The sequence below is a fragment of the Leclercia adecarboxylata genome (assembly GCF_035787115.1).
Taxonomy (GTDB): domain Bacteria; phylum Pseudomonadota; class Gammaproteobacteria; order Enterobacterales; family Enterobacteriaceae; genus Enterobacter; species Enterobacter adecarboxylatus_E.
On sequence record NZ_JALKTL010000001.1, the window covers coordinates 282,190 to 1,204,935 of the forward strand.

Consider the following 922,746-nt stretch of genomic DNA (forward strand, 5'->3'; position numbering starts at 1 on the left):
CCACGAAGGCATGTACGACATAGTGGTGGCGATGTATCACGATCAGGGTCATATTCCGCTAAAATTACTCGGTTTTTACGACGGGGTGAACATCACCGCCGGGCTGCCGTTTATCCGGACTTCTGCCGACCATGGCACCGCGTTCGACATTGCGTGGACAGGTAAAGCGAAGTCTGAGAGCATGACGGTTTCTATCCAGTTAGCGATGCAAATCACACGGGAATAATATGAAGGGATATAGCCGGTTAGAACAGATAATGGACTACCTGAAAGGGCACAATCTGGTGACGGTGGATCAGCTGGTGGCGGCAACGGATGCCTCGCCTGCGACCATTCGCCGCGATCTGATTAAGCTTGACCAGGAGGGAGTCATCAGCCGTACCCACGGCGGGGTCACTCTGAACCGGTTCATCCCTTCCCAGCCCACCACCAGTGAAAAGATGCACCGCAGCCTGGCGGAGAAACACGACATCGCCTGTGCCGCGGCGAGCTTTGTCAAAGCCGGGGACGCGGTGGTGCTCGATGCGGGCACCACTATGATTGAGCTTGCGCGTCAGCTGACCCATCTGCCGCTGCGGGTGATCACCAGCGATCTGCATATTGCCCTGTTTCTGTCCGAGTTTAAGCAGATCGAAGTGACGATCATTGGCGGGCGCATCGACGATACCAGCCAGTCCTGCATTGGCGAGCATGGCCGCCGCATGCTGCAGAACATCTGGCCGGATATCGCCTTTGTCAGCTGTAACGGCTGGGATCTTGAGCGCGGTATCACCTCCCCGACGGAAGAGAAAGCGGCGCTGAAGCGCGATCTGATTGCCAACGCCCGACGCCGCGTGCTGCTGGCCGACAGCTCGAAATATGGCGCCTGGTCGCTGTTTAACGTAGCGCACCTTAACTCGCTGACGGATATTGTCACCGATAAACGCCTCGATGAAGGGGTGCAGCAGACCTTAAGCCAGCTGGATGCCACCCTGACCTTAGCGCCTTAACGGCTCAGGGCAGACGGGCGATATTGGCTTTGATCACTTCCGCCGAATGGCGGAATTTTTGTTGTTCCTCTTCTTCCAGCTTCAGCTCGATGATCTGCTGAACGCCGCTCTGGGCCAGCACCGCCGGCACCCCAATCGCGACCCCTTCTAAACCGTACTCACCGTCCAGCACGCAGGAGATCGCCAGCGCCCGGTGGCTGCCGGTGAAGATATTGCGGCAGATCTCGGCGATGGTCGCGGCGATGCCGTATTCCGTACAGCCCTTGCGGGCGTATATCTCAAAGCCCTGCTTGCGCACGCGTTCGGCCAGCGCGTCAACATCCAGCGTCTGGCCGGTGTGGCGCTGATAAACTTCGGCAACAGGTGAGCCGTACACCGTCGAATGCGACCAGACCGGGAACTGCGTATCGCCATGCTCACCCAGGATAAAAGCGTCGATGCTCTGGGCGCCGATATCCAGCGCCTGCGCCAGGGTGCGACGCAGGCGGGTGGTATCCAGCCAGACGCCGGTGCCGATAACCTGATTACGCGGCAGGCCGGAGAGCTGCCACACCTGCCAGGTGATGATGTCGCAGGGGTTAGTGGCAATCAGAAAAATGCCGTTAAACCCGCCCGCCATCATCTGCGGGACAATGCCTTTGACGATACTGGCCGTGGCGGTCAGCTCGTCGAGGCGCGTTTGTCCGGGTTTCAGGGCACCACCGGAGACGGTGATCACCGCGATATCCACATCGGCACAGTCGCTCACCTCGCGGGTGGAGATGCTCATCATGCCGGGCATATAGGCGGCGGCGTCTGCCAGATCCCAGGCATGGCCTTCGCTGCGCGCCTGGTTGATATCCACCAGCAGCAACTCTTCGCAGATATTTTGATTTAACAGGGCGTAAGCCGCTGAGGTGCCGACATTTCCGGCGCCGATAATCATCACTTTGCGGGCTTTGGTGTTCATTGTTTTTCCTGAGGTTTTACGGTGATAAGCCTCAAACTTACGCCGCCGTAGCAGGCGGCGCAATGGTCAGGTGCCGCTATAAGTTAAAAATATGCCGTTGCGTTTGCTTCCCGGGGTTAAGGTGGAGAAAAACGACAAAAGGAGCCTGCCATGTATTCCATTACCTCTGAATCACCCGCACATCCGGATATTACGAACCTGATTGCCGCCCTGGATGATTATCAAAGCGCGCTGTATCCCGCGGAGAGCAATCATCTGCTGGACCTTGCCGCGCTGCCTGCGCACAGGCTGATCATGATGGTGATCCGCGATCGCCAGCTTAATGCGGTCGGCTGCGGCGCAATCGTGCTGAACGGCGACGGCAGCGGCGAGATGAAACGGGTCTGGATCGATCCAACGCATCGTGGACAGCGGCTGGGTGAAAAGCTACTGGCGGCGCTGGAAGATGAAGCCCTGAGCCGCAGCTGCCATACCCTGCGGCTGGAGACCGGGATTAAACAGCTACCGGCCATCCGGCTCTATGAACGCTGCGGATATCAGCTGCGCGAGGCGTTTGCGCCATACGCGCCCGATCCCCTGAGCCTGTTTATGGAGAAGATGCTTGTGGCTGATCTTCGTTTAGCAGCGCTATAAACGCCTCCAGCTGCCGGGTCATCGCCCCCCGGCGCCACACCAGCCAGGTGGTGAGCCAGCGCCAGTTTTCTGCCAGCGGCCAGGCTTCCACCTGCTGATGTCCGGGCATACTTTCCAGCATTGAACGCGGCATCAGCGCGATGCCCGCCCCGGCAATTACGCAGGCCAGCATACCGTGATAGGACTCCATCTCATGGATGCGTCCCGGCGTGGCGCGATCGGCGTGAAACCAGCTTTCGAAATGGCGGCGATAGGAGCAGTTAGCGCGAAACGCATAGATATCGCGCCCGCTGATTTCGGTGGCCCGCACGACTTTCGCATGACCGGCTGGCACCACCAGCATCATCTCCTCCCGGTAGACCGGCATACCCTCCAGCTCCGGATGGGTTAAAGGCCCGTCGACAAACGCTGCGCTCAGCGTTCCTTCCAGCACCCCATCAATCATCGTCCCCGAGGGGCCGGTCGCCAGGGCGAACTGAATGCGCGGGTAGCGCTGGTTAAACTGCGCCAGCGAGGCCGGGATACGTACGGCCGCGGTGCTCTCCAGCGAGCCGAGGGTGAACAATCCCTGCGGCTCATCGCCCGCCACCACCATCCGCGCTTCATCCACCAGGGCCAGAATTTGCCGACTGTAGCGTAAAAAATTATGCCCAGCCGGGGAGAGGCGCAGCCGCTGGTTCTCGCGAATAAACAGCGCCACGCCGAGATCGGCCTCCAGCTGTTTGATGCGGGTAGTGAGGTTGGAGGGCACGCGATGCACTACCTGCGCGGCCTGGGTAATGCTGCCGGTTTGGGCGACGGCGTTAAACATCTCCAGCTGGGTCAGATCCATATCGTTCTCGATTCGTGAATAAGGTGGTTATTATTATTCATTTTTAAGAAATAGCAGAGTGCGTCACACTAAATCAACACTCAATTTACGGAGCACATCATGACGATCTCTTCTGCGACACATGCCCTGACCATTAACCCGGCTAACGGCGAAACCCTGGCCACCTGGCCGTGGGCGACCGCTGCTGACATTGACCATGCGCTTACGCAGACCGATGCCGCTTTTCGCTACTGGCGCGCCGTGCCGGTGATGGCGCGTGCGCAAAAATTACGGGATCTGGGTGCCGCGCTGCGCAACCGTGGCGAAGAGATGGCCCGGATCATGACCCGTGAGATGGGCAAGCCCATCGCCCAGGCGCGCGGGGAGGTGGCTAAATCCGCCAGTCTTTGCGACTGGTATGCCGAACAGGGGCCTGCGATGCTGAAAACCGAAGCGACGCAGGTGGCCGACGCGGTGATTGAGTATCGTCCCTTAGGCCCTGTGCTGGCGGTCATGCCGTGGAACTTCCCGCTGTGGCAGGTGCTGCGCGGCGCCGTGCCCATTCTTCTGGCGGGCAACAGCTATCTGCTGAAGCATGCCCCGAACGTGCTGGGTGCCGCGAACCTGATTGAACAGATTTTTAATGACGCCGGTTTTCCGCAGGGGGTGTTTAGCCAGCTGAATGCCACCAATGACGGAGTGAGCCAGATGATTGCCGATCCGCGCATTGCGGCGATCACCGTCACCGGCAGCCTGCGTGCCGGGGCCGCCATTGGCGCACAGGCCGGTGCCGCGCTGAAAAAATGCGTCCTTGAGCTGGGCGGGTCCGATCCCTTTATTGTTCTGAACGATGCCGATCTCGATCTGGCGGTAAAAGCGGCGGTGGCCGGTCGGTATCAGAACACCGGGCAGGTGTGTGCGGCGGCAAAGCGCTTTATCGTCGAAGCGGGTGTGGCCGATGAATTCAGCCGCCGTTTTGTCGATGCGACTTCAGCCCTGAAAATGGGCGCGCCCGACAGCGAAGAAAATTATCTCGGGCCGATGGCGCGTTTCGATCTGCGCGACGAGCTGCATCAGCAGGTTCAGGCCACCCTTGCCGAAGGCGCTACCCTGTTGCTGGGCGGCGAGAAGGTGGCCGGGGCAGGTAACTACTATGCGCCGACCGTGCTGGGTAACGTCACCCCGAATATGACGGCGTTTCGTCAGGAGCTGTTTGGCCCGGTGGCGGCCATCACCGTGGCAACCGATGCCGATCACGCGCTGGCCCTCGCCAACGACAGTGATTTTGGCCTCTCTGCAACGGTGTTTACCCAAAGCCAGGAGACGGCGGATCGCTTTGCCCGTCAGCTCGAGTGCGGCGGGGTGTTTATCAACGGCTACAGCGCCAGCGACGCCCGCGTGGCGTTCGGCGGCGTGAAGAAAAGCGGCTTTGGCCGGGAGCTGTCGCACTTTGGCCTGCATGAGTTCTGTAACGTGCAGACGGTGTGGAAAAACCGGGTTTAACAGTGCGCGCCTCTAATGGCGCACATTAACCCTCGAGTCTTCAGCTCCTGAAGACTCGAGGGTTATAAACAGCTAAGCCATGAATCTTTGCCATTGTTCTTCGCTAATGATCTTTAGCGGAATATTTTTATTATCTCTATACTCTACAGCCTTTTCTATTTTCCTTCCGTAGCTCTGATACATCCAGTCTTTAGAACTTAAGGTCCCAACAATAAGATAATTGATTTTCATTGTTACGTTGTCACATACCGTTGCGCCTGCTGCTTCAATAGTGGCTTTGCATTTGCTCCTTTTGCCATACAGGAAGTCACCAGTGAGGCATACAATTGCTCCCGTAAGATCTAACGACTCAATAACATCTACAGGTAATCTGGTAGACATACCATCAACTATTCCTGTTGCTAAATCACACCCCGTATAAGCAGTGAGCCCTTGTTTAAGTGATTCACGCTCTTCTGGAGTGATCACTCCATCTTTCAGAATTTCGGAAACAAGCTTGAACAGCTCTTTGCCAGGGTAATTATTCTTTAACGTACCATTATTGGTTAGCCACCAATTGAGATATCTAATTTCATCATCGACCAATTGATGATCGGCAAGCATTCCTTTGCACAGTCCCTCAAGAAGGTGGCGGTCTGCTTCAACGGAATAAAGATCCAAATCCGGCATATCAATCAATTGTTTTTGAATTTTGAGAAGATCAGCCTTGAACACTTTTAGTTCAGTATCCGTTATTACATCAGCCGAGAGGACATCCTTAGCCCTGTTGCGTATTGCCTGCACGCAATAATTGCGGCTTAGTAAGTCGGCCTCCATAAGCCATGTATCAAGATAAAGAATTTCTTTTTTATTAGTATTTCCGTCACTTATGATTCCATCAATTATACTAATAAGATTGGCGAATAACTTATCTTTATTGTGTGCATAATTGAATTTACTGTATTCAGTATCCATACGTTGCCTCATTTAAATCCTGTAAAATCCCGGGTAGCTTACGAAGCGTTTACTATCAGAACCCCAGTTTTTGTCATTATTGGAGACTGATTATTAACTCTTAGTCATTTGGTGGATGAATGGCTTATTCATCAGTAGGGTGATATGTGCCTTGGATGTTATCTTAAAAACCTTCTCTAAACTGAGAATGCATCATAGCCCATGCGAATAGTATGTAAAAGCACTACTGAAATAACGGTGTTTTAAACGGTAGTAAAAAAATATATTTAACAATTGGTTACACTGCAACTATTCGGTACGGTTAAGTAAAAGCTTTGCAATTTTATGGATAACCTTATGCAGTGCTGATTTCGTACTGAAAAAGTCATCACTCAGGATTGTTAAGCCCTGACAAACAGAACCTTTGGACCAGAACGTTTTATGGCCTCGACATGTTTGCGAGATATGTCAATAAAATGCAATTTTTTAAATATATGTTCGTGACATGTTTATTCCATCGACCCAAAATAGCTATATGTCGATAAAAATGGTTTTTTTTAACATATGAGCTGGAATCCTGTCGTACCCTATAACGAACTTCCCGCGCTCCCCCGATCTGGAAAGCATTGAAACACGCAGAGTACTCAAAGCTTGTATTAGTGCGCGCGCAGCGATTGCAGAGCTAAAAACTGCGGGCGAATTGATACCCGATCAGAGTTTGTTGATAAATATCCTTCCAGTGCTGGAAGCAAAGGACTTTTCCCGTATTGAGAACATTGTGACCACCAGCGATCAGCTTTTTCAGTATGTTGACCGTGCCGAAAATGCCGATCCCGCTACAAAGGAAGCGCTACGCTACCGTACAGCGTTATACGATGGATATCTCCATCTCAATAGCTACCCCTTGTGCACCAATACCGCGATAAAGATTTGTACTGCGCTACGGGCCGTACAAACCGATATTCGTAAAACGCCGGGTACAGTTTTACGCGATCAGAACGAGGATGTGGTCTATACCCCGCCTGTTGGCGAAACAACTATCCGCGATCTCCTGGCTAACTGGGAGCGCTTCCTCCATGCCGAGGATGATGTCGATCCGCTGATCGAAATGGCAATCTCCCACTACCAGTTTGAGTGCATTCATCCGTTTCCCGACGGTAATGGGCGCACGGGATGGATCCTGAATATCCTGTATTTGATTCAGACAGGATTATTGTCATCGCCCATTCTTTATTTGTCTCGCTTCATTCTGGCAAGGCGTAACGATTATTACATCTTATTACGAAATGTGACTGCGAATGGGGATTGGCAGTCATGGATACTTTTTGTACTCGAAGCGGTAGAAAATACGGCGAAATGGACAACGAAGAAGATAGCAGTAGTTAGGGAACTGATAGCGGAAACCACTGAGTACGTGCGTAAGGCATTACCCAAAATTTATACTCACGAACTGGTGCGGGTACTCTTTGCCCAACCCTATTGCCGGATAGACAATCTCGTAAAGGCTGGCGTGGCAAAACGTCAGACGGCTTCATCCTACCTCAAGCAATTAGTAGAGATTGGTGTGCTGGAGGAAATGAACGTTGGTCGTGAGAAGTTATATATCAATACCCGATTATTACTCGAATTAAATCATTAGAATTTAAAAGGGAGTCGCAAGTCTTTTACCGCCAGCCCCTTGTCATTATTCTGAAATAGTTCTGTCATTTTCACTGCGTAGACTCGCCCCCGTCTAAGGCATTGTTAATGAAGAAATTATGAACTTAATGCAAATTTTTCGCCGCATTACTCCCCGGCAGTTTGGTTTGCTGGCGGGGATTTTCTGTATCATCGGGCTCTTTTCCGCGCTACAAATCTCTTCATCACTTTTACTTTCCGTCTCGCTGCGCGATGCCCAGCGCAATGAACAGCGCAATCAGATGGCTTATCTGCAACAGGCGAAGGTCGATCAGGCGCGCATCTCGCTTCTGGCAGCAAGCGATCTGCTTAACCGTGCGGGCGTGTACTTTATGCAGGATAAAGAGACCGGATCGGAGGGCAGCTGGCACAGCCTGATGGATGAGGCGCAACAGGCGCTGCGTGATTCTCAGCAGGCCTGGCAGGCATGGCAGGCGATGCGCCCGCCGCAGGATGAGGCACTGCTCAACAGCTACCAGCTGTTTTTCGATGCCATCCGCGAGCTGGCCGACGGGCTGGTGAACGGTCAGTCGATTGATGCCTTCTTTGCCGTGCCCGCCCAGGCGTTTCAGGCAGATTTCAATGACAACTATGCCCGCTATCAGCAGGCCAGCGCCCAACGTGCGGCAGAAGGGCGGCAGCGGCTGACGGCCAGTCTCTCCAGCCTGCAATCGCTGTTTCTGCTGGCCCCGGTGATCCTGCTGGCGATCGCGGTTGCGGTGTGGTTTGGCATGTCGCGCTGGGTGATCGTCCCGCTGCGTCGCCTTATCGCCCACATCAATCTGCTGGCGGCGGGAGATCTCTCTGCCCCGTTACCGCCCCTGACCCGTTTTAACCGCGAGATTGCGCAACTTGGTGGCAGCGTTGATACCCTCCAGCAGGGCCTGCAACAGCTGGTAACCCAGGTCAGCGAGGCGACCACCGCGATGGTGACCAACATTGGCTCGCTGGCGCAGGGTAACCAGGATCTGTATCACCAGTCTGCGCGCCAGGCGCAGGAGCTGAAAGAGGTCACGGCACATATCGCCGCGCTGGAGACCCACGTCGAGGGGAATAGCGGCTATGCAAAACTGGCGAGCTCGCGAGCGGACGAGGCGCGGGAGATGGCGGCAGGGGGTGACCGGATGATGGAGACGGTCAACGCCTCAATGGCGGCGATCGTGGAGCGTTCTTCAGAGATGCGCGGCATTGTGGCCATCATCGATAACGTGGCCTTCCAGACCAATATTCTGGCGCTGAATGCGGCCATCGAGGCGGCCCATGCCGGTAATCAGGGGCGCGGCTTTGCCGTGGTGGCGCGGGAAGTGGGCCTGCTGGCGCGCAAAAGTAGCCATTCGACCCAAACCATCCAGCAACTGATCAACCATTCGTTGCAGGGCATCGAGGATGGCTCGAAGGCCGTCACCCGACTGGAGGATAATCTGCAGCAGGTGATCGGTCTGGTGGGCAATCTCTGCAGTCTGCTGAATGAGATCTCCGTTGCCACCCTCAGCCAGGGCGACAGCATCCACCGCATGACCGGCCAGCTGCAGGCGCTGAACCAGGTGGCCCGCCAGACCGATATACTGGTGAATACCGCTTCTGAAGCCTCCCGGCGGTTGCATGATGAATCCGGCCTGCTGTTACAGGCGGTCTCGCGGTTCCGACTTCCTGCCTGACGTCATCCATACGCCTCTGTTATACTCGCAGGCCGTTTTTGGCCTGTGAGCAAGGAGCCACCGATGGCTGCGAACATTAACAATCAGATGCTGGATGCTATTCTGGCGCAAATCCGTCCTCTGTTGGGCAAGGGTAAAGTGGCCGATTACATTCCCGCGCTGGCCTCGGTCAACGGCAACAAACTTGGGATCGCCATCAGTACCGTGGACGGGCGGCGCTTTCAGGCTGGCGATGCCACAGAGCGTTTCTCCATTCAGTCGATATCAAAAGTTCTCAGCCTGGTGGCGGCTATGCGCCAGTATGACGAGGACGAGATCTGGCAGCGGGTGGGGAAAGATCCCTCCGGCCAGCCGTTCAACTCCCTGCTGCAGCTCGAGATCGAACAGGGCAAACCCCGCAATCCCTTTATCAACGCCGGGGCGCTGGTGGTGTGCGATATGTTGCAAAGCCGCCTCAGCGCGCCGCGACAGCGTATGCTGGAAATTGTACGTCAGCTCTCCGGGGTGAGCGATATCGGCTACGAGGCCGCTGTCGCCCGTTCAGAGTTTGAACACTCGGCGCGCAATGCGGCGATAGCCTGGCTGATGAAGTCGTTCGGCAATTTCCATAACGACGTGCCAACGGTGCTGCAAAACTACTTCCACTACTGCGCGCTGAAGATGAACTGCGTTGAACTGGCGAACACCTTTCTGTTTCTGGCCGCTCAGGGCTATGCGCAGCATCTTTCTCAACCCGTCGTTACGCCGATGCAGGCCCGGCAGATTAATGCCCTGATGGCGACCAGCGGTATGTATCAGAATGCCGGTGAGTTTGCCTGGCGGGTGGGGCTGCCTGCAAAATCGGGCGTCGGGGGCGGGGTGGTGGCCATCGTCCCTCACGAGATGGCAATTGCGGTCTGGAGCCCGGAGCTGGACGACGCGGGGAATTCCCTTGCGGGTGTCGCGATGCTGGAACACCTGACCCAGCAGCTGGGGCGTTCGGTCTATTAATCACAGCATGAGCCGTCAGCCTGAAGGCACAATTGATAAGACAGCTAACTGGATGATGATCGTTATCCCCTTAATGTGATATACATTAATCCCAAACTTTTAACATTCATCGGCTCGGATGCTAAGGCATTGTTAAAAGCAACCCTATGGATTGATATTGCATGCCTTCTGCTGAAACCAGAACATTCACACTTTTTCAGCCGCACAGCCCGTTCCGAAATGCGACGGCAATATTTTTATTGACCACGCTGTTCTATTTTATCGGCGCGCAGCTTCGTCTGGTGGAGGCACTCTCGCTGTTCTGGCCGCTCAATGGGGTCATGGCCGGGGTGTTTGCCCGTTACGCCTGGCTGAACCGCCTGCACTATTACGCCATTGCGTATATTGCCATGCTGGTGTACGACCTCATCACCACCGAATGGGGGATCGCGTCACTTGGCATCAACTTGTCCAATATGGTGTTTATTGTCACCGTCGCCGTGCTGCTTCAGCGTGATAAGCGGCTGAACATCAGCACGCCCGATCCGGTTAACGCGCTGCGGCTGTTTAATTACTGTCTGCTGGCCGCGCTGTTGTGCGCTCTGGTGGGAGCCACGGTGTCGGGCGGGGTGTCCAACCGAAACTTCTGGCCGCTGGTGGCCGACTGGTTTAGCGAGCAATTTTCCACCGGGGTGTTGATTGTACCGTGCCTGCTGACCATCACCTGGCCTGCGTTCAACCGCGCGTTGCGCATCGACCATCTGATGCCGGTGGTGGCGCTGATTATCTCGGTGATCGCCTCGGTGGCGATTGGCGGGGCCGGGGCGCTGGTGTTTCCACTGCCGGCGCTGATCTGGTGTGCGGTGCGTTATTCTCTGCCTGCGACCTGCCTGCTAACCTTTGTCACCGGGGCGGTGGAGATCACCCTGGTGGCCAACTCCATCATCACCATCGTGGCGACCACGCCGCTGACCACCCCGATGATGTTCTCAGCCCGTCTGGGCATTGCCACCATGGCCATCTGTCCGCTGTTGGTGTCGGTCAGTATGGCGGCGATCAACTCCCTGATCCGCCAGGTCTCCCTGCGTGCCGATTACGATTTTCTGACTCAGGTTTATTCCCGCTCCGGGCTGTATGAGGCGCTAAAAAATGACGAAGGAAAGCGCAAAAGCCCGCGGTTGACCGTCATGCTGCTGGATATCGACTACTTCAAAAGCATCAATGATAACTATGGCCACGAGTGCGGTGATACCGTTCTGGCCGCCTTTGCGCGCAAAGTGCAGGAGACGGTGGGCAGCGAAGGGCTGGTGGCGCGCATGGGTGGCGAAGAGTTTGCCGTGGTGGTGAACGCGGTTTCTTCTGAGCAGGCTTACGCCCTGGCGGAACGGATACGCACTTCGGTTGAACAACATCCGTTCAGCTGGCGCGGGCAGTCGCTTTTTCTGACCGTCAGTATTGGTCTGGGAAGTGGAAAATCCGAGCCGTCACAGTTGACGGAGGTCTTTAATCGTTTGATGACCGAAGCGGATGAATATCTGTATCGTTCGAAAAAAGCAGGCCGAAATCGCACCAGCGCCCGAATGACAGAGTTAAAAACTGCCGGACAGCGCACCGAGCCGACTGAACAGCTGTAATCGTTTGCCTGGGCGGAGAGACATCCTCTGACATATATTCACAAAGCTTATAAATCCCTTGATACGCTTTTTCATCGTCAATAATATGAACGGGTGATTATATCGGAAAAATCGTGTGATGAACGGAACTGACGGACTCAGTAAATCCCCTCGCGTGCCTGGCAGTCGGTTTATCAAACGCATGTATCTGATGCGAGTGCTTGGAACCTTTCTCTGCTTTATACCCATCCTCTCTGTCCTGCTTGAACAACATCGTTCGGGCTGGCTGATGGGTCTGCTTGCGCTCAACGCCTTTGTCTGGCCGACGCTGGCCTGGTGGCGTGCCCGCCGCTCGCCGACGCCGCTCCATACTGAGCATCAGAACCTGGTGCTTGACGCCGGGGCAGGCGGATTCTGGATCGCCATGATGGCGGCGAACCCGCTGCCTTCTGTCGCTATTGCCACTATCCTCCTTGCCGACCGGCTGGCGGCGGGCGGTTTTCCGCTGATGAAAAAGGCTGGCGCGGTGATGGTAACGGTCTTTATGGCCAGCTGGCTGACACAGGGGATGGCGCTGGTGCCCTGGATATCTCAGCGAACCCTGTACGCCACGCTGCCGCTGATCGCTATCTATACCGTGGCGCTGAGCGTGCTTACCAACGGTATTGCCGTGCGGCTGCGCTTTAAATCCCGCGAGCTTGAGCGGATTGCGATGATGGATCCGCTGCTGGACATCGCTAACCGACGTCTGCTGGAGAAACGTATTGACCATGAGTTGCATAAACTGCAGCAAACCTGTCGCGATTCGGCGCTGATGTTTATCGACATCGACAATTTTAAAGACGTCAACGATCGCTTCGGGCATAAGGTGGGGGATATGCTATTAGTGACAGTGTCACAAATTTTGCGCATTGCCACCCGACAAAACGATACTCCGGCAAGACTGGGCGGAGATGAGTTTGTGATCCTGCTGCCTGATACCACCCTCGACGAAGCGCGAATAGTCGCCACCCGGATCATGGAAGCGGCTGCGGTGATTGAGGATGTCGCGGAAGAGGCCGTTCCCTGCACGATGAGTATTGGCATTGCCTGCGCAACCCGAGAGATGGGAAATGTTACAGACTGGTTACAGGCAGCCGATGCCGCGTTGTATCAGGCGAAGCGCGATGGTAAAAACCGCATATTTGCTCACTAACCGGGCTCAGGATGCGCTAAGCTTTTAAAAAGCCTGACGTCCGGAGCCCGTATGAAATCACCTTCACTCCCCAAAAATGAAGCAGAGCGTCTCAGCGCTTTGCGTGAATCCGGACTGCTTGAACCCGAAAATCACCCCACCTACGCGCGTCTTACCCGGCTGGCGAGACGTCTGTTCGGCGTGCCGGTGGCGATGATCAATCTGGTTGACGAGCATGTTGTGGTCGTCAAATCCACCGATGGCGGTGACCCGACCAACCTGCCGAGAAATCTCTCTTTTTGTGGGCATACCGTCCTCAGCGAAGCCCCCCTGGTAATACCCGACACCTTAGACGATGCCCGCTTTGCCGATAACCCCCTGGCAACCGATGACAACCCTGTCCGGTTTTATGCGGGTTACCCGCTGCGCCTGCCCAATGGGGCTACGGTGGGGTCGCTGTGCATTATCGACCATTTTCCGCGCCCCTTTGCGCCGTCTGACATCGAGGCGCTGGCAGATCTGGCGGCGCTGGTGGAAGTGGAGTTTGCCGCTTCCTGTGCCAGCATTACCGACCACCTTACCGGGCTCTACAACCGCCGGGGCTTTCATCATCTGGCCACCTATGCCATTCGCGCCGCCCGGCGGCGGGCCGAACCCTTGACCCTGGCCTGGCTGGATCTCGATCGCTTTAAGCAGATCAATGCGCGATATGGTCGGATTGATGGCGACAACGCCCTGAAGGCGATGGCCGGTTTGCTGAGTTCCACTTTTCGCGAGGCCGACGTGCTGGCGCGCTACGGCGGAGATGAGTTCGCCATTTTGTTTGCCAACAGCGACGAAAAGGGGGCGTGGATCGCCATGCAGTTTCTTACCGAACAGGCGGCGAACTGGAATGAGCATGCTGAATATCCCTGGGCGCTCTCGTTCTCCTGGGGGGTAAGTGAGTTTGACCATGAGCGCGACGATCTGGAGAGCTGGCTGAAAACCGCCGACCAGATGATGTACTCCATGAAACAGCAGCGCGGCACCGGCTGTTGATGAACGCAAAGTAAGACCGGAATCGGTACTCTTCTACAACTTGTTATAAATCCTGTCACAATTCACACCGGGTTTGATCAAAACGGGGGTTCGTGGTCGTAAAGTTTGATAAGTTATCGTACCAATCTTATCAGGCTGTATGACTAATCATTACAAGGACCCCATTGTGAACACACTGAACCGTCGTGATTTCCCCGGTGCTCTCTATCCTGAACGTATCATCCAGTTTGGTGAGGGCAACTTCCTGCGCGCGTTTATTGACTGGCAAATCGACCTGCTTAACGAGCATACCGATCTGAACGCCGGTATTGCGATTGTCCGCCCGATTAAAAGCGACTTCCCGCCTTCACTGAGCACTCAGGACGGACTCTATACCACCATCATCCGTGGGCTGAACGAGCAGGGCGAAGCGGTCAGCGACGCGCGACTCATCCGCTCGGTAAACCGTGAGATCAGCGTTTACGACCAGTACGATGAATTCCTGAAGCTGGCGCACAACCCGGAAATGCGCTTTGTCTTCTCCAACACCACGGAAGCGGGGATCAGCTACCACGCCGGGGATAAGTTTGAAGATGCGCCGGCGGTCAGCTACCCGGCAAAACTGACGCGCCTGCTGTTTGAACGCTTCAGCCATTTCAACGGCGCCGCCGATAAAGGCTGGGTGATCGTGCCCTGCGAATTGATTGACTACAACGGCGATGCCCTGCGTGAACTGGTGCTGCGCTATGCGCAGGAGTGGGCGCTGCCATCGGCCTTTACCCAGTGGCTGAACGACGCCAACACCTTCTGCTCCACGCTGGTTGATCGCATCGTGACCGGCTATCCACGCGATGAAGTGGCCGCGCTCGAATCCTCTCTCGGCTATCACGATGCCTTCCTGGATACTGCTGAACACTTCTACCTGTTTGTTATCCAGGGGCCGAAATCGCTGGCGCAGGAGCTACGTCTCGACAGGCTGGCGCTGAACGTGCTGATTGTCGATGACATCAAGCCGTACAAAGAGCGCAAAGTGGCGATCCTTAACGGCGCGCATACCGCGCTGGTGCCGGTGGCGTTCCAGGCCGGGCTGGATACCGTGGGCGAGGCGATGAACGATACTGAGATCTGCGCCTTTGTCGAAAAAGCCATTCACGAAGAGATTATCCCGGTGCTGGATCTGCCGCGCAATGAGCTGGTCTCGTTCGCCAGCGCGGTAACGGGCCGTTTCCGCAATCCGTATATCAAGCATCAGCTGCTGTCGATTGCCCTCAACGGCATGACCAAGTACCGCACCCGCATTCTGCCGCAGCTGCTGGCAGGGCAGCAGGCCAGCGGCAAACTTCCGCCACGCCTGACCTTTGCCCTGGCGGCGCTGATTGCCTTCTACCGGGCGGAGCGTAACGGCGAAAGCTATCCGGTGCAGGACGACGCGCACTGGTTAACCCGCTTCCAGCAACTATGGACGCAGCATCATGACCAGCAGATCGGCACCCGTGAGCTGGTGACCGCGGTGCTGAGCGTAAGCGAACACTGGGAGCAGGATCTGACCAGCGTGAACGGACTGGTAGAACAGGTTACTCAGGATCTGGATGCCATTCTGCAGCAGGGCATGCGTGAAGCAGTAAAACCGCTGTGCTAAGGGGATAGATTTCGCGCTCTTTGGGCCGGGAGGCGTTGCGCTTACCCGGCCTGCATGGCTCACCCCATCTTATTCGAGAAGCCGGGGAACATAACGCGCCAGTTCGGGCTTTTCTCGACCCTTATTAGTTACAACATACTTTAACTTCAGCCTATTATTACCTACCTTAACCCCGTGCGGTCTGCCTGTGTCTGGCACGAAGACATCATTTTTTAACATACTTGCAACCGTGACAACGATCACGTTTAATAGTCACCGCTCTTTTTTCCCGATGAAGCTGACTATGATCGTTCGACCTCAACAGCACTGGCTGCGTCTTATTTTTGTCTGGCACGGTTCCGTCCTGACCAAAATCTTTTCCCGCTTGTTCCTGAATTTTTTGCTCTCCATCGTGGTGATCCTGATGTTGCCCTGGTACACCTCGCTGGGCATCAGGCTGACGGTCGCGCCGTTCAGCATTCTTGGGGTTGCCATCGCCATCTTCCTCGGCTTTCGTAATAACGCCTGTTACGCCCGCTATGTTGAAGCGCGCCAGCTGTGGGGGCAGTTGATGATTGCCTCGCGCTCCCTGTTCCGGGAAGTGAAAAACACATTGCCGGACGATCCCGCGCTGGGTGAGTTTGTCCGTCTGCAGATCGCCTTTGCTCACTGCCTGCGGATGACCCTGCGCAAACAACCCCAGGCCGACCAGCTCTCGGCATATCTTTCCCCTGCAAACCTGCGGGTGGCAATGGACTCGAGCTCACCGGCAAACCGCATTCTGCTGATTATGGGGGAGTGGCTGGCGGTCAGACGCCGCAAGGGTGAGCTGTCGGATATTCTGTTCCACAGCCTGAACATCCGTCTTAATGATATGTCCACCGTCCTGGCCGGCTGCGAGCGGATCGCCAACACACCGGTGCCGTTTGCTTACACCCTGATCCTGCACCGCACGGTCTATCTGTTCTGCATCATGCTGCCGTTTGCGCTGGTCAGCGACCTGCACTACATGACACCGTTCGTCTCGGTATTGATCTCCTACACCTTTATCTCGCTGGATACGCTGGCGGAAGAGCTGGAAGAACCGTTCGGCATCGAGAATAACGACCTGCCGCTGGATGCGATCTGTAACGCGATGGAGATTGATTTACTGCAGATGAATGATGAGCAGGAGATCCCGGCGCGCAAACTGCCGGACAAGTATTACCAGCTGACGTAAAAGCGCCAGTTAATCGTTCGCCTCAGGTGAGTTTGTATCACAGTGTATCCGCGCCAGGTCAGGATACACCGTCTTGCAAAACGGCCTTGTTTGTACATATTCCTCATACATCAGGGTGGTGAGATAACCGGGTCAACTACACAACCCGGAGAGACCACCATGATGAACAAACTGGCTTACTCAACCCTGGCATTGACCCTCTCACTGGCTACCGTATCGGCCTGTCAGGCCGAGGCGGCCGGCACCGACTACAGCGCCGACTTTAAGCAAATCCGCCAGATTGACGCGGGCGATCTGAATATTGGCTATGTTGACATCGGGCCGAAAAACGGCGAACCGGTGATCCTGCTCCACGGCTGGCCCTACGATATTCAGAGCTACGCCCAGGTCGCCCCTGCACTGGCGGCAAAAGGCTACCGCGTGATCGTGCCCTACAACCGTGGGTTTGGTACCACGCGTTTTCTTTCTTCCTCCACGCCACGCAACGGGCAACCGGCAGCCATGGCGAAAGATGTCATTAACCTGATGGACGCCCTGAAAATCAAACGCGCGGTCTTTGCAGGTTATGACTGGGGGGCGAGAACGGCGGATATCGTGGCGGCGCTGTGGCCGGAGCGCGTGAAATCGCTGGTTTCGGTGAGCGGGTATCTGATTGGCAATCAGCAGGCGGGGGCAAAACCCTTGCCGCCTGAGGCCGAGCTGCAGTGGTGGTATCAGTTCTATTTCGCCACCGAGCGCGGTGAGAAAGGGTATGCTGCCAATACTCACGACTTTGCGAAACTTATCTGGACGCTGGCGTCACCCGGCTGGAAATTTAGCGATGCGACCTTCAACGTCAGCGCAAAAGCGCTGGATAACCCGGATCATGTGGCGGTGACTATCAGCAACTATCGCTGGCGTCTGGGGCTGGAACGGGGTGAAAGCCGTTACGACAGCTATGAACAGAAGCTGGCTGCGGCACCGACCATCAGCGTGCCGACCATCACCATAGAAGGTGATAACAATGGTGCACCGCATCCTGAGCCTGCGGCCTACGCCGCCAAATTCACCGGCAAGTATCAGCATCGTACCTTTACCGGCAACATTGGCCACAACCCGGCTCAGGAAGATCCGCAGGATTTCGTCACCGCAGTGGTGGATGCGGATAAGATGTAAGCCAGCTATGCTATTTTTTTGCCCATCGCTGAAAAACAGGAGCTTAGGGTGGAGACAACCGATCACATTCTTGTCGTGGATGACGACAGGGACATCCGCGAACTGATCGTCGATTATCTGGTGAAGTCCGGCTATCGTGCTACCGGTGCCGCCAACGGCAAAGAGATGCGTGCCGTGCTCGATAAGCAGGCGGTGGATATGGTGGTGCTGGATATCATGATGCCGGGCGACGACGGTCTGACGCTGTGTCGCCAGCTGCGCAGCGGTCAACATAAAGATCTGCCGATCCTGATGTTGACCGCCCGCCACGACGATATGGATCGCATTCTGGGCCTCGAAATGGGGGCGGACGATTATGTGGTCAAACCCTTTGTGGCGCGTGAGCTGCTGGCACGGATCAAAGCGATTCTGCGCCGGTTTCGCACGCTGCCGCCGAATCTGCAGGTGACCGAAGCCGGACGGATCATCGCCTTTGGCGACTGGCAGCTCGACACCAGCGCCCGTCATCTGCTGGACGCCACCGGTACCATTGTGGCGTTGAGCGGGGCGGAGTACCGGCTGCTGCGGGTCTTTGTCGATCACCCTCAGCGCGTGTTGACCCGCGATCAGCTGCTTAACTTCACCCAGGGGCGGGATGCGGAGCTGTTTGAGCGCTCAATCGATCTGCTGGTCAGCCGGGTGCGGCAGCGGCTCAATGAGGATGCACGCACACCCCTGTATATCAAAACGGTGCGCAGCGAAGGCTATGTCTTTTCAATGCCGGTCAGCATCCTTGAGGCCAAAGAATGAGGCTCTGGCCGCGCTCGCTCCATTATCGTCTGCTGCTGATCGTCCTGCTGGGGTTGCTGCTCGCCAATGGCCTGAGCCTGACGCTGGTGCTGGCCGAGCGCATGAGCAGCGCCCGGCACGTGATGCTGGGCAATCTGGAAGATGATGTCTCCACCAGCGTGGCGATTCTGGACAGGCTGCCGGCAAATGAGCGTGCGCAGTGGCTCCCGCGCCTCGAGAGGGGCAACTATCGTTATCTGCTGGGACCAGGCGAGGTGGGTGCTCCTCCGGCGGATGCCCGTTCCCGGGATGCGGTTCGGACTCTGACGGAGACCCTGGCGACCCACTATCCGCTGCGTTTTACGGCGGTGCCGGGACCGGTGTCGCATATTCAGGCGCATCTGACGCTGAGCGACGGCTCGCCTCTGACGCTGGATCTTACGCCCCGGATGCCACCGGTTGCCCGCTGGCTGCCGGTGGTCTTTGTGATCCAGGTATTGCTGGTAGCGATCTGTGCCTGGCTGGCGGTGCGTCAGGTGGTGCGGCCCTTTACCCGCTTTACCCGGGCGGTGGATACTCTTGAACCCGCCAGCCCCAATCCGCTGACGCTCGCCGAGCAAGGCCCGCTGGAGGTTCGCCAGGCGGCACGCGCCTTTAACGCCATGCAGCAGCGGATCCAGACGTCGCTGAAGGAGAGGGCGCAGATCCTCGCCGCCATTTCCCATGACTTACAGACCCCCATTACCCGTATGCGTCTGCGCGTGGAGATGGCCGACCAGCCGGATCTGCGCGACAAACTCACCCAGGACCTGGACAGCATGACGCGGCTGGTGCGGGAGGGCATCGACTACGCCCGCTCCTCCGGGGTGGCGCCTGAACCGGTGCGCAACGTCGATCTTTACACCTTTATTGATACGCTGGTTTGCGACTACAGCGATACCGGCAAAAACGTGCAGTTTTCTGCGCCCAGAACGCCCGTTCCTTTCGCGACTCGTCCGCAGGCGCTGCACCGCATCCTCACCAATTTGCTGGATAACGCACTGAAATTCGGTGATAGCGCCGACGTGACGCTGTCCATGCGTGATGACAGCGTGCAGATCGCCGTGGAGGATAACGGCCCGGGCATTCCGGAGGATGAGCTGGCGGCGGTGTTGCAGCCCTTTTACCGGGTGGAGTTTTCCCGTAACCGGGAAACGGGTGGAACAGGGCTGGGGCTGGCGATTGCGGCGCAGCTTACCGGGCAGTTGAACGGTGAGTTGCGGCTGGAGAACCGGAGTGAAGGGGGGTTATCGGCGCGGATTATATTGCCGGTGGGGTGAAGGGGATTTGCAGCTATGGAGGACGATATTGCCGGGTGACGGCGGCGAGCTCCCCTGGCACGTTCACCGGTCCGGTGGTTTCAGAGAAGCAAGGAACCTAAGGTGGAGGGAACCACCTCATTAGCCGCATATTTATCATCGCCATCTGATTGTACCGCAATGTATCTCCGCTCAACGCCCATACACCACCTGACAAAAAACCCCATTTCCCCACACACCCCAAACACATTCCCACGCTGTAATAGCCTCACTTTCAACTGGTTAGTGAGGTGTTTATGTTTCTCGTGATCGCATTCTTAGGTGGCATGGTCAGCCTGCTCAGCCCCTGTACGCTTCCCGTCATCCCCCTGCTGTTTGCCGGATTCCGCGGCCAGCGGCGCCAGCTTATCGCCATGCTATGCGGCATGGTTGTTATGTTCACCCTTGTCGCCAGCCTGATTACCGTCGCCAGCGACTGGGTGATCAATGCCACCATTGTTGGTCGCTGGATCGCACTGGTAATCATGAGTCTTGCCGCACTGGCGCTCATCTTCCCGCCTTTTGCAGAGCGCATCGCCCGCCCGGCGTTACGCCTCGGCAATGTGATTAATTCCCAAAGCAACAGCACCCGGGGACTGGCCTCGGCGGTGCTGGCCGGACTGGCGGTCGGGCTGCTGTGGTCGCCCTGCGCCGGGCCGGTGTTAGGGGCTATTCTCAGTCTGAGTCTTACAGGGCATAACCCGATTGCCACCGGCAGCCTGCTGGCGGCGTATGGCATCGGTTGTGCGGTGATGCTCGCGCTGCTGGGCTTCAGTGGCCAGGCGCTTATCACGCGTCTGAAAGCGAAATCGGGCCTCATGGACGGGCTGCGAAAAGCGGCGGGAGTCGCGATGCTCATGTCTGTTGCCTTCACGGCCTTTGGTCTGAACAGCGTCTTTCAGGGGGCAAACGGAATTGCGGATCGGCTGGAGAAAACGCTGCTGCAACTGGCGCCAGAGAGCCAGCCGCAGCCAACGCTTCAGCCAGTGGCCCAGCCGGTCACCACCAGCGCTATGCCCTCACTGGAGGGCGGCACAGGGTGGCTGAATGGCGAGCCGGTCACCCCGGCATCGTTAAAAGGCAAGGTGGTGCTCATCGACTTCTGGACCTGGGACTGCATCAACTGTCAGCATTCGCTGCCTTACGTGCGCGACTGGGCAAACAAATATAAGGCGCAGGGCCTGGAGGTGATAGGCGTTCATACGCCGGAGTATCCGTGGGAGAAACCGCTGGCCTCGGTGCAGAAAGCCATCAACAAATGGCAACTGCCGTACCGGGTGGTGGCCGATAATAACTATAAAATCTGGACGGCCTTCGGCAACCGCTACTGGCCTGCGCACTACTTCTTCGACGCTAAAGGCCAGCTGCGTTACGCCTCTTTCGGCGAAGGAAACACTGAGAAACAGGAGCAGGTGATCCAACAGCTGTTGAAAGAGGCAAAGGCGTAGTCAGGGCTCGCGTCTGGCGATAATAAACAGCCGCGGAAAGGCCAGCAGTATCTGCCCGTTTTCCTGCAGCGGATACTGCTCTACCAGCAGCTGATGGTAGCGATGAAGATAGCGCTGCTGCTCGTCCTCGTTCAGATCCTGAAGCCAGGGACGCAGCCCGGTGGCGCTCACCCAGTCGACGATCGCCTGGTGGGAGTTCATCTGGTGATAATAGGTGGTGCGCCAGATATCTACCTCGCATCCCGCTTCGGTCAGGATATCGTAATAGGCATGGACGCCGGACAGCGCTGCGCGCCCGCGATCCGGATAGCCCTGTTCAAACGCCACCTCACGCATCAGCACGTGGGTGGGTTCCAGATCGTTATCCGGCATCTGAATGGCCAGCACGCCGTGCAGTTTCAGGAGCGAGACCAGATGCGGCAGCAGCTCGTAGTGATTTTCCACCCACTGCAATGAGGCATTGGCATATATCACGCTCAGGGCGTGGTCAGGTCGATAGTGGCGAATATCAGCTTCAACAAACCGACAGCCGGGCAGCGCGGCCCTGGCTTCTGTCAGCATGGCGGGAGAGGTATCCACTCCGGTTATTTGCGCCGAGGGCCAACGCTGCTGCAACAGCGCCGTGCTGTTGCCCGGCCCGCAGCCGAGATCAACCACATCGGTGACATCATTCAGCGCAATTCGTGACAGCAAATCTAAGGCGGGGCGGGTGCGTTCAGCGCCGTATTGCAGATACAGGCCAGGATTCCAGTCGGACATACAGTCATCTCCCGTTTGCTCTTTTCTGAAGTGTAGATGATGAGATTGCAGACATGACAGAAATCCATTTCTGTCAGAGAGATGAGGCTAGAGGATCTTTTTCAGGGCGACGTGATAAAGCAGCATGATGGTTTTGCCATCGACGATTATCCCGTCATCGATGGCCCGTAACGCCTCCTCAATGGGCCACTCCAGTACCTCGATGTCCTCGCCTTCGGCTTCAATACCGCCGCCGGCGCTTGTGCGATCGTCCGCGCGATATTCCGCTATATAAAAGTAGAGTTTTTCGGTGACGGACCCCGGGCTCATAAAGGCTTCGAACACCTTTTCCACCTGTTCAATCTGATACCCGGTCTCTTCTTCCGCTTCGGCCTTGATGCGCTTTTCGGGAGACATGTTATCGAGCAGGCCGGCGGCGGTTTCAATCAGATAGCCGTCGTGACCGTTGATATAGACGGGAAAGCGGAACTGGCGGGTAAGGATCACCGTCCGCTTTTCGCGGTTATAGAGCAGGATCGTTGCGCCGTTGCCCCGGTCGTAGGCTTCGCGATTCTGGCGCTGCCACTCCCCGTTGCGGCGCCGCAAATCGAAGGTATATTTTTTGAGTGTGTACCAGTCATCCGATAATGTCTGAGCATCTAGAATGCGTACTTCTGCACGTATTGGTTGCATATTGCCTCCTGTGACCGTAGAGTAGGCATCATAAACCGCATATTCGTGCATCATCAAGCTAAAGCGTGCAGCCTCAGGAATATCCCATGCTCACCCGTCAACGCAAACAGCTGATCCTTGAAAAATTGAGCACCGAAGGGCAGGTGCTGTCAAAAAACCTCAGCCTTGAATTTCAGGTGTCGGAAGATACGATCCGTCGGGATTTGCGCGAGCTGGCGGCCGCGGGGTGTTTACAGCGGGTGCACGGCGGCGCGTTGCCGGCGTCGAAGGCGGTCTCCAGCTTTGCCGAGCGCGCCAGCCTGGGTATTGAGGCGAAACAGCGGGTGGCAAAAAGAGGGGCAGAGCTGATCTCTCCCGGCCAGGTGGTGATGATTGATGGTGGCACCACGACCGCAGAGCTGGTTCGCTGTTTACCCGCCGGTTTGTCCTTTACGGCGGTTACCCACAGCCCGGGTATCGCTCTGGCGCTGGTGGACCATCCCCAAGTTGAGGTGATCCTGATCGGCGGACGCTTATTCCGCCACTCCATCGTCACGGTGGGGGCCGCAACCATGGAAGGCATTGAGCGTATCCATGCCGATCTGTTCTTCATGGGCGTGACCGGTATTCACCCGGATGCCGGGCTGACAACCGGAGATTATGAAGAAGCGTGCATCAAACGTGCATTTTCCGGCAGAGCCGCAGAAACGGTGGTGCTGGCATCGCCTGAAAAGATTAACACCGCATCTCCTTTCCGGATCGGCGAGCTTTCGCTTATCAATACCCTGGTGGTTGAACAGGATACCGACAACCGCTGGCTGGAAACGGTAGCGCGGCAGGGCGTGTCCATTATAAAAGTGTGACCCATTATTTTCTGGATATCAGCCGCCTGCGCCGCTAATGGCAGGAAGAGCGTAGCCGTATAAGCTACGCTTTTGCAGTAACCTGTTCATTACTAAGGACTGCGTGATGCTGCAAAAAATCAGCCTTTTGTCTCTGGCCTGTTTGCTGTTTACCGGATGTATGTCGATGTCCAGTGAAGGCACTTCGCCTGAAGAGAAAAAGTTTCGTAAAGTCGAGGCCGCGGCGAAAGAGTGTGCCGAGATCGTCAAAAACCAGACCATCGAGCTGACCGCGGAGGGCAAAGATGCCAACACCCGCTGGACGACCATTGACTATATCGTGCCCAATCAACACACCCGCACGGTAGAGTATCGCACCTCCTCGGTGCTGGATAATGGCCAGCCGGGCAAGGCGTGGCAATCCTGCATGGACGACAAAAAAGCCCTGGTGCCTGAGCTGCAAATATAAAACCCGCAAAGGTGTCGCCTGACACCTTTTACTTTTTTCTGCCCAGTGCAACAAAATGTGAATATCCTAAACAGCCTGTTTACTGCATGCAGGTGGACGGGGCCTGGTTTTATATAATCACTAAGGGATATAGATATAGAATACCTGGCATGGCTACCAGGGAAAGATCATAAAAAAGCCTGACTCATTTGTATGATGAATGCTTCGAGTTAAAAACAAGGCTAATAACGGGTTGTATCCAATGGATTAATAACGAATAAAGGTAAAAGCAATATTACAAATAGCGCACGCTAAGAGTATTCTTAATCGAGGTTAATTGCGTAAAAATCCCTGCGTCCGATTATTTATAAGCACCATCTTAGGGAAATAAAAATGCGCTATTACACTCGCCGTACACTGCTTTCACAATGTATTTTACTCTCGCTGACTGCATTATCCGCTCACGCCGTCGCTGCGGATTGTTCAACAACGGCTACACCCACCAGCACCTGTGGTTTCCAGAGCACCACTTATCGCGGCCCTAACGGCACGGCGACCTGGAAGGTTAACGATAATGGCTCTGCTTATATCAATGATGCCGATACCAACAGCACCGGTAACGGCAATGATGCCATCTATCTGTGGGATAACCATCAGGAAGATACACAGTCGCTGACGGTAGATGGCACCAATATGAGCGGGACCTTTATTCAGTCCAATTACGGCGGCACGAAGAATATTACTCTGCAGAATGGTGCCACCACCGACATGATTGAGGGCGGGAACAATGAGCCAGGCGATAACGGCAGCGTTAATATCGACATCAACAATGCCTCGCTGACCGGTGAAAACAACAGCCTGACCTATGGTGCCGCAACGCATGCCACCGCGGGTAATAAATCCTATATGAACGGCGCGGCAATTTTTGTTGATTCAGGTGAAAATGAGGGCACAAATACCGTTAATATTGAAAATGGCAGTACGCTTGGCGGCGATATTTATACCGTGGTCGGTGGGGGTAACAATATTAACGTTGCCGGGAACAGCACCGTTAACGGCGGTATTTACGCCTTTACTAAGAGTAACAACGCGATTAGCGTTGATAACAGCACCGTGACGGTAAATGAAACCAACGCTACGCTGCAAGGTTATTTTGAAGGGGCTTATGCTGGTAATGCCGATGCGGACAGTGTTACCTCCTCGCTTCAGGGACAAACCCTGGCAATGGGGATCTACGGTGAGCAGGCATCCACTGTTGCGCTGACCAACGGCACCACGGTGAATGGATCGATTGCCATTGTCGGAAATGGCTCATCAACCTCCTCGGCGCAAATTTCTCTCGATAGCAGTACCCTGAACGGGAATATTATTACTGCCGATGAAAGTAATACCACGGTGCAACTGAATAATGCCACCGTCAATGGCGATATTACCACCGGCGCAGGGGATGACTCCGTCGTACTGACCAACAACTCTTCTGTTACCGGCAATGTAGACGCAGGAGAAGGTACCGATGAGCTGTCAATGGATGCCAACAGTACTATTACCGGTAAGATCAGCGGTTTTGAAACCATCAATACCACCTCGGATAACAACATCGACATCGATAAGTTAAACGACAATACCGGCTGGACGATTCAGAATGGCTCTAATCTGACGGCGGATACCACCGGAAGCAACGTTCAGGTCTCCATGACCTCCGACAGTACGGTAAACTTTGGTAACGTGACCGGGACCAATAACAGCCTGCTGGTGACCCAGATTTCGCCATCCACGCTGAATCAGAAAAACGTTCAGATTGCGACATTCTCTACCGCCGGAAACCCGGCAGATGCCGTCGAAGCCCAGTTCAGCAACGGTTCACAGCAAGTCGAAAGCCGTAGTGGCGCTTACAACTACAATGATTCCCTGAACATTGAGCAAGCGGCACAGCTGAGTAAAAGTGCCGGTCTGACAGCCACCCCGAGCAATTATAATGTTCTGCTCAACAGCGCCCGTGGCGACCTCGCCAGTGACGTACAGGGCGCGATTGCCGGTCTGGATGCCGCTAAACAGGCGGGCCGCATGGTTACTGACGATCTGGCTAACCGTCTGGATCAGGTTCATCTGCAAAGCCTGTATGGGCACGTGGCCGACGGGGCGCAATTGTGGGGTGACTTCCTCTATCACCACGGTGATTACAGCGATGACGTTGATTATCAGGACATCACTCAGGGCGTACAGGGCGGTGTAGACTGGACAACTCATCTGGATAACGGCGACAGCCTGACCGGCGGCGTGGCGCTGGCCTGGACCCGCAGCCGTGACCAGAGCAACAGCGGCGGAGCGGACAGCTTCAAGGATACTGTTTACGGCAATTACTACAGCGTTTACGGCGGCTGGCAGCAGGCACTGCACGACAATCTGTGGGGCATGTTTGTGGATGGCAGCTTCAGTTACGGCGATATGCGCTACTCCATGTCGGCGAAAAACAGCAAAACTGACACCAGCGGCATGACCCAGGCCTTAAGCGGCTCTGCTGATGGTAATCTCTATACCACCCAGCTGCGTACCGGGGTTAACGTTATGCTGCCGGGTGAAACCGTCCTCCAGCCGTATGCCACCTTAGGCTGGGATAAAGCCGATGAGAAAGGCTTCTCCGATCAACAGGTGACCTTCAGCGAAAACCAGGTTTCCCAGTGGAACACCAGCCTGGGTATGCGTGTTACAACCAAACTGGCGGATCTCAACAAGAATGTCGAGCTGTATCCGTGGGTGGATGCCCGTTACCAGACCGAGTTCAGCGATAATACCGACTTCAAAGCGGCGGATTATCACAATACGGACGGTCATAACACGTCCATGGGCATCTTTGGCGCGGGGATCAACACCACCATCGGCAATAACTTCTCCCTTAACACCGGCGTTTACTTCGGTACAGGAGACGTGGATAACGATGCCAGCGTGCAGGCCGGTATCAGCTACCAGTTCTAAATCTGCCTGATATTGCCAACCGGTAGGGACGTCAGTCTCTGCCGGTTTTTTTATTTTTGCAGGTGGCTGACGGGCCGCGCCGACAATATGCTAAAACACTTTATATGCCCTCTGATGCCCACGGGCAGGAGTTCAACCATGACGATAGATCTCTCTCACTTTACGCCGCTGAGCAGCCTCGGGGGTGGAGTCTTGATCGGGTTTGCCGCCGTTTTGCTGATCCACTTTTGCGGACGTATTGCAGGCATTTCCGGCATTCTGGCGGGCATGCTAACGAAACAGACGCGAACGGAAGGGTGGCGGATGGCTTTTTTAGCGGGTCTTATCGGCTCCCCGCTGCTTTATAGCCTGTACTTTTCCTTACCCGAGATCAGCGTAGAGACCTCATGGCCGCTGATTATTGTTGCCGGCCTGCTGGTCGGCGCAGGAACGCGTCTGGGTGCCGGGTGTACCAGCGGGCATGGCGTCTGTGGGTTGTCGCGTTTTTCTAAACGCTCCCTGGTCGCCACGCTGACCTTCATGGCTGTCGGCATTACGACCGCCACGCTGATCGGTTTCTGGCTGGGTTGAGGAGGCGATGATGCTGATCGTGACTGCATTTCTGTGTGGCCTGATTTTTGGCGTGGGTCTGCTGATAAGCGGCATGGCGAACCCGGAAAAAGTACTGAACTTTCTGGACCTGTCTCACGCCTGGGATCCCTCGCTGGTCTTCGTGATGGTTGGGGCGATTGCGGTGGGGGTAGTCGGTTTTGCGCGGATCAAAAACAGAAAAATGGCTTTATGCGGCGTGCCCATTGTGTTGCCAAAAAACAGGTCTGTAGACCGGGCGCTGGTTGCTGGTGCGATCCTGTTTGGCCTGGGCTGGGGAGTGGCGGGTATCTGTCCCGGTCCGTCTCTGGTACTCGTGGGGGCGGGCGCAGGGAAGGGGGTTCTTTTTGTTTTATCGATGCTTGCCGGGATGTGGATCGTTAACAGAGCCCGGCCATCTTAGCTTCGGCGCTTAGCGATATTTGACGATCAGGTCGGCTTCGGTGTGCTGTTTATTTAACCACAGGACGGATGCTTCGCCTCGGTTGTCTGGCAGGGCGAACTCAGCGACTGAACGGGAGGATGATGCGAGAGTAATGCGTTGCGGATGGGGCGATTTTCCGCACTGGATTTGCACGCTTTTATGCTGCTGATCGATTAAACATCCCACTATAAAAATACGTCCGGAAAAATTCAGCTTGCCTGATGTTGAGGCATTACTGATAGCCGGTATAACGAGCAATGCGAGTAGTTCAAAAAAAATAGCGGTATGCCGAATCAACATGTTTCTCTCTCCTTGAGTTACCGGCAAACAGGTATGGAAAATAATCCAATAGCTGCCGGCTGGGTAAACCCGTAAAAATCAGACGTCCTGCCTGAATCACAGGTTACTGCAAAGTAGTTTCCTGGCAAACTATTTATGTTGAATTAATTAGCGAATGATTGATTTTCCATCATCGACGATAAAAACAGTTATTATCAGCCTGGAGAATTTAATTGTATATTTGCTGTTGCATCAATGTTGCAATACACCAAATATCTTCAAAGCTTACAAATCAGAACATCTTGTTGATTTTGCCAATCAGTTTTATTTTTTATACTCCTCCGGAATTTTTACGGGTACAAGAATCATCTTACCTGCTATTTGATATTTTAATGCAATTTATTATTGTTTGGTAATAACTTAATTCGTCTTTTAATAGGCTATAAAAATGAAATCCAAGACTAAAATTTTATTTTCCGGCGCTATCCTGAGTTTATGTTTTACCGGTATTTCGGCCCATGCTAACACCGTTAACTTTTCTGGTAAGATCATTAGTGAAACCTGTCAAATCGCCGATAATTCCGGCAATGTGAATGTCAATTTCGGTACTGTAAACATGGATGCACTGAAATCACATGAGCAAACAACAGCGCAAACTCCGTTTAAAATTCATCTGAAGGGTTGCCCGACAGCGCAAAACGTCAGTATTAGTCTTGAGGGTACGCCTGATACCCATGCCAACGGCAAAGCTGATGGAGTACTCGCCATGAATGCCGGTGATGGTGTGGCGCAAGGCGTAGGCATCGAGGTGTACTCCAGCGATGATGGCTCGACCCAGGGTACACAGCTTACTTTTGATCGGCAGGTAAAAACCGACACCAAACAGGCTGATGACAATGGCGACATCACGTTTGGTTTTCTTGCCGATCTGAAAAGTGATTCGTCTGTTGATGTCACTGCCGGCAATATCAATGCAACAGCTAACATTGATATTAATTACGAATAGTTATTATTGAGCTTTCTACATCTATGGGAAGAGCAGATGAACTCTGCTCTTTTACTTTTTGTAAACCTGTTAACGAATCCCCACATTAAAATGAAAAGACTTTTTTTATCGTCCGCTATGATATTATTTTGCTCCCCCGTATTTGCGGGTGGGGTTTCTATCGGCGGAACCCGCTTGATTTACCTGTCAAGCGAGCAGGAAGCTGACATCTCTGTGCAGAATACGAATCCCGACGCTCCCGTTTTGATTCAAAGTTGGGTAAGTGACATCGGCGATAACAACAAATCTCCTTTCATTGTTACACCCCCATTATTTCGTCTTGATGCCGGTAATACGAATGATTTACGCGTCATTCAGACCACCGGCCAGCTTGCCGAAAATAAAGAAACGCTTTTTATTCTCAATATTAAGGTCATCCCTGAAAATGCGGGCGGGACGAACACGAATATTTTACAGTTTGCGATTAAGAATCAACTCAAGCTGATTTACCGACCTGTCGGCTTACCGGGTTCGTCGCTTCAGGCCGCGAAAAATCTTCACTGGAGCAAAAATGGCAATCAGCTACATGCGGTGAACCCATCCCCTTACTATGTCACCGTAACCTCTTTCAACTGTGGCGGCCAGGAGGTTAAAACCTCCGTTGACCATAGCGTTCTGGCACCGGGAGGAAGCCAGGATTATACGGTTCCGTCGGCAGGCACTGCGCACAACATTTCATGGAATACGCTGGATGACTTTGGCGCGCCTGAGCATTTTAGTTCTTCTCTCGCTGCGCGCTAAACGTTCTAACCATGAGCCGCTGGCGTATTTCCCTGAAATTTCTTGGCTATCTGTTATTTGTAACAGGGGGGTATTGCCAGCCAACTATGGCGCAGCCAGCGTTTAATATTGACCTGTTGGAAAAAAATGAAAATTTACCGCCGGTTGATTTAAGTCGCTTCAGCTCCCCTCATGCCCAACCCGAAGGCCATTATCTGGTCGACTGGATGGTTAATGATGTCAGCATCGATTCCTCTAAAGATGTCGATTTTCATCATGGCGATAATGGAACCCTGGTTCCCTGTCTGACATCAGAGGATCTGCTCAGGGCGGGGGTCAATGCGGCTGTTCTGGCGCATAACATCGACAGCGAAAAGCCTGCTGCCTGTCTCGACCTGGCGAATGTCTTGCCGGACAGTCGTACTACCTTTGATTTTCAGCATCAGAGGCTGAAACTGACGATTCCCCAGGCACTAATGAACCAGCATGCGCGTGGTGACGTCCCTGTTACGCAATGGGATGAAGGTATTAATGCGGTTGAGCTTAACTATCGCTATTCCGGTGCCAGCCAGCGGGACAGGCGGGGCGGTAGGGTAAATGACAATTATTTAATGATGAAGAATGGCGCCAACCTGGGCGCATGGCGCCTGCGATCGAACGGAAGCCTGACAAGCAATAGCGATGATAAGACGCACTGGAGCAGTTCAGCCACCTGGCTGGAACGCGATATTAAGCGCTGGAAAAGCGAGTTGACCCTGGGAGATGCGTTTACTTCGGGCGATGTTTTTGAGCCGATACAGGTACAGGGGATTGGCCTCGCCTCTGATGATGAGATGTTGCCTGATTCCCAAAAAGGCTATGCGCCTGTGATCCACGGCATCGCAAAAAGTAATGCCCGGGTCACCGTACGGCAAAATGGCTATGTCTTATATCAAACCTATGTCACCCCCGGGCCCTTTGTGATCAACGACCTCTATCCCATGGCAAACAGTGGCGATCTTGAGGTATCGATAAAAGAGTCCAGCGGTGAGGTCCGCCGCTTTTACCAGCCTTATTCTTCGGTAAATCAGATGCAGCGCGAAGGGTATCTGAAATATACGCTGATTGCCGGGCGATATTATGCCAGTGGCACGACCCGGCAGCCGTTGATGACGCAGTTTTCGTTAATGCGCGGTTTTGATCACGCGATTACGGGCTTTGGCGGTTTTCAGGCGGCAGAACAGTATCGCAATATTTCGTTAGGCATGGGTAAAGGGCTGGGGGAATGGGGAGCATTATCGCTTCAGCTGTTGGCGTCGGATGCCCGTTCCGGCGTGGCGCAGGGCTCCGGGCGAGCCTGGCAGCTGCAATACACAAAAGGGCTTGAAAAACTTGGCACCCTGGTCAGGATCGATGCCTGGCGCTACTCCCACGATCGTTATGCTTCCCTGGCCGATGCGGCTGCGGTTGAAGATGATGATTGGGATGAGGAAAGCAAAAAATCAACGCTGCAGGTGACACTTAATCAGACGGTCGCCTCCAGCGTGTCATTATTCCTCAGCCTGAATCAGGATAAATACTGGTCAGGGACAGGCGCGCAACGCACGGCAAACATGGGGATCAGCAGTGCGTTTCACGGAGTTTCATGGTCCCTGGGTTACAGTGTCACACACTCTTCAGAGCAGGAAGATAACGACAACGTGATGTCGCTGTCGCTTTCGGTTCCTCTGGCGACGTTTCTCCCTGATAGCTATGTCAGCTACAACACCTCTTCATCGCAAAAAAAAGGCGTCACACAAACGCTCGGTATTAACGGTGCGCTGTTCGACGACCGATCCCTGAGCTATTCCGTGGAGAAAAGTACGGACAGTCAGGCAGGGCAAAGCGGTGATGTATCGCTGGGATACACGGGCAGTCAGGGCGCACTGAATGCCAGCTATAGCGAAGATAGTCAGATGACACGGGTCAGCTACGGCGCCAGCGGTGGCGTATTGATGCACCGGCATGGGGTGGTGTTCTCTCAGGAAATGGATGGCCCCGTAATAGTAGTCAATGCCAATGGGGCTGGTGGTGTGCCGCTGGAAAATCAAAAGACCATCAGGACCAATGCCGCCGGTTATGCCGTGCTGCCTTTTGCGACGGCCTACCATCGTAATACCGTTTCACTGGATAGCCATGCGTTGCCTGCTAACGTTGATTTAACTAACAGTTCGGTGACGACGGTTCCCACAAAAGATGCGATTGTAATGGCGTTTTTTAGCGCCCGGGTGGGTTATAAAGCGCTGTTTATCATGAAAAAAGATAGCCACCCTCTGCCGTTTGGCACTCAGGTGACAGCCCTTGATAATGATAGATCTCAGGGGATTGTCGCTAACGATGGGCAGGTTTATTTAGCAGGGCTGCGCAAGGCGGGGCGTCTTAAAGCGAAATGGGGAACCGCTGCTGACCAGCAATGTATTGCGCACTATGATTTATCACCCGCTCTGACCTCATCTTCACCTCTCATTTTACAGCAGAGTCTTTCATGTACTTCTTAACCTTCACCAACCGCTTTAAAGGGTGGTTATTACTTGTTTTGCTTCATATGACTCATGCCATGGCATGTACCCCTTTTCTGGCGCAGGGGAAAGCGTCGACGCTGCGAGTCGATGTTGGTAACCGGGTGATTCACGCAAACACGCTGCCCGGTACGCCAGTCTACAGTAAGACGTTTTCATGGAATGAGATCGGTGATGGCAGCGAGGAGTGGGTAACCTGTGATAACGGACAACATGACGACAGGGATTTTGATTTTAAATCTTTTATGTCGGGCGTGGCGCAATCCCCTGAAATTTACCCGACAAACCTGAATGGTCTGGGCGTCAGAATATCGCTACGTGCCGTTAGCGGCTATGGCGGTTTTCCGGCGCGAATGACGACCGTGCCTTTTACCGCAAGGGTTCACACCCCTGCTGGACAATCTGACAATGCATTTCGGATGGGAATGTTTCAGGTCAAAGTCGAACTGCTGAAAACGGCATCCGCGGTGGCATCAGGCGATCTGGATTACCGTGCTAACCCGTTTCTGTTCGCAGGCAATACCGCTGTGGCGTCTATAGAGATTCAGGGGAAAATCAAAGTGGGGGCCTGTACCCTGAGCGCCTCATCGCCTACCACGGTGCAACTCCCGCCAACCAACCTGAATAAGTTTGAGCGAGTGGGTGACACTGCAGGTGACATGCCGTTTGCGTTACAGCTCGATTGTAATAGTGCCGTAGGGGTAAAGCTGCGCCTGGAGGGTAATGAATCCACATTTATCAAAGATAAGGGCGTGCTAAAAAACGATGCCAGTCATGACCGGGCCCAGGGTATTGGCGTTCAGCTGCTTTACCAGAATGCGCCGGTAATATTTAACAAAGAAATGGATATGGGCATGGCGACAGAGGGACAATACGCGATCCCTCTGCGGGCGCGTTACTACCAGACGCAACGCCGCGTGACGGCCGGGCAGGTTAATGCGGTTGCGACTTATACGCTGACTTATTATTAGTGCTAACTATTTAATGTTAATCTGAAAACTGTTGCGTAGTCCCCCCGTTAACGAACTGTTCTGATAAGAGAGCGCTATGAAATTATATGTCTATGAGCATTGCCCGTTCTGTATCCGTGCGAGAATGATCTTCGGCCTTAAAAAAGTGCCTTTTGAGCTGGGCGTCATTATGGAAGGCGATGTCGACACGCCAACCCGTATGGTGGGCCGAAAGGTGGTGCCGATACTGGAAAAAGAAGAGGGCGTATACATGCCGGAAAGCATGGATATCGTCCACTTCGTCGATAAGCTTGATGGTGCGCCGGTTATAAAAGGCGAATGCGACCCGCTGATTGACGCCTGGTGCAAAGAGAACACGCGCACCGTGTTTAACCTGGCGATCCCGCGTTTCACCCGGGCCGATTTTAAAGAGCTATCAACCCCGCAAGCCCGCGAAGCCTATACCCAGCGTGAGATAAAAGCGTTTGGCGACCTGGATGCGTTGATGGCAAACAGTCAGGCTTATATCGATACGCTGGTGGATGAACTCGATAAAATCCAGGCCTGTTTGCGCGCCAGACATCCCGTAAGCATCACGGATTTTTATCTTTTCCCGGTCCTGAACTCCCTTACCATCGTGAAAGATTTCCCGTATCCGGATTACCTCAGCGGCTATCTGGAGCATGTTGCTGGCGCATGCAACGTCCCGCTGTTCAGGGATAAGGCGCTGTAATGTTTTTGCCGCTGCGCATTGCCAGGCAGCGGCATTCCGTGCGTTACTCTTTTGCGGTGGCCTGATGTTGCCTGTCTCTGGCCGGGGCGGTTTGCGTTTTGCTGCTGGAGTAGATGAAATACAAAGCGATACCCAGGAAGACAATCGCACCCAGCCGGCTCATTGAAAAGGGAATGGACTCATTGCCCAGCCAGCCAAAGTTATCGATGAGCATGCTCATGGTCAACTGCCCGAAAATAACCGCGACCGTGGCGACAGCAGTACCAATACGTTGTACCGCCAGCACCATAATGACGATATAGGGCACACCGAACATGGCGCCCAGCAGCTGCCATTTAGGGACATCCATCAGCGTGGTCGTATGCTCAGGTTCAAAGAAGAAGATCAGCAGCCCGGTAATCAGCGCTCCTACGGAAAAGGTAAGAAAGGCACTTTTGAATACGCCAACCTTACTGCCCAACTGCCCATTGATCGCGGCCTGAATACTCAGCGTGGCGCCACCGATAACCGCTAATATAATCATCATAATTGTCATATCGTTACCTTAACCCTGTGCAACAAGAACCAGCGCGGCAATGATAAAAACCAGCGCGATGAGGCGTTTACTGTCTATTTTCCGGTGTGGCGTGCCCAGCAAGCCATAGTGGTCAATAATCAGGCTCTTAAAAACCTGACCGGCGAGGATCCCAATCATCGTCATGGCGATACCGATCGCTGGCGTCGCAATGGTTAGAATAATCACGTAAATGGGGCCAAGCACACCACCCAAAAGCTGCCAGGAAGGTTGCGAAAAAAACGACGGACTGTTACGAGGACTGAAAAACAGCATCAGCAGAAACGTCAGGGCTGCCCCCACGCCAAACACGCTGAATGTGGCCCATAAATCACCGACCTCTCCACCCAGCGGCCCCAGCAATCCTGCTTCAACGGACAGTCCCATACCGCCAGCTATGACGATTAAAATTAATATGAGTTGCATAGTCATTAATCTCTGATTATCAAGACGATGCAGGTTACGCCTGCAAAGACATGAGAAAAATGCCCTAATGCAATAAACACCTTTGCAGAATGTGCATCAATCTGTGACGTCCTAATCTCAGATTACGTCATACTATGAAGTCTTATTCCGACGGGGTTCTGCTTTGAGGTATGCCCAATGACCACTTTTCATCAATTTACTGCCACCAGTCTGCGTGGCCAGCCCATCTCGATGGCCGACTATGCGGGGAAGCTGGTTCTGGTGGTGAATACTGCCAGCCATTGTGGCTTTACGCCGCAATATGCAGGTCTTGAGATGCTCTACAAAAAATATGCCGACCAGGGGCTGGTGGTGCTTGGTTTCCCCTGTAACCAGTTCGGTAAGCAGGAACCCGGCGGTGCCGATGACATTGCTCAGACCTGCCATATCAATTACGGTGTGAGCTTCCCGATGTTCGAAAAAGTGGAGGTCAACGGCCCCGCGACGCACCCGGTGTTTCGTTACCTGAAAGACGAATTGCCCGGCGTGCTGGGTAGGCGAATCAAGTGGAACTTCACTAAGTTCCTGGTTGGACGCGACGGCAAACCGCTCCGGCGTTTTGCACCGATCTCCACGCCGGAAAAAATAGAAGCCGCTATTATTGCGGCGCTTGAAAGAGGATGAAGGAGAGGGGGGTGATGCCTTAAATTTGGCTGTGCCAGCGCTGAAAGCACCGGCACATTTGAGGTATCAGAGCTTGTTAACCTTTTTCATCTTTCGGGCCCAGGAAATAAAATCCGAAGGGTAATGAACCCACAATTGTGAACATGAGACTGTAAATAGCTACCCATGCGCCCTGAATAATAAACAGGGAGACTTCCCACTCTTCCATCGGCAGATTGTACTGATCTTCCACGCCCTGGAATGCTGCTTTTGAAACCACACATACCGCGATGACAAAGATCATCGCCACGGCAATAAGAAATTTTTTCCCTTCCGGGGTCTTCAGGATTTTCAACATATCGCTTTCCTCATATCTTCTGAAAATAATCCGGCCCTTGCGAAACGGGACCGATCAGAATGTCACACTGATATTACGCCGGCAGAGTCTCCGGGTTCGTTAACAGAGGCAGCAGGGGGCGCGCGGGCGCGTTGAGGTGCCCATGCGCGGAAAACGGGTGAGAGAATTGCTGGCAGAGAAAGAGGTATGCGGGCACAGAGTATCACCAGCCAGAGCAGCCCTGTCAGGACCAACGGGACAAATGGCAGATGAATCAATAGCTGACAGTACCCGCAGGCTATTTCTTCCATGGGGGACATAGCAGACCCTGCCATCAGGCGATGAACCAATGTGAAGTTTTGCTCACAAGGTTCTGCCATCGCCATGTTGTGGTGCATGTCTGACATCGCCATACCATGATGATCGGACATGGTTATCGTTGTGACTGACGGCGGGCAGGCGGGCTGGTGGACTAAGGATTTAGATATGACAGGCGCAACGAACAGCATGGCTACTGAGAGCAATGCCAGCCATGCAGCAGGGTAGATAAAACGAATGCGCCCGTACAAAATGTTACCAGGTAATGACTACATGGGCGCCAGTGTATCTTATTTGATTTTCAAATGTTAAAAAAAAGCCTTTCAGTTAATGCGAAAATCCTCATTACGTTAGTGAACACCTCAGCGCTCTTACCTTTTCAATAAGCATTCTCATTATCATCTTCGTTTGCTACTATCGGCCCTTCACAAATATTCGCGATGCGCTTTAAGGTGAGGGTATGTCGGCTGAGCAGAGTTATCGCTTGTTTAATGTAGAACTGGCGCGAAAAGAGGTGCTTTCCCCCTCCATGCTGCGCTGCGTGTTCAAAGGTGACGACGTGCGTCATATGAAAACAGACGCACCGGATCAGCGCATTAAACTGCTTTTCCCGTCGCTGAATGGCACCCCCTCAGCGTTGACGTCAGAAGGTTGCTGGTGGGAGCAACTCCGGTCTCTGCCTGAAGACATACGGCCTGTCCCGCGCACGTATACCCTGCGCCGCGTAGATGTTGAGGCCAGTGAGATGGAGGTGGAATTTGTGATGCACGGCACCGAAGGCCCGGCATCCGCCTGGGCTATGGGTGCACAACCTGGCGATGAACTTCAGATTGTGGCGCCCAACCGTGACTATCCCAATGACAGCGGGGGCTACGAGTGGAAACCGCATCCTCATGCAGAACGGGGTCTGATCATCGCGGATGAAACGGCCTGGCCGGCAGTAAAAGGGATTCTGGAGCAGCTCGCACAGCGTGATATGCCCCCGCAGATACAGGTGTTCATCGAAGTGCCAAAGCAGGGCGACTGTATCGATCTCAGCGACTATGACTTTGCAGAAATACACTGGCTGGCACGTGAACTGACAGGCGCCCCCTACGGTGAAGCTCTGTTGCAGGCCGTAAAACAGCACGTGACCCTGCCAGAATATGCGCAAGCCAACTGCCAGGACCTTCGGGAAGAAGCAGAAGGAGAGTTGCTGTGGGATCGCGCGGAAAGCGATAACCGCTTCCACGGCTGGGTGGCTGCGGAATCCAGCGCGGTCAAGCATCTGCGACGCTATCTGACCGGCGAGCGAAACCTGTCGAAAGAGACGATCAGTTTTATGGCCTACTGGGCTCGCGGTCGTCGTTTGTAATCAACTCACCTCGTGCCGGGTTAATGCTGCCCGGCGAGCCTTTCTACAATCCAGTCAATGTAGCGTTCGCGAAATTCTTCAAGTATGGGGATCAGTGCAACCTGAGCTTTTTCCGGTCATCAGGGCTGCGTCACTGCTCAATGCCTCAGCGACAGCCAGAAGACTGACCCCACGACATGTAAGCATATTTTGGCTGCAACATAGCCCTGGAACTGCTATACTGTATATAATTACAGTAGGAGGCGCATAATGGCTGTTGAAACAAAATTTGTTGTCGTAAGAAAAGGTGAAGAGAAAATGACATTTGCCAGTAAGAAAGAGGCTGACGCGCACGACAAACTGCTCGACCTGGCAGAAGCGTTCACCGACTGGCTGTTGCAAAGCGAAATGCAGATGGATGAAACGCAGGCTGAAAATCTTGGTCTGTATCTCGCTGAGCAGAAAGAGGCCGTGCAGCATATTTTGCGTACCAGCAAGCTGCCGGATCTCACTGCCGCCACTGCAACAGATAAAACAGAGTCAGAGGCAGCTGGCAGTAAAAAAATCAGAGCGGTTAAAGCGGCCTGATCGCCAGAGCACATCATTATCGAACCTGTCGCCGCAAGCGGGAAACTGCTTGCGGCTTTTTGTTGTTCAGTTTTGCTGGCTACCGTTCCCGCCGGCTGTACCCATACGAAGATCAGCGTCAGTAAGGGGATCCCATGAAAAATAATAATGACCAGCGAGGGGGGCAAACCACATATAGAACGGGCCACTATCTAATTTTATTTATAAGCTGTGGAGTATTTATTTATCGTAAGGTGAGCCTATGCTATTGGCAGAAGAGTTATATATACAACCGCTTTTCAATTCCTCATCGATCGCTACATACTTTTTGTATTTTTCGTACCGCCCTAACTCTTTAGAAAGCCGCTTAATTCTTTCTGCTTGTGTAACTAGCTCCTCTCGTCTGTTTTTGAGTTCTGATTCGTTCATGCCAAGGTAAGAGTGGAGGGCATCCTGAATTTGCAGATAAGCTATTTGGTTAACCTGAATATTCTTTTCAACAAGAGACAGTTTCTCAATAACCATCGTGAATTGATTGGATTGATGACTAACTACATCCTGACACTCTGAGTGACTGGCACTCAAACGTTGCACAATACAGTTAAACTCATTGATTCTTCTGGTTAACTCATGAATTTTTTGATGTTGCTCACCCAACTCTGGTCCAGATTGTGAGGTTGTTTTTACGTTTGAGGTGAGTGTATATAGTTGGTTTTTTATCGCAAGGTGATTATTATTCTGTATCTCACGCGAAGCTTCCAGGCTTCTGATACTCCTGGTTAACTCCTGTATCTGTTTGTTTTGCTTGCTTAATGTACGTTCAAGTTGTGTGATGGTTTCGATTGCCACACTATGAGAAATATCTTTCTTTTTCCAGAAAAATAACGACATTAGAAATCCAGCCATTTCTTTATAAAATTTAATGAGTAATTACAATCTTCAAGGTCTGATATACCCGACAGGGCATGATGGCCAAACCAGAATCTGGTGCATAACAGGCAGTCGCAATTGTAGAACAATTGTCAGTATCCAGAATCATCGAATTGTAAACAATAGCTTCTATTAAGCCATGGTTTGCTGGATTTTCACCAGCGTAAGAAGGTTCTTGCAGTAAAGCCTCACTCTGGGCAACGGATCCATCAGAGAGTGAATTCAAAAACAGCTAAAGCCTCAGAACAGCTCAGGTCAAATCACGCTATTGTCATTTGCTTTAACTCTTCAGTCAGGGACTCCGACAATAAAATAATGAGCACTGAGAAATCTGGTCATTAGCGATTCCAAAACCAACTTATACCGAAGCAGGCACATAGCCGAAGCAAAAGAGATACATTCCATTTTTCAGTAAACAGAATCACATCCAGCTAATGCAGAGGCTTACACAAGCTAAAAGACGAAACAGGTTTTGATGATATCGGTTGAGTGAATGAATAAATCACAATGAGCACAATCCCTCGAACACAGTGAGAGCTTATACCTGGAAGATCTTAATCTGAATCAGAGAGCGCAATACAATCCAAATACTGACTGCACCAATCTGGCTACAATCCTCGTTACCAGACGTTAGTGCGCATAATGTATATTATGTTAAATGAGGTATTCAGATGAGTAACTGCATTAACCCAACCTCTCCTGCCATAGCCTCGTTATGATAATGATTGGTCGCGAAGAAAATCTACATGGATGAGAAACAATCGGGCAGCGCCGGGTTATAAAAAAATACACCGCAGCACTTACCCCTGATATGTCATACACCATCAATTATATTTGAGCGTGATAGTACCAGAAGCATTAGCTTGCCCTGGCGTGACAACGTCACCGGTTTTGTAATACCACGCTTTGAATCGCAAGGTTTCAGACTCGCCTGCACCGCCTTCATTTGCCGGATCGCCATAGGCAGTTGCGGAACCTATATCGGCCAGCGCAGTGCCATCGGCGGCGAGACCGCTTCCTTGTGACGCCGCTTTTACCCGGTCAGAGCCGAAAGCTGTCACCTCCACCCCCAGGGCCCACTGAGTAAATGTCTGTAGTGCGGGTTGATAGGCTGAAATTATCACACCCACGCCGGTTGCCGTGGTACCCGATTCAGCCTGATCCAGGGCGATCGCGGCGCCGCTGGCGTTGTCTCCCTGCGCAGGCGTCCCGTTAATGGTCATCGTGACGTTAGTGCCCGGTTGACAGGTTAGCCCCACATCCTGCTCCGGTCCTTCCACCGTTTTATTGTTATCAAATACCGAGGCATCCACGTCGCCCATAGTAAATAGCAGGGAGGAAACGGAGGCAGAACATCCCATCGCATAGACTTCGATTCGGGTATTGGAAAGAAATACTTCTGAAGCGTTATCGCCCTTCTCTGAACTGCTTTGCCCCTCACGGAACTCTACCGTTGCCAGTTTGCCACTTTCCAGCGCCAGGCTACCGCTCGGAATGGGGCCTCCCGTCGCAATCAGTTGTACGCGGTAGGCTGAGCCAACTAGCGTATGGCCGCTCCCGCCATCGCCGGACTGCCATGAGTTATCAATGGGGCGTTCATTATCATAAGGTCCGGCCTGATTAATCGTATAAGTCTTTATGCCGATTCCGGGGATCGTGGTGGGATAAATATTATCCCCAACGGGTGAAGCCGAGGCTAAATTAGTCGGGTTATAGTGAAAGCCGACGTAATAATCCCGGCTACAGTTTTTAATCGTGACGTCTCCGTCCGTCCCGCTGATATAGCCGGAATCGTACAGCACCTCGCCAGGTGTGTAATTTTTTGCGCTGACCAGCAGCTTAGAGGGTAATGGGATCGTCGTGACGGAAACATCGTCCCCGTTATCACGATTACAGGCCGCATAGCCGAACTGTGGAATGATCCCCAGCAGTAACACGAAATAATACAAATACGTTGACATAAGTTCTGCCTGCTCATTAATGCTCAGTTATAAACGACATTCAGCGTAACCGCGCTGCTGAACGCCCCCGGCCCCGGGGTGCCATGAGGGGTATACATACGGGCGGTGAACGTCATTTCGCCGGTTTGATTTTCAAGCGTGACCGGATAACTTACGCCGTTACCCAGCGCGACGCCGCTGATGGGATGTTCCCGGTCGCGGATAAACAGCTGCAAACCGACATCCGTCGCACCGCCCGCCTCTGCCGCCACCTGGTTGGCATAGATGACCGAAGCATAGGCCGGGTCTTCCGCGTAGGGCGCACCTGTAAAGGTCACCGTTGCCTGACTCAAGCCTGCGGTGCAGTTGTCAAACGCGATGGTTACCGGCACGTTTCCCGTATTCCCGCCCGCGACGGCAAAATCTTTCCAATAATACTTCCCCAGATCGACCGCCTCCGGTTTGGTGACGCTGCACGATCCCTCTATGATGTTCCCAGTGACGCGGAACGGAATGTCGCTGCGGTCGGTGAATGCCATTGCTGACGATATTCCCAGTATGAATAGACAGCCCGCAATTCCCGGGCCGAGGCTGAAACGTTGAACAAGTCGTGACATTAGCGTTCTCCCGTTTCGGGATGGCAAACCCCGTTGATAAACTGAATATCGGCCTGCGTCTTAGCACCGACCAGCGAGTAATCGACGTGACAATGTTTATCTCTCCCCTCGCCCCATTTGACCGTTAAGCGCCCTCTCTCTGCGAGGCCAACCAGATACGCTTCACCGCCGTCGCCGACGATACTGCTGCGGGTGTCATCCGAATCTTCGCTGGTCTGCGTCACTATTGCGCCGAACGGTACCGGTTTACCGTTATAGGTCAGCGTCATCATCGCCTTATGGCCAATCCAGGTGTTGTACTTCACGCGCACCACCGCCCCTTTGGTCGGCACCACCGTTTTGGCGACGTTATCGATGGCAGCGGACGTTTCGCCAGCATCCACCGTGTTAAGAGATATCTGGGTACTGTGGTATGGACGCACGTACGGCACAATCGCGTTACCGAAGCGGTCGGTATGGATGTTGGTCTGCCCGCTAACCGGCATGTCGGAAACCCCCGGCGTTTCAACCAGCGCCACGCTATCGTTGAGCTGTCGCGCCAGGGTGATGCCGTCGCTATGCATAACCATGCCGCCGCGCAGGCTATAGTTCAGACGGCGGCTGTAATCGTCGTAGCTATAGCCCGCAGACATATCGGCATAGGTGCTTTGATAGCCGACGGTGACGTTGCCGTTGGTGGCTTCGGAATCGGCGTTGTACCCTTCGGAGACCTGCCAGTTGAGCTGGTTATCCTGCAATGCGGTACCGGACATCCCCACGTTATGCGTGGTGTCACCGTTTTTACTGCTGTTCATTGAATAATTCGCCGAAATTGAACGGGCCGCCTCGCTGTGGCTGAAGGCGCTGAACGGTACGCTCAGATTAAGCGAGAAGACGTTATCATCTTCGTAGTCAGCGGAATCGTTGCTGTAGCTACCGTTCACGTTTTTCGTGTGGGCATAGTTGAACGAATATGATACCGGCCCCAGCATACTGCTGAAGCCAAGGTTTACGGAGTCCGCATGTTCGCTGTTCCAGTACGAGGCGTCATACATGGTGAGGGACAGCGTGCCGAAAGGTAGCGTCTGGGAGACCGTCACGTCAAAGCGGTTTCTCTCCCGGCCATTATCAACGGTGCTATTACCCGGATCCCAGTCATTGAGAAAATCCTGGAACGACAGATAACCGCGGGTAGAGAATTTATAGCCGGCGACGGCAATATCGGTGTTGGTCTGCTGGAGCGTCTTGCTGTAACGCACGCGATACGACTGTCCGCTATGGTGTTCCTGCTGACGCATGTTGTCCGGCTGCGGAATATCCGCCCATGACCGGGAAACATCCACCGAGAGCGCCCCGGCGCTACCCAGGTTAAAACCGGTTCCGGCGATCAGGTTGGCGTATTTGTTCTCCGCCTGAATATAGCCGCCGTATATCGTTACGCCTTTCCCGACGCCCCAGGCGGCCGAACCCTGAATAAAGTTAAAATCTTCCGCTCGCGAACCTGAACCGTCCTGACGCGTTTTGCCCGCCACCAGGCCATACTCAACCTGACCTTCTCGTTGCAACACGGGCAGCGTAGCGTAAGGTACAATAAAGCTACTCTGCGACCCGTCGGACTCTTTGATGACTACCTGCAGATCGCCGGAGCTTCCGGTCGGATACATATCGCTGAATTCGAACGGTCCCGGCGGAACGGTGGCTTTATAGATGCTGTGGCCGTTCTGATACACCGTGACCTCCGCATTGCTACGCGCAATTCCGCGGATCACCGGAGCGAAGCCCTGCAGACTGTCCGGCTTCATATCGTTGTCCGAATACATCTGTATGCCGGTGAAACCGACGCTATCAAATATGCCGCCGCGGGTAGTGCTTTGACCAATCAGCAGCTGGCTTTTCAGGGATTTGATATTTCGCGAGGCGTACGTATACACGGAATCCCAGTTATTCTCAGATTCGGAATGGGTCCAGGTAGAATAGTTACGAAAGCGCCATGCGCCGATATTAACGCCCGGCTGCAGGCTCATAAATTGACTGCTGCTGTCCGCGCCGTTGCGATGATGCAGATCCTGCTGGCCTGAAACGCTGTAGTTCAGCAATCCGGCATTAATCCCTTCATCCCAGCGTTCCGGCGAAACATACCCTCTCGCGGTGTTAAACAACGCTATCTGAGGAAGATTCAGGTCAAAACGCTGCCGGGCCAAATCGATTTTTTCGTTCGCGCCGGGAATCGTATAGAGGTCAACGCATTCGCTGGTTTTGTCCAGCTCGGTGAAGTAATTATCTACCCGCACGTTCCAGGCTTTAAGCTGGGTAACGCTGAGGCAGGCCCCCACGCTTTCTGACGACGAGGCGCTTTTCAATGGACGAAAAGTGAGGGTTTTACTGTCAACCAGACTGCCGTTGAGGTAAATATCAACGTTGTAGTCTCCGGGCGGCACCTCATCCCTGGCAAACAGACTGAGATCCATTTTTGGTGCTTCAGCGCCGTCCGTTTCCAGAAGATGAGGGTTGAAATGTTCCTGAGCGCTGGCGCTGAGGGAGCTGAAAACAATGCTAAGCCCGAGCCCTAAAGTAAGGACGTAGATAGGTTTATTTTTTTCCATTATGACCCTGTATCCCTGCGGGATACTTGCCGTGCCGATATTAATATGAAGAGACGTTGTCCTGACCTTTTACGCCGTAGTCATTGATAAGCGACCAGGTGACTTCGCCATGCGGCGGCATGTTGCCTTCAGAAATATTCAGCGTGGAGAATGGCGCCACAAAATATTGTCCGTTTAGCGCATGATGATTAACTTCAATACGCGAAAAATTCATATAAAACGGTGTAGGGTTATTTACCACAAGGCCAGACGTTGCCATGTTCCATTTAAGCTTTTCCGCGCCCGACTCCGGCGTCTGTCCCCTTAGCGCGGCCGGGCGATAAATCAGCTTAATTTTCGAATTGATGGCAATCTGCATCGTATTTTTACTTTCGCTGCCGTCCGTGGCCGGAATACCTTTTACGTTTAGCCATAACAGCGATTCGCGATCTTCCGGAACGGGCAGACCTGAACGCACAATACGAATCGACGCCTTCTTTCCGGCTTCAAGACGAAACAGCGGTGGCGTGATAATCATGTTTTCTTTTTTTAGCGAACTGCCCTCGGCCGGGCTAATCCACGACTGTACCAGGTTGGTGACCTTGTCCGAGTTCTCAACGGACAACGAGGCGGCCTGGCGAGAGCCGTCAAAAATAACCCGCGTACTTCCGGTAACGATACTGGCGGACGCGTTCAGGCTGGCGGCGCTGGCCACGCAAAGGATCGCAGCTGCGATGGGTTTCATAATGCGCTCACATACAGAAAAGGAGGGTCACCCCTCCTGCGGGATCAGTTATAGCGGACGTTATAGGTGACAACAGCGTTAACATCACCGGAGACGGCCTGCCCGGTGGCAATCATCTGTGCGGTATAGGTCTGGCTCGCCGAACCATCGGTAAACGTAATCGGATCGTTATCCGCGTTGTTTTCAACGATGGTGCCGTTAGTACCGCCCTGCTTCAGCTGTACGGCTACGTTGGTTGCGGCGCCCAGCCCCGCGGTATTGGCAAAGTAGGATGGGTCTGCCGCATCCGGATCGACCTGGCCGGAGAAGACAATATTGGCCGTTGTGCCGGTTGGGCAGTTATTCAGATCGAAAACGAACTGCTTTGGCGCACCAAGGTCGCCTTTGACGGCGAGATCGGTTGCTGCCGTTGAGCCCAGGTCTACGGTCGCATTCGCCGTGCCGCCGTCAACGGCAATATCACAACCCTGATCCAGCACGGTTCCATTAAACGTTATAGTGTTAGAAGCCATCGCCGCGCTCGCGCCACAGAAAGTCAAAATAAGCGTCGCGCCAATTTTTGTCAGTTTCATTCTTTGAAATCCCAATAAAATAATAAACATCTTCATTATTTTTCCTGCTCCAGACACGCTGACAGGAATATGATTTGTAATATCCGTAAGCGACATCATCAAATCGGGAATAAGGTTACAAGAAAGTTACGAGCTTTCGTAAATTAAAGTAATTTAATTTTAGACAAATCCTTACTACAGCCTGACGGTCCGCTTTGGTAGCATCCGCGCTTTTTTCAGAGCGCTCGCTCAGCAGGCGATATAGCCCGGGGCATATTAAGATCGACCTATTTGAGATAATGAGAACAACAGGCATGATCAACATTTAGTTACCGTGTCGCAAGCGGGTAAATCAAACTGGGGTTATCGAAATCTTTTTCAAATTTATTTTTAAACAACCAATAGCACGGCCTGCTTAGTTTACTATAAGCGCGCTTATTATATTGATCTCATCAATAAATCAACGATACCTCAGCGCGTCCTCCTGCTGCTTCGCGCTGTTTCTATTGCCTCGGGTATCACCTCAATTAAGAGATCTGATATGACTATTAAAAAGTTACGTTTCATTTTACTGCTGGCTATTCCTGCTCTTGGTATTGCGTCGGGTGGCTGGTTTTATATGAACAGTGGTCGTTATGTCGAGACCGATAATGCTTACGTCAAAGCGGACAAAACTGCGATCGGTGCGGAAGTTTCAGGGCGCGTGCTCAACGTGGCGGTTAAAGAAAATCAGCACGTTAACAAAGGTGATTTGCTGTTTAGCGTCGATCCGGAGCCCTATAAACTGGCCGTCTCGCAGGCCAAATCAGAACTCAATGATACAATCATCTCGTTAAACACCATTAAGTCCCAGTACCAGAGCAAACTCGCCAACATTGCGGTATCGAAAAGCCAGCTCGCTTATGCACAGCGTGAAGAAGGACGTTTGCATAAACTAAACGGTCCGGGATACGTATCTGCTTCCGATCTGGATGGCGCTCACCAGAAAGTCTTATTAATGAAACTGGAAGTTAATATGCTGCAAAAGCAATTGCAGGAGGTGGCGGACAGCTTTGGTGGCGATATTTCCACGCCCGTTGAACAACATCCTCGTTATAAAAAAGCGCTGGCTGAACTTAATACCGCTAAAAACAATCTTTCCCATGTGAATGAATACGCCCCCTCTTCCGGCAGCATTACTAAAGTCCTGCAGGCCGGAGAATATGTGCAGAACGGTACAACGGCAATGCTGTTGGTTTCTGATGACAATCTCTATGTCGAAGCTAACTTTACCGAAAAAGATCTGGCGCATATCCGTGACAATCAGCTTGCTGATATTAGCGTCGACTACGCACCCGGCGTAACCTGGCACGGTACAGTGAGTAGCATCAGCCCGGCAACCGGCGCTGAGTACGCCGTGATCCCGGCGGAGAACGCTACCGGTAACTGGGTCAAAGTGACACAGCGTGTACCGGTGCGTATCCATCTGCAAACCGATTCTGGCAAGCCGCAGCTGCGCGCTGGTCTGAGCGCCACCATCAAAATTAATACGCAGGCTGATGCCGGGAGCGCTTCCTGAGGAGGAACGTTATGTCTGATGTCATTGCAGCTCCGCAGCCGCAAAAGAAAAGTGCGGACCATCGCATGCTGATTACCTTCTCGGTCATGCTGGCAACGATTATGCAGGCGCTGGATACCACCATTGCTAACGTCGCACTGCCGCATATGCAGGGTGCAATGGGCGCAACGCAGGATCAAACGTCGTGGGTACTCACCTCCTACATTGTGGCGGCCGCTATCACCATGCCGCTGACCGGATTCGTCTCTGCCCGTATTGGTCGTAAGCGTCTGTTTGCCTGGTCTGTGGTCGGTTTCACCCTCGCCTCTATGCTCTGCGGGGCCGCGCAGTCCATCGAGCAGATTGTCATTTTCCGTCTGGTACAGGGAATTTTTGGTGCAAGCCTGGTGCCGTTGTCGCAGTCGGTGATGCTTGATGCCTGGCCAAAAGAAAAACATGGTTCGGCCATGGCGATGTGGGGTATGGGGGTAATGATTGGCCCAATTCTTGGGCCCTCTCTGGGGGGATGGTTAACCGAGTACTACAGCTGGCGCTGGGTGTTCTATATCAACATTCCGTTTGGTGTGCTGGCATGGCTTGGGATCACTACCTTCGTTCACGAAACGGCGCTCGACAACAAACGTAAATTTGACCTGCTCGGGTTCTTTTTTCTCAGCGTGACGATTGGCAGCTTGCAGCTATTCCTCGATCGTGGTGAGTCGAAAGAGTGGTTCTCCAGCGGAGAAATCATTATCGAAGCGGCGCTTGCCGTCGCGGCACTGTACCTGTTTATCGCGCATATTTTTACTTCGAAAAAACCCTTTATCGAACCGGGTATTTTCCGCGATAAAAATTTCGTCGTCGGGCTGCTGTTCAGCTTTGGTATGGGCACTATTCTGTTGGCAACCATGGCGCTGATGCCACCGCTGTTACAGGGTTTTATGCACTATCCAGTGATTGATGTCGGTCTGCTAATGACCCCACGTGGGTTCGGTACCATGTTCAGCATGATGATAGTTGGCCGTATCGCCGGCAAGGTTGATCTGCGTTATGTGATTGCCGCAGGCGTGGTGATCATGGCTATTTCACTCTGGCAGATGACCCATTTCAGTATGTGGATGAGCCAATGGGATATTATCAGTAGCGGTGTGGTGCAAGGTATTGGTATGGGGTTGACGTTCGTGCCGCTCTCCACCCTCACCTTCTCAACGCTGGCACCGCAATACCGTACCGAAGGGGCTTCGCTTTATTCGTTGATACGTAATATTGGCAGTAGTATCGGGATCTCTGCGGTAACCACCTATTTAGCGCAACAGAGCCAGCGTAATCACAGCATTTTTGCTGAATTTATTAATCCCTTTAATAAAGCGCTGCATGAGAATATTCACCACGGAGCATACAGTCTGCACAATGCTTCAGGGCTAATGGCGATTAACGGGGAAGTGACTCGTCAGGCGACGGTGCTTGCCTATTATCAGGATTTCCGCCTGATGATGTTCTTATGTTTTGTGCTGCTGCCGTTAGTGCTGCTGTTTTCTAAACCGACGCGGGTAGAAGAGCCGATTCTGGAATAAAAACTGGACCCGTCTGCCCTGCCAACCAAAATTTATTTTTAAATCAATTTCCGCCCGGGCCTTTACGGTTTGTTTGCTAGTATCCCTGTGTTTTTATTCGCTGCGAATAGAAAGCGTGCGTGTGATTCTGGTTTATATATGAGTGACACCTCCTGTCGCACCTTTATTGATTTAAAAAACAGTCATTTTGACAAAAGGGAGAAGTGGGCATGAACAATAAAAATAAAATTCTGGCAGTGACTCTGTGTACGCTAATGATGGCCAGTGCGAACGCACTGGCTGCTCTTCCGTCAGGGAACAATGATAACGGTATGAATACGAATGCGGGCACTGATGCCGGAACCCAGGGCACCGGCGGCGTGGTTCATTTTACCGGGAAAATTACTGATGCTTCCTGTAACGTTAGCACGGATACCGCGGGTCAGACTATCGATCTGGGCACATGGGCAGCCTCGTACTTTGCTTCACAAAAAGAGACTACACGCACCCCTTTCCATATTTCGGTTGAGGGATGCCCGGACTCGGTTAAGTCTGTTGCCGTTCTGTTTGATGGCACGAAAGACACGACAGACAGTGCGCTGCTGGGCCTGAATTCCGCAGTAGACAGCGACGGAAATACCGCGACAGGCGTGGCCGTTAAATTGTATGAAAGCGATCGTAATACGCAGATTAAGATTGGCGATATCTCTAAAAAAGTCGATCTTGCTGAAGGCGAAGACTCAACCACGCTAAATTTCTACGCGAACTATAACGCGACCGCTGATAACGTCACGACTGGAAAAGCGGATGCGGATGCGAACTTCCTGATGGTTTATAACTAAATTTTTTTAAATAAGCAGAAAATACTCTGCTTATTTAATTCTTTTTGGAATCAACATGAACAAGAAAGCAATAGCGATACTGTTTTTATCACTGGGATATAGCCTTTCAGCTCACGCTGGTGTCGTCATGGGTGGAACGCGTGTTGTTTACCCTCAGGGGCAACGGGAAGTGGCCTTTTCGATTACCAATATGGAGAAAGACACCCCCTATTTAATCCAGTCCTGGATTGAAAATTTTGACAGCGCCGATAAATCAGCGCCTCCGTTTGTTGTGACGCCAACGTTATTTCGCCTGGATGCTGAGCAAAAAAATACCCTGCGGATCAGTTACCTGGGTACCCCTTTGCCATCCGATCGGGAGTCCGTTTTTTGGCTTAACGTCAAGAATATTGCGCCGACCAAAAAAGCAAACAGCAATAAGCTCCAGATCAACGTCAAATCGAAATTCAAAATCTTTTTTCGCCCGTCTGGCTTAAAAGGTGATGCCGCGCAGGCCTATAAACAACTGAAATTTATCTGCTCTGGAAACAAACTGACCGTACATAATCCTTCGCCATGGTTCGTCTCCTTTTATCAGGTCAAGGTTGGTAATAAAGAATTAAACGATCCGGGCATGGTTGATCCCTTTGCAGAGCGTAGCTGGAACACGTCCTGTACGGGCGCTATTAGCTGGCAAGCGATAAACGATTTTGGTGGGTTGACGCACCTCGCCACCCAGTCCTAAATGCCGTCGATGAAGGGCACCCTTCTCTCCTTACACCGGTACGTTTAGCTCGCTACAGCTGATGAAAACCTTCTCAACGCGCCGCGCCGTCCGATTCAACCTGTTTTTCATCACCGGGGCGCTGACGCTCAACTGCAGCATGCGTGATGCCCGGGCAGACGACTATTTCGATCCGCATGCATTAGAGATCACTTCCGGGCAGCAGCAAACAAGTGACCTGACCTGGTTTTCCCGACAGGGCGGGCAAAAGCCCGGGCGCTATAAAGTATCGGTTTTCGTCAATCAGACTCAGGTCGATGAACGCGAGCTGGAATTTATCCAACAGGATGGGCAACTGGTACCGGTACTGGATGCGGGCTATCTTGCCAGACTGGGCGTGAATACGGAGGCATTTTCGGCGCTTCAGGCCCTGCATGAGGGAGAGACTTTCTCGGAACCTGGAAAATTCATTCCAGATGCGTCTGTAAAATTCGATTTCGCCGCAAACCGTCTGGATTTCAGCATCCCACAGGCGGCAATGCGGCAAAAAAGCCGCGGTTTTATTCCACCGGAACAGTGGGATGACGGGATCCCCGCCGCCTTTATCGATTACAACCTGACGGGCTCAACAACCAATATTAATAACATTCATGATAGTGATAATTATCTGAGCCTCCGTTCGGGTTTTAACCTTGGCCCGTGGCGTGTCCGCAATGCGTCCTCGGTTGAATACGGATCCGATCAGCACTGGCAAACACAGGGCACGTCGGTCAAACGCGCAATAAAACGGTGGAAAAGTGAACTGACGCTGGGGGATGGATTTACCTCCGGAGAGGTCTTCGACAGCTTTCAGTTCACGGGGATGCAGCTTGCCTCTGACGAAAATATGCTGCCCGACAGCGAACGCGGTTTTGCGCCTACTATCCGTGGTGTGGCCCATAGCAATGCCCGCATAAGCGTTCGTCAGCACGGTTACATCATCTATGAAACCTATGTTGCTCCCGGGGCATTTGTCATTAACGACCTGTTCCCGACGGCCCAGAGCGGCGACCTCGAAATCACGGTTCGTGAAAGTGACGGTAGCGAACGAAAGTTTACCCAGCCGTGGTCTGCCGTGCCCTTTATGTTGCGTCAGGGGCGCCTGAAATTCAGCGCCAGTGCCGGTAAGTTTACCAGCCCGGATGCGGATGGCGATACGCCGAACTTTGTTCAGGCGTCTGCGTTCTATGGATTGCCTTCAAGCCTCACGCTTTATGGCGGTGCGCAATTATCTGACCACTATCAGGCGCTGGCCATGGGCGTCGGCAAAGATTTTGGTCAACTGGGCGCGTTGGGTATAGATACGCTTGCCGCTCGCGCACAGCTGACGGAAAACAGACAAGGTCACGGCCAGCAACTCCGTGCCCAGTATCATAAAAATTTTGCAGCGACAGAAACGTCGATTGATCTGTCCAGTAATTACTATACCAGCCGCGATTTTTACAGCTTTAGCGAAGCAAATAATTATCGGGATCCTGACCAGCATGTCGAAAACCGACGAAACCGTACCGAGTTCAGCCTGACGCAAGACTTTGGTGTCCTGGGGAACATCAGCGCATCGTTTTATCGGCAGAAATACTGGAACTCCTCTGCCGTAGACCAGACCGTCCATGTGGGTTATTTCGCCAACTACAAGGGCATTTCGTGGAGTCTGGGATATTACCTTACCCGTTCAAGCTCAGATGACAGTGATAATGAGCGGTCGGTCAACCTGAGCGTGAGCGTTCCGCTCAGCCGCTGGTTGCCCGGCGGTACGACCAGCTACAATCTTAACAACAACCTGGATGGCCACACCACGCAGCAGCTCTCCCTTTACGGAACGGCGCTTTCACAGGATCAGCTCAGCTACAACGTTCAGCAAGGTTTTGATAATCAGGCTCATGTTGCAAACAGTAACCTGGCGCTGGCCTGGCACGGCGGTTCGGGCAGCGCCAGCATCGGCTATAGCCACGATCGCTATGACGATCGTCTCAATTATGGCGTGGCGGGTGGCATTGTGGCGACGCAATATGGCGTAACGCTGAGCCAAAGCCTCGGAGACACCATTGGCCTTATCCGTGCTAAGGGTGCGCCTGATGTGCAGGTTGAAGGAGCAACCAATGTCCACACCGACTCCCGCGGCTACGCCGTCATGCCAACCTTATCGGCTTATCACAAAAACACGCTTTCACTGGATACCGAAACGCTGGCGGATGAGGTTGATCTTGAACAAAACAGTCAGACGGTCATCCCTACAAGCGGCGCAGTGGTGCTGGCGAATTACCACACCCATGTTGGAGTAAGAACCCTGATTACGCTCACTTATCATGGGCGACCGCTCCCCTTTGGTGCCAACGCCTTCGTCTCCGGTGCGGAAGACGCAACATCCAGCACGGGAATAGTGGCTGACGGCGGGCAGGTCTATCTCAGCGGCGTGCCGCTGCACGGCGTACTCCATGCCAGCTGGCGTTATCAGGGGCAGACAATAGGGTGTTCGGCTCCCCTCACCTTACCGGCAGCAACAGATTTTAGCCCCGTCAGGCTACTGACTGAAAAATGCAAATAAAGACAGAGGATTACGTGAAAAAATATACCGATTTATTGCGGATAATGACGGTTCTGGCAGGCTGCTTTTTCTATCTTCCTCTGCGGGTATTTGCAGGACAGAGCTGCCCGCCGACGATGAACGATGCCGTCATCAACTTCCAGAATTACTCCATTACTGACAATCCCTCGCTCTCCCCTGGCTCCATGTTATCTGGCGCGATTCTGGGTCAGGAAAATCGCTCATTCTATAACTGTGCCGAAGGCACGGGGCCAGTTACGATGCGTTTCGTCGCAGACAGCGCTTTAACCGTCTCTGGCGTGAGTGGCGTGGCGCCTAATGGGACAGGCGCACCGGCATCGGTTTATGATGTCCCCGATATACCCGGCGTGGGGTTTGCCGTCGGCGTCAGGGAAACAACCCACTGTGCGGGCCAGCCCGTCCACTACATCGCGGCCGGTGATGACAACGTGGCGGTTTGCAGCACCAGTGACCCATCGCAAATGGCCACCCAGTTCTTTGTCGTGTTCTATAAAACTGCGCCGGAAATCATCTACGAACAGCCAAACAGTGGGCAAATCAGGGCGGGTAAACTGATTCTGGAAGATGCCAGCGGCGCCGTGATATCCGAGGCGGGTGTTACTGTAGATGTCGCGGCAACGGACCTGAAAGTGCATAAATCGAGTTGCTACATTACTGATGCCAACATCAGCGTGAATATGGGCCAGACCAGCGTCAGCGATCTCAATAACGGTATCGAAGGGGAAAAACATCGCTTTACGATCCCGCTTTCCTGCGAATCGTCGCAAACAAACGCCGTAAAGATAGGCTTTTTTGGCCCAACGGAAAAAGATGGCGCAAACAATGACGTTTTCACCCTCAGCGAGCAAGATGGCGCCGCTAAAGGCGCGGGCATTCGCATCCTTTACGGTGACAGCTATGGCGCCGCACAGGGTAAGCCCGTGCCGCTTAACAGCACCGGTGTAGAAGCCTTTGCGAACAGTGCTAACCAGACGCTGTTTAATCTGAATTATGACGCCCAGTATGTTCGCACCGCTTCGCAGGTTACCGCCGGGCAAGCCGACAGTCTGGCGACCTTCAGTTTGATTTATAATTGACTGCGAGGGGTGACAGACCCTGATGAGGTTGCGTCAGGGTCTGTTTAGTGCGTTACCGCACACCCTGGCACACGCCGAGCACTTTCTCTCTCAGCCATCGATGCCCCGGATCCTTTTCCATTCTCGGATGCCACATCTGTGACACCGTTATGGTTCGGGTCTTAAACGGCAGCTCAAAAACGTGCAGTTGCGCCGTCATCTGCTGATTGAGCAAATATAGCGCTGGCACCATGGCGATAAGATCGGATGCCAGTGCCACGGACAATGCCGTCGGAAAGCCCGGCACCACGCTTGCAATCTTACGCGTTACGCCGGACTCCGCCAGCGCGTCATCCACAAACCCCTGTAACGATCCATCGGGCGCGGCCACCACATGGCCCCAGGCGACATAATCCTTCACGCTGATTTCCGCTAACGATGCCAGCGGATGCGTTTTACGCACGGCACCCACAAATCTGTCCTGAAAAAGGCGCTGCAAACGAATCTCAGGGCCCATATTGCTCTGGACGCCAATTTCCAGATCGGCCAGACCCTCACGCAGATAGCGTGACGTTTTTTCAGGTTTAGGCGCAAAGCGGAGACACACCTCAGGCGCCGCCTTCGCCACGGCGGCTATCAGCGCCGGGCCAAATGCGACAACAAATCCATCATTAGCTCTGATGGTGAAAAGCCGCGCCAGATTTTCCGGCCTGAGCGTCTCGATTGACGGCTGCAGCACCGCTCTCGCCTCCTGCACCGCGTTGCGCGCCCGCTCCCGGGAAGCTTGCGCCCAGGGGGTCAGCACCATGTTACGTCCTGCCCGCACCAGGATCGGATCGCCCGTCACTTCCCGTAGCCGGTTAAGCGTGCGGCTCATGGCTGATGTACTCAGGTTTAAGCGACGCGCGGCACCTGCCACGCTGGCTTCTGCCAGCAGGATGTCGAGCGCAACCAGCAGGTTAAAATCGGGATCGGACATGGTGAACCTCAGATAAGGCGTTCTGTGCAATGATTAAGTGTAAACCATGCGTCTTCCGCCTTATATACCTCGTGCTTATAGTTTCGTCATCAAAACCGGATTCAGGAGTTCAGATGATGATGCTATTTTCAAACCAACCGGGTGATGACGGGCTGCCCGGAACGGAGCGCGCCCGGGTTATGATCGCCGTAATGATGACCACGCTGATGGGGGTGTTTGATGGCACCATGATCAACATTGCCCTGCCCTCTATGGCGCGCGCGATGCAGGTATCCGCCAGCACCGCGGTCTGGTTCGCCAACGGTTATCTGCTTGCCGCTGCCATGACGTTGATGATTTTCGCCTCGCTCTCGACCCTGTACGGCACTCGACCTGTTTTTCTGGCGGGCCTTGCCACCTTTACGCTGACTTCACTTGGCTGCGCGCTGGCGACAACCCCGGAAATGCTCGTCGGGATGCGGATCCTGCAGGGGATCGGTGGCGCAGCCACGTTGAGCATTGCGCCGGCGATCCTGCGTTCCGTCTTTCCGGCACGACTGCTTGGACGCGTGCTTGGCCTGCATGCCCTGCTTATTGCTACCAGTACCGCCATTGCGCCAGTATTGGGCGGCACGATACTGGATACCCTGAGCTGGCAGTGGCTGTTTGCCATTAACCTTCTTCCGGGGACCTTAGCGTTATGGCTGGCTGGCAAGGCCCTGCCCGGTAAAGTGGCGTCTGACAAAGCCACCTTTGATGCCCCCGGCGCGGTACTGTCGGCAACGCTTTTAGGGGCAATGATTATGGCGGCAAACAGCACTCACCTCGCGGCTGTCTGCTGGGGGCTTCTTGCCCTCTTCAGCACCCTGCTGTTTATCTGGCATATTCGCCGCGCCAGTGCGCCCATCCTGCCGCCTGCCATTTTTAATAATGGGCATTTCACCCTCGCGGCATTAACCTCGCTTGCCTCTTTTGTCAGCCAGGGGATCACTTTTATCGCGCTGCCATTCCTGTTTCAGAGCGTGTATGGCTACAGCCCTGTTATTTCTGCGCTGCTGTTTATCCCCTGGCCGCTGGGCATCGTGCTGATTGCGCCCCATGCGGGCCGCTGGGCAGATACACTATCCGCGCCGCTCATCGCCACCCTTGGGTTGACCATTTTTGTTGTGGGATTGATCCTGCTGGCGATGCTGCCCGCTGCGCCCGCCGCGTGGGATATCTGCCTGCGCAGTCTGGTTTGCGGTATCGGATTTGGATGTTTTCAGAGCCCTAACAACCGGGAAATGCTGGCGAACGTACCTCGCGACTCTGCAAGCTACGCCTCCGGGGTATTGTCCATTGCGCGAACGTTCGGGCAGTGTCTTGGCGCCGCCGCTGTGGGGATCCTGCTGGCCGTCATTTCGCCTGAAACCGGCCAGACGTTAAATAACCAGGCCGTCCATTTTGCTCTGTGGGTGGCGGTAGCCGCGTCTGTCACGTCGGTGTTGTTTAGTCTGAGTCGACTGGGTAAAACGCTGAGGTTTTCTTTTGGAGGCAGCAATCGCTGACCATCTCAACTAGACTTCTTAGCGGCTGTACGTCTTCATCTCAGACTCAGCCACTTCACTCAGGTTTTTTTCACTCCCCGCGAGGTCTACCATGTCATTTGTCACCACCAAAGATGATGTCAGTATCTTCTATAAAGATTGGGGTCCCAAAGATGCACAACCTGTTTTCTTCCATCACGGCTGGCCGTTAAGCGCCGATGACTGGGACAATCAGCTGCTGTTCTTTCTGGCTGAAGGGTTCCGCGTCATTGCCACCGACCGTCGGGGTCATGGCCGCTCAAGCCAGGTCAGCGACGGGCATGATATGGATCATTACGCCGCCGATGTTTCAGCCGTGGTTGAACATCTCGATCTGCGCAATGTGGTTCATGTCGGCCATTCCACCGGCGGCGGACAGGTTGCGCGATATGTAGCGAAATACGGCCAACCGCAGGGGCGCGTGGCGAAAGCCGTGTTAATCAGCGCCGTACCGCCTTTGATGGTGAAAACGCCGGATAATCCGGGCGGGACGCCGATCGAGGTGTTCGATGGATTCCGTAAGGCGCTGGCCGCAAACCGGGCACAATTTTATCTCGATGTGGCGACGGGGCCGTTCTACGGCTTTAACCGAACGGGGGCTGAAATATCCCAGGGCACCATCCAGAACTGGTGGCGGCAAGGCATGGCTGGCAGCGCAAAAGCGCACTATGAAGGCATCAAAGCCTTTTCAGAAACGGATCAGACCGAGGATCTGAAAGCGATCACCGTGCCGGTGCTTATTTTGCAGGGGGATGACGATCAGGTGGTGCCGTATAAGAACGCCAGCCTGCTTCAGGATGAGCTTATCAACAACAGCACGCATAAGGTGTATCCGGGCTATCCCCACGGGATGCACACCACGCACCCGGATACGATCAACAAAGACTTACTGGAATTTATTCGCAGCTGAGGAAGTGAGTCGGGTGGCCCGCGCCACCCGTTTTACGTCAGAAGCCCGAGACGGTAAAGCCTTCCCCAACCCGCTCTACAATCAGATCTTTCAGCCTTACAGCCGCAAGCGCCTCCCGGGCTGCGCTGGCCTCGGGTACCACGGCGATCACTCGCGCACCGCTGGCGTTACCGGCTCTGATCCCTGCGGCCGCATCTTCCAGCACCAGACAATCCGCAATATCGGTCCCAAGCTCAGCGGCGGCGATAATATAACCGTCGGGAGCCGGTTTACCGTTCTGAACGTCCTCGGCGCATACCATCACGGCCGGAAGCGGCAACCCCGCAGCCTGCATGCGGTTGTTGGCCAGCTCGCGGCTTGCCGACGTGACCAGTGCCCAGCGTTCCGGCGGCAGGTTGTTCAGGAGCGCGGCGGCGCCAGGCACGGCAACAATTCCGTCCAGCAGTATCAGCTCGCGTGAATCCAGCTCATCCGCGGTCACCTGAGCCACTTCGCCTGCGCCGATAAAATGGATCACTGTATCAATGGTCTGACGGCCGTGGGCAAAGGCGATCACCTCCTCCGCATCCAGCCCAAACTGCGCGCTGAACCTGCGCCACTCGCTTTCAACCACCGCCGTGGAGTCAACCAGGGTGCCGTCCATATCAAACAAAAACGCTTTTACCTGCAACATGCTTATTTCCTTATTTTAAGGAGGCCTTCAACCGCGTGACTGCCTCTTTCAGGTTTTCATCCGTGACGCTGACGTAAGACATGCGCAGCGTGGTATGGTCCGGCTCGTTACAGTAGAAGAACTCCCCTGGCACATAGACCACGCCGTTGTTGAGGGTCTTTTTCAGCCACTCGGTGGTGTTCATCTCGTATTTGAATTTGGCCCACAGGAACATACCGCCCATCGGTTTGTGGAATGTCAGATGCTCGCCCAGCTCGCGCTCCACCTCCTGACACAGAATATGACACTTATATTTATAGGCATCGCGGATCAGGGCGATTTGCCCGGCCAGTCGTCCCGTGGTCAGGTAGTGATAGGTGAGCGACTGCGACAGCGTGCTGGTGTGTAAATCGGTGGCCTGCTTGAGGATCACCACCTGACGTTTTACCCAGTCCGGCAGCACTAACCAGCCTACCCTTGCCCCCGGCGCGAGGATTTTTGAAAACGTTGAGGTATAAATGACGTTATCGCTGCATCCCATTTCTGCCGCCCAGGCTTTTAACGGCATGAAGGTATTGTCGGTAAAATTGATTTCGCCGTAGGGATCGTCTTCAATAATCACAAAATCGTAGCGCTGGGATAATTACACCAACTGCCTGCGACGTTGCTCTGCCAGCGTCACGCCGCCGGGGTTGCCAAAGGTCGGGACGATATAAACAGCTTTAATTGGCGTGGTCTTAACCAGCGCTTCGAGCTCATCGACGATCATCCCTTCGCCGTCGGTACCCACCGACATCAGGTTAGCTTCTGCTAACTGCAAAACCTGCAGCGCCGCGAGATAGGTTGGACGTTCAACCACCACCACATCGCCCGGGTTGATCAGCGCCCGCGCCAGAATATCCAGCGACTGCTGGGAGCCGGACGTTATCACCAGCTCGTCAATACCGCAGCGAATTCCCCTGCCGGTCAGCAGCTGGCAGATCTCCCCGCGCAGCTCCGGGCTGCCCTCGCTCAGCCCGTACTGAAACGCGTCTTTCCAGGTGCTTGAGAGCACCTTTTCCATCGCCAGTTCCAGCCCTTCGCGATCGAAAAGATCCGGGTCAGGAATGCCCCCGCCGAGTGAAATGACCCCTTCCATCTTGCTGTGTTTTAATAGTTCTCTGATCGCTGATGACTGGAGGTTTTGGACTTTGTGGGCAATTTTGTTCTGCGACATTTTTCGTTATCCTGGTTTGTTTTATCCCAGTTTAAGTATCACATGTCAGCGGCTTTGATAATCACTTTCTGCGGCAGAAAAACGAGTAATAACAGCTGAAGAGGCCGGAGCACGACGGCTCCGGCAGAAGGATCAAAACTCGATACGGGCCCCGAAGTTATAGCGGCGGCCTTCCAGCATCGAAGACTGGTTATACGAGGTGCGGTAAATCGGGTTCGCGTCGAACAGGTTATAAATGCCGGTCATCAGCGTAACGTTCTTGTTCAGATGATAACGCGCGCCCAGATCGACCAGCGCGTAGGCTTCAGTTTCGCTGGATTTACCGATATCCGGCGAGGTACTGCGCCAGCTTGCTTTGGTCCACAGCTCCAGGTCGTTCAGCGCGTTCCATGTCAGGGAGACGTTGGCCATGCTTTCCGGGAAGTCGCTCAGCGCATAGCCTTTATACTCCCCGCTCTGCTGTTCGCTGTGGGTCCAGGTGTAGTTCACGTTGGCTCTTAAGGATGAAGTGGCCTGCCAGTCGCCGTTCAGCTCCAGTCCGTAGATCTCGGCATCGCTGACGTTGAAATACTGGAAGACGGAATCAGCGACGTAACCATTATAGGTACACTGTCGGGTGGCCGACGCGGTACAAATGACGCGGTCGCTGATTTTGTCTTTAAATTTGGTGTAGAAGATGGTCGCGTCCAGCGCCAGCGCGTCTTGCTGCCAGTAGACACCCAGCTCGGTGTTAACGCTCTCCTCGGGTTTCAGATCATCATTCCCGATGCCGATTTCCGAATAAGGATAAGCGCCGTACACGCTGGTAAAACCTTCATTATTCTGCCGCAAATCCGGTTTTTTATACCCGGCCGACACGCCGCCCTTCAGCGCCCAGTTTTCATCCATGGTCCAGTTGCCGTAGAGTTTAGGCGTGACGTGGTAACCAAAATAGCTGTCGTGATCGAGGCGCGCCGACGTGGTCAGAGTAAAGTCCGGCACGATCATCCAGGCATCTTCAGCAAATACCGCCCAGCCATCACGCGAAATTTCGCTCACCGGCGTGACGCCCGGCGCTTCTTTATCCTTAATGCCGAACTCATCATCCAGCTCGTTGCGGGTAAAGTTCACACCCAGGGTCAGCTTGTGATCGCCGAGGGTAAAGGTGTTAGCGCTGTTGGCCTCGTAGTTCTTCTGGGTAATAAACTGCGATGACATCCCCGGGACGCGATACTCGGTTTTGGCTTTTTCATAGCTGATAAAGTTCTTCACTTCCAGCAGATCGTCGCCGTACCAGGCGTGTTGCGATAGCGACGCGGCATCGCGATCAAAGCCCCAGTACCACTGCTTATCGTTATGCGTCTTCTCCTGGTTACCTTTCGTGGCGTTCAGATCCCAGAGCTGGGTGTCGGTGGGTGACAGGGAGATCGTGGCATCCAGGTTGCCGGACTGATGCTTCACGAAACGCTCATCATTGATGCTGTCATCGTCACGGCGGTCGAGATAATCTGCGGCCAGGCTCACTCCAAGCTTACCGGGGATCACCGGGCCCATCACAAAGGCATTGGTCTGGTTGGTGTTGCCGTACTCGCTTTTTTCCTGCAGGAAGTAGTTATCCTCCAGGACGCCGGTCCACGTCTCCAGGTTGTACGCTTTTTTGGTGATCACGTTGACCACGCCGCCGATGGAGTCAGAACCATAGAGCGAAGACATCGGCCCGCGGATCACCTCGATGCGTTCGATGGCGGCCAGCGGCGGCATAAAGGCCGCTTCGGTGCCAATATGGTGTCCGTAAGGGCGGGATTCACGGGTCGCCTGTTTAATGCCGTTCACCATGTACGAGGTGTAGGTGGAGTCCATCCCGCGCATCTGCACATCCCCCGTTGCCAGGCTGCCGTGGCCGTTACCCACCAGGACGCCCGGCATTTCGCGTAGCGCTTCGGTGACGTTCTGGTTAGAGCGGGTGTTGAGCTCCTTTTCGTTCACCACGGAGATGGTTGCCGGCGCTTCGCGACGCTCCTGACTAAAACCTGTCGCGGTGACCACCAGTTCATCTTCGTTAACGGATTCTGCGGCGAAAACGGCCACAGGAAGATTCGCCAGGGCGAGCGAAATCGCCGCGGCCATACGTGTCTGCTTTATCACAACAGGATCCTTAGAACTGAGTTAAATCAATCTTGAGCACGTAGTCCGCCTTGTTGGCTTTCTCGTCCTGCTTAACGCTGGCATAGAGCGTGCTGGCATCGGCTGAAAGCGCCAGACTGTTTGGCATCGCCGTGGTTTTAAGGGTATGTTTCAGGCGATTGCTGGTCGCGTCGATCACGCTAATCTGGCGCGCGTTGCGATGGGTAACGTAGACCTCTTCCCGTGCGGCGTTGTACAGCACGCCAACGGAGTTTGGGGTTGGCACGCGATGGAGCAGCTTGCCCGAATCCAGCTGCACAACCAGCACATCGTTGGTGTTGGTATCAGCGATATACCCCACCCCTTTGGCGGTGTTGAGCGCGATGTTCAGGAAGTAGTGCTCCGGATCGGCGGGATCGACCTTCACGCGGCTAAGCAGCTGTGAGGTTTTGCCATCAAGCGTGATCAGTTCGCCGGTACCGGACACGACGTAGACTTTCTCGCCCGCGTCATCTACGGCAAAACCGACCGGCTCCAGTTTCTCCAGGGTCTGGGCCAGCGCCTGCTTCTGCGTATCCACCACCCAGAGTAAACCCTTACCCTTACGCCCTATCCCGGAGACATACAGGCGCTGATGCTTTTTATCCAGCACCACTTCGCGAACGTGCGCTTTCTTCTCGGGGTCTGCATTGTCGCTCAGCTGGATGGTTTTGATGGCTTTGTCGGTACGTGTATCGAGCAGCGTGACTGACCCTTCCAGAGCATTGCCCAGCCAGAGAAGATGATTTTCTTCATCCAGGGCGACGGCAAATGTGCGGCGTGCCGTCGGGATCTTCGCATCAATTTGCAGGGATTGTGCCGCCAGCTTAAAGACTAACCCGTCGGTTTTGTCTTTCTCAAATGAAGGGGCTGACGCAGCATAAAGGGTCTGCTGGCCTTTATCGTAGGCCAGCTCATACACGCCATTGCCAAGCGGCTGGACGACGAAATCCTTTTCAGTGAATGCGTTGGCGAGGGCGGTGCCAGAGTGCATCGCCAGCGAAATGGCGAGAGCACACAGGGTCTGGTTTATTACGGCAGAGGTTTTATGCATGTCATTTTTCTTTACAGTTGTTTACGCAAAGAAAAATGATAATGAAAATAACTATCATTAACAATTGTAAATGATTGTCATTAACCTACCAATTTTGGTACCGATCTACTCGAACCGCCCTATCCTCGCCGCCTGGCTTGCCAGCCCGCGGAAAATTGCCCCGCTTATCTGCTCCGGGAAATCCGCAGGGAGTTCCGCCGTGACGGTGGCGATAACCTCTTCGGTACGGCTGGCCATCTCTTTCATCAGTCTCAGGGCGATCTCCTGAGAAAACCCCGCGTGCGCGGCGGTACTGATAAAGTGACGCGGCTGGATCATGGCGAAATGGTATTGCCGGTTTTTGCCCTGTAAGGCCATGGCCATTTTCGCTTTTTTGGCCGGGATACTTCCTGCTTCAAACAGTGGAAACGCCGAAATCACATCATATAAAGGCGCCATGCGAAACGAGGAGTCCGCTTCGATAAACAGGCTGAAATTCTTCCCGTGACCGTCAATTGCGGCCAGCATCCAGAACAGGATCTGTGCTTTAAAGAACATCTCGCGATCCTGCGCCGCCAGCCGGGAACCGAGCAGTAATTTCATGGCGTCCGCAATACCCGGTCCACCGTGAGATTCATACTTCAGTGCCGGTGACACGCCCAGCGCCTGGCAAAAGTCCTCCTGCGGCAGACGCATCAACCAGCCGCTACGGGCCCACCGGCGATCGAAACGCTCAATAATCAGCACTTTTTTACGGCTAAAGGTGGCCATTTCGGCATGGGCGACCGGGAAGCCAAAGGCTTTCGCAATCCGCAAACAGAGCCATTCGTTTTCGCAGCTTTCGCTCAGGTCGATATTGTTTTGCGCTATTCTGCCGATCGGCAGTTTGAAGATATGGCTGGTTGGCGTGCTGCCCTGCGGCCGCTGCCAGCGATCCTGATACCACAACAACGCTGTTTTCTCCTGCGCCCCGGCCAGCGAAATACGAAAATCGGCCTCCTCTTCGGTCATCCCTAACGGCGCCATCTGGTACCCCTCCAGCAGAGAGGCGATCTGCTCGTCATCCAGCGGCTCGGCGACGATATCCATCACCGACGGAATGTCCAGCCCAGGCGGATAGAGCTGAATGGCGCCGACGCAGTCCCGCCCGACGCTGGCAAGCAGATCAAAGGGGTGTGTCGTCTCGACCTGAAAACGGGCCTGCATGCGGGCAATGATCGCCTCTGAGTCTGGCAACAGGTTGCTGAAAAAGTTGAAGACCTGCGTGCCGCGGATCCTGCCGTGCTGAAGCGGCAGAGACAGCGAGATGGCGCGTGCACCCGGCTCCGCCAGCCACTCAGGAGCATACTGAAAGGAGAGCCCGCCACTGCCGTCGCGGTGCAGCGTCCCCACCATGTCGCCATTCATGGCAACCGTCAGACGTTGAGCACGCATCTCTTACCACTCCTTCGTCCAGACGGTATTATCGGGAAGCGTTGAGCCTCTTTTCACGACATGCAGCTCCAGATCCAGCGCCGAGAGGATTTTGAACAAGGTTTCCAGCTTTGTGGATTCCGGCTTATTCTCGAAATCCGATACCGTGGTTTGTTTAATGCCAACCTGTTCAGCCGTCGCGGATTGCGTTAACTTATTGACCTTACGCTGATCTCGTACAGCCTGTGCCAGTGCACTGGTCGATGTTACTTTCATGCGTATCCCCTTTAGCGGATATTTTAATAAAATCCCCTACAGGGGATAAATCAAGAATAACCCCTATGGCGGTTAAATTCAATTTATCCCTTATAGGGTATAAATAAAGGCCATCTGCCCTTTCATTTTGCTAAGCGATGAGTGGAGCGCGATGCTGAGGTAAGATTATTAACAAGGAATATTGTATGTTGTAACTAATGGATTGTGGAAACACTTTCCTGGTATTACCGGACACATAAATAACTGGTGGATAATATTAGCCTCTGCCCGATAGCGACTGTTTATAAATAACCCAGCGAGTAATTAATATATTCGTGGCGGTAATACGAAAGTACCAGAAACAAACCGACGTCGTGATTTCTCATAAGCAGTGAACTAACGGAACGGGCGGCGGTTATTTAAGGAGACAGGTTAGCGGAAATAGTGTTCTGACGAAGCGTGACGTTTAAAAAAAGCGCCACCAGCAACCAATGATTTTGTTCGCCTTTTTGACAGACGAAGCCGAAACATGCTGAAAAAGCCCGCCCTGCCTCAGGATCCCCGTCTATCATAGAGAGATAAGGCAGCAATATTTTATCCACTTTATACAGGATGTAGACATAAAACGGGTGAACTCCGGGGTATTCCTTTTGCCCTATTCCGCTGTAAATGAAATATATAGTGGGGATAGCTATGGTTGAATGTTTTACAAACAGCAAGGCTCTGAGTTTTTTTAAAGTTTATTTTTCGCCGTAGGTATGGGTTATTAATGAAAAGGCCATCCAGTGTAAAACGACTGGTGATGTCTATTTAAAATAAACGATACCCCTACGGGAGCAATACTATGCCGATATTCAGGTCATTCTGGCAGGCGGGTTTCGAAGGCGCGGATTTTATCACCCGGGCGGGTAACGCCCTTTCAATGGACAACGCGACGGCTCACGACATACGACATGCCGCGGATTACCGTGCGCTTAAGCCCTTCAACATGCGCACGGTCAGGGAGAGCGTTGGCTGGCGTCTTGTTGATAAATCAGGCGGTTATGATTTCACGACGGTAGCCAAAAAAATGATCGCAGCAAGGGAGAATGGCATTCAGATTTGCTGGACGATCTGTCATTACGGCTTCCCCGACCGTATCGATTTTTTCTCAACGGAATTTGTCTCTCGCTTCGCACACCTGTGCGGCGCTCTGGCCGCGTTTTTACGTCCCTGGTATGACGAGCCTCCCGTCTACTCCCCGGTCAACGAAATCTCATTTACCACCTGGGGCATTGCGGAGGGGCTGTTTCCCATCTCCCCTCCGGCCGTTGGTGAGAGCATGCAGGTCAAACGCCAGCTGGTTCGCGCCGCAATTGCCGCCTGCGACGCCATTCGTGCGGCCGATCCCCGGGCAAGAATTTTACATTGCGACCCTCTCATTCATCTGATTTCACCCGACAGCGATCCCGACAGTGAAGCGCAAACAGAGGCGTTTCGCACCGCGCAGTTTCAGGCGTGGGACATGCTCACGGGCAGACATGAGCCTGAACTCGGCGGCCATCCGCGCTATCTGGATCTGATAGGTGCCAATTATTACCACGACAATCAGTGGATTATGGGCAACAACCAGCGCCTGCCGTGGCACCTGGGGGATCGTCGCCGACGGCGATTGCACGAGATGTTACTGGAGACCTGGGAACGTTATCACCGCCCTGTTCTGCTTGCCGAAACCAGCCATGTGGGCAGCGGGCGTGGCGCGTGGATTAACGAGGTCGCCTCAGAGGTGGCTCAGGCGCAGCTTGCAGGGGTAGCGATTGCGGGCATTTGCCTTTACCCGATTATCGATCGGCCCGACTGGGAGAACAACGCTAACTGGCATCTATCGGGCTTGTGGGAACTGACGCCCGACAAAGAGAGACAACTTAATCCCGTTTACGCCCGGGCCTTACAACAAGTGCAGACCCGGCTGACACACTTTCAACAATTGACTGGCGTCATTAAGTGCACCAGCACAGAGGTATCAGGCATGAAAAAAATCTATGTTTTTAGTCACCTGCGCTGGGATTTTGTTTTTCAGCGCCCGCAGCACCTGATGACACGTCTTGCCCAGCACTATCAGATCGTATTTATTGAAGAGCCGCTGCATTCGGTCGGTAAACCTGAACTAAAGATTTCACAGCCCGCGCCAAACGTGACCGTCATTCAACCGCATACGCCGTCAACGGAACCGGGTTTCCATGACGGTCAAATCGCCTGGCTGGAAACGCTGCTGACCGAGCTGCGCGACGAGGACGAAATCCCGGTCGTCTGGTTCTATACGCCAATGGCGCTCCCCCTGCTGAAAGTCTTTACCCCGGCCGTCGTGGTGTATGACTGCATGGATGAACTGGCCGCCTTTGAGAAAGCGCCCCGCCAGCTGCTGCAACGTGAATCGGCTCTGCTGACACGGGCGGATATTGTCTTTACCGGCGGCCCAAGCCTGTATGCGGCAAGGAAAGGACGGCATCCGAACATTCACTGTTTTGCCAGTAGCGTGGACGCGGTGCATTTTGAACAGGCGCTGGATCGGGCGAATCACCATCCGTTACAGGACGACATTCCGCACCCTCGGCTGGGGTATTACGGTGTGATTGATGAGCGGATGGATTTAACGCTTATCGCAACTCTTGCGGATGCGCATCCGGAGTGGCAAATCGTTATGGTGGGACCGGTGGTGAAGATTGACCCGTCAACCCTGCCGCAAAGAAGCAATATTCATTATCCCGGCATGCAGCCTTATCAGGCCCTGCCCCATTTTCTTGCCGGCTGGGACGTCTGCCTGATGCCGTTTGCGCTTAACGAATCCACCCGTTTTATCAGCCCGACGAAAGTGCTGGAATACATGGCCGCGCAGCTCCCGGTTGTCAGTACCGCCATTGCCGATGTCGAAAAACCCTATGGCCACGTTGTTGCCGTCGCCAGGGATCATGCCGCCTTTGTCGCCGCCTGTGAACAGGCGCTGGCGTTATCTGAGGAGGCGCGCGCATCCCAGCGGCAAATCATGCACGATATTGTGGCCAGTACCTCCTGGGATAAAACCGTGCAGAAAATGCATGAGCTTATCGATCGGGAGCTGGCCCGCCATCAGGCTCAGTCGTCCGCCGAGACAGAGACCGCCAGCGACGATCTCTCCCCGCAGACGGTATTACGGCTGATCCCGCCGACCAGAACGGGATCGGAAGCAGAACCTTGCTTGATTCTTGGTGCCGGACCAACCGGCCTGAGCGCGGCCTATCATTTTGGTGAAGGGGCAACCTTGCTGGAACGCAATGAGACGGTCGGCGGGTTATGCCGCTCCGTTCAGGATAAGGGATTTACCTTCGATTATGCGGGTCACATTATGTTTTCCGCCGATGAAGAGGTGCTGGCGCTCTATAACACCTTGCTGGGCGACAATATCCACTGGCAGATCCGCGAAGCCTGGGTCTATACCGATGGCGTGTATACCCGCTACCCCTTCCAGGGCTCGCTTTACGGTTTGCCCGCGCCGGTCATCAAAGAGTGTATTCTGGGTGCCATCGAGGCGCGATACGGTGCGGGGTCTGACGTGAAAAGCATGGCGCGAACCTGTGGCAATAGTACCGACACCCATCGCCGCCATCACCATGACTGTTGCGCCGATGGCGCGGTGCCGGACTACACCAGTACAGGCCAGCAGACGCCGCCGGAAGGCAGCTTTGAAGCCTTTATCTATGAAACCTGGGGCAAAGGCATCGCCCGTCATTTTGCCATTCCCTACAATAAAAAATTGTGGACGGTGCCGCTCTCGGAGATGGAGACCTCGTGGCTGGGCGGGCGCGTCCCCTTGCCCGACCTGGATCAGATAATCGAAGGTGCGCTGGGCGAAACCGCGAAGCCCATGGGGCCCAATGCGCGTTTCGGCTATCCCCTGAAAGGCGGTTTTCAGGCGCTGATGTCAGGCTTTGTGCCGCATATTAAGGGCCGCATTGAGACAGGTGCCGAAGTCAGCAAAATCTACGTCAATCAGCATATTGTCGTGCTCTCGGACGGCAGACAATATCGCTATGAACAGATGATCAGCACCCTGGTACTGCCGGAGCTTATCCGTCTGATGGGCGACGAAGTACCGCCGGAAATCCGCAAAGCGGCTAAAGGGCTGCGCCATGTTTCCGTTCGCTGCGTAAATCTGGGGGTTAATCGTGACGATCTGACCGATAAGCACTGGATCTACTACGCCGGCAAGACGGTATTTCACCGTATTTTTGTGCAGGGCAACGCCAGCCCGTTCTGCAGTCCGCCGGGGGCATGCGGCCTGACCTGTGAGATCAGCTATTCCCCGGATAAACCTCTGCCGGTGGACGGCCAGGCGCTGATCGACAGATGTATCCAGGAGTGCATTGAGGTCGGCATCATCTCTGAAAACGATGAGATCCTCACCAGCAATCAAATCGATATTCCTTACGCCTATGTTATCTATGACCAGCAGCGTAAAGAGAACGTAGAGGCGATCAGGAAATGGCTGTTACTGCACGGCATCACCCTGGCCGGTCGTTACAGCGAATGGGAATATTACAATTCGGACCATGCGTTTATCGCCGGAAAAGTGGCGGTGGAGAAGGTCCGGCAGTCTGCGTACCGGCACTCCGTTTCGTAGTGGTCTACACTCACGGGCACAATCACCACCCAGAGTGCGACATCAATGGAAAGTCTGTTCAATCATCACGAGCTGGAGCTGTTCTCGCAGCTCGTGTGGCAACTCGGTTCTGGCCAGGGCTCCCACGCCCTGCGCCAGCAGACTCTGGAAACTGTCTGCGCCCTGCTGCGGGCTGATTTTGCTGCGTCCTGTATCTGGTCGCCAGTCTCAAACACATCCTCCCATGGCGTCAGCTGGAACATTGATGAAAGCGCGATGCGGGAACATGCCAGTACCTGGCAGTATATCGATCCTATTACGCCGCTGCTGCGGGCGAAACAGCGCGCCACGCTGGTGGATGAGGTGATGGGCCCGCGCGAGCTAAAAAAGAGCGCCTTTTATAATGAGTTTCTGAAACCCTGCGGTATGCATCACGGAGTGAACGTCTATTTTGTCCGTGATGGCGAAGATGTGGGGGATCTGCGCATCTGGCGGGCCAAAGGCGCCCCGGCGTTCGGGCAACGGGAGATACAGCTTCTGCACTTGCTGGAGCCCTGGTTTGTCAAAGCGTTACCCGCCAGGGATAAAACGCCGCGGTTAACCCCCCGCGAGCAGGAGGTGGCGAGCCTGGTATGCAAAGGGCTGAGTGATAAAGAGGTTGCCCGGCTGCTGAACATCGGTTTTACCACCGTGCGCACGCATCTGAATCAGGCGCTCAAAAAGCTGGACTGTGCCAACCGGACGGAACTGGCCTCGCGGTTTAAGCATTAACGCCTCCTCAATCCTGAGGATGGCGCGCTATTTGCTGATTTGCCTAAATGTTCCTGACTATCACTGTCCGGAAATAGCCTGATGAAAACAATAAACGCCTCAGACCTGACACAACTGCACACCCTTACCGCCACCGACGCAGCGCAACTCATCCGGGAACAAAAGGTCTCGAGCGAACAACTCGTCCGCGCCTGTCTTACCCGCACAGAGGCCCTGCCTCATCTCAACGCCTTTATTACCCTGAATGCACAGCAGGCTCTGACGCAGGCCAAAGCCTGGGATAAACACCTCGCCGACGGCGGTGCACCGCTGCCGTTGGGCGGTGTGCCGATAGCGGTAAAAGACAATATTCACGTCGCGGGCCTGCCCAATACCGCGGGTACGCCCGCTCTGAAAGATTTTGTGCCCACCACCACCGCGCCGGTGATCCAACGGCTGATTGATGCGGGCGCCATTGTCATTGGCAAGAGTAATATGCATGAGCTGGCCTTTGGCGTAACCGGCTATAACGCGGCTTACCACACGCCGGAGGTCAAAGGGGTGCGCAATGCCTGCGATGCCAGCCGCATTGCGGGCGGTTCGTCCTCAGGGAGTGCGGTGGCCGTAGCAGCCGGTATGGTGCCGGTGGCGATAGGTACCGATACCGGCGCCTCGGTTCGCCAGCCCTGCGCCCTGAACGGCTGCGTTGGATTTCGTCCCACTACAGGCCGCTATTCCCAGACGGCGATCACCCCGATTTCCCACACCCGGGACACCGCAGGCCCGATGGCACGCAGTGTGGCCGACATCGTCCTGCTCGACAGCCTGATCGCCGGTGCGGCTGTTCTTCCAGCGAAACCCGCCCGGGAGATCCGCCTGGGGCTGGCGGACTATTTCTGGCAGGGGCTGGACGACGAGGTCAGCGAAGAGGCCCACGCCGCCCTAGCCAGATTGCGGGCCGCCGGGGTGACGCTGGTTACCGTCGATATGCCGGGACTTGAACAGGCCAATGCCGCCGTCTCGTTTCCGGTGGTGATGTATGAGGGTAAACATGATTTGCTGGCTTACCTTGAAGCGCACAATACGCAGGTGAGCCTGGAGCAGATTGTTGGGCAGATCGCCAGCCCGGACGTGCGCGCCCTCTTTGAGCATGGCATTGTTCCGGGGCTGTTCCCGGACGACAATGGCGACCCGGTTGCGCTGCAGCCGCGCTATGAACGGGCGCTAGCGCAGGGGATCCCGGACCTGCAGGCCATTTATGAACGAACGTTTCGTGAGTATCAGCTCGATGGGCTGATCTTCCCCACGTCGCCGGTGGTCGCCCCGCTGGCAGATGATGAGGTCAGTTCAGCGGAGAACTTCGCCCGCCTGATCCGCAATGTCGATCCGGGCAGTAACGCGCGCCTGCCTGGGCTGACCCTGCCGGTGGGCTATGGTGCCACCAGCCAGCTCCCGGTGGGGCTGGAGATTGACGGTCTGCCGGGCAGCGACGCCCTGATACTCGCTGTTGGCACGACGCTTGAGCAGATTCTGGCGCAGTAATGTGTCAGGCAGAGGGTATTTTTTCATGCCCTCTGCCTGCTATCGGATCTTACCGCTGAACAATCGAAATCCCCAGGTGTTGTACAGCAGCGTCAGCGGCGCCAGCAGCGCAAAACTTATCAGCAGAAAACGTTGCGTCTGTGGCGGGGCGGCCGCCTGTTGAACCGTAAGGGCTGCCGGTACAATCCACGGATAAAGGGTAAATACCAGCGCGCCAAACGCGCAGCTGACCAGCACCAGGATCGCGGCCAGCGGCAAAAAATCAGCGCGGCGCGTAAGGCCAAACCACAACAAAAGCGTTCCTGCCACCACCCCAGCGGCAAACGGCAACCAGACCCGGGGATCCTGCAGATGCAGACGCCAGGCCACCTGGAACTGCACGCTCCAGAACAGTATCCCGAACACCAGCACCAGGGTTATCGCCGTCAGCCAGGGGATCGCCCGTCGCGCCCGGACCACCAGCGCCCCGGTTCCACGCCAGAGCAGCCAGCCTTCGCCCATCAGGCAGTATGCAACCACCAGCGTCAGGGCGCAGAGTAGCGGAAACGGGCTTAACCACTCCCATCCCGTACCGGTAAACTGTTGCCCATCCGTGGGGATCGTCTGGATCAGACTACCGACAATCACCCCCTGCGCAAGCGTCGCCACCAGGGACCCCGCCACCAGCATCCCGTCGAACAGCTTTGGCGCACTGGCGCGATACTCAATCGCCATCCCGCGCACGACGAGCGCCAGCACCAGCGTAAAGACCGGCACATATAACGCGCTGAGGATAATGGCATACGCCACGGGAAACAGTCCAAAGAGACTGCCCGCCGCCAGTACCAGCCAGGTTTCATTCCCATCCCAGATGGGCAGGAGCGAAAGCACGATCTTATGCCGGGAGTCCTCGTCGCGCTGAAAGGCACACAGCATGCCGCTCCCGAGGTCCGTCCCGTCCAGCAGAACGTAGAACCACAGGCTCAGCGCCAGCGAGGCCGCCGACAATACCTGTAAGACAGGTTCGCCCATCAACTCATGCATCCTGTTCCCCTCTGCCCGTGCGGCGGGCCACATCGGGTTCCGCCCCTTCTTCTTCTGGTTCAGGTGGTCTGGCAAGCAGACGCAAAAGAAACCACATTCCCAGCCCAAACAGCAGCAGATAAAGCGTAACAATCAGAATGAACGAGCCGAGAACGATCTGCGGTCCCAGGGGAGAGAGACTCTCTGCCGTGCGCACCAGACCGTAGACGGTCCAGGGTTGCCGTCCGGCTTCAGTCACTGTCCACCCTGCCAGCATGGCAACAAAACCGGCGGGAGCCATCATCACCATCAGACGCAGAAGCCAGCGCGTCTGCCAGAGTCGGCCTCGCAACCGTACAACCAGTCCGCTCATTCCTGCCACCAGCATCAGCAGCCCGAGCGCCACCATAATGCGAAAGGCCCAGAACACCAGCGGCACCCAGGGCAGTTCATCGGCGGGATATTGATTAAGACTGTGGATCGTACCCTGCAGGTTATGGCGCAGATAAAGAGAGCCGACATCCGGAATAGCCAGCTGATAGCGATTACGGTGCAGCGACATATCGGGTAGCGCAAAGAGTCGCAGGGGTTCGCCGCGCCCTGGCGGAGGCGGGTCCCAGCTTCCTTCGATGGCGGCCAGCTTCACCGGCTGATGATCCCGGGTATTTTCCCCGTGCAGGTCCCCCAGCACGATTTGCAGCGGCGCCATAACCAGCAGCGTCCACATTGCCAGCGAGAACATGCGCCGGGCCGCCGGATGCCGGGGATCGCGCAGCAGATGCCACGCCCCGCAGGCCGCCACCAGACAGGCGGTTCCCAGTACTGCCGCCACGACCATATGCCCCATTCGCCAGGGGAAAGAGGGATTAAAAATCACCGCCCACCAGTCAACAGGAATGAAGCGGCCATCAGCCCCCGTCAGATACCCGTCCGGCGTCTGCATCCAGGAATTGGCCGCGAGGATCCAGAAGGCGCTGAACAACGAACCCAGCGCCACAATGCAGGTCGCCATGAAATGAATCCCCGGACGCACCTTGTTCATCCCGAACAGCATCACCCCCATAAAGCCGGCTTCGAGAAAGAAGGCGACCAACACTTCCATGTACAGCATCGGCCCCAGTACCGCTCCGGTCCGGCTTGCCAGCCCACTCCAGTTGGTACCGAACGAGAACTCCATCACCACCCCGGTCACCACGCCCACCGCCACATTCAGGGCAAACACCTTGCTCCAGTAGCGCCAGAGACTGAGCCACACCGTCTGTTTGCGCCACAGCCACAGCCCTTCCAGCACCATCAAAAACTGCGCCAGCCCGAGGGTAAACGCTGCCAGCACGATGTGAAAGCTGATGGTAAAGGCAAACTGACCGCGCGCCAGCAGGAGCGCTGTTTCCGGGGTCATGGCAGCGCATACGCCATCAATGAATCTCCTGAGCGGGTGCCAAGGCCGCCGTGACCGCCAGCGGCAATCACCACGTACTGCTTACCGTCCCCGGCCTGATAGGTCATTGGGGTAGCCTGCCCGCCCGCAGGAAGCCGGGCGCGCCACAGCTCTTTTCCGCTGGCCTCATCGAAGGCACGCAGATAGTCATCCGCCGTGGCGCCGGTAAAGATCAGCCCGCTCCGGGTAATGACGTTTCCGCCCATCATAAAGATGCCCGTCGGCAGCGGCACGTTGGTGTGCGTGCCGAAAATGTTCATATCCCGGGTAGTACCCGCCGGACGTTCCCAGATGATTTTTTTACTCACCAGATCGATGGCGTAGATTTTCCCCCACGGCGGCGCATTACAGGGCGCATCCAGCGCGCTGAGCCAGGGCTTAACGATAGCCGCCCACGGGGTACCGTACTGCGGCCCAACGGCGAACTCTTTCGGTTTTGGATAGGATTGTCCGCTTCCCCATCCCGTCCAGGAGGTCATTAATCCTTTCTGAATGGCTTTTTCACTTTTCATGATCTCCATGGTGAACGGGATATAGCTGGTATTGGCAATCAGCACATGGTGAAGCGGATCGACGGAGGCGCCGTACCAGTCAATCACCCCATCGAAGGCGGGATAGGCAATGGAGGTTCCCTCTGCGGGCGGCGTGAATTTGCCCTGATAGCGGTACTGACGGAACTGGATCCGGCACAGCAGCTGGTCAAACGCCGTCGCGCCCCACATGTCCGTTTCCCGCAGATCGGCAGGCGCAAGATCCGGCATACCGACCGAATCCGGCTGAACAGGCGACAGCCGCTCGCCAGGAAGTGATGGCGTTACGGGTACCGGTTTTTCGTTAACCGCGACAAGAGACTTTCCGGTGCGCCTGTCCAGCAAGAACAGTTGCCCCATTTTGGTGGTCTGCACCAGTGCCGGGGTTATCCCTCCGTTATCGTCAGGAAGATCGATAAGCGTTGGCCCGATGGGCACATCATAGTCCCAGACATCATGATGCACCGTCTGATAGTGCCAGCGCTCTTTGCCCGTGCGGATATCCAGCGCCACTATCGAGCTGGAGTAGGCCTCGTCAAAGGCGCGCCGTTTCGCACCGTAATAATCGGGGGTGGCATTACCGACAGGAATATAAACCAGCCCCAGCTGCGGATCCGCGGTATAGGTTCCCCAGCCGTTAGGCGTGCCCCGGGTATACTCTTCGCCGGGTTTCAGAGGCGCGTTGGCGGGATTACGTCCCATATCCCAGGCCCACACCAGTTTGCCGCTTCGGGTGTCATAGGCCCGCACCACGCCTGAGGGTTCACCAGTGGACTGGTTATCATAGATCCAGCCGCCAAGAATGATCCGACCGTCCATGACCATCGGCTGTGAGGTGATGAAATGGAAACCCGGCGGAACCTCGCCCAGATGGTCCGTCAGGCTGACAAATCCCTGCCTGCCAAAGCGGGTACAGGGTGTGCCCGTTTCGGCATTCAGCGCCACCAGCCGGGCATCGGCAGTGGTGGTAATAACCTTTTGCGGACAGGCAGCGTCAGTGGGATCGTCACTCCAGGCCACGCCCCGACAGGCCAGATACTCATTGGCCGAGGTATCGCTTTGCGGATCGAATGTCCACAGCGGCTTGCCGGAGGTCGCATTGAGGGCGATAACCTGACGGTGCGGCGTGCAGATATAAAGTGCATTGCCCACTTTAACCGGCGTCACCTCCACGTTGAATTCGCGACCGGCTTTATCTTCCCCTTCGCGTTTCACATCGCCGGAATCAAAGCGCCACGCCAGCTGCAGCTGGCTAACATTCTCCGGGGTAATTTGCATTAGCGGAGAAAAACGCTGCCCGTCGGCGGTACGGCCATAATATTTCCATTCATTATCGCTTCGCGACATTTGCGCCGCGTCCCTTGCCGGAAACGGCTGGTGGTGGATAAAACGGGTATCGGAGATGTGCCAGCCACCGTAAAAGATAGCGGCGATGGCAGCGAGGTAGATCCCGCCTGCGGCCATCCCTTTGTGCCTGGCTGAGGGAGTAATGGTCAGCTGGCGGATCACCCAGGGCATACTGAGCCATACCCCCAGCACCGCAACCACCAGCAGGCGGGGCATCAACTGCCAGCCGTCCAGCCCTACCTCCCACATCGCCCAGCCTGCGCAGGCCAGAAACATCAGCAGATAAAGCCAGACGCCAGTAAACCGCTGGCGAAACAGCAGTACGCCGCTGACAAAAAAACCGACACCCAGAAGGACAAAAACAAGCGTACCGCCGAGGTACGCCAGCCAGCCGCCCAGAACAATGTATGCGAGCCCCACAAGGGCAACCAGTGAGCCGGTCAATACAGCCCAAAGACGAGAGGATTTCTGCTGCATAACCCACCTGCTTTGTAAATTCACGTCAGTAAAGTTTAAGAAACCTTTGAGGTGACGCATTAAGAAAGTGGCTATAAAGTCGGCGATGCAGACATTTTGCCCGCCTCCATGGCATTGACTTCCCTCCGAATAGAACGACAATAAATATTCCCGGCGGCACATGTATAACTGGAGCTTATCATCGCCTGTTCACCCCGTTCCCGGCTTGCCACCCACCTGAAACGTTCTGGCGCGCTTATCGCCTGGACGCTGTTACTGGTCAGTTGCAGCTCAACACCCCCCAAATCTCTGGTGACCCCGCTGCCGCTAGTGGCGAAACAGCCGCTGCCCGATAAAACCGCACGCCACGAGCCGGTGCGCGGCGTCTGGCTGGCAACCGTCTCCCGCCTCGACTGGCCTCCCCAGGCCTCGGTTAACGGTCGCAGCGCGGGATCGCGGATTGCCATGCAGCAAAAGGCCCTGACCGATAAGCTGGATAACCTGAAAAACCTCGGGATCAATACCGTGTTTTTCCAGGTGAAACCGGACGGCACGGCCCTGTGGCCATCAAAAATATTGCCGTGGTCAGATATGCTGACCGGCAAAATTGGTCAGGATCCGGGATACGATCCGCTGCAGTTTATGCTGGATGAAGCGCACAAGCGCGGGATGAAAGTCCACGCCTGGTTTAACCCCTACCGCGTCTCCACCAACACCCGCCCCGGCACCGTCGCTGAGCTGAACCGCACCCTGACGTTGCATCCCCCCAGCGTCTATGTCCTGCATCGGGAGTGGATCCGCACCGCGGGCGACCGCTTTGTCCTTGACCCGGGCATCCCGGAAGCCCGGGACTGGATCACCAGTATCGTGGCCGAAGTGGTGTCACGCTATCCGGTCGACGGGGTGCAGTTTGATGACTACTTCTATGCCGAGTCCGCGGGTTCGAAGCTGAACGACAGCCAGACGTATCGCCAGTATGGTCAGGGCTTTGATTCGAAAGCCGACTGGCGACGCAACAACACCCAGCAGCTGATTACCCAGGTGTCGCGCACCATTAAACAGTTAAACCCGAACGTGGAGTTTGGCGTCAGTCCCGCAGGGGTCTGGCGTAACCGCTCCCACGATCCGGCCGGGTCCGACACCCGGGGCGCGGCGGCCTACGACGAATCCTTCGCCGATACCCGTCGCTGGGTGCAGCAGGGTCTGCTGGACTATATCGCACCCCAGCTGTACTGGCCTTTTGCCCGGGATGCGGCGCGCTATGATGTGCTGGCAAAGTGGTGGGCCGGCGTAGTGAAACCCACCCATACGCGACTCTACATTGGCGTGGCGCTGTATAAAGTGGGCGAGCCCTCAAGCAAAGAGCCCGACTGGACGGTAAAAGGCGGCGTGCCGGAGCTGAAAAAGCAGCTCGATTTAAATGAATCCGACCCGCATATCGACGGCACAATTTTGTTCCGTGAGGACAACCTCAACCAGCCCCAGGCGCAGGATGCGGTGCGGTATTTGCGCACGCGTTGGGGGGCGTGACAAGAGGCGGTTGTCCGCCTCTGCCATCATTCAGCGCCTGCAGCTCATTCATGTTACAGGCGCTCAATAACCTCAAACTCTTCGGCAATCAGTTGCATATTCTCAGAAAAGGAACCTTCCTGCGTAAAGAAGCGCTGATGTTCCTTGCGCCAGTACGCCAGACTTAAGTCGCCTTCCCCCTCTTTTCGGGCAAATTCAGCGGTGACATCACAAAAACGCATCAGACGCGCCGAAACCAGCCTTACAACGCAGGCAGGTTTATCCTGCCCGTCAAGAACGATGATGTAACCGCCGATTCTGGATGCAGCCCCTTCTTGCTGGTAAGACGCCAGAGAGCCACAGGTGGCTGTTTTGAGCCCTTTTGCGATCAGGTCTGCCAGCTCGCTGGCCAGTGCCGGACTGTCCCCCATCTGCCAGGTATCTGCGTTCGGATACTTCACCTTTAATTCATCAGCTGCATTCATAAAAAACCTGTCAATTGCACAGAAACATAATGCCGGGGGTGCTTCGCCTGCCCGGCCTGCGTTTGCCCCCCCGCCTGCGCTATCTCGTGCTGAGGGCAAGTTTAGCGGCGAAGCCTAAAAACAAGCATCCTGTTACCCTGTCCATCGCTTTAATCACGCGGCTTTTTTTCAGCACGGATGAGGCAAAATGGGTGGACAAAATCAGCGTAACTGACCACAACGTTCCGATTGCAACGTGAATGCTGACAAGAATAAAGGTCCAAATCAGCGGGGAATGTCCGGCAGGGATAAACTGCGGCAAAAAGGAGACATAGAAAATGCCTATTTTAGGGTTAAGCACATTGCCCAGCATACCTTTGACAAACCAGTTTCCCTGGGCAGCGAGGCCGCTTTCATTTTGAATGAACGTCGAGCGAGGGCGTCTCAGCAGCTGTAAGCCCAGCCAGCACAGGTAAGCGGCGCCACAGACTTTCAGTATGGTATAGGCCAGCTCTGAAACCGCCAGCAGTGCACCCAGACCGAGCGCGACCAGCGTACCCCAGATGAAACAGCCCACATTAATACCCAGCGCAGCCTGAAAGGCTTTTTTACCACCCTCCGCACAGGCGGTGCGAAGAATGAGTGCCGTATCCAGACCGGGCGTCAGGGTAAGTAAAAGTGCAGCGAGTGAGAATGCAAAAAGAGAATCGGTGACAGACATTTTCTTTCTCCGAAAGAGCAGATGCTAGCCACTTATTACCGTGCGTTCAACCCCTTACATTTTGGGGAGAAGACATATCTGGTAGTAGCGGCGGGACTGTTGTTCGTCTAGTGTAGATACATAATTCCACCGAACGGTGAATGTCCAGAAAAGGTATCTCATATGAGCGATCTGGTAAGAAAGAATTACCCTCAACTGGGGGACGTTAAGGCCCCCTATGTCCACTCAGTTAAGCATGGCGATACGCTCTACATTTCCGGATTAACGGCGTTTGGCACCCCCGCGCAACATCAGGGCATCGCGGAACAGGCCGACGCGATCTTCAGCCAGATACGGGAAATTATCCGCGCGGAAGGAACCGATTTTTCATCGCTGATCAAAGTCACTATCTTTATCACTTCGTTCGGGGAAATCGACGCCCTGCGCAAGGTGTTATACCGCAACTACGGTGACCACCTGCCAGCCAGTTCGCTTGTTGAAGTCAGCCGTCTCTTTTCACCGGACCTCTCAATTGAGATTGAGGCGATATTCGGCCTGTGATGTTAACGGGTAACGTTGCTGGCTTGCGGCTTTTCTTGTAACCTTCCCCGCTTTCCGCTCTTTGCTGATAATAAACGGACGCGTATGACCGCTCACCCTTCGAAAGATCCTTTGCATGGCGTCACGCTCGAGATGATGGTTAACGCCCTGGTGGCGCGCTATGGCTGGTCGCAGCTGGGTAAGCTGATCAAAATCAACTGCTTTAACAGCGACCCCAGCGTCAAATCCAGCCTCAAGTTTTTGCGCCGCACGCCCTGGGCCCGCGCGGAAGTCGAGGCCCTGTATCTGGACTCACTGGAGGATACCGCGCCGGCCAAAGCCGACGACGATACCCCCAGCCCGTGGGCCAGAGCGCGGGCTGATCGTTAAGGTCGGCGCAACAACACGATACTGCGGCCTGCCAGCGGGAAGTCAGTGTTCGGCGTGACGGCCTGATCCAGGTTGTCACCCTCTACCGTACTGAGCTCCAGTACCCAGCCCCCGTCACCGCATTCCGGGATGCGGAAAGGCACCGCGGCCTCGTATGGATTGATCAACAGCAGCACCTCGTGCCAGACCCCATGTTGTCCATGCAGATCGGCCCGGGTGAGATAGAGACCAAGCGTGGTGCCTTCATCCCAGTGCTCCGGCAGCTGTGGCCCGCCGCCAGCATTGAACCACTGGATCTCCATCCCGTCACGCCAGCTTTCGCGGCGCAACAGCGGCTGGCGGGTACGCAGCTCAATAAGATGACGGGTAAACTTGCGCAGCGCGTCGGCACTTTCCGGCAGGTCCTCCCAGTGCACCCAGCTGATCTCGCTGTCCTGACAGTAACCGTTGTTGTTCCCCAGCTGGCTGCGGCCAAACTCATCCCCGGCCAGCAGCATCGGCGTGCCGTGTGAGAAGAGGAGCGTGGTCAGGAAGTTGCGCTTCTGCTGTTCGCGCAGGGCGTTAATCTGCGCGTTGTCGGTAGGCCCTTCGGCACCATAATTTGATGACCGGTTATCGTTGTGGCCATCGTTATTATCCTCACCGTTGGCCTCGTTATGCTTCTCGTTATAAGAAACCAGGTCATTTAAGGTGAAGCCGTCATGGGCGGTAATAAAGTTGATGCTGGCCCACGGGCGACGCCCGCGCTGATCGTACAGATCGCCTGAGCCGAGCAGGCGCGCGGCAAAGTCAGACGAGACGTTATCCCCACGCCAGTATTCCCGCACGATATCGCGATACTTGTCGTTCCACTCGCCCCAGCCGGGCGGGAAGCCCCCTACCTGATACCCGCCAGGGCCGATATCCCAGGGCTCGCCAATCAGTTTGAGCCGCGAGAGCAGCGGATCCTGCATCATGGCGTCGAAAAAGCCGCCGCGCTCATCGAACCCCTCCGGCTCGCGTCCGAGAATGGTGCCGAGGTCAAAACGGAAGCCGTCGATATGCATCGCTTCTGCCCAGTAGCGCAGAGAATCCATGATCATCTGCAGCACCCGGGGATGGGAGGTGTTCACGGTATTACCGGTGCCGGTATCGTTCACATAGTAGCGATGCTGACCGGAGATCGTGCGGTAGTAAGAGAAGTTGTCGATCCCCTTGAAGGAGAGCGTCGGGCCCAGCTCGTTGCCTTCGGCGGTGTGGTTATAAACCACGTCGAGGATCACTTCGATACCGGCATCATGGAAGGCACGCACCATATCGCGGAACCCCTGAATACCGTTCGGGCCGTAATAGCGCGACGCCGGGGAGAAAAAGTTCAGGGTGTTATAGCCCCAGAAATTTTTCAGTCCCCGGTCCAGCAGATGCTGGTCGTCCGGGAAGGCATGCACCGGCAGCAGCTCCACCGAGGTGATGCCGAGGCTTTTGATATAATCCACAATGGCTTTGTGCCCCAACCCTTCGAAGGTGCCACGCAGTTCGGGCGGGATCGCCGGGTGAAGCTGGGTAAAGCCCTTCACATGGGTTTCGTACAGAATGGTCTCAGACCACGGTACCGCCGGGCGATGCGGATCCTGGCCGTCAAACACCCGCGGGTCGATGACCCGGCATCGCGGGGTAAACGGCGCGCTGTCGCGGGTATCAAAGCTGAGGTCGAGATCGTCATGCCCCAGCTCATAGCCAAAATGGGCGGGGTTCCAGATAAGCTCGCCGGTCAACGCCCGGGCATAGGGGTCGAGCAGCAGTTTATTCGGGTTAAAACGATGGCCGTTTTCCGGATCGTAAGGGCCATAAACGCGATAGCCATACAGCGCCCCCGGCTTCAGATCCGGTACATAGCCGTGCCACACTTCGTCGGTGTATTCCGGCAGCTCCAGGCGGGCGATTTCATGCTGTCCCGTCGGGTCAAACAGACACAGCTCAACGCGTTCGGCGCAGGCCGAAAAGAGCGCAAAATTGACCCCTTTGTCGTCATAGTTTGCCCCCAGGGGATAACTCTGCCCTGCCAGAATCTCATAGGTCTTATTATTTGCCATAACCTCTCTCCCTCGAACCTCATTATTAGCCGCGGGCAAGTAATACCCGCCAGCAATCCTGTGCATCATCTAATTTCAGGCTTTCGCCTGGCATAACAGTTTCACCGCTAAAACAGTCCTGATAGCGACGTCCGGCCAGTTCGGCAGGTAAAACCACCTCCGTCTCACCCCACAGAGCAGCGCCCGTCACCGGAAACGCCTGTTCTGCACAGGTAAACGCCAGTCGTGGCGCCACCACAATCAACACGTCGTCGTCATCCACGCGGGCAAAGGCGATGGCTTTGTCTGCCCTTTCACCCCGGGTGAGCAGCGCGACATAGCTGCCCCAGCGGAACAGTGCCGGTTTACGCTGGCGCAGATGCAGCAGCGTGCTGGTGACATACAGCTTAAGCTGCCCGTTCAGCCAGCTCGCCTCATGGCTGGCGGTATGCCGATCGGCGCGCTGGAGCTGCTGGCTCAGCTGCGCGAAATCCGGCTCGCGGCGGTTATCCGGATCCACGAGGCTAAAATTGAGCCCCTCGCTGCCCTGATAGACATCCGGCACGCCGGGGGCGGTCAGTTTGATCACCGTCTGGCTCAGGCTGTTCACCAGCCCTGCGCGGATAAACGGGCGTAACGCGGTGCTGAAGTCGCGCAGGAAATCCTGATTCTCCGGCGACAGCAGATGGCAGGCATACTCCAGCACCACCGTTTCATAGGCTTCGTTGCTGTCTACCCAGTCGGTGCGCAGCTTGGCCTCGCGCAGCGCCTTCTCCACAAAGCCCAGGAAGCGTTCTTCCAGGGCATGCAGCCCCGCGGCATCCTGCGGATCCAGCTCAGGCGGCCATACCCCCGCCAGCGCCTGATAGAGCATCCAGGTGTCGGCGGCTCTCGGCGCTGTGCCATCGTTCAGAAAACGGACATGGGTCTGGTTAAGCTGCTGCCAGCGGGCCACGCACTCCGCCCACACCTGTGGCGCTTCGGTCAGGGTGTAGAGCCGGGCGCGGGCATCTTCGCCGCGCTTGGTATCATGAGTGGAGGTGCCGGAGAGCGCATCCGGCTGGCGCTCACGCCGCGCCGTCATCTCGGTGTGAAAGCGCGTTAACGAGAAGGCGCGCGGTACCGGCTCGGCCCCCACCTCGTTGAGCGCCAGATCCATGTGCTGACGGAAAAACAGCGTATCTTCCACCGATTTCGCCATCAGCGGCCCGGTCAGCTGCTGAAAACGGGTGCGGAACTGGCTGGCGGTCTCCTTAGCCTTCTCGCAGACGTCACCGGTCAGAATGCGGGTCAGTAAGCCGAGGGCGTCCGGGTCAGCGCTGACGTGCGTCAGCACGCTCTGGAGTAACCGCATGTCTGCGGCCGACATCCCCTGGGCCGTGCCGTAGGTGCGATAGACCGGGAAGGCCACCAGCAGTTCCCGCAGCGCCAGGCGCAGCGGCTCTTCGTCAACAGCAACGCCTTCGGCCTGCGCCAGGGAATTTGCCAGCCGCAGCAGCGTGGCAAACTCGCCGGCGAAGTTGCGGTCCACCATCAGCAGCCGCGCCGCGCGCAGTTCGGCGGGCATATCCACCGGGCTGCCCACCACCGCGTCGTAGGCCTGGCGCAGGCTGTCGATTTTGTCGTCATCCACCAGCACTTCCGAGAGCGAGGCGATAAATTCATACCCGGTGGTGCCGGAGACAGGCCAGTCTGCCGGGAGGTTCTCCCCTTTACTGAGGATCTTCTCCACCGTGATGTAGCAATCGGCCCCTGCCTCCTGACGCAGACGCTGCAGATAGGCATACGGGTCGGCCAGACCGTCCACGTGATCGATGCGCAGCCCGTCCACAGCACCGGACCGCACCAGCGACAGGATCAGAGCATGGCTGTCATTGAATACCGCGTCGTCTTCGACCCGTACCCCCACCAGGCCGGTGATCTCGAAGAAGCGCCGCCAGGAGAGATCGCGCGGGGCATCGCGCCAGCTGCTGAGGCGATACGGCTGCTGATCGTGCAGGCGGGCAATGGCTTCAGGCTCGCGCAGGCTCAGCACCGCCTCCTCGCGCCCCATCCAGCTGTCCGGAGTGAGCGGATAATAGTTGTCGTAAACGGCCAGCGCCGGTTTACCGGTATCGGGGTCGCGTTGCACGCTGATGTCGCCGTTCGCCAGCACCACGTCAAAATCATCACCCAGAAACGGCAGGGTCAGACGACGGGACCAGTCGATATCAAAATGGCGGGCATAGCGGCTCCTCTCACCATGTTCAATCACATCGCGCCACCAGGCGTTCTCCAGCGAGGTGGACATGTGGTTTGGAACGATGTCGAGGATCAACCCCAGGCCCGCCGCCTTCAGGGCGCCGACCAGCCGATCAAATCCGGCGCGCCCGCCAATGGCCGGGTCGATCTCGTTGGCGTCGGTCACGTCATAGCCGTGAGTTGAATCACGGGCAGCGGTAAAAATCGGCGAGGCATACAGATGGCTGATGCCGAGCTGTTGCAGATACGGCACCAGACTGGCGGCACGATCGAAGGTCATGCCGTTACGAAACTGAATACGCCAGGTCGCTGTGGGGATCATTAATGAGGTTCTCCAGGGGCAAATCGGACAATAAGGGTGTCAGGCCGTAATTCGGTATGGATCTCAGGCCAGGCAAAGAGGGTTTCGCCCGGCAGATCGGGCATCTCCTCCGTATGGCTGCCGACGTTAAACGCCAGCGACAGGGTCCCCTGTGGAAACGTCCAGATCACCGCCACACAGCCCGGCCCTGTTTCCAGCACCTTGCCCCCGCCATGGCGGGCGGTGGCCAGCAGCGGCACAATGGCCTGCTGGCGCAGCTGCAACAGATGACGGGTAAAGCTCAGCCAGCTTTCCCCTTCCGGCTGATGGATTTTTTCCCAGTCGAGCTTGGATCGCGCGAAGGTCTCCGGCGCGTTCGGATCGGGCACGCCCTCTTCCTGGTGGCTGGCATGGTCGGCAAACTCCTTCGCCCGCCCCTCCCGTACCGCGCGCGCCAGGTCACCGTGAAAATCGGTAAAGAAAAGGAAAGGCCGTGTTTCGCCAAACTCCTCGCCCATAAACAGCAGCGGGATGTGTGGCGAGAGCAGCAGCGCAGCCAGCAGCACCCGGGTACGATCCTCCCCGATAAGGGTGAGCAGACGATCCCCGTGCGCCCGGTTACCCACCTGATCGTGGTTCTGGATGAAATCGACAAACGCCACCGGCGGCTGGTCAATGCTTTTCACCCCACGCGGCTCGCGGTGCCGTGGCGTGATTTCGCCCTGGAAAGCAAAGCCTTCGGCCAGCGCTCTGGCGACCCACTTTTCGGGCTGATGGGCAAAATCCCGGTACCAGGCGTGGGTCTCCCCGCTGGCAAGAACGTGAATGGCGTTGTGCAGATCGTCGTTCCATTCGGCGGTATAGAGCTGCGGCGTACCGTCCTCTGCGTAAGGATGCAACGAAATGATATTGCGGCTGTCTTCGGTGGTGAGATGGATTGGACGGTCGGTTATTTCTGCCCGAATGCGTTCAGCAATTTCTACCATGATGTGCTTTTCAGACGAATCTGTGATGTGGTCTATGGCGTCAAAGCGCAAACCGTCGAAGCGGAACGCGTTTAGCCAGTACAGCGGCACGTCAGTAATAAACTGGCGCACGGGTGCGACATCGTAAGCAATGCCATTCCCCCACGGAGTCATTCGCTCCGGATGGAAAAAGTCCGGCGACAGAAGCGGGAGGTAGTTTCCTTCCGGCCCGAAATGGTTCAGCACAATATCCAGCACCACCGACAACCCCAGACCGTGGGCAGTATCCACGAAGGCCTTCAGCTCATCCGGCGTACCGTAGGCGCTGTGCGGGGCATAGAGCAACACGCCGTCATAGCCCCAGTTGCGATTGCCGCCAGCCTGCGAAACGGGCATCAGTTCGATCATCGTAATGCCCAGCGAGGCCAGATACGGCAGCTTGTCGGTAGCCGCGCGGAAGGTGCCTTCCGGGGTGAAGGTCCCGATATGCAGCTCATAGACCACGCTCTCTTCCCAGCGTCGGCCCTGCCACTCAGTGTTGCGCCACACATAACTGTCAGGATCGCAGACCAGCGAAGGGCCATTCACATCCCCTTGCTGGGCGCGGGAGGCCGGGTCAGGCACGGCTGTGCCGTCAGGCAGGATAAAGCTGTAGGTCGAACCGGGTTTGACGTAGTCAACCGTCAGGTCGAATCCGCCGTCACCGGTCGGGTGCATCGCCAGCGTTTCGTCGTTCAGACGCAGGGAGATCTGCTCCTGGCCGCTGGCCCAAAGATGAAAGCGAACCGTGTTCGCATCAATGTGTTCACAACCCCAATACGTAATAGATTTAGCTGTCATTCCACCACCTCGTTTGACCCATGTTCCTCGGGTTGCTTAACGTTAATCGCTACGCAGAGGGAAAAGAGAAAGTGCGGCGGCAATCCACCGCGTGTGCACATCAAGCATAGACCAGGAAATTTAATGTGAGATGGGTCACGACGAAGCGGTTGAGAAGAGGAGCGGTGCGGGATTGCCGGGTGGCGGCTCCGCCTGACCCGGCCTAAGCATGACAAAACACCAGACCCGGCAAGCGCAGCGCCGCCGGGCAATAAGAGGGTAACAGAGGATTATGCCGGTTCCGGCAGGCGGAAGCTGGCGATACTTTGCGTCAGATGTCGGGCCTGCTCTTCCAGCGACGCCGCCGCCGCTGCCGACTCCTGCACCAGGGCGGCGTTCTGCTGGGTCACGCCGTCCATCTCGGTAACTGCCTGCCCCACCTGACCAATACCGCGACTCTGCTCTTCGGAGGCCACCTGGATCTGTTCCATCAGCGCGTTGACTTTATTCACCGAGTTGATGATGGCATGAATCACCTCTCCCGAACGATTCACCAGCTGCGAGCCATTTTTCACGCTGGAAACCGACTGGGCGATCAGGTTCTCGATGTCCTTCGCCGCCACCGCGCTTTTCTGCGCAAGGGTGCGAACTTCGGTTGCCACCACCGCGAAGCCGCGCCCCTGCGTCCCGGCGCGTGCCGCTTCAACGGCGGCGTTAAGCGCCAGGATATTGGTCTGGAAGGCGATGCTGTTAATGACGCTGGTGATATCTTCGATGCGCTGAGAGTTGGCGGCGATGGTGTTCATGGTGTCGATCACCTCGCGGGTCACGGCCTCACCGGTGCGGGCATTGTCCACCGCATCCTGCACCAGTTTACCTGCCTGGAGGACATTGTCGGTGTTATTCGCGACCGTCGCGCTCAGCTGCTCCATGCTGGCGGCCGTTTCCGTCAGGGCTGCGGCCTGCTGCTCGGTGCGGGAGGCCAGATCGATATTGCCGGAGGCAATCTCGTGCGAGGCGTGGTTCACGGTATGGCAGGCTGCGCGTACCTGAGAGATGGTATCCAGCAGGGCCAGACGCATCTGCTCCATCGAGCCCATCAGCAGATCGAGTTCATTGTTTGACCCGCTCTTCTGCGGCACCGCTTCCGTTAATTTACCGGCAGCAATCTGGCTGCAGTGCTCGCGTGCGAGGTTAATCGGCGCGAACACAAACCGCTTCATCAGAACGCTTACCCCGACGATCACCACCACAAACAGCGCGGCAAAGGCAGCGATAATGGTTAAGCCGGAGGCAAACTGCGTACGCGCATCGTCATTCAGCTGTTTCGCGTATTTCTGATGCACCGACAGCACCTGATCGAGGACGATTTCATACTGACGGTCAAGGCTGGAAATCTGCGGGATCAGGGCATCGAACCTGGCCCTGTCGTGGGCAGCGGCGGCGTCAATCAGCGGTGCCAGTCCGCGATCGCGGTAGGCCAGCCAGCCCTCATTATAGTTTTTCACTAACGGCGCCTCGTCCGCCAGGCGGGGAGCGTCGTTAAACGCCGCGAACGCGCTATCCGCTTTGCTCAGGGCCAGTTTCACAGAGGCCAGCTTTTCGTCGAGACCGGTTGTGTCCCCACTTTCCACCTGCTTCATGTACTCCATGACCCGCACGCGCAGGGTACGGCTGTGGTTAATAGGATCGATAATGGACAGGACAACCTGAATCTCTTTATTCACGTTATCCAGTGAGTTATTGCTTTTAACGGCCAGCCAGACGTTGGTGGCGGCACTGGCGACAAAGAAAAACAGCAGGGCCAGAAGAATGGCAAGGGACGACTTTTTTAACGACATAAATACCTCAGGAACAATAGGGTCTGAGGTATTATCGGCAGGGCTAATTTAACATTGAGTTAAAGTTATTTATAAATAAAAAACCCGCAAAACGATTAAAATTATTAAAATCACGGCATTATAAAATTATTGCTAATAATTTAACCTGTCGGACATTGAAAATATTTAACGGCTTACCCTGGCCACAAGCTGAATATTTAGTCGCTCAAATAACCAGCGCTGGAAAATTGCGGCCAGTGGATCTCCCCCACCCCGTTTAATTTAGGCCGGGCGAACAGAAAGCCCTGAAAACGCTTGATGCCTGCCGACTCCAGCCAGCACCACTCTTCGATTTTCTCGATACCCTCGGCCACCAGCGCAATCTCAAGATCGGTGCAGCAGCTGACAATCGACTTCACAATCGCCTGTTTCGGGCCGCTCAGATGGATATTGCTGACAATCTCGCGATCGATTTTCAGCTTATCCGGCTGGAAACGAGTCAACAGCGACAGCCCGGCATACCCGGAACCAAAATCATCAATCGCCAGGCCAATTCCCGCCGCCCGCAGCTGCTTGATGGCGCTGTTAAACTGGTTAAACCCGGAGATCATTTCGTTTTCGGTGACTTCTATGACCACCTGCTCCGGCTGCAGGCCGTGAGCAAGGATCTGGTCCATCAGATAATCGACGGCGCCGGGCACGTTCACCAGCGACATCGGCAGCAGGTTGATGGCGATTTTGTGATCGCCAATGCCGATTTTCTCTGCCAGCGCAAAGGCGTACGCCTTGGTCTGCAGATCCACTTCGTACATTTTGTCCTGATCGATGGCGTTAAAGAATCGCTCCGGACTTCCTCCGTCATTACCGCGAATTAACGCCTCCAGCGAGGAAATCTTCCCTTCTGTAGGTTCCACAATCGGTTGCAGGGCAAACTGACAGACCTGGTTATCAATCGGCCCGTTAATGGACTTGCCAAACGGGGCGTGTTCAGGCGCAAGTTTCCACCTGTCCGGCAGGAAGGCCGACCCGTCGCGGGTTTGCTTCTGGCGGCTAATAAACGACTGAATAAATTTGAATACCCGATCTTCCGCCGCCAGATAGTGATCCAGCTTGCTGTAGCGCAGTACAGAGGAGAGCACCGATTTTGGGGTATCGATAAGCAGATCGAACAGCAGCATACCGACGTTTTCAAAGCGTCTGCGCGGGCCATAATCACGCATCAGCTCCACCACGCTGTAATGGCGTTTGTCCTCTCTGATTTTCACGAACAGTTTTTCAATGACCTCTTCCGACCCTTCCAGGATCTGCAGAAAATCAACGCCGTTAAACAGCAAAATGCCCGTTACGTCCAGCGCGCCATTGCTGTGTCTGGCTTTTTCAACGAGTGAGGTAAGGGATAAAGATTTGCAGGATGGATTTAACTGGCTTTTGTAAATGAGAGTCGTCAGCACAGCCGCTGTTCCCGGTCGAATGTTAGGTCTTATAAGCTATTGTTTAGCATAATTTACATTTGACGACTAATAGTATTACGAAGATGCATCACGAAAGAAGCGATTCGGCTCAAAAATAATCAGGGTGAATGCTTAGAAAGGTTGCCGCCCGGGCAGCAACCCTCTCTTATCGCTTTAGCATTAAATCTGCGCCATCCCGCCATCCACAAACAGCTCGGTGGCGTTAATAAAGCTGGCGGCATCAGAGGCGAGGAACGCCACCGCTTTACCCACCTCTTCCGGTTCGCCAATGCGTCCCAGCGGTACCGTAGCGGCTAACGCATCGAACAGGCCCTGACGCTGATCTTCTGGCACCAGCTCTCCCAGGCCTGGCGTTTTAATCGGACCCGGGCTGACCACGTTCACCCGGATACCGCGCCCCTGCAAATCCAGCGCCCATGAGCGGGCAAAGTTTCGCACTGCCGCCTTGCTGGCGCTATAAACGCTGAAGTTGGCGGTACCTTTGATGGAGACCGTAGAGCCGGTAAGGATCACCGATGCTTTGTCAGCCAGCAGCGGCAGCGCCTTCTGCACGGTAAACAGCACGCCGCGGACATTGGTGGCGAAAATACGGTCAAAGTGCTCTTCGGTTATCGCCCCCAGCGGCAGCATGTCGCCGCCGCCGGCGTTAGCGAACAGCACGTCCAGCCGCCCGGACTGTTCAGCGATTTGCGCATACACGGTATCAAGATCAGTAAGCACAGAGGCGTCGGCGCGAATGCCGGTGACCTGGCCTCCGAGGGTGGCGACGGCGTTGTCCAGCTCCGCCTGACGACGACCGGTGATGTAAACCTTTGCCCCCTGCGCCTGCAGCTCTTTAGCCGTTGCCAGACCGATACCGCTGGTGCCGCCGGTAACCAGAGCGACCTTACCTGTTAATGCTGTGTTCATGTGATTTTCCTTCCGCGTTGTTGGTGTGGATGCACTGTAGCGCTTGCGGGATTACGGAAAAATCAGCAAAAATGGAAATCACTTTTTCTCTGGGGAAATAATCCCCATTTCGATGAGTGCCCTTCTATGGATCAATTACTGGCCATGCGCGCCTATACCCGCGTGGTGGAAACCGGCAGCTTTACCCGGGCGGCAGACTCGCTGAATATGCCCATCGCCACCCTCAGCAAGCTGGTCAAGGCGCTTGAGGCCCATCTGGACGTGCGGCTGTTACAGCGCACCACCCGGCGGGTGACGTCCACCCCGGAGGGACAGGATTATTACGAAAAAGCCCGCCGGGTACTGATTGATATCGAGGATATCGACACCTCTTTCAGCACGGCAAAACAGCAGCCCCAGGGGCATCTGCGCATTGATGTCGGCGGCTCTACGGCGCGGGACGTGCTGATCCCCGCCCTGCCGGATTTTATGCGCCGCTATCCCGAAATCCGTATCGATCTTGGCGTGGCAGACCGTCCGGTGGATCTGATTAGCGGCAATGTAGACTGCGTGATCCGCGGCGGCGCGCTGGAAGACTCCTCCCTGATCGCCCGGCACATCGGCAATGCGGAGATGGTCACCTGCGCCACCCCGGGCTACCTGAAGCATTACGGCCTCCCCGCCTGGCCGGAGGAGCTACGCAACGGCCATAAGCTGGTGAGCTACCTGTCGCCAGTGACCGGGCGCGCCGTGCCGTTTCGTTTTACGGAAAACGATGAGACCCGTGAAATTAACCTTGTGCATCGTATCGGGGTGAACGAGAGCAACGCGCACCTGGCGGCGGCAGTAGCCGGAATGGGGATTATTCAGACCTTTCGTTACTCCACAGGTGCTCTGTTAGAGGCGGGAACGCTGGTAGAGATCCTGGCGAAATGGCGGCCGCCGCACTACCCGTTTTACGTGGTCTATCCGCAAAACCGGCATATGACGCATCGCCTGAAGGTGTTTATCGCGTGGCTGGCGGAGGTCTTTCCCGCCGCGTTGAAAGGATAGCCGGGCGCAGCGCCCGGCAGGACAATCAGTTCAGCTGATAGTCTAGGGTGATTTCTGCTTTCAGCACCTGAGACACCGGGCATCCGGCTTTTGCTTTCTGAATGATGCCGTCGAACTGCTGCGGATCGATACCCGGAACAGTCACTTTACTCTGCAGAGCCACTTTGCTGATGGCAAAGCCGCTGTCGGTTTTATCCAGCGAGACGTCCGCGGTGGTGTCAATAGAATCGGCGGTATAGCCCGCCTCACCCAGCATTAACGACAGCGCCATAGAGAAACATGCCGCATGCGCAGCACCAATCAGCTCTTCCGGGTTGGTGCCCTTCTCCCCTTCGAAGCGGGTATTGAAGCCGTAAGGCTGCTGATTAAGGACGCCGCTCTCGGTAGAAACCGTTCCCTTACCGCGTTTGATATCGCCAGACCAGTGTGCCGAACCGTGCTTATGAATTGTCATTGTTGCTCTCCTTTTGGCTTACAAAGCCTTCAGTATAGACTACGCAGCGGCTACAACCGGAAACAGTGATATGTTGAGATTATTCTGTGAAGTCGAAGAGGTTGCGGCTATTGCAAATACGTTTGATACGTGTAATTTAAATCCGTCCTCACCAATATTTATTCTCTGGCACCGCCCGGAGGAAAATATATTGTGAACTCTGGAGACGATTTATTTGTTTTTTTAAGATCATGAAAAAGCATGATTTTATGACACAAATATTTCTTAGAGGATTCTTAAACACAGCGGCAAAAATATTTGCCATTCTGAATACGACTGATGTTTTTGCGAGCCGTACCATTAAACAGAAAACGACACGGAGGCAACATGTTTAATTATTATTCTGCAAATACAACATCCGCACAGCCGGAGCTGGTTAACGCTATCGCACAGGGTTTGCGCGCTGAAATGGGCGCTGTCACTGAAGATGACATTTTAATGGAACTGACAAAATGGGTGGAAGCCGCAGACAATGACATCCTCAGTGATATCTATCAGCAGACCATCAACTATGTGGTAAGCGGGCAACACGCCAGTCTCTGAAAACCTGCTATGCTGGATCTGGAACCTATGGGGTTACATTTTGTTCGCCTTATCACTATCAACAGGAATGAGGAGTCACTATGAAATCGAACCGTCAGGCACGCCATATTCTGGGACTGAACTACAAGCTGTCTAACCAACGCAAAGTGGTGATTGAGGGCGACAGCGAAACGCAGGTCACCCACGCCACCGGCAGAAAACGCCACGAACCGAAATAAGTTCTCCCGAACGATCCCCGACACCATCGGCAAAACCGATGGTGTTTTTATTTGTATGTTGCAGTTTTTAACATTCAGCTCCTTTATACTACCCGCCTGACACCCCCTACGGGCACGCCACAGAAGATGATCAACACCCGTGCCAGGGACGGATATGCAAAAATTAAGTGAGTGACATGGACAACAAAGCCAAAAAACATCGTTCCCTTTACATTCCTTACGCCGGACCGGTTTTGCTGGAGTTCCCTCTCCTGAACAAGGGCAGCGCTTTCAGCATGGAAGAGCGCAGCAACTTCAACCTGCTGGGTCTGCTGCCGGAGGTGGTCGAAACCATCGAAGAGCAGGCCGAGCGCGCGTGGATCCAGTACCAGGGCTTCAAGACCGAGATCGACAAGCACATTTACCTGCGTAATATTCAGGACACCAACGAAACCCTCTTCTACCGCCTGGTGCAGAACCATCTCGATGAGATGATGCCGGTGATCTACACCCCCACCGTCGGTGCCGCCTGCGAACGCTTCTCCGAAATTTATCGCCGCTCGCGGGGCGTGTTTATCTCCTATCAGAACCGTCACAACATGGATGACATTCTGCAGAACGTCTCCAACCACAACATCAAGGTGATTGTGGTGACCGACGGCGAGCGTATCCTCGGTCTTGGCGACCAGGGGATCGGCGGGATGGGCATCCCTATCGGTAAACTGTCGCTGTACACCGCCTGCGGCGGCATCAGTCCGGCTTACACCCTGCCGGTGGTGCTGGATGTGGGCACCAACAACCAGCAGCTGCTCAACGATCCGCTGTATATGGGCTGGCGCCATCCGCGCATCACCGACGACGAGTACTATCAGTTCGTGGATGACTTTATCCAGGCAGTCAAACATCGCTGGCCGGACGTGCTGCTGCAGTTTGAAGATTTCGCTCAGAAAAACGCCATGCCGCTGCTGAATCGCTATCGCGACGAAATCTGCTCCTTTAATGACGACATTCAGGGCACCGCGGCGGTCACGGTGGGCACGCTGATCGCGGCCAGCCGCGCGGCGGGCAACCAGCTAAGCTACCAGAAGATCGTCTTCCTCGGCGCCGGTTCCGCCGGGTGCGGCATTGCCGAACAGATCATCGCCCAGACCCAGCGCGAAGGGTTAAGCGAAGAGCTGGCCCGCTCCCGCGTCTTTATGGTCGACCGCTTTGGCCTGCTGACCGACGCCATGCCAAATCTGCTGCCGTTCCAGACCAAACTGGTGCAAAAGCGCGAGAATCTCAAAAACTGGGATACCGAGAGTGAAGTGCTGTCGCTGCTGGACGTGGTTCGCAACGTCAAGCCAGATATTCTGATCGGCGTCTCAGGCCAGACCGGATTGTTCACCGAAGAGATCATCCGTGAGATGCATAAATACTGCGCCCGCCCGATCGTCATGCCGTTGTCGAACCCGACCTCCCGCGTGGAGGCCACCCCGCAGGACATCATCGCCTGGACCGAAGGCAATGCGCTGGTCGCCACCGGCAGCCCGTTTGCCCCCGTGGTGTGGAAGGACAAAATTTACCCGATTGCCCAGTGCAATAACTCCTATATCTTCCCAGGTATTGGCCTGGGGGTGATCGCCTCGGGCGCGTCGCGCATTACCGATGAGATGCTGATGTCCGCCAGCGAAACCCTGGCCAAGCACTCCCCGCTGGTGAACAACGGCGAAGGGCTGGTGCTGCCGGAGCTTAAGGATATTCACGTGGTGTCGCGCGCGATCGCCTTTGCGGTCGGGAAAATGGCTCAGCAGCAAGGCGTGGCGGTGAAAACTTCTGCCGATGCCCTGCAGCAGGCAATTGACGAGAACTTCTGGAAGCCGGAATACCGCAGCTACCGTCGCACCTCGATTTAAGCCCTGAAATGCCGGGCACGCGCCAGCGCTGCCCGGCCTTCATTAATGCTGAAGCAGAACTAATACTCCCACGGACCCGGCACCCAACGGAAAGTGCTGCCGTCAACAGCAACATGACAGACGGACGGGAAGGAAAGATGGGTCGCCACCAGCGACTCCCGGTTGGCGGCAAGCTCCTGCAAAAGCGCAACCCGTACCCGTGCTGCCTCTTCAGGATAATGGTCGAAACCGTTATACCAGTCAGGATGATCGAACCCGACCGGGAATACCGCGTCGCCCGCAAAGGTCAGGCGTTCTCCACCGGAGGCCAGACGCACCACGCTGTGCCCTGGGGTATGGCCGCCAATACGCGTCACCTGTACTCCAGGGGCGACCTCATGACTCTCCTTAAAGGTATGCAACTGGCTGCGGTATTCCGCCAGGAACCGTGTGGCGGTCTGCCGCAGCGCATCCGGGAAGCCAGGCGGCATGGACACCTGCGAAAAATCAGGGGCTTCCCAGAATGCGACTTCTGCCTCAGCGACATGAATACGCAGATCCGCACGCATACGTTCCTTTACGCCTGGAATAAGCAGTCCGCCGATATGATCCATATGCAGGTGGGTGATCACGACATCGGTAACGGAGGCAAGATCGATGCCCGCCGCCTCCAGCCGCTGGACCGTCTGCCCGGCTCGCGGCAGTTCGGGGAAAGCCGCCCCCATACCCGCATCGATAAGGATGGTCTGGTTGCCGCTTCGCACAACAATGACGTTAAGCGCCCAATCCAGCTCATCGGATGGCAGAAACTGCTCCTCAAACCAGGCGGTTCTGATGGCCGGGTCGGCATTATGGCCAAGCATCGGCCCGGGTAACGACAGCACCCCATCGCTGACGACCAGTACATCGATATCGCCGATTTTCAGAGGGTAGCGCGAGGGAACGCTTTCAGGTTTGTGCGCATAATCCTTTGCGGCCATCGACTCTGCCGCGTCGTGAGATAAAGCCATAGAACCTCCTGCTAAGAGAGATAACCCCGGACAAATTCGCCTATACTCTGACCATCCTTTATTCCGGCATGGCGAACATTGTCATGAACAATCATGAGACTGCACTTAACGATACCGTCAAGGAGATGACCCGCGTTTTAAAAAACCAGCCAGAACTTAGCGTTACCAGCAGTAATCCTCACGCCGGGCGCTGTTACCGTTGGCCCCATGGGCCGCTACACGAAACCATTGCCCCCATGGATCAGCACGTTGTTATCGCCCACCTTGGCACCATGCAGCGCGTCGAGCGCAGAACGGACAATAAACTCGTCAAAGAAACCATCAGAGAAGGCACGCTTTCGACCATTCCTCTCGGCAGTACCTCGCGCTGGGATATGTATGGCGCCGTTGACGTTATTCATTTTTATATTCCTGACCAGATGTTTAAAAATCTGTTGCTGCAGGTGGAAGCGCCTCCCACGGAACTCCTGCTGCGCACGGCGTATTATGATAAAAGCACCGCCAACATTATCTCCGCCATCAGCGATGCCCTGTCAGAGCAGAATAAAATTACGCAGTTGCTGTGTGAGCACCTGATGCTGGCGCTGATTCTTCAGCTGATCCAGAACCACTCTCCGCTCACCTTCCCGGTTCAGCAGACCAACGCCGTTTTGTCATCACGCATGCTTAAACATGCGCTTGACATCCTCGACAGCAACCCCGTCGGGGATATCACAATTCAGGCCCTGGCAGCGGAGCTTGGGATCTCATCGGCACATTTTTGCCGCGCGTTTAAAAACAGCACCGGCCTGACACCCTACGGCTGGCTCAAACAACGCGTAATGGAGCGCGCTTTTGTTCAGCTACAAATGCCCCATAAGCAGGTCTCGGAAATTGCCCTTGAGAGCGGGTACAGTTCGCAAAACGCGTTTACCAGTGCCTTTAAGAAGATGACGGGGTTAACGCCCAGCCAGTGGCGCAACAAGCACTGCGTCGTAAAATAAAAGCCCGCGACGCATCGCGGGCGTCATGCCTCAGGGCACGATGATGTAGTCCGGGTTAGCAACAGAGAACATCTTTTCCCGGTCGGGCTCAGGGGGATAAATCCACTGGGTATTAATTTCCTGCTTAATTTTTTTAGCTTCTGCGCCCTGATACATCACCTGATGATCCCAGCCTTCGGTATAGACAGCGCCCCATTTCCCCAGATCGAGACAGGTCACATACTTAGGCTGGCTGTAAGGATGCAGCGGCAACCCCAGCAGTTCCGCCGCCGCGTTATGCCCGGCTACCCGGCCCAGGCTCATGGCATGCTGACAGGACATCACGTTGTAATTACCCGCGTTGTCCGTTGGCACCTTCACCGTATCACCGGTGACGAAAATGCCGCTGGCTCCAGGTGCGCGCAGGCAGGCGTCGCCCATTACGCGTCCTGAGGGATCTTTTTCACCGGGGATAAAGCGGGTTAAGGGACTGGCACGCATGCCGGCGGTCCAGATCACCGTTTTGCTGGGAATAAACTCGCCGTTCGAGAGCGTGACGCCTCCGGCGTTAATAGCCGATACCCGCACGCCGGTACGCACCGCAATACCACTGCTGGTCAACGCCTGATTGATAATTTCGCAGGCATGCTCGCCCATCGCCTGACCTATCCTGGCGGCATTATCAACGATAATGACCTGCACTTTATGCTGAGCACCGAACAGCGCGTTCAGACGCTCCGGCATCTCCGTCACCGTCTCCAGCCCTGTTAAGCCGCCTCCGGCGACCACAACGGTGTTCCGCGCCGCGGAATCGGGCTCTTTAGCCAGCGCCTGTAAATGGCTGTCAAGCTCGCGGGCTTTTTCAAGAGAGTTGACATCAAAGCTGTATTCTTTCAGCCCTTCGAGTTCAGGATGGAAAACCTGACTCCCCGCCGCCAGCACAAAGCTGTCAAAATTGACCGTCGCCTCTCCTTCTGGCTTACTGACGGTGATCGTTTTGTTTTCTACATCAATATTAATCACGCGGCCCCGAATATAGTTCACATTGGCCGCCTTCAGGACCTCCAGAATAGAAGGATCCATACTTTCCAGTACGGCTTCATACAGTCTTGGCCGTATTGTTAATTTAGGCTCAGGTGAAACGAGAAATATCTCCACCCGATCATCAGCATGGTTTAAATGCACCAGTCTGGCCGCAGAAATAGCCGCCCACATACCTGCAAAGCCGGCACCGGCTACAATAATACGTTTGTTCATATAAATACCCGCAATAAACGTCAGATAATGATGTTGATGTCGCCGGAAATAAACATAGAGCAAATCATCTGTAAAGACTTCATCAAAATTGACGGCATGTCATCGATTTTGATGTTTTTTCACTTTACCGAAAAATTGTCGTTTTAAATCTGCCCCATACCGCCATCAACGCTGAGATCGATACCTGAAATAAAACTGCTTTCATCGGAGGCCAGGAACAGCGCAGCGGCAGCGACCTCCTCAGGGTAACCTAACCGTCCTGCCGGGATGCGGCTTGCCACGTTCATATCAAACAGTTCACGTTCGGCCTCTGACACGCCCATTTTGCTGATAATGGGTGTAGCAATGGGGCCGGGACTCAGGCAGTTCACCCTGATCCCCTGTGCTTTAAGATCCGTCGTCCAGCTGCGGGCGAATGAACGTAACGCGGCTTTGGTTGCGGCGTAGATGTTATGCCCGTCCAGACCTTTATAGTGTGCAACAGAGGCGGTCAGAATAATCGATCCCCCTTGCGACATTAGCGGCAGTGCCTTTTGCACGGTAAAGAAGGTGCCTTTGACATTGATAGCAAACTGGCGGTCAAAATCGCTTTCTGTGGAACCCGGAAAATCAGACAGTAAAATAATGCCCGCGTTGGCAAACACAATATCCAGTTTGCCGTACCGCTTCTCAATTGTTGAAAAAACAGTAGCGTGATTATTTAAGTCGCTAATATCTGAAGCTATCGCGATGGCATTATTATCGCCAAGTATATGGACAGCCTGATTTAGCGCATCTGCATTTCTGCCGGTAATGACGACTTTAGCACCTTCATCAACGAATCTTTTTGCCGTAGCCAGACCAATACCGCTGCTGCCCCCGGTAATTAAGGCAACTTTATTCTCTAACCGTTTCATATTTCATCTCACTTGCGATAGCGGATAGCGATTATTCATAATGATGAATACGTGCAGCGAGTGCGTTTCGGCGTTCATTTAATAAGGCGATCAGGACATCGAGTGCCTGCAGCTTATCCCGATGCTGCGCCAGGCACATAATAAAACGCTCATCGTCCATATCGCTGACCTGCGAAAACTTCTCCAGCTCGGCGATCTGACGGGTACTGAATCCGCATTTTATTAATGAGGTTATCCACCTCACCTTTTCGACAGCTTTCGCATCGAAATCACGATAGCCATTATCCATTCGTTGTGACTGAATCAGTCCTTTCGATTCATAGTGACGCAGTACCCGGGTGCTGACGCCGGTAAGTTTTGCCAAATCGGATGGACGCATCGGTTTCTCCTCGCTGTGGTCTCAGGCTACAACATTGACACTAGTGTCAATGTAAAGCGGCTGCGCGAAAAGAGAGTGTAAGCAAATGTGTATGACATCCTGCGACGTTATTTTGCCGCGTCCGGTACGTCCGCGGTTCGCGTTAACCCCCAGAACATCAGCGCCAGCAGGCTGACTATCGCCCCAAGCATACATACCCCCTGCCAGCCCAGATGGGCGTAAGTGAAGGTCGTGCCGAGCGCCCCCAGCCCGCTGCCAACGGCATAAAACAGCATGTAGAGTCCCACCAGACGGCCGTGTGCCTCTGGACAGGTGCGAAAAATCAGGCTCTGACTGGTGACGTGCAGCGCCTGACCGCCCAGATCGAGCAGCAGGATACCGGGCACCAGCGCCCACAATGAGACCTCCATCAACGACAGCGGCCACCAGGCCAGCAGCAGCGCGACCAGCGCCAGCGCGCTGGTGCGTTGCGCATGTCCGCGATCGGCCCAGTGCCCGGCGCGGGCCGCAGCCAGCGCGCCGACGGTCCCCACCAGCCCGGCCGCGCCAATGGCGGTGTGCGAGAAGTTATAAGGCGGCGCGCTCAGGGGCAGCACGAGCGCGCTCCAGAAAATATTGAAGGCCGCAAACATCAGCAGCGCCAGCATGCCCCTGACCTGTAACACCTTTTCCCCCCTCAACAGCGTCAGCATTGAGGCGAGCAGGCGCGGATAGCTAAGCCCATGGGATGCGGGTGGCAAAACGGGCAGCCGTCGCCACAGCGGGATCGCCATGAGCAGCATCAGACCGGCGGCGCAGAAATAGACTCCGCGCCAGCCCGCCAGATCGCTGACGCCACCGGCAAAAACCCGCGCCAGCAACAGACCGGTAAAGACGCCACCCTGTGCCGCCCCGACCACACGCCCTTGTTCATGGGGTGCAGCGGCGCTTGCCGCATAAGCGATCAGCCCCTGCGTCATCGCCGTGCCGAGCAGGCCCACGGCGAGCATACCGGCCAGCAGTACCGGAGCGGAGTGCGCCATCCCCACCGTCGCCAGCGCGATCACCAGCGCCAGAAGCTGCACCGTCATCAGTCGACGACGTTCCATCCGATCGCCCAGTGGGACCAGAAACAGCAGAGCCAGCGCGCAACCCACCTGGGTGGCGGTGACCACGCCGCCAACCGCCGCCTGGCTGATGGCAAAATCGCGCGCCAGCGCATCCAGCAGCGGTTGCGCAAAATAGACATTCGCGACGCTCATGCCGCTCGCGACGGCAAAAAGCCAGACAAGGCTGCGCGGCAAAACCGCAGGCATCTCTTCGCCGGACAATAACGTGAGTTGCGCTTTCATGCACTCAAGTCTCCTGATTTGGTTTTAATATAAAACCAAATCAGGTTAGGCCAGGAGGTTTTAAAATGCAACCACATGCCGTACCTTGCTGAAAAGCCGCTTCCCCGCTACACTCGCTTCATCCATCAACCCACTGAATATAAAAGGAGGCTAATTATGCTGTGCTGTGAAATTTTTGATATTTCACTTCACTTAGGCGATCGCACCTGCTCAAGCGTTATCGGTTTCGTGCTGCGATAACTTCGGCTTGAGCGAAGACACCTAAGACAATCCCTTCTCTCGGGCTTACCGGGTTATCGTCAGCGTTGATTGACGAGGCATTTTTATGCCTGTAACTCTTGAGTAAGCAAATGAGCACATTACTGACTGCACAATTTTTACGTGTTGATACCGCCTTCGACACCCTTTTCGATAACCTCTCCTTCAGCCTGAAAAAAGGCGACCGCATCGGTCTGATCGGCGATAACGGCTGCGGAAAAAGTACCCTGCTGAAGATCCTCGACGGCACCGACACGCCCCTTTCCGGCACGGTGGCCCTGGCCGGCCATTGTCTGATGGCGCGCGTAGAGCAACAGCTTCCGCAGGTGGTCTACCCGTTGACGATGCTGGATGCCGTTCTGGCGCAGCTGCCGGTATCTGAGCGTGAAAGCCTGCGCTGGCGGGCGGAAACCCTGCTGGCAGGCATGGGTTTTACCCCGGAAGACGCCGCGTTGCCATCGGCCACCCTCAGCGGGGGTCAGCATACCCGCCTGCTGCTGGCGCGGGCGCTGATCGGTGAGCCGGATCTGCTGCTGCTGGACGAACCCAGTAACCACCTCGACCTGCCCACGCTGCTGTGGCTGGAACAGTTTTTACTGAGCTGGCCCGGCAGCTTTGTGCTGGTGTCGCACGACCGACAGCTGCTGGACGCCGTCACCAACGGCAGCTGGATCCTGCGCGACAAAACGCTGCACTCTTTCGCCCTTCCCTGCACCCGGGCGCGTCAGGCGCTGGCAGAGAAAGATGAAAGCGATGCGCTGCGCCATAAAGCAGAACAAAAGGAGATCGACCGGGTTACCGCCAGCGCGAAACGGCTGGCGACCTGGGGCAAGGTCTACGATAACGAGGATCTGGCCCGCAAAGCCAAACAGATGGCGCGCCAGGTGGATCGGCTGAAGGAGAGCCAGACGTCGCTGACGGCAGGCAGCCCCTGGACATTAACCCTGCGCGGCGATGCCCTGCGGGCCGACCGTCTGCTGGAGATAGACCGGCTTGGCGTGGCGCCTGCCCCGGGCGTGCCGGAACTGTTCACCGTGGAGAACATTCGGTTAAAAAGCGGCGACCGGGTCGCCATTGTCGGGCGTAACGGTTGCGGAAAATCCTCACTGATGCGGCTCATCTGGCAGCAGTTCATCGCTGATGCAAGCCACGCCGGCCTGACCCTACATCCGCGCGTAACCCTGGGATATTACGACCAGACACTGCACCAGCTTGCGGATGACTCCTCGCTGACAGACGCCCTGGAGCCGTTCGCGGCGAATATTCAGGATCGCAAGATGGCGCTGATTTCCGCTGGGTTCAGCTGGACGCGGCACGGGCAGAAAGTCGGCACCCTGAGCGGCGGCGAGCGCTCGCGGCTGCTGTTTATTGGCCTGACGCTGGCCCGCTTCAGCCTGCTGATGCTTGATGAGCCGACCAACCATCTGGATATGGAAGGTAAAGAGGCGCTGGCAGAAACGTTACAACAGTTTGAGGGCGGCGTGCTGCTGGTCAGTCACGATCGGCAGTTAATCAGCCAGAGCTGCAATCGTTTCTGGCTGATTGAAGAGGGTATCCTGAGCGAATGGCATGACGCCGACGCGGTGTTTGCCCGACTACGCGACAGTAGCGGATCGCCTGCCCAACCGGTATCCGATATGCCGAAGGCAAGCGAGATGGCACCCGACGATGATCTGCTGGAACGGCTGATTATGCTGGAAAAACTGCTGGAAGAGGATCGTCTGCGTAAGCCGAAACATCAGAAGCCACAGCTTCAGGCCCGGTGGCAGGAGGAGATTGCCGCGCTGACGGCGCAACTCTAGGGCAATGCCCGGCGGGTAGCCGCCGCCGGGCAATTGTTTATTTCGGCTGGTTGGTTTTCCAGGCATCCCATGCCTGTTTGATCTCTTGCTTCGCGGTGGCGGCGTCGTTAAAACCGTTCAGCTCCACCGTTTTACGCCCTTCCGGCAGCTGCTTATAAACGCGGAAGAATGACTCGAGACGCTGCTGCTCAATCTTCGGCAGATCGCTTAGCTCCTTGATGTCGTCATAGGTCGGGTCAATTTTGCTGGCCGGCACCGCAACGATTTTGTCGTCTTTTTCGCCGCCATCGATCATCTTCAGCACGCCAATGGCGCGCAGTTTAATCAGGGTGCCCGGCGCCATCGGTGCGCGGGTATAGAAAATCACATCCAGCGGATCGCCATCACCCGCCAGCGACTGGGTCAGCGAGCCATAGTTTGCCGGGTAAGCCACCGGCATCGACTGGAAACGGTCAGCGATGATAAAACCCGTTTTAGCGTCGGTTTCATACTTAATAATCCCACCCGCAGGAATTTCGGTTACGGCGTAGAACTCTTCCGGGTTGTTATCAGGCTGGGGGAATTCGAGGATGTTTTGCGCCTGTACGGAAACGGACAGAAATACGCTCACTGCGAGAAGTTTTTTTACCAGATGCATCGTCTTTTTAACTCTTCGGTTATTGAGAAGACAACACCTTACGGGCTGGTTATGTCAGAAACATGACATATTTACTGCAGTAATAATAACCAGTTAATGGATGTGGCTATTATTAATTTTCAGCGTTTGACGCCGCAAATCAGTATCTAAACTATTACATTATGTTACTGCGACCTTGTCACAATCTTTAAAAAACTTAATCCTTAATGGGTATGCCGTCTTATCTGACCTGCCTCGCAGATCCGCAATATGAAAATGGAGAAACATATGAAAGCTGCTATCGTGACTAAAGACCATCAGGTAGAAGTGACCGAGAAAACCCTGCGCCCGCTGAAGCACGGCGAAGCGCTGCTGAAGATGGAGTGCTGTGGCGTCTGCCACACCGATCTTCATGTCAAGAACGGCGATTTTGGCGATAAAACCGGGGTGATCCTCGGACATGAAGGCATCGGCGTTGTGCAACAGGTCGGCCCGGGCGTTGCCTCGTTGAAACCGGGCGATCGTGCCAGCGTAGCGTGGTTTTTCGAAGGGTGCGGCCACTGCGAATACTGCAACTCAGGTAACGAAACCCTGTGCCGTAACGTGAAAAACGCCGGTTACTCCGTGGACGGTGGGATGGCAGAAGAGTGCATCGTCACCGCCGATTATGCGGTAAAAGTGCCGGACGGGCTGGACTCCGCCGCCGCCAGTAGCATCACCTGCGCCGGGGTTACCACCTATAAAGCGGTAAAAGTGTCAGAGATTAAGCCCGGCCAGTGGATCGCGATCTATGGCCTCGGCGGGCTGGGAAACCTGGCACTGCAATACGCTAAAAACGTCTTCAACGCCAAAGTGATTGCCATTGACGTCAATGACGAACAGCTGAAACTGGCCCAGAGCATGGGGGCCGATCTGGTGGTTAACTCCCGCACGGAGGATGCCGCGAAATTCATTCAGGAAAAAACCGGTGGCGCCCATGCTGCGGTGGTGACGGCCGTGGCGAAAGTGGCCTTTAACTCCGCGGTTGATGCCGTTCGTGCCGGTGGCCGCGTGGTGGCCGTTGGCCTTCCGCCGGAGTCGATGAGCCTTGATATTCCGCGTCTGGTGCTGGATGGCATTCAGGTGGTGGGCTCGCTGGTAGGCACCCGTCAGGATCTGACCGAAGCCTTCCAGTTCGCCGCCGAAGGCAAAGTGGTGCCGAAGGTGGCGCTGCGTCCGCTGGGTGATATCAATGCCATCTTCAAAGAGATGGAGCAAGGCCAGTTCCGTGGCCGTATGGTGATCGATTTCCGCTCATAAATCCTGTTGCGCCCTCCCACGCGGAGAGGGCGCGATTTTCCTTTTGCGCAACGGAATTATTTATTCCCTTTTCCCGGCGACTTTAATGACTGTGTTACCCGCATATCAGGCAAGGCTCAGCGCGTCATTTCTGTTAAAAGTTGCCTGTACTCGGTCAGAACTTAACAGTCCATCCAGTTTAGCCAGCGCAGTTCTCAAAGGAATCATCTCTGTGCCCGATGCATCAATATCGATAATCCGCGGTTGGTCATCATTCAACTCTTCGATGATATCGAGGACCCAGAGGATGTTTTTACGCACGCCTTCGCAAATCGCTTTCAGCTTGCCATAGAAACCTGCCACCTGAGTGATTGCCGCCAGCTTAATGCGAACGTTTTTTTCCTCCAGTTGAAGTTTCTCCATCTCCCTGTTCAGGTTTTGAGTCTGGATTTCGTTGCGCTTTTGCTCCTCACGCAACGTACTCTGTATTTCTTTGGCAATCTTCAGTTGGCTCTCGCCATCCCTCAGCGCGTTTCTGTATCTGTTTATCTCGTCCCGAAGGGTGTTGATGCGCGCGGCGTCCTGGTCGATCAAGGACTTGATTCCCTTAATGGCGCGATCGAGGCCTAAGCAAAGTATTGACAATATGATACTCCCGGCCGATTTGTCGTTAAGATCGTCAAGTTTCCGCTGATGCTCACGCCGCTCTCCTTCTGAGATAGCCAGACGATGTTCCAGATCGGCCAGTTCTCGCTGCAGCTGCTGAGCATTTACATCTTGCATCTTGATCTTGACATTCAGATCGGCGATCTGTTTTTGAATCCCCGCTATCTCGTCATTTAATTTTCCGACCTGCTTAATAATGGATGTGACTGTCTCAGTCACCTTTTTTTGCTCCTCCTTATAAAGCCGTTCGCCCTGTATGGTCTGGGTGTGCAGATGGGTTACAGCAGATGTCATTGCGCTGACCGTTTCAATTGCCGCTTCCTGGCGTTGGTTTTGCAAAAGAATGGCGGCTTCCGTCAAGCCTGCGACAACACTTTTGAGCTCGGAAGAACCCGGTTGCAATTCGTTTTTTGCATAAAACTGAAATTGATTATCCATATCGTGTTTCCTTTATTGCACGGTGAGAATGGCGCGCTGCTGTTCCAGCTCGATGGTCTGCATACGGGACGCCAGCAAACTGTCTTCCACAATGAGAGCAAGATTTTTCGCCAGTTCCGGCGCCTTGCGTATGGCTTCCTGAATGGTTGGGGATTCCCGCAGATATTCGACGGCTTTTTTCTGCGCTTCGCCCGCGGCCTTGAGATAGTCCCCGGACAGCCCGTTTATCGCAACCCACTGGCACAGGTAGCGGAGGAACGACCGCATGAACTGAGGCTCCAGATACTCCTGAAGGCGAACGTCGAGGTCCATATCCTTAAGGTCGTCCAGATCCCGCTGGAAACCACTGGTGGTCATCTGTCCGCAGTAAGCTGACATTTGATCCCAGAACAGGCTGGCGTTAGTCAGGGTTCCTATCACCTTGCCGAGCGCATCGATCGCGCTGTGTAACGAGTTGACGGAGAGGGTCGCGTTACCCTGCTCGATTTTGAGGTTTTTCAGGCTTTCTGCATATTCTGCCAGCGCCACCAGCGATGCCCGTTTTTCCTTCTGGAGTTCGAGCTGCTTGTTAAGCAGGTTGATTCGCTCTTCCCGCACAGTGGCTTCTGTTGTGGCTGCTGTTTCCGCCATCTTGCTGGTAGAGGCGGCAAGGTTTGTCAGAGACGCCCCGGCTGCGGCATAGGCTTCGTTGCTTTCCCTGGCATCCTTTTCCAGCAATTCAGCAGCGCTGGTCAGCGCCGGCAGCTTCGCTGTGGCGGTTTCATGTTCGGTTTTTTTGTCGTCGCGTTTGGCCCGAAGCGCAGTGATATTTTCCTGTCTGGCAGTGCTGTCTTTTTCCAGACTGGTTAGCGCGGTATTCAGATCATCCAGCTCATCTTTCAGCCGTTTGATGATAGTGCGCTGGGCTTCCTCTGCGTCTTTTGCCTCGAGATATTTTTTCTGCGCTTCATCCGAGATTTTTTTAGCGCTGTCCATCGCGGCCTGTGCCGCTTTGATTTGCGCATTATCCTCAATGCTTGCACCCGCCTTGTTGATAATGGTGGCCACCGGGTTTTTGGCTGCTGAGTAACTCCCCAGGCCCGCGCCTATTGCGCCCGTTACCGCGCCGATGACCCCCATTATCAGCGCTTTGGTTGACTCTTCAGCCTCCCGGTTTTTGGCATCCTCGTACAGTCTCTGGGTATTTTCAATATCGTCGATTAACTGCTGTTGATTAACCTGCTCGGCTTTTTGTTTGGCCGTAATTTCCCGTTCGGCTTTCTGCGCAGCTAACAGCCGATCGTTCTCGCTGGCCTCTTCCAGAATAGTGTCAGATTTAGCTCTGGTGGAATCAACCTGTAAGGACTTAAACTGTTCAGCAAGGGTTTTCGCTTTTATCGACATGGCGCTCGAAGACTCTTTACAATGCGCCAGTTTTTTAAATGCCAGCTTTTCCTGGCCTTTTGTTAGCCAGCGGTAACACTGCTGAAGTAATTCAATAATATTTCGTGTTTCGGTCTCGAATGTCGTCATGGTAATAACGCATTCGTTGCATAACATGGCCAGTCGACTTTGTAGCCTGGCAATCTCTGACTGTAACGCCCCTCCTCTGGCACCTGCAACGCCATGATAAGCAACATAAAATAGCTCAACAGAAAGATTAAGATTTTGGGTGATGTCGTTAAGGCTTAATTGACCCAGAACTCTTTGTTTCTCTTGCTGCACAAGAGGATCGGTAAAGGGGGGAACTTTTTCGAGATCGTATTCTTTTTTTTCAATAACAACGACGGTTCCTTCATACTCCAGTGAGTTCATTCCATGTCTCTCCTTTTTTATGACAAGCATTAACCACTATATATAGTGCGGTTAATATTATTGTGAAACCTGTCAAAAAAATGATTCAGGGATAAGATTAATCCTATTACCCTTTAAAATTAAAAACAGAATGAAGTCGCTGGCTGTATAAAAAATAGAAAAATAAGCCCCGGGCGAGATTTATATTATTTATGGAATTTATAATTAACGGCAAAAGCAGCTTGATGTATTCATTACCTGAATAAATCAAGCTACATGCCTGTCGGCGCGTTTTTTAATGTTCGCATTTATCCCGAATGCCGCCGATCGTCAATCCAGTCCTGAACCTCAATCTGAAAGGTATCCGGTGCCTTGCGGTACATTTTGCGCGCCAGGTCGAGGATCGTGTGTCGCGCCAGCTCCTCTTCCATACGCTGCTGGGCGCTGTCCATCACCGAGCGCACGCCGCAAGGGCCATCGCAGACCCAGGCCGGAGGCGTTTCCTCAAAAACGGCCAGCCGCTGGCGTATCTCCCGGCACTCAAACACACTCTTTTCGCCATCGATAGCCTGGGCGATATCCAGCACGGTGATAAGTTCTGCAGGCCGCGCCAGGCGGAAACCGCCGCCCTTGCCTTCGGTGCTGCTGACCAACCCGGCACGCGACAAACGGGTGAAGATTTTGCCCAGATAGTCATAGGGCACACCCTGTAATGCCGCCATCTCCCTGACGCTCATCTCACGATCGTTACCTTTCGCATCCACCATGTTCATCAGGCTATGAATGCCGTACTCCACACCAGAACTGTAAAACGCCATGGTTTACTCCGAATTTATTAATCCGGGTCATTATACCGGGGTTCAGTCAAATAAGAACAGCATACAGACGGGCTTTCATCTAACGCTATGTTCTAACAAGACTTGCGGTATGTACTCAGAAAGATCTTGTCGCAGTTAACTCCGACAGGTATAGTCCGTGTTAGTCAGCCACCCGGCCTGAAAAAAAAAGGATCGAAGATGAAGAAGCATATTTTAATTGTGGGCAGCGGTTTTGCAGGCATGTGGGCGGCGGTAAGCGCCGCGCGTCTTGCCGATATTGAGGGGGATGACGACCTGGCGATTACGGTGCTGGCTCCCCGTCCCGAGCTGCGTATTCGCCCGCGCTTTTACGAAGAACAGGTCTCAAATTTTGCCGCCCCGCTGCAGGATCTGTTTGCCGGGCTGAAAATTAACTTTATTGCCGGGTCCGCTGAGCGCATTGATGCAAAAGAGAAAAGCGTCTGGTATCGCGATAACCAGGGTAACGTGACCCTGGCTTCTTACGATCGACTGATTCTCGCCACCGGCAGCCAGACACGGCGCCCGGCCATTGCCGGTCTCGCGGAGTATGCCTTTGATATTGACCAGTTAGAATCCGCGCAGGTTTTCGAGAAACACCTTGATTCACTGATATCACGCCCTGCCACGCCGGCGCGTAACACCGTGGTGGTGTGCGGCGGTGGTTTCACCGGTATTGAGCTGGCAACTGAACTGCCTGCCCGCCTGCGGGCCCGTTTTGGCAATAATACGCAGACCAAAGTTGTCGTAGTTGAGCGCGGTGCGGTCATCGGCGGGCGTTACAGCGAAGAGTTACGCCGCACTATTGAGGAGGCCAGCAATGAACTGGGCGTGGAGTGGCGCCTGAACAGCGAAATCGAAGCGGTCGATGCCACCGGCGTAACGCTTAAAAATGGCGAGCACATCGCCGCCGCGACCGTGGTATGGACCGGGGGCGTTGAAGCGCACCCGCTAAGCCAGCAGATTGCGGGGGAGCGGGACCTGCAGGGACGCTTAAAGGTTAACGAGAATCTCCAGGTGCCTGCTCACCCGGACGTTTACGCCACCGGCGACATGGCTCACGCCAGCACCGACGATCGGGGCAATACTGCGCTGATGACCTGTCAGCATGCGATCCAGCTCGGAAAATTTGCCGGGCATAACGCGGCGGCCAGCCTGCTCAACGTGGCGCCGTACCCCTATCGCCAGGTGAACTATGTGACCTGTCTCGATCTCGGCGGCTGGGGCGCGGTCTATAGCGAAGGCTGGGAACAGGCGGTGCAATGCGTCCGCGATGAGGCGAAAAAAATAAAAATCGCCATCACCAACGAACTCATCTACCCACCGGCAGCCGACCGCGCTGTAGCTTTTGCCGCCGCCGATCCGCTGGCGAAATTCGTCTAGTGCCCGTTAACCGCGCCACTCCCGGCGCGGTTTTTGTATTGCCACTTTCCGCAAATCCTTAGCTCAATTCCTTTGTTCCCTTCTTTTACCAAAAACGGCAAAGCGGCACCGGTGCAGTTCACTCAACTGGAGCCTGGCTGGGAGCCGTAGCTGGCGCCAAAACCGCTGGCAGACTTTACTGCCGACGAACAGGCGATCCTGGCGAAATTCGGCCACAGCGATTCTGACTATTTCCGCCTGCTGGGGCGCAACCTGCCGGTGCTGGAGCAACGCACGCTTACCGATAAAGGGATTTTCTATACTCCTGGTGGGCTGCCGCGCGCGGAGCGGGAGCTGGCCGCCGCGGTCACCAGCAAGATCAACGGCTGCATTTACTGTGCCTCTGTTCATGCGCGCAAAGCCAGCCAGCTTTCGAAAGAGAATGATGCGGTTGAAACGCTGCTGGCGGTGCAGCCCGGGAAATCGTTGAGTACCGGACAATCGCCGCGCTGGCGGGCGGGGATTGATTTTGCCGCCGCGCTCTCCGTGACGCCGCCGGCCCTAACGCCAGGACATCTTGCCGGGCTGCAACGCGAGGGGCTGGATACCCTGGCTCAGCTGGATCTGGTGCAGTCCGCCGCCTTTTTTGCATGGGCCAACCGGTTGATGTTAACCCTGGGGGAGCCGTCGCTTCCGTGATCGCTGTTCGCCGGGTGGCGCTGCGCTTACCCTGCCTGCAGAACCTGCAGGCCCGTGCAAGCGCAGCGCCGCCGGGCAATTAGCGCGCCCGGGCTAATCTCTGCACGCTATCCTCATTCCGCCGGGCTTTCAGATACCCGTAAATCAACAGCGACGACATCGCAAAGAACGAGAGCAGCGCCGCCGGTAACGTCACGTAACTCCAGCTAAAGCCCAGCGTAATCATCATCCCGCCAAAATAAGCCCCGATAGCGCTCCCGAGGTTAAACGCCACCTGGCCGCCTGCCGCACCGAGCATCTCCCCGCCCTGCGCATTTTGCAGGAGCAGAATTTGCAGAGGGGCCGACAGCGCGAACAGACCGGCGCAGCAGATAAAGCCCATCCCCAGCGAGGCTAAAGGCCTCTCACCAAAAGCAAACAGCAGCAGCAGAGACAGCACAATCACCAGGTCAGTTACCGCTGCAATCCGCAGCGGGCTGTAACGCCCGGACAGTTTGCCGCTGAACAGGTTGCCCAGCACCATTCCGAGCCCCATCAGCATCATAATGGCGGTCATTACCCCTTCGGTAAAACCCGACACGTTGATCATAAAGGGTTTGACGAAACTGAACCAGGCGAAAACCCCGGCGTTGCCGAACATGGTGGCAGCAAAGATGAACCAGGGCTCCGGCTTTTTCAGAAAATAAAACTGCTCCCGCAGACGGCGCTGGGATTTATCAAAGGTCTGCGGCACCCACAGAACGACAGAGAGCATCACCAGCAGGTTGAAAGCGGCAATCAGGAAGAAGGTGTAACGCCAGCTGAACTGGTGCCCAAGCCAGGTGCCAAAGGGCACGCCCGCCAGATTGGCTACCGTCATCCCGGCGACCATTCCCGACACCGCCAGCGTCACTTTGCCTGGCGGCGCAATGCGGGAGAGGATAATCGTCCCCACGCCGAAGAAGGCGCCGTGCGGAAAGCCGGAGACCAGACGGCCAATCGCCAGCATAGTGTACGAGGTGGAGAAGGTAAAAATCGCATTGCCGACCAGACAGAGCGTGACCAGAAACAGCAGGATGGTTTTCAGAGAGAACTTACCGGAACAGAGCGCGATAACCGGTGCGCCAATCACCACCCCAAAGGCGTAAAACGAAATCATGTTGCCGGCAGAGGGTATGGTAATGCCCACGTCCCGCGCCAGTTCAGTTAACACGCCCATAATGCCAAATTCGGCCATCCCCAGACCGAAGGTGCCGAGTGCCAACGAAAACACCGTCTTTTTCATACCACAGCCACTTGTTAAAAAATTGCGACAGACATTATTGAACAATCTTGTATGGTGAGCCAGTTCAAATCGCGCCCCTGGCAGCTTCATCCATTATTTCGGGTAGGGAGTGAATATTTTCCAGCAATGCGCGTGTCCATGATTACACTTCAAAGTGTTATGTCCCACCGTACCGGCTGAATCTCAGAAAGGAACGCATCATGGCAGATAAAAAGAAAAGCAAACCCGTTGCGAATATCCCGCCTCCCACCCCCCTTAAGCGCAAGGAGTACGAAAAAGAGCTGCATCGCCTGCATGTGGAGCTGGTTAAGCTTCAGCGGTGGGTGGTGAGCAAGGGCCTGAAGGTGTGTGTAGTTTTTGAAGGCCGCGACGGCGCCGGTAAAGGCGGCACCATTAAAGCCCTGACCGAGCGCGTCAGCCCGCGCGTATTCCGTGTGGTGGCGCTGCCCGCCCCCACTGAGAAAGAGAAAAGCCAGCTCTATTTCCAGCGCTACGTCCCGCATCTGCCGTCGGCCGGGGAAATTGTGATTTTCGACCGCAGCTGGTACAACCGCGCGGGCGTGGAACGCGTGATGGGCTTTTGTACTGAAGATCAGGTGGAAAAGTTCCTCGACGGGGCCCCCATCATCGAAAAAGCCATGGTCGATGCAGGTATTATTCTGATCAAATATTGGCTGGAAGTGACGCCTAAAGAGCAGGAGCGCCGCCTGCGCGACCGCATCAACGACGGACGGAAGACCTGGAAACTCTCCCCGATGGACGTCAAATCCTTCAACCGCTGGGACGAGTACACCGAAGCGCGCGATGCGATGTTTGCCGCCACCGATACCGCCTGGGCCCCATGGTTTGTCGCCCGTTCCGAAGATAAAAAGCGCGTGCGGCTTAATATTATTTCGCACCTGCTGTCGCAGATTCCGTATAAAGATATTCCAGAAGAAGCAGTTAAATTACCAAAACGAAAAATCGGCAAAGTTAAACCTACGGCTTACCCTTTCCGCTATATTCCTGAGAAATTCTGAATCTTTCTCCCGGTAATTTGCCGGGAGTTTTCTTCTTGCTTAATAGATTTACAGCGCGTTGCATTTGACTGGATGTCGCCTCGCAATTTAGAAATTACCAGGCGAATCAGTATTGTTTTTCATGGTGGGTGATTGATAATGGCCGCATCAACACAGGAGACAATAACGATGAAACTGGACACCCCGAAAAACAACACCATTAAAGAGCACTTAACCGGCGTCACGCCGCGCCCGGCGTTAACGCCAGAGGAACGCCTCGAACAAAGGAAACGCGATAAAGAATTCATGCAAGCTATGAATGAGTTTGTCGCAAAATATGGAACAATTACCGATGATGAATTTTTCAGGGTGATATAATGCTAAAACAATTCAATGTATATCGAAACTCATCGAACATAACCAACAGGCAGCTGCCTTATTACATGATTATTCAACATGATTGTTACGATGATTTCGACACCCGCGTTATCGTTCCGTTAATACGGGCACGTAAACTACCACTCTGGCATGAACACATTGCACCACGTATCAATATTGACTTTGAAAACCTATTAATATTTGCACCGATGGTAACGAATATTAATAATGCAAAAATCAATAACAGAGATTATATCTGTAATTTGCGTAACGCACGCCAGGATGTCGTGGCGGCAATCGATGCTTTAGTCACCAATACCTGACTTCCCAATAATCCCGCTCCGAACCACAGCCCGGAGCGGGGGGATGCCTGACCTTACTTCACGCCTTCACGACTCTCTTTTTGCGACTCCAGGCGCTCAACATCCCGGTACCAGCGGGGATGGTGTTTCTGCGCCCAGCGGCGGCTGACCTTACCTTCGATCATCCCCTTAATCGAGCCCTTAACCCAAAACGCCATATACATATGAATAAGAATGGCGTGGATCAGGATAATGGCCGACGTGGCGTGGATCAGCAGGCTGTAGCGCACCACCTGCATCGGGAAGTACTGAGCAAAGTACGGACGCCAGATAATTACCCCGGTCACCAGCAACACAAAAATCATGCTCATGATGGTCCAGAACATCATCTTCTGCCCGGCGTTGTATTTGCCCACTTTGGCGACCTTATGCTCATTGCCTTTCAGCACTTCAACAATACCCTTCAGCCAGGGGATATCCTGCCTGTCGGGAATGTTGTGATGCACAAAACGCACAAACATAAACATCAGCGCCACGAAGATCAGCACGCCGAAGAAGGGATGCAGAATACGTCCCATCTGCGGGGTGCCGAAGGTCTCCGTCAGCCACTGCAGGGTCGGGAAGAAAAACGAAATTCCCGACACCGCCACGAGGAAGAAGCAGATCACCACCGTCCAGTGACAGGCGCGGTCGATAAACTTTGTGCGCACAATCATTTTCGACTTACTCATGATGCTCCTCCTCGTCGTCATCCATCTCTTTATTTGGCCCAATGCCGATGTAGTGATAGATCAGACCGGCAAAGGTGGCGATAAAGCCCGCCGCGGAGAGCGGCTTAAGCGCCCCTTTCCACAGGTTAATGGAGGTATCGATCGCCGGATCCTTCGGCAGATTGTGATACAGCTCCGGCTGGTCGTTATGGTGCAGGACATACATGACGTGCGTTCCGCCCACCCCCTGAGGATTGTAGATCCCGGCATTAGCGTAGCCGCGCGCTTTCAGCTTATCGACACGCTGCTGCGCCACCTCCAGCATCTCTTTTTTGGTACCGAAGTGGATCGCCCCGGTCGGACAGGTTTTGACGCAGGCTGGCTCCTGACCGACGCTGACGCGATCCACGCACAGGGTGCATTTGTAGACCCGGTTGTCCTCTTTGTTGAGTCGCGGCACGTTGAACGGGCATCCGGCAATACAGTACCCGCAACCGATGCAGTTATCCTGCTGGAAATCGACGATACCGTTAGCGTACTGAACGATCGCCCCGGCGGACGGACACGCCTTCAGACAGCCCGGATCCTCACAGTGCATACAGCCATCTTTGCGGATCAGCCACTCCAGTTTGCCGTTCTGCTCGGTTTCGCTAAAGCGCATCACCGTCCAGGATTTAGCGCTCAGATCGGCCGGGTTATCGTAAACCCCAACGCAGTGCCCCACCTCGTCGCGGATATCGTTCCACTCGGAACAGGCCACCTGACAGGCTTTGCAGCCCACGCAGGAGGAGACATCGATAAGCTTTGCCACTTCCGCCTTGTCATCCCGCGCACGAGGCGCGGGGGTAAAGCCGTTGGTGGCGGAGCGTTTGATGACGTCTTGTGTTTCCATCGACATGTTTTCGCTCCTTATGCTTTCTCGATGTTGACCAGAAACGCCTTATATTCCGGCGTTTGCGAGTTGGAATCCCCCACCGCAGGGGTCAGGGTATTGGCGATATAGCCCTTCTTCGCCACCCCTTCAAAGCCCCAGTGCAGCGGGATCCCGACGGTTTCCACCTGCTGACCATGAACGTTCAGGGCCTGCAGACGACGGGTAACCACCGCCACGGCACGAATAAACCCGCGCTGGCTGCTGACCTTGACGCGATCGCCGTTGGTAATGCCTTTGGCCTTTGCCAGGGATTCGCTTATCTCCACGAACTGTTCCGGCTGGGCGATGGCATTCAGCCGAGCATGTTTGGTCCAGGTGTGGAAGTGCTCGGTCAGGCGATAGGTGGTGCCGACATACGGGAATTTGTCTTTTTTACCCATGCGTACAACGTCTTCCTGGTACACGCGCACCACCGGACTTGAAACCACGTTCGGATGCAGCGGGTTAGTCCCGAGCGGCGTCTCCATCGGCTCGTAGTGCTCCGGGAACGGCCCTTCCGCCAGCTTGTCGATGGCGAACAGACGTCCCAGCCCTTCCGGCTGCATGATAAACGGCCCGGTGTTACTGCCTGGCGCGGCGGTACTGAAGTCCGGAATATCGTTCCCGGACCACTTTGTGCCGTTCCACTGGATCAGCATCCGTTTCGGATCCCAGGGCTTGCCGTTGATATCCGCCGACGCGCGGTTATAGAGCACACGACGGTTGAGCGGCCACGCCCAGGCCCAGCCCAGCGTATTGCCCAGCCCTGACGGGTCGGCATTATCGCGGTTAGCCATCTGGTTGCCCTGTTCTGTCCAGCTACCGGTGTAGATCCAGCACGACGCAGCGGTGCTGCCGTCATCGCGCAGATGGGCAAAACTGCTCAGCAGCTGACCTTTCTTCGCGACGAGCACGCCGTTAGCATCGTAAAGATCGGCCAGCGCATAGCCATTGTTCTCTTTCGCCACCTCTTCCGACTCCGGATGGTCCGGCTGTTTGTAGTGCCAGCTCATGCGCAGCAGCGGCTCGACGCCCTTGCCCCCTTCGGTGCGGTACATGTCGCGCAGACGATGGTAGATCCCGGCCAGGATTTCGCCGTCGTTGCGCGCTTCACCCGGCGCGTCCTGCCCTTTCCAGTGCCACTGCAACCAGCGGCCCGAGTTGGCGATGGAGCCATCCTCCTCCGCAAAACAGGTCGACGGCAGGCGGAACACCTCGGTCTGGATCGCGGCACTGTCCACGTCGTTCATCTCGCCGTGGTTCTGCCAGAAGGTGGAGGTTTCCGTCACCAGCGGATCGATAACCACCATATATTTGAGCTTGCTCAGGCTGGCGACAATCTTGTTCTTATCCGGGAACGAGGCCACCGGGTTAAAGCCCTGGCAGATATAGCCTGTGACCTCGCCCTTCGCCATCATGTTGAAATACTTGATAACGTCGTAAGACTGATCCCATTTCGGCAGCCAGTTATAGCCCCAGTCGTTCTCCTTCTGCGCCGCGTCGCCGTAGAAGGATTTCATCAGGCTGACGAAGAACTTCGGATAGTTGCTCCAGTAGTTCACCTGATCCGGCAGGGTCGCTTTCGGGGTACTGGCCGCCAGATAGGTTTGAATATCGGCCTGTTTTTCCGACGGCAGCGTCAGGTAGCCCGGCAGGCTGGTGGAGAGCAGCCCCAGATCGGTTAACCCCTGAATGTTGGAGTGACCGCGCAGGGCGTTCACCCCGCCACCGGCCATGCCCATATTGCCGAGCAGCAGCTGGATCATCGCCATGGTACGGATGTTCTGCGCACCCACGGTGTGTTGCGTCCAGCCCAGCGCGTACAGGAAGGTGGTGGTTCTGTCCGCAGCGCTGGTGGAAGCCAGCACTTCACACACCTTCAGGAAATCGGCTTTTGGCGTACCGCAGATGTTCTCCACTACCTCCGGCGTGTAGCGGGAGACGTGCTGCTTCAGCAGGTTCCACACGCAGCGCGGATCGGTCAGGGTTTCGTCGCGTTTTGCGTAGCCGTTCTCGTCGAACTGATAGTTCCAGGAGGATTTATCGTACTGGCGTTTTTCGGCGTCATAACCGCTGAACAGCCCGTCATCAAAGGCAAAGTCTTCCCGCACCAGCAGGCTGGCGTTGGTGTAGTGTTTGACGTACCCGGCGTTAATCTTGTTGTTTTCAATCAGATACAGCAGCACGCCGGAGAGGAACGTAATGTCCGTACCGGAGCGGATCGGCGCATAGATGTCCGCCACCGATGCCGTGCGCGTAAAGCGCGGATCGACGACGATAAGCGTCGCATCATTGTTATTTTTCGCTTCCATCGCCCAGCGGAATCCCACCGGATGGGCTTCAGCGGCGTTACCGCCCATCACCACCACGACGTTCGCGTTTTTGATATCAACCCAGTGGTTGGTCATCGCACCGCGACCAAATGTTGGAGCAAGACTTGCTACCGTTGGTCCGTGTCAGACGCGCGCCTGGTTGTCTACCGCCAGCATGCCGAGGGAGCGCACAAATTTTTGCGTCAGCATGCCGGTTTCATTACTTGCCGCAGAGGCGCAGAGCATCCCGGTGGAGAGCCAGCGGTTAACCGTCACGCCCTGTTCGTTGGTCTCGACGAAGTTGGCGTCGCGGTCGGCTTTCATCAATTTCGCTATGCGGCTGAAGGCCTCATCCCAGGAGAGTCGCTGCCATTTATCGGAGCCCGGCGCGCGGTATTCCGGGTAACGCAGACGGTTATCGCTGTGCACATAGTCCAGCAGACCTGCCCCTTTCGGGCATAACGCCCCGCGGCTGACCGGATGATCCGCATCGCCTTCAATATGATAAATCGACCCTTTAGCGTTCTTCGCGCCATCACCCAGGCTATACATCAATAGCCCGCATCCCACGGAGCAGTATGTGCAGGTATTTCGGATCTCTTTAGCACGCAGCAACTTATAGTTACGCGCCTGAGCCAGCGCCATTTTGGGGGCAAACCCCAGCGCGGCGACTGTTGTTCCGGCCATACCACCCGCACAGATTTTAAAAAACTGTCTGCGACTGACGTCCATCGTTGTCCTCGTTAGAAATTGAGAATTCCGGCGGAAAACTAACAGCAAAGCCCCTGTTTTTTTTGCGGCAAATCAATATCGCCGATCTTCGCCCTCTTAATAGTCAGCGCTGGCGCCTTTCCCTAATGCTAAAGGGTTACAGCAAAGCAGTTTAATTCGCGGAAGGTACTGAAAGAGTGCTATAAATTTGCCCCTGAAATTGACAGCTACTGGGAAAATGATGGACAGAAATAAAGCGACCCTGACTGGTCTGGCCGCGATAATGCTCTGGAGCACGATGGTGGGTCTGATTCGGGGGGTTAGCGAGGGATTAGGCCCGGTAGGCGGCGCAGCGGCAATCTATACGCTAAGCGGTTTACTCTGTCTGGTGACGGTGGGATTCCCCAGTCTGCGCCGTTTCTCGCCCCGCTACCTGATTGCTGGCAGCGTACTGTTCGTCAGCTATGAGATCTGTCTCGCCCTGTCGTTAGGCTATGCCGCTACCCGTCATCAGGCGATTGAAGTAGGGATGGTGAACTATCTCTGGCCGAGCCTGACCATACTGTTTGCCATTCTGTTCAACGGCCAGAAATCGACCCTGTGGGTGATCCCGGGGCTGATCGTTGCCCTGCTGGGGGTCGGCTGGGTATTAGGAGGTGAAAACGGGCTGAACCCAACGGATATCGCCAGCAATATCGTCTCGAATCCGCTGAGCTACGGTCTTGCGTTTGTCGGGGCCTTCATCTGGGCAGCCTACTGCACCGTGACCCGCAAATACGCCAACGGCCAGAATGGGATCACCCTGTTTGTGTTGCTGACCGCGCTGACCCTGTGGCTGAAATACGCTTTCAGCGCTCAACCGGAGATGGTGTTTAGCGTGCCGGTGGTGATCAAATTGCTGATGTGCGGTATTGCGCTTGGGTTTGGCTATGCCTCGTGGAACATTGGCATTCTGCACGGCAACGTGACGCTGCTGGCGGCGGCCTCCTATTTTACTCCGGTGCTGTCGGCAGCGCTGGCAGCGGTGCTGCTGAATGCGCCGCTGTCGTTAAGCTTCTGGCAAGGGGCGATGATGGTGTGTGCGGGGTCGTTGTTGTGCTGGTTCGCCACGCGTACTCTCAAAGGTTAAGGGTTTTGTAGGCCGGGTAAAGCGAAGCCGCCAACCGGCATTTTTTCTCCGGTACGGCCTGTTCCCCCTCACCCTAACCCTCTCCCTCAAGGGAGAGGGAACTGTTCCGCCGCAGCCAGCTCTGCAACAACTTCCCGTCCTGGGTCATCTCAGTGTCCTGACGCACGCACAGGTAATAATCCCGGCCATCATCAATCGGCAAATCAAAAATCTTCACCAGCTCCCCGCTCTCCAGATAGGGGGCAATCAGCGGCTCGCGCATCAGGGCGCAGCCCAGCCCCGCCTGTACCCCCGCCAGGGTTAACAGCCCGTCTTCAAACATCGGGCCGCTGCGCCGCAGCGGGCGTTTTACCCCCTGCTGGATAAACCACTGCTGCCAGGTGGTGCGCTCCTCATCGTGCAGCAGCGGCATCTGCAACAGCTGTTCCGGGGTATCGATATGGCCGTGCAGACGCAGGAACGCCCGGCTACAGACCGGCACCATCTGCCCGGAGATCAGCTTTTCGCTCTGGTAACCCGCCCACTGGCCGTTGCCGAAGCGGATCGACATATCCGAGGCATCGCTCAGGTAGTTACGGTGGTTGGCGTAGACCACGTTGATCTCCGTTTGCGGATTGGCGCGCATAAAGGCCGGCAAACGCGGGATAAACCAGCCCATGCCGAACAGAGGGATCAGGCTGATGGTCACCTGCCGGGTCTGCACCTGCTCCACCAGATGCCCGGTGGCCTGACGCAGCACGTTGAACGCCGCGCGAATGGAGCGGTAATAATCCCGCCCCTGCTGGCTCAGGATCAGCCCGCGCCCCTGACGCTCGGTGAGCGGAATTTGTAAATACCCTTCCAGCACCTTCAGCTGATGGCTCACCGCCGAGGGCGATATGTCCAGCTCCTGGGCCGCCTGCGTCACGCTGCCCAGCCGGGCAATCGCCTCGAAAGCACGCACCGCCCGCAGGGGCGGATCGTTAGCCAGTCGGCTCTCGGCATAGGCCGGAAGCGCCAGCGATTGTTCTGTTTTATTCATATGTTGATCTGTCGTGGACAATCAGGTTTATCGACTGGTTTTCATTATCTTTAAAATCAATCGGATAAAACAAGCGCGTGAAGTCATAAGAAAGAATATATGTGTATTTCACAATTTAATTCAATTGTTAGATGTTACGCGCTGAAAACGTTATTTGCCGGGATACATCGTTGGACACTCTCATACAACAACTGATCAACGGGGTGATGCTGGGCAGCATCTACGCCCTGATCGCGCTGGGCTATACCATGGTGTATGGCATTTTGCGCATTATTAACTTCGCCCACGGCGATATTTTAATGGTCGGCGCGCTGACCACCCTGTCAGGGCTGAACCTTCTCAACGGCTATTTTCCTGCCATGCCGCAGCTGCTGCAGCTGGGCTTTGCGCTGCTGATCGCCATGGCGGTCTGCGCCCTGCTGGCGATGGCGGTTGAACGCTTTGCCTATCGTCGCCTGCGCAACGCGCCGCGGCTGGCACCGCTGATCTCCGGGATTGGCGTATCGGTTCTGCTGCAAACGGTAGCGATGGTGATCTGGACGCGTAATCCGCTGATGTTTCCGCAGATCCTGCCGATGGACCCCATTGCCATCACCGCGGGCAGCGAGACGCATCCCCCGGCCATTGTCACCGTGACGGGCATCATCACCGTGGCATTAGCGCTGATCGTCATGACCGCCCTCTGGCTACTGGTGGAAAACACCCGCCTTGGCCGCGGTATGCGCGCGGTGGCGGAAAACCCGCGCGTCGCCACCCTGATGGGCGTTAATCCAAACGCCATCATCACCCTGACCTTTGCGATTGGTGGCATTTTTGCCGCGCTGGCGGGTGTGATGATGGCCAGCAACTACGGTAACGCCAGTTTCTCTATGGGCTTCCTGCCCGGGATTAAAGCCTTTACCGCAGCGGTGCTCGGCGGCATCGGCAATATTCGCGGGGCGATGATTGGCGGGATCCTGCTCGGCATTATCGAAGCGCTGGGCGCCGGTTACCTGGGAGAGCTGACGAACGGCGTGTTCGGCAGCAACTATCAGGACGTGTTCGCCTTTATCGTGTTGATTCTGGTGCTGGTCTTCCGTCCGGCGGGCCTGCTGGGCGAGCGCGTGGCGCACAGGGCGTAGAGGAAAATCATGACTGCTATTGAACTCAAAACCCCGGCGACCCTCCGTAAATTCTGGTCCGGCATGACGCTGTTTGTTCTTGCCCTGCTGCTGGCGCCGGTCGTGGCGACCCAGCTGGGCGGCAACTACTGGGTGCGGGTGATCGACTTTGCCCTGCTCTACATCATGCTGGCACTGGGGCTGAATATTGTGGTGGGCTACACCGGCCTGCTGGATATGGGCTTTATTGCCTTTTACGCCGTGGGTGCTTATCTGGCGGCGCTGCTGGCATCGCCGCATCTGGCGGAGGTATTTCCGATCCTCAACGTCTGGTTCCCGGACGGCTTGCACACTTCGTATCTGCTGATTATCCCGGTTGCGGCGCTGGTGGCAGCGGTGTGCGGCATTTTGCTGGGTGCGCCGACGCTGAAGCTGCGGGGCGATTACCTGGCAATTGTAACCCTCGGTTTTGGCGAGATCATCCGCATTCTGATGCGTAACCTCGACCGCCCGGTGAACATCACCAACGGCGCCAAAGGCATTACCGGGGTCGATACCCTGAACCTGTTCGGCCTGAAGTTCAGCGGCGTTTACCACTGGTTCGGCTTGAAGGTGCCTGCGCTGTGGCTGTGGTACTACCTGCTGATGCTGGTGATTGTCGGGATCATTTTTGTCTGCCTGCGCCTGCAACACTCACGTATAGGCCGGGCGTGGCACGCCATCCGCGAAGATGAAGACGTCGCCCGGGCGATGGGCATTAACGTACGCAACTTTAAGCTGCTGGCCTTCGCGATGGGCGCGTCGTTTGGCGGCGTGGCGGGTGCGCTGTTTGGTGCGTTCCAGGGCTTTGTCTCCCCGGAATCCTTTACCCTGCAGGAGTCCATCGCGGTGCTGGCGATGGTGGTGCTGGGCGGTATGGGCCATATTCCGGGGGTGATCCTCGGCGCGGTGTTGCTGACCGCCCTGCCGGAGCTCTTGCGCAGCCAGGCGGCCCCCGTTCAGCAGGCCCTGTTCGGTTCGGTGCTGATTGACCCGGAGATCCTGCGTCAGCTGTTCTACGGCCTGGCGCTGGTGCTGGTGATGCTGGTTCGCCCGTCGGGCATCTGGCCGGTACGCCATAAGGAGATGAAAGCATGAGCCTGCTCACCGTGCGCAATATGTCCAAACGCTTTGGCGGCCTCACCGCCGTGAATAACGTCTCGCTCTCCATTAATAAAGGCGAGATCTACGGCCTGATTGGCCCCAACGGCGCGGGCAAAACTACCTGTTTTAATCTGATAACCGGTCTCTATCCGGCGGACAGCGGAGAATTTGTCCTTGCCGATAAGCCCTACTTCCCGACGCAGATCGAGAAGGTGACCGCCGCAGGCATCGCCCGTACCTTCCAGAACGTGCGTCTGTTTAACGAGATGTCGGTGCTGGAGAACGTCATGGTAGGCCGCCACGTGCGCACCCGCAACGGGCTATGGGCGGCGCTAAGCCGCCACAAGCGCGCCCGGGAAGAAGAAGCAAACACCCGCGAGCAGGCCTGGCACTGGCTGGAGTACACCGGGATCGCAAAGTTTGCCCACTATCGTGCCTGCGATCTGGCCTATGGCCATCAGCGTCGGCTGGAGATTGCCCGCGCGCTGGCAACCGATCCGCTGCTGCTGGCGCTGGATGAACCTGCCGCTGGCATGAACGCGGCAGAAAAAGTGTCCCTGGGTGAGCTGCTGACCCGCATTCGCGACGACGGGAAAACGCTGCTGATGATTGAACACGACGTCAAGCTGGTGATGGGCATCTGCGATCGTCTGACGGTACTGGATTACGGCAAAACGCTGGCCAGCGGCACCCCGGACAGCGTGCGACGCGATCCGGCGGTCATCGCCGCCTGGCTTGGAGGCCATGCCCATGTCTGAATTATTGAAAGTGGAACGTCTGGACGTGCACTACGGCGGCATCCAGGCGGTGCGGGACGTCTCTTTTACCCTGCATGAAGGGGAACAGGCCACGCTGATTGGCGCAAACGGCGCGGGCAAAAGCTCCACCGTGCGGGCCATTACCGGGCTGGAGCGTTTTGGCGGCAACATTGAATTTAACGGCCAGCCGGTGCGTAAGCAGAAAGCCGAGGCGCTGCTGCGCGACGGGCTGGTGATGGTGCCGGAAGGCCGGGGTATTTTTGCCCGCATGACGGTGCTGGAAAATCTGCAGATGGGCGCCTGGCTGCGACGTGACACTGTCACTGTGAAGCAGGAGATGAACGAGATTTTCGAGCGTTTCCCGCGCCTGGGTGAACGTCAGAATCAGCTGGCGGGTTTGCTCTCCGGTGGGGAACAGCAGCTGTTAGCCCTTAACCGCGCCCTGCTCAGCCGTCCGCGTCTGCTGATCCTCGACGAACCCTCGATGGGCCTTGCGCCAAAAATGGTGGAGAACATTTTTGCCGTCATCGCCGGGCTGCGAGAGCGCGGCGTGGCCCTGCTGCTGATTGAGCAAAATGCCCGACTGGCGCTGGAAGTGACCGACCAGGCCTGGGTGATGGACAGCGGCAGCATCGTACATCACGGCGAGTCGAAAGCGCTGCTGAACGACGACCAGATTGCACAGATTTATTTGGGCGAAATGCCCGCTTAACACCAACCAATATCAGGGAAAAATAATGAAAACCGTAAAAATCAGCGCACTCAGCGCCGCCATCCTGCTCAGCGGGTTCGCCTCCACCGGCGCCTGGGCTGCCGACAGTGAAACCGTGGTGATTGGCCTGGCGGGACCGCTCACCGGCCCGTCAGCCCGTATCGGTAAAGATCTGGAGAACGGCGCCCGGCTGGCGATTGATGACATCAACAAGCAGCATCCGACCATCGGCGGCAAAGCGGTGACGTTCAAGCTGCAGTCTGAAGATGACCAGTCGGATCCGCGCACCGCGGTAGCCGTGGCCCAGCGCCTGGTGGACAGCAACGTGGCGGGCGTGGTCGGTCACTGGAACACCGGCACCAGCATCCCGGCGGCCCGCGTCTATCACGATGCCGGTATCGCTCAGGTGGCCCCGGTCGCCACCGGTCATGCCTATACCAAACAGGGGTTCGACACCAGCTTCCGCGTGATGGGCCATGACGACGACGGCGGCCAGTTTGCCGGGCAGTACGCCATCAACACCCTGAAGGCGAAACGCATCGCGGTGATTGACGACCGCACCGCCTTTGGTCAGGGTCTGGCTGACGAATTTATTAAGTCGCTGGAAGCCCAGGGCGTGAAGATCGTCGATCGTCAGTACGTTGACGACAAAACCGTCGATTTTAGCGCCGTATTAACTGCCATTCGCAGTAAAAACGCCGATCTGATCTTCTTCGGCGGCGTGGACAGCCAGGCGGCACCGCTGGCGCGTCGTATCAAGCAGCTGGGCATGAACACCACCCTGATGGGCGCAGGCGGTTTTGTCAGCCAGACCTTCCTGCAGCTGGCGCAAAAAGAGGGAGAAGGCGTGGTGGCGCTGGAGCCGGGCCTGCCGGTGGATCAGATGCCGGGTGGTAAGACCTTCGAGCAGGCGTACCAGTCCCGCTACCACACCCATATCGAACTGCACGCCCCGTTCGCCTATGACGCCACCCGCGTGCTGGTCGCCGCAATGGAAAAAGCCGACTCGGTGGATCCGGCGGATTACCTGCCTGCCCTGCGCGCCATCAGCTATTCCGGCGTGACCGGGCAGATCGCCTTTGACGATCAGGGCAACCTGAAAGCCCCGTCATTCACCGTCTATAAAGTGGTTGATGGCAAATGGCAGCCGCAAAGCGTGCTCGGCGGCGCACAAACGAAGTAACGCAGTGAGGCAATGTGATGAGTGATAATAATGAGCTGGGCATTCTTGCCCGCCGCAAAATTGAAGCAGAAATTATTAAGCCAATTTACGAAATCCTGGTGCGTGAGATCGGCAAGACCCGCGCCCAGGCGGTCATTGGCGAGGCCATTGAGCAGGCCGCCATTAACGCGGGCAAAGAGTTTGCCAGCAAAGAACCGAACGGCGCGGACGTAAAGAGTTTTATCGCCCTGCAGTATCTGTGGGAGAAAGACAACGCCCTCGACGTAAAGGTGATCGACGCCGACGACCAGCAGTACAACTACAACGTGACCCGCTGCCGCTATGCCGAGATGTATCACGAGATGGGCCTCGGCGAGATTGGCCATCTGCTGTCGTGCGCCAGGGATGAAAAATTCATCGTTGGCTATGCCCCGGACGTGGAGCTGACCCGCACCACCACCATCATGCAGGGCGGTAAATGCTGTGACTTCCGCTATCGCAGCAACAAGGACAAAGCATGATCCGGGTGAACGCCGAAAGGCTATGGTCGACGCTTGAAATGATGGCGCAGATCGGCGGTACCCCCGCGGGCGGCGTCACCCGTCTGGCGTTAAGCGACGAAGACCGCATTGCCCGCAACCAGCTGCGCGACTGGGCGCGGGAGGCCGGTTTTAGCTGTGAGGTGGACAGCATGGGCAATATGTTTATCCGCCGCGCGGGCAAAAATCCGGCGCTGCCCCCGGTGATGACCGGCTCGCACGTTGACTCCCAGCCGCTCGGTGGCAACTACGACGGGATCTACGGCGTACTGGCCGGACTGGAACTGCTGCGCACCCTGAACGATAACCAGCTGGAAACCGAGCGCGATATTGTGCTGGTAAACTGGACCAACGAAGAAGGCGCGCGCTTTGCTCCGGCGATGCTCGCGTCCGGCGTCTGGGCGGGTCAGCTTACCGAAGAATTTGCTTACGCCAGGATGGACAGCAAAAAGGTCACGGTTCGCGAGGCGCTTGAGGCCATAGGCTATCGCGGCACCCGCCCTGCCCGCGCGTTTCCGGTCCACGCCTGCTATGAGTTGCATATCGAACAGGGGCCGATTCTCGAAGACGAAGCCATCGATATCGGGCTGGTGCGGGCGGCGATGGGCCAGCGCTGGTTCACCCTTACCCTCGACGGTTTTGCCGCCCACGCGGGCACCACGCCGATGCACAGCCGCCGCGATGCGCTCACCGCCTTTGCGGAGCTGGCGCTGAAGGTGGAGGAGATAGGTTATCAGCACGCACCGGACGGACGCGCCACCATCGGCATGGCGAACGTGACCCCTAACTCGCGAAACGTTGTCCCTTCACGGGTGGTGTGCAGCGTGGAGTTCCGCCATCCGCACAGCGAGGCGCTGGAAGCGATGGAAGCTGCACTGCATCAGGCGGCGGCAAGTCTTTCGGCTCGTGGCGTGAGCGCCAGCGTCGAACGCATCTTCGACTATGCGCCCATCGCCTTTGATGAGACCTGCCTTGCCCGCACGGAAGACGCCGCAGCGGCGTTGGGCTATTCATCAAAATCGATGGTTTCCGGTGCCGGGCATGATACCTGTTACGTCAGTAAAATCGCCCCCGCCAGCATGATCTTCATCCCCTGCGTAAAGGGCATCAGCCATAACGAAGCGGAAAAAATCCTGCCAGAGTGGTCAGAGAAAGGGGCCAATGTGTTGCTGCACAGCGTGTTGAGTGCGGCGCAGGAGCTATAAACCGTCACGTTTCCCGGCCAACGGCCGGGCAACGTTTATAAAAAGCGCTTACAGTATGTTGTAACTATTTGCCAACGCACCTCACTCCGGCATGAAGGGGCTTAGCCCCTGTCGCGTGGTACCTTCGCCAGGCTAAACCAGATCCCAACCGCCAGCACCAGCAGCATCCCGCCCGCGCTGCCCAGCGCCACGCTGTGGGAGGTGATAAACGCCGTTTTTGCCGCCTCAATCACCGACTCAGCCAGCGTGGGCGGCAGATCCTGCGCGACCTTTACCGCCTCACCGATGGAGGAGGAAGCGTGCTCCCCAAGGCTGGCATCCAGCCCCTGCGGCAATTCAATCGACGCCGAGAAACTGCGGGTCAGCAGCAGGCCGAAGATCGCGATGCCCAGTCCCGCGCCCAGCTCATAGGACATGGTTTCAATCGCCCCCGCAGCGGCGGCTTTCTCTTTTGGCGCGGCGGCCATGATTGCCGAGGTTGAAGCCAGCAGCGCGCTGGCGGCGCTAAAGCCCAGCAGCACCATCAGGCCCCATGCCTGCCACTGCTGGGTGCTGAAGTCGAGCATCGACAGTCCAGTGAAGCTGAGGGCACTCAGGCCCATGCCGCCTGCGGCAACGATGCGCAGCCCCAGGTGCCCCACCAGCACGCCAGCGATCGGTCCGCTGAACCCGCTGGCAACCATCACCGGCAGCATAAACATTCCCGCTTCTAACGGGGTGAACCCGTGCACAAACTGCAGCTCCTGCGCCATCAGCAGCTCAAACCCCACCAGCGCGATCATCGCCGTCATCGCCATTACCACGCCGCTTAAGATAATGCGGTGACCGAACAGCCGCATGTCGATCATCGGCGTGCGGGCGCGCAGCTGAAGACGCACAAAAGCGAACAGCAGCATCGCGCCTGTCAGCAGCGTACCTGCCACCAGGTACGGGGAAAGCGTTCCTTTCAGCGCCGTTTTGGCGCTGTAGACCAGCAGCAGTATCGCCACGATCAGCATCAGGGTATGGGTGATATTAAGCGGCTGCTCGGGCCGCCCCTGCTGGGCGGGAACAAAGCGCGCCGCCAGGCAGACCACCACCAGCACAATGGGGACGTTGATCAGGAATACCGCTCCCCAGTAAAAATGCGCCAGCAGCATACCGCCGATCAGTGGGCCAAAAGCCGCACCACCCGACCCCACCGCCGCCCAGACGCCGAGAGCGATATTGCGCTGGCGCGCATCGGCAAACAGCGTGCGGATCCCGGCGAGCGTGGCGGGAATGATCATCGCCGCGCCAATGGCCAGCAGCGCCCGGGCCGCAATCAGCCAGCCGGCGGTGGGGGCAAAGGCCGCTGCCAGCGACGACAGCCCGAACAGGGTACTGCCGAGGATCAGCAGGCGTTTAAAGCCAATGCGATCCCCGAGCGCCCCCATCGGCAGCACCATTCCGGCCATCACCAGCGAGTAGATATCAATGATCCACAGCAGCTCGTTGCCGCTGGCATCCAGGGTCATACTCAGCGTCGGCGCGGCAACATGCAGCACCGTGGCGTCAATCGCAACCGGGATATAGACCAGCACGATAATCACTAACGCTAACCACTGACGAAACATAGATTTCCTTATTTTCCAGACCTGGACACATGTCCAGATTGCGATCCTACGGAAAGTTGAACGCGTGTCCAGCTTTTTGTTACACTCGTTGCCCCCAGCTTGAGAGTGAAAAAAAATGAGTTATATGAGCAAGGACGAACGGCGGGAAGAGATCGTGCAGGCGGCCATGCGCGTGGCGCTGAGTGAAGGATTTACCGCCATGACCGTAAGACGGATCGCGACTGAGGCGAAAGTGGCGACAGGCCAGGTTCACCACCACTTTTCCTCCGCAGGCGAGCTCAAAGCGCAGGCGTTTATCCGCCTGATCCGCACGCTGCTGGATGCCGATGTGGTGGCGGAAAACGCCAGCTGGCGCGAACGTCTGCATGCCATGCTCGGCAGTGACGATCGCAGTTTTGAGCCCTATATTCGCCTGTGGCGCGAAGCGCAGCTGTTAGCCACCCGGGACGACGAAATAAAAGGCGCCTATGTATTAACTATGGAAATGTGGCATCAGGAGACGGTGGCGATTATTCGCGCCGGGGCGGATGCGCAGGCCTTTACGCTGAAAGATCGCCCCGAAAATATCGCCTGGCGCTTAATCGGCCTGGTCTGCGGGCTGGATGGTTTATACGTGCTATCAATGCCAGAAATGAACGAAAATGCCTTTAACCAGCATCTGGAAACCCTGATTACGCTGGAATTGTATTAAACATTAGCGTTCTTTAACTGTTACGATTTGTAACACATTAAGCGAGCCCATATCTCCCTTCTTAACTCAGGGTTTCACATTTTTTATCTATCCTTTCAGAAGACTCCCAAAACTATTCAATATTCTCATCTCTGTACATCAGGCATCCGCCTGATTTATTTCTCTTTCTTTCATTTATGGACAGGCAAGAGGGTAATATGTCGCAACAAACTGAGAAGAATAATCATTATCTTTTGAGTAACTGGAAACCGGAAAACCCCGCATTCTGGGAAAATAAGGGTAAGCCGATAGCGCGACGAAATTTGGTTATCTCCGTGGCTTGTTTACTTCTGGCGTTCTGTGTCTGGATGTTATTTAGCGCGGTGGCGGTGAATCTGAATAAGGTGGGATTTAATTTCAGCACCGATCAGCTGTTTATGTTAACCGCTCTGCCTTCGCTTTCCGGGGCGATATTACGCGTTCCCTACTCCTTTATGGTGCCTATATTTGGCGGCCGCTACTGGACGGTATTAAGCACCGTTATTCTGATTATTCCCTGCGTGTGGCTGGGGATTGCGGTGCAGAATACCGCTACTCCCTATTCGGTGTTTATCATTATCGCCCTGCTGTGCGGCTTTGCCGGGGCTAATTTTGCCTCCAGCATGGGTAACATCAGCTTTTTCTTCCCTAAATCGAAACAGGGCAGCGCGCTGGGCATTAACGGCGGGCTGGGCAACCTCGGCGTCAGCGTCATGCAGATGGTCGCCCCGGTGGTGATTTTCCTGCCGATGTTCACCTTCCTTGGGGTGCACGGCGTGCCCCAGGAGGATGGCTCCACTCTGTTCCTGGCAAACGCCGCCTGGATCTGGGCCCCGCTGCTGCTGCTGGCAACCGTAGCCGCATTTTTTGGCATGAACGATATCGCCAGTTCGAAGGCGACCATTGCCAGCCAGCTGCCGGTGCTCAAGCGCCTGCACCTGTGGCTGCTGAGCCTGCTCTATCTGGCGACCTTCGGGTCCTTTATCGGCTTTTCCGCCGGCTTCGCCATGCTGTCGAAAACCCAGTTCCCTGACGTCAACATCCTGCATCTGGCCTTCTTCGGCCCGCTGATTGGCGCCCTGGCGCGTTCGGCAGGCGGGGTGATCTCCGACAAGCTCGGCGGGGTACGCGTCACGCTGGTGAACTTCGTCTTTATGGCGGTGTTTAGCGCCCTGCTGTTCCTCACCCTGCCTGGCTCCGGTTCCGGCAGCTTTACCGCTTTCTATCTGGTGTTTATGGGGCTATTCCTCACCGCCGGGCTGGGGAGCGGCTCCACCTTCCAGATGATTGCTGTCATTTTCCGGCAAATCACCCTCTATAGAGTAAAACTGCGTGGCGGCACGGAGGAGCAGGCCCAGAAAGAGGCGGTTACCGATACCGCCGCAGCGCTGGGCTTTATCTCGGCCATTGGCGCCGTCGGCGGTTTCTTTATCCCGAAAGCCTTCGGCACCTCGCTGGCGCTAACCGGCTCCCCGGTCGGCGCGATGAAGGTCTTCCTGGTGTTCTACATCGTCTGCGTGTTCGTCACCTGGCTGGTGTATGGCCGCCGGCAGAAGCACGTCAAATCATAACGATATTCAATATTTTGTGAGCAGTGTAACCCCGGGGTGGTGCGTCGCCCCGTCAGGAGAAACGTCATGAGTAAATTGTTGGATCGCTTTCGTTATTTCAAACTAAAAGGCGACACCTTCGCCGATGGACACGGTCAGGTGATGCACACCAACCGCGACTGGGAGGACAGCTATCGCCAGCGATGGCAGTTCGACAAAATCGTGCGATCCACCCACGGCGTGAACTGTACCGGCTCCTGTAGCTGGAAAATCTACGTCAAAAACGGGCTGGTGACCTGGGAAACCCAGCAAACCGACTATCCCCGTACCCGCCCTGATTTGCCCAACCACGAGCCGCGCGGCTGCCCGCGTGGGGCAAGCTACTCCTGGTATCTCTACAGCGCCAACCGGCTGAAGTATCCGCTGGTGCGTAAAAAGCTGATTGAGCTGTGGCGCGAGGCGCTGGCCCAGCACAGCGATCCGGTGCTGGCCTGGAACGCCATCCAGAATGACCCGCAAAAGAGCCAGAGCTATAAGCAGGCCCGCGGCCACGGCGGGTTTGTCCGCTCCAACTGGAAAGAACTAAACCAGCTTATCGCCGCCGCCAACGTCTGGACCATCAAACACTATGGCCCGGACCGGGTAGCAGGCTTCTCGCCGATCCCGGCGATGTCGATGGTCTCCTACGCGGCAGGCACCCGCTACCTCTCCCTGCTGGGCGGCACCTGTCTGAGCTTTTATGACTGGTATTGCGACCTGCCGCCTGCGTCACCCATGACCTGGGGCGAGCAGACCGACGTGCCGGAGTCTGCCGACTGGTACAACTCCAGCTATATCATCGCCTGGGGCTCGAACGTGCCGCAGACCCGTACCCCGGACGCCCACTTTTTCACCGAGGTGCGCTACAAGGGCACCAAAACCATCGCCATCACCCCTGATTTTTCGGAAGTGGCCAAGCTCAGCGACCAGTGGCTGGCGCCGAAACAGGGGACCGACAGCGCCTTAGCCATGGCGATGGGCCATGTGATCCTCAAAGAGTTCCACCTGGATAACCCGAGCGACTACTTCCTCAACTATTGCCGCCGCTACACCGACATGCCGATGCTGGTGATGCTCGATCCCCGGGAGGACGGCAGCCTGGTGCCCGGCAGAATGCTGCGCGCCTCCGACCTCGCCGACGGGCTGGGGGAAGCCAACAATCCGGAGTGGAAAACCGTCGCCTTTACCGCTACCGGCGATCTGGTGGTGCCGAACGGCTCGATCGGCTTCCGCTGGGGTGAAAAAGGCAAATGGAACCTTGAGCCGCTGGCGGCAGGCCAGGAAACCGAACTGGCGCTGACGCTGCTGGGCACCCACGACGGCATTGCCGGGGTAGCCTTCCCCTACTTTGGCGGCAACGAAAATCCGCATTTTCGCAGCGTGAAGCAGGAACCGGTGCTGGTGCGCCAGCTGCCGGTAAAAACGCTGTCTCTGGCGGATGGTCGCCAGCTGCAGGTGGCCAGCGTTTACGACCTGATCCTCGCCAACTATGGACTCGACCGGGGGCTGGAGGATAGCCATGCGGCCAAAGATTACGCCGAAATAAAAGCCTACACCCCGGCATGGGGCGAGCAGATCACCGGCGTGCCGCGTCGTCACATCGAACAGATCGCCCGGGAGTTTGCCGACACGGCCCATAAAACCCACGGGCGGTCGATGATCATCCTCGGGGCCGGGGTGAACCACTGGTATCACATGGACATGAACTACCGCGGGATGATCAATATGCTGGTCTTCTGCGGCTGCGTGGGCAAAAGCGGCGGCGGCTGGTCGCACTATGTGGGCCAGGAGAAGCTGCGCCCGCAAACCGGCTGGCTGCCGCTGGCCTTTGCCCTCGACTGGAACCGTCCGCCGCGTCAGATGAACAGCACCTCGTTCTTCTACAATCATGCCAGCCAGTGGCGCTATGAAAAACTCACCGCACAGGAGCTGCTCTCCCCGCTGGCGGACACCTCGCAGTTTACCGGGCATCTGATCGACTTTAACGTGCGGGCCGAGCGCATGGGCTGGCTGCCTTCCGCGCCGCAGCTTAATCTCAACCCGCTGCACATTAAGGCCCAGGCCGATGCCGCAGGTATGTCGCCCCAGGAGTACACGGCCCGGGCGCTGAAATCCGGCGATATCCGCATGGCCTGCGAGCAGCCGGACAGCGGCAATAACCATCCGCGCAACCTGTTTGTCTGGCGCTCAAACCTGCTCGGCTCCTCCGGCAAAGGCCACGAGTACATGCTCAAATACCTGCTGGGCACCGAAAACGGCATCCAGGGCGACGAGCTCGGCAATACCGATGACGTGAAGCCGGAAGAGGTGGAGTGGCAGACCGCCGCCATTGAGGGCAAGCTGGATCTGCTGGTGACGCTCGACTTCCGCATGTCCAGCACCTGCCTGTTCTCGGATATCGTCCTGCCCACCGCCACCTGGTATGAAAAAGACGACATGAATACCTCGGACATGCATCCGTTTATTCATCCGCTTTCCGCTGCCGTGGATCCGGCCTGGGAGTCCCGCAGCGACTGGGAGATCTACAAAGGTATCGCCAAAGTCTTCTCGGAGGTGTGCGTCGGGCATCTGGGCAGCGAAACCGACGTGGTGTTGCAGCCCCTGCAGCATGACTCCCCGGCGGAGCTGTCCCAGCCGTTCGACATTGCCGACTGGCGCAAAGGCGAATGCGATCTCATCCCCGGCAAAACCGCGCCGAACATCGCCGTGGTCGAGCGTAACTATCCGGAAACCTATGAGCGCTTTACCGCCCTCGGCCCGCTGCTGGACAAGCTCGGCAACGGCGGGAAAGGCATTTCGTGGAATACCCAGGACGAGGTCGATTTCCTCGGCAAGCTCAACTACGTCAAGCTCGACGGCCCGGCGAAAGGCCGCCCGCGCATTGAGACGGCGATTGACGCCTCGGAAGTGATCCTTGCCCTCGCCCCGGAAACCAACGGCCAGGTGGCGGTCAAAGCCTGGGAAGCGCTGGCGGAATTTACCGGTCGCGAGCACAGCCACCTGGCGCTGAACAAGGAAGACGAGAAGATCCGCTTCCGCGATATCCAGTCTCAGCCGCGCAAGATTATCTCCAGCCCCACCTGGTCCGGCATTGAGAGCGAGCATGTCTCCTACAACGCCGGGTACACCAACGTGCATGAGCTGATCCCGTGGCGCACCCTCTCCGGTCGTCAGCAGCTGTATCAGGATCACCTCTGGATGCGCGCCTTCGGTGAAAGCCTGGTGGCGTATCGTCCGCCGATTGATACCCGCAGCGTCAGTCACATGCGCGAGATCCCGCCGAACGGCTTCCCGGAGAAGGCGCTGAACTTCCTCACCCCGCACCAGAAATGGGGCATTCACTCCACCTACAGCGAAAACCTGCTGATGCAGACCCTGTCGCGCGGTGGCCCGATAGTCTGGATGAGCGAAACCGACGCCCGGGAGCTGGGCATTGAGGATAACGACTGGATAGAGGCTTTTAACGCCAACGGCGCCCTCACCGCCCGTGCGGTGGTGAGCCAGCGCGTGCCGCCGGGAATGACCATGATGTACCACGCCCAGGAGCGCATTCTGAACATTCCGGGTTCAGAGGTGACCGGACGGCGCGGCGGGATCCACAACTCGGTGACCCGCGTCTGCCCGAAACCGACCCACATGATTGGCGGCTACGCCCAGCTGGCTTACGGCTTTAACTACTACGGCACCGTGGGCTCTAACCGTGACGAGTTCATCATGATCCGCAAAATGAAAAACATTAACTGGCTGGATGGCGAAGGTCGGGATCAGGTACAGGAGGCTAAAAAATGAAAATACGCTCACAGGTCGGCATGGTAATGAATCTCGACAAGTGCATCGGCTGCCACACCTGCTCGGTGACCTGCAAAAACGTCTGGACCGGACGCGAAGGGATGGAATACGCCTGGTTTAACAACGTCGAAACCAAGCCGGGCATCGGCTATCCGAAAAACTGGGAGGATCAGGTGCAGTGGCAAGGCGGCTGGATCCGCGGCATCTCCGGCAAGCTGACCCCGCGTCTGGGCGGCAAGCTGGGCGTACTGGCGAAAATCTTCGCCAACCCACAAATGCCGCAGATTGACGACTACTACGAACCCTTCACCTTCGATTACCAGGATCTGCATCGGGCCAAAGAGAGCGAACATCTCCCCACCGCCCGCCCGCGCTCGCTGATTGACGGCAAGCGCATGGACAAGATTAAGTGGGGGCCAAACTGGGAGGAGCTGCTCGGCGGCGAGTTCGAGAAACGCGCCCGGGATCGCAACTTTGACAAGATCCAGAAGGAGATGTACGGCCAGTTCGAAAACACCTTCATGATGTATCTCCCGCGCCTGTGCGAGCACTGCCTGAACCCGAGCTGCGCGGCGACCTGCCCGAGCGGGGCCATTTACAAGCGCGAAGAGGACGGCATTGTGCTGATCGACCAGGACAAATGCCGCGGCTGGCGCCTGTGCATCAGCGGTTGCCCGTACAAAAAGATCTACTTCAACTGGAAGAGCGGTAAATCGGAAAAATGCATCTTCTGCTATCCGCGTATCGAATCGGGCCAGCCTACCGTTTGCTCCGAAACCTGCGTTGGGCGTATCCGATATCTCGGCGTGCTGCTGTATGACGCAGACCGTATCGAAGAGGCCGCCAGCACCGAGCATGAAACCGATCTCTACGAGCGGCAGTGCGACGTGTTCCTCAACCCGCACGACCCGGCGGTGATTGAAGAGGCGCTGAAACAGGGGATCCCGCAGAACGTCATCGAGGCGGCCCAGCGCTCCCCGGTCTACAAACTGGCGATGGACTGGAAGCTGGCCCTGCCGCTGCACCCGGAATACCGCACCCTGCCAATGGTCTGGTACGTGCCGCCGCTGTCGCCGATCCAGTCCTACGCCGACGCCGGTGGCCTGCCGCAGACCGACAGCATTCTGCCGGCGGTGGAGAGTCTGCGCATTCCGGTGCAGTACCTGGCGAATATGCTCAGCGCGGGCGACACCGGTCCGGTACTGCGCGCTCTGAAGCGCATGATGGCGATGCGCCACTACAAGCGCTCGCAAACCGTGGAAGGCGTGACCGATACCCGCGCCATTGAAGAGGTGGGCCTCAGCGTGGAGCAGGTGGAGGAGATGTATCGCTATCTCGCCATCGCCAACTACGAAGACCGCTTCGTGATCCCGACCAGCCACCGGGAGATGGCCCGCGACGCCTTCCCGGAACGCAACGGCTGCGGCTTTACCTTTGGCGACGGCTGCCACGGCTCCGACACCAAATTCAACCTGTTCAACAGCAGCCGCATCGACGCGATCAACATCACCGAGGTGCGTGAACACGGGGAGGGAGAGTAATGCAGATCCTCAAAATTATCGCCCTGCTGATTGAGTACCCGGACGAAGCCCTGTGGGAGAGCCGCGACGAGGCGATTGCCCTGGTGGCGCAGGACGCGCCTCAGCTGCTGCCCTTTGCAGAGCACTATCTCACCGCCCCGCTGCTCGACAGGCAGGCAGCCTGGTGCGAGGTATTCGAGCGCGGACGCGCCACCTCACTGCTGCTGTTCGAACATGTGCATGCCGAATCGCGGGATCGCGGCCAGGCGATGGTTGACCTGATGAACCAGTACGAGCAGGCCGGACTGCAGCTCGACTGCCGCGAGCTGCCGGATCATCTGCCGCTTTATCTGGAGTATTTAAGCATCCTGCCCGACGCGCAGGCCCGGGAGGGGCTGCAGAACGTCGCGCCGATCCTGGCCCTGATTGGCGGACGACTCAAACAGCGCCAGGTGGCGCAGTATCAACTGTTTGATCTCCTGTTGACACTCGCGGGCAGCCGCTTATCCAGTGACAGTGTCACGCAGCAGGTGGCGGGTGAAAAACGGGATGACACTCGCCAGGCGCTGGACGCGGTCTGGGAAGAGGAGCAGGTGAAGTTTATAGAAGATAACGCCACGGCCTGCGACAGCTCGCCGATGCAGCAATATCAACGACGCTTTAGCCAGGACGTCGCGCCCCAGTATGTGGACGTCAGCGCCGGAGGCCCAAAATGACACACCATCTGAACGTCTTTTTCTTCGATATTTACCCCTACATCTGCGCCGCGGTCTTTTTCCTCGGCAGCTGGCTGCGGTATGACTATGGCCAGTACACCTGGCGCGCCTCCTCCAGCCAGCTGCTGGACAAGCGCGGCATGAACTGGGGATCTAACCTGTTCCACATCGGCATTCTGGGGATATTCTTTGGCCATCTGTTCGGGATGTTAACCCCACACTGGATGTACGCCTGGTTCCTGCCGATGGCGGTAAAGCAGCAGCTGGCAATGATTGCTGGCGGGATCTGCGGCGTACTGACGCTGATTGGCGGCTCGATGCTGCTCTACCGCCGCCTGTTTAACCAGCGGGTGCGGGCTACCTCTACCACGCCTGATATTGTGATCATGAGTATCCTGCTGACCCAGTGCGTGCTCGGCCTGACGACGATTCCCTTCTCGGCGCAATATCCGGACGGCAGCGAAATGCTGAAGCTGGTCGGCTGGGCGCAGGGGATCTTCACCTTCCAGGGGGGATCGTCTGAGATGCTGACCGGCGTGGCGTTTATTTTCCGCGTCCACCTGGTGCTGGGGATGACCATCTTCCTGATTTTCCCCTTCACCCGGCTGGTACACGTCTGGAGCGCGCCGTTCGAGTATATTACCCGGCGTTATCAGCTGGTGAGATCCCGAAGATAACCCTCAGCCACGCCGGGTGGCGGAGGTAAAAGCAAAACGGCAACCCCGCTGCCGTTTTTGATGTTTGCACCCTCTCCCTGTGGGAGAGGGTTGGGGTGAGGGCATCAGACCGCACAACAACGCCGGGTGGCGGCTGCGCCTTACCCGGCCTACAAAAGCGTACCACACCGTAGGCCGGGCAAGCGCCAGCGCCGCCCGGCGTTGCAGGCTATTTCCCCGCCTGCGGATGGGTTTCAAACCCGGCCATCACCGCCGTCAGTTCCGCCAGTGAAAAGCCGTGCTTCGGATCGTCCACGCCCAGGCCAAACCGTTCCTGCATCAGCTGATACAGCGCCGCCGCATCAGGTAAATTAATCTGCTCCACCGCGTGGCCGTCCTGCCAGTGAGTAAAGTGGAAATTGGTCAGCGTCAGTTTGCCGCCATCCGGCAAATGGCGACACATCAGCAGATGATGGCGGAAATGGGACTGCGGCCAGTGTGCCGACCAGAAGTTACCCATCACGTAATCGGCCTGATATTGCGCGGCGAGATCGAAGTGGTACATTGCCTGCCAGTGCTCGTGATGGCGGAACTGCAGCACCCAGTCGCTGCCGTCGTTGATAAGCCGGTACAGCCCGTGGGGCGTCGCCTGTTCCTCATCGGCAACCAACCGAATCGGCGCGGTTAACGTCTGCCCGCCGAAGCCGACATCGGCAATCCAGTGTTCGCCGTCCAGCTCCACCAGCAGCAGGCGATGGGTGCGCGGCGGCATGCTGGGCGGATTCGCCAGCACCACCCGCCCCAGCAGGCTGCGCACGTTAAAGCCCCCCTCACGCAGCGCCCGCTCAAACAGACCGTTCTGTTCAAAGCAATACCCACCACGCCGGGCGGAGACCAGCTTATCCACCAGGGCTTGATCGTCGAGCTGGATCTCGCGGGGCAAAACGACATCGATATTTTCAAACGGAATGGCGCCGTTGTGATGCAGGTGCAGCCCCCGCAGGGTGGCAATATCTACAGAAAGCGGCTGCTGCCAGCCGATACGGTCACAATACGCAGTCAAAAACGGGGTCATAGGCGGTATCCTTGTACAGTTCTTCCTTGTTTATAAACTATATTTTTGCGGGCACTGTGACAAAAGTGCTTTTTTAGCTGCGCGACGTGCGCTGCATGATCCCGAGCGCCGTTAACATCAGTACCAGCCCGGTGAGCAGCGTCAGGGTCGCCATCGCCATCCCCTGCCCGACCGATCCCTGCTCAAACTGCCGCCAGATAAACACCGACACGGTCTGCGTACCCGCCGGGGCCAGCAGCAGCGAGGTGACCAGCTCACGCGAGGCGATGGCAAACACCATTAGCATCGCCGCCAGCATCGCCGGAGAAACCAGCGGCAGCACGATAAAGCGCAGCGCCTGCAACGCAGAGGCGCCATGTACCCGCGCGGCCGGCTCAAGGTTACCCCCCAGCTGACGCAGCGCGCTGCTGACATAGCGCACCGGCCACGGCAGCAACAGGCAGCAGTAGGACAACAGCAAAATCGCCCAGCTGTTATAGGGCGTAACCGGCCAGAACGGACGGTTCCACAGCAGGATCAGCCCCACCCCGACCACCACGCCCGGCAAAGCAGCAGGCATCAGGGACAGCGCATCCAGTATCCCGCGCCCTTTGATCTTCTGCATCACCACCAGCCAGGCGGCCAGCAGGCCGAGTGCTCCGGTGATACAGGCCGCCCCCAGCGCCAGCGACAGGCTGGTGCCCAGCGCCGACAGCGCATCCCCGTGCTGGCTGAACAGCGCCGCATAGTGCCCGGTAGTCATGTTTTCGAGCTTCACCCCGCCGGACAGCGTTCCCAGTACGCCGGACAGCGCCATCGACGCCCCCGGGAGGATCACCGCGATAAACCCGGTCAGTGCCATAAGAACCACAACCGGCAGCGTAAAGACCCCGGCACTGGCACCCATATTCTCCGTCGGTTTGCCGGTAATGCTGGTCACATCCTGATGACCGGTCAGTTTTTTCTGTAGCCACCAGGCGCTGAGTGCGATAGCCACCAGCACCACGGAAAGCATCGACGCTCCTGAGAGATCGATCGGCCAGTCGGCGAGTTTTTTCTCAATATCGGTGGTCAGCATCAGAACACCAGCACGGGTGCCGAGCGCGGCGGGCACGCCAAACTTTTCAATCGCCAGGGTGAAGGCCAGCAGCATCCCCGCCGCCAGCGAGGGCGAGAGCATCGGCAGCGTGATATGCCAGAACGCCCGCGCGGGGCTGGCTCCGTGTACCCGCGCCACCAGCGCCAGACGCTGCCCGCTCGCCAGCAGGCTGCGCGAGACGGCAAAATAGACCACCGGGAAGATGTTCAGGGCCATCACCAGCACAATACCGGTTTTGCTGAACAGCAGATCGTTGAGATTAATACCGGTAAGCTGTTGCAGATAGCCGTTGGTTTGTAGCACCAGCATCCACGACAGCGCGGCGATATAGGGCGGGGTTAAAAACGGGATCAGAAACAGCAGATCCCACAATCGGGGCAGCGGCAGGTTGAACAGCCCACGCGCCACGCCGAGGGGAAAGCCGATCAGCGCACTCACCAGCGCCACGCCGAGGGCAATTTGCAGCGTGCCGCCCAACATGCCCGGCAGGTGCGGCTCTGCCAGCAGGGTGCTGATGCCGCTAAACGCCCCGGAAAACTGCCCGGCGCTGAACTGCGGAAACACCGCCTGTAGCAAAATAAAGGTCAGCGGCAACGCCACCAGGATCAGCAGAAGCCCCAGCGTCGTCACCGATAAATATTTAGGATTCACAAAGCAGTCCTGAAGACGGGGTTGCCCCCGTCAGATGATTATAGGGTGTAGAGCGCGTTGAAACGCTTGAGGATGTCGCTGCGCTCGCTGCTTCCGTCGCTTTTGGTTGGCAGGATTTTCAGGTCGTTAAGCAGCGGACGTTTCGCCTGCACATCGTCGCGGGCAGGCATCAGCCAGGCATCGGCCACCATCGCCTGGCCTTCTGGCGACAGAACGTAATCCACAAAAGCTTTAGCATCGTCGGCGTGCCGGGTGGATTTAAGGATCATCATCGGACGTGGAGCAATGACCGTGCCGCTCGCCGGGAAGATCACCTTCAGGGACTCACCCTGGCTGATATTGCCGTAGGAGACATAGTCTACCGCGCCAAACACCGCCGCTTTGGCTCCCTGCATGACCGGCGTAACCGCCTGCGCATTCGGGCCGCTCACCACCATGCCGTTCTTTTTCAGCGCATCAAACAGGCTCCATGCGTTGTCGCCCATGCCGTTTTGCAGCCCGATCAGCAGATCCAGCGAGGCGCCCGACAGCGCCGGGTCCGGGGTGGTGACTTTATCCTTAAAGGCGTCGGTGGTCAGATCGCGCCACTCTTTGGGTTCCGGGGTGCCGCTTTTGGTGTTCCAGACGATGCCCAGCGCCGAGACGCCCTGGGCGACAAAATCGTCTGATTTCAGGTCCGCAGGCACGTTAGCCGCGTTCGCGCTCTGGTACGGCAACAGCCAGCCACGGTTGTGCAGATCTTCTGCGGTATCCCATGACGCCGAGATCAGGATATCGGCCTGCGGGTTGGCCTGCTCCGCCTCGAGGCGGGCCATCACTTTGCCGGTGGTGGCCTGGAAGATATCCACCTTCACGCCGGTTTTCTTTTCAAATCCGCTGGCCAGGTTTTTGGCGAGCGACCCCGGCCCCGCGGTGTAGACGGTCAGCGCGTGGGCGCTGGACATCATAACGGACGATAACGCCATGGCTAACAGCACTCCTTTTTTAACGGACATTGCAGCTTTCATGCGAACTCCCCTGAGGTTGTAATCAAACGATCGGCAGCGACGCTGCCAGCAGACAAATGCACAATGCGATCGGCCAGAATTTCAGCTTCCCGGCGGTCGTGGGTGACATAGACGGCGGTGGTGCCGAGCTGGCGCAGCAGCGTGGCCATCTCATGACACAAGGTGCCTCGCAGCTCGCTGTCGAGGTTGGAGAGCGGCTCGTCAAACAGCAGCACCCGGGGCTCAGCGACAATTGCCCGCGCCAGCGCCACGCGCTGTTGCTGCCCGCCGGAGAGCCCGGCCGGTTTGCGATCGGCAAAATCGCTTAAGCCGACGCGCGCCAGCGCTTGCCCCACGCGGCTGTCGCGTTCCTGACGCGGAACGTTGCGCATTTTCAGCGGGAACATCACATTCTGCGCCACGGTCATGTGGGGCCAGAGGGCGTAATCCTGAAACACCATGCCGATGTCCCGGGTTTCCGGTGGCAAGGCCCATCCGCTTTTCGCCACCAGGCGATCGCCAAAATGGATCTCCCCCTGTGCGGGCTGGGTTAACCCCGCCAGCAGACGCAACAGGGTGCTTTTGCCGCATCCCGATGGCCCCAGCAGCGCAACCACGCTACCCGGCTCGATATGCAGATCGATTTGATTCAATACGGTATTCGCGCCAAAAGCGTACGACACGCCTTTAAGCGATATGGAAGTGAGCATTTTGTTATCCTCTTTGGGATTTAATGTCCGCCACTGTAGGCAGCTTGTGTGACGAATAAATGACGCAAATGTTGCGTATTGATTTCTGATGGCTTTCAGGCGTTTAATGCCTGCACCTGTCCTGCGAGGAAAATCTATGAGCCCCTTCCGCCCCGTTGAGTTAATGCACGCCAGCCGCCTGTTGAATCACGGCCCGACCATCCTGATCACCAGCCGCGACGACACCCTTGACCGGCGCAACGTGATGGCCGCCGCCTGGTCGATGCCGGTGGAGTTCGATCCGCCGCGCATCGCCATTGTGGTAGATAAAAGCGCCTGGTCGCGGGAGCTGATTGAGCGCAGCGGCATGTTCGGGATCGTCATTCCCGGCGTGGCGGCGACCAACTGGACCTGGGCAGTGGGTAGCGTCAGCGGGCGGGATGAAGACAAATTCAACTGCTACGGCATTCCGGTCATCAATGGCCCGGTGCTGGGCCTGCCGGTGATCGAAGAGAAGTGCCTGGCGTGGATGGAGTGCCGTCTGCTGCCCGCCACCTCAGCGGCGGAAAAGTATGACACCCTGTTCGGCGAAGTGGTCTCTGCCGCAGCGGATGAACGGGCGTTCGTGGCCGGACGCTGGCAATTTGACGACGATAAACGCAACACCCTGCACCACCTCGGCGCGGGGACCTTTGTTACCAGCGGACGGCAGGTTAAAGCCCCGGGTCAGTAAGGTTTATAGGGGATCCGCATCCGGTCCAGCAGATTGGTAAAATCCTGCACCGCGATAAACACCACTGCCCCTTCGCCGGGAATGACGTTGGTGATGATCCCTACCGTCTCTCCGGTCAGGCTGTCGATTACCGGCCCGCCGGACATACCGGAGACCGCCCCCGCCCCGGTGATCACCCCGTAGTAGCAGCCGTTGCGCTTAACAAAGCCGTCGATCCTGCCCCGGCTGGATTTGGGCAGGCTGTTGATAGCGCTGTAGCCGAACAGGGTGACGTTGCGTCCGGCCCGGGCGTAAGCCAGCTGATGCACTATCTTGCCGAGATTATTATCGGCAATCACCGCCACATCGCAGACAGGGTGCTGGGCTTTGACTGGCTTAAGCAGCGGCACCGCAACGTGCGCGGCGGTGAGCGACAGTTGGCTAGAGACCGGAAAAGTGGTGCCCTGCATGCCGGCCACAAACCAGTTCAGCGGTGCTGGCAGGCCGATAAAAACCATGTCCGCCTGTTTAGTGGCGGCAAAGTCGGTTTTGCTGGTGCCGGACATCACCACGCACCCCAGCAATAACAGGGGTGCGAGTAATACGGCGAGAACGAGATGCAGGCGCGTCATGGTTCGCCTGGTCTCTATTTTTTCGCACGTCCGGCGATGATCTCATCGGCCACAATGCGCGGCGCTTCGGCGTAGTGGTGAAACTCCATGCTGTAGGTCGCCCGCCCCTGCGACATTGATCGCAGCGTGGTGGCATAACCGAACATCTCCGCCAGCGGCACGTCGGCGCGGATAATCTGGCTGCCGAACTGCTCCTCCATCCCCTGCACCAGCCCGCGGCGGGACGAGAGATCGCCCATAATGTTGCCGGCGTACTCTTCCGGGGTTTCTACCTCTACGTGCATCATCGGCTCCAGGATCACCGGGTCGGCCTTGCGCGCCGCGTCCTTAAAGCCAAAGATCGCCGCCATGCGAAACGCCATCTCCGAGGAGTCGACGTCGTGGTAGGAGCCAAAGGTCAGGGTGGCTTTGATATCCACTACCGGATAACCTGCCAGCACGCCGCTGTTCATCGCCTCGCGCAGCCCCTTCTCCACCGACGGAATGTACTCCCGCGGCACCACGCCGCCTTTGGTGGCATCCACAAACGCAAAACCGCTGCCCGGCTCCTGCGGTTCGAGACTCAGCACCACGTGGCCGTACTGCCCTTTCCCCCCGGACTGGCGGACAAATTTGCCTTCGATGTCGCTTACCGCTTTACGGATGGTCTCCCGGTAGGTCACCTGCGGACGGCCAATGTTGGCTTCCACGCCGAACTCGCGCTTCATGCGGTCAACGATGATCTCCAGGTGCAGCTCCCCCATCCCGGAGATAATGGTCTGCCCGGACTCTTCGTCGGTATGCAGGTGGAAAGAGGGATCTTCCGCCGCCAGACGATGCAGGGCAATGCCCATTTTCTCCTGGTCGGCCTTGGTTTTTGGCTCAATGGAGAGCGAGATCACCGGGTCCGGGAACTCCATCCGCTCAAGGGTAATCACCGCATTGGGGTCGGTCAGGGTGTCGCCGGTGGTGACATCTTTCAGCCCCACACAGGCGGCGATATCCCCGGTGCGCAGCTCTTCCACGTCGTGACGGTCGTTGGCGTGCATCAGTACGATGCGCCCGATGCGCTCCTTCTTGCCTTTCACCGGGTTAAACACAGCATCGCCTTTCTTCAGCACCCCGGAGTAGACGCGGATGAAGGTCAGCTGGCCGACGTAGGGGTCGGACATCAGCTTAAACGCCAGCGCCGAGAAGGGTTCGTCGTCGTTGGGGTGGCGCTCGGCGTGCTCTCCTTTTTCATCCACACCGTCGATGGCGGGTACGTCGAGGGGGGACGGCATCAGCTCGATAACCGCATCGAGCATTCGCTGTACGCCTTTGTTTTTAAAGGCGCTGCCGCACAGCATCGGCTGGATCTCCCCGGCAACCGTGCGCTGGCGCAGGCCGCGAACGATCTCCGCTTCTTCAAGGTCGCTGGTTTCGAGGTACTTATCCATTAACTCGTCGCTGGCTTCCGCCGCCGCAGAGACCATTTTTTCCCGCCAGGTGCGTGCCGTAGCCAGTAACGCCTCCGGTACCGGGGCATAGCTGAAGGTCATCCCCTGAGTGGCGTCATCCCAGACAATTGCCCGCATATGAATAAGATCAACCACCCCGGTGAAGTGATCTTCGGCGCCAACAGGGATCACAATCGGCACCGGGTGGGCTTTCAGCCGGTCGATCATCATCTGCACCACGTGGAAGAAATCGGCTCCCGGGCGGTCCATTTTATTGACGAAGGCAATGCGCGGTACCCGGTATTTGTTGGCCTGACGCCAGACGGTTTCCGACTGCGGCTGCACGCCCCCCACAGAGTCGTAGACCATTACCGCGCCGTCCAGCACCCGCATGGAGCGCTCCACTTCAATGGTGAAATCGACGTGGCCGGGGGTGTCGATAATATTGATGCGGTGCGGCTCAAACTCGCGATCCATACCGGACCAGAAACAGCTCACCGCCGCCGAGGTGATGGTAATGCCCCGCTCCTGCTCCTGCGCCATCCAGTCGGTGATCGCCGCGCCATCATGGACCTCCCCCATCTTATGGCTCACTCCGGTATAGAACAGGATGCGCTCGGTGGTGGTGGTTTTACCGGCATCAATATGCGCCGAGATACCGATGTTGCGATAACGTTCGAGAGGAATGGGCCGGATCATGATGCATCCTTCTTTAATGGACATGAAAAGCACGCGCCGGATTAGCGCGTGAGGGTCTGTAGATCAGTGTAGTGCCCTGTGAACAGGGGGACGGGTGATTCTGCGGTGATTGTACTGTGAACATTTCAACGCCAGGAGTTCGATGCAGGCTAGCCCGCATGAATCAACGTTGTTTAAACGAATAAAAAAACCTTATTTATTTTAGGGATCAATGTTTTTGCAAATTAACCTTAATGTATGTAGGCCTTTGCGTGTATCAACTAATTAAAGGATTACACAAATGGCAATTCCAGCTTACTTATGGATGAAAGACGATGATGGCGCTGATATTAAAGGATCGGTTGATGTTAACGATCGTGAAGGAAGCATTGAGGTGCTGGGTTTTAGTCATGGATTACACTTACCGACTAATAATTGTACGGGTAAAATCACCGGAACGCGCTTACATGCGCCATTAACATTTCAGAAAGAATTTGATTCTTCAAGCCCATATATCTACAAAGCTGTTGCAAAGGGGCAAACACTTAAAAGCGTAGAAATAAAATGATATAAAATTAACTACTGAGGGAAAGAAGAAGAATACTTCAATATGTTACTTGAGAACGTTAAGGTTATTTCAATTTTCCCCATGATGCACGATTGTAAAAATCCAGCAACTTAAAAGCATAATCATCTGGAAGCGGTCTCCTTACGATATGAGAAAATCACATGGAAAAATTGTGATGGGAATGTCATTTTCTCGGATAGCTGGAATGAACGATGATCCAATGCACATTTCACCTAAATGGCAATCAATTAAGTAACCTGAGCTGCCCCGGAATAGGTTTTTTCCCTGCTTATTCTGGTACAGGCACATCACGCAACAATGCGGATGATATTACATTCATTGGGCATGTAGAAAGAGGACACTTTCGTTTACACCCTACAGGTTATAAAGGTGTCAGTGAAGGTTGTATTACCTTGCCGCGTCTATCAGATTTTATGCTGTTACGTGATGCGTTGCTTAAAACGCCAACCATACAAGTAACATCCTCATTAACTGCTTTCGGTACTATACAGGTGTATTAATGAAGCCAATGCATTACGTGTTATTATGGATTGGGGAAGCGCTGCTATACACCCTGGTGTTAGCGGCCTTATTTTTACTGATACCAGAAATGAAAGCCTATAGTTTGGTGAGAATGTTTACAGATGTCATCCCTGGTGATACATGGGATAAATATTATTTTCTTTCCCTCTGCATTGCATCATTACTCATCGTAGCCATCATTGTTTATATAAGTGCATCATTGAAAAAGAGATAAAACCAACACCCTTATAGATATTAACTATAAGGGTGTTTTGCGAATATCACAATCTAATAACTCTTCGATAAAAACGTTGACCGAATTAAATTCAGATATTCATTTTCATGCCAGATACTCTAAGCATTAATAAGTAAATTTTTTGTCTTCAAAGTAATACATCGCCCTGCTCTGTCCTCAGCCAGCGCGGAGCTTTCACCCTGTCACTAAAATAACTCACCAGTTCAAGCAGCAAATCTTCAATAACGCGCTGCTGCTCGCTTGTCAGCATGCCACTCATTGTTAGTTGAGTGAGTTCCTGGCAGTACCGGCACAGAGTATCGGTTTCTGGCTCGAACACCGGGAGGTGAGTGGGCAGCGTATCAGTGGTCAACACATCAACCATTTCCGGCGGAATGGGCTCGTTAAGCGTCGGTATCAGCAGCGAGAGGCTGGTAGACAGCCGTCCGCACAGAGCCAGTTTATCTCGGGGATCGTCGGCTTCTACCATTGCTTCAACGTAACGTTCGCAGTTATCTGCAAGCTCGATGAATCGGTAAGATGGTTGAAGGGTCTGGTAATTAATGCGTGAATTGGGGTTAGGGTCGTAGCCATATTAGCAACCTCACTAAGTGATTAATTTACATCACCACAGGAAAGGCTAATCTCGCTGGTGGTGAACTGAACGGAGTTAGCCTTACCGGCCTTAGTGACACCGGCGCGCTTTGCAGCGCCCCCGTCCAGCCCACCATTGAGGTGTAGCAGGTCGCACGGCGCAAATGAAGCTTTGCGCCGTCACTAAGGTTGCAGGAGGCTAATCCCAACGCCTGATTTTGCAGGCGCGACAAGAAGATACTGCGATACAGTCGAGACGGCAAGAGGCATTCCCGGAAGCAGCCTCGCAAGTCGTTGAAAAAACGCCGGGTGGCGGCTGCGCCTTACCCGGCCTGCGGTTATGTCTGATGTCAAATTTTGGCCTGATTGACACGTTCGGACAGCGCCTGGTGACTCTCTTTACGTTCGCTATAGCGATCAGCAAGATAGCCGGTATGCCCTTTCAGGAGCAGCGTAATCTTGAACAGCTCCTCGGCGACATCGACAATGCGATCGTACCAAGAGGAGGGTTTCATACGCCCGTTCTCGTCAAATTCCTGCCAGGCTTTTGCCACCGAAGACTGATTCGGAATGGTGAACATTCGCATCCATCGGCCCAGAATGCGCATCTGGTTTACGGCGTTGAAAGACTGAGACCCTCCGCAGACCTGCATAACGGCCAGGGTTTTACCCTGGGATGGGCGAACCGCACCTTCGCTTAAGGGGATCCAGTCAATCTGCGCTTTCATGATCGCGCTCATCGCGCCATGCCGCTCCGGGGAGCTCCAGACCATGCCATTGCACCATCTTACCAGCCCGCGTAGCTCGACAACTTTAGGGTGCATTTCCGGGGCATCATCCGGGAGGGGCAATCCGGAGGGGTTAAACATTTTCACCTCAGCACCCATCGCAGTCAGCAGACGACCTGCCTCCTCAGCGGCAAAGCGGCTGTAGGACCGCTCTCTTACCGAGCCGTACAGGATCAGAATGCGTGGCGCTTCATGGAGATCCAGACGTTCAGCGATCCGGTGATCAAAGCAGTCAATGTTCAGGGCGGGAAACTCTTCCATTTTTTCTCCTTCAGAGAGAACAGATGATTTCAAACTTAATATATATGATTTAACATATGTATATTCTAAGCGTATCGGAGTGGGAAATGCTACAGCCTGTTCAGCTTTTCAAAATACTGTCGGATGAAACCCGACTGGCGATCGTCATGCTTCTCAGGGAATCCGGGGAGTTATGCGTGTGTGATATCTGCGGGGCAACTGCGGAATCGCAGCCAAAAATATCCCGACATATGGCGATATTACGCGAAGCAGAGCTGGTTCTCGATCGCCGGGAGGGTAAGTGGATCCACTATCGTCTGTCGCCGCATATGCCCGCATGGGCAGCGGAGACAATCACCACTTCCTGGCACTGCCTGCGGGACGATGTGCGCGGATGGCTGGCACAATCAGGTTGCTCACCCTGCTAATATATATACTTAAACAAATATAATGGAGTCGGGAATGTTACTGGCAGGGACAATCTTTTTACTGACGCTGATACTGGTTATCTGGCAACCTGGAGGACTTGGCATTGGCTGGAGCGCGAGCATTGGCGCGCTGCTGGCTCTGGCGTTAGGCGTTATTCATGTCGACGATATCCCGGTAGTCTGGAATATCGTATGGAACGCGACGGCAACCTTTATCGCGGTGATCATCATCAGCCTGCTGCTCGATGAGTCCGGTTTCTTTGAATGGGCAGCGCTGCATGTTTCACGCTGGGGTAACGGGCGCGGTCGCCTGCTGTTCACCTGGATTGTGTTGCTTGGCGCAGTGGTCGCGGCGTTGTTTGCTAACGACGGTGCGGCGCTGATCCTCACACCAATAGTAATTGCCATGCTGCTCGCCCTGGGGTTCAGTCAGGGGACGACGCTGGCCTTTGTGATGGCGGCGGGCTTTATCGCCGACACTGCCAGCCTGCCGCTTATCGTTTCTAACCTCGTGAATATCGTCTCTGCTGACTACTTCGGGCTGAGCTTTACGGACTATGCGTCGGTAATGATCCCGGTAGATTTAGTGGCCATTGCCGCCACGCTAGTGATGCTGCACCTCTTCTTCCGTAACGATATCCCGGCAACCTATGACGTTTCGCTGTTGAAAAATCCGGTTACCGCGATTAAAGATCCGGCGACATTCCAGGCAGGCTGGATTGTGCTGTTGTTTCTTCTTGCCGGTTTCTTTGTCCTTGAGCCGCTGGGGCTCCCCGTCAGTGCCATCGCCGCCGTAGGCGCGGTTATCCTGTTTGCCGTGGCGAAAAGAGGCCATGCCATCAATACCGGAAAAGTATTGCGCGGTGCGCCGTGGCAGATCGTCATTTTCTCGTTGGGGATGTATCTGGTGGTATTTGGCCTGCGTAATGCCGGGCTGACAAATTATCTTTCTGGCGTGCTGAATATGCTGGCACAGCAAGGCTTGTGGGTGGCAACCCTGGGTACTGGCTTCCTGACGGCATTTCTCTCATCGGTAATGAATAACATGCCGACGGTGCTGATTGGCGCATTATCGATTGACGGGAGTACGGTTTCCGGGGTTATCAAGGAGGCGATGATTTTTGCCAACGTCATCGGTTGTGATTTAGGCCCTAAAATCACCCCCATTGGCAGCCTGGCGACGCTGCTGTGGCTGCATGTCCTTTCTCAGAAGAATATGATCATCACCTGGGGATATTACTTACGCACCGGCATCATCATGACCCTGCCTGTGCTGTTTATCACTCTGGCCGCGCTGGCGTTGCGGCTCTCCGACACTTTGTAATGAGATCCTGACATGAGCAATATTACAATCTATCACAACCCTGCCTGCGGTACGTCACGTAACACGCTGGAGATGATCCGCAATAGCGGCAACGAACCGACCATTATTTATTATCTTGAGACCCCACCATCACGGGATGAGCTGGTGAAACTCATTACCGACATGGGGATCGCCGTGCGGGACTTGTTGCGTAAAAATGTTGAGCCTTACGAGCAACTTGGTTTGGCCGATGAGCTGTTCACTGATGACCAGCTGATTGAATTTATGCTGCAATATCCGATCCTGATTAACCGCCCTATCGTTGTGACCCCGCTGGGCACCCGGCTGTGTCGTCCTTCTGAGATGGTGCTGGAAATTCTTCCCGATCCGCAACAAGGCGAGTTCACAAAAGAGGACGGTGAAAAAGTCGTGGATGCTACCGGGAAACAACTGGTCTGAGGCTGAAAAAACGCCGGGTGGCGCTAACGCTTACCCGGCCTACAGGGTCGGTGCAGTTGCAGGCCGGGCAAAGCGAAGCTGCCGCCCGGCGATACCCCCTCACCTGACCACCACCACCCGAATATCATTCACGTTGGTTAACGTCGGGCCGGTCACGATCAGATCCCCCAACGCGGCAAAATAGCTGTAGCTGTCGTGCCCGCGCAGCAGCGATCTGGCATCAAGCCGGGTGCGTGACAATGTATCCGGGGTAACAATCGCCCCTGCTGCATCCTCGGTGCCGTCGATCCCGTCGCTGTCGCCGGCGATGGCGTAAATTCCCTTCTCACCCTTTAGCGCACAGGCCAGCGCCAGCAGAAACTCGGTGTTTCGCCCGCCGCGCCCGGCGCCTGCGCTCCCAATGGTGACCGTGGTTTCTCCGCCGCTCAGCAGCACCGCCGGGCCTTTCACCGGCAGGCCGTGCTGCTTCACCGATTTGGCGATCCCGGCCATCATAATGCCCAGTTGGGCGCTTTCCCCCTCCAGCGCATCGCCAAGAATCAGCGGTGTGTATCCCATCCGCTGCGCCACGGCAGCGGCGGCGGCCAGCGCGCCGGAGGGGGTGGCAATCAGGCGGATATCCTCGTCAATCTCCGCTGTCGTCACCGGCGCGCGCGGAGTTTGTAGCACCCGCATCACCTGTTCCGGCAGATCCAGGCGATAGCGGGCGATGATCTCCCGCGCCTCTTCCGCCGTAGAGCTGTCCGCCACCGTCGGGCCCGAGGCGATGCTCTGGGGATCGTCGCCAGGCACATCGCTGATGATCAGCGTAATCACCCGGGCAGGTAGCGCCGCCAGCGCCAGGCGTCCCCCTTTGATGTCCGAGAGCTGCTTGCGAACGGTGTTCATCTCGTTGATGGTCGCCCCGCTCTTTAACAGCGCTTTGTTCACCGCCTGCTTGTCGGCCAGGGTAATCCCCTTACGCGGCAGCGCCAGCAGAGACGAGCCGCCACCAGAAATAAGCGCAATCACGCAGTCGTCGGCGGTAAGATGCTTCACCTGCTCCATCATCAGCATTGAGGCCACTTCGCTCATCGCATCCGAGACCGGGTGCGCCGCCTCGACGATGCGGATTTTTTGCGTCGGGACTGCGTGGCCGTAGCGGGTGACCACCACGCCCTGCAGATCGACATCTGGCCAGGCCGCCTCCAGCGCGGCGGCCATGGCGGCGCTGGCTTTCCCCGCGCCGACCACAATGCAGCGCCCGCGCGGTTTTTCCGGCAGGGCGTTAATCAGCGCCTGGTGGGGATCGGCGCTTTTCACCGCCGCCATGAAGATCTCAGTTAGCGCCCCTCGCAGGGCGCTGTCGTCATGTTGTGCCATAGGTCAGCCTTCTGCGATGGCACGGATCACCGCCTGGGTGACCTCGCGGGTGTTGGCTGTGCCGCCCACGTCAGGGGTCATGATCCCTTCGGCGCAGACCTGTTCCACGGCAGCCATCAGACGGGCGGCGGCGTCTCCTTCCCCCAGATGTTCCAGCATCTGCGCTGCGGTCCAGAAGCTGGCGACCGGGTTGGCAATGCCCTTGCCGGTGATATCAAATGCCGAGCCGTGGATCGGCTCAAACATCGACGGGAAGCGACGCTCAGGGTCGATATTGGCGGTTGGCGCCACGCCCAGGCTGCCCGCCAGCGCCCCCGCCAGATCGGAGAGGATATCGGCGTGCAGGTTGGTCGCCACTATGGTATCCAGCGACTCCGGGTGCAGGGTCATGCGCACGGTCATGGCGTCCACCAGCATTTTGTCCCAGGTGACGTCCGGGAATTCGCGGGCGACCTCGGCGGCAATTTCATCCCACATCACCATCCCGTGGCGCTGGGCGTTGGATTTGGTGACGACGGTTAACAGCTTGCGTGGACGAGTCTGCGCCAGGCGGAAGGCGTAGCGCATAATGCGCGTTACCCCGGTACGGGTGAAAATCGCCACCTCTGTGCCCACCTCTTCCGGCAGACCGCGGTGCGCGCGACCGCCATGACCGGAGTATTCCCCTTCCGAGTTCTCCCGCACAATCACCCAGTCGAGGGTGCCGGGAATCGCCTTGCGCAGCGGGGACTGAATGCCCGGCAGGATTTTAGTGGGACGCACGTTGGCATACTGATCGAAGCCCTGGCAGATCGGCAGGCGCAGCCCCCACAGGGTGATGTGGTCCGGCACGTCCGGCGCGCCCACCGCACCAAAGTAGATGGCGTCAAAGGTTTTTAACTGCTCCAGCCCGTCCTCCGGCATCATCACGCCGTGGGTTTTGTAATAATCAGACCCCCACTCGAAGGTGTGTACCGAGAAACGCATATCTCCCTGACGCTGCGCCAGCGCGTGTAAGACCTCAACGCCTGCGGTGATCACTTCCGGGCCGATACCGTCTGCGGGGATGGCTGCAATCGCGTAATCTTTCATCTGAGTTTCCTTTTTAATGTTTTGACTGAACTAAGGGTTCGCTGGTCTGGGTTTTGCGGCCCGATGCCGACAGCCACAGCACAACAAGCGAGGAGAGGATCAATAACCCGGCGACAAACCACAGGCCCCAGGTGTAACTGCCGGTGTGCTGCTTGATCAGGCCAATCATGAAGGGGCCGACAAAGCCGCCGAGGTTGCCGATGGAGTTGATGGTGGCGATACCGGCGGCAGCGGCCGAACCGGAAAGGAACAGGGTTGGCATGCTCCACAGCGGCGGTTTGGAGGCGCTGATACCGCAGTTGACGATGGTCAGGGCGAGGATCACGCCGACGATGCTTGCCGCGTTACCCGCCATAAACAGCCCGCCCGCCGCCAGCACGCAGGCGCCGATCACGTGCCATGAGCGCTCGCCGGTTCTGTCGGAATGCCGTGCCCAGAGCACCATGGCCGCTACCGCAATCACGGCCGGAATGGCATTCAGCAGGCCGACGGTCATGGAGGAGACGCCCAGGGTTTTGATGATCTGCGGCGACCAGATGCCCAGGGTATAGAGCCCGGCGGAGGTGCCAAAATAGACCAGAGAAAGCGCGAGGACGCGTTTATCCAGCAGCCCTTTCCAGACGCTGTGCTGCGCCGTGGCCTGTTTCGCCGCCTGTTCGCGTTGCAGGGTGCTAATCAGCCAGCCGCGCTCCTCTTCGCTGAGCCATTTCGCCTTTTCCGGACGATCGGTGAGCCAGAACAGCACCACCACGCCGAGGATCACCGCCGGTACCGCTTCGAGCACAAACATCCACTGCCAGCCGGCAAAGCCCATCATGCCGTGCATCTCCAGCAGCGCCGCGGAGATCGGCGAGCCGAGCGCGGTAGAGATAGGCGCCGCCGCCATAAAGATAGCGGTCACCTGGGCGCGCTTTTGCGCCGGGAACCAGTAGCTTAAGTAGAGAATGATCCCCGGAAAGAAGCCGGCCTCCGCCACGCCGAGCAGAAACCGCAGGGTGTAGAAGCTGGTGGTGCCCTGAACAAAAGCCATGGCGCCGGAGACCAGGCCCCAGGTGATCATCACCCGGGCAATCCAGATGCGCGCCCCGACCTTATGCAGAATCAGGTTGGAGGGCACTTCAAACAGGAAGTAGCCGAGGAAGAAGATGCCGGCGCCAAAGCCGAATACTGCCGGGGAGAAACCGAGATCGGCATTCATGGTGAGCGCCGCGAAACCGATGTTCACGCGGTCAAGGAAGGCGATGAAGTACAACAGCATGATGAAGGGTACGATGCGCAAGGTGATTTTGCGCATTACCCGTTGTTCGATTGTGCAGGTCATGTGAGGTGTTCCTCATAATTATTTTGTAGGGTACGCAGTCGGGCTGCTCTGATGAGTATGCTGATATTTCTTGCATGATCATGCGCATCGGTTTATACAAAAAAATGCAATAATCGAGAGCGAGCCAGAATGGAACTACAACACTTACGCTGTTTCCTGGCAGTGGCAGAGACCCTGCATTTCGGCCAGGCGGCACAGCGGCTGGACATGCTGCCCTCCGCGCTGGGAAGAAATATTCGTCTTTTGGAAGAGGCACTTGGCACACGCCTGTTCACCCGCTCGACCCGCCGGGTGGCGCTGACGGAGAACGGCGTGTTGCTGCGGGAAGAGGCGCGGAAACTGCTCGCTCACGCCGATGCGATTATGTTGCAATTTCGTCAAAATCCGCGTCGCTCACAGCCGCTTTTACGCGTCGGCACTATCGACAGCGCAGCCATCGGTTTACTGCCTGGATTACTGCATCTGTTCCGCCAGCACCACCCTGAGGTCGAGATCCAGCTGTTTGAAGATAAGACCGTGCATCTGCTGCCGAAGCTGAAAAGCGGCAGGCTGGATCTGGTCTTTATCCGCCCGCCCGCGCAGCTCGACGCCCAGTTTGGCCGGGCGTTTTTATGCAATGAACCGGGCATTCTGGCTCTGCCTGCCAGCCACCCTTTTGCCGGGCGCGAGGCGGTAGATATCGTTGAGCTGGAGGGGATGCCGATGATCCTGCCGGAGCGGCGTTCCCGCCCGCACAGTCACGATCTGACCATGAATCTGTTTCATCATGCCGGGATTGAGGTGACAGTGTCACAAATGGCGGACGAAAAGCAGACCATTATTAATCTTGTGGCGGCGGGAATTGGCCTGGCGATTGTGCCCGCCTGGAGCAGCCGTTTTCTGATGCCGGGGGTGAAGTTTGTGAAGCTGAACGGCGCCGACCAGATGGGAATGCCCCTGGAGGCGGTGTGGATGGCGGGAGCACAGGATGAGATTCGGGATAGTATGCTGGCGATGCTGGAGGCGCATCCGGAGCTGTATGGGTGAGTCTATGGTTGGCGGCTACGTCTTGCCCGGCCTGCACGAGTTCAGAACCTGTAGGCCGGACAAACGGTTTACATCGAATAACCCGGCTTCTTAATCAGCTCGTCCAGCTTCGGGCCAATCTCCGTATCCCAGACCTGCGCTTTCCAGTCGGCTTCTGCGACCTCGTTCAGCGCCACGGAGATGGAGCGATCTTTACTGTTGAGATGACGGGTAATCACCTCGGCGATATCCGCCGCCAGAGCGGTTTTTTGTTCGTCGTTCAGATCGCGGGGAAAACATTTGATGTCTACGTGCGGCATATGCAGGGCTCCTTTTGAATGAATGTTCCAGACTAGCAGAGAATAGCGTTGTCTTTTAGCACCTTGTGCAGTTTCGGGAGCGTGCACAGGCTATCGGCAATCGCCGTGATCTTCGGGGTATTGGCGGCAAACCAGTCCGGTCCTGGTCCCCAGGTGCGCATCACGCACAGATAGCAGTCCACCAGCGTTATTTGCTCGCCAAAGGCATATGGTGTGGCCTTCAGGTGATTGTCCAGCCACAGGTAGAGCGATTTGCGGTACTCCCGGCAGTTCTGTTGCAGCTGCTCCGGGGCGTCCGGTGCCCAGCGCTCCGGGTAGTCGGCGTAAGTAAAGGTGGGATAGACGTTGGCGACCAGCCAGATTAGCAGGCGCTGAAACTGCTGGCGCTCCGCGCGTCCCACCGGGGGCGCAAGATCCGGGCAGCGGTCGAGGATCATCAGCGCGATCGCCGCCGTTTCCGTCATGATTTCGCCATTTTCCAGTTCAAGGGTTGGCACCTGGCACAACGGGTTGAGTTTTTCGAGCAGCTCACGCGTAGCGCCCGGCTTATCGAACCCGTCAACGTCGATAAACTGATAAGGAATGTCGGCGAGGGTCAGCATCACCTCACTGATGGCTGAACCCCAGCCCGGTACGCCATACACTTTAATCATAATCGCTCCACTTCCGGGTCAAAACCCTAAGTGTAGAGCAGCCTCAGTAAGTGATCCCCGGCGGATTGACCTCCGATTGTGCTACCGCTTCGCCCTCCTCGCCCCAGCGCGCCAGCACCTTCTGGTACTCTCCGCGCTGGATAGCGCCGTCGAGCGCGGCCTGTAAGGCAAACACCAGCTCGTTGCCCTTTTTGGTGGTGGTCGCCACATACGCCTTTTTCGGCCCCAGGCCCACCACCCGGGTTTTACCGGTCAGCGCCGCTTTATAGGCCGAGACCGACTGCGGGCCGAAAAACACATCCGCCCGCCCGGACTGGATGTAAAGATTGCCAGAGGCGTCGTCGGTCAGGTAGACCGGCAGCGCGGGCTCGCGCCCGGCGTTTTTGTTCTCCTCGTTCCAGCCCAGCAGAATGCGCTCCTGGTTAGTTCCGGAGCCGACAATCACTTTTTTACCTGACAGATCGGCGGCGCTTTTAATTGACTGCACCTCGCTGGTGGATTTCACCGAAAAGGCCAGGTTATCGACGCGATAGGTGGCGAAATCAAACTTCTGTTTACGCTGTTCGGTCACCGCAATGTTGACCAGCGCCACGTCGTAGCGCCCGGAGGTGATGCCCAGCGGCCAGTCCTCCCACGCCGTCGGCACCAGCTTCAGCTTCAGGCCGAGGCTGCCCGCCAGCAGCCGGGCGATATCCGGGTCGCTGCCGATGCGGGTGCGGTTATCGCTGGCCAGCAGCGCCAGCGGCGGCGAGTTAAGGGCCGATATGGCGACGGTTAAGGTGCCCGGCTCGACAAATTTATAGTGAGCTGGGATCTTCGCCACCGCCTGCTTGTCCACCGTCACCGGCAGCGGCTGCTCGTTGGCCTTTAAATCTATCTCTGCGTGGCTTGCAGAGGCCACCAGGAGCAACGTCAGTAATCCTTTTTTCATCTTTTCTCCTTACAGCACTCGGGACAGGAACTGCCGCGTTCGGGCGTGGGACGGACGGTTCAGCACCTCGTCGCTGCTGCCCTGCTCCACGATTTTGCCGTCAACCATAAACACCACCTGATCTGCCACTTCACGGGCGAAGCCAATCTCGTGGGTCACTACCACCAGGGTAGTGCCGGAGCGGGCCAGCTTTTTGATGACGTCCAGCACCTCGCCCACCAGCTCGGGATCCAGCGCCGAGGTCGGCTCATCAAACAGCATCACCCGGGGGCGCAGCGCCAGCGCGCGGGCGATGGCGATACGCTGCTGCTGCCCGCCGGAAAGGTGGCGCGACCAGGCATCGGCTTTATCGCGCAGCCCCACCACCTCCAGCAGATCGTAAGCCCGCTCGACGGCTTCTTTACGGCTCAGCTGTTTGTGGGCGATGGGCGCTTCGATCAGGTTCTCCAGCACCGTCAGGTGCGGGAACAGGTTGAAGTTCTGGAACACGTAGCCAACGTTGATGCGCTGTCTGAGGATCGCCTTCTCCTTCAGCTCGTACAGTTTGTCGCCCTCCCGGCGATAGCCGATGTAGTCGCCGTCAATCTGGATAAAGCCCTCATCGACCCGCTCAAGATGGTTAATGGTGCGCAGCAGCGTCGATTTACCCGAACCGGAAGGCCCGAGGATCACCGTCACCGAGCCCGGCGGGATCTCCAGCGAGACGTTATCCAGCGCCTTGTGGCGGCCAAAGAACTTGCTGACGCCGGTAATGGAAATATGCCCTTCAGGAGAGGCTGGCATGGACGGGCTCCTGTGTGGTTTGAGTGGTTACGGAACGGCTGCGGGCGGCACGGGAGGTATTCACCGCCGAGCGGCGTTCGCTGCGGGCAAGTCCACGCTCAACCAGATGCTGAATAGCAGACAGCACGGTGGTGATCGCCAGATACCAGACGGCACCAACCATCAGGAGCGGGATCACCTCCTGGGTGCGGTTGTAGATCATCTGAATGGTGTAGAACAGCTCCGGCATGGCCAGGACGTACACCATCGCAGTGCCTTTGGCGAGGCTGATGATCTCGTTGAACCCGGAAGGCAAAATGGTGCGCAGCGCCTGGGGCAAAATAATACGCAGGGTGCGGCGCGAGGCCGGTAACCCCAGTGCGGCGGCCGCTTCATACTGGCCGTGATCGACCCCTAAGAAGCCGCCGCGAATGATTTCCGCGGTGTAGGCGCTCTGCACCAGCGTCAGCCCGACCACCGCAGTGGAGAATTGCCCCAGCACGTTGATGGTCTCAAAGCTGCCCCAGGTGATGCCGGTGAAGGGCACGCCGAGCGACAGCGTGTCGTACAGATAGGAGAAGTTGTAGAGAATAATCAGCACCACAATCAGCGGCAGGGAGCGGAACAGCCAGATGTAGCCCCATGCGAGGCTACTCAACAGCCACGAGGATGAGAGGCGCGCCAGCGCCAGCATCCCGCCAATGACCACGCTAAGCACGGTGCCAATCAGCGTCAGCAGCAGCGTCTGCCCCACCCCTTCAAGGATCACCGGGTCGAAGAACCAGCGGGCAAACACGCCCCATTCCCAGCGCGGGTTAAAGGCCACTGACTGAATGACAACCGCCAGCACAAACAGCGCGACAACGGCGCCAGCGGTGCGCAGCGGGTAGCGCGCCGGGACCACTTTGATGGTTTCAACGTTGTTCATCGTCGTTCCTCATGCCGATTTACTGAACGCTTCGCGTAGCAGCGTTTTGGTGAAGCGCAGCCGCCCGTCAAACGGCGGCTGGCTGTACTCTTCCGGGTCGCGGTTAAGATCGAACTGCGCCGTGTAGCCCTGGCTTTGGTAGAGCCGTACCGCTTCCGGCTGGCGAAAGCCGGTGGTGAGATAGATCTGGCTGTAACCGGCAAGCCACGCCCGGCGCTCCAGCTCCTGCACTACCCGGGCGGCAAGCCCCTGCTGGCGCAGGGATTTGTCGGTCCAGATACGTTTGATCTCGGCGGTCTGCGCATCAAAGGGTTTATACGCCCCGGTGGCGATAATTTTTCCGTCGCGCTCCAGCACAATAAACAGCCCCTGGGGCGCCAGATACCACTCGGTCAGTTCCACCTCGGCATCTTTAGAGAAGTAGTCGCCGTAGCGCGCCGCGTACTCTGCGAACAGCCCGTTGATAATCGGCTGCAGGTCGGCGTCCTCCGGCGAAACGTCACGAAACAGGTCGCTCATAGGGGCTCCTTAGTCGCCGAGGCCAGCCGGGTTAATTTCTGAACGCGGGATGCGCTCCACGCCTTCACCCCAGCGGTTCAGCACTTTGTCGTAGTCGCCGTTGTTGATCGCTCCGTTGAGGGCGGTCTGCACCGGCTCCGCCAGGCCGCTGCCTTTTTTCAGGGTCACGGCGATATGGGCCGCTTTCGGCCAGCCGCCGTCCACGCTGCCCACCAGTTTGGTTTTGCCGTTCAGAGCCGCTTTCCATGCGCCAATCACGTTCGGGCCAAAGTAAGCGTCCGCACGACCGGACTGCAGCGCCAGGGTCTGGGCGGCATCGTCTTTGGTGTAGATCGGGGTGAAGGGCTTCAGCCCTTTCTGCTGGTTTTCGGCATCCCACGCCAGCAGGATCGCCTCCTGGTTGGTGCCAGAGCCCACGATAATACGCAGCCCGGCGATGTCTTCCGCCTTCTCAAGTTTCTTGACTGGGCTGGTGGATTTCACGTAAAAGCCCAGAGAATCTTTCCGGTAGGTGGCGAAATCGAACTTCTCTTTACGCGCTTTGGTGACGGTGATATTGCTGATCGCCGCGTCGTATTTCCCGGAGGCGACCCCCAGGGGCCAGTCTTCCCAGGAGGTGGGCACCACGTTCAGCTCCAGCCCGAGGCTGTCGGCCACCAGACGGGCGATATCGGCCTCGCTGCCAATCAGCGTTTTGTTGTCATCGGCAAACACCGTCAGCGGCGGCTGGCTGAGTCCGGCAATCGCCACGGTGAATTTCCCCGGCACCACCGGCTTAAAGCTGGCGGGCAGTTGGGCAATCGCTTCCGGGTTTTTCGCGGTGTTGATCGGCGTTTTGTTGGCCTCGAGGCTCACTCCGGTGCCGTTAATATTGACATTCTCTGCCCAGACGGCAGGGGTAAAAGCCAGCGCGAGCGCCAGAATAAGCGATGATTTTTTCATGGCAGGTTCTCTTATTGTTGTGTGAACTGATTGACGGGCTGCGCTAATCCCAGGCTGTCACGCAGGGTGGTGCCGGGGTACTCGGTGCGAAACAGGCCGCGCGCCTGCAACAGCGGCACCACCTGGTCAACAAAACGCGGGAAGGTGTCCGGCGTGCCGCCCTGGATGATGAAGCCATCCGCCGCATAACCTTCAAACCACTGCTGTAAACCGTCCGCCACCTGCTTTGCAGTGCCGGAAAAACGCGGGCGCGGCGAGGCGGCTTCCAGCGCTACCTGACGCAGGGTTAAGTTGCGCTCCCGGGCGTTGCGCTTGATCTCATCGGTGGTGCTGCGGAAGCTGTTTTTACCGAGATCGCCGATGTCCGGGAAGGCCTCATCCAGCGGATACTGGCTGAAGTCATGATGCTCAAAATAGCGGCCCAAATAGTTCAGGGCGTCGTTGATGGAGACCAGCGCCGCGGTGGTCTGGTACTGCTGCTCTGCATCATCGGCATCCTTCCCGACGATGACGCTCACCCCCTGAAAGATGTGCAGTTCGTCTGCGTGGCGGCCATGCAGTTTTAGCTGGCTTTTCACGTCATGCCAGAATGCCTGGGCCTCTTCATAGGTTTCGTGATGGGTAAAGATGGCGTCGGCGTGTTTCGCTGCCAGCTTTTTGCCATCATCCGAGGCCCCGGCCTGGAAGACGATCGGCCTGCCCTGCGGCGTGCGGCCAATATTGAGCGGCCCGGCGACCTTAAAGAAATCCCCGTGGTGATCGAGAGTGTGCAGCTTTTGCGGGTCAAAGAACTGCCCGGTCTCTTTGTTGCGCACAAAGGCGTCGCCCTCCCAGGAGTCCCACAGCCCTTTCACCACGTCGAGATACTCATCGGCAATGCGGTAACGCAGAGCATGCTCCGGGTGCTTGTCCCGGGAGAAGTTCTTCGCCGATCCCTCCAGCGGCGAGGTGACCACGTTCCAGCCCGCACGGCCGTTGCTCAGGTGATCGAGGCTGGCAAACTGGCGCGCCACGGTGAACGGCTCGCTGTAGGAGGTGGACAACGTCCCCACCAGCCCCAGCCGTGAGGTGACGGTCGCCAGCGCCGACAGCACGGTCAGGGGCTCAAAGCGGTTGAGAAAATGCGGAATCGACTTCTCGTTGATGTACAGGCCATCGGCGACAAAGATAAAGTCGAGCTTGCCCGCTTCGGCCTTCAGAGCCGTCTCTTTAACAAAGTTAAAACTGATGCTGGCATCGGCGGGTGCCGCCGGATGACGCCAGGCCGACATATTCCCCGAGGCACCATGCAGAATGGTGCCCAGTCGCAGTTGTCGTGTTGCGGACATATTCACTCCCTCCCCTTAAAGTTGATTCAGTGCTTTTTCCGCAAGACGGGCAAAATAGCGCGCGGCGGGTGCAATCAGGGCTTCATCCGGGTTAAAAGCCGGATGATGCAAACCATACGGGCTGGCGCTGCCGATGCTGACAAAGGCGCCGGGGATCTGCTGCAGGTAGACGGCAAAATCCTCCCCGCCCATATGCAGCTCGGCCTGCTGCGTTTCGTAGCCGGTCTCCCGCGCCACCGCGGTGGCAAATTCGGCCCAGGCGGCATCATTAACCAGTGCGGTGGGCCCGGCATACCAGGTGATTTCGATCTGCGCGTTAAAGGCGCTGGCAAACCCGACGGCGATTTCAGCCACCCGGGCCTTCACGCTCTGCTGCACGTCGGTGCGATGGGTGCGCAGGGTACCCTCCAGCTCGACGCTCTCCGGCAGCACGTTCCAGGTATTTCCGCCGGTAATACGCGTGACGCTCAGCACTACCGAGTCGAGGGTGTTGACGTTACGGCTGGCGACGCTTTGCAGAGCGGTTATTAGCTGGCTGGCGATCACAATGGCGTCATTACCTTCATGCGGACGGGCGGCATGAGCGCCTTTGCCGGTCACGCGGAAGACAAAGCGGTCGACGTTGGCGTAGAACGGGCCGCCGCGGGTGGCAAAATGCCCTACCGGTAAGCCGGGTTCGTTGTGCATGCCGAAAATAGCGCTGATATCACTCAGGGCGCCGGCGCGCACCAGGCTTTTGGCGCCGCCGAAGTTTTCTTCCGCAGGCTGGAACAGGATCCGCACCCGGCCATTCAGTGCGCTCTCACGCGCTTTCAGCTGCAGGGCTGCGCCGAGGATCACGCTGGTGTGGATATCATGTCCGCAGGCGTGCATAACACCGGCACGCTGCGAGGTGAATGCCACGCCGCTGCGCTCCTCAATCGGCAGCGCGTCAATGTCGGCCCGCAGGGCAATCTGTTTTTCGCCCCCGCCCACTTCGGCCACGACGCCGGTGGGCAGATCGTATGGCAGGACGCTGATCCCGGCCTCGCCCAGCCACTGACGCAGGCGGGCGGTGGTTTCCACCTCTTCGCCGGAGAGTTCCGGGTTCTGGTGCAGCTCGCGACGCCAGGCGATCAGCTGTTGTTCCAGGCTCATACCGCCACCTCCCGCAGCTGTCGGGCCTGGGCCAGCAGACGCAGGGACTGCACCCGTAACGGGCCGTCGGCGACCGGGGTATCAATGATGAACTCATCAATTCCCCACTGCTGATGCAGCGCCTGGAGCTGGTCGAGAACCGACTCCGCGGTGCCCGCCAGCAGCGCCTGGGCACGACGGGCGATGCGCAGGGGTTCGCTGCCTGCCTGACGGGCAAAGGCGTAAGCCTGCTCCTCGCTGGCAACGGTCACTCGCTGGCCGTTGGCGAGCTCGACGCCCCACACTTCTACTGCGCTTGCCAGCGCCTCGGCCTGCTCCTGAGTTGGCGTCACGATGGCCTGTACCGCCACAATGACCTCCCGCGCGCTGTGGGCGCGCCAGGTGCCGATGACCTCACGCAGCAGATCGGGGTCGCCGTTCAGGTGGGCGGCAAACACAAAGTCCCAGTCGAGACGGGCGGCAAGGCGCGCGCTCTGGGTACTGGCCCCAAGCAGGAAACCGGCAGCAGGCACCTGTGGCAGGGGCGTGGCACGTACCGCCTCGTGTTGTGAAGCTGGGTTGAGCCAGCCATTCAGCTGGGTGAGCTGGGCGGCGAAATCGCCCTTCTCCTGCTGGCTGAGGCCGGGCTGTAACGCCTTTGTTGAGAGCGGCAGGCCACCGGGCGCTTTGCCGACGCCCAGATCGACCCGCCCGGGGGCGATGGCCGCCAGCAGGTTGAAGTTTTCCGCCACTTTGTACGGGCTGTAGTGTTGCAGCATTACCCCACCGGAACCGACGCGAATGCGCCGGGTTTGCCCGAGGATCCAGGCAATCAGCAGCTCGGGTGACGGGCTCGCCAGCTGCGGGGTGTTGTGGTGTTCGGCAATCCAGAAGCGGTGATAACCCAGGGTTTCGGCCTGTTGCGCCAGGCTCAGGGTGCGCGCCAGCGCATCGGCGGCCGTTTCGTGTTCTGCGACAGGACTTTTATCCAGAATGCTGATTCGCCAGGACATGTTGCAATCTCGTTTGACTAAACATGTCGCCATTATTAAGGGGCGATTTCACCGCTGAGAAACAATTAATTTACATTTGGTTTGCCGGATTTCAGAAATACTGCGTCGGATTAGTGCGAAGCACGGAGTTCGGCGATCAGGGCGTTCGCCTGCTGGCGGGAGGTGATGCGCACAAAGCGGATGTGGGCAAAAGCCGGATTCTGCATGTCGGCTTCATAACGCGCCCGGTTGCTGCGCCAGGTCTTGATCGTCCACAGCAGGATCGATTCCCGGCTGAAAAACGAGCGGCGAAAGCTTTCCCGGTTGCCGGTGCCGGGCCACAGTTCCTGCTGTGTCCAGGCGCGTTTTACTGCCCGCGTTACCGCCTGTCGCAGGGTGCGGGCCAGGCCGTAATCGACCCACACCACCAGATCCACGTCACGCCATTTTACCTGGCGGGTGCGGTTATAGTTGCCGTCCAGCACCCAGCCGGGCGTGGCGCTGAGCACCGCCTCGAGCTTCGCGAACAGGAGGTTGTCCGGTGTGCCCTGCCAGTCGGGAAGCCAGTACAGGGTATCCATTTCGATACAGGGCAGCGCCAGTTCAGCGGCGATCCTGCGGGCCAGCGTGCTTTTGCCGCTACCGCTGGTGCCAACAATATTGATTTTCATCACATTTCCTGATGCGTCGGAAAAATCGGGCCAACAATGATAATGTTTTATGAATGTTAATGAAACACTATTTCGGATGCCGGGTTTTCGCCACGCATTCATTATTTCCTTTTTATTTGCCTTAAGGCGATTTATTTCCCGCTCATAATGATATTCCAGCCCTGCTGATTTCATTTTTATTACATAAGCGCCGATTAACACGAAAAAAAATAGTTAATACAGCTGCTTTCTAATTCATTAGTTTTTGTGGAGAATACGCCAGCCGTAATATTAAAGAATAAATACTTTACCTTGCCTGACTCTTTTTCGGGCGGCTTCTCTTTACACAGACATCACCATGGAGTTATTCATGAGGCGTAACAATCACGTTACACAAAACGAGTATTTGCTTAACGAAGGATCGACCTTAATGTCGACCACCGATGTACAGAGCCATATTACGTATGCAAACTCGGCCTTTATTGATGCCAGTGGTTATAAAGAAGAACATCTTATTGGCGAGCCCCATAATGTGATCCGCCACCCGGATATGCCCCCGGAGGCGTTTGGTGATATGTGGTTTACCCTGCAACAGGGCGAGAGCTGGACCGGGCTGGTAAAAAATCGCCGTCACAACGGGGATCACTACTGGGTGCGGGCCAACGTGACGCCGGTTTATCAGCGCGAGACGCTCACCGGGTATATTTCGGTGCGAAATATACCCGAACGCCATGAAATTGACGCCAGCGAAGCGCTCTATCAGCGGGTGCGGAATAATGCACTTAAAGGCCACCGGTTTTATAAAGGGGTACTCGTCCGCCGGGGTGTCCTCTCTTTTCTCTCATTGTTTAAGCGACTCAGTACCACCAGAAGGGTAAATTACGCTGTAGCTGTCACCGCCCTGTTCGCTTTAGTCCTGCCTTTATTTGTTCCCGGCGGATTAATTCAGACCGCTGGCCTGGCGCTGCTTTTTATTTTACTGGCGTGGTATCTGAATACGCAAATATGCCGCCCGGTTAAAACCATTGTTAAAAAGATGCAGCATGTGGTTTCAGGGCGTAAAACGGATTACACCCATTTCGATCGTGTCGATGAAATTGGCTTAATGATGCGACTGGTAAACCAGTCGGGGTTGAATCTCAATTCACTGGTGGATGATGTCGGCACGCAAATCAGCGGCATTCGCGATATCAGCCAGCAGGTGGCGAAGGAAGGCGATGCGTTGCAGGCGCGCTCCGAAGAGACGGCGGACGATCTGCAGCAGACGGCGGCGGCAGTAGAAGAGATTGCCAGTGCGGTTAAGCAGACTGCAGAGACCGCTGAAGAGGCTATTCAGATGGCCGACCAGACCAGCGCCAGCGCGTACAGCGGCGAAGCCATTATGAAGCAGACCATCGGTGTGATGCAGTCGGTTGCAAACGATAACGGCCAGATTGTCGATATCATTGCGGTGATCGACCGCATCGCCTTCCAGACCAATATCCTGGCGCTGAATGCCGCGGTGGAAGCCGCCCGCGCCGGAGAAGCAGGCCGTGGCTTTGCGGTGGTGGCCGCCGAGGTGCGCAATCTGGCCCAGCACTCGGCGTCGGCGGCAAAAGAGATCGCAGCGCTTATTGAGAAAAACGTCGCCAGCGTCAATGCCGGTGTGGATATGGTGGCCCAGACTGAAGCACAGCTCACCACCATGATTGGCAACGTGCTGAATATGTCATCGCTAATTAAGGAGATGGGGCACGCCACCCAGGAGCAGACCCAGGCCCTGAGCCTGATTAATGAATCTATCTCGCGTATAGGGGTGATGACCCACAACAACACCGGGATGGTGGAGCACGTTACCCAGGCGGCCAATGAGCTGACCCAGCGCACCACTCGGTTACAGCAGGCGATTGCGGTTTTTGGCGGCTAAACACTAACGGGGCGAAAGATGATTTTTGCTTTCCGGCTGCGTTTTCATCTTCGCAGCCGGAAAGTAGAATGCGCGAATGATTAAAATGCTATCGCGACGTCTAATTGACCCGTAACACCGTCGCTGTGAGTATCTGCTGAGAGATAATCCACACGCGTAGCGACCGTGACGTTACGGTATTCCCCGTTCAGACGCAGCCCCGCCTTGTACAGATTTTTGCTACCGAATGCAGAGGTTTGATCGATACCCGTTCCATAAAGCGTTCCGTGACTGTTCACGTTATCGTCATTCAGCAAACGTTCGTAGCCCACATTGATGCCTGGCGTTAGCGCCCAGCTTCCCACCTGTTGCGGCAACAGGGCTATGCCCAGATCGGCGGTTGCGCTGGTTTGCGTTTCATTAACGCCTGCCATATCCAGCGCCAGTTCACTGCCTTTCTCCTGAAATCCATCAATGGAAAGATGAGTGACCTGTACCCCCAGCGCGGGATCGAGCGTCAGGGATGATGCCATAGTGAGCCAACCCACTGAGGCCCGTCCGCTGTAGTACTGACCACTGCTGTCCCCGTGAGCCGTACCTAAGCCACCGCCCAGATGTCGCTCGCTCTCATAATCGATGTACCCCGCACTCCCCTGTATGCCCGCCCAGGGGCCGCTATTGAGTGAACGGAAACCATAGCGAGCACCGAGCGTTGCCGAGGTGGTGTGCGTTTTTACGTCGCCCCCTGCCGCAGAAACTGAACCCTGGCTGTAACCGATGGCGCCGTTAGCGGCGGCGGAGTCAGTAAAGCGGTGCGTGATCCCTACAAGCGCACCGTTGGTATGCTCATTACTGGAACTGGCGCCGTCGTGGCTGTCTGTTCCAAGGTAACTTGTCAGCCCTTGCAGCCAGACCTGAGATTGCTCCGCCTGAAGGTTACGGCCTGCAATTTGTGGCGCAATGGCGTCATACTGTCGTGACGGCTGGCGCAGCAGATAGCTTTCGGTATCAGCATGAACCTGGCCACCTATCTGTTTTTCCACGCCGCCTAACGATCTCTGATCGATGGCATTTTGAAGATAATAGTTATACGCGGTGTAATGTCCGGAGAGGGCCGAATCCTGCAGGGCATTCAGCACCCTGGCCCCAGCCCGCGCATTGCCAGACAGATTTTCCTGACCGGGCAGCGTCAAATAGCGCACCATCTTGCCTCTGAGCACATAAATGGTGGCCTGATCGAGGCCCAGCCCGTCCTTGAGATAGCTATCCATTGAACCATAGCTGGCGATGACCTGATCCAGCCCTGCCTGCAACCAGCTTGCCCGCACCCCCATCAGCGCGCCGTAGGTCTCTTTCATCGAGGCTGGCAGCATGGCGACGGTGGCATTAAGGCGTGCCGCTGTGTAGTCGTTGGTGGCGAGATAGTTCGCCATGATATCGTCCTGACTGACGCCCGCGATCGATTGCAACACCGCGCTAATCCACCCCGTGCGATCCTTGCCTGCCGTGCAGTGATAGAGCGCAGCTTCATCCGCATTAGCCAGCTCACGGAAGACCTCGCCCAGCCCCTGACGGGCATAATCGCTGGTGACAAAGCTACGCTCTCCGTCTTCCATCATTGTGTCCACATCGCCGACGGTCATCTTACTGAGATCAATCACGAACGTGCCGTTATCCCCGATGAGGTCGATGTTCACATATCGACTGCCATCAGGCAGCGTATCGGCCTGTGCGGCCACTTCCGACGGGGAGCGCACATCAATCACCGTGGAAATCGCCAGGCTGTTGAGCGTGGCAAGATCGCCCCCCTGGGGCGTCAGAGCATTGGAGCGATAGAAAACGCCGGAACGCATCTCACCATTATAGGTAGTGGTGTAGGCCGTATCGATTCCGGCGACATCACGGAAATTATCGATCCCGGTAAGATGGGGCGTGGTGAGAACAGTTTCAGCCTGGGCGGTGGTGCAGAACAGGCAAATCAGAACAGCCAGAGGACGTACGGACGATTTCAAAGCAACACTCCTTGCAGGTAAATGTAAACAAGGCGCGGAGTATATTGATAAAATGTTGCATTAATGTTGCAAAATTCAGCATCGTATTGATTGTGAAGGATGTAGCGTGAGGAAACTCAGCCCCTCAGTTAAATTAAAGATTGACTTAACCATTATCCCTGCCAGGGTTCATGCAAACAAAACAGGAAAGGGAATATCAGATGCCATGTTTATACTCACTCAGCGATCTGCTCGGGCTGCTTGTTTTTTCAAGGAAATATCACTTTCTGCACAATGACCTGGACTGCCTGATCGTCGCATGGGCTGAAGCTCAAGTTACCAGGGGAAATGATTCGGAGACGCTTTTAATTCTCGCGTCACTGGGGCTGGATAATCAACCTGAACGGAATGAAGTTGAATTATATCTGTCACGGTACATGGCAGAACAGCGGATAGAATTGCCATCGCTAAAAACAGCAGCATTGGTCTGGATCAGGCTCTTTATAAGTGAACTTTCCCGGTGCGCGACCATCCATGACGCAAAACAAAAAATGTATATTCTGGTGTGTCATTGGTTTGAACCTGACGTAAAGATTTTCGAGGCGATGGTCGATACCCTCAAATCGCTTTACTGGCATCTCTTTGATGAATGGGTGGGACCAGGTACAAGCGAAGCAGCAAAGATGGAGGAGTCAGAATTCTTTTGGCTGATTAATCGTGCGATGCTGCCCTATTCCCGTAAAATTGAGAACCCGGATTGGCTGGATCTGCTGGTTCGCTAATGGTTATGACCTGCCGGGATCGTCCTTTGAAGATTGAGAACGTTTAAATACGTTTTGGTCGCGTTGCGAAGAAGACAACCGCTGCTCCGAGAGCGACTATGAGCGTGTCTTCAATGACGCCACTTCTGGTCTGCCCGATTTCTGCCATGGCTTTTTTGCGTGCCGCAAGTGTGACATAAGCAAGTGGCACAGCGGCAGAGATAGCGATCGCTGCCCCGATTTTTTCTTCGCCCGCGGGTGCTAATGCGGCGCCCGCAATCCCCGCACTGGCTACACGTGCTGACAAGCCCAAAAACACGGTGCGGTCTGGCGCTGTCTTCATCTTATCGCCTAACAGCTCACCTGCCCCCATCGCTAACGCGCCATATTTAAATAACGGACGATCAAGCAGCACAAGAGTACCCGATGTCTCGCGCCTGGCAAGACGTGCTGCGGCGAGGGCCGCCATCGGCGTCATAGAACGGCAGCTGGCGACAACGCCAATCAGGGCGGAATAAACAAACTGAGTGAGTTTCATTTTTTATCTCCCGGATAAAAAGAATTTTATTATTTCTTAAGATTTATTGGGGTATATGGCAGTAACTCTCGGTTTAATTAACACAATGAGTCAGTATAGACGATCGGCCGGAGAGAGCAGAAATGAGGGAAGTGGGAGGCTAAAGCATGTAAACCGCTCTTGATTGCCGGGCCAGACTTCAGCGTTACGCATCCGGGACTGTAGCCGTCAAGACCAGCAGCAACGTGCTTAGCGCCTAAACTGGCATTCCTGTTCGCCATGGACAACGCATGCCGAACGTTCGCTTTTCGACCCAAGGGGAGCTGGCTATTTGTTGGTCTGTCCGATCAGTGCCTGGAGTGGACGTTGCGGAGTGGCTCTTATCTGAGCAGAGATAAGGGAGTTTAATGGTAGCTTGTAACTTCCCGTACTTTCCTTAACAGACAGTAAGTCCTTGATGGATTCAAGAAAACGGCGCCAATAGCAGGGATCGTGATATTCACACTTCCGTACCCCTATCATGGCGTCGTAAAACGCCTGACTATAATGAATATCTTTCCTTTTTATGGCCTCACGTAATAAAAAATTGAATAAATTTATTCTCAGGACTGAAATCAACATTTATCCATTTCACAATTCCCTTGATAGTAAGATAAATATTATCATCCTGACTGGAAAGAGCGACATAGCATCATAGGGCAGAAAATGATAGAATTAAAAAAAGCAGATTTGAGGTAATATGTGTGAGCAAAAAATTAACTGCCAAGGCGGAAAATAAAAAGAAAACGATAATAAATGCAACGCTCGAGGTTCTCAGGAATAAAGGAATTAATTTGTGTAATCACAGGGCGGTAGCTGAAGAGGCTGGCGTATCGTTGGGATTAACCACGCATTATTTTAAAAACCTGGATGAGTTGCTTGTTGCCGCTATGGATTCGTATCTGACCATATTCGAAAGCGAGATAGATGAGTGGTTCGAAAACAATCACCAGCTCGGGACTGTAGACATGCTGACGGAATTTATGTTCGATTCACTACGCGATAGAAATTTTTTGCATTATGAATATGAAATGTATGTCGCAGCAATATCCAGAAAGGCTCTGAGACCGTACAGCCTAAAATGGTTAAGGATTACCGAAAATAAGTTAATGAAATACACTCATATTGATAATGTCAGCGCACAAATGATTGCTTCACTGATGGACTCAGTATTCATAAGAAGCGTGATGGACCCGGACAGCATTTTACTGGAAAAAGAGAACATTCATGAAAGCGTTAATGCTTTAATTAACCGGGAACAGCGCAAACATTTTGATGTTTCCGGTTAACGTTGATGGAGCGGCCGTTGCAGGCCGCTTTTTAACTGCGTCAGAACTTAACGGTTACTCCGGCATAATAAGCCCTTCCCGGCTCGTTATAGCTGGATGCACCCTCAGCCGTGCGTCTGATATCTTTGTCAAACAGGTTTGTGATCCCCGCCTTAACATCCAGATATTTTGTCATTTCATACTGCATGCCCAGGCCAACCAGTCCGTATGAACCCACGCGCGTCTGATCAATGCCCTGGACTATATCCAGTTCAGAGGTAGCCTGAGTACGCGGTTTTTGCGGGCCGTAATACGTGTAATTCAGGTTAGCCGTAAGCTGAGATGAAACCTCCCAATCCAGCATTGAGTTAATGGTGTATTTGGGGATGATGGAAAGAGGATTACCGGTAGTCTTATCCTTCGATTCGATCATATAGGTGGCATTGGTCGTAAACGTAAGTTCTGATGCAACCGGCACCGTCAGGCTTCCTTCCAGACCCTGGATCACCGCTTTGCCGGTATTCTCCCACTCCAGGACTGTATTACCGCCTGAAGTAATGCCCAGCACGTCGGTGCCGGAAACAATTTTATTTTTATAGTCATTACGGAAGTATGTCAGGCCCGCCATCCAGCCGTCATGGCTGAATTCAATCCCCAGCTCCTTGTTAACACTGATTTCGGGTTCAAGATCATCGTTGCCCTTGAGATAGCAGGGTTGCCCACCGACCGAAAGCGGACATCCATAACCCCGGGAGTAAAGAAGATAGTTGGGGTTCATCTGATAAAGGTTCGGCGCCTTAAAGGCCCTTGCGATACCGGCCTTGATTTTGAACATTTCCCCAAGCTCCTGAGAAATATTCAGGCCTGGACTGTAATTTGCACCAAACTCCTTTTGGTAGTCGAACCGCATACCTGGGACAAACTGCGTTGTGTCCGTCAGCTGGATATTATCTTCGATATAAATGCCGGTGAGCTCGGCGCTGCTTTCTGAAGAACGCGGACCATCCGTCAGGCCGGGTATCATATCCCCGCTTTCTGTTTCTAAACCCGTTGATGCGGGATCGTTTAACTGGGAGCGTGTCCATTCAGCACCCAGCGTCACCGTCTGTTCGAACAGAATATCAAGAGGGGCATTGATTTCGCCTGCAACGCGATAATCTTTCAGAATACTGTCACTGAAGCTGGCATCATCAGCTATCGTACCTTCCCCGCGCCCGGCCAGCCCTTCATCCAGCCTGCTGTTACGTGTCTCGTCATACTGGAAAGAGAGCTTCGACTGGCCCCAGTCCCAGATACCGTTATGAGTGACCCCGTAGTTCTGCCGGTAGATCCGGTTTGTTTCGGCTCCGGAACTGGCCAGGGCGGTCGTTTTATCTGTCGCAGCGCTAAACTGGGTGTCACCTGCGTAGATATTTCCCTGCCTGCTGTAGCCCGCTTCGAAATCAATTATCTGTGACTGGGAGGGTTTCCATGAAAATACAACATTTGCGTCTTTATTTCTTACCCCCTCATGCCCGGCAGGCGTAAGTCCGGATACGGGATCAAAGCCATTTATATCGGGACTGTCAGGCCGGGTTTTATTCCAGTTCCCGTAAAGACGCATCGTAAGGGCGTCACCGGCCAGCGGACCACTGAGACTGAAGTTAGCGCGGTTGGTATTACCTTCCAGGCTGCTTTCCGGCTGATTGAGAAAATAGCTGAGTGAGCCGTGCCAGTCATTGGTCGGACGTTTGGTGATGATATTCACCACCCCGCCTGATGCTCCTGAGCCGTAACGGGCGGCGGCAGGACCCCGTATAACTTCGATGCGTTCTACCTGCTCGGCAGGCACCCAGTTGGAATCACCCCGCGTGTCGCGTTCGCCGTTCCATGTGTATCTCACCGCGTTTCTGGACGTAACGGGAACCCCGTCAATCAGAATGAGGGTGTTTTCAGGTCCCATACCACGGATGTCAATCTGACGGTTATTTCCCCGCTGACCGGAGTTACTGTTACCTGTGAGGTTTACCCCGGGCATTTTTCTGATGATATCCGACAGGTCATTAACCGGAGGCTGTTTACTGATATCTTTCGCCGTAATGACAGACACTCCCGGTTGCTGCTTAAGCACCTCCTCTGCGGTGACGATCATGGTTTCGTCGTGTTTTTTTTGTTCGTTTTTATTCGCATTAACGTTTTCGGACTTCGCTTCAGAAGGGACCGGACTTTCTGCCGCAATGACCGGAATCGCTAGCCCGTAAAGAGCAATTGCCAGCGTTTTCCCGGAGAGGCTTTTACAAGATATCGACTTTCTGGACATGATTTGAATACCAAAGGTTTAACGTGAGCACTGAATGATACTCATTCTCATATGGTTGTAAATAAAATTGTACTTTTGTACAAAAAAATAAAAAATGCGATGATGATCCGGAACGTAGAGGGCAGTAGTTGTTGAGCTGCCCTCATTTCCGCGAGCTCTGTGTGGTAACAAATCCTGAAAAAATATTGTGCCTGCCGGAAACTGCGGATGTTAAGACACGGCCTTCAGCTATCAGACTGACCTGTATGAGATTCATTCGTGGCGATGGCATTCATCCAGCGGCAGACCAGAAAGTTTGAGGAATAACAGCAACCAGAGAAAAATTATATGCTCGCTAAATTTAATGATAAATTTTCAGTACTTACACATCACCCCGATTTCGGTCGTCTTTTCCTGCGGCTTACCTTTGGTATTCTTGTATTGTTTCACGGTATCGCAAAGATCGGGCACGGTGTCGGCTGGATAGCCGTAATGCTCGAGGCGAAAGGGTTGCCAGGGTTAATTGCATATGGGGTTTTCATTGGCGAGATTATTGCGCCGGTTATGATAATCATGGGCTGGTTCACTCGTCCCGCCGCGTTTATTTTCGCTTTTAATATTCTTGTCGCCACGCTGCTGGTCGGGTTACCCAAACTGTTTACTCTTACGAAAACAGGGGCCTGGGCTCTTGAAGGTGAGGCCCTTTATTTCCTGGGCGCGCTGTGTGTCATGTTTCTTGGCGCAGGAAAATACCGGTTCCCTTTCCGGAACGAATGACTGAGAAATAGCATCAGATTAAAGACGTGAACCCTGAGATTTACGATGCTGGCGGAACCCTGGTTAGTCAGACCCTGCCATATGTACGCTAAAGCGAAGTAAGGTCGAGCTCTGATCTGCCTGTAAGCAGTGTATAAATCATCCTGCCTGGCGGCAGGATGACCCGTTCACTGCGACTTCGTTAGCCTTCGCGCAGATTCATTTTTCAGAAGGCTTCGTGGCAGCGAGGAAAAAAAGCCATAGTGCTTCAAGTCGTCGCTGATATTTATCTGCCCCACCATAAAGAAGCTCGCTTTGCAGGCTGTCGACCATACTCATATAGGAAATAGTGAGCGTGCCGGCATCAAGCTGACGGTCATTCATGACCAGGGGGGAATTCGCAATTGCCGTTTTGATGATGTTTTCAAGATCATCCATGAAACTGTGCAGGGGAGCCATTACATCGGTATATAAATGAGCCGGAGGCATAAAGAGATTTCGCAGCCAGAATTCTACGGTATGGGATTTTTCATAACGTGTCTGTATATCTGTAAGATAGCCAAACAGCTGTTCATGAATAAACTCCCCACCCTTTATCATACTTTTTGTATGCTCGAGCTCCTGATCAATAATCATTGGTATGAGGCTCAGAAAAAGCTCATCTTTATTACGGAAGTGCGCGTAAATGGACGGTTTTTTTATTCCCACGTCAGCAGCGATTTCGCTCATTGATGTGGCAGCGTAGCCCTGTCTGGCAAAGCGCGACAGCGCCGCTTGCTGCAGTCGTTTTGCAGTCAATCATTCACCTCAGATCGTTCAATGTTAGAAATGCTGTCCCGCCTGCACAGGATTTACAGACAGGACAGACTGCTTGTTCTCAGCTTATCTTACACCGATTCATCGCAGACGGTGGAACCGGCATTCTCACGCGCCGCCCGATCGGCGAACCTTCGGAAAAGCAGAGCCAGCGCGCCGCATATCGTTATGGACAGAGGCATTAAACCCGGCTCCTGGGCAAAAAGCGTAACAACATAACCTACCGCGGCTGAGATCAGATACTGCAGCATGCCCATCAGGGCAGATGCCGTTCCGACCTGAGAGCCAGCGTTGTTCATCGTCAGCGCCGTCAGGTTACCAAAAATAAGGCCCAGCGCGGCAACGGACAGCGCCAGTAATCCAGCATAGACGTGAACATCAGGTGTGCCTGTTTTCACAAAAATAAATAATACCAGTGCGGCAGAGGTATGGATCAGAAGCCCGGCCAGCAGTACGGTACGGGTGCCTAAGCCTCTGCTCAACAGCATATTGCTGATGAAACCGCCCGCGATCAGACCTATCGAATTACCCGCGAAAATGTAGCTGAACTGGGCTGCGGTAAAGCCATAAAACTGCGTAAAGATAAAAGCGGAGCTGCTTATATAAACGAACAGCGCGCTCAGCACAAAACCACCAGAGATGGTGTAGGACATAAAAGCTGAATTACGCAGCTGTAAGCAATAAGACCTTACTACAGCCGCTGGTTTAATGGGGGACCGCTGCTCGATCGGCAGCGAGTCTGGCAGAATTCGGGCGGCCCATATCAGACATAGAGCACCAAGCCCGGCCAGTACCCAGAAGATAAACCGCCACCCGCCGTGTCCAAGCAGATACCCTCCGATAAGAGGCGCCAGCACAGGGCCTATCATCATAACCTGCATGAGCAGGGACAGAATCCGTGATGATTCATCCAGTGTGCACTTGTCGGCGACAATCGCGCGTGGCGTCACCAGGCCTGCAGACGCCCCGACGGCCTGAATAAATCTTGCCAGCAAAAGCCATTCCACAGAAGTTGCCACAGCGCCCAGCACTGAGCCCGCAACAAATATGGCTATACCCGTCAGAAGCGGCCCGCGGCGACCGAACCGATCGAGGAAGGGGCCATAACATCCCTGACCAATCGCCAGTCCTGCCAGAAATACCGCCAGCGTTTGCTGGATCCTGCCTGCCCCGACGTTCAGGTCAGCGGCGATGTCAGGCATACCCGGCAGATACATATCGATGGCCATCGCGTCCAGTGCCGTCAGCAGGGCCAGCAAAAGGATCAACGGCAGCCTGATATTGACAGCCGAAGAATTGACGTAATTATTCACTTAACCTCCTGAAACCGGAGACAGAAAGCAAAAAAGTGAGTGAGTGTGACAGCATTTAGAATCAACCTCTTTCAGTTCATACAACCAGTCCAGCGCCTGTACAGACACCGGAATCTCCGGCCGAACTTATAACCTACCTAACGGTAGGTAGGCAAGCTTGAGCCTCTTTTCCTGTCACTTTTAGCATTTAATGATCAATTACCCGTTAAGCCGCTAATAATTACAGATCTGCAGTCAGGACGCGCTGATATGAAATTACGTGGAGCATTAAAGTGCCCGGCTCAGGTTGAAGAAAAAGGGAAATGGATACAGGGTGCTTTCGCGGGTGTTAAACCATCTTTTGATACCAGATAGCGAAAGATGACGCCAGCGCGAAGACACCCTGTCGACGGGACCATGAGGCAGAGGTTCAGCAGTCAGTGGAAAACTGAGAAAATTTCTTTCTGCCAGGGTTGATAATCAGCCACCTGAATTTTTTTTTACATTGAGCTTAATGTTGAACTCACCGTGGCCGTACTTACTGGCAAGCGCGAAATAGAGTACAGCAAAATGCTCCTGCCCCCGCGCCGTTTCTATGCCACCGAGATCCACCTGAGATGAAGTGCTCCAGCCCAGGTCGGAAAGTAAATAAGATATTTTTTTCTTGGCATCAGCATAATTTCCGGAAAGGAAAATTGTTGTTTCTTCCCCCAGAGATGCTGGCTCAACCATAATACTTGCGGTCATGGTGCAGAATGTTTTTACAACTTTTGTGGCCGGGAATTTTTCCTGTATAAGTTCTCCACCGGAAATGTCCTGATGAATCAGAACGGTAAAATCATCATTAAAAGCGACGCCCACATCAACCAAAATTTTTCCGGCCAGCGCTTCCTCCCCTATGCTCTCCAGCGCCTCCAGCGTGTACTGGCCGGGAATAGTGCTGATAATAATCTCTGCATGGTTAACTGCACCGGTGTGATCGGTAACCGAACTGAGACTGTCGTTCAGACCGACAGGGTTTCTTGAACCATAAACGACATCGTAACCAGCTTTATGAAGAGCCTGCCCGAGCGTGCGCCCTGCATCACCGGTGCCTAATATAGCTACTTTTTTTTCTGAAAAATCCATTGTTACTCCGGATAATATCATTTCAAGTGGGATAATAATTTCAGCATTATGAGAGCAATCTGCTGCTTACATTAAGCGTTCTTAACATTGATATACGGGGAAAACGCGGCGGCTTAGGTAAAATCTTTAATGATTTAAGAGCCTCACTCTGCAATCAAAGCCTGCCTTCCGACCGTTAGGTAGTGCAGTTAAGCATAATTATACCCGCTATGCCACATAATTTTATAGGTAGATCAAGGGTAATGTTTTTCCTGTACCTCTGATGATTAATCTCCTTATATTTTTGATTTTAATGGCAGAATGCAAAATTCCACATTTCCTGCTTTTTAGACTAACCTGCCCCGCTCATTAAAACGCTTTACCTTTGCCGTCGTGGATGCGGCAGCAAGCCTTTAAAAGCGGTCCTTGAAAACTTTATAAGGCTGGTCAGTAGCATTGAAAAGTGACAAGAGTCATTTAGGCCAAACTATGTCCGTTCCTCGCTCCCAACTGAAGTCACCTCAGGTTATTTACACCAGAACGCCTCATTTCCACATCGCTGAAACGAACCCAGGACGTTTTTGACGTCTCCCCGTAAAAATCCGGGTCCCCACACCAGAAAGGCAACCTGGGCATCTGTCCCCTGACGGGATTTACCCTCAATAAAATGTCGAAGCCGATAACCGCGCAGGAAAATGGCTAACCCGGCGAAAAGGTCATATCTTTTTAAAGCGACGATTGCCGCCGGGAGCCCTGAATGAAAGCAGAGAATCTGACCTTAGCGTGCTCATTACTCGCGTGGGGCGCGCTCTATTATCTGCTGGGCTGGCTGTCACTGGTCCTTGACGGTCCGGATATCCGGACCGCCTTTATCTGGTTGCCTTCAGGGGTCGCCGTCACTGCCTTTCTGCTGACCGCTAAAAAACAGTGGCTCGCCCTGGGGCTGGTGCTGTTTATCGCCCGACTGGGACTGGGGTTAACCTTTCACCATACGTTTCACGTGTCTCTGGTGCTGGGGGTGTTTTCGCTGGCCAGCCATCTGGGGATTGCCTGGTCGGTACGTCACTTTTCCCGGGGTTACGATCGGCTGCATAAAATCGTTAACTGGACCATCGCCACGGTCGTCTTCAGCACCCTGAGCGCGCTGGCGGGCGTGGTCTGGCTCTCTTACCTCGCCGGCACCCTGCAAATGGCCTGGTTCTGGCTTGCCTGGAGCGCCAACGTTACCGGCACGCTGTTTGTCACGCCGCCGCTGATGGGCCTGCTGGCTCGGGGTGAGAAGGCGGCGCGGCCTGAGTCGCTGGCGGGGGTGTGCCTGGTGTTCGCGATCCTGCTGGCGACCCTGTTCATTTTTAGCGACGTGCCCGATCGCGACGACAACATTGCCCTCATCTACTCCCTGGCCTGTCTGCCGTTGATACTGCTCACCGCCACCACCGCCGTTTGCGGCGATCGTCTGGCGTCACTGGCGTTTATCCTCTTTAGCGCCGTGGTGATCTACGCCTCCTGGCGTGAAACCGGCCCCTTCTATTTTGCGCGCCTGACGCCTGAAGAGTCGGTTTTACTGGCGCAGTGTTACCTTTCCGCCGCCGCCCTGCTGCTGGTGTTTATTCGTGCTCAGAAAACGCACCGCGACAGCGAGGGGCATTCCCGGGGAGTGGCCTACTCCCTGGATCCTGAAACGGGCCGCCTGATGTGGGATCCGCATGCCGACCCGGCTTTCGCCGGTGCATTAGCTTCCATCGCGACCCGGGAGGCGCTGCTCTCCCGGCTGCCCGAACCGCACCAGCAGGCGCAGATGGCTGCCCGCTGGCAGGCGGTGGCGCAGGGCCAGCCGGTGGCGGAGCGCTTTCGGTTTACGCTGGCGCTTGCGGGTCACACCCCCGTAACGATAACCGAGCGAAATATGCTGCTGATGGCGGACAGGGATCGTCCGGTGATTGTCGCGTTCTGGTCTGAGGATAAGGGAAGCCTGTTTCAGCCCGCGCCGCAGGAGGAGAGTTAACGATGCTGCAGATCGCCTTTTTGCTCGCCGGGGCGGCATTTGTCCGCAAAGCGGCGCCGTTCTTTATGGTGGCGGGCCTCTTCTGGGGTGGCCTGGGGCTAGCCATTTTTATCGATGGTTTGCAGGGTGGGCTGCATTTTCCCCTGCACGTCTTTGGCCTGTTTCTGCTGCTCGACAGCCTGATCTCACTGGCGCTGGGCTCGGCGGCAAAAGGAACCCAGCGCGGGATTTTTTACTTTAAGGGCGGTCTGTTCCTGCTGATCGCCATTTTGATTTTATCGGGACGTCATGACGGAACCCTGGCGCTGGCGATCGTCTTTGGCATTGCTTACTTTATTACCGGCCTGTTCACTATCGCCTCGGCCGTGGTGGTGCGCTTTGCTCACTGGCGACGCGCCCTGCTCTCGGGTGTGGCGCAAATCCTGTTTGCCATTTTTCTGTTCCTGCCCTATCCAACGGAACATGACGGCACCGTCTCACAGTTTATCGGCATGGTCATGCTCACCGGCGGGGTGCAGTCGGTGATCCTCTCCCTGCGGATGCGGCAGATCCGTCATGGCCGCTCGGTGTTCGACATTCTCGCCCCGCAGGCGCTGATCGTCGGCCCGCGCGAGGCGTTGCCGCCAGGCGCTAAGAACGCACCGGACAATCAGCTGATCGTGCACGTCTGGACCCCGGAAGGATCGGCAAAGCAGCAAACCCTGCCGCGCCCGGTCATCAACCGCTACATTGCCGCCGTGGATGCCAACGGGGTGATATCTACCGGCCATGCGGCGCTGGAATACCCGCCCGAACTCTACATTAGCCTCTATCCGGCTGCGGAGATCGACCGGTCCCCCTCCGAATTTTTTAATCTGCTCAAGGCGGTGGAGGCGAACACCGTGGCGGGAAAATACCAACCCAACTATCGCTATGAGGCGGGGATCTGGTGCGAGTCCAACCGTAAAATCCACTTCTCCACTTTCAATGCGGCGTCGCTTAACGGTTTCTGGGCCCAGTACCGCCAGACCGAAACCTATAATCTCACCTGGCGCAACTGCTCCAGCAGCGTGGCCTATGCCCTTGAGGCGGCGCTGGACGGCGCGTTGAAAGAGCGCTGCACCCGGGGAGGCTTTCTGCGCCTGCTGTTGATCCCTGAGCTGTGGATTGCCGCACAGCTGCGTAAACGCGCCACCAATATGGCCTGGACGCCCGGGCTGGTGCTGGACTACACCCGGGCGCTGCATGCCATCGTTCATCCTGACGGGGTGTCGCTGGCTGCGCTGATTAAGAAGAAGCTGTTTACGCCTGCGGATACTGCTCGTCGGTGACTTTCTCCAGCCAGTCCACCGGGCTGCCGTCCACCGCTTCAGCGATAGCGATGTGGGTCATGGCGGTTTGTGCGCAGGCCCCATGCCAGTGTTTAACCCCTGGCGGGATCCAGGCGATATCGCCCTGATTAAGCACTTCGGCCTCTTTGCCCCACTCCTGAAGCCAGCCGCGCCCCTGGGTGACGATCAGCGTCTGACCCAGCGGATGGGTGTGCCATGCGGTGCGCGCACCCGGCTCGAAGGTGACGGTTGCGCCCCCGACTTTCGCCGGATCGGTGGCCTGAAAAGGTGCGTCGATACGCACGGTACCGGTAAACCAGGCCTCGGGACCACGTACTGACGGTAATGAACCACTGCGGATAATTTTCATGCTGACTCCTCGTTTGCTGTTGCGTTAACAGTAGCGCATGGGCGCGGCGAGGATTAGACTGCATAATCAGAAAGGAACCATGAGCCAGATTCATATATCCGGAGAGCCGCGATGCTGAAAGACAATTTCAACGATCTACTGTCATTTATGGTGGTCGCCCGGGAGCGCAGTTTTACCCGCGCCGCAGCCCAGCTCGGCGTCTCCCAGTCGGCCCTCAGCCACGCTATGCGCAACCTTGAAGCCCGGCTGGATATGCGCCTGCTTACCCGCACCACCCGCAGCGTGGCGCCTACCGAGGCGGGTGAACAGCTGTTTATGCGCCTGAGCCCGCACCTGCTTGAGATCGAGCAGGAGCTGACCGCCCTGCGCGACATGCGCGATAAACCGGCGGGTAATATCCGTATCACCGCAGGCGAGCACGCGATGAGCGCGGTGCTGTGGCCGGTGCTGAAGCCCTTTATGGTTAAGTATCCGGACATCCACGTGGAGGTCACCGTGGATAATGGTCTGACGGATATTGTTGACGGGCGTTTTGATGCCGGGGTGCGCTTAGGCGAACAGGTGGCGAAGGATATGATTGCAGTGCGCATCGCGCCGGATATGCGGATGGCGGTGGTCGGCTCTCCCGCCTATTTTGCCCGCTACGGCGAACCGCAGACCCCGGAACAGCTGGCGGAGCACTGCTGCATCAACATGCGTCTGCCGACGCGCGGCGGTCTGTATGCATGGGAGTTTACCCAGGAGGGACGGGAGATCCGCGTTCGGGTGGAGGGCCAGCTCACCCTGAATAATCTGCCCCAGCGACTGGACGCCGCTGAGGCAGGCCTGGGGCTGGCCTACGTGCCCGAAGACACGGTGCAGGAAGCCATCAGCCAGGGCCGGCTGGTGCGAGTCCTGGAAGCCTACTGTCCGGCGTTTGACGGCTACCACCTTTACTACCCCAGCCGCCGCCAGCACACTACCGCCTTTGCCTTACTGGTCGAAGCGCTGCGTCGACTCTGATCTATTTCCCGACGCGCGACATCAGGTGCTGCGGATAGCGGTCGCCGACCACGTCAATGTCTGCCAGCGTCTGGTTGATATGGCCGATGGCGTCAGGTGACAACGTCACTTCCGCCGCGCCGAGATTCTCTTCCAGCCGGTGTAGTTTCGTCGTGCCGGGGATAGGCACAATCCACGGCGCTTTTGCCAGCAGCCACGCGAGGGCGATTTGCGCAGGTGTTACGCCCTGCTCTGTTGCCAGACGTTGCACCACCGCCACCAGCTGCTGATTTGCCTGACGCGCCGCCTCGCTAAAACGCGGCACCTGGTTGCGAAAATCGCTGCTGTCAAACGTGGTCGTGGCGGTGATCGCCCCGGTCAGGAAGCCTTTCCCCAGCGGGCTGAACGGCACAAAGCCGATATTCAGCTCTTCCAGCAGCGGCAGAATGGCCTGCTCTGGCTCGCGCCACCACAGGGAATATTCGCTTTGCAGGGCGCTCACCGGGTAGACCGCGTGGGCGCGACGAATAGTCTCCACCCCGGCTTCCGAAAGGCCAAAGTGTTTGACTTTGCCTTCGGCGATGAGATCCCCAATGGTGCCCGCCACCTCTTCGATGGGCACGTCAGGATCGACACGGTGCTGATAGTAGAGATCGATAACGTCGGTTCTGAGACGCTTTAGCGACCCTTCTACTGCGGCGCGAATATGCTCCGGACGGCTGTTCAGCACCTGGCCGGGCTTATCGCAGTCGAAACCGAACTTGGTGGCAATCACCACCCTGTCGCGCACCGGGGCCAGCGCTTCGCCAACCACCTCTTCGTTAAGCCAGGGCCCGTAAATCTCTGCGGTGTCAAAGAAAGTGACGCCGTTATCCACCGCGGCACGGATCAACGCGATGGCCTGCTGTTTGTCGGTGGCCGGGCCGTAGCCAAAGCTCAGCCCCATGCAGCCCAGACCGAGCGCCGAAACCGTTAAGCCATTTTTACCCAGTTGTCGCTGTTGCATTTTTCACCTTAAGCGTTTGTCTCTGAATGCATTCACTGTAGGCAGTTTTATTTATGTCTACTACAGCAATAAACCGCTTGTGGTTATGAAATAAGCTCATCAATATCGGTGCGAAATATTTACTTCAGAACGTATCACTTTCACTCCGTTATTTTTTGCGTCGTTTATTAATTGCAGGTAGGATGCTTCGCCATGTTTTGTCTTATCCATACGCAGAATGACTGGAAAGGCAGAATATTTCCGCGCGAGAGCAATCGTTTGTATTGCAGACCGCCGGTTACGGACACCATGTTTTGATTCAGACAGGCAAACAGGTAACTCAATGAAAACAAGCAATAAAAGCGCAGCCGATCATCACGCTGCCAAACGTCGCTGGTTGAACGCCCACGAAGAGGGCTATCACAAGGCGATGGGCAACCGTCAGGTGCAGATGATCGCCATTGGCGGCGCCATCGGTACCGGGCTGTTTTTAGGTGCAGGCGCGCGTCTGCAGATGGCGGGCCCCGCCCTCGCACTGGTTTATCTTGTGTGCGGGATCTTCTCCTTCTTTATTCTGCGTGCCCTTGGCGAGCTGGTCCTGCATCGTCCGTCCAGCGGCAGCTTCGTCTCCTACGCCCGCGAGTTCCTCGGTGAAAAGGCCGCCTACGTTGCGGGCTGGATGTATTTTGTCAACTGGGCGATGACCGGGATCGTAGATATCACCGCCGTGGCCCTGTATATGCACTACTGGGGCGCGTTTGGCGACGTGCCGCAGTGGGTCTTTGCCCTGGGCGCGCTGGCGATCGTCGGCACCATGAATATGATCGGCGTGAAGTGGTTCGCCGAGATGGAGTTCTGGTTTGCGCTGGTGAAAGTGCTGGCGATTGTCATCTTCCTGGTGGTGGGTACCGTGTTCCTCGGTACCGGTAAACCGCTGGATGGCAATACAACCGGCTTCCACCTTATCACCGATAACGGCGGCTTCTTCCCGCACGGCCTGCTGCCCGCGCTGGTGCTGATCCAGGGCGTGGTCTTCGCCTTTGCCTCCATTGAGCTGGTCGGTACGGCGGCGGGTGAATGTAAAGATCCCGAGAACATGGTGCCGAAAGCGATCAACAGCGTGATCTGGCGTATCGGTCTGTTCTATGTCGGCTCCGTGGTGCTGCTGGTGCTGCTGCTGCCCTGGAACGCCTATCAGGCGGGCCAGAGTCCGTTCGTGACCTTCTTCTCGAAGCTGGGCGTGCCCTACGTGGGCAGCATCATGAACATTGTGGTGCTGACCGCCGCGCTCTCCAGCCTGAACTCCGGCCTCTACTCCACCGGACGTATCCTGCGCTCCATGTCGATGGGCGGCTCTGCGCCGAAGTTCATGTCGAAAATGAGCAAGCAGCAGGTGCCGTACGCGGGCATTCTGGCGACGCTGGTGGTCTATGTCTTTGGCGTATTCCTGAACTATCTGGTGCCGTCGCAGGTGTTTGAGATCGTCCTCAACGTCGCGGCGCTGGGGATTATCGCCTCCTGGGCCTTTATCGTGGTGTGCCAGATGCGTCTGCGCAAAGCGATCAAAGCCGGTACCGCGGCTGACGTGAGCTTCAAAATGCCGGGCGCGCCGTTCACCTCCTGGCTGACCCTACTGTTCCTGTTCAGCGTACTGGTGCTGATGGCGTTCGACTACCCGAACGGCACTTACACCATCGCCACCATTCCCCTGCTGGCAGTTCTGTTGACGGCGGGCTGGTTTGGCGTGCGTAAGCGCGTGCATGCGATCCAGAGCACCGCGCCGCAACACCCGGACGCAGACAAGCACGACGGTCCGCTGGTGGAAGAGACCTCGCGTTAACCACGTGAATTAAAAAGGGAAGGCAGATGCCTTCCCTTTTTTTTTGCCCGGCGGCGCTACGCTTGCACGGGCCTGCTGGTTGCCACCCGGCACGGCACTGAACTTACAGCGCGATACGGATCACATCATCCGGCTGGGTCGCTTCCTGCTGGCGGGTGGACTTCTGCTTCACCGTCACGTACAGGGTTTTACCGTCGGCGGAGAGCGCCAGGCTGTTCGGGAAGGTCGGGGTGTCGTGGGTTTTCGTCACTTTGTAGGTTTTCGCGTCAATAACGCTTACCTTACCCGCTTCACGGTGAGTGACGTAGGCTTCATCGCGCGCCGGGTTGAACAGCACCGCCAGCGACTCAGGCGCTGCCACTTTACTGATGATGCTACCGTCTTTCAGGGAGACAACCAGCACTTCCGGCTGTTTCGAGTCGGTGATAAATGCGCGCTGGCCCTTCACGTCGAGGCTCAGGTTCAGGTAGAAATGCTCTTTCCCGTCGTCCTGCAGCTTCTTGCGCTCAATAATTTTGTTGGTGGCAGTGTCGATGGTCACCAGCTCGCCGTCGCCGTTAGTGGTGTACAGGCGCTTCGCCTGCGCATCCAGCGCCAGGCCGGTGCTGAACTTGCCGGTGCCGGTGATGGTCTCTTTCAGCTTCAGCGTTTCGCCATCCACTACCCAAATCACGCTCTCTTTACCGATACCGGTAATGTAGACGCTGTTGGTGGTGTCATCGGCCACCAGCTCGCGCGGCTGCAGCGGTTTAACCGTTTCGCTGCGCTTGCGGTCGTCGAGCACCAGACGGCCCTTCACGTCACCGGTTTTAGCGTCAATGGCGGTCACCGCGCTGTTAGTGGTGTTGCCAAACCACAGCGTCTGAGTGGCAGTGTTGATGGTGGCGCCAAACGGTTTCAGATCGCTATGAATCGCCTGCGTCACTTCCAGCGTCAGCGGATCGAGGCGGTAAACCACCCCACCTTTATCCGTTTTGCGGCTCTGGGTGGTGGCAACCCACAGCGCATTTTCTTGCTGGCTGACGGCCATCTCATACGCGCCTTTACCAACCGCTTTACGCAGCATCTCTTCTGCGGCATGAACATTAAAGGTTCCGGCTACCAGCAAAGAACCCAACAGCAGTGAGCCACGCAGACGCGGCGAGCACAGGTGACGTAAATTCATAACAACTCCCTTTTAGGTAAATGGTATCGCTGACATCGCTTCCGGCTGGCAAAGTCATCGCTTCGCCTGGTTATTGATGAGAATAGTAATCATTATTTATCTCAATGTGGAGTAATTCTTGATCGCATCAAGCCTGTTCGCTGATTTAACCTACACTTTGGTTAACGCTATGTGCGGTTTTGGTTTTCAAAATATTTACAAAAGATTTACCATAGCCGCACATGTTCCATTTGGTTCGTCATTCCCTTAACCGGTTCTTTATCCATGAAAATCTTTTCTGCCCGCAGGGCAACGCTTCCCCTGCTGTTGGTTCCTGTCGTTTTTGCTCCAGTCGCAGCAATGGCGGCCGACGAACAGACGATGACCGTCAGCGCGTCACCGCAGTCTCTCTCAGAGTTAGATACTCCCGCCGCGGTCAGCGTGGTCAATGGCGAAGATATGCGCCAGGCGACGCCGCGCATTAACCTCTCTGAGTCCCTTGGCAGCGTGCCGGGATTACAGATTCAGAACCGGCAGAACTACGCCCAGGATCTCCAGCTCTCGACCCGAGGTTTTGGCGCCCGCTCCACCTTTGGGGTGCGCGGCATTCGCCTCTACGTGGACGGCATCCCGGCAACCATGCCGGACGGCCAAGGGCAAACCTCAAACATCGATCTCAACAGCATCGAGAGCGTGGAGGTGCTGCGCGGGCCGTTTTCCGCCCTGTATGGCAACGCCTCCGGCGGCGTGCTTAACATGACCACCGAAACCGGACGTCAGCCGAACACCGTCGAGGCCAGCAGCTATTACGGCAGCTTCGGCACCTGGCGCTACGGCATGAAGGCCACCGGCGCGATGGGCGACGGCACCCAGCCGGGGGATGTGGATTACACCGTCTCCACCACCCGCTTCACCACCCACGGCTACCGCGATCACAGCGGCGCACGGAAAAATCTCGCCAACGCCAAACTGGGCGTGCGCATCGACGATGCCAGCAAGCTGAGCCTGATTTTCAACAGCGTGGATATAAAAGCCAACGATCCCGGCGGGCTGGACTATCAGGAGTGGCGGGACAACCCGCGCCAGTCGCCGCGCGGGGATCAGTACAACACCCGCAAAACCATCAAGCAGACCCAGGCTGGCCTGCGCTATGAGCGCCAGCTTAGCGAGCAGGACGACCTCAGCGTGATGGCTTACGCGGGTGAACGTGAGATGACCCAGTACCAGTCGATCCCGTACCAGCCGCAGCTCAGAGCCACCCACTCCGGCGGCGTGATCGACATGCAGCGCCACTATCAGGGGATCGACACCCGCTGGACCCACCGCGGGGAGCTGCTGGTGCCGATGACCTTTACCACCGGCCTGAACTACGAAAACATGAGCGAAGATCGTCGCGGCTATGAAAACTTCGTGATGAATAATGGGGTGCCGGACTACGGCGTCAAAGGGGCGAAACGCCGCGATGAACGCAACCTGATGTGGAACGTCGACCCTTACCTGCAAACTAACTGGCAGCTGACGCAGAAGCTCTCCCTCGACGCGGGCGTGCGCTACAGCTCGGTGTGGTTCGACTCGAACGACCACTACGTACAGGGCGCTAACGGCGATGACAGCGGGGACGCCAGCTATCACAAATGGCTCCCGGCAGGCGCGCTGAAGTACCGCGTGACCGACGCCTGGAACCTGTATGCCGCCGCGGGTCGCGGTTTTGAGACGCCAACTATCAACGAACTCTCCTACCGTTCTGACAACCAGAGCGGCCTGAACTTCGGCCTGAAGCCGTCCACCAACAATACGTATGAAGTGGGGAGTAAAACGCGCATCGGCAACGGCCTGTTCACCGCGGCGCTGTTCCGCACCGATACTGACGATGAGATCGTGGTCGATGCCAGCGCGGGCGGACGCACCAGCTATAAAAACGCCGGTAAGACCCGCCGCCAGGGCGTGGAGCTCTCCCTGGATCAGCAATTCGCTGAAAACTGGAAGCTGAAAATGGCGTGGACGTATCTGGATGCCACCTACCGCACCAACGTCTGTGGCGACGCCGACTGTAACGGTAACCGGATGCCGGGCATTGCGCGCAACATGGGCTATGCCTCGTTTGGCTGGCAGCCCGTCGAAGGCTGGTATGCAGGCTCGGACGTGCGCTACATGAGCGACATCATGGCCGACGACGAAAACAGTGCCAAAGCGCCGTCCTACACGGTTGTGGGCCTGAACACCGGCTATAAGCTCAACTATGGCAACTGGGGCATGGACATCTTTGGTCGCGTGGATAACCTGTTCGACAAAGAGTACGTCGGCTCGGTTATCGTTAACGAATCGAATGGTCGCTACTACGAACCGGCGCCGGGGCGTAACTACGGGGTGGGCCTCTCCGTCTCGTATCGCTTCGAGTAATACGGAACCGGCAGCCTGAGCTGCCGGTTTTTTTTACGCCGTCTGCGCCTGCTGCTCCAGGCGGAACGCCGCCACCAGCGACTCCAGCAGACGAGCCTGATCTTCCAGCGCTCCGGCCGCCGTCGAGGATGCCCCCACCAGCGAGGCGTTTTGCTGGGTGGTGGTATCCAGCTCCATCACCGCCCGGGAAATCTGCTCGATACCGCGGCTCTGCTCTTCCGATGCCGATGAAATCTCGCCCATGATGTCATTCACGCGGGTGACGGAGTCCACCACCTGTTCCATGGTCTGCCCGGCTTTCGCCACCAGGTCGCTCCCGGTGGAGATGCGGGAGACCGACTCGCTGATCAGCTGTTCGATATCTTTTGCCGCCTGCGAGCTGCGCTGGGAGAGACTGCGCACTTCGCTGGCCACCACCGCAAAGCCCCGTCCCTGCTCCCCCGCCCGCGCCGCTTCGACGGCGGCGTTCAGCGCCAGGATATTGGTCTGGAAGGCGATGCTGTTGATGACCGCCGTGATATCGGCGATTTTCTGCGAGCTGGTGTTAATGTCGCTCATGGTGGTGACCACATCGCGCATCACCCGACCGCCCTGGGTAGCGGTTTGCGAAGCCTCTGCCGCCAGCTGGCTGGCATGACGGGCGTTATCGGCGTTGTTTTTCACCGTGGCGGTAAGCTCCTCCATGCTGGCGGCGGTCTGCACCACCGCCGCGGCCTGCTGCTCGGTACGCGATGAGAGATCGGTATTGCCTTCGGCAATTTCGCTGGCGGCAAGCGACACCTGCGTCACGCTGCTGCGCACCTCGCCAATCATCAGGCGCAGTTTGTCGTTCATCCGGCCCATTGCCCCGGTCAGTTTGCCCAGTTCATCTTCCCCCTGCGGGCGAATATCGGAACTGAGATCGCCGCTGGCGATACGTTCGGCCAGCTGCAGGTTATGTTTCACCGGCCGGGTGATCTGGCGGGTAACCCACCATGAGACGAGAATTCCAAAGAGGATCGCCGCCACGCCAATAATGGCGGTGATGGTGCTGGAGCTGTTGGCCAGCGAGTCGTTGTGGGTTTTGACCAGGGCGATGATGTCCCGGATAGAGGCGCTGCTGTCGTCGCCAGCGGTTTTGACTTTCTCTTCTGCCGCTTTCAGAGCCGCGGTGGCCGCCGGATCGTTTTTATCTGCATTCCACGCCGTCATCGCGACCTGCATCTCGCTTACGCTGCTGCCAAAACGGGCAAGGTGTCCGGCAATCGCATCGACAATGGCCTTCTCTTTTGCTGTCCACTCAAGCCCACGGGCCTCTTCGGTCAGTTCAGCGGCGTGTTTGACGTAATTCGCCATCAGCTGGCCGGACTTTTCGTCACCGTTATAGAGAAATTTAAGACGGTTGATCTTGGCCTGGAAGACCTCGATGTTGATGTTGTAGATCAGGTTGGTTTGCTGGTAAACGTCGCGAATCTCTTTGAAGCGCATCACGCTGAGCAGGGTCGATACCGCCACCAGCAGTAACACCAGACCAAAACCTGTCGCGAGCTTTCTGCTCATTTTTATATTACGTAATCGTTGACTGACACTCATTCCTGGCTCCTTAAAAGGCGACTGTGCCTTTTAAGGTTATCGGCAGCGTTCAGGGTTATTTCATAGTTAAGCTGGTCTTATCAGTAGGATAAAAAATAGCCTTTTCCGACGGTGCATTGTCCGTCGGAAAATAGAGACAGAGTGATATTCAGCGATATTACCGCTTCGCTTGTTTATATCATGGCTGGTTTACAAACTGTCTGATCAATACCTCATTCGCCTCGTCGATCACTTTATCGATGGCTAAACGGCTGGCTTCCTGATCGCGCTTTTCAAGGGCACTAAGCAGTTCATCGTAGCGATAAGAGCGGCACGGCAGGACAAGGTCCGGATCGTACAGACAGTTAAAACAGGGGCCGATGCGCACCCACAGCTGTTCGATAAGCGACGTCAGGGTGGGCATTTCGGCATAGTGATAGAGCGTGAAGCGAAAGGCCCGGTTGGTGTGAAGCGCGCGCTCCACTTCACCATTGCTCATCGCATCATGGAATTTGTCGGAGAGATCGCGCAGCGTCTCTAGTTTTTTGTCGGACATCAGATTGCACGCTGCCGCAACGGCCATGCACTCCAGCTCCTTACGGATGGCATTCACTTCTTTGTAACGCTCGAGCGTCACGTCCGGCACCAGAAAGGCCTGCGCCGGGGTAGCGTGAAGCGCGCCTGCGGAGACCAGCCGCAGCAGCGCTTCACGAACAGGAGTAATACTGGTACCGAGTTTATCCGCAATCTCTTTAGTGACGAGCCGTGCTCCTGGCTTCAGCGCCCCGGCAATCAGCGCGCTTTTCAGACTTACTTCAACCTGCATCGTCAGGCTCATTCGTTGAGCTTTTTCTAAATTATCCAAATCCAGCATGTTCTATTCCTGTTACCCAAACTTAACTAAATTCCACAGCCGGTTAAATACGGACCGCTGAGTATTTGATATATCCTGTATCTGCATGCCTGATTTACGTCAAAAGAAAGCCATCAATCAAAACGAAAATTGATTGATAAAATTAAACACTCCGTTTCGTCTACAGCGTTAAGATATTTCTATGGCTATATAATTAAAGACGTTATTTCAAATTTTGCACAATTTAGTATGGCGGAATAATCCGCCATAACAGGTATTATTCGTTAGTGTTCGCGACGCGTATCACGACTTTGCCGAAGTTTTTTCCCTCCAGCAGACCGATCAGCGTATCTGGCGCATTTTCCAGGCCATCCGTAACCTGTTCGCGGTAATGGATCTTGCCCTCTTTGACCCAGCCCCCCATCTCCTGCTGAAACTCTTCAATGCGGTGGCCGTAATCCTGGTTAATGATAAAGCCCTGCATACGGATGCGCTTTTTCAGGATAGTGCCCATCAGCAACCCAAGGCGATCCGGTCCTGGCGGCAGGTCGGTGGCGTTGTATCCACTCACCAGCCCGCAGACCGGCACGCGTGCCTGGGTATTCAGCAGCGGCAGCACGGCGTCAAACACCTTACCGCCGACGTTTTCGTAATAGATATCTATGCCCTGCGGGCAAGCCTGTTTGAGCTGTTCGGCAAAGTCGTCAGCGTGGTGATCCAGACACTGGTCAAAACCCAGTACCTCCGTGGCGTGGCGGCACTTCTCTGCCCCACCGGCAACGCCAACCACCCGGCAGCCTTTCAGCTTGCCAATCTGCCCGACGGTCGATCCCACCGGCCCGGTCGCCGCGGCCACCACCAGCGTCTCATCCTCTTTGGGCTGACCGATATCCAGCAGCCCCATATAGGCGGTAAAGCCGGGCATTCCCAGCACGCCCAGCGCCCAGGAGGGGTGCTCCGGGTTCTCACCCAGTTTGACCAGCCCGCTGCCGTCGGAGAGTTCATACTCCTGCCAGCCGCTGTAGCCGAGTACCCATTCGCCAGGCTGATAGTCAGGATGATTCGACGATTCGACGCGGCTGACGGTACCCCCCACCATCACGGCCCCAAGCTCCACCGGCGGCGAGTAGGACGGCTCGTCGCTCATGCGACCGCGCATATAGGGGTCGAGAGAGAGCCACATCGTGCGCAGCAGAAGCTGGCCGTCGGCTGGCTGTGGAATGTCGGTGGTCTCTAAGCGAAAGTTATCAGCGGTGGGTGCGCCGTGGGGACGGGAAGCCAGAATCCATTGACGATTCTGCGTTGAAGATTGACTCATACCTCACTCCTCTTTATGGAAACGTCCTTAGAGACTAGCTTCATCTTCCTCTGTCCGCTTTGACATTATGAGCCAGACTGGTTAAGCCTGACGACCAGATAGACGCACGGCTCGCCGCTTTCGTTAATAAAGCGGCAGTCGTTCGGCGGGCCTAACTCCAGGCAATCCCCGGCCCGCATTTCATGGCGGGTATCCCCCTCCTGAAACACCAGCTCCCCCGACTGCAGCCAGATGAGCTGGCGCGCCAGGGCGTAAGAGGAAGCAGGCATCGGCACATCGCTCCCGCCGGGCAGTTCCACCTGCACCAGATCGATAGGCAGATCGGTACGCGGCGAAACGTGGCGCCGCAAATAGTGTGTCTGAGGGTCACGCCAGACGGGCTGGTTTTCAAAGCGCAGCAGCTTGCCTTCCTGCATCTCAGCGCGGGCAATAAGCGTAGACATGCTGATCCCAAAAGCGCCTGAGAGACGGGCCAGCAGAGTAGCGGTTGGGCTGCTGTCGGCGCGTTCGATTTTATGGATCATCGCCCGCGACACCCCCGCCCGCCCGGCAAGCTCGCTCAGGGACCAACCGCGAGACTCACGCTCAAGGCGAATGCGTGCGCTGATCCGTTGATTCATATTGTCCGACGTATTGTTCATCACGTCATACTATAGTGAAAGTAATGGATTACAACGGGCTTTTTTCATAACTAAAAGATATGAGTTATGCCGTAGCGTTTCCAGTGTCTGTTTGTGTAATATCGTGTCAAGACGTACTACTATAGTGAACAACACAGACTGAGGTTTCAGATGCTTATTCGTCACGCCAGCAAAGAGGATTGCGCCGCTATCGGCGAAATTTATAACCACGCCGTGTTGCACACCGCCGCCATCTGGAATGATACCACCGTGGACACCGATAACCGCATCGCCTGGTTCGAAGCGCGTCAGCTGATGGGGTATCCGGTGCTGGTGAGCGAGCATGACGGCGTGGTGACTGGCTATGCCTCTTTTGGCGACTGGCGCGCCTTCGACGGTTTCCGTCACACGGTTGAGCATTCGGTGTACGTGCATCCGGATCATCAGGGCAAAGGCATTGGTCGGGCGCTGATGAAGCAGCTGATCGTTGAGGCCAGGGACATCGGTAAACACGTGATGGTGGCCGGGATCGAAGCGCAGAATCAAGCCTCCATTCATCTGCATGAAACCCTGGGCTTTGTCACGACCGGTAAGATGCCGCAGGTGGGCACCAAGTTTGGCCGCTGGCTGGACCTGACCTTTATGCAGCTGCAGCTCGATGAGCGCAGCGAACCGGATAATCTCGGATGAATCAGTCCCTGACGCTGGTGTTCCTGGTTGCGGCGGGCATCGGTCTGGTGGTGCAGAACACCCTGATGGTCCGCATCACCCAGACCTCAAGCACCATTCTTATCGCCATGCTGCTCAACTCACTGGTGGGGATTGTGCTGTTTGTCTCGATTTTGCTGATTAAAAACGGTGTCGCCGGGTTCAGCGAGCTGGTCCACACGGTGCGCTGGTGGACCTTAATTCCCGGCCTGCTGGGTTCGTTTTTTGTCTTTGCCAGCATCAGCGGCTATCAGTACGTTGGGGCCGCGACCACTATCGCGGTGCTGGTCGCCAGCCAGTTGATTGGCGGGCTGGTGATGGATGTGGTGCGCAGCCAGGGGGTGCCGCTAAAGGCCCTGATCGGCCCGGTGTGCGGGGCGGTACTGCTGGTGATTGGCGCCTGGCTGGTGGCGAGACGCCAGTTCTGACTTACAGGATCACCCCGCCTTTGGTCAGGCTCTCATGGCGGGCTTCCTGGTCTTCTCTGTACTGTTTCCCGTGATGGGCAATGGCGTTGCGCAGGCGCTGCTGCTGGGCATAGCGATCTTCACGGCTCAGTTCCGTATCCTCGCTTAAGGCGATCAGCAGTTCGTTCATATGCGCAATCACGCTTTCGGCAATCACCGCATCAACACGGGCGATAACGTCCTCTAAATGTGACATGGTCACTCCTTCTCAGCTTGCCCGGCGGCGCTGCGCTGCGCTTGCCGGGCCTGGGGTTTGTTCCCTCCCCCTTTGAGGAGAGGGTCAGGATGAGGGGCTCAGGCCGCACCCGACTTAATTCAGCTTCGCCTTCGAGAAATCACTCCCCATCAGGCTCACGCTATACCCGCTGATGTTGCTGCGGGTGGCATAGAAGGTTTTGCCGTTAGCCAGCGCAATCCACGGTGCCTGCTGGTAAAAAATCTCCTGCGCCTGGCTGTAGAGTTTGGCGCGGGCAGCCGGATCGCTGGTGAGCTTCGCTTTCTGTACCAGGTCATCATAACCCTTGTCACACCAGCGTGCAGCATTGGAGCCGGTTTTAATGCTGTTGCAGCCCAGCAGTACGTCGGCGAAGTTATCCGGGTCGCCGTTGTCCGACATCCAGCCAAACAGCGCGCTGTCGTGCTCCCCTTTGCGCATGCCGGAGAGGTATTCTCCCCACTCATACGAGACGATTTTCGCCTTAATGCCCACCTTCGCCCAGTCGCTCTGGATCATCTCGGCAATGCGGCGCGAGTTCGGGTTATACGGACGTTGCACCGGCATCGACCACAGCGTCACCTCCGTCCCCTGCTCCAGCCCGGCCTGCTTGATCAGCGCTTTCGCTTTTTCAGGATCGTAGCCATAGTCCTGCAACCCTTTATTAAAGCCCATCATGTTTGGCGGGATCGGTGATTTTGCCACCGTGCCGGAGCCCATAAACACCGCGTTAATAATGGCCTCTTTGTCGGTGGCGTAGTTCAGGGCCTGGCGCACCAGCACGTTATCAAACGGCTTTTTCTCGGTATTAAACGCCAGATAGCCAACGTTCAGCGCGTCCACGCTGTGCAGGGTCAGAGCCTTGTTCTTTTTAATCACGTCGAACTGCACCGGGGATGGCGCAGGAATGATCTGGCACTCGTTGGTTTGCAGCTTCGCCAGACGGGTTTCCACGTTCGGGGTAATGGAGAAGATGAGGTGTTTAGTCGGCACCGCGCCATCCCAGTAGTTCGGGTTAGCGATATAGCGGATCAGGGAGTCAACCTTATACTGCTGAAGCACGTAAGGCCCCGTACCAATCGGCCAGGTATCGACGTTTTCCGGCGTGCCTTTTTTCAGCATCGCGTCGGCATACTCCGCAGAGAGAATAGAGGCGAAGTCCATCCCCCAGTCGGCGAGGAACGCAGCGTTCGGTTCGCTCAGCACAAACTGCACGTGATTATCGTCAATCTTTTTCACGTCCTGGATCAGCTTATCCAGACCGACGTCGTTGAAGTATTCGTAATTACCCTGAGAAACGTTGTGGTACGGATGCTTAGGGTCTTTCTGACGCATTACGGAGAAAATAACGTCGTCGGCATTAAAATCGCGGGTTGGTTTGAAGAATTTATTGCTGTTGAACTTCACCCCTTTGCGCAGGGTAAACGTATAGGTTTTGCCATCCGGGGAGATGGTCCAGGATTCCGCCAGCGACGGCACCGGGGTATTTTTGACCGGGTCGAAGTTAATCAGGCGGTTATACAGTACCTGCGAGCTGGCAACAAAGGTCGGGCCGGAGCTGGCGATCTGCGGGTTAAACGACTCCGGCGATGCTTCGGAGCAGTAAATAATGGTGTCGGTATTGGCCGCCCATGCGGCGCCCGCTGGCAGTAGCGCGCTTAATACCAGCGCGAGAAGCGTTTTCCCTGTAGACATGGTTATTACCTGTTGGATTTTATTATAAAGAACGGTAATAACAGCACAGCCCCCCTCACCTGGCAAATAACGAAACACTATCAGGTTATTCTAAAGCAGTTAATTTCGCTGATTTTCCCGCCAATGGCCAGAGGGTGATTTGCCTTAAGGTACATTCATCGTCAAGCACTTTCCGCACGCTTAATGCCGCAAGAAATCGCCCCTTTTGTCGTCTCTTCTGCCGTTTGCTTGTCCGCGGATTTCGTAAAGTAGACGCGTGAAAAAGTCTATGGGACCAAATCGTGGCAAAAACCCTTTTACGCAGCGGTAATCTGGATGATTTTCAGGCCGTTGGCGGCGGCGGACAGGCCGTTTTTGAATCAGCATTGCAAATTCGTGAGGCGCTGCGTCTGCGCAAACAGCAGACCATTGTCGATTGCCTTGCCATCCCGCAGGTTAACGATGAAGGCGACCGGGTGGACTGGTACTCCCCGGTGGAAGGCGCGGTAAAAAGCTGGAAAGCCGCCGATGAAGATGCGCGGTTTCGGGCGCTGCGCCTGCTGGAAGGTACCCTGTCGAGCGTGGAGTCCCTGAGCAAAAAATCGCTTCAGTCGCCGAAAACCGCCCAGCAGCTGTTTGGTTCCCTGCTGTCAAAAGCGTTTCAGTTCCCCGGTGAGAACTTCCTGTTCCTGGTTGACGGTAAGCCGGTGATCACCTTCTGGGGTTTTGTGAACCTCAATGAAAACGCGCGCGAAGATGTTCTCGACTGCCTGCGCGCCTCCCTGCTTCCGGAGCCAATGCCTGCGCCGGTGAAGGAGCCAGAACCGGCACCAGAAGCGGCCCCGGCCATCATCTTTGAAAAAGCCGATGAGCCGCTGGTTCCCGCTCCTGCTGCGGTCACTATCACCGCCACCGATCTGTACGAGGCGCAGCCCGCGCCGGTCATGAGCGCAAGCGAGCCAGAGCCGGAGCCTGCTCCGGTGGTGGTGGCGAAAAAACGTCGCGTTCCGCTATGGCCGCTGCCGGTTGCCGCCGTGGTGGTCGCCGCCGTTGCTGCCCCGCTGCTGTGGCCAAAACAGGCCCCGACCGCCGAGCCGGTAAAAACCGCCGTTACCGCCCCGGTAGCGATTGCCCCCAAAGCGGTTGCCGCTATTGAGCCCCTGCCGCTGAATCTGCCCCTGCATCAGGCTGAAGTGGTGGCCGTCAAAGCCGCCGATCCGGTCCCAGCGGAACCGGTGGTGATTTCCGCTATCCCGAAAGACGCGCTGGTGATGGAAGCCGATCAGGTGAAAGCCGGGTTGACGCGTTTTCTTAACGGTAGCTGGCGGGTCATGCTGGATATCACCGACCCGATCACCGGGAAACCGCCTTCGTTGCGCTATCAGATTAAGAACAACAAAGGGTCAGCCCGCGTCGTTCATGGCGATAACGTGGTCTGCCGCGTGGAGGTCTTTTCCGGATTGCACAGCAACGGTGAACTGCTGATTAAAACCCGCGGCAACGCCCGCTGCGCTGACGGCTCGCGCTATCCGATGCCGGAAATTACCTGTAAAGCCGGCACCAATGACGTGGCGGAGTGCAGCGCGCGCTACGGCGCGAAGACCATAGTGCCATTGACATTCAGTAAGGCAGGTGCGTGATCCTATGCTGGTAAACCTTTGCGACTACAAACAGAACGTCACGCTGATTGCGAACAGCGGCGTACAGTTTCTTGATTTCGGTCTGACGCCGCAGGACTCCGCCCAGAGCGGACGTTTTGTGCGTAAAACCGCCAATGGCCCCCTGCTGCGCCTGGATTTCGATCTGGTGAATGGCCGCTACACTCTGCCTGCCACCAATGGCGGACAGCCGGAGGTGGTTAAACCCGAAAGCACCATCCTGCTCCAGCAGTCGCTGGCGGTGCTGGATGGCGTCTGGCTGCCGGTGCCTTTCCTGCGCTTTAACCCGCCGCGCACCTTCGTAGACGGCCCGGATAACTGGGCGCGCGTGCAGGTGCGCAAGCTGGAGACTCCGGACAACGCCGGCAACAGCCACCGCGTGACCCTGGCGCTGGACAGTCAGATCGCCGCCCATGCCACCAGCGCCCTGTCGCCGGTGGAGAACGATATTCTCAACGGCACCCGCTTCGCGCTGGCCTGGCGTGACGACGAAGTGGCGAACTTCCTCGATCAGACCTGGATTGACGGCTGGCTGCGCGAGGCCTTTACCCAGTACGCCACCGGCGTGGAGAACCGCGCCGAACGCGAGCTGCAACTGGCGATGCGCAACTTTGAGTACCAGGCGCACTGGCTGAACATACTGGCGATGCTGGGCGAACAGCTCAGGGTGCCGGAAGTGAAATTCGTCACCCACACCCTCAGCACCCCGGCCATTCCGGTGGACCTGATCCTCGACGTCGGCAACACCCATACCTGCGGCGTAATCATTGAAGATCACGGCGACGCCAACGACGGTCTGCGTCAGACCGCCGAGCTGCAGGTGCGCTCGTTAAGCGAGCCGCAGTTCCTGAACGAGCCGCTGTTTACCAGCCGCCTGGAGTTTTCAGAAGCCCGCTTCGGCAAGCAGCACTTTTCGGTAGAGAGCGGCCGCGAAGACGCTTTTGTCTGGCCCTCCATCGTGCGCGTGGGCGACGAGGCGCGCAAGCTCGCCACCCAGCGTCTGGGGACCGAAGGCAACAGCGGTATCTCCAGCCCGCGCCGCTACCTGTGGGATGAAACGCCGGTGGTGCAGGACTGGCGTTTCAGCCAGATGAATGGCAAAACCCAGCGCGAACCACTCGCCACCGCCTTCCCGCTGATGAACCTGATGAATGACGACGGTCAGCCGCTGTTCACCCTGCCGCAGGATGAGCGTCTGCCGGTGTTTTCGCCGCAGTACAGCCGCAGCACCCTGATGACCCATATGCTGTGCGAACTGCTGGCACAGGCGCTGGGGCAGATCAACAGCGTCGCCACCCGCCTGCGTCTGGGCTTCCCCGCGTCGCCGCGCCAGCTGCGCACCCTGATCCTCACCCTGCCTTCGGCGATGCCGAAGCAGGAGCGCGAGATCTTCCGCCGCCGCATGTTCGAAGCCATCGCCATCGTCTGGAAAGCGATGGGCTGGCACCCGCAGGATGAGGACTTCTCCAGCCGTAAGCAGCAGGAGAAAAGCGTGGTGCCGGTGCCGGAGATCCAGATGGAGTGGGACGAGGCCAGCTGCGGTCAGCTGGTGTGGCTCTATAACGAGGCCATCTCCCACTACAATGGCCAGACGGAAGCCTTTTTTGCCGCCCTTGCCCGCCCGGACCGTGAGCCGGAGCCGGGCTGTCAGCCGGGCCGCGCCCTGCGCGTGGCGTCCATTGATATCGGCGGCGGTACCACCGATATGGCAATCACCCATTACCAACTCGACGACGGCTCGGGCAGCAACGTCAAAATCACCCCGCAGCTGCTGTTCCGCGAGGGCTTTAAGGTGGCGGGGGATGACACCCTGCTGGATGTCATCCAGCGCTACGTACTGCCTGCCCTGCAAACCCAACTGCAGAAATCCGGTATTGCCGATGCGTCGCTGCTGATGGCCTCGCTGTTTGGCGACTCCGGGCGTATCGACACCCAGGCGGTGCTGCGCCAGCAGACGGCCCTGCAGCTGTTTATGCCGATTGGGCATGCGATCCTCGCCGCCTGGGAGGCCAGCGACGTTGATGATCCGCTCGACGGGCTGCACGCCACTTTTGGCGATCTGCTGACCCGCAAACCCACGCGCAACGTGATGAACTACCTGCAACAGGTCATTGAGCATGCCCTGCCTTCGGGCTCGGCGCCGTTCGACCTGTTTGCCGTGCCGCTGCACGTCAATTTCCGCGAGATGCAGGACGCGATGCTGGCCGGGCACTTCACCCTGGCCGCGCCGCTGCACGCTGTGGCAGAAGCGATCTCCCACTACGCCTGCGATATTCTGCTGATCACCGGGCGTCCGGGCTGTCTGCCGGGCGTTCAGGCGCTGATCCGTCATCTGCAGCCGGTGCCGGTCAGCCGCATAGTATGGCTGGATAAGTACCGGGTTCATGAGTGGTATCCGTTCAGCCAGCAGGGGCGCATCGGCAACCCGAAATCCACCGCGGCGGTGGGCGCGATGCTCTGTAGCCTGGCGCTGGATCTGCGTCTGCCGCGCTTTAACTTCAAGGCGGCGGATATCGGTGCCTACTCCACCGTGCGCTACCTCGGCGTGCTGGATAACACCGTCAATACCCTGCGCGAGGAGAATGTCTGGTATCAGGATATCGATCTCGACAAGCCGGGGGCGAAGCTGGATACCCGTCTGCACTTCCCGCTGCGCGGCAATGTGACCCTCGGCTTCCGTCAGCTGGCAAATGCCCGCTGGCCTGCCACCCCGCTCTACACCCTGAGTATTAACTCGGCTGAGCTGGCAAAATCCATTGCCGGGGATGGGGTACTGAACGTGCGCCTTAAATTTTGCGGCGGCAATAAGCATGAGGGGCCGGAAGCCTTTGAGCTGTGCGACGCCTGGCTGCAGGACGGCACGCCGGTTCCGGCCGATGCCCTGACATTTAAACTGAATACTCTGGCCGATCGCCGACACAGCGGCAGCCATTACTGGATCGACAGCGGGAGCGTATACCTGAAATGACAGCCACGACGACCACTACTCAGGCGTTAATCGGGTGGATCAACACAACGCGCCAGCACGCCCCGATCCTTGATAACGACGCCGATGCTCTGCTGGCGAGACTGGCGCTGGCCGACGCGCGTGAAAAGGCCATTCAGCGGGCGCTGAGCTCGGCGAGCACCATCGGGCTTTACGGTCACTCCCAGGCGGCGAAGGCCCACCTGCTCACTACACTGTGCGGCAGCGATAATCAGCGGATGAACGTGATTGTCGACCAGCGGACCTTTGACTATTTTTCACACATCAACCCCGGCCATGCCCTGACCAACATGGCGCTGCGCTTTACTCCGAATGCGGCAGAGACAGCTGACGACGCCTTTCCGCTGCGCCTCTGCCTGCTCACCGAAGCCGAGCTGGTACAGGTATTTCTGGCCCGCGCGACGCTCCCGGCGGTGGATAAATCCGTCATCGAAGCGCGCCTGGAAAAGTGGCGCGCCCTGCGCCAGCCTCAGAGCGTGCCGGGGATCACTGCCGCAGACGTGGGGACTATCGCCCGCTACTGGCACGACACGGTGCCTGCGGCATCCCGCCAGATGGACGATGCGCTGTGGCAACAGTTTGCCCTGCTGCTGCCGTCGCTGGATCTCAGCACTCGCGCGAGCGTCTGGTCGTTGCTCTGGGGCGAGCAGCAGGAGCTGACCCGGCAGTGGCTGAAGCTGGCGCATATTCTGCACCAGACCAGCCACGCCCGGGAGCTTGCTGCGCCGCTGAGCCTGCTGGTGGATAATTTTGGTCTGCCGACCGAAGGCTTCCTTACCCGCGGGGATCTTACTCTGCCGGACGTTCAGCAGGCGGTGCTGCACCCCCTGCACAACGGTGAGCTGCTTAACGCGATCAGCATTCCGCTGGATTTGCTGGCCCTGCTGACCCGGGAGCTCATCCTGCCGGTCGAACAGAGCGCGCTGGCCGGGGTCGATATCATTGATATTCCCGCCCCGTCAACGCAGCCGGATCAGCCCCTGGCCCAGGCCAAACAGCAGTGGTTGCTGGAACACTATCGCCAGCAGTTACAGCCGGACGTGCTGGTTATTTGCAACGCCACCGCCCATCAGGGCCAGACGGCCAGGACCGCGAAGATGTTGTTGAACTGGGTTAAAACGACCCAGCCAGGCGACGATGCCGCCCTGCCGGGGCTGGTATGGGCGATTACGCCGCAGGATGCGCGCTTTACCAGCCGCTCGAACCTCGACGAAGCGGTGCAGCAGTTGCTCGGCAAACCCGGCCAACACTGGGGCACATTGCAGGCGCTGGACAGCAGCAGTATGCAGCGGGTAATTGAGTGGTTGTCGCAGGCGACGCTGAACTCCCGGCGCCAGACGCGTCTGCTGGCGTTAGGTCAGCGGCATCAGCGTGAACTGCATCAGCTGATGCAGGGGTATCTCGCGCCGCTGACTCAGGATCCGGACGCCCGCCGTAGCGCCGCCGAAGCCATGGTACGCGCCCTACAGGGAAGTGCCGCCCGTCACGGTGAACTGCTGGAAGGGTTACTGCCGCCGCTGCGCGCCTTTGAAACGTTGCTTGCGGTGCAACAGCCGCGCGAGGAACAGGTCAACGGCCTGTTTACCGATGCCATCGATCTCTTTGCCGACAGCGCCCAGGAAGCCGATGAGATGCTACAGCCGACGGACAAAGCCCGTCTCGCCCATCAGGTGTGGATCAATCATCTGCGCCAGTGGAGTCGCGATGAGGCCGTCGCGGGCCGTCTGGGGCTGGATATTGCCACTCTTCAGCAGATTAGCGATGTGCTGGTCATTGCCAGCTACCGCCTGAACCTGCTGGCGGCGCTGAAAAAGATTGTCGATACCGATAAGAGCAGTGCCGCGCAGCTGCATGCCGCGCTGGGGAACTTTGTGGGCTGGGTGGGCTACGCTCAGACCCCGGCGTCTGCCCGCCCGGCCAGCCGGATCCGTAAAGGTCAGCCGGTGTTCGTTACGCCAACGGTGAACAGCAGTGCGCCGCGCCTGACCCGTCTGGGCGAGCAGCCGGTGCATGCCGCCACGGCCTATGTTTATGACTGGCTGGTGGCGCTGTACACCCAGGCGATTGACAATATCGGGTACCAGCATCCGCAGGATATTACCCAGGACGATCGTCGTGAGTTACAAGGGTTGCTCGGCTGAAACAGATGCCTGATGGCGCTACGCTTATCAGGCCTACAGCTCGGCACAATCGGTAGTTGTAGGCCGAATACGGTGCCTTGCACCCTGTCAGGCAAAAAGCCGCCCCGGGGCGGCTTTTTCAGAAGAGAGAGATCAGCAGAGCGACCGGAAAACTCATCGGCCAGGTTGAGCCCACCAGAAAGGCGCTCAGAAAGCGGATGCGTTTGCGATCTTTGGAGAGAAACCAGGTGATAAGCGCGCTAATCGTCGCCATGACGGCGTAAAACATTAACATCTTTTGATACAACGTCATTTCCAGTACCTACTCTGCCGTTCAATAACCGCGCGCAATATGCGACATATGTTGATATGGATCAAGTATTTTTGTTACACATTATCCACATTTTTTGCGTGGTAATAACAGTTGGGTAGAGCGGGCTACAACTTTTCGGCGGGTTATTCAGGGGGAAAGCCGATCAGGACCGCATTAAGCGGCCCTGAAGTCCGGTTCTACTTCTTAACCGGTTGAGGCTTTTTGTTACCCGAATCGGGTACTTTACGGGATTTGTCTTTATCAACCTGTAACATCAGACTCTCCTTTGTGGCCTTCGGAATAAGTAAGTATAGACCACCTGTGACGTACCACTAAAAGGTGCATTTTAAATGCACATATTGATAAATTTCCCACATTCATCCGTGCTGTAATAACCCCAGTTCTTACAGGGAGGATGTTATGCTGCGCATTCCGCAAAGTTGTATTCACACCCGTTCCACCCCGTTCTGGAATAAAGAGTCTGCCCCACCGGGCATCTTTAAACGCCATCTGGATACCGGCACGCGGCCAGGCGTCTATCCACGTCTTAGCGTGATGCAGGGGGCGGTTCGCTATCTGGGCTATGCCGATGAAACCTCGCCAGAGCCTGACAGCATTCTGGTTATTGAAGCCGGGCATTTCGGCGTGTTTCCGCCTGAGCGCTGGCATCACATCGAGGTGCTGACCGACGATACGTATTTCAATATCGACTTTTTTGTTGAACCTGACGTGCTGAGATCGCGCTGATTGACGCAGGTCTGACGAAAGCCGTACTTCACAAGGAGTAACATGATGGGCAAAGCAACCTACACCGTCACCGTCACCAATAACAGCAACGGCGTGTCGGTGGATTACGAGACAGAGACCCCGATGGAGCTGTTAATCCCGGATGTCGCCGCTGAAGTGGTGAAAAACCTGGTGAATACCGTGCGTGCCTACGACACGGAAAATGAGCATGAGGTGTGCGGCTGGTAATGCCGTTATAGCTGAGCGATTCGCCGGTCAGACTCCAGCTGGCACCGCCCTCAATCAGCTGGGCGTCGTCATAGACCGCCCCGCGGCTGACCCCTTTTTTGGCCGTCAGCACCTATGAAATCCGCCGATTGCAGCTCAGCAACCGGCGGTGACGGCGGATCAGTGTTTAATCATAATATGACGCACCACGGTATAATCCTCCAGACCATACACCGACATATCCTTGCCGTAGCCCGACATTTTCATGCCGCCGTGAGGCATTTCACTCACCAGCATAAAGTGGGTGTTTACCCAGGTGCAGCCATATTGCAGTTGGGCGCTGACCCGGTGCGCGCGGCCTACGTCCTGCGTCCACACCGAGGAGGCCAGCCCATACTGCGAATCGTTGGCCCAGCCCAGCACCTGCTCTTCATCGTCAAATTCCGTCACGCTGACCACCGGGCCAAACACCTCCCGCTGGACAATGGCATCTTCCTGCTTCGCCCCGGCCAGCACGGTGGGCTGGAAGTAATAGCCGTTGCCCTGGTGTTTGCTGCCCCCGGTGATCGCCTTGATATGCCCCAGCGCTTTGGCCTCATCAACCGCTTTGCAGACGCGATCCAGATGCGCCTGCGAGCTTAGTGGACCAAGCTCGGTGCTTTCGTCGTCCGGCGCGCCGATCTTCAGTGAGGCGACCGCCGCCCCCAGCTTTTCGACCAGCGCAGCGTAAATCCCTTTTTGCGCATAGATACGGCAGGCTGCGGTACAGTCCTGCCCGGCGTTGTAAAATCCGAAGGTACGTACCCCTTCCACTACCGCGTCGAGATCCGCATCGTCAAAGACAATCACCGGCGCTTTGCCCCCCAGCTCCATATGGGTGCGCTTAATCGTCGGGGCGGTACGACCGATGATGTGCTCTCCCGTGGCGATAGAGCCGGTAAGCGACACCATCCGCACCTTTTCATGGCCGGTGAGCGGGTCACCCACGGTTTTTCCCCGTCCGAACAGGACGCTGAGCACCCCGGCCGGGAAAATATCTTTCGCCAGCTCCGCCAGCTTCAGTGCGGTAAGCGGCGTGATCTCCGACGGTTTAAGCACCACACAGTTACCGGCGGCCAGCGCGGGTGCCAGCTTCCACGCTGCCATCATCAGGGGATAGTTCCACGGCGCGATCGAGGCAACCACGCCCAGCGGGTCGCGGCGGATCATTGAGGTGTGCCCCTCAAGATATTCTCCCGCCGCCGAGCCGTGCAGGGTACGCGCCGCGCCGGCAAAGAAGCGAAACACATCGGCAACGGCCGGAATTTCGTCGCCCTTAACGCAGTGCAGCGGTTTGCCGCAGTTTTGCGACTCCAGCCGGGCTAAAGTGTCGGCCTGTTCTTCTATGCTATCCGCCAGTTTCAGCAGACATTCGGCACGGCTTTTCGGCGTGGTCCGCCCCCAGCTGGCAAAAGCCCGATCGGCGGCCTGCACGGCAGCATCCACCTGCGCCGGAGAGGCTTCGGCGATCTCCAGCAGTACTTCGCCGGTAGCAGGGTTGTAGACCGGCTGTTTTTCCCCTTCGCCGTTGACCAGTTCACCATTAATCAGCAGTTGAGTTTGCATAGCTTTGTCCTGTTTCAGTCAAGGTTATTTCCCGCTTCCGGCAAGGTTTTCGCCGTCGCGGGTCAGCCACCAGGCCCCCAGAATTGGAATGGCGGTCACGAGCATCACCAGCAGAGCCACCACGTTAGTTACCGGAACATCGCGCGGACGCCCGAGCTGATTTAACAGCCACAGCGGCAACGTTCGCTCATGCCCGGCGGTAAAGGTCGTTACAATAATCTCATCAAATGACAGCGCAAACGCCAGCATCCCCCCCGCCAGCAGCGCCGATCCGAGATTCGGCAAAACCACATAGCGGAAGGTTTGCCAGCCGTTGGCACCCAGATCCATAGAGGCTTCAACCAGGCTCCATGAGGTACGCCGGAAACGGGCTATTACATTATTGAACACCACCACCACGCAAAAGGTGGCGTGACCGAGAATGATGGTAAAGAAACCGGGCTCCAGATTGATGGTCCTGAACGCTGTCAGCAGCGCCAGGCCGGTGATGATCCCCGGCAGGGCGATAGGCAGGATCAGCATCAGCGACACGGCGTTCTTGCCAAAGAAATCCCGGCGCCACAGGGCCGCGGCCGCCAGGGTGCCCAGCACCAGCGCAATGGCCGTCGAGAGTGCGGCGATCTTAAGTGACAACGTCACTGACTCGATGATGTCGCTACGTGCTGCCGCGGCACTGAACCACTTCAGCGTCAGCCCCTGCGGCGGAAAACTGAACGCCGCATCCTCAGTATTAAAAGCATAGATGGCAATAATCAGCAGCGGGAAGTGCAGGAAGATCACCCCGCCCCAGGTGGCGATTTTCAGAAACAGCGGTGGGCGTTCAGAGTGCATCAAACGCTCCCAGGCGTTTCACAAACGCCAGATAGACAGTAATAAGAACGATAGGCACCAGGGTGAAGGCTGCCGCCATCGGCATATTGCCAATCGCCCCCTGCTGGGAGTAAACCATCTGCCCGATAAAATACCCCGGCGGGCCCACCAGCTGCGGCACGATAAAATCCCCCAGCGTCAGGGAGAAGGTAAAAATCGACCCGGCGGCAATGCCGGGGATCGCCAGAGGGAGCACCACGTAGCGGAAGGTCTGGCGCGGTCGGGCACCCAGGTCGGCAGAGGCCTGCAGCAGCGACGGCGGTAATCGCTCCAGCGCCGCCTGCACCGGCAGGATCATAAACGGCAGCCAGATATAGACGAACACCAAAAACCGCCCCAGCCCGGAGGTCGAGAGCGTACTGCCGCCCACCCCTGGCACCGTCAAGAGCGAGGCCAGCAGCGGCTCCAGCCCCATATGGCTGAGAAACCACTGCGCCACGCCATCTTTTGCCAGCAGCAGCGTCCAGGCATAGGCCTTGACGATGTAGCTGGCCCACATCGGCAGCATCACCGCGATGTAAAAGAAGGCTTTCCATTTGCCGCGGGTGTAGCGCGCCATATACCACGCCATCGGGAAGGCCAGGATGGCGCTGCCAACAGTGACGGCAATCGCCATCGTCAGGGTGCGCAGAATGATGTCGTAGTTAGCGGGATTGAACAGCGCGCGGATGTTGGCGAACGTCAGCTCAGGCGTCACCGCCATGGTGAAGTCATCGAAGGTGTAGAACCCCTGCCACAGCAGGGTGAAGAGCGACCCGAGATAGACAATGCCAAACCACATTAACGGGCCGAGCAGAAGTAAAAACAGCCCCAGCGAAGGCCTGCGCCAGAACAGCGCCGACAGACGCCCCGGTAAGCCGTGCGAGGCAGGTGGTGACACGCTCATGTCCATATCACCCCTCCTCATGCAGCGGTACCATGGCGTCCCGCGCCCAGGAGGCGGTGACCTGCTGACCCGCCTCAACCCCGGAAGCCAGCGCCAAGCCGGTCAGGTTCGCCTGGCTCACCAGCAACTTCTCCCCCTCGGCCAGACGCAGCTCGTAGCGGGTAGCCGCCCCCTGAAACTGCACCGCCTGTACCTGGCCCTGCACCTGGATCTCGCCCTGCCCGTCCAGTCGAATATGTTCCGGGCGCAGGGAGTAGCTGCCGGACATACCGCAGATGCGCCGGGCCGTGGCGTCGGTAAAGACGTTCGACGTGCCGACAAAGCTGGCGACAAAGGGCGTGCGCGGACGCAGATAGAGCTCGCGCGGGGTATCCACCTGCTCGATGCGGCCATTATTAAACACCGCCACCCGGTCGGACATCGACAGTGCTTCGCCCTGATCGTGGGTGACGAAAATAAAGGTGATCCCCAGCTCCTGCTGCAGTTTTTTCAGTTCAAACTGCATTTGCTCGCGCAGTTTGAGATCCAGCGCCCCCAGCGGTTCGTCCAGCAGCAGCACGCGGGGCTGATTGACCAGCGCCCGGGCAATCGCCACCCGCTGGCGCTGGCCGCCAGAGAGCTGGGATGGCCTGCGCGTCCCGGCAAAACCGAGGCCGACCTTCTCAAGGGCTTCCTGTGCCTGGGCCTGACGGGTAGATTTGTTGATCCCCTTCACCATCAGCCCGTAGGCCACATTCTCGAGGATCGACATGTGGGGAAACAGCGCGTAATCCTGAAAGACGGTGTTGACGTCGCGCTCCCACGGGGGGAGCTGACTGGCGTCTTTACCAAAAATGGAAATCGCGCCGCCGCTCAGCTGTTCGAACCCGGCGATCAGGCGCAGACAGGTGGTTTTGCCGGAGCCCGAAGGCCCCAGCATGGAGAAAAACTCGCCGTCACGAATCCGGATCGTTACCCCGTCCACCGCACGCACGTCGCCATACAGGCGCGACACATCGTTAAACTCTACTGCGTACGTCATAATCCGCTCCCTGGCGCTTAACGACCACCCATAATGGCGATGTAGTCCTGAACCCAGCGGCTGTAGGGAACAAATTTGCCGCCGTTGGCGACAGGCGTTTTCCAGAACATGATTTTGTCGAAATAGTTATAGCCGTTGGTTTCACACCCTTTGTCGCCCAGCAGGGTGCTGGCTTTACAGCCCTCCGCCACCACCGGCAGCGAACCGAACCACCCGGCCAGATCCCCCTGCACTTTTGGCGTCAGAGACCAGTTCATCCACTTATAGGCGCACATCGGGTGTTTGGCCTCGGCATGCAGCATGGTGGTATCGGCCCAGCCCGTCACCCCCTCTTTTGGGAAGACGGTACCTATCGGCTGATTCTCGCCTTTCAGGGCGTTGGCCTGATACGGCCAGGCGCTGGAGGCGACCACCCCTTCATTTTTGAAGTCACTCATCTGCACGGTGGTGTCGTGCCAGTAACGATGGATCAGCGCGTGCTGATCTTTGAGCACTTTCACTACCGCCGCGTACTGCGCTTCCGTCAGCTGGTACGGGTCGGTGATCCCCAGATCCGGCTGCGTGGCTTTGACGTAGAGCGCCGCATCAGCAACGTAGATTGGGCCATCGTAGGCCTGAACGCGGCCCTTGTTGGATTTACCGTCCGGGAGATTTTGTTCTTTAAACACCACGGCCCAGCTGTCGGGGGGCGTCGGGAAGGTTTTGGTGTTATACATCAGCAGGTTTGGCCCCCACTGATACGGTGTGCCGTAGGCCTTGCCGTCGACGTTAAACCATGCGCCTTTGACAATGCGCGGGTCGATGGTTTTCCAGTTGGGGATCAAATCCGGGTTGATAGGCTGAACGCGTTTGCCCATGATCAGCCGCAGGGAGGCGTCGCCGGAGGCGGTAACCAGATCGTATCCGCCCTTGGTCATCAGGCTGACCATCTCATCCGAAGTGGCGGCGGTTTTGACGTTGACCTTACAGCCGGTCTCCTTTTCAAACTGGGTGACCCAGTCATAATTTTTATCGGTCTCGCCGCGTTCGATATAGCCCGGCCAGGCGATGATATCCAGTCGCCCCTCGCCCTTACCGATCTCTTTTGGAGGCTCTGCCGCCTGCGCAGTCAAAATAGTCATACCGAGCGCGCACAGGCTGCTACGGGCAAAATTTTTGCTCATACGTCTTACTCCTGTCGTAATGAAATCAGACGGCAGCCGTGCCGGTAGAATATCTCCTTAATTAAACGTAGACCGCGCCATTGCAGCGCACCCGGCAGGCCTGAGAAATTTCACCAGGTTGTGACCGGGGGCGCATTCCCCGGTAACTGGATTATAGACAAGGAGTTAGCGACCGCAGACGTTATGCATATTTCCTATGAGCGATAATAAAAAACGCCGTAATTTAATTACGGCGCTATTAAGGTGATAAGAAACGATTATTTAGTGGCAGCGATCAATAGTGAGAAAATACTATTTTTGGGCGTTTAACATCCCGCTAATTATTTGTGCTAACCAAATAACCGCCTGCTCCTCCCGTTCTCCCCAGGCCCAGGACGTATTAAAGCGGAAAAACGGCGTCCAGGTACCGGAGGTAGAGAACATCTTACCCGGCGCAATGCTGATGTGATGCTCCAGCGCCCTGGCACTCAGTACCCCGGCATCCAGCGACGCGGGTAACTCCAGCCATAAAAAATAGCCGCTGTCGCTGTGGTGGATTTTCACTTCAGCAGGGAGATGGCGCAGCAATGCCTGCCACGCCTGCTGCTTGCGGTCGGCCAGGGTGCGGCGCAGGCGCCTGAGATGGGCGTCGTAACGTTTAGTGGCGAGGTAATCCACCAGCGCCAGCTGCATGGGCGAACTGGTGGATAAGGTGCTCATCAGCTGGAGCTGCTGAATGCGGCGGGCATGTTTCCCGGCTGCGACCCAGCCAATACGAAATCCGGCCACCAGGCATTTCGAGAACGACGAGCAGTGCAGCGTCATGTCGCTGCGATCCCAGGCTTTCGCCGGCAGCGGCTTTTCGCGGCCGTAATAGAGCTCGCTGTAAACATCATCTTCAATCAGGGTGACGTTATGTTGAGTGAGCAAGGCGATAAGCTGCGCTTTTTTGTCGGCGCTGAGGGTAAAGCCCAGCGGGTTTTGCGCATTGGTCATCAGCCAACAGGCTTTTACCGGATAGTCGTTCAGGGCCTGCGCCAGCGCGTTAAGATCAATACCGTCGCGCACGTCGGTGGCCACCGACAACGCCTTGAGCTTCAGCCTCTCCAGCGCCTGCAGCGCGCCATAAAAACAGGGATTTTCTACGATCACCCAGTCGCCCGGTTCGGTCACCGCCTGCAGGCTGAGGTTCAGGGCTTCCAGGGCGCCAGCGGTAATGACGATTTCATCCGGAGAGATGTTCATTCCCTGCTGGGCATAGCGTCGGGCGATGGCGTGGCGTAGATCGACGTTCCCCGGCGGCAGGTTCTCGATTACGCTCATGGCGGTAGCGGTTTTACTGACGTTTGCCAGAGAGCGGTTCAGCTGCTGTAAGGGAAAGAGACGCGGATCGGGAAAGGCCGAGGCAAAAGGCACCACCGAGGGATCGCGGCTGGCCTGTAACACATCGAAGATATAGGTGTTGATATCCACCGCCTCGTCGCGCATCACCTGCGCGGGCGGCATCGGCTGTTGCCCGCTGGGACGGGCCGCCACGTAATAACCTGACTGCGGACGCGCCACCACGTGCCCCTGGCTCTCCAGCATCTGGTAGGCATGGCCAACGGTCATAAAACTCATCCCGCTGCTGGTCACCTGTTCGCGCAGCGAGGGCAGCTTATCGCCGGGCTGCCAGACGCCCAGTTCAATCTGCGAAATGATTTGCTGCGCCAGGCGCTGGTATTTTTTCATCGGGTTCTCCTTGCTGCGTCACAGTGTATATCAGCAGGAGAAAAAAGGCAGAGTTAATAAACTGTTATAGGTTTGAGGGGGATTCAGCAGGCGTGACGGCGCCTGACTGACTTACTTACGAAACTCAAACGGGACCTGACGGGCATGACGGGACGCCGCTAAGTGGTCGAGGGTGATCATGGATGATTTGCAGAAAATGCACTTCGCGCCGTGGGGATTTTTTTCAGACACGTCGAACACGGAAGTACGGAACTGCGAACCATGACAGCATGGGCAACGAAAATGGATAGTAGAACTCATGTAAATCTCCTGTACGTATAAACGTAAAAACTAATGGGCCTTAAAGGCAATAAGGGTCTGCGACAAAACTAATCAGAGCGTAAAGATAAAACCCAGGAGCGACTGTGGAGAGGCACAACGTGATGAGATTGCTTTAAGAGACTGCTTCAGATATTTTTTGGATTTCAAACCGAAAGAACATTAACGCATGGATGATGGAAGGATGCAAGCGTTTTTCACGCTAAAATTCTTTTAGAGAAAGGCTGCTGTATTCATTCAAATTTTTTGATGACCTCGGTGAAATAAAAGGCATTTCTTCTCATCGGTTAATCCGTAAAGTTACCTCTATGCCTTCTCCGAAACAGGAAAACCCGAAATGAAAAAGATCGGTTTTTTGTCATTTGGTCACTGGACGCCGTCTCCGCACTCCGGAACCCGCAGCGCCGCTGACGCGCTGCTGCAGTCCATCGATCTGGCGGTCGCCGCCGAAGAGCTGGGTGCCGATGGCGCATATTTCCGGGTGCACCATTTTGCCCGCCAGCTCGCCTCCCCCTTTCCGCTGCTGGCCGCCATTGGCGCGAAAACCAACCGGATTGAGATCGGCACGGGGGTTATCGATATGCGCTATGAAAACCCGCTATACATGGCGGAAGATGCCGGCTCAGCCGATTTGATCTCCGGTGGACGTCTGCAGCTGGGCATCAGCCGCGGTTCCCCGGAGCAGGTGATCGACGGCTGGCGCTACTTTGGCTATGTGCCCGGTGAGGGCGAAAACGAGTCGGATATGGCGCGCCGTCACACTGAGGTGCTGCTGGACGTGCTGCGCGGGGAAGGTTTTGCCAAACCTAACCCACAGCCGATGTTCCCTAACCCGCCCGGCCTGTTGCGCGTGGAGCCTCATTCCGAAGGGCTGCGGGATCGCATCTGGTGGGGCGCTGGCTCTAATGCCACCGCGGTATGGGCCGCAAAACATGGGATGAACCTGCAAAGTTCAACTCTGAAAGACGACGAAACTGGCGAGCCTTTCCATATCCAGCAGGCAAAACAGATCCGCGCCTACCGCGAAGCCTGGGCCGAAGCGGGACACAGCCGCACGCCGCGCGTTTCGGTCAGCCGCAGCATCTTTGCTCTGATGGACGATCGCGACCGCATGTACTTTGGCTCCAGCCGTAACGAAAGCGACAGCGTGGGCTATCTGGATGAGAAAACCCGCGCCATTTTCGGGCGCAGCTACGCCGCCGAGCCGGACAAGCTGATTGCTCAGCTTAAGCAGGATGAAGCCATCGCAGAAGCGGATACGCTGTTACTGACCGTGCCGAACCAACTGGGCGTGGAGTATAACGTGCATGTGATTGAGTCGATTCTGAAGCATGTTGCCCCGGCGATGGGCTGGCGAGACGCGTAATAACTGGACGTCTCGCGTAAGAGTATTACGCGAGACGTTAATTGCTGGTTTTTAAGGTCGTTTATTTATGTAAGAAGCGGTTATCTTCTCCCCTGGCTTAGAAAGTGCCTGATTTGTAGGCCCGTGTAAGTGAAGCGTCGCCGGCTGGCTACAACACGCCGTTAAATCTCACCGTTTTTTTTAAAACTGTTATACAAAAATTCCCCTTTTCTGTTTCTGACGCTCATATTTACGCTCATTTACCATAACAGTCACACCGTTTGACCCTGAGGTTGTGCATGTTTGGTTTAGATGCGTTTCATCTTGCGAGGATTCAGTTTGCCTTTACTGTCTCCTTCCACATTATTTTCCCGGCGATCACCATTGGCCTCGCCAGCTATCTGGCGGTGCTGGAGGGGTTATGGCTGAAAAGCAAAAACCCCGTCTGGCGCTCGCTGTACCATTTCTGGTTGAAGATCTTTGCCGTTAACTTTGGTATGGGCGTGGTCTCCGGGCTGGTGATGGCCTACCAGTTTGGCACCAACTGGAGCGGTTTTTCCCAGTTTGCCGGCAGCATTACCGGCCCGCTGCTGACTTATGAAGTGCTGACCGCCTTCTTCCTTGAAGCCGGTTTTCTCGGCGTGATGCTGTTTGGCTGGAACAAAGTCGGGCCTGGGCTGCATTTCTTTGCCACCTGCATGGTGGCGCTGGGTACTATTATTTCGACCTTCTGGATCCTCGCCTCCAATAGCTGGATGCAAACCCCGCAGGGCTTTGAGATCGTCAACGGCCAGGTGGTGCCGGTGGACTGGTTTGCGGTGGTATTTAACCCCTCCTTCCCCTATCGCCTGTTGCATATGTCGATTGCCGCGTTTCTCAGCAGCGCGCTGTTTGTTTCGGCCTCGGCGGCCTGGCACCTGCTGCGCGGGAATCATTCCCCGGCGATTCGCCGCATGTTCTCCATGGCGCTGTGGATGACGCTGATCGTCGCTCCCATTCAGGCCATGGTCGGGGATATGCATGGTCTTAATACCCTGAAGCATCAACCGGCCAAAATCGCCGCCATTGAAGGCCACTGGGAGAACCAGCCAGGCGAGCCAACCCCGCTACTGCTGTTTGGCTGGCCTGATATGGCGCAGGAGCACACCCGCTACGGCCTTGAGATCCCGGCACTGGGCAGCCTGATCCTGACTCACAGCCTGGATAAGCAGGTTCCGGCGCTGAAAGAATTCCCGAAAGAGGACCGCCCCAACTCCACTATCGTCTTCTGGTCGTTCCGCATTATGGCCGGGCTGGGCATGCTGATGCTGTTGCTGGGGGTCGTCGCCCTGTGGCTGCGCTACAGGCAGCGGCTCTGGCACTCCCGGCCTTTCCTGTGGTTTGCCCTGCTGATGGGGCCATCGGGACTCATTGCCATTCTTGCCGGGTGGGTGACCACCGAAGTGGGGCGTCAGCCGTGGGTGGTCTACGGGTTGCAACGGACCAAAGATGCCGTCTCCGCCCATGGCGATCTGCATATGAGCGTCAGCCTGCTGGCCTTTATTGTGGTCTACACCTCGGTGTTTGGCGTCGGCTACAGCTATATGGTGCGCCTGATTAAAAAGGGCCCGCAGGAAGAGGAAAGCTTCCCGACCGAAAACGATGGCCGTCCGGCGCGCCCGCTGTCAGCAGCGAGCACTGAGTTTACTTCTAAGGAGGCACCATAATGGGTATCGATCTCTCCCTGATCTGGTTTGTAATTATCGTCTTCGCCACCCTGATGTACATCGTGATGGATGGCTTTGATTTGGGCATTGGCATTCTGTTTCCCGCCATTCAGGACGCTGACGACCGGGACGTGATGGTCAACAGCGTCGCCCCGGTGTGGGACGGCAACGAAACCTGGCTGGTGCTGGGCGGTGCCGCGCTGTTTGGTGCCTTTCCGCTGGCCTATGCGGTGATTATTGATGCCCTGACCATTCCACTGACGCTGATGCTGATCGGCCTGATTTTCCGCGGCGTGGCGTTTGAGTTCCGCTTCAAGGCGACACCTGCGCACCGTCCCTTCTGGGATAAGGCCTTCATCGGCGGCTCGGTACTCGCCACCTTCACCCAGGGGGTGGTGGTGGGTGCAGTGATCAACGGGTTTGCAGTCAGCGGTCGCGCCTTTGCCGGCGGTCCGTTCGACTGGTTTACCCCGTTCAATCTGTTCTGCGGCCTGGGGCTGGTTGTGGCCTATGCCTTCTTAGGTGCCACCTGGCTGGTGATGAAAAGTGAAAACCCATTGCAGGGGCGGATGCGCCAGGTATCGAAACGTCTGCTGCTGTCGCTGCTGGGGATTATCGCGGTTATCAGCCTCTGGACGCCGCTTTCCCAGCCCGCCATTGCCGACCGCTGGTTCAGCCTGCCGAACCTGTTCTTCCTGCTGCCGGTTCCGGTGCTGGTGGGGGTGCTGGGCCTGTGGCAGTGGCGTAGCCTGAGTAATCCGCACAGCCACCACCTGCCGTTCGTGCTGACGCTCGGGTTAATCTTCCTCGGCTTTAGCGGGCTGGGGATCAGCATCTGGCCGCATCTCATTCCGCCGTCGATTACCTTGTGGCAGGCCGCCGCGCCTGCGCAGAGCCAGGGCTTTATGCTGGTGGGAGCGCTGTTCATTATCCCGATCATCCTTGTCTACACTTTCTGGAGCTACTACGTTTTTCGCGGCAAAGTCCAGCCTGGGGAGGGCTATCACTGATGAATCAACCTGTCTGGAAACGTCTGATGTGGATGGTGGTTATCTGGGGCGGTAGCGTCCTGGCGCTGGCGCTGGTGGGGTTTTTCTTCCGTGTGCTGATGACGGCGGCGGGGTTTAAGTCACATTAACCCTCACCCTCTCCCTGAAAGGGAGAGGGAACAGGCCGGTACGCCCCTTACCGACAAAATCTGACAAAACTTTTTCGCGCCTTTGAAGATCCTGATAATAACCCCACGCAACTATGGGCATGATGGCCACTCAACGTAACCGGGTGGTGGCAGAATGTTTACGAAAGGGTTATCGATAGTGTTACTGACCTGTGCGCTATTTTCAGGCCAACTGATGGCAGGTCATAAAGGACATGAATTTTTTTGGGTAAAGAACGTGGAGCAGCAGCTGCGCCACGAGGCGGACAGCGATGAGCTGCGGGTAACAGCGGAAGAGTCGGCAGACGGCTTGCGCGAACACCACTACTGGCAGAAGTCGCGCAAACCGGATACTCACTTTCGCTAATTAAGCGCCTTTACGCTTCGGCAGCGTTTTCAGCAGATCGTCAGGGCTGACGGAGGCCACCACGCTGCCCGGCTGAGGCATTTTGAAGATATGATTTTTCATCTTGCCGATAACGTGCATTTCACACGGACGGCAGTCAAATTTCAGGGTTAACACCTCATCGCCGTTCACCAGCTGCATCGGCGTCGCCTTCCAGCTTTTAATATTGCCTTTCGCCTGTTTCGGACACAGGTTAAAGGCGAAGCGCAGGCAGTGTTTGGTGATCATCACCGGCACGTCGCCCTTCTCTTCGTGCGCTTCATAGGCGGCGTCAATCAGCTCCACGCCGTAGCGCTGATAGAAAGCCCGCGCCTTGTGGTTGTAGACGTTCGCCAGGAACGACAGATGCGTCTCCGGATAAACCGGCGGCGGCACGGATACCGCTTTGCGGCTGCCGCGCGGGTAGTTTTCCAGACGAGCCGCGTCCAGCATTTCTGCCGTTTCACGACGGAACTGGTTCAACAGGCTGTTGGGCACAAACAGCGCCCCCGGCAGGTTGACCTGAATATCCCGGGCGTAATAGATGGTCTGGCCCAGTTTGGCGATACCGTCTTTCAGGTTGTTCAGCGCTTTTTCGGCGTTATTCGCAGCTTCAAACTGCCCGTCGAGGGTATGGGTCACGCTGGTGCCGTCTTCGCTGGTCATGGTGAGAATCAGCTGCTCTTCCCAGCCGCCCAGCTCAATATCCACCGCAACGCGACGCTCGCTGGAAGTTTTCAGCAGCGCCTGCTGCCAGTTATGATCGAGGTTGCGGTTCAGGGCCGTATGCGGACGCACTTTATGCAGGTCGGCAGGCATTTCATTTGGCCAGATGCGGTAACGATTATCGCCGGTTTTCTCTACCGTATTGGCGCGAAAGCCCACTACTTCACGTTTGATCATCACATTCAGCCCATCACCGTTTGCCAGCGGCTCGGTCACTTCCACGTCCAGATGCTCTTTTGACACCTTCAATACTTCGCCCACCGGCAAACCGATAAATTTCGGCGAATCGAAGGCGCCGATATCCCCTTTACGCGCGTTCACAAAATAATCGGTGCTACCGCGGTGGAAAGTCTTATCGGTGGAAGGGACAAAGAAGTGCTCGGTGCGCCCGGCGGAGCTGCGCGCCAGATCGCCGCGATCTTCAATGATGGCATCCAGCATCTGACGGTAATGGGCGGTGATGTTCTTCACATAGCTCATATCCTTGTAACGCCCTTCAATCTTGAAGGAGCGCACGCCCGCGTCGATCAGCGCGCCGAGGTTGGCGGTCTGATCGTTGTCTTTCATCGACAGCAGGTGTTTGTCAAAGGCCACCACGCGGCCCTGATCGTCTTTCAGCGTATACGGCAGACGACACGCCTGAGAGCAGTCGCCGCGGTTGGCGCTGCGGCCGGTCTGGGCATGGGAGATGTTGCACTGGCCGGAATAGGCTACGCACAGGGCACCGTGGATAAAGAACTCGATGGTGGCGTCGGTGGCCTGGTGAATATCACGGATTTGATTAAGATTCAGCTCGCGCGCCAGCACGATCTGAGTGAAACCGGCATCCGAGAGGAACTTCGCTTTTTCAACGCTGCGGATATCGCACTGGGTGCTGGCGTGCAGCTCAATGGGCGGGATATCCATTTCAAGGACGCCCATATCCTGAACGATCAGCGCGTCAACGCCGGTCTGATACAGATCGGTGATCAGACGCTGCGCTGGTTCCAGTTCATCATCATGAAGAATGGTGTTCAGGGTCACGAACACTTTCGCGCCAAAGCGGTGGGCGAATGGCACCAGGTCGGCGATATCGCGCAGGCTGTTGCTGGCATTATGGCGGGCGCCAAATCCAGGGCCGCCGATATAGACCGCGTCCGCACCGTGAAGAATGGCTTCACGGGCAATGGCGGCATCACGAGCCGGGCTTAATAGTTCAAGATGATGGGATGGCAGGCGCATACTTCGTCGTTATCCGTTATGGGCAAAATGGCCGCTATTGTAGTCAGAAGTATGGGCCAGTGAAACAGTTTTGCGTGCCTTTACCGGGGATAATAGATGAGAGAATGAAAGTGCACCGTCTGGCCGCTGCTGTTGCGGTAGGCGTGGGGTTTATCCCCGGCAAAACGCAGGCCGGTATCGGGTGCCAGCGTCTGCCACACGCCGTCGATCTGCATCTCCAGCTCTCCGCTGATGACCACCACGTGCTCAATCACCCCGGCTTCGTGCGGGGTGGATTCGCTGAGGGCGCCCGGCGCGAGGGTAATGGAAAAATGGTCATATTTCAGCGTCTCATCCCAGGGAAAAAGTGGTTTTACCACCATCGCCTGCTGTTGAGGGTCAAATACCGGTGGGTTTTCCGCCTGCGGTGTGATGAAAGCAGAGAACGGCACGTTCAGCCCGGTGGCGATTTTCCACAGCGTCGAGACGGTCGGGCTGGATTCGTTTCGTTCCACCTGGCCGAGCATCGCCTTCGACACTCCGGTCTCCTCCGCCAGCTTTGACAGACTCCAGCCGCGCGCCTGGCGCAGCGTTTTCAGTGTAATTGCAAGATGTTGCGTGATGTCCATAGCCCCTCCTGTTGCCGCGAGTGTAGCACTTGTATGCTATAACGCACAGTGCTACATTCACGGCTGTTATAACGCACAACGGAGCTCCCATGCGCGCATACTCCCTCACCTTTCCCACCGTCTTATCCGGTTTCGTTGCCGTGCTGGTGGGCTATGCCAGCTCTGCCGCTATCATCTGGCAGGCCGCCGCAGCGGCAGGCGCGACGGCCCCGCAGATTGCAGGCTGGATGACGGCGCTGGGCCTGGGCATGGGGATCAGCACGCTGGGGCTGTCGTGGTGGTACAAGGCACCGGTCCTCACCGCCTGGTCGACGCCGGGCGCGGCCCTGCTGGCAACCAGCCTGCAGGGGGTGAGCCTGTCAGAGACCATCGGCATCTTTATCTTTGCCAATGCCCTGATCGTCATCTGCGGCGTCAGCGGCCTGTTTGCCCGGCTGATGAAGATAATTCCCCACTCGCTGGCGGCGGCCATGCTTGCGGGCGTGCTGCTGCGCTTTGGTTTGCAGGCCTTCAGCAACCTGGAGGGGCATCTGCTGCTGTGTGGCAGTATGCTGTTGGCCTGGCTGCTGACTAAAGCCTTCGCCCCGCGCTACGCCATTGTCGTCACGCTGCTGGTGGGCGGCGCCGTGGCGGCGCTGAAAGGTGACGTTGTAACGGACAAGCTCACTTTAGCGGTGGTGATGCCGGAATTTGTCGCCCCCACCTTTAACCTGACCACCCTTATCAGTATCGGTTTGCCCTTCTTTCTGGTGACGATGGCGTCACAGAATGCCCCCGGCTTTGCCACGATGAAGGCCTCCGGCTATCCGGTGGCCGTCTCACCGCTGATCGTAGTTACTGGCGGGCTGGCGCTACTGCTGTCGCCGTTTGGCGTGTACTCCATCTGCATTGCGGCGATCACCGCTGCCATCTGTCAGAGCCCGGATGCGCACCCGGACGCCAGCAAACGCTGGCTGGCTGCTGCTGCTGCGGGCGTGTTTTATCTGCTGGCGGGGATTTTTGGCGGCTCGATAAGCGGGCTGATGGCGGCATTGCCGTTAAGCTGGATCCAGACGCTGGCAGGGCTGGCGCTGCTGGGCACCATTAGCGGCAGCCTGCATCAGGCATTGCACAACGAAGCCGAACGCGATGCCGCCATAGTAACGTTTCTGCTCACTGCCAGCGGCGCGACGCTGGCAGGGATTGGCTCAGCATTCTGGGGGCTGGTGGCAGGCGGCGTCTGCTACGCTGTGCTGTTACGCACTCGCCGCCCGTAGCTGAGACGGCGTCAGGCCGTTAGCGGCGCGAAAACGGTTACTGAAATGGCTGGCGGAGCTGAACCCGCAGGCCAGCGCAATCTCGGTAAGCGGTTGTCGGGTGAATCGCACCAGGGTTTTGGCCTTCTCCATCCGCCGCTGCATTACGTACTGGTGCGGTGCCATCTGCATCGACTGGCGGAACATGCGGGCAAAGTGAAACTCGCTCAGGCTCGCCTGCGCCGCCAGATCTGCCAGCGTCAGCGGCTGGGACAAGTTCTCTTCGATATACCCCAGCACATTACGCAGCACAAACGGCGACAGACCGCCCGTGACCGTCGGCAACGCCCACTGCACGTTGCTGTAGTGCTGCACCAGATGGGTCAGCAGCAAGGTTGAGGCGGTGCTCAGCGTGAGCTGATTGGCAGACTGCTGCCAGTCGCAGCCGAGGATAAAGTGGCGATAGAGCGCGGTGATGCTCGCATCATCGCCAAACAGATTTTCGTTCAGGGTAAAGCTGTACGGGCTTTTGTCCCACACCTGCTCCCCCACGTTCCGCAGGTGATCGTCGGTACAATAAAGATGCACAAACGACAGATCGTCGCGAATATCCCAGCTGGACTCGCTCTCCTTTGGCATCAGGCAGAAGCGATCCGGCCCGCCGCCGTTTTTCCAGCCCGCCGTGGTTTTGTGATAGCTCTCGTAGCCGTCCGCGATATACAGGCTCAGCGTGTGGTGATCGCAATATTGCGTAATGGTGTCTCGTTTATTTGACCAGGCCGCCAGCTGGATCCCTGAATTCAGCGCCACGGCATTATGTAATACCGCTTTATGTTTGCGCAGATTTTCAAAGGCACCGTAGGTCTCAGCCATAATCACTCACACAGGTGTTAATAAGATTTAACAAGTCTAAAAAGTTCTGCCCTTCAGTGCCAGCCCTGTTCGTCGCGCGTCAGGAAAAAAGCGCAAGAATATGCAAGTCCGCCGCAAGTGCGTGAAAGATGGCGGGCTTTTCTGCCGCCATACTGAGCGCAGACTTCGCTGAAATGAGAACTAAGATGAACGCATTATTGTACGCTCTGGTCGTGATTATCTGGGGAACCACCTGGATTGCCATCTATTTACAACAGGGGCCGGTGCCTGCGCCGGTTTCTATTTTCTGGCGCTTTGCCGTCGCCACCGCCACCATTATGGCGGTGCTGCTGATCCTGCGCCGCCTGCGCCCACTCGCATTGCGCGATCACCTGTTTTGCGGTCTGCAAGGATGTTGCGTTTTTTGCTTTAACTTCTGGTGCTTTTATACCGCGGCAGCGTATATCAATACCGGGCTGGAGTCGGTTATTTTCTCGATGGCGGTGCTGTATAACGCCCTGAACAGCTTCCTCTTCTTTGGTCAGCGCCCGCCTGCGCGCTTTTATCTGGCGGCGGCGCTGGGTCTGCTCGGCATTATTACGCTGTTCTGGAACGATCTGTTAGCCAGCGGCTGGAGCGCCGGTCTGCTGTTCGGCATTGCGCTGTCGGCGCTGGGCACCTACGGTTTTTCGCTTGGCAATATGATTAGCCTTCGCCACCAGCGCAAGGGACTGGAGACCATGACCACTAACGCCTGGGCGATGCTGTACGGCACCCTGGTGATGGGGGCAATTGCGCTGTTTCGCGGCGACGACTTTACGCCGGTCTGGTCAGTGAGCTACATGGGCGCCCTGCTCTATCTGGCGCTCTTTGGCTCGGTGATTGCCTTTGGGGCTTACTTCACGCTGGTAGGAAGAATTGGCGCGGGCAAGGCGGCTTACAGCACCCTGCTGTTCCCGCTGGTCGCCCTCTCGTTTTCAACGGCATACGAGGGTTATGTCTGGCACAGCAACGGAATTGCAGGGCTATTGCTGATCTTAACGGGGAATCTGGTTATGTTTGCCCGCCCGGAGAGCTGGTTCAGACGGTTGAGAACGGCGTAGCAAAACCGGCCTGCACACAGCAGGCCGGTTTTTTATTATTGGGTTTTATGGACGTCAAACATGGTCGCATCGGTCGCCATGTCGTCCACTACCTGTTTCAGGGTCGCGAAGGTCATTGGCGTGCTTTCGTTGCTCAGCTCTTTACCTTCCCCTTTACGCACCACTTTGATGACCGGTTTGTTGGTCTGGGAATCGATCAGCTCGCCTTCAAAGTAGAGGTGGGTATCCATGGTACGGTGGCCGGTAGCCATCTGCGTGCCCGCTACGACCAGCGCAACAGGGACCACTTCATAGAATTGCAGGCCTTCCTTCTGCGAGCTGACGCCCGTGATAGCGCCACGGAAAATCAGGCTGTGCTTACCTGGAGACGCAACAACGGGTTTGCGTTGGCCGATAGCGGTTTTCATTTTGGTGTTGGTGTAAGCCAACAGTTCATCCAGAGTGCGTTTACCGATTTGGGTGGTCGGTCTTGGCTCTGGATAGTAGGTGATATCGTTCCAGATAATGCTGTCATATTTCGATTCGTCATAAGACGGATCAACCCAGCGCAGCGTCGGTTTACCGGAAGCAGAAGTAGTTGCTTTCAGCCCAGAGTAGTCTTTTAAAAAGCCGGAATATTGATCGGGCTCAGCCACTTTTGATGCACAGCCAGCAAGCAGCAACAGGCCGGAGAGCGCGGCAACTTTAAATAAAGTATTAGTACGCATAATGGGTGTATCCCTGTTAAGTGCAAATATGCAATTGAAGTTATAGCAAAAGTTGAATGAAAAAGAAGTGACAAAAAATGAGGAAAACAGCACAAATTGAAAAAAGAGTGCCCGTAACAATAACGGGCAGCAATAAATGATTATTTTACATCCACTTGCCAGAATAAATGCTTGCCGAAAGGATCAATTTCGTAGCCTGTGACTTCTTTGCGTACCGGCTCAAAAATAGTTGAGTGCGCAATCATTACCGCAGGCATTTGATCGTGCATCATTTGCTGCGCCTGTTGATATAACGCCACTCGTTTATTGTGATCGGTAATAGATTTCGCCTCGGCAATAATTTTATCGAATGGCGGATAACACCATTTAGCAGAATTGGAACCACCGTTGGCCGAGGTGCAGGTAAAGAGCGGACCAAAGAAATTATCCGGATCGCCCGTGGCTGTCGTCCAGCCCATCAGCGCCGCCTGATGCTCGCCGCCTTTCACGCGCTTGAGGTATTCCCCCCACTCGTAGGTGACGACTTTGGTCTGCACGCCGATTTTCGCCCAGTCGGACTGGATCATCTCGGCCATCCGTTTGGCATTCGGATTATACGGACGCTGCACCGGCATGGCCCACAGGTCGATGGTCATTCCGTTGGCGAACCCGGCCTCTTTTAGCAGGGCTTTGGCTTTTTCCGGATCGTAGTCATAGTCTTTCAGCTCGCTGTCCGCACTCCATACCCCCGGAGGCAGCAGGTTTTTGGCTGCCGTTCCGGTGCCCTGGAATACCGCCTCAACGATCGCCGGCTTATTAATTGCCATCGCCAGCGCCTGGCGCACTTTGACATTATCCAGCGGCGGCTTCTGGGTGTTAAACGACAGGAAGCCGGTATTGAGCCCCGGCTTGCTCATCAGAACGAGATCTTTATTCGCTTTCATCCGCGGCAGATCGGCGGGGTTCGGGAAAGGCATCACCTGACACTCGTTTTTCTCAAGCTTGGCGAAGCGCACCGAGGCATCCGGCACGATGGTAAACACCAGACGATCCAGCTTTGCTTTGCCCTGCCAGTACTCCGGGAAGGCCGTATACAGGATGCGCGAGTCTTTCTGGTATTTCGCCAGCTTAAACGGCCCGGTGCCTACAGGCTCCATATCCACCTTCTCCGGGGTCCCGGCCTTCAGCATCGCGTCCGCGTATTCAGCGGAGAGGATCGAGGCAAAGTACCAGGCTAAGTCGGCGACAAACGGCGCCTCCGGGTGCGCCAGAGTGAAGCGCACCGTGTGGTCGTCCACTTTATCAATGGCGGTGATCAGCTTGCCAAACTCCAGGCTCTCGAAGTTGGAGTAGTTGCCGTTAGAGACGTTGTGATACGGATGGTTCGGGTCTTTCTGCCGCATAAACGAGAAGATGACATCATCGGCGTTAAAGTCTCGTGTCGGTGTGAACAGCTTGTTGCTCTGGAACTTCACCCCTTTGCGCAGATGGAAGGTGTAGACCTTGCCGTCCTCGCTCACCTCCCAGCTCTCGGCCAGGCTTGGCACCAGTTCGGTAGTGCCCGGGGTAAAATCCACCAGCCGGTTATACACCGGCACGGCGCTGGCATCCACGCTGGTGCCCGAGGTATAGAGTTGCGGGTTAAAGTTTTCCGGCGATCCTTCGGAACAATAGACCAGCGTTTTAGCGGCAACGGTGGAACTGACCGTCAGCGCGGCGACGGTTAGCGCCAGTTTTGTGAGGTTGCTTTTCATCGCGTTTTCCTGTCTTTTAATTTGACGGCTAATGAATTTTTGTCGTGCCAAACCATAAATATCATTAAAGTGATTTTGCAAACACCTGATAACTCAAATAAAGAAGGATCCACCATGGCTTCTGCGCTCGCCAGTCAATTAACCCAACGCTTCTTTCGCTATCTGGCCGTGACCAGCCAGAGCGATCCGCAGGCAAAAACCTTGCCCTCCACGCCCGGCCAGCACGAGATGGCGAAGATGCTGGCCGCGGAGCTGCAAACCCTGGGTCTGTCTGACATTGTGATCGACGAATTTGCCACCGTCACCGCGGTGAAAAAGGGCAACGTCACCGGCGCGCCGCGGATCGGTTTTATCACCCATATTGATACCGTCGACGTGGGATTGTCACCGGACATTCATCCGCAAATCCTCACCTTTACAGGCGATGATCTCTGCCTCAATGCTGAAAAACAGATCTGGCTGAAGGTCAGCGAGCATCCGGAAATTCTGGCCTATCCCAACGAAGAGATCATTTTCAGCGACGGCACCAGCGTGCTGGGCGCTGACAACAAATCGGCGGTAACCGTGGTGATGACGGTGCTGGAAAACCTCACCGCCGAACATCGGCATGGCGATATCGTAGTGGCCTTTGTGCCGGACGAAGAGATCGGCCTGTGCGGGGCCAAAGCGCTGGATCTGAAGCGTTTTGACGTCGATTTCGCCTGGACCATCGACTGCTGCGAGCTGGGGGAAATTGTGTATGAGAACTTCAACGCGGCGGCGGCGGAAATTCGCTTTACCGGCGTGACGGCGCACCCGATGTCTGCCAAAGGGGTGCTGGTGAACCCCCTGCTGATGGCGACCGATTACATCAGCCACTTCGATCGTCAGCAAACCCCGGAACATACCGAGGGGCGTGAAGGCTATATCTGGTTTAACGGCATTCAGGCCGGGCAAAACGAGGCGCTGCTGAAGGCCAGTATTCGTGATTTCGATCGTGACAGCTTCGCCGCCCGCAAAGCGCAGATCGGCGAAGTGGCAGAGAAAATTGCAGCACAGCACCCCACCGCGAAGGTGAGCTGGCACATCGAAGATACCTACAGCAACATCAGCAATGCGGTGGGTGAAGATCGTCGGGCAATCGACCTGATGTTCGAGGCGATGGAAAGTTTAGGCATTACCCCAAAGCCGACCCCGATGCGCGGCGGCACCGACGGCGCGGCGCTCTCAGCCAAGGGACTGTTAACCCCGAACTTCTTCACCGGCGCCCATAACTTCCACTCGAAGTTTGAGTTTTTACCGCTGAAGTCGTTCGAGGCCTCGTACAATACGGCGCTACAGCTTTGTTTGCTGGCGGCGCGTTAAGCCGGTTTGCGCGCCAGCAGCGTCGCAAAACGCAGCTTGATACGGTTCCCCTGGGCGTCGGTGCGGTGTAGCTCACCGACGTTCTCGTTGTATTTTAACTGCTCCCAGCCCGCGTAGTAGCCGCTCAGCTCCCCGGTTTTAAACGCAAACGGGAAGCCGACGTTGCACGGATAATCTTCGGTATCCATCGCCGCGACAATCAGGTTATATCCGCCTGGTCTGGTGCAGCGCTGCATGTTATCGATCAGGCCCGGAATGGTCTCTGCCTGCAGGAACATCAGCACCACGGTGGAGAGGATAAAATCGTATTCGCCCTCAAAGCGCAGGCTGTTGAGATCCTTAATCGCCGTCTGCAGGTTAGCCATCCCCTCTTTCGCCCTGATGCTTTCGATTGTCTCGATGCTCATTGGATTTTTATCCCAGGCGGTGACGTCAAAGCCGTTCGCTGCGAGGTAGAGACTGTTCCGTCCGTTGCCGCAGCCGAGATCCAGCGTTTTACCCGGCTTCACAATCCCTGCACTGAATACCACTTCTGAGTGGGTGCGGGTCAGGCCATATTTTTCGGTAAAGTAGTTCTCATCAAATACAGTCATTCTTTTTCCTCAGCTTGCATAAGCGTTGCTTTATCTGCACGGATCAACAGTTTTCCCTGCATCAGCAGGATAAATGTACGCACCAGTAATAGCGCAATAATGGCATTGGTAAAAATAAACAGCGGGATGGCGATGGCATGGAAAAAACCGGACGGGCTGCTCTGCCCCAGATGTAAACCGGTGGTGGCCAGCGCCGATACGCCGAACGAAAAGCTCCAGAACGACGCATTAAACGGCTGCGACAGATACCAGGGCATTAGCCGCAGGGTAAACAATAATTGCAGCAGGCCGTAGCCAAACAGCATTTTGGCGAAGGTGTCGGCCTCGCCGCCGTTGACGCTGAGCCATGCGCTACAGGCCACCAGTGCGGGAGCCAGCTGGATCCCAAGTGAGGTACGTAATGCTGGCGGTAGCTCTCCCGCGCTACGCAACCGCTGCAGGATTACCGGCTCCAGGCTCAGCCAGGAGAAGACTCCCGCGCCCAGGAAAACCAGCCCGGCATCATGAAAGCCGAGCGCGCCGCAGGCCATGGCGCTGATAAAGTTGTTTGCCACCGTCGGCAGGTAGAGTCCCGGGGTGGTAGCTTCCTCCGGATGCTTGCCGCGCCACAACCCGGCGGACTGCCACGCCGCATAGCTCAGCTGCACCACCACCCCAAGGGTAAACAGCACCAGCGCCAGCGGGCGGTACCAGGGCACAAAGCCAATCGCCACCAGCATGGTGGTGGCCGGAAACAGGCTGACGAAACTGCTCATCACCGGATGGCGCATCTCCGCCAGCAGGCTACCGGGAAAGCGCACCGCGCGGGTGATAAACGCCAGGGTCAACAGCAGCCAGATCGCCAGCGCCAGCGACACCAGGATCTCGCCCGGCCAGCGCGCCACTGGCCAGATCGTGCTGGCGTAGCGCCACGCAAAGCCCATACCAATAATCCCCAGCACCATACCGTAGTAGCCCGCAGGCAAATTCAGAACGCGTTCAGTGGGTTGAGACTTGTACATTTATTTTAAGCTATAAATTATATTTGAAATGCTAGTTTAAGGAGTTTCATTTGCAGATGCCACTCTTTCGATCATCCTAAAGTTTGCTACGTTTAGTGAAGAGGACAACTGCGGACACAGTGATGAATAAATATCGACTCAGCGAGGAGAGCCGTCTGCACCACTGGCAGGACGGCGAGACGAAAATTGCGGTGAACGTGCGCCAGATTATCGCCGTGCGTGATTTCAGTGATGTGAAAAACGGCACCCGGGGTGGCTGGGTTGATGATGAATCGGCGCTGTCGCAAGAGTACGACTGCTGGATCTACGATGAAAACAGCGTGGTGTTCGCCGGGGCACAGGTCAGCGGCAACGCGCGCGTCACCCGGCCATGCGTTATCAGCCATCAGGCGACGGTCAGCGATAACGTCTGGGTTGACGGGGCGCAAATCAGTCACGGCGCGCGGATAAGTGACAACGTCACGGTGCAGTCGTCAGTGGTGCGCGGGGAATGCCATCTTTTCGACAACGCCCGGGTGCTGCACAACAGCATGGTAATCGCCGCCAAAGGCCTGACCCCGGATAAGGAGCAGATCCTGCGCATCTTCGGTGAGGCCACGGTCAGTCAGTCGCGGGTTGTACACCAGGCGCAGATCTACGGCAACGCCATCGTCAGCTACGCCTTTATCGAGCATCGCGCCGAAGTGTTTGAAAACGCGCTGGTTGAAGGCAACGAGGTGAATAACGTCTGGGTATGCGACTGCGCCAAAGTGTACGGCAACGCGCGCCTGCTCGCCGGGCTGGAGGAGGATGCCATCCCTACCCTGCGCTACAGTTCGCAGGTGGCGGAAAATGCCCTGGTTGAGGGTAACTGCGTGATCAAACACCATGTGCTGATCGGCGGCGACGCCTGGCTGCGCGGCGGGCCTATCCTGATTGACGACAAGGTGGTAATCCAGGGCCGGGCGCGCATTCGCGGCGAAGTGCTGATTGAGCATCATATTGAAATCACCGATGACGCGGTGATTGACGCGGCTGACGGGGAGATGATTCATCTGCGCGGCGAGAAGGTGATTAACGGCGCGCAGTACATCACGCGCACGCCGCTGCTCGGGTCGTTATGAGGTACAGATCCTGCCGTAGATGTTCTGGTCATCGTAGCGCCCGTTGAGGAACTCCGCCTCTTTCAGACACCCTTCCAGCACAAAGCCGTTGCGCAGCGCCACCTGATTACTGGCGGCGTTGTCGACACGGCACTTGATCACAAACCGGCGGATCTCGCCGCGACCGGCATAGTGGCGGATAAACGCCTCCAGCGCTACGGACAAAATCCCCTGCCCCTGATGATCCTCATCCAGCCAGTAACCGATATAGCCGGTTTTATTCAGCGGCTCGATGGCGTTAAACGACAACACGCCCACCAGCGCGTTATCGTCAAAGATCAGGAACATTTTGGCGTAACCGCGCTGATGCAGCATCTGGTTACTCTGGATGTTTTGACGGCTGTCCTCTTCCGATCCCACATACTGCGGCCAGTTAAGGTAGTCCTGCAGATACGCCCGATTTTTGACCACCAGAGTGTGCAGCTCTGCGGCATAACGCTCGTCGGCGGCGCGCAGTTCAATGCGCGCGTTGACGGGGATGATCTCTTCGTTGGCTGTGGTCATTGTGATTCCTCGGCAATGCCGGGCGGCGCATGCGCCGCCCGGCCTACGGGGTGGGTTGGCTTATCGCATTACGCGATCGTCAACATACTGGCGTTTATCCGGTGCCGGTGGGAAATAGTGATAGAGCCAGGTCTCACTGATCGCGTCACCCTGACAGCGCAGGAACATGCGGATATCTACCGTATCGGTCGAATCGCTGGTCGGATACCAGTCAAACTGAATACGATAGCCGTCGAACGGCTCGACGTACAAAATCTCAATCTGTTTCGCTTCACCGCTGGAGAGGGTGATCACCGGTTCGATCCCTTTCGGGGCGGCCGCTTTCAGATCGCCGCCCACAAAGTCGACCGCAAAGCGGCGCGCCCACACGTTTGGATAGTGCTCGCCTGGCGCCCAGCCTTCCGGGAAACCGCCCATGCCGGTACGGGTAGCCAGCACGTTTGCCAGCGGGGAGCGCACCGGGGGTTTAGCGCTCCAGTAGAGGCGGTACTGGAAGTCCAGCTTGTCGCCCGCCTTCACCGGTTTTTCTGGCTGCCAGAAGCAGACCACGTTATCCAGGGTTTCACCGGTAGTCGGGATCTCCATCAGGCTGACGGTGCCTTTTCCCCACTGGTTACGCGGCTCAACCCACAGGCTTGGGCGCTTGTTGTACCAGCCCATGATGTCCTGATAGTGCGAGAAGTCGCGGTCAAGCTGCAGCAGACCAAAACCTTTCGGGTTTTTGTCGGTATAGGCGTTGAACTGCAGCTTTTGCGGGTTATTCAGCGGACGGCAGATCCACTCGCCGTTGCCGCGCCACATCGCCAGACGATCGGAGTCGTGGATCTGGGGATGGATGGTGTCACACACGCGGCGCTCGTTGTTGCCGCAGGCGAACATACTGGTCATCGGCGCGATACCCAGCTGCTGAATATCTTTGCGGGCATAGAGATGGTTTTCGACATCCATGATCACCTGGGTCTTCTCGCAGTGGATCACAAACTTATAGGCGCCGGTGATGCTCGGGCTGTCGAGCAGGGTATAGACCGTGAAGGTGGTCGCGCCCGGTTTGACGGTTTCAAACCAGAACGAAGTAAAGTCAGGGAACTCTTCCTGGGTATCGGCATAGGTGTTCAGCGCCAGGCCACGGGCGGAAAGCCCGTACTGGTATGTGTCGTCCACCGCGCGGAAGTAGCTGGCGCCGAGGAACGAGACGATGTCGCGCCGCGCCAGCTCCGGCGATTTAAAGGCGCGGAAGCCGGCAAAACCTAAATCGCTCTGCCCTTCCAGCTGCTTCGTATCTACGCCCGCGTCGTGGTAGTTAAACAGCTCCGGGCGGAAGTGGATCTCACGCGCCTGGGAGGTCTGGCTATCGAGCGAGAACATGCGCACCCGGCGGCGGAAGCCCATCCCGACGTGGAAGAACTGCACGTCAAGCTGGCGGTTTTCGATGTTGTTCCACAGCGACTGTTTTGCATCGTACTGAATGCTGTTATAGGCCTGCGGTGTCAGCGTCGCCAGGGTATCCGGCAGCGGACGCGGCGCACCGCCCCACGGTGTTTGCGCCAGGTCGTGCGCCATGGATTGCAGCACGGAAAAGTCGAAACGGCGGCTTGTACCGTCCGCAATATCCGATTCAGCCGCGCTGGCCGCCCGGGAGAAGAGCGCGGCGAGTCCGGAAGTCCCGCTCACTGCGGCTACGGCCAGAGATCCTTTTAAAAAACGTCTGCGATTCATGCCTGGAAAAACGTCCTTATGGTCGTGGGGTGGTGGGTTTCGCTTACGGCGAAACGACGGCAAGAAAGAACATCATTAAAAGGGCACAGCCTAAACAAAAACGGTTAAGAATCCAATTAGGGGCGAGCCAGAATATGAACAAAGCGTGAAAGATTTTTCTGTCGAGGGGAATTGCCTGAAACGCGGGTAAAGTTTTGTTTAAAAAAGCCCCTGCCGGACATCGTCGTCAGGGGCTAAACGGGCAGATTGTTGTTATTTCACGCTGACATCAATGCCCGGGAAATACTTCTGCGCGAGCTTGTCGATGGTGCCGTCAGCGCGCACTTTATCAATGGCAGCATCAAGCTGCTTTTTGGTGGCCTCATCACCTTTACGCAGGCCATAGCCGATCCCGCTGCCGAGGATGGTGTCATCGGAGACCGGCTTGCCGATAAAGCCAAAGCCTTTACCCTGCGGCTTGCTCAGGAAGCCAGCCTGCCCGGCGGCGGACATCACCAGCGAGGCGTCGATACGGCCATTCAGCAGATCGCCCCAGGCCATATTCTGATCTTTATACGACACCACGGTGACGCCCTGTTTTTCCCAGTGCTCTTTGGCGTAGGTTTCCTGAATAGAGCCCTGCAACACGCCAACGGTCTTGCCCTTCAGCCCTTCCGGCGTGGCGTCTACCGCACTGCCAGTTTTACCCACCAGCTGGGACGGAATGCGGTAGATCGGCTGGGTAAAGTCGATGCTCTGACGACGCTGATCGGTGATGTTCATCGCCGAGTTAATGGCATCGAACTTCTTCGCCACCAGTCCCGGGATCAGCGCGTCAAACGAGGTTTCAACCCAGCTGCACTTCAACGCTGCCGCCGCGCAAATCGCGTTGCCAAGCTCGATATCAAACCCCTCCAGCTCACCCGAGGCATTACGGCTCTCAAATGGCGGATACTCTGCTTCTACGCCGTAACGTAATTCGGTTGCGGCAAAAGAGGAAAACGAACACAGCAACCCCAGGCCGACAACGAAGGCTTTTAATTTCATAACTGAACTCCTTAGCGTGGTTTTACCCGACACAGGGCCTGCGCACCTGCCCGTAATGTCGCCTCATCTTTTGCAAAAGAGAGACGGATTAATTTGTTATCTGTCCCGTCGGTATAAAACGCCGAGAGCGGGATTGTGGCAACACCGTAGTCAACAATCAGCCGTTTCACCATCTCGCTGTCGCCTTCGTCGCTGAAATGGCTGTAATCCGCCAGCAGGAAGAATGAACCCGCGCTCGGCAGCAGACGGAAGGGTGAATCTGCCAGCAGGTTGACCAGCAGATCGCGTTTACGCTGGTAGAACGGCGCCAGCGACAGCCAGGTTTGCGGATCGGCCATATGTTCAGCAAACGCGTACTGCATAGGGGTATCGGCAGAGAACATCAAAAACTGATGGATTTTGCAGATCTCATCCATCAGCTGCGCCGGGGCCACACAGTAGCCGACGCGCCAGCCGGTAACGTGATAGGTTTTGCCAAACGACGACACAATCACGCTGCGCTCCGCCAACTGCGGATGGGTGGCCATCCCGTAATGCGGCACGTCGTCAAACACCACGTGCTCGTACACTTCGTCGGAGAGAATAATGATATCGGTATTGCGGGTAATCGCCGCAAGCTGCGTCAGATCCTCCGCCGTAAAGACCTGCCCGCTCGGGTTATGCGGCGTGTTGACGATAATCATCCGCGTGCGCGAGGTAATGGCGGCGCGCACTTCATCCCAGTTCACGGCAAAATCCGGCACCGTCAGCTTAATGGCCACCGGTGTGGCGCCCTGCAGACGCACAATCGGCGCATAGCTGTCGAACGAGGGTTCAAAGTAGATAACTTCGTCGCCCGGGTGCACCAGCCCGCTTATGGCCGAGTAGAGCCCTTCGCTGGCGCTGGCGGTCACTAACACTTCGCTGGCGGGATCGTACTGTGTGCCGTACAGCGAGGCGATTTTATCGGCGATGCGCGCTTTCAACGGTGCCAGCCCGGTCATGGACGCGTACTGGTTGTGGCCTGACTGCATGGCGCGGTGCACGCCCGCCACCAGCGCGGGGTCGCAGTCGAAGTTCGGCGCGCCCTGAGAAAGGTTGATGGCATTGTGCTCAGCGGAAAGCTGACCGATAACGGTAAAAATCGTGGTGCCAACGTCCGGCAGTTTGGAACGGGTCTGTATCGGAGTACGCAGCGTCATCATAAAACCCTCTGGTAAATATTGCATAACTATTCAACCTGAACGTTCTTGTCGCCACAACCGAATTGTTGTCATAATAGCCATGACAAAAACGCATACCTGGAGGTTCTGTGTCGCATCGCGCATTTCCGCTTACCGCCGTTGAGGCGTTTATTGTTACCGCCCGGCATCTGAATCTGACCCATGCGGCCAAAGAGCTGTGCCTGACTCAGGGGGCGGTAAGCCGCAAGATTGCCGCTCTTGAAGGCTGGTTTGGTTTCCCCCTGTTTGAGCGCCACGCCCGCGGGCTGCGCCTCTCCTCCCAGGGGAGCGCCCTGCTGCCGGATCTGCGCGCCTCCTATGAACACTTCCTCACGGTGGCGGATCAGGCCCGGGCGCAGCAAACCGTGGTGCGCCTGAAAGTGCCCACCTGCGCGATGCGCTGGCTGGTACCGCGCCTGTTACAGGTGGAGCGCGACCAGCCTGAACTGCAGATTGCCCTGACCACCACCAACGAGCACAGCGTCAATTTCAAAACTGAATCCTATGACGCGGCCATCGTGTTTGGCACCCACCTGAGCGCGGGCGATCTCCTGTTCGAAGAGGCTTTAACCCCGGTTATCAGCCCGCAGCGCCAGGGCGCCGCGATGGAGTCGCTGACCTTTCTGCACCCGACACGGGATAAAACCGACTGGTCGCTGTGGCTGGAAAAACAGGCCGCCCAGCCGCCTGTCATGCACAAAAATCAACACTTCGATACCATGGACCTGGCGATCACCGCCGCCATCCAGGGGCTGGGCGTCGCCATTGCCGACGAAACGCTGGTGGCGGAAGATATCCGCGCCGGGCGGCTGGTGCGGCCTTATGCCAGCAGCGTCAGGACCGGGGCCAGCTACCGGCTGGTGTTGCGCGAATCGCGCGGCAAAGCGGCGGGCCTGGCCGCCTTTCGTGCCTGCCTGCTTAATCCAGGCTGACGTGGTGCTTCATTACCCGTTTAAACAGCGCCAGCCGGGCTCGCATAAATCGATTTTCAAGCTTAAAACCCGCATGTTTATTCAGTCCAATGCGTAACAGAACGTCCCGCCCGTGGTGGCAGGCAGGCCAGCGCGTCGGGCCGTTCAGCGTGTCGCACTGCCGGCTGGCGTGGCGGGCGAAGTTAACCCAGTAATCGGCAACCTGGGCGGAAAACGCCAGGTCATTTGCGTTCACATAGCGCCGGGCGGGTTCAGCGAGGGTGAGCGTATCAAACACGTAGGGCACCTCGTTGCCATGCCAGGCGCCGTTGGCATAGGTGGCGTGCTCGGCTTCGGCCACGTAGTCGAACCAGTAGCGCCAGCACGGCTGCCCCACACGCCGCTGGGCCTGCATCACCACAAATCCCAGGGTGGTAAAAGCCATGTCGCGGCACACCTGACGCCCTAATTCTGTATCGTTCTTCACGCCCGGATAGAGCAGTTTGATCAACCCCAGCCCCAGCCGCCGCTCCCGGCGCAGCTTCTGGATCTGTCCGGCGAGATCGATGCCAAACACCGCCATAACGCTGGCCTCATCGCTGTTCGAGCCGACCATGATCGGCACCGGATGATGGCGGGCGGCAAAAAAGACCTCCAGCATCGGCTCCGGTAGCACGCAATCCCCGACGATGGGCGCAGGCGCCACGTTCAACGGGGCGGTCAGCGGCCAGAATGCCCCGGCCGGGATCGCCCGCAGTTGCTCCGCAGTGGCATCCTGCAAACCAAAGTGGGTCGCCAGCGCCTCTCCTTTGCTGAGCGCCTGCTCCCGGGGCGTATCCGGCAGGGTATAGCCGCTCTGGATGATCGCCTTATGAAACAGACCCTTTGCCAGCGGCGAGGCCAGTAGCGACAGTACGCTGCGCGCCCCGGCCGATTCACCGAACAGGGTGACGTTCCCGGGATCGCCGCCAAACGCAGCGATGTTATCGCGCACCCATTCAAGCGCGGCTATCTGATCGAGCAGGGCAAAGTTATGCACCACCCGCTCCTCTTCCCCCGCCAGCGCCGGGTGGGCAAAAAAGCCCAGATGACCCAGCCGGTAGTTAAGCGTCACTATCACCGCTCCGCGCTGCGCCAGGGCTTTGCCGTCATAAGGTGGCAGTCCGCCTGCACCGATGGTAAAACCCCCGCCATGCAGCCAGACCATCACCGGCAGCGGCGCGGCACGTTTCACCGGCGACCAGACGTTCAGGTAGAGACAATCTTCCGAAAAGCGCCCCGGATCGCCCCCACCCAGCTGCTGGCAGTACTCACTGCTCTGCCAGCTCGAGGGCGAAAACGCGGTGGCCTGGCGCACGCCATGCCAGCCCGCTACCGGCTGCGGCGAACGCCAGCGTAATGCGCCCACCGGCGGCGCGGCATAGGGAATGGCGCGCCAGACCTGCACATCGCCATCGGTTATGCCGCAGATCTCGCCCTGGCACGTGGTCACTATCGGGGAAGAGACGTTTTCCATATTGATCTGCAATTGATGTCACATCCCCGCAGAGTACCGTTTTCAGAGCAAACCGCAACGTCGCTTACTGCGCTCTTCCGCCTCCCGATAGAGGGCGAACTCGTCCAGTACCGGACACCCCAGCGCCTCTTCAAAAGCATCCCGGCTGGCGTTGCCGCGGGTGCGGGCCTGTGTTTCGTTGCCGAGGTTCGACTGGAAGATCCCAGCGGCGCTCACCGGCAGGAAGTCTTCATAGGTGATGGGCTGGGCAACTACCCACCCGCGCTCAATCAGCGGCTGGGGATCGTCGCCGGGGCCAAAGGCCTGGCGGTGCGCTTCTCCGGCCGGGGTGAGGCGGTAACGGAACCACGCCAGCCCCTGACGGCGCAGAAAGATGTCGCTGTCGGGAAACGCCTGGAAAATCTCCTGCAGATGCAGCTGATGGGTCAGGTTGTCCTTGCCGGTACCGGCCTCCGCCAGCAGGCGATCGTACAGCTCGCGCCCTTTTGGCGTTAAGGCCACACCGCGCTGCTCAATCTCACCGAAGCGCGCGGTATGAGTGCCCCGCTGTTCCCCTGCAAATAACACCGGTTCCTCCAGCGCCTTAAAGCTGGTCTGGCGCAGCAGAAGCGGCATCTCCCGGCGCGGCGGCCCCTCAATCAACATCTTCGGTTCAATGCCATATTCCGGCATCAGGGCCTGCACCCGGTCGATATCCAGCGTGCGCGGCGTCAGGTGGTTGATGTGGCAGCCGGGGAAGCAGACCACGTCGGCAATCAGCCGGTGTTCGTTATGTAACGCCTGGTAGGTTTCGTGATCGACCGTGGCGTGGCGATGCCAGCGGAAGGTCTCCAGCGCTTCCTGGACAAACTCTTCGGCCTGCGCCGGGGTAAAGGCCCCTTCCGCCTCGTGCAGGGCAATCAGATCCAGGCAGCGAGGGGTGAAGATGTTGCGCCCTGCGAGGATCGCTGCCGCTTTCTCTCGCAGGGCAAGGTTATCGATCAGATCCAGGCGCAGCAGCGAGGTAAAGATACGAAACGGATTGCGGCACAACGCGGCGTCATCGACCGGTCGAAACGCGGTCGAGTGCACCGGCACCCCGGCCTGGGAGAGATCGTAATAGCTGACCGGGAACATCCCCATAATGGCGAACATGCGCCGCAGGGTGGCCAGCTCAAGAGGGGTGCCGACACGGATCGCCCCGTGGCGTTCAAGGTTGAGGCGGGCGAGTTCATCCGCGTTGGCCAGTTGTTCATGCAGCTTCGGGTTATTTTCCAGTACCGCCAGATTCACATCCGCTACCAGTTCCAGCAAGGTTCCGTACTGCGGAACTTCCTGCTGGTACATCGCCGACATAGCCTGCGAAAAGTTTTCCCGAATATCATCAGCCGTGATGGTGTTCGCCATGATGTCATGCCTCCAGTGAATATTACCTGGAGTGTAGAGAAGGCCGTTGACACCGTCCGGAAGAATTTACGATTTGTGATCCAGATGTAGAGGCGCGCATTTCCTGACGGGCGGCGACGTTAACCGATTCAGGCATCTGCAGACTATTTTCTGCCCCTGTCAAAAAACTGCTTGTTACTCAATTAGATTGAATGTTAATAATATTTTGCTAGCAGGTTATCAAAATTAAACAACTTTACTTGTCACTTCTCTGCGTCTGTTTTTAACATCGCCTATGGAAAAAAATGGTTTGTTTAGTCAGCGCATTCGTCTGCGCCATCTGCATACATTTGTGGCCGTCGCTCAACAGGGAACGCTGGGGCGTGCGGCTGAAACCCTTAATCTGAGTCAGCCTGCACTCTCAAAAACGCTGAACGAGCTGGAGCAGCTCACCGGCACGCGACTGTTCGAGCGTGGGCGACTGGGCGCACAGCTGACGCTGGTGGGCGAGCAGTTCCTGACGCACGCCGTCAAAGTCCTCGATGCCCTGAATACCGCGGGCCAGTCCCTCACCCGGCGCAACGATGTGGCGGGGGATGTGGTGCGCATTGGCGCCCTGCCGACCGCGGCGCTGGGCATTCTGCCTGCGGTCATCGGCCAGTTCCACAAGCAGCAGCGCAACATCACGCTGCAGGTGGCAACGATGAATAACACCATGCTGCTGGCGGGCCTCAAGTCCGGCGAGCTGGATCTGGGGATCGGCAGAATGTCGGACCCGGAGTTAATGAGCGGTCTGAACTATGAGCTGCTGTTCCTGGAATCCCTGAAGCTGGTGGTACGTCCCCGCCACCCGATCCTGCACGATACCGTGACCCTCAGCCGGGTGATGGAGTGGCCGGTGGTGGTGTCGCCGAAAGGCACCGTGCCGCGACAGAATGCGGAAACCTTACTGCAGACCCAGGGCTGCAAACTACCGCCGGGCTGTATCGAAACGCTGTCGGCCTCGCTGTCGCGCCAGCTGACGGTGGATTTTGACTATGTCTGGTTTGTCCCCTCCGGGGCGGTGAAAGAGGATCTGCGCCAGGGCACGCTGGTAGCGTTACCGGTGACCACGCCCGGTCCCGGCGAACCCATTGGGGTTCTAACCCGCGTTGATGCCCCCCTCTCTTCCGCCACCCAGACGCTACTGAGCGCAATACGTAAATCCATGCCGGTGTGATCACACTTCTCTCCAGCCCGTCTTGATGACGGGCTTTTTGTTTCCATTACTCAAATAATGCGAAATCATTCATTAACAATTGCACTAAACAATTTAACAGATTTATCATACCCGCCGATTTCACCAAATGGTTCATTCCAATAACGCAGCGGTGATTTCTTTGGCGCTACATTGGCGTCATGCACGACTTTTCAATCAAGGATCTTTTCTTCTGTTACCCATTTGGTTCAGGGTTGAGTCTGCCCTGTCCAGTGAAGACAAGATTATTTCAGGAGACAGAAATGGCTATAGGTAATTCGCTACGTGGGTTCCCCCGGATCCTGCAGTGGCTGCTGGTCGGTCTGATGGCACTCATCGGGCTGGCTGTCGGTGGACTGGGCTTTAAGCTCGCCACCGTAGGGGGAAGCTGGTACTTCCTGATCATGGGTGTGGTCATGCTGATCGCCGCGTTCCTCATCGCGCGCGGCCGCACCAGCGGCATTCTTCTTTACGCGGTGGCGTTTATCGCCTCGCTGATCTGGGCCGTGAGCGATGCGGGCTGGGATTTCTGGCCGCTGTTCTCGCGCCTGTTTACCTTTGCGGTGCTGGCGTTTCTGGCGGCCCTGGTCTGGCCGTTCCTGCGTGGCGCGGATCGTCCTGCCCATAAAACCCCGGCCTTTGGTATTGCCGCCGTGCTGGCAGTAGCGATGCTGGTAAGCTTCGGCTGGATGTTTAAGCCGCAGACTCTTATCAGCGCCAGCGAGCCGGTGCCGGTGAAACCGGTGGCGGAAGGTCAGCAGCAGAAGAACTGGGAGCACTGGGGTAACACCACCCACGGCGACCGCTTTGCCGCGCTGGATCAGATTAACAAGCAGAACGTCAAAGATCTGAAGGTGGCCTGGGTTGCCCACACCGGCGACATCCCCCAGAGCAACGGCTCCGGCGCGGAAGATCAGAACACCCCGCTGCAGATTGGCGATACGCTCTACGTCTGTACCCCGTACAGCAAGGTGCTGGCGCTGGACGTCGACTCCGGCAAAGAGAAGTGGCGCTATGACTCAAAAGCCACTGCGCCAAACTGGCAGCGCTGCCGGGGGCTGGGCTTCTTTGAAGACACCTCCAGCGTGACAACGGCACAGGCTCCAGTTCAGCCTGCCGCCTGCCCGCGTCGCCTGTTCCTGCCGACCACCGATGCTCGTCTCATCGCCATCAATGCCGACAACGGCAAGCTGTGCGAAGACTTTGGCGATCGCGGCGTGGTTGACCTGAGCGTGGGTATGGGCGAGGTCAAGCCTGGCTACTATCAGCAAACCTCTACCCCGCTGGTAGCGGGCAATGTCGTCGTCGTGGGCGGACGCGTGGCGGATAACTTCTCCACCGACGAACCGCCGGGCGTGGTGCGTGCCTATGACGTGCACAGCGGTAAGCTGGCCTGGGCCTGGGATCCGGGCAACCCGAACATCACCGGCCTGCCGCCGGAAGGCCAGACCTATACCCGCGGGACGCCAAACGTCTGGTCAGCCATGTCGTATGACGCGAAGCTGAACCTGATCTATCTCCCGACCGGCAATGCCACACCCGATTTCTGGGCTGGTCAGCGTACCGAACTGGATGATAAATACAGCTCCTCTATTGTGGCGGTGGATGCGACCACCGGTCAGGTGCGCTGGCATTTCCAGACCACCCACCACGATCTGTGGGACTTCGACCTGCCGTCACAGCCGCTGCTGTACGATCTGCCGGACGATAAAGGCGGCTCCACGCCGGTGCTGGTACAAACCAGCAAGCAGGGCATGATCTTTATGCTCAACCGTGAAACCGGCCAGCCGGTAGCGAAGGTGGAAGAGCGTCCGGTGCCTGCCGGTAACGTCGAAGGTGAACGTTACTCCCCAACCCAGCCGTACTCTGTCGGTATGCCGATGATCGGCAACCAGACCCTGACCGAATCGGACATGTGGGGCGCCACGCCGGTTGACCTGCTGCTGTGCCGTATTCAGTTTAAAGAGATGCGTCATCAGGGGGTCTTTACCCCGCCGGGTCTCGATCGCTCTCTGCAGTTCCCGGGCTCGCTCGGCGGCATGAACTGGGGCAGCGTCTCGGTTGACCCGAACAACAGCCTGATGTTCGTCAATGACATGCGTCTGGGGCTGGCGAACTACATGGTGCCGCGCGCCAACGTGGCTAAAAACGCCAGCGGGATTGAGATGGGGATCGTGCCGATGGACGGTACGCCGTTTGGCGCCATGCGCGAACGCTTCCTGTCGCCGCTGGGTATTCCGTGCCAGAAACCGCCGTTCGGCACCATGTCAGCCGTGGATTTGAAGTCCGGCAAGCTGGTGTGGCAGGTACCGGTAGGCACCGTTGAAGATACCGGCCCGCTGGGGATCCGCATGCACATGCCAATCCCAATCGGCATGCCGACGCTTGGCGCGTCGCTCTCCACCCAGTCCGGCCTGCTGTTCTTTGCCGGTACTCAGGATTTCTACCTGCGCGCGTTCGATACCGCTAACGGGAAAGAGATCTGGAAAGATCGTCTGCCGGTGGGCAGCCAGTCCGGACCGATGACCTACGTGTCGCCGAAAACCGGCAAGCAGTACATCATCATCAACGCCGGTGGTGCGCGTCAGTCTCCGGATCGCGGGGATTACATCATTGCCTATGCGTTGCCTGATAAGCAGTAACCGCGTTTAACTCTCGAGCCGGCCACCGATGTGGCCGGCTTTTTTATGCTTACGGCGTAGCGGACAAGGAATTTTCAATCCAGGTCGCCGTCGTGCCGTTCTGGTAACTGACCACCAGATTCTGATGGACCCCGGCGGGCCAGCAGCTGCGTAATACAGCCCGCTTCGTCTCCTCAAAGAAGGGCTTATCCCCCGCCGCTTCGTAGTCCGTCGCCCGGCCGTTGAGCTTGACGTTAAACGACACCGTCACTCTGCCTGAGTATTTCTGCGCCGCAGCCTGCTCAGGGTAGCGCGGCTGTACCCGGTAGACGTCGCCGTCGCAGTCCGCCTGCCCGTTGTCCACGGTCGATGTGCTTCCACCTACCGGGAAGGATAACCCAACGCCCACCCCGCCGTTGCCCCCTCCGCCGCCGATCCCGATGCCGCCAACCCCCACGCTGCCGCCTGACGCGCATCCGACCAGTAACCACACTGCGCAAACCACCTGCGTAAATCGTTTCATTGCCCTGTTCCTCTTCAGCCCTTACAACCATCATAGCGGGGAATAAAAAAAGGGTTCATGTCGAAACATGAACCCTTGCGCGCATTCCTGCCCGGTGGCGGAGCCGCCACCGGGCAGGACACATGGAGATCAGAAAGTCTCCCAGTTATCGCCGTCGGCGACGGCCGGGCGCAGCGGCGCGGCTGGTGCGACAGGAGCGGTACTGCTGCTGCTGCGGGCCTGTGCCATCCCCTGCAGACGGAAGGCGCCTACCGCCTCGGTCAGACGCGCAGCCTGGTCTTCCAGCGAGGCTGCCGCAGCGGACGCCTCTTCTACCAGCGAGGCGTTCTGCTGGGTGACTTTATCCATCTCGGAGATCGCCTGGCTGACCTGCACAATACCGCGGCTCTGCTCGTCAGAGGCGGCGGCGATCTCCAGCATGATATCGGTGACGCGTTTAACCGCTTCCACGATTTCGTTCATGGTGTTCCCTGCGGCGACCACCTCACCGGAGCCCTGATCGATGAGCGTGACCGACTCGCTGATCAGCCCTTCAATCTCTTTCGCGGCGTTGGCGCTGCGGCTGGCCAGAGTGCGGACTTCGCTGGCGACCACGGCAAACCCGCGCCCCTGCTCACCGGCACGGGCAGCTTCCACCGCGGCGTTCAGCGCCAGGATGTTGGTCTGGAAGGCAATGCTGTTGATAACCGCGGTGATCTCAGAGATTTTCTTCGAGCTGCTGGAGATGTTGCCCATGGTTTTCACCACGCCGGAGACCATCTGGCCGCCGCGGCTGGCTTTGCCGGAGGCATCTTCCGCCAGCTTGCTGGCGTGATGTGCGTTATCCGCGTTCTGCTTCACGGTGGCGGTCAGCTGTTCCATGCTGGCAGCGGTCTGTTCGATAGCCGCGGCCTGCTGTTCAGTGCGCGATGAAAGGTCGGTATTACCGGCGGAGATTTCGCTGGTGCCGCGATAGATCTCTTCCGCGCCCTGGCGCACGGTGCCCACGGTATTGACCAGCGAGCGCTGCATGGTTTGCAGGTCGTGGGTCAGGCGGCCAATTTCACTGCGCCCGGTCAGATCGTCGGCCAGGGTCAGGTCGCCCTTCGCGATATGTGCGATACGGTTTGCCGCGCGCTGCAGCGGGTTAATCACCGTGCGACGCAGCACGATAAAGGTGATCACCGTCAGCACCAGCGCCAGGCCAAAGGCACCGATCATAAACATCAGACCCAGCTGGGTGCGGGTGTGCGCCTGCTCCGTCAGCATATTAGCGCGATCGGTCCGGATCTTGATCGCCTTCAGCAACACCTCGTTGTAGGCGTCATCCAGCGGACGCGCCGACTCATTTTCATGGTTGATGATGGCTTCGAACATGCCGTTTTTGGCATATTTCAGCATCGGCTGCATGCCATCAATGTAGGCCTGGTAGCTCGCCTTCAGATCGCTGTCCAGCGCTTCGTCCGCCGGGGTGCGAACGCCGCGGCTCATGTAGGCGGCAAAGCCATCCTGAGACTGTTTAATACGTTGCTCTGCTTCCGCGATGTTCTTTTTCATCGCCTCCATTTCAGCGATACGGCTGGCGGCCCCCGCGTGAATCATGTTAATACGCGCCGTACGCAGATGGTTTGAACTGTTCGATAACCCGGTACGCACCTGGATTTCAGCCGTCACATCCTGCTGATCTTTGTCTGCCTGGAGTAAAAAATAGCCTGCCAGCCCGGCGCTCAGGGCAAACAGCAAAATGATACCCCCCAAAATCGAGGAGAAAAGCGGGAGCAGCCTGATGTGGTGCAAGAAGCCCAGCTTATGTTGCGCCCGAACTGTTGTTGTTTTGTCCATAGCCGTTGACTCTCTCATAGGTAAGATGCGTGGAAACACGCCTGTAAAGTAGTCATCGGCAATACAGAGAAATTGATTACGGCTAAAATCGCAACACTGGTCACACTTTCGTGATGATTATTAACGAAATGTCGCCCCGCTGCCCATAAAGGCGCAGCGGGAGAGAGGGTTTATCAGTTATCGCCGAAATGGATAACGGTGCGGATGGATTTCCCTTCATGCATCAGATCGAACGCTTCGTTGATCTGTTCCAGCGGCAGGCGGTGGGTAATGAACGGATCGAGCTGAATTTTGCCCGACATCGCGTCTTCTACCATACCCGGCAGCTGGGTGCGTCCCTTGACGCCGCCAAACGCGGAGCCACGCCACACGCGACCGGTAACCAGCTGGAACGGACGGGTTTTGATCTCCTGTCCGGCACCGGCCACGCCGATGATCACGCTTTCGCCCCAGCCTTTGTGGCAGCACTCAAGCGCGGCGCGCATTACGTTCACGTTGCCAATACATTCGAAGCTGAAGTCGACGCCGCCGTCGGTGAGTTCAACAATGACGTCCTGCACCGGCTTGTCGTAGTCGTTCGGGTTGACGAAATCGGTGGCGCCCATCTCGCCGGCCAGCCTGAATTTATCCGGGTTGGTGTCCACCGCAATAATACGGCCCGCTTTCGCCTGCACCGCGCCCTGGATCACCGCCAGGCCAATGCCGCCCAGACCGAATACCGCCACGGTATCCCCCTCTTTCACTTTCGCAGTGTTGTGTACGGCTCCGATCCCGGTGGTGACGCCACAGCCCAGCAGACAGACTTTATCCAGCGGCGCCTGCGGGTTCACTTTCGCCAGCGAGATTTCCGCGCAGACGGTGTATTCGCTGAAGGTGCTGGTGCCCATGTAGTGATAAATTGGCTCACCGTTATAAGAGAAACGGGTGGTGCCGTCCGGCATCAGCCCTTTACCCTGGGTGGCGCGAACCGCCTGGCAGAGGTTAGTTTTGCCGGATTTACAGAACTTACACTCGCGACACTCCGCGGTGTACAGCGGAATGACGTGATCGCCCGGTTGCAGGCTGGTCACGCCCTCGCCGACTTCCACCACCACGCCGCCGCCCTCATGGCCGAGCACCGCCGGGAAAACGCCTTCCGGATCGTCACCCGACAGGGTAAAGGCATCGGTGTGGCACACGCCGGTATGGGTGATTTTGATCAGCACTTCGCCTTTTTTTGGCGGCGCTACATCAATTTCAACGATTTTCAACGGCTGGCCAGGGCCAAATGCAACAGCAGCACGTGATTTCATCTTGCTTTCCTTTTAGTGATGTCAGGTTTTTATTTTAGATAAGAGCGCAGCAAATGGCCGACTTCCGCCATTCTGACCGCCCGCTGATCGGCAGTGGTATCCCCCGCCACCAGCTCATCTTTGAGGTGAATCTCAACCATTTCGCCCATTAACCCGTTGGCGGCTCCGCGTACCGCGGCGATCTGTTGCAGGATAGCGAGGCAAGGCTCGCCGGACTCAAGCGCCCGCTCCAGGGCATCGACCTGCCCGCGAATGCGGCGCACGCGCGTCAGGACACGTTTTTTGTCTTCAGGTGAATGTGGCATCGGAGGGCTCCTGGATACTGTAGGGGGGTATGGTATGTGATCTATTGCTGAGATGTAAACCCTGTTATCTGTGAAAACAGGTAAAGGACAGAGCCTCTGCAGGCTTACCCAATTTTAATCTTTCTTACTTTATCACCCGAAAAGATGTTAACGCGGTGTGTCATCATGCTGGTAAATGATCTCCATCATGACGTTACCCTGACGTCAGAATAATGAAAAAGGCCTGCACTCTTATGATCAAACTCACCCCGGCACTCCTCCTGACGGGCAGCATTTTTCTCGCTGGCTGTGATATGGAACTCTCGCAGGAGGCGAAATCCAAAGCAGAAGAGACCACCCAGGCAGCCAGCGCGTTAAAACAGGATGCGGATGCCTCGGTAGAAGCGTTAAAAAATTCAGTCAGTAGCGAAATGGAAAAAGCCAAAGAAACCGCCCTGGCCCGCTCCCAGGAAGCTATGACCGCTGGCCTGTCGGAAGAGACAAATAAGCATATCGACAACGTGAAACAGAAAGCGGAAGCGTTCGGCAATATGAAAGTCTCCGATCTGCTCAGTTTTGGCGACAGTGATGAAGCGGAACGTGAATCTGAAGAGAGTGAATAACTTTCAGGACAAACGCCAGTCCGAAGATTTGCGGACTGGCTTAAATAGTGAGTGCCCGTAAAGTCTCAGGCGTCCCCCGGTTCTCACAGCGGCTTAATATTCTGGTTCATCCGGAACAGGTTCATCGGATCGTACTTACTTTTTACCTCCACCAGCCGGTTCCACGTTGCGCCATAGGCAAAGGCAACGCGATCGGTTTCCTCTTCGGTGAGGAAGTTGATATAGGCACCGCCGCTGGCAAAGGGCTGGGTTCTGGCGAAGAACTCGCGCGCCCAGGCGACGCAGCGCTCATCCTCTTCGGCGGTTTCCCAGCGTCCGTGGACGTTCATCACATAGTTCGCATCCCGGCTTGAGTAGGCCATGGCCTCGGGCGCAACCTGGGTCGTATGGCCGCCAATGGTGCCGATAAAGATCTCGCAATGCGGTGATGGCAGCCTGCCCGCATACTCGACGATGGCATCGATAACGCTGTCGCTGATTTTCTCAAAGTTGTGCGACTTCCAGTAGTTGCGCGCCCCTTTCGCCAGCAGCGGATCGAAGGCCTGCTGCCAGGCGACGTAGGGCATCACGCCGATATGCTCGCCGATCGCCGTGCCGAACGTGCGCAACGGCGCAATAAGTTGCTCCCCCATTTCGGGATGGCCCACATAACACAGTGCGAGCGCAACCATCTCTTTCCCGTGAAAGTCTTCGGGCAAGAAAGGCAGCGGCGGCGCCTTGCGCGTCACCATCCAGACATTGAGCTCTTCCGGCATCGTACAGGTGAAGCGGGCAAACTGGGTGATTACCTGTTTTGCCTCATCAAACGGAAAGACGATCAGCCCGCACAACACCTCTGGCCCAACGGGATGGAGCTGAAACTCAAAGCGCGTCACCACGCCAAAGTTGCCCCCGCCGCCCCGCAATCCCCAGAAGAGATCCGCGTTTTCAGATTCGCTGGCGTGCAGCAGACGGCCATTTGCCGTGACAACCTCCGCCGAGAGCAGATTATCAATGGTCATGCCGTACTTACGGCTCAGCCAGCCAAACCCGCCGCCGAGCGTCAGACCGGCCACCCCGGTGGTGGAGTTAATGCCCAGCGGCGTGGCGAGGCCATGCGCCTGCACTGCCGCATCAAAATCACCCAGCGTGCAGCCCGGTTCGACGGTGGCCCGGCGAGTGTTCAGATCCACTTCCACTCGCTTCATCAGCGAGAGATCGATCATCAGGCCATCGTCGCACACGGCATTGCCTGCGATATTGTGCCCGCCTCCCCTGATTGAAATGAGGAGATGTTGTTCGCGCCCAAACTGGATGGCCTGCACAACATCCTCAGTGGTCGTGCAGCGGACGATCAGCGCGGGCTTGCGGTCGATCATGGCATTCCAGATCTGACGCACCTCGTCGTAGTCGTCATCGTCAGGAAACAGCACTTTCCCCTGAAAGTGCGCCCTGAACTCGTCTATTTCTGTTTTAGGTAGCGCCTTCATGATGGTTCCCCCTTCTGTATAACCCTACTAATTATGGCGGGTTTCAGGAGGCCCGGGAGTTTAAAAAGGCTACGGGGGTGAGCAGAAAGCGGCGCTTTTCAGCATAACCTTAAGGCAAGATTGTTATTCACCTACCAAACTTAGGCTTTTTGCCTTTAAGGAGCCGATACGATGAGGCGTCTGTTTACGTCGATTTTCTCCAGTCCCGAGTCTTTGCTGCAGGTGATGAGTCAACAGGAAATAATTGAGGCCGTAGAGGACGGGGATCGCATTATTATCGATCAGGATGGTAACGCCTCGGTCAACTTTAAAAGCCACGAGGTGCGGGAGGATTTTTTGCGCCACGTTAACGCGCTGAAGAGGGCCTGATATGGGAACGGCGATCTTTATGGTGCTGATGGTGAGCGGGTACTGGTACACCAGTCGTGACCTCTCCACCCGGTTCAAAATCAAGCGCTCTTTTGGCTGGGATGTCTATTTCCTCGTGGCGCTCTACGGCTGCATCTTCGTATTACAGGGCGTGCTCGCCACCGGACTGCTGTGGCTGCTGCTGCTCGCCCTCTCCTGGGCCGCCAATACCTTCCACCTTACCTCCCAGAACTACGTTAACTGGCAAATGGACTTTATGAACTGGAGCTTTCTGGGCATCCAGGCGCCGGTCGTGGTGATGCTGGCCTTCGCGATCCTGTTTTGCCTCTACCGGTCGAACTGGGCGGGCAGCGCCAGGCTGGACGGCGAAGGACGCAAGCAGCTTTATAAGCGCCTGTCGCAATCCAGCGGTATCGAACAACTGCTTTATCAGTGTATGGAAGAAGGTGAGCTGGCGCTGGTAACGCTGAAATCGCGGCGAATTTATATTGGCATGATCCATACCGCAACGCTGGAGTATGAAAAGACGGCCAATATCGTGCTTATTCCAATGCTGAGCGGCTATCGCGACGGCACAACGCTGAACCTGTGCATTGAGCATAATTACAGTAAATGGTATGCCGACCATGATATTACGCTCGACTCAGAGCCTAAAAGCGCCATGGCCTTTCGCAAGGTGATTATGCTGGATCAAATTGAAAGTCTTTCACTGTTTGACCCCGCCAGCGCCAGCGCGCTGGACCTGGATCGTGATTCGGAGAACAGCGCGTGAATTTTTCTCACGATCATGAAGATGACTCATGTTGCAATGAAATATAGTCGCTTTCACTCCCTCCCGGGCTCTGGCATAACATAAGCCATATTAACGTATTAGCAACACGGAGACCGAATGCTGTCACAACAGCGCCTTCCGTCTTTGTGTCAGAGCCCGGGAAAAATGACGATGAATAACAATTTCACCTTCACAATCGCGCACAGTCGTTTCGATGAACATTATAATCCTTCCGAAAACACGCGGATTACCACCAACTTTGCCAACCTGGCCCGGGGAGAAAGCCGTCAGCAGAACCTGCGCAACACGCTGGTGATGATTGATAACCGCTTCAACGCCTTAGCGCACTGGGACAACCCAAAAGGCGATCGTTACTCCGTCGAACTGGACATTATCTCTGTTGAGATGAATATTGCAGGTGAAGACAATCATGCCACCTTCCCGGCGATTGAAATCTTAAAAACCAATATTGTTGATAAAAACACTAACGAACGTATAGAAGGGATCGTCGGGAATAACTTTTCTTCTTATGTACGGGATTACGATTTCAGCGTATTACTGCCCGATCATAATAAACATCAGACGGCGTTTAGCATTCCCGCTAATTTTGGCGAACTGCACGGCAATATCTTTAAGCATTTCGTTAATTCAGCGGAATATAAAGAGAACTTCAGCAAGCCGCCGGTCATCTGCCTCAGCGTATCCAATAAAAATGTCTATCACCGCATCGGCAATGCCCATCCGGTTTTAGGCATCGAGTACCAGCAAGAGGGCTCGTCGTTGACGGAAGCGTACTTCAAAAAGATGGGGCTGCAGGTTCGCTACTTTATGCCGCCACACAGCGCCGCGCCGCTGGCGTTTTTCTTCACCGGCGATCTGCTGCGCGACTACACCTTCCTGGAGCTGATCGGCACCATCAGCACCATGGAGACCTTCCAGAAAATTTATCGCCCTGAGATTTATAACGCGAACTCGGTCGCCGGGCATTATTACCAGCCCAGCCTGACTAACCAGGATCACTCCCTGACCAAAATAGTTTACGACCGCGAAGAGCGTAGCCAGCTGGCTATCGAGCAGGGAAAGTTCACTGAAAAGCACTTCATCAAACCGTACAAAAATATTCTTGAGCAATGGTCTGCTCACTGTGCGCTTTGATTCATTAAAAATATAAGGTCACCTGCTATGAAAACATTGCTCCCCACCTCCACTGCCGGCAGCCTGCCGAAACCCTCCTGGCTGGCGCAGCCGGAGACCCTCTGGTCTCCGTGGAAATTGCAGAGCGAGGAGTTACTCGCCGGTAAACAGGATGCGCTGCGTTTGTCTCTCGACGATCAGCTGCGGGCTGGCATAGATATCGTCAGCGACGGCGAGCAAACGCGCCAGCACTTTGTCACCACCTTTATTGAACACCTCAGCGGCGTTGATTTTGAGAAACGCGAAGTGGTTAAAATCCGTAACCGCTACGATGCCAGCGTACCGACGGTAGTGGGCGCCGTGGCTCGTCAGAAGCCGGTGTTTGTTGAAGACGCGAAGTATTTACGCCAGCTCACTTCCCGGCCGATTAAATGGGCGCTGCCGGGTCCGATGACCATGATCGACACGCTCTACGACAACCACTATAAAAGCCGTGAAAAGCTGGCCTGGGAGTTCGCAAAAATTCTCAATCAGGAGGCTAAAGAGCTGGAAGCGGCCGGGGTCGATATTATTCAGTTCGACGAACCCGCTTTTAACGTCTTTTTTGACGAGGTCAACGACTGGGGGATCGCCGCATTAGAACGCGCCATTGAAGGGCTGAAATGCGAAACGGCGGTGCACATCTGCTACGGCTACGGCATCAAAGCCAATACCGACTGGAAAAAGACGCTGGGTTCGGCGTGGCGCCAGTACGAAGAGGCATTCCCAAAACTGCAAATCTCGAATATCGATATCATCTCGCTGGAGTGCCATAACTCGCGCGTACCTGTGGATCTGCTTGAGCTGATCCGCGGTAAAAAAGTGATGGTTGGCGCCATCGACGTGGCGACCAATACCATCGAGACGCCCGAAGAAGTGGCCGATACGCTGCGCAAAGCGCTGCAGTTTGTGGATGCCGACAAGCTCTACCCGTCCACCAACTGCGGGATGGCGCCGTTGTCCCGCCAGGTCGCTAACGGCAAGCTAAACGCCCTAAGCGCCGGAGCGGAGATTATCCGCAAGGAACTGGCGGCAAGATAAATTTGTCAGCCGGCACGCGAAGTATTCCCGGCTAACGGCAAGATAATCTGTTTGATTATCTTGCCTGTGTAGCTGAAAAGACGCGTGTTAATGGCGCATCAGCTAGGTTCTGAATGAAGGATCTTCCCGCTCAATTAACCGCGTAAGCGCTTTGAAAACATCCTGCCCTGCCCCAAATCGCGGATCGAACTGGAGCGAATCCTGGGTACATTTACGCTGGATAGCGTCAGGTATCTCCAGCACCGGCCCCATCGACATCGAAGCGACCTGAATTTCACATGCCCGATTCAGAAGCCATAGATTAGCGAACGCCTGAGGTAAGTTGTGTCCCCAGGCCAGCAGACCGTGGTTTCGCAGGATAATACACGGGCGATCGCCAATACTTCTCAGCAACCGGGGACCTTCGTCCGCGTGCACCGTAATGCCTTCAAAATCATGGTATGCCACTTTTTCATAAAGCTGCGCGGAATAAAAATTGCTCATTGAAAGCCCGCCAGCAGAACAGGCTACCGCCATCCCTGCGGTGGTGTGGGTGTGCATTACGCAGTGGGCTTCCGGAATACTGTCGTGTATCGCGCCATGAATAGTGAAACCAGCAGGATTTATGGGCCAGTCGCTGTGCCCAATGATATTGCCCTTATTGTCAATTTTAACCAGCGATGATGCGGTCACCTCTGAATACATCAGGCCGAAGGGGTTAATAAGAAAATGTTTTTCAGGTCCCGGCAGGCGTAAGGTGATGTGATTATAAATCAGTTCGTTCCATCCAAGATGAGCGAAGATACGATAACAGGCTGCAAGATCGACCCTTGCGGCCCACTCTTCCGGGCTATAGCCAGCGGGAACGTCACTACGTGAACCGGTGCAGGTTTGGGTGAATGTGATGGTCATGATGACTCTCCTTTTAGGTTAACAGGTAGGGTTTTGTTTGCCTGTCGCGGGCTGCACTGGAATGGCAATGATGAACAGCGTCCCCAGCACCAGGACGACCACCGCATACAGCAGCCCCGTTGAAAAGCTGTTGGTCATATCTTTCAGATAACCCACCACAAACGCGCTCAGGGCCGATCCAATATTGCCAACCGCATTGATCAGGGCGATACCGACAGGTTTACTGCGACTGGACAGGACTTTATCTGGCGCGGTCCAGAATATGGCCATGGCGCAGAAGCCGCCGGTAGAGGCCATCGCTATACCGGCAAGACGAATAACAGGGTTCCCGGCATAGGCCGTTAACAGCCAGCCGACCGCGGCGAACAGCATGGGGAGCGCAATATGCCATTTTCGTTCGCGGTGGCGATCGGAGCGCGCGCTCCACCAAATCATGCCGATGATGGTGCATATCTGTGGAATCGCAGCGAGTAAACCAATAGTGATGTTGCTGCTGGCGGCATTAAAACTTTTTACGATCTGCGGGATCCATATCCCGATCAGGCTAAGCGTATTGACCAGGCACAAATAGGCCAGGGCAAATTTTATGATTACCGGCTGACACAGTTCGCTTATCAGGCTTCCTTTTTGTTTTTCCGGTATGACTTCCTGGGGTTGTTCTGCGGCAAGCATGGCTGTCAGGCGGGCTTTTTCCTCGCGCGTCAGCCAGTTTGCTTTCATTGGGTTGTCATCAAGGTAAAACAGGACGGCGATCCCCAGTACGACCGAAGGGAGGCCCTCAAGGAGAAACAGCCATTGCCACCCTTTCAGCCCTAAAACACCATTCATTTCAAGGATGTAGCCGGACACGACTGAACCTAATGCGGTGGTAACGGGCGTGGCGATCATAAACAGCGCGTTGGTTCGCCCGCGGCAGGCCTGGGGAAACCAGAAGGTCAGATAAAGTAATATTCCCGGAATAAAACCCGCTTCCGCGATCCCCACCAGCGTGCGCAATATATACAGGCTTTGCGCGTCATGGGCAAAAAGCGTAGCCGTAGAAGCGAGCCCCCAGACAATCATAATAATCGCCAGCCAGCGTCGGGCGCCAAAGCGGCCAAGAGCAATATTACCGGGAATGCTGAAGGCGATATAGGCGATATAAAAGAACGTGGTGGCAAGACCAAACATGGTTGCGGTAAGACCCAGATCCTGCGACATAGTAAGACCCGCAAAACCAATATTAATACGATCCAGAAAGGCAAACACGTAAAGCAAAAACAGAAACCAGACCAGTCTGCCAGACACTTTTTTAATCAGTTCATCATCAGCTTGCCCTGAGTCCAGCGAAATGCGCTCTGTTTCGCCTCGGGGGGTGCTCACAAAAGGATCAGATTTTTCGAAAGTCATTGCAGGGTTGCTCCTCGGCTGTAGGGGTAAGAGGTTTTTTTATTTATTTGCAACCATTAATATGTTAATGACTTGTTGTATACAATTTAATTAATCTGGGTTATTTGTTAGAAAACATCATTAATCGGAACCGACGTCATGCCGTTTTTACGCTTCACCCTGCGTCAGCTGGAAACCTTTCTTACCGTCGCTGAAACCCACAGTTTTACGCACGCCGGTGAGCGTCTGGGACTTACGCCCTCTGCGGTGAGCCAGCTTGTGCAGGAGCTGGAGTCCGTGCTGGGCTTTCGCCTGTTCGATCGCAGCACGCGTCGCGTTTCGCTCTCTGTCACGGGGAAGGAGTTTCTGAATTCAGCCGGGGCGGTGCTTAAACGTGCCCGGCAGGCGGAAACCATCGCGTCGGCGATTAACGCCCGCGCAACGGGTGTGGTGCGCATTGCGGCGCCGATGGTGATTGCCGGCGTGATGCTGCCCACCATCATTAAGGCGTACCGAACGCTTCAGCCAGAGGTCGCCGTTCGGATTATGGATTGCCCGGTGGAACGTCTCATCGATATGGTTATTGAGGGTGACGCGGATATGTCGGTAGGCCCTAACGCTTTTTGCAGCGAAGAGATTATCTCCACCGTGCTGTTTGAAAGCCCGTGGGTGCTATGGTGTACGCCGGATCATGCACTTGCGCAGTTTGCAGAAGTAAGCTGGGACGACCTGAGAAGATTTCCGCTGGTCGCGGCTGGACGCGATCATGAACAGAATGTCGCCAGAATGGGCAGCGCTTTACCTGTGACCGAAAGGATAACGCCTGTTGATGTGGTCGATAATATTTCTACAGCTCTCGGTATAGCCTCTTCTGGCCTGGCCGTTACGCTGTCCCCTGCCTACGTTGAGCTACTGGCTAAACCTTTCGGCCTGGTTATGCGCCGTATCGTTGCACCTGACGTGGTTCGTCAGGTTTGTTTGTACCGGTCCTCAACGTTTTTTAACGCGCCGGCTGCGGAAGGTTTTGCCGAACATCTTATTGGATGGATTGCTGAAAATATGAAGTAATGCGGGAGCGCTTTTGACACTAACCCGCCGACAACCCAATGATGGCATTGACAAACCCTGCCGACAGAAGAACAAAGCCAGGAATAAGAAATTTTTTATTCTTCTTCACGCGGGCCAGGCAAAGCAGGGTTACCGCTACGCACAGCATGGGGATCGCAATGATTAAAAACACTGACATGTTGAGTCCTTTTTGATAACTCTTTTTGCGCTAACGACAACGAAATAGCGACCAGGAGCAGTCGCACGGCTGGAATATTATTCAGAGCGGCCAGCAAACCATCGGGCCTATCGCTTGCTGATAAGCCCCGCACTCAGAAGAGAAAATACGATGTTACAGGCCCAGCTCCGATAACCCCGGATGGTTATCCGGACGACGCCCAAGCGGCCAGTGGAACTTGCGCTCGCTTTCCTTGACAGGCATATCATTAATACAGGCGAAGCGCCGCTGCATCAGACCATCTTCTCCGAACTCCCAGTTCTCGTTTCCGTAGGAGCGGAACCAGTTGCCTGAATCATCGCGCCACTCGTAGGCATAACGGACCGCAATGCGGTTGCCGCCAAACGCCCATAACTCTTTAATAAGCCGGTACTCATGCTCCTTTTTCCATTTGCGTTCAAGGAATTCTCTGGCTTCTTCACGATTACTGGCAAATTCTGCGCGGTTGCGCCATTTGGTATCGAGCGAGTACGCCAGCGAGACCTTTTCAGCGTCGCGGCTGTTCCAGCCATCCTCAGCAAGCCTTACTTTTTCAATCGCTGATTCAAGCGTAAACGGAGGAAGCGGTGGACGGATTTGTGCATCGGACATGGTCAGAACTCCTGTTATGCTGGGTTTCGGAAAAGCGTGTTTTTCAATACTCAGAGAGCATCGGCAGTTATTTACTTTTAAAGAAATTTTGCGATACGAAGAGCGAGCCAAAGCCAGCCAGCAAAATGCGCGGCGGGAAGGCATGAAGTACCGTTTTAAACTGCAAGCGCGTTAATTTTTTTATTTCTCTCAACACTCAGTTCTTTTTACGAGACCTGTTTCAATAGCAGCTGAGCAATATCTCTTGCATCATCTGCGGCGCTGTCATCGCCCATAACATGTGAGATGGTGATGGCGCCTTCAATCAATAACAGCAACTGCCTTGCCAGAGATGAGGCGTGCGCGATATTCAGCTGGCCGGTCAGTTCAAGGGCGTAATCCAGTATTTTCTGTTTATGCAGTCTGGCGATCTGGCGAACGGGGTCGGCACTGTCCCCCACTTCCCCCGCAGTATTGATGAATGCGCACCCGCGGTATCCCTCTGACTCAAACCAGCCCTTAAGCACGGTAAACATGTTCAGGATGCGTTCCTGCGGCGTATCGGCTTTTTCGCACTCGGTCCGGAACCATTCCATCCAGCGAACATCCCGGGCGTTCAACGCTGCGGCAGCCACTTCGTCTTTGTTGGCGAAATAGCGGTAGATACTTTTCCGGGCCACGCCTGACGTCTTTACCAGAAGATCCATACCGGTAGCATGGATGCCGTTCTGGTAAATGAGTTGTTCAGCGGTGGCGAGGATTTTTTCTCGTATGTCAGTCGTATTTTTGTTCATGGGTTAATGGTAGAACGATCGTTCTACCTGGTCAAGTACGCGTCAACAATCTTTTCGCCCCGAATCCCTCTGGAACTGAATCCGGTAAAAGTCAGCCTATACTCAGGTAAACCACCGGAGGTGATTATGTGCGGACGTTTCGCCCAGGCCCAGACCCGGGAAGAGTATCTCGCCTTTCTTGCGGATGAAGCAGACTGTGACATCCCCTACGACCCGGAACCCATCGGGCGCTATAACGTTGCGCCCGGCACCAAAGTGCTGCTGCTCAGCGAGCGCGACGACCTGTTGCACCTGGACCCGGTGTTCTGGGGCTACGCTCCTGGCTGGTGGGATAAACCGCCGCTGATCAATGCCCGACAGGAAACCGCCGCCAGCAGCCGGATGTTTAAGCCGCTATGGCACCATGGCCGGGCGATAGTCTTCGCCGACGGCTGGTTTGAATGGCAAAAAGAGGGGGAAAAAAAGCAACCTTATTTTATTCATCGCACCGACGGGCAACCCATTTTTATGGCGGCGATCGGCAGCAGGCCGTTTGAGCGCGGGGATGAAGCGGAAGGGTTTCTGATTGTGACCGCAGCGGCGGATAAAGGGCTGGTGGATATCCACGATCGGCGGCCGCTGGTGCTCACTCCCCGGGCGGCACGCGAATGGCTGCGCGAGACGGTGAGCGGCAAAGAAGCAGAAGAGATAGCGCAGACGGGGGCCGTTCCCGCAGATTATTTCCACTGGCATCCTGTCACCCGGGCGGTAGGGAATGTAAAAAATCAGGGCCCCGAATTGATCAATAAAATGAGCGAGCCGTAGAAATAAAGTCCGCTATTTTTTCACGAATAACGAAACGCCAGTAAATATAAAAGCGTTGTCAGCGTAGCGGCAAAATAATTACTGGAAGGGCCAGAATCAGCCCCCCTCTTTAACACCTAAACGACCTGTTTTGGCCAGCGTCTTCTTTTTGGCGTCGGCACGCATGAGTGTGCGGTGAGTCGGGTTCCACAGACGGAACAGACTGCACCATGAGGTTGGATTTGCGTAGGGCTAAAAGAGGTAAAACGAAACCGCTTGCTCTTGCAAACCGGGCACTCAAATTTTATGTTGGGAATAGCCCCTCCGGGCAGTTGTATAGAGCGACCACCATAGCGTAATTATTAATCCCTCAGGGATATATCTTTCATATTCGACAAATATTTACTTTCAGGTTTTGCACTATTAGGGTGAAAGCGATTTATTTGACCCGCAGTAAATCAGAAAAACGTGTGGTATATCGCGGAGATAACATTTCTCTTTTCATTTGCCACTGTTGCTCTGTTCCCTGCCCCGCAAACCAGATGGTTCCGCGTCCTTCTTTATTAAACCTGTCGACGAGCGCCATCAGCTCTGCGCTGTTGCGCCGGGGCGGATGTTCATCAAACAGATTAAGTTGCGCGACGCCAGAACTGAAAAAATCCCCCAGCATGACGCCCGCTTTTTGATAGCGCAGCCCTTCTTGCCAGATAGCGTCCAGACAGCGCGTCGCCGCCTCAATGATGTCCCGGCTGTCTTCGGTTGGCGTCAGCAGCTTAACGGAGGCGCTGTTGCCGTAGTAAGGCTCGTTCAGCGCAAACGGCGAGGTCTTCACGAAGGCCGAAATAAACCGGCAGTACTGATGCTCGGCCCGCAGTTTCTCGGCGGCGCGTGCGGCATAGCTGCAGATGGCCTGACGCATCGCCTCGTAATCCGTCACCCGCTCGCCGAACGAGCGGGAGCAGATAATCTCCTGCTTATGCGGGACATACTCTTCAAATCCCAGACAGGACTCGCCGCGCAGCTCCCGCACGGTACGCTCCAGCACCACGCTGAAATGTTTGCGGATCAGGGCCGTAGGGGTGTCCGCCAGATCCAGCACGGTGTTAATGCCCATCGCCTCAAGTTTTTTGCTCATCCGCCGCCCGACGCCCCACACCTCGCCGACGGGCAGCGCCGCCATCAGCTTGCGTTGACGCTCAACGCGGGATAAATCGACCACGCCGCCGGTCTGCCGCTGCCATTTTTTTGCCGCAAAGTTTGCCAGCTTGGCGAGGGTTTTGGTGGGGGCAATGCCCACCCCGACGGTGAGGTGCGTATGTTGCAGCACCGTCTGGCGAATTTCGCGACCAAAGGCTTCCAGATTGCAGCAGTTGCTGACCCCGGTGAGATCGCAAAACGCCTCGTCAATCGAGTAGATCTCAACCCGCGGAGTTATCTCCTCCAGGGTAGTCATCACCCGATTGCTCATATCGGCGTACAGCTCATAGTTACTGCTGAAGGCGACAATGCCGTGACGGCGGAAAACCTCTTTCTGCCTGAAATAGGGCGCCCCCATGGTCACCAGCCCTTTTGCCTCGGCGCTGCGGGCAATCACGCAGCCATCGTTATTCGACAGCACCACCACCGGTCGCCCCTTCAGGTCCGGGCGAAACACGGTCTCGCACGAGGCGTAGAAGCTGTTCACATCGACAAGCGCAAACATGATTATTTGCGCTCTTTAACAGGCATGGTAAAGCGCGGGAAGGTGAAAAGCATAGTCTCAAATCCGTTTAACTGTATATGCATACAGTATTCATGAATCTACGCATAAATCAAGGCGCTACCGTTCATTTGCAACCTTGCCATCACTCCCTCTTTTGTTATTTACATGAACATTTTGCTCAATGTGTCTCTGCCCTGCTAAGGTAGCACGCGTCGAAAACGACACGCCACGAGGCAAAAACGACATTACCCGAAGGTGGATATGCTGGAAATTGGTCTGTTTCTTTACCCTGGTGTTCAACAGGCGGCCGTGCTGGGACTGAACGATCTCTTTTGTGTGGCCAACAGGTTTTCTCAACGGTATCAGGAAAATAAAGCAAACCTGTTGAGAGTCACCCACTGGCAGCAAACTGGCCAGAACGATGCGCCTGTGCGCGTTTTTGATACGCAGCCCGAAGCCGGGGCGACGTTACTCTGCGCAATGATCGTCCCGCCGACCTTGCACGAGCCTGCCATCGTTGACGCGACGCCGGCGTTAACGCAATGGCTTGGCGGGTTGCGCGATCGGGGGGTCATCCTGAGTTCCGTGTGCGCTGGCGCGTTTGTCCTTGCCTCAACGGGATTAATGAAGGGGCGAAAAATGACCACGCACTGGGCCTATGCTGATTTACTGAGCCAGCGTTTCCCCGACATCAATGTCGATGTGAATCAGCTGATTATTGACGACGGAGATATCATCACCGCAGGAGGACTTATGTCCTGGACGGACCTCGGCCTGCGATTAGTGCATCGGCTGCTGGGCCCGACGGTGATGATCGATACCGCGCGCATGCTGCTTGTCGATCCTCCCGGCCGCGAGCAACGCTATTACAGCGTCTTCTCGCCGCGTCTGACCCATGGCGACGCGGCAGTGCTGAAGGTGCAGCACTGGCTCCAGGCAACGCAGGCAAAAGAGGTCAGTCTATCGAGCCTGGCGGCTCAGGCCGGATTAGAAGAACGCACATTTTTGCGCCGCTTTCAGAAAGCCACCGGTATGACCAGCACGGAATATTGCCAGCATCTACGGGTAGGCCGGGCGCAGGAGCTTTTGCAGTTCAGCAGCGATTCCTTTGACCGCATCGCCTGGGAGGCGGGCTACAGCGATCCGGGAGCCCTGCGTAAAATTTTTACCCGCATCGTCGGCCTCACTCCCGGGGAATACCGACGCCGCTTCAGTACCGGTCAGGAAAAGAGGTAATAAAGTGGCGATATTGCCACTTATAATGTCGTTTACGCCACTTCAGCGTCTTCCCATTCGCTGTCAGACTTGCGCTTCAATGTGCCAGCCAACAGGAATGAGATAATGAAACAACGCGGTTTAATCGTCATCGATTTGCAAAACGAATATCTGCCAACCGGTAAATTACCCCTGACCGGCATCGAGGCGGCAGCGCATAACGCAGCACTTGCTATTGCTGATGCTCGTGCAAAAGGGATCCCCGTCTTCCATATTCGCCATGAGTTCGCCCATGGCGAAGCGCCGGTTTTTGTTCCAGGAACGGAGGGTGTGGAGATCCAGCCTGGCGTCAGGCCAGCGGCGGATGAAGCGGTAATTGTGAAGAATTTCATTAACGCTTTCCGCGAAACGGACTTAAAAGCGCAGCTGGATGCGAAGGGTGTTGAAGAAGTCATTATCGTGGGGGCGATGAGCCATATGTGTGTGGATGCCTGTGTTCGGGCGGCGGCAGACATGGGTTACCCGGTCACCGTCCTGCATGATGCCTGCGCCACTCTCGATCTGGCCTTTGGCGGGGTCACCGTACCGGCGGCTCAGGTTCATGCTGCCATGATGGCCGCATTTGCGTTTGGCTATGGCAACGTTCAGTCAACGGCAGACTATTTGTCTGCATAATACCAGGCGGCGTAACCCCTTCGACGCCTCTCCGCGACCTTTTGCAGGACGCGGAGAGGGTTAAAGCAGGAGACGGTTATTTACAGGCCACCAGATCGGCCATCTGCTGAGCATCCGGCAAGCCGACGATCTGCTGCAGGGCCCGGGCCTTATTCAGATAATAGATGGCAGGCGTGCCGCTGGCACCCAGCTGTGCCATAAGCTGCTGGTTCTGTTCAATCTGCTTAAACACCGCAGGCGGCGTGTCGCCTTTCAGCGCCGGTTTGGTTTTGCCGTCACTGTTCTCCAGGTCATACCACACTTTAGCCGGGTCTTTCGCGGAGAGGATGGCCGCCGCATACTGCCCGCTGTCCGGGCGGATCACGCCCACCAGCAGGGTTTTGGTGCTGATGCTTTTATCTTTGATAAAAGGCTGAGCCTGATGCCAGAACTTATTGCAGTAGGGGCAGAAGGGATCGGCAAACACCACCACCTGACAGGCTGCGTCCGCGCTGCCTTCTGCAATCCCCGGTGCGGCGGTGAGCTGTTTCCACATTTCGCGTCCGGCGGGAATATAGATCTCATCGTTGATGATCTTCTCGCTGAGGTTATTGCCCTGGGCATCATACATATAGCCTGAAACAACGTGTTTTTTATCCGGCGTGAGATAAAGCGTGACGCCCATGTCCTGATACTTTCCGAGCCACCCTTGCACCCCGCCGGGAGCGCTGAACGGCTTGATAATTTCAATGCCCTGCTTCTCCATTTGCTTAACAGGTTCGGGTAAATCAGCGGTCTGCGCCTGGGTTGCGGCGCTGAACGTCAGAATCAACAGGGACAGGATCTTCTTCATTATTTTTCCTCAGTAACTTCAGATGGCGTGGTCGCGCTGGCCTTTGCCAGTGCGGTCAGTAATGCGTCTTTGCTCAACAGGGAGGGCAGAACATGCCCCTGCGCAAATGATGGGCCAAAAATGGCGTTAAACGGGATGCCGCTGGCGCCGTAGCGCCTCAGAAATTGCTCGATTTCAGCAGAGGGTTGGCTCCAGTTGCCCTGCAGCAGTACCACGTCGTCGCGGTTTAACGCCGCAACCACCTCAGGGCGATGAAGCACCAGTACCTCATTGACCCGGCAGTTCAGACACCAGTCCGCGGTAATATCCACCAGCACGCGCTTTCTGGCAGCCAGCGCCTCGCTGAGCGCGGCTTCACTCAGCGGCTGCCAGTTGAGAGGAGAGTCGGCCTTTCCCTGGGGTTGCGGCGCCAGAAAAGCATACAGCCCGGCGCCGAACAGCACGCCAAACGCCAGGCTGCGCAAATTTTCCCTGTGGTTCGGCATGGCCTTTGCGCAGCGGTAAAGGAAAAGCGCCACCATCAGGCCGCCGCCGATCAGCACATAGCGTGCGCCCCACTCCTTTACCAGCAAAGACATCAGCCAGATGCAGGAGCCAAGCATCAGGAGTACCAGCACCAGCCGCAGTTTGCCCATCCAGGGGCCGGGCTTCGGCAGCCAGCGCGCCACGCCCGGGGCGATGCTGATAGCCAGCCAGGGAAGGCTCATTCCGACACCCAGCATAAAGAAGACGAGCCACAGCTGATGGACAGGCGCTGCTAACGCGAACGTCACGGCCGTGCCGAGGAACGGCGCCGTGCAGGGCGTGGCAAGCAGGGTCGCAAACGCGCCTTCGAGGAAGCTCCCGCCATGCCGTTTCCACCAGCGGTAGCCAGCCGGGTGTTGAGCGTGGAAGGCAGGCGAATCTCAATCAGCCCCGCCAGGCTGAAACAAAAGATCCACGTTACCAGCACCATCGCGCCAATGAACCAGGGGCTCTGGAACTGAAAGCCCCAGCCAATCCAGGCGCCGGACAGCCGCAGACCGGTAACGACCGCCGCCAGCACCAGAAACGAGAACGTTATCCCGGCCGCCGTTGCCAGAAAACGCAGCCGCGTCTGGCGTCGGCTGCTTTCGGCCAGCGTCATCAGCGAAGCGAGCTTGATCCCAAGGACCGGCAGCACGCAGGGCATCAGGTTGAGGATCAGGCCACCCGCCAGCGCCACGGCCAGAATCTGCCAGAGCGTTGTCGAGGAGCCGGGGCTGATATCAAGGGTAAGCTGCTGGCTCTTTGCGCCGTCGCTGACCAGCAGCGCGATCTGCTGTAAACGATCGGCCGCCAGCGGTTGCCCCTGGCTGTCGCTGACGCTAAACCGGGCGGTCAGGGTATCGCCCTGAACGGCTGTCTGGCGCGGGGCAAGACTCGCCCCCGTCGGGTTATCGGTGAAGAGCTCGGGCCGGGACCAGCCCTGCGGCGAGGTCAGTTTCACCGTCAGGGTGTCGCTGTCCGTGGCGACGGATTTGACCGCCATCGCGCCGCTTGTCGCAGGAACCGCGCGCATCGCCTCATCCCAGGCGTCGGCAAAGCGCGCTGACGGACCGGCTGCCAGATTGATATCCAGCGGGAAGGTGCTGACCACGCAGAGATTGCTGCACAGCGAAAGCGTCAGCTTCCCGCGCAAACGCTGCACTTCATCGGTGGTGATTTCCAGCGGAAACACGACCCGTCGGTCATAGCCGACCGAGCTGAACCCGGCGGAATTAAACCGCACGGGTCGGGGCCAGTGCCACTGCGTACTGGCCTGCGACGCCCACTCGATTACGGGTTTGAAGCCACCGTCCCCGGGGGTTCGCCAGTAGGTTTTCCACCCTTCATCAGGGGTGACGTCCAGCAGCAGACGCACTTTTCCGTCTGCTGGCGCATCGTGCCAGACATGAACCTGAGCATGGGTATTGTCAGGCTGCATCGGCCAGCCCGGCACCGCCGCATAAGCGGCAGACAGGCTGAATAACAGGAGCCACAGGCTCCTGAAAAGCGTTTTCATACATTTTCTCCGTGAAAAATTGACTAAACAGGTACAGCCCGGTCAGTCATTCACGGAAAACGCAGTTCTTAAGATGTATTCGAAGTAAGGGAGGTCGAAACAGGATAACCGGCCTCGGCAGAACGCTGATTTTTATCAGCACCGCTAAAACGAGAACCAGCAGACAAGGTAACAGCAGAAGGTTATCAAAATGGAGGGGCTGTGCGGCGAGCAGCGAATGGGCGCTGAGCTCACAGGGGGACAGCGCGGGCGACGCCAGCGCCTGCGGACTGTGTTCAGCCGTCAGGGAGAGCGTGGCGGCTTTGACCTGCATATGGTGCAGGATACTGGCCCGCTGGGTCAGACAGATCAGCATGACAACGCAGGCAACGAAAAGCAGCGCGACGGCTCTCAGTTGCCTGTTTTTGTGATGAGTCGGACCGATCAGGATAGTCATGGGCAATGAGAATAGTGAGCGCCGGGACTTCGGGCAAGGGACAATTTGTAAAGTAATGCCAACCGGCGCAGGCCGACCAGGGCGGCACTCACCCCTCTTTCAGGATCCCTTTTACCCACTGACTGAACGCCACAATACCCGGCCGGTTCAGATTTTCCCGGGGCATAATGAGATCGTATCCACGCCCGGCGGGGATCGCCTGGTCAAAAGGCATCACCAGTTCCCCCGCCGCAACGTACTTTTTAATCAGCCGCTTTCTGCCCATCGCGATCCCGCACCCGCCAACTGCCGCCTCAATCGCCATCTGACAGTTATTGAAGCCCATGAAATTCTCCTCCACCGGCAGAGGCCGGTGGGTCGCCTGGCACCATTCGCGCCACTCGGAAAAGACGTCCTGCGAATCCACCGACTCGGAAGCATGGAGGAAGGGAATATCCGCCAGCCAGTCATCGCTGGCCTGAATTTTACTGTTTAACGCCGGTGAGCAGACAGGCACCAGTGCCTCGTCGGCCAGACGCTCACAATAGAGATCCGGATACCTGAGATTGCTGTAGTAAATCGCGGCATCCACCCGCTCAAGATTGAAATCCACCAGCCCGGCCCGGACCCGAAAATTGATATTCAGGCCGGGCCAGCGCGCCCGGAATTCGGCCAACCGCGGCACCAGCCACAGGAAGGCAAACGTAGGGGGAAGCCCAACGGAGAGCGTACCGCGCAACCCCTGAACGCGGATATCTTCGATTTCGTCATTAATACGCTTTAGCGACAGCGAGAGCACGCTCAGCAGTCGCGCCCCTTCATCTGTAAGCTGCAGCTTTCGGGTCAGGCGGATAAACAGCCGGAACCCCAGCAGCGTTTCGAGGTGGCGTATTCGCTGACTTACGGCACCCTGAGTCAGGTTGAGCGTATGCGCGGCCCGCGTAAAGCTGAGGTGCAGCGCCGCGACCTCAAACGTATGCAATAGCGCCAGCATGTTTTCCTGGGCAGACACAGGTGCAATATCCTTCTGTTCGTCATCATGCATTAACTGGGCTAATGCATACCCCTGAAACGATCGTTTGTCCAGCGGCGCTTGCTGTCTTTTAATCGGAGGTAACAGATAAATCAAAAAGGAGCACCACGATGAAAGGTCTAAAAATCGTTGTTATCGGCGCCGGTTCAAGTTACACGCCGGAATTGATGGAAGGCATCATTAAGCGTCAGCATGAATTTCCGGTGCGCGAGCTGTGGCTGGTGGACATCGAAGAGGGTCGGGAAAAGATGGCCATTATCGCCGGGCTGACCCGCAGGATGCTGGAAAAAAATGGCCTGGATATTCCGGTTTTTGAAACGCTGAACCGCCAGGATGCCCTGAAAGATGCAGATTTTGTCTGCTCCCAGTTCCGCGCAGGCTGTCTGGATGCGCGTATCAGCGATGAGCGTATTTCCCTGAAATACAACATGATTGGTCAGGAAACCAACGGGCTTGGCGGCTTCGCCAACGCCTGCCGGACCATTCCTGTCGCCCTGGACATCGCGGCGGAAATGGAGCAGCTCTGCCCCGACGCCTGGCTGCTTAACTTTACCAATCCCTCTGGAATGGTCACTGAAGCGATTCTTAAGCACAGTAAAGTGCGCACCGTTGGGCTGTGCAATGTGCCGGTGATTATGCAAAAAGGGATCGCGAGTCTGCTGGAGGTCAGCGACGTTAACGACTTTATCCTCCAGGTCGCCGGGCTCAATCACTTTATTTTCGCGCGCCATATCTGGCATGAAGGCCGCGATAAACTGACCGATGTTATCCAGGCTGTTGCAACAGGCCACGATCCGCTGATCCCACGCAATATTCCTCCCTTTAAATGGCCGGCGGGATTACTGGAAAAGATGGGGATGATCCCCTGCCCTTACCTGCGCTACTACTACATGAGTGATGACATGTATCGCCAGGAGCTGGGCGAGGCCCAGGGAGAAGGAACCCGTGGCGAAGTGGTGAAAGCGCTGGAAAAATCGCTTTTCGACATCTACCGAAACCCCGACCTGGCTGAAAAACCGAAGGCGCTGGAAGGCCGCGGCGGCCAGTACTACTCGGATGCAGCCTGTGAGCTAATGAGCGCAATCTACAACGATAAACGCATCATTATGCACGTTAACACGCGCAACAACGGCACCATCGCCGGTCTGCCGGATAACTGTGCCGTTGAGGTCAGTTCCATGATCACCCGCTCCGGTCCTGTTCCACTAAACGTTGAGCCTTTCCCGGATGATACGCTACGCCTGATTCAGCTGATGAAAAGCTTTGAGGAGCTGACGATCGAAGCGGCAATCACCGGCGATCGCCATACGGCGTGGCGCGCGCTGGTCATCAATCCACTGATTAACAGCGGTAGCGTGCTTGAAAAGGCGCTGGCAGAGGTGATTGAGCATAACAAAGCGCTGATGCCTGCTTTCCATAAACAGCCATAATGCGACAGAGATAAAACGGTATAGTGCAAAACGGCAGAGGTATTTTCATGACACCTCTGCCTGATTATTTTTAACGTCGGATGTATCAGCTCAGGTTAATAACGATTTTGCCGAATGCGCCCCGGTCGAGCTGTTCCAGGGCTTGCGGCAGTGCCTCAAAGCGGAACGAGGTATCGATAACCGGTTTCAGCTTGACCCAGTCCACGGCCCGAACCAAATCTTCAAGCGCACGACGATGGCCTACGCCAATACCCTGAATTGTCGGCGATTTAAGCAATAACAAGACGCCAGGCGCAGAGGTATCGTGCGTATCCATCATACCAATCAAAGAAATTCGGCCATGTGAAGCCACAGCGCGGACCGAATCCGCAAAGTTACGACCGCCTACCGTATCCACAACATGATCGATCCCCTGCTCGTTCGTCAGACGATAAATCGCGTCAACCCAGTCTTCTTTAGTGCGGTTTATCCCATGGTCGGCACCGAGCGCCGCCGCCGCTGCCAGCTTTTCATCGCTGGATGAGGTAATAAAAACTTCGGCGCCCACAGCTTTGGCAATCTGAAGAGCAAACAGTGCCACACCGCCGGTCCCCTGAACCAGTACGGTTTCGCCGGCACGAAGACCACCGCGTTCGATCAGGGCAAACCAGGCCGTCAAACCCGCACAGACCAGGGTGCTGGCTTCAGCATCGGTGAGCGTCCGTGGGGCTTTAACCAGCCACTCTTCATTCAGGACCACGTATTCAGCCAGTACGCCCTGAAATGCGTAACCCAGCGTATCGTAGTGCGGGTTTTTGGCATTGTTATTGAGCTTTCCGTCAATCCAGTCTGCATTAAACGATGAGATCACGCGGTCGCCCAGGCTGAAGCGAGTTGTGCCCGGTCCGACAGCCTCAACCACGCCAGCCATATCCGATCCTGGCGTAAAGGGCATTGGCATACCCTTTCCCATGCCGCCTTCAATAATGACCTTGTCACGGAAGTTGAGGGAGACGGCATTGACCCGGACCAGAACTTCATTCGGGCCAGGCTGAGGAATTTCTGCTTCCGCAAGCTTCAGATTCTGACGTCCGGTTTCGTTTAGCGTCCAGCGTTTCATTGTGCGGTTCATAGAGATTCCTGAAAGGTAAATAACGGAAGTTCAGGATTCTAGCATTGCCCTTTTCGTGACGGTGGAGATAGTATTTCCCTCAATTGATTCCTCCAGGGCAACAATGTGAACAACGAAATGCACGGTATCGCCGTTTTTGTCGCCGCAGCTGAATCAGTGAGTTTTTCACAGGCTGCGGAAAAGCTGCATGTCACGCGCTCGGCAGTGGCGAAAACGATATCCCGGCTTGAAAACAGGCTTGGTGTCACGCTTTTCAACCGCACGACCCGCAGCCAGAGCCTGACGGATGAAGGTTTGCTTTACTATGAGTCCTGCCGTCGGGCGCTGGATGAAATAAAACTGGCCGAGGATATTCTGGAGGGCGGCAAGCTTCGGGCAAGCGGAAAACTGCGGGTGTCTGTTCCGGTTCTGCTCGGACACCTCTGTATTACCCCCTTACTGTCCGCGCTGGCTAAAGAGCATCCAGGGCTGGAACTGGAAATGTCATTCAGCGATCGTCAGGTCGATTTGCCGGAAGAGGGATTTGATCTGGCCGTCAGGATCGGCGCGCTGGCCGACAGCAGTAGCCTGGTAGCACGAAAGCTGGCCTCTCACACCATGGTGTTCTGCGCCTCTGCGGATTATCTGCGGGAGGCTGGCGAACCTGTTTCAGCCGCTGATCTGAAGCAGCATGCGGCCGTCGCCTACATTCGCTCAGGGCGGATCCTGAAGTGGCTGGTTAAAAACGAAAGCGATGAATTGACGGAAATCACCCCGCCCGCCAGACTGGTGATGGATGATATGCAGGCGGTAAAAGATATCGCGATCGCCGGAGGCGGCATCGCCTGGCTGCCTTACTGGCTTGTGCGGGAACCGCTCGTCAGCGGCAGCCTGAAAGAGATACTAAAAGATCGCTCTTCAGGAAGCTGGCCTGTCTATGCCATATGGCCGCGCACGCCTCACCTGTCTTTAAAAGTCAGGCTGGCCGTGGATAAACTGGTTAGCGAGTTACCGGCGATGATGGCCACCGCTACCTCCCGGACGACTGACGGCCCCTTACCCGACCGACATCTCTACCCGCCGGCCTAATTTACGGGCTAACCCTTGTGCGCCATCGCGCATCACCCGGTGATGATTCCAGCGAAAAACAGGGCCTGCCAGCGGCGCAAGCAGGTTCATCCAGCGGGTATTAGTGCGAATATCCCAGTCATACCTGACGAGCGTATTGCCCCCGTGCTCAGAAAAAGACCACAGACCGCGCCCCTCCACCTCACCGCTGGCTTCCCCTTCCAGCAAGCACAGAGGCTGAATAGTGAGGACATGAATGTCAAAGGTTAACCGGTACGGAAGCGCGCCTTTCCAGGTATAACGATGCAGGGCGCCAATCCCCCGGGCATCCCCTTTCTTTAACTCAATAACCTGCTCCAGACTACCCCACCATTCGGGCCATACATCGGGATGGGAGAGGATCTCCCACACCTCATGGAGAGACGCCTCAACCCGCCAGAGGGTGGAAAAGGTATAGTCAGCCATAGAGCACGCCTTCCATTGATTGTCTCCTGCCTTGCGATGATCGGGCATGCCGATCAGTATGTCGGATAACCGTTGAATGGCAAGACAGGTATGACCCCCCTCATTCGCAACAATCCGTTCCGTATAGCTATTGCAAACAGTGATGCGGCGCGTTTAATCATCCGTCAGCGGGTTGATGCAGCACCGCGCGACTCCAGCCATAAAAAGCGCGCACCGAAGGCGGTAAATATCTGTTTTGCGGATAAACCAGCGAAAGCGGTAAATCAAAAGAGAGATTATCCATGCAGGCGATGAGTGCGCCGTTTTGCAGATAAGGCGCAACCAGATAGCTGGCGACACGAATCAACCCGAGCCCCTGTATGCCTGCCTGAATATAGGCGTCGGTATCATCGACAACCAGCGTCTCTTTCATACGGATCGCGCAATCGCCCTCTTCATGCGTAAAAAACCAGTCGGTGGTACGCCCGGTGCGGTGGTTCAGGTAGCCCACGGCGGAATGCCTTTCCAGATCCTCCATTGTCTCCGGCTTGCCATGGGTCGCAATATAGTCTGGCGAAGCCAGAACCACCCACCTGAAGTTCGCCAGAGGCCGTGCCACCAGCGTCGTTGAATCCTCGATCCTGCCGGTACGGATCACGCAGTCATACCCCTCCTCGATAATATCCTCCACGTTATCGCTGGAACACAGGATCAGCGCCAGCTCAGGATACTGCTGCAGAAATTCCGGGAGCCGGGGGAGGATGCAGTGCCGGGCAAGCGACTGCGGCATCCCCACTTTAAAGCGCCCTTTGGGCTGCGCCGCCCGCCCCGGAAAGGAGGACTCTATTGATGCAACATCAGCCAGCACGCGTTTACACGCGTCGTAGTAAAGTCGGCCATCGGTGGTCACGCTGATTTTGCGGGTTGTGCGCTGCAGAAGCTGGATCCCAAGCCAGGCCTCCAGCTCCTTAATTACCCGGGACACCGTGGAACGCGGCAGTCCGAGCGCTTCGGCGGCCCTGGCGAAGCTATGGGTATCCACCACGCAGACATAGACCTGCATTGCCTCAAGCTTATCCATTTACCCCTCTCCAAAAAAACTGATTATCTCATTTTCACGAACAGTCTAACCCGCGCCAAGCGTCTTATCGAATAAACCACCCTGCCATAAGCTTGTCTTTATCGCAGCAAACAGGCTGCTTACTGAGGTAAGGAGTAAAAATGACAGCGCATGATGTTAAGACAGGCGAAAAGGTATTAGTGCTGGGGGCGGGACAACTGGGGGCCGCCGTGCTGGACTCACTGGTCCCGGCGGTGACGCAGCGAAACGGCAGCGTCTGCGTTATTGTCTCTCCCGGCTCCTGGGATCAACAGGGCAACCTGCTGTCCGATAGCCATCAACAGGTGGCTGATTCGGGGGCGACATTTATGGCCGTCGACGTGGCAGACAGTACCGTGGCGTCGTTGCAGGCCCACTTTTCCGCCTTTGATACGGTGATCAACTGCATGGGCTTTGTCGCGGGTGCAGGTACGCAGATAAAAATTACCCGCGCGGTGCTGGCGGCGGGCGTGAGGCGCTATTTCCCCTGGCAGTTTGGCGTGGATTACGATGTGGTCGGCAAAGGGAGCGGCCAGCCCGTCTGGGACGAGCAGTATGACGTCAGAACCCTGCTGCGGGCACAGAGCGCGACGCAGTGGGTGATTGTTTCAACCGGTATGTTTACCAGTTTTCTCTTCGAACCGGCCTTTGATGTGGTGAATTTAGCGCAAAAAACTATCCATGCCCTCGGGGGATGGGAAACCCGGGTGACGGTCACGTCACCGGCGGACATTGGCCGACTGACTACGGAGATTTATTTGCAGCAGCCGCCTGTCGTTAACGAGGTGGTATTTGTCGCCGGGGAAACAACCTCGTATGGAGAGCTGGCGGAGACGGTTGAACGCGTGACGAAACAGACCTTTGCGAAAAGCGTACTGACCTTGCCCGCCCTGCAGGATGAACTGCGTTTACATCCGGATGACCCGATGCTTCGCTATCGCGTTGCCTTTGCCCGGGGAGACGGGATGTGGTGGCCGATAAGCGACACCTGGAATGCGCAGCATAACCGGCCCACGCAGGATATTGAATCCTGGCTTAAATCCACGCTGTAGCGATCTTTCTGGCTAAACCTGGTATCAAACCTTTACGTTTGCCAGCCGTCTGTCACGCCCTGGCGGTACGCCATACATCCGGGCATATTCCCGGGTGAACTGCGAAACGCTGGCATATCCTACCCTGTAGGCCGCCTGGGCGATGGCGGTTCCTTCTGTCAGCATCAGACGGCGGGCGTGGATCAGGCGCAGCTGTTTCTGAAACTGTAAAGGCGACGTGGTGGTGATAGCCCGAAAATGCTGATGGAACACGGAAACGCTCATCCCTGCCACGTCGGCCAGTTCTTCAACGCTTATGGTACGCGTAAACTCTTTTCGTAAAACCGCGACCGCGCGGCTGATGCGTCCGGAATAGCTCTCCACCGCGCCAAGGGCGCGGATAGCCGCCCCATGTACGCTACGCAGCAGCCAGTAATGCAGCTCTCTGCGTAACCCCTCCCCCAGGGCCGCCAGCGCGGGCGGGTCGTCAAACAGTCTTGCCAGCCGGTAAGCCGCCTCCGTCACTCCGGCATTTATCGGTTCAATGCCGACATAAGGCCCGTCACCCTGCCCTGCGGGCGCCAGCTCCTGAAGCTCACGCAGAATAGCAGTATCCAGCTCGAGCACCAGGGAATAGTAGGGATGACGAAGGCTGGCCTCAGTAATCTGGCTGGTCGTCGGCACATCCGCAGCAATTACCATTGCCTCGCCCGGGCCATATTCAAAACGTTCCGTACCGGTAGTGACGCATTTGCGCCCCTGCAACAGCATCGCAACCAGTGGCCTGTTGATGGCCGCCTGCAAATCGCCAGGATGCAAAGCCCGGATAAGCGTTAACCCCGGCACCGGCGTAACCGCCACCCCACTACGGTCGGCGTGAATATCAGCGTAACGGCGACAAAGCTCAAACAGTGCGGTATGCATAGGAACCTTTCAGGCAAGTTTTAAGGCGATAGTATGCGATAAAGGACGACAAAACGAACGTCTGAAAGAGAAACGGGCAAAACTTCACAAGGATTGGGCAATGCGGGCGGGTGGGCCTCTCTTATTGTAACGACACCACCTGACAGAAAGGATTTATCATGAATAAAATCACACTCGTTACCGGCGCCAACCGTGGCCTCGGCCGCCGTACCGCACTCGCCATTGCCCAACAGGGGGGCGATGTCATTGTCGCTTACAGAGGAAACACCGTTCAGGCTGAAGCGGTTGTCACGGAGATCCGCACCCTGGGACGCAAGGCTGTTGCCCTCCAGCTTGATATGGCCCGGACGGCGAGCTTCCCGGGATTTGCCGAAAGATTACGCGCTCAGCTCGCTGAAGTCTGGGCGCGCGACACCTTTGATCACCTGATTAACAACGCCGGACACGGTGAGTTTGCCACCCTTGCCGACACCACAGAAGCGCAGTTCGACGGGCTGTTTGCCGTTCACGTTAAAGGGGTGTTTTTCCTGGTGCAGGCGCTTTTGCCCGTGCTGGCTGACGGCGGGCGGATCGTTAACTTTTCATCCGGTTTGACCCGGGTTTCCTACCCGGGATTCTCGGCCTACGCCGCCGCAAAAGCGGCGGTTGAGATGCTGAGCGTTTATATGGCCCGCGAGCTGGGCGGGCGCGGTATTACCGTTAATACCGTCGCGCCTGGCGCCATTGAGACCGATTTCGGCGGCGGCCTGGTCCGCGACAACGCCGATGTTAACGCACAGTTCGCCGCCATGACCGCGCTCGGGCGGGTTGGCATTCCCGATGATATCGGCCCGATGGTCGCCAGCCTGCTGCGTGACGACAACCGGTGGGTGACCGCCCAGCGTATTGAGGTATCAGGCGGGCAGACCATCTGATCCCAACACAGAACAAACAGGGTCTGGCCTCAGCGAGGAAGTAACGACTCCAGCGCCAGACCTGCCAGGCGCACGGTTTCCTGCAGCCGCGCCAGGCTATCCCCTGCCCGTGCTTTCGCCGAAAGTCCCGCCATCAGGGTACTGATAAAGTCGGTCAGCCGAACGGCTTCATGCGGGTAGTATTGGGCGATATAGGCCCGGATATTTTCTTCTGCGGCAGTGTGCAATGCGCTTGCCGCCTCGCGCGCAGCCCGATCGTTGCAATGGATCCCCTCCAGCACCAGGCACCCGGCCGCCGTCGGATCGCTGACATAGCGTCTTGCCGCTTCGTTCAGGACATCCATCAGGCACTGCCCTACCGGGCGGTCATGGCGCAGGAGTACGGCAAAGGGAATGGCGCCAGTATGACTATAGCGATCCAGCACGCGCGTATAGAGCCCAAATTTACTGCCAAATGCGGCGTAAAAGCTGGGCGGATTGATGCCAAATGCCTTTGTCAGATCGGCCACACTCACCGCGTCATAGCCCTGCGAGTGAAAGAGGTGCTGTGCGGTTTCAATGGCCTGCTCAGGATCAAACCGACGAGGTCGTCCTGGGGTTCCGCTCTTTTTTGTAGTGATCACTACATTACTCCTTGACGGCATGCACAGCCGAACCATATTGTAATGACCACTACAATATCATAAGGAAGATTTTATGGCTGCACTACAGAAGAGATCGGTCCTGATTTTAGGTGGAAGTCGTGGGATCGGCGCGGCTATCGTAAGGCGCTTTGCGTCAGATGGCGCGTCGGTTGTTTTCAGTTACGCCGGTTCGCCAGAAGCCGCCGCGCAACTGGCCACTGAAACCGGAAGCGTGGCGGTACAGGCCGACAGCGCCGACCGGGATGCGGTAATTAAGCTGGTGCATGACAGCGGGCCGCTGGACGTTCTGGTCGTCAATTCAGGCATTGCTCTCTTTGGCGATGCGCTGGAACAGGATAGCGACGCCGTCGATCGCCTCTTCCGGATCAACATTCACGCGCCTTACCACGCCGCGGTTGAAGCGGCCCGGCAAATGCCGGACGGCGGACGGATTATTGTAATAGGTTCAGTGAACGGCGATCGCATGCCCGTTCCGGGGATGGCCTCTTATGCAGTCAGCAAATCCGCACTCCAGGGTCTGGCGCGCGGGCTGGCACGTGACTTTGGCCCGCGCGGGATCACGGTCAACGTTGTGCAGCCTGGCCCCATCGATACCGATGCCAACCCCGAGAGCGGTCCTATGAAGGAGCTGATGCACAGCTTTATGGCGATTAAACGACACGGGCGGCCTGAGGAAGTGGCGGGCATGGTCGCCTGGCTGGCGGGGCCGGAAGCGTCATTCGTGACCGGGGCCATGCACACCATTGACGGCGCCTTTGGCGCATAATGGTCCGGGACCGGCAGACTGCCGGTCCCGATGACGGTTGGTCACGCATAGCGTCAGGAAACAGGCGGCAGATCAGCCAGGCGTTTGACGAAGCGCTTTCTTACCTCTTTATACCCGTTACTTTCATAAAATTTGTGCGCTCTGACCCTTCTTTCGCTGCTTGAAAGCTCAATCTGCGTGCATCTTTTATCAAGGGCGATTCGTTCAGAGGCGATGAGAAGCTTCTGGCCTATTCCCGCCCCACGCGAAGACTCATCAATGACCAGCGCGGAGATAAATGCCCACAGGCCATTTTCATGAACAGGCGTGACAAAATTCACAACGATAACGCCGCTAATGTCTTTTTCAGCTTCAGCCACTAAAACACAGAGGCTGTCATGCTTTTCATGAATATGTCCTTTTAAGCGCTCAGCATCCGTCTCATAGCCCAGCTGTTGAAAAAGCCTTTGCAGAGAAGGAATATCGCTTAATTCTGCCGCCCTTATTGAGATCATTATTGTTATCTTCGTCAGTAAAGTTCAGCAAAAAATATCTGAATCTCATAAACCAAATCAATAACATTCGTTGATCTTACAAAGAAAATCGCGCCTCCTGAACGTCAGCAAGCTGGCTAATCCGCCGACTTAACGATGTAGGTCACCACGCCAAAAATATCGAGGGAATCTTCACTGCTCACGAGGATCGGGGAATAGGCGCTGTTCATTGGATTAAGCTGCACCCGGGGTCTGAGCTGCAGGCGTTTTACCGTAAACTCCCCTTCCACCGCGGCGATCACGATATCCCCGTGCTGCGCCGTTCTGGCGCTGTCAACAATCAGCAGGTCGCCATCGCCGATCCCGGCATCTATCATCGAATCCCCGGCCGCCTTCACGAAATAGGTCGAGTTGGGGTGCTGAATAAGTAATTTGTTCAGATCGATACGCTGTTCAACGTAGTCCTGGGCCGGACTGGGAAAGCCGCACTGCACCACATCGCTGAAAAGGGGGAGCGCAATAACCTCGCGCAGCGCTGAAAGTTGGTAAAACTCCATGATTCGTTCCTCGAATACTGTTTTTATATACAGTAGTCGTGACGAGAAGCGCAATCAAGTCGCGGGCCGTTAACGGCTGATTATTGCTTAACCGCTTCGCTTATAAGTGTTTATTGCGGCTAGAAATATTTGTTTTGTAAATGTTTTCTGGCCTGGAGGGCGTGAGGACGATTGTCAGCATGTAAAAAAAGCCCCTTTGTCGTCGACAAGGGGGCTACGGAGTAAGTTACTTCACGGTTTCAATTTTAGGCGGTTGCCATGTTCCGTCCAGAATCGCTTTTTCACCCCAGTAGGCGCGAATATACAGCGAGAATGTTCCGTCTGGTGCAGGCAGCCAGTTGTTCAGTTTATCCTCCGATGGGCGCGTTTTGCTGACGTAGAGCGTCAGGGAGCCATCATCGTTGTACTTCAGGTTTTTGTTTTTGGTCCCCAGCGAATAGCGGTTAAGTTCGTTCGGGCTGAACAGATGCTTGCTGTTATAGAGCGTTAAAGACCAGAAGCCTTTCACCGGCGGAAGTTCCCCTTTCGGGAAGGTGACGGTGTAGTCATGTTCGCCTGAAAGCTGGGTGCCGGCTGCGTCATTATCGGTATAGAAATATTGCGTTTCGTCCGGCTTGTTATCGAACATATTCGATTTGGAGGTACCGGTCCGGTTGTAATAATCAACGCCAAACTCGGCGTTATTTTTAGAGCGGTTCCAGCCGTTGCCCGCCGGTACGCCGTTATGCTTCCATTTGAAGAATTCGGCGATGACGGTTTTGTCCGTTTCAACTGCGGCCTCATCCATCCACTTGCGGATATCCGGATTTTTCTTTCCGGCTTCGACAAGGTGACGGTACTGCGCATACATGGCCTCTTCGCCCGGTAATGGCGGAACTTTATTCAGCACGTTTTCAAACTGATCGAAGAACTTTTCCGGAACCACCCACTTCGTTTCACCCGCGTTTGGATCCGCAGTTTCCCCCACGGAAGGCAGCGTCGAATAGTCGTAGGACTTCATTTTGCCGTCAAACTGACTCAGCGGATAGGTCATCACCTCTTTAATCGGAGCCTGAATCGCCGCCCTGTCTTCTGGCGTGTCGTCCATCTGGATGCGCGGTATCACGTTCGCCATTTCAGTCGAAGAACGGATGATGCCGTTAATGCCTTTTGGCGTTTCGCCTTTCCAGTCAGGACCAACCAGCAGATAAAAGCCCGGTTTAGTGCCATACGGTTTTCCGACGTTTCCAATCTGGTCGGTTCGGGCATCATAGATGGCGTAAACCCAGAAACGATCGCCAAAATCAGGCACCTGGATTACAACCGGCTCTTTTTCCAGCTCAAAGAAGCCCAGGCCGTAGGCCACGTCCTGATTCGGACAGGTCACGAAGGTCTCTTCGGGTTTGATGTAATCCGTCAGCATGCTGAGCTGACCCATAGGCGCGACCGGCACCATTCCCCCGTTGAGCGCCGGATACGGCGCCTTCGTTATGGTCTCACGGCGGTTGAACTGGTTTACCATCGGCCAGCCCCAGATATAGGCCTGCTGCGCCATTGCCTTGACGTAGGCTTCCGGCATCTGCACATCTAACGAGGTCTGGTTCAGCTGGTCAAAGGCTGTAGGTTGCGCAATAGTGAGCGGCGCAGTTTGCGCCCATGCCCCGGCGCTGACCGCCAGGGTAGTGAGCAATGCCAGCGTTTTAATTTTAACCATTTTCGAATCCTTATTTATTCGTCTGAACCAGATCGTCTGGTACCCAGGTTTGATCGTAGAAGCCGTCTTCCGTGCCGTAGAGACGAAGTGCAACAAGGAAATTACGGCCTGGAACTGTTTTGATAAAGGCGGTGTCATCTACCCCATCCGGCTTATTCGGGCCGAACCACAGATCGATAGAGCCATCGCTGTTTTTAGGGATGTTGTAATAGCCATTTGTTGAAGGCAGAAGCTGATCCGTTTCGGGCATGGTGCCATCGGTGATGTTATAGGCCGTCACGGCCCAGAACAGCGCCGCAGGTGGATTCGGCGGTAAATGCAGCTTGTAGGTGTTGCCGCCATCGAGGAACTTGCCGGTATTATCTTTAACTGCGTAAGGGTATTTTGACCCGGCCCCGGTGGTATGCATGACCATTGCCGCGGCACTGGAATACGCTATCTGGAAGAAAGCGGCACGCTGGTTAGCATCGAGCGTACCGTACTGCATCCACTCTGCCGTCGCTCCCGCCCAGGAGTTCTCCCACTGACGGTCTTTGTAATAAAGCTGGCGATGATCGTCCCGCCCCATCTGACGCCTTGCCAGAATCATTCGCGGCGCAGTCTCTACCGCTTTGTTCAGCAGCTCCTGCTGTTCAGGTGTCGGGTTAAAAGGCTTGCCTTTAACGATACCAATGCTCAACAGCGCGCTGCGCGTAGCATCCGGAATGGCGGTCAGCGGTTCATAATCCACAAAGTCTTTCAGCTTTTTCCAGTAGCTGGCATCAGTGGGATAGACCATATTCACGCGTTTGCCGCTGGCATCCGGGAACTGCATCGGTTTGACATCTTTTTCGACGTCCCAGAGCGGGTAGATTCGTGTGGTTTCGGCGTTTTTAACCGCCGGAACAGGGTCAGGCTTGCCCTCGCCTTTCCCCATGATGGTGCGGAAAAAGAGGAACACGTTATAGGTGGAGGATTTAAACGCATAATATCCTTGCGGCACCGGTCCGTTGTAGTCTGGCGGCAGCAGCAGATACAGTCCACCCCGCGCGCGATCGGGACCAATAGCGCCAACGTCGGTGATGGTTTTCTGGAAGAAGTCGGTGAACATCCCGATAACGTTGGCAGGCGCCTTAATAACCAGCGGCCCCGTCTCTTTCAGGTCGAGATAGCTCATCGAGTAGATGACATCACCATTCGGGGTAGGCACCACCGCGCGGCTGTCCATGCGTTCTTTCCAGATAGGTAATACGTTATACCCTTTGCCAAATGCGGCTTCCGACCCATCCCGCAGACCAATAGTGTTCAGCAAAGGAAGCGTCTGGATATAAGCCTGAATAGCATCCTGATAATAAAGCTCGTTACTTAATGACTTTGCTTCATTCTCAGGCAACCAGTTGCCGTTATTAAGCTGTTTCATTAACGGCGATACGGGGGCGTTTTCGGCGAATGTAGGGAGTGAGAACATACATGCCAACAAAATTGCGGATGTCACTACTTTATGCTTCATACGTAATATCCTGCTGTACGGTGAGAATGATGTGACAGGTAATGGTTCCACAACAGGATTATTGCGTCGTCATTGACCTGATTCTAAAAGGCGGATTTTTACTAAATGATAGTAGGAAAATAAAAAAAGTTAAGCATAAGAATTGTTTATTTATAAATTTTTACCTGAACGGGGGATATAGAGGACTAAAATTTGACGAACGCCCTCTATTCAGGCAGTTTGCACCGCGATGTACGACTGCCGCTATAAACGAGCACACGTAGCTGAATGTGACTTTAATAAGACAGCACCGACGCCAGGGATATTCAGTTATAACGATATAACGCGGATGTACTCGTCAGAAGTCAACATCATCTACAATTCAATGAACTCCTGCTACCCAGAGATAATGATGAAAAAGATATTTGGAATTAGCGCAATGGCGCTGTTTGCGAGTCACTGTTGGGCTGCTGAGGGTGACTCGGGAAGCGCTGCGCAGGCGAATAACCCGCTTGCCAATATGACAGCGTTTAACATGCAAAACTATTACATTGGTGACGTCAGTGGCACAGACAAGGACGCGAATCAGTTCTGGTTTCGCTTTGCCACGCCTTTCAGGTTAGGTGACAGCGACTGGCTTTTACGCGCCTCCCTGCCTGTTAACACCTATCCCATCCCGCCCGCTGGAGGCCATCAAACGGGGGTGGGCGATCTTAACCTGTTTGCATCATGGCTCATTGATACCGGAAACCCCGCTGTCAGTTTCGGATTTGGGCCACAGATAACGGCCCCGACGGCCTCAAAAGATGCCGTAGGCTCAGAGAAATGGTCAGGAGGGCTGGTCAACGTACTTTTTGATGCCAGCAATCCTAAGTTTCAATATGGTTATCTCGCCTCATGGCAACATAGCTTTGCCGGAAATGACGATCGGAGTAATGTCAATCTCGCCACCTTCCAGCCATTCCTCTTTTATCAACTGGGAGGGGGTACCTATCTTCGCGCTGCGCCAGTCTGGTTATACAACCTTCACAATGATGATTACAGTATTCCACTGGGTCTCGGCATTGGTCAGGTAATAAAGCGTCAGAAAACAGTTTATAACTTCTTCATTGAGCCTCAGGGGAGCGTCGCCGATCGCGGTGATGGGCAACCGAAGTGGCAAATATTCGCCGGGCTAAACCTCCAGTTTGTAAATTGATTTTAAGGAGAGGATGAATGAGCCTGATCAACGTTGAAAAGATGCAGATATCGCTATGGCGTAAATATTTGCCCTTGTTATTGCGCCATAGTGCGGATAAAGGCACGCCGCACGACTACTATTCGGTCTTTTTTAAAGATGCAGAAAACAATCGCTATATCCTGAAGGCGGCGCATACCGCAGAGAACGGCCAGGATGGCGTGTTATCGTTATCTTCGTTGTACCAGACCGGTGATGTTACTAAAAAACTTGCTGATATTCCTGAGATGGACGCAGAGATTGTCCATTACAAAAAAAACTATACCCAGCATTATAAAAGCATCTTCCTGTTTGCCCTCGATCGCACCCTGAAGGTCATTACGCTAAAGACGCAGATTGCCCGCCTTAAAGGCCGCGTGGTGTCTGGCGCAAAATCGGATACCGAGACCATAAGCCGCGACCGCTTTAACTTGCTCAGACTGCTTGTCGCCAGCTATGTTAATCAACGGCCATCGCGCACCTCGTCTGGCTTTAGTCAGGACGAGGTGATCGCCCTGCTCTATGGCACGCTATGGTATAAACACATTAAAAACGAAGCCTTCAGGCGAAAAATAAAACTGCTGCTGGAGTCACTGGTCATTAGCGGGGATCTCACCGAAAGCCAGGGTGTTTATTATGTTCAGGGTCAGGCCATCACCACCCTTGTTGAGTATGAAAAAGAGGACCGCCGGGTTTCGCAGCAACAAAAGATGCACAAAAATATTGTCCGCTTTATGTTCGTTATTACCGTCGCGACCCTGCTGATTATTCTGGTGCTGCTTGGCATGGCCGGGATCGTCGATTTATCAGCCATCTGGCAAAAGATCCTGCAAATTAAACCGGTACGCTTTATGCTGAAATTTATCTGAGACGGGAAGCGAGACCAATGGAACACAAGTTTGATATTAAAACCTTAAAAACCATTCATACCCTCTGCGCCTGCGGCAGCGTAATGCAGACGGCGAAACTGTTAGGCGTCTCGCCCGGCGCCGTCAGTTACACCCTCAATAAAGCGCGAAAAATTACCGGCTCGGCCCTTTTTTTCCGTACCCGAACCGGGATGGTGCCGGGCAGTCTGGCAGAAGAGCTCAGTCAGAAATATCAAAAAATCGTCAGGGATCTTGATCTGGACAATGTTCTCTCCGCGACGGAGAAAACGATTTTTACCGTCAGCTGTTATTCCGTTCTTGAGCTGCTACTGTCGACCGCCTTAATTGCCTGCGCCGATCCGCTATCCCGCGTCAATTTTTGTTCCTCTGTTGAAAACGATGAAGCCAGAATAGCCAGAATCAGAAATAAAGAGGTGGATATTGATATTGGTACCCGGCTGCCTGTTAATAATTCTATTATTCAACTGAAATTCTTTCACAGCGGCATCTCCGCCATTGTCCGTCACGATCATCCGGCGATCGGTGATACCTTCACCCTGTCCGACTGGACGCAGCATCAGCATGCTATCTGGTCCAGGGGAATGCACCTGATTAGCGATAACGTGGAACAAACCAACCGGTTTAACGCCCTGTTTCAGTCGCGTAACGTGGCCTTTGTCGCCAGCAGTACGCTTAATCTGGTCATGCTTTGCGCCCACAGCGACCTGATCATTTTACTGCCGACAGTCATCGCGCAGCACCTTCAGCCCCTGCTGCCGATAAAGGTACTGGATGTGCCACCGGAGCTTGAAATGACGTATGAATGCTACGTGCATTACCATCATTCGCTCGCCACCAACCCGCAACTGGGAGAATTAATCCAGCATTTTCAGGCTGCGGTTAGCTAATACTAAAATCACTATTTATTCGGAATAACAAAGGGATTTAATAAATTTAAATTAAGTATTTAAAAGATGATTCCGGCGTTCAATTTACAGCCGATCGCTAACTGTATAACCTAGCCGCTTCATTAATTTTATAAACCACGACATTATTATGAGCGCTATTTTATTAAGTGATAATTATTATCTTTGTGCGGGCACAGAGGGTTCACAGGTTGATACCTTATTTATTTGCGATGAGCTGGAGGTTGAAAAACTGTGCAAGACCAACGCGTTCACAAATATTATCATTGCGATTGAGCAAGACAGCCTTAGAAATAATGTCATCAGCGCCATCAAAAAATCCAGATCGCGGTATATCGTGTTACTGAACGCTATTGAGTCAGGCCGTTATGTCAAAATTGATAATATTATCTACTCGTCGTTACATTTCCGCCTGCAGCCGCTCCAGTATCTGGTCGAGTATTATCATAGCCTGCGTCAGCATTGGTTCACCCGCCGGGAATATGAAGTATTAAACCTGGCGCACCTGGAAAACCATAAAATTGCAAAACGTCTTAAGCTGTCGCAGAAAACCATCAGCACCTATCGCATCAAAATCCAGGAAAAAATGCATATGCGGGCAAAAAACCCGCTCGCGATGAACCGGGTTAAATCAGCCCTTCTCGATCAGAAATTATAAGCAGCCACCGCCGTCAGACGGGGCTGCACCTGCTGGTTAAAACTGGTAGCTGTAGTTCAGGCTGGCAAACCACAGGTACGGATCGTCATAGCTGCCTTTCAGGATAGCCGGAGACTGCACCCGGGAGGACTGCATATGCAGATAAGAGACCGCGAAACCAATATTGCTCTGCGGCGTCACCTGATATTGCGCGCCGGTGGCGAAACGCCACTCGTCCCCGGTCGGCAGGGCCAGCGACGCGTCGTTCTGTGATTCATAGATGGTGCTGTCAAACGCCACCCCCGCATTGATCCGCCACTGCTCCGTCGGGCGATACTGCACCCCCAGCGCCGTGTGCCAGGAGTCCTTAAGGCGGTTTTTCTTGTCGAGATCCTGCCCTACCACAGTAACTTGCGGGGCGCCAAACTGGCTCCAGTCCTGCCAGCCCAGATCGCCCATCACCGACCACTGCTGATTAATATCGTGCACCAGGCTTAACATGATCTGCTGCGGCGCCCTGACCTGCGCCGAGAGCGGCAGATCGTATTCGACGTTCGGCAGATTCGGGAAACGCGCCTTCCCATCGATATCAAAGTCATATTCGGTTTTACTGGTCCAGGTGATCCCCGCCCGGGTCTGGTCGGTGAGTTCCATCAGTAAGCCCAGACGATAGCTCATGGCCCAGTCATGATCTTTTTCGGTCTCATCATCGCCGTCGACGTTGCGGGTAAGCGAAAGAAGGCCGTAGTTAACGTTGACCGAGCCGCCAACCGAGACCCGGTCGTTCAGCCTGTAGGCCAGCGACGGGCTTAAGGTCAGGGCGACCATCGCGCTCTTTTTAATCAGCCGATCGCCCGCCCACTCACCGTAGTCGGTCGCCAGGCCGTAGTTGCCGTACAGCCCGATCCCGGCAAACAGATCGTCATTAATTTTTTGCGCGTAAAAGCCGCTGGCGTTGGGAAACACGCTCATGATATCGCCCGGACTTTGTCTGCCCGCCTCGTTATCGAGCTGGTAAGAAATATCCCCGTCCATCAGCTGCACACCGCCGGTAAACATATGATCCGGCAGGCGGGTCATCCCGGCCGGGTTGGTGACAATGGTGGAGGCATCCTGGGCGCGAGCCGCCTGCCCCGCACCCGCAAGCGCCGTATCCTCCGTACCCATTTCATAAAAGTAGAGCCCACTGGCATGGGTTACCGGGGATAAAAACAGACCAAGACCAATCAATGTAAGTTTTTTCATTTGCCACCTGCAAAATTAACGTTGCGCTGCTATTTCTGAAATCGTTCCAGCTGCGTTTTATCTGCCTTCTCTGCCCGGTCGGCCAGCCTCTGGAACTGAGACGGGCCGTAGAATGCCTTCGGCATCGGGAGAGACTGCATATCTGCGCCCGGGTAAATCTGAAGTTCACCCAGGCGGGAGAGCTGATACCCCACCACGACGGCGGGCATCGTCAGCATATAAGGCGTCGTTTTTTCATACGCCACCGGCGTGGGTAACCGGTTATGTTCAAGGTTGTAGTTGCGCTTTAGCACCAGAAATTTATCCGGCACCCGGCGCTTGCTGTTCCACCAGTCGCCGTCCAGCTCGCGAAACTTTCTTTCGGTTTCGGTGGCGGTCGCGACCCCGAGCTGCAGCAGCGCGTGGCGCAGCGCCGTCTCCATAGCGGCGTTGTATTGCGCTACCGACCCGGCTTTGCCCTGCAAAATAACCGCGATGGCCAGCCTCGCTCCCAGCAGGTTGGAGTACAAATCTTCCGGCGAAAAAGCAGAAATTTCTTCCGAAAAGCCGGGAACTGACTGAAAACCGTACCACTGTGCAATCTCGTGCCACTGAGCCAGCTCAAATGCCAGCTGGCCGGCCAGCCAGGCCGCAAGGGTGTAGCGTTCGGGCATGGCGGAAGGCGGCGTGAAGGCCCGGAGCTGCACCCGGCGCACGCCCAGCTCCTCGCTGTAAAACAGGCGTCCGCCGCGTCCCAGCTCGGGAAGAAGGCGGGAGAAGAGATAGAAGGTGTTATCCGCCGTGTCGCGGACGTGGGCGATATCGATAAACCCGCCGCGATGGGTATAGATCAGGCCGTTTTTCTCTTCGCTTAAGCCCACCAGATTTTTCACTGCCCCCAGCGCACTGTCGTTGTAGTGATGGCGGCCCAGCGTATCCAGCGTCAGGACGTTGCCAATCTGGTAGACCGGAATGGGCACACCCACCGCCCTGACGTGCAGGTCATAGCCAAACGCGCAACAGGGGCGCAGCGATTCCGGTGCTGAAAGATGGCTCACCACGGGGTAGACCTTCCTCGCCTGCTTAACGGACAACGGCGCCTCGTTGGCACAGGCAAAACCCGCAACGATCCATAACAGCATCAACCACTTACCCATTCAGAAAGCCTCCGCAACCTGAAAATAAAATCCTGCACTCTCTTTACCAAATCCCAGATCCAGCCGGACGTTCATCGCCGGTTTGACTTCAAAGCGATAGCCCACCCCGGCGGTCGGCAGCAGGGGATGATCGCCGAGATCCTTGAGGTCACTTCCCAGCGCCCCCGCTCCCAGCCACAGCACATAGCCGTGTCGCCAGTTCAGCTTTCGCCGGTACTCCACCTGCCCGCTCACCACATCGTTGTCGCGATAGCGTCCCTGGTAGTAGCCGCGCATGCGTCGGTCGTCACCGGCCATCGAGAGTCTGTCCCAGGGCACCTTGCCCCGGGTAAAGCGCCCCCAGAGATCGACGGCCAGCACGCTTTTTTCGTTCAGCAGATGGTAATAATCGTATTGCACCTCGGTGGCGTGGAAACGGGTATCGGACCCCAGCGAGGGGTCAAACTCGCTGTATTCCACCCTGAACAGCTGCCCGCGCTCGGGCCGCGTGACAACGTCACGGGAATCGTAATTCAGGCTGAGGGTCACGCCCGACGACAGGGGCGACGTCTGCGCGTCATAGCGCGTGAAGGTGTCCCCCGGATGTGGACGTTCGATGTCCGCCTGCAGCGTGGAAAAATCCCATCCGACGCCGAGGTAGAGATCGTCTGCCACTTCGCGCATCACCACCGGATGGATCCGGAAGGCATGGCTGGTGTAATCCTGCTCGTTTCCCTGGGCGGCTTCGTAGCCAATTCCCCAGAAGCCGGTTGGCACCCTGTTCAACGCGCCGTCGATAAACAGGCGCCAGCGATCGTCGGTGAAAAAGGTGTAACTGCTTAAGCCCAGCCCTGCCGCGCCGCTGGCGCTGACAAACCCGGTAAACGAGAGCGATGAGTTCTGGGTGGTGGTATCCATGGGATCGACCCGGTAAATCCCCGCTACCGCCGTGCCCAGCCCCAGCCTGAGCTCCGGGGTATAAAACGGGCCAGGCAGCACGCTCCAGTCGATCCCTTTTTGCGGATCGTACTGGTTGTCCGCCCCCAGTTTCGCCAGCAACGCATCCACCGACTTTTGATCCAGCATGGCCGCGTCTGCAGGCCATGTAGACAGCGTCAGGGAAAATATCAGCATGCTGCGGCAACGGCTCATCAGAAACGGTATTCCCCCGCCACAAAGAAGCTGTTGCGCTGGTTGAAGCCAAATTCGGTGAGGACGTTAAAATGCGGCGTCATCTCAAACTGAGCGCCGACCAGCATATTCCAGGGGGAGGAGAGCTTCTGCTTAACGTCAAACCGGCCGTCATCGCTCTGGTTCACCGCGTTAATCAGCGGCTGCAGCTGGGCGGGCATATGCAGATCCGACAGGCTGCCCTGAAACTCCTGCTGCACATCCTGGTACATGCTTCCTATCCACACGCCAAGATGCGACTCGCCCGCCGGGCCCTGGAAGCTGAAGCGGTAACCCACCCGGGGCGAGATGGTCAGCGCCGAGATTTTGCCGTCCAGAATGTCAAAATCGGTGCGGGTGTAGTTCGTGTCCACCAGCGCAAACCAGTTTTCATAGCCCCCTGCCAGGGTGATCCCGGTGCCCCAGGTGGTGCCCTTGAAGTCGAGGATAAAATCAATATCCTGCAGTTCACCGCTCTGATGCAGCTGATGCACTGAGGAGGCGATGATCCGGTCTACGCCGGTATAGCGCGAGGGATCGGCATCGACGGAGACGTTCGAGACGGACGAGCCGCGCGTATGCCCCACCAGCCCGTAAATATTGAGAAACGGAAACACCCACATATCCAGGCGCAGGTTTTCGGTTTTACTCTGCTCACGCGTATGCCCGGCATCGATATTAAACATATCGGTCGGGATGGGATGGTTGCCCAGCGCCAGACCGGAAAAGCCAATGCTGTCGACGTTAATGTCCTGGCGCATATTCATGTAGCTGAGGTTGACGCCAAAGGGCAGCGGAATGGCATAACCCCGCGCCCTGGCCTCATCCCCCCAGATGGGGAACGTCCGCTCGTCAGCGTCGGCCGCCGACGCGACCCCCGAAACCAGCAGCAACGGCACCATCACCTTAATCCATCTCATAACTCTCCTCATTTACAGGCCAGAGCCCACATTAAAATAGACCGCCTGTTCGTGATCGCTGAAGGCCACGTCCACGCCGGTATGCAACCCGTACTCCCGGGCGATCAGGTAGCGAAAACCGGTACCCCAGGCCACTTCTGCGCTGTGGTAAAGATCGCTTGCGCGCTCCCCGGCGCTCCCGGCCCCGACAAACCCTTGCAGGATCCAGCGCGGCGTAACCTGCCAGCCAAGCTGGGCCTGCACGGTACTGACATCGTCGCCCTGATAGCGGTAGCGGGAGATCCCCCGCAGCTTGATATAGGGCCGGGCCATCGGCGGCAGGTGCTGATCTTCCTGAGAGAGCCGCTGGTAGTTCCCGGCGAGGGAGAGCGTCCAGGTCGGATTGAGGGGCAGAAAAACTTTGCCGTCCAGCGTCAGCAGATCGTAGCGGTAATCGCCCCCCAGGAAGTGACCGTAAAACTGGTACTCGCCGCTGAGCGCCACCCCTTCCCGCGGCCAGAAAAAGTTATCGGTAGTGTCGTATTCCGCCACCACGCCCAGCGCCGAGGAGGTGCTGTTATCCCCCAGCACCCGCTGCCATACGCGATCGATAACGGGATTGTTTTTGGCGGAGATATCCGTCTTCGCCCAGAACTGGGAGGCGCCGACAAACACCGGCGAGTCCCCTACGCGGAACAGCAGCTTTTGCATGCCGCCGTAGCCCTGAGTTTCGGTGTTGATAGCCTTGTTGCGGCTGAACCCGGCCACATCGCCGGAATAGATATCAAGATTGATACTGGCGTAGCCCCCGGCAATCAGGTAGCGGATGTGGTCATCCTGCCAGGTCCGCCGATGGCCGCCGCCGACAAACCAGGTGCCGTTTTCGGTACCGCCGCCGCCCAGCGCGGTCATTGCCGGGGGAATATATTGCCCGTCAACCTGGCTGCCTTTACCGTGCAAAAACAGGCCAAACAGCCCGCCGCCATAGCCGACGGCGGGCTCGGTGATCGCCACCGGGATCGGCAGAAATCCGTAAGGGTTCTCCTGCAGGTTTCGGCTCATATCCAGCATGCCATCCTCAGGATCGATCAGGCTGGTCGCTGAGGCCTGCCCGCATAGCAATAAAGCCAGCAGCACGTATTTGTTCATCCCTTATTGCCCTCGGGCGCCGTTGCTGGTGCCGGATACCAGTTCTCCTTCGCCACCATCACCGCGCCGTCAGGCTGCATCACGAAGTTCGGCGACATGATCTGTACGTTGAACTCGTTGAACACGTCCTGAATATTGCTGTGCAGCTCGTTGCGGGCCACCGCCAGCGACTGCCCCGGCAGCAACCGCACCTGTAATTCATAGGCGATATACCAGTCCATCAGGCTCAGCTGGCGCACCAGCGGCGGTTGGGCAGGATCGATGCACTGCGCCCGTTTAGCGGCCAGCTCCAGCATGGCGTGCACCTGGCGCCAGGGAGTGTCGTACCCGATGGTGACGCCCACGGTGAGGTTCACCCCGCCGTCCGGGTTTTGCACGCTGAGGTTGGTGATTTTGCCGCTCACCACCACCGCATTGGGTACGGTGACGACGTAGTTTTCCCGGGTGATGATCTTGGTGGCGAGCATGCCAACCTCACTCACCATCCCTTCGTTATCCGCCACCCGAATCACATCCCCTTTGCGCAGCGCCCGGGAGTAGATCAGCACCAGTCCGCTCATGGCGTGGTTCATCACCCCTGCCGATCCCAGGGTGAGCATTAAGCCAAAGAAGACGCTGATGCCCTTAAACGCCAGCGAATTGGCGCCGGGCAGAAACGGGTAAGCGGCGGAAAGAGCAAACAGCCACACCACTACCGAAATCAGCTTGCGGGTGGCGCCGACGGTTTCGGGATGGATCCCCGGCAACTGCAGGCGCCCCGCTTCCACCTGGTTAAGCACAAACTTCAGCAGCTTGAGGATCGCCCCGGTGATAAGAAAAATAAGCAGGACGATCAGCAGCCCCGGCAGGGCTGAGGCAATCGACAGCGCCATTTGCCGCAGCACGCGGAACGACCAGTCGCCCAGAGAGGTGCCCCAGACGCGGGTCCAGGGAAACAGGCTGAAGACCCAGCTCAGCCAGAAATAGAACGCCACAACAGCCAGTAAAATCATCAGCAGGGCATACAGGCGGGTCTCAATAGCGCCAATAAAACGCCGCCAGCGATGCGGGATCCAGCTGCGGTTTTCGAGGATCCGCAAACGATAAAAGCGCTGTACCCAGCGCCACGAACGCCAGGCGCCGTAACAGAAGAACACGAAGACCAGAAAGCCCGCCGCCGCTTTCACGGTGGAGAGCGCCAGCCAGCCAGAATCATACTGATCGCGCAGAGCCATGCGCTGGGCTTCCATCCGGGCCAGCACCCGCTGGGCGGCCTGATCCAGCGTTAAATCATCGCCTTCGTCCAGATCCGCCTGCGCCAGCAGCAGCACCGGTTTGCCGTTCATCACAATCAGCCTTCCCTGCTGGTTGTAGCGCGATACCGACACGATTTTGAGCGGCTCCCGCACGTCCGCCTCGGTAAAGTTGCGCAGCGTATTGCGGATGCGTAACACGCGCTCTTCAGGCGTGGTCAGGCCGAACTTCGCCTGCAGCATGACGATAGGCTGATGAAAGATATAGAGCGTGCGGGCGCGCTCCTGCTCCGTAGGGGCCTGACGGGGTTCCGCAGCCTGGGTAATACAAGCCAGACCAGAGAGAAAAATTGTCAAAAAGATGAGCAGGATCCTGTTCATGTTCACCACCCGAAACGCGCAATTATCATTATTTTCAGACTACCCACGAAACGGCTGGTCTGTGCTTTTCAGAGCGTAGACCAGCGTTTCACTTATGCAATACGACTCAGAAACGGATCTTCATCCCGAGCGACGCGGAAATGTCCGCGTCGAGGCTGGTTTTGCCGCTGTTGTCCCAGGTTTTGCCCACCTCGGTATAGGCCTGCACATCATCTGTCACCATCCAGGTGGCCCCCACGGCCGCCTCGGTGGCGGCGAACTGCTGGTTGGCCTTCAGGGTGGTTTTGCCGTCGCTGTTGGCAGTGTTGCGGTAAGTCACCTCATCCTGGCCGTCGGTCAGCTCCTGCCAGTAGTTCACCCGCACATACGGCTTCACCTTGCCGTGGTTGGTGTCGTACTCCGCGGTGAGACGCGCGCCCAGACGGCCGATCACCGCGCTGTCGGCATGAACGCTGACGCGGGTTTTGGCCGGGTCGTTGAGCGTGACGTCGTCGAAGTCGCTCCACTGCCAGATCAGCTGGGCCTGAGGCTCAAACGCCCAGCCGGTATCGCCAAAGTACCAGGGTTTGCCCACTTCCACAGAAGCCGTAACCGAGTTGCCGTCCGGGTGGTAGGTCTCATGATCGGTCATATTTTTAAGATCGACCGAGTGATAGCCGTATTGCAGGACGTTATCGACGTAGAAACCGTCGGTGTCGGTCCAGGTGGCGTACCCCCCCAGATAAGTTGAGAAGGTGGAGTTATACGCCGCCCCGCCGCTCATGCCGGTGTTACCGTCGATGGCGCTGTCGATATCCATAAAGGTGGTATAGATGCCAGAACGCCACTTATCGTCCTGCCACAGATCGAGCCCCATCTGCATACCGTTGTACTGGCTGTGGCTGGTACTTCCTGTCGCATCATCCAGTTTCTGGTCGACGGTTTTGGTCAGGTAGCGCGCCCAGAAACGGCCCTCCTGATCCGCAGGGTTGTCCGCCCGGTAAGGGCGCTCATCGCCCTGGCGCAGGTGCAGGGTGCCCAGCACAAACAGATCGGCCTGACGGATGATGGACGGTAATGTGTCAAAGCCCGGCACGTCCGGACGATAGCCGGCGCGCAGGAACCAGTCTTCGCCCGCACCGTTGATATCCCCCGCGAACAGCTGGTACTCCCAGGCCCCCGCGGTCAGATAGTCGGAGCCGAGGGTGAACGCGTCTCGGGTGGTTTGCGCGGTGGTAACGCCGCCGTTGATGGCATCGACGACCAGAATGCCGTCGCCTTCGGTCGGTTCCCCAAGCTGGCTGACGTCGATATCCAGCAGCGTGGTGCCGCTGGCGGTGCCGCCGTCGATCACCAGATGGTCCGCCACGCCCGGGCTATTCTGCCGTGCAGCGATTTTCAGCGTACCGTCAAGCCCCACATAGTCGCCCTGCACCGTCAGGGTGGACCCGACGTTGCCGCCGCGCAGGTTGACCGTGCCCTGGTTCACCAGATCCGCCACGGTCTGGTTATGCCCGCCGGTATCAAGGGTACCCGTGCTGCTGACGATGTGGCTGGAGCCGCTGCTGAAGCGGTTGATGCCCCCGGCCAGCAGGGTGCCGTTTTCCACCAGCGTGTAGCCCGTCCATCTGTTAAGCCCGTTCAGGACGGTGGTGCCCTCGCCGCGCTGAATAAAGTCACCCGTACCGGTAATGATGCCGTTGAGATCCAGGGTGTTGGCCCGGTTCACCACCAGCGTGGCGAGGTTCACCACATTCCCCAATACGCTACCGCTGTTGCCGCCGTTCCCCAGCTGCAGGGTACCGTTACGGATAGTGGTCTCGCCCTGGAAGGTACTGTCCTGGGTGAGGGTCAGCGTACCTTCTCCCTGTTTTGACAGATTGCCGCTGCCGCCCACCGCCGTGAGCAACGAGACGCTGTTGCCGTTGGTATCGATCGCCCCGCCGTCACCGGCGAGGGTCACGGCCCGGGCAGTGTCGAACGCGGCGCCGTAGCGCAGCGTACCGCCGCTGAGGGTGATGCCGGTGCCCGCGGCGCCAAGATTTTGATCGCCGGAGACCTGTAACACCCCGTCACTGATGACGGTGCCGCCCTGCCAGGTGTTATTGCCGTTCAGCACCAGGGTGCCGAGGTCGGTTTTATTCAGCCCGCCGCTGCCAGTGATTTGTGAATTGATGGTGGCGGTATAGCCCGCGCCACGCACGGTACCATCGCCCACGCGCATCACGGTGTCGGCGGTGTTTGTGGTGATCGCCCCCTCATTAATGACATAGCCGTCAGTCATAAACTGCGCGCCGCTGATGGTCACCGCCCCCAGGCTGTTATCCACCGTGACGTTACCGGACTCACCGCCAAACACCGCGAAGGCACCATCGCTGAACGGGGTATTGAACGCCCCTTCAGGGTTGGTGCGGTCGGTGGTCCAGTTATCGTTGCCGTTGCTGTTCTGCCAGACGCCGTTGCCGCCATCGATGACATCGTTATTTTTCAGCGAACCGCCTGCGCCGCCAAATCCATCCCAGAAGCGCATGGTGTAACCGGTACGATTAACCAGGTTGACCTGACCATCAATGGAGGTCTGGACATAGAGATCGTCTGCCGCGGCTGGCGCAGTGCCGATCTCCAGAATGTTGTTGGTCAGGGTGCCGCTGTAGTCGATGACGCGATAGACGCCGACATCAAAGTTCCCGCCCGGGGTCTGGGTGATATTGAGCTTACCGTCGAGGTTCAGATCCCCGTTAACCGTCAGGAGATCGTTCAGCGCTCCGCCCGGGGTGCCGGACTGGCCGAACTGGAAATCAAGCTGGGCATTTTGCGCCAGCGTCAGGCTCCCCATCGTGAGTTCCCCCACGCTGGAAAGCGTCGCGCCCGGCGTCAGGTGGCCATCATCGGCCACGCTGACGCTGCCGCCGAGCGTCCCTGCGCCGCCGAGAGTGGCCCCGCCAGCGACGGTAGCCGCGCCGGTGGCCGCACTCTGGCTGCCGTTAATCAGCAACACGCCCTGCTCAACCGCCGTGGCACCGGTATAGCTGTTCTCCCCGGTCAGCGTCAGCGTGCCGCCGCCCGTTTTGACCAGCCCGCCGCCGCTGCCGCTGATAATGCCGCTGATGGTATCGTTCAGGCCAAGATGACCTTCCGTCAGCGTGGCGGCACCCAGGTTAACATTCCCGGCCCCGGAGAGTGACCCGATGGCGGTATTGCCTGCGGCATCCGCCAGCGTCACGTTACCGCCCGCCAGGTTGGTGATGCGCGCGCTGGCGGCCTGGGCATTGCCCGCAAAGGCCACCGTGCCGCTGTTGCTGGTCACGCTGCTGCCCGCGTCGGCGCTGCCGGAGAGCAGCATTTGGGAAGTGGCATCGACGTTGACGGTGGCCGCGCCGCCGCTGCTGGTGTCCGTCAGTTCAAGGGTACCGCCAGCCAGGTTGATGGTGCTGCTGTCCGCCGATGCCGCATCGTTAAAGGCCAGGGTAGCGTTGTTGACGTTAAAGAGATGCGCTTCTGCCGCACTGGCGTTGTTGATATTCAGGCGCGCCGCATCGGTCAGCGTGACCGTACTGTCGGCCCGGCCCAGCGCCCCGGTGGCGTTAGCGTTGACGGTCAGGGTGCCGGTACCGTTTTTACCGGTGATGGTGGTATCCCCCTGATACGTATTCGCCACGTTGAGATCCAGCACCCCATCGCCGTTGCCGGCGGAGCTGTCTCTCACCGCCAGCGGGCCATCGCCGCCAATTCCCCCCCGGGAGGTGAAGGTATTACCGTAAACATCAAACGCGCCGCCCGCCGCTCCGTCCAGGATAAACAGGCGGTCAGTGGCGTAATCCGCGCCGGTCTGGAAGGTGGCGCCGTTTTTGAGGAGCACAAAGGTACCGGCATCGCCGAGGCTTGAATCTTTTGACACCTGCAGGGTGCCGTTCCACACTTCGGTGCCGCCGCTGTACTGGTTATCGCCGTTGAGGATCAGCCGGCCAGGGTCGGTTTTCAGCAGGCGGATCGCCCCGTCGGCATCGCTGTCCTGCACCAGATCAACGTTCAGGGTGGTGTTAACATCGGCCCCAGCCGCGCCGTCGCCCACGCGAATCGCAAAGTAGCTGTCACCGTGAGTGCCGCCCACCGCGTCATAGCTATTATCAGGGGTAATCACGCCCGCGATATTGGTGGCGACCATGTGCAGCTGCGAGTCCTGATTAATCAGGTCCGGCGTCAGCAGATAGCCATCGGTCGTAAACTGCATCCCGCTGGTGATGACATCGCCAAAGGCATTGTTGATCAGCACCGTATCGGCCGCGCCCTGGAAGACTGCAAAAGCGCGCTGGGACCAGGGGGCGTTGCCGACGCCATTAGCCTGCGTCCAGTTGTTACTGGTGCCTGCAATCAAGGCGTTCCAGGAACCGAACCCGCCGTCAACAACGCCGTTGCCGGAAGTGCCATCGCCGTGGTTAGTGGCATTAAGATCGCCGTCCCAGAACTGAAGCTGGTTGGCGGGCACCACAAAATCCAGCACCAGGTTGACCTGGTTCGCGATATTGGTCTGAATGGCGTACTGGTTGGCATCGTTCGGGGGTAAGCTGCCGATGTCCATGGTGTTATTGATCAGCGTGCCGCCATAGTTAAACAGGCGATAGACCCCCGGCAGGAAGCTGCCGCCCGCGGTCAACGCGACGTTCACCACCCCATCGAGGGTAAGATCCCCCGCCACCGTCACCAGATCGTTCAACGCCCCGCCGGGGGTATAGACCTCACCCAGCTGGAACTGGCTGTCGGTGTCGCTCGCCAGGGTCAGGTCGCCGTTGATGGTCAGCAGGCCGGTGCCGTTGCCGCGGCTGTCATCCCCCGGACGCAGCACCGTGCCGGTCTCAAAGAGCACATCACCACCCAGGGTGCCGTAGCCACCGAGGGTGGCGCCGGACTGCACAGTGGTCAGCCCGGTGCCGGTCTGCACGCCGTTAATCAGCAGCGTGCCCTGTTCGACGGTGGTGGTCCCGGCATAGCTGTTATTGCCGCCCAGGCGCGTCACCCCGCTGCCCAACTGACGAAACGCCCCGCTGCCGGAGATGACGCCGTTTAACGCCACCTCATCTGAGCGGTTGACCGTTAACAGGCCGTTGTCAGTGATATTGGTGGTGGCGGACAGACGCCCGGTGGTGCCGCCGTTGCCCAGCGCCAGCTCCGAGTCCGGGCCGATCAGCGTGTTGCCGGTGTAGGTGTTTTCACCCAGTAATACCGTGTCGCCGCCGCCGATACGCTCCATGCCGCCGGAGCCGGAAATGACGCCGCTGTAGGTCTGATCCCCCGCGCCGTCAAACGAAACCAGGCTGTTGGCGCCGGAGGTGGCAATGTTGTACTGGCGAACCGTCGCCTCGCCGCTGGTCACGGCGTTATCGCCGGTGCGCAGCGTCGCCCCATTATTTACGTTAATTTGTGCCGCCCCGGAGAGCACGAGATCGTTCACCACCCGGATATCAGCAGGATCGCCCTCCAGGTTCAGCGTGCTCCAGCCGGTACCAATATTGGTACCCTGCGCCAGATCGTCCGCCGCCAGCGAGCCGATATTCGCCGCCCCGGCGCTGCTGCGGGTGTTGTTAAAGGTCAGAGTATTGTTGGTGCCCCCTTCGCTCAGCACATGGCTGACGCGGGCCAGGCTGATATCGCCAAAAGTGGCGCTGTCGTTGCCGTCGGCCCCGGTAAAGGTCACGCCGCCTGCGAATTCCCCCGCCGTAAAGCCGAACTGGTCGCCGCCGCTGCCGAGGGTGATCTCCCCCTGGGTCGTTCCAGCGTTAATGTTCATCACGTCGTTGCCGCTGCCGGTCAGAACTACCTGCCCCGTGTCGCTGGCAGCGCGCAGCGTGCCGCTGTTAACGATAGTGTTGTTGGCTGTACCGGAGGCATCAATGACCGTCGCCTCTTCGCTCTGGCTGAGAATAACGCCGGTATTGGTGATAGTGCGGCTGGCCGCGGTACCGTTCAGGGTGATAAGCGACTGCGCGTTGGTGGTGCTGGTGGAGGTAATGGTGCCGCTGTTGCTGAATGCCGCCGTGTTCTGCGCCAGGATGGTGCTGCCCGTGTCGCTGCTGGTGGTGATAACGCCGCTGTTGCTCAGGCTGCTGGCATCCGTCGCCTCAATCGCCGCGCCCGCCGTTGCCCCCATGGTGATGGCGGTGCCGGAGTTCACGTTGCCGGTGGTTCGCGCCAGGATACCGGTGCTGTCGGTCCCGTTACCGTTAATGGTGTAGCCGGTGCCGATAGTCAGATCGCCGGCGGTCTGCGACCCGTCCGCCTGCATAAACGCAAAGCCGCTGCCGCTGCCCGCCACGTTCAGGACGTTGCCAGTTCCTTCAGCCGTAAAGGTCACCGCCGTGCGAATGGCCGGACCGTCGCCGGAATTGATGATGACGTTGTTCAGGTTGATGTTACTGGCGCTGGCGTTGTTATTAATCCCCGCCCCGGTCCCTGACACATCGATAGTGGTGTTGCTGGCGTTGAAGGAGGAGGCCCCGGTGCTGTCGATACGCACCCCGTCAGCGCCGTTGCTGGCGGCGATCTGGTTACCCGTGCCGTTGACGGTGAGCGTGGCGCCATCGCCTGCCAGCTGCACTGCCGCCAGGCCGCCGTTGGCGGTAACGGTGCCGAGCTGGCTCACCGTCGCCCCTGCGCCCTGGACCCGCAGGCCGATGTTGCCGCTGCCGTCGGCCCCGGAAACCGTGATGGCGCCACTGTTATTCAGCAGCCCGGCATTCTGAATATCCACCCCGATGTTGTTGGTGCCGGCGACGCTCACAGGCGCAGTAACCGTCGCCTGGCCGTTGTCATGCAAAATAATCCCGGTGCTGCTGTTACCCAGCAGATCGATCGCCGCCCCCGCATTTAAGGTCAGATTGCCGAGATAGCCGACGTTATAGCCCACGATGCCGGTCTGTCCCGCCGCCGAGGTGATGACCGCGTCAGAGGTGACCTGGGTGATACGCGCAAGAGGATCGATGGTGGCATCAATATTGTAATTACGCCCATCCACCAGCACCGCCGTGGTGTTATTACCGGTCAGCGCGATGGCGCCGTCGGTAATGGCACCGTTGGCTCCGCCTGTGACTTTCACCCCTACCGCGTTTAACCCGGAAACCGTAATTGAAGCGTCGCCGGTAGTTAATTGGGTAGGCACATCATCGGTAATCTCGGTGTTATTCAGATCATCCACGCCGTTGGCAAAGACACCCGTGGAGCCCTGGCCGGAAACAATCAGATCGTAATTACTGCCGGTTCCGGTTTCGCCATTAAAGGTGGCCCCGTGATCGACGGCGAAGAGAATGGACTGCGTCTGGCTGTTATCGGTAATGGTGGCGTTGGTGATATTGATGCTGGAACCCTGGCCCCAGGCGTAATAGCCGATTTGCTGGGTATTCTGAAATGCCAGGGAGGCATCCGGGCCGATATCTATGGTGGCATTGCCGCGGGCATGGACGCCGATCGCCCCGGCGGATAACAGACTGATGTCGGAATTAAGCGTCACCTGTGAGGCAAAGTTGTTTAACCCCTCGGCGTAAACGGCGTAGTTGCGGTAGGTATAAGGCTGATTATCCGTGCCGCCGGTATCCCCCGCGCTCCCCACCACAATCGCACTGCTGGCGGTGGAGTTAAGAGAGGCGTTGGCGGTTTGCGCCAGAATATTCAGGGCGATGTTGTTGTCACCGTCGACAAAAATATTGCCGTTGTTGGTCACCACCCCGCCGTTGTCTTTGACGTACATGCCGTAGTTGGCGGCAGCCGAAATTTCGCCTGTCGCCGTTGGCGTCAGGGTGCCCAGCACGTTCAACTGGCCATTGTTGGTTGCGTCCTCGGTTCCCCCTTCAATCAGCATGCCCGCCGCATTACGGGTACCGCTCAGCAGCGTGATGACGCCTGTCGCGCTGTTTTCTATGTCACCCTTGCCGGTGGAGTACATCCCGGCGCTTAACGCCCCGCTACCGACCAGATTGATAGCCTCGGGCGCTGTCGCAGACAGGACAGGCGTTGCGCCAATGTAAATTTGGCCGGTGTTCGTGGCCGTCCCCGTGGCGTCGCTCAGAATCGCATAGCCCCCGGCACGCCCGTCCGGATTGCGGCTGTTACCCGTCAGGGTGATGGTGCCCGTGTTAGTCAGCGAACTGTTACCGCCAACGGCCATCCCCCACGCGGTATGCGAGGCGTTATCCGTCACCGCGACGTTGATGTAACCCTGGTTGGTCAGCGTGGCGTCCGTCAACCCGGCCATCCCCACGCTGCCGGCGTTGCTCACATTCTGGTTAACGCCATCTTTCTCAAGGAACAACCCGGCGTTAATCACCCCGGTGTTCACCGCTGTGCCGTAGCTGGCCAGCATTGCCACCGAGGTGGGGCTGCTGCCGCTGCTGCGCCAGGCGTTAATGGTGCCGTTGTTAACGATCGCCCCGCCGTTGAAGGCCTCCATTACCGCCGACGCCCCATCCACGGCCAGGCTCGCGTCGGGAGTGACGGTTCCGGTTGCGCCTGCACCATTGGCATATATCACGCGCAGATCGCCAGTACCGAGGGTGGCGTTGTTGTTGTGCGCCAGCCGATCTTCCCAGACGTTATAGGTGAGATTAATTTGGGTGCTTTGCGCCTGGCTGAGTAACCCGGTGATGATGGTGTTATAGACGGTTTGCGCCTCCACCGCCGAGTCAATCACTTCGCCATTCACTTCTGCTCCGGCCGTCAGCCAGTACTGGATTTGTGGGCTACCGGCATAGGCGCCCTGACCGGTGAGATAGTTGTTCACATCCGCAATGTCATCGGAGGAGGTAATGGTAAAGTCGCGACTTCCCACCTGCACCACCCGACCTCCGGGTAATTCAGTGTAATTCGGTAACGTCAGGGTGTAGTTATACTGGGTACTTTGCGCTCCTACGCCCTGGCTCTGCGCGCTTACTACCGCCGCAGGTCGGAAATGAATGTAGTTATCAGAGAGCCAGTTCACCGCGCTGGTGGCGGCTCTACCAGCGTCTGCGCGCGCCAGGGTTGAATTTTTGGTCAGCAGATCGAGCGTATTGGCCGCCGCCGCAATGGGCGTGGTGCCGGTGGTATCCGCCCCGACGTTGATATTCGCCGTGCCGCCATCAGCCCCCACCTCCGCGATGCCAAACGCATTCATGATCCTGACGCTGGCGGGGTCATACACCGACAGCTGCATGTTACCCACGGGGGTATCATCCGCGGAGACAAAGGTGGATGAGTCATAAATACTGATGACCTGAAAACTGCCATCCAGCCCGGGAACCTCGACGTTGAGCTCCTGATTCTGCTGCGGGTTGGCCGGGTTTGGCGAGTAGGTAAACTCACCAATATTCGCTGAGGTAATAGGCGTAACCGCGCCCTGTGAATCGGTGGCCGTGATGGTCAGGATGCGATCGCCCTCGGAGGCAACGGCCCCGGGCAACGCGCTGGTCACCGCCACGGTCCGCCCCGAGACGCCGTTACCAGACGTAACATCGGGCAGGAGCGGTATCGGCCCGAGAATATTAAGCGTAGTGCCCGGCGCATAATGATTCGGTAAAACCTGATTATCAATGCTAAATGCGATGCCGGTTTCAATAACGGTATCGAAGTTATAGGCAGGATCGGTTGAGAATAAATAACTGGGATAGACGCTCGCCCAGTTGACATCGTCTGCTGAAGCTACGCCAGATAAACCCAAAAGTATTACCGGGGCAGCCCCCGTGACCATTAAACGGCGGCGACAACGTTTTGTCCCTGTATGCGATGTTGAAAGTTCGCTGACCGCAACAAAACAGCCTGCCACATGGCTCCATACATGACGATAAATTTTATTCATAACGTACCCTGTCTAATCCAGTCGTTTGAAAACAATGGAAATACGCGGAAAAGTTAAGAAACATTCAGACAACGAATGTATTTAGGTTAGTTGAATAATTTTATTTTCACATGGCAGATAACACACAAAATTCAATAGGAAATAATAATGAAACACGCAATAAAAATGCCTGTTTTCAGGGCATCATCATTGCTGTAATCCCCGGCCTGAAGCCCGCTCTTAAACTGCCCGTTAATTGCGGGAACAGGTAAAGAGGGACCACAGGCTTTGGCTCAGGTTATTGCTGGCATAGCGCGGGATCAAAAACGCTCTTCCAGTCTTTTTGCATATCCACCACCGTCCAGCCTTTCTCTTTCGCCACGCTTAACCCCTCAACCAGTTTTCCGCTGGCGGGGGGATGGCTGTCGTAGGCATATTCGCGTTCGGCATCGGTATGGTGAACAATGAGCCCAAATGTTCTGTAATCCGGGTTGGCCGCCGTGTATTGCATCATGGCCAAATCGCCGTCGCTGTTGCCAAACGCCGCCACCGGACGTTGCCCCATAAACAGATGGATGGCGACAGGTTTGGCTGCGGCATCGTCGTTAAACGCCCCTTTCATGGTTTTGCGCAGTTGGGTGCCGTTATCGGTGAGCGAAAAGTCGCTGAGGGCGAACGAACCGACTACCTGCTCAGGCGGAATGCCGTACATTTTTTTGCTCAACACCCGCATAAAGTCGATTCCGCCGCCAGAGATAATCCAGGTTTTAAAGCCGTTCTCCCGCAGATAGTCCAGCAGCTGGCGCATCGGCTGATACCCCATGCTGTCGTAGCGGCAGCCAAAACGTTTATCGCGCTGGTTATCCACCCACCGGCTGACGCGCTGGTCGAACTCCTCGGTGGTGATATCGCTGTGCGTGGCGGCCAGCAGCTGCATCAACCCTTTCTCACCGGAAGCCGCAACCGCTTTCAGATCGTTATTCAGCACGGCGCCCAGCACCGGATCGTTCTTCCATTCCGGGTGCTGCGGCGCGAGGCGTTTAACCTCATCCACCGCAAACTGCAGCTGGAACGTCAGCGGCGCCTCAGGCCACAGGGTGCCGTCGTTATCAAACACCACGTAACGTTTGTCCGCCGGAATAAAGGTCGAACGATCCGCATTGGTCGCATTTTGTACCCACTGCACAATGGCGCTTTTTGCGGCGGTATCATTCCAGGCTGAGAGCGGATCCGCCGCCTGAGCGCCGCTCACGACGCCGAACAGCAACACACTGAGAGCTAGCTTGTTGTTCATTGTTCACCTCTTTTTTCCGGCGTCAGTCCGGGCAGGTGGACCGGTGCCCAGAAGTTGCGCCAACTGTGATAGAGATATTTCACGCTGCGCCACAGCAGACGGCGCATGAATCCGATAACGATAGCCACCAGAACCGCAACCGCGACCATAAGCCCTGTTCGCCAGCGGTCTTCATCGGTCGTTCCGCGCAGGACCGACTCGCTGCCCTCAGCCCGCGCCCGGGCGACCTGCAACCTGTCACCCGGTAATTCGGCCGTCTGCCACTGCTGATGGTCGGTATCCCACCAGCGTAACTTGACGGGTGGCAGGACAATTTCACCCGCCTGGGTCGGCAGATACCTGAGCGTCTCCACCCGCCGGGCCCCTTCGATTTGACCGCGCCCCGACTTCACCAGGGTGTTCTCCGGCGTCAGACGTTGCGTATCGGTTCCCGGGATCGCATACAAAATTTGCGGGATCTGCGCCGGGGCGATCCCGCTGGCGTTCACCGTCACGACGCGCTCGACCACATCCCCCACATGCAGCTCACCGTCATGGCTGGCGTGAAACTGGGTGATTTTCTGGGCCAGGCTTAAGCGGCTGGCAGGGAGAAAACGGTCCGGTTGTTCCACGCCCTCGGGCCACGCCACCGCGGTTTTCAGCTCCGGCAGATGCACGGTGACCGGCGCCTGGCTGGCCGAGGTGAGCGTGACGTCCGTGGCGGGCAGCAGCAGATCGCCCTGGTCCCACGCCATCACCTCTTTTTCGAGGCGCACACCGCTCCAGGTGGTGCCGCCCTGGCGCCGGGTCAACAGCTGGCTGGGTAGCGGCGTGGACGTTAACGCCCCGTTTTTAATAACAAAATCGGGCCATTCCGGGGGCGGATTAAACCAGCTGTCCGTCCAGAAGGTGACCGCGACCACTACCGGCTGGCCTGGCGCAACCTGTTCGGGCGCCACCAGCTCGCGGGTGATATCCATTGCCGCGCGGGCGGGCAATACCGCCAGCAGCAGCATAAGAAGGAGAGCTTTCATGGCGTCGGCTCCGTGTTGGCGCGATAGAGATTTTCCAGCAGGCCGGACGGCGAGACCTCGAGATTGTCAAACCACTGCTCCACCTGCGGATTGCTGCTGGCCGTGGGCTGGAGATCCTGCTGATTCACTCCCTGGCCTTTCTTCAGATCGTGTTTGATCTCGTCGGGCTTGTAGTCCTGCTCTTTGCCCTGGGCAGCCTGACGATCGCGCTCTTTCTGACGTAACTGCATAATGATAGTGGCAATAGCGGCACGGTTCTTTTGCGCCATCGCCCAGTCAGGACGCAGGCTTAAGGCCCGATCGTAGCTGACGATCGCCTGCTGCCACTGCTTTTGTCCGGCGTAGCTGTTGCCAAGCCACACAAGCGTATCGGCGGTCTGCGGCGCCTGGCGAAACGCCGACGCGGCGGCGACAAAATCCTCAGCACGGTAGTACGCAATGCCCTGCCAGAGCGGATCCTGGAAGCGTTGCGCTGCTTTGGCGTAGTCACCCTTGTTGAACGCCCGTTGTCCCTGCATATCGGGGCTTATCCAGGCATCCTGCCAGGCGGCGTGACCCTGCGGGGCATACAGCAGCGGGGTCAGAACAACCAGCGCGCAAATCAGCTGCCGCCGCCCGAACAGCAGCAACAGCAGCATCGGGATCGCCAGCAGATACCCGCTGTTTTTCCAGTGCAGATCGCCCCGGGCGTTATTCTGCGAAGCCACCGACTGCTGAAGATGGCGGGCAATGACCGGCAGATCGCTGTCATCGCGGGAGACCAGCGTCACCGGAATACCGCTGTCGCGGAGCTGACTGAAGCGCCCGACGTTCAGGCGCGTATCGGTCCCGCGCTGGGCGTAAGCTTCAGGCAGTTCCCCGCCCCGTGCCGTACCCGGCACCCAGAGCTGCAACGGCAGTTTTTGTTCTGCGAGCCAGGCTGCATCCTTTGACGAGATCGTATCGGCAATCAGCAGAATATTGCGCGGCGCGTCGGGGGCGTCCGGCATATTCTTCAGTGCCAGGGCGATGGCGTGCTGTAACCCGGAACCATCTCCCCCGGGCAACAGACCGGGATTCTGCGCATGCAGGAACAGCGAATAGAACGTGGGGTCAACGGTCAGGGGGGTGGTGAGATACGCCTGAGCGTCATACACCACCAGCCCAAAATGCGTTCCCGTTGAGCGCGACATCAGCTGCATAATTTTACTTTGCATCCGCTGGTGGCGGCTGGGGGCGAGATCCCGGGCCTCCATAGACGGATCCTGCTGCAGCACCACCATCAGATTGCTTTGCGGCGTCAGGGCGGCGGGCAGTTCCCGCTGCCAGGTGGGGCCTGCCAGCGCGATAATCCCCAGCGCGCAGAGCCACGGCAGAACCCGGGTGATGCGCTTTTTTTGCCCCAGTATGAGCGCCCTGGCAAAGGGTTTGTCCATAATCTGGTGCCAGGCGCTGCGCTGCCCGGTCGCCACAAACCACACTAGCGCGCATAAGAGCAGACCGACTAACCACCAGGGATGAATAAAGTGAAAGTCACTCATGCGGTTCTCTCCCGAATGAAACGCCCGACCGCGAGCAGGATCAGTAACCCCAGCGCCAGCAGCAGCGGCCACTGGAACAGCGGAACGTGCCACGACCAGCCAATGGATTTCACCTGCACGGGGGTCATGGCGTCGATCTCTTTCCAGACGCTGTCCAGCGCGGCGCCCGAATTAGCCGCCGTCCAGGATTGCCCCCCGGTGATCCGCGCAATATTCTGCATTAGCGGCAGATCCACTTTGTCGTCTCCGGTACTGTTAAGATCGCCAAAGGCGATGGTATGCACCTGCACGTGATGGGCGGCGGCCAGCTGTGCGGCCAGTTCAGGCGCCAGCTGTGACGCCGTATCGTTACCGTCGGTAAGCAGGATCGCCAGTTTGCTGGCCTCTGTATTTGCGCTGCCGTCGAGCAGTTTTACCCCTACCCCCAGCGCATCGCCGATGGCCGTTTGCTGGCCCACCATGCCGGGCGAGAGCTGGTTGATGCGGGTCTGCAGCGCCTGCTTATCTTCGCTGACCGGGGCAAAGGGCCAGGCCTTGCTGGCAAAAATCACCAGGCCGATGCGATCGGTCTGCCGGGCCGCCACAAATTTTCTGACCGAGGCCTGAACCGCCTGCAGGCGGGTCGCGCCCCCCTGAACGTCGTTTTTACCCATAGAACCGGAAACATCCAGAATCAGCACCACATCGCGCATCGGTTTTTGAATATGCTGCGGCGGCGTCAGGTACTCCGGGCGGCAAAGCGCCACAACCAGCAGCAGCCAGATTAGCCAGAACAAGAGGCTGGAGAGTTTACCGCTGCGGACCGGCTGGCTGTTCAGCTGCAGTTCATCGATCAGTTCAGGTAAAAACGGCACCCGGACCTGCTCTTTTACCTCACGCTCCCGGGAGAGAAAATAGCGTCCGATGAGCGGCAATAAAATCAGCAACCCGGCCCACGGCCAGGCGAAATCGATACGGCTCAGATACTCAAACATAGGGCAGATTCTCCAGCCAGTTTTTCAGCTGAAGCTGCAAACGCGCGTTGTGCCTGGCGTCGAGCTGGTTATCGGCCTGGCAATAGCGGGCACACAACTGCTGGCGTAACGCATTGTCGATGGCCACCTGTTGCAGGAGCTGTTCGGGCCTGATCGTCTGGCTGATCTCCGCGCGCGGCTGGTGCATCAGCAGGATCCGTTTGATGAGCTCAAGCCAGCCATCGACGCTGTGCGGCTGTTGCAGCGCGGCAAGCGCTTCCCGCCGCCAGGCGTTACGGCGCCAGCGGGCAAAACGAAACAGGGCCAGGAGCAGCACGAGGATAAGTACCACCGCCCCCGCCACCCACCAGCCCGGCGGCAACGGAAACCAGGAGATACTCTGCGGCAGCGGCGGAACGGCAAGTTCCGGCACGCTAAATCCTTTCTCCAGCATTCAGACTCCCTTTTGCAGCTGTTTAATCAGGTCCTGGCTGACCACAATCTGATTTACGCGAACACCGAGGCGCACCAGGCGATTTTCGAGACGCGCCAGCCGGGACGTGACGCTCTTTTCAATGTCATCCTTAAGCCGGGGTGAAAGCGAAAACGCGGCCTCGCGCCCCTGATAACGGGCGGCCAGATCGCCGTGGGGCGGAAGCCGGAGGTGCAGATCGTCCTGGGTGACAAAGGCGCTGATTTCACAGCGTCGTCTCAGGGCTGCCAGCAGGGCTTCTCCGGTGGCGTCCAGATCGTGAAAATCACTTAACACCGCCACCCATGCGCCGCCCGGGATAAGCGGAATGGCACGCTGAAGGATAGTGCTGAGCGTGACAGAGGCAGGAACCTCTTCAGGGTAGCGCGCCGGTAGCGCCTGGTTATAGCGCAGCACGTCATTCAGCACCGCGGATAAGTTGCGGGCTGGCGTGCGGCATTTTTGCAGGCTGTATTCAGTGTCGCTGAACACCAGGCTGCCGATACGGTCGCCGTCATGCCAGCTACGCCAGGCCAGCAGCCCGGCAATCCTGGCGGCGGCAACGGATTTGGTTTGTCCGCGGGTGGAAAAATACATATCCAGCCGCTGGTCAACAATCAGAAACACCGGCCGCTCGCGCTCTTCGTTGTAGAGACGGATCCAGGGGGTTCTCAGGCGCGCCGTGGCCTGCCAGTCAATCAACCGCACGTCGTCACCGGGCTGATAGCGGCGCAGGCTGTCAAAGTTCAGCCCGCGTCCCTGCTGACGGGAGACGCGCTCACCGGCCAGCGCCCCAGGGGGAATTTGACCCGGCGGGTTCGTCAGTAACCGCGCCTCCTCCGCCAGCGCCATCAGCATAGCGCGATTGACGATCAATCTGCTGTACATCAGGCCACCACAGCGTCAAGCAGCATCCGAATAATGTCGTCCGGCGAACGGTTATCGGCACTGGCCTGGTAACTCAGCATCAGTCGATGGCGCAGAACCGGCGGGGCTACGCGCTGAATATCTTCCGGCAGCACCGCGTCGCGGCCTTCAAGCCAGGCCAGGGCGCGGCCACAGCGATCCAGCGCCAGGGTGCCGCGCGGGCTGACGCCAATGCCGATATAGTCCGCCAGCGTGTCGCTGACCTTCTGGGGCTGACGGGTCATGTTCACCAGGTTCACAATGTAATTTTCAATGGTTGGGGCGACATGAACAGTGGAGATCTCCTGCCAGCAGCTGGCGATATCCTGCTGAGAGAGCATCAGGGTCTCTGGCTGAACGGCGGCAGGCTCGGCGCTTTGCGCCAGATATTTCTGCTGCTGTTCGGCCCGCACCATCTGCATCACTTTTTGCTCGTTTTCATCTGACGGGTAATCCACCAGCACTTTCATCAGAAAACGGTCGAGCTGGGCCTCCGGCAGCGGCCAGGTCCCCTCCTGATCCACCGGGTTTTGCGTCGCCAGCACCATGAACACGCCGGGTAGCGGCCAGGTTTTGCCGGCAACGGTGACGTGGCGCTCTTCCATGGCCTCCAGCAGCGCCGACTGCACGCGCGCCGAGGCACGGTTTATCTCATCCGCCAGAATGATATTGCCGAACACCGGCCCGGGACGAAAACGGAACTGATCCTCCTCGCGAGTGGCATTCTGCTGGTAAATTTCGCTGCCGGTGATGTCCGATGGCAGCAGATCCGGGGTGAACTGAATGCGGCGAAAATCGCCTTCTACATGGCGGGCCAGCTCGCGTACGGCGCGGGTTTTTGCCAGCCCCGGCAGCCCTTCCAGCAAGACGTGTCCATCACAAAGCAGCGCCACAATCAGCATTTTTACTACTGATTCCTGGCCTAACACCTGCTGATTCATGCGCTGCTCAAGCTGAAGCAGCTTTTCTCTGTTTGTCATTTACGCAATCCTGCAAAGTCACGTTTTAAAAGCGTGGCGATCCCGACCAGAATCGGCTCAGCGTAGTTGAAGAACGCCTTAATGCCCGGGCACAGGTAATTGAGCCCTGTTTCACCGTCCGGGGTGCGCACAATGCGGTTTTTCGGGCACTCCCCCCAGCACAGCCTGAGGTACGGGCACTGTTTACAGTATTCAGGGAGGGTCTCTTTTTTGCCTGAACCAAAGGCTTTCTGCCGTTCGGAAAAGGCCATATGTGCCAGCTTAGTGTCGGCGATATTGCCAATCTGGTATTCAGGGTAGACATAGTGGTCGCAGGAGTAGATATCGCCGTTTTTCTCTACCGCCAGCCCTTTGCCGCAAAACTCAGAGGCGGTACAGATTTGCGCAGGCATCCCCATGGTTTGCGCCACTGCCGTTTCGAACAGGTTTACCTGCACGCGGCCTAAATCGTTATTTACCCACTCTTCGAAGACGGTTTTTAAGAAGGTGCCCCAGTCCTCGGGATCCACCGACCAGTCGGTGACAATGGAGTCTAAATCGCCCGGTCTGGCACGACGGGTGCCGGTTACCGGGATGGTCTCATCACGCCAGAACTGAGGCGCAGTGCTCTTGAAATCGACGGGTTCTACGCAGGGGTTAAACTGAACGTAGGTTGCCCCCAGTTCGCGCGTGACGAAGCGGTACACCTCCAGCGGGAAGCATGCGTTGGTGCGGTTGACCGTCACCAGCGCATTAAAGGGCACCTGATATTTTTTCAGCGCCTCAACGCCCGTCATCACCCTGTCGAAGGTCGGTTTGCCGCTGCGCGTCACGCGGTAGCGGTCATGCAGTTCTCGTGGCCCGTCGATGGACAGCCCCACCAGAAAGCGATGTTCTTTAAGAAATTCAGCCCATTTATCGTTAATCAGCACGCCGTTAGTTTGTAGGTCGTTTTCGATGCGCTGACCGGGTTTTTGATACTGTTTCTGGAATTTGACGACTTTTTCAAAAAACTCTAGCCCCATCAGGGTGGGTTCGCCTCCCTGCCAGGAGAACACTACCTGGTCGCCATCCTGCCCATCGATGTACTGGCGAATAAAGTTCTCCAGGACCTCATCGCTCATACCGGTATGGCGATCCTGATGCAGAAGTTCTTCTTTGTGCAGATAAAAACAGTATGAGCAGTCGAGATTACAGGTCGAGCCGGTGGGTTTCGCCATGACGTGAAAGCGTCTGGTATACGCAGGCCCCTTGCCGTCATACTTTTCTGCGGACGGTAACGCTTTAACAGGCAACGTGGTGCTGTATTTCATCGCGATCCCCTGATGACCGGGTGGTTGCCCACCCGGTTTATGACGACAATTAATTGCTCTTCGCGCCTTGCTCAATCAGCGACTGAACGTCGGAAACGGTGAACGACCCTGGTTTCTGACGTGGCGGGAACGCCTGGAAGCTTTGCAGCATCTCGCCAACGTACTTCTGCGCACCGCCCAGCAGGAACAGGCGGCTGTAGAACCAGTTGTTGTAGTCCATACCGGTATCGCCTTTCTCAAGCGGGTCGATCTCGAGATCGAAGATCATCGGCACGCGCAGTTTAGTAAACGGATAACGCCAGACGTCCATGCCGGTATGTTCCTGAATCATAAAGTGCGCTTTCCAGCGGCCATAGCGGATCGCCAGCAGGTCACCGTCATCGCTCCAGTAGAAGAACTCTTTACGCGGGTCTTCACCTTTGCCCTGCAGGAAGTCGAGCTGGTTATAGCCGTCCAGGTGAACCTTGTAGGTCATGGAGGTGGTTTTGTAGCCTTTTAACAGCTGCTGTTTGATGTCCGGCACGCCCGCAGCGGCTACCAGGGTTGGGAACCAGTCATTACTGCCGAAGATATCGTTAATGACCGTGCCCGGCTTGATATGCCCCGGCCAGCGAATCATCGCCGGGACGCGGAAGCCCCCTTCCCAGCCGGTATTTTTCTCACCGCGGAAAGGCGTCATCCCGGAGTCAGGCCAGGTGGCCAGCATCGGGCCGTTGTCCGTGGTGTACACCACGATGGTGTTATCTTCGATGCCGAGATCTTTAATTTTCTTCAGCACCTCACCTACCGTCTTATCATGCTCAACCATGCCGTCGGCATAGGTGCCAAGCCCTGTCGCCCCGACACTGGCATCTTTCAGGTGCGTTTTGTTGTGCATGCGGGTGGTGTTGTACCAGGTAAAGAACGGCTTACCGGCTTTAACCTGACGTTCCATAAAGTCGTTATTGGCAGCCAGGGTCTCATCATCCACCGTTCCCATGCGCTTGATGGTGAGCGGCCCGGTATCTTCCACTTTGCCATCCGCGGTGCTCTTAATCACGCCGCGCGGGCCAAACTGTTTACGATATGCCGGATCTTTCGGGTAATCCGGGTTCTCAGGCTCTTCTTCGGCGTTGAGGTGATAAAGGTTACCGAGGAACTCATCAAAACCGTGGGCGGTGGGCAGGAACTCATCCCGGTCCCCGAGGTGGTTTTTACCGAACTGCCCGGTGGCGTAGCCCAGCTGCTTAAGGATAGTGGCGATGGTCGGATCATCTTTACTGATACCCTGCGGTGCGCCCGGCATCCCCACTTTACTCATGCCGGTACGGAACGGCATCTGTCCGGTAATAAAGGACGAGCGGCCCGCTGTAGAGCTCTGTTCGGCATAATAAGAGGTAAATTTGGCCCCCTCATTGGCAATGCTGTCGATATTAGGCGTCTTATAACCCATGGTGCCCTGGTTATAGGTACTCAGGTTCCAGTACCCGACATCGTCACCAAAAATAACGACGATATTAGGTTTGGAGTTATTTTGCTCTGGGGCAGTGGTGGATTTTGCGGGGGCGGCATAGGCTGCACTGATTGCACTTGATGCAAGGGTGAGCATACTGGCCAACACTGTCCGCTTAAAGGGAACGGTCTTCAGCATGGTGAAACTCCTTTGATTAGATGCAAAAAACACAGAAAGCAAAAGATAAAACGGTGTGTTTGCGTCTAATTAATAGTGTGAAAGCGCCCGCTATTTTTGGTGATTTATGCCGGAAAAAGAACCGCTAAGTTGTTTATTATTAAACTTTAAGCAAAAAAACCGGCCCAAAAATCAATGCCGAAAAATGGTATTAACAAAGTGGAATTCAGGCTTTACCTGAAACAGATAAAGCACAACCTTAGCGTGCTGAAAATAAACAGGGAAAGGTATTCGTTTAACCCCATTTATTGATCGAATAACGTTATAAATAATGGTCGTTATTTATTTACCATTATTAAAGCGGTATCGTTTTAATATGCCTGGTGGGTCGCTCGCTGATTTAAACATATGCGCCTGATTTCACAGGCGCTGTGTACATTGCCCGGCAGTGCTCCATCTGCACAGGCCTGCAAGATCAAAAAACTTCCACCATCACCCTCTCCAGAGCTTCCCGCTCCTCCCCCGCCAGCGTCCGCAGCGGAAAAGGCAAACACGGCGCCGCCACACGCCCTCGCAACTCCGCCACCGTCGCAATCACCCGCAAACTCCCGTACCGACGGAAGAACGCCCATAACGGCGCCAGCGCGTTATTCAGCTGCCGGGTCTCCTCCCTGTCCCCCCGAAGCGCCGCCTGCGTCAACCGCAGGCAATAATCCGGGAACAGCCCGCCCAGCACCGAGTACCAGACGTCGCATCCCGCCAGCAGCCCGGCAGCCGACTGCGCATCCCCGCTGATGCCAATCGTCACCCCCGCTGCCACCTGGCTTTTCAGCTTCGCCACGCGCGCTGAAGCAGCCGCCGGATCGGCGGGCAGATCGCCCAACTTGATGGAACCCATATGGGGTAAAAATGACAGCGTCACCAGCAGCTCATCGGTAAACTCAAAACCGCTGGTGGCCGGATTGTCGTAGATACAGAGCGGAACGGAAATCTCACCGCAGACGCGCTCGTACAGAGAGAACACCTCCTCTGCCGTCAGTTTCTGGTAACAGAGCGGCGCCAGCAGCAGGCCGCTCACCCCGGCCTTTTGCGCATCCTCTGCCAGCCTGATCACCTCCTCCGCATTGACGCTGCCGACACTGGTCATCACCGGCACCCCCGCGGCAGCGCTCACCGCCAGCCTGGTGGCAGCAAAACGCTGCTCCCGGGTTAAATAGGCATAACTCCCGGTAGAACCCAGCGCGCCGACGGAATGTACCCCCGCCTCCGCCAGCGCCTCAATCAGCGTAACTAAGGCGTTTTCATCAATCTCACCCTTCACCAGCGGCGTCAGGGGAAATGCGCTCAGACCTGTAAACATGCTGCATTCCTTATAAAATTAACGGCCATATTTTCGTGAACCCACCACGCACAGAATCACGCCCAGCGTCACAAAGAGCATCAACGGGCTGACCGCCTCACCCAACAGCGTGGCGGACAACCCCAGCCCGAGAAAAGGCTGCAACAGCTGAAGCTGCCCGACGGCGGCAATCCCACCCCGGGCCAGCCCTTTGTACCAGAAGATAAACCCGATCAGCATGCTGAACAGCGACACATAGCCAAGCGCGACCCAGGCTGAAACCCTTGTCCCGTGCAATGATGCAGGCATTGTCAGCAGCGCGGCAACCACCATGAAAGGTAGCGCCACGATCAGCGCCCAGCCGATCACCTGCCAGCCGCCGGATTCCCGGGTGAGCGCGGCACCTTCGGCGTAGCCCAGACCACAGACGATCACCGCCGCCAGCATCAGCAGATCGCCCGTCAGCGAGAGCGAGACGCTCTGCGCGAGGGCAAACCCTACCACCAGCAGACTGCCCAGCACCGAAAAGATCCAGAACGCCCTGGCGGGGCGCTCCTTGCCGCGCAGCACCGCGAAAATAGCGGTCATCAGCGGCAACAATCCGAGGAACACAATCGAGTGGGCGGCGGTAACGTGCTGCAACGCCAGGGCGGTCAGCAGCGGAAAGCCGATCACCACGCCCAGGGAGACAATCATCAGCGGCACAATCCGGGCGGCGGGCGGGCGTTTTTCCCGCAATCCGAGGATCAGGATCAGGGCCAGCGCCCCGGCAATGGAGGCCCGGGCAAAGGTCAGGAAAAAGGGATCAAAATCCTGTATGGCAATCCGCGTGGCGGGCAAAGAGCCGCTGAAAATCACCACCCCCAGCAGGCCGTTCAGCCAGCCCGAAAGCGCCTGTTTATCCGTTGCACTGTCCATCATTCCCACCTTATTCATTAATGGGTTGAGCCTCTGATGGCCGGATGGTAGTCTCGCCAGTTCAGTACAATCAAATTATTGTCATGGATACATTTGGTGAAGGCCCGCTACAAAGAGATTGTGGATCGCTACGCGCAGCTGATCCGCTCTGCAACCCTGACGGCAGGCACCCGGCTGCCCACGCACCGGATGCTTGCCACCCGGGAACATATCTCGCTGGCCACCGCCACGCGGGTTTATGCCGAGCTGGAACAGATGGGGCTGGTCAGCGGAGAAACCGGACGGGGCACCTTCGTCAGGGAGATCCTGTTACCCTCAGGCCAGGGGATCGATCAGCATGCGGTTGCTACCGACGTGCTGGATCTGAACTTCAACTATCCCGCCCTGCCGGGTCAGGGAGAGCTGCTGCGGGAGGCGCTCAGAAAGATTGCTGGCCTGGGTGATATTGAATCGCACCTGCGCTATCAGCCCCATGCAGGCAGGCAGACCGAACGGGAGATCGTGGCCGCACATCTCGCCGGGCCGCATTTTCAACCCGCGGCGGACAACGTGCTTATTGTGAACGGGGCCCAGCATGGCCTGACGATCGCCCTGCTGGGGCTGCTCCGGCCCGGCGACGTGGTGGCGGTAGACGCCCTCACCTATCCCGGCTTTAAGGCGCTGGCGGCCCTGTATCATCTGGAGCTTATCGCCATTCCGGGAACGGAAACCGGCCCGGATCTGGCCGCGTTACGCCAGATCTGTCAGCGGCGGCACGTGCGCGCAATTTACACCATGCCCACGCTGCATAATCCGCTGGGCTGGGTGCTGAACCGCCATCAGCGTCAGGCGCTGGCGAACATTGCCCGGCAGCACGATCTGCTGATTATCGAAGACACCGCCTACAGCTGGCTGATCCGCCGCCCGCCACCGCCTGTCGCCTGCTTTGCCCCTGAACGAACGGTGTATATCACCGGTTTTTCAAAAAACGTGGCGACCGGCCTGCGGGTGGGTGCGGTGGTCTGCCCGTCTGACCTGCGCCCGGCGCTGGAGAGGGCCATCCGGGCCACCACCTGGAATACGCCGTCGGTAATGACCGCCATGGTCTGTCACTGGATCCAGGACGGCACCGTAGCCCGCTTTGAAACCCTGAAAAGGCGCGATGCCCGACAGCGGCAACGGGTACTGAAAGCGGCGCTGGGGGATCTGCCCTGCATTACCCATCCCGGCTCTTACTTCGCGTGGCTGCCGCTGGCGGATGAGGCCCGGGCCGATCGGGTGGTAAAGACGCTGATGGACGCCAACATCTCGGTCTCCACCGCAGAACCTTTTTCCACCTCCGGCACGGTACCGCAGGCGATTCGGGTCGCTCTTGGATCGGTGCCGGTTGAGACATTACGCCACGCCTTGCAGAAGGTTAAAGCGGCGATAGAACTGGAACAGAGCCGCTAAGCCGGGCGCAAAAAGAGACCTCCCCGAGCTTCGGGGGGGGTAAGACTTGTCTTAATTGTGCAGCGGCAAGGAATTATTTTACGGTCCTGTAAACACGCCTCTTCGCCCTAAAATTATTCGCCAGATATATAAGGCTCGCTAACTTATTTATTAGCGAGGATATATTTCCACTCTTCCCGGTAACAAATTTAAATAGCTTACTATGGATGAAAAAAACGCACCGGGAGGCTTATTGACGTTTTACCCGTTCTGTCTACATTTATTCGTGCACGCATTTGAGAAAATTAGTTTTTCTCAAAAGTATCTCAACGAAAAACTGGAGACATGTTATGGCTAATCATCGAGGCGGTTCCGGCAATTTCGCAGAAGACCGGGAGCGTGCATCCCAGGCGGGCCGTAAAGGCGGACAGAGCAGCGGCGGTAACTTCAAAAACGATCCGCAGCGGGCATCCGAGGCGGGGAAAAAAGGCGGACAAAATAGTCGCGGTGGCGGACGTAAACCCGCGGCCTGATCTGCGGCGATATATTTCCCGCTGACGGCGATATGTCAGACAATATATTCACGGACGTACCGAGCGGCAATTTTGCCACACCATGCAAACGCAGCCCGATATATTATACGGAGGTTATGTTATGCATTTGAGAAGACGAGTTCGTAACGCACGCAATAATCATCGCACCCGTGATGATGTCGGCTGGATAATTCCGGCGGATGCAGAGTGTACACGTTCACCGGATAGCGGTAGCCCGGCGTTCAATATCGTCGGCGGACAAGACGCTGGCAGTGACGTGAGGCTCAGTCAGCGTCAGTCATACCTGGTTAACGCCATGGCGCGTCGCGATCTGAAGTAATCAGCTGTTAAGTAATGCAACTTTTGTTGTGCTTATTGTTTGCCCGGCCTTCCCCGCCGGGCTTTTTTATGCCGCGCTTAGCGACGCAGCGGCAGCCCGGCGGTCTCTTTTGCCCCTAACACCGTCAGGAAGGTGATCAGTGCCGCCGCCATGACAAACAGCGCAGGTGAGAGCGGATTGCCGCTTTCAACGATCAGATACGTTGAGAACCACGGCGTGATGCCACCAAAGAACGCCACTGCCAGGTTATAGCCGATGGCGATGCTGCCATAGCGAATGCGGGTGGGAAAAAGCTCCGCCATGGCCGCACTGCTGGCGCCGTCAAAGGCGGCGATACAGATCCCCAGCAGCAGCATCGCCAGTAACCCGGATCGAACATCACCCTGCGCCATCACCTGCATGGCGGGCCAGGTCAGGAGAACAAACCCGATACAGCCCGCCAGCATCAGCGGCCTGCGGCCAAACCTGTCCGACAGGCAGCCCATCAAGGGCACCATCACCGCAACAGCCAGAAGGCCAAGGGTGGTGATGAGATAGGCCTGCTGCGTCGGGTAGCGCAGCGTCGTTGTCAGATAGCCGGGAATAAAGGCCTGTAAAAGCCAGTGCCCCACTGCTTTAATCACCACAAAACCGATGCAGAAGCTCAGCGCGCGCCGCTCGGTGGCCAACGCCGTGTGCAGCGGTGCGGCTTCTGTTTTATGGCTTTTCTGCAGCGCCAGGAATTCAGGGGAGTCCTCAAGATGGGTACGCAGGTAGAGGCCAATCCAGCCCAGCGGCCCGGCGAGTAAAAACGGGATACGCCACCCCCAGTCGTTCATCGCCGCCTCCCCCAGTGCAGCAGTGAGCAGCAGCACCAGGCCCGAGGCGGCCACAAAGGCCAGAAAGCCAAAATTATCGATCCAGCTGGTGAAATACCCCCGGCGATCGGCGGGAGCATACTCGGCCAGAAAGGTGGTGGCCCCTGCGCTCTCGCCCCCGGCGGCAAAGCCCTGAACCAGACGCACCAGCACCAGCAGCGCTGGGGCGAGCAGCCCCACCTGCGACCAGGTGGGCAGGAGCCCAATCAGAAAGGTGGCCCCGGAGGTCAGCAGAATCACGGTGGCCAGTACCCTGCGGCGTCCGATACGGTCGCCGAGGGAGCCAAAAAACAGCCCGCCCAGCGGACGCATCACAAACCCGGCGCCAAACACTGCAAATGACGACAGCAGCGCCATCACCGGATCGCCCGCCTGAAAGAAGTTCATGCCAATAAGGGCGGCCAGCGTGCCGTAAAGGCCAAAATCGAACCATTCGACAAAATGGCCGACGCCCGTGGCAAGCAGCACCTTGCGCAGATTACGCGCCACAGGCATCCCTTAACGCTTCTTTGGCATCATGCGCAGCAGGGTGTTGTCTTTCCAGTAGTAGTGGTGAAGCAGCGCGGCAAAGGCGTGGATCCCGATAATGAAATAGCCCAGGTTCGCCAGGGTGACGTGCCAGGCTTTCAGCGTATCCACCAGATCGAAATTCGACTCGGCGGCGTGCGGCATTCCCAGCCCAAAGGCAAACCAGGTGTTGCCCCGGTTATACATCATCACCAGGCCTATCAGCGGCAGGGCAATAAACAACAGATAGATAGCGAGGTGGCCGAGGTGGGATAAGCCGATATACATCGGTTCAGGCTTTGGCACGATCGGCGGTGCCGGATACTTAAGGCGCACCAGCAGACGCGCCACCATCAGCACCAGAATGGAGATGCCGCATGACACATGGATCATGTTAATCAGCGGGCGGGCGCTGCGGGGGAAAAAGCCGCGAAACTCCATGGCACAGTAGGCCACGATCACCAGCAGAAAAACCAGCCAGTGAATTGTTATTTGCAGGCCGGTGTATTTATTGCGCATAGTCTTTCCTGAACAGAAGGCGAAAAAACGTAAAATACCCAGCTTCAGTTAAAAATTCATTAATTATTGTCCCCGACTTTTCAAAAACTTCCGCGCAGATGAGCCATCTTCAATTGCCTCGCTGGGCTTCATGGTCTAATCCTGGAGAGGTTCATCATCCCGTCCGTCCACACAGGAGAACATCATGAGTAAGATTGGCATTAATGGTTTTGGTCGTATTGGCCGACTGGTTCTTCGTCGGTTGCTGGAAACGCAGGACAGTAATAGCGTGGTGGCGATTAACGATTTGACGTCGCCAAAGGTGCTGGCCTACCTGTTAAAACATGACTCCAACTATGGCCCCTTCCCCTGGAGCGTCGACTTTACGGAAGACTCGCTGATTGTCGATGGCAAATCCATTTCGGTTTACGCCGAAAAAGAGGCGAAAAACATTCCGTGGAAAACCGCTGGTGTGGATCTGGTAGTGGAGTGCACCGGGTTCTATACCTCGCAGGAGAAATCCCAGGCCCACCTGGACGCGGGCGCGAAAAAAGTGCTGATCTCCGCCCCCGCTGGCGAGATGAAAACCATCGTCTTTAACGTCAACGACGACACCATCGAGGCCAGCGACACCATTATCTCTGTCGCCTCCTGCACCACCAACTGCCTGGCGCCGCTGGCGAAAGTCCTGCACGACGCCTTTGGCATCAAGGCCGGCACCATGACCACCATCCACGCCTATACCGGCACCCAGGCGCTGGTGGACGGGCCGCGCGGCAAGGATCTGCGCGCATCCCGCGCCGCAGCGGAGAATATCATTCCGCACACTACCGGCGCGGCGAAGGCGATCGGGCTGGTGATCCCGGCGCTGAGCGGCAAGCTGAAAGGTCATGCCCAGCGCGTGCCGGTCAAAACCGGCTCCGTGACCGAGCTGGTTTCCATCCTGGAGAAAAAAGTGAGCGTGGATGAGATCCACCAGGCGTTGAAAAAGGCCACCGAGGGCAATGAGTCCTTCGGTTATACCGATGAAGAGATTGTCTCGTCAGACGTGATCGGGTCGAACTTTGGGTCAATCTTCGATGCCACCCAGACGGAGGTCACCGAGGCAGGCGACGTCCAGCTGGTAAAAACCGTGGCCTGGTACGACAACGAATATGGCTTTGTCACCCAGCTGGTACGAACGCTGGATAAGTTTGCGGCGCTGTAATGGGATCGCGGACAGCCTGGCTGTCCGCAACCTGTGAAACTGTTCAGGGTTTCATTCCGTTAACCCTGTTATAACAAACGCTTTCCAGAGAGGGAGCGTTATCATGGAAGCACTGAGCCGCGAAACACTAGAACAAAATATGGCGCACGTCGTGAGCCGTTCATCCACCTTCAGCATCTGGCCCGATAATGAAGCCCCGGGCGCGCGCACCAGCGACGCCGTCTTCACCCCAGAACCCCGCCACACCGGCACCTCCGACTTCGATCGTGCCGTCACCGGCATTCGCGCGCCAGAGGTAACCGTCTATACCCCGGACAAACCTAACGGAGTTGGCATTCTGGTGGCGCCGGGCGGCTCTTATCGTCGCGTGGTGCTGGATAAAGAGGGCAGCGCGCTGGCCTCCTTCTTTAATGCTCGCGGCTACACCCTGTTTGTGATGACCTACCGCATGCCGGGCGACGGTCATGAAGAGGGTGCCGACGCGCCGCTGGCGGATATCCAGCGCGCCATGCGAACGATCCGCGCCAGTGCCGCAGAGTGGAAGCTGGATCCGGCGCGCATCGGGGTGCTGGGCTTTTCCGCGGGCGGCCACGTGGCGGCGAGCCTCGGCACCCGTTATGACGACGCGGTTTACGCCCCGCTCGATGCCACCGACGCGTTTTCTGCCCGTCCGGCTTTTATGGCGCTGGCCTATCCGGTGATCACCATGCAGGGCGAACACTACCACCCGGGCTCGCGTCATGAGCTGATGGGCGATAATCCCACCGACGCGCACATCCGCCGCTATTCGCTGGAAGAACGGGTTACCCGCGACGCCCCGCCGACCTTCCTGCTGCATGCCGCTGACGACCCGGCGGTAAAGGTTGAGAACAGCCTGGCGATGTATACCGCCCTGCGCCGTCAGGGGGTGCCGGTTGAGATGCATCTGTTCGAACGGGGGAAACACGGGTTTGGCATTCGCGATGCCCAGGGGCTGCCGGTGGCCGTCTGGCCGGAGTTAATGATGAACTGGATTGCGAGCAAGGTGTAAGCAACACGGCAAAGCGAGTGAGGTGAACGGAACAAACGCCTGAGCCACACGATCCCCTCACCCTAACCCTCTCCCCAAAGGGGAGAGGGGCTCGTCCGTGCGTATATTTTTTTGTGGGGCTCCCTCAGCCCACAGGGGTCAGGGTGAGGGCATCACGACTGCAAATAGACTACCTGGGTCTGGAGATACTCGTGCAGGCCGTGTTTCCCGTCTGCACCGCCGATCCCCGATTTACGCCAGCCCGCATGGAAACCCTGCATCGCTTCAAAATTCTCGCGATTGATATAGGTTTCGCCGAACTTCAGCCCTTTAATGGCTTTCATCGCCACGTTCAGATCCCGGGTATAAATGGAGGACGTCAGGCCGTAGTCGCTGTCGTTGGCCATCTTCAGCGCCTCTTCCAGGGTGTCGAACACCACCACCGGCAGCACCGGCCCGAAGGTCTCTTCGTGCATGATGGTCATATCCTGGCGCACGTCGAGCAGCAGCGTCGGCGGATAGAAATAGCCCTTGCCTTCCACCGCCTTGCCGCCCAGCACCACTTTTGCTCCCTGCTCAACCGCCAGGGCCACCTTCTGCTCAACGCGCTCCAGCGCCGCGGCGTTGATCAATGGCCCCATCGCCACGTCGTTGCGCTCGGCCGGGTTGCCAAACTGTACCGCTTTCATCGCTTCGCCCAGACGGTTGGCAAAACGGTCGTAGATGCCCTTCTGCACATACACACGTTCAGCGCAATTACAGACCTGCCCGGTGTTGATCACCCGGGAGTCGACAATCGCCTTCACCGCCAGCTCCAGATCCGCATCGTCCATTACGATGGCCGGGGCTTTACCGCCCAGCTCCAGACACACTTTGGTGATGTTTTTCGCGGCGGCGGCCATGATCTTCTCCCCGGCGGCCACACTGCCGGTCATGCTGACCATCGCCACCTTCGGGTTGCCCGCCAGCTCCTGGCCCACGGTTTCGCCCCGGCCCAGCACCAGGTTAAAGACCCCTTTCGGCAGGCCAATTTCATCAACGATTTTGGCAAAAGCGATGGCGTTGTTCGGGGTGAATTCGCTTGGTTTAATAACAATGGTGTTGCCGGTCAGCAGCGCAGGCGCCAGCTTGCGGGCAATGAGGAAGAACGGGAAGTTCCACGGCAAAATGCCGGTGGTAACGCCCAGGGCGCGTTTGAACAGCAGAATGTTTTCACCCGGACGATCGCTCTGGATGATCTCGCCCTCGTAGCGACGCGCCCACTCCGCCATATAATCGAGATAGTCAGCGGTAAAAGAGACCTCTACCTCGGCGAGCTGCTGGATCTTGCCGCCTTCGGCGACGATCAGGGCGCTGATCTCACTGGCGCGCTCACGAATGCCTGCCGCGATTTTACGCAGCCAGCCCGCACGCTGGATGGCAGGCAGCGCCTCCCAGGCGTCCTGGGCGCGCTCGGCAGCGTCGATCGCCTTGCGGGCATCTTCTGCGCTGCCGTCAGGAATACGGGAGATCACCTCTTCGGTGGACGGGTTGATGACATCAATCCAGGCATCCCCTTGCCAGGCGACAAACTGTCCATCGATATACATAGGATGTTGTACGGGTACTGTCATGACGCGCTCCTGTAATTACACTGTATTTAACACGTAAAATTATTGTTAAAAACTACAGTTCCCGGCCTTCAATCCCAGCGTATCGTGCTGTTTTTGTGAGATATCTCATAAAAGAAACGGGTCAGCAGGGGCAAATCATTACATCCCGACAACATTAGGTTGCCCGTTTGCGTGAAACTCAGCGCAAACGGGCAACGGAATTACAGCAGCGCGCGGCTGGCCAGCGCTTCGGTGAGGACGGCGTCATTGCGCAGGATCTGCCAGGCAGCCTCCACCTCGGCCGGGATATCTACATGCACGATAAAATCGCGACCAAGAGGGCCATAGCCGTTAATGTCATCCCGCAGGCGCGGCAGTTCGCCCAGTACCAGCGACAGATAGCGCTCAACGGGCCACAGCCCCGCGCCACCGCCGCGGAACACCAGGCCGTCATCGCTGTTTTCCAGCTGCGGCACGATCCCGGGATGGCTGGTCCAGGCCGGGGCATCCGGCTTATCACGCCAGACACGGGCAAAGGTTGCCATGGTCCGGCGCTGCATGGTGGGGTCCTGCACCACAATCCCGCGCTTCACCGCCAGATGATGATGTTGAATCATCGTCGCGCTGAACCGGGCGTTTTCACCGCAGTTGGTGGACTGATCTTCCACCAGCAGGCGCCCGGGCGGAATGTGCCAGAACTCACGCGCAATCTCCGCCAGGATGGTGGCTTCGGCCTTGCCGGTGGTGCGCACCCGGTTATAGCGCGGATGTTGCGCAATGGCGGCATATAAAAAGGTGGTCGAGTGGCCTATCCCGCCACTTATCAGCAAAGGTACGGCAAGCTCCGACGCCAGACGGCAGGCCGCGTCGATGGCGGGGATCACCCCATTACCGGCCAGCACCACCAGGTCGGCCTGCAACGCGGGCGGATTGTAAGGCAGGTTATCTTCGGCAAGCCAGCGGCCAACGGTGTTCACCGCGGCCAGGGTTTTGTCCGGCAGGGATGGGAAGATCGTGAGAGTCATCGTTACCTCCTTCCAGCGAGTATGTTCAGGGTAACGCGCGGGCCGTCGCTTACCAGAGGAGCACTCTGAAAGAAAATCGGGGGTTACCTTATAAGAATAGTCATTAAACTGAAATAACCAGAAACGTCCAAAAATCAGCCGGTTGCACCTGCATCATATCCTGCAACTTAAGCCATTCGTAAAATTAAGCGCCATAAATATTGCGTTCAGGAGCACCGATTGCTGCTTATTTCGCCGTGATCTGACCACTTTTAGCCTTTCACCGCTTGCCAAATGTAACAGCCCTCCCTAAGTTGCTTAACAATTCGACAACCTTTTTCCTTTAACGGGTTGCACCCGAAGCGCGCCGGGTGTCACCCGCTTCATCATCCACTGGGCGGGATCACGGTATGACACAACAACACGAAAGCAGTACCGCAGTTTTACGCAAAAATAAGAAGGTGCTGGTCGCCAGCCTCACCGGCAGCGCCATTGAATGGTTTGACTATTTTCTCTACGGCACGGCCGCCGCGCTGGTTTTCAATAAGATCTTCTTCCCGATGGTCGACCCGGTCATCGGCCTGATTTTGTCTTATCTTTCGTTCTCATTAACCTTTTTTATCCGCCCCATTGGTGGCGTGTTATTCGCCCACATTGGGGATCGCATTGGGCGCAAGAAAACGCTGGTCTTAACCCTGTCGCTGATGGGGGGTGCAACCGTCATGATTGGTCTGCTACCCACCTATGAGCAGATCGGCCTCTGGGCCCCGGCCCTGCTGATCCTGATGCGCATTATTCAGGGGATGGGGATCGGCGGCGAATGGGGGGGCGCCCTGCTGCTGGCCTATGAATATGCGCCGGAAAAGCGTAAAGGCTTCTTTGGCAGCATCCCGCAGGCGGGGGTGACTATCGGCATGTTGATGGCAACCTTTATCGTCTCGCTGATGACGCTGTTCAGCGAAGAGGATTTTCTCTCCTGGGGCTGGCGTATTCCGTTCCTGCTGAGCTCGGTGCTGGTGCTGCTGGGGCTGTGGATCCGCAAGGATATTGACGAAACGCCGGAGTTTAAACGGGTCAAAAGCAGCGGCAAGGTCGCAAAAGCCCCGCTGCGCGACACCCTGAAATATCACTGGCGCGAAGTGCTGATCGCCGCCGGGCTGAAGGTGGTAGAGACCGCGCCGTTCTATATCTTCTCGACTTTTGTGGTCAGTTACGCCACCACCACGCTCAGCTACCAGAAGTCGCAGGCGCTGGAGGCGGTCACCCTCGGGGCGCTGGTTGCCACCATTATGATCCCGCTGATGGGGTTGCTGTCGGATAAGGTCGGTCGTCAGCGAATGTATGCCGTCAGCGTCTTTATCCTCGGCCTGTTTATTGTGCCCTGGTTTATGCTGCTCAACACCGGCACCACCTGGGGGATTGTGCTGGCTACCGTGATTGCTTTTGGCGTGCTGTGGGCGCCGGTGACCGCAGTGCTGGGAACGCTCTGCTCCGAAATCTTCTCCGCCAACGTGCGCTATACCGGCATCACCCTGGGCTATCAGCTGGGCGCGGCGCTGGCGGGCGGTACCGCCCCGCTGATTGCCACCGGCCTGCTGGCAAAATATCAGGGAGACTGGGTGCCGGTGGCCTGGTATCTGGCGGTGACGGTAACCATCTCGCTGGTGGCCATCTTCTGCGCCAGCCGGGTCAAACGCGCCCCGGTGGTAAACGCGCAGACCAACGAACTGTGATTTTCTGGCGGCCAGCATCGCTGGCCGCGCTATACTTCCTCCTCACATTTGCTTAACCCGCCATTATCATATTCACTTGAAATGTGATTTGCGTCAGACGTAGAATCATTAGCCCACTAACTATTCACCCAATTTACAGGTATTCCGGTTATGCGCTTGCCCCAACGCGACCCCTATGCTCCTCGCGAGTGGCAACCTCACGAAAAACCGATGCTGTTGGGCTCGCCCTCCACCCCGATACACAGCACGCCAAAACGCATCGCCTATGGCGTAGTGGGATTACTGGTCTGTCTGACCGGCGCGCTGGGCAATGCCATGGTCTCGGCGAACCTGCAAAACCTGCAGGGCACCTTCGCCGCCTGGTCCACCGAGATCGCCTGGCTTCCGGCGGTGTACGTGATGACCAACGTGTCGATTAACCTGCTGCTGGTCAAGTTTCGCCAGCAGTTTGGCCTGCGCGCCTTCACCGAAGGCTTTCTGGTGCTCTATGTGCTGGTGACCTTTTTTCACCTGTTCGTCAACGATCTCAGCTCGGCCCTGATGGTGCGGGCCGCCCACGGCATGGTGGCCGCCGCGCTCAGCTCGCTTGGGATCTACTATCAGATTCAGGCCTGGCCGGCGAAACACCGCCTGAAGGCGCTCACCATCGGTATCACCGGTTCCTCGCTGGCGATCCCCATCGCGCGGCTGTTCTCAACCGAGCTGCTGCAGCTGGACGAGTGGCGCGGGCTGTACTTTTTTGAACTTGGGCTGGCGCTGATCTCACTGGGCTGCGTGATCGCCCTCAAGCTGCCCCCGGGCGACCGGCGCAAAGTATTCGAGAAGAAAGATTTCCTCACCTTTATTCTGCTGGCGCCGGGCATGGCGCTGCTGTGCGCGGTGCTGTCGCTCGGACGGCTCGACTGGTGGTTTGAGGCCCCGTGGATCGGCTGGGCGCTGGCGGGCTCGCTGGTGCTGATTGTCTCGGCGATCGTCTTCGAACATAACCGCAGCAACCCGCTGCTGAACACGCGCTGGCTCTCCAGCGGCAGCATCGTGCGCCTGGGGCTGATCATGCTGCTGATCCGCATCGTGCTGGCGGAGCAGAACACCGGGGTGATTGGCTGGCTACAGTATGTCGGCCTGCAAAACGAACAGATGACCCATCTGGCATGGGCCATTTTCGCCGGGATTGTCTGCGGAATTGTCGCCAGCTGCCTGACCATTAAGCCGACCCGACTCGCGTGGCCGATTATCACCTCGCTGGTACTGATGATCGCGGCGGCGCTGCTCGACAGCCAGTCCAGCAACCTCACCCGCCCGGACCAGCTGATGCTAAGCCAGTTCCTGCTGGGCTTTGGCAGCGCCTTTTTCCTCGCCCCGGCGATGCTGGCGGGCATCGGCGGCGTGGTGGCCGATCCGCGCAACCTGGTCAGTTTTTCGGTCCTGTTCGGTATGAGCCAGAACATTGGCGGCCTGCTCGGCTCGGCCATTCTTGGCACCTTCCAGACCTGGCGCGAGAAATACCATTCCAGCCTGCTGGCCGAACAGCTCACCAGCCTCAATCCGCTGGTTAACGAGCGCCTGCAGCTCTACAGCCAGATGTTCCGCAGCCAGATTGGCGACAATACCCTGCTGAGCACCCAGGCGACGCTGCAGCTGCAAAGCGTCAGCACGCTGGAGGCAAATATTCTCGCTTACAACGATACTTATCTTCTGACGGCCGGCATTGCCACCGCCACGCTGATCTGGATCTTATGGCGCTTGTTGCGCCTGCGCGTAACGGCCCGTATGGCATTGAAAAACGCGACCGGCAATAAGTCATAATCAGGAAAAATGATGTTTCAGGAGAAGTCATGAGTCAGCAGGATGCCGCTAAAGAGCAGGCGAATACCCGCAAAAACGTGCGCATTGTATCTATTTTTACCGCCGCAGCCATTGGCATTGTGGGCGTGCTGGTGATCCTCTACGCCTGGCAGTTACCCCCTTTCACCCGCAACGCGCAGTTCACCGATAACGCCTACGTGCGCGGCCAGACCACCTTTATCAGCCCGCAGGTGAACGGCTATATCACCGAGGTGAAGGTGCAGGATTTTGTGCACGTCAAAAAGGGCGACCTGCTGCTGCAGATTGACGACCGTATCTACCGCCAGCGGGTGCACCAGGCCGAGGCCCAGCTGGCAATGAAAATCGCCACGCTGAACAACAACCTGCAACAGCGCAAAAGCGCCCAGGCAGTGATCCAGCGCAACGAGGCGGCGCTGAAAAACGCCCGGGCCCAGAGCCAGAAGACCCAGGCCGACCTGAAACGGGTGAAGGACTTAACCGCCGACGGCTCGCTGTCGATTCGTGAGCGGGATGCCGCCCTGGCGAGTGCCGCCCAGGGCAGCGCCGACATCGACCAGGCGAAAGCCACCCTGGAGATGTCGCGCCAGGATCTGCAAACGGCCATCGTTAACCGCGCCGCGCTGGAGGCGGACGTCGAAAATGCGAAGGCGGCGCTCGAACTGGCGCAGATTGACCTGCAGAATACCCGCATCCTGGCCCCGCGTGACGGCCAGCTCGGGCAGATAGCCGTCCGCCTTGGGGCATACGTTACCGCCGGGACTCACCTCACCACCCTGGTGCCGCCGCAGCACTGGGTGATCGCCAATATCAAAGAGACCCAGCTGGCGAACCTGCGGGTCGGCCAGCCGGTGAAATTTACCGTCGATGCCCTGAACGGCAAAGCCTATCAAGGCCGGGTACAGAGCATCTCCCCCGCCACCGGGGTGGAGTTCAGCGCCATTACGCCGGATAACGCCACGGGGAACTTCGTGAAGATTGCCCAGCGCATTCCGGTGCGCATTGAGGTGCTGGGCAAGCCGGAAGAGTCGGCCCTGCTGCGCCCGGGCATGTCGGTGCAGGTGACCATTGATACCCGGGAGGCGAAATGATCCGTCGCCCGCTCGTTGCGCTGATAGCGGCCGCCGCCCTCGGCGGCTGCCAGTCTGTGGATGTCGCCCCGGCGAAACCGACGCTGCAGATCCCGGCCCAGTGGCGCGCCGCAACCGGTCCTGCCAGCCCGGCAGAACAGCAGTGGTGGCGCAATTTTCACGACAGCCAGCTCAATCACTACGTTGATCAGGCCCTGCGCAACAACAGCGACGTGCTGATCGCCCGGGAGCGAATTAACGAGTATCAGGCCCGGGTGTATGCGTCCGACAGCAGCCTGTTTCCAACGCTGGATGCCGAACTGAGCGCGGGTCGCGCCCGTTCCCAGTCGGCCGCGACGGGGTTGCCGGTCTATGGCGCGCTGTATAAAGGCAGCCTGACCGCCAGCTATGACGTGGATATCTGGGGCGTGAACCGCAGTACCGCCGATGCCGCCGGGGCCACCCTTGAGGCGCAAAAGGCGGCCGCGGCCGCTGCGGATCTGACCGTAGCCTCTTCGGTGGCGTCGGGTTACGTTACCCTGCTGGCGCTGGACGAGCAGCTTAAGGTGACGCAATCGACCCTGAAAGCGCGGGAAGAGGCGTATAACCTCGCGCAGCGGCAGTATGAGACCGGCTACAGCTCGCGCCTTGAGCTGATGCAGTCCGACTCGGAACTGCGCTCGACGCGGGCGCAGATCCCGCAGGTGCAGAATCAGATTGCCCGTCAGGAGAATGCGCTCAGCCTGCTGCTGGGGAGCAACCCGGGTGCCATTGCCCGCAATGCGGATTTCGATACCCTGGCCCCGCTGCGTATCCCCTCGCAGCTGCCTTCGTCACTTCTGAATCGCCGCCCGGATATTGTGCAGGCGGAACGGCAGCTTATTGCAGCGGATGCCACCCTTGCCGCCTCGCGCGCCAGCCTGCTGCCGTCAATCAACCTCACGGCGACAGGAACGATCCAGGATCGCACCCTGCCCGGCCTGCTGGACAACCCGCTGGAGCTGTGGAGCCTGGGCGGCAGCATACTGGCGCCGCTGCTGAACCGTCAGGCGCTGAATGCGCAGGTGGATATAGGTCAGTCGCAGCGTAATCAGGCGCTGTACAGCTATGAAAAAACCGTGCGTAATGCGTTCAAAGAGGTTAACGACAGCCTGGATGCTATTACCCGCTATGGCGAGCAGTTAACCGAGCTTGTGGCCCAGCAGTCGGTGGCCCAGGAGACGCTGCGGATTGCGCAGAATCGCTATCGCAACGGTTATTCGTCCTATCTGGACGTGCTGGACGCCCAGCGCACGCTGTTCTCAGTCCAGACCAGCGTGGTGCAGGCGAAAAATAACCTGCTGCTGGCGCAGATCGATCTCTATAAAGCGCTGGGCGGCGGATGGTTGGCATAAAATACCGGGCTTTGTGCGGCCTGATGCCCTCACCCCGGCCCTCTCCCACAGGGAGAGGGGGCAAAAAAATGTAGGCCCGTGCAAGCGTAGCGCCGCCGGGCAATGCTCTCACACGAAGGGGTCTGTCTATGCAACAACAGTGGTCTTCCGTAGATAATTACATGATTTCCGAACTTATTCTTCAGGATGAGGTGCTGCAAAAAGTGCTGGAGAATAACCAGCGCGCGGGGTTACCCGCCCATGACGTGGCCGCCAACCAGGGCCAGCTGCTGGCGCTGTTTGTGCGCATGACCCAGGCGAGGCGCATTCTGGAGATCGGCACCCTGGGCGCCTACAGCAGTATCTGGATGGCGCGCGCCCTGCCGCCGGATGGCACGCTTATCACCCTGGAAGCCGACCCGACCCACGCCGCCGTCGCGCGCCAGAACATTCAGCTGGCAGGGCTGGAGCAGCGTATTGAGCTGATCGAAGGCCCGGCGTTAAGCTCACTTGAGCGCTTCGGGGCGATCCCACCTTTTGATCTGATCTTTATTGATGCCGATAAACCCAATAACCCGGGCTATCTGGAGTGGGCACTGCACTACTCCCGGCCGGGGACCTTGATTATCGGCGACAACGTGGTGCGCGACGGGGAAGTGATTAACGGCCAGAGCGACGACGCCCGGGTGCATGGCGTGCGGCGGTTTATCGAGATGATCGGCGATAACCCGCGCCTTACCGCCACGGCGCTGCAGACGGTGGGGGTGAAGGGGTGGGATGGATTTACCCTGGCGATGGTGAACGGTTAAAGAAATGCCCGGTGGCGCTGCGCTTACCGGGCCTACAAAAATCGGTCAGTTAACTTTTAACGCAACGAGAAAGTTTCAGGATAATAATGGCTTACAGCGGCTCCCTGGTCCGGCTGAAAATCGCTGAGGCGTTGACCGCAGGCCGGGGCGAGGCGCATGGACGCGCCGAGAGGGCATAGCCTGCATGAATGCAGGCTGGTGCCCGACCCGAAAGCCGGAGGGAATAAGCCGAAGACAAAATTGCCGGGAGCAATTTTGGACAGCGCTTGCGCTGGCCCCGAAGGGGTGAGCCTCAGGGATGGGGCGAACAATCCGCGAAGCGGCGATTTTCCTGGCCGGGAGCCGGGGTTGCCAGGGGGGGGGCGGCGAGCCCCCCTGGCACGTTCACCGGTTCAGGCGTAACAGAAAAGCGAAGAACGTAAGGTGAACGGAACCACCACCGCTGCTGCATGTTTCCCTTACTCCATCCAGTTTTACGCTGAGATCTGCTCCATCGCCTGCAAGATACGCTTATCGGAGATGGGATACGGCGTCCCCAGCTGCTGGGCAAAGAAGCTGACGCGCAGCTCCTCGATCATCCAGCGGATCGCCTGCACGTCTTCGTCATCGCGACGGGCTGGCGGCAGTTTATTCAGCCACTGCTGCCAGCGCTGCTGCACCGCTTCCACCTTCAGCATCTGCGCCCGGTCGCGGTGTGGATCGACCGCCATCTTCTCCAGACGCTTCTCAATGGCCTGCAGGTAGCGCAGCGTATCGCCCAGGCGTTTATAGCCGTTGCCGGTGACAAATCCGCGGTAAACCAGCCCCGCCATCTGGGCTTTGACGTCCGACAGCCCCAGCGCCATGGTCATATCCACCCGCCCTTTCAGGCGCTTGTTGATATTGAACACCGCGGTCAGGATCTGTTCGACCTGCTTCGCAATGTTGACCACCGTCTCGTTGAGTTCGGCGCGCACCTTATCGTGCAGCTTCGCAAAGCCCTCTTCCGTCCAGACCGGGCCGCCCGCAGCGTGAATCAGCTGATCCACGCCGCAGGAGATGCAGTCGTCGATCAGATCCAGCACCTTGCCGTAAGGGTTAAAGTAGAGCCCAAGCTTGGCTTTGTTGGGTAGCTTCTCGTGCAGGTACTTGATCGGCGACGGGATGTTCAACAGCAACAGACGGCGCAGCCCGCGCCACATCGCCTGCTGCTGCTCCTGCGGATTATCGAACAGCTTGATCGCCACGCTGTCGCGCTCATCCACCAGCGCCGGCCAGGCTTTGACCTTATAGTTGCCGCGCTTCTGCTCGTAGCTTTCCGGCAGCTGACCAAAGCTCCAGATATGCAGCCCGCTCTGCTCGATACCGTCGTCGGCCACGGCTGATAAAGTCTCCTGCACCTTGCCTTTTAACGCCTCTTTCAGCTCGGTCAGGGAACGGCCTTCCTGCAGCTTTTTGTTTTTGTCGTCCACCACCCGGAAGCTGATTTTCAGGTGATCGGGCACCTGATCCCAGTGCCAGTCTTCCCGGTCAATGGTGACGCCGGTCATCCGGCGCAGTTCGCGCTCCAGCGAATCGAGCAGCGGCAGCTCCAGCGGCATGGCGCGCCCCAGAAACGCCTCGGCATAATTCGGCGCCGGCACAAAATTACGCCGGACCGGTTTGGGCAAGGATTTGATCAGGGCGATAACCAGCTCGCGGCGCAGGCCTGGGATCTGCCACTCAAAGCCGCTCTCCTCGACCTGGTTAAGCAGCGGCAGCGGGATGTGGACGGTGACGCCATCGGCGTCGGTGCCCGGCTCGAACTGGTAGCTCAGGCGCAGCTTGAGGTTGCCCTGGTGCCAGAAGTTCGGGTAGTCCAGCTTGCTGACCTGCTCCGCGCCCTCTTTGATCAACATGCTCTTCTCAAAATTGAGCAGGTCCGGGGTCTCGCGGCTGACCTTTTTCCACCAGCTGTCGAAGTGGCGGGCAGAGATCACGTCGTGGCTGATGCGCTGGTCGTAGAACTCAAACAGCGTCTCGTCATCCACCAGGATGTCGCGCCGACGGGTCTTGTGCTCCAGCTCTTCCACTTCGCTGCGCAGCTTGAGATTTTCCCGGAAGAAGGCGTGGCGGGTCTGCCAGTCGCCCTCCACCAGCGCGTGGCGGATAAACAGCTCGCGGCTCAGCGCCGGATCGATCTGGCTGTAGTTAACCTTACGCGCCGCCACTACCGGCAGGCCGTAAACGGTGACCTTCTCGGTGGCCATCACCGCCCCCTGCGCCCGCTCCCAGTGCGGTTCACTGTACGCGCGTTTCAGCAGATGCTGGGCCACCGGCTCGACCCACTCGGGATCGATGCGCGCGGCAATACGGCCCCACAGGCGGCTGGTCTCCACCAGCTCGGCCACCATGGTCCATTTAGGCGGCTTTTTGAACAAACCGGAGCCAGGGAAGATGGAGAAACGGGCGTTACGCGCCCCGGTGAACTCCTGCTTGTCGGCATCTTTCATGCCGATGTGCGACAGCAGCCCGGTCAATAGCGCGATGTGAATTTCGCGATACTCCGCCGGCTCGCTGTTCACCGGAATGCCCAGCTCTTTCACCACCTGGCGCAGCTGGGTGTAGATGTCCTGCCACTCGCGCACCCGCAGGTAGTTGAGGAAATCGACCCGGCACTGGCGGCGGAACTGGTTCGACGACAGCGCTTTCTGCTGCTCGCCGATATAGTTCCAGAGGTTCACAAAGGCGAGGAAGTCGGACTCTTTATCGTGGAAGCGGCGGTGCTTCTCGTCCGAGGCCTGCTGTTTGTCCATCGGACGCTCGCGCGGATCCTGAATGGAGAGCGCCGAGGTGATGATCATCGCCTCGCGCACGCAGCCGTGTTTTTGTGCTTCCAGCACCATGCGTGCCAGGCGCGGGTCCACCGGCAGCTGGCTGAGCTGACGCCCCATCGGCGTCAGCTTGTACACCGTAGCCTGCTCGTCGGTGGTAATCGCCCCCAGCTCTTCCAGCAGGCGCACGCCGTCCTGGATATTGCGCTTGTCCGGCGCTTCGACAAACGGGAAGGCGGCGATATCACCCAGCCCCAGCGCGGTCATCTGCAGAATGACCGACGCCAGGTTGGTACGCAGAATTTCCGGGTCGGTAAATTCCGGGCGCGACAGGAAATCGTCTTCTGAATAGAGACGAATACAGATCCCTTCCGAAACACGCCCGCAGCGGCCCTTACGCTGGTTGGCCGAGGCCTGCGACACCGGCTCAATCGGCAGACGCTGCACCTTGGTGCGGTAGCTGTAGCGGCTGATACGCGCCGTGCCGGGGTCAATGACATACTTAATGCCCGGTACGGTGAGCGAGGTTTCCGCCACGTTGGTTGCCAGCACGATGCGACGCCCGCTGTGGGCCTGGAACACGCGATTCTGCTCGCTGCTCGACAGCCGCGCGTACAGCGGCAGGATCTCCGTGTGGCGCAGGTCGCGCTTGTTGAGCGCGTCGGCGGTATCGCGGATCTCGCGCTCGCCGCTCATAAAGATCAGGATATCGCCCGGGCTTTCATTGCCCAGCTCATCCACCGCGTCAAAAATGGCCTGCAGCTGATCGCGCTCGGTGTCGTCCGCTTCCTCAACAATCGGGCGATAGCGCACCTCAACAGGATAGGTACGACCGGAAACCTCAATAATCGGCGCGTTGTTGAAATGGCGGGAAAAGCGTTCCGGGTCGATGGTCGCCGAGGTGATGATCACTTTCAGATCCGGGCGACGCGGCAGCAGCTCCCGCAGGTAACCCAGCAGGAAGTCGATATTCAGGCTGCGCTCGTGTGCTTCATCGATGATGATAGTGTCGTACTGCATCAGCAGCCGGTCCTGCTGGATCTCCGCCAGCAGGATCCCGTCGGTCATCAGCTTGACCATGGTATTGTCACTGACATGATCGCTGAAGCGCACCTTATAGCCGATACAGCCGCCCGGCTCCGTTTGCAGCTCTTCGGCAATACGGTTTGCCACCGTGCGCGCCGCCAGACGACGCGGCTGGGTGTGACCGATCAGCCCTTTCAGTCCGCGCCCCAGCTCCATGCAGATTTTGGGCAGCTGGGTGGTTTTACCGGAGCCGGTCTCCCCCGCCACGATCACCACCTGGTGGTCGCGCACGGCTTCGAGGATCTCCTGTTTTTTCTGGCTGACGGGCAGGTTTTCCGGGTAGGTAATCGCCGGGCGCGCGGCTTCGCGCAGCACAACCTTACCCGCCGCCTGTTCAATCTCTTTCGCCATCTCCTGGAAAATGGCCTGTTGTGCATCAGGATTTTTAACCTTCTTTACCCCGTGCAGGCGGCGGGCAAAGCGCTGTTTGTCACGCAGCATCAGCGAATCAAGCTGTTGCATTAGCATCGGGAAGGTTAATTTTGGTTGTTCTGTCATAGCGTTAACGGGCAGTGCACTGCCGGATAAAATCTCTTTGTAATGATTGCTATAGAGTACCACATCGCCGGTTTTTGCGCCTTATTCAAAAAATTCGAACATAGGCTTCGATATATTGCGCTATCCCTGCGACAGGATTGTGAATAGAGTGTCAACAAGCAACGGGGTAACCCCCTCATCAAATACAACAAAGGAATCACCCATGAGCAAAGTATTAGTTCTTAAATCCAGTATTCTGGCAGGGTACTCTCAGTCTGGTCAGCTGTCTGATTATTTCGTTGAGCAGTGGCGTGAACAGCACAGCGGTGACGAAATCACCGTCCGCGATCTGGCCGCTCAGCCAGTCCCGGTACTGGATGGCGAACTGGTTGGCGCCCTGCGTCCGAGCGATGCACCGCTGACGCCACGTCAGCAGGAAGCGCTGGCGCTCTCTGATGAGCTGATTGCCGAGCTGAAAGCCCACGACGTGATCGTGATTAACGCGCCGATGTATAACTTTAACATCCCGACGCAGCTGAAAAACTACTTCGACCTGGTGGCGCGCGCAGGCGTCACCTTCCGCTACACCGAGAAAGGACCAGAAGGTCTGGTCACCGGTAAGCGTGCGATCGTGCTCTCCAGCCGCGGCGGTATTCACAAAGATACCCCAACGGACCTGGTTGCGCCGTACCTGACCCTGTTCCTGGGCTTCATCGGCATCACCGACGTGAACTTCGTGTTTGCTGAAGGTATCGCCTACGGTCCGGAAGTGGCGACAAAAGCGCAGACCGATGCGAAAGCCGCGATCGACAGCCTGGTGGCTGCCTAAGATTCCCCCACTCCCACCGCCCGGTGGGAGTTTTTTATCCCCCCATCCTGTTTATTCCTCTTATTGAGCCTGCACTTTACGAAGCGCCTCGTAATACCGGCATTATTTTCAGCGCGATAAACCCGGCATTCTTACACTATTGACGGACGCCGGAGGCTGCTTCGTTCAGACACTCTCTGGCCGGGAAAATAAAATGGACCTGTACCATGTACACCATGAGGTGTACATGGTACCTTGCAAGGACAAAGCCAATGTGCCATGCGATTGAATTTATCGAGACCCCGGTGTTTACCCGGCAGATTAAGCACATTGCCACTGATGACGAGCTCAGGGCGCTACAGAGAGAGCTGATCGCTTTCCCGGATAAGGGCGACATCATTCCGCATACGGGTGGGCTGCGAAAAATCAGAATGGCTGTCGGCGTTCAGGGGAAAAGCGGCAGCGCGCGTGTGATTTATCTTCTGGCGACAGCGGAAACAGTCTGGCTGCTGCTGGCTTATCAGAAGCACAGTAAAGAAGACCTGACCCGCGCAGAGCTGGCCGAACTGAAAAAACTGGCGACAATACTAAAAAACGAGGCATGAGATGAATTTTTTTGAGGAACTTAAAACCTCTCTCGAAGAGGCTGTCGACATTAAAAACGGGGTTAAAACCCCGGCCCGCGCCACCCGCTATGAGATCGCCGATGTCAAAGCCATCCGGGCGCAACTCAACGTCTCTCAGGCTGAAATGGCAAAAGCGCTGGGCACCAGCGTGGACACCATTAAAAGCTGGGAATCCAGACGCCGCAACCCAACCGGCCTTGCGGCAAAAGTGCTGGCGGCAATCCAGGCTAATCCCGCTTTTTATTACGCACTGGCTTCGCATTAACTCCCCGCCCGGGAGCGGCGTCGCGGATAAAAGAACTGTATCTGGGCCGCAAAGAGAGACAGCAAATTCACACTACCGGGCGTGATGCCCTGGCGTTTTCAGGCGTCCTGCAATCGTGCCAGCATACGGCTCCTGCTGATATAAATAATCGCGCACAACAGAAGGCTGAGTAACGCGGTGCAGATAAACACCCCCGCCCCGGTCAGGGCGAGCATCACCCCGCCGATTAACGGCCCGACCGCAACCCCCAGCGTCGACAACGTTGAGGCACCCAGATAGGCTCCCCGGTGCTCCGCTGGCGCCAGCTGATCGAGCAAAATATTCAGGTTCGGCATCAGAATCGCCTCCCCCATGCTGAACACGGCGGTAAACGTCAGCCATAGCCAGATATCCGTCGAACGGGTGGCGAAGAAGCAGAGCTGCGATAACGCGAAGATAATGCCCCCCAGAAGGATGCGTTTCGGCAGGTTGATCTGCGCCATAAACCGCACAATAAGGCTCTGAAATACCAGCACGGTGCAGGCATTCGTCACCAGGATCAGGGTAATCAGCTTCACCGCGCCCTTGGCGTCCAGGGACATTAGATACTGCGGCAGGACGGCTTCATAATGGATAAAAACGATGCTGCACAAAATGCTGCACAGCAGTGCCGCAACGTAAATGTTGTCCCTGGCGATGATCCCCATTATCTGATGCAGCCTGATGGCCGGCGCGCTACCCGCCTGGGGCTCGCCCACCAGTTTCCCCGCCGGGATAAACAGCAGCACGTAAACCAGAAAAGGCAGATAGCTTAATCCCGTTATCAGGAAGGTGCCTTTCTGGGATGTCAGGCCAAAGACCAGCCCCACCAGCGGACCAAACACCGCCGCGACGTTGATCAGGTAGTAGCGCATTTGCAGGGCAAGGGCGCGGCGGCGACGATCGCCCAGCAGATCGCTCATCAGGGCGCGTACCGGGGGATCGACCCAGGCAAAGCAAACCCCGATAATCATCAGCCCGGTGATGAACAGCCCCATGCCGGTAGCCTGCGCCAGCGTGATATAGCCCACGGCGGAAAACACGCAGCCCAGCAGGAGGATCACCCGTCGCCCCATACGGTCCGAAAGCTGTCCGCCGTACATCCCAAGTACCACCGAAATCAGCGCACTGCTGGTCATCGCCACGCCAATGGCGATGGGTGACATATGGTAATTCTGGGTCATGATCACCGCGATAAACGGCCAGGCCATAAAATAGCTAAAGCGTATCACGAAGGTAAAAAAGAGCAGCGCATGAACGGTTACAGGAAATGTTTTTAGCGTCTGAAAAAGCCCCGGAGCCGCGCAGATTTCAGCGGCGGGTTTGGTTGTCATAGGTTGTCCTGTTTGTTATTTTTAATTTTTCTGTCGGCCACGAAATATACCCGGCCAACTATTAATAAGTTTATTTACCCGCAGGCGCAATAGAAAATTTAACAAAAATTTAATAGGTATTATTGTCCTGAAATAACGAATATTCTCCTGTTCAAGGAATTTTTCATTGCCGCTTGACTCACGGCCAGAGTGCAGTATTATCTCGAATAAGAGAAATTTGTCTCAGTTACGGGAAACGGGCATGGACAATCTGGATTACAGAGAAAGGCTGGCGGCACGTCTGGCGGCGCTGCGCCTGCAGCATAACCTTTCGCTGGAGGATCTCTCTTCTGCGTCGGGGATAAGCAGAGCCTCGCTGTCACGCATTGAGCGCGGGGAAGTCAGCCCGACTGCGGAGGTGCTTAACCAGCTCTGTAGCGTGTACGGTATGACCATGTCCCGCCTGATAAGCGAGGTTGAGCAGGTCGCTGACAATCTGTTCAGGGCGGAACAGCAAAGCCTGTGGCAGGATGCGGAGAGCGGGTTTGAAAGACGCCTGTTAATACCGCCGTCGAATCCGTTTCGCTGCGAAATGATTGAGGGGAAATTACGTCCGGGGGCTTTTATTGAATATCTCCAGCCCCCCGTCCAGGGTCTCGAGCAATATATCTGGCTATATGAAGGCGAGTTGATTATTACCATGAACGCGGAAACATGGCATCTGAAAAAAGGTGACAGCCTGCGTTTTCATTTATCGGGAACCTCATCATTCAGGGCGCATGAAAACCTCGGCGCAAAATACATTCTGGTGGTCTGTAAATCATGATTGAATATAAACTTCTCACTGCTGAAGAGGCGCAGCAACGCGTCTCAGAATTAGGCGATGTATTGCAGGCGTGTGTAAAAGACGGGGCAAGCGTCGGTTTTATCGATCCCGCTGACCGCCCTGCCATTGATAATTTCTGGAAAGATAAAATTGCCAGCCTGGCACGTCATGAGTGCGATCTGTTCATCGCCCTTGATAACGAAACGGTAGCCGCCACCGTCATGGTTAACTATTGCGCGACGCCCAATGGCCGTCACCGGGCTGAAATTACCAAGCTGCTCGTTCATCCACAGTCGCGTCGTCAGGGTATTGCGAGACAGCTGATGCTGCAGGCCGAACAGCGGGCCTGGGGAAAAGGCCTCGCGCTGCTGGTGCTGGATACCCGCAGTGGCGACGTCGCCAGCGACCTGTATCGTTCCCTTGGCTGGCTGACCGCCGGTTCGATCCCTTTCTACGCCAGGTCTGTGGAAAACACCCTGGATTCGACCACCTACATGTACAAAGTCAACGAAACCCGTCGGTCATAACGGCATAAAGGCCAGCCTGCGGCTGGCCTTCAGGCAAAGAACCTAGCGGGCCGATTTTGGCCGCAGGTTCTCGTCAAACACCAGCCGCTTGCGATCCGGTTCCACCTCGTGCAGCGGCTCCACCTGATGCATCGTCTGTTTGCAACGCTCCACCAGGGTCTGATATTCGCGGGTGCCCTGTTTTTTCCACGCCTTTTCCTGCTCGCTCAACGCCCGAATCGCTTTGGCCGGGCTGCCGATGATCAGATGGTCGGCGGGCATTTCCGCTTTCGCTTTCACAAACGCCGCCGCGCCAACGATGCTATTTTCGCCGATCACGGCTCCGTCCATAATCACCGCATTCATCCCCACCAGCGCGTTGCGGCGTATAACGCAGCCGTGCAGGATAGCGCCATGCCCGATATGCCCCTCCTCTTCCACCACCGTGTCCTGCTCGGGGAAGCCGTGCATGATGCAGTTATCCTGAATGTTGGCCCCGTCTTTCACCAGAATACGGCCAAAATCTCCGCGCAGGCTGGCGTTGGGCCCGACGTAAACCCCCTTGCCGAGGATCACGTCGCCAATCAGTACCGCCGTCGGGTGGACATAACTCTCTTGTGGAACAACCGGCGTCAGACCATCAATTTGATATACAGGCACATAACCTCCGTTACGCGTGCGTCAGGCCACCGAAACGCTGCCAGTAGGAAGTCCCCGGCGACGGCAGTTCGCCCACCGAGGTCTCCCCTTTTTCACTGACAAACGCCAGCGCCCCCGGCGCGACACGCTGATAAATGTTAATGCACAGCTGGCGGGCCGTCTGGCCTGCCCAGTGCGACGGGAGTAACGCTTCCGGCAGGAGCGGATCCTTGAGCACCACCCGGCGATAAAAATGGATCAGCAGCAGCTGGATATGGAAGCAGCGTTCCGGCGTCAGCTCATCCGGCCTGGCCTCACGCAGCAGCGGCAGCAGAGGACGGAACGAATCGATAAAGGTTTCATACATCTTGTTCTGCTCGCTGAGCTGCCAGCACTCCTCAACCCGGGAGCGCAGCGCGGCGCGGGAGAGCGCCAGCGGCGAGTGCGCCTCAAAGCAGATGACATTGTCGGCGACGCCCGCCTCGTGGAGCAGCGTCTGGACATCCGCCAGCTGCTGCGACGGCGAGGCCATCAGGCTCGGTGCCAGGGTGCCGAATCCCTGCCAGATCAGCTGCTTTTTCACATCTGCCAGCGTGGCTTTGTCCATCCCTTCGGAGAGCAGCAGCAGCCATTTGCCGTCCCAGGCCGGTAGCCCGGCGCGATAAATCTTGGTCTCGGCCCGGCGGGTTAAACGCAGCCCTTTATCGCTCAGGCGATAGAAGCTGCGCCTGCCGATGCGGACCACATCCAGCCAGCCCTCTTTATTAAGACGGAACAGCGCGGTGCGCACGAAGCGCTCGCCAAATCCCATCCCCTCCAGCAGGGCCGCCAGGCTCCCCAGCCAGACTTCGCCGCCGCGATGGGACAGGGCATCACCGTACAGGGAGGAGATCAGCGAGGTGCCGCTGACGGGAACGGAGCTAACGGCGTGCTGAATAAAGGCGTCGAGTTTACTCATGTGATTCATTCTGTTGTGATTATTTTCGCGGATGAATCATAGCATAGTGCTAAAAGCGCGACCCTCCCTAATACAGAGAGGGTCGCGGGCGACGTCAGCCGTTAGCGGCGGCTTTGCGCAGGTCGAAGACGCGGCAGGCTTTGCCTTCAGAGCGCGGGATGCTGCCGCAGTTGACGATCGTCACGTCGGTGGAGATCCCCACCATCGACTTAATGCGGTGGCGCAGCTGATGACAGACGTTGCAGCGCTGCTCGTGGGTCAGGGAGAGGCTGCTCTCTTTCAGCTCCACTTTCACCGAAAGTGAATCAAGATGGCCGCGGCGGTTTACCTCCAGCTGGTAGTGCGGCGACAGGTGTTCAAACTTGACGATCTCCTCTTCCAGCTGGGACGGGAAGACGTTCACGCCGCGGATGATCAGCATATCGTCGCTGCGACCGCTAATGCGATCCATCCGGCGCATGGTGCGGGCGGTACCCGGCAGCAGACGCGTCAGGTCGCGGGTGCGGTAGCGGATCACCGGCAGCGCCTCTTTGGTCAGAGTGGTGAACAGCAGCTCGCCCTGCTCGCCATCCGCCAGTGGGGTGCCGTCGTTCGGGTTGACGATCTCCGGGTAGAAGTGATCTTCCCAGATGGTCGGGCCGTCGGCGGTCTCGATACACTCCATCGCCACGCCCGGACCCATCACTTCGGACAGACCGTAGATGTCCAGAGCGGTGATCCCGAGGCGCTTCTCAATTTCACGGCGCATCGCCAGGGTCCAGGGCTCGGCACCAAAGACGCCCACGCGCAGGGAGCACTGGCTGGCATCGCCGCCCATCTGGCGCTCCAGCTCTTCAATCAGGTTGAGGCAGTAGGACGGCGTCACCATGATCATGTCCGGCTGAAAATCGCGGATCAGCTGAGCCTGCTTCTCGGTCTGGCCGCCGGACATGGGGATCACCGTCGCGCCCAGGCGCTCGGCGCCGTAGTGAGCCCCCAGGCCCCCGGTGAACAGGCCGTAGCCGTAGGCGACGTGAATTTTGTCCTTCGCACTGCCCCCTGCGGCGCGCAGGGAGCGGGCCACAATGTTGGCCCAGTTATCAATGTCGTTTTGCGTGTAACCCACGACGGTCGGTTTACCGGTGGTGCCGGAGGAGGCATGAATACGCACCACCTGCTCCATCGGCACCGCGAAGGTATCAAACGGATAGTTGTCGCGCAGATCCTGCTTGGTGGTGCACGGGAACTTGCGGATATCCGCCAGCTCTTTGAAATCGTCAGGATGAACCCCCGCCGCGTCAAACTTGCGTTTGTACATCGGCACGTTTTCATACGCGTGTTTTAAGGTCCACTTCATGCGCTCGGTTTGCAGGGCCTGCAGCTCATCCAGGGAAGCGGTTTCGATCGGGTCAAGCTTCGTGGTCGTGGTCGTGGTCGTTGTCGCTGCTGTCATTGTGATTGTCATTGTAGGGTACTCACTTTTTATAATTGTTCAGACACGCTCAAGGATCATGGCAATGCCCTGACCGACACCAATGCACATCGTGCACAGCGCATAGCGCCCTTTACGACGGTGCAGCTCGTTGCTGGCGGCCAGCGCCAGACGGGCCCCGCTCATCCCCAGCGGATGACCTAAGGCAATCGCGCCGCCGTTGGGGTTAACGTGCGGGGCATCGTCCGGCAGCCCCAGCTCACGCAGCACGCCCAGCGCCTGCGAAGCAAAGGCTTCATTCAGTTCGATAACGTCCATATCATTAATGCTCAGCCCGGCGCGCTCCAGCACCCGACGGGTGGCCGGCACCGGGCCCAGTCCCATCAGACGCGGCTCCACCCCGGCAGTGGCCATGGCCACGATACGGGTGCGCGGGGTCAGGCCCTGAGCCGCCGCCATCTGCTCGCTGGCGACAATCAGCGCCGCGGCGCCATCGTTGACGCCGGAGGCGTTACCGGCGGTGACCACGCCGCCCGCGCGGAACGGTGCTTTCAGCCCGGCCAGCATCTCGAGGGTGGTATCCGGGCGCAGATGTTCGTCATGCACCACTTCCGTGACTGCCCCTTTTTTGCCTTTGATGATGACCGGCACAATCTCCTGGGCCAGAATGCCGCTGGCCTGAGCCTGGGCGGTACGTTGCTGGCTGCGCAACGCGAAGGCGTCCTGGTCTTCACGGGAAATACTTAACAATTCTGCTACATTCTCTGCCGTTTCCGGCATGCTGTCAGAACCAAATTGCTGCGCCATGAGCGGGTTCACAAAACGCCAGCCGATGGTGGTATCAAAGATTTCATTCTGGCGCTGGAAGGCGCTGGTCGCCTTGCCCATCACGAACGGGGCACGGGACATCGACTCCACGCCACCGGCAATCATCAGATCACTATCCCCGGCACGGATGGCACGTGCCGCAAAGCCCAGCGCATCCAGGCCGGAGCCGCAAAGACGGTTCAGGGTGGTACCGGAGACGGTCTGCGGCAGCCCGGCCAGCAGCAGAGACATACGCGCCACGTTGCGGTTGTCTTCCCCCGCCTGGTTGGCGCAGCCAAAAATCACATCGTCGATGCGCTCCGCATCCAGATCCGGGTTGCGCGCCAGCAGCTCGCGCAGGGGGATGGCGCCCAAATCGTCCGCGCGCACGCCGGACAGCGCACCGGCATAACGTCCGATTGGGGTACGGATCCCGTCACATATAAAGGCGTCACGCATCATGCTTCTCCTGTCACAGTGCCGCCGATGCGGTGGGATTTCCCACGGAACAGGGCAACCGTCTTTTGTTGTTGATTAACGATCTCAATGTCGTACACGCCGGTCAGGTTCCCCTGATGACGCACCTTTGCCGTGGCGGTGAGTCTGTCGTGGGCAAAGGCCGGACGCACAAAATCAATGGTGCAGCCCGAGGCCACCGCCGCCAGCCCCTGGCTGTTGCAGGCGTAGGCGAAAGCGGTATCGGCGAGGGTAAACAGCTGTCCGCCGTGGCAGCTTTTATGGCCGTTGAGCATCTGCGGGGTGACGGTCATGGTCAGGACTGCCATGCCCTCATCCATCTCAATAATGTCGATGCCATAGGCCTGGGCGCAGGCATCGTTTTCATACATGGCGCGGGCGTTGCGCCAGGCGTTATGACTCATAGCTACTCTCCAGAAGCGCGCGCTGGCGCAGCAGGGATGACGGACGGTAACGTTCTTCGCCGTAGTGGCGTTGCAGGTTTTCCAGAAGGCCAAGCAGTCGCTGCCAGCCAAGCTGTTCTCCCCAGGCCAGCGGGCCGCGCGGGTAGTTCACCCCGAGGCGCATGGCGGTATCGATATCCTGTTCGCTGGCGACCCCTTTTTGCAGGGCGTCGAGGGCTTCGTTGACGATCATCGCCACCGTGCGCCAGATAATCAGACCCGGATAATCCGCCACCTGCAGCACGCGCTTGCCCTGCTGCTGGAAGTAGCGCACCGCTTTCAGGGTGGTGGCGGGCGGATTGCTGGCGGCGGCGGCAATCACCGCCACGTCGCCTTCTTGTCTGTCGAACACCACCACCGGCTGCCCGTAACGGTTCGCGAGTGCCTGGGCGGTCTCGCCCTGGGTCTCGATCAGCAACAGATCGTCAATTTCGGTGACGCCGTCACTTCTTTTCTGCGGGTTCGTGACACCGTCACTCACCGGTTCCAGCCAGTTCACCGCAGGCTTGTCGTTGCGCCAGTTATAGACCCCCTGCCCGCTCTTCTTGCCTAAGCGTCCGGCCAGGACTAATTCCTGCTGCACCAGTGACGGCAGGAAGCGGCGCTCCTGCCAGAAGGCGTTGAATACCGAGCAGGTGACGGCGAAGTTGACGTCCTGGCCGATCATGTCGGTCAGCTCCAGCGGCCCCATCGGGAACCCGGCGCCATCACGCAGCGCAGCGTCGATGACTTCCGGGGCGGCGACCTGCTCTTCCAGCGCGCGCCAGGCTTCGGCATAGTAGGGGCGCGCCACGCGATTAACGATAAAGCCCGGCGTGGACTGACAGCGCACCGGCTGTTTGCCCCAGCGCGTCGCCAGTTCGCTCAGCTGGGTCACTACCTCTTCGGAGGTCGCCAGCCCGCTCACCACTTCCACCAGCTTCATCACCGGGGCCGGGTTAAAGAAATGCAGGCCCGCCACGCGCTCGGGATGGCTCAGATCGGCGGCGATGGCGGTAATGGAGATTGACGAGGTGTTGCTGGTCAAAAGGGTGTCAGCCGGGCAGATCGCCGCCAGCTGGGCGAACAGCGCCTTTTTTACCGCCAGCTGTTCAGAGGCGGCTTCAATTACCAGGTCAGCCGCCTCCAGGGCGTGAATGTCCGTAACCGGCACCAGGCGCTGGAGCGTCTGCTCAGCGTCGTGCGCGCCGAGCTTGCCGCGGGCCACGCGGGATGTCAGACGGCTGCGAATGCCGTCGATGGCGCGGGTTATGGCGTCGGCGTTAATGTCATACACCAGCACCGGATGGCCGTTGCTGGCCGCCACTTCGGCGATCCCGGCCCCCATGATGCCGCTGCCAATCACCGCCACGGTGTGAATTGTCGTCATCTTATTTCCCCGTAAACTGCGGCGCGCGTTTGTTAAGGAAGGCGCTGACCCCTTCGCGGTAGTCAGCGCTACGTCCGGCCAGGCGCTGATAGTCGCGCTCCAGATCCAGCTGCGCGTCCAGGGTATTGGTTTCAGCGGCGTTGATCGCCTGCTTAATCAGCCCCAGGCCAAAGGTCGGCTGCGAGGCCAGATGCACAGCCAGCTGGCGGGCGGTGTCGGTCAGTTCGGCATCATCCACCACCTGCCAGATCATCCCCCAGGCGTGCGCCTGTTCAGCGCTGATTTTCTCCCCCAGCAGCGCCAGTCCCATCGCCCGGGCGCGACCCGTCAGGCGCGGCAACAGCCAGGTGCCGCCGGAATCCGGCACCAGGCCGAGCTTACTGAAGGCCATCACAAAATTAACCGAACGGGCGGCGATGACGATGTCGCAGCCCAGCGCCAGGGTAGCACCTGCGCCAGCTGCCACGCCGTTCACCGCGCAGATGACCGGTTTTGGCAGTTTTGCCAGACGGCGCACCAGCGGGTTGTAAAATTTCTCCACCGACATCCCGAGATCCGGCGCCGGGCTGTTCGGGTCGACGTTGCGGTCGTTCAGATCCTGCCCGGCGCAAAAACCGCGTCCGGCACCGGTCACCAGCAGGCAGCGGATGGTGTCGTCGCGCTCCGCCTGCTTCAGGCACGCCGCCAGCTGCTGGTGCATCTCCTCGTTGAAGCTGTTGAGACGCTCCGGGCGGTTCAGGGTGAGGGTCATTACGCCCTGCTCAACGTGACACAGAATGAAATCCATGGTTAGCGTCCTTTAAAGTCTGGGGTGCGTTTTTGCAAAAAGGCGTCGATCCCCTCCCGGCGATCGTCGGTGGCGGCCAGCAGGGTAAAGAGCTGACGCTCCTGGACCAGCCCGGCGTTGAGGGGCATCTCCTGAGACTGGCGCAGGGCCTGCTTCGCCGCCTGCAATGCCAGCGGCGAGTGGCGGGCCATCAGCGCCGCCTGCTGCAGGGCGTATTCCAGGGTTAAAGCGTCGGGACAGACGTCGCTTACCAGACCCGCCGCCAGCGCCTGACGGGCGGTGATGCTCTCCCCGGTCAGCACCATTTTGCTGGCAAGGGATTTACCCACGCAGCGGATCAGGCGCTGGGTGCCGCCCGCGCCGGGCATGATGCCTAAGGTGATCTCCGGCAGGCCAAAACGGGCGTTTTCACCAGCAATCACCACATCGCACAGTAGCGCCAGCTCACAGCCCGCGCCCAGCGCGTAACCATTGACGGCGGCAATCAGCGGCTTGCTGAAGGCGTTGATGCGCGCCCACAGCTGCGGGCGAACGTCGTTAAGAGTGGCGGGCAGATCTTTTTCCGCCATCTCATGCAAATCGGCCCCGGCGGCAAAGAAGCGTTCGTTCCCATAGATCACACACACCGAGATCTCGCTGTCCCCTGCCGCGGCTTCGAGGGCGGTTGCCAGCTCGCTCAACAGGGCGTTGTTCAGCGCATTGCGAGCCGCCGGGCGATTGAGGGTCAGATGCAGCACCCGTCCGTGACGGGCAACGATCAGGTCGCTCATGCCATCCCCTTCGCGTCAAAGTCCACCACCACGTCGCTGGTCAGCGGCAGGGCCTGGCAGCTCAGCACGTAGCCTGCCGCCACTTCATCCGGCTCGAGACTGTAGTTGGTGACCATATCCACTTTGCCGCGCAGCACTTTGCATTTGCAGGTGGCGCAGACCCCGCCTTTACAGGCGTAAGGCAGGTCCGCCCCCTGACGCAGGGCCGCGTCGAGAATGCTTTCGTCGTCGGCGGTCAGCGTGATCTCGCGGTCGCGTCCGTCCTGGCGCACCGTCACCTTCTGCCCCTCGGTCTGTACCGTATGCGTGCGCTTGATGGTCGAGCCCGGCGTGTTGAAGCGCTCAAGGTGCAGCGATTTTTCCGGCATCCCCAGCGCCTTAAGCGTCTGTTCGGCCTCGTCCATCATCGCCGCCGGGCCGCAGATAAAGGCTTCGTCAAACTGGCTGAAGTCGATTAAGTGTTTCGCCAGCGCCTGCAGTTTTTCACCGTCGATGCGTCCGTGCAGCAGCTCGCTGTCCAGGGTCTCCTGGCTGAAGATGTTGACCACCTGCAGGCGGGTCGGATAGCTGTCCTTCAGGTCGGCCAGCGCCTGGCGGAACATCATGCTCTGGCTGCTGCGGTTGCCGTAGATCAGCGTGAACTGGCTGTTGGGCTCGGTAGTCAGGGTTGTGGCGATGATCGCCAGCATCGGGGTGATGCCGGAGCCGGCGGCAATCGCCAGATAGCAACCTTCACGCTCAGCCAGCGGCTGATAGCCAAAGTGACCCTGCGGCACCATCACCTCCAGCGCCATCCCCTGCTTGATCTCATCCCGGGCATAGCGCGAGAAGCGGCCGCCGTCGATGGCTTTCACCGCCACGCTGATTTCGCCCGCACGGGCGCTGCGGCAGATGGAGTAGCAACGGCGCAGCTCTTCGCCCGCAAGCCGGGCTTTTAGCGTCAGATGCTGGCCCGGACGGAAGCGATACGCCTCCTGTAAAGCCTGGGGAACCGCGAAGGTAATGGTCACCGCATCGCGGGTTTCGGGCTCCACTTTTGCCACCGTTAAGGAATGAAACGTTGTCATGGCAACCTCAGATACATTTGAAATAGTCGAAGGGTTCACGGCAGCTGTCGCAGCGATACAGCGCCTTGCAGGCCGTGGAACCAAATTCACTGATAAGCGTGGTGCGGGTGCTGGCGCAGCGCGGACAGGTCACCTCAACGGGCAGATGCGCATGGCAGCTGTGTCCGGCCGGCGGGCTGATGCCGTACTGACGCAGACGCTCGCGGGCGTCCGCGGTCATCCAGTCGGTGGTCCAGGCCGGGTCGAGCTGAATGGTGATCTGCACCGGGGCATAGCCGTGGGCGGTCAGCGTGTCGCGGATAGCGCCCATCAGATGATCGGTAGCCGGACAGCCGGAATAGGTCGGCGTAAAGCCGATGGCCCAGCCTTCACCCTGCGGCGTAACGCTGCGCACCATGCCCAGATCGGTGATGGTCAGCACCGGGATCTCCGGGTCCGGGATCTGGCTTAACAGCGACCAGATCTGCGGGACGGCGGCGGGAGCGATGTCGACGTGTTGCATGGCGCTCTCCTGCTTTACCACTGCTGACCGGGGTTCACGCGCTGGAGATACTGCATCTCCGCCAGCATCGGCCCCAGATGTTCGGTGTGCAGCCCTTTCCGGCCGCCGCTGCGATAGGCAGCCTCTTCCGGCACGCTCAGCAATGCCTCGCTCAGCCCGGCAAAGACCTCCGCTTCCCACGCGTCGCGCAGGCTGCGCGGATCGACGGCAATCCCCTCGGCGGCCAGGGTCAGGTCAACCTCGTCGGCCTCGAAGAGTTCGGCGGTAAAGCGCCACAGCTCGTTAACCGCCTGCTGCATTTTTTGCGCGGATACGTCCGTACCGTTGCCGAGGCGTTCCAGCCAGCCGCGGCTGAAGCGCAGGTGGTAGCGGGCTTCCTTGATGGATTTGGCGGCGATGGCGGCCAGCTGCGGATCGCGGCTGTTAGTCAGGCGGGTAAACAGTGCCACGTGCCAGGCGTCGATAAAGTACTGGCGGGCAATGGTATCGGCGAAGTTGCCGTTCGGCTGCTCAACCAGCAGCAGGTTGCTGAACTGGCGCTCGTCGCGCTGGAAAGCCAGCGTATCTTCGTCGCCCTCGCCTTCCAGCTCCGCGGCGTAAGTTAAGAAGTTGCGCGCCTGACCCAGCAGGTCGAGGCCGATATTAGCCAGCGCGAGATCGATCTCCAGCTCAGGGGCATGGCCACACCAGGCGCCCAGACGCTGGGAGAGCACCAGCCCGTTATCACCCAGGCGCAGAACATAATGCGTTAACGTTTTCATCCCGGGCCTCACATGTGCTCGATGCCATCAGGGATGGTATAGAAAGTCGGATGGCGGTAGACCTTGCTTTCCGCCGGGTCGAAGAACTCGCCGCGCTCTTCCGGCTGCGAGGCCACGATTTCGCTCGCCTTTACCACCCAGATGGAACAGCCTTCATTACGACGGGTGTAGGCGTCGCGCGCGTTTTCCAGCGCCATACGGTCATCGGCGGCGTGCAGGCTACCCACGTGACGGTGGGACAAACCCTGCTTGCTGCGGACAAAGACTTCGTACAACGGCCAGTATGTTTTGCTCATCTTAATTCCCCTTATGCGACCTTGCGGGCGTGTTGTTTTTCGGCGTGCGCCAGTGCGGCTTCGCGCACCCACGTCCCCTCTTCCCAGGCTTTGCGCTTGGCGGCCAGGCGTTCGTGATTACAGACGCCGCGTCCGTTTATGACGTCGTCAAACTCCTGCCAGTCGATTTCGCCAAAGCGGTAGTGGCCGCTTTCGGCATCAAACTGCAGGTCCGGGTCCGGGACGGTCATGCCCAGCATCTCTACCTGCGGCACGGTGTTATCGACAAAGCGCTGACGCAGTTCGTCGTTGCCAAAACGTTTGATCTTCCAGGCCAGGCTCCGGGCGCTGTTCGGTGAGTTGTCGTCGTTCGGGCCAAACATCATCAGGGCCGGCCACCAGAAGCGGTTGATGGCGTCCTGCAACATCTGACGCTGCGCCTCGCTCCCCTGGGCCAGCGCCATACAGGCCTCAAAGCCCTGACGCTGGTGGAAACTCTCTTCTTTACAAATTTTCACCATCGCACGGGCGTAGGGGCCGTAGGAGGTACGGCACAGCGCCACCTGGTTAACGATGGCCGCGCCATCCACCAGCCAGCCAATCACGCCGATGTCGGCCCAGCTCAGGGTCGGGTAGTTGAAGATGGAGGAGTATTTCATCTTGCCGTCGAGCATCTTCTGATAGATGTCTTCCCGGGCGCAGCCCAGCGTCTCCGCCGCGCTATAGAGGTAGAGACCGTGCCCGGCTTCATCCTGCACTTTTGCCAGCAGGATGGCCTTACGGCGCAGCGTCGGGGCGCGGGTGATCCAGTTACCTTCCGGCAGCATGCCGACAATTTCAGAGTGCGCATGCTGACCAATCTGGCGGATCAGCGTCTTACGGTACGCGTCAGGCATCCAGTCCTGCGGCTCGATGGCCGTCTCTTGCGCGATGCGCTGCTCAAAGCGTTGTTCTTCCGTCACGTCATCACCCTTTTGATTCGTTTAACTGGCAATTGTCATTCAATGATGAATCACTTTGTTTTATAAAAGTTACACAAAGGTTAATGACAAACCCAAGAAGCCTTTATCCATTTTGTGATGAGGCTCGCAAGACATTTCGACAGGCCAGACACAGCGCGGCTTGTGGCAATGCAGAAGATAAAGCGAGATCACAATGTTAATAAAACATTAACAAGTCGCTTGCTTTTTATGATTCACAAACGAACTATTTATAGTGAAATCACGAACCATCTGGAGAGAATGATGCAGCAGTTAGCCAGCTTCTTGTCCGGCACCTGGCAGTCTGGCCGGGGCCGTGAGCGCACTATCCAACACGCCATCAGCGGCGAAACCCTCTGCACCGTTACCAGCGAAGGGCTGGATATGGCCGCCGCGCGCCGTTACGCCATTGAAAAAGGCGGCGAAGCGCTTCATGCCATGACCTTTATTGAGCGCGCCGCGATGCTGAAAGCGGTGGCAAAACATCTGCTAAGCCAGAAAGAGGTGTTCTATGCCCTCTCCGCGCAAACCGGGGCGACCCGCGCCGACAGCTGGGTGGATATCGAAGGCGGGATCGGCACTCTCTTTACCTTCGCCAGCCTCGGCAGCCGTGAACTGCCGGACGACACCCTGTGGCCGGAAGATGAGCTGATCCCCCTGTCAAAAGAGGGCGGTTTCGCCGCGCGTCACGTCCTGACCTCAAAATCCGGCGTCGCGGTGCACATCAACGCCTTTAACTTCCCCTGCTGGGGGATGCTGGAAAAGCTGGCCCCGACCTGGCTTGCCGGGATGCCGGCGATAATCAAACCGGCCACCGCCACCGCCCAGGTGACCCAGGCGATGGTCAAAGCCATTATCGACAGCGGCCTGGTGCCGGACGGCGCCATCAGCCTGATCTGCGGCGGCGCCGGGGATCTGCTGGACCAGCTCGACAGCCAGGACGTGGTGACCTTTACCGGCTCCGCCGTAACCGGCCAGTCGCTGCGCGTGCACCCGAACATTGTCGCTAAATCCATTCCCTTCACCATGGAGGCCGACTCCCTGAACTGCTGCGTGTTAGGGGATGACGTTACCCCGGAGCAGCCGGAATTTGCGCTGTTTATTCGCGAAGTGGTGCGGGAGATGACCGCGAAGGCCGGGCAAAAATGTACCGCCATCCGCCGCATCATTGTGCCCCAGACGCAGGTGGAGGCCGTCAGCCAGGCGCTGATCGCCCGCCTGGAAAAAGTGGCGGTCGGCGACCCGGCTCAGGAAGGGGTGAAGATGGGTTCGCTGGTCAACGCCGACCAGCGCGCCGACGTGCAGGAGAAAGTCGATATCCTGGTCGCCGCAGGCTGTCAGATCCGTCTGGGCGGTAAAGCCGACCTGAACGCGGCCGGGGCCTTCTTCCCGCCGACATTGCTGTTCTGCCCGCAGCCGGACGAAACCCCGGCCGTACACGCTACCGAAGCTTTTGGTCCGGTGGCGACCCTGATGCCCTATCAGGACCGCGAGCACGCCATGACCCTGGCCCGCGCCGGTGAAGGCAGCCTTGCCGGGACGCTGGTGACCGCCGATCTGCGTCTGGCGCGTCAGTTTATTGCCGGTGCCGCCCGCGCCCACGGTCGTATCCAGATCCTCAACGAAGCGTCGGCCAAAGAGTCCACCGGCCACGGCTCCCCGCTGCCGCAGCTGGTGCACGGCGGCCCGGGACGCGCCGGGGGCGGCGAGGAGCTGGGCGGCCTGCGGGCGGTAAAACACTACCTGCAACGCACGGCTGTCCAGGGCAGCCCGAGCATGCTGGCCGCTATCAGCCAGCAGTGGGTGCGTGGCGCTCAGGTGCAGGAGGACCGCGTCCATCCGTTCCGCAAATATTTCGAGGAATTGCAGCCGGGTGACAGCCTGCTGACCCCGCGCCGCACCCTGACCGAGACCGACATCGTCAACTTTGCCTGCCTGAGCGGGGATCACTTCTACGCCCACATGGACAAGATTGGCGCGGCGGAGTCGATCTTCGGCGAGCGCGTGGTGCACGGCTACTTCCTGATCTCCGCCGCGGCGGGGCTGTTCGTGGATGCGGGCGTCGGGCCGGTAATCGCCAACTACGGCATGGAAAACCTGCGCTTTATCGAGCCGGTGAAACCGGACGATACCATTCAGGTGCGTCTGACCTGTAAGCGCAAGACCCTGAAGAAACAGCGCACGGCGGATGAGAAACCGACCGGCGTGGTGGAATGGGCGGTTGAGATTTTCAACCAGCACCAGCAACCGGTAGCGCTCTACTCCATTCTGACGCTGGTATCACGCCAGCACGGAGATTTTGACGCCTGATCCCTTCCCTCCGGGTAACGTCGCGCACGTTACCCGGCTTCTGGCACATCTGGCAAAACATCTGGCAAATGCAGGCAAACGGTACCCGCAGCGTTATTGCTATGTTGGCAATGAATAAACCGCGCGCAGAACAGCGGTCCTGAGTGGATAACAACACATACAACAGAGGTTAATCATGGGAAGCTCCTCAATTTTTTCTCCGCGTAAAACGGCGCTGGCGTTGGCCCTTGCCTGTCTCTTTTCTGGCCAGGCGCTGGCGCACGGTGGTGCAGCGCATATGGTTGAAATGGATAAAACCCTGACCGAATTTGGCGCTGATGTGAAATGGGACGACTATGCCCAGATGTTCACCATCAGCAAAGACGGGGCCTTCATCAAAGTGAAGCCGGGCGCAATGACCGCCATGGTCAACGGCAAGCCGCTAACCCTGCAGGCACCGGTAGTGATGAAAGACAATAAGGCCTGGGTTTCCGATACCTTTGTCAACGATGTCTTCCAGTCAGGCCTTGACCAGACCTTCCAGGTTGAGAAGACCCCGCACCCGCTGAACGCCCTGTCGGCGGATGAGATCAAACAGGCCGTCGAGATTGTGAAAGCTTCGCCGGACTTTAAACCGAATACCCGTTTCACCCAGATCGCGCTGTCTGAGCCGGAAAAAGCCAAAGTGTGGGATTTTGTGCTCAAGGGTACAGCGGTAGATGCGCCACGTCAGGCTGCGATCACCATGCTGGACGGCAAATTCGTCGTCGAAGCCCTGGTGGATCTGAACGACAAAAAGATCCTGCACTGGGAGGCGATTAAAGATGCTCACGGTATGGTGCTGCTGGATGACTTCATGGCCGTGCAGAATATTGTCACCAGTAATAAAGAGTATGCTGATGCGCTGAAGAAACGCGGCATCAACGACCCGGGCAAGGTGATGACCACCCCGCTGACGGTCGGCTACTTTGACGGTAAGGATGGTCTGAAGCAGGAAGATCGCCTGCTGAAGGTGGTGAGCTACCTGGATACCGGCGACGGCAACTACTGGGCGCACCCGATTGAGAACCTGGTGGCGGTCGTCGATCTGGTTGAGAAGAAAATCGTCAAAATTGAAGAAGGCGCCATTGTGCCGGTGCCGATGCAGTCCCGTCCGTATGATGGCCGCGATCGCGAGCCGGTAGAACATAAACCGCTGGAGATCGTCGAGCCGGAAGGCAAGAACTACACTATTACCGGCAACATGATCCACTGGCAGAACTGGGATTTCCACCTGAGCCTGGATTCGCGCGTTGGGCCTATCATCTCCACCGTCACCTTTAACGATAACGGCAAAAAACGCCAGGTGATGTACGAGGGGTCGCTGGGCGGGATGATCGTTCCCTACGGCGATCCGGATGTGGGCTGGTACTTCAAAGCCTATCTGGATTCCGGCGACTACGGTATGGGTACCCTCACCTCCCCGCTGGTGCGCGGCAAAGATGTGCCGTCTAACGCCGTACTGCTGAATCAGACCATCCCGGACTACACCGGTGCGCCGATGGAGATCCCGCGGGCGATGGCGATTTTCGAACGCTACGCCGGACCGGAGTATAAGCACCAGGAGATGAACCAGCCGAACGTCAGCACCGAGCGTCGTGAACTGGTGGTGCGCTGGATCAGCACCGTAGGGAACTATGACTATATCTTCGACTGGATCTTCCACGAAAATGGCACCATCGGCATTGATGCCGGGGCGACAGGTATCGAAGCGGTGAAAGGGGTGATGGCGAAAACCATGCACGATCCGAGCGCCAAAGAGGATACGAAGTACGGCACCCTGATCGACCACAATATTGTCGGCACCACCCACCAGCACATCTATAACTTCCGTCTGGATCTGGACGTGGATGGCACGAACAACACCCTGGTGGCGATGGATCCGGAGGTGAAGCCGAACACGGCGGGTGGCCCGCGTACCAGTACCATGCAGGTCAACCAGTACAATATCGACAGCGAGCAGCAGGCGGCACAGAAGTTTGACCCGGGCACCATTCGTCTGCTGAGCAACACCAGTAAGGAGAACCGCATGGGCAACCCGGTCTCCTATCAGATTATCCCGTATGCGGGCGGCACCCATCCGGTGGCGACCGGCGCGAAGTTCGCCCCGGACGAGTGGATCTATCACCGCCTGAGCTTTATGGATAAACAGCTGTGGGTGACCCGCTACCATCCGAACGAGATGTACCCGGAAGGGAAATTCCCGAACCGTTCCGCCCATGACCAGGGGCTGGGCCAGTTCAGCAAGGATAACGAGTCGCTGAATAACCAGGATGACGTGGTGTGGATCACCACCGGCACCACCCACGTGGCCCGTGCGGAGGAGTGGCCGATTATGCCAACCGAGTGGGTGCATGCCCTGCTCAAACCCTGGAATTTCTTCGACGAGACGCCGTCTATGGGCAAGAAGAAAGAGGCGCAGTAAGGCGGTATGCGAGTGCGACAGGCCGGGCAGATAGCCCGGCTTTTTTTCGTCTGCGCAGTGTGTGTTGTCGGGTGGCAGCTTCGCTTTTCTGAACAACAACAGCGCAGCGCTGCGGCGTGAAAAATTCACACAAACTATTAAATTATTGCTAACAGATTTTTGCTGAATGTCATTATTTGCTTATAGTTAATCATGTCCCTCCCAACCGGGCAGCCTGCCTTAGAACGTTTTTTTGGTCATCACGCCAGGTTTTCCACTATGCCGTTGTATGCACAATGAGAGGTTTTCAGGATGAGATTAAATGTGATAGCAAGAAGCCTTGCCCTTGCTGGCTTCTTTATTTCTGCCAGCAGCCCAACCTTTGCAGCAGAAGCGCCAAAAGAAGCCGCCGCCGCCACTCAGCAAGCCAATAATGCCCTCTTTAGCCAGTTGCCTTTCTCCGACAACGCCGACTTTACCGATGCTCATAAAGGCTTTATCGCCGCGCTTCCTACGGACGTGATCAAAGGCGAACAGGGCAATGTGGTCTGGAACCCGCAGCAATACGCCTTTATCAAAGAAGGCGAAAAAGCACCGGACACCGTCAACCCCAGCTTATGGCGTCAGGCGCAGCTGATTAATATCAGCGGCCTGTTTGAAGTGACCGACGGGGTGTATCAGATCCGTAACCTTGATCTGTCCAATATGACCATTATCGAAGGGGCGACCGGTATTACTGTTGTTGACCCGCTGGTTTCGGCCGAAACGGCAAAAGTCGGGATGGATCTCTATTTTAAAAACCGCGGGCAAAAACCGGTGGTCGCCGTCATCTACACCCACAGCCACGTTGACCACTACGGCGGCGTGCGCGGCGTAGTGGACGAGGCCGATGTTAAAGCCGGTAAAGTGAAAATCTACGCCCCGGCCGGCTTTATGGAAGCCGCAGTCGCTGAAAACATTATGGCCGGGAACGTGATGAGCCGTCGCGCCAGCTACATGTACGGCAACCTGCTTAAACCCGATCCTAAAGGCCAGGTGGGTGCAGGACTCGGCACAACCACCTCCGCCGGGACCGTCACTCTGCTTGCCCCGACTAACATTATAGAAAAAGACGGCCAGAAAGAGACCATCGACGGCCTGACCTATGACTTTATGCTGGCGCCGGGTTCAGAAGCGCCGTCAGAAATGCTCTGGTATATCGAAGAGAAAAAACTGATCGAATCCGCCGAGGACGTGACCCACACCCTGCATAACACCTATTCCCTGCGTGGCGCGAAGATCCGCGAGCCACTGCCGTGGTCGAAATACATTAACGAAGCCATTGTGCGCTGGGGTTATAAAGCCGAGGTGCTGATGGCCCAGCACCACTGGCCGACCTGGGGTAACGACAATGTGGTCAAGCTGTTGAAAAGCCAGCGTGACCTGTACCGTTACATCAACGACCAGACGTTACGTATGGCGAACCAAGGTATGACCCGGGATGAAATCGCCGCTAACTTCAAGCTGCCGGATTCTCTGGCGCACACCTGGGCTAACCGGGGTTATTACGGCTCGGTGAGCCACGACGTGAAAGCGACTTACGTGTTGTACCTCGGCTGGTTCGACGGCAACCCGGCCACCCTGGACGAACTGCCACCAGAAGAAGCGGCGAAGAAATACGTAGATTATATGGGCGGTGCTGACGCCATCCTGCAGAAGGCCAAAACCGACTTCGACCAGGGTAACTATCGCTGGGTTGCGCAGGTAGTGAGCAAGGTGGTATTTGCCGATCCGAACAACCAGGCGGCACGCAATCTGGAGGCCGACGCGCTGGAGCAGCTGGGTTACCAGGCCGAATCGGGCCCGTGGCGTAACTTCTACCTCACCGGCGCGCAGGAGCTGCGTAACGGCGTGGTGAAAGGCCCGACCCCGAACACCGCAAGCCCGGATACGGTGCGGGCGATGACGCCGGAAATGTTCTTCGACTATCTGGCGGTTCACATTAACGGTGAAAAAGCCGGAACGGCAAAATCGGTGTTTAACATCGACCTCGGCAGCGACGGCGGCAAGTACAAGCTGGAGCTGGAAAACGGGGTGCTGAACCACACCGCCAACGCCGAAGCAACCGACGCCGACGCCACCATCACGCTGAACCGCGACACGCTGAACAAAATTATCCTCAAGGAGACCACCCTGAAACAGGCTGAGGAGAGCGGCGCGGTGAAAGTTACCGGTGACGGAACGAAACTTGATACCATGCTGGGCTACATGGATAAATTTGAATTCTGGTTCAACATTGTTACACCGTAAACCTACAAGCCTGCGGGCGGAGCCTTTCGCCCGCAGAGATATGGTCACCCACGGGCTGACCATCAGCATTCCGTGGCTGGCCCTCGTCAACATCGGCTTTGCGCTGATGGTGCTATTACGTAACGGGCTGTTTGACAACATCGATGCTCTGTATCAGGTGAATGCCTTCAGCGCCAGGACGATAGATCTGCTGATGCTGGCGGTAATCATTCTCTTCAGCTTCTCCCTGCTGCTGGTCTGGCAAAAAAAGCAGGGACTGAGCCTGTTGATGCTGTTGTCAGGCCTGATCTGGTCCGGGTGTGCCGTCTGGTTTATCGCGCACCTGAAACTGCCCTTCGCCTGGCCGCTCTGCACCACCCTGCTCCTGACCGCGCTGGCAGGACTCTATTTCTATCCCGTTGGGTTGATAAGCTATGCGCTGCCGCTGTGGGCGGCGATGCCCGTAGCCAGTCTGGTGCTGAACCAGGGGGTCACGCTGCGTTTCGCGGTGGTATGGCTGATTTTCACGGTGGTGCTGGTGTACGGGCGGTTTATTTTAGTGCGCTGGTTTGATGAGGCCTGGCTGCGTCACCAGCAGAACCAGGCGCTTATTGCCCGTCTGGATGCGCTGGCGCATCAGGATCCCCTGACCGCCACCGCGAACCGCCGGGCAATGGAGACGGTGCTGGCGCATATGGTCGAACAGAAGAAAGGTTTTGCCCTGATCATGCTCGATGTCGATGAGTTCAAGCGCTATAACGATTTTTACGGGCATCAGGCCGGGGATGCATGTCTGGCGGCAGTGGCGCAGGCCCTGAAACAGGTGGTGCGCAGCCCGGACGATCTGGTGTCGCGCTATGGCGGCGAGGAGTTTCTGCTGATCCTGTTTGATGCGACGGAAAAAGTTGCGGAACAGGTGGCGGCGCGCATTCAGGAGCGCCTGCGCGTCGCGGCTATTCCGCATGCTGCCTCAACGGTCAGCGACAGCGTCACGGTCAGCATGGGGATCGCCTTAATGACCGTGGGTCAAACGGCCAGCCAGGTGATTGCCCAGGCCGACGCCGCGCTCTACCGGGCGAAAAATGCAGGACGAAACCGCTGGTCCTGCTAAGGGCGCGTCACGGGTGACGCGGCTGACAGATAAGTGCAGAACGTAAGGTGAACGGAACCCCCACCTCTGTCGCATGTTCCCCTCACCCCAGCCCTCTCCCTCAAGGGAGAGGGGGCCGACCGTGCCACTCTTTTTTGTGGGGATCCTTCAGCCCACAGGGAGAGGGAGCAAACATTAATACCTTACGCACACCGATTTAGTCTCACACCAGCCATCCAGCCAGTCCGGGCCAAAATCCCGTCCGGTGCCGGACTGCTTCATCCCGCCGAACGGCAGGTTGGCATCGATCAGGGTATGGCTGTTCACCCACACGGTGCCCGCCTGCAGACGATCCGTGTACTCCAGCGCCTTGCTGATATTTTGCGTCCAGACGCTGGCGGTCAGACCGTATTCGGTGTCGTTCGCCAGGCGTAACGCCTCTTCGCCGTCGGCGACGCGCACCAGGTTCACCACCGGGCCAAACACCTCTTCGCGGGTCAGACGCAGGCTGGCGTCCGGGTTCACCACCAGCGTCGGCGACACGTAATACCCCTGGTTGTTCGGGCCGCGGTTGCCGGTAATCAGCTCCGCCTGACGCGACTGCGCCTCGTCAAGGAAGGTCTGCACCTTGTCGCAGTGGGCGCGGGAAACCAGCGGGTTAATGTGCGCCTCCTGGGACATCCCTGGCCCCACGCTCAGGGATTTCACCGCCTGCTCAAAGCCGCTCACCAGGTTATCAAAGAGCGGCGCTTCGATGTAAATACGCGAACTGGCGGCGCACACCTGGCCCTGGTTCAGGAAGCTCCCGGTCATCAGCCCTTCGATCACCCATGACGGATCGGCATCTTTCAGCACGATAGCCGGGTTTTTGCCGCCCAGCTCCAGCGTTACCCCCATCAGGCGGTCGGCGGCGGCGCGCGCAATCTGTTTGCCGGTGGCGGTCGAGCCGGTGAAGCTCACTTTGGCGATATGCGGATGGCTGGTCAGCGCCGCGCCACACACGGCGCCGCTGCCGGTCACCACGTTGAAGACGCCGTCCGGGATCCCGGCTTCGCTCGCCAGTTCCGCCACCCGCAGCAGGGTCAGCGGCGTGGTTTCGGACGGTTTGATCACGATAGAGCAGCCTGCCGCCAGGGCGGGCATCACCTTCCACATGCCGATCAGCAGCGGGAAGTTCCAGGGCACGATCCCGGCCACCACGCCGATGGGCTCTTTGCGCGTCCACGCCTGATAGCGGGCGCCCTGCGGCATGGGAATAGAGAGATCCAGCGTTTTACCGGCAATTTTGGTGGTCAGTCCGGCGGTGTAGCGCATCCAGTTCAGGGTGCAGCCCACTTCAAAGGCGCGGGAGATGTTAATGGATTTGCCCTGCTCCAGGGTTTCGAGCTGGGCCAGCTCTTCGGTGTGCTGCTCCACCAGATCGGCGAAGCGCAGCAGAATGCGTTCACGCTCAGCAGGCAGCTTGCCAGACCAGCTGCGGGCAACAAAGGCACGCCAGCCGGACATTACCGCACGGTCAACGTCCTGCGCGCTGGCATCGGCCGTGGAGGCTATGACCTGGCCGGTTGCCGGGTTAAAGATATCCAGACGCTTTTCGCTGTCGGAGGCGGACGATTGTCCCTCAATCCAGAGGCCATGCTGGCGATCCAGAAATTGCTGCACGCCGGGAAGTACTGCGACCTGTGTATCAGACATAGCGATTCCTTATTATTCGCAGGGTGTCATCGCAGTCTAAGATGGGTTTATGCAATGCGCTTTTATCTCTGTGACATTCGCTTTGTCTGCTGTGACAGGCTCCGCAAAACGCGACAATACTGCCGTTTCGCTCTCTGGTGCAGTGAAGTTTTTGCCGGGATTTCGCCCCATGTCACGGGTAATTAGAAACATAAATGCAACAATGTTTAAACATTCACGACGTGGCAGGTCAGACGATGGCGAGTGCAAACGAAACGGACAATTATCAGCAGTGGCTGGCACAGATTAATCAGGTTTGCGGGAGTTTTGCGGCCCGGCCCATGAGCGGCGAGTTTTATGGCGAGCTGGAATCCACCTGGACCGGCAACCTGAAACTCAGTACCGTCACCGCCGGGGGGGTGAACCTGTTTCGTACCCGCCAGGAGATCAAGACCAGCAACGATGCCTGGTTCTACACCGTATTTCAGCTGGAGGGTGAAGCGGGTCTGGAGCAGGACGACCGGCAGATTGTGCTGAACGCGGGGGATATTACCCTGATCGACGCCTCCCGCCCCTGCTCGATCTACTGGCCGGAAAAATCACGCCAGATCTCGTTGCTGCTGCCGCGCCAGATCCTGGAGCAGCACTTTCGTTTTCAGGAAGTGAGCTGCGCGCAAAAGCTCTCCCACAGCCTGCCCACCGTTCAGCTCAGCCATCGTCTGCTGCAGGACAGCATGAACAACCCGGCATTAAGTGAAACCGAAAGCGAAGCCGCGCTTGAGGCGATGGTCTGCCTGCTGCGCCCTGTCCTGCAACAGCGGGAAACCGTGCAGCCCCGCAAGGCGCGCCAGTTCAGCAATGTTCTGGCGCTTATCGACGATCACATTCAGGCCGAACACCTGCGCCCGGAGTGGATTGCGGCGGAATGCGGGATGTCGGTGCGCAGCCTGTACCGGATGTTTGCCGCGAAAGGGCTGGTAGTGGCGCAGTACATTAAAAATCGTCGGCTGGATCTGTGCGCGCAGATGCTGCGCGGTGCCAGCGATGATGAAAAGCTGGCGGGCATTGGCTACAGCTGGGGCTTTACCGACCACAGCCACTTTTCAACGGCCTTTAAGCAGCGCTTTGGGATCTCGCCCGGCGAATACCGCAAACGCCACCGCTGATCACTTCTGTAACCACCTGCCGTTGACGCCCTGGACATACTCACCGGGGCGGGCGCGGGCGACCAGCCTGGTCCCGGCCATTTTCGCCACTTCATCCACCGGAATGTTATTGCTGTCGGCCAGTTTCTGGTAGCTGTCGGTGCGGGCCTTGTTGATCTGCTCCACCAGCGCCAGGGTTTCGCTATCCTGACTGCGCGGCGCAATATACCCGCTCAGCGTTTCCCCGACGCGCCCTGCGGTGCGGGCTTCGTTGAGGGTCAGGGCCAGCGCGGGCGCACAGATCCCCAGCGTCAAAATAAGCAGTGCGATCGGTTTTCTCATGGCTGCCTCAGAACAGATCGCTGCGCGATTTGAGCAGCGATTCCACGTCTTTATCCACTTTGATGTGGATTTCATGTTCAATTTTGACGTTCATGTTGATGGTGATCGGCTCCTTCGAGGCCGCCACTTCTATCCTCGGCGTGCAGCCTGTCAGCAACAGTATCACAATCGCGGTGAAGCCACCGGCCAACTTTTTCATGGTTGTTCCTTACATTCCTTGCCTGTCGGACAGCGGTTATCCGGTAATGCGGCGTTCTCCTCCAGCCACGTCTGCAGATTGTCGCCAAAACGCAGGCTGCGCCAGAGGGTAAACACGTTCTCCTGATGGGTGTAGTTGAGGTTAACCGCCTGAGTCTGGCCCTCGACGCGGCTGGCGCCACGCAGGGTCGACGCCAGGGTTAATTCACCCAGATTATCTACATTCAGTTTCGTCCACGACTGCGATATTTCCATATAGCGAAGCCAGTTAATCGCCCCCGCCGCCGCCTCGTTCTCTTTGACCAGCGCGTCGGCGGTGTCTTTATCGAGACGCAGGGTCATCGGGCCCGCGTTGCTCAGCCAGCCATCTTTGATGATCCATTTCTCGTTGTCCAGCCACAACGGCAGCGCCCCGCTGAACGGCCCGGACAGGGCAAACTGTTTGGGGTTAATCGCACTGATAAGCTCGCTGGAGGAGAGGTTCTGCACCCGCAGCAGGGCCGCATCATGCTGAGGCATGCGCAGCTGTTGCAGGGTCACTTTGCCGCCCAGCAGATCGACGCTGACGTCGCTCAGCAGCAGCGGATTCGCGTCGCTCCAGGGGTAATCGCCCTGCAGATCCGCGGTGATATTGCGGGCCGTGACCTGATTTATCACCTCATTAATGCGCAGGGTCACCGGGCCGTGGGTGCCCAGCGACCAGGTGCCCTGGCTGAAGCTGAACGGCAGGACAAAATCGACGCCGTTGATTTTGTTGTCCGGCATCCAGACGCTGCCGCTTTTCAGCACCCCGTGTCCCCCGGCCTCAAAGCCCTGATCCGCCGCTGCGGAATAAGCCACCTGCGCATAGAGTTCGCCATCCTTGAGGGCCATTTTCCAGTCCGGCGGGATGAGCGGCTGAAAAACGGTTAAGGACTGCTTCGGCCACCAGGCCTGACCGCGCAGGCGCTCCCCGTCCCAGCGCCCGTTCAACTGCACCGGTCCGATGGCCTCGGCGTTGAGGGTACCTTTGTATCTGAACAAGGTCGGATCGCGCCCCTCCACGCTGAATGTGATTGTCGAGGGCGGTAATACGCTGCCGCCGGTAAAGGTGGTCTGCCCGGCTTCAAAGGATAACGCGCCGCTGAAGTGCGGCGCTTCAGGGTCACGCTGCCAGCGGATCGGGCGCGCCAGCACCATGCGCGGCGCGCTGGCATGCAGGGTGCCATACTTCAGCTGGTCAAAGCCGGTCGAGAGTTCGCTCAGTTCAATCACGCTGTCGCGCCACTCCCCTCTCCCGGCCACGTCCCAGCGGGCCTGCATCGGGGTAAAGTTGCCCTCGCCCCAGTAGCGCCACTGCCACACTCCGCTGTCCGGCAGAAAGTCACTGGCCCGGCCATCCAGGTGCAGGGTGAAATCCCCCATCTCCTGTTCATGGGCGCGTAAAATGGCCTGCAGACGCCCGTCGATGCCGTTGAGGGTCAGCGCTACGCCAGCCAGCGGCCAGCGCACCTCGTCGATATTCAGGGCGTCGATAATCCGTCCGCGCGAGCGCAGCAGCGCCCCCGGCGCAAAGGCCAGCCGGGGCTCGGCGAGACTGCCGGTCAGCGTGGCGGGCAGCTTCGCGTAAAGCGTCAGGTCGTTCTGTTTGGCAATACCGGTGAGCTGCATCGGCATGGCGCTGTCATCCATGCTCAGCCTGCCGGGACCGAAGGTGAGCACCGCGTTGCCCTTCCCGGCGTCGCCCTGGGTGAGCACGTTCATGCGCCCGCTGATGACAGCCTTCTCCGTCCCCTGCTGCCAGTTGGCGATCTTAAGCCCCAGCCGTCCGCCGAGCGGTATTCCGGCCTGCTCCCAGCGCCAGCGGCCGTCGCTGATGGTGAATTGTTCCGGGGTGATCTGCCAGGGGAGATCCAGCAGCGGTTCGCCGCTCTCTCTGGCGATCATTACCAGTTGGCCCTGATTGTCCTGCCATTCCAGCTCGGCATCCACCAGCGAGGCGATCTGCGGTACCCTGAAGGTCGCCACCGTGTGCCCCTGCACCGGCAGGCCGTCCGGCACCAGCGGCAGGGTAAATTCTCCCACCAGTTTTACCGGCTGGGGATTGTCAGGGAGATGAAGCGTAACGTCGGTAATGGTCAATGAGCGCCCGCGCAGTTTTCCCCGCAGGCTAAACTTATCGCCGTGGTAGACAATTTCCTGCAGCGACGGCGTTAGCGAGGCGGTTAATTTCCCCTGCCACGCCTGCCAGGGGGAGAGCGTCAGGCGGTCGATGTTAAGCCAGGTGTTAGGCAGCAGGGATTGCCATTCGGCCAGGGAGCGCGGCGCGGCGGGCGTGGGTTCGCTGGCGGGAATTTTACTGAGGCAGGCGCTGTTGAGATCCAGCGCACCGATGTTGATTTTCCAGCGGCTTGGGTGGCTGAGGGTGGCGTCTTTGACGCGGGCGATTTCGCAATCCTCTACCAGATAGCGCAGATCGGGAATTACCAGGGCGTTACGGGTCAGGCGCGGGCTTTGCTCAAAGGCGATCCGGGTGCCGGCAGGGAGCCAGATCCCGGCAAGCGTGGGCACCCACTGCGCAAGCGTCAGCAGTAGCGTCAGCGGCAAAAGAACGATCAGCAGCAGTAGCGCGATCGCGGCTTTGTATGTACCCCTCATGGGCAGTTAATATCCTGATTTAGCGAAAAAATTAGCCGACAGTACCGAATATTGTGGCATGTTTAGCCGGTCAGTTGAAGCGAACGCCATTTTTAAGGATAGTTGCTCCATAATTAATCAGAGAACTTATTGAATTCAATAAAATTTTATAAATTGTAAGATTATTTTAATCATGCTACCGTAATTGAAAACTCACTGGAGAAAGTCTTATGAAACTCGCGGTATACAGTACAAAGCAATACGACAAAAAGTATCTGCAGCACGTTAACGAGGAGTATGGCTTCGAACTTGAATTTTTTGACTTTCTGCTTAACGAAAAAACAGCCAAAACCGCACACGGTTGCGATGCGGTCTGTATTTTCGTTAACGATGACGGCAGTCGTCCAGTGCTGGAAGAGCTGAAAAAACAGGGTGTGAAGTACATCGCCCTGCGCTGCGCGGGCTTCAATAACGTGGATCTGGATGCGGCAAAAGAGCTGGGTTTACAGGTGGTGCGCGTGCCGGCCTATTCCCCGGAAGCGGTGGCTGAACACGCCATTGGGCTGATGATGTCCTTAAACCGTCGTATTCATCGTGCTTATCAGCGCACCCGTGATGCGAACTTCTCTCTGGAAGGGCTGACCGGGTTTACCATGTACGGCAAAACTGCCGGGGTGATCGGCACCGGTAAAATCGGCGTGGCAGCGCTGCGGATCCTGAAAGGATTTGGTATGCGTCTGCTGGCGTTTGACCCTTACCCGAGTGCTGCCGCGCTGGATCTGGGCGTGGAGTATGTTGACCTGCCGACCCTGTACGCGCAGTCCGACGTCATCTCCCTGCACTGCCCGTTGACCGCAGACAATTACCATCTGCTGAACCGCTCCGCCTTCGACCAGATGAAAGATGGCGTGATGATCGTCAACACCAGCCGCGGTGGACTGATCGACTCCCAGGCTGCCATCGAGGCGCTTAAAACCCAAAAAATCGGCGCGCTGGGGATGGACGTCTACGAGAACGAACGCGATCTGTTCTTTGAAGACAAATCCAACGACGTGATTCAGGATGACGTCTTCCGTCGCCTGTCCGCCTGTCACAACGTGTTGTTTACCGGACACCAGGCATTCCTGACCGCCGAGGCGCTGATCAGCATTTCAGAAACCACCCTGGGCAATCTGCGCCAGCTGGAGAAAGGCGAAGCCTGCCCGAACGCGTTGTTCTGATTGGGATTGTTTGTTCTTAAAGCAATAAATATCTCAAAGTGAATAGAGAGCTTACAGCGGCTCCCTGGTCCGGCTGAAAATCGCTGAGGCGTTTCCTGTAGGCCGGGGCGAGGCGCAGGGACGCGCCGAGAGGGCATAGCCTGCAAGGATGCAGGCTGGTGCCCGACCCGAAAGCCAGAGGGAATAAGCTGAGGACAAAATTGCCGGGAGCAATTTTGGACAGCGCTTGCGCTGGCCCCGAAGGGGTGAGCCCCAGGGATGGGGCGAACAACCCGCGAAGCGGCGATTTTCTTGCCGGGAGCCCGGGTCGCCAGGGTGGTGGCGAGTGAGCCACCCTGGCACGTTCACCGGTTCTGGCGCGACAGAGAAGCACTGGTCTGGAAGTGAACGGAACCAGCACCAGAGCCGCATGTTCCCCCTCACCCCAGCCCTCACCCTCAAGGGAGAGGGGGTAGCTAGTGCATATCATCAATCTGCGGTTACCCCTCAGCTTCACAGGACAGTTTCAGATTATCCCGCAAGACAATTCCTGCCAGCGCAATAGACTATGCATTAGCTATTTACGCAGTGAATATACCGAGAAGAAACATGAAAACGCTCGTCGCAGTAACACTCCTCAGCATGGCGCTGACAGGCTGTGTCAACCCAGGCAAAGCCTCCGTCCAGGAAGAAGAACTTCAGCAGCACCGCTTTGTGCTGCAAAGCATTAACGGCACCGCTATCACCCCGGTCGCCACGCCGCCGGAGCTCGCCTTTGGCGAAAAAATGGCGGTGTCAGGGGTGATGTGCAACCGCTTTAGCGGCCAGGGCAAGCTGTCTGATGGCGAGCTTAAGGTGAAGGAACTCGCCATGACGCGTAAGCTGTGTACCGAGCCTCAGCTTAACGAGCTGGATCACGCCATTGGAACGATGCTGCGCAGCGGTACGCAGGTCGATCTGACGGAAGACGTGTTAACCCTGGCGACGGCCGAGACGACGCTGGTCTTTAAACGCGCAGAGTGATCAGTAACTTCCGCACGACCCTACGGCAAGCGATTGTTCACTGCAGCGTTTGCCGTTAGGCAGCGCACACATGCCGATGGCTGAACCATCCAGCTGGCGCGCAACGGACAGTGAGCCGCCAATCATGGCGCAATTGGCTTCACCGGAACTGGACATGGCCGCCCTCATCCCCGGCGCGACGTGCGCGGCGGTTGCCTGCTGTACTGGTTCATTGCTGCAGGCCGACAGTAACAAAGCGGCACACCCAACCCAAAATGCTGCGCGCATAATCTCTCCCCTCGTTGAATTGCAAAACCTATGCATAATAGGCAGCCCGCCCGCGTCCGTCGAGAGCAGAACCGTGTTTTTGCGCGTTACTAAAAAAATTTCTGCCCGATTTCAGGCAAAAGTTTGATCAAACCATTGATGGCGCTAATAAGCAGGACACAAAAGCGAAAATCGTTTCAGCGGCCCTTTGCTAAACTAAAAAGATAATTACAGGACGCGTCGATCTGTCACGGGTCCCTCTTTCTTTGCGCAATGTAAGGGTGTCATATGCAAACTATTGACGGCAATGGCGCAGTCGCGTCCGTCGCGTTTCGCACCAGTGAAGTGATCGCCATCTACCCCATTACACCCAGCTCGACCATGGCGGAACAGGCCGATGCCTGGGCCGGTAACGGGCTGAAAAACGTCTGGGGCGATACGCCTCGCGTAGTTGAAATGCAGTCGGAGGCCGGGGCGATCGCCACGGTCCACGGGGCGTTGCAGACCGGGGCGCTCTCAACCTCGTTTACCTCCTCGCAAGGGCTGCTGCTGATGATCCCCACGCTGTACAAGCTGGCGGGACAACTCACCCCCTTCGTGCTGCACGTTGCGGCACGCACCATCGCCACCCACGCGCTGTCGATTTTTGGCGATCACTCCGACGTGATGGCCGTCCGCCAGACCGGTTGCGCCCTGCTCTGCTCCGCCAGCGTGCAAGAGGCGCAGGATATGGCGCTGATTTCACATATGGCGACGCTGAAAAGCCGGGTGCCCTTTATCCACTTCTTCGACGGCTTCCGCACCTCCCACGAGATCAATAAGATTGCGCCGCTCTCTGATGAGACGATCCGCAACCTGCTGCCGCAGGCGGAGATTGACGCCCACCGCGCCCGCGCGCTGAACCCGGAACACCCGGTGATCCGCGGCACCTCCGCCAACCCGGACACTTATTTCCAGTCCCGCGAGGCGACCAACCCGTGGTACGACGCGGTGTATGACCATGTGGACCAGGCGATGGCCGACTTTGCCGCTGAAACCGGGCGCGAGTATAAGCCGTTTGAGTTTTACGGCCATCCGCAGGCGGAACGCGTCATTGTGATCATGGGTTCCGCGATTGGCACCTGTGAAGAGGTGGTGGATGAGCTGCTGCGCCGGGGCGAAAAAGTGGGCGTGCTGAAAGTGCGTCTCTACCGTCCGTTCTCGGCCAGACATCTGCTGGCGGCGCTGCCGGAAAGCGCGCGGTCGGTGGCGGTGCTGGATCGCACCAAAGAGCCCGGTGCCCAGGCCGAGCCGCTCTATCTGGACGTGATGACCGCCCTGGCGGAAGCCTTTAACAGCGGCGAGCGCGAGACGTTGCCGCGGGTCATTGGCGGGCGCTATGGCCTGTCGTCGAAAGAGTTTGGCCCGGACTGCGTGCTGGCCATCTTTAACGAGCTGAGCGCAGCCAGGCCGAAGCCGCGCTTTACCGTCGGCATCTATGACGATGTGACCAACCTGTCGCTGTCGCTGCCGGAAAACACCCTGCCGTCAACCGCGAAGCTGGAAGCGCTCTTTTACGGGCTGGGCAGCGACGGCAGCGTGTCGGCGACCAAAAACAACATTAAGATCATCGGTAACTCCACGCCGTGGTATGCCCAGGGCTATTTCGTCTATGACTCGAAAAAAGCCGGGGGGCTGACGGTCTCCCACCTGCGCGTCAGCGAACAGCCGATCCGTTCGGCGTATCTGGTGTCGCAGGCCGATTTCGTCGGCTGCCACCAGCTGCAGTTTATCGACAAATACCAGATGGCCGAGCGCCTGAAGCCGGGCGGGATTTTCCTGCTCAATACGCCGTACAGCGCCGATGAGGTGTGGGCGCGCCTGCCGCAGGAAGTGCAGGCGGTGCTGAACCAGAAAAAAGCGAAGTTCTACGTGGTGAACGCAGCCAGAATCGCCCGCGAATGCGGTCTGGCGGCGCGTATCAATACCGTCATGCAGATGGCATTTTTCCATCTGACCCACATTCTGCCGGGCGACAGCGCGCTGATGGAGCTGCAGGGCGCTATCGCCAGGAGCTACAGCAGTAAAGGCCAGGAGCTGGTGGAGCGCAACTGGCAGGCGCTGGCGCTGGCGCGGGAGTCGCTGGCGGAAGTGCCGCTGCAGCCGGTAAATGCCCACAGCCCGAACCGCCCGCCGGTGGTGTCGGACGCGGCACCGGACTTTGTCAAAACCGTGACCGCCGCGATGCTGGCCGGTCTGGGCGATGCCCTGCCCGTCTCGGCCCTGCCGCCGGACGGCACCTGGCCAATGGGCACCACCCGCTGGGAAAAACGCAATATCGCCGAAGCGATACCCATCTGGAAAGAGGAGCTGTGCACCCAGTGTAACCACTGCGTGGCGGCCTGCCCGCACTCGGCCATTCGCGCCAAAGTGGTGTCACCGGAGGCCATGGAGAACGCCCCTGCCAGCCTGCACTCGCTGGATGTGAAATCCCGCGACATGCGCGGCCAGAAATACGTTCTGCAGGTGGCCCCGGAAGACTGCACCGGCTGTAACCTCTGTGTGGAAGTTTGTCCGGCGAAAGACAGGCAGAACCCGGAAATCAAGGCCATCAATATGATGTCGCGCCTTGAGCATGTGGAAGAGGAGAAAGTGAACTATGACTTCTTCCTCGATCTGCCGGAGATCGATCGCAACAGTCTTGAGCGGATCGATATTCGCACCTCGCAGCTGATCACCCCGCTGTTTGAGTACTCCGGCGCCTGCTCCGGCTGTGGCGAGACGCCATATATCAAGCTGCTGACCCAGCTCTACGGCGACCGGATGCTGATTGCCAACGCCACCGGCTGTTCGTCGATCTATGGCGGCAACCTGCCATCAACGCCGTACACCACCGACGCCAATGGACGTGGTCCGGCATGGGCAAATTCACTGTTCGAAGATAACGCCGAGTTTGGTCTGGGCTTCCGTCTGACGGTGGATCAGCACCGCGTGCGGGTGATGCGTCTGCTGGAAGAGTTTGCCGATCGGATCCCAACGGCGCTGAATACCGCCCTGCACAGCGAGGCGACGCCGGACGTGCGCCGTCAGCAGGTGGCCGAACTGCGCCAGGCCCTGGTGGGTGTGGAAGGTGCGGAACAGCTGTTAACCGATGCCGATGCGCTGGTCGAGAAATCGATCTGGCTGATTGGCGGCGACGGCTGGGCGTATGACATCGGCTTCGGCGGCCTGGATCATGTCCTCAGCCTGACCGAGAACGTCAATATACTGGTGCTGGATACTCAGTGCTACTCCAATACCGGCGGCCAGGCGTCGAAGGCGACGCCGCTGGGCGCGGTGACCAAATTTGGCGAGCACGGCAAACGCAAGGCGCGTAAAGATCTGGGTGTCAGCATGATGATGTACGGTCATGTTTATGTGGCGCAGATTTCGCTGGGGGCGCAGCTGAACCAGACGGTGAAGGCGATTCAGGAGGCGGAAGCCTATCCTGGCCCGTCGCTGATCATCGCCTACAGTCCCTGCGAGGAGCATGGTTACGATCTGGCCCTCAGCCACGATCAGATGCGCCAGCTGACCGCAACGGGCTTCTGGCCGTTGTACCGCTTTGACCCGCGTCGTGCCGATGAAGGTAAGCTGCCGCTGGCGCTGGACTCCCGTCCGCCGTCGGATGCGCTGGCAGAGACGCTGATGCAGGAACAGCGGTTCCGTCGGCTCAATGCCCAGCAACCCGAGGTGGCAGAGCAGCTGTGGAAAGATGCCGCCGCCGATCTGCAAAAACGCTACGATTTTCTGGCGCAGCTAGCCGGAAAAGCCGAAAAAGCGGCTAGCGAGTAACGCCTTCCTGGCCCGGTATCCCCGGGCCATTTTTCTGGCCTAAAAAACTGCCAATTAAACACTGGCGGGCGTTTATACGCATAAATAAATAACAGATAAATTAGTGCAACATATTTATTGCAAAAACAAAAATAGCATAAACAAATAAACGATCTGAGCTTAGTGTTTTAATAAAACAAGGCTGGATTGTTTAATGAAGATTTATTTAATACATTCACGCAAATTATGACCATTTCAACAGCAGCAGTTTGTTGAGCTTTTAATTACCTGGTAACAATTATCGCTTTTCGCTAAATGAAGGAGTGATTTAGCATGAGACATCTTTCCAAAGCAGGAAGTTCCGCGGAAAGTTAAAATCAATTAAATATAAAAACGTCATAAGGAATAGTCATAATGCAAAAAAAAGCACTGGCTTTGATGATCCCAGCCCTGTTATTGGCTGGCGCAGCAAATGCAGCTGAAATTTATAATAAAGATGGCAACAAATTAGATCTGTACGGTAAAGTAGACGGCCTGCATTATTTCTCCGACGACAGCGGCGCTGACGGCGATCAGACTTACATGCGTCTCGGCTTTAAGGGCGAAACCCAGATTAACGATATGCTCACCGGCTACGGCCAGTGGGAATATAATATCCAGGCTAATAACACCGAAGGTTCGGGCAATCAGTCCTGGACGCGTCTGGCATTCGCCGGTCTGAAATTCGGTGATTACGGTTCATTCGATTACGGCCGTAACTACGGCGTACTGTACGACGTGGAAGGCTGGACCGATATGCTGCCAGAGTTCGGCGGCGACTCCTACACCAAAGCCGACAACTTCATGACCGGCCGTGCGAACGGCGTCGCAACCTACCGCAACACCGATTTCTTCGGCATGGTTGAAGGCCTGGATTTCGCCCTGCAGTACCAGGGCAATAATGAAGGTTCCGGTAACGGTAACGAAGGCACTAATAACGGCCGTGACGTGCGCCTTGAGAACGGCGACGGCTTCGGTATCTCTACCTCTTACGACTTCGGCATGGGGTTCAGCGCAGCAGCGGCTTACACCTCTTCTGACCGTACTAACGCGCAGATTAACGAAACCACTGCGGGCGGCGACAAAGCGGAGGCCTGGACCACCGGTCTGAAATATGACGCCAACAACATCTACCTGGCGGCCATGTACTCGGAAACCCGTAACATGACGCCATACGGTAACGGCGACCAGGGTGAAACAGTCGCCAATAAAACCCAGAACGTTGAAGTCACCGCTCAGTATCAGTTCGATTCCGGCCTGCGTCCGGTCGTCTCTTACCTGCAGTCAAAAGGTAAAGATCTCGGCAACGGTCAGGGCGATCAGGATCTGGTTAAATATGCTGAAGTGGGTGCGACTTACTACTTCAACAAAAATATGTCTACCTACGTTGATTATAAAATCAACCTCCTGGATGAAGACGATCGGTTCTACAAAGATAATGGCATCGGCACCGATGACATCGTAGCATTAGGTCTGGTTTATCAGTTCTGATAAGTTTAGCCCGCGTGAATACGTGGGCTAACTCTTTATATTCGCAAAGCATTCTGCGTTTTATATTATTTATTACGCTGCCCCATTTAAATATCCTCACTTTATCGCTATCTCTTTTACACACTTTTTGTTGCACCCCTCGGGCAAACTAAGACAAGATAAATCGCATGTCTGCCCTGCTGTAAAGGACGCGTTATTATGAATCACCATACCGTTAAATCTTCGCGTATCGCCTCAATTGGCTACGATAAATGTAATGAAACGCTGGAGATCCGTTTTCTGGATCACAGTGCCTGGCAATATCAGCCTGTACCGGTGCGCATTTTTAACGACTTTTTGAATGTCGTATCAAAAGGCCGTTTCTACGACGGTGTCGTTAAGGGCAAATTCAGAGAGAAAAGAGTCGCCTGAACGCACCTCCACAGCACCTTTACGCATCCGGCCTGGCACGGTAGCTCAGCACCCCGGCAATGCCTCCCCCCCCATCGTTAGGGTGAACCCGCCCTTCCGTCACCAGCACATCCGGGAAATCAAACGGCGAAACGCCTTCAATGCAGGCAACGTTGACGCCGTACTGCTCCGGATTTGAACGCCGCTGGTGGAATGTGTAAATCCCGCAGACCGAACAGAAATAGTGCACCGCTGTCCGGGTGTTGAAGCGGTACTCGGTCAGCAGCGATTCGCCCTGAACAATGTGGATACCGGATAACGGCGCGGAGACCGCAATCGCCCCGCGCATCCGGCAGAAGGAGCAGTTGCAGCGCCGGATGGTATTGAACCCGTCTGAGAGCTCGACGGTAAACCGGACCGCGCCGCAGTGACACTGAGCAGACACTGTATTCGCCATTTCAGGCTCCTTGCGTTAAGCATGCCCCACACAATCGGCGTGACAACACGCCGCGTACCGGCTAAGTGTATGCCACCTTTTCCGTCAGCGCCGGATAGATTCCTCCGCACTCTTTTTCAGATACGCTTCCTGAAAGATCTGTTCTGAATAGGTGAGCTTCATGATGGGTGACAAATAGGGTGCGTCGAGCTCGATTAAATCCTCGTCATTCTGGTATTTGGCGTATTTATCTCCGGCGAAAGAGATCTGTTTTTTTACCACCACATATTTATGCGCCAGCATACTTTCGACTTCATCAAAACGGTTTTTATCCAGCTCAAGCATTATGGCGGTAATTTTGCCGGCTTTATTGAAGATGACGGCGTTGTTTTTTACCCCCTCTAAACCCAGCTCACGGTTCGGAATGGAGAATATATCCCCATCACTCCACTTACTGCGCCCTTCATGAAGCGACGAGGGATAGGCTTTAATGAATTGCTGTAGCGTGGTTTTGCCTAACGTCAGCCCCATTGCGGTGGTGTTCGCCTGGGCGGATGAAAACATTGTCATTAAAATGATAATTCCCGCGAGTAATTGCCACTGTTTATACATCGTTATCACCTCATCGTATTAATCCTGTTTTTGCTTATCATCGTCTTTATTACCTGTCTCTCCTCTATCGTACAGGGTCAATTATTATTGGCCTATGCGCCTTTCTGGTGAGTGCGCAGTGCAGATACAGTACGAGTTACTGAGCCGGGCAGAGGGGCCGTTACGATGCCACGAGGCGGGGAAATGAGATAAAAAAGCCACCAGTAAATACTGGTGGCGCGGGTATAACTCACGGTCAGCTATTTTTTAACGGGCTGGGGTTTTTTATCACCCGATTCCGGCGCCTCGCGCGGGTCATCTTTTTCAACATACTGCATGAGTACCTCCCGTTTTTGTGGATGGACTACAACTATAGCGTGGGTTAACCAAACAGAGCCAGGCGGCAAACGGCAAAAACCGCGCCAGAGTGGCCCTGTGTGATTACGCGCTGCTATAAAACGTGCTGACATTCATCGCCGTAATCCGTACCATACACGCCATACTTTTTTCATGTTGACCTGCAGCCCGCCTTCTCAAGGCGTGAGCCGCCTGAGCTGCTTTAGCCACATACGAATTGAGCCACTATTAAATGTCGCAAAATCAAGAAATTACCAAGAAAGAACAGTACAACCTGAACAAACTTCAGAAGCGTCTGCGCCGTAACGTTGGCGAAGCCATTGCTGATTACAACATGATCGAAGAGGGCGACCGCATCATGGTCTGCCTGTCTGGTGGCAAAGACAGCTACACCTTGCTTGAAATTTTGCGCAACCTTCAGCAAAGCGCGCCGGTGAACTTCTCATTAATTGCCGTTAACCTCGATCAGAAGCAGCCAGGCTTCCCGGAGCATATCCTGCCGGAATATCTGGAGAAGCAGGGCGTTGAGTACAAGATTGTCGAAGAGAACACCTACGGCATCGTTAAAGAGAAGATCCCGGAAGGGAAAACCACCTGCTCGCTCTGCTCACGTCTGCGTCGCGGCATTCTTTACCGTACCGCCACCGAGCTGGGCGCCACCAAGATTGCTCTTGGCCACCACCGGGATGACATTTTACAGACGCTGTTCCTGAACATGTTCTACGGCGGCAAAATGAAAGGCATGCCACCGAAGCTGATGAGCGACGACGGGAAGCACATCGTTATCCGCCCCCTCGCCTACTGCCGCGAGAAGGACATCGAGCGTTTTTCCGAGGCCAAAGCCTTCCCGATCATTCCATGCAACCTGTGCGGCTCGCAGCCAAACCTGCAGCGTCAGGTGATTGCCGACATGCTGCGTGACTGGGATAAACGCTATCCTGGCCGGATCGAAACCATGTTCAGCGCGATGCAGAACGTGGTGCCTTCGCACCTGTGCGATATCAATCTGTTTGATTTCAAAGGCATTAAGCACGGCTCTGAAGTGGTGAACGGCGGCGATCTGGCGTTCGATCGCGAAGAGATCCCGATGCAGCCAGCGGGCTGGCAGCCGGAAGAAGATGACACTCAGCTGGATGAGATGCGTCTCAACGTTGTCGAAGTGAAATGATTTTTGAGCGTCTCAGCGGGCCTGCTGAGACGCTTTTCCGCCCGCCTATTTCAGCAGACGAACCCGGCAGCTTTTGCCTTTGATCTTGCCGTTTTGCAGCTGCTTCCATGCCTTGTGCGCCACTGACTGACGCACCGCCACATACACATGGGCAGGATGCACCGCGATTTTACCGATATCAGCCCCGTCGAGCCCAATGTCACCGGTCAGTGCACCCAGCACATCACCGGGACGCATTTTGGCTTTTTTACCGCCGTCGATGCACAGCGTCGCCATCTCTGCCGCCAGCGGCGCGATACTGACGTTTGTCGGCGCATCGACCCAGTTGAGTTTGATTTGCAGCATTTCAGCCAGGATATTGGCTCGCTGCGCCTCTTCTGGTGCGCAGAAGCTGATCGCCAGACCGCTGTTACCGGCACGCGCGGTTCGCCCAATACGGTGCACGTGCACTTCCGGATCCCAGGCCAGCTCGTAGTTCACCACCAGCTCCAGAGATTTGATGTCCAGGCCGCGGGCGGCGACGTCGGTGGCGACCAGCACGCGCGCGCTACCGTTGGCGAAACGCACCAGGGTCTGATCGCGATCGCGCTGCTCAAGATCGCCATGCAGCGCCAGCGCGCTCTGCCCCGCCTCGGCCAGGGCATCGCAGACCGCCTGGCAATCTTTTTTGGTGTTACAGAACACCACGCAGGAGGCGGGTTGGTGAAGGCTGAGCAGCTTTTGCAGCAGCGGGATTTTGCCACGTTGGGTGGTATCAAAGAACTGCTGCTCAATGGCTGGCAGGGCATCGACGGAATCAATTTCAATGGCGAGAGGATTTTGCTGCACGCGTCCGCTGATGGCGGCAATCGCCTCCGGCCAGGTGGCGGAAAACAGCAACGTCTGACGTGATGGCGGCGCAAAACGGGTCACTTCGTCAATGGCGTCGCTAAAGCCCATATCCAGCATCCGGTCCGCTTCATCCAGCACCAGGGTTTGCAGCGCATCGAGAGAAACGGTTCCTTTTTGCAGATGGTCGAGCAAACGTCCCGGCGTGGCGACGATAATGTGCGGGGCATGCTGCAGCGAATCACGCTGCGCGCCAAAGGGTTGTCCGCCGCACAGGGTTAAAATTTTGGTGTTCGGCAGAAAACGCGCCAGGCGACGTAGCTCTCCCGCAACCTGATCCGCCAGTTCGCGCGTCGGGCACAGCACCAGCGACTGCGTCTGAAACAGCGTGGCATCAATCTGCTGTAACAGCCCAAGGCCAAAGGCAGCTGTTTTACCACTGCCGGTTTTGGCCTGCACCCGGACATCGCGTCCTTCCAGGATCGCTGGCAGCGCGGCAGCTTGTACAGGGGTCATCGTCAGATAACCCAACTCGTTGAGATTATCGAGTTGGGCGGCAGGCAGTACGTTCAGCGTTGAAAAAGCAGTCACAGTTATTCTCGCGGTAAAAGACTCACAGTCAGCAGGCGCGTATCCTCGCAGATCTCCGCCTCTGATGCGACATTTTAATCGGCACTTCATCCGGCGGCGGATCCGGCATCGGCTGCGGGCGTGGGATCGGTTCAGGAACAGGCACCGGATCGACAGGAACCGGGTCAGATTGCCGCAGGGGTTGCAGCAGCAGTGTTAACAGCATGGCCATATTACCCTCCAGAGGATCGGGAATGTCTCTTTTAGGGTAGTCGCTACTGGGTTGCAGGCAAAAAAAAGCCGACTTATTTAAGTCGGCGTCGTACGAATCAATTTTGCTATGCAGTAATTCAAAAAAGGAAGTAAGACAATATGGAGCGCAACGCCCATCGCTTGACGTTGCATTCACCTGCGGGAGAGATATTGCACCTTATGGGTAAATCGTTTTTTGACTTCGCTCAATTAAAATGGCGTTTTAAGAAACTTACGACGCTGAAAAAATTTAAATTTACAACCATTTACTGCGATGCAAGCACCATGCAACACCACCAATCAAAACCACTAACATGATGCAAAACAGTGAAAAACCAAAACGGAAATCGCCGCCGGGGATCCCGCCGAGGTTGACGCCAAACAGACCGGTGAGGAAGGTGCTGGGTAAAAAGACCATCGCCATCAACGACATGGTGTAGGTTCGGCGGGAAAGTGACTCCTGCATCACCTGGGCTATTTCATCCGTCATGACCGCCGTTCGGGCGATACAGGCATCTATTTCATCGAGCCCGCGGCCCAGCCGCTCGGCAATATCCTGCATTCTGCGGCGTTGATCGTCGTTCATCCAGGGGAAGCGTTCACTCGCCAGCCGGGCATAGACATCGCGCTGGGGGGCCATATAGCGACGCATAACAATCAGCTGCTTTCGCAGCAGTGCCAGAAAGCCGCGGGGCGGTATTTGCTGATCGATAAGATTGTCTTCCAGGTCGATGATCTTATCGTGCAGCTCTTCGATAAACTCACTGGCGTGATCGGTAAGGGCATCGCAGACGTCCACCAGCCAGCCCCCGCAATCCTGTGGACCAGAACCCTCTTTTAAATCGCCCACGACATCATCGAGCGCCAGCACTTTTCGTTGCCGGGTGGAGACAATCAGCCGTTCGTCCATGTAGAGGCGCATCGCCACCAGCTGATCGGGGCGCTCATCGGTGCTGCCGTTAATACAGCGCAGCGTAATTAATGTCCCCTCACCCATACGGGTGACGCGCGGGCGCAGGCTCTCGCCGGCCAGCGCATCGCGCACATTGTTTGGCAGTAATGGCGTTGAAGCCAGCCAGTGTGCGCTCTCAGGGTGGGTATAGTTCAGATGCAACCAGCAGGGATGCTGCTGATCGATAATATCGTCATCAGTAAGCGGCCTTGCCCCGCCTTTGCCATCCAGTAACCACGCAAAAACTGCGTCAGGAACGTTAACTTCCGATCCTTTAATGCCTTCCACAGCGCCTCCGCCAGTAGCTGTTCTTTGCTGTCAGTCTAGCCACCCCGCCAGCTTAAGCAACACTTTCTCCCGGCATCGCGCTGAATTTATTCATAAAAGAGAGTATTCCGGTAAACTGTGCCCATAAAAAAAGCCTGGCGAACCAGGCTTTCTTATCAGGCACGTGCGGGTAAGGTTCCCCCGTCGTACAACTGGCCAGACGCTGTCGGTTCGAGATGGAAGTTGCGGGTGCGGGTCTGCAGTTCAACAACCTGATTTTTCAACACTGCCGAGGAGCCTGACAGCTCCTCAACCATCACCACATTGCTCTGGGTTACCTGCTCCAGATCGCTCAGCGCCTGGGTGATCTGCGCGATACCCCTTTCCTGCTCGTATGTTGAGGTTGAAATTTCATCCATCAGCTTGCTGACCTGCCCGGAGCCGCTGACGATGTCATGCATGTTCTTTTCAGCCTCTGCGACCACCATTGCTCCCTGACTAACGTTGCTGCTGGTGACGTCGATGAGGGATTTGATATTTTTTGCCGCTTCGGCGCTGCGGTGCGCCAGACCACGCACCTCACCCGCTACGACGGAGAAGCCTTTACCATGATCGCCGGCACGGGCGGCTTCCACGGCCGCATTCAGCGCCAGGATGTTAGTCTGGAACGCGATGCCATCAATCAGCGAGATGATTTCCGTCATCTGCTGGGCGCATTCAGTAATGGAGTGCATGTTGTTGGCAACCTGCCCCATCAGCTCGCCCCCTTTTTTTGCCTGAAGCGTCGCGACACTGGCCTTCTCATTGGCGAGACGGGTGTTATCAGCGGTATTTTTGGTGGTGGCAGCCATCTGTTCCATGCTGGCGGAGGTCTGAATAAGGGAGGCCGACTGCAACTCGGTTTTGGAGGCCAGCGCCGTGCTACGGGCGGCGAGCTGTTCGGAAAGCGTCATTGCGGTCTGAGAGGAAGAGCGGATCTCGCGCACCATCGTAGCGAGATTACTGGACAGCGTGTTGATGCCAGGTATCAGCCGGCCAGCACAATTATTACCGAATTCGGGGATGATGACGCCCAGGTTGCCAGAGACGACCTCTTCGATACTCTTTTTCACCGTATTGATTGGCACAACCAAATATTGGGTCATGTAACCCCACAACAGACCCCATGCGATAACAAATATACAGTTAAGTAAAATTAACAAAAATGTTTGTGGCGCTAAAAATATAACCAGACCATCAATTATCAGAAACACAACTACCAGATAACTCAGAATAAAAGTCCTCACACTAATATTTCTAAGCATAATAGATCCTACAACAGTTTTTTCAAAAGGTAACAACTATATAACATTCACATTTTATTTTTTCATCCTGATTTCGTAATGACAAATTAATTATAATAAATACCCCCTAATTTGCATTAGGGGAAGATTTAACCCCATGCAGGCTAAAGTCAAAGTTTTTTCTAACCAAATCAGTGCAAAACAAAACCTCCGACTCTGCAAACCATTAGCGCTTCTGTTGAACGTTTTATACTTAAGTTGCATACACTTTCAGAAGATTGTTATTTAGCCATGCTTAAATAACGCAGCATCTGTCATATACTTCTCTTTTATTGAAAATATCATTAATGTTTTCTCAACATCGATCCGATACTGAATTAAACAGATAGCTCCGTGCAGCGGCGGCTAATAAAACTGTTCCAGCTGGTAAAATTAATACGAAATTCACACGCATATCACAAAAAATTCCTGCCCGATCCGATGAAGTAGAGTATGTTTCAAAGAAGCCCACGCATGCCGCTCCGTCGTGGCCCTCTGATATTTGACGTGCCGTTAAATGAGACTGACCTATGTCGCCTTCAGGGTTTGATGCGCTGAATATGCTTAAAACGCCCGTATGGTTGGTATCCCCGGTAACGGAGGATGTGCTTTTCGCCAATACGGCAGCCAAAATGATTATGCAGGATGCGACACTGGACATTCTGCGTAAAGGTCTTTGCTCGGCCCATGCACAGGCGGTGCTTGCGATGTATGTGCCCGATTTGAGAGCCCGACATGAGATCGTCGAAGTCTGGAGCGTGCAGGTGGATCGTCAGCAGACCAGCCTCACCTGTCGACTCTCGCTGGCCGTTTTTGACACGCTTGGTGAGGTGATTGTCTTTGAGGGCGTCGCCCGGCAGCCGGTTACGGGTCTCAAAGCCACTCGTTCAGGAACCTATCAGCGCAAGAAACAGGGCTTCTATGCCCGCTTTTTCCAGACCAACAGTGCGCCGATGCTGTTAATCGATCCTGCCCGGGATGGCCTGCTTGTGGACGCCAATCTCGCGGCCCTCAATTTTTATGGCTATACCCATGAGGAGATGTGCAGCAAGCACACCTGGGAGATCAATACGCTGGGACGTAATATCATGCCGGTGATGATGGAGATCGCACGCCTGCCGGGCGGCCATAAACCGCTCAACTTTGTCCATCGCCTTGCCGACGGTTCTACCCGGCACGTACAGACCTATGCCGGCCCCATTGAGATCTACGGGGATAAACTGATGCTCTGCATTATTCATGACATTACCGAGCAAAAACGACTTGAGCAGGAGCTTGAGCACGCCGCGCTGCGCGACTCGCTCACTGGCCTGCTCAATCGCAGTCAGTTTTACCACCTCACCAATCAAATCTCAGCGAACCAACTCCCGGCGCAGCAGGAGTTCAGCCTGCTGCTGGTGGATACAGACTATTTTAAGCGCATCAACGATGTCTTTGGTCATCAGAAAGGTGACGAGGTGTTGATCGCTCTCGCACGGATGCTTGAAAGCTGTAGTCGTAAAGACGATTACGTGTTCCGCTGGGGCGGCGAGGAATTTGTCCTGCTGCTGCCCCGTACGTCACTGGATGCGGCAATGCAGATCGCAGAGACCCTGCGCACGGCCATCGCGCGCATTGCCATCCCCGGTCTGCCCCGCTTTACTGTAAGTATTGGCGTAGCGCGGCATAACCCGGATGAGAGCATCGACGATCTGTTTAAACGCGTCGACGATGCGTTGTATCGCGCAAAGAATGATGGCCGTAACAAAGTGCTGGCGGCATGACAACGCCTGTCGGCATCATCTGTATTCCAATTTATTCCTTGAGGAGTGGTTATGATGAGCAAGAAGATTCTGATGCTGGTCGGGGATTACGCTGAGGATTATGAAACCATGGTGCCTTTTCAGGCTCTGCAAATGATTGGTCATCAGGTTGATGCCGTCTGCCCTGACAAAGCCAAAGGCGACTATATCATGACGGCGATCCATGATTTTGACGGTGCTCAGACCTACAGTGAGAAACCGGGTCACCGCTTTGTTCTGAACGCCGATTTTACTGCGGCGAAAGAGGCGGATTACGACGCCCTGTTAATTCCCGGCGGCCGGGCGCCGGAATATCTGCGCCTCAATGAGAAGGTGCTTGAACTGGTGCGGGCTTTTGACAAGGCGGGTAAACCTATTGCAGCTGTTTGTCACGGCCCACAGCTGCTGGCCGCCGCGGGCATCCTGAAAGGACGCACCTGTAGCGCCTATCCTGCCTGCGCGCCGGAAGTGCGGCTCAGCGGTGGAGAGTACGCCGATATCGGCATCGACCAGGCGCACGTCGACGGCAATCTGGTGACCGCCCCCGCCTGGCCTGCCCATCCGCAATGGCTGGCGAAATTTGCAGAGGTACTGCAACGGTAAGAGCTAAACAGAGCTGGCTATTCGGCGGGATAGTGTTTGAGCGCAGCATAAGAGGCGATTAATTGTTGCAGATGCTGTTCAACCTGATTCTGCAGGATAGCGTTGCTGGCTTGCCCTGCAGAGATCAGGGAAAGCTGGCGAAGCTGCTCCTCCGCCGGAACGGTACGGTTAAGCGACTGCTGCACGGCGAAAACCACAGATTTGAGTTCGCTGACGGTCATGTATTTTCCTTTCTGTTCGTCCAGCGCGTTGAGCCGGGCCGCCAGTTGCTCAAGCTGCGTTATCCCCTGATGCCAGCCAGCCAGACTCTCTGGCCTCAGGGTGATAGCAACCTTTTGCTGTTGCCACTGCTGCGCCAGCTGTGCTCCCTGCTCAGGCCAGAGCCGGCGCGCCTGCTGCACCAGATTATCGCCATAGCTTAACGCCCAGTCAGGCTTTAATGTAATTAACCCAGCCAGTTGCTGCCGGGTCTGACTCATTCCCTGCAGCGCTGACTGGGGGGATTGCCGCAGCGACTGGAGTTGCGCGCCAGAAAGCGTGGCGGGCAAGGGAGCAAGCGTTGCCGTATGCTCTCCCTGCGCCGGGTCTGGCCGGTGAATCGTCTGCCATCCCAGGAGAAGGCCCCCGCCCAGCACAAGCATGGTCAGCGCTCCGGCGGCGAAAGGTTTCCATGGCTTTGCGGGCGGCATGACTGCCGACGGGGTTTCTGGATGTATGGGAAGATCAATTCTGATGCATTCTGTCGGTTTGCTTAAGGTTTCAACCGGTACGCTATCGCAGACAGGATGCTTGTTACCTCTCTCTTCGCACGTTCCCAGCCGCACCGCCGCGCTACGCAGATGTGCACGCAGGGTATCGAGCTGGCTGATATAGATAGCATCAAGACGTTCTAATGCTTCGTCCAGCACGCGCAGCTGATCCTCCGCCAGTTTGAGTTGATCGGCGTCAGCGTGCGTCAGGTCCAGGGTGCGCAACACCCTTTGCAGCCGTTTGCTGAGCGTGTTAAGGATCTCCTTTCGGGCATGCACTGGCTGCGGCCACAGATTGCCCCACTCACGGATGACCAGCGCAGCCACAACATCCAGTCCTTCGTTCAGTCCATGCAGGCCAGCCAGCTGTGCGCGAGCAAGGGTAACCAGACAGCGGAAAAGGAATCTGAAAGTCCAATGTCAGGCAGATCGGTAGCCAGCGTCACTTTCACAGGAAGTTCCGCTGGAAGCTGGTAAAGCGTATCCGTTACGCCTTTGAGCAGTATGAGTAAGACTTCTTCAGCCAGAGGCTTGCTTTCAGGGAGATAGTTGATTTTTCTGACAAGACCGTACTGCTGTGGTAGTTCATTGTGAAGGCATCCAACCGTTATTTTATCGGGTAGAAAAATACAACTGTCATTAATTGCAAGATACCTACCAGCCCATGCTTCCCATTGTTTCTGTGCATATTCAGCTTCTTTTTTTAGAAAATCATGCTCGTCAACCTCTTTCCCCCATCGCCATCCTCTCAGACAAAGAATAAACAGCCATATCCCTGACGGTAAAAGAGAAACCAGCCAGATATTTATTGCTGAGAGTGTTTTCACCATTCCGGAAGCGTGGGTTATAAATAATATAATCCCAATGATTACCATCAGGATGCCGGTCATAAACCACAGTATCCAGGAAGGTTTGGATGGCAATTCAGCTGCTATAGTTTGCGTTCTTCTCCAGCCCATAAATTATCCTATTGCACACTCTGGTGCGCTGGAGATCACCTGACATCCACACAGACATTTACAGCCATCCACTACAATAGCTTTGCCGTCAGAGAACCATTCCGGTGAACCTTCAATGATGGGGTTGGTACCATGGAATGGTATGGGACAACTCACCATATCGCCAATCAGGGCAACTTTTTTGCCGTTTACAATCATGGTTGATGATGCTGAAATAACTTTCCCACCGTGAGTTGTTTTATCACCGAGTAAAACTAAACCTTTAGACATGCTAATTACCTTTGATACATAAAAAGAAAAATCAGATGATTATTAAAAACAATTCAACACAATAATCTTACGTGGTGATATAAATTGCTCTTCGCTGTTTTTCATCATTTATTATTAGCATTAAAATCAATGAGATCGATATTTATATCACATGATACAGATGTAGTAAAAAGTAAAGTCATCCCTGTTCCCCCAGCAACTCCTGAATAGCTGTCATGTGGATCGCATTTATTATTAATTATGTATTTTACACCGACCAGTAACTTTCCGGAATCATCAGTTAATTTATATCCTCCGCCATAAGGGTAGTTGTTGTGGACTGGAGTTACTTCAATGTTTTCCTTTTGCACATCCCCTTTAACGATAAAGGAACCTTTAAACAACTCCTTAGTATATTTTGCTATTATTTTATCTTTTGAATTCTGATAAAAATGAAATGCAACTGGCTTATTGATTACATCATGCCCATGAAAATCAACAAGCACATACTCAGCACTTGATGGGTAAACTGACAAATCAATTCCTGAGAGGGTAATTTCAGTTTTGTTTCCATATATCGAAAACACAATAATAATTAAAGCCACTATAAAAACAACAAAAAACAGTTTAGTTTTCATGCAATGCCACGACCTTTTTATGGAGCCATTATTTAGAATTTCATTTTGCACTAATTATTACGTGGGCATTCCTCACTTTTAATAAACCACTCCACTTTTGTTTGTTTTTATAACCACGACTAAAATTAGTAATGTTTTAAGCGTGTCTGGTTTATCTGCTGAAACGCTCTCTACCGGCGGAAGATTGTCAGCAAGATCCGTGTCAATTAACGTCCCATCGGCAAAACGCACCGCCAGACGAGTGGCATTCAACCTGGAGAGCGCAAGCGCGCCCTCGTCGAACTCAGCGCACAGCACACCCCATGGGTGTGCCAGCGCCATCCTTGAGACAGTCTCAGCCACATGCGCATCCCAGCGAGCCTGCTGCTGGAACTGCTGGGGAGCCAGAAAAGCCCCGTCATTCCATAACGGGCGGTATATCTTCATTGGAACTCCCGCGCCTTACGCTTTCGCCTTCGGCATCTGGCTGACCAGAGACAGATTCACGTCCATGCCTTCAACCTGGAAGTGCGGTACCGCATACAGCTTCACGCGGAAGAAGCCCGGGTTGTCTTCGATATCTTCCACCACCACTTTCGCGTCACGCAGCGGATGGGATGCCTGCAGCTCGTCGCCCGGATCGGTCATCTCAGTGACCAGGCCGCGCACCCAGGTATTAAGCTCCAGCTCCAGCAGGCGGCGATCTTTGGTGGTACCGATGTTCTCGCGCTGGATCAGCTTCAGGTAGTGAGCGATGCGGGAGAGCAGGAAAATATAGGGCAGACGAGCATTGATACGGCTGTTAGCGGTGGCATCTGCGGTATCGTAAAGTGCCGGTTTCTGGGTTGAGTTCGCTGAGAAGAAGCAGGCGTAGTCGCGGTTTTTGTAGTACGACAGCGGGATAAAACCGAGATTCGCAAATTCGAATTCGCGGGTTTCGGGGATCATCACTTCAGACGGGATCTTCACCTGATTGCCGGTACCGAGATCGTACAGGTGGATCGGCAGGTCTTTTACTGCGCCACCGGCCTGCGGGCCGCGGATCTGTACGCACCAGCCGTTGTTAATAAAGCTCTTCACCATGTTAGAGGCAAAGGCGAAGGAGGCGCTGGTCCAGAGGTACTTTTCGTGATCCGGACCTTTTACCTGCTCAACGTAGTTGAAGCTGCGCACCGGCACGGTGTCCGGGCCATACGGCAGGCGACCAAGCACGCGCGGCATCACCAGCCCGATATAGCGTGAGTCGTCGGTGTCGCGAAAAGATTTCCATTTGATGTACTCGGCACGGTCAAAATAGTTGCCGATGTCCTTAATTGCGGCCACCTCTTCCATCGACTCTTTGAGGAAGAATTTTGGTCCGACAGAGGCAATAAACGGCATATGCGCCGCGGCAGAAACTTTGGAAATATTGCGCAGCAGCGCCACGTCCTGAGGGCTGGCGTCAAACTCATAAGCGGAAATCACCGAGCCAATCGGCTCGCCGCCCGGCGTGTCGTACTCAGCGGTGTAGGTGTGCCAGTAAAGTCCGCTCTGGATAAGCTCCGGTGCATCCTCAAAGTCCTGGCGAAGGGCGTCTTTGGAAACATCCAGAATTTCTGTTTTCACGTTCTGGCGATAATCAGTGTTGTCGACCAGCTGTTTCAGACCGCGCCATAAGGACTCTACCTTCTGGAACTCCTGATGGTGCATCACCGCATCCAGCTGGCGGCTGATTTGAAAATCGAGCTCAGCGATGTGGTGATCGATCAGCGTTTTATCGAGCTTATCCACCTGCTGGCCCGATTTACGGATACAGTCCATAAATACCTGCATGGCGGCCGTCAGTCGTTCACCCGCTGATGCATCAGCCAGCGCGGCGTCGTCAAGAAAGTCATTAATATCGCCCAGGCTGGATGCCGGGGTCAGGTTGATTTTTTCAAACAGAGAGGCATAAACGCCCTCTTTTTCCAGTACCGTTGTTTGCCCTTGTGCAGAGCCAGTTTCAGTATTTAAAGACATCAGCATATTCCCGGTTAATCCATTAAAAAACGCATCCACATATTATTTTGGGGCAAGCGCACTCATTTCGTCGCGTAATTCCTGAGACAATGCCGGATCCTTAAGAATTTTCTCGAGCTCTTTTCTGAAAGTGGCGTTATCAAGCAGGTTGGATTTGAGGTCGCGTAATAAATTACGCATCGCCAGCATCGCGCGAAGTTGAGGGATTTGACGGGCTACCTGTTCAGGTTCGAAATCCTTCATGCAGGAGAACCGGAGCCGAATGTTTTCTTCTTCGCCGTCGCCAGCAAGCGTATTAAGGACAGCCAGATTTATCTCGGGGTTGAACTCAGAAAGCACGCTGTCGAAGTTATTTTTATTAACGTTGATTTTCTCCCGCTCGGATAACACACGGGATTCCTTGCCATTACTGAAATCACCAACCGTAAGAATTTTAAGCGGTAATTCAACTTTCTTCTGCGCGCCTCCGGTGTGCAGAGCCAGTTTTAAATTTATTCGTGCCTTAGGCACTTCATTCTGAAACGAATCAGCCATAGCGGTCCCTTTTCCTTAAGGAATAGTTGTCGAGTAAAATCATGTTTATTGACGACCGGATAGTAGAACAAATAATTACACTGGATCAACTAACTATTGCTCCAGACTTAGCGTTTATCCATACGATCACCTTTAATTTTAATTGCAAGTACCATTACCTGACCTGAACATATTGAAAATACAACCCATCGCGCAAATAGATAAAAATAAATGCCGCATGGATTTGTATATTATATTTATTTTAAATAAGCTTTGTAATACAGATCAATGCTAATTATGAATCGAATAAAATATAGAATACCAAAAAAAATGGCGCTGAAAGCAGCGCCATTTTTGGGGTGAGCAGAGGTGGCTGTAATTTAGCGATCAATGCTTCTCAATATACATTGTTCGGCTGTAAGCCACGTCCTCCGGATTGTTGATCGGATACCCTTTTACCCAGGGCTTGATTAGACGCCCGTTGGTGTACTGGTAGATCGGTGCAATAGGCGCTTTTTCCGCAATGATTTTTTCTGCCGTATTGTAATCGGCATTGCGGGCCTTCTCTGTGGTCTCCAGCGACGCCTGATTAATCACCTTGTCATAGGCCGGATCGTTGAAACGAGAGATGTTGCCGGTATGCGTCGAGGTCAGCAGCGAGAGGAAGGTTGACGGTTCATTGTAATCGCCGACCCAGGAGGCGCGGATCACATCGAAATTGCCGGTATTGCGGCTGTCGATATAGGTTTTCCACTCCTGGTTCTGCAGCTTCACATCGACACCCAGGTTCTTTTTCCACATCGACGCCACCGCGATAGCGATCTTCTGGTGGTTCTCCGAGGTGTTGTACAAAAGCGTCAGTTTCAGCGGCTTCTGCGCATTGTAGCCAGCCGCCTGCAATAGCGTTTTGGCCTGGGCGTTCATCTCCTCCTGGCTCATCTGCTCAAAAGGCGATGGATCCGGAGTAAAGCCTGCGGTCACGTCCGGTGTAAAGTGCCACGCCGGTTTTTCCCCGGTGCCCAACACTTTTTCAGCCATGATCCGCCGGTCGATGGTCATGCTGAGCGCCAGCCGCACTCGGGCGTCCGCCGTCGGACCCTTCTGCGTATTGAAGGCATAATAGTAGGTGCCCAGCTGCGGCGGAGTGTAAACCTGGCCGGGGATATCTTTCAGCAGCTTCTGGTAGAGGTTTTTCGGGAAGGATTCAGTGATATCGATATCGTCAGCCAGGTAGCGTTTGGTAGCGGACGACTCCTGGTTAATCGGGATAAAGGTGACCTTCTGCAGTACCGTCTTGTCGTTGTCCCAGTAATGACTGTTGCGCTCAACCACCAGCTTTTCGTTAACCACCCGGTCTTTCAGGGTGTAGGCGCCATTACCTACCAGTGCGCCAGGACGGGTCCACTCCGCGCTGCTCTCCACATTGGCTTTTTGTACCGGGTAGAAAGCAAAGCTCGCCGTCAGGTTGGCGAACCACGGCAGCGGCTTGTCGAGCTGGACCCGCAGCGTACGGTTATCCACCGCCGTTACGCCGAGCTTATCCGGCGTTGCCTTGCCGTCGATAATCGCCTGGGCGTTGCCTATCCCGGCCAGCGCTGCAAACCAGGCGAAAGGCGAGGTCGTTTTTGGATCGACCAGTCGCTGCCAGCTGTAGACAAAATCCTGGGCGGTGACGGGGGTACCGTCAGACCATTGCGCGTTCTCGCGCAGGGTGAAGGTCCAGACGCGGTTATCATTACTTTGCCAGCGCGTTGCAACGCCTGGAACCAGTTCACCTTTTTCATTCTGATTCACGAGACCTTCGAACAGATCGCGGATCACCTGGATCTCAGGCAGCCCTACCGCTTTAGCGGGATCAAGCGAGGCAGGTTCATCTTTAATATGACGCACCAGCTCCTGCTTTGGCGCCAGTGTCGTCCCGGCAGGAACATCCGCGGCAAAAGCATAAGAAGAGAGGCCAGACAACCACAAGGCAGAACAAACCAGCGAAACCGGATGCTTCATGAGATCCCCTTTGAAATGATGGGTAACGAGCAGATGCGTAATTATTTGTTTCAGAACAGGGAAATGCAAACAACTTCCGTCGGAAAGTTGATATCTGCCGGTATTAGTGCGCGGCTGAAACCATTTGATTAACCGTGTGTTTTGCACAACACTGCCAGTAATACAACATTGATTCAGGAACATCTATGTCACTTACCCGCCCAAGAACGGAACGTGGCGCTTTTCCGCCGGGAACCGAACATTATGGCCGCTCAGTCCTCGGCGCGCCTTTAATCTGGTTCCCTGCCCCGCAGGCCGATCGTAACAGTGGCCTGATCCTTGCCGGAACCCACGGGGATGAAAATTCATCGATTGTCACTCTCTCCTGCGCGCTACGCACGCTGGCGCCGGGGCTGCGTCGCCATCATGTGGTATTAACCGTGAACCCGGATGGCTGCCAGCTAGGGTTGCGCGCCAATGCCCGGGGTGTGGATTTGAACCGTAACTTTCCGGCCGCCAACTGGCGGGCAGGTGAGACGGTCTACCGATGGAACAGTGCCGCTGAAGACCGGGATGTGGTGTTACTGACGGGTGAGAAGTCCGGTTCCGAGCCAGAAACCCAGGCGCTCTGTAATCTGATCCACAAGCTGCATCCAGCCTGGGTTGTTTCGTTTCACGATCCGCTGGCCTGTATTGAAGATCCCGCCCACAGCGCCCTTGGTCGCTGGCTGGCTGACGCCTTCTCACTGCCGCTGGTCACCAGCGTCGGCTATGAGACCCCAGGCTCGTTCGGCAGCTGGTGTGCCGATTTGAGCCTGCACTGCATCACCGCCGAATTCCCGCCGATCTCCTCTGACGAGGCGAGCGAGAAATACCTGAAAGCGATGACCGATCTGCTGCGCTGGGAACCTCAGAGATGAACAACGCCGGTGCTGTAGTGCAGCGCCGGGGAGACATCCACTGCCAGCCAGGTTGGGCCGTCGAGATCGGCAAACGTCACCTCATTTGCCAGCGGCAGCGCGGCGCCAATCGCCCGCGAGGTGCAGAGCATACAGCCGAGCATCAGTGAAAAGCCGAGCTGGCGCGCCTCAGCGGCCAGCGCCAGCGCTTCGGTGAAGCCGCCCGTTTTATCCAGCTTGAGATTCACCATGTCGTAGCGCCCCTGCAAAGTCGGCAGACTCTCCCTCGTGTGGCAACTTTCATCCGCGCAGATCGGCAGCGGGTGGATAAAGTTCATCAGCGCAGCGTCATCCCCCGCTGGCAGAGGCTGTTCCAGCATAGCGATATTGAGATCCGCCAGCAGCTGACAGCGGGCGGCCAGCCCTTCGCTGCGCCAGGATTCATTGGCGTCGACGATCAGCGTCGCCTCCGGCACGGCGGTGCGAATGGCCACCATCCGTTCGCTGATGAGGTGATCGTCCAGCTTCACCTTCAGCAGGCGCGCCCCGGCGTCATACAGCGCTTTAGCGCTGGCAGCCATCTGCCCGGGCTCGCCGATCACCACCGTCTGTGCCGTTACGACCGATTGCGGTAAAGTCACGCCTGCCAGCGCCGCCAGCGTGATCCCCTGCTGACGCGCGGCCAGATCCCACAGCGCGCAATCTATGGCATTGCGCGCCGCCCCCGCAGGTAACAGCCTCTGCAGCGCTTCCCGGGTAAGACCGCGTTCCAGCTCCGGCGCCAGGGTCATGATTTGCGCCATCACCGAAGCAATGCTTTCGCCATAGCGGGGATAAGGCGTACATTCTCCCACCCCTTTGACACCCTCTTCTTCTATTTCGACCACCACCACACGGGCCTCGCTCCGGGTTCCCCGGGAAATAACAAAGGGCGTATGCAGTGGCCAGGCTTCTTCATAAACCTTGAGGGTTCTCATCACTCACTCCTGTATAGCGGCTTCGCGTAAATAGGGTTTGCTGTGCTATCGGCTGATGTCATACACTAACGGCGACGTTAACTATATGTAAACAGGAAGATAACTATGTCACAACTCGTTCATTTCCAGGGCAACCCGGTTTCTGTTGCAGGATCCATTCCTCAGAAAGGCAGCAAAGCGCAGGCGTTTACGCTCGTGGCAAAAGATCTGTCTGACGTCGTGCTGAGCCAGTTTGCCGGCAAGCGTAAAGTGCTGAACATTTTCCCAAGCATCGATACCGGCGTATGCGCGGCATCCGTGCGTAAATTCAACCAACTGGCGACCGAAATGGACAACACCGTTGTGCTGTGCATTTCCGCCGACCTGCCGTTCGCGCAGTCCCGTTTCTGCGGCGCTGAAGGTCTGAGCAACGTCATTACCCTGTCTACCCTTCGTAACCCAGGCTTCCTGGAGCAGTACGGCGTAGGCATCTCCGAAGGCGCTCTGAAGGGCCTGGCCGCGCGCGCGGTTGTGGTGATTGACGAAAACGACACCGTCGTATTCAGCCACCTGGTGAATGAAATCACCACCGAGCCGGACTATGCTGCCGCACTGGAAGCGCTGAAAGCGTAACCAAAAAAAGAAGCCTCCACACACGGAGGCTTTTTTATTTTTACTCCTCACCCTTCTTCTGGCTCAGACCATACTCGCGCAATTTGTTGGCGATAGCGGTGTGTGATACGCCCAGTCGTTTCGCCAGCTTGCGGGTGCTGGGGTAGTTGCGATACAGCTGCGTCAACACCGAGCGTTCGAAGCGGCTGGTGATATCATCCAGCGATCCTTCCATCGCCTCTTCACCTACCGCCACCGTTCCGGCGTCGTAATCCGGCAGTAAGATATCCTGCGGGCGTAGTTCGTAGCCATCAAGCTGGGTCAGCGCACGATAAATCGCATTTTTTAGCTGGCGGATATTCCCCGGCCAGCCGTAGCGGGTGAGCACCGTATTGAGATCCGCCGAAAACTTAGGACGCGGGATGCCCTGCTCATCGGCAAAGCGAGCCACAAAGAGCTCGGTCAGCGGCATAATGTCCTGCGGGCAATCGCGCAGCGGCGGGATATTCAGGGTCAGAACGTTCAGGCGATAATAGAGATCTTCGCGGAACACCCCCTTTTGCACCAGCTCAACCAGGTTCTTCTGGGTAGCGCAGATGACGCGCACGTCCACATGCACCTCATGATCTTCCCCCACCCGACGGAAGGTGCCATCGTTGAGGAAACGCAGCAGTTTAGCCTGCATGCGTGGCGACATTTCGCCAATTTCGTCCAGCAATACCGAGCCGCCGTTGGCCTGCTCAAAGAAGCCTTTTTTGCCTTCTGGCGCGTGACCAAACAGCTCGCTTTCAACGGCATCTTCCGGGATGGAGGCGCAGTTCAGCGCCAGATAAGGTTTGGTCGCGCGCGGCCCCGCCTGATGCACCGCATGGGCGAGCAGATCTTTGCCGGTGCCGGTATCGCCGGTAATCAGCAGCGGCGCGGAGAGGTTCGCCAGCTTACGCGCCTGATCCACCACATGACGCATTTTCGGGCTGACGGCAATAATCTGGCTAAAGGCGCCCATATCCTGGCTCGACAGGTTTTGCAGCTGACGTCCCATGCGTACCGTCGAGCGCAGCATGATCACTGAACCGGTCAGGGTTCTGTCATCGTTGTCACCCTGCAGATAGACCGGGGTGATCTCCATCAGAAAGTTCTGGCCGTTGATGATCACATGCTCGCTATGGGTCGAGCGCGGATTGCTTTCGAGCCACCGCTGGAAATTGAAGCCGGGGATCAGCTGGGCAGCGTTGTGGTTGCTCAGTTTTTCCGGCTCCTGGGCAAACAGCTGGCAGCTCGCCTGATTTGCCCGGTCGATCTTGCCTTTCAGATCCAGGGATAAAAAGGGTTCAGGCATCGCTTCCAGCAGCGCGCTCAGGGCCAGATGCTCACGCTCGGAGGGCATCCAGGGCACGGTGCGCACATCCGTAACGCCAGCGATACGGCGGATTTCAGCCATTAAGCTGCTGAATGTATCAAAGGCAATTTCAGCAAAGTTCAGGTAAATCTTCCCGATTGGGTCAATCTCAATTCCGCGCAGGTCAATACTCCGTAAAACAAGGAGATCGAGCAGCTCGCGGGTCAGGCCGAGACGGTCCTTACAAAATACTTCCAGACGCATGGGAAAATCACTCTTTAAGCCATTAACCCTGAAATGATAAGCCAGATATCCGCAATCGGGAAGATGGCTGTCAACAAATATTGACAGCCTGTGAGCGCGATGACGGAATTTTGTGCGAGGCAGAGGCGCTATTGCGGTTTTTTATTGAGGGTATCTTTCAGCTGGCCGATTAATTCCCGACGAAAATCACCCAGGCGAGGTTTATCGTTCTCTGTCCACGGCAGAGGACGGCACAGTTCCATCGCTTTGATCCCGAGCCGCGCGGTCAGAAGTCCTGCGCCAATACCCTGGGCCGCACGAGCCGAGAGCCGTGCAGCCAGATCCTGCGACATCCAGTCCATGCCCACTTCACGCACCAGTTCACTGGCCCCGGCAAACGCCATATTCAGCAGCACCAGGCGGAACAGGCGCAGGCGGCTGTAATAGCCCAGCTCAATGCCGTAAAGCGTGGCGATACGGTTGATCAGGCGCAGATTGCGCCAGGCGATAAAGGCCATATCCACCAGCGCCAGTGGGCTGACGGCGATCATCAACGTTGATTCTGCCGCCGAACGACTGATCTCCCGACGCGCCTGGCTGTCCAGCACTGGCTGCACCAGATGGGCATACAGCGAGACCACTTCCCTGTCGTTTTGCGTTTCATGGATAGCCGCGTACCAGCGCTGCAGCGCCGGATGAGACTGATCGAGCCCGGCCTGGCTGGCCAGTTTTTCACAGAACGCCCGCCCTTTACCGTTGCCGTGGCTGTGGAGCAGATCCCGGGCCTCATCACGCTCGTGCGCCCGCTGGCGCAGCCGCCATAAACGACGCCATTCGGTGGCGATGGATCCCACGCCTGCGCCAACGATCAGCGCGCCTGCCGCGCATCCCCCCAGCGCCACCCAGTCCTGGGTTTGCCAGGCGTTGATTGCCCACTGGACGCCTTGCCCTACCACCGTAACGCCCGCCAGCAGCAGGCCCGCGCTGACCATTTTGCGCCACAGGCTGCGTTTCGGTCGCAGCGCGGCCTCAACAACGGCTTCGGCTTGCCCTTCTTCAGCAGGAAGCATATCGGTAATTACCGGGGCGAAGTTCCCGGCCTGGGAGTCATTAAAGGTTTGTGCCGCTTTGAAGGCTTCGCGATCCTCCTCTTCCAGAGTACCGGTAAAATCCATTCGCGGTTTTAAGGGTTCGGTCATCGCAATTTATCTCCAATTAAAAACTCCAGCGCGGCATCAAGGCGAATGTGCGGCAGCGGCTGGTCAACATTCATGGTCTGCGGGCGGAAGTCTTCAAACTGGAAGCCCTGCTTTTGCCAGAATGCCTGGCCAGGCAGCCGGGCGGGCACTTCGCCAGGGTAGACCGTCAGCGGGGCACCATCGCTCAGACGGTGGCCGCGCAGCGCCGGGATCTTATCGCCATTAACGTCAATCAGGCCGCTCTGGGTAGCCTGCACCGAGGCCAGCCCCAGGCAGTCCATGCTGATCCCCTCAAATGCGGCATTTTGCCAGGCGTCCTGCACCAGCTGTTGTAAGAGCGACACCATATTAGCGTGCTGATCCACCGTGACGTGATCCGCCTTAGTGGCGGCAAACAGCAGCTTGTCGATCACCGGAGAAAACAACCGACGAAACAGCGTGCGCTGCCCGTAGTGGAAGCTCTGCATCAGCTGGGTGAGCGCGAGGCGCATGTCGTTGAACGCCTGCGGCCCGCTGTTGAGCGGTTGCAGGCAATCCACCAGCACGATCTGGCGGTCGAAGCGTAAAAAGTGGTTGGTGTAGAAGCCCTTCACCACTTTTTCGCAATAATAGTTGAAGCGCTCACGCAGCATCCCGGCATTGGAGTGTTTGTCCGCCTGAGCAAGCTTTGATTCGCCGAAGGCGTCCACGTCCGGCCAGGGGAAGAATTGCAGCGCCGGGGCGCCCGCCATGTCTCCCGGCAGCACAAAGCGGCCCGGCTGGATGAAGTGCAGCCCCTCTTTCTTACATTGATGCAGATAGTCGGTCCAGGCTTCGGCGATGGCCGCCAGCCGGTTTTCGTCGGCGGGCGCCAGCGGATCCAGCCCCTCACACAGCGACCGCCAGCGGGCTGACCACTCCGCGCGTTGCCCCTGTAACAACCCGGTCATTTGCCGCGACCAGCTCAGATAATCCTGGGTCAGCATCGGCAGATCCAGCAGCCATTCACCGGGATAATCGACAATTTCCAGATAGAGGGTAGAGGTCTCTTTGAAGTGGCGCAGAAGCGAATCATTAGAGCGATAACGCAGCGCCAGACGGATTTCGCTTACGCCACGGGTTGGCGTCGGCCATGTGGGCGGGGAGCCATACAGCTGGGCCAGCCCTTCGTCATAGGTAAAACGGGGAATACCGAAATCGCGCTGGGGCACACGCTTCACGCCGAGCAGACGCTCTTCGCGCACCGCACTCAGCAACGGTAAACGCGCCCCGGCATGGATGTTAAGAAGTTGATTGACCATTGCGGTGATAAAGGCGGTTTTACCGCTGCGGCTCAGTCCGGTCACCGCCAGGCGTAAATGACGGTCAACCCCACGATTAACCAGAGAATTGAGTTCGTTTTTAAGTCGCTTCATCGCCATCCTGTTCTGCCTGAAGGAATTATTGTTGTGAGAAATATGACATGGGGACAGAGAGAAAGGAATAAAAGCAGCGCAACGGCGCGTCCTCTGTTGCGCCGTTGCAGCCTATTTCAGTTTACTGGAGAGCCGGTTCGCCAGCTTCTTCAGCATCGGCTCCAGGGCGACAGCCAGCAACATTCTTACCGGCTTGCGGGCGACCGATTTTATCGCCCATCCTGCCACGCCCGCCGGGCCGTAACGCAGTGCGGTCAGTAATACCAGCTTCCCTGCGATCTTCAGGCCTGGCTTAACGCGCTGCCCGGTCTGTTGCCAGCGTTGATTCATAGTAGTTCTCTCAGTTAAAGCTGACGAAAGCGGCTTCGCAGCGTAAAGGTATCCGAGGTGACATACCGCTCCATTTCCCGCAGGCGCTTTTCGCCTGCCGACAGTTCGATATCCACCGCATCCAGTAACTCACTGCTGGTGGGCGCATTTTCATCGCTCATGGCGCTGTCCGGCATCGGGTCCAGCACAAAGGATAAAATGATATAGGCCACCAGAGTGATAAACGCCAGACCAAAGAAAATGGAGAGTACCGTTACCACGCGCACCAGCTTCACCGGCACGTCGAGGTAGTGCGCCAGCCCGGCGCAGACGCCGCGCACCATCCCCTGCTGGGGGATACGCCACAATTTTTTATTTAGATTTAGTCCCATTAACGGTCCCTCCAGTTCGGATGCTCAGCGTCCAGAATCGCTTCCAGCGCCTGAATACGTTCGCGCATTTTATTGGCGTCCTGAGTTAATTGCGCCAGGCGCTGGTGTTCGCTTTGCGACAGCTCTCCCCGGGAAGAACGGTTGCTGTAGTGCAGCCATAACCAGATCGGCAGAACAAACAGCACGAAAATGGTCAGCGGAATGGCAAGAAAAAGCGCGCTCATGTCTACTCCTTGTCTTATGAGTGGCGGCGCCAGCTGGCGCCGCAGTCGTTATTATTGATTGTCTTGTTTCATTCTGGCCTTTAGCGCGGCCAGCTGCTCGCTGATTTCATCATCCGCTTTCAGGTCGGCAAACTGCTGATCCAGCGTTTTCTGTTTACCAAAGCTATGGCTTTCCGCTTCGGCCTCCATCTGATCGATACGGCGCTCAAAAGACTCGAAACGCGCCATCGCTTCGTCAATCTTGCCGCTGTCGAGCTGGCGGCGCACATCGCGGGACGAATTTGCCGCCTGGTGACGCAGCGTCAGGGCCTGCTGACGGGCGCGGGTTTCGCTCAGCTTGTTCTCCAGCTCCGCAATCTCTTTTTTCATGCGGGCAAGCGTTTCGTCCACCAGCGTCACTTCCTGCTCAAGAGTGGCGACGATATCGGTCAGCTTCTGTTTTTCAATCAGCGCAGAGCGGGCCAGATCGTCTTTGTCTTTGCGCAGCGCCAGCTCCGCTTTCTCCTGCCATTCGGCCTGCTGGGCGGTCGCCTGGTCAATACGGCGCGTCAGCTGCTTCTTCTCTGCCAGCGCACGGGCAGAGGTAGAGCGCACTTCAACCAGCGTATCTTCCATCTCCTGAATCATCAGACGAACCAGCTTCTGTGGATCCTCTGCTTTCTCCAGCAGTGAGTTGATGTTGGCGTTCACGATGTCGGCAAAACGAGAAAAAATACCCATAATTGAATCCTCACATTTTCTGTTATCGGGCTATGCCCTGCTGTATAGCCAATACAATTCTCGTGCCAGTTTTTTATCTTATTGATTTTACATGAAGTGATTGCTTTTTCGCCCGTAGCAACCTAATCTCGCTTAGTGAATCACACCAATAAATGGTTAATTTCATCATGGCTGAATTTAAAGACACCCTATTGGGGGAAGCTAACAGCTTTCTCGAAGTGCTTGAGCAGGTATCCCGACTGGCGCCGCTGAATAAACCGGTGCTGATTATCGGCGAACGTGGCACCGGCAAAGAGCTGATCGCCAACCGGTTGCACTACCTGTCCGGGCGATGGGATGGGCCGTTTATCTCCCTGAATTGCGCCGCACTGAACGAGAACCTGCTGGATACCGAACTCTTCGGCCATGAGGCAGGGGCGTTTACCGGCGCGCAGCGGCGCCACCCCGGCCGCTTCGAGCGAGCCGATGGCGGTACGTTGTTCCTGGATGAACTGGCGACCGCGCCAATGCTGGTGCAGGAGAAATTGCTGCGCGTTATTGAATATGGCGAGCTGGAGCGCGTGGGCGGCAGCCAGCCTTTGCAGGTGAACGTGCGGCTGGTGTGTGCCACTAACGCTAATTTGCCGGAGATGGTGGAGCAGGACAGGTTTCGTGCTGACCTTTTGGATCGGCTGGCATTTGACGTCGTCAACCTGCCACCGCTGCGCGAACGGCGCAGCGATATCATGCTGCTGGCGGAACAGTTTGCCATTCAGATGTGTCGCGAGCTGGGTCTGCCGCTGTTTCCAGGCTTCAGCCAGCACGCCCGCGAAACGCTGCTCGACTACCGCTGGCCGGGCAATATCCGCGAGCTGAAAAACGTAGTGGAGCGCTCCGTTTATCGTCACGGCAGCAGCGAGACAGAGCTGGATGAGATCGTTATCGATCCCTTTCATCGCCCTGCGCAGCCCTCCCTCAGTCAGGCCCACGCTGCGGCTGCCCCCGACCTGCCCCTGGATCTGCGCCAGTTCCAGCAGGCGCAGGAAAAGCAGCTCCTGGAGCAGAGTCTGCATGAGGCGAAATTTAATCAGAAACGCGCGGCTGAACTGCTGGGCCTGACCTACCATCAATTGAGGGCATTGCTTAAAAAGCATCACATGCGCTGACAATATCAGCACTTATCCGCAGACATTTTTACGAAGCAGGTGTAAGTGCGATACACTTTGCAGATCGTCACTAAAAACCTTAAAAATTATGCGCCTGGTTTTCTCGTCCCTGATTGCGCTTGGCCTGCTATGTAGCCAGGCTTTTGCCGCGCCTGTGCCTGCGGATCGCGCGGATATTCGCGACAGCGGTTTTGTCTACTGCGTAAGTGGGCAGGTCAATACCTTCAACCCGCAGAAAGCGAGCAGCGGCCTGATCGTCGATACCCTCGCCGCGCAGCTCTATGACCGCCTGCTGGATGTGGATCCTTATACCTATCGCCTGGTGCCGGAGCTGGCAGAGAGCTGGGAAGTGCTGGACAGCGGTGCCACGTACCGCTTCCGTTTGCGCGATGATGTCAGCTTCCAGACCACGCCATGGTTTAAGCCTACCCGCAAACTCAATGCGGATGACGTCGTCTTTACCTTCCAGCGTATTTTTAACCGCGACCATCCCTGGCACTACATCAATGGCGGTAGTTTCCCCTACTTCGACAGCCTGCAGTTTGCCGATACGGTGAAAAACGTGCGCAAGCTGGATAACCGCACCGTAGAATTCACTCTGGCGCGTCCGGACGCCTCTTTCCTCTGGCATCTGGCGACGCACTATGCCTCGGTGATGTCCGCCGAATATGCCACCCAGCTGAACCTGCAGGATAAAGAGGAGCTAATGGATCGCCAGCCTGTGGGAACCGGTCCATTCCAGGTGGCGGAGTACCGTGCCGGCCAGTATGTGCGTTTGCAACGCCATGAGAAATTCTGGCGCGGCACGCCGCTCATGCCGCAGGTGGTGGTGGATTTAGGCTCCGGCGGCACAGGGCGCTTGTCAAAACTGCTCACCGGCGAGTGCGATGTGCTGGCATGGCCCGCCGCCAGCCAGCTGACCATTCTGCGCGACGATCCGCGTCTGCGACTGACCCTGCGTCCGGGCATGAATATCGCGTACCTGGCTTTCAACACCGATAAGCCGCCGTTGAATAACCCGGCGGTGCGCCACGCCCTGGCGCTGGCAATCAATAACCAGCGTCTGATGCAGTCCATCTATTACGGTACCGCAGAAACCGCCGCCTCAATATTGCCGCGCGCTTCGTGGGCTTATGATAGCGAGGCTAAAATTACCGAGTACAACCCGGAGAAATCACGCGAGCAGCTCAAAGCGTTGGGGGCAGAAAACCTCACCCTGCAGCTCTGGGTACCTACCAGTTCCCAGGCCTGGAACCCCAGCCCGCTGAAGACTGCCGAGCTGTTGCAGGCCGATCTGGCGCAGGTGGGTGTCAAAGTAATTATTGTGCCGGTAGAGGGCCGTTTTCAGGAGGCGCGCCTGATGGACATGAACCATGATTTAACCCTGTCTGGCTGGGCAACAGACAGTAACGACCCGGACAGTTTCTTCCGGCCGCTACTGAGCTGCGCGGCGATCGATTCGCAGACCAACTATGCCCACTGGTGCAACCGCGAGTTCGATGCCATTCTGCGTAAAGCGCTGTCGACCCAGCAGCTGGCGGCGCGCATCGATGCCTATGATGAAGCGCAAATGATACTTGCGAAAGAGCTGCCGGTGTTGCCGCTGGCCTCATCCTTACGTCTGCAGGCGTACCGATACGATATTAAAGGCCTCGTCCTCAGTCCGTTTGGCAATGCGTCCTTTGCCGGTGTGTCCCGCGAGAATCAAGAAGAGGTGAAAAAACCGTGATTATTTTTACCTTACGTCGGCTGCTCTTGCTGCTCATCACCCTCTTCTTTCTGACCTTAGTGGGCTTTAGCCTGAGCTATTTCACGCCTCACGCGCCGCTGCAGGGCGCGTCCCTGTGGAATGCATGGTGGTTCTGGTTTGAAGGCGTGCTGCACTGGGACTTCGGCGTATCCAGCATTAACGGTCAGCCTATCGCCGAACAGCTAAAAGAGGTATTCCCCGCCACCATGGAGCTCTGTATCCTGGCATTCGGCTTTGCGCTGATGGTGGGGATCCCGGTGGGGATGCTTGCCGGGGTCACCCGCAATAAATGGCAGGATAAACTTATCAGCGCCATCGCCCTGCTCGGCTTTTCAGTGCCCGTGTTCTGGCTGGCGCTGCTATTGACGCTCTTTTTCTCGTTAACGCTTGGCTGGCTGCCGGTTTCAGGACGTTTTGACCTGCTGTATGCGGTGAAAACCGTCACTGGCTTCGCGATTATTGACGCCTGGCTCTCAGATTCGGTCTGGCGACATGAGATGATCATTAGTGCCGTGCGCCATATGGTGCTACCGGTGCTGGCGCTGGCCGTGGCGCCGACCACAGAGGTGATCCGCCTGATGCGCATCAGTACAAGCGAGGTGTTCGATCGTAACTATGTTAAAGCTGCCGCCACGCGCGGTTTGTCGCGGCTGACGATTTTACGTCGCCACGTCCTGCACAATGCCCTGCCGCCGGTGATACCGCGTCTTGGCCTGCAGTTTTCCACTATGCTGACCCTGGCCATGATTACCGAGATGGTCTTTAGCTGGCCTGGCCTGGGACGTTGGTTGATTAATGCGATACGCCAACAGGACTATGCCGCGATCTCTGCGGGAGTAATGGTGATTGGCGCGCTGGTGATCATTGTTAACGTGTTATCCGATATTCTGGGCGCTATGGCTAACCCGCTGAAACATAAGGAATGGTATGCCTTACGATAGCGTATACAGTGAAAAGCGCACGCCCGGCGCGTTGCGCACCGTGTGGCGTAATTTCTACAGCGACACCACGGCCATGATCGGCCTTTATGGCTGCGGCGGACTGGCGCTGCTGTGTATTTTAGGTGCCTGGTTTGCCCCCTATGGCATCGATCAGCAGTTTCTTGGCTATCAGCTATTGCCGCCTTCCTGGTCGCGCTACGGCGAAGTCTCTTTCTTCCTCGGCACCGATGACCTCGGGCGCGATGTGTTAAGTCGTCTGTTGAGCGGCGCGGCGCCGACGGTGGGCGGCGCCTTTGTGGTCACGCTGGCCGCCACGCTGTGTGGTCTGGTGTTAGGCATTATTGCTGGTTCCACCCATGGCCTGCGCTCGGCGGTGATGAATCATATTTTAGATACGCTGCTGTCGATTCCGTCGCTGCTGCTGGCGATCATCGTGGTGGCCTTCGCCGGACCGCATCTGACCCACGCCATGTTTGCGGTGTGGCTGGCGCTGCTGCCGCGCATGGTGCGCTCGGTTTACAGCCTGGTCCACGATGAGCTGGAAAAAGAGTATGTGGTGGCTGCCCGTCTGGATGGCGCCACCACCTTCAATATTCTGTGGTTCGCGGTGCTGCCCAATATCGCCTCCGGTATGGTTACAGAGATCACCCGCGCCCTGTCGATGGCCATTCTTGATATCGCCGCACTTGGTTTTCTCGACCTGGGGGCGCAGCTGCCTTCGCCGGAATGGGGCGCGATGCTGGGTGACGCGCTGGAACTGATCTATGTTGCGCCCTGGACGGTGATGCTGCCGGGTGCGGCGATTATGATTAGCGTATTACTGGTGAACCTGCTTGGCGACGGGATCCGCCGTGCCATTGTGGCGGGGGTGGAATAATGCCGTTACTGGATATTCGCAATCTGACGATTGAATTTAAAACCGGCGAAGGCTGGGTAAAAGCGGTCGATCGCGTCAGCATTACCCTGAGCGAAGGTGAGATCCGCGGGCTGGTGGGCGAGTCGGGCTCGGGCAAAAGCCTAATTGCCAAAGCGATTTGCGGCGTGGCGAAGGATAACTGGCGCGTCACCGCCGACCGTATGCGCTTTGACGATATCGATCTGCTGCGCCTCTCGCTCCGCGAGCGACGTAAGCTGATGGGCCATAACGTGTCGATGATCTTTCAGGAGCCGCAATCCTGTCTCGATCCCTCGGAGCGGGTGGGTAAACAGCTGATGCAGAACATCCCCGGCTGGACCTATAAAGGCCGCTGGTGGCAGCGGTTTGGCTGGCGTAAACGCCGGGCCATTGAGCTGTTGCACCGGGTGGGGATCAAAGATCATAAAGACGCTATGCGCAGCTTCCCGTACGAACTGACGGACGGCGAGTGTCAGAAAGTGATGATCGCTATTGCGCTGGCCAACCAGCCGCGCCTGCTGATTGCCGACGAACCGACCAACGCGATGGAGCCCACCACCCAGGCGCAAATCTTCCGCCTGCTCACCAGGCTTAATCAGAACAACAACACGACTATTCTGCTGATCAGCCATGACCTGCAGATGCTGAGTAAATGGGCCGATAAGATTGATGTGATGTACTGCGGTCAGACCGTGGAAACCGCCGGTAGCGAGGATTTGATCACCACACCGCATCACCCTTATACCCAGGCACTGATCCGCGCGATCCCCGATTTTGGCAGCCCGATGCCGCATAAAAGCCGCCTGAATACGTTGCCCGGGGCAATCCCGCTGCTGGAACATCTGCCGATTGGCTGTCGTCTGGGGCCGCGCTGTCCCTATGCGCAGCGTAAATGTATTGAAACCCCGCGCCTGGCCGGGGCGAGGAACCATCTGTATGCCTGCCATTTCCCGCTGAACATGGAGAGAGAGTGACATGGTCGAAACCCTGCTGGAAGTGCGCAACCTGAGTAAGACCTTTCGCTATCGCACCGGTTTATTTCGCCGTCAGACCGTCGAAGCAGTGAAGCCACTGAGTTTTACCCTGCGTGAAAAGCAGACCCTGGCGATCATCGGTGAGAACGGCTCGGGGAAATCGACGCTGGCGAAAATGCTGGCCGGGATGATCGAACCCTCAGATGGCGAAGTCCTGATTGACGACCATCTGCTGAAATTTGGCGATTACTCGTTTCGTAGCCAACGGATCAGGATGATTTTCCAGGATCCCTCTACCTCGCTGAACCCGCGCCAGCGTATTTCGCAGATCCTCGATTTTCCACTGCGTCTGAATACCGATCTTGCGCCTGAAGCGCGGCGTAAGCAAATTATTGAAACCCTGCGTATGGTCGGGCTGCTGCCGGATCACGTCAGCTATTATCCGCACATGCTGGCGCCGGGTCAGAAACAGCGTCTGGGTCTGGCCCGCGCGCTGATCCTGCGCCCCAAAGTGATCATCGCTGACGAAGCGCTGGCTTCGCTGGATATGTCGATGCGTTCACAGTTAATCAATCTGATGCTGGAGTTGCAGGAGAAACAGGGTATTTCGTATATCTACGTGACCCAGCATCTGGGGATGATGAAGCACATCAGCGATCAGGTGCTGGTGATGCACGAAGGCTCGGTGGTAGAGCGTGGCAGTACCGCGTCGGTGCTCGCCGCCCCGCTTCACGACCTGACTAAACGTTTAATTGCCGGGCACTTTGGCGAAGCCTTAACCGCCGATGCCTGGCGAAAAGATCGCTGACCTGCCCCGTATGGAGTGGTCGGATTAACACTGTACGCGACACATGCTATTATCGCCGCGTTTTAACGACGGTTGTTCACTTAAACAACGACCGCCACAACAATGAATATAAGGATTAAGAGCTATGGGTTTTCTTTCCGGTAAGCGCATTCTGGTCACTGGCCTTGCCAGCAAACTGTCTATCGCATACGGCATCGCACAGGCAATGCATCGCGAAGGCGCTGAGCTGGCATTCACCTACCAGAACGACAAGCTGAAAGGCCGCGTAGAGGAGTTCGCCGCGCAGCTGGGTTCCAGCATTATTCTGGAATGCGACGTTGCTAAAGATGAAAGCATCGATGGCATGTTCGCTGAGCTGGCAAAATCCTGGCCGAAATTTGACGGTTTCGTTCACTCCATCGGTTTTGCTCCGGGCGACCAGCTCGACGGCGACTACGTAAACGCGGTCACCCGTGAAGGCTTCAAAATCGCGCACGACATCAGCTCCTACAGCTTTGTGGCGATGGCGAAATCCTGCCGCTCCATGCTGAACCCGGGCGCTGCCCTGCTGACCCTGTCCTATCTGGGTGCTGAGCGCGCCATCCCTAACTACAACGTGATGGGTCTGGCGAAAGCTTCTCTGGAAGCAAACGTGCGCTATATGGCGAACGCAATGGGTCCTGAAGGCGTTCGAGTGAACGGTATCTCTGCGGGTCCAATCCGTACTCTGGCTGCTTCCGGTATCAAGGACTTCCGTAAAATGCTGGCGCATTGCGAAGCCGTTACGCCGATCCGTCGCACCGTAACCATCGAAGACGTGGGCAACTCCGCGGCATTCCTGTGCTCTGACCTCTCTGCTGGCATCTCCGGCGAAGTGGTTCACGTTGACGGCGGTTTCAACATCGCTGCAATGAACGAGCTGGAAATTAAATAAGTTCGTTACCTTCCCGCTCCGGCGGGAAGGTTTACCTGCCGCTCTGCCCCGTCCCGCTTTTCCCGCGTTATTCCGTTCCGCTATTTGTTATCACTTAACAATATTTTTCCGCTTATCCTCCTTCCGCCAGGATATTGATCGCCATTTTGAGATCAAGGAACGCACATGGAACAACGCCGTATTTCTGGCAAAGGCCACTGGTATCATGAGACCCAGTCCAGTAGCAGCCCGACGGAAGTCCTGCCTTTGGTTCCCGAAGCAGCACACGTCGCCGACCGCTTTTTGCTGAACATCGTGCTGCCTGCAACGCTGCTTGCCGCCTGTGAACGCTGGTTAACCCCGGCCCGGGCGCTGTGCGATCTCTTTTTTCCGCGTACCGTGGCGGTAACCCGCCTGCGCACGCTTAGCGCTTACGATCGTTTCAGCACCGCCCTGACCGTTGCACAGGTGTGTGGCGTGCAGCGGCTCTGTAACCATTACGCCGCCCTCCTCGCCCCGCTTCCCGGTCCCGACTCCTCCCGTGAAAGCAATCGCCGTCTCGCCCAGATTACGCAATATGCCCGCCAGCTTGCCAGCTCGCCGGACGTGATCGACAGCAAAGCGCAGCAGGGGCTTGATGAGGTAGGTCTGACGGTGTATGACATTGTGACCATCAATCAGATTATTGGCTTTGTGGGCTTTCAGGCGCGGGTAGTAGCGGTTTTTCAGGCCCTGCTCGGCCATCCTGTGCGCTGGCTACCCGGCCACCATATCCCGCCCCAGGCTCTGCCGTACAATAATGACCTCAACACATGGCAGCCCGCTGTGCCGGGCGTCGAGCGATGTCAGGCCAGCCCGCAACAGCTGGCGTCGCTTGAACGCTGGCAGGATGAGCCGTTATTGCAGCACCTTACGCCGGTGCTATGCCATGAACCATTACTCCTCGATCGCACAGGTGAAATACTGATTAGCGGTATTTGCGCCGCGTATAAAGACGACGCAAATGACGAGGCGATACAACGAGCCGTGGAGCAGCTGGCGCGATCGCCGGATCAATTCAGCGCCGCGCAGTTTACGCCGCTGACGGATGACGACCTGTCGCCAGTGCAGGCCATCAATCTCCTTGCCTGGAGCGCTTTTTGCGGCTGGCTGAACCGTCTTAACATCGCCATTGGCAGAGGCGAATAACCCTACTAACGACCTAAAGAGCGCTTGCTGTAGCAGTGAGATTCGCGTAAAACTGTCAGCCGCTCAATGGCTACGAAAATAGATCACTATGCTCCAGGATAACCCGCTGCTAGCGCAGCTTAAACAGCAACTGCATTCCCAGACGCCACGCGCTGAAGGGGTCGTAAAAGCCACGGAAAAAGGCTTTGGCTTTCTTGAAGTCGATGCGCAGAAAAGTTACTTCATTCCGCCGCCGCAGATGAAGAAAGTGATGCACGGCGATCGTATTACGGCCGTGATCCATAGCGAAAAGGATCGTGAATCAGCCGAGCCTGAAGAATTAATTGAACCTTTCCTGACCCGTTTTGTAGGTAAGGTGCTCAGAAAAGATGACCGTCTGTCCATCATTCCGGACCATCCCCTGCTGAAAGACGCCATCCCTTGCCGCGCTGAGCGTGGCGTCTCGCATGATTTTAAAGAAGGTGACTGGGCCGTGGCAGAAATGCGCCGTCATCCTCTGAAGGGCGATCGCGGTTTCTATGCTGAACTGACCCAGTTTATTACCTTCGGCGAAGATCATTTCGTGCCGTGGTGGGTAACGCTGGCGCGCCATAATCTTGAAAAAGAAGCGCCAGAAGGCGAAGCGACGGATATGCTGGACGAAGGTCTGGAGCGTCGCGATCTGACCGCCCTGAATTTTGTCACCATCGACAGCGCCAGCACCGAAGATATGGACGACGCGCTGTATGTGGAAGAGCAGGCTGAGGGTAAGCTACTGTTAACCGTAGCGATTGCCGATCCTACGGCCTGGATCGCTGAAGGCACACCGCTGGATAATGCGGCCAAAATCCGTGCCTTTACCAATTATCTGCCGGGCTTCAATATTCCGATGCTGCCGCGCGAACTCTCTGATAATTTGTGCTCGCTGCGCGCCAACGAAGTGCGCCCGGTCCTGGCCTGCCGCATGACCGTGGCCGCTGATGGCACTATCGAAGAGAACATCGAATTCTTTGCCGCCCTCATCGAGTCCAAAGCCAAGCTGGTGTACGACGAAGTGTCGGACTGGCTGGAAAACAGCGGCAGCTGGCAGCCAGAAAACGAGGCCATTGCCGAACAGATCCGCCTGCTGCAGCGCGTCTGCCTGAGCCGCAGCGAATGGCGTAAGACCCATGCGCTGGTCTTCAAGGATCGCCCTGACTACCGCTTTATTCTCGGTGAAAAAGGTGAAGTGCTGGACATCGTTGCTGAGCCGCGCCGCATTGCTAACCGTATCGTTGAAGAGTCGATGATTGCGGCTAACATCTGCGCGGCCCGCGTGCTGCGCGATAAACTCGGTTTTGGCATCTATAACGTGCACACCGGTTTTGACCCGGCCAACAGCGAAGCGCTGGCGGCGCTGCTGAAAACCCACGACGTGCATGTGGATCCGCAGGAAGTCCTGACCCTGAATGGCTTCTGCAAGCTGCGCCGTGAGCTCGATGCTCAGCCGTCAGGTTTCCTCGACAGCCGCATTCGTCGCTTCCAGTCTTTCGCAGAGATCAGCACCGAACCAGGCCCGCACTTTGGCCTGGGGCTGGAAGCCTACGCAACCTGGACATCACCGATTCGTAAGTACGGCGATATGGTTAACCACCGTCTGCTGAAAGCGATCGTCAAAGGTGAAACCATCGCTCGTCCGCAGGACGACGCCACCGTACAGATGGCCGAGCGCCGTCGCCTTAACCGCATGGCAGAACGTGACGTCGGCGACTGGCTGTACGCGCGTTTCCTGAAAGACAAGGCGGGAACGGACACCCGTTTTGCTGCGGAAATTATCGATATCAGCCGTGGCGGCATGCGCGTGCGTCTGGTGGATAATGGCGCCGTGGCCTTTATTCCTGCGCCGTTCCTGCACGCCGTCCGTGACGAACTGGTCTGCAGCCAGGAAAACGGCACCGTTCAGATCAAAGGTGAAGTAGCCTATAAAGTGACTGAGGTTATTGACGTCACTATCGCTGAAGTCCGTATGGAGACCCGCAGCGTTATTGCCCGCCCTGCAGTCTGATTGTTGTCTGTGTAAAGGTCGGTTCATCTGTTGTAGATGAGCCGACTTTTATTTTTGCATTAACCTCAGATTCATCATTTTTCCTTCCCTTTTTCTCCCCTAAATCGCGAAAAGCGATCACACTTATTAATGACAGTCTGGTTGACGTTTCAACCTGTGATCGGAATATTCATTCGCCCGTATCCTTTTTTGCTGTTCTCGTTCTAATATAAGAATACTGGGAAAAACAATAAGTTTAGTTTGGTATTACCGCTATTTAAGCGCGATTAAACTGACTGGAAATGCACACTGTGTGCAATTAAGTGCGCCTGGGAGAGAGCATGATTGACGATCTGGAGCAAAATTTGCTGTTTCGTTACATGGGCACCCACAGTCCCTGGTGGCGCCTGACGGCGGACAGCAATGCGCTTCATCTTGCCGCCAGCGAAAGTGCCGATACCACGGAGGTTGTGGCGCTGAGTGATGAGCAGGCCAACAGCATTCGCCAGATGACCGTCATTACCTCCAGTATAACCATGACGCTCTCCCTGTACGGAACCGAGGTGCCTGTGCATCTGGTCGGCCGTAAAATCAATAAAAAAGAGTGGACCGGTACCGCTTCTGCCTGGAATGACACCCCCTCTGTCGCCCGCGATCTGGCGCAGGGTTTATCCTTTGCCGAACAGGTGGTATCAGAAGCCAACTCGGTCATTGTGATCCTCGATCGGCACGGCAATATCCAACGCTTTAACCGTCTGAGCGAAGAATATACCGGAATGAAAGAGCACGAAGTTATTGGTCAGAACGTTTTCAAACTGTTTATGAGCCGCAGCGAGGCTGCCGCTTCCCGCCGTAATATCAGCGGTTTTTTTCGTGACGGCAGCTCCTATGAAGTCGAGCGCTGGATTAAAACCCGCAAAGGACAGCGGTTATTTCTGTTTCGTAATAAATTTGTGCACAGCGGCAGCGGGAAAAATGAAATTTTCCTTATCTGTTCTGGTACGGATATCACTGAAGAACGTCGGGCGCAGGAGCGTCTCCGGGTACTCGCCAATACCGACACTATTACCGGTCTGCCAAACCGCAATGCTATTCACGACCTGATCAGCGAGGCAATAGCAACCCGGGGTGATGGACAGGTGGGCGTGGTCTACCTTGATCTCGATAATTTCAAAAAAGTGAATGACGCCTACGGGCACATGTTTGGCGATCAACTATTGCAGGCGGTGGCGCTGGCCATTCTCAGCTGCCTGGAAGACGGGCAGGTGCTGGCGCGATTGGGGGGCGATGAGTTTATCGTGCTGGCCACCGGCACGTCGCAGGGCGCGCTCGAAGCCATGGCCTCGCGGATACTGACCCGACTGCGTCAGCCCTTCCGGATTGGTTTAATTGAAGTCTATACCGGTTGTTCGCTGGGCATCTCCCTCGCCCCACAGCACGGCACCGATCGGGAAAGCGTGATCCGCAATGCCGACACCGCCATGTATACCGCCAAAGAGAACGGACGCGGCACGTTCTGCGTCTTCTCGCCGGAGATGAATCAGCGCGTCTTTGAATACCTCTGGCTGGATACCAACCTGCGCAAGGCATTGGATAACGACCAGCTGGTGATCCACTACCAGCCGAAAATCACCTGGCGGGGCGAGGTAAAAACTCTCGAAGCGCTGGTGCGCTGGCAATCACCGGAGCGCGGGCTGATCCCGCCGCTGGAGTTTATCTCCTATGCCGAAGAGTCGGGGCTCATCGTGCCGCTGGGCCGTTGGGTCATGCTTGATGTGGTACGTCAGGTCGCCAAATGGCGTGACAAAGGCATCAACCTGCGGGTGGCGGTTAACGTCTCGGCCCGCCAGCTGGCGGATCAGACAATTTTCAGCGATCTGAAACAGGCGCTGAAGGACCTTGATTTCGAATACTGCCCGGTTGACGTGGAGCTGACCGAAAGCTGCCTGATTGAAAACGAAGAGCTGGCGCTGTCAGTGATCCAGCAGTTCAGCCAGCTGGGGGCGCAGATCCACCTGGATGATTTCGGTACGGGTTATTCATCGTTATCACAGCTGGCTCGTTTCCCTATCGATGCCATTAAGCTCGACCAGGCATTTGTCCGGGATATCCATAAGCAGTCGGTGTCACAATCGCTGGTGCGCGCGATTGTCGCGGTTGCTCAGGCGCTGAATTTGCAGGTGATTGCCGAAGGGGTGGAGAGCGCGAAAGAAGACGCCTTTCTGACAAAGAATGGCGTCAATGAACGACAGGGTTTTCTGTTTGCTAAGCCCATGCCCGCTGTCGCATTCGAGCGATGGTTTAAACGCTATCAGTCACGTAATTCGCGTTAGCTGGCTTTACGCAGTCCTGATGCCGTATGGCGATCCTGCAGCAGAACCAGCCGCTGCATATAGGCAACGTCCTTAGGTTGCAGGCAGAATGCGGCATCCACCCAATCTTCTGTGATATCCATCAATTCACTGCGCGGCAGCTGCAGTACGCGCTGACGCGCGCGGAGCATTGCTCTGACGCCATTCATCTTGGGTTGTAGCGTGTCGATAAAGGTTCGCGTCGCCACATAGCCCTGACCGGGTTCGAACAGTACGTCTACCAGACCGTGCTGGTGGTACCATTCCGCGGTGTGAGACTCTCCCTTATAGATCAGCTCCTCTGCCAGTTTCATACCGGAACGACGGGCCACGAGCGAATAGCCGCCCATACCGGGAAACAGGTTAAAGGCGATCTCCGGGAACCCTAAGCGGGCATCCCGTTGTGCCAGTAAAAAGTGATGCGCCAGCGCAGCCTCAAAACCACCGCCCAGGGCACTCCCCTCAACCATTGACAGAGTGATCGCCCCGGTATCAAAACCCCGGGACGCGGCGTGTACGCAGTCCACACAGGCGCGGGCATAGGCCCGAAGCGCTTCCCGACGACCATTCTCAATACAGTCGACAAAGAAGCGTAAGTCACCACCGGTATTATACATTTCGGGCACCAGCGAACCTGTCACCCAGAAATCAACCTCAAACCCGGACTGCCGCACCAGCCACGACAGGTTCATAATCTCCTCTATAAGCGCATGATTGAAGCAAGGACGTGGCTGGGCACGTAACATCATCCACACCGTACGTCTCTCCTCCTCGTAATAACCGGCGAGCTGGGTGAATCGTGCAGAATCAGTAAACAGTTTACAGGTAGCCTGATTGATAATTGTCATAGTCTAATTCCTCATAGAAAAAAGCGCCTTGCGCGCAGAATTAGACTAATCCACTACTAAAGTCCTACGTATAAAGAAGCATCAAAATATCACTACCATTAATGTACTTTCGTTAGCACACTTTTTCCCTTCTCTTTTGCCTTCAATTTCTGCATCATTGAATTTATTCACTTTTCATTTAGGGATGAGAGTATGTCTGATATCGATGCACTGAAAGTTGCACAACGTATTGATACTGTGCTGGATATTCTGGTCGCAGGCGATGTGAACTCTGCTCTTCGTAATCTCGAGATATTAAAATCAGAATTACTGACCCAGGCGGGCGAACAGAAAAACCTCGACGCAGTACCACCTAAATCGCCGTGGGAAGTTTAAAAAAACGCCTCGTCTCTCGTGTTTATGTCAGTTTTCAACTAACGGCTATGCCGTTTTAATATGGATGCTATGAACTCCCGACAACAAATAATATTACAGATGGTGATCGACACCGGGCGTGTGAGCGTCGTTGATCTGGCAAAAACGACCGGCGTGTCAGAAGTCACCATCCGCCAGGATCTCAATCTTCTGGAAAAAATGAGTTATCTTCGTCGCGCCCACGGCTATGCCGTGCCGCTGGACAGCGAAGATGTTGAAACGCGCATGATGAACAACTACGCGTTGAAACGTGAGCTGGCGGAATTTGCCGCTTCTTTAGTAAATAATGGCGAAACGGTGTTTATCGAAAACGGCAGCTGTAATGCCCTGCTCGCCCGTACCCTGGCTGAACAGAAAGAAGACGTCACCATCGTCACGGTGAGCAGCTATATTGCGCATCTTCTGAAGGAGACACGTAGCGAAGTCATTTTACTGGGCGGTATCTACCAGAAAAAAAGCGAAAGTATGGTTGGCCCGCTTACGCGTCAGTATGTTCAACAGGTCCATTTCAGCAAAGCCTTTATCGGCATCGATGGCTGGCAGCCTGAAACTGGCTTTACTGGCCGGGACATGATGCGCTCCGATGTGGTGAACGCGGTACTGGAGAAAGGCGGCGAAGCCATTGTACTGACCGACAGTTCGAAGTTCGGTGCGGTTCATCCCTACATGATGGGTCCTGTCTCCCGCTTCAGTCGGGTGATTACCGACGAGAGTATTAAACAGGCGCACGTCGCTAAGCTGCAACAAGACGGCTTAACTGTCGATATCGTTAAAAAACCTGCCTGACGCCACCTCAACGCCCGACTATTCGGGCGTTATTTTCCCGCCCTTCGCTCTGAGACTATTCCGAGCAATCCTTTAAGACTATTTACCTGTTGGATCAGTGATAAAGACGTAAAATTATTGTTAGCGATATAACAGGAAGTAACTATCACCTGCGTGATCTTGTAACACCTGCGCGAACACGTTTCATGGAAAGCGGCGCTTGAGAGTATTGATATTCACTTAAGCGAAATAATTTCCGTGGATCAATATTTCAGGAGAATGAATTATGACTTTTAACAGCAAAAAATTATCCGCTGCTATGCTGGCCGTTACGCTGGCATTGTCCCTGAGCGCATGCTCCGGCATGAGCAAACAAAGCCGTAACACCGCGATTGGTGCAGGTGCAGGCGCAATCGGTGGTTCCGTCTTAACCGACGGCAGCGCGCTGGGTACCCTGGGTGGTGCTGCGGTGGGCGGGATTATCGGTCACGAGGTAAGTAAGTAAATAAAATACCGATTGCCGCTGCAGTCATTTGATAATGCCCTGTTATTTTTGGCTTTATCTGAAAATAAAAATATTAAGCCACGGCTCAGGCCGTGGCTTATCTGTTTCAGCCCGCGTTAACCGCCAGCTAATTTCACTTTCATCCCTTTTGCTTCCAGCAGAGATTTAATCAGATCCCGCTTATCACCCTGAATTTCGATGACACCATCTTTAACCGACCCGCCGCATCCGCATTTTTTCTTCAGCTCTGCGGCAATTTGCGCCAGAGTCGCATCGTCGGCATCAATCCCGGTCACCAGACAAACGCCCTTCCCTTTACGCCCGCTGGTCTGGCGTTGAATGCGAACAATACCATCGCCTTTAGGTCGCTCTGCGACTTCTTTTGGTTCATCAATGCGCCCGGAATCTGTCGAGTAGACGAGGCGGCTGTTAGTATCGCGCATTACGCCCCCTTTTGAAGTGATGCGTTGATGGCTTTCAGAGCCAGTGCCGGATCGCTAGACTGGGTTACCGGTCGACCAATAACCATATAGTCTACTCCCGCCGCCAGCGCCTGTTCAGGCGTCATGATTCGGCGCTGATCCCCAGCGTCGCTTCCCTGGGGGCGAATACCTGGCGTTACCAGCTTAAAGTTCTGGGCGATTGCGCTCTTGAAGCGGACCGCCTCATGGGCGGAACAGACGACGCCGTCAAGACCGCAGGTGTGAGCGAGACGCGCCAGACGTTCAGCATGCTCTGCCGGTGACAACGTCACGCCGAGGTCCAACAGGTCGCTGGCTTCCATGCTGGTCAGCACGGTGACTGCTATCAGTAACGGGGCATCTTTACCAAAAGGAAGCAGGGCTTCCCGTGCGGCGGTCATCATGCGCGCCCCGCCGGTGGCATGAACGTTTACCATCCAGACCCCAAGCTCAGCCGCTGCAGCTACGGCATGCGCAGTAGTATTCGGAATATCGTGGAATTTAAGATCCAGAAAAACATCAAAACCGCGCTGTTGCATATCGCGAACAATTTGCGGGCCAAAGAGCGTGAACATCTCTTTACCGATTTTCAGTCGGCAGTCGCGCGGGTCAATACGATCAACGAACGCAAGCGCATTATCACGATTGTTGTAATCCAGAGCGACAACAACAGGAGATTCAGTAACTACGCGGGAGGAAGATGAAGCTACAGACGTCATGACCGGACCTTCTCGTCGATGGGCGCCGCATCGGCGCGGGAATGTTAAACGGCGTGCATTCTACCTGCGCATCACAGAAATTAACAGGTTACATTTTCATTCCTGCCCAACCACAACGCGCACGAACCGGGCTTGAAAGACAGATTTAAGCATGTTGTAACTAAAGTAAGCTTTTTTAAAAATTACTGCCCATCGAGACCGCGAATTGGCTTAATGGTAGACCAGGCCCGGCATGACGGACAGTGCCAGTACAGCGAATATGCCGTAAAACCACACTTCTGGCAGCGATAGCGCGGCTTGCTACGTACCTGTTCGCCAACCATGTCGCGCAGAACCATCAGACTCTCTTTGGCACGCCCCTCTTCCGCATCGTTCAGGTGGTAATCCATTAACTTATGAAAAACGCGCATGGTGGGATGGCGCTGCAGCTGGCGGGTAATATAAACCTGCGCAGTATCACTGCCTTCATGCTCCTGGACCACATCCGCCAGCATCAGCTCAGCAGTGGCCCCGGTATTCTCTTCCACGCAGCGACGCAGGAAAGCCACCCACTCTGCGTCCATGCCCAGCTGCTGATAGCAGGTTTGCAGCATCTCCAGGGTTTCGCTGACCAGCTCTTTATCCTGGTCGATAACCCTGAGCAGGCTCTCAACTGCTTTCTGATAATCCCCTTTCGCCATATACACGCGCCCCATCATAATGGAGACACGCGCGCTACTGCGATCGGCTGCGGCACCCTTGCGAAGAAGCGCCATAGCTTTGTCCATATCTTCGTTGCCCATCTGTTGTAAAGCCAGCTCACAATAGAAATGGGCAATTTCAACGCGCTGTTTGTCTTTTCCGAGCTTCACCAGACGTTCCGCGACGTCGATCGCTTTCTGCCATTCGCTGGTCGCCTGATAAATTTGCAGCAGCTGCTGCAGGGCGCTGATGCGAAAATCAGTCTCATCCACCAGCTGGTTAAACATCTCTTCGGCACGATCGTAGAGCCCAGCCGCCATATAGTCGCGGCCAAGCTGCTGTACGGCCAGCAAACGCTGCTCATAGGTTAATGAGGCGCTTTCCATTAAGGTCTGGTGGATACGGATGGCGCGGTCAACTTCACCGCGGGAACGGAACAGATTGCCGAGGGTAAGGTGGGCTTCGACGGTACCGGTATCCTCTTTCAGCATCTCAAGGAACAGGTCTACCGCTTTATCCTGTTGATTGCTCAGGAGGAAGTTAACCCCGGCGACGTAGTCGCGTGAAAGGCGGTTCGCTTCATCCTGTTTTGTCTGTTGCGCACTTCTGCGGCCCATATACCAGCCATAGGCTGCGGCTACAGGCAAAAGCAGAAACAACAACTCCAGCATCTTTGATTATTCCTTCGCTACCGGCACACCTGAACTTACCGGGACGTCGGTCGGAGGCGCAATTTGGTATTCAAGACGTTTAATTTTACGTTCGGCCCGGGCGAGTGTTACCCGAACTTTCAGCCAGAACAGACCGCAAATCAGCCAGCCGATAACAAACCCTGCAGCAAAAAGGACCGCCAGGAGGCTGGAAATCCGATACTCGCCTTGCGCCAGCAGATAATTAAAGGTTACCTGTTGATCGTTTTGCGCACCTAATGTGACGGAAATGACAAAAATCGCCAACACCAGTAAGAAAATGAGTAAATATTTCACATTACTTCCCGTTATGTGGTTTGAGCGAATAAAGAGTGTTCACCATAGCGTAACCAGCCTTATAAACTACCATTTTCAGGACGGGCGCGAAACGGAAAAAGCGTCGCGCCACGTTCAGATCTGCGGCTTAATATAAGAATTTCAACCTTCGTCAGCTTTCTTCCTCTCTTGCGGCAATTTCTTGTTCCTCTTCTGCCGGAGGCGTAAGTGGTCCACAGAATCGCTCGGCAAGCCAGGTCGCACAAGTAATCAACAGCCATGAGATCAGGGTGGCAACAACCAGATCACGCGGCCAGTGCATACCCAGCAGCAAACGGCTTCCCATTACGGCGGTTGCCCAGACCAGCAGTACGACGATGGTCACCGTGCGTCGACGAGGCCATAGTAGTCCGACCCCCAGTAACGCCCAGCTAGCCGCAAACATGGTATGCCCGGACGGGAAAGCGAAACCGGTCTCTTTCTGCCAGTGTTTACGTAAAAAAGTGGGAATAGTTTGTTGTTCAGCAAGCTGTTCTTTCACCAGCTCGCCGCGGGCTTTACGCTTTAAATTGTAGAAGTCGTTGACCGGAACATGGTGAGTTTTTTCCAGCCAGACCACGAAAGGTCGAGGTTCCTGTACCCGCTCTTTCACCCAGGATTTTACGCCCTGACCGATAAGAATAACGCCCGCCAGGATGGCAAAGAGCATGATAGCGGCCCGCAGACGAAAACGCAGGCACCACAAAAACCAGCCGCATAACAGCGTATGGGTAATAATCCCCCAGGGTTGGGTGACCGTCTCCGTTACCCAGAACAGCGCTTTCAACCATCCGCTATTCACGCCCGGCTGCCACTGCCAGCCTGATATCCATAAGGCCGCAGGTATAATGAGCAATATCCCTGCGCCAACCGCCGTGCGGCGGGCAATTGAAAGCATGTCGACTCCTTTTTTCGATAAGCCCCACAATCATAACCGAAAAATGACAGCTGCGTAAAAATGTCGGATTGTGCGTTTAACGTTCGTTAAGCCGGCAGCGATTAGGTGAACCCGCGCAGCTTGTGGCAAAATAAGACAATACCGACAGCCAAACAGGCGAAAGACACAAGGCGTGTCAGCATTTTCTGGAGAATCACATGCAGCTTAAACGTGTGGCAGAAGCCAATCTGCCAACCCCATGGGGCGATTTCCTGATGGTGGGCTTTGAAGAACTGGCAACCGGGCAGGATCACGTTGCGTTAGTGTTCGGCGATACGTCCGGGCAGACGCCGGTCCTGGCACGTGTTCATTCCGAGTGTTTGACGGGTGACGCCCTGTTTAGTCTGCGCTGCGATTGTGGTTTTCAGCTGGAAGCCGCCCTGTCGCACATTGCGGAAGAAGGCCGTGGCATCCTGCTTTATCACCGTCAGGAGGGCCGTAATATTGGTCTGCTGAATAAGATCCGCGCCTATGCATTGCAGGATCAAGGTTATGACACCGTCGAAGCCAACCACCAGCTGGGCTTTGCTGCTGATGAACGTGATTTCACCCTGTGCGCTGATATGTTCAAGCTTTTAGGGGTGGATGAGGTACGTCTGCTGACCAACAACCCGCGTAAGGTTGAGATCCTGACCGAAGCCGGGATTAACATCGTTGAACGTGTGCCGCTAATTGTGGGCCGCAACCCAAAAAACGAACACTATCTGGATACTAAAGCAGCGAAGCTTGGGCACCTGCTTAGCAAGTAAAAACAACCGCCCGGCAGAGTGCGCCGGGCGGATATCTTTTTAATTCAGCATATTACGAATTACATAGTGTAAGATGCCGTCGTTCTGATAGTAGGTGAGCTCCGTCGCGGTATCAATACGACAGCGGCAGTTCACGATCTCGACTTGCCCGTCCGCCCGCGTCAGTTTAACCGGAACGGTTGTGCCAGGCGTCAGATTCTGGAGATCCGCAATATCAATGCGCTCCTCACCTGTCAGACCCAGCGTTTTACGCGACGCCCCTTGCGGAAATTCCAGCGGTAAAATCCCCATCCCGATCAGGTTGGAACGGTGAATACGCTCAAATGATTCGGCAATGACGACCCGCACGCCAAGCAGTCTTGGTCCTTTTGCCGCCCAGTCACGGCTTGAGCCTGAGCCGTACTCTTTCCCGGCAATCACCGCCAGCGGCGTGCCTTCCTGCTGGTACTTCATCGCAGCATCGTAAATCGAAATCACTTCCGTACCCGGGAGATGACGCGTCATCCCACCTTCTACGCCAGGAACCATTTCGTTACGAATACGAATATTGGCGAAGGTGCCCCGCATCATCACCTCATGGTTGCCGCGACGCGAACCATAGGAGTTGAAATCACGGCGCTCCACGCCACGGCTCTGGAGATAACGCCCTGCCGGACTGTCCGCTTTGATACTGCCCGCCGGGGAGATATGGTCAGTGGTTACTGAGTCTCCAAGAATGGCGAGTACGCGCGCGCCGTGGATATCCTCCAGCGGTTTGGGCTGTGCCAGCATATCGTCAAAGAAAGGCGACAGGCGGATGTATGTGGAATCATCCTGCCAGCTGTAAGTATCGGAACGCGCCACCTCGATGCTTTTCCACTCCGGCGTGCCTTCAAACACTTCAGCATACTCTTTACGGAACATGTCGGTAGAGACTTTTTCAACCGCGAGGGCGATCTCCTGGGCCGAAGGCCAGATATCTTTCAGATAAACCGGATCCCCTTTGCGATCCTGGCCCAGCGGATCGGTCGCCAGATTGATATTCATATTGCCCGCCAGGGCGTATGCCACCACCAGCGGCGGGGAGGCCAGCCAGTTGGTTTTTACCAGCGGATGAATACGCCCTTCAAAATTACGGTTGCCCGACAGCACTGCCCCTACCGTCAAATCACCCTGCTTGATTGCTGTCTCGATAGGTTCGGGAAGCGGCCCGGAGTTACCGATGCAGGTGGTACATCCGTAACCCACCAGGTTAAAGCCCAGCTCGTCCAGATATGGCGTCAGGCGCGCCTGAGCCAGATAATCGGAAACCACCTTAGAACCCGGCGCCAGCGAGGCTTTTACCCACGGCTGACGTTTCAGGCCAAGGGTGACCGCTTTTTTGGCCAGTAGCCCTGCCGCCATCAGCACGCTGGGGTTCGAGGTATTGGTGCAGGAGGTTATAGCCGCGATCGCTACCGCCCCGTCCGGGAGCTGGTACTGATGACCATTCATCACGTAATCAATAGGTCGCCTGTCTTTCTGCGCGGTATTGACCTCCAGTTCATTGCTGGCGGCAAAAGCTTTAGGCACGTCCGCCAGGGCCACACGATCCTGGGGTCGTTTTGGCCCGGCCAGGCTCGCTTCAACCTCAGCCATATCCAGCGCCAGAGTGCTGGTAAACACCGGTTCATCGCCCGGGTTACGCCACATACCCTGTGCTTTGGCATAGGCCTCCACCAGCGCGACCTGCTCACTGCTGCGTCCGCTGAGGCGCATATACTCAAGCGTCACGCCATCAATCGGGAAGAAACCACAGGTAGCGCCATACTCAGGCGCCATATTGGCGATAGTGGCCCGGTCCGCCAGCGGCAGCGAATCAAGCCCATCTCCATAAAATTCAACAAATTTACCCACCACGCCGTGCTTACGCAGCATCTGGGTCACGGTGAGCACCAGGTCAGTGGCGGTGATGCCCTCGCTGAGCTTGCCGGTCAGCTTAAAGCCGACCACGTCCGGAATGAGCATGGAAACCGGCTGGCCGAGCATCGCAGCTTCGGCTTCGATTCCCCCTACCCCCCAGCCCAGCACGCCGAGGCCGTTGATCATGGTTGTATGGGAATCCGTGCCGACAAGCGTATCCGGGTAGGCCACCCACTCTTTATCCTGCAGTTCACTCCACACCGCTTTGCCGAGATACTCCAGGTTGACCTGATGACAGATGCCGGTGCCAGGCGGGACAACGCTGAAGCGGCTGAACGCCTGCTGGCCCCATTTTAGAAACACGTAACGTTCGTGGTTACGCTCCATCTCCAGGCGAACGTTCTCTTCAAAGGCATCATCATCGCCAAAATGGTCCACGGTCACCGAGTGGTCAATAACCAGATCGACCGGGGAGAGCGGGTTCACTTTGGCAGTATCTCCCCCAAGGCGCTTGACCGCTTCACGCATCGCCGCCAGATCGACTACTGCCGGGACGCCAGTAAAATCCTGCATCAGAACCCTGGCGGGACGATAGGCGATCTCCCGGTCGGCGTGGGCGCTCTGCAACCACCCCGCCAGGGCATGAATATCCTCTGCCGTCACAGAGACCTCATCCTGCCAGCGCAGGAGATTTTCCAGTAATACTTTCAGCGACTTGGGTAAGCGCGCAATATCCCCAAGTTCCTTTGCGGCCAGCGGCAGGCTGTAGTAGTGATAGGTTTTGTTCTCAGCCTGCAATGTATCCTTACTGGCTTCGCGTAGGGTTAACGACATAAGCTCCTCCTTAATTACCGGGATTGCGATGCCCTGACTTTTATCAGGGCCGTAATTAAAGATAACACATCGTCACCGTAACGATTTGATAACAACTCAAATGGACAAATTTGGTGTGATAACAGGACGTAAAAAAAGCCCCGCGGAAGCGAGGCCTTCATCATTCAGTGTAGGGTGAGCCAGATTAGCTGGCACCAGAAGAGAATCGAGAGGGAAAATGCGGCCATCCACGACCAGTATTTGACTCCGGATATATTATTCATCATTGCGACACCACTCTTTATTTATTCATATGTGGCTGAATTTGCCACAGTACGGTATTGCTGATATGTATTTCTTAGAGAGTACAAAAGCGCATCGGATTATTATTTTGCATCGCTGATAATAATAATTATTGTTTTTTAGCTTCGTCTTCTGCGAACAAATCAATGAAGGCCTGCTGCTGCGCCGACAGTTTCCAGGATGCCGGAGCATTATTTGCAGCCTCATGACGAACCTTACGGCGAGTGTCACGCTGTTGACATACTGGCTTTACTGCTTCACTACGCCCCTGAACCGTCATAGTTAACCCCAGAATTTCCAGACCAGAATGGCCACCACTACCCAAAACAGGGTGGAACCGAGAAACACCGCCAGCCAGGCTTTACGCTTAAGTCCTGGGTCCCGTTGTGGCTCGTGACTTCCTGACGGCATTGCTAACCTCTTACAATCGACTTCGCTTATCATTTTAGTACCAAACAATTGGTATAAGTAATCGTGACTGAGATAAATCCTAAAGAAACTTTAGTCGAAAATCCAGCGAATTTACGAATCGTCAACCGTGAAATAATTAATCTTTTGAGCGGAAATATATAAATGAAACGAGGGATTTGCGTAGCGGCTATTTATTTTCTATGTTTGTTGGCTTTTCACAACGCGTCTATGAAAGAACGCCGTAACGCTATGGTTATCAGGGGAAATGAAAGAGAGTTGGCGGGATTTTAATTCAGTACAATGCAGATATAAGGGTATCTTCCCCGAAGGAAAGATACCCCAGGTTATTATTTTTCTGGCAGCTTGATATCTTTGAACATCGCTTCGATATCTTCGTTGGAGCGCAGTGCCACCGCGGTATCAACCACGTCGCGGGTGAGATGCGGTGCGAATCGTTGAATAAAATCATACATATAGCTACGCAGGAAGGTGCTGCGACGGAAACCAATTTTAGTGGTGCTGTGGCCAAATACGCCCTGGGTATCCAGACGCACTAAATCAGGATCGGCAATGGGATCCACCGCCATGCTGGCAATAACCCCGACCCCCAGACCAAGCCGCACATAGGTCTTAATCACATCGGCATCGGTAGCGGTAAAGACGATTCTTGGTGTCAGGCCAGCGCGATTAAAGGCCGTATCCAGTTCTGAACGGCCCGTAAAGCCAAAGGTATAAGTCACCAGCGGATACTGCGCAAGCTCTTCAATCGAGACCGAGTTTTTTGCCGCCAGCGGATGTTCCGGCGTCACCACAATCGAGCGGTTCCAGTGGTAGCAAGGCAGCATTACCAGATCGTCATAAAGATGTAGCGCTTCAGTGGCGATGGCGAAATCAGCATTGCCCTTGGAAACTGCTTCGGCAATTTGCGTCGGTGAGCCCTGATGCATATGTAATGAAACGCGAGGATAACGTTCGATGAACCCTTTTATCACCCCAGGCAGGGCGTAGCGCGCCTGAGTGTGGGTGGTAGCGATATACAACGAGCCTTTATCCGGCCAGGTGTGTTCTCCGGCAACGGATTTGATAGCATCGACTTTCGACAGCACTTCGCGGGCGATACGAATGATTTCCTGTCCCGCAGGCGTTACCTGAGTAAGATGTTTACCACTGCGGGCGAAAATCTGGATCCCAAGTTCATCTTCAAGCATGCGTACCTGCTTACTGATGCCGGGTTGAGACGTATAAAGACCTTCTGCGGTCGAGGAGACGTTAAGGTTGTGGTTGACCACCTCAACGATATAGCGAAGCTGCTGTAGTTTCATGCCAGACCATCCGATTTAGCGCACACGGGCAATCGCTTAAGACGATTTGATAATAAGAAAAGGGTTAACTATAACCACTATATCACTTATATCTTTGCTGTATAGCCCGGCACAAAAAATAATAACCTGGCAATAAAAAAGGGCCGGAATGCCGGCCCTTAAAAGGTAACTTACAGTAAATTAAGGTTATTTCTTACCTTCAACCCATTTACCGTCAACATAAAATGCTGACCATCCGGTCGCTTTGCCGTCTTTTTCAGCAGCGACATATTGCTGCTTGGTTTTACGACTAAAGCGCACCACGGTTTTATTACCTTCAGGATCCTGCTGCGGCGCATCGGCCAGATAGCGCAGTTTATCTGCCAGGCGATCGCGGAAGCGGTAAAGCTCTTCGACCAGCGGCGCACGCGTTTCACGCGATTTCGGGAAGGTGTTCGCCGCAAGGAAAACGCCCGCAGCCCCGTCACGCAGAACAAAGTACGCATCAGACTTTTCACACGGCAGCTCCGGCAACGGAACCGGATCTTCCTTCGGCGGTGCCACTTCGCCATTCCGAAGGATCTTACGCGTGTTTTTACAGTCGTCGTTAGTGCAGGCCATGTACTTACCAAAACGCCCCATCTTCAGGTGCATTTCAGAGCCGCATTTCTCACACTCCACAATCGGACCGTCATAGCCCTTGATGCGGAATTCACCCTCTTCGATCTCGTAACCATCGCAGGTTGGGTTATTACCGCAGACGTGCAGCTTGCGTTTCGGATCGATCAGATAGCTGTCCATCGCTGTGCCGCACTTGGCGCAGCGGCGTCTGGCGCGTAATGCGTTGGTTTCCGCATCATCACCTTCCAGCACGTTCAGCACTTCGTTTTCCGGCACCAGATTGATGGTGGTTTTGCAGCGCTCTTTTGGCGATAACGCATAGCCCGAGCAACCGAGGAATACACCAGTGGTGGCGGTACGAATACCCATCTTACGACCGCAGGTCGGACAGTCGATGCTGGTCAGCACCATCTGGTTCGGCTGCATGCCCCCCTCTTCAGGGTCTTTTTCCGCTTTGTCCAGCTGCTTGGTGAAGTCGCTGAAGAAGCTGTCCAGAACCTTCTTCCACTCGGCTTCATGGTTGGCTACCTGGTCAAGGCTGTTTTCCATCTGCGCGGTAAAATCGTAGTTCATCAGTTCACGGAAGTTATCTTCCAGGCGATCGGTGACAATCTCACCCATTTTCTCAGCATAGAATCGGCGGTTCTCCGTCCGCACATAGCCGCGATCCTGAATGGTCGATATGATCGACGCGTAGGTAGACGGACGACCAATACCGCGTTTTTCCAGCTCTTTTACCAGCGAGGCTTCACTAAAGCGCGCCGGTGGCTTAGTAAAGTGCTGTGCCGGCGTCAGTTCAATCAGGGTGAGTTCATCCCCCGCGTTGACCGCAGGCAAGGTTTTATCTTCATCCCCCTTACGCAGGGCAGGCATCACTTTGGTCCAGCCATCGAAGCGCAGGATGCGTCCACGAGCTTTCAGACGGAAATCACCCGCACCCACGGTCAGGGTGGTGGAGTCGTACTGCGCAGGCGTCATCTGACAGGCAACAAACTGGCGCCAGATCAGCTGATAGAGTTTCTGTGCATCGGCTTCCATATCCTTCAGCGATTCCGCCAGCACCGAGACGTCAGAAGGACGAATGGCTTCGTGCGCTTCCTGGGAGTTCTCTTTGCTGTTGTACTGATTCGCGCTTTCCGGCAGGTACTTCTTACCGAAATTATCGCCAATGTAATCGCGCACCATGTTAACCGCGTCCTGGCTCAGGTTGGTAGAGTCAGTACGCATATAGGTGATGTGACCCGCTTCGTACAGACGCTGAGCCATCATCATGGTTTTTTTCACACCATAACCCAGACGGGTGCTGGCCGCCTGCTGCAGCGTGGAAGTAATGAAAGGCGCGCCAGGCTTGCTGCTGGTTGGCTTGTCTTCACGATCCACCACCTGATAGCGGGCTTTTTCAAGCAGCGCCACCGCGGCCATCGTCTGTTCACGGTTTTCAGGCCGGAACGGCTTATCGTTCTGGTGTGACACTTCCAGCGGCAGCGTGTCGCCGCCCGGCGTAGTCACGCTGGCGTCCACTTCCCAAAACTCTTCTGGTACGAACGCTTTGATTTCACGTTCGCGTTCAACCACCAGACGCACAGCAACAGACTGGACACGGCCAGCAGAAAGACCACGCGCAATCTTTTTCCACAGCAGTGGAGAAACCATATAACCCACGACGCGGTCCATAAAGCGGCGCGCCTGCTGCGCATTAACGCGGTCAATATTCAGCTCGCCCGGCTTTTCGAAAGCCTGACGGATCGCGTTTTTGGTAATTTCGTTAAACACCACGCGGCTATAGCGTGTGTCATCGCCCCCGATCACTTCCCGCAGGTGCCATGCAATGGCCTCCCCTTCGCGGTCAAGGTCGGTTGCGAGATAGATGTGGTCGGCTTTATCCGCCAGCTGTTTCAGCTCGGAGACGACTTTCTCTTTACCCGGCAGTACTTCGTACTGTGCCTGCCAGTTATCCCATGGGTTAACCCCCATGCGATTTACGAGCGCGCTACGTTCATCCTTTTTAGGCTTTTTGGCCCCTTTGGTGGAGGTAGAGTCGGCGCTCTTCTTGGCTGAGCCACTGGTCGGCAGATCGCGGATATGACCGACGCTGGACTTCACCACGTAGTCACTACCCAGATACTTATTGATCGTTTTGGCTTTTGCCGGGGACTCAACGATAACGAGAGCTTTACCCATATTCACCTTTACCTAATTTGTTTCTTCCAGGAATACGTCGAGTGAGTTCACCTTCCACTGGCGACGAGACATTTATATAGCGACGCCATCAGTGGATATCAACCCTGTGGTCACTTATGTCGCAAAAACGACATCACACAAGCAGCTGAGATAACACGTTTTTTCTCGCTTCAGTGTGACCGCACGACGAGATTTAGGTCGAATGTCAAGCAAATCTGTTGCCAGAATGACGAAAGCGCACACTCTACCTGATAAAATCCGTTACGCAACTTTATTAGCATGCAAAAGCAAATCACGCCAGCGCTGTCCGTCTTGCCCGGCATGCGCCAAAACGGGGAAAATTTGCTCCCGGGACCGCTGCGGCGTAGACTAATATCACTGTTTAAGGAGTGGATAATGCAGCAAACTACCCAACCAATTGACCGCGCAACCTTGCTTGCAGAAGCAAATAAACTCATTCGTGAACATGACGACACTATGGCAGGGATCGAAGCCACAGGCGTAGAGCAGCGCAATGGTGTGCTGGTGTTCAGCGGAGAGTACTTTCTTGATGAACAGGGTTTACCTACCCCACGCAGCACCGCGGTATTTAACATGTTTAAATACCTGGCCCATGCGCTCTCAGAAAAGTACCATCTGGTTGATTGATGCAAAAACGCGAGGCACTGGCCTCGCGTTTTTATTCACAGCAGCGGTTTTTGTCCGCGCTGCAGCCAGCGCAGCAACAGACGGTCCGCGCTCTCTGCGGCACTGTTGGTAAAGCGATCCATTAGCTTTTTACGGCGAGTATAGCGCACGCCCACCAGCTCGCGGCCTTCCATCAGCGATAACAGCAGATCGTCGCTGGTTCCTACCTGGTCCACCAGCCCTTTTTCTAGCGCCTGGGTGCCGTACCAGTGTTCCCCTGTGGCGACCTGATCGATATCAAGCGTGGGTCGCATCTGCTTCACGAACCCTTTAAACAGCTGGTGGGTGTCGTTGAGATCTTCACGGAACTTCTGACGCCCCTCTTCGGTGTTTTCCCCCAGCAGGGTCAAGGTACGTTTGTACTGGCCCGCTGTATGGAGCTCAACATCAATGTCTTTATTTTTCAGGAAACGATTAAAGTTGGGGATCTGCGCCACTACGCCAATCGAGCCAATAATAGAGAAAGGTGCGGCGACAATTTTATCAGCCACGCAGGCCATCATATAGCCACCGCTGGCGGCGACTTTATCCACCGCTACCGTCAGCGGGATCTGTTTATCGCGCAGACGCTGCAGCTGTGAGGAAGCCAGCCCATACCCATGCACCACCCCACCCGGGCTTTCGAGACGCAGCACAACCTGGTCTTCGGCTCTTGCCACTGCCAACACTGCGGTGACTTCTTCGCGCAGGGAGGAGACCTCATGCGCATCCATGCTGCCTTTGAAATCCAGCACATAAACCCGTGGTTTTGCCACTTCAGGGCGATGCTCCTGCTTTGCTTTCTGCTTTGCGGCTTTTGCTTCAAGCTTGCGCTTTTTCTTCTGCGCTTTGTGCCACAGTTTTTGCTGATGCGCGTCAAGCAGCGCCACTGACATCTCCTCCTGCATCTCAGTGTACTGCTCGCTTAAGCGGGTAATACGCAACTCGCCGCGCTGGCGTTTGCGCTGCGTCAGGTTAACAATCAGAACGGCGACTACCGCAATGGCAATCACCACCGTCGCAATTTTGGCCAGAAATAAACCGTACTCAGAAAGTAATTCCACGCATCCACCTTGGTTTAACCACTTGTTTTCTCACCCAGTGTACAACAGCCACCGCCAGGCGTCTCGCACCTGACGATAACCTTGCGAGGCGTCTTCAGGAATGTTTATTTATGAATGAAATCTTTGCAAATTGTTAATTTTACAGCGAACTCACCGGTAGACTGATTGTAATCAGGCGCGCTTTCGGGCATAAAGCCGAAAAGAGACCGCACAGCATGGGCTGCGCCAGCGCGCGCCAGAGGAGTGACCTTGCACTATCAACCCAAAAAAGATCTACTGCAAAACCGTATTATTCTGGTCACCGGAGCCAGCGACGGCATTGGCCGCGAAGCGGCGCTAACCTACGCCCGCCACGGAGCGCGCCTTATCCTGCTGGGAAGAAATGAAGATAAACTGCGCGATGTCGCCCAGGCTATTGCCAGCGAGGGTGGCGCCCCTACCCGCGAATATGTTCTCGACCTGTTAACCTGCACTCCGGAGAGCTGTCGGGAGCTTGTCGGGCGTATTGCCGCCGAATATCCACGTCTGGACGGTGTTCTGCACAATGCGGGTTTACTTGGCGAAGTGCGGCCCATGGAGGAGCAAACCCCGGAGATCTGGCAGCAGGTGATGCAGGTGAATGTTAACGGCACCTTTTTCCTCACCCAGGCATTGCTTCCTTTATTACTGCAGTCCGATTCCGGCTCGCTGGTGTTTACCTCATCCAGCGTTGGACGACAGGGACGGGCCAACTGGGGTGCCTATGCCGCCTCGAAATTCGCCACCGAAGGCATGATGCAGGTGCTGGCCGAGGAGTATCAGAGCCGCCACCTGCGCGTAAACTGCATAAATCCCGGCGGGACGCGTACGGGCATGCGCGCCAGCGCCTTCCCGAGCGAAGACCCGATGAAACTGAAAACCCCTGCCGACATCATGCCGCTCTATCTGTGGCTGATGGGCGACGACAGCCGCCGCAAAACCGGCATGACCTTTGATGCCCAACCCGGCCGTAAACCAGGAATATCGCAATGAGTGATGAACGTCATCAGCAGCGCCAGCAGCGCCTGAAAGAGCAGGTCGACGCCCGCGTTGCCGCAGCGACAAATGAGCGCGGGATTATTATTGTCTTTACCGGCAATGGCAAAGGCAAAACCACCGCAGCTTTTGGCACCGCAACGCGCGCCGTTGGGCACGGGCAAAAGGTGGGCGTTATTCAGTTCATTAAGGGCGAGTGGCCCAACGGCGAGCGTAATTTGCTGGAACCGCATGGGGTGGAATTTCAGGTGATGGCGACCGGCTTTACCTGGGACACGCAAAACCGGGAAACCGACACCGCCGCCTGTCTCGCCGTCTGGGAGCACGCCAAACGCATGCTGGCTGACCCAAAGCTAAACATGGTTCTGCTTGATGAAATCACCTATATGGTGGCTTACGACTATTTACCGTTGCAGGAGGTAGTCGAAGCGCTGAACAACCGTCCGGCGCACCAGACGGTGATTATCACCGGGCGCGGGTGTCATCGGGATCTTCTGGAGATGGCAGATACGGTCAGCGAATTACGCCCGGTGAAACACGCCTTTGATGCAGGGATTAAAGCGCAAATCGGCATCGATTATTAATAAAAAACCCGGCAGCGCCGGGTTTTTTATTTTTAGCCGTTGTTGTTACGGCTGCCAGAGCGACGATTGCCGCTGACCTGGCTATGACGTTTAACCGCCCGGCGAATCTGGTTCGCTTTCATGCGACGGCGGTCTTTTTCTACCGCCACTTTTGAGGAGGTTTCTGGAGTCAATTCCACCAGCTCACGCAGATAGTTGGTCTGGGTTAAATCCAGCTCCGTGTAGCCGCCGCGTGGCAGGCCTTTTGGCAGAAGAATGTCACCGTAACGTACGCGGATGAGACGGCTAACCTGCACGCCAACGGCTTCCCACAGGCGACGCACTTCACGGTTGCGGCCTTCAGTCAGGGTCACGTTGTACCACTGGTTAATGCCTTCGCCACCGGTAAATTTAATGGTTTTAAACGCTGCCGGACCATCTTCAAGCTGAACGCCGCGAGACAGATCGCGAATTTTATTGTCGTCAACTTCACCGAACACGCGAACCGCGTACTCACGTTCCACTTCACGGCTGGGGTGCATCAGACGGTTTGCCAGTTCACCATCGGTAGTGAACAGCAGCAGACCGCAGGTGTTGACGTCCAGACGACCTACCGCGATCCAGCGCGCGCCGCGCAGTTTTGGCAGGCGGTCGAATACGGTTGGACGGCCTTCCGGATCGTTACGGGTGCAGAGCTCGCCTTCCGGCTTATAGTATGCCAGCACGCGGCAAATCTGCTCGGCAGACTCTTTTACCGAGATCAGGTGGCCATCGATACGGATTTTCAGGCCAGGGACGATTTCCACGCGGTCACCCAGGGTGGCAATTTTACCGTCCACACTGACTCGGCCCGCTTCGATAATGGTTTCGATTTCACGGCGTGAACCGTGGCCGGCGCGAGCCAGCACTTTCTGTAATTTCTCGCTCATTGAGCTTCCTTCAGGTGTCGCCTTCACAGGCGTCTGGGATACTTTCAAAACAATGAGTTAAGCTCAATACAGCCTTAACTCAATGATCGGTAATGCTTTCACAGCACACATAATGGCAGACAATGTGTCTCGCCCTGTGATTCATGGCCGCACATACTACATGAATTTTAGACTAAATGATTCAACAAGTTTTGCGCGGCAGTATTCTGGTGCTGATAACCTGAAGCAAGCCCAACGATCGGGCTGTCTTTTTCGTCACGCTCCTGGTCGCTCGTTCCAGGCGTCAGTAAAATGAATGTTGCCATCGACAATGCGCCAGGTGATTTTTTCATACTGAATAGTGACGCTTTCAACGTGATTCATTTTATCGTTGATATGATAAAACCTGATTTCCGCACTTTTCAGCGTCTGGCCTGTCGCTGCCGCTTTATAAAATAAGCGGGGCGTTAATATCAGGGCCATTATAGCGGGAGAATTTGCGCTAATGACATGGCCCTAAAAGAGAGAATTTACAGGAAAGGCTTCACATCCCCCACCCCTTCACGCAGCACAACCGGGGCATCTTCCGTTAAATCGATCACCGTGGTCGGCTGCTGGCCGAGATAGCCGCCGTGAATCACTAGCTCAACCTGTTTCTCCAGGCGATCTTTGATCTCATCCGGGTCGGACTCGGTAAAATCGCTCCCCGGCAGCATCAGCGACGTCGAGAGCATCGGCTCGCCGAGCGTTTCGAGCAGCGCCTGGGCAATCGGGTTTGACGGCACGCGCATGCCGATGGTTTTGCGTTTTTCCTGCAGCAGGCGGCGAGGCACCTCTTTCGTCCCTTTGAGGATAAAGGTGTAGTTGCCCGGCGTGTTATTTTTGATCAACCGAAACGCCACGTTATCGACGTAGGAGTAGGTGGATAACTCAGAGAGATCCCGGCACATCAGGGTGAAGTTATGCCCGTTAGGCAGGTGGCGGATCCGGCAGATACGCTCCATCGCGTTTTTGTCTTCGATCTTACAGCCCAGCGCATAACCTGAATCGGTGGGATAGACGATAACCCCGCCCTTACGCACGATCTCCACGGCCTGATTAATCAAACGCGGCTGCGGATTGTCAGGATGGATATAAAAAAATTGGCTCATACTACCCTCTCTTCAATTGGCGTCGGCTGTTCCCAGAGTTGCCACACCGGCTCGACGCCAGCGGGTAACCAGAGCTTGCGTCCCAGCTCAATCCAGGGACAGGGCTGATGAAAATCAGAGCCCTGGGAAGCAAGGAGTCCATACTGGCGGGCATATTCAGCCAGCTGACTGCGCTCGTTGGGCGCCTGCTGGCACTGGGCGACTTCCATCGCATCTCCGCCGTGTTCGGCAAAGTAAGCCAGCAGACGTTTCAGCCACTTGGCGGAGAGGTTATACCGCCCGGGATGGGCCAGTACCGCCTTGCCGCCAGAATGATGAATGACATCAATAGCTTGTTCTATTGTACACCACTGGGGAGGAACGTATCCGGTTTTCCCGCGGGCGAGGTATTTTTTAAACACATCTGCAATGTTATTGGCCTTTCCGGCTTCGACCAGAAAACGGGCAAAGTGGGCGCGGGTCACCGCCCCGCCATTCGCCAGACGCAGGGCCCCTTCCCATGCACCGGGGATATGGGCTTTCTCCAGGCGTTCGGCGATCGTTTCTGCCCGTTGCACCCGACGCGCTTTTTGCGCATCCAGGAACGCGCGCATGGCCGGGTTCTCAATATCAATGTTCAACCCGACAATATGGATTTCGTGATTTTCCCAGACGGTAGAAATTTCCACACCTGCTATCAGGCTAAGCGGTAATCCACTGCGGGCAATTTCAGCCCGCGCGGCCATAATGGCCTCGGTGGTATCGTGATCGGTGATCGCCAGCGTACCCACGCGCATGTCATGGGCGCGATGGACAAGCTCTTCGGGCGTAAGCAGGCCGTCAGAGGCCTGGGTGTGGCTGTGTAAATCATAAATCACTGCGTAATTCGTGTCGCTCAAAGCGGCTCCCGTCACTGATCGTCAATATCTGCGCCGCCATAATAACGGTATGTGGTGAAATTCTGAAATCGAAGGGTTGACAACACGCCATCGAACTAGTTAACTAGTACGCAAGTTCACTCAATGAGGTATCTGAAAATGACCGCACATTTTTCTCTGCATAGCTGGTGGCGTAGCTCCTGATTGTCGGGCAGTGTCGTACGTCTGCGTCATGCATACAGATACCTGGCCCGCCACCGAGCGGGCTTTTTTATGAACAGAATAAAGAGAACAACACAATGCAAACAGCCAAACCGAACCTTCAACTGCTGACCCGTGAGGCGGCCTATCGCCACAATCCCACCGCCCTGTTCCATCAGGTTTGCGGCGCGCGTCCTGCCACGCTGCTGCTGGAGTCTGCGGATATCGACAGCAAAGACGACCTGAAAAGCCTGCTGCTGGTGGACAGCGCTCTGCGCATTACTGCCCTTGGCGATACCGTCACGCTGAAGGCGCTTTCCGAGAACGGTGCCGCCCTGCTGTCGCTGCTGGACGACGTCCTGCCCGCGGGTGTTGAGAATGAACATCGCCCTGACCAGCGGATCCTGCACTTCCCGCCGGTCAGCCAGCTGCTGGACGAAGACGCCCGTCTCTGTTCTCTGTCGGTGTTTGATGCCTTCCGCCTGCTGCAAAACCTGGTGAACGTGCCGGAAAGCGAGCGCGAAGCGATGTTCTTTGGCGGGCTGTTTGCCTATGACCTGGTGGCCGGTTTTGAAGATCTGCCCGAACTGGAGCAGGGAAACCGCTGCCCGGACTACTGCTTCTATCTGGCGGAAACCTTACTGGTGATCGACCACCAGAAAAAATACACCCGCATTCAGGCCAGCCTGTTCACCCCGTTACTGGCGGAGAAACAGCGTCTGGAACAGCGCATTGTCCAGTTGCAGGAGCAGATGAACGAAGCCCCGCCAGAGCTGCCGGTGCAGCGCGTGGAGCAGATGCGTTGCGACGTCAGCCAGACGGACGATGAGTACGGCGTGGTGGTACGCCAGATGCAAAAAGCGATTCGCGCAGGTGAGATTTTCCAGGTGGTGCCCTCCCGTCGCTTCTCCCTGCCCTGCCCGTCGCCGCTGGCGGCCTACGACGTGCTGAAGAAGAGCAACCCCAGCCCCTACATGTTCTTTATGCAGGATAATGACTTTACGCTGTTCGGCGCCTCGCCGGAGAGCTCCCTGAAGTATGACGCCACCAGCCGTCAGATTGAAATCTATCCGATTGCCGGAACCCGCCCGCGGGGTCGTCGTGCCGACGGTTCGCTGGACCGCGATCTCGACAGCCGCATTGAGCTGGAGATGCGCACCGACCAGAAAGAGATGTCCGAGCACCTAATGCTGGTCGATCTGGCCCGTAACGATCTGGCGCGCATCTGCACCCCAGGCAGCCGTTATGTTGCTGATTTAACCAAAGTGGATCGCTACTCCTTTGTGATGCATCTGGTCTCCCGCGTGGTAGGCGAGCTGCGTCAGGATCTGGATGTGCTGCACGCCTACCGCGCCTGCATGAACATGGGCACCCTGAGCGGTGCGCCGAAGGTGCGCGCCATGCAGCTGATTGCCCAGGCCGAAGGACGCCGTCGCGGAAGCTACGGCGGTGCAGTGGGCTATTTTACCGCCCACGGCGATCTCGATACCTGCATTGTGATCCGCTCCGCCTACGTTGAAGAAGGGATCGCCACCGTTCAGGCGGGCGCGGGCATTGTTCTGGACTCCGTTCCGCAGTCTGAAGCTGACGAAACCCGCAACAAAGCCCGCGCGGTACTGCGCGCCATTGCGACTGCCCATCACGCACAGGAGATTTTCTGATGGCTGATATTCTGCTGCTCGATAATATCGACTCTTTTACTTACAACCTGGCGGATCAGCTGCGTGCAAACGGTCATAACGTGGTGATTTACCGTAACCATGTTCCGGCTCAGACCTTAATCGACCGTCTGGCCACGATGCAAAACCCGGTGCTGATGCTCTCCCCCGGCCCTGGCGCGCCAAGTGAAGCCGGCTGTATGCCGGAGCTGCTGACCCGTATGCGCGGCAAGCTGCCGATTATCGGCATCTGCCTGGGTCACCAGGCGATTGTGGAGGCTTACGGCGGTTACGTTGGTCAGGCGGGGGAAATCCTGCACGGTAAAGCCTCCAGCATTGAACACGACGGTCAGGCGATGTTTGCCGGGCTGATGAATCCCCTTCCGGTCGCGCGTTACCACTCGCTGGTGGGCAGTAATATTCCGGCGGGTCTGACTATCAACGCCCATTACAACGGCATGGTGATGGCCGTGCGTCATGATGCGGACCGGGTGTGCGGCATGCAGTTCCACCCGGAATCCATTCTGACCTCCCAGGGCGCTCGCCTGCTGGAGCAGACGCTCAACTGGGCGCTGCAGAAACTGGAGCAGACCAATAGCCTGCAGCCGATTCTGGAAAAACTCTATCAGGCCCAGACCCTGAGCCAGCAGGAGAGCCATCAGCTTTTCTCTGCCGTGGTGCGCGGCGAGCTGAAGCCTGAGCAGCTGGCCGCCGCGCTGGTGAGCATGAAAGTACGCGGCGAGCAGCCACAGGAGATCGCTGGTGCCGCAACCGCCCTGTTGGAAAACGCCGCTCCGTTCCCGCGCCCGGATTATCTGTTCGCGGATATCGTCGGTACCGGTGGTGACGGCAGCAATAGCATCAACATTTCTACCGCCAGCGCCTTTGTCGCTGCGGCCTGCGGGCTGAAGGTGGCGAAGCACGGCAACCGCAGCGTCTCAAGCCGTTCCGGCTCGTCGGATCTGCTGGCCGCCTTTGGAATTAATCTTGATATGAACGCGGAAAAATCCCGCGATGCGCTGGACGAGCTGGGCGTCTGTTTCCTGTTCGCGCCGAAGTATCACACCGGTTTCCGCCATGCGATGCCGGTTCGTCAGCAGCTGAAAACCCGCACCCTGTTCAACGTGCTCGGGCCGTTAATCAATCCGGCGCATCCGCCGCTGGCGCTGATTGGCGTCTATAGCCCTGAGCTGGTGCTGCCGATTGCCGAAACCCTGCGCGTGCTCGGTTATCAGCGTGCGGCGGTGGTGCACAGCGGGGGAATGGACGAAGTTTCCCTGCATGCGCCGACGCTGGTGGCCGAGCTGCATGATGGCGAAATCAAAAGCTACCAGCTTGAGGCGGCAGACTTCGGTTTAACGCCGTATCACCAGGAACAGCTGGCAGGTGGCACTCCGGAAGAAAACCGTGACATTCTGACCCGCCTGTTACAAGGTAAAGGTGAGGCAGCGCATGAGGCCGCTGTTGCCGCCAACGTCGCCATGCTGATGCGACTGCACGGCGAAGAAGATTTACAGGTTAATGCGCAAAAAGTGATTGATGTGTTGCGCTCCGGCGCAGCCTACGACCGAGTGACCGCACTTGCGGCAAGAGGGTAAACAATGCAGACCGTATTAGCGAAAATCGTTGCCGATAAGGCCATCTGGGTGGAAGCGCGGAAACAGCAGCAGCCGCTCGCCAGTTTCCAGAATGACGTGGTACCGAGCAGCCGTCGTTTCTATGATGCCCTGCAGGGTGCACGCACCGCATTTATCCTGGAGTGCAAAAAAGCCTCTCCATCCAAAGGGGTGATCCGCGACGATTTCGACCCGGCGAAGATCGCCGCCATCTATAAGCACCACGCCTCGGCTATTTCGGTGCTGACCGATGAGAAATATTTCCAGGGAAGTTTTGATTTTCTGCCCGTCGTCAGCGGCATCGCCCCGCAGCCGATTTTGTGCAAAGACTTTATTATCGACCCGTATCAAATCTGGCTGGCCCGTTTTTATCAGGCCGACGCCTGCCTGCTGATGCTCTCCGTGCTGGATGATGAGCAGTACCGCCAGCTTGCCGCGGTAGCGCACAGCCTGAAGATGGGCGTACTGACCGAAGTGAGCAATGAAGAGGAGCTGGAGCGCGCCATTGCCCTCGAGGCAAAAGTTGTCGGCATCAACAACCGCGACCTGCGCGATCTCTCCATCGACCTGAATCGCACCCGCCAGCTGGCGCCGCGTCTGGGCGCAGGCGTGACGGTTATTAGCGAGTCTGGTATCAACAGTTACGCTCAGGTTCGCGAGCTGAGCCATTTCGCCAACGGCTTCCTGATCGGTTCGGCGATGATGGAGCAGGACGATCTCAGCGCTGCGGTACGCCGCGTGCTGTTGGGTGAAAATAAGGTCTGTGGCCTGACGCGTCCTCAGGATGCCGTTGCAGCTTATGAAGCGGGCGCCATTTACGGCGGGCTGATCTTTGTTGAGTCTTCTCCTCGTAACGTGACCGACGCGCAGGCGCGCGAAACGATCGCCGCCGCGCCGTTGCAATACGTGGGTGTGTTCCGCAATGCCGCTATTGAACAGGTGGCTGCCACGGCCAGGGCGCTTTCTCTCGCCGCCATTCAGCTGCATGGAAGTGAAGACCAGAGCTATATCAATGCCCTGCGCGAGACGCTGGATCCGCAGGTGCAAATCTGGAAAGCGCTGAGCGTAGGCAATAGCCTGCCGCCGCGCACGCTCACTCATGTTGATAAATATGTTCTGGATAATGGCCAGGGCGGAACCGGGCAGCGCTTCGACTGGTCGCTGCTCAACGGCGAAAAGCTGGATAATGTCCTGCTCGCGGGTGGTTTGAGCCCCGACAACTGCGTTGAAGCCGCCAAAGCGGGCTGCGCAGGTCTCGATTTTAATTCAGGCGTTGAGTCGCAGCCGGGCATAAAAGATGCCAGCAAACTGGCTTCGGTGTTCAAAACGCTGCGTGCATATTAAGGAAGAGAAAATGACCACATTATTAAACCCCTATTTTGGTGAATTCGGCGGCATGTATGTGCCGCAGATCCTGATGCCAGCCCTGCGCCAGCTCGAAGAGGCGTTCGTAAGCGCGCAAAAAGATCCGCTCTTCCAGGCTGAGTTTACCGATCTGCTGAAAAACTACGCCGGGCGTCCGACGGCGCTGACCAAATGCCGCAACCTGACAGCCGGCACCAATACTACCCTGTATCTCAAGCGTGAAGATTTGCTCCATGGCGGCGCGCATAAAACTAACCAGGTGTTAGGCCAGGCGCTGCTGGCAAAACGGATGGGGAAAACGGAAATCATTGCCGAAACCGGCGCCGGTCAGCACGGTGTGGCGTCGGCACTGGCCAGCGCCCTGCTCGGGCTGAAATGCCGTATCTACATGGGGGCGAAAGACGTTGAGCGTCAGTCGCCGAACGTCTTCCGTATGCGTCTGATGGGCGCGGAAGTGATCCCGGTGCACAGTGGCTCGGCCACTCTGAAAGATGCCTGCAACGAAGCGCTGCGCGACTGGTCTGGTAACTATGAAACCGCCCACTATATGCTGGGCACCGCCGCGGGTCCGCACCCTTTCCCGACCATCGTGCGTGAATTCCAGCGCATGATCGGGGAGGAGACCAAAGCGCAGATCCTCGAAAAAGAGGGGCGTCTTCCGGATGCGGTGATCGCCTGCGTGGGCGGGGGCTCTAACGCCATCGGTATGTTTGCCGATTTTATCGACGACACCCGCGTGGGATTGATTGGCGTCGAACCTGCCGGGCATGGCATCGAAACCGGTGAGCATGGTGCGCCGCTCAAACATGGTCGCGTGGGCATCTACTTCGGCATGAAAGCGCCAATGATGCAGACCGACGAAGGCCAGATTGAAGAGTCGTATTCCATCTCAGCAGGCCTGGACTTCCCGTCCGTCGGGCCACAGCACGCGCACCTGAACAGCATTGGTCGCGCCGAGTACGTCTCGATTACCGATGACGAAGCGCTGGAAGCGTTCAAAACCCTGTGCCGTAAAGAGGGGATAATCCCGGCGCTGGAGTCATCGCACGCGCTGGCCCATGCTCTGAAAATGATTAAAGACAACCCGGAAAAAGAGCAGCTGCTGGTGGTAAACCTTTCCGGTCGCGGTGATAAAGACATCTTCACCGTTCACGATATTCTGAAAGCACGAGGGGAAATCTGATGGAACGTTACGATAACGTGTTTGCTGAACTTAAGGCCCGCAAGGAAGGCGCGTTTGTTCCCTTCGTGACGCTGGGCGACCCCTCTCCTGAGCAGTCGCTGAAAATTATCGACGCCCTGATCGAAGCAGGTGCCGACGCGCTGGAGCTGGGCATTCCCTTCTCCGATCCGCTGGCCGATGGCCCTACAATTCAAAGCGCCACCCTGCGCGCCTTTGCCGCAGGCGTGACGCCGACCCAGTGCTTTGAAATGCTGGCAACCATCCGCCAGAAATACCCGGCTATGCCCATCGGCCTGCTGATGTATGCCAACCTGGTCTTTAACCGCGGAATCGACGAGTTTTACGCCGAGTGCGCCCGAGTAGGTGTGGATTCAGTGCTGGTTGCCGATGTGCCGGTTGAGGAGTCGGCGCCGTTCCGCCAGGCGGCGATGCGTCATAACGTCGCACCGATCTTTATCTGCCCGCCGAACGCCGATGACGATCTGCTGCGTCAGATCGCCTCTCACGGCCGCGGTTATACCTATCTGCTGTCCCGTGCCGGCGTCACAGGTGCAGAGAACAAAGCTGCGCTGCCGCTGCATCATCTGGTGGAAAAACTGGCGGAGTACAATGCCGCCCCGCCGCTGCAGGGCTTTGGTATTTCAGCGCCCGAGCAGGTGACAGCGGCGCTGGGTGCCGGTGCCGCCGGAGCGATTTCCGGCTCAGCAATCGTCAAAATTATTGAGAACAATGTCGATAAGCCTGAGCAGATGCTGAGGGAGCTGAAAGCCTTCGTCAGCGCCATGAAAGCCGCCACCCGTCCGCAATAACAGCATTGCCGTCTGGTTTTACCAGGCGGCGTCCTGACTAAATTGATCCCTTCTGCCTGGCGCAATTAATTCCTTCCTGCGCGTTTACCGGCGAATTTATCCTGTGGTCCACCCGTTTCTTAAGTATTAATCCCATTTTCTTCAGGATATCCCGATTGAGTCTATGCTTTACATTGACTACAAAAGGAGAACGTTATGTCAGACCAAAATCTTGATAATGATGCACAATATGCTGGTGAAAAAGCGAAGAATAAGCTGGATGAATTTGCCGGTGCTGCACAGCAACAGTTTGGCGAAGCCGTTGATTCACCAAAACATCAGCTGAAGGGTGCCGGACGCAAATATGCTGCACAGGCAAGCGATGTAGTAACGGATGTTACCGACGCGGTAAAAAATAATCCTCTTACCGGCCTGATTGCCGCAGGCGCCGTTGGTATTGTCCTCGGCCTGCTGCTGGGTCGTAAGTAAATTAAAAAGGCCCCTCGGGGCCTTCTTTCTGTCAGAAACGATACCCCGCCGAGAACATAAACACCCAGGGATCCAGACGGGTATTGATATTTTGCTGCTGGTCTTCCGCCTTAAAGCGCACCTCGGTGTCGATATCCATGTACCAGACTGACATATTAATCAGCCAGTCACGGTTGATGAGGTAATCAAGCCCCACCTGCCCCGCCATACCCCAGGAGTCTTTCAGGCTCAGATCGGACAGGCCTGCCGCTTTACCGGTGTCATTGAACTTTTCATCAAAGAAAGTGGTGTAGTTAACTCCGGCGCCAACATAGGGGCGAAGCTTGCTCCCGGCATCGCCAAAATACCATTGGGCCATCAGGGTCGGGGGCAAATGGTGCACCGTGGCGATATCTCCGGTTGGGCCCGTACCAACTTTGTGGCGAAACGGTGTGGCCGCCAGCAGTTCAACGCCGACGTTGTCAGTGGCCATCCAGGTAAAGGTCATCCCGGCCTGGGTGTTGTTATTGACGTTAAAGCCGCCCAGACCCAGAACATTGTCCGAGCCTTCCGTAGGGCGTACCGTAGCCGTCCCCAGACGGAAAAAGAACTCGCCTGCTTCGTGGGCAACTGCGCTGCCGGAGAGACTGCCCAGAATCAGTGCTGCGAGCGCTATTTTTTTCATATCCCTTTCCTCTTTATGGTTTTATTGGCGAAGGGAATATACCCACAAATGATTAATAAGTGATCCAACAGAGATCACATTAAATTCAGCGATTTAACATTCATTGATCTAAATTAATCTTTTTAACTGCGACCAAAAATTGGTAGTAGGAATCTGGATCAATTTTGCTGATTCAGGCAAACGACGCGCAGTGCGATATCAAACGCACAAAATTCCAGCGACGGATTACCGGCGCTTTACAAAGATATGCTTTTCCATACAAGCCTTGATACTGCCACCGTACAGTTATCCAGGGTACAATTGCCCGCTAATTAACACCTGCAATACTCAAGGAGAGTGCATGTCTATCACGGCGAAGTCTGTCTACCGTGACACGGGGAATTTTTTCCGCAATCAGTTTGTTACCTTTCTACTGATCGCCTTGTTATGCGCATTTATCACGGTGGTACTTGGTCATGCCTTTTCGCCGAGTGAGGAGCAAATTGCCAGCCTGAGCGAAGGCGACCAGATCGCCAGCAGCGTGGGGCTGTTTGAGATGGTGCAGAACATGACCCCGGAGCAGCAGCAGATCCTGTTGCGGGCGTCAGCGGCCTCGACCTTCTCCGGCTTGATCGGCAATGCCATTCTGGCCGGTGGCGTGCTGCTCATGATCCAGCTGGTGTCTGCCGGTCAGCGTGTCAGCGCACTGCGGGCTATTGGCGCCAGCGCGCCGCTGTTGCCTAAACTGTTTATTCTGATTTTTTTAACCACCATGCTGGTGCAGTTAGGCATTATGCTGGTCGTGGTGCCAGGCGTGCTGTTAGCCATTGTGCTCGCCTTCGCCCCCGTAATGGTAGTGCAGGACCGTATGGGCATTTTTGTCGCCATGCGTAGCAGCATCCGGCTGGCATGGTCTAATATGCGTCTGGTTGCTCCGGCGGTCATGAGCTGGCTGCTGGCAAAGACTCTGCTGCTGCTGTTTGCACCAAACCTTGCCGTTCTGACGCCTAACGTTGGTGCTGTGGTAGCGAATACGCTGAGCAACCTGATCTCCGCCATCTTGCTCGTTTATTTGTTCCGCCTGTATACGTTAATTCGCCCGTAATTTTTTTGATGGCCTGTGCAGCTCATGCAGGCCATCGCTGATGATGGAATCGAAGAATGAAGCAGTTTCTGGATTTTTTACCCCTGGTAGTCTTTTTTGCTTTCTACAAGCTATACGACATCTATGCGGCGACAACAGCCCTGATCGTCGCCACAGCAGTGGTGCTGATCTACAGCTGGGTGCGCTATCGCAAGGTCGAAAAGATGGCCCTAATCACCTTCGTGCTGGTAGCCTTCTTTGGCGGACTGACCGTCTTTTTCCACAACGACGAGTTTATCAAGTGGAAAGTCACCGTTATCTACGTGCTGTTTGCCGGTGCCCTGCTGTTCAGCCAGTGGGTGATGAAAAAGCCGCTTATCCAGCGCATGCTGGGTAAAGAGCTGGCGCTGCCGCAGACCGTCTGGTCGCGCCTGAATATCGCCTGGGCGGTGTTCTTTATTCTTTGTGGCCTGGCGAATATCTATATCGCTTTCTGGCTGCCACAGAATATCTGGGTCAACTTCAAAGTGTTTGGGCTGACGGCATTAACGTTGATTTTCACTCTCCTGAGCGGCATCTATATTTATCGCCACATGCCTCAGGACGACAAACAATAATTACCCCGCCAGGTTCTGCAAGCCTGGCGTTTTTTTTTAATCGCAATTTTCCCCTTATTCTCCTCGTTCAATACCAATTTGCCTGAATCTTGAAGAAAATATGAAGATTGCCAGGCTCGACTTGTAATGAGAATGCTTGTCATTATTATTCGTCATCACATTTTTAACAAATGGACATGTGTTGATGAAAAAAATAACAAAATTTGGTACCGCCCCACTGGCATTAGCCATTACCGCGGCGTTAAGCCACTATGCACAAGCAGCAGATGAGATGCTTCACGACGGTGAAACAATGGTGGTTCAGGCCACCGCTGAGGAGGCACTGAAGCAGCAGCCGGGGGTGTCCGTCATTACCGCGGAGGATATCGCCAAAGAGCCGCCGGTTAACGATCTCTCTGAAATTATTCGTAAAATGCCAGGCGTAAACCTTACCGGCAACAGCGCCAGCGGCAGCCGGGGCAACAACCGTCAGATCGACATTCGCGGTATGGGCCCGGAAAATACCCTGATTATGGTGGACGGCGTGCCCGTTACGTCGCGCAACTCGGTACGTTACAGCTGGCGCGGTGAGCGCGATACGCGGGGCGATACTAACTGGGTGCCACCCGAGATGGTGGAGCGCATTGAAGTCCTGCGTGGCCCCGCGGCGGCCCGCTATGGTTCCGGGGCCGCCGGTGGGGTGGTAAACATTATTACCAAACGCCCTACCAACGACTGGCACGGCTCGCTGTCTCTGTACACCAACCAGCCTGAAAATGACAAAGAAGGGGCGACTAAACGCGCCAACTTCAACCTTAGCGGCCCTCTGGCCGGTGATGCCCTGACCATGCGCCTGTATGGCAACATCAACAAAACCGATGCCGATGCGTACGATATCAATACCGCGCAGAATGGCTCTTACGCCGCCGGACGTGAAGGGGTGCGTAATAAAGATATCAACGCCCTGCTTTCATGGAAAATGACCCCGCAGCAGATCGTCGATTTCGATTACAGCTACAGCCGTCAGGGCAATATCTATGCTGGTGATACCCAGTACAGCAACAGCAACGTTAGCCCTGACGGGTTGGTAGAGTCGTTGTACGGGGATGAGACCAACCGCATGTACCGTCAGAGCTGGGGCCTTACCCACAATGGCATCTGGGACTGGGGACAGTCGAAGGTCGCCCTCAGCTATGAGAAGACCAACAATACCCGACTGGGTGAAGGATCTACCGGTAAGGTGGAGGGGATGATTAACAGCGATGATTACAACACCAGCCGCCTGCAGTCTTACCGTGCCTCTGGCGAACTCAATGTGCCGTTCTACTGGCTGGCGGACCAGACCCTGACGCTGGGTGCCGAATGGAACCGTGACGAACTCAACGATCCGGCCTCCATGCAGGCGACCGACAATAGCGGCGTGATCATTGGTGGTGTTTCTGGCGACGCTGCCAGCCGCAGTAGCAAAAACAGCGCCGATCTCACCGGCATATATGTTGAAGATAATATTGAAGCCCGCCCGGGTACTAATCTGATCCCAGGACTGCGTTTCGATTATCACAATGAGTTTGGCAGTAACTGGAGTCCGAGCCTGAATATGCAACAAGAGCTGGGCGAGATGTTCAAGCTGAAGGCTGGCATCGCGCGCGTATTCAAGGCACCAAATCTGTATCAGTCCAGCGAAGGGTATTTGCTTTCAACCCGCGGCAATGGTTGTCCGGTTAATGTCGGCGCCGGAAGCTGTTATCTGCTGGGTAATCCCGATCTGGACCCGGAAATCAGCATCAATAAAGAGATCGGTCTTGAATTCAACCACAACGGCTATGACGCCGGCATCACCTGGTTCCGCAACGATTACAAAAACAAAATCGTCTCCGGTACGGAGGTATTAGGTTACGCCTCAAACGGGGCGAATATCCTGCAGTGGAAAAACGGCGGTAAAGCGGTTGTTGAAGGCCTGGAGGGGAACCTGGTGATCCCTGTTCTGCCCGATACCCTCAACTGGCGTACTAATGCAACCTGGATGATTAAGTCTGAGGATAAAGAGACGGGCAACCCGCTGTCGATTATCCCGGAATACACCGTCAATACGATGCTGGACTGGCAGGTTAGCAGCAAGCTCTCCGCTAACGTGAACTGGACAATGTATGGTCGCCAGAAACCACGCGATAATGCGGAGATCCGCAACGAAGAGAATGCGATGTCGGAGAAAGAGATTGGCGCTTATTCCATTGTAGGCATCGGCAGTAACTATCAGATGACGAAAGATCTGCGTCTGAATGCGGGTATCAGTAACCTGTTTGACAAGCAAATCTATCGTGAAAACGATGGCGCTTCGACCTACAACGAACCTGGCCGCGCTTATTATGCGGGCGTAACTCTGTCATTCTGACCCTTCCACGCCCGCCTCGCGGGCGTTTTCTTCTGTTCTCTCTGGCTGTAAATCATAGTAGCATCCCGCCTGAAGTCCTCCGTAATGAGTAGAGTCCATAATGACAACAACGAACGCCCCACAGGGCGAACTGGTTTTACGCACACTTGCAATGCCCGCCGACACCAATGCGAACGGCGATATTTTTGGCGGCTGGTTGATGTCGCAAATGGACATGGGTGGGGCGATCCTCGCCAAAGAGATTGCCCATGGCCGCGTGGTAACGGTCCGGGTCGATGGGATGACCTTTCTGCGGCCTGTCGCCGTCGGGGATGTGGTTTGCTGTTATGCGCGCTGCGTAAAACGCGGCAATACCTCGGTTTCGATTAATATCGAAGTATGGGTGAAGAAGGTCTCTTCCGAACCTATCGGCCAGCGCTATAAGGCCACCGAAGCGCTGTTTATCTACGTAGCGGTAGATAGTGAAGGCAAACCCCGCCCGTTACCTCAGGCATAAAAAAAGCCTCCCGGGTGGGAGGCTTTTTTATTATTCCATTTGCGCTCCGCCGTTGAGGCGGAAAACAATATTCACGATCAGCCCACTTCCTGGCTTACCGGCTTCGTATCGCCATTTGCGCATCGCGGTTTTTACTTCACGCTCAAACATATTCGACGGCTGCGCGGACAGGATCTGGACATTATCTACTCGTCCGTCGGCGGTCACATCAAATTTCACCCGCACACGCCCTTCGATGCGTAATGCCTGCGCACGCGCCGGGTATTGCGGCTGATTACGGCTCAACGCACGTGGACCAGCCGGCGCCGCCGCAACCGGCTTAGCGGTAGCTGGTGAGGAGTTCATAACCGGGCGAGCCGGGGCTGCACGCTCAACCGGCTGGGTGGTACGAGGCTCAACCGGGCGCGGTTCGCGCTTCGGACGCTCTTCCACCTTTTTCTCTGGCTTCGGTTTCGGCTTTGGCTTCGGTTTGGGCTTGGGTTCCGGCTTATGGATCACCACAGGCGCTTCTTTTGGCGGCTCAGGAACGATTTCAGGTTCCGGTTCCGGCTCAGGCTCGGGTTCTGCAACAGGTTCCGGTGGTGGCGCGACCTGCACGGGCTCCAGCTCCGCAGGCGTTACCATGGTCACAGAAATCGGCTGCGCGGGCGCTGGCATTTCAATAACCTGATGTACCGATGTGTAAAGCAGACCCGCCACGACGGCTCCGTGAATTCCGACGGACAACAGCGTCGGCCAGGGAAAGCGGCGAGGTAAATCGAGGGTCATTGAAGTCATAATCGTTTCAGTTAAAAAGCCAGGCCCTGATTTTAAATGCAAATAGCAATCATATTCAATAAGCCAGTTAAACTTCGCCCAATTTAACCGTTCAGCTGGCGAAAAAAGGCACGTGATGCGCAGGGTTTTAACAATGTTGCCATCTTTACATTGCAGTCATCTGTACTTTCACATAACGTAATTCCCACTTTTATCGGTTAAGGAGCTCCGCTGTGCTTTATGTGATTTTTGCTGCAGATGTTGCTGATTCTCTGGAAAAACGCCTCTCCGTACGTCCTGCTCATCTTGCGCGCTTACAGCTGCTGCATGATGAAGGCAGATTACTGACCGCAGGTCCAATGCCTGCCGTAGACAGCAACGATCCGGGTGCGGCAGGCTTTACCGGCTCGACGGTGATTGCCGAGTTTGAATCCCTCGAAGCGGCGCAGGCCTGGGCGCAGGACGACCCGTATGTGGCAGCCGGCGTGTATGATAGCGTCGTGGTAAAGCCATATAAAAAAGTTTTCTAGGATAAAAAAAGGCTCCGCAACGGGAGCCTTTTTTCATCAATTCAGCGATGCCAGCCGCGCCGCGAACCCCACAAACAGCAAACCAATCAGGCCATTTCCCAGCTTCGCCAGTTTCTTTTTGGTTTTCAGGTAGCGCGTAACAAACGCCCCGGAGAAAATCAGGAAGCTCAAGTAAGTAAAACTGATGATTTCGAGCGTGATCGCGAGGATCATAAACGCAACGCCGGTATGTCTGGCATGAACATCAATAAACTGTACGAAGAACGAGACATAAAACAGGATCGCCTTCGGATTGGTCATACTCAACACCAGCGAGCGTTTCATAATGGTTTTGGCCGGTTCGAGACCGCCCGCCTCGCCCTGCTGTTTATGCATCATCACCGACCAAAGCATTTTGCCGCCCAGCCATAACAGATAAAACGCCCCCAGATAGCGCACAATATTAAAGAGCATCGGGGTAGTCTGGATCAGCGCTGCAACCCCCGCCCATGCCAGAAACATCAGCACTGCATCGCCAATAAACACCCCACAGGCCGCCAGATAGCCTTTTTTCACGCCGTGACCAATGCCTGTTTTTAAGACAAACAGGGTATTTGGCCCTGGGACCAGCACAATAAAAATCGCCCCGACTACATAGGTCCAAAAATTCAGTACACCAAAATCCGCAAACACTTCATCCTCCTTTTTGAAATAGCGAATAATAAAAAAACATCGGGCACCTCTGAGGGTGCCCTTGTATCATTCAGTAATCCTGAACGGCAAACAGTAACGCATTGCGATGACGGTTCATACTGCATTTTCTGATGGCGTGGATACGCATATTACGGCGGGACTGTGCTTCCAGCCAACGCGCTTTGCGACGACCTGTCTGTCGCAACATGCGCCAGCGCCCTACTTCTGTTCTACTGCGCTTCATGTTACTAACTCTTCACAAAACAGAGCGTTCATTATAGTCCCTTGCCAGCGGCAGACCAGCGCTTTTATCTGGCGTTTTTATTTGCCAGAAAAATCCTGACGCGTAAACTCTTAACAATACGCTTTCAAAAGGATTTTTTATTATGACAACCTTCTACACCGTGGTGAGTTGGCTGCTCATTCTGGGATACTGGCTGTTAATCGCAGGGGTGACGTTACGCATCCTGATGAAGCGCAGAGCCGTTCCCTCTGCCATGGCATGGTTGCTGATTATTTTTATCCTGCCGCTGGTCGGCATAATTGCGTATTTATCCTTCGGCGAGCTTCATCTCGGGAAACGTCGGGCCGAACGCGCCCGGGCGATGTGGCCCTCGACGGCCAAATGGCTGAACGATCTCAAATCCTGCAAACATATCTTTGCCGAAGAGAACAGCGACGTCGCCGCGTCGTTATTTAAGCTCTGCGAACGCCGTCAGGGTATAGCGGGTGTAAAAGGCAACCAGCTGCAGTTGATGACCACATCCGATGACGTCATGAACGCGCTGATCCGCGATATCCAGCTGGCGCGCCATAACATTGAGATGGTGTTCTACATCTGGCAGCCAGGCGGAATGGCCGACCAGGTGGCGGAGTCGCTGATGGCCGCCGCCCGCCGGGGGATTCATTGCCGTCTGATGCTTGACTCTGCGGGAAGCGTGAATTTTTTCCGCAGCAACTGGGCATCAATGATGCGTAATGCCGGAGTGGAAGTGGTCGAGGCGTTAAAGGTCAATCTGATGCGTGTGTTTCTGCGCAGGATGGATCTGCGTCAGCATCGCAAAATGATCATGATCGACAACTATATTGCCTATACCGGCAGTATGAATATGGTCGATCCGCGCTACTTCAAACAGGACGCTGGCGTAGGCCAGTGGATCGATCTGATGGCGCGCATGGAGGGCCCGGTCGCCACGGCGATGGGAATTGTTTACTCCTGTGACTGGGAGATCGAAACCGGCAAACGCATTCTGCCGCCGCCACCGGATGCCAATATCATGCCCTTTGAGCAGGCCAGCGGGCATACGATCCACACCATCGCCTCCGGCCCGGGCTTCCCGGAAGATCTGATTCACCAGGCGCTGTTAACCGCAGCCTATTCCGCCCGCGAATATCTGATCATGACCACCCCCTATTTTGTGCCGAGTGATGACCTGCTGCACGCCATCTGCACCGCCGCGCAGCGCGGGGTCGACGTCAGCATCATCCTGCCGCGCAAAAACGATTCGGTGCTGGTGGGATGGGCCAGCCGGGCCTTCTTCACCGAGCTGCTGGCGGCCGGGGTGAAAATCTACCAGTTCGAAGGTGGGCTGCTGCACACCAAAAGCGTGCTGGTGGATGGCGAACTCAGTCTGGTGGGGACCGTCAACCTGGATATGCGCAGCCTGTGGCTCAATTTTGAGATCACGCTGGTTATCGATGACGCCGGTTTTGGCGGTGATTTAGCTGCCGTTCAGGACGATTATATTTCGCGCTCCCGCCTGCTGGATATCCGTTTGTGGGTGAAAAGACCGCTGTGGCAGCGAATTGCCGAACGACTGTTTTACTTCTTTAGTCCGTTGCTGTAAAACGTGCCCAACGATGTTAAACAGGTAGTCATCATGGAAATGGATCTGAATAATCGCCTGACCGAAGACGAAACGCTTGAGCAGGCCTACGATATTTTTCTGGAACTGGCCGTCGATAATCTCGACCCGGCTGACGTCATTCTCTTTAATCTGCAGTTTGAAGAGCGTGGCGGCGCCGAGTTGTTCGATCCGTCTGAAGACTGGGCTGAACATGTCGATTATGACCTGAATCCGGACTTTTTCGCCGAGGTGGTGATAGGCCTGGCGGATACTGACGGCGGTGAGATTAACGACATCTTTGCTCGCGTTCTGCTGTGTCGCGAGAAAGACCACAAGCTGTGCCACATACTCTGGCGCGAATAAAAAAAGGCTGCGATTGCAGCCTTTTTTATTGCCTGTTATCCGGTCAGAGCGGGTCAACCTTCAGACAGGAAACCGCATGGCGGAAGCTCCCTTCCAGCACCGGACGCGTTTTCGCGCACTCCGGGCCGGCAATCGGGCAGCGGGTACGGAACACGCAACCGGACGGCGGATTGATCGGCGACGGCAGCTCCCCTTCCAGCAGCTGAATGGTTTTATTCTGCTCCAGATCAGGATCCGGCACCGGCACTGCGGACATCAACGCTTTGGTGTAAGGGTGTAATGGGTTGTGATAAACCTCATCATAGGTACCCAACTCAACCGCATGGCCGAGGTACATCACCAGGACGCGATCGGAAATATGCTTCACCACCGCCAGGTCGTGGGCGATAAAGATCAGCGAAAGCCCCATCTCGCGCTGCAGTTTTTGCAGCAGATTAACCACCTGAGCCTGGATGGAGACGTCCAGCGCGGAGACCGGTTCGTCACAGATAATCAGCTTTGGCTCAAGGATCAGCGCGCGGGCGATCCCGATACGCTGACACTGGCCGCCTGAGAACTCGTGCGGGTAACGGTTGATGAGGTTTGGCAGTAGCCCCACTTTCATCATCATCGCTTTAACACGGTCACGCACTTCAGCACGCGGCATTTTAGGATGGTAGGTGCGCAGCGGCTCGGCGATGATCTCGCCGATGGTCATACGCGGGTTCAGCGACGCCAGCGGATCCTGGAAAATCATCTGGATGTCGCTGCGAACGTCGCGCCACTCTTCCGGCTTCATTCCCAGCAGATCTTTACCCAGCCAGGCCACCTTACCGCCGGTCGCCTTGACCAGACCGATAATAGCGCGGGCGAAGGTGGACTTACCGCAGCCCGACTCTCCCACCACGCCCAGGGTTTCCCCTTCGTACAGACGCAGGGTAACCCCGTCTACCGCTTTCAGGGTTTTCGCCGGCTGCCAGAACCACTGCTTGCCATCCTTGATGTCGAAATGCACTTTCAGGTCAGCGATTTCAAGCAGGACATTTCTCTTTTCGTCAATGGCTGTCATACCAGCTCCTCGTACGGCTTAAAGCAGGCACGCAGGCGGCCTGGTGCAAACTCTTCCAGCGGCGGAGCGCTGTTGCAGATCTCCATCGCGTGTGGACAACGCGGCTGGAACGGACAGCCTTTCGGCAGACGCAGCAGGTTGGGTGGGTTACCCGGAATGGTCAGCAGCGACTCCCCTTCCGCATCAAGGCGCGGTACGGCATTCAGCAGGCCAATAGAATACGGATGTGCCGGGTGGTAGAACACATCACGCGCTTTACCGTACTCCATGGTACGTCCGGCGTACATCACCAGTACCTTGTCGCAGATCCCGGCCACGACCCCCAGATCGTGAGTAATCATGATGATCGCGGTGTTAAATTCGCGCTTCAGCTCGTTTAACAGGGTCATGATCTGCGCCTGAACGGTCACGTCCAGCGCGGTGGTCGGCTCATCGGCAATCAGCAGCTTCGGACGACACAGCAGCGCCATGGCGATCATTACGCGCTGGCGCATCCCGCCAGAAAACTCGTGCGGGTACATGCGCATACGCTTACGCGCTTCCGGCATTTTTACCGCATCCAGCATCTTCACCGACTCTTCAAAAGCTTCGGCTTTGCCCATCCCTTTATGCAGCATCAGCACTTCCATCAGCTGTTCGCCCACACGCATGTATGGGTTCAGGGAGGTCATCGGATCCTGGAAAATCATGGAGATTTGCTCGGCGCGCAGCTTGTTTAGCTCGTTCTCCGGCAGGTTAAGGATCTGTTTGCCGTTAAAGGTCGCAGACCCACCGATAACGCCGTTTTGCGCCAGCAGGCCCATCAGCGCGAACGCCGTCTGGGATTTACCGGAACCGGATTCACCCACGATACCCAGGGTTTCGCCCGCACGCAGGCTGAAGTTGAGATCGTTTACCGCGGTCACATCGCCATCGGGGGTTTTAAAGGTGACGCGCAGATCTTTCACATCCAGCAGAAGATTACCCTGCTGATGCGCTTGTGGGGCAGATGCCGTTTCAATAATTGTCATGGCGGCACTCCTTAACGGTCTTTCGGATCGAGGGCATCACGCAGGCCATCGCCGATAAAGTTGAAACAAAACAGTGTCACCACCAGGAAACCTGCCGGGAACAGCAGCAGCCACGGTGATACTTCCATCGAGTTGGCGCCATCACTCAGCAGCGCCCCCCAGCTGCTCAGCGGCTCCTGGGTACCCAGGCCGAGGAAGCTCAGGAAAGATTCAAACAGAATCATGCTCGGCACCAGCAGGGAGGCATACACCACCACGACACCCAACACGTTCGGGACGATATGACGAACTACGATGTTCGCGGTAGAAACCCCGCCGACCTGCGCCGCTTCGATAAACTCTTTGCGCTTCAGGCTCAGGGTCTGGCCGCGCACGATACGCGCCATATCAAGCCAGGAGACCATACCGATAGCCACGAAGATCAGCAAAATATTCTGGCCAAAGAAGGTTACCAGCAGGATGACGAAGAACATGAACGGGAAGGAGTTGAGGATCTCCAGCACGCGCATCATTACCGAATCGACTTTGCCGCCGAGATAACCGGACAGCGATCCGTATAAGGTCCCCAGAATCACGGCCACAAAGGCCGCAGCGATCCCGACCATCAACGAAATGCGTCCACCGATAGCCACGCGCACCAGCAGGTCACGCCCGGAAGAGTCGGTACCAAAATAGTGGCCCGATTCGGTATCCGGCGCGCTGGACATCATGCCCCAGTCAGTATCGAAGTAGGTGAACTGCGACAACATTGGCGCTAAGGTCACAAACAGAGCGATAAGGACCAGCACAATCAGGCTGGCAACCGCAGCACGGTTGTGCATGAAGCGACGGCGGGCATCCTGCCAGAGACTACGCCCTTCCACTTCCAGTTTTTCACTGAAGTTTTCCAGCGCCTCGCTGTTTTTCTTACTTAACATCATGGCGAACTCCAGTGTCAGTAGCGGATTTTCGGATCGATAACGGCATATAGCACATCGACGATCGCGTTAAAGAAGATGGTCAGCGCCCCGACAAGAATGGTCAGACTCAGTACCAGAGAGTAGTCGCGGTTAAGGGCGCCATTAACAAACAGCTGGCCGATACCCGGCAGACCATAAATGGTTTCGATAACCATCGAACCCGTGATGATCCCGACGAACGCAGGGCCCAGATAAGAGAGCACCGGCAGCAGCGCAGGCTTTAACGCATGACGAAAAATAATGCGGCGCATCGGCAGTCCTTTGGCGCGAGCGGTACGAATGAAGTTCGAGTGCAGCACTTCAATCATCGAACCACGGGTGATACGCGAGATACTGGCGATATAGGCGAGAGACAACGCCACCATCGGCAGAATCATGTACTGCAGCGCCCCGCCATTCCAGCCGCCGCCGGGTAACCATTTCAGAGTGATGGCAAATATCATCACCAGCAGAGGCGCCACGACAAAACTCGGTATGACGACACCGGTCATTGCCACCCCCATCACAGCGTAATCCCATTTGGTGTTCTGATTAAGCGCGGCAATAACGCCCGCCGTGACGCCCAGAATAACGGCAAGTAAAAATGCCGCGGCGCCCAGTTTTGCCGAAACGGGGAAGCTCGACGCCACCAAATCGTTTACGGAATAATCTTTATATTTGAATGACGGTCCAAAATCACCGTGGGCCAGCTGTTTCAGATAGTTGAAATACTGGGTGGAGATAGGATCGTTTAAATGATATTTCGCTTCGATATTCGCCATCACTTCTGGCGGCAGCGTACGTTCACCGGTAAATGGACTTCCCGGCGCGAGACGCATCATAAAGAAAGAGATCGTTATAAGAATAAATAGCGTTGGGATCGCTTCAAGACAGCGACGTAGGATAAATTTCAACATTGCCCGTACCTTCTGGCGTGTGCCTATAAGTATTACGATGAGTAGACACTGTGGGGCAGACATTGCCCGCCCCACTCATTGCCATTAATGCTTGATAATATACAAGTTTTTAACGTAGATATTATCCATCGGGTCTTTCCCGGTATATCCACCAACCCAGGGTTTCACCAGTCGGGCGTTCACATAGTAGTAAACCGGCACGATGGCAGAGTCTTTATCGAGCTGCTGTTCCGCTTTCGCGTACAGCTCGGCACGTTGCGCTTCGTCAGTGACTTTCAGGGTGTCGCCAATCAGCTTATCGAACTCTGCGCTCTTATAGTGTGCGGTGTTGTTCGAGCTGTCGCTCAGCATGGTATTCAGGAAGGAGGTCGGTTCGTTGTAGTCCGCACACCAGCCTGCGCGCGCCACATCAAAGGTGCCCTGATGACGGCTGTCCAGGAAGGTTTTCCACTCCTGATTTTCCAGCTTCACGTTCGCGCCCAGGTTTTTCTTCCAGATGGAGGAGACCGCAATAGCCAGTTTTTTATGCAGATCGGAGGTGTTGTACAGCAGGCTAAAGGTCAGCGGCTTGTCAGCGGTATACCCGGCTTCGGCCAGCAGTTTCTTCGCTTCGGCATTGCGCTGTTCCTGTGTCATTTTGAACCATTCTGGCTCGGTCAGCTTCGCGCCATCGGTGTAGGGCGGCGTGTAGCTGTAGGCCGGCAGGTCACCCTGATTTTTCACTTTGTTGACGATGATATCGCGGTCCAGTGCCAGCTTCAGGGCGGTACGCACGCGAACGTCAGTGAATGGCGCTTTCTGGTTGTTGATTTCGTAGTAATAGGTGCAGAGGTATGGGTCAACGTGCACTTCAGCAGGGATCTCTTTTTTCAGCTTCTGGAATAACTCAATCGGCATGTTGTTATAGGTCATGTCGATTTCGCCGCTGCGGTAGCGGTTTACGTCGGTCACTTCAGAAGCGATAGGCAGGTAGGTCACCTGATTAATGACGGTTTTGGCGTTATCCCAGTAGTTGGTGTTACGCACCAGGTCGATACGTTCGTTGACGACCCAGTCTTTCAGCTTATAGGCACCATTAGTGACGATGTTGGCAGGCTGGGTCCACTTCTCGCCGAATTTTTCAACCGCAGCTTTTGGCACCGGGGAAACGGACGGGTGAACCAGCAGTTTGTAGAAATAAGGAACCGGCTCGCTCAGAGTGACTTCGAATGTATTGTCATCGATCGCTTTTACGCCGAGGTCAGTGATGGGCTTTTTGCCGGTGATAATGTCATCAATATTGGCGATGTGGCCATACTGCAGATAGCTCGCATAAGGAGAGGCAGTATTTGGATCCGCCAGACGCTGCCAGCTATAAACGAAATCGTGAGCGGTGACCGGGGAACCGTCGGACCATTTTGCGTCTTTACGCAGGTGGAAAGTCCAGACTTTAAAGTCTTTGTTTTCCCATTTTTCAGCAACACCCGCAACCGGGTGGCCGTCTACGTCAGTAACCAGCAGACCTTCGAACAGATCGCGGTTAACGTTAGACTCCGGTACACCTTCAATTTTGTGCGGATCCAGAGACTGGACTTCAGCACCGTTGTTACGTACCAGCGTTTGCTTCTCCGCCAGTTGTACTCCAGCAGGCACGTCAGCAGCCATTGCAACGTTGCCCGCGATTAGCGCAGTTAAAATCCCCGCAGCTACCAGACTTTTTTTTGTGATGTTGGACATTGTGTTGATACTCCACTCTTTATAATTACTGGTTTTTACCAGCCTGTTTAATTCCCCTTTTTGGGGTTCCCTGACAACGTAGGAGTTTATGCTGCCGTCAGGCGTTTTTACTTCTCGCTATCACCGACTTTACTATTACTGACGGCTCGTCTGGCCATCTTGCGTCGATTCTGTGACACGCCTCCCCTGTCGAGGCATCTCTTAATTCTTTTAGATCAGCACCGTTAATGAAAAAGATTCTCATCTAAAAGATTGCTGCTGAAAATATAAGGCCGGAAAGTATCAAATGGCTTTATTGTGTGCCAATACATTTTGCAAATTTGTTAACCAATTCTCTTTTACGAAAGTCGCCGTTACGCTATGGGCAACCCTGCCGCGCACCATCAGCGGAAAAAAGCGTAGCTATTCAGTGAGATGCAGGAGTTGATTACGACAGTGGTGCCGTTTAACAATAGACGCAGTGGTATTTGTACAAAAAATTAACAACTGTCTATTATTTAGCACATTCATCTAAATCATTCAGCAAATTACTAATATCATCTCAATAAACCCGCAGCAAGCCCCAGAGTATCATGTGAGTAAAATAACAGATGTATTGTGCGGATTATGAGCAGAACAGACGCGAGAAAAAAGACAAGTTATTGAAAAGAAACGAAACAAAATTATTAATAAAATTTATTATAGTTAACGCGATTTTCAACTTTCATTATATGATTTGCTGATAATGACAAAAAACGGCGCTATCAGCGCCGCTCTTTCGGTTGAAAGGTTTAACTTAACAAACCGGGGAAAATGGATTTCAGGCCAGTAACGATGAATTCGATCCCCAGCGCCATTAGCAATAACCCCATAATACGCGTGATAACGTTAATGCCCGTCTGCCCCAGCAGGCGTACCAGCCAGGGGGCAATACGGAACACACCCCAACAGCAAAAAGCAAACAGTGCAATGGCAATTGAGAAGCCAATCAGATGCATCAGGTTGTGGTAACGCGTACCCCAGACGATGGTTGAACTGATCGCTCCCGGTCCCGCCATTAATGGCAATGCCAGCGGCACCACGCCGATACTTTCACGGATAGCGGTCTCTGATTTTTCCTGTTTGTTTTGTTTGTCCTCACCCAATTTGCCGCTGATCATCGACATCGCAATAGTCACAACCAGGATCCCACCGGCAATTCTGAACGAATCAATCGAGATGCCAAAAATCTGCAATATTGAATCTCCAAGATAAAGGGAGATCAGCAGGATGATAGCGACTGATAAATTTGCTGTCAGGTTGGTTTTGTTTCTGGCGAGGGCTGTCTGATAACTGGTCATACTGATAAAGACGGGGATAATGCCCACCGGGTTCACCAGCGCGAACAGACCGATAAAAAACTTAAAATAGGTTGGAAAATCAAAGAGCGATAGACTCACAGTTAGCTCCGCTGATAAACAAGACTCAAAATATAAATGTAGCAAACCCCATAACCGCGCAGAAGATACGCCTTTTACGCCGGCAGTTCATCACAATAATGCTAAATATGGTGATTTCTCGCTGTAAAATATTTGTGTACTTTATAAGTGCTTATGGTTCAATTGATTTTGCAATTATTTAACATCGAGTGAAATGCCCCAAAATACCCCTGCTGAAAGGTATCAGCTTATGGATAAATTGATGCAGATCATGTTTTCCGTACTCAGAAGTGAGTAACCTTGATCTCGCCACCAAGGAGATTCAGTAACTGAATGTAGGCTACTGATGGGAGGCTCTTTTAGTAAATCAGGGGGACGATAAAAACGTTAACACCTTGTTTTTTGTGTAAGTTAAGCAAGTGGCAATGGCGCTGACTATACTGTTTCCGTGTCGAGCAGCTGATTTACTAAAAGAGTTTAACATTATCAGGAGAGCATTATGGCTGTTACTAATGTCGCTGAACTTAACGCACTTGTAGAGCGCGTAAAAAAAGCCCAGCGTGAATATGCCAATTTCACCCAAGAACAGGTTGATAAAATCTTCCGCGCCGCCGCTCTGGCTGCTGCAGATGCTCGAATCCCTCTCGCTAAAATGGCCGTTGCCGAATCCGGTATGGGTATCGTTGAAGATAAAGTGATCAAAAACCACTTTGCTTCTGAGTATATCTACAACGCCTATAAAGATGAGAAGACTTGTGGCGTCCTGTCTGAAGATGACACGTTCGGTACCATCACTATTGCTGAGCCAATCGGCATTATCTGCGGTATTGTTCCGACAACCAACCCAACGTCTACCGCTATCTTCAAATCGCTGATCAGCCTGAAGACGCGTAACGCAATTATTTTCTCTCCACACCCACGTGCTAAAGATGCTACCAACAAAGCTGCAGATATCGTTCTGCAAGCGGCGATCGCGGCTGGCGCACCAAAAGATCTGATCGGCTGGATCGATCAGCCTTCTGTGGAGCTGTCTAACGCACTGATGCACCACCCTGACATTAACCTGATCCTTGCGACCGGTGGTCCAGGCATGGTTAAAGCGGCGTATAGCTCCGGTAAACCGGCTATCGGCGTAGGTGCCGGTAACACCCCTGTTGTTATCGACGAAACCGCCGATATCAAACGTGCCGTTGCCTCTGTACTGATGTCCAAAACCTTCGATAACGGCGTTATCTGCGCTTCTGAGCAATCCGTTGTTGTTGTTGACTCTGTATACGATGCTGTTCGCGAACGTTTCGCCAGCCACGGCGGCTACCTGCTGCAGGGTAAAGAGCTGAAAGCGGTTCAGGACATCATTCTGAAAAATGGCGCGCTGAACGCCGCAATCGTGGGTCAGCCCGCGTATAAAATCGCTGAACTGGCAGGTTTCACCGTTCCAGCCAGCACTAAGATCCTGATTGGCGAAGTGAAAATCGTTGACGAAAGCGAGCCTTTTGCGCACGAAAAACTTTCTCCGACGCTGGCAATGTACCGCGCGAAAGATTTTGAAGAAGCGGTTATTAAAGCTGAGAAACTGGTTGCTATGGGCGGTATCGGTCATACCTCCTGCCTGTACACCGACCAGGATAACCAGCCAGAACGTGTAGCGCACTTCGGTCAGATGATGAAAACCGCACGTATCCTGATTAACACCCCGGCGTCTCAGGGTGGTATCGGTGACCTGTATAACTTCAAGCTCGCGCCTTCCCTGACTCTGGGTTGTGGTTCATGGGGTGGTAACTCCATCTCTGAAAACGTTGGTCCTAAGCACCTGATCAACAAGAAAACCGTTGCTAAGCGAGCTGAAAACATGTTGTGGCATAAACTTCCGAAATCTATCTACTTCCGTCGCGGCTCCCTGCCAATCGCGCTGGATGAAGTGATTACTGATGGCCACAAACGTGCGCTCATCGTGACTGACCGCTTCCTGTTCAACAACGGCTACGCAGACCAGATCACCTCTGTTCTGAAAGCTGCTGGCGTAGAAACTGAAGTGTTCTTCGAAGTTGAAGCTGACCCAACCCTGACCGTTGTTCGTAAAGGCGCAGATCTGGCAAACTCCTTCAAACCAGACGTGATTATCGCGCTTGGCGGCGGCTCCCCAATGGACGCAGCCAAAATTATGTGGGTCATGTACGAACACCCAGAAACGCACTTCGAAGAACTGGCGCTGCGCTTTATGGATATCCGTAAACGTATCTACAAGTTCCCGAAAATGGGCGTGAAAGCGAAAATGATCGCCGTCACCACCACTTCCGGTACAGGTTCTGAAGTGACCCCGTTTGCCGTTGTTACCGATGATGCAACCGGTCAGAAATATCCACTCGCAGATTACGCCCTGACCCCGGATATGGCGATTGTTGACGCCAACCTGGTCATGGACATGCCGAAATCACTGTGTGCATTCGGTGGTCTGGATGCGGTAACTCACGCCCTGGAAGCTTACGTCTCTGTCCTGGCTTCTGAGTTCTCTGACGGTCAGGCTCTGCAGGCACTGAAACTGCTGAAAGAAAATCTGCCAGCGTCTTATAACGAAGGCTCTAAAAACCCGGTTGCCCGTGAGCGTGTGCACAGTGCTGCCACTATCGCCGGTATCGCGTTTGCGAACGCCTTCCTGGGTGTGTGTCACTCTATGGCGCACAAGCTGGGTTCTCAGTTCCACATTCCTCACGGTCTGGCGAACGCCCTGCTGATTTCTAACGTTATCCGTTACAACGCTAACGATAACCCGACTAAGCAGACTGCATTCAGCCAGTACGACCGTCCACAGGCGCGTCGTCGCTACGCAGAAATCGCTGACCATCTGGGCCTGAGCGCACCAGGTGACCGCACCGCTGCTAAGATCGAGAAGCTGCTGGCATGGCTGGAAAGCCTGAAAGCTGAGCTGGGGATTCCTAAGTCTATCCGTGAAGCTGGCGTTCAGGAAGCTGACTTCCTGGCACACGTAGACAAGCTGTCTGAAGATGCATTCGATGATCAGTGTACTGGTGCGAACCCGCGCTATCCGCTGATTGCAGAGCTGAAACAGATCCTGCTGGATACTTTCTATGGCCGTGAGTACTCTGAAGGTGTGGTTGCTGCACCTGCAGTAGAAGCTCTGGTAAAAGCGGATAAAAAAGCGAAGAAAAGCGCTTAATTAATCGCTCACTAAAAAACCCGCTTCGGCGGGTTTTTTTATGTCTGTTTTCCAGCGCAGCCAGTGACTGATGAAATAGCGCCGTTAACGACGACAGGCGTCCTGAATCGCGGTCAGAGAGCCGGTGACCAGCGCTTCTTTATAATGCTTACGACACACGGAGACATAGCGCTCATTGCCGCCAATCACCACCTGCTCGCCTTCCGCATAGGGTTTTCCGGCCTGATCAAGACGCAGCACCATACTCGCTTTACGCCCGCAGAAGCAGATTGTTTTTAATTCCACCAGCTTATCCGACCAGGCCAGCAAATACTGGCTGCCGATAAACAGCTCGCCTCGAAAATCAGTACGCAGTCCATAACAGAGCACCGGAATATCCAGCTCATCAACCACCTCTGAAAGCTCATGAACCTGCTGACGCGTTAAAAACTGGCTTTCATCCACCAGCACGCAATGCACTGCCTGGTCGTCGGTTTCTGCACGAATTTCATCCAGTAGATTGGTTTGCGGGTTAAATAGCCTGGCGGGCGAAGAGAGGCCAATTCGGGAGCTGACCTTACCCGCACCAAAACGGTCATCGATTTCAGCGGTGTAAACCACCGTCCGCATCCCACGCTCCTGATAATTGTAGGAGGATTGCAGTAACGCGGTCGACTTACCTGCGTTCATCGCTGAATAGTAGAAATACAGTTGTGCCATTGGCCGTTTAACCCTAATCAATGTGTATTATTACCGATACGCGATTGTACCATATTTTGTCTGGTCTTCTGTGCTACAGCGCTGTTTAGCGGCGTTACGAGAGTTTTTATCCCCTATAAAGATATAGAAGTAGCCCTCAGGAAACCAAGGATACAGACAAAACCCACCCGCGATTTAAAAGCGCTAAGTTCAGGAAAAACCTCTTATTTTAATGTCTGTTCAGGGTTGAAAATGACTTCAGGGTTATTAGCAATTACAGCGGGCAAGCGTCTTTACCGTACTAATACGAAAGGTTGATATTTATCCTGAGAAACAATAATCCTGAGAAAATTACCCGATAAAAAAACAACCCCCCGTCAGGTTTACTGCGCATCTTATGATAACGCGGTCCACTTTTGGACTGTCAAATTTAAGTTGGCTTAATTAATAATAGTGTCGAATATTAGGTATTTTTGAATTCCTTACATTCTCACCTATTGCACATATCAATTTATGCCTCTATTATTACCTCAACAAACCCCCACATTATAAGTTTGAGATTACTACAATGAGCGAAGCACTTAAAATTCTGAACAACATCCGTACTCTCCGTGCCCAGGCGAGAGAATGTACTCTGGAAACGCTTGAAGAAATGCTGGAGAAATTAGAAGTCGTTGTTAATGAGCGTCGTGAAGAAGAAAACGCCGCTGCAGCTGAAATCGAAGAGCGTACACGTAAACTGCAGCAATATCGTGAAATGCTGATCGCTGATGGTATTGATCCTAACGAATTGCTGAACAGCATGGCTGCCGCTAAAACCGGTACCAAAGCTAAACGCGCTGCGCGCCCGGCTAAATATAGCTACATTGATGAGAACGGCGAATCTAAAACCTGGACCGGCCAGGGTCGTACTCCAGCTGTAATCAAAAAAGCAATGGACGAGCAAGGTAAACAACTGGACGACTTCCTGATTCAGGAATAAGCCAGTAAATTATCCGAAAAATCCCGCTTAATGCGGGATTTTTTATGCCCATATTTTATAGAGTGTGACAATCTGTTACATGGTGTCATATAGCGATTACACCACTTTATTAGTCTACCCTGCGTAAGAGAGAGTATAAAAAGGACATAAAAAAACCGGTGTAGCGTAGCTGACACCGGTTTTGGCTTAGCATGTTAACGCCTGATTAGTTTTTAATGCCCAGCGTCTCTTTCAGCCAGCCTTTAAATTCATCACCCAGGGACTGGTGACGAATACCATATTCAACGAATGCCTGCATGTAACCGAGTTTATTACCGCAGTCATGGCTCTTACCTTTCATATGGTAAGCTTCAACGGTCTCTTTTTCGATCAGCATGTCGATGGCATCGGTCAGCTGGATTTCATCTCCGGCGCCTGGAGGGGTTTTAGCGAGCAGCGGCCAGATCTCTGCACTCAGGACATAACGCCCTACGACGGCGAGATTAGACGGCGCTACGTCGGCTTTTGGCTTCTCAACCACGCCTACCATCGGCACGCTGTCGCCAGGGTTCATTCCAACGCCTTTACAGTCCACAACGCCATAGGCGGTAACGTCTTCAACCGGCTCAACCATGATCTGGCTGCTGCCCGTTTCGTCGAAGCGTTTAATCATTTCTGCCAGGTTATCCTGAGAGAGATCGGATTCAAACTCATCAAGAATAACGTCCGGTAAAATAACCGCTACCGGCTCGTTACCCACTACAGGATGAGCACACAACACGGCGTGACCCAGACCTTTTGCCAGCCCCTGACGGACCTGCATAATAGTCACATGCGGCGGGCAAATAGACTGAACTTCCTGCAAAAGCTGACGCTTAACACGTTTTTCCAGCATGGCTTCAAGTTCAAAACTGGTATCGAAATGGTTTTCGATAGAGTTTTTGGATGAATGTGTTACCAGCACAATTTCAGTAATGCCTGCGGCAATACATTCGTTGACCACATACTGGATTAATGGCTTATCAACGAGTGGCAGCATCTCTTTTGGAATTGCCTTCGTTGCTGGCAGCATCCTGGTTCCCAACCCGGCAACCGGGATAACGGCCTTTGTCACTTTCGAATTTACGGCAGCCATTGAAACTCTCCTGAACTGTTCATGTTTTGAACTTTAGTATGCATTAATAACGCGTTCAGTATATCAGCCTGTGGATGTGGTCCGGGTCTGAAAAGGACGCGCTACCGCTTAATTAGGATAAATACGAATGAAAGCAGGCACTGATAGTAGCATTGCCCGTAAAACGACGGTAAAGCTATCTACCGTTTAAATTCTAACTGACTATTCTGTGGACAACATTAAGCGCAACCGTCCGCCTGCACCCCAAATTTGGCATTGCCATGCGGTGCAGCGATGGCTTATTTGATTAAGGTAAGTATTTCCTAAGGTTCCTAACGGAACGCCATTACTGACCTGAATATTGTGTTCACCTGTATTAAGCGTGGCATTAAGTCCGGCGGACACCAGAATCAAATTTTTCAGACCGCTATGGTAATAACCGACCAGTAAAGGAAATTGTCCGGGCAAACTGGCTTGTCGCAGCAACTGGTTAACCTGTTTCAACAGGCTGCCTAACTCAGGCAGACGCTGGCCCTGGTGAGAAAGTTGTTCCTGGAGTAAGCCATTAAATAATGCACGCAATAATAAAGCGGCCAGCACGCCATTATCGCCCGCCCGAGTAACATCCAGACAATAAAACGCCAGATCGTTATCGGATAACGGCGCAATATCCAGCACCAGTCCAGGTTGATCGGCGGCCATCAGCTGCCGGTAATTAACCTTGCAGCCGGAGATCGTCTGTTGCACCGGCGGCTGAAGTTCTTGCAACAGTTTTGCCGCCGCAGAAGGGTTATTAACCAGCGCATCCCAGTCCTGGAAGAGCCGCTCCTCCTCTTCGACACGCGAATTAAACATATTGGGGTAGAGGCAGGCGAGAACAGTTTCACGCAGGCGATTCAGATCTTTCACCGGCTTAAGCAATACATCCTGAACGCCCAGCCGTAACGCTTTGGCAATGTCAGCCATATTCTCAGTCGCGGAAATAACCAGAATCGGAATCTGGTCGCCTGCATTACGTAAATGCTCAACCAGTTTCAGGCCATTCATCCGCGGCATGGCAATATCGCAAATCATCAGATCGGGCTTAATGCCCACCATTTTTTCCAGGGCGTCTATCCCATCACCTGCGAGCGCGGTCGTCGCCCCCAGTGATGAAAGCCATGAATCCAGTAAGGAGCGGAAAACAGGCTCGTCTTCAACTATAAGAATTTGTTTCCCGGCTAATGGCTGTGTCATGGTCTCTCCCGGCGCTGACAATAGATAAATAGTGGCATGCTATCGGTACTATCGCCTGTCAGATTTTGCTGAAGTAATCAAAAAAAGCGTGCTCAGGCAGTTGCCCGCACTAAAGGTAATAATTCATCCATTTTCTTTTCGACCGCCTGCATGCCAGCGGTAATGGCCGCCTCGGCACGATGAAAATCGAGCGTTGAAATTTGCGGACAAAAAGGTTGGATCAATATATCCGGCGGGTCCCCTGCCATTCGATTGCGCTTCAGGCGATTTTCCAGCACCTGAATAGACGTCGTCATGATTTCCATAGCGGTTGGCGCAGCGACCAGTTTACGGGTGGTTCGCGTGAATCGTCCTCGCAGGCGTTTATGCCAGGCGAGATCTTCCAGAGCGGCCTCATCTGACTGTGTGTTGACCGGCATCAGATCCTGCTGCATCAGGTGGGCATCATGCTGCAAATCAACGGCGATCACGATATCGGCCCCCATCGCACGGGTCAGTGAGATGGGTACCGGATTGACCACCCCGCCGTCAACCAGCCAGTAACCATTATGAGGAACCGGCGCCATCAGGCCTGGCATACTGCATGAGGCCCGTACGGCAAGATGGATATCGCCTTCGGTGAACCAGATCTCTCTACCGGTGCTGAGGTTGGTTGCAACCGCACCGAAAGGCATCTGACAGCTGGAGAATTCGGTCAGGGGCATTACCTGGCGAAAACGGTTAAAGACGCGCTCACCGCGTAATAACCCGCCACGTTGCCAGGAAAGATCCATCAGACGCAGGACATCCCAGTAGCTAAACGATCGTACCCAGGTTTCCAGTTCAGGGAGCTTGCCACACGAATAGGCGGCCCCCACCAGAGAGCCTATTGAACAACCTGCAACAAGATCAATTTCGATACCCAAACGTTGTAAGGCGTTAATCACCCCAATATGCGACCAGCCCCGGGCTGCACCTGAGCCCAACGCCAGTCCAATTTTTACTTTTCTCATTAGCCCTGTTTAGCGTCCCCTGGATTCCTGGCATAGCGTGATCGCAACCGCTCAGTTAACATAGTGCCACCCTGGCGTTATACGCCATTAATTTTTTAATTTCAGGAAGAGAATCGTGTCTCAACTCTGTCCCTGTGGTAGCGCTCTCGATTATAGCCTATGTTGCCAGCGATATCTTTCTGGTGAACAGGTTGCACCGGACCCGGCCTCACTTATGCGCTCCCGATATGCCGCTTTTGTGACACGGGACGCAGACTACCTGGTCCGTACCTGGCATCCATCATGCCATGCTACTGATTTTCGTCAGGAGATCGAGGCCGGATTTGCAAATATGCAATGGCTCGGGCTGACCCAGTACGAAACGGCAGCAGGTCGGGATGAAAACGAGGGGTTCGTCAGTTTTGTTGCCCGCTTTACCGAGCAAGGGAAAACGGGTGCCATCATTGAACGCTCGCGTTTCTTAAAGGAGGGCGGACAGTGGTACTATATTGACGGTACGCGCCCGCAGTTCGGTCGTAATGACCCCTGCCCCTGTGGTTCAGGCAAAAAATTTAAAAAGTGTTGCGGGCAATAAGGCCTGACAGCACGATTCAAGCAAACACGTAAAGGATTTTCCGGCAATGCAATCAACACAACGTAAAGTGCTGCGCACCATTTGTCCCGACCAGAAAGGGCTTATCGCCCGTATCACCAATATTTGCTACAAACATGAACTGAATATCGTGCAGAACAACGAGTTTGTTGATCACCGTACCGGCCGCTTCTTTATGCGTACCGAGCTGGAAGGGATTTTCAACGACGCGACGTTACTGGCCGATCTGGACGGCGCGCTGCCGGAAGGGTCCGTACGCGAGCTGGCCCCAGCGGGTCGTCGCCGGGTGGTTATCCTGGTGACCAAAGAGGCGCACTGCCTGGGCGATCTGCTGATGAAAGCGAACTATGGCGGCCTGGATGTTGAGATCGCCGCGGTCATTGGCAACCATGAGACGCTGCGCACTCTGGTCGAACGCTTTGATATTCCCTTCGAGCTGGTCAGCCATGAAGGTCATACCCGTGAAGAGCATGACAATTTAATGGCGCAGGCCATCGAAGCGCACAACCCGGATTATGTGGTACTGGCGAAATACATGCGCGTGCTGACGCCATCCTTCGTCGCCCGTTTCCCGAATAAGATCATCAATATTCATCACTCGTTCCTGCCAGCCTTTATCGGCGCGCGTCCTTATCACCAGGCCTACGAGCGCGGCGTGAAGATCATTGGTGCCACGGCGCACTACGTGAATGACAATCTGGATGAAGGTCCCATCATTATGCAGGACGTGATTCATGTCGATCACACCTACACGGCGGAAGATATGATGCGTGCCGGACGCGATGTTGAAAAAAATGTATTGAGCCGCGCACTGTATCAGGTGCTGGCGCAGCGTGTTTTTGTCTACGGTAACAGAACGATTATTCTTTAATCCTTTATAAAATGAACTGATTAGCTTTGCGTCTTTATGCGTAAAAATCAGGCAAACGATTCAATTTAGCAAAGGAAGTCTTTACAGGGGCGCGTCATTTGATATGATGCGCCCCGCTTCCCACAAGGAAGCAGGCCAGTAAAAGCATTACCCCGTGGTGGGGTTCCCGAGCGGCCAAAGGGAGCAGACTGTAAATCTGCCGTCATCGACTTCGAAGGTTCGAATCCTTCCCCCACCACCATTATTCACCACAGCGATGTGGTAATACCGATGAGAAATAGCGAAGTTTGCACTTGTCGGGAAGGGTAAGAACCTTCGATTAAGGTTCGAGTCGAGCGAAAGCGAGACAACGTTGCTAAAGGCAACGGCCCGCAGGGTGAGGAGCGAAGCGACGAATAATCCTTCCCCCACCACCATCTTCAGCTTTACCTCAAAATATGAATTACCCCTGGTGGGGTTCCCGAGCGGCCAAAGGGAGCAGACTGTAAATCTGCCGTCATCGACTTCGAAGGTTCGAATCCTTCCCCCACCACCATCACTTCCAAATTGATCTAAACCTCCTGCTTGCACGATGCCCTGTATTCTTCCGATGCGGGGAAGGATGAGAAGCTTCGACTAAGGTTCGATTCGAGCGTAGCGAGAAAGCGTTGCCGCAGGCAACGACCCGAAGGGCGAGGCGCAGCCGAGTCATCCTTCCCCCACCACCATCACTTCCAAATTGATCTAAACCTCCTGCTTGCACGATGCCCTATATTCTTCCGATGCGGGGAAGGATGAGAAGCTTCGACTAAGGTTCGATTCGAGCGTAGCGAGAAAGCGTTGCCGCAGGCAACGACCCGAAGGGCGAGGCGCCGCCGAGTCATCCTTCCCCCACCACCATCACTTCCAAATTGATCTAAACCTCCTGCTTGCACGATGCCCTATATTCTTCCGATGCAGGGAAGGATGAGAAGCTTCGACTAAGGTTCGATTCGAGCGTAGCTTTCGCGCACCTGTTTTCCCCGGTGGCGCTGCGCTTACCGGGGCTACAAAACCGCACCACCGCACCTGTAGGTCGGGTAAGGCATCACCGCCTCCCGGCAGGATGGCCGCACCACAGCCGGAAATCCGCTACAACGGCGGCAACCGGCGCGTCACCGGTGAACTCTTCACAATCGAGGTGTTGCACTGGGCATGTTCCGCCAGCCCATCCAGTAACCCATCCAGCTGCTCTATCGAACGCACTACCAGCCTGATGACAAAGCAGTCCTCTCCGGTCACCTTGTCGCTCTCAATGCACTCCGGCATCGCCTGAATGTATTTATCCACCTTATGCAACAATCCCGGCAACGGCCTTACACGCACCAGCGCCTGTAAGGTGTAGCCTAACGCCGCCAGGTTCACCCGGGCGCCATATCCCTGAACGATGCCCCGCTCCTCGAGCCTTTTTAATCGCTCTGCCGTACTGGGTGACGTGAGTCCAACCCGCCCACTCAGCACCTTCAGCGACATACGCGCATCCTCCACCAGACAGGCCAGAATCTGGCGGTCGATCTCATCGATAACGTAATCCATAGCATTCACCTAATTTATAAAAGCAAATCCCAGCTTTCACCTTAATTCAGGGCTGTTAAACCGGACACCGTTTTTTAACAATAGAGCCATCAATCTGGAGGTGTATGATGCGTGACATTCAACAGGGCGTCTGGCAAATGAGCCTGGCGATGCTGATATCCGGCTCTATCGGCGCGTTTGTTTTGCTTTCCGGTTTACCGGTCACTGAGGTGGTGTTCTGGCGCTGTCTGATTGGCGCCATTGCGCTGTTTTTCTTTATTCGTTTCAGTAAACACCCCTTCAGCCCGTTAACCAAAGTCACCCTGGGATTGGCCGTACTCGGCGGCGTGGCGCTGGTCATTAACTGGCTGCTGCTGTTTGCCGCTTTTGATCGTCTCTCCATCGGGCTTTCAACAGTGGTCTACAACACCCAGCCCTTTATGCTGGTAATGATGGGCATGCTGATGGGCGAGCGGGTGAGCCTCGTGAAATGGGGCTGGCTATTCCTTGCCTTTGGCGGCGTGGTGATCCTGCTCTCCAGCGAGCTGACCGGTGGGCAGAACGCGCAATGGCTCGCAGGGATCGGCCTCGCGCTGGGCGCAGCCTTCTTCTACGCCCTGACCGCGATCATCACGCGTAAGTTAAAGACCATTGCGCCGCAGCATATCGCCTTTATCCAGGTGTTAACCGGCGTAGTGATGCTTCTGCCGCTGGCGCATATGCCGACTTTCTCCGGCGAATTCCCGTGGGCGATTTTACTCACGCTGGGCATTGTGCATACCGGCGTGATGTACCAACTGCTCTACAGCGCCATTCAGAAGCTCCCTACCCCCATCACCGGCTCGCTGTCGTTTATCTATCCGGTGGTCGCGATCGTTGTCGATAACCTGGTGTTTGGCCACGCGCTGAACCTCACCCAGCTGGCCGGCGGGGCGCTGATTTTGTTTGCCGCAGCGGGCAATAACCTGGGCTGGGGCGAAAAAAAACCCCGCGAGTGCGGGGTTGAGATTAAAACAGCGGATTAGCGACGGGCACGTACAATCTGGTATTTGCGCGTCATGTACTCCACCGGCGCGCTCCAGATATGCACCAGACGCGAGAACGGGAACAGCAGGAACAGCGTCATGCCCAACACCAGGTGCACGCGGAAGACAAAGGCCACCCCTTCCAGATGCTCAGACGCGCCGCCGTGGAAGGTCACAACCGACTGCGCCCACCCCACCAGCTTCAGCATTTCGCTGCCGTCCATATGTTGTGCGGAGAACGGAATAGTCAGCAGACCCAGCGCGCACTGCACCATCAGCAGGGAGAGGATCAGGATATCCGCCCCGGTGGTGGTCGCGCGGACACGCGGACTGAACAAGCGACGCTTCAGCAACAGCAGGCCGCCGACCAGGGTCATCACGCCGCAGGCGCCCCCCGCAATCATCGCCATCTTCTGCTTCACGTCCATCGGCAGGAAGGATTCATACATCCAGTGCGGGGTCAGCATGCCGAGGAAGTGCCCGGCAAAAATACCCAGAATACCGAAGTGGAACAGGTTCGACGCCAGGTTCATCCCTTTTCGATCCAGCATCTGGCTGGAGGCGGCGCGCCAGGTGTACTGGCCATAGTCATAACGCAGCCAGCTACCAATCAGAAATACCGAACCCGCAATGTACGGATAGATATCGAAGAAGAACATATTCAGGAAGTGCATTATTGCTGTCCTCCGTTAGAGATATTCAAATATTGCGGGGCCACGGCACCGGCAAAACGACGCTGGTGAGCCGTAATTTCCGACTCGCCGCAGCTCTGGTCAGCAAAGAACTTCACCTGCTCCTCTTCCCAGACCGCATCCAGCGCCTGCGGGGTATCATCACGCGCTTCATCGGCAATTTTTTCCGCCACCTTTTCACTGTCGACGGAGGCGTTTGCCAGCTTCACCAGCAGATCGAACAGCACCGCATAGCGGCTTTCACGCTGTTGCAGACGCGCGCTCAGTAACGCCAGAATCGGGGCGATATCCTGCAGACCGCCCAGCGCCTCTTCTTTCGGCAGCTGCGCCAGATACTCCAGGTACAGCGGCAGGTGATCCGGCAGCTCGCGGCTGTCGAGATGCAGGCCGTGCTGCTCGTACTGGGCCATCAGATCCACCATCGCCTGCCCACGGTCCCGTGATTCGCCGTGCACGTGTTCAAACAGCAGCAGCGAGGTGGCGCGGCCCCGGTCGAACAGCTGGCTGTAGTCAGACTGCGCATCCAGCAGATCCCGCGAGAGCAGATCGCGCAGGAAAACGCCGAGCCGTTGGGCATCCTCTTTATCAAGGTTTTCCGAGGACGCCAGGGTATCGAAGAGTTCCTGTTGATGCTGCGCCAGCGCAGCATCCGGGTACTCAAGCAGACGCGAAACAATGACGAGTTCAATCATGGGTGCGGCTCCGTTTTGCTGGTGACATCCATGGCGTCGATGCGGCGGCTGTTGAACAGGTTGAATTTGTTGTCTGAACCATGGCAACCGTCGCCGAAGGTAAAGCCACAACCGCTTTTTTCCGGGAAGGCTTCACGCGCCAGTTCACGGTGGCTGCTCGGCACCACGAAACGATCTTCGTAGTTGGCAATCGCCAGATAGCGGTACATCTCCTGGGCCTGGGCTTCGCTCAGTCCCACCTCTTCCAGCGCGCGGGTATCGATGACGCCGTCAACGGTTTCCGCACGTTTGAAGTGGCGCATCGCCAGCATACGTTTCAGGGCCAGCAGTACCGGCTGGGTGTCACCTGCGGTGAGCAGGTTCGCCAGGTACTGAACCGGGATACGCAGGCTTTCGACATCCGGCAGAATGCCGTTGCTGCCCAGCTCCCCTGCATCTGCAGCAGACTGGATTGGTGACAGAGGCGGCACGTACCAGACCATCGGCAGCGTGCGGTATTCCGGATGCAGCGGCAGTGCCAGCTTCCAGTCCATCGCCATTTTGTACACCGGAGACTGCTGCGCCGCGTCAATCACACTCTGCGGAACGCCGTCTTTCAGCGCCTGGGCGATCACTTTCGGGTCGTTCGGATCGAGGAATACGTCCAGCTGGCGCTGGTACAGATCTTTCTCGTTCTCGGTGCTGGCCGCGTTTTCAATCGCGTCCGCGTCATACAGCAGCACGCCGAGGTAGCGAATACGGCCTACGCAGCTCTCAGAGCAGACGGTTGGCATGCCCGCTTCGATACGCGGATAGCAGAAGATGCACTTCTCGGACTTGCCGCTCTTCCAGTTGAAGTAGATTTTTTTGTACGGGCAGCCGGTGATGCACATACGCCAGCCGCGGCACTTGTCCTGGTCGATGAGCACGATGCCGTCTTCTTCACGCTTGTAGATGGCCCCGCTCGGGCAGGTCGCCACGCACGCCGGGTTGAGGCAGTGCTCGCACAGGCGCGGCAGATACATCATGAAGGTATTTTCGAACTGGCCGTACATCGCCTTCTGCATGTTCTCGAAGTTCTGGTCTTTGGCGCGTTTTTCGAACTCGCCGCCCAGAATCTCCTCCCAGTTTGGCCCGCTGGTAATTTTATCCATCCGCTGACCGGTGATCAGCGAGCGCGGACGGGCGATAGGCTGGTGCTTACTTTCCGGCGCGTTATGCAGGTTCTGGTAGTCGTAGTCAAACGGCTCATAGTAATCGTCGATGCCCGGCAGATGCGGGTTAGCGAAGATTTTACCGAGCAGCATCGCGCGGTTACCCATACGCGGCTGCAGTTTACCGTTGATTTTACGGATCCAGCCACCCTTCCACTTCTCCTGGTTTTCCCAGTCGGTCGGGAAGCCGGTGCCCGGCTTGCTTTCCACGTTGTTGAACCAGGCGTACTCCATCCCTTCCCGGCTGGTCCAGACGTTTTTACAGGTGACTGAGCAGGTATGGCAGCCGATGCACTTATCCAGATTCAGCACCATGCCGACTTGTGAACGAATTTTCATTTTACGCTCTCCTGTACCTGGTCATTGCCTTCACCATCTAACCAGTTAATGTTCTTCATCTTACGTACCACCACGAACTCATCACGGTTCGAACCTACGGTGCCGTAGTAGTTAAAGCCGTAGGCCAGCTGGGCATAGCCGCCGATCATATGGGTCGGTTTCGGCGTAATACGGGTTACGGAGTTATGAATACCGCCGCGCTGTTCGGTGATCTCTGAACCCGGCAGGTTCACGATACGTTCCTGGGCGTGGTACATCATGGTCATCCCGGCCGGTACGCGCTGGCTCACTACTGCGCGGGCGGTCAGGGCACCGTTGCTGTTGAACACTTCGATCCAGTCGTTATCTTCGATACCCAGATCTTTGGCGTCTGCTTCGCTCATCCAGACAATCGGGCCACCGCGGGACAACGTCAGCATCAGCAGGTTGTCGCTGTAGGTGGAGTGAATACCCCACTTCTGGTGCGGCGTCAGGAAGTTCAGCGCCTTCTCAGGGTTGCCGTTGGATTTCATACCCATCACGGCTTTCACGGAGCGGGTGTCGATTGGCGGACGGTACACCAGCAGGCTTTCGCCGAAGTCGCGCATCCACTGGTGATCCTGATACAGAGACTGACGCCCGGTCAGGGTACGCCATGGGATCAGCTCGTGAACGTTGGTGTAACCGGCGTTATAGGAGACGTGCTCATCTTCAAGTCCTGACCAGGTCGGGCTGGAGATGATTTTGCGCGGCTGGGCCTGAATATCGCGGAAGCGGATCTTCTCGTCTTCTTTGTTCAGCGCCAGATGAGTATGGTCGCGCCCGGTAAATTCACTCAGCGCCGCCCAGGCCTTCACCGCCACCTGACCGTTGGTTTCCGGGGCCAGGGTGAGGATCATCTCAGCCGCGTCAATTGCCGTATTCAGCATTGGTTGACCTTTGGCCGGGCCCTCTGCTTTGGTGTAATTGAGCTTACGCAGCAGATCCATTTCGCTCTGGGTGTTCCAGGCGATACCTTTACCACCGTTACCGATTTTCTCCATCAGCGGGCCGATAGAGGTGAAGCGTTCGTAAGTCGCCGGATAATCGCGTTCAACGGTCATGATGTGCGGGGCGGTCACGCCCGGGATCAGATCGCACTCGCCTTTTTTCCAGTCCTTGACGTCCAGCGGCTGCGCCAGTTCGGCGGCGGAGTCGTGCTGGATAGGCAGCGTCACCACGTCGGTCTCTTTGCCCAGATGCCCTGTGCACACTTCGGAGAATTTCTTCGCGATATCTTTGTAGATATCCCAGTCGCTTTTCGATTCCCAGGCCGGGTCCACGGCGGCAGACAGTGGATGAATAAACGGATGCATATCCGAGGTATTCATGTCGTCTTTCTCATACCAGGTCGCGGTTGGCAGCACGATATCGGAGTAGAGGCAGGTGCTGGAGAGACGGAAGTCGAGCGTCACCACCAGATCCAGCTTGCCGTCCAGACCGTTGTCTTTCCATTCCACCTCTTCTGGTTTAACGCCGTCCTGCTTGCCGAGATCTTTACCCTGGATACCGTTTTCAGTACCAAGCAGATATTTCAGCATGTACTCGTGGCCTTTACCGGACGAGCCCAGCAGGTTGGAGCGCCAGATGAACAGATTGCGCGGATGGTTTTTGCCGTTTTCCGGCTGCTCTGCCGCAAAGCGAATGGAGCCTTCTTTCAGGGCGTTGACGGTGTAGTCCACCGGCGTCATCCCTGCTTTCTTCGCCGCTTCCGCAATGCGCAGCGGGTTAGTGCCCAGCTGCGGCGCAGACGGCAGCCAGCCCATGCGTTCGGCGCGGACGTTAAAGTCGATCAGGTGGCCGGTATAGCGGGATTTGTCCGCCATCGGCGACAGCAGCTCTTCGGCGGTGACCGTCTCGTAGCGCCACTGGCTGGAGTGGTTATAGAAGTAAGAGGTGCTGTTCATGTGACGTGCCGGACGCTGCCAGTCAAGGGCAAACGCCAGCGGCTGCCAGCCGGTCTGCGGACGCAGTTTTTCCTGGCCCACGTAGTGCGCCCAGCCGCCGCCGCTCTGACCCACGCAACCGCAGAAGATCAGCATGTTGATCAAACCGCGATAGTTCATATCAAGGTGATACCAGTGGTTCAGACCGGCACCGACGATGATCATTGAACGACCGTGTGTTTTATCCGCGTTGTCGGCAAACTCGCGTGCGGTACGGATGATTTGCGCCCGCGGTACACCGGTGATCTGCTCCGCCCAGGCCGGGGTATAGGCTTTCACTTCGTCATAGCCTGTGGCGCAGTTTTCGTCGCCGAGGCCGCGCTCCAGGCCATAGTTGGCCATGGTCAGGTCATAAACGGTGGTCACCAGGGCGGTGGAACCATCGGCCAGCTGCAGGCGTTTCACCGGCAGTTTGTGCATCAGGACATTTTGCAGCTCAACTTTGTTGAAGTGCTCAGACCCCTCACCGCCAAAGTACGGGAAGCCGACATCGGCGATCTCGTCCTGGCTGCCCAGCATGCTCAGACGCAGTTCGGTTTCTTCACCCGTCGCGCCATTGCGCTGCTCGAGGTTCCATTTGCCTTTCTCGCCCCAGCGGAAGCCGATAGAGCCGTTCGGGGCAATCATGTCGCCGTGGTTGTTGTAAGCCACGGTTTTCCATTCCGGGTTATTTTCCTGGCCCAGCGCATCCACCAGATCGGCGGCACGCAGCATGCGGCCTGCGGCATAGTAACCGTCACGCTCTTCCAGCATCACCAGCATCGGCATGTCGGTGTATTTGCGCACGTAGTCGGTGAAGTACTGGCTTGGCTTGTCGAGGTGGAACTCGCGCAGCATAACGTGGCCCATCGCCAGCGCCATTGCTGCATCGGTACCCTGCTTCGGTGCCAGCCACAGGTCGCACAGCTTGGCGATTTCGGCGTAGTCCGGGGTAACGGCCACGGTTTTGGTGCCTTTATAGCGCACTTCGGTAAAGAAGTGGGCGTCCGGGGTACGAGTTTGTGGCACGTTGGAGCCCCAGGCGATGATATAGCTGGAGTTGTACCAGTCGGCGGATTCCGGCACGTCGGTCTGCTCGCCCCAGGTCTGCGGAGAGGCCGGCGGCAGGTCGCAGTACCAGTCGTAGAAGCTCAGGCAGGTGCCGCCGATCAGCGACAGATAGCGTGCGCCAGACGCATAGGAGACCATCGACATCGCCGGAATGGGCGAGAAGCCTGCCACGCGGTCCGGACCGTAGGTTTTAACGGTATAGACGTTGGAGGCGGCAATCAGCTCGTTCACTTCCTGCCAGGAGGAGCGGACAAAGCCACCGCGCCCGCGAGCCTGTTTGAAGCTTTTCGCTTTGTCGGCGTCTTCGATAATAGAGGCCCAGGCCAGAACCGGATCGCTGTGCTGCGCTTTCGCTTCCCGCCACATTTTCATCAGGCGTTTACGCATCAGCGGGTATTTCAGGCGGTTAGCGCTGTACAGATACCAGGAGTAGCTGGCGCCACGTGGGCAGCCACGCGGTTCGTGGTTTGGCATATCGGGGCGGGTGCGTGGATAGTCGGTCTGCTGCATTTCCCATGTCACCAGACCATTTTTGACGAAAATCTTCCAGCTACAGGAGCCGGTGCAGTTTACGCCGTGGGTCGAACGCACGACTTTGTCATGTTGCCAGCGCTGACGGTAACCGTCTTCCCAGTCCCGGTTAGTCTCCAGAACCTGGCCGTGCCCATCGGCAAAAGTTTCACCCTTCTGTTTGAAGTAGCGAAACCGGTCCAAAAATTTGCTCATCGGGTATCTCCTGTGTGGAGCCTGTGGCTCTCTAAATCGACATTGCTGATTTGCAGCGAAGGTAACGCTCTGAAAGAGGAGGAGAATTGATAACGATCAAGGGGAACCGGGGATGTTCAGGACAACAAATCAGGTGCTACCACTAAAGCGGTACAAAAGTAAATAATGTAACTGTTTGTTTTATATGTTTATTTTTTATTTATCCTACAAAACCCCGTGGGCCATTTAACCCCGGTGGTATTAAGGGGTAGGCCATCCTGTTTAGCGATGGCGATCACAGTGGCCGAGGGCTGGCAGCGTTTTTAACCTTGAGTATGTTGTAACTAAAATGGACGTAAAAAAAGCGCGGCACCAGGCCGCGCAAACGGATAATCAAACCTACTTACTTTTTATTAGAATTCCGTCCATATACCAGCCAGGTGACAAACACGCAGACGATATAGAAAATCAGGAATACCTTCATCGCCCCTGCCGGTGAGCCGGTCAGGTCCAGAGAGATACCAAAGGCTTTAGGGATGAAGAAGCCGCCAATTGCGCCAATGGCCGAGATAAAGCCCAGCGCGGCAGCAGTGTCGGTAGCCGCTTCACGCATCGCCTGCTGTTCAGTGCCGCCCTGCGCTTTGACGCGATCCATTGTCAGTTTACGGAAAATCACCGAAATCATCTGGAAGGTCGAGGCGCTTCCCAGCCCGGCGGTCAGGAACAGCACCATGAACACCGCGAAGAAGGCGCCAAAGTTACCGCCCACACCGTTAACCGGCAGGGTCATAAACAGCAGAGCGCAGAAGATGGCCATCAGCACAAAGTTCACCAGCGTGACGCGGGTGCCGCCCAGACGGTCGGAGATCATTCCCCCCATAGAACGCGCCAGTGCGCCAATAAAAGGTCCGAAGAAGGCATAGTGCAGGATCTGAACATCGGGGAACTGGGTTTTGGACAGCATCGCAAACCCGGCGGAGAAGCCGATGAACGAGCCGAACGTTGCCAGATAAAGCAGCGCCATAATCCACAGATGCGCACGCTTAAGCACCGGCAGCTGCTCACTCAGCGAGGCTTTCGAGGCCGCCAGGTCGTTCATGCCAAACCATGCAGCCAGAGTGAAGACCACCAGGAACGGCACCCAGATCCACGCGGCGTTTTGCAGGAACAGCAGCGAGCCGTCGGCCTGCTCAACGCCTGCACCGCCAAACGCAGCGAAGATAGAGACCGAGATTGCCAGGGGCGCAAGCAGCTGCATCACGCTGACGCCCATGTTGCCCAGACCGCCGTTAATACCCAGCGCTCCGCCCTGCTTCTGTTTCGGGAAGAAGAAGCTGATGTTCGCCATGCTGGAGGCAAAGTTCGCTCCCGCAAAGCCGCATAACAGAGAGATAATTACGAAGGTGCTAAAAGGCGTGGAGGTATCCTGCACCGCAAAGCCCAGCCACACGCAGGGGATAATCATGATCCCGGTACTGAACGCGGTCCAGCGGCGTCCGCCGAACACGGGTACCATAAAGGCATAAGGTACACGCAGAAGTGCGCCAGAGAGCGCAGGCAGGGCCGTTAACATAAACAACTGGTCGGTGGTAAACGTAAAGCCCACCTTGGGCAGGTTGACGGCGACGGCGCTGAACAACATCCAGACGCAAAACGCCAGCAGCAGACAGGGAACGGAAATCCACAGATTACGGCTTGCTACACGCTGGCCGCGCTGTTGCCAGAACGCTGGATCTTCCGGACGCCACTCGGTAATGACTGCGCCAGAATCCCTTTCGGGGGTAGTTGAGTGACTCATAGACACCTCTGATTCTTAAAAGATGCTACAAAGATCAGGGTTTTAAGCAGGCAGGAAGTTGATATAAATCAATGGGAAGGTGGGCAATTTCGCGGCGTAAAATCGGCTATCCTCCAAAGTGAGTAGCGCTTATCGGTGAAAAAGGTGTGGTTTTTCACGGTGCTGCTCCGTCTGTTTATCCCTCTCCTCCCATTCACCTATTCAATGGCAATTTGTAGGTAATCCTTTTGGGGTATGGGTATACTCCAGGGGTTGCCTGAGAATAGAGCCCTTGCCGAGTCCAGGCATTGTCAGGAGCCAGACTGCCCTATGTTTAAACGCTGTTTTTCACCACTCACGCTGGTTAACCAACTGGTGCTGATTGTCATGCTGTCTACCGGGATCGGGGTGGCAGGGATGGCGATTTCCGGCTGGCTGGTACAGGGCGTTCAGGGCAGCGCGCATGCCATCAATAAGGCCGGTTCGCTGCGTATGCAGAGCTACCGCCTGCTGGCGGCCATCCCTCTGCAAGCCAAAGACCGGGCCCTGCTCGACGAAATGGACGCGACGGCATTCAGCCCTGAACTGGAAAACGCTGCGCGCCGCGATCGTCAGGAGGCGCAGCTGAAGGCCCTGCAGAACTACTGGCATACCCAACTGATGCCCGGGCTGCGGCAGGCGCGTAACCCGGATGCGGTAGCAGAAGACGTGTCCGGGTTTGTCAGCCGTCTCGATAATCTGGTTTCGGCGTTTGACCACAGCACCGAGCTGCGTATCGGGCGGGTGGTCCTGTTGCAGCAGCTGATGGTGGTCTTTATGGGCCTGCTGCTGGTGTTCACTATTCTCTGGCTGCGCGCCAGGCTGTTGCATCCCTGGCGTCAGCTGCTGGCAATGGCCCGCGCGGTGACCCAGCGTGATTTTACCCAGCGGGCGCACATCAACGGGCGCAACGAAATGGCGATGCTCGGCGAGGCGCTGAACACCATGTCCGGTGAGCTGGCGGAAAGCTATGCGGTGCTGGAGCAGCGGGTTCGGGAAAAAACCGCCAGGCTGGAGCAGAAAAACGAGATCCTCTCCTTCCTCTGGCAGGCCAACCGCCGCCTCCACTCCCAGGTGCCGCTGTGCGAACGCCTCTCGCCGGTGCTTAATGGTTTGCAAAACCTGACCCTGCTGCACGATATTGAGCTGCGGGTGTATGACCTGGAAGATGAAGAGAATCATCAGGAATTTACCTGCCAGTCGGACGCCAGCTGCGATGAAATTGGTTGCCGCCTCTGTCCTCGCGGCCTGCCGCCGCTGACCAGCAGCGGGACCACCCTGAAGTGGCGCCTGGCGGATAACCTGGCGCAGTACGGTATTTTACTGGCGACGCTGCCCGCCGGACGCCATCTCAGCCACGATCAACAGCAGCTGGTCGATACGCTGGTGGAGCAGCTGACCGCGACCCTGGCGCTCGACCGCCATCAGGAAAAACAGCAGCAGCTGATTGTAATGGAAGAGCGCGCCACCATTGCCCGTGAACTGCATGACTCCATCGCCCAGTCGCTCTCCTGCATGAAGATGCAGGTCAGCTGTCTGCAGATGCAGGACAAAGATCTGCCGGAGAGCAGCAAACAGCTGCTCAGCCAGATCCGTAACGAGCTGAACACCTCCTGGGTGCAGCTGCGCGAATTGCTGACCACCTTCCGCCTGCAGCTGACGGAGCCCGGTCTTCGCCCGGCGCTGGAGGCCAGCTGCCAGGAATTTAGCGCCCGGCTCGGCTTTAACGTGTCGCTGGGTTACCAGCTGCCGCCACGTTTTGTGCCCTCTCACCAGGCGATTCATCTGCTGCAAATCGCCCGGGAAGCGTTAAGCAACGCGCTGAAACATTCCGGGGCAACGGCGGTCTCCCTCACCGTGAGCCAGCATGACAACCAGGTCAGACTGGTGGTCCGTGACAACGGCTGCGGCTTACCGGAGAACGCCGAAAGAAGTAACCATTATGGCCTGATCATTATGCGTGACCGCGCACAAAGCCTGCGTGGAGATTGTCAGGTCCGCCAGGGCGAATCTGGCGGAACCGACGTTATCGTCACCTTTATTCCCGAAAAGCCTCTTTTCACTGCTCAAGGAGAACCTCATGTCTAATCAGGAGCCCGCAACAATCCTGTTGATCGACGACCATCCGATGCTGCGCACCGGTGTTAAACAACTTATCAGCATGGCGTCGGATATTACCGTCGTGGGTGAAGCCAGCAACGGGGAACAGGGCATTGAACTGGCCGAGGCCCTCGATCCTGATTTGATCCTGCTCGACCTGAACATGCCCGGCATGAACGGCCTCGAAACCCTGGATAAGCTGCGCGAAAAATCCCTCTCCGGGCGCGTGGTGGTTTTCAGCGTCTCTAACCATGAGGAGGACGTGGTCACCGCCCTGAAACGTGGCGCCGACGGCTACCTGCTTAAGGATATGGAGCCGGAAGAGCTGCTAAAATCGCTGCAACAGGCGGCGGCAGGCGACATGGTGCTGAGCGAGGCGTTAACTCCGGTGCTGGCCGCCAGCCTGCGCGCCAACCGCGCCACTTCCGATCGTGACGTCAGCCAGCTGACCCCGCGCGAACGTGACATCCTGAAGCTGATTGCCCAGGGGCTGCCGAACAAGATGATTGCCCGCCGTCTGGACATCACCGAAAGCACGGTCAAAGTGCATGTGAAGCATATGCTGAAGAAGATGAAGCTGAAGTCACGGGTGGAAGCGGCGGTCTGGGTGCATCAGGAGCGCATTTTCTGAGTTTACTCGTCCGGCAGCATCGTCCACTGCGGCTCGTCCTCTGGCAGCGCCAGTAGCGGCTGCGTCAGGGTAAGCGTGATCTCATTGGACGAGACACGCTGCCCGGCCTCGTCTTCCACCACCACCGACAGCCGCCAGCGGTTGCTCGCCCCCTCGCGGCTATCCCAGGCCGGCATGATGATGCTCCAGCCTTCGCTGTCACTGCTCTTCGCCGGTGAAGTGAGGCTCAGCGCCTGCGTATCCCCCTGCCAGTGCAGTGAACGCACCCCGTGACGGCTGCGAATGTCCAGCTTCAGCACCACCGTCTCACCCGGCTTGAGATCCCAGGGCGGCGTCGCCAGCCAGACAGAGAGCGTTTTGCGCTGACGGAACTCCAGCACCGGCAGATTCTGGCGCTCAGGCGGATCGTAGCGGCTACCCCGCAGGGAGCGGCTTTCTGCCACCTCGCTGGCGGAGAGTTGTTTTTTTAACGGCACCCCGAAGCGATAGTTGAGCTTCAGACCGAGATTATTCTGGCTCACCCCGCTCTCCCCCTGCTTATGCCCGGCGGAAAAAGTCACCAGCGGCACCGGGGTATAGTCCAGCCCCAGATTCACCGCCAGCGGGTTGTGGTAGCCCGTGCCGGTATGAAAGAGATCCACGCTGTCGCCAAAATATTGTTCGAAGCTGATGCGGGTATTGAGGTGGTGATAAAACGGCAGCCAGGCCCTGGCGCTGATGTCGTACCCGCGCGCCATGCGCTGCTCCTGCACCGCCGAACTGTCACGCCAGCTGGCAAACGGCTGATAGTAGTTGGCCGACAGGCGCAGGTATTCCCCCCAGGCTTCAGCACCCAGCCCGGCGCGCTGAAGGTCTTCATCGAGCAGGTTGTCGTAAAAGGTGTTGTAACCGAGCAGCCATTTACCCGCCACCCAGCGCTGGCCGATGCCCGCATTGCTCACCAGGCCATCCTCCTGCTGGGTCAGGCCGAGCTGGCTCCAGGTGAGGTAGTGGTTGTTATCCTGCCAGGGTATAAACCAGCTCCCCTTACTGCCAGTGAAGCGTCCCTCATCATTAACCAGTAGATCCACGCTGGCATTGCCCCAGGGCGAGAGCCACGACTCGATGTGCTGATTCACCTCCTGGCTGACGGCATTTCGAACCTGGCTCAGGGCAAACTGCCGGGCCTGCTCCTCGGTGGTCAGGCCGTTATCGGTCATGCTGGCTTCGCCGAACGCTTTTGCCATCTCCGCCAGATGCTTTTCACCCTCCCCCGTCGGGGTCGCCATACCTAAGTCCGGCAGGCTGTCGCCGTTATTATCGAACGGGTTTTGTGCCTGCTGAATAAAAGAATTCGGGGCAGCCTGAACGGCTCCGGCATAACAGAGGAGGAGAAGCAGCGAACGAATGCGGGGCGAAACAATCATCACCGTCGTGAAAGGTAGCCTGTGTTGATGAAAACAGAGTTAATACCTTAACCTGATTGAGGAAAATTGACAGCCCTAAGGGAAATTTCAGGAATATCCTGAAGCCTGATTGTCGGGTGGCGCTGACGCTTACCCGACCTGCTGACCCGCAGGCCTGATAAGCGCAGCCCATCAGGCTTTTACACCTTTACCCCCAGCATCCCCTTCAGCTCCGGCACGCAGGAGCCGCAGTTAGTCCCGCAGCGCAGTTTTGCCCCCAGCGCCGCCGCCGAGTCGCATCCTTCGGCAATCGCCTCCCGAATAGCGTTTTCGCCGATGCTGAAACAGCTGCAGATAATACGTCCCTGATCTTTGTGCTCGCCCGGGCTCTGCCCGTTCAGCAGGGCATGACGCTCAGCCAGCTCCCGCGGCGCGGTGCGAAACGCCGCTTCGATAAATTCATGCGCCAGCAGCGGCAAAGCGCTGCTTTGCCAGAAACCGAGCATCAGCGCCCCCTCATGCCAGGCCAGCAGGCTGCTGCGCGCCCCGGTTTGCGCGATTTGCAGCTGCCAGCCCTGCCCGGCGCAGTGCGCCAGCAGCCACTCCAGCAGCGGTTTATCTGCCGCCAGCGTCAGGCGGGATACCCTGGTCGCCGCCTTGCGCCACCAGCAGACATAAATCGGCAGATCCAGCGCCTCCCGGCTGTAAAGCTCCCCCTGCCATGTCGGTTGCCACGGCATCAGCCGCACCGCGGTCTGTTTGCTCTCCGGCTGGCCGGAATGCGGATCGCAACGCCCTTCCACCAGCGCGTTCACCTTGCCCTGGCGTGAAAAACAGCTGTTCCAGTGCATCGGAACGAACAGCTGGCCCGGCAGCTGCCCGTCGTTTATCCGCGTCCGGGCCACCATCACCCCACGCGGGGCGCTAATGCGGGTCAGCTGTCCGTTGCGCAGCCCCAGCCGGGCGGCATCCTGCGGCGAGATATCCACCGTCGGTTCATCGCAGTGCTGCATCAGGCGCGGCACGTAGCCGGTGCGGGTCATGGTGTGCCACTGATCGCGAAGGCGTCCGCTGTTCAGCGTAAAGGGATAGAGCACATTGGGGGTTGCGCCGTGCGGCTGCGGGTTAACCGGCACCTGCCGCCCGCGGACAAAGGCTTCACGGTTGACGGGCCACTGCCAGGGCGTCAGCGTCTCCCACGCCTCGCGGCTTAGCCGGGCCAGCGGTGCAAGATTAAGCATCCGCTCGCCGTGGTTTTCAAAAGCGGTCAATGCGGCGTGCTCTTTAAAGATGTCGTGCGGCCCGCGCCACGCAAACGCCGCGCCATGCCCGAGTCGCTCAGCGATGCGGGCGATGATCCACCAGTCGGGTTTTGCCTCGCCCGGGGCCGGTAAAAAGGCGCGCTGGCGGGAGATGCGGCGTTCGGAGTTGGTCACCGTGCCCTCTTTCTCTCCCCAGCCCAGCGCCGGAAAACGGATATGGGCGAAGCGGCTGGTGTCGGTGTCGCGCATCACTTCCGAGACCATCACCAGCGGACAGGCCGCCAGGGCCTGGCACACCGCATGGCTGTCCGGGAGCGACACCGCCGGGTTGGTGCCCATGATCCACACCGCCTTCACCTCGCCGCGGGCAATTGCGTCGAACAGCTCCACCGCCATCAGTCCCGGGGTCTGCGCCAGCCGCTCCGTTCCCCAGAAGCGGGCCACGCGGCTCAGATCGTCCGGGGTAAAATTCATGTGCGCCGCCAGCTGGTTCGCCAGCCCGCCCACCTCGCGTCCGCCCATCGCATTAGGCTGTCCGGTCAGCGAAAACGGCCCGCATCCGGGGCGACCAATCTTACCGCTGGCCAGATGGACGTTAACGATCGCATTGCACTTGTCGCTGCCGCTGGCGGACTGGTTGATGCCCATGGTGTAGAGCGTCACCACCCGCGGGGCGGCAATAAACCAGGCGTAGAAGGTGGCGACCTCCCCGGGCGTCAGGCCACAAAACGCCGCCACCCGTTCAGGGGGCCATTCGCGGGCGATCTGCTGCGCCTCCCCCTCGCCGTTGTCGATAGCATTCAGCAGGCCGACAAACAGCACGGCGTCGCTGCCGGGCGTCAGGGCCAGATGCAGGTCGGCGATGTCGCAGGTCGCGGTGCGACGCGGGTCGATCACCACCACCTTAAGCGCCGGGTTTCTGCTTTTCGCCTGCACCAGCCGTTGATACAGAACCGGATGGGTCCAGGCGGCGTTCGATCCTACCAGTACCACCAGATCGGTCTGCTCCACGTCCTCATAGCTGCACGGCACGACATCTTCACCAAAGGCCCGCTTGTAGCCCACCACCGCCGAGGACATGCAGAGCCGGGAGTTGGTGTCGATATTGGCCGCGCCGATAAAGCCCTTCATCAGCTTGTTGGCGGCGTAGTAATCCTCCGTCAGCAGCTGGCCGGAGGCATAAAAGGCCACCGCCTGCGGCCCGTATGTGTCGATAATCTCCCGCAGCCGCGCACCCGCACTGTCCAGCGCCTGCTCCCAGTTCACCGGCTGGTCGTCCACCTCCGGGTGAAGCAGGCGCCCCGCAAGAACGGTGGTCTCCCCTAACGCCGAGCCTTTCACGCACAGGCGGCCAAAGTTGGCCGGATGGCTGTCGTCGCCGCGCACGCTCACCTCGCCGTTTTCAACGCGGGCGATCACCCCGCAGCCTACGCCACAGTAAGGACAGGTCGTTTGGGTTTCCGTCATGAGGCCTCCGCACGCATCACCAGCTCTTCGCTGCCCACCAGCACCCGATCGCCTTCAATCTTCACCGGCCAGGCGCGCACCGCCACTTCACCGGTCTCAACCTGGCGACCGTCGCGCAGGCGGATCCGCGTTTTATACAGGGGGGATATCACCACCGGCTCGCCCCCGGCATCGCCGAGAATGCCGCGCGACAACACGCTGACGCTGCCGCCCGGCTCGCGATCCTCAAGGGCATAAATCGCCTTGCCAAAGCGGAACAGCGCAATGTGCTGTGCGCCCAGCCGGGCGCCAATCCCGGCCTGCTCGGGGATCTCGTCCACCGTGCAGATATCCTGCCAGCGTTTTGCTGGCGCAGGCGCGGCGTCGAGGGTGCGGAACTGGGCCAGACGACCCGGATCCTGCAGCGTGGTCTGCCATTCGCACTGGTAAGTGTCGACCACCCGCTGCATCTCCAGCTCCAGCTCGTCGGCAATGCCGAGGCTGTCGTCGACGATCACCTCGCGCAGGTAGTCCAGCCCACCTTCGAGGTTATCCATCCAGGTGCTGGTACGCTGCAGGCGATCGGCGGTGCGGATATAGAACATCAGGAAGCGGTCGACATAGCGCAGCAGCGTGGCGCTATCGAGATCGCTGGCAAACAGATCCGCATGGCGCGGCTTCATGCCGCCGTTACCGCAGAGGTAGAGGTTCCAGCCCTTGTCGGTGGCGATCACCCCCACATCCTTGCTCTGGGCTTCGGCGCACTCGCGGGTGCAGCCGGATACCGCCATCTTGATTTTGTGCGGCGCGCGCAGCCCCTTGTAGCGGTTCTCCAGGGTCACCGCCAGCCCGGTAGAGTCCTGCACCCCGTAGCGGCACCAGGTGGAGCCGACGCAGGATTTCACCGTGCGCAGGGATTTGCCGTAGGCGTGCCCGGTTTCAAACCCGGCGTCGATAAGCAATTGCCAGATCTCCGGGAGCTGCTCCAGCCGGGCGCCAAACAGGTCGATACGCTGCCCGCCGGTAATTTTGCTGTACAGCTGATAGCGTTTGGCAATCTGGCCGATAGCGATCAGCCCGTCGGCGGTGACTTCGCCGGCGGCCATACGCGGCACAATGGAGTACGTACCGTCTTTCTGGATGTTGGCAAAGTAGCGGTCGTTGGTGTCCTGCAGCGGCAGATGGGCTGGTTTCAGCAGGTATTCGTTCCAGCAGGAGGCCAGCACCGAGCCCACCAGTGGCTTGCAGATCTCACATCCGTGGCCGTGGCCGTAGCGGCTGATCAGCTGGTCAAAGGTGTGGATGCGGTTGACGCGCACCAGGTGGTAGATCTCCTGGCGCGAGTACGCGAAGTGCTCGCAGATGTCCTTTTTCACCTCCACGCCCTGGGCCGCCAGCTGGAACTCCATCACCTGTTTTACCAGCGCGCTGCACCCGCCGCAGCCGGTGGCCGCTCTGGTGCACTGCTTCACCGCGCCGATGTCGGTAGCGCCGTTGCTCACCGCCTGGCAGATGTCGCCTTTGCTGACGTTATGACAGGAGCAGATCTGCGCGCTCTCCGGCAGAGCCGCTACGCCCAGCGCTTTCGGGGCGCTGCCTGCCACGGCGGGGAGGATCAGGGTTTCAGGATCCTTTGGCAGACGGATGTCGTTAAGCATCATCTGCACCAGGGTAGCGTATTCGCTGGCATCCCCCACCAGCACCCCGCCGAGCAGGGTTTTGTTGTCAGCGCTGACCACGATCTTCTTGTAGATCTGCTGCGGGCCGTGGGTCCACTGATAGCTCTGCGCCCCCGCCGTGCGGCCGTGGGCGTCGCCAAACGACGCCACGTCCACGCCCAGCAGCTTGAGTTTGGTGCTCATATCGGCGCCAGTGAAGGCGTTCGCTTCCCCGGCAAGCGCGGCAGAGGCTACCCGCGCCATCTGATAGCCGGGGGCTACCAGGCCGTAGATTTTGCCCTCCCAAAGGGCACATTCACCGATGGCAAATACATCCGCATCCGAGGTGCGGCACTGGTTATCGATGGCAATGCCGCCGCGCTCGCCCAGGGTCAGGCCGCAGTCGCGGGCCAGCGCATCCTGCGGGCGGATCCCGGCGGAAAAGACTACCATGTCGGTCGCCAGCTCGCTGCCGTCGGCGAAGCGCAGCACCATCCCGCTGTCGGTTTCAGCGATCTCAGTGGTGGCCTTGCTGGTATGCACTCCCACGCCGAGGGCTTCAATTTTACGCCGCAGCATCGCGGCCCCGTCGTTATCGAGCTGGACCGCCATCAGGTTCGGAGCAAACTCCACCACGTGGGTATCAAGACCAAGCTGTTTCAGGGCGTTGGCCGCCTCCAGCCCCAGCAGCCCGCCGCCAATCACTACCCCGGTGCGCGACCCTCTGGCGTGAGCGGCGATGTTATCCAGATCGTCAAGCGTGCGGTAGACAAAGCAGCCCGGCAGGTCGCGCCCCGGCACCGGCGGCACGAAGGGGTACGATCCGGTCGCCAGCACCAGCTTGTCCCAGTGGGTTTCGTGCCCGCCTGCGGTGCGAACCACCCTGGCGTCGCGATCGATAGCCACCACCGGGCTGGAGAGGCGTAGCTCAATGCCGTTATCGGCAAAGAAATCCCCGGCCACCATCGACAGCGAGTCGGCGCTGCGCCCGGCAAAATATTCCGAAAGATGGACGCGGTCGTAGGCGGCATAGCGCTCTTCGCCAAAGACCACAATCTGATACTGCTGATGTAAACCGCGATTCACGCAGTCTTCAAGAAAATGGTGGCCGACCATACCGTGCCCAACCACAACCAGAGTAGGTTTTGTCATAGCGTTCTGTCCTGCAACCTGCGGCTGCGTAGTGAATCGATCGAACAGCCAGTCCGCCTGAGCGGGTTCTGACGTAGCCAGTAAATCGGTGAGGGTAGCCGCGCTGCGACACTCCCCCATCAGCAGTACGCCTGCCAGCGTACCGTTGCGAACCAGCAGGCGGCGGTAGTGGCGGGTCAGCGGATCCCAGCTGGTCCACACCGCGTCATCCTGTTGCGCACTCACCTCTCCGGCGCTGAACAGCTCAATGCCGGTGACCTTCAGGCGCATGCCGTTTTGCGCCGGGGTAAAGGGGGTGACGCGCTCCCCCGCGAGACGGGCGGCGAGGATCTCCGCCTGGGCCAGACAGGGCGCCACCAGCCCCCATGTCTGCCCGTCGATTTCACAGCACTCGCCGATGGCGCTGATGCCTTCAGACGCGGTGCGCATCTGGTTATCCACCCGGATCCCGCGCCCGCACGGCACATTGCTCGCTATTGCCAGGGCGATATTGGGCATCACACCCGTCGCCAGTACCACGCGGGTGGCGCTCAGACTACGCCCGTCGCTGAGGGTGACGCTGTCGGGGGTTATCTGCGCAATCCCGGCGTTCAGCTCACAGGCGATGCCGCGCGCCGAGAGCGCCTGTTCCAGCAGCAGACCCGCCTGCTGATCCAGCTGCTGCTCCATCAGCCACGCACCGCGATGTATCAGCGTGACGTTGTCACCTCTCTGCTTTAACGCTGCCGCCGCTTCCACCCCCAGCACCCCGCCGCCCAGCACAACCGCCGGGCCGGGTGTCGCCAGAATGGCGTTCACATCCTCAAGGGTGCGGAAGGTAAAGACGTGGGGCAATTCGCTTCCGGGTATCGGCGGCACGAACGGCAGGGATCCGGTGGCGAACACCAGTTCATCCCATCCCAGGAGGCGTTTATCGGTGCGCAACATCCCCGCCGCGCACTCCACGCCCAGCACCCGTTCGCCGCACAGCACCGTGACGCCGCGTGCCTGATACCAGGCTTCGTCGTGGAGCTGCGTGGCGGCTGCCGCTTTCTCTCCTCCGAGCACCGGCGAGAGCTGGATGCGGTTATAGGCGTGCGCGCGCTCCTCGCCGATAACGGTAATGGCGAAGCGCCCTGGCGCGCGGTCGGTCAACGACTCGATCAGCCGCGTTGCCGCCAGTCCGTTTCCAATGATGACCAGGCGCATAGTGGTGCTCCTCAGGCCGCTTTCGGCTGTTTTTCGTAGAGGAAGTGCAGGATCTGCTGGCGCATATGGTGATAACGACTGTCCTCTGCCAGCTGCACCCGGTTACGCGGGCGCGGCAGATCGACGCGCAAAATCTCGCCCACCGTTGCCGCCGGGCCGTTGGTCATCATCAGCACCCGATCCGAGAGCAGCACCGCCTCATCCACGTCGTGGGTGATCAGCACAATGGTGGTGTTCAGCTCCTGCTGAATGTGCATCACCGAATCCTGCAGATGGGCGCGGGTCAGGGCATCGAGGGCGCCGAACGGCTCATCCATCAGCAGCACCTTTGGCTTCATCGCCAGGGCGCGGGCAATGCCCACGCGCTGCTTCATGCCGCCGGAAATCTCTCCAGGGCGCTTGTGGATGGCGTGCCCCATCTGCACCCGTTCGAGGTTGTGTTCGATCCACTCCCGACGCTCGGCTTTGTTCATGCTGCGGCGGAATACCTGATCCACCGCCAGCGCCACGTTGTCGAAACAGGTCAGCCACGGCAGCAGGGAGTGGTTCTGGAACACCACCGCCCGCTCCGGCCCTGGCCCGGCGATCTCACGGTTATCGCAGATCAGCCCACCTTCGGTAGGCAGAGTGATGCCGGCGATCAGGTTCAGCAGCGTGGATTTGCCGCAGCCGGAGTGACCAATCAGGCTGATGGTTTCTCCTTCGTGGATATCAAAAGAGACATTTTGTAAGGCCAGAAACTCGCCGCTGGCGGTGGAAAAACGCTGGCTGACGGCCTGGACCTGAATCAGAGGTTTCATAGTGCGCTCCTTATTTTTCCTGCCAGCTGAAACGACGGGCGATCAGCATCAGCCCCTGCTCCAGCAGCAAACCCACCACGCCGATAATGACGATGGCGATGAGAATGTTTTCGACGTTGAGGTTGTTCCACTCGTTCCAGATCCAGAAGCCGATCCCCAGTCCTCCGGTGAGCATCTCGGCGGCGACAATTACCAGCCAGGCGATGCCGATGGAGAGCCGCACCCCGGTCAGCACCGCAGGCAGCACGGCGGGGAAGAGAATGCGGCGCATCACCGTCCACTCAGAGAGCTGCAGCACCCGCGCCACGTTGAGGTAATCCTCCGGGATGCGGCGCACCCCTTCGGCGGTGTTGATGACCATCGGCCAGATTGAACAGATAAAAATGGTCCAGCTGGAGGCGGGCTCCGCCTTCTGGAACAGCAGCAGGCCGATGGGCAGCCAGGCCAGCGGGCTGACCGGGCGCAGCAGCGCAATCAGCGGGGTGAACATGCGGGACATAAAAGTGAAGCGGCCAATCATAAAGCCCAGCGGGATGCCCACCATCGCCGCCAGACCAAAGCCGATGGCGACACGCTGCAAGGAGGCCAGCACGTTCCAGCCCACCCCCATGTCATTGGGGCCGTCGCGGTAGAACGGATCGGCAAACAGCGTGATGGCCGAATCCAGGGTGCTTAACGGCGTCGGGAACCCTTTGCTGTTGATGGCTGCCAGTTGCCAGGCAATCACCAGCAACCCCAGGCCGAGCAGCGCCGGGATGATGCGTTGCAGCAGCTCGTTTATCCGGCGGGCAAACGCTGGCTGGCGACGGCGCACCTGCACCGGTGGCAGGGCGATCACTTCCCCGCTGACCGCCCCGGCGGGTGCGGCTTTCGTGTTGACTTTGTTCATATCAGGCCCCTGTACGGTGAATAGCGAAACTGTTGGCGTACGCCTTTGGATCGGTGCCGTTCCAGACGGTACCGTCCATCAATGTGCTGCTGCGCATCGACGATGAGGGCGCGCGAATGCCGCCCACCGCGCTGGCGGCGTCCTGCCAGACGTCGGTGCGGTTGATGCGCTGAGCGATAGCGGCGTAGTCCGGATCGGTTTTCAGCAATCCCCAGCGGCGGAACTGGGTTAAGAACCACATCCCGTCGGAATGCCAGGGATAGCTGACCGCCCCGTCCTCAAAGAAGCGGATCGGGTCAGCATCCTGCCAGCGCTGGCCCACGCCGTTGTCGTACTCACCCAGCATGCGGCCGGTGAGGTACTGCTCTTTGGTATTCAGCCAGGCGCGCCGGGAGAGCAACTGAGCGGTCTCCTCTTTGTTCTGCGGGGAAGCATCGATCCAGCGCTGGGCCTCCAGCAGCGCGCTGACCAGCGCCCGGGCGGTGTTCGGATGTTGTTCTACCCACTCGCTGCGGGTGCCCAGCACTTTTTCCGGGTGTTCCGGCCAGATGGACTGGGAGGTGGCGGCGGTAAAACCGATGCGATCGTTAATGGCGCGGGCGTTCCACGGCTCGCCGACGCAGAAGCCGACCATATTGCCGATGCGCATGTTCATCACCATCTGCGGCGGCGGCACCACTACGGTGCGCACGTCGTCAAACGGATTGATGCCCGCGCTCGCCAGCCAGTAGTAGAGCCACATGGCATGGGTGCCGGTGGGAAAGGTATGGGCGAAGGTGTAAGTGCCCGGCGCCTGTTGGGCGATAAGCTTTTTCAGCCCCTCAACGTCGCGCACGCCCTGCTCAGCGAGATCGCTCGACAGGGTAATCGCCTGCCCGTTACGGTTAAGAGTCATCAGGTTGGCCATGGGTTTGGCTTTTCCGGCGATCCCCAGCTCAAGGCCGTAGAGCAGGCCATAGAGAATGTGCGCCGCGTCCAGCTCCCCGGCGACAAGCTTGTCGCGCACCGCCGCCCAGCTGGCCTCTTTACTGGGTACCAGCGTAAAGCCGTATTTTTTATCGAACCCTTTATACGCCGCGATTGCCAGCGGGGCGCAGTCGGTCAACGGGATAAAGCCGACGCGCACGGTATCGAGCTCCGGTTTATCGGAGCCCGCAGCCCATGCGGCCTGCATTACGCCCGGCAGCATTAGCGCCCCGCCTGCCAGCGCGCTGGCCTGTAAAAAACGCCGTCTTGTCCATTCCACCATGCTCACTCCTGAAAAAATGCCAAAAAAAAGGCGTCCGGCAGTGCCAGAGCACTGCAGGACGCCTTTATCCTGAAGAACGACACACCGCCGTTGGCGCATCGTCAAAATTGTTATGTAGATTAATGCAAGGGTGATGCCAGGTTTTAAACGCTGAGTTTTCGGGCCGTTTTTGTCAGCAAGCCGGATGAACGCACCTCAACCATGCAGGCGTTGCCCAGCCGGGGTGCATTTACTGCTGCCAAAGAGCTTTAACCGTCAGCAGCGCCCGGGCGATATCCACCATCCGTTGATTTTTATCCATCGCCATCTTGCGCAGCTGGCACCAGGCCTGCTCCTCGCTCATCTGCTGATGGGTCATCAGCACGCTTTTCGCCTTGTCGATCACCTTGCGCTCCTCCAGGGAGTCGCGCATCGAGGCCAGCTGGCGGGAGAGTTGTTCGATCTCCCGGGCCTGCTGGCGTACCAGCGGCAGTAAGGGCTTTTGTGGATAGAGGGCCAGCGGCTCATCGGTCTGCGGCTCGGCGGGCAGGTCGTCGTCTGCCCGGCCAATCAGCGTCTCCACTGCCAGCATCAGGTCGGCAATCTGCACCTCTTCAAGGGTGCGCAGGTGCTCAAGACGTTCGGTTTGTAGCGAGAACCAGTGCAGCGCCAGTACGCCCTGGTCTGCGGCGGGCTGTCGGGTACAGGCCAGCCGCCGCAGCTGTTCGACTTCCGCCCCCGGCACGCTGAGGGTGAAATGGTCATGCAGGGCGGCTGGGGTCAGAGAGAGAAAAATTTCGAAACAGGCCTGCTGTCCGTCGATTCTGTCCACCAGCATCTGGCGCATCTCGTCGCTGAAAAACCCCTGGGTAAAGCCTATCGCCCCCAGCGCCCGCTCCTGCCCCACCAGCTCTTTACCCTGCATCAGGCTGTAGAGCGCGACAAATCTGCCGGCGATTTGCGGATCGTCAATGCTGTCATTGAGTTGCGGCACAATACTGAGCAGATTACGCAGCATGCGGCCGTAACGCTCCATCGCCGTGGCTGAAGGCAGTGCGCAATCCGTAATCGCCTCGCGTAATGCGGAAAGTTGCTCCAGGCTTTGCAGGGCGTTGGCCACCCGCTCGCACAGGGCACCGCTGGCCATTAGCGGCGTGCCGAGGGCCTGATGCAGCGCCTGCAGTTGATCGTCCACCAGCGCGCGGCTGGCTTTACACTCCAGGGCATACAGCGCACCCCGGGAGCAGAGCCAGATGTTGGAGGCCCCGCGCTCGCACTGTAGCATGTGCGCAAGATGGCTTATCCGGCTGACAAGCGTGCCCAGCTGCGCCAGCTTGCACAGCTCCTGTTTACGCAGCAGTCTCGCCTGCTGGAACCATTCGGTGGCGCCGGGTGGACGGCCAGTGTTAATCGTCATGCTTTCTCTCCCGGATCAGTATCTGCCGAAGAGAGAAGCAATTTTCATGCCTTTTCATTATTCAGGAGTCAAGATGCAGAAGATTGTAATCGTCGCTAACGGCGCGGCCTATGGCAGTGAATCCCTGTTTAACAGCCTGCGACTGGCGATAGCCTTACGCGAGCAGGAGAGCGATCTCGATCTGCGCCTGTTTTTAATGTCCGATGCGGTGACGGCGGGCTTGCGCGGCCAGAAGCCCGCGGAGGGCTATAACATTCAGCAGATGCTGGAGATCCTGACCGCGCAAAACGTGACGGTGAAGCTGTGTAAAACCTGCGCCGATGGCCGTGGCATCAGCGCCCTGCCGCTTATTGATGGGGTGGAGATTGGCTCCCTGGTGGAGCTGGCGCAGTGGACGCTGGCCGCAGATAAACTATTAACATTTTAATAATACTTTAACTGAAATATTTTTTTCTTATGAGCGCGGTTCCAGCATCAAGTTTGCCTGCCCGATGCCGATAGGCTTTTTACAACATCACAGCAGGTATTTCACTTATGTTCAGGTCAATTCGCGCTCGTATTATTGCGGCGACGGTCGGATGTCTGATCGCCGCGCTTGTACTGAATACCGTGATCAATTTCCAGGTCACGCGTCAGGATAACCAACAGTCGCAACGCGCAATGCTCGCCAGCACCAGCGCCAGCCACAGCCTGGCGATTGCCGACTGGGTCAGCAGCAAGTCTTTGATTATTAACTCCCTGCAGAATGTTGCCCTGAGCGACGATCCGGTGCCAATGTTTAAACAGCTGGCGCAGGCGGGCGGGTTTATCAACGTCTATGTCGGCTACGCCAGCAAAACCGCGAAGTTTTCCAATCCTGACGGTGTCCCTGCCGACTACGATCCTACGGTGCGTCCGTGGTATCAGCAGGCGGTTAAAGAGGATCGCGCCATTGTCACCGCGCCGTATGTGGATACCGGCACCAAAAAGCTGGTAGTGACCTTCGCCGTGCCGGTGAAAGAGAACGGCGAGTTAAAAGCGGTGCTGGCGGGCGATGTGGCGATGGACAGCGTGATCGCCAACGTGCGCGGCATTCATCCGACCCCGGCCAGTAGCGGGCTGCTGGTTGACAGCGATGGCTCGGTCATTGCCGCCAGCGATCCTGAGATGACCCTGAAACCCTTTAAGGATGTCATCAGCGGCGTCGAACTGGCTGCGCTGAAGCGCGGCAACAGCGCCGAGGGGCAGTACAACGGCGTGGCGAAAACCTTCTCTGCGACCCCGATTGCCGGTACCCAGTGGCAGCTGATTGTGGCGCTGGACAGCGATGATGCCACCACGGGCATGCGTACCCTGCTGAAAGCCTCTTCCCTGTCGCTGGTGATCCTCGTTCTGCTCAGCGCAGCGGTGGTGCATTTTGTGATTGCCCGTCTCTTGAAACGCCTGTCGGATATTCGCGATGCGATGCACGCCATTGCTAACGGCACTAACGATCTCTCCCAGCGCCTGCCGGAGAAAGGCGACGATGAGGTGGCGCAGATCGCCCATGCGTTTAACGCCTTCAGCGATAAGCTTTCGGTCGTGATGGTGCAGCTGCGCGACGCCAGCGCCTCGGTGAAAAATGCCGCCCAGGAGATTGCCGCCGGTAACCAGGATCTCTCTGGCCGCACCGAGCGGGCCGCCTCCAGCCTGCGTGAAACCGCCAGCGCCGTAGAGCAGATCACCGCTTCTGTCGCGCAGTCAACCGAATCCGCCGCGTTTGCCAACGAACAGGCGGGCAAAGCCGCCGAGGCCGCGACGCGGGGCGGCAGCGTGGTGTCGCAGGCCATCACCACCATGCAGTCCATCGAAGCCGCCTCGACCAAAATTGGCGATATCACCAGCGTGATTGACGGCATCGCCTTCCAGACCAACATCCTGGCGCTGAACGCCTCGGTTGAAGCGGCACGCGCCGGTGAACAGGGCCGCGGCTTTGCGGTTGTGGCGGGGGAAGTGCGCAATCTCGCCAGCCGCAGCGCCCAGGCGGCAAAAGAGATCAAGAGCTTGATCGACTCCACCACCGATAGCGTGGCGACCGGGTCGCGCTATGTGCATCTCGCCGGACAGAGCATGGATGAGATCGTCACCAGCATTGGCAGCATGTCGGGGATTATGCGTGAAATGACGGTGGCTACCAGCGAGCAAATGAAGGGGATTCAGGAGATTAACCGGGCGGTGCTTAACCTGGACAGCATGGTGCAGCAGAACGCCGAGCTGGTGGTCCAGTCCGCCGCCGCCGCCAGCGCCCTGCAGGGTCAGGCGGGCGATCTCGCTGAAACCGCCAGCCATTTTCGCATTTAATGTTAACCCGACGCCTGAAAGCCGCTGAAAGCCGCGTGGGCTGAAAGCTTTCAGGCATATTGTCATTTTTGTTTAAAGGTTATGCCATTTTTTGATCAAAATCAGCACCCGCACCCCTCCCCTTTGGTGTTATGCCATGCGTGAAGTGTGAACAACATCACGCTCAGGATTGGCCGCAAGGAGAGCGTTGTTTCCGGATACGGGGTAAAAAAATGGCACTGGTAAAAGCAAGTCTGAAGTTGTTTGGTGGGGATACAGTTGTGGTGCGCTGCTCAGAGCGTTGTCATATTCATCTGATGAGTCACAAAGCACCGCGCAAAACCCAGGCAGATATTTTAAGCGTGCAGGACAGAGACAACGCCTGGCTCACGGTCCCCTACACCGGGACCTGGGAGGTGCTCATCGACAGCCACAGCCAGTCGCTTGAGCACTCCATCAGCTACGTCGCCGCCTGATCGTCCAGCGCCCGGAGCCGCAAGGCTACCGGGCGTTTTTTTCAGGCAAAACCTGGACGCAGCGGGCTCTCAGGCGAAGCGTTATCCAGTAAGGCCCGCACCCGCGATACCAGCTCATTGAGACAATCATCCTGCATACCAAGGCGCGTCAACTCCTGGTCGAGGGAGAAGAGATATTGCGCATTGGTGCCAAGCGGACCGCTGGCCGCGGCGATCAATGGGGCAATGACCTGCGCGCGGGTGTCGGCTTCAAACAGCGGGTGGCGCGGATCCATAATAAAGACCAGCGCGTTAACGGTGCGACCGTCATCCAGCTCCAGACGGCACCAGCTCGGCATATAACAGCCGGTGATCATCTCGCGCTTCCACAGCAGCGCCAGCTCCTCTTCCAGAGTTGCATCCGGCAGGCGATAGGCCACGCCGGTGGTGCGTCCGCCCTCTTTTAGTGCAAGCATACGCCCCGGCTGGCAGGCGCTGCCGCGTCCGGCGGTCAGACGTAGACAGAAGGCGCGATGCCAGCCCGGCAGGGTGCCGGTTGCTGATTCGACATATTCCAGCGCCGGGTTCCACATTAAAGAACCATAGCCGAACAGCCATACCGGACCGTCGTCCGGACGGCAGGCCAGAGTTGCAGCCAGCGACGCCGCCCGCTGCTCGGCTGACCACAGAAGCGATTCTTCAATCGCACCAAAGGCCGTTTTACAGTCGGCCTTCATCAGAAAATCACGCGTTAACATATTGCACCTCCGCCACTGCCCGCTTCCCTGCCCTCACTTTATGAACCTTCCGGGTCCTTTTACTGCTCATTTAGAAAGCAGTACCGTGACGATATGCAATAAACTCGCCGGGTGCAACAGAGCGGCGCGTCCGCCGCCACAAAAGTCAAAGCGAAGAGTGCAAACTATTAAGCACAGCCAACTAAGTAAAGGCTATTTCTTCTTATGCCACTTATCATCCTCACCCTTTTCGTAGTCGTTTTTGACTGCCGCCCAGGCCACCTTATGGGCGGTCTCTTCGCGGCTGTCGTCGCCCCGGCGATCCTCTTTGTCTTTGTACTGATCCCAGGCGCTGTTGAAAGCTTCTTTATAGATATCCTGCGCGTGGGCCGGCAGCACGTTCTTAACGTTGTCAGGTAAATCACTTTTCGATTTGTAAGGCATAGCAAGCTCCTCTTTTTAATCAATTATTAAGTGTGGTCGACAATAGCTGAGGCTTCCAGTTGAATTAATTATCGGATAATTCCATTTCTTAATTCACTGTTATTAAGGATCTATTTAATAAAAATGTACTATTATGACGTTCTCGCGCAATAATTTCCTGATACCGTAAAATTAAGTAAAAGATAATCAGAAATTAACAGCAATCTGTTAATTTAACGTTCTCTTTTTCTATCTATAATTACAAGCACCTGCAATAACGGAGAAGCACATGACAACCGCACATGAGACGGTGAAAACCCGTCATAAGGAGACGTCTCTCATTTTCCCGCTGCTGGCCCTGGCCGTGCTGTTCTTCTGGGGAAGCGCCCAGTCACTGCCAGTGGTCATCGGGATTAACGCTCTTGCACTTGTTGGTATTCTGAGCAGCGCCTTCAGCGTTGTCCGTCATGCTGACGTGCTGGCCCACCGCCTGGGCGAACCCTACGGTTCCCTGATTTTAAGTCTTTCCGTCGTTATTCTTGAAGTTAGCCTTATTTCCGCGCTGATGGCGACCGGCGACGCGGCACCCACGCTGATGCGCGATACGCTCTATTCCATCATTATGATTGTCACCGGCGGGCTGGTGGGGTTCTCGCTGCTGTTGGGCGGGCGCAAATTCGCCACCCAGTATCTGAACCTGTTTGGCATTAAACAGTATCTGATCGCGCTCTTCCCGCTGGCGATTATCGTACTGGTCTTCCCGATGGCATTACCGGGGGCCAATTTCACTACCGGTCAGGCCCTGCTGGTGGCGCTGATTTCCGCGGCGATGTACGGCGTATTTCTGCTCATCCAGACCAAAACGCACCAGAGCCTGTTCGTCTATGAACATGAAGACGAGAGCGACGACGACGATCCGCACCACGGCAAGCCGTCCGCGCACAGCAGCCTGTGGCATACGGTGTGGCTGGTCGTGCATCTGATTGCGGTTATTGCGGTCACCAAGATGAATGCGGCGCCGCTGGAAACGCTGTTAACCGTAATGAATGCCCCGGTGGCCTTCACCGGCTTCCTGGTGGCCCTGCTGATCCTCTCGCCTGAAGGACTGGGGGCATTGCGTGCGGTGCTGAACAATCAGGTGCAGCGTGCCATGAACCTGTTTTTTGGCTCTGTGCTGGCGACCATCTCCCTCACCGTGCCGGTGGTGACGCTGATTGCCTTCCTCACCGGTAACGAGCTGCAGTTCAGCCTGGGCGCGCCGGAGATGATTGTGATGGTGGCCTCGCTGCTGCTGTGCCAGATTTCGTTTTCCACCGGGCGCACCAATGTACTCAACGGTGCGGCGCATATGGCGCTGTTCGCGGCCTATCTGATGACGATATTTGCGTAACGCGGTATTGCCGGGTGGCGGCCTGATGCCCTCACCCTGCCCTCTCCCACCGGGAGAGGGCGAACACAAAAAAACGGCAACCTCAGGTTGCCGTTTTGCTTTTATTTCGCGGGTTTTTTATTAGTTGCTGGTATCCAGCTCTTCAAAGCTTTTGACCAGATCGTCAATCGCCTTAATCTGCTTCAGGAACGGCTCCAGCTTATCCAGCGGCAGCGCGGATGGGCCGTCGCACTTGGCGTTGGCCGGATCCGGGTGCGCTTCGATAAACAGACCCGCCAGGCCGGTCGCCATACCGGCGCGCGCCAGTTCGGTAACCTGGGCACGACGACCGCCAGAGGCTGCGCCAAACGGGTCGCGGCACTGCAGGGCGTGGGTCACGTCAAAGATCACCGGCGACTGGTTAGAGACGTTCTTCATCACGCTGAAGCCCAGCATGTCGACCACCAGGTTGTCATAACCGAAGTTAGAACCGCGGTCGCACAGGATCACCTGGTCGTTACCGCCTTCGATAAACTTATCGACGATATTCCCCATCTGGCCAGGGCTGACGAACTGTGGTTTCTTGACGTTGATAACGGCACCGGTTTTCGCCATCGCTTCCACCAGATCGGTCTGACGGGCGAGAAACGCTGGGAGCTGGATCACGTCCACAACGTCAGCCACAGGCTGCGCCTGGCTTGCTTCATGGACGTCGGTGATCACTTTTACGCCAAAGGTCTGCTTCAGCTCCTGGAAAATCTTCATCCCCTCTTCCAGGCCCGGGCCACGGTAAGAGTGAATAGAGGAGCGGTTGGCTTTGTCAAAAGAGGCCTTAAACACGTACGGAATGCCCAGCTTCTGGGTCACGGTGACGTAGTGTTCGCAGATACGCATCGCGAGGTCGCGGGATTCCAGAACGTTCATGCCGCCAAACAGCACGAACGGCAGGTCGTTCGCCACGTTAATATCGCCAATGCTAACCACTTTTTGTTTCATAGGATCGCCTTATTCAGGGGTGAATCGGAATTAAGATTAATGCAGTGTAATCTGTTTGTGCGCGATGGAATTAATCTGCGCGCGGATCATTTCGCTGATCGGATCTTCCGGACACTGCTCAACAAAATAACTCAAATCATTGAGCGCCACGTGGTCACACTCAAGCTGCACGTAGATGAGACCACGGTCGCGGATCTCGTACGGATCTTCCGGGTTAAACTGCAGCAGCACCTCGCTGGCACGCAATGCCAGCTCCATCTGCCGCTCTTCCATCAACGCTGACTTCAGAGTGTCCAGCAGCTTGCGAACCACCTCGGCGTTATCCGCCTCGTCCAGATCTTCATTGTACAGCTCCGCCATCGGGCTGATGTTGCCTTTCAGCCAGACATCGAGCGTATGATCGTCGAGGGTCTCGCCATTAAACGGATTGATTAACCACATTTCACCGTCGAGCCACTCGGCGCGCAGCAGCATCTGCGTCGGGAAGATGACCGGCACCAGCGGAATATCCAGACGGTGCGCCACCCATAATAAAATCGCTCCCAGGGCGACGGCGCTGCCCTGACGGTTTTTCAGTACCTGATCGAGCCACAGCGCGTCGGAGAGTCGATACACGCCACGCGTATCGCAAAAGCCCCACTCGCCATAGAAAAGCGCAATCAGTTTCTCCAGTTGCCAGTCCTGAGGGCGCGCCTGATTAATCTCTTCACGCGCCAGACTCACCAGCTTCTCCAGCTCGTCGTAGACGTACTGCGAAATGAAATCATCGCGGATCATCTCTGATACCTTAATCATCCCATCGCACAGCGGCACTTTATTAAATTCGAAATCGGCCAAGGACCTCATGACTTACCCCAGTATCGGTATTCTTGTGGTGGCGAGTTTAATGATGATGTACAGCACCACCAGCCCCAGCAGAAAAGCAATAAACCCCACCTGCTGGCTGCGCGGACGATGACGCCCCAGCGCAATAAAACCCAAAACGATGTAGATGATAACGCCAAACAGCTTTTCAGTCAGCCATGTCCCTTCATCAGTAAACGGCAGATAGCCGGTCACCCACATCAGTCCGGCGCCGGAAAGAAACAGCACGGTATCAATGCAGTGCGGCAGCACCCTCACCCAGCGCGCGTTAATCAGGGCGTTATTGCTGTAGCGCCACCAGTAACGCAGCGCAAAAAAGCTGACGGTCAGGGTGACTGCCGTCAGATGCAGGGTGATGAGTACAGAAAAGCTGTTCATGCCAGCCTGCCCAGGGTCAGGCGCTCATTGCCGCCATAATCGCGACAGGTTTCAACGTGCGCAAAACCTGCCTGCAGGAAGAGGTTGCGCACCGCTTCGCCCTGGGTCCAGCCGTGCTCCAGCAGCAGCCAGCCGCCGCTGGCCAGATGTTGACGGGACCCGGCAATAATATGGCTGAGATCCGCCAGACCGTTATCCGCCGCAACCAGGGCGCTACGCGGTTCAAAGCGCACGTCACCTTCGCCGAGGTGCGGATCGCACTCATCGATATAGGGCGGGTTGCTGACGATCATCTCAAACTGCTGGTCGGCAAGTGCGGCAAACCAGCTACTCTGTAGCACCGTCACGTTCTTCAGTTCCAGACGTGCCAGGTTACGCGCAGCAAGGGCGACCGCATCGGGCATGAGATCCACCGCCGTCACCTGGCAGTCCGGGCGCTCGCTGGCCAGCGCCAGGGCGATGGCGCCGGTGCCGGTGCCTAAATCGAGAATGCGCGCGGAGGTGGCGGGTAGTCTCGCCAGCGCCTGCTCCACCAGACATTCGGTATCCGGACGCGGGATGAGCGTTGCCGCCGAGACATACAGCGGCAATGACCAGAACTCACGCTCGCCCACCAGGTGCGCCACCGGCTCACCGGTTTTGCGCCGGGCCAGCAGAACCTCAAGCTGTTCTTGCTGATCGGCCGTGAGCGCTGTTTCACCGAAGGCGAGAAGGTACGTGCGTGGTTTTCCCGTCACATGCTCCAGCAGGATCTCCGCATCGCGACGGGGACTTTCGCCGCCCGCCAGCTCGCTTATCGCCTGCTTTAGCCAGTGCTGAAAATCCATTAATCCTGCTCTGCCAGCGCCGCCAGCTGATCGGCCTGGTACTCCTGCACGATAGGTTCGATCAGCGAATCCAGTTTGCCTTCCATCGTCTCGTCCAGACGATAAAGAGTCAGGTTGATGCGGTGATCGGTCACGCGGCCCTGCGGGAAGTTATAGGTGCGGTTACGATCGCTGCGATCGCCGCTGCCCAGCAGGTTGCGTCGGGTTGAGGCTTCTGCCTGCTGGCGTTTTGCCATCTCTGCCGCATGGATACGGGCACCCAGCACCGACAGCGCTTTGGCTTTGTTTTTATGCTGGGAACGTTCGTCCTGACACTCCACCACAATGCCGGTTGGCAGGTGGGTAATACGGATCGCGGAGTCGGTGGTGTTAACGTGCTGACCGCCCGCGCCGGAGGAGCGGAAGGTGTCGATACGCAGATCCGCCGGGTTGATATCCGGCAGTTCGGCGTCCGGCAACTCGGGCATTACCGCCACGGTGCAGGCGGAGGTATGAATACGGCCCTGCGATTCGGTGGCCGGTACGCGCTGCACGCGATGGCCGCCGGACTCAAACTTCAGGCGCCCGTACACCCCTTCGCCGCTGATTTTGGCGATCACTTCTTTATAGCCGCCGTGCTCGCCTTCGTTGGCGCTCATGATCTCAACGCGCCAGCGACGCGACTCGGCGTAGCGGCTGTACATGCGGAACAGATCCCCGGCGAACAGCGCCGCCTCATCCCCGCCGGTACCGGCGCGCACTTCGACAAAGGCGTTACGCTCATCGTCCGGATCTTTAGGCAGCAGAAGCACCTGAAGCTGCTGTTCCATCTCTTCAGAGCGGGTTTTTGCCTCCTGCAACTCTTCCTGCGCCATCTCGCGCATTTCCGGGTCGTCGAGCATCATCTGTGCGGTTTCGATATCTTCCTGAACCTGTTGCCAGGCGGTAAAGCATTTTGAAACATCACTTAATTGCGCGTATTCACGCGACAGAGCGCGAAAACGCTCCTGGTCGGCAATGGTCGCGGCATCACCGAGCAGCGCCTGAACTTCTTCATGGCGCTCGTGCAGCGCTTCCAGTTTGGCGACGATAGAGGGCTTCATAGGCGTAAGTGCACCTTATAATTTTATAAATGGGTATGGCGCGCTATTCCAGCCCGAGGCTGTCGCGCAGAATAGTCAGGCGTTCGTCGTCCCCGTCACGGGCAGCCTGTTGAAGTGATTTGGTTGGGGCATGGATCAGGCGGTTGGTCAGTTTCCATGCCAGTTCCTGCATGATGACCTGCGGATCGCCGCCCTGTTCCAGGGCCGCCATCGCTTTGGCAGTCAGCTCATTACGCACCTGTTCCGCCTGCCCGCGGTATTCGCGAATGGTCTCGCTGACGCTTTGCGCGCGCAGCCAGGCCATAAATTCGCTGGTTTCCTGCTCGACAATGGTTTCGGCCTGCACCGCCGCCGCTTTACGCTGGGCGAGGTTGTGGGAAATGATGCTCTGCAGATCGTCCACGCTGTACAGATAGGCGTTCGCCAGCTTGCCGACTTCCGGTTCGACATCACGCGGAACGGCAATGTCCACCAGCAGCATCGGCTGATTGCGGCGGGACTTAAGGGCACGCTCCACCATGCCTTTGCCGATGATCGGCAGCGGGCTGGCGGTGGAGCTGATGATAATATCCGCCTCGTTCAGACGGGCGTCGATGTCGCTCAGGGCGATCACTTCCGCGCCGACCTCATCCGCCAGCGCCTGGGCGCGTTCACGGGTGCGGTTGGCGATAATCATCTTCTTCACTTTATGTTCGCGCAGATGACGCGCGACCAGCTCGATGGTTTCGCCCGCGCCGACCAGCAGCACAGAGACGGTCGAAAGGGATTCAAAGATTTGTCGTGCCAGCGTACAGGCAGCAAACGCAACGGAAACGGCACTGGCGCCAATGTCGGTTTCGGTTCGCACTCGCTTGGCGACAGAGAAGGATTTCTGGAACATACGCTCCAGCTCGCTGGCCTTCAGATGGCCCTTTTGCGAGTCGGCAAAGGCTTTTTTGACCTGTCCGAGGATCTGCGGTTCGCCAAGTACCAGCGAATCAAGGCCGCTCGCCACGCGCATCAGATGGCTGACAGCATCGTTATCCTGATGCCAGTACAGGCTGTTGCGCAGCTCTTCTTCGTTGAGGTTGTGGTACTCGCATAACCAGCGGATCAGCGCCTCGTGCAGGTTATCCTGCTCTTCCACGCTGAGATAGAGCTCAGTACGGTTGCACGTCGACAGCACCACGCCCCCCTGCACCATCGGCTGGGCAAGCAGACTTTCCAGCGCCTGGTCGAGCGTATCCGGCGAAAACGTAACGCGTTCTCGCAGTGAAACCGGGGCCGTTTTGTGGTTAATACCGAGTGCTAAAAGGGTCATATGAGCGGGAGTAGTACCAGCGTTAATAAGGTTAGCAGGCCGCATCATACAGGATGCGCGAGATCAATAAAAGAGACTGCCCCCTTTTGGAGTAATAGGTTACCAGATGCTATTAACCGCTAATTTGATGATTTAGGACAACTTGAGCGTAGACGCTCCCGTGGCCGGACGCTAGCATTAAGGATTATAACCGCCACGTATCTCAAGGATTTGTCATCATTATGACCAGACTGATTCGCCTGCTGCCCCTCGCCGCGCTGGTACTGACCGCATGTTCCATCACGCCGCCCAAAGGGCCCGGAAAAAGCCCTGACTCACCGCAGTGGCGTCAGCATCAGCAGGAGGTGCGAGGTTTAAGCCAGTACCAGACCCGCGGTGCCTTTGCGTATCTGTCGGATCGGCAGAAAGTCTACGCCCGCTTCTTCTGGCAGCAGACTGGCCAGGATCGCTATCGCCTGCTGTTGCTCAATCCGGTGGGGAGCACCGAGATGGAGCTGATCGCCCAGCCAGGGAGCGCACAAATCACCGATAACAAAGGGCAGAAATACACCGGTACCGATGCCGAAGAGATGATCGGCAAGCTGACAGGGATGCCGATTCCGATCACCAGCCTGCGCCAGTGGATCCTCGGCCTGCCGGGTGACGCCACCGACTATAAACTCGACGACCAGTATCGCCTGAGCGAAGTGAACTACAGCCAGAACGGTAAAAACTGGCGCGTGGTGTACGGTGGCTACGACAGCAACACCAAACCGGCCCTGCCAACCAGCCTGGAACTGACCGAAGGCGGTCAGCGCATCAAGCTGAAGATGGATAACTGGATTGTCAAATGATGACCCAATGGCCTTCACCGGCAAAACTGAATCTGTTTTTATACATCACCGGCCAGCGTGCTGACGGCTATCACAGCCTGCAGACGCTGTTTCAGTTTATCGACTACGGCGACACCCTTTCGATTGACCTCCGTCAGGATGGGCAGATCCGCCTGCTCACCCCGGTGGAGGGGGTGGCCGACGAAGATAACCTGATCGTCCGGGCCGCCCGGCTGTTGATGGCTGCGGCGCAGCAAAGCGGGCGTCTGCCCGCGGGCAGCGGCGCGGATATCAGCGTGGAGAAACGCCTGCCGATGGGCGGCGGGCTCGGCGGCGGGTCGTCGAATGCCGCCACGGTACTGGTGGTATTAAATCACCTGTGGGGCTGCGGTCTGTCAGTAGATGAACTGGCCGCGCTCGGGCTGACGCTTGGGGCCGACGTGCCGGTATTTGTCCGTGGGCATGCGGCCTTTGCCGAAGGGGTGGGTGAAATCCTCTCCCCGGTAGCGCCCGAGGAAAAATGGTATCTGGTGGCCCATCCGGGCGTCAGCATTCCCACCCCGGTTATCTTTAAAGATCCGGACCTTCCACGCGATACCCCCGTCCGGTCAATAGAAACGTTATTAAAATGTGAATTCAGCAACGATTGCGAGGTTATCGCAAGAAAACGTTTTCGCGAGGTTGATGTCGCGCTTTCCTGGCTGTTAGAATACGCGCCGTCGCGCCTGACTGGCACAGGAGCCTGTGTCTTTGCTGAATTTGATACGGAATCCGCTGCACGTCAGGTGCTCGAGCTGGCTCCAGAGTGGCTGCATGGTTTCGTAGCGCGTGGTATGAACATCTCCCCGCTACAGCAGGCCATTCTGGCGCAATCTGAGTTTCGGTGACAACGTCACCCTGTTCCAGACGTTGCATCGCGCTCTTTAATACACCGCCTGGATAGCGTTCGCCTGGCCCGCACAGTTTTTGGCGAAGGTTATCCACCACTGGACGCATGCCTGAGGTTCTTCTCGTGCCTGATATGAAGCTTTTTGCTGGTAACGCCACCCCGGAACTAGCACAACGTATTGCCAACCGCCTGTACACTTCTCTTGGCGACGCCGCCGTAGGTCGCTTTAGCGATGGCGAAGTCAGCGTACAAATTAATGAAAATGTACGCGGTGGTGATATTTTCATCATCCAGTCCACCTGTGCTCCAACTAACGACAACCTGATGGAACTGGTTGTTATGGTCGATGCCCTGCGCCGTGCTTCCGCTGGCCGTATCACTGCTGTAATCCCTTACTTTGGTTATGCCCGTCAGGACCGTCGCGTCCGTTCCGCACGTGTGCCAATTACCGCAAAAGTTGTTGCTGACTTCCTCTCAAGCGTTGGCGTTGACCGTGTTCTGACGGTTGACCTGCATGCCGAGCAGATCCAGGGCTTCTTTGATGTTCCGGTTGATAACGTATTCGGCAGCCCAATCCTGCTGGAAGACATGCTGCAGCTGAACCTGGACAACCCGATTGTGGTTTCTCCGGACATCGGCGGCGTGGTTCGCGCTCGTGCTATCGCCAAACTGCTGAATGACACCGACATGGCGATCATCGACAAACGTCGTCCGCGCGCTAACGTTTCTCAGGTGATGCACATCATCGGTGACGTCGCGGGCCGTGACTGCGTGCTGGTTGACGACATGATCGATACCGGCGGCACTCTGTGCAAAGCCGCCGAAGCGCTGAAAGAGCGTGGTGCTAAACGCGTATTCGCTTACGCGACTCACCCGATCTTCTCCGGCAATGCCGTAAACAACCTGCGCAACTCCGTCATTGATGAAGTTGTGGTGTGCGACACCATCCCACTGAGCGATGAAATCAGAGCGCTGCCTAACGTGCGTACTTTGACCCTCTCCGGGATGCTGGCCGAAGCGATTCGTCGTATCAGCAACGAAGAATCCATCTCTGCTATGTTCGAACACTGATCGGACGCAGTCTGAAAACCCGCTACGGCGGGTTTTTTTGTCTGTGGAATGTATTTGTATGATTAATGCCTCCTTCACCTGCCATTGATATGACAGATGATGCGCACATGGATGATGATTGTGAAAAACGCCTCCTCGCATGTTCTTCCCTTCCACGCCCTCATCGACGCCTGCTGGAATGAGAAATACACCCTGTCGCGGTTTACCCGCGATCTGATTGCCGGGATAACGGTCGGCATTATTGCCATTCCGCTGGCGATGGCGCTGGCCATAGGCAGCGGCGTGGCGCCGCAGTATGGCCTGTACACTGCTGCCGTCGCCGGGATTGTCATTGCCCTGACCGGCGGGTCGCGATTTAGCGTCTCCGGACCCACCGCGGCCTTTGTGGTGATCCTCTACCCCGTTTCTCAGCAGTTCGGCCTGGGCGGGTTACTGGTGGCGACCCTGATGTCCGGGGTATTTTTGATTTTGTTCGGCCTGGCGCGCTTTGGCAGGCTGATTGAGTACATTCCTCTCTCCGTCACGCTGGGCTTTACCTCCGGGATCGGCATTACCATCGGTACAATGCAGATCAAGGATTTTCTTGGCTTACAGATGGCCCACGTGCCGGAACATTACCTGCAAAAAGTGGGCGCGCTGGTGATGGCGCTGCCAACGACAAACCCCGGCGATGCGGCAATTGGCGTAGTGACGCTGGGCACGCTGATCCTCTGGCCGCGCCTGGGCATCCGCCTGCCGGGCCATCTGCCGGCCCTGCTGCTGGGCTGCGCGGTAATGGGAGTGGTAAATCTGTTGGGGGGGCATGTCGCCACCATTGGTTCACAGTTCCATTACGTGCTGGCCGATGGCTCGCAGGGTAATGGCATCCCACAACTGCTGCCGCAGCTGGTGCTTCCCTGGGATGTGCCAGGTTCCAGTTTCACCTTAAGCTGGGATTCCCTGCGCGCCCTGCTTCCTGCCGCCTTTTCCATGGCGATGCTGGGGGCGATTGAGTCGCTGCTCTGCGCCGTGGTGCTGGACGGCATGACCGGCACCAAACACAAAGCCAACAGCGAGCTGGTTGGTCAGGGGCTTGGCAACATCATCGCCCCGTTCTTCGGCGGCATTACCGCGACGGCGGCCATTGCCCGGTCGGCGGCCAACGTGCGCGCGGGCGCAACCTCACCGGTATCAGCGGTGATCCACTCGCTGTTGGTAATCCTCGCCCTGCTGGTACTCGCGCCGCTGCTCTCCTGGCTGCCGCTTTCTGCCATGGCCGCCCTGCTGCTGATGGTGGCATGGAACATGAGCGAGGCGCATAAAGTCGTTAACCTGCTGCGTCGTGCGCCCAAGGACGACATCATCGTCATGCTGATCTGCATGTCGCTGACTGTCCTCTTTGATATGGTCATTGCGATTAGCGTCGGGATTGTGCTGGCCTCGCTGCTGTTTATGCGCCGCATTGCCCGAATGACCCGCCTGGCCAGCGTCAATGTCATCACCCCGGACGACGTGCTGGTGCTGCGGGTGATCGGCCCGCTGTTTTTTGCCGCGGCGGAAGGACTGTTCAGCGAACTGGAGTCACGCATCGCGGGGAAACGTGTTGTGGTGCTGAAATGGGATGCGGTACCGGTGCTGGATGCCGGCGGGCTGGACGCCTTCCAGCGTTTTGTACAACGTCTGCCGGAAGGCTGCGAACTGCGGGTGACGAATCTCGAGTTTCAGCCCCTGCGCACTATGGCGCGCGCAGGGGTTCACCCCATCGCGGGTCGTCTGGCGTTCTACCCGGACCGCGAGGCAGCGTTAGCGGATCTGTGACATTCGCCGCTGCATCATGATACCCATCGCCTGCTGGAGCCACTCAAGCACCGCAGGCGTCATCCAGGTACCTTTCATCAGATGCGGCTCCTGCTGCATCGCCTGGCGGAATTTTTGCTGCGTCACCGGGTCATCTCCGGCGTAAGACTGGAACAGCTCCAGCCAGTTTGCGGCCAGCTGTTGTGCGGCCTCGGATGCCGGATCCAGCCCCTCCGACTGGGCCCGGTGCAGCTTCGCCACCAGCGGCGGCCACTCCATCATGCGGTCAAAATAGTGCGCCCGGGTAAAGGCCATCTCCTCCGGCGAGAGGTAGTTTTGCCAGATAATCAGCTTCGATTCGGCAAAGGCCCGGGTAATGTAGTCCGTCATCTCCGCCGTGATACCCGTTTGTTCACGCATCTGCGGTTCAACGCTGTGCATCTCGTTGAGACGGGTGAGAAACTCCGGTTTGCCCGCCGTATCCTGTTCGAGACGCACCATCCAGCGCGTGGCCAGATCCCGCGCCCGGGGATCGGCGGCCTCAACGTGGTTCTTCAGCAGGGTTCTCGCCTCCTGGACCAGCGCGGCCCAGATATCCGCCAGCACCTCTTTGTGCTGCGCAAACGGCAGCTGCTGTAACTCCTCTTTGCTAAACCAGCGATCGTACATATTCACTAACTCCAGAGTCTGTAGCCAGGACTCCAGATCGAGATCCTCATGAGCATCGAGCCCGGTGCGCAAATCCACAAGCCGGTCGCGCAGCGTGGTAATGCTGCGCACCTGTTTATCCAGCAGGCGGATTTGCGCGTCGAGCAGTTCCGATAACGAGAGTGAATCTTTCTCCAGAAAGTCCCTGATTTCAGCAAGTTCCAGCCCTGCCTTTGCCAGCGCCTGAATCATATGCAGACGCTGAACATCGGCCAGATTGTAGAGCCGGTAACCTGCCGCGCTTCTGGCAGAAGGCAGCAGCAACCCCGTTTGCTCATAATGGTGCAGGGTGCGCACGGTGATCCCGGCACGTTTCGCCAGTTCTCCGACCTGAATTAACATAACGGCTCCTTCTTAATGCCAGTGGCGTCACTCTGGAGCCTTACGTTACGTGAGGGTCAATACATGATGCAAAAAAAAAACGACTCCAGAGGGAGCCGTTTCGGTGTTCTTCAGATTAGCGCATTAACTGTGTTTATGCTGATCGCGGCGGCAGCGTTTATCGAAATGGCGCACCCACCAGTATCGGTCGCAAACCTGCTCATGGCCACTGACGCGAGCCCCCGCCAGCCACAGCACCGCACCAAGAAAAATGCTCAGCACCGCACCATGCGCAAAGTATTGTGGCAGGTCAAGCTGCGGCAGCTGGTTTAAAATGGAATAACCGACGCCAACAACCATGACCACCAATCCCAACCCCATTAGCACGTTACCGAGTAACGAAGCGTTTCTGCGTTTCATGTGTCACCTCCGGAGCTTTGGGTAGCAGGGGAATAATCACCCTAATCCTTGTGTGTAAAGTATAGACAACACCCCTTTTGTTGATTGCGTGGGGGATCACATTTATGCACATCGGGGCAACAAAACTTTACAAATAAACCTTTGAGTAGCATGAAATTCTAATGGTTCAGGCGCGGTATTATTCAGATTCTACGCGACGGCGCGCAGAACTTTGTCAACCGACGCGGCAAACAGTACACTACGCGCCAGACTTAGCACTTTCAGGAATAAAAACGTGACGATTAAACTGATTGTCGGCCTGGCCAACCCCGGCGCGGAATATGCGGCTACTCGACATAATGCGGGCGCATGGTATGTCGATCTGCTGGCAGAGCGGTTACGCGCTCCCCTGCGTGAAGAATCTAAATTCTACGGGTTTACCTCACGGATTAACCTGGCCGGAGCCGATGTGCGTTTGCTGGTGCCGACCACGTTTATGAACTTAAGCGGTAAAGCCGTTGCCGCGATGGCGACCTTCTACCGTATCAACCCGGATGAGATCCTGGTGGCGCACGACGAACTGGATCTGCCGCCGGGCGTAGCAAAATTCAAACTTGGCGGCGGCCACGGCGGACACAACGGCCTGAAAGATATCATCAGCAAACTGGGTAATAACCCCAACTTCCACCGCTTACGCGTGGGGATTGGTCATCCGGGCGATAAAAACAAAGTTGTCGGTTTTGTCCTCGGTAAGCCACCGGTTTCCGAACAGAAACTGATCGACGACGCGGTAGACGAAGCGGCGCGTTGCACCGAAATCTGGCTGCAGGATGGTTTAACCAAAGCCACCAACCGTCTTCACGCTTTCAAAGCGCAATAACCGGCGCGAGGCGCCTTTTTTGCCCCGCTGGCTACGGGTTACGTGTATAATAGGCGTAGTTATTTACTTTTCTTCGACTCGTTAATGTTAACGTGTTGAATATCAAGATATTAAGGTGATTCAGAAATGGGATTCAAATGCGGTATCGTTGGTCTGCCTAACGTTGGCAAATCCACCCTGTTTAACGCGCTGACTAAAGCGGGCATCGAAGCGGCTAACTTCCCGTTCTGTACCATCGAGCCAAACACCGGTGTCGTACCCATGCCCGATCCGCGTCTGGATCAGCTTGCGGAGATCGTGAAGCCGCAGCGTATTCTGCCGACCACCATGGAGTTCGTGGACATTGCGGGCCTGGTAAAAGGCGCATCGAAAGGTGAAGGTCTGGGCAACCAGTTCCTGACCAACATCCGCGAAACCGAAGCGATCGGCCACGTAGTGCGTTGCTTTGAGAACGACAACATCATCCACGTGAATAACAAAGTGGATCCGGCTGACGACATCGACGTCATCAACACCGAGCTGGCGCTGTCTGACCTCGACACCTGCGAGCGTGCCCTGCAACGCGTGCAGAAAAAAGCTAAAGGTGGCGATAAAGACGCAAAAGCGGAACAGGCTGCGCTGGAAAAATGTCTGCCACAGCTCGAAAACGCGGGCATGTTGCGCGCGCTGAAAACGCTGACTGACGAAGACAAAGCGGCAATCAAATACCTGAGCTTCCTGACCCTGAAGCCAACCATGTACATCGCCAACGTCAACGAAGACGGTTTCGAAAACAACCCATACCTTGATAAAGTGCGCGAAATCGCGGCGGCGGAAGGTTCTGTGGTTGTGGCTGTCTGTGCCGCGGTGGAATCTGATATCGCCGAGCTGGACGACGCCGATCGCGAAGAGTTCATGGCCGAGCTGGGTCTGGAAGAGCCAGGCCTGAACCGCGTTATTCGCGCCGGTTATGAACTGCTGAACCTGCAGACTTACTTCACCGCTGGCGTGAAAGAGGTGCGTGCCTGGACCATCCCTGTCGGCGCGACTGCGCCACAGGCGGCAGGTAAAATCCACACCGATTTCGAGAAGGGCTTTATCCGTGCCCAGACTATCGCCTTTGAAGACTTTATCACCTACAAGGGTGAGCAAGGCGCGAAAGAAGCCGGCAAGATGCGTGCGGAAGGCAAAGACTACATCGTTAAAGATGGCGATGTGATGAACTTCCTGTTTAACGTCTAAATGGCGCCTATTGTCTCATGGGATCTCAATACATTTCATGAAGACTGAAAAACTTATAAAATCCACGCGGTTGCGTGGATTTTTCTTTTTATGATGTCTCACACAATCACATAGAAAAGCAGTAAAAAATGAGTACAGGCATGAGTACAATAACGGTATAAGAAATATACAAGAACTCGCTATACTCGCTGACGCGCAATTCCGTACTGCCAAGCCGAAAGAAAAACTCTATCTACTCAACGACTTCAATAGTCTCTGCCTCGAAGTGAAACCCAACGGCAAAAAGGCATGGCGCTATCGGTTTAAACTCAACGGCAAATCCAGCATGTTCGCGTTGGGTGAGTACCCAACGGTACTCGATCTTCTCCTGAGCATCTTCCAGTGACAGGAACCAGTGCACATTCAATCATTCTTGACGGAGGCTGCTATTAAATGACTCGACCAGCGCATTATCTGTTGGCTTTCCCGGTCGTGAGAAGTCCATCGTCACCTTATTTTCATACGCCCATCTGTCCTGCGATTTTGAGATAATTTCACTGCCATTGTCTGTCTGCAACCGGCGTGGTACACGGGGCTTCATTTATATACCGTACGACTCTGCATCATTAGACGGCAACCACGGCGCAGACTAATACGATATGCGTCCAGCAGGTAAGCCACCGCCTCCCGTTTCTGGACGGGCCTCAGAACTTTTTTCGAATGATATCCTGGAGCATTTCCTTATCCAGACTGGGGTCTGCCACCAGACGACGGAGCCGCTGGTTTTCATCCTCCAGTTGCTGCAGACGGCGCAGTTCTGTCACGCCTATCCCGCCAAACTTTTTCTTCCAGTTATAAAAGGTGGCTTCAGAAATGCCCATCTTTCAGCAACCTTCCTCCATCCAGAGCAACATCAATGCGGGTTACCCAGGATCTTGCTAACAGACGGTAGAAAATGGGACCTCCCCCTATGTTAGTAATGTCTTCATAACCTACATGAGGATTCCCCATGAAGAAGCGTTTTGTACCAGCGTATCGCAAAAGATACTCTTAAGGCTCATCACCGTTAGTGTCGAGCAGGAACGTGAGCATGTCCATAAAACGCGATGGATAAGAAGGAGGGATAATACGGGCTACAGATGGTGTGTCTGATTTACCGGGCTTGCGTTTTCTGGGCTTTGCTGCGGACTATATTAATAAATTTCTAGGGAAATTAACACATTGCAGAGTATAGAATGGTATACCGGTCATGAATACCATCGGAACGGCGAAGCCATGACGCTCGCCCTATAGGAGTGCTACGTTTTCCGCCGAAACAATGAAATAAGATGTTAGAATGCCCGTAAGACCTGCACCACAACGATTTGAATGCCCTGAATGCCGATGGCATAAAGTCACTGCGCCTCGCATTGATGCTCTAATTCGTGGCGTCGATTTTTTTGATACATGTCCACGCTGTAAAAATGAGCGCCTGATAGTGAAGCCTTTAAGTATTACTCAGGAGTGGCTTCAACGCCTGCTGCCAGGACACTGATTGCCGTTGCCCGTGTTATTACCTTGCTTATTTAACAGGATAAACCTGTTTTCCAGATGAATTAACTGAAAGGGACAGACAGTAATGCTAAAGAATCAGCAGCAATTTGCAGAATATTTGCAAAAGCTCGGCACGCTTCTGCATGAGTCACAGATTTCCTGGGATCGCAATTTAGTTGCTCAGGTTGAAAATACTCAACTTCTTCTCCCGGTTATTGGCGCGTTTAGTGCCGGGAAAAGCTCACTGCTCAATATGTTTATGGGGGCGTCGGTGTTACCTGTAGGTATTGCTCCGGAGACGGAACTGGCAACAGAGCTACATTTTGCCAAAGAACCGTGGTTGCAGGCTATCCGCCACGACGGCAGCGAAGAGCGGCTGACACCCGAAGATCTCCCGCAGGTGAATAAAAAGTCCGCTGAGTATTCCCATTTACGCCTTTATATCAACAGCCCAGCGCTGGAGGCCATTGCGCCCCTGATCCTGGTGGATATGCCCGGCTATGGCTCGTCATTAGAAAATCATAACAAAGCTCTGTCTTATTATCTGCCGCGCGGGGTACATTTTATTGTGGTGACAAGCGTTGAAGATGGAACCGTCACCCAGTCTATGCTGCGCAATCTCGATCATATTAAGACATACGAAAGTGATTTCTCATTTATTCTCAGCAAGACCAATTTGCGTGCGCCGGAACAGGTACAGGAAATTTCGACGTATATCGATGAACAGCTCCAACTTTACTTCGGGACAGAAAAACAGATTATTGCGTTGGGTAACCAGTCTGCGAACGCACTGAGCGACTTGCTGGGAGCGGTTGATCCTGAGCGTCTCTTTCACAATCTGTTTATCAATCGTCTGAAGGATCAACATTTCGATCTGATCAATCAGGTTAATTTCGCCAGCAATATCGTTAAAAATAGCGAAAACAGTAATGCCGATGCCCTGCGCGCTCTTGAAGGTGCATTAGCGGAGCTGGTTGCGCAGCGCGATAAAACAGAGCGCGAAATGAATTTTCGCTTCTCTGCCCCGCTCGTCACACGTTGTATTAACGCCATCGAACATGATCTCACTAATCAGGTTGACCGACTTGCCTATCTCTCTACGACGCAAAATGCCGCTCCAGCACTGGAGCGCGAGATATCCGATATTATTCGTGGCAATTTAACCGAAAAAATAAAACGTGAAATGGATCAAATCTCGTCTGAGTTGATCGATGAACTGTCGCTGAGCCTGGCAAAAAATAATGCCATGATGGTCACACTGGATCCAAACTGGGTGACTAATATTACTGAAAAAACAGAAGGAAAACTGAAAGCAGTCAGCAGTTTCCTGGAAAGCATGAGCAGCAATTTTGCCGCGAAAGAAAATGCAGGAAAATATTACCGCCTGCTCTCCACCGTCCTGGCCGTTACGACAAATGTGCTTAACCCGGTGCTGGAACTGGTTATTGTCTTTTTACCCGATATTCTTCGCCTGTTCTCTGCGTCCAGTGCCCAGGAGCGCGCACGTGCTAATTTGTTAAACACGGTCTTCCCTGGCATAAAAAGTGAGATGAGAAAGGCGCTACCCGCCATTGTAGACGAACAGTTAACCATTCTGTTGAACAACGTCAGCAACGAATTTGAAGGCCAGATTAACCAGCAAAAAACACTGATTGCAAGCTATCAACACGAACAGGCCCAGCAGCAGGACGTGATTAGCCAGCAACTGGAAACGCTCCAGGCGCTGTTGGTCGAAATAAAAGCGTTAGCAACAACCTATTTATATCGTTAAACAGGGCAAGAATATGGACTATCACTCTCTGATCGCTAAGACACGCAGGCTCGAAGCCCTGTTTTCTGATGTACATGACCTTTTCGAGCAGGAAATTCAGCTGCTAAAGAATAAGCACCTTCTTGATACCGCCACGTCACTGGAAATCGCGTATACGAATCTGAATAAAGAAGGTCGCCAGCTGAACATTGGTGTCGTTGGACGCGTTAAGGCTGGAAAATCATCGCTGTTGAACGCCCTGTTTTTCGAGGGGGAAAATATTCTGCCGAAAGCGGCCACCCCCATGACCGCAGCACTAACAACGCTAACTTGGGGCGAAACATTTCACGTTACCATTGAGTTCTTTACCCCGGAAGATATTAAGCAGATCGAACTCAATGCGAATACCTACCGCTATGAACTTAAAAGAATAAAGGATCGGAAATACGAAGACTTTGCGGCAAGGGCGACGACATCGCAACCGCTTGATGAAGAGAAAATAGCCAGTCTCATTCACAAACAGGCTCTTGCTGAGATCCAGAATACCCTGCCAGAATTGTGCGCTGCCTTTGATCAATTTGAACGCATGCAGCAGTCAGGGCTGAACCATAGCGATCTACAACATGTCGGGATTATTGAGCCAGAAAGCCGGGAAGCCCTCTCCGCAGAATTGCTCAATTATGTCGGAGCAAGCGGAAAATATATGCCTTTTACCAAAGTAGTGCATATTGCCATGCCGCTTGATTCGCTTAAGGATATTCGCGTCATCGATACACCGGGGATGAACGATCCCGTCCAGTCTCGCGAAGCGCGTACGGTTGACCTGCTAAAAACCTGTGACGTGGTCTTTATTGTCAGTCCCACCGGCCAGTTTTTAAATGAAAACGATCTGGAGCTGATGGGGAGAATTACGGCTAAGGAGGGCATTCAGGAGCTAGTGCTGCTGGCAAGCCAGGTCGACACGCAACTTTACGGCAGTGAAAAACGTCCCCGTATCAGTGACGCACTCGATAATATTAAAAAATTACTCACTCAGCGGGCATCCACCACTCTGAGCAGCCTCAAGCGCAGCTACCCGGAAATCGGCACCGTCTTTAATGCCATTATTCGCTCGCCCGAGCAGCATTTGATGCATTGCTCAGGGGTCGCGCATGGGCTTTCACAACGGCTTGAGGATCCCGCCTGCTGGGATGCTAATGAAAAAACTACCTGGGATAATCTGACGCATGATTACGCTGATTTTTTCAGCGCTGAAAATCATGAACTAACACGTAACAGCCTGGCAGCGCTGGCGAACACCGACAATATTCTTAAAAGACTTGATGCGGTACGGCGGAAAAAAGATGAAATTATCGCGCAAAAAATGCAGGCATTATTGACGCGTAAAGAACAGACGTTTAACGCGTTTATGACAGAACTGCAAAACCAAATTGAACAGCGTATTACGCTCATCAACAGCACTGACCTTGACGCGCTGGTGAAACAGCGTAAACAATTACAGTTAAAACGTAACGTGCTGGACAAAAAACTCAATGTCACCTACATCAATTGTTTAAATCAGTATTATCACGGGGTCACTACCGGATTAAATAACGAGGCAGATAAACTCTTTACGCAGGCCAATAATTCAATCGATGAGCAAACATCCAGCGAAACCACGCAGGAGATCCGTGATAAATCTGGCGCAGGAAACTGGCTGGCACGTAAGCTGTGGGGCGGCGGTACGGAAACGATCACCCGCACCAGTAAAGTGGTCTTGACCGCTCAGGTTTATGCTGCGCTGCAAGGCGTGACGAATGATTTTGCCAAAAAATTAATGCATGCGTACCATAAACAAACCGCTGATTTAGATAAAAAAATCAGTGCCGAAATCACGCCGCTTGTTGATAAAACACTGGAAGGTGAATGTGACCCTAATATGATCGCAGACACGGTGCTGACTGTTCTCTCAAAACTCGAACCGGCCTCTTTCTCCCCTGAAATTGAGATACCCTCAGAATTACAACCTCGCGGGAAATTAAAAGGCGCACATGCCGAAGAATATATTGATTTTGCCAATAATTTTTCGGCCAGATTTCGTGTCGAGATTTACGGAAGTATTGAGCGCTTTTTTGAGAAGGCGAAAAAGTCAATGTCGATACCGGTATCTGATGTTTTCGTCGGTGAACTGGATTTAAAAATTCTGCAAATCACCAACCAAGTCGAAAACGGTACCCAGACCATTGAGCGCCTCAGGCGTTTCTCTGCACAATTGCTGGAGAAAGCATGATGACCGAATCTCTGCAGATCAATCAGACAGTCTATACCGACCTTCAGACCCTCAGCCATTTCTGGTGCTTTAAGCGCAAACCGTTGGCGTCGGCCATTTCGCAGATGCTGAGTGATTTTGAAGCGCAGGTGAATGAGCAGATATCAGACCTGACACTGGGCCACCAGGAAAGGCTGGCATTACTGGAAACGGAGCACAGCGAGCAGATTTCCGACCTGACGCATCGTCATCAACAGGCGCAGGACGCACAAAAGCACTATTTAACCGCCAAAATAAATGAGCTTGAGGCGCAACGCATTGTGCAGTTCAGCCGCAATGTGCAGTTAACAGAGCAGGTTGCTTCGCTGAATGAAAGCGTTATTGAAATGGAAGCATTGCTTTCAAAAAACCGTGCCAAGATGCAGGTTTTGCAAGAGTTAAAACACGAACTGGACACCACCCATCAGCAGCTACAGCAGGATTATACCCAGCTTCATCAGGATAATCTGACGCTGAACGAACGCTTCGCGTTGGTGCAATCCATTCTGGCGGCAAGCCCCGCCAAAAATCCTGGCCTTGATACGTTCCGCAACCTGCTCAATAACAATTACGCCCAATTCGCCGCAGAAGAGTCGTCGCTTGCCAATGAAGCGGGAGCCTTGCTGGCGCTGCAAAAAATCGCCAGCGAACTCGAACAAGCCAATGCTTTCCCACCGGCGTCGGGAAAAACCCTCATCGGGGTGGCCGGGGGGTTCAGCAGCGGGAAATCGGAGTTTATAAACAGCTTTATTAAAGACGGCAGCATCAGGTTGGCGACCGGAATGAACCCCGTAACGGTGATCCCAAGCTTTGTAGTTTGTGCCCCGTACTCACGGATTTGCGGCTATGCCCACAATGGTGGCAGCGTAACCCTGAGTAGTAAGATTTACAAAGCGCTCTCACACGATTATATCGCTGCTTTTGGCTTTGATCTTCGCAGTATTATGCCAACTATCAGCCTGCAAGCGCCGATGGACGAAGTCCTGTTCGAGAATATCTGTCTTATCGATACTCCCGGATATAACCCCGGTTCAGGTAGTCTGGCCGAAGCTTCCGACAGGGACACCACCGTAAAATTTCTTCAACCCTGCTCTGCGATGATCTGGGTGATTGGTCTGGATCCTGCGGGAACAATCTCACAGACAGACATCGAGCTTATTCGCCAGTTACCTTTCCAGGGCGAAGATCTGTATCTTATTCTGAACAAAGCAGACGTGAAATCCCAGGAAGATATTGCAGCCATTATGGAGACAGTAGCCGATGAACTGACTCTGGCTGACATCCGCTGCGCCGGAATGACTGCATACTCATCAACGCGAAAACGGCATTATGCGACGTCCGGCCTGACTTTTGATGACTTCTTACTGTCCAAAAATAAGCGGCATAACATTACATCGGGCTATACAGAAAAGATCGCCTGCGTATTTGACCTTTATGACAAAGCACTAAGAGATGATCTTGAACGTATTCAGCAACTTCGGGTGAAGATTAAAGATCTACAGCTGAAAACTCTGAAAGAATCCGGGGCTAGTGGGTTAAAAGAAATAAACCATATCACCGATTTCTTAAGCCAACAACTTGGCAATGAAAAGCTATTGGCAAAACTTATCGCGCAGTCGAAACAGCTAAATGCAGCCTTCTCTGCGGCTGCAAGGCAGGTTATTTCTGTTATTCAGCAAGGTGAAGCAGTGCAATAAACGGCGAGAAACCAGACATCCACGCGGTAGCGTGGATGTGACAAGGGTTTCGGGAAAGGATTAGGGACACCGGGAATGTCATCGGCTTTAAGTTGTTGGTAGAACGATGTGATTGGGCTTACAAAAACCTCTCGATACTATCCTTTATACTTTATAGAACTCTTTAAATCGCCAGGCGCAATCGCATCCTTGCCCAACAGCCATGCGCTTCTGGTAGTATTCAGGGACTCGAGTGCTCGCTGCGTTAAACATTTGATTGATACAGGCTTAATCATGAATTTACAGGGATCGTTGCATACAGGGAACAAGAGCGAATAGTTGCATGTCAGCTCTTTAAACCATTGGGGTTGAGCTAATGCTTGTTTTGACAGAGGTACAATATGAGTTCTACGCATTTTCATGCGTTCTTCAAGGACTCCCAAACTGCGTTATCAAACCCACCTCACGCCGTTCCCTCGCTCATAGCTCTCCAGTTCTGAGACTTATCAGGATGAGCAAATGTTCCCCAGTAATATAATCGGACGTCCTGAATAAGAGTTAAGGGTGGTATAGAACTCGAGCAGCTTGTTAGCCTTGAGGAATGGATACTTAAAAAACCAGGGAGTGGTGTGAAAATAGCAGTCGAACTCACATCCTTCCTATTACGAACGTGAACCAACTTAAAAATGAGTACACACATGAGTAAAAATAAAAATAAAATTTAATAAATCAATAAAAATCAATGGAATAAATATTAAATCACTGTTCAACGTCTGAGTTCAGGCATCTGCGGATGCCTTAGCAGACCGATTAAAATTCACGCCATGGCGTGGATTTTTTTCATCAAAACCATTATCAATCTCCTGAAGAATAAAACCCTCTCCTGTACGCCGCAGGCGTTGTCGACAGCTGATTCCTGAAGTGATGGCGCATCGTCGCCACGCTGCCAAACCCCACCTCCCCCGCGATACGCTCAATCGACAGCTGGCTGTTCTCCAGCAGATCCTGGCTGCGGCTCAGGCGGGCATGGAGCAGCCACTGGGCGGGCGTCTTGCCGGTGGTGGCGGTAAAACGGCGCAAAAACGTGCGCGGGCTCATGCCGACATATTTTGCCAGCGAATCGACGGTGTGGGGTTCGGCAAGCCGGGCATGGAGATAATCAAACAGCGCACCAAGGCGATGGCCTTCATAAGCGACAGGCACCGCCTGCTGGATAAATTGCGCCTGGCCGCCGTCGCGATGCGGCGAGACCACCAGCCGACGCGCAACGCGGTTGGCCGCCACGCTGCCATAATCCCGGCGTACCAGATGCAGGCAGAGATCGATACCCGCCGCGCTGCCTGCGGACGTCAGGACATCGCCGTTATCGATATACAGCACGTCAGGCGTCACCTGGATGGCGGGATAACGCTGCTGCAGCAGATCGGTGTATCGCCAGTGGGTGGTGGCCTGGCGGTTGTCGAGTAAGCCAGCGGCGGCCAGCACAAACACCCCGGAGCAGATAGACAGGATCCTCGCTCCACGACGATGCGCCGCGCTAAGCTGCTCGCACAGCGCGGCGGGCACCGGGACATCCGCCCCCCGCCAGCCGGGTACGATGATGGTTCCGGCCTCCGCGAGCAGCTCAAGCCCGCCGTCCACCACCAGCCTGAAACCGCCTGTCGCACGCAGTTCACCCGGATCAACGCCCGCCACCGCAAAGCGATACCAGTTGTCGCCCATCTCAGGGCGGGCCAGGGCGAAAATTTCGACGGCAATGCCGAATTCAAACGTGCACAGGCCGTCATAGGCCAGCGCTACTACCAGAGGATTTGTCATCATCGCCCTCACTGTTTTTTGTCATGATCTTGATGTTATCTGGCATTTCTGCCAGCTGTCAAAACCGCTTCCCGGCCGTAGAGTAAAGACTCAATTCTGGAGGTGTTTATGAGCTATGTAACTGATTATCCTGCTGCGTCAGCAGAAACTGCGGCGAACCATTTTTTACAAAGACTGAGCGTGGAAACAGATTGCGACGATGTCCACACCGCGTTCAAAGAGGGAGATGTCGATTTTGTGTTATTACACGTGGTTGGCAGCCCGGAGGTGTTTGCCCGCCGTCATATTCCGGGGGCTCTGCATCTCCGTCATCGTGATATTACCGCGCAAAGAATGGCGGAGTGGCCAGCAGAGACCTTGTTTGTGGTCTATTGCGCAGGGCCGCACTGCAACGGTGCCGACAAGGCGGCGCTGAAGCTGGCACAGCTGGGGCGACCGGTAAAAATCATGATTGGGGGGATGACCGGTTGGGCCGACGAAGGTTTTGCTTTTAATCTCCGGTAAAAACAGCGCCCCGTTAACCTGCGGGGCGCCAGGATCATTCACCTGCCGGATGCAGGGTAGATGGTCTGTTCCGGCAGCACCCGGCGGTCAAAGCGCCGTAAGCCATAGTAAAGCGCCGCGGTGCAGAACCAGCCAATCGCCCAGGAGACGTCATTGTCGGCAAAAATCCAGGTTAACGAGCCGTGCCAGAGCGGGTTTTCAATAAAAGGTAGCTGGATCAACACGCCAACGGCATAAACGCTGATTGCCAATATATTCCAGTGCCCGTAACGGCCACGCGCATCGAAAAGCGCCGGAATATCTACCGCTTTACGTGAAATAATGAAGTAATCAGTCAGACTGATGGCGCTCCACGGCACGAAAAAGGCCAGCAGGAACAGCAGGAAATGAGTGAAGTGTTTCAGGAATGCCGGCTCGCTCAGTAGCGCAATCACGCAGGAAATAGTCACCATCAGCACGACAAAGGCGATGCGGCTTTTCTGGCTCAACGTGGTCTGCTGGCGAAAGCCCGAGACGATGGTGGTCAGCGACATAAAACTGCCGTAAGCGTTAAGGGTGGTAAAGGTGATTTTGCCGAAGCAGATCGCAAAGTAGATCACCATTGCCATCGCCTCGCTTTTACCCAGCCCGACAATGTAACTCACCTCATGTCCCTTGAAGGCGCTGCCGGCAATCGCCGCGGCGATCACGCCAAGCGTCATCGAGGCCTGGGTACCCAGCACCGTGCCGCTGAAGACCGACAGAAAGGTTTTCATCCCGGAGACGTCGCGCGGCAGATAGCGGGAGTAGTCGGACACGTAGGGGCAAAAGGCAATCTGCCATGACGATGAGAGCGACACCGCGAGCAGGAACATCGGCATCGAGAAGTGGTTGTTTTGCACAATGGCGCCCAAATCGCTGGACATCAGCAGGGTGATAAACAGATAGGCAAACGCCAGCACCCCCACCACGCTCGCCACCTTGCCGAGCTTATGGATCACCTTATACCCCAGCACCGCAATCACGATAATGATCGCGCTGAACAGGATCATGCCCGCCACGTTCGACACCGACAGCAGCCTGGCCATCGCCTGTCCGGCAAGCACCGTCCCGCTGGCGGAAAAGCCAACGTACATTACGCATACCAGCATTAGCGGAATGACGGCACCCAGCACGCCAAACTGGGCGCGGCTGATGATCATCTGCGGCAGACCGAGTCGCGGCCCCTGCAGGGCGTGAAACGACATCAACACCGCGCCCAGTATCTGCCCCACCAGCAATCCGATAATGGACCACACCACGTCGCCGCCCAGCACGACCGCCAGCGCCCCGGTCACAATCGCGGTGATCTGCAGATTGCCGCCAAACCACAGCGTAAACTGACTGAAGGGGTGTCCATGACGCTCATTATCCGGAATGTAATCAATGGATCGCGTTTCCGATATCCGCGTCCCGCTTTTCTTAGACTGCGTTTCTGAAGACGAAAAAGACGACATAGTTTCCTCTCTGAGTGGATGATTCATGGCCGCCAGACCCTCTGCCTGTACCCACGCAATGCCATATGACAGGACTTGTATATACAACCATTGACATTCCCTCACACGCATCAGATGAGGAATTTGTGAGCTGAACTGTGAATAATTTGTAATTAATATGAAAAATATCTGTATCTCATACACGGCATCAGTCCACACTCAGATGAGGCATTACCGCTACTGGCACAATTTCCGCGCCATCACCCTTACCCGCTTAAGACAGGAGTGCAGATGAGTAATAACAGACGAGCGGTGCCCGGCATTCGCCATTACGCCGGTCCGGCGGGCGGCTGGGGCGCGTTAAAAGCCACGGCGATTGCCGTGCGCACCCAGATGGATGCCTTTGACGCCCCTGCCACCCTGCTGCGCACCAACCAGCCCGACGGCTTTGACTGTCCGGGCTGTGCCTGGCCGGACAAAGAACACAAATCCACCTTTCAGTTCTGCGAGAACGGCGCTAAAGCGGTGACCTGGGAAGCAACCACAAAGCGTGTCACCCCGGAATTTTTTGCCGCGCACGCCGTCAGTGCCCTGTGGGCGAAAAGCGATTTTGAACTCGAGGGCTACGGACGTCTGACCCATCCCATGAAGTACGAGCCGCAGAGCGACACCTTCCGCCCGGTGGCGTGGGAAGACGCCTTTGCCCGTATTGGCGAGGTGCTGCGCAGGCTGGCGCCGGATGAGGTGGAGTTTTATACCTCCGGGCGGGCCTCGAACGAAGCCGCGTTCCTGTATCAGCTATTTGCCCGCGAGCTGGGCACCAATAATTTCCCCGACTGCTCCAATATGTGCCATCAGGCCACCAGCGTCGGCCTGCCCCGCTCCATCGGTATTGGCAAGGGTACCGTCTCGCTGGAGGATTTCGACCACACAGAGCTGGTTGTCTCCATCGGGCATAACCCTGGCACCAACCATCCGCGCATGATGGGCACCCTGCACGAACTGGCCCGCCGCGGAGTGCCGATTATCGTCTTTAACCCGCTACGTGAAACGGCACTGGAGCGCTTTGCCGATCCGCAAAGCGTGCGGGAGATGGCGACTTACAGCGCCACCGATATCGCCTCAACTTACTATCAGGTAAAAGCCGGGGGCGACGCCGCCGCCTTAAAAGGGATTGCAAAACATCTGCTGGTGCTGGACGCGCTGGATCACGACTTTATCGCCGCCCATACCCAGGGTTTTGCCGAATTTGCCGCCGATATCGCCGCCACCGGCTGGGAAGCGATTGAACGCGAGTCCGGACTGAAGCGCGAAGATCTGGAGAACGTGGCGCACCTCTACGCCCGGTCCAGCGCCACCATCATCACCTACGGCATGGGCATCACTCAGCATAACAAGGGCACTGCCAATGTGCGCCTGATAGCCGATCTCCTGCTGCTGCGCGGCAATTTTGGCAAGCCCGGCGCGGGTATCTGCCCGTTGCGCGGCCACTCCAACGTGCAGGGCAACCGCACGGTAGGGATCACCGAAAAGCCGACCGCAGCGTTTCTGGACAAACTGGGTACGGTGTTCGGCTTTACTCCACCTGTCGCCCATGGCCACGACGCGGTACAGGCCGCTCAGGCGATGATCGACGGCGAGGCAAAAGCGCTGCTCTGTCTCGGGGGTAACTTTGCGGTTGCCATGCCCGATCACGACAAGGCGTTTCCGGCGCTGAAAAGCCTCGATCTCAGCGTGCATATCGCCACCAAGCTGAACCGCACTCACCTGCTGGTCGGCAAGGAGACGTATCTTCTCCCCTGTCTGGGGCGTACCGAGCTTGATATGCAGCAGAGCGGTCAGCAGTCGATCACCGTCGAAGATTCCATGTCGATGGTGCATGCCTCCAGCGGCAGGCTGAAACCGGCCTCTCCCTGGCTGCGTTCGGAACCGGCCATCGTCGCCGGGATCGCCCATGCCACTCTGGCGAACAGCAAAACCGACTGGCTGGGGCTGGTGGAAGATTATGACCGTATCCGGGATCGTATCGAGCAGACCCTCCCCGGCTTTGAGAACTTCAACGCGCGCATCCGGGTGCCGGGGGGTTTTCGTATGCCCCTGCCGCCGACAGAGCGCATCTGGCCCACCGCCAGCGGCAAAGCGATGTTCTCCCTGTTTGATGGCGTTAGCGAAAACACTCCGGGTGAAGGCGAGCGCGTGCTGCGTCTGGTCACCTTACGTAGCCACGACCAGTACAACACCACCATCTATGCGCTGGATGACCGCTATCGCGGGGTGTTTGGTCGGCGTGACGTGCTGTTTATGAACGAAGCGGACATGCAGCAGCTGGGGCTCGAGCATGGCGATCGGGTGGATATTCACACTGCCCTGCCCGGCTCAGACCAGCGTCTGGACGACATCACCCTGGTGGCCTACAGCATTGCGCCCGGCACGGTCGCCGCCTATTACCCCGAAGCTAACGTGCTGGTTCCACTTAATTATCTTGATAAAGAGAGCGGTACGCCATCATACAAATCGGTACCCGTTCGCCTGACCCTGCGTTCAAAACAGATCCGCGCCCTGTAATCACCTCCTCCTGACCGATCCGGCGTTACGTCCGGATCGGTGACATTGTCTCCGTGTAGACACTATAGCTTTTTTAGTCCACACTGAGACATATCCACCTTATCCGTAGCGGGAGCATTCCATGACCAGGCATCTCAATCCGGCCTCTGACACCTGCGGCGATCGCGATCTGATCGCCATACGGGCGGCGATGAACATTCTCGATAAGTGGGGCTGCACTCCCGAGCAGCAGCAGAACATCCTGCAGCTCTCCCGGGCGGCGCTGTATAAGTATCGTCACGGCGACACCAAATCCGCTACCCTGAGCCGCGACCAGTTAACCCGCATCAGCTATCTGCTGAATATGCACTCGGCGCTGCGCATTGTGTTCAGCAACCCCGAGAACGTGTATGGGTTTATGACCATGGCCAACCACAATGCCTACTTCAACGGTGCCACGCCGCTGTCGCTGATTGAGGGCGGTGAGTTTGGCAATCTGCATGAAGTGGCGAAACGGGTGGATGTGCTGCGCGGAGGCCATGCCGGATGATCCATCCCGACATTCCCCGTACTGCGGTGGTGCCCGTCAAGGGCTACCGTCTGCTGCACACCAAATACCCTGCTATTTATGTCTTTGAAGACGTCGCCACGCCCGAGGCGTTCGACGTGCTCTATGAGATCCAGAAGCTCACCAACCCGCGCCTGGCGCATGAGGTAGGCGATCTCAGTCTGTTGCCGCGTAAAGAGTGGGTGTTAGGGATCCGCGGGGCACATTACGCCATGGCCGCCTTTACCCACGTCAACCCGGACGGCAGCCGTTTTTCCAACGGTGATTTTGGCGTCTATTACCTCGGCGACAGCAAAGCGACGGCGCTGGCCGAAATTGTCTACCACTGCGATCTCTACTGGCATAACGTACCGGAGCTGAAATTCGAACGCTTCGAGTACCGCTGTCTGGAAACCGAACTAAGCGGCTGCGCTTTTGCCGACATCACCGGCCTGCCGGATTCGCACCCCTGGTATCATCCCACTGATTACCACGAGCCGCAGCAGTTTGGTGCCAGTCTGCGCGTGGCAGGTGAGACCGGCGTCACCTACCGCTCGGTGCGCAAGCCGGGCGGTGTTTGCTGGGCGCTGCTCACCCCTAAACCCATCACCAGCATTATTCAGACTTCCCTGCACCAGATTATCTGGGACAAAGGCATCGTCAGCATCGGCCAGGTCACACCGGTCAGCAAATAAAGTTTTTCAGACGGTTTCAGCAGGCTCAACATCTAAAACAGACGTACCGTAAGAGTTATCGATAGTACACAGCCAGCGGTCGTTTTCCAGGCGGAAGACATAGGTTGCCCGGCGGATAAGCTCTGTGGTTCTGCCCAGTTCATCAGGGTAAGTAAGCTGGGTTTCCATGATCACCAGCGCATCTCCTCCGCCTTCGATGATCTGCATTTCACCCTGCTTCACGATGAGCTGATCCTGAAAATGATCGGAGATGGAAATAAAGGCGCTGCGAATATTGTCTTTGCCTCTGACGATCATTCCGGGCTTAACCACCAGCGCGGCGTCTTCAGCGTAGTGCTCCATCAGCGAGTCGAAATCTTTGGCTGAGATCGCCCTGTCACAGGCTTTGATGATCTGGCGAAGCGGGTGTTCGTACATGAGTTCTTCTCCTGTTTAGTGACTGCCTGTATTGAATCTACCATCAGACTGCCAAATGTGCAGGCCGGACAAGCAAAGCCCGTCCGGCTGGCCTTTCTGGAAGACGCCTCGCAAAGCCGAAAGTAAGCCTGTGAAATTCAGGCTTATGGCTTTTTTTCCATTTGAGCAGGGCTGTAACATATTGGCTTGCGGCATATTTGCAACCGGACTCACTTCATTGATTAACAGAAAAAGGATGTTCTATGGCTACACCAAATCAGGATAAACATGAACCCTCAGCGCATCTTCCGACTCGCAACCGGGAAGCATTGCAGACATTGATTTCTGCTGAATTGAAAGCGCGCGGCATCAGTGCAGAGGCCTATATCCGCGACCTCAAAACCGAACTGGCTGCGGTTAAAAAATGCTCCTCAGCCTCCCTGCTTCGCAAAAAAACTGAAAGAATCATCTGGACGTGTATAAGCGCATCTGACCAAATTTCTTTCAGCAAAAGGTCCAACGACTGGGCCTTATTTTTTCAGCAGATTACGCCAAAAAATACCCCGCCGCGCAGAATGCCACTACCCCGGCAATCACCGTAGCAAATAGCCCACGGGTAATAATGCCCACCAGGGTAGCGAACGCCGCCGCCAGCAGCGAAATGCTGATCCCCGAGTCCGTCATGGCGGGTTTACTCATCAGTTCGGCAGCGACCAGGGCGGCCATAATGGCGGTGGGGATAAAGCTCAGCCACTGCAGCAGCACCTCCGGCAGGCGAAAGCGGGACAGCAGCAATACCGGCACGGTGCGCATCAGGGCGGTGACCAGCGCCGAGGCGAGGATCGCCAGCACAATATTTCTTTCCATCTTATTTTCCTTTCCGGGCGCGCAACAGCAGTGTCGCCAGCGTAGCGGCAAGGGATGCGGCGACAATCACCACCAGGCTGAGCGAGCCACTTCCGGCCGTCAGGAGCGTAATCACCAGCGCGACGACAATGTTGAGGGTTTCGAGGATCTTCCTGCGGCTGGCGAACCACATCATCAGGATCAGGCCGATAAACATCGACACCAGGCTGAAGCCCAGCCCCTCCATCAGCGAGGCGGGCAGCGTGGTCGCCAGCCAGGCCCCGGCCACACAGGCGATGATCCAGTTCAGCCAGGCGGTAACATTCAGCCCCAGCATCCAGGGATAGCTGATTTTGCCCTGCGGACCGGCGCGCTGCACCGCCACGCCAAAGGTTTCGTCCGTCAGCAGCAGCCCGCTGACCACCTTTTGCAATGTGGTGTAATCACGAAAAAAGAGGCTCATGGAGGAGCTCATCAGCAGGTAGCGCAGGTTGACCAGCAGCACGCTCAGCACCACGGACGCCATCTCCGCCCCTGCCGCCCAAAGCGAGTAAAACAGAAACTGCGCCGAACCGGCGTAGAGGGCGCTGGCCAGCAGCGCAATTTGCCCGGTGGTAAACCCGGAGAGCGTGCCGATCGCCCCGGCGGCAAAACCAATACTCCAGTAGCCCGCAATGGTGGGGAGGCAGGCGGCAATACCGGCCCGAAATTCGTCCGTCGCGGACGCAGGGTGGCCGGTATTTATCTTCATCAACATCGTTTCTTCCCTTATGTGTCTGAGTCCATTAACTATCTTAAGAATCGGCAGCCATCGCTACAGAAAAATTCTTCTCAGCAGTGAAATTTATTCAGGTTATGGGAGCCAGGAAATTCAGACACTCAGTTTTAGCGAGCGAAATACCACCATAACAATGCCAATGAAAATAATGGCGATCAGTATGCTGATACAACGCATGACGGCCTGAACGGGCTCGGTCAGCCATAACGTATCCTGGATAAAAACGATGATCCAGGCCACGGTAAACTGACGGCCAAAATAACTGCTGGACGGTTTTCCCTGCTGCAAATGACACCCCAGCCATAATCCCGCGACCAGCGTCGCAATATAGACCGGGGGATAATGATGCATGAAAGGTAAAAGGATCAAACTCAATAATGTCGCGGCCATGCAACCATATAAACGTTGCCGCATTCGCTGGCTGATTTGCTGGTTTACGGGCTGAGTCGAGGCCGGAAGAATAAAGACCGCCAGCACGGAAACCATCGCCTGCCAGAATCCCGTCAGATGGAACACAAGCAGTATCGGCGTCACCAGTAACAGCGTGATCCCTGCCTGCAGGGGCAACAGCGGTCGTCGGGGTGGCTCAGGGTGACTATTTTGATGCGGCGTTGCAACCTGCCTGCGCCGGTTAAAGGGGTAAAAGAGTACTGTAATCGCAATACAGACTGCACAGCCCAGCGCCACCTCTTCGATGCGGTGAAACGTAAAGCGTAACAGGTAGCGAAATTCACTGTTCTTCTGGGCTTCAGCCATCACCATCATGGCTGTGACCGCGCCCAAAACCCAGGAATAGGACCAGCGGGACACGTCCGCCCGCCATACCGCCACGCCCCCGACAATCGCACAAAACAGGACCAGAAACGCCGCATCCTGCATAAGATATGTGGAAAGCAAGAGCGCCAGCACGCCGCCAGGCACGGTTCCCGTCACCCGGTTAAATGCCCGAACGGTTGAGGCTTTTACTGACGTATTCATCACCGCATAGCTGCTGAGTGCTGCCCAGCCAGGATAGTCAAATCCCGCCAGATCGGACAACAGCACCGACAACAACACGGCAGCGATAACCTGAACTGCGAATATTTCTTTCAGCGTTGCTGCAGCCAGACGACTTAGCCAATGTTTGAGTTGAGCGGTCGGTAAATGAAAGCTGATGTTCACGATCTGCTCCTCATTTTTATATGGCTTCTGGGAGTGTAGTTATCCATAGAGGTCAAGCAAATCACCCGGTATTACTTTTCTGGAAGGCGCCTCGCAAAGCCTTAAGTAACCCTATGTAATTCGGGGTTAAGTCTTTTTTTCAGGGGATCGGCGTCGTAGAGTGACTGCGTTGCGGCACATCCGCAACCGGGCGTAGGAACCCGTACTTCACGACATGACAATTTTCTCTAATCTGTCTTATACCCAATCTGACGAAAGCGTTATTCAGCAATTTATTCCCCTGCCCCTTCCGGCTGATGCGGTCCTCTTTGAGATTGCCGAACACTGCGCCGCACTGGTGAGCGTGCTGATTGAAACAGACGATAGCGAAACATCTACTGCTCTCTGTGAAAGTCTGCTGCGTGACCTGCGCCCCCGCCAATGTCCTTTAAGCTCCAGGCGCGGTCTCGTAGAGGCAAGTTAGTCAGGCGCAACAACGATCGTTCCATGTGTCGCGATAGATTATATTCCCTTCGATATATCTCCAGGTAATCGCCTCATAACGGAGTTCGAGCGTCTCAGGATGCGTACTACTCAAGCCATTAGGGGTGAGGTACGGCGATACCGTTACGACTTTGACGTTATCGAGGATGATATTGAAATACTCCGCCTCGATACCGGTGTCCAGGATGCGATACATCTTAATTGTCGCTTTCTTCATGACTCGTCCTTCGCACACTGCCGATAGAGAAGTGGTGTAGTTTGGTCGAATTCCTTCACTACTGTTATAGAACGATGTACTCGGGTTCCGGTGATTTTCCCCAACCTGGATCTACAGGGATGGTCACGCCGTGGGAAAAAGATTTCAGTTCAATTGAACCTAAGCGCCCAGGCATTAAGCAGCTTCCAATAACTGGCGAACCATTTTCATCATCGAGCCATAAATAAGCGGGTGTGGGCATGTAATTTTCTTATTATTGAATGATTAAACGTGGTATCAGTTAACTATTACCATTTACAGTAGCGAGTAAAAATAACGATCGTTACTATCGCAAATACACCCACAGGCCAGACTGGACTATTAGGAAAAAAATAATCCTGAAGCAACGCAAAACCAACGGTCATAATCACCGGGCCATATAGCGATGATAAAAATCTCATTTGCCAAAGTATGAATTTTTTAAGCGATTTAAGCATGGTTATCTGATCATCCTGCTGATGATGTTTGCTATATCAGAATCCGATGACAACTGTGCCTCAGATGCGCCTGCACGTTCAAATACCGGTTCAATCAGGAAATACATCATTTCTGTCTCTTGCACATAAAGCGCTGTGTAATAAGAAGAATGACGGACACGTAACCTGTTAGCGCTCTCTGCGGCTTTCTGTACTATCCCATATCCGGCAATAACTGTAGCAATTATACCTACTGCACGGCCTGTAAGGGCGCTGAGTTGTACGCTTAGATTCACCCCAATGCGGACGCTAGTTGCAACGGCTAACGCGAACCCCGCTCCTGTCAGAGAACTGGCGGCGATGTGGATGTTAACGGCCATAAGCTCTTTTTTAATGTGCTCCAGTTGATCATTGGTTTTGTATTTAAATATTTCTTCAAAGTAGATCCTGAGCATGTCAAAAACTACATCACCCTGCCGGATCATTCGAGCCACTGCATGTCTGAATCGTGCGTCCTTCAGCTTTTGTTGCTGGCAGACATCGTTATATTCATCGGTAAAACATGATGAATAATACAGAAGACGGGTAGCGCCTTTACCTAACGATTCGATTTGATTCCCGACTTGTTCCCCAACAGCTGAAACAGCGCGATCCAGCCTTAACGCGAGTATTTTATTAGCCTGCAAATAGCCAATAATTTCCCTGTTGCCCTACATAGCCGCTCCTTACTGATTTTTATTCGATGCGGCCAAATTTTAATCTTTTCATTTTATTGTGTAAATAACCGGTTTTAATTTGCGAACAACCTGTATAACAGGGCAGCTAATATTAATCGTATGAATGAATAAAAAGTTAGCTTATCTATTTACTGGAAGACGACTCGCAAAGTTCAAAGTAACCTTATGTAATTAGAGCCTATGTCTTTTATTCAAATTTTTAGGGTCGTAAAGTGGCTGCGTTGCGGCATATCCGCAACCGGGCGTAGGAACCCGTACTTCACGACACGACAATATTTTTTGTCGCGACAGCGCTCATCCCGTTAAAATCACGGTGGCGCTGGCGGAGCAGTCGAAAGGCTGGCCGTTTTTGTCGTGTACGGCATTCCTACCTCCGTCAGCGCTACCACTCATGAGCGTAGGAACTTATGGGATGGTGAGGAGATTTTTTAAAAAGGAACACGACATGACAATTTTCTCTAATCTGTCTTATACCCAATCTGACGAAAACGTTATTCAGCAATTCATTACCCTGCCCCTCCCGGCTGATGCGGATCTCTTTGAGGCCGCAGATCACTGCGCCGCGCTGGTGAGTGTGCTGGTCGAAACCGACAATAGTGAAACATGTAATGCGCTCTGCGAGCACCTGCTGCATAGTCTGCGCCAGCTTCGCGAACTCTGCGATGCCGATCTCCCGCCACACCTGGTCGCTCAGCTGATCGCGGGTGAGGAAGCCACCTCCTGCGTGCCAGAATGCTGGCAGGAAACGGCGTTACAGGTGAACTATGCGCTGGCGTTAACGCAGGCGCTTCTGGCAGGTACACTGCCACCTGGCGTGACGAAGGAACTGACGGGTTTGCTGCATGATATGGTGTGGCTGTTGGCGGAGTTTGTGCAGGAGCCGTATATTACGGCGCACTAAGCGCATTTGAAATCCGCTGAGATGCTTTTTGCGTGAGATAACCCGGTCGCAAAGACCGGGTTTGTAGTGGCTATGCTTGTTTACCTCTCAGTTTTGCGATGGCGAAAATCAACAGGGTATTGATTATTACCGACGCCCCGAGAACGGTTAACATGAATAAATCATTCCATGCCTGCTCGGTGATAAAACCAACCAGATCGCTGAAGCGTCTAAACAAATAAACCTCAGGCAAAAACAGGTAAAAGGCTGAAAAAATCATGAGGAATGACAAGAACTGAATAAGCCATAGCCCTGCTTGTTTTTTAGGTGTCATCGTTAATGATTTCCTTATCACTGATTTAACTGTAGCTGGCACGTTTTGACTATTATCGCTTACTATAACGCGTAAAAATTAACAACCCGAGAACTTATTAACGGTAGTATGAGTAAGCATTTGCTAGTGAATACAAAGATTATCGGAATTTACTTTGCTTAATATTATTTTACCAGTAATTCTGTAGTACCATACCAACGGTCAGTGTAAGGAAACAAGGTGACTTATGGCATTACATGGAAAAATGATATTGAACGGAGCTGATTATGCGCCCTTCAATCTGTACGGCGTCGGCGTCTTTATGGCGCATTCAGGGAAAGGCGTATACCGAAATAAAGGCGCTTGTGGGGCAATTCCAAATGATGGCCCACTCCCCCCAGGTAAGTACTGGATTGTTGAGCGTGGTTCCGGCGGAGTTGGGTCATGGCTTAAAGCAAAATCTCAAGATCTGGTAAACAGGACTTTTTACGGCGCAGAATTTGATCGCGATGAATGGTTTGCCCTCTATAAGGATGACAGGGGTATTGATGACGGCACATGGATTAATGGCGTGTTTCGTGGTTTATTCCGCCTTCATCCGGGTACAATTTCTGAAGGTTGCATTACAATAGCCCACAATTCTGATTATGCCCTTATCCGAAACGCATTATTAAGAACATCGCCTGTACGGGTTCCCTGTCAGCGCTCTCTCATGGCTCGGGGTTGGGTTGAGGTGGTAAATACCTATGGTAACACTTGTCCGTAGAGCGTTAAAAATTGCGTACTACCTTCTGCTGTCAGTATGTGTAGGCCGCACCCTGGGAAGTCCTGAAATATGGATGAATGATAGCGTGACTCAATGGTTCGGGCACATATTATATGGCCCGGGAGAAATAGGCGCTGATAATTTCTACGACATCTATTTCTATATCACGATAATCACAGTTTTTCCGATAACAACCGTTATCTATATTTTAACAATGAAGTTAATTAAAAAATTAAGGAGCTTGTAAAATGCCAATCCCTCCCTATTTGTGGTTGAAGGACGACGGCGGTGCGGACATTAAAGGTTCAGTGGATGTTAAGGACCGTGAAGGAAGCATAGAAATAATCGGCATGAGTCATGGGATCAACCTGCCTGTAGATAGTGCAAATGGCAAAATCACCGGTACGCGGCAACATTCTTCTATGATGTTAGAAAAAGAGGTAGATAGTTCTACGCCTTATCTCTACAAAGCCGCAGCCTCTGGCCAAACGCTAAAAAGTGCCGAACTTCGTTTCTACCACATCAACGACGCCGGGCAAGAGGTCTGTTATTACACCGTATTAATGGAAAATGTAAAAATCACAGGTGTCAATTGCGGAGTACCAAACGTGAAAATATCCGGTAACGATAAAATGAATCATGTTGAAAGTATCAGCTTACAATATGAAAAAATCACCTGGCGCATTGTAGACGGAAATATTATGTTTACCGATGCATGGAATGAGCGTCCGACAGCCTGAACAAAGAGGGTGCATGCACCCTCATTTTTTTGCATGAAGGAAAACTGTTCGGCCTGACAGGCCCAGTGCTAACTCCGTCAGCGTTACCACTCATGAGCATAGGAACTTATGGGATGGTGAGGAGATTTTTTAAAAAGGAACACGACATGACAATTTTCTCTAATCTGTCTTACCCCCAATCTGACCAAAGCGTTATTCAGCAATTCATTACCCTGCCCCTTCCGATTGATGCCGATCTCTTTGATGTTTATGCGTGATAAATTTACCTCTTGTGTGCCGGATCGCTCTCAGTAATCAGTGTTAAAAGCAGGTTACGCTCAAGCCTCGAAGAAATGAGACGCGTCATTGACGCGTCTCCTCACTGATTCATTACCCGATAACGTCGCTTCAGAATGAAGGTTTACTTTCAGAGCTTTTTAACATTGCAACCAACGCTACGCTGCCCAGGATAACAACCGCAGCCAGTAAAACCATCTCCTGAAGACCGACCGCTGCCGAAATCTGCCCTCCAGCAAGTGCTCCCGTACCGATAGCGGCATTGAAAATAGCAACATAGAGGGCTGATGCCGGTTGTGCGGCCTCTTTCGCGCAACGAAGCAGCCATGTCTGCAACCCTACGAACACAATAGCCATAGCGGCGCCCCATATTGCCAGTAGCATACCTGTGAACCAGAGCGGAAGTGAGGCAAAGCGCTTCATACCAAGCATCCCCAGCGCGCCTGCGCTGAGAAGCAATGAGATCAAAATCAGCACCCTGAGATGGCGATCAATCAGCTTACCGGCAACAACATTCCCCAGCAGTCCGGACAGCCCTGAAATCAGCAACAGACCCGAAACGGAAGCCGTCGGGATATCGCGGGTTTTGGTCAGCAAGGGCTCAAGATAGGTGAATGCCGCAAAGTGAGCCGAAATAATACAGGCAGTTGCGCCAAAGAGAGAAAGAAGCACTGGATTTGTCGCTATGCCACGATAAACCTTCAGCCTCAGTGGCTGAGGGGAGTTCAGTGACGGGAGTGTCCAGAATAAAGCACAGGCGGCAGCCAGCGACAGCAGGGAAATCATGGTAAATGCATGGCGCCAGCCGGTCATGTCTGCAATAAAACTGGCCAGCGGCACGCCCATTACGCTGGCCGCCGAAACGCCACCAAAAATCACCGAGGTAGCCAGCCCCAGCCTGCCAGGCGGAACAAGCTGTACAGCCACTGTGCCGATCAACGCCCAGAAAACACCGTGCGCCAGCGCCCCCGTCATCCGTGCCGACATAAACAGACTCATCGTGTGAACCTGCGACACCGCCAGGCAAGACAGTGCCAGAAACAGCATCAGTGCTACAAGCAGAGCCTTACGTGAGATGCGCGCCGGCATCGCCCCGGACAGTAAGGCAGCCAGCGCGGCAACCCAGCCATAAGCCGTCACGGCAAGACCCGCCCCGGCTTCAGTCTGATGCAAATCCTTCGCCAGCGCACTCAACATGCCCACTGGCGCAAGTTCACTGGTTACAATCGAAAACGCGCTGATCCCGAGCGCGGTTACTGCCAGCCAGGTGCGTGCAGGCACCGGGCTTACCTGTAAAACGGTATCGTTCATGTCATATATACTCGTCAAAGAAAGCGGGAGAAATGTGTGAAGGGGATCCGGGGTCGGACAGCATCAGGTCCCCACGCCTTTCATCCCTTCTGGCGTGTAGCGTTCTCCGACAACCGGGAGGCTGGATAGCGCGATATGCAACGCGTCCAGCTCGTCACCGCTGAGCTGGACGTCAAGCGCCGCGGCGTTTTCGCTAAGATGCTGAAGATTGCAGGTGCCCGGTATGGGCACAACGTTGTCTCCCTGCGCCAGTAACCAGGCCAGCGCAATCTGTGAAGGCGTGCAGGCCTTGCTGACAGCAAGGGCGGTTATCACCTCCACGAGGGAATGGTTTTTTGCGAGATTTTCCGCCTGGAAGCGAGGCAGCTGACTACGGAAATCGCCGTTCTGAGGTACCGGCTCATGTTGAAATCTGCCCGTCAGAAAGCCCCGCCCTAATGGCGAATAGGCCACGAATCCGATCCCAAGCGTTTTACACAGGGGAATGACGCTGGCCCCGGCCTCACGACTCCAGAGGGAATACTCTGTCTGAACCGCCGCGACAGGATGGACCGCATGAGCGCGCCTGAGCGTCTCTGCACTGACCTCGCATAACCCGATGTGACCAATTTTCCCTTCTTTAACAAGCTGCGCCAGGCCGGCCATCGTCTCTTCAATCGCCGTGTTGCTGTCAATACGGTGCACGTAGTAGAGATCAATGTGCTCCACGCCCAGACGTTTAAGCGACGCTTCGCAGCATTTGCGCGCGTAGTCAGGCGTATTACAGAGCTGTCTCTGGTATTCGCCGGGCCGACGCACAATGCCAAATTTCGTTGCCAGCTTCAGCGCAGGCTGGCGCGTTTTAATGAATCTCCCAAGTAATTCCTCGTTATGCCAGGGTCCGTAGGTATCAGACGTATCGAGGAAGTTAATCCCCAAATCCATAGCCTTATCCAGCACCGCCAACGACGCATCGTCGTCACGTGGCCCGTAGAATTCGCTCATACCCATGCAGCCCAGGCCAAGCGCAGAAACAGTGAGGGAGGAAGTCAGATTACGTTTTTGCATGTTTATCTCCTTGTGGAGATTGCAGTATCATCCTGCGATAAGTGATAAAACAGCGCTGAAAACGGAGAGCCGTTTTCCATAATCGGAAAATATGAAAACAGATTTTAACTGGGACGATACGCGGATATTTCTCGCCATTGCCCGTGCGGGTACGCTGAGCGGCGCAGCGGAGGCCATGAATATGGGGATTGCCACGCTCTCAAGAAGACTGGACAGGCTTGAACAAGCGCTGGCAGTGCCGCTATTCAGCAGGCACCAGAACGGCTATCGGTTAACGGATGATGGGGAGGCGCTTCTGGAGCGGGCGGAGGCGCTGGAATATGCGGGGCTCGCTTTCGGCGAGTCTGCCAGGTTACAGGGTAACGTTGCCGGGCTTGTCCGGCTGGCAACATCTGACAACCTGGCCACGCATTTTATTCTTCCTTCGCTTACAGGATTGCTGCAAAACTATCCCGACCTGCGGGTAGAGGTGCTCAGCGGCGTGGCCTCGGTCAACCTGCATCGCAGGGATGCCGATTTAGCAATACGCATGGTTAAACCGGACAGCGGAAATCTGACGCTGAAGCGGCTTGGAACCGTGGGATTCGGGCTCTACGCCGACAAAACATATCTAAATCAATGGGAGGATAGTGCTACTGAGCTACTGTTAAGCCACGGGCAGTATGTTGGCTGGTCAGAATCTCATCAGCACCTGCCCGCTGCGCGGTGGGTAACGCGGATGCTGCGCGGCAGGCCCTGCAAAGTAGAAGCGAATACGCTTGTGGCGCAATTATCGGCCGTTTCAGCAGGTCTGGGCCTGGGCATTTTGCCGCACTTTATGGCGAGGAAAAACGCCCTGCACTGCGTCAGCGCAGACGTTGGCGTGGATCAGACATTGTGGTTAGTGATGCACTCAGACCTGGCACACTCCCGGCGAGTCAGGGTCGTTGCCGATCATTTAATCGCGTTATTTGAGGAGATAAAAGATTCCCTCGCGATGCCCTGAACATAAACACATACCCGGGCCCGCTTACCGCGGACCCGGTATCTCACTCACTCCTTAACCCGCGCCCGCTTCCCTCTCTGCTCTTCCTCGCTCTCCGCCGCTTTCACCAGCGTAAAGCTAAAGTTCACCTCCGTATGCTCCCCTTCAATACCACGCTGTTTAGCTACGGCACTGTCCGTCACCTTCACCGGCTCTGCAATCAGCTCCGCCCTCGTCGCGAACGCAAAGTCATCCCACAGATACTCATCCCCGTTGAGGTTGATCTGGGTGGTCAGATGCTTATACCCCGGCGCTGACACAAAGAAGTGCACGTGCGCCGGGCGGTTACCGTGGCGGCCAATGGCTGTCAGCAGCTTCTGGGTTGGGCCATCCGGTGGGCAGCCGTAGCCGCACGGCACGATGCTGCGCACCGTGTAGCGACCGTCGTCACCGGTACGGACGCGGCGGCGCAGGTTGTATTCGCTCTGCGACTGGTCGAAGAACGAATAGCCGCCGAGGGTGTTGGCGTGCCAGATATCCACAATCGCACCCGCCACCGGCTTACCGTTCAGATCGGTCACCTGGCCCTGCAACCACATGGTTTCTGCCTGCTCTTTGCCGTCGTCCATGCGGGCAAAGCCTTCGCTCAGCGGGGCGTTGGCTACGTACAGTGGCCCTTCGATGGTGCGCGGAGTTCCCACCTCGTTGCCGGATGCCGCCTCTTTCTCGTCGGCACGCATGTCCAGATAGTGCTCCAGGCCCAGACCGGCCGCCAGCAGCGCCGCTTCCTGGCGTCCGCCCAGCTCGTTGAGGTAGTTCACCGCAATCCAGAACTCTTCATCGGTCACGTCGAACTGCTTGATGGTCTTGCACAGGTCGCTCAGCAGTTGATGCATGATGTTCTTTAAGCGGTCGTTACCGCCGGTGGAATTTAAGCCGCTGCTGATGGCCAGTAAGCTTTCCAGTTCGGTTTGATGCGCAGGATTCACAGACATTGCATATTCCTCTTTGTAGGGTACTTGTTGTAGTTATTGCGACGACTCTTGTTCGTGATGAATGGATGACGGATGCATACACAGAGGCTGCACGCTAATCTCCATCCACGGGTAGAGCGGCAGCGCGGTCAGGATGTCGTGCAGCTCCTGGTTGTCCGCCACGTCAAAAATGCTGACGTTGGCGTACTGGCCCACCACGCGCCAGATGTGCGGCCACTTGCCCTCGCGCTGTAAGCGCTGTGAGTAGGCTTTCTCTTTCGCTTTGATGGCTTCGACGTCTGCCGCAGGCAGCGACGACGGAATGTTGACCGTCATTTCCACTTTAAAAAGCATCGTGTTTACCTTTAGTTACGTGCGTAATGACGCAGCTTGTCTTCGTCGATATCGACGCCTAATCCCGGCCCCTGGGGTAACGACACCTCTCCCTGGCTGAAATCCAGCGGACGGACCACGATGTCATCCTTCAGCAGCAATGGGCCGAACATCTCGGTGCCCCACTGCATCTTCACCGTTGACCAGGCGTGCAGCGAGGCGACGGTACCGAGCGTGCCTTCCAGCATGGTGCCGCCGTACAGCGCCACGCCCGCCGCCTGCGCCACGTGCGCCAGCTTCAGGGCCTGCGCCGGGCCGCCCGCCTTGGCGATCTTCAGGGCATACGCCCCGGTAAAGCCGCCGCTCGCCAGGGCGTAGCCGTCGTGACTGGTTGCCACCGCTTCGTCGGCGAGGATCGGCACCGTAAAGCGCTGGCTGAGGGTAATTAACCCTTGCCGATCCCACAGCGGGATCGGCTGCTCCACCAGATCGATGCCGCCTGCCTGTAGCTGGGTCATTCCTTTGATGGCAGTGGTCAGATCCCAGGCCTGGTTGACGTCCACCCGCACGCTGACTTCATCCCCCAGCGCCGCCTTGATGGCTAACGCGTGGCGAATGTCTACGTCCAGCCCGCGGGCGCCGATTTTCAGCTTGAAGGTGTTGTGACGCCCCTCCGCCAGCAGGCGTTTACCCTCTTCGATGTCTTTCTGCGTGTCGCCGCTCGCCAGGGTCCACAGCACCGGCAGGCGATCCGTCAGCGCCCCGCCCAGCAGCGCGCTCACCGGCAGATCCAGCGCTTTACCCTGGGCATCGAGAAACGCGGTTTCGAGGGCGGATTTGGCGAAAGTGTTGCCCTTCACGTGGGCGTTCATCCTGTCGGCAAGCTGTGCCACGCCGCTGAACGACTGGCCGCACAGCAGCGGGGCCAGATAGGTTTCAATGGCGGATTTGATCGCTTCCGGACTTTCCGGGCCGTAGCTCATACCGCCGATGGTGGTGGCTTCGCCCCAGCCCGTTACCCCGTTTGCGCACGCCATTCTGACGATGGCGAGCGTCTGGCAACCCATGGTCGCCATCGACAGCTTGTGCGGGCGGATGGTAGGAATGTCCACCAGCCAGCAGGCCAGGGATTCTATGGTGAGGGTCATGTCATGCTCCTGCGGGTTAAAAAGGTCAGCACCTGCTGATTGAAGGCTTCCGGGCAGGCGACGTTCGACAGGTGCGAGGCGGGTAACGTCGCATACTCTGTCTGCTTCGCCTGGGCCGCGATCCACTGGGCGTCCTGCACGGTGGTGACCGGATCTTCATCTCCGGCAATGACCAGCATCGGGCGCAGCATCGCCGCTACCTCATCGCGCAGATCGGCGGTAGCCAGCGTTTCGCAGCAGGCGGCGTAGCCGTCGGCGGGCGTGTCGGCCAGGCCGTCAATCAGCAGCTTCACCACGCCGGGATTGCTGTGGCGATAAGCCGGGGTGAACCAGCGTTCCGCCGCGCTGCCGGCAACCGGGGCCATCCCCTGCTGGCGCACCGTCGCCGCGCGCTGGAGCCAGCCTCTGGACTCGCCGATTTTCGCCGCGGTGTTCGCCACCACGATGCGTTCAAAACGGGAAGGCGCATGACGGTTCAGCCACAGGCCGGTCATGCCCCCAAGCGAGATGCCACAAAAACAGGCCCGCTCGACGTCGAGACGATCCAGCAGGGCAATCACGTCCTGGCCCAGCGTGTCGAGGGTGAAGCCCGTTTCCGTAACCGGCGAGCGACCGTGGCCGCGGGTGTTGTAGCGCAGCACGCGAAAATGCCGGGTAAAGTCGGTCATCTGTCCCTGCCACATCGGCCAGGTGGTGCCGAGGGAGTTGGAGAGCACCAGCAGCGGCGCTGCTTCTGGCCCGTCGAGGCGATATTCCAGATCCATTCACGCCTCCTCGGTTTCGGCGTTCAGGGCAAAGGTCAGCACCACCGGGGTAACGGACTGCAGATACTCCGCCGTCACGTCGCCAAAGAGTTCGCGCACCACCATGCCCTGGTCAGTGATGTCTATCACCGCCATGTCGGTATAGATGCGGTCGATACAGGCCATGCCGGTCAGGGGATAGGTACAGGTCTGGACGATTTTGCACTCGCCCTGGCGGGTCAGATGTTCGGTCATCACATAGACGCGCTTCGCGCCAATCGCCAGGTCCATCGCCCCGCCGACGGCGGGAATAGAGGACGGTTCGCCCGTGCTCCAGTTCGCCAGGTCGCCACGTCCGGAGACCTGATAAGCCCCCAGCACGCAGATATCCAGGTGGCCGCCGCGCATCATGGTGAACGAATCGCCGTGATGGAAGTAGCAGCCGCCCGCCAGCAGGGTTACCGGCTGTTTTCCGGCGTTAATCAGCTCCGGATCCTCTTCTCCCGGTGCAGGAGCAGGCCCCATGCCGAGAATGCCGTTTTCGCTGTGCAGGAAGATCTCGCGATCGGCCGGAAGATAGTTGGCGATCCGGGTCGGCAGGCCGATCCCGAGGTTGACATAGGCCCCTTCCGGGATGTCGCGGGCGATGCGTTCCGCCAGCTGTTGATGGGTCAGTTTATTCACGGGTTCTCCTTATGCAGTCTGCGACAGGCGAATAGGTGCGACCGTCACCACGCGCTGGACAAAAATGCCCGGCGTCACCACCGCTTCCGGGTCAAGCTCGCCGAGGGACACCGTCTCGCTCACCTGCGCAATGGTGCAGCTGGCGGCGGCGGCCATAATTGGCCCGAAGTTGCGCCCGGTTTTGTCATACACCAGGTTGCCCCAGCGGTCGGCCTTCAGGGCTTTGATCAGGGCAAAATCGGCTTTTAACGGGTACTCCAGCACGTAATCTTTGCCGTCGATATGGCGGGTCTCTTTGCCCGCTGCCAGCTCGGTGCCAAACCCGGTGGGGGTGAAGATCGCCCCCAGCCCGCTGCCGCCCGCCTGAATGCGCGCTGCGAGATTGCCCTGCGGCACCAGCTCCAGCTCAACCTGGCCGCGACGGTAGAGGTCGTCAAACACCCAGGAGTCGGTCTGGCGCGGGAAGGAGCAGATCACCTTCTTCACGCAGCCAGCCTTCAGCAGCGCCGCCAGGCCGTAGTCACCGTTCCCGGCGTTGTTGCTAATCAGGGTCAGATCCCGCGGCTTGCGGCGGATCAGAGCATCGAGCAGTTCGGCGGGCTGTCCGGCCGCGCCAAATCCGCCCACCATCACCACCGCGCCGTCAAAAATGTCCGCCACGGCGGCATCGGTGGCGGCAATCCGTTTATCAATCATTTGCTTACCTCGTTGTTATTCGTTGACGGCAGGCTGCGCAGGGCGATCCACGCCAGCAGGGCATAGGCCATCAGCAGCAGAGAGACCGGCCAGGAGGCGTCGAAGTGCATCAGCAGCGCCACCGCCAGCATCGGCCCCAGGCCACCGGAGAAAATAGAGCCTACCTCATGCCCCAGCGCCAGGCCGGAGTAGCGCACGCGCACCGGGAACAGGTCGCTCATGATGCAGGGCTGGGTGCCGATCATCGCCCCGTGGCAGAACGGCAGGCCGAGCAGCATCGCCAGCATGATCCAGCCGTAGTCCCCGGTAGAGAGCAGCCAGAAGAACGGGAAAGCCATCACCAGCAGGCCGATGACGCCGATGTAGTAGACCGGCTTCAGGCCGATACGATCCGAGAGCGCCCCCCAGAACAGGATCGAGAAGAACTCCACCAGCATCGCCAGGGTCACGGCGCTGATGATCTCCCCGGTGCCGATACCGATGTGTCTGGCGTAAACCACCGAAAAAGTGAAGAAGATATAGGAGGCGCCGTTCTCCGGCAGGCGCAGGGCAATGGCCTGCAGCAGCGCTTTCGGGTGCTCGCGCACCAGCACCATCAGCGGGATCTTCTCGTGTTTTTCTTCGGGTTTCGCCTGAGCGAAGGCTTTGCTCTCGCGGATGTTCTTGCGGATATAGACCCCGACCAGGAAGATGACGATGCTCAGCAGGAAGGGCACGCGCCAGCCCCAGCTCATCAGCTCGTCTTCCGGCAGTTTCTGTACCAGATAAAAGGCGAAGGCCGAGAGCACAAATCCGCCGGAGACCCCCATCTGGCTCCAGGCGGTGAAGTAGCCGCGACGCGATGCCGGGGCGTTCTCGCTGAGCATCAGCACCCCGCCGCCCCACTCTCCGCCTGAGGCCACGCCCTGTAAAAAGCGCAGCGTGATCAGCGACAGCGGCGCCCAGATGCCGATCTGCGCGTAGGTTGGCAGCAGGCCGATGACGAAAGTGGTGGCTCCCATCAGGGTCAGGGTCATGATCAGCGTCATCTTGCGGCTGTAGCGATCCCCGAGATGACCAAAGACAATCCCGCCCAGCGGACGGGCGAGGAAGCCCACCGCAAAGCCGGAGAAGGCCAGCAGCGTACCCTGCATCGGGTCGCCGCCCACCGGGAAGAACAGCGGACCAAACACCAGCGCCGCAGCGGTGCCGTACAGGAAGAAGTCATACCATTCCAGCGCATTACCCAGCACCGAGGCGAACACCAGCTTGCGCATCTGCCCGGCATCCTGTGCAGGCGCTGCCGAAGCGGCGCTGTTTTCAGTCACGACATTGCTCATCAGCGTTACCTTTTATTGTTGGTTTTACGCTTCCACGTCATACCCGACGGCATGGTAGCGACGGTTAAAGTAGACCAGCCCGCGCGGCGCTTCGCTGATGCGTATCGCCTGCACCTGGCAGTAGAAAACGGTGTGGCTGCCCACTTCATGGCAGGTGTCGATCAGGCAGTCGAAGCTGGCGACGGACGAGCTGAGTACCGGCGCGCCGCTGGCCATCACCTGCCAGGCGTCGTACTCAAAACGCTGCTCGGAGCGCAGGCTGGCGTTGGCGAAGATGCCGGACAGAGCCTGGTGTTCGCTGGAGAGAACGTTCACGCACAGGGTGCCGTTCTGCTTGAAATGCCCGTTGGCGTAAGAGTTGCGGTTCATACAGACCAGCAGCGTCGGCGGCGAGTCCGTCACGCTGCAGACGGCGGAGGCGGTAAAGCCAAATTTGCCCGCCGGGCCGTCGGTGGTGATAACGGAGACCGCACTCCCCAGCTGTGCCATGGCATTACGAAATTCGGTTTGCAGTGTCATAAGGAATTCCTCACAGATCGATGACTAAACGGGCGCTTCTGGCACGGGAACAACACAACAAAATCTGGTCGCCGTCGGCTTTCTCTTCGTCGGTCAGGTAGCTGTCGCGATGGTCCGGCTCGCCTTCCAGCACGTCGGTCAGGCAGCTGCCGCAGATCCCCTGCTTACAGGAGACGCACACCTTCAGCCCGGCCTGGGCCAGCGCCTCCACGATGGTCTGGTTCTCCAGCACCTGTACGGTGATGCCGCTGGCTGCCGCGAACACTTCAAAGGCCGCGCCACCGGTGACCACCTCCGCGCTGAAGCACTCCTGATGCACCTGCTCCGGGCGATAACCGAGGCGGGTCGCCTCGTCGGTGAGCGCATCCATCAGCCGCGCCGGACCGCAGGTGTAGACGTGGGTATTGGCCGGAACGTCAGTCAGTACCGCCGTCAGGTTCAGCCGCCGGGTGTCGCTGAAGTGCAGCTGAATGCGATCGGCATACGGCGCCTGCTCCAGCTGCGGAATAAATGCCGCCAGATCCCGCGAACGCGCGCAGTAGTGGAGGCTGAAGGAGCGCCCGCTGGCGTGCAGTTCGGCGGCCATCGCCAGCATCGGGGTGATACCGATCCCGCCGCCAATCAGCAGGCTATGGCTGGCGGTCTCATCCAGCGCAAACAGGTTGCGCGGGTCGCTGACCTGGATCCGATCCCCCACGTTCAGGGCATGGGCGGCCAGGGAACCGCCCTGGGATTGGGTGTCTTTCAGAATGCCGAGCTGGTAGTGCCGGCGATCCTGCGGGTCGCCGCACAGGGAGTACGGACGCACCAGGTCCTCTGCCAGATGCAGGTCGATATGCGCCCCCGCGCTGAAGGCCGGGAGATCGATACCGTCAGAATGCGCCAGCGTCAGCAGAACCACCTCGCCCTGCAACTCCCGCCTGATAACCTGTAATGTCAGCATGTTGGCTCCTTAACGCATAAACAGACCGCCGTTGATGTCCCAGGTCGCCCCGGTGACAAACGACGCCTGCGGTGAGGCCAGCAAAGCCACGGCCCGGGCGACAAACTCTGCTTCACCCAACCTGCCCACCGGGATCGCCTGCAGCAGCCCGGCCATCTTCTCTTCCGGCACCAGGGCGTGAACTATCGGCAGATCCATCGGACCCGGGGCGATGGCATTCACCGTCACGCCGGATTTGCCGAGCTCCCGGGCAAACACTTTGGTCAGGGTCAGAATGCCGCCCTTCGAAGCCGCGTAATGGGCACCCGACGCGGTACCGCCGTTCTGCCCGGCCAGTGAGGCCAGGTTGATGATCCGACCGTAGCCACGGCTGGAGAAGTAGCGCCCCAGGGTCTGGCAGCCAACAAAGGTGCCGCGCAGGTTGGTGGCGATCACCCGGTCGAACTCCTCGACGTCAATCTCCATCACCGGGGTGGCGAGGGTCAGCGCGGCGTTGTTCACCAGCCCCTCCAGGCTGCCGAAGCGTTCAACGGAGGCCTCCAGCGCCCTGGCAAAATCCTGCGGCTGGCGGATATCCAGCCCCAGCGCCAGCACGCTGCCCTGTCCGTCATCCAGGCGATCCGCCGCCTGCTGTGCGCGAGCGGCATCGACGTCGGTCAGCACCACCTGGTACCCCTCCGCCAGCAGGTGGGCGGCAATCACGTTGCCCAGACCGGCGGCCGCGCCGGTCACTAATAGGGTGTGCGTCATGGGCGGCTCCTCAGAGGATGTAGCCGATGCTGTGCAGCACATCGTCGCTGTTGACCAGACGGATCACCTTTTGGCTAATCAGTAACGTGCCGTCCTGCGGTTTCAGGTGCCAGGTGATGTCCGCCGCGTAGTGGCGACTGTGGCCTTTGCGGTGCTCCCACAGGGACTGCGCCCCGCGCACCACGATCAGATCCTCGCTGGACTCCAGCAGACGGAAGCGCGACAGGGTGCGCAGCGTTCTGGCGCGCGGCGTGGTGGAGATGGACTCCCCGCTGTAGAGGCGCTTCACCCGGCGCTCGCGCATGTGGTGATCGTCGCAGGCGTAGTTGAGGGTGTTTTTGAAATCCGTTTCGTTCGGATCGATCGGCACCACGTACAGGCCGTCACGCTGCCAGAGATCCAGCCAGGCGTTGAACTCGCCCTGGTCCAGCAGATCGCCTTCGAGGTTGATTACGGACATGGCCGCAAACAGCACAGAATCTGGCGTCATCATTTTTCGCTCTCCGTCATCAATTTTTTCCACTGCTGATAGGCTGCGCGCATCCCGGTCTCGGCGCTGACGTCGCTGCGCAGGCCATCGTCGGTGCGGTATTCCCCGGCCAGGCCGCGGTTAAGCATGATCCACAGGTCATCCCCGGCGGTGGCGCCGCGCTGAACGCGCTCCCAGGCTTCGGAGTCGTCCGGCGTGCCAAAGCCCATCGGCCCCTGGAAGTGCTCGTGCAGACGCAGACGCGCCTGGTTGGCAATCTCCGGCCCGCCGTCCATAGTGATCACCGCGTGGTGAATCTCGGTTTCCATCACTGAGACCGGCTGCAGGACGCGGAAGAAGGCCATTGAACAGGCGATGTTCGGGAACAGGTTGAGGTTGAAGCCGGAGCCGCCCACCGCACGCACGATGCGGCGCACCTGCTCTTCGTCATGGTCTTTGCGCAGTGCGTCAGCCAGCTCGACAAAGCGCTCCGGGATCGGCGCATCGAGGTTAGCTTCCAGGTCCACCAGCTCGGGGATCATCACCATCACGCTGTGGCCGTTGCCGAGATCTTCGACATAGCCGCTGCCGTCCACGAAGTTCAGCATCTCTTCGGTCTGCTTATCGACCGAACTCAGGAAGGAGCGGTGCACCACCGGGAAGTGATAGCCGTCGGTGGTGTTTTCCAGCTGGATCTTCCAGTTGCCCGGGAAGCGGAAGCGGTGCGCAGGCCCGGTCTTAATTGGGTAGCCCGCCCCCTGCTTCATAAAGAGATCCATCCACTTCTTCGCCGCGCCGAGGAACTCCTCCAGCGGCTCGATCTGCTCGTTAAAGGTGGCAAACACCATGCCCGCATACTGTTCGGTACGCAGGGAGACCAGCCCCAGTTCGCCTTTCTCAAGCCTGTCGGCATAGCTTTCCGGGTGCGGCACGCCGCGCAGGCTGCCATCCAGGGCGTAGCCCCAGCCGTGGTACGGGCAGACGAAGCTGTTGGTTTTGCCGCTGCGGTGTTCGCAGACGGTAGCCGCGCGGTGGCGGCAGCGGTTCAGCAGGGTGTGAATAGTGCCTTTACGGTCACGCACTACGATCACAGGCTGGGTGCCGATCTCGGTGGTTTTGAAGCTGCCGGTCTCCGGGATCTCGCTGACGTGCGCCACCCAGACCCAGGTTTTGCTGAAAATACGGTCCAGCTCCAGCTGGAACAGCTCGTCTGAGGTGTAGAGCGAGGTATGGACGCGATCGTGTTTGACCAGGGCGGCAATCTCTTCCCGGGTCGGGACCGGCTGCGCCGTGGTATCGATATTTTTGACATTGATGAGGTGGTCACACTGCATAATCTTTCTCCTGCTGGCGATCGAAGTTCTAGTTTTTGTCCGGTACAGGTAACGCATCCGCCGCATGCCAGTGGCTCACCGGCCTGCTGAACAGGTTGCGGGTGGTGAAATGGTGCATGGTCATCTCGCCCGCCTCGCGACGGAAAATGATCTGCAGCTCGGCGGCATTCAGATGGGCACCGCCAGCGGTAAAGGCGGAGGTTTGCAGCATCTGCCAGCGGCCATGCAGCTCGCCGTCGGCATCGTGATACAGTGCCTCGGAGCACAAAAAGTGGCCGTTCAGGGCGAAGTGCGCGGGCGTGCGGACATAGCCCGCCATCATCGCCACTATCGCCTCGCGTCCCTGATGTCTTCCCAGCCGGGTGGCGTATGGCTCACCCAGCCCTTCCCAGCAGGCGTCTGCGCTGAACAGGGCACCAATGGCCTGCACCGTCTCCATGCTGTCCAGCCGATCGCACAGCCGCATGTAAGTGCTGATACAGACCCGGGCTGCCTGCTGATCCTCAAGCTGCTGTAAACGCAGCGCATCCTGTGGGCTCATGATCCACTCCGTTACTGAATAATCAGTTCACGCCCGACGCGGGCTTCAATCTTGCAGTACTTCCACAGCTTGCTGTCGCCGTCCCCCACTGGGGTGGTGCGGAACAGGTTGCAGGCGGCCACCACGCTGTCGAGGGTGTCGGCATCGGCCAGCACGTAGGTGGTCCAGGGCGAAGTGGTGGACGGGCCGACCATCAGACGGTCATCGTCCATGTTGCCGATAACGCGGATACCCTGGGTCTCGTCGATGCCTTTCATCATCACGCCGAATGCGGCCCACACCTGTCTGGCTTCTGCCGGGGTGGCATCGAAAAAGTTCTGGTTCACGCCGATGCAAAACAGCACGCGTAAGGTTGTTGTCTGGCTCATCTGTTGCTCCTTTCGTAAAAATTACAAATAACCCGGCAGAGGCTGGCCACCGAAATAGACCGTACCGGCATTGAGATAAGAGAGGTCGCCCATAAAGGCGTGCTGGGTGATCACCAGCGTGTCGCGGACATAGCGTTGCAGCGGGCTTTTCATGGTGATGCCCCCCATGCCGTTCAGCGCCAGCGCCTGACGGGTAACTTCAGCGGCCACGCGGGTGACGTGGGTGGAGGAGAGCCGCAGGGCGTTGATCTGCGCGCAGGCGGGCTCATCCCCGGCGAGGATGCACTGCCACACGTCGTCGATGGCATCGTAGAACCAGGCACGGGCCGAGCGCAGATCCGCTTCACAGCGGGCAATCTGCATTTGCGCCTGCGGACGGTCGGCCAGGCGCGGGGCGCCGGTCACCGACTGCTGGCGATGGGCAATGGCATAGATTTCCTGGAGGGCAGCGCGGGCCACGCCGAGCGCCACCACCGACAGCACCTGGGTGGCCAGCGACAGCACCGGATAACGATAAAGCGCGCCATCGAGGTTAAGCGCGCCGCCGCGCACAAAGGTCCACTCCCGGGGTACGTAAGCATCATTCACCACCAGGTCGTGGCTGCCGGTGCCCGCCAGACCGACGGTGTTCCACACCGGATCGATCTGCACGCTGTCGCGCGGCAGTACCGCCATCCGCGGCAATGTTTCGCCGCTCTCCGGCAGGATGCCGACGCCAAACACCGAGGCGCCCATGCTGCCGCTGGCAAAGCCCCAGCGGCCGCTGACGCGGTAGCCGCCGTCCGCCAGCACTGCCTTTTGCGGCGGGAAGATGCCGCCGGCAAAGACCACGTCCGGGCCGTCGCGGTAGAGTTCTTTCAGGGTATCCGGCGGCAGCGCCCCAAGATAGAACGGGCTCATGCCGAAGCTGGCAACCCAGCCTGCGGAGCCATCGGCGGTGGCGATCTGCTCGATCAGCTCGCAGAACTGCGCCGGAGAGCACTCCTCGCCGCCGTAGATTTTTGGGACCAGTGCGCGGTAGACGCCAATCTGCTTAAAGCGGGCGATGATGTCGTCAGAGATGTGGCGCTGTTGTTCAAAATCGGCGCTGCGGGCCGCAACGTCATTCAGCAGTGGAACGAGTTCCTCACGAACATGAACGGCTGACATAGCTTCCTCCCAAAAGAGTGTGCGGCCTGCAGAGAGACGAGCGCTGCCGCAATGAGTGGTACTCACTGAGTTATTGTGCAAACTGTCGGTAAGACGGGACGGTTAGCGGCGTCGTCGCTCTGCCAGCCACTCAGCGGCCTGGATCAGCAGGCCCTCCTGCCCTTTAGCGGCAATCAGCTGCAGCGCCACCGGGCGGCCGCGCAGCGTGCCTGCGGGCAGGGTCAGCGCCGGGTGGCCGCTGAGGTTAAAGGGACGGACCAGCCGGGTGAGGTTCACCACGCTGAGGGGATCTTTGGCTTCTTCCAGCGTGGGCGGCAGTTCCGGCAGGGTCGCCAGCGCCAGCAGTGGGGTTTTCGCCAGCTGGTCATCCACCTGGGCGGTAAAGGTGTGGCGGATAGCTTCTGCGGCATTCAGGGCTTCGGCATGGATGTCGGCCCCGGCGCGGATGCGGGTCGCAACGTCGGCGGAGACCGCGCCGTTGCGCAGTAACGGGTTAAAGGCCTGCCAGTTTTCGTGGCTGATGAGGGTCAGCCCGGCGCGATGCGCGTCGCCCAGCAGCGGCAGTTCGGCCTGACGCGGATGCAGGTCAGCCCGGGCAAGGAAATTCAACAGCAGAGCGTCGATATCGATCAACGCCGACGCGATAAAACCGATGGCGGGCATGGACTGCAGCGGCGCGTCAACCGGCACCGCCAGACGGTTCAGCACCTCCCGCAGCATCTCGGGGCGACGGGCGAAGATCCCCACGCAGTCCAGCGAGCTTTGCGCGGGCATCACCCCTGCCCGGCTAAGCCGCCCGTAAGTGGGTTTCAGGCCGAGGATGCCGCAGCAGGCGGCAGGCATGCGCACCGAGCCGCCGGTATCGGTGCCGAGGGCAAAATCGACCTCGCCGGAGGCTACCACCGCAGCAGAGCCGCTGGACGAGCCGCCGGGGATCAGGTCAGGAAAGCGGGGATTAACCGGCGTGCCGCTCCAGGGATTGATACCGGTGACGCCGAACGCCAGTTCGTGCAGGGTGGTTTTTCCGGTCAGGACGCAGCGCTGCCCGAGAAGGGTTTCTACCACCCCGGCATGCTGTTCAGCCGCCGGGTTTGCCTCCAGCGCCGGGCAGCCGGCACGGGTGGCGAAACCGGCGATGTCGAGGGTGTCTTTCACCGCGAAGCGGAGGTCACCCTCACCAAGGGTAAACTGCGCGACGTAACCATTGCTCTCAGTAACTGGCTGCATGATTTGCACCTTAACCAGGAAAAACGAATCATATTCGGGCGGGGCAGTCTTCGCTGCGATTCGACCCATGTTTGTTCAGGTCAATCATGGAAGCTTTAGATGAATATTCAAGTAATATTTCACGTTAATTTTACGAAAAAATAACACTGAAACATTTTGTTAACACATGTGGATAAGTGAGTCAGGGCGATGAAAAATAACAATAAACGGTGCGCGGGGACGAAAAAAAAGCCGCCCTGACAGTGAAGGCAGCTTGTTATTATAAGTCTTTATTTACAGTGAGTTAGAGCAAAAATCTACGGCTGTCACAAAACCGAAATTCTCTGTTTTGGGGTTTAAAGCTCGTTCAGGTTGTCGAGCACTTTTGAGAGCGACAGGTTCATTCTGTCCATCTGGGCGGCGGTCATTCCCTTAAAACCCTTCTCGAAAACCTTGCTGGTCAGGCGGTGCGCCTCGGCCACTTTTTCGCGTCCGGACTCGGTGAGCATAACCTCTGTCACCCGGGCATCCTGCACGCTGCTGGCGGTGGTCACCAGGCCGTCATCGCGCAGGCGACCGACGATCTTGGTGACGGTGGGCATTTTAGCCATGGCATATTCGGAGATCTGCGAGATGCTGGCCTTACCGTACTGCTCGGTAATCATCAACACCCGAAAGCGGGACACATCGAGCTGCACCTTTTTCAGTGTAATTTCCATTACTTGCGTATAACGCGCGTAGACGTTGACTATCCAGTAGAACGGGAACTCTTCGCGGTGAAAAATGGGGCCGCTGTCTGACGATGTGTTCGTATGGCTCATGAAATGAGGTTCCAGAAGTGATGCAATGGCCGCAATTATACCCGCTATTTACCGCCTGCTATAGCCCGATTGCGCCCTGCCCCGGGCTGTTAACACATCACCGCGTCACAAAAGCCGTTCGACATCGCATTATGATTCGAAAACGCTACGTGATTAACAATTGCGTATCATTTTTCAAACATAACATTGACGTCTACAGGGGCGATTTTCTATACGTTAGCGCACGTGTTTGCGTTGGGTGAGCTCAGGTAGTACCCCGGCATAACACTATCTGGCTGATATTACCGATAAACGCAATGTGGAGCTTTTCATGAACGACAGTCCATCGCTGGAACAGACACGCTCCGACGTGCTGGGGCCGCCTTCGCCTGCTGACGCCACGCTCGACCCGCGTCAACAGCGGGTGATTAAAAAGTTATTCCGCAGATTAATCACTTTTTTGTTCATTCTGTTCGTCTTTTCGTACCTGGATCGCATCAACATCGGCTTCGCCGGGCTGACGATGGGCAAGGATCTGGGCCTTACCAGCACCATGTTTGGCCTGGCGACCACGCTGTTTTACGTGATGTATGTGATCTGCGGGATCCCCAGCAACGTGATGCTGAGCGTGGTGGGCGCCCGCCGCTGGATCGCTATTCTGATGGTGGTGTGGGGAATTGCGTCTACGGCCACGATGTTCGCCACCGGCCCTAATAGCCTGTACGTGCTGCGTATGCTGGTGGGGATTGCCGAAGCGGGCTTCCTGCCCGGGCTGTTACTCTATTTAACCTTCTGGTTTCCGGCGCACTACCGCGCTCGCGCCAACGCCCTGTTTATGATTGCCATGCCGGTAACGATGGCGCTGGGTTCGCTGGCCTCCGGGTACATTCTTAACCTTGATGGGGTAATGAACCTGAAAGGCTGGCAGTGGCTGTTCCTGCTGGAGGGCTTCCCGTCGGTCATTCTTGGCTTTGTGGTGTGGTTCTGGCTGGACGACAGCCCGGATAAAGCGCGCTGGCTGACCCAGGACGACAAAGCCTGCCTGAAGGAGATGCTGGAGGCGGATCGCCTGAATGCCCAGAGCACCCAACTGCGGGAGCAGGCCGCGCTGGCGCCGCAGCAGCGTAGCCTGATGCGCGAGCTGTTCACGCCGACCATCATGCTCTACACCCTGGCCTACTTCTGCCTGACCAACACCCTGAGCGCCCTGAGCGTCTGGACGCCGCTGATCCTGCGCAGCATCAGCGAGGAGAGCAGTAACGTCACCATCGGCATTCTGAGCGCCATTCCTCAGGTGTGTACCATTGTGGCGATGGTGTGGTGGAGTAAACGTTCCGACAAGCGCAACGAGCGTAAAGTCCACACCCTGCTGCCCTATCTGTTTGCCGCCGCAGGCTGGATCCTGACCGCCACCAGCGTGAATCCGATGCTGCAGTTCACCGGGATCGTGATGGCCTCGTCCGGCGCCTTTGCCGCGATGGTGATCTTCTGGACCACCCCGGATCGTTCCATCTCCCTGCGTGCCCGCGCGTTGGGTATTGCGGTGATCAACGCCACCGGGATGACCGGCGCCGCGCTGGGACCGCTGCTGATGGGGCTAATGAAAGACATCACCGGAAACTTCAACGCCGGGATCTTTATGGTGGCCGGTTTCCTGGTGCTGGGGGCGGCGGTGATTGCGCTGATTCCAATGAAGCAGGCAGCGAAGCAGCCAGAGGCGCTGAAGGGGCTGCCGACGAACGGATAATTTTCAGCCCCTGTGCAATATCGCCGGGTGGCGGCTACGCCTTACCCGGCCTACAGGTCGCTTTTGACTTTACAGGCCCGGCAAGCGTAGCGCCGCCGGGCACACAGGCCGCACGATTACATACTTATTCTGCTGCCACCGGTTTAACCCGCACTCCGGCGAACACCATCACCATTGCCGCCACCAGCAGCACGCCGCTGGCGGTAAATACCCCGCTGGCGCCGTTGAGATCAAACACCGCCCCGCCGCCGGCTGCACCGGCGCTTATCGCCAGCTGGATCGACGCCACCATCAACCCACCCGCGCTCTCGGCTTCGTCAGTCACGGTGGTGGCAAGCCAGGTTGACCAGCCCACCGGCACCAGACCAAAGGCAAAGCCCCACAGGCTTACCAGCAGACCGTCAACCAGCGCCAGATGACCAAAGGCCACCATCAGCAACGCCAGCATTCCCATTACGAACGGCACCAGCGCCAGGGTGAGACGCAAATTGCGCGCCAGCAGGTGTCCGGCAATGGAGGTGCCGACGAAGTTCGCCACGCCAAAGCCGAGCAGGATAAGCGAGATAGTCTCCACGCTCGCCTGCCCCACCGTCTCAAGGAAGGGGCGCAGATAGGTGAAGAAAGCAAAGTGGCCGCTGAAGATCAGAATGGTGGCCAGCAGGCCGCCGATCATCCCCGGACGGCGCAACACCCTTATCAGCGTGTTGAGGCTACCGCTGTTTTCCGGGCGCATCGACGGTAACACCCACAGCTGCCAGAGCAGGGCCAGCGCGCTGGGCACCACGCAGAGAATAAAGACGTTTCGCCAGCCGATCAGGCTACCGAGATAGCTTCCCAGCGGCGCGGCCACCACGGTGGCAATCGACACCCCGGAGAAGATAATCGCCAGCGCTTTAGGTACATCACTGGCAGGCACCAGCCGCATCGCGGTCGCGGTGGACATCGCCCAGAAACCGCCGATCGCCACACCAAGCAGCAGGCGCCCCATCAGCAGGACATGCAGCGAGGGCGCGAAGGCGACCAGTAAGCTTGAGATAATTTGCAACACCGAAAAGAACATCAGCACCCAGCGGCGGTCGATACTTTTGGTGGCAGAGGTGATCAGCAGACCGGTGACCAGCGCCACCAGCGCGGTTGCGGTCACCGATTGCCCGGCCACCCCCTCGCTGACACCCAGACTGGCGGCCATAGGCGTCAGCAGGCTGGCAGGCAGAAACTCGGCGACGATCAGGCCGAATACCCCCAGTCCCAGCGACCAGACCGCGCGCCAGGCGGGTCTGGCCGGGGCGCTGGCCTCGTTTGCGGCGATGGATGAATGCATTTGTAATACTCCCGTCAGGAAAATGTGATGTATGTCGCAAAGCATAGGAAGTTCACCGCGGACGATCTATGACATATAATCTTCATTTATTGATTATTCGTCCGGGAATAGAAAAATGACGCTTCAGTCGCCTGATTTGATCAGTGAGTTGCTGCGCGGTATGCGCCTGTCGGGGGTGAAATATCGCCGGATCGAAGCCAGCGCGCCCTTTGGCGTGGCCTTTGGTGCCGCCCCCGGCAAGGCACAGTTCCACTTTATCAGCCGGGGCCCGGCAGTGCTGCGGCTGCACAGCGGCGCGCGTTTTGAGCTTAACAGCGGCGATGCGGTGTTTATTCCCAACGGGGATGCCCACGCCCTGCTCTCCGGAGATGACGTCACCGTCACGCCGGTATCGGCCTTTCCCAGCGAGCCGATCTGCAACAGCGTGTGCGATATTCACTGCGAACCCTGCCCTGACAGCGAGAACATGGTGATATTCAGCGGGTGCATGGATTTCGATCTTGGCGGGATGCAGCCGCTGATCAAAGCGATGCCGGAAGTGATGATGGTCAGCCGGCTGATGACCACCTGGCCGGAGATCCACCCTCTGCTGGTGGCGATGGAGCGAGAGTCAATGACGCGCCAGGTGGGGTTTGCCGGGATCCTCGCCCGGCTGGCGGACGTAGTGGCGGCGCTGATTGTCCGCGGCTGGGTCGAAGCCGGATGCGGTAAGGCCACCGGCTGGATCCAGGTGCTGCGCGATCCGCGTCTCAGCAGGGCGATCTACGCCATGCACCAGCAGCCGGGGATTAACTGGAGCGTGGCGGAGCTGGCAAAAGAGGCGGGTACGTCAAGATCGGTGTTTGCCGAGCGTTTTCTTTCGGCAACCGGCACCACGCCGGCGAAATACCTGAGCGAGCTGCGGATGCGGCTGGCGATTCAGTATATCGGCCAGGAGAATCAGGCGATTGAGACCGTGGCGTTGCGCCTCGGCTACAGTTCGCTGGCAGCCTTCAGCCGGGCGTTTAAGCGCATTGTCGGCCAGTCGCCGGGAGCACTACGCGAAGCCAGTCAGACCCCACAGGAGATCTGACCGGTTCGTTTCAGAAGGGAAAGTTAAAGCCAGCTCTGCTGAACAGGCGCGCCTTCGGTGCGATCTGCGCGGGGCATCTCAATCGTCAGCGTTGAGAGATGCTTAGCCCACAGGTCTGCCACCCATTTCACGCCGCGCGCGGTAAAGCGGGCCTGAGACCAGGTGCGCTCGTTTTCGCCTACCCCGCTGTGCAGGGTAAAGTAGCCCGCATCAATATGATGCTGTGGCGGAACCAGGTTACCCCCGACGCGCTGCATGATATTGCGCTCCAGCAAGAACTCACGGAACTGGGGCTCTTTGGCTTTGAGGATCTTGCAGAGCTGACGAAAGCCCAGCGACTCCTTCACCTGGACGAACTGATCGAAGAACGCCGCCTTTGGGGCCCAGAGCGCAAGCTGCTCCTCGGCGCGCTGGCGTTTTTCGTACTGCTCCGCCCAGGCCCGCGCCGCCGCCGCCGGGTTGGTGAAGTCCGGGATATTGACGTTTCTCTCCCGCTCCTGCCAGCGATCGAGCATGGCGGCGGTGAAGCCCGGGGAGATGCGTGAAACCGTCAGCAGGGAGTCCCGTTTGTTCAGCAAAAACTCCTGCCGCATTTCACCTTCACGCTCATACAGGCTGGCCGTTACCGGCTGCGAAAGACGCTGCGCCGTTTCCAGACTTTGCACCATGCGCTTAACCTCGGTATGGGCGATACCGGTCAGCTTCGCGATTTCGCGACTGCTGATGGTGGCAAGCTGTCCACTGGACTGGAAAGTTTCAACAGGAATTACCATAGGTTTCACCCCTCACTCATACATTACTCGGGTAATTTGCTCTAATAGTATACAAACACCTGTTCAAATATCCAGTATAATTTTTAGGCGATTCTTGTCAGAGGCAGGCCACGTCTAAGTTGCGGTAACTAAGGCTGTTTCAGCGTCTGGCTCTTTTCGGAAGAACCAAAATGCCCGGTGTCACCCTGCCCGTGTTCACCGCTGCCCTGTACGCGCTTAAGCTGAATGACCTCGCCGCGCTGCCAGGCGTCGGCGCCGTTAACGACCGGATGGGCCACGATATCGGCACGCCGGGCTTTGATCTCCTGGGTATCGATCCCCAGACGGCGATCGCGATCCGCCAGCAGCCGAGGATCGAGCTGCCCTTCCCCGGTAAAGCCCATCATCAGCGCCGGTATGCCGAGCGGCAGTGTTTTGTCGCGATCCGTATGCCAGGTGTGCCAGGTTTTGCCGTAGGTGTTGACGATTTTATTCATCAGCGCCTTGTCAGCGACCGCAGGCAGGCCGGGCGCCACCAGACTGCCCGATTTCACTTCATACTGGTGACTGTGCCAGAGCTTTTTCTCCTCTGGCGGCAGGGTGTTAAACAGGCGCTCGCTGATGATGTACTCCACCCCCATCAGCCGGGCATCTTTGGTATTACCGTCATAAATAACCGCCTGCATGACCTCCTCATTCAGCACCGTCACATAGTGATGGGCCTCCATCTGGCCGTTTTTATCCCCGTTATAAAAGTGGAAGCCGTCCAGATACGCGCTGATGGCCTCCACCGGAGGACGGGACTGGATTACCTGGGCGCCCGTCTCCAGGGTGCTCAGGGCTGCCGAGGTGCTTTTACCCGGGAGCGGGGCCTGCGGCGGGGAGTTATTCGCCCCGCAGCCGACAAGCAGCAGGACAGCAACGCTCAAAGATAACGATTTCATTGGCACTCCCTTTCATAAAACCTGGTTATGAAGGTAGTTTAGATGCAGGAATTGATCCGGCATATATGTGAAAAAACAGCGGCTTCGCTCGTTTTTATCCGCAACGGTAATTTGTCTGTATATGCTCAAAATGTGGGATCCGACACGCGAAATGGCTCAGTTTCGTCTAAGGTTTTCAGGTGATTGATGGCAGCGGTCGCGCTGCCCGGAGAACCCAGGAGAACAACCATGATGAGACCTCAGCAGCACGCAACACTGCGGCTGGCGATTGGCGGCATCCTGCTTGGGATAACTGCCTTCAGCTATGCGGACGAACCAACCGGCGCCCGGAAACAAGCACCCGACATTCTGTTTGGTCCGCTGTTTAACGATGTACAAACTGCCAAACTTTTCCCTGACCAAAAAACCTTTGCCGATGCCGTTCCCAAAAACGATCCCCAGTCGATCCTCGCTGATTACCATATGCAGCGTAAACAGTCCGGCTTTGATCTGCGCCACTTCGTGGAGATGAACTTCACCCTGCCGACCGAAAAAGAGAAATATGTGCCGCCAGCCGGACAGAGCCTGCGTGCCCATATTGACGGCCTGTGGCCGGTACTGACGCGCACCACTTCCAGCGCCGGAGAGTGGGATTCATTGCTGCCGCTGCCGAAACCCTACGTAGTGCCGGGCGGGCGTTTTCGCGAGATCTACTACTGGGACAGCTACTTCACCATGCTGGGGCTGGCGGAGAGCGGACACTGGGACAAAGTTGCCAACATGGTGGACAACTTCGCCTATGAACTGGACAGCTGGGGTCATATTCCCAACGGCAACCGCAGCTACTACCTGAGCCGCTCGCAGCCGCCATTCTTTGCTCTGATGGTAGAACTGCTGGCGACGCACGATAAAGACGCGCTGAAAAAATACCGTCCGCAGATGGAAAAAGAGTACGCTTACTGGATGGAAGGAGTGGATGCACTTCAGCCAGGCCAGGCCAGCCAGCGGGTGGTGAAGCTGGACGATGGTGCCGTGCTTAACCGCTACTGGGATGCTCGCGACACGCCGCGTCCGGAATCCTGGCTTGATGACATCAACACGGCCAAAAAATACCCCAGCCGTCCGGCGACCGAGATCTACCGCGATCTGCGCTCCGCGGCCGCCTCCGGATGGGACTTTAGCTCTCGCTGGATGGACGATCCGCAGCAGCTGGGAACGATCCGCACCACCAGCATCGTGCCGGTGGATCTGAATGCCCTGATGTTTAAGATGGAAAAACTGCTGGCGAAGGCCAGCCAGGACGGGGGCGACAATGCGGCGGCCAGCCGCTACGAGGGTCTGGCCTCCGATCGCCAGAAAGCGATGGAGCGCTATCTGTGGAACGAAAAAGAGGGCTGGTATGCCGATTACGATCTGAAAACCAAACAGGTACGTAGTCAGCTGACCGCCGCGGCCCTGTTCCCACTGTACGTCAAGGCTGCCTCGCAGGAACGTGCGGACAAAACAGCCTCCGCCGCCGAAGCCCAGCTGCTGAAAGCTGGCGGGATTTCCACCACCACCGTTAACAGCGGCCAGCAGTGGGATGCCCCGAACGGCTGGGCACCGTTGCAGTGGGTCGCCACCGAAGGCTTGCAGAACTACGGGCAAAATAAAGTGGCGATGGACGTGACGTGGCGCTTCCTCACCAACGTGCAGCACACCTACGATCGCGAGCAGAAGCTGGTGGAGAAATATGACGTTTCCACCACCGGTACCGGCGGCGGCGGTGGCGAATATCCGCTGCAGGACGGCTTCGGCTGGACCAACGGCGTGACGCTGAAAATGCTGGATCTGGTCTGCCCGCAGGCCAACCCTTGCGACAAAGTACCGGCCACGCAGCCTGCGGCCAACGATGAACCGGTGACCACGACCCCTGCGGCTACCGGCACGCAACCAGCGGCGAATGACGCCTCGACCAGAAGTGACCAGCCAGCGGCGACAAGCACGCCGTCGACAAGCACGCCGTCGACGTCAACAACGCCACCAGCTTCAGGCAATCAGTCGACAACCACTGCGCCACCGGCCACCACTGACCAGCCGGCAGCCAATGATGAACCGACAGAAACACAGAAAAGTGTCGGACAGCAGTAATCACCAGGCCGGGTAAGGCGTAGCCGCCACCCGGCAAGTTAAAACGTTCGCAGGGATTAGCCACAAAAAAACGGCTCTGGTAAAAGAGCCGTTTTATCGGTTTCAGGCGCGTCGTACCATCCTGTAGATAAGTAGCACCAGAATGGCACCCACCACAGCCACCAGAAAACTTTGCAGGTTAAATCCGGATACACTGCCGCCGATGCCAAACATCGTTGCCAGCCAGCCGCCGACAACCGCACCCACGACCCCAAGGACACAGGTCAAAATAAAGCCGCCACCATCACGTCCCGGCATGATGAACTTTGCGATAACGCCAGCAATCAGACCAAAGATAATCCAGGCGATGATACCCATAGTGATGCCCTCTTGCAGAGTTAAGCTTGCGCAGGACACCCGCCCGCGCAGGTACTACTAAGTATAGGCAATCGCCGGAAAACCAGTTTTACTACACCGACTTAATTGCGGCTCTGGCGAAAAAATAATTACCGGTTTGTATTAAGTTCCGCGACCGGCTGCCGATAACGCATCCACAGTCTGTCATCAATCGAGGAGCCCCGGGGCGTGAGTAATTACAGTGAGCAGTTCCTGAAAACTAATCCGCTGGCTGTATTGGGTGTATTACGCGATCTGCAAAAAAATGACGTTCCCGTGCGTATCAGCTGGGGGAATAACCAGTTCATCAGCAAAATTCTGGATGCCAACCCGGAACGACTGGTCATAGATTTGGGCAGTCAGGAGTATGAAAACCGCTCGGTGTTACGCGCAGAGAACATCACCGTTGCCGCTGATACCCAGGGGGCCAAAGTCGAGTTCGATTTGCCGCGACTGGAACAGGGTGATTATCAGGCACTGCCTGCTTTTGTCTCGCCGCTTCCGGCATCCGTATGGTGTATCCAGCGGCGGGAGTATTTCCGCATCAATGCCCCGCTGCATCCGGCCTACTTCTGTAAAGCCAGAATGCCTGACAAAAGCGTCATTCGTTTCCGTCTGCACGATCTGTCGCTCGGCGGCATGGGGGCGCTGATGGATACCGCCAAACCCGAAGGCCTGGTCGAGGGGATGCGTTTTTCGCAGATCGAACTGGATATGGGCGGCTGGGGTCGCTTCTTTTTCGATGCGCAGCTGATTACCGTAAGCGAGCGTAAAGTGGTGGACAGCAAAAACGAGACCATTACCACGCCGCGTCTGAGCTTCCGTTTTCTCAACGTCGGGCCTGGCCCGGAGCGGGAACTGCAGCGGATTATCTACTCGCTGGAACGTGAAGCGCGGGAACGCGCCAATAAAGTGCGTTAACCGCGACCGGGCAGCGCGTGGCTGCCCGGCGACAGATTACATGGCGTCCATCGCTTTCTGCACTTTCCAGATGTAGCGCGGTGCCTGCGGTGCGGGGTGGTTATTGACGACATGATCAAAGAACTCGTCTTTATCCAGGTCGTTGATTTCGGCAATTGCCTTTTTACGATCCGACGAGAAGGTGCGCAGCAGCGCGCCCGCGCCGTTAACGTAGGAGACCACCAGCGCATACTGCATCACTTCCGGATCCTCGATCCCCTTCAGGATCCCATGTTCCAGAATGCTCAGGTAGGCGGTACCCATGGAGATATTGCGCTCCGGGTTCTTCAGCTCGCTGGTGGAGGGTTGCCCGCTCCAGCCCATATGCCGGTAAACCTCGCGCCCGGCGGTGGAGGCCTTAAGCTGCATCAGGCCCACCGCGTTCGATTTACTCACCAGATTCGGGTTCCCGCCCGACTCTACCGCAATGATGGCGGTGATCAGCCGCGGGCTGACGCCCCAGGCCTCACCGGCTTTTTCACTGATCGGCATCCACTGCATCGCCCGTTTCACCGGGACTTCCGGGTTCCATTCCGGCTTCTGGTAATCCTGCTTTGAACTACAGCCTGCAAGTAACACAATCAAAAAAGCAAACCATCTCAATTTCACGTCATCTGTCCTTATGGTCATTCATCGCTGTTACTCTATCCTCCGCTTGATGAAGGACGCGCTCAGGCGGCATGATATATACATTCAGCTTTATAAGTCAGCAAGGAAATGCCATGTCTCAGTTTCATCTCATCGCACCATCAGGGTACTGCATTAATCAGGAGGCGGCACAACGGGGCGTGGCGCGGTTACTGGACGACGGCCATCCTGTGCAAAATCAGACAATTATACCCCGCCGCCAGCAGAGGTTTGCTGGCACCGAGGCCCAGCGCCTGAATGATATCAATGCCCTCGTCCATCTGCCGGGTGCCAACCAGATTGTGCTGGCGGTGCGCGGCGGGTATGGTGCCAGTCGCCTGCTGGAACAGATCGACTGGCAGGGGCTGGCCAGCCGCCAGCAGCAGGATCCTTTGCTTATCTGCGGCCACAGTGATTTCACCGTCATCCAGCTCGGCCTGCTGGCGTTGCACAACGTCATCACCTTTAGTGGCCCGATGCTGGCGGGCAATTTCGGCGCACCGGAGCTGAACGCCTTTACCCTCGACCATTTCTGGCGCGCGCTGCGAAACCGCACTTACGCTGTTGAGTGGCAGGGCGATGGCCCTGCGTGCGAATGCGAAGGCCAGCTGTGGGGCGGCAATCTGGCGATGCTGGTCTCGCTTATCGGGACCCCCTGGCTGCCTGCCATTGAGAACGGCATCCTGGTGCTGGAGGACATCAACGAACATCCCTTCCGCGTCGAGCGTATGCTGCTCCAGCTGCACCACGCGGGCATTCTCGATCGTCAGCAGGCGATTGTGCTCGGCAGCTTCAGCGGTGCTGCCGCCAATGACTATGATGCCGGATACGATCTGGCGACCATGATCGCTTACCTGCGTTCCCGGGTATCGGTGCCCATCGTCAGCGGGCTTGACTTCGGCCACGAACAAAAAACCGTCACCCTGCCCCTCGGCGCGCAGGCGACGCTGGTTCACGCGGCGGGCAACAGTCGTTTAACCCTGAGCGGGCATCCGGTGCTCCAGGCGTAAAAAAAGCCCCTTAAGCGGCGGATTAACGCCCTGTGAGGGGCGTTAATATGGTAGGGTTTTACTAACAGTCATCGCGTCAGGCAGGGAGTACGCAAACATTGGATGCCGCAGCAATAATCAGTCTTTTTATCCTGGGTTCAGTTCTTGTAACCTGCAGTATTTTATTGAGTTCGTTCTCATCACGTCTCGGCATCCCCATTCTGGTTATTTTCCTCGCCATCGGCATGCTGGCGGGGGTTGATGGCGTCGGGGGGATCCCCTTCGACAATTATCCGTTTGCGTACATGATCAGTAACCTCGCGCTGGCCGTGATCCTGCTGGATGGCGGGATGCGCACCCAGGCCAGTTCGTTTCGCGTGGCGCTGGGTCCGGCCCTGTCGCTGGCGACGGTCGGGGTGCTGATTACCTCAGGCCTGACCGGGATGATGGCGGCATGGCTGTTTCATCTGGACCTGATGGAAGGGCTGCTGATTGGCGCGATTGTCGGGTCTACCGACGCCGCGGCAGTCTTTTCGCTGCTGGGCGGCAAAGGGCTGAACGAACGTGTCGGCTCAACGCTGGAGATAGAATCCGGCAGTAACGATCCGATGGCGGTGTTTCTCACCATCACCCTGATTGAGATGATCCAGCAGCATGAGACCGGCCTGAGCTGGATGTTCGCCTGGCACATCATTCAGCAGTTTGGCTTAGGCATCATCTTTGGCCTCGCCGGTGGCTATCTGCTGCAACAGACGATCAACCGTATTTCGCTGCCGGCGGGGCTCTATCCGCTGCTGGCGCTGAGCGGTGGGATTTTGATTTTCGCCGTGACCACCGCACTGGACGGCAGCGGTATTCTGGCGGTCTATCTGTGCGGTTTCCTGCTCGGCAATCGCCCCATCCGCAACCGCTATGGCATTCTGCAAAACTTCGACGGCCTGGCCTGGCTGGCGCAGATTGGCATGTTCCTGGTGCTGGGGTTGCTGGTCACGCCGTCGGATCTGCTGCCGATTGCCGTGCCGGCGCTGATGCTGTCGCTGTGGATGATCTTCTTTGCCCGCCCGCTGTCAGTCTTTGCCGGGCTGCTGCCGTTCAGGGGCTTTAACCTGCGCGAGCGGGTGTTTATTAGCTGGGTGGGGCTGCGCGGCGCAGTACCGATTATCCTTGCGGTGTTCCCGATGATGGCCGGGCTGGATAATTCTCGTCTGTTCTTTAACGTGGCATTTTTCGTGGTGCTGGTGTCGCTGTTGTTCCAGGGGACCTCCCTGTCATGGGCGGCGAAAAAGGCCAAAGTAGTGATCCCACCGGTGGGCTGGCCGGTCTCCCGGGTGGGGCTGGATATTCACCCGGAGAACCCCTGGGAGCAGTTTGTTTATCAGCTTAGCGCCGATAAGTGGTGCGTAGGGGCTTCGCTGCGCGATCTGCACATGCCCGCCGAGACGCGCATTGCCGCCCTGTTCCGCGATAACGCGCTGCTGCATCCAACCGGCAGCACCCGATTGCGGGAGGGGGATATCCTCTGCGTCATTGGCCGCGAGCATGACCTCCCTGCCCTCGGCAAGCTGTTCAGCCAGTCACCACCGGTGGCGCTGGATCAACGCTTCTTTGGCGACTTTATTCTGGAAGCCAGCGCTAAATTTGCCGATGTGGCGTTGATCTATGGCCTGGACGTTGGGCTGGAGTATCGCGATAACCAGCAGACTCTGGGCGAGATTGTCCAGAAACAGCTCGGTGCCGCCCCGGTCGTGGGTGACCAGGTGGAGTTTGCCGGGATGATCTGGACGGTCGCGGAGAAAGAAGATAACGCGGTGCTGAAGGTGGGCGTGCGCGTGGCGGAGGATGCCGAAGAGTAAATTGCTTCCTCTCCAACAGGGAGAGGAGCAAACACTAAAAAGGGCAACTGACGTTGCCCTTTTGCATTTATATCGTTACGACCGGTACCCGCGGCGCTAACGCGGTTAATAACTCGTACCCTACGGTGCCCGCTGCGGCGGCGACATCATCCACCTTCACCTCATTGCCCCACAGCTCAACCGGCGAACCTATCCCCGCCTGCGGGCATGGCGTCAGGTCAATCGCCAGCATATCCATTGAAACGGTGCCCACCGTGCCGGTGCGCACGCCGTCCACCCACACCGGAGTGCCGGAAGGGGCAATACGGGGATAGCCGTCAGCATAGCCGCCAGCGACGATACCGATCCTCTGCTCGCCTGACGCCCGATAGCGGCTGCCATAGCCCACGGTGTCCCCTGCTTTCAGGTTCTGGACGCCGATGATTTCACTGCGCAGGGTCATCACCGGCTTCAGGCCGCTGTTGGCGATATCCTGCCACTGCCCGGACGGCGAGGCGCCATAGAGGATGATGCCCGGACGCACCCAGTCGAAATGCGCCTCCGGATGCCAGAGCGTCGCCGCCGAGTTGGCGAGCGAGCGCGGGCAGTCCAGCCCCTCCGCCGCCTGCTCGATCCGCTTCATCGGTTCAACAATACCGTCCGGCTTCTCCGCATCAGCAAAATGGGCCATCAGGGTCATCCCCCCGACGTTCTTCAGCGCCCGCAGCTGCTGCCAGACGCTGTGAACCCGCTCCGGCTGGAAACCGAGACGGTTCATGCCGCTATTTACTTTCAGGTAGATATCGAGCGGGGCATGCAGCTTCGCATTCTGCAACGCCTTCACCTGCCAGTTGCTGTGTACGCTGGTGGTCAGGCGGTACTTATCCAGCAGCGGCAGTTCATCGCTGTGGAAGAAACCTTCGAGCATCAGGATCGGCCCTTTCCAGCCGCGCTCGCGCAGCAGGATCGCCTCTTCCAGATTGAGCAGCGCAAAACCATCCGTCGCGCTTAATGCACTCCAGATGCGATCCAGACCATGGCCATACGCATTGGCTTTGACCACGGTCCAGACGCGGGATGCTGGCGCAGCGCGTCGGACAATTTGCAGGTTATCCTTCAGGGCCTGCAGATCCAGCTGAGCCAGAACAGGACGGGACATGACGACTCCTTGTTAGTTATGCGCGCCGTGTAAATGTTGTGGACGTGACGGAGTGAACCCCGGACGGTAGCGCGCGACGCTTAAATCATCAAACGGAATAGCGGGTGTGCGCCCGGAGATCAGATCGCTGAGTAACTGCCCTGAACCGCAGGCCATTGTCCAGCCCAGCGTACCGTGTCCGGTGTTCAACCACAGGTTTTTAAAGGGTGTCCGCCCGACCACCGGCGTGCCGTCCGGTGTCATCGGCCGCAGCCCGGTCCAGAAGGTCGCCTGTTCGATAAAACCGCCGCGCGGGAACAGATCGCCAACGACCATCTCCAGCGTTTCCCGACGCGGCTGCAGCAGCTCGGTGTTAAAGCCGACAATTTCCGCCATTCCTCCCACGCGGATCCGGTTATCAAAACGGGTGATCGCGATTTTGTATGTTTCATCAAGGATAGTTGAAACCGGGGCGCCGCTGTCCTCTTTGATCGGGATGGTCAGCGAGTAACCTTTCAGCGGGTAGACCGGAATATCGACAATGCCTTTTAGCATGGCGGTGGAGTATGAGCCAAAGGCCATTACGTAGGCATCCGCTTTTACCACCTCGTCGCCACAGAGCACGCCGTAGATGTTATCCCCTTCATACAGCAATTTATCGACCGGGGTGTTGTAGCGGAATTTGACGCCAGCCTGCTCGGCCATCTGCGCCAGATTCTGGGTAAAGAGCTGGCAGTCGCCGGTTTCGTCATTTGGCAGGCGCAGACCGCCGGTCAGCTTGTGCGCCACCTCGGCCAGGGCCGGTTCCACCTGAGCCAGCTGGCTGGCTTCCAGCAGTTGATACGGAACACCCGCGTCCTCAAGTACGGCGATATCACGGGTGGCGTTTTCATACTGCTGGGCGGTGCGGAACAGCTGCAGGGTGCCGCCCTGACGGCCTTCATACTGAATGCCGGTGGCGGCCCGCAGCGCCTTCAGGCAGTCGCGGCTGTACTCCGCCAGACGCACCATCCGCCCTTTGTTTTCCATGTAGTGAGAGGTGTCGCAGTTGCGCAGCATCTGCCACATCCACTTGAGCTGGAACTGCGTGCCGTCAAGACTGATCGCCAGCGGTGCATGGCGCTGGAACATCCATTTAATCGCCTTCAGCGGAACGCCCGGGGCCGCCCAGGGTGCCGCGTAACCCGGAGAAATTTGTCCGGCATTCGCTGCGCTGGTCTCCAGCGCCGGTCCCGGCTCCCGATCGATGACGGTCACGTCATGCCCGGCCTGACTTAAGTACCAGGCGCTGGTTACGCCAACGACGCCACTTCCCAGTATGACAACACGCATAGCCACTCCATTTATAAGCAAAAGAACAATCTTCTGATTACATATTGATAACCCAGCCGAAAATATTATTCAACATAGGCATTTTTTATGGTGACTTACCTCACACCTTCCCCTTATGGCGGGGCTGTAGCGTATTTGGCATCTCATGCTGCGCGGCATTTTTAACCAGCAGATTATGCTGTCGGGCACCCCGTTTTCGTCATGCCGACGACGGGAAATCGCAAAGAAAAAAATAGCGCACCAGCACGCTTTTGAATGGCGTGTTCTATGCTTGAAAAGAGGTTCTCCAGACAGAGAGAGCTACCAACAACGAGGGCGCGCTAATGGCTACTATTGATTCCATGAATAAGGACACCACACGTCTGAGCGATGGACCCGACTGGACATTCGAGCTGCTGGACACCTATCTGGCGGAAATTGATCGGGTGGCGAAACTCTACCGTCTGGACGCCTATCCCCATCAAATCGAAGTCATTACCTCCGAGCAGATGATGGACGCTTACTCCAGCGTCGGGATGCCCATTAACTATACCCACTGGTCGTTTGGTAAAAAATTCATTGAGACCGAACGGCTGTACAAACACGGTCAGCAGGGTCTGGCGTATGAGATTGTCATTAACTCCAATCCCTGTATCGCATATCTGATGGAAGAGAACACCATCACCATGCAGGCGCTGGTGATGGCGCACGCCTGCTACGGTCACAACTCATTTTTCAAAAACAACTACCTGTTCCGCAGCTGGACCGATGCCAGTTCGATTGTCGATTACCTGATTTTCGCCCGTAATTACATCACCGAGTGCGAAGAGCGCTACGGGGTGGATGAGGTCGAGAAGCTGCTGGACTCCTGCCATGCGCTGATGAACTACGGCGTGGACCGCTATAAACGCCCGCAGAAGATCTCTTTGCAGGAGGAGAAAGCCCGGCAGAAAAACCGCGAAGAGTATCTGCAAAGCCAGGTGAATACCCTGTGGCGTACCCTGCCGAAACGCGAGGAGGAGAAAGCGGTACCCGAAGCACGCCGTTACCCTTCCGAGCCGCAGGAAAACCTGCTCTATTTTATGGAGAAGAACGCCCCGCTGCTGGAGCCGTGGCAGCGTGAGATCCTGCGCATCGTGCGCAAGGTGAGCCAGTACTTCTACCCCCAAAAACAGACTCAGGTGATGAACGAAGGCTGGGCCACCTTCTGGCACTACACCATCCTGAATCACCTGTATGACGAAGGCAAAGTCACCGAACGCTTTATGCTGGAGTTTTTGCACAGCCACACCAACGTGGTGTTCCAGCCGCCTTACAACAGCCCGTGGTACAGCGGTATCAACCCCTATGCGCTGGGCTTTGCGATGTTCCAGGATATCAAGCGTATCTGCCAGAACCCGACGGAAGAGGATAAATACTGGTTCCCGGATATTGCCGGTTCCGACTGGCTGGAGACGCTGCATTTCGCGATGCGCGACTTTAAAGACGAGAGCTTTATCAGCCAGTTCCTGTCACCGAAAGTGATGCGGGATTTCCGCCTGTTTACGGTGCTGGACGACGATCACAATAACTATCTTGAGATCTCGGCTATTCACAACGAAGAGGGGTATCGCGAGATCCGATCCCGTCTCTCGGCGCAGTATAACCTGAGCAACCTGGAGCCAAATATTCAGGTCTGGAATGTTGATCTGCGCGGGGATCGCTCCCTCACGCTGCGCTATATTCCGCATAACCGCGCGCCGCTGGATAAGGGACGTAAGGAAGTGCTGAAGCACGTGCACCGTCTGTGGGGCTTTGACATTATGCTTGAACAGCAAAACGAAGATGGCAGCGTGGAGTTACTGGAGCGCTGCCCGGCCAAGGGCAATATGTTGTAGTCTGGTGGCCGGGTAAGGCGCAGCCGTTACCCGCAAAAAAAACCTCTCGCCTGAGAGGTTTTTTATTTTATCGACCGTGAATAGAGAGATCGCCCGGCAGGGTTTTCTGCATCCGGTGCCAGATCTCACCGCTGTCGCGGCCGTAGCGACGCACGGTGTCATAAACTTGATCGTGCTGGCCTTCGGCGCAGAGTTCGCTCAGCTTATGGTAGAAACCAAGCGCCAGGCTGCGGGCCTCCGGGTTGGCGAAGTAATGACGACCGATGCGGGTATAGAGCCCTTTCATGCCGTTGAGGATCAGCCCGTAAATCGGGTTGCCGGAGGCAAACGCCAGCCCGCGGAAGACGTTGTAATCCAGCAGAGCAAAGGCATCGGCGTGATCTTCTACCGCCGTGGCGCGGGCCAGGACTTCCAGCGCCTTATCCGGATGCTGGCGAAACGCCGTACGGATAAAGATGGTCGCGATGTTGGTGCGCACGGAGAGCAGATTGTCGATCAATTGCGGCACGCTTTCGTGATCGAGGCGTGCCAGCGTTTCAAGGATATTCAGACCCGACGTTTCCCAGAAGTTATTCACTTTGGTCGGTTTGCCGTGTTGGATCGTCAGCCAGCCGTCGCGGGCCAGTCGCTGCAACACTTCACGTAAGGTGGTACGTGTGACGCCAATCAGTTCAGAGAGTTCGCGTTCAGCGGGAAGAATCGAGCCTGGGGGGAAACGGTTGTTCCAGATGCTTTCGATAATATACTCTTCCGCGAAACCCGCCGGGCTTTGCGCCTTTATGACCATAGTGAGTTTTCCATTCCACAGCTTTTTACAAAATTCACTCATCATACCAGAGGCAGACAGAGGCAGATAGCGCAGCGAGGCCAGAAAAAAGGGATCGCCGTTTTATTTTTATCATTTAAAAAACGCGGCCTGCGCTCCTTCTCTGGCCTCATTTGCGTATACTTAGTGCGTAATTATGTGACGGGCAAGGAAATCTGTTGTGGAAATGTCGTATCGTCGCGCCCTCTGGCGCAATTTTTTAGGCCAGTCCCCCGACTGGTACAAACTGAGCCTGGTGGTCTTCCTGGTTCTTAACCCGCTTATCTTCATCGTCAGTCCTTTCGTCGCAGGCTGGTTGCTGGTGGCAGAGTTCATCTTTACCCTGGCGATGGCACTGAAGTGTTACCCCCTGCTGCCGGGCGGTCTGCTGGCCTTTGAAGCGGTCGCTGTCGGGATGACCAGCGCGGAACACGTGAAAGAGGAGCTGGCGGCAAACCTGGAAGTGCTCCTGCTGCTGATGTTTATGGTGGCCGGGATCTACTTTATGAAGCAGCTGCTGCTGTTCATTTTTACCCGCCTGCTGTTGAGCATTCCCTCGAAAACGGCGCTGTCGTTGGCCTTCTGCCTGGCGGCTGCTTTCTTATCGGCCTTCCTTGATGCCCTGACCGTTGTGGCGGTGGTGATAAGCGTAGCCATCGGCTTTTACGGGATTTATCACCGGGTGGCCTCTTCGCAACCGGAAGCGGGCATGCAGGATGACAGCCAGGTCGACGCCCATCAGCGCGACGTGCTGGAGCAGTTTCGCGCGTTTCTGCGCAGCCTGATGATGCACGCCGGCGTGGGCACTGCGTTGGGCGGGGTGATGACCATGGTTGGCGAGCCGCAGAACCTGATTATCGCCAAAGCTGCGGGCTGGAATTTTGTCGAATTTTTCCTGCGCGTTGCGCCAGTGAGCCTGCCGGTGCTGGTGTGCGGTCTTTTCACCTGCTGGCTGGTGGAGAAGTGCAAATGGTTTGGTTACGGCACTCAGTTGCCAACGCAGGTGCGTGAGGTGCTGCACCGCTATGACGAGGAGAGCCGCAGTCAGCGTACCCGTCAGCAGAGGCTGGCGCTGATTTTTCAGGGCATCATTGGCGTCTGGCTGATTATCGCTCTGGCGTTTCACCTGGCTGAAGTGGGACTCATTGGCTTATCGGTTATTATCCTGGCAACCACCTTTTCCGGCGTGACGGATGAACATGCCATCGGTAAAGCATTTACTGAAGCGCTGCCGTTTACCTGCCTGCTGACGGTCTTTTTTGCGGTGGTGGCGGTGATCGTCGATCAGAACCTGTTTGCGCCAATCGTTCGCTTCGTGCTGCAGGCGGAGGCCGATGCCCAGCTGACGCTGTTCTATCTGTTTAACGGCCTGCTGTCGGCTATCTCCGATAACGTGTTTGTCGGCTCGGTCTATATCAACGAAGCCAAAGCGGCGATGGAGAGCGGCGTGATAGACCGCCAGCAGTTTGAACTGCTGGCGGTGGCTATCAACACCGGTACCAACCTGCCTTCCGTGGCTACGCCAAACGGTCAGGCGGCCTTCCTGTTCTTGCTGACCTCTACCCTCGCCCCGCTTATCCGGCTCTCCTATGGCCGGATGGTATGGATGGCGCTGCCTTATACCATTGTGTTAACCGCAGTCGGTTTGTTGTGCGTCAAAATTACTCTCATTCCTTTTACCCAGTGGATGATTCAGGCGGGTATACTGGCGACGCATTAACTGAGTGAGCCAGCCGGGCGGTAAACGCCCGGCAGCACTCAGCATGATAAATATCCGATTACGTTATATTTTGCGCGCTGAGGCTGGCGCGCAAATTGATTTCGTTTACACTGCGCTTTCTATACCTGCTCCAGGGAAATGATTATGTTGAAATTTTTGAACCAGTGCTCGCGTGGACGCGGGGCGTGGTTGTTGTTGGCCCTGACTGCCTTCGTGTTAGAAATGGTGGCATTGTGGTTCCAGCACGTGATGATGCTGAAGCCATGCGTGCTGTGTATCTATGAACGCAGCGCGCTGTTTGGCGTGATGGGCGCGGGTCTGGTGGGCGCGATTGCCCCAAAAAGTCCGCTGCGCTATGGTGCCATCGCCATCTGGCTATACAGCGCCGGAAAAGGCCTGCAGCTGGCCTGGGAACACACCATGATCCAGCTGCACCCGTCGCCGTTTCAGACCTGTGATTTTGCCGCCAGCTTCCCGAGCTGGTTGCCGCTGGACAAGTGGCTGCCGCAGGTATTTGTGGCGACCGGTGACTGCTCCGTGCGCCAGTGGGAGTTCCTGAGCCTCGAGATGCCGCAGTGGCTGGTGGGCATTTTTGCCGCCTACCTGGTCGTGGCGCTGCTGGTGCTGATTGCCCAGCCGTTTAAAGCGAAAAAACGCGATCTGTTCGGAAGGTAAAAGCAAAACGGCAACCTTTGGTTGTCGTTTTTATTGTTTGCGCCCTCTCCCCGTGGGAGAGAGTCGGGGTGAGGGCATCAAGCCGCACATTTCTGTAGGCCCGCGTAAGCGCAGCGCCATCCGACACAAAAAAACCCGCCTCGGCGGGTTTTTTATTATGTGCGGTTGGGATGATTCAGAATGTGGTCTTCCCAGTCGCGCACCTCTGACTCTTTCACCGCAATATGACGCACCGAGATCCGCTCGCCGTGCATTGCCGCTTTTGAGCCGGTCAGCAAAGGGTGCCATTTCGGCAGCGCTTTACCTTCCGCCAGCAGGCGGTAGGCGCAGGTCGGCGGCAGCCATTCAAAAGTCGGCAGGTTGTCGCGGGTCAGCTTGATGCAGTCCGGCTCTAACTCGAAACGGCGCTCGTAGTTACGGCACTGGCAGGTTTTGATGTTCAGCTGATTGCAGGCGACGTTAGTGAAATAGATTTCGTCCGAGTCTTCATCCATCAGCTTATGCAGGCAGCACTGCCCGCAGCCATCGCACAGCGATTCCCACTCGGCGTCGGTCATGTTGTCGAGAGTTTTGCTTTGCCAGAAAGGGATTTCGCTCATAAGGATGTCCACACGTCAAAATAAAGCGCACCTTATAACCAGTCTGGCACCTCGATGCAAGTTTTGCCGCCCTTTTAAGGCGGCAAGATGGGGTTACAGCACGCGTGTTTTCAACGACAGGCCGTTGACGGACAGCTCCAGCTCGTCGCCACCGGAGAGCGGCCCCACCCCTTCCGGGGTGCCCGTGAGGATCACATCCCCTGGCTTGAGCGTGAAATAGCGGCTCATATAGGCAATCAGCGGCACAATTTTATGGATCATGTCGGACGTAGAACCTTGCTGACGCACTTCGCCGTTGATTTTCAGGCTCAGGGTGGTGTTCTGCGGGTCGTCCTGGAACTCCGCCACCGGTACGAAGCCGGAGATCGGACAGGAATTATCAAAGCCTTTGGCTTTCTCCCACGGCTGACCCGCTTTTTTCATTTTGCCCTGCACGTCGCGCAGGGTCAGATCCAGCGCTACACCATAACCGGCAATCGCTTTCTGCACATGATCTTCAGAAGCCTGGCGCAGCGTTGCGCCAATCAGCACCGCCAGTTCCACTTCGTGGTGAACCGAACCCAGCCCCTGAGGTAATGCCAGCGGCTGGCGAATATCACAGAGTGCGGTTTCCGGTTTAATGAACAGCACCGGCTCGTCCGGAACCGCACTGCCCATTTCCTGAATATGCTTTGCGTAATTACTGCCTACACAGACGACTTTACTTACCGGATAATCCAGCAAGGCGCCTTGCCAGTTATGATGCTGATACATAATGATCCTCTAAAAAGGTTAATGTAACGCTGACAGATAATTCCTAAACTATTTTTTCCCCTGCGCCTCAAGGTGCTGTTTGAGTAAATTCTCTTGTGGAGGAGGGAGTTGTAAATAATAGCCCTGTTCGGCTAATGCGCTTTTCACTTTTTCCAGATCGGCGTTCTTCAGCTGCTTGCGCCCGTCAAGCGGCATCAGCATCACCAGTTGCGGCTTACCGAAGCTCTTCATCAGTGCCTCAGGCACGCGGGAGAAATCGTCCTTTTTTTCGACATAGAGATAGGTCTGGTCGCGTTGGGTACTTCTGTAGATCACACAAAACATATATTTACTCAGAATTAACGGGGAGGGTGGCTTGCCTCAATATAGTTGTGACTATAACATGCCTGATACTCTTCGGAATATCACAGCACACGCCGTGGTTAAAGCAAATTGAGTAAGGCCAGGATGTCAAACACGCCAATCGAGCTTAAAGGCAGTAGCTTCACCTTATCAGTGGTTCATTTGCATGAAGCAAAACCCGAGGTTATTCGTCAGGCGTTAGAAGACAAAATCGCGCAGGCGCCCGCATTTCTTAAGCATGCGCCCGTCGTGATTAACGTAAGCGGCCTTGAAGCGCCAATTAACTGGCAGCAGCTGCAGCAGGCGGTCTTATCTACCGGCCTGCGGATTGTCGGCATCAGCGGCTGCAAAGATGCCGGACTGAAAGCTGAAATCGACGAGGCGGGTCTTCCGCTGCTCACCGAAGGCAAAGATAAAGCCCCGCGTGCCGAGCCCCCTGCCCCGCCTGAACTCCCTGTTACACCTGTCACTAAAACGCGCTTGATCGATCTGCCGGTGCGTTCCGGTCAGCGTATTTATGCGCCAAACTGTGACCTGATTGTAACTAACCACGTTAGCGCTGGCGCGGAGCTCATTGCCGATGGCAATATCCACATTTATGGCTCAATGCGAGGCCGCGCGCTGGCAGGCGCCAGTGGCGATCGCGAAGCGCAAATTTTTTGTACCCACCTGGAGGCGGAGCTGGTCTCCATCGCAGGGGTTTACTGGCTGAGTGATAACATCCCGGCCGAATTTTCTGGCAAAGCAGCACGTCTGCGTCTGGCAGACAACGCTTTGACCGTTCAACCGTTGAATTGATCCCTTTTTAACAAGGAATTTCTATGGCACGCATTATTGTTGTTACTTCCGGTAAAGGAGGCGTTGGCAAGACCACCTCCAGCGCGGCCATCGCTACTGGTTTGGCCCAGAAGGGAAAGAAAACTGTCGTTATCGATTTCGATATCGGCCTGCGTAACCTTGACCTGATTATGGGTTGCGAACGTCGCGTCGTGTACGATTTTGTAAACGTGATTCAGGGTGATGCCACGCTGAATCAGGCAATGATTAAAGACAAGCGTACAGACAATCTCTATATTCTTCCTGCCTCCCAAACGCGTGACAAAGACGCGTTGACCCGTGAAGGCGTGGAAAAAGTGCTCGATGAGCTGAAAAAAATGGACTTCGATTTCGTGGTCTGTGATTCACCTGCGGGTATCGAAACCGGTGCGCTGATGGCGCTCTACTTCGCCGATGAAGCGATCATCACCACCAACCCGGAAGTGTCGTCCGTGCGCGACTCTGACCGTATTTTAGGCATCCTTGCCTCGAAATCCCGTCGCGCAGAAAATGGCGAAGAACCGATCAAAGAGCACCTGCTGCTGACCCGCTATAATCCAGGTCGTGTGAGCAAAGGTGATATGCTGAGTATGGAAGACGTGCTGGAGATCCTGCGCATCAAACTGGTTGGCGTTATCCCGGAAGATCAATCCGTGCTGCGCGCCTCTAACCAGGGTGAACCGGTTATCCTTGACGCTAACGCAGACGCTGGTAAAGCGTATGCGGACACGGTTGATCGTCTGCTCGGAGAAGAACGTCCTTTCCGCTTCATTGAAGAAGAGAAGAAAGGTTTCCTCAAACGCCTGTTCGGAGGATAAGTTATGGCATTACTGGACTTTTTTCTCTCGCGGAAAAAAAGCACCGCCAATATCGCTAAAGAAAGATTGCAGATCATCGTGGCGGAACGCCGCCGCAGCGATGCTGAACCGCACTATCTGCCGCAGCTGCGCAAAGATATTCTGGAAGTGATCTGTAAGTATGTGCAGATCGATCCGGAGATGGTGACCGTACAGCTGGAGCAAAAGGACGGGGATATCTCGATTCTGGAGCTCAACGTGACCCTGCCGGAAGCGGAAGAGTCGCGCTCATAGCGATGATTTTTGTCGGGCGGCGCAATGCTTGCCCGGCCTGTGGCTTTGAATCCCCGACAAGCGCCGCGCTGCCGGGGATTCAACCATTACTGCGGATACTCTGCCAGCAGCGCGTTCAGGCGTTCAGCCATCAATTCCCCGCGCCATCCGGCTATCAGTTCCGGCGTACCATTCTGTGGTTTCAGCTTCCAGTGCGCATTCAGCAGCTGGTTAATCTGACGGCGTGAGGCCAGCAGCTCGGCGCTGACGTTGCTCTGCACGGCTACGTCCTGCACCAGGGCTTTGATCGCCTTGAATGCTTTGCGATACCCCGGCATATCCATCAGATTCAACAGCGGCTGCGGCAGGGCCTCTTCCGGCAGTGCCTGGGCTTTCGCCACCAGCGCCAGCAGCGTTTTACCGTGGAAACGGATCTCCGAACCCGAAAGCCCGATACTGTCCAGTTCACCCAGGCTGCCCGGCATGTAGCGCGCCACGGCCCACAGATGCTCTTCTCGCACCACAAAGTTCACCGCCAGGTCGCGCTCACGCGCCTTACGCAGACGCCAGTCTGCCAGCAGTTGCAGACAGGCCAGCTGGCGGGTGCGCAGCTGCCAGGCGTTGCTGATATCGCGCCACGCCTCTTTTGGATCGGCGATCTCCTGACGACGCTGCTGCGTCATCCGGCACTCATTCAGCGCGGCAGGCAGCCAGCCGGAGGCTTCAGCCTCCTTCATCAGCTGAGCGGCGATCGGCAACAGATAGAACACATCCGCCGCCGCGTAGTCGAGCTGACGTTCGGTCAGCGGGCGCGCCAGCCAGTCGGTGCGTGATTCACTCTTGTCGATAACAAGTCCAGTGTACTCTTCCACCATGGCGGCAAAGCCCCAGGAAAGCGGACGACCGGCAAAAGCGGCGAGGATCTGGGTATCAATCAGCGGCTGCGGCATGATGCCGAAGGTGTTGAGGAAAACTTCCAGATCTTCACTCCCGGCGTGCAGGTATTTGGTGATGGCAGTATCCAGCAGCAACTCACGCATCGGCGCCCAGTCGGTGATCCCCAGCGGATCGATAAGCGATACCCGTTTGCCGTCATACATCTGGATCAGGCCCAGCTGCGGATAGTAGGTACGGGTACGAACAAACTCGGTGTCCAGCGCGATGGCGGGTGCATCACGGGTGACGTCGCACAGCGAAGCCAGTTCGTCGTTGGTGGTGATCATCTGGTAGTTCAAATCATTTTCTCTTTGGTTTGCGCCCATAAAAAAACGCTGGCCAGGCCAGCGTTTCTGGGCGACTAACACGAAGCTCAGCCTTTATTGTCCACTTTGGCGCGCGCTTCGTCACGTAATTCTCGTCGTAATATCTTCCCGACGTTCGATTTTGGCAGTTCGTCGCGAAACTCCACCAGTTTCGGCACTTTATACCCGGTAAGGTGACGACGACAAAAGGTGATTAGCGCCTCTTCACTCAGGGAAGGATCTTTTTTCACCACAAAGATTTTTACCGTTTCGCCGCTGCTGCCCGCCGGAACCCCTACCGCGGCCACTTCCAGCACGCCGTTGTGCTGCATCACCACGTCTTCGATCTCGTTAGGGTAGACGTTAAACCCGGAGACCAGGATCATGTCTTTCTTACGATCGACGATACGTAAGAATCCTTCGTCATCCATCACCGCGATATCACCGGTATGCAACCAGCCATCCTTAATGATTTCGTCGGTAGCGTCCGGGCGCTGCCAGTAACCCAGCATCACCTGCGGCCCTCTCACGCACAGTTCGCCCGGCTCACCATGCGGCACTTCGTTATCCTCGTCATCCACCAGTTTGGCTTCGGTGGAGGGCACCGGCAGGCCGATACTGCCGCTGTGATAGTCGATATCGTGCGGGTTAACGCTCACCAGCGGGGCACATTCGGTCAGGCCATAGCCTTCCAGCAGATACTGCCCGGTCAGCTTAACCCAGCGCTCTGCCACCGCCTGTTGCACCGGCATGCCGCCGCCCGCCGACAGATGCAGAGTGGAGAAATCGAGCTGCTGAAACTCTTTGTTGTTGAGAAGCGCGTTAAACAGGGTATTCACGCCGGTCATGGCGGTAAAAGGATATTTCGCCAGCTCTTTAACTAACCCCGGAATATCGCGCGGGTTGGTGATCAGCACGTTTTGCCCGCCCAGCTCAATAAACAGCAGACAGTTCATCGTGAGGGCGAAGATGTGATACAGCGGCAGCGCGGTAATCACCAGCTCTTTGCCGCGATGGAGCAGCGGTCCGTAGGTGGCATTCACCTGTTCGAGATTCGCCAGCATGTTGCGATGGGTCAGCATCGCCCCTTTTGCCACGCCGGTAGTACCGCCCGTATATTGCAGGAACGCCAGGTCCTGTGACACGATTTCAGGCTTGACGTACTGCATCCGGTAACCGTTGTGCAGCGCCCGGCGGAAAGAGATAGCATCCGGCAGGTGATATTTTGGCACCAGACGTTTAACGTATTTGACGACGAAGTTAACCAGCGTCCCCTTGGCGGTGGAGAGCTGATCGCCCATCCGCGTCAGGATGACGTGTTTCACCTGGGTCTTATCCACCACTTTTTCCAGGGTGTGGGCGAAGTTGGAGACAATCACAATCGCCGAGGCGCCGCTGTCATTCAGCTGATGCTCCAGCTCGCGCGGAGTGTAAAGCGGGTTGACGTTAACCACGATCATCCCGGCGCGCAAAATGCCGAACAGCGCTACCGGATACTGCAGCAGGTTGGGCATCATCAACGCCACGCGGTCGCCTTTCTGCAGGCCCAGGCCCTGTTGCAGATAAGCGGCAAAGGCCCGGCTGCGCTCTTCCAGCTTACGGAAAGTCATCACCTCGCCCATGTTCACAAACGCGGGCTGATCGGCATAACGCGTCACGGAATTTTCAAACAGTTCAACCAGGGATTGATAACGGTCAGGGTTTATCTCTGCGGGAACATCCGCAGGATAACGGTTAAGCCAAACCTTCTTCACTACATCACCTCTGAAATGCGTGTTCGTCGTCATCACAACCCCGGTTAATAAACAAGTCGTTAACATAATATTAACTCAGCGTACCAGTTTATTTATTGTCCGGATTTAAGGTTGCGAAGCGCGTCACTATTTATTTTTCTTATTACCGTATAAAAAACGAAACAGCGGACAGGCCGCTGTTTCTTATTTAATAATAACAGTCACTTACTCTGTTACTATCGTCCGGACCGGAGCCGGGCCGGGGCCGTAACCCGGCCATCCACCGTAGCCATAACCATAGCCATAACGCCATGGATGCGGTCCCCAGTACCAGGGATCGGGTGGTGGCATCATGACCTGTTGCTGTACCCGCCAGCGCTTGTAGCCGTTGGCCTGCATAGTCATGAATTTATAAGGTGTATTGCCGACTTTACCCTGCACTGTGCCGGTGATCGGCCCTACCACGGTGATCAGCTGACCACGGAAATCCACCGGATCGAGGAAACCGTTAACATCTGCGTAGATACGACCCCGTGAGGCTTCACCCAGCACCGGGCGCGCACCGCTGTCCAGGGGAACGGTGGCAATCTCCAGACGGGTTTTCCCCTGCTGATTAACCACCTCCACCACTTTACCTCCGAACCGCGCTTCCTGGCCAACGTACAGTTCCGGGGCGTTCATCACCCGGACCAGATCCTGCTGCGGCGTCGGGCTGCTGCCCTGGATTGCATCAGGTACTGAGACACATCCTGTAAGTGCCAGGGCCAGCGCCCCGACGGTGAGCAGACGAACAACATATTTTTGAACCGCCATGATGCGACTCCTTTTTCTCAGGTTCTTATACTGAGATTCACTCCCGGCCCGGAAGTTTCTTCCACGCTACGGTGTTTCGCAAATAAACCGGCTCGGCTTTTTCGACCGCTACGGTTTGCCCTGCGTCCAGCATCTGACAGGCGATGGGCAGCATATCTTCAGCAGCAGGCAGAAGCACGTTACCGTCAACCAGCGTCAGACCGCTGTCGTTTGCCATATCCGGCCACGCCTGCCAGCCGGTGCCTACCGTCGCCCATTCACCGGAAAGCTGCTTCAGACGCTCGCTGACCGCATCTGGCTTGAGAACGGCTTCGCTCTCTTCACCATGCCAGACGCCCTGCTCGTCGCGGGTATATTCCGCCCAGTAGACTTCGCCCATACGGGCATCAATGGCTGCCAGCACGCGGGTAGCGCCGTTATTGCGCCACGCCCCCTGGGCCATGGTCGCCAGGGTCGAGACGCCAATCATCGGCAGTTCGGCCCCCAGCGCCAGTCCCTGCGCAATGCCGATACCGATGCGAACGCCGGTAAAGCTGCCCGGGCCGCGGCCATAGGCCAGCGCGTCGAGGTCAGTGAGAGAGGTATTGCCCTCGGTGAGGATCATCTTCACCAGAGGCAGGATGCGTTGAGTGTGTTCCCGGGGGCACTCTTCGAAATGAGCACAGGTAGTACCGTCATTCCACAGGGCAACGGAGCAGGCCTCTGTGGCGGTATCGATAGCCAGAATTCGCATGTGTTGTCGCGCTCTCGCAATGGTCAGTCACAAAAAGGCGCGCATTTTAGCACAGCCTTCAACAAATTACTGCGCCTGAGACGCGGCAAGGAAACGCACCGCGCGATCGATATCCCGGGTGCGTGGCGCCGGCGGCAGGCTGGCAACAAAGGTGGCGCCGTAGGGGCGCATCACCAGACGGTTATCGCAGATCACCAGTACCCCGCGATCGTCAACGTCGCGGATCAGGCGCCCCACCCCCTGCTTAAGAGTAATGACCGCATCCGGCAGCTGCACCTCATCAAAGGGATCGCCCCCACGCAGGCGGCAATCTTCCATTCGCGCTTTCAGCAGCGGGTCATCCGGCGAGGTAAAGGGCAGTTTGTCGATGATCACCAGCGAGAGGGCATCGCCGCGCACGTCCACCCCTTCCCAGAAGCTACTGGTCGCCACCAGCAGAGCATTGCCCGCCGTGACAAACTGCTGCAGCAGCTGGCCTTTGCTGGTTTCACCCTGCAACAGCACCGGCAGGGTCATGGTGGCGCGAAACTGCTCAGCCAGGTCACGCATCATGGCGTGGGAGGTGCAGAGCATAAAGCAGCGGCCATTGTTGGCCTCAATCATTGGCTTCAGCATCGCCGCCAGATGGCGGGCAGCGCCGGGCTGATTGGGCAGCGGCAGGTTACGCGGCACGCAGAGCAGCGCCTGGGTGGCGTAATCAAACGGGCTTGGCAGCAGCAGGGATTTAGCCTGCTCAATCCCCAGACGTTCGGTAAAGTGGTGCAGATCGTCGTTTACCGACAGGGTGGCGGAGGTAAAAATCCAGCTGCCCGGTTTTTGCGCCATCACGTCCTGGAACTTATCAGCCACGGTGAGCGGCGTCAGGGCGAGGGTAAAATGACGCGAGTTGCATTCGTACCAGTAGCTGTAACCCGGCTGGTTGAATTCTTTCAGCCGTTTCAGACGCGCGCGGTACAGCGTGGCGCGCTCAAAGGCGGCATCGAGCAGCGCAGAGCGCCCCAGAGAGAGCTTCGCCACGTCGTAACAGAGCTCAAGCGCGTCATCAAGCAGCAGCAGTGAACGCTGAATATGTTGATCGGCCAGCAGTTCGCGCAGATTGCCGCGAAATCCCGGGTCGCCCAGCTGCATACGAAAATCCTGCGTGCTTTGCGCCAGGCGGTCGGCACACTTCTGCAGCTGCTGGGTGTCTTTCAGTTCAGTACGGTAGGCGATGGTGAAATCTTTGGCCAGATCCAGCAGCTGGCGGCTGGAGAGCGACTGACCGAAATACTGGCTGGCAATATCCGGGAGCTGGTGGGCTTCGTCAAAGATAAGCACCTCAGCTTCGGGGATCAGCTCGCCAAAGCCGCTCTCTTTCACCACCATATCGGCGAGGAACAGGTGATGGTTAACCACCACCACGTCGGCATCCATCGCCGTTTTGCGCGCTTTAACCACAAAGCAGTCTTTGTACAGAGGACAGTCGCTACCCAGACAGTTATCGTTGGTACTGGTGACCAGCGGCCAGGCGGGCGAGTCTTCAGCCACGCTGGCGCAGGTGCTGATATCACCGTCCTGCGTCTGGTTGGCCCAGCTGCGCAGGATGATCACGTCGCTTAAGGTCTGCACCGGCAGATCGCCCCCCGCCAGCGCCTGCTGTTCCAGCCGCTCAATGCAGAGATAGTTGGAGCGCCCTTTCAGCAGGGCCATACGGCCTGTGTATTTTAGGGCTTTGGCGACGGTGGGTAGATCGCGGCTGTAGAGCTGATCCTGCAGCGCTTTTGAACCGGTAGAGATAATGACCTTCTTTTTGGCGCGCAGCGCCGGTGCCAGGTAAGCGTAAGTTTTCCCGGTGCCGGTACCCGCCTCTACCACCAGCGGCTGGGCGCTGTCGATCGCCTCGGCTACCGCGTGCGCCATCTGGCGCTGCGGCTCGCGCGGCTTAAAGCCGGGTATTGCCTTTGCTAACTGTCCGTCTGCTGCGAAATCGTCTGCCACTCTGCCCCCTGTATTTTTGCACAGGGATTATGTCAGGCCGATGGTCATGGCGCCAGTCGAGAGTGACGCAGGCAAAACAATATGGCAGTCTTGCCCGCGGAAATTCACAATAACGAGGAAACATATATGACAATTGTGCGCATTGATGCCGAAGCCCGTTGGTCAGATGTGGTGATTCACAATCAGACTCTCTATTACACCGGCGTACCCACGAATCTGGATGCCGACGCCTGTGAGCAGACCGCCAATACCCTGGAGCAGATTGACGCGGTGCTGGAAAAACAGGGCAGCGACAAATCCCGCATTCTCGATGCGACCATTTTCCTTGCCAGTAAAGATGATTTTGCGGCGATGAACAAAGCCTGGGACGAGTGGGTGGTGGCGGGTCACGCGCCTGTCCGCTGTACGGTACAGGCGACGCTGATGAAGCCGCAGTATAAGGTTGAGATTAAGATTATCGCTGCGGTGTAAGAGGCGTTACTCCTCTTCGTCATCCTCAAAACGCGCCACGATCCGCTCGCCGGTATGGGTGGCGCGAAGCTCCTCTGCTACCTGCGAAATAGCCTGCCCGCTGCTCATGCCCTGGGACATCAGCTCCTGAATGCGCTCGACTGCCTGCTGCTGCTGCTCGTGGCTCAGTGAAGGTAAACCTGCAAACATCGTCAACTCCTGCTAAATTATCTGCGCTAATTATTTCACGCTGCCCGGTTGTTTACCACCCATGAACTCGTTATCCCCCGCTGTTATGACATTACCGTGGCGTCCTGATGCCGCAGAATTCTGGTTTGCCCCGCTAAGCCATCTGCCGTGGGCAATGCTGCTGCACTCCGGCCATGCGGATCATCCTTACAGTCGCTTTGATATTCTGGTCGCCGACCCGCGCACCACGCTGGTGACGCAGGGTACAGAAACGTTGATCGATGGTATTCCTTCGGATACCTGCCCGCTGAGTCTGCTCCAGCAGGCCATTGATGAGATGGGCTTACCCTGTACTCCAGACCCGGATCTGCCCTTTCAGGGCGGCGCGCTCGGGTTGTTCGGCTATGATCTTGGTCGCCGCTTTGAACAGCTACCGGAACAGGCTTTGCGTGATATCACCCTCGCGGACATGGCGGTGGGGCTGTATGACTGGGCGATCGTTGTCGATCACCACAAACAGCAAGTATCTCTGGTGTGCCACGGCGATACTGCGACCCGGCTGGCCTGGCTTGAATCACAGCGAACGCCTGCGAACCTGCCCGGGTTCCGGTTAACCTCCGGCTGGCAGGCCAATATGACGGCAGCGGAGTACCAGGATAAATTTGAGCGCGTGCAGGCCTACCTGCACAGCGGCGACTGCTATCAGGTGAATCTGGCCCAGCGTTTTCAGGCCCGCTATGAAGGCGATGAGTGGCAGGCGTTTACCCGGCTGAATGCCAACAACCGCGCGCCCTTCAGTGCGTTCTTACGCCTGGACGAGGGTGCCATTCTGAGCCTCTCCCCGGAGCGTTTTATTCACCTGGCGGATGGCCTCCTCCAGACCCGCCCTATCAAAGGTACCCTGCCGCGACTGGCGGAAGCTAAGGCCGATCGCCTGCAGGCGGAAAAACTCGCCGCCTCGCCGAAAGACAGAGCGGAAAACCTGATGATTGTTGACCTGATGCGCAATGATATCGGCAGGGTGGCGGAGCCGGGAAGCGTGCGGGTGCCGGAGCTGTTCGTGGTTGAGCCCTTCCCTGCCGTACACCATCTTGTAAGCACTATCACTGCCCGTCTGCCGCCTGAAAGGACCGCGTGCGATCTGCTGCGCGCCGCCTTCCCCGGGGGATCGATCACCGGTGCGCCAAAAGTGCGGGCGATGGAAATCATCGACGAACTGGAGCCCCACCGCCGTAACGCCTGGTGCGGAAGCATCGGCTATATCAGCCTGTGTGGCGGCATGGATACCAGCATCACCATTCGCACCCTGACGGCGGTGGGCGGGCAGATATACTGTTCCGCAGGCGGTGGCATTGTGGCAGACAGCCAGGCCACAGCGGAATATCAGGAAACTTTTGATAAAGTGAACCGTATTCTGCATCAACTGGAGCGCTAACTGGTGAATACCCACGATCTGACCCTGGACAATTTTTTATCTCGATTTCAGCTTTTGCGCCCGCAGGTGAATAAAACCGCGCTGAACCAGCGTCAGGCTGCGGTATTGATCCCGGTGGTGCGTCGACAACAGCCGGGCCTGCTGCTGACCCGACGCTCGGCACTTTTGCGCAAACACGCCGGTCAGGTGGCCTTTCCTGGTGGGGCGGTAGACAGCACCGATGCCTCGTTAATTGCCGCCGCCCTGCGTGAAGCCGAGGAGGAGGTGGCGATCCCGCCGCACAAGGTGGAAGTGATTGGCGTCCTGCCGCCGGTGGACAGCGTCACCGGTTTTCAGGTTACGCCGGTAGTCGGCATTATTCCCCCGGATCTGCACTATCACGCCAGCGTAGATGAAGTGGAGTCGGTCTTTGAAATGCCGCTGGCGGAAGCCCTGCGTCTGGGCCGTTATCATCCGCTGGATATTCAGCGTCGCGGCCACGATCATCGGGTGTGGCTCTCCTGGTATCAGCATTATTTTGTCTGGGGCATGACGGCAGGAATTATTCGTGAGCTGGCGCTCCAGATCGGCCTGAAACCTTGACTATACTTTACATTCGTCCTTTTTTTGCGCCTTTGCGATCTTTCTCCCGTTATTAGTTTATCCGGCGTTAACCATTAGTTTAATTCATGTGAATAGTTGAGCTGACGGCAGGGTTCCCTCTTACACTATGCGAAGTTATTACATCGTTACTGGAAACCCGGTAACCCTGTCAGGAGTGTTAAAGTGATTAGTATATTCGACATGTTCAAAGTGGGGATTGGTCCCTCTTCTTCCCACACTGTAGGGCCGATGAAGGCCGGTAAACAGTTCGTCGATGACCTGGTCGAAAAAGGATTACTGGATAGCGTTACTCGCGTGGCCGTAGACGTCTATGGTTCACTGTCGCTCACGGGTAAAGGCCACCACACCGATATCGCCATTATTATGGGTCTGGCCGGAAATATGCCAGACACCGTAGATATTGACGCCATTCCGGCGTTTATTCGCGACGTGGAAACGCGCGGTCGTCTGCTGCTGGCGAATGGCCGGCAGGAAGTGGATTTCCCTCAGGACGACGGCATGCGTTTTCGCAGCGACAACCTCTCGTTGCATGAAAACGGGATGCAGATCCACGCCTTTAGTGGCGAGAAAGTGGTCTACAGCAAGACCTACTACTCCATCGGCGGCGGCTTTATTGTCGATGAAGAGCATTTCGGCCAGGACGTAACGGGTGACGTAAAAGTGCCTTATCCGTTCAAATCGGCGAAAGAGATGCTGGATTATTGCAAAGAGACCGGCCTTTCCCTCTCCGGCATGGTGATGCAGAACGAGCTGGCGCTGCACAGCAAAAAAGAGATTGAAGACTATTTCGCCAATGTCTGGCAGACCATGCGCGCCTGTATCGATCGCGGCATAAATACCGAAGGCGTATTGCCTGGCCCGCTGCGCGTGCCGCGCCGTGCCTCTGCCCTGCGCCGGATGCTGGTCACGACGGACAAGTACTCCAACGATCCGATGAACGTGGTGGACTGGGTCAACATGTTCGCGCTGGCGGTGAACGAAGAGAACGCCGCGGGTGGCCGCGTGGTGACCGCGCCGACCAACGGCGCCTGCGGTATCGTGCCGGCGGTGCTGGCCTACTACGATCACTTTATCGAGTCGGTGAGCCCGGATATCTATATTCGCTACTTCCTCGCCGCGGGCGCGGTGGGTGCGCTGTATAAGATGAATGCCTCTATTTCCGGCGCTGAAGTTGGTTGTCAGGGTGAAGTCGGCGTGGCTTGCTCGATGGCGGCAGCCGGTCTGGCAGAGCTGCTGGGCGCCAGCCCGGAGCAGGTGTGCGTGGCCGCTGAGATCGGCATGGAGCATAACCTCGGTCTGACCTGCGACCCGGTTGCCGGTCAGGTTCAGGTGCCCTGTATTGAGCGTAACGCGATTGCCTCGGTAAAAGCGATCAACGCCTCGCGCATGGCGATGCGCCGCACCAGCGAACCGCGCGTCTCGCTGGATAAGGTGATCGAAACCATGTACGAAACCGGTAAAGATATGAACGCCAAATACCGCGAAACCTCCCGTGGCGGTCTGGCCATCAAGGTGCAGTGCGACTAAGACTCTGGAAGCGCCTCTGCGACTTTCGTCTCTCATGCTCCCCTCGCCCATCTGATGCGGATGGGCGAATTTCATCGCGTTTCCTCGTGACCTGAAATATTGCCGACTACACTAGCCTGGTTGCCACGGGCATCTGCGTCAGTGGCTCTTCAGGTGCCGTGGCATGCAAACAGCTAACTGGATAATTAAAAATTATCGCCGCAAACGGATTATCGTCTGCCTGGCACTGTCACTTTCCACTCTCGTTTGCACGCTAATTATTGGCTTTATTTCGCAGCGCAATTTAAATCAGCAATCCACCGTTGCCTTTGTGTCCCATGCAGTCAATACCCTGGATAAGATCCTGCAACCGCTCGAGTCCGGGCGCGATGTAGCGCAGCCGCTGATCGGCCTGCCCTGCGTCGAGGTCAACTTTTTACTGCGTAAACACGCCGCTTCCCTGCAGACCGTACGCTCGATCGGCCTGATCAAGGACGGTATTCTCTATTGTTCAAGCATGTTCGGTACCCGCGATATTCCCCTCAGCCAGTTTCAGCCCCTGTTGCCCGCCGCGCAGCCCCTACTGCTCCTGACGACAGACCAGCCGCTGCAACGAGGCAGCCCGGTGCTGATCCAGTGGTATCCGGCGCCCGGCCAGAGCGAAGATGGCGTCATGGAGATTGTGAATATCGATCTTATCGCGCAGATGTTGCTGGAACCCCAGTTGCCGATCATCAGCGACGTTAACCTCAGCGTCGGCGGTAAATACCTCAATCATGAGCGCCAGCTCTCGGACAGGCTGGTATTTGGCGATGACGATAATATTTATCAGCAGGCCTCCCTTAACTTTCCGTTTACCATTACCGTTACTGGCCCGGGGCTGACCGCGCTGGCACTGAAAAATCTTCCGTCACAGCTGCCGCTGGCGGTGATATTCAGCATGCTGGTGGGATATATCGCCTGGCTTGCCACCGCCAGCCGCATGAGCTTTACGCGGGAGATCAACTTTGGTCTGGCCTCTGGCGAATTTGAGCTTTTTTGTCAGCCGCTGATCGATGCCAAAAATCAGGACTGCATCGGCGTGGAGATTCTTCTTCGCTGGAATAATCCGCGGCAGGGGTGGATTGCCCCGGATATTTTTATCCCACTGGCGGAAGAATATAATCTTATTGTGCCTCTCACCCGCTACGTGCTCATCGAAACCGTCCGCCATCTGGCGATGTTCCCCACCGCATCGGGTTTTCATATTGGGATCAATGTCGCGGCCAGCCATTTTCGTGACGGCGCCCTGCTTCACGATCTGAACCGCGTCTGGTTCAGCGCTGAGCCCGCACAGCAGCTGGTGATTGAATTAACCGAGCGCGATACCCTGCTCGAGATGGATTACAACATGGTCGCGGAGCTGCACCAGAAAGGCGTTAAGCTGGCCATTGATGATTTTGGTACCGGCAACAGTTCGCTGTCGTGGCTGGAAAAGCTCAATCCCGAAGTGCTGAAAATTGATAAATCCTTTACCGCCGCCATCGGCACCGATGCGGTTAACTCAACGGTAACGGACATTATTATCGCCCTGGCTCAGCGTCTGAATATTGAACTGGTGGCAGAAGGGGTGGAAACCAGCGACCAGGCGCGTCATCTGCGTCTGCACGGTGTCGATATACTTCAGGGATTTTTGTATGCGCGGCCGATGCCACTGCGGGATTTCCCGCAGTGGCTGGCGGAGAGTTCACCTCCGCCAGCGTCTCACAACGGAAATATGATGCCGTCGTTACCCTGATTACTCTTCTTCGTCGTGGGCGGACTGCTCTTTAACAATACGCACGAGGTCTACGCGGTAATCATTGGCGGTCACGATGGTGATCTTCAGCGGCGGCAATTCGAGTACATCACCGGTACGCGGGATCTGACCGTTAACGGCAATCACCAGACCGGCAACCGTCGCGATATCCTCATCGTGGTTGGTCAGGTGCTCCAGCCCCAGCGTATGTTGCAGCGCGTGCAGATCCGTAGTGCCTTTGACCAGCCAGCCGTCGCCATCGTTGACGATTTCCGGCGTTTCATCGGCATCCGGGAACTCACCGGCAATCGCTTCCAGCACGTCCAGCGGCGTTACCAGGCCCTGTACCACACCAAACTCGTTGGTAACGATGACAAAGCTGCCCCGGGCACGGCGCAGCACGCCAAGCAGGTTAATCGGATCAAGCGTTTCCGGCACTACGATAGCAGGCGATGCGGCAGCAATGGCTTCAACGTCAACGCCCTCTTCCAGCGCCACCAGCATCTCTTTAGCACGCACCACGCCAATAATCTCATCCAGTTCACCGCGACATACCGGGAACAGGCTGTGCGGGGACGAGAGCAGCTGCTGGCGGATTTCCGTCACGCTCAGGCTGGCATCAACCCAGCTGATCTCACCGCGTGGTGTCATGATGCCGCGCAGGGAGCGCGAAGCCAGCGACAGCACGCCGTTAATCATATAACGCTCTTCTTCGACAAAGGCGCCTTCCGGAACCGGCACCGGGACATGGTTATCGCTGTCCTGCTGCGTTTTGGCTTCGCGGCGGCCGCCCATCAGGCGCAAAATCGCATCAGCCGTACGGGCACGCAGCGGCTGGTTGGACTGCTGGCGAATAAAGTTGCGGCGCGCAATCTGGTTAAACATCTCTATAATGATGGAGAAACCAATGGCGGCGTACAGATAGCCTTTCGGAATATGGAAGCCGAAACCTTCTGCCACCAGGCTCAGACCGATCATCAGCAGGAAGCTCAGACAGAGCACCACGACGGTCGGATGCTCGTTAACGAATCGTGTCAACGGCTTAGAGGCAAGCAACATCACCGCCATCGCGATAATCACGGCGGCCATCATCACCGGCAGATGGTTAACCATACCGACGGCGGTTATCACCGCGTCGAGGGAGAAGACGGCATCCAGCACCACAATTTGCAGTACCACCACCCAGAAGCTGGCGTAGCCTTTACCGTGTCCGTCGTCATGCTGGCGGTTCTCCAGCCGTTCATGGAGCTCGGTTGTGGCTTTGAAGAGCAGGAATAGCCCCCCCACAAGCATGATCAGGTCTCGCCCTGAGAAGGTGAAATCGAAGACAGTGAACAGGGGTTTGGTCAGCGTAACCATCCATGAGATCACCGACAGCAGCGCAAGACGCATAATCAGCGCCAGTGACAGACCAATTAAACGTGCTTTATCACGTTGTTTAGGTGGAAGTTTATCGGCAAGAATGGCGATAAACACCAGGTTATCGATGCCGAGAACAATCTCAAGCACCACTAGCGTGAGCAATCCTACCCAGATTTGCGGGTCCATTAAGAATTCCATGACAAGCTCCTGCTAAAGGAATGACAAAACGGCGCCGCGAAACAGTCGGGCGAAGGGGTTAAAGACGTAAAAAGTGTGTGGCGCGAATCGCCGTGAAGGCTGGCCAGATCTGGCCGGGTGTGTGACTGGCGTCGGTGACGGTCCATACAGTGGGCTACTGCCCTGTACTCCTGACAATTAAACGGATGGTAAACATATCAGACACCTGAGCTTTTTGGCAAAGATTTACTTTCCTTTGCAAACAGATGTTTCCGGCCTTTTTTTGATCACAGAAATATCTCACTGGCTTAGGCTAAATTACGGATCTTCATCACATAAATTATTTTTTCGATGTCTAAAATAAATCGCGTAAGTCTTAGTTAATTGAACTCTAACCCTTATCTGAATCGATTCGTTCTTTCGAAGATGATCTCTAATGCTCTTCTCCCCCGGGGGCGTTAACGATAATAAAAGGAGGTAGCAAGTGACTATTGCTATTGTTATAGGCACACATGGTTGGGCTGCAGAGCAGTTACTTAAAACCGCAGAAATGCTTTTAGGCGAACAGGAAAACGTCGGCTGGATCGATTTCGTTCCCGGTGAAAACGCCGAGACGCTGATAGAAAAATACACCGCACAGCTGGCAAACCTGGATACCCGCAGCGGCGTGCTGTTCCTTGTGGACACATGGGGTGGCAGTCCGTTCAATGCGGCAAGCCGTATTGTGGTTGACAAAGATCTGCATGAAGTCGTGGCCGGGGTCAACATCCCGATGCTGGTTGAGACGCTGATGGCACGCGATGATAACCCGAGCTTTGACGAGCTGGTCGCGCTGGCCGTCGAAACCGGCCGTGAAGGCGTGAAAGCGCTGAAAGCGAAACCGGCCGAAAAAGTTGCTCCGGCCGTGGCTCCCGCTGCTGCGGCACCGAAAGCCGCTGCCCCGCTTAAGCCGATGGGCCCTAACGATTACATGCAGATTGGTCTGGCGCGTATCGACGACCGCCTGATCCACGGCCAGGTTGCCACACGCTGGACTAAAGAGACCAACGTCCAGCGCATCATTGTGGTCAGCGATGAAGTGGCCGCCGATACGGTTCGCAAAACCCTCCTTACCCAGGTGGCTCCGCCGGGCGTGACCGCCCACGTGGTGGATGTCGCAAAAATGATCCGCGTTTATAACAACCCGAAATATGCGGGTGAGCGCGTGATGCTGCTGTTTACCAACCCAACAGACGTCGAACGTATTGTTGAGGAAGGGGTAAAAATCACTTCCGTAAACATCGGTGGCATGGCTTACCGTCAGGGCAAAACGCAGGTGAACAATGCCGTGTCGGTGGACGAAAAAGACATCGACGCGTTCAGGAAACTCAACGATCGTGGGATCGAACTTGAAGTGCGTAAAGTCTCTACCGACCCGAAACTGAAAATGATGGATCTGATCAGCAAAGTGGCGAAATAAGCCGGCGCTGGTTGACAAATTTCACACTTAAGTCTGTTAAAGCTATAGGAGAAGTACAATGGAGATTACCACTCTTCAGATTGTGCTGGTGTTCATCGTCGCGTGTATAGCGGGTATGGAATCCGTACTAGATGAATTTCAGTTTCACCGTCCGCTGGTTGCCTGTACGTTAATCGGCGCCGTTCTCGGCGATATGAAAACCGGTATCATCATCGGTGGTACCCTGGAAATGATCGCTCTGGGCTGGATGAACATCGGTGCAGCCGTTGCGCCGGATGCGGCTCTCGCCTCTATCATCTCTACCGTGCTGGTTATTGCCGGCCATCAAAATATCGGCGCCGGCATTGCGCTGGCTATCCCACTGGCCGCAGCAGGCCAGGTTCTGACCATCATCGTGCGTACTATCACCGTTGCGTTCCAGCATGCGGCGGATAAGGCAGCGGAGAATGGCAACCTGACGGCGCTGTCGTGGATCCACGTGTCGTCCCTGTTCCTGCAGGCCATGCGTATCGCTATCCCTGCGGTCATCGTGGCTATCTCCGTCGGTACCAGCGAAGTTCAGGGCATGCTGAATGCCATTCCTGAAGTGGTCACTAGCGGTCTGAACATTGCAGGCGGCATGATCGTGGTCGTTGGTTATGCGATGGTTATCAACATGATGCGCGCAGGCTACCTGATGCCGTTCTTCTACCTCGGCTTTGTTACCGCGGCATTTACCAACTTCAACCTGGTGGCACTGGGTGTGATTGGTGCGGTAATGGCTATCCTCTACATCCAGCTCAGCCCGAAATATAACCGCGTAGCCGGTAGTGCGCAGGTTGCTGGTAATAACGATCTTGATAACGAACTGGACTAGCAGGTGAGCGAAATGGTTGATATGACTAAAACTACCCCTCAGAAAAAACTGACTGCGGGTGATATTCGTGGCGTGTTCATCCGTTCTAACCTGTTCCAGGGTTCATGGAACTTCGAACGTATGCAGGCGCTGGGCTTCTGCTTCTCTATGGTGCCGGCGATCAAACGTCTTTATCCCGAGAACAACGAAGCGCGTCGTCAGGCGATTAAGCGTCACCTCGAATTCTTTAACACTCATCCTTACGTCGCGGCACCGGTGCTGGGCGTTACTCTGGCGATGGAAGAGCAGCGTGCCAACGGCGCAGAGATTGACGATGGTGCCATCAACGGTATCAAAGTGGGCCTGATGGGGCCGCTGGCGGGCGTGGGTGACCCAATCTTCTGGGGTACCGTCCGTCCGGTCTTTGCCGCACTCGGTGCCGGTATCGCCATGAGCGGTAGCCTGCTGGGTCCTCTGCTGTTCTTTATCCTGTTTAACGTGGTACGTCTGGCAACCCGCTACTACGGCGTGGCGTACGGCTACCGTAAGGGTGTGGATATCGTTCAGGATATGGGCGGCGGTTTCCTGCAGAAACTGACTGAGGGGGCGTCAATCCTCGGCCTGTTTGTGATGGGGGCGCTGGTTAACAAGTGGACGCACGTGAACATCCCGCTGGTGGTGTCAACCATTACCGGTCAGGATGGTCAGACCCGTGTCACCACCGTGCAAACCATCCTTGACCAGCTGATGCCAGGCCTGGTGCCGCTGCTGCTGACCTTCGCCTGTATGTGGCTGCTGCGTAAGAAGGTGAACGCGCTGTGGATCATTGTCGGCTTCTTCGTTATCGGTATCGTAGGTTACGCTATCGGTCTGCTGGGTCTGTAAGTTTTAACTGAATACACCGGGGGCAAGCAGGCCCCCGTTTTTTTATCCGGAGGATGAATGACGGTCACGGACATCGTACTGGTTGTCTTTATTGTTGCCCTTCTGGCGTATGCCCTCTACGACGAATTGATCATGCCCCGCCGCAACGGCAAGACGCTGCTCTCGATCCCTCTTCTGCGCCGCGGTCGCGTTGATGCCATCATCTTTACCGGCCTGCTGATGATCCTCATTTATAACAACGTGATGAGTCAGGGAGCATTACTGACCACATGGTTATTATGTGCCCTGGCATTAATGGGGTTTTATCTGTTCTGGATCCGGGCACCGAAAATAATCTTCAAATCTGCTGGATTCTTTTTCGCCAATGTCTGGATAGAATATAACCGCATTAAAGAGATGAATTTATCGGAAGACGGCGTGTTGGTGATGCAATTAGAGCAGCGACGCCTGCTTATTCGGGTGCGTAATATTGACGACCTGGAAAAGATATACAAACTATTGGTTAAAACTCAGTAAGTTACAATAATAGCACTGGCTATATTTCGACAGCTTTTTCATATGTCATATAGCCATGGCTATATTATTTACCGGAATTCACGCCCTATTATTAACGTTATTTTCACATTAAAATCTAAATGAAAATCGTTATCATTAGGCTATCTGAATAATACTATCCGGTTGTTGTTTTATATTCTCAAAATATGTTAAGGTTGCGCCCGTCGTTGGGGAGTAGCCGATTTCCGGGAGACCGGAAATGTACGTGTCAACATACTCGTTGCAAAACGTGGCACGTACGGATTTTTTTGCATAAAGCGGAGAAATCAGGCGAGACCATAGATGCATCTACTGCTGTTTACTGGGGGCAGTGATGTGTCATATGGATATTCCCGGTCTGGGCACGCTGATGAACCTCTCTGCAACACTTCTTCTGGCCTTTGGTATGTCTATGGATGCCTTTGCTGCTTCCATGGGTAAAGGCGCCACGCTGCATAAACCTAAGTTCTCTGAAGCCCTCCGTACCGGTCTTATCTTCGGTGCTATCGAAACCCTGACCCCGCTGATTGGCTGGGGGCTGGGGATGCTTGCCAGCCAGTTCGTGCTGGAGTGGAACCACTGGATCGCCTTTATTCTGCTGACCTTCCTCGGCGGACGCATGATCATTGAAGGCATGCGTAATGACGTTGAGGAAGACGAGCCTATCCACCGTCACGGCTTCTGGCTGCTGGTTACAACGGCCATCGCCACCAGTCTGGATGCGATGGCCGTCGGCGTGGGGCTGGCTTTCCTGCAGGTGAACATCATTGCCACCGCGCTGGCGATTGGCTGCGCGACCTTTATTATGTCCACCCTGGGTATGATGATTGGCCGGTTTATCGGTCCGCTGTTAGGGAAACGCGCCGAGATCCTCGGCGGTATCGTGTTGATTGGCATTGGCGCTCAGATTATGTGGAGCCACTTCGCCGGTTAACTGACTCGCTGCCAGCAGTGGATGCTAAAATCCGTCTGGCAGCTGAAATTCTCCTGTTTTGCCAGGGCTTCCCACACGCCCGGTTTTGCCCGCCACGCAAACGGCGTCATTTGCAAGAGCGCCACCGCCTCTTTTCCGCTCAACGACATGTTATAAGCCAGCGACTGCGCCTCTTTAAGGGCAAAGCCTGCCAGCTGCTCTGAATGCGGCGCATGCAGCAGCACCTCGTCGTAGATCAGGCCTTTCAGCTCCATCAGGTGACGGGGACCCGGCGTCACGGTGATCACCCAGCCACCCTCCTTCACCACCCGTGCCAGCTCCTCGCCTTTGCAGGGGGCATAGATGCGAACTACCGCATCCATGCTGTTCTCTTCAAAAGGCAGACGGTGGCTGGACGCTACACAGAAGATCACCTGCGGATAGCGTTTCGCCGCCGCACGTATAGCGGATTTAGAGACATCCAGACCAAAGGTCGCAGCGCCTTTTTCCTGTGCGGTTTGGGCAAAAGCCGCCGTGTAATAGCCTTCGCCGCAGCCAATATCGAGAATGGACCTCGCACTATCCGTCAGCAGCGCCGCCAGCTTACCGGCTACCGCGTCGCGCAGGGGCTGATAGTGCCCGGCATCGAGAAAGGCTCTGCGCGCCTGCATCATCTCTGCGCTGTCACCCGGATCGCGGGACCGCTTATGCTGCACCGGCAGCAGATTGACATAGCCCTCTTTCGCCCTATCGAACCGATGCCCCTGTGGGCAGGCGTAACTTTTATCCGAATGCACCAGCGGTGCGTGGCAAAGAGGACAGCAAAATGTCATGGGAACTCCGGGCAATCATAAAGGGCGAAAGTGTACCGCTAATCGCCCCGCTATAAAACGACCTTAACGCATTACAATGAGGTGGCTGGAATCGGGCGGTAATCCGTCAGGCTTGATGTTTTCGATGCGCAGCACGTCCCCCATAATTTGGCTGAATACCGGTGCCGAGACCGCCCCGCCGTAATAGGCGCCGTTTTGCGGATCGTTAATCACCACCGCCAGGGCAAATACAGGGCGGCTGGCCGGCGCGACGCCGGCGGTATAGGCCACATATTTATCGACATAATTGCCGCTATCGTCGATTTTCTTGGCGGTGCCGGTTTTCACCGCCACCCGGTAGTCACGCACCGCGGCTTTAATCCCTCCCCCGCCCGGCAGGGCCACGCTTTCCATCATGTGTTCCACCTCCTGCACAATCGGGGCGGGCATCACCTGAGTGCCAACAACCGGCGGGTCAATACGGGTGATGGAGAGCGGACGCTCCAGACCATAACTGCCGATAGTGGCGTAAACGTGCGCCAGCTGTAACGGCGTGACCATCAGACCGTAGCCGAACGCAAAGGTGGCGCGATCGAGCTGGCTCCAGAATTTACGCTCCGGCAGCAGGCCGCTACTCTCCCCTGTTAACCCGAGGCCGGTGGAGCGGCCAAAACCAAACCCGTGATAGGTATCCAGCAACCGCTGGATCGGCATTGCCAGCGACAGGCGCGACACACCCGTGTCGCTCGATTTTTGCAGGATGCCGGTCAGCGTCAGCTCCGGGTAATAGCCAACGTCGCGGATGCGGTGTCCTGCCAGGGTGTAGGGATGGGTGTCGATCACGCTGTCCGGCTGCACCAGCCCCTGCTGCAATGCGGTCATCAGCACCAGTGGCTTGACGGTGGAGCCGGGTTCAAAGGTGTCGCTGATAGCGCGATTGCGAAAATCGTTCAGCGTCGCCCCTTCGCGATTATTAGGGTTGAAGTCCGGGAAACTGGCCATCGCCAGGATCTCGCCGGTCTGGACCTTGATCAGCACCGCCGCCCCCGACTCCGCTTTATTCCAGGCCACGGCATTGTCCAGCGCATCTTCCGTAATGGTCTGCAGCCGTTCATCAATGCTCAACTGGATGTTATGTGCCGGAACGGACGGTATTTCGGTAATATTTTCGATCACGTGACCATAGCGGTCCTTACGCACGCGGCGCAGACCGGGCTTACCGGTCAGCTGCGCATTGAAGCTTTTTTCGATCCCTTCTATGCCCTTCCCGTCGATATTCGTAAAGCCAATCAGATTGGCCGCCACGTGTCCTGCCGGGTAAAAACGGCGAGTTTCATCGCGCAGGCTGATACCGGGCAGCCTGAGTTTATCGATCCACTGGGCCTGGGCGGGATCCACCTGACGGGCCAGATAGATAAAACGGCCTTGCGGATTGCTGTTGATACGCCCGGCAAGCGTCGGCAGAGAGAGATGCAGCGCGTTGGCTAACGCCTGCCAGCGCTCGTCATATCCGACCCCACCTTTTGCCAGCACCGTTTTCGGATCTGCCCACACCGCGCGCACCGGTACGCTCACGGCCAGCGGTCGCCCGGCCCGGTCCATAATCATCCCTCTGGGTGCGTTGATGGCGACCTCCCTCAGCGATCGCATATCCTCCTGCCTCACCAGCGGGTCGGGTTTAACAATTTGTAGCCAGGCGACACGCCCCAGAAGGAAGATCAGGCTACCTAAAATCACCAGACAGAGGAGGGCAAAACGTAACGGGGTGAAGTTTGCTGCGGGATTGACGGGTTTCTTTTTCACCGGGGCTCCAGGGCTTAATAACAACGCCCTGATTTAACGGCAAATTTGTACAGCAGGGGAGAAAACAATGCTAATACTCTCGCAGCTTTGCAACAAACTGCTAACAGAGACGCATGTGGTAACACTTTGAAAAATATGTATTAAAAAGCCCCGCATATGCGAGGCTTTATTTCTGCAACTGAAACGTCGTAACGCTTCAGATTAGGCAGGGGTTCGATCAGATAGCGGTTACGTTAACTGCAGCCGGACCTTTCTGGCCGTCCTGAATTTCGAACTCAACGTTCTGGCCTTCAGCCAGAGTTTTGAAGCCGTTACCCTGGATTGCAGAGAAATGTACGAATACATCTTTGCTGCCGTCAGCAGGAGTAATGAAACCAAAACCTTTAGACTCGTTGAACCACTTAACTTGACCTTTGATCTTTGCCATTTGCAAAATTCCTTAGAATGTTTTCTTAGCCCGCGGGCATTCACTGAGATAAAACTGAGACATTACTGCATGAGGCACTAATATAAGGTTCGGCAGAGAAGCGGTATTCAACGACAACGTGTTTACTCAGGACTTCTTTACTGAAAATGCCACACATAAACAGAACTGTACCTCGTTTGACCCAAACCGTGTTATCACATACAACTTAAATAATGGCAAGCCATTTTTAAACGTGTCTCGATCAGCCGCACAAATTCGTAGACCGACTTGCCACAATCTGCACAGTAATGCACTTTCAGTGTTTACCGGACAAAAATGTTGCCCGCCCAGTCGCTGTCAGGATAAGCGCTGTTATCAAAGACTTTTTTACATTAGCTCAATAACTTCATGTCGTCCAGCAAGCGAGCCAAGATTCCTGCAAGCGCTATTTCATTTAGAACTTTTCGTGAAAACTTATGCTGAATTGATTGTAACAACAGGCAATTGTTCCCCGAAAAAACATTGTATATCGCTTCGCTTGTTTAACTTATATACACCCGAACGTGGCTTTCCGCTATGCACCAAAATAATGATATTTTTATGAACCTGCTTCAAAAAAAGGCAATCAAAACGTTTCGATAAAAATAAAATATGACATCCGTCGATTTAATACAAAATATGCTCTTATTGAACAACTAATAGTTTACAAGGATAAATATTGACCAATTCGCAGAGGTTGAAAGTTATCGCTACGTGGAGATAACTCTTCCAGTATCTGAGCGAGTTCCCTGACGGGCTCATCGAGAGATTCATTCGCCAGCTCAAACACTCCCCAGTGGACAGGTATTGCCAGCGGCATGCCCAGCTGCTGCCAGAGCCTCACCGCCGCCTGCGGATCCATATGGTGAATAGACATGAACCAGCGCGGTGCATAGGCCCCAACAGGAATGGCTACGGTATCCAGTTTTCCCAGCCGTTCCGGAATGTTCAATAGCTCCGGGGTATAACCAGTATCGCCGCTAAACCAGAAGCGCTGGCTCTGACTCTCAAAAACCCAGCCACACCACAAGGAACGATCGCGATCCCAGAGACTACGCATGCTCCAGTGCTGCGCTGGAACAGCGGTAAACACCAGCCCTTCGAAGATGTAACTTTGCCACCAGTCCAGCTCAATAACCTGTTTCGCTCCACGACGGCGACACCATGCCCCAAGCCCTAAGGGCACAAAAAGGGTCAGTTGAGGGAAACGTCGCAAAAGCTGACGTATCGTTGCGGAATCCAGATGATCGAAATGATTATGGGAAATAACGACGGCATCGACCGGCGGAAGCGCCGCAATGCTTATCGCCGGGGGCGTTTTCCGTATCGGTCCGGCAAACGTCACCGGTGAAGCACGCCGGGAAAACACCGGATCGGTAAGGATGTATTTTCCGTTCAGACGTAACAGCAGGCTGGCGTGACCCAGCCACCAGACGCCGTCCTCTTCAAGAGTATTCAGGGTAACAGGCTGCCACCACTGGCGGATAAAGGCGTCATAACCTTCAGAAGGGGGTTTTGGCAACCCGGCGGCTTTGCGCGCTTTGCGCCAGCGTTCGACATCACCAGGCTGTCGGGCAGGGGCATTCGTATTGCGAAAGCCCTGCGGGGTATGATGCGCGAGGGAGGCGTTATACCAGGGGTTAATCCAGGCCACACACACCTCCTCTGACTGATTAGCGTTCAGCTACCAGACGAATAAAGTCGTCGTCCTGGCTGTTGGCCGTCTCTTCTGGCGCCTTTGGTACTTCTTTCTCTTCCGGTTCGTTGGCCTCGCACAGACGACGCAGCAGCGCATTTTGTCGTTTCTGCAGCTCGACTAACTTCTCCAGCAGTTCAATCTGCTCGTTGGTACGGGAGCTTGCACGATTGACAAAAAACCACAGCACCAGACCTGCAACCAGCAGCACGACCGAGATCGCGAGAGATGCCACGCTGAACATCCCGGAATTTACTAACTCACCCATTTCATCCCCCAATAAAAACGCTTATTTTACCACTCGCGTTCAGGAAGGAAATCACTTGCGATAAAAATGACAGCTACCATGGGATAAACTTATTGATAGAACAAATACCGCTAAAAAATTGTACATCCTGGTCGCACATCACATTGATGGTCTGCGTCCAGAGCAAAACACAGGCCACCAACACTAAAACCAGAATAACCCAGCGTATTTTTTTCACTCCACTCTCCGTACCCTAACTGCCTGATGCCAGGTTATCATGCGCAACTTAAACCATCCCTAACTGTAACGTGAAGGCGATGCTTTCGGAATCATATACTTGTTAAAGTAAGAGTATTGATTAGGCTAAGCTGCAGTTATTCAAAAAAATGAGGTAATGATGCGCTTTTTTATTCGCACATTGATTGTTATAGCACTCGTCTGGACGGGGTTGTTGCTCGCAGGCTATGGCGTATTGACCGGCAGTAAAGAGACTGCGGCTGGGCTAGGCATCCAGTGCCACTATCTCACCGCGCGTGGTATTAGTACTACACAGTATATTCATTCAGACAGCGGAATTATCGGCCTCTCCCGCTGCCCGCTCCTGCGAAAGAGCGACACTGTGATCGATAACGGTTGATCCGTTGCATAAAAAAACGCCGCCATAAGGCAGCGTTTTTTTATTGCTGTCTCAATCAGAACGGATAGTCGTTGTAACCCATCTGCTCGGAGATTTTACGGGCCGCCGTGTGCAGCATTTCAACGTACTCGTGCAGATGCTCTTCAGAGAAACGCAGCGTCGGGAAGGAGATACTCAGACCGGCAATCACCACACCGAAACGGTCGAATACCGGCACGCCGATGCAGCGCAAGCCCTCTTCCTGCTCCTGGTTATCTTCGCCATACCCCTGCTCCCGCACTTTATCCAGCACCTGTAACAGCTCTTCGGTAGTGGTAATAGTGCGTTCAGTGCTACGTTTATACTCCACGTTCTCGAGGATCTGCTTCACCTCATCACGGTCACGCCAGGCCAGCAGGACTTTACCGATAGCGGTACTGTACAGCGGGTTGCGACGACCAATGCGGGAGTACATACGCAGGTTATACATAGAGTCGATTTTATGGATATAGACGATACTGTCTTCATCCAGCGCCCCCAGGTGCACCGTCTCTTTCGTCAGACGCGACAGCTCACGCATCTGGATATCCGCGCTACGGATCAGATCCACGTTCTGCAGCGCGCGTGCGCCCAGTTCAAATAGCTTCAGGGTCAGAGAGTACTTTTCAGACTCGCCTTCCTGTGCCACATAACCCAGTGATTTCATGGTCTGTAAAAAGCGATAAACGGTGCTTTTTGACATCATTACACGCTGGGACAGCTCAGTAATACCAATTTCGCGCTCTTCTCCAAGCGCCTGCAGGATGCCGAACACCTTTAACACGGATGAAACAGAATCTGGCTGTTTATCCAAATCCGCGATTGCCATTAATCACCTCAACGCAAGTGTTTTATAAAATTCAGAACCGGTTTTTATTATAAATTCGCTCCTCCGATGCTGCAATCAATCCTGGCTTACCTGGTTACAAATCTGCGACATACAACAGAAATAACAGTGATAATATCGTTACCCTGTTAATAATAACCGTCAATACTCATTCATTCTCATGACCAAAACCTTCACAGATGGCCTGCCGTTGCCGCAACGTTACGGTGCCATTGCGACCATTATTATCGGTATTTCAATGGCGGTACTTGATGGCGCTATCGCCAACGTCGCGCTGCCGACGATAGCCAGCGACCTGAATGCCTCCCCTGCCAGCTCGATATGGATAGTTAACGCTTATCAGATAGCTATTGTTATCTCCCTGCTTTCGTTCTCTTTTCTCGGGGATATGTTTGGTTACCGCCGGGTTTATCAGTGCGGTCTGGTCGTCTTTACGCTCACGTCCCTCTTTTGCGCCCTCTCAGACACGCTGCACATGCTGACGCTGGCACGTATCGCGCAGGGGTTTGGCGGCGCGGCGCTGATGAGCGTCAATACTGCGTTGATTCGTCTTATCTACCCCCAGCGGCATCTGGGCAGAGGCATGGGGATCAACTCTTTTATCGTTGCAGTGTCGTCCGCGGCGGGTCCGACAATCGCGGCAGCGATCCTCTCGGTAGCCTCCTGGCAATGGCTGTTTTTAATTAACGTTCCGCTTGGGATCGTGGCGTTACTGTTCGCTCTGCGTTTTTTACCGGCTAACGGTCCGAAGAGCAGCATGCCAAAATTTGATCTGCCGAGTGCAGTGATGAATGCCCTTACCTTTGGTCTGCTGATTACCGCCCTGAGCGGTTTCGCCCAGGGTCAGTCGCTGCTGTTGATTGCAGGCGAGGTCGTGGCGCTGCTGATGGTAGGCTTCTTCTTCGTGCGTCGGCAACTGGCGCTGCCGGTACCGTTGCTGCCGGTGGATCTGCTGCGCATACCGCTTTTCTCTCTCTCTATCTGCACCTCCATCTGCTCCTTCTGCGCGCAGATGCTGGCTATGGTCTCTCTACCCTTCTTCCTGCAAAGCGTCATTGGCCGCTCGGAAGTAGAAACGGGGCTGCTGTTAACGCCCTGGCCGCTGGCCACCATGGTAATGGCGCCGCTGGCAGGCTATCTGATTGAGCGTGTGCATGCGGGATTACTGGGCGCGCTGGGAATGGTGGTGATGGCGACAGGACTTTTCGCCCTCGCCCTGCTGCCCGCGGCACCGCACGATCTGGATATTATCTGGCGGATGGTGCTGTGCGGGGCGGGTTTTGGCCTGTTCCAGTCACCGAATAACCATACCATTATTACTTCAGCCCCTCGCCATCGCAGCGGCGGTGCTAGCGGGATGCTGGGGACTGCCCGATTGCTGGGACAGAGTACTGGTGCGGCGCTGGTCGCCTTACTGTTCAACCTGGCCGGTCAAAGCGGCACGCATCTGGCGCTGCTGACCGCCGGCACGCTGGCCACCGTCGCGGCTATCATCAGCGGGCTACGGGTGACGCAGCCACGTTCGCAGGCATAAAAAAAGCGCGTCCTTAGACGCGCTTTTTTATTATTAACCACAACCGTTATTTCAGGTATTCACCGTTACGCAGCGCTTCAATACGCTTATCAAGCGGTGGGTGAGACATGAACATCTCGCTCAGCGATTTTGATTTACCGTTGATGCAGAATGCCATCATGCTTGAGGCTTCCTGCGGCTCATAGCTGGTTTTCAGACGCTGCAACGCAGCAATCATCTTCTCGCGCCCCACCAGTTTGGCTGAACCCGCATCCGCATGGAATTCACGATGACGGGAGAACCACATGGTGATGATGCTCGCCAGGATACCAAATACCAGTTCCAGCACCATGGAGACCGCAAAGTAGATCAGGGGGTTACCGTTACTCGATTCGCCTTCCTCACGATCGCCACCCATAAAGCCTGCGGCAATCTGCGCAATAATACGCGAAATAAAGATCACAAAGGTGTTCACCACCCCCTGAATCAGGGTCATGGTAACCATATCGCCGTTGGCAATGTGGCTGATCTCATGGGCGATAACCGCTTCGGCTTCATCACGGCTCATGTTCTGCAACAGGCCGGTACTCACCGCAACCAGAGAAGCGTCACGACGCGCCCCGGTAGCGAAGGCGTTAATATCCGGCGCGTGATAAATCGCAACCTGCGGCATGGCGATACCCGCCTGACGGGACTGGTTGGCGACGGTGGTCATCAGCCAGTGTTCCATATCGTTACGCGGTTGCTCGATAACCTCACCGCCAACGGACTTAAGTGCCATCCACTTTGACATCAGCAGTGAGATAAAGGAGCCACCAAAACCAAACAGCAGCGCCATAATCAACAAACCCTGAACGCTGCTCGACTGAATTCCTGTCAGGCTGAGAACCAGCCCAAATACCACCATGACCGCAAGGTTGGTGAGCAGGAAGAGCGCGATTCGCATCATAATATTCTTTTAACCTCAGTTTAACAAAACGCACTATGCGATTACCCACATCGTATGGGTATTCCGTATATTTTCAAGGATTGCAGCGGCGTAAGTCACCAGAAAGACACAACTTTACATAATGAAATGACTGACTGACGGCAGAATGCGGTTAACAAAAAAACAGGCACAATTTCTTGTGCCTGTCAGGGGTGATTATTTAGCCGGAGCGGGATTTCCGGCTGGCTTGTCTTTTTCCAGTTTCGCCAAATCGATGGCGATCTTCACCGTCTCATCGAGATACGGATCGGGCTCCTGGTAATCCTTCGGCAGGTCGTCCAGTTTTTTGAGGACGGGCTTACCTTCACGTTTGAAGCGGTCATTGATACGCGCCAGACGTGTTGCATCATCCTCTTCGTTCTCTTTCAGACGCTGAGCGTAATTCAGAGAGACGATATTGCGTTTTGCTTTCAGGGCGTTGAAGCGGGCAATATCCTTGACGATGTACTGGAACTCAGGATCTTTAGCGATGCGCTCGTCGTGCTGCTTCAGGAGCGCTGGTCCAAATGGTGTCATGTCGCCCGACTTCACATAGGTGGCAGCGTTAACGCTATCCCACGGCAGCGCGTTGTCTTCGAACTTCTCGCCGGTTTCGGTCTCTTCAGTGCCTGTCGGCATGATGATATCCGGGGTCACGCCTTTACGCTGGGTGCTGCCGCCATTCACGCGATAGAACTTCTGGATAGTGTACTGCACCGAGCCCAGCGCTGGCCATTCCGGACGCAGCATCTGATCGTAAATACGGTTCAGGGAGCGATACTGTTGCACCGTACCTTTACCAAAGGTCGGTTCACCAACAATCAGCGCACGGCTGTAGTCCTGCATGGCGGCGGCAAAGATCTCCGATGCCGAAGCACTGAAGCGATCGACCAGCACCACCAGCGGACCTTTGTAGTACACAACACCATCGGTATCAGCGTCTTCACGCACTTTACCGTTGTTATCACGTACCTGTACCACCGGACCGGACGGAATAAACAGACCCGACAGCGAAACCGCTTCGGTCAGGGCGCCGCCGCCATTGGTACGCAGATCGATAATAACGCTCTTAACGTTTTGTTTTTCAAGCTTCTGCAGCTGAACTTTGACGTCGTCCGTCAGGCCCACGTAGAAACCTGGAATATCCAGCACGCCAACCTTATCTTTACCCACGGTTTTCACCGACATTTTCACCGCGCGATCTTCCAGACGGATACGCTCGCGGGTCAGGGTAACGATACGGGTCTTGGTGCCTTTACCTGCAGGCAGAATTTCCAGACGGACTTTGCTGCCTTTCGGCCCTTTGATCAGCGCAACAACGTCATCAAGGCGCCAGCCGATGACATCGACCATATTCTGGCCAACCTGTCCGACACCCACAATACGATCGCCCACGCTAATCGCCTTGCTCTTGGCAGCCGGACCGCCGGCAACCATGGAGTTGATGACGGTGTAATCGTCGTCCATCTGCAGCACCGCGCCGATCCCTTCAAGAGAGAGGCTCATTTCGGTGTTGAACTGCTCGGTATTGCGCGGGGAGAGATAGTTGGTGTGCGGATCGATTTCGTGCGCGAAGGCCGTCATCGCCAGGGAGAACACATCTTCACTGTTGGTCTGCGCCAGGCGACGAATGGCAAATTTGTAGCGGCGGGTCAGCGTTTCGCGGATCTCTTTCTCATCTTTACCGGTGAGTTTGAGGCTCAGCTCATCGTACTTCACTTTGCTGTCCCACAGCTGATTCAGCTCGGCTTCATCTTTTGGCCACGGCGACTTACTGCGGTCAAGATTAAAGGTGTCGTTACCCGTGAAGTCCATCGGACGTTCAAGCACCTTAAGCGCGTACTGATAGCGCTCAAAACGGCGTTTCTGCGACAGGTTATACAGGTCGTAGAACAGATCCAGCTTGCCGCTGCGTAACTCATCTCCAACCTGAGACTGCTTTTTAGCAAATTGCTCGACATCGCTCGCCAGCAGTACGTTATGACTGTAGTCCAGCAGATTCAGATAGCGGTCGAAAATTTTTGTCGAAAAAGCCTGGTCGAGATCGAACTGACGATAGTGCGAACGGGTGAAGCGCGACGTCACGCGCTCACTGACCGTCGCGTGCTGCGTCTCTTCCTTCAGAACAGGAATTTGATCAGCACGCGTAATCTCGTCCACAGCGAAAGCGTGGCCTGTTATCGCAAACAGGCCAGCCAGCGCGGTGAGCTTAAAAAATGTGTTCATGCCGGGCTTGGCCTCCGTTTTAGAACAACAAGTGTTCTGCGCGTACAATCATTGACAGACCAGAAGTCAGCTGTACACGAACGCCATCTTTGGTGATTTCCAGTACGGTGGCATCCATAGCATTGTTACCCGCTTTAACCTTCAGAGACTGACCGACGCTCAGGGCGGTAATGTCAGAAACCGGAGTGTGGCGCGGCTCTTCACGAGGCGCACGCGGGGCTTTTGCCGCCGGTTGCTCAGCACGTGGCTTACGCTCGGTATTTTCTTTGCGACGCGGTGCAGGGCGTGGCTTGCGTTCACGGCGAGGCGCGTCTTCCTGGCCATTGGCCGCGGCAGCTTCGCGTTTTTTAGCCTGCTGTTCAGCACGCTGCGCCTGTACTCGCGCTTTGGCTTCTTCAAGCTGCTTACGCGCGTGCTCTACGTGTTGCTCATCCAGCACACCGCAAGGGTTGCCGTCGAGATCAACACGCGTCGCGCCCGCTTTGATACCGTAAAGGTAACGCCAGCTCGAGGTATAAAGACGTAAGGCGGAGCGGAGTTGGGTTTTGCTGAGGTTCATCTCACCTTCAACACGCTCTACCAGATCCTGAAAAATACCAATTTTCAGGGGACGAGCTTCGCCTTCGGCACTAAAACATTGAGGAAAACGTTCGGCCAAAAACGCGATAACTTCTTTACTGCTATTCAACTTAGGTTGATTTTCCATGAAATTTCCTGATTACAACGGACGTTGCCGACAAGCCGCAGGCATGAACAGGCGTCATTATAATGACGCCATCGGTAAATGCTACGTTATCCGTTGATTATCCTGCGACGCTCGCAAAGAATTTATGATAATCGGTCGCGGCGAGAACGTTTTCAAGCTTCGCCACCAGCTCGCGCAGCCCCTGTTCATCCTCGGATGTAAAGCGATTAAAGACAGTGCTGTCGATGTCCAGAACACCAATTATCTGATTATTCACTTTCAGAGGAAGGACGATTTCCGCGTTGCTGGCGCTGTCGCAGGCGATGTGCCCGTCGAACGCATGCACGTCATCCACACGCTGCACCTGGTTTTGCGCCACCGCCGTACCGCAAACACCGCGCCCTACCGGAATACGCACGCAGGCCAGTTTGCCCTGGAAGGGCCCCAGCACCAGCGTATCGCCTTCCAGCAGATAAAAACCGGCCCAGTTCACATCGGACAGACGTTCAAAAAGTAACGCGCTGGTATTTGCCAGGGTGGCTAAGAAACTGGTTTCACCTGCCATCAATGCCTGAAAGTCACGGTTTAAGTCCGCGTAGAATTCTGTTTTGTTCATTATTCAATCACTTGGTTGTCTTACAAAATTACAGCATAGCCTATTAAAATACGCATTATTTACGTTCATGCTCAAGATGAATCAATTCATGAGTTAAGATAACTATTAACTATCCTTTTTTAGCGCGACCGATGGCTCTTAAATCAACGAAAATTACGCCGACGAAAAAGATCACTGTGCATACGGTTGGCGATGCGCTGCCCCGAGCACATTATCAGCGTTGTCCGCAATGCGATACGCTTTTTACGTTGCCAAAGATGAAATCATACCAAAGTGCTTTCTGCCCGCGCTGCAACGCAAAAATCCGTGATGGCCGCGACTGGTCATTGACCCGGCTGGCGGCAATGGCTGTGACCATGATGCTGCTGATGCCCTTCGCCTGGAGCGAACCGTTACTCCGGCTACATCTGCTGGGTGTACGCATCGACGCTAACCTGTTGCAGGGAATCTGGCAGATGACCCGCCAGGGCGATCCCCTCACGGCATCCATGGTGCTGTTCTGCACCGTCGGCGCGCCGGTGGTGCTGGTGGCGGCTATAGCCTATCTGTGGTTCGGCAATATTCTGGGCATGAACCTGCGCCCGGTGCTCCTGATGCTCGAGAAGCTCAAGGAGTGGGTGATGCTGGATATCTACCTGGTAGGGATCGTTGTCGCTTCAATCAAAGTGCAGGACTATGCTTACCTGCAGCCGGGGAGCGGCCTGTTCGCCTTTATCGCGCTGGTGATATTGAGCGTACTGACCCTAATCCACCTGAACGTGGAGCAGCTTTGGGAACGCTTTTACCCGCAGCGCCCCGCTACCCGCTACGACCCGAACCTGCGGGTCTGTCTGGGCTGTCACTATACCGGTCTGCCCGACGGACGCGGTCGCTGCCCGCGCTGCCATATCCCCCTGCGTCTGCGGCGACATAATAGTCTGCAAAAATGCTGGGCGGCGCTGATCGCCTCGCTGGTGTTTCTGATCCCGGCTAACCTGATGCCAATCTCGGTGATTTATGTCAACGGCGCGCGACAAGAGGACACCATCATGTCGGGCATCGTCTCGCTGGCGCACAGTAATATTGCCGTGGCGGCCGTAGTATTTATCGCCAGTATTCTGGTGCCCTTTACCAAAGTAGTGGTGATGTTTACCCTGCTCGTTAGCATTCATTTCAAATGTGAACAGGGGCTAAGAACCCGCATACTGTTGTTGCGTTTCGTTACCTGGATTGGCCGCTGGTCAATGCTGGATCTGTTTGTTATTGCGTTAATGATGTCGCTGATCAATCGCGATCAGCTCCTTGCTTTTACTATGGGACCCGCAGCGTTCTATTTCGGCACTGCGGTGATTTTGACTATTCTTGCAGTGGAATGGCTGGATAGCCGCTTACTTTGGGATGCACATGAGTCAGGAAACGCCAGCTTCGCCGACTGAAGCGCGAGTTAAAACAAAACGCCGTATTTCGCCATTCTGGTTACTGCCGATTATTGCTTTGATGATCGCAGGCTGGTTAATCTGGACCAGTTACGAAGATCGCGGTAATACCATCACTATCGATTTCCAGAGCGCCGACGGTATCGTTGCGGGCCGTACGCCCGTAAGATTTCAGGGTGTTGAAGTGGGCACCGTCCAGGATGTTTCGCTGGATAAGAACCTCAATAAAATCGAGGTTCGCGCCAGCATCAAGTCCGATATGAAAGATGCCCTGCGCGAAGAGACGCAGTTCTGGCTGGTCACCCCCAAAGCCTCGCTGGCGGGCGTGTCCGGCCTGGATGCGCTGGTCGGGGGTAACTATATTGGCATGATGCCGGGTAAAGGCGAACCGAAGGATCACTTTACCGCCCTGGATACGCAGCCGCGCTACCGGCTCAACAACGGCGATCTGATGATCCATCTGCACGCGTCAGATCTGGGCTCCCTAAACAGCGGCTCGGTGGTCTATTTCCGTAAGATCCCCGTCGGTCGGGTATATGACTATGCCATCACCCCCAATAAGCAGGGGGTGGTGATCGATGTGCTGATTGAACGACGCTTCACTTCGCTGGTGAAAAAAGGCAGCCGCTTCTGGAACGTCTCCGGCGTGGATGCCGACCTGAGCCTGAGCGGGGCGAAAGTGAAGCTGGAGAGCCTGGCGGCGCTGGTAAACGGCGCTATCGCCTTCGACTCTCCGGAAGGCTCTGAGCCCGCCACCCAGGAAGATAATTTCGGTCTGTACAAAGACCTGGCCCACAGCCAGCGCGGTGTGATTGTGAAGCTCACCCTCCCCTCTGCCGACGGTCTGAAGGCGGACTCCACGCCGCTGATGTATCAGGGGCTGCAGGTTGGACAGCTTACCAAAATGACGCTCAATCCTGGCGGTCTGGTGACCGGTGAGATGACCGTTGACCCCAGCGTGGTCGATCTGCTGCGCAAAAACACGCGCATCGAATTGCGCACGCCGAAACTGTCGCTGAGCAACCCCAGCGTCAGCAGTCTGCTGACTGGCAGTACGTTTGAACTTATTCCCGGCGGCGGAGAACCGGTCAATCAGTTTGTTATCGCCCCGGCCGATAAGGCATTGCTGCAAAAACCCGGCGTTTTGACCGTCTCACTTAACGCACCGGAAAGCTACGGTATCGATGCCGGTCAACCGCTGATACTGCACGGGGTGCAGATTGGCCAGGTGCTTGAGCGCAACTTAACCAATAAAGGCGTCACTTTCGCGGTGGCGATTGACCCGCAGTACCGCGAGCTGGTGCATGGTGACAGTAAATTTGTGGTCAACAGCCGGGTGGATGTCAAAGTCGGGCTTGATGGCGTCGAGTTCCTGGCGGCCAGCGCCAGCGAGTGGATCAGCGGCGGGATCCGTATCCTGCCGGGTGAGAAAGGCGCCATGCGTGACAGCTATCCGCTGTATGCCAACCTGGATAAAGCCCTGGAGAACAGCCTGAGCGACCTGCCGACCACTACCCTGACGCTGGTGGCGGACTCCCTGCCGGATGTGCAGGCCGGCTCGGTGGTGCTGTATCGCAAATTTGAAGTGGGGGAAGTGATCACCGTGCGCCCGCGCGCCAACGCCTTCGATATCGAACTGCATATCAAGCCGGAATACCGCAAGCTGTTAACCAGCAACAGCGTGTTCTGGGCCGAAGGCGGGGCTAAAGTGCAGCTCAACGGCAGCGGCCTGACGGTGCAGGCCTCTCCGCTCTCCCGTGCCCTGCGCGGAGCCATCAGCTTTGATAACCTGAGCGGGGCCAGCGCCAGCCAGCGTAAAGGCGACAAACGGATCCTCTATCCGTCAGAGACCGCAGCGCGCGCGGTCGGCGGCCAGATCACCCTTCACGCCTTCGATGCGGGCAAGCTCGCCGAAGGGATGCCAATACGCTATCTGGGGATTGATATCGGGCAGATCCAGAACCTGAAGCTGATCACCGCCCGCAATGAAGTGCAGGCAACAGCGGTGCTGTATCCGGAATATGTCGATAACTTCGCCCGCGCCGGGACGCGCTTCTCGGTGATCACCCCGCAGATTTCCGCCGCGGGTGTTGAGCATCTCGACACAATTCTCCAGCCTTATATCAACGTCGAGCCCGGGCAGGGTAAAGCGCGCCGCGACTTTGAACTGCAGGAGGCAACTATCACCGACTCACGCTATCTCGATGGCCTGAGTATCGTGGTGGAAGTGCCGGATGCGGCGTCGCTCGCTATCGGTACGCCGGTGCTGTTCCGCGGAATGGAAGTGGGTACGGTGACGGGGCTGACGCTGGGAACGCTCTCCGACCGGGTGATGGTGGCCCTGCGTATCAGCGATCGCTATCAGCACCTGGTGCGCAATAACTCGGTCTTCTGGCTGGCGTCGGGCTATTCCCTCGACTTTGGACTGACCGGCGGCGTGGTGAAAACCGGTACCTTTAATCAGTTTATCCGCGGCGGTATCGCCTTTGCGACGCCACCGGGCACCCCGCTGGCGCCAAAATCCCAGCCCGGCAAGCACTTCCTGCTGCAGGAGAGCGAGCCGAAAGAGTGGCGTACCTGGGGAACTGCCCTGCCACGATAATCCCTGGGTTCCGGTGTCAACCCACCGGAGCCTTTGTGGTACACTGCGCGCCTCTTTGACTCCCTGTGGTGCGCTCGTGTCTCAACGTTCCGTCTATTTACCAGAAGAATTTCTGGCACAAATGCGCCAGGCCCTGCCTGACGCCCACTCTCTCGATGCGTTTATCGCCGCCTGTCAGCGTCCGCTGCGCCGCAGCCTGCGCGTCAATACCCTGAAAATCAGCGTGGCGGATTTCCTCACGCTTGTCGCCCCGTATGGCTGGCAGCTCACGCCGGTGCCCTGGTGTGAAGAGGGGTTCTGGATCGAACGTGACGACGAAGAAAGGTTACCGCTGGGCAGCACCGCAGAACATCTGAGCGGGCTGTTTTATATTCAGGAGGCCAGCTCCATGCTGCCGGTCGCCGCGCTCTTTGCCGATAGCAATACACCGAAACGGGTGATGGACGTGGCGGCAGCGCCGGGTTCCAAAACCACCCAGATCGCCGCACGGATGAATAACCAGGGCGCGATCCTCGCCAACGAGTTTTCTGCCAGCCGCGTTAAGGTGCTGCATGCGAACATCAGCCGCTGCGGGATCAGCAACGTGGCCTTAACCCATTTTGATGGCCGGGTATTTGGTGCCGCCCTGCCGGAAGCCTTCGACGCGATCCTGCTGGACGCCCCCTGCTCCGGCGAAGGAGTGGTGCGCAAAGATCCCGACGCGCTGAAGAACTGGTCCGTCGCCAGTAATCTGGAGATCGCCGCCACGCAGCGCGAGCTTATCGACAGCGCCTTTCATGCCCTGCGCCCCGGTGGCACCCTGGTCTATTCCACCTGCACGCTGAACCGCGATGAAAACGAAGCCGTCTGTCTGTGGCTTAAAGATCGGTATCCCGATGCCGTTGAATTCCTGCCGCTGAACGATCTGTTTGCCAGTGCCGGTGACTGCGTCACGCCTGAAGGCTTTCTGCACGTCTTTCCGCACATTTACGACTGTGAAGGCTTTTTCGTGGCACGTCTGCGTAAAACCGCGGCCGTTGCCACGCTGCCCACGCCAAAATTTAAGGTCGGTAATTTCCCTTTCACCCCCCTTAAAACCCGCGAAGCCCAGCAGATCGCTGCCGCCGCCAATCAGGCGGGCCTCTATTGGGGCAATGACCTGCGCCTGTGGCAGCGTGATAAAGAGGTGTGGCTATTCCCGACAGAGATTGAGCCGCTGATCGGCAAAGTGCGCTTCTCCCGTATCGGCCTCCGCCTTGCCGAGACGCACAATAAAGGCTATCGCTGGCAGCATGAAGCGGTGATCGCGCTGGCAGGCGAGCGCAACACCTTTGCTTTAACCCACCATGAGGCGGAAGAATGGTACCGTGGCCGCGACGTTTACCCTCAGGAAACCCCGTCCGGGGATGACGCAGTCGTAACGTATCAGGGCTTTCCTGTAGGACTGGCAAAAAAAGTGGGTTCACGCCTGAAGAACAGCTACCCACGCGAGCTGGTTCGCGATGGTCGCTTGTTTACCGGTAACGGTGAAGAGTGCTAAAAAAAGCACTTTTTTACTGGCGCATTTGCTCTCCATTGACCAGGCTGAAAAGTGGGCGACTATACTGGTCGTACCAGACCACAGCATGATCCTGGAGAGCATTATGACGAAAACCAATGTGCGCATTGGCGCATTCGAAATCGATGATGCCGAGTTAAGCGGCGATACGCAGGGCGAACGAACGTTAACCATCCCCTGCAAATCCGATCCCGATCTTTGCATGCAGCTCGACGCCTGGGATGCGGACACCAGCGTCCCGGCAATCCTCGATGGCGAACACTCAGTCCTTTACCGTGAGCATTACGATCAAAGTTCCGATGCCTGGATCATGCGCCTTGCCTGATTCAGAGAGAACCCGCCCGCAGGCGGGTTATTTATTCTCATAATCTCCTCTTCCCTGAATCATCCCCTACAATATCAATACGGTAGTAAATGCTGAGGGGCATGATGTACGCACTGGTATTGTTTATTTGTTATCTGGACGCAGGCTGTGAAGATCTGGTGGTGGATGTGTATCGCACCGAACCTCAGTGCGAGGCATCGATGGACGATCAGCGTATCCGTCACGGCGGCTGCTACCCGGTCGAGGACTTTATCGACGGTTTCTGGCGACCGGCGCAGGAGTATTCCGACCTCTAATCACTGCAGCTGCGCCAGGGTCAAGGTGCCGCCAAATACCGCCCCGGTGTCAATATAGTGCAGGTTCTGGCAGTCATAACGTCTCTTGAGCGGCGTATGGCCGAACCAGAAGTGATTCGCCCCGGCAATCGCCTCCTCGCTACCGTTCATTAATTCCCGCAGGCGATCTCTGTCCCACAAGATGCGCTGCTTCTCAACCGGTTTGTTCCGGACATAGTGCGATGACGGATAATCGGCATGGGCAATAACATTCATGCCGTTAGCGCAGGTAATCTCAATAACCCACGGCAGCGTTTCACAACGCCTGAAGAGTTCAAGTGCCTGCTGCTGCTTTTCACCTTTTAATTCAGCGAACCAGTTGCCGCCATTCATCATCCACAGGCCATAATCATTATTATGCAGCGCATCCAGCGCCATCTGTTCGTGATTACCGCGCACGGCATAAAACCACGCTTCATTTAATAACTGCAGGCATTTCACACTATCCGGGCCGCGATCGATTAAATCGCCCACGCAAATAAGTAAATCCTCATACGGATTAAAATGACGCTGCTTAAGCTCCGCCATAAGCATCTGATAACAGCCGTGAAGATCGCTCACCACCCAGACGTGTCGCCAGTTGTGACCATCAAGTTGTAGATACATAGCGCCTCCTCTGGATCAGTATAGCTCCGGCAGAGTATGCCAATAATGCGAACAGCAAAACCGCCGCCCGGAATAACCTCAATCGACATTAAACAAAGCGGAAATAAAGGTTTAGCAACACTTAAATGAGTATCCGATGGCCTTTAAGATAATTACAGAATTAAAAAGAGGTCTCCATCGTGTCAAATACCATCCTGCCTGCTGAGGTGTCTTTAACGCACCGTTCATCTGTCATCATCGCCCTGGCGAAGGGAGATTTGACGCCGGGTCCGTTGTGGCACAAACGTGATTACCGGCTGAAATTTTTCCTGCGCACCTTGCTGTTCTGGTCCTCCACCACCCGCATGCTGGAGGCGCTCTCCCGTCGTGATGATTTTCCGCTATTGCTGACGGCACAAACCACGCTGCCGGTGAAAACCCAGCGCCAGTATCTCACTCGTGGACTAAGTGCCGGTGAGCGGGCCAACGCCATTCTGCACCATTACGCCTGGATTGATGCGCTACCTGACACCAGCCTGATCCGGCTCTTTACCAGCCCGACACCGCATGTATTACTGCAGTTCGCCACCAAAGAGGATGTAAGCTACAGGATCTACGCCACCAGCGCGGTTAAGGCCGAGCGCGAGGGTGAAACTACGCTCTGGCTACGTGCCGGGGATAACACCCTGCTGGCGAGTCTGACCTTTAGCGTCGTTGCTGAAAATGGCCAAAATGCGCTGGTGATTGGCGGCCTGCAGGGGCCGCGTAAAGACGTAGGTCGGGAGACGATCAAAAATGCCACGCGCGCCTGTTATGGCCTGTTTCCAAAACGTATCCTGCTGGAAGCGATCTTCATTCTGGCGAAACAGTCCGGTATCAGCGCCATCTATGGCGTCAGCGATGAAGGCCATGTTTTTCGCGCCCTGCGCTACCGCTTTAGCAAAGGTCGTCATCTGCACGCCAGCTATGACGAATTCTGGAAATCGTTGGGGGCTACGCCGCACGGCGCCTTTCGCTGGGCCCTGCCTGCCGGTATGGAGCGTAAGTCGCTGGAGAGCATCGCCAGTAAAAAACGCGCCGAATATCGCCGTCGTTTTCAGCTGCTTGATGAGATAGAACAGGCCATCAGCGCGCGCTTTTGCTGCTAATAGCTGCTTTCACTGATAACAGGCAAAATTTTAACAAAACCGCTAAAAAGCACTGGACTTCCGCCGGGCGTAGTGTGGTATGGTTTAACGAAGAACAGAGGATGTTGCCCATCTGTTAAAGTCCGCAACGGGAAAATGCGTTTACTTTCAACAGATAAAAAGAGACCGAATACGATTCCTGTTTACGGCTCAACCTCTGTTCTTCGTTATATTTCAACCACTTACCATATAAAACCCACCAAAATAAGCGTTACAACACTTACCATTGCGTCCTTTCAAGATCAAACCGTTACTCACTTATTCGAGTGAGCGACGAGTAAATTTCGTGGGCGCCCTGAGCAACAAATTCACACTATCCTGTCATCTTGCATCACGCTGTTGATGAAGAACGTCACGCGCCCCATCACTTCGATCTCTTCCGCAGCCTCACCTTCGATCGCTTCGCCATCATCCGTGATTAATGCTCTTCCCCTAAGTTTCGCAAACTGCGTTCGACCGCCAATGAGGACCAGCAGGGTCTGTCCCTGCACTAACCGGGTAACTGGCTCGATTAATGCAAACCCGGATGATGTTTCCAGGATGCGGGTATCGATGCCCACACCACAGATGAGTTCTGGCGTCATCCGCTGGGAGGTGTAATCAGCAGCCGGTGAAGGAAAGCCCATTATTGAACCCTCCCCATGTTGCGCAGTATCCAGTAGCGGTTATCGCTATGGTCTGTCGTCTTGTCTGCGAAGTCCGGCTGATAGTATTTTATCCACTCGTTGGCGTCGTCCAGGGTGAAATGATGGTGAACCTTTGCCAGCTCGCGGATAAAGTCTTCTGTGCGTAAGCACCGGTAGCCCTTTGGGTTTTGCTGTACCGCAGCCACAAATGCGGCGCGAATGTCGTTTCTACGGGGCATGATCTGCACTCCTTTTTACTGTTTTTATATACAGTAGTTTTAAAGGAGTGACAGATCAATGCGGCGACACCTATCAATGCTGCCGACAGGAGTTAAACGGCGGCGACAAAATAAACGGCAGTGCAGACCAGCACCGGCACAAGCCAGTCGAGAAGGCTGGGCAAATTCCACACTCGCAAGTCGAAACCACCCCACCACGGCATGTTGGCACGCTTCCCTGCGCCGAACTGTGCGATCCATCGATATTCCGCCTGGGTGTGTTCGCGGGCGATGAACCACATGCAGCCTATCGCGCCGCCTGCGGCCCACATTTCGAACGCTAATCCACAAGTACATTGCAGTAAAACCGCTACCGAAGCGTGATACAGAGGTGATAAATCATGCATGCTCCCTCCCTTGAGTTAACCAATGATCAGGCCGCCTGAAGATGGCGTGTTTTTTGCGATATTAACGCCACCAGTTGCAGTGGCTGCTTTGATAATTGAACCAGTAAAGCACTGAATATCCGTGTTTGCGTCAGTCACGCCCTTTCTGCAGTTGGCAGCATTCAGGTTAATTTCAGAACCCTTCTCAGCGAACACGCCTGCTGATGTTGCGCCAGTCAGATTGGCCCCTGCAGCATCCACAACACCGCCATCAGATCTGATCCCCCTGGTGCAGGTAGTCGCTGTCCCGCCAGCAAATGAAACGCGGCCACCTGAGATAGCGTATACACCATCAACGCAAGTGTTTGCGATGCCACCTTTCGCAGATATTACCCCTCCGTCTTCTGCTACAAATCCGCGATTTGAACCGCTGCAGTTGGCGTTCTTGGCTGACACATAGCTGCCAATAGCATAGACAGCATTGGCTACACACCCTGTAAATGTCGCCCCATCGGCGCACACTGTCGCAGCGCTAAATGCAGAAACCGCAGGCCCGGCACAGCCAGTAATACTTGCATTGCGACAATCCACATTAGAACCGTCAAGCACCCGAATTCCGGTGACCGGCGATGGACATATAAGCCCTGTCAGTATTGCCCTGGAAGCACCATCAATTTGTGCAACATTAGTAGACCCGGTCGCATTACAGGTGTCTCCGTCAATCGTGCTCCCTCTCAGCGCGATAAATGCATCAGTACAGGTTTTAACTGAGGAAACAGCGCATGCAATAACACTCCCACTATCAGCTATGAATCCGGCCACACTATTATCGACTGTGCACTGAATGGCGCTGACCAGTGACCCACGAAGGGCATAAACGCCTGCGTTGACTTCTCCGGCTGCAACAGGAAGCGATCCAGAGTTTGACAGGTTGGAATTATTCGCGTTGACGACGCATGCGTGGCGAGCGTATACAGCATTTGTGGCGCTGTAGCTCAGATCTGAATCAGAAACATCCAGGAACGCAGCGGAAACAGCACGAGCAGCGTGCCTGCCGCAGTGAGTAGCCTTGCTAAATTTGGCAGTCAGTGATGCACCTTCTGTGCTTCGCAGGCCGTATTTTTCAGAATTCGATACGTCTACACGGTCGGCATAAACCTTTGAACTGGACCAGGAAGTAAGCCCAGCCTCAATGGCATGGGTAAAGATGGCGTCAGGGCAGTTGATAATCGCTGCATCGTAAGCAATAGCCCCCTGATATCCTGCAATGCAACCCTTTCCAGGCTTCACAAAAACATTCGACCCACGGAGTGATACGATACCTGAACCATTACGGGTGCCAGCACCATCAGTATATGTGGTCAGATCAACAAGTACGTCCACAACTGGAAAATGACATCCATTATCTGCTCCAAATACAGGGCACCAGGTGGTTCTGTCGCTGAATGGCACAAGAGCCCCGGCGGATACCTTCACATTTGTATCTTCGGACGAGATGGTGAAGTTGCCGTAGTCACCACCGCTCAATACCAGCGGCGCAGTCAATACATGACCAGCCTCAATCAATACAGTAACAGCAACATTCTTTTCTGCTTTAACTAGCGTCACTGCATCCTGCATGGTTGCGACATGAGTTGGCACCTTTATCGTGGTATTGCTGAATATCTCCACGACAAAACCACCCGTCTTTGCTTCCGAAATGGCCCGAGCCAGGTCTCCTGAGTAATCATTTATGGTTGGGTAATCAGCGAGAGCGAGATTTCCATTCCTCATGGTCAGGGGGCGATGAAGCAAATCTGCGCGCAGTGCAGCATCACCCACGCTTAACCATTTTCCTTTCCCCACCCCTCCCGCAGTGTTTGGTGTTGAGTCAGGGGGAACAATTTTTCCAGTAGCACCAAAATCACCATCCCAGCGGTAGTAATCTCCATCCCCATCCGGCAACTTCCAACGCAGCACCTGATTCGGTATTGTTAATGTGGCTCCTGACTGGAATGAGTCTACTGGGATATAGCCATAATTCAGGATCGCCTGGGTTGCATCGTAATTTATGCCAAAGATTGTGCGATGTTTTACACCGAAACGATCGGTGTAAGAGTGGCTATCGCTAGTAACGAACTCATCAATCTTGCCTGCGTTAAATTTCAGGTCGCGCGGCGTTTCACTCGGAACAGGCAAATTTGTAGGTTGAGTGGCCATATTTATTCCATAAAAAAACCCGGCGCAGTGGCCGGGTTGTGAGGATTGAATGGGTATTACTGGTAGACGCTGTCGCTGTACTCAGAGACGGTCAGGGATACCGTGTTATCGCTGTTAGGTTTGATGCTGTTGACGGTCCACAGCTGGCTGTCCAGCTCTTCTACCGTGGCGATCAGGTAGCGCGACGGGAGCTGTACGGTGTCGCCATTCCAGATGTTGAGCTGGATCGCAGGTATTGCCGCAGAGAAGCCGTAAGGCGTGTCGCTGCGCGTCGTTGCCGGGTAACGCAATGTAGGATTGCCCAGGCTGTCGGTGACCAGCACATACATCGCTCCGGAAAAGTTGATCGGCTCGCTGGTATCGAAATTGTTACCGGCGCGCCCGGTGATGTATCCCTGCTGCTGGTTGCTGTCGTAGATGTCCGACATCTGGATAACACTGCCGACCTGGATGATCCCGTCTTCAAACACCCGGGCATTCATCCTGACGCGGGAATACATCAGGCGCCTTGTTTCCCTCAGCGCGCGCTCACGCGCCTGGTACTCGTTACGGAAGCCGACGATCTCCAGTTTGTTGGGGTTCTCTGCCTCCTGCTCGACTATCACCCCGTTCAGTACCCGGTAATTGATGTAGGTCTTGTTGTTCGTGGTCGGATGAACATACGACACCTGCACGCCGTCATAGCCGCCAGGCAAAGTGGCCTCGTACGTGATTTTGTACTCGTCCGTTTTCATGTTGGCCCGGTTGAATACTGCTGCCGGGTAATCGACCTTCTGATCGCGGGTAAACGTCAGCACGCCGTCATCCCAGTACGCCATGACCGACGCGGCATTACAGATGGCACGCACCCGGTCACCAAGCGAGTCGTTCTCGTCATCAAAGGTGTAATCGAACTGACCAAGTCGGTCATCCGCCAGGCCTTCGGCGATCGCATACAGGCCGTACAGGTCAATATTGCTTTCCGGCTGCGCGCCCATAACGAGCCAGGTATGGGCCACCGCATCGGCGAATGAGCGCGACGGCCGCAGCGTGTAATCCACCGCCTGCGTCGCCAGGTCATAGGTGATCGTGTGGCGCGTGACCAGCGCGTTGTATTTGCGTTCCCGGCTGCCCAGGGCGTTCTCGGTCGCCCTCACCTTCACGCGCACTAAGGTGTCGGTCGGATGAACCACGTTCGTGCGGATGTTGATAGCGTGAATTTCCTCCACCTTCAGCACCGATGCGTCACTGGCGTTGTCGGTACGCTGGAAGCTGATCGCATACTTCCCGAAACCGGCAGCAGGTGTAAGTTTGTCGGTGCGGTAGAATACCTCACTGGTATGGTCATGCGGCGTGCCCTGGTAATAGGTGAACGTCTCCGTGGTGCCCGGGATCTGGTTGTAATCGTCGTCGATTTTCCAGATGACCACTTTCCAGTTGGTTTGTTTATTCCCTCCCAGGCTGGACTGGGTATGCAGCCACAGCTCAGTGGACTCCACCGGGGAGAAGAACGGGCCGACTATCAACGCCTCATTGTCATTCAGGATAAAAGTGGTCGTGTTGATTGTCGCCGTCGCTGGCACGTCAGAAGGTCCCTGCAAATCACTCATGGTGAACGTATACCAGGTGACCGGGTCTACTACCGCGCCGTCATTGGTTTCTACCGCCGAGATCAACGTACCGGAGAACGGCACATCTTTTGTCACGCTGCCAGAAGCTGTAGCGTAGGTCACGTTGATAGTAAACGTTACAGCGTGTGGAAGTACCAAATCCATGAAGTAGTCGAATTCTGCCTGCTTCAGGATCTGCATGGCTATCTGTCCACCTGAATACGTGCCGCTCACGATAGTATTGGCGGTAGCCGTTTCGACCGGGAAGTCGTCAGCATCGTTCTGGCCCGGGACTTCCTGTCCATCCACATCGTCAAAGCCATATCCCTCGACAATTTGCGGGATGACTTCACCCGGTTGATAGAACTGATATTCCGCGCCAGCCAGCGAGCCCAAGCTTGATTCTGAATAGCGCACTGACTCGTAGCTATAGCGGCCGATGCCGACGCACATCCACTCGGTGACGTATTTCAGGCCGCCGTCAAAATCATCCTGCCTGATGTACTCGAATACCGATTCCTGAATCAGATCCGGGAACGAACGCACCTGGCCGTAAATGTCCGGCTTCGCCTTGTAAACGCGGGCTGTGTTGGTCTGCCCTGTCAGGCTGTTGTTCGGTGAATCAACGGTGTTGCCGCCGGTATTCGCGATGGCCGGCTTCGGCGCCAGGAAAGAAAACACCTGACCTACTACTTTGAAGATCGGGCTCAGGATGTCGCCGATAATGCCCTTTGGCTGGTCGAAAAGCTGGATAACGTCCAGCTCGCTCAGTTCGAAATCCAGCTCATCGTCATCACCGAGCGTAACGCCGTTGCGTACGATGAGCAGATCCCGATGCAGGTTGCTGTCATTCTCTGTAAGCCAGGCATAAAAAAGGGTGCCGCTTGGCACCCTGTATCGTTCTTTTGGCGTTCCTGGGAAACGCTGCAGCTCAATCAGAGCCATATTCGAAATACTCCACTCTGGTGAATGCACGCTGGATAACCAGCAACGAGTCCATGCGCACACTGCCACCCTCTCCCCGAGCGTGCAGCGCCTGGCGGTTCAGTACCAGGCCGACATGCGCAGGCTGCGCCCCCTGATAGCCGACGAAAATCCCTCCCTCCACCGGCTTATCTACCGACCGCCAGAACGTCACATCACCCTGATAGCAGGTGAAGAAGTCAGCCCCGGCTTCGTAGTCCGGCGTCTGGTGCAGTTCGGTACCGAGGACATGGCGGTAATACAGCACCACCAGACCCCAGCAATCGACCCTGTCTAAAGAGCAGGCCCGGTTAGACCAGGGTACGCCGATCATCTGCTTGATGAAATCAGAGGTACTGCAGGCCGGTGTATTCGACGGGGTCATATAGCCTTCCGATATTGTTATTCAGCGGGTTCGTCATGGATAAGGTGATCGAGGCGCTGTCCGTGTCGATATCGACGGTTTTCACGTACAGCTGCCATGATTTAATCGGGGCCGATACATCAACACTGTCGAATATCTGCCGTGTGGCGGTGATGGCCGTCAGCCGGGCGGCGCCTTTCCACTGCTTCATCAGCGCCTTAACGTCCGTCGATAACCGCCCCAACTTCACCGTCGCGTCGATCACCGGCGTACCGCTTTGCTGGCTCTCTTCGATTTCGAAGCGTGCTGGCGTGTACACCTGGCCGCCAAGTGTCTTTTCGAAGAACTGCTTATTCACCAGGCGAACATAGCCAAACGAGGGGTGATAGAACGTAATGGTGTCGTACAGGCCGCGCGTCGGGCGCTGTTGACGATATTCTCTATATGACGGCATCAGGGAACCCTCGGCAGACTCTCCGGATCCCGACCGTCCGGGTATCCGGTAACGACGATATTCAACAGCGTTGAGGTGTCGATAGGCGTGTAAAGCGCGGCCTGTGAGCTGCCGATTATCATTGCTGATTGTAGCGCCCGGACAACCTTTCGCCCTTTTACATCGTTGATGATGCGATTTAACCCGGCTTTCGATTGCTTAACGCCACGCACTTTGATGCCCATGTTTTTCTCCTGGCAATAAAAAACCCCGCATTTGCGAGGTTTGGTAACATTCAATAGGTGAATCAAAAAGGGAGCATTGCGCGGATTTCAGCGTACCAATGATTAACCACGGGGATGTCCTCTAGGAGCCAGAAACCTAAAATAATCATCGCCATGCCCATTACCATGTGAAAGATAATGCTGAACCAGAATTCAATAGGTTTTTCATCAACGTGAATGTACTCTTTTCGGCTCGTTCCTTTGAATGTTTTGGTATAAACGCCCCTACGACAGTATACAAATGATTGGACCAGGGAGATTGGACCAACTAAAAAGACCGCGCATACCGTGAACCAGTACTGAAACCCCATTACCTGTCATCCCATTGATATTTTGGTCCATTATTACACAGGTTTATCAGATTCCCGTCAGGATGGCGAAATCGTCAGCCACTCGCTCGAACGTGTCGGCGTAGCGGATGACCTGTCGTACCTCATCAGCGCCAGCAGCAACCGGATCGGCGTCGGTAGATTCGCCAATCAGCAGGTAATCACCAGCGTCTGCCAGGGCGTACTCCGTCCAGACGGTGTTCTTCACGATGATTTCAGTGCCCAGGTTACCAATGCGCTTTGATAGCCCGCCCTCATAATCGACCATGATGACTACCGGCGCGTCATAGCCGTTTATGGGGTCGCCGTTCTCGTCCCTGCCGCCTGCACCCTTGCGCCAGATGGTGGCCTTGGCGGTGTAGGACCAGTTTGCAACTGATGACATCAGCCCTCCCTCCAGCGCAGTACCACCGCGCCCGTAGCGCGAATTCGCGGGCAGTTGATGAACCATTCCCCGTCCGATTTAACGTAGCCGGTAGTCTCCCGCCCGGTATTGGTCAGCACCCAGACACGGGTGAATGAACGCGGCAGGCGGACGCTCACAGGTGTCCAAGTCATCCGCAACCCCCGACGACCATAAATAGGCCAACCTTCTGGCCGACATCAATGGGCAGTCCTGACGTACAGCCAGACGTATCCAGTGCCAGCAGAGCATCACGCATGTTGAGCACGTTGTCGCTGTAGTCGAACGAGCGAGAAGCACCCGACGGAGCGCCCTGTGATTTTATGCGCTGGGTAAACGCAGTCAGCACCATCAGCGTGACGGCGTAGGACTGGATGAGCATCAGGTCACATTCGTCGTACCCGGCACCTATCAGGCAGGGCTCAATCTTCGCCAGCTTGCAGAGGTAGGCGTCGATCATGAAGTCAGGAACGGTGGTATAGCCGAGCGCAGATAACTGCTGTTTAACCTGCGCCGCTGTTATCTGCACTATGGCCATGGTTAATTACCTTTGGTTTGCTCATCCAGTTCATCGCGGGATTTGGACGGGTTATCGAACTCACGAAGCCCCATGGTTATTTGCCCTTCTTCTTGCTGGAGGTGCCAGGCTGTTCAGGCTGTTCAGGCTGTTCAGGCTGTTCAGGCTGTTCAGGCTGTTCAGGCTGTTCAGGCTGTTCAGGCTGTTCAGGCTGTTCAGGCTGTTCAGGCTGTTCAGGCTGTTCAGGCTGTTCAGCATAATTCCCGCCTGGCGTGGCGACTTCAAGCTCCTGCTCACCGATTTCACTGACCACTGACACCCGGCCTGCGAACGCTGGCGGGACGGATGCCGCGATGAACTCATGGCCTACAGGCAGTTGCTGGAATACGCCATCGATAGCGCCCCAACAGCCCGGTTTTTCGATTCTTAACTTTTGCATGTTCTCTCCTGAAGAAAAGGGGCCGAAGCCCCTTAACCCTGCGCGTTGAACACTTTTGAGCGACCGTTGAAATCGCGCTTAATCTGCAGACCGACTGCACTCCACACCAGAGTGTTGTAGTTGTCGAACGGATTCTGGCGCGGGATCATGAAGGTACCCACCGGCGCGGCGATGCGCGTCTTGATGTACTGCGAATTGCGCACGTACGCGATGAAGTGGTTACCGGTCAGCTTAAAGGTCTGGTTAACAGACTCGATGCGGCCGTAGCGCAGGATGTACTCCAGCACGGTACCTTCTTTGAAGCCGGCAGCGGAGGAATACGGTTTGCTCATGTTGCGCATGATGTCAGGCGATACCCACACCTTCACCTTTTCCTGCACGTAGTTATCGTCCAGGAGCTTCGCGAACGGGCCGGTGAAGAACGCGACCATCTCGTCAGGGTTGGCGGTGGTCAGGTCGATATTCAGACCGGACACGCTCAGATCCACCTGATTGGTGTTGGCGTGGTTGGTGATACCTGCGCCGACGTAGCCCTTCACCTTCACTTTCGCGTCACCTGACAGCATGTAGTCAGCCATGTCTTCGCGGATGGCCGCAACGTGCGCTTCCTGGTCGTCGGCCATCGCGTCGAGGTTTTCGGACTGCATGCCGTTCCACTCACGCCATTCACGGCTGTAGCCGGTGTTGAAGATAGGGATCGGGTCGCCAGCTTCGTCGTAGATGACTTTATCCAGTTCTTCCGGCACATGGCCAGTCAGGGTGCGATGCACCTTGCCGGCGTCGCTGGAAACGCGATAGAGCGCGGCAGTTTTACCGATAGAAATCGGTGTACCGAGCCCCAGCAGGTCATCCAGCAGACCGTTACCTTCGTCATTGCGGAAAACACGAGTGGTGATGTTGTCCACTTCGCGCCAGTAGTCTTTGGAAATCAGCGCAGCCTGGTTAACTTCAACCGCGCCGCCGTACTGAGCGGAAATGGTGTTCTGATTGATGTTGAAGGCCTGGCGCTGCATCAGCAGCTGATTCCATGCCTGCTTAACCTGGTTGTATTCGGTAACCAGCTTTTTGTTGAAAACGATCATGCTCATGCGGTTGCTTTCCCTGATTTGCGAACTTTCACAAGCTGCGCTTCTGCGCCGACAGTGATTTTCTCGCGTGAGTAGAAGAGGATGTGGTCAGTGTCCGGGGTGGTCGACTTCGCCAGGGTGCCGTCACCGTTGGAGATAAGACCTTCGTTCTCCAGCAGCACTTGCCCAGCTTTAACTCGCATGTGGTAGTCGACATCGTCTTCGCACATGATGGCCGCGCCTGTATCACCTGCTGGCACTGCATCACGGATATCACCACCGCCGATATAGTTGTGCTGCATAGTCAGTGGAACGCCAGTGCCGCCTGCCGTTGCGTGGTAAATCCACTGCCCGGTAGCGTCAAGTTCAACGAGTGAACCCGGGAGGATGGCTACCTTGCAGAGCGCCTCAATGACCTGTGGGTCATTCTTGCGGGCCGGGCCCGCGATTACGGTATGGAAACGAGGAGCGAGTGCCATTATTCAGGTGCCTCCATGGTAAGGATTTCGCTTTGTGCACCGTTACCCTGGAATGCAGGGTTCAGCCCGGTGCTGGTCTGGCATTGTGAGAACATATCGTTCAGCGCTTCGGGGGCCAGAGAGTTGATCGCCGCTTCGGTCATGAACGGGAACTTGGCTTTCACTGCCTGACGCTTCTCGGCGGTGTCTTTCTCCGCATTGGCCTGCAGCTGAGTTTCCAGGTGGCTGAGCTTGTCGGTCAGCGGAGTGAGTGCAGCGTTAACCGCTGCGGTGATTGCATCAGTATTCACCTGATTACCCGCCGGGTCGCCGCCACCGGCTTTCTTCTGCATCTGCTGGTTGTAGGCATCCCAGACCTGATCGTCGGTCAGCCCCTCGGTTGTTACGCCTGCGGCATTGAGCGCGGCGATCATCTTCTGTTTCATCGGGTTTTGTTCTCCGTTGGTTTTGACTTCATACTCAGTGGGTTTGCGCACGACTTCGATGGGCTCACCGACCAGCGTTACCGCGTTGTCATCGATGAGGTATTTCTGCTGGAAGAGTTTCGATCCCTCTTCGTAGATGAATTTGTCCGGCCAGACGGTCACCACATAGCGATAAACATCACTGCCTGACGGCGCGCGGATAGCCTCACGCAGCATCTGGTAGATTTCGTCGAATGAGGCGTCGGAGTTGTGGGTGAGGAAGAGCTTCACCTTGTTCAGTAGTCCGTTTTTTAGGCTGTTCGCCGCATCGATGAGGCTGGCGGTTTCGACCTCGCCCTCCTGCCCGTCAGCGTTCACGAACATGCCAACGCCCTCTTCCGGCGTTCCGGCCCCCGGCTCATCCAGCAGGATGGCGATGTGGTCGAACTGCATGTTGCGGGCGATCCAGGTGTACTTTTTCTCCTTCGACTCGCCCGACTTCTTCTCTTTGTTGGTGAGTAGCCCGGTTGAGAGGTGAATCGGGTCGGTGTTGGTGCCGGCGATCATCTCGTCGAGGCGGTTAATCAGGCGCTTGCCATCAGGCTTCGTCTCAGCAACAGCTTTGTTGATGTAAACGTCCATGACGACCTGATCGCCGGATTTGCTGACGTTTTGCGCCCAGGCACCAACGTGATAAGCGTTGATGGCGCGCGGGTCGTTGGCGCTGACATACTTGCCATCTACCATCGGGTGCGGCAGCGGCATCAGCTTGCCTTCCATCGTCTGGTAGCTGTTGTTAATCTCCTCCGCCGGGTACAGGCCGCCATTCATCACAATGTCATCGACGATCGGGACCGCACCACGAATGACGTAGTGTTCCTGGCCGTTGATGGTAGTCGTTGAGATGTTGGAGGCGTTGATGGCGAGGGATTTAACGTGGATGCTGGATAGCTTCACGTTGCGTCCTCTTTGGTGGATTTCAGGCAATAAAAAAGGCCGCCGTAGCGACCTTTTCTAAGTTAACTCAACCCCCATTGCTCAGGGTTTCTGTATGGTATGTCAGTGATTCTCACCGCGACTAAAACGCTCTCAGAAAATTGCGTTTCGAAAAGATGACATTCTTCTCTAATTTCGCCGTGAAAGTCCCTTTGTCGAAAAGGGTCGTTTAGAATTAAGCCAATTACATCTTCTTCAGCCAACTCGTTTTTGACATTCGTATTTATTTCCAACATCAGTTCATCAAGATTTACCCATGTCGGGCGGTCATGATTCCTGGCATTGGCATTCCAGAGAACATTATAAATTCTCTGACCAATTGTGACTGTATCCATAAAACCTCCAAGCGAGCAATAACCTGGAGATTACAGTAGGAAGCTATGGCTGCCAATCCTTCCTCTCTTTCGCCAGCTTATCCGCCAGCCCTTCGTTGAATATGCTGCCGTCGTCGTTAAGCAACACCGGGATCTGGCTGCAGTAGCAGTTGTACCGGTTCCCGTTCACGGCGTAGAAGTCACGCACCTCTTCGGTGGTGTAGACCCTGCCGTGACGGCTGGCGTGCCAGCTGCGCGTTGTTGGCTTGAGCGCTGACAGCCATAGCAGGCCAGTATTCAGCCCCAGCCGGTCAGCAGCCCAATCCGTTTCGTTCCACTGAGCCTGGCGCAGCGCGCCGACCTGCTCGGTCTGGGCGATGGACTTGGCCCGGCTCATCGACACGTCCAGGCGCTTACTGATGACGCTGGCCGTTTCCCGCGGATTAACCCCGCGCGCAACCGCATCGGTGATGATGCTTGTCAGGTCTGCCCGGGCAGCATCGCTGATCGCCTTCCAGTCGCTGAACGTTGTCAGCCTGGCGGAAGCGATCTGGTTTTGATAACCGGGGCTGCTTAAAAGCTCCTGTAGCGTCGTCTGGCTGGCGTATACCTGCGACTGCTGCGATAGGTTGTTGAACGCTTCCAGCGTACCGCGCTGCGCCTCAGCAACGATGTACCCCATCGCCCATTGATTGTTCTGTCCACCGTCCAGCAGGTAGTCATCCAGGATGCCCTGCACCGCCTCGATCAGCTCCGCCAGTTCCTGCGGGGTCATGTCGTAGATGAACTTCCCGGCGTTTACCTGGTAGAGTCTCTGATCGTCGCCGTTGACGTGACAGAGGAAATGCCAGCTGTGGCTGTTAACCTCTCGCTCTCGCCCGGTCATTCGCTGGTCGAACAGGGCTTTCAGGGCTGACTTAATCGCGTAATACCGGTCCTCGATATCCCGGAACATCGCGGTGACCTGCTTTGCCGAGCGCGTCGGGTCAATCTTGCTGCGCGGAACTATCGGCAGGCCCACCTTCTCCTTCTGTTCGGGTGTCATCGGCCAGTGGATCATCGGTTGTCACCTTATCGTCCGGGTTCGGCGGCTCTTTGGGCGTAGGCAAGGGCTCAAGCCCGATCACCTGCCGCAGTTCGTTGATAGTCACCGGCGCCTCACCGCCATACATGCCCGTGGTTTTCTGGACTACATCGGCCAGTTTGGACATGTTCTCGATTTTCTCTTTCTCACCCGGAGCCAGCAGGTCTGTCCATTGGATGGTCACTTCGCCTTTTGTAGGCGGGTCAATGATGCCCAGCGTCCAGAAGCGCTCCAGCAGAGCGGTGATGCGGTCGGTAAGGAAGCCGTTGCGCCGCGTGTTGCGACGAATCGCCCAGTCCGTTTTGTCCTCATCGCTCGCCAGCCGCCCGGTCTGCTGACCGAACAGGATGGTGAACGGTATTTGCACGGAGGCGGCCAGCTCGTTAGCAGTGACCTCCCACGTCGGGCCCGGGTCGCCTGGTGTTACGCTCAGGACATGCATCTGCCCGGCCTGCATTACGGCAGCCGCGTCGGTGCCGCGGTTCAGCTTGTTGACCTTATCGCCCATGGCCTCGCCGAGGTCGGCATAGCCAGCCTTCTTGGCCTGGTCTGCCAGCGTAACCATGTCGGTTTCTTTGCTGAACTCAACGGCAATTTGTCGACTGGCGTTCTTCAGGAAGCCCTCAGCGCCACCACCGGACACCTTCTCAAGGTCGAGGCCTTTGTTGTAGCCAGCCTCAAGCAATGGGATGCCTGACAGTACATTGTCGTCTTCGGAGCCTTCACAGAACAGAATAACGCGGCTCGGGTGTACTGGCTCTCCGCGCATCGGTCCGACAAACTGCTCATCACCAACAGGTTGCTCGTTGAAGTTGAACATCTTCGGCTGCCCGAACGTTGGTGACTGTCGATCGTTATCCCAGTCAGCCACAGTTAGCTGCGGCTCCCACACCGGGATAAGCTTCACCAGAGCAGATTCGCCTAAAGACTTAACCAGCCTGATATCTACTGGCTCGCTCCATGGCTTATTGTCTTTCACCTGCAGCAGAAGTGCGGAGTAACGCCCCACCATATTTCGGCGATCGACATCCTTCACCTTCGACCACCACTTCTTCATGAACTTGGTGACGCTCTTTTCCCAGGCGTTGGTCTGTTTCGACTCCCGTGTCTCGTCACCATCGACGATAACCGGATAATCTTGCCAGCAACCATCAAGTAAGCGATGCACCACAGCGAATCCGGCGGCATTGCGTCGGTACATGCTGTAGAAGTCGTTGAAGGTGATCGTGCGCGGGTACGCGCCCTCCACCGACTGCTGGAACGCCTCGGCCGGGATAGTTGGATACTCGCGCTTCATGTCATCGCCAAGCGTTTTCTCTTTAGCGTAGTACCAGGCCTTCTGGCGGTCGTTTACGATAACGCCGTGCTTCGCCTCCATCTCATCGAAGTAATCAACCAGACGCTGAGGCAGCGGCTCTACCGGGTCGATTGCGTACTGCGGATTCTTCCACCAGGAGAAGAAGAAAAACTTCCAGTCCAGCGCGGAAAGCGGTTTACCCTGCAGCAACGCTTTTTCTGCCGTCTGGCAGTAATCGAAGAAGTAACCAGCCCGGCCCTCTGCCGTGCTCTCGATGGTGGCGAAGCATCCGGTCGATACCGCTTCAAACGCACCAGTGACGATCTCACGGGCTTTGTCCGGATACTTGGCGCATATCTTACCGAACTCGGAAACGTGCAGATAGCGCAGTGTACCGCCACGAAACGACGTGCTCACGTAGAGCGAACCGCCCTTCTTAAATACCAGCTCGCCAGAAGAGTCGTTACTCGCCGGGTTCGCCGCTCTGATTTCTTTGGGCAGCTTGTCGTACGCATACTTCACCTTTTCGCGGAACAGACGTTTGGCGTCGTTCAGCGTGTGGGCGATCAGCGCGCATTTGGCTGACTCGAACAGGGCAGCATCCAGCTGGATGATACAAACCTCGGTCGTGAAGCCGAGCTGCCGGGCTTTCAGAATGATGTTGCGGGTGTGGATCCCCTCGAAGTATTCCCGCTGCTCAGGCGTCATCCGGAAGCGCGTGGGCTTACCCTCTTTGTCGGTGATCCAGTAGAGATTGTTTAGCCGCCAGTCTTTATCAGCCAGCAGCCTGAGATGCTCAGGTTTCATTACGCCCCCTGAGAGAGCGAATCCATCAGGTCAGACAGTGCGTCAACGACCTTATCTTTTTCGCCTTCGTCCATGCTGTAGGCCTGCCGCTCAAGGCCAATGAGGTTCTTCAACGTCTCGCTCAGGGCCTTCATCGACTTCACGCGATCCGGCATGCTGATGATGGCATGGTAAAGCTCGTTCAGCCGGTCACGCCCGTTCTCGTCGGGATCCAGCATCATCTGGCCCAATGTACGCAGCGCCTCAACGTCTGCGCACTCAGCCTCAAGCTCATCAAACAGCGCGTTCGCCAGCGTCCTCGCCCGGCGGATATCACCCCTATGCTCCATGCGTACCGTGGCAATAACCTCAGCAGTGGCCTCTATCAGTACGCGCTCCGATAAAGCTGTTTCGCTGCGTACCTGTTTGCGTACCTCTGCTTTGCGTACCAGATCGTCGGCGCGTTCTTTCACCTTCGCGTTGAGGTCACGTGACCATTCATCACGCTTGGCTCTCTTACGGATAGCGCCTTCACTGATGCCGTGCTGAGAAGCAATTTCGCGGAGGGACATCACACCGGCCCGGTAAGCCGATTCGATAGCCTCCCAGTCCGGTTTGCTCATACTCAATTCCTTTTAGCCCCTGTAGGGCTTATCTGCGTTTTATCCCTTAGAAAGGTTGCCTTTGTCTCCTACAGGAGACAGCCGGGAAAGCGGGTCGTTACGTATGTTCCACCCATTGTTATGGGGCAGTTCCTCTCTATTCATATGCCTATGTCCATTGCTGGCATGCTAATCGCGTCAGCCATATTTCCTTAGGGATTTTCAGCCTGTCCAACGTGTTGGACTTTTAGCGCCTCGTAATTATGGCCGACTTATGAGGAGCCATTCTCGCCTTGCCAAAGCGTGTTGATTTGAATGGACACTTGAGTGAGAAAGGTAAGCAATGGAGGTAACTCACCAGAATCATCGTTAAGGAATTAAGGCCCACTATTGCCGCTGAAGCTCATCGGCCTGCTCGGTTGTGCATTCGGTGTAGTGGAACCATGATTTCGCCATCTGGTTATCCCCCGAAGCTCAGCAGCTGCGCGGCGGCGTTCTCAGCCTCGCGCTGGTCCCGGAATGCACGCGATAATATCCAACGCCACAGAACATCGAGCGCGGCTTTGTAGAGCTGCTGAAACTCGGTCTCGTCCATATTGGCGAAGGCGATACTGCGGGGATGTTTCCGGAGGGTGCCGTCAGGCAGCTGGATGGCGTCGTAATGCCCGGATTCGATGGTGACCCAGGCGCGATATGCGTCGAAGGATTTGCAGGCGCTGATGCTGCCAGTGCGCTTGTCGGCGATACGTTCGAGGTATTGCTCAGCAGCATCCAGCAGCGCGGTTTCACTCCCGCCGAACGATGTCAGGTATTTGGCATAGCCAGTCACCAACTTGCGTTCGTTGGATGAGATAGCGCCGCCGGTTGGCTCCCAGTATTCGAAGCCCAGATTCAGCAGAGCGAAGAAGCGACGATGGAAGGCCGGGTTACGGACCTGTTTGAAGTCGGCCACCAGCACGGCGCCGAGCTTACATTTTGAATGCAGAAAATCGCTGGTCTCCGGCGATGCGGGGATCAGGGTTCCTGCAGAGTTCTTGATGAGTTGTAACTGCGCCATGGGTTTCTCCGTGGCGCATCGTGGTCAGGTTACCGGTTGTTCAGGCCGATTAGTGAATTATGCTACTCGCTCATTGCAAAGGTCAATTGTTGGCTGATATCTCTCTTACCATCTCGACAAGCGTGTCACGTGATACAACCCTTTCGTCCGCCCGGAGGTGCTTATGCCCGACTCCTACACCGTCAGCGCTTAACAGCACGCGATCCCCAGGGCGAAGTTTGAACGTGCAGAAAGGCACCTCTTCGGAACCCCGCACAATCTTGTAAATATCACTTCCCTCTGCACTAGCTTGAGACACATCAACCCCCTTCATTCCCCACAGATAAGCCAGAAATTTATTCATCAGCAGCCGCCACCTGGCACTGCACATTAGGCACGATAGCAAAGTCGATCTGTTTGTTAAGGGCTTAAAAACAAATAAATTTCAGTAGCCGTTTTCTCTTTCCGTTCCACATATCTTAGCACGCAAAAACTGTATGCATTTACAGTGTTATTTCGTTTGCTCAAGTATGCACAAAAAACATCGCTGCATGCAATAGCATTTATCCGGTTGATTTAAATAAATATTATTTCTACCTGCCGTTAAAAACTAAGCGTTACTTTTAACACTTAAACGGGTTTAAAGTGGTGAGGTTAACTGGTTGATTAGTCGTCTTTCGCGGGGATACGCGACCTGACTTTTCGCGACGCGAGCGCTCTAAACGAAATCCTAAGCCGTGCAAAAAATCTTTGGGGTTGGCAGATTGTTGCCCCTATATGAACACTTATTAATCACTTTCATAGATCAATTTGATGATATCGATCGGCTTTATCGATCATGTTTGCCAGAGTGGTTATTCAGGCGAGAAAAAGGCCTCCGGAGAGGCCTTTCGTTACGCTGCAACGGAGCTGAGAATCGCATCTCTTGGGATAAGAGCTAGGTATCCCTCGGCGAAAAAGAAATAAGTCATTACGAAGAGCACCCCGAAACACCATAAAACGCATATGCGCTGGAATGACGTTGCCATCCTCCATCCATCAATTTTCGTAATTTCAGCTAGGGCCTGTCGTTATGAGCCAGTTGATTTGAGTACAATCCCTTTCCCTCACAACCGCAGCCAACGACACCATGACCATTCCTGCCGATCGCCTCCACGATATCTCCGACCATGTATGGCAACTGCTTGTCCCTCATCTACTGGGCAAAAAAGGTGATTGGGGCCGGGATGCTCGCGATAACCGGCTATTTATCTTTGCTTTTTTTGGATCTTTCGCACCGGCGCGCCATGGCAAGACCTGCCACCTGACTATGGTGACTGGAAAAATACTCACCGCCTTTTTTTCCGTTGGCGTGATAAAGGGACCTGGGCTCGTCTTCAAGAGCGACTGATAAAAGATCCTGATTTTGAGTGGTTGATGATCAATGCCAGCCATATCAAGGTACATCCCCATGCCTGCTGGGAGGTGGGTGGCAATCAGGACATGGGGCTCACCAAGGGGACTCAACAGCAAGATCAATTTGACCGTGGATGCGCATGGCATGGCAATCAAATGCCTCGAGACCTCGGGAACAACCGCAGGTTGTAGCCAGGAATCAGCCCTGATCGAGGGCCATAAAGCCGCGTATTTGCTGGCCGACAGAGGGTATGACACCAATGCGCTGGTCGCACAGGCGGTCTCGTTGGGGATGTTGGCTGTGATCCCGTTCAAGCGCAAGGAGTCGCGAGCACATGACAGGGAAATTTTTAAAGCAAGGCGTCTGGTGGCGAATGCCTTTCTCCACCTGAACCAATGGCGAGGGAGTGCCACCAGATATGCCAAGAACACACCCTCATTTGTCGCAATAGTGCAGATCCGTTGCGCCATATTATGGGCTGCCATTTTATGACGACAGCCCCTAGACTACAACCGGCATTCGGCATAGGATATGAACGGAGCAATCAAGTCGCGGAGAAAGCGTCCATTAAGTAGATCGGGCCATTTTTTCCATGAAAGGGAATAGTATCCCGCCCTCACATGCTAACCCATTACTCCCGAACCAAACTAATAGGGAAGGAATTATCCACTTATTCCCACTTTCCATAAGTTTTTCCATAGCATATTTTTACATGAGCATTCATAAACATGAGTAAATATTATTTCACAAGAACCACCATAGATAAAAACACTCTAATAGAAGCAGATGCCATATTACATGATAAAGAATTCAGATTGATGGGGAATTTGCAAGCAATCAAATTTGAAGGTTTAGATTATGAATACCCTACTCAGTCACACAGCGCATATGTGCACGGACTTAGGATGGTATCCATCCTAACAGATGCCTTCTCGATTACCAAGGAAATACTTTATATATCAAAGGCTTTATATTTCATTAACGAATGGCATCATTTTTCTAACAATTCCTCTCACCAATATTTATGGTATGACCACACTGTTGCAAGTAGGTCATTGAAGCTTACTTATTTTCTCAGGGAATGCTCATCTCTTATTAGTGATGATGATATCGAACTCATTGAACGTATACTGCTCAAGCATGCTGATTGGCTCTACGATAATTCCAACTATAATAGTCGAGGAAATCATGGCATCATGCAAGATCAAGCCCTCATTCAACTGGGCCAACATTTTAATAAAATAGAATATACGGAAAGGGCCATTGAAAGAGTTGTAAATAATTTTAAAAATGTCTTTTCCAAAAAAGGAGTTCATTTAGAAAACTCAGTGTTTTATCATTTTTTCGTGACTTCACTATTCAATAAGCTGATTAGATTTATTGAGTCTCATGATATTGTGGTTAACCCTTTTTTGATGAAAGAAATTTCAGAATTAAAATATACAATAATCTCAGAGGGGAAAATATATGCATCCTTTTTAACTAAACCAGATGGCAACTTCCCTCTCGAAGGTGACACTGAACAATTAAAACCTAACGCGTCAGATTCAGATAAGAGTGGAGTTTTTTTTGATTCTGAATCAGGTAAGCTAATCATAAAAAACGATTTTGATAAAGGCCTTTATCTATTTTTCAAATCAGGATGCAGGAACATCCATCATAAGCACTGTGATGATTTGTCACTTGAGTTGTTTTACGATAATACAGACATCTTTATTGACTCAGGCAAGTATAACTATGATTCACGCAATCCTTTAAGAAGATATTTTATTTCACCTAAAGCCCATAGCACTCTATTTGTTAATAATTCGTCATATATACCATCGGTGAGCGATAGAGCTTTTTTGGAATATTTTGACAGGGGCAATTATAGATATGCCAGAGGGGTTAACTTGAACTATGAAAATGTTTCTCTAGAAAGGCACATAGTTTATCTGGCTGGGGTCGTCGTTATTCTCGACTTGGCATTTTCTGAAAATGAAATTAGCATCCATCAGAATTTTAATCTTTCCGATAGCATTTTACCTGATCCCGCATCAAAGCTAGGGATGAAATTAAAACTTAAAACAAAAACTGCTTCATTGGTGCAGCATGTAGCTGTCGATTCATTTCAACAGTTCTATGGCGACAAAGAACAACCTAGAGGGTGGGTATCCAAAACATTTAATTCATGTGAGCCTCTTAAGCAGATCGAATTCAAATCTTTTGGTAAAGAACCAATGTTTCTAACATCGATAAATCTAGATACTGCGAAGATAAATATAGAAAACCTACACTACAACTCTAAACTAAATATGATATCAATTACTATAAACGGAATACAAACTCAGGTTAACATAACCTCATGTATAACGCAGGGCGGAAGCGTGGACAATTTGCTAAGCACAACTGGCCGTTTATTGAGCTACGCCAAGAAGATAATTGAGTGATTTAAATCAGGCTTCATTATTTTCACGAGGCAAGTCGAGAACCGAGTCCCTACGGCACTGCGTAGTGCCGTAGGGGATGTCAGCACATACAAGATCGAGAGAACCATTAGCAATTGTCAGGTAAATATCGAAGCAGTCGGCATTATGGAGAATCACGTCAGCCATATCCCTACTCCCCCTTGATGCCAGCGGCGCGGTCAATTCGTTCAATCTCAGCTAGGATAAGCGCCCCGGCCTTTACCAGATCACGCCGTGGGTTGGTTTGCTTCCACCATGCAGGATCCCATGGCCAGTGGGCGGGAGTGGAAAAACCCTGATTGTGCGCATGAATCGCATAGCAAGCAGCAGCATCCGCCAATTCACTATTTTGATATGCGTCGTCACGCTCAGACGACCAGCCCTCAACGGATCTCTGCCTCTGTCTCTCAGATATCACATCCAGAATTGCTGGACTGAACGCCAGCACCTCAAGTTCAGAGATCCGCTTCTCTGCGGCTTCAGCGCGTTCTATTGCCACCACAAGAGCGCTGGAAAGGGCTGATGTATATTCTGAATCGCAGCAACTGGCGCATATGCACCCACCTTCAGAGTGCTGAACTGTAAGAGCCCACTGCTGGCAGAAGTCGCAGTCGCGCATTACCGCTTGGCCCCAGTTATGTTTTTTGCGCTCAGGAATGCGCAGCGCCTGTTTGTTGATGGTCACTGGGCTGCCTCCTGGCGCAGTTGGGCGGAGTATGCGATAGAGTCATTGGCATTCTGCTCAAGCCAATCAACAAGCGATTCCATGTCAGTTACGGCTGGATTATCAAGAATGCTTTCGTACACAAGCTTAGATTCTTGGGCCCGCATTTCAGACAGGAAGGAGTCGGTGGCCGGGGTTTTGATAGCGTCAAATTCTTCCATTGCTGCTTCAAGAGCTGCCTGCTGGCACACCACCTCTGCACGTCCCTGAATACCTGTTCCTTCACCGTTTAAGTCGTTATGCATCTCATTCAGTTTGTCGCCAAACGCCTTCAGCCCAGCATTCTCAGCAGCCAGCTGATCGCGCTGGGCTTGCGTCGCGTGCAGTGCCGCAGTAGTGCAATCCAGACGTTCGGCCAGGCGCGAAACAATCTTCGCCATATCTATGATCGGCGTGTCGGTGCTCATCGCCTTCGCAAATTGGTGACCAACAGCCACCAGCTCTTTGTTGTTCAGTGAATCACTCATGAGATGCTCCTCGGTGCGTATAACGCTCCATGTCAAAGTCGATAACTGCCCGCTGGTCGCGGAAGACGCCGCTGCGCCCGTGGCGGATAAGTTGGCCCTGCTCTATGGCAGCCCGGATGTACTTCTCGGCGGTGGTACGATGCAGACCGAACATGTCAGCGACATCTTTGGTCGTGGCGCGGCCATGTTTTTTCACCAGCTCGATAATCCAGGCGATGAACAGGGTGCGCTCTCTATGCGTTTTTGGTCTTGGCATACTCCCCTCCCTCTCACTTCACGGACCGCAGGTGCGACACGTTCCCGCGATAGCTTGGCCAGTCGAAGTTGACCCAGATGCCACTGTCCATCCGCAGGCGGTCAACGACTCGCGCCCCGAGAGTGGCAACCAGCTCGTCGTAATTTAGGTTGCTCAGGATGCCCACCGGCTTCATACCGGAAAGCCGACGGTCGATAACCTGATTGATGATCACCTTTTCACCGCTGGAGCCGCGCTGGATGCCAACTTCGTCTAGCACCAGCAGATCGACGTTGCACAGGTCATTCAGCAGTGACGATTCGGACTGCCCGTCGTCATAGCACTCGCGCACACGGAGCATCAGGTCAGGGATGGTCACCACCAGAACGGAGTGGCCAGCGGCCAGCAGATAGTTACCGATCGCCGCTGCCAGATGGTTCTTTCCGGTCCCCGGCGCGCCGCTGAATACGAAGCTTGCGAATCCGCCGCCACCAAAGTTCTGTGCGTAGCTCTTGGCCATGCTGTACGCCTGGCGTTGCTCCTGGCTCGACACTTGGTAATTTGCGAACGAGCAACTGCGGTGCAGAGCCTGGATGCCGGCACGACCAAAAATCTTCTCCGAGCGTGCACGCTGATTCTGCTTGTCGATCTCCTCAGAACGCTTACGGCCCTCAGCTTCCTGCCATGCCTGCCACTCTTCGACGCTGTTAAATTTCGGCTGTACACTGGCCGGGATAAACTTCTTCAGGCGCTCAAGCGCACTGCCAGTTCCGATGACGCTCTTCATTTTGCCCCCCTGAAACCCGCTGGAATTTTTTTGTCCGGCTGGGAAATGTGATTAACATCCCGGCCCGCATTGCGGCTGCTCAGTCCGAATTTCGGCTTGAACAGTCCCTGATACCCGTTGGCGATGCTGGCGTTGATTACAGCTACCGGATCGTGGCCTTCGTCCAGGCACTGTTTCAGCAGGCTGAAGGCCTTGGTAACGGTCAGCTCGGTTTTGATGGGTTTGCCGGACTGCTGGCGATAGGCAACCCACTCACTCCATGACGACGCATCCAGCCATTCAGGAACCGGTATGCTCAGCGGATCAAACTTCACCTTCCCCCTTGGGGGATTAGAGGGGGTTAGATCTGTATTTATATTTGTCTTTGGAAGAATGTCTTTGGTGTTCCCTGTTTTCAGGGATACCTCTCCCTGTTTTTGGGGATGGTTATCCCCGTTTTCAGGGATGGTTGAAGTGGTAAAACTGCTATCCCCGGATTCAGGGATGGTAATCACCCATGTTACAACTTCAGCAGCAGGGAAAGCCGCTGGACACTTCATGCAATTCGGCTTGGCGTAAGCCCATTTATCCAGGTTGGTGTTAATCCCTATGTATCTGGTTTGGCCAATCCGGCGCAGGATGATGATGTTCCTGTAAGCCAGACTCAGCACGGCTTCAGAAACATGTTTCACCTTCAGCGTCGTTTTGTCTGCGATGAGGCTATTGGCGATCCGGTCTGATTTTTTCGACCAGCCATACGTCAGCCGAACGATGGCATTCAGAACACGGAATTCCCGGCCCGATAGCTCGACGATACACAGGGCATCCTGAATCTGGTTGGCTAAACGCAAATAGCCGTTCTCCAGTTCAGCCATGCGGCTCTCCTGTTTTCCCTGCTGCGCGGGGAATTTGTATATTTCAGCGGTATTTGACATACTGATCTCCGCAATTACGCACAGTTTTTGCACCTGAAAGCCGTTGGTGTTGCTGCACCGCGGCTTTCGCCTTTTTAGAAACTGTCATCACATCACTCCCGGGGCCATCTCGGCCAGGCTCGCCAGAACCGGGCCAAGGGAATCCGTCGGCAGAAAGCGCAGTAAAGCTTCTGCGGCCTCCCGGACCTCTTTCTCCAGTCTCTGGATTGGCTGACCCAGTAACTTTGCCTGCTGCGCTTCGCCACATTCTTTGATGGCATCTGCGATCAGCTCTTCATTCGTTTTGCCAGTGACCAGACCGAACTCACGCGCCACCTTCTCGTTGTCACGCGCCATAACGTCCACGATCACCGGGATAAGAGTTTCGAGGTATTTGTCGTACTTCGGTCCGGGCGTATTAATCATCCGGAAGAAATTCACTTTGGTGCCGTGCACAGAACCGGCCAGCAACAGGCCGCGCCCGCCACGCGCCATCCACTCCTTCGCGACCAGCTGCGAGATGTAGTTTTGCGCATCACCCGGCGTTGCCTTGTTCCAGGCTTTTACAGCCTCCCGGATGTTCGAGAGTTTGCATGATTTGCGTGGAAGCTCTTGATATTTCGATATCACCAGCCCCGCCGTCAGGCTGCTACCATGGTTAAAGTTTCGAGTTTGCATGGCTGTTCTCCCGCTGAGGCAACCCATCAGTTGGGTTTGGATAAATGTCTTCACGAGTTTGATGTGGCGTTATGCTCCACCCAAGAACCTTGCATAGTGGAATCACGCGATTCGCAGGCACTTGCCCACTCAACCAGAGGCTCACGGTTTGTGGCGTAGTGCCAAGCGCAATAGCGATATCTGTCTGGCTCATCTGTGTGCAGATCAGGCGCTTTAATTCGGGGGTCATATGGTCTCCTTTTCGTTTCAAGGAAAACTATACATACAACCTTCAAGTATTTCTAGTTTTTCTTGAACAAGTCTTGAAGTGATGTTTTCAAGGTAGGTTTGTAAAATGGAATGCATGAAAGAAGAAAATAAGAACTTCGCCTTCCGCATTAACCAAGTGCTTACGCAGACTGGCTGGAACCTTTCAGAGCTGGCCAGAAGAGTCATGGTTAGCCCTCAGGCAACTCATCAATGGTCAAGAGGTGACACAACGGCCAGAGGGGAGCGCCTTAAGCGCCTCTCGGCTGCTACAGGCAAACCCGGCCACTGGTTCTTTCTTCCTCCTGGAGAGGAGCCAACTGAAGCAGAGCTGCAAGAATTAGCTCGTTCCACTCCACTTGATGACAAAGAGCAGGCGCTACTGGCTTTATTCAACCAAATGCCTGAGGCAGAAAAGAATCGTCTTATCGTTCATGCGAAGGGGGTTTTAAGAGAACTCGACCTTCTAAAAGGCGATGTAGCGGACATCATCAAAAACATTTCGAATTAAAAATTCTTTAACGCAATCACACATGCGCCACTTCTCACGCCCTCAATTTAAAGTTTTTCTATAAATCACCTTTACAGCTTCTAGATAAACTTGTAATGTTTCTACATCGACAACCCGCGCAGCGTTGTCAGGTTAAAGAAACGTTCCGCCAGCCTGGCGACAAGGGCAAATGAGGGTGACCATGATTGATTACGCACGTAAACCAGCACAGCAGCAGGCCGTAAAACTGAGTTGTATTGGGGCGTTTATTCGCCGTCTCTGTTACCACTTGGCACAGAAGGGGAATCCTGATGTGTAAATCGAAAGAATGCGCGTACTGCCGCAAACCTATCGAGCAAGGGAAAGAAGTTAAAAACGAATTGCTCTTCATCCGCGGCGCCCAGCTGGCGCGCGAACAACGTGATTACTGTTCTGTGCGTTGCGCTTCGTACGACCAGATGGCCCACGAAGCCTAACGTAAAACCCGCGCAAGGCGGGATCTACGTCCGGTACCACCGACCAAAGTTACACCGGAATTTTTACCAAAACCAAAAACTCACCCAATGGGCGCTATCTCTGGCCCGGGGATCTTACATCCAAAAATGAGGATCTGACATGGAATTTTTCTACGTGGTTAAGGCCACTCAGAAATCCGGCAAGCAAGATGCAGTGATTTGGTTCACTGCGAAAAGCGAAGCACGCGCCGCCCTGACGCTCGATGTTGAGCTGGAGGAGGCTGGCATCGAAACTGGCCGCGGTAAAGGCTACGCCAAGCCTGTACGTACCGACTTCCCGGTGTTCAATGACCTGCCGGAAGAAAGCACCATCGATTACACCTGGTGCGAGCGCTACACCCTGGCCGATGACCAGCGCACCTGGAACGTGATCCCCGGCGCCGCGTCTCAGGGCGAAGCCACCCCTACCCCGGCGACCACCAGCGATGCGGAACAGCCTGCCTCGCCGGTAACCTCCACTGATACCGCAGACGCCAGCAAAACCTCCCTGCTGGAAAATCGCACCCCAGCAGTCCGCTTCGCCGTCCATCTGTTGGGTGACAAATACCTTTCGGAGATTAGCCAGGAGCAGCAAATCGTTGCCAACGAACTGGCGACTGATGAGGGAAATGCTTACTTCCAGACCCTGCTGCAGGCCAAAAATGACGTTGCTGATATTGGCGAACTCAGTCTGCATGCTGAGTGGAAACTGGTGCAGGCCGTCAAAGACGTTTTCCCACAGGACAAAGTGCACGAATCTGCGCAGATGGCCGCCTTCATGTCAGCCTGGATTAAAGCCGATGACCGCAACCAGCTGGTTGAGGACTGGAAGAATGGAAAGCTTCCGGCCAAGGATGAGACCCCAAAATCTCTGTATGAGCATGGCCTGAAAATCAGCGAGCACGATGATGGTGGTGCCCACTACCCCGTTTGCAAAATGCCATTCCGCAAACAGCTGCTTGCCCAACTGACCGTAGACGAACTGCGCCATCACATCACCCGCAGCGATAATGCGGAGCTGCACGCGCTGGAAATGGATACCGATAATGGTTATGTCCAGGATCTTCTGCTCGCTGCTGAAAATTTCCCGGAAGTTAAGGCGTTCGACACCAAAGACCTTTGGCGTTACACGAACGCCATTCGCAAAGTGTTCAGCATGGGTAAGCGCCATGAGCTGGGCCTGCTTTTGCAGTTCACAAAGGCCTGGGTGGCCACTCCATATATTGACCGAGGAATCCTGACACGCGAATGGGCCGCCGGCAATCGCATTAACTACGTACAGCGTACCGACGCGGGCACCAATGCCGACGGCGGGTATTTAACTGACCGTGGCGCTGATGCACACCACACCCTGGACACTCTTGATCTGGAGATCGCCTGTGCCCTGCTGCCGATGGACTTCAACCATCTGGAAATCCCGGGCAGCATCCACCGCCGCGCCAAGGAGATTGTCGCGAACAAAGAAGAACCATGGAAATCATGGAGCAAAATCCTGCGTAACCAGCCCGGCGTTCTGGCTGTTAACCGCGCGGCCATCTTCAACCTGGTGCGCATCGCGCCTGAGAATATCCACCTAACGCCGGTTGCTCATCTGAAGTTCGTAAACCAGACGATGACGGCTGAATTTAATGCTGCGACTGAGTTGCTGCCTATTTATGGCAATAGCGAGCATAAGCAGGAAGTAGTTACCCAGGAAATGGTAGATGCGGCATGGCAGAAGGTTGATGAAGTGTTGGAAGAGTTTCATGGCGAGTTGAACGCCGGTGAGCAAAAACGACCTGAACCTGCGCTTTCTGTTGTGGATCTGATGCGCCAGCGCGCTGCTGATGAAAGGCTTCATCCAGCAAACGTTGAAGCAACCTCCATTGATAGCCAGCCGCAGGTCGCAAACCTCGGCGGTGGCGTGTTCTCCATCGAAGGCCTGATGAACGAAAACCAACCACAAACAGATGACCGTTCACCGGTTACCGAGGAGACCACCAGCGATGTGCAGATGGAAAAGACTGACCAGGCGGAAGGAGAAGCTGGTAACCCGGTTCAACCAGGCGAAAGCGCTGATGCAGTTGATCCGCAAACAGATGCCCTGAGCCCGGCTGAGGTGTTGGCCGCTGCGGCGCCAGAGCTCTCAGTGGCTGCTGCTGAAAACGACGAAAACTCCGACGAGTGGGAGGTTATTCAGGAACCACCAGCGCCAGAGTACCCAGCGTACTTCGAACCGGGCCGCTATGAAGGCCTGCCGAATAACGTTTATCACGCAGCGAACGGGATCAGCAGCACCCAGGTGAAAGATGCCAGGGTCAGTCTGATGTACTTCAACGCTCGCCACGTCGCCAAGACCATCCCGCGCGAAGGTTCCAAGGTGCTGGACATGGGCAACCTGGTGCATGCGCTGGCGCTGCAGCCGGAAAACCTCGATGAAGAGTTCAGCGTGGAACCGGTGATCCCGGATGGGGCATTCACCACCGCGGCAACCCTGCGCGCCTTTATCGACGAACACAACGCCAGCCTGCCGGCGCTGCTGAGCGCTGACGATATCAAAGGGCTGCTGGAAGAGTACAACGCCACCCTGCCCGCGCAGGTACCGATGGGCGGCAGCCTGGAAGAAACTGCGCAGAGTTATATGACGCTGCCAGCTGATTTCCAGCGTATCGAGGCAGACCAGAAGCAGACCGCTGCAGCCATGAAGGCCTGCATTAAAGAGTACAACGCCACCCTACCCGCGCCAGTGAAAACCAGCGGCAGCCGTGACGCGCTGCTGGAGCAACTGGCAATCATCAATCCTGACCTGGTGGCGCAGGAAGCGCAGAAACCGGCACCACTGAAAGTGTCCGGCACCAAAGCGGAGATGATCCAGGCGGTGAAGTCCGTGAAGCCGGATGCCGTGTTTGCTGACGAACTGCTGGACGCATGGCGCGAGAATCCGGGCGACAAAATTCTGGTGACCCAGCAGCAGATGGAAACAGCGCTGGCCATTCAGAAAGCGCTGCATGAGCACCCGACCGCCGGGAAACTGCTGCTGCACCCTGATCGCGCTGTTGAGACGAGCTATTTCGGTATCGACGAAGAGACTGGGCTGGAAATCCGGGTGCGTCCGGATATCGAGATCCCAATCGATATGGTGCGTGTGGGCGCTGACCTGAAAACCATCAGCATGTGGAACGTCAAGCAGTCCGGCCTGCGTGCCCGCCTGCACCGGGAAATCATCGACCGCGATTATCACCTCAGCGCGGCTATGTACATGCAGACCGCTGCCCTGGACCAGTTCTTCTGGATATTCGTCAACAAAGACGAGGGCTACCACTGGATCGCCATCGTTGAGGCCAGCGAAGAGCTGATTGAGCTGGGCATGCTGGAGTATCGCCAAACGATGAACCGCATCGCAAACGCGTTCGACACTGGCGAATGGCCAGCGCCGATCACCGAAGACTATACCGACGAACTGAACGACTTCGACCTGCGCCGCCTTGAAGCGCTGCGTACTCAGGCATAAGGGGAATGACGATGGAAAACATGAATATCGTAACTGCGGAGCAGCAGGCTCCAAACACTATCTCTGCGACTAACTCCATTTTCAACGTGCAGGCGCTGGGGCAGCTCCAGGCGTTCGCCGGGTTAATGGCGCAGTCAGCCGTCACAGTTCCTGAGCATCTTCGTGGCAATCCCGCCGACTGTATGGCGATCGTCATGCAGGCCATGCAGTGGGGCATGAACCCTTACGCAGTGGCGCAGAAAACGCACCTGGTCAATGGCGTGCTGGGCTACGAAGCCCAGCTGGTAAACGCGGTGATCTCCAGTTCTAACGCCATTGTGGGCCGGTTCCACTATGAGTACGAGGGCGACTGGTCGAAATGCGCCAGCAGCCGTGAAGAGATCGTGAAGAAGCCAGCGAAAGGCGGCGGGACGTACGACAAGAAAGAAATGGTACGCGGCTGGACAAGTGCCGACGAGCAAGGCCTGTCGGTTCGTGTGGGTGCCGTCATTCGCGGCGAAAGTGAGATCACCTGGGGCGAACCGGTATTCCTGTCCAGCGTGATTACACGTAACTCTCCACTGTGGATTTCGAACCCTAAACAGCAGATCGCTTACCTGGCTCTCAAATACTGGGCGCGCCTTTACTGCCCTGCAGTTGTTCTGGGTGTGTATACCCCGGACGAAGTCGAGCAGCGCACCGAGAAGGAGATCAACCCGGTACCGGCCCAGCGCGTGAGCCTGTCAGATATCAAAGGTGACAGCGTAACAACGACGCACAGCGCGCAGGAATCAGCCGCCAACATCGACGCTATGGCTGATGAATTCCGGGATCGCATTGATGCCGCTGAGACGCTGGAAACCGCCACCATTGTCGGCAATGAAATCAACGAAGCGAAAGCCGCGCTTGGAACCACCCTGTTCACCGAACTGAAGAACAAGGCGACGCGTCGCTACCACCTGGTGAAGCACCGCAATGCGGTTGAGGCGGCGATTAACTCTCTGCCACAACCGGGCGAACCGGGCGCAGCTGAGCAGTTCGCGGAAGCCGAGCGCGTGCTGGCAGCAGCGAAACGACATATGGGCGACGAGCTGCACGATAAGTTCAGCATCACCCTGGCAGATATGAAACCGGAATACGAGGCCTAAGGGAGGCGGGAGGGCTCGCCCTCCCGATAACGACATGTTAAGAGAAGAGTCTGTTAAGCACCCGGCGATCCGTTACCACGGCGGGAAATTCCGCCTCGCATCATGGATTATCCCTCAGATGCCTGAGCACGTCTGCTATGTGGAACCGTTCGGCGGCGCAGCTGGCGTACTGCTGCAAAAGCCCCGCAGCTACGCGGAAGTTTATAACGACCTGGATGGCGAGGTGGTGAACCTGTTCCGCGTGCTGCGCGACGCTGAAATGAACCAGCGCCTGCAAGATGCTTGCATGCTCACACCGTATTCACGTGATGAATTTTGCGCGGCGCGTGAAGTCATCGACGAGCCGATTGAGCGAGCCAGACGCATGGTTGTCCGCGCCAGCATGGGCTTTGGTTCAGCAGCAGGAATCGGAGGTAATTCCGGCTTCCGTAGCGACAGCAAGAGGAAATATGCGACTGCTGCGCATCTGTGGGAGCGTTATCCGGAAAATCTGGCAGCAGTATGTCAGCGCCTCCAGGGGGTCATTATCGAAAACAAAGATGCCCTGGCAGTAATGCGAGCCCATGACGCTGTAACCACCCTGCACTATATCGACCCACCTTATGTACCGGAAACCCGCGTCCAGGGTAACCGTTACTACAGCCACGAAATGACTGTAGAAGGACATGAGCAATTGCTCGCCGTAGCCAGAACGATGACCGGAATGGTGATGATCAGCGGCTACGACTCGGAGGTGTACAACGACATGCTGGTTGGTTGGAAGAAAACGGAAAAATCTTCACGCATTAGCGCTGGTAGGGGTACGAAGGTCCGCACTGAATGTATGTGGCTTAACCCAGCATCACAGCAGGCGGAGCGTGCAGCATGAAACTGATTAACCGCAGCACACAGTCCCCACTCGCGCGTAAGGCATGCGAGATCGCGCTGGCGGCCCACGCAGAACGCTACGGCGATTACGGGCGCAGCCGGATGAAAGAGACGTACACGGTGCGGGTGGAAGGCGTAAAGGTCTGGGTGGAGGTGGTGAACCGCAAGGCGAGCTATGTGGCCACGGCGATGACCGGCATGCGCCGACTAAGATCTTTACCAGGCCAAGCCGCCTGATATTGAAATATCACAAACACTTTTCCGGCAACTTTATAATGAGTTGTCGGAAGCAGGAGGTTATATGGCCAAGCTTCTTAATTTACTGGAATGGGCAGACCTGACTTACTCAAAGCCGCCCTCCCTTTCCACTCTTCGCCGCTGGGCACGAGAGGGCCGCATCTACCCTGCGCCTGAACTGCACGGTAAAGAATATAAGGTTCAGCAAGACGCCACGTATGTGGACCCGAGCAAAAAGAACCTGCGTCAAAAACCTAAGCACCTGAAGCTGCCAGCTGGCGGCACTTTACTGGAGAGACTGACTCATGGCGAAAAGGCCAGTTCGTTACGACGCTAATCTGCCCCGTAACCTGACCTATCGCAAAAGAGACAGGCTTTACAGCTGGCGAAATCCGACAACCGGCCAGGAAATCTCTCTTGGCCGGATCGACAGAAAAGACGCCGTCGCCCAGGCAATCGAAGCCAACAACTACATCGACCAGAACTACCTCCCGTCCTCACTTCTGGACCGCATTAAAGACGCGCCGACTTTCACGGTGTCGGCGTGGCTTGAGCGTTACGAGGTAATTCTGGAGCGAAGAGAGCTGAAGCCAAACACGATGAAGGTCAGGCGAAATCAGATCGCCACTATTAATGATGAGTTCGGCCGCACGCCGTTGTCGTCAGTCAGCACAAAGGACATATCGAATTTTCTGGAGTCATACATCCTCTGCGACAAGAAGAGCATGGCTGCCGGATTGAGGTCGGTGCTGTTGGACATATTCAGGGAGGCAATCGTGGAGGGGCATTTAGAGAGGAACCCGGCTGAGCCGACCCGAACGCCGACACCGAAGGTTAAACGAGAGCGTTTGCTGCTCGAGCATTTTGTTGTGATCAGGGAGGCGGCTTTCACTCATTCGGAATGGCTGCCCAATGCGTGCGATCTTGCCCTGGTTTCTGGTCAGCGCCGCGAAGATATTTCGCTTTTCCGGTTCAGTGATGTGAAAGAGGACAGGCTGTTTGTTACTCAGGAAAAGACCGGGCACAAACTGGCGCTCCCTCTCGATTTAAAACTGGAAGCTGTTGGCCTGGTGCTGGGAGAGGTGATTGAGCGCTGCAGGGTGAATAACCCATCTGATTTTATGCTTTACTCGCCAGTCAGGCGCGGCGGCAGGAAACCGGGCCCGCTTACCCCTGATGGATTAACTCAAGCGTTTGCCGAAGTTCGTGATGCGACTGCTTTAAAATTTGGGCCTAACCCGCCTCCGTACCATGAGATCAGGAGCTTGGCGAGCAGACTCTATGAAAAGGAACGTGGCGAGGATTTTGCACAGCGATTACTGGGCCACAAAAATTTAACAATGACGAAAAAATACCTGGACGCACGCGGTGCGGAGTATGTTATGGTTTAGACAGGATATGGACATTTCGAGTAATTTTCGTGGGATTTCGTGAGGACGCCGAAAAAACCCATATAAAACAAAGGCATAAAAAGAGACCGAATACGATTCCTGTATTCGGTCCAGGGAAATGGCTCTTGGGAGAGAGCCGTGCGCTAAAAGTTGGCATTAATGCAGGCTAAGTCGCCTTGCACTTTAAGAATAGATGACGACGCCAGGTTTTCCAGTCCACAGTAAAAGTGGCCTGAAAAAAAGCGTTATCCTGTCCTTAAACATAAAAACCGCAACGCTTCCGAAGAGAAGCCTGCGGTTTTTTTACTGGAAGCGGGAAACTAGCAGAGTGTATTTGCGCGTTCGATAAACGGCGCCAGGCTCATCTTCTGTCCTGGCTTCGCCGGGTCTTCAATCTGAATAACAGCGATCGGCTGGCCGTTGCTCTTACCGCTATCAACCTGCTGCTGCGCCACGTCGTTCAGGGGATACTGCACCAGCGTGCTGGGGTTAATGGCATAGAGGGCATGGCCCGGACGGCAGGTCAGCATCACCTCTTCACGGTTAAACGCCCATTTGTCTTTACCCACTTCAAACCGGCTAACGGTGATCACCTGCGGTGCCGCCAGTGCCGCGCCGGAACAGGCCAGCAATAAGAAAGAAAGTACTGTTTTTTTCATTGTGTTCCACCTCGTCAGAAGGGTTCCCAGGTCGCGAACAGGCTGACTGCCGCCAGAACCAGCGCCCCCAGCACAACCTCAGTCTGCGTCATCCTGATAAAATAGCGTTGCGCACGTCCGTCGTCAGAACGAAACCGCGGCACCAGAACATACCGATTCACCAGCGCAATTACCACCATCATTGCCACCAGCGCACATTTCACCAACAGCAACCGCCCCCAGGCCGAATGCCAGGGCACCACCCAGCCCTGGATCAGCAGCGTATTAGCCAGCCCGGTGAGGACCACGCCCGCCACCGCCAGATGGCCGTAGCGGGAGAAGCGCATCATGGTGTGGACGGCAGCCCGGTGCCAGCGTCCGTGCGAGAGACGCAGGCAAAAAAGCAGTGGTAGCAGGCCGCCCAGCCAGCCAGCTGCACATAATAGATGTAAACCGTGATTGCTGCGTTGCACCATACCCGTCACGCCATCATGCAGCGCCGCATGCCCGGTTCCCGCCAGCAGGATAAACTGCGCGGCGGTAAAGAGCAGGATCAGCGGCACGGCTTTTCCCGGTTGCAGCCAGGCGATCCACAGCGTAATCAGGGCCAGCATCATCTGCCACAACCAGATCCGGCCAAACTGGGTGGTGAGCACCGCCTGCCAGATGGACGGGCTAACGACATCCTGCCAGCCATTACCCATCATCCCGCCCTGTAATGCCAGCATCATCAGCGCGGCAAGCAGGCTGATAAGCGCCACCGTTTTTTGCTGACCACGAAAGCGACGCGCCAACAAACGCCGCAGCGAGACCGGCGCCAGCCACGCGCCGTACAGGGCATTGCCAAACAGCACCATCAGGGCGACAAAATGGACGAAGCGCAGCGTAACGTAGCAGAACGCCAGCATTTTACTTCACGCTAAAACGGTAGCTGCCCTCGGTCTTATGACCATCTACTGAGACCACATGCCACTCTACCTTATAGGTGCCCGCCGTCAGGGCAGAGGTCATCGGCACAATCAGCTGGGTCGGGTCCTTCTCGTTGCGTTTTACCGCGCCAAGCGCGATGGCCTGCTGTTTATCATCGGTGACGGTCACACCGCTGAAACGGGGTTCGATCCCTTCGGAGAAGTTGAGCGTTAACGCCTGGGGTGCGGCGTCAACAGCGGCATCGGCAGCAGGATATTGATGCTGCAGATGAGCATGGGCAAAAACAGCCGGTGCCGTCAGTGTGGTCAACAGCAACGTCAGCGTGCTGAGCGTGCGGGAAAGACGTTTTGCCATCACATATATTCCTTTTTGTTATGCCTGATAATCAGAGGATAACTCTGTATAATGCTTCAGTCGAGGATCATCCTGTCCGGACTTGTCAACGCCTCGCCGTTTGGGTAACGTTGGCCCGCAAATGAAGGAGACGGTTATGCATATTAATCTCGCCACCCTCCCCCAGGAGGAAATGGACAAAGTGAATGTCGATTTGGCCGCCGCAGGAGTAGCATTTAAAGAGCGCTATAACATGCCGGTGATCGCCGAAGTGGTGGAGCGTGAACAGCCTTCGCATCTGCGCGACTGGTTCCGTGAGCGTCTGATTGCTCACCGATTAAACTCCGTTAACCTTTCGCGCCTGCCGTGGGAGCCGAAAGTTAAGTAAACTTACCTGTAGTTACATTTCCTTACATAGTTTCTGCCAGGATAAAAACCATGATACATTCATGGACTTTATAAATCTCTGCGACTCCGTGTATAAGGAAATCACGATGTCCCACTGGAATATTGCTGCCGCGCAGTATCGTCAAAACCATCATTGCGTTGATGACCACATCGCGCACCATCTGCGTTTTATTAACGCCGCCGCTCGCCAGCAGTGCAATTTAGTGCTCTTTCCGGAACTGTCGTTAACCGGCCCGGCTCTGGCCGACGGGCAGCTTCCCGCCCCTCCCGACAGCCATCAGCTGGCGCCTCTTAATGACGCCGCCAGGGCCCATAACGTCTCAGTGATTGCCGGGATCACGGTGGAAGAGAACGGTCAGCGCCAGCCAGGGCTGGCCTGGTTTACCCCGAGCCATCCCAACGCCATCCTTTACCCGCATGGCGCAGGAGCCTGTCTGGAGAACAGGTTTGGCGACCTGAGTATTATTGATTCTCACCCGGACCAGCCCAATATTGCCCCTGATGCCGCCCTGTTCACCCGCGGCATGGCGGTCAGTGAAACCGGCTGGTCTGCCACATTTTCACAGTTACAACGTTTTGCCCATCGCTATGCCATTGCCGTTCTGATGGCGAACCGCGACGGTGGAAGCGCCCTGTGGGATGCCAGAGGGCAATTAATCGTCCGCGCCGATCGTGGCGAGCTGTTACTGACGGGACGCTTTGTCGAGCAGGGTTGGCAAGGTGAGATCATTCCATTACGCTAAACCTTTTACGGCCAGGAGAGAGCCATGCTACGTGTCATCGACACCGAAACCTGTGACCTGCAGGGGGGGATTGTGGAAGTGGCATCTGTCGACGTTATAGACGGGCAGATCGTCAATCCACGCAGCCATCTGGTCCGCCCGGATCGCCCCATCAGCCCGCAGGCGATGGCTATCCACCGCATCACCGAGGCGATGGTCGCCGACAAACCCTGGATTGAAGAAGTGATCCCTCACTACCAGGGTAGCCCATGGTATGTGGCGCATAACGCCAGCTTCGATCGCCGCGTGCTGCCTGAGATGCCTGGCGAATGGATCTGCACCATGAAGCTGGCGCGGCGCTTATGGCCGGGGATCAAATACAGCAATATGGCACTCTACAAATCGCGTAAACTGAGCGTCAGAACCCCGGAAGGGCTGCACCACCACCGGGCGTTGTACGATTGCTATATCACCGCCGCGCTGCTGATCGATATCATGAACACCACCGGCTGGACCCCGGATGAAATGGCCGACATTACCGGACGACCGGCGCTGCTGACCACCTTTACCTTCGGTAAATATCGCGGCAAAGCGGTGGCGGAAGTGGCGGACAAAGATCCGGGCTATCTCCGCTGGCTGTATAACAACCTTGAGAGAATGAGCCCCGAGCTGCGTCTGACGCTGAAGCACTATCTGGGGGGATCCTGATCAACCTCTCCCGCCTGGCCTGTCAGTGTCTCCTGAGCCAGGCCAACCAGAAAGGCATACTCCAGCGCCACCCCTTCGTAGGATTTGAAGCGCCCGGACTTCCCGCCATGCCCGGCATCCATATCGGTACAGAGCAGCAGTAAATTATTATCGGTCTTCATTTCGCGCAGCTTCGCCACCCACTTCGCGGGCTCCCAGTACTGTACCTGGGAGTCATGCAAACCGGTGGTGACCAGCATATGCGGATAGGCCTTCGCCCCGACATTGTCATAGGGGCTATAGTCTTTCATGTAACGATAGTAGGTCTCATCCTGCGGATTGCCCCACTCTTCATATTCACCGATAGTCAGCGGAATAGACTCGTCCAGCATGGTGGTCAGAACATCCACAAACGGCACCTGGGCTATTACGCCTTTAAACAGCCCGGGCCGCTCGTTGATCACGGCCCCCATCAGCATACCGCCCGCGCTGCCGCCCATCGCAAAGCATAATTTGCGATCGCCATAACCCAGCCCCAGCAGCCCCTCACAAACGTCCAGGTAGTCATTGAAGGTGTTTTTCTTTTTCAGGAATTTGCCGTCTTCATACCATTTTTGCCCCAGCTCGCCGCCGCCCCGGATATGGGCAATGGCGACAACAAATCCGCGGTCGAGCAGGCTTAAGCGGCTGCCGCTGAAATCTGCGTCAATACTGGAGCCATACGAGCCATAGCCGTAAACAAGTATTGGATTTTTGCCTTTGCGAAAATGGTGCTTATGGTAGACCAGCGAGACGGGCACTTCGGTCCCGTCGCGGGCGACAATCCACACGTGCTCGCTGCGATAGAGGTCCGCGTTAAATCCTAATACCCCGGCCTGTTTCAGAACCCTGCGCTGCCCGGTATCCATATCCAGCTCAAACAGGGTGTCCGGAGTGGTCATGGAAGAGTAGCCGTAGCGCAGGCGCGAGGTTTCCGGTTCGGGGTTGTAACCTATCCAGGTCACGTAGGCCGGGTCGTCGAAGGCGATACCAATTACCTCCCGGGTTTTGCGGTTGATCTGACGTAGGCTGGTCAGCCCGCGCTGTCGCTCCTCTACTACCAGCCAGTCGGTAAAGAGGGTGAAGCCTTCAAGCATCACCTGATCCCGCGGCGGGATCAGCACTTCCCATTTACGTTCATCCCGGACCTTGGTCTTGTAAAGGCCAAAGTTTTTCCCCTCCCGGTTGGAGCGTAAATAGAAGGTGTGCTGGAAGTGATCGAGACTGTACTCATGATCCTTACGTCGCGGCATAAAGCACAGCGGCTGGGCGTCCGGCAGCTCGGCATCCAGCAGTTGCACCTCGGTGGTGGTGGCGCTGGCGAGAAAGATAATCACATAGTGTTTTGAGGTAGTCTTATGCAGGCTGACGTAAAAGGTTTCGTCTTTCTCCTCGTAAACCAGTTCGTCACTCTTCGACGGGGTACCGACCGTATGCCGCCAGACCTGAAAAGGATGCAGGGTGGTGGCGTGCTTTTTGATGTAGTAGACCGTTTCAGAATCGTTGGCCCAGATAAAATCGGGGGAGACGTTATCGAGCATCTCCGGATACCAGTTACCGGTCTCCAGATTGCGAAAACGTAAACCATACTGCCGTCGGGAGAGGTAATCTTCGGCCAGCGCCATAATGGCGTTATCCGGCGATACCGCCATACCGCCCAGGGTATAAAATTCGCTGTGCGCCGCGCGCTGGTTGGCATCCAGCAGCGTCTCCCACTCCTCCCACTCGGCGCAGAGTACCGACTGACGCTGATAGATGGCGTATTCGTTACCGGGCTCATAGACGTGCCGGTAACGATAGCCATTTCGACTCCAGGGGGCTGACACGTCGCGCTGCGGAACACGCTCTACCATTTCGCTGAGCAGGCGATCCTGCAGCGCCTGCTGCGTCGCCATGACCCTTCGGCCATAGTCGTTTTCATCGTGGAGGTAGTCCAGCACCTCCGGCTTTGAGCGGGTATCGTCGCGCAACCAGTAATAGTTGTCGATACGCGTGTCACCGTGCGCGGTGAGAGCATGCGGTATGCGTTGGGCTTTAGGTGGCATGGCTTATGATTCTTTTACGTTTAACACTCTATAAGGTTGGCAAAACATGCGCACGATGCAAGCGAAACGGGACGACGGGACGTAAAAATCTAGCCGGGTAGCGCTTGTTTTTGCTGGCGAATATCCTGCTCAATCCCTTCCCGCACGTCCGCCGGGATTTTCAGCGCATCGCCCAGCGCAGTAAGATAGCTACGCTCCATAAAGTGATCGATGTCGATTGCCGCACAGCTCAGGAAGTAGAGTTCGAGCGCCTCTTCTTCATTCTGAATGCCCTGCGCCAGACGTTCGGGATCGAGCGGTTGTTCAATAGCACGCGCCACCAGCGCTCGCCCCTGTTCCTCTATGCCCGCTTCCCGCAATTGCTGCTCAATGGCGGCCCGCTCTTTATCATCAATGTGGCCGTCGCTCTTCGCCGCAAAGACCAGCGCCAGGATCAGCCTTTCGCTGCGCACGTCCAGCGGTGAGGCCTGCTGACCAAACTGCGGCTCGTCCTGATGCGCGCTGCGTATCCTGTCTTTGTACTTATTCCACAGCACGGTACCGGCAATAGCGCCACCGCCGGCAAGCAGCGCGCCGGTGCCGTATTTGCTGAGCAATTTGCGCGAGGATTTATTTGCTACCAGCAGTCCCGCGAGGCCACCAAGCGCCCCCGGAGTCAGCATTTTGCTTAAGCCTTCACCGGACGACGACGACCCTTTCTGCCCAAGCATAGACTGTAATTGATTCAGCCAGTTTGACATGTTTACCCTCACTAAACGGTGGATGAATTTCACAGCGTAAGCGAGGGGATGTCAGGAAATGTCTATGGCGACAAAAGAAGCGAAAATTCACCTCTTCGATGACAGGTACTGCGCGCTGCCCGCCTTACAGTCGATCTTCACCTGATAGTGGATATCGGTATTCTTGCCCCGCACCGTCAGCGGCACCGTCCAGTTATCATTCTCGCCTTTCACCTGTCGGGGATTAATCCAGGCCACCGGATCGGCCATCCCCAGCGTTTCCTGGTCGTCCGCCCAGCGCACGATGCGGTTTTGCAGATAATCCCGTTTCACGCTGGCGGCAATCCCTTTGGCGTCCTGCCCTTCGCAGGTCGGAAATTTAACGGTTTTCTTCTCTGCGGCCTGGGCGGTCAGGCTGGCGGCCAGCAGCGCTATTGCTACCCCTGTTTTGTTCATTGTGCTCTCCTGTTTTGGCTCAACAAAAGCATGGCCGAAAAATGCCGCGATGCAAATAGCCCTTCTTCAGACTGAGGTTTTTTCGCAACGCAAGACAGACGCAAACGTTTTCGTTTATACTGCGCGCAACTTTTTCAGGGGAATTATTATGACTCGTTTAGGAACTGCGCTGCGTCCGGCAGCAACGCGTGTGATGCTGCTGGGCTCAGGTGAGCTGGGTAAAGAGGTGGCCATTGAGTGCCAGCGTTTAGGGATTGAAGTGATTGCCGTCGATCGCTACGCCGGTTCGCCAGCCATGCACGTTGCCCACCGCTCGCACGTGATCAATATGCTGGATGGCGACGCCCTGCGCGCGGTGATTGCCGCCGAAAAACCGCATTTCGTGGTGCCGGAGATCGAAGCCATCGCCACCGACACCCTGCTGGCGCTGGAAGCCGAAGGCCAGCGCGTGGTGCCCTGCGCCCGCGCCGCGAAGCTGACCATGAACCGGGAAGGGATCCGTCGCCTGGCCGCGGAAGCGCTCTCTCTGCCCACCTCTGCCTACCGCTTTGCCGACAGCAAGGCCGATTTTCTGCAGGCCGTCGCCGAAATTGGCTACCCGTGCATCATTAAGCCGGTAATGAGCTCCTCCGGCAAAGGGCAGAGCTTTGTGCGCAGCGCCGAACAGCTTGACAAGGCCTGGGATTACGCCCAACAAGGGGGACGCGCCGGAGCCGGACGCGTGATCGTCGAAGGCGTGGTGCAGTTTGACTTTGAGATCACCCTGTTAACCGTCAGCGCCGTGGATGGCGTCCACTTCTGCGATCCTATTGGTCATCGTCAGGAAGATGGCGACTACCGGGAGTCCTGGCAACCGCAGCAGATGAGCCCCCTGGCACGTGCGCGCGCTGAAGAGATCTCCCGCAAAGTGGTGCTGGCCCTTGGCGGCCACGGTCTGTTTGGTGTTGAGCTGTTTGTCTGCGGTGATGAAGTCATTTTCAGTGAGGTCTCCCCTCGCCCGCACGATACCGGCATGGTGACCTTAATTTCTCAGGATCTCTCCGAGTTTGCCCTGCACGTTCGCGCCTTCCTCGGCCTGCCGGTCGGTGGCGTGCGTCAGTATGGCCCGGCGGCGTCGGCGGTGATCCTGCCACAGTTGACCAGCCAGAACGTCACCTTTGATAATGTCGATGCCGCAGTAGGTGCTGGCCTGCAGCTGCGTCTGTTCGGTAAGCCGGAGATTGAAGGTTCGCGTCGTCTGGGCGTGGCGCTGGCGACGGGCGACAGCGTGGAAGAGGCCGTTGAGCGGGCGAAACAGGCTGCCGCCAGCGTGCAGGTGGCAGGATAAAAAAAACGGGCCGACTGGCCCGTTTTTTTATGGCATTTGACGTTTATCGTAGGCCGGGTAAGGCGAAGCCGCCACCCGGCAAAAAACGCGCACAATACCTAAATCTTACTGCTGCGCGCCTTCTACTGCTTCGCGCGCCAGCGTAGTGATGCGATCCCAGTCGCCCGCTTCCATTGCATCCGCCGGAACCAGCCATGAGCCACCGATACAGAGCACGCTTTTCAGCGCCAGGTAGTCACGGTAGTTCGCCGGAGAGATGCCGCCCGTCGGGCAGAAACGCACGTTAGCGAACGGACCCGCGATAGCCTGCAGCGCTTTGGTGCCGCCGTTGGCTTCCGCCGGGAAGAATTTGAACTCTTTCAGACCGTAGTCCATGCCCAGCATCAGCTCAGAAACGGTACTGATACCCGGGATCAGGGGAATGGTGCCTTCGGTTGCGGCTTTCAGCAGAGGCTCGGTCAGACCCGGGCTGATGGCGAACTGCGCACCGGCTTCGGTCACCTCTGCCAGCTGCTGCGGGTTCAGCACGGTACCCGCACCGATAATGGCTTCTGGTACTTCTTTGGCGATGGCGCGAATGGCATCCATTGCACAGGCAGTACGCAGCGTGACTTCCAGTACGCGTACACCGCCCGCAACCAGCGCTTTCGCCATTGGGACAGCATGTTCCAGCTTATTAATCACGATAACCGGCACTACCGGGCCCGTTTTCAGGATTGCTTCTGCACTTGTATTCCAGTTTTTCATCAGAGTTTTTCTCTCGCCAGATCGATAATTCTAGTCGTCTTAAAACGTAATACAGGTCGCGCCCTGCTCTGCGCCGGAGAGGTTCTCGCGTAACGCGCTGAACATTTCGCGTCCCGTTCCCACGCGCGATGCGCTCAGGTCAGGAATATGCGGCTTACGTGCGGCAAGTACCGCCTCATCCACCAGTAAGGTCAACTCACCTGTCTGACCGTTAACGCGGATGATGTCGCCATCGTACACTTTTGCCAACAGTCCACCGTCGTAAGCTTCCGGGGTGACATGAATGGCTGAAGGCACTTTACCCGATGCGCCGGAGAGACGTCCATCGGTAACTAACGCAATTTTGAAACAGCGGTCCAATAATACACCAAGTGGCGGCATTAGTTTATGTAATTCTGGCATTCCGTTCGCTTTTGGCCCCTGATGACGGACAACAACGACGCAATCTTTATCCAGCAGACCGGCTTCAAACGCTGGCAGAACGTCATGCTGGCTTTCGAACACCACCGCCGGCGCTTCGATAATCTGGTTTTCCACCGGGACCGCAGAGGTCTTCATCACCGCACGGCCCAGGTTGCCGTTCAGCACTTTGGTACCGCCGTGATGGGAGAAAGGCTTGTCGAAGGTGGCGATCACGCTATCATCCAGCGAAGCCTGCGCTCCTTCACGCCAGTCCAGCTCGCCGTCGTTCAGCCAGGGTTCCAGGGTATAGCGCTTCAGGCCAAAACCGGCCACGGTGTTGACGTCTTCATGCAGCAGACCGCCTTTCATCAGCTCGCGCATCAGAACCGGTACGCCGCCCGCGGCCTGGAAGTGGTTGATGTCGGCGGAACCATTCGGGTACAGACGGGTCATCAGCGGAACCACTTCTGACAGATCGGAGAAATCATCCCAGTTGATCTGGATCCCGGCTGCGCGCGCCATCGCCACCATATGCATGGTGTGGTTAGTGGAACCGCCCGTTGCCAGCAGGGCCACGATGCCGTTGACCACCACTTTTTCATCCACCATTTTACCAAGCGGCATCCACTCGTTGCCGTTACCGGTCAGGCGGGTTACCTGGCGGGCAGCGGCAGCAGTCAGCGCTTCGCGCAGCGGGGCGTCAGGATGGACAAACGACGAACCCGGCAGCTGCATTCCCATAAATTCCACCACCATCTGGTTGGTGTTGGCGGTGCCGTAGAAGGTACAGGTGCCCGGCGCATGGTAGGAGGCGGCTTCGGACTCCAGCAGCGCCATGCGGTCAACTTTGCCTTCGGCATATAGCTGGCGAATACGCACTTTCTCTTTATTGGCGAGGCCGCTGGCCATCGGGCCTGACGGCACAAACAGCGCGGGCAGATGACCAAACGACAGCGCCGCCATCGTCAGGCCCGGGACAATCTTGTCGCACACGCCGAGATACAGCGCGCCGTCAAACATGTTGTGCGATAACCCTACCGCCGTGGACATGGCGATCACTTCGCGGCTCAGCAGCGACAGTTCCATGCCGTCCTGTCCCTGGGTTACGCCGTCGCACATGGCAGGCACCCCACCCGCCACCTGCCCTACCGCATTGGCCTGGTGCAGCGCCTTGCGAATGATATCCGGGTAGGTTTCGTACGGCTGGTGTGCCGAGAGCATGTCGTTATAGGAGGTGATGATTGCGATATTGTTACGCAGCATGCTTTTCAGCGAGGCTTTGTCTTCCGGCTGGCAGGCGGCAAAGCCGTGCGCCAGGTTACCGCAGGCCAGCTGCGAACGATGGACCGTATCGGACTTCGCCTGTTGGATGCGAGCGAGGTAGGCAGAACGGGTCTGTTTCGAACGCTCGATAATGCGCTGTGTTACCCGTAACAAAGTCGAATTCATAGAAGCTCCTGTCATTTATCTGTCCGCGCTCTGGAATTAACAAAGCGTTTAGCTGGCGATAACATCGCTGAAACGCTTGATTGCCGGAGCTCTGGGGCAATATCGCTGCAGGCAGTGTAATAAAAAAAGCCCCGGGTGGAAATCCACCCGGGGCTTGAATGATTAAATATTGCACGCTGGCCTGAGCCAGATCATGTTACCGGTAAAATACCACGTAGGGATTAGCGGCTGACCTTACTCAAACTCGTTCCAGGAGCGGCCATCGCGGGTGATCATCGCCACCGAGGCCACCGGACCCCAGGTGCCCGCCTGATACGGTTTCGGTGCATCCTGATCCGCAGCCCAGGCTTCGGTGATGGAGTCGACCCATTTCCATGCTTCTTCCACTTCATCACGGCGCACGAACAGAGCCTGGATACCGCGCATGGTTTCCAGTAGCAGACGTTCGTAGGCATCCGCCAGATGGGTCTGGTTGAAGGTCTCGGAGTAGCTCAGATCCAGCTTGGTGGTCTGCAGATTGTGTTTATGGTCCAGGCCAGGAACTTTGTTCAGCACCTGAATGTCCACACCCTCGTCCGGCTGCAGACGGATGGTCAGTTTATTCTGTGGCAGCTCCTGCCAGGACTCTTTGAACAGGTTGAGTTCCGGGTTTTTGAAGTAGACCACCACTTCAGAGCATTTAGCAGGCAGACGTTTACCGGTACGCAGGTAGAACGGAACCCCCGCCCAGCGCCAGTCATCAATATCCACGCGGATCGCCACAAACGTCTCGGTGTTGCTGGATTTGTTCGCGCCCTCTTCTTCAAGGTAGCCAGGGACTTTTTTGCCCTGCGCAAACCCGGCGGTGTACTGACCGCGGACCGTTTTCTCACGGACATTAGAACGGTCAATACGACGCAGTGACTTCAGTACTTTCACTTTCGCGTCGCGGATGCTGTCGGCAGAGAGATCCGACGGCGGAGACATGGCAATCATGCAGAGAACCTGCAGCAGGTGGTTCTGGATCATGTCGCGCATCTGACCCGCCTGGTCAAAGTAACCCCAGCGCCCTTCGATACCGACCTCTTCCGCCACCGTGATCTCAACATGATCGATGGTGCGGTTATCCCAGTTATTCACAAACAGGGAGTTCGCAAAGCGCAGCGCCAGCAGGTTCAGCACCGTCTCTTTGCCGAGATAATGGTCGATACGGTAAACCTGGCACTCTTCAAAGTACTCGCCGACCTGGTCGTTGATTTCGCGGGAGGTCGCAAGGGAGGTCCCCAGCGGTTTTTCCATCACTACGCGCGCTGGCTTGGCGTTCAGATTCGCTTCGCCCAGCCCTTTGCAGATGGCTCCAAAGGTGCTTGGCGGCATGGCGAAGTAGTTGATGGTGACGCGATTTTGTTGATCGAGCATTGCGCTCAGATTGGCAAATGCCGACGTGTCGTTGACGTCGAGATTGCAGAAATCGAGACGTCCGCTCAGCTTATCCCACAAACTTTCATCGATTTTTTCTTTCATGAAAGTTTCCAGCGCTTCGCGCACAACCCTGGTATACGCGTCTTTATCCCAGTCCGCACGGCCCACGCCCAGGATGCGGGTGTCCGGGTGGATTTGGCCCGCTTTTTCCAGTTGATACAGGGAAGGCAGCAATTTACGGCGTGCAAGATCGCCTTTCGCGCCGAAAATGACCAGGTCACATGCCTGGGCTGTTTGCGTTACCGCCATGTCACTCTCCTCAGTTGGATATCCTGGTGCTTTTGCCAGAATATCGTTGTAATTTTATTACAATGCACTGTACTGCTTTTACGTCATTCCCGAAACCATTTGCGCTTATCCTCCCGTGCGATACCGCGATATTTCGCACAGGGATGGCATCAGCCAGCTTAATGACGGTGAAACAGGTGAAACTTTGTTCTGCCAGGCCGTTGCTAAAATCCGACAGCGATCAAGTAATGAAAAAAAACAACAACATTTTTTTCAACGTTTGACCTTTTCGGCATATCACAGGCGTATATTCTTGCTAATTCGAATCGCGATTTCACCCATTTATGAAATCGCTTCCACCGATGAGCGCCGTGTTAATAATGAACATGCTGGAAAAAATCCAGTTTCAACTGGAACACCTTAGCAAATCCGAGCGGAAAGTGGCTGAAGTAATTCTCGCTGCCCCCGCCCAGGCCATTCATTCCAGCATTGCCGCTCTGGCGCAGGAGTCAGGGGTCAGTGAACCGACCGTTAACCGGTTCTGTCGCAGCATGGAAACGCGTGGCTTCCCTGATTTTAAACTGCATCTGGCGCAAAGTCTGGCTAACGGTACACCCTATGTGAACCGCAATGTCGATGAAGACGACAGCGTGGAGGCCTACACCGGCAAGATTTTCGAATCCGCCATGGCGACGCTGGATCAGGTTCGCCAGTCGTTGGATATGCCCTCAGTTAACCGTGCTGTTGATCTGCTGACCCAGGCAAAGAAAATTGCCTTTTTTGGCCTTGGTTCTTCCGCTGCTGTCGCCCACGATGCGATGAACAAATTTTTTCGTTTCAACGTCCCGGTTATCTACTCCGACGACATCGTGCTGCAACGCATGAGCTGTATGAATTGTAACGAAGATGACGTGGTGGTTCTGATATCGCATACTGGCCGCACCAAAAGTCTGGTCGAACTGGCCCAGCTGGCGCGTGAAAACGATGCCATGGTGATCGCCCTTACCACCACCGGTACCCCTCTGGCGCGTGAAGCGACGCTTGCGATCACGCTCGATGTGCCGGAAGACACCGATATCTATATGCCGATGGTGTCGCGTCTGGCACAGCTCACCGTCATTGATGTACTCGCTACCGGCTTTACCCTGCGCCGTGGGGCGAAATTCAGAGATAACTTGAAGCGCGTCAAAGAAGCGCTAAAGGAATCGCGTTTTGATAAAGAGTTATTCATCAAGGGTGACGTTCCCTGAGCGTCGATGACAAAGTTGTTACTTTTTTCGGCATTCGGTAAGTTTGCTGTTGTTATAAAGACGGACAACGTGCCGAATCATCGTTCACGCAACACCAGGTTGTTTTAGACAACGGAGTATTACATGTCCAGAAGGCTTCGCAGAACCAAGATCGTTACTACCTTAGGCCCGGCTACTGACCGCGATAATAACCTTGAGAAAATCATCGCCGCAGGCGCCAACGTAGTGCGTATGAACTTCTCTCACGGTACGCCGGAAGATCATAAATTACGTGCAGACAAGGTCCGTGAGATCGCGGCAAAACTGGGACGTCACGTCGCTATCCTCGGTGATTTGCAGGGTCCAAAAATCCGTGTATCCACCTTCAAAGAAGGCAAAGTATTCCTCAATATCGGCGACAAGTTCCTGCTTGACGCCAACCTGAGCAAAGGCGAAGGCGATAAAGAGAAAGTCGGTATCGACTATAAAGGGCTCCCAGCCGACGTGGTGCCGGGCGACATCCTGCTGCTCGACGACGGTCGCGTACAGCTGAAAGTGCTCGACGTTCAGGGCATGAAGGTCTTTACCGAAGTGACCGTTGGCGGCCCGCTCTCCAACAACAAAGGTATAAACAAGCTGGGTGGCGGCCTTTCTGCCGAAGCCCTGACTGAAAAAGACAAAGCTGACATCATCACCGCCGCAGAAATCGGCGTTGACTACCTGGCCGTCTCCTTCCCGCGCTGCGGCGAAGATCTGAACTATGCCCGCCGCCTTGCGCGCGACGCAGGTTGCGATGCCAAAATCGTCGCTAAAGTCGAACGTGCGGAAGCAGTCTGCAGTCAGGACGCCATGGACGACATTATTCTGGCGTCTGACGTAGTGATGGTGGCCCGTGGTGACCTGGGCGTTGAAATTGGCGACCCTGAACTGGTCGGGATCCAGAAAGCACTGATCCGCCGCGCACGCCAGCTTAACCGTTCCGTGATCACCGCGACCCAGATGATGGAGTCGATGATCACCAACCCAATGCCGACCCGTGCCGAAGTCATGGATGTCGCCAACGCCGTGCTCGACGGCACCGATGCCGTAATGCTGTCCGCCGAAACCGCTGCTGGTCAGTATCCGGCTGAGACCGTAACCGCGATGGCACGTGTCTGCCTGGGTGCCGAGAAGATCCCAAGTATCAACGTCTCCAAGCACCGTCTGGACGTGCAGTTCGACAACGTGGAAGAAGCGATTGCGATGTCCGCCATGTATGCGGCTAACCATCTTAAAGGCGTGACCGCGATCATCACCATGACCGAATCTGGCCGTACCGCGCTGATGACCTCCCGTATCAGCTCCGGTCTGCCGATCTTCGCCATGTCCCGTCATGAGCGCACCCTGAACCTGACCGCCCTCTATCGCGGCGTGACCCCGGTATTCTTCGACAGCAATAACGACGGCGTGGCTGCGGCCAATGACGCCGTCAACCTGCTGCGCGACAAAGGCTATCTGGTTTCCGGTGATATCGTCATCGTGACTCAGGGCGACGTGATGAGCACCATTGGCTCGACCAACACCACCCGCGTGATGACCGTCGAATAATCAGGCGGCTGTGCCGGGTGGCGCTACGCTTACCCGGTCTGGATTACGCTTCCCTCTCCCCTTTGGGGAGAGGGTCAGGGTGAGGGAATTTTTTATTTCTTTGGATAGAGCTCTTTGCGCTTATACGGCTCTTTCTCGCCGGGCTTGCGCGTCTTCAGCAGCTTCAGGATCCAGGTGTACTGCTCCGCATGCGGTCCCACCAGAATCTCCACCTCTTCGTTCATCCGGCGCGCAATAGTATGGTCGTCTGCCGTCAACAGGTCATCCATTGGCGGGCGTACTTCAATGGTCAGGCGATGGGTTTTGCCGTCGTAAATTGGAAATAACGGAATAACCCGCGCGCGGCATACCTTCATCAAGCGGCCAATCGCGGGCAGCGTCGCTTTATAGGTAGCAAAGAAATCGACAAATTCGCTGTGTTCCGCCCCGTGATCCTGATCGGGCAGATAGTAACCCCAGTAGCCCTGACGCACAGACTGAATAAAGGGCTTAATGCCGTCATTGCGGGCATGGAGGCGTCCGCCAAAACGACGACGCACGGTATTCCAGACATAATCAAAAACCTTATTGCCCTGGTTGTGGAACATGGCCGCCATTTTCTGACCCTGAGAGGCCATCAGCATCGCCGGAATATCCACGCCCCAGCCGTGAGGCACCAGGAAGATCACCTTTTCGTCATTGCGACGCATCTCTTCGATAATCTCCAGCCCTTTCCAGTCGACACGGTCGATCACTTTTTCCGGTCCGCGTAACGCCAGCTCGCCCATCATTGCCATCGCCTGCGGCGCGGTAGTGAACATTTCATCAATGATGGCTTCACGCTCTGCCTCGCTCTTTTCCGGGAAGCAGTAAAAGAGGTTTATCTGCGCGCGTCGGCGGGCGCTTTTACCCAGCTTGCCTGCCAGACGCCCCACTTTACCGAGCAGCGGGTCGCGTACGGATGCCGGGAGCATCGCCAGACCCGCAAACGCATAGACGCCCAGCCAGGCGCCCCAGAAACGCGGATGACGAAAGGATTTCTCAAATTCAGGAATGTATTCACTGTTGTTCTTTTTGGTTTCCATGCTTTTTCCAGGGCGGGTGATGCTTAAAAGAGTGATGCGTTAGTTTAGCGAGGCCACCTGCAACGCACAAAAGAAAAAGCCGGTGCAGTTACGCACCGGCTTTTACGCTGCAGGATTAATTTAACGTAAGCTGCGGAGTAACCTCTTTAACCTGCGCCAGGTAATCCCTGCGGTCTTTGCCGGTCAGCCCTTCGGTACGCGGCAGTTTCGCCGTTAACGGGTTAACCGCCTGCTTGTTGATCCACACCTCATAATGCAGATGCGGGCCAGTAGAACGGCCAGTATTGCCCGACAACGCGATACGGTCGCCACGTTTCACCTTCTGACCCGGCTTCACCAGCAGCTTACGCAGGTGCATGTAACGGGTGGTGTAGGTCCGGCCGTGACGCACGGCGACGTAATAGCCTGCGGCGCCGCTGCGTTTTGCCACAACCACTTCGCCGTCACCGACGGCGAGAACAGGGGTCCCCTGCGGCATAGCGAAGTCCACCCCACGATGCGGCGCAACGCGGCCGGTCACCGGGTTCAGACGGCGCGGGTTGAAGTTCGAGGAGACACGGAACTGTTTTGAGGTCGGGAAGCGTAAAAAGCCTTTTGCCAGACCGGTACCGTTACGATCGTAGAATTTGCCGTCTTCGGCGCGGATGGCGTAATAATCTTTACCATCCGAGCGTAAACGTACCCCGAGCAACTGGCTCTGTTCACGCTTGCCGTCCAGCATTTCACGGGACATCAGCACCGAGAAGGCATCGCCTTTTTTCAGCTTGCGGAAGTCCATTTGCCACTGCATGGCTTTGATCACCGAGCTAATTTCACCGCTGGTCAGGCCCGCGTCACGCGCGCTGGCAACAAAACTTCCGCCGCTTAAGGTGCCTTTGATAGCGCTGTTAATCCAGTCGCCCTGCTGCATCTCGCTGCTCATTTTGAAACCGTTTTCAACGCGATCGTAGGTGCGTGTTTCACGGCGGGAGACTTCCCATGTCAGGCGCTGTAAGTCACCGCTATCGGTCAGGGTCCAGGAGATCTGTTGGCCAATTTTCAGGTTTCGCAGATCTTTATCAGCCGCAGCAAGCCGACTGATTTCGCCCATATCGATACCGTACTGATTCAGCACGCTGCTTAAGGTATCGCCCGTTGACACGACATACTCGTGTACGCCCACTTCAGCTTCGGTTTTTTCGTCCAGCTCATCCTGCGGGATGGCTTCTTCTTCCTGTGGAGCCTGGTCAATAGGTTCGCTGGCCTCGGGAAGCAGCGAACGGATTTCGCTCTTTTCAAGCTCGATGGTTCTGATAACAGGTGCAGTGTTAGGGTGATAAACATAGGGTCGCCAGACGGCGACCGCTAAGGTGAGAACTGTAAGCGACCCCAGCATGACGCGGTGGGGCCGGGGCAGATTGTTAAATGCCAGGGCGACAGAGCGGGCTATCTGTTGCACGTAATCACTTCCTCGTTAATCTCCTTTCAGGCAGCTCGCATACTGGTTCGCCAGTTGGCTGAGGAACTGCGAATAGCTCGCTTTGCTCAACTGGATAGAGGTTCCAAGTGGGTCCAGGGTGCCCATACGCACGGACGTTCCCCTTGCCACGGCTTCAACGACCGCTGGCCTGAACTGTGGCTCAGCAAAAACGCAGGTCGCTTTTTGCTCAACCAACTGTGTTCTGATTTCATGTAAACGCTGCGCACCGGGTTGAATTTCTGGATTCACGGTGAAGTGGCCAAGCGGCGTGAGACCGTAGTGTTTTTCGTAGTAGCCGTAGGCATCATGAAAAACGAAATATCCTTTACCTTTCAATGGTGCGAGCTCGGTACCCACCTGCTTGTCGGTTGCGGCAAGTTGTGCCTCAAAATCCTTCAGGTTGGCGTCTAGTTTGGCTCGACTTTGCGGCATAAGTTCCACTAATTTTTCATGGATTGCAACCGCGGAAAGTCGTGCTATTTCTGGTGAGAGCCAGAGGTGCATGTTGTATTCACCGTGATGGTGATGCTCGTCACCTTTTTCACCGTCGCCATGGTCATGATCGTGGTCATGATCGTCATCATCGGCCCCTTTCATAAGCAGCGGTTTCACACCTGCAAGGCCAGAGATGTTAACCTGTTTAGACTCAGGTAACTGACTCGCTGACTTCTGCATGAAAGCTTCCATTTCCGGACCGATCCAAACAACTAAGTCCGCGTTTTGTAAGCGTTTTACATCTGAAGGGCGCAGGGAATAGTCGTGCTCTGACGCGCCATCAGGCAGTAAAACCTGGGTTTCCGTCACGCCATCCGCGATGGCGGAGGCGATAAAACCGAGCGGTTTAAGCGAAGCGACGACGGCGGCGTTAACATCTTGTGCTGTTGAACCCCAAAGGGCAGCGGATAATGCTGCGAAAAGAAGCGTATTTTTCTGTAACATAATGCGACTAATCATCGTAATGAACATGTGGAATGTGATATTATAACATTCGATGACTTCTGCAAGCATAAATTGATATGACGACTTTGGTTTCTCTCGAAAATATTTCAGTTTCATTTGGCCAGCGCCGCGTCCTCTCTGACGTTTCGCTGGATCTGAAACCCGGCAAAATTCTGACCTTGCTCGGCCCGAATGGTGCCGGTAAATCCACGCTGGTGCGGGTTGTACTTGGCCTGGTAGCACCCGACACCGGCCTTATCAAGCGTGACCGCCAGCTGCGTATTGGCTACGTTCCTCAGAAGCTGCATCTGGACGCCACGCTGCCGCTGACGGTCAGCCGTTTCCTGCGACTGCGTCCCGATACGCGTAAAGACGATATTCTTCCGGCGCTCAAGCGGGTGCAGGCGGGACATCTCATCGACGCGCCCCTGCAAAAGCTCTCCGGGGGTGAAACCCAGCGCGTACTGCTGGCCCGCGCGCTGCTGAATAAACCGCAGCTGCTGGTGCTTGATGAGCCCACTCAGGGCGTGGATGTCAACGGTCAGGTTGCCCTGTACGACCTGATCGATCAGCTGCGTAAAGAGCTGGACTGCGCCGTCCTGATGGTGTCCCACGACCTGCATCTGGTGATGGCGAAAACGGACGAAGTGCTTTGTCTGAACCATCACATCTGCTGCTCCGGCACACCGGAGGTGGTCTCCATGCACCCTGAGTTTATCTCAATGTTTGGCCCTCGCGGCGCCGAACAGCTGGGGATTTATCGCCACCACCATAACCATCGCCATGATTTGCAGGGCCGCATTGTCCTGCGCCGGGGAAACGGTAACTCATGATTGAATTATTACTGCCCGGCTGGCTGGCCGGGATGATGCTCGCCTGCGCGGCGGGTCCACTGGGCTCGTTTGTGGTCTGGCGCCGTATGTCTTACTTCGGCGATACGCTGGCACATGCTTCTCTGTTGGGTGTGGCCTTTGGTTTACTGCTGGATGTAAATCCGTTCTATGCGGTAATTGCGGTGACGCTGCTGCTGGCGGCGGGCCTCGTGTGGCTGGAAAAACGCCCCCACCTGGCAGTGGATACGCTGCTCGGGATCATGGCCCACAGCGCCCTGTCGTTGGGTCTGGTGGTGGTGAGCCTGATGTCTAATATCCGCGTGGATCTGATGGCCTATCTGTTTGGCGATCTGCTGGCGGTGACGCCGGACGACCTGATCGCCATCGCTATCGGGGTGGTGATTGTCCTGGCTATCCTGCTGTGGCAGTGGCGCAGCCTGCTGGCGATGACCATCAGCCCGGATTTAGCCTTTGTTGATGGCGTGAAGCTACAGCGTGTAAAACTGCTGCTGATGCTGGTTACCGCGCTGACCATTGGCGTGGCAATGAAGTTTGTCGGGGCGTTGATTATTACGTCGCTGCTGATTATCCCCGCCGCCACCGCGCGTCGTTTTGCCCGCACGCCGGAGCAGATGGCTGGTGTGGCCGTGGGGGTGGGGATGATCGCAGTGACCGGCGGGTTAACCTTCTCAGCGTTATATGACACCCCTGCCGGTCCGTCAGTGGTGCTGTGCGCGGCTGTACTGTTTATCTTCAGTATGATGAAGAAGCCTGCCAGCTGATTGCGTTATCTCCTCTCCCGCCGGGAGAGGAGAATGCGTTTACGGCATCTCCGGCGGCGTAATGCCAAAGTGTTCCCAGGCTCTTACCGTCGCCATACGTCCGCGCGGCGTACGCTGCAAAAAGCCCTGCTGGATCAGGTAGGGCTCCAGTACATCTTCGATGGTTTCACGCTCTTCGCCAATCGCCGCCGCCAGGTTATCCAGCCCGACCGGCCCGCCAAAGAATTTATCCAGTACCGCCAGCAGCAGCTTACGGTCCATATAGTCAAACCCTTCGGCATCCACATTCAGCATATCCAGCGCCTGGGCGGCGATCTCATGCGAAATGGAGCCGTCATGCTTCACCTCGGCGAAATCACGCACCCTACGCAGCAGGCGGTTGGCGATACGCGGCGTACCGCGGGAGCGCTTCGCCACTTCAAAGGCCCCCTCTTCGCTCATCTCCAGCCCCATGTAGCGCGCGCTACGACTCACAATGTGCTGGAGATCGGGCACCTGATAAAACTCAAGGCGCTGTACGATGCCGAAACGATCGCGCAGCGGCGAGGTTAACGAGCCCGCGCGGGTGGTGGCGCCAATCAGGGTGAAGGGCGGCAGATCGATTTTAATCGAGCGTGCCGCCGGGCCTTCGCCAATCATGATATCCAGCTGGTAGTCTTCCATCGCCGGATAGAGCACCTCTTCCACCACCGGAGACAGGCGGTGGATCTCATCGATAAACAGCACATCATGGGGCTCAAGGTTGGTCAGCATCGCCGCCAGATCGCCCGCCTTTTCCAGCACCGGGCCGGAGGTGGTGCGCAGATTCACGCCCATCTCGTTGGCGACGATATTGGCGAGGGTGGTTTTCCCAAGCCCCGGAGGGCCGAAAATTAACAGGTGATCGAGGGCATCGCCGCGGAGCTTCGCCGCCTGGATAAAGATCTCCATCTGCGAGCGCACCTGCGGCTGGCCAATATACTCATCCAGCAGCTTCGGGCGGATAGCCCTGTCCACCAGATCATCTGCCTGAACGCTGCCTGCCGAGACCAGACGGTCTGCTTCAATCATCCTTTACCTCACAATGCGGCGCGTAGCGCTTCACGAATCAGGGTTTCACTGGTGGCGTCCGGTTTAGCCACTTTGCTAATCATCCGGCTCGCTTCCTGAGGTTTATAGCCCAGCGCCACAAGCGCGGCAACCGCTTCCTGTTCCGCATCGTCTGTTGTCGGGCCGGCCGGTGAGGTCAGCACCAGGTCGGCTGCCGGGGTAAACAGATCGCCATGCAGACCTTTAAAGCGATCTTTCATCTCGACAATCAGGCGCTCGGCCGTTTTCTTACCAATGCCCGGAAGTTTAATCAGGGCGGCGGGATCTTCTCGCTCAACGGCGTTAACAAATTGTGGTGCCGACATCCCGGAGAGGATCGCCAGCGCCAGTTTTGGTCCCACGCCGTTGGTTTTAATCAGCTCTTTAAACAGGGTACGTTCCTGCTTATTGTTAAAGCCAAACAGTAGCTGGGCATCTTCACGCACCACAAAGTGGGTAAAGACTATTGCTTCTTTACCCGCATCCGGCAATTCATAGAAGCAGGTCATCGGCATATGCACTTCGTAGCCCACGCCTGCGGCCTCTAGCAGAACTATCGGGGGTTGTTTTTCTAAGATGATGCCTCTGAGTCTGCCTATCACGTGACGCTCCTGCGTTAAGGGCTAAAAGTTTCCGCTGCCATAATAAAAAAAGGCTGGATAAACATCCAGCCTGATTTTTACATTTAGCGCAATCGGCCGCGGGCCAGATTAAGACGCGATTCGCTCATCTGCACCGCATTCTGACTGATATGGCAATGCGTGATGGCGATCGCCAGGGCATCGGCGGCATCCGCCTGCGGATTGGCGGGCAGCTTAAGCAAGGTACGTACCATGTGCTGCACCTGACTTTTTTCGGCACTGCCAATCCCCACTACGGTCTGCTTGACCTGCCGCGCGGCGTATTCGAACACCGGCAGATCCTGGTTCACCGCCGCGACTATCGCCACGCCGCGTGCCTGGCCGAGCTTCAGCGCTGAGTCGGCGTTCTTGGCCATAAACACCTGTTCGATGGCGAAATAGTCCGGCTGGAACTGGGTGATGATCTCCGTCACGCCCGCGTAGATAAGCTTCAGGCGCGAAGGAAGGTCGTCCACTTTAGTGCGAATACACCCGCTGCCCAGGTAGGTCAACTGTCGCCCCACCTGGCGGATAACGCCATAACCGGTGATGCGTGAGCCCGGGTCAATACCGAGGATAATCGCCATCACGCCGCTCCGGTTACTGTTTTACGTTTGGCCATTACAGCGTAGCCGCAACCTCGTCGGAGATTTCACCGTTGTGGTACACTTCCTGCACATCGTCGCAATCTTCAAGCATATCGATCAGACGCAGCAGTTTTGGTGCGGTTTCCGCATCCATGTCCGCTTTGGTGGACGGGATCATGGAGACTTCAGCCGTGTCCGCTTTCAGACCAGCGGCTTCCAGCGCATCACGCACCGCGCCCATCTCTTCCCACGCGGTATAGACGTCAATCGCGCCGTCGTCATAGGTCACAACGTCTTCTGCACCGGCTTCCAGCGCCGCTTCCATGATCACGTCTTCGTCGCCTTTCTCGAAGGAGATCACGCCTTTTTTGCTGAACAGGTAGGCCACGGAACCATCGGTACCCAGGTTGCCACCGGTTTTAGTAAAGGCATGGCGCACTTCGGCCACGGTACGGTTACGGTTGTCGGACAGACACTCAACCATTACCGCTGTACCACCAGGACCGTAACCTTCATAAATGATGGTTTCCATGTTCGCGTCTTCATCGCCGCCTACGCCACGGGCGATAGCACGGTTCAGGGTGTCACGGGTCATGTTGTTGCTCAGCGCTTTATCGATTGCTGCGCGCAGACGCGGGTTAGAACCGGCATCGCCGCCGCCCAGACGTGCTGCGGTGACCAGTTCACGAATGATTTTGGTAAAGATCTTACCGCGTTTGGCATCCTGTGCCGCTTTGCGGTGCTTGGTGTTGGCCCACTTACTATGACCTGCCATAAAAAAACTCTCCAAAAAGCGCGCCCTCTCAGGCGGCGTTAATTACAAATTCTTCAATCGCCTGCCGGTTGCTCCACGACTTGGTTAACGCTGCCGCTTCGGCCGCATTAACCCAGCGGTAGGTCAAATGTTCGGTGAACACGATCTCCCGCTCGTGGGGAAGCGCAAGGCAGAACCAGGATTCTGTGTTGCGTTCGGTCCCCGGCGCATAGCGATGACGTAAATGGCTGAAAATTTCAAAATCCACCGTGCGCTGACAGTCCTTCAGGGTCAGTTGCTCTTGAGCAACATCTATCGTGACCTCTTCCTTTACTTCGCGCGCGGCGGCCTGCAACGCGGTCTCTCCCTCCTCCAGGCTGCCGGTAACCGACTGCCAGAAGGCGGGATCGTCGCGTCGCTGCAACATCAGCACCCGTTTCGTATCCTGCGCATAAATGATAACCAGAACAGAAACGGGAAGCTTATATGCCATATCAGTTTTTCTCTTCCTTTTTCACCACTTCGATACCCAACTCGCTTAAGGAGGCCGGGTTAGCGAAGCTTGGTGCTTCGGTCATCAGACACGCAGCGGCGGTGGTTTTCGGGAAGGCGATAACATCACGAATGTTGTCGGTACCGGTCAGCAGCATGGTCAGGCGATCCAGACCAAAGGCCAGGCCTGCGTGCGGCGGAGTACCGTACTTCAGAGCATCCAGCAGGAAGCCAAACTTCTCGCGCTGCTCTTGTTCGTTAATGCCCAGAATGCCAAACACGGTCTGCTGCATTTCGCCGCTGTGGATACGCACGGAACCGCCACCCACTTCGTAGCCGTTAATGACCATGTCGTAGGCGTTTGCCACCGCGTTTTCCGGTGCCGCTTGCAGTTCCGCCGCGCTCATCTCTTTTGGCGAGGTGAACGGGTGGTGCATAGCGGTCAGGCCGCCTTCGCCGTCGTCTTCGAACATCGGGAAGTCGATAACCCACAACGGCGCCCATTTGGCTTCGTCAGTCAGGTTCAGATCTTTGCCCAGCTTCAGACGCAGTGCGCCCAGCGCGTCGGCAACCACTTTCTTGTTGTCCGCGCCGAAGAAGATCATGTCGCCGTCCTGGGCTTCGGTACGCGCCAGAATAGATTCGACGATCTCAGCGTTGAGGAACTTGGCGACCGGGCTGGTAATGCCTTCGATGCCTTTCGCCCGCTCGGTGACTTTGATGTAAGCCAGGCCTTTCGCGCCATAAATCTTGATGAAGTTGCCGTAATCGTCAATCTGCTTACGGCTCAGGCTCGCACCACCCGGTACGCGCAGTGCGGCCACGCGGCCTTTCGGATCGTTAGCGGGGCCAGAGAAGACAGCGAACTCCACCGCCTTCAGCAGGTCGGCCACGTCTACCAGCTCCATCGGGTTACGCAGGTCAGGTTTGTCTGAGCCGTAGCGACGCTCGGCTTCGGCGAAGGTCATGATCGGGAAGTCACCCAGATCCACGCCCTTCACGTCCAGCCACAGGCTGCGCACCAGCGCTTCCATCACTTCACGTACCTGTTCAGCGGTCATGAAGGAGGTCTCGACGTCGATCTGGGTAAATTCTGGCTGACGGTCAGCACGCAGATCTTCGTCGCGGAAGCATTTAACGATCTGATAGTAACGGTCAAAGCCGGACATCATCAGCAGCTGTTTGAACAGCTGAGGAGACTGTGGCAGCGCATAGAATTTGCCTTTATGCACGCGGGACGGCACGAGGTAGTCACGCGCGCCTTCCGGGGTCGCTTTGGTCAGCATCGGGGTTTCGATATCGAGGAAACCGTGATCGTCCATAAAGCGGCGCACCAGGCTGGTGATTTTCGCACGGGTTTTCAGGCGCTGGGCCATTTCCGGACGACGCAGGTCGAGATAGCGGAATTTCAGACGCGCTTCTTCGGTATTGACGTGGTTGGAGTCCAGCGGCAGCGATTCGGAACGGTTAATAATAGTCAGATCGGTCGCCAGCACTTCAATTTCGCCGGTCGCCATGTCGCTGTTGATGTTTTTCTCGTCACGCGCACGCACGGTACCGGTCACCTGGATGCAGAACTCATTACGCAGTTCAGCTGCCAGCTTTAACGCATCGGCACGATCCGGATCGAAAAATACCTGCACGATGCCTTCACGGTCGCGCATATCGATAAAGATAAGGCTGCCAAGATCACGACGACGGTTGACCCAACCACACAGGGTCACCTGCTGTCCGACGTGGGACTGACGCAGCTGCCCGCAATATTCTGTACGCATGAGATATCCCTTAACTTAGCCGCAGGCTACTATGTCGCAGCTTTCTGTATGTCAAACTGGATGAAAAAAGGCGGCTATTATACTGGAAATTCCGCCAGACGATAAGAGAGAAGCGCGCCAGACGCGCGTTTGCTGCTCGCATCTTGCATATTCTCACAAAATTTAACAAAAATATCAGACCTGGAACATGCTGGCTCAGCGTAAGGTATTAGCAAGGCTTACTATTTAACAGGAAAAACCATGTTCACACTCGACGCCGCCCGTACCGCCCTTGTGGTGATTGATTTACAGGAAGGGATCCTGCCCTTTGCCGGTGGGCCGCATACCGCCCAGGATGTGGTCAGCCGCAGCGCACGTCTGGCAGAAAAATGCCGCGCCAGCGGTTCGCCGGTGGTAATGGTCCGCGTAGGCTGGTCCGCCGATTTCGCCGAGGCGCTTAAGCAGCCGGTGGATGCGGAGACTCCGGCCCATGCGCTGCCGGAAAACTGGTGGCACTACCCGCTGTCACTCGGTAAACGCGACAGCGATATCGAAGTGACCAAACGCCAGTGGGGTGCGTTCTACGGCACCGATCTTGAATTACAGCTGCGTCGTCGCGGCATCGATACCATTATTCTGTGCGGCATCTCCACCAACATTGGCGTCGAGTCCACCGCGCGCAACGCCTGGGAGCTGGGCTTTAACCTGGTGATCGCCGAAGATGCATGCAGCGCGGCCTCGGCCGACCAGCACCTGGGCAGCATGACGAATATCTTCCCGCGCATTGGCCGGGTACGCAGCACCGATGAGATTATCAACGCACTATGATCTATCTGGGGTTACCCCAATGGTCGCACCCGAAATGGGTGCGACTGGGCATAACCGGTCTTGAAGAGTATGCCCGCCACTTTAACTGTGTGGAGGGCAATACCACGCTATATGCCCTGCCTAAAGCGGAGGTGGTTGCGCGCTGGCGGGAACAGACCGGCGACGACTTTCGTTTCTGCTTCAAATTTCCGGCCACCATCTCCCATCAGGCCGCGCTGCGTAACTGCGACGATTTAACCGCAGAGTTTTTCAGCCGGATGTCGCCGCTGGCCAACCGCATCGGCCAGTACTGGGTGCAGTTACCCGCCACCTTTGGCCCGCGCGATCTGCCCGCACTCTGGCAGTTTCTCGACGCCCTGCCCCGGGAATTTACCTACGGCGTGGAAGTGCGCCATCCTGAGTTTTTCATGAAAGGCGACGCGGAGAAGGCGCTCAATCGCGGTCTGCATGAGCGCGGGGTGAATCGAACCATTCTCGACAGTCGCCCCGTTCACGCCGCGGTGCCGCACAACGAGGCCATCATCGATGCGCAACGCAAAAAACCGAAGGTACCGGTGCATGCGGTAATCACCGCCAGCAACCCGATGGTGCGCTTTATCGGCAGCGATAATATGCCGCAAAACCAGGCGCTGTTTGCCGTCTGGCTGCAGACCCTGGCGAAGTGGGAACAGTCCGCCACGCCGTATCTTTTTTTACATACTCCCGATATTGCTCAGGCGCCGGAACTGGTCGATGCTCTCTGGCAGGCCTTGCAGGCCGTGGCGCCGTCGATTGGCGAGGCCCCTGCGATCCCGCAGCAATCTTCTCTTTTCTGAACTCAGCCCCTATCATATGAAGTGCCATCTGCCAAAAAACAGGGAGTTTGTATGGTTTGCGCGCTGTATGCGGTGCTGGGTGCGTTACTGTTAATCAAGTTTTCGTTCGATATTGCGCGCCTGCGGATGTTGTACCGCGTCTCTTATGGTGACGGGGGGTTCTCTGAGCTGCAAACCGCGATCCGCATTCATGGCAATGCGGTGGAATATCTCCCGGCGGCACTCATATTACTGTTGTTTATGGAAATGAACGGCGCAGAGACCTGGATGGTGCATGTTTGCGGCCTGCTGCTGATTCTGGGGCGCCTGATGCACTATTATGGCCTGCATCAACGCCTGTTCCGCTGGCGCCGCTCCGGCATGAGCGCAACCTGGTGTTCGCTTGTGCTAATGGTGCTGGCTAACCTGTGGTATATGCCGTGGGAGTTGGTTTTCTCCCTGCATTAGCGCACAATATGCCCCTTTATTTTTCCCGGATTTTTTACGTTATGTCAGATCGCGACACGCTTTTTTCTGCGCCTATCGCCAGTCTGGGCGACTGGACCTTTGATGAACGGGTAGCCGAAGTCTTCCCGGATATGATCCAGCGCTCGGTTCCAGGCTACTCCAATATCATCTCCATGATCGGCATGCTGGCGGAACGTTTTGTTCAGCCGGACACACAGGTCTACGATTTGGGATGCTCGCTGGGCGCGGCCACGCTGTCGGTTCGTCGTAACATCAGGCACGACAACTGCAAGATTATCGCCGTGGACAACTCTCCGGCAATGGTGGAACGCTGCCGTCGTCATATCGATGCCTGGAAAGCGCCAACCCCGGTTGAGGTGGTCGAAGGCGATATCCGCCATATCGACATTAAAAACGCCTCTATGGTGGTGCTGAATTTTACCCTGCAATTCCTGGTGCCCGAAGATCGTCAGCTGTTGCTGGACAAAATTTATCAGGGGTTGAACCCCGGCGGCGCGCTGGTGCTGTCGGAAAAGTTCAGCTTCGAAGATGCCACCGTCGGCGAGCTGCTGTTCAACATGCACCACGATTTCAAACGTGCCAACGGCTACAGCGAGCTGGAAATTAGCCAGAAGCGCAGCATGCTGGAAAACGTGATGCTGACCGATTCGGTTGAGACTCATAAAGCCCGTCTGCAGCAGGCTGGATTCCAGCACAGCGAGCTGTGGTTCCAGTGCTTCAACTTTGGCTCACTGGTGGCGCTGAAGGGCGGTAACGCATGATCGATTTCGGTAACTTTTATCAGCTGATCGCCAAAAACCATCTCTCCCACTGGCTGGAAACGCTGCCCGCGCAAATCGCCGCCTGGCAGCGTGAGTCGCTGCACGGTCAGTTTAAGCAGTGGAAAAACGCGGTAGAGTTTTTACCGGAGATGACCCCATACAAACTGGATCTGCTGCACAGCGTCACCGCCGAGAGCGAACAGCCGCTGAGCGAAGGCCAGATGCTGCGTCTCGAAAATCTGATGCGTAACCTGATGCCGTGGCGCAAAGGGCCGTTTTCCCTGTACGGCATGCAGATCGATACCGAATGGCGTTCAGACTGGAAGTGGGATCGCGTGCTGCCGCATCTCTCCGATTTAACCGGGCGTACCATTCTGGATGTCGGTTGCGGCAGCGGCTATCACATGTGGCGCATGATCGGCGCAGGTGCCCATCTGGCGGTGGGCATCGATCCAACCCAGCTGTTCCTCTGCCAGTTCGAAGCCGTGCGCAAACTGTTGGGCAATGACCAGCGCGCGCACCTGTTACCGCTGGGCATTGAGCAACTCCCTGCCCTGGCGGCGTTCGACACGGTCTTCTCAATGGGCGTGCTCTATCATCGCCGCTCTCCGCTGGAGCACCTCTGGCAGCTGAAAGATCAGCTGGTCAACGGCGGTGAGCTGGTGCTGGAGACGCTGGTAGTAGAAGGCGATGAGAACACCGTGCTGGTGCCGGGCGATCGTTATGCCCAGATGCGTAACGTCTACTTTATTCCGTCGGCGCTGGCGCTGAAAAACTGGCTGGCGAAGTGTGGTTTTGTCGATATTCGCATCGCGGATGTTTGCCCCACTACCACCGATGAGCAACGCCGCACCGGGTGGATGACCACCGAATCGCTGGCCGAGTTCCTCGATCCAAACGATCGGACGAAAACCATTGAGGGTTATCCGGCACCGGTCCGTGCGGTGTTGATTGCCACCAAACCGTGATTTCCCCTCACCCTACCCCTCTCCCCATAGGGGAGAGGGAACAGTACAGTGTCGGCGTGCAACAGACAAAAAAAGACCCCTGTTGAAATTGCAGGGGCCTGGTACAAACAAGCATCATATTGGGCGACATGATGCGCGGTAAAAACGGGTTTCAGCGGCGATACGCTTCAATTATCGCCTTCATCCGGGCTACCGATTCTCCTTCTACGCCATAGCGGGAATATTCATCCGCTTCAGCATCTGTTGACATCGATAACCCTGTATTGCGGTAGCGCATGGGTGATGGCCACCATCGGCCTGCCGAGCTGTGCAGCTCTTCTACCCCTGCCTGTAAAAACGTCTCCAGGTTGGCGGCGCGAACGCCAGCACCCGCCATTATTATTGGAACACCTGATTGTGCTTTTAGTTCCTTAATTAATGAAATACCTTTTTCAGCGGAGGACCGTTGGCCGGAGGTCAGCACCCGTGCCACACCCAGTTCCGTGAGATTTTCAAAGGCTTGCAGCGGATCTACGCACATATCGAAGGCGCGATGAAAAGTTACCGCCATCCCTCCTGCCGCAGCCATAATCTGGCGCATACGCGGCATATCGATATGGCCGTCCTCATCCAGCAGACCGGTCACCAGCCCCGGGTAACCCAGGTCACGCACCAGGGCGATATCATCGAGCATGGCGTTAAACTCGCCGCTGCTGTAGCAAAAATCCCCGCCGCGGGGCCGGATAATCGGGTGAACCGGGATACTCACCGCCTGACGCACCGATTTCAGCACGCCATAAGAGGGGGTCAGCCCGCCCTCTTTCGGGGCGGCGCAGAGTTCAATACGATCGGCGCCATGCGCCTGCGCGGTCAGGGCACACGCCATGCTGTAACAGCAGATCTCCAGCAATGCCACGAAACCTCCTTATATCCTGTTGGGTTTTGCATCATGCCATGCCGCCTGGCCCGCGACACGGCGTCAGTTCACAACTCTTTCGCTTTATTCTTCACTGGCGACAATCTGCTCAATTGTCCAGGGATGAAACTTTACCGTCACGCTGCCGTCAGTGACCGCCAGGGTCGGATTCGGCAGACGCTCACGCTCCCCTTTCGGCGAGCTGGTTTTGACAAAAATTCCGGGCTGACTGAGTCCATCATCAGATAACAGCGCCAGGGCGCGGGCATTCAGGGTTTCCGGGTCGCCGGGCAGGACGATTTCGATATGCTCCCAGCCTTCGTGGGGGTAGCGTTTTTCACCCGGCCATGGCAGCTCCACCACCTCAAAACGCCAGTGGGCAACGCACACCGGCTCATGCAGCTTAAAAAGACAGATGGAACGGCCATTGATGATGTTTTCCGAGAGCAGCTCGCCGCACTGCTCAAACCCTCGCCGCCAGCGATCCGCGGTGGCATTCTGGTGGCAGCGCAGGGAGATGTGGTCCGCCGCGAGCGGGGTGATATCCAGCCCCAGGCGAGCGGAGAGCGCCGTAAAGGCGTCGGTGAAACGCGGTAAATCGGCTGCAATGTCCTGCAGCTCGTCAACAGATTGCCAGTTCGCCATCATTAATACTCTTATCGTCATGCAAAAGCGTTAATTTACTCTGTTGCCAGCCTGCGACCAACCGCTGTTTTGAGCCAGTGCTGACGGCAACGGGCAATTGCAGTATACTCCCGGCCTAAATTCGTTAACGGGCGCGGCAGCATGATGGCCCGCGTCAAAAATGTAAGGTATCCCGGTGAATATTCAGGCTCTTCTCTCAGAAAAAGTCAGTCAGGCACTGATTGCTGCAGGTGCACCTGCAGACTGTGAACCGCAGGTTCGTCAGTCCGCGAAAGTACAGTTTGGCGACTATCAGGCCAATGGCGTGATGGCAGTGGCTAAAAAACTGGGCATGGCGCCGCGACAACTCGCAGAGCAGGTCCTGACGCACCTGGATCTCACGGGTATCGCCAGCAAAACCGAAATCGCCGGGCCGGGCTTTATCAATATTTTCCTCGACCCCGCCTTCCTGGCGCAGAACGTGGATGCAGCCCTGAAATCAGACCGTCTGGGCGTGGCGCAGCCGCAGGCTCAGACCATCGTTGTCGACTACTCCGCCCCGAACGTGGCGAAAGAGATGCACGTCGGCCACCTGCGCTCCACCATCATCGGTGATGCTTCCGTGCGTACCCTCGAGTTCCTCGGCCACAACGTGATCCGCGCGAACCACGTCGGCGACTGGGGCACCCAGTTTGGCATGCTGATCGCCTGGCTGGAAAAGCAGCAGCAGGAGAACGCCGGTGAGATGGCGCTGGCTGATCTCGAAGGATTCTACCGCGACGCCAAAAAGCACTACGACGAAGACGAAGCCTTTGCCGAGCGCGCGCGTAGCTACGTGGTAAAACTGCAGGGCGGCGACGCGTACTTCCTTGAGATGTGGCGCAAGCTGGTAGACATCACCATGTCCCAGAACCAGATCACCTATGACCGTCTGAACGTGACCCTGACCCGCAATGACGTGATGGGTGAAAGCCTGTATAACCCGATGCTGGCCGGTATTGTGGCCGATCTGAAGGCCAAAGGCCTGGCGGTCGAAAGCGAAGGTGCAACGGTGGTATTCCTTGATGAGTACAAAAACAAGGAAGGCGAACCTATGGGCGTCATCATCCAGAAAAAGGATGGCGGCTTCCTGTACACCACCACCGATATCGCCTGCGCGAAATACCGCTACGAAACGCTGCATGCGGATCGCGTTCTCTATTACATCGACTCCCGTCAGCACCAGCACCTGATGCAGGCGTGGACCATCGTCCGTAAAGCGGGCTATGTGCCGGATTCCGTCCCGCTGGAACACCACATGTTCGGCATGATGCTGGGTAAAGACGGCAAACCGTTCAAAACCCGCGCCGGCGGCACCGTGAAGCTGGCGGATCTGCTGGATGAGGCGCTGGAGCGTGCCCGTCGACTGGTGGCCGAGAAAAACCCGGACATGCCTGCTGACGAGCTGGAAAAACTGGCCAATGCCGTGGGTATCGGTGCGGTGAAATACGCGGATCTCTCGAAGAATCGTACCACCGACTACGTTTTTGACTGGGATAACATGCTGGCGTTTGAAGGTAACACCGCGCCGTACATGCAGTATGCCTACACCCGCGTGCTGTCAGTGTTCCGTAAGGCCAACATTGATGAAAGCGTGCTGGCCCAGACGCAGGTGACCATCACCGAAGATCGTGAGGCGCAGCTGGCGGCGCGTCTGCTGCAGTTCGAAGAGACGCTGTCCGTGGTGGCCCGAGACGGTACACCGCACGTGATGTGTGCCTACCTGTACGATCTGGCGGGCCTGTTCTCCGGCTTCTACGAGCACTGCCCTATCCTCTCCGCCGAGAGCGAAGCGGTTCGCAACAGCCGCCTGAAGCTGGCGCAGCTGACGGCGAAGACCCTGAAGCTGGGTCTGGATACCCTGGGTATCGAAACCGTAGAACGTATGTAAAAACAAACCCGGCAAAAGCCGGGTTTTTTATTATCAGAAGTATTTACGCAGATACTCCGTCAGACACAAAATCGCCATCGCCTGGCCATAGGGCATGGAGGTGAGCGGGATCTGGCGATAAAATTCCAGATCGCTGCCCATGCCGGTCCCGAACGAGGTTTGCAGCAGCTCACCTTCCGGCGAGATATTTTTTACAATCCCGCGAATGGCTTTTTCTGCCACCTCTGCATATTCCGGCCCCACGTAGCGCTTGCGCAACGCTTTCAGGATCCCGTAGCTGAAGCCTGCCGTGGCCGAGGCTTCAAGATAGGAGTTCGGATCGTCGAGCAACGTATGCCACAGGCCGCTCTCGTCCTGGCACTTCGCCAGCGCAGCGATCTGCGCGTTCAGCACCTGCACCAGATAACGCCGCACGGCGTTATTTTCCGGTAGATCCACCAGCTCGAGGAAATCCGGAATGACAATCGTCAGCCAGCTGTTACCGCGCGCCCAGCGGGCATTGGCAAAGTTGTGTTGTCCGTCGTAACTCCAGCCGTGGAACCACAGGCCGGTCTCGCGATCCATCAGGTTCTGCACATGCAGCAGGAACTGATACACCGCCTCTTCCACGTAGTCGGGCTTATTGAGCAGTTTGCCAATCTTCGCCAGCGGCAGGACGGTCATCATCAGGGTGTCATCCCACATCTGCTGATGGTTCTCTTCCGCCAGGGTGATATGCTGCATGCCGCCGTATTCAGTACGCGGCATCTCGTTCATCGCCCACTCGGCCCAGCTCTCCAGCCAGGGCAGCCATGCCGGGTTGCGCGTCTCTTCGTAGCGGTACGCGAGGGTCAAAAACGGTGACATGGTGTTGACGTTTTTGGTGGTGGCCCCTTCGGTAAAGCGGTCGGCAAACCAGCTGTCGATGATATCACGCATGCCTTCATCTCCGGTCTGGCAGTAATACTGCCAGATACCGTAGAGACCGACCCCGTGGGTCCACTCCCAGCCCGCCCAGCCCTTGGTGTCGATGACCCGCCCGTCGTCCAGCCGCAGTAAAAACTCGCCGGTTTTATCGTGAATGTTCACCAGGTTATGCGTCACTTTCTGGATCAGCGCTTTCAGTTCATCTCTGGCGATAAAGCGCTCTGGCTGACGCAGTAACGGGCTATGTTTGACAGGCCAAACCTTCATAATCTTAACCTCTGTTGTATGTCGAATTCAGTGGAGCACGTTCTTTCAGGGACGGTGCAGCAGGCTTGTTACGGTTCAGATAACCGATGTTGTTGTTACCCCACAGACAGTCGTAAGGCATACCGGCCAGCATCTCTACCGTGGCGCGGGCCTGGGATGTGGCGGTTTCCGGCATCGCCCGGCCAGACTCACGCATTTTGGCCGTCTCTTCACGCAGCGTACTGTGGGTCTGTAAATTCAGCTTAAAGCGCAGCGACACCAGGAAACCGCAGGCCAGCACCAGGATAGTCCCCACGCTCAGGATCATCAGAATGGTGTGACTTACCCCTTCTGGCTGGACCTTCTGTCCGCTCACAAAGCCGGACATCTGCATCACAATCCCCACCAGCATGATGGCACCCGCCTGAGACGCCTTACGGGTCAGGGTCATGATCCCGGCGAAGATCCCTTCGCGGCGCTGGCCGGTGATGACTTCATCGACGTCAGCAATGTAGGTGTAGGTGTTCCATGGGACATAGTTGATCCCCCCGCGGCCCAGACCCGCCAGCGCAGAGACCAGCAGCAGCAGCGCGTAGATATCGCTCATACCGGCATAGTAAAGACCGGCATAGGAGAGCGACGCCAGACCAAAGAGCACCACTACCATGCGGTACGACGGCGCCGGTCCAAAGCGGATGCACAGCGGGATCATGGCGATAACGGCGAGGAACTGGAAGATGGCCATGGTGCCCAGCAGGTTCGAGGCCATGGAGGCTTCCTGCATCAGCACGAATACCACGTAGTAGGTAAAGACGGCGTTAAACACGTCCTGGGCAATGTAGCCTCCGAGGTACATCCCCAGATGCTGACGGAAGATTTTGATCCGCAGGGTGGAGCTCAGCTCAATGAACAGACGGTTCAGGCTCTGGCCGAGGGTCAGTTTTTTCTTCTCTTCTTCGGCCCGCAGCGCGGCTTCGCTCCACTCTTCGCGCGGACGCTCCCAGGTAAAGAACCAGACGAAGGTCAGCATCAATGCGCACAGCACGGAGAACACCAGGCTGGCATAGAAGAAGGAGATGGCGTTGTCTTTACCGAAGTGGGTTAACAAAATCCCCGGCAGGAAAGAGGCCAGGATCGCCGACATCTGTGCCATGGAGATGCGCGCCCCGGAGAATTTGGTTTTCTGTTTGAAATCGTCGGTCATTTCCGGCACCAGGGTTTCGTAAGGCACCAGAATCATGGTGTAGACGATATCAAAGATCAGATAGGTCAGCAGGTAGTACCAGAAACCCATATCCCCGACCCACATCAGCGAGTAGCTGAAGACGCACGGGATGCCAAGCAGAATAAAGAACTTGCGGCGGCCAAAGCGTTTGCCAAGCCAGGTGGTACCGAAGTTATCGGTCAGGAAGCCCATCAGCGGACTGACGACGGCATCCAGTACCCTGGCGGCGGCAAAGATAAAGGTCGCTTCAATCGGTGTAAGACCACAGAAGGTGGTATAGAAATATAACAGCCAGGCAGCGGTCAGCGCTGTGGTTCCTGCCCCGAGAAAATCGCCCGAACCGTAAGCGAGATAGTTTGCGAGTCCAATTTTACGTGTTTTCATTACCGTCGACCCTGTAAGTTTTAGATGACTCCCGGTTGAGCCAAAGCTAACGGGAGTGACTACACGGGTACAGTAAGAGTATCGCTTACGGGATACCTTTCTGTTTCTGCCACCGCCAGGCGGCATCTGGCAAAAATGCAAAGAGAATTACTACGCGTGTCACTGTTTTATAAAACAGCGTTTCTTTTGCTTCAAAAGGAGGGGTCAGTTTTGCGAGCCAGTCAGCAGTATGGCCTGATAACTGGCGAAAAAGCGGTCAGATAACCTTTGGGGCCGCCACTTTTGTCGGCAAGCAGCATACCCAGATCAGATAAAGCAGCCCTATACAACCGGACAGGCTACTGATGGCACTCACGATCTGATCCGCAGGGGCGGTCCGGGAAAGCAAAACACGGTAAAGACCGTTGAGAAACAACGGCAGGATTAGCAGCTGTGTCAGGAGCCCCCCGCCAAACCACCACCCCGATCTTCCTGCATCGTGCATTCTGCGGATCCCAAGCGAGATCAGGGGCAACAACAGTATTAAGGGCGCAATAGCATTGAGGGGGAGCCAGACATACCAGGTCCACACCAGCATCATCCCACCCCGACTGGTTGAATCACTAACGGATACGACAAGGAGGAGATAACTCATTGCCGCGATGAATACAAAAATCATGATATTAATTACGATAAATGACCAAAACGCTTTTCGCGTCGCGCGGCCCGTATAGACAAACGTTTTTTTCCAGCCGTCAAAGTAGCAATCCTTAATACTTTCGTTCATATCTTCATCCTTTAAGCGTAATATCCCTGACGTTATCACCCTTCATTTAATGCGTTTTTTCGCGACCATCAATGAACCAACCTTCAGCGCTTCTGACATTAATAATAAAATTAGCGCTAACGCTACTCCCTCTGAATTTATATATTGCACAATCCAGGGCAAAAAGGAGAGTGACGGCACCACCAGCAGCAGGCGTAAAGGCGTCTGCGCGGCCACCAGGTAACAGACCTTCCCCCAGGCAACAAGCAGCAATGCCGCTGAAAAAACAATGGACAACGTTAATATCATTGAAAGAATAAATACGACAACCAGCCAGTCCTCCTCCCCATGTTCTGAATAGAGTGCGCTAAAGTTGTTAATATCAGCCAGGAATGGGATACGCCGCTGGATAATATTCTGCCCGATATAGATTGCCAGATATAAAATATCCATTGCGCCCCAAAACAGACAGACCCGGCGAAAGTGCATTTTCATACTATTGGCCTTTTACATTAACAGCGATCCATCGTTGACAGGTATCTGTCATATTTTCTCATCGCGTAGCGTACCTTCCCCGGATGATGACATCCAGCGATCTTCTTTAATGACCACTGCGGTAACAAACAAGGAACAGGCAGGAACAACAGAAAGGAAGAAGTACGCAATGCCGTTCAGTTCGGAGGAACTGAACGGCGCAAGCATTTAGCGGTAGTTAACTATTACTTCGTTACGCTGAACCTTCAGGGCGGGGATCAGGCGGCCGCCACCGGGCACTTCCCAGATAAAGCGCAGCGGCTCCACGGCGGGCACGTTATTGAACGCATGAGTGGTGCCGCTGGCGCCGTCCAGCTCGGTGCAACGTGTCTGCGAGCATAGCCGCACCCGCAGCCCGGCAGGGATCGGGCCATTCAGCTCGTAGCGCCAGGCCACCAGGGTCATCAGCCCTGATACCGGCTGCTGCGCCGACAGCGGGCGTGACGAGGCCGCCACGCCGCGATTGTTGAGGGTCAGGCCGATGCTGCTGTCCTGCCATGCCCCCTCCCCTGCGGCCTGGGCCATCAGCGGCAGGGCCAGTAACCAGAGTAATTTACGCATCACTGGCCTCCGATGCTGGCGGTCATGCGGATATGGCGATTGTCCGACAGCTCCATATTCGACAGCACGACCAGCTGCGTCAGGCTGCGGCGCAGGAAGCGCGAGAGCAACGGACGCAGGGCGTGATTGACCAGCAGCACCGGCGGTGCCCCCAGCATCTCCTGGCGCTGCAACGCCTCCTGGGTTTGCGCCAGCAGACGATCCGCCAGCCCCGGCTCCAGCCCACCGCCGCCCTGCAACGCCTGCAACAGCAGACGCTCAAGCGGCGTGTCGAGACCGATAACCTGCACCTCGCCGGTGCCCGGGAACCACTGCTGGGTGATGGCACGCCCTAATGCCACACGCACCACCGCCGTCAGCTCGTGCGGATCGTTTTGCAGCGGCGCATGTTCGGCCAGGGTCTCCAGAATGGTACGCATATCGCGGATCGGCACTTTCTCGTCGAGCAGGTTCTGCAGCACTTTGTGCAGCGTGGTCAGGGTCAGGACGCCCGGCACCAGATCTTCGGTCAGCTTCGGCATCTCCTGGGTCACGCGATCGAGCAGCTGCTGCGCCTCCTGACGACCAAACAGCTCCGCCGAGAACTGGCCAATCAGGTGGTTAAGGTGGGTTGCCACCACGGTACTGGCTTCCACCACGGTATAGCCCTGGATTTGCGCCTGCTCTTTCAGGGCACTTTCGATCCAGATCGCCGCCAGGCCAAAGGCCGGGTCGATGGTTTGTTCACCCGGCAGCGTCCCCGCCGCGGTGCCCGGGTTAATCGCCAGCCAGCGCCCCGGATAGGCGTCACCGCTGCCGATCTCCACCCCTTTCATCAGAATGCGATAGCGCGCAGGCGGCAGATCCATGTTGTCGCGGATATGGACCACCGGCGGCAGGAAGCCCATGTCCTGGCCGAATTTTTTACGGATACTGCGGATGCGCCCCAGCAGTTCGCCATCCTGCTGGAAATCGACCATCGGGATCAGGCGGTAGCCCACTTCCATACCCAGCGAATCTTCCAGCTGGACGTCATTCCAGGTGGCTTCCACCGCCTGGGTGTTTTCCGGCATTTTCACCGGCGCAGGCTCGGCTTTCGGTTTGGCTTCGCGGCCACGTAGCCACCAGGCCAGCCCCAGCAGCCCGGCGGTGAACAGCAGGAAGACAAAGTTCGGCATCCCCGGCACCAGACCCAGCAGGCCGAGAACCGCCGCCGACAGCATCAGCACGTTCGGGTTGTTGAAGAGCTGCCCTACCATCTGTTCGCCGACGTCCTGATCGGTGGCGACGCGGGTCACGATCACGCCGGCCGCGGTGGAGATCACCAGCGCCGGGATCTGGGCGACCAGGCCGTCACCGATGGTCAGCAGCGTGTAACTTTCTGCCGCCTGCCCCATGGCCATTCCGTGTTGCAGAACCCCTACCAGCAGGCCGCCTACCACGTTGATCACCATGATCAGAATACCGGCGATGGCATCGCCACGAACGAACTTACTCGCACCGTCCATTGAGCCGTAGAAATCGGCTTCCTGGGTCACTTCGGAACGGCGTTTTTTCGCTTCATCTTCGCCAATCAGACCGGCGTTCAGATCGGCGTCAATCGCCATCTGTTTACCCGGCATCCCGTCCAGTACGAAACGCGCGCCAACCTCTGCGATACGCCCCGCACCTTTGGTGATAACCATAAAGTTGATGATCACGAGGATGATAAACACCACGATCCCGATGGCGAAGTTACCGCCCACCAGGAAGTGGCCAAAGGCCTCAACCACCTTACCTGCCGCCGCGCCGCCGGTATGCCCCTCCATCAGTATGATACGTGTGGAGGCGACGTTCAGCGCCAGGCGCAGCAGCGTGGTGAACAGCAGGATCGTCGGGAATGCGGCAAACTCCAGGGTACGCTGGGTGAACATCGCCACCAGCAGCACCATAATAGAAAGCGCAATGTTGAAGGTGAAAAGCAGATCGAGGATGAATGCCGGCAGCGGCAATACCATCATCGACAGAATTAGCAGGATGAGGATCGGCCCGGCAAGGATCTGCCATTGAGTCGATTTCAGGTTGCCGGGGAGGCGCAACATTGCCACCAGATTAGCCATCAGAGTCCTTCTCGTTCATAAAATCCAGCGCGGCAGGCACCGGGAGATTCTCAGGTTTAACAGGTCGTTGTCCGCCAGACAGACGCCAGCGCTTTAACTGCCATACCCACGCCAGCACTTCCGCTACTGCGGCATACAGCTGGCCCGGGATCTGTTGTCCAATTTCCGCATGCCGGTAGAGCGCACGCGCCAGCGGCGGGGCTTCCAGCATCGGGATACGATTTTCATTACCTATTTCGCGGATCCGCAGCGCAATCAGCCCTGCCCCTTTCGCCACCACTTTTGGCGCGCTCATTTTGTCTTCGTCATACTGGAGCGCTACGGAGTAGTGGGTCGGGTTGGTGACGATTACATCTGCCCTTGGCACATCTTCCATCATCCGCCGACGGGCGGCGGCGCGCTGCATCTGGCGAATACGCCCTTTAACGTGCGGGTCGCCTTCCATCTGCTTATATTCATCACGAATGTCCTGCTGGGACATGCGCAGTTTTTTAATGTGGCTGTAAATCTGGAAGAAAACGTCAAACCCCACCATCGGGATGATGGAGAGCACCACCAGCAGCGAACAGAGTCCCACCAGATTGAGCGCATTGCGCATGGCGGTAAACGGCGATTCGCTGATCAGGCGCATCATTTCCGGCCAGTTGTGCCAGATAAAAAATCCGGCCACGCTCCCCATCAGCGTCGCTTTCATCAGGGCTTTCAACAGCTCGGCGCCGGTCTGCGCGGAGAACATTCTCGCGATACCGGGCAGGGGATTCAGTTTAGAGAATTTAAACTGCAGCGATTTACCGCTGAATACCAGTCCGCCGAGCATAACCGGCGATACCAGCGCCACCAGCACCACGCCGGTAATTAACGGCAGCAGCGCCACCATCGCGCTTTTGATCAGCAGGATAATCTGGCTGAGGATCAGGTTAGGGTCGTTCACCATGCTGTGATCGAAGCGCAACCCTGCCGAGAGCATGCCGGCCAGCCGGCGGGCAAGGGACTCCCCGCCTATCCAGATAATGCACACGCCAACCAGTAAAATCAGCAGCGAGGTGAGTTCTCGGGATCGGGGTATTTGCCCGTCCTCACGCGCTTTTTCAAGTCGGTGGGGTGTGGGGGCTTCTGTTTTGTCGTCGCTGTCTTCTGCCACGGCAACTATCTCGCAGGTAGAGGTCTGGACGATATGATGCCAAAGCGGGCACTGAACAATGGGTTAATTAGCGGCGATAAAAGGGCTGATTTAGGCTATTCGGTTGCGTCCGCGGTTATCGGGGCGTGCTGCGGGTAAATGAAGGGACTAAAAAACGCCACCCTCGCAGGTGGCGTTTCCGCCGGGCAATTCCGGCATGACGGTTATCAGAAACCTAAGCTGTCCAGCAGGTCGTCTACCTGGTCCTGGCTTGCCACGACACCGGCTTTGCTGGTGTCGAGCTGTGGGCCATTCAACAGGCTTTCGTTTTCCCGTTGCGGACGCGCGGAAGGTTCCGGCATGTTCTCCAGCAGCACCATCAACAGCTGGCGCTCAATCTCCTGGATCACGTCCATCATGCGCTTGATCACCTGACCGGTCAGGTCCTGGAAATCCTGCGCCATCATGATGTCCAGCAGCTGGGCGTTCGTGAAGCTGGTATGGTCCGGCACCGCTTTCAGGTAATGACGGGTATCGGTAACCAGTTCGCGGGCGTCGGACAGTTCGATTGGATTTTCGAACCAGTCGTCCCAGCGTTTGGTCAGCGCTTTTGCGCCTTTTTCCATCTCGTCCTGATGCGGCTGCGACGCTTCAACACTGTTCAGCGCACGCTCTGCCGCCTGGGCAGTCATCTGTACAACATAATCAAGACGGTCGCGGGCATCAGGAATCGCTTCCGCTGCCTCAGCAATCGCCTGATCCAGTCCCAGCTCACGCAGGCTGTCGCGCAACATACGCGTCAGGCTGCCGATTCGGGCAATTATGTCGCCGGGTGAATGCTCATCCGTGGGTTTAATCGAAGGCTGCATCATCTCCCGTACCTCACATACCGAGTTTCTCGAAGATCTTACCGAGTTTTTCTTCCAAAGTTGCAGCGGTGAACGGCTTCACCACATACCCGCTTGCGCCAGCCTGAGCTGCGGCAATGATGTTCTCTTTCTTCGCTTCAGCCGTTACCATCAGCACAGGCATAGAGGCCATAGCGGCATTCGCGCGAATGGTTTTGAGCAGTTCCAGCCCGTCCATGTTCGGCATGTTCCAGTCAGAAATGACAAAACCAAAGCCGCCGGCATTCAGTTTGTTCAGTGCATCAACACCGTCTTCTGCTTCTTCAACATTGTTAAAACCCAGCTCTTTCAGCAGGTTGCGCACGATGCGACGCATGGTGGAAAAGTCATCCACAACCAAAAACTTGAGCTCTTTGTCCGCCATAAAACTACACTCCTCGTTAAATACGTATTGCCTGTCCGGCACTGATTTTTGCCAGCATCTGCTGACTAACCTGACTAAGATCGACCACTTCGCTGACGCCACCCATATTGATGGCCTCGCGCGGCATGCCGAACACCACACAACTTGCTTCATTCTGCGCGATGGTCCAGGCGCCAGCCTGGTGCATCGCCAGCATTCCGGCGGCACCGTCGTTGCCCATCCCCGTCAGGATCACCCCAACGGCGTTGCGCCCCGCGTGTTTCGCCACCGAATGAAACAGTACATCCACCGACGGACGGTGCCGGTTAACCGGCGGCCCGTCATGAATTTTGATTTGATAGTTTGCGCCGCTGCGCGTCAGCTCCATGTGCTTGTCGCCCGGGGCGATATAGGCATGACCCGGCAGAACGCGCTCGCCATCTTCCGCCTCTTTCACGCTGATCTGACACAGCTTGTTCAGACGCTCCGCGAACGAGCGGGTAAAGCCTGGCGGCATATGCTGAGTAATCAGAATACCTGGGCTTGAGAGCGGCAATGGCTGGAGTACATGACGAATTGCCTCTGTTCCCCCGGTAGACGCGCCGATAACCAGCAGCTTTTCCGAGCTCAGCAACGGGCCGGCTTTCAGGGTGGTCGGCGTCGCCAGCGGCTTGTGCTGCGCAACCCGCGCTCTGGCCGCGGTACGAATTTTTTCCGCGATCGTTTCGCTGTACGCCAGCATTCCCTCACGAATGCCGAGCTGCGGTTTGGTGACGAAATCCACCGCCCCCAGCTCCAGCGCCCGCAGCGTGATTTCGGACCCTTTGCCGGTCAGCGACGAGACCATCACCACCGGCATTGGACGCAGACGCATTAACTTCTCCAGAAAATCGATGCCGTCCATGCGCGGCATTTCGACATCAAGCGTCAGCACATCGGGGTTATATTTTTTGATTAAATCCCGGGCTACCAACGGATCGGGGGCCGTCGCCACCATCTCCATATCGCTGTGGCTGTTGATAATCTCGGTCATGATCTGGCGCATTAGCGCTGAATCATCAACTGACAAGACCCTGATTTTACTCATGCTTTATCCTTACTCAGCGCATATACCGTCTGGCCACGCAGGCTAAACTCGCGCACAAGATTGCTGAAGTTCTCCGAGTGCCCGGCAAACAGTAAACCGTCAGGTTTGAGCAACGGAACAAAGCGGCGCAGGATCTCCTGCTGCGTCGTTTTGTCAAAATAAATCATCACGTTACGACAGAAAATGGCGTCAAAAGGCCCCGCCACGTTGTACTGCTTCTCCAGCAGGTTGAGCATGGAGAACTCCACCGCGTTGGCCAGCTCACTGCGCACCCGTACCAGCCCTTCGTGCGGACCGGTACCGCGCATGAAGTAGCGCTGAAGCTGCTGGGGCGACAGCGTTTTAAGCTCCTCCTGGCGATAGATCCCGCTCTGCGCTTTTTGCAGCACTTCGGTATCAATATCGCTGGCGATCACCTTCCAGCGGCCCGGCGCGGTGCCCAGCGTATCGGCCAGGGTGATGGCGAGCGAGTAAGGCTCTTCCCCGGTCGAGGCCGCCGCGCTCCAGACCCGATACTCACCGCTGCGGCGGCGCGCATGCTCCGCCAGCACCGGGAAGTGATGCGCTTCCCGGAAAAAGGCGGTCAGGTTGGTGGTCAGCGAGTTGATAAACGCCTGCCACTCGGCGCTGTTTGGGTTGGCTTCCAGCATGCCCAGGTAGCGGCCAAAATCATCCAGTCCAAGCGTACGCAGGCGACGCACAAGACGGTTGTAGACCATGTCCCGCTTGTGATCGGCAAGCACGATCCCGGCGCGCTGGTAGATCAACTGACATATCCGACGAAAATGCGCATCGGACAGCGCAAGGCGCTGGGTCATTTGTAACAATAATGACGATTGCCCTGAGGGCAGTGGTGATGTCATAGCGCCTTCTTAATCACTTTCAGGATCCGACTGGAACGGTCTGCGACCGCCCGACTTCTGTTACTGCTTCAACACGTTCATTCACATTAAAAACAGCCACCAGCGAGGTAAGATGATCCGCCTGGCCGGCTAACTGGTCGGTGGCCGCCGCGGCCTCTTCTACCAGCGCGGCGTTCTGCTGGGTCACCTGATCCATCTGGCTTACTGCCTGCGCCACCTGCTCAATGCCGCGACGCTGTTCGTCGGATGCCGAGGCGATTTCGCCCATGATGTCGTTCACCCGGGTGACCGAACTGACGATCTCGGTCATGGTTTGCGCCGCGGTATCCACCAGCTCGGAACCCTGCTGGACGCGCGACACCGACTCTTCAATCAGCACTTTGATCTCTTTCGCCGCGTTGGCGCTGCGGCTCGCCAGATTACGTACTTCTCCGGCGACCACCGCAAAGCCACGTCCCTGCTCGCCCGCGCGCGCGGCTTCGACCGCGGCGTTCAGCGCCAGGATATTGGTCTGAAACGCGATGCCATCGATAACGCTGATAATGTCACCAATTTTTTGCGAACTGGTGGCGATCTCATTCATGGTGTTTGCCACGCGTGAAGCCTGATCGCCCCCCTTCTTCGCCGTTTGCGCCGCGCTCTTCGCCAGACCAGAGGCCTGACGGGCGTTGTCGGCGTTCTGCCCGACGGTAGCGGTTAACTGCTCCATGCTGGCCGCCGTTTGCGCCAGCGATGCCGCCTGCTGCTCGGTGCGCGAAGAGAGATCGTTATTGCCTTCGGCAATTTCGGCGATCCCGGTGTGCATGGCGTAGCTGCCCTGGCGCACCTCGGATACCGTCTCACGCAGCGAGCCCTGCATCGCCTTCAGGCTGGCGAAAATAGCCGAAATTTCATTTTTGCCGTACACCGCCACCGGTCGCGCCAGATCGCCTTTCGCAATGCTGTCGAAATGGCTGCTGATGATCGCCAGCGGCTGGACAATCATCTTCCGGGACCAGTACAGCGCGGCGCTGGTAAGCAACGCTGCCAACACGATCATGGTGGCGAAAATCACGCCGGACATGTGATAGCTGTTGCGGCTGTCATTCCCCGCCGTCTGCACAAAGCGGTTGATCTCCTGCTGCCAGGCGTCGGTGCTGGCGTCAAACGCCGCCTGCGACTCCTGCACCGGCGCGGTCAGGAAATCTGACAGCTGGTTGTTCTCAAGCCACGTGGCCTGATGCTCCAGATCGCTATACCACTGGCTGAACGCGCCCTGCATCGCTTTCTTCAGCTCCGCGTCTTTCGTGCCGATCGCCGCCTGGCCGCTAAAAGTTTTGAACAGGCCATCCGCCTGCTTCAGGCTGCTGCGCGCGGTCACCATCAGCGCCTTAATGTCATCGGGCGGATAGCTCAGGGCGGTTAAGGTACCCGCTTTATTCAGCGCTGTGCTGGCCTGCAACAATACTGCCCGGCTCTGGGTAAGCAGCTCACGCTGCTGATTACTGCCCTGCATCTCCTGCAAATTCTGATAACCATCGCGAAAAGCCCAGAACGACAAGCCATTACTGCCAACCTGCAACACCCCACACAGAATCAAAATCAAAAACAGGGTGGTCGAGATACGAATACGATTTAACATCCACGCTCCCATTTAGCGGCCAGCAGCCGCGATTTATCGATCGATCAAAATGTTTCCCAGTTCTCATCTTTTCCGGTTGCCACCGCGCGTACGTATGCCGGGGCGTTAACCGGCGTCGCCGGTTGCTGGCTGACGCGCGAAGAAACCGTGTTTGTAGGTACAGCGTTAAGACGAAACGTCGAGACGGCCATCTTCAGACGGCTCGCCTGCTCTTCCAGCTGTGCCGCAGCGGCTGCGGACTCCTGAACCAGCGCGGCGTTTTGTTGTGTAACACGATCCATTTCCGATACCGCCAGGGCCACCTGGTCAATACCGCGACTTTGCTCATCGGAGGCCGAGGCGATTTCACCCATAATGTCCGTGACGCGGGTTACGGCGTTGACGATGTCATTCATGGTTTCACCCGCGCTTTCCACCAGCACCGAGCCGGTGTCGACGCGCGCGACTGAGTCTTCAATCAGGGCTTTGATCTCTTTCGCCGCATTGGCGCTGCGGCTGGCGAGGTTGCGCACCTCACCGGCCACCACGGCAAAGCCACGCCCCTGTTCACCGGCACGCGCCGCCTCTACCGCCGCATTCAGCGCCAGGATGTTGGTCTGGAAGGCGATACCGTCGATGACGCTAATGATATCGGCGATTTTCTTCGAGCTGCCGGCAATGTCGTGCATGGTTTTCACCACGCCGTCCACCACTTTGCCGCCGCGCTGCGCGGTTTCAGAGGCGCTGTTCGCCAGCTGCGACGCCTGGCGGGCGTTATCCGCGTTCTGCTTCACGGTGGCGGTTAACTGCTCCATGCTGGCGGCGGTCTCTTCCAGCGCCGACGCCTGCTGCTCGGTCCGGGACGAGAGGTCGTTATTGCCCATCGCGATTTCGCTGGTGCCGGTGTAGATGGCATCTGAGCCCTGACGCACGTTGGCAACCGTCTCGCTGAGGGATCGCTGCATGTGGTCAACGCTGATGGCCAGCTGGGTGATTTCGCTGCGCCCGGCGATGGTCAGGGTAGGCGTCAAATCACCGCTGGCAATGTGACGAATATGGTCGATCACGCGGTTTAACGGGTTAAGCAGGGTATGACGAATGCCGTACCAGACGCCTACCAGGACGATGACCAACGCCAGAGCAAGGATCCCCATCTGCCATTTGGCGAAGGTGTAATCCTTCACGCTGGCGTTGAACGCCTCCTGGTTACGCGCGTCAGAGGCGGCAACATATTCACGCAGGGCAGTGCCCAGCGCGTTCTGTTTTGACTGTGTCGCCTGAGCGAAGTAGGCGTCCATATTGCCGTTTTCAAGGAACTGGATCAGCTCAGCCAGCGCCGCAGCATAGTCCTGATACTTATCATTAATGTTCAGGCTCACCTGCTCCATCGAATGCTGTGGCGCGATGGCGCGATAAGCCCTGAAGTGTTTGTCAGCGTCAGCAAGCGTAGTGCGGGCGCTGTTCATCAGTTCAGTTTGCGGTTTAGAGGGATCCGTCACCATGCGTGCGGAAGCGCGGCTCAGGTTGATGCGCGTTTGCAGCAGATAATCCCAGGTGGAAGTGATTTCACTTTGCTGAACCCTGAACGCGTTGGAGACCGCAAAACTGTCCTGGTTGGCTTTAATAGACGAGAAAAACAGACTGCCGGAAACGAGCTGCAGCAAAGCGAAGACAGCCAGCACCAACATCAGCATTGTGACGACGCGTATACGGTTCAACATACAACACCTTCTCATTGTTTTGTTCTCGGTGTTATCGGCACAACTGACAGGAACTTTACATTTGCGAAAGGGAAAAGCGAGGTTCAGAACGCGACATCTACCACGAGGGTATCGCTGTAGTTGCCGGCAGGCGGTGTGGTCTGGTTGGGGAGGACGCGGGCGGTGTAGTTATAGGTGCGCAGCAGGCCGTCGGTACTCACCTGAGAAGAGGATCCGCTCGACCAGCGCTCGGTGCCGCTTACGCCCCAGCGGTTGGCGGTGGCGCCCTTGTAGATCTCATAGCTCATGCGGTTATTGCCGCTGGCCATATGCCGGACGTTGTTCAGGGCGTTAACGCCGTTATTGATGCCGATGGTATAGGTGCTGCCTCTGGTGCAGGTGACGGCGATGGACTGGGAGACGGTGGGGAAATTTTGTACCAGCGGCGCGCTGTTAAAGTTGATGTTCGGGGTGGTTATGGCACTGCAGTCGTTGGTGACGTTCATATTGAGGGTGATGCTGGTCACCGCCGTACCGGTCTGGGGTGTCAGGCACAGGCCCACGGCCCCCACCTGGCAGACGTTGTAGTTGATGCTGAAGTTGAGCGTCACCTGATAAGGCCCGGCGCTGACGTTCTGCCCGGGAACGGTGCGGAAATAGAGCGGAATATTATATCGCCTGGATCCGAGCAGCCCCAGCAGCGTGTTGCCACTCCAGGTGTAGGCGCGGCCGATCTGCACTTCGCTGGTGCCGGTGCAGCCCGAGGCGCCGCACAGGCGGGTGGGGATGACATCGGTGATGGTGGCATTATCGGTGCGCTTCATGGTGGCGCGGCTTGCGGCGGTGACGGTGGCTCCGGTGTAGTTGAGGGTGATGGAGTCGTTGGTCAACAGATTAAGCACCGCATCGCAGTTCACCACCAGGGTGCCGGTGGTCTGCACCTCGTTGCTGCCGCTCAGGGCGAAGGAGGTCACGCTGCCAAAACTGGCGTTGACGGTACTGACGGTACAGGCCCCCCAGCCAGTACCGGAGACCAACAGCAGCAGAAACAGCAGCAGGCACCTCATGGTTCCAGCCTGCAGGTCAGCGGGCCGTAAGTTTGCAGCTTATGGTCCGGGTTAGGGGCAAGGGTCAGGGTCACATGGCAATACTTGCCATCGGGGGTACGCACCTCCAGCGGATTAACGTCGTTCAGATCTTCCAGCCAGACGATGCCGTCATAGCCCACGATGGTGTTGACGCGGGAGGCGCGTCGCACCTGGCTGCCGAGGGGAATATCCTGGCCTTCGCCATCGTGCAGGATCACGCTGGCCACCCGCTCCTCCTCCATCGGAAAGTCCACCAGATAACCGCTGTTGCGGCGCAGCGCCACCCGCCGCTCGGTCTCTTTTAGCCGGGTATCGGCGGGCAGGTTCAGGGTGTTAATGCTGTAGCTCGCCGGGTAATAGGCGGACACGCCGCTCACCAGCAGGTAGCCGTTTTTGTTGGTTTTACCCACCGGCTGGTTTTCGTAGCTTACCGGCACGTCGGGCTTGCCGTCGGTACTGATGACCACGAAAGCGTCGTTGATCTTATTGGCGGCAAAGAGTTCACCGTCCATCAGCACCAGCGAACCCAACGCCTCGCCCCACCAGGTCATCATGTCGTGCTCGCCGTAGGTGCCACCCTGCACTTCTATATTGTTGTTACGCCAGCCCAGCGAGGCCTGCTGGTAGCTGCGGGAGCGGGACTGGTTCGCCAGGGCCATGTTCCAGCTAAAGCCGCCGTCGGTAGGCATAGCGTGGTTGTAGTTGATACGCTGGGTGCTGCCCGCGTCCGGAGTGTTTTCCAGGGTGACGGCGGCGCTGTCGCGTTCGCCGAGAGGGATTTGCAGCGACATGGCTACCGTCCAGTCGCCCCGCTGCTGGTCCCGGCTGGCAGCAAGATAGATACTGCTGCTGCCCCACAGGTTGCGGCTCCAGGAGAGGTTAAGCAGCTCGGTTTTCTCGCTGTCGAAGCTCTGCACCCCAATCCAGGCGGCGCCGATATTGCCGTAATCGCCAAGATTAAGGCTCAGGGAGTACTGGTCCGTATTACGGCTAAGGCTGGCGATGGGCTGGTTGAATTCATCGTATACCGTTGGCTGGTCGTAGAGGGCCAGGTTACCAAAGCCGCGATCCCGGCGGCTGTGCTGGGTAGCAATGCTGAATTCGCTGGTGCTGTACTGGTAGCCCCAGTTAACCTGCCCGCCCCCTTCACCGCGCATCCGGCTGCGGGTGTACGCGGTATTTACCACGCCGAAACGGCCCATTTTTACCACCGTGCCCGCGCCGCCCAGCGCCAGCGCTTCGGCCGCCTCCCCATGCCCTTCGAGGGTCAGCCAGTCGGTCAGCCCGTAGCGGTAAGATCCACTCCCCGCCGCCGGGCCGTAATCAAAGCTTTCAATGCCGTAATTGCGGCGCAGGCTGCCGAGGGTCACCGCCCCGTCGCTCAGCCCCCTCTTCAGCAGCTCGCTGGTGACGTAAAAAGGTAGTGTAGTGCTCACCTGGCGCCCGAGGGCGTCTGTGGTGACCAGTACCGCGTCCCCCGCGCCGTTGATATAAGGTAGATTGGTGAGGGTGAATGGCCCCGGCTGCAGACGGGTGGAGCCGGCGCGATAGCCGTTGACGAACAGATCTACCGAGGTGGGCACCGCCGCCTCGCCGGAGAATTCCGGCAGCGGCCAGGTGACCAGATCCGGGCGGAGCGAAAAGTCACGGCCATAGCTGATCCCCCCCATGCGCACGCTGCTGCTCCAGCTGACGGCATCGCTGATGACATCGCCGGCGGTCCAGGTGGTGGCATTATCTTCATTGGTGACCAGCAGCGTGGTGTCGTAGCGCACATACCCCTCCTGCATACCGCCGCCGGAGAGGTTTTTGCGTACAAAGCCGGTGGAGGATAAAGAACCCCGCTCGTTAAAGTAGCGGAACTCATGCCAGAGCGAGGCCTGACCGCCCGCGCGATCGGTCTTGCTGGTATAGAAGTCGTAATTGAGCAATGCCCCTCTGCCGTAGTGGGGTGTGCTCCGGGTCGGCTCGCCGCCGAAGGGGGTGACCCGGGTGGAGATCCACTCCCGTGGCACGCTCAACAGCAGGCGCTGCCCGGCGCTGTCATACTCGCTGCGCACGCCGGCGAGGGTAGTCAGATTGACCTCCCCCGGCGGGACATTTTCCGGCGGCAGGCCAGCGCGCAGCAGGTCGGCGCTGGAGACCAGATAATCGCCGCTGCGCCGGGTAACAGGCACCACCAGACCGGTATCATAGTGGTTGACGATCAGCGCCAGCTGAAATACCGCTTCGTCGTTCAGAGACTGGGGCGCAGGCGGCGGCGGTAAGGCATCATCGCCGGTATTGGCCCAGCCTGCCGTGGAGACGCAAAGCAGGATCATCATCGTAGGTTTCAGTTGACGGGGGCCGACTGCCATTGCGTATTCCGGGCATTAATTTGCGCACTCATCTGGTCCGGCTGGCGGATGCCTGAGGGGAGTGGCCAGCTGCGTTCGCTGCCCGGCAAAACATACCCCAACAGACCGTCCGCCATGGTCCGTTTCTGCCCGCCCTGGTTCAGAGAGACCTGGCTGAGCCGAACGTGCACATCGCCCCGGTTACGTACCTGCAGCGCGGGCTGGCCGTTTTCGCGGATAACCCGCCAGCTCAGATCGCGCGGCTCGGCAAAGGCATGGTGCGCCCCCTCTTTGATGGTTTCGATCCCCTGCCCGTAAACGAACAGCGGAATGGAGTAGCGCATCTGAAGCTTGAGGCCGATCTGCGGCGTGGTGTTGTCCTGAGGCTGTGGGATTTCGTCGACGATAATACGGTAGGCCTGTTCAACCCCCATCGGCACCTCGCCCTGTTTAATCAGGCGAATAAGCTGCTTGCTGCCTTTGGTAATAGTGACAATCGGCGGGCTGGCTACCACGTCCTGCTGGGCGGTGTAGCGCTCAAGGCCCCCCTCCTGGCGCCAGCGCACAATGCGCACCTGCATAGTCGTGGCAGTGTTGCCCTGGTTTTGCACCCACAGCTCGGTCGCGTTGGTGTCGGCCGACAGCCAGGGATCGATGGGCCATAGCAGAATGGATGCCGCGCCCTGGGCGGCGTGCGCCGTTATCCCCAGCGCCACCAGTAGCGCCAGCGGGCCGGTTGCGAATGCCTTCATGGTCGTTCTCCCTGTATCACCAGGACAAGGTCACGGTGAGTTGATCTGAATAGTTTCCGGCCGGGCTGAAGCCCGTCAGAAGCGCCACGCCAAAAAGTGGCAGGGCAATGTTATTGCTATTGGTGTAGGTTACGGGTATCGCCTGGTTAACGCCGATTTCGCTGTTTGCCCCCAGCGAACTGCTGCTGTAGAGCCGGTAGGCAACCCGCTGGGTGCCGCCAGCACGCTGCATGTTGCGCACCGAGGCGTAATACTGTCCGCCGTCGATGCTCATGCTCAGCGCCACCCCCGGTGTACAGGCGATACTCAGCGAACCATTAGGTACAAAGCTGGTGCTGACCTGACCGCTCTGCACCCCGCTATAGCTGCCAAAATTGAGCGACCCCAGGACCCCGCCAGTGCCCGAGCTCACCGAGCAGCCGGGGGTAATAGTGGCGTTCACCTGAAACGACTGGCTGGTCACCGCCCGGGCGCCGGTCGTCGACAGCATCAGGGCGACCAGGCAGAAAACGGCGTGTAGCCTCCCCTCACTCCGCCACAGGAGTGATACGGTCTCGCGATTCATCAATAGCGGGGTTAGTAAGTGACGCTGACGTTTATAGTGTCGGTATAGGTGCCCGGTACCACGGTGACGCTGTTGCCGCCGCCGGTAATACGGCCATAGAGCGTGTAGCTATCAACCCCGCCTGCAGTAGAGGCCACCGGAATCGGCGCGTTATTGGCGATCACGTTGTTAAAGCTGCTGTCGCTGAACAGGCTGTATGCCACCCCCTGAGCGGTATTAGCGGTGTTCACCAGATAGCGCGCCGGCGTGCCGGGCGTCCCCACAACCGTCCCCGGCGCGGTGGAATTGGTATTGCCGGTAATAGCGACCGTGTAGCTGTCGGTGGTGCACTGGATGGTAAAGGTATTGCCACCGTTAGCCCCGGTGAGCTGGGTGGTCAGCGTGGAGAAGGTTGCCGGATGGGTACCGAAATCCAGCGTACCGAAGTTAATGCCGTTCTGGTTTGGCGATCCGTTGATCAGGCAGCCGTTGGTCAAGGTCAGGGTTGCGCCAATAGTCCCGCTACTGGTTACCGCCTGTGCCGGAACTGCCGCCAGCGTCAGGGCCGATCCGGCTAATAACACCAAAAGTTTTCTGTTCATTTTCCACCCTCCAGAAAATGTCACCCGTCGTTATCCTGCCTTTTGATAACGCTCAATTTGTTAGCACCCATTAGTCTTGTTAATAGGTGGTTAAAATTAATTTAGATTAAGGCATCGCGAACAACCACTTTAGCCAGACGGCTAAGGCTAATGGCGTATTGACATAAATTTACCTTCAAAAACAATTAGATATATTTTTAAACCATCTGAATGACGACGATACGCGGCGTAAAAAATAAAAATAATGTGACATACATCACAATATATCTTCTTGTTTTCATTGGGAAATTTAATAGCAGTTAAGTAATAGTTAAGCCAGAGAAATCATTACCTGAATTTTGGTTATGTATATATTCACAATGTGAATAATAAATTCGCTGTGTCGGCAACAATTAAGCGAGGGTGTGGTGCATAGCGGAGTATGAAATATAAAAAGGGGCCATCATGGCCCCCTGAGGTGTAATCCAGGCCGCCGCAGCGGCGATGGTCTTAAGCTACGTGGCTCGCCGCCACATCCAGCAGCGCCATCTCATCGCTGTTCAGCAGCTTCTCGATATTCACCAGAATCAGCATTCGATCCCCGAGCGCACCCAGACCGGTCAGGTATTCAGTGGACAGGGTAACGGCAAACTCCGGTGCCGGGCGGATCTGCTCGGCCGCCAGGGAGAGCACATCGGAAACCCCATCAACGACGATCCCCACCACGCGCTGACCCAGGTTAAGCACGATCACCACCGTGTTGTCATCATACTCAACGTCGCCCTGGCTGAACTTCACGCGGAGGTCGACAATGGGCACAATAACGCCACGCAGGTTGGTAACGCCTTTAATGAAATCTGGCGTATTGGCGATGCGGGTCACCTGATCATAGCCGCGGATCTCCTGCACCTTCAGAATATCGATACCGTATTCTTCGTCACCTAAGGTGAAAACCAGGAATTCCTGCCCTGATGGCTCGCCGGCCAGCTTGGTTACATTACTCATACCGGTCATTTTTTTACCTTCTTAACTGAATCAGGCGGCTGTGTGCGCCATACGTTGTTCACGATTTAATCCCTGAAGCGCCGAAACATCGACGATCAGCGCCACACTGCCATCCCCGAGGATGGTGGCGGCTGAAATACCAGGTACTTTGCGGTAGTTGCTCTCGAGGTTCTTCACCACCACCTGATGCTGACCAATCAGCTGATCGACCAGCAGGGCGTAGCGGCGACCTGCGCTTTGCAAAATAACGACGATGCCCTGCGTGGCTTCGGTTTTCGCGCCGTCCACGTCAAACACTTTCCACAGTTCGACCAGCGGCAGGTATTCGCCACGCACTTCGAGCACGCGCTCACCGCCTGCCAGCGGATGCAGATCTTCTTCACGCGGCTGCAGCGATTCCATCACCGCGTTCAGCGGCAGAATGAATACTTCGTCCGCCACTTTTACCGACATGCCGTCGAGGATCGCCAGCGTCAGCGGCAGCAGGATACGAATAGTGGTCCCCGATCCCTGCTTCGATTTGATCTCAACGTGGCCGCCCATCTCCTGGATATTTCGTTTCACCACGTCCATGCCCACGCCGCGCCCGGAGACGTCCGTCACCTGCTCAGCGGTGGAGAAGCCCGGGGCGAAGATCAGCATGCCCACCTCTTCGTCAGTCATGTTTTCGCTGACCGCCATCCCCTGGGACATCGCTTTCGCCAGAATACGCTCGCGATTCAGGCCCGCGCCGTCATCGGTGACTTCGATGCAGATATTACCGCCCTGGTGTTCCGCAGACAGGATCAGGTTTCCGACCGGGGATTTCCCTGCTGCAACACGGTTTTCCGGCAGTTCGATCCCGTGGTCCAGACTGTTACGCACCAGGTGCGTTAACGGATCGATGATGCGTTCAATCAGGCTCTTGTCCAGCTCGGTGGAGCTGCCCATCAGCGTCAGTTCAATCTGCTTATTGAGCTTACCGGCCAGATCGCGCACCAGACGCGGGAAGCGGCTGAAGACGTATTCCATCGGCATCATACGGATGGACATCACCGATTCCTGCAGATCGCGGGCGTTGCGCTGCAACTGGCCCATGCTGGTGATCAGATCCCCGTGGTTGACCGGGTCCAGCTCGTTGGAACGCTGGGCCAGCATTGACTGGGTGATCACCAGTTCGCCTACCAGGTTGATCAGCTGATCGACTTTTTCAACCGCCACGCGGATGCTGGTCGATTCGCTGGAGCGGGCGGCCGGTTTTTCACGCTCGCCGCGGTTTGGCGCAGCGGATTCGCCGGGGACGGCTTTCAGCGCTGGCGCGGCAGATGCAGCCGGTACCGCAGGCGCAGCCACAACCTCGGCCTCTTCCACCGCCTCGGCTGCCGGTGCATCGGTCACCGTTTCGAAGTCGATCTGCTCAGGTTCAATAACGAAACAGAGCACCGCGATCACGTCATCTTTGCTGATGCCACCGTCGAGGTTGGCGGCCAGCGTGTCCTTGCCCTTCACCACGTTGCTCAGGGTGGCAAGATTGCTAAGCTCCTCTTCCAGAAGGTTAACTTCGCTCTCTTTCAGCCCGGAGAGCACCACGCGCAGACGGTCATCAGCGGCGGGCGCGGTCGCAGGTTCGGGTTCCACGACGCTCAGTTTCGCCGGGCTGACGGCAACGGCTACCGCCTCGCCTTTGGCTTCCAGCGCTAACTGACGCAAGGCGTTGCAGATATATTCAAAGCTGGCAGCGTCCGGCTCTTGCGAGCTTTTATAGGCATCGAGCTGTTCCTGCATAATATCTTTCGTTTCCAAAAACAGGTTAATAATGTCGGTATTGAGCTGCATCTCACCGCGTCGGGCTTCATCAAGCAGGTTCTCCATCAGATGGGTGGTTTCCTGCAAAATGGTAAAGCCAAACGTACCGGCGCCTCCTTTAATGGAGTGAGCTGCACGAAATATGGCGTTGAGCTGCTCTGAATCCGGTGCTTCGGGCACCAGGTCCAGCAGATGTTGCTCCATATCCGCCAACAGTTCGTCGGCTTCATCAAAAAACGTCTGGTAAAAATCGCTAATATCCATGCTCACGCTATCACCTCGGATTGGCTGGTGGCGATGTTGGAACGGCAGCCGAAGGCGCAGGGCCTGGCTGTTTTAAATCATCCAGTGACTCATTCTGACTTTCGGCGTTTTCGTGCAGGATGGCCTGCTCTGCCTGTTTGTTGAGCACTAAGAGACTAATACGGCGGTTGATGGCGTCATCCGGACCGCGGTCGGTTACACGCATGGTGGCTGCCATGCCGACGACGCGCAGCACTTTGCCATCGTCCAGCCCGCCGATCACCAGCTCACGACGGGATGCGTTTGCACGATCCGCCGAGAGCTCCCAGTTGCTGTACCCTTTCTCGCCACCGGCGTAAGGGAAGTCATCGGTGTGACCGGAAAGACTGATTCTGTTAGGGATCCCGTTCAGCACCGGCGCAATGGCGCGCAGGATGTCGCGCATATAGGGCTCTACGTCGGCGCTGCCGGTTTTAAACATCGGACGGTTCTGGCTGTCGATAATCTGAATGCGCAGCCCCTCCTGGACTAAATCGATCTTCAGGTGCGGACGCAGGGCGCGCAGCTTGGGATCCGCTTCGATCAGCTGATCCAGATCGCCACGCAGTTTCTTCAGACGGCTCTGCTCCATACGTCTTTTCAGCTCGTCGATGTTCGGCTCGCGCTTCACCTCGCCCTGCTTTTGCATGTAGTCATCCCCACCGCCCGGGATCGGGCTGTCGCTGTTGGAGATACGCGGACCACCCGACACCGCCGTCGCCAGCGGGGTACGGAAATACTCTGCAATCTGAATCAGCTCTTTCGGGCTGGAGATTGAGATCAGCCACATCACCAGAAAGAACGCCATCATCGCGGTCATAAAATCGGCGTAGGCGATCTTCCATGAGCCGCCATGATGGCCCCCATGCCCTTTATGCTTGCGCTTTTTGACTATGACGATGGGATGGGACTGGTTTTTCATGCGTCCTCAGTGCTCGTCTGCTGGTTTGGGTTCTTCACCGCGCGCACGTGCTCTTCAAGCTCGATAAACGACGGACGCTCGCTGGAGTACAGGGTTTTACGGCCAAACTCTACCGCGATCGGCGGAGCATAACCGTTAAGGTTAGAGAGCAGCGTGATTTTAACGCACTGCATCATTTTGGTGGTTTCAGCGCTCTTCTGGCGTAATACGGTCGCCAGCGGAGAGATAAAACCGTACGCCAGCAGGATCCCGAGGAAGGTTCCCACCATGGCGTGGGCGATCAGCGCCCCCAGTTCTGCCGCCGGACGATCTGCCGAGGCCAGGGCGTGAACGACCCCCATGACCGCCGCAACGATACCAAACGCCGGCAGAGAGTCCCCCACCATCGCCAGGCTGTTGGCCGGCACTTCGGCTTCGCTTTCGTGGGTCTCGATCTCTTCGTCCATTAACGCTTCGATTTCGAAAGTGTTCATGTTGCCGCTGATGATCAGACGCAGATAGTCGACAATGAACTCGAGCATCATCTTATCGGCGATGATGCGCGGGTAGCTGGCGAAGATCTCGCTCTCTTTGGGATTCTCGATATCACGTTCAAGGGAGAACATCCCCTGCTGACGCGATTTGGCCATCAGGCGATAGAGCAGCGCCAGCAGGTCCATATACATACTTTTGGTGTATTTCGAACGACGGAACAGTAACGGCAACGCTTTTAACGTTCCCTTGATCGCCTTGCCGTTGTTGCCAACGATAAATGCCCCCACCCCTGCACCACCGATAATAATCAGTTCGGCCGGTTGATAGAGTGCCCCAAGGTGCCCGCCGGTCATCATATAACCGCCGAAAACTGTACCGAGAACTACCAGGTAACCTAATACGATAAGCACGACATCATCCTTCCGCTAGTGACTGTAGCCAGGATGCGCAGGTCGGGGTTTAGCCGTCTGCGGAGCAAAAAAAAGCAGCGGTAATCTCTTACCGCTGCTGGAATCTTGCCCACACGTTCGGGTTAAACAGCCTGTTCGATCTGTTCATCCAGCAGTTGTGGATTACTATCGGCAGCATCCCGGGAAAGTTTACGTCTTTTTACCGCACGAGACGGCGGCTGGCATAAACTGCAGGCGAAGCTGCCGGCAGGCTGATGCGCGTGGGTGATAAAGTTGCCGTTGCAGCAGTTGCAGCGAGACAGCTCAAGCAATCCACTCTCAACAAAACGCACCAGCGTCCATGCGCGGGTCAGCGCCAGCAACGGGCCCTCTTCAGGCTGCGGACACTGCTCCAGATAGAGTTTATAAGCTTTAATCACCGCATCAACGCCGCTGCATAAGCCGGTTTTGAGCAGATACTGCCAGGCATTACAGAACATGGAAGCATGGATATTCTGCTCCCAGGTCATAAACCAGTCGGTAGAGAATGGCAGCATCCCTTTTGGCGGGGGGCTACCACGTAATTCTTTATACAGCTTGATAAGACGACCACGGCTCAGCTGAGTTTCGCTTTCAAGCATCTGTAAACGAGCACCTAGCGTAATCAGTTCCATGGCCAGCTGAATATCACGCGCTTCCTGAACAATGCTCTTCTCACTCATTTTTATGCCCTTTTCTTACGGGCTACGTCATCAGGCTGGCTGATTTCGTTAAGCAAACGGGTAGAAAGCAGAATGCCGGTATGAACCTGTTGCAGGTCATCCACGCGGGACTCCTGGGTCAGCTGCGTAATCGTCTGGTGGTTATCAAAACGGAACTGGCAAACCAGCTGGTTTGTTTCGGCCAGTTTCACCATCTGCGGCAGCGTCAAACCGCCAAGCGTGGTGGCCATTTCTTCCTGAATGCCCAGACGGAACATCGCGGAGGCTTTATCCTGGCTAATCAAACGTTGTGCAAGCAATAAATATGACAGGTTGATGTCATAAATGTGTTTTAGCAATTCGGATGTATTCATTTATCCCTTCCCGAATAACACTTTAATTTCTTGTGCGGTCGACCCGCACCCCGTGATGTCGCCGGGAAAACCCCGGTAAAAAAAGAAAAGGCTAAAACGCATAGTTGAATTAAGTTTTGTATCGATGAGTCACGTATAGAAAAACAAGTTTTGTCTCTTACACATTTAACACTTCTTACAATTAACTAAGATTTTTCCTAATTCGCGGCAACTTTACCCGTCCCATGTACCACATACAATGCGGCCTCGCCTGAAATTTAAAATAAATGTGACGTAGATCACATAATTTACGTGAATTTGAACCAAAAATCCATCAGCGACACTTCTAATTTGGCTGTTTTTTAAGCGATTAAGTACCGGATATATTCTCCAGACAAGAATATTCATGCAGAAGTATGAACAAAGGCGGCATGTTACTTGCGTGTCGTTGACAAAACACAAATTTGTAACATTCTCTTTTATATCTATCAAAGAAACACTTTTTTAATTATCACTAAAAACAGACAGTTACGTTAAAAAACAGCATAATTGATTACCATGCGTTACCATTAGCATTTTGAAGCATATGTAAAAAAATCTTTCAAATACAGGGGCATTAAATTGTATGATTTACGTTAAGGAAGCCTGTTTTGACCATTTCGTCCAGTCCCTCGCTATTCATTGCATAAGAATAATTAATGAATAATTATGATAAGTATCACACTAATGCCATCTTTGGCTCTTGCGCAAAAAAAGTAATCGCGCTAATGCTGAAGTATGTGCCATAACCCTACATTACAGGCGGGTAAAATGAGTTACTCCCATATCCTTGTTTCTGTTTCACTTTCTTCAGAAAGCCATCAATTAATCGCCAAAGCCGTCGCCATCGCCAGGCCGACACGGGCGCGTATTACCCTGGTGACGCTGACGGCTGAACCGGAGATGTATAATCAACTGGCAGCACCGATGCTGGAAGATATTCGTGGGGTTATTCAGGAGGAAAGCAGACAATTTCTTGAGGATCTTATTGCCCGCGCAGAATATCCCATCGCGCAAACAGTGTGCGCGACAGGCGAATTAAGCGAGCAAATAAGTGATATATGTCAACAGCAGAATATAGATTTAGTGATATGCGGAAATCATAACCAGAGTTTTTTTTCGCGCGCAACCTGTTCCGCCAAAACAATAGTCAATAACAGCCACGTGGACGTACTTTTAATTCCGCTCAGCGCAGAATAAAACGCTGAGCGGAATATATTCAGGCCAGTTTAGGGAAAGTTACGACCTTTTTTTGCAGATTGCTCTCCACGCTTCGGGGAGTAATCTCGTTCAAATCTTCTATGAAGCGCGCCTGCCAGCGGTCTATGTCATTTTCGCGGATCACCTTCATCATCTCCGCATGACGCGAAATACGCTCTGTTAGCGGCATATTCAGCGCACGGTGCAGGGCATTTGCCACGTCGTCCCGATCGTAGGGATTGACGATGAGCGCCGACGTCAGCTCATTGGCGGCACCCGCGAATTGCGATAATACCAGCACGCCTGGGTCGGCCGGGTCCTGCGCCGCGACGTACTCTTTCGCCACCAGGTTCATCCCGTCACGCAGCGGCGTGACCAGCCCGACATCGGCATAGCGGAACACTTTCATCAGGATTTTGCGTTCAAAGTGCTGATTCAGGTAGAACAGCGGCGTCCAGCCCAGCTGGCCGTAACGGCCATTAATGCGGCCAGCTTCGGTTTCCAGCTGGTGACGAATGTCCTGATAGGCCTGCACTTCGCCGCGCGAGGTGGGCGCGATTTGGGTATAGCGGATTTTGCCGTGATGCTCAGGATATTTATCCAGTAGCGTCTCATAGGCCTGAAAACGTTCCGGCAGCCCTTTGGAATAATCCAGGCGCTCCACGGAGAAGATGTTTTTTACGTGCTTGAGCTCCTCTTTAAGCTGAGCAAGCTTCGGTGGCAGCGGCCCGGACGCCTGCGTGGCGATGTCGTCCGGCTCAATACCAATAGGATAGACCGCCGTCTGGAAACGCTTGCCCCATGCAGAGTGCGTTTGATCGTCATGTGCCGTTAGCCGCGTTTTACTGGCGACAGCGTCGAGGAAGGCCAGACGATCGTTTTCGGTCTGGAAGCCCAATAGATCATAATCGCAAAGCTGTTCAAGCAGCTCTTCACCCGGCGGCAGGGCGTTGAAGATCTCAGGGGTCGGGAACGGAATATGCAGGAAAAAGCCAATCCGGTTGTTCACGCCGCGCTTGCGCAGCTCACCGGCAAACGGCAGCAGGTGGTAATCATGAACCCACAGCACATCGTCTGGCTGGACTAACGGCTGCAGTTTATCGGCCAGCAGACCGTTGACCCGCTGATACCCTTCCCAGGCCTCACGCTTATACTTCACCAGATCCAGACGATAGTGGAAAGCAGGCCACAGTACAGCGTTCGAGAACTGGCAGTAATACTCTTCGTAATTCTGTTCACTCAGATTAAACGAGGCCCAGGTGATGTTCCCGCGTGTCACCTTTTTTAACGGCTTTTCCTCACAGCCGATCTCCCCGCTCCAGCCAAACCAGAGCCCCCCCGTACTTTTTAACGCCCCCAGCACCCCAACAGCCAGGCCACCTGCGCTGGCTTTTTTATCATCCGGGGGAGCGATGCGGTTAGAAACTACGATCAAGCGACCCATAAGGTTTTCTCCTGTTGATTTGCGCTATTTCTTGTTCTTGTTGATGGTTAGCGGCTTTTATTACCCATTGCCAGACATCAGGTACCGTTGCCAGCCGCCAGCTGGCTTTGGTCTCTCCTGCGCCGACTTTCACTGATATTCCTTTAAGCTGATTGACCACTTCAAAGCCGTGTTCGTCGGTGAGGTCATCACCAAAGAATACCGGCGTTCTGCCGAGGAAAGGCGCCTCATGCATAAAGGTAGAGATAGCTTCGCCTTTGTGGATCCCTCTCGGTTTGATTTCGACCACGCATTTACCTGGCTGGAGTGACAGCTGCGGGTTGTCGCGCACCACCTGCTCCGCCAGGGCGAAAATCGCCTGCTCGTGTTCAGGGGCCTGACGGTAGTGGAGCGCAAACGCCATCCCTTTGGCCTCAAGCTCGGTGCCGGGCAGACCTAAAAGCGCCGTCGTGAACTGCGCATGCAGCGTCTGGACCAGATCCGAGGGAAGGGAAACGGATTGCGAATGACCATGGATGTCGCGGCGCTCGGCTCCGTGTACACCGGCAAGCGGGAAACGGTAGGGTTCGGCAAGCTTGTCCAGCTCACCCATTGAACGCCCTGATATCAATGCCAGTGCCCCCTCATTCAGCTGTGCAAGCTGATTCAGTGCCTGTAACACCTCTGCGGGAACCACTACCTCATCGGGGTGCGGCTTGATGGTGGCAAGGGTCCCGTCGAGGTCGAAAAAGTACGCAAAATTTTCTGATAATAAAGGCGGTGAAGCTAACGTATCGGCCACCCTGGTCCTCCTTACAGTTGGCGAGATGAAACCTGTTAACATCTCAGTAGCCATGTAAGTATAGACAGTGTGACGGCGCTCGCCATTTGACACCCCCTCTCCCGCTGCGGCTGGAAAGGGGGGCTACACTTAAAAGTTAGGTCGAGAAAGGCAGAAGAAGGGGTTAAACGGCACGCTTGGCTTTTTGTTTGTAACGGTCGAAAATCACCGCCGCAAGCAGGATCAGGCCACGTACCACATACTGCGAGAACGGGGAGATGTTCAGCAGATTCATTGCGTTCTCAACAGTACCCAGGATCAGGATCCCGGCCACCACATATGAGATTTTTCCGATGCCGCCCTTCAGCGATACGCCACCCAGGACGCAGGCTGAGATGACGATCAGTTCATAGCCGATAGAGGTCATTGGCTGACCGCTGGTCATACGCGACGCCAGAATAATCCCTGCCGCCGCCGACACCAGACCGGAAAGCACGAAGATGATAATCTTGGTCCGTACCACCGGGACACCCGCCAGACGCGCCGCCTCTTCATTACCGCCAATCGCCAGGGTGTTACGGCCAAAGGTGGTTCTGTTCAGCAGAAAACCAAAGATGATAAGACAGGCCACCGTCAGCCAGATAGGGGCTGGCAGGCCGAGCCAGTTGGCATAACCGAGGGCGAAGAAGCGCTCGTCTTCAATCCCCACCGCTTTACCGTCTGAGATGATATAGGCCAGCCCACGCACGATTTGCATGGTGGCCAGCGTCGTGATCAGGGCGTTGATTTTCAGGCGCGCTATCACGAAGCCATTCACCAGCCCGCTGAGGACGCCGAGCATCAGCCCGGCAGCCACCCCAATCCACAGGCTTTCAGTCATGTTGATGACCACCGCGGTGGTGACACCGGCACAGGCGATAACCGAGGCGACCGACAGGTCAAAGTCGCCGGATGCCAGACAGAACAGCATGCCGCAGGCGACCATCCCGGACATCGAGATCGCCAGGCCCAGCCCCTTCATATTAATGAAGGAGGCGAAGTTGGGTACAAAAATGGCGCAGCCGAGGAAGAGTACGGCAAACACCACCAGCATGCCGTATTGATCCCAGATCCGCCCAAAGCTGAAGGCCGATTTCGGCGCTCCGGATGTAGTGACAGAGGACATCTTATTCTCCTTACTCAGGCGACAGCCTGGCTGACTTTAGGCATGGCGAGGCTTAACGCCTGCTGTTCATTCGCCTGTTCATGTAGCAGTTCACCGGCAATGGCCCCTTCACGCATCACCACGATGCGGTCGGCCACGCCCAGCACCTCCGGCAGATCGCTGGAGGCAAAGAGCACCGCCACGCCGCGTTTTGCCAGAGTGTAAATGACGTTGTAGATTTCGTGCTTGGCGCCCACGTCGATACCGCGAGTCGGCTCATCCAGCAGGATCACTTTCATCTCTTCCGACAGCCAGCGGCCGAGGATCGCCTTCTGCTGGTTGCCGCCAGAGAGGTTCATGATGAGTTGCTCTGCACCTGGCGTTTTGATGTTGAGCGAACGAATATGGTGATCGGCATTACTGATTTCCCAGGTATCGTTAATCAGGCATCCGGCGCGAATGGTCTTCCGGCGGGCCGAGATATTGATGTTATCCCGCACCGAGTGCACCGGAATGATCCCTTCGGCTTTACGGTCTTCCGGGCAGAGCATCATCCCCGCGCGAATGGCGTGGGCCGGTTTCTGAATATCGACAGGCTGCCCGTCAATAAACACCTGGCCACCAGTAATGCGGGTACCGCCGAACAACCCTTTCATCAGCTCGCTGCGCCCTGCCCCCACCAGCCCGAACAGGCCGACGATTTCACCGCTGCGCACGGTGAGGCTTACCGGCGTGCGGACGCCCGGTGCTTTGACCTCTTCGAGGCGCAGCAGCTCGCCGCCGTACTGACGGGGTGACCAGTGATAAATGTCTCCCAGATCGCGTCCCACCATCGCCTGGACCAGCTGATCGTGATCAACCTGCTGCATATCGGTGAAGGTGCGGACATACCGGCCATCTTTAAAAACGGTGATCGCATCGCTGAGGGCGAAAATCTCCTCCATACGGTGCGACACGTACAGAATAATGCGCCCCTCTTTACGCAGCTCGCGGATCACCCGAAACAGGTTCTCGATTTCACGCGCCGACAACGAACTCGTCGGCTCGTCAAAAGCAATGACTTTGGCATTGCGGGCCAGCGCCTTGGCGATTTCTACCATCTGCCACTGGCCGATGGAGAGATATTTGAGCGGGGTCTGCGGGTCAATATCCAGCCCGAGGTGCTTCAGCTGCAGACCGGCTTCATAGTTGAGCAGCGAACGGTTTACGAACCCGCCTTTATGCGGAAGCTGCCCAAGATAGATGTTCTCCGCCACGGTCATCTCCGGCACCAGATGCAGCTCCTGGTAGATGATGGCGACACCGGCGTTCAGCGCGGCGGTGGTGTCAGCAAAGGCGACCTCTTTGCCCTGTATGGCCAGCGTGCCTGTCGTGGGGGTGTAGTTTCCGCTGAGGATCTTCAACAGCGTGGATTTTCCGGCGCCGTTCTCCCCCATCAGGGCATGCACCTGACCCGGGTAGCAGTCAAAGCTGATGTCGGTCAGCGCGTTGACACCGGGAAAAGTTTTGCCGATGCCGCGAAAAGAGAGATACGGTTCAGACTGTTGCATAACGTCTCCGAGGATCGAGTAGTGAACGTCTGGCCCCCCGCAGAGACGGGGGGCGCAATCACAGTAAATTACTTACCGCCCAGTCCTTTTTTCTCCAGCTCTGCTTTGAAGTTGTCACGGGTGATCAGCACCACGTCGGTTACTTCAGTGAATTTCGCAGGCTCGGCACCTTTGGTCACCCAGTTATAGAGCATCTCGCTGGACTTATAGCCGTGCACGTCCGGGCTTGGCAGCAGAGAGCCGTAGAAGCCGGTCGCCTGTGCTTTAGAGAGCTCGCTCACCGCATCCACGCCGTTAATGCCGATACCAATCACGTCAGCCGCTTTGAAGCCCTGGCCTTCGGTGGCGCGCACGCCGCCCAGTACGGTGTTGTCGTTCATCCCCACTACCAGCCAGTGTTTCACTTCAGAATGCTGTACCAGCATGGAGTTAGCCGCATCGAAGGCGCCCGGGATGTCGTTGGATTTGGTCGGCACTTTGTAGATCTGTTTTTCCGGGAAGCCGGCCGCTTTCAGGGCATCCATCGAACCGGTGGTACGACGGCGCGCGGTATCCAGCTCATCGGCGGTGATCGCCATGACCGCGGTGTCTTTCACGTCCCAGCCGCGTTTTTGCATCTCTTTATACAGCTCCTGGCCCTGACGCTCGCCAATTTTGGTCGCTGCCATCATCACCAGCGGAACGGTATCCATCGGCGCGCCTTTGGCGTTGACGAACTGATCGTCCACCGCGATGACTTTCATGTCGTAGCCACGCGCTTTCGCCATGATGGCAGAACCCAGCTTGGGATCCGGAGTACAAATGACAAACCCTTTCGCGCCGCTGGCCGCCAGGCTGTCGATGGCGTTCAGCGTTTTTTCACCGTCCGGAACGGCAATTTTAATCACCTCAAAGCCCAAATCTTTCCCGGCTTTATCGGCGAATTTCCACTCCGTCTGGAACCACGGCTCTTCAGGTTGCTTTACCAGAAAACCGAGTTTTAAATTCTCTGCCATAGCGGATTGTGACATAACGGCAGCCAGACCGATGGCCGCCAGCGCTTTAGTAAATTTGTGCATGGTTAACTCCAGCTTTAGCGTTCTAATTTGTAGGGGAAAAGCAACTCAAATCTGCTTAATCGGACTTAAAACAAGGCATTAGCGCCAGTCTTATGTGAAGCGCATTTGCTTGAGATAGTTTTAGCGGGAAATTAATCATCCATAAGAGAGCGCCATCACACCGCAGAATTACAGTAATTGCGTACATAGATTCAGCGAGAAATGACATAAATATGCAGGTATTTGTCGGACAATTAGAAAAGGGTTCAGTAGATTAATCCATAAGATTAGCTAAGAAATCCTTGTGATCCGGGCGCGCTGGCGCCCGATATTCCGTTACCAGGGGCAGTAGATATGTTCGGCATGATCGCGCACCGGCGCGTCATCACCCAGCAGACGTGCAGATAGCGTCAGGGCAAAGTCGAAGGCATGACCTAACCCCTTGCCGCTGATGAGGTTGCCATCTTCCACCACCGGCGCATCGACATAGACGCCGTCCTGAACGGCCTGCCAGAGATCGCCCGAGCAGACATAGCGACGCCCTTTTAACAGGCCATTTCCGCCCAACACGCGCGCCGCGGCCGAACAAATTGGGGCAATGAATTTACCCGCTTCGTCATGGGCCGCGACAAACTTTATTACCTCTGCGCTGGCGGCCAGATTTACGCTACCCTGCGGGCCACCCGGCAGGACGACAGCGTCGTAGTAATTATCAATTTTTTCGGCGAGCGTGCTGTCCGCCACCATGGGGATATCATGGTAGCTCACCACCGCGCGCGACCCGGCGCAGGCCAGAGTTTCTACCTCGATATGCAGGCGACGCAGGATATCGACAGTAATGATCGCCTCCGCCTCTTCAAATCCGGGTGCCAGTAGCACCGCCACTTTTGTCATAGTCAACTCCGTTAGATAAAACAAAACAACGTTTCATTTTCACAAAGTGCAGAGGGCTAAACTTCTTGCTGGATCACAGAACGCGTCATTTCGCGTAAAATGATCCTGCGCAATTTTCATGAGTTGTAAAAATCTATTAATACCTGGAATTATCCCTGTCCCTGACGTGATAATAAATATTCATTACTCTGCTACGCGCAATGTTTTAACATTCTGCTCGCTAAATCCGTGACAGTATTCGTACCCCGTTCATGAGAGGTAAAGTAAAAACCTTATAATTCAATGCATTAATTATTTTTTACCTACCAGTCAGTCTACTATAAACATGCTTTTTTTTAATTTACATATGAAGAGTAAGGTTTAGTAAGAATATATTTATAAGGATTTTCTTATAAGCCTTCCGCTGTTATTATGATTTTACCAGATGCCAAAAGTGAATATTGGATCACATACAAAGGAAACAGAAGAAATTTATTCTGTTGTGAACTATCGTTAATGGTGATTTTTTCAAGGTTACATAAACGAAGATAAGGGAATAGTTATGGCTGTCTCAGGTATGATTAACAAACTCAACTCACAAATGAATCTTGAGTTTCACGCGTCAAATCTCTGTTTACACCTCAGCGAGTGGTGTTCTGAAAACAAGCTCAACGGTACGGCGACTTTCCTGCGCACCCAGGCGCAGAGCAACGTCACGCAGATGATGCGCGTTTTCGATTTTATGAAAGAATCCGGTGCCGTGCCCGTCCTGGAACCCGTTGATATGTCTGATGAAGCCTATTGCTCGCTGGAAGCGATTTTCCAGCGCACGCTGGAAGAGTATGAGGAACGTTGCCAGCAGCTGAATCAGTTAACGGATGAAGCGCGGAAAATGAAAGATAGCTCCACGCTCAATTTTCTGCATGACATTGAAAAAGAACAGCAACAGGATGGCGTTCTACTGAAAACTATCCTTGAAGAAGTCCGTCAGGCACGCCGGGCCGGCATATGTCTGGAACAAACTGATTCGCATCTGCTCAATCTCGTAAACTGTCAGCATCATTAATCCTGCGTTTTATACCCTACCCGGCCTGTGCCGGGTATTTCTGTTATAAAAAAGCATTGCGCATTTTCGCTGTCTTCTATGGGGTATCGGGATCGGTTACGCCAGCGCGACGCACATTCTGCTGATTCAGTCCTTTATGTGAGCCTCATTCCGGGCGGCCTGTTGCCGCCCGTTCATATTATTCTCACAAAACCGTTTCTAAATTCAAAACGTCGGTTTATTTTAGTGAGACTCGCCCTGCGGCGTGAACTTTAGCTCGATGAGCGCAATGGCTTTCTGCACGGCGCGCAGCGTAACAGGGTCGGCCGAGGCAGGATTGCTGGCGAAATCGATGTTTTTCAGCTGGCTGGACATTTTCTCTCGCACCTCTGCGGGAGCGATGATTTCAATCACATCAAGGATCTGTTTGATGACCAGCTGGCATGCAACAACGTCAGAGATCAGTTCCTGATCGGCACTCAGGTTTTGAGACATAGGCTTCTCCTGTTTGAAAGGCCGTCATAGTAACAAAACGCCAGCCCTGATGCGGCGCGCAGGCACAAAAAAACCTGCCGGAGCAGGTTTTTCTTATCAGAACATCGCGCCTGGCGGTACGTCCTTGAAGGTCTTGCAGTAGGATTCGAACATGCTTTTCAGGATTTTGCGCAATTTCATCGGTATGCTCCGGCTAAGTGTTATGCAGGTGTTATTGTTGATGCGCCTATAATATGACCTGCATCACAAAAATCAATGATTTTGTGATATTCATCACGGCAGTTTATTTAAAACAAAACAATGTTCCGATAAAAAATTTTTATAATTCAGTACGTTAATTCATGACCAATTCCTGTAAATTTATAAAAAAAATTTTAAGTGGCAGAGAAAAAATGACCGAAAATATCTCCGGTAAAGCGACCAGCGGCATCTCGCCCGCGGCGCTGCTTGTGGCCGGCGCGTTCTTTATGGAGTTTCTTGATGGCACGGTGATCGCCACGGCGCTGCCGGATATGGCGAAAAGCTTTGGCGTGCAGGCGGTGGACCTCAACATCGGCATCAGTGCCTATCTCATCACCCTGGCGGTACTTATTCCGGCCAGCGGCTGGATCGCCGATCGCTTTGGCGCGCGCAAAGTCTTTACCCTTGCTCTGGCGATCTTCACGCTCGCCTCGGTGCTATGCGGCCTCGCCACCAGCGTCGATCAGTTTGTCGCCATGCGCATACTCCAGGGGATGGGCGGCGCGTTAATGGTTCCGGTTGGCCGCCTTGCAGTGTTACGCACCACGCCGAAGCATCTGTTGATCACGGCCATCGCCACCCTCACCTGGCCCGCGCTGGTGGCGCCGATTATCGGCCCGCCGCTGGGCGGGTTTATTACCAGCTATGCCAACTGGCGCTGGATCTTCTTTATCAATGTGCCCCTGGGACTGATTGCTATTGTACTGGCGCTGCGCATTATTCCGGATATCTATGAAGAAACCCGTCGCCCGTTCGATATGCCAGGCTTTATCGCCACGTCGGTAGCCATGGTGAGCCTGGTCTGTGCCATGGAGATGATGGGGGCGCAGGAGATCGATACGGGTATCACCCTCGCGCTGCTGGCTGTTGGGGTGGTAACAATGATTTATGCCCTGCGCCATTTCAGACGCGCCGAGTGGCCGATGATCCGCCTTGATGCCCTGCAGGTACCCACGTTTCGCGTGACGATGTTTGGCGGGTCATTGTTTCGCGCTTCCATCAGCGCCGTGCCCTTTTTGCTGCCGCTGCTTTTTCAGGTGGGATTCGGAATGGATGCGTTCCACTCCGGTTTGCTGGTGCTGGCGGTGTTTGTCGGTAACCTGACCATTAAACCTGCAACCACGCCCCTGCTACGCTGGCTGGGCTTTAAAAAGCTGCTGCTGATTAACGGCGTACTGAACGTGCTGGCCCTGCTGGCCTGCGCCTTCCTGACGCCGCATACCCCGGTATGGGTCATTATATTGATTCTCTATCTTGGCGGCGTTTTCCGTTCCATTCAGTTTACCGCCATCAGTACCCTCGCCTTTGCGGATGTGCCTTCGCCGCAGATGAGCTATGCGAACACGCTGTTCTCCACCGCGACGCAACTGGCGGTTGGGCTGGGCATTACGCTCGGCGCCATCGGGATCCGCATCGGCGAACTGTTCAGTGAATGGCTGGGGCTGGAAGCACTGCCGGGGATCGGTTTCCGGCTGGCGTTTGTGGCGATTGCGCTGGTTTGTCTGCTGGGAATGGTTGATACGCTGCGGCTGGTAAAAGATGCCGGCAGTGCGGTATCCAGAAAACAGGCATAAAAAAAGCCAGCGCAAGCTGGCTTTTTACTGGTGTTGGCAAATTAGCCGATAATACCGCGGACAAAGGCTTCGATCTCTTTATCCTGGCAGTTCTCGAAGAAGCACTGCTGGAAGCGCTGACCGGTAACCGCTGTTTTGACCAGCTCTGGATCGATAGCGCGCAGGGTGTCGAGATAGTTCTCTTTCACCACAGCCGCTTTCACCTGGTTCAGGATGCCCGCATTACGAACCTGAGGCTCTTTACGCTCTGGCGGGTAACCTTCACCTTTGCGGCCAGTGAAGGCTTTTTCAAAGATAAAGCGTACGTTCAGTTCTGCACCCCAGCCAAAGCCTTTGGCAAACGGCAGAGAGAGCGCGTTACCGTTGTTGATCTGGGCAAACAGGAAGGCATCAGCCGGATCGATGCAGTAGCCACACACCACGCCAGGGTGAATGTTCAGGGACATCAGCGCGCCCTGGCCGGTACCACAACCGGTCACCACGAAATCAACTGCTTTTGAATTCAGCAGAATGCTCGCCATGATCCCCAGGTGAATATAGGTCAGGTGATGATCGTTTTCGTCGCTCATCCCAACGTTATAAACCGGGAAACCTTTCTCTTCAGCAACGGCGTTCAATTCCTTGAGGATGATGGCGTTTTTTGGCGCCTGGCTGTTTTCCATCATCAGTGCAATTTTCATTCTTCGTCTCCTGAATGCGATGCGGGGCATCCCGCTGTGAATAGCTTACCTGACCAACCTTACTACTAAGCAAACGCACTTTCAAATTAAGTGAAAAATAGTTTCAAAAAACAAAGATGCGCTCACAATTTTGTCATCAGAAGGTTTGGGCACCGGTTCATAAACGAATGGCATATGATTGAAGAAGCCAGATGTTCGTGGCAAAGAGAAGTATCAGAACAGGCGGTTATTCCTGGCATTGCGATGCACGTCTGGCGCTAGTATAGAGTATTTCAACGCATCCAGAGTGTTCTATGAAGAGATTATGCACGGTCGGGCTGATGCTGTTACTGGCAGGCTGCGGCATCACCCGTGAAGCGGAAGTCAGCAGCGTCGATGTCACATCGGGGGTCGTGAGGCTCGATTATGGTCAGCCGCTGTTCCAGACCTCCTGGGATGATGCTTATGTCACCCACGGCACGGCAACCCGGGAATGTCAGGCCATGGGATACAGCACTGCCCAGGCCTACGGTCAGCCGATCGAAACCTGTAGCGTGATTAGCGGCTCGCTGTGTCTGAACAAAACCGTAACGATACAGTATCAGTGCCACGGCTATGCTCCCACCCCCGCCACCACCACGTCCGCTTATTATTAATTCTATTGCCAGCGTGACGGCTGGCAATAATATTCTGAACACGAAACAGAATAATTCTCATTAATAATATTTAATGACGCGCAATGCGTTTTATTCCCATTCGTATTATTATCATTTAAATATTAATTTTACCTTTTGCAAATAAATAAATAACAAATTATAGTGATGCCCGCGTTGACCTGTTAATAATAATACGGAGCTACACCATGCTTAAAACTGACATGATCGATAAACTCAATGAGCAAATGAATCTGGAGCTTTACTCCTCCCTGCTCTATCAACAGATGAGCGCCTGGTGTAGCTATCACAGTTTTGAAGGTGCAGCGGCCTTTATGCGTCGTCATGCGCAGGAAGAGATGACCCATATGCAGCGTCTCTTTGATTATCTTACCGATACCGGCAGCCTGCCGCGCATCAACCCGGTGGCTTCGCCGTTTGCGGAATATGCCTCATTAGATGAACTGTTCCGCGCCACCTACGAGCACGAGCAGCTGATCACGCAAAAAATTAACGAGCTGGTACATGCGGCAATGACCAGCCAGGATTATCCAACCTTTAATTTCCTGCAGTGGTATGTGGCAGAGCAGCACGAAGAAGAGAAGCTGTTTAAATCGGTTCTCGATAAATTATCGCTGGCCGGAAAATCAGGCGAAGGGCTGTACTTTATTGATAAAGAGCTGTCGACGCTCGACGCGCAAAATTAATATTCACGCGGCGCCCGATGGCGCCGCGTTATATTTAGTGCCGGCAAATTTTACTTTCGTGTGTTGAAAAGCCCGTCTCCTGCGGAATAAATTTTCCGCGCGCCGCCAGAAATGCCACCAGCTCTGCTGCGGTCAATTCCGATGCGGAACAGGTATGAAAACGCGCCTCAACACCAAAACGCGCCGTAATCGCGGCAATCAGACTCGCCTCGCTGTACTGCTCGCCGGACGCGATCATCATCGTCAGCACCTCGTGCCCATGAATTGATGCCATAAATCCTCCCGAAGAAAAGGTGCAGCCTAACGCTTTCCTTCCCTGCCCGCCTTGCGCTGACGCAGGTTTACATGCAGCCCGCACAGCTGGTGCAGCGCCAGTCCTGTTTATTGACCGCCTGATAAAACTGGCGATAGCTGGCCGTCTCCAGCGGGATACCGTTATCGAAAAAGAGATCGGTCAGCCATTCAACGTTTTCAATTATCCACTCATCTTCCGGCAAGCCCTGAGCAAAGGTCTCATCGTCAGGATCGATAATGGAATAGATGGCCCAGGTGCCCATGTCCTTTTCCCGCCGCGCCTCCGGTAGCGTCAACGACTGGCCCTGCCAGCTGATAATCCAGTGCCCGTGACACAATAAATTTCCTGAGCGACTCCATTTCGCGCAAAAGGGATTACTGACCGTCATCGCGTCTCACTTTATTTGAATATTTATAAGAAACGTTTACGTTACGCCTGATTATGGAACGAAAATATTGTCCTTATGAAGTAGGCAAATCTCCCCACTTTCACGGGCATATGACCAGAATCATCCTTAAGTTAAATTTCGTAAAGTTTACCTTACAGTCATTGTAACGTCGGTTTGACGAACCCACGCTTTTCCCTTACTCTGCGCCGCAGATTTAGTCGTTGAGACGTCAGGTTTTAGAGGAAAACGTGAAGAACAGAACGCTGGGTAGTATTTTTATCGTCGCCGGAACCACGATTGGAGCCGGGATGCTGGCAATGCCATTGGCGGCGGCGGGTGTCGGGTTTGGCGTCACGCTGGGGTTACTGGTCGTACTGTGGGCGCTAATGTGTTACACCGCCCTGCTGCTGCTTGAAGTGTATCAACACGTTCCCGCCGATACCGGGCTGGGATCGCTGGCCGGGCGCTATCTGGGCCGGTTCGGTCAGTGGATCACCGGCTTTAGCATGATGTTCCTGATGTATGCCCTGACCGCCGCCTACATCAGCGGGGCCGGAGAGCTGATCGCCTCCAGCGTCAATGACGTTTTCAACGTCAATATCTCTCCCGGGACCGGCGTACTCCTCTTTACCCTGATTGGCGGTGGTGTGGTCTGCGTAGGTACGTCGCTGGTCGATCTGTTTAACCGTTTTCTGTTCTCGGCAAAAATTGTCTTCCTGGTGGTGATGCTGGCACTGCTGGCGCCGCATGTTCATCAGGTCAACTTACTGACGCTCCCGCTGGAGAAAGGCCTGGCGCTGTCGGCTATCCCGGTAATTTTTACCTCGTTTGGTTTTCATGGCAGCGTGCCGAGCATTGTCAGCTATATGAATGGCAACGTGCGTAAGCTGCGCTGGATCTTTATTACCGGCAGCGCCATTCCGCTGGTGGCGTACATCTTCTGGCAGCTGGTGACGCTTGGCAGCATTAATTCGTCGAGTTTTATGGGGATGCTGGCCAGCCATAGCGGGTTGAACGGGCTGTTGCAGGCCGTGCGCGAAGTGGTGGCCTCGCCGCACGTTGAGCTGGCGGTGCACCTGTTTGCGGATCTCGCCCTGGCAACCTCGTTCCTCGGCGTGGCGCTGGGTCTGTTCGATTACCTCGCCGACCTGTTCCAGCGTAGCCGCACGGTGAGCGGACGTATCCAGACCGGGGCGCTCACCTTCCTGCCGCCGCTGGCCTTCGCTCTGTTCTACCCGCGCGGTTTTGTGATGGCGCTGGGCTATGCGGGTGTGGCATTAGCGGTGCTGGCGCTGCTGCTGCCTTCGCTGCTGGTCTGGCAAAGTCGTAAACAGCATCCTGAAGGGGACTACCGGGTGCCCGGCGGCAAGCCCGCGCTCTGTCTGGTCTTTGCCTGTGGGATTGCGGTAATACTGGTACAGTTCGGTATCGTCGCGGGACTGCTGCCGGAAGTGGGATAAAAAAAGGGGCTCATTATCTGAGCCCCTTTTTTATTAATGCAGACAGCAGTTTTTGAATTTTTTGCCGCTGCCGCACGGGCAGGGATCGTTGCGCCCCACTTTGGTGCCGTTGATCACCGGCTGCCGGGTGACCGGTTCCTGCGGGTTGGCAATCCAGTAGTTATACAGGCGCAGCGCTGCCGGGCGGATGCCCTCAATGCTCTGCTGGAACGCCTCTTCGCTGAAGGTCTCCAGACGCTCAAAGTTCTCTTCCGAACCGTGCAACGCGATAAGGTCCAGATCGGCACGCAGTGATTCCGGCAACGATGACCAGTCGGTCAGCGCCACGCCCCGCATATAGCCGAAGCACCACTCTTCCACCACGGTCCAGGTTTGACCGTCTACATCGTTCATGCCAAACATTGGCTCAAACTGATCCGGATAGTCGCTCAGGCGTTCGGCAATGTCGTTCATATGCTTGAAGCAGAGATCGATGAAGCGGTTCATCTCGCGATCGTTCTTCCAGCGCGGAATGTTTTTCTCACCGCCCCATACCGCCACCAGCCAGCGGTCCGGTTCCACCACTACCGGGCCAGAAAGCACCGCGGTTAGCAGACCGTCGAGTTCTGAGACGTCGACAATGGACTCGTCGTCATGACCATAGGTCATTAAGGTCTCTTCCAGCCACTCCATCTCGGTTTCGTTTAACGGGCCTTCGGTCATGGGTACATCTCCTGCAGAATAGAATGGCGTGCAGATTAACACAGAAATGGCGCGCAACGTTGCCCTTCCCCTGCCGCTACCGCGGTCTTTACTGGTGCAAAAACGCCCGAATCGTGACCGCTGCACAACTTATGTGCTTTGTTGTTAATGAGATGTGATCCCCGCTGTAATTTCATTGCGTGGCCCCGGGTGGCTTAAAACGGCGCTCTATACTGAAAATTGTTGAAACATGGCAGTACGCTGCCTGTTCTGGCAACCATTTTGCTTAACGTTGTTCTGTCGAGGAGATGCGTCAGACACCCTCGCCTGTTTCTGCAGTTTGTCGTCCGGTTAGTGCAATGCGTTTTGGATTGGGTACGCCTTCAGGCGTTCGGCTACACAGGGTCGTGCAAAAACCACTCAGAAAAGGTAGATAATAATGTCGCTGAAATTCATCAGAAGTCCTCTTTCTCTTGTACTGGCAGGCTGCCTGGTCACGGCGTTTTCCGCCCAGGCTGATATCGTGATTGGTGTGGCGGGTCCCTTTACCGGGCCGAATGCAACATACGGGGATCAGTACTGGCACGGCGCGACGCAGGCTGCGGAAGACATTAACGCCGCGGGCGGCATTAACGGTGAAAAGATCAAACTGGTGCAGGGGGATGACGCCTGTGAACCGAAGCAGGCCGTTTCGGTCGCTAACCGTCTGGTGGACCAGGATAAAGTTAAAGCCGTGGTTGGCCACTTCTGCTCCTCCTCCACCATGCCAGCTTCCGAGGTGTATAACGACGCAGGGGTACTGGCGATCACGCCAGGCTCCACCAACCCGCAGATCACCGAACGTGGCATGAGCGACATGTTCCGCATGTGCGGGCGTGACGACCAGCAGGGCCAGGTGGCCAGCGATTTCATTATCGATAAGCTAAAAGCCAAACGGGTGGCGATTATTCACGACAAAGACACCTACGGGCAGGGCCTGGCGGATGCGACCAAAGCGGCGCTGGCGAAACGGGGCGTTCAGGACGTGATGTACGAAGGTCTGTCGCGCGGTGAGAAAGACTTTAATGCGCTGGTGACCAAAATTGGCGCCCAAAAGCCGGACGTGGTCTTCTTCGGCGGTTGCCACCCGGAAGCGGGCCCGCTGGTGCGTCAGATGCGTGAGCAAGGTGTGCAGGCTAAGTTCTTCTCCGGAGACTGCATCGTCAACGAAGAGATGGTCACCGCCGCCGGGGGGCCGCAGTACACCAACGGCATCTATATGACCTTCGGCAAAGATCCGCGCATGATCCCGGAAGGCAAAGCGGTGATCGAGAAGTTTCGCGCCAGCAAGTTTGAGCCGGAGGGTTATACCCTTTACGCCTACGCCTCTGTGCAGGCTATTGCTGCGGCATTCAAAGCCGCTGGCGGCGCCGATCCGGCCAAAGCCAGCGAATGGCTTAAAGCCAATTCGGTGGATACCGTGATGGGTAAAAAATCCTGGGACAGCAAAGGCGACCTGAAAGTCTCCGACTACGTGGTGTATGAGTGGGACGACAAGGGCAAATATAAGGAAGTTCAGTAACCGGACGGAATCACGCTCAACGTCGGTATGGCGACATACCGACGCACTATAACCAGTGGGCCGCTTCTCAATATGCGGCCCGAAACACGAGCGCGCGATGATGGAAACTTTCTTTCTGCAGCAATTAATCAATGGCTTAACGCTGGGGTCCGTCTACGGATTGATCGCCATCGGCTACACCATGGTGTACGGAATTATCGGCATGATTAACTTCGCCCACGGCGAAGTGTATATGATTTCGGCTTATCTCTGCGCTATCGGCCTGGCGCTCCTCTCTTTCTTCGGCCTGCACTCCTTTCCACTGCTGATCCTCGGCACGCTGGTGTTCACCATTGTAGTAACGGCCGTCTATGGCTGGACCATCGAGCGGATCGCCTACAAGCCGCTGCGTAACTCCACCCGTTTAGCCCCGCTGATCTCCGCCATCGGCATGTCCTTGATCCTGCAAAACTACGCCCAGTTAAGCCAGGGTCCGCGTCAGCAAGGGGTGCCGACCATGCTTGACGGCGTGTTCCGTTTTCATATCGGCGAGGGGTTTGTACAGATTACCTATACCAAAGTCTTCATTTTGATCGCCTCGTTCACCGGGATGCTGGTGCTCACCTGGATAATCAGTCATACCCGTTTAGGCCGGATGTGTCGCGCGGTGCAGCAGGATCGCAAGATGGCGTCGATTCTGGGCATCAATACCGACCGGATTATCTCTCTGGTGTTTGTGATCGGCGCAGCAATGGCCGGGCTGGCGGGGGTACTGATCACCATGAACTACGGTACCTTTGATTTCTATGCCGGGTTTATTATCGGCATCAAGGCCTTCACCGCCGCGGTGCTCGGCGGGATCGGCTCCCTGCCCGGCGCCATGTTAGGCGGGCTGATTCTCGGTATTGCCGAGGCGCAGTTCTCGGGCATGGTGAACTCCGATTATAAAGATGTGTTCTCCTTTGGATTGCTGGTGGTGATCCTTATTTTCCGTCCTCAGGGACTGCTTGGCCGCCCTGTCGTGGCCAAAGTATGAGGGAGCCGAGATGACGTCACAGATCGTTTCGCAGCCTGTCGCGCAGGACGGGTTTTCACTCAAACGCTGCATTCTCGACGCTATTTTTGCGGGCATGGTGGCGCTGATCATTTTCGGTCCGGTCGCGGGCGTGGTGCTGGATGGCTACAGCTTTAACTTCGAGGCCCGACGGCTGGCGTGGATCATCGCCACGGTGATGACGGGGCGTTTTTTACTCAGCGCCTTTTTGATGACTGCGCCGGGCAAGCGTCTCTCCGCACGCTTCGACAACGATAACACCGGGGTCTACGTGCGCCCGCCGGAGTACAAAAGCCGGATGCGCTGGATCCTGCCGCTGATTATCACCCTGGCGGTCTGCTTTCCGTTTGTCGCCACCAAGTACGTCCTGACGGTGGCGATCCTTGGCCTGATCTACGTCCTGCTCGGCCTCGGGCTGAACATCGTGGTCGGGCTCGCGGGGCTGCTGGATCTGGGCTATGTCGCCTTTTATGCTATCGGGGCCTACGGGCTGGCGCTGGGCTATCAGTATCTGGGGCTCGGTTTCTGGACCATGCTGCCGCTGGCTGCGCTGATGGCCGCTGCCGCCGGGGCACTACTGGGCTTTCCTGTCCTGCGTATGCACGGCGATTATCTGGCGATTGTGACCCTCGGCTTTGGGGAGATTATCCGCCTGGTGCTGAACAACTGGCTGACCTTTACCGGCGGCCCGAACGGCATCTCCGCCCCACCTCCGACCCTGTTCGGTCTGGAGTTTGGTCGGCGGGCCAAAGACGGCGGCGTACCCTTCCACGAATTCTTTAACCTGACGTTTAACCCGAATCTGAAGTTCATCTTCATCTATGCCGTGCTGCTGCTGGTGGTGCTGCTGGTGCTTTACATCAAGCACCGCCTGACCCGGATGCCGATTGGCCGTGCCTGGGAAGCGCTGCGCGAAGATGAAATTGCCTGTCGATCTCTGGGGCTCAACCATGTGCTGGTGAAGCTGTCGGCCTTTACCCTCGGGGCCTCTACCGCAGGTATTGCCGGGGTGTTCTTCGCCACTTATCAGGGGTTTGTTAACCCCACCTCCTTCACCTTCTTTGAATCTGCCCTGATCCTCGCCATCGTGGTGTTAGGGGGGATGGGCTCCACCGTCGGGGTGGTGCTGGCGGCCTTTGTGCTGACCGTGACGCCTGAGCTGTTGCGCACCTTCGCCGAATACCGCGTGCTGCTGTTTGGCGTTCTGATGGTGGTGATGATGATCTGGCGGCCCCGCGGGCTGATCCGCATCAACCGCACCGGTTTTGCGGTGCGTAAGGGCGTGGCGCCATGAACGGAACCATCTTGAACGTTGAGCATCTGATGATGCACTTTGGCGGTATTAAGGCCTTAAACGACGTGAATCTTGAGGTGCAGCGCGGTTCGATTACCGCCCTGATCGGGCCGAACGGCGCGGGCAAAACCACGGTATTCAACTGCCTGACCGGTTTCTACCGCGCCTCCGGCGGCAATATTCTGTTCACTACGCGCAGCAAAACCACCAACGTTATTCAGGTCCTCGGGCAGAAATTCCAGCCCGGGGACTGGATCAACCCGGCGCAGTTCGGCCAGCGGCTGTTCTATAAGATGTTTGGCGGCACCCATCTGGTAAACCGGGCCGGGCTGGCGCGCACCTTCCAGAACATCCGCCTGTTCCGGGAGATGTCGGTGGTGGAGAACCTGCTGGTGGCCCAGCATATGCAGGTAAACCGCAACCTGCTGGCCGGCGTGCTGAACACGCCGGCCTGGCGACGGGCGGAGAGCGATGCCCTGGATCGCGCCTTCTACTGGCTGGAGGTGGTGGATCTGGTGGACTGCGCCAACCGACTGGCGGGCGAGATGTCCTACGGCCAGCAGCGGCGGCTCGAAATTGCCCGCGCCATGTGTACCGGGCCCGAGATGCTCTGTCTTGATGAACCCGCCGCCGGGCTGAATCCGGTGGAGACCCACGCGCTGAGCACCATCATTCGTTATCTTCGCGATCGCCACGACATTACGGTGCTGCTGATTGAACATGATATGGGGATGGTGATGGAGATTTCGGATCACATCATCGTGCTCGACCACGGGGATGTGATTGCCCAGGGGAAACCTGAGCAGATCCAGCACGATGAAAAGGTCATTGCCGCCTATCTGGGCACCGATGAGAGTGAGGTCAGGGTATGAGTGAGGCCATGCTGGAGTTTCGGCAGGTGGACGTTTACTACGGGGTGATCCAGGCGCTAAAGCAGGTCTCTTTGCAGGTGCATCCCGGTGAGACCGTGGCGCTGATCGGCGCCAACGGGGCAGGCAAATCCACGCTGTTGATGTCGATTTTCGGCCAGCCGCGGGTGCGTAACGGGCAAATCCTGTTCTGCGGCGACGACATCAGCCATAAATCGACCCACTATGTGGCTTCCGGCGGCATTGCCCAGGCTCCGGAAGGACGACGCATCTTTCCGGACATGACCGTCGAAGAGAACCTGCTGATGGGCACCATACCCATCGGCAATCAGTATGCGACAGAGGATCTGCAAAGCATGTTTGACCTGTTTCCGCGCCTGAAAGAGCGGCGAAAACAGCGGGCAATGACCATGTCCGGCGGCGAGCAGCAGATGCTGGCCATTGCCCGCGCACTGATGAGCCGCCCTAAACTGCTTCTGCTGGATGAGCCGAGCCTGGGTCTGGCGCCCATTGTGGTGAAGCAGATCTTCCAGACCCTGCGGGAGCTGGCGCGCAACGGGATGACAATTTTTCTGGTGGAGCAGAACGCACACCACGCGCTGAAGCTCTCCGACCGGGGGTATGTGATGGTCAACGGGCAGATCCGCCTGAGCGGCAGCGGCGAGGAGCTGCTGGGCAATCAGGACGTCAGAAAAGCCTATCTGGGGGGCGTGTAATTTTACGGGTGGAGATCGTCAGGCAGCTGCGCGTAATCCACTTTCTGCTGCTTAAAGTTGGTTACCCAGGCGTTGCCTGCGTCCTGCTCAGAGACAAACGGGTATTTCGGCGTCAGCTCTTTCGTCTGAATACCGGTCCAGACGGAGAAGAAATCGAGAAAATCATTGGCTGAGCGCCGGGCATTGATCAGACGGTGCTCTTTATCATCACTCGACAGGATCATAAACGGCACCTGGTAGTTTTGCTGGTATGCATCACCGTGAGCCATATATTGCCCACCGGTCAGACGGCCTTTATAGGTCAGACCGTGGTCAGAGAAATAGACCATCGAGAAGCTGTCGCCGGTATTCTGTAGCTGTTGATAAAGCTGTTTCAACAGGGCGTCAGTCTGGGTGATGCTGTAGATATAGCAGGAGGTCTCTTTCGACTGCACAAACTCGGCATATTTCCCTTGCGTCCGTTCGCAGGCCTGCGGATGAGAGCCCATCAAATGCAGCACGATCAGCCGCGTTTCAGTGCGCGGCGCAGAGAGCACCTGCCGGGTCATCTGCAGTAAGGCTTCGTCGCGTGGATTACTCTCATCCTCGTAATATCCTTTTCTGAGGAACTGCACCTCATCAGCCCGCCTTGCAATGCTGGCGATGGCGGTATCGTTCTCACCAATCTGCCCCTGATTAGAGAACCACCAGGTCTGGAATCCGGCGCGGTTCGCCAGAGTGACGAAGTTATTTTGATACTCCGGGGAACCGCCATTCACCCGGCTCAGAGAGAGACCGAGCGAGGTTTGCGTGGACGCGCTGGAGGAGATGAAATCGGTAAACAGCGTCCCCTTCGCGGAACTGGCAAAGGGCGTGTTATTCCAGTGCCCGCCAAATGCGCCCAGTGCATCCCGGCGCGCGCTTTCGCCAATCACCACCACGTAGTTCTGGTAGCGCGGTTTTACCGCCAGCACGGTCCAGTTATCCTTCATTTTGGCAAGCTCCAGCATGCGCGCTTTTTCAGTGACCACTTCCCGGTTGTTTATCACCACGTCCTTCACAAAGCGGAATACCGGATAGCCGACATCCAGCAAAGTGAAATGTCCCCAGTGCACCAGGTTTTTAAGCGGGGTCATAAAGAAACAGAGAACGCTGAAAGCCAGACAGAGTATATCGAAACGGCGCCAGGCCTGTTTAGGCACACTTTTACGCCGAAGCGCGATCGCAGCTAACGCCAGAATAATCAATGACACCAGATAGCTGTGCCACGGGAATATTGTCAGGATCTCGACGGATTCATTAAAATTGGTGGAATGTAATGCTAGCAGCGTATTGAAATTCGGCGCACCATACGCCTGCTGGAAGGGGAAGTAGAGCGCTGCCAGCAAGCTGCATAAAACAATAACCCCTTTTTGCAGACGGGGAGTTATTCGCCAGAGCACCAGGAGTAGACTACAAAATGCCACCGAATAGAGCGGGCTGAATGAATAGCCGAAGGAATAGTTGATCAGTACCGACTGAAGAAAATAAAAAGCGATCCACGGATTTATGGAAATATCACGGATCCAGAGAGTATATTTACTGGCTGTTATATTCATATTTATCGTAATCCGCAATATACCGCTGCGAAACGCAGGCGACAAGGATTAATAAACCGCCGGGCAAGGCGATATAGAGATAATAATGGTTCGCTGCATGGAGAAGATTATAAAAAGATAGAGCCTGCGCGCGGGAAGATCAACGTTTCGTAACATTATATTTATAAAACTGAAGGCTTATCATCATAATTTATACATAGTGGTGTGGTAGCACGCCTTTCCCCTTATTCAGGGGAAGGCAGAAAAACAATAAATCAGATTAAACCATCATACGTTCGTCTTATATTTACAGTTTTTCAATATGATTTAGCGTCGCTGTATACCCCGTTTTGGCCACCGCCTGTAATAACGTCTCGGTCGGGAAACCCTCCGCGACGATCACTTCGGTTTGTCGGGTCTTTAATGACGCTTTCGCTTTTACTACCCCTTCTGTTTCACGCAGCGCCTGGTTAACCGAAATGACGCACAGCGAGCAGGTCATGCCCTGAACATCCAGCACCACTTTTTGATTCGCAGCCTGGGCAAACAGCGGCAGCAGCAAGCACGCGCTTATCAACAGTCGTTTCATTCCATAACCTCATAAATCCAGCCCACTACCGTAGGGTAGAACAGCACCAGCAGAAGCACCGGCAGCGAGAGCCAGAACAGTAAACGCATCTGCCCCATGGTTAAGCGCCCGGTACACCATAGCCTTTTAGAAAAATAGAGCCGCCAGAAGACCCGCAGCATCAGCGCTGACGACAGCACCATCATCGGCACGCGCAGGAATTCAAGCTGGCTGAGTCCGGCAAAACCGGCTGCCGAAATGCCAAACAGCAGATACAGTAGCGGCCCGACGCAGCACAGCCCGGCGGTAACGGCAGCAGCCGCTGCCGTCAGCAGGGTCAGGCCTGCCCCCTTAGCGTTGTTCGGTTGAGACATAGTGGTATGCGAACACCTCAGGATCGTAGAAATTGAGCGGATCGCCGTCCACTTCGGCATAAGGGTAGCCAAGGTTATTTACCGCCCCCTGCTCCGTTGCCGGATAGAGTTCAAAATCGCGCCCGTAGTTGAAGCCCACCCAGTTCATCTCCCAGTTACCAAACAGATAGGCGTTTACCGCCTGCACATCGGGATCCTGATGGGCTTTTTTCTCCGCCAGCCGCATCTTGGTGACGTCTGCCGGGTCACACGGCAGCCAGCCGTAACCTGCCAGATAAAACTCCGCCCGGCAGTGCTGCCCGCCGCTGACATCCGACACGCCCGCGCTGTCGGCTTTGCCGAAGGCGCTGGCAGAGTAACGCTCAAGTTTGTTGGCTCTGCCCAGCCGGATGCCGAACAGCTCCCGCGCCGGGATACCGCTGGCGCGCGCCAGCGCGACAAACACCGAGCTGATGTCGGTGCATTTGCCGCTGAGCTTGCCGCTTTGCAGAATGGTCGCCACATCGCCGGTGCCGCAGCCAGGCACGTCGTTATCGCGCTCCATATGGCTGCTGACCCATTCGTAAATCAGGCGTGCTTTCTTGAGCGGATCGGTTTCGCCTGCGGTAATTTTTTGCGCCGTTTCGCGCACCAGGCCATCAACCGGGGTGTGTGCTGTCGGCAGCAGATAAGGCTTCACCGCCAGGGGGTACACAATCTGTTCCGGTGCTTGCCAGTTTTTTAGCGCGTCGTGTTTAAGCGGCTCCCAGTCTGCCGTTTCGATCTCCAGATCGAGCGTGAGCAGCAGATCGCCTTCGCTTTTCGGCCAGGTTGCGAACAGCGTTTTCGCGCCGTAGGTGTTGTTCGTGGTGATGTACGCCTGCTGGTAGTTGCCGGTAAATGATAACCCGGTCATCTGCTGAAAGGCCGTATCTACCGGGAGCGGGATCCAGAGTTTAACCACGCCGCTGGAGCCCTGCGGTGGCGCGAGCTTGTAGGTTTGCGATAACACAAAGCGGCGGCGCATCACCGATGCGGCGGGTGCTACGCTGGCTTTCACCGTCTGGCTGGCCGCTGCCGGGCCCACTAAACCTGCGGCAGAGAGGAGAACGCTATTCTTAAGAAATTGTCGACGCTGCATGGCTATCTGTCCCTTGAAAAAGAGTCTGGCGACGGCGAAAAGTGCCGACAGCACAGAGGATCATCACCACAGACAGGCGCTGGCGCAAAACGATGGGATTTATTCATCAATAACAGACCTGTTAACTGTGAATGAACGAAATTGAAGAGACGGTATTAGGCGCTTTTCAGACCCGGTTGTACAGGCCTGAGGTCAAAAAAAGGGGTTATTAACCTTAAAAAAAGCAGGGCTGAGAGAGGTAGCCGGAGCGGATTGTCTCCACGCTGGCAGACGAAGCCATAATCATAATAAGTGACGGGAATCTCAAAACAGAGTATTGGCATAATAGTCCATGCCATAAGCCAGTAGTTCCATAACATTATAAATATGAAAACCCTACTGTTAATTCTTTAATCAAACGGTGTTAACCCGCTATTTCCCCTCACATTGCTGGGGATAAAGTCTGAGAGGGAAGGATTATTTTCACCTAATATTAAAAATGCACACGGGTACGTCAAACAGCGAAACAACGTTACCACAGTCATTTATTTTCACCACCCTTCAGAGGTATGAGATGAGTAAAATGTGCTTAACAAAATTATTGTCGGCTGGTTTGCTCGGATTGATGGTCTTTTCCACTTCCGCAATGGCGAAAGAAATTGAAGTGGTAAATATTTCAAAAATAGATGGCATGCCCTGGTTTAACCGTATGGGGGAAGGTGTCACCCAGGCAGGCAAAGATCTCGGTATTAAAGCCTCTCAGGTAGGCCCGTCCAGCACCGATGCGCCACAGCAGGTAAAAATCATTGAGGACTTAATCGCGAAAAAAGTCTCGGCGATAGGTATTGTTCCCAATGATGCCGATGTCCTTGAGCCGGTATTCAAAAAGGCGCGCGAAGCCGGCATTGTGGTATTAACCAATGAATCCCCGGGGCAACCCAGCGCCAACTGGGACGTTGAAATTATCGATAACGAAAAATTTGCCGCCGATAACGTTGAAGAGATGGCGAAAGCCATGGGCGGTAAAGGGGGCTATGTTATTTATGTTGGCAGTCTGACCGTGCCGCAACATAACCTGTGGGCGGATTTATTTGTTAAATACCAGAAAGAACACTACCCGGATATGCATGAAGTCACCAGCCGTATGCCGGTGGCCGAGAATATCGACGATGCCCGCCGGACCACTATCGATCTGATGAAAGCCCACCCCGATATGAAAGGCATTGTCTCCTTTGGTTCTCAGGGGCCTATTGGAGCGGGGCGCGCGGTGAAAGAGAAACGTGCGAAAGGGAAAGTGTTTGTCTACGGCATGATGATCCCATCCCAGGCTGCCTCGCTGATTAAAAGCGGCGATATCGCGATGGGCATCACCTACGACCCGGCCTCTGCGGGTTACGCCATTACCGCCGTTGCTGACAAAGTTCTGAAAGGGGAAGAAATTACTCAGGGTCTTGATATCCCGAACCTCGGCAAAGCCGATGTGGATACCGGGAAACGTATCATCAAATTCCATAAAGTCCTGCGCGTCACCAAAGAGAATATCGACAGCCTGTATTAATCCGTTGGGTCTGCACGCCCTGTTGCGTTCATCACAATAAGGGCGTGCTGTCTGAGCCCCGAAGAGGTAAAAATGGAGCCGTTTATTTCACTGGGTCATATCAGCAAAACGTTCTACGGTGTAAAAGCGCTGGATAACATCGCACTGACGCTATTTCCCGGAGAGGTTCACTGTCTGGCCGGGCAGAACGGATGTGGTAAATCCACCCTGATTAAAATTATTTCTGGCGTCTATAAACCCGATCCCGGCTTTGAGATCCTGATTGACGGCAAACCCCGATCCCATCTCTCCCCTATCGACTCGGTTAAAGCAGGGATCCAGGTGATATATCAGGATCTCTCCTTATTTCCGAATCTCACCGTGGCGGAAAATATCGGTATCCACCAGCATCACCATAACCTGCTGGTGAACAAGCGCGAGATCCGTCGCATCGCCGCGCTCACCGTGAAAAGCATTGCTGCGGAACTGGATCTGGATGCAACCCTGGACTCCCTGCCGATTGCCCAGCGCCAGATTGTGGCGATCTGCCGGGCGCTGGCCCAGGAAGCCAGACTGATTATTATGGATGAGCCCACCGCCTCGCTCACTATGCAGGAGGTAAAAGGGCTGCTGCGGGTGATTGGTGATTTAAAGAAAAGAAATATCTGCGTCGTGTTTGTCAGCCACCGCCTCGATGAAGTGATGGAAATATCCGATCGGATTAGCGTGCTCAAAAATGGCACCCTGGTGGGGACCTGGCCTGCCAGCGAAATTAATAATAAAAAACTCGCCTTCCTGATGACCGGCAGAGAGTTCTCATATGCGGTACTGCCGTCGATAGAAAAACTTGGTGACGTGGCGCTCACCGTTAAAAACCTTAGCAGACATCAACAATATAAAAACATCTCCTTTCAGGTTCATCAGGGCGAGATCCTTGCCATTACCGGATTACTCGGCGCAGGCAGGACCGAGCTGTGCCTGAGCCTGTTCGGGCTCACGCAGCCCGATTCAGGAGAAATTTTGCTGGAAGGCAAAGCGGTACATTTCACCAGTAACCGGGATGCGATCAATGCCGGCATCGGCTATGTCTCCGAAGACCGGATGAGTACCGGTCTGGTGATGGATCAGGCAATTAATGACAATATTATCTCTACCGTACTCCGGCACCTGAAAACGCCCTTTAAATTATTAGATAAGCCTAAAGCGGACAGCCTCGTTAGCGATTTAGTCGAGCAGCTAAGTATTAAAATTGGCAGCGTGAATCTGCCCGTCAACACCCTTTCCGGCGGTAATGCCCAGCGAGTGGCGATTGCCAAATGGCTGGCCATAAATCCGAAGGTCCTGATTCTGGATTCTCCCACCGTCGGGGTGGACATTGCCAACAAAGCGGGGATCTATCAAATCATCTCTGCCCTGTCGCGCAAGGGGATCGCGGTGCTGATGATCACCGATGAGATCGATGAAGCGTACTTTAACAGCCACCGGATTTTAGTTATGCGCAAAGGTGAGATTGTCGCGGAGATCCTTCCGGAAAAGACCTCGGAAGCCGCGCTGGCAGAGGTGGTCAATGGTTAATAAATTCGGGATTAAAACTCATGAGCTGTTTTTAGGGCTGACCATTATTGTTATTGGCGGCTACCTGTCATTTGCCAGCAGCGACTTTCTGACGCTGGGGAATATCTATGACCTGATCAACAACTACGCCATGCTTACCATCCTGGCCTGCGGGTTGTTTATAGTGCTGATTTCCGGCGGTATTGATATTTCTTTCCCGGCCATGACCATTATTTCACAGTACGTTATGGTCACGCTCATTCAGGGTACAACCGGTAATTTTGCCATTGCATTTGCCCTGTCCGGCGGGCTGGGATTACTGCTCGGGTTGATCAATGCCACGCTGGTTAATCGTCTTAACGTGCCCTCGATTATTATCACCATTTCAACGCTGAATATCTTTTACGGCCTGCTGCTTTACCTGACCAAAGGGGTCTGGCTGTACAGCTATCCTGAGTGGTTTGAGCAGGGAGTGATGCTATTTAAGTTCACCGCCGCCGATGGCTACGACTACGGTTTAAGCCTGCCGATCATTACTCTGCTGGTGGTGGTGGCACTTACTGGCTTTATCATGAATAAAACCAGCACCGGTCGCATGATTTACGCCATGGGCGGTAACCGCGAAGCGGCCTCCCGGATGGGATTTGGCATCTTTAAAATGCAGCTGTTTGTTTACGGCTATATGGGGCTGATGTCCGGGGTGGCAGGCGTAGTGCAGTCCGCAACCGTATTAACCGTCGCGCCCGACTCCCTGCTGGGCTATGAGCTGACGGTGCTTGCCGCCGTGGTATTAGGCGGAACCAGTATCGTCGGCGGACGCGGCACCTTACTCGGCACTCTGCTGGGCGTAATTTTACTCGCCGTGTTACAGAACGGTCTCAACCTGTTAGGGATCTCCTCGTACTGGCATACGGTGGTCACCGGTGTGGTGATCGTCACCAGTATCAGCATGACGGCATGGAGTCAGCGTAAAGGCCAGGGAGCCATCGTATGAGCGCCAATAAAATCCAGGATCGCGTCGAGATTTACCTGAGCGTGTTAATCGCCATAGTCGTTATCACGTTTAGCTTCCTTATTCCCTCGGTGTTCTGGTCATCAGCTAACTTCCAGTCCATTGCCTCCCAAATGCCGATCCTTGGCGTGCTGGCCCTCGCGATGGCGGTAACTATTCTCACGGGGGGGATCAACCTGTCTATCATCGCCACCATGAACGCCTGCGGACTGGTGATGGCATGGGTTGCCACCCACTATCCCCCCACCTTCGGCAGCATGCTGCTGGTCCTTGCGGCCGGATTAGTCATGGCCATGGCGATCGGTTCGGTGATTGGATTTTTGATTGCCGTGGTCCGGGTTTCGCCGATTTTAGCCACCCTTGGGATCATGACCCTGCTGAAGGGCATTAATATACTGATTTCCAAAGGCTCGGCGATTTCTAACTTCCCGGATTACATCCTGGTGATAAATAGCACCAATATCCTCGGCATTCCGCTGCCGCTGCTGGTCTTTCTGGCGGTGGTGGTCGCGCTGTGGGTGATCCTCGAAAAATCCGCTTTCGGGCGGACCATATACCTTATCGGCTCTAACGAACAGGCAACCCACTACTCCGGGATAAATACCCGTAAAACGCTCATCTGGGTCTATGTGCTCTCCTCGGTATTGTGCGTGATTGCCGCGCTGCTGATGATGTCAAAACTTAACTCGGCGAAGGCCTCTTACGGTGAGTCTTATCTGCTGGTGTCGATTCTGGCGGCAGTATTGGGTGGGGTAAACCCGGACGGGGGCTTTGGTAAGGTCTTTAGTATGGTGATGGCGCTGATCCTGCTGCAGATGCTGGAGAGCGGCCTGAATATTCTGGGGGTGAGCAGTTACATCACGATGGCCCTGTGGGGGGGATTGCTGTTAGCCTTTATTTTCCTGAAAGGGGCACGGCTATCCCGCCTGTTTGGCAGGCCCTGAACACAGCTAATCGTCGTCGCTGCTCCGGTTGCCGTGGTCATCACTGCGATGATAGCTGTCCGGATTATCATCCTGCTTATCGTGGCGAATCGGATGGCCCTGGCTGTCATAGATAATATCGTCATCGCCCGCAGCCCAGGCGCTTGTTGCAGCGAACGCAACGAATGCGGTCAATAAGGTCAGTTTGTTCATGTTTGAATCCTCGCGAGATTGTAGTGACTGGCGAGAGCAATCTTTTAACAGAATAGTTATCCCTGACGCGTAGCACGTCGTAGAGAAAGGTGATTAATTCTGGTGACTACGAGGAAAGTTTGAGGCTGAGGGGAATGACAGGCACAAAAAAACCACCTTTCGGTGGTTTCACGACACTGCTTATTGCTTTGATTATTCTTGTCTTTCCCATGGTAGCCGGAGTGGGACTTGAACCCACACAGCGCGAACGCCGAGGGATTTTAAATCCCTTGTGTCTACCGATTCCACCATCCGGCCTCGGGAAGAAAGTGGAGGCGCGTTCCGGAGTCGAACCGGACTAGACGGATTTGCAATCCGCTACATAACCGCTTTGCTAACGCGCCTGAAATCTTTTGTCTTACGACTGACACCCGCTATTGCGTATGTCTTAAATTTGGAGCGGGAAACGAGACTCGAACTCGCGACCCCGACCTTGGCAAGGTCGTGCTCTACCAACTGAGCTATTCCCGCATTTATCAAGTCATTATGCTAATTACTTGATTTTGCTCTCGACTAACGGACCGTGCCGTCGTTCGATGCGTTGCATTCTACTTACCTGACGTTTTGAGTCAACGTTAATTTTCACAACGATAGATCGTTTGCTGAAAATTACGTCGAAACGATCACTGATCAAGCAAATCGCCGCGGGCGGCGTTCAAATATTGCAACATTGACCACAGCGTCAGCACCGCTGCGACCATAAACAGGCCAATACCTGCCCACTCAACCCACTCGTTTGGACGCCACAGCATCCACACCAGCGCCGCCATCTGCGCGGTGGTTTTAACCTTGCCGATCCAGGAGACCGCCACGCTGCTGCGTTTACCCAGCTCCGCCATCCATTCGCGCAGCGCAGAGATAATAATTTCACGGGCTATCATGGTCGCTGCAGGCAGAGTGACCCACCAGCTGTGATAATGCTCCACCACCAGTACCATGGCGATGGCGACCATAACCTTGTCAGCCACCGGGTCAAGAAATGCGCCAAAACGGGTGCTCTGATTCCAGCGTCGCGCCAGATAACCGTCAAACCAGTCAGTGACTGCTGCAACAAAAAAGATAAGTGCACATGCGAAAGGCGCCCAGACGAAAGGCAGATAAAACGCCAGTACAAAGAAAGGAATGAGAACGACGCGGAAAAGCGTCAGCAATGTAGGGATATTTAATCGCATAGTGACGGTAACTGTTTGTTGTCAGTAATTATTAGCCCTATGTTGCTACAGAGCCCTCAATGTTTCAACGAGTAGTAGATCTTTTCTGCCAGCCCTTGCGAAATACCTGGCACTTTTGCAATTTCCTCTACGCTGGCGTTGAGTAAACCTTGCAAACCCCCCATGTGTTTCAGCAACATCTGGCGGCGTTTTGGCCCAACCCCTTCGATCGTTTCCAGCGTGCTGGTATTTTTCACCTTTGCCCGTTTTTTGCGGTGGCCGCTAATGGCATGATCGTGCGACTCATCGCGAATATGCTGGATCACATGGAGTGCAGGCGAATCCGGCGGCAGGCTAAAGCCCTCCCCTTCCGGCTCGAGGAAAAGCGTCTCCAGTCCGGCTTTACGATCGGTGCCTTTCGCCACGCCCAGCAGCAGCGGATGGTGTTTATCCCAGGTTACGTCCAGCTCAGCAAAGACAGATTTTGCCTGGGCCAGCTGGCCTTTACCACCGTCAATTAAGATAACGTCCGGGATCTTACTCTCTTCAATGGCTTTACCGTAGCGACGGCGCAGCACCTGGTTCATGGCAGCGTAATCGTCACCTGGCGTGATATCACTAATGTTGTAGCGGCGGTATTCCGCACGCAGCGGACCGTTAGCATCGAACACGACACAGGAGGCTACGGTCTGCTCCCCCATCGTATGGCTGATGTCGAAACACTCCATTCGTTTCACTTCCGGCAGCTTGAGCACCGTCGCCAGCGCGACAAGACGCTGATGAACCGTCGACTGTTGCGAAAGTTTAGTACTTAGCGCCGTGGCCGCATTAGTGCGCGCCAGCTTCAGGTAGCGGGCACGATCGCCACGAGGTTTGGTCTGAACATTTACCCGCCGTCCCGCCAGCTCCGACAGCGAATCTGACAGCAGCGTTTTATCGGTCAGATTAAAATCGAGGAGAATTTCCGACGGCAGGGTTCGCATCTGGCTGCCCTGTAAATAGAACTGACCAACAAAGGTTTCGACCACTTCGCCCAGCTCTGTGCCGCCCGGCACTTTCGGGAAATAGCTGCGGCTGCCCAGTACCTTGCCCTGACGGATAAACAGCACATGCACGCAGGCCATGCCCGCATCGAACGATACGCCAATCACGTCCAGGTCATCGCCGGTATTGGAGACGAACTGTTTTTCCGTGACCCGGCGCACCGCCTGGATCTGATCGCGGATCCGTGCCGCCTCTTCAAAGTTCAGCGCCTGGCTGGCCTTCTCCATGCGGGCGATCAGCTGATTCAGCACCTGATCGTCTTTACCGGCCAGGAACAGGCGCACATATTCTACCTGCTGGGCATACTCCTCTTCGCTGACCAGCCCTTCCACGCAGGGCCCCAGGCATCGGCCAATCTGATACTGCAGGCAGGGACGGGATCGGTTGCGATAGACACTGTTTTCACACTGACGAATCGGAAAGATCTTTTGCAACAGCGCCAGCGTTTCCCGCACCGCGTAGCCGTTAGGGAATGGACCGAAGTACTCCCCTTTTGCATGCCTGGCTCCGCGATGGGTAGCCAGACGCGGATGGGTATCGCTGCTGAGAAAAATAAATGGGTAGGATTTGTCATCGCGCAGCAGCACGTTGTAACGCGGCTGATAGAGCTTGATGTAGTTATGCTCCAGCAACAGCGCTTCGGTCTCAGTGTGGGTCACAGTGACGTCTATCTGCTGGATCTGAGCGACCAGCGCTTCTGTTTTACGGGAGGCAAGATTGCTGCGGAAATAGCTGGAAAGACGCTTTTTAAGATCTTTCGCTTTTCCGACATAAATAACCGTCCCGCCAGCGTCATACATCCGGTAGACGCCTGGCTGGCTGGTAACGGTTTTCAGGAAAGCACTGGAATCAAACACTTCACTCACTGACTAATTAAGGTCTCGGCGTTGCACAGACCATGACGGATGGCCAGGTGAGTGAGTTCAACGTCGCCATGAATGTTCAGTTTACTGAACATACGATAGCGGTAGCTGTTCACCGTTTTCGGGCTGAGATTAAGCTGCTCAGAGATCTCATTCACCTTCTGGCCTTTGGTAATCATCAGCATAATCTGCAATTCGCGCTCAGACAAACTGGCAAACGGTGATTCGGTCTTTTCTGGTTCAATCTGGCTGAGCGCCATCTGTTGCGCAATATCAGAAGCAATATAGCGCTGGCCGGAAAATACGGAACGGATAGCGTTGACAACTTCCTGAGGGGCCGCGCCCTTGCTCAGGTAGCCTGCAGCGCCCGCCTGCATCACTTTTGCAGGAAGGGGGTTTTCAGTGTGAACCGTCAGCATGATCACCCTGGTATCAACCCAGGCGCGCGCAATTTTACGCGTCGCTTCAAGGCCGCCAATACCGGGCATGTTCATGTCCATCAGGACGACATCAGCAGTATTCGTCCGGCACCATTTTACGGCGTCTTCACCGCAGCAGGCTTCGCCGGCAACTTTTATACCTTTAATATCTTCAAGAATGCGTCGTATCCCTGCGCGCACCAGTTCGTGGTCATCAACAAGAAGGACGTTGATCAAAGGGAATTCTCCAGAATAGGGATAACGCTACAGACCGTTAATTCGGCTTATATTAACGGTTTTTATCGCAAACTGAAAACGTTAAAAAATGCATGCCTTCTATATTGCTCTCTTTTCTGGAAATTAACTTGTACATCAACTGGAAACGGCAGCCTGGTTGCGATGCGGCTTTGCTCTCTTTTTAAAGCCTGATGTTTTCAAAATCTGCAAATTTTAATGGCCGTTTTTTCGCTGTTAAAAGACATCATATAATTTTGTAACAATAATTAACGTCTTAGCTACCTTAAGCAAACAATAATCACCCGCTGAACGCTCAAAAACTTTAGTACAGACGATTGTTCAATTAATTAAACAAAACGGGTAAGAGTACAAAAAACAAGCACTGCATTTTTCTTTACAGCTTGTGATATACTCCGCCGCCTTAAACTTTGATCTATGCGCTCAAGCGCCGTTTTTATGATGAGGAAAATAAATGAGCACACCTGATTTTGCCACTGCTGAGAATAATCAAGAACTGGCACAGGAAGTCTCCTGTCTGAAATCTTTGCTGACCCTGATGCTGCAGGCAATGGGCCAGGCGGACGCCGGTCGTGTAATCATTAAGATGGAACGCCAGATTGCCCAGATGGAAGACCAGGCTCAGGCTGAGGTATTTTCCAGCACCGTTAAGCAAATCAAACAAGCTTACCGTCAATAAAACAAAAACGGCTGAAAGCAATGCATTCAGCCGTTTACTCGCCTGCCACGCAGAACTGAAGTGTAGTCAGATAATCCCCGTCGCCGCCGCATAGCAGGCAATCTGCGTCTTGTTTGGCGCGTTGAATTTCTTCTGCATATTCTTCTGATGGAAGTTCACGGTATTCTCAGAAATAGAAAGAATGATGGCTATTTCTGCCGAGGTTTTCCCTTCCGCCGTCCATTTCAGAATTTCTTTCTCGCGCTTGCTGAATTTCATTTCAGGTGGCATCACCATTTCATGCTCCAGCCGCAGAAGCGTGGTTAACGCCATCTGCACCAGCATTTGCAGACGCAATTCAACCACTTCGCCCGCCACCATATTCACCGACAGACTGGTACTGGAAACCGACAGAAATCCCATCGCGTGATTAGGCAGCATCAGGCATTGCGTGATCCCTTTACGCAGCCCGTGGTCGCGCGCACCGTCCCATAAGGGTTGTGCTTCTGCGAATAAGGCATCGTTCCAGGGGAGATGCCCGTGGACGAAATTCTCGGGTTTCAGCACCGGATCGATAGCGAAATAATTTTCCGCCTGATAGTGCGCCATCCACTGTTGCGGATAGGTTGAATGCACCGAGACTTTGGGCCGGGTGAACGGTACCGGATGACGAACGCAGAGGGCAAAGAAATCGTAACCCAGGGTCTGAGTTTGTCGCTGAAGTTCGGGATATACCTCGTCGGCTGATGTCATCTCCTGAAAACGGAGATAGCACTCCCTGCGCCATGTGAAAAAGTCTAAATCCTTCATGCTAACTGAATGAAGCCCCTGTAAAAGATAGTCATTATTATGATTTCTTAAATTAACACATAAATCTTATTTATATGTATAAAATATCGACTCCAGGGTAATTATCTACACATTTTATGTACTTAGGGTGGTTCTGACGGGATAAAATCACGGGAGCATTCATTTCAGGGATGAATATTTTGCTCCGGAGATTGATTCCGGAGCAATTAAAGCAAATATGCTATTGCATCAGGAATTTTTCTAAAAATTGCCGGGTACGTGGCTGCTGGGGATCGGCAAACAGCGATTTCGCCGGCCCCTGCTCAACGATGCGCCCCTGATCCATAAAAATCGCCCTGTCCGCGACATCGCGGGCAAAACTCATCTCATGGGTCACAATCACCAGAGTACGTTTCTCCTGCGCCAGCTGACGAATGGCATTCAGCACCTCCCCTACCAGCTCCGGATCCAGCGCTGAGGTAGGTTCATCAAACAGAATGACGTCAGGACGCATGGCCAGCGCACGGGCTATCGCCACACGCTGCTGCTGCCCGCCGGAGAGTCGACGCGGGTAGCTGCTCTCTTTACCGGAAAGCCCCACTTTCGCCAGCAGCTCGCGGGCGCGGGCAGTGGCCTCTTCTTTGGGCTCGCCTTTGACAATCACCGGCCCTTCAATGATGTTTTCCAGCACCGTGCGATGGGGAAACAGATTAAAGCTCTGGAAAACGAAGCCGACGTGCTGACGCAGACGACGAATCAGTCCCTTTTGCTGGCTCAGCGACTTGCCGGTATCAATGGTGATATCCCCCACGCGGATAGTGCCACCTTCCGGATGTTCCAGCAGGTTGATACTGCGCAGCAGCGTGGTTTTACCGGAACCGCTGGGCCCGATAATCGCCACCACTTCGCCCTCCTGCACTTCCAGGTCGATGCCGTGCAGCACCGTCTGGCCGTGAAATTTCTTCACCAGGTTTTTAACGTCAATAGCACTCATTTCGGATCACGCTCCTGGCGGTTAAGCTGGTTTTCAAAGTAGTTTTGCAGCGCCGACAGCACCGTCGCCATGATCCAGTAGATCAGCGAGGCGGCCAGATACATGGTAAAGACCTCCAGCGTGCGCGAGGTAATCAGCTGTGCCTGGCGGAACAGCTCCGGCACCTGGATGGTGGCCGCCAGCGAGGTGTCTTTCACCAGGCTGATAAAGCTGTTGCTGAGGGGCGGCAGTGCCACGCGCGCGGCCTGCGGCAGAATGGCCCGGCGCAGGGTCTGCCACGGCGTCATACCGATACTGGCTGCGGCTTCCCACTGGCCTTTATCGATAGAGGAGATGGCGGCACGCAGGGTTTCCGCCGCATAGGCAGCGGTGTTGAGCGAAAGACCAATCATGGCCGCCGGGATGGGGTCGAGCTCAATGCCAAACTGCGGGAGACCGTAGTAGATCATGAACAGCTGAGCAATCAATGGCGTGCCGCGGAAGATGGAAATATAAAAACGCGCCAGCCAGCGCACCGGCAGCAGCGGCGACATGCGCATCAGCGCCAGCACAAAGCCCAGCACCAGACCAAAAAACATCCCGCCAATACTCAGCTGCAGCGTAAACACTGCGCCTTTCAGCAGGAAGGGCAACGAATCAATCACCAGTTGAATACTTTCTTGCATTATGATTTTTCTGCCTGTGGTTTAGACATGAGGATGATAGGCAAAGAGAGCGGGCGCCCCGCCAGTGTGAATAAACAAAATCGGGCCATCATCTTTAAAGCGTTTCTGTTCGATCCCGTCGATAAGCCCGGCCATGGCTTTACCGGTATAGACCGGATCCAGCAGGATGCCCTCCAGACGCGCCAGCAGTTTGACCGCCTCCATGCCTTCATCATTCGGGGTGCCGTAGCCCGGCGCAAAATAGTCATCCCACAGGACGATATCCGCCTTCGCGTTCACCTCCAGCTGCTCTGCCACCGCCTGTTGCAGCGTTACCACCTTCGGTTTTTGATCGGCAACGCTGCGCGACACGGTCACGCCGATCAGTTCAACTTCGGGCATAAGCTGTTCCAGCCCTACCGCCAGTCCGGCATGGGTCCCCGCACTGCCCGAGGCCACCACCACCGAAGAGATACCGACCGCGCCTTCACACTGCTGGGCGATCTCCAGCGCGCTTTCGACGTAGCCCAGCGCCCCCAGCGCGTTCGAGCCGCCGACCGGGATCACATAGGGACGAAAGCCCTGGGCTTCGACGCGGGTCGCCAGCTCGTTCAGCTGGGCCACCGGATCGGTCAGCGCATCGCACATTTCCACCTGCACATTGAAGAGATCCAGCAGCAGACGGTTGCCGTTGCTGAGATAATTTTCCGCCGTCGTGCCGATCGGGTTCTCCAGCAGGGCGATACAGTGCAGCCCCAGCTTTGCCGCGACGGCCGCGGTCTGGCGCACATGGTTCGACTGGATGGCGCCGGCGGTGATCAGCGTGTCGGCGCCTTCGCGCAGCGCATCCGCCGCCAGGAACTCCAGCTTGCGCAGTTTGTTGCCGCCCATAGCCATCGGCGTCACGTCATCACGTTTGATAAGGATGTCGCGCCCGAGATAGTCCGATAAGCGCGGCAAATACTCCAGCGGCGTCGGGGCGCCGATAAATTCCAGGCGCGGAAAACGCGTCAGGTTCTGTAATGACATGAAAACCTCCATAACCCTGTCTAAGTCTGATTTTTATTATGCACGTTGATGGCGAGGAAATAAAAAAGGCGCTTATCAAAGCGCCTTTTTTTTCAGTCAACTGCTTACTTTGTGACGTCTGCCCCGAACCATTTCTCGGAGAGCGCCTTCAGGCTGCCATCTTTCTGCATCTCAGCAATGGCATCGTCAACGGCTTTCACCAAATCCTCGTTGTCTTTGCGGATCGCAACGCCAGCTTCCTGACGGGAGAAGGCATCACCGGCTACGGCCAGGGTGTCTTTGGTTTTCTTCACCAGATCCAGCGCCGCCAGGCGGTCAACCAGAATGGCATCGATACGGCCTACACGCAGATCCTGGTATTTGGTCGGGTCATCATCATAGGTACGAATATCCACGCCCTGAACGTTCTGGCGCAGCCACTCTTCGTAGTTAGTACCCAGACCGACACCGACTTTTTTGCCTTTCAGATCGGCAGCGGATTTGATTGAGCCTTCATTCCCTTTTTTCACCAGCGCCTGGATACCAGAGACGGTGTACGGGGTGGAGAAGTCATATTTTTTCTTACGTTCGTCAGAGATGGTGACCTGGTTAATCACCACATCAATGCGTTTTGAGTCCAGCGACGCCAGCATGCCATCCCATTTGGTCGGCTTCAGCGAGGCTTTTACGCCGAGGTGTTTTGCCAGCTCTTCGGCAAACTCCACTTCAAAACCGGTCAGTTTACCGTCGTCACCCTGGAAGCTGAACGGAGGATAGGTTCCTTCCAGCCCAACCAGCAGCGTGCCGCGCTCTTTAACTTTGTTCAAGAGACCTTCTGCTGCGAAGGTCTTGACGCTCATACCCGCAACCAGCGCAACGGCCATTACACCCATCAGCGCCTGACGACCCAGAAGTGCAAATTTCATACGTACCCCGATATCATTGGAATTTTGGTTGTAGTGTAGGGTGTTCAACCGCAAGGTCAAACACGACTGCGCTACATCTTATTCATTTTTAATATATATCAGAAGTTGTTTCATGGTGGACTTTCTGCTTCACCGCGACCGCCATTTGCGACTTGTATTGCGCATATTTGCGCAGCGCAATCCGGTAGTTGTTGGTGCTGGTGGCAGGCAGCCATGGCTCCAGGTTTTCGTCCAGATAGCCGTGGGTCAGGAGCTCACGCGAGATGTTTTGCGAGGTCAGATGCTGGCCAAGGCGACGCAGACGCACCACATATTCGCGCACCGTTCCGTGGCTCATCTCTGTCTGTTCAAACAGGAACTGCTTGAAGCCGATAATGTCGAAAAAGTCGCTCTGCTCCTTACAGTGCAGATCGCCGCAAAAACGACATAGCGCCACCCACTCCTGTTGTTCTTTCTGCCATCCGGCTTCATCCAGCAGGGTATCGAGACGGGAGATCGCAATTTTATTGACGATCTCTCCGCGACGTACCAGCGTGATGCGGTCGAGCAATTTTTGGCAATGGGCGCAATGCGTCTGGCTGTGTTTAAAGTCTTTCAGGTAGCGGCTTAATGGCCGTCTTTTAGATTGCTGCACCGTCATGATAACTCCTGGTTGTCAATACGTTGTGCGGCACTTAACGGGTGAATGAGATCACCTATAACTTACCCAGCTTGGTACGTAAGCGTTTAATGGCCTGGCTGTGCAGCTGGCTAACCCGCGACTCCCCCACTTCCAGCACGGCACCAATCTCCTTGAGATTGAGCTCTTCCTGGTAATAGAGGGTCAGCACCAGTTGTTCGCGTTCCGGTAAAGCTTCGATGGCTTCCATCACGCGCTGGCGTACGTTGCCTTCCATTAACTGGTGCAACGGGTTTTCCTGCTGATGATCGTCCGTCACCAGTTCAATGCTATCGCCATGCTCTTCGCGCCACTCGTCATAAGAGAAGAGCTGGCTGTTATTGGTATCGAGCAACATCTGACGGTAGTCGGCAGTGGTGATCCCCAGACGATCCGCAACTTCGGTTTCCGTCGCGTTACGTCCAAGCTCTTGCTCCAGCTGCCCCATCGCTTGCGCCACTTCGCGTGCATTGCGGCGAACGCTGCGCGGCACCCAGTCCCGGCTGCGCAGTTCGTCCAGCATCGCACCACGAATACGCTGTACTGCGTAAGTCGTAAATGCCGTTCCTTGCAGAGCGTCGTATCGGTCGACTGCATTCAATAACCCGATACCGCCCGCTTGTAGCAGATCGTCCAGTTCCACACTCGCCGGCAGTCGTACCTGAAGCCGCAATGCTTCATGTCGCACCAGCGGAACATAACGCTGCCACAGCGAGTGTTTATCCATTACACCTTCAGCGGTATAGAGTGAATTCACGATAAACAGCCCTGCGTTAGTTGAGTTATCGGCATGATTATCCGATTCTGGAGGGTTTTTAATCGTGTGAAAAGGGGGAGAAATGGGGGGTTATTTGGGGGTTATTGGTTTTCTGAAAGGTAAAAAACCCCGCCGGAGCGGGGTTTGCGCATCGTCAGGTGATTAGCCCTGCAGCAGAGACAGAACCTGCTGAGGAACCTGGTTAGCTTTCGCCAACACGGAGTTACCGGCCTGCTGGATGATCTGCGCTTTAGACATATTTGACACTTCGGTCGCATAGTCAGCGTCCTGAATACGGGACTGCGCTTCAGACAGGTTGGTGGTGGTGTTGTTCAGGTTGGTTACAGCAGAATCCAGACGGTTCTGTACAGCACCCAGGGAAGAACGGAATTTGTCGATCTGGCTGATTGCATCGTCCAGCGCTTTCAGTGGGTCAGCGGTAGTTTCTGATTTGCTCGTGGTGTCCGTTGTTAATTTACCGTCGGCAGTTTTGTAAACTGTTTTTCCATCTTCAGGATTTTGAGCGGTCGAGATTGTCCCATCTGCTTGAGCAAAATAGACAGGGGCGGTATCACTAAGCGCACCATTTTTTATGAAACCATCGCTAGTTCCATCAGCTGCCACGGTATAAGTTTTAGCAGTGGCACCAGTACCTACGTCAGCAGTATAGGCATTGTTTTTAAGCGCCTTAGCAAAGGTATCACCATCAATTTTAATATTTTTGGCTGTAACGGTAGTAGTGCCGGTAGTGCCTGACGTTACAAACGTACCTTTATCGGTTTTGATGGTTGCTACTACATCATTAGCGACCAAATCATCTAAAGTTGCTGCTGCATCTCCAGCGGCATTGTTTTTAGTTAAATTACCAGTAGCGTCTAAATAAAGCGTAGCATTATCATCTGCTGCAGTAATTTTACCGGTTTTATCAATATTGACTTTTTGATCTTTACCGCCAATTGAAACTGTTGCGGAAGTAGTATCACCAGCTTCAGGATTCAAAAACGCAGTAAGATCAGTACTTTCAACGCCTGTTACATCTGCATTCGCGGTATATGAATTGCTATCAGCATCATAGTTATATTGTACAGCAGCGCCTGGTGTACCAAAACCTACATCTGCGCTAGTTGTAATACTGCTGCCTTTGTTGCTTACAACTGCGTTCAACACATCTGAAGAAGCAGCTTTCGCATCAGTGTTAGTATATTGAGTAACGCCTACGCCAACTGTCACGCCAGTAAAGCCAGCCATATCTTTTAATGTTGCAGCGGCATTTGCCGTTTCGCCTTTACCATTAACGTTAAAGCCAGTCAACTTCAGCGTATCAGAGTCAATTTTTTTCAGGTCGATAGTGATGGTCTGGCCATCGTTCGCGCCAACTTGGATTTTCATGGAGCCGTCTTTTGCCAGCACGTTCACGCCGTTGAACTGGGTCTGACCAGATACGCGGTCAATTTCGTCCAGACGGGATTTGATTTCGTCCTGGATGGAGTCCAGGTCAGACTGGGAGTTGGTGCCAGTAGAAGACTGAACAGTCAGCTCACGGATACGCTGCAGGTTGTTGTTGATTTCAGACAGCGCGCCTTCAGTGGTCTGCGCAACGGAGATACCGTCGTTGGCGTTACGTGCAGCCTGAGTCAGGCCTTTGATGTTAGAGGTAAAGCGGTTAGCAATCGCCTGGCCAGCAGCGTCATCTTTTGCGCTGTTGATACGCAGACCGGAAGACAGACGCTCAATGGCAGTAGACATTGAAGACTGGTTCTTGTTGATGTTGTTCTGAGTGATCAGCGAGAGGCTGTTGGTATTAATGACTTGTGCCATGATTTCGTTTCCTGTTGTTCATCAAATCTTAAGTTAGATTTGGGTTTCCACCCTTCGGCTTCTTCGCCGTCATGAGTGTTATCGTCTGGTCCAAAACAACCTTTAGAATTTTTTTTCGGATCTCATAATTTTTTTAGCCACAGAAATACTCCTCTCTATTCCCGTTTTTCTTGCCATTGAAAAAAAGAAATTAATCGTAAACTTTATCCCGTAAAGGCCGATAACCCCTCTATTCGTTTTACGTGTCGTTACTTTAAGGAACTAAAATGGCAAGTATTTCTTCGTTGGGAGTCGGCTCAGGACTGAAGTTGGGTGATATTCTGGATAGTCTGACCGCCGCACAAAAAGCGCAGTTGACCCCTATCTCTAATCAGCAGTCTTCTTATACGTCAAAACTTAGCGCGTACGGCACGCTGAAAAGCGCTCTGGAATCTTTCCAGACTGCCAATACCGCATTAGGTAAAGCTGACCTGTTTACGGCCACCACGACGACCAGCAGCAGCACGGCATTCAGCGCGACCACAACAGGCAGCGCGCTGGCGGGGAAATACACCATTGAAGTCACGCAGCTTGCCAAGGCACAAACCCTGACAAGCGGCGTACAGAAAGACAATAAAGCGGCCATCGCCACCAGCGACAGCAAGATCACGATCCAGCAGGGCGGCGACAAAAAACCGGTCACCATTGATATCAGCGCGGCGGACTCCTCGCTGACCGGGATCCGTGATGCGATCAACAAAGCCGATGCGGGCGTCAGCGCCAGTATCATTAACGTCGGGAACGGTGAGTATCGCCTGTCTATCAGCTCGAAAGAGACCGGTGAAGACAACGCGATGACGATCAGCGTCAGCGGAGACCCCGCTCTGCAGTCCTTTATGGGCTACAACGGCACCAAAGGCGACAGCAGCAACGGCATGGAAGAGAGCGTGACCGCGCTCAATGCCCTGCTGAAGGTTAATAACGTCGATATCGAAAACAGCAGCAACACCATCAGCGATGCGCTGGAAGATATCACCCTGGAATTAAGCGATGTCACCACCGGTAACCAGACCTTAACCATTACCACTGACAACACCAAAGCCACAAAAGCCATTAAAGACTGGGTGACGGCCTATAACTCGCTGCAGGATACCTTTAGCAGCCTGACGAAATATACCGCTGTGGATGTAGGGGCTGATGCCCAGAGTACCAGCAATGGCGCCTTGCTGGGTGATACCACGTTACGCACCATCCAGACACAGTTAAAGACGCTGCTGAGCAGCTCTGTGGGCGGTTCCACCATCAAAACGCTGTCGCAGGTGGGGATCACAACCGATCCGGATAGCGGCAAACTTGAAATCAATGACGACAAACTGAGCGCGGCCATGAAAACCAGCGCCAATGGGATCAAAGATCTGTTGATTGGTGACGGTAAAACGACCGGTATCACCACCACCATTGGCAATAGCACCACCAGCTGGCTCTCCAGCACCGGCATTATTCAGGCCGCGAAGGATGGCGTCAGTAAGACGCTGAATAACTTAACGGATCAGTACAACGCGGCCAGCGCACGAATCGATTCTATGGTCGCGCGCTATAAAGAACAATTTACCCAGCTGGACGTAATGATGAACTCGCTGAACTCAACCAGCAGCTATCTGACTCAGCAGTTCGAAAACAACAGCAGCAAAAATTAATCTGAACCGAGGGGATTAACATGTACGGCGCAAAAGGCACGCAGGCCTACGCAAAAATAGAGGTTGAAAGCGCGGTGATGAGTGCCAGCCAGCAGCAGCTGATTATCATGCTATTTGATGGCGCACTCAGCGCGCTGGTCCGTGCGCGTCTGTTCCTGCAGGACGGTAACATCCCGGCAAAAGGCCAGGCGCTTTCAAAAGCCATTAACATTATCGAAAACGGGCTGAAACTGGGCCTGGATGAAGGTAATGGCGATGAGTTAACGCAAAACCTGATCGGCCTTTATGCCTATATGGTCCGCCGTCTTCTGCAGGCGAACGTGCGCAATGACGCCAGTGCCATCGAAGAGGTGGAAAACCTGCTGCGCAATATCGCAGACGGCTGGAAGGAAGCGGCTGGCTCGCCAAATCTGATTCAGGACGCCGTCTAATGACCACTGCACCGCAAATCTACACCCTTTATCAGCAGTTACTTGATCACAGCAAGTTGATGCTGCGGCTCGCCAGCAATGGCTTATGGGATGAACTGATCGCCTGTGAAACCGATTATGTTAATGCGGTGCATACGCTGGCGCGTGTCACTCAGGAATCTGAACTCTCCCTGCCGTTACAGGAGCAGCTCAGGCCTACTCTGCGTATGATTCTGGACAACGAAAGCCAGGTCAAAGTGCTGTTACAGAGCCGGATGGATGAACTGTCGAAAATGGTGGGCCAAACATCCATTCAAAAATCGGTACTCTCCGCTTACGGCAAACAGGGCGGGCATGTTCTGGTCCCCCAGGCGAATCAGGAATAGCCATTACCCTGACGTGCGAAAAGGTTTCGCTTCGTACGTCAGGCATTTCTGCAAACCGTATTCCATACTAGAGATCCTCGATCTCATGGAGCACGGAAGATGAAAAATCCCACCCTCTTGCAGTTCTTCCACTGGTATTACCCTGAAGGCAGTAAACTCTGGCCAGAGGTGGCCGAGCGCGCCGATGGTTTAAACGATATCGGCATCAACATGGTCTGGCTGCCCCCGGCCTATAAAGGCGCGACCGGCGGCTACTCTGTGGGCTATGACTGCTACGATCTCTTCGATCTTGGCGAGTTCGATCAAAAAGGATCTATTCCCACCAAATATGGCGACAAATCCCAGCTGCTGGCCGCTATTGACGCCCTGAAACGCAACGACATCGCGGTGCTGCTGGACGTGGTGGTTAACCACAAAATGGGCGCCGATGAGAAAGAGTCCATCCGCGTACAGCGCGTCAACGCCGAGGATCGCAACCAGATCGACGACGAGATTATTGAATGCGAAGCCTGGACCCGCTACACCTTCCCGGTTCGCGCTGGAAAATATTCAGAATTCATCTGGGATTACAAATGCTTCAGCGGTATCGACCACATCGAAAATCCCGATGAGAATGGCATCTTCAAGATCGTCAATGACTACACTGGCGACGGCTGGAACGATCAGGTTGATAACGAGTTGGGGAATTTTGATTACCTGATGGGTGAGAACATCGATTTTCGTAACCATGCGGTAACCGAGGAGATTAAATACTGGGCGCGCTGGGCGATGGAACAAACCCGGTGCGACGGCTTCCGCCTGGATGCGGTAAAACATATTCCGGCATGGTTCTACAAAGAGTGGATCGAGCATGTGCAGGAGGTAGCGCCGAAACCGCTGTTTATCGTGGCGGAATACTGGTCGAAAGATGTCGATAAACTTCAGCACTATATCGACCAGGTTGAAGGCAAAACCATGCTCTTTGACGCCCCGCTGCACATGAAGTTTCACGAAGCTTCGCTGCAGGGAAGTAATTATGACATGAGCCAGATCTTTACCGGCACCCTGGTAGAGGCCGACCCGTTCCATGCGGTCACTCTGGTCGCTAACCATGACACCCAGCCGCTACAGGCTCTTGAAGCCCCGGTGGAGCCCTGGTTTAAACCCCTGGCCTATGCCCTGATTTTGCTGCGTGAAAACGGCGTACCCAGCGTCTTCTACCCCGATCTGTACGGCGCCAGCTATGACGATACCGGCGGTGACGGCGAGATGTACCACATCGACATGCCGGTAATCGAGCAGCTCGACCAGCTGATCCTCGCCCGCCAGCGATTCGCGCACGGCATTCAGACCCTGTGGTTCGATCATCCTAACTGCATTGCCTTCAGCCGCAGCGGCACCGATGAAGATCCCGGCTGCGTGGTGGTGCTTTCTAACGGTGACGAGGGCGAAAAAACGATTACGCTTGGCGATAATTACGGCAACAAGAGCTGGAAAGATTTTCTTGGTAACCGGGAGGAGACCGTCACGACCGACGAAACCGGCACCGGCGTCTTTACCTGCAACGGCGGCAGCGTCAGCGTGTGGGTGATGGAAGAGGTATTGTAAGCTGTAAAGCCGGGCGGTGCTGTGCCTGCCCGGCATGCAGATCGTTATGGCAGCTTGCTTTCCAGCGGGTTTTTACTCAGGTAATTTGCACACTCAACGGTAGGCTGCCCGACGCGCTGCAGGATCATCCCGTCATACTCAATAGCCGAGCCCTCACGGTCCAGCGGATAGATATCCAGCTTGCGGGTGACGTTATAAAAGTCATCCGAACGCAGCATGATTTTCCCCGGCACGGCCACGACGCGCTGCCACTGACGGCAATCCAGAGTATCCCCTTCTTGGGTCACAACCAGCGTCGCGATCGCTTCCGGGCTGACCATCCTGCTTTGCGGCCCTTTCGACTGCCAGTACCCCGCCAGATCAGCCGGGACAGGATGCTTGACTACGTCCTGATAGCTGTCGACCTGCACGCAGCCGGTTAACGCCAGCAGCGCGCCCATAATTGCTATTTTTTTCATCATGATTCCGTCTATGTCGAAAAAAATAGTGTGGCATTAAAGCGAGTCTGGTGCCAGCAGCAGAGGGTCTAAACCTGCATTGACATCACGTCCTGGTACGCCTGCATCAGCTTGTTACGCACCTGAATGCCCATCTGCATCGACACCGACGCTTTTTGCATATCGGTCATCACATCGTTCAGCCCAATGCCCGGTACGCCGAGGGTGAATTTTTCGCCCTGCACGCGTGCCGCAGTTTGTGTGTTGCTGATCCGGTCCAGCGCCGCATGCAGCTGACCCGCAAAGCTGACGGTTGACTGCACGTCAGCCGCGTTCTGATTCCGGGCGGTCATTGCCGTTGCCTGCAACTGGCTGATAACGCCCTCAATCCCCTGTATTGCCATGACTTTCCCCTGATGGATTTTTACGCGCTCAAGAGTAGCAGTCTGTCAATGAGATAAAGGCGCTAAATAGCGTTAAAAAACCAGGTTATTTGACGCATAGAAATTCCCGAATCATCAAATAATGGCACAGCCATGATTATGGAATTTTTGTTGTGTTTGCCGACCCGGGAGCCTGTTTTGTTTCTCCACACGAATAATGAAATCCACGATGAGTCACGAGGTGCGCTATGAGTGCGTCAGCAACATCAAGCCCTCAAACTAAATCTCTCGAATGGATGAACCGCCTGCGCGCGAACCCTAAAGTGCCGTTGATCGTGGCAGGTGCTGCCGCTATCGCTATTGTTGTCGCTATGGTTTTATGGGCCAAACAACCCGACTATCGCACGCTGTTCAGCAACCTTTCAGATCAGGATGGCGGCGCTATCGTCACCCAGCTCACCCAGATGAACGTCCCTTACCGCTTCGCGGATAACGGCGGCGCGCTGGAAGTCCCTGCCGATAAAGTTCACGAACTTCGCTTACGTCTTGCCCAGCAAGGTCTGCCGAAAGGCGGTGCGGTGGGTTTTGAACTGCTGGATCAGGAAAAGTTCGGCATCAGCCAGTTCAGCGAGCAGGTTAACTACCAGCGCGCGCTGGAAGGCGAACTGGCCCGCACCATCGAAACCCTGGGTCCGCTGAAGAGCGCCCGCGTTCACCTGGCGATGCCAAAGCCGACGCTGTTTGTGCGTGAACAAAAAGCGCCTTCGGCGTCCGTTACCGTTAATCTGCAGCCTGGCCGCGCGCTGGATGAAGGACAGATTAGCGCGGTGGTGCACCTGGTCTCCAGCGCTGTGGCGGGATTACCGCCGGGTAACGTAACCCTGGTGGATCAAACGGGTCGCCTGTTAACAAAATCCAATACCGGCGATCGCGATCTGAATGACGCGCAGCTGAAATATGCCACTGACGTGGAAAATCGCGTTCAGAGCCGCATCGAAGCGATTCTGGGTCCTATCGTCGGGAACGGTAACGTGCACGCCCAGGTCACCGCGCAGATCGATTTTTCCGATAAAGAGCAGACCGAAGAGCAGTACCGTCCGAACGGCGATGCCGCCCAGGCGGTGATGCGTTCGCGTCAGGTAAATGAAAACCTGCAGGTCGGCGGGCCATTCCCTGGCGGCGTGCCGGGTGCCCTCTCTAACCAGCCAGCCCCGCCCAACACCGCGCCGATTAACGCGCCAGCGCAGAATCAGCAGAATGGTCAACAGGCGAACCAGCAACAGCAGCAAACAACCTCTGCCGCAAATGCCGGCCCGCGTACCAGCAGCCGTAACGAAACCACTAACTACGAAGTCGATCGCACCATTCGCCACACCAAAATGAACACCGGTGACGTGCAGCGTCTCTCCGTGGCGGTGGTCGTCAACTACAAAACCCTGCCGGACGGTAAGCCGCTGCCGCTGACCGCCGAGCAGATGAAACAGATTGAAAACCTGACCCGTGAAGCCATGGGTTACTCAGAGAAGCGTGGCGACTCCCTGAACGTCGTGAACTCGCCATTCAGCGCGGTTGACGATACCAGCGGTGAGCTACCGTTCTGGAAAACCCAGTCGTTTATCGAGCAGATGCTTGAAGCCGGTCGCTGGCTGCTGGTGGTGATTGTCGCCTGGCTGCTGTGGCGTAAAGCGGTACGTCCGCAGCTGGTACGCCGCGCCGAAGAAGCGAAAGCGCTGAAAGAGCAGACCACGCTGCGTCAGGAAACAGAGGAAGCTGTGGAAGTACGCCTCAGCAAAGACGAACAGATGCAGCAGCGCCGTGCTAACCAGCGCATGGGCGCTGAAGTGATGAGCCAGCGTATTCGCGAAATGTCAGATAACGATCCGCGCGTCGTAGCGCTGGTCATTCGCCAGTGGATGAGTAACGAAAATGAGTAACCTTACCGGAACGGATAAAAGCGCCATCCTGCTGATGACCATTGGCGAGGACCGGGCGGCAGAGGTGTTCAAACACCTCTCTCAGCGCGAAGTGCAGGTTCTCAGCGCAGCGATGGCTAACGTGCGTCAGATCTCCAACAAGCAGCTGACCGACGTGCTGGCAGAATTTGAGCAGGAAGCGGAACAGTTTGCCGCGCTCAACATCAATGCCAACGAATACCTGCGTTCGGTACTGGTCAAAGCCCTCGGCGAAGAGCGCGCGGCCAGCCTGCTGGAAGATATTCTCGAAACCCGCGATACCGCCAGCGGCATTGAGACGCTCAACTTTATGGAGCCGCAAACCGCAGCCGACCTTATTCGCGACGAGCATCCGCAGATCATCGCCACTATCCTGGTTCACCTCAAGCGTGGTCAGGCGGCGGATATTCTGGCGCTGTTCGACGAACGCCTGCGTCACGATGTGATGCTGCGTATCGCCACCTTCGGCGGCGTCCAGCCGGCGGCACTGGCGGAGCTGACCGAGGTACTGAATGGCCTGCTCGACGGCCAGAACCTCAAGCGCAGCAAAATGGGCGGCGTGAGAACGGCGGCCGAAATTATCAACCTGATGAAAACCCAGCAGGAAGAGGCGGTCATTACGGCGGTACGCGAGTTCGACGGCGAACTGGCGCAGAAAATTATCGACGAGATGTTCCTGTTCGAAAACCTGGTCGACGTGGACGATCGCAGCATCCAGCGCCTGCTTCAGGAAGTGGATTCCGAATCGCTGCTTATCGCCCTCAAAGGCGCCGAACAGCCGCTGCGCGAGAAGTTCCTGCGCAACATGTCCCAGCGTGCGGCGGATATCCTGCGCGACGACCTTGCCAACCGTGGCCCGGTGCGTCTGTCTCAGGTGGAAAACGAACAGAAAGCGATCCTGCTTATTGTGCGTCGCCTGGCAGAAACCGGCGAGATGGTGGTAGGCAGCGGCGAGGATACCTATGTCTGATGAACTGCCGTGGAAGGTCTGGACACCGGACGACCTCTCCCCTCCCCGGGGGGAATTTGTGCCCGCGGACGCCGACTCTGCCGAACCGGGTGAGGATGACGAACAGCCCGAACTGAGCGAAGAGGAGCAGCGCGCCCAGCAGCTGGCGCAGATCCAGATGCAGGCGCACGATCAAGGCTACGCGGCCGGTCTGAACGAAGGCCGGCAGAAAGGTCATGACCAGGGCTATCAGGACGGTCTGGCTCAGGGTCTGGCGCAGGGGTTAGAGCAGGCGCGCTCGCAGCAGGCACCGATCCATGCCCGGATGCAGCAGCTGGTCAGCGAGTTCCAGAATACCCTCGATGCGCTGGACAGCGTCATCGCCTCGCGGCTGATGCAGATGGCGCTGGAGGCGGCACGTCAGGTGATCGGCCACACGCCGCCGGTGGATAATTCATCGCTTATCAAACAGATCCAAAGCCTGTTACAGCAGGAGCCGCTGTTCAGCGGCAAACCGCAGCTGCGCGTCCACCCGGACGATCTGCAGCGGGTGGAAGAGATGCTCGGCGCAACCCTGAGCCTGCACGGCTGGCGTCTGCGCGGCGATCCGACCCTGCATCACGGCGGCTGCAAAGTCTCCGCCGATGAGGGGGATCTGGATGCCAGCGTGGCAACCCGCTGGCAGGAACTGTGCCGCCTGGCGGCACCGGGAGTCATCTGATGACCGCACGCCTCACCCGCTGGCTCAACACCCTCGACAATTTTGAAGCGAAGATGGCGCAACTGCCTGCCGTGCGTCGTTACGGCCGCTTAACCCGTGCCACCGGCCTGGTGCTGGAGGCCACCGGGCTTCAGCTGCCGCTGGGGGCCACCTGCATTATTGAACGGCCCGACGGGAAGGAGATCCGCGAAGTCGAGAGCGAAGTGGTCGGCTTTAACGGCCAGCGTCTGTTCCTGATGCCCCTGGAAGAGGTCGAAGGCGTTCTGCCCGGCGCGCGGGTGTATGCCAAAAATTTATCCGGCGACGGACTGCAAAGCGGTAAACAGCTGCCGCTCGGTCCGGCGCTGCTCGGACGGGTGCTGGACGGCGGCGGCAAGCCGCTGGATGGCCTGCCCGCACCCGATACCGCCGAAACCGGGGCGCTGGTTACTCAACCTTTTAACCCCCTGCAGCGAACGCCGATCGAGCATGTGCTGGATACCGGTGTGCGCCCGATTAACGCCCTGCTGACCGTCGGGCGCGGCCAGCGTATGGGGCTTTTTGCCGGCTCCGGCGTCGGGAAATCGGTACTGCTCGGGATGATGGCCCGTTACACCCAGGCCGACGTCATCGTGGTGGGGCTGATTGGCGAGCGTGGCCGCGAAGTTAAAGATTTTATCGAGAACATTCTGGGTGCCGAAGGGCGTGCCCGCTCGGTGGTGATTGCCGCCCCGGCGGACGTCTCTCCCCTGCTGCGTATGCAGGGCGCCGCCTATGCGACCCGGATCGCCGAAGACTTTCGTGACCGGGGTCAGCACGTGCTGCTGATCATGGACTCCCTGACCCGCTACGCGATGGCGCAGCGTGAGATTGCCCTGGCGATCGGCGAGCCTCCGGCCACCAAAGGCTACCCGCCTTCGGTGTTTGCCAAGCTCCCGGCGCTGGTAGAGCGCGCGGGTAATGGCATCAGCGGCGGCGGGTCGATTACCGCGTTTTATACGGTGCTGACCGAAGGTGATGACCAGCAGGATCCGATTGCCGACTCGGCGCGTGCGATCCTCGACGGCCATATCGTCCTGTCGCGCCGTCTGGCCGAGGCGGGCCACTACCCGGCAATTGATATCGAAGCCTCGATCAGCCGTGCGATGACGGCACTGATCACCGAGAAGCATTATGCCCGGGTGCGTAACTTCAAGCAGCTGCTCTCCAGCTTCCAGCGCAACCGCGATCTGGTCAGCGTCGGGGCGTATGCCAAAGGCAGCGATCCGATGCTCGACAAGGCGATTGCCCTCTGGCCGCATCTGGAGGCATATCTGCAGCAGGGTATTTTTGAAAAGGCCGACTGGGAAAGCTCGATCCAGGCTCTGGAGATGATCTTCCCGCAGGTGTAACAAGGTAGAGGGCGATTCTTATGGCACAACATGGCGCATTAACCACGCTGAAAGATCTGGCCGAAAAAGACGTTGATAATGCCGCACAGCACCTTGGCGTGATGCGCCACGGATACCAGCAGGCGGAAGAGCAGCTGAAAATGCTGATCGACTACCAGCATGAGTATCGCACTAACCTCAATACCGATATGGCTCAGGGCATCGGCAGCCAGCGCTGGATCAACTATCAACAGTTCATCCTGACCCTGGAAAAAGCGATCGAGCAGCATCGCCAGCAGGTGGTTCAGTGGAGCAACAAAGTCGATCTTGCCCTGACGGCCTGGCGAGAGAAAAAACAGCGTTTACAGGCCTGGCAGACATTGCAGGATCGCCAGCTTGCCGCCGCAACCCTGGCGGAAAGCCGTCTCGATCAGAAAAAAATGGATGAATTTGCCCAGCGGGCAACAATGAGGACCCCGGAATGATCACCCTTCAACAACTGCTTTCGAGCGACACCGAACTGACGGCTGGCGCCCGGGGTGGAAAAGCGGCCGATGGCGCGCAGGATTTTCTTGCTCTGCTGGCGGGCGCACTAACCGATGCGAAAGGCCAGGGCAAAGCGGCTGGCCTGACGCTTAACGATCTGCAGGCATCCGACGGCAAGTTTGCGAAAGCGGCGCTGCAATCCGGCATCGCCGATATCGACGTAGACGCCGATGCCGGTAAGCTGGCTGAACTGCTGGCGCGGCAGGATTTGACGTTGAGCGACGAAAACGCCACCCAGCCGGGGCTGGCCCACGGTCTGCTGCCTGTTGCCAAAAGCGATGTGCTGAAATCCCTGACCCAGGCCGCCAAAGAGGCCGACAGCAAAACCGAGCTCAGCGAAGAAGAGCTGGCGGGCTTAAGTGCCTTAATGGCGATGCTGCCCCACCAGCAGACGGCAACTGCCGCCGCACCGCAACCAGTGAGCGCCGGAAGCCTGGACGTGAAAGCGACGCTGACCGACGATCGTGGTCGTCAGCCAGCCCTGGATACCGATGCGCTGCACACCGCGCAGAACGTGGCGCAGGACAAAGATGCGGTACTGGCATCCGACACCCAGCTGACGCCAGCCGTCGCCGCGACGACCAAACAGGCGGCAGAGAGCACACTTTCCCCAACCGGACCAACCGCCACGATGGGACCCATTGTCAGCAATCTTACCTCTGCTCAACCGACGCTTGCCGCCGCACCGGTAGTGAGCGCCCAGTTGGGCAGCAATGAGTGGCAGCAGACCATCAGCCAGCACATTACGCTGTTTACCCGCCAGGGACAGCAGAGCGCCGAGCTGCGTCTGCATCCAGAAGACCTGGGTCAGGTGCAAATCACGCTTAAGCTGGATGATAACCAGGCGCAGCTGCAGATGGTGTCAGGCCATAGCCACGTTCGCGCGGCGCTGGAAGCGGCGCTGCCGGTTCTGCGCACGCAGCTGGCGGAAAACGGCATTCAGCTTACCCAAAGCAGCATCAGCAGTGAAAACTTTAGTGGTCAACAGCAGGCGTCTTCTCAGCATCAGCAGCAGGCCTCCCGCTCTGGCAACACCGGCGGGTTTGATGAAGAGAATGACGAGCTGCTGGCCGTACCGGCCTCTTTGCAGTCTGCAGCACGTGGAAACAGTGCTGTCGATATCTTCGCCTAAACCTAAACGCCCGAGGTAGCGTGATTATCCCCGTCTTTTCGACCCTTTGACGGCGACGGGACACGGGATAATCACCACATTAGCAGTCCCGAAACAGGAAGCACGCAACAGATGACTGACTCCGCCATCACCAAAAAAAGTAAGCGTTCCATCTGGATCCCGCTGCTGGTGTTAATTACGCTCGCCGCCTGCGCCACCGCAGGTTACAGCTACTGGCGTATGAATAAAGCCCCTTCAGCCGAAGCCAAAGTGGAGCCACCTCCGCCAGCGGCGCCGGTCTTTTTCGCGCTGGATACGTTCACCGTTAACCTGGGCGATGCCGATCACGTGTTTTACGTGGGCATTACGCTGCGTCTGAAAGACGAAGCCACCCGCGCGCGCATGAGTGAGTACCTGCCGGAAGTGCGCAGCCGTCTGCTGCTGCTGTTTTCTCGTCAGGACCCCAGCCAGCTCTCTACCGAGGAAGGTAAGATAAAGCTGGTGGAAGCCATTAAGCAAACGCTGGCCGCGCCTCTGATTAGCGGTCAACCTAAGCAGGAAGTCACCGACGTTCTGTATACAGCTTTCATTCTGCGGTAACGACATGGGCGACAGTATTCTTTCTCAGGCGGAAATCGATGCGCTGCTCAACGGCGACAGCGATAAAGCCGACGAACCAAAACCGGGGCTGGCGGGCGAAAGCGATATTCGCCCCTACGATCCCAATACCCAGCGTCGCGTGGTGCGCGAGCGTCTTCAGGCGCTGGAGATCATCAACGAACGTTTTGCCCGTCAGTTCCGTATGGGGCTGTTCAACCTGCTGCGTCGTAGCCCGGACATCACCGTCGGGGCGATCCGCATTCAGCCCTATCATGAGTTCGCGCGTAACCTGCCGGTGCCGACGAACCTCAACCTGATCCATCTGAAGCCGCTGCGCGGCACGGGCCTGTTTGTCTTTTCGCCGAGCCTGGTGTTTATCGCCGTGGATAACCTGTTCGGCGGCGACGGACGTTTTCCGACCAAGGTTGAAGGCCGCGAGTTCACCCACACCGAACAGCGCGTCATCAACCGAATGCTGAAGCTGGCCCTTGAGGGGTATAGCGACGCATGGAAGGCGATCCACCCGCTGGACGTGGAGTACGTGCGTTCCGAGATGCAGGTGAAGTTCACCAACATCACTACTTCTCCGAACGACATCGTGGTCAACACCCCGTTCCACGTGGAGATCGGCAACCTGACCGGCGAGTTCAATATCTGCCTGCCGTTCAGCATGATTGAGCCGCTGCGCGAAGTGCTGGTGAACCCGCCGCTGGAGAACTCCCGCCATGAAGATCAGAACTGGCGTGAGAACCTGGTCCGCCAGGTTCAGCACTCCCAGCTGGAACTGGTGGCGAACTTTGCCGACGTACCGCTGCGTTTGTCGCAAATCTTAAAATTAAAACCCGGCGATGTGCTGCCGATAGAAAAACCCGACCGCATCATTGCGCATGTGGATGGCGTGCCCGTGCTGACCAGCCAGTATGGCACCGTAAACAATCAGTACGCGTTACGCGTTGAGCACCTGATCAACCCGATTTTGAATTCTCTGAATGAGGAACAGCCCAAATGAGTGATATGAACAATCCGTCCGATGACAACACCGGAGCACTGGACGATCTGTGGGCTGAGGCGTTAAACGAACAAAAAGCACCGGCCAGCAAAAGCGTTGCCGATTCGGTATTCCAGCAGCTGGGCGGCGGTGACGTCAGCGGTACGCTGCAGGATATCGATCTGATTATGGATATCCCGGTCAAGCTGACCGTGGAGCTGGGCCGTACCCGTATGACCATCAAAGAGCTGCTGCGCCTGACGCAGGGTTCGGTGGTGGCGCTGGATGGTCTGGCTGGTGAGCCGCTGGATATTCTGATCAACGGTTACCTGATTGCCCAGGGTGAAGTGGTGGTGGTCGCCGATAAATACGGCGTGCGTATCACCGACATCATCACCCCGTCTGAACGTATGCGTCGTCTGAGCCGTTAAGCATGAAGACCCAGGCAATTGTCTCTCAGCCTTCTGCGGTTCCAGGTTCGCCGCTGCTTCAGGTCACCGGCGCGCTGCTGGGTATTATTGCCTTTATTCTGGTTGCCGCCTGGCTGGCAAAACGCGTAGGTCTGGCGGGGAAAACCGCCGGTGCCCGCGGGCTGAAGCTCGCCGCCAGCACGTCGCTGGGCCCGCGTGAGCGTGTGGTGATCGTCGAAGTGGAAGACGCCCGGCTGGTGCTGGGTGTCACCGCTTCACACATTAATATTCTGCATAAATTGCCGCCTGCGCCGGTCTCTGAGGAGAGTCGCGCAGAGGTTCAACCGGATTTTCAGTCCGTGATGAAGAGTTTGCTTAAGCGTTCCGGGAGATCGTGATGCGCCGTTTGTTATCCCTTACGCTTGCAGGCCTGGGCCTGTTTGCTCCCGCCGTGTATGCCCAGTTGCCAGGCCTTATCTCCACGCCGATGGCCAATGGCGGCCAGAGCTGGTCTCTGTCTGTTCAGACGCTGGTGTTTATCACCTCGCTGACCTTTATCCCGGCTATTCTGCTGATGATGACCAGCTTCACCCGCATTATCATCGTCTTTGGACTGCTGCGAAACGCCTTAGGTACTCCGTCCGCACCGCCTAACCAGGTGCTGCTCGGTCTGTCGCTGTTTTTGACCTTTTTCATCATGTCGCCAGTGATCGACAAAATTTATGTCGACGCCTATCAGCCGTTCAGTGAAGAGAAGATCTCCATGCAGGAGGCGCTGGAAAAAGGGGCGCAGCCGCTGCGCGAATTTATGCTGCGTCAGACCCGCGAAGCCGATCTGGCGCTGTTTGCCCGCCTGGCGAACGCCGGGCCGATCCAGGGACCGGAAGCAGTACCGATGCGCATTCTGCTGCCCGCCTACGTGACCAGCGAGCTGAAAACCGCCTTCCAGATCGGGTTTACGATCTTCATTCCGTTCCTGATTATCGACCTGGTCATCGCCAGCGTCCTGATGGCGCTCGGGATGATGATGGTGCCTCCGGCAACCATCGCCCTGCCCTTCAAGCTGATGCTGTTTGTCCTGGTGGACGGCTGGCAGCTGCTGGTGGGTTCGCTGGCGCAAAGTTTCTACAGTTAAGGAGCGCCCGATGACGCCAGAATCGGTCATGATGATGGGCACGGAAGCGATGAAAGTCGCCATTTCCGTTGCCGCTCCCCTGCTGCTGGTGGCGCTGGTCACCGGTCTGATTATCAGTATCCTGCAGGCTGCCACGCAGATTAACGAGATGACGCTGTCATTCATTCCGAAAATTATCGCCGTGTTTGTGGCGATCATTATCGCCGGGCCCTGGATGCTGAACCTGATGCTGGATTACATGCGCAACCTGTTCACTAACCTGCCCTACCTCATCGGCTAGTCATGCTGCAAGTTACCAGCGTTCAATGGCTTGAGTGGCTCGGCCTCTACTTCTGGCCGCTGCTGCGCATCCTGGCGCTGATCTCCACCGCGCCGATCCTCAGCGAGAGGGCGATCCCCAAGCGGGTCAAAATCGGCCTTGGGTTCCTTATCACCATTATCGTCGCCCCGACGCTACCGCCGGTGAACGTGCCCATTTTTTCCGCGCCGGCGCTGTGGGTCGGGCTACAGCAGATCCTGATTGGCGTCGCCATCGGCTTTACGATGCAGTTCGCGTTTGCCGCCGTGCGGATGGCCGGAGAGCTGATTGGCCTGCAGATGGGACTCTCCTTCGCCACCTTCTTTGACCCGGGCAGTCGGCTTAACATGCCAATCCTTGCCCGTATTATCGATCTGCTGGCGATGCTGCTGTTCATGGCTTTTGACGGGCATCTGTGGCTGATCTCGATGCTGGTGGACACGTTCCACACGCTGCCAATTGGTGGGGATCCGGTCAACAGCAACGCCTTTATGGCCCTGACCCGCGCGGCCGGGCTAATTTTCCTCAACGGTCTGATGCTGGCTTTGCCCCTGATCACTCTGCTGCTGATCGTCAACCTGGCGCTGGGTTTGCTTAACCGTATGGCTCCGCAGCTGTCGGTGTTTGTCATTGGTTTCCCCATCACCCTGACCATCGGCCTTTTGCTGATCTCCCTTTTAATGCCGCTTATTGCACCATTCTGCGAACATTTATTCAGTGAAATATTTAATCTGCTGGCCAATATTGTGCGCGAACTTTCAACAAAGTAATAACCCCTGTATTTTATATTGTCTTTCTGAGGATATTCCTAAAATAACAAACGAGAAACATCTGCCAGGATATATCTGCAGCGGGTTGAATGCTTTTATACTCCTCACATAATTCAACATTTACTTTACTTTAAGATGTTTCCTGGCAAATTATACGTAACTTTACGAGATAGTGAGTTCGCCTGAAAGTCCTTGTAATGCTCACAGGTAATTTATTTTTCCATTCCGTTTGGCTGTTATAGAGCTCTCAGGCAGAGGGTGAATTATCGTTATGCATTGAGTGAGGGTATGCCATGTCAACGATCATTATGGATTTATGCAGTTACACCCGGCTAGGGTTAACCGGGTATCTGGCCAGCAGAGGAGTAAAGAAAAAAGAGATCAACGATGTACACACTGTTGACGAACTTGCCGCCGCATGTGAAGCCTTGACGCCAGGTGTGGTGTTTATTAATGAGGACTGTTTCATTCACGATCCCGCCAACAGTCAGCAAATAAAGCAGATCATTAATCAGCATCCCGGCACACTGTTTATTGTTTTTATGGCAATTGCCAATATTCATTTCGATGAATATTTGCGGGTTCGTCAGAATCTTCTGATTAGTTCGAAATCTATTAAGCCCGAATCGCTGGATGAGCTGGTGGGCGATTATTTACGTAACGAGATAAAGAGTGTAGCTGAGTTTAATTTTCCGACTTTATCATTAAGCCGAACTGAATCCAGTATGTTGCGAATGTGGATGGCAGGACAAGGAACCATTCAGATTTCCGACCAGATGAATATTAAAGCAAAAACCGTATCGTCACATAAAGGAAATATTAAAAGGAAAATAAAAACGCATAATAAGCAAGTGATCTATCATGTCGTTCGTCTGACAGACAATGTGACCAATGGAATTTACGTTAACCTGCGTTAACCCCTTCCCTTTTAACACGCAATAATCGATCTCTGGCTATGCCAGAGATTTTTTCATTCCGGTCGGGCCAGCCGGCGCTACCCGGCACATCGCTTACTCCTGACTCTCAACAAAAATGCCGTCAGGGTGACCAAGCTCGTTAAAGAACCAAATCCCGAGCGGGTAATCTTCCAGTGAGACCAGATACATCGTGCCTTCATTAAACTGCTCAACCGCCAGTACAACCCCCGGGCGACGCGGCCCACCGTCGGTTTTAACTGTAACCCGATCGTTGACGTTCATAAAATCCTCCTCTGGTTTTGAGCCAGTGTAGAACAAAACGTGAAAACTGGCAGCGTGTTGCCGCGCGATTGCCGCTTTTATCGACGGTCTATACTTACAGATGGAGAGGATAAACGAGGAGTATGTAATGAAGACCGCAAAAGAGTACAGCGAGACCGCAAAACGGGAAGTGAATGTTGACGTTGATGCCCTGCTCGCCGCGATCAATGAAATCAGCGAGAGCGAGGTTCAGCGTATTGATGATGACCCTACCAGGGTTCGGGTAAACGATCACGATTACCACACCTGGCGCGAGCTGGCGGAAGCCTTCGAGCTTGATATCCATGATTTTAGCGTAACGGAAGTCAATCGCTGAGGCGAAAAAAATCCCGGTCATGGGGTGACCGGGATGAAGCTTGCTTATGCAAGAAGCACTTGTAAATTCGTTACACCAGGAAATCTGATGTGGGATAAACCTTATCCGCAATTTTTTTGCAAGACAAGGAAATATTCTTCACATTTATAGTTGTCAGGCGAAATAAAATATTAGTTATGGTTCCCTGAGGTGCGTGGGTCGCGGGGTGCACGGGATCGGTCCCATAAGAGAACCCTTTTGCCACCTTTGCTTTTGAGAAAATTCCTACAAAAGACCTTTTATCTGCTACGGGAGATGCTATGCCTTCACTTGATGATCCGTTGCTCATCTATAGCGATCTGGACGGCACATTGCTGGACATTCACACCTACGACTGGCAGCCCGCTCTCGGCTGGCTGGAGGCCTTACAGGACAATCAGATCCCGGTCATCCTCTGCAGCAGCAAAACCGCGGCGGAGATGCTGGAGATCCAGAGCGATCTTGGCCTGGAGGGCCTGCCTTTTATTGCCGAAAACGGCGCGGTGATCCAGCTGGATGTACGCTGGAATGATCATCCCAATGCGCCGCGGTTGATTAACGGTGTTCCCCACACCGACATCGTTAACATCATTAACAAGCTCCGTGCCCGGGAGGGTTACAAATTCACCACCTTTGATGATGTGGATGAGCGGGTCATTGGCGAGTGGACCGGGCTTAACCGTGAACGTGCAGCACTGGCGCGACTGCATGAAGCCTCGGTGACGCTCATCTGGCGCGATAGCGACGAAAGCATGGCGCTCTTTGAGGAGGCGCTGGCCGCTCTGGGGCTGAAGTTTGTCCAGGGCGCACGGTTCTGGCACATCCTGGATGAACGCGGCGGCAAAGATCAGGCGATTAACTGGCTCAACGAGCAGTATCTGGAGCGGGAGGGCGCGCTCCCCACTACGCTGGGCCTGGGTGACGGGCCAAACGACGCCCCGCTGCTGGATAGCGTCGATTTTGCGGTGGTGGTCAAAGGCATTAATCGCCAGGGTGTAGCGCTCAAAAACGACGACCCGGCACGGGTTTACCACACCCACCAGCCTGGCCCAGCAGGCTGGCGTGAAGGGTTAGATCACTTCTTCTCGTCCTGACCTACGACCTGATTACGTCCTCGCTGCTTCGCCTGGTAGAGTCGGGCGTCAGCGATGGACTGCAGCTGTTCAAAATCGTAATCACCGCTTTCATGCGCGCTGCTGACGCCAATCGACACGCTGACACGCGTGGTCTGGCTCTTTTTCACCAGGATCTCCCGGCGATTGATGCGCACGCGGATCCGCTCGGCAATAAGCATGGCCTGTTCAGGCCCGGTGTCAGGCAGCACCACGCAGAACTCTTCGCCCCCAACCCGTCCGGCGACGTCGGTCTCCCGTATCGTACGGGTGATTAACCCGGCCGCATGGGTGAGCACCTTATCCCCCGCCTGGTGACCGAACCTGTCATTAACGCTTTTGAAATGGTCGAGATCCATCTGCATTACCGAGTAGGGCTGCTTTTGCTGCTCGCATCGCTTCGCCAACGCTTTCGCCCGTTCAAACAGCGCGCCACGGTTATTTATGCGCGTCAGCGGGTCATGCCAGGCCTGCCACTGGAGCGAGTGTTGCAGGCGGTACATATCGCTGACCATCCGGCGGATCACAATCCACGAACCTACCAGCATGGCGGAGAACAGTAGCCACAGCAGCGCCAGGGCGATAGTGATGCTGCCAAAATCGCCGTTGGCCCCTTCCCTCAGGGTATGTATGCGCAGCACAACCCCGTCAAAGTGATCCAGATGCTGCCAGTTGATATAGCGACTACCCAGGCGGAGGTTGCCCTCGGTGTCATTTTCCAGAGCTGAGGCAATTTGCGCTTGTTCGCGCGCGTCAAAATGGTTCACGTTATCGGTAATACTCTCTGAGGTGGCGAGCAGATCAAAGCCGTTGTTATAGAGCTGGAACTCCCCCTCGCCGTTGCCGTCTACCGCATCCTGCAGCAGTTTCTTCATTCCGGAGAGGGTAAAGTCTATCGCCAGCGCGCCGTACCAGTAGTGCTGATAATCGACCGGCACGCTGACGGTAATGGTGCGATCGTCTCCCTGGGTAAACCAGCGCACGCTGCGGGCCCGGTTGTCATGCTCCGATTGGCCGGTGTACCACGGGCTGGTGACCAGCTGATAATAGCGGGAAACAATGTCATTTCCCCAGTCGGTGGGATCGGTCGAGACGTAAAACCCCGCCCGTGAAACATAGACCACGCGCTTCGCGTGCGCTTCAGGCGAATTAATACGCAGCAAATAGCCCATCTCAAAGGCGGCGCTCAACTCTCTTGCGAGCCGCTCTTCGTCGCGTATCAGGCTGGTGGTTTGCTGCACAAAAGCATCAGAAACGCCATTCAGGGGAAAGGTGCGCCGCGCGTCGAAGGTCAACTGCCAGAACCTTTGTTTCTGTAAATCTTTAAAATGGGAGACGGTATTGTGCAATAGCGGGGAAGCCAGGGGGGTTTCAAGGGCGTCGCGCATGCCGTTACGAAAGAACAGCAGTCTTTCCACGCTGAACTCAAGCTGGCGATCCAGCGAATTGACCACCGTCTCCAGATGATTTTTCTGGCTGGCGGCGTACGCATCCTCCAGCACCACTGCCTCACGCCAGGTCAGCAGCGTGGAGAAGATGAGAACGGCAATAAAGCAAAGATTAACAACCCGGCCCGGATGAAAACGATGTCGTGCCGAAAAAGCGTCTTTTCCTGTAACGTTGTTGTGCTCCACACACACTCCATAAAAGCCACCTTCGCCATCCGCATGACATCAAAGCCTGGCGGGTTTTGCAATGCTATTGCTGTTGGCGATTATAGCGTACAAAAACGCCCGGCATTGCCGGGCGTAGCGTGACTTAAGCCTTGTCCTGTTGCCGGGTGCCGTCACCATGCTGAAGCTCATCTTCACGAAACGCTTCCTGCTTGATGCCGTAACCGTCATACCAGCGACACTCCACCATTCCGCTTGCATAGCCGGTGACGACCATACGTGGACCGCCGTTTTTAGGCTTAACTTCATCGCTGACCAGAAAGACCATAACCGCCTCCTTTATCAGTGTGAAACTGTATCAATTTAGACGAGGAATAGCAGTTATGCCTGGTATAGCCCCAGCCTATTAATGTGAGCGACCGCGCAATTTTTCCACCGCTTTCACTGCCGCTACGACAATCAGACCGATAATAAAGCCGAGCACCAGGTTGAGTAACATCGGTAAAATCGCTGCAATAACAGCACTTTGCGCCTCGGCAAAGTGCTCAATTGCATGATGCAGCGGCGCAATACCGTGTACCACAATCCCACCGCCGACCAGGAACATCGCCAGGGTGCCGATCACCGACAGGGATTTCATCAGCCAGGGCGCTATCACCAGCAGCGCTTTGCCGGTCATCTTTGCCAGCGCGCTGGTTTTTTCATTCAGCCAGTAGCCGATATCGTCCAGCTTGACGATGAGCCCTACCAGGCCGTAAACCCCGATAGTGACCAGAATGGCAATACCGGAGAGCACCAGCACCTGGTTGAGCAGCGGCGCATCCGCCACAATCCCAAGCGTAATGGCGACAATTTCCGCCGACAGAATAAAGTCGGTGCGAATAGCCCCCTTCACTTTATCGCGCTCAAACGCGACAGGATCTTTTGCGGCCAGCGCCTCCAGACGCTGTTGCCGTGCGGCAGGCGTTTCCTTCTCCTTATCTTTGCGCGCTGCGAAGGAGTGGAGAATTTTTTCTGCCCCCTCAAAACAGAGAAACGCCCCGCCAATCATCAGCAGAGGCGTAATGGCCCACGGGATAAATGCGCTAATCAGCAGCGCCAGCGGTACGAGGATCACTTTATTGAGCAACGACCCCTTTGCCACAGCCCAGACCACAGGCAGTTCCCGGTTGGCGCGCACGCCCGTTACCTGCTGGGCATTAAGCGATAGATCGTCTCCCAGCACGCCGGCGGTCTTTTTCGCCGCTAATTTACCCATCATCGAAATATCGTCCAGCAGCGTGGCGATATCATCCAGCAGTGTTAATAAGCTACTTCCCGCCAAAATAACGTTCCTTCTTTTTTGTTAATTACCACAACAGTATGGAGTAAAACCGGAAACCCTGAAACCATCCCGTATAAGTCAACAAATTATTCACATCAGTAACACAATTAAAGGACTCGCCAGCGTGATAGTTTTCACGTTAACTCTATGCGACCTTTTTAATTCACCGTGAGGGAGTATGCGTTTCAGGCAAGTATTACCATTAGCGGGCGCCCTGTTCGCGCTCTATATCATCTGGGGCTCCACCTACTTTGTGATCCGCATCGGCGTGGAGAGCTGGCCGCCTCTGATGATGGCGGGCGTGCGTTTCCTCTCTGCGGGTGCGTTGCTGCTGGCGTTTCTGTTCCTGCGCGGTCATAAGCTGCCGCCGCTGCGTCCGTTGCTCAATGCCGCTCTGATTGGCATCCTGCTGCTGGCGGTCGGAAACGGCTTTGTTACCGTCGCCGAACATCAGAATGTGCCGTCCGGTATCGCCGCGGTGGTAGTGGCAACCGTTCCGCTGTTTACCCTCTGCTTCAGCCGCCTGTTTGGCATCAAAACGCGTAAGCTGGAGTGGCTGGGGATCGCCATCGGGATGGCAGGGATTATCTTGCTTAACAGCGGCGGCAACCTGAGCGGTAATCCGTGGGGAGCGCTGCTGATCCTGATTGGCTCGATGAGCTGGGCGTTTGGTTCGGTCTACGGCTCGCGCATTGAATTACCGTCCGGGATGATGGCTGGCGCCATTGAGATGGTCACCGCCGGGATCGTATTGCTGGCGGCGTCTCTGCTGTCGGGAGAGAAAATGTCCACCCTGCCCGACCTGTCGGGATGGCTGGCGGTAGGTTATCTGGCAATTTTCGGCTCGGTGATAGCGATCAATGCTTATATGTTCTTGATCCGCAATGTGTCGCCGGCGGTGGCGACCAGCTATGCCTATGTGAACCCGGTGGTGGCTGTTTTACTGGGCACAAGGCTTGGCGGCGAATCACTGTCGGCAATTGAATGGCTGGCGCTGGGGGTTATTATCATGGCGGTGGTGCTGGTGACGCTTGGTAAGTATTTGCTGCCGGTAAAACCGGTGATTACGCCTTGTCAGGCGGAGAAACCCTGAGCGGGCGAATGCCCTGGGTGTCGATCTGCGCGGTTTTGCCGCCGCTGCAGATCCACTCCTCCAGCCGCTCCGTGAGCGCCCTGTCATTGAGCTTCATTCTGCCGCGCAGCGCGCACTCCCATACCACCAGCACCCGCCAGCCCTGTTCCTGCAACACGGCGATATCCCGTGCATCGCGCGCCACGTTTTTACCGATTTTTTCCAGCCAGAAATCGGTGCGGGTCGCGGGCACTTTAAACAGATAGCAGTCGTGACGATGCCAGAAGCAGCCGTGGGTGAAGATCACGCATTTATGGTTATCAATGACAAAATCAGGCCGCCCGGCAAGGGCGACATCCTGCACGCGAAACGCAAACCCGACCTCCGTGAGGAGGCCAGCCAGCCGTTTTTCGATAGCCGTATCCCGCGTGCCAATGGCGCGCATGTTTTTACTGCGGGTGGCCTTATCGTGAACGTCCGCCATTCGCGGCCTCAGTCTTGCGTTGTTCAACAGCCTGTAAAATGCGCGACTCCAGCAGCCGGGCGACGGCTGCAAAAGCAGGCACCACTACCGAGTTGCCAAACTGCCGATAGGCCTGGGTATCCGATACCGGGATGCGGAAGTGATAGCCCTGCGGCGTTTCAAAGCCCATCAGGCGCGCGCATTCGCGCGGCGTCAGACGGCGCGGACGATGGCGCTGGTTTTGGGCGTCATCGAAATCGCGCTCGCCAAGGGCCTTATCCCAGCCTCTGTCGATGAGGATCTCGGCGCCATCTTTGTAATAGCGTGCCGACAGCGTGCGGGCAACGCTGTGTGGATTGGCGGGATCGACCATCCCGAAGCCAAAGCCGTTGCCCTTCGCCTGATGCTTTTTGGCATAGCGATACAGGTACTTCCACAGCACCGGGGTGAGAATGAATTTTGCGTCCACCACCGGCTCAAGCAGATCGGCAATCGACGGGCGGCGGGTCGGCCACAGCCCCGGCAGATCCCGCAGCGTAAAGTTGCCACACAAATTAAGATCGCGACGAAAGCCCACCAGCACAATGCGCTCGCGGTGCTGGGGCAGGAAATGTTTGCCATCAACGATTTTTGGATCGTCCGGACCACTGTCAGCGGCATCCGCCACGTCATACCCCAGCTCGTCCAGAGTCTGCATGATGATGCGGAAGGTTTTGCCCCCGTCGTGGCTCTTCAGGTTTTTTACGTTTTCAAGCACGAAGATGGCCGGGCGACGGGCGTCGATGATGCGGGCAACGTCGAAGAACAGCGTTCCCTGGGTGTCGCAGGCAAAACCGTGGGCGCGCCCCAGCGCGTTTTTCTTCGATACCCCCGCCAGAGAAAACGGCTGACACGGGAAGCCCGCAAGCAGGACGTCATGCGCCGGAATGTTGTCACGAATATGTTGCGCCGCCTCGTCGTCCGTGACGCCGCTCTGATGGCTGAGCGTCACTTCGCGGATGTCCTCATTGAACTGATGGGCATCAGGATCGCAGTACCAGTTCGCCTTGTAAGTCCTCACCGCGTGTTTGTTCCATTCGCTGGTGAACACACACTGTCCACCAATCGCCTCGAAGCCATGGCGTATACCGCCGATGCCGGCAAAGAGATCGACAAAGCGAAAAGCATAATGAGGGTGGCAGGCAGGAGGACGAGGCAGCAGGTTTTGCAGCATGCCAAATTCACCGTCGCTGAGACGGTGTCCTGCCCGCTCACTGGTCACCAGCCGCTTGAGAATGGCCGGGCTCCAGTGGCTCTCACCCTGAGCATTCAGAAGATGCGCCAGGGTCCTGGCATCGTAAATTTCCAGAAGCTGGCACAATAACGCCTGAACGGACGCTGTTGATTTCTCTGCCAGCAAAAGCGCGGGCTCCGTCACTGATACATTTTCCTGCATACATTTAACCGGACCAAAAGGGATGCAAAGAGAGTAACACAGATTGGTCCTACAGACTGTCGCGGAAACGTTGTAACACCCCGGCGTCAATGCCGTCATACTCGCCGCGCAATTCTGCACTCAGCCGGGCCATAAACTGGATCAAAACATCGGCGCTCTGGCGAGCAAGCTCACGCCCGGCAGCGGTTTGCATGGTTTGCGGCAGGCGGAGCAATTTCGTCTGGAAATGGTCCAGGGCAAAGGCCCGGTCATTCAGTTCACGCTTATCGGCAAAGGGATCCTCCGCATCGAACAGAGGCACACCCAACGCACCGGAGACGGCAAAGACGCGCGCCAGCCCAATCGCCCCGAGGGCTTCCAGCCTGTCGGCATCCTGTACGATTTTTGCCTCCAGTGTTTGCGGTGGGATCCCTGCGCTGAAGCTGTGCGCTTCTATGGCATGCCGGACGGCAGGATAAAGCTGGGCAGGATAATCGGTAAAGTCGTCGCGCAGGAGGGTGACTGTCTTTTCAGCCGCCAGCCGCGACGAACGACTTCGTTGCGGATGATTTTTCGGCAGGCTGACGATATCGTGAAAATAACAGGCCGTCAGGATCACCAGCCCATCGACCTGCTGGTCTTTCATCAGCCGTTGTGATGTGTTCCAGACGCGGCGGAAATGAGAAAGATCATGCGCGGTATCATCGCTGGCATGATGCGCCGTCAACCAGCTTTCAAAGCATTGCTGCCACTTCACAAGTTCCATAGGGCTTTCCATAAAGCGAAAAGCCGTACAATAGCAATTATTTACCGGTCTGACACATCACGCGGTCGGGTATACCAGGCAATACTGCCGAGGATCGCCCCCACCGCACTCAGCACCACAAAACCGAATAGCGCCCCCAGCCATTTGCCGGAAGTCGATCCGAGATCGCCTTCCGTCAGCGAACCTGGAACTGAACTGACTTTACTGATGACCCATACATAGCGCGCCATCGCCCAGATAAAGTAGCCGCAAAATGCGTAAAAAACCCACAGGGCCAGTTTACCCCCAAGGCTGCGATCGTGTTTTCGCTCCATTTTTGTCCTTTCCTTTTGAGGCTGCGCTACCGCCCATTCACATCGCCAATACAAAATGTGAAATAAATCACATTTTCCTATCAAACGCACCCCCTGATGCAAATTTCCTTCTGCTAATTTGCGTTAAGTTGATCTTCCGCAATTTTAAATAACTCTGAATTATCATTCAGCCGTAATTATGTGCTGAGGATATATTTAAGCACAAAGCAAGCCTATTATGGGACGTTTTCATTCTCACTATTCTGATAAACCTGTTTTCTCAATCCGCCAATTATGCAATGATAGCGACGTTATGAGCTTTTTTGTCGTTTCATGATTAAACACCCTAAAATTCCCCCTTATCTTTTGCCCGATAATATTATCGGGCTTTTTTATGTCCCGTCCTCGCAACAAATCATAATACAGTCAAATGAGTCGATTAAAATAATAAACAATTGATATATAAAACAATAAGCATCGATAATATTTATTAAAAAACCATAAAAATAACATATATAGACACCTATAGAAATATTTAGAAATAATCAAAATAATTTAGTTACATTTATTTTTAAACGGTAAAATCCCGCCCTGAAATAGTATTGACGCCGTAGCCCGGAGAGGGTTGCGTATATTCATCAAGAAAATACATACAAGGGAATATATAATGAAAAGAAAAGTTCTGGCAGTTCTCGTCCCCGTTTTATTCAGCGCCGGTGCGGTAAATGCGGCAGAAATCTACAACAAAGACGGCAATAAACTTGACCTGTATGGGAAAATGGTTGGTGAGCATATCTGGGTTGACACCGATGATAGCAACAGTGAAAACGCCGATACCTCCTATGCACGTTTCGGCCTTAAAGGCGAAACGCAAATCAATGACGCGCTGACCGGTTTCGGCCAGTTTGAATACAACATGACCGCCAGCGCCCCGGAAGGCGAGCAGGATGAGAGCAGCCGTCTGGCGTTTGCAGGCCTGAGATTTGGTGACTACGGTTCGTTTGACTATGGCCGTAATTACGGCGTGGCCTACGACGCTGGTGCCTACACCGATATGCTGGTGGAATGGGGCGGCGACTCCTGGGTTCACACCGATAACTTTATGACTCAGCGTACCACCGGCGTAGCGACTTATCGTAACAAGGATTTCTTTGGCGCCGTTGAAGGTCTCGATTTTGCCCTGCAGTATCAGGGTAAAAACAACGATCGTCAGTTGAAAAAAGCCAACGGCGATGGTTACAGCACCTCACTGGCCTATAACGTCGATGGCTTCGGCTTTGTGGGTGTATACGGCAAGTCCGATCGCACTAATAAGCAGTCCGCTGACGGCTTTGGCGATACCGCGGAAATCTGGTCCCTGGCGGCTAAGTATGATGCCAACAATGTCTACGCGGCGGTGATGTACGGCGAAACCCGCAACATGACCTGGGCTGACAATATCGGTTTTGCCAATAAAACCCAGAACGTTGAAGCCGTGGTGCAGTACCAGTTTGATTTCGGCCTGCGTCCGTCTCTGGGCTATGTCTACTCCAAAGGTAAAGATTTGGGTGAACGTAACGGTCAGGGCGGCGTGAACGCCGATCTCGTGAACTACGTTGAGCTGGGCACCTGGTACTACTTCAACAAGAACATGAATGTTTACACCGCCTACAAGTTCAACCTGCTGGATGAAGACGACGCGGCCATCAGCGGTGCGGCTGCTGGCGACCAGTTCGCGCTGGGTATCGTTTACCAGTTCTGATTGACTGACAAATCTCTGTTACGCCCGCTGCGAAGCGGGCTTTTTACTTTCTGCCGCCGCCAGATTTACATCGCTTTTACAAATTAGCGCCATCAGCGATAATGCCTCCCTTTACTGCATTTGCTGGAGTTTCAATGCGCGATTTGCCGCCCCTCCCCCCCACGCACACGCGCCCAATGAAACTGAACACCCTGGTGACGCTGATGGTATATGGCGTAACGGGCGCGATACTGCTGGTGATTTTTGTCCTCTATTTCGCCCAGATCACCCGCGCCACACGCGATGGCGTGCGTGACACCGCCCTGGCGGTTGCCAGAACGCTGGCCGACAGTCCGGCAGTGATCCGTGGCTTATCCCTCCCCCCGGACAGCAACGTTATTCAGCCCGTCGCCCGGGCAGTAATGCAGCGCAACAATCTGCTGTTCGCGGTCGTCACCAATATGCAGGGGATCCGCTATTCCCATCCCAACGACGCCCTGCTCGGTAAAGCCTTTATTGGCGAAGATCTCCGGCCTGCACTGGCGGACAAAGAGAATGTCGCTATCAACCATGGTGTGCTCGACGAGGCGCTGCGCGTCTTTACGCCGGTCTATAACGCTCAGCATCAGCAAATCGGGGTGGTTGCGGTGGGGATCTCCCTGCATAAAGTGGAAGAGCAGATCGCCCGCAACCGCTGGGATGCCATCTGGCTGGTGCTGTTCAGCGCCCTGCTGGGTGCGCTGGGCGCCTGGGGACTGGTGCGGATGCTCAAGCGCGTACTGTTTGGCCTCGAGCCGTATCAAATCTCAGCCCTTCTGGAACAACGCCAGGCGATGCTGCACTCCCTGCGCGAGGGGGTGATCGCAGTCGATCGGCAGGGGCATGTGACGATGGTGAACAATGCCGCCCGGCAGATCCTGAATATCAGCTCCGGCAGCAATGCCCTGCACGAAGCGCCGCTGCTCGCGAACCTGCATGACGTGTTGCGTAGCGGGTTGCCGCAACAGGACCTGGAGATCAACTGCCACGGCAGGGTATTGCTCTGCAACACGCTGCCCGTCAGAAGCGAAAATCAACTGATGGGCGCGATCGCAACTTTTCGCGATAAAACAGAAGTCAGCCAGCTGTTACAGCGCCTGGATGGCATGGTGAGCTACCTGGACGTGCTGCGCAGCCACTCCCATGAGTTTATGAATAAGCTGCATGTGATCCTCGGTCTGCTGCATATGAAGCACTATGCCAGACTGGAAGAGTACGTCCTGATGACTGCCAATGCCTGGCAGAGCGACGTCGGCACGCTGCAGCGCAACATTAAATCACCGGTGGTCGCCGGCTTCCTGCTGGGCAAAATCAATCGCGTCCGGGAACGCGGGTTTAGTCTGACGCTTTCCGACGCAAGCCTGGTGCCGGACAACCCCAATCAACAACAGGTCGCGGGCCTTATTACCGTGCTTGGTAATCTGATTGAGAATGCGCTCGATGCCATGGCCGGGCAATCCGAGGGAGAAATCGGTCTGCTGCTGCACTATCAGCAAGGCTGGCTAAGCGCCGAAGTCAGCGACGACGGGCCGGGCATTGTCCCTGAGCACCTGCAGGCCATTTTTAGCAAAGGGTTTTCCACCAAAGGGGAAAATCGGGGCGTGGGGCTGTTCCTCGCGCACCAGCAAATTGAAAACCTGGGCGGGGAGATCGCCGTCGAATCTGAGCCTGGCGTATTTACCCAGTTTTTTGTTCAGATACCTTGGGACAGTGAAAGGAAGAGTGCGTGATACATGTTTTGATTGTCGATGACGATGCCATGGTGGCCGATCTTAACCGCCAGTACCTGAACCGTATTGAGGGATTTTGCTGCTGTGGCGTTGCCACCTCCCTTGCGGAGGCCGAAGCCCTCCTGAATACCCCCACCCGGCAGGTTGACCTGATTCTGCTGGATGTCTATATGCAACGAGACAACGGCCTGAGTCTGCTGCCGATGATCCGGGCCTCCGGTCGCAACACCGATGTCATTATGATCTCCTCGGCATCTGATGCGGCCACCATCCAGACCGCCATGCACTATGGCGTGGTAGATTATCTGATTAAACCTTTCCAGTTCCCGCGTTTTGAAGAGGCGTTGAACGGCTGGCGCGAGAAAAAGCAGCTGATGGAAGCGCACCAGTATTATGAACAGGCCGATGTTGACCGGCTGCTGCGCGGCGGCGCGCCCGGTCTGGCGGACAGCCGACGTCTGCCGAAAGGCTTAACCCCGCAGACATTGCGCACGCTGTGCCTGTGGATTGATGCGCATCCGGGGACGGAATTTTCTACAGACGAACTGGCTAGCGCAGTCAATATCTCGCGAGTTTCCTGCCGCAAATACCTGATCTGGCTGGCGCAGGTCAACATTCTGCATACCAGCATTCACTATGGCGCAACCGGTCGGCCGGTGTATCGCTATCGCCTGCGCCCCGAGCAACTGGCCCTGCTCAGACAATATTGCCACCAGGAGTAGCACCCGCAAGACAAGCGCTTCCGGTAAGCTTCCTGATTTAGTTCACATATATTGTCTTGAAGCGGTAAAGGGCTATTACTCTGCATAAATGGAATGATAAGGTAGCCCTCGCCCGGAATGTCTGACGAGAAAAGTTGCGGACAGCGTGACTGAAGAGATGCAGTGGCGGAGAGAGGGGGATTTGAACCCCCGGCAGAGTTGCCCCTGCTCCGGTTTTCGAGACCGGTCCGTTCAGCCGCTCCGGCATCTCTCCGTTTTGATGTTGCCATCATGCCGGGTAATTTGGCATTTTAACAGACCATAACCGTTCAATTTTGTTCACGTGACGAGTTTGCGAGCAAAGCGATGATTAAGTGGCCCTGGAAATCGAATGAATCCGCCCGAAGCGCGGCGCTGCCATGGGAAGAGGCGCTGGCTATCCCCGTCCTGTCCACTTTATCGGATGAGGATAAATTGCGCCTGGTACAGCTTGCCATGCGGTTCTTACAGCAAAAACGCCTGGTGCCGCTGCAGGGTTTTGAACTCGACGATCGCAAAAGCACCCGCATTGCCCTGCTCTTCTGCCTGCCAGTACTGCAACTGGGTATCGAGTGGCTGGACGGTTTCCATGAAGTGCTGATCTACCCGGCCCCCTTTGTAGTAGACGACGAATGGGAGGATGACATCGGGCTGGTTCACAATCAGCGGATGGTGCAGTCCGGTCAAAGCTGGCAACAGGGGCCAATTATCCTCAACTGGCTGGATATTCAGGACTCGTTCGACGCATCCGGTTTCAACCTCATCATTCATGAAGTGGCGCATAAGCTGGATACCCGAAATGGCGATCGCGCCAGCGGCGTACCTTTTATTCCGCTGCGTGAAGTAGCGGGCTGGGAGCACGACCTGCACGCCGCCATGAACAATATTCAGGATGAGATTGATCTGGTGGGCGAAAGCGCCGCCAGCATTGATGCCTATGCCGCCACCGATCCCGCCGAGTGCTTTGCGGTGTTATCGGAATATTTCTTCAGCGCACCCGAGCTTTTCGCCCCGCGCTTCCCGGCGCTGTGGCAGCGTTTTTGCCAGTTTTATCAGCAGGACCCGCTGCAGCGTTTACGTGAGAATGACGGGTCTGGCGAAGATCCCACCGCGAAAGTACACTAAACCAGCGCCTTGCATCATAATTAATCAATTGAATCAGCGTGTTGAATTTAGTGTTGACACAAAATAGCGAGGCCATTAATATGCGCCTCGTTCACACGATTCCTCTGTAGTTCAGTCGGTAGAACGGCGGACTGTTAATCCGTATGTCACTGGTTCGAGTCCAGTCAGAGGAGCCATATTTAAGAAGCCCGCTTAAGGAAACTTAAGCGGGCTTTTTGTTTATTAAGCGCCGGAAATAACTCCGTAAAAACCCCGCTCAGCGGGGTCGATCTGGCTAGATCTGATAGTCAATCGCCACCTCTTCCGGCTCCATCACCTGCCGTTTGATCTCCTCCACCGACAGCCCGGCGTTGCAGAGTTCGATAAAGCGCCAGACATAGTTGCGCTGTAACTGCCCACGCTTAAGCCCGAGCCATACGGTGTTGGCATCAAAGAGATGGCGGGTATCGAGACGCACCAGGCTCCCCTGCTCACGTTCACCGCCGGACTGTTCCGCCACCAGCCCTATGCCCAGCCCCAGCTCGACGTAGGTTTTGATCACGTCGGAGTCCTGAGCGCTGAGCACCACGTCCGGCGTCAGTCCTTTGCGGTTAAAAGCCTCATCAATGCGGGATCGCCCGGTAATACCCTGCCGATAGGTGATTAGCGGCCACTTCGCGATAGCCTCCAGCGTCAATGGAGAGACCTGAGTCAGCGGATGATCGACCGGCAACAGCAGGCTGTGGTGCCAGCGAAACCATGGAAACGCGGCCAGGAGCGGATCGTTGCTTAAGCGCTCGCTGGCGATGCCGATATCCGCCCCGCCGTTTTGCAGCAGCACTTCTATTTCCTGCGGCGTGCCCTGAATCAGCTCCAGACGCACGTCCGGGAACAGCTCACGGAAGGCCTTGATCACCGGTGGCAGGCTGTAGCGGGCCTGGGTGTGGGTTGTGGCAATGGTCAGCACGCCGGAGGCATCATTGGTAAAGAGATCCGCCAGACGGCGCACGTTACTGGCTTCATTCAGAATGCGTTCGGCAATAGTTAACAGCGCTTTGCCAGGTTCGGTCATCCCCAGCAGGCGTTTGCCGCGACGAATAAAGATCTCAATGCCCAGCTCCTCTTCCAGCTCGCGGATATGACGGCTGACGCCCGACTGGGAGGTATAAAGCATGTTAGCGACCTCGGTCAGGTTATAATCCCGACGGGCCGCCTCACGGATAATTTTAAGTTGCTGGAAATTCACGGTTCACTCCGGCGCATCTGACATGACGCTATTGTTAGAGTGAGCTCGTCGTGAGAACAAATAATAAAAACCCGCAACTTATGCTTTTATGGAATATTAGCTGACCAGCTGCAGCTCGCGATTCTCCAGCGATGGGCGACTCACCAGCGACATCAGGATCTCTTTCACCGCCTGCGCCTGCGGCGACAGCGATCCACGCGCCGAGACATTAAGCGATAACGGCAGGCTCATCGAAGGTGAGCTGATTCTCGCCATCCAGCCGTTGGCGGCGCTGGAGAGCGCGCGAGCGGCCGATTCAGGCAGAACCGTTACGCCCATCCCGCTGGCGATGGCGGCAGTCAGGGTGGAGATGGAGTCAATCTCACCAATAATTTTTGCCGTCAGGCGGCGCAGGGAGAAGGCCTCATCAACGCGCAAACGTACGGCACTGTAGTCGCGGGGTAAGAACAGGTTCATCTCAGCGACCGCTGTTAAATCGACGCTCTGCCCCGGGCAATCTCGTGTGCCTACCAGAAAGAGATCCTCTTTCAGTACCGGCTGGCTGGTGATCCCCGCTACGGGCGAGCGATCGTAGAGTACCGCCATATCCAGCTGTCCGCTGAGTAATTTATCGTTCAGCGCCGCACCGCTGTTTTCATGCAGATAGACCAGCACCTCCGGCAGCTCTGCACGTACAGCCTGTAATAACGGCATGGTTACAGACGAGGCCGCCGTGCCCGGTGCCAGTCCAATCGAGACCTGTCCGCTTAACGTCTGTCCGACATTGCCCACCGCCAGCTGCGCCTGTTCACACTGACGTAAAATCGTGCGTGCATGGGTATAAAGGATTTTGCCTGCTTCCGTGGGCGTCACGCCGCGTTTCGTGCGGATCAACAGCTGCTGATCCAGTTCACCTTCCAGAGTGGCAACCTGCTGGCTCAATGCCGGCTGTGCGATATGCAACACCTCAGCGGCCTGGGTCAGGCTGCCGATATCGACGATTTTTACGAAGTATTTCAGTCGTCTTAAGTTCATTTTGCCCCCTGTACGAAATGCGTTGCCGGTTCCGGCGCGAATGTACAGGGGGTTTTGCAAAATGCTTGCCAGTTTTAAGAAGAGGTCCGATATGTCCGCTAAATGGCTGAAAATAAGGAAATCCAATCGCTGCCTTGGCTTTTTAGAGTAAAACAGCGGTTTATGATCTGCCCCATTCGGGGTATATCCGCACCAAAAACGTGCAATCCGCTGGTGAAAACGCCACTTTGCTGGTTTTGTCAGCAAACGATTCAAACAGGGGGGATCACCCTTTGACAACGCCAGCCGACGTCGATAATATGCGCCCCGTTCACACGATTCCTCTGTAGTTCAGTCGGTAGAACGGCGGACTGTTAATCCGTATGTCACTGGTTCGAGTCCAGTCAGAGGAGCCATATTTAAGAAGCCCGCTTAAGGAAACTTAAGCGGGCTTTTTGCTTTTCTGGCTGTTCACTGGGATGTACTTACCAGCGGCGTGTTCAGCGCGCCGAAACTGATGTTCACCGGCATACCCGACCGACGCTCCAGCGCCCCGTCAACCTTCACGGCATCCACATTTCCACCGTTGAGCTGCGCGCGTAGCCCTGCCGTTATGGGCAGCGGCACTTTATTCGTGGATTCAAATTCTGCGCGATTACGCGACAGCGGCTCATGCACCTCAACCCAACGACTGCCATCCGGCTCGGTGGTAACCTTGACCGGCTGATCGATTAGCTGTACGCGCGTACCGACCGGGACGTTGTCGAACAGGTATTTGATATCGTCGTTACGCAGACGAATGCAGCCCTGGCTCACGCGCAGACCGATGCCAAAGTTTGAATTGGTACCGTGGATGGCGTACAGCCTGCCGATATAGAGGGCATACAGCCCCATCGGATTGTCCGGCCCGGCCGGCACAAAGGCCGGGAGGGTCTTGCCCTCTTTGGCGTAGGCGCGACGGGTATTTGGCGTCGGAGACCATGTTGGCCCATCCTGCTTGCGTTCGACGGCGGTTACCCAGTTGCGCGGCGTCTCGCGCCCGGCTTCGCCGATACCGATAGGGAAGATCTCAACGGTATTGCCCTCTTTCGGGTAGTAATAGAGGCGCATCTCCGCCACGTTAACTACGATGCCTTGACGCACGGTTGCCGGCAGGATGAGCTGCTGCGGCACTACCAGCTGGGTACCGGCTTTGGGTAAAAACGGATCCACGCCCGGGTTGGCCTCCAGCATGTTGCTGAGCCCCTGCCCGTACTGCGCCGCAAACGCCTCCAGCGGCAGTTTGTTATCATGCGGAACGGTAATCACCTGCGGGCTTCCCACCAGACGACTCCCTTCTGGCGGCAACGGGTAACTCACCGCCAGTACATTCTGACTGACCAATAAAGCAGCAAAAAAGCCCAACTTTTTAATACGACGCATCATTCCCTTCCTCTGTCGCTCCGCGTGTCAGACAAGCATAGCCTTGTTGCTGCGTTTATAGCCAGTTAACAACTTATCATTTCGATGAATATCACCCGTTTAGCTCACGCGAGGATAAAATCGTTTTCACCTGTCCGCTGTCGCGGTAGTCTCATACCCGTCGTCGTTTTCAGGCGGCCGCAATGTGAGCGATATTCTTTCTAATACCTATAAAAAAATAACCGCAGACAGGATCACTATGGACACCACCCTCGCCTCCTCGTCCCCCGACGGGGTAACGCCATCGCTTCATCGCGCGCGCCGCGCGGCCCTCGGCAGTTTTGCCGGTGCGGTAGTCGACTGGTACGATTTTTTGCTGTACGGCATTACCGCCGCGCTGGTTTTTAACCGTGAGTTTTTTCCGCAAATCAGCCCGGCGATGGGCACCCTCGCCGCCTTTGCCACCTTTGGCGTCGGCTTTCTGTTCCGCCCGCTGGGCGGGGTGATCTTTGGCCATTTCGGCGACAGGCTGGGCCGCAAACGGATGCTGATGCTGACGGTATGGATGATGGGGATCGCCACAGCGCTGATTGGTATCCTCCCCTCTTTTGCCGTAATTGGCTGGTGGGCACCGGTTCTGCTGGTCACCCTGCGCGCCATTCAGGGCTTTGCCGTCGGCGGTGAATGGGGCGGGGCGGCGTTACTGTCGGTCGAAAGCGCCCCGGCGCGGAAAAAAGCCTTCTACAGCAGCGGCGTGCAGGTAGGCTACGGCGTGGGTCTGTTGCTCTCAACCGGGCTGGTCTCGCTGATCAGCAGCCTTACCACCGACGAGCAGTTCCTGAGCTGGGGCTGGCGGATCCCGTTCCTGTTCAGCATCCTGTTGGTGCTGGGAGCGCTGTGGGTGCGTACCAGAATGGATGAATCCGCCGAATTTGAGCAACAGCGTCAGCTGCCCGCGGAGAAGCGCCGCCTGCCGGTGATGGACGCGTTGATCCGCCATCCGGGCGCCTTTCTGAAAATTATCGCCCTGCGCCTGTGCGAACTGCTGACGATGTATATCGTCACCGCCTTCGCACTCAGCTACTCCACCCAAAACCTTGGCCTGCCCCGGGAGCTGTTTTTAAATATTGGCCTGCTGGTGGGCGGCATCAGTTGCCTCACCATTCCCTGCTTTGCCTGGCTGGCGGACCGGTTTGGCCGCAGGCGGGTCTATATTACCGGCGCGTTAACGGGCGCCCTGAGCACCTTCCCGTTCTTTATGGCGCTCGAAGCCCAGTCCGTTTTCTGGATTGTGGTCTTCGCTATTCTGCTGGCGAATATCGCCCACGATATGGTGGTGTGCGTTCAACAGCCGATGTTCACCGAGATGTTTGGCGCGAGTTACCGCTACAGTGGCGCAGGGGTTGGCTATCAGGTGGCGAGCGTGGTGGGAGGCGGTTTTACGCCGTTTATTGCCGCCGCGCTGGTGACCTTCTCCGGCGGTGACTGGCACAGCGTGGCGATCTATCTGCTGGCCGGTTGTCTGCTCTCCGCCGCCACAGCACTGCTGATGAAACAGGCTGTCTCCTGATCTCACTTTTGTTTCACATACAGGTGACATACTATCGGGTAACGCCGTACACCTGTGGAACAAGGAGACAGAGATGAATAATAAGGGCTCCAGCCTGACCCCGGCTCAGGCACTGGAAACGCTGGATGCGCTGTACGACCAGGCGGTTAACGCCCTGCGCAGCGCCATCAGCAACTATATCAAAGACGGAACGCTCCCCGACCCAGAGGCCAGAATGAAAGGCCTCTTTGTTTATCCGTCACTTTCTGTGACCTGGGATGGCAGCACCACTAATCCGCCAAAAACCCGCGCCTATGGCCGTTTTACCCATGCAGGATGTTATTCCACCACCATCACCCGTCCGACGCTGTTCCGCCCTTACCTGGAAGAGCAGCTAACCCTGTTGTATCAGGATTATGGCGCTCATATCACCGTGGAGCCATCGCGCCACGAAATCCCCTACCCTTACGTCATTGACGGCTCAGAGCTGACGCTGGATCGCTCTATGAGCGCGGGCCTGACGCGTCACTTCCCGACCACTGAGCTGTCGCAGATCGGTGATGAGACCGCGGACGGGATCTACCATCCGGCGGAGTTTTCCCCGCTGTCGCACTTTGACGCTCGCCGCGTCGATTTTTCGCTGGCGCGCCTGCGTCACTACACCGGCACGCCCGCAGAACATTTCCAGCCGTTTGTGCTGTTCACCAACTACACCCGCTATGTGGATGAGTTTGTCCGCTGGGGCTGCAGCCAGATCCTCGATCCCGACAGCCCGTATATCGCCCTGTCCTGCGCGGGCGGCATCTGGATCACCGCCGAAACCGAAGCCCCTGAACAGGCCATCTCCGATCTGGCATGGAAAAAACACCAGATGCCCGCCTGGCACCTGGTAACCGCCGACGGTCAGGGCATCACCCTGATTAACATTGGCGTGGGTCCGTCGAACGCCAAAACCATCTGCGATCACCTTGCGGTGCTGCGCCCGGACGTCTGGCTCATGATTGGTCACTGTGGCGGGCTGCGTGAAAGCCAGCTGATTGGTGATTATGTGCTGGCCCACGCTTACCTGCGTGACGATCATGTGCTGGATGCGGTGCTGCCGCCGGACATCCCTATTCCAAGCATTGCCGAAGTGCAGCGGGCGCTGTACGACGCCACCAAAGAGGTGAGCGGCATGCCGGGCGAAGAGGTTAAGCAGCGCCTGCGTACCGGGACGGTGGTTACCACCGACGATCGTAACTGGGAGCTGCGCTACTCGGCATCGGCGCTGCGCTTTAATTTAAGCCGCGCGGTAGCCATCGATATGGAGAGCGCCACCATCGCCGCGCAGGGTTATCGCTTCCGTGTGCCCTACGGCACTCTGTTGTGCGTCTCCGATAAGCCGCTACACGGCGAGATCAAACTTCCCGGCCAGGCAAACCGCTTCTACGAAGGGGCGATCTCCGAGCATCTGCAGATTGGCATTCGCGCCATCGATCTGCTGCGCGCCGAAGGTGATAAATTACATTCGCGTAAACTGCGTACCTTTAACGAGCCGCCGTTCCGCTAATCATAAAAAGGAAAGTTATGCAAACCTCATCACCGCTATCCGCCCTGCGCCAGTGGCTGGAAACCCAGGCGCTGGATGGCATTATCGTCCCACGCACCGACGCTTTTCAGAGCGAATATTGCCATCCCCATGACGATGTTCTCGCCTGGCTGACCGGTTTTGACGGCTCGGCGGGGCATGCTCTGATCCTGCGCGATCGCGCCCTGCTGTTTGTCGATGGACGTTATCAGGTGCAGGCCCGTGAACAGGTTAACCTGGACGAGATCGAGATCCTGCATCTGCACAACGATCCGCTGGCGGACTGGTTGCAGCAGAACCTGGAACCTGGCGCGCGCATCGCCTTTGAAGCGATGCTAATGACCAGTGCCCAGTATGAGGCGCTGAACGCCAGCCACTGCGAGCTCGTCGCCCTGAAGGCGTCGCCGTTTGATACCCTGTGGCAGGATCGTCCGGCCGCGCCCGTCGGTGCCATCCGCGAGATGCCCGTTGAGATCAGCGGTGAGAGCAGCGCCGACAAGCGCCAGCGCGTTGCCGCTGTTCTGGCGGATCGTAACGCCGATTATCTGGCGATCGCCCAGCCGGACAATATCGCCTGGCTGCTGAACGTGCGCGGCAGCGATATCCCGATGAGCCCGGTGCCGAACTCGTTTGCCCTGCTGAGCCGCGACGGCGCGGTGGAGTGGTTTGTCACGCCGGAGAAAACCCGCGGGCTTTCCTCTGCGCTGCTGGAGAGCCTGACGCTGGCGCCTGAATCTGAGTTTCTGCCGCGCAGCCAGCAGCTTTGCGCGGGTAAGCGCGTGATGGTGGATGCGGATTCGGCCCCTGTCGCCCTGCGCTTTGCCGTTGAAACACAGGGAGAGATCCTCTGGCACGCCGATCCGATCACCGCGATGAAAATGCATAAGAACCCGACGGAACTGGCGGGCTATCGCGACAGCCACCATCAGGATGGCGTCGCCTGGGTCAACTTCCTCGCCTGGCTGGCGCACGAGGTACCGCGTCGCGAAGCCGCTGGCAATCCACTTACCGAGCTGGAAGCGCAGGCGCAGCAGCTTATCTTCCGTCAGCAGCGACCCGGCTTTATTGAACAGAGTTTCGCCACTATCTCCGCCTCTGCCAGCAATGCGGCGATGTGCCATTACCACTCCAGCGAACAGAGCAACGCGGCTATTACCCGTGACCATTTTTATCTCAATGATTCCGGCGGCCAGTATCATAACGGCACGACCGACGCTACCCGCACCCTGGCTTTCGGCCCGCTGAACGACCAGTGTCGTCTGCATTACACTGTGGTGCTGAAAGGCTTTTTATCGCTCATTTCCCTGCAATTCCCGTCCGGAACCTGCGGGCATCAGATTGATGCGTTCGCGCGGCGTGAGCTGTGGGAGCTGGGGCTCGATTTTGACCATGGCACCGGACACGGCGTGGGTCATCAGCTGCTGATCCATGAAAATCCACAGCGTATCGCGAAGAAAGTTAACCCGTGGCCACTGGTTGCGGGAAATATTATCACCATTGAGCCGGGCTACTATCTGGCCGATGAGTATGGTATTCGCATTGAAAACCAGGTGGAAGTGGTGGAGAGCGTGCCGGGCTTCTGCCGCTTCGCGTCGCTGACGCTGGCGCCTGTCGACCTGAGCCAGGTGGATCTGCATCTGCTGAGCGAAAAAGAGATTAGGTGGCTGGATGCGTACCACCACCAGGTGCGTGAGGCGCTGTCGCCGCACGTGAACGGTGAGGCACGTCCATGGCTGATTGCGGCCACGGCGCCGGTTCGCGTACACCGGTAAGGCATCTCTAGGCAAAACGGCAATCTGAGGGTTGCCGTTTATTTGGCTGCCCCTAAAAAGCAAAAAGCCTGCTTTAAAAGCAGGCTTTTCAAATTTGGCTCCTCTGACTGGACTCGAACCAGTGACATACGGATTAACAGTCCGCCGTTCTACCGACTGAACTACAGAGGAATCGTGTGAACGGGGCGAATATTAGCGATGCCACCTGGCATTGTCAAAGACAGAATGCAGATTTTGCATCGTTTGCCGATTTATTCCCCACTTTGCACATTCGCTATCCGTTCTGCGGGGGTCGCCGCCACATTTTTACGCACAGGCCGCGGATATTTCCACAGCCAGCGTCCGCTCACCATGCGCCAGTAGAACAGCGCGCCGCGCACCGTCCAGTCGAGGAACATTCCCAGCCAGACCCCGACCACGCCCATTCCCAGCATGATCCCAAGCGTATAACCTGCCACCACGCGACAGCCCCACATCCCGAGCATAGAGACCCACATGGCAAAGCGAGCGTCGCGCGCGCCTTTCAGCCCGGCTGGCAGCACCCACGACGCCGCCCAGATCGGCATAAAGGCGGCGTTCAGCCAGATTAAGATCACCACCACATCTTTTACGTCCTGCTCATGGGTATAGAACGAGGCCAGCAGGCTGGCGAACGGCGCAGTGCCCCAGGCAATGGCGGTGAGACCGATCGTCGAGAGCCAGAAAACATGGCGCAGCTGACGCTCCGCCTGGCCGATCTGCCCCTTACCGAGCCGTTTACCGGTGATGATGGTGGAGGCTGAACCCAGCGCGTTACCCGGCAGGTTGATCAACGCGGCGATGGAAAAGGCGATGAAGTTACCGGCGATCACGTCGGTGCCCATTCCCGCCACGAACATCTGGGTCAACAGCTTGCCGCCGTTAAAGAGCACCGACTCAATGCTGGCGGGTACGCCGATCCCCATTACCTCCCAGATAATGGCGAAGTTGAGCGGCTTGAAATAACTTTTGAGGCTGATGCGCAGCGACGGGTTAAAACCCACCGCCAGCACCACAATAATGGCGACGGCCCCGATATAGCGCGAAATAGTTAACCCGAGACCGGCGCCGATAAAGCCCAGCCCGTCCCAGGAGAAAAGCCCGTAGATCAGCACGCTGCTGATCATAATGTTCAGAATGTTCATCCCGCCGTTTATCAGCAGCGGAATTTTAGTGTTCCCCGCCCCACGCAGCGCCCCGCTGCCAATCAGCGCAATCGCCGCGGCCGGGTAGCTGAGTACTGTCATTTCGAGATACGACAGCGCCAGCGCTTTTACCTCTCCGGTCGCTTCCCCGGCTACGACATCGATAATCTCTTCGCCGAAATAGTGGATCACCGCCGCCAGCACAATAGAAAACAGGGTCATGATCACCAGCGACTGTCTGGCAGCTGCCCGGGCCCGTCGCGGATCGCGCTTGCCCAGACTAAAGGCCACCACCACCGTGGTACCGAGATCTATCGCCGCAAAGAAGGAGATAATGACCATATTGAAGCTATCAGCCAGCCCGACGCCTGCCATTGCCTCTTTACCGAGCCAGCTCACCAGGAAGGTGCTGAGCACGCCCATCAGCAGGACACAGGTATTTTCCAGAAAGATAGGCACGGCAAGGGGGGTGATTTCGCGCCAGAAGAGAACTTTGTAGCTCTTACGTTTGCTATACCAGCGCGTACGCATCACGGCCTGGCGGAAAGCGGAGGTGACGTTCAAAATGGACCTTAGAGAGAAAGTTGAAACTACATTTCAAATAATGAGGGAGAAATGCAGATCCTGCAAAGTATTTCCCACAAAAATATGTTGGGAATTACAACAAACTGACGACAGAATCGGCAGTTGATCGATTCGGAATAAGATCAGGTTTGACAAAAGTTTTTTCGCCGCTAAGATAACGCTCCACAACGATTCCTCTGTAGTTCAGTCGGTAGAACGGCGGACTGTTAATCCGTATGTCACTGGTTCGAGTCCAGTCAGAGGAGCCATATTTAAGAAGCCTGCTTTTAAAGCAGGCTTTTTGCTTTTCTGACGCCGGTAAACCAGAGGCAAAAAAAAGCCCCCCGACAGGTCGGAGGGCTTAGCCTGTTCAGCAGCAATTATTCGCTTTTGGCTTCGACGTGCTTCATCTCGCCCATAACTTTCAGCTTTTTCGAGATTTCACGACGCTCTTTAGAGATCTCGGCATTTTTGATGATGTAGTCATCAACGCGATCTTCGTAGTCACTCTTCATGCTGGCGATAATGCCCTGGATCGCTTCAACGCTCATGCCTGGTTTGATGTAATCGCTCAGGTTATCCAGCAGCAGAACACGCTTCTGGTTGTCACGGATCTTTTTCTCAACGTCCTGGATTTCACGTTGCAGTTTGTTCTTGCGGCGGAACAGGCGGACGAATTCCAGAACATCCTGGAAAGAAGGCTTGGTAGTTTCCATTTTTACACCCCTGATAATGTGAGATTCGGATTCGTTTAAACAACCGCGATAGCGTTAACCTTACTGACAGCGATTGCTGATGACAATAATTTTTCCTTTGCCCCTATCATAACCTCAATTTCTGCTGAATCGAAGCAGCAGACAACGCAACCGCGCATAGCCGCTTTTTATTTGCGCAATGCCCGGCAGATAAGATGTGACAATAATTCAAGCTGACGAGCCAGTTCCATGCTTAACCATACATAGCCATGAATGGGGGTTTCCGCCACGTTTTCACTGCGATGATCGTTAATCAGCTGACGCAGCTCGGTAACGATCTCATTTAGCCGCTCGGTGTTCGCCAGAATGGGCTGTGGATTGCCTTCGTACAGCGCATGAGCAATGGTGAGCAGCGTTTGCTGCGTCATCTGCTGTGTCTCTTTTAAGGTCCGGGCATTGAGCATCACAAAATGACTGGCCCGGGAGGACCAGTGGGCGTTGATCTGCAGCTCGAGCATGCAGACGAGGTTGCGGCTGACAGTCTGGATCGCCTCGAAGATCGCTTTCTGAATATGGGTCTCTTTGCTGGCCGGCGTAATCAGGCCACGCATTTTTACCACCTCGTTGAGGATGGTTTGCAGGCGTTTTTCCAGCCGCGGGCGTTCCACCAGATTGGGTGAAAACCCGGCCTGATAGACCCGGTTAAAGGCGGTGACGTAGTTAGCCATCTGGATACGCCAGTGCAAAAATGCCCGCTGCGGCCAGATGCCGGTAAAGAGCATCGCCAGCAGGGAGCCCAGAATCACGTCACCGCTTCGCCACAGCGCAGTCTGCATGTCCCCCGTCGGCGCGCCAATCACCACCGCGAGGGTGATGCCGATAAGCAGCGCCTGATAGGGCCGTTTGCCCAGCGCCAGCCACCCGCAGAGGAACATTGCCGCCGCGCACCACAGCAGCATCAGCGGCAGAGAGATAAGCTCCAGCTTGAGGGCTATCAACCCCAGTGCCGACCCCAGTATAGTGCCGCCAATACGCTCGAACGCGCGTGGAACAACGTTCCCCCAGAAGGAGATCGGCCCCATGATGACCACAAGGGTAATCAGCGGCCATGTGCCTTCCGGAACGTTCAGCAGACGCACCAGTAAAAAAGTGAGGATAAACGCCAGCGCGATACGGCATCCATGTACGGTGCGGTAATGACGATACAGTCGAATTTCAAAAGGCGTTAGCGTTTTGTCGGGGCGCACAGGCTCTCCAGCGTTACGGCAAACCCTGATTGTACTGCGTTTTCTGCCGAAGTTGAGTACTCCGGCAGAAAAACCCAGCAAAGAGTAAGTATTACCGAAGAGTTACGCGATGCGGGCCTGGACAGGAATAAACATTTCAATATCCCAGTAACCGTCGGCGTTACCATCATTCAGATAACGTTCAAAGCAGGCTTTTGGCGCGATCTGGTAATCGACATCTTCGAGCAGACTATCGAAAAACAGGTTCCATGGAGTGGCAAAATCATGATTCTCGACGCGGGCCGTGGCCACAGCATAGTCGCCAGCAGCTACTTCGGTGAGGATCACCCCTTCGCTGTTGGGCGGGATAACAAAATCATCCGGGACGGTGACGACCGTGTCGCAGCGTAATTTTTCAGCAGGCACTTCTTCAGGATTATCATAATAGACCGCCACCCACTCCAGCGGTTGGATCTGACGCCCCTCTACCCACATCATCAGCTGCTCAAAACCCTGCTTAACGGTGTGCTCCCATGGGCCAACCATATGAAAACCGGCAATTTTGCGTTTATTCTGGTGCGTGATGCTGTAGTCCATGCTGCCTCCGATTGTTTACTGTATATACATACACTGTAATGCAGTGAAAAGCGGTTTAACAATGATGACCTGTCTATTATGCGAGCAGGCTCGCACAGTCGCCAGCCTGCTCTTTCATGCATTACGCCTTATGATGCAAATAGTCGCTCAGACGTGAGAACATCCCGCCTTTACCCACGCTTTCCAGCGTCACCAGCGGCCAGTGGGCCACGACTTTATCGCGATCGTAGAGCTCAATCTCCCCTACCCGCTGATGGGCGGCGATCGGTGCTTCCAGCTCTTTCTTATCCAGCACATACTTGGCCTTAATGTTCGGCAGCTCCGCCTTCGGCAGTGCCAGCCAGAAGTCCTGATCGGTTCCTAACGAAATACGCTCTTTATCGCCGTACCAGATGCGCTCATTACCTACCTGCTTACCGTTACGCAGGATCTGCACGGTGTCAAAATTCTGCTGGCCCCAGTGCAGCAGCTTACGCGCCTGATCTTCGCGGCCCTTCGGGCTTTCGGCCCCCATGACGACAGCAATCAGACGGCGCTCACCGTCCACGGCAGAGGCGATAAGGTTAAAACCGGCGCCGGACGTGTGCCCGGTTTTCAGGCCATCCACGCTAAGGGATTTATCCCACAGCAGGCCGTTACGGTTCTGCTGGGTAATGCCGTTCCAGGTCAGGCTCTTCTCGCTGTACATGTGGTAAAACGCCGGCTCACCGTGAATAATGGCGCGAGAAAGCACAGCCAGATCGAAGGCGGAGCTGTGCTGTCCCGGCGCATCCAGGCCATGTACCGTTTCAAAATGGGTATCGCGTAAATTTAGCTTCTTAACGTAATCATTCATCATATTAACGAACTGCGGCTGCCCGCCGGCCACATAGTCGGCCAGCGCCACGCAGGCGTCGTTGCCGGAATCAACAATCAGACCACGGCTGAGGTCGCGCACCGAGACCCGTTCGCCCGCTTTCAGGAACATCAGTGAGGAGCCGTCAAAGACCGGATTGCCTTTTGCCCAGGCGTCCTTACCTACGGTCACCATATCGTCCGGTGTGATGCGATGGCTGTCGATGGCGCGATCCACCACGTAGCCCGTCATCAGCTTGGTCAGGCTGGCCGGATTGCGCTGCTGGTGTTCGTTGCCCGCCGTTAAAATTTGCCCCGTCGTATAGTCCATCAGTACCCAGGATCCGGCCTGAATAGCTGGCGGCTGCGGCGCATAGTTTATTGGGTCGGCAGCCAGCGCGGATGAAATGCTCAAAGTGAGTAAAGAAACAGCAATAAACAGACGGCGTTTCAACGAAGTATCCTCAGGTCATTTAAAATCGTTGACCTTTTTACGGAACTTTTCAGGTGGATACCTGGAATAATTGCAAAAAAATGTGACAGTACGCATGTTTTTCCCGGAGGATGAGTCGCAAATTTGCAGGCTGGCGGTGCTTTTCCTTCGGCGTGCCAGGCCGGATGGTTTACCATAGTGAGGTCACTCAAAAACAGGATGGTATTACTGGTGTCTGACTCCGCCGCGCGCCCTACATTTTTATTCCACGATTACGAGACCTTTGGTACCAGCCCTGCGCTGGATCGTCCCGCTCAGTTTGCTGCCATCCGTACCGATGCGGATTTCAATATTATTGGCGAACCGGAAGTGTTTTATTGCAAACCGGCCGATGACTATTTGCCCCAGCCCGGGGCGGTGATGGTGACCGGTATTACGCCTCAGGAAGCCCGCGAGAAAGGGGTAAATGAGGCGGAGTTTGCCCGACGTATTCACGATCTGTTTACCGTGCCCAACACCTGCGTAGTGGGCTACAACAATGTGCGCTTCGATGACGAAGTGACCCGCCATATTTTTTACCGTAACTTCTACGACCCTTACGCCTGGAGCTGGCAAAACCGCAACTCGCGCTGGGATCTGCTCGACGTGATGCGCGCCTGCTACGCGCTGCGCCCGGAGGGGATCAACTGGCCGGAAAACGACGACGGACTGCCCAGCTTCCGGCTGGAACATCTGACCCGCGCCAACGGCATTGAACACAGTAACGCCCATGACGCCATGGCGGATGTTTACGCCACCATTGCGATGGCGAAACTGGTAAAGACCCGGCAGCCGAAGCTGTTTGAGTATCTGCTCAGCCATCGCGGCAAGCAAAAATTAACCACCCTGATTGACGTGCCGCAGATGAAGCCACTGATGCACATCTCCGGGATGTTTGGCGCCTGGAGAGGCAATACCAGCTGGGTCGCCCCACTGGCCTGGCATCCGGAAAACCGCAACGCGGTGATTATGGTGGATCTGGCGGGCGATATGACTCCCCTGCTGACGCTCGACAGTGACCAGCTTAGAGAGCGGCTCTACACGCCGAAAGAGACGCTGGGTGAGGACGCCGCCGTGCCGGTGAAGCTGGTGCACATTAATAAATGTCCAGTGCTGGCGCCTGCCAATACCCTGCGCCCGGAAGATGCCGAGCGGCTGGGGATTGACAGACAGCATTGCCTGGCGAATCTGAAACGGCTGCGGGAAAATCCACAGGTGCGCGAAAAAGTGGTGGCGATTTTTGCCGAGGCAGAGCCGTTCACTCCCTCAGAGAACGTAGATGCCCAGCTCTATAATGGTTTTTTCAGCGATGCAGACCGCAATGCCATGAATATTGTTTTGCGCACCGACCCGCGTAACCTGCCCGCACTGGATATTACCTTTGTGGATGAGCGCATCAGGAAGCTGATGTTTAATTACCGCGCGCGTAATTTCCCCGGCACGCTGGATGAAGCCGAGCAGGAGCGCTGGCTGCAGCATCGCCGCAACGTCTTTACGCCGGAGTATTTACAGGCTTACGCCCAGGATCTGGAGATGCTCTTCGGTGAGTACGAAGGCAATGCCGAAAAGCAGGCGCTGCTGAAAGCGCTGTATCAGTATGCGCAGGAGATAGTGTAGGTTCAGGGCATAAAAAAACCGGAGGCGATGTTCTCCGGTTTTTTTTGCTTGCCCGGCGATGCTATGCCTGCCGGGCCTGGAATTGTTATGCCACGTCTTCGTACTGAGGAACCGGATTGCGGAAGCTTTTGGTCACGCATGCCAGGTAAATCAGGCCGATACCGCCCCAGATGAGGCCCAGGATCATGGAGCTCTCTTCCAGATTGATCCACAGTGCACCCACGGTCAGCGCACCACAAACCGGCATCAACAGATAGTTGAAGTGGTCTTTCAGGGTTTTGTTGCGCTTCTCACGGATCCAGAACTGAGAGATCACGGAGAGGTTAACGAAGGTAAAGGCAACCAGCGCACCGAAGTTAATCAGGGCGGTAGCGGTAACCAGGTCAAAGTTAATAGCCAGCAGCGCAATCGCGCCGACCAGCAGCACGTTCCATGCCGGGGTACGCCATTTCGGATGAACATAACCGAAGAAACGAGTCGGGAACACGCCATCACGACCCATTACGTACATCAGACGAGAAACGCCTGCGTGCGCAGCCATACCGGATGCCAGAACGGTGACGCTGGAGAAGATCAGCACGCCCCACTGGAAGGTTTTACCGGCAACATACAGCATGATTTCTGGCTGTGATGCATCCGGATCTTTGAAACGAGAGATATCCGGGAAGTACAGCTGCAGGAAGTAAGACGCACCGATAAAGATGACACCGCCAAGCAGCGCCGTCAGGAAGATAGCACGCGGGATCACACGCTCGGCGTCTTTGGTCTCTTCAGACAGCGAAGAGATGCCGTCGAAGCCAAGGAACGAGAAGCACAGGATCGTCGCACCGGTGATCATCGGTACGACATGCGCGCCTTCAGACCAGAACGGACGTGAGCTTACCAGCGTACCTGCACCTTCACCGTGGGAAACGCCGTAGATGATCAGACCGACAATCACCGCCACAATCCCCATCTGCAGGATAACGATCAGGGTGTTGAAGTTGGCAACGGTCTTGATGCTGCGCAGGTTAGAGATGGTCATGAAGGCCACCAGCGCCACAACGAAGATCCACGACGGCACGGAAGGCACCAGCGCTTCGAAATAGATTTTTGCCAGCAGAATGTTGATCATCGGCATGAACAGGTAGTCCAGCAGCGATGACCAGCCCACCATAAAGCCGACAGCCGGGCTGATGGACTTCTGGGCATAGGTGTACGCAGAGCCTGCGGACGGGAAGCGGCGAACCAGCTTGCCGTAGCTCAGCGCAGTAAACAGAATTGCGACCAGCGCAAAGGCATACGCCGTTGCAACGTGACCGTCAGTGAGGCCTGATACGATACCGAATGTATCAAACAGCGTCATCGGCTGCATATAGGCAAGGCCCATCATAACAACCGGAATCAACGTAAGCGTTTTACGTAATTCCACGCGAGAGGTTTTTGGAGTTGCATTATGCGACATAGTTATTCTCCTTTACGGTGAATACCGCCACGTAAGCGAATGATTGCCCCATTTCTTTCTTCCTCAGCGACAACAACTGTCGGATTTTAGTAAATATCTATCCGGTACGAAGCCCGGCCTCTTGGATTTAAATGATTTTCTTACATGCAAAAAAAAATAACCGACGCCTTTTATATCGTCGATTATTTATATGTTTGCAGCGGCGCATTTTGCCCTGGTTTGGGACGCAAACGCAAGAGTGCAAAGGCCCCCTGAAACAAAAAATTCACACTAATCGCTTGATTTCTCGGCTTCGCTTTGTGAATAAACCGCAGCAATAGCACTATTTGCTAAAATTTCCTGTCGCCACCATGCACTGGCGAGGCCAGCAGTCCGTTCATTCCAGCCTATCCATACTGAGTCATAACTGGATTGCGCCATCACCTGCTTCTCAATTAACGCCCCGCTCTCGATAAAGCGCTGGGCTAAATAACGCGGCAGATAACCGCATCCTAAGCCGCTTATTTGCAGCTCCAGTTTGGTTTTAAAATCGAAGACGGTAATGGCCTCCTGATCCTCGAGCAGTTGGGATGAGGCAGTGCAGCCTGGCACGGAATTATCGCCCACCACAATCGCACGGTAGCTTTTAATGACCCGACGGTTAACCGGCTCTGGCTCCTGCGCTAAAGGATGGTGCGGTGCAATGACAAAGACCTGTTCGAGTCGCCCCAGACAGGCAAATCCAAATTCGCTGAGCTGGGGGGGTTCATGCAGTGCGCCAACGACAATATCCGCTCGCCCCTGCACCAGCGCCTCCCATGAACCCGCCAGCACGCCGTTAATAAACTTAAGCCGGGTAACGCTGTGTCGCTGATAGAAATCTTCAATCAGGGGAGCCAGCAGTGAAAAGGGAAATGTGTCGTCGACGCCGATGATCAGCTCATTTTCCCAGCCCTGATGCAGTTTGACGGCCTGCTTTTCCAGCTCACGCACCGAATGCAGTACTTCACGTCCTTTTTCCAGCAGCATTTTACCGGTGCGGGTAAATCGCGCCCGGTGACCCGTACGGTCAAGGATCTGGATGTTAAGGTCGCTTTCAAGCTTGTGAACGGTGTAACTGAGGGCGGAGGGTGTTTTAAAGAGCTTCGCCGACGCCGCAGCAAAGCTCCCCTCTTTTTCCAGTGCATCAAGGATTATAAGGACATCCAGCAGCGGTTTCATGCTCACCCCCTTGTGGTGCGCTTACGCTCCGCCAGCGGCGTTACTCCATTGGCATAACCAGCGGATCGGGAAAGAGATACTCAAATCCCAGTTCATGACAGATGCGGTTCCCATCAATCAATTTGCCCTTCCCCTCTCCGGGGGCATCGTGAAAGTGCGGTGGCGCCAGGCCAAGCTGACGCGCCATCACCGGGTAGAATGTACTGCGTGTTGGATGAGAGGGCGCACATATATTATAGATGTGCCCGCCCTTCGGGGCCTGTAATAGCAGAGTAATCGCGCCAATAACATCTTCCAGATGCACCAGATTGACGCCATGCTGTCCGTCAGGGGCTGATTTTCCGGCAAAAAAGCGCCCCGGATGACGCCCTGGCCCCACCAGCCCCGCGAGGCGTAATATATCCACCTGCGTGCCGGGTAAATTATGCAGCCAGTCTTCCAGATCTTTTAATACACGCCCGCTGGCTGTAACGGGCTGGCGCGGCATATTCTCTTTCACGGTGCCTTCGACGTCGCCATATACCGAGGTTGAGCTGGTGAAAATAATGCGGGGAATATGATGTGCCAGCGCGCTGTCGACAATTTCCTGCACCGCCTGCAGATAATAGGTTTCACCCGGACCGGTGCGACGCGCCGGCAGCGTTAATACCAGCGCATCCACATTCATCAGGCTGTCCAGATCGTCGGCGTCGCACACCAGCTCCGGCTCCAGGCGCAACTCAACGCTCTCAATACCGCACATCCGCGCCGCCTCGACGCCGTCTGCGGTGGTTTTACTGCCGGTAACGTGCCAGCCCCGGGCCTGTAAAGACATGGCCAGCGGCATTCCAAGCCATCCCAGACCGACAATTGCGACCTTTTTCATGCGTTTCTCCTGACTTATACGCCTCTGATGTAAGGCTACGCCAGCCACGCTGAACTGACAATTGATCGCGCTAATATGAAATCATTTAATGATAAAAAAAAGGCCTTGCTTTATGTAGCGTATGTGGTTTAGGTTAAACGACATCATATGAATAAGCATTCATCGAGAATTTTATGAAACGCGTTCAATTTAAACACCACCATCATCACCATCATCCTGACTAGTCTTTCAGGCGATGTGTGCTGGAAGACAGTTAGATCTTCCAGTGGTGCATGAACGCGAGAAAAAGCCCCCGGAAGATCATCTTCCGGGGGCTTTTTTTTGGACCGTATTCAGGCAAGTTACAACAGGATCACGAGGAACCGACAATGTTAGATAATTCACGTTTACGCATAGCTATGCAGAAATCAGGCCGTCTTAGCGATGATTCCCGCGAACTGCTGGCGCGCTGCGGCATAAAAATCAATTTGCACACCCAGCGCCTGATTGCGCTGGCAGAGAATATGCCGATCGATATTCTGCGCGTGCGTGACGATGATATTCCGGGCCTGGTAATGGATGGCGTCGTGGATTTGGGCATCATCGGCGAAAACGTGCTGGAAGAAGAGCTGCTGACCCGCCGAGCGCAGGGCGAAGACCCGCGTTACTTCACCCTGCGCCGTCTGGACTTTGGCGGCTGCCGCCTGTCGCTTGCGACTCCGGCTGATGAAGCGTGGGACGGCCCGGCCGGGCTGAACGGCAAGCGAATTGCTACCTCCTACCCTCACCTGCTGAAGCGTTATCTCGATCAGAAGGGCGTGCAGTTTAAATCCTGTCTGCTGAATGGTTCTGTTGAAGTGGCGCCACGTGCCGGTCTGGCTGACGCGATCTGCGATCTGGTCTCCACAGGTGCCACGCTCGAAGCGAACGGCCTGCGCGAAGTGGAAGTGATCTACCGCTCCAAAGCCTGTCTGATCCAGCGCGATGGCGAAATGCCGGTCGCCAAGCAACAGCTGATTGACCGTCTGCTGACCCGTATCCAGGGCGTGATCCAGGCGCGCGAATCCAAGTACATCATGATGCACGCCCCAACCGAACGCCTGGATGAAGTGATTGCCCTGTTGCCAGGTGCCGAGCGCCCAACCATTTTGCCGCTGGCTGGCGATCAGCAGCGCGTGGCGATGCATATGGTCAGCAGCGAAACCCTGTTCTGGGAAACCATGGAAAAACTGAAAGCGCTGGGCGCCAGCTCTATCCTGGTGTTGCCGATTGAGAAGATGATGGAGTAACAACCATGACCTTTAACACCGTGATCGACTGGAATACCTGCAACGCAGAACAGCAGCGCGCGCTGTTGATGCGCCCGGCCATCTCTGCCTCGGAAAGCATCACCCGCACCGTGGCGGAGATCCTGGACAATGTCAAAACCCGCGGCGACGACGCCCTGCGGGAGTACAGCGCTAAGTTTGATAAAACCGACGTCGCCGCGCTGAAGGTGAGCGAGCCGGAGATTACCGCAGCCGCAGCGCGTCTGAGCGACGAACTCAAACAGGCGATGGCCGTCGCGGTGCAGAACATTGACAGATTTCACACCGCGCAAAAGCTGACTGAGGTCGACGTGGAAACGCTGCCTGGCGTGCGCTGCCAGCAGGTAACTCGTCCGGTCGACTCGGTGGGCCTGTATATTCCAGGTGGATCCGCTCCGCTCTTCTCTACCGTGCTGATGCTGGCAACGCCTGCCCGTATCGCTGGTTGCCGCAAGGTGGTGCTCTGCTCACCGCCACCGATTGCCGATGAAATTCTGTATGCCGCGCAGCTGTGCGGCGTGCAGGAGATTTTCAACGTTGGTGGGGCGCAGGCCATTGCGGCGCTGGCGCTGGGCACAGAATCCGTTCCGCGCGTGGATAAAATCTTCGGCCCGGGCAACGCTTTCGTCACCGAAGCCAAGCGCCAGGTCAGCCAGCGGCTGGACGGGGCGGCCATCGACATGCCGGCCGGTCCGTCTGAGGTGCTGGTCATTGCCGACAGCGGCGCAACCCCGGATTTCGTGGCCTCGGATTTGCTCTCCCAGGCCGAACACGGCCCGGATTCACAGGTGATTCTGCTGACGCCGGATGCGGATATGGCAAAACTGGTGGGTGAAGCCGTTGAGCGTCAACTGGCGGATCTGCCCCGGGCAGATACGGCCCGCCAGGCGCTCTCTGCCAGCCGCCTGATTGTCGCCCGGGATCTGGACCAGTGTATCGCCATCTCTAACCTGTATGGCCCGGAGCACCTGATCATTCAGACCCGCAACGCCCGTGAACTGGTCGCCAACATCACCAGCGCCGGTTCAGTGTTTCTTGGCGACTGGTCCCCGGAATCCGCCGGGGATTACGCCTCCGGGACCAATCACGTGCTGCCTACTTACGGTTATACCGCCACCTGCTCCAGCCTGGGGCTGGCGGATTTCCAGAAGCGCATGACCGTGCAGGAGCTCTCCCGCGAGGGCTTTGCCAGCCTTGCTGCGACCATTGAAACCCTGGCCGCCGCCGAACGTCTGACCGCCCACAAAAATGCCGTGACGCTGCGCGTTGCCGCCCTGAAGGAGCAAGCATGAACATTGAAGAGTTAGCCCGCGAGAACGTTCGCGCCCTGACCCCGTATCAGTCTGCCCGCCGCCTTGGGGGCAATGGCGATGTCTGGCTGAATGCTAATGAATTTCCGACGCCTGTCGTCTTTGAGCTGACCCAGCAGACGCTGAACCGCTATCCGGAGTGTCAGCCGAAGGCGGTAATCGAGAACTACGCGGCCTATGCTGGTGTGCAACCGGAGCAGGTGCTGGTGAGCCGCGGCGCGGATGAAGGTATCGAACTGCTGATCCGTGCCTTCTGCGAGCCGGGCAAAGACGCGGTGCTCTACTGCCCGCCAACCTACGGGATGTACACCGTGAGCGCCGAAACGTTCAACGTTGAGCTGCGTAAGGTGCCTTCTCTGGAAAACTGGCAGCTCGATTTACAGGGCATTGCCGATAATCTCGACGATGTGAAAGTGGTGTTTGTCTGCAGTCCGAACAACCCCACCGGCCAGCTGATTAACCCGCAGGATATTCGCTCCCTTCTGGAGATGACCCGCGGTAAAGCCCTGGTGGTCGCCGATGAAGCTTATATCGAGTTCTGCCCGCAGGCGACGCTGGCCGGTTGGCTGGCAGAGTATCCGCACCTGGTGATCCTGCGTACCCTGTCAAAAGCCTTTGCCCTGGCCGGGCTGCGCTGTGGGTTTACGCTGGCGAATAAAGCGGTGATTGACCTGCTGATGAAGGTGATTGCGCCTTATCCGCTCTCGACGCCGGTGGCCGATATCGCCGCCCAGGCGCTCACGCCAGCGGGCATTACCGCCATGCGCAACCGTGTGGCGCAGATTGTTGCCGAGCGCGAGTATCTGGTCAGCGCGCTGAAAAACATCCTCTGTGTTGAACAGGTTTTCGATTCGGAAACTAACTATATTCTGGCGCGTTTCACCGCCTCAAGTGCAGTATTTAAATCTTTGTGGGATCAGGGCATTATCCTTAGAGACCAGAACAAACAACCCTCTTTGAGTGGTTGCTTACGCATTTCCGTAGGCACCCGTGAAGAGAGCCAGCGCGTTATCGACGCCCTGAATGCGGAGAAAGTATGAGCCAGAAGTACCTCTTTATCGATCGTGACGGCACTATCATTTCAGAACCACCTACAGATTTTCAGGTCGATCGTTTTGACAAGCTGGCGTTTGAGGCCGACGTCATTCCGGTACTGCTTAAGCTGCAGAAAGCCGGTTTTAAGCTGGTGATGATCACCAACCAGGACGGCCTTGGCACCGACAGCTTCCCGCAGGCTGATTTCGACGGCCCGCACGATCTGATGATGCAGATCCTGACCTCACAGGGCGTCGCCTTTGATGAAGTGCTAATCTGCCCGCACTTACCCGCTGACAACTGCGATTGCCGCAAACCAAAAGTGAAGCTGGTTGAGCAGTATCTCGCCGAAGCGGCGCTGGATACAGCCAACAGCTACGTGATTGGCGATCGCGCTACCGACATCGAGCTGGCCACCAACATGGGTATCACGGGCCTGCGCTATCACCCTGACACCCTCAACTGGGCGATGATTGGCGAGCAGCTGACTAAACGCGACCGCTTCTCCCACGTTGAGCGCAATACCAAAGAGACGCAGATCGACGTTAAGGTGTGGCTGGATCGCGAAGGCGGCAGCAAGATCCACACCGGCGTGGGCTTTTTCGATCATATGCTGGATCAGATCGCCACCCACGGCGGGTTCCGCATGGAGATTGGCGTAAAAGGCGATCTCTACATTGACGATCACCACACCGTAGAAGATACCGGCCTGGCGCTGGGCGAGGCGCTGAAGCTGGCGCTGGGCGATAAGCGCGGCATCAACCGTTTTGGCTTTGTGCTGCCGATGGATGAGTGCCTGGCCCGCTGTGCGCTGGATATCTCTGGACGTCCGCACCTGGAGTATAAAGCCGACTTTACCTATCAACGCGTAGGCGACCTGAGCACCGAGATGGTTGAGCACTTCTTCCGCTCCCTCTCCTACGCCATGGGCCTGACGCTGCACCTGAAAACCAAAGGTAAAAACGATCACCACCGGGTGGAGAGCCTGTTTAAGGCCTTTGGCCGTACCCTGCGCCAGGCCATTCGCGTGGAAGGCGATACGCTGCCGTCGTCGAAAGGAGTGCTGTGATGAACGTGGTGATCCTTGATACCGGTTGCGCCAACCTGAACTCGGTAAAATCCGCCATTGCCCGCCACGGCTACGACCCGCTGGTCAGCCGCGATCCGGATGTGGTGCTGCGCGCCAGCAAACTCTTTTTACCTGGCGTGGGTACGGCCCAGGCGGCGATGGATCAGATCCACCAGCGTGAGCTGGTCGAGCTGATTAAAGCCTGTACCCAGCCGGTGCTGGGCATTTGTCTGGGCATGCAGCTGCTGGGCCGTCGCAGTGAAGAGTCCAACGGCGTGGATCTGCTGGGCATTATTGATGAAGACGTGCCTAAGATGACCGATCACGGTTTGCCTCTGCCGCACATGGGCTGGAACCGGGTTTACCCAAAAGCGGGCGATCGCCTGTTCCGCGGTATTGAGGACGGGGCGTACTTCTATTTTGTACACAGCTACGCAATGCCGGTTAACGCTCACACGATTGCCCAGTGCCACTACGGCGAGCCCTTCACCGCCGCTGTGCAAAAAGATAACTTCTACGGCGTGCAGTTCCACCCGGAGCGTTCCGGTGCCGCAGGCGCGCAGCTGCTGAAAAACTTCCTGGAGATGTAATGATTATTCCCGCTTTAGATTTAATCGACGGCACGGTTGTCCGTCTGCACCAGGGCGATTATGGCCAGCAGCGCGACTATGGTAAGGATCCGCTACCCAGGCTGCAGGATTATGCCGCTCAGGGCGCCGAGGTGCTGCACCTGGTCGATCTCACCGGGGCGAAAGATCCGGCCAGACGCCAGATCCCGTTGCTGAAAAAACTGGTCGCGGGCGTGAACGTCCCGGTTCAGGTTGGCGGTGGCGTGCGCACCGAAGAGGACGTGGCGGCGCTGCTCGACGCTGGCGTGGCGCGCGTGGTCGTGGGCTCCACGGCGGTAAAAGATCCTGAAACGGTAAAAGGCTGGTTCAGACGTTTCGGCGCCGACGCGCTGGTCCTGGCGCTGGACGTGCGTATTGATGAACAGGGGCAAAGACAGGTTGCGGTCAGCGGCTGGCAGGAGAACTCCGGCGTGACGCTGGAGGCGCTGGTCGATACTTATCTGCCTTTCGGTCTGAAGCATGTCCTGTGCACCGATATCTCCCGGGACGGCACCCTGGCGGGCTCCAACGTGTCGCTGTACGAAGAGGTTTGCGCCCGTTATCCGCAGGTGGCGTTCCAGTCGTCAGGCGGCATTGGGGATTTGAACGATATCGCGGCCCTGCGCGGTACCGGTGTTCGTGGGGTTATCGTGGGTCGCGCCCTGCTGGAAGAAAAATTTACTGTGACGGAGGCGATTCAATGCTGGCAAAACGGATAATTCCTTGTCTCGACGTGCGTGATGGTCAGGTCGTGAAAGGCGTGCAGTTCCGCAACCACGAAGTCATCGGCGATATCGTTCCCCTGGCAAAACGCTACGCGGAAGAAGGGGCTGACGAGCTGGTCTTTTATGATATTACCGCCTCCAGCGATGGGCGCGTAGTGGATAAAAGCTGGGTGGCGCGCGTGGCGGAAGTGATTGATATTCCTTTCTGCGTGGCGGGCGGGATTAAATCGGCGGACGACGCGGCAAAAATTCTCTCCTTCGGCGCCGATAAGATTTCCATTAACTCCCCTGCCCTGGCAGACCCGGAGCTGATTACCCGCCTGGCCGATCGGTTTGGCGTGCAGTGCATCGTGGTGGGGATCGATACCTGGTTTGATGACGCCACCGGCAAATACCACGTTAACCAGTACACCGGCGATGAGAGCCGCACCCGCGTTACCCAGTGGGAGACGCTGGACTGGGTGCAGGAGGTGCAAAAGCGTGGCGCGGGAGAGATCGTTCTCAATATGATGAACCAGGACGGCGTGCGTAACGGCTATGACCTGGCGCAATTGAAAAAAGTGCGTGCCGTCTGCCATGTCCCGCTGATTGCTTCGGGTGGCGCAGGCACGATGGAGCACTTCCTGGAAGCCTTCCGCGATGCCGACGTTGACGGTGCGCTGGCGGCCTCGGTGTTCCACAAGCAGATTATCAATATTGGTGAGTTAAAAACGTTCCTGGCGAATCAGGGCGTGGAGATTAGGGTATGTTAACAGAGCAACAACGTGCGCAGCTGGACTGGGAAAAAACCGACGGCCTGATGCCGGTGGTGGTGCAGCACGCGGTATCCGGCGAAGTGCTGATGCTGGGGTATATGAATCAGGATGCGCTGGCGAAAACCCTCGACAGCGGCAAAGTGACCTTCTTCTCACGTACCAAACAGCGTCTGTGGACCAAAGGCGAAACCTCCGGTCATTTTCTGAATGTTGTCAGTATCACCCCGGATTGCGATAACGACACCCTGCTGGTACTGGTTAACCCAATCGGGCCTACCTGCCATCTGGGCTCCAGCAGCTGCTTTGGCGACGCCAGCCATCAATGGCTGTTCCTCTATCAGCTGGAGCAACTGCTGGCTGAACGCAAAACGGCCGACCCGCAAAGCTCCTATACCGCGAAGCTCTATGCCAGCGGCACCAAGCGCATCGCGCAGAAAGTGGGTGAAGAAGGCGTCGAGACGGCTCTGGCCGCTACCGTTAACGACCGGGCCGAGCTGACGAACGAAGCCTCTGATCTGATGTATCACCTGCTGGTGCTGCTCCAGGATCAGGACTTAGATTTAACTACGGTGATTGAAAATCTGCGTCAGCGGCACAAATAAAAAAACCGGGGAAACCCGGTTTTTTTTAGCTTTTGAATCTGTATCAGGCTCTGGCGTTGTAGTTGCGCAGCGCGTTGCGGCCTAAAACCACAGCAGAGCCGATAATCCCGCCGAGCAGTACGGCAAGGACCAGTACAATCGAACGTTTCGGACTATCACGACGAATGGGCAGATCTGGTTTCATCACATAGCGATAGGCATGGATAGTGCTCGGATCGATTTTCAGTTTCTGAATATCAAGTAATTTTTGTTTATTTTGATAGTAACTATCTGACAATGACAGTGGACGCGATGATTCACGTGCGACCATGGATTGCAGCGCTTCAGTTCCTAACAGGAACATCGTTTCCTGTGTCACATCCTGAGTCTGCTGAATTTTAGGCGTGGTGATGTTTGCCGCCTCGGCGTACTTTAACGCTTCGTTAATCTGTCTGATTCGTAGGTCTTTTTGCTCCTGAGCAATCGTCTCCTGATTACTCAGCACATCTTTCAGGGTAGCAACCTGCTGTTTAATGTTATCGTTGAGGTCAACTTCAAGCTCTTTTTGAATCTGCTCATCAACCTGCTGAATATATTGCGCCACCTGTTTTTGTGCAGACTCGGCTGAACCATTCACGTATTTGATACTTAACGGAAAGTTTTGGCCTTTAACTGTAGGCTCAATGGTTAGTTTTTCAGCATTAACCTGGTTTTCCAGTGTCTGAGATAATGCAGAGAAAGAGGCATTGTAGCGAGTAATTACACTTTCCTGAATATCCGTTAATTTTGGCGCATTAGTACCATACAGAATATTCAGCGCGTTACTATAACCCCCAATCTGGGCTGCATCAGGCTCGGTGATGATCGCTGTAGAAGTCCACTTCTCTTTAGCAAAAGCCAGGTACACGCCAGCCAGAATCAATGCGATGGCGACAAACGCAGCAATGACCCATTTTCCGCGCCACAGTTGCATTAATAGATCAATCAAATCAATCTGCTCAGGGTCACTGCTTCGCGTGACCACGTTATTGTTGTTGTGAGTCATATAGTCCTTAGAATGCAAATAAGCGCAAAGTATAAAGTCTGGGATATAGTTTATCGATTGTTTTCAGATTATCTATAGGAATCCGATGAGGCATATCGAAAATATGATGTTTGGTAACCCTGCGCATCGCGCTATCATACTCCAAATCCGGGGCTTAACGCACCGGACATGATAAGTAACAGATGAGGACAGTTATGAAATTTCTGGTCACTGGCGCAGCAGGCTTTATCGGCGCACATGTCAGCAAGCGGCTTCTGGATGCCGGGCATCAGGTTGTGGGTATCGACAACCTTAATGACTATTATGATGTGAACCTGAAGCAGGCGCGTCTTGATCTTTTGACATCCGCGAACTTTAGCTTCCATAAGCTGGATCTGGCTGACCGCGAAGGTATGGCCACCCTGTTCGCTGATGAAAAATTCGATCGCGTCATTCATCTCGCCGCGCAGGCAGGCGTGCGCTACTCCCTGGACAATCCACACGCTTACGCTGAAGCCAACCTGGTAGGTCATCTGAACGTACTGGAAGGCTGTCGACATAATAAGGTACAGCACTTGCTGTACGCTTCATCAAGTTCAGTCTATGGCCTGAACCGTAAAATGCCTTTCTCAACTGATGATTCCGTTGACCACCCGGTATCGCTCTACGCTGCGACCAAAAAAGCCAACGAGCTAATGTCGCACACCTACTCCCACCTTTACGGGCTGCCAACTACCGGACTGCGTTTCTTTACCGTATACGGTCCGTGGGGTCGACCGGATATGGCGCTGTTTAAGTTCACCAAAGCTATGGTGGAAGGCAAGAGCATTGATGTCTATAACTTCGGTAAGATGAAGCGTGACTTCACCTACATCGATGATATTGCCGAGGCGATTGTTCGTCTGCAGGATGTGATCCCGCAAGCAGACAGCGAGTGGACGGTGGAGGCAGGCTCTCCGGCGACCAGCTCTGCGCCGTATCGTGTCTATAACATCGGTAACAGCTCACCCGTTGAGCTGATGGACTACATTACGGCGCTGGAAGAGGCGTTAGGTATTGAAGCTGACAAAAATATGATGCCGATTCAACCGGGTGATGTACTGGAGACCAGCGCGGATACCACGGCGCTGTATGAAGTTATTGGCTTTAAGCCGCAGACCTCGGTTAAAGAAGGCGTTAAAAACTTCGTTGAGTGGTATCGCGACTTCTACAAGGTTTAATAAAAAGCCCGGCACTCTCGCCGGGCTCTTTTCTGGTAGCGGATTATCAGTCGTTACCAAACAGATCGCGGGTATAGACCTTATCTGCCACGTCAGAAAGCTCTTCTGCCATGCGGTTAGAGATAATTACGTCCGCTTCTTTCTTAAAGGCATCCAGGTCGCGAATCACGCGTGAATGGAAGAATTCATCCTCTTTCATCACAGGTTCATAAATAATGACCTGGACGCCCTTCGCCTTAATACGCTTCATAATCCCCTGGATCGAGGATGCGCGGAAGTTATCCGATCCGCTCTTCATGATCAGACGGTACACGCCCACCACTTTGGGCTGACGTGCCAGAATAGAGTCGGAGATAAAGTCCTTACGCGTGCGGTTGGCATCCACAATCGCAGAAATTAAGTTGTTCGGTACGGACTGATAGTTAGCCAGCAGCTGCTTGGTGTCTTTCGGCAGGCAATAGCCACCGTAGCCGAAGGATGGGTTATTGTAGTGGTTGCCGATACGCGGATCGAGGCAGACGCCTTCAATGATCTGACGGGTGTTTAATCCCAGGCTCTCTGCATAGCTGTCCAACTCGTTAAAGTAGGCCACACGCATGGCCAGATAGGTGTTAGCAAAAAGCTTAATGGCTTCGGCTTCTGTCGAGTCGGTGAACAATACATCAATGTTCTGTTTGATTGCGCCTTCCTGCAACAGCGCAGCGAAACGTTCCGCACGCTCTGAACGCTCACCAATGACAATACGGGACGGGTGCAGGTTATCGTACAATGCCCTGCCCTCACGCAAAAATTCTGGTGAGAAAATGACATTATCGATACCCAGCTCTTCTTTGATTGACTGAGTAAAGCCAACAGGGATGGTTGATTTGATTATCATTACGGCATCTGGGTTAATCGCCGTCACGTCTTTGATCACCGCTTCAACACTGGAAGTATTGAAGTAATTGGTTTTCGGATCATAGTCAGTTGGGGTAGCAATGATGACAAAATCCGCTCCGCTGTAGGCATCAACTTTGTCCGTAGTGGCCCGGAAGTTCAACGGCCTGTTGGTCAGGTAATCCTGGATCTCTTTATCTACAATTGGGGAGATCTTCTGGTTAAGCATATCAACCTTGGCCTGCACGATATCCAGTGCGACCACTTCGTGGTGCTGTGCAATCAGGATCCCGTTAGAGAGACCCACATAACCTGTTCCGGAAATTGTTATTTTCATTGATTTGACTTCTTTAGATTAAGTGTCCGGGAGCGACGACCGCTCCACCACAATAAGCAACTTTTGGGGTTTTTACCTCGTATACTAAGTTGATGTCAAGGCGAATGGCTGGCTGCAGATAGGCATAAATATAGTGGTTTATGCTACACCCTAGCCTGTCGGATGAATCAGGCGAGGCAATGTAGGGGATTACGCATAAAAAAAGCCCGGTGATATTCACCGGGCTTATCTACGTAACTGAGTTAAATCAGATTAATCCAGCCATTCAGTGTGGAACACACCTTCTTTATCAGTACGCTTATAGGTGTGCGCACCGAAGTAGTCGCGCTGTGCCTGGATCAGGTTGGCAGGCAGCACGGCAGCACGGTAGCTGTCGTAATAAGCAACTGCAGCAGAGAAGGTTGGAACCGGAATACCGTTCTGCACCGCATAAGCCACGACGTCACGCAGCGCCTGCTGGTAATCATCGGCGATCTGCTTGAAATATGGCGCCAGCAGCAGGTTAGCGATGTCCGCATTTTCAGCATAGGCATCGGTAATTTTCTGCAGGAACTGGGCGCGAATGATGCAGCCAGCACGGAAGATTTTCGCGATTTCGCCGTAGTTCAGATCCCAGTTGTTTTCGTCAGATGCGGCACGCAGCTGAGAGAAGCCCTGCGCGTAAGAGACGATTTTGCCCAGGTACAACGCACGACGTACTTTCTCGATGAATTCAGCTTTATCACCTGCTAGTTTAGGCTGCGGGCCGGTCAGCACTTTAGATGCTGCAACACGCTGCTCTTTCAGGGAAGAGATATAACGTGCGAAGACGGATTCAGTAATCAGTGAAAGTGGTTCACCCAGATCCAGGGAGCTCTGGCTGGTCCATTTACCGGTGCCTTTGTTCGCCGCTTCATCGAGAATCACATCAACCAGATATTTGCCGTCTTCGTCTTTCTTAGTGAAGATGTCTTTGGTGATGTCGATCAGGTAGCTACTCAGCTCGCCGTTGTTCCAGTCGGTGAAGGTCTGCGCAAGCTCTTCGTTAGTCAGGTTCAGGCCGCCTTTCAGCAGGGAATAGGCTTCTGCGATCAGCTGCATATCACCGTATTCAATACCGTTGTGAACCATCTTCACATAGTGCCCCGCACCGTCCGGACCAATATAGGTCACGCACGGCTCACCGTCTTCCGCAACGGCCGCGATCTTAGTCAGGATTGGCGCAACCAGCTCGTAAGCGTCTTTCTGGCCGCCAGGCATGATAGATGGGCCCTTCAGCGCACCCTCTTCGCCGCCGGATACGCCGGTCCCGATGAAGTTAAAGCCTTCAGCTGAAAGTTCACGATTACGACGAATGGTGTCGTGGAAGAAGGTGTTGCCGCCATCAATGATAATGTCGCCTTTTTCCAGATACGGCTTCAGGGAGTCGATAGCAGCATCGGTGCCAGCGCCAGCTTTCACCATTAACAGGATGCGACGAGGCGTTTCCAGAGATTCAACGAATTCCTGAACCGTATAGAAAGGAACGAGCTTTTTGCCTGGGTTCTCGGCAATCACTTCTTCGGTTTTATCACGGGAGCGGTTGAAAACGGAGACGGTATAACCACGGCTTTCGATGTTCAGCGCCAGGTTGCGCCCCATCACTGCCATACCGACGACGCCGATCTGTTGTTTGGACATTACATACTCCTGTCAGGTGTGGTCACTGCGAAACATAACGCAGATAAATGTTGTTATGATGTTAACCTATCTTAGGCGCTTTTGAATAGCATCAGCCTGCGTTTACTTTGTAAAAAGGAACTTCAAAACTGATGATATTAAATACAATCATGAAGTCTACCCAAACTTTAATTTTTTTAACAACCTTAAAAGAAAAACATTATCAATAATAAAGGAAAAGATCAGCGCGAGTATAAAAGCCATCACCGCCGTGAATACGGAGTTAATGAAATCGCTGTTGGTGGCCTTTTTTGGTGAAGCCACTGACAAAATACATCATAAACACATGCGTTAAATAGATACCATAAGTGTGCCCTGATGCTTTTACAATCTATCGTGTTAACGGACCCTTACGTAGAGTTTGGAAAAGTATAAAAAAACTGCAGGCGCAAAGTACCACATTAATGTCGATACCGTACGGTGCCTGGTTATTACCCGCGACTTTTAAATTGAACCAGGTCAAAAGCAGCGTTAGCGCGTAACCTGTAATACAGAGCCCGTAGGCATACTCCTTGTATTTAGTAAGATCCAAGCCATTAAGAAGTCCACCGATGAGAAAATAGATGAACCAGCCATCTGAAATAGAGGGCAAGGTAATGATGTAGGCGTCCGGGAAGTAGCGTTTGATATAGAGCTGATACCAGCTAATGCAGAGTAAGAAAGCGATGGCCTTGAGTCTGACGCCTGGCTCAAGGCGCTGAATAACGTAGCCTACAAAGGGCGCAACCGTAATGGCCCCCAAAATCCAGTAAAAAACCAGAAGTGAAGTGAAACAAACATTGAACCATGAAAAGCGGGTCCGATAATGACCGCATGCAAGAAATAAGTTACGGTGGTCAATGAAAATAAAGTTGAAAGAGCATAATCATCCCAGCAAAAATTAAAGTGCAACATAAAATAATGAATATAGGCATAGATCAAGAAAGGTATAACCCATTATAATAATATTTTTTCAAGCTAACAATTTTTTAATTAATTGCAAAAAATCACTAATGATAAAAAAGCAGATAAATCCTGCGCGTGACACTAACTGTAATATCAGTTCAGCTACGTTCATCTCCGCACCATTTATATATTTCGGCGTTGAATGAATTAAAATCACCATAAATATAGCAAAGACTCGTGATACCTAAATTCCCTGCATTCTTTTAGCAATCATATATTTTTCATCAACCTGAGCCGATTAAAAATAGGGCAACATAGTATGTTGCCCTTTCCTTTCATACAAATTAATAATAAATACTACTCGGAAAACTTTTTCAGTTGGGTAAGCGTATGTTCAACCAGCCTCGCTGCGGCGGGCGCACTACTGCTTTCAGCATAGCAGCGCAGCTCAGGGGCATTACCCGATGGACGCAGATGGATCACCGCATCATCACTGAAGGTGATTCGCAGGCCATCAGTGGTATCAACACTTTTGATGCTTAAGCTAAAACCAATAGAATGCATAAAAATGTCCGGAGCCTGCTGGGCATCAGCAATAATTTGTTTACTCAGCGTCGTGGAGAAGTTCTGGATACGGTCTGAGTGGGTAAATCGCTGCGGCAGGTCCTGTAACAGATGCGACATTGGAACCTTTGCGGTTACGGCGCTAGATAAGAGCATCAGGAAGGGCAACACGGCATCGCGAGTAGGCAGTGCGGTAATCGCATTATTGCCAAAGGTAATATCGCTACCGAGTAAAAAACCCCCGTTAGCTTCAAACCCGGCGATACGCGCGTAATCGGCGCTTAACCCGGCAAAAGCAGCAATGACATAGGGTGAACCAATTTTTGTTAGCTCGACATGCTTAAACAGGCCGGATTTTGCAATTGCGGTATTACAGCTGACCGGAACAGCCAGGGCTTCAATACGCAGCGCCTTTGCACAAAGCAGGCCCAGGATATCGCCTCGCAACCATTCGCCCTGTTCATCAGCCACAAGCGGACGATCCCCATCGCCATCAGTTGAGAAGATAGCATCGAGTTTAAGCCCGCTTGCCCATTTCAAGGCTTTTACTTTATCTTCTTCTGCGACTGCTTCGGTATCGATAGGCACAAACTCATCGCTTCGGCCAATGCTAATCACTTCAGCCCCGAGTTGGGTCAGCATTTTGGCATACAGCTCGCGTCCAGCACTGGAGTGCTCGTAAACACCGATGCGCTTGCCCGCCAGCATATCGGCAGCAAACAGAGAGGTATAGCGCGCCATGTAGTTATCGGCGGCCAATGACGACGCCGTCAATTCAGGCAATGGTAGGACGATGCTAAAAGCAGACTCGCGCTGCAAAATGCTGAGCTCATCAGCTTTGGTGATCTCACCATCAGGACGGTAAAATTTTAGCCCGTTACGATCGAATGGGATATGGCTGCCGGTAACCATAATGGCAGGAATTTCGTCTTGCAAAGACTGGTTAGCAAGCGCAGGCGTTGGGATCACACCGTAGTAAACCACCTTAAATCCTTTAGCGATGATGGCCTGAGCGCACGCCTGGGCCATAGCATAACTGCTCGGGCGGTTATCAATGGATAACGCGACGGTATCAAATGTAAAATCTTCCGCCATAACATCAATAAAAGCGTGAGCAAATGCGGCACAGACTTCGGGTTTAAAATCGACGACCAGTCCTCGTGCGCCACTGGTTCCAAACGCAATATTACTGCTATCGATTATATGTTTGGAATTTAACATTATTTATTGTCCTTAATACGACCATACTTATCATCGAAGCGTACAATATCATCACTACCAAGATAAGTACCCGACTGGATTTCAATCACTTCTAACGGCACCTTGCCAGGGTTCTCCAGCGTATGTACGACACCAACTGGAATAAACATTGATTCATTTTCAGAAACCAGGAAAACGTCATCGCCCCGCGTGACCTTAGCAGTCCCGGCAACAACCACCCAATGCTCTGCGCGGTGATAATGCATTTGGGTGGAGAGGCGCTCCCCTGGCTTAACGGTGATACGTTTGACTTGGTAGCGGCCGCCCTGATCGACCGAGTCATAACGTCCCCAAGGGCGATACTCTTCGCGGTGAGAGATATGCTCGCTGCGGTTTTCACGCTTAAGGACATCAACAACCTTTTTGATATCCTGAACCTGATCCTGTTTAGCAATTAGCAGCGCGTCTTTCGTTTGTACAATTACCAGATCGTCAGCGCCAATTGTGGTCACCAGCGAGCTTTCAGCATAAACATAATTATTATTGCTGTTGTGATAGATGACATCGCCGTGAGTAACGTTGCCATTGTCATCCTTGGTAGAGATGTCCCATAACGAGCTCCAGGAGCCAACGTCGCACCACTGTGCATCCATTGGCACAACGACGCTGTGGATGGTCTTTTCCATTACGGCATAGTCAACCGAGTCATCCGGACAAGCTGCAAAAACTGCTTCCTGAAGTCGGATAAAATCAAGATCGATGCATGCATCCGCCATCGCAAGCCTACAGGCGTTAAGGATGTCGGGCCGAAATTTTTCCAGCTCTGCCAGATAGACGCTGGCTTTGAACATGAACATCCCGCTGTTCCAAAGGTAGTGCCCGTCACGTATATAGGATTCTGCGGTGGTCTGGTCAGGTTTTTCAACAAATTTATCAACTTTGTAGACAAACTCATCTACTGCCTCGCCCTGGCGAATGTAGCCGTAGCCGGTTTCAGCCCTTGAGGGCACGATGCCAAAGGTGACCATTTTACCTTCCGCCGCCTGAGTCTGCGCCGTGATTACACTGCTACAAAACGCATCGACATTCTGGATGACGTGATCAGCAGCAAGCACCAGCATAATGGGATTGTCACCATCTTTTAATGCATGTAGTGCTGCAAGGGCAATAGCCGGAGCCGTGTTGCGGCCGACAGGCTCGAGAATGATGTCAAAGTCGTTAATTCCCGCCTGGCGTAGCTGTTCAGCAACGATAAAGCGATGCTCATTATTGCTAATAATTAACGGGATACTGCACTCCAAGCTATTAAGCCGTAGCAGAGTAGCCTGTAGTAAAGAAGCATCTTCTACTAATGATAAAAATTGTTTTGGGTACAGAGAGCGCGAAAGCGGCCAGAGGCGTGTTCCGGAACCGCCTGCCATAATAACCGGTAATATTTTCATATTAAGCTCCCTCTACAACCTTGATGAGATAATCAACCATTTTGGACCTAGTATAATGCTGTTTAAAATACTCTTGTATCTGACTTCTATTAATTGGGTGCTCACGCAAATAATTAAAACTTGCTGCTAATGCCTGTGCGTTTTTTACCGGCACGACTAATCCCGTCACGTTATGTTTGTTGACCCATGCGACACCGGAGCCCGGGATATCAGTAGAGACAACTGGCGTACCGCAAGCCATCGCCTCAAGTTGCACTACACCATAGGCTTCAGAGCGCTCGACAGAAGGAAGGCAGAACACATCCGCTGCATTAAAGTAGGCTGGCAACTCCATAGCGGAAACGCGTCCCAGCATTTTTACCCGGTCTTGGAGTTTATACTCGTTGATCTTCGCTTCTAATTCCTGGGTTAACTCACCCTGACCGCCAAGTAGAATAATATGATTTTCATCGAGATATCTTGCAGCTTCGATAAGATATTCAAAGCCTTTATAGTAAACATGACGACCTAGTGAGAAAATGATAAATTTTCCGGCATAACGTTGTTTTATATGCGCGACAGCCTCTGGTGTAGCAACCATCTTTTCCTCATCGATACCGATCGGGATAACTTCAATCTTATTGAGATATTTCTGAAGATCCTCCGAAGCTTCAGCATATACGTGGCTGGTTGCAATGATTTTATAGCAGCGTGAGAGTAGATAGTTCTGCAACGGGATAAATGGAATTTTAAGATATTTTTGCTTTACGATATCACTATGCCAATGAACAATAACTTTACTATCTTTACGCGGTCTAAATAATAAAAAAGCAAGTAGCGCGAGAGGATTAGGTAAATGAATATGAATAACATCATAGTTATTTCTTATTTTTTGCCAGAACTTGATAAATTCAAAAGAAATATAAGTGCTTGCCAGATGGACGAGGTTGGCGCACCGATAAACATTTACGTTATCAAGAACTTCTTTTGAAGAGTTGTTTTTTTCCGATACGCATAATACATCAACATCGTAGCCTTCCTGGTTCAGTACTGTTGATATGTCATAAACGACCGTCTCGATCCCCCCCCAGAATGGAGGATACAGCTTACTTACTTCGAGAATACGCACATAGACCTCTTTGTAAAAATAAAATTCAAATTTTCATTAAACAGTTGTTAGTTAAATATTTTTTTAAAATACTCTGCGCATGCATGATCAGAGTAATATTTCTTAAACAATTTTCTTGTTGATGAAACGTTAATCCGTGTGTTTCTGGCCTGTCTAATGGCTGTAATGTACTCCTTTTCACTGTTACAACTGACAATATCAGGACTTGTCAGTGCCTGTTCGTAGCCAATCAGAGTAAAAGTTGAAGCGATGATTTTTTTATTATATTTAAGTGCTTCAGCAACTTTAACTTTCATGCCCCCACCAATGGATATGGGTGATAAAATTACATCAACATTTTTATAAAAATCTTCCAGCGAATCCACATAGCCGCTGATGACGAGATTGGGCTTGCCTAATTTTGCTGCGTAATTCTCGAATCCGTTACCGGCGATAACAAATTGTACTTGACTATCCTCAGCAAATGCGGGGGCAATATGTCGGGAGATATATTCCGCAGCTTTAGTATTCGCATAAAAAGCTGTGCCGATAAAGCCAACTATGAAAGGCCTGGTCTGCGCGAGATCAGTTCCGTAAAGCACATTATCCGCGATGGGCTCATCTACTATGCAAACTGGGACGCAGTAGTCTGCTTTCCTTTGGTAGAGCTTAAAAAGCCGGTCCGAATCGGCCTGGTGCAGGGCTATCAATAGATCACTGTTCTTAACTGCTTTTTTTTCTGCTACGGTTGTTGAAAAAAACGATGGTAAATAATGGATTTTACCACTCTTAAGGCGATCTTTTTCAAAATCAACTTCAGCATTATGGAAAAAGGTTACAACTTTGATGGCCGGATTTCTCTTTTTACACCACTCCGCTACGCTTCCCAATAGGCTTGAATCAAGATATAGCATAGTCGGCTGATATTCTTGAATAATGGCTTTAATTTTGTTGAAAATTTCAGCATTTAGCCTACCCGCGAAACCACATAAATTGTTTATGGCTGTATGAATTTTTGAGGTTTTAGCCAGTAACTCCCAAGCATAGGTATGTTCTTTTTTCCTGACTATCGCGATCTCTTTAATCTGCAGGCTTTCGTTGGCCTTTAATGCCTTTAAGTTTGCTCTGGAAACTATACTACCACCATAGTTGGAACTTTCCAGAGACATTGATATATAAAGCATTTTTCGCATTATCATTTACCCGGTAATGGCTATAATTAATTAAATTCAATGTTAAAGCTCGCTTTGAGGTATGCGTAAAGCCAGCGTTACCTTTCATCGTTATTATTGTCAGTCTGCTCAATTTTTTCGCCGTTAGCAGTTCTTAAAAATAACGATCGATTTTGTTGTCAGAGTATAATCGCGTTATTCAGCTTTTTATTGAGCAAGATATATTGCCTTAATGGTGCTCAACGCTATTTGCTTTTAATACATTTTTACTTAAACTATTCACAACAATTAAGGGCAATAGAAATGTATATAATACCTCCATGTTCACCGCTAATAAAATTGACAGGAGAGAGTACCAAATCGTTACGCGCAGCATTATTTTTTGATAGTGACTAGCGTTACTGGTCTTAATATCTCTAAAAGCATTTCGATAAACAAAAAAATAAAATATGACGCTTATAAATCCGCTATGAACAATAGAAAACAATATGCCAGATTTCGCCGCTAGGTAATCGCCAGTATCAATCATATTATTAATTTCAAGCAGGTTAAGCTGAAAAGGTACCAGACCACTGGCTAAGTTTGTCGCAAAATTGAGAGGATCGACAAACCAGGCGGTGTAAGTACCATATCCTTCACCCAAGGGATAAAAGAACAAACTGCAGATCGCCCATAACGAGGTGATCATACGTGTGCTCACGCTGGTAAAATTTTCAATATCTACTGTTAAAGCAGGCAATACTTTATTAAGAAAAATATATACTGCCGTTGCAGCAACCGGAACAAGCACAATGAGAGATTTTAATTTCTGTAGTAACGTCATATTAAAATAGAAGACCAGAAGCGCGCCAAGCATCATCAACATTAACGAGGACTTGGAGCCAATAAGCAGGTTTCCTACCAGCAGTGCGCCCCAAAGAATGAGCCTGATTATATTGACGTTACTGAGTGTTATTGCTAGCAATAAAAAGATATTAAACGTGAAAGCCGCAATTGATGGTTCAGGTGATAACGCCCGCAGGCGTGATCCAACCTCATATCCCTCCATGCTCAAATGGAGTGGCGCGAGTATATTCGGCATAACATATTCGACTGCGATAATAACTATGAGGAAAAAAGCAATTAAAAGAATAGATTTTGTGAAGAATTCCCAAGATACCGACAGCAGCGAATAACCTGCACAGAAAACAGTCAAGAAATAAAAAAAATAATATGAAGAAGCGAAGAAATGCTTATTAAGAACAGACACACCATAATCGTTTAACAAAGTCCCTTCAGCAAAATAATAATAGACACATTGAATAAACGATATGATAAAGGTCACAAAGAAATAAATCATAAAGAGACGGCTGTATTTATCTAAATAAATATAAAATTTATTACTAACAACAAACAATACAAACATTATTAATGTCACTGCCCACATAGGACTTGCGCCCAGCGTGCCTAAAAATTGCTGTAAGGGCAAATCGTTTAGGGTCATCGCAAGGAGGATGATCAGTAAACATAGTGATGCGAATCTGGAATATTTTCTGCCCGGAGCGCTTATTTCAATGTTATCAGTATTCATCAATTAATGTCACTTATTATCATTTATGGCGTTTGCAAAAAATGTAAAGTCTATTGCGCAGCGAGTTATATATTCTGCCTGGTTTCCCTTTATAGATACCCTCTACAGAGAGATCGTTTTTAAGCGCCTTATGGGTCAATAACTTTTCATTAATGATAGCCTTGAGCTTGAACAAGAGGATTGCTGGAGAGATTTTACCCGCTTTGTACCATCCGTTGCCGCTAACCGGAAAAAGCCAATGGCTAAGATGCTGGTTGAGGTTTTCCGAAAAGAAGGGTACATCTACCTTCCGCTGTGCCAGCCCATGCTCGATTTGAGCGAGGTGTTCGTTACTAATAGTCGACGTATAGTTCAAAGGAAGCAACTTATCGATGTTTTCCATACGGCTAAGGAAAACATAGGATGAAATCCATGCGGTTAATGGTAGCTCATTGACAGTAAAGACCGCGCCGGTCCTATTTAACTCGCCATAAAAACTATTGCATGCGCAGTGTGCTGTCGCCCTGCGGTAGAGTATTCTATCGTAGAAAGTAAAAAAGCGATGATGGCAGAAAGTATCATTCATGAAAACGACGATATCATCGCTGCCCGGCGTATTGTTTTCCGCTAGAAATGCATAACCTTCATCCCAAGCTGAAAACTCACCAGCTACATTGCTGCCTCTAAGCCAATGTATATTTCCTTCAGACTCGTTTTGAGGGATTAGCTTGCCGCTATTGTCTACAAATAAAACATGAAAATCCATTTTATTAAATATAGCAAAAATCTCTTTTTTTACTTTTTCGAAGTAGTGCGGATAATAAAGAGCGACAATAATATAGACTTTCATAATTAGTTTTTAATATATTAAATAAGGTTTAATGATAACACTGTCGGTTCAAAACTTAAACTACATAGCTGTAATAAAATTATCTAAAGTTGACAATTTCTATAAGAGATATTTTTAAAGGACTCAGGATTGAGAGCGCCATCGGCACGATGATTAAGGCAGTGATTTTTTTATTTGGCATTATTAAATATTGACGGCCGCAGTATTTCTCAACTAATAAAGTGCATAGTGGATATATGCTTCGTTTAGGGAGGGTACGCATTTTGTCTTACATAGATTGAGTCACTATACAGCGCCTACCCTCTTATAAGGTATAACATTTGTTATTTTATTTTTCCCAATTTATTTTTCTTATAATCACGATACCCTCTAGCAGCATTAATTATTTTTTCAACTTTGTTGCCTTCAAAAAGTATAATACTAATCAAAAGGTGAATATTATCTTTTATATATCTGCGTGTATATGCTGGATATCTTTTCCTCACAATTAATCGATTGCGAATAATATAATATTTCCTTACTGGACTGTGATGCATTACATGAAATTTATAATTAAATATAAAGTTATGGATTTTACTATTCCCTAAAGAATGAGCCATGCGAACATTTGAAAGTAAAAAAATCTTATAGTTAGCCTGTATTAATTTAAAGCAAAAATCATGATCTACTTCATCGATAAAAAGCTCATCATCAAAACCACCAACTTGCTGGTAGGCGTGAAGATTAACGATGTTCCCTGACGTGATAACTTTTTCCACGAATCCATGGGATTGTAAATCAGATGATCTCGGTGCAACTATCGCGATATCTTCATAGCCTTTTATTTTAGCTTCAAATTCATAGAGAAACTTTGTTATTTCATGCTCAGGAAAAGTTGAGTCCTGATCCATTGTCATAATCCATTCAAACCCATCTTTAATTGCAGATAGACAACCTCTATTTAATGCAGAAGCAATACCAATATTAGTTAGATTTGGATGATATACGATCTTTTCTGCAGAAAAGTCCGGAGAGTTCAGTAAACCGGAATTATCACTATCGGAGTTATCGACTATATAGATTCTATCTACATGAGAATAATAAGACTTAATGTTATTTAATTCTTTTTTTGATGGATTGTACCAAACAACTACACAACCTAAAGCAGTCATTGTAAGTCACTCCATATATTTTTGACCTTGTAGACAATTAACAACATAATTAACACTTCCGTGATTAAAACAGAAATAGCTGCACCTTCTGCCTGATAATTATATACAAATGGAAATATAATTAGTGTATTAATTATGGCACCAAGCCAAACAATTCTACTGAATGCCTTTTTCATACCCATTGTCAGCATACCCTGCACTCCCAGAACATTACTTATACTGATAATGAATACCAGTGGTGAAATCAATTTCAATATAAAAACAGCTTCAGTATATTGCTTACTATATAGAACGAGTATTATTTTTTCAGCAAAAATAAACATGCACAATGAAATCAAAAATGCCGCCGCACATTGTATTTTAAACAAACCTTTAATTAATCTTATTGCTTTTATTTTGTCACTTGACATCAAAGCACTTATTCTCGGATAAAATACCTGCGTAACCGGCCCCATCAATCCTTGAATTGACTGCCTGATTTTATCAGCGGCAACATACTGCCCAACAGTTTCGGGCTTGGTCATGAAACCTAAAAAAACTGGAATGCTGTTGATATACAAATTACCTGCTATATTTGATAAAAATATATGCCAACCCCCGGTCATTGCTTCATTAATATGCTCTATATTTGGCCTGCGAAAATCTATCCAACGTTCATGGTACACAATAATCAGACTAAACAATGTAGCCAATACTATCCCAGAACTTGTTATTAATGCAGCAATCCAAGCATCTTGCGGGGATTGTACTAATAAAAATGTTGCAGGCAACGTTAAAACCCGGGCTATGATATTATAAATGGCCATGCGCCCCATATTCTCTTTACCCTGAAAGAGCCATGAAGGCAAAAATGCCATTCCAATTACACTAACGAAAGATGCAAAGACAATATCATCATGCTCTTTAAGAAGTGGCACAAACTGCATAGCGATTAATAATACAATTCCGCTTAAAATCAACAGAGCAATTTTACAGTAAATGACTGACCAGAATATCTCACTGACTTTATTTTTGTTATCCTTATGGATCGCTATCTCTTTAGTAGCCGAAAAATCGAATCCATATTGCGTCAGCAGTATAAAATATTGAATTAATGCTAATGAGAACCCTAAATTACCATAGCCTGCGGGCCCCAAGACTCTGACGAGGTATGGAAGAGTGACCAGAGGTAAAATATAACCTATACCCTGAACTAAAAAAAGAGATACTATGTTTTTTAAGATTGATTTATCCAAATTTTGATGCATCCTAATAGAGACTGTTTACATTGCAGTGAGTAATAATATATCTTTATTGGGCAAAGTGAGGGTTATTTATTATTAATGAGTTAGTAACCTTGCTTTTTACAATAACGCATTCCTCTTATACGTAATACTTAGCTTAGTGGTACAACCCGAGCCACTTGTCTTTAATTATTTTGAAGTAATTACCTAGATTAATATCCAAGATAAGCCGGTTTTCTTCAATGAATTTAAATACTCTCTTTTATTGTAGCAATCGTGCTCATCAGTCGAACCGTTAGGGGAGGAATTATTACCCCCGAAATATTAGTATTAACGATGCTAGTTGTTAATAACCTTTGACTATGTTTAGCAGATACTGGCCATAAGCATTTTTCTTTAACGGTTCAGCCAGTTTTTTGACCTGCTCCGCATCTATAAACCCTTTACGATAAGCAATCTCTTCCGGGCACGCCACCTTCAGCCCCTGACGCTCTTCGATGGTCGCAATAAAGTTACTTGCTTCAATCAGGCTCTGATGTGTCCCTGTATCCAGCCAGGCGAAACCACGGCCCATCATGGCAACGGACAGACGGCCCTGCTCCATATAAAGACGGTTGATATCAGTGATTTCCAGCTCACCACGTGGCGACGGTTTAAGGCTTTTCGCCATTTCAACAACGCTGTTATCGTAGAAATAAAGTCCCGTCACCGCATAATTACTTTTCGGCTCAACAGGTTTTTCTTCAAGGCTGATAGCAGTGCCTTGTTTATCAAACTCAACGACGCCATAACGCTCAGGGTCATTAACATGGTAGGCAAAAACAGTCGCGCCGTTCTCTTTATTAACCGCCGCGTCCATCAGCTTCGGCAGGTCATGGCCATAGAAAATGTTGTCGCCCAGCACTAGGGCACAATCATCATTACCAATAAATTCTTCGCCAAGGATAAACGCCTGGGCCAGTCCATCCGGGCTCGGCTGGACTTTATACTGCAGGTTAAGACCCCACTGGCTACCGTCACCCAGCAGCTGTTCAAAACGAGGTGTATCCTGAGGGGTACTGATAATCAGGATGTCACGAATACCCGCCAGCATAAGCGTTGACAGCGGGTAGTAGATCATTGGCTTGTCATAGATAGGCAGCAGCTGTTTACTCACCGCCATGGTAACCGGATACAGACGAGTTCCTGAGCCACCAGCTAAAATAATCCCTTTACGCGTTTTCATTTCATCATCTCTTTAATGTGCAAAATGCCCGTAAACGGGCATTTAATTAAACGTCAGACCGCTGTGGTCGTAAATAGCTCAGCCAGCATTCGCTTAACTCCGGTATCCCATTGGGGTAAAACCAGGTCAAAGTTTTGCTGGAATTTATCTGTATTCAGCCGGGAGTTGTTCGGACGACGCGCCGGGGTAGGATAAGCGCTGGTAGGAACAGCATTGAGCTTATTGATCGCCAGTTCAATGCCTGCCTTACGTGCTTCGTCAAACACCAGTGCAGCGTAGTCGTACCAGGTGGTTACGCCACCTGCAACCAGATGATAGAGCCCTGCAACTTCGGGTTGCTTGATTGCCACACGAATCGCATGCGCCGTACAGTCTGCCAGCAGTTCAGCGCCTGTCGGTGCGCCAAACTGATCGTTAATAACCGACATTTCTTCGCGTTCTTTGGCAAAACGCAGCATGGTTTTCGCGAAGTTATTTCCTTTGCCCGCATATACCCAACTGGTACGGAAAATTAAGTGCCTGGTACAATTTTCCTGCAGTGCTTTTTCACCTGCGAGTTTGGTTTCGCCGTAGACGTTCAGCGGTGCGGTTGCATCCGTTTCCAGCCACGGTTTTTCTCCGTTGCCAGGAAAAACGTAATCCGTGGAGTAGTGAACGACCCAGGCGCCAATTTTTTCGGCTTCTTTCGCTATGGCTTCAACGCTTGTGGCATTGAGCAGTTGGGCGAATTCTGGCTCTGACTCCGCTTTATCTACAGCGGTATGCGCCGCCGCGTTCACAATGACGTCAGGTTTAATACGGCGTACGGTTTCAGCAATGCCTTCCGGATTGCTGAAATCACCGCAATACTCGCTGGAGTGCACATCAACGGCAATCAGATTACCTAATGGGGCGAGCGCGCGCTGCAGCTCCCAGCCCACCTGCCCTGTTTTGCCGAACAGAAGGATATTCATTACTGACGTTCCCCGTAGTTCTGTTCGATCCAGGATTGATAGTTGCCGCTTTTCACGTTTTCAACCCACTGGGTGTTCGCCAGGTACCATTGCACCGTTTTACGAATCCCACTCTCAAAGGTCTCCTGCGGCTTCCAGCCTAACGTCTGGCTAATCTTATCGGCATCAATGGCATAACGGCGATCGTGACCCGGGCGGTCAGTCACGTAAGTGATCTGATCGCGATACGAGCCCTCTTTCGGCACGATCTCATCCAGCAAATCGCAGATGGTGTGCACCACATCCAGGTTCTGCTTCTCGTTGTGACCGCCGATATTGTAGGTCTCGCCTGGTTTACCCTGAGTCACCACGGTATAGAGCGCACGCGCGTGATCTTCAACATACAGCCAGTCGCGGATCTGGTCGCCCTTGCCGTAAATTGGCAACGCTTTACCGTCCAGGGCGTTGAGGATCACCAGCGGGATCAGCTTTTCCGGGAAGTGATAAGGGCCGTAGTTATTGGAGCAGTTGGTCACGATGGTCGGGAAACCGTAGGTACGTAACCATGCGCGAACGAGATGATCGCTGGACGCCTTCGACGCAGAGTACGGGCTGCTTGGCGCGTATGCCGTCGTTTCAGTGAACAGTGGCAGTTCTTTCGACGCAGGATGCTCATCAGGGTGCGGCAGATCGCCATACACTTCATCTGTGGAAATGTGATGGAAACGGAAGGCTTTTTTCGCGTTTTCATCGAGGGTTAACCAGTACATTCTGGCCGCTTCAAGCAGTACATAGGTGCCGACAATGTTGGTTTCGATAAACGCAGCCGGACCGGTGATAGAGCGGTCAACGTGACTCTCAGCCGCCAGATGCATTACTGCATCAGGCTTGTGTTCGGCAAAAATACGGTCCATAGCCGCTCTGTCGCAAATGTCCGCATGTTCAAAAACGTAACGCTGGCTTTCACTTACTTCAGCCAGTGATTCCAGGTTACCTGCATAGGTCAATTTATCGACATTAACCACTTTGTCCTGAGTGTCTTGAATAATATGTCGTACAACCGCAGAGCCGATAAAACCCGCACCGCCAGTAACAAGAATTTTCACGCGTTATTTTCCGTAAAATGTATTCATCGAGATAATGGAATTCTGAATGTTTAATGAACTAAATTCCAGAAACCAGACACGCTACCGCCCCTGGCTTAACAGCTACCAGTGCACTGAACGTGGTCTAATAGAGGTATTTTTGCCATATGACCCTGGCAAAATCGTGACAGGGTAGCGTTCAAGTCAATTAATAATTGTCGTCTTAAATGCCGACAGAAACAAGGGAAAAAAGCGGGCTGGTAACACAAAAAAACAACGATTAACCGCTTGAAATTTAAGATTATATTAAAAAAAGAAAACGGCAGTGTCATTCTCATAGCGATGAAAGCCAGGAATGATCCACTGCCGTTGCAACAACGACGAACAAACCGTTAATCGTTGGTTAAGAGCTTCGTCATGCTTTCGCGGAACTTCTGCCCTTCTTTCAGATTACGCAGGCCATACTGTACAAACGCCTGCATATATCCCAGTTTTTTCCCACAGTCGTAGCTGTCGCCGGTCATCAGCATCGCATCAACCGACTGTTTCTTCGCCAGTTCCGCGATGGCATCCGTCAGCTGAATACGATCCCAGGCGCCTGGCTCGGTACGTTCCAGCTCAGCCCAGATTTCCGCATTCAGCACATAGCGGCCCACGGCCATCAGATCGGAATCGAGGGTCTGCGGCTGATCCGGCTTCTCGATAAACTCAACGATACGGCTGACTTTACCCTCGGTGTCCAGCGGCTCTTTGGTCTGAATCACGGAGTACTCAGACAGGTCACCTTTCATGCGCTTCGCCAGCACCTGGCTCCGGCCGGTCTCGTTGAAACGTGCCACCATGGCTGCAAGGTTGTAGCGCAGCGGATCGGCAGAAGCGTTGTCCAGGATGATATCCGGCAGGACGACAACAAACGGGTTGTCACCCACCACAGGGCGCGCGCACAGAATAGAGTGTCCCAGACCCAGCGGCTGCGCCTGGCGCACGTTCATGATGGTTACGCCCGGCGGGCAGATGGACTGCACTTCCGCCAGCAGCTGACGCTTAACGCGTTGCTCCAGAAGGGCTTCAAGTTCGTAGGAGGTGTCGAAGTGGTTTTCCACCGCATTCTTGGAGGAATGGGTAACCAGAACGATTTCTTTGATCCCTGCAGCAACAATCTCGTCGACGATGTACTGAATCATCGGCTTGTCAACGATCGGCAGCATCTCTTTAGGAATGGCTTTTGTGGCCGGGAGCAAATGCATGCCGAGACCGGCTACCGGAATGACCGCTTTCAAATTAATCATATTTCTTCCACCTTAAAATGGTTGCCGAATTATAGCCCTTTAGCCTGGTTTCGCCAGCACGAATTGCTACAAATCTGGTGATGATGTTACGCAATTACAGCGCAAATTCCAGCGGATGCAATCCGAATACTGGGGCTTTAATTCCAGGAATCCTCGCAAAATGCCGTCTGGTTAATATTTAGCGCTTCGGCAGTTTAAAATTCAGCCTTTCCGTGTTGATTGTATGATGGTCAATCCGGTCGATATCCACCGAACTTTGCCCTTTTTCATTAACGGCGTTAATGTTCGCCAGCGAAAGCAAGGTCTCGTCACGCGCCATAAACTTCCCGCGCACATCTTTGCGCAGATCGAAATTCAGTTTCAGGGCTGGCCCTCGCTCTGCATCCTGCATCACGTTGATATTGCGCATAAAAAGATGCTGAGGCTTATTGTGCAACTCCAGGGTGGCACGTTTCATATCAAGGTTAGTGAGCGCCACGAAGGAGGTTTTATTGCCGGAGGAGATCTGTATTCCGCGCAATTTTCGTGCAAGTTTCTGGTTGTCCAGATGGATATTGTTGAGACGAAAATTCTGCGGTATCGACAGGTAATTGCCTTTAATCACGCCGTAGCCAATTAACATGCCGGCGCTGTCGATCATCTCAACATCATCGATGACAAAATTATCGCAGCCATATATTGCGACCGTGGCGTTATCAATGCCCGCTTTCTTGCTGAAGTCCGGGGAGATATTTCGGGCTTTAACATTACGAATGATAAAGTGTTTGCCGTTTTCAACGTGTACCAGCTGGCGGCAATTGCTGCCGGTGATATTGGCTACCACAAAATTCTTCACCGTCTGGCCTTCAGGGTAATCGTTGTCGTAGGTGCTGCCGGCCAGACCAATGCCGATACCCCAGTTAATCTTGCCGTTGGTACAGTCGATATGGTCGATGACGTGGTCTGAGATCAGAATGTTTTTGTCATTGATCGCCACGTTCCACTCAATGGCGTCGCCCTGCAGGTAGCTGAAATGGCAGTTGGTAATCTTTGCGCCGTCCAGCTGATTATGAAAACCCTGGCGCAGGATCGCGTAATTGGCTTTAGTTACCCGCAGGTTATCGATCACCAGATTACGCATTACCCGCTTCTGTTTGCCACCGATATAAATCTGGGTCACCGGGCCATAGCCGCTCATCGCCAGGCCCTGAATCACGCAGTTGGAGCCACGCACGTCAAGGGTAATATTTTCGCTGCGCCCCTTCCCTTCACCGATTACCTTGCTGCCATCCTGCAATACCAACCGCCCGCGACCGTTGCCGGTCATCGCGCCGAGAATGCGCAGGGTCTTCCCCTCAGGGATAAAAATGGCGGCGTTGATGTTTTCGCAGGTCAGCCCCGCAGGCACCACGACGGTGTCACCCTCGGTAAAGGCCTGCTTAAATGCGGCGATCCCGTCACGAAGGTCATACCGGCTGATGTCAACCGTGGCGCTGTTCGTTGCGGCCCGTACCCCTACCAGCGGCGCGGCCGCCAGAACGGAACAGGTGGTGACAAACGCGCGTCGCGTCATCTCTTTCGGCATATTACCTCCGTTTAAAGCGTGTGTAGCAGAGTGGCTAACTGTCGATTAATAAGTTGTTGATTGAAATCGGTTTCCACCTTTTTGCGCGCGTTGTGCAGTACAGGTGAAAGCTCATGATCGGCAATGGCGGCAAACCGCTCCAGCTGGGCGGCCAGCGCCTCCGGGTTGTTCTCTTCCACCAGCCAGCCGGAATGGCCGGGTTCGATCAGCTCGGGTATACCGCTGTGCACCGTAGAAACCACCGGAATGCCCACCGCCATCGCTTCCATCAACGCAACCGGAATGCCCTCCATATCACCGTCCGTGCCGGTGACGGACGGGAGTAAAAAGACGTCGGCGGCATCAAGCATGGCTTTGACCTCATGGCTGGGCTTGAACCCGGGCATCTCAACATGCCCCTCCAGCTGATACTGCTCGATCAGGGTGCGCAACCGGCGCTCCCAGGGGCCAATGCCCAGAATGCGATAGCGAAAATCCACCCCACGCGACTTCAGCTGGCGGCAGGCTTCTATCGCCACGTGCAGCCCTTTTTTCTCGGTCAGGCGCGCAACAGAGATAATCTGCAGCGGTTGCCCGGGCGCCTTAACCGGGCGCTGGGTAAAGCGCTGCATATCCACACCCATGCGCGAGACGGAGATTTTTTCCGGCGGACAGCCCATAGTTCTGAGTCGCCCGGCCCACAGGTCGCTGATGGGCAGCATCATGTCGCCGCGCTGAAAGAGCCGCTGGTATTCAGGCGTATAGTGGTTAAGTACCTCACGGCTGGAGATATCAATCCCGTGAAAGACGGTGGCGATTTTTCCCTCAATCACCCCCAGCTCGCGCAGCTTGGCCGCCGTCACGCCCGCCGGGCCAAAGTGAGCGATAAAAACATCCGCACGCCACGGGCGGAGCGTCTGCCCACAAATAGCGGAGAGGATCAGGTTGCGCGACTCGGCGCCATAGCGGGAGACGTTCAGCGCCTTCCAGGTGCCGGGGCGGTGCAGCCCGCGCAGGGTCTGGCGGGCGCGGTAGCGCAGTTTCGCCAGTCGGCCCTGGGGCTCATCCTGCAGCCAGCGGGTCTTGCTGGCCAGGTCATACTGGGTCCAGGCAGCGTGGGTGTTCTGCGTATCGCCCTTTTGCAGGGCGATAATCTCCACCTCATAACCCATATCAATAAAAGCGGTGATCTGGTTAAGTACAAAGGTTTCGGACGAGAGCGGGAATTTCAGTAAGAAGAAACCAACCTTCATTTGCCCTCCCCGACCCGATCCAGCACCGATTTCACCATTTTGATGCCGTTTTCACGTTCGGCCTTCACCGCCACCGCCAGGCGTTCGTTGATGGCCGGCAGCTGGCCCAGGGTGTCGCCGACCATCGCGCCCAGCGAGCCGTCCAGCAAATGACGAATATCTACCGCCATCTCCGGCATACCCAGCTGCTGCATGATCCCCGCAGACTTGTGTTCGTAGTTGATGGCGATGGCCGGGGTGCCAAAGTTGATGGAGATGATCGCCGAATGCAGGCGGGTACCCACGGTCAGATCGCAGGCCCCCAGCAGCTTGCCCATCTCCAGGTCGTTCAGTTCGTCCATGACCACGTGGTAGCGCGACGGATCGCTGACGTGCTGACGCAGGTTGAGTGCCACCATTCGATCATCTTTGTTATAGCTGTCGATGCCGGTACAGGTAGAGAGCGCCAGCACCTGATAGCCGCTGTCCAGCACCCGGTTGACTACCTCGGCAAAGGCTTTCTCATAGGCCGCCTGGGTGGTGCCCAGACGCTTATCAAACGGCGCCAGTTCACGCAGGGTGATGGCGACGGTCTTCTGCTGCGCCGCCACGTTCAGCCAGTGCTGTACGGCATAGCTGGGGGTAAAGTTTGCCTCCTGATGATCCACCAGCCAGGCGGTATCGACGCCCTGCTCCACTTTGCGGGTATCGATCTCGCTGCGCTGCATCAGGTTCAGACTTACCGACTCGCGCAGGATCAGCGCGTCACAGTGACCAAACACGTAGTTTGCCAGCTGGTTGAACTGCGGATCCTGGAAGGGCCCGACGCTGTGCCCGACCATAAACAGCGGCTTTTTCGCCATAAAGGTGCAGAGCGCGTGTTCGAACTGCGGTACGCCGTAGAGGTCGACAAAAAACGATCCGCCCACCTGGATGATGGCGTCGTAGCCGGAGAGCAGACGGACAAAATCGGTAAAGCCCTGGGCGATGGCGATATTGCGCAGCTTACCGGTGTCGGTCACCCGGGAAAGCAGCACCTGGTGCTGGTAGCGGCGGCGCAGCACCTTTTTCACCCGGCCCATCACGCCGGCGGCGCTGTTGTGCTGTTTCATCTGGCTGTAGAGCGGATCGCCCATCACCGGGCGGTTCAGCAGCCAGGAGGAACTCACCGGATAACGGCTCATCACATCGACTTCTGTCTCGGGGGACAGCGCGTAAATAGCATCCAGCAGACCGCGCAAAATGGCGCTGTCACCACGGTTACCACAGGTATGGTTGCCCAGAATCAATAATTTCATAATAACCTCTTAAAAATTCCCCTCTCCAGAGGGAGAGAGGGAGGAAATAATTAGCCTGCGCGAAGCAGCGTTTTCATCTTTTCGTTGCGGCAGAACTGGCGCTTGATCTCCACCACCAGCGCGTTGCGCGACATCACAATCATCACTGCGAAGGCCAGCGCACCCGTGGCCACCTGCACCGCCAGTAGCGCCGCCAGCGGCAGATGGCCGTTCAGGGCTAGCCCTAAGCCATAGCTCACCGCCAGCGTCGGCAGCGACAGGTAAAACGGCAGCCACAGGCTGAGGATGTACTGGCGATAGCTGGAGCCCAGCACCGGCTTAATCATCACGAAGTAGCTCAGCACGGTATTGATGATCTGCACCAGCAGGAAGCCCAGCGTCACGCCCATCGCGCCGGCCAGATGGCCGCCGATGACGATCGCCGGAATAAACAGAAACGTTTTAAAAACATTGAATTTGAAGCTGATATCAACGCGGGCTTTGGCCATCAACAGCGAACCGATCGGATTGCCCACCGCGCGCAACAGCCCCACCAGGCACAGCAGCTGCAGGATCGGCACAACGCTGAGCCACTTCTCACCGAACACCAGCGGCACCAGATTTCCGGAGACCACCATCAGCCCCAGCAGGGTCGGGAAGTTGATGATCCCCACCACCGACAGCAGCTTGTAGAAGTTGAGCCGCAGCTTGTCGGTATCGTCCTGAATTTTGGCGAACGCCGGGAACAGCACCCGGGTGATGATCGGGTTGAGCTTCATCGGTGGCACCACCGCCACATTCCAGGCGAGGTTAAAGCCCCCGGCGACGCTGGCGCCGAGGGTGCGCGCCAGCACCAGGGTGGAGAGGTTGGTATTCACATAATTGATAATGCTGTCGGCGGTCAGCCAGGCGCCAAAGCGCAGGTTAGGCGCCACCGACGCGAGCGAGAAGCGCAAACCCGGGCGGTAAATTTTGCGACCGAAATAGCCGAACAGCAGCGTGCGCACGGCGGAGTTCACCAGATACCCGAGGATCGCGGTTAGCGCCAGCGGCCAGAAGTGGGCGCTGACCACGGTAAAGGTAAAACCGGCCAGCACCGCGCTGGTCTCAATCATGCCGATTTTGCTGAACTCCAGCTCCTTTTGCATCAGCGCGCGGAACTGCTGCCCGTGGGGGATCACCACAAACGCAAACGACAGCGTACGCATCAGGGGAGCCAGCTCAGGGTTATGCAAAACCCGGGCAATGAGATCGCTCAACAGGAACAGCGCCACGAACACGAGGATACCGAGGCCGACGTTCAGCCAGTAGAGGGTGGTCAGCTCAAGCTCGCTTATCGCTTTGCGCTGGATAATGGAGTTGGCGATACCGAAGTCCGACAGCGTATCGGCAAGGGCGATGATCACCAGCGAGACGGTCAACAGGCCAAACTGGTGGCTATCGATAATGCGTGCCAGAACGGTCATCTGTACCAGCCCAAGGCCGATGATGATCACCGTGGCGATAGCCGACCACTTTGCCCCACTGAGGGTTTTTTCACGTAAGCTCATGTCAGTACGCCGCTTTGTTCACAAAGCCCTTAAAGACGGTCAGAAAAACGATTTTGATATCAAACCAGAGACTCCACTCGCGGATGTACTCCAGATCGAACTCAATGCGTTTTTCCATTTTCTCCAGGGTGTCGGTCTCCCCGCGCCAGCCGTTGATTTGCGCCCAGCCAGTGATGCCCGGCTTCACTTTGTGGCGCAGCATGTAGCCTTCGATAAGCTGACGATACTGTTCGTTATGCGCCACCGCGTGCGGGCGTGGTCCGACGATAGACATGCCCCCGGTAAACACATTGATAAACTGCGGCAGTTCATCCAGGGAGGTGCGGCGCAGGAAGTTGCCGACGCGGGTCACGCGCGGGTCGTTTTGCGTCGCCTGGGTCACCACTTTGTCGTTCTCCATCACCTTCATGGAGCGGAATTTCCACACCATGATCGGCTTACCGTCCATGCCGTAACGGGTCTGACGGAAGATGACCGGTCCCGGGGAGCTTAGCTTCACCGCCAGCGCAATAGCGCAGAGCACCGGGGAGATCAGCAGCAGGATCAGCGAGGAGAGCATGATATCTTCCACGCGCTTCAGCACGCGGTTGAGCCCGGAGAGCGGCGTGTCATACAGCGGCACTACCGGCACGCCGTTCACCTCTTCGATACGGGAGTGCAGAATGTTAAAGGTGAACACATCGGGGATGAGGATCACCGAGCAGGTGGTGTCCGCCAGCTTGCGCATCAGGGTTTTGATGCGGGCCTCGTCGCTCATCGGCATGGCGATATAGACGTTGTGGATCTTGCCCGCTTTGGCATCGTCAACCAGCTGAGCATAGTTACCCGCCCAGTCGGCAGAGACGCCGCCCGGCTGCGCATCGTGATAGATCCCAACCACATCAAACCCCAGCCATGGCTCTTTACGAAAGCCGTCGAGCAGCGCCAGCCCGGACGGCAGACTCCCGGCTACCGCCACCCGACGGGTGTTGTAGCCCCGGTTACGCAGCCAGCCCGCGCCAAAGCGGATCAGGGACCGGCAGACCACCATTCCTACGCTGGTTAACAGGTACCAGGCAAAATAGGTGGCAAAGCGATTATCAAAGTCGTTATTGAAGGCCACCAGCCCGAAGCTGAAGACCAGGCTTAGGGTCCAGTTCTGCAACAGCAGCTGCAGCTCGGTGGTGATTTTGACACCACGCCATGAACGGTAAAAATCGGTCATCCCCCCGATCATCTGGAAGACCACCAGCGCGATCAGCGCCATCAGCAGGTGCATGTAGAGGAACGGCAGCCCGCTGAGTTTACACACCATCCACAAGCCGCCGACCATGATGGTGATATCAGAAAAACGCTGCACCATAGAGATTAACGATGCATTCGTTTTGGCTCGCTCGCGCTTTTTTAGATTTGTCATCGTTGTTCCTGTTTCAGGGCCCCCTCCCCCATCGGGAGAGGGGGAAAGGTTACTGATTCAACAGCGCCATAATGTCCTGCGTTCGCGCCGCCATCAGCGCCGCATCGGCGCGGGATTCCACGTTCAGGCGCACCACCGGCTCGGTGTTCGACGAGCGCAAATTGAAGCGCCACTGCGGGAAGCTCATGCTGATGCCGTCGGTCCGGTCAATCTCAAGCGCGTGCAGGGCAAAGTGGTTCTCCACGCGGGCAATCGCCTCGGCAGGCGCCGCCAGCGTGCTGTTGATCTCCCCGCTCGCCGGGAAGGCGGCCATGCGATCGCGCACCAGCTCACCCAGCGACTGCCCCTTCAGGCACAGCAGTTCGGTCACCAGCAGCCACGGGATCATCCCGCTGTCGCAGTAGGCAAAATCACGGAAGTAGTGATGGGCGCTCATCTCGCCGCCGTAAATGGCATCCTCTTCGCGCATCCGCTCTTTGATAAAGGCGTGTCCGGTTTTAGACATCACCGGCGTGCCGCCAGCAGCGGCGACCACGTCTACCGTATTCCAGGAGAGGCGCGGGTCATGAATAATGCGCGAGCCGGGGTTTTTCTCGAGGAAGGCTTCCGCCAGAAGACCAACAATGTAGTAGCCCTCGATAAACTGCCCCTTTTCGTCGAACAGGAAGCAGCGGTCAAAGTCGCCATCAAAAGCGATACCCATGTCAGCGCCGTGTTCGATCACGGCATTGCGGGTATCGGCCCGACACTCCGGCAGCAGCGGGTTCGGAATACCGTTCGGGAAATTGCCGTCCGGGGTGTTGTGCACCTTAACGAAGGTGACCGGCACGTTAAGCGCCTTAAAGCGGGCTTCCAGGGCGTCTACCACCGGACCTGCCGCGCCGTTGCCGGAGTTAATCACCAGCTTCAGCGGCTTAAGGTTCGCGAGGTCGATATAGCCCAGCAGGTGATCGATGTAGGCATCGCGCAGATCGATCTGTTCATAGCTGCCGCGGCTTGACTCATTCACCGGCGGGAAGTCGTTAGCTTCCGCCAGACGCTGCACGTCGCGCAGGCCAGTATCGCCGCTGATTGGGCGTGCCCCTTCGCGTACCAGCTTCATGCCGTTGTAGTCCATTGGGTTATGGCTGGCGGTCACTTCGATCCCGCCGTCAACGCCTAAATGGAAGGTGGCGAAATAGATCTCTTCGGTACCGGATAAACCGATATCCAGCACATCAACGCCCGCGTCCTGCAGCCCTTTCGCCAGCGCCAGTTTCAGTGCTTCGCTGGTCAGGCGCACGTCGCCGCCCAGCACAATGGTTTTCGGCTTTAAATATTCGCCGTACGCGCGGCCAATGCGCCACGCAATGTCCTCATTCAGCTCTTCACCCAGCTTGCCGCGAATATCGTAGGCTTTAAAACAGGTTAATTTTTGCATCATTACCCCTTTTTCAGGCAACAGTTGGCCCGACCCGGAGAGGGCCAATTTGATTTTTGTTTGGTGTCGTTCACAGGCCGGGTAAGCGAAGCGCCACCCGGCATTTCATGCGGCGCTATACCCGCCCGTAGCGGTCCTCGAAGCGGACGATATCGTCTTCCTCCAGGTACGAGCCGGAGCGCACTTCAATCAGGTCGAGGGGGATTTTCCCCGGGTTTTCAAGGCAGTGGGTCGCCCCCAGCGGGATGTAAATAGATTCGTTTTCACCGAGCAGGGTCTCCACATCATCGATGGTCACTTTGGCGGTCCCTGCCACCACCACCCAGTGCTCCGCACGGTGGTGATGCATCTGCACCGACAGCCCCTCGCCCGGCTTAACGGTGATACGTTTCACCTGGTAGCGATCGCCCTCGTCGATAGAGTCGTATTTGCCCCACGGGCGGTAGACTTCGCGGTGAATGTGGTGCTCATGGCGTCCATCGGCCTTGATCTGCTCCACTACTTTTTTGACGTCCTGCACCGCGTTGCGATCGGCGATCAGCACCGCGTCTTTGGTCTGAACGACCACCAGATCCTTCACCCCGACGGTAGTCACCAGGCCCGATTCGGCATACACATAGCTGTTTTCGGTTTTATGGCTGATCACATCCCCGTGATGGACGTTGCCTTCCGGCGACTGAGCGCTGATTTCCCATAATGACGACCAGGAGCCGACGTCGCTCCAGCCTGCATTCATTGGCACCACCACCGCATCGGCGGTTTTTTCCATCACCGCGTAATCCACCGACTCTTCCGGGCAAGAGAGGAACGCGGCTTCGTCCACGCGGATAAAGTCCAGATCGGGGTCGACGGTGGCCATTGCGCGCTCGCAGGCTTCGAGGATATCCGGGCGATACTTCTGCAGCTCTTCAAGATAACGTCCGGCGCGGAACAGGAACATGCCGCTGTTCCAGTAGTACTCGCCGCTGGCGACGTAGGCCTGGGCGGTTTCCATATTCGGTTTCTCAACGAACTGCGCCACGTCAAAGGCCAGGCTGTCGCCCGCCCCGGGGGTAACGCTGCCGCGGCGGATGTAGCCATAGCCGGTTTCCGGCAGATCGGGCACGATGCCAAAGGTCACCAGCTTGCCGCTGTCAGCATAAGGGATGGCCGCCCGCACCGCCTCGCGGAAGGCCTCTTCCTGCTGGATAACGTGATCGGCTGCCAGCACCAGCATCAGCGGATCGCAATCCGGGCTGCTGCGCTTCGCCGCCAGGGCTGCGAGGGCGATAGCCGGGGCGGTATTGCGCCCGGCCGGTTCAAGAATGATGTTTTCGGTAAGCTTGTTCAGCTGTCGCAGCTGCTCGGCGACGATAAAGCGGTGCTGTTCGTTACAGATCACCACCGGGCTTTCACAGTCCACACCGTTGAGACGGTTCACCGTGGTCTGCAGCATGGTGAGTTCCCCTTTCAGGCAGAGGAACTGCTTTGGATAGAGCACGCGGGAGAGTGGCCATAACCGGCTACCTGAGCCACCCGCCATCACAACCGGGTACAACGTATTCTTATTCATGATTTATCCCCGAATATCTGCAATAAACTGGTTCAGCACGTTCTCTTTTTCGAGCGTGCGTTCGGCATAGTCACGCGCTATCGCGTTCTCTTTGGGCATATTCAGCGCCTGTTCGATCCCGGCCACCAGCGCGGGCACCGATTCAGGCTCCACGCACACTGCGATCCCCGGCAGGCTGTCGCACAGCTGGCCCAGCTCGGTGTGGGTTTCGGCGGTGATGACCGCATTGCCGCCCACCGCCAGAATATTGGTTAGCTTGGAGGGCAGTACCGCATCCGCCGCCCCGCGCTTTTGCACCACCAGATGGCAATCGGCCATCTTCAGCAGCGCCGGTAAGGCGTCGTAAGGCTGTAGCGGCAGGAAGCTGACGTTCTGCAGGCCGCGCTCGCGGGCCATTTTTTGCAGCCGCGCTTTGCCGCCGCCCTGGCCGACAATCACAAACTGCAAGGGCTGGTCGCTGAGTTGCTCTGCGGCGTCAATCACGTTCTCAAGCCCCTGCTTCTCGCCGATGTTGCCGGAATAGAGAATGATTTTTTGCGCTTCCGGCAGACCCAGCTGCTCGCGCAGAACCGCAGCATCCGCGGACGTCACCTCACGAAAACGTGCCACTTCTGACCAGTTTGGAAAGAAGATCACCTTTTCCGCCGCCACGCCCTTCTCCTGCGCTTTATTCATCATCGAGCGGGAGATGGTGGAGACGTAGTCAACGTGATGCAGGCCGCTGCGCTCGAAGGCGCTGGCCAGTTTCGCCACTTTGCCGCCCTTGCCTTTCCCGGCCATCCCCAGGCCCAGCATGGCGTCCACTTCGTAATCCTGAATATGCAGCAGGGTGCGGGCGCCGGAGAGTTTGCCCAGCAGGCGCATACCCGGGGTGCAAAACAGAGTCGGCACCACGCCAATAATGCGATCCGGCTTCCAGCGACGTTGCGCCATCAGCGGGAAGAAACTGCTCAGGGCAAAGCTGCCCAGATGAATTAAACGTTTCAGCGTTGACGGCTGCTTCGGCACATACAGCGGGCAGCGCCAGACGGTGGCAGCTCCCTCTTCGCGGCGATAGCGCCAGCTGGAGTAGTGCTCACCCACCTGCCACTCGGGGTAGTAAGGCGGGGCGGTGATGACCCGCACCTCATGGCCCTGACGGGCCATCCACTCCACCATCTCGCCGGTGTATTTGCCGATACCGGTTAACTCCGGCGAGTAGTTGATGCCGTACACTAAAATTTTCATAAGCCCGGCACTCCGGCCTGCTGCAGAAAATAGGCCCGGCTGTTGTCATGCACGTTATCGCTTGCCAGCAGCGCGTCGGCCGTCAGCCAGCGGTAGTCATCATGCTGCGCATCAGGCAGACGCAGGTCTGCCTCGCTCACCTTCAGGCGAAAACCGAGCACCACATAGTGGGTGGTGAAATCGGTGCCGGAGAAGTTATCGTCATAGAAGTGCTGCCAGACCCCGTAGAACTGCCCCGCCGTCATCGGCAGACGGAGCCCCAGCTCCGCCTCTGTAAGACGTGCAAAGGCGTTTTCCAGCGTCTCGTCTTTCTGCACTCGCCCGCCCGGTACGAACCAGTAGCCCTGCGCCGGGCGGTTGGTGCGCTGCCCGAGCAGGAACTCGCCGCGTGCGTTCTCCACAATCAGATCGATGGAGATAAGCGGGGTGGAACGCACCACCGTGGCAAAATCTTCCTGACTTAAAAACATATCTACCCCCGGAAGCGGTGCTGATTTTCCAGGAACCACTGGTACGTGCTGGCCAGCCCCTGGGCCAGCGTCACCTCGTGGAACCAGCCCAGCTGGTGCAGACGGGTCACGTCCAGCAGCTTGCGCGGGGTGCCGTCGGGTTTGGTGGCATCGAACACTACGCGCCCCTTATACCCCACCACCTGGCTGATGGTCAGGGCCAGCTCACGAATGGTGCAGTCCACGCCGGTGCCGACGTTGATGTGCGACAGCATCGGCTCGGTGTTCTCCTGCCACACCTCCCGGGCCAGCTCCATCACATGAATGCTGGCAGCAGCCATATCATCCACGTGCAGGAACTCGCGCATCGGCGTGCCGCTGCCCCACACCACCACTTCCGGCGCGTTGCTGACCGTTGCTTCATGGAAGCGGCGCAGCAGCGCCGGGATCACATGGGAGTTGCTCGGGTGGAAGTTATCGTTCGGGCCGTACAGGTTGGTCGGCATCACCGAGCGATAGTCGCGACCATACTGGCGGTTATAGGATTCGCACAGTTTGATCCCGGCAATCTTGGCGATGGCGTAGGGCTCGTTGGTGGCCTCAAGCGTGCCCTGCAGCAGTTCGCTTTCGGCAATCGGCTGCTTCGCCAGCTTCGGATAGATACAGGATGAACCGAGGAACAGCAGCTTATTCACGTTGTGCAGGTGCGCCGCGTGAATGATGTTGCTCTCGATCATCATGTTCTCGTAGATAAAATCCGCCGGGTAGGTATTGTTGGCGACAATACCCCCCACTTTCGCCGCCGCCAGATAGACCTGGTCGATGCGCTGTTCGGCAAAGAAGGCCTCTACCGCTTGCGCATCCAGCAGGTTAAGCTCGTCACGCGTGCGCAGCACCAGCTCGACGTTGCCACGCTGTTCCAGCTGGCGGACAATCGCCGATCCCACCATCCCGCGATGACCGGCAACAAAAATACGTTGTTTGCTCATACTCAGGACTCCAGCGCGATGGCAACCTCGTAGCCATGGGACTTAAGCAGGGAGTGTTTTTTCGCCGCTTCGAGATCTTTTGCCACCATCTCGGAGACCATCTCCTGCAGCGTGGTTTCTGGTTTCCAGCCCAGCTTTTCGTGCGCTTTGGTTGGGTCGCCCAGCAGGGTTTCTACCTCGGCAGGACGGAAGTAGCGCGGGTCAACTTCAACAATGACATCGCCCGGCTGCACGCCCGGCGCGTCGTGTCCGGTAACGGAAACCACGATGCCCTTCTCATCCACGCCGGTGCCTTCAAAGCGCAGCTTGATGCCCAGCTGGGCGGCAGCCATCTCCACGAACTGACGCACGGAGTACTGCACGCCGGTGGCGATCACGAAGTCTTCGGGTTTTTCCTGCTGCAGCATCATCCACTGCATTTTTACGTAATCTTTGGCATGACCCCAGTCACGCAGGGAGTCCATGTTGCCGAGGTGCAGCTTCTTCTCCAGGCCCTGGGCGATGTTGGCGATAGCGCGGGTGATTTTGCGGGTCACAAAGGTTTCGCCGCGACGCGGGGATTCGTGGTTGAACAGAATGCCGTTACAGGCGTACATACCGTAGGATTCGCGGTAGTTTACGGTGATCCAGTAGGCGTACATTTTCGCCACCGCATACGGGGAGCGCGGGTAGAAAGGCGTAGTCTCTTTCTGCGGGATCTCCTGCACCAGGCCATACAGCTCGGAGGTAGAAGCCTGATAGAAACGGGTCTTCTTCTCGAGGCCGAGGAAGCGGATCGCCTCCAGCAGGCGCAGGGTACCGATGGCGTCAACGTCAGCGGTATATTCCGGCGATTCGAAGGAGACAGCCACGTGGCTCATGGCGCCCAGGTTGTAGACCTCATCCGGCTGCACTTCCTGCAGAATACGGGTCAGGTTGGAGGTATCGGTCAGATCGCCATAGTGCAGGTGGAACTTCGGGTTCGCCGCGTGCGGATCTTGGTAAATATGATCCACGCGCTCGGTATTGAATGAAGAGGCGCGACGCTTAATACCGTGAACTTCGTAACCTTTCTCCAGTAGCAGTTCTGCCAGGTAAGAACCATCCTGGCCGGTAACGCCGGTGATGAGAGCGACTTTAGACATGTTTATTTTCTCCAGACTTATCAGAAGTTATTCAGTTTCAACGCGTTCGCGTATCACCACTGCGGGATTGCCACGGCAAAGCTGGTTTGCCGGAAGCGATTTAAAAACGCTACTGCGCGCGCCAATAACGGTGCCATTGCCGATGGTGACGCCAGGGGCGACAAATACGTCGGTCGCCAGCCAGCATTTCTCGCCAATGGTGATGGGCTGCGCGTTAATATCAAAATGTTGACTCATATAATCGTGGCTGCCGGTGCACAGGTAGCATTTCTGCGATACCACTGCGTTGGCCCCAATGGAAATATCGCCCAGGGTGTATAACACCGCGTCATCGCCGACCCAGGCATAATCACCCAGGGTTAATTTCCACGGGTAAGTAATTTTTACCGACGGACGGATCACTACGTTTTTTCCGATTTTTGCGCCGAAGCAGCGTAATAAAAATGCACGCCAGCGATACATTATTTGCGGTGACCAGGCAAATAAGGTTGCCTGCACTGCCCACCATAACTGCACCTTAATTCCCCCTGCGCCACGAAACCCTTTTGGCACAGCGAAGCCACTTAATTCCTGCATAGTATTTCCTTATATTCAGACTTTGTTATATAAGGCTTTGGTTTTACCCGTGGTTTTAAGACGTAATAAATAAGATAATTCCGCCCACAGTCCCGGCACGCGTAATATTTCACGTTGCACCTTACGGGCATCCTGACATAATTCCAGATTATTCGAGGTTGACACACCGCCCATTGAAAATTCAGACACCAGGCCAGGAAGACGTTTAAAACGATAACCGGCTTTATAAAGTCTGGCGGTCAGGGCGTAATCCGATGAGACGCGGTACTGCAAATCGTACGGGTACGTTTTTAATCCACTTAATGGAAAGAAAATCGCCTGATGGCTGGCAGGCAGGCTGTGATAAATATACCACCCCGGCTTCGCCGTCCGGCGTGTCTTATTTCCGTCACCAAAATCGAGTAAGGCGTCGCCCATGTACATCGCATTATCCTGCGCCCGGGCGAGCTGGCGAACAAACTGCGCCACGTCGTCATGAAAAATATCGCCGGAGTTCAGGAAAATGGCGTAGCGCCCCTGGGCCATATCGATGCCTTTATTCATGGCATCGTAGATCCCGCGATCCTTCTCGCTGATATAACGTAAGTTATACTCACCATTGAGTTTTTCGAGAAATTCTGCGGTGCCGTCACCGGAGCCACCATCGACCACAATCCATTCAAAGCTGAGGCTGGGATCGCCTGCCAGATTGCGCAGTGACCGCCAGGTTTTTACTACTCCCTCGTAGTTACGAAAGGCGACAGTAATAACGCTTAGTAACATAAACCACCTCGTTATGAATGCGTAATATTAAGCGCCTTGCGCAAAATAAACGGGCATACGATCAAAAATGCATACTCTGGGCTAAATATTGACCCGGTAAAAAACAGCGATACAGGCGTAAAAAGATAAAGCTGTACGCGAAAATTCTGATTATCACCAAAAGCGCTAAGCGTCATTTTGAATACTTTAAACAGATACCACGCTGTTAATAACACCGCGAACCAGGAAAAATAAATAATCAGCAGATACAAGCCATTGTCTATTGTTTTCCCGACATCCGCACCGTTAAAGATTCCGAATGATGCGACATATTCATAAAGTGAGCCAAATCTGACTACGCCGTCAATATGGGTTAAAGAGTACCCCACCATGACCAGCGGACCGATAATACGGTAATAGGACGACGAACCTTCGGTTCCTAAATCCCCCAGACGCTCTGAAATATACGGGAAGGCAAAAACCACCCCCACCATAAACACGGACAATGAAATGATCGCTAAAGGTAACTTTTTCCTGATGGCCTCTTTATTGAGATACTGAAATGCCCACTCCAGCAGGTAAAACAGAATAAAGGTCATTACCCCTGAGAACGAACCTGACAGAACAATTCCTGCAAGAATCATAGCATCGCTCTTGGGCGTTTTGATACCAAACTGTTTGATGCTGAGCCAAATTGAGATTAACGCCAGAGCGAAGAACGCCGGTTCGAAATAGAGTGCAGTGGTACGCTTGCCGCCAAATTTAATGAAATTCAGTACATAGCTATTACTGTAAATAAGATATTTCGAAATTATTTCCATCAGGCTACTGCCGCCGGTCAAAATAATTTGCGCCATCTCCAGTGCGGCGAGGGTAACGATAATTCCCACCACCAGATAAAAGAACCTGAGGATCTTCCGATAATTGTGCGGTGAGATGGTTTTAAAGCGAATACTCCACACCATACCGATAATGATGACGATATAAACAAACAGCATGGTGGAGGTGACATATTTGCTGGCATCCAGCGACTGGCCAAAAATGTAGTTAAAGGCCGTCAGCCCCGCGCCCATTCCCAGGGCTATCATCAGCTTTTTCACGCTGATCTTGTCGACAAACAGCAACAGCAGCACCGGTAAGAAAGTGACGATGGTGATGGGGAAGCTCTCGCCAAGCTGGGCAATTTTGACGTTGACCAGCAGATAGATGAGCGGCAGCAGCAGGTAGCTACAGATTCTGATAGAACGAGACATACTCCTCCAGCATCTGTTGTCCACTGTAGGCCTGACGGCTGCGGGTGCGGAAATCCTCAAGCGTGGTGCCAAACACCGCCTGCGCGATTGCTGACTTAGACAGCTGCACCAGCGGCAGCACGGCCTCTTCGCTGAAGGTTTTGCCCCCCGATTTTTCCAGCACCTCCCGTGCGGCGTCGCTGTGGGTGGCGATCACCGGCACCCCGATAGAGAGCGCTTCGCACAGAATCAGCGGATAGTTATCAACGCGGGAGCTGAACACCAGCGCATCCATCCCGTTCAGGGCGCTCATCAGCTTACGTTTGTCGGTTTCGAAGCCGTGATTCACCACGTTCGGCCCTTCGAAGGGTGAAAACTTACCGAAGGTATGCAGTTCGATTTTGTCGCCAAGCGCCATCATGTCGCGCACCAGCTGCTGGTTGGTTTTGCCGTCATAGCGCAGGTCATGAGCAACCACGGCAATTTTTGGCTTACCGGCGGTTACGGCGACCGGGGTCAGTTCTGCCAGAATCGCTTCCGTCGCCACGTCTATGCCGTTGTTAATGATCCGACAGCGCCCTGCCCCGTACAGGCTGTTAAAGGCATCGGCCACATGCTGGCTGGGAGAGATAAACTGGCAGCCCAGGGCCAGCATATCGCGAAACAGCTGGCGCTTACCGTCCACCAGCTTATGGGCGCGATCCACCTTCACCGGCGGATAGTTGCTGAGCGTCGGGCATTTCTGGCAATCATTTTTCCAGCCTTCGCAACCGTCGGTAAAGGCGCAGCGACCGGTCACGCTCCAGTGGTCGTGCAGGGTCCAGACGAAGGTGGTGTCGGGCTTATGGGCCTGCACGTTTTCGCAGAATGCTACCACCTCTTCCAGCTTCAGCCAGTAGCTGTGCAGCACGTGAAAATGCAGCACCACCGGGCCCGGCATGCGGGTCACGGTGCGGTACAGGCTGTTGAGATTACCGAACAGGTCGCGGTTAAACAGGCGGAACAGCGCGATGTTAGCCACCGAGGTCAGGCGCGGAGTGTGTTTTACCACCTGCGGATAGCGATCGTGGCTGACGCTTTTTTTGCCGCCTTTACCGTAGCCATAGATAAAGCGCGACTGAAGCCCTTTTTGCAGCGCCCGCTGGTGCAGATCCAGCGCCACCCCTGCCGCGCCCCCTTCGGCGAGACGGACGTTAAATTGCAGAATATTCATTTGATCACCTTCACGCGGGCCTTCTCGCCCACCACCAGCGCGTTGTCCGGGATACTGTCCAGTACCACGCTTCCCGCTCCGACAGTGACGTTATTACCGATGGTGATATCGCCGATCATCACCACGTTGGCGCCCAGCTCGACGTTATTGCCGATTACCGGACAGGCCAGGCTGTCCGGGCCGCGGTTGCCGAGGGTAACACCGTGGCGGATGGTAAAATCATCCCCGGCAACCACGAATTTATTGATTACGACGGCATAGCCGTGGTGAATAGTGAAACGGCGACCGATGGTGGCGGCAGCCTGGATTTCGTAGCCGAAGAGACACTCGGTGATGAGGCGGTACAGCACCAGCACCGGCGCCGCCCACAGATTGTTCAGGACGTTCTTTTTGCGCCACACCGAGCAAAAATGCGCCACCCGGTAGGCCAGCACCATGCAGCAGGGGCGCAGGCTCCAGCTGTTTGCACGACAATCTTCCAGCACCATTATTTCCCCCGCAGCCCGTCAGCCAGACGCTTACCGTTACGCACGGAGATGAGCGTCAGCAGCGTGCGCCAGTTCATCCGCTTGTTGCGGATCTGGTACAGCGTAAACAGCTGATACTTGCGGCTGGCGCGATCGAACTTGTCCCGGTGCTTACGGTAGAAGTGGAAGTAGCCGGAGAATTTTTTCGGCGAGGAGGTAATCTGCATTTCACCATGGTTGATGTGCAGGATCTGCGTGGCTTCGTCCACCTTCCACGGCTCGCCATACTCCACCACCATCCGCAGGAAGATGTCGTAATCCTGCGCGGCGGCAAGTGACGTATCGAACAGACACTCCTTAAAGCGCCACGCCCAGGTAAAGACCTGATTGCCGATGATATTGCGCTTGTAGAACAGGCGGCGGGAGTACGGCGATTTGGGGTACAACGGCAGGCTGGTGGGCTGGGAGTAGACCTCCCCCTCACAAACGTAGTCGTTGGCGTACAAAAACGCGTGGGTCACCAGATGGTGCTGGTGCGCCAGGAAGGTCGACAGCCGGTTCGGCGTCCACTCGTCGTCATCGTCAATGCCGGTCAGGTACTGTCCGTTAGCCTGCAGGATCGCCTGATTACGTACCGCACAGGCGCCGGAGTTGATGGCATTATGGGTGTAGATGACTCGCGGATCGTTCAGATCAGCGACAAATTTCTGCAGCTGCTCGTACGAGGAGGAGCAGTCATCAACGATGATCAATTCCCAGTGGTCATAATCCTGGCGTAATACCGACTTTATTGCACGGATCGCCAGCTGCTGACGGTTCCATGTCGGCATATAAATAGAAATCAAAGGGCGTGGTGTCATGGTATTCCCCGAATGGCTCATTACTTGCTGTCCGACTTATATTCGTACTCGTAATACCCGTAATCCTGATACCCGGTGGCGCGGCGGAAGATGGAGTTGAGAATCACCCCTTTCACCGCAATACCGTTCTGCTCGAAGCGGCTGAGGCTGGTTTCGACCTCTTTCAGGGTGTTCACCGCATAGCGCGCGACCATCAGAGTGGTGCCCGCGTGGCGACCGACAATCGCCGCATCCGTTACCGCAAGGATTGGCGGGGTGTCGATCAGCACCAGGTCATAGTTTTCGCTGGCCCACTTCACCAGCTGCGTGAAGCGCTCGCTCATCAGCAGTTCCGATGGATTCGGCGGCACCTGCCCGCGGGAAACGAGGTCAAAGCCAGGGATGGAGGTCGGCTTCGCGCACTGGCCGATCTCACCCGTGCCCAGCAGGATTTCCGACAGACCGTTTACGTTGTTAGTGCCGAGCAGTTCGTGGGTGTAGCCCTTACGCATGTCGCAGTCGATCAGCAGCACGCGCTTGTTGGTCTGGCTGACCACCGCCGCCAGGTTGGCGCAGACAAAGGTTTTACCGATGGACGGGCTGACCCCGCTGAGCATCAGCACGTTGTTGCTGGCCTGCATCATGGCGAAGTGCAGGCTGGTGCGCAGGCTGCGGATGGCTTCGATGGCCAGATCCGTCGGGTTACCCACCGCCAGAAGCTGGCTCTGTTTGTAACGTTTGACGCCGTTGGTGGTTTTGACGCTGTCGCGCGACTTCTGCCACTCCGAAAGCGGAATGCTGGCGTAGACGTTGATGCCATGCTCCTCCAGTACCTGCGGGCTTTCGATCCCACGGTTAAAGAGGGAGCGCAGCAGTACGCCAACGATGGAGAGCATCAGGCCGAGAATAATGCTACCAAGAATAATCAGCGCCTTTTTCGGCTTAAGCACGCCCGGCTGGGTGATGGCCGGGTCGACAATGCGCACATCGCCGACGGTGCTCGCCTCGGTGATCTTCAGCTCCTGCTGTTTATTCAGCAGCTGCATATAGACCTGCTGGCCCGACTCCACGTCGCGGGTCAGACGCAGGATCTCCTGCTGGGTTTTCGGCATCGCGGTGACGCGGTTATTGAGCTTCGCTTTTTCCTCTTCCAGCGTCTGGCGCTTTTCCAGCAGCGTGCGGTAGGCCGGGTGACGTTTGGTGTAGAGCTTGGAAATTTCCGCCTCTTTAAAGGTCAGCTCGTTAAGCTGGGCATCAATGTTGACCATCGAATCCAGCACCGACTTCGCCTCCAGCGGCAGGTCGACGGAATCTTTATCCTGACGGAAGGCGTTGAGCTTGTTCTCGGCCTCATCCAGATGGCCGCGCACTTCCGGCAGCTGCTTCGCGAGGAAGTCGAGACTTTTTGACGCCTCTTCCGATTTGCGCTTCACGTTCTGCGCCTGGTAGTTGCGGGTAATGCTGTTGAGAATGTCGCGGATCTTGTCCTTATCTTCCCCGGTGAAGTTCAGTCTCAGCACTCCGGTATCCTTCCCGGTTTCGGTGACCGACAGGTTGCCCTGCAGGTTATTGATCATCCCCAGCATGGAGAATTTGCTGACGGTGAACTCGCTGCCGTTCTGGGCATGAATGGCGCTGACCATCATGCTGACACCGTCTTTGGTCAGCATCTCCCCCACTTTGCCGCGGGCGCTAAACCCGGCGTCGCTGGTGAGCTGATACTGGTCTTTACCCAGCACCTCAAGGGTGAAGATCTGACTGGCGCCCCCGGCCGGAAGCGTAAAGGTGGTCACTTTGACGGTGTCATTCTGCCGCCCCATTAGCCTGTCCCAGCCCGCGCCAAACACCGGGAAGGTGTTTTTGCTGACGCCGATATCAAGATCCAGATCGTCAACCGTTTTACCCAGCACCAGGCGGGACTGGATCAACTCAATTTCCGCCTGCGAGGCGGGCGGCTTGTTCGCCAGCGCCGAACCAATGTCCTGCACCAGCGAATTGCCGCTGTTTTGCTCAATTTGTACCAGCGCGTCGGCGCTGTAGATCGGCGTGGCAAAAAGGGTATAGATCACCGCCGCCACGGCGAACACGGCGGTGATGCCAATCACCCACCAGCGCGCCTCGACCACGGTCCCAATCAGGCGACCAATATCAATTTCATCACTGCCCACACTTGGGGCGGCAGAAGGTTTTACGTTTGCTGTCATTATTATCCCTGCTGAACGTTCAGTGCCTGTGCCCATTGGCGGGCAGACTGGTCGAGTAAGCTGTAAACCGCCTCAAACGCTTCATGGCTTTTGCGATAGGGGTCGGGGATCTCACGCTCGTTGTCCCAGTGACCAAACAGCATCACCTTGCCGCGCATCTCCGGTGCGATATCGCACAGGGCGTGGATATGGCGTTTTTCCATCGCGAGGATCAGGTCATAATCGCGGCACAGGCTGGCCGACACCTGACGGGCGCAGTGCCCGTCAAGTGAAAGCTGATGCTCTGCAGCGACCTGACGTGCACGCTCGTCGGCCCCTTTGCCCACCAGTGCGCCCAGCCCGGCTGACGCCACGGTGAGCTGCGGTTGATACTGTTTCAAAAGCCGTTCAGCGGTAGGGGAACGGCAGATGTTCCCCACACAAACCACCAGAATTTTGTTAAACATCGTTATCACCAGTTGTGGTACTGATGTACCGTGTCGGACATGGTATGGATATTGTTGATGGTCGGCATCAGCTGGTTCATCACACGGTTCCAGCGCGTTATCGGCGCGGTAGTGACGTAGACCACGTCATACGGCTGGAGGCGGAAGCCGGTCGCCATCACCAGCGAGGTGGCATCAGACATATCCAGCTGGTAGACGTTGGCAATCTTGCCCTTCGCACCGTTTCCTGTAATCGGACGGATCACGAAGATACCGCTGGCATCGGAGGTGCTCATATCCAGTCCTTCCGCGTTGCCCAGCGCTTCGGTCAGGGTCATACCGCTCAAGTCCATCTTGAGGGTGCTCTGTTTCTTCACTTCACCCATCACGAACACCTTCAGGTCGTCATTGCGCGGCACAAACAGGATGTCGCTCGGATAGAGCAGACGGTTCTGGCTCAGATCGCCGTTCTGCATCAGCGCCTGCAGGGAGATACGCTCCTCTTTGCCTTTATGGGTCAGCACCACATTGCGCCAGTCGGCGCCATCGGTAAGCCCGCCCGCGGCGTTGATGGCGTCAAGCACCGTCAGCGGCACGTTGGTGATCGGCTGTTGGCCGGATTTATTTACCTGGCCGGAGACATAGACTTTCTGCGAACGGAATGCGGCGATATTAACGTCCACCTGCGGGTCAGCGATGTACTGCGCTAAACGGCCGGTAATATCACTACGGATCTGCGCGAGCGTTTTGCCCGCCACGCGAAGTTTGCCAACATAGGGATAGAACATGGTGCCATCCGCCTGAACCCAGTTGCCGGTATCGCTGGAGCTACGATACTGCCCCGCCGGGGTGGTCAGCTCCGGGTGATCCCAGACGGTGACGTTAATGACATCCCCGGGCCCGACGCGGTACTGGTAGTTGGCGATCTCCTGGTCGAGGCTGTCGTTAGGTCGCGCCACGACCGGGCGAGGGCGTAATTGTTCAACCAGTTGAGGAGTCATTGGATAAACATTCACCATCCGGTTGATATCAAAATCAGCATCCTGCTGTTTAATCACATCCTTACCGGAAGTTGAGATATTGCTGCCGGGGAAGATCGTACAACCACTCATCAAGGTCACAGACACCAATAATGGCATCAATTTCATTTTGGATTTCATCATTGATTATTTATCACTATGGCAGAGTAATTATCCTGTGCATTTAAATAAGTGCGAAGGCGTATTACTTTTAGCATGCAGTCAATAAAAGAGAAATATAACTGGCATCAGTCCTAAAAGAAGCTTATTCGCTCTCAGGCTATTGACAGAATAATCGAGGCTGATTAACACGCGTTCAGGCACGCTACCGCCCTTGGCTTTCAGTTACCAATCCACTGTTTAAACAGCAAGTTAGGGATAAACACCCTCTTTGACAGGGTTTAATGAAAAAATATAACGGGCAGGATAATTCCGAACCAGATATTGATTTTTTACGTCATTAAACCGACACAGAAATAGCATCAAAAACGACCGCCATTTGATGCTGAAAGAATTGTTGCAGCTATCGGAAAAGCAGGCAAGGAAACATCAACAAAGGCGTGCCTTTTAAGATTAATATTAACGGTCGCATTTTTGTATTTTTAGGAATAGCTTTATATTGACATATTTAAATAACGCCTTGCAGCCTGCGATATTTCTTATTTTAAATTATTCAGAGTTATTCCGAAATCAACGTACAGAATGCAGGGTTTATTTCCCATCCAGTTAAGGAAAATCTGTACCAATAAATGCCCGGCTGGCATTGCATTTTTCTGGCGCAGTATCCATGATCGAAATGTGACAATTGTCATATAACCAAAGGTATTAGTCTCACTATGGAATGGATAGCAGATCCGTCAATATGGGCCGGCCTGGTCACCCTGGTGGTGCTGGAACTTGTGCTCGGTATCGATAACCTGGTCTTTATCGCTATTCTCGCCGAAAAACTGCCCCCTGCTCAGCGCGACCGCGCCCGCATTACCGGTCTGTTAATGGCGATGGTCATGCGACTGCTGCTCCTGGCGTCTATCTCCTGGCTGGTGACCCTCACCCGCCCGCTGTTTACCGTTCACGGCTTTGGCTTCAGCGCCCGCGATCTGATCATGCTGTTTGGGGGGTTTTTCCTGATCTTCAAAGCCACCGTCGAACTTAACGAAAGGCTGGAAGGAAAGGACAGCGAGAACCCCACCCAACGCCGCGGTGCGAAGTTCTGGGCCGTGGTGGCGCAAATCGTGGTGCTGGACGCCGTGTTCTCGCTCGATTCGGTGATCACCGCCGTGGGGATGGTCGATCATCTGGCCGTCATGATGGCCGCGGTGATTATCGCCATTGCGCTGATGGTCATGGCCAGTAAAGCGCTGACGCGCTTTGTTAATGACCACCCGACGATTGTGATTTTATGCCTGAGCTTCCTGCTGATGATTGGCTTCAGCCTTGTGGCAGACGGTTTTGGCTTCCATATTCCGAAAGGGTATCTCTATGCCGCCATTGGCTTCTCGGTGATTATCGAGGCGCTTAACCAGCTGGCCATCTTCAACCGTCGTCGCTTTCTTTCCGCCAACCAGACGCTGCGCCAGCGCACCGCCGACACGGTAATCCGGCTGCTGAGCGGTAAAAAAGAGGATGCCGAGCTGGACGCCCAGGCCGCCTCTTTGCTGGCCGACCATGACGACAGCCCGATCTTCGCCCCACAAGAGCGACGAATGATTGAGCGGGTGCTGCATCTGAACCAGCGCTCCGTCAGCAGCATCATGACTTCACGTCATGATATCGAGCATATCGATCTCAACGCGCCGGAGGCACATATCCGTGCGCTGCTGGATAAAAACCAGCACACCCGCATTGTGGTCACCGGTGGCGATCGGGAAGAGGAGCTACTTGGCGTGGTGCACGTTATCGACCTGCTCAATCAGCAGCTGCGCGGCGAGCCGTTAAACCTGCGGGTGCTGATCCGCCAGCCGCTGGTATTTCCGGAGGTGCTGCCGCTGCTGCAGGCTCTGGAGCAGTTCCGCAATGCGCGCACTCATTTTGCCTTTGTGGTGGATGAATTTGGTTCCGTGGAGGGGATCGTGACGCTCAGCGACGTAATGGAGACCATTGCGGGCAATTTGCCCAACGAAGTGGAGGAGATCGACGCCCGGCACGATATCCAGAAGAATGCCGACGGCAGCTGGACCGCCAACGGCCATATGCCGCTGGAGGATCTGGTGCAGTACGTGCCGCTACCGCTGGACGATAAGCGCGAATATCACACCATTGCCGGTCTGCTGATGGAGAACCTGCAGCGGATACCGCAACCGGGTGAAGAGGTACAGGTGGGCGATTATGCGCTGAAAACGCTGGAGGTGGAGAACCACCGGGTACAGAAGGTGCAGCTGATTCCGCTGGTGACGTCCGAGGATGTGGATTACGAGCTGTGATGTTGCTACCCCCCCACCCCGCCCTCTCCCCTATGGGGAAAGGGAGAAAATCCGGTCGAACTTATTCTGTAAGACTGCACCAGACTGTTCCCTCTCCCCTATGGGGAGAGGGTTAGGGTGAGGGGGATAAAACGCTACTGCAGCTTATCCAGCAGCTTCTTCACATCTTTACCGTTCTTCGAATCTTTGTTCTTCTCGGCCCAGTCACTCAGCCGACGTTTCGCTTCATCCTGCAGATGCTTACGCAGCAGCTGATCCACCTGCAGGCTGTAGTTCAGCGCCTGCCAGTTGCCATACACGCTAAGCGGGATCGGCGTTGTTTTCAGGAAATCGACCAGCTTGCCATCGTCAAGCCAGCCCTCCAGCACGCGGATTTTAAAGCGGGTATCAACCGTCTCCTTGACCAGATCCATCGTGCCGTTCCCTTCGAGCGTCATCACCGGCGACTCGCCCTGCATATTCTCCAGCGTTAACTGGCCCTTATTGAGAGAGAGATCCGTAACGAAGCTGTCCAGACGGGTCGCATTGTCGAGGTTCTCTTTAACCTTCACATTACTGCTGCGCTCTACTGCCTGCTGCACAAGCTGCTGGAAGTTAAGTCCTTCCATCCGGGTATTGCGCATGTCCACATGCGCCTGACCCTGCCAGTGTTGGCGGAAAGCTTCGGCGTCGATCTTGCTGCCAGAAAAGTCACCGGCCATGGTCAGGCTGCCGGTCAACGCAATCGGGTAGTTAAAGGCCTTCAGAATGGTGCCGATCTCAATGTTATCAAGACGCGGCTGGAAGCTGGTCTTCGCGGCGGCTTTACGCACGTCGAGCGTGCCGGGTAAGGAGAGTTGCCCTTCTCCCAGTTTACCGCTCAGTTCCGCAATGGTCAGAAGACCATTTTTATTGCTCATCTGGCTGCTGACCTGGGTGAAGTCCATCCCCCGCCAGCGCACGCTGTTCGCTTTCAGCAGGATATCGGCGCTAAAGCCACGCAGGCCGTTGTAATCGGGCTCTTCCAGATTTGAGGCAATCACCGGACGCTGCGTCCTGGCCTGATTTTGTCCCTGCTGCACCGCATCACTGTTTGCGGCCGCGGCCCCCTGCTCCGGGAGCAGATTTTCCAGATTGAGACTGTCGAACTGCAGGTTCATGTTCCACTGCGGGTCGGTGCCCAGAATCACGCTGGCCTGGCCGGTGAGCGCACTGTCATTAGCCTGCAGATTGAGTTGATTGAGCTCGAGCTGTTTCTGCTCTTCACGCCACTGTGCCTGCAGCGTGCCCTGCCCGCGGATGCCCTGCGTCGGCAGATCGACGCCAGTCAGTTGCCAGGTCAGTTGCTGGATGTCGGCGCTCAACAGGTGCGGATAGTCTGAGGCATTAACATTGGCGCTAAAGGCCAGCGTCAGATCGCGCTGATTGCGGTTCACGCGGGCGTTAAAGTCAATTTTACCTTTATGATGTTCGTCCTGCTCCATCTGCAGGTTGAGATTGCGTACCGTAACCTGCTCATCGCCCTCGTGCTGGAACACCAGTACGCTATCGGCCACCGTCAGGCGGCCAATATCAAATGACCAGCCAGCGTCGTCGGCTTTGTCGGGGAGGGTATTCTCGCGCGGCGCTACTGGAGCATCGGCGTTACGTACGGCTTCTGTTTGCGGGGTCAGCTGGATCACCGCCCCTTTAAGCATCACCTGATTGACCTGCAGTTGATGCGACAGCAACGGCATTAACGCCACGTCGAGGCGCATATTGTCGGCGCTTACCAGCGGCGCTGAGGCGCCCGGTGCGGTTAACGACATGCGTCCGGAAAGGATGCTGAGCTGTGGCCAGACGTGCCAGCGCAGGGGGCCATCCAGCTTCAGCGCATAGCCGCTACGCGCCTCAACCTGTCGCACCATGTAGGCGCGAAAGTCATTGGGATTGACCAGCAGAACCAACGCTGACAGGCCAGCAACCAGCACCACCAGCAAAATCATCAGCGTTGTCAGAACTCTTCTCATGGCTTCCTCAATGGACCGGTTTTAAAGCTCAATCTTTATCAATACGGCTGGCGACAGCACCCTGCTGGTCGCGATATTTAGCATCCTGGCGGCGATTATACGGACGTGCCGCCGGACCCGTTAACGGTTCGAAACTTAACGCGCCAATCATCATGCCCGGGCGCAGCGCCAGCGGCAGTTTACCCGCGTTGAAAAACTCCAGCACGATACGCCCGGACCAGCCTGGATCGATACGGTGCGCGGTAACGTGCACCATTAGTCCCAGACGCGCCAGAGACGAACGCCCGTCGAGCCAGCCGACCAGATCCGCAGGCAGGGTGATGGATTCAAAGGTGACAGCCAGCGCCAGCTCACCCGGATGCAGGTAGAAGGCCTCGCCGTCATCCAGCACGATTTCGTCACTCATCACCCGGTCGAGTGCTGCGCTGACTTCATCTTTCGGCCCGCTGAGGTCGATAAAGGGCGCGGTATGCCCGCTAAAGGTACGAAACTTATTCCCCAGACGGACATCAACCGTCACGCCGTTAATGCGCTCGACAGGCGGGCGCGGGGTGATGCTCAGACGGCCTTCGTCCAGCCAGGCTTCAATATCTCGGTCACAAAGACGCATCACTTTCTCCTTTCGTGCAGCACGCCCTCAGCCACCAGAGCCGGAGGGCGAACCCGATTATCTTTGAACGGTACACAATTCGCGCGTGTTATTCAAAAAACTGGCTGATTTTCGCTTTCAGAATATCAATGGCGATGCGGTTTTTACCCCCGCGCGGCACGATGATATCGGCATACTGTTTGGACGGTTCAATGAACTGCAGGAACATTGGACGTACCGTTTTCTGGTACTGCGCCATCACGGAATCCATTGAGCGGCCGCGTTCGTTGACGTCGCGCTTGATGCGGCGCATCAGGCAGATATCCAGCGGGGTATCAACAAAAATCGAGAAGTTCATGGATTCGCGCAGACGCGCGTCGGTGAGCAGCAGGATCCCTTCGAGGATAATGACCTTTTTCGGCGCAATGCGAACGGTTTCCTGCAGGCGGGTGTGTTCAACGTAGCTATAAACAGGCAGCTCAATGGCGGTGCCGTTCTTCAGCGCCTGAAGATGCTGGAATAACAAGCTGTGATCCATCGCACTTGGATGGTCATAGTTGGTCTTGACACGCTCTTCCATCGACAGATGGCTTTGATCTTTGTAATAGCTGTCTTCTGGAATAACGCCGATGTGCTCATCACCGACCTGTTCACGTAATTCACGGTAAAGCGTACTGGCAATGAGACTTTTACCTGAAGCCGATGCGCCGGCGATGCCTATGATGACGCACTGATGAGACTTATCAGTCATAAATTTTGCGACCTGAGTAACCTGGATGTAAGGAAGGACGACGCCTGAGCGTCAAACGCGGCAATTATAGGGATTTCATCGGCCTGATACCAGCCGAATAGAAATGTTATGCGAGACGCGTTCAAAGTCCGTGCAGTTTATTCCTGGCGCAAATTTTCCCGGTCACTTTTCCAGCGCCAACGATGAATTTTTTGCAGGATAAGTATTTAATAACTCTGTGATGTCAATTTATGAGCGCATACCATATAAATTGTAAATTGTTTGTACTAGCATGATCGAAATTAAAAAATGAACTCGTCCGGAGTTGACTCCTGGCGGCATGGCGTCTTCGGATAAAGCGGTAATGAATAAAAAATACCAGCGCGTTTTGGTAACTACGCCACATCCTTTACTACGACTTGTCAGTCTTGGACTGGTTACCTTCATCTTCACTCTTTTCTCGCTCGAGTTAACGCGTTTCGGAACTTTTTTGGCACCTTTATGGTTCCCGACTTCCATTATGATGGTGGCGTTTTACCGCCACGCCGGCAAAATGTGGCCCGGTATCGCCCTCGCCTGCTCCTTCGGTAATATCTTCGCCTCCTGGCTGATCTTCTCCTGGGACGCGATCAATCTGTGGTATACGGGCATCAATATCGTCGAGGCGTTTGTCGGCGCCTTGCTGCTGCGCAAACTACTGCCCGGCTACAACCCCTTACAGAATCTCGGCGACTGGATCCGACTGGCGATCGGCAGCGCCCTGATCCCTCCCCTGCTGGGCGGGGTGCTGGTCTGGCTGGCGGTTCCGGGCGAGGAGCCGCTGCGCAGTTTTCTGATCTGGGTGCTGTCAGAGTCCATCGGCGCGCTGGCGCTGGTGCCGTTAGGCCTGCTGTTCAAACCGCACTATCTGCTGCGCCATCGTAATCCCCGCTTGCTGTTCGAAACCCTGCTGACCATGGCGGTAACCCTGCTTCTGAGCTGGATCTCCCTGCATTTTTTACCCTGGCCATTTACCGCCATGATCGTCCTGCTGATGTGGAGCGCCGTGCGGCTGCCGCGTCTGGAAGCTTTCCTGGTCTTCCTGGTGACGGTAATGATGGTGTCGTTAATGATTGCCAAAAATCCGGGTCCGCTGACGACGCAGAATCTGGGTGCCTTAATTAACGCCCCGTGGCTGCCGTTCCTGATGATGTTGCTGCCCGCCAACGTGATGACTATGGTGATGTACGCATTTCGCGCCGAGCGTAAGCACATCACCGAGAGCGAAGAGCGTTTTCGCAATGCGATGGAGTATTCGGTCATCGGTATGGCGCTGGTCAGCACCGACGGTCAATGGCTGCAGGCGAACAAAGCGTTGTGCCAGTTCCTCGGCTATAGCCAGTCCGAGCTGCGTTCACTGAGCTTTCAGCAGCTCACCTGGCCGGAAGATTTAGAGAGCGATCTGGAGCAGCTGGACCAGCTGCTGCAAGGCAAAATCAACAGCTACTCGCTGGAGAAACGTTATTACACCCGCAATGGCGAGGTGGTCTGGGCGCTGCTGGCGGTGTCGCTGGTGCGTCACGCCGATGGCACGCCGCTCTACTTTATTGCCCAGGTTGAAGATATTAACGACCTCAAGCATACCGAATGGGTTAATAAGCGCCTGATGGAGCGCATTACGCTGGCTAACGAAGCGGGCGGAATTGGCATCTGGGAGTGGGACGTCAAACCCGACGTCATCAGCTGGGATAAGCGCATGTTCGAACTGTACGAAGTGCCTGCCCACATTAAACCCACCTGGCAGCTCTGGCATGAGTGCATGCTGCCGGAGGATCGCCCCATGGCGGAACAGGTGGTGCGTGATTCACTGGCGGCCCGCGTTCCGTTCAAGCTGGAGTTCCGCATTCGGGTGAAAGACGGTATTCGCCATATTCGCACCCTGGCGAACCGGGTGCTGAATAAACAGGGTGAAGTGGAGCGTCTGCTCGGCATCAACATGGATATGACCGAGGTCAAAGAGCTGAACGAGGCGCTATATCAGGAAAAAGAGCGTCTGCACATTACCCTCGACTCTATCGGCGAAGCGGTGCTCTGTACCGATATCAATATGAACGTCACCTTTATGAACCCGGTGGCGGAGAAGATGAGCGGCTGGTTGCAGGAAGAGGCATTGTCCCAGCCGATCCTCTCGGTCCTGCACATCACCTTCGGCGATAACGGCCCGCTGATGGAAAACATCCACAGCGGGGATATGTCCCGCAGCGACATTGAGCAGGATGTGGTGCTGCACAACCGCAACGGCGGCAGCTACGATATTCACTACAGCATCACCGCGCTGAGTACCCTCGACGGGCAAAACATCGGCTCGGTGCTGGTCATACAGGACGTTACCGAATCGCGCAAAATGCTGCGCGAGCTGAGCTATAACGCCTCGCACGATGCTCTCACCCACCTGGCGAACCGCGTCAGTTTCGAAGCCTTCCTTAAGCGGATGCTGCACACCGTACAGGAGACACGTCAGCGCCATGCGCTGGTGTTTATCGATCTCGACCGCTTCAAAGCCGTTAACGACACGGCAGGCCACGCGGCGGGGGATGCGCTGCTGCGCGAGCTGTCGTCCCTGATGCTGAGCATGCTGCGTTCCACCGATATGCTGGCCCGTCTGGGCGGAGATGAGTTTGGCCTGCTGCTGCCGGACTGCAACACCGAAAGCGCGCGCTATATTGCCGGGCGCATTATTGACGCGATCAACGAATATCACTTTATGTGGGAAGGCCGCCTGCACCGCATCGGCGCCAGCGCCGGGATCACCCAGATTGACGAGCGTAATAATCAGGCCTCAGAGGTGATGTCGCAGGCCGATATCGCCTGCTACTCCTCGAAGAACAACGGCCGCGGCGTGGTGACGGTCTATGAACCACAGCAGGAGCGGATGCTGAACGTGCCGGGCACCATCTCGCTGGACGAGCAGTGGCACATGATAAAAGACAACCATTTGCTGATGATCGCCCGCAGCGTCGCCTCGCCACGCGTTCCTGAAAGCAGCACCTTCTGGATGCTCGCCCTGCGCCTGTGGACTAACGACGGCGAGATGCTGGAAGAGCAGACCTTCCGGGCTGGGCTGGCGGAGCCGGAGCTGATTCACGCCCTCGACAGACGTATTTTGCAGGAGTTTTTCCGCAACTTTGCCACGCCGTTAACCAACAAAGGCACCGGGGTCGCCCTGCCGCTGTCGACGGCCGGTCTTGCCAGCGTAACCCTGGTAGATGAACTGCTGGAGATGCTGCGCGCCTGTCCGCTGCAGCCGCGGCTGCTGCATCTGATCGTTCACGTCAGCGTGCTGACGCTGGATGATGACAACACCCGCAATAACCTGCAGAAGCTGCGTCAGGCCGGATGCCGCATTATCCTGAGCCATGTGGGCCGCGATATGGAGGTGTTCAACCACCTGAGCGCCCGGATGGCCGATTACCTGCTTCTCGATCCTGAGCTGGTGGCTAACGTCCACGGTAATCTGATGGATGAGATGCTGGTCACCATTGTTCAGGGCCACGCCCAGCGCCTGGGCATCAAAACTATCGCCGGGCCGAGCAATCAGCCGATTATAATGGATACGCTCTCCGGCATTGGCATCGACTATATCTACGGCAACACCATCGGCGAGCCGCAGCCGCTGGAGCTGCTACTCAGTTCCAGCTACTTCGCCATCAACTGACGGCATCCAGCCGTCGGTGTACCAGATGTGCAGCAGGGCATACGAGCGCCACGGCTGCCAGCGTTCCGCATAGCGGCGTATTTGTGCCGGCGTCATCCCGGCAAATCGCTGTTTAATCAGATAATCGTCCGCTAAAAACACATCTTTCGCCTGCCATCCGCGTAGGGCGAAGTAGTTCGCCGTCCAGCGGCCAATCCCGGGCCGGGTCTGTAGCGCTTTTATGGCGCTGTCGATATCAGCTGGTGCCTCTGTCGGAAAATCCCCCGCCACCACCGATCGGGCCAGATGGATCAGCGACTCTGCGCGCTTGAGCGGCATACCCAGCGCCTTCAAAGCCAGCGGATCGGCTTGCGCCACTGCTTCAGGCGCCGGGAAACAGCGGTATCCCGGCGCCTCCGTCAGAGGTTCGCCACAGAGCGCCACCAGCTTCGCAGTCAGTTTCGCGGCCATCGCGACGCTGACCAGTTGCCCGAGGATGGCGCGCACGCCCTGCTCCCAGGTATCCATCGATCCCGGCAGGCGCAGGCCAGGCCGCGCGTCGCCAAGGGAGCCCAGAACATGGGCAATCTGCTGCGGATCGCAGTGCAGATCGAACAGGCGGGTGATACGCGTCAGGCAGAGATCGGCGATGGGCAACAGTCCGTCACTGAGCTCCACCTCCAGCGTTCCGGCGGCATGCGGCGTGACGTGGATCAGCCCCCGGTGCCCCTGGCAGGCGAAACTGCGGGTGTAGTCGTCAGGGGTCACAGTTTCAATCCCGGCGACCGCACGATCGCCAAGAAATTTCAACATCCAGTGCCAGTCGTAGGGCGGCTGCCAGGTCAGGGTAAACATCGTCGCTCCTTATTTTATTCTGTCACAGCATAAACGGAGATGGCCCTCTGCGCCTTGCTTTCATATTCCTGTTGTCGCCAGCCAGACATTTCGCTAAAGTCTCGCCCCTTCTCAATGGCATGGGGACGCTGAAGTGTTTATCGGATTTGACTATGGCACCGCCAACTGTTCAGTTGCGGTGATGCAAAACGGGCAGCCGCAGCTGCTGAAAATGGAAAACAACAGCACGCTGTTACCGTCGATGCTCTGCGCGCCGACCCGCGAGGCGGTGAGCGAGTGGCTGTACCGTCATCATCAGGTTCCGGCCACCGGCACGGAAACTCAGGCGCTGCTGCGCCGGGCGGTCAGCTTTAACCGCGAGGAGGATATCGACGTCACGGCGGCCAGCGTGCAGTTTGGTCTGTCGTCGCTGGGTCACTACATTGAGGATCCAGAGGAAGTCTACTTCGTTAAATCACCCAAATCCTTCCTTGGTGCCAGCGGCCTGAAGCCGCAGCAGGTCGCGCTGTTTGAAGATCTGGTCTGCGCCATGATGTTGCATATTCGCCAGCAGGCGCAGACGCAGCTGACGGATGAGATCACCCAGGCGGTAATTGGTCGCCCGATCAACTTCCAGGGGCTGGGTGGCGATGAGGCGAACCAGCAGGCGCAGGGCATTCTGGAGCGCGCCGCGCAGCGTGCCGGTTTCCGCGATGTGGTGTTCCAGTACGAACCTGTTGCCGCGGGCCTGGATTTCGAAGCGACCTTAAGTGGCGAAAAACGGGTGCTGGTGGTGGATATTGGCGGCGGGACCACCGACTGCTCGCTGCTGCTGATGGGTCCGCAATGGCACGCGCGCCGCGACCGCGAAAGCAGCCTGCTGGGGCACAGCGGCTGCCGTATCGGCGGTAACGATCTGGATATTGCCCTCGCCTTCAGGAGCCTGATGCCGCTGCTCGGCATGGGCGGCCAGACCGAAAAAGGCACCGCCCTGCCGATCCTGCCCTGGTGGAACGCCGTGGCGATCAACGATGTGCCAGCGCAGAGCGACTTCTACAGCGCCGCCAACGGTCGTTTTCTGAACGATCTGGTACGTGACGCTCAGGACGGCGACAAAGTGGCACTGCTGCATAAAGTGTGGCGTCAGCGCCTGAGCTACCGGGTGGTGCGCAGCGCCGAAGAGAGCAAAATTGCGCTCTCAGAGGCCGCAGAGCACGCCGTAACGCTGCCGTTCATCAGCGACGAGCTGGCGACGGCCATCAGCCAGCAGGGGCTGGAGACGGCGCTGACGCAGCCATTACAGCGCATCCTTGAGCAGGTGCAGCTGGCGCTGGATAACGGTAACGAGAAGCCGGACGTGATCTACCTGACCGGCGGTAGCGCCCGTTCACCGCTGATCAAAAAAGCGCTGGCGCAGCAGTTACCGGGCATCCCGATTGCCGGAGGCGATGATTTTGGCTCCGTCACTGCCGGGCTGGCCCGCTGGGCGCAGGTGGTGTTCAGCTAGCCCCTCACCCTAACCCTCTCCCCATAGGGGAGAGGGTATAAACAAAACCGCCACCCGACGTGCAGAGCGCACCGGCCATGGCCCGTGCCATTCAGACAATTCCCGACAGTGTTCCACATTTCCTCCATTTTTCCGCTCAATTGCCTCACTAAACTAGTATTATTTTCCGCACTGTTTCAGGACGAGAACATATAACGATGAAAGGCCGTAATAAAACCCGCTGGGTAATCGCCGCTGGCATCATCGTGGTGGCCCTTGCCGCCGCGTGGTACTGGCACCAACAGACTCCGGCCCCGGCTGGCGCCACAAGCCAGGCACAGCGCCCGGCAGGCGGTGGACGCCACGGGATGCGCGGCGGCGCGCTGGCGCCGGTGCAGGCCGCTACCGCGGTCAGCAAATCCGTGCCGCGTTATCTCTCGGGCCTCGGCACCATTACCGCCGCCAACACCGTTACCGTGCGCAGCCGTGTCGACGGGCAGCTGATCGCCCTGCACTTCAAGGAAGGGCAGCAGGTGAAAGCCGGCGATCTGCTGGCTGAAATCGATCCCAGCCAGTTCAAAGTGGCGCTGGCGCAGGCCCAGGGGCAGCTGGCGAAAGACACCGCTACCCTTGCCAATGCCCGCCGCGATCTGGCCCGTTATCAACAGCTGGTGAAAACCAACCTCGTTTCCCGCCAGGAGCTCGACGCCCAGCAGGCGCTGGTGAGTGAAAGCATGGGGACCATCAAAGCCGATCAGGCCGCCGTGGCCAGCGCGCAATTGCAGCTCGACTGGAGCCGCATCACCGCTCCTGTCGACGGGCGCGTGGGCTTAAAGCAGGTGGATATCGGCAACCAGATCTCCAGCGGGGATACTACCGGCATCGTGGTACTGACCCAGACCCACCCCATCGATCTCGTGTTTACCCTGCCGGAAAGCGATATCGCCACCGTTGTCCAGGCGCAGAAATCGGGCCAGACGTTAACCGTGGAAGCCTGGGATCGGGCCAACAAGCAAAAGCTGAGCGACGGTACCCTGCTGAGCCTCGATAACCAGATCGACACCACCACCGGCACCATTAAGCTGAAAGCGCGCTTTAACAATCAGGACGATGCCCTGTTCCCGAACCAGTTTGTTAACGCCCGAATGCTTGTCGCTACCGAAGAGAACGCGGTGGTGATCCCGACCGCGGCGCTGCAGATGGGTAACGAAGGCAACTTCGTCTGGGTACTGAACAGCGACAACAAAGTCAGTAAACATCTGGTGAAAGCGGGCATTCAGGACAGCCAGAGCGTGGTGATCGCCGCCGGCCTGTCGGCAGGCGACCGGGTGGTCACCGACGGCATTGACCGTCTGACCGAAGGGGCGAAAGTGGAAGTAGTGGAAGCCCACACCGACACGCCAGCTCAGCCGGTGAAACGCGAGCATAAAAAACAGGGAGAGAATGCCTGATGCAGGTGATGCCTCCGAGCGCCACAGGCGGGCCGTCACGTCTGTTTATCCTGCGCCCTGTCGCCACCACGCTGCTGATGGTGGCCATTCTGCTGGCGGGGATCATCGGCTATCGCTTCCTGCCGGTCTCCGCTCTGCCGGAAGTGGATTACCCCACCATTCAGGTGGTGACGCTCTACCCTGGCGCCAGCCCGGACGTGGTGACCTCGGCCATTACCGCCCCGCTGGAGCGCCAGTTTGGGCAGATGTCGGGCCTGAAGCAGATGTCCTCCCAGAGCTCCGGCGGTGCGTCAGTGGTGACGCTGCAGTTCCAGCTTAGTCTGTCGCTGGATGTCGCCGAGCAGGAGGTGCAGGCCGCGATCAACGCCGCCACCAACCTGCTGCCGTCCGACCTGCCTAACCCGCCGGTCTACAGCAAGGTCAACCCGGCAGATCCGCCGATCATGACCCTCGCCGTCACCTCCTCCGCCATGCCGATGATCCAGGTGGAAGACATGGTCGAAACCCGCGTGGCGCAGAAGATTTCCCAGGTCTCCGGCGTCGGGCTGGTGACGCTTTCCGGCGGTCAGCGCCCGGCGGTTCGCGTTAAGCTGAACGCCCAGGCGATTGCCTCTCTGGGGCTGACCAGCGAAACCATCCGCACCGCCATCAGCAACGCTAACGTCAACTCGGCGAAAGGCTCCCTTGATGGCCCGACCCGGGCGGTAACGCTTTCCGCCAACGATCAGATGCAGTCTGCGGATGAATATCGCCAGCTGATTGTCGCGTATCAGAACGGCGCGGCGATCCGTCTGGGCGATGTGGCAACCGTTGAGCAAGGGGCGGAAAACAGCTGGCTCGGCGCATGGGCCAACAAGCAGCAGGCGATCGTGATGAACGTCCAGCGCCAGCCGGGGGCGAATATCATCGATACCGCCGACAGCATTCGCGCCATGCTGCCTGCGCTTATCGACAGCCTGCCAAAATCGGTCAGCGTTAAGGTGCTCTCGGATCGCACCACCAACATTCGCGCCTCGGTAAGCGACACTCAGTCTGAACTGATGCTGGCGATTGCGCTGGTGGTGATGATCATCTACCTGTTCCTGCGTAACGTCCCGGCAACCATCATTCCCGCCGTGGCGGTGCCCCTGTCGCTGGTCGGAACCTTCGCGGTGATGGTATTCCTCGACTTCTCGATCAACAACCTGACGCTCATGGCCCTGACTATCGCCACCGGCTTTGTGGTGGATGATGCCATCGTGGTGATCGAGAACATCTCACGCTATATCGAAAAAGGCGAAAAACCGCTGGCGGCGGCGCTGAAAGGGGCCGGTGAGATTGGCTTTACCATCATCTCGCTCACCTTCTCGCTGATTGCGGTACTGATCCCGCTGTTGTTTATGGGCGATATCGTCGGTCGCCTGTTCCGCGAATTTGCGGTAACGCTGGCGGTGGCGATCCTGATTTCGGCGGTGGTCTCCCTGACCCTGACGCCGATGATGTGCGCCCGCATGCTGAGCCATGAATCCCTGCGTAAGCAGAACCGCTTTTCCCGCGCCTCGGAGCGGATGTTCGAGCGGATCATTGCCGCCTATGGTCGCCTGCTGGCAAAAGTGCTGAACCATCCGTGGGCGACCCTCGGCGTGGCGCTCGGCACCCTGGCCCTGAGCATGCTGCTGTGGGTGATGATCCCAAAAGGCTTCTTCCCGATCCAGGATAACGGCATTATCCAGGGCACTCTGCAGGCACCGCAGTCGGTGTCGTTCGCCAGTATGGCCCAGCGCCAGCAGGCCGTCTCCGATGTCATCATGAAAGATCCGGCGGTGGAGAGCCTGACCGCCTTTGTCGGCGTTGATGGCACAAACCCGTCGCTCAACAGCGCTCGCCTGCAAATTAACCTCAAACCGCTGGACGATCGTGACGACCGGGTTAACACCGTGATCGAGCGGTTACAGCAGGCGGTGGCGAAGGTACCCGGCGTCGAGCTGTACCTGCAGCCGACCCAGGATCTGACTATCGACACCACGGTAAGCCGTACCCAGTATCAGTTTACCTTGCAGGCCACCAGCCTCGACGCGCTCAGCACCTGGGTGCCGCAGCTGGTTAATGAGCTACAGCAGCTGCCGCAGCTCTCCGACGTCAGCAGCGACTGGCAGGACCAGGGGCTGGCGGCCTACATCAACATCGATCGCGACAGCGCCAGCCGCCTGGGCATCACCATGGCGGATGTCGATAACGCGCTCTACAACGCCTTCGGCCAGCGTCTGATCTCCACCATCTACACCCAGGCCAACCAGTACCGGGTGGTGCTGGAGCACGACACCCGCCAGACCCCGGGGCTGGCGGCGCTCGATTCGGTGCGTCTGACCAGCAGCAGCGGCGGCATTGTGCCGCTCAGCGCTATCGCCAAAGTAGAGGAGCGCTATACACCGCTGGCGGTGAACCATCTGGATCAGTTCCCGTCCACCACCATTTCGTTTAACGTCCCGGATGATTATTCACTGGGCGAAGCGATCCAGGCCATTACCGACACGGAAAAAAGCCTCAGCTTCCCGACCGATATCCAGACCCACTTCCAGGGAAGTACCCTCGCCTTCCAGGCGGCGCTTGGCAGCACTATCTGGCTGATCGTGGCCGCGGTGGTGGCGATGTACATCGTGCTGGGCGTGCTGTATGAGAGCTTTATTCATCCCATCACCATCCTCTCTACCCTGCCTACCGCAGGGGTGGGAGCCCTGCTGGCGCTGATGCTGGCAGGCAGCGAGCTGGACGTGATTGCCATCATCGGCATTATCCTGCTGATCGGCATCGTCAAGAAGAACGCCATCATGATGATCGACTTTGCCCTCGCTGCCGAGCGCGAGCAGGGGATGTCACCGCGCGACGCCATTTTCCAGGCCTGCCTGCTGCGTTTTCGCCCGATTTTGATGACGACCCTGGCGGCGCTGCTCGGCGCCCTGCCGCTGATGCTCAGTACCGGAGTGGGGGCCGAACTGCGCCGTCCGTTAGGTATCGGTATGGTGGGCGGCCTGCTGGTGAGCCAGGTGTTAACCCTGTTTACCACGCCGGTTATCTATCTGCTGTTTGACCGCCTGGCCCTGTGGAGTAAAAGCCGCTTCCCGAAACGTGAAGAAGAGGAGGCGTAAGTGAAGTTTTTCGCCCTCTTCATTTACCGCCCGGTGGCGACGATTTTAATTTCGCTCGCCATTACGCTGTGCGGCGTGCTGGGCTTCCGGCTACTGCCGGTGGCTCCGCTGCCGCAGGTGGATTTCCCGGTGATTATGATCAGCGCCTCGCTGCCGGGCGCCTCGCCGGAGACCATGGCGTCATCGGTGGCGACGCCGCTGGAGCGTTCGCTCGGGCGCATCGCCGGGGTCAACGAGATGACCTCCAGCAGCTCGCTTGGCAGCACGCGTATCATTCTTGAGTTTAACTTTGACCGCGACATCAACGGCGCGGCGCGGGACGTGCAGGCGGCGATCAACGCCGCGCAAAGCCTGCTGCCAAGCGGCATGCCGAGCCGTCCAACCTACCGCAAAGCCAACCCGTCCGATGCGCCGGTCATGATCCTGACGCTCACTTCGGACACCTACTCCCAGGGGCAGTTGTACGACTTCGCTTCCACCCAGCTGGCGCAGACTATCGCCCAGATTGACGGCGTGGGCGACGTGGACGTCGGCGGCAGTTCCCTGCCCGCGGTGCGCGTGGGGCTTAACCCGCAGGCGCTGTTTAATCAGGGCGTCTCACTGGATGACGTGCGCAGCGCCATCAGCAACGCCAACGTGCGCAGGCCGCAGGGCTCGGTGGAGGATGGCAGCCGCCGCTGGCAGATCCAGACCAACGATGAGCTGAAAACCGCGGCGGAGTATCAGCCCTTAATCATCCACTACAACAACGGCGCGGCGGTGCGCTTAAGCGACGTGGCAAGCGTCACCGACTCGGTGCAGGACGTGCGCAACGCCGGGATGACCAACGCCAAACCGGCTATTTTGCTGATGATCCGCAAGCTGCCGGAAGCCAACATCATTGAGACGGTGAACAGCATCCGCGCGCGTCTGCCGGAGCTGCAGGAGACCATCCCGGCGGCCATCGATCTGCAGATTGCCCAGGACCGCTCCCCCACCATTCGCGCCTCGCTGGAGGAGGTGGAGCAGTCGCTGATCGTCTCGGTAGCGCTGGTCATTCTGGTGGTGTTCCTGTTCCTGCGCTCCGGGCGCGCGACGCTGATCCCGGCGGTGGCCGTGCCGGTCTCCCTGATTGGCACCTTTGCCGCCATGTATCTGTGCGGCTTTAGCCTGAACAACCTGTCGCTGATGGCCCTGACCATCGCCACCGGCTTTGTGGTGGATGACGCCATCGTGGTGCTGGAGAATATCTCCCGCCACCTTGAAGCGGGGATGAAACCGCTGCAGGCGGCGCTGCAGGGCACCCGGGAGGTGGGCTTTACGGTGCTCTCCATGAGCCTGTCGCTGGTGGCGGTATTCCTGCCCCTGCTGCTGATGGACGGCCTGCCGGGGCGTCTGCTGCGGGAGTTCGCGGTGACGCTGTCGGTGGCGATCGGCATTTCGCTGCTGGTGTCGTTAACGCTCACGCCGATGATGTGCGGCTGGATGCTGAAGCGCAGCCCGCCCCAGTCGCAGCCGCGCAAAAAAGGCTTTGGCCGGATGCTGATGGCCCTGCAGGCGGGCTACGGCAAATCGCTGAAGTGGGTGCTGAGCCACACCCGGATCGTCGGGCTGGTGCTGGTTGGCACTATCGCCCTCAACGTCTGGATGTACATCACCATTCCAAAAACCTTCTTCCCGGAGCAGGACACCGGGGTGCTGATGGGCGGGATCCAGGCCGACCAGAGCATCTCCTTCCAGGCGATGCGCGGCAAGCTGCAGGACTTCATGAAAATCATCCGCGAAGACAAAGCCGTGGATAACGTCACCGGCTTTACCGGCGGGTCGCGGGTGAACAGCGGGATGATGTTTATCACCCTGAAATCCCGCGACGAGCGTAACGAAACCGCGCAGCAGGTGATCGACCGCCTCAGGGTAAAACTTGCGGAAGAGCCGGGGGCGAATATGTTCCTGGTAGCGGTGCAGGATATCCGCGTCGGCGGACGACAGTCTAACGCCAGCTATCAGTACACCCTGCTGTCGGACGATCTCGCCGCGCTGCGGGAGTGGGAGCCGAAGATCCGCAAGGCGCTGTCGGCGTTGCCGCAGCTGGCGGACGTCAACTCCGACAGCCAGAATAACGGCGCGGAGATGGCCTTAACCTACGATCGCGAAACCATGTCGCGGCTGGGCATTGACGTCAGCGCCGCGAACAGCCTGCTGAATAACGCCTTCGGCCAGCGGCAGATCTCCACTATTTATCAGCCGATGAACCAGTACAAGGTGGTGATGGAAGTCGATCCGCGCTATACCCAGGATATCAGCGCCCTGGACAAGATGTTTGTGATTAATAACGACGGCAAGGCGATCCCGCTCTCCTACTTCGCCCGCTGGCAGCCCGCTAACGCGCCGCTGTCGGTTAACCATCAGGGGCTGTCAGCGGCCTCGACCGTGTCGTTTAACCTGCCGACCGGCTCGTCACTGTCGGAAGCCAGCGACGCCATCAACCGTACCATGACCCAGCTTGGCGTGCCCTCCTCGGTGCGCGGCAGCTTCGCCGGCACAGCCCAGGTGTTTCAGGAGACCATGAAATCGCAGGTCATCCTGATTCTGGCGGCCATCGCCACGGTCTATATCGTGCTTGGGGTGTTGTATGAAAGCTATATTCATCCGCTGACCATTCTCTCTACGTTGCCGTCGGCGGGGGTGGGCGCGCTGCTGGCGCTGGAGCTGTTCGGCGCCCCATTCAGCCTGATTGCGTTAATCGGCATTATGCTGTTAATCGGCATCGTGAAGAAAAACGCGATCATGATGGTGGATTTTGCTCTGGAGGCGCAGCGTAACGGCAACATGACCCCGCAGGAGGCCATCTTCCAGGCCTGCCTGCTGCGTTTTCGCCCGATCATGATGACCACCCTGGCGGCGCTGTTCGGCGCGCTGCCTCTGGTTATCTCCAGCGGCGACGGCGCGGAGCTGCGTCAGCCGCTGGGGATCACCATTGTCGGCGGGCTGGTGATGAGCCAGCTGCTGACGCTGTACACCACCCCGGTGGTCTATCTGTTCTTCGATCGCCTGCGGGTGCGCTTTTCCCGTAACCACAAAGAGACGGTAACTGACTCATGACCGATCTTCCCGCTAACGTTCGCTGGCAACTGTGGATTGTCGCCTTCGGCTTCTTTATGCAGTCGCTGGATACGACCATCGTCAACACCGCCCTCCCCTCGATGGCGAAAAGCCTGGGGGAGAGCCCGCTGCATATGCATATGGTGATTGTCGCCTATGTGCTGACGGTGGCGGTAATGCTGCCCGCCAGCGGCTGGCTGGCGGACAAGGTGGGCGTGCGCAACATCTTCTTTACCGCCATTGTGCTCTTTACCGCAGGCTCCCTGTTCTGCGCCCGGGCGGAGACGCTGAACGAACTGGTGATGGCCCGGGTGCTGCAGGGGGTCGGCGGCGCGATGATGGTACCGGTGGGCAGGCTGACGGTGATGAAGATTGTCCCGCGCGAGCAGTACATGGCGGCGATGACCTTCGTTACCCTGCCAGGCCAGGTGGGCCCGCTGCTGGGTCCGGCCCTCGGCGGGATGCTGGTGGAGTACGCCTCATGGCACTGGATCTTCCTGATTAACTTACCGGTAGGCATTATCGGGGCGATTGCCACCCTGAGCCTGATGCCAAACTACAAAATGCAGACCCGGCGCTTTGACCTGGTGGGCTTTTTCCTGCTGGCGGCGGGTATGGCGACGCTCACTCTGGCGCTGGACGGACAAAAGGGACTCGGGATCTCCCCCCTCGCGCTGGCGGGGCTGGTGGCGATCGGGGTGGTGTCGATTCTGTGGTATCTGTGGCATGCCCGGGGTAACGACCGGGCGCTGTTCAGCCTGACGCTGTTTCAGAACACCACCTACCGCCTGGGGCTGCTCGGCAGCCTGGCCGGGCGGATCGGCAGCGGTATGCTGCCGTTTATGACCCCGATCTTTTTGCAGATTGGGCTCGGCTTTTCGCCGTTTCACGCCGGGCTGATGATGATCCCCATGGTGCTCGGCAGCATGGGAATGAAGCGCATCGTGGTACAGGTGGTCAACTACTTTGGCTATCGCCGGGTGCTGGTGGCCTCTACGCTGGGGCTGGCGCTGGTGAGCCTGCTGTTTATGGGCGTCGCGCTGCTGGGCTGGTACTACGTCCTGCCGCTGGTGCTGTTCTGCCAGGGGATGATTAACTCTATCCGCTTCTCCTCCATGAACACCCTGACGTTGAAAGATCTTCCCGATGAGCAGGCGAGCAGCGGCAACAGCCTGCTGTCGATGATCATGCAGCTGTCGATGAGCGTGGGCGTCACCATCGCCGGGCTGCTGCTGGGCATGTACGGCCAGCACCAGCTGACCGCCGACAGCGCCGCTGTCCATCAGGTGTTCCTCTACACCTATCTGAGCATGGCGCTGATTATCGCCCTGCCAGCCTTTATTTTTGCCCGGGTTCCGGATGATATCAGCAAGAATGTCGTCATCAGGCGGCGCAAAAGGAGTGAACCATGAAGTTCTGGCGACCGGGTATTACCGGCAAGCTGTTTCTGGCCATTTTCGCCACCTGTATCGTGCTGCTGATCACCATGCACTGGGCGGTGCGGGTCAGCTTTGAGCGCGGCTTTATCGACTACATCAAACACGGCAACGAGCAGCGTCTGCAGGGGCTGAGCGATGCTCTGGCCGAGCAGTATGCCCTGCACGGCAACTGGCGCTTTTTACGCAATAACGACCGTTTTATCTTCCAGATCCTGCGCTCGCTGGAACACGACACCGACGACGATCGCCCCGGCCCCGGCATGCCGCCGCACGGCTGGCGTACCCAGTTCTGGGTGATTGACCAGAATCTGCGGGTGCTGGTGGGGCCGCGCGGGCCGGTGCCGCCGGACGGCACTAAGCGGGTCATCACGGTGAACGGTGCTGCCGTTGGCTGGGTGATCGCCTCCCCCGTTGAACGGCTGACGCGTAACACCGATATCAACTTTGACAGACAGCAGCGCCAGACCAGCTGGCTGATTGTGGCGCTTTCCACCCTGCTGGCTGCGCTGGCGACCTTCCCGCTGGCGCGCGGCCTGCTGGCACCGGTTAAACGACTGGTAGAAGGGACTCACCAGCTGGCGGCGGGGGATTTTTCTACCCGCGTGGATACCCGCAGCCAGGATGAGCTGGGCAAGCTGGCGCAGGATTTTAACCAGCTCGCCAGCACGCTGGAGAAGAACCAGCAGATGCGCCGGGATTTTATGGCCGATATCTCCCACGAGCTGCGCACCCCGCTGGCGGTGCTGCGCGGCGAGCTGGAGGCAATCCAGGACGGGGTGCGCAAGTTTACGCCGGAATCCGTCGCCTCCTTACAGGCGGAAGTCGGCACCCTGACCAAGCTGGTGGACGATCTCCATCAGCTGTCGATGTCCGACGAGGGGGCGCTGGCCTATCAGAAAGCGCCTGTTGATGTGATTAATATTCTGGAAGTGGCCAGCGGCGCCTTTCGGGAACGTTTTGCCAGCCGCGATTTACGCATTGAACTGTCGCTACCGGACAATGCGGTGGTGTTTGGCGATCGCGATCGGCTGATGCAGCTGTTCAACAACCTGCTGGAAAACAGCCTGCGCTATACCGATGCGGGCGGGGCACTGCGGATCTCCGGCAAATGTGAAGAGCAACGCTTTGCGCTGACCTTCGCCGACACCGCCCCCGGCGTTTCTGATGAACAGCTCAACAAGCTGTTTGAGCGTTTTTACCGCACCGAGGGTTCCCGCAACCGCGCCAGCGGCGGCTCCGGGCTGGGGCTGGCAATCTGCGTGAACATCGTTGAAGCCCACGGCGGCACCCTTCGCGCCGCCCATTCGCCTTTTGGCGGGGTTAGCATTACAGTAGAGTTACCGCTGGAACGCGATTTATCGAGAGAAGCATGACTGAGTTACCCATTGACGAAAATACCCCCCGCATTCTGATTGTGGAGGACGAGCCTAAGCTTGGGCAGTTATTAATCGACTATCTGCGGGCGGCGAGCTATGCCCCGTCGCTTATCGATCACGGCGATCGGGTGCTCGCTTATGTGCGCCAGACCCCGCCGGATCTGATCCTGCTTGATCTGATGCTGCCAGGCACCGACGGCCTGACCCTGTGTCGCGAAATCCGCCGCTTCTCCGAAGTGCCGATTGTGATGGTGACCGCCAAAATCGAAGAGATCGACCGCCTGTTAGGGCTTGAGATTGGCGCCGATGATTACATCTGCAAACCCTACAGCCCGCGTGAGGTAGTAGCCCGGGTGAAGACGATTCTGCGCCGCTGCAAACCGCAGCGTGAGCTGCAGGCGCTGGACGCTGAAAGTCCGTTAATTATTGATGAGAGTCGTTTTCAGGCGAGCTGGCGTGGCAAACTGCTGGATCTGACCCCCGCAGAATTCCGCCTGCTGAAAACCCTGTCTAACGAGCCGGGTAAAGTTTTCTCCCGCGAGCAGCTATTGAACCACCTGTATGATGATTATCGGGTTGTGACAGACCGCACCATCGACAGCCATATCAAAAATTTGCGCCGCAAGCTCGAAGCGCTCGATGCCGATCAGTCGTTTATTCGCGCAGTGTATGGCGTGGGTTATCGCTGGGAAGCGGATGCGTGCCGGATTGGTGGATGACTGGTGAGAAAGTTACCCGCTGCGGCGGGTAGTGGCATCAGACGGCGTCAGCCGCCCCGTGTGCCGTAATGATATAACCTTGTTTCTGCCAGTGCTCCAGCTGCTGGCGCTGTTCGTCTGATAAGGTCTTACCCGCCCAGACGAGGATATGCTGCCCCGGGAAGAACTCCGGATGGGGTAATTCAAGGGGTTCAGCAAACACGTTGATGCGCCAGCCCCGCTGCGAAAGTCGCCACGCCTCCAGCCACAGCCGGGTACGGTCCTCAACACCCCAGCCAATCAGCAACGCATCCCTGCCCGCTTTGGTACGCGATTCGGTCAGGCTGGTGACCGCCTGCTCGATCAGAATACCGTCCAGCAGGCTGCCCATGACGCGCGCGGTAGCATGGTCGAGACTGAGGGTGTCCCGCACGGGGATAAAGACATGGTCTACCAGCGCATCCACAGAGTGGTGCTGACAAAAAATCGCGATCTGCGCGCGTAATTTTGCCGGGCTGACCTGGCGCAGCGTGCCGATCATCTCTTCCTGCAGCACATGCCAGTCTCCCGGCTCGGGGGTTTTGTCCCCATCCAGCAGGGCCTTAACCTTACCAACCGGTACGCCACGCTCAATCCAGCGCTTGATCTCCTCAATGCGCTGGAGGTCGTCGTCATCAAATTGTCGATGTCCGCCTTCACTGCGCTGCGGCTTTAGCAGGCCATACCGGCGCTGCCACGCACGCAGGGTGACGGGGTTGATGCCGCAGCGTTCTGCCACATCGCCAATACTGTAAAAGGCCATCGATTCCTCATGCCTGATCGATATATTCATTGTTCAAGGTAACGAATCTCACCGGGCTGTACAACTCGTTATATTGTACAACAGAATTGTATCACTGCCCGGTGAAGGTTGGCGCTAAACCTCCTCGCGCGGCTCAGGCCACGAAACTGGCGGGATCCCAGCCAGTTCAGGGTGGGCAAACAGGTGTCCCTGGAACTGGGAAACACCTGCAGATTCGAGCCACATCCACTCTTCTGGCTGCTCGATACCTACCGCAGAGATCAGTATTTCTAAAGCTGTACAACATTTGATAATGGCGAGCACAATCGCCTGCCGCGGACCGCTCTTATGCACGTCGCGGATCAGGTCCCGGTTAATCTTAATTCTGTCTGGCTGGAACTGCGCCAGCAGCAATAACCCGGCAAAACCGCCGCCGAAGTGATCGATGGCCACGCCGATGCCCGCAGCTTTTAACTCGCGCACCGCACCGGTGAACTCATCAAGACGGGAGATAACCTCATGCTCGGTGAACTCCACCACGATCTGCTCGGCCACCAGCCCGTTGGCCTCTATCTCCTGAATCAGATAGCTAACCGCATTGGGGATATTGACCAGCGTCATAGGTAAAAGGTTCACTGACAGACTCTGTTCCCCCAGTCCCAGCGCGCTTGCCATGGCAAAGGCGACGCTTTTGCTTTTGAGGTCGGCTTCATAAACAGCGTCCCCCTCAAGCCCTTCAAACCAGCGCTGGGCATGCTCCCCTTGCGGGGTACGGATTAGCGCTTCAAGGGAGACAATTTCGCGGGCCAGCGGATCGATAATCGGCTGAAACGCGAAGTTGCATGTGTCGCTGTAACGCCCCGGCAGAGAGCGTACGCTGGGGTGTGCGTTGTCCGGGACAAACACCCAATGGTCCCCTGAAGGCAGTTCAAAGTAGTTCTCTTTTTCGCTCTCCTCGACGAAGGTTCTGAAGAAGTGCAGCGCCCTGTCGTTATAGGTAAGCTGGTACTTTGTGGTGCCCTTATCCAGCACGTTTTGCAGCACCTCGTGACGGTCATAGTGGCGCAAATCAAACAACTCCATGCCGCACTTGCCGAAGCGTCGGGCGCGGGAATAATCGCACAACAGTTCCACCACATTGTGGTGGCGCGGGTCTTCACAGATCGCGCGGTAAATGGCTCTTACATTCTCCTCAGGTCCTTCGAGCAGCTGAAAAAAGAGCTTGCCAGTAAACAGAAGAATGCCGCTAACGTCGGCCTCTCTGTTTTTTATGTTTGCTGCAACAACCATGTCTTCCAGCACGGTAACCGGGACGTCGTCACGAAAGTGACTACGGTAAATGATGGTAGTGAGCATAGGGATTCCAATAGAGGAGGTGAATGAAAGTCCACAGTATCAGATGGTTGGCTTTGCGTCTTATAAGCCTGCCCGAACGAGAAAATACCCGTCACCTGTACCCGCAAGAATGTCGATTATCGTCGATAATGTACAATCTTTTAAGCTGTATTTACAAAAATAATCTTACGCAAGGCATTGAATATTAACAATTAGCACATAATGATCAAAATATATTTGTTAACTTGTACAATTAATGTGTACAGTATTTACAAGTTAACAAGATATTAACCTTTTAAATACAGCGGATTTCAGGAGTGACATATGCGCGAGAACGGGTACACACCGAACACAGCCAATGCCATTGCCCAATACTTTAATAAAGCAAACCAGCCTTCTCAGCAGGAAACGCTGGGACAAATTGTGGTTGAAATTCTACGGGAAGGAAAAATCCTGAATCGAAAAGCGATCTGCACCCGGCTTCTGTACCGGATGGAGCAGGCAACGGATCAGGAAGAGGAGAGCCGTTACCAGACACTGGTTGGCTTGCTGTTTGATCGCTAAGCCCGGACCCGTAGCAGCTAATTACCTTGTTTTTTGAGTCAGTTTTTTCTCCGGGACAGATTTTTTATACTGTCGCTACAGACTGACTTTATGCCGTGTTTCTCCCTGACGGAGGATGCGGTGACAGAGACGTAGTTATGAACAGAAGTGACCATGAACGACTGACTGATGAACTTATTGGCGAAGCCACTCTTTCTTTGCTGAAAGATAACGGCCCTGTCAGCATGAAGCTCTTGCTGGAGAGGCTGCAACAGATGTTATCGGCAGAGCAGGACGGACAGCGTCGGAACGTACTTTCCCAAATTATTTTGGAAATTTCCAATGATGGGAAAGGAGGTGCCCGGCGTAATACCAAAAGTGAACAACAGGCGTGGGACACGGATGGTCGGCACAGCAGCAGCAATGTGTACCCCCTGTTTGGCAATAGCCCGCAAGCCAACAGGAATAAGCATTAACTGCACCATTAACATTCAAACTAAACCGGTGTGACACTATGAGCCAGGCTATGCTCCAGAAAAATGACTTTTACGATGAACTGCCAAATGCTGCATTGTCCAACTACTTTCGCAGTGCTGGCGGTTTGCTGGCCGAAGAGTGGGCGCTGCTTCAGGCTGTGACAGGCGCCATTCTGGATGCGAAGGAACCGCTGACTAACAAAGCGATTATTTTACGGTTAATCCACGAAATCGAAACAACCCGCGATATAGTCCGCGCGGATATCATCCGTAAAACCCTGGAAATTATTGTCGACCATACCCAGGACGACCTCTGAGCACTCCGCTGAATTAAACGCCGACAGTACTGTCCTGCTGTCGGCGTTTCCTTATCTCAAGGGTATCACAACGGTTTACCTCCCTCCCCCGCAGCGTTACAATGCCCGCCCTTAAAGTATGGGATCTCCTCCCGGCGCCCATCTTGTGTGCGCATCTGACCTGTCATCAGAACGAGAACTAACATGTTTAAACCGGAACTCCTCTCCCCGGCGGGAACGCTGAAAAATATGCGTTACGCTTTCGCCTATGGCGCCGATGCCGTCTATGCGGGCCAGCCGCGCTACTCGCTGCGCGTGCGCAATAACGAATTCAACCACGAAAATCTGCAGCTCGGCATCAACGAAGCCCACGCGCAGGGTAAAAAATTCTACGTGGTGGTGAATATCGCACCGCATAACGCCAAGCTGAAAACCTTTATCCGCGACCTGAAGCCGGTGGTGGAGATGGGGCCGGACGCGCTGATTATGTCGGATCCGGGTTTGATCATGCTGGTGCGGGAGCATTTCCCGGAGATGGACATTCACCTCTCGGTGCAGGCGAATGCCGTGAACTGGGCGACGGTAAAATTCTGGAAGCAGATGGGACTGACCCGCGTGATTTTGTCCCGCGAGCTGTCGCTGGACGAGATCGAAGAGATCCGCACTCAGGTGCCGGACATGGAGCTGGAGATTTTCGTCCATGGTGCTCTGTGCATGGCCTACTCCGGCCGCTGCCTGCTCTCTGGCTACATCAACAAGCGCGACCCGAATCAGGGGACCTGTACCAACGCCTGCCGCTGGGAATATAACGTCCAGGAAGGCAAGCAGGATGAAGTGGGTAACATCGTGCATAAACACGAGCCTATACCGGTGCAGAACATTGAGCCGACGCTGGGTATCGGTGCCCCGACCGACAGCGTGTTCATGATTGAAGAGGCCCAGCGCCCGGGTGAATACATGACCGCGTTCGAAGATGAGCACGGCACCTATATCATGAACTCTAAAGATCTGCGCGCCATTGCCCACGTTGAGCGTCTGACCCAGATGGGCGTGCACTCCCTGAAGATTGAAGGCCGCACCAAATCCTATTATTACTGCGCGCGTACCGCTCAGGTTTATCGTCAGGCCATCGACGATGCAGCCGCAGGTAAACCCTTCGACAGCACCCTGCTGCAAACCCTGGAAGGGCTGGCGCACCGGGGCTATACCGAAGGTTTTCTGCGTCGTCATACCCACGACGATTACCAGAACTACGAATACGGCCATTCAGTTTCCGATCGCCAGCAGTTTGTCGGCGAGTTCACCGGCGAGCGCAAGGGCAACCTGGCGGCGGTGGCGGTCAAAAACAAGTTTCTGGTGGGCAACAGCCTGGAGTTGATGACTCCGCAGGGCAATATCAACTTTACCCTGGAGCACATGGAGAATGGCAAGGGCGAGTCGGTCTCCGTCGCGCCGGGGGATGGTCATACCGTCTGGCTGCCGGTACCGGAAGAGATCGCCCTGGATTACGCGTTGCTGATGCGTAACTTTGACGGTGAGAACACCCAGGCGCCGCACGTGAAGTAATGAACAGGGTTATTTTTTGGTATGAGACGATTCTTAGAATTCGATCACATACCGCTGCGTTTGATACGGGTATTATTGATTACGCTGAAAAACATAACCCATAAATGCTAGCTGTACCAGGAACCACCTCCTTAGCCTGAGTAATCTCCCTTACGCAGGCTAATTTTTTTGTCTGAAATCCCCCACTTCCCTGTCTGATGCCGTCTCTTCCTCGTGCAAAAATCGCCTTTGTGTAAATTTATTTCAGTTTAATAGCGGAAAGTTCCTAAAAACTTCAATCTATTAAAGTTAGGTTATCCATTCATAAAACCAATGCTATTCTTCTTTCGAATGAAATTTAACTTAAGGAGAGAGGAGGCGATAATATGTACTGGGTGGTTGAAAACAGGATGGTTTGCCCTCGTACTGGAACAATCTTTATACACGTACTCACCGTTAAAAATCTCAGGCTGATAATCTGGTACAAAGGAGATTACTTTATCAGCATCGGATCGGTTCTTGTCACAAGTCCCTTCGGTATCGCCGTTGACGGCAAAATCAGAACGTTACACATTCTTCGAACACTCCCTTATAACACCAGGCTTTGGTCATCATTTCTGGAGAATTCAGGCTGCCCTGGCAACGAGGGGGCGCTGGTTACCCGCTGCGCGCATCGCCAGCACTGTTTCTTTGCTTTATGCCCGTATGGCGCAATAACGACCTAAAGGTTCAGGCCGAGTGGCGAAAATTTGCCTCGCCACTCATTTATTTTTTCGCCTTTCATCCTCTTCTTACCCGCTTTTTCCCGCGCTGCGATACACTTCTGGAAGATAAGCACAGGAGCAACGTGGATGGCGACCTATCCGGCAAGTTTATTAATTCTCAATGGTAAAAGCGCGGGCAACGATCTTTTGCGCGAGGCGGTCTCACTGTTACGCGACGAAGGCGTTCAGATCCACGTTCGCGTCACCTGGGAAAAAGGCGATGCGGCACGCTATATCGATGAAGCCCGCAGGCTGGGGGTCGAGACGGTGATTGCCGGCGGGGGGGATGGCACCATTAATGAGGTCGCGACCGCGTTGATTAACCTGTCGGGCGACCACCGCCCGGCACTGGGTATTCTGCCGCTCGGCACCGCCAACGATTTTGCCACCAGCGCCGGTATCCCGGAGGCGCTTGATAAGGCCTTGCAGCTGGCTATTGCCGGTAAAGCCACGGCGGTCGATATTGCCCGGGTGAACGATAAAACCTGCTTTATCAATATGGCGACAGGCGGGTTTGGCACCCGCATCACCAGCGAAACGCCGGAAAAACTGAAAGCCGCGCTGGGCGGAGTGTCGTACCTGCTCCACGGCCTGGCGCGACTGGATACCCTTAAGCCAGATTTGTGCGAAATTCGCGGCGAGAACTTTCACTGGCAGGGGAATGCCCTGGTGATTGGCATCGGTAATGGCCGTCAGGCGGGTGGCGGACAGCAACTTTGCCCGGAGGCACTGATCAATGACGGGCTGCTCGGGGTGCGTATCATTACCGGCGATGAACTGCTCCCTGCCCTGCTGACCACCCTGACCAAAGCGGAGGATAATCCGCATCTGGTCGATGGCGAGTCGGCATGGTTTGAAATCCAGGCTCCGCACGGGATGACCTTTAACCTGGATGGCGAACCGCTGAGCGGCGACCATTTCCGCATCGCGCTGCTGCCGGGGGCGATTCAGTGCCGGTTGCCGCCGGATTGTCCGCTTCTGCGCTGAGTTTACGGGGTGGTTGCGCCCTCACCCTACAGGGAGAGGGCGCAAATAAACCGCACTAATATATCGCCACCTCCCTCGCCATTTCGCGGGAGTATTGCTGGCTGGCGTTGACCAGCATGCGCGTATAATCGGTTTTGGCCTGCCCCGCGACCAGGTCATCCACCGTCAGCGTTTCCAGAATTTTGCCGTACTGCATTACCGCCACCTTCTGGCAGAGATGGGCGATTACACCCAGGTCGTGAGTCACCATCAGGTAGGTGAGCTTCGACTCGCGCTGCAGCTCCGCCAGCAGGTTTAAAATCTCCGCCTGTACGGACACATCCAGCGCCGAGGTGGGCTCGTCGAGCAGCAGCACCTGCGGCTCGAGGATCAGCGCCCGGGCAATCGCCACGCGCTGGCGCTGGCCGCCGGAGAGCTGATGCGGATAGCGGTCACGGAAGGCACGATTGAGGCCGACCTTATCCAGCAGGCCGTGAATACGTCGGTCCCGATCGTTGATGCCGTGAATTTGCAGCGGCTCCTCCAGAATATCGCCGATGGTGTGCCGGGGATGCAGCGAACCGTACGGATCCTGAAACACCATCTGCACCAGACGACAGCGCTGCGGGCTGATGCGCCGCTCCAGCGCCTGGCCATTGATTGCCAGCGCCCCTTCCCAGTGGGTAAAAAGACCGGCGAGACACTTCAGCACCGTGGTTTTGCCGGATCCTGACTCACCCACCAGACCGTAAATTTCCCCCGGCTGGACGTTAATATTGACGTCATACAGAACCTGGCTGCGCTTTTCCCCTTCGCCGAAAGCCAGATTCAGGTTTTTTACCTCGATCATCTTTGCTCCTTATTCGGTCAGCCAGCTGGCCTGGCGCTGCAGCACCGGCAGCACCGGGCGGCGGTGATTCATCTCTGGCAGGGCATTGATTAACCCCTGCGTATAGGGGTGCTGCGCATTGTGTAAATCACAGGCGGCAATGGACTCCACCACCCGCCCGGCATACATCACCAGCACCCGGTCACAGAAGCTGCGCACCAGGTTGATGTCGTGGCTGATAAAGATCAGCCCCAGCCCGCGGGACTGGACGAGATCGTCCAGCAGGCCCAGTACCTGGAGACGCACCGAGACGTCCAGCGCCGAGGTGGGCTCATCGGCAATCACCAGTTCGGGGTCGGTGATCAGCATCATGGCGATCATGATACGCTGCCCCTGCCCGCCGGAAATTTCGTGCGGATAGAGATGGTAAACCCGCTCCGGCTGGCGAATGCGCACCACGTCCAGCATCTCCAGCACCTTCGCTTTGGCTTCCGCCTTGCGCCCCGGATGGTGAGTTAACCAGGCTTCAGCAATTTGATCCCCGACGCACACCACCGGATTAAGGGAGTATTTCGGGTCCTGCATGATCATCGAGATGCGCTTACCGCGAATGCCGCGCATCTGCGCCTCGCTGACGCTGCGGAGATCAACGTCGCCAAACTGCATCCGCGTGGCGGTGATCTGCGCTTTAGCCGGATGCAGGCGCAGCAGCGCCCGCCCGACGGTGGATTTCCCGGAGCCCGACTCGCCGACTATCGCCAGCTTCTCACGGCCCAGCTGAAAGGAGACGCCGCGCACCGCATTCGTGACCGCGCGTCCGTTGATAAAGTCGACGTGCAGATCGCGTACGTCGAGCAGCGGCGCATCAGGCGCTGCGAGGATCGAGGATGTCACGTAAGCCATCTCCTAAGAAGTTGAACGCCAGGCTGTTGATGAGGATCGCCAGCCCCGGAATAGTCACTACCCACCAGCACTCCATCATGTAGGTGCGCCCGCTGGAGATCATCGCCCCCCACTCCGGCTCTGGCGGCTGGGCACCGAGGCCGAGGAAACCGAGCCCGGCGGCGGTCAGGATGATCCCCGCCATGTTCATGGTGATACGGATAATCACCGACGGCAGGCACAGCGGCACGATGTGGCGCCATAACACCCGCACCGGCGAGGCACCCTGCAGGCGCACGGCGGAGATAAAATCGGCCTGGCGCAGGGAGAGGGTCTCCGCCCTTGCCAGACGGGCAATCGGTGGCCAGGCGGTGAGCGTGATGGCGATAACCACGTGTTCCAGCCCCGGGCCGAGCGCCGCCACAAACGCCAGCGCCAGCACCAGGCTTGGGAAGGAGATAAAGATATCGGTGACGCGCATCAGCACCGCATCCACCTTGCCACCAAAATAGCCCGCGGTGACGCCGAGCAGCAGCCCCAGCGGGCCGACGGTAACCGACACCAGCAGCACGATATAGAGCGTGATGCGCGAGCCGTACACCAGGCGGCTGAAGATATCCCGACCAAACTCGTCGGTGCCGAACCAGTGCTGCGCGTTCGGCGCCACCAGGACGTTATTCAGATCCTGCACCAGCGGGTTATACGGGGCGATCCAGGGCGCGAAAGCCGCGACGATCAGCAGCAGCAAAATGATGCCACCACCGATGGCCGTCAGCGGGTTGCGCGCCATCTGCCCGGCAAACCCGAGGGTGCGACGGGCCATGCGCGCCAGGCGCTGGCGCCCTTCGCTGCGGGAGGCGCGCAGCGGTGTATCCAGAGAAACGGTCATGATTTCGTCCTCGGGTCAAAGAGTTGATACAGCATGTCGGAGAGCAGGTTGAGCATCACGAAGATCATCCCCACCAGCAGGACGCAGCCCATCACCGCGTTCATATCCCCGAGCAGCAGGCTGCCGGTGAGATAGGAGCCAAAGCCCGGCCAGGAGAAGACGGTCTCAATCAGCACCGCACCTTCCAGCAGCGAGCCGTAGGCCAGTGCCACCACCGTCAGCAGCTGCACCAGGATGTTGCGAAACGCGTGATTCCAGATCACCTGCCGCTCGGTTAAGCCTTTCACCCGGGCGGTGATGATGAACTCCTGCGACAGCTGGGCCAGCATAAAGCTGCGGGTCATCCGGCTGATGTAGGCCAGGGAGTGGAAACCCAGCAGCGAGGCCGGCAGCACCAGGTGGTTAATGGCGTTCCAGAATACCGCGCTGTTGCCTGCCAGCAGGGCATCGACGGTCATCAGCCCGGTGCGGCGCGGCACTATGCCATCCAGCCCTAAATCCAGCCGTCCGGCGCCGCCCACCCAGCCGAGCCAGGCGTAAAACAGCAGCAGTCCCATCATCCCCACCCAGAAGATCGGCGTGGAGTAACCGGCCAGGCTGATAATACGCACCACGTAATCCGAGACGCTGTTACGACGCGCCGCAGCCAGCACCCCCAGCGGGATCCCTAACCCGGCGCCGACGATAATCGCCATGGTTGCCAGCTCAAGCGTCGCCGGGAAGACGCGCAGAATGTCATCCAGCACCGGTTTGCCGGTCAGCAGGGCATTGCCAAAATCGCCGTGCAGCAGGTTGTTGAGGTAGATACCAAACTGGGTCAGCAGGGACTTATCAAAGCCCAGCTGCTGGTAGACCTGCTGATAGGTGCTGTGGTCGGCATCCGGGCCAACAATGGCCAGCACCGGGTCCACCGGCATCACGCGGCCGATGAAAAAGGTCAGCAGCAGCAGGCCGAACAGGGTCACCAGTACCTGGGTCAACCGCTTCGAGAAACGCCGGGTGCGGGAGCCTGGTCCGAGTAGCGCAATGCTCATTGTTCACCTCCGGTTTTGTACACTTCCCGCAGGAAGGTGGTGGCCGACGGATGCGACTGGAAGTTTTTCACCTCGTTACGCACCACCACCGAATCGACCATCTGCGACAGCGGTATCAGCGCCGGGATCAGCTGGTCATAACGCACCTGAATCTGCTGATAGTCGGCGATCTGCTTTTGCGGATCGCGCTCCAGCAGCGCCTTGTCGATCATCTCGTTCAGCGGTTTGTCGTAAAAACTGGTGCGCCAGCCCTGGAAGTTGGTCAGCCGGGCTTCGTCGCTGTTGTCCGGGTTATAGACCAGCGCGCGCAGGCTGGAGTGCGGGTGCGGCTCCACGCCGCTGCCGCCGCGTCCGACCAGCATGTCAAACTTACGCTCGCGCATTGCGCCGTAGATCTGATTCCCGGTGCCGGTGATGATTTTGGCGTTGATACCCGCCTGCATCAGGGTGGACTGCACCGCGATGGCGATATTAAGGAACGGCTGATCCGCCAGCACCCTAAGTGTGGTGTCGAACCCTTCCGGGTAGCCCGCTTCCGCCAGCAGCTTTCTGGCGCGCGGAATATCGAGTTTGTAGCCCGGGTCGGGCAGCGTCGACGGCATCCCCGCCTTGATGGGCCGCTGGTGCAGCACGCCGTAGCCCGGCATCAGCGCCTTGTTGATGCCCTGATAGTCAATGAGATAGCGCACTGCTTCGCGCACCTTCGGGTTGGCGAAATGCGCCTCCTTCATGCTCATCGCCACGTAGTAGACCGTGCCTTTTTGCACGGCTTCCACCGTCAGCTGCGGATCCTTGCGCAGGGCGTTGATGTCGGCCACCGCCATGTTGCTGGCGATATCCAGATCGCCCTTCTCCACCATCAGGCGCAGGGTCTGCGACTCCTGGAAGTGGCGCAACACCACCCGGTTCATCTTCGGCTCTTCGCGCCAGTAGTGCGGATTGCGCTGCATGCGCAGCACATCTTTTGCCTGCCAGGTCTCCAGCATAAACGGCCCGGATCCGGCTTCGTTGGTGGTGAGCCAGCGGTTACCCCAGTCGTTGTTCACCTCGTGGCTCAGCACCGTTTTGCGGTCCAGTACGCCGAGGTTGCCCAGCGCCCCCAGGGAGTAGATCACCAGCTGCGGGTCATTAGCCTTTGGCAAAGTGAGCTGCACGGTGTGGTCGTCCAGGGCTTTCACCTGCTGGTCGATGTTCTTCTTGCTAAAGCCGTAAGATTTCCACACCGAGGCCTGGGCAAGATTAAGGTGCAGCAGGCGACGCATCGACCACACTACGTCCTCAGCGGTGAGCGGGTTGCCGGAGTGGAAGGTGACGTTATCGCGCAGGTGGAACGTCAGCGTTTTGCCGTCGGGGGAGATATCCCAGGATTTCGCCAGCGCCGGTTTGACGTTGGTAAGGGTGTTGGGATCCAGCTCCACCAGCGAATCGTAAAGGTTGACCACAATACCCACCACCTCGTTGCCGGTCATCGCGGCCGGATCGAGGGTCAGCAGGTTGTTCATATTCATACCGATGATGAGCTGATCGGGCGGCGTTTTTGCGTACGCCGCGCCGCTCCCCATCATCAGCGAGAGCGCGAGTACACACGCCCTCGTGAGGGAGTTTTTGTTCATCTGTGTATACCGTTTGTAGGGTACGTTTTGCCGGATAGCGGCGCTTACGCCTTCTCCGGCCTACGGGGCCTTATTGGCCCGATAAGCGAAGCGCCATCGGGCATTTTTATTGTTCAGTCGTGGCTGACGGTATTGGCTTCGATATACGCAAAATTAATGTCTTCGCCGAGTCCCGGGCGATCCGGCAGGCTGACCATGCCGTTTTCATCCATCGGGTCGATCAGGCTGTGCAGATACGCCGCTGGCTCGTCGTAATCAAGGAACGGGTGCAGCAGGCCGCGTTCGTACCAGCGGCAGTTTTTGATCGCGCCAATCACCGCCAGGCTCGCCGCGCCGTTGCCGTGGACTTCGCAATCCATGCCGAACGACTCGGCCAGGTTTGCCACTTTCAACGTTGGCGAGATGCCGCCCACGCCGCCCGCGCCCGCACGCAGAATGTCGCACGCCCCGGCTTTCACCCAGTCGGCGCGGCTGTGGTGCTTGCCGCCCAGACTTTCCGGCCCGACGATGGGAATAGAGAGGTTTTCGGCAAGCCAGGCATAGGAGGCCATGCTCTCCTCTTCCATCGGCTCTTCAAACCAGGCGAAATTCAGTTTTTCCAGCTCTTTACCGATCCACAGCGCTTCCGCGCGGCTGTACCAGTGGTAGCCGTCGATCATCAGGTCAATATCCGGCCCGACCGCTTCGCGCACCGCGGCGCAGGCTTTGATATCCATCTTCGGATTGGGGGCGAAAGAGACCGGCGGCATCCAGGTATGGAGCTTGATGGCCTTGTAGCCGCGGGCGACCAGTTTTTCAGCGAAGCTGGCGTACTCCTCCGGGGTGGAGAGGCCCCCCGGCAGATCGTCGCCGCACATGGTGCTGCCGTAGGCGGGCACTTTATCGCGGTAACCGCCCAGCAGCTTCCACACCGGCATATTCAGTTTGCGGCCAATCAGATCCCACAACGCCTGCTCGACAAAACCCAGCGCGCGCTCGGTCAGCTGGTGGGCGCTGCCGCGCTGCCAGTGCGCCAGCTCCTGCCAGATCTTCTCGCGATTAAATGCGTCCTGGCCGACCAGCACTTTTCGAAAGAAGGTATTGACCACAAAGGGACGCACCACTTCCGGTGGTGCAAAAGCGTACCCTTTGGTGCCATCGTCTGCGGTAATGGTCAGCATCGCCATTTTCGCCAGGCTTTCGGGCCCCGGATGGGAGTGCCCGGCACTGTCGGAGACCCGGCGCGTGGGATACTGAAAGACGGTGACGTTTACGGATTCGATTTTCATTTTTTTGTCCTTAAAACTGCGTAGGTTCAGCGTGTTCTTTGATTTTGAAAAGCCGTTTCGAAAGTAACTTTAAGCGTAAAATTCATCCACTGCCTTAGACAAATTCCGCTAAGCGTCGCCCGTTTTTTGTGCATCTGCACGGGTCAGAGTGACACTTTTCACAAAAGAGTGGGGAAATGTGAAGTGGATCGGGAGGGATATTTGAATGAAATGAAATGGGGTTTCGAACAGGGTCAGGTGCGGTCAAATCCCCTCACCCCGGTCCTCTCCCCAAAGGGGCGAGGGAGAAAAAACGGCGCCGAACGGTCCCCTCTCCCTTTTGGGGAGAGGGTTAGGGTGAGGGGTTACGCGATGGTCACTTTTTTATCCAGATAGACGTCCTGCACCGCGTTAATCAGCTTCACGCCGTCGGCCATCGATTTTTTGAATGCCTTGCGACCGAGGATGAGCCCCATACCGCCCGCGCGTTTGTTGATCACCGCCGTGCGTACCGCATCGGTGAGGTCGGTTTCCCCTCCCGCCGCGCCGCCGGAGTTGATCAGCCCTGCGCGGCCCATATAGCAGTTCGCCAGCTGATAGCGCACCAGATCGATGGGGTTATCGCTGGTCAGTTTGGTGTACACCCGGTCGTCGGTGTAACCAAACTTGACTGCCTTATAGCCGCCATTGTTTTCGGCCATTTTCTGCTTCACGATGTCCGCCCCGATGGTGGCCGCCAGGTGGTTGGCCTGCCCGGTTAAATCGGCGGAAACGTGGTAATCCGTGCCGTCTTTGTTGAAGGCCGGATTACGCAGATAGGCCCACAGTACGGTCACCATCCCCAGCTCGTGGGCACGCTCAAAGGCGGCGGAGATCTCTTCGATCTGACGTCGCGACTGCTCAGAACCAAAATAGATGGTCGCGCCGACCGCCACCGCGCCCATGTTGAACGCCTGCTCGACGCTGGCATACAGGGTCTGGTCATATTCGGTGGGATAGCTCAGGGTTTCGTTGTGGTTGAGCTTGACCAGGAACGGAATACGATGCGCATACCGCCGGGAGACCGAAGCCAGTACCCCGTAGGTGGAGGCGACGCAGTTACAGCCCGCCTCAATCGCCAGCTCGACGATGTTCTTCGGATCGAAATAGAGCGGGTTGGCGGCAAACGACGCTCCGGCCGAGTGCTCCACCCCCTGGTCCACCGGCAGGATCGACAGATAGCCGCTCCCGGCCAGACGCCCGGTGTTATACAGCGTCTGCATATTTCGCAGCACCGCAGGCGGGCGGTTGTTGTCGATCATCACGCGATCGACATAGTCGTGGCCAGGCAGACAGAGATGGTCGGCTGGAATGGTCATACAACGATGCTGTAACAGGTTTTCGGCGTCTTTGCCAAGCAACTGCGCAATATCAGTCATAACTTTGCTCCCCTTAGTGCCGACAGGCCGTCGGCATGTCTTCTCCAGGCTCACAGGATTGCGAGCCCCCTAAGCCTGGTCTGTGGGTCGCGAATTTTCCAGCTATAAGCCTTTAACCTTTACCACCACGCATGGAAATGGTGGACCGGGCCGATGCCCTGCCCCACTTCCAGCGTATCTGCCTGTGCCAGCGCACAGGAGAGCCAGGCTTTGGCTTCGCGCACCGTATCGGCCCAGTTATCATGCCTCGGGCGCAGCGCAGCCAGCGCGGCAGACAGGGTACAACCGGTGCCGTGGGTGTTTTTGGTATTGATACGCGGGGCGGTAAAGCGCATCGCCTCGTCGCGGGTGAATAACCAGTCTGGGCTTTCGGGATCGTCCAGATGCCCGCCCTTCATCAGCACCGCCTCACACCCCATCGCCAGCAGGGCATAGCCCTGGGCTTTCATTTCCTGCTCATTGCGGGCGTGGGGAGCGTCCAGCAAGGCCGCGGCTTCGGGCAGGTTGGGGGTGATGAGCGCCACCTGCGGCAACAGCTTCCTGCGCAGCGTATCCACCGCCGCAGGTGATAGCAGCGGGTCACCGCTTTTCGCCAGCATCACCGTGTCCAGCACCACGTTTTTCACCTGATGGCGCAGGAGCTGCTCCGCCACGGCCTCGACAATATCGGTTTCGGCCAGCATGCCGATCTTGGTGGTGTCGATGCGCACATCGCTGAACACCGACTCCAGCTGCGCCGCCACGAAATCGGGCTCTATGCGATAGACCGACTGCACCCCGCGGGTGTTCTGCGCCACCAGGGCGGTAATCACCGAGCAGCCATAGGCGCCCAGCGCAGAGAAGGTTTTCAGATCGGCCTGGATCCCCGCGCCGCCGCTGGGATCGGTGCCGGCAATGGTCAGAGCATTAATGCGTTTCATCGTTGTGCCCCCAGTTCCCACAGGGCATCCAGGAACGCCGTCGCAAAACTGCCCGGCCCGCGACTTTGTACAGCCGCAAGGGTACCGGCCCGTTTCATCCAGCCGCAGGCCGCCGCGACGTTATCCAGCCGGTCGCCCGGCAGCGAACAGCTGGCCGCCACCACCGCCGACAGCGCACAGCCGGTGCCCACCACCCGGGTCATCATCAGGTCGCCCCCGCTCAGGTCTTGGGTGCGCAGCCCGTCGGTGACGTAATCCACCTCTCCCGTCACCGCCACAATCGCGTTGGTTTGCCGTGCCAGCGCCTGGGCCGCAGGCAGCGCGCTGGCGGCCGTATCGGTGGTATCCACCCCGCGTCCGCCCGCGCTCATCCCCGCAAGCGCGAGGATTTCAGAGGCATTGCCGCGTATGGCTGCCGGTTTGAGGGCGAGGATCTGCTGACAGAAACGGGTGCGGTAGCCCAGCGCGCCGACGGCCACCGGGTCCAGTACCCAGGGTTTACCGGCGGCAACCGCGCTTTCAATGGCCCGGCGCATCGCCTGGGCGCGGGGCGCGGTCAGGGTTCCGACGTTAATCAGCAGCGCATCCGCAATAGCCGAGAATTGTTCCGCCTCTTCGGCTTCAATCACCATTGCCGGTGACGCGCCGAGCGCCAGCAAAACGTTGGCGGTAAAGGTCTGCACCACGTCGTTGGTCATGCAGTGGGTGAGCGGAGAACGGGTTCGGAAATGGTGTAAGGCGTGAAAATTAAGCAGGTCAGGCTGCATGGTATCGCTCCTGCCGTGCGCGAAGAAGCGATAGCCCGCGAGGGCATCTGACTTCCCTACGCTGGCATTATCCAGATCAGGTGGTACGGGTATTTCTCAGCCTTCACAAAGAAGGGCACCCCGAGTCAAATTACATAATGTAATTGAGGCAGCGTAGAGGATGCGTCTGGCAATAGCAAGGCCCTTTCTGACGCCCTCACATTTATCACATTCGCGTCACTACTCTGCTTACAACTGCCAAACCATTTCATGACCTCTTAATAGCCGTTAGCCAGGATAACTCTCATGTTTTGAGCTATTCGTGCTAAACGTGATCTTCATCAACCTGAAAGAACGCCCGTTCCGCGATAGTCACCCCGCGCCATTACTGTGTCTCTAATATAGCTGCACGAGAGCAATGGCCTGACCAATAATAATTATCAAATCAACTCCCGGGGAATAAACGGTTCCTCCACTCATTTAAGGTTAATGTATGAAAAAGATTCTGTTGGTGGGTATGGTTGCCACTTTACTGGCGGGCTGCGTCTCAGAAGAGCAGCGCTTAGCACAATGTCAGGCCAAAGGCATAAGCCGTGATGCCTGCTACATTGCCGACCAGAACCGTCAGGCCGCGATCAATGCAGCCGCAGAAAAACAGGCCCTTGAGAATGCGCATGAAGCGTTACAACATGCCCAGGCGGCCCACGCTGCCGACCCGCTGCATGAAGCCTCCTTTAGCGCCAACGGCATTAAGGCCAGCATCAATAATGGCTTCACCCAGGCGACCATCAACGGCAAAAAAGCCACGGTGAAACGCTTCAACGCTAACTTCTATGAAGTCAGAGGCGCAGGTTACGTCTTGTCAATCTCGCTGGATGCAAACGGCGTGACCGATGCGTCCTGGAATAAAACCCATGGCCGCGATAACGGCATTCTGAACGTCGTTCAAAAGTAGTTCTAAAGCATTCTAAAACTCCCCTCTTTTTTACCCGCAACGCCCCCCAGGAAACCTCAGGCGCTATGCGGGGTTACGCCTTGCGCGCGTTGATTCAACGCGCGTTACAAAACGATAAACAATTAACCATTGAGCCCCGGGCAAAAAGGCTCTATATTGGCCGCGTTTTTTGAGGCCCTTCTCATTTTTTCATTAATTATTCAATCGTGGCCACGTGCTGAGCTGCGGTTGTAGGAGTGATATGATGACGGATAAAGTCCGTATTGATACTTTGAATGCTTCTACTTTCAAAACCAACGAAACCTATCTGGCCCGTCAGGCCGAAATGGAATCCAATGTCAGGAGTTATCCGCGCAAGCTGCCTTTAGCCATTACGAAGGCGGATGGAGTGTGGATCACCGATGCGGATAACAAAGAGTATCTGGATTGCCTGGCCGGTGCGGGAACGCTGGCGCTGGGTCATAACCATCCTGATGTGCTGAAAAGCATCCAAAGTGTCATTACCAGCGGCTTGCCGTTACATACCCTGGATCTGACCACGCCGTTAAAAGACGCGTTTTCAGAATACCTGCTCTCTATGCTGCCAGGTCAGGGCAAAGAGTACTGCCTGCAGTTCACCGGCCCGTCCGGCGCAGATGCAGTAGAAGCCGCGCTGAAGCTGGCGAAAAAAGTGACCGGCCGCAGTGGCATCATCAGCTTCTCTGGTGCATATCACGGCATGACCCATGGCGCGCTGTCCGTGACCGGCAACCTGTCTCCGAAAGAAGCGGTTGACGGCATGATGCCAGAAGTGCAGTTCATGCCTTACCCGCATCAGTACCGCTGCCCGCTGGGTATCGGCGGCGAAGCGGGTGTTAAAGCGCTGGCCTACTACTTCGAAAACCTGATCAACGACGTTGAAAGCGGCGTGCGTAAACCTGCAGCCGTGATCCTGGAAGCAGTTCAGGGCGAAGGCGGGGTGAACCCGGCGCCGGTTGAATGGCTGCAACGCATCCGTAAAGTGACCGAAGAGCACGGCATTCTGCTGATCCTCGACGAAGTTCAGGCTGGCTTTGCCCGTACCGGTAAATTCTTCGCCTTCGAACACGCGGGTATTCAGCCAGATATCGTGGTGATGTCCAAAGCTGTGGGCGGCGGTCTGCCGCTGGCCGTTCTGGGTATCAAAAAGCAGTTCGATGCCTGGTCTCCTGGCCACCATACCGGTACCTTCCGTGGAAACCAGCTGGCGATGGCAACGGGCCTCACCACCCTGCAGATCCTCAAAGAGCAGAACATCGCCGATAAAGTTGCCGCCCAGGGCGAGTGGCTGAAAGCGAAGCTGGTTGAGCTGCAGAAACGTTATCCGGTGATCGGTCACGTGCGCGGTCTGGGCATGATGATCGGTATTGAGATCGTTAAACCGCACGAAGCTGCCGACCACATGGGCTGCTTCCCGGGCGACGGCGAGCTGTCTGCGCTGATCCAGAAGAAGTGCTTCGAAGCGGGCCTGATTCTGGAGCGTGGCGGTCGTAACGGTAACGTTGTTCGTCTGCTGCCTTCCCTGCTGATCAGCGATCAGGAGCTGAACGTGTTCCTGGACAAATTTGAGCAGGCGCTGCTTGCTGCGGGCGTTCGCCCAGTCTAACCGGAGACAATGGATACAATGTCAGAGTTAAACCCGATTTTGTCGTCCTCGGCGCAAAGCATCGAAGCCTATCAGCAGGCGATCGAGCAGAGCACCCAGGCGGTTATGCAGTGGCTGAAACAGCCGGAAATGTACCAGGGTAAAACGGTCGCCGAACTGCGCGAGCGCATCAACCTGGATTTCAGCCCCGAGGGGCTGGGCAACGAAACCGCTATCGAGCGTGCCGTTGAATATTTCCTGAAGGACAGCCTGGCGGTGCATCATCCGCAGTGTGTGGCGCATCTGCACTGCCCGAGCCTGGTGGTAAGCCAGGCGGCGGAAGTGATGATCAACGCCACTAACCAGAGTATGGACTCCTGGGATCAGAGCCCGTCCGCGACCATTATCGAGATAAAACTGATCGAGTGGCTGCGTTCCCGTCTGGGTTACCAGGCGGGCGACGCTGGGGTCTTCACCAGCGGCGGTACTCAGAGCAACATGATGGGTCTGATGCTGGCGCGTGACGCATTCTTTGCGCGACAGGGCCACTCCGTCCAGCAGGATGGTCTGGTGGGCGATCTGCGTAAGATCCGTGTTCTGTGCTCCGACAGCGCGCACTTCTCCGTGCAGAAGAATATGGCGCTGATGGGCCTGGGCTACCAGTCCGTAATCCAGGTGAAAACTGACGACTGTTCGCGTATGGATCTGAACGATCTGGCCGCGAAAATTGAGCAGTGCAATGCCAACGGCGAACAGATTCTGGCGATCGTTGCCACTGCCGGTACCACTGACGCGGGCGCTATCGATCCGCTGCGTGCTATTGCAGAGCTGGCGGCGAAACAGAATATCTGGGTTCACGTCGATGCGGCATGGGGCGGCGCGCTGCTGATGTCTGAGAAGTATCGCGATTACCTCGACGGTATCGAGCTGGTGGATTCCGTTACCCTGGACTTCCACAAGCAGTTCTTCCAGACCATCAGCTGCGGCGCGTTCCTGCTGAAAGAGGCGCGTCACTATGAGCTGATGCGCTATCAGGCGGCGTACCTGAACTCTGAGTTCGACGAAGAGGCTGGCGTGCCAAACCTGGTGTCCAAATCCCTGCAGACCACCCGTCGTTTCGACGCGCTGAAGCTGTGGATGAGCCTGGAAGCGCTGGGAGAGAAGAAATACGCTGAGATCATCGATCACGGTGTCACCATGGCCCAGCAGGTTGCCGCGTACGTCACCGAACAGCCGCTGCTGGAGCTGGTGATGCCGCCACAGCTGGCGAGCGTGCTGTTCCGCTTCCGTCCGGAGCATCAGCTGGATGACGCAGCCATCGCGTTGCTCAACCAGAAAATCGGCGATGCCCTGCTGGAATCCGGCCGTGCCAACGTCGGTGTTACCGAGCATAACGGTATCACCTGCCTGAAGCTGACCCTGCTGAACCCTATCGTGACCCTGGAGGATGTTAAAGTCCTGCTGTCACTGGTGGAACGCACGGCGCACGAGCTGCTGGCGAAGTAAGCTGTTTAACCCGGCAGCGCTCGCTGCCGGGTCTTCATTCCCCACGTTATCCCGCTTTATTTTTCGCTTTTCCGTGCTTCGTGGCGGAGTCGCCATACGCATCGTAACCGGAAGCATAATAACTTGCCGCGGATTTCACGACGTCATTCAGTATCGCGCCTTTAATGTTGACCCCCATCTGCTGTAAACGGCGCTGGCATACCGTCATCTCCCGGACGCTGGTAACCTTGAAGCGGGCCACCAGCAGCGTGGAGGCCGCGATCCGGCCGATCAGCGCGGCGTCTGTGACCGCCAGAACCGGTGGCGTATCGATAATTACCATATCGTACTCTTTGCTGGCCCAACGCATAAACGCCTGAAAACGCTCATGCATCAGCAGCTCAGAGGGGTTAGGGGGATATTTTCCGCAGGTCACCACATCAAATTGCCCGCTGGCGTAGGTCTGGATAGCCTCATGGAAGGCCACTTTGCCTGACAGCACATCCGATAAACCGGCGTCATTACGCAAGCTAAAAATATTGTGCACATAGCCTTTGCGCATATCAGCATCGATAAACAGCACCCGCTGCTGAACCTGCGTCATCAGTGCCGCCAGCGAGGTGCTGACCAGCGTTTTACCGCAGTCCTGGCTCGGGCCACTGAACATCAGAATATTATTTTTGGCATCCATCATGGCGAAATGCAGGCTGGTTCGTAACCCGCGCACCGCTTCGACAAAGTTATCCAGCGGCCGGTCTATCGGTAAGAAGGGCACGTCAACTATTTTGTGCCGCTTGCAGTAGTGGAAGAAATAGCGGTTACCGATGCGGGTTTTACTGTGCAGCCAGACCGAATGCGGCAAGGTGGCATAGACGTTAATTCCCTCATTTTCGAGCTGCTCCGGGGCATTAATCCCGCGTCGCAACGCCGATTTCGCCAGTACTCCGCCTGAAGCGATAAAGAAACCGAACAGGGTCATAATAACGACAATCAGCGCCTTACGCGGCTTAATGGGTGCAGGTTGCGTCACCGCCGGGTCGATAATCCGCACATTACCGATTGCGCTGGAACGGGAGATGTTCAGCTCCTGCTGGCGGGTAAGCAGCTGGAGGTATACCGCCCGGCCCGAATCCACATCGCGGCTGAGACGCAGGATCTGCTGCTGTGTTGACGGCATCGTCCCCACACGCTTGTTCAGCCGCGCCCGTTCGGCTTCTAAGGTCTGACGTTTTTCCCGCAGCGCCCGATAGGTCGGATGGTCTTTTTTAAAGTGCTGAGAGACCTCGGCTTCGCGGAAGGTGAGCTCATTGAGCTGATTATCAACGTTAACGATCTGCTCCAGCACTGACTTAGCTTCCAGGGTTAAATCCACGGAGTCACGCTGCTTACGGTAACTGTTGAGGCGTTCTTCAGCCTGCTCCAGCTCACTACGAACCAGCGGCATCTGGCGCTGCAGGAAGATGAGGCTCTGCGAGTCCTGCGCAGCCTGACGGGCGATGTTCTGCTGCAGATAGCTCTGCATAATGTGATTCAACACGCTGGGGAGTTGCACGGGATCCTGGCCGCTCAGGCTCAGCGAAAGGATCCCCGTCTCTTTGCCCTGTTCCGCCACGCTAAACTGACGGCTCAGGGCGTTTATCGCCTCAAGATGGGTGCGTTGCCGCACCCTGAATTGCGTGCCTGGCCGCGCAGCAAGTTCGCGTACGGCGATCTCCACCCCGGCGTGTTTCAGCTGTACGCCGACGGTGCCGCGTACGCTAACCCCCTCCCCTTCCAGCAGATAGCGTCCGTTCTCTTCGGCTGTTAGCGTCAGCTGCGGGGTTTTGCCCTGGGTGCGAGGAAGCGTCAGATTATCGAGAGCCAGCGTGGCGGCAGGTTGCCCGGTGAGCTTCGCCCACCCAGTGCCGATAAACGGCAGGCGAACCTGGGTTATCTCATCGCGTAAGCGCAGCGCCTCTACGGTTTCACCGAGGATCATCCGCGACTTCAGTAGCTGGATCTCCGCAACGGAATCCGATGAACGCTCCGGCGCCAGGTGGTTTAACGTTTTGAGAATACTGTTCTGCTGTTTATTTTCTATTTGCACCAACGCATCCGCGAGATAAACCGGTGAGGAAAATAGCGCATATAAGGTTCCGCTGAGCGTAAAAAATAGCGTGATACCAATAATACAGACGCGATGATCAATTAATTCTCCAAGAAGACGCGCCAGATCCAACTCTTGATTATCTGCAGCGTAACCCTGCGCATTTACGTTTTTCGACGACATGTATGTAATCCCTTAACTGTAAGTCGGTTAGCCCATTCCTGACTTGCTTCGCCAAGCAGGCGAAAAACATATTCAAAAGCTTCCATGCTTTTACCGTAGGGGTCAGGGATCTCCTGGGCTCTGAGCCACTGCCCAAACAGCAGGGCTTTACCGCGCATCTCCGGCGCGATGAGTGAGATCTGGTTTATCTGTCCTGACTCCATGGCGAGGATCAGATCGTATTGCCGCATCATTGTTGCCGTCAGCTGGTGGGCGACGTGATCCGCCAGCGACAGGCCATACAGAGCCGCGATTTTCTGCGCCTGGCTATCTGCCGGATGTCCCGCCAGCGCGCAGGTCCCCGCCGAGGCAATAGTGATTGTGGGTAACTTTTGTTGCAGAAGCCGCTCGCCAATCGGTGAGCGACAAATATTCCCCGTGCAAACCACCAGAATCGACTGAATCATTATTCGGGCCACGATTTTATAAAGCGCACGGTTTCTGTCAGGTCATGCACGCCGCTGATGGTCGGCACCAGCTGCGTCAGCACCCGGTTCCAGCGGGATACCGGCGCGGTGGTGACATAGACGATATCGTAGGGCTGGAGCTGAAATTCCGTGCTGAGTACCATGGCTGACGCGTCACGGGCATTAAGCTGATAAATACGCGCGATTTTGCCGTCACGGCTTTTCCCGGCGGTGGAGCGGATCACGAAGATGCCCCGCCCATCAGCCATCGCCTGATTCAGGCCTCCGGCGTTCGTCAGCGCTTCTGCCAGCGTCATGCCGCTGCGATCCATCTTCAGGGTGCTCTGTTTAACCACCTCCCCCATCACAAAGACTTTCAGGGCATCGTTACGCGGTATAAAGAGAATATCGCCTGGCCACAGCAGCTTGTTTTGCGTCAGATCGCCATGCTGCATCAGGGCATACAGCGAAATGCGCGTATCTTTGCCGTCGTGGGTGAGCACCACGTTTCGCCAGTCTGCCTCTTGCGAGAGCCCTCCCGCCGCATTAATCGCATCCATAATGGTCAGGGGGATATTAGTAATCGGCTGCTGCCCGGATTTGATGACTTCGCCGGTGATATAGACCTTTTGCGAGCGAAACGCCGCGATACTGACGTCGACCTGCGGGCTTTCAATCACGCGGTCCAGCCGGGCCGTGATCTCGTCGCGCACCTGGGCAAGGGTTTTTCCGGCAACGTGCAGTTTGCCGACATAGGGATAAAAGAGCGTGCCGTCTGCGCCTACCCAGTTACCGGTGTCGCTGGCGCTGCGATACTGACCGGCAGGGGTGGTGAGTTCGGGATGATCCCAGACGGTAATCATCAGCACATCGCCGGTGCCAATGCGGTATTCCCAGCGCTTTAATTGCTCATCGAGATTCGGATTTGCCTGAGATTTTGTCTGGCTTCCCTGAAGCTGTTCAATTACCGAGGGTGTCAGTGGCCAGACATCTACCTTTTTATTCAAATCAAACGGATTGTCGTTAACAACAACGTTATTTTTTCCAGACGTATTTATATGCTGCCCAGGCGAAATAGTGCAGCCCGTTAATAATATTGCGCAAATAATATTTGCACTGGTGCGGAGTGGTATTTTCATTAACAAGGGGTTCTCTAATATTCCGTTAATAGCCCATTAATTTCCCTGTAGCTCCCATTAAATTTGCCACAGCACAATAAAGAAAATATCAATTACAATTAAAGAGTTACAGAAAAGCATAATAAAAAGAGACGCACCAACCCTGTTGAAAAAGGTCTGATGATCTCTTTTAAAAGAGGATGAAACAAAACAGCCTGAATTGATTTATGCCTAGCATAAACACTCGAGAAAAAAAATAATATAGTGCGTAAACGGATATGACGCCTGCGAGCATAACTTTCGGATTTTATAAAATTATAATTAATGATATAAATTTAAATTACTAAACCATTCATAATGAAAATAATTAAAGCTGCGCTTATGGCCGCGGGGATGTGTTGATTTGTTACATTTTTTACGCACTGAGCCAGCCGGCAAAACATACTATAGACTTTCTGTTGCTCAGCCACGAAACGGCAGATCAAGAGTAATGGCCACGGTAAATCTGGAGAAAAAATGACTAAAGGTAAAATTCTACTTCTGGGCGTATTGATGTCACTGACGAGCGCAGCCTTCGCTGCAACGCCAGCCGCAGCGGCACCCTCAGGCATCCAGGCCTATGAGGAACAGGAGTTTGTAGCCGATTTTACGAAATTCAAGATTGGTGATTTCGCCCCGGCGCAGTATCTGACACCTGAATACACCATCAAGCAGTATCAATTGCGTAATCTCCCTAAACCGGAGGCAGGCACGCACTGGACCTACATGGGTGAGAACTATGTGCTGGTGGGTGATACCGACGGTAAGATCTACAAAGCCTATAACGGCGATATTTTCTACCACCGTTAATCGAGATAAAAGCAAAACGGTCACGCTAAGGTGACCGTTTTTTGTTTTTGCCCCCTCTCCCTGTGGGAGAGAGCCGGGGTCAGGGCATCAGGCCGCAGCGTAGTTTTACCCCGGCAACGCGTTACACCGCGCGGAAGGCGATGTCAGCCGGGATCACTTCACCCTGCCAGTAAAGCTGTGCGGCAACGCGATCTGCCAGCTGACGGTACATCTCAGCAAACTCACTTTCAGGACGGTTGACCACGGTTGGCTTACCGCTGTCCAGGTCTTCACGCAGCGTAATATGCAGTGGCATCTGACCCAGCAGCTGAGTGTGATACTGTGCCGCCAGTTTTTCTGCCCCACCGGTACCGAAGATAGGCTCGTGATGTCCGCAGTTGCTGCAGATGTGCATGCTCATGTTTTCGACGATGCCCAGCACCGGCACCTCGACTTTCTCGAACATCACAATGCCTTTTTTGGCGTCAATGAGCGCAATATCCTGCGGCGTGGTGACAACCACCGCGCCGGTGACCGGGATGTTCTGCGCCAGCGTCAGCTGAATGTCACCGGTGCCCGGCGGCATATCCAGTACCAGATAATCGAGATCCGGCCACATCGTCTCCTGCAACATCTGCATCAGCGCTTTGCTGGCCATCGGCCCGCGCCACACCATGGCGTTATCGTCGGTGACGAGGTAGCCAATGGAGTTGGTCGCCAGACCGTACGCCATGATCGGCGCCATATGGGTACCATCCGGCGAGGTTGGACGCTGATTTTCCGCGCCGAGCATGTTTGGAATTGACGGGCCATAGATATCGGCATCCAGAATACCGACCTTCGCCCCTTCGGCGGCCAGCGCCAGCGCCAGGTTCACAGCGGTAGAAGACTTGCCTACCCCGCCTTTGCCGGAGCTGATCGCGATGATATTTTTCACGCCATTGATGCCCGGATGGTTCTTCACTCGTTTCAGCGTGGCGATGGTATGGGTCAATTTCCAGTCAATGGCCTTTGCCCCGGTAATACGCAGCAGCTCAGCGCTGGTTTGCTCTTTCAGCGCCTCGAACGCATGGTTCCAGACGAAAGGCATATGCAGTTCGACATGCAGAGTGTCATCCAGCCATGCCACGTGATGTAACGCTTTCAGCGTGGTGAGATTATGCTTCAGGGTGGGGTGCTGAAAATTAGCCAGCGTCCCGGCGACCATTGCGCGCAAGGCTTCCGGTGATTTGGCCTGGGATTGAGAACTCATCCCGACTCCTTTGTAGTTGTTCTGAAAAAGACATGTAACTACAAAGTTTACCCCAGAGACAGCAATTATTCATTTACGGATTAATGCCCTTATCACTTGGCGTAGTTATTCCCTTTCGGGTAACATCAAAAACCCTTTTTACAGATAAAAGAAGTAATACCTACTATGACTCAAGTCGCGAAAAAAATTCTGGTGACGTGCGCTCTGCCGTACGCTAACGGCTCAATCCACCTCGGCCACATGCTGGAGCATATCCAGGCTGATGTCTGGGTCCGTTACCAGCGAATGCGCGGCCACGAGGTAAACTTCATCTGTGCAGACGACGCTCACGGCACGCCAATCATGCTGAAAGCGCAGCAGCTTGGTATCAGCCCGGAACAGATGATTGCTGAAATGAGTCAGGAGCATCAGACCGATTTTGCTGGCTTCGACATCAGCTACGACAACTATCACTCCACCCACAGCGACGAAAACCGTGAGCTGTCGGAGCTGATCTACACCCGTCTGAAAGAGAACGGGTTTATTAAAAACCGCACCATCTCTCAGCTCTATGATCCGGAAAAAGGCATGTTCCTGCCGGACCGTTTCGTGAAAGGCACCTGCCCGAAATGTAAGTCTCCGGATCAGTATGGCGATAACTGCGAAGTGTGCGGCGCAACCTACAGCCCTACCGAACTGATTGAGCCAAAATCCGTGGTCTCCGGCGCGACGCCTGAGATGCGTGACTCCGAACACTTTTTCTTCGACCTGCCGTCGTTTAGCGAAATGTTGCAGGCGTGGACCCGCAGCGGCGCGCTGCAGGAGCAGGTGGCGAACAAGATGCAGGAGTGGTTTGAATCCGGCCTGCAGCAGTGGGATATCTCCCGCGATGCGCCGTACTTCGGTTTTGAAATTCCGAACGCACCCGGCAAATATTTCTACGTCTGGCTGGATGCGCCAATCGGCTACATGGGCTCCTTCAAGAACCTGTGCGACAAGCGTGGCGACACCCTGAGCTTCGACGACTACTGGAAAAAAGACTCCGACGCTGAGCTGTACCACTTCATCGGCAAAGACATTGTCTACTTCCACAGCCTGTTCTGGCCAGCCATGCTGGAAGGCAGCGGTTTCCGCAAGCCAACCAACCTGTTCGTCCACGGCTATGTCACCGTGAACGGCGCGAAGATGTCCAAATCCCGCGGCACCTTCATTAAGGCCAGCACCTGGCTGAACCACTTTGATGCCGACAGCCTGCGTTACTACTACACGGCGAAGCTCTCTTCCCGTATCGACGATATCGACCTGAACCTGGAAGATTTCGTGCAGCGCGTGAATGCCGACATTGTTAACAAAGTCGTTAACCTGGCCTCCCGTAACGCGGGCTTTATCGCTAAGCGTTTCGACGGCGTGATGGCGGCGGAACTGGCCGATCCTGAGCTGTACAAAACCTTCACCGATGCGGCAGCCGTTATTGGCGAAGCCTGGGAAAGCCGCGAGTTCGGCAAAGCGGTGCGTGAAATCATGGCCCTCGCCGACCTGGCTAACCGCTACGTTGATGAACAGGCGCCGTGGGTTGTTGCCAAACAGGAAGGACGCGATGCTGACCTGCAGGCGATCTGCTCGATGGGTATTAACCTGTTCCGCGTCCTGATGTCCTACCTGAAACCGGTTCTGCCGCAGCTGGCCGCACGTACTGAAGCCTTCCTGAATACCGAACTGACCTGGGACAGCATCAATCAGCCGCTGCTTGGCCATAAGCTGAACGCCTTTAAGGCGCTCTACAACCGCATTGAGATGAAACAGGTTGAAGCGCTGGTTGAGGCGTCGAAGGAAGAGGTAAAAGCCGCAGCCGCACCGGTCACCGGCCCGCTGGCGGACGACCCGATTCAGGAAACCATTAGCTTTGACGATTTCGCCAAAGTCGATCTGCGCGTTGCGCTGATTGAAAACGCGGAATTTGTTGAAGGCTCCGACAAACTGCTGCGCCTGACCCTCGATCTCGGCGGCGAGAAGCGCAACGTCTTCTCCGGCATTCGTTCCGCCTACCCGGACCCGCAGGCGCTGATTGGACGCCACACGGTGATGGTCGCGAACCTCGCGCCGCGTAAAATGCGCTTCGGTATTTCCGAAGGGATGGTGATGGCCGCCGGTCCTGGCGGGAAGGATATCTTCCTGTTAAGCCCGGACAGCGGTGCGCTGCCTGGTCACCAGGTGAAATAAACGAAAAAGCCGGAGCTCATCTCCGGCTTTTTTTATGGCATTTTCTGCAGGGAGGCGGCTTCGCCTTACCCGGCCTACAAAACCCCCGGGGCAAAATCACGGCTTCGCGGCATGCACCCGGTTGGTGAGCCCGCGCAGGAAGTAGCGCAGGAACTGGTCCCCGCATTCGCGGTAATTTTTATGATCGGGCGCGCGCATCATGGCGGTGATTTCCGGCATGGAGACGCGGAACTTCTGCTCGGTCATGATCGCCAGAATATCGTCAGTTTTCAGGGAGAAGGCGATTCGCAGCTTCTTCAGCACCGTATTGTTATTCACCCGGCGCTCCAGCGACAGCTCAGGCGCGGATTCATCTTTGCCGCGCTTGTGGTAGATGAGACCGTTCAAAAAACCGGACAGGATGATGTCCGGGCAGCGAACGAAACCGTCCTCTTCCTCTTTGGTCATCCAGGTGTCGAACCCGGCCGAGGTGGATTCCATGTCGGCAAGCGCAAGAATGCGCACCATGTCGTTGTTATTGGCTTTCAGGGTGTAGCGCAGGCTACGAAGAATATCATTACTGAGCATAGAGCCTTCGAGTGTCGATGATGCAATGGCGCGCAGTGTAGCAGTTTTACAGACCTATCGCCTCTTTCAAACTCTTCAGATAGCGACGGCTGACCGGCACCGTCTGCCCGGCGCGCAGCACCAGCTCCGCCTGGCCGTTCTCTTCAAGACGGATCTCTTTCAGATGCGCCATATTCACCAGGTACTGACGATGGCAGCGCAGCAGCGGCGTTCGGCTCTCCAGCGTGCGCAGCGTCAGTTCGGTAAAGCCCTCTTTGCCTTCGTGGCTGGTCACAAACACCCCGCTCATCCGGCTGCTGACAAAGGCTACATCGTCCATCTGCAGCAGCCAGATTCGGCTGTGGCCGGTGCAGGGGATAAACTTCAGCGGCTGCTGGTGTTCCTCCAGCAGCGACACATCCTGCACGTTGCGCTCCTGGCGCAGGCGGTTGAGCGTTTTTTCCAGCCGGGGCTCTTCAATGGGTTTCAGCAGATAGTCAAACGCGTGCTCTTCGAACGCTTTTACCGCGTACTCGTCAAAGGCGGTAAGAAACACAATGTAGGGGCGATGTTCCGGGTCGAGCATGCCGACCATCTCCAGACCGCTGATACGCGGCATCTGGATATCCAGAAACAGCACGTCGGGGCGCAGCTTGTGCACCGCGCCAATGGCTTCGATGGCGTTGGCGCACTCGCCCACAATCTCGATATCGCTATGCTCCTGCAGCAAAAATCGCAGGTTTTCCCGCGCTAAAGGCTCATCATCGACAATCAGCACATTCAACATGGATGCTCCTCCAGAGGCAGTCTTACGGTTATGCGGGTAAAGCTGTCGGGCTCACAGGTGACGGTAATGCCGCAATCCTCGCCAAAATGGGCGCGCAGGCGTTTGTCCACCAGCCCCATTCCCAGGCCTCCCCCCTCGTTTGCCCCGCTATAGAGTCCGGCATTGTCTTCGATATCCAGCACCAGATAGCGGTTAAAGCGGCTGGCGGTGATAGCGATCTCCCCGGTGCCCAGCAGCTGGGAGGTGCCATGCTTGATGGCGTTTTCCACAATCGGCTGCAGGGTGAAGGCCGGTAGCTGCTGCCAGGCCAGCTCATCCGGCACCGACAGCGTCACCTGCAGACGCGACTGGAAACGGGCCTGCTCAATCTGCAGATAGGCATTCACATGCTCAATTTCATCCGCAAGGGTGACAATCTCAGACGGCCGCTTCAGGTTCTTGCGGAAAAAGGTGGAGAGAAACTGCACCAGCTGCGTCGCCTGCTCGCTGTCGCGGCGGATCACCGCCTTCAGGGTATTGAGGGCGTTAAACAGAAAATGTGGGTTCACCTGGGCGTGCAGCAGCTTGATCTCCGACTGGGTCAGCAACGCCTTCTGCCGCTCATACTGCCCGGCAAGGATCTGCGCCGACAGCAGCTGGGCGATCCCCTCCCCAAGGGTGCGGTTAATCGAGCTGAACAGGCGGTTTTTCGCTTCATACAGTTTGATGGTGCCCATCACCCGCTGATTCTCGCCACGCAGCGGGATCACCAGCGTCGAGCCCAGCTTGCACTGTGGGTGGAGCGAGCAGCGGTACGGCACTTCATTACCGTCGGCGTAGACGACCTCACCGGTCTCGATTGCACGAAGCGTATAAGTGGACGAAATCGGTCTGCCCGGCAGATGATGGTCATCGCCGGTGCCGGTGAAGGCCAGCAGTTTTTCCCGATCGGTGATAGCCACCGCGCTGATATCCAGCTCCTGATGCAGCACCTGCGCCACCTTCATGCTGTTCTCTTCGTTAAAGCCCTGGCGCAGGATCCCCTCCGTTGAGGCCGCAACCTTGAGCGCCGTCGCCGAAAACGCCGAGGTGTACTTCTCAAACATTGCCCGCTTATCAAGCAGAATGCGCATAAATAGTGCGGCGCCTACTGTGTTGGTAACCATCATCGGCGCGGCAATGCTGCCCACCAGATGCAGGGCATCTTCGAACGGGCGGGCGATCAGCAAAATGATCAGCATCTGCACCAGCTCCGCAACCAGAGTAACCGCCCCTGCGGTCAGAGGGCTAAAGACTTTATCCGGGCGACCACGGCGGATCATCACGCTGTGGACCAGGCCGCCGAGCAGCCCTTCGACAATGGTCGAGATCATGCAGCTCAGCGCCGTCATTCCGCCCATCGAGTAGCGGTGCAGCCCCCCGGTCAGGCCCACCAGCCCGCCAACAACCGGGCCACCGAGCAGCCCGCCCATCACCGCGCCAATCGCGCGGGTGTTGGCAATGGAGTCTTCAATGTGCAGGCCGAGGTAGGTGCCGAGAATGCAAAAGATAGAGAAGGTAACGTAGCAGAGCAGCTTGTGCGGCAGACGAACGGTGACCTGCATCAGGGGAATGAACAGACGTGTTTTACTCATCAACCACGCGATGACCAGAAACACACACATCTGCTGAAGCAGCAGCAACACCAGATTAAATTCGTACATACCCACAAACCGGAAATTCTAAAAGCGCGTAACATACACCGAAGCGCATTAACTTTCTTTGCAGTAAAAGCATGAAAGTGTGTTTTCGTGCCAGCCATCACACCTTTTGCCGAACATAATCTGATATTCGCATTGTTTGTGCAAAAAAACAGCAATCCTTCCTGGTTCGCCATTCTGCGTCTACAGTTAATCTGGGCATGCGCAAGCCGGGAGAAAACATGGCGCTCTACACGATAGGGGAAGTGGCACTCCTGTGTGATATCAATCCTGTAACGTTACGGGCATGGCAGCGACGTTACGGATTACTGAAACCACAGCGAACCGACGGCGGACACCGGCTGTTTACGGATGCGGACATCGACCGTATCCGGGAGATCAAAGGCTGGATTGATAACGGCGTACAGGTCGGGAAGGTCAAATCGCTATTGAGCCCGGAAGGTCAGGATGAGCTGGACATCTGGCGCGAACAGCAGGAGGTGCTGCTGCGTTATCTGCAGTCCGGCCATCTGCATCGTCTCAGGATGTGGATCAAGGAGCGCGGCAGCGAATACCCTGCGCAAACCTTAATTACCCAACTGTTCATTCCGTTACGAAGGCGACTGCAATCGCAGCAGCCCACGCTCCAGGCGCTGCTGAGCGCGCTGGACGGGGTGCTTATCAACTACATCTGCATCTGTCTGGCTACGGCGCGAAAGAAGAACAGCAAGGATGCGCTGGTGGTTGGCTGGAACGTGCACGACACCACACGCCTGTGGCTGGAAGCGTGGATTGCCGCGCAGCAGGGCTGGCGCGTTGACGTGCTGGCGCATTCACTGGTGCAGCTGCGCCCGGAGCTGTTCGACGGACAGACCCTGCTGGTCTGGTGCGGAGAATCGCCGACCGCGGCGCAGCAGCAGCAGCTGACTCAGTGGCAGGAGCACGGCTACCCCGTCTTCCCGCTGAAAGGCAATTAATGGTTCATTAACACCCGCGCTTCACCGTATAATCGCCCTGTTAACATCAGGAGCACATTATGAAGGCAACCAAAGTCGCGGTTATCACCCTGTTCGTACTCATGGCCGTCAGCGGTATTGGCGGCGTGATGCTGGCAGGTTATTCGTTTATTGTCCGTGGCGGTGTCGGTTGAGGCTTCGCGCCAGCCGTTCAAACGCGCGATCCACTACAATCGCCGCCAGCGCGACCAGCAGCGCACCCTGGATAATATAGGCAGTATTAAAACCGCTTAAGCCGATTATAATCGGCGTCCCCAGCGTATTTGCCCCTACCGTTGAAGCAATGGCCGCTGTGCCAATGTTCACAATCACCGAGGTGCGGATCCCCGCCAGCATCACCGGCGCAGCCAGCGGCAGCTCAACGTTGCGCAGGCGCTGCCAGCCGCTCATACCCATCCCTTCAGCGACGCTGATTGCCGCGGCGGGCACCGCTGCCAGCCCCGCCAGGGTAGCCTGCAGAATGGGCAGTACGCCGTAGAGAATAAGCGCAATAATGGCTGGCTGCTGACCAAAGCCCATCACCGGAACCGCAATAGCCAGCACCGCCACGGGCGGGAAGGTCTGGCCGACGGCGGCGATGGTCTCTACCAGCGGGCGAAACTCACGCCCGGCCGGTCGCGTAACGGCAATTCCGGCCCCGGCTCCCAGCGCAATCGCAAAAACGCTTGAGATCCCCACCAGCCAGAAATGGGCCATCGTCAGGCTGACAAAGCTCTCCTGCTGGTAAACCGGGCGCGGCAGCTCGGGGAACAGCGCGCTGAAGAGCGGCGCGCTGTAGGGCATCATAAGCAGCAGCGCCACAAACAGCGCCACCAGCCACAGGAGCGGATCGCGTAACCACGTCATGATGCCTCCTGGATCAGCAGATCGCGGAACCAGAGCGTGCCGCATGGCCTGTCCTGCTCATCCACCACCGGCAGGCTTTCACAGCCCTGGCTGACAAAGGCCGAGAGCGCATCCCGCAGGCTCATGGAGGCCCGCAGCGGGCTGGCTCCAGCCGGAGCGATCTCCGGACGCATTGACTCGCCGACCGTGCGCAGCGACAGCAGGCGCACGCCCAGCTCGCTGCGGCCAAAAAATTCGCGCACAAAGGCGTTTGCCGACTGAGTGAGCAGCGCCAGCGGCGTGCCCTGCTGTACCACCCTGCCGCTGTCCATCAGCACCAGATGGTCCGCCAGCCGCAGCGCCTCGTCGATATCATGGGTCACGAGGATAATGGTCCGCCCGAGGATGCGGTGAATGCGGGTCATCTCCAGCTGCAGCGCGCTGCGGGTGACCGGGTCGAGCGCGCCAAAAGGCTCGTCCATCAGCAACACTTCCGGGTTGGCGGCCAGCGCCCGCGCGACCCCGACCCGCTGCTGCTGCCCGCCCGAAAGCTGATGCGGGTAGCGCTCGCGCAGGGCGGGATCCAGCCCCAGCAGGGTCATCAGCTCATCCACCCGATCGTCAATTTTTTGCCGCGACCATTTTTGCAGCTGCGGCACGGTGGCAATGTTGCGCGCCACCGTCCAGTGCGGAAACAGCCCGATAGACTGAATGGCGTACCCCATCCGCCGACGCAGCTCCAGCACCGGCAGGCTGCGGATCTCCTCCCCGGCAAAGCGGATCAGGCCGCTGTCGTGTTCCACCAGCCGGTTAATCATCTTCAGGGTGGTCGATTTGCCCGAGCCCGAGGTGCCCACCAGCACCGAAAAGGCCCCTTCAGCAAAGGTCAGGTTCAGATCGCTGACCGCAGGCTCTCCGGCAAAGGTTTTGCTTACATCATGAAACTCAATCATCGGTTCTCCTTCGCAGCAGGGCTATCCACAGGGCAAACAGCGCATCCACCACCACCGCCAGCACGATGGTAGGTATGACGCCCAGCAGCACCAGATCCAGGGCGCTGCTCAGCAGTCCCTGAAACACCAGCGCCCCGAATCCTCCGGCGCCGATGAGGGCCGCGATCACCGCCATTCCCACGGTTTGTACCGCCACCACGCGCAGGCCGCGCAGCAGCACCGGCAGCGCCAGCGGCAGCTGGATCTGCCAGAAGCGCTGCCGGCTGTTCATTCCCATCGCGTCGGCGCTCTCCAGCACCTCGGCGGGCACCTGGCTGAGCCCTGCCAGCACTCCGCGTGCCAGCGGCAACAGCGCGTAGAGCACCAGGGCTATCAGCGCAGGGGTCATGCCGGTCCCGGCAATACCCAGCGAAGAGAGCCACGGCCAGGCGCGGGTCAGCCCGGCGAGGGGAGCAATCAGCAGACCGAACAGCGCCACGGAAGGGATGGTCTGAATGACGTTAAGCGCCGCGAATACCGGCCCCTGGGCGGCCGGACGGCGATAACAGAGGAGCCCCAGCGGGACGCCGATCAGCAGCGCCGGGATCAGGGTGCCCAGCAGCAGCGTGAGATGCTGCTGCCCGGCGTCGTTAAAAACGTCCTGGCGGTTGGCGTACTCTTTCATCAGAGAAAGGGCATCAAGTTGGCCGCTGAACAGCAGCAGCAGCGGCAGGATCCAGATTTGCGCCTGCAACAGCCAGCGCCAGAGCGGCTGCGGGCTGAGCCGGCGAATGGCATCGCTACAGGCCAGCAGACAGAGCGCCAGCCAGAGCCACAGGCCGCTGCCCACGGCGGTTCGCGCCAGCGGGCTTTCGCTGCTGGCGAGGTGCGAGGCGGCCAGACCCGCGCTCCAGACCAGCGCGGCAAACAGCAGCTCGCACACCGCAAGCGTCACCACTAACGCCCAGCGCCCGCGCATCAGCGTGAGGCCCAGTAACAGGCCCAGCGGGATGAGCAGCAGCGCAGGGGAAAATGTCCAGACCTGCCAGACGGCGCGCCCTTCCCCGGACACCAGCCGGTTTGGGGCGAAATTGACAAAAGGTAGCGCGCCTGCTGCCAGGGCAATGAGCGCCATCAGCAGCAGCACGCGGTTATGACATGTTATCGGCACAGCACAGTCCTGCTACAGCGGGCTATTTCACCAGCCCTTTTTGCTTCAGGTAATCTGCTGCCACTTTTTTGGCATCCAGCCCCTCTACTGCAATGCTGGCATTCAGCTGCTGCAGCGTTTTTTCATCCAGGCTGGCAAACACCGGTTTCAGCCACGCGTCCAGATCCGGATACGCCTTCAGCACCGCCTCGCGCACCACCGGCGTCGGGGCATAGATCGGCTGAACGCCTTTCGGATCGGTAAGCGTTTGCAGGCCAAGCGCCGCCACCGGGCCGTCGGTGCCGTAGGCCATCGCCGCGTTCACGCCCGAGGTTTGCTGCGCTGCCGCTTTGATGGTAACGGCCGTATCGCCGCCCGCCAGCGACAACAGCTGGCTCTGATCGAGCTTGAAGTCATAGGCTTTTTCAAAGGCTGGCAGGGCGTCCGGGCGCTCGATAAACTCGGCTGAGGCGGCGAGTTTGAAATCCCCCTTCTCTTTCAGGTAACGGCTGAGATCGTCCAGCGAAGTGAGTTTACCCTTCTCCGCCACGTCCTTACGCACCGCGATAGTCCAGGTGTTGTTGGCTGGCGCCGGGGTAAGCCAGATCAGCTTGTTCTGTTCGGCGTCGAGTTTTTTTACTTTCTCATACCCATTCTTTGCATTTTTCCACGCCGGGTCATTTTCATCCTTAAAGAAGAAAGCCCCGTTGCCGGTGTATTCCGGGTAAATATCCAGCTCGCCGGAGGTGATTGCCCCGCGCACTACCGGGGTGGTACCGAGCTGCACTTTATTGACGGTTTTAACGCCGTGGCTCTCCAGCACCTGCAAAATAATGTTGCCCAGCAGCGCCCCTTCGGTATCAATTTTCGACCCGACCTTTATCGGTTCCGCTGCCTGTAACGGTAAGCTCAACGCCGCCAGCAATGCCGTGGAGCCCACAATCCCCTTTAAAATAGTCATTCCGCTTTCCTCATGATTTTGCCGCCTTTTTCAGAGGCTTGAGAGAAAAGCGTAGTCGAAAAGTGGGGTTTTAGCGCGTCGCGAGTCGTTTTCGCGTTTTGCCGGATGGCGACCTTGCCCCGGGCCGCCTCCCACGGGCCGGGAGTAAAACCAAAAACGGTAACCCGAAGGTTACCGTTTTGCTTTTACCGCGCCGTCGGGAGTTGTTTACAGCAGTTCGAACTCGCCCTTGTTGACGCGGGCGGAATCAGTACCGATAAAGACGTTGAATTTGCCTGGCTCAGCGGCATATTTCATCTGCTGATTCCAGAACTTCAGCGCCTCGACATCAATCGGGAAGCTGATGGTTTTGGTTTCACCCGGTTTCAGGTTGACCTTCTCGAAACCACGCAGCTGTTTTACCGGACGGCTCATGGAGGCGGTAACATCCTGGACATACATCTGGATAACCGTCTCCCCCTCACGTTTGCCGGTATTAGTGACGTCAACGCTGGCAGTGACCGTGCCGTCCGCCTTCATGGTCGGCGCCGACATTTTGACCTCAGAGAGGTTGAACGTGGTGTAGCTCAGACCGTAACCAAACGGATAAAGCGGGCCATTGGCTTCGTCGAAGTAGCGGGAGGTGTACTTGTTCGGCTTGTCCGCGTTATAGGGACGACCGGTGTTGAGATGGCTATAGTACACCGGGATCTGCCCCACCGAGCGCGGGAAGGACATCGGCAGTTTGCCCGACGGGTTGTAGTCGCCAAACAGCACGTCGGCAATGGCGTTACCACCCTCGGTACCGGCGAACCAGGTCTCCAGAATCGCGTCAGCCTGCTGATCTTCTTTTACCAGCGCCAGCGGACGACCGTTCATCAGCACCAGCACCAGCGGCTTGCCGGTGGCTTTCAGGGCGGCAATCAGGTCGCGCTGGCTCTGCGGCAGCGTGATATCGGTACGGCTTGATGCCTCGTGCGCCATCCCCTGGGCTTCACCCACCACGGCCACTACCACGTCAGACTGCTTCGCGGCGTTAACCGCTTCGTCAATCATCTCCTGGGCGGAGCGCGGATCGACCTTCACCGCCTCTTCATACTGGTTAAGGAAGGTGACGATATCCTTGTCGCTGGTGACGTTCGCCCCTTTGGCGTAAATCACTTTACCCTTGTCGCCCAGCGCATCTTTAATGCCCGTCAGCACGGTAACGGACTGGTCCGCCACGCCCGCCGCAGACCAGCTGCCCATCACGTCGCGCTTGCTGTCAGCCAGCGGCCCCACCACCGCCACGGTGCCGGATTTCGCCAGCGGCAGGGTTTCGAGACGGTTTTTCAGCAGCACCAGGCTTTCGCGCGCCACTTCGCGTGCCTCTTTGCGATGCAGGCGGCTTTCGGCATTGGTGTCTTCAGGATCGGACTCTTTCGGCCCCAGGTGGCTGTACGGATCGTTAAACAGCCCCATGTCATACTTCACGTTTAAAACGTGGCGCGTGGCGTCGTCCAGCTCCGCCATAGTAACTTTACCGCTCTTCACCAGCCCTGGCAGGTACTTGCTGTAGTACTCGTCGCTCATGCTCATGTTGATGCCGGACTTCAGCGCCACCCGCACCGCATCTTCCGGATCGGCTGCTGTGCCGTGCTTGATCAGCTCCTTGATCGCCCCGTGATCGGAGACGGTGATCCCCTTAAAGCCCCATTCGTCGCGCAGAATGTCTTTCAGCAGCCAGCTGTCGGAGGTAGCCGGGGTACCGTTCAGAGAGTTGAGCGCCACCATCACCGCGCCGCTGCCGGCATCAAGACCGGCTTTGTACGGCGGCATATAGTCGTTGAACAGGCGCTGGGGGCTCATGTCGACGGTGTTGTACTCTTTTCCGCCCTCCACCGCGCCATAGGCGGCGAAGTGTTTGACGCTGGTCATCACCGAGTAGCGATCCGCCGGGCTTTTGCCCTGCATCGCTTCAACCATGGTTTTGCCCATCGTCGCGGTCAGATAAGTGTCTTCTCCAAACCCTTCCGAAGCGCGGCCCCAGCGCGGATCGCGGGAGACGTCCACCATCGGCGCCCAGGTCATGTTCAGACCGTCGTCCGCCGCCTCGTAGGCTGACACGCGCCCCACGGTTTTTACCGCCTCGAGGTTAAAGGAGGAGGCCAGACCGAGGCTAATCGGGAAAACGGTACGCTGGCCGTGAACCACGTCATAGGCGAAGAATAACGGGATTTTCAGATGGCTGAGTTCCATCACCTGATCCTGCATTTTACGGATATCCTGGCGGGTAACGGTGTTGAAGATTGCCCCCACCTGCCCGTTTTTAATCATCTCGCGAATGGCTTCTTTTGGATTATCCGGCCCGACGCTGATCAGGCGCAGCTGGCCGATTTTCTCGTCAACCGACATCTTTGTGAGCAGGTCGGTTACAAATGCGTCCCGGGCTTCCGGCGTTAGCGGATGATTGCCAAACAGGTCGTCAGCCAGCGCGGGTTGCAACGCCAGACTTACAGCTACCCCTACAGAACAGAGCCATTTCATCTCGTTTACTCTCTCATCAATAACCGCCGGATAGTCGCGGCCAGACCGTACGAAAAGCGCAGTGTGCCATAAACCCTGATATCGTTGCAGGGTTTATTCTCTGATTTTTCTGGCGAATAGTCGTTCGCTTAAACATTAATCGCGCTATGATTTTCGACACGCATTTGAATAACCACAAGGGGTGGACGATGTCTTCTGAACGACTGCACGATAACACCAGTTTCATTAACGACCTGTCACGTCTGGTAGGCCAGGCGCACCTGCTTACCGACGCCGCGAAAACGGCCCGCTATCGCAAGGGCTTTCGCTCCGGACAAGGGGACGCGCTGGCGGTGGTGTTCCCGGGCACGCTGCTGGAGCTGTGGCGGGTGCTCAACGCCTGCGTCGCAGCAGACAAAATTATTCTGATGCAGGCGGCCAATACCGGTCTGACCGAAGGCTCTACGCCGAACGGCAACGATTACGATCGCGACATTGTGATTATCAGCACCCTGCGTCTCGACAAGCTGCATCTGCTGGATAAGGGCGAGCAGGTACTGGCTTACCCGGGCACCACGCTCTACTCCCTGGAAAAGGCGCTCAAGCCGCTGGGTCGCGAGCCGCATTCGGTGATCGGCTCATCCTGCATTGGCGCCTCGGTGATCGGCGGGATCTGCAACAACTCCGGCGGCTCGCTGGTGCAGCGCGGCCCGGCCTACACCGAAATGTCGCTGTTCGCCCGCATTGACGAGCAGGGCAAGCTGACCCTGGTAAACCACCTGGGCATCGATCTGGGGAGCACGCCAGAGCAGATCCTCAGTAAGCTGGACGACGACCGCATAACAGACAGCGATGTGCTGCATGACGGGCGCCACGCCCACGATCATGACTACATCACCCGGGTGCGTGAAATTGATGCCGATACCCCGGCACGCTATAACGCCGATCCGGACCGTCTTTTTGAATCCTCCGGCTGTGCCGGCAAGCTGGCGGTCTTTGCCGTGCGCCTGGACACCTTCCCGGCCGAAAAACGCCAGCAGGTATTTTATATCGGCACCAACCAGCCAGAGGTGCTGACCACCATTCGCCGCCATATTCTCGGGGAGTTCACCCATCTGCCGGTCGCGGGCGAGTATATGCACCGGGATATTTACGACATCGCCGAGCGCTACGGCAAAGATACCTTCCTGATGATCGACAAGCTCGGCACCGACAAAATGCCGCTCTTCTTCACCATGAAGGGGCGCACCGATGCGATGCTGGAGAAGGTGTCGCTGTTTAAGCCCAACTTTACCGACCGCTTTATGCAAAAGCTGGGGAACGCGTTCCCGGCGCATCTGCCGCCGCGCATGAAAAGCTGGCGGGACAAGTACGAACATCACCTGCTGTTGAAGATGGCGGGTGACGGCATTGCCGAAGCGCAAAGCTGGCTGGCGGAGTTCTTCAAAACCGCCGAGGGCGACTTTTTTGCCTGCACCCCGGAAGAGGGCAGCAAAGCCTTTTTACATCGCTTCGCCGCTGCCGGGGCCGCGATCCGCTATCAGGCGGTTCACGCCGACGAGGTGGAGGATATCCTGGCGCTGGATATCGCCCTTCGCCGTAACGATACCGAATGGTTCGAGCATCTGCCGCCGGAAATCGACAGCCAGCTGGTGCATAAGCTCTATTACGGCCACTTTATGTGTTACGTCTTCCACCAGGATTACATTGTTAAAAAAGGCGTCGATGCTCACGCCCTGAAGGCGCAGATGCTGGCTCTGCTGCAGGCGCGCGGCGCGCAATATCCGGCGGAACACAATGTCGGTCACATATACGAAGCGCCGGAGGCATTAAAACAGTTTTATCGCGCCAGCGACCCAACCAACAGCATGAACCCGGGAATTGGCAAGACAAGTAAGCAGAAAAACTGGAAAGGAGAGCCAGAATCAGTGGGTAATGGCACGCAAGCTACTGATCGAACCAGTGAGCCCGGATGAGCCCACTATTAAGCCCATAAAAATAGGACTAGAGTAGCCTCGGGTCGCCAGAGAAGCGTTTCTCTGGCTTTTTTATGAGGAGCGGACACATTATGTCGGCTGTTGAAACTTTATCCGAAACTGACGTTCAGATACGCGATGCCGAGGCGGAGGATGCGCACGCCATTGCCGCCATCTACGCCTGGCATGTCCTTAACGGGCGCGCATCCTTTGAAGAAGTTCCCCCTACCGTTGAGGAGATGCGCGAGCGTATGCACGCGGTGACCAGCCAGGGTCTGCCGTGGCTGGTGGCGCTCTACCGGGGAATTGTGGTGGGTTACTGCTATGCCACCCACTATCGCTCTCGTCCTGGCTACCGCTATACCCTTGAAGAGTCGATTTACGTCGAGGCCAGTACTCCCGGGCGCGGCTTTGGCAGCGCGCTGCTGAGCGCCCTGATTGCCCGCAGCGAAGAGGGCCCCTGGCGGCAGATGATCGCCGTGGTCGGTGATGGGCCGAACAACGCCGGGTCGTTACGTCTGCATAAAAAGCACGGTTTTGAAGTGGCCGGACAGCTCAGAAGCGTGGGATACAAAAAAGGCGACTGGCGCGATACGCTGATTTTGCAGCGCCCCCTCAACGACGGTGACTGGACGCTGCCGGAGTAGTGCGGTTTAGTGCCCGGCGGCGCTTCGCTTGCACGGGCCTACGGGTTTTGTAGGCCGGGTAAGCGCAGCGCCACCCGGCGATTACGGACAACTCAATCGTTCTGTGCGGTCGCCATCTGGGCGGCTTTTTGCTTTTTATAGCTCAGCGCCGCGGCCGGAACCGGGGTAACTTTTCCGGTTTCGATCCAGGTACGCAGGCGGCTGGCGTCGGCAAAGTGGGTATATTTGCCAAACGCATCCATCACCACCAGCGCTACCGGCTTGCCCTTAAAGACCGTACGCATTACCAGACAGTGGCCCGCGGCGTTGGTAAAGCCGGTTTTGGTCAGCTGAATATTCCAGTTATCGCGGTAGACCAGATGGTTGGTATTGCGAAACGGCAGCGTATACGCCGGGTGCGAGAAGGTTGCCATCTCTTCACGCGTGGTGCTGAGCTGGCCGAGCAGCGGGTACTGCTTGCTGGCGATCAAAAGCCGGGTCAGATCCTGCGCCGTCGAGACGTTATGAATTGACAGGCCGGTTGGCTCCACAAAGTGCGTCTGGGTCATGCCCAGCGCCTTCGCTTTGGCGTTCATCGCCCGGATAAAGGCGTTATACCCGCCCGGATAATGATGCGCCAGGCTTGCCGCAGCGCGGTTTTCCGATGACATCAGTGCCAGCAGCAGCATGTTTTTGCGGCTGATTTCGCTGTTCAGACGCACCCGGGAGTAAATGCCTTTCATTTCTGGCGTCTGGCTGATGTCGACGCGCAATTTTTCATCCAGCGGCAGCCGTGCATCCAGCACCACCATCGCGGTCATTAATTTGGTGATAGAAGCGATCGGGCGCACCAGATTCGGGTGGCTGGAGTAGATCACTTTGTTGGTTTCCAGATCGACGATCATGGCGCTACCGGAGGCGATCTCCGGCTGGGCCGCGGCAGTAACAGCGGCAGGTTTGGCGATCGCGGGGGTCGCCACTGGCACGGCCAGCAATAGTGCAAGGCTCAGTAAAGAAACGCGGAATTTCAGCATGGTGAGATTTCGGATAATTATTCATGCACGTAATAACGTACGCCGCCCGGGCCGAAGTGAGAGCGCGGGCTGGCTAAGGCATCATAGCCGTCCGGATGCCTTGCTACCAGTAGTTAATCATGAACAGATGCTGCATTGCTGGCAATTACGCCAGCAATGCAGTGACGTCAGAAGAGACGATATCCATAACCCCAAAGAATAACCGTCAGCGCCAGTAGCACTTCCAGCAACAGCACGCCAATGGCGAGCGTTGAACCGGAGAAGCTTCGGCCCTCTTCTTTATTGATCTTCAGGAAGGTAGGAATACCGATATAGAGCAGATAACCGGTATAAAACAGCGCCAGGGTGCCCACCAGTGCGCAGAGCCAGACAATCGGATAGAGCGCCACGATCCCGCTTAAAAACAGCGGCGTTGCCACGTAACCGGCAAACACCATGCAGTGCCCCAGGGAAGGCCGCTGCGGATACTTACGCGCCATCCAGTAAATCACCCGCCCCATCACCGCCACGCCTGCCAGCATCAGCGCGTAAAACACCACGGCCAGCGCCAGCCCGGTTGTCCACGAAAGTCTTACAATGTTACCGTCGTCAAAATCCCAGCCGATTTGCGTGGTGCCTATAAACGCACAAATCACCGGGACGGCGGCCATCAGCAGTACATGGTGAGTATAGTGATGACTGACCGTTTCGTTTTCGCTTCTTATCACGTGCATTTCACGATCGGGATGGGAAAAGAGTCCCCAGACATGGTTCATAATGCCCCCTTGTTGTCGGCCCGCTAGCGATAACACAAGTATAATGCAGGCCTGAGATTATTTTTTATACAGCATAAAAATGCAGCACCCGGTTCAGCGCTCTGGTATATTAATCAATGTAAAACAGCACTTTATGGGAAGGAGTCTCTGATGGCGGAGTTCATTTTTTTCAAAAAGGGCAATAACGTCGCTGCGCTGGATAAATCCGATGTGCAGGGTGCCAGGGTGTTGATTGAACAGGGGTATATCAAGCAGTTTGAAGAGATTACCGCCCCGGATGGCCAGCGCGCACTGGCGCGCTTTGACGATATCAAAAAAGAAGAAGAGACGGCGTTACATGCCTGGGCGACAGGCGCCGTTTGGGTAGCACTTCTCGTTCCCGTTCTTGGTTTCATCAGCTGGTTGTTTTTGCGTTAACGTTTCCTGCGCTACGCTTAACGTATGGATATTAATACTCTCATTGCACAGTATGGCTATGCCGCGCTGGTTATCGGCAGCATAGCGGAAGGCGAAACCATCACCCTGCTGGGTGGCGTGGCGGCGCATCAGGGATTGCTCCGTTTTCCGCTGGTGGTGGCCGCGGTGGCCCTGGGCGGCATGATCGGCGACCAGCTCCTCTACTTAATTGGGGTGCGGTTTGGTCCGGCGATCCTGCGACGCTTCTCCCGCCATCAGAAAAAAATCGACCGCGCCCAGCAGCTGATCCAGCGTCACCCTTATCTTTTCGTTATCGGCACCCGCTTTATGTACGGCTTTCGCATCATCGGCCCACTGCTGATCGGCGCCAGCCGCCTGCCGCCGAAAATTTTCCTGCCGCTGAACATTGCGGGCGCCATCGTCTGGGCGCTGATCTTCACCACCCTGGGCTATGTGGGCGGTGAAGTGCTTGAGCCGTGGCTGCACGCGCTGGACCAGCACCTGCGCCACTGGATCTGGCTGATTGTGGTGCTGGTACTGGTCTTCGCGGTGCGCTGGTGGCTGAAACGCCGGGATCGCAGCTAAATATTACTGCTCCGGCTTAAACTGCGGATTGCCCAGCATAAAGCCGCCATCGACGATAAACGACTGTCCGGTGGCGTAGCTGGCATCGGTGTCACACAGCCAGGCGACCAGGCTGGCAATCTCTCTGGTATGCCCCGGCCTCGCCAGCGGAATGTTTGGCATCGAGCCCGGCTCCACTTCGCTGTCGTCCATATTGTTCATCGGCGTGGCGATGGCCCCCGGCGCCACGGCGTTCACCAGGATGTTGTGATGCACCAGCTCCATTGCCATCGACTTGGTCAGGCCGCCAAGCGCGTGTTTGGCCGAGGTGTAGGCGCTGGCCTCCGGCAGCGGCGTATGTTCATGCACCGAGGTGATGTTAACGATGCGTCCCCCCTCCCCCTGTTTCACCATCTGCCGGGCGGCGATCTGCGAGCAGAGAAACGCCCCGTCCACATCGACGCTGAAAATGGAGCGCCACTGGTCATACTCCATATCGAGAAACGGCGCTTTGGTCATCGCCCCGGCGTTATTGACCAGCACGTCAAGACGTCCGAAGCGGGCAATCAGCGTCTCGATTGCCTTCGCGCCGTCCGGCAGCTGGCTCAGATCCAGCTGGATGGCCTCTGCCCGCCGCCCGCACGCCTCGATCTCGCGGCAGGTTTTCATCGCCCCTTCTTCGTCCGAATGCCAGGTAACGCCTATATCAAACCCGCGCTCCGCCAGCATCAGCGCCGTGGTTTTGCCGATCCCCGAATCCGATGCTGTCACAATAGCCACACGATTGGTTGAACCCATACTCACCTCCGAAAAAGAAATAAAGAAGTAAGTATAGTGACTTCTCGTTTTCTACCCGTGGTGATAACCCCCGCCCAGCGCGGAGGTAAGTTGCAGGGTGGCGTCAACGTACTGCCCCTGCAGCATCACCCCGGCGAGCTGTTCGTGCAGGGCGGGTATTCTGGCCTCGCTGACGCGTGAGCCAGCGACGATCCCGGCGTTGAAGCGCGCCCGGGCCAGCGCCACCACCCGCGCGGCGTCAGCTTGCACGCGCTGCTGATGCTTATTTTTCGCCATTAACGTTTCCACTTCGCTTGCGGTTCGGGCAACCTGATTGACGGCCTCCACCACGGCTTTGTTGTAGTTCGCGACCGACAGATTACTTTGCGCCTGGGCAATATCGAGGTTCGCATTCAGGCGTCCGCTGTCGAAAATCGGCAATGTCAGTCCGGCGGTGACGCCCATTTGCTGGGCCGAGGAGCGGAAGAGATCGCTTAAGTGCAGCGCATCCTGTTGCAGAAAGGCCATCAGATTCACATCGGGATAAAACGCCGCCTTGGCCGCATCCACGTCGTGCAGGGAGGCTTCGATATACCAGTGCGCCTCCTGCAGATCCGGGCGGCGAGCCAGTAATTCATAGCCCAGAGTGGCAGGAAGCTGGCTCTCTACAGCTGGTAAGGCATGCGGAGTCAGCGTTATCGTCGGGGATTTGGTGAGCGCCACCAGACGCGCCTCAATGGCTTTCATTTTTCCATTCACTTCCGCCAGCTGTTCATCGGTTTTACTGGCGTTAATATCGGTTTCCACCCCTTCAACTGAAGAGGTAATGCCGTGCTGATACAGCTCACGGTCAGTGCCGATAATGGCGAGTTGCTCCTGTTTGATGGCCGTTAAGAGATGTCCGGCGGCGGCCTGGGTCTGCCACTCCCAGTACAGGCGCGCCACGCTGCTGGCAAGCAGCTGGCGGGTTTGTTGCAGCTCCGCCTGTTGCGCGTTGACCTTGCCAATGCGGGCTTCCACTTCAGCGCGGTTTTTACCCCACAGATCCAGATCCCAGCCGGCGGTTAAGCCAAAGGTGCCGTTAGTGTACCAGGGGCCAGTGGTCCCGGCCGCCGGATCGGTGATTGCAAAGGGCCCCATCAGCCCTTCGGCTGACATTTTCTGGCGTTCTGCATCAGCAGAAAAATCCACCTCCGGGCCATCGGCGGCTATCGCCATTTTGGCCTGCGCTTCAGCAAGCGTAATACGCTGGCGGGCAATGCTCATATCGGGCGCATCCGCCAGCGCTTTGGTAATCAGGGCATTTAATTCTGGATCGTGAAAATCTTCCCACCAGCTGTTTTTTGGCCACTGCCCGGCAGTCAGCCCGGTATTGATTTTCGCGGCGGGAATCTGTTGATTAAGCGAGGCCGCTGTATCGTGGCCGGGCGCACAGGCAACCAGAAGCAGAGAAAGAGGCAGGCAGAAAAAATAAAAACTCGAACGTTTCATCACGTTATTCACCCAAAAAAAGGAGGGTGCAAAATACGCCCGCTTCGTCGCCTTTGTTTAGGAATGGGTGGCAATCCACAATTTGTCATACCTTTACATATTCAGCAAAGAGGCCCGGCCTTGCGCCGGACCCCGGTGCGTTGATTACGCTTTCAGCGAGGCGCCTTTGGTGGCAATCACCTCCTGATACCAGTAAAAACTCTTCTTACGACTGCGCGCCAGCGTGCCTTCACCCTTGTCGTCACGATCGACATAAATAAAACCGTAGCGTTTGGAGAGCTCCGCTTTTGACGCGCTCACCAGATCGATCGGCCCCCAGCTGGTGTAGCCCATCACCGCCACGCCGTCGTCAATCGCTTCGCGCACCTGCACCAGGTGGTCGTTGAGGTAGCTGATACGGTAATCATCCTGCACCCTGCCGTCGGCGTCCGGCTTGTCCTTTGCCCCCAGGCCGTTCTCGACAATAAACAGCGGTTTCTGATAGCGATCCCACAGCACGTTCAGCAACGTGCGCAGGCCCACCGGGTCGATCTGCCAGCCCCACCCGGAGCTGGCCAGATGCGGGTTAGGCACCATGCTCAGAATGTTGCCGCGCGCCTGCTGGTTCAGCGCCTCATCGGTGGTGACACAGCCGGTCATGTAGTAGCTGAAGGAGATAAAGTCGATGGTCGATTTCAGCGCCTCGCGATCGGCGTCGGTGATGTCGAGCGCAATGCCGTTATCGCGGAAGAACCGCAGCATATAGCCTGGATACGCCCCGCGGCACTGCACATCGCCAAAGAACTGCCAGGCGCGGTTCTCCTGCAGGGCTTCCAGTACATCGTCCGGCTTGCAGGTCAGCGGGTAGACCAGACCGCCCAGCAGCATGTTGCCGATTTTCGCGTCCGGAATGATCTCGTGGCAGGCTTTCACCGCCAGCGCGCTCGCCACCAGCTGATGGTGGATCGCCTGATAGACCTGCGCCTTGCTGCTGGTTTCCGGCAGGCCGACGCCGGTCATCGGCGCGTGCAGGGACATGTTGATCTCGTTAAAGGTGAGCCACAGCTTCACCTTATGCTGATAGCGGGTGAAAACGGTGCGGGCATAGCGGTCGAAAAAGCCAATCACCTGACGGCTTCCCCAGCCGCCGTACTGTTTCACCAGCCCCCATGGCATCTCGTAGTGTGAGAGGGTGACCAGCGGGGTGATGTTGTGCGCCGCCAGCTCGTCAAACAGCCTGTCGTAGAAGGCCAGCCCGGCCTCGTTTGGCTGCTGCTCATCCCCGTTCGGGAAGATACGCGTCCAGGCAATGGAGACGCGCAGGCAGCTGAAGCCCATTTCGGCGAACAGTTTGATGTCCTCCGGGTAGCGATGATAGAAATCGATAGCCACATCCTTGATGCCGCTATCGCCCGCCACGCGTTCCACCACCGGGCCAAAGACACCCTGAGGCTGAACGTCCGAGGTGGACAGCCCTTTGCCGTCTTCCAGGTAAGCGCCTTCGACCTGATTCGCAGCAACCGCGCCGCCCCATAAAAAATCGTCCGGGAAAGTTTTCATTCTGTTCTCCTGTTAGTGATGGCTGACGCACAGTAATGGCGAGCCGGCCTGGACAGTCGTTGACGGCAGGGTCACGACATCGCTGTAGTCGTCGCTGTTACTGACAATAATGGGTGTCGCCAGATCGTATCCGGCATCGATAATGGCCTGGCGATCGAACTCCAGCAGCAGATCCCCCGGCTGTATTTTGTCCCCCACCTTTACGTGGGCGGTAAACGGCCTGCCGTCGAGCTTCACGGTGTCGATCCCAACATGGATCAGCACTTCGATACCGTTGTCACTCAGCAGGCCGATGGCGTGTTTCGTTGCAAACAGCGAGGCTACCTCGCCGGCAAAGGGGGCAATCACCCTGTTGTCAGCGGGAATAATGGCCGCGCCCTTGCCGAGCAGGCCACTGGCGAAGGTGGCATCCGGCACCTGATCCAGCGCCAGGACGGTACCGCTCATCGGTGACAGAACCTCGTTTTCCCCCGGGGCGGCAGCAACCGGCATCGCGCCCGTAGCCTGGCCCGGTATACCGGCGACCAGCGTCATGGCACAGCTCAGCACCAGCGCTGCCAGGGTGCCGATAATCCCCCCCCACAGGGTAGCGTCCACGCCGCCGGGCGGGATCATCTGCGCGAAGGTAAAGATATTGCCAAAGCCAAAAGAGTAAACGTGGGTGTCGCTGAAACCGACGATTGCGCCGCCAACCGCCCCGGCCACACAGCCAAAGATAAAGGGGCGTCGCAGCGGCAGGTTAACGCCATAGACTGCGGGTTCGGTGATGCCGAAGATCCCTGCCGTAACCGAGGAGCCCGCCAGCATTTTTAACCGCGTATCGCGGGTGCGCAGGAACACTCCCAGCGCCGCACCGACCTGGCCGTAAACCGCCGGAAGCAGCATCGGCAGCATCGAATCATGCCCCAGCACCGCAATGTTGTTGATCATCAGCGGCACCAGCCCCCAGTGCAGGCCAAATATCACACATACCTGCCATACAGCCCCCATTGCCGCCCCCGCCAGCCACGGCGCCAGAGCGTAGATCCACTGGTAGCTGTTGGCCAGCATCTGGCTAAGCCAGGTGGCGACCGGGCCAATGACCAGGAAGGTAAGCGGCACCGTAATGGCTAAGCAGAGAAGCGGGGTAAAGAAGTTTTTCATTGCCGAGGGCAGACGCTTGCTGCCCTGTTTCTCCAGCCAGCAGCTGACCCACGCCGCGAGAATAATCGGGATCACTGACGTGCTGTAGTTGAACCAGGTGAGCGGGATACCGAGGAAAACGTCCGCCACCGCTCCCGCCTGCTGGCTGGCGTCGAAGGCCTGAATCATGGAAGGATGGACCAGCGCTCCGCCAATCACCATAGTGATAAATGGATTACCGCCAAACTTTTTCCCGGCGGTATAGCCCAGCACCAGCGGGAAGAAGTAAAAGAGCGCATCGCTGGCAGCAAACCAGATTTTGTAGGTCCCGCTGTCGGCGGAAAGCCAGCCGCAGACCACCGCCAGCGCCAGCAGACCTTTAAGGATCCCCGAGGCGGCAAGGACGCCGATAAACGGCGTAAATATGCCTGAAACAATGTCGATTAAGCGCCCCAGCAGGTTGCCTTTCTCACCGGTATTCTCCGCGACCGGCGTCTCGTCGCTGAGGCCCGCTTCACTGCACACCGCCAGCCAGACATCGTGCACGTGATTGCCGATCACCACCTGAAACTGCCCGCCGCTCTCCACCACCATAATCACGCCCGGGTTTTGCTTTAGGCCCCCGGCGTCTGCCCGCTGCGGCTCTTTCAGTTTGAAACGCAGCCGGGTCGCGCAATGAACCAGGCTGATGATGTTCTCTTTGCCTCCCACGTGGTCGAGGATATCCTTCGCCAGTGCTTGATATTCCATTTCATAGTCCTCTTCGCTGCCCGCAGGCAGGGTTTAACTGAGTCGTAAAAATAAAAAAACCCGAGAACGGCGCCCTTTCGGGTGCCGCGCTCAGGTTTTGCCTGCGTGATGCAGTAACAATCCGGTTGTGGGGACTTAACGCCCCTCTTTTCTCACCCGCTCAATATGAATAGTGAGAAACATAATCTCTTCGTTAGTCAGCTCGCGCTGATAACTTTTTTGCAGATGCCGGGCAATTTTCTCGGCACAGGCCCACGCCTTCGCGTAGTTGTCTTTTACCGCCGAATGCAGCGACGCATCGTCATCGGCAACCACGGTGCGGGTCAGCATCCGCTGGGCAAAAAACTTCAGGTGGGTGACGAAGCGCTGATAGCTTAGCGACTCCTCGTCATACTCCAGCTGTAAGCTGTACTTCACCAGCTGCAGGATCTCCTGCATGACGCGGGTGACATGCATCACTTCCGGCATTTCGCTGTGCAGCTGCGCGGTAACCAGATGCAGCGCGATAAACCCGGCTTCATCTTCATCCAGTTGCACGCCCAGCCGCTTAGCGATAATGCCCCGGGCCTCCTGGCCCAGCTCGAACTCTTTCGGGTAGAGCCGCTTGATATCCCACAGCAGCACGTTTTTGATCGCCAGTCCCTTTTTCTGCCGCTCAATGGCAAAGTAGCAGTGGTCAGTAAGGGTGATGTACAAACTCTCCTGCAGTTTGCCCAGCCGCTGTGTCGCCAGCCCGATAATGCGGTCGCAGGTGGTCATGACCTCAAGTGGGATCTGGCTAAGTAGCTCCCCCAGGCGACGTACCAGCTCATCGCTTTGCAGGGCAAACACCTTCTCAATGTTCGCTTTGGGCACCTCGTCGCCGACGCGTTTCTGAAAAGCCAGCCCGCGGCCCATCACCACCTGTTCGCGACCCTGTTCATCCAGAACAACCACCACATTATTATTGAGTATTTTGGCGATTTTCATTTAATGCCCCAGAAACAAAAAAACCTGACCTCCGGCAGATGCCAGAAAATCAGGTTTTGCCTGCCGCAGCAGTAACAATCCAGTTTGCGCACTTTAACAGTTTCGTTCGGAGCCACAATGCGCCCCGCTAAAAAACGTGACGCAGATCGACCTGTTACTTCGCCTGGATCACCCGGGCGATTTCCGCCGAGGTTTGCAAAGTGCGGATCTCCTGGAACAGCGTCAGGGCGTCGTCATACTCTTTACGCAGGTAGCTCAGCCACTGCTTGATGCGCGCCACGTGATACAGGCCGGTGTCGCCCTGCTTTTCGAGGCGGGAATACTTTTTGAGGAGCGAAACGACGTCCGGCCAGGGCATGCGCGGCTCGTTGTATTTAATTACCCGGCTGAGGTTGGGCACGTTGAGCGCCCCGCGCCCAATCATGATCGCATCGCAGCCTGTCGCGGCCATGCAGGCCAGCGCGCTCGCGCGATCCCAGATTTCGCCGTTAGCCACCACCGGGATGGTCAGACGTTTGCGGATCTCGCCGATGGCCTGCCAGTTAATGCGCTCGGCTTTGTAACCATCTTCTTTGGTGCGCCCGTGCACCACCAGCTCCGTCGCCCCCGCCTGCTGCACGGCGTCGGCAATTTCAAACTGCCTGTCACCGCTGTCCCAGCCCAGACGAACCTTCACCGTCACCGGCAGATGCGAAGGCACCGCCTCGCGCATCGCTTTTGCGCCACGGTAAATCAGCTCAGGATCCTTGAGCAGCGTGGCGCCGCCGCCGCTGCCGTTGACCATTTTCGACGGGCAGCCGCAGTTCAGATCCACCCCCCAGGAGCCGAGCTCGACGGCACGGGCGGCGTTCTCCGCCAGCCACTCGGGATATTGCCCCAGCAGCTGCACGCGCACCCGCGTACCGGAGGGGGTACGGCTCTGGTGATGCAGTTCCGGGCAGAGTCTGTAAAACGATTTTACCGGCAACAACATATCCACCACCCGCAGGAACTCGGTGATGCAGAGATCATAATCGTTAACGTCGGTCAGCAGCTCACGCACCAGCGAATCGAGCACGCCTTCCATCGGTGCCAGTAATACACGCATATCAGTACCCGTAAAAAAAGACGCGCTATAGTAGCCGCTCCCGCGAAAGGTGGGAAGCGTCACTCGTGGGGTGCGGTCTTAATCGGGGATTGTCTCTTCAGGACGCAGCGTCAGCACTTCAAAACCGTCCGCGGTCACGGCGATGGTGTGTTCCCACTGCGCAGAGAGCTTTTTATCCCGGGTCACCACCGTCCAGCCGTCCTTCTTCGTTTTGATCCGGCTGCCGCCCTGGTTGATCATCGGTTCAATGGTAAAGACCATCCCCTCCTGTAACACAGGGCCCTCGCCGGGTTTGCCGTAGTGCAGTATCTGCGGCTCTTCGTGCATCTCTTTGCCAATACCGTGTCCGCAATACTCGCGCACCACGCTGTAACCGTGGCTTTCAACGTATGACTGGATGGCATGGCCGATATCGCCCAGCGTCGCGCCCGGCTTGACGGCCTTAATCCCCTTCCACATCCCCTCATAGGTTGTTTTCACCAGCCTGCGGGCCAGGGGTGAAACGTCGCCAATGAGGTACATTTTACTGGAGTCCGCGATCATACCTCCGTTTTCAAGGGTGATATCGACGTTAACGATAGCGCCAGACTTAAGGTGCTCCGTCTCCTTCGGCACCCCGTGACAGACCACCTCGTTCACCGAGGTGTTAAGCACGTAAGGGTAGCCATACTGTCCTTTGCTGGCGGGGCGAGACTGAAGCCGATCGACGATAAACGCTTCTGCACGGGTGTTGATCTCCATGGTTGATACGCCAGGCTTAATAAATTCGTCCAGCATGGTAAACACCGAGGCCAGCAGTTCGCCCGCGTGGCGCTGGCGGGCCAGTTCATCGGCGCTTTTAATGAGAATTGATGGCATTGATCACCTCCAGTAAACGGTCGGAACCGGATTTCAACATCATCATCTTTATTTGTTGATGGTTAAGATCGGGATAGAGTTCGCTCATCATGCCGAGACGGATCCAGTATTCGGCCTGGGCGTTGACCGAACGCGACATGGCTTTGCTGGCATCACGAATGTCGTCATGCAGCAGGTCGGAGATTTTTACGATACCCATATATATGTTCCATTACTATTCGTAGATAAATCGTATATTGCCAGCGCCGCATTGTCACCCGTTGGTTTGGCGAGATGCCTGACGTTCCAGATGGGAATGTCTGGTATGCTCAAAAGTCATGATGTGATCTGTAGCACGTTCCTGGCTTTAATTGTATGATGAATGCGTCTCATCAAGGGCTTTCACCATGAATAAATCACTGTTAGTCGTCTGGCAATACCTGCGTGCCTTCATCCTGATCTACGCCTGCCTGTATGCCGGGATATTTCTCGCCTCGCTGCTGCCGATAACCATCCCCGGCAGCATTATTGGCATGCTGCTCCTGTTTGTCCTGCTTGCGCTGCAAATCCTCCCGGCAAACTGGGTTAAGCCCGGCTGCTCGGTGCTAATCCGCTACATGGCGTTACTGTTTGTCCCCATCGGCGTGGGCGTGATGCAGTATTACGATGTGCTGAGCGCGCAGTTTGGCCCGATATTCGTCTCCTGCACCATCAGTACCCTGGTGGTGTTTTTAGTGGTGAGCTGGAGCACGCATCTGGCACACGGCGAGCGTAAGCTGGTGGGACAGAAAGGACAGAAAAAATGATGACTTATATCTGGTGGTCGCTGCCGCTTACCCTGGCGGTCTTCTTCGCCGCCCGCAAGCTGGCGGTGCGCCTGAAATTCCCCCTGCTCAACCCCCTGCTGGTGGCGATGGTGGTGATCATTCCTTTCCTGCTGTTAACTGGCATCCCCTACGCGCACTATTTCCAGGGCAGCAAAGTGCTCAACGACCTGCTGCAGCCTGCGGTAGTTGCGCTGGCGTTTCCGCTCTATGAACAGCTGCATCAGATCCGCGCCCGCTGGAAATCGATTATCACCATCTGCCTGGCCGGTAGCGTGGTAGCGATGATCACCGGCACCTCGGTGGCCCTGCTGATGGGCGCGACGCCGGAAATTGCGGCCTCCATCCTGCCAAAATCGGTGACCACACCAATTGCGATGGCGGTGGGCGGTAGCCTCGGCGGCATCCCGGCGATCAGCGCCGTGTGCGTTATTTATGTCGGCATTCTCGGGGCGGTATTAGGCCATACGCTGCTGAATGCCATGCGCATTCGCACCAAATCTGCCCGCGGTCTGGCGATGGGTACCGCCTCACACGCCCTGGGTACCGCCCGCTGCGCGGAGCTGGACTACCAGGAAGGCGCATTCAGCTCCCTGGCGCTGGTAATATGTGGGATTTTGACTTCGCTGATCGCCCCCTTCCTGTTCCCGATTATTCTGGCGGTAGTGGGATAAAATTTGCGACGTGTCGCGCATTTTTAATCTGAGTTTCATAAGTTGCACACATAATGAGATCTGAGTCACATATAAAGCGCAAGCGGCTCCGTACACTACCGATCCATTAACCTTTATGAGGCAACGCCATGCATCCACGTTTTCAATCCGCTTTTGACGAGCTTGCAGCGAATTTGCAGTCAGCCCTGGCCCCGATTCTGGCGGATGCACACTTTCCCGCCCTGCTGACGGCTGACCAGGTCGCCGTACTGAAACGTGCTACGGATCTGGATGATGACGCGCTGGCCTTTGCGCTTCTGCCGCTGGCGGCAGCCTGCGCCCGCGCTGATCTTTCCCATTTTAACGTCGGTGCCATTGCCCGCGGCGTGAGCGGCAACTGGTACTTCGGCGGCAACATGGAGTTTCTCGGTGCCACCATGCAGCAGACCGTCCATGCCGAACAGAGCGCCATCAGCCATGCCTGGCTGCGCGGTGAACAAGGCCTGCAGGCGATTACCGTGAACTACACCCCCTGCGGCCATTGCCGTCAGTTTATGAACGAACTCAACAGCGGATTAGATCTGCGTATCAACCTGCCGGGTCGGGCGCCGCATACGCTGGCGGATTACCTGCCGGATGCGTTCGGCCCAAAAGATCTGGAGATTAAATCGCTGCTCATGGATGAACAGGACCATGGCTACGCCGTGAGCGGTGACGAACTGGCGCAGGCCGCTATTGTCGCCGCCAACAAAGCGCATGCTCCGTACAGCAACGCCCCAAGCGGCGTCGCGCTGGAGTGTCGTGACGGGCGCATCTTTACCGGCAGCTATGCCGAAAACGCCGCCTTTAACCCGACGCTGCCCCCGTTACAGGGTGCGCTGAACCTGCTCAGCCTCAACGGTTACGACTACCCGGATATCCAGCGCGCCATTCTGGCGGAAAAAGCCGATGCCCCGCTGATCCAGTGGGACGCTACCGCAGCCACGCTGCGTGCGCTGGGTTGCACCAGTATCGATCGCGTACTGCTGGGCTAAGCGTCTGATGCGGGCGGCCATGCCCGCACAACTGATGAAAATCCCCTCAATTAAACCGCCCTTTCTTGCGCTTACCAGACGGGTAAAGTAGCCTGAGTGAAATTTCACCTTTGGTAAGAGTCATCTGTATGTTAAAGCGCGTGTTTTACAGCCTGGTTGTCCTGATCGGCATCGTGCTGTTGACTGCGCTGGGCCTCGACCGCTGGATGAGCTGGAAAACGGCCCCCTGGATCTTTGATGACCTTCAGGATCTGCCTTACCGTCAGGTCGGGGTGGTGCTCGGTACCGCCAAGTATTACCGCACCGGGGTGATCAACCAGTATTACCGTTACCGCATTCAGGGGGCGCTCAACGCTTACAACAGCGGCAAGGTTAATTATCTGTTGCTGAGCGGCGATAACGCGCTCCAGAGCTATAACGAGCCGGTCACCATGCGCAAGGATTTGATTGCGGCGGGGGTTGATCCGGCCGATATCGTGCTTGATTACGCCGGTTTCCGAACCCTCGATTCGATTGTTCGCACGCGTAAAGTGTTTGATACCAACGATTTCATCATCATCACCCAACGTTTCCACTGCGAACGTGCGCTGTTTATCGCCCTGCATATGGGCATTCAGGCACAGTGTTACGCCGTTCCTTCACCAAAAGATATGCTGAACGTTCGGGTGCGGGAATTTGGCGCCCGACTGGGGGCGCTGGCGGATCTCTATATCTTCAAACGCGAACCACGGTTCTTAGGCCCGCTGGTGCCGATCCCGACCATGACGGAAGTGCCGGCGGATGCCCAGGGCTACCCGGCGGTCACGCCAGAGCAGCTGCTCGAGATGCAAAAGAAGAAGTAATCCCCGCCGGGTGGCGGCTTCGCCTTACCCGGCCTACAGGTAGGGTGCGTTCTGATGCCCTCACCCCGCCCCTCTCCCACGGGGAGAGGGCGCAAACATTAAAAACGGTCACCCAGGTGACCGTTTTGCATTTACCTTTGCCGGGCATAAAAAAACCCGCACATGGCGGGTTTTTTGTTAGCAGCTATCTTACTTCTTACGTGCGTACTTCAGGGAGTCCAGCGCTACCGCGAAAATAATGATGGCGCCCTTAATGATGTACTGCCAGTAAGGGTTAACGCCGATATAGGTCAGACCGTAGTTGATAACGGTGAAGATGATCACACCCGTTACCACACCCAGCACGGTACCCACACCACCGCTGAACGACACACCACCCACGACGCATGCGGCAATCGCATCCAGCTCATACATAAAGCCGAGGTTGTTGGTGGCAGAGCCGATACGGCCCGCTTCCAGCAAACCACCAAACGCGTAGAACACGCCGGACAGGGCATAAATAACCAGCAGGTTCAGCGCAACGTTAACGCCTGATACTTTTGCCGCTTCCGGGTTACCACCGATAGCGAAGATGTTCTTACCGAAGCGGGTTTTGTTCCACAGCACCCAGACGAATGCCACCGCAATCAGCGCATAGAAGGTGATGTACGACAGACGGAAGCTGCCCATCGCGATAAAGCCCTGGGTAAAGGTCGAGAAGCCGCTGTCAAAACCGGAAATCGGTGATGCACCCACGAAGTCGTAGTAGAGGGAGTTGATACCGTACACGATGATCATCGTACCCAGAGTGGTAATGAACGGCGTTACGTTCAGGTACGCGATGATGATGCCGTTAATCAGACCGATAATCGCGCCAATGGCACAGACAATCAGGATCACCAGGAAAATCGGCATGGTCGCCATTTCCGGGAACACTTTGTTGGCGTTTTCCATCGACTGCAGCAGCGTTGCCGCGACAACCGCCGCCAGACCTACCTGACGACCGGCCGACAGGTCAGTACCCTGAGTAACGATAAGACCTGCTACGCCGAGGGCGATAATAATACGCACCGAAGACTGAGTCAGAATGTTACTTAAGTTCAGCAGACTTAAGAAGGTCGGATCCTGGAAAATAATAATGGCCAGTAAGACTAAAAGAACAACGTAAATACCGCCTTCTTTCAGATAAGTAAGAAAACTTTTCTTATTTAACGCACTCATGAGGAGCCCCTAATCTTAAAGGTGCAAAGACGCAAGACGCAAAATTTCGTTTTGCGTTGTCGTTTTGGTGTCAACAATTCCGGCAACGAGACCATTGCTCATAACCAGAATACGATCTGTGATCCCTAACAATTCCGGCATTTCGGAAGAAATAATAATAATCCCTTTATCTTTTTTAGCTAATTCAGCAATCAGCTGATAAATTTCAAATTTTGCACCAACATCGATACCGCGGGTTGGTTCATCCAGCATCAGAATTTCTGGCTGGGTTAATAACCAGCGCCCAATAATAACCTTTTGCTGGTTACCACCGGAAAGCGAGCCTATTTGCGTGCGATGTCCTGGGGTTTTTACACGCATAGAGTCAATTACCCACTGGGTATCGCTTTTCATGCGGGAATTATCCAACAGACCGATTTTGTTTTTGTAATTATGAATATTAGAGATTAAGGAGTTAAAGTTAATATCCAGATACGCATAAATCCCGGTTGAGCGGCGCTCTTCCGTTACCAGCGCAAAGCCGTGGTTAATGGCTTCGTTGGCGTTGTGGTTATTAATCTTTTTACCGTGCAGGGTGATGGTCCCGCCAGATTTCTCGCGAATACCAAACAGCGTTTCGACGATATCGGTACGCTTGGCGCCCACCAGACCGGCAATCCCGAGGATCTCTCCTTTATGCAGATCAAACGAGACATCGCGGATAGAAGGCTGACGCAGCGAGGTGAGATTGCGCACTTCCAGAATCACTTCACCCGGCTTGTTCTCTTTGTTCGGGAAACGCTGGTTCAGGGAGCGGCCCACCATCATGGCGATGATTTTGTCCATGTCCAGCCCTTCCAGCGACTGGGTGGCGATCCACTGACCGTCGCGAAGCACCGTGATCTCATCACACAACTGGAAGATCTCTTCCATTTTGTGCGAGATATAAACGATGCCGCAACCGCGATCTTTCAGCTTACGGATAATGGTGAACAGATGGTTCACCTCTTTCTCCGTTAACGAAGAAGTAGGCTCATCCATAATTACGATTTTGGCGTTATAGGAGAATGCCTTAGCGATTTCGATCATCTGCATCTGCGAAACAGATAAGGTACCGACGCGCGCCCGCGGATCGATATCAATATCCAGTTCATCAAATATAGCTTTGGTGTCGCGATACATTTTGTCCTGATCGACAAATACGCCTTTGGTCGGATAACGCCCCAGCCACATATTGTCCATAACAGAACGTTGAAGCACCAGGTTAAGCTCCTGGTGTACCATCGAAATACCATTTTCCAGTGCTTCTTTGGCGGAATGGAAATCGATCTCTTTTCCCTGAAAAAGAATGCTGCCAGAATCTTTTTGATAGATCCCAAATAAGCATTTCAATAACGTTGATTTACCCGCACCGTTCTCCCCCATTAATGCATGAATGGAGTGAGGCCGTACTTTTAAATTAACGTTATCCAGTGCTTTAACACCGGGAAAGGACTTGTTGATACCGCTCATTTCCAACAAGTATTCA

846 protein-coding genes, 10 tRNA genes, 3 other RNA genes, 21 pseudogenes, 1 riboswitch and 2 other annotated features (2 of these 883 cut by a window edge) are annotated in these 922,746 nt (G+C 56.0%); of the genes and pseudogenes, 363 read left to right on the plus strand and 517 right to left on the minus strand.

Annotated features, from left to right (window positions below; translation table 11 throughout):
* Together MXM41_RS01395 and MXM41_RS01400 are read left to right on the plus strand one after the other, a co-directional pair.
* Nucleotides 1-226, plus strand: the end of a protein-coding gene (locus MXM41_RS01395) for a D-threonate 4-phosphate dehydrogenase (RefSeq protein ID WP_325929443.1). 761 nt of this gene lie to the left of the window's left edge; only the last 226 of its 987 coding nucleotides appear in the window; its start codon lies off the left edge, out of view; the stop codon is at nt 224-226.
* 1 nt (nt 227) lies between these two features.
* Nucleotides 228-989 (plus strand): DeoR/GlpR family DNA-binding transcription regulator, encoded by a 762-nt coding sequence (locus tag MXM41_RS01400; protein WP_325929444.1) that lies wholly within the window; start codon nt 228-230, stop codon nt 987-989.
* A 4-nt stretch (nt 990-993) separates the two neighbouring features.
* Here MXM41_RS01400 and MXM41_RS01405 read toward each other — a convergent pair whose 3' ends face one another.
* On the minus strand, nt 994-1,938 hold the full coding sequence (locus MXM41_RS01405; protein WP_325929446.1) for an L-lactate dehydrogenase: 945 nt from the start codon (nt 1,936-1,938) through the stop codon (nt 994-996).
* Between the two features lie 150 nt (nt 1,939-2,088).
* Between MXM41_RS01405 and MXM41_RS01410 the strand changes: the two genes are divergently transcribed.
* Nucleotides 2,089-2,571, plus strand: a complete 483-nt coding sequence (locus MXM41_RS01410; RefSeq protein ID WP_325929447.1) for a GNAT family N-acetyltransferase — start codon at nt 2,089-2,091, stop codon at nt 2,569-2,571.
* On the opposite strand, the gene ptrR is transcribed toward MXM41_RS01410, so the two are convergent.
* The gene (ptrR, locus tag MXM41_RS01415; RefSeq protein WP_325929448.1) at nt 2,525-3,403 is read right to left on the minus strand and encodes a putrescine utilization regulator PtrR; all 879 of its coding nucleotides are present in this window, start codon (nt 3,401-3,403) and stop codon (nt 2,525-2,527) included. The genes MXM41_RS01410 and ptrR overlap by 47 nt on opposite strands.
* A 99-nt stretch (nt 3,404-3,502) precedes the next feature.
* On the opposite strand from ptrR, the gene sad reads away from it, so the two are divergent.
* On the plus strand, nt 3,503-4,885 hold the full coding sequence (gene sad / locus MXM41_RS01420; protein ID WP_325929450.1) for a succinate-semialdehyde dehydrogenase: 1,383 nt from the start codon (nt 3,503-3,505) through the stop codon (nt 4,883-4,885).
* Nucleotides 4,886-4,957: 72 nt separating this feature from the next.
* Here the strand turns inward: sad and MXM41_RS01425 are convergent, their stop codons facing one another.
* Nucleotides 4,958-5,839 (minus strand): BRCT domain-containing protein, encoded by an 882-nt coding sequence (locus MXM41_RS01425; RefSeq protein ID WP_325929452.1) that lies wholly within the window; start codon nt 5,837-5,839, stop codon nt 4,958-4,960.
* A 543-nt stretch (nt 5,840-6,382) separates the two neighbouring features.
* Here MXM41_RS01425 and fic point away from each other — a divergent pair.
* From fic to MXM41_RS01485, 12 genes and pseudogenes are all read left to right on the plus strand, one after another.
* Nucleotides 6,383-7,457, plus strand: a pseudogene (fic, locus tag MXM41_RS01430) (protein adenylyltransferase Fic).
* Between the two features lie 118 nt (nt 7,458-7,575).
* Nucleotides 7,576-9,153 (plus strand): methyl-accepting chemotaxis protein, encoded by a 1,578-nt coding sequence (locus MXM41_RS01435; protein ID WP_325929453.1) that lies wholly within the window; start codon nt 7,576-7,578, stop codon nt 9,151-9,153.
* A 63-nt stretch (nt 9,154-9,216) separates the two neighbouring features.
* Nucleotides 9,217-10,143, plus strand: a complete 927-nt coding sequence (gene glsB / locus MXM41_RS01440; protein ID WP_325929454.1) for a glutaminase B — start codon at nt 9,217-9,219, stop codon at nt 10,141-10,143.
* 161 nt (nt 10,144-10,304) lie between these two features.
* Nucleotides 10,305-11,756: a diguanylate cyclase domain-containing protein gene (locus MXM41_RS01445; RefSeq protein ID WP_325929455.1), complete on the plus strand. Its 1,452-nt coding sequence runs from the start codon at nt 10,305-10,307 to the stop codon at nt 11,754-11,756.
* 181 nt (nt 11,757-11,937) lie between these two features.
* On the plus strand, nt 11,938-12,930 hold the full coding sequence (locus MXM41_RS01450) for a diguanylate cyclase (RefSeq protein ID WP_325930813.1): 993 nt from the start codon (nt 11,938-11,940) through the stop codon (nt 12,928-12,930).
* Nucleotides 12,931-12,981: 51 nt separating this feature from the next.
* A complete protein-coding gene (locus MXM41_RS01455; protein WP_325929456.1) occupies nt 12,982-13,947 on the plus strand; it encodes a sensor domain-containing diguanylate cyclase in 966 nt (321 codons plus the stop codon).
* 166 nt (nt 13,948-14,113) lie between these two features.
* Nucleotides 14,114-15,565: a tagaturonate reductase gene (locus MXM41_RS01460; RefSeq protein ID WP_325929457.1), complete on the plus strand. Its 1,452-nt coding sequence runs from the start codon at nt 14,114-14,116 to the stop codon at nt 15,563-15,565.
* 283 nt (nt 15,566-15,848) lie between these two features.
* On the plus strand, nt 15,849-16,763 hold the full coding sequence (locus tag MXM41_RS01465) for a bestrophin family protein (protein ID WP_325929458.1): 915 nt from the start codon (nt 15,849-15,851) through the stop codon (nt 16,761-16,763).
* 159 nt (nt 16,764-16,922) lie between these two features.
* The gene (locus MXM41_RS01470; RefSeq protein ID WP_325929459.1) at nt 16,923-17,918 is read left to right on the plus strand and encodes an alpha/beta hydrolase; all 996 of its coding nucleotides are present in this window, start codon (nt 16,923-16,925) and stop codon (nt 17,916-17,918) included.
* Between the two features lie 48 nt (nt 17,919-17,966).
* On the plus strand, nt 17,967-18,707 hold the full coding sequence (locus MXM41_RS01475; protein ID WP_138368920.1) for a response regulator: 741 nt from the start codon (nt 17,967-17,969) through the stop codon (nt 18,705-18,707).
* Nucleotides 18,704-20,005, plus strand: a complete 1,302-nt coding sequence (locus tag MXM41_RS01480; protein ID WP_325929462.1) for an ATP-binding protein — start codon at nt 18,704-18,706, stop codon at nt 20,003-20,005. The genes MXM41_RS01475 and MXM41_RS01480 overlap by 4 nt, the downstream gene beginning before the upstream one ends.
* Before the next feature lie 275 nt (nt 20,006-20,280).
* On the plus strand, nt 20,281-21,471 hold the full coding sequence (locus tag MXM41_RS01485; protein WP_325929463.1) for a cytochrome c biogenesis protein/redoxin: 1,191 nt from the start codon (nt 20,281-20,283) through the stop codon (nt 21,469-21,471).
* Here MXM41_RS01485 and tam read toward each other — a convergent pair whose 3' ends face one another.
* On the minus strand, nt 21,472-22,230 hold the full coding sequence (tam, locus tag MXM41_RS01490; protein WP_325929465.1) for a trans-aconitate 2-methyltransferase: 759 nt from the start codon (nt 22,228-22,230) through the stop codon (nt 21,472-21,474).
* Between the two features lie 87 nt (nt 22,231-22,317).
* Nucleotides 22,318-22,902 (minus strand): NUDIX domain-containing protein, encoded by a 585-nt coding sequence (locus MXM41_RS01495; protein ID WP_325929466.1) that lies wholly within the window; start codon nt 22,900-22,902, stop codon nt 22,318-22,320.
* 86 nt (nt 22,903-22,988) lie between these two features.
* Between MXM41_RS01495 and MXM41_RS01500 the strand changes: the two genes are divergently transcribed.
* The 5 genes from MXM41_RS01500 to MXM41_RS01520 all read left to right on the plus strand — a co-directional run bounded on the left by MXM41_RS01500 (nt 22,989) and on the right by MXM41_RS01520 (nt 28,135).
* A complete protein-coding gene (locus tag MXM41_RS01500) occupies nt 22,989-23,744 on the plus strand; it encodes a DeoR/GlpR family DNA-binding transcription regulator (RefSeq protein WP_325929468.1) in 756 nt (251 codons plus the stop codon).
* A gap of 106 nt (nt 23,745-23,850) precedes the next feature.
* Nucleotides 23,851-24,192, plus strand: a complete 342-nt coding sequence (locus tag MXM41_RS01505) for a hypothetical protein (protein ID WP_325929469.1) — start codon at nt 23,851-23,853, stop codon at nt 24,190-24,192.
* A 372-nt stretch (nt 24,193-24,564) separates the two neighbouring features.
* Nucleotides 24,565-27,144, plus strand: coding sequence for an autotransporter domain-containing protein (locus MXM41_RS01510; protein WP_325929470.1), 2,580 nt, complete (start codon nt 24,565-24,567; stop codon nt 27,142-27,144).
* A gap of 138 nt (nt 27,145-27,282) precedes the next feature.
* Complete coding sequence (locus tag MXM41_RS01515) at nt 27,283-27,714, plus strand: YeeE/YedE family protein (RefSeq protein ID WP_325929471.1); 432 nt, start codon at nt 27,283-27,285, stop codon at nt 27,712-27,714.
* A gap of 10 nt (nt 27,715-27,724) precedes the next feature.
* A complete protein-coding gene (locus tag MXM41_RS01520) occupies nt 27,725-28,135 on the plus strand; it encodes a DUF6691 family protein (RefSeq protein WP_325929473.1) in 411 nt (136 codons plus the stop codon).
* A 9-nt stretch (nt 28,136-28,144) separates the two neighbouring features.
* Here MXM41_RS01520 and MXM41_RS01525 read toward each other — a convergent pair whose 3' ends face one another.
* A complete protein-coding gene (locus MXM41_RS01525) occupies nt 28,145-28,456 on the minus strand; it encodes a hypothetical protein (protein ID WP_325929474.1) in 312 nt (103 codons plus the stop codon).
* Between the two features lie 427 nt (nt 28,457-28,883).
* Between MXM41_RS01525 and MXM41_RS01530 the strand changes: the two genes are divergently transcribed.
* From MXM41_RS01530 to grxB, 5 genes are all read left to right on the plus strand, one after another.
* Entirely contained in the window at nt 28,884-29,441 is a 558-nt protein-coding gene (locus MXM41_RS01530; protein WP_325929475.1) for a fimbrial protein, read from the plus strand.
* A 90-nt stretch (nt 29,442-29,531) separates the two neighbouring features.
* On the plus strand, nt 29,532-30,221 hold the full coding sequence (locus MXM41_RS01535) for a molecular chaperone (RefSeq protein WP_325930814.1): 690 nt from the start codon (nt 29,532-29,534) through the stop codon (nt 30,219-30,221).
* A gap of 11 nt (nt 30,222-30,232) precedes the next feature.
* Nucleotides 30,233-32,716, plus strand: a complete 2,484-nt coding sequence (locus tag MXM41_RS01540) for a fimbria/pilus outer membrane usher protein (RefSeq protein WP_325929476.1) — start codon at nt 30,233-30,235, stop codon at nt 32,714-32,716.
* Nucleotides 32,717-32,775: 59 nt separating this feature from the next.
* Entirely contained in the window at nt 32,776-33,708 is a 933-nt protein-coding gene (locus tag MXM41_RS01545; RefSeq protein WP_325929478.1) for a fimbrial protein, read from the plus strand.
* A 76-nt stretch (nt 33,709-33,784) separates the two neighbouring features.
* Nucleotides 33,785-34,420 carry a glutaredoxin 2 gene (gene grxB / locus MXM41_RS01550; protein WP_325929479.1) on the plus strand — a complete coding sequence of 212 codons (636 nt, stop codon included), beginning with the start codon at nt 33,785-33,787 and terminating at the stop codon, nt 34,418-34,420.
* Between the two features lie 43 nt (nt 34,421-34,463).
* On the opposite strand, the gene MXM41_RS01555 is transcribed toward grxB, so the two are convergent.
* Nucleotides 34,464-34,955 (minus strand): DMT family transporter, encoded by a 492-nt coding sequence (locus MXM41_RS01555; protein WP_325929480.1) that lies wholly within the window; start codon nt 34,953-34,955, stop codon nt 34,464-34,466.
* Nucleotides 34,956-34,964: 9 nt separating this feature from the next.
* Nucleotides 34,965-35,399, minus strand: coding sequence for a DMT family transporter (locus MXM41_RS01560; RefSeq protein ID WP_325930816.1), 435 nt, complete (start codon nt 35,397-35,399; stop codon nt 34,965-34,967).
* A gap of 177 nt (nt 35,400-35,576) precedes the next feature.
* Here MXM41_RS01560 and MXM41_RS01565 point away from each other — a divergent pair, with 177 nt between their 5' ends.
* On the plus strand, nt 35,577-36,062 hold the full coding sequence (locus MXM41_RS01565) for a glutathione peroxidase (protein WP_325929481.1): 486 nt from the start codon (nt 35,577-35,579) through the stop codon (nt 36,060-36,062).
* A 76-nt stretch (nt 36,063-36,138) separates the two neighbouring features.
* On the opposite strand, the gene MXM41_RS01570 is transcribed toward MXM41_RS01565, so the two are convergent.
* Both MXM41_RS01570 and MXM41_RS01575 read right to left on the minus strand, forming a co-directional pair.
* Nucleotides 36,139-36,399, minus strand: coding sequence for a DUF2534 family protein (locus MXM41_RS01570; RefSeq protein ID WP_325929482.1), 261 nt, complete (start codon nt 36,397-36,399; stop codon nt 36,139-36,141).
* A gap of 62 nt (nt 36,400-36,461) precedes the next feature.
* Complete coding sequence (locus tag MXM41_RS01575) at nt 36,462-36,887, minus strand: DUF2946 domain-containing protein (protein ID WP_418936769.1); 426 nt, start codon at nt 36,885-36,887, stop codon at nt 36,462-36,464.
* 269 nt (nt 36,888-37,156) lie between these two features.
* Here MXM41_RS01575 and MXM41_RS01580 point away from each other — a divergent pair, with 269 nt between their 5' ends.
* Nucleotides 37,157-38,050, plus strand: coding sequence for a siderophore-interacting protein (locus MXM41_RS01580; RefSeq protein WP_325929484.1), 894 nt, complete (start codon nt 37,157-37,159; stop codon nt 38,048-38,050).
* A gap of 249 nt (nt 38,051-38,299) precedes the next feature.
* Nucleotides 38,300-38,617 (plus strand): YebG family protein, encoded by a 318-nt coding sequence (locus MXM41_RS01585; RefSeq protein ID WP_325929485.1) that lies wholly within the window; start codon nt 38,300-38,302, stop codon nt 38,615-38,617.
* A 219-nt stretch (nt 38,618-38,836) separates the two neighbouring features.
* Here MXM41_RS01585 and MXM41_RS01590 read toward each other — a convergent pair whose 3' ends face one another.
* From MXM41_RS01590 to MXM41_RS01615, 6 genes are all read right to left on the minus strand, one after another.
* Nucleotides 38,837-39,487: a hypothetical protein gene (locus MXM41_RS01590; RefSeq protein WP_325929486.1), complete on the minus strand. Its 651-nt coding sequence runs from the start codon at nt 39,485-39,487 to the stop codon at nt 38,837-38,839.
* Between the two features lie 863 nt (nt 39,488-40,350).
* Nucleotides 40,351-41,487, minus strand: coding sequence for a type 1 fimbrial protein (locus tag MXM41_RS01595; protein ID WP_325929487.1), 1,137 nt, complete (start codon nt 41,485-41,487; stop codon nt 40,351-40,353).
* 23 nt (nt 41,488-41,510) lie between these two features.
* Nucleotides 41,511-42,083, minus strand: a complete 573-nt coding sequence (locus MXM41_RS01600; RefSeq protein ID WP_325929488.1) for a fimbrial protein — start codon at nt 42,081-42,083, stop codon at nt 41,511-41,513.
* A complete protein-coding gene (locus MXM41_RS01605; protein ID WP_325929490.1) occupies nt 42,083-44,665 on the minus strand; it encodes a fimbria/pilus outer membrane usher protein in 2,583 nt (860 codons plus the stop codon). The genes MXM41_RS01600 and MXM41_RS01605 overlap by 1 nt, the downstream gene beginning before the upstream one ends.
* Before the next feature lie 40 nt (nt 44,666-44,705).
* The gene (locus tag MXM41_RS01610) at nt 44,706-45,389 is read right to left on the minus strand and encodes a fimbria/pilus periplasmic chaperone (RefSeq protein WP_325929492.1); all 684 of its coding nucleotides are present in this window, start codon (nt 45,387-45,389) and stop codon (nt 44,706-44,708) included.
* Nucleotides 45,390-45,433: 44 nt separating this feature from the next.
* Nucleotides 45,434-45,961 (minus strand): fimbrial protein, encoded by a 528-nt coding sequence (locus MXM41_RS01615; RefSeq protein WP_325929493.1) that lies wholly within the window; start codon nt 45,959-45,961, stop codon nt 45,434-45,436.
* Between the two features lie 520 nt (nt 45,962-46,481).
* On the opposite strand from MXM41_RS01615, the gene MXM41_RS01620 reads away from it, so the two are divergent.
* From MXM41_RS01620 to MXM41_RS01645, 6 genes are all read left to right on the plus strand, one after another.
* Complete coding sequence (locus MXM41_RS01620) at nt 46,482-47,498, plus strand: HlyD family secretion protein (protein WP_325929495.1); 1,017 nt, start codon at nt 46,482-46,484, stop codon at nt 47,496-47,498.
* An 11-nt stretch (nt 47,499-47,509) separates the two neighbouring features.
* Complete coding sequence (locus MXM41_RS01625) at nt 47,510-49,051, plus strand: DHA2 family efflux MFS transporter permease subunit (protein WP_325929497.1); 1,542 nt, start codon at nt 47,510-47,512, stop codon at nt 49,049-49,051.
* Nucleotides 49,052-49,260: 209 nt separating this feature from the next.
* Complete coding sequence (locus tag MXM41_RS01630) at nt 49,261-49,872, plus strand: fimbrial protein (RefSeq protein ID WP_325929498.1); 612 nt, start codon at nt 49,261-49,263, stop codon at nt 49,870-49,872.
* A gap of 55 nt (nt 49,873-49,927) precedes the next feature.
* Nucleotides 49,928-50,596 carry a molecular chaperone gene (locus tag MXM41_RS01635; RefSeq protein WP_325929499.1) on the plus strand — a complete coding sequence of 223 codons (669 nt, stop codon included), beginning with the start codon at nt 49,928-49,930 and terminating at the stop codon, nt 50,594-50,596.
* A 61-nt stretch (nt 50,597-50,657) separates the two neighbouring features.
* Nucleotides 50,658-53,159, plus strand: a complete 2,502-nt coding sequence (locus MXM41_RS01640; protein WP_325929500.1) for a fimbria/pilus outer membrane usher protein — start codon at nt 50,658-50,660, stop codon at nt 53,157-53,159.
* A gap of 14 nt (nt 53,160-53,173) precedes the next feature.
* Entirely contained in the window at nt 53,174-54,256 is a 1,083-nt protein-coding gene (locus tag MXM41_RS01645) for a fimbrial protein (protein WP_325929501.1), read from the plus strand.
* A gap of 52 nt (nt 54,257-54,308) precedes the next feature.
* On the opposite strand, the gene MXM41_RS01650 is transcribed toward MXM41_RS01645, so the two are convergent.
* A complete protein-coding gene (locus MXM41_RS01650) occupies nt 54,309-55,214 on the minus strand; it encodes a LysR family transcriptional regulator (protein ID WP_325929502.1) in 906 nt (301 codons plus the stop codon).
* A gap of 113 nt (nt 55,215-55,327) precedes the next feature.
* On the opposite strand from MXM41_RS01650, the gene MXM41_RS01655 reads away from it, so the two are divergent.
* Together MXM41_RS01655 and MXM41_RS01660 are read left to right on the plus strand one after the other, a co-directional pair.
* The gene (locus tag MXM41_RS01655; protein WP_325929504.1) at nt 55,328-56,740 is read left to right on the plus strand and encodes an MFS transporter; all 1,413 of its coding nucleotides are present in this window, start codon (nt 55,328-55,330) and stop codon (nt 56,738-56,740) included.
* Nucleotides 56,741-56,831: 91 nt separating this feature from the next.
* Entirely contained in the window at nt 56,832-57,668 is an 837-nt protein-coding gene (locus tag MXM41_RS01660; protein ID WP_325929505.1) for an alpha/beta hydrolase, read from the plus strand.
* A 37-nt stretch (nt 57,669-57,705) separates the two neighbouring features.
* Here the strand turns inward: MXM41_RS01660 and MXM41_RS01665 are convergent, their stop codons facing one another.
* The 6 genes and pseudogenes from MXM41_RS01665 to MXM41_RS01690 form a co-directional block, all read right to left on the minus strand.
* Nucleotides 57,706-58,341, minus strand: a complete 636-nt coding sequence (locus MXM41_RS01665) for an HAD-IA family hydrolase (protein ID WP_325929506.1) — start codon at nt 58,339-58,341, stop codon at nt 57,706-57,708.
* 10 nt (nt 58,342-58,351) lie between these two features.
* Nucleotides 58,352-59,536, minus strand: a pseudogene (locus MXM41_RS01670) (PLP-dependent aminotransferase family protein).
* Between the two features lie 132 nt (nt 59,537-59,668).
* Nucleotides 59,669-61,660, minus strand: coding sequence for a TonB-dependent receptor domain-containing protein (locus MXM41_RS01675; RefSeq protein WP_325929507.1), 1,992 nt, complete (start codon nt 61,658-61,660; stop codon nt 59,669-59,671).
* 10 nt (nt 61,661-61,670) lie between these two features.
* Nucleotides 61,671-62,732 carry a YncE family protein gene (locus MXM41_RS01680; protein WP_325929508.1) on the minus strand — a complete coding sequence of 354 codons (1,062 nt, stop codon included), beginning with the start codon at nt 62,730-62,732 and terminating at the stop codon, nt 61,671-61,673.
* 105 nt (nt 62,733-62,837) lie between these two features.
* A complete protein-coding gene (locus MXM41_RS01685; RefSeq protein WP_325929509.1) occupies nt 62,838-64,145 on the minus strand; it encodes a type II toxin-antitoxin system HipA family toxin in 1,308 nt (435 codons plus the stop codon).
* Nucleotides 64,146-64,148: 3 nt separating this feature from the next.
* Nucleotides 64,149-64,400, minus strand: a complete 252-nt coding sequence (locus tag MXM41_RS01690) for a helix-turn-helix domain-containing protein (RefSeq protein ID WP_325929510.1) — start codon at nt 64,398-64,400, stop codon at nt 64,149-64,151.
* A gap of 823 nt (nt 64,401-65,223) precedes the next feature.
* Here MXM41_RS01690 and MXM41_RS01695 point away from each other — a divergent pair.
* The 3 genes from MXM41_RS01695 (at nt 65,224) to iaaH (ending at nt 71,286) form a co-directional block, all read left to right on the plus strand.
* On the plus strand, nt 65,224-69,015 hold the full coding sequence (locus MXM41_RS01695; RefSeq protein WP_325929511.1) for an NAD(P)-binding protein: 3,792 nt from the start codon (nt 65,224-65,226) through the stop codon (nt 69,013-69,015).
* Between the two features lie 45 nt (nt 69,016-69,060).
* The gene (locus MXM41_RS01700) at nt 69,061-69,765 is read left to right on the plus strand and encodes a response regulator transcription factor (protein WP_325929513.1); all 705 of its coding nucleotides are present in this window, start codon (nt 69,061-69,063) and stop codon (nt 69,763-69,765) included.
* An 81-nt stretch (nt 69,766-69,846) separates the two neighbouring features.
* Nucleotides 69,847-71,286 (plus strand): indoleacetamide hydrolase, encoded by a 1,440-nt coding sequence (gene iaaH, locus MXM41_RS01705; protein ID WP_325929514.1) that lies wholly within the window; start codon nt 69,847-69,849, stop codon nt 71,284-71,286.
* Nucleotides 71,287-71,325: 39 nt separating this feature from the next.
* Here iaaH and MXM41_RS01710 read toward each other — a convergent pair whose 3' ends face one another.
* The 3 genes from MXM41_RS01710 to MXM41_RS01720 are packed head-to-tail and all read right to left on the minus strand — an operon-like array spanning nt 71,326 to nt 76,080.
* A complete protein-coding gene (locus MXM41_RS01710; protein ID WP_325929515.1) occupies nt 71,326-72,309 on the minus strand; it encodes a cytochrome d ubiquinol oxidase subunit II in 984 nt (327 codons plus the stop codon).
* A complete protein-coding gene (locus MXM41_RS01715; RefSeq protein WP_325929516.1) occupies nt 72,302-73,687 on the minus strand; it encodes a cytochrome ubiquinol oxidase subunit I in 1,386 nt (461 codons plus the stop codon). Before MXM41_RS01715 ends, MXM41_RS01710 begins: the two co-directional genes overlap by 8 nt.
* Nucleotides 73,684-76,080 carry a membrane-bound PQQ-dependent dehydrogenase, glucose/quinate/shikimate family gene (locus MXM41_RS01720; RefSeq protein WP_325929517.1) on the minus strand — a complete coding sequence of 799 codons (2,397 nt, stop codon included), beginning with the start codon at nt 76,078-76,080 and terminating at the stop codon, nt 73,684-73,686. Before MXM41_RS01720 ends, MXM41_RS01715 begins: the two co-directional genes overlap by 4 nt.
* Nucleotides 76,081-76,260: 180 nt before the next feature.
* On the opposite strand from MXM41_RS01720, the gene MXM41_RS01725 reads away from it, so the two are divergent.
* Nucleotides 76,261-77,589, plus strand: a complete 1,329-nt coding sequence (locus MXM41_RS01725; protein ID WP_325930817.1) for a glycoside hydrolase family 10 protein — start codon at nt 76,261-76,263, stop codon at nt 77,587-77,589.
* Nucleotides 77,590-77,642: 53 nt separating this feature from the next.
* On the opposite strand, the gene MXM41_RS01730 is transcribed toward MXM41_RS01725, so the two are convergent.
* Together MXM41_RS01730 and MXM41_RS01735 are read right to left on the minus strand one after the other, a co-directional pair.
* Nucleotides 77,643-78,053: an ASCH domain-containing protein gene (locus MXM41_RS01730; RefSeq protein WP_325929518.1), complete on the minus strand. Its 411-nt coding sequence runs from the start codon at nt 78,051-78,053 to the stop codon at nt 77,643-77,645.
* A 79-nt stretch (nt 78,054-78,132) separates the two neighbouring features.
* Nucleotides 78,133-78,753 carry a LysE family translocator gene (locus tag MXM41_RS01735; RefSeq protein WP_325929519.1) on the minus strand — a complete coding sequence of 207 codons (621 nt, stop codon included), beginning with the start codon at nt 78,751-78,753 and terminating at the stop codon, nt 78,133-78,135.
* Between the two features lie 162 nt (nt 78,754-78,915).
* On the opposite strand from MXM41_RS01735, the gene MXM41_RS01740 reads away from it, so the two are divergent.
* Nucleotides 78,916-79,293 (plus strand): RidA family protein, encoded by a 378-nt coding sequence (locus MXM41_RS01740; RefSeq protein WP_325929520.1) that lies wholly within the window; start codon nt 78,916-78,918, stop codon nt 79,291-79,293.
* Nucleotides 79,294-79,377: 84 nt separating this feature from the next.
* Nucleotides 79,378-79,662 (plus strand): VF530 family protein, encoded by a 285-nt coding sequence (locus MXM41_RS01745; RefSeq protein ID WP_325929521.1) that lies wholly within the window; start codon nt 79,378-79,380, stop codon nt 79,660-79,662.
* On the opposite strand, the gene glgX is transcribed toward MXM41_RS01745, so the two are convergent.
* The 6 genes from glgX to MXM41_RS01775 form a co-directional block, all read right to left on the minus strand.
* Nucleotides 79,659-81,734 carry a glycogen debranching protein GlgX gene (gene glgX / locus MXM41_RS01750; protein ID WP_325929522.1) on the minus strand — a complete coding sequence of 692 codons (2,076 nt, stop codon included), beginning with the start codon at nt 81,732-81,734 and terminating at the stop codon, nt 79,659-79,661. The genes MXM41_RS01745 and glgX overlap by 4 nt on opposite strands.
* Before the next feature lie 25 nt (nt 81,735-81,759).
* On the minus strand, nt 81,760-84,276 hold the full coding sequence (treY, locus tag MXM41_RS01755) for a malto-oligosyltrehalose synthase (RefSeq protein ID WP_325929524.1): 2,517 nt from the start codon (nt 84,274-84,276) through the stop codon (nt 81,760-81,762).
* Nucleotides 84,276-86,060, minus strand: a complete 1,785-nt coding sequence (treZ, locus tag MXM41_RS01760) for a malto-oligosyltrehalose trehalohydrolase (protein WP_325929525.1) — start codon at nt 86,058-86,060, stop codon at nt 84,276-84,278. The genes treY and treZ overlap by 1 nt, the downstream gene beginning before the upstream one ends.
* 269 nt (nt 86,061-86,329) lie before the next feature.
* Nucleotides 86,330-87,880: a methyl-accepting chemotaxis protein gene (locus tag MXM41_RS01765; RefSeq protein ID WP_325929526.1), complete on the minus strand. Its 1,551-nt coding sequence runs from the start codon at nt 87,878-87,880 to the stop codon at nt 86,330-86,332.
* 197 nt (nt 87,881-88,077) lie between these two features.
* Nucleotides 88,078-89,310, minus strand: coding sequence for a diguanylate phosphodiesterase (locus MXM41_RS01770; protein WP_325929527.1), 1,233 nt, complete (start codon nt 89,308-89,310; stop codon nt 88,078-88,080).
* A 180-nt stretch (nt 89,311-89,490) separates the two neighbouring features.
* Nucleotides 89,491-90,240 (minus strand): SDR family oxidoreductase, encoded by a 750-nt coding sequence (locus MXM41_RS01775; protein WP_325929528.1) that lies wholly within the window; start codon nt 90,238-90,240, stop codon nt 89,491-89,493.
* A 126-nt stretch (nt 90,241-90,366) separates the two neighbouring features.
* On the opposite strand from MXM41_RS01775, the gene MXM41_RS01780 reads away from it, so the two are divergent.
* Complete coding sequence (locus MXM41_RS01780; RefSeq protein ID WP_325929530.1) at nt 90,367-91,272, plus strand: LysR family transcriptional regulator; 906 nt, start codon at nt 90,367-90,369, stop codon at nt 91,270-91,272.
* A gap of 25 nt (nt 91,273-91,297) precedes the next feature.
* Here MXM41_RS01780 and MXM41_RS01785 read toward each other — a convergent pair whose 3' ends face one another.
* Nucleotides 91,298-91,726, minus strand: coding sequence for an OsmC family protein (locus tag MXM41_RS01785; protein WP_325929532.1), 429 nt, complete (start codon nt 91,724-91,726; stop codon nt 91,298-91,300).
* Between the two features lie 366 nt (nt 91,727-92,092).
* Between MXM41_RS01785 and bdm the strand changes: the two genes are divergently transcribed.
* From bdm to MXM41_RS01800, 3 genes are all read left to right on the plus strand, one after another.
* Entirely contained in the window at nt 92,093-92,308 is a 216-nt protein-coding gene (bdm, locus tag MXM41_RS01790; RefSeq protein WP_325929534.1) for a biofilm-dependent modulation protein, read from the plus strand.
* Between the two features lie 80 nt (nt 92,309-92,388).
* On the plus strand, nt 92,389-92,526 hold the full coding sequence (gene sra, locus MXM41_RS01795; protein WP_032618124.1) for a stationary-phase-induced ribosome-associated protein: 138 nt from the start codon (nt 92,389-92,391) through the stop codon (nt 92,524-92,526).
* Between the two features lie 176 nt (nt 92,527-92,702).
* Nucleotides 92,703-94,400 (plus strand): NAD-dependent malic enzyme, encoded by a 1,698-nt coding sequence (locus tag MXM41_RS01800; protein WP_325929538.1) that lies wholly within the window; start codon nt 92,703-92,705, stop codon nt 94,398-94,400.
* A 59-nt stretch (nt 94,401-94,459) separates the two neighbouring features.
* Here MXM41_RS01800 and MXM41_RS01805 read toward each other — a convergent pair whose 3' ends face one another.
* On the minus strand, nt 94,460-95,389 hold the full coding sequence (locus MXM41_RS01805) for an MBL fold metallo-hydrolase (protein WP_325929539.1): 930 nt from the start codon (nt 95,387-95,389) through the stop codon (nt 94,460-94,462).
* A gap of 83 nt (nt 95,390-95,472) precedes the next feature.
* On the opposite strand from MXM41_RS01805, the gene MXM41_RS01810 reads away from it, so the two are divergent.
* Nucleotides 95,473-96,372 (plus strand): AraC family transcriptional regulator, encoded by a 900-nt coding sequence (locus tag MXM41_RS01810; protein ID WP_325929540.1) that lies wholly within the window; start codon nt 95,473-95,475, stop codon nt 96,370-96,372.
* 30 nt (nt 96,373-96,402) lie between these two features.
* On the opposite strand, the gene MXM41_RS01815 is transcribed toward MXM41_RS01810, so the two are convergent.
* The 4 genes from MXM41_RS01815 to MXM41_RS01830 all read right to left on the minus strand — a co-directional run bounded on the left by MXM41_RS01815 (nt 96,403) and on the right by MXM41_RS01830 (nt 100,214).
* Entirely contained in the window at nt 96,403-97,608 is a 1,206-nt protein-coding gene (locus tag MXM41_RS01815; RefSeq protein ID WP_325929541.1) for an NAD(P)/FAD-dependent oxidoreductase, read from the minus strand.
* A gap of 143 nt (nt 97,609-97,751) precedes the next feature.
* On the minus strand, nt 97,752-98,504 hold the full coding sequence (locus tag MXM41_RS01820) for a glucose 1-dehydrogenase (RefSeq protein WP_325929542.1): 753 nt from the start codon (nt 98,502-98,504) through the stop codon (nt 97,752-97,754).
* A gap of 31 nt (nt 98,505-98,535) precedes the next feature.
* Nucleotides 98,536-98,883: a MerR family transcriptional regulator gene (locus MXM41_RS01825; RefSeq protein ID WP_325929544.1), complete on the minus strand. Its 348-nt coding sequence runs from the start codon at nt 98,881-98,883 to the stop codon at nt 98,536-98,538.
* A 107-nt stretch (nt 98,884-98,990) separates the two neighbouring features.
* Complete coding sequence (locus MXM41_RS01830; protein ID WP_325929545.1) at nt 98,991-100,214, minus strand: MFS transporter; 1,224 nt, start codon at nt 100,212-100,214, stop codon at nt 98,991-98,993.
* A gap of 350 nt (nt 100,215-100,564) precedes the next feature.
* Between MXM41_RS01830 and MXM41_RS01835 the strand changes: the two genes are divergently transcribed.
* Nucleotides 100,565-102,274, plus strand: a complete 1,710-nt coding sequence (locus MXM41_RS01835) for an ABC-F family ATP-binding cassette domain-containing protein (protein ID WP_325929546.1) — start codon at nt 100,565-100,567, stop codon at nt 102,272-102,274.
* 37 nt (nt 102,275-102,311) lie between these two features.
* On the opposite strand, the gene MXM41_RS01840 is transcribed toward MXM41_RS01835, so the two are convergent.
* Nucleotides 102,312-102,911: an inorganic diphosphatase gene (locus MXM41_RS01840; RefSeq protein ID WP_325929547.1), complete on the minus strand. Its 600-nt coding sequence runs from the start codon at nt 102,909-102,911 to the stop codon at nt 102,312-102,314.
* 267 nt (nt 102,912-103,178) lie between these two features.
* Here MXM41_RS01840 and adhP point away from each other — a divergent pair, with 267 nt between their 5' ends.
* Nucleotides 103,179-104,189 (plus strand): alcohol dehydrogenase AdhP, encoded by a 1,011-nt coding sequence (gene adhP / locus MXM41_RS01845; RefSeq protein ID WP_325929548.1) that lies wholly within the window; start codon nt 103,179-103,181, stop codon nt 104,187-104,189.
* Nucleotides 104,190-104,294: 105 nt separating this feature from the next.
* On the opposite strand, the gene MXM41_RS01850 is transcribed toward adhP, so the two are convergent.
* The 3 genes from MXM41_RS01850 to MXM41_RS01860 all read right to left on the minus strand — a co-directional run bounded on the left by MXM41_RS01850 (nt 104,295) and on the right by MXM41_RS01860 (nt 107,863).
* A complete protein-coding gene (locus MXM41_RS01850; RefSeq protein ID WP_325929549.1) occupies nt 104,295-105,272 on the minus strand; it encodes a hypothetical protein in 978 nt (325 codons plus the stop codon).
* 12 nt (nt 105,273-105,284) lie between these two features.
* Nucleotides 105,285-107,066, minus strand: a complete 1,782-nt coding sequence (locus MXM41_RS01855) for a hypothetical protein (protein ID WP_325929550.1) — start codon at nt 107,064-107,066, stop codon at nt 105,285-105,287.
* Nucleotides 107,067-107,353: 287 nt separating this feature from the next.
* Nucleotides 107,354-107,863 carry an Rrf2 family transcriptional regulator gene (locus MXM41_RS01860; protein WP_325929551.1) on the minus strand — a complete coding sequence of 170 codons (510 nt, stop codon included), beginning with the start codon at nt 107,861-107,863 and terminating at the stop codon, nt 107,354-107,356.
* 198 nt (nt 107,864-108,061) lie between these two features.
* Here MXM41_RS01860 and MXM41_RS01865 point away from each other — a divergent pair, with 198 nt between their 5' ends.
* Nucleotides 108,062-109,264, plus strand: coding sequence for an NAD(P)/FAD-dependent oxidoreductase (locus MXM41_RS01865; protein WP_325929553.1), 1,203 nt, complete (start codon nt 108,062-108,064; stop codon nt 109,262-109,264).
* 87 nt (nt 109,265-109,351) lie between these two features.
* Nucleotides 109,352-109,942, plus strand: a pseudogene (locus tag MXM41_RS01870) (alkylhydroperoxidase domain protein); the annotation flags it as partial.
* Between the two features lie 79 nt (nt 109,943-110,021).
* On the opposite strand, the gene araJ reads toward MXM41_RS01870, so the two are convergent.
* A complete protein-coding gene (araJ, locus tag MXM41_RS01875) occupies nt 110,022-111,206 on the minus strand; it encodes an MFS transporter AraJ (protein WP_325929554.1) in 1,185 nt (394 codons plus the stop codon).
* Nucleotides 111,207-111,406: 200 nt separating this feature from the next.
* Here araJ and ppk2 point away from each other — a divergent pair, with 200 nt between their 5' ends.
* The 3 genes from ppk2 (at nt 111,407) to MXM41_RS01890 (ending at nt 112,905) form a co-directional block, all read left to right on the plus strand.
* A complete protein-coding gene (gene ppk2 / locus MXM41_RS01880; RefSeq protein ID WP_325929555.1) occupies nt 111,407-112,225 on the plus strand; it encodes a polyphosphate kinase 2 in 819 nt (272 codons plus the stop codon).
* Nucleotides 112,226-112,393: 168 nt separating this feature from the next.
* Nucleotides 112,394-112,582, plus strand: coding sequence for a hypothetical protein (locus MXM41_RS01885; RefSeq protein ID WP_325929556.1), 189 nt, complete (start codon nt 112,394-112,396; stop codon nt 112,580-112,582).
* Entirely contained in the window at nt 112,582-112,905 is a 324-nt protein-coding gene (locus MXM41_RS01890) for a CcdB family protein (RefSeq protein ID WP_325929557.1), read from the plus strand. The genes MXM41_RS01885 and MXM41_RS01890 overlap by 1 nt, the downstream gene beginning before the upstream one ends.
* Before the next feature lie 53 nt (nt 112,906-112,958).
* On the opposite strand, the gene fdnI is transcribed toward MXM41_RS01890, so the two are convergent.
* From fdnI to fdnG, 3 genes are read right to left on the minus strand one after another with little or no spacing between them, the layout of a single operon-like run.
* Complete coding sequence (gene fdnI / locus MXM41_RS01895; RefSeq protein ID WP_325929558.1) at nt 112,959-113,615, minus strand: formate dehydrogenase-N subunit gamma; 657 nt, start codon at nt 113,613-113,615, stop codon at nt 112,959-112,961.
* Nucleotides 113,608-114,492, minus strand: a complete 885-nt coding sequence (fdxH, locus tag MXM41_RS01900; protein ID WP_325929559.1) for a formate dehydrogenase subunit beta — start codon at nt 114,490-114,492, stop codon at nt 113,608-113,610. Before fdxH ends, fdnI begins: the two co-directional genes overlap by 8 nt.
* Nucleotides 114,493-114,503: 11 nt before the next feature.
* On the minus strand, nt 114,504-117,551 hold the full coding sequence (gene fdnG / locus MXM41_RS01905) for a formate dehydrogenase-N subunit alpha (RefSeq protein WP_325929560.1): 3,048 nt from the start codon (nt 117,549-117,551) through the stop codon (nt 114,504-114,506).
* Nucleotides 117,552-117,771: 220 nt separating this feature from the next.
* Between fdnG and yddG the strand changes: the two genes are divergently transcribed.
* Nucleotides 117,772-118,659, plus strand: coding sequence for an aromatic amino acid DMT transporter YddG (gene yddG, locus MXM41_RS01910; RefSeq protein WP_325929561.1), 888 nt, complete (start codon nt 117,772-117,774; stop codon nt 118,657-118,659).
* Nucleotides 118,660-118,732: 73 nt separating this feature from the next.
* Here the strand turns inward: yddG and MXM41_RS01915 are convergent, their stop codons facing one another.
* On the minus strand, nt 118,733-119,680 hold the full coding sequence (locus tag MXM41_RS01915; RefSeq protein WP_325929562.1) for a LysR substrate-binding domain-containing protein: 948 nt from the start codon (nt 119,678-119,680) through the stop codon (nt 118,733-118,735).
* A gap of 170 nt (nt 119,681-119,850) precedes the next feature.
* Here MXM41_RS01915 and MXM41_RS01920 point away from each other — a divergent pair, with 170 nt between their 5' ends.
* From MXM41_RS01920 to MXM41_RS01950, 7 genes are read left to right on the plus strand one after another with little or no spacing between them, the layout of a single operon-like run.
* A complete protein-coding gene (locus MXM41_RS01920; protein ID WP_325929563.1) occupies nt 119,851-120,801 on the plus strand; it encodes a branched-chain amino acid ABC transporter permease in 951 nt (316 codons plus the stop codon).
* A 9-nt stretch (nt 120,802-120,810) separates the two neighbouring features.
* The gene (locus MXM41_RS01925) at nt 120,811-121,917 is read left to right on the plus strand and encodes a branched-chain amino acid ABC transporter permease (RefSeq protein WP_325929565.1); all 1,107 of its coding nucleotides are present in this window, start codon (nt 120,811-120,813) and stop codon (nt 121,915-121,917) included.
* Complete coding sequence (locus MXM41_RS01930) at nt 121,914-122,681, plus strand: ABC transporter ATP-binding protein (RefSeq protein ID WP_325929566.1); 768 nt, start codon at nt 121,914-121,916, stop codon at nt 122,679-122,681. The genes MXM41_RS01925 and MXM41_RS01930 overlap by 4 nt, the downstream gene beginning before the upstream one ends.
* On the plus strand, nt 122,674-123,393 hold the full coding sequence (locus MXM41_RS01935) for an ABC transporter ATP-binding protein (RefSeq protein WP_325929567.1): 720 nt from the start codon (nt 122,674-122,676) through the stop codon (nt 123,391-123,393). The genes MXM41_RS01930 and MXM41_RS01935 overlap by 8 nt, the downstream gene beginning before the upstream one ends.
* Before the next feature lie 25 nt (nt 123,394-123,418).
* Nucleotides 123,419-124,576 carry a branched-chain amino acid ABC transporter substrate-binding protein gene (locus MXM41_RS01940; RefSeq protein WP_325929568.1) on the plus strand — a complete coding sequence of 386 codons (1,158 nt, stop codon included), beginning with the start codon at nt 123,419-123,421 and terminating at the stop codon, nt 124,574-124,576.
* A 17-nt stretch (nt 124,577-124,593) separates the two neighbouring features.
* Complete coding sequence (locus MXM41_RS01945; RefSeq protein ID WP_325929569.1) at nt 124,594-125,076, plus strand: L-2-amino-thiazoline-4-carboxylic acid hydrolase; 483 nt, start codon at nt 124,594-124,596, stop codon at nt 125,074-125,076.
* Complete coding sequence (locus tag MXM41_RS01950) at nt 125,073-126,299, plus strand: Zn-dependent hydrolase (protein ID WP_325929570.1); 1,227 nt, start codon at nt 125,073-125,075, stop codon at nt 126,297-126,299. Before MXM41_RS01945 ends, MXM41_RS01950 begins: the two co-directional genes overlap by 4 nt.
* A 101-nt stretch (nt 126,300-126,400) precedes the next feature.
* Here the strand turns inward: MXM41_RS01950 and MXM41_RS01955 are convergent, their stop codons facing one another.
* Entirely contained in the window at nt 126,401-127,894 is a 1,494-nt protein-coding gene (locus MXM41_RS01955) for an MFS transporter (protein WP_325929572.1), read from the minus strand.
* 115 nt (nt 127,895-128,009) lie between these two features.
* Here MXM41_RS01955 and MXM41_RS01960 point away from each other — a divergent pair, with 115 nt between their 5' ends.
* From MXM41_RS01960 to narI (MXM41_RS01985), 6 genes are all read left to right on the plus strand, one after another.
* A complete protein-coding gene (locus MXM41_RS01960) occupies nt 128,010-128,585 on the plus strand; it encodes a TetR family transcriptional regulator (protein ID WP_325929573.1) in 576 nt (191 codons plus the stop codon).
* Between the two features lie 197 nt (nt 128,586-128,782).
* On the plus strand, nt 128,783-130,174 hold the full coding sequence (locus MXM41_RS01965; protein WP_325929574.1) for a NarK family nitrate/nitrite MFS transporter: 1,392 nt from the start codon (nt 128,783-128,785) through the stop codon (nt 130,172-130,174).
* A 66-nt stretch (nt 130,175-130,240) separates the two neighbouring features.
* The gene (locus MXM41_RS01970) at nt 130,241-133,981 is read left to right on the plus strand and encodes a nitrate reductase subunit alpha (protein WP_325929575.1); all 3,741 of its coding nucleotides are present in this window, start codon (nt 130,241-130,243) and stop codon (nt 133,979-133,981) included.
* On the plus strand, nt 133,978-135,522 hold the full coding sequence (gene narH, locus MXM41_RS01975; RefSeq protein ID WP_325929577.1) for a nitrate reductase subunit beta: 1,545 nt from the start codon (nt 133,978-133,980) through the stop codon (nt 135,520-135,522). Before MXM41_RS01970 ends, narH (MXM41_RS01975) begins: the two co-directional genes overlap by 4 nt.
* A complete protein-coding gene (gene narW / locus MXM41_RS01980; protein ID WP_325929579.1) occupies nt 135,522-136,217 on the plus strand; it encodes a nitrate reductase molybdenum cofactor assembly chaperone in 696 nt (231 codons plus the stop codon). Before narH (MXM41_RS01975) ends, narW begins: the two co-directional genes overlap by 1 nt.
* A complete protein-coding gene (gene narI / locus MXM41_RS01985) occupies nt 136,214-136,894 on the plus strand; it encodes a respiratory nitrate reductase subunit gamma (protein ID WP_325929580.1) in 681 nt (226 codons plus the stop codon). Before narW ends, narI (MXM41_RS01985) begins: the two co-directional genes overlap by 4 nt.
* Nucleotides 136,895-137,102: 208 nt before the next feature.
* Here narI (MXM41_RS01985) and nhoA read toward each other — a convergent pair whose 3' ends face one another.
* The 4 genes from nhoA to MXM41_RS02005 all read right to left on the minus strand — a co-directional run bounded on the left by nhoA (nt 137,103) and on the right by MXM41_RS02005 (nt 141,373).
* Nucleotides 137,103-137,948, minus strand: a complete 846-nt coding sequence (gene nhoA / locus MXM41_RS01990; RefSeq protein WP_325929581.1) for an N-hydroxyarylamine O-acetyltransferase — start codon at nt 137,946-137,948, stop codon at nt 137,103-137,105.
* A 73-nt stretch (nt 137,949-138,021) separates the two neighbouring features.
* Complete coding sequence (locus MXM41_RS01995; RefSeq protein WP_325929582.1) at nt 138,022-139,677, minus strand: iron ABC transporter permease; 1,656 nt, start codon at nt 139,675-139,677, stop codon at nt 138,022-138,024.
* 38 nt (nt 139,678-139,715) lie between these two features.
* Complete coding sequence (locus MXM41_RS02000; protein ID WP_325929583.1) at nt 139,716-140,684, minus strand: ABC transporter substrate-binding protein; 969 nt, start codon at nt 140,682-140,684, stop codon at nt 139,716-139,718.
* The gene (locus MXM41_RS02005; protein WP_325929585.1) at nt 140,681-141,373 is read right to left on the minus strand and encodes an ABC transporter ATP-binding protein; all 693 of its coding nucleotides are present in this window, start codon (nt 141,371-141,373) and stop codon (nt 140,681-140,683) included. Before MXM41_RS02005 ends, MXM41_RS02000 begins: the two co-directional genes overlap by 4 nt.
* A gap of 136 nt (nt 141,374-141,509) precedes the next feature.
* Between MXM41_RS02005 and MXM41_RS02010 the strand changes: the two genes are divergently transcribed.
* A complete protein-coding gene (locus MXM41_RS02010) occupies nt 141,510-142,085 on the plus strand; it encodes a flavin reductase family protein (RefSeq protein WP_325929586.1) in 576 nt (191 codons plus the stop codon).
* On the opposite strand, the gene MXM41_RS02015 is transcribed toward MXM41_RS02010, so the two are convergent.
* Complete coding sequence (locus tag MXM41_RS02015) at nt 142,079-142,696, minus strand: hypothetical protein (RefSeq protein ID WP_325929587.1); 618 nt, start codon at nt 142,694-142,696, stop codon at nt 142,079-142,081. The genes MXM41_RS02010 and MXM41_RS02015 overlap by 7 nt on opposite strands.
* Before the next feature lie 14 nt (nt 142,697-142,710).
* Nucleotides 142,711-144,813: an elongation factor G gene (gene fusA, locus MXM41_RS02020; RefSeq protein WP_325929589.1), complete on the minus strand. Its 2,103-nt coding sequence runs from the start codon at nt 144,811-144,813 to the stop codon at nt 142,711-142,713.
* Between the two features lie 280 nt (nt 144,814-145,093).
* On the opposite strand from fusA, the pseudogene MXM41_RS02025 reads away from it, so the two are divergent.
* The 3 genes and pseudogenes from MXM41_RS02025 to MXM41_RS02035 all read left to right on the plus strand — a co-directional run bounded on the left by MXM41_RS02025 (nt 145,094) and on the right by MXM41_RS02035 (nt 146,117).
* Nucleotides 145,094-145,576 (plus strand): annotated as a pseudogene (locus MXM41_RS02025) (Hcp family type VI secretion system effector).
* Entirely contained in the window at nt 145,573-145,881 is a 309-nt protein-coding gene (locus MXM41_RS02030) for a tlde1 domain-containing protein (protein WP_325929590.1), read from the plus strand. Before MXM41_RS02025 ends, MXM41_RS02030 begins: the two are co-directional and overlap by 4 nt.
* Nucleotides 145,881-146,117 carry a hypothetical protein gene (locus MXM41_RS02035; RefSeq protein ID WP_325929591.1) on the plus strand — a complete coding sequence of 79 codons (237 nt, stop codon included), beginning with the start codon at nt 145,881-145,883 and terminating at the stop codon, nt 146,115-146,117. The genes MXM41_RS02030 and MXM41_RS02035 overlap by 1 nt, the downstream gene beginning before the upstream one ends.
* A gap of 148 nt (nt 146,118-146,265) precedes the next feature.
* On the opposite strand, the pseudogene MXM41_RS02040 reads toward MXM41_RS02035, so the two are convergent.
* Nucleotides 146,266-146,711, minus strand: a pseudogene (locus MXM41_RS02040) (hypothetical protein).
* A gap of 350 nt (nt 146,712-147,061) precedes the next feature.
* Complete coding sequence (gene arsH, locus MXM41_RS02045; protein WP_325929592.1) at nt 147,062-147,760, minus strand: arsenical resistance protein ArsH; 699 nt, start codon at nt 147,758-147,760, stop codon at nt 147,062-147,064.
* Nucleotides 147,761-147,846: 86 nt separating this feature from the next.
* Here arsH and MXM41_RS02050 point away from each other — a divergent pair, with 86 nt between their 5' ends.
* From MXM41_RS02050 to arsC, 3 genes are read left to right on the plus strand one after another with little or no spacing between them, the layout of a single operon-like run.
* Entirely contained in the window at nt 147,847-148,167 is a 321-nt protein-coding gene (locus MXM41_RS02050; RefSeq protein ID WP_325929593.1) for a transcriptional regulator, read from the plus strand.
* 34 nt (nt 148,168-148,201) lie between these two features.
* Nucleotides 148,202-149,491 (plus strand): arsenic transporter, encoded by a 1,290-nt coding sequence (locus MXM41_RS02055; RefSeq protein WP_325929595.1) that lies wholly within the window; start codon nt 148,202-148,204, stop codon nt 149,489-149,491.
* A gap of 12 nt (nt 149,492-149,503) precedes the next feature.
* On the plus strand, nt 149,504-149,929 hold the full coding sequence (arsC, locus tag MXM41_RS02060) for a glutaredoxin-dependent arsenate reductase (RefSeq protein WP_325929596.1): 426 nt from the start codon (nt 149,504-149,506) through the stop codon (nt 149,927-149,929).
* A gap of 99 nt (nt 149,930-150,028) precedes the next feature.
* On the opposite strand, the gene MXM41_RS02065 is transcribed toward arsC, so the two are convergent.
* Genes MXM41_RS02065 through MXM41_RS02075 form a run of 3 tightly spaced genes read right to left on the minus strand, consistent with a single transcriptional unit; the run spans nt 150,029 to nt 153,683 of the window.
* Nucleotides 150,029-151,291: a glycerate kinase gene (locus tag MXM41_RS02065; protein WP_325929599.1), complete on the minus strand. Its 1,263-nt coding sequence runs from the start codon at nt 151,289-151,291 to the stop codon at nt 150,029-150,031.
* A gap of 3 nt (nt 151,292-151,294) precedes the next feature.
* Nucleotides 151,295-152,362 carry a tartrate dehydrogenase gene (locus tag MXM41_RS02070; RefSeq protein ID WP_325929600.1) on the minus strand — a complete coding sequence of 356 codons (1,068 nt, stop codon included), beginning with the start codon at nt 152,360-152,362 and terminating at the stop codon, nt 151,295-151,297.
* Between the two features lie 13 nt (nt 152,363-152,375).
* Complete coding sequence (locus tag MXM41_RS02075) at nt 152,376-153,683, minus strand: MFS transporter (RefSeq protein WP_325929601.1); 1,308 nt, start codon at nt 153,681-153,683, stop codon at nt 152,376-152,378.
* Between the two features lie 129 nt (nt 153,684-153,812).
* On the opposite strand from MXM41_RS02075, the gene MXM41_RS02080 reads away from it, so the two are divergent.
* Nucleotides 153,813-154,709: a LysR family transcriptional regulator gene (locus tag MXM41_RS02080; RefSeq protein ID WP_325929602.1), complete on the plus strand. Its 897-nt coding sequence runs from the start codon at nt 153,813-153,815 to the stop codon at nt 154,707-154,709.
* A 68-nt stretch (nt 154,710-154,777) separates the two neighbouring features.
* On the opposite strand, the gene pptA is transcribed toward MXM41_RS02080, so the two are convergent.
* The 10 genes and pseudogenes from pptA to MXM41_RS02130 all read right to left on the minus strand — a co-directional run bounded on the left by pptA (nt 154,778) and on the right by MXM41_RS02130 (nt 163,850).
* Entirely contained in the window at nt 154,778-155,008 is a 231-nt protein-coding gene (pptA, locus tag MXM41_RS02085) for a tautomerase PptA (protein ID WP_325929603.1), read from the minus strand.
* A gap of 32 nt (nt 155,009-155,040) precedes the next feature.
* Nucleotides 155,041-155,661, minus strand: coding sequence for a glutathione S-transferase family protein (locus tag MXM41_RS02090; protein ID WP_325929605.1), 621 nt, complete (start codon nt 155,659-155,661; stop codon nt 155,041-155,043).
* A gap of 43 nt (nt 155,662-155,704) precedes the next feature.
* Nucleotides 155,705-156,592: a transporter substrate-binding domain-containing protein gene (locus tag MXM41_RS02095; RefSeq protein WP_325929606.1), complete on the minus strand. Its 888-nt coding sequence runs from the start codon at nt 156,590-156,592 to the stop codon at nt 155,705-155,707.
* 9 nt (nt 156,593-156,601) lie between these two features.
* A complete protein-coding gene (locus MXM41_RS02100) occupies nt 156,602-157,375 on the minus strand; it encodes an amino acid ABC transporter ATP-binding protein (RefSeq protein WP_325929607.1) in 774 nt (257 codons plus the stop codon).
* Nucleotides 157,359-158,282 carry an amino acid ABC transporter permease gene (locus tag MXM41_RS02105; protein ID WP_325929608.1) on the minus strand — a complete coding sequence of 308 codons (924 nt, stop codon included), beginning with the start codon at nt 158,280-158,282 and terminating at the stop codon, nt 157,359-157,361. The genes MXM41_RS02100 and MXM41_RS02105 overlap by 17 nt, the downstream gene beginning before the upstream one ends.
* Before the next feature lie 9 nt (nt 158,283-158,291).
* Nucleotides 158,292-158,801 carry a GNAT family N-acetyltransferase gene (locus MXM41_RS02110; RefSeq protein ID WP_325929609.1) on the minus strand — a complete coding sequence of 170 codons (510 nt, stop codon included), beginning with the start codon at nt 158,799-158,801 and terminating at the stop codon, nt 158,292-158,294.
* A gap of 9 nt (nt 158,802-158,810) precedes the next feature.
* Nucleotides 158,811-161,071 (minus strand): annotated as a pseudogene (locus MXM41_RS02115) (NtaA/DmoA family FMN-dependent monooxygenase).
* Between the two features lie 15 nt (nt 161,072-161,086).
* Nucleotides 161,087-162,208, minus strand: coding sequence for an amidohydrolase (locus MXM41_RS02120; protein WP_325929610.1), 1,122 nt, complete (start codon nt 162,206-162,208; stop codon nt 161,087-161,089).
* Entirely contained in the window at nt 162,205-163,200 is a 996-nt protein-coding gene (locus MXM41_RS02125; protein WP_325929612.1) for an LLM class flavin-dependent oxidoreductase, read from the minus strand. Before MXM41_RS02125 ends, MXM41_RS02120 begins: the two co-directional genes overlap by 4 nt.
* 110 nt (nt 163,201-163,310) lie before the next feature.
* Nucleotides 163,311-163,850 (minus strand): adenylate kinase, encoded by a 540-nt coding sequence (locus tag MXM41_RS02130; RefSeq protein ID WP_325929614.1) that lies wholly within the window; start codon nt 163,848-163,850, stop codon nt 163,311-163,313.
* 349 nt (nt 163,851-164,199) lie between these two features.
* On the opposite strand from MXM41_RS02130, the gene MXM41_RS02135 reads away from it, so the two are divergent.
* Complete coding sequence (locus tag MXM41_RS02135; RefSeq protein ID WP_325929616.1) at nt 164,200-165,735, plus strand: methyl-accepting chemotaxis protein; 1,536 nt, start codon at nt 164,200-164,202, stop codon at nt 165,733-165,735.
* A gap of 80 nt (nt 165,736-165,815) precedes the next feature.
* On the opposite strand, the gene MXM41_RS02140 is transcribed toward MXM41_RS02135, so the two are convergent.
* Complete coding sequence (locus MXM41_RS02140) at nt 165,816-167,726, minus strand: tyrosine-protein phosphatase (RefSeq protein ID WP_325929617.1); 1,911 nt, start codon at nt 167,724-167,726, stop codon at nt 165,816-165,818.
* A 200-nt stretch (nt 167,727-167,926) separates the two neighbouring features.
* Here MXM41_RS02140 and MXM41_RS02145 point away from each other — a divergent pair, with 200 nt between their 5' ends.
* Complete coding sequence (locus tag MXM41_RS02145) at nt 167,927-168,487, plus strand: hypothetical protein (protein ID WP_325930818.1); 561 nt, start codon at nt 167,927-167,929, stop codon at nt 168,485-168,487.
* Nucleotides 168,488-168,530: 43 nt separating this feature from the next.
* Here MXM41_RS02145 and MXM41_RS02150 read toward each other — a convergent pair whose 3' ends face one another.
* Complete coding sequence (locus tag MXM41_RS02150; RefSeq protein ID WP_325929619.1) at nt 168,531-169,004, minus strand: hypothetical protein; 474 nt, start codon at nt 169,002-169,004, stop codon at nt 168,531-168,533.
* Nucleotides 169,005-169,726: 722 nt separating this feature from the next.
* On the opposite strand from MXM41_RS02150, the gene MXM41_RS02155 reads away from it, so the two are divergent.
* Entirely contained in the window at nt 169,727-170,311 is a 585-nt protein-coding gene (locus tag MXM41_RS02155; protein WP_325929621.1) for a TetR/AcrR family transcriptional regulator, read from the plus strand.
* Between the two features lie 40 nt (nt 170,312-170,351).
* Here the strand turns inward: MXM41_RS02155 and MXM41_RS02160 are convergent, their stop codons facing one another.
* Entirely contained in the window at nt 170,352-172,589 is a 2,238-nt protein-coding gene (locus MXM41_RS02160; RefSeq protein WP_325929623.1) for a TonB-dependent siderophore receptor, read from the minus strand.
* Nucleotides 172,590-172,916: 327 nt separating this feature from the next.
* On the opposite strand from MXM41_RS02160, the gene MXM41_RS02165 reads away from it, so the two are divergent.
* A complete protein-coding gene (locus MXM41_RS02165; protein WP_325929625.1) occupies nt 172,917-173,345 on the plus strand; it encodes a DoxX family protein in 429 nt (142 codons plus the stop codon).
* A 198-nt stretch (nt 173,346-173,543) separates the two neighbouring features.
* Here MXM41_RS02165 and MXM41_RS02170 read toward each other — a convergent pair whose 3' ends face one another.
* From MXM41_RS02170 to MXM41_RS02180, 3 genes are all read right to left on the minus strand, one after another.
* Nucleotides 173,544-174,122 carry a helix-turn-helix domain-containing protein gene (locus MXM41_RS02170; protein WP_325929626.1) on the minus strand — a complete coding sequence of 193 codons (579 nt, stop codon included), beginning with the start codon at nt 174,120-174,122 and terminating at the stop codon, nt 173,544-173,546.
* Between the two features lie 89 nt (nt 174,123-174,211).
* The gene (locus MXM41_RS02175; protein WP_325929628.1) at nt 174,212-175,453 is read right to left on the minus strand and encodes a multidrug effflux MFS transporter; all 1,242 of its coding nucleotides are present in this window, start codon (nt 175,451-175,453) and stop codon (nt 174,212-174,214) included.
* 459 nt (nt 175,454-175,912) lie between these two features.
* Nucleotides 175,913-176,560 carry an NADPH-dependent F420 reductase gene (locus MXM41_RS02180; protein WP_325929630.1) on the minus strand — a complete coding sequence of 216 codons (648 nt, stop codon included), beginning with the start codon at nt 176,558-176,560 and terminating at the stop codon, nt 175,913-175,915.
* A gap of 736 nt (nt 176,561-177,296) precedes the next feature.
* Between MXM41_RS02180 and MXM41_RS02185 the strand changes: the two genes are divergently transcribed.
* Both MXM41_RS02185 and MXM41_RS02190 read left to right on the plus strand, forming a co-directional pair.
* On the plus strand, nt 177,297-178,544 hold the full coding sequence (locus tag MXM41_RS02185; protein ID WP_325929631.1) for an MASE1 domain-containing protein: 1,248 nt from the start codon (nt 177,297-177,299) through the stop codon (nt 178,542-178,544).
* A 2-nt stretch (nt 178,545-178,546) separates the two neighbouring features.
* Entirely contained in the window at nt 178,547-179,854 is a 1,308-nt protein-coding gene (locus MXM41_RS02190; protein WP_325929632.1) for an MFS transporter, read from the plus strand.
* Here the strand turns inward: MXM41_RS02190 and MXM41_RS02195 are convergent.
* A complete protein-coding gene (locus tag MXM41_RS02195) occupies nt 179,826-180,224 on the minus strand; it encodes a cupin domain-containing protein (protein WP_325929633.1) in 399 nt (132 codons plus the stop codon). The two genes, MXM41_RS02190 and MXM41_RS02195, sit on opposite strands and share 29 nt — an antisense overlap.
* A 111-nt stretch (nt 180,225-180,335) precedes the next feature.
* Between MXM41_RS02195 and MXM41_RS02200 the strand changes: the two genes are divergently transcribed.
* Entirely contained in the window at nt 180,336-181,226 is an 891-nt protein-coding gene (locus MXM41_RS02200) for a LysR family transcriptional regulator (protein ID WP_325929635.1), read from the plus strand.
* Between the two features lies 1 nt (nt 181,227).
* On the opposite strand, the gene MXM41_RS02205 is transcribed toward MXM41_RS02200, so the two are convergent.
* Complete coding sequence (locus tag MXM41_RS02205; RefSeq protein ID WP_325929636.1) at nt 181,228-182,211, minus strand: aldo/keto reductase; 984 nt, start codon at nt 182,209-182,211, stop codon at nt 181,228-181,230.
* Nucleotides 182,212-182,533: 322 nt separating this feature from the next.
* On the opposite strand from MXM41_RS02205, the gene ansP reads away from it, so the two are divergent.
* Nucleotides 182,534-184,030 carry an L-asparagine permease gene (gene ansP / locus MXM41_RS02210; RefSeq protein ID WP_325929638.1) on the plus strand — a complete coding sequence of 499 codons (1,497 nt, stop codon included), beginning with the start codon at nt 182,534-182,536 and terminating at the stop codon, nt 184,028-184,030.
* Nucleotides 184,031-184,133: 103 nt separating this feature from the next.
* Here ansP and MXM41_RS02215 read toward each other — a convergent pair whose 3' ends face one another.
* Nucleotides 184,134-185,195: a YncE family protein gene (locus MXM41_RS02215; RefSeq protein WP_325929640.1), complete on the minus strand. Its 1,062-nt coding sequence runs from the start codon at nt 185,193-185,195 to the stop codon at nt 184,134-184,136.
* A gap of 264 nt (nt 185,196-185,459) precedes the next feature.
* On the opposite strand from MXM41_RS02215, the gene pqqU reads away from it, so the two are divergent.
* Nucleotides 185,460-187,574, plus strand: coding sequence for a TonB-dependent receptor PqqU (pqqU, locus tag MXM41_RS02220; protein WP_325929642.1), 2,115 nt, complete (start codon nt 185,460-185,462; stop codon nt 187,572-187,574).
* Between the two features lie 33 nt (nt 187,575-187,607).
* Here pqqU and MXM41_RS02225 read toward each other — a convergent pair whose 3' ends face one another.
* The 4 genes from MXM41_RS02225 to MXM41_RS02240 form a co-directional block, all read right to left on the minus strand.
* The gene (locus tag MXM41_RS02225; protein ID WP_325929644.1) at nt 187,608-189,146 is read right to left on the minus strand and encodes a methyl-accepting chemotaxis protein; all 1,539 of its coding nucleotides are present in this window, start codon (nt 189,144-189,146) and stop codon (nt 187,608-187,610) included.
* A 178-nt stretch (nt 189,147-189,324) separates the two neighbouring features.
* Nucleotides 189,325-189,999 carry a GntR family transcriptional regulator gene (locus MXM41_RS02230; protein ID WP_325929645.1) on the minus strand — a complete coding sequence of 225 codons (675 nt, stop codon included), beginning with the start codon at nt 189,997-189,999 and terminating at the stop codon, nt 189,325-189,327.
* 256 nt (nt 190,000-190,255) lie between these two features.
* On the minus strand, nt 190,256-191,296 hold the full coding sequence (locus MXM41_RS02235; RefSeq protein ID WP_325929646.1) for an NADP-dependent oxidoreductase: 1,041 nt from the start codon (nt 191,294-191,296) through the stop codon (nt 190,256-190,258).
* A 65-nt stretch (nt 191,297-191,361) separates the two neighbouring features.
* Nucleotides 191,362-191,937 (minus strand): helix-turn-helix domain-containing protein, encoded by a 576-nt coding sequence (locus MXM41_RS02240; RefSeq protein ID WP_325929647.1) that lies wholly within the window; start codon nt 191,935-191,937, stop codon nt 191,362-191,364.
* A 150-nt stretch (nt 191,938-192,087) separates the two neighbouring features.
* Between MXM41_RS02240 and MXM41_RS02245 the strand changes: the two genes are divergently transcribed.
* Both MXM41_RS02245 and MXM41_RS02250 read left to right on the plus strand, forming a co-directional pair.
* A complete protein-coding gene (locus MXM41_RS02245; protein ID WP_325929648.1) occupies nt 192,088-192,606 on the plus strand; it encodes a GNAT family N-acetyltransferase in 519 nt (172 codons plus the stop codon).
* On the plus strand, nt 192,603-193,052 hold the full coding sequence (locus tag MXM41_RS02250) for a DMT family transporter (protein ID WP_325929650.1): 450 nt from the start codon (nt 192,603-192,605) through the stop codon (nt 193,050-193,052). The genes MXM41_RS02245 and MXM41_RS02250 overlap by 4 nt, the downstream gene beginning before the upstream one ends.
* A 1-nt stretch (nt 193,053) precedes the next feature.
* Here the strand turns inward: MXM41_RS02250 and MXM41_RS02255 are convergent, their stop codons facing one another.
* A complete protein-coding gene (locus tag MXM41_RS02255; protein WP_325929652.1) occupies nt 193,054-193,287 on the minus strand; it encodes a YdcY family protein in 234 nt (77 codons plus the stop codon).
* Between the two features lie 114 nt (nt 193,288-193,401).
* Entirely contained in the window at nt 193,402-195,000 is a 1,599-nt protein-coding gene (locus MXM41_RS02260; RefSeq protein WP_325929653.1) for an ABC transporter substrate-binding protein, read from the minus strand.
* 281 nt (nt 195,001-195,281) lie between these two features.
* Between MXM41_RS02260 and MXM41_RS02265 the strand changes: the two genes are divergently transcribed.
* Genes MXM41_RS02265 through MXM41_RS02275 form a run of 3 tightly spaced genes read left to right on the plus strand, consistent with a single transcriptional unit; the run spans nt 195,282 to nt 201,764 of the window.
* On the plus strand, nt 195,282-196,619 hold the full coding sequence (locus tag MXM41_RS02265) for an SrfA family protein (RefSeq protein ID WP_325929654.1): 1,338 nt from the start codon (nt 195,282-195,284) through the stop codon (nt 196,617-196,619).
* Nucleotides 196,620-196,623: 4 nt separating this feature from the next.
* Complete coding sequence (locus tag MXM41_RS02270; RefSeq protein ID WP_325929655.1) at nt 196,624-199,605, plus strand: virulence factor SrfB; 2,982 nt, start codon at nt 196,624-196,626, stop codon at nt 199,603-199,605.
* Nucleotides 199,602-201,764 (plus strand): virulence factor SrfC family protein, encoded by a 2,163-nt coding sequence (locus MXM41_RS02275; RefSeq protein WP_325929656.1) that lies wholly within the window; start codon nt 199,602-199,604, stop codon nt 201,762-201,764. The genes MXM41_RS02270 and MXM41_RS02275 overlap by 4 nt, the downstream gene beginning before the upstream one ends.
* A 118-nt stretch (nt 201,765-201,882) precedes the next feature.
* Here MXM41_RS02275 and MXM41_RS02280 read toward each other — a convergent pair whose 3' ends face one another.
* Nucleotides 201,883-202,056, minus strand: a complete 174-nt coding sequence (locus MXM41_RS02280; protein WP_072036615.1) for a GhoT/OrtT family toxin — start codon at nt 202,054-202,056, stop codon at nt 201,883-201,885.
* A gap of 420 nt (nt 202,057-202,476) precedes the next feature.
* Between MXM41_RS02280 and MXM41_RS02285 the strand changes: the two genes are divergently transcribed.
* Nucleotides 202,477-202,803 (plus strand): DUF1971 domain-containing protein, encoded by a 327-nt coding sequence (locus tag MXM41_RS02285; protein WP_325929658.1) that lies wholly within the window; start codon nt 202,477-202,479, stop codon nt 202,801-202,803.
* 45 nt (nt 202,804-202,848) lie between these two features.
* Nucleotides 202,849-203,031 carry a DUF1869 domain-containing protein gene (locus tag MXM41_RS02290; RefSeq protein WP_325930819.1) on the plus strand — a complete coding sequence of 61 codons (183 nt, stop codon included), beginning with the start codon at nt 202,849-202,851 and terminating at the stop codon, nt 203,029-203,031.
* A gap of 159 nt (nt 203,032-203,190) precedes the next feature.
* On the opposite strand, the gene patD is transcribed toward MXM41_RS02290, so the two are convergent.
* The 7 genes from patD to MXM41_RS02325 form a co-directional block, all read right to left on the minus strand.
* Nucleotides 203,191-204,615, minus strand: a complete 1,425-nt coding sequence (gene patD, locus MXM41_RS02295; RefSeq protein WP_325929659.1) for an aminobutyraldehyde dehydrogenase — start codon at nt 204,613-204,615, stop codon at nt 203,191-203,193.
* 24 nt (nt 204,616-204,639) lie between these two features.
* The gene (locus MXM41_RS02300) at nt 204,640-205,446 is read right to left on the minus strand and encodes an ABC transporter permease (protein WP_325929661.1); all 807 of its coding nucleotides are present in this window, start codon (nt 205,444-205,446) and stop codon (nt 204,640-204,642) included.
* Nucleotides 205,436-206,377 carry an ABC transporter permease gene (locus MXM41_RS02305; RefSeq protein WP_325929662.1) on the minus strand — a complete coding sequence of 314 codons (942 nt, stop codon included), beginning with the start codon at nt 206,375-206,377 and terminating at the stop codon, nt 205,436-205,438. Before MXM41_RS02305 ends, MXM41_RS02300 begins: the two co-directional genes overlap by 11 nt.
* Nucleotide 206,378: 1 nt before the next feature.
* Nucleotides 206,379-207,392 (minus strand): ABC transporter ATP-binding protein, encoded by a 1,014-nt coding sequence (locus tag MXM41_RS02310; RefSeq protein WP_325929663.1) that lies wholly within the window; start codon nt 207,390-207,392, stop codon nt 206,379-206,381.
* A 17-nt stretch (nt 207,393-207,409) separates the two neighbouring features.
* Complete coding sequence (gene ydcS, locus MXM41_RS02315; protein ID WP_325929665.1) at nt 207,410-208,555, minus strand: putative ABC transporter substrate-binding protein YdcS; 1,146 nt, start codon at nt 208,553-208,555, stop codon at nt 207,410-207,412.
* Between the two features lie 291 nt (nt 208,556-208,846).
* Nucleotides 208,847-210,265: a PLP-dependent aminotransferase family protein gene (locus tag MXM41_RS02320; RefSeq protein ID WP_325929666.1), complete on the minus strand. Its 1,419-nt coding sequence runs from the start codon at nt 210,263-210,265 to the stop codon at nt 208,847-208,849.
* 111 nt (nt 210,266-210,376) lie between these two features.
* Nucleotides 210,377-210,565: a cold-shock protein gene (locus tag MXM41_RS02325; protein WP_325929667.1), complete on the minus strand. Its 189-nt coding sequence runs from the start codon at nt 210,563-210,565 to the stop codon at nt 210,377-210,379.
* A 355-nt stretch (nt 210,566-210,920) separates the two neighbouring features.
* Between MXM41_RS02325 and MXM41_RS02330 the strand changes: the two genes are divergently transcribed.
* The 5 genes from MXM41_RS02330 to MXM41_RS02350 all read left to right on the plus strand — a co-directional run bounded on the left by MXM41_RS02330 (nt 210,921) and on the right by MXM41_RS02350 (nt 215,157).
* Nucleotides 210,921-211,949 carry an LLM class flavin-dependent oxidoreductase gene (locus MXM41_RS02330; RefSeq protein ID WP_325929668.1) on the plus strand — a complete coding sequence of 343 codons (1,029 nt, stop codon included), beginning with the start codon at nt 210,921-210,923 and terminating at the stop codon, nt 211,947-211,949.
* A 278-nt stretch (nt 211,950-212,227) separates the two neighbouring features.
* Nucleotides 212,228-213,634 (plus strand): cytochrome ubiquinol oxidase subunit I, encoded by a 1,407-nt coding sequence (locus MXM41_RS02335; protein ID WP_325929669.1) that lies wholly within the window; start codon nt 212,228-212,230, stop codon nt 213,632-213,634.
* A complete protein-coding gene (gene cydB, locus MXM41_RS02340; protein WP_325929670.1) occupies nt 213,634-214,644 on the plus strand; it encodes a cytochrome d ubiquinol oxidase subunit II in 1,011 nt (336 codons plus the stop codon). Before MXM41_RS02335 ends, cydB begins: the two co-directional genes overlap by 1 nt.
* Nucleotides 214,644-214,772, plus strand: coding sequence for a DUF2474 domain-containing protein (locus MXM41_RS02345; protein WP_325929672.1), 129 nt, complete (start codon nt 214,644-214,646; stop codon nt 214,770-214,772). Before cydB ends, MXM41_RS02345 begins: the two co-directional genes overlap by 1 nt.
* A gap of 154 nt (nt 214,773-214,926) precedes the next feature.
* Nucleotides 214,927-215,157, plus strand: coding sequence for a DUF2554 family protein (locus tag MXM41_RS02350; protein ID WP_325929673.1), 231 nt, complete (start codon nt 214,927-214,929; stop codon nt 215,155-215,157).
* Here the strand turns inward: MXM41_RS02350 and MXM41_RS02355 are convergent, their stop codons facing one another.
* On the minus strand, nt 215,158-217,122 hold the full coding sequence (locus MXM41_RS02355; RefSeq protein WP_325929675.1) for a U32 family peptidase: 1,965 nt from the start codon (nt 217,120-217,122) through the stop codon (nt 215,158-215,160).
* Between the two features lie 80 nt (nt 217,123-217,202).
* Nucleotides 217,203-217,730, minus strand: a complete 528-nt coding sequence (locus MXM41_RS02360; RefSeq protein WP_325929677.1) for an XRE family transcriptional regulator — start codon at nt 217,728-217,730, stop codon at nt 217,203-217,205.
* A gap of 68 nt (nt 217,731-217,798) precedes the next feature.
* Here MXM41_RS02360 and MXM41_RS02365 point away from each other — a divergent pair, with 68 nt between their 5' ends.
* The gene (locus MXM41_RS02365) at nt 217,799-218,986 is read left to right on the plus strand and encodes a benzoate/H(+) symporter BenE family transporter (protein ID WP_325930821.1); all 1,188 of its coding nucleotides are present in this window, start codon (nt 217,799-217,801) and stop codon (nt 218,984-218,986) included.
* On the opposite strand, the gene MXM41_RS02370 is transcribed toward MXM41_RS02365, so the two are convergent.
* Complete coding sequence (locus tag MXM41_RS02370; protein WP_325929678.1) at nt 218,966-219,838, minus strand: AraC family transcriptional regulator; 873 nt, start codon at nt 219,836-219,838, stop codon at nt 218,966-218,968. The two genes, MXM41_RS02365 and MXM41_RS02370, sit on opposite strands and share 21 nt — an antisense overlap.
* A 185-nt stretch (nt 219,839-220,023) precedes the next feature.
* On the opposite strand from MXM41_RS02370, the gene MXM41_RS02375 reads away from it, so the two are divergent.
* A complete protein-coding gene (locus MXM41_RS02375) occupies nt 220,024-220,920 on the plus strand; it encodes a DMT family transporter (RefSeq protein ID WP_325929679.1) in 897 nt (298 codons plus the stop codon).
* Nucleotides 220,921-220,955: 35 nt separating this feature from the next.
* Here MXM41_RS02375 and MXM41_RS02380 read toward each other — a convergent pair whose 3' ends face one another.
* Both MXM41_RS02380 and MXM41_RS02385 read right to left on the minus strand, forming a co-directional pair.
* The gene (locus tag MXM41_RS02380; RefSeq protein ID WP_325929680.1) at nt 220,956-221,627 is read right to left on the minus strand and encodes a DUF3313 domain-containing protein; all 672 of its coding nucleotides are present in this window, start codon (nt 221,625-221,627) and stop codon (nt 220,956-220,958) included.
* A 140-nt stretch (nt 221,628-221,767) separates the two neighbouring features.
* Nucleotides 221,768-223,360, minus strand: a complete 1,593-nt coding sequence (locus MXM41_RS02385; RefSeq protein WP_325929681.1) for an ABC transporter substrate-binding protein — start codon at nt 223,358-223,360, stop codon at nt 221,768-221,770.
* 114 nt (nt 223,361-223,474) lie between these two features.
* On the opposite strand from MXM41_RS02385, the gene pepT reads away from it, so the two are divergent.
* On the plus strand, nt 223,475-224,704 hold the full coding sequence (gene pepT, locus MXM41_RS02390) for a peptidase T (RefSeq protein WP_325929682.1): 1,230 nt from the start codon (nt 223,475-223,477) through the stop codon (nt 224,702-224,704).
* Here the strand turns inward: pepT and tehB are convergent.
* Both tehB and tehA read right to left on the minus strand, forming a co-directional pair.
* Nucleotides 224,701-225,297 (minus strand): tellurite resistance methyltransferase TehB, encoded by a 597-nt coding sequence (gene tehB / locus MXM41_RS02395; RefSeq protein ID WP_325929683.1) that lies wholly within the window; start codon nt 225,295-225,297, stop codon nt 224,701-224,703. The two genes, pepT and tehB, sit on opposite strands and share 4 nt — an antisense overlap.
* A complete protein-coding gene (tehA, locus tag MXM41_RS02400; protein ID WP_325929684.1) occupies nt 225,294-226,298 on the minus strand; it encodes a dicarboxylate transporter/tellurite-resistance protein TehA in 1,005 nt (334 codons plus the stop codon). Before tehA ends, tehB begins: the two co-directional genes overlap by 4 nt.
* A gap of 122 nt (nt 226,299-226,420) precedes the next feature.
* Here tehA and ydcK point away from each other — a divergent pair, with 122 nt between their 5' ends.
* Nucleotides 226,421-227,401, plus strand: a complete 981-nt coding sequence (gene ydcK, locus MXM41_RS02405; RefSeq protein ID WP_325929686.1) for a YdcK family protein — start codon at nt 226,421-226,423, stop codon at nt 227,399-227,401.
* Here the strand turns inward: ydcK and rimL are convergent.
* From rimL to MXM41_RS02425, 4 genes are all read right to left on the minus strand, one after another.
* A complete protein-coding gene (rimL, locus tag MXM41_RS02410; RefSeq protein ID WP_325929687.1) occupies nt 227,396-227,944 on the minus strand; it encodes a 50S ribosomal protein L7/L12-serine acetyltransferase in 549 nt (182 codons plus the stop codon). The two genes, ydcK and rimL, sit on opposite strands and share 6 nt — an antisense overlap.
* Before the next feature lie 60 nt (nt 227,945-228,004).
* Nucleotides 228,005-229,660: a glucan biosynthesis protein gene (locus MXM41_RS02415; RefSeq protein WP_325929688.1), complete on the minus strand. Its 1,656-nt coding sequence runs from the start codon at nt 229,658-229,660 to the stop codon at nt 228,005-228,007.
* Nucleotides 229,661-229,912: 252 nt separating this feature from the next.
* Nucleotides 229,913-230,686, minus strand: coding sequence for an ABC transporter substrate-binding protein (locus MXM41_RS02420; protein ID WP_325929689.1), 774 nt, complete (start codon nt 230,684-230,686; stop codon nt 229,913-229,915).
* A gap of 11 nt (nt 230,687-230,697) precedes the next feature.
* Entirely contained in the window at nt 230,698-231,867 is a 1,170-nt protein-coding gene (locus tag MXM41_RS02425) for a pyridoxal phosphate-dependent aminotransferase (RefSeq protein ID WP_325930822.1), read from the minus strand.
* A 110-nt stretch (nt 231,868-231,977) separates the two neighbouring features.
* Between MXM41_RS02425 and MXM41_RS02430 the strand changes: the two genes are divergently transcribed.
* Nucleotides 231,978-232,820 carry a LysR substrate-binding domain-containing protein gene (locus tag MXM41_RS02430; RefSeq protein ID WP_325929690.1) on the plus strand — a complete coding sequence of 281 codons (843 nt, stop codon included), beginning with the start codon at nt 231,978-231,980 and terminating at the stop codon, nt 232,818-232,820.
* Here the strand turns inward: MXM41_RS02430 and MXM41_RS02435 are convergent.
* Nucleotides 232,807-234,315, minus strand: coding sequence for a carboxylesterase/lipase family protein (locus MXM41_RS02435; RefSeq protein ID WP_325930823.1), 1,509 nt, complete (start codon nt 234,313-234,315; stop codon nt 232,807-232,809). The two genes, MXM41_RS02430 and MXM41_RS02435, sit on opposite strands and share 14 nt — an antisense overlap.
* Nucleotides 234,316-234,357: 42 nt before the next feature.
* Nucleotides 234,358-235,701 carry a VOC family protein gene (locus MXM41_RS02440; RefSeq protein WP_325929691.1) on the minus strand — a complete coding sequence of 448 codons (1,344 nt, stop codon included), beginning with the start codon at nt 235,699-235,701 and terminating at the stop codon, nt 234,358-234,360.
* Nucleotides 235,702-235,975: 274 nt separating this feature from the next.
* Between MXM41_RS02440 and MXM41_RS02445 the strand changes: the two genes are divergently transcribed.
* Together MXM41_RS02445 and MXM41_RS02450 are read left to right on the plus strand one after the other, a co-directional pair.
* Entirely contained in the window at nt 235,976-236,899 is a 924-nt protein-coding gene (locus tag MXM41_RS02445; protein ID WP_325929692.1) for a LysR substrate-binding domain-containing protein, read from the plus strand.
* 281 nt (nt 236,900-237,180) lie between these two features.
* The gene (locus MXM41_RS02450; protein WP_325929693.1) at nt 237,181-239,559 is read left to right on the plus strand and encodes a glucose/quinate/shikimate family membrane-bound PQQ-dependent dehydrogenase; all 2,379 of its coding nucleotides are present in this window, start codon (nt 237,181-237,183) and stop codon (nt 239,557-239,559) included.
* A gap of 49 nt (nt 239,560-239,608) precedes the next feature.
* Here the strand turns inward: MXM41_RS02450 and MXM41_RS02455 are convergent, their stop codons facing one another.
* The 4 genes from MXM41_RS02455 to MXM41_RS02470 all read right to left on the minus strand — a co-directional run bounded on the left by MXM41_RS02455 (nt 239,609) and on the right by MXM41_RS02470 (nt 243,479).
* Nucleotides 239,609-240,061: an energy transducer TonB gene (locus MXM41_RS02455; RefSeq protein ID WP_325929695.1), complete on the minus strand. Its 453-nt coding sequence runs from the start codon at nt 240,059-240,061 to the stop codon at nt 239,609-239,611.
* 129 nt (nt 240,062-240,190) lie between these two features.
* On the minus strand, nt 240,191-241,882 hold the full coding sequence (locus MXM41_RS02460) for a methyl-accepting chemotaxis protein (protein WP_325929696.1): 1,692 nt from the start codon (nt 241,880-241,882) through the stop codon (nt 240,191-240,193).
* Nucleotides 241,883-242,055: 173 nt separating this feature from the next.
* Nucleotides 242,056-243,174, minus strand: coding sequence for an S-(hydroxymethyl)glutathione dehydrogenase/class III alcohol dehydrogenase (locus MXM41_RS02465; protein ID WP_325929697.1), 1,119 nt, complete (start codon nt 243,172-243,174; stop codon nt 242,056-242,058).
* A 29-nt stretch (nt 243,175-243,203) separates the two neighbouring features.
* The gene (locus MXM41_RS02470) at nt 243,204-243,479 is read right to left on the minus strand and encodes a metal/formaldehyde-sensitive transcriptional repressor (RefSeq protein WP_325929698.1); all 276 of its coding nucleotides are present in this window, start codon (nt 243,477-243,479) and stop codon (nt 243,204-243,206) included.
* 233 nt (nt 243,480-243,712) lie between these two features.
* On the opposite strand from MXM41_RS02470, the gene MXM41_RS02475 reads away from it, so the two are divergent.
* Nucleotides 243,713-244,081: a hypothetical protein gene (locus MXM41_RS02475; protein WP_325929699.1), complete on the plus strand. Its 369-nt coding sequence runs from the start codon at nt 243,713-243,715 to the stop codon at nt 244,079-244,081.
* Between the two features lie 83 nt (nt 244,082-244,164).
* Here MXM41_RS02475 and MXM41_RS02480 read toward each other — a convergent pair whose 3' ends face one another.
* The gene (locus tag MXM41_RS02480) at nt 244,165-245,550 is read right to left on the minus strand and encodes an FAD-binding oxidoreductase (protein WP_325929700.1); all 1,386 of its coding nucleotides are present in this window, start codon (nt 245,548-245,550) and stop codon (nt 244,165-244,167) included.
* 171 nt (nt 245,551-245,721) lie between these two features.
* Here MXM41_RS02480 and MXM41_RS02485 point away from each other — a divergent pair, with 171 nt between their 5' ends.
* From MXM41_RS02485 to MXM41_RS02500, 4 genes are all read left to right on the plus strand, one after another.
* Nucleotides 245,722-245,919: a hypothetical protein gene (locus tag MXM41_RS02485; RefSeq protein ID WP_325929701.1), complete on the plus strand. Its 198-nt coding sequence runs from the start codon at nt 245,722-245,724 to the stop codon at nt 245,917-245,919.
* A 1-nt stretch (nt 245,920) separates the two neighbouring features.
* Entirely contained in the window at nt 245,921-246,691 is a 771-nt protein-coding gene (locus MXM41_RS02490) for a hypothetical protein (protein ID WP_325929702.1), read from the plus strand.
* 171 nt (nt 246,692-246,862) lie between these two features.
* Nucleotides 246,863-247,846, plus strand: coding sequence for a DUF1852 domain-containing protein (locus MXM41_RS02495; protein ID WP_325929704.1), 984 nt, complete (start codon nt 246,863-246,865; stop codon nt 247,844-247,846).
* A 27-nt stretch (nt 247,847-247,873) separates the two neighbouring features.
* A complete protein-coding gene (locus MXM41_RS02500) occupies nt 247,874-248,905 on the plus strand; it encodes a methionine synthase (RefSeq protein WP_325929705.1) in 1,032 nt (343 codons plus the stop codon).
* Nucleotides 248,906-249,007: 102 nt separating this feature from the next.
* Here MXM41_RS02500 and MXM41_RS02505 read toward each other — a convergent pair whose 3' ends face one another.
* Together MXM41_RS02505 and MXM41_RS02510 are read right to left on the minus strand one after the other, a co-directional pair.
* The gene (locus MXM41_RS02505) at nt 249,008-249,796 is read right to left on the minus strand and encodes a class II aldolase/adducin family protein (protein ID WP_325929706.1); all 789 of its coding nucleotides are present in this window, start codon (nt 249,794-249,796) and stop codon (nt 249,008-249,010) included.
* A gap of 18 nt (nt 249,797-249,814) precedes the next feature.
* Nucleotides 249,815-251,185 carry an MFS transporter gene (locus tag MXM41_RS02510; RefSeq protein ID WP_418936757.1) on the minus strand — a complete coding sequence of 457 codons (1,371 nt, stop codon included), beginning with the start codon at nt 251,183-251,185 and terminating at the stop codon, nt 249,815-249,817.
* Nucleotides 251,186-251,323: 138 nt separating this feature from the next.
* Here MXM41_RS02510 and MXM41_RS02515 point away from each other — a divergent pair, with 138 nt between their 5' ends.
* Entirely contained in the window at nt 251,324-252,232 is a 909-nt protein-coding gene (locus MXM41_RS02515; protein ID WP_325929707.1) for a LysR family transcriptional regulator, read from the plus strand.
* Between the two features lie 19 nt (nt 252,233-252,251).
* On the opposite strand, the gene MXM41_RS02520 is transcribed toward MXM41_RS02515, so the two are convergent.
* The 3 genes from MXM41_RS02520 to MXM41_RS02530 all read right to left on the minus strand — a co-directional run bounded on the left by MXM41_RS02520 (nt 252,252) and on the right by MXM41_RS02530 (nt 253,813).
* Nucleotides 252,252-252,410 (minus strand): hypothetical protein, encoded by a 159-nt coding sequence (locus MXM41_RS02520; protein WP_325929708.1) that lies wholly within the window; start codon nt 252,408-252,410, stop codon nt 252,252-252,254.
* Between the two features lie 153 nt (nt 252,411-252,563).
* Complete coding sequence (locus MXM41_RS02525) at nt 252,564-253,040, minus strand: DUF1348 family protein (protein WP_325929709.1); 477 nt, start codon at nt 253,038-253,040, stop codon at nt 252,564-252,566.
* A 206-nt stretch (nt 253,041-253,246) separates the two neighbouring features.
* Nucleotides 253,247-253,813, minus strand: a complete 567-nt coding sequence (locus tag MXM41_RS02530; protein ID WP_325929710.1) for a TetR/AcrR family transcriptional regulator — start codon at nt 253,811-253,813, stop codon at nt 253,247-253,249.
* A 126-nt stretch (nt 253,814-253,939) separates the two neighbouring features.
* Here MXM41_RS02530 and MXM41_RS02535 point away from each other — a divergent pair, with 126 nt between their 5' ends.
* Entirely contained in the window at nt 253,940-254,617 is a 678-nt protein-coding gene (locus MXM41_RS02535; RefSeq protein ID WP_325929711.1) for an SOS response-associated peptidase, read from the plus strand.
* A 418-nt stretch (nt 254,618-255,035) separates the two neighbouring features.
* Here MXM41_RS02535 and MXM41_RS02540 read toward each other — a convergent pair whose 3' ends face one another.
* On the minus strand, nt 255,036-256,298 hold the full coding sequence (locus tag MXM41_RS02540; RefSeq protein ID WP_325929712.1) for a Y-family DNA polymerase: 1,263 nt from the start codon (nt 256,296-256,298) through the stop codon (nt 255,036-255,038).
* Between the two features lie 261 nt (nt 256,299-256,559).
* Here MXM41_RS02540 and MXM41_RS02545 point away from each other — a divergent pair, with 261 nt between their 5' ends.
* Together MXM41_RS02545 and MXM41_RS02550 are read left to right on the plus strand one after the other, a co-directional pair.
* Nucleotides 256,560-257,534, plus strand: a complete 975-nt coding sequence (locus tag MXM41_RS02545; protein ID WP_325929713.1) for a GlxA family transcriptional regulator — start codon at nt 256,560-256,562, stop codon at nt 257,532-257,534.
* 105 nt (nt 257,535-257,639) lie between these two features.
* Nucleotides 257,640-258,188: a cysteine hydrolase family protein gene (locus MXM41_RS02550; RefSeq protein WP_325929715.1), complete on the plus strand. Its 549-nt coding sequence runs from the start codon at nt 257,640-257,642 to the stop codon at nt 258,186-258,188.
* 76 nt (nt 258,189-258,264) lie between these two features.
* On the opposite strand, the gene dsbG is transcribed toward MXM41_RS02550, so the two are convergent.
* Genes dsbG through MXM41_RS02565 form a run of 3 tightly spaced genes read right to left on the minus strand, consistent with a single transcriptional unit; the run spans nt 258,265 to nt 261,043 of the window.
* Nucleotides 258,265-259,020, minus strand: a complete 756-nt coding sequence (gene dsbG, locus MXM41_RS02555; RefSeq protein ID WP_325929716.1) for a thiol:disulfide interchange protein DsbG — start codon at nt 259,018-259,020, stop codon at nt 258,265-258,267.
* The gene (locus MXM41_RS02560; RefSeq protein ID WP_325929717.1) at nt 259,020-259,793 is read right to left on the minus strand and encodes a thioredoxin family protein; all 774 of its coding nucleotides are present in this window, start codon (nt 259,791-259,793) and stop codon (nt 259,020-259,022) included. The genes dsbG and MXM41_RS02560 overlap by 1 nt, the downstream gene beginning before the upstream one ends.
* Nucleotides 259,790-261,043: a protein-disulfide reductase DsbD domain-containing protein gene (locus tag MXM41_RS02565; RefSeq protein WP_325929718.1), complete on the minus strand. Its 1,254-nt coding sequence runs from the start codon at nt 261,041-261,043 to the stop codon at nt 259,790-259,792. The genes MXM41_RS02560 and MXM41_RS02565 overlap by 4 nt, the downstream gene beginning before the upstream one ends.
* Nucleotides 261,044-261,233: 190 nt before the next feature.
* Here MXM41_RS02565 and MXM41_RS02570 point away from each other — a divergent pair, with 190 nt between their 5' ends.
* Nucleotides 261,234-261,488: a hypothetical protein gene (locus tag MXM41_RS02570; RefSeq protein WP_325929719.1), complete on the plus strand. Its 255-nt coding sequence runs from the start codon at nt 261,234-261,236 to the stop codon at nt 261,486-261,488.
* 79 nt (nt 261,489-261,567) lie between these two features.
* Here MXM41_RS02570 and MXM41_RS02575 read toward each other — a convergent pair whose 3' ends face one another.
* Complete coding sequence (locus tag MXM41_RS02575; protein ID WP_325929720.1) at nt 261,568-262,470, minus strand: LysR substrate-binding domain-containing protein; 903 nt, start codon at nt 262,468-262,470, stop codon at nt 261,568-261,570.
* A gap of 131 nt (nt 262,471-262,601) precedes the next feature.
* Between MXM41_RS02575 and MXM41_RS02580 the strand changes: the two genes are divergently transcribed.
* Nucleotides 262,602-263,921, plus strand: a complete 1,320-nt coding sequence (locus tag MXM41_RS02580; RefSeq protein ID WP_325929722.1) for a 6-phospho-beta-glucosidase — start codon at nt 262,602-262,604, stop codon at nt 263,919-263,921.
* Between the two features lie 85 nt (nt 263,922-264,006).
* Here MXM41_RS02580 and MXM41_RS02585 read toward each other — a convergent pair whose 3' ends face one another.
* Nucleotides 264,007-265,032 carry an NAD(P)-dependent alcohol dehydrogenase gene (locus tag MXM41_RS02585; protein WP_325929723.1) on the minus strand — a complete coding sequence of 342 codons (1,026 nt, stop codon included), beginning with the start codon at nt 265,030-265,032 and terminating at the stop codon, nt 264,007-264,009.
* Nucleotides 265,033-265,137: 105 nt separating this feature from the next.
* Here MXM41_RS02585 and MXM41_RS02590 point away from each other — a divergent pair, with 105 nt between their 5' ends.
* Nucleotides 265,138-266,100 carry a LysR family transcriptional regulator gene (locus MXM41_RS02590; protein ID WP_325929724.1) on the plus strand — a complete coding sequence of 321 codons (963 nt, stop codon included), beginning with the start codon at nt 265,138-265,140 and terminating at the stop codon, nt 266,098-266,100.
* Here the strand turns inward: MXM41_RS02590 and MXM41_RS02595 are convergent.
* A complete protein-coding gene (locus tag MXM41_RS02595; RefSeq protein ID WP_325929725.1) occupies nt 266,068-266,544 on the minus strand; it encodes an SRPBCC family protein in 477 nt (158 codons plus the stop codon). The two genes, MXM41_RS02590 and MXM41_RS02595, sit on opposite strands and share 33 nt — an antisense overlap.
* A 157-nt stretch (nt 266,545-266,701) precedes the next feature.
* Nucleotides 266,702-267,604, minus strand: a complete 903-nt coding sequence (locus MXM41_RS02600; RefSeq protein ID WP_325929726.1) for a LysR family transcriptional regulator — start codon at nt 267,602-267,604, stop codon at nt 266,702-266,704.
* Between the two features lie 140 nt (nt 267,605-267,744).
* Here MXM41_RS02600 and MXM41_RS02605 point away from each other — a divergent pair, with 140 nt between their 5' ends.
* Nucleotides 267,745-268,674, plus strand: coding sequence for an aromatic alcohol reductase (locus MXM41_RS02605; RefSeq protein ID WP_325929727.1), 930 nt, complete (start codon nt 267,745-267,747; stop codon nt 268,672-268,674).
* 24 nt (nt 268,675-268,698) lie between these two features.
* Here the strand turns inward: MXM41_RS02605 and MXM41_RS02610 are convergent, their stop codons facing one another.
* Nucleotides 268,699-269,577, minus strand: coding sequence for an AraC family transcriptional regulator (locus tag MXM41_RS02610; protein ID WP_325929728.1), 879 nt, complete (start codon nt 269,575-269,577; stop codon nt 268,699-268,701).
* A gap of 158 nt (nt 269,578-269,735) precedes the next feature.
* On the opposite strand from MXM41_RS02610, the gene MXM41_RS02615 reads away from it, so the two are divergent.
* Nucleotides 269,736-270,491 carry an SDR family NAD(P)-dependent oxidoreductase gene (locus MXM41_RS02615; RefSeq protein ID WP_325929729.1) on the plus strand — a complete coding sequence of 252 codons (756 nt, stop codon included), beginning with the start codon at nt 269,736-269,738 and terminating at the stop codon, nt 270,489-270,491.
* Between the two features lie 29 nt (nt 270,492-270,520).
* On the opposite strand, the gene MXM41_RS02620 is transcribed toward MXM41_RS02615, so the two are convergent.
* Nucleotides 270,521-271,111 carry a TetR/AcrR family transcriptional regulator gene (locus MXM41_RS02620; RefSeq protein ID WP_325930826.1) on the minus strand — a complete coding sequence of 197 codons (591 nt, stop codon included), beginning with the start codon at nt 271,109-271,111 and terminating at the stop codon, nt 270,521-270,523.
* A gap of 76 nt (nt 271,112-271,187) precedes the next feature.
* Here MXM41_RS02620 and bdcA point away from each other — a divergent pair, with 76 nt between their 5' ends.
* Nucleotides 271,188-271,901, plus strand: a complete 714-nt coding sequence (gene bdcA, locus MXM41_RS02625) for an SDR family oxidoreductase (RefSeq protein ID WP_325929731.1) — start codon at nt 271,188-271,190, stop codon at nt 271,899-271,901.
* Nucleotides 271,902-271,954: 53 nt separating this feature from the next.
* Here the strand turns inward: bdcA and MXM41_RS02630 are convergent, their stop codons facing one another.
* From MXM41_RS02630 to MXM41_RS02645, 4 genes are all read right to left on the minus strand, one after another.
* Nucleotides 271,955-272,395 (minus strand): GNAT family N-acetyltransferase, encoded by a 441-nt coding sequence (locus MXM41_RS02630; protein WP_325929733.1) that lies wholly within the window; start codon nt 272,393-272,395, stop codon nt 271,955-271,957.
* Between the two features lie 116 nt (nt 272,396-272,511).
* Nucleotides 272,512-272,931 carry a translesion error-prone DNA polymerase V autoproteolytic subunit gene (locus tag MXM41_RS02635; RefSeq protein WP_325929735.1) on the minus strand — a complete coding sequence of 140 codons (420 nt, stop codon included), beginning with the start codon at nt 272,929-272,931 and terminating at the stop codon, nt 272,512-272,514.
* A 226-nt stretch (nt 272,932-273,157) separates the two neighbouring features.
* A complete protein-coding gene (locus MXM41_RS02640) occupies nt 273,158-274,624 on the minus strand; it encodes a DUF1254 domain-containing protein (protein WP_325929737.1) in 1,467 nt (488 codons plus the stop codon).
* 10 nt (nt 274,625-274,634) lie between these two features.
* The gene (locus MXM41_RS02645) at nt 274,635-276,023 is read right to left on the minus strand and encodes a DUF1254 domain-containing protein (RefSeq protein ID WP_325929739.1); all 1,389 of its coding nucleotides are present in this window, start codon (nt 276,021-276,023) and stop codon (nt 274,635-274,637) included.
* Nucleotides 276,024-276,441: 418 nt separating this feature from the next.
* On the opposite strand from MXM41_RS02645, the gene MXM41_RS02650 reads away from it, so the two are divergent.
* From MXM41_RS02650 to MXM41_RS02665, 4 genes are all read left to right on the plus strand, one after another.
* The gene (locus MXM41_RS02650) at nt 276,442-277,290 is read left to right on the plus strand and encodes a hypothetical protein (RefSeq protein ID WP_325929741.1); all 849 of its coding nucleotides are present in this window, start codon (nt 276,442-276,444) and stop codon (nt 277,288-277,290) included.
* 17 nt (nt 277,291-277,307) lie between these two features.
* A complete protein-coding gene (locus MXM41_RS02655; RefSeq protein WP_325929743.1) occupies nt 277,308-278,177 on the plus strand; it encodes a hypothetical protein in 870 nt (289 codons plus the stop codon).
* A gap of 17 nt (nt 278,178-278,194) precedes the next feature.
* Complete coding sequence (locus MXM41_RS02660) at nt 278,195-279,085, plus strand: LysR family transcriptional regulator (RefSeq protein WP_325929744.1); 891 nt, start codon at nt 278,195-278,197, stop codon at nt 279,083-279,085.
* A 148-nt stretch (nt 279,086-279,233) separates the two neighbouring features.
* Nucleotides 279,234-279,761 carry a LuxR C-terminal-related transcriptional regulator gene (locus tag MXM41_RS02665; RefSeq protein WP_325929746.1) on the plus strand — a complete coding sequence of 176 codons (528 nt, stop codon included), beginning with the start codon at nt 279,234-279,236 and terminating at the stop codon, nt 279,759-279,761.
* 36 nt (nt 279,762-279,797) lie between these two features.
* On the opposite strand, the gene MXM41_RS02670 is transcribed toward MXM41_RS02665, so the two are convergent.
* The 18 genes from MXM41_RS02670 to MXM41_RS02755 all read right to left on the minus strand — a co-directional run bounded on the left by MXM41_RS02670 (nt 279,798) and on the right by MXM41_RS02755 (nt 309,008).
* Nucleotides 279,798-280,985 (minus strand): OmpP1/FadL family transporter, encoded by a 1,188-nt coding sequence (locus tag MXM41_RS02670; RefSeq protein WP_325929748.1) that lies wholly within the window; start codon nt 280,983-280,985, stop codon nt 279,798-279,800.
* Between the two features lie 29 nt (nt 280,986-281,014).
* The gene (locus tag MXM41_RS02675) at nt 281,015-282,121 is read right to left on the minus strand and encodes a DUF4056 domain-containing protein (protein WP_325929750.1); all 1,107 of its coding nucleotides are present in this window, start codon (nt 282,119-282,121) and stop codon (nt 281,015-281,017) included.
* On the minus strand, nt 282,122-283,186 hold the full coding sequence (locus MXM41_RS02680) for a BamA/TamA family outer membrane protein (RefSeq protein WP_418936758.1): 1,065 nt from the start codon (nt 283,184-283,186) through the stop codon (nt 282,122-282,124).
* A 65-nt stretch (nt 283,187-283,251) separates the two neighbouring features.
* Nucleotides 283,252-284,190: a hypothetical protein gene (locus MXM41_RS02685; protein ID WP_325929752.1), complete on the minus strand. Its 939-nt coding sequence runs from the start codon at nt 284,188-284,190 to the stop codon at nt 283,252-283,254.
* 12 nt (nt 284,191-284,202) lie between these two features.
* On the minus strand, nt 284,203-285,318 hold the full coding sequence (locus MXM41_RS02690) for a BamA/TamA family outer membrane protein (RefSeq protein ID WP_325929753.1): 1,116 nt from the start codon (nt 285,316-285,318) through the stop codon (nt 284,203-284,205).
* A complete protein-coding gene (locus MXM41_RS02695) occupies nt 285,315-286,931 on the minus strand; it encodes a mechanosensitive ion channel family protein (RefSeq protein ID WP_325929754.1) in 1,617 nt (538 codons plus the stop codon). Before MXM41_RS02695 ends, MXM41_RS02690 begins: the two co-directional genes overlap by 4 nt.
* 106 nt (nt 286,932-287,037) lie before the next feature.
* The gene (locus tag MXM41_RS02700) at nt 287,038-296,730 is read right to left on the minus strand and encodes an autotransporter-associated beta strand repeat-containing protein (RefSeq protein WP_325929755.1); all 9,693 of its coding nucleotides are present in this window, start codon (nt 296,728-296,730) and stop codon (nt 287,038-287,040) included.
* Between the two features lie 277 nt (nt 296,731-297,007).
* Complete coding sequence (locus tag MXM41_RS02705; RefSeq protein ID WP_325929756.1) at nt 297,008-298,003, minus strand: HAD family hydrolase; 996 nt, start codon at nt 298,001-298,003, stop codon at nt 297,008-297,010.
* Complete coding sequence (locus tag MXM41_RS02710) at nt 298,000-299,016, minus strand: oxygen tolerance domain protein (RefSeq protein ID WP_325929757.1); 1,017 nt, start codon at nt 299,014-299,016, stop codon at nt 298,000-298,002. Before MXM41_RS02710 ends, MXM41_RS02705 begins: the two co-directional genes overlap by 4 nt.
* Nucleotides 299,013-300,536 (minus strand): tetratricopeptide repeat protein, encoded by a 1,524-nt coding sequence (locus MXM41_RS02715; protein WP_325929758.1) that lies wholly within the window; start codon nt 300,534-300,536, stop codon nt 299,013-299,015. The genes MXM41_RS02710 and MXM41_RS02715 overlap by 4 nt, the downstream gene beginning before the upstream one ends.
* Nucleotides 300,533-301,510, minus strand: a complete 978-nt coding sequence (locus MXM41_RS02720; RefSeq protein WP_325929759.1) for a VWA domain-containing protein — start codon at nt 301,508-301,510, stop codon at nt 300,533-300,535. Before MXM41_RS02720 ends, MXM41_RS02715 begins: the two co-directional genes overlap by 4 nt.
* Entirely contained in the window at nt 301,503-301,943 is a 441-nt protein-coding gene (locus tag MXM41_RS02725; RefSeq protein WP_325929760.1) for a DUF4381 family protein, read from the minus strand. Before MXM41_RS02725 ends, MXM41_RS02720 begins: the two co-directional genes overlap by 8 nt.
* The gene (locus MXM41_RS02730; protein ID WP_325929762.1) at nt 301,944-302,849 is read right to left on the minus strand and encodes a DUF58 domain-containing protein; all 906 of its coding nucleotides are present in this window, start codon (nt 302,847-302,849) and stop codon (nt 301,944-301,946) included.
* A complete protein-coding gene (locus tag MXM41_RS02735) occupies nt 302,849-303,847 on the minus strand; it encodes a MoxR family ATPase (protein WP_325929764.1) in 999 nt (332 codons plus the stop codon). The genes MXM41_RS02730 and MXM41_RS02735 overlap by 1 nt, the downstream gene beginning before the upstream one ends.
* Nucleotides 303,844-305,139: an anaerobic sulfatase maturase gene (locus MXM41_RS02740; protein ID WP_325929766.1), complete on the minus strand. Its 1,296-nt coding sequence runs from the start codon at nt 305,137-305,139 to the stop codon at nt 303,844-303,846. The genes MXM41_RS02735 and MXM41_RS02740 overlap by 4 nt, the downstream gene beginning before the upstream one ends.
* 49 nt (nt 305,140-305,188) lie before the next feature.
* The gene (locus tag MXM41_RS02745) at nt 305,189-306,769 is read right to left on the minus strand and encodes an arylsulfatase (protein ID WP_325929767.1); all 1,581 of its coding nucleotides are present in this window, start codon (nt 306,767-306,769) and stop codon (nt 305,189-305,191) included.
* A gap of 454 nt (nt 306,770-307,223) precedes the next feature.
* On the minus strand, nt 307,224-308,108 hold the full coding sequence (locus MXM41_RS02750) for a dihydrodipicolinate synthase family protein (protein ID WP_325929768.1): 885 nt from the start codon (nt 308,106-308,108) through the stop codon (nt 307,224-307,226).
* Nucleotides 308,109-308,126: 18 nt separating this feature from the next.
* Entirely contained in the window at nt 308,127-309,008 is an 882-nt protein-coding gene (locus MXM41_RS02755) for a DMT family transporter (protein ID WP_325930827.1), read from the minus strand.
* Nucleotides 309,009-309,101: 93 nt separating this feature from the next.
* On the opposite strand from MXM41_RS02755, the gene MXM41_RS02760 reads away from it, so the two are divergent.
* The 3 genes from MXM41_RS02760 to MXM41_RS02770 all read left to right on the plus strand — a co-directional run bounded on the left by MXM41_RS02760 (nt 309,102) and on the right by MXM41_RS02770 (nt 311,288).
* Nucleotides 309,102-310,436, plus strand: a complete 1,335-nt coding sequence (locus MXM41_RS02760) for a PLP-dependent aminotransferase family protein (protein WP_325929769.1) — start codon at nt 309,102-309,104, stop codon at nt 310,434-310,436.
* A gap of 329 nt (nt 310,437-310,765) precedes the next feature.
* Nucleotides 310,766-310,948, plus strand: a complete 183-nt coding sequence (locus MXM41_RS02765) for a general stress protein (protein ID WP_103179772.1) — start codon at nt 310,766-310,768, stop codon at nt 310,946-310,948.
* 121 nt (nt 310,949-311,069) lie between these two features.
* Entirely contained in the window at nt 311,070-311,288 is a 219-nt protein-coding gene (locus MXM41_RS02770; protein WP_325929772.1) for a hypothetical protein, read from the plus strand.
* Between the two features lie 77 nt (nt 311,289-311,365).
* Here the strand turns inward: MXM41_RS02770 and MXM41_RS02775 are convergent, their stop codons facing one another.
* Both MXM41_RS02775 and cybB read right to left on the minus strand, forming a co-directional pair.
* Nucleotides 311,366-312,640: an MFS transporter gene (locus tag MXM41_RS02775; protein WP_325929773.1), complete on the minus strand. Its 1,275-nt coding sequence runs from the start codon at nt 312,638-312,640 to the stop codon at nt 311,366-311,368.
* Nucleotides 312,641-312,643: 3 nt separating this feature from the next.
* On the minus strand, nt 312,644-313,171 hold the full coding sequence (gene cybB / locus MXM41_RS02780; RefSeq protein ID WP_325929774.1) for a cytochrome b561: 528 nt from the start codon (nt 313,169-313,171) through the stop codon (nt 312,644-312,646).
* A 184-nt stretch (nt 313,172-313,355) separates the two neighbouring features.
* Between cybB and gap the strand changes: the two genes are divergently transcribed.
* Together gap and MXM41_RS02790 are read left to right on the plus strand one after the other, a co-directional pair.
* Nucleotides 313,356-314,357, plus strand: a complete 1,002-nt coding sequence (gene gap, locus MXM41_RS02785; protein ID WP_325929776.1) for a type I glyceraldehyde-3-phosphate dehydrogenase — start codon at nt 313,356-313,358, stop codon at nt 314,355-314,357.
* Between the two features lie 103 nt (nt 314,358-314,460).
* Nucleotides 314,461-315,387: an alpha/beta hydrolase gene (locus MXM41_RS02790; protein ID WP_325929778.1), complete on the plus strand. Its 927-nt coding sequence runs from the start codon at nt 314,461-314,463 to the stop codon at nt 315,385-315,387.
* Between the two features lie 152 nt (nt 315,388-315,539).
* On the opposite strand, the gene aldA is transcribed toward MXM41_RS02790, so the two are convergent.
* Both aldA and MXM41_RS02800 read right to left on the minus strand, forming a co-directional pair.
* Nucleotides 315,540-316,979, minus strand: coding sequence for an aldehyde dehydrogenase (gene aldA, locus MXM41_RS02795; RefSeq protein WP_325929779.1), 1,440 nt, complete (start codon nt 316,977-316,979; stop codon nt 315,540-315,542).
* Nucleotides 316,980-317,179: 200 nt separating this feature from the next.
* On the minus strand, nt 317,180-317,983 hold the full coding sequence (locus MXM41_RS02800) for a YdcF family protein (protein WP_325929780.1): 804 nt from the start codon (nt 317,981-317,983) through the stop codon (nt 317,180-317,182).
* 389 nt (nt 317,984-318,372) lie between these two features.
* Here MXM41_RS02800 and MXM41_RS02805 point away from each other — a divergent pair, with 389 nt between their 5' ends.
* The 5 genes from MXM41_RS02805 (at nt 318,373) to MXM41_RS02825 (ending at nt 324,771) form a co-directional block, all read left to right on the plus strand.
* Nucleotides 318,373-319,695, plus strand: coding sequence for an MFS transporter (locus tag MXM41_RS02805; protein WP_325929781.1), 1,323 nt, complete (start codon nt 318,373-318,375; stop codon nt 319,693-319,695).
* Between the two features lie 150 nt (nt 319,696-319,845).
* Complete coding sequence (locus MXM41_RS02810; protein WP_418936759.1) at nt 319,846-321,501, plus strand: MFS transporter; 1,656 nt, start codon at nt 319,846-319,848, stop codon at nt 321,499-321,501.
* 29 nt (nt 321,502-321,530) lie between these two features.
* Complete coding sequence (locus MXM41_RS02815; protein ID WP_325929782.1) at nt 321,531-322,610, plus strand: HlyD family secretion protein; 1,080 nt, start codon at nt 321,531-321,533, stop codon at nt 322,608-322,610.
* The gene (locus MXM41_RS02820) at nt 322,607-323,983 is read left to right on the plus strand and encodes an efflux transporter outer membrane subunit (protein WP_325929783.1); all 1,377 of its coding nucleotides are present in this window, start codon (nt 322,607-322,609) and stop codon (nt 323,981-323,983) included. The genes MXM41_RS02815 and MXM41_RS02820 overlap by 4 nt, the downstream gene beginning before the upstream one ends.
* Before the next feature lie 128 nt (nt 323,984-324,111).
* Entirely contained in the window at nt 324,112-324,771 is a 660-nt protein-coding gene (locus tag MXM41_RS02825) for an O-methyltransferase (RefSeq protein ID WP_325929784.1), read from the plus strand.
* Between the two features lie 473 nt (nt 324,772-325,244).
* Here MXM41_RS02825 and hrpA read toward each other — a convergent pair whose 3' ends face one another.
* Nucleotides 325,245-329,147, minus strand: coding sequence for an ATP-dependent RNA helicase HrpA (gene hrpA / locus MXM41_RS02830; RefSeq protein ID WP_325929786.1), 3,903 nt, complete (start codon nt 329,145-329,147; stop codon nt 325,245-325,247).
* Between the two features lie 202 nt (nt 329,148-329,349).
* Here hrpA and azoR point away from each other — a divergent pair, with 202 nt between their 5' ends.
* From azoR to nadS, 3 genes are all read left to right on the plus strand, one after another.
* Complete coding sequence (gene azoR / locus MXM41_RS02835; protein WP_325929787.1) at nt 329,350-329,955, plus strand: FMN-dependent NADH-azoreductase; 606 nt, start codon at nt 329,350-329,352, stop codon at nt 329,953-329,955.
* Nucleotides 329,956-330,206: 251 nt separating this feature from the next.
* Nucleotides 330,207-330,539, plus strand: coding sequence for a type II toxin-antitoxin system RelE/ParE family toxin (locus MXM41_RS02840; RefSeq protein WP_325929789.1), 333 nt, complete (start codon nt 330,207-330,209; stop codon nt 330,537-330,539).
* A 1-nt stretch (nt 330,540) separates the two neighbouring features.
* Complete coding sequence (gene nadS / locus MXM41_RS02845) at nt 330,541-330,825, plus strand: NadS family protein (RefSeq protein WP_325929790.1); 285 nt, start codon at nt 330,541-330,543, stop codon at nt 330,823-330,825.
* Between the two features lie 98 nt (nt 330,826-330,923).
* Here the strand turns inward: nadS and MXM41_RS02850 are convergent, their stop codons facing one another.
* Nucleotides 330,924-332,177, minus strand: coding sequence for an MFS transporter (locus tag MXM41_RS02850; RefSeq protein ID WP_325929791.1), 1,254 nt, complete (start codon nt 332,175-332,177; stop codon nt 330,924-330,926).
* Between the two features lie 241 nt (nt 332,178-332,418).
* On the opposite strand from MXM41_RS02850, the gene MXM41_RS02855 reads away from it, so the two are divergent.
* Both MXM41_RS02855 and MXM41_RS02860 read left to right on the plus strand, forming a co-directional pair.
* Nucleotides 332,419-332,982 carry a helix-turn-helix domain-containing protein gene (locus MXM41_RS02855; protein WP_325929792.1) on the plus strand — a complete coding sequence of 188 codons (564 nt, stop codon included), beginning with the start codon at nt 332,419-332,421 and terminating at the stop codon, nt 332,980-332,982.
* A complete protein-coding gene (locus tag MXM41_RS02860; RefSeq protein ID WP_325929794.1) occupies nt 332,979-333,509 on the plus strand; it encodes a GNAT family N-acetyltransferase in 531 nt (176 codons plus the stop codon). The genes MXM41_RS02855 and MXM41_RS02860 overlap by 4 nt, the downstream gene beginning before the upstream one ends.
* 42 nt (nt 333,510-333,551) lie before the next feature.
* On the opposite strand, the gene paaY is transcribed toward MXM41_RS02860, so the two are convergent.
* From paaY to paaA, 13 genes are all read right to left on the minus strand, one after another.
* Nucleotides 333,552-334,148, minus strand: a complete 597-nt coding sequence (paaY, locus tag MXM41_RS02865; protein ID WP_325929795.1) for a phenylacetic acid degradation protein PaaY — start codon at nt 334,146-334,148, stop codon at nt 333,552-333,554.
* Between the two features lie 10 nt (nt 334,149-334,158).
* Nucleotides 334,159-335,094: a phenylacetic acid degradation operon negative regulatory protein PaaX gene (gene paaX / locus MXM41_RS02870; RefSeq protein ID WP_325929796.1), complete on the minus strand. Its 936-nt coding sequence runs from the start codon at nt 335,092-335,094 to the stop codon at nt 334,159-334,161.
* Nucleotides 335,095-335,179: 85 nt separating this feature from the next.
* On the minus strand, nt 335,180-336,517 hold the full coding sequence (gene paaK / locus MXM41_RS02875; protein ID WP_325929797.1) for a phenylacetate--CoA ligase PaaK: 1,338 nt from the start codon (nt 336,515-336,517) through the stop codon (nt 335,180-335,182).
* A 39-nt stretch (nt 336,518-336,556) separates the two neighbouring features.
* Complete coding sequence (gene pcaF, locus MXM41_RS02880) at nt 336,557-337,762, minus strand: 3-oxoadipyl-CoA thiolase (protein ID WP_325930830.1); 1,206 nt, start codon at nt 337,760-337,762, stop codon at nt 336,557-336,559.
* Nucleotides 337,762-338,184, minus strand: a complete 423-nt coding sequence (paaI, locus tag MXM41_RS02885) for a hydroxyphenylacetyl-CoA thioesterase PaaI (RefSeq protein ID WP_325929798.1) — start codon at nt 338,182-338,184, stop codon at nt 337,762-337,764. The genes pcaF and paaI overlap by 1 nt, the downstream gene beginning before the upstream one ends.
* Nucleotides 338,174-339,592 carry a 3-hydroxyacyl-CoA dehydrogenase gene (locus MXM41_RS02890; RefSeq protein ID WP_325929799.1) on the minus strand — a complete coding sequence of 473 codons (1,419 nt, stop codon included), beginning with the start codon at nt 339,590-339,592 and terminating at the stop codon, nt 338,174-338,176. Before MXM41_RS02890 ends, paaI begins: the two co-directional genes overlap by 11 nt.
* Before the next feature lies 1 nt (nt 339,593).
* The gene (gene paaG, locus MXM41_RS02895; RefSeq protein WP_325929800.1) at nt 339,594-340,379 is read right to left on the minus strand and encodes a 2-(1,2-epoxy-1,2-dihydrophenyl)acetyl-CoA isomerase PaaG; all 786 of its coding nucleotides are present in this window, start codon (nt 340,377-340,379) and stop codon (nt 339,594-339,596) included.
* Between the two features lie 2 nt (nt 340,380-340,381).
* On the minus strand, nt 340,382-341,149 hold the full coding sequence (gene paaF, locus MXM41_RS02900) for a 2,3-dehydroadipyl-CoA hydratase PaaF (protein ID WP_325929801.1): 768 nt from the start codon (nt 341,147-341,149) through the stop codon (nt 340,382-340,384).
* Nucleotides 341,146-342,216 (minus strand): 1,2-phenylacetyl-CoA epoxidase subunit PaaE, encoded by a 1,071-nt coding sequence (paaE, locus tag MXM41_RS02905; RefSeq protein ID WP_325929802.1) that lies wholly within the window; start codon nt 342,214-342,216, stop codon nt 341,146-341,148. The genes paaF and paaE overlap by 4 nt, the downstream gene beginning before the upstream one ends.
* Nucleotides 342,217-342,223: 7 nt before the next feature.
* Complete coding sequence (paaD, locus tag MXM41_RS02910; RefSeq protein ID WP_325929803.1) at nt 342,224-342,718, minus strand: 1,2-phenylacetyl-CoA epoxidase subunit PaaD; 495 nt, start codon at nt 342,716-342,718, stop codon at nt 342,224-342,226.
* Nucleotides 342,719-342,732: 14 nt separating this feature from the next.
* Nucleotides 342,733-343,479 carry a 1,2-phenylacetyl-CoA epoxidase subunit PaaC gene (gene paaC / locus MXM41_RS02915; RefSeq protein WP_325929804.1) on the minus strand — a complete coding sequence of 249 codons (747 nt, stop codon included), beginning with the start codon at nt 343,477-343,479 and terminating at the stop codon, nt 342,733-342,735.
* An 8-nt stretch (nt 343,480-343,487) separates the two neighbouring features.
* Entirely contained in the window at nt 343,488-343,775 is a 288-nt protein-coding gene (paaB, locus tag MXM41_RS02920; RefSeq protein ID WP_103179812.1) for a 1,2-phenylacetyl-CoA epoxidase subunit PaaB, read from the minus strand.
* 11 nt (nt 343,776-343,786) lie between these two features.
* Complete coding sequence (gene paaA, locus MXM41_RS02925) at nt 343,787-344,716, minus strand: 1,2-phenylacetyl-CoA epoxidase subunit PaaA (RefSeq protein WP_325929807.1); 930 nt, start codon at nt 344,714-344,716, stop codon at nt 343,787-343,789.
* Between the two features lie 282 nt (nt 344,717-344,998).
* Here paaA and paaZ point away from each other — a divergent pair, with 282 nt between their 5' ends.
* The 4 genes from paaZ (at nt 344,999) to MXM41_RS02945 (ending at nt 352,845) form a co-directional block, all read left to right on the plus strand.
* Nucleotides 344,999-347,044, plus strand: a complete 2,046-nt coding sequence (paaZ, locus tag MXM41_RS02930) for a phenylacetic acid degradation bifunctional protein PaaZ (protein ID WP_325930833.1) — start codon at nt 344,999-345,001, stop codon at nt 347,042-347,044.
* 175 nt (nt 347,045-347,219) lie between these two features.
* Nucleotides 347,220-349,487: a primary-amine oxidase gene (gene tynA, locus MXM41_RS02935; RefSeq protein WP_325929808.1), complete on the plus strand. Its 2,268-nt coding sequence runs from the start codon at nt 347,220-347,222 to the stop codon at nt 349,485-349,487.
* A gap of 291 nt (nt 349,488-349,778) precedes the next feature.
* A complete protein-coding gene (locus MXM41_RS02940; protein WP_325929809.1) occupies nt 349,779-351,755 on the plus strand; it encodes an alkyl/aryl-sulfatase in 1,977 nt (658 codons plus the stop codon).
* A gap of 40 nt (nt 351,756-351,795) precedes the next feature.
* The gene (locus tag MXM41_RS02945; RefSeq protein WP_325930834.1) at nt 351,796-352,845 is read left to right on the plus strand and encodes a GGDEF domain-containing protein; all 1,050 of its coding nucleotides are present in this window, start codon (nt 351,796-351,798) and stop codon (nt 352,843-352,845) included.
* Between the two features lie 174 nt (nt 352,846-353,019).
* Here the strand turns inward: MXM41_RS02945 and MXM41_RS02950 are convergent, their stop codons facing one another.
* On the minus strand, nt 353,020-354,519 hold the full coding sequence (locus tag MXM41_RS02950; RefSeq protein ID WP_325929810.1) for an aldehyde dehydrogenase family protein: 1,500 nt from the start codon (nt 354,517-354,519) through the stop codon (nt 353,020-353,022).
* Between the two features lie 236 nt (nt 354,520-354,755).
* Between MXM41_RS02950 and feaR the strand changes: the two genes are divergently transcribed.
* Nucleotides 354,756-355,664, plus strand: coding sequence for a transcriptional regulator FeaR (gene feaR / locus MXM41_RS02955; protein ID WP_325930836.1), 909 nt, complete (start codon nt 354,756-354,758; stop codon nt 355,662-355,664).
* Here the strand turns inward: feaR and MXM41_RS02960 are convergent, their stop codons facing one another.
* From MXM41_RS02960 to MXM41_RS02970, 3 genes are read right to left on the minus strand one after another with little or no spacing between them, the layout of a single operon-like run.
* Complete coding sequence (locus MXM41_RS02960; protein ID WP_325929811.1) at nt 355,665-355,985, minus strand: YdbL family protein; 321 nt, start codon at nt 355,983-355,985, stop codon at nt 355,665-355,667.
* A 7-nt stretch (nt 355,986-355,992) separates the two neighbouring features.
* Nucleotides 355,993-356,184, minus strand: a complete 192-nt coding sequence (locus MXM41_RS02965; RefSeq protein WP_325929812.1) for a YnbE family lipoprotein — start codon at nt 356,182-356,184, stop codon at nt 355,993-355,995.
* A complete protein-coding gene (locus MXM41_RS02970; RefSeq protein WP_325929813.1) occupies nt 356,181-358,820 on the minus strand; it encodes a YdbH family protein in 2,640 nt (879 codons plus the stop codon). The genes MXM41_RS02965 and MXM41_RS02970 overlap by 4 nt, the downstream gene beginning before the upstream one ends.
* A gap of 209 nt (nt 358,821-359,029) precedes the next feature.
* On the opposite strand from MXM41_RS02970, the gene MXM41_RS02975 reads away from it, so the two are divergent.
* The 3 genes from MXM41_RS02975 (at nt 359,030) to hslJ (ending at nt 361,021) form a co-directional block, all read left to right on the plus strand.
* Nucleotides 359,030-360,019: a 2-hydroxyacid dehydrogenase gene (locus tag MXM41_RS02975; RefSeq protein ID WP_325929814.1), complete on the plus strand. Its 990-nt coding sequence runs from the start codon at nt 359,030-359,032 to the stop codon at nt 360,017-360,019.
* Nucleotides 360,020-360,277: 258 nt separating this feature from the next.
* A complete protein-coding gene (locus tag MXM41_RS02980) occupies nt 360,278-360,406 on the plus strand; it encodes a hypothetical protein (RefSeq protein ID WP_325929815.1) in 129 nt (42 codons plus the stop codon).
* 201 nt (nt 360,407-360,607) lie between these two features.
* Nucleotides 360,608-361,021 (plus strand): heat shock protein HslJ, encoded by a 414-nt coding sequence (hslJ, locus tag MXM41_RS02985; protein WP_325929816.1) that lies wholly within the window; start codon nt 360,608-360,610, stop codon nt 361,019-361,021.
* Here hslJ and MXM41_RS02990 read toward each other — a convergent pair whose 3' ends face one another.
* Nucleotides 361,022-361,288: a DUF333 domain-containing protein gene (locus MXM41_RS02990; protein WP_039028502.1), complete on the minus strand. Its 267-nt coding sequence runs from the start codon at nt 361,286-361,288 to the stop codon at nt 361,022-361,024.
* A gap of 267 nt (nt 361,289-361,555) precedes the next feature.
* Between MXM41_RS02990 and nifJ the strand changes: the two genes are divergently transcribed.
* From nifJ to MXM41_RS03005, 3 genes are all read left to right on the plus strand, one after another.
* Nucleotides 361,556-365,080 carry a pyruvate:ferredoxin (flavodoxin) oxidoreductase gene (gene nifJ, locus MXM41_RS02995; protein ID WP_325929817.1) on the plus strand — a complete coding sequence of 1,175 codons (3,525 nt, stop codon included), beginning with the start codon at nt 361,556-361,558 and terminating at the stop codon, nt 365,078-365,080.
* A gap of 393 nt (nt 365,081-365,473) precedes the next feature.
* Entirely contained in the window at nt 365,474-366,589 is a 1,116-nt protein-coding gene (gene ompC, locus MXM41_RS03000) for a porin OmpC (RefSeq protein ID WP_325929818.1), read from the plus strand.
* A gap of 198 nt (nt 366,590-366,787) precedes the next feature.
* On the plus strand, nt 366,788-367,000 hold the full coding sequence (locus MXM41_RS03005) for a KTSC domain-containing protein (protein WP_325929820.1): 213 nt from the start codon (nt 366,788-366,790) through the stop codon (nt 366,998-367,000).
* Between the two features lie 19 nt (nt 367,001-367,019).
* Here MXM41_RS03005 and MXM41_RS03010 read toward each other — a convergent pair whose 3' ends face one another.
* The 3 genes from MXM41_RS03010 to MXM41_RS03020 form a co-directional block, all read right to left on the minus strand.
* On the minus strand, nt 367,020-367,436 hold the full coding sequence (locus MXM41_RS03010; RefSeq protein WP_325929821.1) for a GFA family protein: 417 nt from the start codon (nt 367,434-367,436) through the stop codon (nt 367,020-367,022).
* A gap of 84 nt (nt 367,437-367,520) precedes the next feature.
* A complete protein-coding gene (locus MXM41_RS03015; protein ID WP_325929822.1) occupies nt 367,521-368,027 on the minus strand; it encodes a hypothetical protein in 507 nt (168 codons plus the stop codon).
* 239 nt (nt 368,028-368,266) lie between these two features.
* The gene (locus MXM41_RS03020; protein ID WP_225759512.1) at nt 368,267-368,344 is read right to left on the minus strand and encodes a hypothetical protein; all 78 of its coding nucleotides are present in this window, start codon (nt 368,342-368,344) and stop codon (nt 368,267-368,269) included.
* Nucleotides 368,345-368,595: 251 nt separating this feature from the next.
* Between MXM41_RS03020 and ttcA the strand changes: the two genes are divergently transcribed.
* Entirely contained in the window at nt 368,596-369,531 is a 936-nt protein-coding gene (gene ttcA / locus MXM41_RS03025) for a tRNA 2-thiocytidine(32) synthetase TtcA (RefSeq protein ID WP_325929823.1), read from the plus strand.
* Between the two features lie 45 nt (nt 369,532-369,576).
* Here the strand turns inward: ttcA and dbpA are convergent, their stop codons facing one another.
* The 4 genes from dbpA to MXM41_RS03045 all read right to left on the minus strand — a co-directional run bounded on the left by dbpA (nt 369,577) and on the right by MXM41_RS03045 (nt 373,545).
* Nucleotides 369,577-370,950, minus strand: coding sequence for an ATP-dependent RNA helicase DbpA (dbpA, locus tag MXM41_RS03030; protein ID WP_325929824.1), 1,374 nt, complete (start codon nt 370,948-370,950; stop codon nt 369,577-369,579).
* A gap of 28 nt (nt 370,951-370,978) precedes the next feature.
* Entirely contained in the window at nt 370,979-371,155 is a 177-nt protein-coding gene (locus MXM41_RS03035) for a hypothetical protein (protein ID WP_325930838.1), read from the minus strand.
* A 282-nt stretch (nt 371,156-371,437) separates the two neighbouring features.
* Entirely contained in the window at nt 371,438-372,421 is a 984-nt protein-coding gene (gene zntB, locus MXM41_RS03040; protein WP_325929825.1) for a zinc transporter ZntB, read from the minus strand.
* A gap of 155 nt (nt 372,422-372,576) precedes the next feature.
* Nucleotides 372,577-373,545 (minus strand): methyl-accepting chemotaxis protein, encoded by a 969-nt coding sequence (locus MXM41_RS03045; protein ID WP_325929827.1) that lies wholly within the window; start codon nt 373,543-373,545, stop codon nt 372,577-372,579.
* 707 nt (nt 373,546-374,252) lie between these two features.
* On the opposite strand from MXM41_RS03045, the gene MXM41_RS03050 reads away from it, so the two are divergent.
* A complete protein-coding gene (locus MXM41_RS03050; RefSeq protein WP_325929828.1) occupies nt 374,253-375,485 on the plus strand; it encodes a sensor domain-containing diguanylate cyclase in 1,233 nt (410 codons plus the stop codon).
* A 54-nt stretch (nt 375,486-375,539) separates the two neighbouring features.
* Nucleotides 375,540-376,106 (plus strand): DJ-1/PfpI family protein, encoded by a 567-nt coding sequence (locus MXM41_RS03055; RefSeq protein WP_325930839.1) that lies wholly within the window; start codon nt 375,540-375,542, stop codon nt 376,104-376,106.
* Nucleotides 376,107-376,123: 17 nt separating this feature from the next.
* Here MXM41_RS03055 and MXM41_RS03060 read toward each other — a convergent pair whose 3' ends face one another.
* The 8 genes and pseudogenes from MXM41_RS03060 to MXM41_RS03095 form a co-directional block, all read right to left on the minus strand.
* A complete protein-coding gene (locus MXM41_RS03060) occupies nt 376,124-377,182 on the minus strand; it encodes a VasL domain-containing protein (RefSeq protein ID WP_325929829.1) in 1,059 nt (352 codons plus the stop codon).
* Nucleotides 377,183-377,199: 17 nt separating this feature from the next.
* Nucleotides 377,200-377,745, minus strand: coding sequence for a hypothetical protein (locus tag MXM41_RS03065; RefSeq protein WP_325929830.1), 546 nt, complete (start codon nt 377,743-377,745; stop codon nt 377,200-377,202).
* Between the two features lie 72 nt (nt 377,746-377,817).
* Nucleotides 377,818-378,084 (minus strand): PAAR domain-containing protein, encoded by a 267-nt coding sequence (locus MXM41_RS03070; RefSeq protein ID WP_325929831.1) that lies wholly within the window; start codon nt 378,082-378,084, stop codon nt 377,818-377,820.
* Between the two features lie 104 nt (nt 378,085-378,188).
* Complete coding sequence (locus MXM41_RS03075; RefSeq protein ID WP_325929832.1) at nt 378,189-378,701, minus strand: hypothetical protein; 513 nt, start codon at nt 378,699-378,701, stop codon at nt 378,189-378,191.
* Nucleotides 378,702-378,821: 120 nt separating this feature from the next.
* A pseudogene (tssK, locus tag MXM41_RS03080) lies at nt 378,822-379,127 on the minus strand (type VI secretion system baseplate subunit TssK); the annotation flags it as partial.
* 15 nt (nt 379,128-379,142) lie between these two features.
* A complete protein-coding gene (tssC, locus tag MXM41_RS03085; RefSeq protein WP_418936760.1) occupies nt 379,143-380,684 on the minus strand; it encodes a type VI secretion system contractile sheath large subunit in 1,542 nt (513 codons plus the stop codon).
* A 36-nt stretch (nt 380,685-380,720) separates the two neighbouring features.
* Complete coding sequence (gene tssB / locus MXM41_RS03090; RefSeq protein ID WP_325929835.1) at nt 380,721-381,212, minus strand: type VI secretion system contractile sheath small subunit; 492 nt, start codon at nt 381,210-381,212, stop codon at nt 380,721-380,723.
* Nucleotides 381,213-381,578: 366 nt separating this feature from the next.
* Nucleotides 381,579-383,195 (minus strand): peptide ABC transporter substrate-binding protein, encoded by a 1,617-nt coding sequence (locus MXM41_RS03095; RefSeq protein WP_325929836.1) that lies wholly within the window; start codon nt 383,193-383,195, stop codon nt 381,579-381,581.
* Nucleotides 383,196-383,380: 185 nt separating this feature from the next.
* Between MXM41_RS03095 and mpaA the strand changes: the two genes are divergently transcribed.
* Nucleotides 383,381-384,094 (plus strand): murein tripeptide amidase MpaA, encoded by a 714-nt coding sequence (gene mpaA, locus MXM41_RS03100; RefSeq protein WP_325929837.1) that lies wholly within the window; start codon nt 383,381-383,383, stop codon nt 384,092-384,094.
* On the opposite strand, the gene ycjG is transcribed toward mpaA, so the two are convergent.
* Nucleotides 384,085-385,050 (minus strand): L-Ala-D/L-Glu epimerase, encoded by a 966-nt coding sequence (gene ycjG / locus MXM41_RS03105; RefSeq protein WP_325929838.1) that lies wholly within the window; start codon nt 385,048-385,050, stop codon nt 384,085-384,087. The two genes, mpaA and ycjG, sit on opposite strands and share 10 nt — an antisense overlap.
* Before the next feature lie 105 nt (nt 385,051-385,155).
* Between ycjG and tpx the strand changes: the two genes are divergently transcribed.
* Nucleotides 385,156-385,662, plus strand: a complete 507-nt coding sequence (gene tpx, locus MXM41_RS03110) for a thiol peroxidase (RefSeq protein ID WP_325929840.1) — start codon at nt 385,156-385,158, stop codon at nt 385,660-385,662.
* 40 nt (nt 385,663-385,702) lie between these two features.
* On the opposite strand, the gene tyrR is transcribed toward tpx, so the two are convergent.
* The 7 genes from tyrR to pspA form a co-directional block, all read right to left on the minus strand.
* On the minus strand, nt 385,703-387,244 hold the full coding sequence (gene tyrR, locus MXM41_RS03115) for a transcriptional regulator TyrR (RefSeq protein WP_325929842.1): 1,542 nt from the start codon (nt 387,242-387,244) through the stop codon (nt 385,703-385,705).
* Between the two features lie 128 nt (nt 387,245-387,372).
* Entirely contained in the window at nt 387,373-388,422 is a 1,050-nt protein-coding gene (locus MXM41_RS03120) for a YcjF family protein (protein WP_325929843.1), read from the minus strand.
* Entirely contained in the window at nt 388,419-389,816 is a 1,398-nt protein-coding gene (locus MXM41_RS03125) for a YcjX family protein (protein WP_325929844.1), read from the minus strand. Before MXM41_RS03125 ends, MXM41_RS03120 begins: the two co-directional genes overlap by 4 nt.
* Before the next feature lie 111 nt (nt 389,817-389,927).
* Nucleotides 389,928-390,146: a phage shock protein PspD gene (gene pspD / locus MXM41_RS03130; RefSeq protein ID WP_325929845.1), complete on the minus strand. Its 219-nt coding sequence runs from the start codon at nt 390,144-390,146 to the stop codon at nt 389,928-389,930.
* A 14-nt stretch (nt 390,147-390,160) separates the two neighbouring features.
* The gene (gene pspC, locus MXM41_RS03135) at nt 390,161-390,517 is read right to left on the minus strand and encodes an envelope stress response membrane protein PspC (RefSeq protein WP_325929846.1); all 357 of its coding nucleotides are present in this window, start codon (nt 390,515-390,517) and stop codon (nt 390,161-390,163) included.
* Entirely contained in the window at nt 390,517-390,741 is a 225-nt protein-coding gene (gene pspB, locus MXM41_RS03140) for an envelope stress response membrane protein PspB (RefSeq protein ID WP_039031876.1), read from the minus strand. Before pspB ends, pspC begins: the two co-directional genes overlap by 1 nt.
* Before the next feature lie 51 nt (nt 390,742-390,792).
* Entirely contained in the window at nt 390,793-391,461 is a 669-nt protein-coding gene (gene pspA / locus MXM41_RS03145) for a phage shock protein PspA (RefSeq protein WP_325929848.1), read from the minus strand.
* Between the two features lie 167 nt (nt 391,462-391,628).
* On the opposite strand from pspA, the gene pspF reads away from it, so the two are divergent.
* The 10 genes from pspF to pdeR all read left to right on the plus strand — a co-directional run bounded on the left by pspF (nt 391,629) and on the right by pdeR (nt 404,389).
* The gene (gene pspF / locus MXM41_RS03150; protein WP_325929850.1) at nt 391,629-392,606 is read left to right on the plus strand and encodes a phage shock protein operon transcriptional activator; all 978 of its coding nucleotides are present in this window, start codon (nt 391,629-391,631) and stop codon (nt 392,604-392,606) included.
* Nucleotides 392,607-392,694: 88 nt separating this feature from the next.
* Nucleotides 392,695-394,335 (plus strand): ABC transporter substrate-binding protein SapA, encoded by a 1,641-nt coding sequence (gene sapA / locus MXM41_RS03155; protein WP_325929851.1) that lies wholly within the window; start codon nt 392,695-392,697, stop codon nt 394,333-394,335.
* Nucleotides 394,332-395,297, plus strand: coding sequence for a putrescine export ABC transporter permease SapB (gene sapB, locus MXM41_RS03160; RefSeq protein WP_325929852.1), 966 nt, complete (start codon nt 394,332-394,334; stop codon nt 395,295-395,297). Before sapA ends, sapB begins: the two co-directional genes overlap by 4 nt.
* Nucleotides 395,284-396,174, plus strand: coding sequence for a putrescine export ABC transporter permease SapC (sapC, locus tag MXM41_RS03165; RefSeq protein ID WP_325929854.1), 891 nt, complete (start codon nt 395,284-395,286; stop codon nt 396,172-396,174). Before sapB ends, sapC begins: the two co-directional genes overlap by 14 nt.
* Nucleotides 396,174-397,166, plus strand: coding sequence for a putrescine export ABC transporter ATP-binding protein SapD (sapD, locus tag MXM41_RS03170; RefSeq protein ID WP_325929855.1), 993 nt, complete (start codon nt 396,174-396,176; stop codon nt 397,164-397,166). Before sapC ends, sapD begins: the two co-directional genes overlap by 1 nt.
* A gap of 1 nt (nt 397,167) precedes the next feature.
* Entirely contained in the window at nt 397,168-397,974 is an 807-nt protein-coding gene (gene sapF / locus MXM41_RS03175) for a putrescine export ABC transporter ATP-binding protein SapF (protein ID WP_325929856.1), read from the plus strand.
* Nucleotides 397,975-398,098: 124 nt separating this feature from the next.
* Complete coding sequence (gene fabI / locus MXM41_RS03180) at nt 398,099-398,887, plus strand: enoyl-ACP reductase FabI (RefSeq protein WP_325929857.1); 789 nt, start codon at nt 398,099-398,101, stop codon at nt 398,885-398,887.
* A 165-nt stretch (nt 398,888-399,052) separates the two neighbouring features.
* Complete coding sequence (locus MXM41_RS03185) at nt 399,053-400,054, plus strand: CMD domain-containing protein (protein WP_325929858.1); 1,002 nt, start codon at nt 399,053-399,055, stop codon at nt 400,052-400,054.
* 88 nt (nt 400,055-400,142) lie between these two features.
* Nucleotides 400,143-402,077 carry an exoribonuclease II gene (locus tag MXM41_RS03190; protein WP_325929859.1) on the plus strand — a complete coding sequence of 645 codons (1,935 nt, stop codon included), beginning with the start codon at nt 400,143-400,145 and terminating at the stop codon, nt 402,075-402,077.
* A 320-nt stretch (nt 402,078-402,397) separates the two neighbouring features.
* Nucleotides 402,398-404,389, plus strand: coding sequence for a cyclic di-GMP phosphodiesterase (gene pdeR / locus MXM41_RS03195; protein ID WP_325929860.1), 1,992 nt, complete (start codon nt 402,398-402,400; stop codon nt 404,387-404,389).
* On the opposite strand, the gene MXM41_RS03200 is transcribed toward pdeR, so the two are convergent.
* A complete protein-coding gene (locus tag MXM41_RS03200; protein ID WP_325929861.1) occupies nt 404,386-405,255 on the minus strand; it encodes a crotonase/enoyl-CoA hydratase family protein in 870 nt (289 codons plus the stop codon). The two genes, pdeR and MXM41_RS03200, sit on opposite strands and share 4 nt — an antisense overlap.
* A 192-nt stretch (nt 405,256-405,447) precedes the next feature.
* Between MXM41_RS03200 and MXM41_RS03205 the strand changes: the two genes are divergently transcribed.
* From MXM41_RS03205 to osmB, 3 genes are all read left to right on the plus strand, one after another.
* Nucleotides 405,448-405,630, plus strand: a complete 183-nt coding sequence (locus MXM41_RS03205) for a hypothetical protein (RefSeq protein WP_325929862.1) — start codon at nt 405,448-405,450, stop codon at nt 405,628-405,630.
* A gap of 69 nt (nt 405,631-405,699) precedes the next feature.
* Nucleotides 405,700-406,455: a DNA-binding transcriptional regulator YciT gene (locus tag MXM41_RS03210; protein ID WP_325929863.1), complete on the plus strand. Its 756-nt coding sequence runs from the start codon at nt 405,700-405,702 to the stop codon at nt 406,453-406,455.
* A 265-nt stretch (nt 406,456-406,720) separates the two neighbouring features.
* On the plus strand, nt 406,721-406,939 hold the full coding sequence (gene osmB, locus MXM41_RS03215; RefSeq protein ID WP_325929864.1) for an osmotically-inducible lipoprotein OsmB: 219 nt from the start codon (nt 406,721-406,723) through the stop codon (nt 406,937-406,939).
* A gap of 116 nt (nt 406,940-407,055) precedes the next feature.
* Here osmB and yciH read toward each other — a convergent pair whose 3' ends face one another.
* From yciH to pgpB, 5 genes are all read right to left on the minus strand, one after another.
* A complete protein-coding gene (gene yciH, locus MXM41_RS03220) occupies nt 407,056-407,382 on the minus strand; it encodes a stress response translation initiation inhibitor YciH (RefSeq protein ID WP_325929865.1) in 327 nt (108 codons plus the stop codon).
* Nucleotides 407,382-408,119 (minus strand): orotidine-5'-phosphate decarboxylase, encoded by a 738-nt coding sequence (gene pyrF, locus MXM41_RS03225; protein ID WP_325929866.1) that lies wholly within the window; start codon nt 408,117-408,119, stop codon nt 407,382-407,384. Before pyrF ends, yciH begins: the two co-directional genes overlap by 1 nt.
* A gap of 182 nt (nt 408,120-408,301) precedes the next feature.
* The gene (gene lapB / locus MXM41_RS03230) at nt 408,302-409,471 is read right to left on the minus strand and encodes a lipopolysaccharide assembly protein LapB (protein WP_325929867.1); all 1,170 of its coding nucleotides are present in this window, start codon (nt 409,469-409,471) and stop codon (nt 408,302-408,304) included.
* 6 nt (nt 409,472-409,477) lie between these two features.
* Nucleotides 409,478-409,786 carry a LapA family protein gene (locus MXM41_RS03235; RefSeq protein ID WP_271284186.1) on the minus strand — a complete coding sequence of 103 codons (309 nt, stop codon included), beginning with the start codon at nt 409,784-409,786 and terminating at the stop codon, nt 409,478-409,480.
* A gap of 151 nt (nt 409,787-409,937) precedes the next feature.
* Nucleotides 409,938-410,702 (minus strand): phosphatidylglycerophosphatase B, encoded by a 765-nt coding sequence (gene pgpB / locus MXM41_RS03240; RefSeq protein ID WP_325929868.1) that lies wholly within the window; start codon nt 410,700-410,702, stop codon nt 409,938-409,940.
* A gap of 197 nt (nt 410,703-410,899) precedes the next feature.
* Between pgpB and ribA the strand changes: the two genes are divergently transcribed.
* Nucleotides 410,900-411,490, plus strand: a complete 591-nt coding sequence (gene ribA / locus MXM41_RS03245) for a GTP cyclohydrolase II (RefSeq protein WP_325929869.1) — start codon at nt 410,900-410,902, stop codon at nt 411,488-411,490.
* 39 nt (nt 411,491-411,529) lie between these two features.
* On the opposite strand, the gene acnA is transcribed toward ribA, so the two are convergent.
* The 6 genes from acnA to topA all read right to left on the minus strand — a co-directional run bounded on the left by acnA (nt 411,530) and on the right by topA (nt 419,001).
* A complete protein-coding gene (gene acnA / locus MXM41_RS03250) occupies nt 411,530-414,205 on the minus strand; it encodes an aconitate hydratase AcnA (RefSeq protein ID WP_325929870.1) in 2,676 nt (891 codons plus the stop codon).
* A 164-nt stretch (nt 414,206-414,369) separates the two neighbouring features.
* Nucleotides 414,370-414,468 carry a small membrane protein YmiC gene (ymiC, locus tag MXM41_RS03255; protein ID WP_418936770.1) on the minus strand — a complete coding sequence of 33 codons (99 nt, stop codon included), beginning with the start codon at nt 414,466-414,468 and terminating at the stop codon, nt 414,370-414,372.
* A gap of 128 nt (nt 414,469-414,596) precedes the next feature.
* Nucleotides 414,597-414,767 carry a hypothetical protein gene (locus MXM41_RS03260; protein ID WP_325929872.1) on the minus strand — a complete coding sequence of 57 codons (171 nt, stop codon included), beginning with the start codon at nt 414,765-414,767 and terminating at the stop codon, nt 414,597-414,599.
* A gap of 2 nt (nt 414,768-414,769) precedes the next feature.
* Nucleotides 414,770-414,931, minus strand: a complete 162-nt coding sequence (locus MXM41_RS03265) for a YmiA family putative membrane protein (RefSeq protein ID WP_325929873.1) — start codon at nt 414,929-414,931, stop codon at nt 414,770-414,772.
* A 314-nt stretch (nt 414,932-415,245) separates the two neighbouring features.
* A complete protein-coding gene (gene cysB / locus MXM41_RS03270; RefSeq protein WP_325929875.1) occupies nt 415,246-416,220 on the minus strand; it encodes an HTH-type transcriptional regulator CysB in 975 nt (324 codons plus the stop codon).
* Nucleotides 416,221-416,406: 186 nt separating this feature from the next.
* Complete coding sequence (gene topA / locus MXM41_RS03275; RefSeq protein ID WP_325929876.1) at nt 416,407-419,001, minus strand: type I DNA topoisomerase; 2,595 nt, start codon at nt 418,999-419,001, stop codon at nt 416,407-416,409.
* A 396-nt stretch (nt 419,002-419,397) separates the two neighbouring features.
* Here topA and MXM41_RS03280 point away from each other — a divergent pair, with 396 nt between their 5' ends.
* On the plus strand, nt 419,398-419,649 hold the full coding sequence (locus MXM41_RS03280) for a YciN family protein (RefSeq protein WP_325929877.1): 252 nt from the start codon (nt 419,398-419,400) through the stop codon (nt 419,647-419,649).
* A 35-nt stretch (nt 419,650-419,684) separates the two neighbouring features.
* On the opposite strand, the gene sohB is transcribed toward MXM41_RS03280, so the two are convergent.
* The gene (sohB, locus tag MXM41_RS03285; RefSeq protein ID WP_325929878.1) at nt 419,685-420,731 is read right to left on the minus strand and encodes a protease SohB; all 1,047 of its coding nucleotides are present in this window, start codon (nt 420,729-420,731) and stop codon (nt 419,685-419,687) included.
* 249 nt (nt 420,732-420,980) lie between these two features.
* On the opposite strand from sohB, the gene MXM41_RS03290 reads away from it, so the two are divergent.
* Entirely contained in the window at nt 420,981-421,742 is a 762-nt protein-coding gene (locus MXM41_RS03290) for a YciK family oxidoreductase (protein ID WP_325929879.1), read from the plus strand.
* A complete protein-coding gene (gene cobO, locus MXM41_RS03295) occupies nt 421,739-422,329 on the plus strand; it encodes a cob(I)yrinic acid a,c-diamide adenosyltransferase (protein ID WP_325929880.1) in 591 nt (196 codons plus the stop codon). The genes MXM41_RS03290 and cobO overlap by 4 nt, the downstream gene beginning before the upstream one ends.
* Nucleotides 422,330-422,361: 32 nt before the next feature.
* On the opposite strand, the gene rluB is transcribed toward cobO, so the two are convergent.
* The 5 genes and pseudogenes from rluB to rnm all read right to left on the minus strand — a co-directional run bounded on the left by rluB (nt 422,362) and on the right by rnm (nt 425,260).
* Nucleotides 422,362-423,237 (minus strand): 23S rRNA pseudouridine(2605) synthase RluB, encoded by an 876-nt coding sequence (gene rluB, locus MXM41_RS03300; protein WP_325929881.1) that lies wholly within the window; start codon nt 423,235-423,237, stop codon nt 422,362-422,364.
* A 167-nt stretch (nt 423,238-423,404) separates the two neighbouring features.
* Nucleotides 423,405-423,542, minus strand: a complete 138-nt coding sequence (locus tag MXM41_RS03305) for a hypothetical protein (RefSeq protein ID WP_325930880.1) — start codon at nt 423,540-423,542, stop codon at nt 423,405-423,407.
* Nucleotides 423,493-423,684, minus strand: a pseudogene (locus MXM41_RS03310) (type VI secretion system tube protein Hcp); the annotation flags it as partial. The gene MXM41_RS03305 and the pseudogene MXM41_RS03310, both read right to left, overlap by 50 nt.
* Nucleotides 423,685-423,746: 62 nt before the next feature.
* Entirely contained in the window at nt 423,747-424,367 is a 621-nt protein-coding gene (locus MXM41_RS03315; protein ID WP_325929883.1) for an L-threonylcarbamoyladenylate synthase, read from the minus strand.
* The gene (gene rnm, locus MXM41_RS03320) at nt 424,364-425,260 is read right to left on the minus strand and encodes an RNase RNM (RefSeq protein ID WP_418936761.1); all 897 of its coding nucleotides are present in this window, start codon (nt 425,258-425,260) and stop codon (nt 424,364-424,366) included. The genes MXM41_RS03315 and rnm overlap by 4 nt, the downstream gene beginning before the upstream one ends.
* Before the next feature lie 144 nt (nt 425,261-425,404).
* Nucleotides 425,405-425,499 (plus strand) — a sequence feature (Trp leader region).
* A gap of 24 nt (nt 425,500-425,523) precedes the next feature.
* Here rnm and MXM41_RS03325 point away from each other — a divergent pair.
* The 6 genes from MXM41_RS03325 to MXM41_RS03350 all read left to right on the plus strand — a co-directional run bounded on the left by MXM41_RS03325 (nt 425,524) and on the right by MXM41_RS03350 (nt 432,524).
* Complete coding sequence (locus MXM41_RS03325) at nt 425,524-427,086, plus strand: anthranilate synthase component 1 (protein ID WP_325929885.1); 1,563 nt, start codon at nt 425,524-425,526, stop codon at nt 427,084-427,086.
* A complete protein-coding gene (gene trpD / locus MXM41_RS03330; RefSeq protein WP_325929886.1) occupies nt 427,086-428,681 on the plus strand; it encodes a bifunctional anthranilate synthase glutamate amidotransferase component TrpG/anthranilate phosphoribosyltransferase TrpD in 1,596 nt (531 codons plus the stop codon). Before MXM41_RS03325 ends, trpD begins: the two co-directional genes overlap by 1 nt.
* Nucleotides 428,682-428,684: 3 nt before the next feature.
* Nucleotides 428,685-430,043, plus strand: a complete 1,359-nt coding sequence (trpCF, locus tag MXM41_RS03335) for a bifunctional indole-3-glycerol-phosphate synthase TrpC/phosphoribosylanthranilate isomerase TrpF (RefSeq protein ID WP_325929887.1) — start codon at nt 428,685-428,687, stop codon at nt 430,041-430,043.
* 10 nt (nt 430,044-430,053) lie between these two features.
* Nucleotides 430,054-431,247 (plus strand): tryptophan synthase subunit beta, encoded by a 1,194-nt coding sequence (trpB, locus tag MXM41_RS03340; RefSeq protein ID WP_325929888.1) that lies wholly within the window; start codon nt 430,054-430,056, stop codon nt 431,245-431,247.
* The gene (gene trpA / locus MXM41_RS03345) at nt 431,247-432,056 is read left to right on the plus strand and encodes a tryptophan synthase subunit alpha (protein ID WP_325929889.1); all 810 of its coding nucleotides are present in this window, start codon (nt 431,247-431,249) and stop codon (nt 432,054-432,056) included. Before trpB ends, trpA begins: the two co-directional genes overlap by 1 nt.
* 195 nt (nt 432,057-432,251) lie before the next feature.
* The gene (locus tag MXM41_RS03350) at nt 432,252-432,524 is read left to right on the plus strand and encodes a DUF883 family protein (RefSeq protein ID WP_103179906.1); all 273 of its coding nucleotides are present in this window, start codon (nt 432,252-432,254) and stop codon (nt 432,522-432,524) included.
* Between the two features lie 31 nt (nt 432,525-432,555).
* Here MXM41_RS03350 and ompW read toward each other — a convergent pair whose 3' ends face one another.
* Complete coding sequence (gene ompW, locus MXM41_RS03355; protein WP_325929890.1) at nt 432,556-433,188, minus strand: outer membrane protein OmpW; 633 nt, start codon at nt 433,186-433,188, stop codon at nt 432,556-432,558.
* Nucleotides 433,189-433,407: 219 nt separating this feature from the next.
* Here ompW and MXM41_RS03360 point away from each other — a divergent pair.
* The 5 genes and pseudogenes from MXM41_RS03360 to yciA all read left to right on the plus strand — a co-directional run.
* Nucleotides 433,408-433,503: pseudogene (locus MXM41_RS03360) on the plus strand (YkgJ family cysteine cluster protein); the annotation flags it as partial.
* 25 nt (nt 433,504-433,528) lie between these two features.
* Nucleotides 433,529-434,272: a YciC family protein gene (locus MXM41_RS03365; RefSeq protein ID WP_325929891.1), complete on the plus strand. Its 744-nt coding sequence runs from the start codon at nt 433,529-433,531 to the stop codon at nt 434,270-434,272.
* A 56-nt stretch (nt 434,273-434,328) separates the two neighbouring features.
* Nucleotides 434,329-434,868: a septation protein A gene (locus MXM41_RS03370; protein ID WP_325929892.1), complete on the plus strand. Its 540-nt coding sequence runs from the start codon at nt 434,329-434,331 to the stop codon at nt 434,866-434,868.
* Nucleotides 434,869-435,052: 184 nt separating this feature from the next.
* Nucleotides 435,053-437,239 (plus strand): TonB-dependent siderophore receptor, encoded by a 2,187-nt coding sequence (locus tag MXM41_RS03375; RefSeq protein WP_325929894.1) that lies wholly within the window; start codon nt 435,053-435,055, stop codon nt 437,237-437,239.
* Between the two features lie 100 nt (nt 437,240-437,339).
* Nucleotides 437,340-437,735, plus strand: a complete 396-nt coding sequence (gene yciA, locus MXM41_RS03380; RefSeq protein WP_325929895.1) for an acyl-CoA thioester hydrolase YciA — start codon at nt 437,340-437,342, stop codon at nt 437,733-437,735.
* Between the two features lie 30 nt (nt 437,736-437,765).
* Here yciA and tonB read toward each other — a convergent pair whose 3' ends face one another.
* On the minus strand, nt 437,766-438,503 hold the full coding sequence (gene tonB / locus MXM41_RS03385; protein WP_325930840.1) for a TonB system transport protein TonB: 738 nt from the start codon (nt 438,501-438,503) through the stop codon (nt 437,766-437,768).
* 221 nt (nt 438,504-438,724) lie between these two features.
* Here tonB and MXM41_RS03390 point away from each other — a divergent pair, with 221 nt between their 5' ends.
* Nucleotides 438,725-439,021, plus strand: coding sequence for a YciI family protein (locus MXM41_RS03390; protein ID WP_325929896.1), 297 nt, complete (start codon nt 438,725-438,727; stop codon nt 439,019-439,021).
* Nucleotides 439,022-439,057: 36 nt separating this feature from the next.
* On the opposite strand, the gene leuE is transcribed toward MXM41_RS03390, so the two are convergent.
* Nucleotides 439,058-439,693, minus strand: coding sequence for a leucine efflux protein LeuE (leuE, locus tag MXM41_RS03395; protein ID WP_325929897.1), 636 nt, complete (start codon nt 439,691-439,693; stop codon nt 439,058-439,060).
* A 70-nt stretch (nt 439,694-439,763) separates the two neighbouring features.
* A complete protein-coding gene (locus MXM41_RS03400) occupies nt 439,764-439,937 on the minus strand; it encodes a YciY family protein (protein WP_098946243.1) in 174 nt (57 codons plus the stop codon).
* Nucleotides 439,938-440,079: 142 nt separating this feature from the next.
* On the opposite strand from MXM41_RS03400, the gene cls reads away from it, so the two are divergent.
* Both cls and MXM41_RS03410 read left to right on the plus strand, forming a co-directional pair.
* The gene (cls, locus tag MXM41_RS03405) at nt 440,080-441,540 is read left to right on the plus strand and encodes a cardiolipin synthase (RefSeq protein WP_325929901.1); all 1,461 of its coding nucleotides are present in this window, start codon (nt 440,080-440,082) and stop codon (nt 441,538-441,540) included.
* A 33-nt stretch (nt 441,541-441,573) separates the two neighbouring features.
* Nucleotides 441,574-441,903: an HI1450 family dsDNA-mimic protein gene (locus MXM41_RS03410; protein WP_032611249.1), complete on the plus strand. Its 330-nt coding sequence runs from the start codon at nt 441,574-441,576 to the stop codon at nt 441,901-441,903.
* 43 nt (nt 441,904-441,946) lie between these two features.
* Here the strand turns inward: MXM41_RS03410 and oppF are convergent, their stop codons facing one another.
* The 6 genes from oppF to MXM41_RS03440 all read right to left on the minus strand — a co-directional run bounded on the left by oppF (nt 441,947) and on the right by MXM41_RS03440 (nt 448,950).
* A complete protein-coding gene (gene oppF, locus MXM41_RS03415; RefSeq protein ID WP_325929905.1) occupies nt 441,947-442,951 on the minus strand; it encodes a murein tripeptide/oligopeptide ABC transporter ATP binding protein OppF in 1,005 nt (334 codons plus the stop codon).
* The gene (locus MXM41_RS03420) at nt 442,948-443,961 is read right to left on the minus strand and encodes an ABC transporter ATP-binding protein (RefSeq protein WP_325929906.1); all 1,014 of its coding nucleotides are present in this window, start codon (nt 443,959-443,961) and stop codon (nt 442,948-442,950) included. The genes oppF and MXM41_RS03420 overlap by 4 nt, the downstream gene beginning before the upstream one ends.
* Before the next feature lie 11 nt (nt 443,962-443,972).
* Nucleotides 443,973-444,881, minus strand: coding sequence for an oligopeptide ABC transporter permease OppC (gene oppC, locus MXM41_RS03425; RefSeq protein ID WP_325929908.1), 909 nt, complete (start codon nt 444,879-444,881; stop codon nt 443,973-443,975).
* 14 nt (nt 444,882-444,895) lie between these two features.
* Entirely contained in the window at nt 444,896-445,816 is a 921-nt protein-coding gene (oppB, locus tag MXM41_RS03430; RefSeq protein ID WP_039030681.1) for an oligopeptide ABC transporter permease OppB, read from the minus strand.
* Nucleotides 445,817-445,900: 84 nt separating this feature from the next.
* Entirely contained in the window at nt 445,901-447,532 is a 1,632-nt protein-coding gene (gene oppA, locus MXM41_RS03435; RefSeq protein ID WP_325929909.1) for an oligopeptide ABC transporter substrate-binding protein OppA, read from the minus strand.
* A 770-nt stretch (nt 447,533-448,302) separates the two neighbouring features.
* Nucleotides 448,303-448,950, minus strand: coding sequence for a YchE family NAAT transporter (locus MXM41_RS03440; protein ID WP_325929910.1), 648 nt, complete (start codon nt 448,948-448,950; stop codon nt 448,303-448,305).
* Between the two features lie 478 nt (nt 448,951-449,428).
* Here MXM41_RS03440 and adhE point away from each other — a divergent pair, with 478 nt between their 5' ends.
* Nucleotides 449,429-452,104: a bifunctional acetaldehyde-CoA/alcohol dehydrogenase gene (gene adhE, locus MXM41_RS03445; RefSeq protein ID WP_325929911.1), complete on the plus strand. Its 2,676-nt coding sequence runs from the start codon at nt 449,429-449,431 to the stop codon at nt 452,102-452,104.
* Nucleotides 452,105-452,188: 84 nt separating this feature from the next.
* Here adhE and tdk read toward each other — a convergent pair whose 3' ends face one another.
* Nucleotides 452,189-452,803, minus strand: coding sequence for a thymidine kinase (gene tdk, locus MXM41_RS03450; RefSeq protein ID WP_325929913.1), 615 nt, complete (start codon nt 452,801-452,803; stop codon nt 452,189-452,191).
* Between the two features lie 547 nt (nt 452,804-453,350).
* On the opposite strand from tdk, the gene hns reads away from it, so the two are divergent.
* Nucleotides 453,351-453,764, plus strand: coding sequence for a histone-like nucleoid-structuring protein H-NS (gene hns / locus MXM41_RS03455; protein WP_039030686.1), 414 nt, complete (start codon nt 453,351-453,353; stop codon nt 453,762-453,764).
* 205 nt (nt 453,765-453,969) lie between these two features.
* On the opposite strand, the gene galU is transcribed toward hns, so the two are convergent.
* The 3 genes from galU to rssA all read right to left on the minus strand — a co-directional run bounded on the left by galU (nt 453,970) and on the right by rssA (nt 457,085).
* Complete coding sequence (gene galU / locus MXM41_RS03460) at nt 453,970-454,878, minus strand: UTP--glucose-1-phosphate uridylyltransferase GalU (RefSeq protein WP_325929914.1); 909 nt, start codon at nt 454,876-454,878, stop codon at nt 453,970-453,972.
* 201 nt (nt 454,879-455,079) lie between these two features.
* Nucleotides 455,080-456,093 carry a two-component system response regulator RssB gene (gene rssB, locus MXM41_RS03465; RefSeq protein ID WP_325929915.1) on the minus strand — a complete coding sequence of 338 codons (1,014 nt, stop codon included), beginning with the start codon at nt 456,091-456,093 and terminating at the stop codon, nt 455,080-455,082.
* A 92-nt stretch (nt 456,094-456,185) separates the two neighbouring features.
* The gene (rssA, locus tag MXM41_RS03470; RefSeq protein ID WP_325929916.1) at nt 456,186-457,085 is read right to left on the minus strand and encodes a patatin-like phospholipase RssA; all 900 of its coding nucleotides are present in this window, start codon (nt 457,083-457,085) and stop codon (nt 456,186-456,188) included.
* Nucleotides 457,086-457,200: 115 nt separating this feature from the next.
* Between rssA and MXM41_RS03475 the strand changes: the two genes are divergently transcribed.
* From MXM41_RS03475 to MXM41_RS03505, 7 genes are all read left to right on the plus strand, one after another.
* Nucleotides 457,201-457,659, plus strand: a complete 459-nt coding sequence (locus MXM41_RS03475) for a YchJ family protein (RefSeq protein WP_325929917.1) — start codon at nt 457,201-457,203, stop codon at nt 457,657-457,659.
* A gap of 46 nt (nt 457,660-457,705) precedes the next feature.
* Complete coding sequence (gene purU, locus MXM41_RS03480; protein WP_325929918.1) at nt 457,706-458,548, plus strand: formyltetrahydrofolate deformylase; 843 nt, start codon at nt 457,706-457,708, stop codon at nt 458,546-458,548.
* A 156-nt stretch (nt 458,549-458,704) separates the two neighbouring features.
* Nucleotides 458,705-458,789: transfer RNA gene (locus tag MXM41_RS03485), tRNA-Tyr, on the plus strand.
* A gap of 43 nt (nt 458,790-458,832) precedes the next feature.
* Nucleotides 458,833-458,964, plus strand: a non-coding RNA gene (locus MXM41_RS03490) — RtT sRNA.
* Between the two features lie 34 nt (nt 458,965-458,998).
* Nucleotides 458,999-459,083 (plus strand) — tRNA-Tyr (locus MXM41_RS03495).
* A 45-nt stretch (nt 459,084-459,128) separates the two neighbouring features.
* Nucleotides 459,129-459,255, plus strand: a non-coding RNA gene (locus tag MXM41_RS03500) — RtT sRNA.
* A 45-nt stretch (nt 459,256-459,300) separates the two neighbouring features.
* Nucleotides 459,301-459,427: non-coding RNA, RtT sRNA (locus tag MXM41_RS03505), on the plus strand.
* A gap of 231 nt (nt 459,428-459,658) precedes the next feature.
* Here MXM41_RS03505 and MXM41_RS03510 read toward each other — a convergent pair.
* Complete coding sequence (locus MXM41_RS03510) at nt 459,659-460,102, minus strand: Lrp/AsnC family transcriptional regulator (RefSeq protein WP_325929919.1); 444 nt, start codon at nt 460,100-460,102, stop codon at nt 459,659-459,661.
* 107 nt (nt 460,103-460,209) lie between these two features.
* On the opposite strand from MXM41_RS03510, the gene MXM41_RS03515 reads away from it, so the two are divergent.
* Nucleotides 460,210-461,106: a DMT family transporter gene (locus tag MXM41_RS03515; protein ID WP_325930842.1), complete on the plus strand. Its 897-nt coding sequence runs from the start codon at nt 460,210-460,212 to the stop codon at nt 461,104-461,106.
* On the opposite strand, the gene narI (MXM41_RS03520) is transcribed toward MXM41_RS03515, so the two are convergent.
* The 5 genes from narI (MXM41_RS03520) to MXM41_RS03540 all read right to left on the minus strand — a co-directional run bounded on the left by narI (MXM41_RS03520) (nt 461,103) and on the right by MXM41_RS03540 (nt 469,539).
* Nucleotides 461,103-461,780, minus strand: coding sequence for a respiratory nitrate reductase subunit gamma (gene narI / locus MXM41_RS03520; protein WP_325929920.1), 678 nt, complete (start codon nt 461,778-461,780; stop codon nt 461,103-461,105). The two genes, MXM41_RS03515 and narI (MXM41_RS03520), sit on opposite strands and share 4 nt — an antisense overlap.
* A complete protein-coding gene (narJ, locus tag MXM41_RS03525; RefSeq protein WP_325929921.1) occupies nt 461,780-462,490 on the minus strand; it encodes a nitrate reductase molybdenum cofactor assembly chaperone in 711 nt (236 codons plus the stop codon). Before narJ ends, narI (MXM41_RS03520) begins: the two co-directional genes overlap by 1 nt.
* Nucleotides 462,487-464,022 carry a nitrate reductase subunit beta gene (gene narH / locus MXM41_RS03530; protein WP_325929922.1) on the minus strand — a complete coding sequence of 512 codons (1,536 nt, stop codon included), beginning with the start codon at nt 464,020-464,022 and terminating at the stop codon, nt 462,487-462,489. The genes narJ and narH (MXM41_RS03530) overlap by 4 nt, the downstream gene beginning before the upstream one ends.
* Nucleotides 464,019-467,762 carry a nitrate reductase subunit alpha gene (locus MXM41_RS03535; protein WP_325929924.1) on the minus strand — a complete coding sequence of 1,248 codons (3,744 nt, stop codon included), beginning with the start codon at nt 467,760-467,762 and terminating at the stop codon, nt 464,019-464,021. The genes narH (MXM41_RS03530) and MXM41_RS03535 overlap by 4 nt, the downstream gene beginning before the upstream one ends.
* Nucleotides 467,763-468,144: 382 nt before the next feature.
* Nucleotides 468,145-469,539, minus strand: a complete 1,395-nt coding sequence (locus MXM41_RS03540) for a NarK family nitrate/nitrite MFS transporter (protein WP_325929925.1) — start codon at nt 469,537-469,539, stop codon at nt 468,145-468,147.
* Between the two features lie 309 nt (nt 469,540-469,848).
* Here MXM41_RS03540 and narX point away from each other — a divergent pair, with 309 nt between their 5' ends.
* Both narX and narL read left to right on the plus strand, forming a co-directional pair.
* Nucleotides 469,849-471,645 carry a nitrate/nitrite two-component system sensor histidine kinase NarX gene (gene narX / locus MXM41_RS03545; protein WP_325929926.1) on the plus strand — a complete coding sequence of 599 codons (1,797 nt, stop codon included), beginning with the start codon at nt 469,849-469,851 and terminating at the stop codon, nt 471,643-471,645.
* Complete coding sequence (gene narL / locus MXM41_RS03550; protein ID WP_039030700.1) at nt 471,638-472,288, plus strand: two-component system response regulator NarL; 651 nt, start codon at nt 471,638-471,640, stop codon at nt 472,286-472,288. Before narX ends, narL begins: the two co-directional genes overlap by 8 nt.
* Before the next feature lie 2 nt (nt 472,289-472,290).
* Here narL and MXM41_RS03555 read toward each other — a convergent pair whose 3' ends face one another.
* The 7 genes from MXM41_RS03555 to nasR all read right to left on the minus strand — a co-directional run bounded on the left by MXM41_RS03555 (nt 472,291) and on the right by nasR (nt 484,713).
* Entirely contained in the window at nt 472,291-473,694 is a 1,404-nt protein-coding gene (locus MXM41_RS03555) for a YchO/YchP family invasin (RefSeq protein ID WP_325929927.1), read from the minus strand.
* A gap of 179 nt (nt 473,695-473,873) precedes the next feature.
* Complete coding sequence (locus MXM41_RS03560) at nt 473,874-476,402, minus strand: nitrate reductase (RefSeq protein ID WP_325929928.1); 2,529 nt, start codon at nt 476,400-476,402, stop codon at nt 473,874-473,876.
* Complete coding sequence (gene nirB, locus MXM41_RS03565; protein WP_325929929.1) at nt 476,399-480,379, minus strand: nitrite reductase large subunit NirB; 3,981 nt, start codon at nt 480,377-480,379, stop codon at nt 476,399-476,401. Before nirB ends, MXM41_RS03560 begins: the two co-directional genes overlap by 4 nt.
* 11 nt (nt 480,380-480,390) lie before the next feature.
* Nucleotides 480,391-481,179: an ABC transporter ATP-binding protein gene (locus tag MXM41_RS03570; RefSeq protein ID WP_325929930.1), complete on the minus strand. Its 789-nt coding sequence runs from the start codon at nt 481,177-481,179 to the stop codon at nt 480,391-480,393.
* A 10-nt stretch (nt 481,180-481,189) separates the two neighbouring features.
* On the minus strand, nt 481,190-482,068 hold the full coding sequence (ntrB, locus tag MXM41_RS03575; protein WP_325929931.1) for a nitrate ABC transporter permease: 879 nt from the start codon (nt 482,066-482,068) through the stop codon (nt 481,190-481,192).
* A 1-nt stretch (nt 482,069) separates the two neighbouring features.
* Nucleotides 482,070-483,317 carry a CmpA/NrtA family ABC transporter substrate-binding protein gene (locus tag MXM41_RS03580; RefSeq protein ID WP_325929932.1) on the minus strand — a complete coding sequence of 416 codons (1,248 nt, stop codon included), beginning with the start codon at nt 483,315-483,317 and terminating at the stop codon, nt 482,070-482,072.
* Between the two features lie 229 nt (nt 483,318-483,546).
* A complete protein-coding gene (nasR, locus tag MXM41_RS03585) occupies nt 483,547-484,713 on the minus strand; it encodes a nitrate regulatory protein NasR (protein WP_325929933.1) in 1,167 nt (388 codons plus the stop codon).
* A 73-nt stretch (nt 484,714-484,786) separates the two neighbouring features.
* Here nasR and MXM41_RS03590 point away from each other — a divergent pair, with 73 nt between their 5' ends.
* The 3 genes from MXM41_RS03590 to MXM41_RS03600 all read left to right on the plus strand — a co-directional run bounded on the left by MXM41_RS03590 (nt 484,787) and on the right by MXM41_RS03600 (nt 487,487).
* Entirely contained in the window at nt 484,787-485,140 is a 354-nt protein-coding gene (locus MXM41_RS03590; protein WP_325929935.1) for a DsrE/DsrF/TusD sulfur relay family protein, read from the plus strand.
* A 107-nt stretch (nt 485,141-485,247) separates the two neighbouring features.
* Nucleotides 485,248-487,032 (plus strand): methyl-accepting chemotaxis protein, encoded by a 1,785-nt coding sequence (locus tag MXM41_RS03595; RefSeq protein ID WP_325929936.1) that lies wholly within the window; start codon nt 485,248-485,250, stop codon nt 487,030-487,032.
* A 212-nt stretch (nt 487,033-487,244) separates the two neighbouring features.
* Nucleotides 487,245-487,487 carry a hypothetical protein gene (locus tag MXM41_RS03600; protein WP_325929937.1) on the plus strand — a complete coding sequence of 81 codons (243 nt, stop codon included), beginning with the start codon at nt 487,245-487,247 and terminating at the stop codon, nt 487,485-487,487.
* A gap of 41 nt (nt 487,488-487,528) precedes the next feature.
* Here the strand turns inward: MXM41_RS03600 and MXM41_RS03605 are convergent, their stop codons facing one another.
* A complete protein-coding gene (locus MXM41_RS03605) occupies nt 487,529-488,224 on the minus strand; it encodes a gamma-glutamylcyclotransferase (protein WP_325929938.1) in 696 nt (231 codons plus the stop codon).
* Nucleotides 488,225-488,416: 192 nt separating this feature from the next.
* Complete coding sequence (gene chaB, locus MXM41_RS03610) at nt 488,417-488,647, minus strand: putative cation transport regulator ChaB (RefSeq protein WP_325929939.1); 231 nt, start codon at nt 488,645-488,647, stop codon at nt 488,417-488,419.
* Between the two features lie 268 nt (nt 488,648-488,915).
* Here chaB and chaA point away from each other — a divergent pair, with 268 nt between their 5' ends.
* Entirely contained in the window at nt 488,916-490,016 is a 1,101-nt protein-coding gene (chaA, locus tag MXM41_RS03615; protein ID WP_325929940.1) for a sodium-potassium/proton antiporter ChaA, read from the plus strand.
* 120 nt (nt 490,017-490,136) lie between these two features.
* Here the strand turns inward: chaA and kdsA are convergent, their stop codons facing one another.
* The 6 genes from kdsA to hemA are packed head-to-tail and all read right to left on the minus strand — an operon-like array spanning nt 490,137 to nt 495,442.
* Complete coding sequence (gene kdsA / locus MXM41_RS03620) at nt 490,137-490,991, minus strand: 3-deoxy-8-phosphooctulonate synthase (RefSeq protein WP_325929941.1); 855 nt, start codon at nt 490,989-490,991, stop codon at nt 490,137-490,139.
* Between the two features lie 36 nt (nt 490,992-491,027).
* Entirely contained in the window at nt 491,028-491,837 is an 810-nt protein-coding gene (gene sirB1 / locus MXM41_RS03625) for an invasion regulator SirB1 (RefSeq protein ID WP_325929942.1), read from the minus strand.
* A 3-nt stretch (nt 491,838-491,840) separates the two neighbouring features.
* Nucleotides 491,841-492,233, minus strand: coding sequence for an invasion regulator SirB2 (gene sirB2, locus MXM41_RS03630; RefSeq protein ID WP_325929944.1), 393 nt, complete (start codon nt 492,231-492,233; stop codon nt 491,841-491,843).
* Nucleotides 492,230-493,060 carry a peptide chain release factor N(5)-glutamine methyltransferase gene (gene prmC, locus MXM41_RS03635; RefSeq protein WP_325929945.1) on the minus strand — a complete coding sequence of 277 codons (831 nt, stop codon included), beginning with the start codon at nt 493,058-493,060 and terminating at the stop codon, nt 492,230-492,232. Before prmC ends, sirB2 begins: the two co-directional genes overlap by 4 nt.
* Entirely contained in the window at nt 493,060-494,142 is a 1,083-nt protein-coding gene (gene prfA, locus MXM41_RS03640) for a peptide chain release factor 1 (RefSeq protein WP_325929946.1), read from the minus strand. Before prfA ends, prmC begins: the two co-directional genes overlap by 1 nt.
* A 43-nt stretch (nt 494,143-494,185) precedes the next feature.
* Entirely contained in the window at nt 494,186-495,442 is a 1,257-nt protein-coding gene (gene hemA, locus MXM41_RS03645; protein WP_325929947.1) for a glutamyl-tRNA reductase, read from the minus strand.
* A 221-nt stretch (nt 495,443-495,663) separates the two neighbouring features.
* On the opposite strand from hemA, the gene lolB reads away from it, so the two are divergent.
* From lolB to dauA, 4 genes are all read left to right on the plus strand, one after another.
* A complete protein-coding gene (gene lolB / locus MXM41_RS03650; RefSeq protein ID WP_325929948.1) occupies nt 495,664-496,275 on the plus strand; it encodes a lipoprotein insertase outer membrane protein LolB in 612 nt (203 codons plus the stop codon).
* Nucleotides 496,272-497,141 (plus strand): 4-(cytidine 5'-diphospho)-2-C-methyl-D-erythritol kinase, encoded by an 870-nt coding sequence (ispE, locus tag MXM41_RS03655; protein ID WP_325929950.1) that lies wholly within the window; start codon nt 496,272-496,274, stop codon nt 497,139-497,141. The genes lolB and ispE overlap by 4 nt, the downstream gene beginning before the upstream one ends.
* Nucleotides 497,142-497,266: 125 nt before the next feature.
* On the plus strand, nt 497,267-498,214 hold the full coding sequence (gene prs, locus MXM41_RS03660; RefSeq protein WP_325929951.1) for a ribose-phosphate diphosphokinase: 948 nt from the start codon (nt 497,267-497,269) through the stop codon (nt 498,212-498,214).
* A 120-nt stretch (nt 498,215-498,334) separates the two neighbouring features.
* A complete protein-coding gene (dauA, locus tag MXM41_RS03665; protein ID WP_325930843.1) occupies nt 498,335-500,011 on the plus strand; it encodes a C4-dicarboxylic acid transporter DauA in 1,677 nt (558 codons plus the stop codon).
* Here dauA and MXM41_RS03670 read toward each other — a convergent pair.
* Together MXM41_RS03670 and ychH are read right to left on the minus strand one after the other, a co-directional pair.
* Nucleotides 499,997-501,040, minus strand: coding sequence for a MerR family transcriptional regulator (locus MXM41_RS03670; protein ID WP_325929952.1), 1,044 nt, complete (start codon nt 501,038-501,040; stop codon nt 499,997-499,999). The two genes, dauA and MXM41_RS03670, sit on opposite strands and share 15 nt — an antisense overlap.
* 123 nt (nt 501,041-501,163) lie before the next feature.
* Nucleotides 501,164-501,439 (minus strand): stress-induced protein YchH, encoded by a 276-nt coding sequence (gene ychH, locus MXM41_RS03675; RefSeq protein ID WP_325929953.1) that lies wholly within the window; start codon nt 501,437-501,439, stop codon nt 501,164-501,166.
* A gap of 274 nt (nt 501,440-501,713) precedes the next feature.
* Here ychH and pth point away from each other — a divergent pair, with 274 nt between their 5' ends.
* The 3 genes and pseudogenes from pth to MXM41_RS03690 all read left to right on the plus strand — a co-directional run.
* Nucleotides 501,714-502,298: an aminoacyl-tRNA hydrolase gene (gene pth, locus MXM41_RS03680; protein WP_325929955.1), complete on the plus strand. Its 585-nt coding sequence runs from the start codon at nt 501,714-501,716 to the stop codon at nt 502,296-502,298.
* Between the two features lie 126 nt (nt 502,299-502,424).
* Nucleotides 502,425-503,519: a redox-regulated ATPase YchF gene (gene ychF / locus MXM41_RS03685; RefSeq protein ID WP_325929956.1), complete on the plus strand. Its 1,095-nt coding sequence runs from the start codon at nt 502,425-502,427 to the stop codon at nt 503,517-503,519.
* 181 nt (nt 503,520-503,700) lie between these two features.
* Nucleotides 503,701-503,874: pseudogene (locus MXM41_RS03690) on the plus strand (Arm DNA-binding domain-containing protein); the annotation flags it as partial.
* A 54-nt stretch (nt 503,875-503,928) separates the two neighbouring features.
* Here the strand turns inward: MXM41_RS03690 and MXM41_RS03695 are convergent.
* Nucleotides 503,929-504,382: pseudogene (locus MXM41_RS03695) on the minus strand (transposase); the annotation flags it as partial.
* 734 nt (nt 504,383-505,116) lie between these two features.
* On the opposite strand from MXM41_RS03695, the gene MXM41_RS03700 reads away from it, so the two are divergent.
* The 3 genes from MXM41_RS03700 to MXM41_RS03710 are packed head-to-tail and all read left to right on the plus strand — an operon-like array spanning nt 505,117 to nt 510,765.
* Nucleotides 505,117-506,802 (plus strand): dynamin family protein, encoded by a 1,686-nt coding sequence (locus tag MXM41_RS03700; RefSeq protein WP_325929958.1) that lies wholly within the window; start codon nt 505,117-505,119, stop codon nt 506,800-506,802.
* Between the two features lie 13 nt (nt 506,803-506,815).
* Nucleotides 506,816-509,050 (plus strand): dynamin family protein, encoded by a 2,235-nt coding sequence (locus tag MXM41_RS03705; protein WP_325929959.1) that lies wholly within the window; start codon nt 506,816-506,818, stop codon nt 509,048-509,050.
* Nucleotides 509,047-510,765 (plus strand): hypothetical protein, encoded by a 1,719-nt coding sequence (locus MXM41_RS03710; protein ID WP_325929960.1) that lies wholly within the window; start codon nt 509,047-509,049, stop codon nt 510,763-510,765. Before MXM41_RS03705 ends, MXM41_RS03710 begins: the two co-directional genes overlap by 4 nt.
* Before the next feature lie 272 nt (nt 510,766-511,037).
* Here the strand turns inward: MXM41_RS03710 and MXM41_RS03715 are convergent.
* Together MXM41_RS03715 and ftrA are read right to left on the minus strand one after the other, a co-directional pair.
* A pseudogene (locus tag MXM41_RS03715) lies at nt 511,038-511,352 on the minus strand (integrase); the annotation flags it as partial.
* Nucleotides 511,353-511,599: 247 nt separating this feature from the next.
* Nucleotides 511,600-512,562: a transcriptional regulator FtrA gene (gene ftrA, locus MXM41_RS03720; RefSeq protein WP_325930844.1), complete on the minus strand. Its 963-nt coding sequence runs from the start codon at nt 512,560-512,562 to the stop codon at nt 511,600-511,602.
* A gap of 108 nt (nt 512,563-512,670) precedes the next feature.
* On the opposite strand from ftrA, the gene MXM41_RS03725 reads away from it, so the two are divergent.
* Nucleotides 512,671-513,066, plus strand: a complete 396-nt coding sequence (locus tag MXM41_RS03725; RefSeq protein WP_325929961.1) for a rhodanese-like domain-containing protein — start codon at nt 512,671-512,673, stop codon at nt 513,064-513,066.
* A 38-nt stretch (nt 513,067-513,104) separates the two neighbouring features.
* Here the strand turns inward: MXM41_RS03725 and MXM41_RS03730 are convergent, their stop codons facing one another.
* Complete coding sequence (locus MXM41_RS03730; protein ID WP_325930845.1) at nt 513,105-514,490, minus strand: cytosine permease; 1,386 nt, start codon at nt 514,488-514,490, stop codon at nt 513,105-513,107.
* A gap of 321 nt (nt 514,491-514,811) precedes the next feature.
* Here MXM41_RS03730 and MXM41_RS03735 point away from each other — a divergent pair, with 321 nt between their 5' ends.
* The 3 genes from MXM41_RS03735 (at nt 514,812) to MXM41_RS03745 (ending at nt 518,306) form a co-directional block, all read left to right on the plus strand.
* Nucleotides 514,812-517,085: an FdhF/YdeP family oxidoreductase gene (locus MXM41_RS03735; protein ID WP_325929962.1), complete on the plus strand. Its 2,274-nt coding sequence runs from the start codon at nt 514,812-514,814 to the stop codon at nt 517,083-517,085.
* Between the two features lie 121 nt (nt 517,086-517,206).
* Nucleotides 517,207-517,614 carry an MbcA/ParS/Xre antitoxin family protein gene (locus MXM41_RS03740; RefSeq protein ID WP_325929963.1) on the plus strand — a complete coding sequence of 136 codons (408 nt, stop codon included), beginning with the start codon at nt 517,207-517,209 and terminating at the stop codon, nt 517,612-517,614.
* Nucleotides 517,611-518,306, plus strand: coding sequence for an RES family NAD+ phosphorylase (locus MXM41_RS03745; protein WP_325929964.1), 696 nt, complete (start codon nt 517,611-517,613; stop codon nt 518,304-518,306). Before MXM41_RS03740 ends, MXM41_RS03745 begins: the two co-directional genes overlap by 4 nt.
* Nucleotides 518,307-518,312: 6 nt before the next feature.
* On the opposite strand, the gene MXM41_RS03750 is transcribed toward MXM41_RS03745, so the two are convergent.
* Nucleotides 518,313-518,723 (minus strand): YybH family protein, encoded by a 411-nt coding sequence (locus tag MXM41_RS03750; RefSeq protein WP_325929965.1) that lies wholly within the window; start codon nt 518,721-518,723, stop codon nt 518,313-518,315.
* 242 nt (nt 518,724-518,965) lie between these two features.
* Here MXM41_RS03750 and MXM41_RS03755 point away from each other — a divergent pair, with 242 nt between their 5' ends.
* Nucleotides 518,966-519,304 (plus strand): hypothetical protein, encoded by a 339-nt coding sequence (locus MXM41_RS03755; RefSeq protein WP_325929966.1) that lies wholly within the window; start codon nt 518,966-518,968, stop codon nt 519,302-519,304.
* Here MXM41_RS03755 and MXM41_RS03760 read toward each other — a convergent pair.
* From MXM41_RS03760 to MXM41_RS03780, 6 genes and pseudogenes are all read right to left on the minus strand, one after another.
* Complete coding sequence (locus tag MXM41_RS03760; RefSeq protein WP_325929967.1) at nt 519,249-519,569, minus strand: AzlD domain-containing protein; 321 nt, start codon at nt 519,567-519,569, stop codon at nt 519,249-519,251. The two genes, MXM41_RS03755 and MXM41_RS03760, sit on opposite strands and share 56 nt — an antisense overlap.
* 1 nt (nt 519,570) lies before the next feature.
* Entirely contained in the window at nt 519,571-520,305 is a 735-nt protein-coding gene (locus tag MXM41_RS03765; RefSeq protein ID WP_325929968.1) for an AzlC family ABC transporter permease, read from the minus strand.
* 114 nt (nt 520,306-520,419) lie between these two features.
* Nucleotides 520,420-521,487 carry an FUSC family protein gene (locus tag MXM41_RS03770; RefSeq protein ID WP_325929969.1) on the minus strand — a complete coding sequence of 356 codons (1,068 nt, stop codon included), beginning with the start codon at nt 521,485-521,487 and terminating at the stop codon, nt 520,420-520,422.
* 463 nt (nt 521,488-521,950) lie between these two features.
* Nucleotides 521,951-522,246, minus strand: a pseudogene (gene tssD, locus MXM41_RS22780) (type VI secretion system tube protein TssD).
* A gap of 5 nt (nt 522,247-522,251) precedes the next feature.
* Entirely contained in the window at nt 522,252-522,428 is a 177-nt protein-coding gene (locus MXM41_RS22785) for a hypothetical protein (RefSeq protein ID WP_418936762.1), read from the minus strand.
* 237 nt (nt 522,429-522,665) lie between these two features.
* Nucleotides 522,666-523,328: a hypothetical protein gene (locus MXM41_RS03780; protein ID WP_418936763.1), complete on the minus strand. Its 663-nt coding sequence runs from the start codon at nt 523,326-523,328 to the stop codon at nt 522,666-522,668.
* 496 nt (nt 523,329-523,824) lie between these two features.
* Between MXM41_RS03780 and MXM41_RS03785 the strand changes: the two genes are divergently transcribed.
* A complete protein-coding gene (locus MXM41_RS03785) occupies nt 523,825-524,280 on the plus strand; it encodes a hypothetical protein (RefSeq protein ID WP_325929970.1) in 456 nt (151 codons plus the stop codon).
* Nucleotides 524,281-524,350: 70 nt separating this feature from the next.
* Here MXM41_RS03785 and MXM41_RS03790 read toward each other — a convergent pair whose 3' ends face one another.
* Complete coding sequence (locus MXM41_RS03790) at nt 524,351-524,593, minus strand: hypothetical protein (protein WP_325929972.1); 243 nt, start codon at nt 524,591-524,593, stop codon at nt 524,351-524,353.
* Between the two features lie 226 nt (nt 524,594-524,819).
* Here MXM41_RS03790 and MXM41_RS03795 point away from each other — a divergent pair, with 226 nt between their 5' ends.
* Together MXM41_RS03795 and MXM41_RS03800 are read left to right on the plus strand one after the other, a co-directional pair.
* Nucleotides 524,820-525,338, plus strand: a complete 519-nt coding sequence (locus MXM41_RS03795) for a DUF2778 domain-containing protein (RefSeq protein WP_325929974.1) — start codon at nt 524,820-524,822, stop codon at nt 525,336-525,338.
* Nucleotides 525,339-525,586: 248 nt separating this feature from the next.
* Nucleotides 525,587-526,078, plus strand: a complete 492-nt coding sequence (locus MXM41_RS03800; RefSeq protein ID WP_325929975.1) for an Hcp family type VI secretion system effector — start codon at nt 525,587-525,589, stop codon at nt 526,076-526,078.
* Between the two features lie 387 nt (nt 526,079-526,465).
* Here MXM41_RS03800 and MXM41_RS03805 read toward each other — a convergent pair whose 3' ends face one another.
* Entirely contained in the window at nt 526,466-527,665 is a 1,200-nt protein-coding gene (locus tag MXM41_RS03805; protein ID WP_325929976.1) for an MFS transporter, read from the minus strand.
* A gap of 63 nt (nt 527,666-527,728) precedes the next feature.
* The gene (locus MXM41_RS03810; RefSeq protein ID WP_325929977.1) at nt 527,729-528,712 is read right to left on the minus strand and encodes an aldo/keto reductase; all 984 of its coding nucleotides are present in this window, start codon (nt 528,710-528,712) and stop codon (nt 527,729-527,731) included.
* A 91-nt stretch (nt 528,713-528,803) separates the two neighbouring features.
* Between MXM41_RS03810 and MXM41_RS03815 the strand changes: the two genes are divergently transcribed.
* A complete protein-coding gene (locus tag MXM41_RS03815; protein ID WP_325929978.1) occupies nt 528,804-529,697 on the plus strand; it encodes a LysR family transcriptional regulator in 894 nt (297 codons plus the stop codon).
* A 47-nt stretch (nt 529,698-529,744) separates the two neighbouring features.
* Here the strand turns inward: MXM41_RS03815 and catA are convergent, their stop codons facing one another.
* The 17 genes from catA to MXM41_RS03900 form a co-directional block, all read right to left on the minus strand.
* Entirely contained in the window at nt 529,745-530,671 is a 927-nt protein-coding gene (catA, locus tag MXM41_RS03820; protein WP_325929979.1) for a catechol 1,2-dioxygenase, read from the minus strand.
* 33 nt (nt 530,672-530,704) lie between these two features.
* Nucleotides 530,705-531,004 (minus strand): muconolactone Delta-isomerase, encoded by a 300-nt coding sequence (catC, locus tag MXM41_RS03825; RefSeq protein ID WP_325929980.1) that lies wholly within the window; start codon nt 531,002-531,004, stop codon nt 530,705-530,707.
* A gap of 11 nt (nt 531,005-531,015) precedes the next feature.
* Nucleotides 531,016-532,131 (minus strand): muconate/chloromuconate family cycloisomerase, encoded by a 1,116-nt coding sequence (locus MXM41_RS03830; protein ID WP_325929982.1) that lies wholly within the window; start codon nt 532,129-532,131, stop codon nt 531,016-531,018.
* Nucleotides 532,128-532,895 carry a 3-oxoadipate enol-lactonase gene (pcaD, locus tag MXM41_RS03835; protein ID WP_325929983.1) on the minus strand — a complete coding sequence of 256 codons (768 nt, stop codon included), beginning with the start codon at nt 532,893-532,895 and terminating at the stop codon, nt 532,128-532,130. Before pcaD ends, MXM41_RS03830 begins: the two co-directional genes overlap by 4 nt.
* Nucleotides 532,896-533,558 (minus strand): 3-oxoacid CoA-transferase subunit B, encoded by a 663-nt coding sequence (locus MXM41_RS03840; RefSeq protein ID WP_325929984.1) that lies wholly within the window; start codon nt 533,556-533,558, stop codon nt 532,896-532,898.
* A gap of 9 nt (nt 533,559-533,567) precedes the next feature.
* Complete coding sequence (locus MXM41_RS03845; protein WP_325929985.1) at nt 533,568-534,254, minus strand: 3-oxoacid CoA-transferase subunit A; 687 nt, start codon at nt 534,252-534,254, stop codon at nt 533,568-533,570.
* Nucleotides 534,251-535,510 carry an MFS transporter gene (locus tag MXM41_RS03850; RefSeq protein ID WP_325930847.1) on the minus strand — a complete coding sequence of 420 codons (1,260 nt, stop codon included), beginning with the start codon at nt 535,508-535,510 and terminating at the stop codon, nt 534,251-534,253. The genes MXM41_RS03845 and MXM41_RS03850 overlap by 4 nt, the downstream gene beginning before the upstream one ends.
* 87 nt (nt 535,511-535,597) lie before the next feature.
* Complete coding sequence (locus MXM41_RS03855; protein ID WP_325929986.1) at nt 535,598-536,092, minus strand: flavin reductase; 495 nt, start codon at nt 536,090-536,092, stop codon at nt 535,598-535,600.
* Between the two features lie 10 nt (nt 536,093-536,102).
* Nucleotides 536,103-537,035 carry a PDR/VanB family oxidoreductase gene (locus MXM41_RS03860; protein ID WP_325929987.1) on the minus strand — a complete coding sequence of 311 codons (933 nt, stop codon included), beginning with the start codon at nt 537,033-537,035 and terminating at the stop codon, nt 536,103-536,105.
* A gap of 9 nt (nt 537,036-537,044) precedes the next feature.
* On the minus strand, nt 537,045-537,785 hold the full coding sequence (locus tag MXM41_RS03865; RefSeq protein ID WP_325929988.1) for an SDR family NAD(P)-dependent oxidoreductase: 741 nt from the start codon (nt 537,783-537,785) through the stop codon (nt 537,045-537,047).
* 10 nt (nt 537,786-537,795) lie between these two features.
* Nucleotides 537,796-538,275, minus strand: a complete 480-nt coding sequence (locus tag MXM41_RS03870; RefSeq protein WP_325930848.1) for an aromatic-ring-hydroxylating dioxygenase subunit beta — start codon at nt 538,273-538,275, stop codon at nt 537,796-537,798.
* Nucleotides 538,275-539,588: an aromatic ring-hydroxylating dioxygenase subunit alpha gene (locus tag MXM41_RS03875; RefSeq protein ID WP_325929989.1), complete on the minus strand. Its 1,314-nt coding sequence runs from the start codon at nt 539,586-539,588 to the stop codon at nt 538,275-538,277. The genes MXM41_RS03870 and MXM41_RS03875 overlap by 1 nt, the downstream gene beginning before the upstream one ends.
* Nucleotides 539,589-539,616: 28 nt before the next feature.
* The gene (locus tag MXM41_RS03880; protein ID WP_325929990.1) at nt 539,617-540,129 is read right to left on the minus strand and encodes a nuclear transport factor 2 family protein; all 513 of its coding nucleotides are present in this window, start codon (nt 540,127-540,129) and stop codon (nt 539,617-539,619) included.
* Nucleotides 540,130-540,140: 11 nt separating this feature from the next.
* Nucleotides 540,141-540,497 carry an IacB protein gene (locus MXM41_RS03885; protein ID WP_325929991.1) on the minus strand — a complete coding sequence of 119 codons (357 nt, stop codon included), beginning with the start codon at nt 540,495-540,497 and terminating at the stop codon, nt 540,141-540,143.
* 21 nt (nt 540,498-540,518) lie between these two features.
* Nucleotides 540,519-541,646: an acyl-CoA dehydrogenase family protein gene (locus MXM41_RS03890; RefSeq protein ID WP_325929993.1), complete on the minus strand. Its 1,128-nt coding sequence runs from the start codon at nt 541,644-541,646 to the stop codon at nt 540,519-540,521.
* Between the two features lie 102 nt (nt 541,647-541,748).
* Nucleotides 541,749-542,873 carry an amidase gene (locus MXM41_RS03895; protein ID WP_325929994.1) on the minus strand — a complete coding sequence of 375 codons (1,125 nt, stop codon included), beginning with the start codon at nt 542,871-542,873 and terminating at the stop codon, nt 541,749-541,751.
* Nucleotides 542,874-543,208: 335 nt separating this feature from the next.
* Nucleotides 543,209-543,673, minus strand: coding sequence for a MarR family winged helix-turn-helix transcriptional regulator (locus tag MXM41_RS03900; protein WP_325929995.1), 465 nt, complete (start codon nt 543,671-543,673; stop codon nt 543,209-543,211).
* Between the two features lie 310 nt (nt 543,674-543,983).
* Between MXM41_RS03900 and hpaX the strand changes: the two genes are divergently transcribed.
* Complete coding sequence (gene hpaX / locus MXM41_RS03905) at nt 543,984-545,399, plus strand: 4-hydroxyphenylacetate permease (protein WP_325929996.1); 1,416 nt, start codon at nt 543,984-543,986, stop codon at nt 545,397-545,399.
* A gap of 124 nt (nt 545,400-545,523) precedes the next feature.
* Here the strand turns inward: hpaX and MXM41_RS03910 are convergent, their stop codons facing one another.
* Nucleotides 545,524-546,720, minus strand: a complete 1,197-nt coding sequence (locus MXM41_RS03910) for an MFS transporter (RefSeq protein WP_325929997.1) — start codon at nt 546,718-546,720, stop codon at nt 545,524-545,526.
* A gap of 115 nt (nt 546,721-546,835) precedes the next feature.
* Here MXM41_RS03910 and MXM41_RS03915 point away from each other — a divergent pair, with 115 nt between their 5' ends.
* Nucleotides 546,836-547,792: an AraC family transcriptional regulator gene (locus MXM41_RS03915; RefSeq protein ID WP_325929998.1), complete on the plus strand. Its 957-nt coding sequence runs from the start codon at nt 546,836-546,838 to the stop codon at nt 547,790-547,792.
* A 23-nt stretch (nt 547,793-547,815) separates the two neighbouring features.
* On the opposite strand, the gene MXM41_RS03920 is transcribed toward MXM41_RS03915, so the two are convergent.
* Together MXM41_RS03920 and MXM41_RS03925 are read right to left on the minus strand one after the other, a co-directional pair.
* A complete protein-coding gene (locus MXM41_RS03920) occupies nt 547,816-548,565 on the minus strand; it encodes a phage antirepressor KilAC domain-containing protein (protein ID WP_325930000.1) in 750 nt (249 codons plus the stop codon).
* A gap of 128 nt (nt 548,566-548,693) precedes the next feature.
* Nucleotides 548,694-549,488 (minus strand): OBAP family protein, encoded by a 795-nt coding sequence (locus tag MXM41_RS03925; protein WP_325930001.1) that lies wholly within the window; start codon nt 549,486-549,488, stop codon nt 548,694-548,696.
* 228 nt (nt 549,489-549,716) lie between these two features.
* On the opposite strand from MXM41_RS03925, the gene treA reads away from it, so the two are divergent.
* A complete protein-coding gene (treA, locus tag MXM41_RS03930) occupies nt 549,717-551,597 on the plus strand; it encodes an alpha,alpha-trehalase TreA (protein ID WP_325930002.1) in 1,881 nt (626 codons plus the stop codon).
* Between the two features lie 102 nt (nt 551,598-551,699).
* Here the strand turns inward: treA and MXM41_RS03935 are convergent, their stop codons facing one another.
* The gene (locus MXM41_RS03935; RefSeq protein WP_325930004.1) at nt 551,700-551,954 is read right to left on the minus strand and encodes a GlsB/YeaQ/YmgE family stress response membrane protein; all 255 of its coding nucleotides are present in this window, start codon (nt 551,952-551,954) and stop codon (nt 551,700-551,702) included.
* A 207-nt stretch (nt 551,955-552,161) separates the two neighbouring features.
* Between MXM41_RS03935 and ycgR the strand changes: the two genes are divergently transcribed.
* Nucleotides 552,162-552,893: a flagellar brake protein YcgR gene (gene ycgR, locus MXM41_RS03940; RefSeq protein ID WP_325930005.1), complete on the plus strand. Its 732-nt coding sequence runs from the start codon at nt 552,162-552,164 to the stop codon at nt 552,891-552,893.
* A 36-nt stretch (nt 552,894-552,929) separates the two neighbouring features.
* On the opposite strand, the gene emtA is transcribed toward ycgR, so the two are convergent.
* Entirely contained in the window at nt 552,930-553,541 is a 612-nt protein-coding gene (gene emtA / locus MXM41_RS03945; RefSeq protein WP_325930006.1) for a membrane-bound lytic murein transglycosylase EmtA, read from the minus strand.
* 113 nt (nt 553,542-553,654) lie between these two features.
* Here emtA and ldcA point away from each other — a divergent pair, with 113 nt between their 5' ends.
* The gene (gene ldcA / locus MXM41_RS03950) at nt 553,655-554,569 is read left to right on the plus strand and encodes a muramoyltetrapeptide carboxypeptidase (protein ID WP_325930007.1); all 915 of its coding nucleotides are present in this window, start codon (nt 553,655-553,657) and stop codon (nt 554,567-554,569) included.
* Between the two features lie 98 nt (nt 554,570-554,667).
* Nucleotides 554,668-556,335, plus strand: a pseudogene (locus MXM41_RS03955) (potassium/proton antiporter); the annotation flags it as partial.
* A gap of 12 nt (nt 556,336-556,347) precedes the next feature.
* On the opposite strand, the pseudogene MXM41_RS22790 reads toward MXM41_RS03955, so the two are convergent.
* The 3 genes and pseudogenes from MXM41_RS22790 to MXM41_RS03965 form a co-directional block, all read right to left on the minus strand.
* Nucleotides 556,348-556,392 (minus strand): annotated as a pseudogene (locus MXM41_RS22790) (hypothetical protein); the annotation flags it as partial.
* Nucleotides 556,393-556,468: 76 nt separating this feature from the next.
* On the minus strand, nt 556,469-557,539 hold the full coding sequence (gene dadX, locus MXM41_RS03960; RefSeq protein ID WP_325930009.1) for a catabolic alanine racemase DadX: 1,071 nt from the start codon (nt 557,537-557,539) through the stop codon (nt 556,469-556,471).
* Nucleotides 557,540-557,551: 12 nt separating this feature from the next.
* Nucleotides 557,552-558,850 (minus strand): D-amino acid dehydrogenase, encoded by a 1,299-nt coding sequence (locus tag MXM41_RS03965; RefSeq protein ID WP_325930011.1) that lies wholly within the window; start codon nt 558,848-558,850, stop codon nt 557,552-557,554.
* 323 nt (nt 558,851-559,173) lie between these two features.
* Here MXM41_RS03965 and MXM41_RS03970 point away from each other — a divergent pair, with 323 nt between their 5' ends.
* Nucleotides 559,174-560,706 carry a SpoVR family protein gene (locus MXM41_RS03970; protein ID WP_325930013.1) on the plus strand — a complete coding sequence of 511 codons (1,533 nt, stop codon included), beginning with the start codon at nt 559,174-559,176 and terminating at the stop codon, nt 560,704-560,706.
* 67 nt (nt 560,707-560,773) lie between these two features.
* Here MXM41_RS03970 and fadR read toward each other — a convergent pair whose 3' ends face one another.
* Nucleotides 560,774-561,493, minus strand: a complete 720-nt coding sequence (gene fadR / locus MXM41_RS03975; RefSeq protein WP_325930015.1) for a fatty acid metabolism transcriptional regulator FadR — start codon at nt 561,491-561,493, stop codon at nt 560,774-560,776.
* 199 nt (nt 561,494-561,692) lie between these two features.
* Here fadR and nhaB point away from each other — a divergent pair, with 199 nt between their 5' ends.
* Together nhaB and dsbB are read left to right on the plus strand one after the other, a co-directional pair.
* Nucleotides 561,693-563,231 carry a sodium/proton antiporter NhaB gene (gene nhaB, locus MXM41_RS03980; RefSeq protein ID WP_325930017.1) on the plus strand — a complete coding sequence of 513 codons (1,539 nt, stop codon included), beginning with the start codon at nt 561,693-561,695 and terminating at the stop codon, nt 563,229-563,231.
* Nucleotides 563,232-563,375: 144 nt separating this feature from the next.
* Nucleotides 563,376-563,906 (plus strand): disulfide bond formation protein DsbB, encoded by a 531-nt coding sequence (gene dsbB, locus MXM41_RS03985; protein ID WP_325930019.1) that lies wholly within the window; start codon nt 563,376-563,378, stop codon nt 563,904-563,906.
* Nucleotides 563,907-564,061: 155 nt separating this feature from the next.
* Here the strand turns inward: dsbB and MXM41_RS03990 are convergent, their stop codons facing one another.
* From MXM41_RS03990 to MXM41_RS04000, 3 genes are all read right to left on the minus strand, one after another.
* Nucleotides 564,062-564,505 carry a YcgN family cysteine cluster protein gene (locus tag MXM41_RS03990; protein WP_325930020.1) on the minus strand — a complete coding sequence of 148 codons (444 nt, stop codon included), beginning with the start codon at nt 564,503-564,505 and terminating at the stop codon, nt 564,062-564,064.
* A gap of 93 nt (nt 564,506-564,598) precedes the next feature.
* Nucleotides 564,599-565,258, minus strand: coding sequence for a fumarylacetoacetate hydrolase family protein (locus MXM41_RS03995; protein WP_325930021.1), 660 nt, complete (start codon nt 565,256-565,258; stop codon nt 564,599-564,601).
* A gap of 48 nt (nt 565,259-565,306) precedes the next feature.
* Nucleotides 565,307-565,582 carry a YcgL domain-containing protein gene (locus MXM41_RS04000; protein WP_325930022.1) on the minus strand — a complete coding sequence of 92 codons (276 nt, stop codon included), beginning with the start codon at nt 565,580-565,582 and terminating at the stop codon, nt 565,307-565,309.
* 123 nt (nt 565,583-565,705) lie between these two features.
* On the opposite strand from MXM41_RS04000, the gene minC reads away from it, so the two are divergent.
* Genes minC through minE form a run of 3 tightly spaced genes read left to right on the plus strand, consistent with a single transcriptional unit; the run spans nt 565,706 to nt 567,507 of the window.
* Nucleotides 565,706-566,398: a septum site-determining protein MinC gene (gene minC / locus MXM41_RS04005; RefSeq protein ID WP_325930023.1), complete on the plus strand. Its 693-nt coding sequence runs from the start codon at nt 565,706-565,708 to the stop codon at nt 566,396-566,398.
* A 23-nt stretch (nt 566,399-566,421) separates the two neighbouring features.
* On the plus strand, nt 566,422-567,234 hold the full coding sequence (gene minD, locus MXM41_RS04010) for a septum site-determining protein MinD (protein ID WP_325930024.1): 813 nt from the start codon (nt 566,422-566,424) through the stop codon (nt 567,232-567,234).
* A gap of 3 nt (nt 567,235-567,237) precedes the next feature.
* The gene (gene minE, locus MXM41_RS04015) at nt 567,238-567,507 is read left to right on the plus strand and encodes a cell division topological specificity factor MinE (RefSeq protein ID WP_032611475.1); all 270 of its coding nucleotides are present in this window, start codon (nt 567,238-567,240) and stop codon (nt 567,505-567,507) included.
* Nucleotides 567,508-567,593: 86 nt separating this feature from the next.
* On the opposite strand, the gene rnd is transcribed toward minE, so the two are convergent.
* The 5 genes from rnd to MXM41_RS04040 form a co-directional block, all read right to left on the minus strand.
* Nucleotides 567,594-568,721: a ribonuclease D gene (gene rnd / locus MXM41_RS04020; protein WP_325930025.1), complete on the minus strand. Its 1,128-nt coding sequence runs from the start codon at nt 568,719-568,721 to the stop codon at nt 567,594-567,596.
* 74 nt (nt 568,722-568,795) lie between these two features.
* Nucleotides 568,796-570,481, minus strand: coding sequence for a long-chain-fatty-acid--CoA ligase FadD (fadD, locus tag MXM41_RS04025; protein ID WP_325930026.1), 1,686 nt, complete (start codon nt 570,479-570,481; stop codon nt 568,796-568,798).
* 204 nt (nt 570,482-570,685) lie between these two features.
* Entirely contained in the window at nt 570,686-571,273 is a 588-nt protein-coding gene (locus MXM41_RS04030) for a Slp family lipoprotein (protein ID WP_325930027.1), read from the minus strand.
* 37 nt (nt 571,274-571,310) lie between these two features.
* Complete coding sequence (tsaB, locus tag MXM41_RS04035; RefSeq protein WP_325930028.1) at nt 571,311-572,006, minus strand: tRNA (adenosine(37)-N6)-threonylcarbamoyltransferase complex dimerization subunit type 1 TsaB; 696 nt, start codon at nt 572,004-572,006, stop codon at nt 571,311-571,313.
* 66 nt (nt 572,007-572,072) lie between these two features.
* Nucleotides 572,073-573,983, minus strand: coding sequence for an ATP-dependent DNA helicase (locus MXM41_RS04040; protein ID WP_325930029.1), 1,911 nt, complete (start codon nt 573,981-573,983; stop codon nt 572,073-572,075).
* Nucleotides 573,984-574,109: 126 nt separating this feature from the next.
* On the opposite strand from MXM41_RS04040, the gene MXM41_RS04045 reads away from it, so the two are divergent.
* On the plus strand, nt 574,110-574,454 hold the full coding sequence (locus MXM41_RS04045; RefSeq protein WP_325930030.1) for a RidA family protein: 345 nt from the start codon (nt 574,110-574,112) through the stop codon (nt 574,452-574,454).
* A 6-nt stretch (nt 574,455-574,460) separates the two neighbouring features.
* Here MXM41_RS04045 and MXM41_RS04050 read toward each other — a convergent pair whose 3' ends face one another.
* Complete coding sequence (locus MXM41_RS04050) at nt 574,461-574,643, minus strand: YoaH family protein (RefSeq protein WP_325930031.1); 183 nt, start codon at nt 574,641-574,643, stop codon at nt 574,461-574,463.
* A gap of 61 nt (nt 574,644-574,704) precedes the next feature.
* On the opposite strand from MXM41_RS04050, the gene pabB reads away from it, so the two are divergent.
* The 4 genes from pabB to MXM41_RS04070 all read left to right on the plus strand — a co-directional run bounded on the left by pabB (nt 574,705) and on the right by MXM41_RS04070 (nt 579,943).
* The gene (gene pabB / locus MXM41_RS04055; RefSeq protein ID WP_325930032.1) at nt 574,705-576,057 is read left to right on the plus strand and encodes an aminodeoxychorismate synthase component 1; all 1,353 of its coding nucleotides are present in this window, start codon (nt 574,705-574,707) and stop codon (nt 576,055-576,057) included.
* 3 nt (nt 576,058-576,060) lie between these two features.
* Nucleotides 576,061-576,639 (plus strand): CoA pyrophosphatase, encoded by a 579-nt coding sequence (locus tag MXM41_RS04060; protein WP_325930033.1) that lies wholly within the window; start codon nt 576,061-576,063, stop codon nt 576,637-576,639.
* 183 nt (nt 576,640-576,822) lie between these two features.
* A complete protein-coding gene (sdaA, locus tag MXM41_RS04065; protein ID WP_325930034.1) occupies nt 576,823-578,187 on the plus strand; it encodes an L-serine ammonia-lyase in 1,365 nt (454 codons plus the stop codon).
* 163 nt (nt 578,188-578,350) lie between these two features.
* Nucleotides 578,351-579,943, plus strand: a complete 1,593-nt coding sequence (locus tag MXM41_RS04070) for an EAL domain-containing protein (RefSeq protein ID WP_325930035.1) — start codon at nt 578,351-578,353, stop codon at nt 579,941-579,943.
* On the opposite strand, the gene yoaE is transcribed toward MXM41_RS04070, so the two are convergent.
* Together yoaE and MXM41_RS22795 are read right to left on the minus strand one after the other, a co-directional pair.
* Nucleotides 579,944-581,503, minus strand: coding sequence for a CNNM family cation transport protein YoaE (gene yoaE / locus MXM41_RS04075; protein ID WP_325930036.1), 1,560 nt, complete (start codon nt 581,501-581,503; stop codon nt 579,944-579,946).
* A complete protein-coding gene (locus MXM41_RS22795; protein ID WP_418936764.1) occupies nt 581,491-581,649 on the minus strand; it encodes a protein YoaL in 159 nt (52 codons plus the stop codon). Before MXM41_RS22795 ends, yoaE begins: the two co-directional genes overlap by 13 nt.
* A gap of 317 nt (nt 581,650-581,966) precedes the next feature.
* On the opposite strand from MXM41_RS22795, the gene manX reads away from it, so the two are divergent.
* From manX to mntP, 5 genes are all read left to right on the plus strand, one after another.
* Entirely contained in the window at nt 581,967-582,941 is a 975-nt protein-coding gene (manX, locus tag MXM41_RS04080) for a PTS mannose transporter subunit IIAB (RefSeq protein WP_325930037.1), read from the plus strand.
* A gap of 58 nt (nt 582,942-582,999) precedes the next feature.
* Nucleotides 583,000-583,797, plus strand: a complete 798-nt coding sequence (locus MXM41_RS04085; RefSeq protein WP_103180025.1) for a PTS mannose/fructose/sorbose transporter subunit IIC — start codon at nt 583,000-583,002, stop codon at nt 583,795-583,797.
* Nucleotides 583,798-583,809: 12 nt separating this feature from the next.
* Nucleotides 583,810-584,661, plus strand: a complete 852-nt coding sequence (locus MXM41_RS04090; RefSeq protein WP_325930040.1) for a PTS mannose transporter subunit IID — start codon at nt 583,810-583,812, stop codon at nt 584,659-584,661.
* 57 nt (nt 584,662-584,718) lie between these two features.
* A complete protein-coding gene (locus MXM41_RS04095) occupies nt 584,719-585,177 on the plus strand; it encodes a DUF986 family protein (RefSeq protein WP_325930041.1) in 459 nt (152 codons plus the stop codon).
* A 388-nt stretch (nt 585,178-585,565) separates the two neighbouring features.
* Nucleotides 585,566-586,129 (plus strand): manganese efflux pump MntP, encoded by a 564-nt coding sequence (gene mntP / locus MXM41_RS04100; protein ID WP_325930849.1) that lies wholly within the window; start codon nt 585,566-585,568, stop codon nt 586,127-586,129.
* On the opposite strand, the gene rlmA is transcribed toward mntP, so the two are convergent.
* From rlmA to mgrB, 7 genes and pseudogenes are all read right to left on the minus strand, one after another.
* On the minus strand, nt 586,126-586,941 hold the full coding sequence (gene rlmA / locus MXM41_RS04105; RefSeq protein WP_325930042.1) for a 23S rRNA (guanine(745)-N(1))-methyltransferase: 816 nt from the start codon (nt 586,939-586,941) through the stop codon (nt 586,126-586,128). The genes mntP and rlmA overlap by 4 nt on opposite strands.
* Nucleotides 586,942-587,004: 63 nt before the next feature.
* Nucleotides 587,005-588,723 carry a peptidoglycan glycosyltransferase FtsI gene (ftsI, locus tag MXM41_RS04110; protein WP_325930043.1) on the minus strand — a complete coding sequence of 573 codons (1,719 nt, stop codon included), beginning with the start codon at nt 588,721-588,723 and terminating at the stop codon, nt 587,005-587,007.
* 217 nt (nt 588,724-588,940) lie between these two features.
* Nucleotides 588,941-589,150 (minus strand): transcription antiterminator/RNA stability regulator CspE, encoded by a 210-nt coding sequence (gene cspE / locus MXM41_RS04115; RefSeq protein WP_001062678.1) that lies wholly within the window; start codon nt 589,148-589,150, stop codon nt 588,941-588,943.
* 12 nt (nt 589,151-589,162) lie between these two features.
* Nucleotides 589,163-589,307, minus strand: a pseudogene (locus MXM41_RS04120) (DUF2627 domain-containing protein).
* A gap of 525 nt (nt 589,308-589,832) precedes the next feature.
* Complete coding sequence (locus tag MXM41_RS04125) at nt 589,833-590,822, minus strand: MBL fold metallo-hydrolase (protein ID WP_325930044.1); 990 nt, start codon at nt 590,820-590,822, stop codon at nt 589,833-589,835.
* 19 nt (nt 590,823-590,841) lie between these two features.
* Nucleotides 590,842-591,132, minus strand: coding sequence for a YebO family protein (locus MXM41_RS04130; RefSeq protein ID WP_325930046.1), 291 nt, complete (start codon nt 591,130-591,132; stop codon nt 590,842-590,844).
* Nucleotides 591,133-591,205: 73 nt separating this feature from the next.
* Nucleotides 591,206-591,349, minus strand: coding sequence for a PhoP/PhoQ regulator MgrB (gene mgrB, locus MXM41_RS04135; RefSeq protein ID WP_103180034.1), 144 nt, complete (start codon nt 591,347-591,349; stop codon nt 591,206-591,208).
* Between the two features lie 159 nt (nt 591,350-591,508).
* On the opposite strand from mgrB, the gene MXM41_RS04140 reads away from it, so the two are divergent.
* Complete coding sequence (locus tag MXM41_RS04140; protein WP_325930850.1) at nt 591,509-591,748, plus strand: YobH family protein; 240 nt, start codon at nt 591,509-591,511, stop codon at nt 591,746-591,748.
* Between the two features lie 55 nt (nt 591,749-591,803).
* Here MXM41_RS04140 and kdgR read toward each other — a convergent pair whose 3' ends face one another.
* Nucleotides 591,804-592,595, minus strand: coding sequence for a DNA-binding transcriptional regulator KdgR (gene kdgR, locus MXM41_RS04145; RefSeq protein WP_039030796.1), 792 nt, complete (start codon nt 592,593-592,595; stop codon nt 591,804-591,806).
* A gap of 178 nt (nt 592,596-592,773) precedes the next feature.
* Between kdgR and MXM41_RS04150 the strand changes: the two genes are divergently transcribed.
* A complete protein-coding gene (locus tag MXM41_RS04150; RefSeq protein ID WP_325930047.1) occupies nt 592,774-594,147 on the plus strand; it encodes an MFS transporter in 1,374 nt (457 codons plus the stop codon).
* 46 nt (nt 594,148-594,193) lie between these two features.
* On the opposite strand, the gene htpX is transcribed toward MXM41_RS04150, so the two are convergent.
* The 4 genes from htpX to MXM41_RS04170 form a co-directional block, all read right to left on the minus strand.
* Nucleotides 594,194-595,075: a protease HtpX gene (gene htpX / locus MXM41_RS04155; protein WP_325930048.1), complete on the minus strand. Its 882-nt coding sequence runs from the start codon at nt 595,073-595,075 to the stop codon at nt 594,194-594,196.
* Between the two features lie 195 nt (nt 595,076-595,270).
* Nucleotides 595,271-597,319 carry a carboxy terminal-processing peptidase gene (gene prc, locus MXM41_RS04160; protein ID WP_325930050.1) on the minus strand — a complete coding sequence of 683 codons (2,049 nt, stop codon included), beginning with the start codon at nt 597,317-597,319 and terminating at the stop codon, nt 595,271-595,273.
* Between the two features lie 19 nt (nt 597,320-597,338).
* Entirely contained in the window at nt 597,339-598,025 is a 687-nt protein-coding gene (proQ, locus tag MXM41_RS04165; RefSeq protein WP_325930051.1) for an RNA chaperone ProQ, read from the minus strand.
* 97 nt (nt 598,026-598,122) lie between these two features.
* Nucleotides 598,123-598,620 (minus strand): GAF domain-containing protein, encoded by a 498-nt coding sequence (locus MXM41_RS04170; protein WP_325930052.1) that lies wholly within the window; start codon nt 598,618-598,620, stop codon nt 598,123-598,125.
* A 131-nt stretch (nt 598,621-598,751) separates the two neighbouring features.
* Here MXM41_RS04170 and yebS point away from each other — a divergent pair, with 131 nt between their 5' ends.
* The 5 genes from yebS (at nt 598,752) to MXM41_RS04195 (ending at nt 604,795) form a co-directional block, all read left to right on the plus strand.
* Nucleotides 598,752-600,035, plus strand: a complete 1,284-nt coding sequence (gene yebS / locus MXM41_RS04175; protein WP_325930053.1) for a membrane integrity lipid transport subunit YebS — start codon at nt 598,752-598,754, stop codon at nt 600,033-600,035.
* On the plus strand, nt 600,004-602,637 hold the full coding sequence (locus MXM41_RS04180) for a PqiB family protein (RefSeq protein WP_325930054.1): 2,634 nt from the start codon (nt 600,004-600,006) through the stop codon (nt 602,635-602,637). The genes yebS and MXM41_RS04180 overlap by 32 nt, the downstream gene beginning before the upstream one ends.
* A 76-nt stretch (nt 602,638-602,713) precedes the next feature.
* Nucleotides 602,714-604,156 (plus strand): 16S rRNA (cytosine(1407)-C(5))-methyltransferase RsmF, encoded by a 1,443-nt coding sequence (gene rsmF, locus MXM41_RS04185; protein WP_325930055.1) that lies wholly within the window; start codon nt 602,714-602,716, stop codon nt 604,154-604,156.
* A 103-nt stretch (nt 604,157-604,259) separates the two neighbouring features.
* A complete protein-coding gene (locus tag MXM41_RS04190) occupies nt 604,260-604,499 on the plus strand; it encodes a YebV family protein (RefSeq protein ID WP_103181101.1) in 240 nt (79 codons plus the stop codon).
* A 104-nt stretch (nt 604,500-604,603) separates the two neighbouring features.
* Nucleotides 604,604-604,795, plus strand: coding sequence for a YebW family protein (locus MXM41_RS04195; RefSeq protein ID WP_039030805.1), 192 nt, complete (start codon nt 604,604-604,606; stop codon nt 604,793-604,795).
* On the opposite strand, the gene pphA is transcribed toward MXM41_RS04195, so the two are convergent.
* Complete coding sequence (gene pphA, locus MXM41_RS04200) at nt 604,796-605,440, minus strand: protein-serine/threonine phosphatase (RefSeq protein WP_325930057.1); 645 nt, start codon at nt 605,438-605,440, stop codon at nt 604,796-604,798.
* Nucleotides 605,441-605,619: 179 nt separating this feature from the next.
* Here pphA and MXM41_RS04205 point away from each other — a divergent pair, with 179 nt between their 5' ends.
* Entirely contained in the window at nt 605,620-606,567 is a 948-nt protein-coding gene (locus MXM41_RS04205) for a VirK/YbjX family protein (protein WP_325930058.1), read from the plus strand.
* Nucleotides 606,568-606,914: 347 nt separating this feature from the next.
* Here the strand turns inward: MXM41_RS04205 and MXM41_RS04210 are convergent, their stop codons facing one another.
* The 22 genes and pseudogenes from MXM41_RS04210 to MXM41_RS04315 all read right to left on the minus strand — a co-directional run bounded on the left by MXM41_RS04210 (nt 606,915) and on the right by MXM41_RS04315 (nt 623,785).
* A complete protein-coding gene (locus MXM41_RS04210; protein ID WP_325930059.1) occupies nt 606,915-607,232 on the minus strand; it encodes a hypothetical protein in 318 nt (105 codons plus the stop codon).
* Nucleotides 607,232-607,471, minus strand: a complete 240-nt coding sequence (locus MXM41_RS04215) for a hypothetical protein (RefSeq protein ID WP_325930060.1) — start codon at nt 607,469-607,471, stop codon at nt 607,232-607,234. Before MXM41_RS04215 ends, MXM41_RS04210 begins: the two co-directional genes overlap by 1 nt.
* A gap of 92 nt (nt 607,472-607,563) precedes the next feature.
* On the minus strand, nt 607,564-607,857 hold the full coding sequence (locus MXM41_RS04220; RefSeq protein WP_325930062.1) for a hypothetical protein: 294 nt from the start codon (nt 607,855-607,857) through the stop codon (nt 607,564-607,566).
* Between the two features lie 15 nt (nt 607,858-607,872).
* On the minus strand, nt 607,873-610,035 hold the full coding sequence (locus tag MXM41_RS04225; protein ID WP_325930063.1) for a hypothetical protein: 2,163 nt from the start codon (nt 610,033-610,035) through the stop codon (nt 607,873-607,875).
* A gap of 56 nt (nt 610,036-610,091) precedes the next feature.
* On the minus strand, nt 610,092-612,569 hold the full coding sequence (locus MXM41_RS04230) for a host specificity factor TipJ family phage tail protein (RefSeq protein WP_325930064.1): 2,478 nt from the start codon (nt 612,567-612,569) through the stop codon (nt 610,092-610,094).
* A complete protein-coding gene (locus MXM41_RS04235) occupies nt 612,556-612,921 on the minus strand; it encodes an NlpC/P60 family protein (protein ID WP_325930851.1) in 366 nt (121 codons plus the stop codon). The genes MXM41_RS04230 and MXM41_RS04235 overlap by 14 nt, the downstream gene beginning before the upstream one ends.
* A gap of 13 nt (nt 612,922-612,934) precedes the next feature.
* Nucleotides 612,935-613,405, minus strand: coding sequence for a hypothetical protein (locus MXM41_RS04240; RefSeq protein WP_325930065.1), 471 nt, complete (start codon nt 613,403-613,405; stop codon nt 612,935-612,937).
* 59 nt (nt 613,406-613,464) lie between these two features.
* Nucleotides 613,465-613,629, minus strand: a pseudogene (locus MXM41_RS04245) (HK97 gp10 family phage protein); the annotation flags it as partial.
* A 396-nt stretch (nt 613,630-614,025) separates the two neighbouring features.
* Nucleotides 614,026-614,382, minus strand: a complete 357-nt coding sequence (locus MXM41_RS04250) for a hypothetical protein (RefSeq protein WP_325930066.1) — start codon at nt 614,380-614,382, stop codon at nt 614,026-614,028.
* A complete protein-coding gene (locus tag MXM41_RS04255) occupies nt 614,382-614,555 on the minus strand; it encodes a hypothetical protein (RefSeq protein WP_325930067.1) in 174 nt (57 codons plus the stop codon). Before MXM41_RS04255 ends, MXM41_RS04250 begins: the two co-directional genes overlap by 1 nt.
* Nucleotides 614,552-614,938, minus strand: coding sequence for a DUF7370 family protein (locus MXM41_RS04260; protein ID WP_312996491.1), 387 nt, complete (start codon nt 614,936-614,938; stop codon nt 614,552-614,554). Before MXM41_RS04260 ends, MXM41_RS04255 begins: the two co-directional genes overlap by 4 nt.
* Before the next feature lie 76 nt (nt 614,939-615,014).
* The gene (locus MXM41_RS04265) at nt 615,015-615,356 is read right to left on the minus strand and encodes a hypothetical protein (RefSeq protein ID WP_325930071.1); all 342 of its coding nucleotides are present in this window, start codon (nt 615,354-615,356) and stop codon (nt 615,015-615,017) included.
* Nucleotides 615,357-615,388: 32 nt separating this feature from the next.
* Nucleotides 615,389-616,444: a major capsid protein gene (locus MXM41_RS04270; protein WP_325930072.1), complete on the minus strand. Its 1,056-nt coding sequence runs from the start codon at nt 616,442-616,444 to the stop codon at nt 615,389-615,391.
* Nucleotides 616,441-616,902 (minus strand): hypothetical protein, encoded by a 462-nt coding sequence (locus tag MXM41_RS04275; protein WP_097759321.1) that lies wholly within the window; start codon nt 616,900-616,902, stop codon nt 616,441-616,443. The genes MXM41_RS04270 and MXM41_RS04275 overlap by 4 nt, the downstream gene beginning before the upstream one ends.
* Nucleotides 616,902-618,263: a DUF2213 domain-containing protein gene (locus MXM41_RS04280; RefSeq protein WP_325930074.1), complete on the minus strand. Its 1,362-nt coding sequence runs from the start codon at nt 618,261-618,263 to the stop codon at nt 616,902-616,904. Before MXM41_RS04280 ends, MXM41_RS04275 begins: the two co-directional genes overlap by 1 nt.
* A 62-nt stretch (nt 618,264-618,325) precedes the next feature.
* Entirely contained in the window at nt 618,326-618,637 is a 312-nt protein-coding gene (locus MXM41_RS04285; protein ID WP_325930076.1) for a hypothetical protein, read from the minus strand.
* A 43-nt stretch (nt 618,638-618,680) separates the two neighbouring features.
* Entirely contained in the window at nt 618,681-619,676 is a 996-nt protein-coding gene (locus tag MXM41_RS04290) for a phage minor head protein (protein ID WP_325930078.1), read from the minus strand.
* Nucleotides 619,603-620,946 (minus strand): annotated as a pseudogene (locus MXM41_RS04295) (DUF1073 domain-containing protein); the annotation flags it as partial. The gene MXM41_RS04290 and the pseudogene MXM41_RS04295, both read right to left, overlap by 74 nt.
* Nucleotides 620,935-621,804 (minus strand): annotated as a pseudogene (locus tag MXM41_RS04300) (terminase); the annotation flags it as partial. The pseudogenes MXM41_RS04295 and MXM41_RS04300, both read right to left, overlap by 12 nt.
* Complete coding sequence (locus MXM41_RS04305) at nt 621,804-622,406, minus strand: hypothetical protein (RefSeq protein ID WP_325930079.1); 603 nt, start codon at nt 622,404-622,406, stop codon at nt 621,804-621,806. The pseudogene MXM41_RS04300 and the gene MXM41_RS04305, both read right to left, overlap by 1 nt.
* Nucleotides 622,407-622,845: 439 nt before the next feature.
* Nucleotides 622,846-623,442, minus strand: coding sequence for a DUF1367 family protein (locus MXM41_RS04310; RefSeq protein ID WP_325930080.1), 597 nt, complete (start codon nt 623,440-623,442; stop codon nt 622,846-622,848).
* Nucleotides 623,443-623,524: 82 nt separating this feature from the next.
* On the minus strand, nt 623,525-623,785 hold the full coding sequence (locus MXM41_RS04315) for a hypothetical protein (RefSeq protein ID WP_325930081.1): 261 nt from the start codon (nt 623,783-623,785) through the stop codon (nt 623,525-623,527).
* A 765-nt stretch (nt 623,786-624,550) separates the two neighbouring features.
* On the opposite strand from MXM41_RS04315, the pseudogene MXM41_RS04320 reads away from it, so the two are divergent.
* Together MXM41_RS04320 and MXM41_RS04325 are read left to right on the plus strand one after the other, a co-directional pair.
* Nucleotides 624,551-625,309 (plus strand): annotated as a pseudogene (locus MXM41_RS04320) (IS5 family transposase).
* Nucleotides 625,310-625,545: 236 nt separating this feature from the next.
* On the plus strand, nt 625,546-627,246 hold the full coding sequence (locus MXM41_RS04325) for a heparinase II/III domain-containing protein (RefSeq protein WP_325930082.1): 1,701 nt from the start codon (nt 625,546-625,548) through the stop codon (nt 627,244-627,246).
* 169 nt (nt 627,247-627,415) lie between these two features.
* Here the strand turns inward: MXM41_RS04325 and MXM41_RS04330 are convergent, their stop codons facing one another.
* From MXM41_RS04330 to MXM41_RS04360, 7 genes are all read right to left on the minus strand, one after another.
* A complete protein-coding gene (locus MXM41_RS04330) occupies nt 627,416-627,949 on the minus strand; it encodes an ead/Ea22-like family protein (protein WP_325930083.1) in 534 nt (177 codons plus the stop codon).
* A complete protein-coding gene (locus tag MXM41_RS04335) occupies nt 627,946-628,455 on the minus strand; it encodes a hypothetical protein (protein WP_325930085.1) in 510 nt (169 codons plus the stop codon). The genes MXM41_RS04330 and MXM41_RS04335 overlap by 4 nt, the downstream gene beginning before the upstream one ends.
* On the minus strand, nt 628,448-628,711 hold the full coding sequence (locus MXM41_RS04340) for a DUF977 family protein (protein ID WP_325930086.1): 264 nt from the start codon (nt 628,709-628,711) through the stop codon (nt 628,448-628,450). The genes MXM41_RS04335 and MXM41_RS04340 overlap by 8 nt, the downstream gene beginning before the upstream one ends.
* Nucleotides 628,712-628,724: 13 nt before the next feature.
* The gene (locus MXM41_RS04345) at nt 628,725-629,477 is read right to left on the minus strand and encodes an ATP-binding protein (RefSeq protein WP_325930087.1); all 753 of its coding nucleotides are present in this window, start codon (nt 629,475-629,477) and stop codon (nt 628,725-628,727) included.
* On the minus strand, nt 629,474-630,397 hold the full coding sequence (locus tag MXM41_RS04350) for a replication protein (protein WP_325930854.1): 924 nt from the start codon (nt 630,395-630,397) through the stop codon (nt 629,474-629,476). Before MXM41_RS04350 ends, MXM41_RS04345 begins: the two co-directional genes overlap by 4 nt.
* Before the next feature lie 81 nt (nt 630,398-630,478).
* A complete protein-coding gene (locus MXM41_RS04355) occupies nt 630,479-631,048 on the minus strand; it encodes a toxin YdaT family protein (RefSeq protein WP_325930088.1) in 570 nt (189 codons plus the stop codon).
* Nucleotides 631,029-631,277: a transcriptional regulator gene (locus MXM41_RS04360; protein ID WP_325930090.1), complete on the minus strand. Its 249-nt coding sequence runs from the start codon at nt 631,275-631,277 to the stop codon at nt 631,029-631,031. The genes MXM41_RS04355 and MXM41_RS04360 overlap by 20 nt, the downstream gene beginning before the upstream one ends.
* Nucleotides 631,278-631,391: 114 nt before the next feature.
* Here MXM41_RS04360 and MXM41_RS04365 point away from each other — a divergent pair, with 114 nt between their 5' ends.
* From MXM41_RS04365 to MXM41_RS04400, 9 genes and pseudogenes are all read left to right on the plus strand, one after another.
* A complete protein-coding gene (locus MXM41_RS04365; RefSeq protein ID WP_325930092.1) occupies nt 631,392-631,805 on the plus strand; it encodes a helix-turn-helix domain-containing protein in 414 nt (137 codons plus the stop codon).
* A gap of 290 nt (nt 631,806-632,095) precedes the next feature.
* Nucleotides 632,096-632,260 carry a YdaE family protein gene (locus MXM41_RS04370; protein WP_325930093.1) on the plus strand — a complete coding sequence of 55 codons (165 nt, stop codon included), beginning with the start codon at nt 632,096-632,098 and terminating at the stop codon, nt 632,258-632,260.
* Between the two features lie 139 nt (nt 632,261-632,399).
* Nucleotides 632,400-635,678, plus strand: a pseudogene (locus MXM41_RS04375) (RecE family exodeoxyribonuclease); the annotation flags it as partial.
* A gap of 2 nt (nt 635,679-635,680) precedes the next feature.
* Nucleotides 635,681-635,746, plus strand: a complete 66-nt coding sequence (locus tag MXM41_RS22800) for a hypothetical protein (RefSeq protein ID WP_409455036.1) — start codon at nt 635,681-635,683, stop codon at nt 635,744-635,746.
* Between the two features lie 33 nt (nt 635,747-635,779).
* On the plus strand, nt 635,780-636,895 hold the full coding sequence (locus MXM41_RS04380; RefSeq protein WP_325930095.1) for a RecT family recombinase: 1,116 nt from the start codon (nt 635,780-635,782) through the stop codon (nt 636,893-636,895).
* Between the two features lie 34 nt (nt 636,896-636,929).
* Complete coding sequence (locus tag MXM41_RS04385) at nt 636,930-637,763, plus strand: DNA adenine methylase (RefSeq protein ID WP_325930097.1); 834 nt, start codon at nt 636,930-636,932, stop codon at nt 637,761-637,763.
* On the plus strand, nt 637,760-637,999 hold the full coding sequence (locus MXM41_RS04390) for a DUF4060 family protein (protein ID WP_151584248.1): 240 nt from the start codon (nt 637,760-637,762) through the stop codon (nt 637,997-637,999). The genes MXM41_RS04385 and MXM41_RS04390 overlap by 4 nt, the downstream gene beginning before the upstream one ends.
* 64 nt (nt 638,000-638,063) lie before the next feature.
* Nucleotides 638,064-638,336, plus strand: a complete 273-nt coding sequence (locus MXM41_RS04395; protein ID WP_032611896.1) for an excisionase — start codon at nt 638,064-638,066, stop codon at nt 638,334-638,336.
* The gene (locus MXM41_RS04400; protein ID WP_325930100.1) at nt 638,305-639,390 is read left to right on the plus strand and encodes a tyrosine-type recombinase/integrase; all 1,086 of its coding nucleotides are present in this window, start codon (nt 638,305-638,307) and stop codon (nt 639,388-639,390) included. The genes MXM41_RS04395 and MXM41_RS04400 overlap by 32 nt, the downstream gene beginning before the upstream one ends.
* 320 nt (nt 639,391-639,710) lie before the next feature.
* Here the strand turns inward: MXM41_RS04400 and MXM41_RS04405 are convergent, their stop codons facing one another.
* Genes MXM41_RS04405 through yobA form a run of 3 tightly spaced genes read right to left on the minus strand, consistent with a single transcriptional unit; the run spans nt 639,711 to nt 641,312 of the window.
* Entirely contained in the window at nt 639,711-640,049 is a 339-nt protein-coding gene (locus MXM41_RS04405) for a YebY family protein (RefSeq protein WP_325930101.1), read from the minus strand.
* A gap of 14 nt (nt 640,050-640,063) precedes the next feature.
* On the minus strand, nt 640,064-640,936 hold the full coding sequence (gene copD / locus MXM41_RS04410; protein ID WP_325930102.1) for a copper homeostasis membrane protein CopD: 873 nt from the start codon (nt 640,934-640,936) through the stop codon (nt 640,064-640,066).
* 1 nt (nt 640,937) lies between these two features.
* Complete coding sequence (yobA, locus tag MXM41_RS04415; RefSeq protein ID WP_325930104.1) at nt 640,938-641,312, minus strand: CopC domain-containing protein YobA; 375 nt, start codon at nt 641,310-641,312, stop codon at nt 640,938-640,940.
* A gap of 136 nt (nt 641,313-641,448) precedes the next feature.
* Between yobA and MXM41_RS04420 the strand changes: the two genes are divergently transcribed.
* The 3 genes from MXM41_RS04420 (at nt 641,449) to exoX (ending at nt 643,129) form a co-directional block, all read left to right on the plus strand.
* Complete coding sequence (locus MXM41_RS04420) at nt 641,449-641,679, plus strand: DNA polymerase III subunit theta (protein WP_103180048.1); 231 nt, start codon at nt 641,449-641,451, stop codon at nt 641,677-641,679.
* 106 nt (nt 641,680-641,785) lie between these two features.
* The gene (locus MXM41_RS04425; protein ID WP_325930109.1) at nt 641,786-642,442 is read left to right on the plus strand and encodes a nitrilase-related carbon-nitrogen hydrolase; all 657 of its coding nucleotides are present in this window, start codon (nt 641,786-641,788) and stop codon (nt 642,440-642,442) included.
* 24 nt (nt 642,443-642,466) lie between these two features.
* Complete coding sequence (gene exoX / locus MXM41_RS04430) at nt 642,467-643,129, plus strand: exodeoxyribonuclease X (RefSeq protein ID WP_325930111.1); 663 nt, start codon at nt 642,467-642,469, stop codon at nt 643,127-643,129.
* Here the strand turns inward: exoX and ptrB are convergent.
* The 3 genes from ptrB to yebF form a co-directional block, all read right to left on the minus strand.
* A complete protein-coding gene (gene ptrB, locus MXM41_RS04435) occupies nt 643,111-645,192 on the minus strand; it encodes an oligopeptidase B (RefSeq protein ID WP_325930113.1) in 2,082 nt (693 codons plus the stop codon). The genes exoX and ptrB overlap by 19 nt on opposite strands.
* A gap of 89 nt (nt 645,193-645,281) precedes the next feature.
* A complete protein-coding gene (locus MXM41_RS04440; protein WP_325930114.1) occupies nt 645,282-645,932 on the minus strand; it encodes a tellurite resistance TerB family protein in 651 nt (216 codons plus the stop codon).
* 87 nt (nt 645,933-646,019) lie between these two features.
* Nucleotides 646,020-646,367 (minus strand): protein YebF, encoded by a 348-nt coding sequence (gene yebF, locus MXM41_RS04445; RefSeq protein WP_325930115.1) that lies wholly within the window; start codon nt 646,365-646,367, stop codon nt 646,020-646,022.
* A 148-nt stretch (nt 646,368-646,515) separates the two neighbouring features.
* Here yebF and purT point away from each other — a divergent pair, with 148 nt between their 5' ends.
* A complete protein-coding gene (gene purT / locus MXM41_RS04450; protein ID WP_325930117.1) occupies nt 646,516-647,694 on the plus strand; it encodes a formate-dependent phosphoribosylglycinamide formyltransferase in 1,179 nt (392 codons plus the stop codon).
* 105 nt (nt 647,695-647,799) lie between these two features.
* On the opposite strand, the gene MXM41_RS04455 is transcribed toward purT, so the two are convergent.
* From MXM41_RS04455 to zwf, 3 genes are all read right to left on the minus strand, one after another.
* Nucleotides 647,800-648,441 (minus strand): bifunctional 4-hydroxy-2-oxoglutarate aldolase/2-dehydro-3-deoxy-phosphogluconate aldolase, encoded by a 642-nt coding sequence (locus MXM41_RS04455; protein ID WP_325930119.1) that lies wholly within the window; start codon nt 648,439-648,441, stop codon nt 647,800-647,802.
* A 39-nt stretch (nt 648,442-648,480) separates the two neighbouring features.
* A complete protein-coding gene (edd, locus tag MXM41_RS04460; protein ID WP_325930120.1) occupies nt 648,481-650,292 on the minus strand; it encodes a phosphogluconate dehydratase in 1,812 nt (603 codons plus the stop codon).
* 234 nt (nt 650,293-650,526) lie between these two features.
* Nucleotides 650,527-652,002 carry a glucose-6-phosphate dehydrogenase gene (zwf, locus tag MXM41_RS04465; protein WP_325930121.1) on the minus strand — a complete coding sequence of 492 codons (1,476 nt, stop codon included), beginning with the start codon at nt 652,000-652,002 and terminating at the stop codon, nt 650,527-650,529.
* A gap of 323 nt (nt 652,003-652,325) precedes the next feature.
* On the opposite strand from zwf, the gene MXM41_RS04470 reads away from it, so the two are divergent.
* Both MXM41_RS04470 and pyk read left to right on the plus strand, forming a co-directional pair.
* Nucleotides 652,326-653,231 (plus strand): MurR/RpiR family transcriptional regulator, encoded by a 906-nt coding sequence (locus MXM41_RS04470; protein WP_325930122.1) that lies wholly within the window; start codon nt 652,326-652,328, stop codon nt 653,229-653,231.
* 123 nt (nt 653,232-653,354) lie between these two features.
* Complete coding sequence (gene pyk, locus MXM41_RS04475; RefSeq protein ID WP_325930123.1) at nt 653,355-654,797, plus strand: pyruvate kinase; 1,443 nt, start codon at nt 653,355-653,357, stop codon at nt 654,795-654,797.
* 92 nt (nt 654,798-654,889) lie between these two features.
* Here pyk and lpxM read toward each other — a convergent pair whose 3' ends face one another.
* From lpxM to znuA, 3 genes are all read right to left on the minus strand, one after another.
* Nucleotides 654,890-655,861: a lauroyl-Kdo(2)-lipid IV(A) myristoyltransferase gene (gene lpxM / locus MXM41_RS04480; protein WP_325930124.1), complete on the minus strand. Its 972-nt coding sequence runs from the start codon at nt 655,859-655,861 to the stop codon at nt 654,890-654,892.
* A 115-nt stretch (nt 655,862-655,976) separates the two neighbouring features.
* Nucleotides 655,977-657,299: a murein DD-endopeptidase MepM gene (gene mepM, locus MXM41_RS04485; protein ID WP_325930126.1), complete on the minus strand. Its 1,323-nt coding sequence runs from the start codon at nt 657,297-657,299 to the stop codon at nt 655,977-655,979.
* A gap of 15 nt (nt 657,300-657,314) precedes the next feature.
* Nucleotides 657,315-658,259: a zinc ABC transporter substrate-binding protein ZnuA gene (gene znuA, locus MXM41_RS04490; protein ID WP_325930855.1), complete on the minus strand. Its 945-nt coding sequence runs from the start codon at nt 658,257-658,259 to the stop codon at nt 657,315-657,317.
* Between the two features lie 77 nt (nt 658,260-658,336).
* Between znuA and znuC the strand changes: the two genes are divergently transcribed.
* Together znuC and znuB are read left to right on the plus strand one after the other, a co-directional pair.
* Complete coding sequence (gene znuC / locus MXM41_RS04495) at nt 658,337-659,092, plus strand: zinc ABC transporter ATP-binding protein ZnuC (protein WP_325930127.1); 756 nt, start codon at nt 658,337-658,339, stop codon at nt 659,090-659,092.
* Complete coding sequence (znuB, locus tag MXM41_RS04500) at nt 659,089-659,874, plus strand: zinc ABC transporter permease subunit ZnuB (protein WP_325930129.1); 786 nt, start codon at nt 659,089-659,091, stop codon at nt 659,872-659,874. The genes znuC and znuB overlap by 4 nt, the downstream gene beginning before the upstream one ends.
* Before the next feature lie 39 nt (nt 659,875-659,913).
* On the opposite strand, the gene ruvB is transcribed toward znuB, so the two are convergent.
* The 6 genes from ruvB to aspS form a co-directional block, all read right to left on the minus strand.
* Nucleotides 659,914-660,924, minus strand: coding sequence for a Holliday junction branch migration DNA helicase RuvB (gene ruvB / locus MXM41_RS04505; RefSeq protein ID WP_325930130.1), 1,011 nt, complete (start codon nt 660,922-660,924; stop codon nt 659,914-659,916).
* A gap of 8 nt (nt 660,925-660,932) precedes the next feature.
* Complete coding sequence (gene ruvA / locus MXM41_RS04510; protein ID WP_325930131.1) at nt 660,933-661,544, minus strand: Holliday junction branch migration protein RuvA; 612 nt, start codon at nt 661,542-661,544, stop codon at nt 660,933-660,935.
* Between the two features lie 83 nt (nt 661,545-661,627).
* Nucleotides 661,628-662,149 carry a crossover junction endodeoxyribonuclease RuvC gene (ruvC, locus tag MXM41_RS04515; protein WP_103180064.1) on the minus strand — a complete coding sequence of 174 codons (522 nt, stop codon included), beginning with the start codon at nt 662,147-662,149 and terminating at the stop codon, nt 661,628-661,630.
* A gap of 34 nt (nt 662,150-662,183) precedes the next feature.
* Complete coding sequence (locus tag MXM41_RS04520) at nt 662,184-662,924, minus strand: YebC/PmpR family DNA-binding transcriptional regulator (RefSeq protein ID WP_325930132.1); 741 nt, start codon at nt 662,922-662,924, stop codon at nt 662,184-662,186.
* A gap of 28 nt (nt 662,925-662,952) precedes the next feature.
* On the minus strand, nt 662,953-663,396 hold the full coding sequence (gene nudB, locus MXM41_RS04525) for a dihydroneopterin triphosphate diphosphatase (protein WP_325930133.1): 444 nt from the start codon (nt 663,394-663,396) through the stop codon (nt 662,953-662,955).
* 1 nt (nt 663,397) lies between these two features.
* Nucleotides 663,398-665,170, minus strand: coding sequence for an aspartate--tRNA ligase (gene aspS, locus MXM41_RS04530; protein WP_325930134.1), 1,773 nt, complete (start codon nt 665,168-665,170; stop codon nt 663,398-663,400).
* Nucleotides 665,171-665,410: 240 nt separating this feature from the next.
* Between aspS and MXM41_RS04535 the strand changes: the two genes are divergently transcribed.
* Genes MXM41_RS04535 through cmoB form a run of 5 tightly spaced genes read left to right on the plus strand, consistent with a single transcriptional unit; the run spans nt 665,411 to nt 668,989 of the window.
* On the plus strand, nt 665,411-665,977 hold the full coding sequence (locus MXM41_RS04535; protein WP_325930135.1) for a hydrolase: 567 nt from the start codon (nt 665,411-665,413) through the stop codon (nt 665,975-665,977).
* Entirely contained in the window at nt 665,974-666,792 is an 819-nt protein-coding gene (locus tag MXM41_RS04540) for a DUF72 domain-containing protein (RefSeq protein ID WP_325930137.1), read from the plus strand. The genes MXM41_RS04535 and MXM41_RS04540 overlap by 4 nt, the downstream gene beginning before the upstream one ends.
* Before the next feature lie 51 nt (nt 666,793-666,843).
* Nucleotides 666,844-667,239 carry an MAPEG family protein gene (locus tag MXM41_RS04545; protein ID WP_103180070.1) on the plus strand — a complete coding sequence of 132 codons (396 nt, stop codon included), beginning with the start codon at nt 666,844-666,846 and terminating at the stop codon, nt 667,237-667,239.
* Nucleotides 667,240-667,280: 41 nt separating this feature from the next.
* On the plus strand, nt 667,281-668,021 hold the full coding sequence (gene cmoA, locus MXM41_RS04550; protein ID WP_325930143.1) for a carboxy-S-adenosyl-L-methionine synthase CmoA: 741 nt from the start codon (nt 667,281-667,283) through the stop codon (nt 668,019-668,021).
* Nucleotides 668,018-668,989 (plus strand): tRNA 5-methoxyuridine(34)/uridine 5-oxyacetic acid(34) synthase CmoB, encoded by a 972-nt coding sequence (gene cmoB / locus MXM41_RS04555; RefSeq protein ID WP_325930145.1) that lies wholly within the window; start codon nt 668,018-668,020, stop codon nt 668,987-668,989. Before cmoA ends, cmoB begins: the two co-directional genes overlap by 4 nt.
* A 151-nt stretch (nt 668,990-669,140) precedes the next feature.
* On the opposite strand, the gene cutC is transcribed toward cmoB, so the two are convergent.
* Nucleotides 669,141-669,884 carry a copper homeostasis protein CutC gene (cutC, locus tag MXM41_RS04560; RefSeq protein WP_325930147.1) on the minus strand — a complete coding sequence of 248 codons (744 nt, stop codon included), beginning with the start codon at nt 669,882-669,884 and terminating at the stop codon, nt 669,141-669,143.
* Nucleotides 669,885-669,968: 84 nt separating this feature from the next.
* Nucleotides 669,969-670,529 carry a VOC family protein gene (locus MXM41_RS04565; protein ID WP_325930149.1) on the minus strand — a complete coding sequence of 187 codons (561 nt, stop codon included), beginning with the start codon at nt 670,527-670,529 and terminating at the stop codon, nt 669,969-669,971.
* A 175-nt stretch (nt 670,530-670,704) separates the two neighbouring features.
* On the opposite strand from MXM41_RS04565, the gene argS reads away from it, so the two are divergent.
* Nucleotides 670,705-672,438 (plus strand): arginine--tRNA ligase, encoded by a 1,734-nt coding sequence (argS, locus tag MXM41_RS04570; protein ID WP_325930150.1) that lies wholly within the window; start codon nt 670,705-670,707, stop codon nt 672,436-672,438.
* A gap of 33 nt (nt 672,439-672,471) precedes the next feature.
* On the opposite strand, the gene MXM41_RS04575 is transcribed toward argS, so the two are convergent.
* The 24 genes from MXM41_RS04575 to flhD form a co-directional block, all read right to left on the minus strand.
* The gene (locus MXM41_RS04575; RefSeq protein WP_325930151.1) at nt 672,472-673,611 is read right to left on the minus strand and encodes a glycoside hydrolase family 105 protein; all 1,140 of its coding nucleotides are present in this window, start codon (nt 673,609-673,611) and stop codon (nt 672,472-672,474) included.
* Between the two features lie 4 nt (nt 673,612-673,615).
* Nucleotides 673,616-675,199: an MFS transporter gene (locus MXM41_RS04580; protein WP_325930152.1), complete on the minus strand. Its 1,584-nt coding sequence runs from the start codon at nt 675,197-675,199 to the stop codon at nt 673,616-673,618.
* Between the two features lie 256 nt (nt 675,200-675,455).
* Nucleotides 675,456-675,965, minus strand: a complete 510-nt coding sequence (locus MXM41_RS04585) for a DUF805 domain-containing protein (RefSeq protein WP_325930153.1) — start codon at nt 675,963-675,965, stop codon at nt 675,456-675,458.
* A 42-nt stretch (nt 675,966-676,007) separates the two neighbouring features.
* Nucleotides 676,008-676,439 carry an arginine:ornithine antiporter gene (locus MXM41_RS04590; RefSeq protein WP_325930154.1) on the minus strand — a complete coding sequence of 144 codons (432 nt, stop codon included), beginning with the start codon at nt 676,437-676,439 and terminating at the stop codon, nt 676,008-676,010.
* Nucleotides 676,440-676,646: 207 nt separating this feature from the next.
* Entirely contained in the window at nt 676,647-677,039 is a 393-nt protein-coding gene (gene flhE, locus MXM41_RS04595; RefSeq protein ID WP_325930156.1) for a flagellar protein FlhE, read from the minus strand.
* Nucleotides 677,039-679,117, minus strand: a complete 2,079-nt coding sequence (gene flhA / locus MXM41_RS04600) for a flagellar biosynthesis protein FlhA (RefSeq protein WP_325930158.1) — start codon at nt 679,115-679,117, stop codon at nt 677,039-677,041. Before flhA ends, flhE begins: the two co-directional genes overlap by 1 nt.
* Complete coding sequence (gene flhB, locus MXM41_RS04605) at nt 679,110-680,258, minus strand: flagellar biosynthesis protein FlhB (protein WP_325930160.1); 1,149 nt, start codon at nt 680,256-680,258, stop codon at nt 679,110-679,112. The genes flhA and flhB overlap by 8 nt, the downstream gene beginning before the upstream one ends.
* 206 nt (nt 680,259-680,464) lie before the next feature.
* Nucleotides 680,465-681,109, minus strand: coding sequence for a protein phosphatase CheZ (cheZ, locus tag MXM41_RS04610; protein ID WP_325930162.1), 645 nt, complete (start codon nt 681,107-681,109; stop codon nt 680,465-680,467).
* 10 nt (nt 681,110-681,119) lie between these two features.
* Entirely contained in the window at nt 681,120-681,509 is a 390-nt protein-coding gene (cheY, locus tag MXM41_RS04615) for a chemotaxis response regulator CheY (RefSeq protein WP_032611971.1), read from the minus strand.
* Between the two features lie 16 nt (nt 681,510-681,525).
* Entirely contained in the window at nt 681,526-682,575 is a 1,050-nt protein-coding gene (locus MXM41_RS04620; protein ID WP_325930167.1) for a chemotaxis response regulator protein-glutamate methylesterase, read from the minus strand.
* Nucleotides 682,572-683,438 (minus strand): protein-glutamate O-methyltransferase CheR, encoded by an 867-nt coding sequence (gene cheR, locus MXM41_RS04625; protein ID WP_325930169.1) that lies wholly within the window; start codon nt 683,436-683,438, stop codon nt 682,572-682,574. Before cheR ends, MXM41_RS04620 begins: the two co-directional genes overlap by 4 nt.
* A gap of 19 nt (nt 683,439-683,457) precedes the next feature.
* Entirely contained in the window at nt 683,458-685,059 is a 1,602-nt protein-coding gene (gene tap / locus MXM41_RS04630) for a methyl-accepting chemotaxis protein IV (protein WP_325930170.1), read from the minus strand.
* Nucleotides 685,060-685,103: 44 nt separating this feature from the next.
* A complete protein-coding gene (gene tar, locus MXM41_RS04635; RefSeq protein ID WP_325930172.1) occupies nt 685,104-686,759 on the minus strand; it encodes a methyl-accepting chemotaxis protein II in 1,656 nt (551 codons plus the stop codon).
* Nucleotides 686,760-686,842: 83 nt separating this feature from the next.
* Nucleotides 686,843-687,805: a spore coat U domain-containing protein gene (locus MXM41_RS04640; protein WP_325930174.1), complete on the minus strand. Its 963-nt coding sequence runs from the start codon at nt 687,803-687,805 to the stop codon at nt 686,843-686,845.
* On the minus strand, nt 687,802-690,183 hold the full coding sequence (locus MXM41_RS04645; RefSeq protein WP_325930176.1) for a fimbria/pilus outer membrane usher protein: 2,382 nt from the start codon (nt 690,181-690,183) through the stop codon (nt 687,802-687,804). Before MXM41_RS04645 ends, MXM41_RS04640 begins: the two co-directional genes overlap by 4 nt.
* Nucleotides 690,159-690,914 carry a molecular chaperone gene (locus tag MXM41_RS04650; RefSeq protein ID WP_325930178.1) on the minus strand — a complete coding sequence of 252 codons (756 nt, stop codon included), beginning with the start codon at nt 690,912-690,914 and terminating at the stop codon, nt 690,159-690,161. Before MXM41_RS04650 ends, MXM41_RS04645 begins: the two co-directional genes overlap by 25 nt.
* Before the next feature lie 16 nt (nt 690,915-690,930).
* The gene (locus MXM41_RS04655; protein WP_325930180.1) at nt 690,931-691,404 is read right to left on the minus strand and encodes a spore coat U domain-containing protein; all 474 of its coding nucleotides are present in this window, start codon (nt 691,402-691,404) and stop codon (nt 690,931-690,933) included.
* A gap of 86 nt (nt 691,405-691,490) precedes the next feature.
* Complete coding sequence (locus MXM41_RS04660) at nt 691,491-692,060, minus strand: spore coat U domain-containing protein (RefSeq protein ID WP_325930182.1); 570 nt, start codon at nt 692,058-692,060, stop codon at nt 691,491-691,493.
* Nucleotides 692,061-692,549: 489 nt separating this feature from the next.
* Complete coding sequence (gene cheW, locus MXM41_RS04665) at nt 692,550-693,053, minus strand: chemotaxis protein CheW (protein ID WP_325930184.1); 504 nt, start codon at nt 693,051-693,053, stop codon at nt 692,550-692,552.
* Nucleotides 693,054-693,074: 21 nt separating this feature from the next.
* Entirely contained in the window at nt 693,075-695,099 is a 2,025-nt protein-coding gene (gene cheA / locus MXM41_RS04670) for a chemotaxis protein CheA (RefSeq protein WP_325930186.1), read from the minus strand.
* A 4-nt stretch (nt 695,100-695,103) separates the two neighbouring features.
* Nucleotides 695,104-696,033 carry a flagellar motor protein MotB gene (motB, locus tag MXM41_RS04675; RefSeq protein WP_325930188.1) on the minus strand — a complete coding sequence of 310 codons (930 nt, stop codon included), beginning with the start codon at nt 696,031-696,033 and terminating at the stop codon, nt 695,104-695,106.
* Entirely contained in the window at nt 696,030-696,917 is an 888-nt protein-coding gene (gene motA / locus MXM41_RS04680) for a flagellar motor stator protein MotA (RefSeq protein ID WP_103180094.1), read from the minus strand. Before motA ends, motB begins: the two co-directional genes overlap by 4 nt.
* A gap of 122 nt (nt 696,918-697,039) precedes the next feature.
* Nucleotides 697,040-697,618 (minus strand): flagellar transcriptional regulator FlhC, encoded by a 579-nt coding sequence (gene flhC, locus MXM41_RS04685; RefSeq protein ID WP_325930190.1) that lies wholly within the window; start codon nt 697,616-697,618, stop codon nt 697,040-697,042.
* A 2-nt stretch (nt 697,619-697,620) separates the two neighbouring features.
* Nucleotides 697,621-697,971, minus strand: a complete 351-nt coding sequence (gene flhD, locus MXM41_RS04690; RefSeq protein WP_039030858.1) for a flagellar transcriptional regulator FlhD — start codon at nt 697,969-697,971, stop codon at nt 697,621-697,623.
* 789 nt (nt 697,972-698,760) lie between these two features.
* On the opposite strand from flhD, the gene uspC reads away from it, so the two are divergent.
* Nucleotides 698,761-699,189: a universal stress protein UspC gene (gene uspC, locus MXM41_RS04695; RefSeq protein WP_325930197.1), complete on the plus strand. Its 429-nt coding sequence runs from the start codon at nt 698,761-698,763 to the stop codon at nt 699,187-699,189.
* Between the two features lie 19 nt (nt 699,190-699,208).
* Here the strand turns inward: uspC and otsA are convergent, their stop codons facing one another.
* From otsA to MXM41_RS04725, 6 genes are all read right to left on the minus strand, one after another.
* The gene (gene otsA, locus MXM41_RS04700) at nt 699,209-700,633 is read right to left on the minus strand and encodes an alpha,alpha-trehalose-phosphate synthase (RefSeq protein WP_325930200.1); all 1,425 of its coding nucleotides are present in this window, start codon (nt 700,631-700,633) and stop codon (nt 699,209-699,211) included.
* Nucleotides 700,608-701,414 carry a trehalose-phosphatase gene (gene otsB, locus MXM41_RS04705; protein WP_325930202.1) on the minus strand — a complete coding sequence of 269 codons (807 nt, stop codon included), beginning with the start codon at nt 701,412-701,414 and terminating at the stop codon, nt 700,608-700,610. The genes otsA and otsB overlap by 26 nt, the downstream gene beginning before the upstream one ends.
* Before the next feature lie 163 nt (nt 701,415-701,577).
* Nucleotides 701,578-702,558 carry an arabinose ABC transporter permease AraH gene (gene araH, locus MXM41_RS04710; protein WP_325930205.1) on the minus strand — a complete coding sequence of 327 codons (981 nt, stop codon included), beginning with the start codon at nt 702,556-702,558 and terminating at the stop codon, nt 701,578-701,580.
* A 14-nt stretch (nt 702,559-702,572) separates the two neighbouring features.
* Nucleotides 702,573-704,087: an L-arabinose ABC transporter ATP-binding protein AraG gene (araG, locus tag MXM41_RS04715; RefSeq protein WP_325930207.1), complete on the minus strand. Its 1,515-nt coding sequence runs from the start codon at nt 704,085-704,087 to the stop codon at nt 702,573-702,575.
* A gap of 68 nt (nt 704,088-704,155) precedes the next feature.
* Complete coding sequence (araF, locus tag MXM41_RS04720) at nt 704,156-705,145, minus strand: arabinose ABC transporter substrate-binding protein AraF (protein ID WP_325930209.1); 990 nt, start codon at nt 705,143-705,145, stop codon at nt 704,156-704,158.
* A gap of 315 nt (nt 705,146-705,460) precedes the next feature.
* Nucleotides 705,461-706,018 carry a DJ-1 family glyoxalase III gene (locus MXM41_RS04725; RefSeq protein ID WP_325930211.1) on the minus strand — a complete coding sequence of 186 codons (558 nt, stop codon included), beginning with the start codon at nt 706,016-706,018 and terminating at the stop codon, nt 705,461-705,463.
* A 541-nt stretch (nt 706,019-706,559) separates the two neighbouring features.
* Here MXM41_RS04725 and MXM41_RS04730 point away from each other — a divergent pair.
* Nucleotides 706,560-707,063 (plus strand): non-heme ferritin-like protein, encoded by a 504-nt coding sequence (locus tag MXM41_RS04730; protein ID WP_325930213.1) that lies wholly within the window; start codon nt 706,560-706,562, stop codon nt 707,061-707,063.
* 222 nt (nt 707,064-707,285) lie between these two features.
* On the opposite strand, the gene MXM41_RS04735 is transcribed toward MXM41_RS04730, so the two are convergent.
* On the minus strand, nt 707,286-707,537 hold the full coding sequence (locus MXM41_RS04735) for a DUF2766 family protein (protein ID WP_039030868.1): 252 nt from the start codon (nt 707,535-707,537) through the stop codon (nt 707,286-707,288).
* A gap of 96 nt (nt 707,538-707,633) precedes the next feature.
* Entirely contained in the window at nt 707,634-707,717 is an 84-nt protein-coding gene (azuC, locus tag MXM41_RS04740) for a stress response protein AzuC (RefSeq protein ID WP_098946254.1), read from the minus strand.
* Nucleotides 707,718-707,929: 212 nt separating this feature from the next.
* Here azuC and MXM41_RS04745 point away from each other — a divergent pair, with 212 nt between their 5' ends.
* Nucleotides 707,930-709,351 (plus strand): MFS transporter, encoded by a 1,422-nt coding sequence (locus tag MXM41_RS04745; protein WP_325930215.1) that lies wholly within the window; start codon nt 707,930-707,932, stop codon nt 709,349-709,351.
* A gap of 41 nt (nt 709,352-709,392) precedes the next feature.
* Here MXM41_RS04745 and MXM41_RS04750 read toward each other — a convergent pair whose 3' ends face one another.
* Nucleotides 709,393-710,031 carry an RpiB/LacA/LacB family sugar-phosphate isomerase gene (locus tag MXM41_RS04750; RefSeq protein WP_325930217.1) on the minus strand — a complete coding sequence of 213 codons (639 nt, stop codon included), beginning with the start codon at nt 710,029-710,031 and terminating at the stop codon, nt 709,393-709,395.
* A 293-nt stretch (nt 710,032-710,324) separates the two neighbouring features.
* On the opposite strand from MXM41_RS04750, the gene yecR reads away from it, so the two are divergent.
* On the plus strand, nt 710,325-710,666 hold the full coding sequence (gene yecR, locus MXM41_RS04755) for a YecR family lipoprotein (RefSeq protein ID WP_325930219.1): 342 nt from the start codon (nt 710,325-710,327) through the stop codon (nt 710,664-710,666).
* A gap of 206 nt (nt 710,667-710,872) precedes the next feature.
* Nucleotides 710,873-711,370 (plus strand): non-heme ferritin, encoded by a 498-nt coding sequence (ftnA, locus tag MXM41_RS04760; protein ID WP_325930221.1) that lies wholly within the window; start codon nt 710,873-710,875, stop codon nt 711,368-711,370.
* Between the two features lie 34 nt (nt 711,371-711,404).
* Here the strand turns inward: ftnA and MXM41_RS04765 are convergent, their stop codons facing one another.
* The gene (locus MXM41_RS04765; protein WP_325930223.1) at nt 711,405-711,644 is read right to left on the minus strand and encodes a YecH family metal-binding protein; all 240 of its coding nucleotides are present in this window, start codon (nt 711,642-711,644) and stop codon (nt 711,405-711,407) included.
* A gap of 67 nt (nt 711,645-711,711) precedes the next feature.
* Nucleotides 711,712-712,053 carry a hypothetical protein gene (locus tag MXM41_RS04770; protein ID WP_325930225.1) on the minus strand — a complete coding sequence of 114 codons (342 nt, stop codon included), beginning with the start codon at nt 712,051-712,053 and terminating at the stop codon, nt 711,712-711,714.
* 308 nt (nt 712,054-712,361) lie between these two features.
* On the opposite strand from MXM41_RS04770, the gene tyrP reads away from it, so the two are divergent.
* Nucleotides 712,362-713,513, plus strand: coding sequence for a tyrosine transporter TyrP (gene tyrP, locus MXM41_RS04775; protein ID WP_325930227.1), 1,152 nt, complete (start codon nt 712,362-712,364; stop codon nt 713,511-713,513).
* A gap of 33 nt (nt 713,514-713,546) precedes the next feature.
* Here tyrP and MXM41_RS04780 read toward each other — a convergent pair whose 3' ends face one another.
* The gene (locus MXM41_RS04780; protein ID WP_325930230.1) at nt 713,547-714,215 is read right to left on the minus strand and encodes a YecA family protein; all 669 of its coding nucleotides are present in this window, start codon (nt 714,213-714,215) and stop codon (nt 713,547-713,549) included.
* Between the two features lie 418 nt (nt 714,216-714,633).
* Here MXM41_RS04780 and MXM41_RS04785 point away from each other — a divergent pair, with 418 nt between their 5' ends.
* The 5 genes from MXM41_RS04785 to MXM41_RS04805 all read left to right on the plus strand — a co-directional run bounded on the left by MXM41_RS04785 (nt 714,634) and on the right by MXM41_RS04805 (nt 719,667).
* Entirely contained in the window at nt 714,634-715,755 is a 1,122-nt protein-coding gene (locus MXM41_RS04785) for a branched-chain amino acid ABC transporter substrate-binding protein (RefSeq protein WP_325930233.1), read from the plus strand.
* 100 nt (nt 715,756-715,855) lie between these two features.
* Nucleotides 715,856-716,770: an ABC transporter permease subunit gene (locus MXM41_RS04790; protein WP_325930856.1), complete on the plus strand. Its 915-nt coding sequence runs from the start codon at nt 715,856-715,858 to the stop codon at nt 716,768-716,770.
* 10 nt (nt 716,771-716,780) lie between these two features.
* Complete coding sequence (gene livM, locus MXM41_RS04795; protein WP_325930236.1) at nt 716,781-718,082, plus strand: high-affinity branched-chain amino acid ABC transporter permease LivM; 1,302 nt, start codon at nt 716,781-716,783, stop codon at nt 718,080-718,082.
* Nucleotides 718,079-718,954 carry an ATP-binding cassette domain-containing protein gene (locus MXM41_RS04800; RefSeq protein ID WP_325930238.1) on the plus strand — a complete coding sequence of 292 codons (876 nt, stop codon included), beginning with the start codon at nt 718,079-718,081 and terminating at the stop codon, nt 718,952-718,954. Before livM ends, MXM41_RS04800 begins: the two co-directional genes overlap by 4 nt.
* Nucleotides 718,951-719,667, plus strand: a complete 717-nt coding sequence (locus MXM41_RS04805; protein ID WP_325930240.1) for an ABC transporter ATP-binding protein — start codon at nt 718,951-718,953, stop codon at nt 719,665-719,667. The genes MXM41_RS04800 and MXM41_RS04805 overlap by 4 nt, the downstream gene beginning before the upstream one ends.
* A gap of 2 nt (nt 719,668-719,669) precedes the next feature.
* On the opposite strand, the gene MXM41_RS04810 is transcribed toward MXM41_RS04805, so the two are convergent.
* The 4 genes from MXM41_RS04810 to MXM41_RS04825 form a co-directional block, all read right to left on the minus strand.
* The gene (locus tag MXM41_RS04810) at nt 719,670-721,244 is read right to left on the minus strand and encodes a sulfatase-like hydrolase/transferase (protein WP_325930242.1); all 1,575 of its coding nucleotides are present in this window, start codon (nt 721,242-721,244) and stop codon (nt 719,670-719,672) included.
* Nucleotides 721,245-721,530: 286 nt separating this feature from the next.
* Nucleotides 721,531-721,812 carry a heavy metal-associated domain-containing protein gene (locus MXM41_RS04815; protein ID WP_325930245.1) on the minus strand — a complete coding sequence of 94 codons (282 nt, stop codon included), beginning with the start codon at nt 721,810-721,812 and terminating at the stop codon, nt 721,531-721,533.
* On the minus strand, nt 721,809-722,165 hold the full coding sequence (locus MXM41_RS04820) for a mercuric transporter MerT family protein (RefSeq protein WP_325930246.1): 357 nt from the start codon (nt 722,163-722,165) through the stop codon (nt 721,809-721,811). Before MXM41_RS04820 ends, MXM41_RS04815 begins: the two co-directional genes overlap by 4 nt.
* Complete coding sequence (locus MXM41_RS04825; protein WP_325930247.1) at nt 722,143-723,285, minus strand: transglutaminase family protein; 1,143 nt, start codon at nt 723,283-723,285, stop codon at nt 722,143-722,145. The genes MXM41_RS04820 and MXM41_RS04825 overlap by 23 nt, the downstream gene beginning before the upstream one ends.
* A 553-nt stretch (nt 723,286-723,838) precedes the next feature.
* Here MXM41_RS04825 and MXM41_RS04830 point away from each other — a divergent pair.
* The 4 genes from MXM41_RS04830 to MXM41_RS04845 all read left to right on the plus strand — a co-directional run bounded on the left by MXM41_RS04830 (nt 723,839) and on the right by MXM41_RS04845 (nt 728,311).
* Nucleotides 723,839-724,822: an autoinducer 2 ABC transporter substrate-binding protein gene (locus tag MXM41_RS04830; protein ID WP_325930248.1), complete on the plus strand. Its 984-nt coding sequence runs from the start codon at nt 723,839-723,841 to the stop codon at nt 724,820-724,822.
* A 72-nt stretch (nt 724,823-724,894) separates the two neighbouring features.
* On the plus strand, nt 724,895-726,376 hold the full coding sequence (locus MXM41_RS04835) for a sugar ABC transporter ATP-binding protein (protein ID WP_325930250.1): 1,482 nt from the start codon (nt 724,895-724,897) through the stop codon (nt 726,374-726,376).
* On the plus strand, nt 726,369-727,349 hold the full coding sequence (locus tag MXM41_RS04840) for an ABC transporter permease (RefSeq protein ID WP_325930251.1): 981 nt from the start codon (nt 726,369-726,371) through the stop codon (nt 727,347-727,349). Before MXM41_RS04835 ends, MXM41_RS04840 begins: the two co-directional genes overlap by 8 nt.
* Nucleotides 727,346-728,311, plus strand: coding sequence for an ABC transporter permease (locus tag MXM41_RS04845; RefSeq protein ID WP_325930252.1), 966 nt, complete (start codon nt 727,346-727,348; stop codon nt 728,309-728,311). Before MXM41_RS04840 ends, MXM41_RS04845 begins: the two co-directional genes overlap by 4 nt.
* Nucleotides 728,312-728,317: 6 nt before the next feature.
* Here MXM41_RS04845 and MXM41_RS04850 read toward each other — a convergent pair whose 3' ends face one another.
* The 7 genes from MXM41_RS04850 to uvrY all read right to left on the minus strand — a co-directional run bounded on the left by MXM41_RS04850 (nt 728,318) and on the right by uvrY (nt 732,256).
* Complete coding sequence (locus MXM41_RS04850; protein ID WP_325930253.1) at nt 728,318-728,503, minus strand: hypothetical protein; 186 nt, start codon at nt 728,501-728,503, stop codon at nt 728,318-728,320.
* A 210-nt stretch (nt 728,504-728,713) separates the two neighbouring features.
* A tRNA-Leu gene (locus MXM41_RS04855) sits at nt 728,714-728,800 on the minus strand.
* 12 nt (nt 728,801-728,812) lie between these two features.
* A tRNA-Cys gene (locus tag MXM41_RS04860) sits at nt 728,813-728,886 on the minus strand.
* A gap of 51 nt (nt 728,887-728,937) precedes the next feature.
* A tRNA-Gly gene (locus MXM41_RS04865) sits at nt 728,938-729,013 on the minus strand.
* Between the two features lie 152 nt (nt 729,014-729,165).
* Nucleotides 729,166-729,714: a CDP-diacylglycerol--glycerol-3-phosphate 3-phosphatidyltransferase gene (pgsA, locus tag MXM41_RS04870; RefSeq protein WP_032612063.1), complete on the minus strand. Its 549-nt coding sequence runs from the start codon at nt 729,712-729,714 to the stop codon at nt 729,166-729,168.
* Nucleotides 729,715-729,770: 56 nt separating this feature from the next.
* Nucleotides 729,771-731,603, minus strand: coding sequence for an excinuclease ABC subunit UvrC (uvrC, locus tag MXM41_RS04875; RefSeq protein ID WP_325930254.1), 1,833 nt, complete (start codon nt 731,601-731,603; stop codon nt 729,771-729,773).
* The gene (uvrY, locus tag MXM41_RS04880; RefSeq protein ID WP_325930255.1) at nt 731,600-732,256 is read right to left on the minus strand and encodes a UvrY/SirA/GacA family response regulator transcription factor; all 657 of its coding nucleotides are present in this window, start codon (nt 732,254-732,256) and stop codon (nt 731,600-731,602) included. The genes uvrC and uvrY overlap by 4 nt, the downstream gene beginning before the upstream one ends.
* Nucleotides 732,257-732,728: 472 nt before the next feature.
* Between uvrY and MXM41_RS04885 the strand changes: the two genes are divergently transcribed.
* Nucleotides 732,729-732,953 carry a DUF2594 family protein gene (locus MXM41_RS04885; protein WP_103180123.1) on the plus strand — a complete coding sequence of 75 codons (225 nt, stop codon included), beginning with the start codon at nt 732,729-732,731 and terminating at the stop codon, nt 732,951-732,953.
* 66 nt (nt 732,954-733,019) lie between these two features.
* On the opposite strand, the gene sdiA is transcribed toward MXM41_RS04885, so the two are convergent.
* The 8 genes from sdiA to MXM41_RS04925 all read right to left on the minus strand — a co-directional run bounded on the left by sdiA (nt 733,020) and on the right by MXM41_RS04925 (nt 740,526).
* The gene (sdiA, locus tag MXM41_RS04890; RefSeq protein ID WP_325930257.1) at nt 733,020-733,742 is read right to left on the minus strand and encodes a transcriptional regulator SdiA; all 723 of its coding nucleotides are present in this window, start codon (nt 733,740-733,742) and stop codon (nt 733,020-733,022) included.
* A 220-nt stretch (nt 733,743-733,962) separates the two neighbouring features.
* A complete protein-coding gene (tcyN, locus tag MXM41_RS04895; RefSeq protein ID WP_325930258.1) occupies nt 733,963-734,715 on the minus strand; it encodes an L-cystine ABC transporter ATP-binding protein TcyN in 753 nt (250 codons plus the stop codon).
* Nucleotides 734,712-735,380 carry a cystine ABC transporter permease gene (gene tcyL / locus MXM41_RS04900; protein ID WP_103180126.1) on the minus strand — a complete coding sequence of 223 codons (669 nt, stop codon included), beginning with the start codon at nt 735,378-735,380 and terminating at the stop codon, nt 734,712-734,714. The genes tcyN and tcyL overlap by 4 nt, the downstream gene beginning before the upstream one ends.
* Before the next feature lie 21 nt (nt 735,381-735,401).
* Nucleotides 735,402-736,388 (minus strand): D-cysteine desulfhydrase, encoded by a 987-nt coding sequence (gene dcyD / locus MXM41_RS04905; protein WP_325930259.1) that lies wholly within the window; start codon nt 736,386-736,388, stop codon nt 735,402-735,404.
* Nucleotides 736,389-736,492: 104 nt separating this feature from the next.
* Nucleotides 736,493-737,293 carry a cystine ABC transporter substrate-binding protein gene (gene tcyJ / locus MXM41_RS04910; RefSeq protein ID WP_325930260.1) on the minus strand — a complete coding sequence of 267 codons (801 nt, stop codon included), beginning with the start codon at nt 737,291-737,293 and terminating at the stop codon, nt 736,493-736,495.
* Between the two features lie 88 nt (nt 737,294-737,381).
* On the minus strand, nt 737,382-737,933 hold the full coding sequence (fliZ, locus tag MXM41_RS04915; RefSeq protein ID WP_325930262.1) for a flagella biosynthesis regulatory protein FliZ: 552 nt from the start codon (nt 737,931-737,933) through the stop codon (nt 737,382-737,384).
* Between the two features lie 55 nt (nt 737,934-737,988).
* Nucleotides 737,989-738,708, minus strand: coding sequence for an RNA polymerase sigma factor FliA (gene fliA / locus MXM41_RS04920; RefSeq protein WP_039030897.1), 720 nt, complete (start codon nt 738,706-738,708; stop codon nt 737,989-737,991).
* Nucleotides 738,709-738,870: 162 nt separating this feature from the next.
* A complete protein-coding gene (locus tag MXM41_RS04925; RefSeq protein ID WP_325930263.1) occupies nt 738,871-740,526 on the minus strand; it encodes a FliC/FljB family flagellin in 1,656 nt (551 codons plus the stop codon).
* Between the two features lie 266 nt (nt 740,527-740,792).
* On the opposite strand from MXM41_RS04925, the gene fliD reads away from it, so the two are divergent.
* The 4 genes from fliD (at nt 740,793) to amyA (ending at nt 744,585) form a co-directional block, all read left to right on the plus strand.
* Nucleotides 740,793-742,202, plus strand: a complete 1,410-nt coding sequence (gene fliD, locus MXM41_RS04930) for a flagellar filament capping protein FliD (protein ID WP_325930264.1) — start codon at nt 740,793-740,795, stop codon at nt 742,200-742,202.
* Nucleotides 742,203-742,222: 20 nt separating this feature from the next.
* Nucleotides 742,223-742,633, plus strand: coding sequence for a flagellar export chaperone FliS (gene fliS / locus MXM41_RS04935; protein ID WP_325930266.1), 411 nt, complete (start codon nt 742,223-742,225; stop codon nt 742,631-742,633).
* Nucleotides 742,633-742,998, plus strand: a complete 366-nt coding sequence (gene fliT / locus MXM41_RS04940) for a flagella biosynthesis regulatory protein FliT (protein WP_325930267.1) — start codon at nt 742,633-742,635, stop codon at nt 742,996-742,998. The genes fliS and fliT overlap by 1 nt, the downstream gene beginning before the upstream one ends.
* 99 nt (nt 742,999-743,097) lie before the next feature.
* The gene (amyA, locus tag MXM41_RS04945) at nt 743,098-744,585 is read left to right on the plus strand and encodes an alpha-amylase (protein ID WP_325930268.1); all 1,488 of its coding nucleotides are present in this window, start codon (nt 743,098-743,100) and stop codon (nt 744,583-744,585) included.
* 44 nt (nt 744,586-744,629) lie between these two features.
* Here the strand turns inward: amyA and yedD are convergent, their stop codons facing one another.
* Nucleotides 744,630-745,043 (minus strand): lipoprotein YedD, encoded by a 414-nt coding sequence (gene yedD / locus MXM41_RS04950; protein ID WP_325930269.1) that lies wholly within the window; start codon nt 745,041-745,043, stop codon nt 744,630-744,632.
* Nucleotides 745,044-745,111: 68 nt separating this feature from the next.
* The gene (gene fliE, locus MXM41_RS04955; RefSeq protein ID WP_325930270.1) at nt 745,112-745,426 is read right to left on the minus strand and encodes a flagellar hook-basal body complex protein FliE; all 315 of its coding nucleotides are present in this window, start codon (nt 745,424-745,426) and stop codon (nt 745,112-745,114) included.
* A 227-nt stretch (nt 745,427-745,653) separates the two neighbouring features.
* Between fliE and fliF the strand changes: the two genes are divergently transcribed.
* The 14 genes from fliF (at nt 745,654) to rcsA (ending at nt 757,151) form a co-directional block, all read left to right on the plus strand.
* Complete coding sequence (gene fliF / locus MXM41_RS04960; RefSeq protein WP_325930271.1) at nt 745,654-747,339, plus strand: flagellar basal-body MS-ring/collar protein FliF; 1,686 nt, start codon at nt 745,654-745,656, stop codon at nt 747,337-747,339.
* Entirely contained in the window at nt 747,332-748,327 is a 996-nt protein-coding gene (fliG, locus tag MXM41_RS04965; RefSeq protein ID WP_325930272.1) for a flagellar motor switch protein FliG, read from the plus strand. The genes fliF and fliG overlap by 8 nt, the downstream gene beginning before the upstream one ends.
* Entirely contained in the window at nt 748,320-749,027 is a 708-nt protein-coding gene (gene fliH / locus MXM41_RS04970) for a flagellar assembly protein FliH (protein WP_325930273.1), read from the plus strand. The genes fliG and fliH overlap by 8 nt, the downstream gene beginning before the upstream one ends.
* Complete coding sequence (gene fliI, locus MXM41_RS04975) at nt 749,027-750,397, plus strand: flagellar protein export ATPase FliI (protein ID WP_325930275.1); 1,371 nt, start codon at nt 749,027-749,029, stop codon at nt 750,395-750,397. Before fliH ends, fliI begins: the two co-directional genes overlap by 1 nt.
* Before the next feature lie 20 nt (nt 750,398-750,417).
* Nucleotides 750,418-750,861, plus strand: coding sequence for a flagellar export protein FliJ (fliJ, locus tag MXM41_RS04980; RefSeq protein WP_325930276.1), 444 nt, complete (start codon nt 750,418-750,420; stop codon nt 750,859-750,861).
* A complete protein-coding gene (gene fliK, locus MXM41_RS04985) occupies nt 750,858-752,054 on the plus strand; it encodes a flagellar hook length control protein FliK (protein WP_325930277.1) in 1,197 nt (398 codons plus the stop codon). The genes fliJ and fliK overlap by 4 nt, the downstream gene beginning before the upstream one ends.
* 111 nt (nt 752,055-752,165) lie before the next feature.
* The gene (gene fliL, locus MXM41_RS04990; RefSeq protein ID WP_325930278.1) at nt 752,166-752,633 is read left to right on the plus strand and encodes a flagellar basal body-associated protein FliL; all 468 of its coding nucleotides are present in this window, start codon (nt 752,166-752,168) and stop codon (nt 752,631-752,633) included.
* Nucleotides 752,634-752,637: 4 nt separating this feature from the next.
* Nucleotides 752,638-753,642, plus strand: a complete 1,005-nt coding sequence (gene fliM, locus MXM41_RS04995) for a flagellar motor switch protein FliM (RefSeq protein WP_325930280.1) — start codon at nt 752,638-752,640, stop codon at nt 753,640-753,642.
* Complete coding sequence (fliN, locus tag MXM41_RS05000) at nt 753,639-754,052, plus strand: flagellar motor switch protein FliN (RefSeq protein WP_103180150.1); 414 nt, start codon at nt 753,639-753,641, stop codon at nt 754,050-754,052. Before fliM ends, fliN begins: the two co-directional genes overlap by 4 nt.
* A 2-nt stretch (nt 754,053-754,054) precedes the next feature.
* A complete protein-coding gene (gene fliO, locus MXM41_RS05005; RefSeq protein ID WP_325930283.1) occupies nt 754,055-754,429 on the plus strand; it encodes a flagellar biosynthetic protein FliO in 375 nt (124 codons plus the stop codon).
* Entirely contained in the window at nt 754,429-755,166 is a 738-nt protein-coding gene (gene fliP / locus MXM41_RS05010) for a flagellar type III secretion system pore protein FliP (RefSeq protein ID WP_325930284.1), read from the plus strand. Before fliO ends, fliP begins: the two co-directional genes overlap by 1 nt.
* A 10-nt stretch (nt 755,167-755,176) precedes the next feature.
* Nucleotides 755,177-755,446 carry a flagellar biosynthesis protein FliQ gene (gene fliQ / locus MXM41_RS05015; RefSeq protein WP_325930286.1) on the plus strand — a complete coding sequence of 90 codons (270 nt, stop codon included), beginning with the start codon at nt 755,177-755,179 and terminating at the stop codon, nt 755,444-755,446.
* A gap of 2 nt (nt 755,447-755,448) precedes the next feature.
* Nucleotides 755,449-756,234 carry a flagellar biosynthetic protein FliR gene (fliR, locus tag MXM41_RS05020; protein ID WP_325930287.1) on the plus strand — a complete coding sequence of 262 codons (786 nt, stop codon included), beginning with the start codon at nt 755,449-755,451 and terminating at the stop codon, nt 756,232-756,234.
* A gap of 293 nt (nt 756,235-756,527) precedes the next feature.
* On the plus strand, nt 756,528-757,151 hold the full coding sequence (gene rcsA / locus MXM41_RS05025) for a transcriptional regulator RcsA (RefSeq protein WP_325930288.1): 624 nt from the start codon (nt 756,528-756,530) through the stop codon (nt 757,149-757,151).
* A gap of 93 nt (nt 757,152-757,244) precedes the next feature.
* Here rcsA and dsrB read toward each other — a convergent pair whose 3' ends face one another.
* Complete coding sequence (dsrB, locus tag MXM41_RS05030; RefSeq protein ID WP_039032547.1) at nt 757,245-757,433, minus strand: protein DsrB; 189 nt, start codon at nt 757,431-757,433, stop codon at nt 757,245-757,247.
* A 127-nt stretch (nt 757,434-757,560) separates the two neighbouring features.
* On the opposite strand from dsrB, the gene yodD reads away from it, so the two are divergent.
* Both yodD and MXM41_RS05040 read left to right on the plus strand, forming a co-directional pair.
* Complete coding sequence (gene yodD, locus MXM41_RS05035; protein WP_325930293.1) at nt 757,561-757,788, plus strand: YodD family peroxide/acid resistance protein; 228 nt, start codon at nt 757,561-757,563, stop codon at nt 757,786-757,788.
* 299 nt (nt 757,789-758,087) lie between these two features.
* A complete protein-coding gene (locus tag MXM41_RS05040) occupies nt 758,088-758,900 on the plus strand; it encodes a mannosyl-3-phosphoglycerate phosphatase-related protein (protein ID WP_325930294.1) in 813 nt (270 codons plus the stop codon).
* Here the strand turns inward: MXM41_RS05040 and dgcQ are convergent.
* The 3 genes from dgcQ to MXM41_RS05055 all read right to left on the minus strand — a co-directional run bounded on the left by dgcQ (nt 758,882) and on the right by MXM41_RS05055 (nt 761,855).
* Nucleotides 758,882-760,552, minus strand: a complete 1,671-nt coding sequence (gene dgcQ, locus MXM41_RS05045) for a cellulose biosynthesis regulator diguanylate cyclase DgcQ (protein ID WP_325930295.1) — start codon at nt 760,550-760,552, stop codon at nt 758,882-758,884. The two genes, MXM41_RS05040 and dgcQ, sit on opposite strands and share 19 nt — an antisense overlap.
* 124 nt (nt 760,553-760,676) lie before the next feature.
* Nucleotides 760,677-760,859, minus strand: coding sequence for a YodC family protein (locus MXM41_RS05050; RefSeq protein WP_325930296.1), 183 nt, complete (start codon nt 760,857-760,859; stop codon nt 760,677-760,679).
* Between the two features lie 78 nt (nt 760,860-760,937).
* The gene (locus MXM41_RS05055; RefSeq protein ID WP_325930297.1) at nt 760,938-761,855 is read right to left on the minus strand and encodes a DUF808 domain-containing protein; all 918 of its coding nucleotides are present in this window, start codon (nt 761,853-761,855) and stop codon (nt 760,938-760,940) included.
* A 178-nt stretch (nt 761,856-762,033) separates the two neighbouring features.
* On the opposite strand from MXM41_RS05055, the gene yedA reads away from it, so the two are divergent.
* Nucleotides 762,034-762,948 carry a drug/metabolite exporter YedA gene (gene yedA, locus MXM41_RS05060; RefSeq protein ID WP_325930298.1) on the plus strand — a complete coding sequence of 305 codons (915 nt, stop codon included), beginning with the start codon at nt 762,034-762,036 and terminating at the stop codon, nt 762,946-762,948.
* On the opposite strand, the gene MXM41_RS05065 is transcribed toward yedA, so the two are convergent.
* Genes MXM41_RS05065 through drpB form a run of 4 tightly spaced genes read right to left on the minus strand, consistent with a single transcriptional unit; the run spans nt 762,920 to nt 765,884 of the window.
* The gene (locus tag MXM41_RS05065) at nt 762,920-763,411 is read right to left on the minus strand and encodes a very short patch repair endonuclease (protein ID WP_325930299.1); all 492 of its coding nucleotides are present in this window, start codon (nt 763,409-763,411) and stop codon (nt 762,920-762,922) included. The genes yedA and MXM41_RS05065 overlap by 29 nt on opposite strands.
* Entirely contained in the window at nt 763,392-764,825 is a 1,434-nt protein-coding gene (locus MXM41_RS05070; RefSeq protein WP_325930300.1) for a DNA cytosine methyltransferase, read from the minus strand. The genes MXM41_RS05065 and MXM41_RS05070 overlap by 20 nt, the downstream gene beginning before the upstream one ends.
* A 49-nt stretch (nt 764,826-764,874) precedes the next feature.
* Nucleotides 764,875-765,570: a phosphohydrolase gene (locus tag MXM41_RS05075; protein WP_325930301.1), complete on the minus strand. Its 696-nt coding sequence runs from the start codon at nt 765,568-765,570 to the stop codon at nt 764,875-764,877.
* 41 nt (nt 765,571-765,611) lie between these two features.
* Nucleotides 765,612-765,884 (minus strand): cell division protein DrpB, encoded by a 273-nt coding sequence (drpB, locus tag MXM41_RS05080; protein WP_325930302.1) that lies wholly within the window; start codon nt 765,882-765,884, stop codon nt 765,612-765,614.
* A 646-nt stretch (nt 765,885-766,530) separates the two neighbouring features.
* Between drpB and MXM41_RS05085 the strand changes: the two genes are divergently transcribed.
* From MXM41_RS05085 to dcuR, 3 genes are all read left to right on the plus strand, one after another.
* Nucleotides 766,531-767,604: a porin gene (locus tag MXM41_RS05085; RefSeq protein ID WP_325930303.1), complete on the plus strand. Its 1,074-nt coding sequence runs from the start codon at nt 766,531-766,533 to the stop codon at nt 767,602-767,604.
* Nucleotides 767,605-767,738: 134 nt separating this feature from the next.
* Entirely contained in the window at nt 767,739-769,352 is a 1,614-nt protein-coding gene (locus MXM41_RS05090; RefSeq protein WP_325930306.1) for a sensor histidine kinase, read from the plus strand.
* Nucleotides 769,349-770,074, plus strand: coding sequence for a two-component system response regulator DcuR (gene dcuR / locus MXM41_RS05095; protein WP_325930308.1), 726 nt, complete (start codon nt 769,349-769,351; stop codon nt 770,072-770,074). Before MXM41_RS05090 ends, dcuR begins: the two co-directional genes overlap by 4 nt.
* Nucleotides 770,075-770,237: 163 nt before the next feature.
* On the opposite strand, the gene MXM41_RS05100 is transcribed toward dcuR, so the two are convergent.
* Nucleotides 770,238-770,327 (minus strand) — tRNA-Ser (locus MXM41_RS05100).
* A 92-nt stretch (nt 770,328-770,419) separates the two neighbouring features.
* Here MXM41_RS05100 and mtfA point away from each other — a divergent pair.
* A complete protein-coding gene (gene mtfA / locus MXM41_RS05105; protein WP_325930309.1) occupies nt 770,420-771,217 on the plus strand; it encodes a DgsA anti-repressor MtfA in 798 nt (265 codons plus the stop codon).
* A 100-nt stretch (nt 771,218-771,317) separates the two neighbouring features.
* Nucleotides 771,318-771,393: transfer RNA gene (locus tag MXM41_RS05110), tRNA-Asn, on the plus strand.
* A 98-nt stretch (nt 771,394-771,491) separates the two neighbouring features.
* On the opposite strand, the gene cbl is transcribed toward MXM41_RS05110, so the two are convergent.
* Entirely contained in the window at nt 771,492-772,442 is a 951-nt protein-coding gene (cbl, locus tag MXM41_RS05115) for an HTH-type transcriptional regulator Cbl (RefSeq protein ID WP_325930310.1), read from the minus strand.
* A gap of 96 nt (nt 772,443-772,538) precedes the next feature.
* A complete protein-coding gene (nac, locus tag MXM41_RS05120; protein WP_325930311.1) occupies nt 772,539-773,456 on the minus strand; it encodes a nitrogen assimilation transcriptional regulator NAC in 918 nt (305 codons plus the stop codon).
* A gap of 319 nt (nt 773,457-773,775) precedes the next feature.
* Between nac and MXM41_RS05125 the strand changes: the two genes are divergently transcribed.
* Nucleotides 773,776-773,851: transfer RNA gene (locus MXM41_RS05125), tRNA-Asn, on the plus strand.
* 55 nt (nt 773,852-773,906) lie between these two features.
* Here the strand turns inward: MXM41_RS05125 and ldtA are convergent.
* On the minus strand, nt 773,907-774,857 hold the full coding sequence (ldtA, locus tag MXM41_RS05130) for a L,D-transpeptidase (protein ID WP_325930857.1): 951 nt from the start codon (nt 774,855-774,857) through the stop codon (nt 773,907-773,909).
* A 238-nt stretch (nt 774,858-775,095) separates the two neighbouring features.
* Between ldtA and shiA the strand changes: the two genes are divergently transcribed.
* The 3 genes from shiA (at nt 775,096) to MXM41_RS05145 (ending at nt 779,724) form a co-directional block, all read left to right on the plus strand.
* Complete coding sequence (gene shiA, locus MXM41_RS05135) at nt 775,096-776,406, plus strand: shikimate transporter (RefSeq protein ID WP_325930312.1); 1,311 nt, start codon at nt 775,096-775,098, stop codon at nt 776,404-776,406.
* Nucleotides 776,407-776,479: 73 nt separating this feature from the next.
* On the plus strand, nt 776,480-777,934 hold the full coding sequence (locus MXM41_RS05140) for an AMP nucleosidase (RefSeq protein ID WP_325930313.1): 1,455 nt from the start codon (nt 776,480-776,482) through the stop codon (nt 777,932-777,934).
* Between the two features lie 17 nt (nt 777,935-777,951).
* Nucleotides 777,952-779,724 carry an aminopeptidase P family protein gene (locus MXM41_RS05145; protein WP_325930314.1) on the plus strand — a complete coding sequence of 591 codons (1,773 nt, stop codon included), beginning with the start codon at nt 777,952-777,954 and terminating at the stop codon, nt 779,722-779,724.
* 95 nt (nt 779,725-779,819) lie between these two features.
* Here MXM41_RS05145 and MXM41_RS05150 read toward each other — a convergent pair.
* Both MXM41_RS05150 and MXM41_RS05155 read right to left on the minus strand, forming a co-directional pair.
* Nucleotides 779,820-779,895, minus strand: a tRNA-Asn gene (locus MXM41_RS05150).
* Between the two features lie 80 nt (nt 779,896-779,975).
* Complete coding sequence (locus MXM41_RS05155; RefSeq protein WP_325930316.1) at nt 779,976-781,451, minus strand: EmmdR/YeeO family multidrug/toxin efflux MATE transporter; 1,476 nt, start codon at nt 781,449-781,451, stop codon at nt 779,976-779,978.
* A 193-nt stretch (nt 781,452-781,644) separates the two neighbouring features.
* Between MXM41_RS05155 and MXM41_RS05160 the strand changes: the two genes are divergently transcribed.
* Nucleotides 781,645-781,720 (plus strand) — tRNA-Asn (locus MXM41_RS05160).
* A 111-nt stretch (nt 781,721-781,831) separates the two neighbouring features.
* On the opposite strand, the gene MXM41_RS05165 is transcribed toward MXM41_RS05160, so the two are convergent.
* The 4 genes from MXM41_RS05165 to dacD form a co-directional block, all read right to left on the minus strand.
* The gene (locus MXM41_RS05165) at nt 781,832-782,167 is read right to left on the minus strand and encodes a DUF496 family protein (protein ID WP_040074937.1); all 336 of its coding nucleotides are present in this window, start codon (nt 782,165-782,167) and stop codon (nt 781,832-781,834) included.
* 167 nt (nt 782,168-782,334) lie between these two features.
* Complete coding sequence (locus MXM41_RS05170) at nt 782,335-783,393, minus strand: FUSC family protein (protein ID WP_325930317.1); 1,059 nt, start codon at nt 783,391-783,393, stop codon at nt 782,335-782,337.
* 102 nt (nt 783,394-783,495) lie between these two features.
* Nucleotides 783,496-783,969: a DNA gyrase inhibitor SbmC gene (gene sbmC / locus MXM41_RS05175; protein WP_325930319.1), complete on the minus strand. Its 474-nt coding sequence runs from the start codon at nt 783,967-783,969 to the stop codon at nt 783,496-783,498.
* Nucleotides 783,970-784,090: 121 nt separating this feature from the next.
* Nucleotides 784,091-785,257: a serine-type D-Ala-D-Ala carboxypeptidase DacD gene (gene dacD / locus MXM41_RS05180; RefSeq protein WP_325930321.1), complete on the minus strand. Its 1,167-nt coding sequence runs from the start codon at nt 785,255-785,257 to the stop codon at nt 784,091-784,093.
* Between the two features lie 198 nt (nt 785,258-785,455).
* On the opposite strand from dacD, the gene sbcB reads away from it, so the two are divergent.
* Entirely contained in the window at nt 785,456-786,892 is a 1,437-nt protein-coding gene (gene sbcB, locus MXM41_RS05185) for an exodeoxyribonuclease I (RefSeq protein WP_418936771.1), read from the plus strand.
* Nucleotides 786,893-786,977: 85 nt separating this feature from the next.
* On the opposite strand, the gene MXM41_RS05190 is transcribed toward sbcB, so the two are convergent.
* The 4 genes from MXM41_RS05190 to MXM41_RS05200 form a co-directional block, all read right to left on the minus strand.
* Complete coding sequence (locus MXM41_RS05190; protein WP_325930322.1) at nt 786,978-788,336, minus strand: APC family permease; 1,359 nt, start codon at nt 788,334-788,336, stop codon at nt 786,978-786,980.
* Complete coding sequence (gene yoeI, locus MXM41_RS22805) at nt 788,326-788,388, minus strand: membrane protein YoeI (protein ID WP_138370007.1); 63 nt, start codon at nt 788,386-788,388, stop codon at nt 788,326-788,328. Before yoeI ends, MXM41_RS05190 begins: the two co-directional genes overlap by 11 nt.
* A 218-nt stretch (nt 788,389-788,606) precedes the next feature.
* Complete coding sequence (locus MXM41_RS05195) at nt 788,607-789,536, minus strand: LysR substrate-binding domain-containing protein (protein WP_325930323.1); 930 nt, start codon at nt 789,534-789,536, stop codon at nt 788,607-788,609.
* A 40-nt stretch (nt 789,537-789,576) separates the two neighbouring features.
* Nucleotides 789,577-790,401: an SDR family oxidoreductase gene (locus MXM41_RS05200; RefSeq protein ID WP_325930325.1), complete on the minus strand. Its 825-nt coding sequence runs from the start codon at nt 790,399-790,401 to the stop codon at nt 789,577-789,579.
* Between the two features lie 173 nt (nt 790,402-790,574).
* Here MXM41_RS05200 and hisL point away from each other — a divergent pair, with 173 nt between their 5' ends.
* The 9 genes from hisL to hisIE all read left to right on the plus strand — a co-directional run bounded on the left by hisL (nt 790,575) and on the right by hisIE (nt 797,791).
* Entirely contained in the window at nt 790,575-790,625 is a 51-nt protein-coding gene (gene hisL / locus MXM41_RS05205) for a his operon leader peptide (RefSeq protein ID WP_089078950.1), read from the plus strand.
* Nucleotides 790,601-790,724 (plus strand) — a sequence feature (His leader region). It overlaps the preceding gene by 25 nt.
* Before the next feature lie 45 nt (nt 790,725-790,769).
* Nucleotides 790,770-791,669 (plus strand): ATP phosphoribosyltransferase, encoded by a 900-nt coding sequence (gene hisG, locus MXM41_RS05210; protein WP_325930326.1) that lies wholly within the window; start codon nt 790,770-790,772, stop codon nt 791,667-791,669.
* Between the two features lie 5 nt (nt 791,670-791,674).
* Nucleotides 791,675-792,979 (plus strand): histidinol dehydrogenase, encoded by a 1,305-nt coding sequence (gene hisD / locus MXM41_RS05215; RefSeq protein WP_325930327.1) that lies wholly within the window; start codon nt 791,675-791,677, stop codon nt 792,977-792,979.
* The gene (gene hisC / locus MXM41_RS05220; RefSeq protein WP_325930329.1) at nt 792,976-794,037 is read left to right on the plus strand and encodes a histidinol-phosphate transaminase; all 1,062 of its coding nucleotides are present in this window, start codon (nt 792,976-792,978) and stop codon (nt 794,035-794,037) included. Before hisD ends, hisC begins: the two co-directional genes overlap by 4 nt.
* Nucleotides 794,034-795,101, plus strand: a complete 1,068-nt coding sequence (gene hisB / locus MXM41_RS05225; RefSeq protein ID WP_325930330.1) for a bifunctional histidinol-phosphatase/imidazoleglycerol-phosphate dehydratase HisB — start codon at nt 794,034-794,036, stop codon at nt 795,099-795,101. The genes hisC and hisB overlap by 4 nt, the downstream gene beginning before the upstream one ends.
* Complete coding sequence (gene hisH / locus MXM41_RS05230; protein ID WP_138369973.1) at nt 795,101-795,691, plus strand: imidazole glycerol phosphate synthase subunit HisH; 591 nt, start codon at nt 795,101-795,103, stop codon at nt 795,689-795,691. Before hisB ends, hisH begins: the two co-directional genes overlap by 1 nt.
* Entirely contained in the window at nt 795,691-796,428 is a 738-nt protein-coding gene (hisA, locus tag MXM41_RS05235) for a 1-(5-phosphoribosyl)-5-[(5-phosphoribosylamino)methylideneamino]imidazole-4-carboxamide isomerase (protein ID WP_325930333.1), read from the plus strand. Before hisH ends, hisA begins: the two co-directional genes overlap by 1 nt.
* Complete coding sequence (gene hisF, locus MXM41_RS05240) at nt 796,410-797,186, plus strand: imidazole glycerol phosphate synthase subunit HisF (RefSeq protein WP_325930334.1); 777 nt, start codon at nt 796,410-796,412, stop codon at nt 797,184-797,186. Before hisA ends, hisF begins: the two co-directional genes overlap by 19 nt.
* The gene (hisIE, locus tag MXM41_RS05245; protein ID WP_325930335.1) at nt 797,180-797,791 is read left to right on the plus strand and encodes a bifunctional phosphoribosyl-AMP cyclohydrolase/phosphoribosyl-ATP diphosphatase HisIE; all 612 of its coding nucleotides are present in this window, start codon (nt 797,180-797,182) and stop codon (nt 797,789-797,791) included. The genes hisF and hisIE overlap by 7 nt, the downstream gene beginning before the upstream one ends.
* A gap of 43 nt (nt 797,792-797,834) precedes the next feature.
* Here hisIE and wzzB read toward each other — a convergent pair whose 3' ends face one another.
* Nucleotides 797,835-798,815, minus strand: a complete 981-nt coding sequence (gene wzzB, locus MXM41_RS05250; RefSeq protein WP_325930336.1) for an LPS O-antigen chain length determinant protein WzzB — start codon at nt 798,813-798,815, stop codon at nt 797,835-797,837.
* Nucleotides 798,816-799,009: 194 nt separating this feature from the next.
* Between wzzB and MXM41_RS05255 the strand changes: the two genes are divergently transcribed.
* Nucleotides 799,010-800,014, plus strand: a complete 1,005-nt coding sequence (locus MXM41_RS05255; protein ID WP_325930337.1) for an NAD-dependent epimerase — start codon at nt 799,010-799,012, stop codon at nt 800,012-800,014.
* A 46-nt stretch (nt 800,015-800,060) separates the two neighbouring features.
* Here MXM41_RS05255 and ugd read toward each other — a convergent pair whose 3' ends face one another.
* From ugd to MXM41_RS05425, 34 genes are all read right to left on the minus strand, one after another.
* On the minus strand, nt 800,061-801,227 hold the full coding sequence (gene ugd / locus MXM41_RS05260; protein WP_325930338.1) for a UDP-glucose 6-dehydrogenase: 1,167 nt from the start codon (nt 801,225-801,227) through the stop codon (nt 800,061-800,063).
* Between the two features lie 252 nt (nt 801,228-801,479).
* Nucleotides 801,480-802,886 (minus strand): NADP-dependent phosphogluconate dehydrogenase, encoded by a 1,407-nt coding sequence (gndA, locus tag MXM41_RS05265; RefSeq protein WP_325930339.1) that lies wholly within the window; start codon nt 802,884-802,886, stop codon nt 801,480-801,482.
* A 1,281-nt stretch (nt 802,887-804,167) separates the two neighbouring features.
* On the minus strand, nt 804,168-805,595 hold the full coding sequence (locus MXM41_RS05270) for a phosphomannomutase (RefSeq protein ID WP_325930341.1): 1,428 nt from the start codon (nt 805,593-805,595) through the stop codon (nt 804,168-804,170).
* Nucleotides 805,595-807,016 carry a mannose-1-phosphate guanylyltransferase/mannose-6-phosphate isomerase gene (locus MXM41_RS05275; protein ID WP_325930343.1) on the minus strand — a complete coding sequence of 474 codons (1,422 nt, stop codon included), beginning with the start codon at nt 807,014-807,016 and terminating at the stop codon, nt 805,595-805,597. Before MXM41_RS05275 ends, MXM41_RS05270 begins: the two co-directional genes overlap by 1 nt.
* A gap of 1 nt (nt 807,017) precedes the next feature.
* Entirely contained in the window at nt 807,018-808,124 is a 1,107-nt protein-coding gene (locus MXM41_RS05280) for a glycosyltransferase (RefSeq protein ID WP_325930344.1), read from the minus strand.
* Between the two features lie 47 nt (nt 808,125-808,171).
* Complete coding sequence (locus tag MXM41_RS05285) at nt 808,172-809,296, minus strand: glycosyltransferase family 4 protein (RefSeq protein ID WP_325930345.1); 1,125 nt, start codon at nt 809,294-809,296, stop codon at nt 808,172-808,174.
* Between the two features lie 208 nt (nt 809,297-809,504).
* On the minus strand, nt 809,505-810,845 hold the full coding sequence (locus MXM41_RS05290; RefSeq protein ID WP_325930346.1) for a hypothetical protein: 1,341 nt from the start codon (nt 810,843-810,845) through the stop codon (nt 809,505-809,507).
* A gap of 19 nt (nt 810,846-810,864) precedes the next feature.
* Nucleotides 810,865-811,674: a hypothetical protein gene (locus MXM41_RS05295; RefSeq protein ID WP_325930347.1), complete on the minus strand. Its 810-nt coding sequence runs from the start codon at nt 811,672-811,674 to the stop codon at nt 810,865-810,867.
* A 323-nt stretch (nt 811,675-811,997) separates the two neighbouring features.
* Entirely contained in the window at nt 811,998-812,825 is an 828-nt protein-coding gene (locus tag MXM41_RS05300) for a glycosyltransferase family 2 protein (RefSeq protein WP_325930348.1), read from the minus strand.
* Nucleotides 812,822-814,060 carry a flippase gene (locus MXM41_RS05305; RefSeq protein ID WP_325930349.1) on the minus strand — a complete coding sequence of 413 codons (1,239 nt, stop codon included), beginning with the start codon at nt 814,058-814,060 and terminating at the stop codon, nt 812,822-812,824. The genes MXM41_RS05300 and MXM41_RS05305 overlap by 4 nt, the downstream gene beginning before the upstream one ends.
* A gap of 334 nt (nt 814,061-814,394) precedes the next feature.
* Nucleotides 814,395-815,273, minus strand: coding sequence for a glucose-1-phosphate thymidylyltransferase RfbA (rfbA, locus tag MXM41_RS05310; protein ID WP_325930350.1), 879 nt, complete (start codon nt 815,271-815,273; stop codon nt 814,395-814,397).
* 53 nt (nt 815,274-815,326) lie between these two features.
* Nucleotides 815,327-816,226, minus strand: a complete 900-nt coding sequence (rfbD, locus tag MXM41_RS05315; RefSeq protein WP_325930351.1) for a dTDP-4-dehydrorhamnose reductase — start codon at nt 816,224-816,226, stop codon at nt 815,327-815,329.
* Nucleotides 816,226-817,311 carry a dTDP-glucose 4,6-dehydratase gene (gene rfbB / locus MXM41_RS05320; RefSeq protein ID WP_325930352.1) on the minus strand — a complete coding sequence of 362 codons (1,086 nt, stop codon included), beginning with the start codon at nt 817,309-817,311 and terminating at the stop codon, nt 816,226-816,228. Before rfbB ends, rfbD begins: the two co-directional genes overlap by 1 nt.
* Nucleotides 817,312-817,682: 371 nt before the next feature.
* Entirely contained in the window at nt 817,683-818,579 is an 897-nt protein-coding gene (gene galF, locus MXM41_RS05325) for a GalU regulator GalF (protein WP_325930353.1), read from the minus strand.
* Nucleotides 818,580-818,757: 178 nt separating this feature from the next.
* Nucleotides 818,758-820,143 carry a colanic acid biosynthesis protein WcaM gene (wcaM, locus tag MXM41_RS05330; protein ID WP_325930354.1) on the minus strand — a complete coding sequence of 462 codons (1,386 nt, stop codon included), beginning with the start codon at nt 820,141-820,143 and terminating at the stop codon, nt 818,758-818,760.
* 11 nt (nt 820,144-820,154) lie between these two features.
* Nucleotides 820,155-821,375: a colanic acid biosynthesis glycosyltransferase WcaL gene (gene wcaL / locus MXM41_RS05335; protein WP_325930355.1), complete on the minus strand. Its 1,221-nt coding sequence runs from the start codon at nt 821,373-821,375 to the stop codon at nt 820,155-820,157.
* Complete coding sequence (wcaK, locus tag MXM41_RS05340; protein ID WP_325930357.1) at nt 821,372-822,652, minus strand: colanic acid biosynthesis pyruvyl transferase WcaK; 1,281 nt, start codon at nt 822,650-822,652, stop codon at nt 821,372-821,374. Before wcaK ends, wcaL begins: the two co-directional genes overlap by 4 nt.
* A 50-nt stretch (nt 822,653-822,702) precedes the next feature.
* On the minus strand, nt 822,703-824,181 hold the full coding sequence (gene wzxC, locus MXM41_RS05345) for a colanic acid undecaprenyl disphosphate flippase WzxC (protein WP_325930358.1): 1,479 nt from the start codon (nt 824,179-824,181) through the stop codon (nt 822,703-822,705).
* 1 nt (nt 824,182) lies between these two features.
* The gene (wcaJ, locus tag MXM41_RS05350) at nt 824,183-825,577 is read right to left on the minus strand and encodes an undecaprenyl-phosphate glucose phosphotransferase (RefSeq protein WP_325930359.1); all 1,395 of its coding nucleotides are present in this window, start codon (nt 825,575-825,577) and stop codon (nt 824,183-824,185) included.
* Between the two features lie 49 nt (nt 825,578-825,626).
* Entirely contained in the window at nt 825,627-826,997 is a 1,371-nt protein-coding gene (gene cpsG, locus MXM41_RS05355) for a colanic acid biosynthesis phosphomannomutase CpsG (RefSeq protein ID WP_325930361.1), read from the minus strand.
* A 115-nt stretch (nt 826,998-827,112) separates the two neighbouring features.
* A complete protein-coding gene (cpsB, locus tag MXM41_RS05360) occupies nt 827,113-828,549 on the minus strand; it encodes a mannose-1-phosphate guanyltransferase (RefSeq protein WP_325930363.1) in 1,437 nt (478 codons plus the stop codon).
* Nucleotides 828,550-828,552: 3 nt separating this feature from the next.
* Nucleotides 828,553-829,776: a colanic acid biosynthesis fucosyltransferase WcaI gene (gene wcaI / locus MXM41_RS05365; protein ID WP_325930366.1), complete on the minus strand. Its 1,224-nt coding sequence runs from the start codon at nt 829,774-829,776 to the stop codon at nt 828,553-828,555.
* Nucleotides 829,773-830,246 (minus strand): GDP-mannose mannosyl hydrolase, encoded by a 474-nt coding sequence (locus tag MXM41_RS05370; RefSeq protein WP_325930367.1) that lies wholly within the window; start codon nt 830,244-830,246, stop codon nt 829,773-829,775. Before MXM41_RS05370 ends, wcaI begins: the two co-directional genes overlap by 4 nt.
* Before the next feature lie 2 nt (nt 830,247-830,248).
* On the minus strand, nt 830,249-831,214 hold the full coding sequence (gene fcl / locus MXM41_RS05375; RefSeq protein ID WP_325930368.1) for a GDP-L-fucose synthase: 966 nt from the start codon (nt 831,212-831,214) through the stop codon (nt 830,249-830,251).
* A 2-nt stretch (nt 831,215-831,216) separates the two neighbouring features.
* Nucleotides 831,217-832,338, minus strand: coding sequence for a GDP-mannose 4,6-dehydratase (gene gmd, locus MXM41_RS05380; protein WP_103180220.1), 1,122 nt, complete (start codon nt 832,336-832,338; stop codon nt 831,217-831,219).
* A 27-nt stretch (nt 832,339-832,365) separates the two neighbouring features.
* Complete coding sequence (gene wcaF, locus MXM41_RS05385) at nt 832,366-832,914, minus strand: colanic acid biosynthesis acetyltransferase WcaF (RefSeq protein ID WP_325930370.1); 549 nt, start codon at nt 832,912-832,914, stop codon at nt 832,366-832,368.
* A 15-nt stretch (nt 832,915-832,929) separates the two neighbouring features.
* Nucleotides 832,930-833,676 (minus strand): colanic acid biosynthesis glycosyltransferase WcaE, encoded by a 747-nt coding sequence (gene wcaE / locus MXM41_RS05390; RefSeq protein ID WP_325930371.1) that lies wholly within the window; start codon nt 833,674-833,676, stop codon nt 832,930-832,932.
* 11 nt (nt 833,677-833,687) lie between these two features.
* A complete protein-coding gene (wcaD, locus tag MXM41_RS05395) occupies nt 833,688-834,908 on the minus strand; it encodes a colanic acid polymerase WcaD (RefSeq protein WP_325930859.1) in 1,221 nt (406 codons plus the stop codon).
* Nucleotides 834,883-836,100: a colanic acid biosynthesis glycosyltransferase WcaC gene (gene wcaC / locus MXM41_RS05400; RefSeq protein WP_325930372.1), complete on the minus strand. Its 1,218-nt coding sequence runs from the start codon at nt 836,098-836,100 to the stop codon at nt 834,883-834,885. Before wcaC ends, wcaD begins: the two co-directional genes overlap by 26 nt.
* On the minus strand, nt 836,097-836,585 hold the full coding sequence (wcaB, locus tag MXM41_RS05405) for a colanic acid biosynthesis acetyltransferase WcaB (protein WP_325930861.1): 489 nt from the start codon (nt 836,583-836,585) through the stop codon (nt 836,097-836,099). Before wcaB ends, wcaC begins: the two co-directional genes overlap by 4 nt.
* A gap of 2 nt (nt 836,586-836,587) precedes the next feature.
* Nucleotides 836,588-837,427 carry a colanic acid biosynthesis glycosyltransferase WcaA gene (wcaA, locus tag MXM41_RS05410; RefSeq protein WP_325930373.1) on the minus strand — a complete coding sequence of 280 codons (840 nt, stop codon included), beginning with the start codon at nt 837,425-837,427 and terminating at the stop codon, nt 836,588-836,590.
* Nucleotides 837,428-837,447: 20 nt separating this feature from the next.
* Complete coding sequence (gene wzc / locus MXM41_RS05415; protein ID WP_325930374.1) at nt 837,448-839,610, minus strand: tyrosine-protein kinase Wzc; 2,163 nt, start codon at nt 839,608-839,610, stop codon at nt 837,448-837,450.
* A 2-nt stretch (nt 839,611-839,612) separates the two neighbouring features.
* The gene (wzb, locus tag MXM41_RS05420; protein ID WP_325930375.1) at nt 839,613-840,056 is read right to left on the minus strand and encodes a low molecular weight protein-tyrosine-phosphatase Wzb; all 444 of its coding nucleotides are present in this window, start codon (nt 840,054-840,056) and stop codon (nt 839,613-839,615) included.
* A gap of 5 nt (nt 840,057-840,061) precedes the next feature.
* Complete coding sequence (locus tag MXM41_RS05425) at nt 840,062-841,198, minus strand: polysaccharide export protein (protein ID WP_325930376.1); 1,137 nt, start codon at nt 841,196-841,198, stop codon at nt 840,062-840,064.
* A gap of 692 nt (nt 841,199-841,890) precedes the next feature.
* Between MXM41_RS05425 and MXM41_RS05430 the strand changes: the two genes are divergently transcribed.
* Nucleotides 841,891-843,474, plus strand: coding sequence for a TerC family protein (locus MXM41_RS05430; protein ID WP_325930377.1), 1,584 nt, complete (start codon nt 841,891-841,893; stop codon nt 843,472-843,474).
* Between the two features lie 134 nt (nt 843,475-843,608).
* Here the strand turns inward: MXM41_RS05430 and asmA are convergent, their stop codons facing one another.
* The 3 genes from asmA to udk form a co-directional block, all read right to left on the minus strand.
* On the minus strand, nt 843,609-845,462 hold the full coding sequence (gene asmA, locus MXM41_RS05435) for an outer membrane assembly protein AsmA (protein ID WP_325930378.1): 1,854 nt from the start codon (nt 845,460-845,462) through the stop codon (nt 843,609-843,611).
* Nucleotides 845,463-845,490: 28 nt separating this feature from the next.
* Nucleotides 845,491-846,072, minus strand: a complete 582-nt coding sequence (dcd, locus tag MXM41_RS05440) for a dCTP deaminase (protein ID WP_103180230.1) — start codon at nt 846,070-846,072, stop codon at nt 845,491-845,493.
* A gap of 88 nt (nt 846,073-846,160) precedes the next feature.
* Nucleotides 846,161-846,802: a uridine kinase gene (gene udk / locus MXM41_RS05445; protein WP_032612454.1), complete on the minus strand. Its 642-nt coding sequence runs from the start codon at nt 846,800-846,802 to the stop codon at nt 846,161-846,163.
* A 343-nt stretch (nt 846,803-847,145) separates the two neighbouring features.
* On the opposite strand from udk, the gene MXM41_RS05450 reads away from it, so the two are divergent.
* Nucleotides 847,146-850,475 carry a diguanylate cyclase gene (locus MXM41_RS05450; RefSeq protein ID WP_325930863.1) on the plus strand — a complete coding sequence of 1,110 codons (3,330 nt, stop codon included), beginning with the start codon at nt 847,146-847,148 and terminating at the stop codon, nt 850,473-850,475.
* Here the strand turns inward: MXM41_RS05450 and alkA are convergent.
* Nucleotides 850,443-851,309: a DNA-3-methyladenine glycosylase 2 gene (gene alkA / locus MXM41_RS05455; RefSeq protein ID WP_325930380.1), complete on the minus strand. Its 867-nt coding sequence runs from the start codon at nt 851,307-851,309 to the stop codon at nt 850,443-850,445. The two genes, MXM41_RS05450 and alkA, sit on opposite strands and share 33 nt — an antisense overlap.
* Nucleotides 851,310-851,442: 133 nt before the next feature.
* Between alkA and yegD the strand changes: the two genes are divergently transcribed.
* The 7 genes from yegD (at nt 851,443) to baeR (ending at nt 863,965) form a co-directional block, all read left to right on the plus strand.
* Nucleotides 851,443-852,795 carry a molecular chaperone gene (yegD, locus tag MXM41_RS05460; RefSeq protein WP_325930381.1) on the plus strand — a complete coding sequence of 451 codons (1,353 nt, stop codon included), beginning with the start codon at nt 851,443-851,445 and terminating at the stop codon, nt 852,793-852,795.
* Between the two features lie 197 nt (nt 852,796-852,992).
* A complete protein-coding gene (locus tag MXM41_RS05465) occupies nt 852,993-854,225 on the plus strand; it encodes an MdtA/MuxA family multidrug efflux RND transporter periplasmic adaptor subunit (protein WP_325930382.1) in 1,233 nt (410 codons plus the stop codon).
* Nucleotides 854,225-857,350 carry an MdtB/MuxB family multidrug efflux RND transporter permease subunit gene (locus MXM41_RS05470; RefSeq protein ID WP_325930383.1) on the plus strand — a complete coding sequence of 1,042 codons (3,126 nt, stop codon included), beginning with the start codon at nt 854,225-854,227 and terminating at the stop codon, nt 857,348-857,350. The genes MXM41_RS05465 and MXM41_RS05470 overlap by 1 nt, the downstream gene beginning before the upstream one ends.
* Nucleotides 857,351-860,431: a multidrug efflux RND transporter permease subunit MdtC gene (gene mdtC / locus MXM41_RS05475; RefSeq protein WP_325930384.1), complete on the plus strand. Its 3,081-nt coding sequence runs from the start codon at nt 857,351-857,353 to the stop codon at nt 860,429-860,431.
* Nucleotides 860,428-861,843, plus strand: coding sequence for an MFS transporter (locus MXM41_RS05480; RefSeq protein ID WP_325930386.1), 1,416 nt, complete (start codon nt 860,428-860,430; stop codon nt 861,841-861,843). Before mdtC ends, MXM41_RS05480 begins: the two co-directional genes overlap by 4 nt.
* A complete protein-coding gene (gene baeS / locus MXM41_RS05485; RefSeq protein ID WP_325930387.1) occupies nt 861,840-863,243 on the plus strand; it encodes a two-component system sensor histidine kinase BaeS in 1,404 nt (467 codons plus the stop codon). Before MXM41_RS05480 ends, baeS begins: the two co-directional genes overlap by 4 nt.
* A complete protein-coding gene (gene baeR / locus MXM41_RS05490) occupies nt 863,240-863,965 on the plus strand; it encodes a two-component system response regulator BaeR (protein ID WP_325930388.1) in 726 nt (241 codons plus the stop codon). The genes baeS and baeR overlap by 4 nt, the downstream gene beginning before the upstream one ends.
* 37 nt (nt 863,966-864,002) lie before the next feature.
* Here the strand turns inward: baeR and MXM41_RS05495 are convergent, their stop codons facing one another.
* Both MXM41_RS05495 and MXM41_RS05500 read right to left on the minus strand, forming a co-directional pair.
* A complete protein-coding gene (locus MXM41_RS05495; protein WP_325930390.1) occupies nt 864,003-864,746 on the minus strand; it encodes a MerR family transcriptional regulator in 744 nt (247 codons plus the stop codon).
* A gap of 114 nt (nt 864,747-864,860) precedes the next feature.
* Nucleotides 864,861-866,081, minus strand: a complete 1,221-nt coding sequence (locus tag MXM41_RS05500; RefSeq protein ID WP_325930391.1) for a diguanylate phosphodiesterase — start codon at nt 866,079-866,081, stop codon at nt 864,861-864,863.
* 303 nt (nt 866,082-866,384) lie between these two features.
* On the opposite strand from MXM41_RS05500, the gene ycgZ reads away from it, so the two are divergent.
* The 5 genes from ycgZ to yegS all read left to right on the plus strand — a co-directional run bounded on the left by ycgZ (nt 866,385) and on the right by yegS (nt 870,671).
* Nucleotides 866,385-866,624 carry a regulatory protein YcgZ gene (gene ycgZ, locus MXM41_RS05505; RefSeq protein ID WP_325930392.1) on the plus strand — a complete coding sequence of 80 codons (240 nt, stop codon included), beginning with the start codon at nt 866,385-866,387 and terminating at the stop codon, nt 866,622-866,624.
* A 137-nt stretch (nt 866,625-866,761) separates the two neighbouring features.
* Entirely contained in the window at nt 866,762-867,079 is a 318-nt protein-coding gene (locus MXM41_RS05510; protein ID WP_325930393.1) for a hypothetical protein, read from the plus strand.
* Between the two features lie 38 nt (nt 867,080-867,117).
* Complete coding sequence (locus MXM41_RS05515) at nt 867,118-867,396, plus strand: biofilm development regulator YmgB/AriR family protein (RefSeq protein WP_325930394.1); 279 nt, start codon at nt 867,118-867,120, stop codon at nt 867,394-867,396.
* A 183-nt stretch (nt 867,397-867,579) separates the two neighbouring features.
* Nucleotides 867,580-868,941, plus strand: coding sequence for a tRNA 5-hydroxyuridine modification protein YegQ (yegQ, locus tag MXM41_RS05520; protein ID WP_325930396.1), 1,362 nt, complete (start codon nt 867,580-867,582; stop codon nt 868,939-868,941).
* A gap of 830 nt (nt 868,942-869,771) precedes the next feature.
* Nucleotides 869,772-870,671, plus strand: coding sequence for a lipid kinase YegS (yegS, locus tag MXM41_RS05525; RefSeq protein ID WP_325930397.1), 900 nt, complete (start codon nt 869,772-869,774; stop codon nt 870,669-870,671).
* Nucleotides 870,672-870,726: 55 nt separating this feature from the next.
* On the opposite strand, the gene MXM41_RS05530 is transcribed toward yegS, so the two are convergent.
* The 9 genes from MXM41_RS05530 to thiM form a co-directional block, all read right to left on the minus strand.
* Entirely contained in the window at nt 870,727-871,500 is a 774-nt protein-coding gene (locus MXM41_RS05530; RefSeq protein ID WP_325930398.1) for an ABC transporter ATP-binding protein, read from the minus strand.
* Nucleotides 871,501-871,509: 9 nt separating this feature from the next.
* Nucleotides 871,510-872,373 carry an ABC transporter ATP-binding protein gene (locus tag MXM41_RS05535; RefSeq protein WP_325930399.1) on the minus strand — a complete coding sequence of 288 codons (864 nt, stop codon included), beginning with the start codon at nt 872,371-872,373 and terminating at the stop codon, nt 871,510-871,512.
* Nucleotides 872,345-873,250: an ABC transporter permease gene (locus tag MXM41_RS05540; RefSeq protein ID WP_325930400.1), complete on the minus strand. Its 906-nt coding sequence runs from the start codon at nt 873,248-873,250 to the stop codon at nt 872,345-872,347. Before MXM41_RS05540 ends, MXM41_RS05535 begins: the two co-directional genes overlap by 29 nt.
* The gene (locus MXM41_RS05545; RefSeq protein WP_325930401.1) at nt 873,247-874,284 is read right to left on the minus strand and encodes an ABC transporter permease; all 1,038 of its coding nucleotides are present in this window, start codon (nt 874,282-874,284) and stop codon (nt 873,247-873,249) included. The genes MXM41_RS05540 and MXM41_RS05545 overlap by 4 nt, the downstream gene beginning before the upstream one ends.
* A complete protein-coding gene (locus MXM41_RS05550) occupies nt 874,281-875,897 on the minus strand; it encodes an ABC transporter substrate-binding protein (protein ID WP_325930403.1) in 1,617 nt (538 codons plus the stop codon). The genes MXM41_RS05545 and MXM41_RS05550 overlap by 4 nt, the downstream gene beginning before the upstream one ends.
* Before the next feature lie 113 nt (nt 875,898-876,010).
* Nucleotides 876,011-877,165 (minus strand): mandelate racemase family protein, encoded by a 1,155-nt coding sequence (locus tag MXM41_RS05555; RefSeq protein ID WP_325930405.1) that lies wholly within the window; start codon nt 877,163-877,165, stop codon nt 876,011-876,013.
* 344 nt (nt 877,166-877,509) lie between these two features.
* Nucleotides 877,510-878,562 carry a class I fructose-bisphosphate aldolase gene (gene fbaB / locus MXM41_RS05560; RefSeq protein WP_325930406.1) on the minus strand — a complete coding sequence of 351 codons (1,053 nt, stop codon included), beginning with the start codon at nt 878,560-878,562 and terminating at the stop codon, nt 877,510-877,512.
* 119 nt (nt 878,563-878,681) lie between these two features.
* The gene (thiD, locus tag MXM41_RS05565) at nt 878,682-879,482 is read right to left on the minus strand and encodes a bifunctional hydroxymethylpyrimidine kinase/phosphomethylpyrimidine kinase (protein WP_325930407.1); all 801 of its coding nucleotides are present in this window, start codon (nt 879,480-879,482) and stop codon (nt 878,682-878,684) included.
* Complete coding sequence (gene thiM / locus MXM41_RS05570; RefSeq protein ID WP_325930408.1) at nt 879,479-880,249, minus strand: hydroxyethylthiazole kinase; 771 nt, start codon at nt 880,247-880,249, stop codon at nt 879,479-879,481. Before thiM ends, thiD begins: the two co-directional genes overlap by 4 nt.
* A 36-nt stretch (nt 880,250-880,285) precedes the next feature.
* A riboswitch (TPP riboswitch) is annotated at nt 880,286-880,382 on the minus strand.
* 339 nt (nt 880,383-880,721) lie between these two features.
* On the opposite strand from thiM, the gene MXM41_RS05575 reads away from it, so the two are divergent.
* The 3 genes from MXM41_RS05575 to MXM41_RS05585 all read left to right on the plus strand — a co-directional run bounded on the left by MXM41_RS05575 (nt 880,722) and on the right by MXM41_RS05585 (nt 884,292).
* Nucleotides 880,722-881,183, plus strand: coding sequence for a hypothetical protein (locus MXM41_RS05575; RefSeq protein ID WP_325930409.1), 462 nt, complete (start codon nt 880,722-880,724; stop codon nt 881,181-881,183).
* A gap of 241 nt (nt 881,184-881,424) precedes the next feature.
* Nucleotides 881,425-882,807 carry a diaminobutyrate--2-oxoglutarate transaminase gene (locus MXM41_RS05580; RefSeq protein WP_325930410.1) on the plus strand — a complete coding sequence of 461 codons (1,383 nt, stop codon included), beginning with the start codon at nt 881,425-881,427 and terminating at the stop codon, nt 882,805-882,807.
* 18 nt (nt 882,808-882,825) lie between these two features.
* Complete coding sequence (locus MXM41_RS05585) at nt 882,826-884,292, plus strand: aspartate aminotransferase family protein (protein WP_325930411.1); 1,467 nt, start codon at nt 882,826-882,828, stop codon at nt 884,290-884,292.
* A gap of 46 nt (nt 884,293-884,338) precedes the next feature.
* Here the strand turns inward: MXM41_RS05585 and MXM41_RS05590 are convergent, their stop codons facing one another.
* Genes MXM41_RS05590 through MXM41_RS05600 form a run of 3 tightly spaced genes read right to left on the minus strand, consistent with a single transcriptional unit; the run spans nt 884,339 to nt 888,125 of the window.
* On the minus strand, nt 884,339-886,540 hold the full coding sequence (locus tag MXM41_RS05590; protein ID WP_325930412.1) for a polysaccharide biosynthesis tyrosine autokinase: 2,202 nt from the start codon (nt 886,538-886,540) through the stop codon (nt 884,339-884,341).
* Nucleotides 886,522-886,986 carry a protein tyrosine phosphatase gene (locus tag MXM41_RS05595; RefSeq protein ID WP_325930413.1) on the minus strand — a complete coding sequence of 155 codons (465 nt, stop codon included), beginning with the start codon at nt 886,984-886,986 and terminating at the stop codon, nt 886,522-886,524. The genes MXM41_RS05590 and MXM41_RS05595 overlap by 19 nt, the downstream gene beginning before the upstream one ends.
* Nucleotides 886,986-888,125 (minus strand): polysaccharide export protein, encoded by a 1,140-nt coding sequence (locus tag MXM41_RS05600; RefSeq protein ID WP_325930414.1) that lies wholly within the window; start codon nt 888,123-888,125, stop codon nt 886,986-886,988. Before MXM41_RS05600 ends, MXM41_RS05595 begins: the two co-directional genes overlap by 1 nt.
* 495 nt (nt 888,126-888,620) lie before the next feature.
* Between MXM41_RS05600 and MXM41_RS05605 the strand changes: the two genes are divergently transcribed.
* Nucleotides 888,621-888,953, plus strand: a complete 333-nt coding sequence (locus MXM41_RS05605) for an RcnB family protein (RefSeq protein ID WP_325930415.1) — start codon at nt 888,621-888,623, stop codon at nt 888,951-888,953.
* A gap of 121 nt (nt 888,954-889,074) precedes the next feature.
* Here MXM41_RS05605 and apbC read toward each other — a convergent pair whose 3' ends face one another.
* A complete protein-coding gene (gene apbC / locus MXM41_RS05610) occupies nt 889,075-890,184 on the minus strand; it encodes an iron-sulfur cluster carrier protein ApbC (RefSeq protein ID WP_325930416.1) in 1,110 nt (369 codons plus the stop codon).
* Nucleotides 890,185-890,349: 165 nt separating this feature from the next.
* Here apbC and metG point away from each other — a divergent pair, with 165 nt between their 5' ends.
* Nucleotides 890,350-892,383 carry a methionine--tRNA ligase gene (gene metG, locus MXM41_RS05615; protein ID WP_325930418.1) on the plus strand — a complete coding sequence of 678 codons (2,034 nt, stop codon included), beginning with the start codon at nt 890,350-890,352 and terminating at the stop codon, nt 892,381-892,383.
* Between the two features lie 96 nt (nt 892,384-892,479).
* Here metG and MXM41_RS05620 read toward each other — a convergent pair whose 3' ends face one another.
* From MXM41_RS05620 to MXM41_RS05630, 3 genes are read right to left on the minus strand one after another with little or no spacing between them, the layout of a single operon-like run.
* Nucleotides 892,480-892,950 (minus strand): DUF1456 family protein, encoded by a 471-nt coding sequence (locus tag MXM41_RS05620; RefSeq protein WP_325930419.1) that lies wholly within the window; start codon nt 892,948-892,950, stop codon nt 892,480-892,482.
* 46 nt (nt 892,951-892,996) lie between these two features.
* On the minus strand, nt 892,997-893,716 hold the full coding sequence (btsR, locus tag MXM41_RS05625) for a two-component system response regulator BtsR (RefSeq protein WP_325930420.1): 720 nt from the start codon (nt 893,714-893,716) through the stop codon (nt 892,997-892,999).
* A complete protein-coding gene (locus tag MXM41_RS05630) occupies nt 893,710-895,398 on the minus strand; it encodes a sensor histidine kinase (protein ID WP_325930421.1) in 1,689 nt (562 codons plus the stop codon). The genes btsR and MXM41_RS05630 overlap by 7 nt, the downstream gene beginning before the upstream one ends.
* A gap of 218 nt (nt 895,399-895,616) precedes the next feature.
* Between MXM41_RS05630 and mlrA the strand changes: the two genes are divergently transcribed.
* Together mlrA and MXM41_RS05640 are read left to right on the plus strand one after the other, a co-directional pair.
* The gene (mlrA, locus tag MXM41_RS05635) at nt 895,617-896,351 is read left to right on the plus strand and encodes an HTH-type transcriptional regulator MlrA (RefSeq protein ID WP_325930423.1); all 735 of its coding nucleotides are present in this window, start codon (nt 895,617-895,619) and stop codon (nt 896,349-896,351) included.
* Between the two features lie 59 nt (nt 896,352-896,410).
* Nucleotides 896,411-896,524: a protein YohO gene (locus MXM41_RS05640; RefSeq protein ID WP_307761902.1), complete on the plus strand. Its 114-nt coding sequence runs from the start codon at nt 896,411-896,413 to the stop codon at nt 896,522-896,524.
* On the opposite strand, the gene MXM41_RS05645 is transcribed toward MXM41_RS05640, so the two are convergent.
* From MXM41_RS05645 to bglX, 5 genes are all read right to left on the minus strand, one after another.
* Nucleotides 896,499-897,236, minus strand: coding sequence for an ABC transporter permease (locus MXM41_RS05645; protein ID WP_325930427.1), 738 nt, complete (start codon nt 897,234-897,236; stop codon nt 896,499-896,501). The genes MXM41_RS05640 and MXM41_RS05645 overlap by 26 nt on opposite strands.
* A complete protein-coding gene (locus MXM41_RS05650; protein WP_325930428.1) occupies nt 897,233-898,168 on the minus strand; it encodes an ABC transporter ATP-binding protein in 936 nt (311 codons plus the stop codon). The genes MXM41_RS05645 and MXM41_RS05650 overlap by 4 nt, the downstream gene beginning before the upstream one ends.
* Nucleotides 898,161-899,318, minus strand: coding sequence for an ABC transporter permease (locus MXM41_RS05655; RefSeq protein ID WP_325930429.1), 1,158 nt, complete (start codon nt 899,316-899,318; stop codon nt 898,161-898,163). The genes MXM41_RS05650 and MXM41_RS05655 overlap by 8 nt, the downstream gene beginning before the upstream one ends.
* Nucleotides 899,319-899,340: 22 nt before the next feature.
* A complete protein-coding gene (locus MXM41_RS05660) occupies nt 899,341-900,258 on the minus strand; it encodes an ABC transporter substrate-binding protein (RefSeq protein WP_325930431.1) in 918 nt (305 codons plus the stop codon).
* Nucleotides 900,259-900,465: 207 nt separating this feature from the next.
* Nucleotides 900,466-902,763: a beta-glucosidase BglX gene (gene bglX, locus MXM41_RS05665; RefSeq protein ID WP_325930433.1), complete on the minus strand. Its 2,298-nt coding sequence runs from the start codon at nt 902,761-902,763 to the stop codon at nt 900,466-900,468.
* Between the two features lie 188 nt (nt 902,764-902,951).
* Between bglX and dld the strand changes: the two genes are divergently transcribed.
* Nucleotides 902,952-904,718: a D-lactate dehydrogenase gene (gene dld, locus MXM41_RS05670; protein WP_325930434.1), complete on the plus strand. Its 1,767-nt coding sequence runs from the start codon at nt 902,952-902,954 to the stop codon at nt 904,716-904,718.
* Nucleotides 904,719-904,810: 92 nt separating this feature from the next.
* Entirely contained in the window at nt 904,811-905,365 is a 555-nt protein-coding gene (locus MXM41_RS05675) for a GNAT family N-acetyltransferase (RefSeq protein ID WP_325930435.1), read from the plus strand.
* A 92-nt stretch (nt 905,366-905,457) separates the two neighbouring features.
* On the opposite strand, the gene pbpG is transcribed toward MXM41_RS05675, so the two are convergent.
* Nucleotides 905,458-906,378 (minus strand): D-alanyl-D-alanine endopeptidase, encoded by a 921-nt coding sequence (gene pbpG / locus MXM41_RS05680; protein ID WP_325930436.1) that lies wholly within the window; start codon nt 906,376-906,378, stop codon nt 905,458-905,460.
* Between the two features lie 167 nt (nt 906,379-906,545).
* Complete coding sequence (locus MXM41_RS05685) at nt 906,546-907,133, minus strand: Yip1 family protein (protein WP_325930438.1); 588 nt, start codon at nt 907,131-907,133, stop codon at nt 906,546-906,548.
* A 150-nt stretch (nt 907,134-907,283) separates the two neighbouring features.
* On the opposite strand from MXM41_RS05685, the gene MXM41_RS05690 reads away from it, so the two are divergent.
* Together MXM41_RS05690 and MXM41_RS05695 are read left to right on the plus strand one after the other, a co-directional pair.
* Nucleotides 907,284-907,550 carry a hypothetical protein gene (locus MXM41_RS05690; protein WP_325930440.1) on the plus strand — a complete coding sequence of 89 codons (267 nt, stop codon included), beginning with the start codon at nt 907,284-907,286 and terminating at the stop codon, nt 907,548-907,550.
* A 24-nt stretch (nt 907,551-907,574) separates the two neighbouring features.
* A complete protein-coding gene (locus MXM41_RS05695; protein WP_325930441.1) occupies nt 907,575-908,135 on the plus strand; it encodes a DedA family protein in 561 nt (186 codons plus the stop codon).
* 3 nt (nt 908,136-908,138) lie between these two features.
* Here MXM41_RS05695 and MXM41_RS05700 read toward each other — a convergent pair whose 3' ends face one another.
* From MXM41_RS05700 to MXM41_RS05735, 8 genes are all read right to left on the minus strand, one after another.
* Nucleotides 908,139-908,912 carry an SDR family oxidoreductase gene (locus tag MXM41_RS05700; protein ID WP_325930443.1) on the minus strand — a complete coding sequence of 258 codons (774 nt, stop codon included), beginning with the start codon at nt 908,910-908,912 and terminating at the stop codon, nt 908,139-908,141.
* A gap of 51 nt (nt 908,913-908,963) precedes the next feature.
* On the minus strand, nt 908,964-910,382 hold the full coding sequence (gene mdtQ, locus MXM41_RS05705; RefSeq protein WP_325930445.1) for a multidrug resistance outer membrane protein MdtQ: 1,419 nt from the start codon (nt 910,380-910,382) through the stop codon (nt 908,964-908,966).
* Nucleotides 910,383-910,526: 144 nt separating this feature from the next.
* Nucleotides 910,527-911,921, minus strand: coding sequence for a 6-phospho-beta-glucosidase (locus tag MXM41_RS05710; RefSeq protein ID WP_325930447.1), 1,395 nt, complete (start codon nt 911,919-911,921; stop codon nt 910,527-910,529).
* A gap of 12 nt (nt 911,922-911,933) precedes the next feature.
* Complete coding sequence (gene bglF / locus MXM41_RS05715) at nt 911,934-913,793, minus strand: PTS beta-glucoside transporter subunit IIABC (protein WP_325930448.1); 1,860 nt, start codon at nt 913,791-913,793, stop codon at nt 911,934-911,936.
* Nucleotides 913,794-913,928: 135 nt separating this feature from the next.
* Nucleotides 913,929-914,762: a BglG family transcription antiterminator LicT gene (gene licT, locus MXM41_RS05720; RefSeq protein WP_325930450.1), complete on the minus strand. Its 834-nt coding sequence runs from the start codon at nt 914,760-914,762 to the stop codon at nt 913,929-913,931.
* 154 nt (nt 914,763-914,916) lie between these two features.
* Nucleotides 914,917-915,849 (minus strand): tRNA dihydrouridine(16) synthase DusC, encoded by a 933-nt coding sequence (dusC, locus tag MXM41_RS05725; RefSeq protein ID WP_325930451.1) that lies wholly within the window; start codon nt 915,847-915,849, stop codon nt 914,917-914,919.
* 78 nt (nt 915,850-915,927) lie between these two features.
* A complete protein-coding gene (map, locus tag MXM41_RS05730) occupies nt 915,928-916,707 on the minus strand; it encodes a type I methionyl aminopeptidase (protein ID WP_325930452.1) in 780 nt (259 codons plus the stop codon).
* Complete coding sequence (locus MXM41_RS05735; RefSeq protein ID WP_032612583.1) at nt 916,688-916,906, minus strand: ParD-like family protein; 219 nt, start codon at nt 916,904-916,906, stop codon at nt 916,688-916,690. The genes map and MXM41_RS05735 overlap by 20 nt, the downstream gene beginning before the upstream one ends.
* Nucleotides 916,907-917,093: 187 nt before the next feature.
* On the opposite strand from MXM41_RS05735, the gene MXM41_RS05740 reads away from it, so the two are divergent.
* The 4 genes from MXM41_RS05740 to sanA all read left to right on the plus strand — a co-directional run bounded on the left by MXM41_RS05740 (nt 917,094) and on the right by sanA (nt 920,039).
* Nucleotides 917,094-917,492 (plus strand): CidA/LrgA family protein, encoded by a 399-nt coding sequence (locus MXM41_RS05740; RefSeq protein WP_325930454.1) that lies wholly within the window; start codon nt 917,094-917,096, stop codon nt 917,490-917,492.
* On the plus strand, nt 917,489-918,184 hold the full coding sequence (locus MXM41_RS05745; RefSeq protein ID WP_325930455.1) for a CidB/LrgB family autolysis modulator: 696 nt from the start codon (nt 917,489-917,491) through the stop codon (nt 918,182-918,184). The genes MXM41_RS05740 and MXM41_RS05745 overlap by 4 nt, the downstream gene beginning before the upstream one ends.
* Before the next feature lie 128 nt (nt 918,185-918,312).
* Nucleotides 918,313-919,197 (plus strand): cytidine deaminase, encoded by an 885-nt coding sequence (cdd, locus tag MXM41_RS05750; protein WP_325930456.1) that lies wholly within the window; start codon nt 918,313-918,315, stop codon nt 919,195-919,197.
* 128 nt (nt 919,198-919,325) lie between these two features.
* Nucleotides 919,326-920,039, plus strand: a complete 714-nt coding sequence (gene sanA, locus MXM41_RS05755; protein WP_325930458.1) for an outer membrane permeability protein SanA — start codon at nt 919,326-919,328, stop codon at nt 920,037-920,039.
* A 189-nt stretch (nt 920,040-920,228) separates the two neighbouring features.
* On the opposite strand, the gene mglC is transcribed toward sanA, so the two are convergent.
* Together mglC and mglA are read right to left on the minus strand one after the other, a co-directional pair.
* Nucleotides 920,229-921,239, minus strand: a complete 1,011-nt coding sequence (mglC, locus tag MXM41_RS05760) for a galactose/methyl galactoside ABC transporter permease MglC (RefSeq protein ID WP_325930460.1) — start codon at nt 921,237-921,239, stop codon at nt 920,229-920,231.
* Nucleotides 921,240-921,254: 15 nt separating this feature from the next.
* Nucleotides 921,255-922,746, minus strand: partial view of a galactose/methyl galactoside ABC transporter ATP-binding protein MglA gene (gene mglA / locus MXM41_RS05765; RefSeq protein ID WP_325930462.1) — the 3' portion only. 29 nt of this gene lie beyond the right edge of the window; only the last 1,492 of its 1,521 coding nucleotides appear in the window; its start codon lies beyond the right edge, outside the window — the gene reads right to left on this strand; its stop codon occupies nt 921,255-921,257.

Excerpts from the sequence above, each read along its gene's own strand:
- cobO (WP_325929880.1), top strand. The coding sequence starts at position 421,739 with ATGAGTGATGAACGTCATCAGCAGCGCCAGCAGCGCCTGAAAGAGCAG.
- gmd (WP_103180220.1), bottom strand. The coding sequence starts at position 832,338 with ATGTCTAAAGTCGCTCTCATCACCGGCGTTACCGGCCAGGATGGTTCT.
- MXM41_RS01480 (WP_325929462.1), top strand. The coding sequence starts at position 18,704 with ATGAGGCTCTGGCCGCGCTCGCTCCATTATCGTCTGCTGCTGATCGTC.
- MXM41_RS02645 (WP_325929739.1), bottom strand. The coding sequence starts at position 276,023 with ATGAAACAGCTTAATAACGGCAACTGGTTGCCTGAGAATGAAGCAAAG.
- fliP (WP_325930284.1), top strand. The coding sequence starts at position 754,429 with ATGCGCCGTTTGTTATCCCTTACGCTTGCAGGCCTGGGCCTGTTTGCT.
- MXM41_RS04575 (WP_325930151.1), bottom strand. The coding sequence starts at position 673,611 with ATGAAGGTTTGGCCTGTCAAACATAGCCCGTTACTGCGTCAGCCAGAG.
- MXM41_RS04840 (WP_325930251.1), top strand. The coding sequence starts at position 726,369 with ATGGTTAATAAATTCGGGATTAAAACTCATGAGCTGTTTTTAGGGCTG.
- exoX (WP_325930111.1), top strand. The coding sequence starts at position 642,467 with ATGCTACGTGTCATCGACACCGAAACCTGTGACCTGCAGGGGGGGATT.
- MXM41_RS02005 (WP_325929585.1), bottom strand. The coding sequence starts at position 141,373 with ATGCTCACTTCCATATCGCTTAAAGGCGTGTCGTACGCTTTTGGCGCG.
- MXM41_RS02370 (WP_325929678.1), bottom strand. The coding sequence starts at position 219,838 with ATGGCTGAGACCTACGGTGCCTTTGAAAATCTGCGCAAACATAAAGCG.
- MXM41_RS02715 (WP_325929758.1), bottom strand. The coding sequence starts at position 300,536 with ATGAGTGACTTTCACTTTATTCATCCCTGGTGGTTAGTCGGTCTGCTC.
- cheR (WP_325930169.1), bottom strand. The coding sequence starts at position 683,438 with ATGACATCACCACTGCCCTCAGGGCAATCGTCATTATTGTTACAAATG.
- MXM41_RS05590 (WP_325930412.1), bottom strand. The coding sequence starts at position 886,540 with ATGTCGTCGAAAAACGTAAATGCGCAGGGTTACGCTGCAGATAATCAA.
- MXM41_RS01625 (WP_325929497.1), top strand. The coding sequence starts at position 47,510 with ATGTCTGATGTCATTGCAGCTCCGCAGCCGCAAAAGAAAAGTGCGGAC.
- wzb (WP_325930375.1), bottom strand. The coding sequence starts at position 840,056 with ATGTTTAACAAAATTCTGGTGGTTTGTGTGGGGAACATCTGCCGTTCC.
- MXM41_RS04745 (WP_325930215.1), top strand. The coding sequence starts at position 707,930 with ATGACCGAAAATATCTCCGGTAAAGCGACCAGCGGCATCTCGCCCGCG.
- sapF (WP_325929856.1), top strand. The coding sequence starts at position 397,168 with ATGGTCGAAACCCTGCTGGAAGTGCGCAACCTGAGTAAGACCTTTCGC.
- ugd (WP_325930338.1), bottom strand. The coding sequence starts at position 801,227 with ATGAAAATAACAATTTCCGGAACAGGTTATGTGGGTCTCTCTAACGGG.
- MXM41_RS03710 (WP_325929960.1), top strand. The coding sequence starts at position 509,047 with ATGATGACCGAATCTCTGCAGATCAATCAGACAGTCTATACCGACCTT.
- MXM41_RS04310 (WP_325930080.1), bottom strand. The coding sequence starts at position 623,442 with ATGGCGCAGTTACAACTCATCAAGAACTCTGCAGGAACCCTGATCCCC.
- MXM41_RS01510 (WP_325929470.1), top strand. The coding sequence starts at position 24,565 with ATGCGCTATTACACTCGCCGTACACTGCTTTCACAATGTATTTTACTC.
- MXM41_RS04405 (WP_325930101.1), bottom strand. The coding sequence starts at position 640,049 with ATGAAAAAAACAGTACTTTCTTTCTTATTGCTGGCCTGTTCCGGCGCG.
- MXM41_RS03865 (WP_325929988.1), bottom strand. The coding sequence starts at position 537,785 with ATGACGCACACCCTATTAGTGACCGGCGCGGCCGCCGGTCTGGGCAAC.
- MXM41_RS02725 (WP_325929760.1), bottom strand. The coding sequence starts at position 301,943 with ATGCTGGAGAAAGGATTTAGCGTGCCGGAACTTGCCGTTCCGCCGCTG.
- ldtA (WP_325930857.1), bottom strand. The coding sequence starts at position 774,857 with ATGCGTCGTATTAAAAAGTTGGGCTTTTTTGCTGCTTTATTGGTCAGT.
- baeS (WP_325930387.1), top strand. The coding sequence starts at position 861,840 with ATGAAGTTCTGGCGACCGGGTATTACCGGCAAGCTGTTTCTGGCCATT.
- pyk (WP_325930123.1), top strand. The coding sequence starts at position 653,355 with ATGTCCAGAAGGCTTCGCAGAACCAAGATCGTTACTACCTTAGGCCCG.
- MXM41_RS01700 (WP_325929513.1), top strand. The coding sequence starts at position 69,061 with ATGGAAAGTCTGTTCAATCATCACGAGCTGGAGCTGTTCTCGCAGCTC.
- ldcA (WP_325930007.1), top strand. The coding sequence starts at position 553,655 with ATGTCTCAGTTTCATCTCATCGCACCATCAGGGTACTGCATTAATCAG.
- treA (WP_325930002.1), top strand. The coding sequence starts at position 549,717 with ATGATGAGACCTCAGCAGCACGCAACACTGCGGCTGGCGATTGGCGGC.
- MXM41_RS05065 (WP_325930299.1), bottom strand. The coding sequence starts at position 763,411 with ATGGCGGACGTTCACGATAAGGCCACCCGCAGTAAAAACATGCGCGCC.
- dcd (WP_103180230.1), bottom strand. The coding sequence starts at position 846,072 with ATGCGTCTTTGTGACCGAGATATTGAAGCCTGGCTGGACGAAGGCCGT.
- MXM41_RS04660 (WP_325930182.1), bottom strand. The coding sequence starts at position 692,060 with ATGAACAGAAAACTTTTGGTGTTATTAGCCGGATCGGCCCTGACGCTG.
- MXM41_RS02840 (WP_325929789.1), top strand. The coding sequence starts at position 330,207 with ATGTGCCATGCGATTGAATTTATCGAGACCCCGGTGTTTACCCGGCAG.
- fliH (WP_325930273.1), top strand. The coding sequence starts at position 748,320 with ATGTCTGATGAACTGCCGTGGAAGGTCTGGACACCGGACGACCTCTCC.
- MXM41_RS05495 (WP_325930390.1), bottom strand. The coding sequence starts at position 864,746 with ATGGCCTTTTACAGTATTGGCGATGTGGCAGAACGCTGCGGCATCAAC.
- wcaL (WP_325930355.1), bottom strand. The coding sequence starts at position 821,375 with ATGAAGGTTGGTTTCTTCTTACTGAAATTCCCGCTCTCGTCCGAAACC.
- otsA (WP_325930200.1), bottom strand. The coding sequence starts at position 700,633 with ATGGGTCGCTTGATCGTAGTTTCTAACCGCATCGCTCCCCCGGATGAT.
- MXM41_RS03305 (WP_325930880.1), bottom strand. The coding sequence starts at position 423,542 with ATGGCAACATTCATTTTACTGACGCCTGGAACGAGCGACCAGGAGCGT.
- MXM41_RS04215 (WP_325930060.1), bottom strand. The coding sequence starts at position 607,471 with ATGCCCCGTAGAAACGACATTCGCGCCGCATTTGTGGCTGCGGTACAG.
- flhC (WP_325930190.1), bottom strand. The coding sequence starts at position 697,618 with ATGAGTGAGAAGAGCATTGTTCAGGAAGCGCGTGATATTCAGCTGGCC.
- MXM41_RS03935 (WP_325930004.1), bottom strand. The coding sequence starts at position 551,954 with ATGGGTATCATCGCCTGGATTATCTTTGGTCTGATTGCTGGCGTTATC.
- MXM41_RS04780 (WP_325930230.1), bottom strand. The coding sequence starts at position 714,215 with ATGACCGAAGGCCCGTTAAACGAAACCGAGATGGAGTGGCTGGAAGAG.
- MXM41_RS02950 (WP_325929810.1), bottom strand. The coding sequence starts at position 354,519 with ATGTCTGATACACAGGTCGCAGTACTTCCCGGCGTGCAGCAATTTCTG.
- MXM41_RS05300 (WP_325930348.1), bottom strand. The coding sequence starts at position 812,825 with ATGACTGCTTTAGGTTGTGTAGTTGTTTGGTACAATCCATCAAAAAAA.
- ycgZ (WP_325930392.1), top strand. The coding sequence starts at position 866,385 with ATGCGCGAGAACGGGTACACACCGAACACAGCCAATGCCATTGCCCAA.
- ftrA (WP_325930844.1), bottom strand. The coding sequence starts at position 512,562 with ATGACAAATCCTCTGGTAGTAGCGCTGGCCTATGACGGCCTGTGCACG.
- dadX (WP_325930009.1), bottom strand. The coding sequence starts at position 557,539 with ATGTCCCGTCCTGTTCTGGCTCAGCTGGATCTGCAGGCCCTGAAGGAT.
- flhA (WP_325930158.1), bottom strand. The coding sequence starts at position 679,117 with ATGGCTAATCTGGTGGCAATGTTGCGCCTCCCCGGCAACCTGAAATCG.
- ribA (WP_325929869.1), top strand. The coding sequence starts at position 410,900 with ATGCAGCTTAAACGTGTGGCAGAAGCCAATCTGCCAACCCCATGGGGC.
- MXM41_RS01965 (WP_325929574.1), top strand. The coding sequence starts at position 128,783 with ATGTCGCAACAAACTGAGAAGAATAATCATTATCTTTTGAGTAACTGG.
- MXM41_RS03595 (WP_325929936.1), top strand. The coding sequence starts at position 485,248 with ATGTTCAGGTCAATTCGCGCTCGTATTATTGCGGCGACGGTCGGATGT.
- znuC (WP_325930127.1), top strand. The coding sequence starts at position 658,337 with ATGACGACTTTGGTTTCTCTCGAAAATATTTCAGTTTCATTTGGCCAG.
- chaB (WP_325929939.1), bottom strand. The coding sequence starts at position 488,647 with ATGCCTTACAAATCGAAAAGTGATTTACCTGACAACGTTAAGAACGTG.
- MXM41_RS01825 (WP_325929544.1), bottom strand. The coding sequence starts at position 98,883 with ATGCGTCCATCCGATTTGGCAAAACTTACCGGCGTCAGCACCCGGGTA.
- fliT (WP_325930267.1), top strand. The coding sequence starts at position 742,633 with ATGACCACTGCACCGCAAATCTACACCCTTTATCAGCAGTTACTTGAT.
- MXM41_RS03800 (WP_325929975.1), top strand. The coding sequence starts at position 525,587 with ATGCCAATCCCTCCCTATTTGTGGTTGAAGGACGACGGCGGTGCGGAC.
- MXM41_RS03400 (WP_098946243.1), bottom strand. The coding sequence starts at position 439,937 with ATGAAGCGCAGTAGAACAGAAGTAGGGCGCTGGCGCATGTTGCGACAG.
- MXM41_RS02420 (WP_325929689.1), bottom strand. The coding sequence starts at position 230,686 with ATGAAATTAAAAGCCTTCGTTGTCGGCCTGGGGTTGCTGTGTTCGTTT.
- MXM41_RS01620 (WP_325929495.1), top strand. The coding sequence starts at position 46,482 with ATGACTATTAAAAAGTTACGTTTCATTTTACTGCTGGCTATTCCTGCT.
- yciA (WP_325929895.1), top strand. The coding sequence starts at position 437,340 with ATGACAACAACGAACGCCCCACAGGGCGAACTGGTTTTACGCACACTT.
- pspD (WP_325929845.1), bottom strand. The coding sequence starts at position 390,146 with ATGAATCAACGCTGGCAACAGACCGGGCAGCGCGTTAAGCCAGGCCTG.
- MXM41_RS02185 (WP_325929631.1), top strand. The coding sequence starts at position 177,297 with ATGAAAGCAGAGAATCTGACCTTAGCGTGCTCATTACTCGCGTGGGGC.
- dsbB (WP_325930019.1), top strand. The coding sequence starts at position 563,376 with ATGTTGAAATTTTTGAACCAGTGCTCGCGTGGACGCGGGGCGTGGTTG.
- MXM41_RS02605 (WP_325929727.1), top strand. The coding sequence starts at position 267,745 with ATGACAGCGCATGATGTTAAGACAGGCGAAAAGGTATTAGTGCTGGGG.
- MXM41_RS04240 (WP_325930065.1), bottom strand. The coding sequence starts at position 613,405 with ATGCCGTCATATAGAGAATATCGTCAACAGCGCCCGACGCGCGGCCTG.
- sbcB (WP_418936771.1), top strand. The coding sequence starts at position 785,456 with ATGGTATTACTGGTGTCTGACTCCGCCGCGCGCCCTACATTTTTATTC.
- MXM41_RS01530 (WP_325929475.1), top strand. The coding sequence starts at position 28,884 with ATGAAATCCAAGACTAAAATTTTATTTTCCGGCGCTATCCTGAGTTTA.
- wcaI (WP_325930366.1), bottom strand. The coding sequence starts at position 829,776 with ATGAAAATTTTAGTGTACGGCATCAACTACTCGCCGGAGTTAACCGGT.
- ruvB (WP_325930130.1), bottom strand. The coding sequence starts at position 660,924 with ATGATTGAAGCAGACCGTCTGGTCTCGGCAGGCAGCGTTCAGGCAGAT.
- MXM41_RS05070 (WP_325930300.1), bottom strand. The coding sequence starts at position 764,825 with ATGCAGGAAAATGTATCAGTGACGGAGCCCGCGCTTTTGCTGGCAGAG.
- rluB (WP_325929881.1), bottom strand. The coding sequence starts at position 423,237 with ATGAGCGAGAAATTACAGAAAGTGCTGGCTCGCGCCGGCCACGGTTCA.
- MXM41_RS05370 (WP_325930367.1), bottom strand. The coding sequence starts at position 830,246 with ATGTTTTTAAGTCAGGAAGATTTTGCCACGGTGGTGCGTTCCACCCCG.
- flhD (WP_039030858.1), bottom strand. The coding sequence starts at position 697,971 with ATGAATACATCCGAATTGCTAAAACACATTTATGACATCAACCTGTCA.
- MXM41_RS04820 (WP_325930246.1), bottom strand. The coding sequence starts at position 722,165 with ATGTCTCAACCGAACAACGCTAAGGGGGCAGGCCTGACCCTGCTGACG.
- nadS (WP_325929790.1), top strand. The coding sequence starts at position 330,541 with ATGAATTTTTTTGAGGAACTTAAAACCTCTCTCGAAGAGGCTGTCGAC.
- udk (WP_032612454.1), bottom strand. The coding sequence starts at position 846,802 with ATGACTGATAAGTCTCATCAGTGCGTCATCATAGGCATCGCCGGCGCA.
- fliN (WP_103180150.1), top strand. The coding sequence starts at position 753,639 with ATGAGTGATATGAACAATCCGTCCGATGACAACACCGGAGCACTGGAC.
- wzc (WP_325930374.1), bottom strand. The coding sequence starts at position 839,610 with ATGACAGCAAACGTAAAACCTTCTGCCGCCCCAAGTGTGGGCAGTGAT.
- MXM41_RS03050 (WP_325929828.1), top strand. The coding sequence starts at position 374,253 with ATGTCGCCTTCAGGGTTTGATGCGCTGAATATGCTTAAAACGCCCGTA.
- MXM41_RS03805 (WP_325929976.1), bottom strand. The coding sequence starts at position 527,665 with ATGAACGATACCGTTTTACAGGTAAGCCCGGTGCCTGCACGCACCTGG.
- minC (WP_325930023.1), top strand. The coding sequence starts at position 565,706 with ATGTCAAACACGCCAATCGAGCTTAAAGGCAGTAGCTTCACCTTATCA.
- MXM41_RS02940 (WP_325929809.1), top strand. The coding sequence starts at position 349,779 with ATGAGATTAAATGTGATAGCAAGAAGCCTTGCCCTTGCTGGCTTCTTT.
- MXM41_RS04535 (WP_325930135.1), top strand. The coding sequence starts at position 665,411 with ATGTTCACACTCGACGCCGCCCGTACCGCCCTTGTGGTGATTGATTTA.
- MXM41_RS01820 (WP_325929542.1), bottom strand. The coding sequence starts at position 98,504 with ATGAAACGGTTAGAGAATAAAGTTGCCTTAATTACCGGGGGCAGCAGC.
- MXM41_RS04735 (WP_039030868.1), bottom strand. The coding sequence starts at position 707,537 with ATGTCTCAAAACCTGAGTGCCGATCAGGAACTGATCTCTGACGTTGTT.
- MXM41_RS02100 (WP_325929607.1), bottom strand. The coding sequence starts at position 157,375 with ATGCCAGCCTCTCCTGAAGGGCATATTTCCATTACCGGCGTCAGCAAG.
- MXM41_RS01935 (WP_325929567.1), top strand. The coding sequence starts at position 122,674 with ATGTCTGAATTATTGAAAGTGGAACGTCTGGACGTGCACTACGGCGGC.
- MXM41_RS02450 (WP_325929693.1), top strand. The coding sequence starts at position 237,181 with ATGGCTATAGGTAATTCGCTACGTGGGTTCCCCCGGATCCTGCAGTGG.
- MXM41_RS04455 (WP_325930119.1), bottom strand. The coding sequence starts at position 648,441 with ATGAAAAACTGGAATACAAGTGCAGAAGCAATCCTGAAAACGGGCCCG.
- MXM41_RS02485 (WP_325929701.1), top strand. The coding sequence starts at position 245,722 with ATGAGGCGTCTGTTTACGTCGATTTTCTCCAGTCCCGAGTCTTTGCTG.
- MXM41_RS05740 (WP_325930454.1), top strand. The coding sequence starts at position 917,094 with ATGAATAAATCACTGTTAGTCGTCTGGCAATACCTGCGTGCCTTCATC.
- MXM41_RS01805 (WP_325929539.1), bottom strand. The coding sequence starts at position 95,389 with ATGGCTTTATCTCACGACGCGGCAGAGTCGATGGCCGCAAAGGATTAT.
- MXM41_RS01655 (WP_325929504.1), top strand. The coding sequence starts at position 55,328 with ATGATGATGCTATTTTCAAACCAACCGGGTGATGACGGGCTGCCCGGA.
- MXM41_RS02680 (WP_418936758.1), bottom strand. The coding sequence starts at position 283,186 with ATGCTGGATCAAAAGTCGGTGGATGCGTTGCTGGCGAAACTGGGGGCG.
- fbaB (WP_325930406.1), bottom strand. The coding sequence starts at position 878,562 with ATGACTGATATTGCGCAGTTGCTTGGCAAAGACGCCGAAAACCTGTTA.
- rssA (WP_325929916.1), bottom strand. The coding sequence starts at position 457,085 with ATGAGAAAAGTAAAAATTGGACTGGCGTTGGGCTCAGGTGCAGCCCGG.
- MXM41_RS04540 (WP_325930137.1), top strand. The coding sequence starts at position 665,974 with ATGATCTATCTGGGGTTACCCCAATGGTCGCACCCGAAATGGGTGCGA.
- MXM41_RS05195 (WP_325930323.1), bottom strand. The coding sequence starts at position 789,536 with ATGAAACCGCTGCTGGATGTCCTTATAATCCTTGATGCACTGGAAAAA.
- MXM41_RS01615 (WP_325929493.1), bottom strand. The coding sequence starts at position 45,961 with ATGAAACTGACAAAAATTGGCGCGACGCTTATTTTGACTTTCTGTGGC.
- ttcA (WP_325929823.1), top strand. The coding sequence starts at position 368,596 with ATGTCGCAAAATCAAGAAATTACCAAGAAAGAACAGTACAACCTGAAC.
- MXM41_RS05275 (WP_325930343.1), bottom strand. The coding sequence starts at position 807,016 with ATGAAAATATTACCGGTTATTATGGCAGGCGGTTCCGGAACACGCCTC.
- oppF (WP_325929905.1), bottom strand. The coding sequence starts at position 442,951 with ATGACAGCCATTGACGAAAAGAGAAATGTCCTGCTTGAAATCGCTGAC.
- MXM41_RS01800 (WP_325929538.1), top strand. The coding sequence starts at position 92,703 with ATGGACAACAAAGCCAAAAAACATCGTTCCCTTTACATTCCTTACGCC.
- gap (WP_325929776.1), top strand. The coding sequence starts at position 313,356 with ATGAGTAAGATTGGCATTAATGGTTTTGGTCGTATTGGCCGACTGGTT.
- ompW (WP_325929890.1), bottom strand. The coding sequence starts at position 433,188 with ATGAAAAAAATAGCGCTCGCAGCACTGATTCTGGGCAGTCTCTCCGGC.
- fliI (WP_325930275.1), top strand. The coding sequence starts at position 749,027 with ATGACCGCACGCCTCACCCGCTGGCTCAACACCCTCGACAATTTTGAA.
- MXM41_RS05545 (WP_325930401.1), bottom strand. The coding sequence starts at position 874,284 with ATGAGCATTGCGCTACTCGGACCAGGCTCCCGCACCCGGCGTTTCTCG.
- MXM41_RS05685 (WP_325930438.1), bottom strand. The coding sequence starts at position 907,133 with ATGAACCATGTCTGGGGACTCTTTTCCCATCCCGATCGTGAAATGCAC.
- MXM41_RS01450 (WP_325930813.1), top strand. The coding sequence starts at position 11,938 with ATGTATCTGATGCGAGTGCTTGGAACCTTTCTCTGCTTTATACCCATC.
- amyA (WP_325930268.1), top strand. The coding sequence starts at position 743,098 with ATGAAAAATCCCACCCTCTTGCAGTTCTTCCACTGGTATTACCCTGAA.
- MXM41_RS02720 (WP_325929759.1), bottom strand. The coding sequence starts at position 301,510 with ATGTTTGAGTATCTGAGCCGTATCGATTTCGCCTGGCCGTGGGCCGGG.
- MXM41_RS04360 (WP_325930090.1), bottom strand. The coding sequence starts at position 631,277 with ATGACCCCCGAATTAAAGCGCCTGATCTGCACACAGATGAGCCAGACA.
- MXM41_RS02730 (WP_325929762.1), bottom strand. The coding sequence starts at position 302,849 with ATGTACAGCAGATTGATCGTCAATCGCGCTATGCTGATGGCGCTGGCG.
- MXM41_RS02065 (WP_325929599.1), bottom strand. The coding sequence starts at position 151,291 with ATGGCACAACATGACGACAGCGCCCTGCGAGGGGCGCTAACTGAGATC.
- MXM41_RS02270 (WP_325929655.1), top strand. The coding sequence starts at position 196,624 with ATGCTGGTAAACCTTTGCGACTACAAACAGAACGTCACGCTGATTGCG.
- MXM41_RS04345 (WP_325930087.1), bottom strand. The coding sequence starts at position 629,477 with ATGAAGAGCGTCATCGGAACTGGCAGTGCGCTTGAGCGCCTGAAGAAG.
- MXM41_RS02540 (WP_325929712.1), bottom strand. The coding sequence starts at position 256,298 with ATGTTTGCGCTTGTCGATGTGAACAGCTTCTACGCCTCGTGCGAGACC.
- dcyD (WP_325930259.1), bottom strand. The coding sequence starts at position 736,388 with ATGTCATTACAGAACCTGACGCGTTTTCCGCGCCTGGAATTTATCGGC.
- fliJ (WP_325930276.1), top strand. The coding sequence starts at position 750,418 with ATGGCACAACATGGCGCATTAACCACGCTGAAAGATCTGGCCGAAAAA.
- MXM41_RS02635 (WP_325929735.1), bottom strand. The coding sequence starts at position 272,931 with ATGGAGTTTTACCAACTTTCAGCGCTGCGCGAGGTTATTGCGCTCCCC.
- MXM41_RS02585 (WP_325929723.1), bottom strand. The coding sequence starts at position 265,032 with ATGAACCGCACAATGAAACGCTGGACGCTAAACGAAACCGGACGTCAG.
- MXM41_RS01635 (WP_325929499.1), top strand. The coding sequence starts at position 49,928 with ATGAACAAGAAAGCAATAGCGATACTGTTTTTATCACTGGGATATAGC.
- MXM41_RS04620 (WP_325930167.1), bottom strand. The coding sequence starts at position 682,575 with ATGAGTAAAATCAGGGTCTTGTCAGTTGATGATTCAGCGCTAATGCGC.
- narI (WP_325929920.1), bottom strand. The coding sequence starts at position 461,780 with ATGCACTTCCTGAATATGTTCTTCTTCGATATCTATCCGTACATTGCG.
- MXM41_RS01735 (WP_325929519.1), bottom strand. The coding sequence starts at position 78,753 with ATGTCTGTCACCGATTCTCTTTTTGCATTCTCACTCGCTGCACTTTTA.
- MXM41_RS05585 (WP_325930411.1), top strand. The coding sequence starts at position 882,826 with ATGTCAGAGTTAAACCCGATTTTGTCGTCCTCGGCGCAAAGCATCGAA.
- MXM41_RS05255 (WP_325930337.1), top strand. The coding sequence starts at position 799,010 with ATGAAATTTCTGGTCACTGGCGCAGCAGGCTTTATCGGCGCACATGTC.
- pphA (WP_325930057.1), bottom strand. The coding sequence starts at position 605,440 with ATGTATCTACAACTTGATGGTCACAACTGGCGACACGTCTGGGTGGTG.
- MXM41_RS02650 (WP_325929741.1), top strand. The coding sequence starts at position 276,442 with ATGTACTCGTCAGAAGTCAACATCATCTACAATTCAATGAACTCCTGC.
- MXM41_RS03735 (WP_325929962.1), top strand. The coding sequence starts at position 514,812 with ATGAGTAATAACAGACGAGCGGTGCCCGGCATTCGCCATTACGCCGGT.
- MXM41_RS02335 (WP_325929669.1), top strand. The coding sequence starts at position 212,228 with ATGTTTGGTTTAGATGCGTTTCATCTTGCGAGGATTCAGTTTGCCTTT.
- MXM41_RS02440 (WP_325929691.1), bottom strand. The coding sequence starts at position 235,701 with ATGGCGAACACCATCACGGCTGATGATATTCGGGAAAACTTTTCGCAG.
- MXM41_RS02305 (WP_325929662.1), bottom strand. The coding sequence starts at position 206,377 with ATGGACATGAGCGTGTCACCACCTGCCTCGCACGGCTTACCGGGGCGT.
- narI (WP_325929580.1), top strand. The coding sequence starts at position 136,214 with ATGACACACCATCTGAACGTCTTTTTCTTCGATATTTACCCCTACATC.
- mpaA (WP_325929837.1), top strand. The coding sequence starts at position 383,381 with ATGTCACTTACCCGCCCAAGAACGGAACGTGGCGCTTTTCCGCCGGGA.
- yciH (WP_325929865.1), bottom strand. The coding sequence starts at position 407,382 with ATGCGCGATACTAACAGCCGCCTCGTCTACTCGACAGATTCCGGGCGC.
- MXM41_RS04235 (WP_325930851.1), bottom strand. The coding sequence starts at position 612,921 with ATGATCGGCGTACCCTGGTCTAACCGGGCCTGCTCTTTAGACAGGGTC.
- MXM41_RS02325 (WP_325929667.1), bottom strand. The coding sequence starts at position 210,565 with ATGAGTTCTACTATCCATTTTCGTTGCCCATGCTGTCATGGTTCGCAG.
- rimL (WP_325929687.1), bottom strand. The coding sequence starts at position 227,944 with ATGACCACAGCCAACGAAGAGATCATCCCCGTCAACGCGCGCATTGAA.
- MXM41_RS03280 (WP_325929877.1), top strand. The coding sequence starts at position 419,398 with ATGCAGCAAACTACCCAACCAATTGACCGCGCAACCTTGCTTGCAGAA.
- wcaF (WP_325930370.1), bottom strand. The coding sequence starts at position 832,914 with ATGCAGGAATTAAGTGGCTTCGCTGTGCCAAAAGGGTTTCGTGGCGCA.
- MXM41_RS01505 (WP_325929469.1), top strand. The coding sequence starts at position 23,851 with ATGCTGCAAAAAATCAGCCTTTTGTCTCTGGCCTGTTTGCTGTTTACC.
- wcaC (WP_325930372.1), bottom strand. The coding sequence starts at position 836,100 with ATGAATATTCTGCAATTTAACGTCCGTCTCGCCGAAGGGGGCGCGGCA.
- fliQ (WP_325930286.1), top strand. The coding sequence starts at position 755,177 with ATGACGCCAGAATCGGTCATGATGATGGGCACGGAAGCGATGAAAGTC.
- MXM41_RS03260 (WP_325929872.1), bottom strand. The coding sequence starts at position 414,767 with ATGACGGTTCAGGGGCGTAGTGAAGCAGTAAAGCCAGTATGTCAACAG.
- fliF (WP_325930271.1), top strand. The coding sequence starts at position 745,654 with ATGAGTGCGTCAGCAACATCAAGCCCTCAAACTAAATCTCTCGAATGG.
- kdsA (WP_325929941.1), bottom strand. The coding sequence starts at position 490,991 with ATGAAACAAAAAGTGGTTAGCATTGGCGATATTAACGTGGCGAACGAC.
- yedD (WP_325930269.1), bottom strand. The coding sequence starts at position 745,043 with ATGAAAAAAATAGCAATTATGGGCGCGCTGCTGGCGTTAACCGGCTGC.
- MXM41_RS02355 (WP_325929675.1), bottom strand. The coding sequence starts at position 217,122 with ATGCGCCTGCCATCCCATCATCTTGAACTATTAAGCCCGGCTCGTGAT.
- MXM41_RS02475 (WP_325929699.1), top strand. The coding sequence starts at position 243,713 with ATGATCAAACTCACCCCGGCACTCCTCCTGACGGGCAGCATTTTTCTC.
- uspC (WP_325930197.1), top strand. The coding sequence starts at position 698,761 with ATGAGTTACTCCCATATCCTTGTTTCTGTTTCACTTTCTTCAGAAAGC.
- MXM41_RS02850 (WP_325929791.1), bottom strand. The coding sequence starts at position 332,177 with ATGACAACCAAACCCGCCGCTGAAATCTGCGCGGCTCCGGGGCTTTTT.
- MXM41_RS02010 (WP_325929586.1), top strand. The coding sequence starts at position 141,510 with ATGAGCCCCTTCCGCCCCGTTGAGTTAATGCACGCCAGCCGCCTGTTG.
- tdk (WP_325929913.1), bottom strand. The coding sequence starts at position 452,803 with ATGGCACAACTGTATTTCTACTATTCAGCGATGAACGCAGGTAAGTCG.
- yebF (WP_325930115.1), bottom strand. The coding sequence starts at position 646,367 with ATGAACAAAACAGGGGTAGCAATAGCGCTGCTGGCCGCCAGCCTGACC.
- MXM41_RS03900 (WP_325929995.1), bottom strand. The coding sequence starts at position 543,673 with ATGAGCCATACGAACACATCGTCAGACAGCGGCCCCATTTTTCACCGC.
- MXM41_RS02090 (WP_325929605.1), bottom strand. The coding sequence starts at position 155,661 with ATGATTAAAGTGTATGGCGTACCGGGCTGGGGTTCAGCCATCAGTGAG.
- arsC (WP_325929596.1), top strand. The coding sequence starts at position 149,504 with ATGAGCAATATTACAATCTATCACAACCCTGCCTGCGGTACGTCACGT.
- MXM41_RS02235 (WP_325929646.1), bottom strand. The coding sequence starts at position 191,296 with ATGAGTCAATCTTCAACGCAGAATCGTCAATGGATTCTGGCTTCCCGT.
- MXM41_RS02945 (WP_325930834.1), top strand. The coding sequence starts at position 351,796 with ATGGTCACCCACGGGCTGACCATCAGCATTCCGTGGCTGGCCCTCGTC.
- pcaF (WP_325930830.1), bottom strand. The coding sequence starts at position 337,762 with ATGCGTGACGCCTTTATATGTGACGGGATCCGTACCCCAATCGGACGT.
- MXM41_RS02350 (WP_325929673.1), top strand. The coding sequence starts at position 214,927 with ATGTTTACGAAAGGGTTATCGATAGTGTTACTGACCTGTGCGCTATTT.
- MXM41_RS05050 (WP_325930296.1), bottom strand. The coding sequence starts at position 760,859 with ATGGTCTTTCTGGTCAGCGATGAAGTTAAGCCTAAAAACGGCGGTCCA.
- MXM41_RS03580 (WP_325929932.1), bottom strand. The coding sequence starts at position 483,317 with ATGGTGGAATGGACAAGACGGCGTTTTTTACAGGCCAGCGCGCTGGCA.
- pgsA (WP_032612063.1), bottom strand. The coding sequence starts at position 729,714 with ATGCGATTAAATATCCCTACATTGCTGACGCTTTTCCGCGTCGTTCTC.
- btsR (WP_325930420.1), bottom strand. The coding sequence starts at position 893,716 with ATGTTGAATGTGCTGATTGTCGATGATGAGCCTTTAGCGCGGGAAAAC.
- MXM41_RS04590 (WP_325930154.1), bottom strand. The coding sequence starts at position 676,439 with ATGAAAATGCACTTTCGCCGGGTCTGTCTGTTTTGGGGCGCAATGGAT.
- MXM41_RS02380 (WP_325929680.1), bottom strand. The coding sequence starts at position 221,627 with ATGCGTACTAATACTTTATTTAAAGTTGCCGCGCTCTCCGGCCTGTTG.
- MXM41_RS02510 (WP_418936757.1), bottom strand. The coding sequence starts at position 251,185 with ATGACTTTCGAAAAATCTGATCCTTTTGTGAGCACCCCCCGAGGCGAA.
- MXM41_RS02130 (WP_325929614.1), bottom strand. The coding sequence starts at position 163,850 with ATGAAAATCAATATTGTTGGCACCAGCGGTAGCGGCAAAAGCACGCTG.
- nac (WP_325930311.1), bottom strand. The coding sequence starts at position 773,456 with ATGAACTTAAGACGACTGAAATACTTCGTAAAAATCGTCGATATCGGC.
- wcaJ (WP_325930359.1), bottom strand. The coding sequence starts at position 825,577 with ATGACAAATCTAAAAAAGCGCGAGCGAGCCAAAACGAATGCATCGTTA.
- MXM41_RS04000 (WP_325930022.1), bottom strand. The coding sequence starts at position 565,582 with ATGTTTTGTGTGATCTACAGAAGTACCCAACGCGACCAGACCTATCTC.
- MXM41_RS05660 (WP_325930431.1), bottom strand. The coding sequence starts at position 900,258 with ATGACTATTTTAAAGGGGATTGTGGGCTCCACGGCATTGCTGGCGGCG.
- MXM41_RS03570 (WP_325929930.1), bottom strand. The coding sequence starts at position 481,179 with ATGAAACCTCTGATTCAGGTCCAGGCCGTCAGCCAGCGTTTTTCCACC.
- cheY (WP_032611971.1), bottom strand. The coding sequence starts at position 681,509 with ATGGCGGACAAAGAGCTCAAGTTTTTGGTTGTGGATGACTTTTCCACC.
- MXM41_RS02975 (WP_325929814.1), top strand. The coding sequence starts at position 359,030 with ATGAAACTCGCGGTATACAGTACAAAGCAATACGACAAAAAGTATCTG.
- MXM41_RS04750 (WP_325930217.1), bottom strand. The coding sequence starts at position 710,031 with ATGAAAATTGCACTGATGATGGAAAACAGCCAGGCGCCAAAAAACGCC.
- cmoA (WP_325930143.1), top strand. The coding sequence starts at position 667,281 with ATGTCAGATCGCGACACGCTTTTTTCTGCGCCTATCGCCAGTCTGGGC.
- MXM41_RS04150 (WP_325930047.1), top strand. The coding sequence starts at position 592,774 with ATGACCAAAACCTTCACAGATGGCCTGCCGTTGCCGCAACGTTACGGT.
- sdiA (WP_325930257.1), bottom strand. The coding sequence starts at position 733,742 with ATGAAGGATTTAGACTTTTTCACATGGCGCAGGGAGTGCTATCTCCGT.
- MXM41_RS05500 (WP_325930391.1), bottom strand. The coding sequence starts at position 866,081 with ATGCTCACTACCATCATTTACCGTAGTCACTTTCGTGACGACGTCCCG.
- glgX (WP_325929522.1), bottom strand. The coding sequence starts at position 81,734 with ATGGCAAATAATAAGACCTATGAGATTCTGGCAGGGCAGAGTTATCCC.
- MXM41_RS02000 (WP_325929583.1), bottom strand. The coding sequence starts at position 140,684 with ATGAAAGCTGCAATGTCCGTTAAAAAAGGAGTGCTGTTAGCCATGGCG.
- MXM41_RS04030 (WP_325930027.1), bottom strand. The coding sequence starts at position 571,273 with ATGGCGGTTCAAAAATATGTTGTTCGTCTGCTCACCGTCGGGGCGCTG.
- mlrA (WP_325930423.1), top strand. The coding sequence starts at position 895,617 with ATGGCGCTCTACACGATAGGGGAAGTGGCACTCCTGTGTGATATCAAT.
- MXM41_RS03880 (WP_325929990.1), bottom strand. The coding sequence starts at position 540,129 with ATGAGCCCACAGGATGCGCTGCGTTTACAGCAGCTTGAGGATCAGCAG.
- MXM41_RS02135 (WP_325929616.1), top strand. The coding sequence starts at position 164,200 with ATGAGGCGTAACAATCACGTTACACAAAACGAGTATTTGCTTAACGAA.
- pspA (WP_325929848.1), bottom strand. The coding sequence starts at position 391,461 with ATGGGTATTTTTTCTCGTTTTGCCGACATCGTGAACGCCAACATCAAC.
- MXM41_RS02145 (WP_325930818.1), top strand. The coding sequence starts at position 167,927 with ATGCCATGTTTATACTCACTCAGCGATCTGCTCGGGCTGCTTGTTTTT.
- copD (WP_325930102.1), bottom strand. The coding sequence starts at position 640,936 with ATGCTGGCGTTCTGCTACGTTACGCTGCGCTTCGTCCATTTTGTCGCC.
- tynA (WP_325929808.1), top strand. The coding sequence starts at position 347,220 with ATGGGAAGCTCCTCAATTTTTTCTCCGCGTAAAACGGCGCTGGCGTTG.
- ycjG (WP_325929838.1), bottom strand. The coding sequence starts at position 385,050 with ATGAGAACCCTCAAGGTTTATGAAGAAGCCTGGCCACTGCATACGCCC.
- MXM41_RS03200 (WP_325929861.1), bottom strand. The coding sequence starts at position 405,255 with ATGACAATTATCAATCAGGCTACCTGTAAACTGTTTACTGATTCTGCA.
- MXM41_RS02695 (WP_325929754.1), bottom strand. The coding sequence starts at position 286,931 with ATGAACAGGATCCTGCTCATCTTTTTGACAATTTTTCTCTCTGGTCTG.
- MXM41_RS02530 (WP_325929710.1), bottom strand. The coding sequence starts at position 253,813 with ATGAACAAAAATACGACTGACATACGAGAAAAAATCCTCGCCACCGCT.
- MXM41_RS02675 (WP_325929750.1), bottom strand. The coding sequence starts at position 282,121 with ATGGGTAAGTGGTTGATGCTGTTATGGATCGTTGCGGGTTTTGCCTGT.
- lapB (WP_325929867.1), bottom strand. The coding sequence starts at position 409,471 with ATGCTGGAGTTGTTGTTTCTGCTTTTGCCTGTAGCCGCAGCCTATGGC.
- MXM41_RS03915 (WP_325929998.1), top strand. The coding sequence starts at position 546,836 with ATGACGCTTCAGTCGCCTGATTTGATCAGTGAGTTGCTGCGCGGTATG.
- MXM41_RS01685 (WP_325929509.1), bottom strand. The coding sequence starts at position 64,145 with ATGCGTGCTCAACGTCTGACGGTTGCCATGAATGGCGACATGGTGGGG.
- MXM41_RS03070 (WP_325929831.1), bottom strand. The coding sequence starts at position 378,084 with ATGTCTAAAGGTTTAGTTTTACTCGGTGATAAAACAACTCACGGTGGG.
- sad (WP_325929450.1), top strand. The coding sequence starts at position 3,503 with ATGACGATCTCTTCTGCGACACATGCCCTGACCATTAACCCGGCTAAC.
- MXM41_RS02770 (WP_325929772.1), top strand. The coding sequence starts at position 311,070 with ATGCATTTGAGAAGACGAGTTCGTAACGCACGCAATAATCATCGCACC.
- treY (WP_325929524.1), bottom strand. The coding sequence starts at position 84,276 with ATGATCCCCACAGCGACCTGGCGTATTCAGTTTCGTAACGGCATGACC.
- MXM41_RS05645 (WP_325930427.1), bottom strand. The coding sequence starts at position 897,236 with ATGACGTGGTTACGCGATCCGCTCCTGTGGCTGGTGGCGCTGTTTGTG.
- sra (WP_032618124.1), top strand. The coding sequence starts at position 92,389 with ATGAAATCGAACCGTCAGGCACGCCATATTCTGGGACTGAACTACAAG.
- grxB (WP_325929479.1), top strand. The coding sequence starts at position 33,785 with ATGAAATTATATGTCTATGAGCATTGCCCGTTCTGTATCCGTGCGAGA.
- MXM41_RS01835 (WP_325929546.1), top strand. The coding sequence starts at position 100,565 with ATGAGCACATTACTGACTGCACAATTTTTACGTGTTGATACCGCCTTC.
- MXM41_RS01925 (WP_325929565.1), top strand. The coding sequence starts at position 120,811 with ATGACTGCTATTGAACTCAAAACCCCGGCGACCCTCCGTAAATTCTGG.
- MXM41_RS02755 (WP_325930827.1), bottom strand. The coding sequence starts at position 309,008 with ATGATGGACAGTGCAACGGATAAACAGGCGCTTTCGGGCTGGCTGAAC.
- MXM41_RS01945 (WP_325929569.1), top strand. The coding sequence starts at position 124,594 with ATGAGTGATAATAATGAGCTGGGCATTCTTGCCCGCCGCAAAATTGAA.
- MXM41_RS01960 (WP_325929573.1), top strand. The coding sequence starts at position 128,010 with ATGAGTTATATGAGCAAGGACGAACGGCGGGAAGAGATCGTGCAGGCG.
- MXM41_RS01585 (WP_325929485.1), top strand. The coding sequence starts at position 38,300 with ATGGCTGTTGAAACAAAATTTGTTGTCGTAAGAAAAGGTGAAGAGAAA.
- cspE (WP_001062678.1), bottom strand. The coding sequence starts at position 589,150 with ATGGCAAAGATCAAAGGTCAAGTTAAGTGGTTCAACGAGTCTAAAGGT.
- ompC (WP_325929818.1), top strand. The coding sequence starts at position 365,474 with ATGCAAAAAAAAGCACTGGCTTTGATGATCCCAGCCCTGTTATTGGCT.
- MXM41_RS05470 (WP_325930383.1), top strand. The coding sequence starts at position 854,225 with ATGCAGGTGATGCCTCCGAGCGCCACAGGCGGGCCGTCACGTCTGTTT.
- MXM41_RS05700 (WP_325930443.1), bottom strand. The coding sequence starts at position 908,912 with ATGGGTTCAACCAATCGTGTGGCTATTGTGACAGCATCGGATTCGGGG.
- MXM41_RS02280 (WP_072036615.1), bottom strand. The coding sequence starts at position 202,056 with ATGACGTTGTATCAAAAGATGTTAATGTTTTACGCCGTCATGGCGACG.
- MXM41_RS04190 (WP_103181101.1), top strand. The coding sequence starts at position 604,260 with ATGACGAAAACCAATGTGCGCATTGGCGCATTCGAAATCGATGATGCC.
- fabI (WP_325929857.1), top strand. The coding sequence starts at position 398,099 with ATGGGTTTTCTTTCCGGTAAGCGCATTCTGGTCACTGGCCTTGCCAGC.
- MXM41_RS04325 (WP_325930082.1), top strand. The coding sequence starts at position 625,546 with ATGAGTAAATATTATTTCACAAGAACCACCATAGATAAAAACACTCTA.
- MXM41_RS05480 (WP_325930386.1), top strand. The coding sequence starts at position 860,428 with ATGACCGATCTTCCCGCTAACGTTCGCTGGCAACTGTGGATTGTCGCC.
- MXM41_RS02310 (WP_325929663.1), bottom strand. The coding sequence starts at position 207,392 with ATGACGTACGCAGTAGAGTTTAACGATGTGTCGCGCCTGTATGGCGAC.
- MXM41_RS05515 (WP_325930394.1), top strand. The coding sequence starts at position 867,118 with ATGAGCCAGGCTATGCTCCAGAAAAATGACTTTTACGATGAACTGCCA.
- hisG (WP_325930326.1), top strand. The coding sequence starts at position 790,770 with ATGTTAGATAATTCACGTTTACGCATAGCTATGCAGAAATCAGGCCGT.
- MXM41_RS04365 (WP_325930092.1), top strand. The coding sequence starts at position 631,392 with ATGAAAGAAGAAAATAAGAACTTCGCCTTCCGCATTAACCAAGTGCTT.
- araG (WP_325930207.1), bottom strand. The coding sequence starts at position 704,087 with ATGCAACAGTCTGAACCGTATCTCTCTTTTCGCGGCATCGGCAAAACT.
- MXM41_RS02165 (WP_325929625.1), top strand. The coding sequence starts at position 172,917 with ATGCTCGCTAAATTTAATGATAAATTTTCAGTACTTACACATCACCCC.
- MXM41_RS02385 (WP_325929681.1), bottom strand. The coding sequence starts at position 223,360 with ATGAAAAGCAACCTCACAAAACTGGCGCTAACCGTCGCCGCGCTGACG.
- htpX (WP_325930048.1), bottom strand. The coding sequence starts at position 595,075 with ATGATGCGAATCGCGCTCTTCCTGCTCACCAACCTTGCGGTCATGGTG.
- minE (WP_032611475.1), top strand. The coding sequence starts at position 567,238 with ATGGCATTACTGGACTTTTTTCTCTCGCGGAAAAAAAGCACCGCCAAT.
- pdeR (WP_325929860.1), top strand. The coding sequence starts at position 402,398 with ATGATTGACGATCTGGAGCAAAATTTGCTGTTTCGTTACATGGGCACC.
- MXM41_RS05640 (WP_307761902.1), top strand. The coding sequence starts at position 896,411 with ATGAAGGCAACCAAAGTCGCGGTTATCACCCTGTTCGTACTCATGGCC.
- MXM41_RS02455 (WP_325929695.1), bottom strand. The coding sequence starts at position 240,061 with ATGAAACGATTTACGCAGGTGGTTTGCGCAGTGTGGTTACTGGTCGGA.
- dsbG (WP_325929716.1), bottom strand. The coding sequence starts at position 259,020 with ATGAAGAAGATCCTGTCCCTGTTGATTCTGACGTTCAGCGCCGCAACC.
- pcaD (WP_325929983.1), bottom strand. The coding sequence starts at position 532,895 with ATGGATCTGGAATATCGCCTCGACGGGCCAGAAGCAGCGCCGCTGCTG.
- MXM41_RS02330 (WP_325929668.1), top strand. The coding sequence starts at position 210,921 with ATGAAAAAGATCGGTTTTTTGTCATTTGGTCACTGGACGCCGTCTCCG.
- MXM41_RS04230 (WP_325930064.1), bottom strand. The coding sequence starts at position 612,569 with ATGGCTCTGATTGAGCTGCAGCGTTTCCCAGGAACGCCAAAAGAACGA.
- ntrB (WP_325929931.1), bottom strand. The coding sequence starts at position 482,068 with ATGAACAAAGTCAACACGAAAGCCGCACCCGCCGGGGCGGTCAGCGGG.
- tap (WP_325930170.1), bottom strand. The coding sequence starts at position 685,059 with ATGTTAAATCGTATTCGTATCTCGACCACCCTGTTTTTGATTTTGATT.
- MXM41_RS03895 (WP_325929994.1), bottom strand. The coding sequence starts at position 542,873 with ATGCAGCCAGTTACTGAGAGCAATGGTTACGTCGCGCAGTTTACCCTT.
- MXM41_RS01830 (WP_325929545.1), bottom strand. The coding sequence starts at position 100,214 with ATGAAAGCGCAACTCACGTTATTGTCCGGCGAAGAGATGCCTGCGGTT.
- MXM41_RS04805 (WP_325930240.1), top strand. The coding sequence starts at position 718,951 with ATGAGTGAGGCCATGCTGGAGTTTCGGCAGGTGGACGTTTACTACGGG.
- MXM41_RS03740 (WP_325929963.1), top strand. The coding sequence starts at position 517,207 with ATGACCAGGCATCTCAATCCGGCCTCTGACACCTGCGGCGATCGCGAT.
- MXM41_RS03540 (WP_325929925.1), bottom strand. The coding sequence starts at position 469,539 with ATGAGTCACTCAACTACCCCCGAAAGGGATTCTGGCGCAGTCATTACC.
- MXM41_RS02205 (WP_325929636.1), bottom strand. The coding sequence starts at position 182,211 with ATGCAACAGCGACAACTGGGTAAAAATGGCTTAACGGTTTCGGCGCTC.
- MXM41_RS01865 (WP_325929553.1), top strand. The coding sequence starts at position 108,062 with ATGAAGAAGCATATTTTAATTGTGGGCAGCGGTTTTGCAGGCATGTGG.
- MXM41_RS02745 (WP_325929767.1), bottom strand. The coding sequence starts at position 306,769 with ATGCTGAAGACCGTTCCCTTTAAGCGGACAGTGTTGGCCAGTATGCTC.
- MXM41_RS01915 (WP_325929562.1), bottom strand. The coding sequence starts at position 119,680 with ATGAATAAAACAGAACAATCGCTGGCGCTTCCGGCCTATGCCGAGAGC.
- paaI (WP_325929798.1), bottom strand. The coding sequence starts at position 338,184 with ATGAGTCATAACGCCTGGCGCAACGCCCGCGCCATGTATGAAAACGAT.
- MXM41_RS01445 (WP_325929455.1), top strand. The coding sequence starts at position 10,305 with ATGCCTTCTGCTGAAACCAGAACATTCACACTTTTTCAGCCGCACAGC.
- MXM41_RS01810 (WP_325929540.1), top strand. The coding sequence starts at position 95,473 with ATGAACAATCATGAGACTGCACTTAACGATACCGTCAAGGAGATGACC.
- baeR (WP_325930388.1), top strand. The coding sequence starts at position 863,240 with ATGACTGAGTTACCCATTGACGAAAATACCCCCCGCATTCTGATTGTG.
- MXM41_RS02495 (WP_325929704.1), top strand. The coding sequence starts at position 246,863 with ATGAATAACAATTTCACCTTCACAATCGCGCACAGTCGTTTCGATGAA.
- MXM41_RS01970 (WP_325929575.1), top strand. The coding sequence starts at position 130,241 with ATGAGTAAATTGTTGGATCGCTTTCGTTATTTCAAACTAAAAGGCGAC.
- wzzB (WP_325930336.1), bottom strand. The coding sequence starts at position 798,815 with ATGACTCACAACAACAATAACGTGGTCACGCGAAGCAGTGACCCTGAG.
- fusA (WP_325929589.1), bottom strand. The coding sequence starts at position 144,813 with ATGATCCGGCCCATTCCTCTCGAACGTTATCGCAACATCGGTATCTCG.
- sapD (WP_325929855.1), top strand. The coding sequence starts at position 396,174 with ATGCCGTTACTGGATATTCGCAATCTGACGATTGAATTTAAAACCGGC.
- MXM41_RS05090 (WP_325930306.1), top strand. The coding sequence starts at position 767,739 with ATGCGCGATTTGCCGCCCCTCCCCCCCACGCACACGCGCCCAATGAAA.
- ruvC (WP_103180064.1), bottom strand. The coding sequence starts at position 662,149 with ATGGCGATTATCCTCGGTATTGACCCGGGCTCACGCATCACCGGTTAT.
- MXM41_RS02245 (WP_325929648.1), top strand. The coding sequence starts at position 192,088 with ATGCTTATTCGTCACGCCAGCAAAGAGGATTGCGCCGCTATCGGCGAA.
- paaC (WP_325929804.1), bottom strand. The coding sequence starts at position 343,479 with ATGAAAACGTTAACGCATTATGTTCTGCGCCTGGGTGATAACGGGCTG.
- hemA (WP_325929947.1), bottom strand. The coding sequence starts at position 495,442 with ATGACCCTTTTAGCACTCGGTATTAACCACAAAACGGCCCCGGTTTCA.
- gndA (WP_325930339.1), bottom strand. The coding sequence starts at position 802,886 with ATGTCCAAACAACAGATCGGCGTCGTCGGTATGGCAGTGATGGGGCGC.
- MXM41_RS02180 (WP_325929630.1), bottom strand. The coding sequence starts at position 176,560 with ATGGATTTTTCAGAAAAAAAAGTAGCTATATTAGGCACCGGTGATGCA.
- ymiC (WP_418936770.1), bottom strand. The coding sequence starts at position 414,468 with ATGAATAATATATCCGGAGTCAAATACTGGTCGTGGATGGCCGCATTT.
- MXM41_RS02965 (WP_325929812.1), bottom strand. The coding sequence starts at position 356,184 with ATGAAAAAGTTGGCCGGTGGCTTCACCGCGATTGTGATACTGTTGCTG.
- MXM41_RS04765 (WP_325930223.1), bottom strand. The coding sequence starts at position 711,644 with ATGGCATCAATTCATGGGCACGAGGTGCTGACGATGATGATCGCGTCC.
- MXM41_RS02990 (WP_039028502.1), bottom strand. The coding sequence starts at position 361,288 with ATGCGCGCAGCATTTTGGGTTGGGTGTGCCGCTTTGTTACTGTCGGCC.
- MXM41_RS04580 (WP_325930152.1), bottom strand. The coding sequence starts at position 675,199 with ATGAAAACACGTAAAATTGGACTCGCAAACTATCTCGCTTACGGTTCG.
- MXM41_RS02750 (WP_325929768.1), bottom strand. The coding sequence starts at position 308,108 with ATGTTTACAGGTCTGAGCGCATTTCCCCTGACGCCGCTGGTGAAGGGT.
- MXM41_RS03700 (WP_325929958.1), top strand. The coding sequence starts at position 505,117 with ATGCTAAAGAATCAGCAGCAATTTGCAGAATATTTGCAAAAGCTCGGC.
- MXM41_RS02595 (WP_325929725.1), bottom strand. The coding sequence starts at position 266,544 with ATGGCTGACTATACCTTTTCCACCCTCTGGCGGGTTGAGGCGTCTCTC.
- prmC (WP_325929945.1), bottom strand. The coding sequence starts at position 493,060 with ATGGATTTTCAGCACTGGCTAAAGCAGGCGATAAGCGAGCTGGCGGGC.
- MXM41_RS01610 (WP_325929492.1), bottom strand. The coding sequence starts at position 45,389 with ATGAAACCCATCGCAGCTGCGATCCTTTGCGTGGCCAGCGCCGCCAGC.
- tcyN (WP_325930258.1), bottom strand. The coding sequence starts at position 734,715 with ATGAGTGCTATTGACGTTAAAAACCTGGTGAAGAAATTTCACGGCCAG.
- MXM41_RS02670 (WP_325929748.1), bottom strand. The coding sequence starts at position 280,985 with ATGAAAAAACTTACATTGATTGGTCTTGGTCTGTTTTTATCCCCGGTA.
- galU (WP_325929914.1), bottom strand. The coding sequence starts at position 454,878 with ATGGCTGCCGTAAATTCGAAAGTGACAAAGGCCGTTATCCCGGTTGCC.
- MXM41_RS01710 (WP_325929515.1), bottom strand. The coding sequence starts at position 72,309 with ATGCATGAGTTGATGGGCGAACCTGTCTTACAGGTATTGTCGGCGGCC.
- MXM41_RS04260 (WP_312996491.1), bottom strand. The coding sequence starts at position 614,938 with ATGGCCATAGTGCAGATAACAGCGGCGCAGGTTAAACAGCAGTTATCT.
- MXM41_RS02610 (WP_325929728.1), bottom strand. The coding sequence starts at position 269,577 with ATGCATACCGCACTGTTTGAGCTTTGTCGCCGTTACGCTGATATTCAC.
- MXM41_RS01695 (WP_325929511.1), top strand. The coding sequence starts at position 65,224 with ATGCCGATATTCAGGTCATTCTGGCAGGCGGGTTTCGAAGGCGCGGAT.
- MXM41_RS04380 (WP_325930095.1), top strand. The coding sequence starts at position 635,780 with ATGGAAAACATGAATATCGTAACTGCGGAGCAGCAGGCTCCAAACACT.
- livM (WP_325930236.1), top strand. The coding sequence starts at position 716,781 with ATGACGTCACAGATCGTTTCGCAGCCTGTCGCGCAGGACGGGTTTTCA.
- MXM41_RS03860 (WP_325929987.1), bottom strand. The coding sequence starts at position 537,035 with ATGCTGACATTACAGGTTATCAGGCGGGAGTTGCAGGGCGAGGTGGTT.
- MXM41_RS04830 (WP_325930248.1), top strand. The coding sequence starts at position 723,839 with ATGAGTAAAATGTGCTTAACAAAATTATTGTCGGCTGGTTTGCTCGGA.
- MXM41_RS02075 (WP_325929601.1), bottom strand. The coding sequence starts at position 153,683 with ATGACCTGCACAATCGAACAACGGGTAATGCGCAAAATCACCTTGCGC.
- MXM41_RS03750 (WP_325929965.1), bottom strand. The coding sequence starts at position 518,723 with ATGTACGAACACCCGCTTCGCCAGATCATCAAAGCCTGTGACAGGGCG.
- hisIE (WP_325930335.1), top strand. The coding sequence starts at position 797,180 with ATGTTAACAGAGCAACAACGTGCGCAGCTGGACTGGGAAAAAACCGAC.
- oppA (WP_325929909.1), bottom strand. The coding sequence starts at position 447,532 with ATGTCCAACATCACAAAAAAAAGTCTGGTAGCTGCGGGGATTTTAACT.
- MXM41_RS01485 (WP_325929463.1), top strand. The coding sequence starts at position 20,281 with ATGTTTCTCGTGATCGCATTCTTAGGTGGCATGGTCAGCCTGCTCAGC.
- MXM41_RS02110 (WP_325929609.1), bottom strand. The coding sequence starts at position 158,801 with ATGAGCGACCTGTTTCGTGACGTTTCGCCGGAGGACGCCGACCTGCAG.
- MXM41_RS01930 (WP_325929566.1), top strand. The coding sequence starts at position 121,914 with ATGAGCCTGCTCACCGTGCGCAATATGTCCAAACGCTTTGGCGGCCTC.
- MXM41_RS02080 (WP_325929602.1), top strand. The coding sequence starts at position 153,813 with ATGGAACTACAACACTTACGCTGTTTCCTGGCAGTGGCAGAGACCCTG.
- MXM41_RS02490 (WP_325929702.1), top strand. The coding sequence starts at position 245,921 with ATGGGAACGGCGATCTTTATGGTGCTGATGGTGAGCGGGTACTGGTAC.
- MXM41_RS02810 (WP_418936759.1), top strand. The coding sequence starts at position 319,846 with ATGCGCTTGCCCCAACGCGACCCCTATGCTCCTCGCGAGTGGCAACCT.
- MXM41_RS05575 (WP_325930409.1), top strand. The coding sequence starts at position 880,722 with ATGAAAAAGATTCTGTTGGTGGGTATGGTTGCCACTTTACTGGCGGGC.
- MXM41_RS05165 (WP_040074937.1), bottom strand. The coding sequence starts at position 782,167 with ATGGAAACTACCAAGCCTTCTTTCCAGGATGTTCTGGAATTCGTCCGC.
- nhoA (WP_325929581.1), bottom strand. The coding sequence starts at position 137,948 with ATGACCCCGTTTTTGACTGCGTATTGTGACCGTATCGGCTGGCAGCAG.
- feaR (WP_325930836.1), top strand. The coding sequence starts at position 354,756 with ATGGCGAGTGCAAACGAAACGGACAATTATCAGCAGTGGCTGGCACAG.
- MXM41_RS03670 (WP_325929952.1), bottom strand. The coding sequence starts at position 501,040 with ATGTTAATTCAGGTCGGAGAACTGGCGAAACGTGCCGGGATCACCGTG.
- acnA (WP_325929870.1), bottom strand. The coding sequence starts at position 414,205 with ATGTCGTTAACCCTACGCGAAGCCAGTAAGGATACATTGCAGGCTGAG.
- MXM41_RS02250 (WP_325929650.1), top strand. The coding sequence starts at position 192,603 with ATGAATCAGTCCCTGACGCTGGTGTTCCTGGTTGCGGCGGGCATCGGT.
- MXM41_RS05040 (WP_325930294.1), top strand. The coding sequence starts at position 758,088 with ATGCCTTCACTTGATGATCCGTTGCTCATCTATAGCGATCTGGACGGC.
- MXM41_RS03315 (WP_325929883.1), bottom strand. The coding sequence starts at position 424,367 with ATGAGCCAATTTTTTTATATCCATCCTGACAATCCGCAGCCGCGTTTG.
- MXM41_RS03790 (WP_325929972.1), bottom strand. The coding sequence starts at position 524,593 with ATGACACCTAAAAAACAAGCAGGGCTATGGCTTATTCAGTTCTTGTCA.
- MXM41_RS05675 (WP_325930435.1), top strand. The coding sequence starts at position 904,811 with ATGTCGGCTGTTGAAACTTTATCCGAAACTGACGTTCAGATACGCGAT.
- MXM41_RS04140 (WP_325930850.1), top strand. The coding sequence starts at position 591,509 with ATGCGCTTTTTTATTCGCACATTGATTGTTATAGCACTCGTCTGGACG.
- MXM41_RS04385 (WP_325930097.1), top strand. The coding sequence starts at position 636,930 with ATGTTAAGAGAAGAGTCTGTTAAGCACCCGGCGATCCGTTACCACGGC.
- MXM41_RS03765 (WP_325929968.1), bottom strand. The coding sequence starts at position 520,305 with ATGTTGATGAAGATAAATACCGGCCACCCTGCGTCCGCGACGGACGAA.
- paaG (WP_325929800.1), bottom strand. The coding sequence starts at position 340,379 with ATGGATTTCATTCTGTGTCACGTTGAGCAGGGCGTAATGACCCTCACC.
- cheZ (WP_325930162.1), bottom strand. The coding sequence starts at position 681,109 with ATGATGCAGCCTTCGATTAAACCCACGGATGAGCATTCACCCGGCGAC.
- MXM41_RS03065 (WP_325929830.1), bottom strand. The coding sequence starts at position 377,745 with ATGACCGGCATCCTGATGGTAATCATTGGGATTATATTATTTATAACC.
- cheW (WP_325930184.1), bottom strand. The coding sequence starts at position 693,053 with ATGACCGGTATGAGTAATGTAACCAAGCTGGCCGGCGAGCCATCAGGG.
- bdm (WP_325929534.1), top strand. The coding sequence starts at position 92,093 with ATGTTTAATTATTATTCTGCAAATACAACATCCGCACAGCCGGAGCTG.
- galF (WP_325930353.1), bottom strand. The coding sequence starts at position 818,579 with ATGATTAATTTGAAAGCGGTCATTCCGGTAGCCGGTCTCGGCATGCAT.
- wcaA (WP_325930373.1), bottom strand. The coding sequence starts at position 837,427 with ATGACACCACGCCCTTTGATTTCTATTTATATGCCGACATGGAACCGT.
- nirB (WP_325929929.1), bottom strand. The coding sequence starts at position 480,379 with ATGCGCCTGGTCATCATTGGAAACGGACTGGCGGCAACGCGGCTGATC.
- MXM41_RS02225 (WP_325929644.1), bottom strand. The coding sequence starts at position 189,146 with ATGAGTGTCAGTCAACGATTACGTAATATAAAAATGAGCAGAAAGCTC.
- MXM41_RS05555 (WP_325930405.1), bottom strand. The coding sequence starts at position 877,165 with ATGAAAATCGAATCCGTAAACGTCACCGTCTTTCAGTATCCCACGCGC.
- MXM41_RS03605 (WP_325929938.1), bottom strand. The coding sequence starts at position 488,224 with ATGTTAACGCGTGATTTTCTGATGAAGGCCGACTGTAAAACGGCCTTT.
- MXM41_RS02035 (WP_325929591.1), top strand. The coding sequence starts at position 145,881 with ATGAAGCCAATGCATTACGTGTTATTATGGATTGGGGAAGCGCTGCTA.
- MXM41_RS02125 (WP_325929612.1), bottom strand. The coding sequence starts at position 163,200 with ATGTCCTGGCGAATCAGCATTCTGGATAAAAGTCCTGTCGCAGAACAC.
- narH (WP_325929577.1), top strand. The coding sequence starts at position 133,978 with ATGAAAATACGCTCACAGGTCGGCATGGTAATGAATCTCGACAAGTGC.
- MXM41_RS04785 (WP_325930233.1), top strand. The coding sequence starts at position 714,634 with ATGTCGCTGAAATTCATCAGAAGTCCTCTTTCTCTTGTACTGGCAGGC.
- MXM41_RS01740 (WP_325929520.1), top strand. The coding sequence starts at position 78,916 with ATGAGCGATCTGGTAAGAAAGAATTACCCTCAACTGGGGGACGTTAAG.
- MXM41_RS03535 (WP_325929924.1), bottom strand. The coding sequence starts at position 467,762 with ATGAGCAAATTTTTGGACCGGTTTCGCTACTTCAAACAGAAGGGTGAA.
- cpsG (WP_325930361.1), bottom strand. The coding sequence starts at position 826,997 with ATGCAAAAATTAACCTGTTTTAAAGCCTACGATATTCGCGGCAAGCTG.
- fliK (WP_325930277.1), top strand. The coding sequence starts at position 750,858 with ATGATCACCCTTCAACAACTGCTTTCGAGCGACACCGAACTGACGGCT.
- MXM41_RS03910 (WP_325929997.1), bottom strand. The coding sequence starts at position 546,720 with ATGCATTCATCCATCGCCGCAAACGAGGCCAGCGCCCCGGCCAGACCC.
- tyrR (WP_325929842.1), bottom strand. The coding sequence starts at position 387,244 with ATGCGTCTGGAAGTATTTTGTAAGGACCGTCTCGGCCTGACCCGCGAG.
- sbmC (WP_325930319.1), bottom strand. The coding sequence starts at position 783,969 with ATGGACTACAGCATCACGCACCAGAATAAACGCAAAATTGCCGGTTTT.
- fdxH (WP_325929559.1), bottom strand. The coding sequence starts at position 114,492 with ATGTCGATGGAAACACAAGACGTCATCAAACGCTCCGCCACCAACGGC.
- MXM41_RS03705 (WP_325929959.1), top strand. The coding sequence starts at position 506,816 with ATGGACTATCACTCTCTGATCGCTAAGACACGCAGGCTCGAAGCCCTG.
- MXM41_RS01955 (WP_325929572.1), bottom strand. The coding sequence starts at position 127,894 with ATGTTTCGTCAGTGGTTAGCGTTAGTGATTATCGTGCTGGTCTATATC.
- trpA (WP_325929889.1), top strand. The coding sequence starts at position 431,247 with ATGGAACGTTACGATAACGTGTTTGCTGAACTTAAGGCCCGCAAGGAA.
- MXM41_RS02525 (WP_325929709.1), bottom strand. The coding sequence starts at position 253,040 with ATGTCCGATGCACAAATCCGTCCACCGCTTCCTCCGTTTACGCTTGAA.
- MXM41_RS05620 (WP_325930419.1), bottom strand. The coding sequence starts at position 892,950 with ATGCTCAGTAATGATATTCTTCGTAGCCTGCGCTACACCCTGAAAGCC.
- MXM41_RS02160 (WP_325929623.1), bottom strand. The coding sequence starts at position 172,589 with ATGTCCAGAAAGTCGATATCTTGTAAAAGCCTCTCCGGGAAAACGCTG.
- edd (WP_325930120.1), bottom strand. The coding sequence starts at position 650,292 with ATGAATTCGACTTTGTTACGGGTAACACAGCGCATTATCGAGCGTTCG.
- fliO (WP_325930283.1), top strand. The coding sequence starts at position 754,055 with ATGAAGACCCAGGCAATTGTCTCTCAGCCTTCTGCGGTTCCAGGTTCG.
- MXM41_RS04210 (WP_325930059.1), bottom strand. The coding sequence starts at position 607,232 with ATGGGCTTTCCTTCACCGGCTGCTGATTACACCTCCCAGCGGATGACG.
- pqqU (WP_325929642.1), top strand. The coding sequence starts at position 185,460 with ATGAAAATCTTTTCTGCCCGCAGGGCAACGCTTCCCCTGCTGTTGGTT.
- MXM41_RS01690 (WP_325929510.1), bottom strand. The coding sequence starts at position 64,400 with ATGAAAGTAACATCGACCAGTGCACTGGCACAGGCTGTACGAGATCAG.
- MXM41_RS02890 (WP_325929799.1), bottom strand. The coding sequence starts at position 339,592 with ATGACGACAATTCACACCGTGGCGGTGATTGGCAGCGGCATCATGGGG.
- MXM41_RS05270 (WP_325930341.1), bottom strand. The coding sequence starts at position 805,595 with ATGTTAAATTCCAAACATATAATCGATAGCAGTAATATTGCGTTTGGA.
- pabB (WP_325930032.1), top strand. The coding sequence starts at position 574,705 with ATGAACTCGTTATCCCCCGCTGTTATGACATTACCGTGGCGTCCTGAT.
- MXM41_RS02615 (WP_325929729.1), top strand. The coding sequence starts at position 269,736 with ATGAATAAAATCACACTCGTTACCGGCGCCAACCGTGGCCTCGGCCGC.
- oppB (WP_039030681.1), bottom strand. The coding sequence starts at position 445,816 with ATGTTGAAATTTATCCTACGTCGCTGTCTTGAAGCGATCCCAACGCTA.
- MXM41_RS01950 (WP_325929570.1), top strand. The coding sequence starts at position 125,073 with ATGATCCGGGTGAACGCCGAAAGGCTATGGTCGACGCTTGAAATGATG.
- MXM41_RS22795 (WP_418936764.1), bottom strand. The coding sequence starts at position 581,649 with ATGGACCGTCACCGACGCCAGTCACACACCCGGCCAGATCTGGCCAGC.
- MXM41_RS05510 (WP_325930393.1), top strand. The coding sequence starts at position 866,762 with ATGAACAGAAGTGACCATGAACGACTGACTGATGAACTTATTGGCGAA.
- MXM41_RS01765 (WP_325929526.1), bottom strand. The coding sequence starts at position 87,880 with ATGTCGTTAAAAAAGTCGTCCCTTGCCATTCTTCTGGCCCTGCTGTTT.
- MXM41_RS05140 (WP_325930313.1), top strand. The coding sequence starts at position 776,480 with ATGAATAATAAGGGCTCCAGCCTGACCCCGGCTCAGGCACTGGAAACG.
- glsB (WP_325929454.1), top strand. The coding sequence starts at position 9,217 with ATGGCTGCGAACATTAACAATCAGATGCTGGATGCTATTCTGGCGCAA.
- adhE (WP_325929911.1), top strand. The coding sequence starts at position 449,429 with ATGGCTGTTACTAATGTCGCTGAACTTAACGCACTTGTAGAGCGCGTA.
- dld (WP_325930434.1), top strand. The coding sequence starts at position 902,952 with ATGTCTTCTGAACGACTGCACGATAACACCAGTTTCATTAACGACCTG.
- mtfA (WP_325930309.1), top strand. The coding sequence starts at position 770,420 with ATGATTAAGTGGCCCTGGAAATCGAATGAATCCGCCCGAAGCGCGGCG.
- tcyJ (WP_325930260.1), bottom strand. The coding sequence starts at position 737,293 with ATGAAATTTGCACTTCTGGGTCGTCAGGCGCTGATGGGTGTAATGGCC.
- MXM41_RS04315 (WP_325930081.1), bottom strand. The coding sequence starts at position 623,785 with ATGAATAAATTTCTGGCTTATCTGTGGGGAATGAAGGGGGTTGATGTG.
- MXM41_RS04565 (WP_325930149.1), bottom strand. The coding sequence starts at position 670,529 with ATGGCGAACTGGCAATCTGTTGACGAGCTGCAGGACATTGCAGCCGAT.
- MXM41_RS03795 (WP_325929974.1), top strand. The coding sequence starts at position 524,820 with ATGGCATTACATGGAAAAATGATATTGAACGGAGCTGATTATGCGCCC.
- MXM41_RS05605 (WP_325930415.1), top strand. The coding sequence starts at position 888,621 with ATGACTAAAGGTAAAATTCTACTTCTGGGCGTATTGATGTCACTGACG.
- MXM41_RS04250 (WP_325930066.1), bottom strand. The coding sequence starts at position 614,382 with ATGTCATCAGTTGCAAACTGGTCCTACACCGCCAAGGCCACCATCTGG.
- pepT (WP_325929682.1), top strand. The coding sequence starts at position 223,475 with ATGGCTTCTGCGCTCGCCAGTCAATTAACCCAACGCTTCTTTCGCTAT.
- MXM41_RS01640 (WP_325929500.1), top strand. The coding sequence starts at position 50,658 with ATGAAAACCTTCTCAACGCGCCGCGCCGTCCGATTCAACCTGTTTTTC.
- MXM41_RS01535 (WP_325930814.1), top strand. The coding sequence starts at position 29,532 with ATGAAAAGACTTTTTTTATCGTCCGCTATGATATTATTTTGCTCCCCC.
- prc (WP_325930050.1), bottom strand. The coding sequence starts at position 597,319 with ATGAACACATTTTTTAAGCTCACCGCGCTGGCTGGCCTGTTTGCGATA.
- MXM41_RS03850 (WP_325930847.1), bottom strand. The coding sequence starts at position 535,510 with ATGCGCAAGCTGGTGTTCGCCTCGGTGCTGGGTAATGCGCTGGAATGG.
- MXM41_RS01465 (WP_325929458.1), top strand. The coding sequence starts at position 15,849 with ATGATCGTTCGACCTCAACAGCACTGGCTGCGTCTTATTTTTGTCTGG.
- MXM41_RS03120 (WP_325929843.1), bottom strand. The coding sequence starts at position 388,422 with ATGACCGAACCCTTAAAACCGCGAATGGATTTTACCGGTACTCTGGAA.
- MXM41_RS05085 (WP_325930303.1), top strand. The coding sequence starts at position 766,531 with ATGAAAAGAAAAGTTCTGGCAGTTCTCGTCCCCGTTTTATTCAGCGCC.
- MXM41_RS05075 (WP_325930301.1), bottom strand. The coding sequence starts at position 765,570 with ATGGAACTTGTGAAGTGGCAGCAATGCTTTGAAAGCTGGTTGACGGCG.
- cybB (WP_325929774.1), bottom strand. The coding sequence starts at position 313,171 with ATGCGCAATAAATACACCGGCCTGCAAATAACAATTCACTGGCTGGTT.
- paaX (WP_325929796.1), bottom strand. The coding sequence starts at position 335,094 with ATGAATCACATGAGTAAACTCGACGCCTTTATTCAGCACGCCGTTAGC.
- MXM41_RS04655 (WP_325930180.1), bottom strand. The coding sequence starts at position 691,404 with ATGCTGTCGACGACCGGCGCCCGGGCGGTGACCAGCCAGTCGTTTCAG.
- yebS (WP_325930053.1), top strand. The coding sequence starts at position 598,752 with ATGGCTCTTAAATCAACGAAAATTACGCCGACGAAAAAGATCACTGTG.
- MXM41_RS03855 (WP_325929986.1), bottom strand. The coding sequence starts at position 536,092 with ATGACACTGCAAACCGAATTTCGTAATGCCATGGCACAGCTGGGGAGT.
- MXM41_RS04305 (WP_325930079.1), bottom strand. The coding sequence starts at position 622,406 with ATGAGCAAACCGGACTGGGAGGCTATCGAATCGGCTTACCGGGCCGGT.
- MXM41_RS04370 (WP_325930093.1), top strand. The coding sequence starts at position 632,096 with ATGTGTAAATCGAAAGAATGCGCGTACTGCCGCAAACCTATCGAGCAA.
- bglX (WP_325930433.1), bottom strand. The coding sequence starts at position 902,763 with ATGAAATGGCTCTGTTCTGTAGGGGTAGCTGTAAGTCTGGCGTTGCAA.
- MXM41_RS02570 (WP_325929719.1), top strand. The coding sequence starts at position 261,234 with ATGGAGGGGCTGTGCGGCGAGCAGCGAATGGGCGCTGAGCTCACAGGG.
- MXM41_RS01850 (WP_325929549.1), bottom strand. The coding sequence starts at position 105,272 with ATGGATAATCAATTTCAGTTTTATGCAAAAAACGAATTGCAACCGGGT.
- MXM41_RS01470 (WP_325929459.1), top strand. The coding sequence starts at position 16,923 with ATGATGAACAAACTGGCTTACTCAACCCTGGCATTGACCCTCTCACTG.
- tam (WP_325929465.1), bottom strand. The coding sequence starts at position 22,230 with ATGTCCGACTGGAATCCTGGCCTGTATCTGCAATACGGCGCTGAACGC.
- MXM41_RS04470 (WP_325930122.1), top strand. The coding sequence starts at position 652,326 with ATGAAATCGCTTCCACCGATGAGCGCCGTGTTAATAATGAACATGCTG.
- MXM41_RS02345 (WP_325929672.1), top strand. The coding sequence starts at position 214,644 with ATGAATCAACCTGTCTGGAAACGTCTGATGTGGATGGTGGTTATCTGG.
- MXM41_RS02445 (WP_325929692.1), top strand. The coding sequence starts at position 235,976 with ATGGAAAAAAATGGTTTGTTTAGTCAGCGCATTCGTCTGCGCCATCTG.
- MXM41_RS05285 (WP_325930345.1), bottom strand. The coding sequence starts at position 809,296 with ATGCGAAAAATGCTTTATATATCAATGTCTCTGGAAAGTTCCAACTAT.
- hrpA (WP_325929786.1), bottom strand. The coding sequence starts at position 329,147 with ATGACAGAACAACCAAAATTAACCTTCCCGATGCTAATGCAACAGCTT.
- MXM41_RS02465 (WP_325929697.1), bottom strand. The coding sequence starts at position 243,174 with ATGAAATCACGTGCTGCTGTTGCATTTGGCCCTGGCCAGCCGTTGAAA.
- rlmA (WP_325930042.1), bottom strand. The coding sequence starts at position 586,941 with ATGACATTTTGCTGTCCTCTTTGCCACGCACCGCTGGTGCATTCGGAT.
- MXM41_RS01455 (WP_325929456.1), top strand. The coding sequence starts at position 12,982 with ATGAAATCACCTTCACTCCCCAAAAATGAAGCAGAGCGTCTCAGCGCT.
- MXM41_RS04390 (WP_151584248.1), top strand. The coding sequence starts at position 637,760 with ATGAAACTGATTAACCGCAGCACACAGTCCCCACTCGCGCGTAAGGCA.
- MXM41_RS05690 (WP_325930440.1), top strand. The coding sequence starts at position 907,284 with ATGGCGGAGTTCATTTTTTTCAAAAAGGGCAATAACGTCGCTGCGCTG.
- rfbD (WP_325930351.1), bottom strand. The coding sequence starts at position 816,226 with ATGAATATCCTTCTGTTCGGCAAAACAGGGCAGGTGGGCTGGGAGCTG.
- znuA (WP_325930855.1), bottom strand. The coding sequence starts at position 658,259 with ATGTTACAGAAAAATACGCTTCTTTTCGCAGCATTATCCGCTGCCCTT.
- MXM41_RS02565 (WP_325929718.1), bottom strand. The coding sequence starts at position 261,043 with ATGAAAACGCTTTTCAGGAGCCTGTGGCTCCTGTTATTCAGCCTGTCT.
- MXM41_RS04790 (WP_325930856.1), top strand. The coding sequence starts at position 715,856 with ATGGAAACTTTCTTTCTGCAGCAATTAATCAATGGCTTAACGCTGGGG.
- sapC (WP_325929854.1), top strand. The coding sequence starts at position 395,284 with ATGCCTTACGATAGCGTATACAGTGAAAAGCGCACGCCCGGCGCGTTG.
- MXM41_RS05190 (WP_325930322.1), bottom strand. The coding sequence starts at position 788,336 with ATGTCGCATAATGCAACTCCAAAAACCTCTCGCGTGGAATTACGTAAA.
- licT (WP_325930450.1), bottom strand. The coding sequence starts at position 914,762 with ATGAAAATCGCCAAAATACTCAATAATAATGTGGTGGTTGTTCTGGAT.
- paaD (WP_325929803.1), bottom strand. The coding sequence starts at position 342,718 with ATGCAACACGTCGACATCGCTCCCGCCGCCGTCCCGCAGATCTGGTCG.
- catA (WP_325929979.1), bottom strand. The coding sequence starts at position 530,671 with ATGTCTGTGAATCCTGCGCATCAAACCGAACTGGAAAGCTTACTGGCC.
- MXM41_RS01650 (WP_325929502.1), bottom strand. The coding sequence starts at position 55,214 with ATGTCCGATCCCGATTTTAACCTGCTGGTTGCGCTCGACATCCTGCTG.
- MXM41_RS02360 (WP_325929677.1), bottom strand. The coding sequence starts at position 217,730 with ATGGACATCACGCAACATCTTGCAATTACACTGAAAACGCTGCGCCAG.
- fliG (WP_325930272.1), top strand. The coding sequence starts at position 747,332 with ATGAGTAACCTTACCGGAACGGATAAAAGCGCCATCCTGCTGATGACC.
- hns (WP_039030686.1), top strand. The coding sequence starts at position 453,351 with ATGAGCGAAGCACTTAAAATTCTGAACAACATCCGTACTCTCCGTGCC.
- arsH (WP_325929592.1), bottom strand. The coding sequence starts at position 147,760 with ATGGAAGAGTTTCCCGCCCTGAACATTGACTGCTTTGATCACCGGATC.
- MXM41_RS03965 (WP_325930011.1), bottom strand. The coding sequence starts at position 558,850 with ATGCGTGTTGTCATACTGGGAAGTGGCGTCGTTGGCGTAACCAGCGCC.
- wcaD (WP_325930859.1), bottom strand. The coding sequence starts at position 834,908 with ATGTCTCGTTCTATCAGAATCTGTAGCTACCTGCTGCTGCCGCTCATC.
- MXM41_RS01855 (WP_325929550.1), bottom strand. The coding sequence starts at position 107,066 with ATGAACTCACTGGAGTATGAAGGAACCGTCGTTGTTATTGAAAAAAAA.
- nifJ (WP_325929817.1), top strand. The coding sequence starts at position 361,556 with ATGCAAACTATTGACGGCAATGGCGCAGTCGCGTCCGTCGCGTTTCGC.
- MXM41_RS03885 (WP_325929991.1), bottom strand. The coding sequence starts at position 540,497 with ATGAGCCAGACAACAACCTTACGCGTGCTGTTTTGCATCGGCGTGAAC.
- MXM41_RS02240 (WP_325929647.1), bottom strand. The coding sequence starts at position 191,937 with ATGAACAATACGTCGGACAATATGAATCAACGGATCAGCGCACGCATT.
- MXM41_RS04845 (WP_325930252.1), top strand. The coding sequence starts at position 727,346 with ATGAGCGCCAATAAAATCCAGGATCGCGTCGAGATTTACCTGAGCGTG.
- MXM41_RS02435 (WP_325930823.1), bottom strand. The coding sequence starts at position 234,315 with ATGGAAAACGTCTCTTCCCCGATAGTGACCACGTGCCAGGGCGAGATC.
- fadR (WP_325930015.1), bottom strand. The coding sequence starts at position 561,493 with ATGGTCATAAAGGCGCAAAGCCCGGCGGGTTTCGCGGAAGAGTATATT.
- MXM41_RS02550 (WP_325929715.1), top strand. The coding sequence starts at position 257,640 with ATGAAACAACGCGGTTTAATCGTCATCGATTTGCAAAACGAATATCTG.
- aldA (WP_325929779.1), bottom strand. The coding sequence starts at position 316,979 with ATGACAGTACCCGTACAACATCCTATGTATATCGATGGACAGTTTGTC.
- MXM41_RS04335 (WP_325930085.1), bottom strand. The coding sequence starts at position 628,455 with ATGAGTGATTCACTGAACAACAAAGAGCTGGTGGCTGTTGGTCACCAA.
- MXM41_RS04340 (WP_325930086.1), bottom strand. The coding sequence starts at position 628,711 with ATGCCAAGACCAAAAACGCATAGAGAGCGCACCCTGTTCATCGCCTGG.
- araJ (WP_325929554.1), bottom strand. The coding sequence starts at position 111,206 with ATGAAAAAGACGGTGTTTTCGTTGGCACTCGGCACCTTCGGTCTGGGG.
- MXM41_RS01500 (WP_325929468.1), top strand. The coding sequence starts at position 22,989 with ATGCTCACCCGTCAACGCAAACAGCTGATCCTTGAAAAATTGAGCACC.
- MXM41_RS03760 (WP_325929967.1), bottom strand. The coding sequence starts at position 519,569 with ATGGAAAGAAATATTGTGCTGGCGATCCTCGCCTCGGCGCTGGTCACC.
- topA (WP_325929876.1), bottom strand. The coding sequence starts at position 419,001 with ATGGGTAAAGCTCTCGTTATCGTTGAGTCCCCGGCAAAAGCCAAAACG.
- MXM41_RS05735 (WP_032612583.1), bottom strand. The coding sequence starts at position 916,906 with ATGGGTATCGTAAAAATCTCCGACCTGCTGCATGACGACATTCGTGAT.
- thiD (WP_325930407.1), bottom strand. The coding sequence starts at position 879,482 with ATGAAACGCATTAATGCTCTGACCATTGCCGGCACCGATCCCAGCGGC.
- MXM41_RS04085 (WP_103180025.1), top strand. The coding sequence starts at position 583,000 with ATGGAGATTACCACTCTTCAGATTGTGCTGGTGTTCATCGTCGCGTGT.
- nasR (WP_325929933.1), bottom strand. The coding sequence starts at position 484,713 with ATGACGATTAACACTGGCCGTCCACCCGGCGCCACCGAATGGTTCCAG.
- MXM41_RS03190 (WP_325929859.1), top strand. The coding sequence starts at position 400,143 with ATGCTCCAGGATAACCCGCTGCTAGCGCAGCTTAAACAGCAACTGCAT.
- MXM41_RS04290 (WP_325930078.1), bottom strand. The coding sequence starts at position 619,676 with ATGATCCACTGGCCGATGACACCCGAACAGAAGGAGAAGGTGGGCCTG.
- MXM41_RS02415 (WP_325929688.1), bottom strand. The coding sequence starts at position 229,660 with ATGAATCGCAGACGTTTTTTAAAAGGATCTCTGGCCGTAGCCGCAGTG.
- MXM41_RS03005 (WP_325929820.1), top strand. The coding sequence starts at position 366,788 with ATGAATCACCATACCGTTAAATCTTCGCGTATCGCCTCAATTGGCTAC.
- MXM41_RS04925 (WP_325930263.1), bottom strand. The coding sequence starts at position 740,526 with ATGGCACAAGTCATTAATACCAACAGCCTCTCGCTGATCACTCAGAAC.
- MXM41_RS01860 (WP_325929551.1), bottom strand. The coding sequence starts at position 107,863 with ATGGCGTTTTACAGTTCTGGTGTGGAGTACGGCATTCATAGCCTGATG.
- pspF (WP_325929850.1), top strand. The coding sequence starts at position 391,629 with ATGGCTGAATTTAAAGACACCCTATTGGGGGAAGCTAACAGCTTTCTC.
- MXM41_RS04170 (WP_325930052.1), bottom strand. The coding sequence starts at position 598,620 with ATGAACAAAACAGAATTCTACGCGGACTTAAACCGTGACTTTCAGGCA.
- MXM41_RS03125 (WP_325929844.1), bottom strand. The coding sequence starts at position 389,816 with ATGAAGCGACTTAAAAACGAACTCAATTCTCTGGTTAATCGTGGGGTT.
- MXM41_RS03755 (WP_325929966.1), top strand. The coding sequence starts at position 518,966 with ATGGCTACACCAAATCAGGATAAACATGAACCCTCAGCGCATCTTCCG.
- MXM41_RS04835 (WP_325930250.1), top strand. The coding sequence starts at position 724,895 with ATGGAGCCGTTTATTTCACTGGGTCATATCAGCAAAACGTTCTACGGT.
- cydB (WP_325929670.1), top strand. The coding sequence starts at position 213,634 with ATGGGTATCGATCTCTCCCTGATCTGGTTTGTAATTATCGTCTTCGCC.
- cls (WP_325929901.1), top strand. The coding sequence starts at position 440,080 with ATGACAACCTTCTACACCGTGGTGAGTTGGCTGCTCATTCTGGGATAC.
- wcaK (WP_325930357.1), bottom strand. The coding sequence starts at position 822,652 with ATGAAATTATTGATTCTGGGCAACCATACCTGTGGTAACCGTGGTGAC.
- MXM41_RS04045 (WP_325930030.1), top strand. The coding sequence starts at position 574,110 with ATGACAATTGTGCGCATTGATGCCGAAGCCCGTTGGTCAGATGTGGTG.
- MXM41_RS02820 (WP_325929783.1), top strand. The coding sequence starts at position 322,607 with ATGATCCGTCGCCCGCTCGTTGCGCTGATAGCGGCCGCCGCCCTCGGC.
- wzxC (WP_325930358.1), bottom strand. The coding sequence starts at position 824,181 with ATGAGCTTACGTGAAAAAACCCTCAGTGGGGCAAAGTGGTCGGCTATC.
- trpCF (WP_325929887.1), top strand. The coding sequence starts at position 428,685 with ATGCAGACCGTATTAGCGAAAATCGTTGCCGATAAGGCCATCTGGGTG.
- hisA (WP_325930333.1), top strand. The coding sequence starts at position 795,691 with ATGATTATTCCCGCTTTAGATTTAATCGACGGCACGGTTGTCCGTCTG.
- MXM41_RS04255 (WP_325930067.1), bottom strand. The coding sequence starts at position 614,555 with ATGACTTGGACACCTGTGAGCGTCCGCCTGCCGCGTTCATTCACCCGT.
- fliL (WP_325930278.1), top strand. The coding sequence starts at position 752,166 with ATGACTGACTCCGCCATCACCAAAAAAAGTAAGCGTTCCATCTGGATC.
- MXM41_RS04440 (WP_325930114.1), bottom strand. The coding sequence starts at position 645,932 with ATGTCAAACTGGCTGAATCAATTACAGTCTATGCTTGGGCAGAAAGGG.
- MXM41_RS05540 (WP_325930400.1), bottom strand. The coding sequence starts at position 873,250 with ATGACCGTTTCTCTGGATACACCGCTGCGCGCCTCCCGCAGCGAAGGG.
- treZ (WP_325929525.1), bottom strand. The coding sequence starts at position 86,060 with ATGACAGCTAAATCTATTACGTATTGGGGTTGTGAACACATTGATGCG.
- MXM41_RS03725 (WP_325929961.1), top strand. The coding sequence starts at position 512,671 with ATGAGCTATGTAACTGATTATCCTGCTGCGTCAGCAGAAACTGCGGCG.
- MXM41_RS04095 (WP_325930041.1), top strand. The coding sequence starts at position 584,719 with ATGACGGTCACGGACATCGTACTGGTTGTCTTTATTGTTGCCCTTCTG.
- MXM41_RS02630 (WP_325929733.1), bottom strand. The coding sequence starts at position 272,395 with ATGATCTCAATAAGGGCGGCAGAATTAAGCGATATTCCTTCTCTGCAA.
- MXM41_RS05430 (WP_325930377.1), top strand. The coding sequence starts at position 841,891 with ATGGAATGGATAGCAGATCCGTCAATATGGGCCGGCCTGGTCACCCTG.
- narH (WP_325929922.1), bottom strand. The coding sequence starts at position 464,022 with ATGAAAATTCGTTCACAAGTCGGCATGGTGCTGAATCTGGATAAGTGC.
- MXM41_RS04585 (WP_325930153.1), bottom strand. The coding sequence starts at position 675,965 with ATGAACGAAAGTATTAAGGATTGCTACTTTGACGGCTGGAAAAAAACG.
- yegS (WP_325930397.1), top strand. The coding sequence starts at position 869,772 with ATGGCGACCTATCCGGCAAGTTTATTAATTCTCAATGGTAAAAGCGCG.
- cdd (WP_325930456.1), top strand. The coding sequence starts at position 918,313 with ATGCATCCACGTTTTCAATCCGCTTTTGACGAGCTTGCAGCGAATTTG.
- MXM41_RS01715 (WP_325929516.1), bottom strand. The coding sequence starts at position 73,687 with ATGACCCCGGAAACAGCGCTCCTGCTGGCGCGCGGTCAGTTTGCCTTT.
- MXM41_RS03845 (WP_325929985.1), bottom strand. The coding sequence starts at position 534,254 with ATGATTGATAAACGGATTGCCGCCACCGATGCCGCCGTGGCGGACATT.
- MXM41_RS02700 (WP_325929755.1), bottom strand. The coding sequence starts at position 296,730 with ATGAATAAAATTTATCGTCATGTATGGAGCCATGTGGCAGGCTGTTTT.
- MXM41_RS01595 (WP_325929487.1), bottom strand. The coding sequence starts at position 41,487 with ATGTCAACGTATTTGTATTATTTCGTGTTACTGCTGGGGATCATTCCA.
- MXM41_RS05295 (WP_325930347.1), bottom strand. The coding sequence starts at position 811,674 with ATGAAAGTCTATATTATTGTCGCTCTTTATTATCCGCACTACTTCGAA.
- paaF (WP_325929801.1), bottom strand. The coding sequence starts at position 341,149 with ATGAGCGACCTGATCGTTGCCCGTCACGGACGGGTGCTGCATCTGACC.
- MXM41_RS03785 (WP_325929970.1), top strand. The coding sequence starts at position 523,825 with ATGACAATTTTCTCTAATCTGTCTTATACCCAATCTGACGAAAACGTT.
- MXM41_RS03370 (WP_325929892.1), top strand. The coding sequence starts at position 434,329 with ATGAAGCAGTTTCTGGATTTTTTACCCCTGGTAGTCTTTTTTGCTTTC.
- tonB (WP_325930840.1), bottom strand. The coding sequence starts at position 438,503 with ATGACCCTCGATTTACCTCGCCGCTTTCCCTGGCCGACGCTGTTGTCC.
- MXM41_RS02660 (WP_325929744.1), top strand. The coding sequence starts at position 278,195 with ATGGAACACAAGTTTGATATTAAAACCTTAAAAACCATTCATACCCTC.
- narL (WP_039030700.1), top strand. The coding sequence starts at position 471,638 with ATGTCTAATCAGGAGCCCGCAACAATCCTGTTGATCGACGACCATCCG.
- MXM41_RS03600 (WP_325929937.1), top strand. The coding sequence starts at position 487,245 with ATGGCACTGGTAAAAGCAAGTCTGAAGTTGTTTGGTGGGGATACAGTT.
- MXM41_RS03890 (WP_325929993.1), bottom strand. The coding sequence starts at position 541,646 with ATGTCAGCCGTTCATGTTCGTGAGGAACTCGTTCCACTGCTGAATGAC.
- MXM41_RS02690 (WP_325929753.1), bottom strand. The coding sequence starts at position 285,318 with ATGAACAAATACGTGCTGCTGGCTTTATTGCTATGCGGGCAGGCCTCA.
- pspC (WP_325929846.1), bottom strand. The coding sequence starts at position 390,517 with ATGGGACTAAATCTAAATAAAAAATTGTGGCGTATCCCCCAGCAGGGG.
- fliR (WP_325930287.1), top strand. The coding sequence starts at position 755,449 with ATGCTGCAAGTTACCAGCGTTCAATGGCTTGAGTGGCTCGGCCTCTAC.
- purU (WP_325929918.1), top strand. The coding sequence starts at position 457,706 with ATGCAATCAACACAACGTAAAGTGCTGCGCACCATTTGTCCCGACCAG.
- MXM41_RS02520 (WP_325929708.1), bottom strand. The coding sequence starts at position 252,410 with ATGTCAGTGTTTTTAATCATTGCGATCCCCATGCTGTGCGTAGCGGTA.
- osmB (WP_325929864.1), top strand. The coding sequence starts at position 406,721 with ATGACTTTTAACAGCAAAAAATTATCCGCTGCTATGCTGGCCGTTACG.
- MXM41_RS04270 (WP_325930072.1), bottom strand. The coding sequence starts at position 616,444 with ATGAGCATGATCGTTTTCAACAAAAAGCTGGTTACCGAATACAACCAG.
- MXM41_RS04400 (WP_325930100.1), top strand. The coding sequence starts at position 638,305 with ATGGCGAAAAGGCCAGTTCGTTACGACGCTAATCTGCCCCGTAACCTG.
- MXM41_RS04275 (WP_097759321.1), bottom strand. The coding sequence starts at position 616,902 with ATGGCACTCGCTCCTCGTTTCCATACCGTAATCGCGGGCCCGGCCCGC.
- MXM41_RS04640 (WP_325930174.1), bottom strand. The coding sequence starts at position 687,805 with ATGAGGTGCCTGCTGCTGTTTCTGCTGCTGTTGGTCTCCGGTACTGGC.
- dusC (WP_325930451.1), bottom strand. The coding sequence starts at position 915,849 with ATGCGTGTATTACTGGCACCGATGGAAGGCGTGCTCGATTCGCTGGTG.
- yoaE (WP_325930036.1), bottom strand. The coding sequence starts at position 581,503 with ATGGAATTCTTAATGGACCCGCAAATCTGGGTAGGATTGCTCACGCTA.
- sanA (WP_325930458.1), top strand. The coding sequence starts at position 919,326 with ATGTTAAAGCGCGTGTTTTACAGCCTGGTTGTCCTGATCGGCATCGTG.
- ychF (WP_325929956.1), top strand. The coding sequence starts at position 502,425 with ATGGGATTCAAATGCGGTATCGTTGGTCTGCCTAACGTTGGCAAATCC.
- paaZ (WP_325930833.1), top strand. The coding sequence starts at position 344,999 with ATGCAGCAGTTAGCCAGCTTCTTGTCCGGCACCTGGCAGTCTGGCCGG.
- hslJ (WP_325929816.1), top strand. The coding sequence starts at position 360,608 with ATGAAAACGCTCGTCGCAGTAACACTCCTCAGCATGGCGCTGACAGGC.
- tehB (WP_325929683.1), bottom strand. The coding sequence starts at position 225,297 with ATGACTGTATTTGATGAGAACTACTTTACCGAAAAATATGGCCTGACC.
- MXM41_RS01720 (WP_325929517.1), bottom strand. The coding sequence starts at position 76,080 with ATGCAGCAGAAATCCTCTCGTCTTTGGGCTGTATTGACCGGCTCACTG.
- MXM41_RS04650 (WP_325930178.1), bottom strand. The coding sequence starts at position 690,914 with ATGAAGGCATTCGCAACCGGCCCGCTGGCGCTACTGGTGGCGCTGGGG.
- adhP (WP_325929548.1), top strand. The coding sequence starts at position 103,179 with ATGAAAGCTGCTATCGTGACTAAAGACCATCAGGTAGAAGTGACCGAG.
- MXM41_RS01680 (WP_325929508.1), bottom strand. The coding sequence starts at position 62,732 with ATGCATAAAACCTCTGCCGTAATAAACCAGACCCTGTGTGCTCTCGCC.
- pyrF (WP_325929866.1), bottom strand. The coding sequence starts at position 408,119 with ATGACGTCTGTAGCTTCATCTTCCTCCCGCGTAGTTACTGAATCTCCT.
- tcyL (WP_103180126.1), bottom strand. The coding sequence starts at position 735,380 with ATGCAAGAAAGTATTCAACTGGTGATTGATTCGTTGCCCTTCCTGCTG.
- MXM41_RS03815 (WP_325929978.1), top strand. The coding sequence starts at position 528,804 with ATGAAAACAGATTTTAACTGGGACGATACGCGGATATTTCTCGCCATT.
- lpxM (WP_325930124.1), bottom strand. The coding sequence starts at position 655,861 with ATGGAAACCAAAAAGAACAACAGTGAATACATTCCTGAATTTGAGAAA.
- MXM41_RS04810 (WP_325930242.1), bottom strand. The coding sequence starts at position 721,244 with ATGAATATAACAGCCAGTAAATATACTCTCTGGATCCGTGATATTTCC.
- MXM41_RS02685 (WP_325929752.1), bottom strand. The coding sequence starts at position 284,190 with ATGAGATGGATTAAGGTGATGGTGCCGTTGCTGCTGGTTTCGGGGGTC.
- MXM41_RS03035 (WP_325930838.1), bottom strand. The coding sequence starts at position 371,155 with ATGCTGTTAACACTGCTGCTGCAACCCCTGCGGCAATCTGACCCGGTT.
- MXM41_RS01840 (WP_325929547.1), bottom strand. The coding sequence starts at position 102,911 with ATGCATCTGGTAAAAAAACTTCTCGCAGTGAGCGTATTTCTGTCCGTT.
- MXM41_RS04420 (WP_103180048.1), top strand. The coding sequence starts at position 641,449 with ATGCATATTAATCTCGCCACCCTCCCCCAGGAGGAAATGGACAAAGTG.
- tar (WP_325930172.1), bottom strand. The coding sequence starts at position 686,759 with ATGTTGAACCGTATACGCGTCGTCACAATGCTGATGTTGGTGCTGGCT.
- MXM41_RS02515 (WP_325929707.1), top strand. The coding sequence starts at position 251,324 with ATGCCGTTTTTACGCTTCACCCTGCGTCAGCTGGAAACCTTTCTTACC.
- MXM41_RS02030 (WP_325929590.1), top strand. The coding sequence starts at position 145,573 with ATGATCCAATGCACATTTCACCTAAATGGCAATCAATTAAGTAACCTG.
- MXM41_RS03920 (WP_325930000.1), bottom strand. The coding sequence starts at position 548,565 with ATGGTAATTCCTGTTGAAACTTTCCAGTCCAGTGGACAGCTTGCCACC.
- MXM41_RS03995 (WP_325930021.1), bottom strand. The coding sequence starts at position 565,258 with ATGTATCAGCATCATAACTGGCAAGGCGCCTTGCTGGATTATCCGGTA.
- MXM41_RS03015 (WP_325929822.1), bottom strand. The coding sequence starts at position 368,027 with ATGTATAAACAGTGGCAATTACTCGCGGGAATTATCATTTTAATGACA.
- MXM41_RS02665 (WP_325929746.1), top strand. The coding sequence starts at position 279,234 with ATGAGCGCTATTTTATTAAGTGATAATTATTATCTTTGTGCGGGCACA.
- MXM41_RS04180 (WP_325930054.1), top strand. The coding sequence starts at position 600,004 with ATGAGTCAGGAAACGCCAGCTTCGCCGACTGAAGCGCGAGTTAAAACA.
- MXM41_RS01885 (WP_325929556.1), top strand. The coding sequence starts at position 112,394 with ATGAAACTGGACACCCCGAAAAACAACACCATTAAAGAGCACTTAACC.
- narJ (WP_325929921.1), bottom strand. The coding sequence starts at position 462,490 with ATGATTGAACTCGTCATTGTTTCGCGTCTGCTTGAGTACCCGGATGCT.
- MXM41_RS02655 (WP_325929743.1), top strand. The coding sequence starts at position 277,308 with ATGAGCCTGATCAACGTTGAAAAGATGCAGATATCGCTATGGCGTAAA.
- araH (WP_325930205.1), bottom strand. The coding sequence starts at position 702,558 with ATGTCCTCTGTCACTACATCCGGAGCGCCGAAATCGGCCTTCAGCTTT.
- MXM41_RS02580 (WP_325929722.1), top strand. The coding sequence starts at position 262,602 with ATGAAAGGTCTAAAAATCGTTGTTATCGGCGCCGGTTCAAGTTACACG.
- MXM41_RS02705 (WP_325929756.1), bottom strand. The coding sequence starts at position 298,003 with ATGAACAACAAGCTAGCTCTCAGTGTGTTGCTGTTCGGCGTCGTGAGC.
- MXM41_RS05450 (WP_325930863.1), top strand. The coding sequence starts at position 847,146 with ATGAATAAAAAATACCAGCGCGTTTTGGTAACTACGCCACATCCTTTA.
- MXM41_RS04885 (WP_103180123.1), top strand. The coding sequence starts at position 732,729 with ATGAGCACACCTGATTTTGCCACTGCTGAGAATAATCAAGAACTGGCA.
- MXM41_RS02300 (WP_325929661.1), bottom strand. The coding sequence starts at position 205,446 with ATGCACTCTGAACGCCCACCGCTGTTTCTGAAAATCGCCACCTGGGGC.
- catC (WP_325929980.1), bottom strand. The coding sequence starts at position 531,004 with ATGCTTTTTAAAGTGGAAATGACGGTCAACATTCCGTCGTCGCTGCCT.
- drpB (WP_325930302.1), bottom strand. The coding sequence starts at position 765,884 with ATGGAGCGAAAACACGATCGCAGCCTTGGGGGTAAACTGGCCCTGTGG.
- MXM41_RS05630 (WP_325930421.1), bottom strand. The coding sequence starts at position 895,398 with ATGTACGAATTTAATCTGGTGTTGCTGCTGCTTCAGCAGATGTGTGTG.
- pspB (WP_039031876.1), bottom strand. The coding sequence starts at position 390,741 with ATGAGCGCGCTTTTTCTTGCCATTCCGCTGACCATTTTCGTGCTGTTT.
- MXM41_RS03185 (WP_325929858.1), top strand. The coding sequence starts at position 399,053 with ATGGAACAACGCCGTATTTCTGGCAAAGGCCACTGGTATCATGAGACC.
- MXM41_RS05710 (WP_325930447.1), bottom strand. The coding sequence starts at position 911,921 with ATGAAAACTTTCCCGGACGATTTTTTATGGGGCGGCGCGGTTGCTGCG.
- hisC (WP_325930329.1), top strand. The coding sequence starts at position 792,976 with ATGAACATTGAAGAGTTAGCCCGCGAGAACGTTCGCGCCCTGACCCCG.
- rcsA (WP_325930288.1), top strand. The coding sequence starts at position 756,528 with ATGTCAACGATCATTATGGATTTATGCAGTTACACCCGGCTAGGGTTA.
- MXM41_RS04425 (WP_325930109.1), top strand. The coding sequence starts at position 641,786 with ATGTCCCACTGGAATATTGCTGCCGCGCAGTATCGTCAAAACCATCAT.
- MXM41_RS03075 (WP_325929832.1), bottom strand. The coding sequence starts at position 378,701 with ATGAAAACTAAACTGTTTTTTGTTGTTTTTATAGTGGCTTTAATTATT.
- narW (WP_325929579.1), top strand. The coding sequence starts at position 135,522 with ATGCAGATCCTCAAAATTATCGCCCTGCTGATTGAGTACCCGGACGAA.
- oppC (WP_325929908.1), bottom strand. The coding sequence starts at position 444,881 with ATGATGTTAAGTAAGAAAAACAGCGAGGCGCTGGAAAACTTCAGTGAA.
- MXM41_RS04730 (WP_325930213.1), top strand. The coding sequence starts at position 706,560 with ATGGCTGTCTCAGGTATGATTAACAAACTCAACTCACAAATGAATCTT.
- MXM41_RS02050 (WP_325929593.1), top strand. The coding sequence starts at position 147,847 with ATGCTACAGCCTGTTCAGCTTTTCAAAATACTGTCGGATGAAACCCGA.
- sapA (WP_325929851.1), top strand. The coding sequence starts at position 392,695 with ATGCGCCTGGTTTTCTCGTCCCTGATTGCGCTTGGCCTGCTATGTAGC.
- alkA (WP_325930380.1), bottom strand. The coding sequence starts at position 851,309 with ATGTTTACCCTGACCTGGCAGCCGCCCTACGACTGGCACTGGATGTTG.
- MXM41_RS04220 (WP_325930062.1), bottom strand. The coding sequence starts at position 607,857 with ATGCATGATTTATCACCTCTGTATCACGCTTCGGTAGCGGTTTTACTG.
- minD (WP_325930024.1), top strand. The coding sequence starts at position 566,422 with ATGGCACGCATTATTGTTGTTACTTCCGGTAAAGGAGGCGTTGGCAAG.
- fdnI (WP_325929558.1), bottom strand. The coding sequence starts at position 113,615 with ATGAGTAAGTCGAAAATGATTGTGCGCACAAAGTTTATCGACCGCGCC.
- MXM41_RS01785 (WP_325929532.1), bottom strand. The coding sequence starts at position 91,726 with ATGACAATTCATAAGCACGGTTCGGCACACTGGTCTGGCGATATCAAA.
- MXM41_RS04395 (WP_032611896.1), top strand. The coding sequence starts at position 638,064 with ATGGCCAAGCTTCTTAATTTACTGGAATGGGCAGACCTGACTTACTCA.
- MXM41_RS03410 (WP_032611249.1), top strand. The coding sequence starts at position 441,574 with ATGGAAATGGATCTGAATAATCGCCTGACCGAAGACGAAACGCTTGAG.
- MXM41_RS03210 (WP_325929863.1), top strand. The coding sequence starts at position 405,700 with ATGAACTCCCGACAACAAATAATATTACAGATGGTGATCGACACCGGG.
- MXM41_RS03055 (WP_325930839.1), top strand. The coding sequence starts at position 375,540 with ATGAGCAAGAAGATTCTGATGCTGGTCGGGGATTACGCTGAGGATTAT.
- MXM41_RS03560 (WP_325929928.1), bottom strand. The coding sequence starts at position 476,402 with ATGACGGAAACCCAAACGACCTGTCCTTACTGTGGCGTAGGCTGCGGG.
- MXM41_RS02860 (WP_325929794.1), top strand. The coding sequence starts at position 332,979 with ATGATTGAATATAAACTTCTCACTGCTGAAGAGGCGCAGCAACGCGTC.
- ansP (WP_325929638.1), top strand. The coding sequence starts at position 182,534 with ATGAAAACAAGCAATAAAAGCGCAGCCGATCATCACGCTGCCAAACGT.
- pgpB (WP_325929868.1), bottom strand. The coding sequence starts at position 410,702 with ATGCTTTCAATTGCCCGCCGCACGGCGGTTGGCGCAGGGATATTGCTC.
- sirB1 (WP_325929942.1), bottom strand. The coding sequence starts at position 491,837 with ATGAGGTCCTTGGCCGATTTCGAATTTAATAAAGTGCCGCTGTGCGAT.
- MXM41_RS01745 (WP_325929521.1), top strand. The coding sequence starts at position 79,378 with ATGACCGCTCACCCTTCGAAAGATCCTTTGCATGGCGTCACGCTCGAG.
- araF (WP_325930209.1), bottom strand. The coding sequence starts at position 705,145 with ATGCACAAATTTACTAAAGCGCTGGCGGCCATCGGTCTGGCTGCCGTT.
- MXM41_RS05695 (WP_325930441.1), top strand. The coding sequence starts at position 907,575 with ATGGATATTAATACTCTCATTGCACAGTATGGCTATGCCGCGCTGGTT.
- MXM41_RS02825 (WP_325929784.1), top strand. The coding sequence starts at position 324,112 with ATGCAACAACAGTGGTCTTCCGTAGATAATTACATGATTTCCGAACTT.
- MXM41_RS01555 (WP_325929480.1), bottom strand. The coding sequence starts at position 34,955 with ATGACAATTATGATGATTATATTAGCGGTTATCGGTGGCGCCACGCTG.
- MXM41_RS03205 (WP_325929862.1), top strand. The coding sequence starts at position 405,448 with ATGTCTGATATCGATGCACTGAAAGTTGCACAACGTATTGATACTGTG.
- MXM41_RS01495 (WP_325929466.1), bottom strand. The coding sequence starts at position 22,902 with ATGCAACCAATACGTGCAGAAGTACGCATTCTAGATGCTCAGACATTA.
- MXM41_RS01575 (WP_418936769.1), bottom strand. The coding sequence starts at position 36,887 with ATGCTGTTCGTTGCGCCTGTCATATCTAAATCCTTAGTCCACCAGCCC.
- MXM41_RS01525 (WP_325929474.1), bottom strand. The coding sequence starts at position 28,456 with ATGTTGATTCGGCATACCGCTATTTTTTTTGAACTACTCGCATTGCTC.
- metG (WP_325930418.1), top strand. The coding sequence starts at position 890,350 with ATGACTCAAGTCGCGAAAAAAATTCTGGTGACGTGCGCTCTGCCGTAC.
- MXM41_RS02070 (WP_325929600.1), bottom strand. The coding sequence starts at position 152,362 with ATGAAAGATTACGCGATTGCAGCCATCCCCGCAGACGGTATCGGCCCG.
- MXM41_RS03745 (WP_325929964.1), top strand. The coding sequence starts at position 517,611 with ATGATCCATCCCGACATTCCCCGTACTGCGGTGGTGCCCGTCAAGGGC.
- MXM41_RS04725 (WP_325930211.1), bottom strand. The coding sequence starts at position 706,018 with ATGACAAAAGTGGCGGTGCTACTGGCACCCGGATTTGAAGAGGCGGAG.
- yobA (WP_325930104.1), bottom strand. The coding sequence starts at position 641,312 with ATGGCAAAACGTCTTTCCCGCACGCTCAGCACGCTGACGTTGCTGTTG.
- MXM41_RS03990 (WP_325930020.1), bottom strand. The coding sequence starts at position 564,505 with ATGAGCGAAATCCCTTTCTGGCAAAGCAAAACTCTCGACAACATGACC.
- wcaM (WP_325930354.1), bottom strand. The coding sequence starts at position 820,143 with ATGCCGAAAGAGATGACGCGACGCGCGTTTGTCACCACCTGTTCCGTT.
- ptrB (WP_325930113.1), bottom strand. The coding sequence starts at position 645,192 with ATGCCACCTAAAGCCCAACGCATACCGCATGCTCTCACCGCGCACGGT.
- yecR (WP_325930219.1), top strand. The coding sequence starts at position 710,325 with ATGAAGAGATTATGCACGGTCGGGCTGATGCTGTTACTGGCAGGCTGC.
- mglC (WP_325930460.1), bottom strand. The coding sequence starts at position 921,239 with ATGAGTGCGTTAAATAAGAAAAGTTTTCTTACTTATCTGAAAGAAGGC.
- MXM41_RS01775 (WP_325929528.1), bottom strand. The coding sequence starts at position 90,240 with ATGAACACAGCATTAACAGGTAAGGTCGCTCTGGTTACCGGCGGCACC.
- yegQ (WP_325930396.1), top strand. The coding sequence starts at position 867,580 with ATGTTTAAACCGGAACTCCTCTCCCCGGCGGGAACGCTGAAAAATATG.
- MXM41_RS04825 (WP_325930247.1), bottom strand. The coding sequence starts at position 723,285 with ATGCAGCGTCGACAATTTCTTAAGAATAGCGTTCTCCTCTCTGCCGCA.
- MXM41_RS05290 (WP_325930346.1), bottom strand. The coding sequence starts at position 810,845 with ATGAATACTGATAACATTGAAATAAGCGCTCCGGGCAGAAAATATTCC.
- hisH (WP_138369973.1), top strand. The coding sequence starts at position 795,101 with ATGAACGTGGTGATCCTTGATACCGGTTGCGCCAACCTGAACTCGGTA.
- MXM41_RS03095 (WP_325929836.1), bottom strand. The coding sequence starts at position 383,195 with ATGAAGCATCCGGTTTCGCTGGTTTGTTCTGCCTTGTGGTTGTCTGGC.
- MXM41_RS02710 (WP_325929757.1), bottom strand. The coding sequence starts at position 299,016 with ATGAAAGCTCTCCTTCTTATGCTGCTGCTGGCGGTATTGCCCGCCCGC.
- MXM41_RS01780 (WP_325929530.1), top strand. The coding sequence starts at position 90,367 with ATGGATCAATTACTGGCCATGCGCGCCTATACCCGCGTGGTGGAAACC.
- MXM41_RS02970 (WP_325929813.1), bottom strand. The coding sequence starts at position 358,820 with ATGAGGGGTACATACAAAGCCGCGATCGCGCTACTGCTGCTGATCGTT.
- map (WP_325930452.1), bottom strand. The coding sequence starts at position 916,707 with ATGCCATCAATTCTCATTAAAAGCGCCGATGAACTGGCCCGCCAGCGC.
- pbpG (WP_325930436.1), bottom strand. The coding sequence starts at position 906,378 with ATGCTGAAATTCCGCGTTTCTTTACTGAGCCTTGCACTATTGCTGGCC.
- MXM41_RS02500 (WP_325929705.1), top strand. The coding sequence starts at position 247,874 with ATGAAAACATTGCTCCCCACCTCCACTGCCGGCAGCCTGCCGAAACCC.
- MXM41_RS01405 (WP_325929446.1), bottom strand. The coding sequence starts at position 1,938 with ATGAACACCAAAGCCCGCAAAGTGATGATTATCGGCGCCGGAAATGTC.
- MXM41_RS01580 (WP_325929484.1), top strand. The coding sequence starts at position 37,157 with ATGTCGGCTGAGCAGAGTTATCGCTTGTTTAATGTAGAACTGGCGCGA.
- MXM41_RS04645 (WP_325930176.1), bottom strand. The coding sequence starts at position 690,183 with ATGGCAGTCGGCCCCCGTCAACTGAAACCTACGATGATGATCCTGCTT.
- lolB (WP_325929948.1), top strand. The coding sequence starts at position 495,664 with ATGACCAGACTGATTCGCCTGCTGCCCCTCGCCGCGCTGGTACTGACC.
- MXM41_RS02800 (WP_325929780.1), bottom strand. The coding sequence starts at position 317,983 with ATGACTCTCACGATCTTCCCATCCCTGCCGGACAAAACCCTGGCCGCG.
- ftnA (WP_325930221.1), top strand. The coding sequence starts at position 710,873 with ATGCTTAAAACTGACATGATCGATAAACTCAATGAGCAAATGAATCTG.
- MXM41_RS02120 (WP_325929610.1), bottom strand. The coding sequence starts at position 162,208 with ATGAGCCTGGAACAACAGCTGATCGCCTGGCGTCGCGAGCTGCACCAG.
- wcaE (WP_325930371.1), bottom strand. The coding sequence starts at position 833,676 with ATGTTACTAAGCGTTATTACTGTCGCCTTTCGTAACTACGAGGGAGTA.
- purT (WP_325930117.1), top strand. The coding sequence starts at position 646,516 with ATGACTCGTTTAGGAACTGCGCTGCGTCCGGCAGCAACGCGTGTGATG.
- mdtQ (WP_325930445.1), bottom strand. The coding sequence starts at position 910,382 with ATGAAACGTTCGAGTTTTTATTTTTTCTGCCTGCCTCTTTCTCTGCTT.
- tssB (WP_325929835.1), bottom strand. The coding sequence starts at position 381,212 with ATGGCTGATTCGTTTCAGAATGAAGTGCCTAAGGCACGAATAAATTTA.
- MXM41_RS03810 (WP_325929977.1), bottom strand. The coding sequence starts at position 528,712 with ATGCAAAAACGTAATCTGACTTCCTCCCTCACTGTTTCTGCGCTTGGC.
- MXM41_RS02600 (WP_325929726.1), bottom strand. The coding sequence starts at position 267,604 with ATGGATAAGCTTGAGGCAATGCAGGTCTATGTCTGCGTGGTGGATACC.
- MXM41_RS03875 (WP_325929989.1), bottom strand. The coding sequence starts at position 539,588 with ATGCAGTGTGACCACCTCATCAATGTCAAAAATATCGATACCACGGCG.
- MXM41_RS02275 (WP_325929656.1), top strand. The coding sequence starts at position 199,602 with ATGACAGCCACGACGACCACTACTCAGGCGTTAATCGGGTGGATCAAC.
- azoR (WP_325929787.1), top strand. The coding sequence starts at position 329,350 with ATGAGCAAAGTATTAGTTCTTAAATCCAGTATTCTGGCAGGGTACTCT.
- MXM41_RS05530 (WP_325930398.1), bottom strand. The coding sequence starts at position 871,500 with ATGATCGAGGTAAAAAACCTGAATCTGGCTTTCGGCGAAGGGGAAAAG.
- MXM41_RS02215 (WP_325929640.1), bottom strand. The coding sequence starts at position 185,195 with ATGAATTTACGTCACCTGTGCTCGCCGCGTCTGCGTGGCTCACTGCTG.
- MXM41_RS02320 (WP_325929666.1), bottom strand. The coding sequence starts at position 210,265 with ATGAAAAAATACCAGCGCCTGGCGCAGCAAATCATTTCGCAGATTGAA.
- MXM41_RS02545 (WP_325929713.1), top strand. The coding sequence starts at position 256,560 with ATGCTGGAAATTGGTCTGTTTCTTTACCCTGGTGTTCAACAGGCGGCC.
- cmoB (WP_325930145.1), top strand. The coding sequence starts at position 668,018 with ATGATCGATTTCGGTAACTTTTATCAGCTGATCGCCAAAAACCATCTC.
- MXM41_RS02735 (WP_325929764.1), bottom strand. The coding sequence starts at position 303,847 with ATGACAAACAGAGAAAAGCTGCTTCAGCTTGAGCAGCGCATGAATCAG.
- MXM41_RS02960 (WP_325929811.1), bottom strand. The coding sequence starts at position 355,985 with ATGAGAAAACCGATCGCACTGCTTATTTTGACGCTGGGGATCTGTGCG.
- fliS (WP_325930266.1), top strand. The coding sequence starts at position 742,223 with ATGTACGGCGCAAAAGGCACGCAGGCCTACGCAAAAATAGAGGTTGAA.
- paaK (WP_325929797.1), bottom strand. The coding sequence starts at position 336,517 with ATGACAGCAGCGACAACGACCACGACCACGACCACGAAGCTTGACCCG.
- yddG (WP_325929561.1), top strand. The coding sequence starts at position 117,772 with ATGGACAGAAATAAAGCGACCCTGACTGGTCTGGCCGCGATAATGCTC.
- MXM41_RS03555 (WP_325929927.1), bottom strand. The coding sequence starts at position 473,694 with ATGATTGTTTCGCCCCGCATTCGTTCGCTGCTTCTCCTCCTCTGTTAT.
- MXM41_RS02190 (WP_325929632.1), top strand. The coding sequence starts at position 178,547 with ATGCTGCAGATCGCCTTTTTGCTCGCCGGGGCGGCATTTGTCCGCAAA.
- trpB (WP_325929888.1), top strand. The coding sequence starts at position 430,054 with ATGACCACATTATTAAACCCCTATTTTGGTGAATTCGGCGGCATGTAT.
- MXM41_RS04520 (WP_325930132.1), bottom strand. The coding sequence starts at position 662,924 with ATGGCAGGTCATAGTAAGTGGGCCAACACCAAGCACCGCAAAGCGGCA.
- MXM41_RS05600 (WP_325930414.1), bottom strand. The coding sequence starts at position 888,125 with ATGAAAATACCACTCCGCACCAGTGCAAATATTATTTGCGCAATATTA.
- MXM41_RS04850 (WP_325930253.1), bottom strand. The coding sequence starts at position 728,503 with ATGAACAAACTGACCTTATTGACCGCATTCGTTGCGTTCGCTGCAACA.
- MXM41_RS01660 (WP_325929505.1), top strand. The coding sequence starts at position 56,832 with ATGTCATTTGTCACCACCAAAGATGATGTCAGTATCTTCTATAAAGAT.
- hisF (WP_325930334.1), top strand. The coding sequence starts at position 796,410 with ATGCTGGCAAAACGGATAATTCCTTGTCTCGACGTGCGTGATGGTCAG.
- MXM41_RS01560 (WP_325930816.1), bottom strand. The coding sequence starts at position 35,399 with ATGCAACTCATATTAATTTTAATCGTCATAGCTGGCGGTATGGGACTG.
- proQ (WP_325930051.1), bottom strand. The coding sequence starts at position 598,025 with ATGGAAAATCAACCTAAGTTGAATAGCAGTAAAGAAGTTATCGCGTTT.
- tehA (WP_325929684.1), bottom strand. The coding sequence starts at position 226,298 with ATGTACAAGTCTCAACCCACTGAACGCGTTCTGAATTTGCCTGCGGGC.
- MXM41_RS05145 (WP_325930314.1), top strand. The coding sequence starts at position 777,952 with ATGCAAACCTCATCACCGCTATCCGCCCTGCGCCAGTGGCTGGAAACC.
- znuB (WP_325930129.1), top strand. The coding sequence starts at position 659,089 with ATGATTGAATTATTACTGCCCGGCTGGCTGGCCGGGATGATGCTCGCC.
- MXM41_RS04090 (WP_325930040.1), top strand. The coding sequence starts at position 583,810 with ATGGTTGATATGACTAAAACTACCCCTCAGAAAAAACTGACTGCGGGT.
- MXM41_RS02425 (WP_325930822.1), bottom strand. The coding sequence starts at position 231,867 with ATGACGCTGCGTACTCCGATACAGACCCGTTCCAAACTGCCGGACGTT.
- zwf (WP_325930121.1), bottom strand. The coding sequence starts at position 652,002 with ATGGCGGTAACGCAAACAGCCCAGGCATGTGACCTGGTCATTTTCGGC.
- tpx (WP_325929840.1), top strand. The coding sequence starts at position 385,156 with ATGTCACAACTCGTTCATTTCCAGGGCAACCCGGTTTCTGTTGCAGGA.
- MXM41_RS01590 (WP_325929486.1), bottom strand. The coding sequence starts at position 39,487 with ATGTCGTTATTTTTCTGGAAAAAGAAAGATATTTCTCATAGTGTGGCA.
- MXM41_RS02200 (WP_325929635.1), top strand. The coding sequence starts at position 180,336 with ATGCTGAAAGACAATTTCAACGATCTACTGTCATTTATGGTGGTCGCC.
- iaaH (WP_325929514.1), top strand. The coding sequence starts at position 69,847 with ATGAAAACAATAAACGCCTCAGACCTGACACAACTGCACACCCTTACC.
- shiA (WP_325930312.1), top strand. The coding sequence starts at position 775,096 with ATGGACACCACCCTCGCCTCCTCGTCCCCCGACGGGGTAACGCCATCG.
- MXM41_RS02855 (WP_325929792.1), top strand. The coding sequence starts at position 332,419 with ATGGACAATCTGGATTACAGAGAAAGGCTGGCGGCACGTCTGGCGGCG.
- MXM41_RS01815 (WP_325929541.1), bottom strand. The coding sequence starts at position 97,608 with ATGAACAAACGTATTATTGTAGCCGGTGCCGGCTTTGCAGGTATGTGG.
- pptA (WP_325929603.1), bottom strand. The coding sequence starts at position 155,008 with ATGCCGCACGTAGACATCAAATGTTTTCCCCGCGATCTGAACGACGAA.
- flhE (WP_325930156.1), bottom strand. The coding sequence starts at position 677,039 with ATGCGTAAATTACTCTGGTTACTGGCCCTGCCGCTGATGGCCCAGGCC.
- MXM41_RS03010 (WP_325929821.1), bottom strand. The coding sequence starts at position 367,436 with ATGGCGAATACAGTGTCTGCTCAGTGTCACTGCGGCGCGGTCCGGTTT.
- MXM41_RS03265 (WP_325929873.1), bottom strand. The coding sequence starts at position 414,931 with ATGATAAGCGAAGTCGATTGTAAGAGGTTAGCAATGCCGTCAGGAAGT.
- ispE (WP_325929950.1), top strand. The coding sequence starts at position 496,272 with ATGATGACCCAATGGCCTTCACCGGCAAAACTGAATCTGTTTTTATAC.
- MXM41_RS01940 (WP_325929568.1), top strand. The coding sequence starts at position 123,419 with ATGAAAACCGTAAAAATCAGCGCACTCAGCGCCGCCATCCTGCTCAGC.
- MXM41_RS05595 (WP_325930413.1), bottom strand. The coding sequence starts at position 886,986 with ATGATTCAGTCGATTCTGGTGGTTTGCACGGGGAATATTTGTCGCTCA.
- MXM41_RS01515 (WP_325929471.1), top strand. The coding sequence starts at position 27,283 with ATGACGATAGATCTCTCTCACTTTACGCCGCTGAGCAGCCTCGGGGGT.
- MXM41_RS02470 (WP_325929698.1), bottom strand. The coding sequence starts at position 243,479 with ATGCCACATTCACCTGAAGACAAAAAACGTGTCCTGACGCGCGTGCGC.
- MXM41_RS02015 (WP_325929587.1), bottom strand. The coding sequence starts at position 142,696 with ATGACGCGCCTGCATCTCGTTCTCGCCGTATTACTCGCACCCCTGTTA.
- MXM41_RS01890 (WP_325929557.1), top strand. The coding sequence starts at position 112,582 with ATGCTAAAACAATTCAATGTATATCGAAACTCATCGAACATAACCAAC.
- prfA (WP_325929946.1), bottom strand. The coding sequence starts at position 494,142 with ATGAAGCCCTCTATCGTCGCCAAACTGGAAGCGCTGCACGAGCGCCAT.
- MXM41_RS03350 (WP_103179906.1), top strand. The coding sequence starts at position 432,252 with ATGTCAGACCAAAATCTTGATAATGATGCACAATATGCTGGTGAAAAA.
- MXM41_RS02535 (WP_325929711.1), top strand. The coding sequence starts at position 253,940 with ATGTGCGGACGTTTCGCCCAGGCCCAGACCCGGGAAGAGTATCTCGCC.
- tyrP (WP_325930227.1), top strand. The coding sequence starts at position 712,362 with ATGCTGGCAATGCCATTGGCGGCGGCGGGTGTCGGGTTTGGCGTCACG.
- rssB (WP_325929915.1), bottom strand. The coding sequence starts at position 456,093 with ATGACACAGCCATTAGCCGGGAAACAAATTCTTATAGTTGAAGACGAG.
- fliD (WP_325930264.1), top strand. The coding sequence starts at position 740,793 with ATGGCAAGTATTTCTTCGTTGGGAGTCGGCTCAGGACTGAAGTTGGGT.
- MXM41_RS03870 (WP_325930848.1), bottom strand. The coding sequence starts at position 538,275 with ATGACGCCAGATTCTGTGCTGTTTGCGGCCATGTCCGTAATCAACCTC.
- MXM41_RS01435 (WP_325929453.1), top strand. The coding sequence starts at position 7,576 with ATGAACTTAATGCAAATTTTTCGCCGCATTACTCCCCGGCAGTTTGGT.
- MXM41_RS02815 (WP_325929782.1), top strand. The coding sequence starts at position 321,531 with ATGAGTCAGCAGGATGCCGCTAAAGAGCAGGCGAATACCCGCAAAAAC.
- MXM41_RS04355 (WP_325930088.1), bottom strand. The coding sequence starts at position 631,048 with ATGCAAACTCGAAACTTTAACCATGGTAGCAGCCTGACGGCGGGGCTG.
- ppk2 (WP_325929555.1), top strand. The coding sequence starts at position 111,407 with ATGGCAGATAAAAAGAAAAGCAAACCCGTTGCGAATATCCCGCCTCCC.
- MXM41_RS02460 (WP_325929696.1), bottom strand. The coding sequence starts at position 241,882 with ATGGACAAAACAACAACAGTTCGGGCGCAACATAAGCTGGGCTTCTTG.
- MXM41_RS01565 (WP_325929481.1), top strand. The coding sequence starts at position 35,577 with ATGACCACTTTTCATCAATTTACTGCCACCAGTCTGCGTGGCCAGCCC.
- MXM41_RS02105 (WP_325929608.1), bottom strand. The coding sequence starts at position 158,282 with ATGAACAACGTTGAAACCATCAAAGTGGTCCCGGCGCGCTACCCGCTG.
- cpsB (WP_325930363.1), bottom strand. The coding sequence starts at position 828,549 with ATGAATAAGAATACGTTGTACCCGGTTGTGATGGCGGGTGGCTCAGGT.
- MXM41_RS01730 (WP_325929518.1), bottom strand. The coding sequence starts at position 78,053 with ATGAATGCAGCTGATGAATTAAAGGTGAAGTATCCGAACGCAGATACC.
- MXM41_RS02195 (WP_325929633.1), bottom strand. The coding sequence starts at position 180,224 with ATGAAAATTATCCGCAGTGGTTCATTACCGTCAGTACGTGGTCCCGAG.
- MXM41_RS05550 (WP_325930403.1), bottom strand. The coding sequence starts at position 875,897 with ATGAACAAAAACTCCCTCACGAGGGCGTGTGTACTCGCGCTCTCGCTG.
- MXM41_RS01630 (WP_325929498.1), top strand. The coding sequence starts at position 49,261 with ATGAACAATAAAAATAAAATTCTGGCAGTGACTCTGTGTACGCTAATG.
- MXM41_RS03045 (WP_325929827.1), bottom strand. The coding sequence starts at position 373,545 with ATGACCCAATATTTGGTTGTGCCAATCAATACGGTGAAAAAGAGTATC.
- sirB2 (WP_325929944.1), bottom strand. The coding sequence starts at position 492,233 with ATGAACAGCTTTTCTGTACTCATCACCCTGCATCTGACGGCAGTCACC.
- mntP (WP_325930849.1), top strand. The coding sequence starts at position 585,566 with ATGAACCTCTCTGCAACACTTCTTCTGGCCTTTGGTATGTCTATGGAT.
- narX (WP_325929926.1), top strand. The coding sequence starts at position 469,849 with ATGTTTAAACGCTGTTTTTCACCACTCACGCTGGTTAACCAACTGGTG.
- yedA (WP_325930298.1), top strand. The coding sequence starts at position 762,034 with ATGCGTTTCAGGCAAGTATTACCATTAGCGGGCGCCCTGTTCGCGCTC.
- chaA (WP_325929940.1), top strand. The coding sequence starts at position 488,916 with ATGACAACCGCACATGAGACGGTGAAAACCCGTCATAAGGAGACGTCT.
- ptrR (WP_325929448.1), bottom strand. The coding sequence starts at position 3,403 with ATGGATCTGACCCAGCTGGAGATGTTTAACGCCGTCGCCCAAACCGGC.
- MXM41_RS01520 (WP_325929473.1), top strand. The coding sequence starts at position 27,725 with ATGCTGATCGTGACTGCATTTCTGTGTGGCCTGATTTTTGGCGTGGGT.
- cysB (WP_325929875.1), bottom strand. The coding sequence starts at position 416,220 with ATGAAACTACAGCAGCTTCGCTATATCGTTGAGGTGGTCAACCACAAC.
- fcl (WP_325930368.1), bottom strand. The coding sequence starts at position 831,214 with ATGAGCAAACAACGTATTTTTGTTGCCGGTCATCGCGGGATGGTGGGA.
- rfbA (WP_325930350.1), bottom strand. The coding sequence starts at position 815,273 with ATGAAAACGCGTAAAGGGATTATTTTAGCTGGTGGCTCAGGAACTCGT.
- fliM (WP_325930280.1), top strand. The coding sequence starts at position 752,638 with ATGGGCGACAGTATTCTTTCTCAGGCGGAAATCGATGCGCTGCTCAAC.
- MXM41_RS02740 (WP_325929766.1), bottom strand. The coding sequence starts at position 305,139 with ATGAAATACAGCACCACGTTGCCTGTTAAAGCGTTACCGTCCGCAGAA.
- aspS (WP_325930134.1), bottom strand. The coding sequence starts at position 665,170 with ATGCGTACAGAATATTGCGGGCAGCTGCGTCAGTCCCACGTCGGACAG.
- MXM41_RS05745 (WP_325930455.1), top strand. The coding sequence starts at position 917,489 with ATGATGACTTATATCTGGTGGTCGCTGCCGCTTACCCTGGCGGTCTTC.
- MXM41_RS02055 (WP_325929595.1), top strand. The coding sequence starts at position 148,202 with ATGTTACTGGCAGGGACAATCTTTTTACTGACGCTGATACTGGTTATC.
- MXM41_RS03365 (WP_325929891.1), top strand. The coding sequence starts at position 433,529 with ATGTCTATCACGGCGAAGTCTGTCTACCGTGACACGGGGAATTTTTTC.
- azuC (WP_098946254.1), bottom strand. The coding sequence starts at position 707,717 with ATGAAATTGCGCAAAATCCTGAAAAGCATGTTCGAATCCTACTGCAAG.
- fliZ (WP_325930262.1), bottom strand. The coding sequence starts at position 737,933 with ATGACGGTGCAGCAATCTAAAAGACGGCCATTAAGCCGCTACCTGAAA.
- apbC (WP_325930416.1), bottom strand. The coding sequence starts at position 890,184 with ATGAGTTCTCAATCCCAGGCCAAATCACCGGAAGCCTTGCGCGCAATG.
- MXM41_RS02640 (WP_325929737.1), bottom strand. The coding sequence starts at position 274,624 with ATGGTTAAAATTAAAACGCTGGCATTGCTCACTACCCTGGCGGTCAGC.
- MXM41_RS04130 (WP_325930046.1), bottom strand. The coding sequence starts at position 591,132 with ATGGGTGAGTTAGTAAATTCCGGGATGTTCAGCGTGGCATCTCTCGCG.
- MXM41_RS04195 (WP_039030805.1), top strand. The coding sequence starts at position 604,604 with ATGTACGCACTGGTATTGTTTATTTGTTATCTGGACGCAGGCTGTGAA.
- MXM41_RS02285 (WP_325929658.1), top strand. The coding sequence starts at position 202,477 with ATGCTGCGCATTCCGCAAAGTTGTATTCACACCCGTTCCACCCCGTTC.
- MXM41_RS02255 (WP_325929652.1), bottom strand. The coding sequence starts at position 193,287 with ATGTCACATTTAGAGGACGTTATCGCCCGTGTTGATGCGGTGATTGCC.
- MXM41_RS02505 (WP_325929706.1), bottom strand. The coding sequence starts at position 249,796 with ATGACCATCACATTCACCCAAACCTGCACCGGTTCACGTAGTGACGTT.
- MXM41_RS03970 (WP_325930013.1), top strand. The coding sequence starts at position 559,174 with ATGGCTACTATTGATTCCATGAATAAGGACACCACACGTCTGAGCGAT.
- motB (WP_325930188.1), bottom strand. The coding sequence starts at position 696,033 with ATGAAAAACCAGTCCCATCCCATCGTCATAGTCAAAAAGCGCAAGCAT.
- MXM41_RS01665 (WP_325929506.1), bottom strand. The coding sequence starts at position 58,341 with ATGTTGCAGGTAAAAGCGTTTTTGTTTGATATGGACGGCACCCTGGTT.
- trpD (WP_325929886.1), top strand. The coding sequence starts at position 427,086 with ATGGCTGATATTCTGCTGCTCGATAATATCGACTCTTTTACTTACAAC.
- MXM41_RS02290 (WP_325930819.1), top strand. The coding sequence starts at position 202,849 with ATGGGCAAAGCAACCTACACCGTCACCGTCACCAATAACAGCAACGGC.
- MXM41_RS02805 (WP_325929781.1), top strand. The coding sequence starts at position 318,373 with ATGACACAACAACACGAAAGCAGTACCGCAGTTTTACGCAAAAATAAG.
- MXM41_RS02150 (WP_325929619.1), bottom strand. The coding sequence starts at position 169,004 with ATGAAACTCACTCAGTTTGTTTATTCCGCCCTGATTGGCGTTGTCGCC.
- patD (WP_325929659.1), bottom strand. The coding sequence starts at position 204,615 with ATGCAAACTCAACTGCTGATTAATGGTGAACTGGTCAACGGCGAAGGG.
- MXM41_RS02765 (WP_103179772.1), top strand. The coding sequence starts at position 310,766 with ATGGCTAATCATCGAGGCGGTTCCGGCAATTTCGCAGAAGACCGGGAG.
- dsrB (WP_039032547.1), bottom strand. The coding sequence starts at position 757,433 with ATGAACGTCAACGATCGGGTTACAGTTAAAACCGACGGTGGGCCGCGT.
- MXM41_RS04815 (WP_325930245.1), bottom strand. The coding sequence starts at position 721,812 with ATGAAACGACTGTTGATAAGCGCGTGCTTGCTGCTGCCGCTGTTTGCC.
- ydcS (WP_325929665.1), bottom strand. The coding sequence starts at position 208,555 with ATGAGCAAAAATTTTGCCCGTAGCAGCCTGTGCGCGCTCGGTATGACT.
- kdgR (WP_039030796.1), bottom strand. The coding sequence starts at position 592,595 with ATGGCAATCGCGGATTTGGATAAACAGCCAGATTCTGTTTCATCCGTG.
- MXM41_RS04070 (WP_325930035.1), top strand. The coding sequence starts at position 578,351 with ATGCAAACAGCTAACTGGATAATTAAAAATTATCGCCGCAAACGGATT.
- MXM41_RS02375 (WP_325929679.1), top strand. The coding sequence starts at position 220,024 with ATGAACGCATTATTGTACGCTCTGGTCGTGATTATCTGGGGAACCACC.
- MXM41_RS03510 (WP_325929919.1), bottom strand. The coding sequence starts at position 460,102 with ATGGATTACGTTATCGATGAGATCGACCGCCAGATTCTGGCCTGTCTG.
- fliE (WP_325930270.1), bottom strand. The coding sequence starts at position 745,426 with ATGGCAATACAGGGGATTGAGGGCGTTATCAGCCAGTTGCAGGCAACG.
- MXM41_RS05650 (WP_325930428.1), bottom strand. The coding sequence starts at position 898,168 with ATGATTGAGTTTCATGATGTAAGCAAAACCTTTGCCGGAGAGCCTGCG.
- MXM41_RS01545 (WP_325929478.1), top strand. The coding sequence starts at position 32,776 with ATGGCATGTACCCCTTTTCTGGCGCAGGGGAAAGCGTCGACGCTGCGA.
- MXM41_RS05425 (WP_325930376.1), bottom strand. The coding sequence starts at position 841,198 with ATGATGAAATCCAAAATGAAATTGATGCCATTATTGGTGTCTGTGACC.
- MXM41_RS01425 (WP_325929452.1), bottom strand. The coding sequence starts at position 5,839 with ATGGATACTGAATACAGTAAATTCAATTATGCACACAATAAAGATAAG.
- bdcA (WP_325929731.1), top strand. The coding sequence starts at position 271,188 with ATGGCTGCACTACAGAAGAGATCGGTCCTGATTTTAGGTGGAAGTCGT.
- bglF (WP_325930448.1), bottom strand. The coding sequence starts at position 913,793 with ATGGAATATCAAGCACTGGCGAAGGATATCCTCGACCACGTGGGAGGC.
- MXM41_RS01605 (WP_325929490.1), bottom strand. The coding sequence starts at position 44,665 with ATGGAAAAAAATAAACCTATCTACGTCCTTACTTTAGGGCTCGGGCTT.
- MXM41_RS02260 (WP_325929653.1), bottom strand. The coding sequence starts at position 195,000 with ATGTCTACAGGGAAAACGCTTCTCGCGCTGGTATTAAGCGCGCTACTG.
- paaB (WP_103179812.1), bottom strand. The coding sequence starts at position 343,775 with ATGAGCAAAACATACTGGCCGTTGTACGAAGTCTTTGTCCGCAGCAAG.
- nudB (WP_325930133.1), bottom strand. The coding sequence starts at position 663,396 with ATGGCATATAAGCTTCCCGTTTCTGTTCTGGTTATCATTTATGCGCAG.
- MXM41_RS03515 (WP_325930842.1), top strand. The coding sequence starts at position 460,210 with ATGCGTGACATTCAACAGGGCGTCTGGCAAATGAGCCTGGCGATGCTG.
- tssC (WP_418936760.1), bottom strand. The coding sequence starts at position 380,684 with ATGCTGATGTCTTTAAATACTGAAACTGGCTCTGCACAAGGGCAAACA.
- MXM41_RS03020 (WP_225759512.1), bottom strand. The coding sequence starts at position 368,344 with ATGCAGTATGTTGAAAAAGATGACCCGCGCGAGGCGCCGGAATCGGGT.
- ydcK (WP_325929686.1), top strand. The coding sequence starts at position 226,421 with ATGAATAAATATCGACTCAGCGAGGAGAGCCGTCTGCACCACTGGCAG.
- ychH (WP_325929953.1), bottom strand. The coding sequence starts at position 501,439 with ATGAAACGCAGAAACGCTTCGTTACTCGGTAACGTGCTAATGGGGTTG.
- MXM41_RS01540 (WP_325929476.1), top strand. The coding sequence starts at position 30,233 with ATGAGCCGCTGGCGTATTTCCCTGAAATTTCTTGGCTATCTGTTATTT.
- MXM41_RS03420 (WP_325929906.1), bottom strand. The coding sequence starts at position 443,961 with ATGACAATTATTGAAACGGCATCTGCCCCACAAGCGCATCAGCAGGGT.
- MXM41_RS04800 (WP_325930238.1), top strand. The coding sequence starts at position 718,079 with ATGAACGGAACCATCTTGAACGTTGAGCATCTGATGATGCACTTTGGC.
- MXM41_RS02230 (WP_325929645.1), bottom strand. The coding sequence starts at position 189,999 with ATGCTGGATTTGGATAATTTAGAAAAAGCTCAACGAATGAGCCTGACG.
- MXM41_RS04265 (WP_325930071.1), bottom strand. The coding sequence starts at position 615,356 with ATGCAAAAGTTAAGAATCGAAAAACCGGGCTGTTGGGGCGCTATCGAT.
- MXM41_RS03325 (WP_325929885.1), top strand. The coding sequence starts at position 425,524 with ATGCAAACAGCCAAACCGAACCTTCAACTGCTGACCCGTGAGGCGGCC.
- MXM41_RS22785 (WP_418936762.1), bottom strand. The coding sequence starts at position 522,428 with ATGCCCACACCCGCTTATTTATGGCTCGATGATGAAAATGGTTCGCCA.
- MXM41_RS02095 (WP_325929606.1), bottom strand. The coding sequence starts at position 156,592 with ATGAAAAAAGGATTACTGACGTTGCTCCTGGTGGCCTCTGCAAGCCAC.
- tsaB (WP_325930028.1), bottom strand. The coding sequence starts at position 572,006 with ATGCGAATTCTGGCTATCGATACCGCCACAGAGGCCTGCTCCGTTGCC.
- MXM41_RS02480 (WP_325929700.1), bottom strand. The coding sequence starts at position 245,550 with ATGAAGGCGCTACCTAAAACAGAAATAGACGAGTTCAGGGCGCACTTT.
- thiM (WP_325930408.1), bottom strand. The coding sequence starts at position 880,249 with ATGCAGCCTGACCTGCTTAATTTTCACGCCTTACACCATTTCCGAACC.
- MXM41_RS04285 (WP_325930076.1), bottom strand. The coding sequence starts at position 618,637 with ATGGATACAGTCACAATTGGTCAGAGAATTTATAATGTTCTCTGGAAT.
- MXM41_RS04225 (WP_325930063.1), bottom strand. The coding sequence starts at position 610,035 with ATGGCCACTCAACCTACAAATTTGCCTGTTCCGAGTGAAACGCCGCGC.
- hisB (WP_325930330.1), top strand. The coding sequence starts at position 794,034 with ATGAGCCAGAAGTACCTCTTTATCGATCGTGACGGCACTATCATTTCA.
- MXM41_RS03590 (WP_325929935.1), top strand. The coding sequence starts at position 484,787 with ATGCAGAAGATTGTAATCGTCGCTAACGGCGCGGCCTATGGCAGTGAA.
- hisD (WP_325930327.1), top strand. The coding sequence starts at position 791,675 with ATGACCTTTAACACCGTGATCGACTGGAATACCTGCAACGCAGAACAG.
- yodD (WP_325930293.1), top strand. The coding sequence starts at position 757,561 with ATGAAGACCGCAAAAGAGTACAGCGAGACCGCAAAACGGGAAGTGAAT.
- paaE (WP_325929802.1), bottom strand. The coding sequence starts at position 342,216 with ATGACAACGTTTCATTCCTTAACGGTGGCAAAAGTGGAGCCCGAAACC.
- MXM41_RS04050 (WP_325930031.1), bottom strand. The coding sequence starts at position 574,643 with ATGTTTGCAGGTTTACCTTCACTGAGCCACGAGCAGCAGCAGCAGGCA.
- MXM41_RS02980 (WP_325929815.1), top strand. The coding sequence starts at position 360,278 with ATGGGGCGAACAACCCGCGAAGCGGCGATTTTCTTGCCGGGAGCCCGG.
- MXM41_RS01400 (WP_325929444.1), top strand. The coding sequence starts at position 228 with ATGAAGGGATATAGCCGGTTAGAACAGATAATGGACTACCTGAAAGGG.
- MXM41_RS03925 (WP_325930001.1), bottom strand. The coding sequence starts at position 549,488 with ATGAAATCGTTATCTTTGAGCGTTGCTGTCCTGCTGCTTGTCGGCTGC.
- MXM41_RS02775 (WP_325929773.1), bottom strand. The coding sequence starts at position 312,640 with ATGCCTGTGGCGCGTAATCTGCGCAAGGTGCTGCTTGCCACGGGCGTC.
- MXM41_RS03375 (WP_325929894.1), top strand. The coding sequence starts at position 435,053 with ATGAAAAAAATAACAAAATTTGGTACCGCCCCACTGGCATTAGCCATT.
- MXM41_RS01600 (WP_325929488.1), bottom strand. The coding sequence starts at position 42,083 with ATGTCACGACTTGTTCAACGTTTCAGCCTCGGCCCGGGAATTGCGGGC.
- MXM41_RS02790 (WP_325929778.1), top strand. The coding sequence starts at position 314,461 with ATGGAAGCACTGAGCCGCGAAACACTAGAACAAAATATGGCGCACGTC.
- MXM41_RS01570 (WP_325929482.1), bottom strand. The coding sequence starts at position 36,399 with ATGTTGAAAATCCTGAAGACCCCGGAAGGGAAAAAATTTCTTATTGCC.
- MXM41_RS03830 (WP_325929982.1), bottom strand. The coding sequence starts at position 532,131 with ATGACCCTCACCATAGAATCCCTGGCCTGCTGGCTGGTGGACATTCCT.
- MXM41_RS05580 (WP_325930410.1), top strand. The coding sequence starts at position 881,425 with ATGATGACGGATAAAGTCCGTATTGATACTTTGAATGCTTCTACTTTC.
- MXM41_RS05200 (WP_325930325.1), bottom strand. The coding sequence starts at position 790,401 with ATGAAAAAGGTCGCAATTGTCGGTCTGGGATGGCTTGGAATGCCGCTG.
- MXM41_RS01410 (WP_325929447.1), top strand. The coding sequence starts at position 2,089 with ATGTATTCCATTACCTCTGAATCACCCGCACATCCGGATATTACGAAC.
- hpaX (WP_325929996.1), top strand. The coding sequence starts at position 543,984 with ATGAACGACAGTCCATCGCTGGAACAGACACGCTCCGACGTGCTGGGG.
- MXM41_RS04770 (WP_325930225.1), bottom strand. The coding sequence starts at position 712,053 with ATGACGGTCAGTAATCCCTTTTGCGCGAAATGGAGTCGCTCAGGAAAT.
- MXM41_RS05465 (WP_325930382.1), top strand. The coding sequence starts at position 852,993 with ATGAAAGGCCGTAATAAAACCCGCTGGGTAATCGCCGCTGGCATCATC.
- asmA (WP_325930378.1), bottom strand. The coding sequence starts at position 845,462 with ATGAGAAGAGTTCTGACAACGCTGATGATTTTGCTGGTGGTGCTGGTT.
- MXM41_RS04545 (WP_103180070.1), top strand. The coding sequence starts at position 666,844 with ATGGTTTGCGCGCTGTATGCGGTGCTGGGTGCGTTACTGTTAATCAAG.